Annotated in this window: 735 protein-coding genes, 25 pseudogenes and 2 riboswitches (1 of these 762 cut by a window edge); of the genes and pseudogenes, 393 read left to right on the top strand and 367 right to left on the bottom strand. The window is 66.2% G+C overall.

Features of this window, described 5'->3' with window-relative positions; all coding sequences use genetic code 11:
- A partial coding sequence (locus HWW87_RS18305) for a zinc ribbon domain-containing protein (protein WP_175821468.1) occupies positions 1 to 104 on the top strand: 104 nt, incomplete at its 5' end.
- Positions 105 to 159: 55 nt separating this feature from the next.
- Here the strand turns inward: HWW87_RS18305 and HWW87_RS18300 are convergent.
- Entirely contained in the window at positions 160 to 1,389 is a 1,230-nt protein-coding gene (locus HWW87_RS18300) for an FAD-dependent oxidoreductase (protein ID WP_175821467.1), read from the bottom strand.
- Between the two features lie 231 nt (positions 1,390 to 1,620).
- Between HWW87_RS18300 and HWW87_RS18295 the strand changes: the two genes are divergently transcribed.
- A complete protein-coding gene (locus tag HWW87_RS18295; protein WP_175821466.1) occupies positions 1,621 to 3,033 on the top strand; it encodes a PLP-dependent aminotransferase family protein in 1,413 nt (470 codons plus the stop codon).
- Positions 3,034 to 3,063: 30 nt separating this feature from the next.
- Here HWW87_RS18295 and HWW87_RS18290 read toward each other — a convergent pair whose 3' ends face one another.
- Positions 3,064 to 5,238 (bottom strand): DUF4132 domain-containing protein, encoded by a 2,175-nt coding sequence (locus HWW87_RS18290; protein ID WP_175821465.1) that lies wholly within the window; start codon positions 5,236 to 5,238, stop codon positions 3,064 to 3,066.
- Positions 5,239 to 5,809: 571 nt separating this feature from the next.
- On the opposite strand from HWW87_RS18290, the gene HWW87_RS18285 reads away from it, so the two are divergent.
- The gene (locus HWW87_RS18285) at positions 5,810 to 7,234 is read left to right on the top strand and encodes a PLP-dependent aminotransferase family protein (RefSeq protein WP_174434541.1); all 1,425 of its coding nucleotides are present in this window, start codon (positions 5,810 to 5,812) and stop codon (positions 7,232 to 7,234) included.
- A 175-nt stretch (positions 7,235 to 7,409) separates the two neighbouring features.
- On the opposite strand, the gene HWW87_RS37205 is transcribed toward HWW87_RS18285, so the two are convergent.
- Together HWW87_RS37205 and HWW87_RS18275 are read right to left on the bottom strand one after the other, a co-directional pair.
- Entirely contained in the window at positions 7,410 to 7,649 is a 240-nt protein-coding gene (locus HWW87_RS37205; RefSeq protein ID WP_244107298.1) for a DUF4147 domain-containing protein, read from the bottom strand.
- Positions 7,650 to 7,723: 74 nt separating this feature from the next.
- Positions 7,724 to 8,050: pseudogene (locus HWW87_RS18275) on the bottom strand (MFS transporter); the annotation flags it as partial.
- An 8-nt stretch (positions 8,051 to 8,058) separates the two neighbouring features.
- Here HWW87_RS18275 and HWW87_RS18270 point away from each other — a divergent pair.
- From HWW87_RS18270 to HWW87_RS37200, 4 genes are all read left to right on the top strand, one after another.
- A complete protein-coding gene (locus tag HWW87_RS18270; RefSeq protein ID WP_175821464.1) occupies positions 8,059 to 8,337 on the top strand; it encodes an ankyrin repeat domain-containing protein in 279 nt (92 codons plus the stop codon).
- A gap of 720 nt (positions 8,338 to 9,057) precedes the next feature.
- Positions 9,058 to 9,465 (top strand): hypothetical protein, encoded by a 408-nt coding sequence (locus HWW87_RS18265; protein WP_175821463.1) that lies wholly within the window; start codon positions 9,058 to 9,060, stop codon positions 9,463 to 9,465.
- A gap of 13 nt (positions 9,466 to 9,478) precedes the next feature.
- Positions 9,479 to 9,745 carry a type II toxin-antitoxin system Phd/YefM family antitoxin gene (locus tag HWW87_RS18260; RefSeq protein WP_175821462.1) on the top strand — a complete coding sequence of 89 codons (267 nt, stop codon included), beginning with the start codon at positions 9,479 to 9,481 and terminating at the stop codon, positions 9,743 to 9,745.
- Positions 9,742 to 10,152 (top strand): type II toxin-antitoxin system VapC family toxin, encoded by a 411-nt coding sequence (locus tag HWW87_RS37200; protein WP_244107297.1) that lies wholly within the window; start codon positions 9,742 to 9,744, stop codon positions 10,150 to 10,152. Before HWW87_RS18260 ends, HWW87_RS37200 begins: the two co-directional genes overlap by 4 nt.
- 192 nt (positions 10,153 to 10,344) lie before the next feature.
- Here the strand turns inward: HWW87_RS37200 and HWW87_RS37195 are convergent.
- Both HWW87_RS37195 and HWW87_RS18250 read right to left on the bottom strand, forming a co-directional pair.
- Positions 10,345 to 10,464: pseudogene (locus tag HWW87_RS37195) on the bottom strand (SDR family NAD(P)-dependent oxidoreductase); the annotation flags it as partial.
- A 17-nt stretch (positions 10,465 to 10,481) separates the two neighbouring features.
- Positions 10,482 to 11,738, bottom strand: a complete 1,257-nt coding sequence (locus HWW87_RS18250) for an MFS transporter (protein WP_244107296.1) — start codon at positions 11,736 to 11,738, stop codon at positions 10,482 to 10,484.
- A gap of 1,059 nt (positions 11,739 to 12,797) precedes the next feature.
- Here HWW87_RS18250 and HWW87_RS18240 point away from each other — a divergent pair.
- On the top strand, positions 12,798 to 13,349 hold the full coding sequence (locus HWW87_RS18240) for a TetR/AcrR family transcriptional regulator (protein WP_244107295.1): 552 nt from the start codon (positions 12,798 to 12,800) through the stop codon (positions 13,347 to 13,349).
- A gap of 10 nt (positions 13,350 to 13,359) precedes the next feature.
- Here the strand turns inward: HWW87_RS18240 and HWW87_RS18235 are convergent.
- The 6 genes and pseudogenes from HWW87_RS18235 to fdhD all read right to left on the bottom strand — a co-directional run.
- Positions 13,360 to 13,458 (bottom strand): annotated as a pseudogene (locus HWW87_RS18235) (IS5/IS1182 family transposase); the annotation flags it as partial.
- A gap of 586 nt (positions 13,459 to 14,044) precedes the next feature.
- Positions 14,045 to 14,302, bottom strand: a complete 258-nt coding sequence (moaD, locus tag HWW87_RS18230; protein ID WP_175821458.1) for a molybdopterin converting factor subunit 1 — start codon at positions 14,300 to 14,302, stop codon at positions 14,045 to 14,047.
- A gap of 52 nt (positions 14,303 to 14,354) precedes the next feature.
- Positions 14,355 to 14,927 (bottom strand): molybdenum cofactor biosynthesis protein MoaE, encoded by a 573-nt coding sequence (locus tag HWW87_RS18225; RefSeq protein ID WP_175821457.1) that lies wholly within the window; start codon positions 14,925 to 14,927, stop codon positions 14,355 to 14,357.
- Between the two features lie 47 nt (positions 14,928 to 14,974).
- Complete coding sequence (moaA, locus tag HWW87_RS18220) at positions 14,975 to 16,099, bottom strand: GTP 3',8-cyclase MoaA (RefSeq protein WP_175821456.1); 1,125 nt, start codon at positions 16,097 to 16,099, stop codon at positions 14,975 to 14,977.
- 217 nt (positions 16,100 to 16,316) lie between these two features.
- Positions 16,317 to 17,531 (bottom strand): gephyrin-like molybdotransferase Glp, encoded by a 1,215-nt coding sequence (glp, locus tag HWW87_RS18215; protein WP_175821455.1) that lies wholly within the window; start codon positions 17,529 to 17,531, stop codon positions 16,317 to 16,319.
- A complete protein-coding gene (gene fdhD / locus HWW87_RS18210) occupies positions 17,528 to 18,397 on the bottom strand; it encodes a formate dehydrogenase accessory sulfurtransferase FdhD (protein ID WP_175821454.1) in 870 nt (289 codons plus the stop codon). The genes glp and fdhD overlap by 4 nt, the downstream gene beginning before the upstream one ends.
- 422 nt (positions 18,398 to 18,819) lie before the next feature.
- Between fdhD and HWW87_RS18205 the strand changes: the two genes are divergently transcribed.
- The 4 genes from HWW87_RS18205 to HWW87_RS18190 all read left to right on the top strand — a co-directional run bounded on the left by HWW87_RS18205 (position 18,820) and on the right by HWW87_RS18190 (position 22,817).
- Positions 18,820 to 20,220: a cytochrome ubiquinol oxidase subunit I gene (locus HWW87_RS18205; protein WP_174432900.1), complete on the top strand. Its 1,401-nt coding sequence runs from the start codon at positions 18,820 to 18,822 to the stop codon at positions 20,218 to 20,220.
- A gap of 2 nt (positions 20,221 to 20,222) precedes the next feature.
- Complete coding sequence (cydB, locus tag HWW87_RS18200) at positions 20,223 to 21,230, top strand: cytochrome d ubiquinol oxidase subunit II (RefSeq protein ID WP_174432901.1); 1,008 nt, start codon at positions 20,223 to 20,225, stop codon at positions 21,228 to 21,230.
- 160 nt (positions 21,231 to 21,390) lie between these two features.
- Positions 21,391 to 22,311 carry a bestrophin family ion channel gene (locus tag HWW87_RS18195; RefSeq protein WP_175821453.1) on the top strand — a complete coding sequence of 307 codons (921 nt, stop codon included), beginning with the start codon at positions 21,391 to 21,393 and terminating at the stop codon, positions 22,309 to 22,311.
- A gap of 92 nt (positions 22,312 to 22,403) precedes the next feature.
- Complete coding sequence (locus tag HWW87_RS18190) at positions 22,404 to 22,817, top strand: VOC family protein (protein ID WP_175821452.1); 414 nt, start codon at positions 22,404 to 22,406, stop codon at positions 22,815 to 22,817.
- A 9-nt stretch (positions 22,818 to 22,826) separates the two neighbouring features.
- Here the strand turns inward: HWW87_RS18190 and trpS are convergent, their stop codons facing one another.
- Positions 22,827 to 23,840 (bottom strand): tryptophan--tRNA ligase, encoded by a 1,014-nt coding sequence (trpS, locus tag HWW87_RS18185; protein WP_175821451.1) that lies wholly within the window; start codon positions 23,838 to 23,840, stop codon positions 22,827 to 22,829.
- Between the two features lie 877 nt (positions 23,841 to 24,717).
- Between trpS and HWW87_RS18180 the strand changes: the two genes are divergently transcribed.
- The 9 genes from HWW87_RS18180 (at position 24,718) to HWW87_RS18140 (ending at position 35,058) form a co-directional block, all read left to right on the top strand.
- A complete protein-coding gene (locus HWW87_RS18180) occupies positions 24,718 to 27,588 on the top strand; it encodes a type VI secretion system Vgr family protein (RefSeq protein WP_175821520.1) in 2,871 nt (956 codons plus the stop codon).
- Positions 27,589 to 27,623: 35 nt separating this feature from the next.
- Positions 27,624 to 29,705 carry a phospholipase D-like domain-containing protein gene (locus tag HWW87_RS18175; protein WP_175821450.1) on the top strand — a complete coding sequence of 694 codons (2,082 nt, stop codon included), beginning with the start codon at positions 27,624 to 27,626 and terminating at the stop codon, positions 29,703 to 29,705.
- A gap of 109 nt (positions 29,706 to 29,814) precedes the next feature.
- Entirely contained in the window at positions 29,815 to 31,377 is a 1,563-nt protein-coding gene (locus HWW87_RS18170; protein ID WP_175821449.1) for a DUF6396 domain-containing protein, read from the top strand.
- Positions 31,378 to 31,387: 10 nt separating this feature from the next.
- On the top strand, positions 31,388 to 31,690 hold the full coding sequence (locus tag HWW87_RS18165) for a hypothetical protein (protein WP_175821448.1): 303 nt from the start codon (positions 31,388 to 31,390) through the stop codon (positions 31,688 to 31,690).
- Positions 31,687 to 32,190, top strand: a complete 504-nt coding sequence (locus tag HWW87_RS18160) for a pentapeptide repeat-containing protein (protein WP_175821447.1) — start codon at positions 31,687 to 31,689, stop codon at positions 32,188 to 32,190. The genes HWW87_RS18165 and HWW87_RS18160 overlap by 4 nt, the downstream gene beginning before the upstream one ends.
- Positions 32,191 to 32,949: 759 nt before the next feature.
- Entirely contained in the window at positions 32,950 to 33,579 is a 630-nt protein-coding gene (locus tag HWW87_RS18155) for a hypothetical protein (protein ID WP_175821446.1), read from the top strand.
- An 80-nt stretch (positions 33,580 to 33,659) separates the two neighbouring features.
- The gene (locus HWW87_RS18150; RefSeq protein WP_069619142.1) at positions 33,660 to 33,992 is read left to right on the top strand and encodes a RebB family R body protein; all 333 of its coding nucleotides are present in this window, start codon (positions 33,660 to 33,662) and stop codon (positions 33,990 to 33,992) included.
- A gap of 193 nt (positions 33,993 to 34,185) precedes the next feature.
- Positions 34,186 to 34,554, top strand: coding sequence for a RebB family R body protein (locus HWW87_RS18145; protein WP_174432907.1), 369 nt, complete (start codon positions 34,186 to 34,188; stop codon positions 34,552 to 34,554).
- 180 nt (positions 34,555 to 34,734) lie between these two features.
- The gene (locus HWW87_RS18140) at positions 34,735 to 35,058 is read left to right on the top strand and encodes a RebB family R body protein (RefSeq protein ID WP_175821445.1); all 324 of its coding nucleotides are present in this window, start codon (positions 34,735 to 34,737) and stop codon (positions 35,056 to 35,058) included.
- Positions 35,059 to 35,144: 86 nt separating this feature from the next.
- Here HWW87_RS18140 and HWW87_RS18135 read toward each other — a convergent pair whose 3' ends face one another.
- Positions 35,145 to 35,819 (bottom strand): Crp/Fnr family transcriptional regulator, encoded by a 675-nt coding sequence (locus HWW87_RS18135; protein ID WP_175821444.1) that lies wholly within the window; start codon positions 35,817 to 35,819, stop codon positions 35,145 to 35,147.
- A gap of 410 nt (positions 35,820 to 36,229) precedes the next feature.
- Between HWW87_RS18135 and HWW87_RS18130 the strand changes: the two genes are divergently transcribed.
- From HWW87_RS18130 to argE, 8 genes are all read left to right on the top strand, one after another.
- Positions 36,230 to 36,787, top strand: coding sequence for a sigma-70 family RNA polymerase sigma factor (locus HWW87_RS18130; RefSeq protein WP_175821443.1), 558 nt, complete (start codon positions 36,230 to 36,232; stop codon positions 36,785 to 36,787).
- 39 nt (positions 36,788 to 36,826) lie between these two features.
- Positions 36,827 to 37,195 carry a RebB family R body protein gene (locus HWW87_RS18125; protein ID WP_244107294.1) on the top strand — a complete coding sequence of 123 codons (369 nt, stop codon included), beginning with the start codon at positions 36,827 to 36,829 and terminating at the stop codon, positions 37,193 to 37,195.
- Positions 37,196 to 37,230: 35 nt separating this feature from the next.
- A complete protein-coding gene (locus tag HWW87_RS18120; protein WP_244107293.1) occupies positions 37,231 to 37,848 on the top strand; it encodes a hypothetical protein in 618 nt (205 codons plus the stop codon).
- A 212-nt stretch (positions 37,849 to 38,060) separates the two neighbouring features.
- Complete coding sequence (locus tag HWW87_RS18115) at positions 38,061 to 38,507, top strand: hypothetical protein (RefSeq protein WP_175821441.1); 447 nt, start codon at positions 38,061 to 38,063, stop codon at positions 38,505 to 38,507.
- Positions 38,508 to 38,695: 188 nt separating this feature from the next.
- Entirely contained in the window at positions 38,696 to 40,042 is a 1,347-nt protein-coding gene (locus tag HWW87_RS18110) for an NAD(P)/FAD-dependent oxidoreductase (protein ID WP_175821440.1), read from the top strand.
- A gap of 127 nt (positions 40,043 to 40,169) precedes the next feature.
- On the top strand, positions 40,170 to 40,607 hold the full coding sequence (locus tag HWW87_RS18105; RefSeq protein WP_175821439.1) for a RidA family protein: 438 nt from the start codon (positions 40,170 to 40,172) through the stop codon (positions 40,605 to 40,607).
- Positions 40,608 to 40,615: 8 nt separating this feature from the next.
- The gene (locus HWW87_RS18100) at positions 40,616 to 41,293 is read left to right on the top strand and encodes a DUF1028 domain-containing protein (protein ID WP_175821438.1); all 678 of its coding nucleotides are present in this window, start codon (positions 40,616 to 40,618) and stop codon (positions 41,291 to 41,293) included.
- A complete protein-coding gene (argE, locus tag HWW87_RS18095) occupies positions 41,286 to 42,449 on the top strand; it encodes an acetylornithine deacetylase (protein WP_175821437.1) in 1,164 nt (387 codons plus the stop codon). The genes HWW87_RS18100 and argE overlap by 8 nt, the downstream gene beginning before the upstream one ends.
- 66 nt (positions 42,450 to 42,515) lie before the next feature.
- On the opposite strand, the gene HWW87_RS18090 is transcribed toward argE, so the two are convergent.
- A complete protein-coding gene (locus HWW87_RS18090; protein WP_175821436.1) occupies positions 42,516 to 43,439 on the bottom strand; it encodes a LysR substrate-binding domain-containing protein in 924 nt (307 codons plus the stop codon).
- A gap of 385 nt (positions 43,440 to 43,824) precedes the next feature.
- On the opposite strand from HWW87_RS18090, the gene HWW87_RS18085 reads away from it, so the two are divergent.
- Positions 43,825 to 45,246: a cytosine permease gene (locus HWW87_RS18085; RefSeq protein WP_175821435.1), complete on the top strand. Its 1,422-nt coding sequence runs from the start codon at positions 43,825 to 43,827 to the stop codon at positions 45,244 to 45,246.
- A gap of 134 nt (positions 45,247 to 45,380) precedes the next feature.
- Here HWW87_RS18085 and HWW87_RS18080 read toward each other — a convergent pair whose 3' ends face one another.
- The 5 genes from HWW87_RS18080 to HWW87_RS18060 form a co-directional block, all read right to left on the bottom strand.
- On the bottom strand, positions 45,381 to 47,660 hold the full coding sequence (locus tag HWW87_RS18080; protein ID WP_175821434.1) for an FdhF/YdeP family oxidoreductase: 2,280 nt from the start codon (positions 47,658 to 47,660) through the stop codon (positions 45,381 to 45,383).
- Positions 47,661 to 47,783: 123 nt separating this feature from the next.
- On the bottom strand, positions 47,784 to 50,645 hold the full coding sequence (locus tag HWW87_RS18075; RefSeq protein ID WP_175821433.1) for an AAA family ATPase: 2,862 nt from the start codon (positions 50,643 to 50,645) through the stop codon (positions 47,784 to 47,786).
- A 634-nt stretch (positions 50,646 to 51,279) separates the two neighbouring features.
- Complete coding sequence (locus HWW87_RS18070) at positions 51,280 to 51,549, bottom strand: hypothetical protein (protein ID WP_175821432.1); 270 nt, start codon at positions 51,547 to 51,549, stop codon at positions 51,280 to 51,282.
- Positions 51,550 to 51,656: 107 nt separating this feature from the next.
- Positions 51,657 to 52,472: a family 1 encapsulin nanocompartment shell protein gene (locus HWW87_RS18065; protein ID WP_175821431.1), complete on the bottom strand. Its 816-nt coding sequence runs from the start codon at positions 52,470 to 52,472 to the stop codon at positions 51,657 to 51,659.
- Complete coding sequence (locus HWW87_RS18060) at positions 52,465 to 53,544, bottom strand: Dyp-type peroxidase (protein WP_175821518.1); 1,080 nt, start codon at positions 53,542 to 53,544, stop codon at positions 52,465 to 52,467. The genes HWW87_RS18065 and HWW87_RS18060 overlap by 8 nt, the downstream gene beginning before the upstream one ends.
- A 414-nt stretch (positions 53,545 to 53,958) precedes the next feature.
- Here HWW87_RS18060 and HWW87_RS18055 point away from each other — a divergent pair, with 414 nt between their 5' ends.
- The 5 genes from HWW87_RS18055 (at position 53,959) to HWW87_RS18035 (ending at position 57,407) form a co-directional block, all read left to right on the top strand.
- Complete coding sequence (locus HWW87_RS18055) at positions 53,959 to 54,336, top strand: LysR family transcriptional regulator (RefSeq protein ID WP_175821517.1); 378 nt, start codon at positions 53,959 to 53,961, stop codon at positions 54,334 to 54,336.
- Between the two features lie 10 nt (positions 54,337 to 54,346).
- Positions 54,347 to 54,799 carry a phosphate-starvation-inducible PsiE family protein gene (locus HWW87_RS18050; protein WP_175821430.1) on the top strand — a complete coding sequence of 151 codons (453 nt, stop codon included), beginning with the start codon at positions 54,347 to 54,349 and terminating at the stop codon, positions 54,797 to 54,799.
- 84 nt (positions 54,800 to 54,883) lie between these two features.
- The gene (locus HWW87_RS18045; RefSeq protein WP_175821429.1) at positions 54,884 to 55,339 is read left to right on the top strand and encodes a DUF1269 domain-containing protein; all 456 of its coding nucleotides are present in this window, start codon (positions 54,884 to 54,886) and stop codon (positions 55,337 to 55,339) included.
- Between the two features lie 33 nt (positions 55,340 to 55,372).
- Positions 55,373 to 55,621, top strand: a complete 249-nt coding sequence (locus tag HWW87_RS18040) for a hypothetical protein (RefSeq protein WP_175821428.1) — start codon at positions 55,373 to 55,375, stop codon at positions 55,619 to 55,621.
- Between the two features lie 361 nt (positions 55,622 to 55,982).
- Positions 55,983 to 57,407: a PLP-dependent aminotransferase family protein gene (locus HWW87_RS18035; protein ID WP_175821427.1), complete on the top strand. Its 1,425-nt coding sequence runs from the start codon at positions 55,983 to 55,985 to the stop codon at positions 57,405 to 57,407.
- 27 nt (positions 57,408 to 57,434) lie between these two features.
- Here HWW87_RS18035 and HWW87_RS18030 read toward each other — a convergent pair whose 3' ends face one another.
- Positions 57,435 to 58,595: an NAD-dependent formate dehydrogenase gene (locus tag HWW87_RS18030; protein ID WP_175821426.1), complete on the bottom strand. Its 1,161-nt coding sequence runs from the start codon at positions 58,593 to 58,595 to the stop codon at positions 57,435 to 57,437.
- A gap of 223 nt (positions 58,596 to 58,818) precedes the next feature.
- On the opposite strand from HWW87_RS18030, the gene HWW87_RS18025 reads away from it, so the two are divergent.
- The 5 genes from HWW87_RS18025 (at position 58,819) to HWW87_RS18005 (ending at position 63,917) form a co-directional block, all read left to right on the top strand.
- Positions 58,819 to 60,348, top strand: a complete 1,530-nt coding sequence (locus HWW87_RS18025) for an FAD-dependent oxidoreductase (RefSeq protein ID WP_175821425.1) — start codon at positions 58,819 to 58,821, stop codon at positions 60,346 to 60,348.
- 141 nt (positions 60,349 to 60,489) lie between these two features.
- Positions 60,490 to 61,692: an RNA-guided endonuclease TnpB family protein gene (locus tag HWW87_RS18020; protein WP_175821424.1), complete on the top strand. Its 1,203-nt coding sequence runs from the start codon at positions 60,490 to 60,492 to the stop codon at positions 61,690 to 61,692.
- A 64-nt stretch (positions 61,693 to 61,756) separates the two neighbouring features.
- Positions 61,757 to 62,212 (top strand): DUF1269 domain-containing protein, encoded by a 456-nt coding sequence (locus HWW87_RS18015; protein WP_244107291.1) that lies wholly within the window; start codon positions 61,757 to 61,759, stop codon positions 62,210 to 62,212.
- A gap of 146 nt (positions 62,213 to 62,358) precedes the next feature.
- Positions 62,359 to 63,564, top strand: a complete 1,206-nt coding sequence (locus HWW87_RS18010; protein WP_175821423.1) for an alcohol dehydrogenase catalytic domain-containing protein — start codon at positions 62,359 to 62,361, stop codon at positions 63,562 to 63,564.
- Between the two features lie 29 nt (positions 63,565 to 63,593).
- Complete coding sequence (locus tag HWW87_RS18005; protein WP_175821422.1) at positions 63,594 to 63,917, top strand: four-helix bundle copper-binding protein; 324 nt, start codon at positions 63,594 to 63,596, stop codon at positions 63,915 to 63,917.
- 10 nt (positions 63,918 to 63,927) lie between these two features.
- Here the strand turns inward: HWW87_RS18005 and HWW87_RS18000 are convergent, their stop codons facing one another.
- Positions 63,928 to 65,520 (bottom strand): ATP-binding protein, encoded by a 1,593-nt coding sequence (locus HWW87_RS18000; RefSeq protein WP_175821421.1) that lies wholly within the window; start codon positions 65,518 to 65,520, stop codon positions 63,928 to 63,930.
- 304 nt (positions 65,521 to 65,824) lie between these two features.
- Here HWW87_RS18000 and HWW87_RS17995 point away from each other — a divergent pair, with 304 nt between their 5' ends.
- The 11 genes from HWW87_RS17995 to HWW87_RS17945 all read left to right on the top strand — a co-directional run bounded on the left by HWW87_RS17995 (position 65,825) and on the right by HWW87_RS17945 (position 78,049).
- Positions 65,825 to 66,196 (top strand): chemotaxis protein, encoded by a 372-nt coding sequence (locus tag HWW87_RS17995; RefSeq protein ID WP_175821420.1) that lies wholly within the window; start codon positions 65,825 to 65,827, stop codon positions 66,194 to 66,196.
- A 186-nt stretch (positions 66,197 to 66,382) separates the two neighbouring features.
- Positions 66,383 to 67,234 (top strand): BON domain-containing protein, encoded by an 852-nt coding sequence (locus HWW87_RS17990; protein WP_175821515.1) that lies wholly within the window; start codon positions 66,383 to 66,385, stop codon positions 67,232 to 67,234.
- Between the two features lie 46 nt (positions 67,235 to 67,280).
- Positions 67,281 to 70,073 carry an ABC transporter transmembrane domain-containing protein gene (locus HWW87_RS17985; protein WP_175821419.1) on the top strand — a complete coding sequence of 931 codons (2,793 nt, stop codon included), beginning with the start codon at positions 67,281 to 67,283 and terminating at the stop codon, positions 70,071 to 70,073.
- Positions 70,015 to 70,542: a hypothetical protein gene (locus HWW87_RS17980; RefSeq protein ID WP_175821418.1), complete on the top strand. Its 528-nt coding sequence runs from the start codon at positions 70,015 to 70,017 to the stop codon at positions 70,540 to 70,542. The genes HWW87_RS17985 and HWW87_RS17980 overlap by 59 nt, the downstream gene beginning before the upstream one ends.
- Positions 70,543 to 70,726: 184 nt before the next feature.
- Positions 70,727 to 71,476, top strand: coding sequence for an SDR family oxidoreductase (locus HWW87_RS17975; RefSeq protein WP_175821417.1), 750 nt, complete (start codon positions 70,727 to 70,729; stop codon positions 71,474 to 71,476).
- Positions 71,467 to 72,078 (top strand): HAD-IIIA family hydrolase, encoded by a 612-nt coding sequence (locus HWW87_RS17970; RefSeq protein ID WP_175821416.1) that lies wholly within the window; start codon positions 71,467 to 71,469, stop codon positions 72,076 to 72,078. The genes HWW87_RS17975 and HWW87_RS17970 overlap by 10 nt, the downstream gene beginning before the upstream one ends.
- Positions 72,075 to 73,277 carry a glycosyltransferase family 9 protein gene (locus HWW87_RS17965; protein WP_175821415.1) on the top strand — a complete coding sequence of 401 codons (1,203 nt, stop codon included), beginning with the start codon at positions 72,075 to 72,077 and terminating at the stop codon, positions 73,275 to 73,277. The genes HWW87_RS17970 and HWW87_RS17965 overlap by 4 nt, the downstream gene beginning before the upstream one ends.
- A gap of 3 nt (positions 73,278 to 73,280) precedes the next feature.
- The gene (locus HWW87_RS17960; protein ID WP_175821414.1) at positions 73,281 to 75,026 is read left to right on the top strand and encodes a carbamoyltransferase C-terminal domain-containing protein; all 1,746 of its coding nucleotides are present in this window, start codon (positions 73,281 to 73,283) and stop codon (positions 75,024 to 75,026) included.
- Positions 75,023 to 76,024, top strand: a complete 1,002-nt coding sequence (locus HWW87_RS17955; protein ID WP_175821413.1) for a glycosyltransferase — start codon at positions 75,023 to 75,025, stop codon at positions 76,022 to 76,024. Before HWW87_RS17960 ends, HWW87_RS17955 begins: the two co-directional genes overlap by 4 nt.
- Positions 76,021 to 77,109 carry a glycosyltransferase family 9 protein gene (locus tag HWW87_RS17950; RefSeq protein ID WP_175821412.1) on the top strand — a complete coding sequence of 363 codons (1,089 nt, stop codon included), beginning with the start codon at positions 76,021 to 76,023 and terminating at the stop codon, positions 77,107 to 77,109. Before HWW87_RS17955 ends, HWW87_RS17950 begins: the two co-directional genes overlap by 4 nt.
- A complete protein-coding gene (locus tag HWW87_RS17945) occupies positions 77,099 to 78,049 on the top strand; it encodes a glycosyltransferase family 4 protein (protein WP_175821411.1) in 951 nt (316 codons plus the stop codon). Before HWW87_RS17950 ends, HWW87_RS17945 begins: the two co-directional genes overlap by 11 nt.
- Before the next feature lie 38 nt (positions 78,050 to 78,087).
- On the opposite strand, the gene HWW87_RS17940 is transcribed toward HWW87_RS17945, so the two are convergent.
- Complete coding sequence (locus HWW87_RS17940) at positions 78,088 to 79,137, bottom strand: sigma-54 dependent transcriptional regulator (RefSeq protein WP_175821410.1); 1,050 nt, start codon at positions 79,135 to 79,137, stop codon at positions 78,088 to 78,090.
- A 341-nt stretch (positions 79,138 to 79,478) separates the two neighbouring features.
- Between HWW87_RS17940 and HWW87_RS17935 the strand changes: the two genes are divergently transcribed.
- Complete coding sequence (locus tag HWW87_RS17935) at positions 79,479 to 80,846, top strand: sigma-54 dependent transcriptional regulator (protein ID WP_174389221.1); 1,368 nt, start codon at positions 79,479 to 79,481, stop codon at positions 80,844 to 80,846.
- A gap of 17 nt (positions 80,847 to 80,863) precedes the next feature.
- Here HWW87_RS17935 and HWW87_RS17930 read toward each other — a convergent pair whose 3' ends face one another.
- Both HWW87_RS17930 and HWW87_RS17925 read right to left on the bottom strand, forming a co-directional pair.
- On the bottom strand, positions 80,864 to 81,787 hold the full coding sequence (locus HWW87_RS17930; RefSeq protein WP_175821409.1) for a glycosyltransferase: 924 nt from the start codon (positions 81,785 to 81,787) through the stop codon (positions 80,864 to 80,866).
- Positions 81,766 to 82,473 (bottom strand): PIG-L family deacetylase, encoded by a 708-nt coding sequence (locus tag HWW87_RS17925; protein ID WP_175821408.1) that lies wholly within the window; start codon positions 82,471 to 82,473, stop codon positions 81,766 to 81,768. The genes HWW87_RS17930 and HWW87_RS17925 overlap by 22 nt, the downstream gene beginning before the upstream one ends.
- A 131-nt stretch (positions 82,474 to 82,604) precedes the next feature.
- On the opposite strand from HWW87_RS17925, the gene HWW87_RS17920 reads away from it, so the two are divergent.
- Positions 82,605 to 84,911, top strand: a complete 2,307-nt coding sequence (locus HWW87_RS17920; RefSeq protein WP_175821407.1) for an ATP-binding protein — start codon at positions 82,605 to 82,607, stop codon at positions 84,909 to 84,911.
- Between the two features lie 22 nt (positions 84,912 to 84,933).
- Here HWW87_RS17920 and HWW87_RS17915 read toward each other — a convergent pair whose 3' ends face one another.
- Together HWW87_RS17915 and HWW87_RS17910 are read right to left on the bottom strand one after the other, a co-directional pair.
- Complete coding sequence (locus HWW87_RS17915; protein ID WP_175821406.1) at positions 84,934 to 85,980, bottom strand: UDP-glucuronic acid decarboxylase family protein; 1,047 nt, start codon at positions 85,978 to 85,980, stop codon at positions 84,934 to 84,936.
- Positions 85,980 to 87,299, bottom strand: coding sequence for a glycosyltransferase family 1 protein (locus tag HWW87_RS17910; RefSeq protein ID WP_175821405.1), 1,320 nt, complete (start codon positions 87,297 to 87,299; stop codon positions 85,980 to 85,982). Before HWW87_RS17910 ends, HWW87_RS17915 begins: the two co-directional genes overlap by 1 nt.
- Before the next feature lie 244 nt (positions 87,300 to 87,543).
- Between HWW87_RS17910 and HWW87_RS17905 the strand changes: the two genes are divergently transcribed.
- From HWW87_RS17905 to HWW87_RS17875, 7 genes are all read left to right on the top strand, one after another.
- Positions 87,544 to 87,948 (top strand): BON domain-containing protein, encoded by a 405-nt coding sequence (locus HWW87_RS17905; protein WP_175821404.1) that lies wholly within the window; start codon positions 87,544 to 87,546, stop codon positions 87,946 to 87,948.
- Positions 87,949 to 87,975: 27 nt separating this feature from the next.
- Complete coding sequence (locus tag HWW87_RS17900) at positions 87,976 to 89,004, top strand: SDR family oxidoreductase (protein WP_175821403.1); 1,029 nt, start codon at positions 87,976 to 87,978, stop codon at positions 89,002 to 89,004.
- Between the two features lie 27 nt (positions 89,005 to 89,031).
- Positions 89,032 to 89,331 (top strand): DUF2795 domain-containing protein, encoded by a 300-nt coding sequence (locus HWW87_RS17895; RefSeq protein WP_174389227.1) that lies wholly within the window; start codon positions 89,032 to 89,034, stop codon positions 89,329 to 89,331.
- A gap of 61 nt (positions 89,332 to 89,392) precedes the next feature.
- Positions 89,393 to 89,959: a hypothetical protein gene (locus HWW87_RS17890; protein WP_175821402.1), complete on the top strand. Its 567-nt coding sequence runs from the start codon at positions 89,393 to 89,395 to the stop codon at positions 89,957 to 89,959.
- A gap of 127 nt (positions 89,960 to 90,086) precedes the next feature.
- Positions 90,087 to 90,944: an SDR family oxidoreductase gene (locus HWW87_RS17885; protein WP_175821401.1), complete on the top strand. Its 858-nt coding sequence runs from the start codon at positions 90,087 to 90,089 to the stop codon at positions 90,942 to 90,944.
- 40 nt (positions 90,945 to 90,984) lie between these two features.
- Positions 90,985 to 91,599: a DUF4142 domain-containing protein gene (locus tag HWW87_RS17880; RefSeq protein WP_175821400.1), complete on the top strand. Its 615-nt coding sequence runs from the start codon at positions 90,985 to 90,987 to the stop codon at positions 91,597 to 91,599.
- 58 nt (positions 91,600 to 91,657) lie between these two features.
- On the top strand, positions 91,658 to 92,269 hold the full coding sequence (locus HWW87_RS17875; protein WP_175821399.1) for a hypothetical protein: 612 nt from the start codon (positions 91,658 to 91,660) through the stop codon (positions 92,267 to 92,269).
- Positions 92,270 to 92,364: 95 nt separating this feature from the next.
- Here the strand turns inward: HWW87_RS17875 and HWW87_RS17870 are convergent, their stop codons facing one another.
- Complete coding sequence (locus HWW87_RS17870) at positions 92,365 to 93,657, bottom strand: divalent metal cation transporter (protein ID WP_175821514.1); 1,293 nt, start codon at positions 93,655 to 93,657, stop codon at positions 92,365 to 92,367.
- Between the two features lie 92 nt (positions 93,658 to 93,749).
- Here HWW87_RS17870 and HWW87_RS17865 point away from each other — a divergent pair, with 92 nt between their 5' ends.
- A complete protein-coding gene (locus HWW87_RS17865) occupies positions 93,750 to 94,802 on the top strand; it encodes an RNA-guided endonuclease TnpB family protein (RefSeq protein ID WP_175821398.1) in 1,053 nt (350 codons plus the stop codon).
- Between the two features lie 13 nt (positions 94,803 to 94,815).
- Here the strand turns inward: HWW87_RS17865 and HWW87_RS17860 are convergent, their stop codons facing one another.
- Positions 94,816 to 95,478 (bottom strand): UdgX family uracil-DNA binding protein, encoded by a 663-nt coding sequence (locus HWW87_RS17860; RefSeq protein ID WP_175821397.1) that lies wholly within the window; start codon positions 95,476 to 95,478, stop codon positions 94,816 to 94,818.
- 232 nt (positions 95,479 to 95,710) lie between these two features.
- On the opposite strand from HWW87_RS17860, the gene HWW87_RS17855 reads away from it, so the two are divergent.
- Positions 95,711 to 96,190: a response regulator gene (locus tag HWW87_RS17855; protein WP_175821396.1), complete on the top strand. Its 480-nt coding sequence runs from the start codon at positions 95,711 to 95,713 to the stop codon at positions 96,188 to 96,190.
- 131 nt (positions 96,191 to 96,321) lie between these two features.
- Here the strand turns inward: HWW87_RS17855 and HWW87_RS17850 are convergent, their stop codons facing one another.
- The 3 genes from HWW87_RS17850 to HWW87_RS17840 form a co-directional block, all read right to left on the bottom strand.
- The gene (locus HWW87_RS17850) at positions 96,322 to 96,804 is read right to left on the bottom strand and encodes a PRC-barrel domain-containing protein (protein ID WP_175821395.1); all 483 of its coding nucleotides are present in this window, start codon (positions 96,802 to 96,804) and stop codon (positions 96,322 to 96,324) included.
- Between the two features lie 91 nt (positions 96,805 to 96,895).
- Positions 96,896 to 97,327: a CBS domain-containing protein gene (locus HWW87_RS17845; protein ID WP_058903681.1), complete on the bottom strand. Its 432-nt coding sequence runs from the start codon at positions 97,325 to 97,327 to the stop codon at positions 96,896 to 96,898.
- A gap of 88 nt (positions 97,328 to 97,415) precedes the next feature.
- Positions 97,416 to 97,670 (bottom strand): hypothetical protein, encoded by a 255-nt coding sequence (locus HWW87_RS17840; RefSeq protein WP_175821394.1) that lies wholly within the window; start codon positions 97,668 to 97,670, stop codon positions 97,416 to 97,418.
- 170 nt (positions 97,671 to 97,840) lie between these two features.
- Here HWW87_RS17840 and HWW87_RS17835 point away from each other — a divergent pair, with 170 nt between their 5' ends.
- From HWW87_RS17835 to ligD, 12 genes are all read left to right on the top strand, one after another.
- Positions 97,841 to 98,143 (top strand): hypothetical protein, encoded by a 303-nt coding sequence (locus HWW87_RS17835; RefSeq protein ID WP_174432953.1) that lies wholly within the window; start codon positions 97,841 to 97,843, stop codon positions 98,141 to 98,143.
- 197 nt (positions 98,144 to 98,340) lie between these two features.
- Positions 98,341 to 98,583, top strand: a complete 243-nt coding sequence (locus HWW87_RS17830; RefSeq protein ID WP_175821393.1) for a hypothetical protein — start codon at positions 98,341 to 98,343, stop codon at positions 98,581 to 98,583.
- Positions 98,580 to 98,891, top strand: coding sequence for a hypothetical protein (locus HWW87_RS17825; protein WP_174432954.1), 312 nt, complete (start codon positions 98,580 to 98,582; stop codon positions 98,889 to 98,891). Before HWW87_RS17830 ends, HWW87_RS17825 begins: the two co-directional genes overlap by 4 nt.
- Positions 98,892 to 98,938: 47 nt before the next feature.
- Positions 98,939 to 99,253, top strand: coding sequence for a hypothetical protein (locus HWW87_RS17820; RefSeq protein ID WP_175821392.1), 315 nt, complete (start codon positions 98,939 to 98,941; stop codon positions 99,251 to 99,253).
- 74 nt (positions 99,254 to 99,327) lie between these two features.
- Entirely contained in the window at positions 99,328 to 99,837 is a 510-nt protein-coding gene (locus HWW87_RS17815; protein ID WP_175821391.1) for a DUF892 family protein, read from the top strand.
- Positions 99,838 to 100,070: 233 nt separating this feature from the next.
- Positions 100,071 to 101,504: an RNA polymerase factor sigma-54 gene (locus tag HWW87_RS17810; protein WP_175821390.1), complete on the top strand. Its 1,434-nt coding sequence runs from the start codon at positions 100,071 to 100,073 to the stop codon at positions 101,502 to 101,504.
- 72 nt (positions 101,505 to 101,576) lie between these two features.
- A complete protein-coding gene (locus HWW87_RS17805) occupies positions 101,577 to 101,765 on the top strand; it encodes a DUF3008 family protein (protein WP_174434824.1) in 189 nt (62 codons plus the stop codon).
- 46 nt (positions 101,766 to 101,811) lie between these two features.
- Positions 101,812 to 101,973, top strand: a complete 162-nt coding sequence (locus HWW87_RS17800; RefSeq protein WP_006767422.1) for a DUF1328 family protein — start codon at positions 101,812 to 101,814, stop codon at positions 101,971 to 101,973.
- On the top strand, positions 101,970 to 102,356 hold the full coding sequence (locus HWW87_RS17795) for a DUF3022 domain-containing protein (protein WP_175821389.1): 387 nt from the start codon (positions 101,970 to 101,972) through the stop codon (positions 102,354 to 102,356). The genes HWW87_RS17800 and HWW87_RS17795 overlap by 4 nt, the downstream gene beginning before the upstream one ends.
- Before the next feature lie 127 nt (positions 102,357 to 102,483).
- Positions 102,484 to 104,598, top strand: a complete 2,115-nt coding sequence (katE, locus tag HWW87_RS17790; protein WP_175821388.1) for a catalase HPII — start codon at positions 102,484 to 102,486, stop codon at positions 104,596 to 104,598.
- Positions 104,599 to 104,670: 72 nt separating this feature from the next.
- Positions 104,671 to 105,690, top strand: a complete 1,020-nt coding sequence (locus HWW87_RS17785; protein WP_175821387.1) for a Ku protein — start codon at positions 104,671 to 104,673, stop codon at positions 105,688 to 105,690.
- Positions 105,691 to 105,729: 39 nt separating this feature from the next.
- Positions 105,730 to 108,528 (top strand): DNA ligase D, encoded by a 2,799-nt coding sequence (ligD, locus tag HWW87_RS17780; RefSeq protein WP_175821386.1) that lies wholly within the window; start codon positions 105,730 to 105,732, stop codon positions 108,526 to 108,528.
- Positions 108,529 to 108,531: 3 nt separating this feature from the next.
- Here ligD and HWW87_RS17775 read toward each other — a convergent pair whose 3' ends face one another.
- A complete protein-coding gene (locus tag HWW87_RS17775; RefSeq protein WP_175821385.1) occupies positions 108,532 to 109,854 on the bottom strand; it encodes a cation:proton antiporter in 1,323 nt (440 codons plus the stop codon).
- 43 nt (positions 109,855 to 109,897) lie between these two features.
- On the bottom strand, positions 109,898 to 110,254 hold the full coding sequence (locus HWW87_RS17770) for a DUF3175 domain-containing protein (RefSeq protein WP_175821384.1): 357 nt from the start codon (positions 110,252 to 110,254) through the stop codon (positions 109,898 to 109,900).
- 158 nt (positions 110,255 to 110,412) lie between these two features.
- Here HWW87_RS17770 and HWW87_RS17765 point away from each other — a divergent pair, with 158 nt between their 5' ends.
- From HWW87_RS17765 to HWW87_RS17745, 5 genes are all read left to right on the top strand, one after another.
- Entirely contained in the window at positions 110,413 to 110,853 is a 441-nt protein-coding gene (locus tag HWW87_RS17765; protein ID WP_175821383.1) for a hypothetical protein, read from the top strand.
- Positions 110,854 to 110,938: 85 nt separating this feature from the next.
- On the top strand, positions 110,939 to 111,304 hold the full coding sequence (locus HWW87_RS17760; protein ID WP_175821382.1) for a DUF3022 domain-containing protein: 366 nt from the start codon (positions 110,939 to 110,941) through the stop codon (positions 111,302 to 111,304).
- Positions 111,305 to 111,546: 242 nt separating this feature from the next.
- Positions 111,547 to 112,095, top strand: coding sequence for a type 1 glutamine amidotransferase domain-containing protein (locus HWW87_RS17755; RefSeq protein WP_034209240.1), 549 nt, complete (start codon positions 111,547 to 111,549; stop codon positions 112,093 to 112,095).
- A gap of 4 nt (positions 112,096 to 112,099) precedes the next feature.
- Entirely contained in the window at positions 112,100 to 112,429 is a 330-nt protein-coding gene (locus tag HWW87_RS17750) for a DUF1488 domain-containing protein (protein WP_175821381.1), read from the top strand.
- A 240-nt stretch (positions 112,430 to 112,669) separates the two neighbouring features.
- The gene (locus HWW87_RS17745; RefSeq protein WP_175821380.1) at positions 112,670 to 112,915 is read left to right on the top strand and encodes a hypothetical protein; all 246 of its coding nucleotides are present in this window, start codon (positions 112,670 to 112,672) and stop codon (positions 112,913 to 112,915) included.
- Positions 112,916 to 112,937: 22 nt separating this feature from the next.
- Here HWW87_RS17745 and HWW87_RS17740 read toward each other — a convergent pair whose 3' ends face one another.
- The 4 genes and pseudogenes from HWW87_RS17740 to HWW87_RS17725 form a co-directional block, all read right to left on the bottom strand.
- The gene (locus HWW87_RS17740) at positions 112,938 to 114,188 is read right to left on the bottom strand and encodes a phosphatidylserine decarboxylase family protein (RefSeq protein ID WP_175821379.1); all 1,251 of its coding nucleotides are present in this window, start codon (positions 114,186 to 114,188) and stop codon (positions 112,938 to 112,940) included.
- Between the two features lie 392 nt (positions 114,189 to 114,580).
- Positions 114,581 to 116,194, bottom strand: coding sequence for a Fic family protein (locus HWW87_RS17735; RefSeq protein WP_175821378.1), 1,614 nt, complete (start codon positions 116,192 to 116,194; stop codon positions 114,581 to 114,583).
- Between the two features lie 242 nt (positions 116,195 to 116,436).
- Positions 116,437 to 116,971: pseudogene (locus HWW87_RS17730) on the bottom strand (malto-oligosyltrehalose synthase); the annotation flags it as partial.
- 49 nt (positions 116,972 to 117,020) lie between these two features.
- Positions 117,021 to 118,340: an MFS transporter gene (locus tag HWW87_RS17725; RefSeq protein ID WP_175821377.1), complete on the bottom strand. Its 1,320-nt coding sequence runs from the start codon at positions 118,338 to 118,340 to the stop codon at positions 117,021 to 117,023.
- Positions 118,341 to 118,577: 237 nt separating this feature from the next.
- Between HWW87_RS17725 and HWW87_RS17720 the strand changes: the two genes are divergently transcribed.
- The 3 genes from HWW87_RS17720 to HWW87_RS17710 all read left to right on the top strand — a co-directional run bounded on the left by HWW87_RS17720 (position 118,578) and on the right by HWW87_RS17710 (position 121,832).
- Positions 118,578 to 119,516: a LysR family transcriptional regulator gene (locus tag HWW87_RS17720; protein ID WP_175821376.1), complete on the top strand. Its 939-nt coding sequence runs from the start codon at positions 118,578 to 118,580 to the stop codon at positions 119,514 to 119,516.
- A gap of 402 nt (positions 119,517 to 119,918) precedes the next feature.
- Positions 119,919 to 120,824, top strand: coding sequence for an SDR family NAD(P)-dependent oxidoreductase (locus tag HWW87_RS17715; RefSeq protein ID WP_175821375.1), 906 nt, complete (start codon positions 119,919 to 119,921; stop codon positions 120,822 to 120,824).
- Positions 120,825 to 120,902: 78 nt separating this feature from the next.
- Positions 120,903 to 121,832 (top strand): LysR family transcriptional regulator, encoded by a 930-nt coding sequence (locus HWW87_RS17710; RefSeq protein WP_175821374.1) that lies wholly within the window; start codon positions 120,903 to 120,905, stop codon positions 121,830 to 121,832.
- Positions 121,833 to 121,849: 17 nt separating this feature from the next.
- On the opposite strand, the gene HWW87_RS17705 is transcribed toward HWW87_RS17710, so the two are convergent.
- Complete coding sequence (locus tag HWW87_RS17705; RefSeq protein ID WP_175821373.1) at positions 121,850 to 122,632, bottom strand: citryl-CoA lyase; 783 nt, start codon at positions 122,630 to 122,632, stop codon at positions 121,850 to 121,852.
- A gap of 173 nt (positions 122,633 to 122,805) precedes the next feature.
- Between HWW87_RS17705 and HWW87_RS17700 the strand changes: the two genes are divergently transcribed.
- From HWW87_RS17700 to HWW87_RS17680, 5 genes are all read left to right on the top strand, one after another.
- Positions 122,806 to 125,145: an acyl-CoA dehydrogenase family protein gene (locus HWW87_RS17700; RefSeq protein WP_175821372.1), complete on the top strand. Its 2,340-nt coding sequence runs from the start codon at positions 122,806 to 122,808 to the stop codon at positions 125,143 to 125,145.
- Entirely contained in the window at positions 125,142 to 125,612 is a 471-nt protein-coding gene (locus tag HWW87_RS17695) for a MaoC family dehydratase (protein ID WP_175821371.1), read from the top strand. The genes HWW87_RS17700 and HWW87_RS17695 overlap by 4 nt, the downstream gene beginning before the upstream one ends.
- Before the next feature lie 126 nt (positions 125,613 to 125,738).
- Complete coding sequence (locus HWW87_RS17690; protein ID WP_175821370.1) at positions 125,739 to 126,989, top strand: MFS transporter; 1,251 nt, start codon at positions 125,739 to 125,741, stop codon at positions 126,987 to 126,989.
- Positions 126,990 to 127,123: 134 nt separating this feature from the next.
- Entirely contained in the window at positions 127,124 to 129,265 is a 2,142-nt protein-coding gene (locus HWW87_RS17685) for an acetate--CoA ligase family protein (protein ID WP_175821369.1), read from the top strand.
- Between the two features lie 109 nt (positions 129,266 to 129,374).
- Positions 129,375 to 130,526 carry an MFS transporter gene (locus HWW87_RS17680; protein ID WP_347879292.1) on the top strand — a complete coding sequence of 384 codons (1,152 nt, stop codon included), beginning with the start codon at positions 129,375 to 129,377 and terminating at the stop codon, positions 130,524 to 130,526.
- Between the two features lie 159 nt (positions 130,527 to 130,685).
- Here HWW87_RS17680 and treY read toward each other — a convergent pair whose 3' ends face one another.
- From treY to HWW87_RS17620, 12 genes and pseudogenes are all read right to left on the bottom strand, one after another.
- Positions 130,686 to 133,460 (bottom strand): malto-oligosyltrehalose synthase, encoded by a 2,775-nt coding sequence (gene treY / locus HWW87_RS17675; RefSeq protein ID WP_175821367.1) that lies wholly within the window; start codon positions 133,458 to 133,460, stop codon positions 130,686 to 130,688.
- On the bottom strand, positions 133,457 to 135,697 hold the full coding sequence (gene malQ / locus HWW87_RS17670; RefSeq protein ID WP_175821366.1) for a 4-alpha-glucanotransferase: 2,241 nt from the start codon (positions 135,695 to 135,697) through the stop codon (positions 133,457 to 133,459). Before malQ ends, treY begins: the two co-directional genes overlap by 4 nt.
- Positions 135,694 to 137,565: a malto-oligosyltrehalose trehalohydrolase gene (gene treZ / locus HWW87_RS17665; RefSeq protein ID WP_175821365.1), complete on the bottom strand. Its 1,872-nt coding sequence runs from the start codon at positions 137,563 to 137,565 to the stop codon at positions 135,694 to 135,696. The genes malQ and treZ overlap by 4 nt, the downstream gene beginning before the upstream one ends.
- A gap of 8 nt (positions 137,566 to 137,573) precedes the next feature.
- The gene (gene glgX / locus HWW87_RS17660) at positions 137,574 to 139,691 is read right to left on the bottom strand and encodes a glycogen debranching protein GlgX (RefSeq protein WP_175821364.1); all 2,118 of its coding nucleotides are present in this window, start codon (positions 139,689 to 139,691) and stop codon (positions 137,574 to 137,576) included.
- A gap of 32 nt (positions 139,692 to 139,723) precedes the next feature.
- Positions 139,724 to 141,931, bottom strand: a complete 2,208-nt coding sequence (glgB, locus tag HWW87_RS17655) for a 1,4-alpha-glucan branching protein GlgB (protein WP_175821363.1) — start codon at positions 141,929 to 141,931, stop codon at positions 139,724 to 139,726.
- Positions 141,928 to 145,338, bottom strand: a complete 3,411-nt coding sequence (gene treS / locus HWW87_RS17650; protein ID WP_175821513.1) for a maltose alpha-D-glucosyltransferase — start codon at positions 145,336 to 145,338, stop codon at positions 141,928 to 141,930. The genes glgB and treS overlap by 4 nt, the downstream gene beginning before the upstream one ends.
- Complete coding sequence (locus HWW87_RS17645) at positions 145,338 to 148,730, bottom strand: maltotransferase domain-containing protein (protein WP_175821362.1); 3,393 nt, start codon at positions 148,728 to 148,730, stop codon at positions 145,338 to 145,340. The genes treS and HWW87_RS17645 overlap by 1 nt, the downstream gene beginning before the upstream one ends.
- A 151-nt stretch (positions 148,731 to 148,881) precedes the next feature.
- Positions 148,882 to 149,370, bottom strand: coding sequence for a phage protein NinX family protein (locus HWW87_RS17640; protein ID WP_175821361.1), 489 nt, complete (start codon positions 149,368 to 149,370; stop codon positions 148,882 to 148,884).
- A gap of 29 nt (positions 149,371 to 149,399) precedes the next feature.
- Positions 149,400 to 150,191 (bottom strand): endonuclease/exonuclease/phosphatase family protein, encoded by a 792-nt coding sequence (locus tag HWW87_RS17635; protein WP_175821360.1) that lies wholly within the window; start codon positions 150,189 to 150,191, stop codon positions 149,400 to 149,402.
- A complete protein-coding gene (locus HWW87_RS17630) occupies positions 150,182 to 152,380 on the bottom strand; it encodes a VTT domain-containing protein (RefSeq protein ID WP_175821359.1) in 2,199 nt (732 codons plus the stop codon). Before HWW87_RS17630 ends, HWW87_RS17635 begins: the two co-directional genes overlap by 10 nt.
- Positions 152,377 to 152,715 carry a hypothetical protein gene (locus HWW87_RS17625; protein WP_175821358.1) on the bottom strand — a complete coding sequence of 113 codons (339 nt, stop codon included), beginning with the start codon at positions 152,713 to 152,715 and terminating at the stop codon, positions 152,377 to 152,379. The genes HWW87_RS17630 and HWW87_RS17625 overlap by 4 nt, the downstream gene beginning before the upstream one ends.
- Positions 152,651 to 153,109, bottom strand: a pseudogene (locus HWW87_RS17620) (MgtC/SapB family protein); the annotation flags it as partial. The gene HWW87_RS17625 and the pseudogene HWW87_RS17620, both read right to left, overlap by 65 nt.
- A 177-nt stretch (positions 153,110 to 153,286) precedes the next feature.
- On the opposite strand from HWW87_RS17620, the gene HWW87_RS17615 reads away from it, so the two are divergent.
- Positions 153,287 to 153,529 carry a DUF6566 family protein gene (locus tag HWW87_RS17615; RefSeq protein ID WP_174429771.1) on the top strand — a complete coding sequence of 81 codons (243 nt, stop codon included), beginning with the start codon at positions 153,287 to 153,289 and terminating at the stop codon, positions 153,527 to 153,529.
- 85 nt (positions 153,530 to 153,614) lie between these two features.
- Positions 153,615 to 154,322 (top strand): succinate dehydrogenase/fumarate reductase iron-sulfur subunit, encoded by a 708-nt coding sequence (locus HWW87_RS17610; RefSeq protein WP_175821357.1) that lies wholly within the window; start codon positions 153,615 to 153,617, stop codon positions 154,320 to 154,322.
- Positions 154,323 to 154,352: 30 nt separating this feature from the next.
- Here the strand turns inward: HWW87_RS17610 and HWW87_RS17605 are convergent, their stop codons facing one another.
- Both HWW87_RS17605 and HWW87_RS17600 read right to left on the bottom strand, forming a co-directional pair.
- Complete coding sequence (locus HWW87_RS17605; protein ID WP_175821356.1) at positions 154,353 to 154,784, bottom strand: hypothetical protein; 432 nt, start codon at positions 154,782 to 154,784, stop codon at positions 154,353 to 154,355.
- Positions 154,785 to 155,010: 226 nt separating this feature from the next.
- Positions 155,011 to 155,685: an HAD family hydrolase gene (locus HWW87_RS17600; RefSeq protein ID WP_027785977.1), complete on the bottom strand. Its 675-nt coding sequence runs from the start codon at positions 155,683 to 155,685 to the stop codon at positions 155,011 to 155,013.
- Positions 155,686 to 155,896: 211 nt separating this feature from the next.
- Between HWW87_RS17600 and HWW87_RS17595 the strand changes: the two genes are divergently transcribed.
- Positions 155,897 to 157,099: a sugar transporter gene (locus HWW87_RS17595; RefSeq protein ID WP_175821355.1), complete on the top strand. Its 1,203-nt coding sequence runs from the start codon at positions 155,897 to 155,899 to the stop codon at positions 157,097 to 157,099.
- 28 nt (positions 157,100 to 157,127) lie between these two features.
- Here HWW87_RS17595 and HWW87_RS17590 read toward each other — a convergent pair whose 3' ends face one another.
- On the bottom strand, positions 157,128 to 157,904 hold the full coding sequence (locus HWW87_RS17590) for a glucose 1-dehydrogenase (protein WP_175821354.1): 777 nt from the start codon (positions 157,902 to 157,904) through the stop codon (positions 157,128 to 157,130).
- Positions 157,905 to 158,062: 158 nt separating this feature from the next.
- On the opposite strand from HWW87_RS17590, the gene HWW87_RS17585 reads away from it, so the two are divergent.
- Positions 158,063 to 158,968 (top strand): LysR family transcriptional regulator, encoded by a 906-nt coding sequence (locus tag HWW87_RS17585; RefSeq protein ID WP_175821353.1) that lies wholly within the window; start codon positions 158,063 to 158,065, stop codon positions 158,966 to 158,968.
- 223 nt (positions 158,969 to 159,191) lie between these two features.
- Here HWW87_RS17585 and HWW87_RS17580 read toward each other — a convergent pair whose 3' ends face one another.
- The 4 genes from HWW87_RS17580 to HWW87_RS17565 all read right to left on the bottom strand — a co-directional run bounded on the left by HWW87_RS17580 (position 159,192) and on the right by HWW87_RS17565 (position 164,363).
- Entirely contained in the window at positions 159,192 to 160,361 is a 1,170-nt protein-coding gene (locus tag HWW87_RS17580; protein ID WP_244107289.1) for a helix-turn-helix domain-containing protein, read from the bottom strand.
- Between the two features lie 163 nt (positions 160,362 to 160,524).
- Positions 160,525 to 161,652 (bottom strand): NAD(P)-dependent alcohol dehydrogenase, encoded by a 1,128-nt coding sequence (locus HWW87_RS17575; RefSeq protein WP_175821351.1) that lies wholly within the window; start codon positions 161,650 to 161,652, stop codon positions 160,525 to 160,527.
- Positions 161,653 to 161,666: 14 nt separating this feature from the next.
- Positions 161,667 to 163,136: a benzaldehyde dehydrogenase gene (locus HWW87_RS17570; protein ID WP_175821350.1), complete on the bottom strand. Its 1,470-nt coding sequence runs from the start codon at positions 163,134 to 163,136 to the stop codon at positions 161,667 to 161,669.
- A 372-nt stretch (positions 163,137 to 163,508) separates the two neighbouring features.
- Entirely contained in the window at positions 163,509 to 164,363 is an 855-nt protein-coding gene (locus HWW87_RS17565; protein ID WP_175821349.1) for an AraC family transcriptional regulator, read from the bottom strand.
- A gap of 208 nt (positions 164,364 to 164,571) precedes the next feature.
- On the opposite strand from HWW87_RS17565, the gene HWW87_RS17560 reads away from it, so the two are divergent.
- The 5 genes from HWW87_RS17560 (at position 164,572) to HWW87_RS17540 (ending at position 169,389) form a co-directional block, all read left to right on the top strand.
- Entirely contained in the window at positions 164,572 to 165,444 is an 873-nt protein-coding gene (locus HWW87_RS17560; RefSeq protein ID WP_175821348.1) for a PhzF family phenazine biosynthesis isomerase, read from the top strand.
- Positions 165,445 to 165,447: 3 nt separating this feature from the next.
- Positions 165,448 to 166,929, top strand: coding sequence for a winged helix-turn-helix domain-containing protein (locus tag HWW87_RS17555; RefSeq protein ID WP_175821347.1), 1,482 nt, complete (start codon positions 165,448 to 165,450; stop codon positions 166,927 to 166,929).
- 278 nt (positions 166,930 to 167,207) lie between these two features.
- Positions 167,208 to 167,774 (top strand): carboxymuconolactone decarboxylase family protein, encoded by a 567-nt coding sequence (locus HWW87_RS17550; protein WP_175821346.1) that lies wholly within the window; start codon positions 167,208 to 167,210, stop codon positions 167,772 to 167,774.
- 135 nt (positions 167,775 to 167,909) lie between these two features.
- Positions 167,910 to 168,581 (top strand): peroxiredoxin-like family protein, encoded by a 672-nt coding sequence (locus HWW87_RS17545; protein WP_175821345.1) that lies wholly within the window; start codon positions 167,910 to 167,912, stop codon positions 168,579 to 168,581.
- Positions 168,582 to 168,672: 91 nt separating this feature from the next.
- Entirely contained in the window at positions 168,673 to 169,389 is a 717-nt protein-coding gene (locus HWW87_RS17540; RefSeq protein WP_027808575.1) for an SDR family oxidoreductase, read from the top strand.
- On the opposite strand, the gene HWW87_RS17535 is transcribed toward HWW87_RS17540, so the two are convergent.
- The 3 genes from HWW87_RS17535 to HWW87_RS17525 all read right to left on the bottom strand — a co-directional run bounded on the left by HWW87_RS17535 (position 169,366) and on the right by HWW87_RS17525 (position 172,148).
- Positions 169,366 to 170,298 carry a LysR family transcriptional regulator gene (locus HWW87_RS17535; protein ID WP_175821344.1) on the bottom strand — a complete coding sequence of 311 codons (933 nt, stop codon included), beginning with the start codon at positions 170,296 to 170,298 and terminating at the stop codon, positions 169,366 to 169,368. The two genes, HWW87_RS17540 and HWW87_RS17535, sit on opposite strands and share 24 nt — an antisense overlap.
- 193 nt (positions 170,299 to 170,491) lie before the next feature.
- On the bottom strand, positions 170,492 to 171,607 hold the full coding sequence (locus tag HWW87_RS17530; RefSeq protein ID WP_175821343.1) for an alkene reductase: 1,116 nt from the start codon (positions 171,605 to 171,607) through the stop codon (positions 170,492 to 170,494).
- 133 nt (positions 171,608 to 171,740) lie between these two features.
- Positions 171,741 to 172,148 (bottom strand): hypothetical protein, encoded by a 408-nt coding sequence (locus tag HWW87_RS17525; RefSeq protein WP_175821342.1) that lies wholly within the window; start codon positions 172,146 to 172,148, stop codon positions 171,741 to 171,743.
- A gap of 53 nt (positions 172,149 to 172,201) precedes the next feature.
- Here HWW87_RS17525 and HWW87_RS17520 point away from each other — a divergent pair, with 53 nt between their 5' ends.
- The 7 genes from HWW87_RS17520 to HWW87_RS17490 all read left to right on the top strand — a co-directional run bounded on the left by HWW87_RS17520 (position 172,202) and on the right by HWW87_RS17490 (position 178,654).
- Positions 172,202 to 173,338 (top strand): muconate/chloromuconate family cycloisomerase, encoded by a 1,137-nt coding sequence (locus HWW87_RS17520; protein ID WP_175821341.1) that lies wholly within the window; start codon positions 172,202 to 172,204, stop codon positions 173,336 to 173,338.
- Positions 173,339 to 173,388: 50 nt separating this feature from the next.
- Positions 173,389 to 174,339 (top strand): catechol 1,2-dioxygenase, encoded by a 951-nt coding sequence (gene catA, locus HWW87_RS17515; RefSeq protein WP_175821340.1) that lies wholly within the window; start codon positions 173,389 to 173,391, stop codon positions 174,337 to 174,339.
- A gap of 121 nt (positions 174,340 to 174,460) precedes the next feature.
- The gene (locus HWW87_RS17510; RefSeq protein WP_175821339.1) at positions 174,461 to 175,819 is read left to right on the top strand and encodes a Rieske 2Fe-2S domain-containing protein; all 1,359 of its coding nucleotides are present in this window, start codon (positions 174,461 to 174,463) and stop codon (positions 175,817 to 175,819) included.
- Positions 175,816 to 176,304: a benzoate 1,2-dioxygenase small subunit gene (gene benB, locus HWW87_RS17505; RefSeq protein ID WP_175821338.1), complete on the top strand. Its 489-nt coding sequence runs from the start codon at positions 175,816 to 175,818 to the stop codon at positions 176,302 to 176,304. Before HWW87_RS17510 ends, benB begins: the two co-directional genes overlap by 4 nt.
- A gap of 39 nt (positions 176,305 to 176,343) precedes the next feature.
- Positions 176,344 to 177,366: a benzoate 1,2-dioxygenase electron transfer component BenC gene (gene benC / locus HWW87_RS17500; protein WP_175821337.1), complete on the top strand. Its 1,023-nt coding sequence runs from the start codon at positions 176,344 to 176,346 to the stop codon at positions 177,364 to 177,366.
- Entirely contained in the window at positions 177,363 to 178,139 is a 777-nt protein-coding gene (benD, locus tag HWW87_RS17495) for a benzoate diol dehydrogenase BenD (protein ID WP_175821336.1), read from the top strand. The genes benC and benD overlap by 4 nt, the downstream gene beginning before the upstream one ends.
- Positions 178,140 to 178,255: 116 nt before the next feature.
- Positions 178,256 to 178,654, top strand: coding sequence for a RidA family protein (locus HWW87_RS17490; protein WP_175821335.1), 399 nt, complete (start codon positions 178,256 to 178,258; stop codon positions 178,652 to 178,654).
- Between the two features lie 65 nt (positions 178,655 to 178,719).
- Here HWW87_RS17490 and HWW87_RS17485 read toward each other — a convergent pair whose 3' ends face one another.
- The 4 genes from HWW87_RS17485 to HWW87_RS17470 all read right to left on the bottom strand — a co-directional run bounded on the left by HWW87_RS17485 (position 178,720) and on the right by HWW87_RS17470 (position 184,525).
- On the bottom strand, positions 178,720 to 179,526 hold the full coding sequence (locus tag HWW87_RS17485; RefSeq protein ID WP_175821334.1) for an oxidoreductase: 807 nt from the start codon (positions 179,524 to 179,526) through the stop codon (positions 178,720 to 178,722).
- Positions 179,527 to 179,563: 37 nt separating this feature from the next.
- Positions 179,564 to 182,704, bottom strand: a complete 3,141-nt coding sequence (locus HWW87_RS17480) for an efflux RND transporter permease subunit (protein WP_175821333.1) — start codon at positions 182,702 to 182,704, stop codon at positions 179,564 to 179,566.
- The gene (locus tag HWW87_RS17475) at positions 182,701 to 183,825 is read right to left on the bottom strand and encodes an efflux RND transporter periplasmic adaptor subunit (protein ID WP_175821332.1); all 1,125 of its coding nucleotides are present in this window, start codon (positions 183,823 to 183,825) and stop codon (positions 182,701 to 182,703) included. Before HWW87_RS17475 ends, HWW87_RS17480 begins: the two co-directional genes overlap by 4 nt.
- Before the next feature lie 82 nt (positions 183,826 to 183,907).
- Positions 183,908 to 184,525 (bottom strand): TetR/AcrR family transcriptional regulator, encoded by a 618-nt coding sequence (locus tag HWW87_RS17470; RefSeq protein ID WP_175821331.1) that lies wholly within the window; start codon positions 184,523 to 184,525, stop codon positions 183,908 to 183,910.
- Between the two features lie 77 nt (positions 184,526 to 184,602).
- Between HWW87_RS17470 and HWW87_RS17465 the strand changes: the two genes are divergently transcribed.
- From HWW87_RS17465 to HWW87_RS17455, 3 genes are all read left to right on the top strand, one after another.
- A complete protein-coding gene (locus tag HWW87_RS17465; protein WP_175821330.1) occupies positions 184,603 to 186,063 on the top strand; it encodes a TolC family protein in 1,461 nt (486 codons plus the stop codon).
- A 152-nt stretch (positions 186,064 to 186,215) separates the two neighbouring features.
- Complete coding sequence (locus HWW87_RS17460; protein WP_175821329.1) at positions 186,216 to 186,512, top strand: type II toxin-antitoxin system RelE/ParE family toxin; 297 nt, start codon at positions 186,216 to 186,218, stop codon at positions 186,510 to 186,512.
- A 2-nt stretch (positions 186,513 to 186,514) separates the two neighbouring features.
- Positions 186,515 to 186,880 carry an addiction module antidote protein gene (locus tag HWW87_RS17455; RefSeq protein ID WP_175821328.1) on the top strand — a complete coding sequence of 122 codons (366 nt, stop codon included), beginning with the start codon at positions 186,515 to 186,517 and terminating at the stop codon, positions 186,878 to 186,880.
- Positions 186,881 to 186,971: 91 nt separating this feature from the next.
- Here the strand turns inward: HWW87_RS17455 and HWW87_RS17450 are convergent, their stop codons facing one another.
- The 5 genes from HWW87_RS17450 to HWW87_RS17430 all read right to left on the bottom strand — a co-directional run bounded on the left by HWW87_RS17450 (position 186,972) and on the right by HWW87_RS17430 (position 194,842).
- Positions 186,972 to 188,567 carry a cytochrome c gene (locus HWW87_RS17450; RefSeq protein ID WP_175821327.1) on the bottom strand — a complete coding sequence of 532 codons (1,596 nt, stop codon included), beginning with the start codon at positions 188,565 to 188,567 and terminating at the stop codon, positions 186,972 to 186,974.
- Positions 188,558 to 188,959, bottom strand: coding sequence for a cytochrome C oxidase subunit I (locus HWW87_RS17445; RefSeq protein WP_175821326.1), 402 nt, complete (start codon positions 188,957 to 188,959; stop codon positions 188,558 to 188,560). The genes HWW87_RS17450 and HWW87_RS17445 overlap by 10 nt, the downstream gene beginning before the upstream one ends.
- The gene (gene ctaD / locus HWW87_RS17440) at positions 188,956 to 191,595 is read right to left on the bottom strand and encodes a cytochrome c oxidase subunit I (RefSeq protein ID WP_175821325.1); all 2,640 of its coding nucleotides are present in this window, start codon (positions 191,593 to 191,595) and stop codon (positions 188,956 to 188,958) included. Before ctaD ends, HWW87_RS17445 begins: the two co-directional genes overlap by 4 nt.
- A gap of 13 nt (positions 191,596 to 191,608) precedes the next feature.
- Positions 191,609 to 192,664 carry a cytochrome c oxidase subunit II gene (gene coxB / locus HWW87_RS17435; RefSeq protein WP_175821324.1) on the bottom strand — a complete coding sequence of 352 codons (1,056 nt, stop codon included), beginning with the start codon at positions 192,662 to 192,664 and terminating at the stop codon, positions 191,609 to 191,611.
- 315 nt (positions 192,665 to 192,979) lie between these two features.
- On the bottom strand, positions 192,980 to 194,842 hold the full coding sequence (locus HWW87_RS17430) for a thiamine pyrophosphate-requiring protein (protein ID WP_175821323.1): 1,863 nt from the start codon (positions 194,840 to 194,842) through the stop codon (positions 192,980 to 192,982).
- 139 nt (positions 194,843 to 194,981) lie between these two features.
- Here HWW87_RS17430 and HWW87_RS17425 point away from each other — a divergent pair, with 139 nt between their 5' ends.
- From HWW87_RS17425 to HWW87_RS17390, 8 genes and pseudogenes are all read left to right on the top strand, one after another.
- A complete protein-coding gene (locus HWW87_RS17425) occupies positions 194,982 to 195,365 on the top strand; it encodes a DUF305 domain-containing protein (protein WP_175821322.1) in 384 nt (127 codons plus the stop codon).
- Between the two features lie 17 nt (positions 195,366 to 195,382).
- Positions 195,383 to 195,694, top strand: a pseudogene (locus HWW87_RS37565) (FRG domain-containing protein); the annotation flags it as partial.
- Between the two features lie 171 nt (positions 195,695 to 195,865).
- A complete protein-coding gene (locus tag HWW87_RS17415; protein ID WP_175821512.1) occupies positions 195,866 to 196,372 on the top strand; it encodes a low affinity iron permease family protein in 507 nt (168 codons plus the stop codon).
- Between the two features lie 181 nt (positions 196,373 to 196,553).
- Positions 196,554 to 197,033 carry a BON domain-containing protein gene (locus HWW87_RS17410; RefSeq protein WP_175821321.1) on the top strand — a complete coding sequence of 160 codons (480 nt, stop codon included), beginning with the start codon at positions 196,554 to 196,556 and terminating at the stop codon, positions 197,031 to 197,033.
- A gap of 114 nt (positions 197,034 to 197,147) precedes the next feature.
- Complete coding sequence (locus tag HWW87_RS17405; protein ID WP_175821320.1) at positions 197,148 to 197,630, top strand: DUF1641 domain-containing protein; 483 nt, start codon at positions 197,148 to 197,150, stop codon at positions 197,628 to 197,630.
- A 390-nt stretch (positions 197,631 to 198,020) separates the two neighbouring features.
- Positions 198,021 to 199,427: an HlyD family secretion protein gene (locus HWW87_RS17400; protein ID WP_175821319.1), complete on the top strand. Its 1,407-nt coding sequence runs from the start codon at positions 198,021 to 198,023 to the stop codon at positions 199,425 to 199,427.
- An 85-nt stretch (positions 199,428 to 199,512) separates the two neighbouring features.
- A complete protein-coding gene (locus tag HWW87_RS17395) occupies positions 199,513 to 201,105 on the top strand; it encodes a DHA2 family efflux MFS transporter permease subunit (protein WP_175821318.1) in 1,593 nt (530 codons plus the stop codon).
- Between the two features lies 1 nt (position 201,106).
- The gene (locus HWW87_RS17390) at positions 201,107 to 202,762 is read left to right on the top strand and encodes an efflux transporter outer membrane subunit (protein WP_175821317.1); all 1,656 of its coding nucleotides are present in this window, start codon (positions 201,107 to 201,109) and stop codon (positions 202,760 to 202,762) included.
- Positions 202,763 to 202,829: 67 nt separating this feature from the next.
- Here the strand turns inward: HWW87_RS17390 and HWW87_RS17385 are convergent, their stop codons facing one another.
- Complete coding sequence (locus tag HWW87_RS17385) at positions 202,830 to 203,540, bottom strand: response regulator (RefSeq protein WP_175821316.1); 711 nt, start codon at positions 203,538 to 203,540, stop codon at positions 202,830 to 202,832.
- 599 nt (positions 203,541 to 204,139) lie between these two features.
- Here HWW87_RS17385 and HWW87_RS17380 point away from each other — a divergent pair.
- Positions 204,140 to 204,472 (top strand): hypothetical protein, encoded by a 333-nt coding sequence (locus HWW87_RS17380; protein WP_175821315.1) that lies wholly within the window; start codon positions 204,140 to 204,142, stop codon positions 204,470 to 204,472.
- Between the two features lie 40 nt (positions 204,473 to 204,512).
- Here the strand turns inward: HWW87_RS17380 and HWW87_RS17375 are convergent, their stop codons facing one another.
- Positions 204,513 to 205,565 carry an RNA-guided endonuclease TnpB family protein gene (locus tag HWW87_RS17375; RefSeq protein ID WP_175821314.1) on the bottom strand — a complete coding sequence of 351 codons (1,053 nt, stop codon included), beginning with the start codon at positions 205,563 to 205,565 and terminating at the stop codon, positions 204,513 to 204,515.
- Between the two features lie 17 nt (positions 205,566 to 205,582).
- Here HWW87_RS17375 and HWW87_RS17370 point away from each other — a divergent pair, with 17 nt between their 5' ends.
- Positions 205,583 to 205,876: a hypothetical protein gene (locus tag HWW87_RS17370; protein ID WP_244107288.1), complete on the top strand. Its 294-nt coding sequence runs from the start codon at positions 205,583 to 205,585 to the stop codon at positions 205,874 to 205,876.
- Positions 205,877 to 205,898: 22 nt separating this feature from the next.
- Here HWW87_RS17370 and HWW87_RS17365 read toward each other — a convergent pair whose 3' ends face one another.
- Genes HWW87_RS17365 through HWW87_RS17340 form a run of 6 tightly spaced genes read right to left on the bottom strand, consistent with a single transcriptional unit; the run spans position 205,899 to position 211,687 of the window.
- Positions 205,899 to 206,438 carry a GNAT family N-acetyltransferase gene (locus HWW87_RS17365; RefSeq protein ID WP_175821313.1) on the bottom strand — a complete coding sequence of 180 codons (540 nt, stop codon included), beginning with the start codon at positions 206,436 to 206,438 and terminating at the stop codon, positions 205,899 to 205,901.
- A gap of 35 nt (positions 206,439 to 206,473) precedes the next feature.
- Positions 206,474 to 207,286 (bottom strand): DeoR/GlpR family DNA-binding transcription regulator, encoded by an 813-nt coding sequence (locus HWW87_RS17360; protein WP_012493748.1) that lies wholly within the window; start codon positions 207,284 to 207,286, stop codon positions 206,474 to 206,476.
- Between the two features lie 34 nt (positions 207,287 to 207,320).
- The gene (locus HWW87_RS17355; RefSeq protein ID WP_175821312.1) at positions 207,321 to 208,295 is read right to left on the bottom strand and encodes a BadF/BadG/BcrA/BcrD ATPase family protein; all 975 of its coding nucleotides are present in this window, start codon (positions 208,293 to 208,295) and stop codon (positions 207,321 to 207,323) included.
- Positions 208,292 to 209,473 carry an SIS domain-containing protein gene (locus HWW87_RS17350; protein WP_175821311.1) on the bottom strand — a complete coding sequence of 394 codons (1,182 nt, stop codon included), beginning with the start codon at positions 209,471 to 209,473 and terminating at the stop codon, positions 208,292 to 208,294. Before HWW87_RS17350 ends, HWW87_RS17355 begins: the two co-directional genes overlap by 4 nt.
- 22 nt (positions 209,474 to 209,495) lie before the next feature.
- Positions 209,496 to 210,788 carry a D-tagatose-bisphosphate aldolase, class II, non-catalytic subunit gene (locus HWW87_RS17345; protein WP_175821310.1) on the bottom strand — a complete coding sequence of 431 codons (1,293 nt, stop codon included), beginning with the start codon at positions 210,786 to 210,788 and terminating at the stop codon, positions 209,496 to 209,498.
- Positions 210,785 to 211,687: a DMT family transporter gene (locus HWW87_RS17340; RefSeq protein ID WP_175821309.1), complete on the bottom strand. Its 903-nt coding sequence runs from the start codon at positions 211,685 to 211,687 to the stop codon at positions 210,785 to 210,787. The genes HWW87_RS17345 and HWW87_RS17340 overlap by 4 nt, the downstream gene beginning before the upstream one ends.
- A gap of 362 nt (positions 211,688 to 212,049) precedes the next feature.
- Between HWW87_RS17340 and HWW87_RS17335 the strand changes: the two genes are divergently transcribed.
- From HWW87_RS17335 to HWW87_RS17325, 3 genes are all read left to right on the top strand, one after another.
- The gene (locus HWW87_RS17335; RefSeq protein ID WP_175821308.1) at positions 212,050 to 214,185 is read left to right on the top strand and encodes a glycoside hydrolase family 36 protein; all 2,136 of its coding nucleotides are present in this window, start codon (positions 212,050 to 212,052) and stop codon (positions 214,183 to 214,185) included.
- A gap of 125 nt (positions 214,186 to 214,310) precedes the next feature.
- Positions 214,311 to 215,195: an endo alpha-1,4 polygalactosaminidase gene (locus HWW87_RS17330; RefSeq protein WP_174429726.1), complete on the top strand. Its 885-nt coding sequence runs from the start codon at positions 214,311 to 214,313 to the stop codon at positions 215,193 to 215,195.
- A gap of 157 nt (positions 215,196 to 215,352) precedes the next feature.
- Entirely contained in the window at positions 215,353 to 216,468 is a 1,116-nt protein-coding gene (locus HWW87_RS17325; RefSeq protein WP_244107287.1) for a porin, read from the top strand.
- A 21-nt stretch (positions 216,469 to 216,489) separates the two neighbouring features.
- Here the strand turns inward: HWW87_RS17325 and HWW87_RS17320 are convergent, their stop codons facing one another.
- The gene (locus tag HWW87_RS17320; RefSeq protein ID WP_174387075.1) at positions 216,490 to 216,711 is read right to left on the bottom strand and encodes a hypothetical protein; all 222 of its coding nucleotides are present in this window, start codon (positions 216,709 to 216,711) and stop codon (positions 216,490 to 216,492) included.
- Between the two features lie 66 nt (positions 216,712 to 216,777).
- Positions 216,778 to 217,041, bottom strand: a complete 264-nt coding sequence (locus tag HWW87_RS17315; RefSeq protein ID WP_244107285.1) for an HPr family phosphocarrier protein — start codon at positions 217,039 to 217,041, stop codon at positions 216,778 to 216,780.
- A gap of 372 nt (positions 217,042 to 217,413) precedes the next feature.
- On the opposite strand from HWW87_RS17315, the gene HWW87_RS17310 reads away from it, so the two are divergent.
- Positions 217,414 to 217,755, top strand: a complete 342-nt coding sequence (locus tag HWW87_RS17310) for a zinc ribbon domain-containing protein YjdM (protein WP_006489167.1) — start codon at positions 217,414 to 217,416, stop codon at positions 217,753 to 217,755.
- 67 nt (positions 217,756 to 217,822) lie between these two features.
- A complete protein-coding gene (locus HWW87_RS17305; RefSeq protein ID WP_175821306.1) occupies positions 217,823 to 218,659 on the top strand; it encodes a spermidine synthase in 837 nt (278 codons plus the stop codon).
- A gap of 57 nt (positions 218,660 to 218,716) precedes the next feature.
- Here the strand turns inward: HWW87_RS17305 and HWW87_RS17300 are convergent, their stop codons facing one another.
- On the bottom strand, positions 218,717 to 218,902 hold the full coding sequence (locus tag HWW87_RS17300) for a ribbon-helix-helix protein, CopG family (RefSeq protein ID WP_006489181.1): 186 nt from the start codon (positions 218,900 to 218,902) through the stop codon (positions 218,717 to 218,719).
- Positions 218,903 to 218,991: 89 nt separating this feature from the next.
- Positions 218,992 to 219,750, bottom strand: a complete 759-nt coding sequence (locus HWW87_RS17295; protein ID WP_175821305.1) for a YoaK family protein — start codon at positions 219,748 to 219,750, stop codon at positions 218,992 to 218,994.
- Positions 219,751 to 219,991: 241 nt separating this feature from the next.
- Here HWW87_RS17295 and HWW87_RS17290 point away from each other — a divergent pair, with 241 nt between their 5' ends.
- Positions 219,992 to 220,342 carry a hypothetical protein gene (locus tag HWW87_RS17290; RefSeq protein WP_175821510.1) on the top strand — a complete coding sequence of 117 codons (351 nt, stop codon included), beginning with the start codon at positions 219,992 to 219,994 and terminating at the stop codon, positions 220,340 to 220,342.
- Entirely contained in the window at positions 220,339 to 220,551 is a 213-nt protein-coding gene (locus HWW87_RS17285; protein WP_006489184.1) for a twin transmembrane helix small protein, read from the top strand. Before HWW87_RS17290 ends, HWW87_RS17285 begins: the two co-directional genes overlap by 4 nt.
- A gap of 135 nt (positions 220,552 to 220,686) precedes the next feature.
- Here the strand turns inward: HWW87_RS17285 and HWW87_RS17280 are convergent, their stop codons facing one another.
- The 6 genes from HWW87_RS17280 to HWW87_RS17255 form a co-directional block, all read right to left on the bottom strand.
- A complete protein-coding gene (locus HWW87_RS17280; protein WP_175821304.1) occupies positions 220,687 to 222,363 on the bottom strand; it encodes an ABC transporter ATP-binding protein in 1,677 nt (558 codons plus the stop codon).
- Positions 222,360 to 223,229: an ABC transporter permease gene (locus HWW87_RS17275; RefSeq protein ID WP_175821303.1), complete on the bottom strand. Its 870-nt coding sequence runs from the start codon at positions 223,227 to 223,229 to the stop codon at positions 222,360 to 222,362. The genes HWW87_RS17280 and HWW87_RS17275 overlap by 4 nt, the downstream gene beginning before the upstream one ends.
- Before the next feature lie 13 nt (positions 223,230 to 223,242).
- Positions 223,243 to 224,253, bottom strand: coding sequence for an ABC transporter permease (locus tag HWW87_RS17270; RefSeq protein ID WP_175821302.1), 1,011 nt, complete (start codon positions 224,251 to 224,253; stop codon positions 223,243 to 223,245).
- A gap of 62 nt (positions 224,254 to 224,315) precedes the next feature.
- Positions 224,316 to 225,956, bottom strand: a complete 1,641-nt coding sequence (locus HWW87_RS17265) for an ABC transporter substrate-binding protein (RefSeq protein ID WP_175821301.1) — start codon at positions 225,954 to 225,956, stop codon at positions 224,316 to 224,318.
- A 70-nt stretch (positions 225,957 to 226,026) separates the two neighbouring features.
- Positions 226,027 to 226,602 (bottom strand): GNAT family N-acetyltransferase, encoded by a 576-nt coding sequence (locus HWW87_RS17260; RefSeq protein WP_175821300.1) that lies wholly within the window; start codon positions 226,600 to 226,602, stop codon positions 226,027 to 226,029.
- Positions 226,599 to 227,753 carry an MsnO8 family LLM class oxidoreductase gene (locus HWW87_RS17255; RefSeq protein ID WP_175821299.1) on the bottom strand — a complete coding sequence of 385 codons (1,155 nt, stop codon included), beginning with the start codon at positions 227,751 to 227,753 and terminating at the stop codon, positions 226,599 to 226,601. The genes HWW87_RS17260 and HWW87_RS17255 overlap by 4 nt, the downstream gene beginning before the upstream one ends.
- A gap of 347 nt (positions 227,754 to 228,100) precedes the next feature.
- Here HWW87_RS17255 and HWW87_RS17250 point away from each other — a divergent pair, with 347 nt between their 5' ends.
- From HWW87_RS17250 to HWW87_RS17210, 9 genes are all read left to right on the top strand, one after another.
- Positions 228,101 to 229,408 carry an NtaA/DmoA family FMN-dependent monooxygenase gene (locus HWW87_RS17250; RefSeq protein WP_175821298.1) on the top strand — a complete coding sequence of 436 codons (1,308 nt, stop codon included), beginning with the start codon at positions 228,101 to 228,103 and terminating at the stop codon, positions 229,406 to 229,408.
- Between the two features lie 177 nt (positions 229,409 to 229,585).
- On the top strand, positions 229,586 to 230,389 hold the full coding sequence (locus HWW87_RS17245) for a transporter substrate-binding domain-containing protein (protein WP_175821297.1): 804 nt from the start codon (positions 229,586 to 229,588) through the stop codon (positions 230,387 to 230,389).
- Between the two features lie 4 nt (positions 230,390 to 230,393).
- Complete coding sequence (locus tag HWW87_RS17240) at positions 230,394 to 231,128, top strand: ABC transporter permease subunit (RefSeq protein WP_175821296.1); 735 nt, start codon at positions 230,394 to 230,396, stop codon at positions 231,126 to 231,128.
- Positions 231,125 to 231,892 (top strand): ABC transporter permease subunit, encoded by a 768-nt coding sequence (locus HWW87_RS17235; protein WP_175821295.1) that lies wholly within the window; start codon positions 231,125 to 231,127, stop codon positions 231,890 to 231,892. The genes HWW87_RS17240 and HWW87_RS17235 overlap by 4 nt, the downstream gene beginning before the upstream one ends.
- 26 nt (positions 231,893 to 231,918) lie before the next feature.
- Positions 231,919 to 233,301, top strand: coding sequence for an LLM class flavin-dependent oxidoreductase (locus tag HWW87_RS17230; protein ID WP_175821294.1), 1,383 nt, complete (start codon positions 231,919 to 231,921; stop codon positions 233,299 to 233,301).
- 102 nt (positions 233,302 to 233,403) lie between these two features.
- Positions 233,404 to 234,969 carry a sugar ABC transporter ATP-binding protein gene (locus tag HWW87_RS17225; protein ID WP_175821293.1) on the top strand — a complete coding sequence of 522 codons (1,566 nt, stop codon included), beginning with the start codon at positions 233,404 to 233,406 and terminating at the stop codon, positions 234,967 to 234,969.
- The gene (locus HWW87_RS17220; protein WP_175821292.1) at positions 234,966 to 236,021 is read left to right on the top strand and encodes an ABC transporter permease; all 1,056 of its coding nucleotides are present in this window, start codon (positions 234,966 to 234,968) and stop codon (positions 236,019 to 236,021) included. The genes HWW87_RS17225 and HWW87_RS17220 overlap by 4 nt, the downstream gene beginning before the upstream one ends.
- 167 nt (positions 236,022 to 236,188) lie before the next feature.
- Positions 236,189 to 237,259 carry a substrate-binding domain-containing protein gene (locus tag HWW87_RS17215; protein ID WP_175821291.1) on the top strand — a complete coding sequence of 357 codons (1,071 nt, stop codon included), beginning with the start codon at positions 236,189 to 236,191 and terminating at the stop codon, positions 237,257 to 237,259.
- A 60-nt stretch (positions 237,260 to 237,319) separates the two neighbouring features.
- Positions 237,320 to 237,850, top strand: coding sequence for an OsmC family protein (locus HWW87_RS17210; protein ID WP_175821290.1), 531 nt, complete (start codon positions 237,320 to 237,322; stop codon positions 237,848 to 237,850).
- A 146-nt stretch (positions 237,851 to 237,996) separates the two neighbouring features.
- Here the strand turns inward: HWW87_RS17210 and HWW87_RS17205 are convergent, their stop codons facing one another.
- The gene (locus tag HWW87_RS17205; protein ID WP_175821289.1) at positions 237,997 to 238,917 is read right to left on the bottom strand and encodes an AraC family transcriptional regulator; all 921 of its coding nucleotides are present in this window, start codon (positions 238,915 to 238,917) and stop codon (positions 237,997 to 237,999) included.
- A gap of 139 nt (positions 238,918 to 239,056) precedes the next feature.
- Here HWW87_RS17205 and HWW87_RS17200 point away from each other — a divergent pair, with 139 nt between their 5' ends.
- Complete coding sequence (locus tag HWW87_RS17200) at positions 239,057 to 240,022, top strand: SDR family NAD(P)-dependent oxidoreductase (protein ID WP_175821288.1); 966 nt, start codon at positions 239,057 to 239,059, stop codon at positions 240,020 to 240,022.
- A gap of 64 nt (positions 240,023 to 240,086) precedes the next feature.
- Here the strand turns inward: HWW87_RS17200 and HWW87_RS17195 are convergent.
- Positions 240,087 to 240,230: pseudogene (locus HWW87_RS17195) on the bottom strand (type II toxin-antitoxin system HipA family toxin); the annotation flags it as partial.
- Between the two features lie 17 nt (positions 240,231 to 240,247).
- Positions 240,248 to 240,532 carry a helix-turn-helix transcriptional regulator gene (locus HWW87_RS17190; protein WP_175821287.1) on the bottom strand — a complete coding sequence of 95 codons (285 nt, stop codon included), beginning with the start codon at positions 240,530 to 240,532 and terminating at the stop codon, positions 240,248 to 240,250.
- Between the two features lie 427 nt (positions 240,533 to 240,959).
- Between HWW87_RS17190 and HWW87_RS17185 the strand changes: the two genes are divergently transcribed.
- Together HWW87_RS17185 and HWW87_RS17180 are read left to right on the top strand one after the other, a co-directional pair.
- Positions 240,960 to 241,670 carry an MgtC/SapB family protein gene (locus HWW87_RS17185; protein WP_175821286.1) on the top strand — a complete coding sequence of 237 codons (711 nt, stop codon included), beginning with the start codon at positions 240,960 to 240,962 and terminating at the stop codon, positions 241,668 to 241,670.
- Between the two features lie 24 nt (positions 241,671 to 241,694).
- Positions 241,695 to 241,895 (top strand): CBS domain-containing protein, encoded by a 201-nt coding sequence (locus tag HWW87_RS17180; protein WP_244107281.1) that lies wholly within the window; start codon positions 241,695 to 241,697, stop codon positions 241,893 to 241,895.
- A 335-nt stretch (positions 241,896 to 242,230) separates the two neighbouring features.
- On the opposite strand, the gene HWW87_RS17175 is transcribed toward HWW87_RS17180, so the two are convergent.
- From HWW87_RS17175 to HWW87_RS17160, 4 genes are all read right to left on the bottom strand, one after another.
- Positions 242,231 to 242,809 (bottom strand): YceI family protein, encoded by a 579-nt coding sequence (locus HWW87_RS17175; RefSeq protein ID WP_175821285.1) that lies wholly within the window; start codon positions 242,807 to 242,809, stop codon positions 242,231 to 242,233.
- A gap of 26 nt (positions 242,810 to 242,835) precedes the next feature.
- The gene (locus tag HWW87_RS17170; protein WP_175821284.1) at positions 242,836 to 243,333 is read right to left on the bottom strand and encodes an SgcJ/EcaC family oxidoreductase; all 498 of its coding nucleotides are present in this window, start codon (positions 243,331 to 243,333) and stop codon (positions 242,836 to 242,838) included.
- Between the two features lie 73 nt (positions 243,334 to 243,406).
- Positions 243,407 to 244,393, bottom strand: coding sequence for a zinc-binding dehydrogenase (locus HWW87_RS17165; protein ID WP_175821283.1), 987 nt, complete (start codon positions 244,391 to 244,393; stop codon positions 243,407 to 243,409).
- Between the two features lie 75 nt (positions 244,394 to 244,468).
- Positions 244,469 to 245,083, bottom strand: a complete 615-nt coding sequence (locus HWW87_RS17160) for a nitroreductase family protein (RefSeq protein ID WP_175821282.1) — start codon at positions 245,081 to 245,083, stop codon at positions 244,469 to 244,471.
- Between the two features lie 109 nt (positions 245,084 to 245,192).
- Here HWW87_RS17160 and HWW87_RS17155 point away from each other — a divergent pair, with 109 nt between their 5' ends.
- The 7 genes and pseudogenes from HWW87_RS17155 to HWW87_RS17125 all read left to right on the top strand — a co-directional run bounded on the left by HWW87_RS17155 (position 245,193) and on the right by HWW87_RS17125 (position 251,762).
- Entirely contained in the window at positions 245,193 to 246,083 is an 891-nt protein-coding gene (locus tag HWW87_RS17155; RefSeq protein WP_175821281.1) for a LysR family transcriptional regulator, read from the top strand.
- Between the two features lie 31 nt (positions 246,084 to 246,114).
- Positions 246,115 to 246,231 (top strand): annotated as a pseudogene (locus HWW87_RS17150) (aldehyde dehydrogenase family protein); the annotation flags it as partial.
- Positions 246,232 to 246,398: 167 nt separating this feature from the next.
- A complete protein-coding gene (locus tag HWW87_RS17145) occupies positions 246,399 to 247,325 on the top strand; it encodes a TauD/TfdA family dioxygenase (RefSeq protein ID WP_175821280.1) in 927 nt (308 codons plus the stop codon).
- A 48-nt stretch (positions 247,326 to 247,373) separates the two neighbouring features.
- On the top strand, positions 247,374 to 248,405 hold the full coding sequence (locus tag HWW87_RS17140; protein WP_175821279.1) for an ABC transporter substrate-binding protein: 1,032 nt from the start codon (positions 247,374 to 247,376) through the stop codon (positions 248,403 to 248,405).
- A 67-nt stretch (positions 248,406 to 248,472) separates the two neighbouring features.
- The gene (locus HWW87_RS17135; RefSeq protein ID WP_175821278.1) at positions 248,473 to 249,459 is read left to right on the top strand and encodes an ABC transporter ATP-binding protein; all 987 of its coding nucleotides are present in this window, start codon (positions 248,473 to 248,475) and stop codon (positions 249,457 to 249,459) included.
- A complete protein-coding gene (locus HWW87_RS17130) occupies positions 249,456 to 250,343 on the top strand; it encodes an ABC transporter permease (RefSeq protein ID WP_175821277.1) in 888 nt (295 codons plus the stop codon). Before HWW87_RS17135 ends, HWW87_RS17130 begins: the two co-directional genes overlap by 4 nt.
- 201 nt (positions 250,344 to 250,544) lie before the next feature.
- The gene (locus HWW87_RS17125; RefSeq protein WP_175821276.1) at positions 250,545 to 251,762 is read left to right on the top strand and encodes an acyl-CoA dehydrogenase family protein; all 1,218 of its coding nucleotides are present in this window, start codon (positions 250,545 to 250,547) and stop codon (positions 251,760 to 251,762) included.
- Positions 251,763 to 251,816: 54 nt separating this feature from the next.
- On the opposite strand, the gene HWW87_RS17120 is transcribed toward HWW87_RS17125, so the two are convergent.
- The 4 genes from HWW87_RS17120 to HWW87_RS17105 all read right to left on the bottom strand — a co-directional run bounded on the left by HWW87_RS17120 (position 251,817) and on the right by HWW87_RS17105 (position 256,174).
- Positions 251,817 to 253,004, bottom strand: a complete 1,188-nt coding sequence (locus tag HWW87_RS17120) for an LLM class flavin-dependent oxidoreductase (RefSeq protein WP_175821275.1) — start codon at positions 253,002 to 253,004, stop codon at positions 251,817 to 251,819.
- Between the two features lie 79 nt (positions 253,005 to 253,083).
- The gene (locus tag HWW87_RS17115) at positions 253,084 to 253,608 is read right to left on the bottom strand and encodes a cytochrome c (RefSeq protein ID WP_175821274.1); all 525 of its coding nucleotides are present in this window, start codon (positions 253,606 to 253,608) and stop codon (positions 253,084 to 253,086) included.
- Positions 253,601 to 254,857, bottom strand: coding sequence for a sulfite dehydrogenase (soxC, locus tag HWW87_RS17110; RefSeq protein WP_175821509.1), 1,257 nt, complete (start codon positions 254,855 to 254,857; stop codon positions 253,601 to 253,603). Before soxC ends, HWW87_RS17115 begins: the two co-directional genes overlap by 8 nt.
- Positions 254,858 to 254,989: 132 nt before the next feature.
- Positions 254,990 to 256,174 (bottom strand): porin, encoded by a 1,185-nt coding sequence (locus HWW87_RS17105; RefSeq protein WP_175821273.1) that lies wholly within the window; start codon positions 256,172 to 256,174, stop codon positions 254,990 to 254,992.
- A gap of 491 nt (positions 256,175 to 256,665) precedes the next feature.
- On the opposite strand from HWW87_RS17105, the gene HWW87_RS17100 reads away from it, so the two are divergent.
- A complete protein-coding gene (locus tag HWW87_RS17100) occupies positions 256,666 to 257,010 on the top strand; it encodes a DUF3088 domain-containing protein (RefSeq protein WP_175821272.1) in 345 nt (114 codons plus the stop codon).
- A gap of 41 nt (positions 257,011 to 257,051) precedes the next feature.
- Entirely contained in the window at positions 257,052 to 258,041 is a 990-nt protein-coding gene (locus HWW87_RS17095; protein WP_175821271.1) for an ABC transporter substrate-binding protein, read from the top strand.
- 71 nt (positions 258,042 to 258,112) lie between these two features.
- Here the strand turns inward: HWW87_RS17095 and HWW87_RS17090 are convergent, their stop codons facing one another.
- Positions 258,113 to 258,583: a hypothetical protein gene (locus HWW87_RS17090; RefSeq protein WP_244107279.1), complete on the bottom strand. Its 471-nt coding sequence runs from the start codon at positions 258,581 to 258,583 to the stop codon at positions 258,113 to 258,115.
- A gap of 322 nt (positions 258,584 to 258,905) precedes the next feature.
- Between HWW87_RS17090 and HWW87_RS17085 the strand changes: the two genes are divergently transcribed.
- Together HWW87_RS17085 and HWW87_RS17080 are read left to right on the top strand one after the other, a co-directional pair.
- Positions 258,906 to 259,406 (top strand): hypothetical protein, encoded by a 501-nt coding sequence (locus tag HWW87_RS17085; protein WP_175821270.1) that lies wholly within the window; start codon positions 258,906 to 258,908, stop codon positions 259,404 to 259,406.
- A gap of 1 nt (position 259,407) precedes the next feature.
- The gene (locus HWW87_RS17080; protein WP_175821269.1) at positions 259,408 to 260,169 is read left to right on the top strand and encodes a hypothetical protein; all 762 of its coding nucleotides are present in this window, start codon (positions 259,408 to 259,410) and stop codon (positions 260,167 to 260,169) included.
- 136 nt (positions 260,170 to 260,305) lie between these two features.
- Here HWW87_RS17080 and HWW87_RS17075 read toward each other — a convergent pair whose 3' ends face one another.
- Positions 260,306 to 261,148: an FkbM family methyltransferase gene (locus HWW87_RS17075; protein ID WP_175821268.1), complete on the bottom strand. Its 843-nt coding sequence runs from the start codon at positions 261,146 to 261,148 to the stop codon at positions 260,306 to 260,308.
- Between the two features lie 446 nt (positions 261,149 to 261,594).
- Positions 261,595 to 263,292, bottom strand: a complete 1,698-nt coding sequence (locus HWW87_RS17070; RefSeq protein WP_175821267.1) for a M4 family metallopeptidase — start codon at positions 263,290 to 263,292, stop codon at positions 261,595 to 261,597.
- Positions 263,293 to 264,063: 771 nt separating this feature from the next.
- On the opposite strand from HWW87_RS17070, the gene HWW87_RS17065 reads away from it, so the two are divergent.
- Entirely contained in the window at positions 264,064 to 265,077 is a 1,014-nt protein-coding gene (locus HWW87_RS17065) for a hypothetical protein (protein ID WP_175821266.1), read from the top strand.
- A 220-nt stretch (positions 265,078 to 265,297) separates the two neighbouring features.
- Here the strand turns inward: HWW87_RS17065 and HWW87_RS17060 are convergent, their stop codons facing one another.
- On the bottom strand, positions 265,298 to 265,810 hold the full coding sequence (locus HWW87_RS17060; RefSeq protein WP_175821265.1) for a MarR family winged helix-turn-helix transcriptional regulator: 513 nt from the start codon (positions 265,808 to 265,810) through the stop codon (positions 265,298 to 265,300).
- Positions 265,811 to 265,975: 165 nt separating this feature from the next.
- Here HWW87_RS17060 and HWW87_RS17055 point away from each other — a divergent pair, with 165 nt between their 5' ends.
- Positions 265,976 to 266,842, top strand: coding sequence for an alpha/beta hydrolase (locus HWW87_RS17055; protein WP_175821264.1), 867 nt, complete (start codon positions 265,976 to 265,978; stop codon positions 266,840 to 266,842).
- 20 nt (positions 266,843 to 266,862) lie between these two features.
- A complete protein-coding gene (locus HWW87_RS17050) occupies positions 266,863 to 267,462 on the top strand; it encodes a cupin domain-containing protein (protein ID WP_175821263.1) in 600 nt (199 codons plus the stop codon).
- A gap of 87 nt (positions 267,463 to 267,549) precedes the next feature.
- Here HWW87_RS17050 and HWW87_RS17045 read toward each other — a convergent pair whose 3' ends face one another.
- Complete coding sequence (locus HWW87_RS17045; RefSeq protein ID WP_208449946.1) at positions 267,550 to 268,044, bottom strand: hypothetical protein; 495 nt, start codon at positions 268,042 to 268,044, stop codon at positions 267,550 to 267,552.
- Between the two features lie 234 nt (positions 268,045 to 268,278).
- Between HWW87_RS17045 and HWW87_RS17040 the strand changes: the two genes are divergently transcribed.
- The 10 genes and pseudogenes from HWW87_RS17040 to HWW87_RS17000 all read left to right on the top strand — a co-directional run.
- The gene (locus HWW87_RS17040; RefSeq protein ID WP_175821261.1) at positions 268,279 to 269,211 is read left to right on the top strand and encodes a transporter; all 933 of its coding nucleotides are present in this window, start codon (positions 268,279 to 268,281) and stop codon (positions 269,209 to 269,211) included.
- Between the two features lie 66 nt (positions 269,212 to 269,277).
- Entirely contained in the window at positions 269,278 to 270,891 is a 1,614-nt protein-coding gene (locus HWW87_RS17035; protein WP_175821260.1) for a hydantoinase/oxoprolinase family protein, read from the top strand.
- Between the two features lies 1 nt (position 270,892).
- Positions 270,893 to 272,005, top strand: a complete 1,113-nt coding sequence (locus tag HWW87_RS17030) for a DUF917 domain-containing protein (protein WP_175821259.1) — start codon at positions 270,893 to 270,895, stop codon at positions 272,003 to 272,005.
- 129 nt (positions 272,006 to 272,134) lie between these two features.
- Positions 272,135 to 273,424: a cytosine permease gene (locus tag HWW87_RS17025; protein WP_175821258.1), complete on the top strand. Its 1,290-nt coding sequence runs from the start codon at positions 272,135 to 272,137 to the stop codon at positions 273,422 to 273,424.
- A 15-nt stretch (positions 273,425 to 273,439) separates the two neighbouring features.
- Positions 273,440 to 276,160 (top strand): LuxR C-terminal-related transcriptional regulator, encoded by a 2,721-nt coding sequence (locus HWW87_RS17020; RefSeq protein ID WP_175821257.1) that lies wholly within the window; start codon positions 273,440 to 273,442, stop codon positions 276,158 to 276,160.
- A 423-nt stretch (positions 276,161 to 276,583) separates the two neighbouring features.
- Complete coding sequence (locus tag HWW87_RS17015; RefSeq protein WP_175821256.1) at positions 276,584 to 277,570, top strand: GTP-binding protein; 987 nt, start codon at positions 276,584 to 276,586, stop codon at positions 277,568 to 277,570.
- 223 nt (positions 277,571 to 277,793) lie between these two features.
- The gene (locus tag HWW87_RS17010; protein ID WP_175821255.1) at positions 277,794 to 278,948 is read left to right on the top strand and encodes an MFS transporter; all 1,155 of its coding nucleotides are present in this window, start codon (positions 277,794 to 277,796) and stop codon (positions 278,946 to 278,948) included.
- Positions 278,949 to 278,959: 11 nt separating this feature from the next.
- On the top strand, positions 278,960 to 279,700 hold the full coding sequence (locus HWW87_RS17005; protein WP_244107277.1) for an alpha/beta fold hydrolase: 741 nt from the start codon (positions 278,960 to 278,962) through the stop codon (positions 279,698 to 279,700).
- A 25-nt stretch (positions 279,701 to 279,725) separates the two neighbouring features.
- Complete coding sequence (locus HWW87_RS37190) at positions 279,726 to 279,899, top strand: hypothetical protein (RefSeq protein WP_244107276.1); 174 nt, start codon at positions 279,726 to 279,728, stop codon at positions 279,897 to 279,899.
- A gap of 58 nt (positions 279,900 to 279,957) precedes the next feature.
- A pseudogene (locus HWW87_RS17000) lies at positions 279,958 to 280,119 on the top strand (transposase domain-containing protein); the annotation flags it as partial.
- Between the two features lie 168 nt (positions 280,120 to 280,287).
- On the opposite strand, the gene HWW87_RS16995 reads toward HWW87_RS17000, so the two are convergent.
- A complete protein-coding gene (locus HWW87_RS16995) occupies positions 280,288 to 280,761 on the bottom strand; it encodes a GNAT family N-acetyltransferase (RefSeq protein WP_175821254.1) in 474 nt (157 codons plus the stop codon).
- A 746-nt stretch (positions 280,762 to 281,507) separates the two neighbouring features.
- Here HWW87_RS16995 and HWW87_RS16990 point away from each other — a divergent pair.
- The 3 genes from HWW87_RS16990 (at position 281,508) to HWW87_RS16980 (ending at position 284,031) form a co-directional block, all read left to right on the top strand.
- Positions 281,508 to 282,125, top strand: a complete 618-nt coding sequence (locus HWW87_RS16990; RefSeq protein WP_175821253.1) for an XRE family transcriptional regulator — start codon at positions 281,508 to 281,510, stop codon at positions 282,123 to 282,125.
- Positions 282,126 to 282,291: 166 nt separating this feature from the next.
- Positions 282,292 to 283,221, top strand: a complete 930-nt coding sequence (locus HWW87_RS16985) for a fumarylacetoacetate hydrolase family protein (protein ID WP_175821252.1) — start codon at positions 282,292 to 282,294, stop codon at positions 283,219 to 283,221.
- 12 nt (positions 283,222 to 283,233) lie between these two features.
- Positions 283,234 to 284,031: an N-acyl homoserine lactonase family protein gene (locus HWW87_RS16980; protein ID WP_175821251.1), complete on the top strand. Its 798-nt coding sequence runs from the start codon at positions 283,234 to 283,236 to the stop codon at positions 284,029 to 284,031.
- A 286-nt stretch (positions 284,032 to 284,317) separates the two neighbouring features.
- On the opposite strand, the gene HWW87_RS16975 is transcribed toward HWW87_RS16980, so the two are convergent.
- From HWW87_RS16975 to HWW87_RS16960, 4 genes are all read right to left on the bottom strand, one after another.
- The gene (locus HWW87_RS16975; protein ID WP_175821250.1) at positions 284,318 to 284,905 is read right to left on the bottom strand and encodes a biotin/lipoyl-binding protein; all 588 of its coding nucleotides are present in this window, start codon (positions 284,903 to 284,905) and stop codon (positions 284,318 to 284,320) included.
- 93 nt (positions 284,906 to 284,998) lie between these two features.
- On the bottom strand, positions 284,999 to 285,712 hold the full coding sequence (locus HWW87_RS16970) for a siderophore-interacting protein (RefSeq protein ID WP_208449945.1): 714 nt from the start codon (positions 285,710 to 285,712) through the stop codon (positions 284,999 to 285,001).
- A gap of 23 nt (positions 285,713 to 285,735) precedes the next feature.
- The gene (locus HWW87_RS16965) at positions 285,736 to 286,920 is read right to left on the bottom strand and encodes an arabinose transporter (RefSeq protein WP_175821248.1); all 1,185 of its coding nucleotides are present in this window, start codon (positions 286,918 to 286,920) and stop codon (positions 285,736 to 285,738) included.
- A gap of 315 nt (positions 286,921 to 287,235) precedes the next feature.
- Positions 287,236 to 287,436, bottom strand: coding sequence for a hypothetical protein (locus HWW87_RS16960; RefSeq protein WP_175821247.1), 201 nt, complete (start codon positions 287,434 to 287,436; stop codon positions 287,236 to 287,238).
- Positions 287,437 to 287,725: 289 nt separating this feature from the next.
- On the opposite strand from HWW87_RS16960, the gene HWW87_RS16955 reads away from it, so the two are divergent.
- Positions 287,726 to 288,373, top strand: a complete 648-nt coding sequence (locus HWW87_RS16955; RefSeq protein WP_175821507.1) for a TetR family transcriptional regulator — start codon at positions 287,726 to 287,728, stop codon at positions 288,371 to 288,373.
- Between the two features lie 328 nt (positions 288,374 to 288,701).
- Here the strand turns inward: HWW87_RS16955 and HWW87_RS37185 are convergent.
- Positions 288,702 to 288,809, bottom strand: a pseudogene (locus HWW87_RS37185) (FAD-dependent monooxygenase); the annotation flags it as partial.
- Positions 288,810 to 289,592: 783 nt separating this feature from the next.
- Between HWW87_RS37185 and HWW87_RS16950 the strand changes: the two are divergent.
- The 7 genes and pseudogenes from HWW87_RS16950 (at position 289,593) to HWW87_RS16920 (ending at position 294,619) form a co-directional block, all read left to right on the top strand.
- Positions 289,593 to 290,048, top strand: coding sequence for a VOC family protein (locus HWW87_RS16950; RefSeq protein WP_175821506.1), 456 nt, complete (start codon positions 289,593 to 289,595; stop codon positions 290,046 to 290,048).
- 75 nt (positions 290,049 to 290,123) lie between these two features.
- Positions 290,124 to 291,035: a fumarylacetoacetate hydrolase family protein gene (locus HWW87_RS16945; protein ID WP_244107274.1), complete on the top strand. Its 912-nt coding sequence runs from the start codon at positions 290,124 to 290,126 to the stop codon at positions 291,033 to 291,035.
- A gap of 22 nt (positions 291,036 to 291,057) precedes the next feature.
- Positions 291,058 to 291,645, top strand: coding sequence for an aconitase family protein (locus HWW87_RS16940; RefSeq protein WP_208449944.1), 588 nt, complete (start codon positions 291,058 to 291,060; stop codon positions 291,643 to 291,645).
- Positions 291,646 to 291,877: 232 nt separating this feature from the next.
- The gene (locus HWW87_RS16935; protein ID WP_175821246.1) at positions 291,878 to 292,678 is read left to right on the top strand and encodes a TIM barrel protein; all 801 of its coding nucleotides are present in this window, start codon (positions 291,878 to 291,880) and stop codon (positions 292,676 to 292,678) included.
- Positions 292,675 to 293,157 carry an NAD-binding protein gene (locus HWW87_RS16930; protein ID WP_175821245.1) on the top strand — a complete coding sequence of 161 codons (483 nt, stop codon included), beginning with the start codon at positions 292,675 to 292,677 and terminating at the stop codon, positions 293,155 to 293,157. The genes HWW87_RS16935 and HWW87_RS16930 overlap by 4 nt, the downstream gene beginning before the upstream one ends.
- 63 nt (positions 293,158 to 293,220) lie before the next feature.
- Positions 293,221 to 293,370 (top strand): annotated as a pseudogene (locus HWW87_RS16925) (transposase domain-containing protein); the annotation flags it as partial.
- Between the two features lie 361 nt (positions 293,371 to 293,731).
- The gene (locus tag HWW87_RS16920) at positions 293,732 to 294,619 is read left to right on the top strand and encodes a hypothetical protein (RefSeq protein ID WP_175821244.1); all 888 of its coding nucleotides are present in this window, start codon (positions 293,732 to 293,734) and stop codon (positions 294,617 to 294,619) included.
- A gap of 33 nt (positions 294,620 to 294,652) precedes the next feature.
- Here the strand turns inward: HWW87_RS16920 and HWW87_RS16915 are convergent, their stop codons facing one another.
- Positions 294,653 to 295,498, bottom strand: a complete 846-nt coding sequence (locus tag HWW87_RS16915) for an AraC family transcriptional regulator (RefSeq protein ID WP_175821243.1) — start codon at positions 295,496 to 295,498, stop codon at positions 294,653 to 294,655.
- 704 nt (positions 295,499 to 296,202) lie between these two features.
- Between HWW87_RS16915 and HWW87_RS16905 the strand changes: the two are divergent.
- A pseudogene (locus HWW87_RS16905) lies at positions 296,203 to 296,409 on the top strand (IS3 family transposase); the annotation flags it as partial.
- A 274-nt stretch (positions 296,410 to 296,683) separates the two neighbouring features.
- Here HWW87_RS16905 and HWW87_RS16900 read toward each other — a convergent pair.
- The 3 genes and pseudogenes from HWW87_RS16900 to HWW87_RS16890 form a co-directional block, all read right to left on the bottom strand.
- Positions 296,684 to 297,097: pseudogene (locus tag HWW87_RS16900) on the bottom strand (transposase); the annotation flags it as partial.
- Positions 297,098 to 297,195: 98 nt separating this feature from the next.
- Complete coding sequence (locus tag HWW87_RS16895; RefSeq protein ID WP_175821241.1) at positions 297,196 to 298,683, bottom strand: glycoside hydrolase family 30 beta sandwich domain-containing protein; 1,488 nt, start codon at positions 298,681 to 298,683, stop codon at positions 297,196 to 297,198.
- Between the two features lie 222 nt (positions 298,684 to 298,905).
- Positions 298,906 to 300,282, bottom strand: a complete 1,377-nt coding sequence (locus HWW87_RS16890) for a PLP-dependent aminotransferase family protein (RefSeq protein WP_175821240.1) — start codon at positions 300,280 to 300,282, stop codon at positions 298,906 to 298,908.
- Positions 300,283 to 300,408: 126 nt separating this feature from the next.
- On the opposite strand from HWW87_RS16890, the gene HWW87_RS16885 reads away from it, so the two are divergent.
- Both HWW87_RS16885 and HWW87_RS16880 read left to right on the top strand, forming a co-directional pair.
- Positions 300,409 to 301,584 (top strand): aminotransferase class I/II-fold pyridoxal phosphate-dependent enzyme, encoded by a 1,176-nt coding sequence (locus tag HWW87_RS16885; protein ID WP_175821239.1) that lies wholly within the window; start codon positions 300,409 to 300,411, stop codon positions 301,582 to 301,584.
- 103 nt (positions 301,585 to 301,687) lie between these two features.
- Entirely contained in the window at positions 301,688 to 302,419 is a 732-nt protein-coding gene (locus HWW87_RS16880) for an SDR family oxidoreductase (protein ID WP_175821238.1), read from the top strand.
- A 110-nt stretch (positions 302,420 to 302,529) separates the two neighbouring features.
- On the opposite strand, the gene HWW87_RS16875 is transcribed toward HWW87_RS16880, so the two are convergent.
- The 7 genes from HWW87_RS16875 to HWW87_RS16845 all read right to left on the bottom strand — a co-directional run bounded on the left by HWW87_RS16875 (position 302,530) and on the right by HWW87_RS16845 (position 309,650).
- Complete coding sequence (locus HWW87_RS16875; RefSeq protein ID WP_244107272.1) at positions 302,530 to 303,837, bottom strand: sensor histidine kinase; 1,308 nt, start codon at positions 303,835 to 303,837, stop codon at positions 302,530 to 302,532.
- A gap of 37 nt (positions 303,838 to 303,874) precedes the next feature.
- Positions 303,875 to 304,552, bottom strand: a complete 678-nt coding sequence (locus tag HWW87_RS16870; protein ID WP_175821503.1) for a response regulator transcription factor — start codon at positions 304,550 to 304,552, stop codon at positions 303,875 to 303,877.
- On the bottom strand, positions 304,549 to 305,856 hold the full coding sequence (locus HWW87_RS16865) for an MFS transporter (protein WP_175821237.1): 1,308 nt from the start codon (positions 305,854 to 305,856) through the stop codon (positions 304,549 to 304,551). The genes HWW87_RS16870 and HWW87_RS16865 overlap by 4 nt, the downstream gene beginning before the upstream one ends.
- Before the next feature lie 93 nt (positions 305,857 to 305,949).
- On the bottom strand, positions 305,950 to 306,939 hold the full coding sequence (locus tag HWW87_RS16860) for a quinone oxidoreductase (RefSeq protein ID WP_175821236.1): 990 nt from the start codon (positions 306,937 to 306,939) through the stop codon (positions 305,950 to 305,952).
- Between the two features lie 50 nt (positions 306,940 to 306,989).
- Entirely contained in the window at positions 306,990 to 307,988 is a 999-nt protein-coding gene (locus tag HWW87_RS16855) for an ABC transporter substrate-binding protein (RefSeq protein ID WP_175821235.1), read from the bottom strand.
- Positions 307,989 to 308,162: 174 nt separating this feature from the next.
- Positions 308,163 to 308,906 (bottom strand): SDR family oxidoreductase, encoded by a 744-nt coding sequence (locus tag HWW87_RS16850; RefSeq protein WP_175821234.1) that lies wholly within the window; start codon positions 308,904 to 308,906, stop codon positions 308,163 to 308,165.
- A 66-nt stretch (positions 308,907 to 308,972) separates the two neighbouring features.
- Complete coding sequence (locus HWW87_RS16845; protein ID WP_175821233.1) at positions 308,973 to 309,650, bottom strand: DJ-1/PfpI family protein; 678 nt, start codon at positions 309,648 to 309,650, stop codon at positions 308,973 to 308,975.
- A gap of 74 nt (positions 309,651 to 309,724) precedes the next feature.
- Between HWW87_RS16845 and HWW87_RS16840 the strand changes: the two genes are divergently transcribed.
- Positions 309,725 to 309,886 (top strand): hypothetical protein, encoded by a 162-nt coding sequence (locus HWW87_RS16840; protein ID WP_175821232.1) that lies wholly within the window; start codon positions 309,725 to 309,727, stop codon positions 309,884 to 309,886.
- A 262-nt stretch (positions 309,887 to 310,148) separates the two neighbouring features.
- On the opposite strand, the gene HWW87_RS16835 is transcribed toward HWW87_RS16840, so the two are convergent.
- Positions 310,149 to 311,108, bottom strand: coding sequence for an aldo/keto reductase (locus HWW87_RS16835; protein ID WP_175821231.1), 960 nt, complete (start codon positions 311,106 to 311,108; stop codon positions 310,149 to 310,151).
- 169 nt (positions 311,109 to 311,277) lie between these two features.
- Between HWW87_RS16835 and HWW87_RS16830 the strand changes: the two genes are divergently transcribed.
- The 5 genes from HWW87_RS16830 to HWW87_RS16810 all read left to right on the top strand — a co-directional run bounded on the left by HWW87_RS16830 (position 311,278) and on the right by HWW87_RS16810 (position 316,730).
- Positions 311,278 to 312,180 carry an AraC family transcriptional regulator gene (locus tag HWW87_RS16830; protein WP_175821230.1) on the top strand — a complete coding sequence of 301 codons (903 nt, stop codon included), beginning with the start codon at positions 311,278 to 311,280 and terminating at the stop codon, positions 312,178 to 312,180.
- Positions 312,181 to 312,350: 170 nt separating this feature from the next.
- Positions 312,351 to 313,268 carry a LysR family transcriptional regulator gene (locus tag HWW87_RS16825; protein WP_175821229.1) on the top strand — a complete coding sequence of 306 codons (918 nt, stop codon included), beginning with the start codon at positions 312,351 to 312,353 and terminating at the stop codon, positions 313,266 to 313,268.
- Between the two features lie 215 nt (positions 313,269 to 313,483).
- Positions 313,484 to 314,533 carry an Ldh family oxidoreductase gene (locus HWW87_RS16820; RefSeq protein WP_175821228.1) on the top strand — a complete coding sequence of 350 codons (1,050 nt, stop codon included), beginning with the start codon at positions 313,484 to 313,486 and terminating at the stop codon, positions 314,531 to 314,533.
- A 140-nt stretch (positions 314,534 to 314,673) separates the two neighbouring features.
- Positions 314,674 to 315,954 (top strand): MFS transporter, encoded by a 1,281-nt coding sequence (locus HWW87_RS16815; RefSeq protein WP_175821502.1) that lies wholly within the window; start codon positions 314,674 to 314,676, stop codon positions 315,952 to 315,954.
- Positions 315,955 to 315,998: 44 nt separating this feature from the next.
- Positions 315,999 to 316,730, top strand: coding sequence for an ABC transporter substrate-binding protein (locus tag HWW87_RS16810; protein ID WP_175821227.1), 732 nt, complete (start codon positions 315,999 to 316,001; stop codon positions 316,728 to 316,730).
- A 33-nt stretch (positions 316,731 to 316,763) separates the two neighbouring features.
- Here the strand turns inward: HWW87_RS16810 and HWW87_RS16805 are convergent.
- The 3 genes and pseudogenes from HWW87_RS16805 to HWW87_RS16795 all read right to left on the bottom strand — a co-directional run.
- Positions 316,764 to 317,189, bottom strand: a pseudogene (locus HWW87_RS16805) (MFS transporter); the annotation flags it as partial.
- Between the two features lie 36 nt (positions 317,190 to 317,225).
- Positions 317,226 to 318,032: pseudogene (locus HWW87_RS16800) on the bottom strand (aromatic ring-hydroxylating dioxygenase subunit alpha); the annotation flags it as partial.
- A gap of 186 nt (positions 318,033 to 318,218) precedes the next feature.
- Complete coding sequence (locus HWW87_RS16795) at positions 318,219 to 319,898, bottom strand: phage integrase family protein (RefSeq protein ID WP_175821226.1); 1,680 nt, start codon at positions 319,896 to 319,898, stop codon at positions 318,219 to 318,221.
- A gap of 305 nt (positions 319,899 to 320,203) precedes the next feature.
- Between HWW87_RS16795 and HWW87_RS16790 the strand changes: the two genes are divergently transcribed.
- From HWW87_RS16790 to HWW87_RS16775, 4 genes are all read left to right on the top strand, one after another.
- Positions 320,204 to 320,440, top strand: coding sequence for a hypothetical protein (locus HWW87_RS16790; RefSeq protein WP_026045370.1), 237 nt, complete (start codon positions 320,204 to 320,206; stop codon positions 320,438 to 320,440).
- Between the two features lie 73 nt (positions 320,441 to 320,513).
- On the top strand, positions 320,514 to 320,735 hold the full coding sequence (locus HWW87_RS16785) for a hypothetical protein (RefSeq protein WP_017335007.1): 222 nt from the start codon (positions 320,514 to 320,516) through the stop codon (positions 320,733 to 320,735).
- Between the two features lie 64 nt (positions 320,736 to 320,799).
- On the top strand, positions 320,800 to 321,519 hold the full coding sequence (locus HWW87_RS16780; protein ID WP_026045371.1) for a Crp/Fnr family transcriptional regulator: 720 nt from the start codon (positions 320,800 to 320,802) through the stop codon (positions 321,517 to 321,519).
- Positions 321,520 to 321,768: 249 nt separating this feature from the next.
- On the top strand, positions 321,769 to 321,972 hold the full coding sequence (locus HWW87_RS16775; RefSeq protein WP_175821225.1) for a hypothetical protein: 204 nt from the start codon (positions 321,769 to 321,771) through the stop codon (positions 321,970 to 321,972).
- Positions 321,973 to 322,171: 199 nt separating this feature from the next.
- Here the strand turns inward: HWW87_RS16775 and HWW87_RS16770 are convergent, their stop codons facing one another.
- On the bottom strand, positions 322,172 to 322,594 hold the full coding sequence (locus HWW87_RS16770; protein ID WP_175821224.1) for a type II toxin-antitoxin system HicB family antitoxin: 423 nt from the start codon (positions 322,592 to 322,594) through the stop codon (positions 322,172 to 322,174).
- A gap of 255 nt (positions 322,595 to 322,849) precedes the next feature.
- Here HWW87_RS16770 and HWW87_RS16765 point away from each other — a divergent pair, with 255 nt between their 5' ends.
- Both HWW87_RS16765 and HWW87_RS37180 read left to right on the top strand, forming a co-directional pair.
- Positions 322,850 to 323,722 carry a slipin family protein gene (locus HWW87_RS16765; RefSeq protein ID WP_084910924.1) on the top strand — a complete coding sequence of 291 codons (873 nt, stop codon included), beginning with the start codon at positions 322,850 to 322,852 and terminating at the stop codon, positions 323,720 to 323,722.
- Positions 323,723 to 323,890: 168 nt separating this feature from the next.
- Positions 323,891 to 324,207: pseudogene (locus tag HWW87_RS37180) on the top strand (acyl-CoA desaturase); the annotation flags it as partial.
- A gap of 152 nt (positions 324,208 to 324,359) precedes the next feature.
- Here HWW87_RS37180 and HWW87_RS37175 read toward each other — a convergent pair.
- From HWW87_RS37175 to HWW87_RS16725, 7 genes are all read right to left on the bottom strand, one after another.
- Positions 324,360 to 324,899 (bottom strand): type II toxin-antitoxin system HicB family antitoxin, encoded by a 540-nt coding sequence (locus tag HWW87_RS37175; RefSeq protein ID WP_231716882.1) that lies wholly within the window; start codon positions 324,897 to 324,899, stop codon positions 324,360 to 324,362.
- 43 nt (positions 324,900 to 324,942) lie between these two features.
- A complete protein-coding gene (locus HWW87_RS16750; protein WP_017335013.1) occupies positions 324,943 to 325,215 on the bottom strand; it encodes a hypothetical protein in 273 nt (90 codons plus the stop codon).
- Between the two features lie 253 nt (positions 325,216 to 325,468).
- Complete coding sequence (locus HWW87_RS16745) at positions 325,469 to 325,972, bottom strand: phasin family protein (RefSeq protein WP_175821223.1); 504 nt, start codon at positions 325,970 to 325,972, stop codon at positions 325,469 to 325,471.
- A gap of 211 nt (positions 325,973 to 326,183) precedes the next feature.
- Complete coding sequence (locus HWW87_RS16740; RefSeq protein ID WP_017335015.1) at positions 326,184 to 326,768, bottom strand: DUF1003 domain-containing protein; 585 nt, start codon at positions 326,766 to 326,768, stop codon at positions 326,184 to 326,186.
- Positions 326,769 to 326,810: 42 nt separating this feature from the next.
- The gene (locus HWW87_RS16735) at positions 326,811 to 327,107 is read right to left on the bottom strand and encodes a hypothetical protein (RefSeq protein ID WP_157721152.1); all 297 of its coding nucleotides are present in this window, start codon (positions 327,105 to 327,107) and stop codon (positions 326,811 to 326,813) included.
- A gap of 231 nt (positions 327,108 to 327,338) precedes the next feature.
- A complete protein-coding gene (tnpC, locus tag HWW87_RS16730; protein WP_175821222.1) occupies positions 327,339 to 327,704 on the bottom strand; it encodes a Tn3 family transposase post-transcriptional regulator TnpC in 366 nt (121 codons plus the stop codon).
- Entirely contained in the window at positions 327,701 to 330,697 is a 2,997-nt protein-coding gene (locus tag HWW87_RS16725; protein WP_175821221.1) for a Tn3 family transposase, read from the bottom strand. The genes tnpC and HWW87_RS16725 overlap by 4 nt, the downstream gene beginning before the upstream one ends.
- Positions 330,698 to 330,930: 233 nt before the next feature.
- Here HWW87_RS16725 and HWW87_RS16720 point away from each other — a divergent pair.
- The 3 genes and pseudogenes from HWW87_RS16720 to HWW87_RS16710 all read left to right on the top strand — a co-directional run.
- Positions 330,931 to 331,554: pseudogene (locus tag HWW87_RS16720) on the top strand (IS110 family transposase); the annotation flags it as partial.
- A gap of 234 nt (positions 331,555 to 331,788) precedes the next feature.
- Positions 331,789 to 333,058 (top strand): annotated as a pseudogene (locus HWW87_RS16715) (IS256 family transposase).
- A 4-nt stretch (positions 333,059 to 333,062) separates the two neighbouring features.
- Positions 333,063 to 333,554 (top strand): hypothetical protein, encoded by a 492-nt coding sequence (locus tag HWW87_RS16710; RefSeq protein WP_244107270.1) that lies wholly within the window; start codon positions 333,063 to 333,065, stop codon positions 333,552 to 333,554.
- 228 nt (positions 333,555 to 333,782) lie between these two features.
- Here HWW87_RS16710 and HWW87_RS16705 read toward each other — a convergent pair whose 3' ends face one another.
- The 15 genes from HWW87_RS16705 to HWW87_RS16635 all read right to left on the bottom strand — a co-directional run bounded on the left by HWW87_RS16705 (position 333,783) and on the right by HWW87_RS16635 (position 349,312).
- Positions 333,783 to 334,955, bottom strand: a complete 1,173-nt coding sequence (locus HWW87_RS16705; RefSeq protein WP_175821220.1) for a M20 aminoacylase family protein — start codon at positions 334,953 to 334,955, stop codon at positions 333,783 to 333,785.
- 77 nt (positions 334,956 to 335,032) lie between these two features.
- On the bottom strand, positions 335,033 to 335,389 hold the full coding sequence (locus tag HWW87_RS16700; protein ID WP_244107269.1) for an NIPSNAP family protein: 357 nt from the start codon (positions 335,387 to 335,389) through the stop codon (positions 335,033 to 335,035).
- A gap of 24 nt (positions 335,390 to 335,413) precedes the next feature.
- Positions 335,414 to 336,553: a porin gene (locus HWW87_RS16695; protein ID WP_244107266.1), complete on the bottom strand. Its 1,140-nt coding sequence runs from the start codon at positions 336,551 to 336,553 to the stop codon at positions 335,414 to 335,416.
- A 96-nt stretch (positions 336,554 to 336,649) separates the two neighbouring features.
- Positions 336,650 to 337,366: a carbon monoxide dehydrogenase subunit G gene (locus tag HWW87_RS16690; RefSeq protein ID WP_244107264.1), complete on the bottom strand. Its 717-nt coding sequence runs from the start codon at positions 337,364 to 337,366 to the stop codon at positions 336,650 to 336,652.
- 3 nt (positions 337,367 to 337,369) lie between these two features.
- Positions 337,370 to 338,251 (bottom strand): NAD(P)-dependent oxidoreductase, encoded by an 882-nt coding sequence (locus HWW87_RS16685; protein ID WP_175821219.1) that lies wholly within the window; start codon positions 338,249 to 338,251, stop codon positions 337,370 to 337,372.
- A gap of 16 nt (positions 338,252 to 338,267) precedes the next feature.
- Positions 338,268 to 340,622: a xanthine dehydrogenase family protein molybdopterin-binding subunit gene (locus HWW87_RS16680; RefSeq protein ID WP_175821218.1), complete on the bottom strand. Its 2,355-nt coding sequence runs from the start codon at positions 340,620 to 340,622 to the stop codon at positions 338,268 to 338,270.
- A complete protein-coding gene (locus HWW87_RS16675; RefSeq protein WP_175821217.1) occupies positions 340,609 to 341,103 on the bottom strand; it encodes a (2Fe-2S)-binding protein in 495 nt (164 codons plus the stop codon). Before HWW87_RS16675 ends, HWW87_RS16680 begins: the two co-directional genes overlap by 14 nt.
- A gap of 3 nt (positions 341,104 to 341,106) precedes the next feature.
- Positions 341,107 to 341,991 (bottom strand): xanthine dehydrogenase family protein subunit M, encoded by an 885-nt coding sequence (locus HWW87_RS16670; protein WP_175821216.1) that lies wholly within the window; start codon positions 341,989 to 341,991, stop codon positions 341,107 to 341,109.
- Positions 341,988 to 343,091: an ABC transporter ATP-binding protein gene (locus HWW87_RS16665; protein WP_175821215.1), complete on the bottom strand. Its 1,104-nt coding sequence runs from the start codon at positions 343,089 to 343,091 to the stop codon at positions 341,988 to 341,990. The genes HWW87_RS16670 and HWW87_RS16665 overlap by 4 nt, the downstream gene beginning before the upstream one ends.
- Before the next feature lie 10 nt (positions 343,092 to 343,101).
- Complete coding sequence (locus tag HWW87_RS16660) at positions 343,102 to 343,938, bottom strand: carbohydrate ABC transporter permease (protein WP_244107262.1); 837 nt, start codon at positions 343,936 to 343,938, stop codon at positions 343,102 to 343,104.
- A gap of 54 nt (positions 343,939 to 343,992) precedes the next feature.
- Entirely contained in the window at positions 343,993 to 344,910 is a 918-nt protein-coding gene (locus HWW87_RS16655) for a sugar ABC transporter permease (protein WP_175821214.1), read from the bottom strand.
- Between the two features lie 7 nt (positions 344,911 to 344,917).
- Positions 344,918 to 346,249: an extracellular solute-binding protein gene (locus tag HWW87_RS16650; protein WP_175821213.1), complete on the bottom strand. Its 1,332-nt coding sequence runs from the start codon at positions 346,247 to 346,249 to the stop codon at positions 344,918 to 344,920.
- A 397-nt stretch (positions 346,250 to 346,646) separates the two neighbouring features.
- Positions 346,647 to 347,348 (bottom strand): TetR/AcrR family transcriptional regulator, encoded by a 702-nt coding sequence (locus HWW87_RS16645; protein WP_175821212.1) that lies wholly within the window; start codon positions 347,346 to 347,348, stop codon positions 346,647 to 346,649.
- Positions 347,349 to 348,116: 768 nt separating this feature from the next.
- On the bottom strand, positions 348,117 to 349,010 hold the full coding sequence (locus tag HWW87_RS16640; RefSeq protein WP_175821211.1) for a LysR family transcriptional regulator: 894 nt from the start codon (positions 349,008 to 349,010) through the stop codon (positions 348,117 to 348,119).
- Positions 349,010 to 349,312: a plasmid pRiA4b ORF-3 family protein gene (locus HWW87_RS16635; protein WP_244107261.1), complete on the bottom strand. Its 303-nt coding sequence runs from the start codon at positions 349,310 to 349,312 to the stop codon at positions 349,010 to 349,012. Before HWW87_RS16635 ends, HWW87_RS16640 begins: the two co-directional genes overlap by 1 nt.
- Between HWW87_RS16635 and HWW87_RS36980 the strand changes: the two genes are divergently transcribed.
- From HWW87_RS36980 to HWW87_RS16605, 6 genes and pseudogenes are all read left to right on the top strand, one after another.
- The gene (locus tag HWW87_RS36980; protein ID WP_208449942.1) at positions 349,311 to 349,955 is read left to right on the top strand and encodes a hypothetical protein; all 645 of its coding nucleotides are present in this window, start codon (positions 349,311 to 349,313) and stop codon (positions 349,953 to 349,955) included. The genes HWW87_RS16635 and HWW87_RS36980 overlap by 2 nt on opposite strands.
- 98 nt (positions 349,956 to 350,053) lie before the next feature.
- Positions 350,054 to 350,449, top strand: a complete 396-nt coding sequence (locus tag HWW87_RS16625; RefSeq protein ID WP_208449941.1) for a heme-binding protein — start codon at positions 350,054 to 350,056, stop codon at positions 350,447 to 350,449.
- Positions 350,446 to 351,624, top strand: a complete 1,179-nt coding sequence (locus HWW87_RS16620; RefSeq protein ID WP_175821210.1) for an MFS transporter — start codon at positions 350,446 to 350,448, stop codon at positions 351,622 to 351,624. The genes HWW87_RS16625 and HWW87_RS16620 overlap by 4 nt, the downstream gene beginning before the upstream one ends.
- Positions 351,625 to 351,744: 120 nt before the next feature.
- Positions 351,745 to 352,709: pseudogene (locus tag HWW87_RS16615) on the top strand (IS3 family transposase); the annotation flags it as partial.
- 68 nt (positions 352,710 to 352,777) lie between these two features.
- The gene (locus tag HWW87_RS16610; protein ID WP_175821209.1) at positions 352,778 to 353,092 is read left to right on the top strand and encodes a helicase; all 315 of its coding nucleotides are present in this window, start codon (positions 352,778 to 352,780) and stop codon (positions 353,090 to 353,092) included.
- A gap of 4 nt (positions 353,093 to 353,096) precedes the next feature.
- Positions 353,097 to 353,306 (top strand): hypothetical protein, encoded by a 210-nt coding sequence (locus HWW87_RS16605; protein WP_175821208.1) that lies wholly within the window; start codon positions 353,097 to 353,099, stop codon positions 353,304 to 353,306.
- A gap of 174 nt (positions 353,307 to 353,480) precedes the next feature.
- On the opposite strand, the gene HWW87_RS16600 is transcribed toward HWW87_RS16605, so the two are convergent.
- Positions 353,481 to 354,350, bottom strand: a complete 870-nt coding sequence (locus HWW87_RS16600; RefSeq protein ID WP_175821207.1) for a LysR family transcriptional regulator — start codon at positions 354,348 to 354,350, stop codon at positions 353,481 to 353,483.
- Between the two features lie 350 nt (positions 354,351 to 354,700).
- On the opposite strand from HWW87_RS16600, the gene HWW87_RS16595 reads away from it, so the two are divergent.
- The 8 genes from HWW87_RS16595 to HWW87_RS16560 all read left to right on the top strand — a co-directional run bounded on the left by HWW87_RS16595 (position 354,701) and on the right by HWW87_RS16560 (position 364,451).
- Complete coding sequence (locus tag HWW87_RS16595; RefSeq protein WP_175821206.1) at positions 354,701 to 355,294, top strand: isochorismatase family cysteine hydrolase; 594 nt, start codon at positions 354,701 to 354,703, stop codon at positions 355,292 to 355,294.
- Positions 355,291 to 356,370 (top strand): hydrogenase expression/formation protein HypE, encoded by a 1,080-nt coding sequence (gene hypE, locus HWW87_RS16590; protein WP_174430479.1) that lies wholly within the window; start codon positions 355,291 to 355,293, stop codon positions 356,368 to 356,370. Before HWW87_RS16595 ends, hypE begins: the two co-directional genes overlap by 4 nt.
- Positions 356,342 to 358,720, top strand: a complete 2,379-nt coding sequence (hypF, locus tag HWW87_RS16585; RefSeq protein WP_175821205.1) for a carbamoyltransferase HypF — start codon at positions 356,342 to 356,344, stop codon at positions 358,718 to 358,720. The genes hypE and hypF overlap by 29 nt, the downstream gene beginning before the upstream one ends.
- Positions 358,717 to 359,430 (top strand): HAD family phosphatase, encoded by a 714-nt coding sequence (locus HWW87_RS16580; protein WP_175821204.1) that lies wholly within the window; start codon positions 358,717 to 358,719, stop codon positions 359,428 to 359,430. The genes hypF and HWW87_RS16580 overlap by 4 nt, the downstream gene beginning before the upstream one ends.
- A 101-nt stretch (positions 359,431 to 359,531) precedes the next feature.
- Positions 359,532 to 360,641 (top strand): SIS domain-containing protein, encoded by a 1,110-nt coding sequence (locus tag HWW87_RS16575; protein WP_175821203.1) that lies wholly within the window; start codon positions 359,532 to 359,534, stop codon positions 360,639 to 360,641.
- A gap of 28 nt (positions 360,642 to 360,669) precedes the next feature.
- Positions 360,670 to 361,953 carry an amidohydrolase family protein gene (locus HWW87_RS16570; RefSeq protein WP_175821202.1) on the top strand — a complete coding sequence of 428 codons (1,284 nt, stop codon included), beginning with the start codon at positions 360,670 to 360,672 and terminating at the stop codon, positions 361,951 to 361,953.
- 128 nt (positions 361,954 to 362,081) lie between these two features.
- Positions 362,082 to 363,284 (top strand): MFS transporter, encoded by a 1,203-nt coding sequence (locus tag HWW87_RS16565; protein ID WP_175821201.1) that lies wholly within the window; start codon positions 362,082 to 362,084, stop codon positions 363,282 to 363,284.
- A 189-nt stretch (positions 363,285 to 363,473) separates the two neighbouring features.
- Complete coding sequence (locus tag HWW87_RS16560) at positions 363,474 to 364,451, top strand: nitrilase family protein (protein ID WP_175821200.1); 978 nt, start codon at positions 363,474 to 363,476, stop codon at positions 364,449 to 364,451.
- A 126-nt stretch (positions 364,452 to 364,577) separates the two neighbouring features.
- Here the strand turns inward: HWW87_RS16560 and HWW87_RS16555 are convergent, their stop codons facing one another.
- A complete protein-coding gene (locus HWW87_RS16555; RefSeq protein WP_244107260.1) occupies positions 364,578 to 364,949 on the bottom strand; it encodes a helix-turn-helix domain-containing protein in 372 nt (123 codons plus the stop codon).
- Between the two features lie 104 nt (positions 364,950 to 365,053).
- On the opposite strand from HWW87_RS16555, the gene HWW87_RS16550 reads away from it, so the two are divergent.
- Complete coding sequence (locus HWW87_RS16550) at positions 365,054 to 365,908, top strand: SDR family oxidoreductase (RefSeq protein ID WP_175821494.1); 855 nt, start codon at positions 365,054 to 365,056, stop codon at positions 365,906 to 365,908.
- Positions 365,909 to 366,317: 409 nt separating this feature from the next.
- Here the strand turns inward: HWW87_RS16550 and HWW87_RS16545 are convergent, their stop codons facing one another.
- The 3 genes from HWW87_RS16545 to HWW87_RS16535 all read right to left on the bottom strand — a co-directional run bounded on the left by HWW87_RS16545 (position 366,318) and on the right by HWW87_RS16535 (position 369,068).
- Positions 366,318 to 367,175 (bottom strand): SDR family NAD(P)-dependent oxidoreductase, encoded by an 858-nt coding sequence (locus HWW87_RS16545; RefSeq protein WP_175821199.1) that lies wholly within the window; start codon positions 367,173 to 367,175, stop codon positions 366,318 to 366,320.
- Positions 367,176 to 367,291: 116 nt separating this feature from the next.
- Positions 367,292 to 368,161, bottom strand: a complete 870-nt coding sequence (locus tag HWW87_RS16540; RefSeq protein WP_175821198.1) for an SDR family NAD(P)-dependent oxidoreductase — start codon at positions 368,159 to 368,161, stop codon at positions 367,292 to 367,294.
- Positions 368,148 to 369,068, bottom strand: a complete 921-nt coding sequence (locus tag HWW87_RS16535) for an alpha/beta fold hydrolase (protein ID WP_175821197.1) — start codon at positions 369,066 to 369,068, stop codon at positions 368,148 to 368,150. Before HWW87_RS16535 ends, HWW87_RS16540 begins: the two co-directional genes overlap by 14 nt.
- A 94-nt stretch (positions 369,069 to 369,162) precedes the next feature.
- Between HWW87_RS16535 and HWW87_RS16530 the strand changes: the two genes are divergently transcribed.
- Positions 369,163 to 369,774 (top strand): TetR/AcrR family transcriptional regulator, encoded by a 612-nt coding sequence (locus HWW87_RS16530; protein ID WP_059555563.1) that lies wholly within the window; start codon positions 369,163 to 369,165, stop codon positions 369,772 to 369,774.
- 522 nt (positions 369,775 to 370,296) lie between these two features.
- Here the strand turns inward: HWW87_RS16530 and HWW87_RS16525 are convergent.
- The 10 genes from HWW87_RS16525 to HWW87_RS16480 all read right to left on the bottom strand — a co-directional run bounded on the left by HWW87_RS16525 (position 370,297) and on the right by HWW87_RS16480 (position 379,055).
- Complete coding sequence (locus HWW87_RS16525; protein WP_175821196.1) at positions 370,297 to 371,193, bottom strand: amidohydrolase family protein; 897 nt, start codon at positions 371,191 to 371,193, stop codon at positions 370,297 to 370,299.
- Positions 371,194 to 371,281: 88 nt separating this feature from the next.
- Positions 371,282 to 371,596, bottom strand: coding sequence for an L-rhamnose mutarotase (rhaM, locus tag HWW87_RS16520; protein ID WP_174430490.1), 315 nt, complete (start codon positions 371,594 to 371,596; stop codon positions 371,282 to 371,284).
- Positions 371,597 to 371,613: 17 nt separating this feature from the next.
- A complete protein-coding gene (locus tag HWW87_RS16515; protein ID WP_175821195.1) occupies positions 371,614 to 372,402 on the bottom strand; it encodes an SDR family NAD(P)-dependent oxidoreductase in 789 nt (262 codons plus the stop codon).
- A gap of 79 nt (positions 372,403 to 372,481) precedes the next feature.
- Positions 372,482 to 373,660: an L-rhamnonate dehydratase gene (gene rhmD / locus HWW87_RS16510; RefSeq protein ID WP_175821194.1), complete on the bottom strand. Its 1,179-nt coding sequence runs from the start codon at positions 373,658 to 373,660 to the stop codon at positions 372,482 to 372,484.
- 94 nt (positions 373,661 to 373,754) lie between these two features.
- Positions 373,755 to 374,690, bottom strand: coding sequence for a dihydrodipicolinate synthase family protein (locus HWW87_RS16505; RefSeq protein WP_175821193.1), 936 nt, complete (start codon positions 374,688 to 374,690; stop codon positions 373,755 to 373,757).
- Between the two features lie 78 nt (positions 374,691 to 374,768).
- Positions 374,769 to 375,653, bottom strand: coding sequence for a glycosyltransferase family 2 protein (locus tag HWW87_RS16500; RefSeq protein ID WP_175821192.1), 885 nt, complete (start codon positions 375,651 to 375,653; stop codon positions 374,769 to 374,771).
- Between the two features lie 155 nt (positions 375,654 to 375,808).
- Positions 375,809 to 376,510, bottom strand: a complete 702-nt coding sequence (locus tag HWW87_RS16495; protein ID WP_174430495.1) for a GntR family transcriptional regulator — start codon at positions 376,508 to 376,510, stop codon at positions 375,809 to 375,811.
- Positions 376,511 to 376,631: 121 nt separating this feature from the next.
- On the bottom strand, positions 376,632 to 377,447 hold the full coding sequence (locus HWW87_RS16490) for an aspartate/glutamate racemase family protein (protein WP_175821191.1): 816 nt from the start codon (positions 377,445 to 377,447) through the stop codon (positions 376,632 to 376,634).
- On the bottom strand, positions 377,444 to 378,688 hold the full coding sequence (locus tag HWW87_RS16485; RefSeq protein ID WP_175821190.1) for a D-amino acid dehydrogenase: 1,245 nt from the start codon (positions 378,686 to 378,688) through the stop codon (positions 377,444 to 377,446). Before HWW87_RS16485 ends, HWW87_RS16490 begins: the two co-directional genes overlap by 4 nt.
- A 16-nt stretch (positions 378,689 to 378,704) precedes the next feature.
- The gene (locus tag HWW87_RS16480) at positions 378,705 to 379,055 is read right to left on the bottom strand and encodes a RidA family protein (RefSeq protein ID WP_175821493.1); all 351 of its coding nucleotides are present in this window, start codon (positions 379,053 to 379,055) and stop codon (positions 378,705 to 378,707) included.
- 318 nt (positions 379,056 to 379,373) lie between these two features.
- Between HWW87_RS16480 and HWW87_RS16475 the strand changes: the two genes are divergently transcribed.
- The 10 genes from HWW87_RS16475 to rfbB all read left to right on the top strand — a co-directional run bounded on the left by HWW87_RS16475 (position 379,374) and on the right by rfbB (position 388,711).
- Positions 379,374 to 380,474, top strand: a complete 1,101-nt coding sequence (locus HWW87_RS16475) for an ABC transporter substrate-binding protein (RefSeq protein WP_175821189.1) — start codon at positions 379,374 to 379,376, stop codon at positions 380,472 to 380,474.
- A gap of 36 nt (positions 380,475 to 380,510) precedes the next feature.
- Positions 380,511 to 381,404 carry a branched-chain amino acid ABC transporter permease gene (locus HWW87_RS16470; RefSeq protein WP_175821188.1) on the top strand — a complete coding sequence of 298 codons (894 nt, stop codon included), beginning with the start codon at positions 380,511 to 380,513 and terminating at the stop codon, positions 381,402 to 381,404.
- Complete coding sequence (locus tag HWW87_RS16465; RefSeq protein ID WP_175821187.1) at positions 381,397 to 382,284, top strand: branched-chain amino acid ABC transporter permease; 888 nt, start codon at positions 381,397 to 381,399, stop codon at positions 382,282 to 382,284. The genes HWW87_RS16470 and HWW87_RS16465 overlap by 8 nt, the downstream gene beginning before the upstream one ends.
- Positions 382,281 to 383,066 (top strand): ABC transporter ATP-binding protein, encoded by a 786-nt coding sequence (locus tag HWW87_RS16460; protein ID WP_175821186.1) that lies wholly within the window; start codon positions 382,281 to 382,283, stop codon positions 383,064 to 383,066. The genes HWW87_RS16465 and HWW87_RS16460 overlap by 4 nt, the downstream gene beginning before the upstream one ends.
- Complete coding sequence (locus HWW87_RS16455) at positions 383,063 to 383,782, top strand: ABC transporter ATP-binding protein (RefSeq protein WP_175821185.1); 720 nt, start codon at positions 383,063 to 383,065, stop codon at positions 383,780 to 383,782. Before HWW87_RS16460 ends, HWW87_RS16455 begins: the two co-directional genes overlap by 4 nt.
- On the top strand, positions 383,779 to 385,176 hold the full coding sequence (locus tag HWW87_RS16450) for an MFS transporter (protein ID WP_175821184.1): 1,398 nt from the start codon (positions 383,779 to 383,781) through the stop codon (positions 385,174 to 385,176). Before HWW87_RS16455 ends, HWW87_RS16450 begins: the two co-directional genes overlap by 4 nt.
- 109 nt (positions 385,177 to 385,285) lie before the next feature.
- Positions 385,286 to 386,182, top strand: a complete 897-nt coding sequence (rfbA, locus tag HWW87_RS16445; RefSeq protein ID WP_175821183.1) for a glucose-1-phosphate thymidylyltransferase RfbA — start codon at positions 385,286 to 385,288, stop codon at positions 386,180 to 386,182.
- Entirely contained in the window at positions 386,179 to 386,760 is a 582-nt protein-coding gene (gene rfbC / locus HWW87_RS16440) for a dTDP-4-dehydrorhamnose 3,5-epimerase (RefSeq protein ID WP_175821182.1), read from the top strand. The genes rfbA and rfbC overlap by 4 nt, the downstream gene beginning before the upstream one ends.
- The gene (rfbD, locus tag HWW87_RS16435) at positions 386,757 to 387,641 is read left to right on the top strand and encodes a dTDP-4-dehydrorhamnose reductase (protein ID WP_175821181.1); all 885 of its coding nucleotides are present in this window, start codon (positions 386,757 to 386,759) and stop codon (positions 387,639 to 387,641) included. Before rfbC ends, rfbD begins: the two co-directional genes overlap by 4 nt.
- A complete protein-coding gene (gene rfbB, locus HWW87_RS16430; RefSeq protein WP_175821180.1) occupies positions 387,638 to 388,711 on the top strand; it encodes a dTDP-glucose 4,6-dehydratase in 1,074 nt (357 codons plus the stop codon). Before rfbD ends, rfbB begins: the two co-directional genes overlap by 4 nt.
- Before the next feature lie 164 nt (positions 388,712 to 388,875).
- Here the strand turns inward: rfbB and HWW87_RS37165 are convergent.
- Positions 388,876 to 389,283, bottom strand: a pseudogene (locus HWW87_RS37165) (DUF4158 domain-containing protein); the annotation flags it as partial.
- 610 nt (positions 389,284 to 389,893) lie between these two features.
- Between HWW87_RS37165 and HWW87_RS16425 the strand changes: the two are divergent.
- From HWW87_RS16425 to HWW87_RS16390, 8 genes are all read left to right on the top strand, one after another.
- Complete coding sequence (locus HWW87_RS16425; protein ID WP_175821179.1) at positions 389,894 to 390,373, top strand: DUF2844 domain-containing protein; 480 nt, start codon at positions 389,894 to 389,896, stop codon at positions 390,371 to 390,373.
- A gap of 90 nt (positions 390,374 to 390,463) precedes the next feature.
- Positions 390,464 to 391,105: a hypothetical protein gene (locus HWW87_RS16420; protein ID WP_175821178.1), complete on the top strand. Its 642-nt coding sequence runs from the start codon at positions 390,464 to 390,466 to the stop codon at positions 391,103 to 391,105.
- A 9-nt stretch (positions 391,106 to 391,114) separates the two neighbouring features.
- On the top strand, positions 391,115 to 394,972 hold the full coding sequence (locus HWW87_RS16415; RefSeq protein WP_175821177.1) for a matrixin family metalloprotease: 3,858 nt from the start codon (positions 391,115 to 391,117) through the stop codon (positions 394,970 to 394,972).
- A gap of 278 nt (positions 394,973 to 395,250) precedes the next feature.
- The gene (locus tag HWW87_RS16410) at positions 395,251 to 395,502 is read left to right on the top strand and encodes a hypothetical protein (protein WP_175821176.1); all 252 of its coding nucleotides are present in this window, start codon (positions 395,251 to 395,253) and stop codon (positions 395,500 to 395,502) included.
- A 171-nt stretch (positions 395,503 to 395,673) separates the two neighbouring features.
- Complete coding sequence (locus tag HWW87_RS37160) at positions 395,674 to 398,232, top strand: ABC transporter transmembrane domain-containing protein (protein WP_244107257.1); 2,559 nt, start codon at positions 395,674 to 395,676, stop codon at positions 398,230 to 398,232.
- A gap of 339 nt (positions 398,233 to 398,571) precedes the next feature.
- Complete coding sequence (locus tag HWW87_RS16400; protein WP_175821175.1) at positions 398,572 to 399,015, top strand: Hsp20/alpha crystallin family protein; 444 nt, start codon at positions 398,572 to 398,574, stop codon at positions 399,013 to 399,015.
- A 36-nt stretch (positions 399,016 to 399,051) separates the two neighbouring features.
- A complete protein-coding gene (locus tag HWW87_RS16395; RefSeq protein ID WP_244107256.1) occupies positions 399,052 to 399,477 on the top strand; it encodes an Hsp20/alpha crystallin family protein in 426 nt (141 codons plus the stop codon).
- 99 nt (positions 399,478 to 399,576) lie between these two features.
- A complete protein-coding gene (locus HWW87_RS16390; protein WP_175821173.1) occupies positions 399,577 to 399,873 on the top strand; it encodes a hypothetical protein in 297 nt (98 codons plus the stop codon).
- A gap of 236 nt (positions 399,874 to 400,109) precedes the next feature.
- Here the strand turns inward: HWW87_RS16390 and HWW87_RS16385 are convergent, their stop codons facing one another.
- The 5 genes from HWW87_RS16385 to HWW87_RS16365 all read right to left on the bottom strand — a co-directional run bounded on the left by HWW87_RS16385 (position 400,110) and on the right by HWW87_RS16365 (position 405,212).
- Complete coding sequence (locus HWW87_RS16385) at positions 400,110 to 401,108, bottom strand: transketolase family protein (protein WP_175821172.1); 999 nt, start codon at positions 401,106 to 401,108, stop codon at positions 400,110 to 400,112.
- Positions 401,105 to 401,950 carry a transketolase gene (locus HWW87_RS16380; RefSeq protein ID WP_175821171.1) on the bottom strand — a complete coding sequence of 282 codons (846 nt, stop codon included), beginning with the start codon at positions 401,948 to 401,950 and terminating at the stop codon, positions 401,105 to 401,107. Before HWW87_RS16380 ends, HWW87_RS16385 begins: the two co-directional genes overlap by 4 nt.
- Before the next feature lie 49 nt (positions 401,951 to 401,999).
- The gene (locus HWW87_RS16375) at positions 402,000 to 403,325 is read right to left on the bottom strand and encodes an MFS transporter (protein WP_175821170.1); all 1,326 of its coding nucleotides are present in this window, start codon (positions 403,323 to 403,325) and stop codon (positions 402,000 to 402,002) included.
- Between the two features lie 74 nt (positions 403,326 to 403,399).
- A complete protein-coding gene (locus HWW87_RS16370; protein WP_175821169.1) occupies positions 403,400 to 404,149 on the bottom strand; it encodes a glucose 1-dehydrogenase in 750 nt (249 codons plus the stop codon).
- A gap of 163 nt (positions 404,150 to 404,312) precedes the next feature.
- Positions 404,313 to 405,212: a LysR substrate-binding domain-containing protein gene (locus tag HWW87_RS16365; RefSeq protein WP_175821168.1), complete on the bottom strand. Its 900-nt coding sequence runs from the start codon at positions 405,210 to 405,212 to the stop codon at positions 404,313 to 404,315.
- 256 nt (positions 405,213 to 405,468) lie between these two features.
- Between HWW87_RS16365 and HWW87_RS16360 the strand changes: the two genes are divergently transcribed.
- Positions 405,469 to 406,392, top strand: a complete 924-nt coding sequence (locus tag HWW87_RS16360; protein WP_175821491.1) for a LysR family transcriptional regulator — start codon at positions 405,469 to 405,471, stop codon at positions 406,390 to 406,392.
- Positions 406,393 to 406,426: 34 nt separating this feature from the next.
- Entirely contained in the window at positions 406,427 to 407,758 is a 1,332-nt protein-coding gene (gene dctA, locus HWW87_RS16355; RefSeq protein WP_175821167.1) for a C4-dicarboxylate transporter DctA, read from the top strand.
- A 24-nt stretch (positions 407,759 to 407,782) separates the two neighbouring features.
- On the opposite strand, the gene HWW87_RS16350 is transcribed toward dctA, so the two are convergent.
- Positions 407,783 to 408,565, bottom strand: a complete 783-nt coding sequence (locus tag HWW87_RS16350) for a substrate-binding domain-containing protein (protein ID WP_175821166.1) — start codon at positions 408,563 to 408,565, stop codon at positions 407,783 to 407,785.
- A 64-nt stretch (positions 408,566 to 408,629) separates the two neighbouring features.
- Positions 408,630 to 409,925: an MFS transporter gene (locus tag HWW87_RS16345; RefSeq protein ID WP_175821165.1), complete on the bottom strand. Its 1,296-nt coding sequence runs from the start codon at positions 409,923 to 409,925 to the stop codon at positions 408,630 to 408,632.
- A gap of 325 nt (positions 409,926 to 410,250) precedes the next feature.
- Between HWW87_RS16345 and HWW87_RS16340 the strand changes: the two genes are divergently transcribed.
- A complete protein-coding gene (locus HWW87_RS16340; protein ID WP_175821164.1) occupies positions 410,251 to 411,759 on the top strand; it encodes a GGDEF domain-containing protein in 1,509 nt (502 codons plus the stop codon).
- A 124-nt stretch (positions 411,760 to 411,883) separates the two neighbouring features.
- Here HWW87_RS16340 and HWW87_RS16335 read toward each other — a convergent pair whose 3' ends face one another.
- Positions 411,884 to 412,783: a LysR family transcriptional regulator gene (locus HWW87_RS16335; RefSeq protein WP_175821163.1), complete on the bottom strand. Its 900-nt coding sequence runs from the start codon at positions 412,781 to 412,783 to the stop codon at positions 411,884 to 411,886.
- A gap of 110 nt (positions 412,784 to 412,893) precedes the next feature.
- On the opposite strand from HWW87_RS16335, the gene HWW87_RS16330 reads away from it, so the two are divergent.
- Together HWW87_RS16330 and HWW87_RS16325 are read left to right on the top strand one after the other, a co-directional pair.
- Positions 412,894 to 413,757, top strand: coding sequence for an NmrA/HSCARG family protein (locus HWW87_RS16330; RefSeq protein ID WP_175821162.1), 864 nt, complete (start codon positions 412,894 to 412,896; stop codon positions 413,755 to 413,757).
- Between the two features lie 261 nt (positions 413,758 to 414,018).
- A complete protein-coding gene (locus tag HWW87_RS16325; protein WP_175821161.1) occupies positions 414,019 to 414,417 on the top strand; it encodes a cupin domain-containing protein in 399 nt (132 codons plus the stop codon).
- Positions 414,418 to 414,553: 136 nt separating this feature from the next.
- On the opposite strand, the gene HWW87_RS16320 is transcribed toward HWW87_RS16325, so the two are convergent.
- The 11 genes from HWW87_RS16320 to HWW87_RS16270 form a co-directional block, all read right to left on the bottom strand.
- Positions 414,554 to 415,456, bottom strand: coding sequence for a GNAT family N-acetyltransferase (locus tag HWW87_RS16320; protein ID WP_175821160.1), 903 nt, complete (start codon positions 415,454 to 415,456; stop codon positions 414,554 to 414,556).
- A 195-nt stretch (positions 415,457 to 415,651) separates the two neighbouring features.
- The gene (locus HWW87_RS16315; RefSeq protein ID WP_175821159.1) at positions 415,652 to 416,839 is read right to left on the bottom strand and encodes a M20 aminoacylase family protein; all 1,188 of its coding nucleotides are present in this window, start codon (positions 416,837 to 416,839) and stop codon (positions 415,652 to 415,654) included.
- Positions 416,840 to 416,907: 68 nt separating this feature from the next.
- Positions 416,908 to 418,377, bottom strand: a complete 1,470-nt coding sequence (locus HWW87_RS16310; RefSeq protein WP_175821158.1) for an aldehyde dehydrogenase family protein — start codon at positions 418,375 to 418,377, stop codon at positions 416,908 to 416,910.
- Between the two features lie 81 nt (positions 418,378 to 418,458).
- Complete coding sequence (locus HWW87_RS16305; RefSeq protein ID WP_175821157.1) at positions 418,459 to 419,784, bottom strand: FAD-binding oxidoreductase; 1,326 nt, start codon at positions 419,782 to 419,784, stop codon at positions 418,459 to 418,461.
- A gap of 2 nt (positions 419,785 to 419,786) precedes the next feature.
- Entirely contained in the window at positions 419,787 to 420,521 is a 735-nt protein-coding gene (locus HWW87_RS16300) for a cupin domain-containing protein (protein ID WP_175821156.1), read from the bottom strand.
- Positions 420,522 to 420,641: 120 nt separating this feature from the next.
- Positions 420,642 to 421,073 (bottom strand): AraC family transcriptional regulator, encoded by a 432-nt coding sequence (locus HWW87_RS16295; RefSeq protein WP_175821155.1) that lies wholly within the window; start codon positions 421,071 to 421,073, stop codon positions 420,642 to 420,644.
- A gap of 23 nt (positions 421,074 to 421,096) precedes the next feature.
- Positions 421,097 to 422,374: an FAD-binding oxidoreductase gene (locus HWW87_RS16290; RefSeq protein WP_175821154.1), complete on the bottom strand. Its 1,278-nt coding sequence runs from the start codon at positions 422,372 to 422,374 to the stop codon at positions 421,097 to 421,099.
- A 195-nt stretch (positions 422,375 to 422,569) separates the two neighbouring features.
- A complete protein-coding gene (locus tag HWW87_RS16285) occupies positions 422,570 to 424,438 on the bottom strand; it encodes an ABC transporter ATP-binding protein (protein WP_175821153.1) in 1,869 nt (622 codons plus the stop codon).
- The gene (locus HWW87_RS16280) at positions 424,438 to 425,394 is read right to left on the bottom strand and encodes an ABC transporter permease (protein ID WP_175821152.1); all 957 of its coding nucleotides are present in this window, start codon (positions 425,392 to 425,394) and stop codon (positions 424,438 to 424,440) included. The genes HWW87_RS16285 and HWW87_RS16280 overlap by 1 nt, the downstream gene beginning before the upstream one ends.
- 30 nt (positions 425,395 to 425,424) lie before the next feature.
- Positions 425,425 to 426,378 carry an ABC transporter permease gene (locus tag HWW87_RS16275; RefSeq protein WP_175821151.1) on the bottom strand — a complete coding sequence of 318 codons (954 nt, stop codon included), beginning with the start codon at positions 426,376 to 426,378 and terminating at the stop codon, positions 425,425 to 425,427.
- Positions 426,379 to 426,457: 79 nt separating this feature from the next.
- The gene (locus HWW87_RS16270) at positions 426,458 to 428,041 is read right to left on the bottom strand and encodes an ABC transporter substrate-binding protein (protein WP_175821150.1); all 1,584 of its coding nucleotides are present in this window, start codon (positions 428,039 to 428,041) and stop codon (positions 426,458 to 426,460) included.
- A gap of 607 nt (positions 428,042 to 428,648) precedes the next feature.
- On the opposite strand from HWW87_RS16270, the pseudogene HWW87_RS16265 reads away from it, so the two are divergent.
- A pseudogene (locus HWW87_RS16265) lies at positions 428,649 to 428,783 on the top strand (AraC family transcriptional regulator); the annotation flags it as partial.
- A 56-nt stretch (positions 428,784 to 428,839) separates the two neighbouring features.
- Here HWW87_RS16265 and HWW87_RS16260 read toward each other — a convergent pair.
- Complete coding sequence (locus HWW87_RS16260) at positions 428,840 to 430,378, bottom strand: methyl-accepting chemotaxis protein (RefSeq protein ID WP_175821149.1); 1,539 nt, start codon at positions 430,376 to 430,378, stop codon at positions 428,840 to 428,842.
- Positions 430,379 to 430,565: 187 nt separating this feature from the next.
- Positions 430,566 to 431,234, bottom strand: a complete 669-nt coding sequence (locus tag HWW87_RS16255; protein WP_124637576.1) for a haloacid dehalogenase type II — start codon at positions 431,232 to 431,234, stop codon at positions 430,566 to 430,568.
- 457 nt (positions 431,235 to 431,691) lie between these two features.
- Here HWW87_RS16255 and HWW87_RS16250 point away from each other — a divergent pair, with 457 nt between their 5' ends.
- The 5 genes from HWW87_RS16250 to HWW87_RS16230 all read left to right on the top strand — a co-directional run bounded on the left by HWW87_RS16250 (position 431,692) and on the right by HWW87_RS16230 (position 437,217).
- Positions 431,692 to 432,552 (top strand): GNAT family N-acetyltransferase, encoded by an 861-nt coding sequence (locus HWW87_RS16250; RefSeq protein WP_175821148.1) that lies wholly within the window; start codon positions 431,692 to 431,694, stop codon positions 432,550 to 432,552.
- A gap of 12 nt (positions 432,553 to 432,564) precedes the next feature.
- Entirely contained in the window at positions 432,565 to 433,491 is a 927-nt protein-coding gene (locus HWW87_RS16245; RefSeq protein WP_175821147.1) for a glyoxylate/hydroxypyruvate reductase A, read from the top strand.
- Positions 433,492 to 433,654: 163 nt separating this feature from the next.
- Positions 433,655 to 435,055, top strand: a complete 1,401-nt coding sequence (locus HWW87_RS16240) for an aspartate aminotransferase family protein (protein ID WP_175821146.1) — start codon at positions 433,655 to 433,657, stop codon at positions 435,053 to 435,055.
- Positions 435,056 to 435,140: 85 nt separating this feature from the next.
- A complete protein-coding gene (locus tag HWW87_RS16235) occupies positions 435,141 to 435,632 on the top strand; it encodes a winged helix-turn-helix transcriptional regulator (RefSeq protein WP_006749694.1) in 492 nt (163 codons plus the stop codon).
- 112 nt (positions 435,633 to 435,744) lie between these two features.
- Entirely contained in the window at positions 435,745 to 437,217 is a 1,473-nt protein-coding gene (locus tag HWW87_RS16230; protein WP_175821145.1) for an NAD-dependent succinate-semialdehyde dehydrogenase, read from the top strand.
- 362 nt (positions 437,218 to 437,579) lie between these two features.
- On the opposite strand, the gene HWW87_RS16225 is transcribed toward HWW87_RS16230, so the two are convergent.
- From HWW87_RS16225 to HWW87_RS16195, 7 genes and pseudogenes are all read right to left on the bottom strand, one after another.
- Positions 437,580 to 440,129, bottom strand: coding sequence for a hypothetical protein (locus tag HWW87_RS16225; RefSeq protein ID WP_175821144.1), 2,550 nt, complete (start codon positions 440,127 to 440,129; stop codon positions 437,580 to 437,582).
- Between the two features lie 17 nt (positions 440,130 to 440,146).
- Positions 440,147 to 440,935 carry a hypothetical protein gene (locus HWW87_RS16220; RefSeq protein ID WP_175821143.1) on the bottom strand — a complete coding sequence of 263 codons (789 nt, stop codon included), beginning with the start codon at positions 440,933 to 440,935 and terminating at the stop codon, positions 440,147 to 440,149.
- 151 nt (positions 440,936 to 441,086) lie between these two features.
- Positions 441,087 to 442,466, bottom strand: a complete 1,380-nt coding sequence (locus HWW87_RS16215) for an HlyD family type I secretion periplasmic adaptor subunit (protein WP_175821142.1) — start codon at positions 442,464 to 442,466, stop codon at positions 441,087 to 441,089.
- The gene (locus tag HWW87_RS16210) at positions 442,463 to 444,259 is read right to left on the bottom strand and encodes a type I secretion system permease/ATPase (protein WP_175821141.1); all 1,797 of its coding nucleotides are present in this window, start codon (positions 444,257 to 444,259) and stop codon (positions 442,463 to 442,465) included. The genes HWW87_RS16215 and HWW87_RS16210 overlap by 4 nt, the downstream gene beginning before the upstream one ends.
- A complete protein-coding gene (locus HWW87_RS16205) occupies positions 444,259 to 445,617 on the bottom strand; it encodes a TolC family outer membrane protein (protein WP_244107255.1) in 1,359 nt (452 codons plus the stop codon). Before HWW87_RS16205 ends, HWW87_RS16210 begins: the two co-directional genes overlap by 1 nt.
- A gap of 150 nt (positions 445,618 to 445,767) precedes the next feature.
- Positions 445,768 to 446,148 carry a hypothetical protein gene (locus HWW87_RS16200; protein WP_175820731.1) on the bottom strand — a complete coding sequence of 127 codons (381 nt, stop codon included), beginning with the start codon at positions 446,146 to 446,148 and terminating at the stop codon, positions 445,768 to 445,770.
- Positions 446,109 to 446,359: pseudogene (locus HWW87_RS16195) on the bottom strand (HD domain-containing phosphohydrolase); the annotation flags it as partial. The pseudogene HWW87_RS16195 and the gene HWW87_RS16200, both read right to left, overlap by 40 nt.
- Positions 446,360 to 446,451: 92 nt before the next feature.
- On the opposite strand from HWW87_RS16195, the gene HWW87_RS16190 reads away from it, so the two are divergent.
- From HWW87_RS16190 to HWW87_RS16180, 3 genes are all read left to right on the top strand, one after another.
- Positions 446,452 to 447,576 carry a helix-turn-helix domain-containing protein gene (locus HWW87_RS16190; protein WP_244107254.1) on the top strand — a complete coding sequence of 375 codons (1,125 nt, stop codon included), beginning with the start codon at positions 446,452 to 446,454 and terminating at the stop codon, positions 447,574 to 447,576.
- A 78-nt stretch (positions 447,577 to 447,654) separates the two neighbouring features.
- A complete protein-coding gene (locus HWW87_RS16185) occupies positions 447,655 to 448,593 on the top strand; it encodes a transporter (RefSeq protein WP_175821138.1) in 939 nt (312 codons plus the stop codon).
- Positions 448,594 to 448,615: 22 nt separating this feature from the next.
- Positions 448,616 to 449,848 (top strand): MFS transporter, encoded by a 1,233-nt coding sequence (locus tag HWW87_RS16180; RefSeq protein ID WP_175821137.1) that lies wholly within the window; start codon positions 448,616 to 448,618, stop codon positions 449,846 to 449,848.
- Between the two features lie 53 nt (positions 449,849 to 449,901).
- On the opposite strand, the gene HWW87_RS16175 is transcribed toward HWW87_RS16180, so the two are convergent.
- Positions 449,902 to 450,954, bottom strand: a complete 1,053-nt coding sequence (locus HWW87_RS16175; RefSeq protein WP_175821136.1) for an RNA-guided endonuclease TnpB family protein — start codon at positions 450,952 to 450,954, stop codon at positions 449,902 to 449,904.
- A gap of 92 nt (positions 450,955 to 451,046) precedes the next feature.
- Between HWW87_RS16175 and HWW87_RS16170 the strand changes: the two genes are divergently transcribed.
- The 4 genes from HWW87_RS16170 to HWW87_RS16155 all read left to right on the top strand — a co-directional run bounded on the left by HWW87_RS16170 (position 451,047) and on the right by HWW87_RS16155 (position 455,386).
- Positions 451,047 to 452,504 carry an amidase gene (locus HWW87_RS16170; protein WP_175821489.1) on the top strand — a complete coding sequence of 486 codons (1,458 nt, stop codon included), beginning with the start codon at positions 451,047 to 451,049 and terminating at the stop codon, positions 452,502 to 452,504.
- A gap of 395 nt (positions 452,505 to 452,899) precedes the next feature.
- On the top strand, positions 452,900 to 453,496 hold the full coding sequence (locus HWW87_RS16165; RefSeq protein ID WP_175821135.1) for a TetR family transcriptional regulator: 597 nt from the start codon (positions 452,900 to 452,902) through the stop codon (positions 453,494 to 453,496).
- Between the two features lie 49 nt (positions 453,497 to 453,545).
- Positions 453,546 to 455,027 (top strand): MFS transporter, encoded by a 1,482-nt coding sequence (locus HWW87_RS16160; protein WP_175821134.1) that lies wholly within the window; start codon positions 453,546 to 453,548, stop codon positions 455,025 to 455,027.
- A 50-nt stretch (positions 455,028 to 455,077) separates the two neighbouring features.
- Positions 455,078 to 455,386 (top strand): EthD family reductase, encoded by a 309-nt coding sequence (locus HWW87_RS16155; RefSeq protein ID WP_175821133.1) that lies wholly within the window; start codon positions 455,078 to 455,080, stop codon positions 455,384 to 455,386.
- 196 nt (positions 455,387 to 455,582) lie between these two features.
- Here the strand turns inward: HWW87_RS16155 and HWW87_RS16150 are convergent, their stop codons facing one another.
- Complete coding sequence (locus tag HWW87_RS16150) at positions 455,583 to 457,058, bottom strand: HD domain-containing phosphohydrolase (RefSeq protein WP_175821132.1); 1,476 nt, start codon at positions 457,056 to 457,058, stop codon at positions 455,583 to 455,585.
- Here HWW87_RS16150 and HWW87_RS36965 point away from each other — a divergent pair.
- Both HWW87_RS36965 and HWW87_RS16145 read left to right on the top strand, forming a co-directional pair.
- Positions 456,957 to 457,337 carry a hypothetical protein gene (locus HWW87_RS36965; protein ID WP_208449950.1) on the top strand — a complete coding sequence of 127 codons (381 nt, stop codon included), beginning with the start codon at positions 456,957 to 456,959 and terminating at the stop codon, positions 457,335 to 457,337. The genes HWW87_RS16150 and HWW87_RS36965 overlap by 102 nt on opposite strands.
- 12 nt (positions 457,338 to 457,349) lie before the next feature.
- Positions 457,350 to 457,925, top strand: a complete 576-nt coding sequence (locus tag HWW87_RS16145) for a DUF308 domain-containing protein (RefSeq protein WP_175821131.1) — start codon at positions 457,350 to 457,352, stop codon at positions 457,923 to 457,925.
- A 280-nt stretch (positions 457,926 to 458,205) separates the two neighbouring features.
- Here HWW87_RS16145 and HWW87_RS16140 read toward each other — a convergent pair whose 3' ends face one another.
- Complete coding sequence (locus HWW87_RS16140) at positions 458,206 to 459,261, bottom strand: hypothetical protein (RefSeq protein ID WP_175821130.1); 1,056 nt, start codon at positions 459,259 to 459,261, stop codon at positions 458,206 to 458,208.
- 274 nt (positions 459,262 to 459,535) lie between these two features.
- Positions 459,536 to 460,186 (bottom strand): GntR family transcriptional regulator, encoded by a 651-nt coding sequence (locus tag HWW87_RS16135; RefSeq protein ID WP_244107252.1) that lies wholly within the window; start codon positions 460,184 to 460,186, stop codon positions 459,536 to 459,538.
- A gap of 54 nt (positions 460,187 to 460,240) precedes the next feature.
- Here HWW87_RS16135 and HWW87_RS16130 point away from each other — a divergent pair, with 54 nt between their 5' ends.
- Positions 460,241 to 461,407: a pyridoxal phosphate-dependent aminotransferase gene (locus HWW87_RS16130; protein WP_175821128.1), complete on the top strand. Its 1,167-nt coding sequence runs from the start codon at positions 460,241 to 460,243 to the stop codon at positions 461,405 to 461,407.
- 177 nt (positions 461,408 to 461,584) lie between these two features.
- On the opposite strand, the gene HWW87_RS16125 is transcribed toward HWW87_RS16130, so the two are convergent.
- A complete protein-coding gene (locus HWW87_RS16125) occupies positions 461,585 to 462,931 on the bottom strand; it encodes an MFS transporter (RefSeq protein WP_175821127.1) in 1,347 nt (448 codons plus the stop codon).
- A 298-nt stretch (positions 462,932 to 463,229) separates the two neighbouring features.
- Here HWW87_RS16125 and HWW87_RS16120 point away from each other — a divergent pair, with 298 nt between their 5' ends.
- From HWW87_RS16120 to HWW87_RS16090, 7 genes are all read left to right on the top strand, one after another.
- Positions 463,230 to 464,267 carry a LacI family DNA-binding transcriptional regulator gene (locus tag HWW87_RS16120; RefSeq protein ID WP_175821126.1) on the top strand — a complete coding sequence of 346 codons (1,038 nt, stop codon included), beginning with the start codon at positions 463,230 to 463,232 and terminating at the stop codon, positions 464,265 to 464,267.
- A gap of 190 nt (positions 464,268 to 464,457) precedes the next feature.
- Positions 464,458 to 466,239, top strand: coding sequence for an IlvD/Edd family dehydratase (locus HWW87_RS16115; RefSeq protein WP_175821125.1), 1,782 nt, complete (start codon positions 464,458 to 464,460; stop codon positions 466,237 to 466,239).
- A 32-nt stretch (positions 466,240 to 466,271) separates the two neighbouring features.
- A complete protein-coding gene (locus HWW87_RS16110; protein WP_175821124.1) occupies positions 466,272 to 467,453 on the top strand; it encodes a fumarylacetoacetate hydrolase family protein in 1,182 nt (393 codons plus the stop codon).
- Positions 467,454 to 467,736: 283 nt separating this feature from the next.
- Positions 467,737 to 468,678 carry a LysR substrate-binding domain-containing protein gene (locus tag HWW87_RS16105; protein ID WP_175821123.1) on the top strand — a complete coding sequence of 314 codons (942 nt, stop codon included), beginning with the start codon at positions 467,737 to 467,739 and terminating at the stop codon, positions 468,676 to 468,678.
- Between the two features lie 74 nt (positions 468,679 to 468,752).
- Entirely contained in the window at positions 468,753 to 470,159 is a 1,407-nt protein-coding gene (gene tcuA / locus HWW87_RS16100; RefSeq protein ID WP_175821122.1) for an FAD-dependent tricarballylate dehydrogenase TcuA, read from the top strand.
- The gene (gene tcuB, locus HWW87_RS16095; RefSeq protein ID WP_279608022.1) at positions 470,146 to 471,348 is read left to right on the top strand and encodes a tricarballylate utilization 4Fe-4S protein TcuB; all 1,203 of its coding nucleotides are present in this window, start codon (positions 470,146 to 470,148) and stop codon (positions 471,346 to 471,348) included. Before tcuA ends, tcuB begins: the two co-directional genes overlap by 14 nt.
- Before the next feature lie 66 nt (positions 471,349 to 471,414).
- Positions 471,415 to 472,731 (top strand): MFS transporter, encoded by a 1,317-nt coding sequence (locus HWW87_RS16090; RefSeq protein ID WP_175821121.1) that lies wholly within the window; start codon positions 471,415 to 471,417, stop codon positions 472,729 to 472,731.
- A gap of 130 nt (positions 472,732 to 472,861) precedes the next feature.
- Here HWW87_RS16090 and HWW87_RS16085 read toward each other — a convergent pair whose 3' ends face one another.
- The 9 genes from HWW87_RS16085 to HWW87_RS16045 form a co-directional block, all read right to left on the bottom strand.
- Complete coding sequence (locus HWW87_RS16085; RefSeq protein WP_175821120.1) at positions 472,862 to 474,193, bottom strand: MFS transporter; 1,332 nt, start codon at positions 474,191 to 474,193, stop codon at positions 472,862 to 472,864.
- 4 nt (positions 474,194 to 474,197) lie between these two features.
- Positions 474,198 to 475,100 (bottom strand): amidohydrolase family protein, encoded by a 903-nt coding sequence (locus tag HWW87_RS16080; RefSeq protein WP_175821119.1) that lies wholly within the window; start codon positions 475,098 to 475,100, stop codon positions 474,198 to 474,200.
- Between the two features lie 86 nt (positions 475,101 to 475,186).
- Complete coding sequence (locus tag HWW87_RS16075; protein WP_175821118.1) at positions 475,187 to 476,077, bottom strand: alpha/beta hydrolase; 891 nt, start codon at positions 476,075 to 476,077, stop codon at positions 475,187 to 475,189.
- A 61-nt stretch (positions 476,078 to 476,138) separates the two neighbouring features.
- Complete coding sequence (locus tag HWW87_RS16070) at positions 476,139 to 477,029, bottom strand: alpha/beta fold hydrolase (RefSeq protein WP_175821117.1); 891 nt, start codon at positions 477,027 to 477,029, stop codon at positions 476,139 to 476,141.
- Between the two features lie 32 nt (positions 477,030 to 477,061).
- A complete protein-coding gene (locus HWW87_RS16065; RefSeq protein ID WP_175821116.1) occupies positions 477,062 to 477,847 on the bottom strand; it encodes a substrate-binding domain-containing protein in 786 nt (261 codons plus the stop codon).
- A 69-nt stretch (positions 477,848 to 477,916) separates the two neighbouring features.
- Complete coding sequence (locus tag HWW87_RS16060) at positions 477,917 to 478,753, bottom strand: amidohydrolase family protein (protein ID WP_175821115.1); 837 nt, start codon at positions 478,751 to 478,753, stop codon at positions 477,917 to 477,919.
- The gene (locus HWW87_RS16055; protein ID WP_175821114.1) at positions 478,753 to 479,580 is read right to left on the bottom strand and encodes an SDR family NAD(P)-dependent oxidoreductase; all 828 of its coding nucleotides are present in this window, start codon (positions 479,578 to 479,580) and stop codon (positions 478,753 to 478,755) included. The genes HWW87_RS16060 and HWW87_RS16055 overlap by 1 nt, the downstream gene beginning before the upstream one ends.
- Before the next feature lie 13 nt (positions 479,581 to 479,593).
- Positions 479,594 to 480,154, bottom strand: a complete 561-nt coding sequence (locus HWW87_RS16050) for a carboxymuconolactone decarboxylase family protein (protein WP_175821113.1) — start codon at positions 480,152 to 480,154, stop codon at positions 479,594 to 479,596.
- A 23-nt stretch (positions 480,155 to 480,177) separates the two neighbouring features.
- Positions 480,178 to 481,509, bottom strand: coding sequence for a cation:dicarboxylase symporter family transporter (locus HWW87_RS16045; RefSeq protein ID WP_175821112.1), 1,332 nt, complete (start codon positions 481,507 to 481,509; stop codon positions 480,178 to 480,180).
- A gap of 292 nt (positions 481,510 to 481,801) precedes the next feature.
- Between HWW87_RS16045 and HWW87_RS16040 the strand changes: the two genes are divergently transcribed.
- Positions 481,802 to 482,746, top strand: coding sequence for a LysR family transcriptional regulator (locus tag HWW87_RS16040; RefSeq protein WP_175821111.1), 945 nt, complete (start codon positions 481,802 to 481,804; stop codon positions 482,744 to 482,746).
- Between the two features lie 39 nt (positions 482,747 to 482,785).
- Here the strand turns inward: HWW87_RS16040 and HWW87_RS16035 are convergent, their stop codons facing one another.
- Positions 482,786 to 484,603: a methyl-accepting chemotaxis protein gene (locus HWW87_RS16035; RefSeq protein WP_175821110.1), complete on the bottom strand. Its 1,818-nt coding sequence runs from the start codon at positions 484,601 to 484,603 to the stop codon at positions 482,786 to 482,788.
- A 355-nt stretch (positions 484,604 to 484,958) separates the two neighbouring features.
- Here HWW87_RS16035 and HWW87_RS16030 point away from each other — a divergent pair, with 355 nt between their 5' ends.
- Together HWW87_RS16030 and HWW87_RS16025 are read left to right on the top strand one after the other, a co-directional pair.
- Positions 484,959 to 486,545, top strand: coding sequence for a methyl-accepting chemotaxis protein (locus HWW87_RS16030; protein WP_175821109.1), 1,587 nt, complete (start codon positions 484,959 to 484,961; stop codon positions 486,543 to 486,545).
- A gap of 188 nt (positions 486,546 to 486,733) precedes the next feature.
- Positions 486,734 to 488,695 carry a phosphatase PAP2 family protein gene (locus HWW87_RS16025; protein ID WP_175821108.1) on the top strand — a complete coding sequence of 654 codons (1,962 nt, stop codon included), beginning with the start codon at positions 486,734 to 486,736 and terminating at the stop codon, positions 488,693 to 488,695.
- Positions 488,696 to 488,791: 96 nt separating this feature from the next.
- On the opposite strand, the gene HWW87_RS16020 is transcribed toward HWW87_RS16025, so the two are convergent.
- Genes HWW87_RS16020 through HWW87_RS15985 form a run of 8 tightly spaced genes read right to left on the bottom strand, consistent with a single transcriptional unit; the run spans position 488,792 to position 498,038 of the window.
- Entirely contained in the window at positions 488,792 to 490,315 is a 1,524-nt protein-coding gene (locus HWW87_RS16020; RefSeq protein WP_175821107.1) for an altronate dehydratase family protein, read from the bottom strand.
- Complete coding sequence (locus HWW87_RS16015) at positions 490,312 to 491,490, bottom strand: mannitol dehydrogenase family protein (protein ID WP_175821106.1); 1,179 nt, start codon at positions 491,488 to 491,490, stop codon at positions 490,312 to 490,314. Before HWW87_RS16015 ends, HWW87_RS16020 begins: the two co-directional genes overlap by 4 nt.
- A 31-nt stretch (positions 491,491 to 491,521) precedes the next feature.
- Entirely contained in the window at positions 491,522 to 492,532 is a 1,011-nt protein-coding gene (locus HWW87_RS16010; RefSeq protein ID WP_175821105.1) for a zinc-binding alcohol dehydrogenase family protein, read from the bottom strand.
- A 22-nt stretch (positions 492,533 to 492,554) separates the two neighbouring features.
- The gene (locus HWW87_RS16005; protein WP_175821104.1) at positions 492,555 to 493,430 is read right to left on the bottom strand and encodes an amidohydrolase family protein; all 876 of its coding nucleotides are present in this window, start codon (positions 493,428 to 493,430) and stop codon (positions 492,555 to 492,557) included.
- On the bottom strand, positions 493,427 to 494,443 hold the full coding sequence (locus HWW87_RS16000; RefSeq protein ID WP_175821103.1) for an aldo/keto reductase: 1,017 nt from the start codon (positions 494,441 to 494,443) through the stop codon (positions 493,427 to 493,429). Before HWW87_RS16000 ends, HWW87_RS16005 begins: the two co-directional genes overlap by 4 nt.
- Positions 494,444 to 494,479: 36 nt before the next feature.
- Positions 494,480 to 495,427 (bottom strand): ABC transporter substrate-binding protein, encoded by a 948-nt coding sequence (locus tag HWW87_RS15995; RefSeq protein ID WP_011549866.1) that lies wholly within the window; start codon positions 495,425 to 495,427, stop codon positions 494,480 to 494,482.
- 42 nt (positions 495,428 to 495,469) lie between these two features.
- Positions 495,470 to 496,501 carry an ABC transporter permease gene (locus tag HWW87_RS15990; protein ID WP_059577820.1) on the bottom strand — a complete coding sequence of 344 codons (1,032 nt, stop codon included), beginning with the start codon at positions 496,499 to 496,501 and terminating at the stop codon, positions 495,470 to 495,472.
- Positions 496,494 to 498,038, bottom strand: coding sequence for a sugar ABC transporter ATP-binding protein (locus HWW87_RS15985; protein ID WP_175821102.1), 1,545 nt, complete (start codon positions 498,036 to 498,038; stop codon positions 496,494 to 496,496). The genes HWW87_RS15990 and HWW87_RS15985 overlap by 8 nt, the downstream gene beginning before the upstream one ends.
- A 234-nt stretch (positions 498,039 to 498,272) precedes the next feature.
- Here HWW87_RS15985 and HWW87_RS15980 point away from each other — a divergent pair, with 234 nt between their 5' ends.
- A complete protein-coding gene (locus tag HWW87_RS15980; RefSeq protein WP_175821487.1) occupies positions 498,273 to 498,974 on the top strand; it encodes a FadR/GntR family transcriptional regulator in 702 nt (233 codons plus the stop codon).
- Between the two features lie 108 nt (positions 498,975 to 499,082).
- Here the strand turns inward: HWW87_RS15980 and HWW87_RS37155 are convergent, their stop codons facing one another.
- Both HWW87_RS37155 and HWW87_RS15970 read right to left on the bottom strand, forming a co-directional pair.
- Positions 499,083 to 499,451: an ATP-binding protein gene (locus tag HWW87_RS37155; protein WP_244107250.1), complete on the bottom strand. Its 369-nt coding sequence runs from the start codon at positions 499,449 to 499,451 to the stop codon at positions 499,083 to 499,085.
- A gap of 502 nt (positions 499,452 to 499,953) precedes the next feature.
- Positions 499,954 to 501,363, bottom strand: a complete 1,410-nt coding sequence (locus HWW87_RS15970) for an alpha/beta hydrolase domain-containing protein (RefSeq protein ID WP_244107249.1) — start codon at positions 501,361 to 501,363, stop codon at positions 499,954 to 499,956.
- A gap of 693 nt (positions 501,364 to 502,056) precedes the next feature.
- On the opposite strand from HWW87_RS15970, the gene HWW87_RS15965 reads away from it, so the two are divergent.
- Positions 502,057 to 503,364: an alginate export family protein gene (locus HWW87_RS15965; RefSeq protein ID WP_175821099.1), complete on the top strand. Its 1,308-nt coding sequence runs from the start codon at positions 502,057 to 502,059 to the stop codon at positions 503,362 to 503,364.
- Positions 503,365 to 503,617: 253 nt separating this feature from the next.
- The gene (locus HWW87_RS15960) at positions 503,618 to 504,571 is read left to right on the top strand and encodes a helix-turn-helix domain-containing protein (protein WP_175821098.1); all 954 of its coding nucleotides are present in this window, start codon (positions 503,618 to 503,620) and stop codon (positions 504,569 to 504,571) included.
- A 209-nt stretch (positions 504,572 to 504,780) separates the two neighbouring features.
- Here HWW87_RS15960 and HWW87_RS15955 read toward each other — a convergent pair whose 3' ends face one another.
- The 4 genes from HWW87_RS15955 to HWW87_RS15940 all read right to left on the bottom strand — a co-directional run bounded on the left by HWW87_RS15955 (position 504,781) and on the right by HWW87_RS15940 (position 509,667).
- Positions 504,781 to 506,037, bottom strand: a complete 1,257-nt coding sequence (locus HWW87_RS15955) for an FAD-dependent oxidoreductase (protein WP_244107248.1) — start codon at positions 506,035 to 506,037, stop codon at positions 504,781 to 504,783.
- A 368-nt stretch (positions 506,038 to 506,405) separates the two neighbouring features.
- On the bottom strand, positions 506,406 to 506,762 hold the full coding sequence (locus tag HWW87_RS15950) for a 2Fe-2S iron-sulfur cluster-binding protein (protein WP_244107246.1): 357 nt from the start codon (positions 506,760 to 506,762) through the stop codon (positions 506,406 to 506,408).
- Positions 506,763 to 506,824: 62 nt separating this feature from the next.
- Positions 506,825 to 507,826, bottom strand: a complete 1,002-nt coding sequence (locus HWW87_RS15945) for a sterol desaturase family protein (RefSeq protein ID WP_175821097.1) — start codon at positions 507,824 to 507,826, stop codon at positions 506,825 to 506,827.
- A gap of 542 nt (positions 507,827 to 508,368) precedes the next feature.
- A complete protein-coding gene (locus HWW87_RS15940; protein WP_175821096.1) occupies positions 508,369 to 509,667 on the bottom strand; it encodes a hypothetical protein in 1,299 nt (432 codons plus the stop codon).
- Between the two features lie 325 nt (positions 509,668 to 509,992).
- On the opposite strand from HWW87_RS15940, the pseudogene HWW87_RS15935 reads away from it, so the two are divergent.
- Positions 509,993 to 510,109, top strand: a pseudogene (locus HWW87_RS15935) (IS5/IS1182 family transposase); the annotation flags it as partial.
- 115 nt (positions 510,110 to 510,224) lie between these two features.
- On the opposite strand, the gene HWW87_RS15930 reads toward HWW87_RS15935, so the two are convergent.
- Positions 510,225 to 511,553: an MFS transporter gene (locus HWW87_RS15930; protein WP_175821095.1), complete on the bottom strand. Its 1,329-nt coding sequence runs from the start codon at positions 511,551 to 511,553 to the stop codon at positions 510,225 to 510,227.
- 457 nt (positions 511,554 to 512,010) lie between these two features.
- Here HWW87_RS15930 and HWW87_RS15925 point away from each other — a divergent pair, with 457 nt between their 5' ends.
- From HWW87_RS15925 to HWW87_RS15900, 6 genes are all read left to right on the top strand, one after another.
- Positions 512,011 to 512,955 (top strand): helix-turn-helix domain-containing protein, encoded by a 945-nt coding sequence (locus HWW87_RS15925; protein WP_175821094.1) that lies wholly within the window; start codon positions 512,011 to 512,013, stop codon positions 512,953 to 512,955.
- 287 nt (positions 512,956 to 513,242) lie between these two features.
- A complete protein-coding gene (locus HWW87_RS15920; protein ID WP_175821093.1) occupies positions 513,243 to 514,682 on the top strand; it encodes an APC family permease in 1,440 nt (479 codons plus the stop codon).
- 260 nt (positions 514,683 to 514,942) lie between these two features.
- Entirely contained in the window at positions 514,943 to 516,388 is a 1,446-nt protein-coding gene (locus HWW87_RS15915) for an aldehyde dehydrogenase family protein (RefSeq protein WP_175821092.1), read from the top strand.
- Positions 516,389 to 516,450: 62 nt separating this feature from the next.
- Positions 516,451 to 517,815, top strand: a complete 1,365-nt coding sequence (locus HWW87_RS15910; protein WP_175821091.1) for an aspartate aminotransferase family protein — start codon at positions 516,451 to 516,453, stop codon at positions 517,813 to 517,815.
- A 151-nt stretch (positions 517,816 to 517,966) separates the two neighbouring features.
- Complete coding sequence (locus HWW87_RS15905; protein ID WP_175821090.1) at positions 517,967 to 518,530, top strand: cytochrome b; 564 nt, start codon at positions 517,967 to 517,969, stop codon at positions 518,528 to 518,530.
- 195 nt (positions 518,531 to 518,725) lie between these two features.
- Entirely contained in the window at positions 518,726 to 519,874 is a 1,149-nt protein-coding gene (locus HWW87_RS15900; protein WP_175821089.1) for a porin, read from the top strand.
- Between the two features lie 62 nt (positions 519,875 to 519,936).
- On the opposite strand, the gene HWW87_RS15895 is transcribed toward HWW87_RS15900, so the two are convergent.
- Positions 519,937 to 520,992 (bottom strand): porin, encoded by a 1,056-nt coding sequence (locus HWW87_RS15895; protein ID WP_175821088.1) that lies wholly within the window; start codon positions 520,990 to 520,992, stop codon positions 519,937 to 519,939.
- A gap of 322 nt (positions 520,993 to 521,314) precedes the next feature.
- On the opposite strand from HWW87_RS15895, the gene HWW87_RS15890 reads away from it, so the two are divergent.
- A complete protein-coding gene (locus tag HWW87_RS15890) occupies positions 521,315 to 522,043 on the top strand; it encodes an IclR family transcriptional regulator (protein ID WP_175821087.1) in 729 nt (242 codons plus the stop codon).
- 52 nt (positions 522,044 to 522,095) lie between these two features.
- Here HWW87_RS15890 and HWW87_RS15885 read toward each other — a convergent pair whose 3' ends face one another.
- The 9 genes from HWW87_RS15885 to HWW87_RS15845 all read right to left on the bottom strand — a co-directional run bounded on the left by HWW87_RS15885 (position 522,096) and on the right by HWW87_RS15845 (position 531,183).
- Positions 522,096 to 523,547, bottom strand: a complete 1,452-nt coding sequence (locus HWW87_RS15885) for an NAD-dependent succinate-semialdehyde dehydrogenase (protein WP_175821086.1) — start codon at positions 523,545 to 523,547, stop codon at positions 522,096 to 522,098.
- Between the two features lie 85 nt (positions 523,548 to 523,632).
- Entirely contained in the window at positions 523,633 to 523,965 is a 333-nt protein-coding gene (locus HWW87_RS15880) for an NIPSNAP family protein (protein ID WP_175821085.1), read from the bottom strand.
- Positions 523,955 to 525,583, bottom strand: coding sequence for a bifunctional 3-(3-hydroxy-phenyl)propionate/3-hydroxycinnamic acid hydroxylase (locus HWW87_RS15875; protein WP_175821084.1), 1,629 nt, complete (start codon positions 525,581 to 525,583; stop codon positions 523,955 to 523,957). The genes HWW87_RS15880 and HWW87_RS15875 overlap by 11 nt, the downstream gene beginning before the upstream one ends.
- Positions 525,580 to 526,479, bottom strand: a complete 900-nt coding sequence (locus HWW87_RS15870) for an alpha/beta hydrolase (protein WP_175821083.1) — start codon at positions 526,477 to 526,479, stop codon at positions 525,580 to 525,582. The genes HWW87_RS15875 and HWW87_RS15870 overlap by 4 nt, the downstream gene beginning before the upstream one ends.
- Positions 526,480 to 526,506: 27 nt before the next feature.
- On the bottom strand, positions 526,507 to 527,112 hold the full coding sequence (locus tag HWW87_RS15865; RefSeq protein WP_175821082.1) for an amino acid synthesis family protein: 606 nt from the start codon (positions 527,110 to 527,112) through the stop codon (positions 526,507 to 526,509).
- 48 nt (positions 527,113 to 527,160) lie between these two features.
- Positions 527,161 to 527,676: a VOC family protein gene (locus tag HWW87_RS15860; RefSeq protein WP_175821081.1), complete on the bottom strand. Its 516-nt coding sequence runs from the start codon at positions 527,674 to 527,676 to the stop codon at positions 527,161 to 527,163.
- Positions 527,677 to 527,687: 11 nt separating this feature from the next.
- The gene (locus HWW87_RS15855) at positions 527,688 to 528,725 is read right to left on the bottom strand and encodes a sialidase family protein (RefSeq protein WP_175821080.1); all 1,038 of its coding nucleotides are present in this window, start codon (positions 528,723 to 528,725) and stop codon (positions 527,688 to 527,690) included.
- A gap of 15 nt (positions 528,726 to 528,740) precedes the next feature.
- Complete coding sequence (locus HWW87_RS15850; protein WP_175821079.1) at positions 528,741 to 529,553, bottom strand: SDR family oxidoreductase; 813 nt, start codon at positions 529,551 to 529,553, stop codon at positions 528,741 to 528,743.
- Positions 529,554 to 529,602: 49 nt separating this feature from the next.
- On the bottom strand, positions 529,603 to 531,183 hold the full coding sequence (locus tag HWW87_RS15845) for an acetolactate synthase large subunit (RefSeq protein WP_175821078.1): 1,581 nt from the start codon (positions 531,181 to 531,183) through the stop codon (positions 529,603 to 529,605).
- A 392-nt stretch (positions 531,184 to 531,575) separates the two neighbouring features.
- Here HWW87_RS15845 and HWW87_RS15840 point away from each other — a divergent pair, with 392 nt between their 5' ends.
- From HWW87_RS15840 to HWW87_RS15835, 3 genes are all read left to right on the top strand, one after another.
- Complete coding sequence (locus HWW87_RS15840; RefSeq protein ID WP_175821077.1) at positions 531,576 to 533,681, top strand: TonB-dependent receptor; 2,106 nt, start codon at positions 531,576 to 531,578, stop codon at positions 533,679 to 533,681.
- Between the two features lie 207 nt (positions 533,682 to 533,888).
- Positions 533,889 to 534,050 carry a hypothetical protein gene (locus HWW87_RS37150; protein ID WP_244107244.1) on the top strand — a complete coding sequence of 54 codons (162 nt, stop codon included), beginning with the start codon at positions 533,889 to 533,891 and terminating at the stop codon, positions 534,048 to 534,050.
- A 5-nt stretch (positions 534,051 to 534,055) separates the two neighbouring features.
- Positions 534,056 to 534,844, top strand: coding sequence for an alginate lyase family protein (locus HWW87_RS15835; protein WP_244107241.1), 789 nt, complete (start codon positions 534,056 to 534,058; stop codon positions 534,842 to 534,844).
- A 208-nt stretch (positions 534,845 to 535,052) separates the two neighbouring features.
- On the opposite strand, the gene HWW87_RS15830 is transcribed toward HWW87_RS15835, so the two are convergent.
- From HWW87_RS15830 to xylA, 7 genes are all read right to left on the bottom strand, one after another.
- A complete protein-coding gene (locus HWW87_RS15830) occupies positions 535,053 to 537,191 on the bottom strand; it encodes a LamG-like jellyroll fold domain-containing protein (protein ID WP_244107300.1) in 2,139 nt (712 codons plus the stop codon).
- Between the two features lie 493 nt (positions 537,192 to 537,684).
- A complete protein-coding gene (locus HWW87_RS15825; protein ID WP_175821076.1) occupies positions 537,685 to 537,993 on the bottom strand; it encodes a hypothetical protein in 309 nt (102 codons plus the stop codon).
- A gap of 37 nt (positions 537,994 to 538,030) precedes the next feature.
- Positions 538,031 to 539,242 (bottom strand): sugar ABC transporter permease, encoded by a 1,212-nt coding sequence (locus HWW87_RS15820; protein ID WP_175821075.1) that lies wholly within the window; start codon positions 539,240 to 539,242, stop codon positions 538,031 to 538,033.
- Positions 539,239 to 540,798 carry a D-xylose ABC transporter ATP-binding protein gene (gene xylG / locus HWW87_RS15815; RefSeq protein ID WP_175821074.1) on the bottom strand — a complete coding sequence of 520 codons (1,560 nt, stop codon included), beginning with the start codon at positions 540,796 to 540,798 and terminating at the stop codon, positions 539,239 to 539,241. The genes HWW87_RS15820 and xylG overlap by 4 nt, the downstream gene beginning before the upstream one ends.
- Before the next feature lie 65 nt (positions 540,799 to 540,863).
- Complete coding sequence (xylF, locus tag HWW87_RS15810; protein WP_175821073.1) at positions 540,864 to 541,892, bottom strand: D-xylose ABC transporter substrate-binding protein; 1,029 nt, start codon at positions 541,890 to 541,892, stop codon at positions 540,864 to 540,866.
- Between the two features lie 88 nt (positions 541,893 to 541,980).
- Positions 541,981 to 543,459: a xylulokinase gene (gene xylB, locus HWW87_RS15805; RefSeq protein ID WP_175821072.1), complete on the bottom strand. Its 1,479-nt coding sequence runs from the start codon at positions 543,457 to 543,459 to the stop codon at positions 541,981 to 541,983.
- A 4-nt stretch (positions 543,460 to 543,463) separates the two neighbouring features.
- On the bottom strand, positions 543,464 to 544,786 hold the full coding sequence (gene xylA, locus HWW87_RS15800) for a xylose isomerase (protein ID WP_175821071.1): 1,323 nt from the start codon (positions 544,784 to 544,786) through the stop codon (positions 543,464 to 543,466).
- Positions 544,787 to 545,047: 261 nt separating this feature from the next.
- Here xylA and HWW87_RS15795 point away from each other — a divergent pair, with 261 nt between their 5' ends.
- Together HWW87_RS15795 and HWW87_RS15790 are read left to right on the top strand one after the other, a co-directional pair.
- The gene (locus HWW87_RS15795) at positions 545,048 to 546,241 is read left to right on the top strand and encodes a DNA-binding transcriptional regulator (protein ID WP_175821070.1); all 1,194 of its coding nucleotides are present in this window, start codon (positions 545,048 to 545,050) and stop codon (positions 546,239 to 546,241) included.
- Positions 546,242 to 546,268: 27 nt separating this feature from the next.
- Entirely contained in the window at positions 546,269 to 547,357 is a 1,089-nt protein-coding gene (locus tag HWW87_RS15790) for an aldose epimerase family protein (RefSeq protein ID WP_175821069.1), read from the top strand.
- Positions 547,358 to 547,575: 218 nt separating this feature from the next.
- Here the strand turns inward: HWW87_RS15790 and HWW87_RS15785 are convergent, their stop codons facing one another.
- A complete protein-coding gene (locus HWW87_RS15785) occupies positions 547,576 to 548,469 on the bottom strand; it encodes a LysR family transcriptional regulator (RefSeq protein WP_175821068.1) in 894 nt (297 codons plus the stop codon).
- Positions 548,470 to 548,631: 162 nt separating this feature from the next.
- Here HWW87_RS15785 and HWW87_RS15780 point away from each other — a divergent pair, with 162 nt between their 5' ends.
- The 7 genes from HWW87_RS15780 to HWW87_RS15750 all read left to right on the top strand — a co-directional run bounded on the left by HWW87_RS15780 (position 548,632) and on the right by HWW87_RS15750 (position 555,082).
- Positions 548,632 to 549,381: an SDR family oxidoreductase gene (locus HWW87_RS15780; RefSeq protein WP_175821067.1), complete on the top strand. Its 750-nt coding sequence runs from the start codon at positions 548,632 to 548,634 to the stop codon at positions 549,379 to 549,381.
- 142 nt (positions 549,382 to 549,523) lie between these two features.
- Positions 549,524 to 550,483 carry an AraC family transcriptional regulator gene (locus HWW87_RS15775; protein ID WP_175821066.1) on the top strand — a complete coding sequence of 320 codons (960 nt, stop codon included), beginning with the start codon at positions 549,524 to 549,526 and terminating at the stop codon, positions 550,481 to 550,483.
- A gap of 126 nt (positions 550,484 to 550,609) precedes the next feature.
- Positions 550,610 to 551,176 carry a carboxymuconolactone decarboxylase family protein gene (locus HWW87_RS15770; RefSeq protein ID WP_175821065.1) on the top strand — a complete coding sequence of 189 codons (567 nt, stop codon included), beginning with the start codon at positions 550,610 to 550,612 and terminating at the stop codon, positions 551,174 to 551,176.
- Positions 551,149 to 552,264 (top strand): acyl-CoA dehydrogenase family protein, encoded by a 1,116-nt coding sequence (locus tag HWW87_RS15765; protein WP_175821064.1) that lies wholly within the window; start codon positions 551,149 to 551,151, stop codon positions 552,262 to 552,264. Before HWW87_RS15770 ends, HWW87_RS15765 begins: the two co-directional genes overlap by 28 nt.
- Positions 552,261 to 553,055, top strand: a complete 795-nt coding sequence (locus HWW87_RS15760) for an ATP-binding cassette domain-containing protein (protein WP_175821063.1) — start codon at positions 552,261 to 552,263, stop codon at positions 553,053 to 553,055. Before HWW87_RS15765 ends, HWW87_RS15760 begins: the two co-directional genes overlap by 4 nt.
- Before the next feature lie 16 nt (positions 553,056 to 553,071).
- Positions 553,072 to 554,262 carry an ABC transporter substrate-binding protein gene (locus HWW87_RS15755; RefSeq protein WP_175821062.1) on the top strand — a complete coding sequence of 397 codons (1,191 nt, stop codon included), beginning with the start codon at positions 553,072 to 553,074 and terminating at the stop codon, positions 554,260 to 554,262.
- On the top strand, positions 554,255 to 555,082 hold the full coding sequence (locus tag HWW87_RS15750) for an ABC transporter permease (RefSeq protein WP_175821061.1): 828 nt from the start codon (positions 554,255 to 554,257) through the stop codon (positions 555,080 to 555,082). Before HWW87_RS15755 ends, HWW87_RS15750 begins: the two co-directional genes overlap by 8 nt.
- Positions 555,083 to 555,133: 51 nt before the next feature.
- Here HWW87_RS15750 and HWW87_RS15745 read toward each other — a convergent pair whose 3' ends face one another.
- Complete coding sequence (locus HWW87_RS15745) at positions 555,134 to 556,372, bottom strand: SfnB family sulfur acquisition oxidoreductase (protein WP_175821060.1); 1,239 nt, start codon at positions 556,370 to 556,372, stop codon at positions 555,134 to 555,136.
- 303 nt (positions 556,373 to 556,675) lie between these two features.
- Between HWW87_RS15745 and HWW87_RS15740 the strand changes: the two genes are divergently transcribed.
- Positions 556,676 to 557,935, top strand: a complete 1,260-nt coding sequence (locus tag HWW87_RS15740) for an acyl-CoA dehydrogenase family protein (protein ID WP_175821059.1) — start codon at positions 556,676 to 556,678, stop codon at positions 557,933 to 557,935.
- Positions 557,932 to 559,332, top strand: coding sequence for an LLM class flavin-dependent oxidoreductase (locus HWW87_RS15735; RefSeq protein ID WP_175821058.1), 1,401 nt, complete (start codon positions 557,932 to 557,934; stop codon positions 559,330 to 559,332). Before HWW87_RS15740 ends, HWW87_RS15735 begins: the two co-directional genes overlap by 4 nt.
- 126 nt (positions 559,333 to 559,458) lie before the next feature.
- Here the strand turns inward: HWW87_RS15735 and HWW87_RS15730 are convergent, their stop codons facing one another.
- On the bottom strand, positions 559,459 to 560,889 hold the full coding sequence (locus HWW87_RS15730) for an MFS transporter (RefSeq protein ID WP_175821057.1): 1,431 nt from the start codon (positions 560,887 to 560,889) through the stop codon (positions 559,459 to 559,461).
- 334 nt (positions 560,890 to 561,223) lie between these two features.
- On the opposite strand from HWW87_RS15730, the gene HWW87_RS15725 reads away from it, so the two are divergent.
- Genes HWW87_RS15725 through HWW87_RS15715 form a run of 3 tightly spaced genes read left to right on the top strand, consistent with a single transcriptional unit; the run spans position 561,224 to position 563,891 of the window.
- On the top strand, positions 561,224 to 562,216 hold the full coding sequence (locus tag HWW87_RS15725; RefSeq protein WP_175821056.1) for an aliphatic sulfonate ABC transporter substrate-binding protein: 993 nt from the start codon (positions 561,224 to 561,226) through the stop codon (positions 562,214 to 562,216).
- Between the two features lie 11 nt (positions 562,217 to 562,227).
- On the top strand, positions 562,228 to 563,085 hold the full coding sequence (locus tag HWW87_RS15720) for an ABC transporter permease (RefSeq protein ID WP_175821055.1): 858 nt from the start codon (positions 562,228 to 562,230) through the stop codon (positions 563,083 to 563,085).
- Positions 563,082 to 563,891 carry an ABC transporter ATP-binding protein gene (locus HWW87_RS15715; RefSeq protein WP_175821054.1) on the top strand — a complete coding sequence of 270 codons (810 nt, stop codon included), beginning with the start codon at positions 563,082 to 563,084 and terminating at the stop codon, positions 563,889 to 563,891. The genes HWW87_RS15720 and HWW87_RS15715 overlap by 4 nt, the downstream gene beginning before the upstream one ends.
- A gap of 27 nt (positions 563,892 to 563,918) precedes the next feature.
- On the opposite strand, the gene HWW87_RS15710 is transcribed toward HWW87_RS15715, so the two are convergent.
- Positions 563,919 to 564,827 carry an alpha/beta hydrolase gene (locus HWW87_RS15710; RefSeq protein ID WP_175821053.1) on the bottom strand — a complete coding sequence of 303 codons (909 nt, stop codon included), beginning with the start codon at positions 564,825 to 564,827 and terminating at the stop codon, positions 563,919 to 563,921.
- Between the two features lie 86 nt (positions 564,828 to 564,913).
- Here HWW87_RS15710 and HWW87_RS15705 point away from each other — a divergent pair, with 86 nt between their 5' ends.
- Entirely contained in the window at positions 564,914 to 565,300 is a 387-nt protein-coding gene (locus HWW87_RS15705; protein ID WP_175821052.1) for a MerR family transcriptional regulator, read from the top strand.
- A gap of 113 nt (positions 565,301 to 565,413) precedes the next feature.
- On the top strand, positions 565,414 to 565,953 hold the full coding sequence (locus HWW87_RS15700) for a toxin (RefSeq protein WP_175821051.1): 540 nt from the start codon (positions 565,414 to 565,416) through the stop codon (positions 565,951 to 565,953).
- Positions 565,954 to 565,984: 31 nt separating this feature from the next.
- Here HWW87_RS15700 and HWW87_RS15695 read toward each other — a convergent pair whose 3' ends face one another.
- Both HWW87_RS15695 and HWW87_RS15690 read right to left on the bottom strand, forming a co-directional pair.
- On the bottom strand, positions 565,985 to 566,392 hold the full coding sequence (locus tag HWW87_RS15695) for a VOC family protein (protein WP_175821483.1): 408 nt from the start codon (positions 566,390 to 566,392) through the stop codon (positions 565,985 to 565,987).
- A gap of 402 nt (positions 566,393 to 566,794) precedes the next feature.
- Positions 566,795 to 570,388 carry a YadA-like family protein gene (locus HWW87_RS15690; protein ID WP_175821050.1) on the bottom strand — a complete coding sequence of 1,198 codons (3,594 nt, stop codon included), beginning with the start codon at positions 570,386 to 570,388 and terminating at the stop codon, positions 566,795 to 566,797.
- Positions 570,389 to 571,519: 1,131 nt separating this feature from the next.
- Here HWW87_RS15690 and HWW87_RS15685 point away from each other — a divergent pair.
- Entirely contained in the window at positions 571,520 to 572,335 is an 816-nt protein-coding gene (locus HWW87_RS15685) for a response regulator (protein ID WP_175821482.1), read from the top strand.
- Positions 572,336 to 572,342: 7 nt separating this feature from the next.
- On the opposite strand, the gene HWW87_RS15680 is transcribed toward HWW87_RS15685, so the two are convergent.
- Positions 572,343 to 574,517 carry a TonB-dependent siderophore receptor gene (locus HWW87_RS15680; protein WP_175821049.1) on the bottom strand — a complete coding sequence of 725 codons (2,175 nt, stop codon included), beginning with the start codon at positions 574,515 to 574,517 and terminating at the stop codon, positions 572,343 to 572,345.
- A gap of 287 nt (positions 574,518 to 574,804) precedes the next feature.
- On the opposite strand from HWW87_RS15680, the gene HWW87_RS15675 reads away from it, so the two are divergent.
- The 3 genes from HWW87_RS15675 to HWW87_RS15665 all read left to right on the top strand — a co-directional run bounded on the left by HWW87_RS15675 (position 574,805) and on the right by HWW87_RS15665 (position 577,492).
- Entirely contained in the window at positions 574,805 to 575,716 is a 912-nt protein-coding gene (locus tag HWW87_RS15675; protein ID WP_175821048.1) for a DUF72 domain-containing protein, read from the top strand.
- Positions 575,697 to 576,056, top strand: coding sequence for a hypothetical protein (locus HWW87_RS15670; protein ID WP_208449949.1), 360 nt, complete (start codon positions 575,697 to 575,699; stop codon positions 576,054 to 576,056). The genes HWW87_RS15675 and HWW87_RS15670 overlap by 20 nt, the downstream gene beginning before the upstream one ends.
- 275 nt (positions 576,057 to 576,331) lie before the next feature.
- Complete coding sequence (locus tag HWW87_RS15665) at positions 576,332 to 577,492, top strand: arabinogalactan endo-1,4-beta-galactosidase (RefSeq protein WP_175821047.1); 1,161 nt, start codon at positions 576,332 to 576,334, stop codon at positions 577,490 to 577,492.
- Positions 577,493 to 577,561: 69 nt separating this feature from the next.
- On the opposite strand, the gene HWW87_RS15660 is transcribed toward HWW87_RS15665, so the two are convergent.
- From HWW87_RS15660 to ugpC, 6 genes are all read right to left on the bottom strand, one after another.
- Positions 577,562 to 578,857: a sugar efflux transporter gene (locus HWW87_RS15660; protein ID WP_175821046.1), complete on the bottom strand. Its 1,296-nt coding sequence runs from the start codon at positions 578,855 to 578,857 to the stop codon at positions 577,562 to 577,564.
- A 4-nt stretch (positions 578,858 to 578,861) separates the two neighbouring features.
- Positions 578,862 to 580,832, bottom strand: a complete 1,971-nt coding sequence (locus HWW87_RS15655) for a beta-galactosidase (RefSeq protein ID WP_175821045.1) — start codon at positions 580,830 to 580,832, stop codon at positions 578,862 to 578,864.
- Positions 580,833 to 580,868: 36 nt separating this feature from the next.
- The gene (locus HWW87_RS15650; RefSeq protein ID WP_175821044.1) at positions 580,869 to 581,720 is read right to left on the bottom strand and encodes a carbohydrate ABC transporter permease; all 852 of its coding nucleotides are present in this window, start codon (positions 581,718 to 581,720) and stop codon (positions 580,869 to 580,871) included.
- A gap of 11 nt (positions 581,721 to 581,731) precedes the next feature.
- The gene (locus HWW87_RS15645; RefSeq protein ID WP_175821043.1) at positions 581,732 to 582,649 is read right to left on the bottom strand and encodes a sugar ABC transporter permease; all 918 of its coding nucleotides are present in this window, start codon (positions 582,647 to 582,649) and stop codon (positions 581,732 to 581,734) included.
- Between the two features lie 79 nt (positions 582,650 to 582,728).
- The gene (locus tag HWW87_RS15640; RefSeq protein WP_175821042.1) at positions 582,729 to 583,967 is read right to left on the bottom strand and encodes an extracellular solute-binding protein; all 1,239 of its coding nucleotides are present in this window, start codon (positions 583,965 to 583,967) and stop codon (positions 582,729 to 582,731) included.
- Positions 583,968 to 584,030: 63 nt separating this feature from the next.
- A complete protein-coding gene (ugpC, locus tag HWW87_RS15635; protein WP_175821041.1) occupies positions 584,031 to 585,185 on the bottom strand; it encodes a sn-glycerol-3-phosphate ABC transporter ATP-binding protein UgpC in 1,155 nt (384 codons plus the stop codon).
- Between the two features lie 235 nt (positions 585,186 to 585,420).
- Here ugpC and HWW87_RS15630 point away from each other — a divergent pair, with 235 nt between their 5' ends.
- On the top strand, positions 585,421 to 586,434 hold the full coding sequence (locus HWW87_RS15630) for a LacI family DNA-binding transcriptional regulator (RefSeq protein ID WP_175821040.1): 1,014 nt from the start codon (positions 585,421 to 585,423) through the stop codon (positions 586,432 to 586,434).
- A gap of 345 nt (positions 586,435 to 586,779) precedes the next feature.
- On the opposite strand, the gene HWW87_RS15625 is transcribed toward HWW87_RS15630, so the two are convergent.
- Both HWW87_RS15625 and HWW87_RS15620 read right to left on the bottom strand, forming a co-directional pair.
- On the bottom strand, positions 586,780 to 591,165 hold the full coding sequence (locus tag HWW87_RS15625) for a hypothetical protein (RefSeq protein ID WP_175821039.1): 4,386 nt from the start codon (positions 591,163 to 591,165) through the stop codon (positions 586,780 to 586,782).
- 296 nt (positions 591,166 to 591,461) lie between these two features.
- The gene (locus HWW87_RS15620) at positions 591,462 to 604,178 is read right to left on the bottom strand and encodes an autotransporter-associated beta strand repeat-containing protein (RefSeq protein ID WP_175821038.1); all 12,717 of its coding nucleotides are present in this window, start codon (positions 604,176 to 604,178) and stop codon (positions 591,462 to 591,464) included.
- Positions 604,179 to 604,915: 737 nt separating this feature from the next.
- On the opposite strand from HWW87_RS15620, the gene HWW87_RS15615 reads away from it, so the two are divergent.
- Positions 604,916 to 605,374, top strand: a complete 459-nt coding sequence (locus HWW87_RS15615) for a (2Fe-2S)-binding protein (RefSeq protein WP_175821037.1) — start codon at positions 604,916 to 604,918, stop codon at positions 605,372 to 605,374.
- A gap of 21 nt (positions 605,375 to 605,395) precedes the next feature.
- Positions 605,396 to 607,891, top strand: coding sequence for a xanthine dehydrogenase family protein molybdopterin-binding subunit (locus tag HWW87_RS15610; RefSeq protein WP_175821036.1), 2,496 nt, complete (start codon positions 605,396 to 605,398; stop codon positions 607,889 to 607,891).
- A gap of 309 nt (positions 607,892 to 608,200) precedes the next feature.
- Here the strand turns inward: HWW87_RS15610 and HWW87_RS15605 are convergent, their stop codons facing one another.
- The 15 genes from HWW87_RS15605 to HWW87_RS15535 form a co-directional block, all read right to left on the bottom strand.
- Entirely contained in the window at positions 608,201 to 609,175 is a 975-nt protein-coding gene (locus HWW87_RS15605) for a type II secretion system F family protein (RefSeq protein ID WP_175821035.1), read from the bottom strand.
- A gap of 36 nt (positions 609,176 to 609,211) precedes the next feature.
- Positions 609,212 to 610,189, bottom strand: coding sequence for a type II secretion system F family protein (locus HWW87_RS15600; RefSeq protein ID WP_175821034.1), 978 nt, complete (start codon positions 610,187 to 610,189; stop codon positions 609,212 to 609,214).
- 33 nt (positions 610,190 to 610,222) lie between these two features.
- Complete coding sequence (locus HWW87_RS15595) at positions 610,223 to 611,590, bottom strand: CpaF family protein (RefSeq protein WP_175821033.1); 1,368 nt, start codon at positions 611,588 to 611,590, stop codon at positions 610,223 to 610,225.
- 18 nt (positions 611,591 to 611,608) lie between these two features.
- Positions 611,609 to 612,817 (bottom strand): AAA family ATPase, encoded by a 1,209-nt coding sequence (locus HWW87_RS15590; protein WP_175821032.1) that lies wholly within the window; start codon positions 612,815 to 612,817, stop codon positions 611,609 to 611,611.
- A gap of 22 nt (positions 612,818 to 612,839) precedes the next feature.
- On the bottom strand, positions 612,840 to 613,283 hold the full coding sequence (locus HWW87_RS15585) for a TadE family protein (protein WP_175821031.1): 444 nt from the start codon (positions 613,281 to 613,283) through the stop codon (positions 612,840 to 612,842).
- Positions 613,280 to 613,813: a TadE/TadG family type IV pilus assembly protein gene (locus tag HWW87_RS15580; protein WP_175821030.1), complete on the bottom strand. Its 534-nt coding sequence runs from the start codon at positions 613,811 to 613,813 to the stop codon at positions 613,280 to 613,282. The genes HWW87_RS15585 and HWW87_RS15580 overlap by 4 nt, the downstream gene beginning before the upstream one ends.
- Before the next feature lie 13 nt (positions 613,814 to 613,826).
- Positions 613,827 to 615,098, bottom strand: a complete 1,272-nt coding sequence (locus HWW87_RS15575) for a TadE/TadG family type IV pilus assembly protein (protein ID WP_175821029.1) — start codon at positions 615,096 to 615,098, stop codon at positions 613,827 to 613,829.
- 25 nt (positions 615,099 to 615,123) lie between these two features.
- Positions 615,124 to 615,420 (bottom strand): hypothetical protein, encoded by a 297-nt coding sequence (locus HWW87_RS15570; RefSeq protein ID WP_175821028.1) that lies wholly within the window; start codon positions 615,418 to 615,420, stop codon positions 615,124 to 615,126.
- Positions 615,421 to 615,440: 20 nt separating this feature from the next.
- The gene (locus tag HWW87_RS15565; RefSeq protein WP_175821027.1) at positions 615,441 to 617,366 is read right to left on the bottom strand and encodes a type II and III secretion system protein family protein; all 1,926 of its coding nucleotides are present in this window, start codon (positions 617,364 to 617,366) and stop codon (positions 615,441 to 615,443) included.
- Positions 617,367 to 617,470: 104 nt separating this feature from the next.
- Positions 617,471 to 618,310: a Flp pilus assembly protein CpaB gene (gene cpaB, locus HWW87_RS15560; RefSeq protein WP_175821026.1), complete on the bottom strand. Its 840-nt coding sequence runs from the start codon at positions 618,308 to 618,310 to the stop codon at positions 617,471 to 617,473.
- Between the two features lie 35 nt (positions 618,311 to 618,345).
- Positions 618,346 to 619,746 (bottom strand): ATP-binding protein, encoded by a 1,401-nt coding sequence (locus HWW87_RS15555; protein WP_175821025.1) that lies wholly within the window; start codon positions 619,744 to 619,746, stop codon positions 618,346 to 618,348.
- 43 nt (positions 619,747 to 619,789) lie between these two features.
- Positions 619,790 to 620,329 (bottom strand): prepilin peptidase, encoded by a 540-nt coding sequence (locus HWW87_RS15550; RefSeq protein ID WP_175821024.1) that lies wholly within the window; start codon positions 620,327 to 620,329, stop codon positions 619,790 to 619,792.
- A 28-nt stretch (positions 620,330 to 620,357) separates the two neighbouring features.
- The gene (locus tag HWW87_RS15545) at positions 620,358 to 620,576 is read right to left on the bottom strand and encodes a Flp family type IVb pilin (RefSeq protein WP_175821023.1); all 219 of its coding nucleotides are present in this window, start codon (positions 620,574 to 620,576) and stop codon (positions 620,358 to 620,360) included.
- 82 nt (positions 620,577 to 620,658) lie between these two features.
- Positions 620,659 to 620,850, bottom strand: coding sequence for a Flp family type IVb pilin (locus HWW87_RS15540; RefSeq protein ID WP_050015343.1), 192 nt, complete (start codon positions 620,848 to 620,850; stop codon positions 620,659 to 620,661).
- 149 nt (positions 620,851 to 620,999) lie between these two features.
- Positions 621,000 to 621,191, bottom strand: coding sequence for a Flp family type IVb pilin (locus HWW87_RS15535; protein ID WP_050015345.1), 192 nt, complete (start codon positions 621,189 to 621,191; stop codon positions 621,000 to 621,002).
- Between the two features lie 1,050 nt (positions 621,192 to 622,241).
- Between HWW87_RS15535 and HWW87_RS15530 the strand changes: the two genes are divergently transcribed.
- The 6 genes from HWW87_RS15530 (at position 622,242) to HWW87_RS15505 (ending at position 627,731) form a co-directional block, all read left to right on the top strand.
- Entirely contained in the window at positions 622,242 to 623,483 is a 1,242-nt protein-coding gene (locus tag HWW87_RS15530; protein ID WP_175821022.1) for a glycosyltransferase family 87 protein, read from the top strand.
- On the top strand, positions 623,480 to 624,859 hold the full coding sequence (locus HWW87_RS15525) for a glycosyltransferase family 87 protein (RefSeq protein WP_175821021.1): 1,380 nt from the start codon (positions 623,480 to 623,482) through the stop codon (positions 624,857 to 624,859). The genes HWW87_RS15530 and HWW87_RS15525 overlap by 4 nt, the downstream gene beginning before the upstream one ends.
- A gap of 24 nt (positions 624,860 to 624,883) precedes the next feature.
- On the top strand, positions 624,884 to 625,927 hold the full coding sequence (locus HWW87_RS15520) for a glycosyltransferase family 2 protein (protein ID WP_175821020.1): 1,044 nt from the start codon (positions 624,884 to 624,886) through the stop codon (positions 625,925 to 625,927).
- 12 nt (positions 625,928 to 625,939) lie between these two features.
- Positions 625,940 to 626,323, top strand: coding sequence for a GtrA family protein (locus HWW87_RS15515; protein WP_175821019.1), 384 nt, complete (start codon positions 625,940 to 625,942; stop codon positions 626,321 to 626,323).
- A gap of 295 nt (positions 626,324 to 626,618) precedes the next feature.
- Entirely contained in the window at positions 626,619 to 627,122 is a 504-nt protein-coding gene (locus tag HWW87_RS15510; RefSeq protein ID WP_175821018.1) for an inclusion body family protein, read from the top strand.
- Positions 627,123 to 627,191: 69 nt separating this feature from the next.
- The gene (locus tag HWW87_RS15505; protein WP_175821017.1) at positions 627,192 to 627,731 is read left to right on the top strand and encodes an AidA/PixA family protein; all 540 of its coding nucleotides are present in this window, start codon (positions 627,192 to 627,194) and stop codon (positions 627,729 to 627,731) included.
- A 130-nt stretch (positions 627,732 to 627,861) separates the two neighbouring features.
- On the opposite strand, the gene HWW87_RS15500 is transcribed toward HWW87_RS15505, so the two are convergent.
- Both HWW87_RS15500 and HWW87_RS15495 read right to left on the bottom strand, forming a co-directional pair.
- Positions 627,862 to 628,803: an ABC transporter substrate-binding protein gene (locus tag HWW87_RS15500; RefSeq protein WP_175821016.1), complete on the bottom strand. Its 942-nt coding sequence runs from the start codon at positions 628,801 to 628,803 to the stop codon at positions 627,862 to 627,864.
- Positions 628,804 to 628,899: 96 nt separating this feature from the next.
- Positions 628,900 to 630,021: a TauD/TfdA family dioxygenase gene (locus tag HWW87_RS15495; protein WP_175821015.1), complete on the bottom strand. Its 1,122-nt coding sequence runs from the start codon at positions 630,019 to 630,021 to the stop codon at positions 628,900 to 628,902.
- 405 nt (positions 630,022 to 630,426) lie between these two features.
- Between HWW87_RS15495 and HWW87_RS15490 the strand changes: the two genes are divergently transcribed.
- Together HWW87_RS15490 and HWW87_RS15485 are read left to right on the top strand one after the other, a co-directional pair.
- Positions 630,427 to 631,878, top strand: a complete 1,452-nt coding sequence (locus HWW87_RS15490) for an MFS transporter (RefSeq protein ID WP_175821014.1) — start codon at positions 630,427 to 630,429, stop codon at positions 631,876 to 631,878.
- Between the two features lie 53 nt (positions 631,879 to 631,931).
- Positions 631,932 to 633,200, top strand: coding sequence for an ATP-grasp domain-containing protein (locus tag HWW87_RS15485; RefSeq protein WP_175821013.1), 1,269 nt, complete (start codon positions 631,932 to 631,934; stop codon positions 633,198 to 633,200).
- Positions 633,201 to 633,218: 18 nt separating this feature from the next.
- Here the strand turns inward: HWW87_RS15485 and HWW87_RS15480 are convergent, their stop codons facing one another.
- Positions 633,219 to 634,094, bottom strand: a complete 876-nt coding sequence (locus tag HWW87_RS15480) for a LysR substrate-binding domain-containing protein (RefSeq protein WP_175821012.1) — start codon at positions 634,092 to 634,094, stop codon at positions 633,219 to 633,221.
- A 166-nt stretch (positions 634,095 to 634,260) separates the two neighbouring features.
- On the opposite strand from HWW87_RS15480, the gene HWW87_RS15475 reads away from it, so the two are divergent.
- Positions 634,261 to 635,214: a hypothetical protein gene (locus HWW87_RS15475; RefSeq protein WP_175821011.1), complete on the top strand. Its 954-nt coding sequence runs from the start codon at positions 634,261 to 634,263 to the stop codon at positions 635,212 to 635,214.
- A 37-nt stretch (positions 635,215 to 635,251) separates the two neighbouring features.
- Entirely contained in the window at positions 635,252 to 636,460 is a 1,209-nt protein-coding gene (locus HWW87_RS15470; protein WP_175821010.1) for an ATP-grasp domain-containing protein, read from the top strand.
- Here the strand turns inward: HWW87_RS15470 and HWW87_RS15465 are convergent.
- Positions 636,444 to 637,640: an MFS transporter gene (locus HWW87_RS15465; RefSeq protein ID WP_175821009.1), complete on the bottom strand. Its 1,197-nt coding sequence runs from the start codon at positions 637,638 to 637,640 to the stop codon at positions 636,444 to 636,446. The genes HWW87_RS15470 and HWW87_RS15465 overlap by 17 nt on opposite strands.
- Before the next feature lie 95 nt (positions 637,641 to 637,735).
- On the opposite strand from HWW87_RS15465, the gene HWW87_RS15460 reads away from it, so the two are divergent.
- Positions 637,736 to 638,632: a LysR substrate-binding domain-containing protein gene (locus tag HWW87_RS15460; protein ID WP_175821481.1), complete on the top strand. Its 897-nt coding sequence runs from the start codon at positions 637,736 to 637,738 to the stop codon at positions 638,630 to 638,632.
- 197 nt (positions 638,633 to 638,829) lie between these two features.
- On the opposite strand, the gene HWW87_RS15455 is transcribed toward HWW87_RS15460, so the two are convergent.
- A complete protein-coding gene (locus tag HWW87_RS15455; RefSeq protein WP_175821008.1) occupies positions 638,830 to 639,444 on the bottom strand; it encodes an NIPSNAP family protein in 615 nt (204 codons plus the stop codon).
- Between the two features lie 96 nt (positions 639,445 to 639,540).
- Between HWW87_RS15455 and HWW87_RS15450 the strand changes: the two genes are divergently transcribed.
- Complete coding sequence (locus tag HWW87_RS15450; RefSeq protein WP_175821007.1) at positions 639,541 to 640,461, top strand: LysR family transcriptional regulator; 921 nt, start codon at positions 639,541 to 639,543, stop codon at positions 640,459 to 640,461.
- A 196-nt stretch (positions 640,462 to 640,657) separates the two neighbouring features.
- On the opposite strand, the gene HWW87_RS15445 is transcribed toward HWW87_RS15450, so the two are convergent.
- Positions 640,658 to 641,578: a LysR family transcriptional regulator gene (locus HWW87_RS15445; RefSeq protein ID WP_175821480.1), complete on the bottom strand. Its 921-nt coding sequence runs from the start codon at positions 641,576 to 641,578 to the stop codon at positions 640,658 to 640,660.
- A gap of 81 nt (positions 641,579 to 641,659) precedes the next feature.
- Here HWW87_RS15445 and HWW87_RS15440 point away from each other — a divergent pair, with 81 nt between their 5' ends.
- The 6 genes from HWW87_RS15440 to HWW87_RS15415 all read left to right on the top strand — a co-directional run bounded on the left by HWW87_RS15440 (position 641,660) and on the right by HWW87_RS15415 (position 646,920).
- Positions 641,660 to 642,610 carry a 2-dehydropantoate 2-reductase gene (locus HWW87_RS15440; protein ID WP_175821006.1) on the top strand — a complete coding sequence of 317 codons (951 nt, stop codon included), beginning with the start codon at positions 641,660 to 641,662 and terminating at the stop codon, positions 642,608 to 642,610.
- Complete coding sequence (locus HWW87_RS15435) at positions 642,607 to 642,999, top strand: VOC family protein (RefSeq protein WP_175821005.1); 393 nt, start codon at positions 642,607 to 642,609, stop codon at positions 642,997 to 642,999. Before HWW87_RS15440 ends, HWW87_RS15435 begins: the two co-directional genes overlap by 4 nt.
- A gap of 2 nt (positions 643,000 to 643,001) precedes the next feature.
- Entirely contained in the window at positions 643,002 to 643,460 is a 459-nt protein-coding gene (locus HWW87_RS15430) for a MaoC family dehydratase (protein WP_175821004.1), read from the top strand.
- Entirely contained in the window at positions 643,460 to 644,683 is a 1,224-nt protein-coding gene (locus HWW87_RS15425; protein ID WP_175821003.1) for a CoA transferase, read from the top strand. The genes HWW87_RS15430 and HWW87_RS15425 overlap by 1 nt, the downstream gene beginning before the upstream one ends.
- A complete protein-coding gene (gene aroE / locus HWW87_RS15420) occupies positions 644,680 to 645,513 on the top strand; it encodes a shikimate dehydrogenase (protein ID WP_175821002.1) in 834 nt (277 codons plus the stop codon). Before HWW87_RS15425 ends, aroE begins: the two co-directional genes overlap by 4 nt.
- A 174-nt stretch (positions 645,514 to 645,687) precedes the next feature.
- The gene (locus tag HWW87_RS15415; protein ID WP_175821001.1) at positions 645,688 to 646,920 is read left to right on the top strand and encodes an MFS transporter; all 1,233 of its coding nucleotides are present in this window, start codon (positions 645,688 to 645,690) and stop codon (positions 646,918 to 646,920) included.
- Between the two features lie 324 nt (positions 646,921 to 647,244).
- Here the strand turns inward: HWW87_RS15415 and HWW87_RS15410 are convergent, their stop codons facing one another.
- Positions 647,245 to 647,766 (bottom strand): GNAT family N-acetyltransferase, encoded by a 522-nt coding sequence (locus HWW87_RS15410; RefSeq protein WP_244107239.1) that lies wholly within the window; start codon positions 647,764 to 647,766, stop codon positions 647,245 to 647,247.
- A 233-nt stretch (positions 647,767 to 647,999) separates the two neighbouring features.
- Positions 648,000 to 648,608 carry a short chain dehydrogenase gene (locus HWW87_RS15405; protein WP_175821000.1) on the bottom strand — a complete coding sequence of 203 codons (609 nt, stop codon included), beginning with the start codon at positions 648,606 to 648,608 and terminating at the stop codon, positions 648,000 to 648,002.
- A 107-nt stretch (positions 648,609 to 648,715) separates the two neighbouring features.
- Here HWW87_RS15405 and HWW87_RS15400 point away from each other — a divergent pair, with 107 nt between their 5' ends.
- Positions 648,716 to 649,609 (top strand): LysR family transcriptional regulator, encoded by an 894-nt coding sequence (locus HWW87_RS15400; protein ID WP_175820999.1) that lies wholly within the window; start codon positions 648,716 to 648,718, stop codon positions 649,607 to 649,609.
- A 4-nt stretch (positions 649,610 to 649,613) separates the two neighbouring features.
- Here HWW87_RS15400 and HWW87_RS15395 read toward each other — a convergent pair whose 3' ends face one another.
- The gene (locus tag HWW87_RS15395; protein WP_175820998.1) at positions 649,614 to 650,537 is read right to left on the bottom strand and encodes a LysR family transcriptional regulator; all 924 of its coding nucleotides are present in this window, start codon (positions 650,535 to 650,537) and stop codon (positions 649,614 to 649,616) included.
- Positions 650,538 to 650,643: 106 nt separating this feature from the next.
- On the opposite strand from HWW87_RS15395, the gene HWW87_RS15390 reads away from it, so the two are divergent.
- From HWW87_RS15390 to HWW87_RS15380, 3 genes are read left to right on the top strand one after another with little or no spacing between them, the layout of a single operon-like run.
- Positions 650,644 to 651,378, top strand: a complete 735-nt coding sequence (locus HWW87_RS15390; protein WP_175820997.1) for an SDR family oxidoreductase — start codon at positions 650,644 to 650,646, stop codon at positions 651,376 to 651,378.
- A 13-nt stretch (positions 651,379 to 651,391) separates the two neighbouring features.
- The gene (locus HWW87_RS15385) at positions 651,392 to 652,159 is read left to right on the top strand and encodes an SDR family oxidoreductase (RefSeq protein ID WP_175820996.1); all 768 of its coding nucleotides are present in this window, start codon (positions 651,392 to 651,394) and stop codon (positions 652,157 to 652,159) included.
- Positions 652,160 to 652,186: 27 nt separating this feature from the next.
- The gene (locus HWW87_RS15380; protein WP_175820995.1) at positions 652,187 to 652,783 is read left to right on the top strand and encodes an NAD(P)-binding domain-containing protein; all 597 of its coding nucleotides are present in this window, start codon (positions 652,187 to 652,189) and stop codon (positions 652,781 to 652,783) included.
- 115 nt (positions 652,784 to 652,898) lie between these two features.
- Here the strand turns inward: HWW87_RS15380 and HWW87_RS15375 are convergent, their stop codons facing one another.
- The 7 genes from HWW87_RS15375 to HWW87_RS15345 all read right to left on the bottom strand — a co-directional run bounded on the left by HWW87_RS15375 (position 652,899) and on the right by HWW87_RS15345 (position 662,941).
- Positions 652,899 to 653,636 carry a transporter substrate-binding domain-containing protein gene (locus HWW87_RS15375; RefSeq protein WP_175820994.1) on the bottom strand — a complete coding sequence of 246 codons (738 nt, stop codon included), beginning with the start codon at positions 653,634 to 653,636 and terminating at the stop codon, positions 652,899 to 652,901.
- A gap of 209 nt (positions 653,637 to 653,845) precedes the next feature.
- On the bottom strand, positions 653,846 to 654,757 hold the full coding sequence (locus HWW87_RS15370; RefSeq protein WP_175820993.1) for an ABC transporter ATP-binding protein: 912 nt from the start codon (positions 654,755 to 654,757) through the stop codon (positions 653,846 to 653,848).
- A 45-nt stretch (positions 654,758 to 654,802) separates the two neighbouring features.
- Positions 654,803 to 655,777 carry an ABC transporter permease gene (locus HWW87_RS15365; protein WP_050015417.1) on the bottom strand — a complete coding sequence of 325 codons (975 nt, stop codon included), beginning with the start codon at positions 655,775 to 655,777 and terminating at the stop codon, positions 654,803 to 654,805.
- A gap of 64 nt (positions 655,778 to 655,841) precedes the next feature.
- The gene (atzF, locus tag HWW87_RS15360; RefSeq protein WP_175820992.1) at positions 655,842 to 657,713 is read right to left on the bottom strand and encodes an allophanate hydrolase; all 1,872 of its coding nucleotides are present in this window, start codon (positions 657,711 to 657,713) and stop codon (positions 655,842 to 655,844) included.
- The gene (gene uca, locus HWW87_RS15355; protein ID WP_175820991.1) at positions 657,710 to 661,318 is read right to left on the bottom strand and encodes an urea carboxylase; all 3,609 of its coding nucleotides are present in this window, start codon (positions 661,316 to 661,318) and stop codon (positions 657,710 to 657,712) included. The genes atzF and uca overlap by 4 nt, the downstream gene beginning before the upstream one ends.
- 199 nt (positions 661,319 to 661,517) lie before the next feature.
- Positions 661,518 to 662,174, bottom strand: a complete 657-nt coding sequence (locus HWW87_RS15350; RefSeq protein ID WP_175820990.1) for an urea amidolyase associated protein UAAP2 — start codon at positions 662,172 to 662,174, stop codon at positions 661,518 to 661,520.
- 11 nt (positions 662,175 to 662,185) lie between these two features.
- Entirely contained in the window at positions 662,186 to 662,941 is a 756-nt protein-coding gene (locus HWW87_RS15345; RefSeq protein WP_175820989.1) for an urea amidolyase associated protein UAAP1, read from the bottom strand.
- A 57-nt stretch (positions 662,942 to 662,998) separates the two neighbouring features.
- Positions 662,999 to 663,130: riboswitch (guanidine-I (ykkC/yxkD leader) on the bottom strand.
- A 440-nt stretch (positions 663,131 to 663,570) separates the two neighbouring features.
- Positions 663,571 to 663,695: riboswitch (guanidine-I (ykkC/yxkD leader) on the top strand.
- A gap of 139 nt (positions 663,696 to 663,834) precedes the next feature.
- Here HWW87_RS15345 and HWW87_RS15340 point away from each other — a divergent pair.
- Entirely contained in the window at positions 663,835 to 664,857 is a 1,023-nt protein-coding gene (locus HWW87_RS15340) for an ABC transporter substrate-binding protein (protein ID WP_175820988.1), read from the top strand.
- Positions 664,858 to 665,013: 156 nt separating this feature from the next.
- On the opposite strand, the gene HWW87_RS15335 is transcribed toward HWW87_RS15340, so the two are convergent.
- Together HWW87_RS15335 and HWW87_RS15330 are read right to left on the bottom strand one after the other, a co-directional pair.
- Complete coding sequence (locus HWW87_RS15335) at positions 665,014 to 665,934, bottom strand: proline dehydrogenase family protein (protein ID WP_175820987.1); 921 nt, start codon at positions 665,932 to 665,934, stop codon at positions 665,014 to 665,016.
- Positions 665,935 to 666,426: 492 nt separating this feature from the next.
- Complete coding sequence (locus HWW87_RS15330; protein WP_174432578.1) at positions 666,427 to 666,720, bottom strand: DUF1330 domain-containing protein; 294 nt, start codon at positions 666,718 to 666,720, stop codon at positions 666,427 to 666,429.
- A gap of 63 nt (positions 666,721 to 666,783) precedes the next feature.
- Between HWW87_RS15330 and HWW87_RS15325 the strand changes: the two genes are divergently transcribed.
- Positions 666,784 to 667,242: a MarR family winged helix-turn-helix transcriptional regulator gene (locus tag HWW87_RS15325; protein WP_175820986.1), complete on the top strand. Its 459-nt coding sequence runs from the start codon at positions 666,784 to 666,786 to the stop codon at positions 667,240 to 667,242.
- A 307-nt stretch (positions 667,243 to 667,549) separates the two neighbouring features.
- Here the strand turns inward: HWW87_RS15325 and HWW87_RS15320 are convergent, their stop codons facing one another.
- From HWW87_RS15320 to HWW87_RS15300, 5 genes are all read right to left on the bottom strand, one after another.
- Positions 667,550 to 668,035 (bottom strand): hypothetical protein, encoded by a 486-nt coding sequence (locus HWW87_RS15320; RefSeq protein ID WP_175820985.1) that lies wholly within the window; start codon positions 668,033 to 668,035, stop codon positions 667,550 to 667,552.
- Positions 668,032 to 668,265 carry a hypothetical protein gene (locus tag HWW87_RS15315; RefSeq protein ID WP_175820984.1) on the bottom strand — a complete coding sequence of 78 codons (234 nt, stop codon included), beginning with the start codon at positions 668,263 to 668,265 and terminating at the stop codon, positions 668,032 to 668,034. The genes HWW87_RS15320 and HWW87_RS15315 overlap by 4 nt, the downstream gene beginning before the upstream one ends.
- Positions 668,266 to 668,728: 463 nt before the next feature.
- Positions 668,729 to 669,133, bottom strand: coding sequence for a hypothetical protein (locus tag HWW87_RS15310; RefSeq protein WP_175820983.1), 405 nt, complete (start codon positions 669,131 to 669,133; stop codon positions 668,729 to 668,731).
- Between the two features lie 8 nt (positions 669,134 to 669,141).
- Complete coding sequence (locus HWW87_RS15305) at positions 669,142 to 669,450, bottom strand: hypothetical protein (protein ID WP_175820729.1); 309 nt, start codon at positions 669,448 to 669,450, stop codon at positions 669,142 to 669,144.
- 342 nt (positions 669,451 to 669,792) lie between these two features.
- Complete coding sequence (locus HWW87_RS15300) at positions 669,793 to 670,914, bottom strand: sensor histidine kinase (protein ID WP_175821478.1); 1,122 nt, start codon at positions 670,912 to 670,914, stop codon at positions 669,793 to 669,795.
- A 421-nt stretch (positions 670,915 to 671,335) separates the two neighbouring features.
- Between HWW87_RS15300 and HWW87_RS15295 the strand changes: the two genes are divergently transcribed.
- Positions 671,336 to 672,451, top strand: coding sequence for an alpha/beta fold hydrolase (locus tag HWW87_RS15295; protein WP_175820982.1), 1,116 nt, complete (start codon positions 671,336 to 671,338; stop codon positions 672,449 to 672,451).
- Between the two features lie 33 nt (positions 672,452 to 672,484).
- Here HWW87_RS15295 and HWW87_RS15290 read toward each other — a convergent pair whose 3' ends face one another.
- The 6 genes from HWW87_RS15290 to HWW87_RS15265 all read right to left on the bottom strand — a co-directional run bounded on the left by HWW87_RS15290 (position 672,485) and on the right by HWW87_RS15265 (position 679,177).
- A complete protein-coding gene (locus HWW87_RS15290; RefSeq protein WP_175820981.1) occupies positions 672,485 to 674,254 on the bottom strand; it encodes a histidine kinase in 1,770 nt (589 codons plus the stop codon).
- A gap of 84 nt (positions 674,255 to 674,338) precedes the next feature.
- Positions 674,339 to 675,751, bottom strand: coding sequence for an HD domain-containing phosphohydrolase (locus HWW87_RS15285; RefSeq protein ID WP_175820980.1), 1,413 nt, complete (start codon positions 675,749 to 675,751; stop codon positions 674,339 to 674,341).
- Positions 675,752 to 675,872: 121 nt separating this feature from the next.
- Positions 675,873 to 676,325, bottom strand: coding sequence for a GNAT family N-acetyltransferase (locus HWW87_RS15280; protein WP_175820979.1), 453 nt, complete (start codon positions 676,323 to 676,325; stop codon positions 675,873 to 675,875).
- Positions 676,326 to 676,718: 393 nt separating this feature from the next.
- Complete coding sequence (locus HWW87_RS15275; RefSeq protein WP_175821477.1) at positions 676,719 to 677,123, bottom strand: hypothetical protein; 405 nt, start codon at positions 677,121 to 677,123, stop codon at positions 676,719 to 676,721.
- Positions 677,124 to 677,292: 169 nt separating this feature from the next.
- The gene (locus tag HWW87_RS15270) at positions 677,293 to 678,531 is read right to left on the bottom strand and encodes a dicarboxylate/amino acid:cation symporter (RefSeq protein WP_175820978.1); all 1,239 of its coding nucleotides are present in this window, start codon (positions 678,529 to 678,531) and stop codon (positions 677,293 to 677,295) included.
- Positions 678,515 to 679,177 carry a GntR family transcriptional regulator gene (locus tag HWW87_RS15265; protein ID WP_175820977.1) on the bottom strand — a complete coding sequence of 221 codons (663 nt, stop codon included), beginning with the start codon at positions 679,175 to 679,177 and terminating at the stop codon, positions 678,515 to 678,517. Before HWW87_RS15265 ends, HWW87_RS15270 begins: the two co-directional genes overlap by 17 nt.
- Positions 679,178 to 679,325: 148 nt before the next feature.
- Here HWW87_RS15265 and HWW87_RS15260 point away from each other — a divergent pair, with 148 nt between their 5' ends.
- Both HWW87_RS15260 and HWW87_RS15255 read left to right on the top strand, forming a co-directional pair.
- Entirely contained in the window at positions 679,326 to 679,790 is a 465-nt protein-coding gene (locus HWW87_RS15260) for a GNAT family N-acetyltransferase (protein WP_175821476.1), read from the top strand.
- A 940-nt stretch (positions 679,791 to 680,730) separates the two neighbouring features.
- Positions 680,731 to 681,897, top strand: a complete 1,167-nt coding sequence (locus tag HWW87_RS15255) for a porin (protein WP_175821475.1) — start codon at positions 680,731 to 680,733, stop codon at positions 681,895 to 681,897.
- A gap of 71 nt (positions 681,898 to 681,968) precedes the next feature.
- Here HWW87_RS15255 and gcvA read toward each other — a convergent pair whose 3' ends face one another.
- Positions 681,969 to 682,901, bottom strand: a complete 933-nt coding sequence (gene gcvA, locus HWW87_RS15250) for a transcriptional regulator GcvA (RefSeq protein ID WP_175820976.1) — start codon at positions 682,899 to 682,901, stop codon at positions 681,969 to 681,971.
- A gap of 138 nt (positions 682,902 to 683,039) precedes the next feature.
- Here gcvA and HWW87_RS15245 point away from each other — a divergent pair, with 138 nt between their 5' ends.
- Both HWW87_RS15245 and HWW87_RS15240 read left to right on the top strand, forming a co-directional pair.
- Positions 683,040 to 684,260, top strand: a complete 1,221-nt coding sequence (locus HWW87_RS15245; protein WP_175820975.1) for an MFS transporter — start codon at positions 683,040 to 683,042, stop codon at positions 684,258 to 684,260.
- Positions 684,257 to 685,153: an oxidoreductase gene (locus HWW87_RS15240; RefSeq protein ID WP_175820974.1), complete on the top strand. Its 897-nt coding sequence runs from the start codon at positions 684,257 to 684,259 to the stop codon at positions 685,151 to 685,153. Before HWW87_RS15245 ends, HWW87_RS15240 begins: the two co-directional genes overlap by 4 nt.
- Before the next feature lie 125 nt (positions 685,154 to 685,278).
- Here HWW87_RS15240 and HWW87_RS15235 read toward each other — a convergent pair whose 3' ends face one another.
- Positions 685,279 to 685,878 (bottom strand): DJ-1/PfpI family protein, encoded by a 600-nt coding sequence (locus HWW87_RS15235; protein ID WP_175820973.1) that lies wholly within the window; start codon positions 685,876 to 685,878, stop codon positions 685,279 to 685,281.
- 447 nt (positions 685,879 to 686,325) lie between these two features.
- Here HWW87_RS15235 and HWW87_RS15230 point away from each other — a divergent pair, with 447 nt between their 5' ends.
- On the top strand, positions 686,326 to 687,483 hold the full coding sequence (locus HWW87_RS15230; RefSeq protein ID WP_175820972.1) for a DUF4382 domain-containing protein: 1,158 nt from the start codon (positions 686,326 to 686,328) through the stop codon (positions 687,481 to 687,483).
- 314 nt (positions 687,484 to 687,797) lie between these two features.
- Here HWW87_RS15230 and HWW87_RS15225 read toward each other — a convergent pair whose 3' ends face one another.
- From HWW87_RS15225 to HWW87_RS15215, 3 genes are read right to left on the bottom strand one after another with little or no spacing between them, the layout of a single operon-like run.
- Positions 687,798 to 688,259, bottom strand: coding sequence for a chromate resistance protein ChrB domain-containing protein (locus HWW87_RS15225; protein ID WP_175820971.1), 462 nt, complete (start codon positions 688,257 to 688,259; stop codon positions 687,798 to 687,800).
- Positions 688,260 to 688,273: 14 nt separating this feature from the next.
- The gene (locus HWW87_RS15220; RefSeq protein WP_175820970.1) at positions 688,274 to 689,446 is read right to left on the bottom strand and encodes a chromate transporter; all 1,173 of its coding nucleotides are present in this window, start codon (positions 689,444 to 689,446) and stop codon (positions 688,274 to 688,276) included.
- Positions 689,447 to 689,466: 20 nt separating this feature from the next.
- Positions 689,467 to 690,429: a chromate resistance protein ChrB domain-containing protein gene (locus HWW87_RS15215; protein WP_175820969.1), complete on the bottom strand. Its 963-nt coding sequence runs from the start codon at positions 690,427 to 690,429 to the stop codon at positions 689,467 to 689,469.
- A 249-nt stretch (positions 690,430 to 690,678) separates the two neighbouring features.
- On the opposite strand from HWW87_RS15215, the gene HWW87_RS15210 reads away from it, so the two are divergent.
- The 9 genes from HWW87_RS15210 to HWW87_RS37425 all read left to right on the top strand — a co-directional run bounded on the left by HWW87_RS15210 (position 690,679) and on the right by HWW87_RS37425 (position 693,771).
- Complete coding sequence (locus tag HWW87_RS15210) at positions 690,679 to 690,981, top strand: hypothetical protein (protein ID WP_244107235.1); 303 nt, start codon at positions 690,679 to 690,681, stop codon at positions 690,979 to 690,981.
- A gap of 275 nt (positions 690,982 to 691,256) precedes the next feature.
- Positions 691,257 to 691,460, top strand: coding sequence for a cold-shock protein (locus HWW87_RS15205; RefSeq protein WP_174386760.1), 204 nt, complete (start codon positions 691,257 to 691,259; stop codon positions 691,458 to 691,460).
- A gap of 241 nt (positions 691,461 to 691,701) precedes the next feature.
- Positions 691,702 to 691,857: a hypothetical protein gene (locus tag HWW87_RS15200; RefSeq protein ID WP_174432596.1), complete on the top strand. Its 156-nt coding sequence runs from the start codon at positions 691,702 to 691,704 to the stop codon at positions 691,855 to 691,857.
- A gap of 408 nt (positions 691,858 to 692,265) precedes the next feature.
- Positions 692,266 to 692,550, top strand: coding sequence for a hypothetical protein (locus tag HWW87_RS15195; RefSeq protein WP_174386758.1), 285 nt, complete (start codon positions 692,266 to 692,268; stop codon positions 692,548 to 692,550).
- A gap of 47 nt (positions 692,551 to 692,597) precedes the next feature.
- A complete protein-coding gene (locus HWW87_RS15190) occupies positions 692,598 to 692,807 on the top strand; it encodes a hypothetical protein (RefSeq protein ID WP_175820968.1) in 210 nt (69 codons plus the stop codon).
- Positions 692,808 to 692,839: 32 nt separating this feature from the next.
- Positions 692,840 to 693,052 (top strand): 30S ribosomal protein S21, encoded by a 213-nt coding sequence (gene rpsU, locus HWW87_RS15185; protein ID WP_174432599.1) that lies wholly within the window; start codon positions 692,840 to 692,842, stop codon positions 693,050 to 693,052.
- 9 nt (positions 693,053 to 693,061) lie between these two features.
- Positions 693,062 to 693,268: a hypothetical protein gene (locus HWW87_RS15180; protein WP_174386755.1), complete on the top strand. Its 207-nt coding sequence runs from the start codon at positions 693,062 to 693,064 to the stop codon at positions 693,266 to 693,268.
- 73 nt (positions 693,269 to 693,341) lie between these two features.
- Positions 693,342 to 693,656, top strand: coding sequence for a hypothetical protein (locus tag HWW87_RS15175; protein WP_174432600.1), 315 nt, complete (start codon positions 693,342 to 693,344; stop codon positions 693,654 to 693,656).
- On the top strand, positions 693,649 to 693,771 hold the full coding sequence (locus HWW87_RS37425; protein ID WP_279608021.1) for a hypothetical protein: 123 nt from the start codon (positions 693,649 to 693,651) through the stop codon (positions 693,769 to 693,771). The genes HWW87_RS15175 and HWW87_RS37425 overlap by 8 nt, the downstream gene beginning before the upstream one ends.
- Before the next feature lie 25 nt (positions 693,772 to 693,796).
- Here the strand turns inward: HWW87_RS37425 and HWW87_RS15170 are convergent, their stop codons facing one another.
- Both HWW87_RS15170 and HWW87_RS15165 read right to left on the bottom strand, forming a co-directional pair.
- Positions 693,797 to 694,729: a LysR family transcriptional regulator gene (locus HWW87_RS15170; protein ID WP_175820967.1), complete on the bottom strand. Its 933-nt coding sequence runs from the start codon at positions 694,727 to 694,729 to the stop codon at positions 693,797 to 693,799.
- A gap of 78 nt (positions 694,730 to 694,807) precedes the next feature.
- A complete protein-coding gene (locus tag HWW87_RS15165; protein WP_175820966.1) occupies positions 694,808 to 695,782 on the bottom strand; it encodes a quinone oxidoreductase in 975 nt (324 codons plus the stop codon).
- 173 nt (positions 695,783 to 695,955) lie between these two features.
- Between HWW87_RS15165 and HWW87_RS15160 the strand changes: the two genes are divergently transcribed.
- The 3 genes from HWW87_RS15160 to HWW87_RS15150 all read left to right on the top strand — a co-directional run bounded on the left by HWW87_RS15160 (position 695,956) and on the right by HWW87_RS15150 (position 698,239).
- Entirely contained in the window at positions 695,956 to 696,258 is a 303-nt protein-coding gene (locus HWW87_RS15160; protein ID WP_175820965.1) for a metalloregulator ArsR/SmtB family transcription factor, read from the top strand.
- 61 nt (positions 696,259 to 696,319) lie between these two features.
- Positions 696,320 to 697,318, top strand: a complete 999-nt coding sequence (locus HWW87_RS15155) for a zinc-dependent alcohol dehydrogenase family protein (protein ID WP_175820964.1) — start codon at positions 696,320 to 696,322, stop codon at positions 697,316 to 697,318.
- A gap of 186 nt (positions 697,319 to 697,504) precedes the next feature.
- Positions 697,505 to 698,239 (top strand): ABC transporter substrate-binding protein, encoded by a 735-nt coding sequence (locus HWW87_RS15150; RefSeq protein WP_175820963.1) that lies wholly within the window; start codon positions 697,505 to 697,507, stop codon positions 698,237 to 698,239.
- 55 nt (positions 698,240 to 698,294) lie between these two features.
- Here HWW87_RS15150 and HWW87_RS15145 read toward each other — a convergent pair whose 3' ends face one another.
- Together HWW87_RS15145 and gltP are read right to left on the bottom strand one after the other, a co-directional pair.
- A complete protein-coding gene (locus HWW87_RS15145; protein ID WP_175820962.1) occupies positions 698,295 to 699,554 on the bottom strand; it encodes an aminotransferase class V-fold PLP-dependent enzyme in 1,260 nt (419 codons plus the stop codon).
- 53 nt (positions 699,555 to 699,607) lie between these two features.
- The gene (gltP, locus tag HWW87_RS15140) at positions 699,608 to 700,936 is read right to left on the bottom strand and encodes a glutamate/aspartate:proton symporter GltP (protein WP_175820961.1); all 1,329 of its coding nucleotides are present in this window, start codon (positions 700,934 to 700,936) and stop codon (positions 699,608 to 699,610) included.
- A gap of 176 nt (positions 700,937 to 701,112) precedes the next feature.
- Here gltP and HWW87_RS15135 point away from each other — a divergent pair, with 176 nt between their 5' ends.
- The 3 genes from HWW87_RS15135 to HWW87_RS15125 all read left to right on the top strand — a co-directional run bounded on the left by HWW87_RS15135 (position 701,113) and on the right by HWW87_RS15125 (position 704,589).
- Positions 701,113 to 702,030 (top strand): LysR family transcriptional regulator, encoded by a 918-nt coding sequence (locus HWW87_RS15135; protein ID WP_175820960.1) that lies wholly within the window; start codon positions 701,113 to 701,115, stop codon positions 702,028 to 702,030.
- Between the two features lie 296 nt (positions 702,031 to 702,326).
- Positions 702,327 to 703,634, top strand: coding sequence for a dicarboxylate/amino acid:cation symporter (locus HWW87_RS15130; RefSeq protein ID WP_175820959.1), 1,308 nt, complete (start codon positions 702,327 to 702,329; stop codon positions 703,632 to 703,634).
- A 13-nt stretch (positions 703,635 to 703,647) separates the two neighbouring features.
- Positions 703,648 to 704,589 carry an amino acid ABC transporter substrate-binding protein gene (locus HWW87_RS15125; RefSeq protein ID WP_175820958.1) on the top strand — a complete coding sequence of 314 codons (942 nt, stop codon included), beginning with the start codon at positions 703,648 to 703,650 and terminating at the stop codon, positions 704,587 to 704,589.
- Positions 704,590 to 704,677: 88 nt separating this feature from the next.
- Here the strand turns inward: HWW87_RS15125 and uvrA are convergent, their stop codons facing one another.
- Both uvrA and HWW87_RS15115 read right to left on the bottom strand, forming a co-directional pair.
- On the bottom strand, positions 704,678 to 710,572 hold the full coding sequence (gene uvrA, locus HWW87_RS15120; protein WP_175820957.1) for an excinuclease ABC subunit UvrA: 5,895 nt from the start codon (positions 710,570 to 710,572) through the stop codon (positions 704,678 to 704,680).
- 311 nt (positions 710,573 to 710,883) lie between these two features.
- Positions 710,884 to 711,099, bottom strand: a complete 216-nt coding sequence (locus HWW87_RS15115; RefSeq protein WP_174386746.1) for a DUF3820 family protein — start codon at positions 711,097 to 711,099, stop codon at positions 710,884 to 710,886.
- A 213-nt stretch (positions 711,100 to 711,312) separates the two neighbouring features.
- Here HWW87_RS15115 and HWW87_RS15110 point away from each other — a divergent pair, with 213 nt between their 5' ends.
- Positions 711,313 to 711,501, top strand: a complete 189-nt coding sequence (locus HWW87_RS15110) for a hypothetical protein (RefSeq protein WP_175820956.1) — start codon at positions 711,313 to 711,315, stop codon at positions 711,499 to 711,501.
- Positions 711,502 to 711,705: 204 nt separating this feature from the next.
- Here HWW87_RS15110 and HWW87_RS15105 read toward each other — a convergent pair whose 3' ends face one another.
- Positions 711,706 to 712,368, bottom strand: coding sequence for an OmpA family protein (locus tag HWW87_RS15105; RefSeq protein WP_175820955.1), 663 nt, complete (start codon positions 712,366 to 712,368; stop codon positions 711,706 to 711,708).
- Between the two features lie 115 nt (positions 712,369 to 712,483).
- Positions 712,484 to 717,169 (bottom strand): YadA-like family protein, encoded by a 4,686-nt coding sequence (locus HWW87_RS15100; RefSeq protein ID WP_175820954.1) that lies wholly within the window; start codon positions 717,167 to 717,169, stop codon positions 712,484 to 712,486.
- Between HWW87_RS15100 and HWW87_RS15095 the strand changes: the two genes are divergently transcribed.
- On the top strand, positions 717,153 to 717,686 hold the full coding sequence (locus tag HWW87_RS15095) for a hypothetical protein (RefSeq protein ID WP_244107234.1): 534 nt from the start codon (positions 717,153 to 717,155) through the stop codon (positions 717,684 to 717,686). The genes HWW87_RS15100 and HWW87_RS15095 overlap by 17 nt on opposite strands.
- A gap of 632 nt (positions 717,687 to 718,318) precedes the next feature.
- On the opposite strand, the gene HWW87_RS15090 is transcribed toward HWW87_RS15095, so the two are convergent.
- On the bottom strand, positions 718,319 to 718,651 hold the full coding sequence (locus HWW87_RS15090; RefSeq protein WP_175820953.1) for a hypothetical protein: 333 nt from the start codon (positions 718,649 to 718,651) through the stop codon (positions 718,319 to 718,321).
- On the opposite strand from HWW87_RS15090, the gene HWW87_RS15085 reads away from it, so the two are divergent.
- Both HWW87_RS15085 and HWW87_RS15080 read left to right on the top strand, forming a co-directional pair.
- Entirely contained in the window at positions 718,645 to 719,475 is an 831-nt protein-coding gene (locus HWW87_RS15085; protein WP_175820952.1) for a response regulator, read from the top strand. The two genes, HWW87_RS15090 and HWW87_RS15085, sit on opposite strands and share 7 nt — an antisense overlap.
- Positions 719,468 to 721,810, top strand: coding sequence for a sensor histidine kinase (locus HWW87_RS15080; RefSeq protein WP_175820951.1), 2,343 nt, complete (start codon positions 719,468 to 719,470; stop codon positions 721,808 to 721,810). The genes HWW87_RS15085 and HWW87_RS15080 overlap by 8 nt, the downstream gene beginning before the upstream one ends.
- Positions 721,811 to 721,850: 40 nt before the next feature.
- Here the strand turns inward: HWW87_RS15080 and HWW87_RS15075 are convergent, their stop codons facing one another.
- Genes HWW87_RS15075 through HWW87_RS15055 form a run of 5 tightly spaced genes read right to left on the bottom strand, consistent with a single transcriptional unit; the run spans position 721,851 to position 726,833 of the window.
- A complete protein-coding gene (locus HWW87_RS15075; RefSeq protein ID WP_174432621.1) occupies positions 721,851 to 722,138 on the bottom strand; it encodes a hypothetical protein in 288 nt (95 codons plus the stop codon).
- Positions 722,139 to 722,170: 32 nt separating this feature from the next.
- Positions 722,171 to 723,259 (bottom strand): galactofuranose ABC transporter, permease protein YjfF, encoded by a 1,089-nt coding sequence (gene yjfF, locus HWW87_RS15070; RefSeq protein WP_175820950.1) that lies wholly within the window; start codon positions 723,257 to 723,259, stop codon positions 722,171 to 722,173.
- Positions 723,256 to 724,299: an ABC transporter permease gene (locus HWW87_RS15065; RefSeq protein WP_174432623.1), complete on the bottom strand. Its 1,044-nt coding sequence runs from the start codon at positions 724,297 to 724,299 to the stop codon at positions 723,256 to 723,258. The genes yjfF and HWW87_RS15065 overlap by 4 nt, the downstream gene beginning before the upstream one ends.
- Positions 724,296 to 725,810 carry a sugar ABC transporter ATP-binding protein gene (locus tag HWW87_RS15060; protein WP_175820949.1) on the bottom strand — a complete coding sequence of 505 codons (1,515 nt, stop codon included), beginning with the start codon at positions 725,808 to 725,810 and terminating at the stop codon, positions 724,296 to 724,298. Before HWW87_RS15060 ends, HWW87_RS15065 begins: the two co-directional genes overlap by 4 nt.
- Positions 725,811 to 725,870: 60 nt before the next feature.
- On the bottom strand, positions 725,871 to 726,833 hold the full coding sequence (locus HWW87_RS15055) for an ABC transporter substrate-binding protein (RefSeq protein ID WP_174386737.1): 963 nt from the start codon (positions 726,831 to 726,833) through the stop codon (positions 725,871 to 725,873).
- A gap of 378 nt (positions 726,834 to 727,211) precedes the next feature.
- On the opposite strand from HWW87_RS15055, the gene HWW87_RS15050 reads away from it, so the two are divergent.
- Both HWW87_RS15050 and proP read left to right on the top strand, forming a co-directional pair.
- Positions 727,212 to 728,240, top strand: coding sequence for a DNA topoisomerase IB (locus tag HWW87_RS15050; protein WP_175820948.1), 1,029 nt, complete (start codon positions 727,212 to 727,214; stop codon positions 728,238 to 728,240).
- A 274-nt stretch (positions 728,241 to 728,514) separates the two neighbouring features.
- A complete protein-coding gene (gene proP / locus HWW87_RS15045) occupies positions 728,515 to 729,984 on the top strand; it encodes a glycine betaine/L-proline transporter ProP (protein WP_175820947.1) in 1,470 nt (489 codons plus the stop codon).
- 55 nt (positions 729,985 to 730,039) lie between these two features.
- Here proP and HWW87_RS15040 read toward each other — a convergent pair whose 3' ends face one another.
- The 4 genes from HWW87_RS15040 to HWW87_RS15025 form a co-directional block, all read right to left on the bottom strand.
- On the bottom strand, positions 730,040 to 730,864 hold the full coding sequence (locus HWW87_RS15040; protein WP_175820946.1) for an alpha/beta fold hydrolase: 825 nt from the start codon (positions 730,862 to 730,864) through the stop codon (positions 730,040 to 730,042).
- 148 nt (positions 730,865 to 731,012) lie between these two features.
- Positions 731,013 to 732,005 (bottom strand): LysR substrate-binding domain-containing protein, encoded by a 993-nt coding sequence (locus tag HWW87_RS15035; protein WP_175820945.1) that lies wholly within the window; start codon positions 732,003 to 732,005, stop codon positions 731,013 to 731,015.
- A gap of 621 nt (positions 732,006 to 732,626) precedes the next feature.
- Positions 732,627 to 733,487: a ferritin-like domain-containing protein gene (locus HWW87_RS15030; protein ID WP_175821474.1), complete on the bottom strand. Its 861-nt coding sequence runs from the start codon at positions 733,485 to 733,487 to the stop codon at positions 732,627 to 732,629.
- Between the two features lie 29 nt (positions 733,488 to 733,516).
- Positions 733,517 to 734,464: a fatty acid desaturase gene (locus HWW87_RS15025; protein ID WP_175821473.1), complete on the bottom strand. Its 948-nt coding sequence runs from the start codon at positions 734,462 to 734,464 to the stop codon at positions 733,517 to 733,519.
- 420 nt (positions 734,465 to 734,884) lie between these two features.
- On the opposite strand from HWW87_RS15025, the gene HWW87_RS15020 reads away from it, so the two are divergent.
- The 23 genes from HWW87_RS15020 to HWW87_RS14910 are packed head-to-tail and all read left to right on the top strand — an operon-like array spanning position 734,885 to position 758,637.
- Positions 734,885 to 736,648, top strand: coding sequence for a fatty acyl-AMP ligase (locus tag HWW87_RS15020; protein WP_244107227.1), 1,764 nt, complete (start codon positions 734,885 to 734,887; stop codon positions 736,646 to 736,648).
- Positions 736,645 to 737,355: an ABC transporter ATP-binding protein gene (locus tag HWW87_RS15015; protein WP_175820943.1), complete on the top strand. Its 711-nt coding sequence runs from the start codon at positions 736,645 to 736,647 to the stop codon at positions 737,353 to 737,355. Before HWW87_RS15020 ends, HWW87_RS15015 begins: the two co-directional genes overlap by 4 nt.
- On the top strand, positions 737,327 to 738,544 hold the full coding sequence (locus HWW87_RS15010) for an ABC transporter permease (protein WP_175820942.1): 1,218 nt from the start codon (positions 737,327 to 737,329) through the stop codon (positions 738,542 to 738,544). The genes HWW87_RS15015 and HWW87_RS15010 overlap by 29 nt, the downstream gene beginning before the upstream one ends.
- Positions 738,541 to 739,293 (top strand): outer membrane lipoprotein-sorting protein, encoded by a 753-nt coding sequence (locus HWW87_RS15005; protein ID WP_175820941.1) that lies wholly within the window; start codon positions 738,541 to 738,543, stop codon positions 739,291 to 739,293. The genes HWW87_RS15010 and HWW87_RS15005 overlap by 4 nt, the downstream gene beginning before the upstream one ends.
- Complete coding sequence (locus tag HWW87_RS15000; RefSeq protein WP_175820940.1) at positions 739,283 to 740,620, top strand: hypothetical protein; 1,338 nt, start codon at positions 739,283 to 739,285, stop codon at positions 740,618 to 740,620. Before HWW87_RS15005 ends, HWW87_RS15000 begins: the two co-directional genes overlap by 11 nt.
- A 13-nt stretch (positions 740,621 to 740,633) precedes the next feature.
- Positions 740,634 to 741,731 carry a hypothetical protein gene (locus HWW87_RS14995; protein WP_175820939.1) on the top strand — a complete coding sequence of 366 codons (1,098 nt, stop codon included), beginning with the start codon at positions 740,634 to 740,636 and terminating at the stop codon, positions 741,729 to 741,731.
- Positions 741,732 to 741,789: 58 nt separating this feature from the next.
- Complete coding sequence (locus tag HWW87_RS14990) at positions 741,790 to 742,044, top strand: acyl carrier protein (protein WP_011350104.1); 255 nt, start codon at positions 741,790 to 741,792, stop codon at positions 742,042 to 742,044.
- 7 nt (positions 742,045 to 742,051) lie between these two features.
- On the top strand, positions 742,052 to 742,927 hold the full coding sequence (locus HWW87_RS14985; protein WP_175820938.1) for a hypothetical protein: 876 nt from the start codon (positions 742,052 to 742,054) through the stop codon (positions 742,925 to 742,927).
- A 1-nt stretch (position 742,928) separates the two neighbouring features.
- Positions 742,929 to 743,567 carry a hypothetical protein gene (locus HWW87_RS14980; RefSeq protein ID WP_175820937.1) on the top strand — a complete coding sequence of 213 codons (639 nt, stop codon included), beginning with the start codon at positions 742,929 to 742,931 and terminating at the stop codon, positions 743,565 to 743,567.
- Entirely contained in the window at positions 743,560 to 744,543 is a 984-nt protein-coding gene (locus HWW87_RS14975) for a ferritin-like domain-containing protein (protein WP_175820936.1), read from the top strand. The genes HWW87_RS14980 and HWW87_RS14975 overlap by 8 nt, the downstream gene beginning before the upstream one ends.
- Position 744,544: 1 nt before the next feature.
- A complete protein-coding gene (locus tag HWW87_RS14970) occupies positions 744,545 to 745,534 on the top strand; it encodes a 3-oxoacyl-ACP synthase (protein ID WP_175820935.1) in 990 nt (329 codons plus the stop codon).
- Positions 745,524 to 746,699, top strand: a complete 1,176-nt coding sequence (locus HWW87_RS14965) for a PLP-dependent decarboxylase (protein ID WP_175820934.1) — start codon at positions 745,524 to 745,526, stop codon at positions 746,697 to 746,699. Before HWW87_RS14970 ends, HWW87_RS14965 begins: the two co-directional genes overlap by 11 nt.
- A gap of 16 nt (positions 746,700 to 746,715) precedes the next feature.
- Entirely contained in the window at positions 746,716 to 748,299 is a 1,584-nt protein-coding gene (locus HWW87_RS14960) for an acyl-CoA ligase (AMP-forming), exosortase A system-associated (RefSeq protein ID WP_175820933.1), read from the top strand.
- Positions 748,296 to 749,387, top strand: coding sequence for a hypothetical protein (locus HWW87_RS14955; RefSeq protein ID WP_175820932.1), 1,092 nt, complete (start codon positions 748,296 to 748,298; stop codon positions 749,385 to 749,387). The genes HWW87_RS14960 and HWW87_RS14955 overlap by 4 nt, the downstream gene beginning before the upstream one ends.
- A complete protein-coding gene (locus HWW87_RS14950; protein ID WP_175820931.1) occupies positions 749,387 to 751,234 on the top strand; it encodes an acyl-CoA dehydrogenase in 1,848 nt (615 codons plus the stop codon). The genes HWW87_RS14955 and HWW87_RS14950 overlap by 1 nt, the downstream gene beginning before the upstream one ends.
- A 1-nt stretch (position 751,235) precedes the next feature.
- The gene (locus HWW87_RS14945) at positions 751,236 to 752,480 is read left to right on the top strand and encodes a citrate/2-methylcitrate synthase (protein WP_175820930.1); all 1,245 of its coding nucleotides are present in this window, start codon (positions 751,236 to 751,238) and stop codon (positions 752,478 to 752,480) included.
- 28 nt (positions 752,481 to 752,508) lie between these two features.
- On the top strand, positions 752,509 to 753,171 hold the full coding sequence (locus HWW87_RS14940; RefSeq protein WP_175820929.1) for a class I SAM-dependent methyltransferase: 663 nt from the start codon (positions 752,509 to 752,511) through the stop codon (positions 753,169 to 753,171).
- A 3-nt stretch (positions 753,172 to 753,174) separates the two neighbouring features.
- Positions 753,175 to 754,248 carry a TauD/TfdA family dioxygenase gene (locus tag HWW87_RS14935; RefSeq protein ID WP_175820928.1) on the top strand — a complete coding sequence of 358 codons (1,074 nt, stop codon included), beginning with the start codon at positions 753,175 to 753,177 and terminating at the stop codon, positions 754,246 to 754,248.
- A gap of 11 nt (positions 754,249 to 754,259) precedes the next feature.
- Positions 754,260 to 755,273: an ABC transporter ATP-binding protein gene (locus tag HWW87_RS14930; protein WP_175820927.1), complete on the top strand. Its 1,014-nt coding sequence runs from the start codon at positions 754,260 to 754,262 to the stop codon at positions 755,271 to 755,273.
- Positions 755,266 to 756,345 carry an ABC transporter permease gene (locus HWW87_RS14925; protein ID WP_175820926.1) on the top strand — a complete coding sequence of 360 codons (1,080 nt, stop codon included), beginning with the start codon at positions 755,266 to 755,268 and terminating at the stop codon, positions 756,343 to 756,345. Before HWW87_RS14930 ends, HWW87_RS14925 begins: the two co-directional genes overlap by 8 nt.
- A 38-nt stretch (positions 756,346 to 756,383) precedes the next feature.
- Positions 756,384 to 756,926: a permease gene (locus HWW87_RS14920; protein ID WP_175820925.1), complete on the top strand. Its 543-nt coding sequence runs from the start codon at positions 756,384 to 756,386 to the stop codon at positions 756,924 to 756,926.
- Positions 756,927 to 756,928: 2 nt separating this feature from the next.
- Positions 756,929 to 758,347, top strand: a complete 1,419-nt coding sequence (locus HWW87_RS14915) for an FAD-binding oxidoreductase (RefSeq protein WP_175820924.1) — start codon at positions 756,929 to 756,931, stop codon at positions 758,345 to 758,347.
- A gap of 32 nt (positions 758,348 to 758,379) precedes the next feature.
- On the top strand, positions 758,380 to 758,637 hold the full coding sequence (locus tag HWW87_RS14910; RefSeq protein WP_175820923.1) for a hypothetical protein: 258 nt from the start codon (positions 758,380 to 758,382) through the stop codon (positions 758,635 to 758,637).
- 75 nt (positions 758,638 to 758,712) lie between these two features.
- Here the strand turns inward: HWW87_RS14910 and HWW87_RS14905 are convergent.
- From HWW87_RS14905 to HWW87_RS14890, 4 genes and pseudogenes are all read right to left on the bottom strand, one after another.
- Positions 758,713 to 758,835, bottom strand: a pseudogene (locus HWW87_RS14905) (lactonase family protein); the annotation flags it as partial.
- 66 nt (positions 758,836 to 758,901) lie between these two features.
- Positions 758,902 to 760,254, bottom strand: coding sequence for a TRAP transporter large permease (locus HWW87_RS14900; RefSeq protein WP_174429169.1), 1,353 nt, complete (start codon positions 760,252 to 760,254; stop codon positions 758,902 to 758,904).
- Positions 760,255 to 760,258: 4 nt separating this feature from the next.
- Positions 760,259 to 760,831 carry a TRAP transporter small permease gene (locus HWW87_RS14895; RefSeq protein ID WP_175820922.1) on the bottom strand — a complete coding sequence of 191 codons (573 nt, stop codon included), beginning with the start codon at positions 760,829 to 760,831 and terminating at the stop codon, positions 760,259 to 760,261.
- The gene (locus HWW87_RS14890) at positions 760,828 to 761,814 is read right to left on the bottom strand and encodes a TRAP transporter substrate-binding protein (protein ID WP_027805969.1); all 987 of its coding nucleotides are present in this window, start codon (positions 761,812 to 761,814) and stop codon (positions 760,828 to 760,830) included. Before HWW87_RS14890 ends, HWW87_RS14895 begins: the two co-directional genes overlap by 4 nt.
- Positions 761,815 to 762,380: 566 nt before the next feature.
- On the opposite strand from HWW87_RS14890, the gene HWW87_RS37135 reads away from it, so the two are divergent.
- Positions 762,381 to 762,575, top strand: coding sequence for a hypothetical protein (locus HWW87_RS37135; RefSeq protein ID WP_244107226.1), 195 nt, complete (start codon positions 762,381 to 762,383; stop codon positions 762,573 to 762,575).
- Between the two features lie 35 nt (positions 762,576 to 762,610).
- Here HWW87_RS37135 and HWW87_RS14885 read toward each other — a convergent pair whose 3' ends face one another.
- The 3 genes from HWW87_RS14885 to HWW87_RS14875 all read right to left on the bottom strand — a co-directional run bounded on the left by HWW87_RS14885 (position 762,611) and on the right by HWW87_RS14875 (position 764,788).
- The gene (locus tag HWW87_RS14885; protein ID WP_244107224.1) at positions 762,611 to 763,696 is read right to left on the bottom strand and encodes a helix-turn-helix transcriptional regulator; all 1,086 of its coding nucleotides are present in this window, start codon (positions 763,694 to 763,696) and stop codon (positions 762,611 to 762,613) included.
- A 284-nt stretch (positions 763,697 to 763,980) separates the two neighbouring features.
- A complete protein-coding gene (locus tag HWW87_RS14880; RefSeq protein ID WP_175820920.1) occupies positions 763,981 to 764,232 on the bottom strand; it encodes a hypothetical protein in 252 nt (83 codons plus the stop codon).
- Positions 764,233 to 764,593: 361 nt separating this feature from the next.
- Positions 764,594 to 764,788, bottom strand: a complete 195-nt coding sequence (locus HWW87_RS14875) for a hypothetical protein (RefSeq protein ID WP_175820919.1) — start codon at positions 764,786 to 764,788, stop codon at positions 764,594 to 764,596.
- A gap of 257 nt (positions 764,789 to 765,045) precedes the next feature.
- Here HWW87_RS14875 and HWW87_RS14870 point away from each other — a divergent pair, with 257 nt between their 5' ends.
- Positions 765,046 to 766,104 carry an NAD-dependent epimerase/dehydratase family protein gene (locus HWW87_RS14870; protein ID WP_175820918.1) on the top strand — a complete coding sequence of 353 codons (1,059 nt, stop codon included), beginning with the start codon at positions 765,046 to 765,048 and terminating at the stop codon, positions 766,102 to 766,104.
- Positions 766,105 to 766,141: 37 nt separating this feature from the next.
- A complete protein-coding gene (locus tag HWW87_RS14865) occupies positions 766,142 to 766,444 on the top strand; it encodes a helix-turn-helix domain-containing protein (RefSeq protein WP_244107223.1) in 303 nt (100 codons plus the stop codon).
- Positions 766,445 to 766,486: 42 nt separating this feature from the next.
- Here the strand turns inward: HWW87_RS14865 and HWW87_RS14860 are convergent, their stop codons facing one another.
- Positions 766,487 to 766,975 (bottom strand): RidA family protein, encoded by a 489-nt coding sequence (locus HWW87_RS14860; RefSeq protein WP_175820917.1) that lies wholly within the window; start codon positions 766,973 to 766,975, stop codon positions 766,487 to 766,489.
- A gap of 227 nt (positions 766,976 to 767,202) precedes the next feature.
- Between HWW87_RS14860 and HWW87_RS14855 the strand changes: the two genes are divergently transcribed.
- Complete coding sequence (locus HWW87_RS14855) at positions 767,203 to 767,502, top strand: H-NS histone family protein (protein ID WP_174429160.1); 300 nt, start codon at positions 767,203 to 767,205, stop codon at positions 767,500 to 767,502.
- Between the two features lie 171 nt (positions 767,503 to 767,673).
- Here HWW87_RS14855 and HWW87_RS14850 read toward each other — a convergent pair whose 3' ends face one another.
- Complete coding sequence (locus tag HWW87_RS14850) at positions 767,674 to 768,006, bottom strand: cupin domain-containing protein (protein ID WP_174429239.1); 333 nt, start codon at positions 768,004 to 768,006, stop codon at positions 767,674 to 767,676.
- 541 nt (positions 768,007 to 768,547) lie between these two features.
- A complete protein-coding gene (locus tag HWW87_RS14845) occupies positions 768,548 to 769,471 on the bottom strand; it encodes a LysR family transcriptional regulator (protein ID WP_175820916.1) in 924 nt (307 codons plus the stop codon).
- A gap of 67 nt (positions 769,472 to 769,538) precedes the next feature.
- Here HWW87_RS14845 and HWW87_RS14840 point away from each other — a divergent pair, with 67 nt between their 5' ends.
- Positions 769,539 to 770,156 (top strand): LysE family transporter, encoded by a 618-nt coding sequence (locus HWW87_RS14840; RefSeq protein ID WP_175820915.1) that lies wholly within the window; start codon positions 769,539 to 769,541, stop codon positions 770,154 to 770,156.
- A gap of 50 nt (positions 770,157 to 770,206) precedes the next feature.
- Here HWW87_RS14840 and HWW87_RS14835 read toward each other — a convergent pair whose 3' ends face one another.
- Entirely contained in the window at positions 770,207 to 770,839 is a 633-nt protein-coding gene (locus HWW87_RS14835; protein ID WP_175821472.1) for an NAD(P)H-dependent oxidoreductase, read from the bottom strand.
- Positions 770,840 to 770,971: 132 nt separating this feature from the next.
- On the opposite strand from HWW87_RS14835, the gene HWW87_RS14830 reads away from it, so the two are divergent.
- Entirely contained in the window at positions 770,972 to 771,850 is an 879-nt protein-coding gene (locus tag HWW87_RS14830) for a LysR substrate-binding domain-containing protein (RefSeq protein WP_175820914.1), read from the top strand.
- A 52-nt stretch (positions 771,851 to 771,902) separates the two neighbouring features.
- Here the strand turns inward: HWW87_RS14830 and HWW87_RS14825 are convergent, their stop codons facing one another.
- Positions 771,903 to 773,378 (bottom strand): coniferyl aldehyde dehydrogenase, encoded by a 1,476-nt coding sequence (locus tag HWW87_RS14825; protein WP_175820913.1) that lies wholly within the window; start codon positions 773,376 to 773,378, stop codon positions 771,903 to 771,905.
- Between the two features lie 99 nt (positions 773,379 to 773,477).
- Here HWW87_RS14825 and HWW87_RS14820 point away from each other — a divergent pair, with 99 nt between their 5' ends.
- Both HWW87_RS14820 and HWW87_RS14815 read left to right on the top strand, forming a co-directional pair.
- The gene (locus HWW87_RS14820) at positions 773,478 to 774,131 is read left to right on the top strand and encodes a TetR/AcrR family transcriptional regulator (protein ID WP_175820912.1); all 654 of its coding nucleotides are present in this window, start codon (positions 773,478 to 773,480) and stop codon (positions 774,129 to 774,131) included.
- A gap of 132 nt (positions 774,132 to 774,263) precedes the next feature.
- Positions 774,264 to 774,971: a type 1 glutamine amidotransferase domain-containing protein gene (locus HWW87_RS14815; RefSeq protein WP_175820911.1), complete on the top strand. Its 708-nt coding sequence runs from the start codon at positions 774,264 to 774,266 to the stop codon at positions 774,969 to 774,971.
- Here HWW87_RS14815 and HWW87_RS14810 read toward each other — a convergent pair.
- From HWW87_RS14810 to HWW87_RS14795, 4 genes are all read right to left on the bottom strand, one after another.
- Positions 774,968 to 775,447: a MerR family transcriptional regulator gene (locus HWW87_RS14810; protein ID WP_175820910.1), complete on the bottom strand. Its 480-nt coding sequence runs from the start codon at positions 775,445 to 775,447 to the stop codon at positions 774,968 to 774,970. The two genes, HWW87_RS14815 and HWW87_RS14810, sit on opposite strands and share 4 nt — an antisense overlap.
- Positions 775,448 to 775,570: 123 nt before the next feature.
- Positions 775,571 to 776,821: a saccharopine dehydrogenase NADP-binding domain-containing protein gene (locus tag HWW87_RS14805; protein WP_175820909.1), complete on the bottom strand. Its 1,251-nt coding sequence runs from the start codon at positions 776,819 to 776,821 to the stop codon at positions 775,571 to 775,573.
- 43 nt (positions 776,822 to 776,864) lie between these two features.
- The gene (locus tag HWW87_RS14800; protein ID WP_175820908.1) at positions 776,865 to 777,782 is read right to left on the bottom strand and encodes an acetoacetate decarboxylase family protein; all 918 of its coding nucleotides are present in this window, start codon (positions 777,780 to 777,782) and stop codon (positions 776,865 to 776,867) included.
- A 158-nt stretch (positions 777,783 to 777,940) separates the two neighbouring features.
- On the bottom strand, positions 777,941 to 778,390 hold the full coding sequence (locus tag HWW87_RS14795; protein WP_175820907.1) for a MerR family transcriptional regulator: 450 nt from the start codon (positions 778,388 to 778,390) through the stop codon (positions 777,941 to 777,943).
- A 167-nt stretch (positions 778,391 to 778,557) separates the two neighbouring features.
- Between HWW87_RS14795 and HWW87_RS14790 the strand changes: the two genes are divergently transcribed.
- The 3 genes from HWW87_RS14790 to HWW87_RS14780 all read left to right on the top strand — a co-directional run bounded on the left by HWW87_RS14790 (position 778,558) and on the right by HWW87_RS14780 (position 780,099).
- Positions 778,558 to 779,388, top strand: a complete 831-nt coding sequence (locus tag HWW87_RS14790; RefSeq protein WP_011549231.1) for an alpha/beta hydrolase — start codon at positions 778,558 to 778,560, stop codon at positions 779,386 to 779,388.
- Positions 779,389 to 779,397: 9 nt separating this feature from the next.
- Positions 779,398 to 779,619, top strand: coding sequence for a WYL domain-containing protein (locus HWW87_RS14785; RefSeq protein WP_279608019.1), 222 nt, complete (start codon positions 779,398 to 779,400; stop codon positions 779,617 to 779,619).
- Positions 779,620 to 779,691: 72 nt separating this feature from the next.
- Entirely contained in the window at positions 779,692 to 780,099 is a 408-nt protein-coding gene (locus tag HWW87_RS14780; protein ID WP_175820906.1) for a DUF3224 domain-containing protein, read from the top strand.
- Positions 780,100 to 780,108: 9 nt separating this feature from the next.
- Here the strand turns inward: HWW87_RS14780 and HWW87_RS14775 are convergent, their stop codons facing one another.
- From HWW87_RS14775 to HWW87_RS14755, 5 genes are all read right to left on the bottom strand, one after another.
- Positions 780,109 to 781,674: a methyl-accepting chemotaxis protein gene (locus tag HWW87_RS14775; RefSeq protein WP_175820905.1), complete on the bottom strand. Its 1,566-nt coding sequence runs from the start codon at positions 781,672 to 781,674 to the stop codon at positions 780,109 to 780,111.
- Positions 781,675 to 781,864: 190 nt separating this feature from the next.
- Positions 781,865 to 782,065, bottom strand: a complete 201-nt coding sequence (locus HWW87_RS14770; protein WP_175820904.1) for a glyoxalase — start codon at positions 782,063 to 782,065, stop codon at positions 781,865 to 781,867.
- 22 nt (positions 782,066 to 782,087) lie between these two features.
- Positions 782,088 to 782,930 (bottom strand): MBL fold metallo-hydrolase, encoded by an 843-nt coding sequence (locus HWW87_RS14765; protein ID WP_175820903.1) that lies wholly within the window; start codon positions 782,928 to 782,930, stop codon positions 782,088 to 782,090.
- Positions 782,931 to 782,948: 18 nt separating this feature from the next.
- Positions 782,949 to 783,275 carry a hypothetical protein gene (locus tag HWW87_RS14760; protein WP_175820902.1) on the bottom strand — a complete coding sequence of 109 codons (327 nt, stop codon included), beginning with the start codon at positions 783,273 to 783,275 and terminating at the stop codon, positions 782,949 to 782,951.
- On the bottom strand, positions 783,268 to 783,798 hold the full coding sequence (locus tag HWW87_RS14755; protein WP_175820901.1) for a sugar ABC transporter: 531 nt from the start codon (positions 783,796 to 783,798) through the stop codon (positions 783,268 to 783,270). Before HWW87_RS14755 ends, HWW87_RS14760 begins: the two co-directional genes overlap by 8 nt.
- Before the next feature lie 169 nt (positions 783,799 to 783,967).
- Here HWW87_RS14755 and HWW87_RS14750 point away from each other — a divergent pair, with 169 nt between their 5' ends.
- Genes HWW87_RS14750 through HWW87_RS14740 form a run of 3 tightly spaced genes read left to right on the top strand, consistent with a single transcriptional unit; the run spans position 783,968 to position 786,220 of the window.
- Positions 783,968 to 784,861, top strand: a complete 894-nt coding sequence (locus HWW87_RS14750; RefSeq protein WP_175820900.1) for a LysR substrate-binding domain-containing protein — start codon at positions 783,968 to 783,970, stop codon at positions 784,859 to 784,861.
- Between the two features lie 49 nt (positions 784,862 to 784,910).
- Entirely contained in the window at positions 784,911 to 785,858 is a 948-nt protein-coding gene (locus tag HWW87_RS14745) for an alpha/beta fold hydrolase (RefSeq protein WP_175820899.1), read from the top strand.
- Positions 785,855 to 786,220 (top strand): hypothetical protein, encoded by a 366-nt coding sequence (locus HWW87_RS14740; protein WP_175820898.1) that lies wholly within the window; start codon positions 785,855 to 785,857, stop codon positions 786,218 to 786,220. Before HWW87_RS14745 ends, HWW87_RS14740 begins: the two co-directional genes overlap by 4 nt.
- A 56-nt stretch (positions 786,221 to 786,276) precedes the next feature.
- Here HWW87_RS14740 and HWW87_RS14735 read toward each other — a convergent pair whose 3' ends face one another.
- Positions 786,277 to 787,182, bottom strand: a complete 906-nt coding sequence (locus HWW87_RS14735; RefSeq protein ID WP_175820897.1) for a LysR family transcriptional regulator — start codon at positions 787,180 to 787,182, stop codon at positions 786,277 to 786,279.
- Between the two features lie 116 nt (positions 787,183 to 787,298).
- Between HWW87_RS14735 and HWW87_RS14730 the strand changes: the two genes are divergently transcribed.
- A complete protein-coding gene (locus HWW87_RS14730) occupies positions 787,299 to 787,889 on the top strand; it encodes a flavodoxin family protein (RefSeq protein ID WP_175820896.1) in 591 nt (196 codons plus the stop codon).
- 70 nt (positions 787,890 to 787,959) lie between these two features.
- Positions 787,960 to 789,015, top strand: a complete 1,056-nt coding sequence (locus HWW87_RS14725; RefSeq protein ID WP_175820895.1) for an aldo/keto reductase — start codon at positions 787,960 to 787,962, stop codon at positions 789,013 to 789,015.
- Positions 789,016 to 789,097: 82 nt separating this feature from the next.
- On the opposite strand, the gene HWW87_RS14720 is transcribed toward HWW87_RS14725, so the two are convergent.
- The 3 genes from HWW87_RS14720 to HWW87_RS14710 are packed head-to-tail and all read right to left on the bottom strand — an operon-like array spanning position 789,098 to position 790,560.
- The gene (locus tag HWW87_RS14720; protein WP_175820894.1) at positions 789,098 to 789,325 is read right to left on the bottom strand and encodes a tautomerase family protein; all 228 of its coding nucleotides are present in this window, start codon (positions 789,323 to 789,325) and stop codon (positions 789,098 to 789,100) included.
- 43 nt (positions 789,326 to 789,368) lie between these two features.
- Complete coding sequence (locus tag HWW87_RS14715; protein WP_175820893.1) at positions 789,369 to 790,184, bottom strand: carboxymuconolactone decarboxylase family protein; 816 nt, start codon at positions 790,182 to 790,184, stop codon at positions 789,369 to 789,371.
- Positions 790,162 to 790,560 (bottom strand): cupin domain-containing protein, encoded by a 399-nt coding sequence (locus HWW87_RS14710; RefSeq protein WP_175820892.1) that lies wholly within the window; start codon positions 790,558 to 790,560, stop codon positions 790,162 to 790,164. Before HWW87_RS14710 ends, HWW87_RS14715 begins: the two co-directional genes overlap by 23 nt.
- Before the next feature lie 130 nt (positions 790,561 to 790,690).
- On the opposite strand from HWW87_RS14710, the gene HWW87_RS14705 reads away from it, so the two are divergent.
- Positions 790,691 to 791,599, top strand: a complete 909-nt coding sequence (locus tag HWW87_RS14705) for a LysR family transcriptional regulator (protein WP_175820891.1) — start codon at positions 790,691 to 790,693, stop codon at positions 791,597 to 791,599.
- A gap of 61 nt (positions 791,600 to 791,660) precedes the next feature.
- On the opposite strand, the gene HWW87_RS14700 is transcribed toward HWW87_RS14705, so the two are convergent.
- A complete protein-coding gene (locus HWW87_RS14700) occupies positions 791,661 to 792,344 on the bottom strand; it encodes a TetR/AcrR family transcriptional regulator (RefSeq protein WP_175820890.1) in 684 nt (227 codons plus the stop codon).
- Positions 792,345 to 792,397: 53 nt separating this feature from the next.
- Between HWW87_RS14700 and shc the strand changes: the two genes are divergently transcribed.
- The 3 genes and pseudogenes from shc (at position 792,398) to HWW87_RS14685 (ending at position 795,832) form a co-directional block, all read left to right on the top strand.
- Positions 792,398 to 794,458, top strand: coding sequence for a squalene--hopene cyclase (gene shc, locus HWW87_RS14695; RefSeq protein WP_175820889.1), 2,061 nt, complete (start codon positions 792,398 to 792,400; stop codon positions 794,456 to 794,458).
- A 29-nt stretch (positions 794,459 to 794,487) separates the two neighbouring features.
- A pseudogene (locus tag HWW87_RS14690) lies at positions 794,488 to 794,826 on the top strand (transporter substrate-binding domain-containing protein); the annotation flags it as partial.
- 94 nt (positions 794,827 to 794,920) lie between these two features.
- Positions 794,921 to 795,832, top strand: coding sequence for a LysR substrate-binding domain-containing protein (locus HWW87_RS14685; RefSeq protein WP_174386279.1), 912 nt, complete (start codon positions 794,921 to 794,923; stop codon positions 795,830 to 795,832).
- 236 nt (positions 795,833 to 796,068) lie between these two features.
- Here the strand turns inward: HWW87_RS14685 and HWW87_RS14680 are convergent, their stop codons facing one another.
- A complete protein-coding gene (locus HWW87_RS14680) occupies positions 796,069 to 796,485 on the bottom strand; it encodes an SRPBCC family protein (RefSeq protein WP_175820888.1) in 417 nt (138 codons plus the stop codon).
- Positions 796,486 to 796,496: 11 nt separating this feature from the next.
- On the bottom strand, positions 796,497 to 797,522 hold the full coding sequence (locus tag HWW87_RS14675) for an aldo/keto reductase (protein WP_175820887.1): 1,026 nt from the start codon (positions 797,520 to 797,522) through the stop codon (positions 796,497 to 796,499).
- 331 nt (positions 797,523 to 797,853) lie between these two features.
- On the opposite strand from HWW87_RS14675, the gene HWW87_RS14670 reads away from it, so the two are divergent.
- The 4 genes from HWW87_RS14670 (at position 797,854) to HWW87_RS14655 (ending at position 804,270) form a co-directional block, all read left to right on the top strand.
- Positions 797,854 to 798,198 carry a DUF4148 domain-containing protein gene (locus HWW87_RS14670; RefSeq protein WP_175820886.1) on the top strand — a complete coding sequence of 115 codons (345 nt, stop codon included), beginning with the start codon at positions 797,854 to 797,856 and terminating at the stop codon, positions 798,196 to 798,198.
- Positions 798,199 to 798,491: 293 nt separating this feature from the next.
- Entirely contained in the window at positions 798,492 to 799,691 is a 1,200-nt protein-coding gene (locus HWW87_RS14665; RefSeq protein ID WP_175820885.1) for an efflux RND transporter periplasmic adaptor subunit, read from the top strand.
- Positions 799,688 to 802,879: a multidrug efflux RND transporter permease subunit gene (locus tag HWW87_RS14660; protein ID WP_175820884.1), complete on the top strand. Its 3,192-nt coding sequence runs from the start codon at positions 799,688 to 799,690 to the stop codon at positions 802,877 to 802,879. The genes HWW87_RS14665 and HWW87_RS14660 overlap by 4 nt, the downstream gene beginning before the upstream one ends.
- Positions 802,876 to 804,270, top strand: coding sequence for an efflux transporter outer membrane subunit (locus tag HWW87_RS14655; RefSeq protein WP_175820883.1), 1,395 nt, complete (start codon positions 802,876 to 802,878; stop codon positions 804,268 to 804,270). The genes HWW87_RS14660 and HWW87_RS14655 overlap by 4 nt, the downstream gene beginning before the upstream one ends.
- Positions 804,271 to 804,372: 102 nt before the next feature.
- Here the strand turns inward: HWW87_RS14655 and HWW87_RS14650 are convergent, their stop codons facing one another.
- From HWW87_RS14650 to HWW87_RS14630, 5 genes are all read right to left on the bottom strand, one after another.
- Positions 804,373 to 805,275, bottom strand: coding sequence for a LysR substrate-binding domain-containing protein (locus tag HWW87_RS14650; RefSeq protein WP_175820882.1), 903 nt, complete (start codon positions 805,273 to 805,275; stop codon positions 804,373 to 804,375).
- Positions 805,276 to 805,485: 210 nt separating this feature from the next.
- Positions 805,486 to 806,397 carry an NAD-dependent epimerase/dehydratase family protein gene (locus HWW87_RS14645; protein ID WP_175820881.1) on the bottom strand — a complete coding sequence of 304 codons (912 nt, stop codon included), beginning with the start codon at positions 806,395 to 806,397 and terminating at the stop codon, positions 805,486 to 805,488.
- A gap of 139 nt (positions 806,398 to 806,536) precedes the next feature.
- A complete protein-coding gene (locus HWW87_RS14640) occupies positions 806,537 to 807,199 on the bottom strand; it encodes an ankyrin repeat domain-containing protein (protein WP_175820880.1) in 663 nt (220 codons plus the stop codon).
- Positions 807,200 to 807,290: 91 nt separating this feature from the next.
- Positions 807,291 to 808,460 carry a class C beta-lactamase gene (gene ampC / locus HWW87_RS14635; protein ID WP_175820879.1) on the bottom strand — a complete coding sequence of 390 codons (1,170 nt, stop codon included), beginning with the start codon at positions 808,458 to 808,460 and terminating at the stop codon, positions 807,291 to 807,293.
- 154 nt (positions 808,461 to 808,614) lie between these two features.
- A complete protein-coding gene (locus tag HWW87_RS14630; protein WP_175820878.1) occupies positions 808,615 to 808,800 on the bottom strand; it encodes a hypothetical protein in 186 nt (61 codons plus the stop codon).
- A 267-nt stretch (positions 808,801 to 809,067) separates the two neighbouring features.
- On the opposite strand from HWW87_RS14630, the gene HWW87_RS14625 reads away from it, so the two are divergent.
- From HWW87_RS14625 to HWW87_RS14615, 3 genes are read left to right on the top strand one after another with little or no spacing between them, the layout of a single operon-like run.
- Positions 809,068 to 810,420, top strand: coding sequence for a hypothetical protein (locus HWW87_RS14625; RefSeq protein ID WP_175820877.1), 1,353 nt, complete (start codon positions 809,068 to 809,070; stop codon positions 810,418 to 810,420).
- A complete protein-coding gene (locus HWW87_RS14620; protein WP_175820876.1) occupies positions 810,414 to 811,196 on the top strand; it encodes a DUF1266 domain-containing protein in 783 nt (260 codons plus the stop codon). Before HWW87_RS14625 ends, HWW87_RS14620 begins: the two co-directional genes overlap by 7 nt.
- A 14-nt stretch (positions 811,197 to 811,210) precedes the next feature.
- Complete coding sequence (locus tag HWW87_RS14615) at positions 811,211 to 813,199, top strand: DUF4034 domain-containing protein (RefSeq protein WP_244107221.1); 1,989 nt, start codon at positions 811,211 to 811,213, stop codon at positions 813,197 to 813,199.
- Between the two features lie 46 nt (positions 813,200 to 813,245).
- Here HWW87_RS14615 and HWW87_RS14610 read toward each other — a convergent pair whose 3' ends face one another.
- On the bottom strand, positions 813,246 to 814,058 hold the full coding sequence (locus HWW87_RS14610; RefSeq protein ID WP_175820874.1) for an alpha/beta hydrolase: 813 nt from the start codon (positions 814,056 to 814,058) through the stop codon (positions 813,246 to 813,248).
- 70 nt (positions 814,059 to 814,128) lie between these two features.
- Positions 814,129 to 814,623 carry a hypothetical protein gene (locus HWW87_RS14605; protein ID WP_175820873.1) on the bottom strand — a complete coding sequence of 165 codons (495 nt, stop codon included), beginning with the start codon at positions 814,621 to 814,623 and terminating at the stop codon, positions 814,129 to 814,131.
- Positions 814,624 to 814,773: 150 nt separating this feature from the next.
- On the opposite strand from HWW87_RS14605, the gene HWW87_RS14600 reads away from it, so the two are divergent.
- Positions 814,774 to 815,166 carry a hypothetical protein gene (locus tag HWW87_RS14600; protein ID WP_175820728.1) on the top strand — a complete coding sequence of 131 codons (393 nt, stop codon included), beginning with the start codon at positions 814,774 to 814,776 and terminating at the stop codon, positions 815,164 to 815,166.
- Positions 815,167 to 815,412: 246 nt separating this feature from the next.
- On the opposite strand, the gene HWW87_RS14595 is transcribed toward HWW87_RS14600, so the two are convergent.
- From HWW87_RS14595 to HWW87_RS14560, 8 genes are all read right to left on the bottom strand, one after another.
- Positions 815,413 to 816,600 carry a beta-propeller fold lactonase family protein gene (locus HWW87_RS14595; protein WP_175820872.1) on the bottom strand — a complete coding sequence of 396 codons (1,188 nt, stop codon included), beginning with the start codon at positions 816,598 to 816,600 and terminating at the stop codon, positions 815,413 to 815,415.
- A gap of 127 nt (positions 816,601 to 816,727) precedes the next feature.
- Positions 816,728 to 818,230: a M81 family metallopeptidase gene (locus HWW87_RS14590; RefSeq protein ID WP_175820871.1), complete on the bottom strand. Its 1,503-nt coding sequence runs from the start codon at positions 818,228 to 818,230 to the stop codon at positions 816,728 to 816,730.
- The gene (locus tag HWW87_RS14585) at positions 818,227 to 819,516 is read right to left on the bottom strand and encodes a Zn-dependent hydrolase (RefSeq protein ID WP_175820870.1); all 1,290 of its coding nucleotides are present in this window, start codon (positions 819,514 to 819,516) and stop codon (positions 818,227 to 818,229) included. Before HWW87_RS14585 ends, HWW87_RS14590 begins: the two co-directional genes overlap by 4 nt.
- Positions 819,517 to 819,548: 32 nt before the next feature.
- On the bottom strand, positions 819,549 to 820,250 hold the full coding sequence (locus tag HWW87_RS14580) for an ABC transporter ATP-binding protein (RefSeq protein ID WP_175820869.1): 702 nt from the start codon (positions 820,248 to 820,250) through the stop codon (positions 819,549 to 819,551).
- Complete coding sequence (locus HWW87_RS14575) at positions 820,247 to 821,014, bottom strand: ABC transporter ATP-binding protein (RefSeq protein WP_175820868.1); 768 nt, start codon at positions 821,012 to 821,014, stop codon at positions 820,247 to 820,249. The genes HWW87_RS14580 and HWW87_RS14575 overlap by 4 nt, the downstream gene beginning before the upstream one ends.
- Complete coding sequence (locus HWW87_RS14570; RefSeq protein WP_175820867.1) at positions 821,011 to 822,054, bottom strand: branched-chain amino acid ABC transporter permease; 1,044 nt, start codon at positions 822,052 to 822,054, stop codon at positions 821,011 to 821,013. The genes HWW87_RS14575 and HWW87_RS14570 overlap by 4 nt, the downstream gene beginning before the upstream one ends.
- Positions 822,051 to 822,911 carry a branched-chain amino acid ABC transporter permease gene (locus HWW87_RS14565; protein WP_175820866.1) on the bottom strand — a complete coding sequence of 287 codons (861 nt, stop codon included), beginning with the start codon at positions 822,909 to 822,911 and terminating at the stop codon, positions 822,051 to 822,053. Before HWW87_RS14565 ends, HWW87_RS14570 begins: the two co-directional genes overlap by 4 nt.
- Positions 822,912 to 822,981: 70 nt before the next feature.
- Positions 822,982 to 824,190: an ABC transporter substrate-binding protein gene (locus HWW87_RS14560; RefSeq protein ID WP_175820865.1), complete on the bottom strand. Its 1,209-nt coding sequence runs from the start codon at positions 824,188 to 824,190 to the stop codon at positions 822,982 to 822,984.
- A gap of 231 nt (positions 824,191 to 824,421) precedes the next feature.
- On the opposite strand from HWW87_RS14560, the gene HWW87_RS14555 reads away from it, so the two are divergent.
- Complete coding sequence (locus tag HWW87_RS14555) at positions 824,422 to 825,279, top strand: FCD domain-containing protein (protein ID WP_175820864.1); 858 nt, start codon at positions 824,422 to 824,424, stop codon at positions 825,277 to 825,279.
- A gap of 170 nt (positions 825,280 to 825,449) precedes the next feature.
- Here HWW87_RS14555 and HWW87_RS14550 read toward each other — a convergent pair whose 3' ends face one another.
- The 3 genes in view from HWW87_RS14550 to HWW87_RS14540 are tightly spaced (at most 50 nt apart) and all read right to left on the bottom strand, a layout consistent with a single transcriptional unit that may run on beyond the window.
- Entirely contained in the window at positions 825,450 to 826,889 is a 1,440-nt protein-coding gene (locus tag HWW87_RS14550) for an aldehyde dehydrogenase family protein (RefSeq protein WP_175820863.1), read from the bottom strand.
- Between the two features lie 30 nt (positions 826,890 to 826,919).
- Positions 826,920 to 828,317: an aspartate aminotransferase family protein gene (locus HWW87_RS14545; protein WP_175820862.1), complete on the bottom strand. Its 1,398-nt coding sequence runs from the start codon at positions 828,315 to 828,317 to the stop codon at positions 826,920 to 826,922.
- 50 nt (positions 828,318 to 828,367) lie between these two features.
- Positions 828,368 to 829,110, bottom strand: the 3' portion of a protein-coding gene (locus HWW87_RS14540; RefSeq protein WP_175820861.1) for an APC family permease. It continues 646 nt past the right edge of the window; the window shows 743 of its 1,389 coding nt (coding positions 647-1,389); its start codon lies off the right edge, out of view; the stop codon is at positions 828,368 to 828,370.

Here is an 829,110-nt window from a genome sequence, read left to right as displayed (position 1 = left end):
CCTGCAGTGACTGTGGTGTCGAGCATGATCGAGATACCAACGCTGCGTTGAACATTCTCCGATGCGGACGTGCATCGCCAGGTGTGGGAATCCTCTCCCTTTAGGGAGCGGAGGACGTCAAGATGCTTCTCCTTGCAGGGGTGGAAAGCGTGGCGCGCGTCAGAATCGCGCGGCCCGGTACGGCGTGAGGTCCAGCGGCGGGGCGCGCTGGGCGACGAGGTCGGCGACGATCTGCCCGGTGATGCCGGCGAGCGTCACGCCGAGATGCTGATGACCGAATGCGTGGATCACGCGCGCGCTGTCACGTGCGCGGCCGATGACGGGCACGCCGTCGGGCAGCGTCGGCCGGAAGCCGAGCCAGCTGCGCGTCGGTGCGCCGAGCGACGGTACGGCTTCGCGCGCGGATCGCGTGAGCAGCGCGACGAGCGACGGGTTCATCGGTGCGTCGAAGCCGCCGAGTTCGACGGTGCCGGCCGCGCGCAGTCCTTCGGCGAGCGGCGTCATGTAGAAGCCGCGTTCGGCCCAGCCGACCGGCCGCGTGACGATCGGCTCGTGTGCGCCGAACTGCACGTGATAGCCGCGCTCGGTGTCGAGCGGCACCGCATCGCCGCACGCGGCAGCGAATTCGCGTGAGCGGGCGCCCGCGGCGATGACGACGTGATCGAACGCGCGCACCGTGCCGCCCGCCTGCACGTTCACGCTGTCGCCGGCGGGTGCGATCCGCTCGACGCGCGCGCGTTCGAGCGTCGCGCCGCCTGCGGCGAGTTGCGCGAACAGTGCGCCGAGAAAGCCGTGCGGATCGGAGAAATGCCAGCTGCCGACGAACAGCACGCCGCGCGTGAAGATCGGCGCAAGCGCGGGTTCGAGCGCACGGATCGCGCTCGCGTCGAGCGTCTCGAACGGCACGCCGAGCCGGCGCCGCAGCGCGAGCGACGGTTGCGCGGCATCGAACGACGCCTGCCGTGCGTACAGGTACAGGCATTCGCGCGGCCGCACGAACGCCGCGAGCCGCGCCGAAGCGAGCAGTGGCGCATAGCCGTCGGCGGCACGCGACAACAGGGCGGCCAGTGCGCTCGCGCTGCGTGCGTGGCGCGCGGGCGTCGATGCGAGCAGGAACCGCGCGAGCCACGGCGCGCCGTGCAGCAGGTAGGGCCAGCGGATGCGCAGCGGGCTGTCGGCGGCGAACAGGAAGTGCGGCAGGTCGCGGAACACCGACGGGCCGTTCACCGGCACGCAGCCGTACGGCGCGAACGTCGCGGCATTGCCGAACGATGCGCCTTCGCCGATGCCGGCCGGATCGAACAGCGTCACGCGATGCCCGTCGCGTTGCAGCCATGCCGCCGCGCCGAGCCCGATGAAGCCTGCACCCACGATGGCGACGTTCGCCATGACGCTTCCCCTCCGGTCCATATGATTCACACAAAGTTGCGATCAAGAATCACACAGTAATTTTTTGTGTGCAATCAAAAAGAGATTGTGTGGTGATGGTGTTTACCCGAGTTCAATCCTTTGATTCAGCAGACTTTTCGGTAAATGATCGACGGGGTGGGGATGTCAGATACAATCGCTGGGCAAGTCAAAACGGCAGACAAACGCTTTTTGTGTGGTCACAGGCGACAGATGGCATCAGACAAACTTTCCGGCGAGCGCGACAGCGGCCTGCCGACGCAGGCGAAGCGGCCGACTTATGTCGAGGTCTCGAGCTCGATCGAGGAGGAAATCCGCAACGGCACGTATCCGCCCGGCAGCCGCCTGCCGCCGCAGCGCCAGCTCGCGACCGAACTCGGCATCAACGTGTCGACGGTATCGCGCGCGTACAAGGAATTGCAGCTGCGCGGCCTCGTGATCGGCAGCAAGCGGCGCGGCTCGCTCGTCACCGGCGGCGCGATGCCGAGCATCGAGCCGGCCCGCGCGTCGCTCGCGGCCGGCAATGGCGTGATCGACCTGACCGTCAACCGGCCGGCCACCGGCGAATTTCTCGCAAGCCTCGCGCAGACGTTCGGCACGCTGCCGAACGACCCGCGGTTTGCCGCGCTACAGGAATACCAGCCGCCCCAAGGCCCCGACTGGGCGCGTGCAGCCGGCGCGCAGTGGCTGGCCGCGCCGGGCTTCACGCCGTCGCGTGACCAGGTGGTCGTCACGAGCGGCGCGCAGCACGGCCTGTATGCGGTGCTGAACAGCCTGATCGGCACCGACGGCGTGATCGTCGCCGATCGCCTCACGTATTACGGCCTCAAGGCGCTCGCGCCGGTATTCCAGTTCGAGATCGTCAGCGCGCCGGCCGACGACGACGGCCTGCTGCCCGACGAGATCGAACGGATCTGCCAGCGCATGCCGGTCAAGGCGATCTTCGTCGTGCCGAACCTGCAGAACCCGACCGTGACGACGATGAGCCTCGCGCGCCGGATGGCGCTCGTCGACATCGCGCGGCGCCATCACGTGACGATCATCGAGGACGACGTATACGGGCCGCTCGTGCGCGACCGGCTGCCGGCGATCGCGGGGCTGTGCCCGGAGCTGACGTTCCATATCGGCGCGACGTCGAAGATCCTCGCGCCGGGGCTGCGTCTCGGCTACCTCAGCTGTCCGCGCGACAGCGTCGCATTGTGCGCGGAGGCCGTGCGCACGACTGCATGGATGCCCGCGCCGACGTCGATGCTGATCGCGACGGTATGGATCGACGACGGCACGGCCGAGCGGATCATGGCCGCGCAACTCACGGAGATCCGCGCGCGAGTCGATCTCGCACGGGAGCTGTTGCCGGCCGGCCAGTTGAAGTCGGACCCGGCGTGCATGTTCGTGTGGCTGCGGCTGCCGCCGCCGTGGCGCGCAGACGATTTCGCCGCGAATGCGAAGGCGCGCGGCGTGATCGTGATGCCGTCGTCGACGTTCGCGGTCGACCGCGCGGAAATCGAGCACGGCGTGCGCATCAACCTCGCGTGCCCGGCCACGCGCGACGAACTCGTCAACGGGCTGCGGATCCTGTCCGGCACGCTGAAGGACCGACCGCGCGCGCTGTTCGGGTCGATCTGACGGCGGCCGCTCGACTGCGAAGACGGTGACTCAGTCGAGCAACCCCGCGACGACGTCGACGATCCGCTGCAGCAGCGCTTCGTCGTACGGCAGCCACGGTACCGCGCGCAGCGGCGACGGCGGCGGCGCGATCGCGGGTTCGACCGGCTCGCCGTCGCGCGTCACGCGGCCGGTCGCGCAATGCACCGACCACGCGCCGACGCGCACGTGGCGTTCGTCGATCGTGATCTTCCCTTGCGCAACCGGTTCGGCGAACACGAGCGACAGCACGTGTTTGCGATGCCGCGCCATCACGCCGAGCGGCAGATCCGACAACCGGTTCAGGCGCTGCCAGCGTTCGGATTCGAGGTCGCGCAGGCGGACCGGGTCCGCCGCAAGCGCAGCGGTCGCCGCGCGGGTCGCGTCGTCGTCGAGCGCGAACGCGGCCACGCTGACGAGCAGGTCGACCGCCCGTGCCACTTCGGAGAACACCACGCGATCGATTTCGCCGATCGGCAGCGGCGCCCAGCGCGCGCCGTGCCGGCGTTCGACGACCAGCCGGCGCGACGTACCATGGCTTTCCGAACCGGGATAAAGCCGCGCATCGACGAAGAAGGTCGCGCGCACGTCGCCGAATTCGCGGACGAGCGCGTCGTCGTACGCGCGGATCGACCAGCCTTCGCGGCGCGCGACGCCGAGCAGCGGCCGGCTCGACAGCACGTGACCTTCGAACATCGCGGAATCGCTGGCCGACGCGTCGTCGTCGCTCGGCACGTAGTACTCGCGGAACGCCTGCCGGACCGGTTGCCGCAGCGCACGCCCGACGATCGCGCGCTGCCACGCGAGCCGTTCGTTCGCATCGGCCAGCAGCGGGTGCCATAGCCGGATAGTGCAGTCGTCGGCGATCTCGCACGCGTGGCCGGCCGCATCGCGCAGCACGATCTTGCCTTTCGCGATGTCGGGCATGAACGATTGCGTCGCGCCGTCGCTGCCGTTTGCTTGCCAGATCATCCGCGCCGAGAACGCGGCGCCGGCCGGCGCATCGACGAGCCGCTCGCGCCATTCGGCGTGGCCGAGCGTCATCGGCTGCCAGAAGCCGGCCTCCATGCACGCGGCGAGCATCGCGAGCTGCTTCTTGTCGGGCTTCGCGTCGAGCGTCATCCGCAGCGCGGTGTGCGGCCGCTCGCCGAGCGCGCGTTCGGCCGGCTTCAGGTTGCGCGCGAGCTTCTTCTGCACGCCCGCGTGACGGACGACGGCCAGCGCGTCGCGCAGCGCACGCACGCTCTCGGGCGTCGGGATCGTCTCGACCGCATGGCCGAGCGCGATGGCGAGCGACTGCGACGGCGCGGTTTTCGCGGCTGTCGGCGCGACGCACACGCCCGTCAGCAGCGGCCCGATCAGCGGGCGCAGCCACGTTTCGTCGCGATAGGCGGCCACGCGCGCGGCGCGTGAGATGACTTGCGCGTCGTCGGTCGTGAACGCCCGATCGGCGGCATAGGGCGCGGCGCCGGCATGCAGCGCCGCGACCTGCTGCGCGGCCTCGGTCAACGCGTCGCGCGCGAAGGCGACATACGCGGCGTCTTCCGCGAGCGTGACGGCCGGATCGCTGAAGTCGATCCACAGCCGCTTCGGCGCGAAATAGCCGCTGTCCGTCGCGGCCAGCGCGAGCAGCGCGGCCGGGCCGAGTGCCGGCAGCACGTCGAGCTCGCGCACGCGAAACGGCGAGTCCGCCAGCGCCTGTGCATACGCATCGCGCCGGGCCGAGAAGTCGCGGCGGCCCGCGAACCAGTCGAGCGCATACGCGCCATATACGGAAACCGCGCGCAATCCGCCTTCCTCCGGCTCGCCGGCGATCCGCGCGAGTTCGGCCTGCAGCGCGGGTGACGGCAGCGTGTCGAGACAGGGCAGATCCTCCAGCGCGCGTTTCCATCCGCCGGCCGGAATGGCGCGGAACAGTTCGAGCGCCGCAGCGGTGTCGATGAGCGGCGCGAGGCCGAGCGCATCGATCTGCCGGCGCAGCCAGCCCGCGAATACGGCGCGCGGATCGTCGAACGCCTGGTCGCGCACCAGGATCTCGTGCTCGACGCGCCGGAAAGCCGGCCACACGGTGCCGAGCGCGGGTGCGTCGAGCGTCGACAGGTCGATTGGCGGCCCGGTGAAGCGCGGGTGGTCGGCCGGGTCGGTCAGCCGGGCGATGAGCAGCGCAACGAGGGCGCGATCAGTCATGTGCGCGCTCCTGGTTGGCTGTGTCGTTCTGGCTCGATTTCCTTCTGTTCTGTACTGACCGGGAGGCGTGGATCGCGCCGCCGGGGCCGGCTACGTGTTCGACCGTGTACTGCATCGTGTGGCTCTCACCCTGAAAAACCTGCGGGTGCACAGTATTGCACCCCAATTGAGCCCGGTCGCGCGGAGGTTCGTGCGGCGGGCGTTCCGGGCCGATCGGGCTGCCTCGTGCCGGCCAACCGACCGTCCGGCCATTTCATAAGACGTACAGTTTTCCCGCCATGCGCGATTCGCGCCGAACTGTACTCTTGTTCGCGCGTTCGATGTGTGTACTCGCCGCCAACTGTTCTTCTCTTAAGATTCGACCATCAAGTGCACAGTGCCGCAGATCCAGCTGGTCCGGAACCCTGCCGGCGCATCTTCAAGAGAGAGCCAGTGCGATGGAAAAGGCAAAACCGGAGGGAAAGATCAGGAATCACGACGGCCCGGTCGGCGGGCGAAACATGTGCAACACGTGCGTATTGGACGCACACAGCGGGGCGGGGCGGCTGCGCATGCCGGCGGGAGACGCACGATGAAACTCTATGAAAAACTCGCGGACGATATCGAGCGTCTGATCCGCCAGGGCGTGTACCGGCATGGCGACCGGATTCCGTCGGTGCGGCAGGCGAGCCAGCAGCACCGGATCAGCATCACGACCGTGCTGCATGCGTATCTGCTGCTGGAAAGCCGCGGGCTGCTCGAAAGCCGGCCGCAGTCGGGCTATTTCGTGAACCTGCGGCGCGACGACGGCCACGCACCGGTGCGCGAGCTGCGGCCGTCGAAGCCGATCGCGATCTCGTCGTCGGTCGACGTGAGCCGGCTCGTGCTGTCGACGCTGCGCTCGATCGGCACGGACGATGCGGTGCCGCTCGGCTCGCCGTATCCGGACCCGAGCCTGTTCCCGTTCGAGAAGCTGAACCGCTATGCGTACGCGGCAGGCCGCGACAAGTCGCTGTGGGGCGTGACCGACGGGCTGCCGCCCGGCCATCCGCGGCTGATCCGGCAGATCGCGCGCCGCTACCTGGAAAACGGGATGTCGGTGGACCCGAACGAGATCATCGTGACGGTCGGCGCGACGGAGGCGATCAACCTGTGCCTGCAGGCGGTGGCTAAACCGGGCGACACGATCGCGGTGGAATCGCCGACGTTCTACGCGATGTTGCACGCGATCGAGCGGATGGGGATGAAGGCGATCGAAGTGGCCACGCATCCGGAATACGGGATCGACATCGCGGCGCTGGCCGCGATCGCGAAGTCGCAGCCGATCGCCGCATGCATGGTGATGCCGAACTTCCAGAATCCGCTCGGCTTCCAGATGCCGGACGAGCGCAAACGCGAACTGGTTGAGTTCGCAACGAAGGCCGGGATGCCGATCATCGAGAACGGCGTGTACAACGAACTGTATTTCGGCGACACGCATCCGAGTTCGCTGAAATCCTACGACCGGACCGGGATCGTGCTGCATTGTTCGTCGTTCTCGAAGAGCCTGACGGCCGCGTACCGGATCGGCTGGGCGCTGCCGGGACGTTATCGCGACCAGGTCGAGAAGCTGAAGTTTCTGAACACGCTCGCGACACCGTCGTTGCCGCAACTGGCGATCGCGGAGTTTCTCGAACGCGACGGCTACGAGCATCACCTGCGGCGCTTGCGCAAGGCGTATGCGCAGCAGGCGAACCTGATGCGCGCGATGGTGTCGCGGTTCTTCCCGGAAGGCACGCGCATGTCGAGCCCGGCGGGTGGGTACGTGCTGTGGGTCGAACTGCCGGCGCAGGTCGATGCGATGCGGTTGTACCAGCTCGCGCTGGAGCAGGGGATCACGATCGGGCCCGGCTACATGTTCTCGATCACCGACAACTACCGGAACTTCATCCGGTTGAACTACAGCAGCCCGTGGTCGCCGGAAATCGAGCAGGCGGTGATCGCGGTCGGGAAGCTGGCCGCGGCGTGCATGCGGTGAAGGGGCGTGTGCGGTGTCTTGCGCTTCGACGACGAAGCCGGCATGGTGCCGGCTTTTTCTTGAGTCTTCGTGGATTCACGTGAATGTCTTGCGGACCCACTCCGGACTTAGCAGGCTGTTGAAATTCGGAACGGTGTAAACGGGCGCTGCGAGCGGTGCGTTAGAGACATCGTGTTCATGGCCTTAGGTAGATGAGAGCGATGCGCGGAATGGACGAGATGCAGGAACCTCCGGCAATAGTTTGTTGTGAACTGTCATGGCCTGGCTGGTATTTGAGGCATGACATGAGTGCCGAACTGCCGCTGCCGATTACTGCGATGAACAAATCATCCGGTCCTGCCTGATCGACACGCGCGATGATTTCTTTCGATGCACGATAGCCTTCTTCGCTCGGAAGGGGGCCTAACCTAACCATGGAGATAACGGCAACAAAGAAGCCGACACGAGTGTTGACTCGTGTCGGTTTTTGACATCATTAAAACGGGAATGCTATCGGCGACGATTGTTCACGAGAGCGGCCGGAACAAAGAAGACAAGCAGCCCGCCGATGACGAGGCTCACTGCAAGTGCGAGTACCCCAGCGCCTGCCGAGCCGGATGCCTGCTTGATGACCCCAATCAGAGACGGGCTGACCACGCCGGAAATACTGCCGACTGAGTTTGCGAGCGCCAAACCCGCTGCGGCAGCTGCGCCGCCGAGGAAGGCGGGAGGAATTACCCAGAACTGCGAGATGGTGGTCATCACGCCCATTGTGCCCACCGTCAACGCAATCATCGCCGCCAGGGTAGAGCCCGAGAACCATACGCTCATCGCGAGGCATCGCCTTGCTCCTCAAGCCCGGCGCATCCATCGATGCCGCCTACCCGCAAAAGAGATCCCAGCCGGTAATGACACCGCTTGGTGAAGCGGCCAGCTCTGATAACCCCGATTGCGTCAAGGCCTTGCTGGATGCGGGCGCAAAGAAGACGGCCCTGGCGTTTTCGGAAAGCTACGTTGCTGCAGACCCTTCGGTAAAGGGAAAAACGGTCCAGCAGTATGTGCTGTCCGCCGCAAAGAAGTACCCGTCGTTGTATTCGCCAGAGATCGTCAAGCTCTTTGAGTAACGAGGAAAGGCGGAGTCAAGCGGGATCGGAGCGGGTTGCAAGACAGCGTTCGCGAAGGTGATATGACCGGCCACGGCGGCGTAGCCATGCAAGGTTTCGCCAACACCGGCCTTGCGTGCGGTTGTGCCGGAAGCAAACTGATGGAAGAACGCCGTGGAATTTCTGAAACAAGTCGTCAGCAACCTCGTGTTCTGCGTGTTGGGCCTTCTGTTCCTTCGATGGCTATATGGAAGGATACGCGACCATCTTACCGAGAGCAGACGGGTCGCCGAACGCACCCTGACGCTGGCGCAGTATCTGCAGAAGTACCCGCGGTGCAGGACGCCACGCGGTATTCAATGCGCCGTCTGTCAGTCGATGAGTATCAGGAACTGGGGCCTTGAGGGAAGTGATGATCCGCGTCGCATCTTCATCTGCAACCACTGCAACACGAGGCTTTACCGTACCGATAATTGGTGAAGGAAGAGGGTGGTGCGGGCGTCAATGCACTTACTCGCACTCACTCGCGATTCAAGAATAGTTGTCCCGCAAACGGGGGCAGGCTCACTTCCGACGCGGGAGACGGTGGGCGGGGCGAACGCCGGCGAACCGTGTGCGTTGCATCGGGGCAGCGCCATGGGGGTAACGATTAAAAAGCCCGCTCTTCATCCCCGAATAGGGGCGTATCCGCGCATCTGTTCTTCTACATTCTCCGACGTCGTTTATTTAGACAGGGATCCCATGAAAATGCAGAAATCCTGGTTATGGTCGTTAGTGTTGTTGCCTAGTGTGGCCTGCGCCAGCGAAAGGATTGATTTTCACTACAACAATACGCAGGTGCTGGCTGCCACCGACCGGGCCCGAGTCAACGACGCTTGGTTCGCGCGTTGCGCGGCCGGAGGACAGTTCGCCGAGCTCGCCCGTGGTTACGCACCGGATCCACGATTGACACGCGAGCAGCGGGAAGCGGCGGAAAAATCATTCGATCGGCAGGCCTTCGAACGTATTGCCCAGGCGACCTACGACCGTGTGGTCGACGATCTGCCGCAGGCCCGCCTCGTTAAGGAGATGGATGTCGTCTTGATCTTCCCAGGTGTGCTTGATTTTCAGTACCGAAATCAGTACTATTTGGTTGTGTTCTTGTACTGAAATGAGGGGCGCTATGAACAACACCCTAACCGTCGCTGAGCTCAAGCGACGCGGCATGGCTGCTATCGAGGAAGGTTTGCAGCACGGGCCGATCCATATCATGAAGCGTAACCGGGCAACTGCCGTGGTGCTATCGGAAGAAGAGTACCAGCGCCTCACCGGCGGGCGTTCTGCTGCTGCGGGGATGACTGCCGTGCAATGGTTGTTGTCCCAAACGGGTACAGGTACGCGGGACAAGGTGGAGATTGACACTGCTTTGGCGGAGGAGCGCGACTGGTGATCGCATTCTTCGATGCCAATGCGCTGATCTACCTGCTCGAAGGCAAGGAACCCTTTGCCAGTCGGGTTCGGGCCGAATTGGCGGCGGTGTACCGCGCTCATCCTGAGGTTGGTTCAGCCGTGAGCCGGCTTTCCTGGCTGGAGTGTCGTGTAGGCCCAATGAAAGCAAACGATGCGGCGATCCTGAACCTGTACGACACTTTCTTTGCCCGGCCGGATCTTATCTGGCTGGAGCTGAATCGCGATGTGGTCGAATTGGCGGCCGCTATTCGTGTGCGGCACGGGCTACGCACACCTGATGCGTTGCAGGCGGCATGTTGTCTTCAACTGGGGCCTGAGCATGTTTTTTTGACCGGGGATGCCATGTTCCAACGTGTTCAAGGCCTGAAGGTGGTGTTGCTGACTTAACGGCGAGGGCGCAAGGAGATTGCTGCCATGACCAACGTGAAAAAAATGACGTTTGCTGCGCGCGCTGGCCACAAGGCTGGTCGGTGGGTGAAACCTCTTGTGTGCCTGGAGACAGCGATTGTCCAATGTCTGGTAGAGGCCCGCATCGAACTTCGTCGGATGTTCCAGCGCGTGAACTGCAATGGGACGCTGGCTGACGATGACATCTGCCCCGTCAGATGCAAGACGGCGGGCGATACTTGCACCTATACCCCGACTTCCGCCGGTTATCAACGCAATTTTCCCAGATAAATCTGCCATATTTTCCTCCATTAATTTAAAACTAAAAGTCAGTCATTGTTACGAGCTGCGGAGCGAAGTAATGTTCTGATTTCTGGAGCCAGAGTGGCAAGTCCCATCAAGGCTAGCGCCACGCCGACCCACAGCGGAGCCCGCAGTCCATATCCGGCGCTGATGCACAGGCCACCTACAAATGCACCAATGACAATACCCAGAGTAATAACCGAGGTATGAATGGTGTTGACGAGGGGTCGGCCATTTGCCGTTCGCATAACCCGCGAAACCATAGCTGGATTCATGGTGACGCCAACCAGGCCAATACCTACCAGCGAAATTGCGGAGACTGCTTTACTCTCGGTAAATAGTCCAAAGGCGATGAGGAAAAATGTCAATAAGAAAAGTCCGGTGACGAGTGTAGAAATAGTGTGGCGGTCAGCCAGTTTTCCAACAACCGTGTTACCAACAACTGTGGCAACGCCATAGATAAAAAGGAGAGTGGCTATGGCATTGTCGCCATATTTAGTGAGATCTTTGAGTATTGGGATAAAGTAGGTAAACGCAGCGAAAGTGGCGCCGATAATAAGCAAGCTTGTTGAGAACGCTGCCCATAATTTGGGATTTTTCAAGGCGGAAATTTCACTGCGTAAGCTGGTCGTTGCTGGTGATAAAATAGAGGGTATTGTAAATACGCTCACGATAGCCGCGAAGATTGCAAGGCCCGCAGTTACCCAGAAACTTTCCCTCCATCCCAGATGCGCCCCAATCAAATTCGCCATTGGCAAACCCAAGACCGTGCCGACCATAATGCCAGCAAGTACGATTGATGTTGCCCAGCCACGCTGTCGTTCTGCGACAAGTTGTACGCAGATGGCAAGAGCCGTGCCGAAGAAAGCGCCTGATACCGAGCCTGTGACCAGCCTTGCGATGATGAGCATGGTATAGGATTGAGCCAGTGCGCCGAGAGCCTCTCCAAATATAAAGATCAAATAGAGCATCAGTAGAGATGTTTTGGGGCGGGCTTTCAGTAGAACTATCGTCAGGAACGGCCCTCCAAAAGCCATAGCAAACGCGTAAATTGAAACTAGATAGCCGATCTGTGAAACGGTCACCTGAAGGTCAGTGGCCATAACGGTAATCATGCCACTAACCTGAAACTCACTGGTCACCATCGCAAAGATGCCGAAGCCAAGGACATAGATGGCGAAGGGCAAGGCGTCAGCACGCTTCTCTGCGCAAGGGTCGCTATATATGTCGCTATTAGAGCCGGTCATATTCGGTGATTCCTTTTGTTGACGAGTCGTTTTCACTATTTTCTTGTGGCTCCGCTCGTGTGATGTGATGACGAGATGCAATTTCTATTTCTCTGGCGGTTGTTTCCGCATCTGCTGGTGGTGGGGGGAGTCCCTCCGTTCTTGCACTTCTTCGACAGAACCAGGCCGAACTATTGCATGAACGTTTCGTGGTCTAAACAAGCTGACGTTTCTTCGGTGCTCGTCGTCTGCTGCGTTGTGGTTGAACCAAGTTATGTTTTCGCGACCGACTAGCCGTTCAACTTGCATCAGAGTTTGTTGCAAGATAGATGTTCCGAACCATTTGCTTGCTTCTGTTGTTGAAGTCATCAGTGCCTCCGGCTCAGCATGGGGGAGTCCAGTTGCTACCATTCGCAGCTTCGCTTAACCGAGCAGGATCTGGCCTGACAGGGGTTGTCCCTGGGAGGTAAATATGCCGAGGGGAGAGGTTTTTATTAAGCCAATGAACATGAGCCAAGACGCGTATGACTCTCGGAATCATCAACTGACTCGGCAACTCGGCCGCACACAGCATCGGAACATGAGCCCACCCAGTCTCTTGAGCAACCAAGGGGGGTAATTCACTAGAGAGGTCTGGCGTGACTGTAAAGAAGAAGCTGATTGGGTCGCCGCGGCGCAGCCTATTTTTCGCGACGAGCTGCCTGAGCATCGCAACGGTACCTATTGCGATTTCATCAGGCCTATCGACAGCGATTTGAACAGCCCCTCTGATAGCTTGAAATTCGTAGAGAGGTCGCATTCTCTGAGGCGTTCTGTTTTGCATCAAGGGTCCCCTTTTTTGTTCTGGCATGCCACATCCTGCACCACTGACCTGCCACACAGGACCAACCGAGATGGTCCCCTAAGGTCTGGAAATCAAAACGAGTCGTCACCTTCCAACAATTTCATAAATGTCACTACAGAAATCTAACTGTCAATTTTTGGATCGTCAACACATTTATGTTATTCTCGATACAGAATTCTGTTGTTCTCGATACGAAATAAAGAAGAGGAAATGGCATGTCACGTAGAGGGCGCCCGCCTAGCTTCGACCGGAGTGTTGCACTGGAACGTGCTATGGAGGTGTTTTGGCAAAAGGGGTACGAAGGGGCACAACTGGTCGATCTGACCGCCGCGATGGGGATCAATCCCCCGAGCTTTTATGCTGCATTCGGTAGTAAGAAGAACGCCTTCTGCGAAGTTGTTGATCTCTATATCAAGACTGTCGGTGCAAGGTCGTCGGAGGCTCTCAATGGTGCCCCAACGGCTCGTGACGGGTTGAGCGAGATGCTCAAGGTCACTATAGACATAGCCACGTCAAATAAAGCAGGGGGCTGTTTGTTGGTCTTGGGTGTTGTCAACAATTTGCCTGAGAACGATGAGGTCTGGGCATATCTCAAAAAAACCCGGCATCAGACGTTGACGCTCATACGAAAACGTCTTGAACGAGGCATGATAGAGGGTGATTTGCCGGGTGAGCTTGATGTTAAGACGCTCGCGGCCCACTTTCTTGGGGTGACTCAGGCTATTTCGTTTCAAGCGCGAGATGGAGCAACGCAGGCGGTGCTAAGGCGGTTGATCGTTCCGGCATTGGCGGCATTACCGTCCATCTCGTCGCCAGCCAGCTGAAAAACTGGACCAGCCAGATGGTCAGCGACCCTCTGGCTTTGAGCGCGGCGTTGTACGCTGCCCAGTTGATGGTCTTGTAGCTGGCCTTTGACCTCTTCGGTTCACTCATGTCCCGAGGCTACCTGCTCTCTGGACCGACTTTGTGCAACAAAGCCTAGCCGTATTAGGCAGATGAACCCGAGCGTCCTGAAGTAGGTTTTGAGTGGCAAAGGCCTTGTGGGGTCACCGAGTTTGCTTCCAGACTCTGGCCCAAGCCACCTGTTCGAAATGACTTTGACTCGGGCATCCCAGGGGGGCCTGTTGCCATCGTGCGACCAGAAAGAAAATCGCTGGACGCAGTCAGGCGCCGCGGCACCGGCTCCCGGCGCGCTCGAACCAGGCTGATTTTGGATGCCACGCCCTCCCATTCGGGAAGCACGCGCACCAGCTGGCCGCTACGCCGGTCGTCGTGTACGTCCCATGTCTCGCGCAGCGAAATCCCCAGACCGGCCACACACCGTAATACCTCACCGTTGTCACTACAGGACGTTCCGTTGATGTGACCTGCTCCCTCTTTCTTTTGCGCGAAGGGTGCCGCATCGAACCGCATCCATCACGCCGCAGATCTCGACGCGCATCGGCGCCACCGCAATGGTCGTGTTCGCCACGAAAGTGTTGAAGTGGCTGCATTGAAGATCGCGGCCGCGTGATCCGCGTCATCCGCCCGTCACCGGCGGAAAGAACGCGACCTCGCTATCCTCCCGCACGACGAATTCCCCGGTCACCATTTCGAGGTTCACGGCCGCCCGCACGGGGCGATCCATCCGCAGCGCGTCCGCGCTGCGCGCGTCGCGCGCGGCCAGCGTGCCGCGCAGCGCGTCGACGGTGAGTTCGCGGGCATCGATCTCGACGGTTTCCTCGTCGAGATCGAGTTGTTCGCGAATGCTCGCGAAGTATTTGATCGTCAGTTTCATTGTGATGTCTCGAGCAGGAGCGGCAGAATCGGAAAACGCGCAGCGAAAGCGGTCAGCCCCAGCGCCGCATCGCCTGGTCGTCATGCGCCTTCGCCTCGACCCAGCCGGATTCGCCGTCGTGCCGGATCTCCTTCTTCCAGAACGGCGCATGGGTCTTCAGGAAATCCATCAGGAATTCGCACGCATCGAACGCGGACGCGCGATGCGCGGCGGCCACCACGACCAGCACGACGGGCTGGCCGAGCGGGATGCGGCCGACGCGGTGCACGATCCTGACCGCTTCGAGCCGCCAGCGCGCAGTCGCCTCCTCGACGATGCTCCACAGCGCCTGTTCGGTCATCGTCGGGTAGTGCTCGACTTCCAGCGCGACGACGTCGTCGACGTCGCCTTCCTTGCGCACCACCCCGAGAAAATTCACGACCGCACCGACATTCGGATTGCGAACGATCGGCGCAAGCTCCGCGCCCGCGTCGATCGGCGCGTGCTGCACGCGCACTTCGAAGCCGGCCGCAATCGCGGGCGCCGGTTCGGGGTGCGGGTCGGTCGCATCGACGGGCGGCGCGGGGCTGCCGGCACGCAGCGGATCGTCCGGCAGCCCGGCGCGGGATTCGGTGAAGGTCGTCATGACAGGTTCTCCAGTGGGCGGCGCATCCGGTGTCGCGCGGCGGCCCGTCAGCCGCCGACGAGCGACATGCGCACGGTCGGATAGGTCTTGCCAGGCGCGCGGGCCGGCCGTGCGGCCCGGCGCTCGGAATAGCGGTCGTCGCGCTGCATCCAGCGTTCGCGCACGGCGGCGGCGAGGTCGGCGGTCGACGCCGCTTCGTCGAGCCACGGCCGCAGGTCGGTGCCTTGCGTCGCGAACAGGCACGTATAAAGCTGGCCGTCGGCCGACACGCGGGCGCGTGAGCAGGTGCCGCAAAACGGATGCGACACGCTCGCGATGAAGCCGACTTCGCCTGCGCCGTCGATGTGCGCGCAACGGATCGCGGTGGCGTCGTGCCCCGGTTCGCCGACGAGCACGAGCGGGTAGTGTTCGTCGATCAGCTCGCGCATCCGCGCGGCCGGCACGACCTTGTCGCCGGACCAGAAGCTGGCGCCGCCGACATCCATGTATTCGATGAACCGCACGGCCACGCCCGTGTGCCGGAAGTGCCGCACGAGCGGCAGGATCTGGTCGTCGTTCACGCCGCGCTCGATCACCGCGTTGACCTTCACCGGCGCGAGCCCGGCCGCATGCGCGGCCTCGATGCCGGCCAGCACGCGCGACACCGGCACGTCGGCGTCGCTCATCCGGCGGAACATCGCGTCGTCGAGCGCATCGAGGCTCACGGTCACGCGCGACAGGCCCGCATCGCGCAACGCGTGCGCCTTCGCGGCGAGCAGCGAGCCGTTGGTCGTCAACGCGATTTCGACGGGCTTGCCGTCGACGGTCGTCAACGCGGCGAGCCGTTCGATCAGCGCTTCGAGGTGGCGGCGCAGCAGCGGCTCGCCGCCCGTGATGCGGATCTTCTCGACGCCGAGTGACGTAAAGGCGCGCGCGATCTTTTCCAGTTGCGCGAACGACAATCGCTCGGACGACGGCATGAACGCGTAGTCGGCGCCGAAGCTTTCGCGCGGCATGCAGTAGCCGCAGCGGAAATTGCACTGGTCGATGACGGACAGGCGCAGGTCGCGCAGCGGACGGCCGAGCGTGTCGGACGGGCGGGGGAAAGCGCCGGGCGCTGCGCCGCCGGATGAAGCGGCGGCGGCCGGCGCGGCGGAAACGATGGCATTCACGATCGGGTCGTCGGCCTGCATGAAGTAAGCGGAGGGGCGTCGCCGCTCGGCCGTGCGGGTGCCGACGTGTCGGCGCACAGGTCGTGACGAGCCTCATCGTGAGCATAGTCCGCCGGGTTTTGCCGGCAGAGACACAATCGCGCCCGAATTGCAGGAATACAGTTCGCCGCGCGGGATGCGCGACAGGCGCGGCGAATGGGGCGAAGGCGGCGCATCGGGCGGATATTCGACGTCGTGCTCATGCGAGCCAGCGCGCGAATTCGTAGTACGGTACCGCGTCGCCGCGCGCGATGCGCCGCCCGGCCGGCAGTCGCGCGAGCCCGCTGGCCAGCACCAGCGACTGCAGCGTGCCGGCGCCTTGCTGACGCAGCGTATCGAGCACCGGCGCGCCGTCGGCACCCACCGTACAGCACACGCGCACGAAGCGCTCGCGCTGCGCATCCGGCTCGAAGCCGGTGTCGATCGGCAGCGACGGCACGACCGGCAGGCACGCGTCGCGCCCTTGCAGGCGGCGGATCAGCGGCGCGACGAACAGCGCGAACGCCGTCATCGCGGCGCCCGGATTGCCGGGCAGCAGCACCACCGGCCGCGCATCGAGCCGCGCGAGCGCGACCGGCTTGCCGGGCTTCATGCGCACGCCGGCGACGAGGAACGATGCGCCGAGCGCGGCCAGCGCGGGGCGCAGCAGGTCCTTGTCGCCGACCGACGCGCCGCCGACGCAGATCACGAGGTCGCACTGCGCGTGCAGGTCGCGCAGCGCCCGATCGACGGCGGCCGTCGTATCGGCCGCATGCATGTGCATCGCGACGTCGGCACCGGTTCCCGCGACCAGCGCGGCGAGCATCGGCGCGTTGCTGTTGTAGATCTGCTGCGGCGCACGCGGCTCGCCGCACGCGACCAGCTCGTCGCCGGTCGTCAGGATGCCGACGCGCAGCGCCGCGCGCACGTCGATCCGCGCGAACCCCTGCGCGGCGGCCACGCCGACGTGCATCGCGCCCATCCGCACGCCGGCCGGCAGGAGCCGATCGCCGGCGCGCACTTCCTCGCCGCGGCGGCGGATGTGCGACCCGCTGCGTTGGGGCGTGTCGAACGTGACGCCGCCGTCCTGTTCGTGCGCATGCTCCTGCATCACGACGGTGTCGGCGCCGGGCGGAATCAGGCTGCCGGTGAAGAGGCGTGCGGCCGTGCGCGGCGCCAGCGGCGCCGGTATGTCGCCGGCATAGCAGCGCTGCGCGACGCGCAGCGGCTCGCCGTGCGCGAGGTCCGCATGACGCACGGCGTAGCCGTCCATCGCGCTCTGGTCGGCGGGCGGCTGGTCGAGCACCGCGGTCAGCGGCGCGGCCAGCACGTGGCCGGCTGCTTGCGCGACCGGCACGGACGCGGCGGCTTCGAGCGGCGCGAACGCGCCGGCGAATTGCTGCTGAGCGGTATCGAAATCGAACAGGTGTTTCATGACGAGTGCGGATGCGCCTGTGCAGGCGTCGATGGGTCGAGGTGAACGGCAGCGGGCGACACGTATTCGACGAAGCCGTCGTTGCGGCAGAAGCCGAGCAGCCGCACGCCGGCTTCGCGGGCGACGTCGATCGCGAGCGACGTCGGCGCCGAGATCGTCGCGATCATCGGGATGCCGACCCGCGCGGCCTTGCGCACCAGTTCGTAGCTCGCGCGGCTCGACAGGAACACGAAACCCGCGCGCAGGTCGGCGCGGCGGCGCGCGAGCTGCCCGATCAGCTTGTCGAGCGCGTTGTGGCGGCCGACGTCCTCGAACACGTCGAGCACGGCGCCGTCGCGGTCGCACCACGCGGCCGCGTGGATGCCGCCCGTCTCACGCATCAGCGTCTGCCGGGCCGGCAATGCACGCGCGGCGTGCGCGATCGCGTCGGCGCCGATGCCCGCGGCGGTGCCGGCGGCCGCGATACGCGGCGGGTGCAGGTCGAGCTGCGCGATGCTTTCGATGCCGCACACGCCGCAGCCCGTGCGGCCGGCCAGCGCGCGGCGGTGCGCCTTCAGCGCCATGAACGCCTGCTGCGACACGGTGAGCCGCACTTCGGCGCTGCCGGGCCGGCATTCGCTTTCGATGTCGAAGACGTCCGACGCGCGCTCGACGATGCCTTCGCTCAGCGCGAAGCCGAGGCCGAACGCGTCGAGGTCGATCGGCGTCGCCATCATGACCGTGTGCGAGATGCCGTTGAACACGAGTGCAACCGGGGTTTCGTCGACGACGCGATCGACGGTGTCGCGCGCGTCGCCGGCACGATGGCGCGTCACCTGACACGCGGTGCTGCCGGTCGGGTCGTCGCGGCGGGTGCAGGACTCCATGCAGGTTTCTCCAGGCGGGGCGGCCGGCGGGCCGGCCGGGCTCGGCGCATGCGCCGAACGACGGGAATCGATGCCGCCGGGCGGGCGCCGAAGGGCGCACGGCCGCCGCGGGCAGGCGTTGCATAACATGTTAAGTGGAGTGAACAGTGCGCCGGAGGCACAGCGCCGCCACGCGGAAAGCAGTACAGCTGACGGTCCCGCCGGCCCGAAATATGTTTTCCGTGCACACATCTTTGGCGGCGCAAGCAGCACAGTTTCAGCGCACGTTCGAGTGATTGCGAGTATCGTTGCAAACGCGATATCGTCATTCACGCTTCGATGCCATGCGAGCGACCGATTGTGCTCGCATGTGTTGTCGCCAAGCCGTCGCGCGATTTCCTGCTTCGGGCGTACGTCCTCACAACCACGAGCAAATTACGGTCATGGAAATCTTCGATGCGTTCCATCTCGCCCGATTGCAATTCGCATTCACGGTGTCGTTCCACATCGTGTTCCCCGCGATCAGCATCGGCATGGCGAGCTTCCTGGCAGTGCTGGAATGGCGCTATCTCGTCACCGGCGACGCCGCCTACAAATCCATGTTTCAGTTCTGGTCGAAGATCTTCGCGATCGGCTTCGGGATGGGGGTGGTCTCCGGCGTCGTGATGGCGTACGAGTTCGGCACCAACTGGGCCGGCTTCTCGCGCGTCGCGGGCAACATCACGGGGCCGCTGCTCACGTACGAAGTCCTGACGGCGTTCTTCCTCGAAGCCGGCTTCCTCGGCGTGATGCTGTTCGGCTGGCAGCGCGTCAGCCCGCGCGCGCACTTCTTCGCGACGCTGATGGTCGCGGTCGGCACGCTGATCTCGACGTTCTGGATTCTCGCGTCGAACAGCTTCATGCAGACGCCGCAAGGCTACAAGATCGAGAACGGCCTCGTCGTGCCGGTCGACTGGTTCAAGATCGTCTTCAACCCGTCGTTTCCGTACCGTCTCGTGCACATGACGATCGCGGCGTTCATCGTCGCGGGCTTCATCGTTGCCGCCTGCGGCGCGTGGCACCTGCTGAAGGGGCGCCGCGACGAGCCGGTGAAGCGCAGCTTCTCGATGGCGCTGTGGATGCTGCTGGTGCTCGCACCGATCCAGATCGTCGTCGGCGACGCGCACGGGCTGAACACGCGCGAATACCAGCCGGCGAAGATCGCGGCGATCGAGGGGCTGTGGGAAACCGAGAAGGGCGGCACCGCGCTGAACCTCGTCGGGCTGCCCGACATGCAGGCCGAAACCACCCGCTATGCGATCCAGGTGCCGCACCTCGGCAGCCTGATCCTCACGCACAGCTGGGACGGCGAGATTCGCGGGCTGAAGGAATTCGCGCCGCAGGACCGCCCGTATTCGCCGATCATCTTCTGGACGTTCCGGATCATGGCCGGCCTCGGGATGCTGATGCTGCTGACCGCGCTGCTCGGGCTGCTGCTGAGAAAGGGCGGACGCCTGTATGAGACGCGCTGGTTCCAGTGGTTCGTGGTGGCGATGGGGCCGTCGGGCATCGTCGCGCTGCTGGCCGGCTGGATCACGACCGAGGTCGGGCGCCAGCCGTGGACCGTGTACGGCGTGCTGCGCACCATCGATTCGGTCGCGCCGCTCAGCGCGCAACAGGTCGGCGTGTCGCTGCTGATCTTCGTGGTCGTGTACTTCCTGGTGTTCGGAACGGGTATCTACTACATGATGAAACTGATGAAGCGCGGGCCGGCTGCCCAGGCCGGCTACATCGAGCTGCACCGGCATCCGGGGCTGCGCAAGAGCGCGCTGTCCACGCCGCTGAACGTCACCGAGGCGGAGTAACCATGCACATCGATCTTCCTGTCGTCTGGGCCGCGATCATCGGCCTCGGCGTATTCATCTACGTGATGCTGGACGGCTTCGATCTCGGCATCGGGCTGCTGTTTCCGTTCTTCGATGCGAAGGCCGAGCGCCAGGTGATGCTCGACACCGTCGCGCCGGTGTGGGACGGCAACGAGACGTTCCTCGTGCTCGGCGGCGCGGGCCTCTACGGCGCGTTCCCGGTCGTGTATTCGACGCTGCTGCCGGCCAACTACCTGCCGCTGGTGCTGATGCTGGTCGGGCTGATCTTCCGGGGCGCCGCGTTCGAGCTGCGCGCGAAAGCCACCCGCACGCAGCACATGTGGGACCTCGCGTTCATCGGCGGCTCGGCGCTCGCGGCGTTCTGCCAGGGGATCGTGCTCGGTTCGCTGCTGCAGGGCATCAAGATCGAGAACAACCAGTTCGCGGGCGGGCCGTTCGACTGGCTGTCGCCGTTCAGCCTGCTGTGCGGGATCGGCGTGCTCGTCACCTATGCGACGCTCGGCTGTGGCTGGCTGATCCTGAAGGTCGACGGCGAATTGCAGCGCAAGATGCGGTTGCTGATGAAGCCGCTCACGGGCGTGCTGCTCGCGGTGATGGGCGTGGTCAGCCTGTGGACCGTGATCGGGTTGCCGGCCGTCGCGCACCGCTGGTTCGGCAGCGGCAACCTCGGCTGGTTCCTGCCGGTGCCGATCCTCGTCGTCGCATGCGTGTGGGGCATCTTCCACTCGGTGAAGCGTGCGCACGAGGCCACGCCGTTCCTGCTGACGCTTGCGCTCGTGTTCCTCGGCTACACGGGGCTCGTGATCAGCATCTGGCCGAACATCGTGCCGCCGTCGCTGACGATCTGGGATGCGTCGTCGAGCCATTCGAGCCAGTTGTTCGCGCTCGTCGGCACCGTGATCGTGCTGCCGATCATCCTCGTGTACAACGCGATGCAGTACCGCGTGTTCCGCGGCAAGGTGCGCGAGGGCGACATCGGCTATCACTGAGCGCCAAGCGAGGTGACGGGGCGCGGCGCTTGCGTATCATCACGCGCAGCGCGGCGCCCGGCCCGGCACCCGACGAAAAGCGGCCCGCCACGCGCGGGCCGTTGCACATCGGGCGCGGGCGCAACGGGTGGCGTATTCCTTTGGCAGTCGAGAAAACATCATGATCGTCAGACCACGACAGAACTGGCTCCGGATGCTGTTCGTATGGAACGGCTCCGTGCTGCAATCGATCATTCCGCAGCTCGTGTTCATGGCGATCGTCAGCACGCTGGCGGTCTTCACGAACGGGCGCATCTTCGGCGAGAAGATTCCGCTCAACACCGCGCCGTTCACGCTGTTCGGGCTCGCGCTCGCGATCTTCCTCGGGTTTCGCAACAACGCGAGCTTCGAGCGCTTCAAGGAGGCGCGGCATCTGTGGGGCAACCTGCTGATCGCCGCACGCGCCGTGACGTCGCAACTGCATCGCTACCTGCCCGACGGCGTGAGCGACGCCGAGCGCAACCGGCTCGCCGATCTGCTGATCGCGCTCGCGTATGCGCTGAAGCACCAGTTGCGTCATACCGATCCGACCGAGGACCTGCGGCGCATTCTCGGGACGGAGCGCACGGCCGCGCTCGGCGGCAAATGCTACAAGCCGGTCGCGATCCTCGACGAACTGCGCGGCGGCATCGTCCGCGCGCTGGGGCGCGCGCCCGGCAGCGACGCGACCTGCTGGATGTTCGAGACGCAGCTCGACGAGCTCGGCAAGTCGGTCGGTGGTTGCGAGCGCATCCAGTCGACGCCGATCCCGTTCTCGTACAGCGTGCTGCTCCATCGCACCGTGTATGCGTATTGCGTGCTGCTGCCGTTCGGGCTCGTCGATTCGACGGAGTTCTTCACGCCGCTGATCTGCGTGTTCATCTCGTACACGCTGATCGCGCTCGAAGCGATCGCGAACGAAGTGGCCGAGCCGTTCGGCCTTGCGCCGAATGCGCTCGCGCTCGATGCGATCACGCGCACGATCGAGCGGTCGGTGCTGGAACTCGGCGATCGGCCGATGCCCGAGGAGTTCGTGCCGGCGTCGACGTATCAGATCACGTAGGCGTATGGTCGGTAGTGTAGTCGTCGGTAAGGTTGCTCGGCCGGATCGACGACGGGTGTGTAGACTCGTGCTCGTTCAATGGAGCCCACACCATGCAACTGCTTGATCACGTGTCGATCGGCGTGCCGGATATCGACCAGGCACGCCCCTTCTACGATGCCGTCATGGCTGCGCTGGGCGCGGCCAAGGTCTATGACCGGCCCACTGCGCTCGGCTATGGCGAGCGTTGCAACGCGAACGACCCTGCATCGACTTTTCTGGCGGTGTATCTGGATCCCGCCGAAGTCGGGACGAGCAAGCGGCACTGGTGTTTCAAGGCCGCTTCCCGCGAGCAGGTGCATGCGTTTTTCGAGGCCGGTCTCTCCACGGGCGGCCAGTCCGACGGCGAACCTGGGTTGCGGCCGCATTACCACGGCGACTACTACGCGGCTTTTCTGGTCGATCCGGCCGGCAACCGGATCGAGGCCGTGTGTCATGTGGCGGCGGTGGAGCGCGAGCGACCATGACGGCGCCGCTCAATCGAAATACGTGAGCCCCATCGCCCCCTTCACCTCCGCGAGCGTTGCTCCCGCTACCTCCCGCGCATGCAACGTGCCGCGCTTCAGGATCGCCATCACTTCGGCCTTGTCGCCCTCGAACTCGCGGCGGCGCGCGCGGATCGGCTCGATCAGCGCCTGTAGCCGCTCGTTCAGCACGCGCTTCACGACACTATCGCCGAGGCCGCCGCGACGATAGTGGGCCTTCAGCTCGTCGACCTTCGCCACGTCCGGCTCGAACGCATCGAGGAAGGTGAACACGACGTTGCCTTCAACCTGGCCCGGGTCGCTCACGCGCAGGTGGTTCGGGTCCGTATACATGTCCTTCACAGCCTGTGTGATCTCGTCCGGCGTCGAGCCGAGTGTGATCGCGTTGCCGAGCGACTTGCTCATCTTGGCCTTGCCGTCGATCCCCGGCAGCCGCGTGACCGCTGACAGCACGGCCTCGCATTCGACCAGCACCGGCTGCTCGACGGTCGCGTTGAAGCGGCGCACGAGTTCGTTGGTCTGCTCGATCATCGGCAACTGGTCGTCGCCGACTGGCACATGCGTCGCCTTGAACGCGGTGATGTCCGCCGCCTGGCTCACCGGGTAGGTCAGGAAGCCGGCCGGGATGTCGCGCTCGAACCCGCGCAGGCGGATTTCTTCCTTGATGGTCGGATTGCGTTCGAGGCGCGCGACCGTGACGAGGTTGAGCAGGTATTGCGACAGTTCGGCGAGTTCGGGCACCTGCGACTGCACGACGATCGTCGAGATCGCCGGATCGATGCCGACTGCAAGGTAGTCGAGCGCGACCTCGATCACGTTCTCGGTGACGCGCTGGCGGCGGCCCATGTTGTCGGTGAGCGCCTGCGTATCGGCGAGCAGCAGGAATTGCGTCGCCTCGTGCTGCATCTGCACGCGTGCGCGCAGCGAGCCGATGTAGTGGCCGAGATGCAGCGGGCCGGTCGTGCGGTCGCCGGTGAGGATGGTCGGGCGGGCGGGTTGCGTCATGGTCGTCGTTGGTTCCGGGTTATCGAAGCCGCCAGCCACGATGTCAGCGCAGAAACGCAAATGCCGCCATCGCTGGCGGCATCACGTTTGGGACATGCAAAAGGAAACGGGCCGCCTGGGTCAGGCGCGCCACCAGCAATGCACGATCGGCGAGGCGGGTTTCGTTTTCATCGCGGCAGTATAGCGTAGTGCGTGGGCGGACGTGTGCGTCAGCGGATCACCGACTCCATCGCGAGATAGGCGGTTTCGGCGGACGGCCATAGTAAATACAGCAGGCCGGCCATCAGCAGCCACGCGCCAGCGCGTACGAGCGGCATGCGGTCTTTGTGGTGCGAGGGACGGGGGGACTGCGTCGATTTCTTCATGCTTGCAGGCGCGGGGGGCGCCACTCCAACGGTTACTGCAACGGGTCGCGCGGGGCGAGCCGGGGTGTTGCGGGGAAATGGGTCATAAATACGTGGCGTGCCGTTTGACCGCAGTCGGTATGTGTGTCGGCCCGGCGCGCGACGATCCCGGGGGGATTGGTCATGTGCGACACGCATGCTATCAGTTTGGCCGCCCGCGAACCTTAAAGAATTGTCCGGGCTAAGGGCTAGGCGCCGCGTGTTGAGGCATGGCGACGTTTGGCGTCAATCGTCCGAGAGAATATGAAAATTCAATAAAATCAACGGATTACCATTCATTTGCTTTGAGGGGTCCGATCGACTATCGAGACATCGAGCATTCTTTGCACCTTCCGTCGCGCTAACTAGCATGTCGTGATTGTTTTTGTGTGAATGTTGCACTTAAAATCGGTGACCAAACAATTAAGCGCAGGTGGCCTGGCGGTCTGAGAGCGCCGTTGCCGAATGCCCATCGACAAGTGAACGTGACCGAAATGCTTCGCGCCTTCGTTGGCGCGCTCGATCAGAACAATCGTGCGATTCGATTTGATTGGGGCCGTCATCAGGATGCGCTGGCGCATGTCCTGGTGCCACAGAACATCGATTTGACGGAGGGTCTCTGTGTCGGCATCGAAGGGCACCTGACCTGCCTGTCGTCACGCCCGGATCTGCCGCTCTCCGCCTTTCTGGGGTTGCCGCTTTCGGTGCAACTGATGACGGATCGAGGCACGCCATATCCGATCAACGGGATCATCACGGATGTCCGCGCCGGTCAATCGGACGGCTCCCTCACGTGTGTACAACTGACATTGAGAGATGCGCTGGGTATTCTCGATCAGCGGATCAACAGCAGAACGTTCCGTTCGATGAGTGTCCCGGACATTCTGGAGACGCTGCTGCACGAATGGCAGCAACGCAGCTCCGCGTTGGCGCAGGCTTTCGATTTCGAGCTCGTGCTGGATCGCAACCAGTATCCAAAGCGCGAGCAGACGCGCCAGGCGGGTGAATCGGATGCGGCCTTCATTCGCCGGTTGTGTCGACGTGACGGCATTTTCTGGTACGCCCGGGCCGGCAAGCATGATGGTGCGGCCGCCGACACGCCGGTCCATACGCTCGTGTTCTGCGACGATCCGACGAAGCTGCCGCAAGCGGCGGCAGGTCAGGTGCCTTACCACCGAGGTACGCAGTCGCGGGAGCGTGACTCGGTCACGCTATGGTCCACGGCTCGTGCGCTGACGCCCGGAAGTGTGCGGCGTGCCAGCTGGGATTACAAGACCGGCAGGCTCGCGCAGGCCGAGCAGGAGACGATCGTTGATCAGGGCGAGGCGGGCAACGATCTCGCGAAGCTGCTGGCTGACTCGGTCATCGACGTTCCGCATGCGGCGGACTCGGATGCCGACCACGAGCGTCTGGCGAAGGCTCGGATTCTGGCACATGAACATCGCGCCGAATGCGTGCATGCATCGAGCGATGTCCGGGATGTCTCGCCGGGCTTCTGGTTCACGCTGCTTGGGCACCCGGAGGTCGATACCCGGCCCGAGGAGCAGCGGCAGTTCGTCGTTACCAGTTTGCACCACCGAGCGAGCAACAATTTTTCGAAGGCGCTCGACGAGCGGGCCCAAGCGCTGTTTGCCGCGAGTCGCTGGAGTTTCGACGCGTTGCCGGTCGACGAGGGTGCCGGGGTTCGCTACGAGAACACATTCATTTGCGTGCGCCGCGGTGTGCCGCTGACACCTGCCTACGATCCGCGCGTCGATTTGCCTCCCGTGCACCCGTTTACCGCGAAAGTGGTTGGCCAGGACGGCGAGGAAGTGCACTGCGACGAATTGGGGCGCATCAAGGTGCAGATTCTTGGTTTGCGCGCCGACGATCATGCCCATGCGCAAGGTGCCGGCACCAGCGGAACCGAGCGCGACAGCGCGTGGGTGAGATGGGTCAGCCCCTGGGCCGGCCCGAACTACGGCATGGACATGCTGCCGCGCGCGGGAATGGAAGTGCTGATCGACCATTTGCACGGCGACCCCGACAAGATGGTCGTGACCGGGGTGCTGCACGGTGGCCCCAACATGCCGACCACGTTCAGCCACACCGGCTCGCTTCCGGGCAATCGATATCTTTCCGGCATCAAGACCAAGGAGGTCAAGGCGGATCGCTACAACCAGCTGCGTTTCGACGATACGCCCGGCCAGATCAGCAGCCAGCTTGCCAGCGAACACACCTATACCCAGTTGAACCTTGGCTACCTGACGGAGCCTCGTAGCGATGGCAAGGGAGCGCCTCGCGGCGACGGTTTGGAGGCCAGAACCGATGCCCAGGCGGTCATTCGCGCCGCGAAGGGCGTCTACGTGACCGCGCAGCAGCAGGGGCGTGCCGAAGGCAAGATGCTCGAACGCACGGCGTTGCAGACGTTGATCGAACAATTGCAGGAGCTGGTGCGGAACCTTGGTGATGCGTCCGCCGCGAACGATGCCGACAATACCGACCTGGCACGCATCGAGAAGATCACATCGCAGATTAAGGGCTGGGATGCAGGCAGCAACGTTGATCAGGCTGGCGGCGGCGCTGGCGGTGCGCCAATGGTGGCAATCGAGGGGCCAGCCGGCGTGACCGTGGTCAGCCAGGACGCGATGGTGCTCGGGGCGCAGACCAACATCGATGCGGTGAGTGCCGGCAACACGCAGATCAGCGCAGGACGTCGCCTGTTGATGCGCGTCGGAGACTGGATGAGCGCCTTCGCGGCCAAGGGCATGACGCTGGTGACGGCAGACGGGAAGCTGCGAATCGAGGCGCACAAGGAAGATGTGGTCGTGAAGGCCGCCAAGCGCATCATCCTGGAGGCAGGCGAGGAAATCGTGTTCCGCTCGCCGAAGGTCAATACCCAGGCGAGCGACGAAGCGTTGATCAACGGAGGATCGAGCTACAGCCAGTGGAATGGCAGCGGCGTCGTGCATGGCACGAGCGGGGTATGGCGCGAACATGCAGCGTCGCACAGTCTCGTCGGGCCGGACAACAAGCCTGTGAAAGCGCCCGATCCCCTGACGTTCAAGGAGCTTGAGCAACAGGACAGCCTTGCGGTGGTGCTCCGTTCCCACCCGAACGCCGGCCGGCCGCTTGCCTACGAGCCGTACACCCTTTACAAGGGGGCGGCCAAGATCGCGGACGGCGTGACCGACGAGCACGGTCAACTGATCATTGCGAATCACCAGAAGGGCACGTCTTCCTATACGGTCAAGCTGCATAACGGGCACGAGATCGAGGTGCCCGTGATGGAGGGAGGGTTGAGCGACGATGATCAACTGGCCGCGCAGGGATGGCGGGCAGTCGACGGCGATCCGGAATCGCGCCAACGCCACGCACAGGGCTGACCGGCGATTCGCTACAGTTTTCGACGAGAAACGTGATGTCCGATACCAATACTCAAAACAAATCGAAGGCGCCGGTCGATGTCGACAAGCGTCAGGCGGTCGCCAGTGCGCAGTGGTTTCTGGAAAAGCAGGCGGACTACTACGCGCCGCCGTATGAAAAGAACAATCTCGACGTCTTCATTTGCGGCGAGGACGCGTTTACGCAGATTGCGGCCGACTTGAAGGCGGCCAAGCATAGTGTCGAAATCATTTGCTGGGGCTTCGACCCGGGGATGGAACTGATCCGCAAGGGCACGGTCTGGCCGCGAGGAGATACCTGGGGCGGCCTGCTGCGCGATGTGGCGGCCGGGAAATTCAACAACGGTAAGCCGGTGCAGGTTCGCTTGCTCTCGTGGTATGGCGTGATCGGAAGTACCATCTCGAATAACATGCCGGGCTACAGCGGAGGCCGCCTTACTTACGAGCAGAAGATGGCCAGGGAGGTCGGCAAGGCAGGCGGCATCTATGTGCAGTTGGGCGATGCGCCGCAGCCGCAGACTCCGCAGGAGCGGCGCGAGGACTTCAATGCGCGATGGTACGACGACGCGTTTGCCGGCCGCCTGCCCAACCTGTCGCTGCGTACGCGGGACGGCAGCAGCAAGGACGTTCACGAAAGCCTGGCGCACGAGCCGGGCAAGCGCGATAACCTGGAAGATTTCGGTCTGGAGAAATTGGCCACCGACCATCAGAAGACCATCCTGATCGACTACGACCACGAGGGTGGTATACACGCCGTCGGCTATGTGATGGGGCTGAACAGCGTGACCGACTATTGGGATACGCAGCAGCATCTCTTCAACGATCCCCGTCGCGGTGAGGGATGGGAGGGCGCCAACGACTCGCAACCGGGATTGAAGCCTTATCAGGACTACGCAAGCCGGATTAGGGGCGAAGCTCTGGTGGCGGTGAGCAAAAACTTCGCCGATGCATGGAACCGGGCCAAGGGCCGCGGAGCGAACCTGTCACGGACACACGATTTCAAAAAGGTGCCCCCGGGCTTGACGCAGAATCTCGGCACGCCGTGCCAGCGTGCGCAAATCGTCCGTACGCAGCCCGAAGAAAAGGACAAATCCGTCAAGGCGTTGTATATCCAGGCGACGTCGTTTGCGCGCAGCTATATCTATATCGAAAACCAGTATTTCCAATATACCGAGTGGCCGGCGAAGCTGAAGGAATTGCGAACCGCGTTTCTGTCGCGCAGTCAGGCGGCCGGAAAGAGTCCGACCGACATACCAAATCTGCACGTGATGGCCGTCATCCCCACGCCCGAGCGGGTACAGATGGTGCCGCGCACGCACGACACGGTCAAGGTGCTCGGCTATGGCACCTCGATGCCCAATCAGGACAAGGCGGTCGAAGACGAACTCGCGCGCAACCGGCAGCAACAGGCGACCTGGGACGCCTACGTCAAACGGCAGAAGGAGAGCGGCGCAAGGATCGACCCCGACTATTATCCTGCTCCGCTGTCGCCTGCGGCGCAAAGCGCCAAGGACCTCGGTGACAAGGCGTCGTTGACGAAATCGCTGGATCAGATGGGCATTCGTGCGCTGGTCGGTAGCCTATGGTCCTTTGACTACAATTGGCGCAGCTCCACGCTGAATACCGAGACGGAGAAGAAACGGGCGCGCTGGGATGACTACGTAAAAAAGCAGCAAGCCAAAGGCGAACTGCCGGACCCGGACTTGGCGCCGATGTTGCCGTTGCCGGCACAATCGTTCGCGGCTCGGTACAGGGAGATCTACATCCACAGTAAATTGCTGATGATCGACGACAGTTTCTTCACGTTGGGCAGTGCCAATCTGAATTTGCGAAGCATGGCAGTGGATGCCGAGATCAACGTGGGAACCGATGACCGCGCGAAAAGCGAAGATTTGCGCAAACGGGTGTGGAAGCTTCACACTGGAAATGCAGCGGATTGCAATCCGTCTTCGCTGACTCCGCAGGCCATGTCGAAGGCGTTCCGCAACTGGGTGCAATTGCTGCGGGCCAACGAGCTCGCCCGAAAGAAGGGGGACGCGCCAACTGGCTTCCTGCATCCGTTCCATGATGAGCGTGTGACAGGCATTCGCTTATCTTGAGTAGGCTTCCTAAATCGTGCTAAATCAATTGCGTTCGACTCTCGCCAACCGTATCGGCTTCGCCCGGTTAGTTTGTGCTTTCCTGTTCCTTGCATGTGCCGCCTGCTCAATGAACGATTCTCTTCCTCGCAACATGTCGTTGACTGCCTTCGACCCGCATCGCACAGCATTCGAGTGCAAGCACGAGGTTGACGTGGTTCCCCCGGTCGATCCGGAGGCCGATCGCTGGAATCAGCAGGCAATGGCGCTGACCAGTTCGCTGTTATGGCCGAACCAGCGCGATTACAAGGGTGCCGTCGATTTGTGGACGAAGGCGGCCGAGCGCAAGCACTGGAAAGCCATGCTGAATTTGGCGAATGCCTACGCGCAGGGGCAGGGTGTGGAACGTGATTCGGAACATGCCGTCCAGATCACCGAACAGGCGATGAAACTGGGTATTCCGGCAGCCTACGATCTGATGGGCACATACCACATGAACGGGATGGGCGTTAAGCAGGATGCCAGCCGCGCCTATGCATTCTGGCAACTGGCCGCCGATATGGGCAGCCCGAGTGCGATGGCGTATTTGGGTGGCAAGATGGACGCGCTCTATGACGACCCGAAGGCCGGCTTCTGGGGTAACCGCAAGATCGCACTCCAGATGCTTGAATGTGCGGTCGCGCAGGGCAATGGATCTGCTGCATATCAGTTGGGAACGACTATTGCGGGTGATCGAGCCGAGTTGAGCGAGAACAACGAACGCGCACTGAAGACGCTGCATGCGGGCGTGAAACTCGGCAGCGCCGAAAGCGCGGGGTGGTTGAGTGCGTCGTTTGGCAAGGGGGACGCCTTGGTCGGCCATATCAAGGATGAAGCCCGCGCCGAGCGCTACAGTGTCCTTGCCGACCGCCTCGAGCGCGACCCCGACCTGCGCCTGCCGAATCTGGACAAGGTCGTGCCGCTGCCGCCCGCCAAGCTGCCCAAGTGGGATGGCAACAAGGAGACGTTGATCGACGCGGCGAAAGCAGTGACGTCCGTGCCGGTGTCGCCGGTCAAACCCCCGGCGCACCCCGTGTCGCTGCGTACGGGCCGCGCGTACGTGCCCGATGGCTACATGCTGCCGGAGAAGCCACAGGTTGCCGTTCCTCCGCAGGCGGAAACGACGGCCGCTCCTGTCGGTGGTTACTGGCTCGCACAGCTGAAGTATCCGACCGCCGAACGTCACTTCGCATGGAATGCGGCTCAGGTGCCGATGCATTACCGGAATGAGGAACTGTTCGATCGGAGTCGCCCCGGCCTGATGCCCGAGGACGGTCGCATCTTCTTCCACTATGTCGGCGATGCGATTCCGATGCCCGTGCAATCGGTGGAATCGCATCCGCGTGTGACGCAGGGCATTGCGCGCGCCGCTGAATTTCCCGACCCGGCCATCCGGTGTCGCGGCATGCGCGCGTGCCCGGTGACCGGTATCTGGCAGGCCGCGGTGGCGGACGATCATCCTCGGGCGGCCACGTTCAATCAGTGGTATCGCCAGGCCTACGTATTGCAGGGTGACGCGTTCCCCGATCCACGGGCCATGCATCTGGACGTATCGCCGGCGGACGTGACGTGGACGTGGTGGAACGAAGCCAATCACCTGGGATTCGCGAAGCTGCCTCAGGTCAGCGTCGGTAACCCTTCCGAGAACGCTTGACGGAGCAGAGATGCGTAAATCGACGATTGCTGCGACGGTGTGTGTCGGAGGGATAATCCTGGCCGCCTGGGGGGCGGTTGCAACAATGGGGGCTGTGGCGCAGATCAGCGGAGGTAGCTACGGTTCGCACGATATAAGCGATTTCGCGATCGAGAATTTCCTGTTTCTCGGTCCGCTGCTTGCGTTGGGTGGCCTGGTCGCATGGTTCGCCAGCCGGGGTTCGGCAACATCCGACGACGATGGTGATGAACAGCCTTCGGGCGAGGATGAGCGCGATCCGGCCGCTCCCGCGCACCGGGACGCAGACCGATGAGCAGTGCTGACATCATCTACAAGCACGATCAGTGGCGCAAGGGCGCGGGCGGCATGCCCGCAGGACTGTCCGGTCAGGCAGACAGTTCGGCCTATGCCGGCCTCGATCTGGGTCTCGCGCAATTTGCCGGTAGCAGTTTCAGCGGTAGCAGCTTCGCCGGAACGTCATTCCGGCAGGCCGGCTGGACGGGTTGCCGGTTCTCGGCCTGCACGTTTACCGGTTGCGATTTTGCAGAGATTGCGATTTCCGGATGCACATTCGTGGATTGCAGCTTCAATGACGCCGCTTTTCAGGGCAGCACTTTCAACGGCGTGAAATTTCTCGGATGCAGGTGGAACGGCGTCAAGTTCGACGGCAACACATGGCATTCGGTGCAGGTGCTGGACTGTACCGGCACGACGGTTGAAGCTCACGGCCTCAAGGGACTCGATGTCGACTTCACCGGAAGCTATTTCGAGCATCTGGCGTTCGAGGATACGGAAATCAACGGCGGGCATTGAGTCGAGACCGCCACCGTTGCGGGGTTTCGTCGACGTAGTGGCGAGTTGATTCGCGACGGTTACCCATTGCGTGTTCGGTTCCGCACCGCAGCCCCGAGAAAATGGTGTTCCGCCGAATCTGCACGAGCGCAACACGGTGACATTCTCGGCGGCGGCAGTGGTGTGCGCGTCGGCTTGAGAAACAAGCCTCGAACTGGGGAACATCGAATACGGCAGCACTTGCGGCGAAAGTACCGCGTGACGGCGCGGAACTTCGCGAGGCAGCCCTCCCCGCTTCGCCCGAATCCGAATCACATCCGATGCGGGCGCAAATGTCCCGCCAAATCGTGCGGTGCGCGGCGGGCCGGCACTATCCCAAGCCGCCTCAGTTTTTTGCCCGCCGACGCCGACGAAAAATACCATTTCGCGTAAAGCGACCTATCAGCGAGCGGACGGGCGCGACCGTACGTGGCTGCCCGTCCGCTCGAACAACGTGTACTCCGGGATGCACGCGTTCACGCGCGGCCCGGACGCCGGCGACATCGGACACTGACACCCACCGCCCGCACGCGGTCCCGCCCAACTTCACAGACCCCTCGCACGGTTCGTCCTTGCAGCAGTCCTGCCGAATTTCCGGCAAGGCCGTCGCACATTCCTTTCCCGGAGAACCCCATGCGATATCCGTTGCAGCACGCCGACCAAGCCGCCGTGGCGCGGCGTCCATCCGACCCCGAACCGCGTGTACCCGTGCCGCGAGCGAACCTCGAGGAGGTGTAAGCCATGAGTAACGAAGCACTCGACCCCCTGCTGCGGCAGTTCGCGGAGAAGCGACTCGGGCGACCTCTCGAGCCTGGCGAAGAACAGGCGCTGCTTGAGCAACTGCCGAGCCGGCAAGGAAACCCGCCGGCGCCCGCCGACGGCCCGGCCACGCAGGCGAGCGCCGCGAAGCCGCCCTTGCCGCAGTTCAAAACCCGGCAAGAGGCGCGCGAACAGGTCAAGCATTTCCTCCAGCTCAACCAGCAAAAGGCGTACGAGAAGATGCGCGGCATCCTGCAGACGATCGACACGCAGAACGAGACGACCCTCGGCATGCTCGCGTCGGAACAGCGGAAAGTATCGGGCGTACTCGACGCGCACGAGCAGGCCGGCGACGCGCAGACATCCGGCGCAGCCGAGATTCAGGACAGCACCCGCGAGGCGCTGACGATGATCGGGGAACAGTTGACGGGCCTGATCCGGCAGGAAATCGAAGCATGCTTCCGGCAATACGGCGATGCGCTCGCCGAAGGGCTTGCCGCCAGGCTCGACGCGATGGAGGACCGGTTGCGGAGCATCGGCGCCGGTCCGGCCGAATCGTCCGAACCCACCGCTGCCGTTCACGATACGCCCGGCCCAGCGTCCATGGAGTAGCACGCGGGTCATGCGGCCGAACGCGAAACCGGCCGGCCCCGATGTGCGACCTCTCAACTACGTGAACCAAGGAGCAACAAATGGCTGATACGTGTCAAGTGTGCCAGGTCAATCCCGCGATTACCGATGCGGTCACACAGGTCAACGTCAAGGTGGTCGCGGAAGCGCCGGCAATGGCGATGGGCTCGCTGTACCAGGCCCAGAGCCATTCGCTCAGCATCCTGTTCGAGAACGCGGTGCAGCAGCAGTCGCAGGCCGCGATCCAGTCGCAAACGTCGACGAACGTGGGGACGATGCAGCTCTACACGATCGGGCCGGAAAGCGCGGGCGCGGCCGCCACGGAAATCGGCGCGAACGGGATCATTTCCATTCTGGCCGACGTGATCGCGATCGGGAAGGCCGTGACCAAGTAGTAAGGCGTCATCGCAGCACCGTGGTCGAGCGGCGGCGCAAGCGGCACGCGCCGCCGATACCGCCGCCGTGCCGCGGATCCACAGCATGACCGCCGGCGCCTGACCAGCGGTGCCGCGTGGTGTTCCGGAGTAACCGACAGAGCGGGCAGAGCCGATTCGATGCGGCGCCCGTTCGCGAACCAGGAGAAATACGATGCCGAACGACGAAAACGACTCGAATGACAAGAAGGACTCGAAGGACCCCTGCAAGACCTGCGCGGTCAACGCCGCGATCACCGACGCGGTCACGCAGACCAACGTCAAGGTGGTCGGCGAAGCGCCCGCGATGGCAACGGGCTCGCTGTACCAGGCCCAGAGCCATTCGCTCAGCGTGCTGTTCGAGAACGCCGTGCAGCAGCAGTCGCAGTCCGCGGTGCAGCTGCCGACGTCGACGAACGTGGGCACGATGCAGCTGTACACGCTCGGGCCGGCGAGCGCCGGCGCCGCCGCGACCGAAATCGGCTCGAACGGCGTGCTGTCCGTGCTGGCTGACGTGCTGGCGCTCGGCAAGGCGCTGGCCTGACGCGTAACCCGGCGTCGGCGCCGGGCGGCGGCCCCGATCGCGGTGGCTGTCGCCCGGCGCCCGACGTCGTGTCGACGCCCGTGACGCCGGACATCCTGGCGCGTATCGACGGCGCCGACGACCCCACTCATGCTTTCGCCACGACCGCGCCGCAGCGGCGAGCAAACCAGGAGCAACGACATGCCGGAACAGGTTTCCCCTGCGATGACCGATGCAGTCACGCAAGCCAACGTCAAGGTGGTGGGCGAAGCGCCCGCCGTGGCCTTGGGCACGCTCATGCAGTCGAACAGCCATGCGTCCGCGATCCTGCTTCACAACGCGGTGCAGATGCAGGCGAACCAGGCGGCGTCCAACCTTGCCGCCACGACCGTCGGCATCATGCAGCTCTATGCGGGCTCGCCGGTGGCGCAGGCCAGTGCGGCGCGGTCGGCGAACGACAGCTTCGTGTCGCAACTGGCCGCCATCGCGCAGTTGATGAACGCCATTGGCCACGGGCGCGGCTGACCTTCACTGCGCGCCGCGCAACGCGGCGCGCGCAACTCGTCCGCACGGCGGCGCTGCATGACGTGTGCGCTTGCCGGGGCGGGGCTTCAATTGGCGTCGACGATGGTCCGGAGCTGCTCCGGCTTCTGGATCGTCACACCGTGTTCGTGTAGCCGGATCAGTCCGTCGCGCTGCATCTTCTGCAGGCTGCTGTTCAGTCGCGGCCGGCTGACGTTGAGCATCGCGGCGAGGATGCTCTGGCTCTCCGGCAGCGGCACCTCGAGATCGTTCCCTTGCATGCGGTTCAGCAGATGGCGCGCGAGCCGTGCTTCGAGCCGGTACAGGCACGCCGACTCGACGAAGTCGCTCAACTGGTGAATGTGCCGGCACAGCTGCTCGTGGATGCGCACCATGAATTCCGCGTTGGCCTGCAGCGGCGCGAAGTGCTGGCGATGCAGCAGCGAAATGCGGCAGTCGGGACTCAACTGGGCGGTGAAGCTGCGCCGGTGTGCGCGAATCAGCGTGTTTTCGCCGATGAGGTCGCCCGGTATCGAGTGGCCGAGAATGATCTCGCGCCCGCCGGGTTCGTGCAGCGTCCTGTAGACACGGCCATGGTGCACGAACGCGACGAAATCCCCCGGATCGCCCTTGAAGAACAACAGGCGATTGCCGTGTTCGGGCCAGGGCGTGACATGCCGCTCGATGTGAGCGAGCAGGCTTTCCGGGAGATCGGCGAGTATCGATATATTGCGCAGCGTTCGAGCATTAGCAAGGGCAGGCATGTTTTCCGCGCGAGGTTGTTTGACGATGCGGCCACCTAGCGAAAAACGCTGCCTTCGGCATTACGTGAAAAATGAATAATGAAAGTATTGAAATAATCGGCAGGCAGTCCGGACAGAGCGGCACTTTGGCGGCAAGCGCGCTTGATCGACCGACATGGAAAGCAGCATGCCGGCGCACGGATGCATCGCGGCGGTAGTCGTTCTTTTTCATCGCAATGCCGTTATTCAGTCTGGCCCGGCGGCGCACCTGAAACGACGGATCGGGCTATGCCGGTGAATTAAAATTTCCGTTCATAATAATCAAGAAAATTTACCGAAACAGATTATCGTTATATCGGTGTTACACGGGTAACAGCGCCATTCCCGGCATCGAATCGATTCTGTGTTTTCCATAAAAAGGAAGACACGGGATGACAACCTCGAACCAGCACGCTGCCCCGACGCCCGAGTCTTCGGCGCAGCAGCTCGACCGCACGTGGCGGGAAATGCAGGGGAAATTGCGGCGCCGCGCGCGCCTGTTGTGCAAGGGGGATATTCACCGTGCCGACGAACTGCTTTCCGATACCGCCCTGAAGGTCCACATTTACCTGCAGCGCTCGCCCGAGCGCGTCAGGAACCTGTCGGGCTTTCTCTTTCTGGCGCTGAACCACGCGTTCCTCGATGGCGCGCGCCGCCGTCTGCGCGAAAGCGGCATGCTCGAATTCGACCCGGCCTGGGACGACGATCACGCCGTCGAGCTGGCCGGCCACGCGCCGTCGGTGGAACAGCAACTGCTGCTCCGGCAACAGCTGCTGCGCCTCGAGCAGGCGCTGTCCATGCTGTCCCCGCAGCAGCAGATGCTGTTCACGCTGAAGTTCGAGGAGGACCGGCCCTATCTGCACATCGCCGCGACGCTCGGGATCAACGAGCCGCTTGCCAGAAAGCGCGTGGAGCTGCTGCGCAAGAAGTTGCGCGAGGAACTCGCGTGAGCGCGTTCACGAATGCGGGCACGCAGCGTTCCTAACGGCATGCGCGAGGTCGATGGCCTGCCGGCCCGCCCGTTCCTTCAATCGCATGCCGGAGCCGAGATCCGAGGAGGCCTCGTGGCAGACAAAGTCAATGAGCAGATTACCGATGCGCTGACGCAGACCAACGTCAACGTCGTCGCGGGCTCGCCGGCCCAGGCGCTGGGCATGCTTTACCAGATGTTCAGCCAGGCCGTCGGCATCTCGGCGCAGAACATGACCCAGCAGCAGGCGGCGCTGAACCAGATATCGAACGCCGTGGTATCGAAGGCGGTGGCCATGATCCTGTCCGTCGAAGCATCGCCGAAGCCGCCATCGGGCGGCGCGTCGCTGCCCGCGGCGGGCGGCTCGCCGACGGGTTCCACGCATTAGCACGCGACGACTATCGGGATAACTGAATCATGAACATGAAAGGTCTTTTGGGCGGACGCGGAGACGGCGCGACGCAAGCGCCGGACGACGTCGCCGACGCCGACGCCGACGCCGCAGTCGAAGCAACGGCGCGGGCCGAGGTTGCGCCGCACGATGCGACGCCGACAGCAGGCAAGCGCGCGTGGCCGGTCAACCGGTTGCGCAGGTTCACCGATGCGCTGAAGGCGCCGGACCAGATCGCGGGTGCGACCGGGTCCGCCCCGTCGGCGCTGCGGACCGTGCAGGCGATCAACGCGGAGGCGGCGTCCTACGCGACGACGCAGATCGCCGTCGGCCCGAACATGATGATCACGCAGGCCGGCGGCATGGTCGCGCAGGCGGCGGCCAACTACTTCGAGGCGACGACGTCGCTGGCGATCGCGGGCAAGAGCGTGCTGATGAAGGACCTCGCGCAGAAGACCATTGACGAGAACGTGAAAGGCATGGCGATGGACGCGGTGGGCCTGCTGTTGACGGACCTGTTCGTTGCGACCGCGGCGGTCGTCGCGGGTGCCGCGGAGGCGATCGAAGGGGAGGCCGCGAGCGTCGCGCTCGACCGGATCGACGAGAGCCTGCAGAAGTATCAGGCGCTGCTCGACAAGAAGGGCACGTAGCGCGCGGCGTCGTCGACGAACGTCGCGGGCAATCATGCACCGTGAACCGCGGGCGATCGAGTGCCGCGCGTGCAGCGACACAGTATCAATCGACACGACCCGCCGGGCCGTCCGGCCCGATGCGGGATGTGAGCGGCGGGGGCGACGCACGTTCCTGGTTGAACACGTCGCGGCCTGCTATCTGCAGTCCTGTCTAATCATGTGAGGAACCCATGTCCTACATCATTCAGAACGTACACGGTCCTGCGCCGCTGGGGGTTGGCGAGCGCGAATGGGGCGATGCGACGGAAATCGATTTCGCCGCGATGACGAGCTGCATCGCGCTCGTCGAGCAGACACCGGGCCAGCCGACGCTGGTGCGCGGGATCCATTTGTCGATCGTCAGCCCCGACGGCACGAAGGTCTACGATTCGGCGGCGGACGTTGCCGGACAGGTCGAGACGATCATGCAGCAGAGCGGCGACATGCGTGCGTGTCTCGGGCGCATCGACCTCTGGCAGGCCAACGAGTCGCAAGAGGTGCAGGATTTCTTCGCCGGATTGATGATGAGCCTCGCCATGACCCAATGGGTGAAGGTGCCGGACGGCAACCTGCGGGTGCGGATCCACGGTGGCGTGATGCAGTATCAGAAGGGCACCGACGCCTGGACCAACGTGTAGCCGGCACGATCCGTCGAAACCGGTGCCCGCGATGCGCGCGGGCGCCGGCCCCCGCCCCCAGCTTTTTACTCGTCAACACCAACAAAAAACCTCATTTCGCGCCAGACAGCCTGTCAGCAGAATGTCTCCATTCCCACTCACGCGACAACACGAGCGTCGCATGAGCCGCACTTCAGAAGGAGACAGCCGTGGCAGTCGAAACAACTTCAATCGATACGCTCGTCGTCGGCGCCGGACAGGCCGGCGTGGCCATGAGCGAGCATCTGGGCAAGCTGGGCGTGCCCCATCTCGTGCTGGAGCGCAGCCGCATCGCCGAACGCTGGCGCACCGGGCGCTGGGATTCGCTGGTCGCGAACGGCCCCGCGTGGCACGACCGCTTCCCCGGCCTCGAATTCGACGGTCTCGATCCCGACGCGTTTGCATCGAAAGACCAGGTCGCGGACTACTTCGAAGCGTATGCGCGCAAATTCGACGCGCCGATCCGCACCGGCGTTGAAGTGAAGCACGTGGTGCGCAACACGGGCAAGCCGGGCTTCGTCGTCGAGACGTCCGACGGCACGATCGAGGCGAACCGCGTGGTCGTCGCGACGGGGCCGTTCCAGCGACCGGTCATCCCGCCGATCGCGCCGGACGATGCGCGCGTCGTGCAGATCCATTCTGCCGACTATCGCAACCCCGCGCAATTGCCGGACGGCGCGGTGCTGGTGGTCGGCGCGGGTTCGTCGGGCGTGCAGATCGCCGACGAGTTGCAGCGCGCGGGCCGGCAGGTCTACCTGTCGGTCGGCCCGCACGATCGTCCGCCGCGCGCGTATCGCGGCCGCGACTTCTGCTGGTGGCTCGGCGTGCTCGGCGAATGGGACAAGGAAGTCGCGACGCCCGGCCGCGAACACGTGACGATCGCGGTGAGCGGCGCGCGCGGCGGCCATACGGTCGATTTCCGCGCACTCGCGAACCAGGGCGTGACGCTGGTCGGGCTGACGAAGTCGTTCGACGGCGGCGCGGCCGTGTTCGAACCCGATCTCGCGGTCAATCTCGCGCGCGGCGACGAGAACTACCTGTCGCTGCTCGACGCGGCCGACGCATATGCGGCGCGCAACGGCCTCGACCTGCCGGAAGAACCGGACGCACGGCGCATCCTGCCGGACCCCGACTGCGTCGCGCATCCGATCCTCTCGCTTGATCTCGCCGGCGCGGGCGTCACGTCGATCGTCTGGGCCACCGGCTATGCGGTCGACTACGGCTGGCTGAACGTCGACGCGTTCGCGCCGAACGGCAAGCCGCAGCACCAGCGCGGCGTGTCGAAGGAGCCGGGCATCTATTTCCTCGGGCTGCCGTGGCTGTCGCGGCGCGGCTCCAGCTTCATCTGGGGCGTGTGGCATGACGCGAAGCACATCGCCGATCACATCGTCACGCAGCGCAAGTACCTCGCGTACCACGACGCATCGCAACGCCGCGCGCAACCGCGGGCCGAGCACGGCAACACGCCGCACACGGTTCAGGCCCATGCCGGCCGGCTGGTCGACGCGATCGGCTGATCCGCATCCACGCGGTGACCCGCGCTCGAAACGACGCACGGACGCTGCCACGCGCCAATCCGAACTCCGCCGCGCAGCGCCCGCTTCCGGCGCGGCGGGCGACCACCCCGACACTCGAAGGACCTCGATGAGCCAGCCTACCCATACGCGTATCCGGATGTTCAACACGAAGGATACCTACCCGAACCAGACGCTCGACAACGACCTGTGCCAGGCCGTGCGGGCCGGCAATACCGTCTACGTGCGCGGCCAGGTCGGTACCGATTTCGACGGCAACCTGATCGGTCTCGGCGACGCGCGCGCGCAGGCAGAGCAGGCGATGAAGAACGTGAAGCAGTTGCTCGAAGAAGCGGGCAGCGACATCACGCACGTCGTGAAGACGACGACCTACCTGATCGATCCGCGTTATCGCGAACCGGTGTACCAGGAAGTCGGCAAGTGGCTGAAGGGCGTGTATCCGATCTCGACGGGGCTCGTCGTCTCCGCGCTTGGCCAGCCGCAGTGGCTGATGGAGATCGACGTGATCGCGGTGATCCCCGACAACTGGCAGCCGAACCGCGCATAGGAGGCGACATGACTTTCTCCATCGTCGGGCGCTGCCCGGAAACGGGCCAGCTCGGGATCGCGATCAGCTCGTCGAGCATCGCGGTGGGCGCGCGCTGCCCGTGGGTGCGCGCGGGCGTCGGCGCGGTCGCGACGCAGAACATCACGCTGCCGGCGCTTGGGCCCCAGATCCTCCACCTGATCGAACACGACCTGCTCGCGCCTGCCGCGGCGCTCGACCGTGCGTTGAGCGCGAACGGCTGGAGCCAGTACCGGCAGGTCACGGTGATCGACGGGCAGGGGCAGACGGCATGCTTCACCGGCAAGGAGGCGCTCGGCACGCATCGCGCGGTGCAGGGCGAGCAATGCGTGGCGGCCGGCAACCTGCTGGCCGCGCCGGCCGTGATCGACACGATGGTGCGGGCCTTCGAGCAGGCGCCGGGGTTGCTCGCCGATCGGCTGCTGACCGCGATGCACGCGGCGATGGCGGCCGGCGGCGAGGCCGGGCCGGTGCATTCGGCCGCGTTGAAGGTGGCCGGCGACGTGACCTGGCCGATCGTCGATCTGCGCGTCGACTGGGCCGATGCCGATCCGATCGGGCAGCTCGATGCGCTGTGGCGCGCGTATCGGCCGCAGATGCAGGACTATCAGACCCGCGCGCTGAACCCGACCGCCGCGCCGAGCTATGGAGTGCCGGGCGATGAGTGATCCGTCGAGCCGCGCGCTGCTCGAACGGCTGATCGGCTTCGCGACGGTCAGCCGCGATTCGAACCTCGAGATGATCGCCTTCATCCGCGACCATCTCGCGGGTTTCGGTGTGGAGAGCGAACTGTTCTACAACGCGGAACGCACGAAGGCGAGCCTGTACGCGACGATCGGCCCGCGCGATCGCGGCGGCGTCGCGCTGTCGGGCCATACCGACGTGGTGCCGGTCGACGGGCAGGCGTGGACGGTCGAGCCGTTCCGGCTGACGGAGCGCGACGGCCGCCTGTATGGCCGTGGCACGGCCGACATGAAGGGTTTCATCGCGTCGGTGCTTGCGGCCGTTCCGGCGTTCGTCGCGCGACCGCTGAGTCTGCCCGTGCATCTGGCGTTCTCGTACGACGAGGAAGTCGGTTGTCTCGGCGTGCGGCCGATGCTCGAACAACTGGCCGCGCGCGAACATCGCCCGCGACTGTGCCTGATCGGCGAGCCGACCGAACTGAAGCCGGTGCTCGGTCACAAGGGCAAGCTCGCGATGCGCTGCCACGTGAAGGGCGCCGCGTGCCACTCGGCTTACGCGCCGTCCGGCGTCAACGCGATCGACTATGCGGCGAAGCTGATCGGCCGGCTCGGCGAGATCGGCGCGGCGCTCGCGCGGCCCCAGCATCACGACAGCCGCTTCGATCCGCCGTTCTCGACCGTGCAGGCGGGGCTGATCAAGGGCGGCCGCGCGCTGAACATCGTGCCGGCCGAATGCGAGTTCGATTTCGAGGTGCGTGCGCTGCCGGATTTCGATGCGCACGACGTGCCGCGAAAGCTGCAGGACTATGCGGAATCCGAACTGTTGCCGAGGATGCGCGCGGTGCAGCCCGATACCGACATCCAGTTGCAGCCGCTCGGCGCGTATCCGGGACTGGCGACCGCGCCGGACAGCGAGGCCGCGCGCCTGCTCGCGCTGCTGAGCGGCTCCGACGCATTCGGCACGGTGGCGTTCGGCACCGAGGGCGGGCTGTTCGGGCAGGCCGGCATCCCGACCGTGGTGTGCGGGCCCGGCAGCATGGATCAGGGGCACAAGCCCGACGAGTTCGTCACGCTCGAACAACTGCACGGATGCGACGCGATGCTGGGCCGTCTGGTCGCGTATCTCTCTTCCGCGGGCTGAACCGGCGGCCGACACGCACGCACCGCATCCGGCGGCGCGTGCGTCGTCCGGTTCTCTATCGCAACCTCATCGCGCCGCTTCAGCGACGATCTGCGCAAGCCGCTCGCGGCAGAAATCGACGAACGACTGCGCCTGTTTCGTGAGCTGACCGCGCTTCAGCCGTGCGCTCACGAGCCCGGACGGGCTGACCGTTTCGCTGAGGGCGATCGTCACGACGCGCTGGCCGTCGTACGTATAGTCGGAATGCGGGCGCGTGACGAGCAGCGAGAAACCGAAGCCCTGGCCGACCATCCCGCGCACCATCTCGATCGACGGCGAGCCGAACACGATGTTCGGCGTAAGCCCGAGCTCGTGAAACAGGCTGACGAAATACGTGCGGCTCGGCTGCACGTCGAGCAGGATCATCGGCTCGACGCACAGGTCGCGCAGCGACACGTGCGTCTGGCCCGCGAAGCGATGATTCTCCGGCAGCAGCACGTACGGCTGCTGCGGCGGCATCAGCGGCTCGGTTTCGATCGTGCCGTCGAGATCGTGGTCGTACATCAGCGCGAGATCGAAGGTGCCGGACGTCAGCCCCTGCACGAGTTCCTGCTGGTCGCCGTCGCGCAGCCGGATGTTCACGCCCGGGTAGCGCTCGCGAAAACCCGCGATCAGTTGCGGCAGATAGAGCGGCGCGACCGTCTCGAAGCAGCCGATGTCGATCTGCCCGGTGATCACGTCGTTGTCGGCGAGCGCGTTCTGTTCGAACTCGTGCGCGATGCGCAGCAGCTCCTGCGCTTTCCGGTAGAAGCGCGTGCCGCTCGGCGTCAGCGACACGCCCTGCGCGTGGTGGCGAATGAACAGCTTCACGCCGAAGCTTTCTTCGAGCCCCTTGATCGCGCTGGAAATCGACGGCTGCGCGATGAACAGTTGACGCGATGCCTCGGCGACGCTGCCGGATTCGACCGTCGTGATGAAGTATTTCAGTTGCCGCAAAGTGTAGTGAGCCACAAGCACCTCTGATGCCCGGCCCCGGCTTGGCGCCGCGGGCGCATGCTGTTGGTTTCGCGTAGCACCTTACCTGAAGTCGATCGGCGCCGAAATTTCCGCTGCAGAGCTTTTTCGTATGTCGCGGAAATATTTTTAGTATTTTCCGGTCCCGATGCGCGTGGCGCACCATCGTCTCCAACCTGGATCGCGACGAGGCTGCGTGCGCGCCGGCGGGGCATGTCATCCGTCCCCGCTCGCAGCGCACGTGCCGCTTCGTTCGGCGCCGCCGCGCGTGCACGCAGCGCGGTGTCGCTCGCGTATCCGGACCGATTGCCGGCGCGCACCCCGACGCGCGCCGGCGCGAAACGGCACGCGCGCATCGCCGCGCAGGACTGGAGACATCACCATGACGAACGCGGAACGCAATGCGTCCCCGATGATAGAGAAGCACACGATCGGCTATGTGCCGCCCGCGGAACGCCACGGCAAGGTGCGCGACCTGTTCACGCTCTGGTTCGGCGGCAACATCGCGCCGCTGCCGATCGTGACCGGCGCGCTCGGCGTGCAGATGTTCCACCTGAACCTGATGTGGGGCATCGTCGCGATCGTCGTCGGCCAGGCGGTCGGCGGCGTGCTGATGGCGCTGCACTCGGCGCAGGGGCCGCAGATGGGCATCCCGCAGATGATCCAGAGCCGTGCGCAGTTCGGCTCGTGGGGCGCGCTGCTCGTCACGGTGATCGCGGCCGTAATGTACGTCGGCTTCTTCGCATCGAACATCGTGCTCGCGGGCAAGTCGGTACACGGCATCGCGTCGTCGGTGCCGGTGCCCGTCGGCATCGTGATCGGCGCGGTGGGCTCCGGGCTGATCGGGATCGTCGGCTACCGGTTCATCCACATCCTGAACCGCATCGGCACGTGGGTGCTCGGCATCGGCATCGCCGTCGGCTTCTGGATGATCCTGTCGCACGTGAGCACCGCCGATTTCCTGACGCGCGGCGGCTTCGACTTCGCAGGCTGGCTCGCGACGGTGTCGCTGTCGGCGCTGTGGCAGATCGCGTTCGCGCCGTACGTGTCGGATTATTCGCGCTATCTGCCGGAAAACGTCGGCGTCGCGTCGACGTTCTGGGCAACCTATCTCGGCTGCACGCTCGGCTCGACGCTCGCGTTTATCTTCGGCGCGGTCGCGGTGCTCGCGGTGCCGGCCGGCGCGGACACGATGGACGCGGTCAAGCAGGCGGCCGGCCCGCTCGGCCCGCTGATGCTCGTGCTGTTCCTGCTGAGCGTGATCAGCCACAACGCGCTGAACCTGTACGGCGCGGTGCTCGCGGTGATCACGTCGGTGCAGACGTTCGCATACCGGTGGATTCCGACCGCGAAGGCGCGCGCGGTGGTGTCGGTGGTTATCTTCGTCGCATGCTGCTACGCGGCGATCGGCGCGTCGACGAACTTCGTCGGCAACCTGGTCGATCTGGTGCTCGCGCTGCTGGTCGTGCTGGTGCCGTGGACGGCGATCAACCTGATCGACTTCTACGTGATCCACAAGGGCAAGTACGACATTCAGTCGATCTTCATGGCGGACGGCGGGATCTACGGCCGCTTCAATCCGCAGGCGCTGCTCGCGTATGCGATCGGCATCGCCGTGCAGATTCCGTTCATGAACACGCCGATGTACGCAGGCCCGATTCCCGCGCATCTGGGCGGCGCGGACCTGTCTTGGCTCGTGGGCCTGCTGCTGACGTCGCCGCTGTACTACTGGCTCGCGACGCGCGACAGCGCGTATCGGCGCCGGCAGACGGGCGCGACGATGCCGCCGACGGCGGCGCGGTAAGTGCCGCGTCGTTCGGCGCGATCAAATGAAACGGCCGCCGCATCGGTTGCGATGCGGCGGCCGCGAGCGGGAAGCGCAGGGCAGCAGGCGGGCTGAAGGGTGCGGCCTGTGCCGCGACCCTGCCCGCCTGCGGATCAGACGACCGCCGAGCGCGCGACGCGCACCGGCACCGACTTGTACGACGGCGTGCCGCTTTCCTTGTCGATGTAGTCGAGCGGCACGAGCACGTTCGCTTCCGGGTAGTACGCGCCGACCGAGCCCGGCGCGATGTCGTACTCGATCGCGGTGATCTTCTCGAGGCGCAGCGTACGGCCCGACGCGGTGACCGTCTCGATGTCGACGAGGTCGCCGTGTTCGAGCCCGTACTTCTCGAGATCGGCCGTGTTCATGAACAGTACGTCACGCCGGCCGAACACGCCGCGATAGCGATCGTCGAGGCCGTAGATCGTCGTATTGTACTGGTCGTGGCTGCGCAGCGTGATCAGCCGCAGCACCTGTTCGGCGCCGAGCACGTCCGCGTCCTCCTTCACGCCCTTGTAGACCGAGAACATCGCCTTGCCGGTCGGCGTCGGCCACACGCGCTCGGTGGGCGGCAGCGGCAGGCGGAAGCCGCCCGGCGTGCGGATCCGCTCGTTGAACGCCTCGAAGCCGGATACCGTCTTGTCGATCAGGTCGCGGATGCGGTCGTAGTCGGCGATCAGGTCGAGCCACGCGACCTTGCTGTTCGGCAGCGTCGCGTGCGCGATGCCGGCGACGATCGCGGGCTCCGAGCGCAACTGGTCCGACGCGGGCTTGAGCTTGCCGGCCGACGCATGGACCATCGACATCGAATCCTCGACGGTGATCGACTGCCGGCCGGTGGCCTGCATGTCGAGCTCGGTGCGGCCGAGCACCGGCAGGATGAAGGTTTCCTTGCCGACCAGCAGGTGCGACCGGTTCAGCTTCGTGCCGAGATGCACGCTCAGGTCGAGCTTCGCCATCGCGGGGAACGACAGCTCGGGATCGGGCAGCGCGACCGCGAAGTTGCCGCCGAGGCACAGCAGCGCCTTCGCGGTGCCGTCGATCATCGCCTGCATGGCCTGCACCGCGTCGTGCCCGTGCTGCGCGGGCGGCGTGAAGCCGCACACGTCCTCGATCTTCTTCAGGAATTCGGCCGACGGCTTCTCGGTGATGCCGACCGTGCGGTTGCCCTGCACGTTCGAATGGCCGCGCAGCGGGCACACGCCGGCGCCGGGCTTGCCGATGTTGCCGCGCATCAGCAGCAGGTCGGCGATCAGGCGCACGGTGGCCGTGCCCTTGTTGTGCTGCGTGACGCCCATCCCGTACGTGATGATCGTCGCGTTCGACTTCGCGTACGCGAGCGCGACCTGTTCCAGCTGTTCCTGGCTGAGGCCGCTCGCGCGTTCGATGTCGTCCCACGACGTGGCTTCGAGGTCGGCCGAGAATGCATCGAAGCCGTTGGTGTGCTGCGTGATGAAGTCGCGGTCGAGCACGTTGCCTTGCTCGGCCTCGAGCTTCAGCAGCGCCTTCATGATGCCCTTCAGCGCGGCCGCGTCGCCGCCGGCGTCGACCTGGTAGTACGTCGACGCGATGCGCGTCGAGCCGAACGACGCCATCTCGATCATGTCCTGCGGATCGGCGAAGCGTTCGAGCGCGCGCTCGCGCAGCGGGTTGAACACGATGATCGGCACGTTGCGGCGCGCGCACTCGTGCAGCGTGCCCATCATCCGCGGATGGTTCGTGCCGGGGTTGTGGCCGATCGAGATGATCAGCTCGCAGTGGTCGAAATCCTCCAGCGACACGGTGCCCTTGCCGATGCCGATCGACTGCGGCAGGCCGACGCTGGTTGGCTCATGGCACATGTTCGAGCAGTCGGGGAAGTTGTTGGTGCCGAGCTCGCGCGCGAACAGCTGGTACAGGTACGCGGCTTCGTTCGACGCACGGCCCGACGTGTAGAACTCGACCTGCTCGGGCGGCAGCGCGCGCAGCACTTCGCCGATGCGCGCGAATGCGTCGTCCCATTCGATCGCGCGGAACGTGTCGGTCGCGCGGTCGTAGACGAGCGGATGGGTGAGCCGGCCCATGTCCTCCAGTTCGTAGTCCGACATGCGCAGCAGCGACGACACGGTGTTCGCCGCGAAGAACTCGGGCGTCACGCGCTTGGTCGTCGCTTCCCACGTGACGGCCTTCGCGCCGTTCTCGCAGAACTGGAACGTCGACTTGTGTTCCTTGTCGGGCCACGCGCAGCCGGGGCAGTCGAAGCCGTCGGGCTGGTTGGTCCGCATCAGCACGATCGGCGCCTCGATGGTTTCCATCTGCGTACGCACCGCATCGGCTGTCGCGCGAAGCGCGCCCCAACCGCCGGCGGGCCCATCGTATTTCCTGATGCCTGGCACTTCGCGTCGATTTGTCATGTGAATCTCCAATAGCCGGGCCCGGTGCGGGTGGCTCGGTTGCGCCGTGTCGCGGCGTGGGGCGGCTCCGTCCGGCGGACGGAGCCGGTCATGCGTGCCCCATGTTGCGGGGCATGCGTTTTTCTAGTGGGCGTCCTTCTTCGCGCCGGACGACTTCTTGCCCGACGGCTTCGCGGCAGGCGGCGGGGCGTCGGCGGGCGCGTCGTCCGGTTTCGTGTCGCCGGCTGCCTTGGCGGCCTTGCCGTTCGATTTAGGCTTACCGTCGGCGTCCTGCTTCGCGTCCTTCGCGTCCTTCGTGTCTTTCGCTTCCTTCGCTTCCGGCGCGGCGAGCGTGTTGAACGTCACTTCGTCGCTGTCCTTGTCGTAGTCGACCTCGCACTTGTCGCCCGACTTCAGCCGGTCGGCGAGGATCTCCTTCGCGAGCTTGGTCTCGATGCTTTGGCGGATCTGGCGCTTCAGCTCGCGCGCGCCGAATTCCGGCTGGTAGCCGGCTTCGGTCAGGTGCGCGACGAGCGAGTCGCCCATCACGAGCGTGATGTCCTGCGCGGCGGCCGTGCGCACCACGCGGTCGAGCTGGATCTGCACGATCGCGCGGATGTCGTCCTTCGACAGCGCGTGGAACACGATCACCTCGTCGATCCGGTTCAGGAACTCGGGCCGGAAATGCCCCTTCAGCACCTGCATCAGCTCCTCGCGGATCGCCTTGTCGGTCTTGCGCGCGGCTTCCGGCTGCGTGAGGTTGTCCATGATGATCGCCGCGCCGAGGTTGCTGGTCGCGATGATGATCGTGTTGCTGAAATCGACCACGCGGCCCTTGCCGTCGGTCAGGCGGCCGTCGTCGAACACCTGCAGCAGTACGTTGTAGACGTCCGGATGCGCCTTCTCGATCTCGTCGAGCAGGATCACGCTGTACGGGCGGCGCCGCACGCGCTCGGTGAGCTGGCCACCTTCGTCGTAGCCGACGTAGCCGGGCGGCGCGCCGATCAGCCGCGCGACCGCGTGGCGCTCCATGTATTCGGACATGTCGATGCGGATGATCGCCTGCTCGTCGCCGAACACGGTTTCGGCCAGCGCCTTCGCGAGCTCGGTCTTGCCGACGCCCGTCGGCCCGAGGAACAGGAACGTCGCGATCGGCCGGTGCGTCTGGCCGAGCCCCGCGCGCGACAGCCGCACGGCATCGCTGACGGCGACCACCGCATCGCTCTGGCCGACCACGCGCTCGCGCAACTGCTCTTCCATCTTCAGCAGCTTCTGGCGTTCTTCCTGCGTGAGTTCGGACACGGGGATGCCGGTCAGCCGCGACACCACCTCGGCCACCGATTCGACGGTCACTTCGAGCGTCTCCGAACCGGTCTTGCGCTGCCACGCCTCCATCATCTCGTCGACGGCCTTCTGCTTCGCGTTGATCTGCTCCTCGAACTGCTTCGCTTCGTCGAAGCGCTTGCGCGAGGTCGCATAGTCCTGCTCGCGCTTCAGTTGCGCGATCTGCGCTTCGCCTTCCTGAATGTCGATCGGGCGCGACGTCGCGCCGATCCGCACGCGTGCGGCGGCCTGGTCGATCAGATCGATCGCCTTGTCGGGCAGGAAGCGCGACGTGATGTAGCGGTCGGCGAACTCGGCGGCCGCGACGAATGCGTCGTCGGCGAACGTCACCTGGTGGTGCGCCTCGAGGCTGTCGCGCAGCCCGCGCAGGATCACGATCGTCTGCTCGACGCTCGGCTCCGGCACGAACACGGGCTGGAAGCGGCGTTCGAGCGCGGCGTCCTTCTCGATGTACTTCTGGTACTCGTTGAGCGTCGTCGCGCCGATCAGGCTCAGCTCGCCGCGCGCGAGCGCGGGCTTCAGCACGTTCGCGATGTCGAGGCCGCCTTCGCCGCCGCCCTGGCCCGCGCCGACGATCGTGTGCAGCTCGTCGATGAACAGGATCAGCTCGTCCTGCTTCGCGGTCACTTCGTCGATCAGCTGCTTCGCGCGTTCCTCGAATTCGCCGCGATATTTCGCGCCGGCCACCATCGAGTTGATGTTGACTTCGACGAGCCGCTTGTTGCGCAGCACTTCGGGCACGTCGCCGTTGACGATCCGCTGCGCGAGTCCTTCGACGATCGCCGTCTTGCCGACGCCCGGCTCGCCGATCAGCACCGGGTTGTTCTTCTTGCGGCGCGCGAGCACCTCGATCGTGCTTTCGATTTCCTGCGCGCGGCCGAGCACCGGATCGAGCTTGCCCTGGCGCGCGATCGCGGTGAGGTCGCGGCCGAACTTGTCGAGGTTCGGCGTGCCGGTCGGCGCATCGACGCGGCCGTCCTCGGCGCCCTTGCCGACCACCTTCACGACCTTCTGGCGCAGCGCCTCGGGCGTCACGCCGTATTTCTTCAGCAGCGTGCCGGCGACGCTGTCCGGCACCGATGCAAGCCCGATCAGCAGGTGCTCGGGGCCGATGTACGAGTGGCCGAGATCGCGCGACGCCTGGAACGCGTACTGCACGGCCTTCTTCACGCGCGGCGAGATCGACAGCTTGTCGAGCGGCGCATCGGGGTCGGCCGTGCCGGTGTGCGCGTGCGCGTCGATGTACGACTTGATGTCCTCCGGCGACAGCTTCAGTTCCTTCAGCAGCGCGGCGCAGACGTCGGTGTCCGCGAGCGCGTACAGCAGGTGCTCGGAATCGAGTTCGCTGCGGTGCAGCTCGTGCGCCTTCTCGGCTGCGCGCTGCAGCAGTTCGAGCGTCTGTTCGCTGAACGCGTCGGTCGGGTCGACCGATTCGCGCGGAATCTCGGCGGCGAGCGGCGATTCGTCGCCGAGCCCGCCGAACAGCGACGACGGTCCGCCACCGCCCAGCAGCGAATCGAACGGATTCAGCATGCTCTGATGCCGCATCAGTTGTCGGAAGTGGTAATCGCAGATCGAGATCGTCTTGCGCTCGCCGTCCTGCATCACGGTGGCGCGCGCGACGGCCGGCCGGGCGTGACAGATATCGCAAAGTGCGGGCATGGTGGTCTGGCTCCTGTCGGTGAAGGTGGGTCGAAGGGTGACGCCCGATGCGGTGCGGCGCGCGCGCGTCCCGATCGCGACCGCACGATGCGCACGGCACGCACCGCGGCGGCGCGCGTGCCGCACCCGTGCGGTCGCGCAGCGCACGCCGGCGTGACGCACGGTCGCGGTCGGGGCGGGAAGCGTGCGTGCTGAGAGGAGCCCACGGCATCGCTTCGACTGCGTTCAAAATAGCGAATCGGCGCGGGCCATCCAAGACACAGTTCCGTGCCGGACCGGCCGTGAATTGCACCCTCACATGGGCGCGCGATTCGGTGGCGAGGAGTACAGACGGGCGCGCGCACGGCGGCGCGGGCGTGCGCGGCGCGTGCGGCTTGCGGTGGAAGGGGGCGGAAAAGGGTGCGGTGAAGGGCGACGGGCGAACGGCGCGCGGTGCGACATCGGCGCGCAGGGCGCCGGCAGCGGGCAAACGGGGGGCGAAACGGGACGCCGCGCGCGGCGCGGGCACGGCGGGCACGAACCGGTGACGTCCGGCCACGCACGCACCGCAGCCGATGCGCGCCGAGGGGCCGGCGAAGGCGAGGGCGGGTTGCACGGGACGCGCCGGACATCGCGCAACCGTGGTGAACCGCGATCAGTCCGACAGTGTCATCGCGAGCCGTTGCCGTGCGATTTGCTTCACGTCGGCCGAGAGCGCCGCATTCGGCAGACCATTGGCCCAGACGGAGAACGAATCCTCGATCAGGTTGCGCGTGTCGGGCGGCAGCTCGGCCAGCATCAGCGACACGACGGTAAACAGCACGGCGGTGTCGCCGGCCTGGCTGCTCGCGTTTGCATCGACCGTCTGCTTCAGCGCAGCGACGGACGCCTGCAGCGCCTGCAATGCATCATTCGATTCGCTCATGACATCCTCCTCCATGCAAGATGGGCTGGATCGGCGACGAACCTGCGGCCGGCGGCGCGGCCGTCGCGAGCGACGCCCGGGCGGCCAGCACGCGCCGGCAACCGCGCTCAGACGGCCGCGGTGCTCTGCGGCGCCACGGCCACCGATGCCTCGCTCGTCAGCATCAGGAACGTGAACGTTTCGCGCAGGTACAGGCGGACGCCCTTGTCGGTGTGGCTCGTGTAGCCGATCGACACGTCTTCCCCGAGGTGCAGCTCGTAATCGCCGCCGCGCGTGGACAGCACGCAGCCGCCGCTGATCGCCGGCGCCCAGATGATCTCGCCGCTGACGATGCGTTTGATATGGCCGAGGACCGGATAGCCCTGGTCGCGCGCTTCGCTGAGCGCGGTATAGGCGTCCGACCCGAGCACGACCGAGTACGGGCCGTCGACGCCGGCGAGGCGCAGCGCTTCCAGCGCGTCGCTGATCGCGTCCGGGTACGCGCCGACGTCCGCCGGCAGCGTGAGCCGGCGGTTCGACGTGCCTTCGCGGATGCCGATGATGCCGGCCGCGTGGTAGCCGTCGAAAATCGCGTTGTCTTCGGCGAACGCGAGCCGCTGCGCGGCTTCCTTCGCCGGCTGCCAGTCGGCGTCGCGCGCGCCGCGCTCGACGCTGTCGATCGCGTCGCGGCTCAGCTCGAACGGCACCGTCAGCTCGACGATCGTGCGCACTTCGCGCAGCCGCGCGTTCACGAACTCGCGCGGCGCGTCGACGTCGAGCAGGTGCCCGGTGCCGACGGCCGACAGCTCGGGGCCCTCGGGGCCGTCGACGTCGACGACGCGGCGGCCGGCCACCGAGCGCTTGAAGGTGCGTGCCACTTCCTCCTCGAGTTGTTCCCAGGCGGCCGACGAGATCGGCGCGAGTTCGCGGTACAGATTATTCATAGGTCGGGATTCCTTTCAGCGAGCCGATGTTCAGCGAGCCGTCGCGCTGCGGTGCGGAAGGCGCGGACGGCGTGGATTCCGGTTGAGCGGCGCCGGCGGCCGGCGCCGGGCGGTCGGCGAGCGCTTCGAGCAGGTCGGCCGACGGCACGAAGAACAGCGAGCCGGTGACCGCGCGGCTGTAGTCGAGCAGGCGGTCGTAGTTGCCGGGCGGGCGGCCGACGAACATGTTCTCGAGCATCTGCTCGATCGGCGCCGGCGAGCGCGCATAGCCGATGAAATAGGTGCCGAATTCGCCGGCGCCCGGGCGCCCGAACGGCATGTTGTCGCGCAGGATCTTCACTTCCTGGCCGCCCTCGTCGAGCGTGGTCAGCGAGCTGTGCGAGCACGACGGCTTCACGTCCGGCGCGAGCTCGATGTCGGCCAGCTTGGTGCGGCCGATGATGCGCTCCTGCGTCTCGACTGCGAGCGCGTTCCAGCCGGCCATGTCGTGCAGGTACTTCTGCACGAGCACGTAGCTGCCGCCCGCGAATTCGGCGTCTTCATCGCCGATCACCGTGAAATCGACCGCATCGCGGCCTTCCGGGTTCTCGGTGCCGTCGACGAAGCCGATCATCGCGCGCTGGTCGAAATTGCGGAAGCCGTGCACCTCGTCGACGACCGTGACCGCGTCGCCGAGCGCGCCGAGCAGTTGCGTCGCGAGCTCGAAGCACAGGTCCATCGCTTCGGCGCGGATGTGCAGCAGGATGTCGCCGGGCGTCGCGACCGCGACGCGCTGGCCGGCGCCGAATTCGCGGAACGGATGCAGCGACGCGGGGCGCGGCTCGCCGAACAGCGCATCCCATGCATCGGAGCCGAAGCCGCACACGCACGTGAGGTTGCCGCCCGGCACGCGCTTGCCGACCGAGCGCACGAGCGCGGCGATGTCGCCGCACCACGAACGGATCGTGTCGGCGTGATCGGCGCCGGGATTGATCGTCGCCACGAGAAAGATCGCGCTGCGCGTGATCGTGCTGTGAACGGCCTGGGAGAGCGGGGGAGGGGTAGTCTGCATCGCGGGCTGCCGGTCAATCAGGTCGGGACGGACGGGCCGCGGCAGCCGCGGCGCGCGAAGGCGAACGGTTGAACTGTGTCATGCGACTGTTCTCTGTGTGACATGCGGATGAAGGACGTTGCGCGGGCATCGCGCAACGGGCCGCAGCGGCGGCGGCCGGCTCCCGGCGCGAAGGGGAGGCAGACCGTGGCGCCGCGCGTTCGCCCGGCGCGTGCGCTGCCCGCACCGCGTAACGTCGTCGAGCATGCAATCTAGCAGCTTCGGCAGGTCTTTGGAACACGTATCGACGATCTGTCATTCGAATGGGTCAAACAGGGCCGGGTTTTGTGCGGCGCCGGCGCAGCTGTACTCCTGGCGCGCGCGGCGCTGTGCTCTTGAGCGTGCGTGTCGCGTGCAGTAGATTAGGTTCCGCTCTGCCCGACGACGGCCATCATGATGAACCTTTTGGAAGCGATGCGTATTTTCGGTGCAATCGTCGAGCATGGCGGGCTGTCCGGCGCGGCGTCCGATCTGAAGCTCGACGTCGCTCAGGTCGGCGCGCGGCTCGATGGCCTCGAACGCTATCTCGGCTGCCGGTTGTTGCTGGACCTGTCGGGCGACGACGTCGTGTGCACCGATGCCGGCGTCGCGTTTTACGCGTGTTGCCGGCGGACGCTGTCCGCGGTCGCGCAGGCGACCGGCGCGAGCGGAGCCGGTGCGTGCGCAACGGTTTGCTGTCCGCCCGTCGCAGGCTTTCCGTCGCCCGGGACTACCCGCCGCAGCGACGCAGCATCGATCGCGGCACCTACGATACAGCACCGGTTAGCGCCTTGAATACAACGCCTTGAATACGTCCACTGCATCCGCCGATACGACCGCCGAGCGCATCCGTCGCCGCTTCGGCCATTTCCTTCACGCGGCCGAGCTGGCCGGCCTGGTCGTGATCGGGCTGGCGACCGCGTTCGCGATGACGCAGGAAGCGTGGAAGGTCGTGCTCGCGGGCGAAGTGTCGCTGACCGACCTGCTGCTGATGTTCCTGTATCTGGAAGTGCTCGCGATGAACCTGCGCTATCTGCGGCTCGGCCGGTTGCCGGTGCGGTTTCCGCTGTTCATCGCGATGACGTCGCTCGCGCGCGACCTGATCCTGCGCGGCGCGACCGACAGCCCCGAGCGGATGCTGATGACGACCTTCGGGATCGTGCTGCTCGCGGTCGGCGTGCTGATCCTGAGCTTCGGCCAGCATCGCTTTCCGGCGGATGTCGACGATGTCGAGGACGACGTGCATGCCCGCAAGTAACGCGCGGGCGGCATGCGAAGCGAACCCCGGCGCGCCGTGCGAGGTGCGGCGGCCCCACCCTCAACCCAACCCACGAGGTGTCGCATGACCAGGCAATTGATCGTCGCGGTGTTCGGCAGCGTCGACACGGTCCGCCAGGCCGCGAACGATTTCGACGCGCTGTCGGAGAAGAACGAAGGATTCCACATCGAGAATGGCGTCGTCGTCGAGAAGGACGCGAACGGCAAGCTCGCGGTGCTCGACGCCGAATCGCGGCCGTTCAAGGGCGGGGTGATCGGCGCGATCGCGGGCGGATTGCTCGGCCTGCTCGCCGGGCCGCTCGGCGTGGTGACCGGCATGGCGGCCGGCGCGGGCGCCGGCATCCTCGCGCAAGCGGCCGGCAACGCGCTGCTCGACGGCACGTTCGTCGAGACGGTCGCGGCGCGGCTCGTGCCCGGCAGCGTCGCGGTCATTCTCGAAGCGAAGGAGGACACGCCGTTCTCGGTCGACAACGTCGTGACGGGATTCGGCGGCAAGGTCTTTCGCCACGCGCTCGACTGAGCGCACCCTTTCGAACCGATTCGGGAGCATTGCATGCGCATCGATCAATCGTACCGCCGCTTCGACATCGCGGCGACGCTGTCGCCGTTGCCCGGCAACCGCGCGATCGCGGTCGTCGACGTGACGACCGACGATCCGGACCGCATCGCCGATCTCGGCACCGGCCAGTTCCTGCAGATCCGCAAGTGGATCGAGTCGAACGACGTCGCGCTGCTGACGGTGGTGTTCGACGAGTGCAAGGTCGCGATCGACCACTACGCGGACAACGTCGACGACGCTTGAGTGCGAGCGAGCCCGCGCATGGCCGGGCTTTGCTTCGCCGCCGACTTTCCTGCCCTCAGCGGTCCTTCATGACGTGCGCGCGGCGAACGGCTGCCGCGCGGCCGCGTTCGCATCTGTTCACCACGCCGGCCGGATTTGACGTTTCCCCGCCAAACTGTCACTTACATTCGCCGAAATGACGCAGTAGGATGCCGAACCTTGTCTTGATGAGATTCGCATTGCTATCCGCCTTCAATTTCGGTAACGGACGAGGTTCGCAGCGGGACACCCGCACCCGGCGACGGCTATCCGGCTTCGTGCGTCGGCGCGGCCGTGCCGCCCATGCGGCGCAGGCCGGTTCATCGCTGGCGGGGCGAGGCGGATGAAGCTCTACGAGAAATTTGCAAACGACGTAGAGCGACTCATTCGGCAAGGGGTATATCGACACGGCGATCGTGTGCCGTCGGTGCGGCAGGCGAGCCAGCAGCACCGGATCAGCATCACGACCGTGCTGCACGCGTATCTGCTGCTGGAAAGCCGCGGGCTGCTCGAAAGCCGGCCGCAGTCGGGCTATTTCGTGAACCTGCGGCGCGACGACGGCCACGCACCGGTGCGCGAGCTGCGGCCGTCGAAGCCGATCGCGATCTCGTCGTCGGTCGACGTGAGCCGGCTCGTGCTGTCGACATTGCGCTCGATCGGCACGGACGACGCAGTGCCGCTCGGCTCGCCGTATCCGGATCCGAGCCTGTTCCCGTTCGAGAAGCTGAACCGCTATGCGTATGCGGCAGGCCGCGACAAGTCGCTGTGGGGCGTGACCGACGGGCTGCCGCCCGGCCATCCGCGGCTGATCCGGCAGATCGCGCGCCGCTACCTGGAAAACGGGATGTCGGTGGACCCGAACGAGATCATCGTGACGGTCGGCGCGACGGAGGCGATCAACCTGTGCCTGCAGGCGGTGGCTAAACCGGGCGACACGATCGCGGTGGAATCGCCGACGTTCTACGCGATGTTGCACGCGATCGAGCGGATGGGGATGAAGGCGATTGAGGTCGCGACGCATCCGGAATACGGGATCGACATCGCCGCGCTGGCCGCGATCGCGAAATCGCAGCCGATCGCCGCGTGCATGGTGATGCCGAACTTCCAGAATCCGCTGGGCTTCCAGATGCCGGACGAGCGCAAGCGCGAACTGGTGGCGTTCGCAACGAAAGCCGACCTGCCGATCATCGAGAACGGCGTGTACAACGAACTGTATTTCGGCAACGCGCATCCGAGCATGCTGAAGTCGTTCGACCGCCATGGCATCGTGCTGCATTGCTCGTCGTTCTCGAAGAGCCTGACGGCCGCGTACCGGATCGGCTGGGCGCTGCCGGGCCGCTATCGCGAACAGGTCGAGAAGCTGAAGTTCCTGAATACGCTCGCGACGCCGTCGTTGCCGCAACTGGCGATCGCGGAGTTTCTCGAGCGCGACGGCTACGAGCATCACCTGCGCCGGATTCGCAAGGCGTATGCGCAGCAGGCGAACCTGATGCGCGCGATGGTGTCGCGGTTCTTTCCGGAAGGCACGCGTATTTCGAGCCCGGCGGGCGGCTACGTGCTGTGGATCGAACTGCCGGTGCAGGTCGATGCGATGCGGCTGTACCAGCTCGCGCTGGAGCAGGGGATCACGATCGGCCCCGGCTACATGTTCTCGATCGCGGACAGCTACCGGAATTTCATCCGCCTGAACTACAGCAGCCCGTGGTCGCCGGAAATCGAGCGCGCGGTCGTCGCCGTCGGCAAGCTCGCCGCAGCCTGCGCCGCCTGAGCGCGCGGCCGCGCGTGGCGCGCGCCGTCATGTCAGCCGGTACGACTGCGCGCCGGTACCCGCGAGCGTGCCGCCGTCGACGATCAGGTATTCGTTGCGGATCGGCTTGCCGTCGAACCAGCATTGCAGGATCTCCAGCGTGCCGGCCGCATAGCGCGCCTGCGCGGACAGCGACGTGCCGGAGATGTGCGGCGTCATCCCGTTGAACGGCATCGTGCGCCACGGGTGATCGGCCGGCGCCGGCTGCGGAAACCACACGTCGCCGCCATAGCCGGCGAGATGGCCGGACGTGACGGCGTCCACGACCGCGTCGCGATCGACCAGCTTCGCGCGTGCGGTGTTGATCAGGTACGCGCCACGCTTCATCCGCGCGATCATTGCCGCGTCGAACAGGTGCTCGGTCGACGGGTACAGCGGAATCTGCAGGTTGACGATATCGACGGCGCTCGCGAGCGACGCGGCATCGGCGTGATACGTGAGCGCGAGCGCCTGCTCGATCGACGCATCGAGCCGGTGGCGCTGCGTGTAGTGCAGATGCAGGCCGAACGGTTGCAGCCGGCGCAGCACGGCGAGACCGATGCGCCCCGCGCCGACCGTGCCGAAGTGCATCCCTTCGACGTCGTAGCTGCGCGACACGCAGTCGGCGATGTTCCAGCCGCCCTGCTGCGCGATCGCATGCGACGGCAGGTAGTTGCGCACCAGCGCGAGCGTCGTCATCACCACGTGCTCGGCGACGCTGATGCTGTTCGAGCCGGTGACTTCGGCGACGGTGATGTGCGCACGCGCGGCGGCGTCCAGGTCGACGTGATCGGAGCCGATGCCGGCCGTCAGCGCGAGCTTCAGCTTCGGTGCGCGGGCGATCCGTTCGGCCGTCAGGTACGCGGGCCAGAACGGCTGTGAAATCACCACGTCCGCTTCGGGCAGCCGGCGCTCGAACTCGGAGTCGGGGCCGTCCTTGTCGCTCGTGACGATCAGCGTGTGGCCGTGCGCTTCCATATAGTCGCGCAAGCCGAGCGCGCCGGACACCGAGCCGACGAGCTCGCCGGGCCGGAAGCCGGGCGGGCCGGCCGGCGTCGGCGCGGTTTGACCGTCCGCGTAGTGCGTGATGACGGGAATCGCGTCGCGCACGTAGCGCGGCGGATAGCCGTCGACGGGATCGGGGTAGAGCACGCACAGCACGGTGGCCATCGGGTAGCGCTCCTTTGACAGGGGAAGGCGGCACGCGGCTTGCGCGGCCCCCTCGCAGAGCGGCCGGCGTGTTGCGCCGCAACGTTGCTCACGTTCTACGCCGGTCACGGATCGCGTACAAGCTACAGTCGCTGTTTGCGTGCGCTGCGGGGCGTCTGTACCTGTTCTTTTCAGGACGGATGTCGATAATGGGATCGTTACCTGACTTTCCGGGAGCCACGTCATGACTGGAAGCGATGCTGCGTCCTCACCCGATCTCACGCAAGGGATCGCGCTCGACGATCTCGCCGACGGCGCGATGATCGAGGGCCATGTCGGCGACGCGTCGGTGCTGCTCGTGCGCCGCGCCGACGAACTATTCGCGGTGGGCGCGCAATGCCCGCACTACGGCGGCCCGCTGGCCGAGGGCCTGCTGGTCGGCGACACGATTCGCTGCCCGTGGCATCACGCGGCGTTCTGCCTGCGCACCGGCGAGAGGGAGCGCGCGCCGGCGCTCGACGGGCTGCCATGCTGGCGCGTCGAGCGGCGCGACGGCCGCGCGGTCGTACTCGATGCACGGCCGGCCGCCGTGCCGCCGGCGCTGAAGGCGGCCGGGCTGCCCGCGTCGGTCGTGATCGTCGGCGGCGGCGCCGCTGCGATCGCGGCGGCGGTGACGCTGCGGCAGGAAGGCTATCCGCATGCGATCACGCTGCTGAGCGCCGATGCCGATCCGCCGTACGACCGGCCGAATCTGTCGAAGGATTACCTCGCGGGCACGGCGGAGGCCGACTGGCTGCCGCTGCGCGCGCCGTCGTTCTATGCCGAGCAGCGGATCGACGTGCGCTGCAACACGCGGGTCGCGCGCATCGATCCGGCGCAGCGGGCGGTCGAGCTGGCCGACGGCAGCCGTATCGAATACGGCGCGCTGCTGCTCGCCACCGGCGCCGAGCCGAACCGGCTGAACGTGCCCGGCGCCGATCTGCCGCACGTCTGTTTGCTGCGTTCGCGCGCCGATTGCGATGCGCTGATCGGCAAGCTGAAAACGGCGCGCCGCTGCGTGGTGGTCGGCGCGAGCTTCATCGGGCTCGAAGCGGCCGCCGCATTGCGCACGCGCGGGCTCGACGTGCACGTCGTCGCGCCCGACACGCATCCGATGGGCCGCGTGCTCGGCGATGCGCTCGGCGACACGATCAAGGCGCTGCACGAAGCGCACGGCGTCGTGTTCCATCTCGGCGCGACGCCTGCGCAGATCGGACCGGACAGCGTGACGCTGTCGAGCGGCGACGTGCTGCCGGCCGACGTCGTGGTGGTCGGCATCGGCGTGCATCCGAACGTCGGGCTCGCGCAGGACGCGGGGCTCGCCGTCGAGCGCGGCGTGACGGTCGACCGCTTCCTGCAGACGAGTGCGCCCGGCATCTATGCGGCGGGCGATATCGCACGCTGGCCCGATCCGCTGACGGGCGAGCGGATTCGCGTCGAGCACTGGGTCGTCGCCGAGCGGCAGGGCAGCGTCGCGGCGCGCAACATGCTCGGCCAGCAGCGGCCGTTCGACGCGGTGCCGTTTTTCTGGAGTCAGCATTACGACCTGACGATCCGCTATGTCGGCCATGCGGAACAATGGGATCGCGTCGAGATCGACGGCGACCTCGGCGCGCACGATGGCTCGATCGCGTACTGGCGCGGCAACACGCGGCTCGCGGTCGTGACGATCGGCCGCGATCTCGACAGCCTGAAGGCCGAAGCGGCGCTCGAGCGGCAGATCGCGGCCGCGTGACGGCGGATTGACGACACCTGGAGTCGCTGATGAACCAGTTGATCGAGAAGCGAGTCAAACCTCGTCCTTCAGGGCGAGGAAGGAAAGCGCGGACGCCAAAGGCATCCTTGACAACGCGTCAATGCTGATACGATTACTTCCATGCAAAGACTCCAGGCCTTCAAGTTCGAACTGATGCCAACCGGCGAGCAGCAGCGCGATATGCGCCGCTTCGCCGGATCGTGTCGGTTCGTCTACAACAAGGCGCTGGCGTTGCAGAGGGACAATTACGCCGCGGGCGGCAAGTTCATCAGCTACGTGGCGATGGCAAAGCACCTCACTGCGTGGCGAAATGGGTCGGAGACTGCGTGGCTCAAAGATTCGCCCGTTCACCCGTTGCAGCACGCGCTCAAGGACCTGGAGCGGGCCTACAAGCATTTTTTCGGCAAGCGCGCGGCATTCCCGCGCTTCAAGAAGAAGGGCAAGAGCGACCGCTTCCGCTACCCCGACCCGAAGCAGATCAAGCTGGATCAGGGTAACAGCCGAATCTTTCTGCCCAAACTCGGCTGGCTGCGCTATCGCAATAGCCGGCGCGTCTTGGGTGAGTTGCGCAATGCCACGGTATCCCGGAGTGCCGGAAAGTGGTTCGTCTCGATCCAGACACAACGCGAGGTAGATCGGCCGGTGCCGCAAGCCACCAGCGCGGTTGGCATCGATGTCGGCATAGCTCGCTTCGCAACGATGAGCGACGGCACGTTCCTCGCGCCGCTCAACAGTTTCAAGCGGCACGAAGCTCGGTTGCGCCGTGCGCAACGGGCGATGAGCCGCAAGGTGAAATTCAGCAGCAACTGGAAGAAGGCGAAAGCCCGCATCCAGCGCATCCATTCCCGCATCGGTAACGCCCGCCGCGATTACCTGCATAAAGCCACGACCACGATCAGCAACAACCACGCGATGGTGTGTATCGAGGATTTGCAGGTGCGGAACATGTCCAAATCGGCAGCGGGCAACACCGAGAATCCTGGCAAGAATGTACGGGCCAAGTCAGGCCTGAACAAGTCCATCCTCGATCAGGGCTGGTTCGAGTTCCGTCGCCAACTGGACTACAAGCTGGCATGGAACGGCGGCTGGCTTATTGCGGTGCCGCCTGCGAACACGAGCCGGACGTGTCCGGCGTGCGCTTGCGTGAGCGCGGAGAACCGGCTTACGCAGGCGCGGTTCGCCTGTATCGAATGCGGTTTCGAGGAAAACGCCGACGTGGTCGGCGCGATCAATGTTTTGGCGCGGGGACACCGCGTTGCAGCCTGTGGAGAGCCGGCGCAGTCGGGTCGCTCCGTGAAGCAGGAACCCGCCGAGGCGATCTGAAGCAAGCATCATCGTTTTAGGAGCGGTAGGAATCCCCTGCATTCACGCAGGGGAGGATGTCAACGTGTTGTCCTATCCCGATCTCGACTCGGCGCGTCGCGCGCTGGCCGAACTCGGCACGTTGCGCGACCGGCACGTCGTCGCGCTCGCGGGTGTCGTGATCGTCGAGTGCTCGACCGACGGACAGTTGCGCACGCATGCAGTCGATCCGGGCCGCGTATCGTCCGGATCGCTGCTCGACAGCGTGGTCGCGCACATCGAATCGTCGCTCGACGCCTGGCGCGAGCGGCCGGTGGACGATGCGCTGATCGACCGCGTTGCCCGCAAGGCGCGCCCCGGCACGGTGTCGCTCGGGCTGGCCGCGACGCAGGTCGACATCTACGCGCTGAGCGCGGCGCTCGGGCCGCTGGGCGGCGACGTGACCGATACGACGCTGTCGATCGACGACGAACTGAAGCTCGTCGAAGCGATCTCGAACGCGCGTGACGGTAGCGGCGACAGCGGCCCGCCGACGGACTGACGCGCCGGCACGAACCCTCTCCGGGAACCGAGGCTCTCTTGTCCGTGCATCGCGGCGCGCCGCAGCGCGCTGCGCAGGCGCATGCCTTGCTCGATCGGCTCGACGGTGACATTCACCGTTGCCGCTTTCGACAAGGAGGGCCAGACATGAAAGCAGTCGTATTTCACGACATCGGCGACATTCGCATCGACACGGTGCCCGATCCGGACATCTCCGCGACGACCGACGCGGTCGTGCGCCTGACCGCCAGCGCGATCTGCGGCACCGATCTGCACATGGTGCGCGGCACGCTCGGCGGCATGAAGCCGGGCACGATCCTCGGCCACGAACGCGTCGGCATCGTCGAGGCGGTCGGGCGCGACGTGCGCAACCTGCGGCGCGGCGATCGCGTGCTGATTCCGTCGACGATCGCGTGCGGCAGCTGCGCCTACTGCCGCGCCGGCTACACCGCGCAATGCGACGTCGCGAATCCGGGCGGGCCGCGCGCAGGCACCGCATTCTTCGGCGGGCCGGCCGAGACCGGCCCGTTCGACGGGCTGCAGGCCGAATATGCGCGCACGCCGCTTGCGCATGCGAGCCTGATCCGGCTACCGGATGCGATCGACGACGATCGCGCGATCCTGATGTCCGACATTTTTCCGACCGGCTATTTCGGCGCGCAGCTCGCGGAAGTGAAGCCGGGCGATACGGTCGCCGTGTTCGGCGCCGGGCCGGTCGGGCAGTTCGCGATCGCGAGCGCGAAGCTGATGGGCGCCGGACGCGTGATCGCGATCGACCGCATCGCGTCGCGGCTCGAAATGGCGTGCGCGCAGGGCGCCGAGATCGTCGATTTTTCCGAGGACGATCCGGTCGGGACGGTGCTGCGGCTCACGGGCGGGATCGGCGTCGATCGCGTGATCGACGCGGTGGGCGTCGACGCGATGCGCGCGACGCACGGGCCGGCCGCGGCCGATCGCGAGGCCGCGCGCGCGTTCGATGCGGAAGTCGACGCCATTGCCCCGCACCGCAAGCCGAACGGCCGCAACTGGGTGCCGGGCGACGGGCCGTCGCAGGTGCTGCAATGGGCGGTGCGCGCGGTCGCGAAGGCCGGCACGGTCGCGGTGGTCGGCGTGTATCCGCAAGCGGCGCGCGTGTTTCCGGTCGGCGAGGCGATGAACCGCAACCTGACGATCAAGATGGGCAACTGCAATCACCGGACGGTGACGCCGCCGCTCGTCGAACTGGTGCGCAGCGGCGCGTTCGATCCGCTGTCGGTGCTCACGCGCAGCGAGCCGCTGACGAACGCGATCGATGCATATCGCGCGTTCGACGTGCGCGAGCCGGGCTGGATGAAGGTGAAGCTGGCGCCGTGACGACACGAACAGAAACCGGGAGCACTGCAATGACCGATCGATACGACAACTGCATGGCCGCGTGCGACGCCTGCGCGCACGCGTGCGACACCTGCGCGGCGGCCTGCCTCGCGGAACGCGACGTGCACGCGCTGGCCGGCTGCATCGCGCTCGACATCGAATGCGCGCAGCTGTGCCGCTTCGCGTCGGGCGCGATGGCGCGCCGCAGCGCGTTTGCCCCGCGCATTTGCGGGCTGTGCGCGCACGCGTGCGACCTGTGTGCGGCCGAGTGTTCGCGGCACGCGCACGAACACTGCCGCCGCTGCGCGCTCGCGTGCGAGGCCTGCGCGGCGATATGCCGCGCGATGGCCTGAGCGCGGGCGCTTACGGCGCGTCCTGAACGTCGCGCGCGACGCGTTGCAGCAGCGCGTCGAGCACGGCCATCTCGACGGGCTTCACGAGATGGTCGTCGAAGCCCGCGCGTTCGCTGCGCGCGAGATCCGACGCGCGTGCGTGGCCGGACAGCGCGACGCAGGTCGTGTCGCGCAGCGCATCGATCGCGCGCAGTTCCTGCAGCAGCGTGAAGCCGTCGACATCCGGCATCGTCAGGTCGAGCAGCATCAGTTGCGGCGCATAGTCGCGCGCGAGGGCCAGTGCGTCGGCCGCGCTGTACGCGACCCGCGGCGCATGGCCTTTCAGTTGCAGCAGCACCGCGAGCGTGTCGGCCGAGTCGCGGTTGTCGTCGACGACGACGATGCGCAGCGGCACGGCGGCCGGCTGCGCGGGCGCGGCCGGCGCGTGCGGGGCGGCGCGCTCATCGCGCGTCGTTTGCACGATCGGCAGCCAGATCGTGAACGTCGCGCCGTGGCCGGGCCCGTCGCTTTGCGCGACGATCCGCCCGCCGTGCAGTTCGACGAAGGACCGGCAGATCGCGAGACCGAGCCCGAACCCGCCGGACGGTGAGCGGCCCGACGCCCCTTCCTGCTGGAACAGGTCGAAGATCGTTTCGAGGGAGCCGGGCGCGATGCCCACGCCATGATCGACGACGTGGATCGCCACCAACGATCCGTCGATACGCGCGCCGACGTCGATCCGGCCGCCGTGCGGCGAGAATTTCGACGCGTTGTCGAGCAGGTTGTGCAGCACCTGGACGAGCCGTGCGTCGTCGCCGTGCAGCACCACGGAATCGGCCGGCAGGTCGACGCGGATCCATTGTCCGCGCGCGGCCAGTTTCGGCTGGATGCTCCCGACGCCGCGGCACACGATGTCGCGCACGGTGATGGGGCGATCGTCGAGTTCGACCTTGCCGGCAGTGATGCGCCCGACGTCGAGCAGATCGTCGACGAGCCGTGTCAATTGCCCGACCTGGCGGTGCACGGCGTCGCGGCATTGCGCGAGCGCGGGCGCCGGATCGGGCAGGCTCTGCAGCACGCCGACCGAATTGCGCAGCGGCGCGAGATGATTGCGCAGCTCGTGCGCGAGCATCGCGATGAACACGCTGAGCCGGTGCGTCGACGCTTCGAGCTCCTCGAGCCGCTTGCGCTCGGTCATGTCGCGCGTGATCTTGATGAAGCCGCACAGCTGGTGCGTCGCGTCGTGCACCGGCGTGATCGTCACGCTCGCCCAGAACTGCGTGCCGTCCTTGCGCACGCGCCAGCCTTCGTCCTGGAAGTGGCCATGCGCGGCGGCCAGCGCGAGCCCGTGCGCCGGCCGGCCGGCCGCGATCGCGTCGGACGGATAGAACAGCGAGAAATGGCGCCCGACGATCTCGGGGGCGCGGTAGCCCTTGATGCGCTGCGCGCCGGCGTTCCAGGTCGCGACGTTGCCGGGCGGGTCGAGCATGAACACCGCGTAGTCGGTGATCGACTCCACCACGGTCTGGAACCGGAATTCGGCGAAGCGGTGCAGCAGGTCCCGCGCGTCGGGCGAGCCGGGCGGCGGAGGCGGCGGGTGAAAATCGGCGTCGTCGTTCGTCATCGGAGCGGCAGGTCGAAAAGGCGGGCGGCCGAATACCGCCCGGCCGCCGCCGGACACGCCGGGGGGCGGCTACACGAACCGGATTGGCACGTCCGAAAGAATAAAGGAACTCGATTCGGCTGATCAATGGGTACGCATCGGGTACGCATCGGCCGTGCCGTCCGCCGCGCCGGCGAACCGGATTCGTGCCGGCGCGCCCGACGGCGGCCGGCGCGGCATGCCGATTGCACGACCTTGCAGCCCGCCTGCCGTGCCACGGCCGTCCGGCCGATCGCGCGGCGGCGAGGCAGGCAAGGAGATCCCCATGAACAGCACGCTGAACCCCGACAACGAACCGGCCGGCCCGGACGACGACAACGCCAGCCGCGGCCGCGACGGCCGTGCGCTCGGCCCGAGCGACTCGTCCGACAGCGGCAGCGACACGGCGGGCGCGCGGCGCTATCCGTTCGACATCGATTCGCCGCTGGACGAACACGCGCTCGAACGCGGCGACGCATCGCTCGACAGCGATACCGACCGCGCGGGCACCGGCGAGCGCGCGTCGGCGGACGGCGACTCGACGCTCGAGGAAGGCGCCGACATCCAGCCGGACCGCACCGAGCGGCTGAGCGAACCCGGTCGCACGGATGGACCGGACGACGGGGACGACCCGGACGACCCCGGCGGCGCGCCGTGACGCCCGGCACGCAAAAACTGCAATCGCGTTGCAGATTGGGGCGCCTGGCGGCTTCCCGGCGCTGCGGCGCACAACGGTCGCGGCACGGCAACGGCGCCGGCACGCGATTTGCATTCACCCGACCGACGCGCGCCGCGATACGGCATGGGGCCGTGCGCGGCGCAGGCGCGATCAAGGAGAGACATGATGCAACGACGATATCCCGGACGGCATGGCGAGCGTGGCGGCCCGCCCGACTGGCAGGCGCGCAACGAACGCGCGTACCGGGGCGCCGGCGAGCGCGGCATCCCGGACGACCCGGCGCGGTGGCCGGAAGAAGACGATGAATCGGCTTACCGCCGTTTCGCGAGCGAGGACGTAGGCCCCGAAGACTGGGGCAGCGAATGGACCGAGCGCGCCGCGCGCCCGGTCGACCAGCGGCGCGGCGGCGCCGACCCGGACTGGCCGGGCGGCGTGCGCCAGCCGGCACGGGACCCCGAGCGCGGCTACGGCGGGCCGGGCCGCCGCGCGGAGGGCCGCGAAGGCCGGTACGGCGGCGAGCGGCCGGAATTCCGCGGCCAGCACCGGATGGGCGGGTACGGCGGCGAGCGCGGCATCGACGACCCGCGCTACGGTGGCCGCGCCCCCGACCTGTCGCGCTTCGGCAGCGAAGCCGAACGCGACGCGCTGCGCCAGCGCCGCGGGCCGAAAGGCTATACGCGCTCGGACGAGCGGATTCGCGAGGACGTGTGCGAGCGGCTCGCGCATGCGCTCGAGATCGACGTGAGCGACGTCAGCGTGCAGGTGAACGAGGGTCGCGTCGAGCTGGAGGGCACGGTGCCGGCGCGCTGGATGAGGCACGACATCGAGGATCTGGCCGACGGCTGCATGGGCGTGCGCGACGTCGAGAATCGCGTGCGCGTGCGCCGCGATGGCGAACACGATACGGGCATGGTGCTGCATCCGGACCAGCGGACCATCACGCCGACCCAGCCTGCCGCGCGCGACCCCGAGCCCGGCACCGTCGTGCCCGGCCGCGAGCGTGAACCGCGCCACTGACGGCCGTGCGTGACACGGCGCGACCCCGACCGCGAACAACGCGTGCATGACGACCGGAATCGACGACCCGCCCATCAGGCACCGTGATGCCCCCGCAGGCCGCGACCGCCGCGACGCGCGCGGCCTGCGGCTGCGGATCGCGGGCGAACTCTGGCGCGCGATCTGGCATTACCGCGCGCGCGTGCTCGCGGCGGTCGTGCTGCTGGTGCTCGCGAAAGCGGCGGCCGTCTCGGTGCCGCTGCTGCTCAAGGACATCGTCGACGGCTTCGGCCGCGCGGCCGGCCAGCCGATCGCGTGGCCGGTGCTGCTGCTGTTCGCGTATGCGGTGGTGCGCTTCGCGTCGAACGCGCTGAACGAAGTACGCGACATGACCTTCGTGCAGGTTACGCAGCACACGGTCGCGTCGTTTACCGTGCGCACCTTCGGCCACCTGCATCGGCTCGGCGCGCGCTTTCATGCGCAGCGCGAGACGGGCGCCGTCGTGCGCGACCTCGAGAAAGGCACGGCCGGCATCGGCTACCTGCTCGGCGTCGCGGTGTTCACGATCGTGCCGACGGCCCTCGAGATCGGCTCGGTGCTCGTGATCGTGATCAGCAAGTACGGCGGCGGCTTCACCGCGATCATTCTCGTCACGTTCGCCGTCTACGCGGCGTATACGGTCGTGTTCACGCGCCGCCGCATGCGTTGCCAGCGGCGCGTGAATGCGCTCGAGGCCGAGTCGAATTCGCGGGTGGTCGACAGCCTGCTGAACGTCGATACGGTCAAGTACTTCGCCCGCGCGGACGTCGAGCGCGACCGGCTCGATCGCGTGCTCGACGCGTGGCGCGAAGCCGGCGTCGACAACCAGTACGCGCTGTCGACGCTGCATATCGGGCAGAGCGCGTGCATCGGCGCGGGGATCGCGGCGGTGATGCTGCTCGCCGGACAGCAGGTCGCGCGCGGCGCGATGACGATCGGCGATCTCGTGCTGATCAACGCGTACATCATCCAGATCAGCCTGCCGCTGAACGCGCTCGGCTTCGTGTTCCGCGAGGCGAACGACGCGATGACGAACATCGAGCGGCTGTTCGGGCTGCTCGATGCGCGCGGCAAGCCGGGCGAGGACGGCGATGCGCCCGGTGCGCAGCCGCTCGTCGTGCGCGGCGGCGCGATCGAGTTCGAGCATGTCGACTTCGGCTACGAGCCGAGCCGGCAGATTTTGTCCGACGTGTCGCTCCGCATCGAGGCCGGGCAGACGATCGCCGTGGTCGGCGGCAGCGGCTCGGGCAAGTCGACGCTCGCGCGGCTGCTGTTCCGGCTGTACCAGCCCGATGCGGGCACGATCCGGATCGACGGCCAGGACTTGCGGCTCGTCACCGAGCGCAGCCTGCGCGACGCGCTCGGCATCGTCCCGCAGGACACCATCCTGTTCAACGACACGCTCGCGCACAACATCGCGTACGGCAAGCGCGACGCGACCCGCGGCGACGTGATCGCGGCCGCGCGCGGCGCGCAGCTCGACGCGTTCATCGAGCGGCTGCCCGATGCGTACGACACGCGCGTCGGCGAGCGCGGCGTGCGGCTGTCGGGCGGCGAGCGGCAACGGGTCGCGATCGCGCGCGCATTGCTGAAGGCGCCGCCGATCGTCGTGTTCGACGAGGCGACGTCGGCGCTCGACACGCGCTCGGAGCGCGCGATCCAGCAGGAGCTGATGCGCGTCGCGCGGCATCGCACGAGCCTCATCATCGCGCACCGGCTGTCGACGATCGTCGATGCCGACCGCATCCTCGTGATGGAGCACGGCCGGCTCGTCGAGCAGGGCACCCACGACGCGCTGCTCGAAAGCGGCGGCGTATATGCGCAGATGTGGTCGCTGCAGGCGAAGCAGCGCGAACTGGAACGCACGGAGGCGAAGTTCGCGCGGCAGCCGGTGCGGATCAACCCGCTCGTGTCGCAGGTGCTCGATGCGCTGGCGGAGGCGGCCGTGCAGCGCGGCGTGCCGGTGTTCCGCCACCTGTCGGACGAGGATCTCGTCGTCAAGGCCGATCCGGCCGCGCTGCGGCGCTTCGTGTGGGAACTGTGCCGCGGCGCGATCGACGCAAGCAGCGGCGGGCAGCTCGAGGTGCGCACCGCGCGCCACGATCCGGAAGCGCGCATCACGATCGCGTGCGCGGGCGTCGACGCCACCGAACTGTCGCTGATCGATCTCGAACGATTGCAGGACACGATCGAGGAGGCCGGCGGCTACGTCGTGCGCGAACGCGACGATCTCGGCGTGACGCTGCACCTGTCGCTGCCGATGTGCGCGGTGGCGCCAGCGTCGATGCAGCCGGACGGCGCCGTGCCGAACGCGGACGCCCGCGCGGCGGCGACGGCGCAGCCGCTCGACGGCCTGCGCATCGCGTGCGTGGACGACCACGGCGAGGCGCGCGACGCGCTCACCGCGCTGCTGAGGGTGGCCGGCGCCGACGTGCGCGCGTATGCGTCGGGCCAGGCGTTGCTGGACGACCTGTGGCGCGCGCGTCGGGCCGACTGGCCGGCGCTGCTCGTCTGCGACATCGACCTCGGCGACGACGAGGAGGACGGCTACACGGTGATGTCGCGCGTGCGCCAGCTCGACGCCGCGCGCGATCGCGAGGGCCGCGCGCCGCTCGAGGCGCTGGCCTTGTCCGGCCATGCGCGCGATCGCGATCGCACGCGCGCGGTCGAAGCCGGTTTCCATGCGTACCTGACCAAGCCCGCGGTAGCGGCCGACCTGATCGCGGCGTTGCGTGCGCTCGCGTTTTCCTCCGGAGAAATCCATGCCGAACCTTCTGAATCCGACGACACCCGAAGCCCTGAACGCACGTCGCGGCGGTAGCGCGTTCGCCGACCGACAGACCGCGGTGGCGGCCGTCGAGCTGCTGTTGCCGACCCTGTCCGCCGCGCTGCAGAGCGATTTCGTCGGCGACAGCGGTTGCCTGCACATCGTGATCATGGACCCGGCGCTCGGGCCGCACGACGCGGCGTTCGAGGACGCGATCCTGTATGAGTTTTCGCTGCCCGACCCGAAGGACTGGGACGCCGACTACCGCGCGTATGCGCGGGCCAAGGCGCGGCTGTCGTGGGAAACGGGCCGCGACGGCCATGTCGTGCAGGCGCTCGAGCCGTACCGGCTGCGCGCGGGCGACACGAACCTGTGGGGCGGCGTCGCGCTCGGCGGCATCGTGGTCGGCGTGTCGGGCGCGCAGCCGTGGTTCGACGAGGCGTTCGCGGGCTGCATCGCGCACTGCCTGCGCGCGCTCGCGAAGCACCGCGCGCAGGCGACGCCCGACGCGCTCGCGATCTGAGCGGGCCGACCGGGCCCGCTTTTTACAGCCGGTTATAAAAAAGCCAGCGGCCTGACGCCGGCGCTCGATGCGGCGCGGGCACGCGCAGGCCGGCACGGTTTTCGCTGTACCTCATGCACGGATGGTTGTGGCGACAAGCGTCGCCGTCAGCCGGATGGCTTTCCGACATCGACAGGGGGTGCAGGTGAACGCGACTCACGATCCAGCCAGACCGCCGCTCGCCGGCCGGACCGCACTCGTGACCGGGGGCGGCCGCGGTCTCGGCGAAGCCATTTGCGAAGAGCTTGCGCGACACGGCGCGCACGTCGTCGTCGCCGATCTCGACGGCGATCGCGCGGCGGCCGTCGCGCAGCGGCTCGAACGGCACGGCGGGCAGGCGATGGGCCGGCCGCTCGACGTGCGCGACGAAGCGTCGGTGCTGCAGGTCGTGCACGATGCGCGCGAGTCGCTCGGCGACCTCGACGTGATCGTCAACAACGCGGCGATCGACGTGACCGCGCCGATCGACGACGTGAGCGTCGACGCGTGGCAGCAGGTACTGATGACGAACCTGTTCGGCCCGTACCTGATGTGTCACGCGGCCGTGCCGATGATGAAGGCGCGCGGCGACGGGCATATCGTCAACATCGCGTCGACTGCGTCGAAGCGGGCGTGGCCGAACGCGTCCGCGTATCACGCGACGAAGTGGGGGCTGCTCGGGCTGTCGCACGCGCTGCATGCCGAACTGCGGCCGAGCGGCGTGCGCGTATCGGCGATCGTCGCGGGCGGGATGCGCACGCCGTTCCTGCTCGACCGTTTTCCGGACATCGACGAGGACACGCTGCAGCCGCCGGAGCACGTCGCGGCCGCCGTGCGTTTCGTGCTGACGCAGCCGCCGGGCACCGTGGTGCCGGAACTGATGGTGCTGCCGATGAAGGAGACGTCATGGCCCTGAAGCGCGAACGGCGGCTGCCCGGCGCGGTGCTGCTCGACAAGGACGGCACGCTGCTCGACGACGTGCCGTACAACGTCGATCCCGCACGGATGCGCCTCGCGCCGGGCGCGGCGCGCGCGCTGCGCACGCTCGGCGCGACCGGCATGCCGCTGGCCGTCGTGTCGAACCAGTCGGGCGTCGCGCTCGGCCGCTTTACCGAAAACGAGCTTGGCGCGGTCCGCCAGCGTCTCGCCGAACTGTTCGAAGCAAACGGCGCGACGCTGGCGGATTTTTTTTACTGCCCGCATCACCCGCGGGGCAGCGTGCCGCGCTACACCTGCGACTGCATCTGCCGCAAGCCGCGCCCCGGCATGCTGCGCCGCGCGCTGGCCGCGCTCGGCGCCGCTCCCGAATGGAGCTGGATGATCGGCGACATCCTCGACGACGTCGAGGCCGGCCGCACCGCACGCTGCGGGACGATCCTGGTCGACTGTGGTCACGAGACCGAGTGGCGCGTCAATGCCGCGCGCACGCCGCACCACGTCGTCGACCGCGTCGACCTGGCCGCCGACATCGTCGTGCGCGAAGCCGTGCGCCGGCACGGCTCGTGGATGCGGCGATGAGCACGGCCTGGAGCCGCGCCCGCCGCATCCTGTGCGTGCGGCTCGACAGCATCGGCGACGTGCTGATGACGACGCCCGCGCTGCGCGCGCTGAAGGAAAGCGGCACCAACCGCCGGCTGACGCTGCTGACGTCGCGCACGGGCGCGGCGCTCGCCAGGCATCTGCCGATGGTCGACGACGTGTGGCGCTACGACGCGCCGTGGGTCAAGCACCTCGACGTGCGCGGCGATCCGGTAGTCGATCTCGACATGATCGACCGGCTGCTGGCGGGCCGCTTCGACGCGGCCGTGATCTTCACCGTCTACAGCCAGAATCCGTTGCCCGCCGCGATGATGTGCTGGCTCGCCGGCATTCCGCTGCGGCTCGCGCATTGCCGCGAGAATTCGTATGAACTGCTGACCGACCGCGTGCCGGAAACCGAGCCGGAATCGCACGTGCGCCACGAGGTCGCGCGCCAGCTCGCGCTGGTACGCACCGTCGGTGCGACGACGTCGGACTGGCGGATGGCGTTCGACCCGGGCGACGCGGCGCGGCGTGCGGTGCACGCGCGCTTGCAGGCCGCGTTGCAATGCGTCGGCGGCGCGCGCGGGCCGGATGCGCCGCGCGCGCGCTGGCTCGTGGTGCATCCGGGTGCGAGCGCGGCGTCGCGGCGCTGGCCGGCCGAGCGTTTCGGCGCAGCGGCCGCCGCGGTCGCGCCGCTGTTCGACGGCATCGCGGTGACGGGCAGCGCGGGCGAACGCGCGCTGGTCGACGCGGTGTGCGAACGCGCGGGGCCGCGCGCCGTACCGCTCGCCGGCGTGTTGCCGCTCGGCGAACTCGGCGCGCTGATCGAGACGGCCGACCTGCTGCTGTCGAACAACAGCGGCCCCGTGCATCTCGCGGCCGCCCTCGGCACGCCGGTGGTCGACCTGTATGCGCTGACCAATCCTCAGCACACGCCGTGGCGTGTGCCGCACCGCGTGCTGAACGTCGACGTGCCGTGCCGCAACTGCTACCGCAGCGTGTGCGAGCAGCCCGGCCATCCGTGCCTGAGCGGCGTGAGCGTCGACGACGTGGTCGCCGCCGTGCACGCGTTGCTGCGCGGCAGCGCGCGCCATGCGCAACGCGCGGCCGCGCGGGCCGCCGCGCACGGCGGCGAGCCGGCCGCGGTGCACGCATCGAACGTGATTCCGTTCGCGCAGGTCATCACGAGGAACTGACGCATGCCTGACCCGATCCATACGCTCGGCATCAATGCCGCCTTCCACGACAGCGCCGCGTGCCTCGTGCGCGACGGCGTCGTGATCGCGGCGGCCGAGGACGAACGCTTCACGCACGTGAAGCACGCGAAGCGCCCGGTGCCGTTCTCGACCTGGGAGCTGCCGTTCCACGCGATCGACTATTGCCTCGCGGAAGCCGGCATCACGCTCGCGGACGTGGACCACGTCGCGTATTCGTACGATCCGTGGTTCGAACTCGACCGCGAAGGCACGGCGCCGGCGCTGACCTTGCCGCTGTCGCCGTCCGCGCATGCGCCGCGCGACGATGGCGCGTCGCCGTGGCATCCGCTGTTCCTGTCGTCGATCGTCAACGCGCCGCGCCAGCTCGCGGGCGGCGTGCCGCATCATCTGCAGCGGCGCTTTCGCGGCGTCACGCACGACGGGCCGTTCCGCTGGCATTTCGTCGAGCACCATCTCGCGCACGAGGCGAGCGCGTTTCTCGCGGCGCCGTTCGAGCGCTGCGCGGTGATGACGATGGACGGGCGCGGCGAGCGCGCGACGACGAGCTACGGCATGTTCGACGGCCGCGCGTATCGGCGGCTCGGGCAGGTCAACCTGCCGCATTCGCTCGGGCTGCTGTACGAGCGCGTGACCCGCTATCTCGGCTTCCTGCACTCGTCCGACGAATACAAGGTGATGGCGCTCGCGTCGTACGGCAAGCCGGGGTTCGCCGACGAGATGCGCAAGCTGGTGCAGTATCGCGGCGAAGGGCGCTACGACGTGGTCGACGCGGATCTGGCCGCGCGCTTCGGCGCGCCGCGCGAACGCGGCGGCCCGATCGAGCCGCATCACTACGACATCGCGCATGCGTTGCAGCTGGTGCTCGAGGAGACGACGCTGCAGGCGGTCGACTGGCTGGCCGCCGAGACCGGCGAGCGGCAGCTCGCGATGGCGGGCGGCGTCGCGCTGAACTGCGTGATGAACGCGAAGATCCGCGATCGCGGCCCGTTCGACGACGTGTGGGTGCAGCCGGCCGCCGGCGATGCGGGCACGGCGCTCGGCGCCGCGCTGTGGACCGACTTCCGGATGCGCGGCGCGCGCGGCGGCTGGCGGATGGATCATGCGTATCTCGGGCCGGCCTACGACGACGATGCGATCGAGGCGTTCCTGAAGGACGCGCAACTGCCGTACCGGCGGCTCGCCGACGTTGCCGCGCAGACGGCCGCGCTGCTCGCGGCGAACCGCGTGATCGGCTGGTTCCAGGGGCGCATGGAGTTCGGCCCGCGCGCGCTCGGCGCGCGGTCGATCCTCGCGTCGCCGATCGACCCGGACATGCAGCGCAAGCTGAACCGGATCAAGGATCGCGAGGATTTCCGGCCGGTCGCGCCGGTCGTGCTCGAAGACCGTGCGCATCACTGGTTCAGCGGCGGCCGGCGCACGCCGCTGCGCGCGCCGTTCATGCTGTTCGTCTACGACGTCGTGCCCGAGCGAGCAGCGAAGATTCCGGCGGTGCGCCACATCGACGGCACCGCGCGCGTGCAGACCGTCGACGAAACGCAGCATCCGCTACTGCACGCGTTGCTGACCGAGTTCGACGCGCTCACCGGCGTGCCGGTGCTCGTCAACACGTCGTTCAACACGCGCGGCGAACCGATCGTGTGCTCGCCGCGCGACGCGATCGAATGCTTCTGGACGTCGCCGCTCGACGCGCTCGTGATCGGCCCGTTCCTGCTGGAGAAACCGAAATGAACATGCGCGACACGCACCTGCCGCCGGTGGTGTCGGTCGTCGTGCCGACCTACCGGCGGCCCGATCTGCTCGCACGCTGCCTCGACGCGCTGTGCGTTCAGGTGTTCGATCCGACCACTTACGAGATCGTCGTCGTGGACGACGATCCGGCCGGCAGTGCGCGCGCCGTCGTCGATGCGTGCCGTGCGCGCGTGACCGACGTGCCGGTGATCCGCTACATGACTGCGCCCGACACGCAAGGCCCGGCCGGCGCGCGCAACGTCGGCTGGCGCAGCGCGGGCGGCGCGCTGATCGCGTTCACCGACGACGACACGATCCCCGATCCGACCTGGCTGCGCTACGGTGCGGCCGCGTTGCTGGCCGAGCCGTCGGCCGCGGCCGCGGCCGGCCGGATCGACGTGCCGTTGCGGCCGTGCCCGACCGACTACGAACGCGACGCGGCGGGGCTCGCGCATGCGGAATTCGCGACCGCGAACTGTTTCGTGCGGCGCGCGGCGCTCGAACGCATTGGCGGCTTCGACGAACGTTTCACGCGCGCGTGGCGCGAGGACGCCGACCTGATGTTCGCGCTGCGCGAGCACGCGGGGCCGATCGTCGACGCCGAGGCCGCGCGCATCGTGCATCCGGTGCGCCCCGCGCGCTGGGGGTCGAGCATCGGCGCGCAGTCGAAGGTGTATTTCGATGCGCTGCTGTACAAGAAGCATCGCGCGACCTACCGGCGTCATATCCGGCCGACGCCGCCGTGGCATTACTACGCGGCCGTGCTGGCCGCGCTCGGCGCGATCGGCTGTTTCGCCGCCGGGTGGCCGGCACCGGCCATCATGTGCGCGACGGTGTGGGCCGCGATTACCGCCGGGTTCTGTGCCAAACGGCTGCGCGGCACGCAGCTCACGCCGTCGCACGTGGCCGAGATGATCGTCACGTCCATCGCGATTCCGCCCGTGTCGCTGTACTGGCGCATGCGCGGCGCGCTTCACTTCCGGGTGCTTTTCCTATGAAGCTCGATCCCAGCGTCGATTCAGACGGCCTGCGCGGCCCGAGGCGGATCGCGGTGTTCCGCGCGCTGCAGCTCGGCGACATGCTGTGCGCGGTGCCCGCGCTGCGTGCACTGCGGCGCGGCGAACCCGACGCGCGCATCACGCTGATCGGCCTGCCGTGGGCGCGCGAGTTCGCATCGCGCTTCTCGGACTACATCGACAGCTTCATCGCATTCCCCGGCGCGCCGGGGCTCGACGAACAGCCCGAACCCGATGCGGCCACGCGCGAAGCGTTCATCGCCGAATGCCGCTCGCGCGACTTCGACCTCGCGATCCAGCTGCACGGCAGCGGCGCGCACACGAACGCGATCGTCGCGTCGCTCGGCGCGACGCGCACGGCCGGCTTCGTGCCGGCCGACGGCGGCGCGGCCGCGCTCGACTGCGCGCTCGTGTGGCACGACGACGAGCCGGAAGTGACGCGCTATCTGGCCCTCACGCGCAAGCTCGGCTACGCGGACTGGGGCGACTACCTCGAATTCCCGCTCGGCGGCCTCGACTACGCGCTATGGCACGTGCTCTGCGACGAACACGCGCTCGATCCCGGCCGCTACGTGATCGTCCATCCGGGCGCGCGGATGGCGTCGCGGCGCTGGCCGGTCGAACGCTTCGCGCTCGCCGCGCGGCAGCTCGCCGACGACGGCTGGCAGATCGTGCTGACCGGCACGCGCGCGGAACTGGCGCTGGCGAGTGCGTTCGCCGAGCACCTCGGGCGGCCGTGCGTGAACCTGTGCGGCCGCACGCCGCTCGGCGCGCTCGCCGCGCTGATCGCCCGCGCGCGGCTGCTGTTGTGCAACGACACGGGCGTCTCGCATGTCGCGGCGGCGCTCGGCACGCCGAGCGTCGTCGTCGCGTGCGGCAGCGATACGGCCCGCTGGGCGCCGCTCGACGCCGAACGCCATCGCGTGCTCGCGAACTACCCGGCGTGCCGGCCGTGCATGTTCGATACGTGCCCGTACGGGCACGAGTGCGCGACGGCGATCGGCGTCGGCGACGTGATCGACCGGGCGGGCGAGCTGCTCGCGGAGGAGAGACGTCATGTCACATAAGCGGTTGCGCGTGCTCACCTGGCACGTGCATGGCAATTATCTGTATTACCTGTCGCAGGCGCCGCACGATTTCTACATCGTGACGAAACCGCAGCATCCGCCCGGCTATGCGGGCCGCGTCGGGCACCTGCCGTGGGGCGACAACGTGCACGAGGTGCCGGCCGAGTGCGTGCGCGACACCGCATTCGACTGCGTGCTGTACCAGCACGTGAAGCATTATCAGCACGACCGCCTGCGGCTGCTGAGCGAAGCGCAGCGCGCGCTGCCGACGCTGTTCGTCGAGCACGATCCGCCGCGCGAGCATCCGACCGACACATTGCATCCGGTGCAGGATCCGAACGTGTTGCTGGTGCACGTGACGCCGTTCAACGCGCTGATGTGGGACAACGGCGTGACGCCGACGCGCGTGATCGAGCACGGCGTGCTGATGCCGGAAGGCGTCGAGTATCACGGCACGCTGCCGAAGGGCGTGGCCGTGGTGAACAATCTCGCGCGCCGCGGCCGGCGCCTCGGCGCGGATGTGTTCGAGGTCGTGCGGCACTGCGTGCCGATCGACCTGGTCGGGATGGGCTCGGCCGAACTCGGCGGGATCGGCGAAGTGCCGAACCCGGCGCTGCCGCAGTTCCTGTCGCACTACCGCTTCTTCTTCAATCCGATTCGCTACACGAGCCTCGGGCTCGCGGTGATCGAGGCGATGATGATCGGGCTGCCGATCGTCGCGCTCGCGACGACCGAGATGGCGCAACTCGTGAAGACCGGCAGCAACGGCGTGGCCGATACGCGGCCGGCCGTGCTGATCGACGCGATGCGGATGCTGATCCGCGATCAGGAACTCGCGCGCGAGTGGGGCGCGGCGGCCAGGCGCGACGCGTGCGAGCGATTCGGCATCGAGCGCTTCGTACGTGACTGGGACGCGGCCCTGTGCGACATGACGGCGTAGCGACGGCGTGACGGTGACGGTGGCGTCACGCGCCGGGCTCAGGGCGGTGGCGCGGCTTGCGAACCGGGCTGCGAACCGGACGTGCTGCTGGCGGTCGCGGCATTCGCGCTCGCCGGCGCGCTGCCGCTGCCCGCATTGCGCTCGCTCTCGGACAGCAGCGCGAGGCGGTTGTACAGCGTTTTCAGGCTGATGCCGAGCGCCTTCGCGGTGCGCGGCTTGTCGCCGTTGAAATGCCGCAGCGACGCGACGATGAAGCGCTGCTGCGTATGCGCGAGCGTCGTGCCGATATGCAGCGTCATCGCGTTGTGGCGCACTTCCTCGCGCGGCGGCTGGCGGCGCGGCAACTGCAGTTCGATCTGCTCGTCGGCGAGGATGAACGCGCGTTCCAGCGCGTTGCGCAGTTCGCGCACGTTGCCGGGCCACGTGTATGCGCGCAGCGCCTTCATCGCCTGGGCCGACAGGCGCTTCCTCGTGCGGTGCCGCGCATTCAGCCGTTCGACGATCTGCAGCGCGATGTCGCCGACGTCGTCCTCGCGCTGCCGGAGCGCGGGCACGTGCAGCGCGACCGGTGCGATCCGGTAGAACAGGTCCTCGCGCAGCGTGCCGCTGCGCAATGCCTCGACCGGATCGTGATGGGTGGCCGCGAGGATCCGCACGTCGAGCGGAATCGGCTCGTGGCCGCCCACGCGCACGATCGTGTTGGTTTCGAGCGTGCGCAGCAGCTTGACCTGCAGTTCGGCAGGCATTTCGGCGATTTCATCGAGAAACAGCGTGCCGCCGCGCGCGGCTTCGAACATGCCGACATGCTGCGCGACGGCGCCCGTGAAGCTGCCTTTTTCGTGACCGAACAACTGCGACTCCGCGAGGTCCTTCGGAATCGCACCGCAGTTGACCGGCACGAACGGCCCGCGCCGGCGCGGGCTCATGTCGTGGATGAGCCGGGCGACGATATCCTTGCCTGCGCCGCTCTCGCCGACCACCAGCACGCTCACGCGGGTGGCGGCGACGCGCGACACTTTCAGCAGCAAATCCTGAATTGTTCGCGAACGACCGAACAGTCGCGTGCCGTCATCGTCGGATTTCGACATGAAGTATGACCAGTTGGAAGTTTTGACCGAACGCGTCGGGATCAGGTAAAAAATGACGTGGCATGCGTCGCTTTTCACGTACTCAGGATACCTTTTATACCGATTCGACGACATTGAATCTGGCAATGCGGCCCGCGCCGGCAGATAGATTTATTCGATGAGCGGCGAATGCACGACACCGTTCTTCTATACTGCTAAGCACCTGTTTTCAGTGCAGGACAGCTTGTCTGCTCATTCGTGTGCAGCGTTGAAGATGCCGTCGTGGGCTCGGTGACGTGCATGACGCTGCATGTCGCGGTGCCGGCCTACGCATGCGGCGGGCCGCATTACCAGGAGCCTCGATGCCTTACGTCCTGATCGTCGAAGACGACGCCGATACGCGAACGATGCTGGCCACGCTCGCGCGCACGCAGCAGCTTGCGTGCGATACGGCCGCGACGCTTGAAGAAGCGCGCACGCTCGTCTCGACGCATACCCCCGATCTCGTGCTGTGCGACCTCGTGCTGCCCGACGGCAACGGGATGGATCTGTTCGACGCATTGCCCAAGCGCGGGCATTGCGAAATGGTGTTGACCACCGGCCATGCGAGCCTCGAAACCGCGATCGACGCATTGCGGCGCGGCGCGACCGACTATCTGGTGAAGCCGCTCAACATGCAGCGGCTGAACAGCATCTTCGCGCGCGTGCCGCGCACGACCGCGCTGCACGAGGAAATCGCGGAGCTGCGCTCGGAGCTGCAGCGCCTTGGCCGGTTCGGCCGCATGCTCGGCAGCTCGCCGGCGATGCAGGCCGTCTACGACGCGATCGGCCGCGTCGCGCGCACCGAAGCGTCGGTGCTGCTCACCGGCGAATCGGGCACCGGCAAGGAACTTGCCGCGCAGACCGTGCACGACCTCAGCCTGCGCCGCCGCGGCCCGTTCCTCGCGGTGAATTGCGGCGCGATCGCCGCGAACCTCGTCGAGAGCGAAATGTTCGGCCACGACCGCGGCAGCTTCACCGGCGCGGAACGCCAGCACAAGGGCTTCTTCGAACGCGCGGACGGCGGCACGCTGTTTCTCGACGAAATCACCGAGATGCCGGTCGAATCGCAGGTCAAGCTGCTGCGCGTGCTGGAGACCGGGCGCGTCACGCGGCTCGGCTCGACGCGCGAGATCGACGTCGACGTGCGCATCGTCGCCGCGACGAACCGCGACCCGGAAGCCGCGATGGCGGACGGCAAGCTGCGGCCCGACCTGTTCCACCGGATCAACGTGTTCCCGATTCCGCTGCCGTCGCTGCGCGAACGCGGCGACGACATCCCGATGCTCGCCGACGCGTTCCTGCAGCGCTACAACGAGGAGAGCGGCCGCAACCTGCGCTTCGCGCCCGCCGCACGCGAAGCGCTGAAGACCTACGCATGGCCCGGCAACGTGCGCGAGCTGCGCAACTTCGTGCAGCGCGCGAGCATCTTCACCGATGCCGACGTGATCGACACGCTGCCGCCGCCGATCATGGACGAGCTGTCGAGCATGGTCGATTCGCATGAAGATCGCGTGACGGTGCCGTTCGGCACGCCGCTCGAGGAAGTCGACCGCAAGCTGATCCTCGGCACGATCGCGCAATGCGGCGGCGTGAAGGCGCAGGCGGCCGAGGTGCTCGACGTCAGCCTGAAGACGATCTACAACCGGCTCGCGCAACTGGAAGATGAAACGGAAAAGCCGGATTCCTGATGCCGCCCCGATCGCGCTCATGTTCCCGTCCCCGGCTCGCGGTGCGTGTCGCGTTCGAGCCGGCGGCGCATGCGTTCGACGTGCGGCGGGATCGCGCGTCGTTCGCGCAGGATCCACGGCAGGCCGGCGAACGTGCGCACGAGTGCGCGCTCGCGGCGCAGCAGCGGCAGCATTCGCACCGTATGCAGCCACGCGGCGGCGGCCGGCCATCTGAGCCAGGCCGTCCACACCGCGTTGCGGGCGGCGGTGCGCGCGCGCGTGGGCCGGTCGCGCTGCGTCGACGGGTGGTGGTGGACCGTCAGCTGGCGCGCATACACGAGCCAGTGGCCGGCGCGACACAGATCGAGCGCGAGCAGCGCTTCCTCGCCGCCGAGAAAGTAGCGCGGATGGTAGCCGCCCGCGCGCACGAACGCGTCGCGCCGGAACGCGGTCGCGCCGGCCAGCAGCCCGAGGATAGGGCGGCCCGGCAGCGCGACGGGCGCGTCGAGCGGGCTGTCGGCCATCAGCCGGCAGGTCGGGTCCTCGCGCCGGTCGGGGCCGACGAGCACGCGCGCGGTGACGGCCGCGACGTGCGGATACGCGTCGAGCAGGTTCGCGGCTTCGGCAACCGAACCGGGCGCCCACCACGTGTCGTCGTCGCAGAACGCAATGTGGCGCGTGCGGGCGACGGCGACGCCGAGATTGCGGCCGGCCGCGCCGAGGTTGCCCGGCGCATGCACGAGCGCGACATGTGCAAAGCGCTCGCGAATCAGCGTGGCCGTCTCGGCGTCCGCCGCGTTGTCGACGACGACGATCGCCGGCCGGTCGGGCAGCACGGAAAGGTGGTCGAGCGTGCGCGCGAGTTCGGCTGCGCGCCGGCAGGTCAGCACGATGGCGGTCACGCGCGGCTCACCCGGCGGCAGCGCGACGCGTGCGGGCGTTACGCGGACGTGACGTCGCATTCGAGCCGCCAGATCGTTTCGGGTTCGCGGAGAGCAGCGCGCATATGAGGTTCCAACAGCGTTACCTGGCTTGCATACGCAGCGACGGCGGCGGCTTTCGCGGTGGCGCCTTTCGTATCGCCGCCGGCCGGCGCGGCGACCGGATGCGCGATCCAGCCGCGCTCGCGCCAGCCGGTCACGCGCGTGGCCATCAACCCGTCGATGCGGCGATAGGGCACGTCCTCGTAGAAGCGCCAGAGGCGCGACGTTTCGTCCGACGTTTCGTTTTCACGCAGCAGCGACAGCATGGCCTCCTGCACCTGCAGATGATCGCGGTGGAACAGGCCGGCCGGCGCGAGCACGCCGAAGCCCGGGTGCGCATCGATCGTCGCAGCCACGCGTGTCGCGATCGCGGTCGACGTGGCCGGCATGCCGTACTGGTCGTCGAGGAAATCGAGCCAGACGGGGCGGGCGTCGAGCAGCGCGAGCGCGCGGCGGTCTTCGTCGCGGCGCGCGCGCACCGCTTCGTCGGCGTGGCGAAACCCTGCGCGGCGATCCCACGGCGGCGCGGGCGTGCCGCGCGGCGGGATCCCCGCGAACACGGTGACGACGATCGAGCCGGGCGTTTGCGCGAGCCGTTGTCCGCAACTGAAGACGGCATCGTCCAGATGCGGCGAGACGACGAGCCAGCGTGTCGGGTCGGGCATGGCGTGAAGATCTCCATCGTGAGCGGCCGGGCCGCCGGTGCGCATCGGCCAGCATGCGGGCCCGCATGCATCGTGCCCGCCGGGGGCGCCCCAGCTGGCCGCTGTCGACTGTCCCCGCAGGAGCGTCTCCAATGACCGAAATTGCACGGCCGCAGGCCGGAAATTACGCAACGGCCGTGATGCTGGTCGCGATCGCGACCGTGCTGCAGACGCTCGCGATCCGGTTCGGCGGCGTGAATTTGCCGTTCGTGCTGTATTACCCGCTGCTCGCCGGCGCCGCGTGGGCGACGTCGTTCCTGTTCGGCATCGTATCGACCGTCGTCAGCGGGCTGCTCGTCTGGACGCTGTTCCTGTCCGATCCGGCCGCCTATCCGGCGCCGCTGCCCGAGCGGCTCGTGCAGCTCGGCACGTTCATGCTGATCGGTGCACTGGTGTGCGCGATCGCGTCGATGCTGCATCACACGCGGGTCACGAACGAGCGCGCACGCCAGCGCGAGGCGGCCGCGCGCCGGCAGCTCGAAGCCGTGCTGGGCGCGCTGCCGCACGGCGTGATCGCGACCGATACGAAAGGCCGACTCACCTATCTGAACGCGGCCGCGGCCGCACTCGTCGGCTGCCAGCCGGACGATGCGATCGGGCGGCCGGTGCGCGACGTGCTGCGGATCGTCGACCACGAAGGCCGCCGCGTGCCGACCACGCCGCTCGATCACGCGCTCGGCGGCGCCGAGGCGACGTCCGACCGGCACTGGCTGCAGGCCGGCAACGGCGATCCGGTGCCGATCGTCGCGGTCGCGTCGCCGCTTGACGATGCGGACGGCAATCTCGACGGCGCGGTGCTGTTGCTGCGCGATGCCGGCGCGGACCGTGCGCGCGTCGACGCGTCGCGGCTGCAGCAAGCGGTCGTCGATGCGTCGCCGGACGCGATCGTCGGGATCGACGCCAGCGGCCGTATCGTGAGCTGGAACCCGGCTGCGCAGCGGATCTTCGGATACGGCGAGGCCGACGCGCGCGGCCGCAGGTTCGACACGCTGATCGCGCCGCGCTGGCTGAGGCTCAATCCGCTCGCCCGATCGTTCGACGCGATGCACGAGCCGGTCGGGCCGCTTGAACTGCTGTGCGTGCGGCGCGACGGCCGGCGTTTTCGGGCGACGGTATCGGCGTGCCCGGTGCAGGGCGATGCGCGCGCCTGCGTCGCACTGTCGCTGACGCTGCGCGAAACCGGTGCGCAGCGCCGTCGCGACCTGCGCGCGCAGCGCTCGCTGCAGGGCGCACGCCATGCGCGCGACCAGGCCGACACGTCGAACCGGCTGAAGGACGAGCTGCTGGCCACGGTGTCGCACGAATTGCGCACGCCGCTGAACGTGATCTACGGGTGGATCGAGGTGCTGCGCAACACCGGCGACCACGCGTTGCAGCATCAGGCGATCGACGCGATCGACCGCAGCGCGCGTTCGCTCACGCGGATGGTCGGCGACATCCTCGATGCGTCGTCGCTCGCGACCGGCAAGCTGCGGCTCGACGCGACGCCGGTCGACGTCGTGCGGCTGTTCTCCGACCAGGTCGGCACGTTCCAGACCGCCGCGTCGTCGGCCGGCATCCTGCTCGAATTCGACTGCGACGCGTCCGCGTGCATCGTGTCCGGCGATGCCGAGCGGTTGCGGCAGATGCTGTCGAACCTGATCTCGAATGCGCTGAAATTCACGCCGGCCGGCGGCAGCGTGACGGTCGGGCTCGCGCGCAACGACGCGCATGCGGTGCTGACCGTCGTCGATACGGGGCAGGGTATCGCGACGGAGTTCGTCCCGTACGTGTTCGACATGTTCCGCCGGGCGGACGATTCGCCCGCGTCGCCGCGGCGGGGGCTCGGTCTCGGCCTGTCGATCGTGCGGCACATCGCGCAACTGCACGGCGGCCGCGTGACCGTCGCAAGCGCGGGCCGCGATCGCGGCACGACGTTCACGGTGACGCTGCCGGCCGGCTGGCAGCCGGCCGGCGCGATGGCGTGGGGGATCGTGCAGGCGGGCAGCCGTCGCGAGACGCTCATGCTCGATACGCAGCGCATCCTGATCGTCGACGACGATGCGACCACGCGCGCGAGCCTCACGGCCGCGCTGACCACGTTCGGCGCGGCCGTCGCGATCGCGTCGTCGGGCCGCGAGGCGCTCGCGATGGTGGCCGACATGCAGCCGACGGTCGTGCTGTCCGATCTCGCGATGCCCGACGGCGACGGCTTCTGGCTGCTGGATGCGTTGCGACGCGGCGCGACGAACGGCGACAGCGGCCCGCCCGACGTGCGCGTGCTGGCCGTCACCGCGCACGCGGGCCTCGCCGACGAACGCCGCGCGCTGGAGGCCGGCTTCGACGGCTACCTGTGCAAGCCGGTCGACGTGCGCGAACTGGCGCACAAGATCGCGCGCGTGACGAAGCGAGACGGCTGACGCGCGTCGCGCATCGGCCGCGTCAGGTGGCCGGCGCCGGCCGGTTCCGCGTATGGACCTGGGCGAGCAGATGCGACGCGATTCGCGTGCTGCGCACGAGGTCGCCGGGCGTGTGGTGCGTGACCTGGCGTTGAATGAAGTACCGCGCGGTGTGCGCGAGCCCGTTCGCGAACGTCGTCGTCGCGCGCCAGCCGAGGCGCTTTTGCGCGGCGGCGAGATTCGGCCGCCGCTGGCGCGGATCGTCGGACGGCAGCGGCTGGAACTCGATCGGTACGGTCGCGCCGACGATCCGCACGATTTCCCGCGCGACGTCGATCATCGCGATCTCGACGTCGCTGCCGAGATTGACCGGCTCGCTTGCGTCGCCCGCTTCGTCCATCAGCCGGATCAACGCATCCACCATGTCGTCCACATAGCAGAACGAGCGCGTCTGCTTGCCGTCGCCGTAGACGGTCAACGGCTGTTCCGCGAGCGCCTGCGTGACGAAGTTCGACACCACGCGCCCGTCGGCCGGGTGCATGCGCGGGCCGTACGTATTGAAGATCCGCGCGATCCGCACGTCGACGCCGTACTGGCGGTGATAGTCCGCGAACAGCGTTTCCGCGCAGCGCTTGCCTTCGTCGTAGCACGCGCGGATGCCGGTCGGATTGACGCGGCCGCAGTAGTGCTCGTCCTGCGGATGGACGTCGGGGTCGCCGTACACCTCGCTCGTCGACGCCTGCAGGATGCGCGCCTTCACGCGTTTCGCGAGGCCGAGCAGGTTGATCGCGCCGTGCACGCTGGTCTTCGTCGTCTGCACGGGGTCGCGCTGGTAGTGAACGGGCGACGCCGGGCACGCGAGGTTGTAGATCTCGTCGACTTCGACGTAGAGCGGAAACGTCACGTCGTGGCGCATCAGCTCGAAGTTCGACGCATCGAGCAGGTGCGCGATGTTGTCCTTCGTGCCCGTGTAGAAATTGTCGACGCACAGCACGTCGTGGCCGGCCGTCACGAGCCGTTCGCACAGATGCGAACCGAGGAAGCCGGCGCCGCCGGTGACGAGGACGCGTTTTCGATCGTAGCCCTTCATTACGTATTCTCCTTGCGGTGGGCGAGCATGCCCGTCGTGGGGCCGACGGGCGTGCGCCGGCCGGTGCCGGCCGACGTGCCGGCGCGCTGCGCGTGGGCGACGTCGCGGTAGATGTCGACGAGCCGGTCGGCTACGCCTTGCCAGGTGTAGAAGCGATGCGCGCGCAGGTAGCCGGCGCGGCCGAGCGCTGCGCACAGATCGGGCTTCGCCCGCAGTTGCACGAGGCGTGCGGCCAGCGCGGCCGGGTCGCGCGGCGGCACGAGATAGCCGGTGGTGCCGTCGTCGACGGTCGTGCGGATGCCGCCGACGTCGCTGCCGATCACCGCCGCCGCGCACGCCATCGCCTCCACCGGCGTGATGCCGAACGGCTCGTACCACGGCGTCGTCACGAACACGTCGGCCGCGCTGTAGTACAGGTGCAGCGCGTCGCGATCGCGCCGGCCGACGAAGGTCACGCGGTTCGCGATGCCGAGTTCGTGCGCGAACGCGGCGAGCCGCGCGAGTTCCGGGTCGCGCGCGGGGTCGGGCGTCGGCTGGCTGCCGCCGACCACATACAGGTGCGTCGGCCGCTGCGGGTCGCGCGGCATGCGCGCGAGCGCATCGATCACGGTATCGATGCCCTTGCGCGGCACGAGGCGGCCCAGTTGCAGCACGGTGAACGCGTCCTGCGGCCAGCCCAGCCGCGCGCGCGCGTCGACGCGCGGCACCGGCCGGAATTCCCGTGCGTCGAAGCCGCACGGCACGATCTCGATGCGCGCGGTGTCGGCGCGATAGTGGGTCGTCAGGTCGAGCGCGTCCTGCGGGCATTCGGCGATCAGGCGGTCCGAGCGGCGCGCGAGCGTGTCCTCGATCGCGAAGCGCGCGTCGGGAAAGCCGTCGGCCGTGCCCTGATGCAGCCGCCGCACGCGGCCGAGCGCATGGAACGTCGTGACGAACGGGATGCCGAGCGCTTTTTTGACGCGCAGCGCGGCGTCGCCGGACATGAAGAAGTTCGCGTGCATCACGTCGACCGGATCGGGCTCGCGCCGCATGCGGGCGATCATGTACTGCGCGAAGGCGCCCATGTATGGCAGTAGCCGTTCCTTGGGCACGTCGGTCGGCGGTCCGGCCGGCACGTGGATCACGCGCATGCGCGCGCCGATCGGCACGACTTCCGGCAGATGCGGATTGTCGCAGCGCGTGTAGACGTCGACGTCGAGGCCGCGCTCCGCGAGTTGCTTCGCGACGTTCGCGACATAGATGTTTTGACCACCGGCATCGACGCCGCCGATCACACCGAGCGGCGATGCGTGTTCACTGATCAACGCGATTCTTTGCATGGTATTGCTCCCGATATCGGGGCCGCGCACACGGGCCGCCGTCACCGGTCGCTCGGCAATCGGCATGCCCGCCGCATCGCGGGCAAAACCGCTTCCCGGCGTGCCGAAAAAATTACAACGCATTGGATGAAAGGGCGTCTGATCGCGGTTTCCCGCAGGCATGCGGCGCACGCGGCGCGGCACGCGACTTGCGCGACCTCTGTTCACCCGCCGGCTTGGCCGGCCCGATGAAAAGGAGGTCACGATGAAGGTATCCCAGCTGCAAGCCCGCTCCCCGCGCATCCGTCGTCAACGCGCGCTACGCACCGGCATGGCGGTCGCGATCGCGGCGGCCACCGCGTGCATGGTCGTCACGCCGAACGCGGTCGCCGCCGGCGACGACGCCACCGCATCGTCGTCGACGTCGTCGTCGCATTCGAGCACCGGCACGAAGATCCGCGACGCGACGATCACCACCAAGGCAAAGGCCGAGCTGGTCGGCACGAGCGGCCTGTCTGCCGGCGACATCCACGTGAAGACGCGGCACGGCACCGTGACGCTCACCGGCAGCGTGCCCGACGAGCAGCAGCGCACGCAGGCCGTCAGCGTCGTGAAGCAGGTGGACGGCGTGCACTCCGTGCGCGACCAGTTGACCATCCGGCCCAAATAACGGCGCGGCCGTAACAGGAGTCCAGCGATGAACTGCATGCTCAAACCGGTCGGCGAACAGACGATCGTGATCACCGGCGCGACCAGCGGCATCGGCCTCGTCACCGCGCGCAAGGCGGCACGGCGCGGCGCGAAGCTGGTGCTGTTCGCGCGCAACGAGGAAGCGTTGAACACGCTGTGCGAGGAAATCCGCCAGCACGGCGGCCTCGCGGTGCCGGTCGCCGGCGACGTCGGCAACATCGAGGATCTGCAGCGCGCGGCCGCGAAGGCGGCCGACACGTACGGCGGCTTCGACACCTGGGTCAACAATGCGGGCGTGTCGATCTTCGGCACGGCGGCGGCCGTGCCGCTCGAGGATCAGCGCCGGCTGTTCGACACCAACTACTGGGGCGTCGTGCACGGCTCGCTCGTCGCGGCCGATCATTTCCGGCGCAAGGGCGATTTCCACGGCGGCGCGATCATCAACATGGGCAGCGAGGCGTCCGACGCGCCGGTGCCGCTGCAAAGCGCGTACGTCGCATCGAAGCACGCGGTGAAGGGCTTCACCGATTCGCTGCGGCTCGAGATGGAGGCGGATCACCTGCCGGTGTCCGTCACGCTGATCAAGCCGGCTGCGATCGACACGATGTTCGTGATGCACGCGAAGAACTACATGAACGTCGAGGCGAAGCTGCCGCCGCCGATCTACGACCCCGATCTGGTGGCCGACGCGATCCTGTTCGCGGCCGCGCATGCGCGCCGCCAGCTGTTCGTCGGCGGCGCCGCCAAGTTCACGTCGGCGAGCGCGTATCACGCGCCGCGCCTGTTCGATCGCGTCGCGGCCACGCTGTTCTCGCGCGGCCAGCGCACGGTGCGCCCCGCGCGGCCGCGCGACGACAACGCGCTGTACGACTCGCGCCACGCGCTGCACGAGCGCGAAGGCATGGAAGGGCCGGTGCTGCGCACCTGTGCGTACAACACGGTGGTGCAGCGGCCGAAGGTTGCCGGCGCGGTCGCGCTCGGCGCGGCGGCGCTGGTGTTTGCCGCGTTCGCGCGGGCGCGCCGGTCGTCCGCGTGATTTCGTTCGTTTTCCAAGGAGGCTTTCATGACATCCCGACAACATACGGGCCACGAATACAGCCACTCGCGCGCGCACGAAGGCGAGCGCACGCAGCAGGACCACGACAAGGGCGGCCATCAGACGGGCCACGGCAAGCCGCCGAGCCCGGTCGACGTGCAGAAGGCGCTGAAGGGGATGGACTACCCGGCCAGCAAGTCGGACGTCGTGCAGTGCGCGGAGCGCTCGCATGCGGCCCGCGAGGTGCTCGACATGCTGCGCAAGATTCCCGAGCGCGAGTACGACACGCCGGCGTCGATATCGAAGGAACTCGGGCGGCTGATGTAAGCGTCGCCCCGTCGCGCCGCGTGCGGGAGCGCGCGGCGCACCCATCACGAGGAGCACGACCATGACGATGATCGTCGCAGGCCGTTTCACGACGTTCGATGAAGCGGAAGGTGGGGCGCGTCACCTCTACGAGCGCGCGTTCGGGCCCGACGACGTGTCGATCTTCTTCCTGAACCCCGGCGGCCAGCACGCGCGCTTTCCGATCGGCGGCGACGTGTATGCCGACACGGCGGCGAAGCCGGGCGGGCGCGGCGCGATGATCGGCGCGATCCGCGGGCTGCTGATCGGCGTCGTCATAGGGTTGATCGTGTATGCGCTCGGCTTGCACTACTGGTTCGTGCCGGCCGCGGGCGCGCTGGCCGGCGCGTATCTCGGCGCGTTCGGCGGCGCGCTCGGCCGGATGCGCGGCGAGCAGGCCGAAGGCAAGGGCACGCTCGCGCAGAGCGAAACGGGCGTGATCCTCGCCGCACGCGTGACGCCCGACACCGCGCCGGCCGCGGAAGACGTGCTGCGCGCGACCGGCGCGAAGTCGATCGAGCGTGTCGAAGGCGACTGGCAGGACGGCGAGTGGCGCGATTTCGATCCGGTGCGCCGGCCCGACGAGGCCGCGTCCGGCGGCCCGCGCTGAATAAGCCCTTTTTCCAAACGCTTGCAACGCCACCGGTCGAGACACGGCCGCCGCGTGCGGGCCGGCGTGCGCCGCGCGCGGCACGCCGCTTGCGCAGCATCGGCGGCATCCGTTCAAGGAGGAACCCATGACCACCGCACAGACCCCGCCGCCGCAGAAGCAGGCGCATCAGCCGGGCACCGAGCGCGACATGCACCCGAAGCCGCGCGATGAAGCGGCCGACTACGTCGGTAGCAGCAAGCTCGCCGGCAAGGTCGCGCTGGTGACGGGCGGCGACAGCGGGATCGGCCGCGCCGTGGCGATCGGTTTCGCGAAGGAAGGCGCGGACGTCGCGATCGTCTACCTGACGGAATCCGACGACGCGGCGCATACGAAGCAGCTGATCGAGCAGGCCGGCCGGCGCTGCGAGGCGATCGCGTGCGACGTCGGCGACCGGCGGCAGGCGCGCGACGCGGTCGCCCGCACGGTCGAACGGCTCGGCCGCCTCGACGTGCTCGTGAACAATGCGGGCGAGCAGCATCCGCAGCCGGGCATCGAGGACGTGTCCGAGGAACAGCTCGAGCGCACGTTCCGCACGAACGTGTACGGGATGTTCTTCTGCACGCAGGCGGCGCTGCCGCACTTGAAGCCGGGCGGGCGCATCGTCAACACGGCGTCGGTCACCGCGTATCACGGCAGCCCGAAACTGCCCGACTACTCGGCGACCAAGGGCGCGATCGTCGCGTTCACGCGCTCGCTGGCGATCGAGCTGGCCGAACGCGACATCCGCGTGAACGCGGTCGCGCCGGGGCCGATCTGGACGCCGCTGATTCCGTCGACCTTCACGCCCGAACAGGTCGCGAAATTCGGCTCGAACGTGCCGCTCAAGCGGCCGGGGCAGCCGGACGAACTGATCGACTGCTACGTGCTGCTCGCGTCGGACGGCGCGAGCTATATGACCGGGCAGACGCTGCATCCGAACGGCGGCTCGATCGTCGGCGGCTGATGCCGCGCTCACGCAAGTACCAGGAACAAGGAGAAGGCAGATGAGACAACCCCACTGGACGATCGCGGCGCTCGCCGCCGGCGTGCTCGCCGTGGCGGGGCTCGCCCGCGCGCAGATGCCGAGCGAGCCGCCCGCGTCGAATGCGCAGGTGCCGGGCGGCGTGATCAATCCGTCGTCGGGCGCGGCCGGCGCAGGCGACCCCGGCATCGCGAAAGCGCCGAAGGGCGTCGACGCGGAGTTCGTCGACAAGGCCGCGATGGCCGGCAAGGCGGAAGTGCAAGCTAGCCAGCTCGCGCTGAAGCAGGCGCAGTCGCCGGACGTGCGTGCTTTCGCGAAACGGATGGTCGCGGATCACGGCAAGGCGAACGCGAAGCTGAACGAAATCGCCACGCGCCAGGGCATGAAGCCGCAGATTGAACAAATCACCGATCCTGACGTGGAGGCGCTGCGCGGCAAGAGCGGGCGCGACTTCGACACCGCGTATCTCGCGGCGGCCGGCCCCGATGCGCACAAGAAGGCGGTCGCGTTGTTCGAAGACGAAGCGCGCGACGGCAAGGACGCGCAACTGCGCGCGTTCGCGCAGGCCACGCTGCCGACGCTCAAGCATCACCTGAGCATGGCGGAGACGGTCGCACGCAAGGTGGGTGCGCAATAACGCGCGCCCGGTTCACCCCTGGGCCGCACGTGCGGCCCGCTTTTTCGGAGAAGCAGTCATGGCCCAACGGCAATCGAAGCACGAAGGTATCCTCGAACTGCTCTGCCAGGCATACGAGACCGAGCTTGGCGGCGCGCAGATCTACGAGGCCGCGCTCCAGTGCGCGACCGACGAGGACCTGCACAAGGAATGGGAGAAGTATCACCGCGAGACGCTGCATCACCAGGAGGTGCTGCGCAAGGTATTCGACACGCTCGGCCTCGATCCCGATACGCAATCGCCGGGGCGCGCCGCGGTGGCCGCCACCGGCAAGTCGCTGGTGCAGGTGATCGAGCAGGCGAAGAAGCAGGCCGACCCGGCAGTCGCGCAGGTGGTTGCGGCCGAGTGCGTGGTGCTGGCCGAAACCAAGGACCACCTGAACTGGGAGCTGATCGGCTATGCGGCCGGCCAGTTGCCCGACGGTGACGCCGCGAAGGCGCTGAAGGCCGCGCACGACGAGGTGGAGGCCGACGAGGATCATCACCTGTATCACACGCGTGGCTGGGCGCGCGAGATGTGGATCGAGTCGATGGGCTTCAAGGCGGTGCTGCCGCCGCCGGAGGAAGTGAAGAAGGTGGAGTCCGCCGCCGATGCGGCACGTGCCGAGCGCTCGCGCGGCAAGATGATGTAACGCCCGGGCGGGCGGCGTCGCGCGTGGCGCGGCGCCCGCCTGCTTGTCATGAAAGTTGCGTACGCAACCGATTTAACCCGCCCCGTTTCAATCCCTCACGTCAGCACATCGACGAGCATCGTCACCACCGACGCGGCCATCAGCGCGACCGCCAGCCAGCCGAACAGTTTCGATACCGGGCCGCTGCCGGGCTGGCCGGCCGCGTCGCGCTTTTGCGACAGCAGCATCACGAGCACGAGCATCGGCACCGCCGCGATGCCGTTGAGCACGGCGCTCCAGTACAACGCCCGGATCGGGTCGATCGGGCTGAAGCAGATCGCGATGCCGACGATCACGCACAGCGCCAGCACCGTGTAGAACGCGGGCGCGCGCCGCACCGGCTCGTTCAGCCCTTCGCGAAACCGCCAGGCTTCCGCGCAACCGTAGGCGGCGCTGCCCGCGAACGCGGGAATCGCGAGCAGCCCGCAGCCGACGATGCCGAACGCGAACACCAGGAGCGCGGCTTCGCCGGCGATCGGCCGCAATGCCTCGGCGGCCTGCGCGGTGCTGCCGATGTCGTGCCGGCCGTGCGCGAAGAACACGGCCGCGCCGATCACCATGATGCAGAACGACACCGCGTTGGTCACGATCATGCCGGTCCATGTATCGACCGTGATGCGCTGTTCGGTCTCGCGGCGCGTGTCGCGCTCGCCGTTCTGTTGCTCGGCCGTGGTTTCCTCGACTTCGAGCGCGGCCTGCCACACGAACAGGTACGGGCTCAGCGTCGTGCCGAGCACGGCGACCGCGGTGGTCGCATACGCATGCGTGAATGCGATCTGCGGCAGCACGATCGCATGCAGCACGCCGGCCCAGTCGACGTGCACGAAGCCAAGTTCGAGCACGTACGCGATCAGGCCGAGCGTCATCCATTTCAGCCAGCGCGCGTAGCGTTCGTACGACAGCATCACCTGCAACGCGAGCGACGCGATTCCATAGAGCGGCGCATACCAGTAGCTGCGGCCGCCGACGACGAGCGCCGTCGCATCGCCCATCGCCGCGAGATCGGCGCCGACGTTCACGACGTTGACGATCACGACCATCGCGATCAGCGTCCTCGCGACGCGATCGGAAAAGTGCTCGCGGATGCCGGCCACGAGCCCTTCGCGATTGCGGCGCCCGATGAACGCCGCCGCGAGCTGCACGGCGACCATCATCGGCAGCGTGACGACGATCATCCACAGCATGTTGAAGCCGAACTGGCTGCCGGCCTGCGCGTAGACGGCGACGTTGCTCGGATCGGCATCCGACGCGCCCGCGAGCAGGCCGGGGCCGAGCCGCCGATACCACGGTTTCGCGGCGGGCGGCGGCGCCTCGGCTGCCGGCCGCGCGTCTTCGTCGATTCCGCTCATCAGAATTCGCTCCGAGAAACCCCGCCATTGATGGCGGGAAGGAAAGGCGTGCTGTTGACAGGCTGCTTCTTCCACGGGTTAGGATCACCTGCATGATCCTTGTCTACCGCTACCGGGTGAAGTCGCTCAACGGACTGCTCAACAAGCAGAGCCGTGCGGTGAACTACGTCTGGAACTTCTGCAATGACACGCAGAAGCACGCGCTCAAGTGGGGCAAGAAGTGGCCTACAGGATTCGACCTGAACGTGCTGACGACGGGCAGCAGCAAGGCGCTCGGGATCCATTCCGGCACAGTCAACGCAACGTGCGAGCAATATGCGAAGTCGCGCAGTCAGCACCGTCGGCCCTACCTGCGCTATCGCGGCAGGAAATCGCTGGGCTGGGTGCCGCTGAAGGGCCGTGACCTGAAGCGCGAGGGTGACGCGTTTCGCTTTGCCGGCAACACCTTCCGCGTGTTCAACAGCCGCCCACTTCCCGAAGGCAAGATCAAGGACGGGACCAACTTTGCGCAGGATGCACGCGGCAAATGGTTTCTCAACATCGTGATCGAGATGCCCGATGTGCAGGCCCGACCTATCCGATCCGGTGTGGGCATCGATCTCGGCCTGAAAGACTTCGCCACACTTTCGACCGGCGAAAAGCTGCCCAATGACCAATTCGGTCGACGAGCGGCGGAAAAGCTGGCGAAAGCGCAACGGGCGCGAAAGCACAAGCGGCATATCGCGAAGCTGCACGCCAAGGTCGCTAATGCGCGTGCCGATTTCCAGCATAAGCTCGCGCTCGATCTGGTGCGGCGCTTCGATTACATCGCGGTCGGCAACGTGTCGGCCGCAAAACTCGCCAGAACCAGGATGGCGAAGAGCGTCTACGACGCATCCTGGTCGTCCTTCCGGGACAAACTCCGTTACAAAGCGATCGCGCACGGAGCCACGTTCGAGGAAGTGGACGAAAGCGGTTCGACCCAGTCCTGTTCGTCGTGCGGATCGAAAGACAGCACGACGCGGCCGAAAGGTATCGCGGGACTGAGAATGAGAGAGTGGGCCTGCGATGGCTGTGGTGTCGTGCATGATCGTGATATCAACGCTGCGCTGAACATTCTCCGATGCGGACGTGCATCGCCAGGTGTGGGAATCCTCCGCCTTTAGGCGGACGAGGACGTCAACCGGCGTCCCCGTGCGACGGGCGCCCGCCGCCGTGGCGTCGCTCGCGCGCGAGGCGCGACGCGGTGCGCAACGCGTCGACCAGCGTGCGGTACGCGTGTTCGCGGGAATCGGCGCCGCGCGTGCGCAGCACGTACGACGGGTGATAGGTCGCGACGACGAGCCGGCCGTCGGCGGTGCGCACCGGCGCGCGCGTGCGCTCGAGCGTCGCGTCGTTGTCCTGCAGCACCGCGCGCAGCGCCGTCGCGCCGAGCGCAACCACCACGCGCGGCTGGACGGTTTCCAGCTCGCGTTCGAGCCAGTAGCGGCACGCGGCCACTTCGCGCTGCGCGGGCGTCTTGTGCAGCCGCCGCTTGCCGCGCGGTTCCCATTTGAAGTGCTTGACCGCGTTCGTCAGGTACACGTGCGTGCGGTCGATCCCGGCTTCGTCGAGCGCGCGGTCGAGCATGCGGCCGGCCGCGCCGACGAACGGCAGGCCCGCGCGGTCCTCCTGGTCGCCCGGCTGCTCGCCGACCAGCATGATCGTCGCATCGACGGGCCCGGCGCCCGGCACCGGCTGCGTCGCGTGTTCCCACAGCGCGCAGCGGCGGCACGCGTCGAGCGTGCGGGGAGCATCGTCGTCGGGCGGTGGCGCCGGAGGGTCGGGCGCTTTGCGGGTCATGCGGCGCCTCCGGCGCAGGCCGAACCCGCGGCGCGCCGCGATCGTGCGGAACATGCGGGCGCGCGTGCTGTCGCACGCGCAGAGGGAAGCAAACCGGACGATCGACGCCGCATCGTGCGCATGAAAGACTCCTGTGTCGACGATGCGACGGAGGCAGCAACCGGCATGCCGCATGCAGTCGGTATGGGCGCGCGCCTTGCGTGGCAAGCCCGTCCCACGACAGGAGAAGCAGATGCAACCCGACCCCGGCGACGATCCGGCCGCCGACGACGTGCTGCTGTGGCGCGCGCCCGACAGCGTGCCGCGCCGCCCGCGCCGCGTGCTGGTCGTCGACGACTATCGCGATGCGGCGGATGCGCTGGGCCTGCTGCTCGAGGCGCGCGGCTTCGAGTGCCGGGTCGCCGACGATCCGTTCGCCGTGTGCGACGTCGCGCGCGACTGGCAGCCGTTCGCGGTGGTGCTCGACATCGCGATGCCGGGCCTCGACGGACTGGAACTGGCGACGCGGCTGCGCGGCGATCCGCAAACGTCGGACATGCTGCTGATCGCGTGCAGCGGGCTCGCGTCGCAGCGGGATCGCGAACAGGCGAAGGAAGCCGGCTTCGATGCGCATTGCGCGAAGCCGCTGACGCCGCACCGGCTGCTGGGCTACCTCGAATCGGCGAGCGGCGGCGCGGTGACGCCGGACGAGGACGTTACACGACCCTTGTAAAAAGGCCGGCGGCCTGTGGAGCGCGGCATCCGCCGCTACGGCGCAGGCAAAAAAGCGCCCCGCGCGAGCGGGGCGTATCGAACGAATGCGGAACGGATGCGCCGGCGAACCGGCGCCGCGTCAGGGTGCGGTCAGTGGCGGCCGCGCGTGCGCGGATCGTCGAGCTCTTCGGTCGGGTCGGTCAGCCCGAGCTCGTCGCCGGCACTCCAGTACGGGGTGCTGCCGTAGAACTCGTGCAGCGGCTGGGCCCATTGCGGATCGGCCATCGCCGGCCAGTGGTCCTTGTCGAACCCTGGCGCATTGCGAATTCGCTCGGACGATACCGACAGCAGGAAGCACTTGCGTTCGGTGTCGAGCGTCAGCGCGCTCCACGGAATCGCGTGGAGCTTGTCGCCGATGCCGAGGATGCCGCCGCTCGACAGCACCGCGTACGCGATGCGGCCGGAGCGCACGTCGAGCATGATGTCCTTGATCTTGCCGACATCGTCGCCGTCCGTCGTATAGACCTTGTCGCCTTCCAGCGTATCGGCCGCCATCACGTCGGGGCCGGGGCCGGCCGCCGTCGCGGCGCCCTTGCCGATGATGCGGGTCTGACCTTGATCGGAAGTCTGCATGGTTTCCTCCAGGCTGCGTGGGGCGCGACCGTGCCCGGGGCGGGCCCTGCGGGTCGCGCGGGGTTGTCGAGGCGGGGCGGAAATCGCTCCGTCACGTCTGCTTCGGTTGCGACACGCCTTCCAGCGTGTTCGCCACGTCGTCGCGTTCGGGGCTGGCCGTGCGCGTCGCGATGTCGGCGAGCGACAGCATGCCGACCAGCCGCTTGTCGTGATCGACGACGGGCAACCGGCGCAGTTGCGCGTCGGCCATGTAGTGCTGGATCTCGTCCAGCGAATCGTCGTCGAAGCACCATTCGATCGGGCCGGACGCGACCTCGTGGATCCGCGTCTCCGGCGGCTTGCCGGCCGAGATCGCGCGCACCGCGAGATCGCGGTCCGTCACCATCCCGATCAGCCGGTTGTTGTCGCACACGGGCAGCGCGCCGATGTCGTAGCGCTCCATCAGTTGGGCGGCGTGACGGATCGAGTCGGTCGGGGCGATCCGCACGACATCCTGCGACATGATTTCGTTGACGCGATGCATGAAATTCTCCTTGCGGGTGGGTGAAGCAATGTGCCGATGCGACCGCTGCGATCCAGCAAACCGCATGCCGTGCGCGCGGGCCGTCGTGTCATTCGTCGTCGCGGTCGCGCTTGTCCTGCCACGGTCCGTCGTCGTGCGTGCCGGGCGGCGTGTCGGGCTCGATGCGCGTGACGCCGCCGGTCGCGGGCGGGTCGCTCGCCGGAAACGTGTCCTCGAGCTGCTTGTCGATATGACGCTCCGAGTGGCGCGTGTGCGCGCGGTCCCGATCCTTCAGCGGCGGTTGCGGGTCGGGCTGCCGCTCGTGCGCCGGTGCGTCGTGGCCGTGCCGGGTCGAATCCTTCATGGCGGTGCTCCGTATCGGGGACGATGAGCCGGCTGTGCCGCAACCGGCGTTCCCGGTTCGCATACATGGCACGCGACTTGCAACTGCTACGGTGACGACCACGACGACGACCATCACGACACAGCGCAACAGCGTGCCTGCTGCGCGCATATCGAGCAGGAGGCACGACGATGATTCCGAAACGACGACCAGGGGTGCGCTATGAGATCAATGTATGCGGCGGCGGATTCGATTCGGTGAAGAGCCATTTCGATACGTGGAAGCACGAACCGCTGATCTACCGGCCCGAGCGCCGGATGTTCGAAGGCAAGGCCGACGTGCGGCGGCTCGGCGACGAGACGTTCGGCGCGACCGAGCCCGCGCGCTTTGCGCTCCAGCGCGCGTGCGAGCCGGCGGATCCGTATGCGCTCGCCGCGCGCGTGCGGGACGACGGCCGCGAGCTGTGGCTGGTGATGGCCGCGTACGACGCGTAGCGGCGCGCTTGCAAGTTTTGCAGCGAGCGGTGTAGCGAAGACATGGCGCTTGGCGCTGGACCGCGGCTGGACCGCGCGCCTGCGTATCGATTCCCGCATGCGGGCGGCGTGAGCGGACGGCACGCGGTTTGCGAACCCCTTCAGTACGCGGCCGTCGCGCCGATCCCGACCCGAGCCTCGCAACGATGGAATGCCCGATGACATCCGAACTCGCGCAGTCGCTGCAACGGCCCGAGCCGCCGCTCCCCGACATCGAGCCGGACCCCGAGCCGCCCGATCCCGACGACGTGCCGCCGGACCTGCCCGAGCCGTACCGGGAACCGGAGGGCGACCCGCCCGGGCATGCGCCGCCCGAACACGACCCACCGTCGCGCGAGCCGCCGGTGCGTGCAGGGTCGGTGGGCGCAAGGCCGCGAATGAGAGGGGAGGGACTGCCATGAGCATTCGCGTGAATCCCGGCATGCTGCGCGACATCGCCGAGACGTTCGGCCGTCATTTCGAGGCGCGCGCGATCGCGTTCCATGTGGAGGAACAGCCGGCCGGTGCGTTGCATATCGGCTTTCGCGTCGACGGCCGTCCGGCGTCGCTGACCGTCACATTCGACGCCGACGCATTCGCCGCGCTCGAACGGGCCGACGTCGAACGGCAACGCGGCACGCTGACGCGCGTCGCGGCCGAATTCGACACGATGATGGCGCGCCGCGCACCGACCGCGTACGCGGGCGATTTCCATTTCAACCGGCTGTGAGCGGTGCCGTCATGGCGTTGCCCCGAGCCGTCGAAAGGAGGATGTCGATGAACACGATCCAGACGATACGCGCAGGCGCCTGTGCGTTCGCTGCCGCGTGCGCGCTGGGCGCATGCACGCAACCGACCAGCGGGCCCTACGGCGCGCATCCGGCGCCGCCCGCGCCGCCCGACGGCCGCGGCGCGCAGTCGACCACGACGATGCCGGATGCGAATACGCGCTACGACACGCGTCCGTCGCCGGGAAACACGATGCCGCAGAGCACGACCGTCGACGTACCGGCCGACGTGCCGCCGCCGGGCCCGAACGGCGCGCAGGGCGACCCGCCGCTGCCGGGCACGCCGCCGCCGATGCAGTACTGACAGGACGCGTTGCGGGGACGCCTCGCGGCGACGCGTCGCGGCACGCCGCACCGCGATGCGGCCGGAGGAACGCGATGGCGAACCAGCACGAGCACCTGGAGGACTGGCTGCGCGATGCGTATGCGATGGAGCGCCAGGCCGAGACGATGATCGACGCGCAGATGAAGCGGGTCGGCCACTATCCGTCATTGCAGGACCGGCTCCGGCTGCATCTCGATGAGACGCTCGGCCAGCAGGCGCTCGTCGAAGCGTGTCTGATGCGGCTCGGCACGTCGCCGTCGGCGACCAGGGAGTTCGCCGCGCGGGTCGCTGCATACGGGCAGATCGCGAGCGGCATGCTGGCGGACGACGAAGTCGTGAAGACGGCGCTGGCCGCTTATGCGTTCGAGCAGTTGGAGATCGCCGCGTACACGGCGCTCGTCGCGGCGGCGCACGCGGCCGGCGAAGAAGAGATCCGCGCATGTTGCGAGCGGATTCTGCAGCAGGAGCGCGACATGGCCGCATGGCTGCTGCGTCATCTGCCCGCGTTGACGACCGCCTTTCTCGATCGTTCGGCGGTCGACCGCATCGATGCGAAACGGTGACGAAGCAGTGAGGGTGTGGCCATCGCCCCGCTTTCGGGGCGGGCCGTTTGCCGTGAGCGAAATACGTGCCCCCTAACTTGCCCCCGGCTTGTAAAAAAGCGACTTTGGCGTAGGGCGAGACGGGGTACGAACCCGCGAGACCCGCGACGTATCGCGCTTCGCGCGACTGGCACGGAAGCTGCATGACGTCCGGTAGAAGACATACCGCGAACCGAACCGTCAGGAGGCTTTCGATGCCCGTCTCGCTTGCGCTGCAGATGCGACAGCATCTCGCACTTACGCCGAGGCTTCAGCAGTCGCTGCGGCTGCTGCAGCTGTCCTCGCTCGAATTTCAACAGGAATTGCGTCAGGCGCTCGACATGAACCCGTTTCTCGAAGACGGCCAGGGCGACGAGGAAACCGCTGCGGAGACACCCGAGCAATCGACCGAAGCGGCCGCGCCCGAAGCGGCGCCCGAGCACGACGAAATCCGCCCGCCGGACGGCGAGGTGCCGTTTACCGCCGCGCCCGCGCCGCGCGGCACGAGCCGCCAGGGCGAGGACGGCGACGGCCTGTCGCCCGGCGAATGGATGGCCGCCGAGCCGTCGCTGCATCAGCAACTGCACGATGCGCTGCGGCTCTATCCGCTCAACAAGCGCGACCGCGAAGCCGCGCGCCTCGTGATCGATGCGCTGGACGACGACGGCTACCTGCGTCAGGAGCTTCCCGAACTCCTGGTCGCCGCCGATCCGGCGTGGCTGCTGTCGGAGCAGGATCTCGCGGTCGCGCTGCGGCTCGTGCAGATGCTCGACCGGCCGGGCATCGCCGCTCGTTCGTTATCCGAATGCCTGGTGTTGCAGCTCGATGCGATTCCGGCCGGCACGCCGGCGCTCGCGGAAGCGAAAGCGATCGCGCGCGAGCATCTGGAGCGGCTCGCGCGGCGCGAGACGGCCGAGATCCAGCGGCGCCTCGGCTGCAATCAGCCGACGCTGCACGCCGCCTGCGCGCTGGTGCGCGGGCTCGACCCGCGCCCGGGCAGTCACTACGGCAGCACGCGCGGCGATTACGTGGTGCCCGACGTGATCGTGCGCCAGGTGCGCGACGAGTGGATCGTCACGATCAACCCGGCCGTGCTGCCGCGCGCGCGCCTGCACGAGCGCTATGCGACGCTGTTCGCGCAGTCGAGCGGCGAGCGCGATTCGCCGCTCGGCCAGCAGTTGCAGGAAGCGCGCTGGCTGATCCGCAACGTGCAGAAGCGCTTCGACACGATTCAGCGCGTGGGCGAATGCATCGTCGCGCGGCAGCGCGATTTCTTCCGCTATGGCGAAATCGCGATGAAGCCGCTCGTGCTGCGCGACATCGCGGAAGAACTCGACCTGCACGAATCGACGGTGTCGCGTGCGACCGGCAACAAGTACATGGCCACGCCGCACGGCACGTTCGAGTTCAAGCATTTCTTCCCGCGCAAGCTGGAGGCGGCCGGCAAGGGTGTGTGTTCGGCCTCCGCCGCGAAGGTGCTGATCCGCGACATGATCGCGGCCGAGCGGCATACCGACCCGCTGTCCGACGTCGCGCTCGCGGAGAACCTCGCGGGCCGCGGCATCCTTCTTGCGCGTCGCACGGTGACGAAGTATCGCCAGGCGATGAAGATTCCGCCGGCCGACCTGCGGCGTCGCGACGCCGCGTGACGGCCCGATTGTTCCAACCCCGCGCGTGCCGCGCGTTGCGTCGGCTCGCGCGCCAACGAGAGGAGCGCAACCATGCCAGCCAAATCCCAGGCCCAGCAGCGCGCCGCAGGGGCCGCGCTGTCGGCCAAGCGCGGTGACACGAAAATGAAGGATCTCAAGCCGCCGGCGAAATCGATGGCCAAGTCGATGAGCGAGAAAGAGCTCGAGAAAATGGCGTCCACGCCCACGCACGGCAAACCGAAACACAAGCACGATGCGTGACCGGCGCCGACGTTTAGTGACGACTGCTGTCATCCAGGAGGGTTCCATGCTTCGATACGCCATCATTTTCTTCATCATCGCGATCATCGCGGCCGTGTTCGGGTTCGGCGGCATCGCGGCCGGCGCGGCCGAGATCGCGAAGATCCTGTTCTACATCTTCGTCGTGATCTTCCTGGTCACGCTGCTGCTGGGCGTCGTCCGACGATGAGCATGACCCCCCACCGGTCGCAGCGCGTGAAGGAACTCGAGCACGCGTTCGCGATCGGGTTCCCGTCGCAGTCGACCATCGTCGTGCAGCCGGACGACGCATCGGGGCGGCTGACGATCCACGTGTCGTGGGTGCGCGTGCCGTCCGACGAGGACGCGCGCGAATGGCGCTGCACGGTCGACATGCGGTTCGATGCGGACGTGATCGAACGCTACGCGTTGCTCGACGAGCCCGATCGGCTGCGCGTGCGCACGCAGCTGTGCGACCGCGCGCGGCGCGGGGTGGACGAGCACAAGCCGCGCATCGAGGATACCGTGATCGAATGCAACGTGGCGCTCGACGTGACGCGCGCCGAATTCGACGCGGCGCTGCGCGCGCCCTGACACCGCAGCCGGCCCGCGGGCGCGTTCGCGACGCGCCGGGCCGGCTTTCCCTGCCGTCCGCACGCGCGTGCCGCGGCGCGTGCGCCGTGCGGCGGTTCCCTACCGAATGCAATGAGGATACCTGACGATGACGAATCCCCCGTCCGCCGGCAAGACCCCACCGACGCAACCGACGCCACCGCACGACAGCGCGAAATCGCGCCAGCTCGAGGAGAATCGTGCGCGGCCCGACGGCGAGGCGCTGCGTACCAACCAGGGCGTGCGGATCGCCGATAACCAGAACACGCTGCGAGGCGGCGCGCGCGGCCCGTCGCTGCTCGAAGACTTCATCATGCGCGAGAAGATCACGCATTTCGATCACGAGCGCATTCCGGAGCGGGTGGTGCACGCGCGCGGCTCGGCCGCGCACGGCGTGTTCCGCGTGTACGAGCCGATGGCCGACTACACGAAGGCCGCGTTCCTGCAGGATCCGGCCGCCGAAACGCCGGTGTACGTGCGTTTCTCGACCGTGCAAGGGCCGCGCGGGTCGTCCGACACCGTGCGCGACGTGCGCGGCTTCGCGGTGAAGTTCTATACCGAGGAAGGCAACTACGACCTCGTCGGCAACAACATGCCGGTGTTCTTCATCCAGGACGCGATCAAGTTTCCCGACTTCGTGCACGCGGTGAAGCCCGAGGCGCCGAACGAGATGCCGACCGGCGCGTCCGCGCACGACACGTTCTGGGATTTCGTGTCGCTGGTGCCGGAAACCACGCACACGGTGCTGTGGCTGATGTCGGACCGCGCGCTGCCGGCGAGCTATCGCGCGATGGACGGCTTCGGCGTGCACACGTTCCGCTTCGTGAACGCGGCCGGCGTCGAGCGGTTCGTGAAATTCCACTGGCGCCCCGTGAGCGGCGCGTATTCGCTGCTGTGGGACGAGGCGCAGCGCATCGCCGGCCACGACCCGGATTTCAACCGGCGCGACCTGTGGACGGCGATCGAGCGCGGCGATTATCCGGAGTTCGAGCTCGGCGTGCAGATGATCGATCCGGCCGATGCCGACACGTTCGACTTCGACCTGCTGGATCCGACCAAGCTCGTGCCGGAAGAGCGCGTGCCGGTGCGGCCGATCGGCCGGATGACGCTGAACCGCAACCCCGACAACTTCTTCGCGGAGACCGAGCAGGTCGCGTTTCACCCGGGCCACGTGGTGCCGGGCATCGACTTCACGAACGACCCGCTGCTGCAGGGGCGGCTGTTCTCGTACACCGATACGCAACTGAGCCGGCTCGGCGGCCCGAATTTCCACGAGATCCCGATCAACCGGCCGGTGTGCCCGTTCGCGAACAACCAGCGCGACGCGATGCACCGGCAGACGATCAACGTCGGGCAGGCGTCGTACGAGCCGAACTCGACGAGCGGCGGCTGGCCGCGCGAGACGCCGCCCGCGCCGTCCGGCGGCGGTTTCGAGACCGTGCCCGAGCCGCTCGAAGGCCACAAGGTGCGCGTGCGCAGCGAATCGTTCGCCGACCATTTCTCGCAGCCCGCGCTGTTCTACCAGAGCATGACCGAGATCGAGCAGCGGCATATCCGCGACGCGTACTGCTTCGAGCTCGGCAAGGTGACGCAGCCGCAGATTCGCGAGCGGGTGGTCAACGAGATCATCGCGCGCTTCGACGCGGGGCTCGCCGCGCAGGTCGCCGAACGGCTCGGGCTGCCCGCGCCGCAGGCGGCCGCGACGCCGGCCGTCGCGCAGCGCTCGCCCGCGCTGAGCCTGATCGGCCGCGCGAAGCCCGGCATCCGCTCGCGCAAGATCGCGCTGATCGCGACACCCGGCGTGAATCACGTGCTCGTCGAGCAGGTGCGCGACGCGCTGCTGGCCGCGCACGCGGTGCCGACGATCGTCGCGCCGACGCTCGCGCCGATCGGCGGCATCGTGCCGGAGGCGACGCTCGCGGGCATGCCGTCGGTGATGTTCGACGCGGTATTCGTGTGCGGCGGCGACGGCGATGGCCGCGACCTCGCGCACAGCGCCGAAGCCCGCCATTTCGTGCGCGAGGCGTTCAAGCACCTAAAGCCGATCGCGGCCGTCGGCTCGGGGCGGCAACTGCTCAGCGCCGCGCACCTGCCGGATCCGGCCGAAGGCGTGTGCGTCGGGCAGGCGGTCGATCTCGACCACGTGCTGAACACGCTGTCGGATCACCTCGGCCGGCATCGCGTGTGGGCGCGCGAACAGCAGGCGGAGGAGCTGCCGGCATAGGGCCGGCAGCGGCTTGCGCCGGACGACGCGCCTGCCCTCGGGCGGGCGCGCATTCGGCAAGGAGGAACACGCATGGCACCGCGGATGATATGGAAAGGCGCGATCAGCTTCGGGCTCGTGCACGTGCCCGTGCAACTGTTCCCGGCGACGCGCACCGTGAAGCCGTCGTTCCGGATGCTCGACAAGCGCTCGATGGACCCGATCGGCTATCGGCAGATCAACAAGCGCACCGGCAAGGAAGTCACGCGCGAGGACATCGTGCGCGGCTACGAGTACGAGAAGGAACGCTACGTCGTGCTGAGCGACGACGAAATCCGCGCGGCGAACCCGGAATCGACGCAGACCGTCGACATCCTGACCTTCGTCGACGAGGACGCCGTGTCGTTTCTCTATCTCGACACGCCGTACTACCTGGTGCCGGACCGCAAGGGCGAGAAGGTCTACGCGCTGCTGCGCGACGCGCTGAAGGACAGCGGCAAGATCGGCATCGCGCTCGTGGTGATGCGCGACCGCCAGCATTTGGGCGCGCTGATCCCGGTCGGGCCGATACTCGCGCTTGATACGCTGCGCTGGCAGGACGAACTGCGGCCGCTCGACGAGCTGTCGGTGCCGGCCGACGACGCGAAGCGCGCGGGCGTCACCGCGCGCGAACTCGGCATGGCGAGGAAGCTGATCGACGACATGTCCGGCAAATGGACGCCCGACGAATATCACGACACGTTCCGCAACGACATCCTCGAACTGGTCGAGCGCAAGGTGCGTGCGGGCAAGGTCGAGGAGATCGAGGACCGGCCCGCGCAGACCGGCCGCGCGGCGAGCAACGTGGTCGATCTCACCGAGTTGCTGAAGCGCAGCCTGAAGGGCGGCGCCGGCGCGCGCGCGGCGGATCTGCGTGAAGAGCGCGACGAAGCGGAGGACGGCGCGTCGTCGTCATCGTCGTCGCGGGGCGGCGCGCGCCGCAAGCCGGCGGCGAAATCCGCATCGAAAGGCGCGGCGACGAAAACCGCCGCGAAGAAGACCGCCGCGAAACGCAGCGCGACGAGCGACCCTGCGGCGAAGAAGACCGCCGCGCGTCGCAAGCACGCGGCGTGATACCGATGACACCGACTCCGATTCCGACGAGGTGACGCGATGGCCGGCAAGCTCGATCCGTATCGCCGCAAGCGCCATTTCGGCGCGACGCCCGAGCCCGAAGGGGCGCACGGGAAACGTTGCGCGAAGGCGGGGACGAAATCGGACACGAAGCCGAAGGCAAAGCCTGCCGCCCGCGCGGGCCATCCGCTGCGCTTCGTGATCCAGGAGCACCATGCGCGACGGCTGCACTACGACTTCCGGCTCGAACTCGACGGCACGCTGAAGTCGTGGGCCGTGCCGAAGGGGCCGAGCTTCGATCCGCAGGTGAAGCGGCTCGCCGTGCATGTCGAGGACCATCCGCTCGAATACGCGTCGTTCGAAGGCGAGATTCCGGCTGGGCATTACGGTGCGGGGTCGGTCGTCGTCTGGGACGAAGGTACGTGGACGCCCGATGGCGGCGTCGCGCACGCGCGCGAAGGCTATCGGGCGGGCAAGCTGACGTTCCGGCTCGACGGCCAGAAGCTGCACGGCGGCTGGGCGCTCGTGCGCAGCGGGCGGCAGGAAGGGCGTCAGGAGCAATGGCTGCTGATCAAGGAGCGCGACGACGACGCACGCAGCGCCGATGAATTCGACGTCGTCGGCGAGCGGCCGGGCAGCGTGCATGACGGCGCGTCCAACGGCGCGACGCGCAAGCGCGCGACGCGGCGCCACGGGTCGAACGGCGCGAACCGCGCGGACGACGCGGACGGCGATGCCCGTGCCGCGCGACACGAAAGCCACGGAAAACACGGAAGCCACGCAAGCCACGAAAGCCCCCGCCCCGCCGAACCGTTGCAAGTCGAGGGCGCGGTGCGCGCGCCGCTGCCCGAGCGCGTCGCGCCGCAACTCGCGACGCTGGTCGACGCACCGCCGACCCACGGCGGCTGGTGTTACGAACTGAAGTTCGACGGCTACCGGATCCTCGCGCGTATTGCCGGCAAGGGCGCGCGCCGGCGCGTCACGCTGATGACGCGCGAAGGCCGGGACTGGACCGCGAAGCTGCGCGCGCAGCGCGACGCGCTCGCGGCGCTCGACGTCGACGACGCATGGCTCGACGGCGAGGCCGTCGTGCTCGGCGAAAACGGCCTGCCCGATTTCCAGGCGCTGCAGAACGCGTTCGGCGCGGACCGCTCGGACACGGTCACCTTCTTCATATTCGATCTGCCTTATCTCGACGGATACGACCTGCGCGACGCGCCGCTCACTGCGCGTCGCGCGCTGCTCGAACCGCTGCTCGCGGACAGCGACCCGGCGCGCGTGCGCTTTTCGCCGGATCTCGGCGAGGACGTCGCGTCGCTGATCGCGAGCGCCTGCGACGCGGGCCTCGAAGGGCTGATCGGCAAGCGTGCGGATTCGCGCTATCGCGCCGGCCGCTCGCCCGCGTGGATCAAGCTCAAATGCCGGCGTCGGCAGGAGTTCGTGATCGGCGGTTTTACGGAGCCGTCGGGCAGCCGGCACGGCTTCGGCGCGCTGCTGCTCGGCGTGCACGAACCGGCGCCGGCCGGCAAACGGCGGCGCGGGCCGGGGCCGCTGCGCTACGTCGGCCGCGTGGGCACCGGCTTCGACGCGCGGATGCTCGACCGTCTCGCCGCGATCCTGCGCAAGCATGAACGCGACACGATGCCGTTCGATGCGCCGCCGCGCGAACGCACGCGCACCCGCGTGCACTGGGTCGAGCCGACGCTCGTCGCCGAATGCGAATTCGCGGAATGGACCGGCGACGGCATCGTGCGGCAGGCCGCGTTCATCGCGCTGCGCGACGACAAGCCGGCGGAGCAGATCGTCCGCGAGATGCCGAAACACACGGAAACGGAGGAGGCGATGGAGCAGCGTTCGACCACGCAGGACAAGCCGCGGCGTGCGTCGCGCGCCGATCATCACGCGAGCACGGGCAAAGCGCGCGGCGCGCACGCCGATGCTGGCGCCGACACGCTCGGTCGCGTGCGCATCACGCATCCCGAGCGCGTGCTCGACCCGCAAAGCGGCACGCGCAAGATCGATCTCGCGCATTACTGGCAGTGGGTCGCGCCGTGGCTGCTGCCCGACCTGAAAGGCCGGCCCGTGTCGCTCGTGCGCGCGCCGGGCGACATCGCCGGCGAACTGTTCTTCCAGAAGCACGCGGAGCGCCGCGAGATCCCGTTCGTCACGCAGCACGAAGGGCTCGACCCGGGCCACGGGCCGCTGCTGTCGATCGACAGCGTCGATGCGCTGCTCGGCGCCGCGCAGATGGGCACGGTCGAGCTGCACACGTGGAACGCGCATGCGTCGAACATCGAGCGGCCCGACCGCATCGTGTTCGACCTCGATCCCGATCCGGCGCTGCCGTGGCGCACGATGATCGACGCCGCGCAACTCGTGCGCGGGCTGCTCGACGAACTCGGGCTCGTGTCGTTCTGCAAGACCAGCGGCGGCAAGGGGCTGCACGTCGTCGTGCCGCTCACGCGGCATGCGGGCTGGGACGACGTGAAGGACTTCTCGCGCGCGGTCGCGCAGCACGTCGCCGGCACGCTGCCCGACCGTTTCACCGCGACGATGGGGCCGCGCCACCGGCGCGGCAAGATCTTCGTCGACTACCTGCGCAACGGGCGCGGCGCGAGCACGATCGCCGCGTATTCGGTGCGGGCGCGCCCCGGCATGGGCGTGTCGGTGCCGCTCGACTGGGACGAGGTTCCGGAGACGACGGGCGGCGCGCAATGGACGATCGACACGCTTCACGAACGTCTGGACATGTTGAAGCGTGACCCTTGGGACGGCTATGCGAAGGCGCGCCAGCGCATCACCGCGGCGATGCGGGCGCGGCTCGGCGCCGAAGCATGACCGTCAGTGCCGATGCTGTTGCAGCCGGTAATACCAGTTCATCAGCGGCGTCGCGGAAATCCCGTGCGCGACCACCGATGCGGACACGACGGCCAGCACCGGCGCCGCGAGCGGGCGCATGACCTCGGACGGGCCATGCTCGAGTGCGAACAGCAGGTAGTAGAACGAACCGATCCCGCGGATGCCGAACCACGCCATCAGCCGCCGCTGCGCATGAGTCGCACGCGAACCGGTCAGCGTGAGCAACACCGCGAGCGGGCGCACCGCGACGAACAGCACGACGGCCAGCGCGGCGGCGCCCCACGTGATCAGCGGGCCGGGCAGTGTCGAGAGCACGCTGCCGATCATCGTCATCACGACCGCTTCGGCGATCCGTTCGAGCTCGATCGTGAAGCCGAGCACCGATTCGGCCATGAACGCATGCGCTTTGTCCGGATGCTTCTCGGTGGCGACGACGTCTTCCGAATCGATCTGGCCGATCACTTCGCGCGGCGGGCGGTCGCCGCTCGCGCGATGCTCGACGCGCCGCATCGCGACGCCGGCCGCGAACGTCGCGATGAAGCCGAACGTATGCGCGAGCTGCGCGACGCCGAACGACAGCACGATCAGCGCCAGCGCGAAGAAGCCTTCGAGGCCGAGCGCCTGCGCGTGGCGCGTGCGCAGCCAGCCGATCGTCTTCGTCATGACCCAGCCGAGGCCGCCGCCGATCGCGGCCGCGCCCGCGATGCCCCACAGCGCGACGAGCACGAACGTGCCGGACAGCGGCGGAATGCCGTGCGTCGCGCCGGGTGCGCCGCACAGCGCGAGCCCCGCGAGCGCGAACGGCAGCGCGATGCCGTCGTTCATCCCGCCTTCGCCGGACAACGCGAAGCGCACCAGGTCGCGATCGCCCGGATCGTGCACCTGCACGTCATGCGCGAGCACCGGGTCGGTCGGCGCGAGGATCGCCGCGAGCAGCAGCGCGGGGCCCCAGCTGAGCCCGAGCGCGAGCACCGCACACACGGCGAGCAGCGGCACGGTGACGATCATCGCGAGCAGCCCGAGCCGGCACGGCACGAGCCACAGCTTGTCGGACAGCGGCACGCGCAATCGCAGCCCGATCGCGAACAGCGACACGAGCAGCGCGACTTCGACGATCTCGCGCAGCAGGCGGCCGTCGCGTTCGAGGTCGAGGTGCAGCAGGCCGGCGCCGGCCGGGCCGAGCGCGACACCGAGCACCAGGTAAATCATGGCCGAGCTGCATGGAACGTGGCGCAGCGCGGACGTTACGACGCCCATGCCCAGCAGCACCGCGCCGATGATCAGGTACCAGAGGGTTTCGTGCATGCGTGGGAATCGCAGCGGAGGGAGACGGGCGGCGCGCCAGCCGTCAGGGCTTGCGGCCGAACGCTTCGCGCAGTTTCCGCTTCGCGCGTTCGAGCGTCGTGCGGCGCGTTTTGGGCAGGTTGCGGCCCGCGCGGTTCACGTAGAAGTTCAGCATCGACATCGCCGACTGGAACGGCGACGCCTTGCGGCGGCGGCTGTGTTCGGCCGAGTGCTTCAGCGATGCGGCGATTGCGGCCGGATCGTCGGATTTGAAGATGTCGGGCTCGATGTCGAGCGCATCGCTTGTTTGCGTGACTTCGCCGGACCAGCGCTTGCGGTGGGTTGGGTCGGCGCTGCGCGCGCGGCCCGGGCGGCGCGTGTGGCGCTTGCCGTGCGGGTGGGAAGCAGAAGCGGAAGGCATAAGGCAGGGGCTCCGTATGGGGTCACAGGACAGTCGTGTGGATAAAGCCGGCGCAAACCGCGTGCCGCGTCGCGACCGTTGCTCGCCACGGCATGGGCCTTGCTGAAAGACCGGAGCAGGAATTTCCATCACGCCATCCTCCACCGGGAGAAAACGCCATGAAGTCAGCATTCGAATCGAAGTTTGTCGCGCGGCGCGTGCTGGCCTGCGCGGCTGTCGCGATCGTCGCGGCGGCGCCGGCCGCGTGGGCGCAGAACTCGCAGCGCTCGGACGAGGGCACCGGCGCGCCGAATCCGTCGATGGACATGTCGACGCCGGGCACCAACGGCAATACGGCCGCGCCGCCTCCGCCGGCGCGCACGCAGCCGCGTGGCGCGAAGCACGGCATGCGGTCGCACAGCGGGGCGGCCGGCCACGTGAAGCCGGGCGGCGGCCCGAACGGCGCGGGCGAGGGCGGTAGCGGCGCCACCGGCGGCGGGGTCGGCGGCGGATCGGGTGGGGCCGGTGGCTCGGGCGGGGCGGGCGGTACGGGCGCCGGCAACGGCGGCTCGGCGGGCTCGGGCGGCGGGGCCGGCGGCGGCGGTTCCAGCGGTTATTGACGGTGTCGTGCCGGCGCGGCCGGCACGGCGCGATGGCGGCGCGGTTTCCCGGGACGGGCGCGCCGCCACCACGCAGGAGGACATCATGCAATCGAATTCCCGGATTTTTCTGGAGCACGACGAGATCGACGACGATGCAAGCGACGCGGACGATCTCGACACGACGGTTCATGTCGACGTCGAAACGGGCAGGGTCATGTTTCATGCGGCGTGGGCGAACGCCGTCGAGGCGCCGCCCGAGGCGGCCCGGCATTCGGTCGTGCTCGCGCTCGAATGCTCGACGATGGAACGCTACGCGGATCTCGACGACGGCGCGCGGATGCGCGTACACGCGATGCTGCACGATGCCGTGCAGCAGACGCTCGATCAATTGCCCGATACCGACGAGAACCTGACGCTGACGGTCGAGCTGACCGACGCGATGCTCGATGCGGCACGTCATCTGCAGTAATTGCACCGGGCCGGCGCACAGCGTCGCGTTACATTCCGTTGAAATCTTTGCAGCAGGGATGGCCCCCAACGGGCATAGACGTGTGTGGGCCGCGCCGGACTACGGGTCGGTCCCCGGCGGACGCCCGAATGCGCACGCGCATGACCGCACAGGCTTATCGCGTCCGCCCGGCCGGAACGGCGATTGCTGCATGACGGCACGGCACGACGTATGCCGTCCTATCCCTATCCATGGAGGCATTCATGAGCGGCAGGCTCGATCATTGCAAGGTAGCGATTCTCGCGGTCGACGGCTTCGAGGAAGCCGAGCTCGTCGAACCGCAGCGCGCGCTCGCGGCCGAAGGCGCGCAGGTGGACGTGATTTCGCAGAAGCGCGGCGAGATCCAGGGTTTTCGGCACGTCGACAAGGGCGAGCGCGTGAAGGTCGACCGCACGTTCGACGATGCGCGCGAAGGCGATTACGACGCGGTCGTGCTGCCGGGCGGCGTCGTGAACGGCGACGCGATCCGGATGCTGCCGGCCGCGCGCGAATTCGTGACGGCGGCCGTCGGCGCCGGCAAGCCGGTCGCGGCGATCTGCCACGGCGGCTGGCTGCTCGTGTCGGCCGGGCTCGTGGAGGGCAAGACGATGACGAGCTGGCCGAGCCTGCAGGACGATATCCGTCATGCGGGCGGCAAGTGGGTGGACGAGGAAGTCGTGCGCGACGGCAACCTGATCACGAGCCGCAAGCCGGCCGACCTGCCCGCGTTCAACGGCGCGCTGGTCGAGCGTCTCGCGTCGCGGGGGGCATGAGCCGATGCCGGCCGATTCCACCCGCCCCGTGACGCTCACCGACGCACCGCCCACGTTCGACGGCGCGGTGCTGCAACTGCGCTTCATCGTCGAGGTCGATGGCGCGCCGCAAATCTGCGCGATTACCGTCGAGGCGCTGGAAGATCATTTCGGCGCGCAGTCCGCGCTGGAAGCCGACCTGCGCGACGCGTTCGAGCGCGGCCGCGCGCGTATCGAAGCCGCGTGCGCGGACGTGCTGGCCAGCGGTAACCACGACGTGGTGCTGCATAGCGGGTATTTCCGTGCGCCGGGCGGGCGCGCGCGGGCCGGTTTGTTTCGCTCGCGGCGGCCGTGAGCGAGCGGTGCGCAATTCCCGGCGCGTTTCGCACGCATTTTCTTCGGCCGCATCCGGCCACCCATTACATGCCGTTGAAAACTTTGCAGCGGCTCGAACGCGCCGACGGGTGCCACATCGCGCGCCGCGTGCACCGTACGGACACCGTTCGGATGGGGCCGCTTGGCACGGTCCCTGCATGCTCGTCACGTCGCCGGCGCACGAATTGCGTCGCGCATAGCCGCCAACGGGGAAACGAGCATGCTGACCGCACACGAATTTGCCGCACTGTTCCTGGTGCATCACGCACCGGAGCAGATTCAGACCGATCGCGACGACGTCGTCGCGCTCGTCGAACAACAATTGATCGTGATGCAGCGCGACGACGCATCGGGCGCGCACCGGCCGGCATTGACGGCCGACGGACTGTCGGTCCTGCAGAGCGTGCAGCGTCATGATGCTGCCGAATCCGACGCGATCGGCCTGAATGACGCCACCGACGCGTGACGTACCGGGCCGCGCGCGGCACTTACCGCGCGATCGCGACGGGCGCGTTGACCTGCACGACCGGCGGTTCACCTTCGATCGGGGGTGAGCACAGGAAGCGGTCGATCACGCCGGCCTCGAACAGTAGACAGTAGGTCGAGCCGCCGAACTGGAAGTAGCCGAGCTCGTCGCCCTTGTCGACGCGCTGGCCCGGCATGACGTCGATCACGCACGACGACACGTCGCCCATTCCGACGAACACGGCCGCCACGGTGCCGATGCCGGGATCGTCGCTCGAGATCGCAACCACCGCGCGCGCGGCGACCGCCGTCATGTAGCCCTGCGAGTCGTTGAGCCCGGCCGGGTCCGGGCCTTCCGCTTCGGCGACCGAGTAATAGGTGCCGTCGACCCGATACGCGTGCGTGACGACGCCGCGCACCGGCGCATGCCAGCGGTGGTAGTTGTACGCGCTGAGGTAGGCCTGGTAGACGTCGCCGCCGACGAAGCGCTCGGCGAGCGACAGCCAGGTGGGCGTGAAGAGGTCGCGCAGCGAATACGGCTGCGCCTTGATCCAGAACGTGTCGCGCAGCTTCACGTTCGTTTCGGTGTGATAGGGCGCGGCTTCGCACGCGCTGACGATCACGTGCGGATCGTCGGGCGCCGCAACGGGCCGCGCGCCGTCGCGAAAGCGCCGCGTGAAGAAGTCGTTCCACGAATCGAAGCCCCAGTGCGGCTGGTCTTCGCGATACTGGAACTGCGACAGCCCCAGGCGCTTGCGCGCTGCGTCGCAGAACCAGCCGTCGGGCGCCGACGTGTCGAGATGCGCGCGCGAATGCGGGCCGCCGAGGAAGTCGCACCATGCGTTCAGCACGCGCTTCAACTGCGCGTTGACGGCCGCGTCGCGAAACACCGCGTGGCCCGACGGCATGCACATCGGCCAGTCGAAGAACGCGTTCAGCGGGCACACGATCAGGCTTTCCTCGCTGAACGGCGACGTGTAGGTCATCAGATGGTCGAGCACGGTCATCAGCTCGCCGATCGATGTGTAGCCGAGCCGGCATCCCGATTCGCGCGCTTCGTCGATCGCGCGGGTCAGGCTCATGCGCAGCACGGCGTTGTCGTCGAACAGCCGCGCGAGTTCCTGCACGGCCGGTGTGCGCAGCCGCTCTCCGGCATGCGCGCGCGCTTCGTTCGCCATTTTTTCGCGGAACGCGTCCATGTGCGATTCCTCGGTGGCCATCCATTCTCCGAGGCGGCGGCGTGTGCCGGGCGGCGGGTTGCGATTCGTCGACATCGTCACCTCCGGAACGGTTGCGGTCGAAACGATGGAGCAAGGCGCTTGCCCGGTGGGCGGCACTGAAATTGCTGCGTTCGGGCGACCGGTTTCTTTCGATGACTCAATGACTCAGGAGAGAAAAATGGCTACAGCTTCGAACGCACGACAGACGAACGATGCAGGGTCGACGGACGAACGCCGCCGCAACGGACAGCGGACCGTGACGCCGACGCGCACGCGAGCACGCACGCATGCGGCGGGTTCTCGCGACCACGCACGGCGCGCCGAGCGCGGGAACGACAGCGGGAACGGGCCGGTGACACCGAGCCGCGGAGAAGAGGCAAGGAAACCGTTGTGGGAGGACGACAGCGGCGAGATGCCGCCGGAGGAGTGGTCGTGAGGCCGGGCGTTTACTGGCCCGCAGGCCGTTCGGGCCGGTAACGATCGGCAATCGCGATATCGACCGCTTCACCTTCGCGAAATGCCGCAGATACTGCAGCGACGATAGCGGGCCAAATACCGGGTCGTTGCAGAATGGGTATTTCCTTCGCGAGGACGTTGCTGAGTTGTCCGTGGTTTTGTTCTATCGATCGTAGGACCCGGTCGGCTTGATGATCCGGCATTTCGACGATTTCCTTGAGCGCCTGCCGGGCCAGCGTGTGGCTTCGCAAATAGCGCGACTCCTCGCGCATGTGTTCGGTGAGTGTGCGCCTGATGATGTTGGCCAGATATTGCACATGCGGACTCAGATCCGGATACCGCCATAGGGGTCTTGCCCGTCCGGCGCCGTCAAACGCGAAGTTGGATACGACACCGTCCGGATAAGAGGTCTGAGTCGCTGCGAACGATATGTTGTCGCGCACCTGTTCCATCAGGGGTACGGATACCTGATCCAGTACGCTGTCGTATCCGCGACGTTCGCCGGCGTCGTCCATGATCACTGCAGAAACGGGAAGGATCACCGGCGCGGGAATGGCGCCGTCCCTGCGCAGGACATCGTTGATCAGGAAGCGATGGACGCGACCGTTTCCGTCTGCCAATGGATGAACATAGACGAAACCGAAGGCTGCGACCGTGCTGCGCATCACCGGGGATTGCCCCGCAGTGCGCTCCAGGAATGCGCGAAGTCCGTCGAGCATTGCCGGCACATCGTCTTGTCCAGGCGCCACGTAGTGGACGACTTCGCTAAAGCGTATGGTCTCTCCGACGAATACGGGCGATTGCCGGAAGCCGAAATGCGTGAGCGTGGTTCGTTCGCCGAGGATTTCCCGCTGTAGTTCGGCAGCGGCGGCGTCTGTCAGCGGCTGTTCGCCTTGAGCGGTTCGTCGGGCCATGACGTCGGCGAAGCGCTGGATACGAGTGGTGTGGTCAGCCTCTCCCTCGATGGCAAAACTGGCCTTGCTTTCCCTCAATGTCATCCAGGTTGCCGCACGCATCAGCAAATCCTCGCCGAACTCCTTTGCCAGATCGGCGAAGAGGCGCGGCACGTCAAGTGCGGCGGCCTCCATGAAAGCAGCAGTCTTTACGAGGGTCGGGCAGAAGTGGCGCGTACCTGGAAGGTTGTCGTTCACTCGCCACCGCGCATTTTTCAGAACGTGGTTGCGGGACGAGGTGACGATCTTGGTGTCGTCGAGGACGTCGACGTAGTTGCCGCCCAGTCGCTCGGGAACACTGAGTTGATCATCGATGAGCCATTCATAAAGAAAAGCGGCGCGACGGGCATACTGCCCGGTCGGCTCGGCGTCGATCCACGCCTGGACGGCACTGGGCCCCGATTGCTGGAACAAGCGCGTGAGAAGCTCCAGTTGCGGGACCTCGTGGCGCAGGTGAAACTGGAGATGGGCGGCGAAGTCATCCGCAGGACGCATCAACTCCGGGTAGGTTTCGAGTCGGTAGCCGTCGACGATTTCAGTGGCTCGCCGGCTCCCGATGCGACTGAGTACGGGAGGCCGCCCCATCGGCGCAACGTCGCAGTTCGCGATCAACCACGCGGCGCCAATTGGATCGTCGGGCAATTCGGGCATGTGGAAGCTCCTGTCAGTCGGCTCGGCCTCTGCTCAAAATCGATTAGAAACGTCGGTTTTGTGCGCAAATCGATTATGGATGTATAAAAACGATTATACGCGGCCTGTTTTGCATAAATTTGATTATCACCGAACCACGGACGGGCAGCGTGGAGACGAGAGTCATCGGAATTTATTTCCGACCCTTTGATCGAGGCTATGGGTCTCCATTCGATAGGTGACGACAACCCGGGCGGGTTGAACTACCGGGCGCGGGCGTGTCCGGGACGATCCTGATCCGTCGTCCGCGCCGCAACGAGCACCGCAGCGGGTAACTCAGTCAGACAGCGATCGAGCGCCAGCACACCTTCCCGCGCATCGATTGCGTCCCGCGCATTCAACCAGTCGGTCCACGGCCCCTCGACGCAGCGTGGCAGCACGACCGCCGTATCGCCCCATTCCCGAGACTCGACGCGCGGCAACCCGGGTGCTTCACCCAGCAACCGGGACGCGAGCCGCGTCGCCGCACCGCGCGAACGCCACCGCATGCCGCGCGAGCGTGCCGCGCACACGCAGTGGAACGTACGCGCCGTCCGCAAACGTCGCCGGCCACCGCGCACGCAGCGCCAGCATCCGCTCGATCAGCGCGCGCTTCACGCGCGCATCGGGCCACGCCGGCAGATACGATGCAACGGGCCCGTCGACCGGTTCCGCCGCCAGCGTCGCGAACGGCACGTCGCGCCGGTTGTCCGGATCGACGAGCGAGTGATCCCATCACTCGGTACCTTGATACAGATTCGTCGCTAAAACAAACGTCCCTGCAACACCACGACGCGTGTAGGTCCGCCTACGTGGCGACCGACTGCGCGTGCGAATGCACGGGCGCCGCGCGCCGCATCAGCGTGAGCATCACGGCGCCGAGGAATGCGATACAAGCGAGGCTCAGCATGCCGGCGTGCGGGTTCGCGAATGCCTGCTCGGCCCAGGTCTTGAGATTCGGCGCGACGAAGCCGCCGACGTTGCCGAGCGAATTGATCACCGCGATGCCGCCGGCCGCCGCCACGCCGCCGAGGTAGTTGGTCGGCAGCGTCCAGTACAGCGGCTGCACGGAGACGAAGCCGCTCGCCGCAAAACAGAACGCGACGATCACCGGCACCAGGCTCGAAAAGAATGTCGACGCCGCGATCCCGCAGCCGGCGCAAACGAGCATCAGCGCAGCCAGCCTGCGATGCTCGCCGGTACGGTCGGCGATGCGTGTCGTCCACCGCGTCACGGCCAGCGAGCACAGCCACGGTATCGCGGTAATCAGCCCCACGCCCAGATCGACCTTGCCGCCGTGGAGTTCGGCGATGCGGGTCGGCAGATAGAAGACCACGCCGTATACGCTCATCTGTACCGTGAAATACACGAGACAGAATGCCGCGAGCCGCGGGCTGCGGAACAGGTCGCGCAAGGTCGCCGGACCGTGGCCCAGCTTGGCGGCATCTTCCTGCGAGAGCGCATCGAGCAGCGCACGGCGTTCGTCGTCGGCGAGCCAGCCGGCTTGCGCGGGGCCGTCGCTCAGATAGAAGAATGCGATCACGCCGACAACCGATGCGAGCAGCCCTTCGATCACGAACATCCACTGCCAGGGTGTGAGCCCGAATGGGGCTTGAAGGCCGAGCAGCAAGCCCGACAGCGGGCCGCCCAGCACCAGTGCGAGCGGCAGGCCGAAGTAGAACACGCCCATGGCCTGCGCACGCACGTGTCTCGGAAACCAGTAGGTGAGATAGAGGATGACCCCGGGAAAGAAGCCCGCCTCGGCGGCCCCGAGCAGCACGCGCAGCGCATAGAACGTGGTGGCGTCGTGCGCGAAAGCCATCGACGCCGACACCAGCCCCCACGTCACCATGATGCGGGACATCCACAGTCGCGCGCCGAAGCGATGCAGCGCGAGATTGCTCGGCACTTCGAATATCGCGTAGCTGATAAAGAAGATCCCCGCGCCGAACGCAAATGCGCCGTTCGACAAACCCGTGTCCGCCTGCAGGGCCGCCTTGGCGAAGCCGACGTTGGCGCGATCGATGAACGCGATCACGTACATCAGCACCAGAAATGGCAGCAGGCGCGCGAGGCACTTGCGGATGGCAGTGTTGCACGCGGGCGTCGTGGCCGGGCTGGAAGGCATGTAACGGGTCTCCGGATGCGTGTCGCGGCGGCGGAGATCATGCCCGGCGGCGACAGCGATGTCTTTGTACGAAGCCGGCGTGGTGGTGCCGACTTCGGACGACTATAGGAGCCGGCACCGATAATATCCATTGACGTTTTTCTATGCGTCGATAACCATTTTTGATACCCCGGCGAACGCCGCTCTTCGTTCCTTCCTTCGTCGTTCGCAGTGGGTCCCTTTCCTTCCGAGCGTTCCATGATCCCGCCCGCACTCACTCTCCAAAGCCGCCTGAAGATGCAGCATCTGCGCTTGCTGCTGTCGATCGAGGCGCGCGGTTCGTTGCGTCAGGCAGCGGACGCGCTCTCGCTCTCGCAGCCGGCCGTGACGAAAATGCTTCAGGACATGGAGGCGCTGCTGGGCGTCACGTTGTTCGAGCGGCATCTGCGCGGACTTCGGCCCACGCGCTTCGGCACGGCGGTCACGCGCTACGCGACCCTCGTCTTCTCGGACCTGGCGAACCTGCATGACGAACTGGTGTCGCTGGAAACGGGCAGGATCGGCAAGGTGCGGATCGGTGCGGTCATGGCCCCGACGCCGGTGCTGATGGCGGAAGTGATCCGCCGGCTCAAGCGCGATCATCCCGGACTCAACATGACCGTTCACGTCGATACCAGCGACATGCTCGTGCCGATGCTCGAGCGCGATCAGCTCGATCTGGTGCTCGGGCGCGTGCCGGAAGGCTGGGATGCCAGCCATCTGACGTTCGAGCAACTGGGCGACGAGCGGCTGGCTGTCGTGGTGGGATGCAATCACCCGCTGGCGAAGCGACCCGATCTGACGTTCGGTGAGCTGGCGACTTACCCGTGGATCCTTCAACCGCGGCCGAGCCCGATGCGGGCGTTGATCGATCGTTCGTTCGAGGAGGCGGGCGTCATGGCGCCGCAGAGCACCATCGAAACCGCGGCGATCCTGATGACGACGTCGTTGTTGCCCGGCAGCGACCTGGTCGCCGTCGTCCCGATGGCGGTCGCGAAATTTCACGCGAGCATGGGCCTGCTGCACATCCTGCCCGTACCGTTGCCGCGCAAGCTCGACCCGTACGGCATCGTCACGCGCCTCGGCCGTCCGCCGAGCGCGTCGATGACGTTGTTCGTCGACGTGGTGCGGGCCGTGGTGGCGGAGGGTGTGCAGTAGTGGAGGGTGACCACGCGATATCCGCGTCGACGATTCGATGAGCGACGACCGAGGCTACCGCCGGTCCCGGTTTCCCGGAGCAGGGTTTTTCCCCGGCGCGACGCTTCCGGTTCGCTTGATCGTGCCGAATACGGCGGCATGACAGGCGTTCGCAGTCGCCGCGGGCGGTCGTCCGGGTGGTCGCGGATGCTGCGCCGCCAAGCGGTTTTGCGCCGAGCGCGATGGACGCTGTCGTGTTCAACGGCACACGCGCGGAAGCGCCTACGTCCGGTGCTGCCGAAGCCCCTCTCTCGGAAATACGAAGTTGCGCGAGCCTCTGCATGTCACGCTCGATGGGAGTCCGGCGGCATCCGCAACCCAGCCTTGCGCCGGCCTGGTCATCGAACGGAATCGAGGTGAAGCATGGTGGAGGGCAAGGTGGTGGTGGTCACGGGGGCGGGCGGCGGCATCGGGCGCGATATCGCGCTGGCGATGGCGCAGCATGGCGCCCGGGTGGTGGTCAACGACATCGGCGCGTCGCTCGACGGCGCGGGCGGGAGCGCGGCGCCCGCGCAGCAGGTGACGGACGAGATTCGCGCACGAGGCGGCAGCGCGGTCGCCAACACCGATAGCGTGGCGGACGCCGCCAGCGCCGCGCGGATCGTCGCGTGCGCGATGGACTGCTTCGGTCGCGTCGACGCGGTGGTCAACAACGCGGGCATCCTGCGCGACCGCTTCTTCCACAAGATGTCGGCCGACGAGTGGGATGCCGTGTTGAAAGTGCACCTGTACGGGAGCTTCCACGTCAGCCGGGCAGCGGCGCCGTACTTCAAGGATCAGGAAGCGGGCGCGCTGGTGCACATGACGTCCACGTCGGGCCTGATCGGAAACCTCGGCCAGGCCAACTACGCGGCGGCCAAGCTGGGTATCGCCGCGTTGTCGAAGTCCATTGCGCTGGACATGCGCAGATTCAACGTGCGCTCGAACTGCATCGCGCCGTTTGCGTGGAGCCGCATGATCGGCGCCATCCCGACCGACACGGACGAGCAGCGGGCGCGCGTCGCCAAGATCCAGCAGATGACGCCCGCCAAGGTGGCGCCGCTGGCCGTGTATCTGATCAGCGATGCGGCCGGCGAGGTCAACGGGCAGATTTTCTCGGTGCGCAATAACGAGATATCGCTGATCAGCCAGCCGCGCCCGGTGCGATCGATCCATCGCTCGGAGGGCTGGACGCCGCAAGCCATCGCCGACCATGCGATGCCGGCCATGCGTTCCGGGTTCTACCCGCTGGAACGGTCCCCGGATGTGTTCAGCTGGGATCCGGTGTAAGGTCGCTCTTGTCCACCCGGCCGGGTTCATGCGACGGAACGCGGCCGGCGCCTCATCGTCTACTCGGCTGGCCTTCATGTGAATCTCCATTTCGATCTGTTCGACCTCCGGCTCTTTTGTCACGTGGCAGAGGCGCGCAGCCTCACGCGCGGTGCCGAGAAATCCTGTATTTCCCTGCCGGCCGCCAGTACGCGCATCAAGCAGATGGAAGAGGCGGTGGGCAGCAAGCTCCTGCATCGCAGTGCACAAGGCGCGAGCCTGACCGCCGCCGGCGACGCGCTGCTGTATCACGCCAAGCTGGTGCTGCAGCGCATGGAGCACTTGCGTTGCGACATGCAGGACTTCGGCAAGGGCATCAAAGGCCATGTCCGCATCTTCGCCAACACCACCTCGATCACGGAATTCCTGCCCGAGCGCCTGGCGGTCTTCCTCGCCGAGCATCCGATCGTGCGGATCGATCTGCGCGAATTCCTGAGCGAGGAGATCGTGCGCGCCGTCGCAGCCGGAGAGACCGATATCGGCATCCTCTCCGACGACGTTCACACGGGCGATTTCGAATCGCGTCCGTTCGGCCGCAACCAACTGGTGCTGGTCGTGCCGACCGGGCATCGTCTGGCCGCCGCGGCCGGGGTCGCCTTCGTCGATACGCTGGAGGAGCAGCACGTGGGACTGCACCACGGCAGCGCCATTCATCGCTTTCTGCAACGACGTGCGGAACTCGCGGGCCGAAGCTTCCTCCCGCGCATCCAGGTCGGCAGCTTCGAGGCGATCTGCCTGCTGATCCAGGCCGGCGTCGGGATCGGCGTGTTGCCGGCGACCTCGGCGGGCCGCCACGCGCGCGTCATGGACATCGCTATCGTCCCGCTGTTCGATCCGTGGGCCATGCGCGAACTGAAGATGGTCACGCGCAATCGCGAACAGTTGCCGGCGTCCGCGCGCGCGTTGTTCGATCATCTGTCGTTGCCTGACGACGCGCCGGCACCGGTTCCGACTCTGCCTGGAGATTAGCGCTAGGGCACGGCCTTTCAGCCGAGGCTGGCGTCGCCGACCTCGTGTTCCACGCGCTGCCAGATCTCCACCGCCATCGGATCGTCGATCTCCTCCAGGATGTGCCCGACCAGGCCGATCGCGCGCGCCATCACGCCGATGCCGCGAATGATGCGCCACGGAAAACCGAACTCGGCGGCAATCGCGCCGATGGCCCCGGTGGCGTTGACCGGCAACGACTTGCCCGACACCCGTTCGGCCTCTTCCTGCACGGCCTGCATGAGCGCCACGTAGTGGCCCGACAACCCGTTCTCGGCGGCGATCTGGAACAGCCGGGGCGTGCGTGGATCGACCGGCTTGTGCAGCGGGTGGCCCAGGCCGGGCACGATCTGCTTGCGGGCGCGGAAATCGGCCACGATGTCGCGCGCCAGGTCCGCGAGCGGACGAGACGGTTGCGTGCCCGGCGGGATGGCGTCGTAGAGCATCCTGGCGGCGCCCTCGGTGCTGCCGACGAACACCGTGCCCAGTCCGCACAGCCCCGCCGCCACCGCGGCCTGCAGCGCTTCGGGCGCGCCGGCATAGGTCAGGCGCGCCGCCAGCGCGCTGGGGGTGATGCCGTGTTCGACCAGCGTCACCACGATCGCGTTGAAGGTGGTCGACTCCTGCGGCGTCGGCATACGGCCGGTCAGTTCCAGGAAGGCCATGTCGCCCAGGTTCAAGTGCCCCAGGATTTCAGAGGGCAGATCGCGGCCGCAGACCGTGATCTTGTCCGGGGTGCTGTGGCCGAGGCGGCAGTGCAGCGTTTTTCTGACCTTGTTCATGTGCGTGTTCCTGGCAGGGGGGGTGTGTCGGCGTTCCGTCAATGATGGAAATCTAACGCGGCCGGCTTCGGGGCCGTTCCATGAATGCGAAAGACTCCCTTTGGCAAAGACAAATCGGATTCGCCGGTCTTTCTGGCACGCTGGCTTCCATTCGGAAACATCGTGGGAGTGTCATGGACGCGCAATCGCTGACAGCCATTCACGAAGCGGCACGGGATTACTTCGAGCGGAGCAGGAGCCTGCTGCGTTGTCGTGCGCGTGCGGAAGCCGACCCGAGTGCGGATGAGCCCGGCTGGCCGGACCTGGTCGCGCTCGGCTGGTCCGGCATGCTGGCCCCGGAGGCGGCTGGCGGGCTCGCGCTGGGCCTGGCAGGCGCGGCGGAAATCCTGCGAGCCGCCGGCGCCCATGTGGCGCCGGAACCGTTGCTTGCGGTGGCGGGCTTGAGTGCGTTGCTGCTGTCCCGGCTGGAAAGCGCGGCGGCGCACGCGCTGCTGGGCGAACTGGTGAAGGGAGAGACGCTGCCCGCGCTGGCATGGCAGGAAAACGCCGGCGATCTCGGCGCCGTGCCGCTTGCGTGCGGTTGCGACGTACGAGCCGATGGCAGCGTTTTGCTGCAGGGCGAAAAACTGATGGTGATCCCCGGCGCATCGGCCAGCGGATGGCTGGTGTCGGCGCGCGGCGACGACGAGACCGTGCTGCTGTGGGTGCCGCGCGGCACGGCCGGCGTGACCGAGCACCCCGTCGCGCTGACCGACGGTTGCCAGGCCGCGACGGTGCGCTTCGATCAGGTGCGGTTGCCGGGGGCGTCGGTGGTGGCGAGGGGCGAAGCCGCGCAAGACGCGCTGCGCCATGCGCTCGCCGCCGCCCAGATCCTCGAAGCGGCCGAGCTGCTCGGCGCCGGGCAGGCGCTGCTCACGCAGACGCGCAACTACCTCAACACACGCACCCAGTTCGGCCAGCCCATCGCGGCTTTCCAGGTGTTGCAGCACCGCTGCGTGGACATGTTCATCCATCTCGAAGTGGCGCAGGCCACGCTGAACGAAGTGCTGACGCTGGTGGACCATACCGCCGATCTGACGCTCGACCGGCTCGAATACGAGGCCAGTCGCGTGAACGCACGCTGCAGCGCGGCTGCACTGCAGGCATCCCGCTCGGCGGTGCAGCTGCACGGCGCGATCGGTTACACGGACGAATGCGACGTCAGCCTGTTCTACAAGCGGGTGCTGCGGCTATCGGCGTGGTTCGGCAATGTGACGACGCATCAGCGGCGCTGTGCGGCGCTGGCGGAGACGGCGGCCGGTTCCGCGGCCGGCACGGACCGCGAAACCGGTTGGGACGGCGCGTTCCCGCGCACCGCCGATTGGTCGGCCATGCCCGAACCCGAGTTCCGCCGCATGGTGCGGGCTTACTTGCGACGACACTATCCCGCGCACCTGCGTCATCTTTCGCACCGCGCGCGCTGGAGCGAGATCCGCGAGTGGTATCTGACGCTGTCGGCGCAGGGCTGGATCGCGCCGGCATGGCCGCAGGCGCACGGCGGGATGGGCTTGCCGCCCGACAAGCTGATCGCGTGGATCGAGGAGCTGGAGCAATACGGCGTGGCGCGTGCGCCGGACCAGGGCATCGTGATGATCGGGCCGCTGCTGATCCGGTACGGCACGGTCGAGCAGCAGCGTCACTTCCTGCCGCGCATCCTGAGCGGCGAGCATGTGTGGTGCCAAGGCTATTCCGAGCCCAATGCCGGTTCCGATCTGGCCAGCCTGCGCACGGAGGCCATCGCGGGGCACGATGCGCAAGGCGAGCACTTCATGGTCAACGGCCAGAAGATCTGGACCACGCTGGCGCAGGACGCCAACCACATCTTCATGCTGGTGCGCACCGACCGGCATGCGAGGAAGCAGGCGGGCATCAGTTTCCTGCTGTGCGACCTGCGCACGCCCGGCATCACCGTCCGGCCGATCCGCACGCTGGCAGGGGAAGCCGAATTCTGCGAGGTGTTCTTCGACGATGTGCGCGTGCCGGCGGGGAACCTGGTCGGCGAGCTGAACGGCGGCTGGACCATCGCCAAGGCCCTGCTGGGATTCGAGCGAATTTTCCTTGGTAGCCCGAAGCAATCGCGCTACGCGTTGGGGCAGCTCGCGCGGCTCGCGCAGGAGCGCCATCTGCTGGACGATCCGGTGTTCTCGCAGCGCTATACGGCGCTGAGCCTCGACGTGGCGGATCTGTCGGCCGCCTACGGCGGCTTCGCCAGCATCGTCAAGGCCGGGCAGCCGCTGCCGGCCTCGGTGTCGCTGCTGAAGATCTGGGCCAGCGAGACCTATCACCGCATCGGCGCGCTGCTGGTCGAGTCGTGCGACGAACTCGGCGCGCTGGGCGACGACCAGGACCTGGGCGGCCAGTCGTTCAACGCGCTGTCGCCGCTGATCGGGGCGACCTCCGCGATGATCTACGGGGGCACCAACGAAATCCAGCGCAACATCCTCGCGCGTCAGGTACTGGGGTTGCCGGCATGACCGAAACGAAAGTGTTTGCGATCGATACGCTCGACGCGTTGCCGGCCTACGTCGGCCGGGAAGTCGCCGTGAGCCCCTGGTTTCCGATCCTGCAGGACCGCGTGACCCGGTTTGCCGAGGTTACCGAGGACAACCAGTGGATTCACGTCGATCCGGAACGAGCACGCAGGGAGTCGCCGTACGGCACCACGGTCGCCCACGGCTATCTCACCCTGTCGCTGCTGCCGTGTCTGGCGAGCGGCTGCATCCGGGTCGGCGGCGTCCGCATGGGGGTGAACTATGGTCTCAACCGCGTGCGCTTCGTGTCGCCCGTGCGGGTGGGCGACAGCATTCGCGCGCGGTTCACGTTGCGGGCCGCCGATCCGGTGCCGGGCGGCATGCAGGTGGTCTGGCACGCCGTCGTCGAAGTGGGCGGCAGCGACAAGCCGGCATGCGTGGCGGAGATGGTATCCCGACGCTACGTGTAAGGCCGGAGCAGACCGCACGCCGGGGAACGTCATGCGACCGCCGGCTGCATCGATATCACAATAAATCGCCTGATTCGCATTCAAGGCCGAACGGGCGAATGGACAACGATCCATCAGGAGACAGTCATGTCCGTCGTCGGCACCCCGCACTCCACGAGTGCATCCTCGCCCGGCACGACCGCCTGGGTTCTGCCGTTCGTGTTTTGCGTGCTGCTGCTGCTGGCCGATGGCGCCGACAACATGATCCTGTCGTACAGCCTGCCGCACCTGCGCGCGGAATTCCATCTCGGCGCGGCGCAGGCCGGCATGTTCGGCACCATTACGCTGATTGCGATGGCGCTCGGCGGTATCGTCGGCGGCTGGACCATGGATCGTTACGGCCGCGTACGCACCCTGGTCTGGTCGATCGTGCTGTTCTCGCTGGGGACGGCCTGCCTCGGCTTCACGCAGAACTTCGGCCAGTTCGCGGTGGTCCGCTTCATCGGCGGGCTGGGCCTGGGATCGACCTATGTCACCTGCAACATGCTGATATCGGAATACGTGCCGACCCGGCACCGGGCGCTTGCGCTGGGTACCTTGATGGCCGGCTGGTCGACCGGATACATCGTCGCCTCGTTGCTCGCCGGCTGGTTGCTGCCCACCCATGGCTGGCGCTGGCTGTTTTACGTGACCATCGTGCCGCTCGTCTTCGCGCTGCTCTCGCACTGGCTGATACCCGAGCCCGCGAGCTGGAGCGAGGCGCGCGCGCGGCGCGTCGCCGGCGGCCATGCGCCCGGCGGCTACCGGCTGATTTTCAGCCAGCCGAGCCACCGGCGGATGTTCGTCCTGTGGACACTGACCAACTTCTTTTTCCTGTTCGGCTATTACGGCGTGGCCAATTGGTTGCCGACCTATCTGGAAAAGGAACTGCATATCAAGTTCAGCGCGATGATCGGCTACATGGTCGGTACCTACACGCTGATGATCATCGGGAAAATCCTGTTCGGCTTCCTATCCGACCGGGTGGGACGTCGCGCCGTCTATCTGTTCGGCAGCTTCGCGACGGCCGTCTGCCTGCCGTTCATCGTGGCCTGTCAGACCCCGGACAACATCGTCTACCTGATGTGGCTGTTCGGCTTTCTGTACGGCATTCCCATCAGCACGAATGCGGCCTTCATGGCCGAAAGTTTCCCCACCGTCATTCGCGGCACGGCCGCCGGCGGGGCCTACAACCTCGGGCGATTCGGCGGCGCGATCGCGCCGGTCACCATCGGCTTGTTCGCCGACCATGTCTCGATCGGCGCCGGCTTCGTGCTGGTCGCGGCGATGTATTTCTGCACGGGGCTGTGCGCCACGTTCATCCCCGAGAAGGTTCACGATCCGCAGCAGGCCGATTGATTCGGCCACGACAACGAGGCCAACGATGCGCGGCGGCGCGCTGCCGCACGGCGACGTTCTTGTCGCGCTTCGTTGTGCTTAGTGGCGCGGTCACGAACGTAAGCTAGCCAGGAAAAATCAGGAGAGAAGTCGCGATGGACCCATTGGATTTCGATTTGCCAGCAGACCGTCCGGCCAGGCCGGACACCGCCGAGCATGCCTTGCGTTGCCTGCTGAACCCACGCAGTGTCGCCATCGTCGGGGCATCCGACGACATCCAGCGCATCGGCGGTCGCCCCATCGCGTACATGCGGAAGCAGCATTACGACGGGCGGTTGATGCCGGTCAATCCGAATCGCGGCGAGATTCAGGGGCTACCGGCGTTCGCCAGCGTGCAGGCGCTTCCCGAGACGCCCGAGGTCGCCATCGTTGCCGTGCCCGCAAAACTTGCGCCGCAGGTCGTTGCCGATCTCGGCGCGCTCGGCACACCCGCGGCCATCGTGTTTTCCGCCGGTTTCGCCGAAACCGGCGAGGACGGCGCGCAACTCGAGCGCGCGTTGCTGGCATCGGCACGCTCGAGCGGTATCCGGTTGCTCGGCCCCAACTCCCTCGGGACGCTCACCCCGCGCCGGGGGTTTTACGGCAGCTTCACCACGGTGGTCGAGACGGGATTCCCGTTGGCGGGGCGCGTCGGCATCGCCAGCCAGTCGGGCGCATATGGCGGCCACATCCTCGGTCTTGCACGGGCCGTCGGCATCGGCATTTCATCGGCGACCATGACCGGCAACGAGGCCGACGTGAGTCTGGGCGACCTGGTGCTGGCGTTGGTCGACGACGACGAAACCGATGTGATCGCCGTTTATTCCGAGGGCATTCGCGATGGCGCGGGATTCCTGTCGGCGCTCGAGGCGGCGCGCCTGGCGCGCAAGCCCGTGGTGCTCATGAAAGTCGGCATCAGCACCGTGGGGCGCATCGCGGCCCAGTCGCATACGGCCTCCATCGCGGGAGACGATGCGGTGACCGATGCGTTGCTGGCCGATTACGGCGTGGTGCGCGCGCGCTCCACCGAGCACATGCTCGATGTCGTGCGCCTGGCGACGCGGCGCATCTACCCCGTCAACAATTCGCTGGGCGTCATTACCGTCAGCGGCGGCGCGGGCGTCATCGTGTCCGATGCGGCCGAAGCGGCCGGTTTGGCCATGCCCGAAATGCCGGCGGCAGCCCAGCGACACCTGAAGGAACTGATCCCGTTTTCCGCGCCGCGCAATCCGGTCGACTGCACGGCCCAGTTCCTCAACGACCTGAGCATCGCCGCGCGCTTTACCGAAGCCGTCGTGCAGGAAGGCGGCTATCGATCGATCCTCGGCTTCTTCACCTATACGGTGGAGGTCGCATCGATCGCCGACGGACTGCGGGCGCATCTCAAGGCCGTGAGGGACAAGTACCCGGATCGTCTGTTCGTGTTGTCGATCCTGGCGTCGCAGGAACGGATGCGTCAGTACGAGGAGGACGGTTTCACGGTGTTCGAGGATCCGGCGCGCGCGACGGCGGCCATCGACGCGATGGGCCGGTTCGGCGACGCATTTGCGCGTGCGCCGCGGTTACCGGCGCCCGACGTGCCGGCGATCGCGCTGCCCGAGACGGCACCCAGCGAAGCACGAGCGAAGCAATGGTTGTCGCAAGCCGGCATCCCGGTCGTGCCGGAGCGTGGTTGCACGTCGGCGGCCGAAGCCGTCGCCGCCGCCGAAGCGCTGGGCTTCCCGGTGGTCATGAAGATTCTTTCCGCCGACATCGTGCACAAGTCGGAAATCGGCGGCGTGATCGTCGGCGTGGCCGACGCCGAGGCGGTCGATACCGCTTTCGAGACGTTGATGGCACGTGCGCGGCGAGCGGCGCCCGGCGCAAGACTGGAAGGCGTGCTGGTGGCAAAGCAGCTGAGCGGCGGCGTGGAGTGCATCCTGGGCATCCAGTGCGATCCGGTGTTCGGTCCGGTCGCCATGTTCGGGCTGGGCGGCATCTTCGTTGAAGTCATCCAGGATGTGGTGTTGCGTCGCTGCCCGTTCGGCGAGGACCTGGCGGAACAGATGATTCTCTCGATCAAGGGCGCGCCGCTCTTGCTCGGTGCGCGTGGGAGACCACCGGTTGACGTCAAGGCGCTGGCGGCGATGCTCGCGCGGCTGTCGGTTGTCGCGCATCAGGCCGGCCCGCGCTTGCAGGCGATCGACCTGAACCCGGTATTCGCGCTGCCGGCCGGCCAGGGGGCATTTGCAGCCGACGCGGTGATCGAGCTTCGGTAGCATATTTTGTTCGTGCTTGTTGTGCTTCGGGATGCGTGGGCTGAAGAGAAGGGCGGATACATGCGGCAATGAATTCTCTTTGAATTGAAAACCAATCGGTTGAGCGTTATTGGCTGAAAGACGGCGGGTATTGACCCAATCTTCTCGGAGCGTTGCCGATCGTCATTCGTTTTGCGCAGCCTTGACGCTCGCGCTTTGCGCGCCTGGCGACACGTTGCTCTATCTCCTGTTGCCGATGCATACGCGCGACTTCGGCGTCGGTTTCGCGCAAGCAGGGATTTTGCTGGGAGCCAACCGGCTGGTCCGGATCGCCGGTTATGCCTACGTGCTGCGCTTTTATGGCAAACACGGCGATCGCACAACGTCCTTGTGGGCCGCGCTGGCGACAGCATGCTGCGCATTCGGATACGCGACGCTTTCCGGATTCTGGGCAATCCTGGTGTTGCGGCTGATGTGGGGAATGTCGTTCGCCGCGCTGAATCTGTCGGCTCAGGTCCTGGCGACTGCGAACCCGGCCGATCTCGCCCATCGCGTCGGCAGATCGCGGGCGGTCTTCGCGAGCGGCCCGATGCTGGCGCTGCCTGTCGGTGCCGCGCTGACCTTGGCATATGGTCCACGCGTCATTTTTTTTCTGCTCGGCGGGGTGGCCCTGCTCGGCGTGATCCAGGCGCTCCGTCTGCCGGATGCCCCGCACCCAGCCGTTACCCTGTCCGATCGGCGTATCCGCCTGCCCGATAGCGTTGCGATTTGGTCGTTCATGGAAGGCGTCATCCTGGATGGTCTGTTTATCGTAGGGTTGTCGACCATCGCAGAGCAGCATATGCCGGCGACCGGTGTGGTTGCGGCAGGTGTGCTGCTCGCGCTGCGATACGCGGCGGAAATGCTGCTCAGTCCGCTCGGCGGACGCGCCGCGCACCGCTGGGGCGCAGTCCGCATGCTTGTCGTGTTGTCCCTGCTGTCGGACGGGGCGTTGATCGGCTACGGGAGCCAATGGTTCGTCGTCTGCGGCGGCGGCATCCTGGTGCTGCGCGCGCTTCAGCTGCCACTCGTCACCACGGTTGTCGCGCAGCAACATCCGACCATGCGCGTGCAAGCGCTGGCGTCGAACGCGGTATGGCGCGACATCGGCTCGGGCATCGGTCCTCTGATCGCGGGGTTCCTGCTGCCGGTCGCTTCGCCAATGTTGATCTATAGCGGCGCCGCGATTTTTCTGTCGATCAGCGCGCTGTTGTGCGGTCTGCAGTACGGGCGCAAAGCATGACGGGCAACGTGCCGAAATTTGCCGTCAGGATATTGCATCGAATCGGGCTCGACCTTGCCATACGAGGATGAGGATATGTCGTCAGCATTGCGGCGACTTTTGCCGGACGGCCATGCGAAAGCGCGTCTCGGGCGCGCCCGCGCCCGTGCACAACATCGATCATGACGCCGGGCGCTTCGCATCGGCAGTCACCAGCACCGCGACCGGCAACGCGGCGAGGCAGCGATCGAGTCGTATCGCGCCGTCCCGCGCATCGATTTCGCTGCCGTCATCGAGCCAGTCGATCCACGGCCCTTCGACGCCGCGCGGCAGTACGACCGCCGTATCGCCCCATTGCGCCGGCTCCACCCGCGGCAACCCGGGCGCTTCACCCATCAACCGGCACGCGAGCCGCGTCGCGACCACCACCACGGTAGCCGCGTCGTCGCACCGCGCGAACGCCACCGCATGCCGCGCGAGCGTGCCGCGCACACGCAGCGGAACGTACGCGCCGTCCGCAAACGTCGCCGGCCATCGCGCACGCAGCGCCAGCATCCGCTCGATCAGCGCGCGTTTCACGCGTGCATCGGGCCACGTCGGCAGATACGACGCGACCGGTCCGTCGACCGGTTCCGCCGCCAGCGTCGCGAACGGCACGTCGCGCCGGTTGTCCGGATCGACGAGCGAGTGATCCCATGACTCGGTACCTTGATACAGGTCGGGCACGCCGGGCGACGCGATCCGCAGCGCGGTTTGCGTCAGGCTGTTGACGACGCCGGCCGGCGCGATCCGTGCGACGAACGTATGCAGCCGATGCGGAAAATCGCCGGCGCCGCGCGGCGTCAGGATCGCGCGAACGAACGCTTCGCAGCCGTGCTCGTAATCCGGCTCGGGCGCGAGCCAGTCGGTGTATTGCTTCGCTTCGCGCAGCGCCTTCGTCTGCCATTGCACGACGCGTGTCGCGAGCGCGTCGGGGCCGGCCGCATCGTCGGGCGCGAGCGCGGGCGGCCAGCAGCCGACGAGCGTCTGGTACAGCATCGCCTCGGCGGCCGGCCCGGGCGTCCACGCGAGGTCGCGGTGCGCGCCGCCGCGATGCGGCAGGTTCAGCGCCGACCAGTCGAGCGACACCGCGCGCCACGCATCGGGCACCTCGCTCAGCACCGCAAGCCGCGCACGCGCGTCCTCGCCGCGCTTGTGGTCGTGCGTGGCCGTCGCGACGAGCCCGTGCGGCACGGTGCGCGCGCGGTGCCGGTTGCGCGCATGGAATGCGCCGCGCGACAGGCTGAAGTCGCCGGCGTCCGCGCCGACCTCGTTGCGCGACAGCAGCCGGCCATAGCGATAGTTGGCCGTATCCTCGACGCCCTTCGCGGCCAGCGGCGCGGTGAGCTGCGCGAACGCGACGCGCGCGGCGAGCAGTGTATCGGCATCGGCGCGCGGCACGCGCACGACCGGCAAGCCGAGCCACGCGGCGACGCGCTCGAGCGCGAACCGGTCGGCCGGATCGACCGCCGCATACGCACCGTCGTACGCGTGTGCGAGCACGCGACGGTCGGCGTCGGCAGGTTCGTCGCCGGGCGCCGGATACATCCGGTACACGGGCAGCCGCACCGCGAGTTCGCCGAGCACGCGCTGGATCGCGATTCGGCTGACGTCACGCGTCGCGGGCGACGCCCGCGCGATTTCGTGCAGCAACCGCGCGACCCGTGCATGCTCGGCGGCGAGCTGGCGCATCAGCACGCGCCGCTTGCCGTCGAGCGCTTCCTGCGCGAACGTGCGCGCCGAACCCGACACGGCCGCCCAGTGCGCGGCGAGCGGTTCGGCGCCGGCCGGGTCGTGCAGCAGCGCACCGACGTCGTTCATGAAATCGTAGCCGGTGGTGCCGTCGACGGCCCAGTCGGTGCGTAGCGCCTCGCCGGGCGCGAGGATCTTCTCGACGACGACGTAGGGTCTCGCGTCGCGCGGCGCGGCGAGCCGCGCATGTAGCCGCCGGCAATACGCACCCGGATCGGCGAGGCCGTCGACGTGATCGACGCGCACGCCGTCGACGAGCCCGGCCGCATGGAGGCGCAGCGGCAGCGCGTGAACGGCGTCGAACACCGCGTCGTCTTCCACGCGCACGGCCGCAAGCGTCGCGATGTCGAAGAAGCGCCGCCAGTTCAGCTCGTCGGCGGCCGTGCGCCACCAGGCGAGCCGGTAGTGCTGGCGTTCGAGCAGCCGGTGCAGGCACGCGCGCGAGCGCGCGCGGCGCGGATCGGCGCCGCGCAGTACCGCGTCGAGCGCGTGCGGGCCGTGCGCGGCCGCATGGTCGCGCAGCGCCGCATGGGCGGCGGCGAGCCGCGCGCTGTCGCGTGCCGGCGCGGCGTCGAAGCGCTCGGCGAGCGCGTTCAGGTCCGCGCGGTTCGCGATGCGCAGGATCTCCGCGTAGGTGGCGGCGGCGACCGGCAGCCGCCGCCCCGGGCACGCGATATAGAAGCGGCCCGCGGCCGGATCGGCGCGCAGCGTGATGTCGCCGGCCGCGAGCGCATCGCCGTACGGCGCGCCGAGGCACGGCAGCAGCACCTTGCCGTCGAGCGCGGGGTCGGGCGGATGCCAGTCGATGTCGAAGGTGCGCGCGTACGGGCTCGCCGGCCCCCATTCGAGCACGTCGTTCCACCAGCCGTTCGACGACCCGCCGACGCCCATGTGGTTCGGCACGATGTCGACGATGATGCCGAGGCCGCGCGCGCGCAGCGCGTCGACGAGCCGCATGAAGCCGGCTTCGCCGCCGAGTTCCGCACTGAGCGCGCCGTAGTCGACGGTGTCGTAGCCGTGCAGCGAGCCGGGTTCGGCCGTCGACACCGGCGACAGGTACAGGTGGCTGACGCCGAGCCGCGCGAAGTAGTCGGCATGCGCGGCCGCGTCGTCGAACGTGAAGCCCGCATGCAGCTGCAGTCGCAGCGTCGCGCGTGGGGTCATGGGCCGTGCCTCCGCGCGCGGCGCGCGTGCACGACGGCGGCGATGCGCGTGCGCACGTCGGTGTCGAACAGCGTGTCGATCGTGCGCGGCAGTCGCTGCCGCCAGTTCGGATGGCCGCATGGCGGTCCCGGCAGGTTCGGCTGCGCGTCGAGCGCGAGCAGATCCTCGAGCGGCAGCAGCGCGAGCGGCGACGGGCTGCTCGCGACGTATCCGAGGATCGCGGTCACCGGCGGCATGTCGGCCGGCGGCATCGCGGCGTCGGCCGGCACGCATCCGGCCTCCTGCAGCGCGTGCCACAGCGCCGCGCGCTCGGTGGCGCGTTCCGCGTGAGCGGCGAGCAGCTCGGGAGGCGACGCCGGCGGAGGCGTCGCGTTACCCGATTCGGGACGCTGCGTGGTGTCGTGTCCGAGCGCCATGCTTTGCACGATCTCGTCCGAATCGTGCGCGCTCGCATCGTCCGGCGCCGGTGCGGCGACGTCGTGCGGCGGCTGCGTTGCGTCGCGCCGTTTCGCGGCGGCGGCCTCGGCTGCCACGCGCCGCCATCCGAGATCGACGCCGCGCCACCAGCCGGCCACGGTCGGCAGATCGTGCGTCGAGGTCGTCGCGATCGCATCGCGATCCCACGCGGACGGCGGCCGGAACGCGCCGTTCGCCTCGCGCTCGAACCACAGCACGCGCATGCCCGCGACACCTTGCGCGCCGAGCCGTTCGCGCAACCCGGCCGGCACGGTGCCGAGATCCTCGCCGATCGCGATCGCGCGATGGCGGGCCGCTTCGAGCGCGACGAGCCGCACCAGATCGTCGAGCGGATAGCGCAGGTACGCGCCGCTGCGCGGCGCGCCGCCGTCCGGCACGATCCACATCCGCGCGAAGCCGAGCACATGATCGATGCGGATGCCGCCCGCGTGCGCGAATGCGGCGCGCAGCAGCTCGATGAACGGCATGAAGCCGTCCGCGCGCAGCGCATCGGGCGTCCACGTCGTCACGCCCCATGCCTGGCCGGCCGCGTTGAACAGGTCGGGCGGCGCGCCGAGCGACACGCCGCGTAGCAGCGTCGTGCCGTGCGCCCACGCGTCGCTCCCGGCGCGATCCGAACCGACCGCGAGATCGGCGATCAGCCCGGTCGCCATGCCCGCGCCGCGCGCCGCGTGCTGCGCGTCGCCGAGCGCGCGCGACGCGCACCATTGCAGGAAGGTGTGGAACGCGACCGTGTCGGCATGCGCGTGCGCGAACGCGTCGACTTCCGCCGATCCCGGCATGCGCCATGGCGCGGGCCACTGCCGCCAGTCCGCGCCGATCCCGTGCTCGATGCAGAACGCCTGCAGCGCATCGAAGCGCGCATGCGCGTCGAGCGCCGCGCCGCCCGCCGCGCGAAAACGCTGGTACGTGTCGCGCGACGGGTCGTCGCTGGCGCGCCATGCGTCGAAGCACGCACGCAGGCGGTGCAGCTTCATCGGCAGCACGCGGGGCCAGTCGATCAGCGCGGCGTCGGCCGGGGCCGTCGCCGCGGATGGGGATGAGTGAGGCGCGGCATCGGCGCCCGGCACCGCGTCGCAGTCGAGATACGCGACGTTGTGCCAGCGTCGCGACGACGGCGAATACGGGCTGTCGTGCGCGGGGAGCGCCGGATAGCCGGCATGTGTCGGGCTGATCGCCACCGCCTGCGCGCCGTGGCGCGCCGCCTGCGCGGCCAGCCGCGCGAGCGCCGTATAGTCGCCCGCGCCGTCGTCGCCGGTGCGGCGCAGGCTGTAGAGCTGCGCCGCGATACCCCAGCGGCCCGCGTCGTGGGTGCGGGCGAACGCATCGAACGGCTGCGCACGCGGCGGCGCGATCGCGAGCCCGACGCGCTGCTCGCCGACGTCGAGCGCGTGATAGCCGGGCATCGCGAGCGGCGGCAGCGTGCCGTGTTCGCCCGCGCCGCCCACGCGCCCATCCACGTGCCCGCCGGTTTCGAGCGAGATCCGGAAGCGTGCGCCCGGCTGCGCGACGGTCGTGGGCAGCGTCAGCGGCAGGCCGGCATCGCCGGTCACGACGCGCGGCGGCGACGCGTTCGCGTCGGCGAGCGCCGCCGCGCTGTCGACCCGCTGGATCGCGGTGCCGCACGGCCAGCCGAGCGCATCGACGAGCGCGACGAGCGCGTCGTCGTCCACGCGCCGCGCGACGCCGCCCGCGTCGGTCCAGTCGGGTTCCAGGCCGGCCGCACGGGCGAGCGCCGCGATCGGGACGTCGGTCGTCATGATCGGCTCCGTCCGTTCGCGCGGTGCTGCCGCGCATCCTGGTTGACCGCGCCGTCGCGCCACGCGATGCACGCACGCGGCGGCAACTGCCCGCCGGGCAGCCGGTCGCGCGCGCGCGGCGGCGTCTCGAACACGATCTTGCCGACCGGCAGCGCGGGCAGCGCCGCGTCGTGCGAGCCGAGATTCAGCGCGATCGTCAGCGTGCTGCCGTCGCCGAGGCGCCAGCGTGCGACGAGCGCGGGCGGGTCGCCTTCGCCCGCGAGCAGGTCGACGCCGAGCGACTGCACGCCGGCCAGGTGCGGCGTCACGAGCGCCGCGCGCACGGCCAGCGCGCTGCGGTAGAAGCGCCGCCAGGCGGCCGCGTCGGGCCACGACTCGTCGGGCGGATGGTGCGACGACGAGCGCACGAACGTCGCGATGTCGTTCGGATCGGGAATCGCGTCGCGATGCGCGGCGTCGGCGAACGCGGGAAACGCGGCGAATTCGCGGCGCCGGCCATCTCGCACCGCGTCGGCGAGGGCGCCGCGATAGTCGGTGAAGAACTGGAACGGCTGCGTGCTGCCGTCTTCCTCGCCCATGAACAGCAGCGGGATCCACGGCGCGAGCAGCATCAGCGCGGTGGCCGCGCGCACCGCGTCGTCGTTCGCGAGCGCGCGCAGCCGTTCGCCGAACGCGCGGTTGCCGATCTGGTCGTGGTTCTGCAGGAACGCGACGAACGCGGTCGGCGGCAAATGCGCGCTCGGCTCGCCGCGCGCGGCGCCGTCGTGCAGCGGCGACGGCTCGCCCTGGTACGCGAAACCTTCGCCGAGCGTGCGCGCGAAATGGCGCAGCGGCGCGTCGGCGTAGGCGCGGTAGTAGCCGTCGCGCTCGCCGGTCAGCAGCACGTGCGCGCTGTTGTGGAAGTCGTCGTTCCATTGCGCGTCGAAGCCGCCGGGGCCGAGCAGGCTCGCGGTATTGCGCTCGTTCTCCAGCACGAGATGCACGTGGCGCGCATCGCCCGCGTATGCGCGCACGCGGCGCGCGAGTTCGCGCAGCCATGCGTCGTCGTCGATCGCGTGCGCGGCGTCGATGCGCAGTCCGTCGAAACGGTACTCGTCGAGCCAGTACAGCGCGTTGTCGATGAAGAACGCGCTCGTCTGCGGGCGCGAGAAGTCGATCGCCGGTCCCCACGCGGTCTGCCGATCCGCGCGGAAGAAGTCGGGCGCGTAGCGCGGCAGCAGGTTGCCTTCGGGGCCGAAGTGGTTGTACACGACGTCGAGGAACACCTGCAGCCCGAGCCCGTGCGCGGTATCGACCAGCGATTTCAGTTCCTCTGGCCGCCCGTACGACGCGTCGGGCGCGAACGGCAGCACGCCGTCGTAGCCCCAGTTGCGCGCGCCGGGGAACGCGTTGACGGGCATCAGCTCGACCGCGGTCACGCCGAGTTCGGCGATCGACGGCAGCCGCCGCTCGACGGCCGCGTAGCCGCCGCATGCGCCGACATGCAGCTCGTACAGCACCGTCTCGTGCCACGGGCGGCCGCGCCACCCGTCGTGGCGCCAGCGGTACGCGGCCGGATCGACGACCTGGCTAGGGCCCAGCACGTCGTACGGCTGGAAGCGCGACGCGGGATCGGCCACCGCGAGCGCGTCGTCGAGCAGGTAGCGGTACAGCGTGCCGGGGCCGCACGGCGCGACCGTCTCGAACCAGCCGTCGCCGGCCGGCGTCATCGGGATCGCGCGACCGCCTTCGTCCTGCAGTTCGACGGCGGCCGTGCGGCTCGCGGGCGCCCACAGCCGGAAGCGCGTGCGGTCGGCATCGACGCAGGTCGCGCCGAACGACGATTCGAAGGCATGCGTGCCGATGGGGCGGGCGGAACGGGTGGTCATGGCGGTCCTCAAGAAGGCTGATCGGGCGGCGGCACGGCCGCGACCGCGATCACGGCCGCGTGCGCGGCGACGTCGAACCCGGCTTCCGGCCACGAGCGCGGGCCCGAGTCGGGTGTCGCGGTGTCGAGCAGGATGCGGTAGTCGAGCACGGGCGCGGGCGGCATGAACGTGATGGTGTCGGCCGACGCGTTCAGCATCACGAGCAACGCCTCGGTGCGGCCGGTGCGTCCGGTGCCGACGCGCCGCATCGTCAGCGCGCGACCTTCGCCGTCTTCCCATGCGGGCACGGTGAGCGCGTCGCCGCGTTCGTCGAACCATGCGATCTCGCGCATGCCCGGCGCGCCGTCGCGGTCGCCCGACGGATAACGCGGCGCCGACATCACCGGGTACATGCGCCGCAGTGCGGCGAGCCGCGATACGAAGCGCGTCATCTGCACGCCGCCGTCGCTGTGCGCCAGCTCCCAGTCGAGCCACGACAGTTCGTTATCCTGGCAATATGCGTTGTTGTTGCCCTGCTGCGTGCGGCAGAATTCGTCGCCGGCTACCAGCATCGGCGTGCCGAGCGCGGTAAACAGCGTCGCGAGCATCGAGCGCGCGACGCGCGCGCGCACGTCGCGGATCGCCTCGTCGTCGGTCGGCCCTTCGGCGCCCCAGTTCGCGCTGCAGTTGTCGTCGCGGCCGTCGCGGTTGTCCTCGCCGTTCGCGTCGTTGTGCTTGCCCGCATACGACACGAGGTCGGCCAGCGTGAAGCCGTCGTGCGCGGTGATGAAATTGACCGACGCCCACGTGCGGCGCCGCCCGTGGTTGAACAGGTCGGCCGAGCCCGACAACCGCGCGGCCAGTTCCGGGCGCTGTCCGGCGTCGCCGCGCCAGAAGCGCCGCACGGTGTCGCGAAAGCGGTCGTTCCATTCGGCGAAACCGGGCGGATGGCGGCCGAGCTGATAGCCGCCGGGGCCGAGATCCCACGGTTCGGTGATCAGCTTGCGCTGTGCGAGCACCGGGTCCTGCCGCAATGCGTCGAAGAACCCCGCGCCCGGCTCGAAGCCGTGATCCTCGCGGCCGAGCGTCACGCCGAGATCGAAGCGGAAGCCGTCGATGTTGAATGCGGTCGCCCAGTAGCGCAGCGAGTCCATCACCATCTGCACGACGCGCGGATGCGACATGTTCAGCGTGTTGCCGCAGCCGGTTTCGTCGACGTGGTAACGCGGATCGTCGGGCCGCAGCCGGTAATAGCTCGCGTTGTCGAGGCCGCGCCACGACAGCGTCGGCCCGAGCTGGTTGCCTTCCGCCGTATGGTTGTAGACGACGTCGAGCACCACTTCGATGCCGGCCGCATGCAACTGGCGGATCGCGATGCGCATTTCGTCGAGCCGCCGCGTCGTGAGGTACGCGGGTTCCGGCGCGAAGAACGCGGCCGTGTCGTAGCCCCAGTAGTTGCGCAGCCCGCGATGCACCAGCGCGCGCTGCTGCAGGAATGCATGAACCGGCAGCAGCTCGACCGTCGTCACGCCGATCGACAGCAGATGATCGACGAACGCCGGATGCGCGAGCGACGCGAACGTGCCGCGCTCCGGCGGGCGCAGCCCGGCGCGGCGCATCGACGCGCCGCGCACGTGGGTCTCGTAGATCACGGTGCTGCGCCACGGCACGTTCGGGCGGCGGTCGGTGCTCCAGTCGAATGCCTCGTCGACGACCACGGCCTTCGGCATCGCGGGCGCCGAATCGCGGCGGTCGATCGACAGGTCCGCCCGGTTTGAATGCACGCGATAGCCGAACAGCGCGTCCGACCAGCGGAACTGGCCGACCAGCTTGCGCGCGTACGGGTCGAGCAGCAGCTTGGTCGGATTGAAGCGGTGGCCGTGCTGCGGCTGGTACGGGCCATCCGCGCGAAAGCCGTACACGGTGCCCGGATGCGCGTTGGGCAGGTAGCCGTGCCATACCTCGTCGGTGCATTCGGGCAGGTCGAGGCGCGCGAGTTCCTTGCGGCCGGTCGGATCGAACACGCACAGCTGGATGCGCTGCGCATGCGCGGAAAATACCGCGAAGTTGGTCCCGAGTCCGTCCCAGGTGGCGCCCAGCGGGTAGCTGCGGCCGGGTTCGAGACGGGCGGGCAGGGCGGTCGGCATGGGGCGAATCTCCGTGTCGAGGGCGCGAGAAGTCAAGCGGGAGTGAGCCACAGTGTCGCGAGCGGCGGCAGGCGCAAGGTCGCCGACCACGCCTCGCCGTGGGCGGGCACCGGTTCAGCCCACACGGCGCCGTCGTTGCCGGCGTTGGTGCCGCCGTACGGCGCGGCATCGGTGTTCATCAGTTCGCGCCAATGACCGGGCGCGGGCAGCCCGAGCCGGTAACCGGCGCGCGGCACGGGCGTGAAGTTGCAGACGGCGACGACCAGGTGCCCCGCATCGTCGCGGCGCGCGAACGCGAACACGCTGTTGTCGCGGTCGTCGCCGATCAGCCAGGAGAACCCGGCCGCATGGCAGTCGAGCGCATGCAGCGCCGGTTCGGCCGCATACGTACGGTTCAGGTCGCGCACGAGCCGCTGCACGCCGCGATGCGCGGGCGCGTCGAGCAAGTCCCAGTGCGGCGTCGCATCGTGCGCGAACTCGGCCCATTGCGCGAATTCGCTGCCCATGAACAGCAGCTTCTTGCCGGGATGCGCCCACATGAAACCGAAATACGCACGCAGCGTCGCGAGCCGCTGCCACGCGTCGCCGGGCATCTTCGCGACGAGCGAGCCCTTGCCGTGCACGACCTCGTCGTGCGACAGCGGCAGCACGAAGCGCTCGGAGAACGCGTACACGAGCCCGAACGTCATCCGGTCGTGGTGATAGCGGCGGTGGATCGGGTCTTCGTGCAGGTACGCGAGCGTGTCGTGCATCCAGCCCATGTTCCACTTGAAGTCGAAGCCGAGCCCGCCGTCGGCGGTCGGCGCGGTGACGCCCGGCCACGCGGTCGATTCCTCCGCGACGGTGACGACGCCGGCCGGCGCGACCGCACCGTGCAGCGTGTCGTTCAACCGGCGCAGGAACGCGACCGATTCGAGGTTCTCGCGGCCGCCGTACACGTTCGGCACCCATTCGCCTTCCTTGCGCGAATAGTCGCGGTACAGCATCGACGCGACCGCATCGACGCGGATGCCGTCGACGTGATAGCGGCGCGCCCACGCGAGCGCCGACGCGACGAGGAACGCGCTGACCTCGGTGCGCCCGAGGTTGAATATGCAGGTGTTCCAGTCGGGATGCATGCCCTCGCGCGGATCGGCATGCTCGTACAGCGCGCTGCCGTCGAATTGCGCGAGCCCGTGCGCATCGTTCGGAAAATGCGCGGGCACCCAGTCGACGATCACGCCGATGCCGGCCGCATGCGCGCGATCGACGAACCGCGCGAAACCGTCGACCGGCCCGAAACGCGCGGACGGCGCGAACTGCGCGAGCGGCTGGTAGCCCCACGAGCCGCCGAACGGGTATTCGGCGATCGGCATGAACTCGACGTGCGTGAAGCCCATGCCCTTGACGTACGGAATCAGCCGTTCCGCCAGCTCGTCCCACGTCGCGCTGCGCTCCATTTCCTCGGGGATGCGCTGCCACGATTCCGGATGGACCTCGTAGATCGACCACGGCACGCGATAGCGATCGATGCGCGGCCGCGCATGCATCCAGCCGTCGTCGTGCCACGCGAACGCGTCGAGCGCCGCGACGTCGGCGACCACGGATGCCGTGCGCGGCGGCGCTTCGGTCGCGCGTGCGCACGGATCGGCCTTGTGCGGCAGCACGCGGCCGTCGGCCGCGCGCAGCTCGTACTTGTAGCGCTCGCCCGCGCCGATGCCCGGCACGAACAGCTCCCACACGCCCGACGGCCGCCGCAGCCGCATCGGATGGCGGCGCCCGTCCCACCCGTTGAAATCGCCGACCACCGACACGCGCTGCGCGTTAGGCGCCCACACCGCGAAGCGCACGCCGTCGGTATCGTCGATGCGCACGGGCGTCGCGCCGAGGCAGTCGAGCACGGCGCTCGGATCGCCGGCCGAGAAGCGCGCGAGCGCCGCGTCGTCGAGCAGCGTGCCGAATGCGTACGCGTCGTCGGTCACCTGGTGCGCATCCGGCCAGTCGATCGCGAGCAGGTAATGGCGCCAGTCGCCGTCGTGCGCGATCGTCCCAGCGAAGCAGCCGGCGCGATCGATGCACGCGAGCGCGCCGAGTTCGGCGCCGTCCGGCGACAGTGCGCGCACCCGTTCGGCGCCGGGCAGCAGCGCCCGCACGACGACTTGGTCGGCCTGTTCGTGCGGCCCGAGGCACGCGAACGGATCGGGATGGCGGCCGGCGAGCAGCGCGTCGATATCGGCGCGTTCGAACAGCGTGTCGGTCATGGGTGTCCTCCGTCGTCGGGCAGCACGCCGTCGCCGAGCAGGCGCTCGACCAGCGCCGCGAGCCCGCCGACCGGCACGCTCAGCCAGTCGGGCCGGTTCGAGGCCTCATAGCACAGCTCGTACGACGCCTTGTCGATCAGAAACAGCGCGAGCAGGCGGTCCGCGTAGCGCGGGTCGACGAAGCGCGCGGGCGCGAGGTCCGCGGCCGCGCGATAGCATTCGACGAAGCGGTCGGCGGCGGCCTGCCCGAAGCGGTCGAACAGCGCGCGCTTGCGGCCGGCGGCCTGCGGCGGCGCCTTCTCGATCGCGAACTGCGCGGTCGCGCTCACGTACGACAGCGAGCGCAGCAGGCCGGCCACGTCGCGCAGCGGATGCGATTTCGCGCGACGCCGCTCGAGCGCGCGCGCCGGTTCGCCTTCGAAGTCGATCAGCAGCGCGTCGCCCTGCACGTCGAGCACCTGGCCCAGATGAAAATCGCCGTGAATCCGCGTGCATTGCGCATCGAGCGTGCGCGGTACGAGTTCGCCGAGCGCCGCCACGGCCGCGTCGCGCGACGCGAGCAGCGCGTCGGCCGATGCGCGGGTGGGCGCATCGAGCGCATCGAGCCGCGTGCGCAGCACGTCGAGCGCGCGCTCGAACGATGCGATCGCGTCCATGCACCAACTGTCGACGTGCTCGGGCGTCGCGTGCTCCGGCGCGAACGCGGCATCGTCGGACGGCTGCGCGAGCGCGACGTGCAACTGGCCGAGCCGCGTGCCGATGATGCCCGCGAACGCTGCGTAGCCGAGCAGCGCATCGGGCTCTTCGTCCGTTTCGGCGGCGTCGCCTTCGTCCGCGGCGGGCAGCGCAAGCTCGTCGATCGCGCGCCGCAGGAAGTCGAACGAGCGCGTCCATGCGTCGCCCTGGTTGTCGACGTAGCGCTGCAGGATCGCGACCGTATGCGGCGTGCCGTCCGGATCGACGTGCACCACTTCGCCGGCCAGCGTCGCGGTGTTCGCATACCCGATGCGCGTCAGGTGCCGGCTCATTTCCGCTTCCGGATGAATGCCGTGCGCGACCTTGCGCACGAGTTTCAGCACGATCGCGTCGCCGATCACGAGCGAGCTGTTGCTCTGCTCGGCCGCGAGCCAGCGCACCTCCGCGTCGTCGCCCGGGTCGAGCCCGGCGAGCGCGTCTTCCGGCAGGAAGGTGAGCCGGCCGCCGTCGGCCGTCGGCACCGTCGCGCCGTCGCGCAGCTTGCGCAGCATCCCGCGCGCGAACGCCGGCAGCGCGAACGCGTCGGTCAGGTAGCCGACCGTATGGCCGCGCCGCACGCGCGCGAGCGCCAGTTGCGCGAACAGCGGATGGGAGGTCTCGCCGCCCCAGGCGGTCGCGAGCGGCACCACGTAGCGTTCGGCGCCGCCGTCGCTCGCCGACACCCACGCCTCCGCATACTGGAACGGCTCGTCCGGGATCGGCGTGACGACGTTCAGCCACGCGTCGCCGATCTTGCGATCCTTCGACGCGAACCAGCGCCGCCGCGCGAGCCACGACGCGAGCGCGTCGTGCGCGAGCGCGTGCAGCTGCGAGACGTCCGGCCGCGTATCGCCGCGCCGCATCACGAGTGTCACGTATTCGGGCAGCGGCTCCGCATGCGGCTGCCGCCATGACGGCTCGCGGCCATGCTCGGCGAGCACGAACCACAGGAACCCGTACGGCGGGAAGGTGAGGAGATACGGGAGCTGGCCGATCGGCGGAAACGGCGAGTCGGACGTCATCTCGATCGGCACGCGGCCCGCGAATTCGGACAGGTCGAGTTCGACCGCCTGCGATGCGCGCGACAGGTTCGCGACGCACAGCACCGGCTCGTGGCCGTCCAGCTCGCGCAGGTACGCGAGCACCTTGCGGTTGTCCGGACGCAGGAAGCGGATCGTGCCGCGCCCGAACGCCTGCGATGCGCGGCGCGTCGCGAGGATGCGGCGCGTCCAGTTCAGCAGCGAATGCGGATCGCGCGTCTGCGCCTCGACGTTGATCGCGTCATAGCCGTACAGCGAGCCCATCACCGGCGGCAGCACCAGCAGTTCGGGATCGGCGCGCGAGAAGCCGCCGTTGCGATCCGACGACCACTGCATCGGCGTACGCACGCCGTCGCGATCCCCGAGGTGGATGTTGTCGCCCATCCCGAGCTCGTCGCCGTAGTAGATCACCGGCGTGCCCGGCATCGACAGCAGCAGCGAATTGATCAGCTCGATGCGGCGCCGGTCGCGCTCCATCAGCGGCGCAAGGCGGCGCCGGATGCCGAGGTTGATCCGCGCGCGCCGGTCGGACGCATAGGTCTGCCACAGCAGGTCGCGTTCCGAATCGGTGACCATCTCGAGCGTCAGCTCGTCGTGGTTGCGCAGGAACACGGCCCACTGGTTGCTCGGCGCGAGCGCCGGCGTCTGCCGCATGATGTCGAGGATCGGGAAGCGGTCCTCGCTCGCGATCGACATGTAGATGCGCGGCATCAGCGGGAAGTGGAACGCCATGTGGCATTCGTCCTCGTTGCCGAAGTATTCCTGCACGTCTTCCGGCCACTGGTTCGCTTCCGCGAGCAGCATCCGGTTCGGGTACTCGGCGTCGATCGTCGCGCGGATCCGCTTCAGGATCGCATGCGTCTCGGGCAGGTTCTCGTTGTTGGTGCCTTCACGCTCGACCAGGTACGGCACCGCGTCGAGCCGCAGCCCGTCGATGCCGAGGTCGAGCCAGAAGCGCATCACCTGGATCACTTCGCGCACGACGGCCGGGTTGTCGAAGTTCAGGTCCGGCTGGTGCGAGTAGAAGCGGTGCCAGTAGTACTGGCCGGCCACCGGGTCGTGGGTCCAGTTCGACGTTTCGGTATCCAGAAAGATGATCCGCGTGCCCGCGTATTTCGTGTCGGTGTCGGACCACACGTAGTAGTCGCGATGCGTGGAGCCGGGCTTCGCGCGGCGCGCGCGCTGGAACCACGGATGCTGGTCCGACGTGTGGTTGATCACGAGCTCGGCGATCACGCGGATGCCGCGCGAATGCGCTTCGCGGATGAAGCGCCGCACGTCGGCCAGCGTGCCGTAGTCGGGATGCACGTCGCGGTAGTCGGCGATGTCGTAGCCGTCGTCGCGGCGCGGCGACGGATAGAACGGCAGCAGCCAGATCGTGTCGACGCCGAGTTCGGCGATGTAGTCGAGCTTCGCGATCAGGCCGGGGAAATCGCCGATGCCGTCGTTGTTCGAGTCGTAGAACGACTTCACGTGCACCTGGTAGATGATCGCGTCCTTGTACCACAGCGGATCGTCCGCACAGAGCGCGGGTTCGCGGCGGCGCGCGCGGCGCCGGCGCGGCGTGCCGGCCGGCGCGAGCGACGGGAATTGCGCGCGGCGCACGTCGTCGAGGGAATCTTCGCGTTTCATCATCCGTGGGCTCCCGAAGAGTGTCGGGCGTCGTCCGGCGCGGGCGTCGCCGCCCGCGCGGCGCCCGGAGACGGCGCGAGCCGCCAGATTGCGTACGGCCGCACGTGCGGATCGAGCGACACGTACTGGCGATGGCCGCGCCAGGTTTCCGCTTGCGCGGCGTCCTGTTCGAGCGCATCGAGCGGTTCGCCGTCGACCAGCCCGAGGCCGCGCCACAGCGCCGCGTCGAGCGTGAAGTTCGCGGCCTGCGGATGCCACGGGTCGACGCTGATCGCGACCACCACCACGCTGTCGAACGCGGGCGTCGCCTTCATGAACACGAGCACCGAGTCGTTGTCCGCATCGACGAACGTGAGCCCGAGATGCGTCTGCAGCGCCGGGTGATCGCGCCGCGCGCGGTTCAGCCGCGCGATTTCCGTGCCGATGTGCGCGGCCTTGCTCCAGTCGCGCGCGCGCAGCTCGTATTTCTCGGCATTCGCGTATTCCTCGCTGTCCGGCAGCGGCGCCGATTCGCCGAGCTCGAAGCCCGAGTACAGGCCCCACGAGCCGGCCAGCGTCGCCGCGAGCGCCGCGCGGATCACGAACTGCGAGCGCGGCGCGTTCTGCAGGTGGCGCGGGTTGATGTCGGGCGTGTTGACGAAGAAGTTCGGCCGGAAGAATTCGCGCGCGGGGCCGGCCGTCAGCTCGGTCAGGTAGTCGATGAAGTCGCGCTTCGACTCGCGCCACGTGAAGTACGTGTACGACTGCGAGAAGCCGACTTTCGCGAGGCGATACATCATTCCCGGGCGCGTAAACGCCTCGGACAGGAACACGACGTCCGGATGCCGGCCGCGCACGTCGGCGATCATCCACGCCCAGAACGGCAGCGGCTTCGTATGCGGGTTGTCGACGCGGAAGATCCGCACGCCCGCGTCGACCCAGAACAGCACCGCGTCGCGCAGCGCGAGCCACAGGTCGGGCAGCGCGTCCGGCGCGTAGAAATCGGGGTTCACGATGTCCTGGTAGCGCTTCGGCGGATTCTCCGCGAAGCGCAGCGAGCCGTCGGGCCGCCACGCGAACCAGCCCGGATGCGCGGCGAGCCACGGATGGTCGGGCGAGCACTGGATCGCGAAATCGAGCGCGATCTCGAGCCCGTGCACGCGCGCGGCGTCGATCAGCGCGCGGAACGAGTCGAGCGTGCCGAGTTCGGGATGCACGGCCGTGTGCCCGCCGTCGGGCGAGCCGATCGCGTACGGGCTGCCGACGTCGTCGGGGCCGGCGGTCAGGCTGTTGTTGGGGCCCTTGCGGGCGGACGTGCCGATCGGGTGGATCGGCGGGAAATACAGCACGTCGAAACCCATGTCGCGGATGCGCGGCAAATGCGCGATCACGTCGTCGAACGTGCCGTGCCGGTGCGGATCGTCGCTCGCCGAGCGCGGAAACATCTCGTACCAGCTCGAGAAGCGCGCCTTGCGGCGTTCGACGTCGACCGGGTAGGTCGTCGCGTCGTGCGTGACGAACGGGCGGTAGCGCAGCGCCGCGAACGCGTCGGCGAGCGCGGGCGCGCCGATCCGCGCGAGGCAGTCGTCGGGCGACGCGTCCTTGAGCTCGGCGGCGAGCCGTTTCATCTGCGTGACCGCGCGCGGATCGGCCGGCTCGGCGAGCTTCAGCGCGGTCGCGAGCAGCAGTTGCGCTTCGCGCACCTCCAGCGTCACGTCCTGGCCGGCGGCCCGCTTTTTCCCGATGTCGGTGACGAGCGACGCCCAGTCGTCGCGCCACGCGATCACGCGAAATTCATGGCGACCGAGCCGGTCGAGCATGATGCGTGCGTGCCAACGGTCGTTCGGCTCGGCTTCGAACGGGACTTCGCGCCAGGTGTCGTCGTCGGCGGCGCGCCACTGGAGTACGGCCGCCAGATGCGCGTGGCCGTCCGTGAAGATCGACGCACGGACGACGAGCGGCTCGCCGATCACGCGCTTGATCGCGAAGCGGCCGCCGTCGACCGACGGCTCGACGCGCTCGATCGCGATCCGGTCGGCGGCGAGCGCTGCCGACAGCGCGGTGCGCTCGCGCGCGGCGTCGGCGTGCGCCGTGACGGGCGGCGCCTGCCACGCGTGCAGCAGCGCATACGCGCCGGGCGCGAGCGTGAACGGCTCGAGCGCGGCCGGCGGATGCGTTTGCGCGCCGCCCTGCGTGGCGACGCGCGTGAAGCCGCCCGGCACGCCGGGCAGGATCGTCGCGGGGTCGACCGTCGCTGGCGCGTCGAGATCGGGATTCAGCGCGATCAGCAACGCCGCGTCGTCGTGTTCGAGCGACGGCCCGGTGCCGCGCAGCAGCACGGTCGCGCTCGCGCCCGGCGCGCTCAGTTGCACGATTTCGCCGCGGGCCGCCGCAACGGGCGTGGCGCGTCGCCACGCGTTCGCATCGGCGAGCGCACCGGACAGGTCGAAACGGGCGCGCTCGAACGCCGCGCGGTAGCGTTCGGCATCCGCGTCGCGCGCCATCAGCGGCACCGTCACGCCGCGCTCGAAGCCCATCGGCACGAGCCAGCCGGTGCCGACGGCCGCGGCCGTCCACAGCGCGCGGCGATATGCGCGGGCGACGGTGTCGTCCGGGGCGTCGGGCCAATCGTCGGCGAGACGCGGGCCGTCGGGCGCATCGGGAAACGCGATCGGCGCGCCGATGCGCCGCAGCAGCCGGTGTTCGTCCGCGAACCACGGTGCGTGCAGGTCCCACCAGCGCACCGATGAAAACACCGCGTCGAACCCGGCGGTTTCGAGCTGCGCGAGCGCGTCGCGCGCATGGCCGGGCACGCCGGCGAGCACCGCGACATCCGGGCGCGCACGGTGCAGCGCCGCGCGCCAGCCCGGCCACCAGTCGGCCGGCAGATGGTGCGGCGCGTCGATCAGGAAACCCGCGGCGCCCGCGTCGGCGAACGTCGCGAGATGCGCGCACCACCACGCGGACAGCGCGTCGCGCGTCGCTTCGTCGCCGGTGTTCGCATGGGCGATATCCAGCCCGTGCGCGGTGCCGCGCGGATCGATCAGCGCGTCGTCGTGCGGGCGCTCGACGTACCAGTCCGGATGCTCGGCGCGCAGCGGGTTCTCGCGCGCGATCCGATCCGGCACGACTTCGAGCAGCAGGCGCAGCCCGTGGCCCTTCGCCAGTTGCACGAGGCGCGAGAAGGTTTCGAGCGCGCTCGCACGTGTCTCGAAGGAATGGGCCGGCCGCCGGAAATCGGCCACGTGGCGCGGAAAGCCGGCAACGCTCGCGGCCCAGAACGCGCCGACGAGCACGTGATCGAAGCCCATTCCCGCGATATGCGCGAAGGTCTGCGGCCACGCGTCGAGCGGCCCGACGAGGCGGGCGTCGCAGAAGTAGAGGTGCGGAGCGAACGGTGGTGTGGAGTCCATGGCGTGGCGCGGGCGGGTGGCGGCGAGCGGTAAAGCCGGTGCGTCGCAACTGGCGTGCCTGCTGCGCAATCGCCAGCGGGGCGGGGCATCGACGGGAATGCGGATTGAAGGGGACTGTGGTTTTTACATGACCGCCGGGCCCGCGCGTGCACTACATGCGCGGTATCGACCGAATATCCGAACTGTCGCCCGTCGCCGGATCGTCGTCCGTATCCGGAATCGGCACACCGGGGTCATACCGCACCACCGCGCCATGTTCGATCCGGTGCGGGAATGGCGGCGGCTCGTCCACGTCGTCGCCGAAGCGCGCGCGCACGAACGCGCGCAGCAGCGCCTCGCGCGCCGTGTGGCCGCAGGCCCCGCAGGCCGACGGGCCGTCGACGAAGGTCGCGTCGCATTCGACGTCGTCGCCGTGGCGGGCGATCCGCAGGTCGTCCACGCGATCGAGCACCGCGCCCGCATCGGCCCACGACGCCGAAGGCGCGAACGGCGCATCGAGGTGCCGGAACGCGTCGCACGCGGCCGTCACGACGACGGTCGGCGCGACTGCCGTGAAGCGCAGCGTGTCTTCGTCATCGACGCACAACGCGCGTGCGCACCAGTAATCGAGATCCTTTCCGTCGAGTGCGTCGGTTCGCATGAGCGGGCTCCGTCGGATCGAAAAAAAGCTCACCGCGCAAGCGCCGTGCCCGTCGCGGGCGTCGCGCGCATCCGGGCCACCAGCGGGTAGTGGTCGGACGCGTGCCGCGCCCGCGCGCTGCGATGCACGACTACGTCGACCAGCAGCTCGCCCGGATGGATCCAGATCCGGTCCAGCGAGAATACCGGGCACACGGTCGGGAACGTGCGCGGCGCCGGCGCGCGCCGGAACCGCGTGACGAGCGCCTGCAGCGCGCGGCCGTGCACGAACCATTCGTTGATGTCGCCGAGCAGGATCACCGGCATCGCGCCCGTGTCGAATGCCGCGAGCAGCCGCTGCACCTGCGCGCTGCGTTCGCTGGCCGACAGCCCGAGATGGGTCGCGACCACGCGGATCGTGCCGGCGCCGCAGTCGATGTCGGCGTCGAGCGCGCCGCGCGGCTCGCGCGGGTGGAACGACAGGTCGAGCGTGCGCGCCGCGCGGATCGGACAGCGCGACAGCACCGCGTTGCCGTAGCGACGCTCCGGCGTGTCGATCGTCGGGCCCGCCACCGCGTGCATACCGGTCGCGTCGCGCAGGTGCGCGAGCACGTCCGGCGCACGCGTGCCGCCGAGCGGCACTTCCTGCAGCGCGATCACGTCCGCGTCGAGCTCGTCGATCACCGCCGCGATCCGGTCGGCCGCGCGCGCCGGCCACGCGCCGTAGCCGCCGTGGATGTTGTAGGTCGCGATCCGCAGGTCGCGCCCGCCCGGCGCGGCGGTGGGTGCCGCGTCGGCGGTGACGACGTGCGGCGGCGGGGCCGCGTGTGTGCTCAGCGCCATCGTCGCAGCACCCTCACGAGCAGGATCGACACGCCGACCAGCGCGAGGCCGATCGCCGCGAGCCACGCGAACGCGCCGGGCCGCGGATGGCTGAGCGCCGCGGTCAGCTGGTGCGCGAACGTGACGGTCAGCAAGATACCGGGCAGCATCCCGAGCGCGGTGCCGATCAGGAAGTCGCGTAGCCCGATGTGCGACGCGCCGGCGACGAGGTTCACGACGGTGAACGGCGCGATCGGCAGCAGCCGCAGCGCGGCCATCGCGACCACGCCGCGCCGGCCGATGTGCTCGCTCAGCCGGTTCGCGCGCGGGCCGGCGAGCCGGCGCACCGCGTCGCGCCCGAGCCAGCGGCCGAGCCCGTAGGTCGCGGCGGCGGCCGCCATCGAGCCGACGCCGGCATACGCGAAGCCCGGCCACGCGCCGAACACGAGCCCCGTCGCGGCGATCAGCAGCGTGATCGGCACCGCGAAGGTCGCCGCGACCACGTAGGCCGCGAGCAGCAGCGCCGGCGCGGCCGGCAGCCGCGCGATGCCGGCCACCGCACGCGACAGCGACGCGACGTTCAGGTGTGCGCCCAGCGGCGTGAAGCGCCACGCGAGCGCCAGCGCGGCGATCGCGAGCACGATCGCCCCGAGCACGAAAAAGCGCGCGGTGAGCGAGCGATGCTGCTCGTGCGGCACGAATTCGCGGACGAACTGGTCCGGTTCGATCGGCTGCTCCGGGTCGAGCCGCGCGCTGACCGGCACGAGCGCCTCGAATTGCGGCGACACGGCCGGGTCGAGCGTGCGCAGCGTGCGGCCCGGTTTCGCGCGCAGCCGGTCGAGTACGGCGTTCGGCCGCTCCCCGCCCGCGAACGCGTCGGCCACCGCCGCGGGCGTCGTGCCGAGATGCTCGGCCAGCAGCCGCTCGCGCATGCCGGCGATCGCGCCGCGAATGCGGGCATCGCCGGCCGCGACGAGCGCGATGCAGCATTCGGTATCGAGCAGCATCGAGCGGTTGTTCAGGTTCGCGCTGCCGATCACGATGCATTCGTCGTCGACGATCGCGACCTTGCTGTGCACGTTTACGCACGCGTCGCCGAGCCCGTCGACGTGCGGATACAGCAGCCGGTAGCGGTCGAAGCGGTCGGCCGACGCGAGCGTCGCGTGCAGCCGCGCGCGCAGCACGCCCATCGTCGCTTCCTGCAGCCAGCCGCTCTGCACGCGCGGCGCGACGACCGTCACGTCCGGCCCGTGCGCGTCGGCGAGGCGCGCGGACAACGCTTCGCGCACCACCGCCGCGGTGAAGTACTGGTTTTCGACATACAGGTGCCGCTGCGCAGCGCGGATCGCGTCCTCGACGAGCGCGCGCACCTGGAGTACCGGCTCGCGGCCGCCGTGGCGCGGCGCCGTATAGGCGATGCCGAGCCGCACGTCGCGCACGTCGACGCGCGCATCGGGCGGCCACCGATCGTCGTCGTCCGCCCGGTCGAGATGGCGCTGCGCGCGGATCGCGATCGGGCGCCCGCACGCCTGTAGCCAGCGGGCCCGCGCCTGCTCGCCGATCGCGGCGGCCGCGTCGCCGTCGAACATCGCGTGCACGTCGTGGAACGGCCCGTACGGCATGCCGTGCTCGTCGCGGCGGCGCGGGTCGTCGGCCGCATGCGCGGGCGTGTCCCAGCGCGCGCGCGTCAGGTCGAGGCCGCCGACGAACGCGAGCCGGTCGTCGATCACGACCAGCTTCTGGTGATGCGACGCGCCGCGCGGGTGCGCATCGTCGAGCCGGAACCGGATGCCGCGATGCGCGCGCCAGCCGGCCCGATACACGGGCGGCCAGTCGCGCTCCAGCGCGTAGATCATCGCGAAGTCCCACGCGAGCACGTAGATGCGCAGGTTGTGGCGGGCGGACGCGAGCGCGTGCAGGAAGGCCGCGAGCGTGTCGGGCAACGTGTCGCCGGCGCCGCCGGGCGCGAGCCGCATCCGGCTGTCCACGTCCCAGCCGACGATGAACACCGTATGGCGCGCGCGCAGCAGCGCGGCGCGCAGCGTCGAGAAGTACGCGTCGCCGTCGACCAGCATCGCGAAGCGGTCCGCGCCGCGGATCGCGTCGCAGTTGCGCCCGCGTTCGAGCAGGCCGTGCCGCGGCGGGCCGTCCGCCGGCGCGGCGTCGAGCCGGCGGTCGTCGGCGCGGATCGCGCGATCCGGCACGATCATCGGTCGCCGACGTCCCGGTCGCCGTCGATCCGTTGCAGCAGCGCGTCGCAGCGCGCGCGCAGCGCCCGCAGTTCCGGCGAATGCGCATCGAGCCGCACGCGTTCGCCGCTGTGCGGATCGCCGTACGCGACCGCGATCTCGTAGATCTCCTGCGCGATCGTCGCCGACGCGTGCGCGATCCTGATCCGGTCGAGCCAGTCGCATTCGGCGTGCCGGCTCGCGAGCCACGCGCGTTGCGCGCCGACCAGCTGGCTGGTCGTGAGCCAGGCTCCGCTGCGCATGCGCACGGTCAGCTGGCTCGTCACGAGATAGGAGAGCAGGTCGGTATGGGTCACACGAAACTCCTTGACGAGGTGTCGGGTTGACAGGTCGACGCAATCACCATGCCGCCGCCCGCGGCAAGGCCGATGCCGGCCACCGCCCGCAGGCTCGCCGTCGTCGTCAACCCGCGCACCCTTTCGCCGCGCAGCCGGATCGAACCCGCGCCCGGAAAGCCGATGCCGGACACCACCTGCGCGGCGACCCGCGACGGATCGAGCACGACGCCGTTCTGCCCGCGCACGTCCTCGAAGCCGAACGTCGACACCAGCATCACGAGCGCGGCACCCACGCACACGAGCATGCGCGAAGCCCGGCGGCCCAGTTCAGGCGCTCGCGTTCGAGCCCGATCACGCTGCCGAGCAGCGCGGCCAGCGGCAGGCGTCCGAGTAATTCGAGGTGGCCGAGCATGAGGGGCATCCGTTCCGGCCCTGCGCGATGCGGGCCCGGCAGCGGTTCGATGCGGAAAAGGGACGCAAGCAGCGTGCCGGCCGGGCACGGCACGTGCGCACATGGCCAACGGTGTGCGCGGCCCGCAGGCGGCGCGCATTTTTTGCATCGCCATCGCAGATAAGACAGGAGGCCACCGTGGCACATCAACAGGATGCACAGGTTCGGGACCCGTATCGCGGTCACGAGATTCTCGTCTGGGCGCACCCCAACGAGCGGGGCGCATGGCGCGACGAGGTACAGGTGTACGTCGCCGGTGCGCGCATCGAACTGCTTGTACCGGAGGCCGCCGGCCCCGAATGGCTGACCGAGGTCGAGGCGCTGCGCGCGGGGCTCGAGCGCGGCCGCTATCTGATCGACAAGCGCGTGGACGACGACTGACCGGCATGGCGCTTGCGGCGCCGTGTGCCGCGACGGCACGCGCAGCACCCCGTGAACCCATGACGGCCCGCGCCGGGAGGAACCGATGAGCGATCCGCGCACCCTGCATATCTACCGCTACGATCCCGATCGCGACACGTCGCCTTACATGCAGCGCTACGAGATCGACGTGAACCCGGCCGACCGCATGCTGCTCGACGTGCTCGGCCGCGTGAAGTGCGGCGACGAGACGCTGTCGTATCGACGCTCGTGCCGCGAAGGCATCTGTGGCTCGGACGCGATGAACATCAATGGCAAGAACGGCCTCGCGTGCCTGACCAACATGCAGACGCTGCCGCGCGAGATCGTGCTGCGGCCGTTGCCGGGGCTGCCGGTGGTGCGCGACCTGATCGTCGACATGACCGACTTCTTCAACCAGTACCACTCGATCCGGCCATACCTGATCAACGACACGACGCCGCCCGCGCGCGAGCGGCTGCAATCGCCGGAAGAGCGCGACCAGCTCGACGGGTTGTATGAATGCATCCTGTGTGCGTGCTGCTCGACCGCGTGCCCGAGCTTCTGGTGGAATCCGGACAAGTTCGTCGGCCCGGCCGGGCTGCTGCAGGCGTACCGCTTCATCGCCGATTCGCGCGATCTGGCGACGGCCGAGCGGCTCGACAATCTCGAGGATCCGTACCGGCTGTTCCGCTGCCGGACGATCATGAACTGCACGGACGTGTGCCCGAAGGGGCTGAATCCGACGAAGGCGATTTCGGAGATCCGGACGATGCTGGTCAGGCGGGCGGTGTGACGCGCGACGTCCGAATGCTTGCGCTCGAACTTATGAAAATAACGCGATCAGTCGTTGCAGCAAAGGTATTCGCGCCGTCCACCCGTCCATTTTGGAAGGCGGCATGGCGATGAAGCGCAATGGAGACGACTTCGATTGGTCGTAGTAGAAAATAGTGTCGTCGCCGTACTCCAGTTCCCGAGGGGCTGCATCGTTGATCGTGCGTACCGCAAAATACCGCTCCGCCAGCACATCCTCTGCCGGCCCTATCACGTGGAGCCGAATTTCGTCGCCGTCGCCAAAAGAGCGACGCGCCCCACACAGCTCGATTTTGTATTTCTCGCCACCGAACGCTTTCGTTCCCCCGTTGAGAGCCTGGGTATAGCTTGCGCAACCCTCATAGGATTTCCGCAACGCAAGAAACGGAATCGCCAGCGCCAAAACGAGCGCGATCGCGATTAAATTTTTTCTGGTGACCTGCATATTTCGCCGAGGCTCAATTTAATCCTGACAGCTGCACGGCGGCCGAGCTATCTGGAGGTGCGCGCAGTGTCAGATGCCGCCGAGCAGAGCGCCAAGGTGTATTTCGGTTGAGCGTGCACCTTTTCCGTCGAGCTTGTCGTCCACGCAAGCTGCCGAAAAGTGGCGTGCGATTGCTGCGCCGACCCTCGTGTAGACCCGTTGTCAACGTCAACAGGCCCACCAGCGCTCACGGCCGCGCGGCCACCTCGTCGAGATGCCACAGCAAATCTGCCGGATCGTCATACACGCGCAATGCACCCGCACGCTCCAGCTCGTCGCTGCCGTAGCCGCCCGACAGCAGCCCGACACCCAGCGCGCGGCAGCGGGCGGCGGCGAGCATGTCCCAGATGCTGTCGCCGACCACCACCGTATGCTCGATCGGCACGTTCAGCTTCGCGGCGGCGGTCAGGAACAGGTCCGGGTCCGGCTTCGCGTACTTCACCTGATCGCGCGTGACGACCACGTTCTTCGCCGGATCGACGCCGAGCGCTTCGAGATTGATGGCCGCGGTTTCCATCCGCCCGCTGGTCGCGATCGCCCAGCGAATGCCGGCGTTCGACAACGCGGCCAGCAGCTCGCGCGCGCCCGGCAGCGGCCGCACCTGCGCGCGCAGTCGCTGGTACGCGGCCGCATGCAGCCGGGCGAGCCGCTCGACGCGCTCCGCGTCGATGTCGCCGGCCGTTTCGCGCAGCAGCTGATTCAGGAACAGGCCGCCGCTCATGCCGATCTTGCGATGGATGCGCCACACCGACAGTTCGATGCCTTCGGCATCGAGTGCTTCCTTCCACGCGAGCACGTGCTGATAGACGCTGTCGACGAGCGTGCCGTCGAGATCGAACAGAAATGACGTTTCAATGCGCATGTGAATCTCCTGGCCCGATGGCGTTCGGGCAAATCGTCGGCAAAACCCAATTCGTCACATTATCGGCGCGCGGCCGTGTCACCGCCATGTCCCGCGCCGCCCGCGTCGCACGCGCCGCGTCCGGCGGCAGCGTGTCGACCACCGCTGGTACAATCGCGCCGATGCGCCGGGCGGGCCGCCCGCGCGCGACCAACCTTCGTCGAATCCCCGTATGGCAACCCCCGACGCCGTCAGTTCCGAACAATCGTGGTGGGGCGTTCTGGCCCTGGCACTCGCCGCCTTCATCTTCAATACCACCGAATTCGTGCCCGTCGCGCTGTTGAGCGCGATCGGCGACAGCCTGCAGATGCAGCCGACCGCGGTCGGCCTGATGCTGACGATCTACGCGTGGGCCGTCGCGGTCGTATCGCTGCCGTTGACGTTCGTCACGCGGCACGTCGAGCGCCGCAAGCTATTGAGCGTCGCGCTGCTGGTGTTCGTCGGCAGCCATGTCGTGACCGGCTTCGCGTGGAATTTCACGGTGCTGATGATCGGCCGGCTCGGCATCGCATGCGCGCATGCGGTGTTCTGGTCGATTTCGATTCCGCTCGCGGTGCGGCTCGCGCCGAGCGACCGCAAAAGCCGTGCGCTCAGCCTGATCGCGATGGGCTCGGCGATCGCGATGGTGGCCGGGATTCCGCTCGGCCGCGTGATCGGCGAGGCGTTCGGCTGGCGCGTCACGTTCCTGATCATCGCGGGCGCGGCGGGCGTCGTGTTGCTGTTGCTGCGCGCCACGCTGCCGTTGCTGCCGAGCCAGGGCGCAGGGTCGCTGAGCAGCATCGGGGTGTTCCTGCGCAAGCCGGCGCTGGTCGCGCTGTACGCGATCACCGTGCTCGTCGTGTCCGCGCACTTCACGTCGTACACGTACATCGAACCGTTCGTGCAGAGCATCAACCATGCGAGCAACAGCCGGATCACGTACGTGCTGATCCTGTTCGGCGTCGCCGGCCTGCCGGCCGCGCTCTGCTTCAATCGCGTCTATCCGCACCGGCCCGACGATTTCCTGCTGGCGTCGATCGTCGCGCTGTCGGGCTGCCTGCTGATCCTGTTCCCGTGCGCGCTGAACATCGTCACGCTGTCCGTGCACACGCTGGTGTGGGGCGGCGCGATCGTCTGTTTCGGGCTGGCGATGCAGGCGTGGGTGCTGAAGCTGGCGCCGGAGGCGACCGACCTGGCCGTGTCGATCTACTCCGGGCTGTACAACGTCGGCATCGGCGCGGGCGCGCTGCTCGGCAACCATATCGCGGGCGACTTCGGGCTGCCGTGGATCGGCACCTTCGGCGGCGTGGTCGCGATCTTCGCGGCCGGGATCGCGTGGGCCGCGTTGCGGCTCCACGCGAAACGGGAAGCGGCGGTCGCGGCCCCCGCGCCTTGAAGCCGCTGCGCGGCGCGCGCCCGGTGGATCACGCGACCGAATAGCCGCCGTCGGCCACGAGCGCGTGCCCCGACACATAGCTGGAATCGTCCGACGCGAGGAACGCGACGATCGTCGCCATCTCGTCGGCCGACGCCCAGCGGCCGGCCGGCGTCGATTCGGCAAAGGCGAGCCGTGCCTCTTCCGACGGCCAGATGCCGCGATGATGGAACGGCGTATCGATCAGCCCCGGGCACAGCGCGTTGACGCGCACGCCGCGTTTGAACCATTCGATCGAAGCCGTCTTCGTCATCCCGATCACCGCGTGCTTGCTCGCGATATACACCGATGCATTCTCGAAGCCGATGACGCCGCCCATCGACGCATTGTTGATGATGCTGCCCGCGCCCTGGCGCAGCATGATGTCGGCCGCGAACTTCATCGAATTGAATACGCCGCGCACGTTCGGCTCGAACACCCGGTCGTAGCTTTCCGCGTCCTGCTCGAGCAGCGGCGCGAACACGCCTTCCGTGCCCGCATTGTTGAACGCGATGTCGAGGCGTCCGTGGGCCGACACCGTGAAATCGAACAGCTTGCGGAGATCGGCTTCGTTCGCGACATCCGCGGCGAATGCCCTGGCGTCGCCGCCGGCGGTCGCGATTTCGTCGACCAGCCGATCGAGTTCGGCCTTGCGCCGGGCGGAAACGACGACCTTCGCGCCGCGCCGCGCGAGTTCGATCGCCGATGCGCGGCCGATGCCGGAACTGGCGCCCGTCACCAGCGCGATGCGGCCTTCGAGTGGGGCAGAGTGCGTGCTTGCGTTCATGAGGCGTTTCTCCATGGTGGTTGACCCGTTGCGTCGAAGCGACGTCTGATGCGCATTGTGGTCGCGCGGCGGCGACAAGAAAATGGAACAATGGCGCATTTAGAATTCCTTTTTGAGGAATTAAAATCGCTTTGTCGCGAGCATCATAAAGGCTTCCCATGCTCAACCGCCTCGACCTCCTGAAGATCTTTTCCGCGGCGGCCGCGGCGCCGACGTTTCGCGAGGCGGCCGCACGGCTCGGCGTGTCGCCGCAGGTCGTCACGCGCGCGGTGCGCGAGCTGGAGGAGATGCTCGGCGAAACGCTGTTTCACCGGACGACCCGCAGCATCCGGATCACAGCGTTCGGCCAGTCGTTCGCGCGCGACGCGCAGGGCGCGCTGGCCGCCGTCGACGGGCTGTTCGGGCCCGCCATCACCGGCCAACGCGACGAGCCGGTCGGCGTCGTCAGGATCACCGCGCCGTCGGGCATGGGGCGGCATTACGTGCAGCCGGTCCTCACCGGCCTCATGCAGCGGTATCCGGGGCTCGTGCCCGATCTGCGGCTGTCCGACGTGCCGTCGCCGGTGGTCGACGAGCAGATCGACATCGGCGTGCGCGTCGGCGCGATCGGCGACAACCGCTTCGTCGCGCGTATGGTCGGGCCGTTGCCGATGTGGGTGGTGGCCGCGCCGTCGCTGATCGGGCGGCTGGGCGAGCCGAAAAACCGCAAGGCACTCGAAGCGATGCCGGTGACGTGCCTGATCGATCGTGCAAGCGGGCGCCCGTGGCCGTGGATGTTTCGCGGCGAGCATCAGTTCGTGCCGTCGTCGCCGGCTTACCTGACGGATGACGCTGAGGCGGAGATCGAGGCCGTGTGCGCGGGGGTGGGGATCGGCCAGTGCTCGGAATATCTGGTCCGGCCGTACGTCAAAAAGGGGCGCCTCGTGCGGGTGTTGCGGAGCCTCGAGCCCGAGCCGTGGAAGCTGCACGTCTATCGGCCGCGGCGCGGCCCGATGCCCAGGCGTATCCGGGTGGTGTACGACGAACTGGTGGCGAAGCTCGCGGATGCGACGTGGCGCGAGTAGGGTTCGCCGCCGCTGTGCCGTCGGCCGACACATTGCGACATCGTCATGGTGTCGGCGCACCCGCATTCGGTGATTGCGGGCGACTTCGGGCTGCCGTGGATCGGCACCTTCGGCGGTGTGGTCGGTGCGTGCGCGGCCGGGATCGCGTGGCTCGCGTTGCGGCTGCATGAGCGGCGGGCAGTGGCTTGGCGCCATCGCCATACGGCCCGCTTCATCCCGATCGTCAATGCGGCCCGTCGTGCCGGATCCCCGCCGCATCGAGCTGCCGAAGTTTCGCGTACAGCGTCGTGCGTGAAATGCCGAGTTGCCGCGCGGCCGCCGACACGTTGCCGTCGTGCTCGGCAAGCGTTCGCCGGATCGCATCGAGCGACTGCTCGTGCAGGCTCGCCTGCGGACTGGCGGCAGGCGCCACGTTGCACATATCGGCGGCTTCTTCGAGCAAATCGGCCTGACGCGCCATCGTCGCCCGGCCGAGCGGCGCACGCACGGTGCGCACCCATACGTGGCTACCATCGTCGCGCGCGATCCGCTGCGGCGTGCGTGCCGGTGTCAGCAGACGGCGCTGCTGCGCGGGCGTCGCGCCGGGAAACAGCTGCCGGAGATCGTACGGCGCCACCGGCCCGGCGGGCGCGAGGTCGAGCATCTGGCGTGCCAGGCGGCTCACCGCGCGCACGCGGCCCGCTTCGTCGAGCGCGACGACGCCGGCGAGCGGCGTGCCGAGCCAGCGCGCGTCATGCTGCACCTGCAGCAGATGGCAGTCGCGCAGCATCGCATAGAGCCGCTGCTCGGCGGACAGCGACGCGTGCCGGAACGACTCGCGCAACTGCGCGACATTGCGCCGGCCGATGCCGGTGATATCGAGCGCACCGATCACTTCGCCGTCGAAGCCGACCAGCGGCACCGCGAGACAGAACACCCGCGACAACTCGTCGAGATAGTGCTGCGCGCCTGCGACGACGGTTTCGGCGCCATCGTGAATCACGCAGCTCGGCGCGGTCGTGCCGATGTTCGGCTCGACGATCCGGCGGCCGGCGACGATCGGCGTGAGCAGCGCGTCGTCGCACTGCGGGCTGCGCCGTGCGTGGACGATCGTGCCGTGCGGATTGACGCACATGATCGTCCATTCGCAGCCGCCGAACGCGGCCCACAGCGGCTCGATCTCCTGCGCGATGCAGCGGGTCAGCCGCCGGTCCGCGCGCGACTCGTCGGGTTCGCGCTGCATTTCATAGCGGGCGGTTTGCCACGGCCGGAGCCCGGCGTCGCGCGAACGCAGCCACGAGCGCGCGACGCTGGCCGGCAACGCCGTTTCCGGCAGCGGCTCGCCCGCGGCGAAGCGGGCGCGGAGCCGGTCGAGGTCGACCGGCCGTGAAAGGGAGTCGGGGGCTGGGTTCACGCTGCGCTCCATGTGGGTCGAATGTCCGGGCCGGGTGTGCCGGCCGGCGTGTCGCGCGAATGCGTAATATAGCCCGGCGCCTGAAGCAGGGTATTTTCGGTTCCGGCAAGGGTGCCGCCGCGTGCCGCCGGTTTGCGTCGGCGGCCGGCGACGTTACCGGCGTTCAATGCGGCAAACGCAGGATCGGCTTGAGCGTGCTCCCGTTGCTGCTGTCTTCCGCCGCCTGGTTGATCTGCTCGAGCGGATAGAACTTCACCAGCCGGTCGAACGGAAACCGCCCTTGCAGGTGCAGTTGCACGAGCTGCGGGATGAACGTCTGCGGCACGCTGTCGCCTTCGACGATGCCGCGGATCGTGTGGCCGCCGAGCAGCAGGCTGTTCACGTCGAATTCGGCCTTGGTGCCGAGCTTCGGCGCGCCGACCACGCCCATCGTGCCGCGCGAGCCTAGCGCGTCGATTCCTTGCGACAGCACGGCCGGCAGCCCGGTCGATTCGAGCGCGAAGTCGACGCCGCCGCCGGTGATCTCGCGGATCGCGTCGACCACGTCGACTTCCCGGCTGTTGATCGCGTGCGTCGCGCCGAGCTCCAGCGCCAGCGCGAGCCGCGACGGCACGATATCGACCGCGATGATCGTCGTCGCACCGGCGATACGCGCGGCCATCACGGCGCTCATGCCGACCGCGCCCGCGCCGAAGCTCGCGAAGCTGCTGCCCGTGCGCACCGCGAGCGAGTTGATCACCGCGCCCGCGCCGGTCTGGATCCCGCAGCCGAGCGGGCCGAGCAGTTCGAGCGGCGCTTCCTTCGGCACCTTGATCGCGTTGTTCTCGCGCGCGAGCGCGTAGCTCGCGAACGACGACTGCGCGAAGAAATGATTGTGCAGCGGCTGTCCGGCTTCGTCGCGGATGGCCGTCTGCCCGTCGGCGTCGGCGCCACCGAAATTCAGCGCGAAGAACTGCCGGCAATACGCGCCGTGACCACCGACGCACGACGCGCAGTGGCCGCACGCGCCGTAGGTCAGCACGACGTGATCGCCTGCGGCGAGCGTCTTCACGTTCGGGCCGACCGCCTCGACCACGCCGGCGCCTTCGTGACCGAGCACGGCCGGCAGCGGCACCGGATAGTACTGGTCGCGCACGATCAGGTCGGTATGGCACAAGCCGGTCGCGACGACGCGCACCAGCACCTCGTCGCCGCGCGGCGCCCGGATGCGGGCCGCTTCGATCGAGAAGGGCGCGCCGGCAGCACGCGCGACGGCCGCGGTGACGGCGCGTGTATCGCGTTCGGTGTACATCGTCGGTCTCCTCGTCAAATCGGATACAGCGGCGCTTCGCCCTTGATCGTCAGCCACTGCCACTGCGTGAATTCTTCCCAGTTTGCCGCACCGCCGATGCTCGTGCCATTGCCCGATGCGCCGACGCCGCCGAACGGGTTGATCACTTCGTCGTTGACCGTCTGGTCGTTGATGTGCAGCAGCCCCGTGTTCAAGCGCTCGCCGATCCGCAGCGCGCGGCCGACGTCGGCGGACAGGATCGCCATCGACAGCCCGTATTCGGTCTGGTTCGCGAGCGCGATCGCGTCCTCGTCGGTATCGAACGGCACGACGATCGCGACCGGCCCGAAGATTTCCTCGTCGAATGCCGGATTGCCCGGCGCGACGCCGCTCAGCACGGTCGGCTCGAAGAACAGGCCGCGATGGCCGCCGCCCGTCTCGACGCGTGCGCCCGCGCGGCGGGCCGCGTCGACCAGGTTCGCCGCATGGTCGCGTTGCGCGGCGTTGATCAGCGGGCCGAGGCCAACGTCGCCGGCGGCCGGGTCGCCGACGCGCAGGCTTTGCGCCTTCTCGACGAGCTTCGCGACGAAGCGGTCGTGAATCGCGCGCTGCACGAGCACGCGGCCGGTCGCCATGCAGATCTGGCCTTGATGCAGATACGCGCCCCATGCGGTGTTGGCGACCGCGCGGTCGAGGTCGGCATCGTCGAGCACGATCAGCGAATTCTTGCCGCCGAGTTCGAGCGATACCTTCTTCAGGTGGCGGCCCGCCGCTTCGCCGACCTTGCGCCCGGCCGTGGTGGAGCCGGTGAACTGGATCATCGCGACGTGCGGATCGGCGACCAGCGCCGCGCCGGCTGCGCCGTCGCCGGGCAGCACGTGCAGCACGCCTTCGGGCAAGCCGGCGAGTTCGAACACGCGCGCGATCGCGACGCCGCCGCACACGGCGGTGCGCGGATCGGGCTTCAGCACGACCGCGTTGCCGAGCGCGAGTGCGGGCGCGACCGCGCGTATCGCGAGGTACAGCGGGAAATTGAACGGCGAGATCACGCCGACCACGCCGCGCGGGCGGCGGCGCGCGAGCGACAGCCGGCCGGCTGCGGACGGCAGCACTTCGCCGGCTGCGCGTGATGGCAGGCTGGCTGCTTCGTGCAGTGCCTTGATCGTGACGGAGGTTTCGAACGACGCCTTCGCGCGGGTTGAGCCGCTTTCGCGGATGAGCCAGTCGACGATCGCGTCGAAGTGTGTTTCGGCGATGGTTGCGGCGCGGCGTAGCACCGCTGCGCGGTCGTCGTAGGGGAGGGCGAACCATGTGGGCTGCGCGCGATGGGCGACGGCCGAGGCTTCGGCGATGGCTGCGCTGTCGGCAAGACCGATGCGGCCTAGCGTGTTTCCGGTCGCCGGTTCGATTACGTCGGCCGTGTGCGGGCTTGCGTGCCAGCGTCCGGTGAAGATCTTGCTGCGCCAGACGTCGGTGTCGAACAGTGCGGGGTTGGTGCTATCCATATGCGCTCCTGGGAAATTCGGATCGGCCGGATCGTTGCTTGGGCGTCGACCGGCATGCGCGCGAGGGTAGGCGAGGTTGGTGAAACGGGGGTATCCGGGTTTTTTCCCATCCGTAGCGCCCGCATGGATTGGCGGGTGGATGCGATTCGGTGTGCGGAAACTGAACAGTTGCAGTGTGGACTTTTGCCGCACGCCGTGCGATGACGCGGCAGATATTGTCGGTGCGGCATCGGCCGTTCACCGTCCCGGTCCGGGGCTGCCGAGTCCAAACTGCCGGCAACAAGCTTATCGCGAACGGTCAGGTACGCCAGAATTTACCGGATGAGTGGTTCGAGTCTGATGGAGCTGACAGAACTCGGAAGTGAAGAAGCGTCAGTTGCATCGAGCACGGGATGCCTTCAGATCGCGGGGCGCAGGCATACCGAACTTGTTGAATAGCCTTGCCAGGTAGGACGGCGATTCGATCCCTACGCTCAGGGCTGCCGACAGCACGGTCGTGCCGGGAACATTCAAGAGCGAACGCGCGCGCATGACACGTTGCCGGAGCTGATAATCGGTGAGGCTTTCACCGGTCTCCTCGCGGAAGATCCGGGTGAGATGACGTCGCGATATCGCGAATTCCGAAGCGATTGTCTCGATATCGATCCGCTCCGCCAGCATGACGTCAAGATACGCCTTGATTTCACTGACCAGTTGCTCGCGCGAGACCTTCGGATTGGCACCGCTCGGTGCGGCGCTCAGCACCGCCGCCACGCACGCTGACGCAATCAGCCGATCGACCAGATCGTTTTGATACCGCGACATATCGTGTGCTTCCTCCGTTTCGTCGCCCGCGTCGAACTGTGTTTGCAAACGCAGTGCCCCAAGCAGAGCAGGCGGCGGCACGCAGTAGCGCGGTGCATCGCCCCCGGCGATCCGGACATTGGATTTGCGCGAACAAAACGAAACGAAGTCGCGCTCCGCATAGACCGCCGTATGGCAGTGCTCTCCGGGATTGCTCGCCGTGTCGTGAAAAATCCCGGCAGGAACCATCGCAAGCACGCCGGCGCTGATGCGTTGCGAATGCTTTGAACACTCCGAAGTCAGCGTCAGCGTGCCTTGACTCGGCAGCAGGAACATGAACTCTTCGTGCTCGTGCCACGACGTCACGTAATCGGCCATCGTAATGCGACGGGTCGCAGCCACGCGGTCGGCGGGAATGTGCGATTTAGACGTCTGATAAAACATGGCGAGAACCTGCGACTTGGGACTTTATAGGGGATGGACAACGCGCTGACGCAAACCACCATGGCCCGATAGTGAGCATGTTCTGGCCCAAATGGAAGCGAATAAAAAACGCAGACCGTGCATGCTGCGAGGGACGACGGACTGGCCTTCCCGCCAGCCTCACAAAAGGCGGCACACCGATAGGCAGAGTTAATTAGGGAGCAAGCGCATGAGCATCGTACAACGTGTGCGGCTTGTACGGGTATTTTTCACCACCGACCAAGGCGGCAATCCGGCCCCGGTCGTGCTCGACGCGAACGGCTGGTCCGACGCGCAGATGAAAGAGGTGGCCCGCGCGTATGGTCTGGAAAGCGGGTTTGTGATGCGCGCCGTCGACCCGCACCATGATTTCCGTTTCCGCTTTTTTGTGCCCAACCACGAGATGGAGATGTGCGGACACGCGGCGCTGGGCGCATTGTGGCTGCTGCGTCACACAGGCGCATGGCGCACGAACACGGCGCTGATTGAAACGCTGAGCGGCAGCGTCGAAGCGCGGTACGACGCGTCCGACGCGCGGATCGAAGTCAGCCAGCCTGCGGGACGCGTCGAGCCGGTTATCGACGCGGCGCTCATTGCCAGAACACTCGATGTGTTGAACCTTGATGCCGGCGAGCTGCTGTCTCTTGGCATCGTCAACGCAACGACGAGCCGCACCAAAACGCTGGTGCCGGTCCGCACGACCTCACGGCTGAATGCGATCACGCCGAAACTCGACCAAATCCAGGCCTTATGCGACGCGCTGTCGTCGACCGGTCTGTATCCGTTTTCGCTAGATGCCAATGCACCGCACGTGTTCGACGCACGGCAATTCCCGCGCGCGTCCGGCTATCCGGAAGACGCGGCGACCGGCATCGCAGCGGCAGCGCTCCTGTACGGCGCGCATCGCTATGGGCTCGTCACCGGAGCGGGACGCGGCATCGTCGTGCGTCAGGGTGTGGCGATGGGACGTCCGTCCGCGATCACGGTGAACTTTCGCGATCCGGCCGATGAAAGCAGCGGTTGCTGGCTCAGTGGCCCGGTTTGTCTAATGGACGAGGCCTGAGTCATGTTGCTAGGCACACTCGAAGTCGATTTGTCGACGCGCTCATTACGACGTGATGGGAAGGCTATCCATGTCGGTTCGCGTGCATTTGACGTGCTCGCGGTACTTTTGTCAGCGGCGGGACGTCTCGTAACGAAAGACGAGTTGATGGCCACGGTCTGGCCCGGAACAGTAGTTGAAGAGAACAATCTGCAGGTGCACATTTCCGCGTTGCGAAAATTGCTCGGACCGCAACGCGACCTGATTGTGACCGTACCTGGTCGCGGTTACCAACTGACGCAGAGGTCAGCCCCGACCGCGAATTTGACGAGGGCTACACCGCTCAGGCAGGGCGACAGCGATATTCCGCGACGGCACGGGGCGCTCACGGGACGCGACAGCCTGGTCTCCAATATTGCGGCAATACTGGACACGACGCATATATTGACACTGGTGGGCGCCGGGGGAGTCGGGAAAACGAGCGCGGCAATTGAAGTTGCTCATGCGGCAGTAAGCGGCCGTTTTGATATCACGCGTTTCGTCGCGCTTTCCGATGCTGCCTCTCCAGAAGCGGTTTTGCAAAAAATCGCGACGGCATTCGGCCTGTCGATACGGGACGACAGGTCGGCGGTCGACGCGCTAGTCGCAGCTTTGCCGCGAGACCGCACGCTGCTGGTGCTGGACAACGCCGAGCACGTCATCGATGCAGTCGCTCGACTGGTCGATTCAGTTTGCATGCGGCTTGGCAACTTGCGGGTACTCGTCACGAGCCGTGAGCCGTTGAGGGTATCAGGTGAGACTGTCTTCCACGTGCGCCCGCTCCAAGTGCCACGTCCGGAGTCATCCATCGTAGAGCTGCTGGATTGTGAGGCAGTGCAAATGTTCTTGCAGCGCGCGCGACAGTCGGGTTGCGACCTTGATACTTTAAGAAAAAGCGCTCGTCTCGTTGGCGATATCTGCCGTCGGCTCGACGGTAATCCACTGGCGATCGAAATGGCAGTTGGGCGTATCGGTGCATTGGGCGTTCGAGGTGTTCACGGATTTCTCGACGATCGCTTCAAGTTGCTGACGCGGGGATACAGAACGGCGCTTGCGCACCACCAGACGTTACAGGCCAGCTTCGATTGGAGCTTTGCGTCGCTGAGCCCGTCGAGTCAGAAACTATTGGGTCACGTCGCGGCATTCCAGAGTGCTTTTACTTTCGAGGCATTGCGCGCGCTGGTATGTGATGCGAGGTATACGCTGTCTGACGTTGCCAGCGACATTGCTGAACTGACCGAGAAGTCGCTGGTGAGCGTTGAGCCGGGTAACGGCGAACATCGATTCTTTCTTTCCGAATCCGCTCGAGCATACGCGTTGCAAAAGCGTCGCATCGGAGGGAAGGACATTCGAGTGTTCGCGCACTATGCCGGGTACCACTTCAGTGCTTGTGAGGAAGCGCCGACCATTGGAACGGATTCGTTCAACGAGAAAGTGGAAGAGCGGGAGCTTGCCTACGCCATCTGAGCATGTAAGGAAATGGTAGGCCTGGACCCGCTAACGCGGCCTGAACGAATTGCAGCGAGCGGTCGGTTCCGCCCCAAAGCCAATCGATCGAAACGCGTCGGGTAGCTTCGAAACACTCCCTCCCGCCGCGACCATTTTTCTCCTCAGGCGTGTGCATGCCAACCGCACCGCCGTCGCTTTATGCCTGCGAGGAATGACTGTTATCGACGGCGCGTGCCTTCTTCGAGCGGGCGCCGACCTTCATCATTTGCTCACCGCCAACCAACAGGAGCAAAACGGTGAGCCACTTCCCGACCTACACGATCGATAACGCGCCGGCCGCGTCGAAGGCCAGCCTCGAAGACACGAAGCGCGCCTTCGGCTTCGTCCCCAACCTTCAGGCGCATATGGCGGAATCGCCCGCGCTGCTGGCCGGATACTCGGCGCTGTGGGATCTGTTCTCGACAAGCACGCTGACGCCGCACGAGCAGCAGGTCGTCTACCTGACCTCGAACTTCGAGAACGACTGCCACTACTGCATGGCCGGTCACAGCACGCTGGCAAAGATGATCAAGATGGACGCCGGCGTGATCGCCGCGCTGCGCGCGGGCACGCCGTTGCCCGATGCAAAGCTCGAAGCGCTGCATCGCTTCACGACGCTCGTGGTGCGTGAGCGTGGCTTCGTCCCGGACGCCGATGTCGACGCGTTCCTCGCCGCGGGCTACACCCGTCAGAACGTCCTTGAAGTGATTCTGGGCGTGGCAACCAAGGTGATGAGCAACTACACGAACCACATCGTCCACACCGAACTCGACGGCTTCATGGCCGGTAACGAGTGGACCAAACCGGTCGCCGTCACTGCTTGAACCGCGCCTGCGTCACGTGATCGACGAGGTATCGCTGCGGCCGAAGCGGCACGCATTGCATCAGCGCAAAACGCAGCCTGAACCCACTGATTCGTTCGTTCCTCATTCCTCTATTCCTCTCGACGGAGAATACGCATGTCACTGCAAGACAAACTCGACGCATTCCGGGCCGACTTCAAGGCAGGCAAGCCGCCGTTCAACGCACCGCCGGAGATTCATCCAGTGATGGAACGCGCCACGGCAGAACTGATTGCGAGCGGGCAGGCGGGTCGCGCGATCAAGGCCGGCGACCGCGCGCCGCATTTCAAACTGAAAGATCAGGACGGCAACGACGTGTCTTCCGCTGCGTTGCTGGTGAAGGGGCCGCTGGTGGTGACGTTCTATCGCGGCGTCTGGTGTCCATACTGCAATATCGAATTGCAGGCGATCAACGACGTGCTGCCGGAGATCCGGGCCTATGGTGCGAACGTCGTGGCGATCTCGCCGCAGACGCCGGTCAATAGCCGCAAGTCCGTGCGTACCAACGAACTGGGTTTTCCGGTGCTGAGCGACGTGAACGGTCAGACGGGTGCCGACTTCGGACTGCGTTTCGCGTTGCCCGACTATCTGGTCGAACTGTACAAAAACCTGAAAAACGATCTGCCGGCGTTCAATAACGACCCGAGCTGGACGTTGCCGATGCCTGCTCGCTATGTGATCGGTCAGGATGGCATCGTGCTTTATTCGGAGGTCAACCCCGATTACACGCGCCGTCCGGACCCGTCGGACATGTTCCCGGTTCTGGAAAAAGCGACGGCCAACGCCTGAGCGTTGCCGTTCGACGCTCACGGATCGCCACGCCGCACCGGGGAACCGGTCGCGGCATTTCCATTCCTTCCGGTTTCGTAAAGGACATTCGATGACACATCGTACATTTCTCGTCACTGGCGCGACCAAGGGCATTGGTCTCGCGTTGACGGAACGGCTGATTGCCGACGGTCACCATGTGGTGGGTCTCGCGCGCGACGCGAGCGATTTTCCCGGCGAACTGGTCCGCGTCGATCTGGCCGACCGTGCCGCGACGGGCGCAGTGCTCGATGATCTCGTGCGCCGTCATACGTTCGACGGCGTCGTGAACAATGTCGCGCTGGTCAGGCCGCAGCGTCTGGGTGAGGTCGCGCTGAACGATCTCGACGACGTTCTCGCGCTGAATCTTCATCCTGCCGTGCAGACGGTGCAGGCGCTGCTTCCCGGCATGCGGGCCCGCGGCTGGGGGCGCGTCGTGAACATATCGAGCCTGACGATTCTCGGGATGACGCAGCGCACCGCGTATGCAGCGGCCAAGGCAGCGCTGGTGAGTTTTGCGCGTTCGTGGGCGCTGGAACTGGCCGGCACCGGCATCACGGTGAATGCCGTCGCGCCGGGGCCCACCGAGACCGCGCTGTTTCGCGCGAACAATCCGCCGGGCAGCGAGGGCGAGAAGCGCTATCTCGCCGCCGTGCCCATGGGCCGTTTCGGCCAGCCTCATGAAATCGCCGCGACGATCGCGTTTCTGCTGTCCGATGCGGCGGCTTTCATGACCGGTCAGACGCTTTACGTCGACGGCGGAGCATCAATCGGCAAGCTTGCTTTCTGAGGACGGGCCGGCGCGACTGCTGCCGGCGGCACCGAGCACTTCTTCGACGAAGGCGATGAACGCTCTCGCCTTCGCGCTGACCAGGCGTCCGGCCGGAAAGACCGCCCACAGGTCGATCGGGGGCAGTTCCCAGTCGGTCAGTACCGCCTGAACCGTGCCGTCGGCGAGTTCCGGCGAGAACATCCATTCCGACGCGATCGCAAGGCCCAGTCCGCCGAGCACCGTCGTACGCATGCCTTCGGCGGCGCTGACGCTGACACGTCCGGATACGACCACCGCCACTTCCTTGCCGTGCTGGCTGAACGACCAGGACTCGCCGCCGCCTCGCAACGAATACACGATCACCTGATGCTGACTGAGGTCCGCCGGCATTGTCGGCACGCCCGCCTCGGCGAGGTAGGCAGGCGTGCCGACAACCAGCCGGCGGCTTTGCGCGATGCGGCGCGCGGTCATCGTCGAATCGTCGAGCGATCCCATGCGCAGGGCAACGTCCACCCCTTTTTCGAGCAGATCGATACTGCGGTCGTCCAGCACGATATCGATCTGCAAATCAGGGTGCCGATCGAGAAACGTCTTGAGCGAAGGGAGGATATGCAGCCGCGCGAACGTCACGGCGGCGCTGATGCGCAGCACGCCGGCCAATCCGGTAGACGCGTCGCGCGCGACATGCTCGGCAAGATCGACTTCTTCGATGGCGCGCCGCGCGTGCTCGTAGAAGCGCTGACCGGCATCGGTGGGCGTCAGTCCGCGAGTCGAGCGCAACAGGAGTCGCACGCCGAGTCGCGCTTCGAGTTGCGCGATCGACTTCGAGACGGCCGGCTGCCCGAGTTTGAGTCGCTTGGCGGCGGCCGAGAACGAGCCCGCCTCCACGACGCTGACGTACGTTTCCATTGCTGCCATCCGGTCCATGCCGCTGCTTCTCCTTGAAGGACCGTGAAGTCCGTGTCGTGGCCGAGATGTGCCAAGGGGCCAAGGCAGAAGTCTAGCGCGTCGGAACATGTGGCGGACGAAACTGCGGGCGATCGGTCTTTGCCGGCTGAAACCGTACGCACGATCACGGAAACGATTCGTAAAAGCAAACCGGGCTCGCGTGCAGGCTGGTTCAGATGACCGGCGCCGCGCCATGGAAGGAATAATCGGTGTAGCCGCGTGCATCGCCGCCATAGAACGTCGAGCGGTCGTAGCGGTTGAGCGGTGCCCCGACGCGCAGTCGCTCGGGCAGATCCGGATTGGAGATGAACAGGCGCCCGAATGCGACGAGATCGGCGTCGCCTGCTTCGATCATGCGATGCGCGCTATCCGCGGTGAAGCCGCCCGCCGCGATGAGCGTGCCTTTGAACACGCGCCGCAAGTCTTTCGCCGAGACCGCCGACGCTGCGGCGGCGACGTCATCGTTACCGCGCACACGCGGCTCGACCACATGCAGATACGCGAGCCCATAGCCATCCAGACGACGCGCGACATAGCCGAACGTGGCATGCGGATCGCTGTCGCACATCGTGCCGTACGAGCTTCCGGGCGAAAGACGGACCGCGATGCGGCCGGCCTCCCACACCGAACCGATTGCATCGAGCACCTCGAACAGAAAGCGTGCGCGGTTCTCGAGCGAGCCGCCGTATGCGTCCGTACGGTGATTCGAGCCGTCCCGCAGAAACTGGTCGGGCAGATAACCATTGGCGGCATGCAGTTCGACACCATCGAAGCCCGCCTGTTTCGCCAGCGCCGCCGCGTGACGGAATTCTTCGATCACGCCGGGAATCTCGTCGAGTGCGAGTGCTCGCGGGAGCACCTGTTCGACTTCGATAACCTGGCCATTTTCGTCGTGGATTGCCGAGTGTTCACGGGCGCGCACGGCAGAAGGGGCGACCGGCAATGCTGCGCCGATGTTGGCGGGATGCGCCTGTCGTCCCGCATGCCAGAGCTGCACGAAGATGCGTCCCCCTTTCGCGTGGACAGCGTCGACAACACGTCGCCACCCGTGTGCATGTGCTTTGGTGTAGATCCCCGGCGCACCCACATAAGCGAAGCCGAGCGGAGACACGGAGGTCGCGTCGGAAATCAGCAAACCACCCGACGAGGCGCGCTGCGCGTAGTAATCGACCATCAGATCGCCGGGAACGTTGTGCGCGTCGGTGCGCATCCGTGTGAGCGGCGCCATGACGACGCGGTGGGCGAGCGGATAGGGGCCGACCTGAGTCGGGGTGAAGAGCGTGTTCATTGCGCGTTACCTGAAAAGTAAAGGAGGGAGAGGGCCTCTGGATCTTCAGGGCAAGCGCGAATCTGCAGAAGACAGCACCGGGTGATAGCTGTCATTCCTGCTCGGAATAGCTTGAAGCGCGACGCGTCGAGCGTCATGGGGCATCGTCGGTTTCCGGCCGATAGTAGCCGCCAGCTTCTGATGGACGACGAATATCGGCGACGAACGTCGATATCCGCCTATCCAATTCCTTGCGGTCGTTCGTAGAAACCGACGCCGAAGCCGAAGGCCGGACGGCCAGCCCGCCGTTTTTCCCCTCAGGAAAACCCTGATCGACTCGGCACGCCGCCGGTCTCAGCCGGTTTTCTCCCTGCTGAAACCCGCCGCGCCGCGCCGCCGCCCAACCGATATGCCGAACCCGCGCGACCGCGCTCCAGCAAGCCTTTCGGCCCGCATATCTAGCCAAAACAGGTATGGTGCGACGCAATATTTTGCGTTTTAAGCTGAATTTCCATACCTGTCGGGTATCAAAAATCCCGCCCAAAAGTATTGGACGCCCCATTTCCCCGCCGCGTATAAATCCGTCCCATGAACTCCCCCCACGCAGCGCGCCCCATGTCCTCCGCCACCATCGAACGCATCGAAACCCGCCTCGTCGACTTGCCGACGATCCGCCCGCACAAGCTGTCGGTGGCCACGATGCACGGCCAGACGCTGATGCTCGTGAAGGTGTTCTGCAGCGACGGCGTGACGGGTATCGGCGAAGGCACGACGATCGCCGGGATGGCCTACGGCCCGGAAAGCCCGGAAGCGATGAAGCTCGCGATCGACGCGTACCTCGCACCGGCGATCGTCGGCAAGGATGCGACGCGCGTCCAGACGCTGATGGCGTTCGTCGGCAAGCTCGCGAAGGTCAACCACTTCGCGAAGAGCGCGCTCGAAACCGCGTTGCTCGACGCGCACGGCAAGCGGCTCGGCGTGCCGGTCAGCGAACTGCTCGGCGGCCGCCGCCGCGATCGCCTGCCGGTCGCGTGGACGCTCGCGTCGGGCGACACGGCCACCGATATCGCCGAAGCCGAACGCATGCTCGACCTGCGCCGCCACAACGTATTCAAGCTGAAGATCGGCGCGAAAGCGCCGGAAACGGATATCCGCCACGTGGCCGCGATCAAGAAGGCGCTCGGCGAGCGCGCATCGGTGCGCGTCGACGTGAACATGGCGTGGAGCGAAACCCAGGCCGCGCGTGCGATTCCGGCGCTGGCCGATGCCGGCTGCGAACTGGTCGAGCAGCCGGTGGCTTCCGCCGCGGCGCTGGCACGCCTGATGCGCCGCTTCCCGGTCGCGCTGATGGCCGATGAAATCCTGCAGGGCCCCGACAGCGCATTCGAGATCGCGAAGCAGCACGGCGCGGACGTGTTCGCGATCAAGATCGAACAGAGCGGCGGCCTCTTCGCCGCGCAGCGCGTGGCCGCGATCGCGGATGCGGCCGGCATCGAGCTGTACGGCGGCACGATGCTCGAAGGCGCGTTCAGCACGGTGGCGTCCGCGCACCTGTTCGCGAGTGTCGCGAACCTGCAGTGGGGCACCGAACTGTTCGGACCGCTACTGATCACCGAAGAAATCCTGACGCAGCCGCTGGATTACAGCGACTTCGAACTGACCGTGCCGGACGGCCCCGGTCTCGGCATCGCGCTCGACGAGGACAAGGTCAGGCGCTTCACCCGCGACGGGCAGACGAAAGTCGTGCGGTAATCGGGTCAGGCAAAGACCGTCATCCCCCAAATACATATGGAGACACCATCATGAGCGTCAAAGTTTTCGATACCCGGGAAGTGCAGGACCTGCTGAAGGCCGCATCGAACGCAGGTGCGAACGGCACGAATGGCACGAAGGGCGACGTACGTACGCAGCAGATCGTGCTGCGCCTGCTCGGCGACCTGTTCAAGGCGATCGACGATCTCGACATCACGCCCGACGAAGTGTGGGCCGGCGTGAACTACCTGAACAAGCTTGGTCAGGATGGCGAAGCGGCGCTGCTCGCGGCCGGCCTCGGTCTCGAGAAGTATCTCGACATCCGGATGGACGCCGAGGATGAAGCGATCGGCCTGAATGGCGGCACGCCGCGCACGATCGAAGGGCCGCTGTACGTGGCCGGCGCACCGGTGCGCGACGGCGTCGCGAAGATCGACCTCGACGCGGACGAAGGCGCGGGCCCGCTCGTGATCCACGGCACGGTCACGGGGCTCGACGGCAAGCCGGTGGCCGGCGCGCTGGTCGAGTGCTGGCACGCGAACTCGCACGGCTTCTACTCGCACTTCGACCCGACCGGCAAGCAGAGTGATTTCAACCTGCGCGGCGCGGTGAAGACGGGCGCCGACGGCAAATACGAATTCCACACGCTGATGCCGGTCGGCTACGGCTGCCCGCCGCAGGGCGCGACGCAGCAGTTGTTGAACCGCCTCGGCCGCCACGGCAATCGCCCCGCGCACGTGCACTTCTTCGTGACGAGCGGCGGCCACCGCAAGCTGACGACGCAATTCAACATCGACGGCGATCCGCTGATCTGGGATGACTTCGCGTATGCGACGCGCGAGGAACTGATTCCGCCCGTGGTCGCCAAGACCGGCGGTCTCGCGCTCGGCATGAAGGCCGACGCGTACCAGGACATCGAGTTCAACTTCGTGCTGACGCCGCTGGTGCAAGGCCAGGACAACCAGATCGTCGAACGCCCGCGCGCTTCGGCCACGGCATAACCCGGCCGGCGGCACGGCGGCCGCGCACGTGCGCCGCCGCTGTCGACCGGTCCCCCGAGATTCAACCGATACCGATGCGAGCGTGCTTGCAGGACGCGGCACGCGCATCGGAGGAGCCATCATGTCCGCCACGATCGACCCCACCAACACACTGGATCATCTGCTCGAAACCGCTGTGCAGGATGACAAGGAGGCCGGCATCTTCCGCTGCCGCCGCGACATCTTCACGAACGCGGAGCTGTACGAGCTCGAGATGAAGCACATCTTCGAGGGCAACTGGGTGTACCTGGCGCACGAAAGCCAGATTCCCGACAACAACGATTACTACACGACGTGGATCGGCCGTCAGCCGGTCGTCATCACGCGCGACAAGACCGGCGAGCTGCATGCGGTCATCAATGCCTGTGCGCACAAGGGCGCGATGCTGTGCCGCCGCAAGCACGGCAACAAGGGCAGCTTCACGTGCCCGTTCCACGGCTGGACCTTCTCGAACACCGGCAAGCTGCTGAAGGTGAAGGACGAGAAGACGACCGAGTACCCGGTGCAGTTCAACACGCACGGCTCGCACGACCTGAAAAAGGTCGCGCGCTTCGCGAACTATCGCGGCTTCCTGTTCGGCAGCCTCAACGCCGACGTGCTGCCGCTCGAGGACTACCTCGGCGAAGCGCGCGTGATCATCGACCAGATCGTCGACCAGGCGCCGAACGGGCTCGAAGTGCTGCGCGGCAACTCGTCCTACATCTACGAAGGCAACTGGAAGATGCAGATGGAGAACGGCTGCGACGGCTATCACGTGAGCACCGTGCACTGGAACTATGCGGCGACGATGGGCCGCCGCAAGGAGGACGGCACCAAGGCGGTCGACGCGAACGGCTGGAGCAAGTCGGTCGCGGGCGTGTACGGGTTCGAACACGGTCACATCCTGCTGTGGACCAAGACGATGAACCCGGAAGTGCGGCCCGTGTACCAGCATCGTGACGAGATCAAGGCACGCGTGGGCGACGTGCAGGCCGATTTCATCGTGAACCAGACGCGCAACCTGTGCGTGTACCCGAACGTGTTCCTGATGGACCAGTTCAGCACGCAGATTCGCGTGGTGCGGCCGCTCGGCGTCGACAGGACCGAAGTCACGATCTTCTGCTTCGCGCCGAAGGGCGAGAGCGAAGCGGATCGCACGACGCGGATTCGCCAGTACGAGGATTTCTTCAACGTGACCGGCATGGGCACGGCCGACGATCTCGAGGAGTTCCGCGCGTGCCAGGCCGGCTATGCGGGCATCGCGGCGATGTGGAACGACCTGTCGCGCGGCGCGCCGCTGTGGGTCCAAGGGCCGGACGAAAACGCACGAAAGATGGGGCTGAACCCGCGCATTTCCGGCGAGCGCAGCGAGGACGAAGGGCTGTTCGTGTGTCAGCACGAACACTGGGTGAACGTGATGCGCGATGCACTGAAGAAGGAACGCGGGGAGGTGGCGGCATGAGCTTCGATTACCGGACGATTTGCGCGGCGCTGTATCGCGAAGCGCGCCTGCTCGACGATCGCGAGTGGGACGAGTGGCTGACCTGCTACACCGACGACGTCACGTACTGGATGCCCGCGTGGGACGACGATGACCATCCGACCGACGATCCGCAGAGCCAGATCTCGCTGATGTACTACGCGGATCGCGGCGGCCTCGAGGATCGCGTGTTCCGGATCAAGACCGAGCGCAGCGGCGCGTCGACGCCCGAGCCGCGCACCAGCCACAACGTGACGAACGTCGAGGTGCTGGCCGAACGCGATGGCGAGGTGGACGTGCGCTACAACTTCCACACGCTGAACCACCGCTACCGCGTGACCGATCACTTCTTCGGCACGATGTTCGTCACGTTGCGGCGCTCGGGCGACGCGCTGCTGATCTCGAACAAGAAGATCGTGCTGAAGAACGACTACATCCGGCAGGTGCTCGACGTGTACCACGTCTGACGCCGATTGTTTCGACAGGAAGGAAAGGGAGGCGACGTCATGTCCACCTACAAGATTGCACTGAACTTCGAGGACGGGGTCACCCGCTTCATCGACTGCAAGGCCGGCGAGAAGGTGCTCGACGCGGCCTTTCGCGCGAAGATCAACCTGCCGATGGATTGCTCCGACGGCGTGTGCGGCACCTGCAAGTGCCGCGCCGAAAGCGGCCGCTACGATCTCGGCGACGATTACACCGACGACGCGCTCACCGAGGACGAAAAGGACGGCGGCCTCGTGCTGACGTGCCAGATGGTGCCGCAAAGCGATTGCGTGATCGCGGTGCCGACGTCGTCGGTCGCCTGCAAGACCGGGCAGAGCAGCTTTGCCGCGACGGTCACGAAGGTCGAGCAGCACAACGATGCGGCCGTCGTGCTCGAACTCGACGTCGGCGCGAGTGCGCCGGTGTTCCTGCCGGGTCAGTACGTGAACATCGGCGTGCCGGGCAGCGGCCAGCACCGCTCGTATTCGTTCTCGTCGGCACCGGGCGACACGAAGGTCGGTTTCCTGATCAAGAAGATTCCCGGCGGTGTGATGAGCACGTGGCTCGCATCCGCGAAACCCGGCGACACGCTCGAACTGCACGGGCCGCTCGGCAGCTTCTACCTGCGCGACGTCGCGCGGCCGCTGCTGTTCCTCGCCGGCGGCACGGGCCTCGCGCCGTTCCTGTCGATGCTCGAGGTGCTCGCGCGCAGCGGGTCGCAGCAGAAGGTGCACCTGATCTACGGCGTCACGCGCGATCTCGATCTCGTGCTGGTCGACGCGATCGAAGCCTATGCGGCGAAATTGCCGAACTTCAGCTTCGCGACGGTCGTCGCCGATGCGGCATCGAGCCACGAACGCAGGGGCTGGGTCACGCAGCACATCCCGGCCGACGCGCTGAACGACGGTGACGTCGACGTCTATCTGTGCGGGCCGCCGCCGATGGTCGATGCAGTGCGCCAGTACTTCGACGACGCAGGCGTGAAGCCGCACAGCTTCCACTACGAGAAGTTCACCCCCAACGTCACGGCAAAGGCGGCATGACCATGCAACGATTCTCCGGCAAGGTCGTCGTCGTCACCGGCGCGGCGCAGGGCATCGGCCGCGGTGTCGCACTGCGCGCGGCGGCCGAGGGTGGCAAGGTGCTGTTCGTCGATCGCGCGGATTTCGTCGCCGACGTCGCGGCCGAAGCGCAGGGCGGCGGCACGGCCGGCTTCGTCGCCGATCTCGAAACATACGAAGGCGCGCATGCGGCGATTGCGCAAGCGGTGCAGACGTTCGGCGGCATCGACATCCTGATCAACGGCGTCGGCGGCGCGATTCGCATGCGACCGTTCGCGGCGTTCGAGCCGGCACAGATCGACGCGGAAATCCGCCGCTCGCTGATGCCGACGCTCTATGCGTGTCACGCCGTGCTGCCGCACCTGATCGCGCGCGGCGGCGGCACGATCGTCAACGTCTCCTCGAACGCAACGCGCGGCATTCGCCGCGTGCCGTATTCGGCGGCGAAGGGCGGTGTGAACGCGTTGACGTCGGCGCTCGCGATGGAATATGCGGAACACAACATCCGCGTCGTCGCGACCGCACCGGGCGGTACGAGCGCGCCGCCGCGCCGCGTGCCGCGCAATGCGGCCGGCGACACCGAGCAGGAACAGGCATGGATGGGCGAGGCCGTGCGGCAGGTGACCGAATCGACGTACTTCAAGCGCTACGGCAGCCTCGACGAGCAGATCGCGCCGATCCTGTTCCTCGCGTCGGACGAAGCGAGCTATATCACCGGTACGGTGCTGCCGGTCGCGGGCGGGGATACGGGTTGAGCGGCACGCGTGGCGACTCGCTTGCATCACACGGGCACGTGCGGCAGCCGCGCGTGCACGCGATGACGATCATCACATAACCGACCGGTGCAACAAGCCCGGCGACGGAGACACTCATGAGCAAACGCGAAGCGATCATTCCGGCCGGCATGGAAGCCGTGTACGAAAAAATCGGCTATGCGCCGGCGATCAAGGTCGGCGATACCGTTTACGTATCCGGCCAGATCGGCCGCGACGCGGCGATGCAGCTGGTCGACGGCCACGAAGCGCAGATCGTGCAGGCGTTCGAGAACCTGAGGCTCGTGCTGGACGCGGCCGGCGCATCGCTCGACGACGTGGTCGACCTCACGACCTTCCATACCGACATGCGCGACCTGCCGTTGTTCATGCAGGTGCGCGACCGCTATTTCCATGCGCATCCGCGGCCGGCGTGGACCGCGACCGGCGCGCACATGCTCGGCGGCTCGCCCGGCTATATCGTCGAGATCAAGGCGGTGGCGGTGCTGCAGCGGTGACCGACGGGTATCGTTGCGCCGGATCCGCGCTTCCCACCGATAGGGCGATTGCGTCGATCATTCCGTCATCCGAGCCGGAATTTCTTCCGCAGGCTCGAATCGACGGGGCCGGCCGGCATGAAGCGCCGTAGCGTGCGCAAAAGCGATGCCTCGCCGCTCGGCGTGCGCCGCATGCGCCACGCGCCGAGCGCGGCGTCGACGATGGTGGCGGCCACGCCGTCGGGCGCCGGTGCGGCTTTCACACTGTCGACGACGGCGCGTGCGGCGAGCGCGCGTTCGCGGCCGTAATCGTCGATTCGTGCGCCGGTCTGCGGCGCATTGACGTCGAGGTTGGTCCGCGTAAACGACGGTTCGACCAGCGTCGCGCGAATGCCGAACTGGCGCACCTCGTGATCCAGCGTTTCGGTCAATCCCTCGACCGCATGCTTGGACGCCGCATAGAGGCCCATGTACGGCGCCGGCAGGAACCCGAGCACCGAGCTGACGTTGATGATGCGTCCGCCGCGTCGTGCGCGCATGTGCGGCAGCACCGCCTGCACCGTGCGCAGGATGCTGAACACGTTGGTGTCGAACAAGGCCGTCGCTTCGGCCACCGACGTTTCCTCCACCGCGCCGATCAGGCTCGTGCCCGCATTGTTGACGAGCACGTCGATCCGCGCGGCGCGATCGATGATCGTCTGGACTCCGGATCGAACGGACGCGTCGTCGCGCACGTCCATTTCGATCAACTCGACGCCGGCGACGGGCGCGGCGCCGGCGATGCTGCGCACGGTGCCGAACACGCGGCACCCGCGTTTGGCAAACTGCTCGGCGGCCGCGCGCCCGATACCCGACGACACGCCGGTCACGACGACAACGGTGGAATTCGACATGGCTGCTTCCTTCGATACGGTGAATGGATGGGGTGTGTCAATCGCGGGCGTCGAGCGCGGGCTGAAGCGCAGGCTCGCCCGGCGACGCCGGTTCATGCCGGCCGTGATGCGAGCCGGCGGCATGGCCGGGCCGGATCCTGAACCAGATCGCATACATCGCCGGCAGGAACACCAGCGTCAGCACCGTGCCGGCGAACGTGCCGCCGATCAGCGTGTACGCGAGCGTGCCCCAGAACACCGAATGCGTGAGCGGAATGAACGCGAGCACGGCCGCCATCGCGGTCAGGATCACCGGACGTGCACGCTGCACGGTCGCTTCGACGACCGCATGGAACGGATCCAGTCCCGCCTGTTCGTTCTGGTGAATCTGCCCGATCAGGATCAGCGTGTTGCGCATCAGGATGCCCGACAGTGCAACGAGCCCGACCAACGCGTTGATGCCGAACGGTTGCCGGAACAGGATCAGCGTCGGCACCACGCCGATCAATCCCAATGGGCTCGTCAGGAACACCATCACCATCGCGGAAATCGAGCGCACCTGGAAGATGATGATGATCAGCGTCACCGCCAGCATGATCGGGAACAGCGGCGCCATGGCCGTCGTCGCCTTGGCCGATTCCTCGATCGAGCCCGCCTGTTCGATGCGGTAGGCGCCCGGCAGTTTGTCCATGATGGGCTGAAGCTGCTGGGTGATTGCCGTCGAGACGTCCGGCGGCTGCAAGCCGTCGGCGATGTCGCCCTGTACCGTGATCGTCGACACGCGGTCGCGCCAGCGCATGATCGGCTCCTCCATCCGCACGTCGACCTTGCCGACCTGCGATAGCGGAACGCGTTGGCCGTTCGCGCCGGCCAGCGTGAAGTCGCCGAGCCGCGCCGGATCGAGCCGCGCATCGCCGCCCGAACGCGCGATCACCTGCACGGTGCGGATATCTTCGCGCACCTCGGTGACGGGTACGCCGGTGAGCAGGAACTGCAGTTGTTGTGCGACCGCGCTCGAGGTCAGCCCCACCGCCTGCAAGCGGTCCTGCTGCAACGTGAAGTGCAGCGTCGGCGCGCGCGTGCCCCAGTCGGCGTTGACCGTGCGCATCATCGGGCTGCGGTGCATCACGCGTTCGACGTCGGCCGCGATGCCGCGCAGCTTGTCCGGATCGGGGCCCGTGATCCGATAGGCCACCGGGAACGGCGAATACGGGCCGAACACGAGCTGCGTCACGCGTACGCGCGCTTCGGGTGCAAGGCCGTCCGCGATCGCGCGCCGCAGTCGCGCCTTCAGCGCATCGCGGGCGTCCTGGCTGTCCGTCCGAATCACGATCTTCGCGAACGACGGATCGGGCAGCTCGGGCCCCATCGCCAGATAGAAACGCGGCGCGCCTTGCCCGACGTACGCGGTGACGATCTCGGCCTCCTTCTGTTTGGCGAGCCACGCTTCCACCTTTGCCGTCGCGGCGCTCGTTTGCGAGATGGATGTGCCATACGGCATCTGCACCTCGACGAGCACTTCGGGGCGATCGGAGATCGGGAAGAACTGTTTCTTGACGACCGCCATGCCGAGAATCGCGAGCACGAACAGGCCGACGACCGACCCGGCGACCAGCCATTTGCGCGCGATCACGCGCGTGAGCAACTGACGGAAGCGGTTGTAGCGCGGCGTGTCGTAGATCGCGTCGTGGCCGCCTTCGATCCTTCTGAAGTCGGGCAGCATCTTCACGCCGAGATAGGGCGTGAATACCACCGCGACGACCCACGATGCGATCAGCGCGATCCCGACGATCCAGAACATGTTGCTGGTGTATTCGCCCGCACTGGATCGCGCGAAACCGTTCGGCATGAAGCCGACCGCGGTCACCAGCGTGCCGGCCAGCATCGGCGCGGCCGTATGGCTCCACGCATAGGCCGACGCGGCGATGCGGCCGTAGCCTTCCTCCATCTTCACGACCATCATTTCGATCGCGATGATCGCGTCGTCGACGAGCAGCCCGAGCGCGAGGATCAGCGAGCCGAGCGTGATGCGGTCGAAGTTCTTGCCGGTTGCGGCCATGACCACGAACACGATGGCCAGCGTCAACGGCACGGCCGCAGCGACGACGAGGCCCACGCGCCAGCCCATGCTGACGAAGCTCACCAGCATCACCACCAGCAGCGCGGCGAAGAACTTGATCATGAACTCGTCGACCGCGGAGCTGATGTTGACCGCCTGGTCGGTGACCTTGGTCAGGCTCATGCCGAGCGGCAGCGCGCGGTTGATCGCGCCGACTTCGCCGTCCAGCGCCCGGCCGAGGTCGAGCCCGTTCCAGCCGTCGCGCATCACGACGCCGAGCAGCAGCGCCGGTTCGCCGTTGTTGCGGATCATGAAGGTCGCCGGATCTTCATAGCCGCGCTCGACGGTGGCGATGTCGGGCAGCTTCAGCGTGCGGCCCTGCACGACGATCGGCGTGTCGCGAATCTTCTGCAGCTTGTCGAACGCGCCGTCCAGGCGAATGAAGATCTCCGGCCCGCGGGTCTCGACGGAGCCGGCCGGCGTCAGCGCGTTCTGGCCGTTGAGTGCGGCGAACACGTCCTGCGGGCTCACGCCGAGCGTCGCGAGCCGGTCGTGCGACAGCTGCACGTAGATGCGCTCGGCCTGCTCGCCGATGATGTTGATCTTCTTCACGCCCGGCACATGCAGCAGCCGCTGGCGCAGCGTTTCGGCATCGCGCACCAGCCGCCGCTGCGGTTCGCCCTTGGCCTTCAGCGCGAACAGCGCGAAGGTGACGTCCGCGTATTCGTCGTTGACCATCGGCCCGATCACGCCCGACGGAAGATTGTTCGCCTCGTCGCCGATCTTTTTCCGTGCCTGATAGAACTGCTCCTGCACTTCCGACGGCGGCGTGCCGTCGAGCAGCGTCAGCGTCGTGAACGCGAGCCCGGGCCGCGTATAGGTTTCGCTCCGGTCGTACCAGCGCAGCTCCTGCAGGCGCTTTTCGATCTTTTCGGTAACCTGATCGTGCATTTCCTGCGCGGTGGCGCCCGGCCACGCGGTGACGATGGTCATCACCTTGACCGTGAATGCCGGGTCTTCCGCGCGGCCCAGCTTGAAGAACGACACGAGCCCGGCCAGCGAGATCAGGCAGATCAGGAACAGCGTGATCGCGCGCTCGCGCACGGCGAGCGCCGACAGGTTGAATCGGCCTTCGCTCACGGTCGTGCTCCTTCGCTCGCGACCGCGACGGCCTGCGCGGACACGCGGACCGCTTCGCCTTCGCGTAACAGCTGGGCGCCGAGCGCGACGACGCGGTCGCCTTGCTTGAGTGCGCCGTCGCCGGACACGCGCGCGTTGTCGTCGTCGAGATGCTCGACCTTGACCGGCCGCCACGCCACCTTGGCCGGTTCGCCGGCGACGACCCATACGCCGGGCCCGTTGCCCGCGTCCAGCAGCGCGCCGATCGGCACCTGCATGCCGCGTTGCGACGCCGCGTGCGCGTCGTCCGGGATGCGGATCGTGACGGTCGCGCCCAGCGGCGCATCGGCCAGCGCGCCTTGCAGCACGTAGCGCGCTTCGAAAGTACGCGTTCTCGCATCCGCGGTATCGGAAAGCTGGCGCAGCGTCGCGGGGACGCCGACGTCCGGCTTGCCGAACAGCCCGGCCTGCGCGACCGATCCGACGGCCGGGCGCAGCGTTTCCGGCAGCTGGATCACGGCCTCGCGGCTGCCGGCGTGCGCGAGCCGCACCACCGGCTGGCCCGCGCTGACGACCTGGCCGGGCTCCGCGAGCGTTTCCATCACCACGCCGTTGCCGTCCGCGACGAGTTGCGCATAGCCGGTCGCATTGCGCGCGACGTCGGCGTCGGCCTCGGCGGCGCTCAGTTGTGCTTTCGCGGCATCGGCCGCCGCCTTGATCTGGTCATAGGCCGACGCCGATATCGCGCCGGTGCCGCGCAGGTCGCGGTAGCGGGCTTCGTCCTCGGCGGTCTGCCGCGCGCGGGCCCGTGCGGCGGCGACGGCCTCGTCGCGGGCGCGCGCCGCGAGCTTCAGATCGACCGGGTCGAGCCGCATCAGCGGCTGGCCGCGCCGCACGGTTTGCCCGGTATCGACGAGCCGCTCCAGCACCTTGCCTGATACCCGGAACCCGAGATCGCTCTGCACGCGTGCGGCGACGGTTCCGGTGAACGAGCGGGACGCGGGAATGGCCGCCTGCACGACGGCGGTACGCACGAGCGGCGCCTCCGTGCGCGGATCCGAAGGCGCTTTTCCGTTGCAGGCGGCTAGCGCGAGGGGCAGTGCGGAAGCGACTGCGAAGAAAGCGAGACGACGCCGAACCATGAAAGACCCAGTGACGAAGTGATCGGGGCTTTCATTGTGTATCTAGTGACCAATATAGTCAATGGTCACAAACGGTGACGCATCACGGCGCGAGGCTGCGGAGGACGAGGCTGGACAGTTGGGCGGGCGCGGCGTCGGTCGTGTCGAGGTTGTACTGCAGCAGCAGCGGGTTCAGGTAGGGCCGCATCACGAGGTAGATGGCCGTCGCGGTTTCGTCCAGCGGCGTCTTGCGCTCGAACTCGCCGTTTTGCCGGCCTTCCTGGAGGACGTCCTGCAACAGCGTCTGCACGCGCGCCTCGTAGGCCTGCACCGACTGCCAGTTTTCGGTGGCGGCCGATGCGGCGATGTCGTACAGCTTGCGGTCGCGGAAGAACAGCCGCAGGCTCGCCTCGGTAAAGACCTTGAACATCCGCCGCAGCTTTTCGGTAGGCAGGTCGGCCGCGGCGACGGCCGTGCGCACGTCCGTCTCGATCTCGTGCAGGCAGTTCGCGCAGATCATCTCGCCGATCGCCTGTTTCGACTCGAAGAACTTGTAGATATAGGCCTTCGAGAAGCCGATCGCCTTCGCGAGGTCCGACACGGTCGTCTTTTCATAGCCGTACCGGCTGAAGTGCTCGGTGGCGGCGGCCACGATCTGATCGCGGACGTCGTGGTCGGCCGGGCCGCGCGCGGGCGCCGCGGAAGGGAGAGGTTTTTTCATGGGCTGCAGCTGACGGGAATGGACAACGAGTGACTATTTGGTATTATAGTCACTACCGGATTCTTGCTAAAGCCCTCATGCTACCCAAACCCATCGTTGCCGCGGCGCTGGCCGCCACCTTGTCGGCGGGGTGTGCCGTCGGTCCCGACTATGTGCGGCCGGACGTGGCGATGCCGCAGCAGTTCCAGGGCCAGCGCGCCGTGGACCAGCGCCACGCGGCGGCCGACGCCGACCTCGCGACGTGGTGGACGGGCTTCGGCGATCCGCAACTGACGCGATACATCACGCTGGCGCTCGCACAGAACCTCGATCTTGCGCAGGCCGCGGCGCGCGTCGCGCAAGCGCGCGCGGGCGTCGGTGCGGCGAATGCGGCGCTGCTGCCGTCCGGCAACGTGACCGGCCAGGCGGCGCGCGCGTACCAGTCGGTCGAAACGCCGCTGGGGCGCGTGTTGAATGCGACGCCCGGTTTCGATCGTCATGGCAACGACTACGAGGCCGATTTCAACGCGAGCTGGGAACTGGACGTATTCGGCGGATTGCGCCGCGGCCGCGAAGCGGCGCTCGCCGACTATCAGGCATCCGAAGCGGCGGCGGTCGCGACGCGGCTCGCCGTCGCCGCGCAAACCGCGGATACCTACATCACGATTCGCGGGTTGCAGGGCCGGCTCGACGTCGCGAGGCGCCAGGTGCGGACCGAGCAGGATCTGCTGTCGACCCTCAACCTGCTCTATGGAAAGGGCCTCGCGGCGGAGCTTCAGGTGAGGCAGGCCGAAGGCGCGCTCGCGCAGGTGCGCGCCACGGTGCCGGTGCTCGAAGCGGCGCTGGACGCGGCGATGAATGCGCTCGACGTGATGCTCGGCGCGCAGCCCGGCACGCATCGCGCGGAATTGCTCGCCGGCGGCGAGGTTCCGGTCGCGCCGCGGATCGCGGCGACGGGCACGCCCGGCGAGCTGCTCCGGCGCCGGCCCGACCTGATCGTCGCCGAGCGGCGCGTGGCGGCGTCGAACGCGCGCATCGGCGTGGCCATCGCCGAGTATTACCCCAAGTTCTCGCTGAGCGGGCTGATCGGCAGCGCGACGACGATGGGCGCGGGCAACCTGTTTGCCGGCGGCGCGAACCAGGCCGCGGGCGTGCTCGGCCTGCGCTGGCGCCTGTTCGACTTCGGCCGGATCAATGCGCAGATCGCGCAGGCCAAAGGGCAGGATGCCGAAATGCTGGCCGCGTATCGGCTCGCGGCGCTGCACGCCACCGAGGACGTCGAGAATGCGTTCTCGGCGCTCGTCAAGCGCGACGAGCAGGCGGCCATTCTTGGCGACGGCGTGAATTCGCTCGGCCGCGCGCGGACCGCGTCGTTTGCGGCCTACCAGAAAGGGGTGGTCAGCCTGATCGAGGTGTTGCAGGCCGACGAAAGCCTGCTGCGCGCATCGGACGAACGCGTGCAGGCGCAAACCGAATCGGCGCGCGCGGCGGTTGCGGCATTCAAGGCGCTCGGCGGGGGATGGCAAACGTCGGAGGCGCAGGCGGTTGCGAGCCGGTAGCGGTATCTTCGAAACCTGATCGGGTCGGGCGGGTAAGCGCCGAATGATCGTGGTTCGTGGGGCCGTGAGCTGGGCGCGTTCACGGTGCCTACGGATCTGACGAGCAACGCGAAGCAGTAGTCGCGGTGTCCCCCATGGGTTACAATCGTTTCATGTTCAAAGTCCTCACCACCCCCCACTTCGACAAATGGCTCGACGGCCTTCGCGACCCTGTGGGCAGTGCCGCGATCAGCCTGCGCCTCGAGCGGGCGAAGCTTGGCAATCTGGGCCAGTGGCGTGCGATCGGCGACGGCGTCAACGAAATGAAGATCGATGTAGGGCCAGGGTATCGGGCCTACTTCGTGCGGCGCGGAAAGATAATCGTCGTGGTGTTGTGTGGCGGGGACAAGTCGACGCAGAAGAAGGACATCAAGACGGCGAAGCAAATCGCCGCCGAACTGGAGGATTGAATATGAAAATCAGCGAACTGGCCGAATTCGATGGCTCGAAGTACCTGAAGGACGAGGAAGCGATTCGTCACTACCTGGCGCAGGCGTTCGAAGAGGGGGATCCTCGACTGATCCAGGCCGCGCTCGGGAACGTCGCGAAGGCGCGTGGCATGACGGCGCTGGCGCGCGAGTCCGGTGTGAAGCGTGAAGCGCTCTACCGTGCGCTGTCGGAAGGCGGCAACGCGGAGTTTGCAACGATCATGAAGGTTGTCGCCGCGTTGGGATTGCATCTGACCGTTGCGCCGACCACGCAGACCGCCGAAGCGGCACCCGCGCCTGAATCGACCTCGCGCACGCGCTCGCACGCACGTGCGGCGGCCCACGGATGACGTCGTCAGGGGCGGGGCTGCAAACTTCGCGCCGGCCCGCCCGTACTGATCCGGTCGGCATTGCGCGGGAAGCCCGGCGCGCAGCACGCCGCTACCGATGTATCGCCCTCCGCAACCGCCTCACCTCCTGCTCCGACACCGGCGCGGCCCGATTCCCCCACGCACCGCGCACGTAGCTGACCACTGCCGCGATCTCGCCGCTCGTCAGCGCACCGCGCATCGCGGGCATCCGTTGCACCGGCCCAGGCTTGCCGGGCGCGGGCCGTGCGCCTTCCACGACGATCCGGATCGCGCTCGTCGGATCGGCCGCCACGACGATCGAACTGCCCGCGAGCGCCGGCCCGTGATCGCGCACGCCCGTGCCGTCCGCACCGTGGCAACGCGCACAGAACCCCGCATACACACCGGCCCCGGGCGCCTGCTGGCCGCTTTCCGGACGCGGGCCGGCGGGCGTCAGCCGCGGGACGCCGACACCCAGCGGATTCGTCGCGGCAGTCGGTTGCGCCGGCAACGACTTCAGGTACACGGCGATCGCGTGGCGGTCGGCATCCGTCAGCAACGCGGTGCTTTCGCCGACGACCGGCGCCATCGCGCCGAATACCGCGCCGCGCGCCGCATGGCCGCTGCGCAGGAACGCGGCGATGTCGTCGGCCGACCAGCGGCCGAGGCCGTCCGGGTCCGCGCCGGTCAGGTTCGGCGCGAACCAGTGATCGTTGATGCCGCCGGTCAGGAACGCGGGGCTGCGCTCGTCGTAGCCGCGTTCGTTGTAGGCCGGCCCGCGCGGCGTATGGCACGCGCCGCAATGGCCGAGCCCCTGCACGAGATATGCGCCGCGATTCCATTCCGCCGATTGCGACGGCTGCGGCGCGAACGGGTCGCGGTTCGCGAACGCGAGGCTCCACAGCCCGAGCGCCCAGCGCTGGTTGAACGGAAACGGCAGCTGCGTGAGCTTCGCCGCGTTCGGGGACGGTGCGACGCCGCGCATGAAATACGCATACAGCGCACGCACGTCGTCGTCGGTCAGGTGCGCAAGCGACGGGTACGGCATCGCCGGATACAGCCGGCTGCCGTCCGCGCGCACGCCGCGCCGCAACGCATCGTCGAACTGGCGCAGCGTGTAGTGGCCGATCCCGTGCGTCGGGTCCGGCGTGATGTTCGGCGCATAGATCGGCCCGAACGGCGAATTCACCGGCTGGCCGCCCGCGTACGGCGTATGGTCGGCCGCGTCGTGGCACGCGGCGCAATCGCCGGCGAGCGCGAGGTAGCGGCCGCGCGCGAGCGTTGCGGCGTCGGCGCTCGCGGCAGCCGCGGCGATCACGGGGCGGCGGGCGGTCGAAGCGGAGGCCGCATGAGGCGGCCGGGCGGCCGCGCCAGATGCGTCAGATGCGCTGGAATCCGCCGACCCCGCCTCCCGCGACCGAGAAAGCCGCGGATCGTCTCGCGCGCGAGCGGACATCGACGCGCCGGCATCGACTGCCGACGCCGCCGACGCGAGAATCCGCACGAACCGCCAGCCCGACGCAGGCTCGGGCGCTTCCGTCGCCGACGCGGCGCCGGCCGTATCGCCGGCCGTGGCCGCGCGGTCGTCGGGCTGCATGTCGCATGCGCCGAGCGCGACGCACACCGCGAGCGCGACGCCCGCGCGGCGGCCCGGCACGAAGCGCGAAGCGAACGAGATCAGCGCCATGGGCTGCAAGGCCCCACGAAAGCCGTGACGATCCCCGTGAACACGAGACCGATCACGAAGCCGAGCGCGGCGAGCATCCCGCAGCGCGCGAGAAAGCGCGTACTGTCGTCGCGCGTGACGGCAGGCGCGTCGGCTTCGTGCCGGTGCCGCCACGCACGCGCGAGCCACGTCGTGCAGGCCGCGGCCAGCGCGAACGCGCCCGCGGCGATCAGCGCGAGCCACACGCCGATGTGCGCCCAGCGCGGCGCGGCCTGCGCGACACCGAGCGGATAGCACGCGGTGGACGCGAGCGTCTCCGACACGAGCATCTGCGCGAACCACAGCGCGGGCGCGCCGACGAGGCCGGCCGCGATCGCGAGCAGCGGGGTCCACGCGCGGCGGGCGTCGTTCATCCGGTGCTCCTCAGCCAGAATGGCGAAACGTACAGCGCGGTGAAGATGAACAGCCACACGATGTCGACGAAGTGCCAGTAGAGCCCGCCGACCGTCAGCGCGACGCGTCGCTCGCGGCCGAAGAAGCCGGCGGCCGTCCACCCGGCGAGCAATGCGAGGATCGCGAGGCCGGCCACGACGTGCGCGAGGTGGAACCCGGTGATCGTGAAGTAGAGGCTGCCGTACAGGTGCGCGGTCGGGCCGTACGGATGGTCGCGCCATTCGTGCAGTTGGACCAGCGCGAACGCGGTGCCGAGCACCAGCGCGACGACGAGCATCGCGACCGCGCGCGCCTGCCGGTCGGCCCGCACCGCGCGCTCGGCGAGCCACACGAACACGCTGCTCGACAGCAGCACGACCGTGTTGACGGCCGCGAGCCCGATCTTCGGCATTCCCTCGGGCGGCCACGGCGCGGACCACTGCGACTGCAGGTAGAAGTAGCAGAACAGCAGGTAGCCGAACAGCCCGGCCTCGGTCACGATCAGCGTGAGCACGCCCCACCAGCCGCCCGCGCGCTCGCCGCAACTGCCGACCGGCAGCGGCTCGATGCATGCGGCCGGCGCGCCGGCCGGCGCCGTCGCCGACGGCGGCTCGTCCGGATGCGGCCGGGCGGCCGCGGCGGGCGCTTGCGTGTCGGCGCGGGCCGGCAGGCGCGCGCGTTGTCCGAGTTCGCGGCGCGGCCACAGCCAGACGGCGGTGGCGATCGCGCAACCGGCGACGGCCGCGCAGACGAGCGTCGGCGAGCGCGCGAGCATCGCCGCGAACACGGCGGTCGCCAGCAGCGCGAGCACGAACGGCACGCAACTGTCCTCGGGCATCTTCAGGATCGCGCTCGGCGTCGCGCCGAGCGGCGTGACCGCGAGCGCCTCGCGCCCCGCCGCGAGCCGGTAGCCGACTCGCAGGCTGGTGCGGGTCGGATCGTCGCGCGTTTCCCACAGCGGATGCCGCGACGCGACGAGCGGCAGCACCGCGAAGTTGTACACGGGCGTCGGCGATGCGACCGACCATTCGAGGCCGGCCGCGCCCCACGGGTTGTCGCCGGCGCGCACGCCGCGCCGCGCGCTCACCAGCGCATTGACGACGAACATCACGATGCCGATCCCGAACACGAACGAGCCGATCGTCGTCAGCAGGTTCGACGTGTCCCAGCCCATCCCGGCCGGATAGGTATAGATGCGGCGCGGCATCCCGAGCAGCCCGGCGACGTGCATCGGGAAGAAGCCGAGATTGAAGCCGATCAGAACGACCCAGAAGGTCAGGAGTCCGAACCGATCGTTCATCATCCGCCCGGTGAACTTCGGGAACCAGTACGCGACGCCACCGAGCACCGGGAACACGTTGATGCCGAGCAGCACGTAATGCAGGTGCGCGACGACGAAGTACGTGTCGGTGAGCTGCCAGTCGAGCGGCACGGCCGCGGTCATCACGCCCGACACGCCGCCGATCACGAACATCAGCACGAAGCCCGCGAAATACAGGAACGGCGTGCGGAACACGGGGCGGCCGGTCCAGATCGTCGCGATCCATGCGAACACCGCGACCGCGCTCGGAATCGAAATCAGCATGCTCGCGGCGCCGAAGAACGCGAGCGCGAGCGGCGCGATGCCCGTCGCGAACATGTGGTGGACCCACACCTCGAAGCCGATCAGCATCGTCGCCACCGTCGATACCGCGACGGCCTCGTACGCGACGAGCGGCCGCCGGCAGAAGGTCGGCAGCGCGTCGGACACGATCCCCATCGCCGGCAGCACGACCACGTAGACCCACGGATGCGCGAACATCCAGAACAGGTGCTGCCACAACAGCGGCCGGCCGCCGTGCGCGACGTCGAAGAAATGCGTGCCGGCATTGCGGTCGAGCCACAGCAGCAGGAACGCGAGGCTCACCGACGGCACCGCGACCAGGTTCGCGACCGACGCGGTCAGCGTGCCCCATACGATGATCGGCAGCCGGTCGATCGACATGCCGTGCGCGCGCATCCGCAGCAGCGTGACGACGAAGTTCGCGGCGCCGCCCGTCGTCGAGATGCCGAGCAGGATCATCCCGAGCGCATAGATGTCGATGTTCGCGCCGGCGCTGTAGTCGAGCGACGTGAGCGGCACGTAGTTGAACCAGCCGCCGTCCGGCACCGCGCCGAGCGGGAAGCTCGCGTACAGGAACAGCCCGGCGAACAGGAACGCCCAGTACGAGAAAGCGTTCAGCCGCGGGAACGCCATGTCGCGCGAGCCGAGCATCAGCGGCCACAGGTAGTTCGCGAAGCCCGATAGAACCGGAAGCGCGTACAGGAAGATCATCGTGACGCCGTGCATCGTGAACAGCGAATCGTATTGCGCGGGCGTGAGCACGGTCGCGTTCGGTCGCGCGAGCTGGATGCGCATCACGAGCGCCTCGATGCCGCCGAGCAGCAGGAACGCGAATGCCGTGACGATGTAGCGCAGCCCGATGCGCTTGTGATCGACGGTGCCGAGCCAGCCGCGCCAGCCGGGCTCCGATTCCCACAGCTCGGCCAGCGCGCGCTCGTGCGCGGAGCCGGGCGGCGCTTCGCCGAGATCGGGTACGCGGCTGAGCGGGGCGGGCGTGTCGCGGGCAATGGCCATCGGCATCCTCGGTTCAGTGCAGCGTCGCGAGATACGCGGCGAGATCGTCGGCGTCGCGCGGCGCGAGCGCGATCGACGGCATCAGCGACTGCGGCTTGACCTGCTGCGCATGCGCGATCCAGCGGCGCAGGTTGTCGGGCGTGTTGTCGAGCGTGCCGGCCGCGAGCAGCCGGCGCGTGCCGACGTGCGTGAGATCGGGGCCGGCGCCGCCCGCCGCATCGGTGCCGCGCACCGCGTGGCAGCCCGCGCAGCGCGCGGCGAACACGCGCTGGCCGCGTCGTTCGGCGCCGGCCGCGGGCGCCTGGGCCGGCTGGCGCTGCGCGGCGAGCCACGCACGAAACGCGGCCGGCGGCTCGGCCACGACTTCGAACGCCATGTGCGCGTGCTGCGCGCCGCAGTATTGCGAGCACTGCCCGCGATAGATGCCCGGCCGGTCGGCCTGCAACCATTGACGGTTGGTCTGGCCGGGAATCGTCTGAGTCTTGCCGGCGAGTTGCGGCACCCAGAACGCGTGGATCACGTCGGCGCTCTTCAGTTCGATCGCGATCGGCTCGCCCACCGGAATGTGGATCTCGTTCGCGGTGACGAACGCCAGGCCGCCCGCATCGTCCGGATAACGAACGGCCCACCACCAGTCTTGCGCGGTCACGACGATCGTCAACGCGGGCGGGCGTGGCGGCGCCGCGACCGTGCCCAGCACGCGCAGCATGTATACCAGTGCGCCGAACAGCAGCAGGATCGAGATCGCGGAGCCCACGGTCACGATCGTCAGCCCGCTGCCGTGGCCGCCGCCCGCCTGCGTGCGCCGACGAAACAGCGCGATCAGCAGCAGCACGGCGATCGCGACGCAGACGAACATGCACAGCGCGAGCAGCGCCCAGCCGAGCACGAAAACCGGCTGCGCGGCGGGGCCGGCCGCGTGCACGACGTACGCGAGCGGCAGCGGCGCGGCGGGATTGCCGGGCTCCGCAAGTTCGGCGGCTGCGCGCGCGACCATCGGCGCGGCCGCCCACGCGAATGGCGCGATGCGTGCGATATGACGCGTTTTCCTGGGCAGCGGAACAAGCAACGCGACTCCTTGCCGAACTCGGCGGCATGACGAAAGCCGTTCGCGGCGGAGCAAGTTTCGTGCTCACGCGGTGCGCACGTATGCGGCCGTGGGGGTGCGGGATGGCGCGCGCTACGGCCGGTGCGTTACAGCCGGTACGTTACAGCCGGCTTGTAAATTGAGCGACCGTTCACGGCACGCGCCGGGGAATTTTTCGTTCACGCTCGAGCAGGTCGGGCTCGTGAATGCGGCGCTCGCGCTGCCGGGCGACGGGCGGGACGACGGACATCGACTAGTGCGCCAGTGCCGCCGCGCCGTCCCGCGCGCTTGCCTTGCTTACGATTCGCCTTTCCTTCCCTTGCTGCCCTTGCCGCTCTTGTCGCTCTTGTCGCTCTTGTCGCCGTGTTCGGCGTTGCCGGGCAGCACGGACGACAGCACCTGCCGCGCGGTCTCCACGATCATGTTGGCTTCGCGCGCGTCGCCTTTCACCAGCGTTTCGGCGAAATGCTTCGCCTGCTGCAGCGTCACGTGCGGCGGCAGCGGCGGCACCTCGGGGTCGCTCTTCACTTCGAGCACGACCGGCCGGTCGGACGCGAGCGCTTCGTCCCACGCGGCGCCGAGCTGTTCCGGATCGTCGACGTAGATGCCGTTGAGGCCGAGCAGCGTCGCGAAGCGGTAGTACGGCACGTTCGGAATCTGCTGCGACGCGTCGAACTTCGGGTCGCCTTCCATCACGCGCTGCTCCCACGTGACCTGGTTCAGGTCCTCGTTGTTCAGCACCATGCAGATCCAGCGCGGGTCGGGCCACTGGCGCCAATATTTCGCGACGGTGATCAGCTCGGCCATGTTGTTCATCTGCATCGCGCCGTCGCCGACCATCGCGATCACCGGGCGCACCGGATACGCGAATTTCGCGGCGATCGCATAGGGCACCGCGGCGCCCATCGACGCGAGCCCGCCGGACAGCGAGCCCATCATCCCGCGCCGCATCATCAGGTCGCGCGCATACCAGTTTGCGCAGGAGCCCGAATCGCTCGTCAGGATCACGTCGTCGGGCAGGCGCGGCGATAGCTCGGTAAACGCGCGCTGCGGATTCACGCCGCGCCCCGGGCTGGCCTTCGCGGCCGCCCGGGCCGCAAGCGTGTCGCGCCAGTCGCGGTTCCATTTCGCGATCCGGTCGCGCCAAGCGGTGTCGCGACGCTCGTTCAGCAGCGGCAGCAGCGCGCGCAGCGTCTCGGCGCTGTCGCCGACGAGGTTGACTTCCATCGGGTAACGCAGGCTCAGCATGTCGGCCTTCAGGTCGATCTGCACGCCGCGCGCCTGGCCTTCCTTCGGCAGGAATTCCGAATACGGAAAACCAGAGCCGACGACCAGCAGCGTGTCGCATTCGGTCATCAGCTCGTAGCTCGGCTTGGTGCCGAGCAGCCCGATCGAGCCGGTGACCCACGGCAGGTCGTCGGGCAGCGCGGCCTTGCCGAGCAGGGCCTTCGCGGCGCCCGCGCCGAGCCGGTCGGCCACCGCGATGACCTCGTCGGTCGCGCGCAGCGCGCCGGCGCCGACCAGCAGCGCGACTTTCGACCCCGCGTTGAGCACGTCGGCCGCGCGCCGCAGGTCGTCCTCATACGGCACGACTTTCGGCGCCGTATAGCCGACCCCCGAATGCACGGTGCCGTGCGCGCGTTTCGGCGGTGCATAGTCGAGTTCCTGCAGGTCGTTCGGCAGCACGAGCGCGGTGACCGTGCGCGCGCCGAGCGCGGTGCGCACCGCGCGGTCGACCAGGTGGCGCACCTGGCCGGGCACCGTCGCCAGTTGAACGAATGCGCCCGCAACGTCCTTGTAGAGCGCCGGAAGATCCACTTCCTGCTGATAGTGGCCGCCGAGCGCCGCGCGCGCCTGCTGGCCGACGATCGCGAGCACCGGCATGTGGTCGAGCCGCGCGTCGTAGAGGCCCGTCACGAGGTGCGCGGCGCCGGGGCCCGAGGTCGCGACGCACACGCCCAGCTCGCCTGTAAATTTTGCATGCGCGGACGCCATGAAGGCCGCCATCTCCTCGTGGCGCGCCTGGACGAATTCGATCTTGCCGCCCGCGCGGTTCAGCGCGCCGAAAAAGCCGTTGATGCCGTCGCCCGGGTAGCCGTAGATGCGGCGCACGCCCCACTCGTACAGCCGCTCGACGATGAAATCCGCCACTGTCGCCATGCCGTTTCTCCTTGGTTCGGGATGAGCCGATGCGAGGCTGCCACGCAAGGCACGTGCCGCGCCGCGTGCGTCGGGCACGGCGGTTGCACGCGGCATCCGCAAGGAGAAGCAAGCCACTTTGTTATCGAGGAACCGTCTCATGCCTGCGTTCAACCGTTCATCCCTGCGCCATTGCGCCACCTGCGCATTGCTGGCGGCGTGCGCGTCGGCGCTGCCCGCGGCCGGACAGTTGCGCCCTTCCAATCCGGTCAGCGTGCCCGACTCGTCCACGCAGGCGTTCAAGCGCGCCGACCGAAAAATGATGGAAGCGATGGACAGCGCGCCGTACACGGGCGACGCCGACCGCGATTTCGTCGCGCACATGGCGCCGCATCACCAGGGCGCGATCGACATGGCGCAGGTCGAGCTCAAATACGGAAAAGACCCGACGCTGCGGCAGCTCGCGAGCCGGATCGTCGCCGCGCAGCGCGACGAGATCGCGTTGATGGAGCGCTGGCAGAAGGAGCACGGCAAGACGCCGTGAACCGCGATGCGAGATGGCGCGCGCCGCTGGCGGGCGCGCGCACCAAGGTGTTCCGGCCGCGCCACGTGATGCCGAGGATCGCCGCGCAGGACGGCTGGTTCAAGATTCACTGTTATGACGCTGGCGCCGAGCGCTTCGTGCCGCTCGACGAGCACGCGGACTTCGTGGCCCGCCTCATGCGCATCGTCGTGCCGGGCACCCGGTTCGCGACGATCCGGCAGGAGCTTGCCGGCGTCGGCGTGAGCATCGCGACGATCTTTCCCGATCTCGACGGCATCGCACAGCTGACCGACACGCGCTATTTCCCGGACGACGAGGACCCGCACGCCGCGGTAAAGCCGCGACCACATGGGCGTGCGGGCCGGGCACGCACGATGCTTGTCTCGACGGCGCGCACGCGAGACCAAACCCCGAGCGGCCTCGCTTGCGTCCGGTTTGCGGCGGCCGGCGAGGCGGATCATGCGCGCATTCAAACAGACCATCGAATCCGGGAGGCTTTCATGCGCGAACCCCACGAACCACCGAGCGGCCGTCGCGACATGACGTGCGAGCCCGGCGCCGGTTCCCGGCCGGCTGGGCACCCCGTCACCCGCGCGTTCGAACGTTTCGCGTCGAGCGTGACCACCTGGGCCGGCTCGCCGGTGGCGTTCGGCAGCGCGGTCGCCATCACCGTGCTGTGGCTCGTGAGCGGGCCGCTGTTTCATTACTCCGACGCGTGGCAGCTCGTCATCAATACCGGCACCACGATCATCACGTTCCTGATGGTGTTCCTGCTGCAGCGCAACCAGAACCGCGACAGCGTGGCGTTGCACCTGAAGCTCGACGAGCTGCTCGCGGTCACGCGCGCGGCGAGCGACCGGCTGATCGGGATCGAGGATGCGTCGGAGGAGGAATTGCGTGCGTTGGCGCAGACCTACCTCGAGATGGCGCAGCGCGCGGCCGAGCGCGGCGAGGACGAGCCGGGCGGGAAGCGCGCGGAAACGGCCGGCACGCCGCCCGAATCCTGATCTTCCGATCTTCTGGTCTTCCGATCGAACGATGCGCGGCCCGAGGATTTTTCAAACGCTTGTCGTTTCTGGCGCCGCATCGCGGCGCGACGGATCGCACGCGACGCTCGCGCCGGGGAACGGCACGTGCTGCACCCCGAAACGAAGCCCGGCTGTTCCGGGTATTGCCTACGGTGCTTCCATGAACGCCAGAACCCCTTCGAATCCGTTGTTGAGTCTTGCGGTGGCCGTCGCCTGCGGGGCGGCCGCGATGTACTTCCTCGATCCGTCGTCCGGCCGGCGGCGCCGCGCTTATTTGCGCGACAAGGCGGTTGCGGGCCGGCACGGCGTGGCCGATTATGCGAATACGCAGGCGAAGCGGGCGGCCGACCATGCGCGCGGCGCGATCGCCAGCCTGCGGGCGGACTGGCTCGCGGGCGATGCGAGCGACGTGCAGGTGGCCGAGCGCGTGCGTGCGGCGCTCGGCCGGCTCGTCGCTCGCCCGCGCGACATCGACGTGAGCGTCGAGCACGGCAACGTGTGCCTGACCGGACAGGTCGAGGAGGCTGAACGGCAGGCATTGATCGACGGCGTCGCCGCACTGCATGGTGTGCATCACGTCGAGGACGCGCTGGGCGCGCGCAGCGAATACAAGGCGCCGCCCGGCGGTCATTCGCACTGACGCGGCCGCGGCTGCCCGCACCGGCGGGGGGCCGGTGAACGAGTACGACACGCATTCGGCGCACGCACGGCTGCCGGCACGACGGCAGTTTGGCGCCCCAACCGGAGCAAGCCCATGACCGAACGCCAGCCCCCCGACACGACGCCTCCGCATCCGGAGCCCGGCGCGCACGACGCACTCGAACACCTGCTCGGCAGCCTACATCGGCACGGCTTCCTGCGCTTCGCGAACGAGGTGGTCAGCGCGAACGCGCGACTGGCCGACACGTTCGTCGACGCGCTCGACAAGCCCGGCATGCAGAGCGGCATGGAGAATCTCGCGATGCTCGTGACCGCGCTATCGCGCATTCCGCCCGAACAGTTCGGCCGCGCCGCGTTCGCGGCGGCCGACGCGCTGCATCACGTAGGCGCCTGGCAGCCGGCGCAGCACGAGCATGTCGCGCCCGGCGTGCGCGGCATCTACCGGCTGCTGCACGACGAGGCGCTGTGGGATGCGCTGACGCCGCTGCTGGAAGGACTGAAGGTGTTCGCGCAAGGGCTCGCACGCGAGCCGCGGTCGCCGGTCGCCGGGCTCGACGAGACGACGAAAGACGCGTGACCGGCGCCGGTTGCAGGCCGCACGCGGCGCCCAGGCCCGCGAACTGGCGGATGATGCGCTGCGTCGGCGCGCTCGCCGGCCACTGCGTCCGCGATTTTTCAACGGCTTGTCATTTCTGCCGCCACCTGTCGGGGCCGTTCGGGCGGTGATTTCGTGCGATGAGCGGCTATTGCGAGCCCGCCGTGTTCGCCGGATGGCGCGCGATGTGGCGGCGTCCCGCTTTCCGCCTCGGCTGGCTTGCCTTCGGCGGGGGCGTGTGCGCTGCGAGGTGGCGGCGTGGGCGTGCCGCGGCCCGACGAACCCTGGCGGCGGGCCCGCTGTTTGCTGGATCGCGCGCTTGAGGTCGGCGCGGGCAATGACGCCCGCGGCCGCCGCCTGGAGCCCCGTTTCATGCCCGATGCGATCTTGTGCCCGTTATCCGTTCGTGAGCGATTTGGCGTCGCGCTCCGGCGCGCGTTGACGCCCGGCCGGCGCGGCGCCGGCGCGCCGGACCCGTTCGCGCCGGCGATGGCCGGTGTCGCCGTGTCGACGCCGCTACACGCACCCTGGCCGGTGTTCGCGCCGGCGCCCGAGCGTCGGCCGACCGCGGTCGCCCGTGCGGGCGACAGCCAGTCCGGCGGCGCTGGCGCCGCCCCAAGCCGCAACGGCGAGCGCTCGACCGACGCGCCGGGCGGCGGTGGCGGCGACCACCATCCGCACGACGATCGCGGCGGCCGCACCGGCGGCGACGGAGACGGCAGCAACGGCGACGGCGAACGCAAGCGACCCGGCAAAAAGCCGCTGATCATCCTCGGCGCGGTGGTGTTCGTGCTGCTCGTCGGCGGGCTCGTCTGGTGGTTCGCGACGCGCAACCAGGAAAGCACCGACGATGCGTACACCGACGGCAACGCGGTCACGGTCGCGCCGCACGTGTCCGGCTACGTGACGCGGCTGGCGGTCGACGACAACACCTTCGTGCGGCGCGGCGACGTGCTCGTCGAGATCGATCCGCGCGACTACCGCGCGCAGGTCGACGCGGCGCAGGCGCAGCTCGGTCTCGCGCAGGCGCAGCTCGACGCGGCGCGCGTGCAGCTCGACATCGCGCGCGTGCAGTATCCGGCCCAGTACCGGCAGGCGCGCGCGCAGATCGAATCGGCGGAAGCCGCGTATCGGCAGGCGCTCGCCGCGCAGGGGCGGCAGCGTGCGGTCGATGCGCGCGCAACCTCGCAGCAGGCGATCGACGCGGCCGACGCGCAGCGCGCGACCGCCGACGCGAACGTCGCGATGGCCCAGGCGCAGGCGCGCACCGCGAGCCTCGTGCCGCAGCAGATCCGGCAGGCCGAGACGGCCGTCGAGGAACGCCGCCAGCAGGTGCTGCAGGCGCGCGCGCAGCTCGAGACGGCCAACCTGAACCTGTCGTACTGCGAGATGCGTGCGCCGTCCGACGGCTGGGTCACGCGGCGCAACGTGCAACTGGGCACGTTCCTGCAACCGGGCACGTCGATCTTCTCGATCGTCACGCCGCGCGTGTGGATCACCGCGAATTTCAAGGAGTCGCAGCTCGAGCGCATGCGCATCGGCGATCGCGTCGACGTGTCGGTCGACGCGTATCCCGATCTCGACCTGCACGGCCACGTCGACAGCATCCAGCTCGGCAGCGGCTCGCGCTTCTCCGCGTTCCCGACCGAGAACGCGACCGGCAACTTCGTGAAGATCGTGCAGCGCGTGCCGGTGAAGATCGTGCTCGACGGCCCGCTGCCGACCCGTCCGCCGCTCGGTCTCGGCCTGTCGGTCGAGCCGACCGTTCACCTGAAATGACCGGCCGCCGTGCCGCGGCCGGTTTCGACCGGAGCGATCCGATGCCCGATACCCGCATGCCGTTCCCGCTTCGCGAGGCCCGCCGATGAACCGGCCGCCCGACCGCAGCGGCGCGTCCAACGGCGCATGGCGTCCCGCCGCGAACCCGTGGCTCGTCGCGATCGTCGTCACGCTCGCCGCGTTCATGGAAGTGCTCGACACGACGATCGTCAACGTCGCGCTGCCGCATATCGCCGGCACGATGTCGGCGAGCTACGACGAGGCGACCTGGACGCTCACGTCGTACCTCGTCGCGAACGGCATCGTGCTGCCGATCTCGGGGTTCCTCGGGCGCCTGCTCGGCCGCAAGCGCTACTTCCTGCTGTGCATCGCCGCGTTTACCGTGTGCTCGTTCCTGTGCGGCGTCGCGACCAACCTCGGCGAACTGATCGTGTTCCGCGTGCTGCAGGGGCTGTTCGGCGGCGGCCTGCAGCCGAACCAGCAGTCGATCATCCTCGATACGTTCCCGCCCGAGCAGCGCAACCGCGCGTTCTCGATCTCGGCGATCGCGATCGTCGTGGCGCCGGTGCTCGGGCCGACGCTCGGCGGCTGGATCACCGACCATTTCTCGTGGCGCTGGGTGTTCCTGCTCAACGTGCCGATCGGCGCGCTGACCGTGCTCGCGGTGATGCAGCTCGTCGAGGATCCGCCGTGGCGGCGCGGCGCCGAACGCGGGATATCCATCGACTACATCGGCATCGGGCTGATCGCGATCGGGCTCGGCTGCCTGCAGGTGATGCTCGATCGCGGCGAGGACGAGGACTGGTTCGGCTCGAACTTCATCCGCATCTTTGCCGTGCTGTCCGCGCTCGGGCTGGCCGGCGCGACGCTGTGGCTGCTGCGCACGAAGAAACCGGTGGTCGACCTGTCGTGCCTGCGCGACCGCAACTTCGCGCTCGGCTGCGTGACGATCGCGACGTTCGCGGCCGTGCTGTACGGCAGCGCGGTGATCGTGCCGCAGCTCGCGCAGCAGCGTCTCGGCTACACGGCGACGCTCGCGGGGCTCGTGCTGTCGCCCGGCGCGCTGCTGATCACGCTCGAGATTCCGCTCGTGAGCCGGCTGATGCCGCACGTGCAGACGCGCTATCTCGTCGGGTTCGGCTTCGTGCTGTTGTGCGGCTCGCTGATCTATTCGCGCACGCTGGTGCCCGACATCGACTACCAGCACCTCATGCTGATCCGCTGCGCACAGTCGCTCGCGATCGGCTTCATGTTCGTGCCGATCACGACGCTCGCGTACCTGACCGTGCCGCAGCGGCTCAACGACGACGCGTCCGCGCTGTTCACGATGTTCCGCAACGTCGCGGGCTCGATCGGCATCTCGGTGTCGACGGCCCTGATCCGCGAGCGCACGCAGGCGCGCATGGCCCATCTGTCCACCCACATGTCGACGCTGTCGCAGAACTTCCAGGACGCGCTGCAGGAGAATGCGCGCACGATCGGCGCGCTGACGGGCGCGCAGCCGTCGGCCGCGCTGCAGACGGCGAGCGGGCGGCTCTACGAGACCTTCATCGCGCAGGCGACGATCCTCGCGTATATCGATGTGTTCGCGATTCTCGCGGTGTTCTGCGCGTTCAGCATTCCGCTGACGTTCCTGTTCTCGCCGGCGAAGTCCGCGGGCGGCGCGGGAGGACATTGACATGCGCATGCATCGGGACAACCGCAACCGCCCCCTGATTCTCACGATCGCGTGCCGCGCGGTGACGATATTCACGGGATGCGCCATCGTCGCAAGCTGCACCGTCGGACCCGACTACCAGCCGCAGCACGCGGACGTTCCTGAAACCTGGCATGCGATGCGGGCGAACGGGCAGGCGGCGACTCCCGCATCCGGCGTGGCCGCACGATCGTCGCCGACCATCGACGCCGATCCCGATCCGCGCTGGTGGCGCGCGTTCGGCGATCCGCTGCTCGACCGGCTCGTCGAGCGCGCCGCGCACGACAACCTCGACGTGCAGGCCGCCGTGCTGCGCATCGCCCAGGCACGCGCGCAGGTTCGCGCCGCCGCCGCGCAGGGTTTGCCGGACGTGCGTGCGACCGCGAGCTACCAGCGCGAACAGCTCGGCCTGAAAGGCATTGTCGAGGAGCAGGGCATCGACCAGCGGGTCGATCGTCTCGGCGCGCCGGGCTCGCCGCTCGACCGGTTCGGGCCGGGCACCGGCGCACGCGTGCAGCAAGGCGCGCGCGGCGCGCTCGATGCGCTCGAAGCGCCGGTCAACCTGTGGCAGGCCGGGTTCGACGCATCGTGGGAGCTGGACCTGTTCGGACGCGTGCGCCGCTCGGTCGAAGCGGCCGGCGCCCAGACGAGCGCGGCGGTCGCGAGCCGCGACGACGCGCTGCTGTCGCTCGAGGCCGAAGTCGCGCAGACCTATCTGCAACTGCGCGGCGCGCAAGCGCAGCGCGCGCTGGCCGACGACCTGCAACGCGCGCAGCGCGAACTGCTCGACCTGACGCGCGAGCAGGCCGCGCACGGTCTCGCGAGCGATCTCGACGTGCGCAGCGCCGACGCGCGGCTCGCGCAGATTCGCGCGCAACTGCCGCAGTTCGACCAGCAGATCGTGCTGCTGCGCAACGGTCTCGCGTATCTGGTCGGCGGTGCGCCGGGCGCGCTCGACGACTGGCTCGACGCGCCGCGCGCACTGCCGGACGTGCCGCCGACCGTACCCGTCGGCCTGCCGTCGACGCTCGCGCGCCGGCGCCCCGACATCCGCCGCGCGGAGGCCGAGCTGCATGCGGCCACCGCCGACGTCGGCGTCGCGGTCGCGCAGTTCTATCCGGACATTTCGCTGACGGGGCAGGTCGGCCTGCGTGCGTCGCACGTGCGCGAGCTCGCGCACTGGTCGCATCTGTTCTATGCGTTCGGGCCGGCCGTGTCGCTGCCGATCTTCTCCGGCGGCGCGCTCGTGTCGAACCTGCGGCTGTCGCAGGCGCGCCAGGCCGAAGCAGCGCTCGCCTACCGGCAAGCCGTGCTCGTCGCGCTGCGCGACGTCGACAATGCGCTGGCCGTGTACCGCACCGACCAGGCGCGCGCGGCCGCGCTCGACGATGCGGTGAAGGCCGAGCAGGGCGCGCTGGACCTCGCGCGCGATCGCTACCGGAAAGGGTTGTCGCCGTTCCTCGACGTGCTGGACGCCGAGCGGCAATGGTCGGAGGGCCGGCAGCAGGCCGAGCAGGGCGCGTTGCAGACGACCACCGATCTCGTCGCGCTGTACAAGGCGCTCGGCGGCGGATGGCAGGCCGGCGCGGGCACGAATGCGAATGCGAATACGGATACCGGTATGGCTCGCGCGCAATAGCCGCGAGCGCGCGCCGGACATCGCGCGCCGCGCTTGCGCAATGCCGTCCGTCAGCCCACGCGCGGCCTCAATCCCATGCGTGCTTGCTGAACTGATAGCCCCTGGAGCGGATCGTCTTGATCCGTTTCGGTTCGTTCGCATCGTCGCGCAGCTTGCGGCGCAGCTTCGAGATGCGGCCGTCGATCGAACGATCGAGGCCGTCGAACGCGATGCCGCGCAGCAGCAGCGTCAGGTCTTCCCGGCTGACCACCTCGCCCGCGCGGCACACGAGCGCCCACAACAAGTCGAATTCGGTCGACGTCAAACGCGGCATGCTGCCGTCGGGAAGATGCACGCGGCGATCGGCCCGGTCGATCGAGAACTTGCCGAACACGTATCGCTGCGGCGCATCCGGCACGGGGTCGCCCGCCGGCACGCGCATGCGCCGCAACTGCGCCTTGATCCGCGCGAGCAGCAGGCGCGGCTCGACCGGCTTGCGGAGAAAGTCGTCCGCACCGAGTTCGAGGCCGAGCAATTCGTCGAACGGTTCGTCACGGCCCGTCATCATGATCACGATGCCGTCGTAGTGCATGCGCGCCTCGCGGCAGATCTCGAAGCCGTCCTTGCCCGGCAGGTTGACGTCGAGCAGCACCAGGTCGGGGCGGCTCGCGACGATCGACGGCACCGCGCCGGCGCCGTCGAACAGCGTGTCCACCTGGTAATGATGCTTGCGCAGATAGTCGGCGATCAACGCGGACAGCGGGACGTCGTCTTCGACGAGCAGGATTCGGATGGGCATCGGTAAACGAAGGGGCAAAACGGGAAGGTGGCGAGCGGTCAGGCCCAGTCCGAACGCGTCGTAGCCGAAGCGACGTGGATGATACTGCGCAACATTCCGATGGAATGTGACGAAATCTGGATCGTTCGGTGAACTGAGCTATGGGTAAATCGCTGCCGCCGGGCGGAAAGCGCAGGGAGGGCGGTGCCAGGCCGCGTGTGAGGTTGAAACGGGTCGATGCGAGATCCGGCGCGGCGCTCGCGACGATGCGCGACCGGCCATCCTTCAGACGAAAACGTTTGCGCCAATCCGGCGTCGCGAACCTCGCTCGCCCCCGGCCGAACCCAGGCCAGGCAAGGTTACTCGACATATCATTACAAAATATTACCGACGTTGGCGCGTCCCGCTCCCTACAATTCCCGAACCTGACTTACGCGCATCGCATACTGCGGCGGCGTCTGCTTCCCGGTCGCATCGACTGCCTGCTTCGACGACACGTCGAGTCGTGCTGCTCGTGTGCGGAACCGGATGCGCGCGGGTCGGATCGACGCCGCGCCGGCTCCCGACGGGCCGGCAAGCGGACAGTACGAATGACACGCGGGGATTCACGGGGAAGCGAAATGACGCCGTTGCAAGTCGTCCTGAGTCTCGAGTCACTCACGCATGCGATCGAAGCCGCGGTGGCGCGTGCCGACTGGAGCGAGGCCGTCCGGGCCGCCGAGAGGCGTTCGGCGTTCATCGTTGCGCTTGCACCCGATCAGCCGGACGAGGTCGTGTCGGCGCTGATGAAAGTGCAGGAGATCGATGTCCGGATCTCCACCGTCGCGCGCGACACGCTGGAGGCGCTCATCGCGGAGGGCTGGACGGCGTTGCACGCGACCCGCGCGGCAGCGAACGCGCTGAGGGCGCAGCAGCGGTCGCTCGACGCCGGCGCCGCGGCCACGCGACACTAAGATTTGTTTCCTTCGGTGCTGGCTTGACGTCCTCCTCTCCCTAAAGGGAGAGGATTCCCACATCTGGCGATGCACGTCCGCATCGGAGAATGTTCAGCGCAGCGTTGGTATCTCGATCATGCTCGGCACCACAGTCACTGCAGGCCCACTCTCTTATTCTCAGTCCCGCGATACCTTTCGGCCGCGCCGTGCTGTCTTGCGACCCGCACGCCGAACAGGACTGGGTGGAACCGCTTTCGTCGACTTCCTCGAACGTGGCCCCGTGCGCGATCGCTTTGTAGCGGAGCGTGTTTCGGAAGGACGACCAGGATGCGTCGTAGACGCTCTTCGCCATCCTGGTTCTGGCGAGTTTTGCGGCCGACACGTTGCCAACCGCGATGTAATCGAAGCGCCGCACCAGATCGAGCGCGAGCTTGTACTGGAAGTCGGCACGGGCATTCGCGACCTTGGCGTGCAGCTTCGCGATATGCCGCAGGTGCTTGCGTGCTCGCTGCGCTTTCGCCAACTTTCCCGCCGCTCGCCGACCGAACCGGTCATTGGGCAGCTTCTCGCCGGTCGAAAGTGTGGCGAAGTCTTTCAGGCCGAGATCGATGCCGACACAGGAACGGATCGGTCGGGCCTGAACATCGGGTATCTCGATCACGATGTTGAGAAACCAGTTGCCGCGCGCATCCTGCGCAAAGTTGGTCCCGTCCTTGATCTTGCCTTCGGGAAGCGGTCGGCTGTTGAACACGCGAGACGTGTTGCCGGCGAAACGAAACGCGTCGCCCTCGCGCTTCAGGTCGCGGCCCTTCAACGGCACCCAGCCCAGCGATTTCCTGCCGCGATAGCGCAGGTAGGGCCGACGGTACTGACTGCGCGACTTCGCATATTGCTCGCACGTCGCGTTGACCGTGCCGGAGTGAATACCGAGTTCCTTGCTGCTGCCGGTCGTCAGCACGTTCAGGTCGAATCCTGTAGGCCACTTCTTGCCCCACTTGAGCGCGTGCTTCTGCGTGTCGTTGCAGAAGTTCCAGACGTAGTTCACCGCACGGCTCTGCTTGTTGAGCAGTCCGTTGAGCGACTTCACCCGGTAGCGGTAGACAAGGATCATGCAGGTGATCCTAACCCGTGGAAGAAGCTGCCTGTCAACAGCACGCCTTTCCTCCCCGTCCTGAAGGACGGGGTTTCTCGGAGCAACTGATGCAATTCAAGAAACGCACCGGTCGCGTCGATGCAACACGGTGGTTCGCCGACGGCGACCATCAACGGGTAGAGCGCCGTCACGGCAGGTGGATGGTGGCGACGCCGGAAGGCTGGCGGCCGGTGAAGCCGGGCGACTGGATCCTGCGCGATGAATGCGGCAACTGCTGGCCGATGGACGACGGCCTCTTCATGCATTGCTACGAACCGGTGGCCGACTGACTCGGCCGCCGGCTCGCCGCGCCTATCGGCTCTTGCGCGAAAACATCAGCGAATCGGCGTCGTTGAAGCGGATGCGCTGCGGCTCGCCGTAACCGGCTTTCTCCGCGACCCGGATCGATGCGACATTGGTTGGCGCGATCAGGCACACGCTGCGCTCGAACCGCTGCTGCGCGTCGAGCCATGCAAGCGCGGCCGCGAGCGCCTCGGTCGCATAGCCGTTGCCTTGCGCCCACGTCGCCAGCGCCCAGCCGGCTTCCGGCACGCCGCGAACCGGTGGCTCGATGTTCCGGTGGAAATCCGCGAAGCCGAGATCGCCGACATAGCGGCCCGACGCTTTTTCGCGAATCGCCCAGTAGCCATAGCCGAGCAGCGGCCACAGCCCGCGATACGCGAGCATGCGCATCCACGAGTCGCGCGGCGTGGAAGGCTCGCCGTTAAAGATGTGTGCGACGACGCCGGGTTCCGCCCACATCGCGGCGAGTGCGTCGAAGTCGCCGAGCGGATGGCCTTCGAGGATCAGGCGCGGTGTATCGAGAACGGGCGGGGACGAGACGGGTGGCATCGAGGGTGTCCGGAAAGAAGGGGAATGTCGGGCGGCTAGACCGTCAGCACGTCGATGCCGCGCTGGCGCAGGTCGTCGACCACGGCCGCGTCGGCGCCCGTATCGGTGATCAGCATGTCGAGCTGCTCGACGCTCGCGATCACGGACAGGTTGCGCTTCATCAGCTTCGACGAATCGGCGACCGCGATCACCTGGCGCGAGATCTTCAGCATCTGCGCGTTGAGCTGCGCTTCGAGCAGGTGCGGCGTCATCAGGCCGATCTCCGGATCGAGGCTGTCGACGCCGAGGAACAGCCGGTCCGCATACAGCCCTTGCAGTGCGACGACGGCCTGCGGCCCCGACAGCGAATAGGAATTCGGCCGAAGCTGCCCGCCCGGCATGATCAGGTTGATGTGCGGCGCGGCCGCGAGCAGCACGGCCACGTTCAGCGCATTCGTGATCACATTCAGCGACTGCAGCTTCATCGCGAGGATCTGCTTCGCGATTTCCTCGGTCGTGCTGCCGGAGTCGAGCAGGATCGTTTCGCCGTCGCCGATCAGCGCGGCGGCCGCCGCCGCGATCCGCACCTTCTCCGCGTGACGGAGCTTCTGCTTGACCGCGATCGGCACCTCGTCGCTTTCGCGCAGCACGAGCGCGCCGCCGTGCGTGCGCAGCACCGCGCCGGCCGCCGCGAGCGCATTCAGGTCGCTGCGCACCGTGACGAGCGAAATGCCGAACCGCTCGGCCAGCTCCTCGACGGTGACCTTCTCCCGTTCGCGCACCAGCTCGCAGATCAGGCGGCGACGTTCCTCGACAAGCAGCGGCGCGTGATCGACGGCGGGCGACGGAGGCACTCGGTGAGCGGGCATGTCCATTTCGGCAAGACAGGGAGCCGAAATGATATCAAAACCCCTGCCCGGGCTGGAGCGCATGCAAGGCCGGCGCGTCGAGCGGCATGCCCGCGAGCCGGGCCGCGTGGACGGCCGCGCCGACGTGGGGCCCGAGCCGCGGCGCGGTGAGCACCGCGTGCGGCACGCAGCGCGCGAGCGCGTCGCGCAGCGGATCGAGCACGAGCGCACCCGCGTTGAATACGCCGCCCGAATACGACACCGGCAGCGGCTCGCCGGGTGGCCAGCCGAGCGCGCGCGCAACGCCTGCCGCGAGCTGCGCGAGTTCGTCCGTCGCGCGATCGATCAGCGCGTGCGCGTCGGTGTCGCCCGCGCGCGCCGCATCGATCACGAGCCGCGACCACTGCGCGAAGCGGCTGCGCACCGCGCCCGAGTTCACGGCCGCGCACAGGTCGAGATCGTGTTCCAGCGCGAAGTGCGCGCGCACGATGTCGAATAGCGGCCCGCGCGCGGCGCGGCCGTCCGCCATCCGCGAAAACGCCGCGAGCCCTTCGCGCGCGAGCCAGTAGGCCGAGCCCTCGTCGCCGAAGATCTCGCCCCAGCCGCCGCAGCGTGCGGCGCGGCCTTCGCGCTGCCCGTACGCGATCGACCCGGTGCCGGCGACGATGCTGATGCCGTCGCCGCCGGCCAGCGTGCCGGCCCAGCTGCACACCATGTCGTTGCCGATCCGGTAGCGCTCGCGCGCGAACAGCGGCGCGAGCAGGCCGTCGAGTTCGGGCAGCAGGCGGCTGTCCTCGCCGTACGCAGGCAGGCCGGCGAACGTATATGCGACGTCGTCGCGCGCGACGTTCGCCGTGGCCAGCACCGCGTGCACGCCGTCGGCGAGCAGCGTGCGCAACGCGTCCATGCCGATCTCGAGGTAGTAGCTGGTGGTCGTTTCATGGCGCGCCTGCACACGGCCTTGCCGGTCGATCACCATGAACGCGGTTTTCGTGCCGCCGCCGTCGATGCCGAGAAAAAGTGGAGTCATGTGGGCTGCCCCGCGTACGGATGAATGGTGACGCCGGCCACGACGCGGTTGACGGTGCCGGACGCGCTCGGGTTGTCGGGCGTGAGCCCGAGCCGCAGCGACGCGAGCAGCGCGAAACACTGCGCGAGGATCAGCGCGACGGGCGCGAGCGCGAGATCGGGCAGGCCGGGCGGGAGCGGCACCGTCAGGTCGTCGCCGGCCGGCGACGGCGTGCCGGTGTCGCCCGCACTGTCGGCCGGCGCGACGCCGATCGACAGTATGCCGGCCGCGCGGTTTTCGCGCCGCAGTTCGCGCAGCAGGTCGAGATCGTAGCGGCGCGTATGCGGATCGCCGGACAGCAGCACGACGACGAGCGTGCGTTCGTCGAGGAACGTTTTCGGGCCATGCCGGAAACCGAGCGGCGAGTCGGCCATCGCGACGATCCGCCCGTCGGTCAGTTCCAGCAGCTTCAGCGCGGCTTCGCGGGCGAGCCCGAGCAGCGTGCCGCTGCCGAGATACACGACGCGTTCGGGCAACTGCCGCACGTGCGCGGCGATCCGCGCCGCCTGGTCGCGCAGCAGCGTGCGCGCGGCGTCGGCCAGCGGCCCGACCGGCATGCCGGCCACGCCGAACGCCCAGGCCGCGCCGAGCAGCATGCCGCTGAAACTGGACGTCATCGCGAACGCCCGGTCGTGCGTGGCCTCGGGCAGCAGCACGACGTGCGCGCGCGGATGCGTGCCGAGGCGGCGGTTCAGCATGCCGTCGGCCGCGCACGTGAACGCGAGGTGGCGGCAGCCGTCGACGAGGCGATCCGCCAGCTCGACGGCGGCGACGCTTTCGGGGCTGTTGCCGGAGCGCGCGAACGACACCAGCAGCGTCGGCACGCCCGGCTGCAGCGTGTCGCCGGGGTTCGCGACGATGTCGGTGGTGGCCACCGCTTCGACGCGGCCGCCGAAGCGGTGCCGCAGCGCGGGCACGAGGCACTGTCCGATGAAGGCCGAGCTGCCGGCGCCCGTCAGGACGATGCGCAGGCGGGGATCGGCGAGCAGCGGCGCGAGAAACGCGTCGAGCGCCGCGCGTTGCGCATCGACGACGGCATGCACGTCGGGCCAGACGTCGGGTTGCTGGGCGATTTCGCGTGCCGTGTGGGCGGCGTGGCGGCGGGTGAGGTCGGCGGGATCGAGGTCGAGAAATTCCATGAGCGGATCTGAGGAGAGTCGGTCACGCGGCACACGCGTGGAGATACGGACGGACGGCCGCGGCCGTGCCGTCTTGCAACAGGGCGCCGGCGCGCAGCTCGAGCCGTCCTTCGCGGACGGCTTCGTACTGGCGCGGCAGATGCTGGCTGACCAGCGTGAGCGGCGGCGGCGACGCATCGAGGCGCGCGAGCAGGTCGGCGCATGCGCGCTGCACGGCCGGATGGGCCCAGTAGTAGCGGATGCGGTCGCTCAGGCTGTATGCGAGATCGAGTTCGAGCCGCGCGCCGGCCGGGTAGTAGTCGCGCCAGTGCGCCGGTTCGCTGCGCATCACGCCGAGCACGGTCGCGATGAAGCCGTCGTCGCCGCCGAGCCATTCGCGCTCGATCGCGGCGAGCGCCCACAGCGTTTCGCGCATCGCGAAGGTCACGCCGGGGCCGACCTTCAGGATCGCGAAGTGATCACGGACGAGTTGCGCGAGATTGCCGGGCGTCTGGTAGTCGGTCGAATGCGCTTCGAACACGAGCGCGGGTTCCGTTTCGATGAATGCGCTCAGTTCGCGCGCGTTGCCGGCGTCGTAGTCGATCACCTTGTGATGATCGAACTCGACGCCGGGCTGCACGACCATCGCGATCACGCGCGACCATGCATCGTCGAGGCCGGCGCGCGCGAACGCGTTGCGGTGCAGCGCGAGCGTCGAGCCGGCTGCTTCGGGCGCGGTGACCGCGAGCGCGTCGAGCGTCTCGTGCGCGCCGCCGGGCACCGGCACCTCGGTGCCGATCACGTAGACGGGCGCGTCGCCGCGCGGCGAGGCGCCCGCCCACGCGGCCTCGGCGGCGCGGCACAGGCGCACGGCGCGCGCGGCGATCTCGGCTTCGGGCAACGGCTGCGGATCGTCCGCGCACGACATCGAGCAATCGAGGTGCAGCTTGCGGAAGCCGGCCGCCACGTACTGCGCGACCATCGTCTCGGCCTTGTCCATCGCGTGCGCGGCCGGCAGCCGGCGCCATGCGTTCGGGCCGAGGTGGTCGCCGCCGAGCAGGATCGCATCGGGGCTCACGCGTTCGCGCGCGGCGATGTCGAAGACGTAGCGGCGGAAGTCGTGCGGCGTCATGCCCGTATAGCCGCCGTCCTGGTTGACCTGGTTGCAGGTCGCCTCGATCAGCGCGGGGCGTTCGCGCGCCGCGCACTCGCGCAGCGCGGCGGCGATCGCGACCGGATGCGCGGAGCACACGGACGGGATGCCGATCGCGGGTGTGCCGGGCGGCGCGTGACGCGACGCCTTGTGACGGCGGACGAGATCGAGCAGCGTATTCATGCCGATTCCCCCGCCGCATCGGTCGCCCCGGCGCCTTCCGGCTGCAGCGCGAGCAGCAGCGCGGCCAGCAGCGCCAGCGCGATGCCCGTCAGCTTGCTGCCGGTCGGCGTCGTACCGGTGACGATCATCGAGATCACCGACGTCAGCAGCGGTGCGCCCGCGTTGACGAGCGGCGACACGACGATCGCCTTGCCGAAGCGGAATGCATACACGAGCATCAGCGCGCCGATCGCGTTCAGCACCTGGATCACGGCGGCGAGGCCCGGGCCGCCGAGCCCGTAGTTGATCGTGCGGCCGAAGTCGGTCATCCACAGCGCGAACGGCACGCAGAGCAGGCTGGTGAGCGCCATGTAGACGAAGATCGATTCCGCGTCCATCGTCGCGTTCGCGATCTTGATGAAATACGCCTGCAGCCCCCATGCGACGAGCACCAGCAGCGCGAGCGCGAACCACAGCCCGAACCGCGCGGGCCCCTGGCCCGACTGGAAATCGAACAGCGGCAGCGAACACAGCGCGAGCACGATGCCGGCCACGCCGAGCTTGCCGGTGCGTTCGCGCAGCAGCAGGAACGACAGCGCGATCGTCAGCGCCGGCGACAGCGACACGATCGGGAACACGAGATACGGCGGCCCCGATTCGACCGCGCGGAACAGCAGCATCTGCCCGCCCGCGCCGAGCAGCCCGATGGCGAGCCCGAGCGCCAGCGAACGGCCGTCGTGCCGCACGCGCCAGCCGGCGCGTCCGAGCGCGACCAGCGCCGGCGGAATCATCGTGAACGCCCAGACCACGTAGATCAGCGTATCGGGGAAGCCCCGCTCGGCGGGCAAGCCGGTGAATGCGCCCCACACGCCCCAGAGCAGGGTCGTGACGAGCGCGTGAACGAGCCAGTTGTTTTGCATCGGTCGCGTCTTTCGAAGTAGGTTTCAATCCGTCGAATGCTTTCGTTTGATGCCATGCAAGGCGAAATCGTAGGCGTTCGGCGGGCCGTTCCGGCGACGTGTCATCCAAAACAGCAGAATCGTTCGTCGGGAGCCGCCAATCTATGGTCTTTCGATTTCTTTCGTTATTAGTGTAAACCACAAACGAAAGAAAACGAAAGATCGACTAGATTGCCGATCTGCGCGAGGCGGATGCGTCGGCGCACGACCCTTCTTCACGAGGAATTCCGTATGAACGCTTGCTTTTCCTTTCGATTTCCACTGCCTGGCCGGCTTGCGGGCAAGCTGGCGCATCGCGTGCCGCATCGTCGCGAGGTGCGCCCATGACCACCCGGCGGGCGTTCGTGCAGTGGCTGGCCGCCGGCGCGGCGAGCCCGATCCTGATCGGCGTCGGCGTGCGCGATGCCCGCGGCGGCGAGCCGCAGCGCGTCGCACTGCGTGACGACCGGCTCGTGATCGAGTTCGATCCGGCGATGCGCAGCCGGCTGGCCGTGCGTCGCGGCGGCGGCACGCGTGCGCTGACCCGCTTCGACGCGAGCGAGACGCTCGAGCAACTGATCGGCCCGGCGCCGGCGCCGACCTCGGACGGCCCCGCGCCCGACACGCGGCCGGTATGCGCGATCGACCGCTTCGCGCTCGTCGACGCCGCGCATGCCGACGTCTCCACCGCATTCGGCGCGGGGCGGCAACTGCGGCTGGTGGGCCGGTCGGCGAACGGCTTCGAGAAGACGGTGCGCGTCACGTTGCTCGACGCGCGGCCGGGCGTCGCGCTGATCGACGCGCAGTTCCGCAACGTCGGCGCGCAGGCGGCCGACGTCCGCGCGTGGAACGTCGCCGCGCACCGGCTGCTGCCGGCCGCGGCCGGCGCGGGCGGCTACTGGACCTATTCGGGCGCGAGCCACGCGGACCGGCGCGACTGGGTGCAGCCGGTGAAGGCCGGCTTCGACCAGCGCAATTTCATGGGCATGAACGCGTCGGACTATGGCGGCGGCACGCCGGTCGTCGACGTGTGGCGGCGCGACCAGGGCATCGCGCTCGGCCATCTCGACACCGTGCCGCGCCTCGTATCGCTGCCGGTGAAGGCCGTGCGCGACGAAGTTGCGCTCGGCCTGCGCGGCGAGAAGACGGTCACGCTCGCGCCGGGCGCGACGCTCGATACGCCGACCGCGTTCGTGATGCTGCACGACGGCGATTATTTCGTCGCGCTCGACACGTACCGGCAGATGATGGCCGCGCAGGGTTTCCATTCGCCGCAGCCGCCGGCGAGCGCGTACGAGCCGATCTGGTGCGCGTGGGGCTACGAGCGCCAGTTCAGTCTCGACTACGTGCGCGCGACGCTGCCGAAGGTGCAGGAACTCGGCTTCAAGTGGGCGGTGCTCGACGACGGCTGGCAACGGCGCACCGGCGACTGGGTGCCCGACCGCGCGAAATTCCCGGCCGGCGACGCGGACATGAAGGCGCTCGTCGACGACATCCATGCGCGCGGGCAGAAGGCGCGGCTGTGGATCGCGCCGCTCGCGGTCGCGCCGGGCAGCGATGAATTGCACGACCACACCGACATGCTGCTGCTCGATGCGGACGGCGCGCCGCAGGCGATCACGTGGTGGAACAGCTTCTATCTGTGCCCGGCCTACGAGAAGACGCAGGCGCACATCGCCGCGCTCATGAAGCAGGTGATCGGCGAGTGGGGCTTCGACGGCGTGAAGATCGACGGCCAGCACCTGAACGGCGTCGCGCCGTGCTACAACCCCGCGCACCGGCATGCGCGGCCGGAGGATTCGGTCGAGCATCTCGCCGATTTCTACCGCGTATTCCACGCCGCCGCGCATGCGGTCAAGCCGGACGCGGTGGTCGAAGTGTGCCCGTGCGGCACCGCGTACGCGTTCCACAACATGCGCTACATCGACCAGGCGCCCGCGTCCGATCCGCTGTCGAGCTGGCAGGTGCGCCACAAGGGCAAGACGCTGAAGGCGTTGATGGGCGCGTCGTCCGCGTATGCGGGCGACCACGTCGAACTGAGCGACGGCGGCCGCGATTTCGCGTCGGCGGTGGGCGTCGGCGCGGTGATCTCGACGAAGTTCACGTGGCCCGTCGATCCGAAGCCGAAGGATTCGTTCCTGCTGACGCCCGAGCACGAGCAGGCGTGGCGGCACTGGGTGGAGGTCTACAACGCGCACCGGCTCGCCGAGGGCCGCTATCGCGGCGAGCTGTACGACATCGCGTTCGACAAGCCCGAGGCACACGTCGTGGAAAAGGACGGCGTGCTGCATTACGCGTTCTACGCCGACCGCTGGAGCGGGCCGGTCGCGCTGCGCGGCCTGCAGCCCGGCCGGTCGTACCGGATCGTCGACTACGCGAACGGCCATCGCGAGGTCGGCCGCATCGCGCCGGGGCACGACGCGATCGCATTGCGCTTCGAGCATGCGGCGCTGCTGCGCGCCGAGCCGCTCGACGCGTGAGTGTCGCCCCGCAGCACCGCGCATCACCGCCCGGACCGCGTCTCGTCGCGCCTCACCGGGCAACCGGCAGTTCCGCAACGCGCAGTTCCATTCGTCATTCCGATCCCTCCACAGGAGATGCTTCGATGAACAAGAAGACCGTACGCAACCTTTCCGGTGTCGCGGCGCTCGCGCTGTGCGCGTCGATCCTGCAGGCCTGCGGCGACGGGTCGTCCGACCCGCTGTCGGCCAAGGCCTTCGCCGCGCCGCCTCCGACGGCCGCGGCGCCCGCGCGCGCCGCGTCGCACTGGACGCCCGTGGTTGCCGATACGTGGCAATGGCAGCTCAAGGGCAAGCTCAATACGTCGTACAACGTGGCGATCTACGACATCGATCTGTTCGATACCGACCCGGCGACGATCGCCGCGCTCAAGCAGGCCGGGCGCAAGGTCGTCTGTTATTTCTCGGCGGGCAGCTCGGAGAACTGGCGGCCCGATTTCTCGAAGTTCAAGGCATCCGACCAGGGCAACAAGCTCGACGACTGGGAAGGCGAGCGCTGGCTCGACATCCGGTCGAGCAACGTGCGCGACATCATGACGGCACGTCTCGATCGCGCGGTGGCGAAGGGGTGCGACGGCGTCGAGCCCGACAACGTCGACGGTTATGCGAACGACACCGGTTTCCCGTTGCAGGACACCGATCAGTACGCGTTCAACGTATTCATCGCGAACGAGGCGCACAAGCGCAATCTGGCGGTCGGACTGAAGAACGATGTCGATCAGCTCGTGGCGCTCGAGCCGTCGTTCGACTTCGCGGTGAACGAGGAATGCAACGAGCAGAAGGAATGCGGCGGCTACACGGTGTTCACGTCGAAGAACAAGCCGGTGCTGAACGCCGAGTATGCGGGCAAATACCGGACGCCGAGCGGGCAGCGCACGCTGTGCAATGCGGCGCGCGCGCTCAACATGCGCACGCTCGTGCTGGCGAAGCAGCTCGACGACAGCTACCGGTTCAGCTGCGACGCCTCCTGATCGAGCCGCGCCCGTCGTAACGGGCGAACCAGTGTGACCGATGTTCGTGCGCGCACGCCACGTGTCCAGGCGTGCGCGCCGCGCGCATCGCGATGTCGCGCCGACGTCCGTTCAAATCGATTCGCAGTACTTATCCAAAAACACGATGAAAAATTGCATGCTGATTGCAGGCGCTGCCGTGGCGGCCGCGCTTTCCGTCGCCGCGCGCGCGGAGGGTTCGGTCACGCTGTACGGCACGATCGATACGGGCGTCGCGTATCTGAGCCACGCGGAAGGCGGGAAGTCGCGCGTATCGATGTCGTCGGGCGCGTTGTCGGCGAACGAATGGGGGTTGACCGGCAGCGAGGAGCTCGGCGGCGGCATGAACGCGATCTTCACGCTCGAGAACAATTTCGACGTCGCGAGCGGCCAGCTCGACGGCGGGCGGCTGTTCGGCTCGAAAGCGTTCGTCGGCATCGCGTCCGGCACGTGGGGCACGCTGACGCTCGGCCGGCAGAACGATCCGGTGACGGATCTCGTGCAGCCGATCACGGCCGACGCGTTCAGCGGGCTCTTTGCGCCGCCCGGCGACGTCGACAACTACGACAGCAGCGTGACGTTCAGCAACACGGTCAAATGGACGAGCGCGGCGTGGCACGGCGTGACGGTGGCCGCGATGGTGTCGCCCGGCGGCGTGGCCGGCGCATCGGGGTCGGGGCTCGCGTATGCCGGCGCGCTCGGCTATGCGGACGGTCCGCTGAGCGTGGCGGCCGGCTACGTGCACGTCGACAACGGCAATGCGATCCGTTCGACGCGCGGCGTATCGTCCGCCGATTCGTTCTTCAACAGCGCGGTGAACCGCGCGTATGCGTCGGCGCGGTCGATCGAAGTCGCGCGCGCCGCTGCGCAGTATGCGATCGGCAACGTGACGGTCGGTGCGGCGTTCAGCTTCACCGCATACCGGCCCGACGCGTCGTCGACGTTCGTGCATGCGGAGCGCTACCGGAACGGTGCCGCGTTCGCGCAATGGCAGGCGCTGCCGTCGCTGCTGGCCATCGTCGGCTACCACTTCACGTGGTCGGGCGGCGATTCGTCCGCGCGCTATCACCAGGTCAACGTCGGCGTCGACTATCTGCTGAGCAAGCGCACCGACCTCTATACGACCGTCGGCTACCAGCACGCGAACGGCTTCAACGGCAACGGGCCGGCCCAGGCCGTGATCGGGTCGTACAACGTCGATGCCGGCACGAATTCGCAGTTGCTCGCGATCGTCGGCATCCGGCACCGGTTCTGAGCCCGGCGGCCCGCCCGCGCGTTACTTGCGGCTTTTCAGGAAGGAGCGCCCTTCGGCCGTGATCGCCGCGCCGGAGCGGCCGTGCGCGGGATGACTGACGAACCCGGCGTTGACGAGCTCCCGCGCGATCGACCAGCCGAGCGCCGGCGCATCGCGGCCGTAGCGAACATCGGCGAGGCGTTCGAGCGCCCAGATCGCGGAGGCCGACAGGTTGGGGGTGTTGGACGTGAGAGTGTCGTTCATCGCTTCCTCGGGAAATGGCGTTTCGGGGTGGACGGCGCGCGGCCGCGAGATTGGCGGTGCCGAGCGTCAGCTTGCCTGGAGCAACGGCAGCAGCGCGTGCAGCGCCGCTTCCTCGTCGGAGCCGGTGGCGAGCACCTGGGCCGACGTGCCGCCGTGAACCTGCAGCGACGCGATCGCGCCGCTGTCTTTTGCGTTGCTGCTCTGCCCGTTCGCGATCAGCTGGATGTCGCTGTCGAAGCGGCGTGCCGCGTCGACGGCCGCGTCGCGCGCGGCGCGACCCCGATTGCGGTTCCATGCGGGGCCGATTTCAACGTACACAACGGTTGCCACGATGCTGGAAAGCCTCCGGACAGGTGGGCGGGGTGGCGCGCGACAGGCACGGTTGCGCACGTGTTGCGGACATCGGGCGGCCGGCATGTCACGATTTCCCGCAGGGTCGCGGGGCGCCGGCCGGGCGGATTGCGCGCGCCATTCGGCGCGAACATGCCGACATCCGCTGCGAAGGCGTATTCAAATTCGCGGATTGTCGAAAGTGGATGATTATAATGCATCGGCCTGAACATGTGAATTGCATTATAATGCCGTGTGCGCCGATGCCGGCCCGCGGCACTGCCGGCGGGCGCGTAGCGGCGCATCCGGGCGCGCAACCTGCTCGCCCGGCATCGTCGATCGACCCGAACTCCTCCCCGAATGGAAACCGCAATGAACGCCCCCGCCTGCCCGCAATGCGCGATGGAAAACACTTACCCGGACGGCGCGCTGACCGTGTGCGCGGACTGCGGCCATGAATGGTCGGCCGACGCCGGCGCCGAGGCCGGTGACGAGCCGGCAGGCGACGTCGTCAAGGACGCGAACGGCAACGTGCTGTCGGACGGCGATTCGGTCGTGCTGATCAAGGACCTGCGCGTGAAGGGCTCGTCGATCACGCTGAAGATGGGCACCAAGGTCAAGAGCATCCGGCTCGTCGGCGGCGATCACGAAGTCGACTGCAAGACCGACATGGGCGGCTTCATGCTGAAGGCGTGCTACCTGAAGAAGGTCTGAGCGCACGGTTCAGGCGACCGTTGTATCCTCATTTTCATCCGCCGCGTTTTCAGCCGAGTACCCGCACATGGCCGAGGATCGAATTTCCTACGACGCGTTCGTCAGGTTCCTGGCGACGCCGCTGACCGACGGCCGGCCGTTCGTGCTGGAGACGCAGCACGCGGTCTCGCTGCACTTCGATCATTTCGGCACCCAGAGCTTCATGTCGCTGCGCGATCCGGTGCGGCTCACGCTCGGCTATACGCGCGTGATGATGGGTTTCCTGCTGTTGCAGGCCGAGCCGGCGCATATCTGCATGCTCGGGCTCGGCGGCGGTTCGCTCGCGAAGTACTGCTACCGCCACCTGCCCGGCACGACGATCGACGCGGTCGAGATCAATCCGGACGTGATCGCGCTGCGCGACGTGTTCAGGATTCCTGCCGATGACGCGCGATTTCGCGTGGTATGCGCGGACGGCGCGGATCATCTGGAACGGGCGGACGTCCGCACGGACGTGATCCTGCACGATGCGTTCGTCGCCGACGGTATGCGCGGCCGCTGTACGGGCGGCACGTTCCTCGATGCGTGCCGCGCGCGCCTGAGCGAATCCGGCGTGCTCGCGATCAACTTCATGGACGACGATCCGGCATTGCCGCAGCACCTCGAGCAGTTGCGAGCGGTATTCGGTTCGTCGTATGCGCTGGTGCCGTGCGGCGACGACAACAACTTCGTTGCATTCGCATGGAAGGACGGCAGCCGGCTGCCGTCGTTGCGTATCCTGCTGGAGCGGGCGCTCGCCTGCCCGCAGGCCGGCGAACTGAAGCTCGCCGCCACCGCGAGGCGCATGAAGCACGGCGAGGGCATCGATCCGCGGCGGCTGGTCTGGCGCGCACAGTCGCACGAACGCTGGGAGATCGGCGCGTAACGGTACGGGGGTACCGGAGGTACCGCGGCGGCGCCGCGCGCGCCTTTGCGGCCGCGCTTACTTCACGCGCTTGCCGATCGCGCTCCGGGTCTTGTACGTGACGCCGTGCCGGTCGAGATATTCGCGGATCAACTGCCGTACGACTTGCGACGGCGTAAGATCCTGCTCCGCGCAGAGCATCTCGAAGGCTTCCTTCTTCGCGGGATCGATCAGGACGGTCAGGCGGGCGGTTTTCGTTTCCATGACGGGGCGAGGGTGGTCGGTATGTTAATCAAATTATAATCGATCCGCTTTCGGCATTGCCGCGCGCAAGCGCCGCCCGTGGCGCACGATCAGCGTTTGCCGCGCTGCAGCGCGAGCAGGTCGTCGATCACCGGCACGATGGCGAGCGTGACGAGCACCGCGGCGAGCGGCACGGTCGATACGTAGCCCACGTGCTTGAAACCGATGGCGCCGGCCAGGCCGCCGACGAAGAACGACGCAAGCATCGTCGCGTGAATCCGTAGTTTCGAACGATTGGCGATCACCGCGTGCGCGTCGACGTCGATGGCCGAACGGTTCCAGTAGAACAGCTTGCCGAGCTCGATGCCGAGGTCGGTCACGATGCCCGTTATGTGCGTCGTGCGGATTTCCGCGCCCGACAGCTTCGTGATCGTCGCGTTCTGCAGCCCCATGATGAAGCACAGCAGCGTCACGGTCACCGGCACGAAGAACGTTTCCCACAGCGCGAGGTGGCTGCCGAGCAACCCGAACAGCAACAGCAGCGCGGCTTCGACCAGCAGCGGCAGCATGAACTGGCTGTGCAGCCCGCGGCGGCGCCCCCAGTTGACGAGGATCGCGGAGCAACTGGCGCCGATCAGGAACGACCCCAGCGAGCTGATGCCGGCGAGCGCGAGCCGCACGTCGCCGAGCGCCGTCTGGTCGGCGATCGCCGACACGATGCCGCTCATGTGCGACGTGTACTGCTTGACCGCGAGAAAGCCGCCGGCATTGGCCGCGCCGGCGACGAACGCGAGCGAAAACCCGAGCTGGCGGTTCGCGGTCGCGCTGCGGTGTTTTCCCGTCAGGTTTCGGAAGTACTGCGCTGGCATAAGGGTTTCGCTTGATCGTCGCGGAGTCGCGGGTACAGACGGAAAACCGGTGCGGGCGGCGTGACGGGCACGCCGCCCGCACCGGATGCCGGGCTGTCGGATCATGTGATGAACATGATAATGTCATTATCATACTCTGTTGGCCGGATGGTGCTTTCAGTACAATGATGCGAGGCGCCGCCGGCTGGCTGTTTCGCCGCCGCGCGGCGCACGCTTGCGATTCCCTTCTGCTCACCGCTTCATGACCCCGATCAAGTTCATCCTTCGCTACACGGCGATCCCGTTCACGGCCATCGTCGCCGTGGTGATCTGGACTGTCATACCATCGTCGAAAGAGATCGATGCGAGACAATATGCGGCGCTGTCGCGCGCGTACGCGAGTTTCCCGCTGCCGTTCCGGCGCGAGATCTCGGACACGATGGCGGACGGCACGATCAATGACCGGCGCTACCAGTCACTCGTGCGCGATTCGCTGGGCAATGGCGTCGCGCTGGACTGGCCGGCGTCGGGCGTCGGCGGCGTCGCCGACGAGCGGCAAAAACTGGCCGAACTGATTCAGGCCGATTCGGATCTTCAAAGGCAACGGCAATGAAAACCCTGCTGGTTTCTGTGGCATTCGCGATGATCATCGCGAGCCTGATCTTCGCGCTGTACTTCATGAATCACGATCGCGGCAAGTCCAAGCGGATGGCGTGGTCGCTCGCCGCGCGCGTCGGGTTGTCGGTCACGCTGTTTCTGTCGCTGCTGATCGCGTACAAGCTCGGCTGGATCGAACCGACCGGGTTGCCGATCGGGCGATGAGATGCGGTTGTCGCGTGGGCGTCGAGCGGTTTGACCAGGCAATGCCACCCCGAATGATCGCGCCGACCTGGCGTCGGCGCGGGGAACCGGTGGCCGATCAGCCCGCGACGGCGGTTCGACGCGGGCGGGAAACCGTCATGCGAGCGCGGCGAGCGTCGGCGCGGCGGTCGCGCCGGGGAGCGTGGGCAGTGCGTCGAGGAGCGACGCGGTATACGGATGCGACGGCGCGTCGAATACCTGCGTGACCGGCCCGCTTTCGACCACGCGGCCGCGCCGCATCACGAGAATCCGGTCGGCCACGTGATGCACCACGCCCAGGTCGTGCGAGATGAACAGCATCGCGGTGCCGTGTTCGGCCTGAAGATCGGCGAGCAGGTCGAGCACTTGCGCCTGGATCGACACGTCGAGCGCGCTGACCGGTTCGTCCGCGACGAGCAGCACCGGATTGGACGCGAACGCGCGCGCGATCGCGACGCGCTGCCGCTGGCCGCCGGACAATTCACGCGGGTAACGGTCGAAGCACGCCGCGCCGAGCTGCACTTCGTCGAGCAGTTGCAGCACGCGGCGGCGGCGCGCGTCGCCGTGGAGTCCGGCAGCGTCGAGCCCTTCTCCGATGATCCGCCCGACCGGGTAGCGCGGGTCGAACGAACTGTACGGGTCCTGGGCGATCAGTTGCAGCCGTGCACGGCGGGCGCGCCGCGCGGCTTCCGGGACGCCGTTCCACGGCTGGCCGTCGAGCGTGACGGTGCCGGCGTCGGGTTCGACGAGCCCGAGCACGATCCGCGCGACCGTCGATTTACCGGAGCCGGATTCACCGACGATGCCGAGCGTCTCGCCGCGCGCGAGGGAGAACGATACGCCGTCGACCGCGGCCGGCGCATCGCGCCCGCCATAGCGCTTCGTCAGCGTGTCGACGGCCAGCACCGGTGCGTGCGTGTCGATGCGCTTCGGCGGCAGCGGCACGCGCGCGGCGCTCGCCAGCCGGAACCCGCGCGACGCGGCGGTGGGAATCGCCGCGAGCAACGCACGCGTGTACGGATGCGCCGGTGCGCTCAGCACGTCGCGTGCCGGCCCCTGTTCGACGACCTGGCCGGCGCGCATCACGAGCACGCGGTCGGCCAGGTCCGCGACGACCGCGAGGTCGTGGCTGATCAGCAGGATCGCGTCGCCGGCATCCCGACGCGCCCGCAGCAGCGACAGGATCTGGCGTTGCACGGTCGTGTCCAGCGCCGTGGTCGGCTCGTCGGCGATCAGCAGCGACGCGCCGCCCGCGATCGCGGTGCCGATCAGCACGCGCTGCCGCAAGCCGCCCGACAATTGATGCGGATACTGCGGCAGCCGCCGCTCGGGATCGTCGATGCCGACCGAGCGCAGCAGGTCGGCGCTGCGCGCGGCGATATCGCGCCGACGCGTATCGTGCAACGCCTCCGCGACGAGATCGCGCACGCGCCATAGCGGGTCGAGCGACACCAGCGCGTCCTGCAGCACGTAGCCGATCCGGCGGCCGCGTATCGCGCGCCAGTCGCGTTCCCGATGGCCGCGCGCATCGACGCCGGCGATCTCGAACCGGGCGGCGTCGATCACGGCGTGCGGGCCGTTCAGTCCGACCAGACTGCGCGCGGTGACCGATTTGCCGGAGCCCGACTCGCCGACGAGCGCCACGCATTCGCCGGCATGCACGGCAAGGTCGAGCGGGCCGACGACGGCCTGTGTCCCTTGCGGGCCGCGAAACCCGATCGTCAGGCGCTCGATGCGAGCCAGCGGCACGGCGGCGGTATTCGTTGCGCGCGCAACGGTTGCGGACGTGCTCATGCTGCTTCCCGGCGCTCGAAGCGCGCCTGCCAGTAGCCGCCGAGCGCATTTACGGCGACCACGGCCGCGGTGATCGCGAGGCCGGGCCACACCGCGATCCACCACGCGTTGTACAGATAGTTGCGGCCCTCGGCGAGCATCAATCCCCATTCCGCCGCGGGCGGCTGCGGCCCCATCCCGAGAAAGCTCAGTCCCGACGTGCCGATGATCGCGGTGCCCAGCCCGATCGTCGCGAGTACCGGCACCTGCGCGATCGCATGCGGCAACACGTGCCGCCACACCAGTACCGCCGGCGCGAGGCCGAGCGTGCGCGCGTGCTCGACATAGCCGGACGCCGCGACGACGAAGGTCTGCGCCCGCACTACGCGTGCGAAGCGCGGCACCGACGCGACGCCGAGCGCGAACACGAGGTTGACCGCGCCGGGGCCGGTGAACGAGATCAGCATCAGCGCGAGCAGCAGGTCGGGGAAGGCGGACACGACGTCGAGCAGGCGCGTGATCAGCTCGTCGAGCCAGCCGCGCGCGAGGCCGGCGAACAGCCCGAGCGCGGTGCCGAACAGCGTCGCGACGCCGATCGCGGCCGCGCTGATCGACAGCGAGTAGCGGGCGCCATGCACGACCCGCGAGAAGATGTCGCGGCCGAGCTGATCGGTGCCGAGCCAGTGCCCGGCGCTGCTGCCGAGCTGCGCGGACAGCGGATCGGCCGCCAGCGGGTCGTCGTGCGCGAGCCAGCCCGGTGCGACGACGGCGACCCCGTTCAGCAGCAGATAGACGGCGGCGAGCGCGAGGCCCGGATGGCGGCGCAGCCAGCCGGCCGTGCGGGAGGCCGCGGATGCGTGCAAGGCGAGATCGGCGGGAACGGACATCGGCGTCTCCGGTTCAAGGCGCTGCGCGGCGGTCGCGCAGACGGGGATCGATCAGCAGGTACAGCAGGTCGACGGCGGTGCTGAGCGCGACGTAGATGGCCGCCGACAGGATCGCGATCGCGAGGATCACCGGCATGTCCTTCGACAGCACCGCGTCGACCGTCACCTTGCCGAGGCCGGGCCGGCCGAACACCTGCTCGGTGATCACCGCGCCGCTCAGCAGGCCGCCGACGAGCCAGCCGGCGAGCGTGACGGCCGGCAGCGCCGCGTGGCGCAGCGCATGGCGCACGCGCAGCGCGAGCTCGCCGATGCCCCACGAACGCACCGTCAGCGCATACGGTTCGTCGAGCGCGCGCTCGATGCCTTGCCGCAGCACGCGGCCGATCACCGCGCCCTGGGCGAGCCCGAGCGACAGCGCGGGCAGCACGAGCGACGCGAAGCCGCGATCGCCGGCCACCGGGAACAGCTTCAGCGTGAAGCTGAACACGAACAGCAGCATGATGCCGAGCCAGAACGACGGCGTCGACGCGAGCAGCAGCTCGATGCCCGATGCCGCACGCCCGGCCCAGCGGCAGCCGGCCGTCAGCACCGCGAGGCCGACCGCGAACACGATCGTCACGACGAGCGCCGCGCCCGTCAGTTTCAGCGTCGGCCATAGCTGGCCGAGCACGAGCGGCGCGACGTCGGTGTTCAGGATGTACGAGCGGCCGAACTCGCCGTGCAGCACCCGCCACAGGTAATGCAGGTATTGCAGCGCAAGCGGCTCGTCGAGTCCCCATTCCTGGCGGATCGCGGCTTCGATCTCCGGCGTGCTCAACTGCTCGCCGATCAGGATGCTGACGATGTCGCCCGGTGCGAGATGCACGGCGGCGAACGACAGCGTGACCGCGGCCCACAGCACGAGCGCGCCGGTGGCGAGCCGCGTCGCGATCGGCGAACGCAGCCAGCGGCGCCACGCTGCCGGCGGTGCAGCGGCAGGCCGCGTGTCCGGGACGGAGACGAAAGCGGACGACGGACGGTTCATGGTCGATTCTCCTGTCGGGGGGGGCGCGATGGGCGATGCGAGGCAGGCCGATACGCGTCGGCTTACTGCTTCACCCACACGTCGTACGGGCTCTCGGGCATCTGCGCGAACGAGCGGAAGCGCAAGCCCTGGACCGCCTTCGCGGCGGCGATCTGGTCTTCCGGCTCGTACAGCGGCAGCGCGTACGCCTGTTCGTTGATCGCGAAGCGCTGCAACTCGCCGTACAGCTTCTTGCGCTCGGCGACGTTCTGCGTGCGCGCGGCCCCCTGCAGCCAGCGCGTCAGTTCGGGCGCCGCCGCCCGGCTGTAGTTCAGCGCGCCGCCGCGATCGACGGGCAGGTAGTGGCCTTCGATGTCGATGCCGTCCGGCGGCGTGTTCGAGTTCGCGATCGAGCCGAACTTGCCGCTCTTGCGCGCCTCGACGTACGTGCCGTCGTCGACGTACTGGATCTTCAGGTCCACGCCGAGCCGTTGCCGCGCCTGCGCCGGCAGCGCCTGCAGCAGCACGTCGCGCTGGTCGCGCACCGTCGCCTGCGCCTGGACGACCGCGATCGTCAGCCGCTCGCCGTTCTTCGTGCGGTAGCCGCCGCTGTCGCGCGCGCTCCAGCCGGCTTCATCCAGCAGCTGGTTCGCGAGCTTCGGGTTGTTGCCGTAGGTCTTGTCGATCGACGCGTCGTAGAACGGATCGATCGGCGACGTGATGCCCCATGCGCGCGTGCGTTCGCCGCGGTAGATCGACTGCACGATGCCGGTCGTGTCGAGCCCTTCGAGCAGCGCGCGGCGCACCTTCACATCCTGCGTCGGGCCGTAGCCGACGTTCAGGAACAGCGAGTACGGCGTGCCGGTGTTGAGCGCGCGGCGGTAGGTGAAATCGGCGTTCTTGCGGATCAGCGCGGCGTCGTTGCCCGACACGCCCTCGATCACGTCGACCTGGCCGGACAGCAGTGCGCCGGTGCGTACCGACGATTCGGGCAGGAACCGGTAGACGATCCGGTCGAGATACGCGGGGCCCTGATGGCCCGCCGTCGGCGGTGCCCAGCGATAGTCGGGATTCTTCGCGAACTCGATTTCCTGTCCCTTCACGTAGCGGCGCAGGATGAACGGGCCGGTGCCCGCGATGTCGGGGCCGCCGGACTTCAGGCCGGGCCGCTCGAATGCGTTCGGCGACAGCAGTGGCAGCCGGCCCGCGAACGTCAGGAACGGCGCATACGGCGCGTCGAGCGTGATGACGACCGTGTGCGCGTCCGGCGTCCTGACGTCGGCGACGTGCGAGATCAGCCGCGCGAGCTGGCTGCCGGCCGCATACGACAGTTCGCGTGCGTTCAGGAAATTGCGGGCGACGGCCTTCGCGTCGAACGGCGCGCCGTCGGTGAATTTCACGCCGTCGCGCAGCGTGAACGTATAGGTCTTGCCGTCGGCGGATACCTTGTAGCTGGTCGCGAGCCACGGCACGTAGTTGCCGTCGGGCTTCTGCGCGAGCAGGCTTTCGTACGCGTTGCGCAGCAGCAGCTCGACCTTGTCCTGGCCGTTCAGTTGCGGGTTCAGCGTGCGGGGCTCCGTTTCGACGCCCCAGGTCAGCGTGCCGCCGGCAACGGGCGCGCCCTGGGCGAACGTCGCATGCGGCAGCGCGAGGGCGAGCAGCAGCGCAGCCGACAAGGTGCGGCGCGACGCGCGCAGCGCGGAATCCGGAAATGCGAATGTCATGCGAGGAACCTTTTACGAGGTGGGGAGCGGTGGATGCGGTTCGCGTCGCCGCGTGGGCCGGCGTTTCACGTCACGCGTTCGCGTGGATGCGCTCGCGGTCCCGGGCGGTATCGTCCGCTGTCGGGTCCGGGTAGAGATCCGGGATCAGGACTTTTCTCAACCAGACGAGCGGCGTGCCGAGCGCATTCGTCGAGCGGTCGAACGGGCGGTAGCCGTTGCGTTCGTAATACGACTGCAACCATGGATGGTTGGTCGCGGTCGCGAGATACGTCGCGGGCGCCTTGATTTGCGACGCCAGGAACTGCGTCTCGACGTGCGCGATCAGCGCGTTTCCGAATCCTTGGCGCTTGAACGCGGGGGCGACCGCGAACCAGTGCAGGAACGGATGCGGCGTGCGATGGCGTTCGCCGGATACCCATGGGAACCGCACGGTCAACGTGGCCGCGAGGGCCGTGCGGCCTTCCGGTGTCGCGTGTTCGAGCACGAACGTCGTTTCGCGTGCGACGGTCTGCGCGACGCGTTCGATCGGCGCGCGCGTGATCGTGAAGTGCACGCCCTGCGCCGCGAGCGGTGCGTATGCGTCCTGCAGCAACGCGTAGACGGCCGGCACGTCGTCCGCGCCGGCGATGCGGATCGTATCGGTCATGGCACGGTGCCCTCGAAGTCGGGTCGGCGTTCGTTCGTGCGTGCGCTCGGGTCTCGCGCGTTCGATCCGTCGCGCGCCGCGGTCGTGTCGTGATCGTCGGCAGGCGCCCCGGCCAGCAACCGAAGCGACGCAATTCGCGGCGCAGCATCGGCGAGCGGCGTGTCGACGACGAATTCGGCAATCCCGTGACGACGATGCAATGCGTCGAACTCGCGCAGCACGTCGTCGCGCGTGCCGTGCACGATCCGCGTTTCGCGCGGGTCGATCCGGTGCGGACCGCCGCCGGCCTGGCGGATGTATGCGTGCGCCTGTTCGAGGCTGCCGACGTTGACGGCGGGCGTGTCGCCCACCTGCACGCGGAAGCCCTGATGTCCGCTCGCGAGTCGCGCAGCCGCGTCGCGGCTGTCGGCCACGATCGCGGAGACGGCCAGCAGCGGCGTGCGGCCGCCCGACGCCTGGCGATAGGTGTCGAACGTTCGTTCCAGATCCGTCGCGGATGCATTCAGATGCGACGCGTAGACGAACGCCCAGCCGAGCCGTGCGGCGAGCGTCGCGCTTTCCGCGCTGGCGCCGAGCAGAAACGGTTGCGCGGGCACCGGTGGCTGCGGCGTCGCATGCAGCGTGGCGGCATCCTCACCGCTCGCATCGGCCGTCACATCGGTGCCCAGCAGATGGCGATTCAACTCGTCGGCCAGATCGGCGAAGGACGCGCGCCGCGCCGGATCGTAGCCGGCCTGCAGCGCGCGCGTCGACAGCGGCATGCCGCCCGGCGCCTTGCCGATGCCGAGATCGACGCGGCCGGGCGCGAGCGACGCGAGCAGGTTGAAATTTTCCGCGATCTTGTACGGACTGTAGTGCTGCAGCATCACGCCGCCCGATCCGACCCGAATGCGCCGCGTATGCGCGAGCACGTGTGCGATCAGGATTTCCGGCGTCGGGCACGCGAGCGCGGCGGTGTTGTGATGTTCGGCGAGCCAGTAGCGGTGATAGCCGGCGGCATCGGCGAAGCGCGCGAGCGATACGCTGCGCGCCAGCGCATCGGCGGCGGGTTCTCCCGGCGCAACGGGGCTCTTGTCGAGCACGCTCAAGCGGAACGGCAACGCGGACAGAGCGGACGAATCGGAGTTGGAACGGATGGCGTCGAACGTCATGATGAAGCGATCGGCGCGGGTCAAAACGGCCTGATCAACGGATTTTGCATGCCGAATTATTTTGCGCCGACGTTCGCACGGTCAAACAATCAAGAAGAATATCGAAAGCCGAAAATATTCGTTCCGGCCGACCGGGGGGCTTGCGTTATGGTCGTTGGCTGCACGCCTTGCGGCGCGTGCCGGAAGCCTGCCGGACGATCCGACGCGAGTGCGCTCGCCGTCGCGATGCCCGCATGCATGCTCCGACTCTCCGACCGAACGGAATCACGAGGAATGCGAATGAACGAGCAACGCGAACGACGTATGGCTTTCACGGTGTGCTATCGCGCGACGACCGGAGCCGCGTCATGAGCGGCGCACGCAGACGGCTGAAGACGCTCGTCGGCGCGGCGAGCGTGCTGTACGCGCCCGGCGATGCGGATGTCGCGCAGGGCGTGCAGCGCGCGGCATCGCTCGCGCGCAAGGCGGAAGCCGAGAAGATCACCGGCCTCTTTACCGCCGACCTGCTGCAGGCCGATGCGGCCGGCCTCGCCGGGACCACCGGCAGCCAGGAACCGATCGTCGCGCTGGCGGCGCTGAGCCAGGCGACATCGGCGATCGGGCTCGTCGCGACCGTGTCGACGACGTATCACCATCCGTACAACCTCGCGCGGCTGATCGGTACGCTCGATCACGTGAGCGGCGGCCGCGCGGCGTGGAACGCGGTGACGTCGTCGGTCGGGGAGGAGAATTTCGGCGACGCGGCACTGCCCGACCCGGAGCAGCGTTATGCGCGCGCGGCCGAATTCGTCGAAGTCGTCAACGCGCTGTTCGACGCGAACGATCCGCGCGCGACGCGGCGCGGGCAGGGCGGCGGCATCTCGGTCGATCCGCTCAAGCTCGGCGCGATCGACTATCGCGGCGCACATTTCCAGGTGCAGGGGCCGCTGAACGTGCCGCCTTCGCCGCAACGGCGGCCTGTGCTGTTCCAGGCGGGGCAGTCGGCAAGCGGCGTGGCGCTCGGCGCACGGTATGCGGAAGTCGTCTACACGTCGCAGCCGACACTCGACGACGCGCGCGCGTTCGTCGCCGAGCTGCACCGGCAGGCGGCCGTGTTCGGTCGCGGCGAGCGGCCGCCGCTTGTGATGAACTCGTTTCATTCGGTGATCGGCGAATCCGATGCCGACGTCGCGCGGCGGTTGCGCGACAAGCATGAACGGATCGACTACGAACAAGGCAGGCTGAAGCTCGCCGACATGCTGGGCGGCAGCGTGGACCTGCGCGGCCTGCCGTTCGACCAGCCGTTGCCGGGATCGCTGCTGCCGGCGATCGACAGCGTGCACCGCCGGCGCGGACGCGTGGCGATCTTCGTCGGCTACGCGCGCCAGCGGCTGACGCTGCGCGAGCTGATCATCCGTGCGCAGGAGACCGGCCACTGGTCCGTCGCCGGCACGCCCGAGCAGCTCGCCGATGCGATCGAGACGCGCTATCGCGCGGGGCTCGTCGACGTGCTGTCGCTGCACGGGCTCGGCCAGCCGGACCAGGAAGACTTGCTGCTCAACGGCTTGCTGCCCGAGTTGCGTCGGCGCGATCTGCTCGATACCGACTATGTGGGCGGCGATTTCCGCGCGAATCTGGAACTGCCGGCGTTGCGGCGGGAGGCCGCGGCGGCGTGAGCGGATGACACGCGCACCGTGCGTGGACGTTGGCCGGTGCGCGGTTCCGAGCATATCGCGCGATCAGATATCCATCGAAAAAATAACCATTTGGTACACGCTTCGGCGCGCATTACAGTCTCGCCTCCTGCCGGCTGCGAAGCCGGTCGTTCCGACGTTATTCCAGAAATGCGCCATATGAATCGTTTGATGCGTTCCAGGGTCCGCCGTGCCGCGGCCGCGCTGTTCGTGCTCGGCCTCGCGCCGGTTTCCCAGGCGGCCCAGCCGACGTTGCGCGTCGGCATCGACGCCGAGTCGTATCCGCCGTTCTTTTCGAAGGACGCCGGCGGCAAGTGGAAGGGCTGGGAAATCGACGTGCTCGATGCCGCGTGCGGCAAGCTGAACGTGCGGTGCGAGCTCACCGACATTGCGTGGGACGGCCTGATTCCGGCGTTGCAGAACCGCAGGATCGACGTGATCTGGTCGTCGATGACGATCACCGGCGAACGGCAGAAAGCGATCGATTTCAGCCGTGCGTATTACGAATCGCCGACGGTGTTCGTCGGCGCGAAAAGCGACCGGCGCCGCGTCGACTGCGCGGTTCCCGGGACCTTCAAGGGCCGCGTGCTCGGCGTCGAGGCCGGCACCAACTTCTCGGCGTTCCTCGATGCCCGCTTCAAGCAGGACGCGCAGATCAAGGCGTTCGACAAGTTCGACAATGCGCTCGCGGATCTGGTGTCCGGCCGTGTCGACTACGTACAGGAAGGCAAGGGGCTGTTCACGGCGTTCCTCGCGTCGCGCGACGGCAAGGACTTCGAGGTCAAGGCCACGTGCGCGGACGATCCGGTGCTGGGCCTCGGCGTCGGCGCGGGCGTGCGGCACGGCGATGCGCTGCGCGGCAAGCTGTCGACCGCGATCGCGCAACTGCAGCAGGACGGCACGTGGGATGCGATCACCGCCCGCTATCCGAACCTGAAAGGCACGATCGAGAAGGGTCGCTGAGCGCATGGCCGCGGACGATTCGCTGCTCGCGTTGCTCGCATTCGGCGACGGCGGTTATGGCCGCGTGTTCGCGAGCGCGTTCGCGCTGACGTTCGGCGTCGCGGCAGCGTCGTTCTGCACCGGCGTGCTGCTCGGCATCGCCGGCGCGCTCGGCAAGCTGTCGCGATACGCAGCGCTTGCGTGGCTCGTGCGGCTCTACACGACGCTTGTGCGCGCGCTGCCCGAGCTGTTATGCCTGCTGCTGGCGTTCTACGCAGTCGCGCCGGCTGTCGAGAACGCGCTGCGCGGCAGCGGCATCGTATCTAGCGACTTCGCGTTCGACCCGTTCGTCGTCGCCGCACTGTCGCTCGGTTTCATCCAGGGTGCGTATCTCACCGACATCTTCCGCGCGGCGCTCGTCAACGTCCCGGTCGGCCAGATCGAGGCCGCGCACGCGTACGGAATGACGCCATGGCAGACGTTCGCGCGCATCCGGCTCCCGGCCGCGGCGCGGCTCGCGCTGCCGGGCGTCGGCAACGTGTGGCTGAACGCGACCAAGGATGCGTCGTTCATCAGCGTGCTCGGCTCGTTCACGGATCTGCTGAAGGCGAGCCAGCTCGCGGCCGGTGCGACGCGGCACTACGTATTCTTCTATCTGGTCACGGCCTCGCTGTTCCTGCTGCTGAGCATCACGTCGACCGGCCTCTTCGCGGCGCTGGAACGGCATGCGAATCGCGGCACGAGGCGCGCGACGACATGATCTTCTCGCTGCCTTTCCTGCTCGACACGGTGATGCCGAAGCTGCTCGCCGCGGTGCCGACGACGCTGGCGCTGACGCTTGTGTCCGGCGCGGCCAGCGTGCTGCTGGGGGTGCCGCTCGCGCTCGCCGCCGGTGCACGCCATACGCCGCTGCGCTGGTCCGCGCGCAGCTGGCTCATGCTGATCCGCGGCACGCCGCTACTCGTTCAGCTCTATCTGCTGTACTACGGATTCGGGCAGATCGTTCCGCGCGAATGGATGCGCGACAGCTGGGCGTCGCCGCTGCTGCGCGACGCGTTCTGGTACGCGATCGTCGCGTTGAGCGTGAACGAGAGCGCGTATGTCGCGACGATCCTGCGCGGCGCGATCGCCGGCGTGCCGGCCGGCGAGATCGAGGCCGGACATGCATACGGGATGACGCGCATGCAGGTGCTGCGCCGCATCGTCGGCCCGCGTGCGTGGCGGCTTGCGCTGCCCGCGCTCACCGGCGAGGCGATCCTGCTGCTGAAATCGACAGTCCTCGCGTCGACCGTGACCGTGTTCGACGTGATGGGCACGGCCAATACGCTGCGCTTCGAGACGTTGCGCGTGTACGAACCGCTGGCCGGTGCGGCGATCGTCTATGTCGTGCTGGTCGCGCTGCTGACCATTCCTGCCGCCCGTCTCGAGCAGCGCGTCAATCGCTACCTGACGCGCGTACCCGACGACCGCATGCCCGCCCGGCGCCGCCGCGCGTCTTCGGGCGCATGGGCGGCACCCAACTGATTCCTGCCCTGGTACCGATTTCGACGATGTCCGATCCTCGCCCCTTGCTGTTTTCCCTGTATGAACAAGCCAGCGTCGGCTGCGGCGGCGCGCCGAGCCTGTGGACCCATCCCGCCGACGAACGGCTCCGCGCGAATACGCTGCCGTTCTGGTCGAACCTCGCGCGCACGGCCGAGCAGGCCGATCTCGACATGCTGTTCTTCGCGGACGTGCTCGGCCTGTACGACGTCTATGGCGGGTCGGCCGACGCGGCGCTGCAGTGGGCGGTCGAATCGCCCGCGAACGATCCGATGATGCTGATTCCGGCGCTCGTCGCACAGACCGAGCGGCTTGCGTTCGGGGTGACGGCGAGCACGACCTACGAGCATCCGTTCGCGCTTGCGCGCCGCTTCAGCACGCTCGATCATCTGAGCAACGGCCGGATCGGCTGGAACATCGTGACGTCCTACCTGACGAGCGCGGCGCGCAACTTCGGGCTCGACCGGATGATCGGCCACGACGAACGCTACGCGCGCGCGGAAGAATTTCTCGACGTCGTGTACAAGCTGTGGGAAGGAAGCTGGGCGGACGACGCGGTCGTCGCCGACAAGCACGCGCCGCGCTATGCGCGTGGCGACCGCGTGCGGCCGATCGCGCACGAAGGCACGCACTATCGCGTGCAGGGGCCACACGTCTGCGCGCCGTCGCCGCAGCGCTCGCCCGTGCTGATCCAGGCCGGCTGGTCGGGGCGCGGGCGCGAATTCGCGGCGAAGCACGCGGAGGTGGTGTTCGTCGCGAAGTCGAATCCGCACGAGATTCGCGCCGGCCTCGACGAGATTCGGCGGCTCGCGGCCGAACGCGGCCGGGCGGCGGACGACGTGAAGTCGTTGACGGTGCTGCGGATCGTGACCGCGCGCTCGTCGAGCGACGCGAAGGAGAAATACCACACGCTGCAGCAGCACTATCACCAGCACGCGCAACTCGTCAGCTATGCGGGCGACACCGGCATCGACATCGACCGCTATGCGGACGACGAACCGCTGACGACGCAGACGGAAGGGCTGACGTCCTACGTGGTGCGGCCCGACGGCAGCGGCAAGCCGCTCACCGCAGGCGACGTGCGGCGCAAGTTCGCGAGCGTCACGCGCGGCACCGACCTGATCCTCGTCGGCTCGCCGGACGAAGTCGCGGACCAGCTCGCCGAGCATGCGCAGCAGTCGACGACGAGCGGCTACATGCTCAATCCGCTGATCAGCCCGGGCACGCTCGACGATTTCGCCGAACTGATCGTGCCGGAACTGAAGAAGCGCGGCCTGTACCGGACGACGCCGCCGAGCGGCACCTTCCGTTCACGGCTGGGCGGCCGCGACCGCCTGCCGGACTCGGCCTATGGCGCTTCGTTCCGGTTTCCCGTGCCTGAAGCGGGCTGACGAGCCGATCGATACCGGGCGACTATCCGCGGAGTTGCGTGACATGACCCACGACGTACTGTTCCTGCTGCAACCGCATCGTGCCGACCGGAATCTTCCGGCATGAATCGCGCGACGAACGAGATCATGGACCCGACGCGCGAAGATCGATCCCATCGATCGGCGTTACCGCCCGTCCTGAGCGCCACGGGCATCGCGAAACGTTTCGACGCGACCGTCGCGCTGGCGGCGCTCGACCTGTCGATCGGCGCCGGAGAAGTCGTCGCGCTGATGGGCGCGAACGGCGCGGGCAAGTCGACCTTCGTCAAGATCCTGAGCGGCGCGCTGCAGGCGGACGGCGGCACGCTGATGCTGCGCGGCGAACCCTATCGGCCGGCGTCGCCGCACGCGGCCAAGCAGCTCGGCGTCGCGACCGTGCACCAGTCGGTGGCCGATGCGGTCGTGCCGACGCTGTCGATCGCCGACAACCTGCTGCTGGACCGGCTATGTGATCCGGCCTCGCCGTGGCGCGTGCCGCCGGCTGCCCGGCGTGCCTCGGCACGGTCGCTCGCCGAGCGGGTCGGGCTCGACGTCGATCTGGCGGCGCCGCTCGCATCGCTGTCGCTGGCCGACCAGCAGCGCGTGACCCTGGCGCGCGCGCTGGCCGGGCAGCCGTCGTTGCTGATTCTCGACGAGCCGACCGCCAGCCTGTCCGCGGCGGAGGCCGAGCGGCTGTTCGTGCTGGTGGATGCATTGCGCCGCGACGGCGTCGCCATCCTGCTGGTGTCGCATCGGCTCGGCGATTTGCGGCGTATCGCCGATCGCGCGGCGATCGTCCGCGACGGCCGGATCGTCGCCGATCTGGCCGCGCCGATCGATTTCGACGCCGCGGTGGAAACGATGATCGGCCGGCCGTTGCCGCGTGCGCGTGCAGCGGCGCCGGCGCGTGCCGGACTGGCCGGATCAGGATCCGGGCTCGGCTCAGGCTTCAGCGTGCGGCAGATCCGGCTGACGCCGACCAGTACGCCGTTCGACCTCGAGGTGCGGCGCGGCGAGATCGTCGCGATCGCGGGCCCGGTCGGCGGCGGCAAGTCGCGCTTCGCGCGGACGATCTTCGGCGCGGTGCAGGCGGCGGCCGGCGAGATGACGCTCGACGGCCGGCCGTGGCGGCCGCGTTCGCCGGCCGACGCGATTCGAGCCGGCGTATTCCTGGCCGGCGAGGATCGCTGGCGCACGTCGTTGTTTCCCGACAGCGTCCCGTTTGCATCGATCGCCGGCACGATCGGCTTTCCGTTCCTGTCGCGCTGGTTCGCGAGCGGCGCGGTGCGCCGAACGCGCGAACGCACGGCCGCCTCGGCGGCGATCGCACGGTTCGGCATTCGCTGCGAGGGGCCCGACGATCGCGTCGCGCACCTGTCCGGCGGCAACCAGCAGAAGGTCGTGCTCGCGCGCTGGCACGCCGAACCGGCGCGGCTGTTGCTGCTCGACGAGCCGTTCCAGGGCATCGATGCGGGTGCGCGCGCCGATATCGTCGATACGCTGCGGCGTCATGCGCATGAGCGCGCGACGATCGTGTTCGTCAGCAATCTCGAAGAAGCGGCCGAGATCGCCGATCGTATCGTGCGGTTCGATCGCGCGACGCTCGATTGCCCGCCTCCGACTTCTTCCATCGTGCGTGCCTGCTCATGAAACCCGTGACTTCTTCCGCTGTACATCATGCCGCATCCGTCGAACGGTCGCGCCCCGGGCCGCCACGCATCCGAGATGCGCTCGAACGGACGGGCATCCTGCTCGTGCTGGCCGTCCTCGTGGTCGTGTTCGCACTCAGGGAACCGGCATTCCTGAACCTCGACAATCTGTTCAGCATCCTGCAGGCGGTGTCGATCGTCGCGTTGCTCGGCGTCGGCGTGACGGTCACGCTTGCGGCCGGCGGTTTCGACCTGTCGGTCGGCAGCGTGGCCGCGACCGCGCAGATGGCCGCGAGCTACGTGCTGGTCGTCTGGCACGGTAGCGCGTGGGCGGCCGTGATCGCCTGCGTCGCGCTTGGCGTGGCCGCCGGGCTGTTCAACGGCTTGCTGATCACGCGGCTGCGCGTGCCGGACCAGCTCGCGACGCTCGGCACGCTGTTCCTGTTGGCCGGCCTGCAGTTGATCCCGACCGGCGGCCGTTCGCTCGCGACCGGCTCCGTGCTGCCCGACGGCACGGACGCGACGGGTGTGTTCCCCGACGCGTTCCTCGCGCTCGGCCGGCTGCGCGTGTTCGACGTCGTACCGTTGCCGGTACTGGTGCTCGCGGCCGTGACGGTGCTGGCCTGCATCACGATGGAAGCGACGCGCTGGGGCCGCGTGATCTACGCGATCGGCGGCAACGAAACGGCCGCGCGGCTGGCCGGCGCGCCGGCCGCGCGCTACCGCGTCGCCGCGTATGTCGTGTCGGGCGCGATCGCGTCGCTGGGCGGCGTGCTGATCGCCGCGCGGGTCGGCCGCGGCGACGTGAGCGCGGGACACTCGCTGCTGCTCGACGCGGTGGCCGCCGCGCTGATCGGTTACGCGGTGTGGGGCGCGAAGCGGCCCAACGTGTTCGGCACGGTCGTCGGCGCGGTGTTCGTCGGCGTGCTGCTCAACGGGCTGACGATGCTGAACGCACCCTACTATATGCAGGATTTCATCAAGGGCGTGCTGCTCGTGCTGGCCCTTGCGTTTACGTTCGGCATCGGTCGCCGCGCGGATGCCCGGGCGTGATGCGTGAGGTCGCCAAGCGTTGGCGCAGGCACGGACGGGTTCGAAGAATCTTCAGGCCGGACTGTTTGTTATCCAAAGTAATATCGATTGCCGAATCGGTCGGTTTGAGTTCGCGTGCCGTGCTGATAGATTGAGCCGATATCGTCCTATACGGAGACAGAGACGCCATGCGCTCGTTGCTTCACCGAAAGTCGCGCCTCGAACCGAAACTCGGTGCACTCGTGCTGGGCGCCGCGCTCGTGCTGGGTATGCCCACGGCACACGCCGGCCCGCTCAAGGGCGCGCCGGCGCCGTTCGACAAGGGCGGCGTGAAGATCGCGCTCGTCAACTACCTGTCGACCGGCGATTTCTTCCAGGCCTACGAAGCCGGTGCGCAGAAGCAGGCACGCGCGCTCGGCGTCGAACTGCGCATCTACGAAGGCCGGCAGGATGCGGCCGAGCAGCGCGAGCAGATTCAGCAGGCGATCAGCATCGGCGTGTCCGCGATCATCGTCAATCACGGCTTGCCGGAATCGCTGAAGGACGTCGTTCAGCGTGCGCTGGACAAAGGCATCAAGGTCGTCGCGTTCGACGTCGATCTCGCCAATCCGAAGGTGCCGCAGATCGAGCAGAACGATCGCGACCTCGCGAACCTGCTGCTCGATCAGGCCGTGAAGGACAACGGCGACGCGTTCTCGGCAGGGTACGTGTACGTGGCCGGATTCGCGCCGCTCGACCGGCGCGATGCCGCGTGGCGCGATTTCAAGCGCGCGCACCCGAAGGTTCGGGAAAAGGCGCGCTGGGGCACCGTCGACAATCCGATCGCGCAATCGGTCGCGAACCAGGCGGCCGCCGCGTATCGCGCCAATCCCGACATTCGCGTCGTGTTCGCGCCGTACGACGAGTTCGCACGCGGCGCGAAGCTCGCGGCCGACGAGGCCCGGCTGTCGTCGAAGCTGCGCATCTACAGCGCGGACGTGTCGACGGCCGACATCGAGGCCATCCGCGCGCCGAACAGCGCCTGGGTCGCGACGGCTGCGACCAATCCGGCGGTCGTCGGCGCCGTGTCGGTGCGGGCCGCGGCATTGCTGGTCGCCGGGCAAAACCCGGGCGCGCGCATTGCGGTCAAGCCGACGCTGATCACGCGCGACGATCTCGTGAAGAACGACATTCATACCGTGGCCGAGCTCGGCGCGAAGTTTCCGGCGTTCCGCGCGAGCGACGCGGCGACGGCCGCGTGGATTCCGGCGATCGACTGATCGCCCCGGCACGCAACGCACTGATCCGTCGCTTGCGTGCCGCCTACCCATGACTTGACCATGACGACCCTGAACGACTATCTCGCACAAAAGCGCGACGCGTGGCACGCGAAGCAGCAGGCCGCCCGCAACGATCCCGATTTCAAGGCGACGCCGCTGAAGGCGACCGTGCGTGCGCTCGGTCGCAGCGGCGTGCGCGAGATCCGGATTCGCGACTTCCAGGTGATCAGCGACAGCCCGCCCGATTTCGCGGGCTACAACCTCGGGCCTGCGTCGCCGGAACTGCAGCTTGGCGTGCTCGGCAGCTGCCTCACGCACATCACGTTGATCCAGGCCGCGGAGCGGGGCCTGAAGATCGACGCGATCGAAGTCGAAGTCACCGGCGACCAGCATCCGCTCGCGCAACAGCCGGGGTTCGAGCATGTTCCGGTCTTCCCGCACAACATCCGCTATACGCTGGACATCGTGTCGCCGGAGCCGCCGGAAGCCATCCGCGCATTGCATCAGGCGGTCGAGGCGGTGTGCCCGATCTTCAACCTGCTGAGATTACCGCAGAACATCGACGGGGAATTGCGGCATACCAGCGGGTAGGGCGCTGGCGCGGTGATGTGCGGCCGAGTTTTAAAACAAAATAGATGCATTGTGATAAGAATACTTATTATCCAGATGGCGGTGATGCGAATGCATGGCATCGACGGAATCGCACCATCGCGTGTCCGAGAGACGCGGTCACGACGCTAGCTGGTCGACTCGTTCGTCACGTCATGACGATAGGCGCGCGGCGAGCAGCCCACGATGCGTTTGAACGCATGGCCGAACGCGCTATCCGAGTCGTAGCCGAGCCGCTGCGCGATCGCCGATATCGACGCGTTCGAGCGGCGCAGTTCGCGCATCGCCAGCTGTATCCGCCACCGCAGCACGTATTCGAGCGGCCCGAACCCGAGCCGCCGCTTGAAATGCAGCGCGAACGTCGAACGCGACACGTGGCAGCAGGCCGCCAGTGCGTCGACGGTCCAGCGTCGTTCGGGCGCGGCGTGAATCGCGGCCAGCGCCGCGCTGACTCGCGAATCCGCGAACCCGGCCAGCCACCCGACATCGCCGTTCGCGCCGGCGTCCACATAGCGCCGCAGGATCTGCACGAGCATCATGTGCCCGAGATGTCGAACCATCAGCGACCCGCCTGGCGACGACGCGCCGAATTCCCGTGCGAGCTGCTGCAGCGACCAGCGCAACACCGCCGCCGGTTCGGAATCACCGCTCACGATCACCACGGGCGGCAGGTTGCCGAGCAGCAGCGGCATGCCTTCCTCGTAGGCGAAGCGGCCGCCGATCAGAAAACAGTCGGCCGGTTCGCCATAGTGCGCGATACCGTGTTCGACATGCCGGTACACGTCGGCGACAGGCACCGGCGCGACCGACGGATCGCTCGCCAGCGAAAATGCCCGCGGCGCGGCGAGCAGGAAGCAGTCTCCCGCGTGTAACCGGACGGGCGGTCCCGCACCGTCGACGGTCAGCCAGCAACTGCCTTCGACCACCGCGTTGAACTTGATCCCGTCGGGCGGGGGAAGGTCGACCGCCCACGGGCCGCCGGCCCGCAGGCCGGTGAAAATCGAGTCGCGCGTTTCCAGCAGCGACAGCACTTCCGATAGCGGGTCCACGCACAATCCCCGGACGATCTCGACGAAAAACCGGATTCTATTGCATTCACAGTCCGGGTGTGCCGCCGGAGAATGATCTCGTGCAGTGACGCGGCCGATGGGCGGCCGCGTGCTTTGCGCACCGTTCGTGGAGCCTTCAATGACGAGCAGGCAGCACCCCCTTCATTCCGGATTCGGCGTGGCCTCGACGGCGAGCGACGTCCTGGCCGGCTTCGACCTGCGCGGCAAGACCGCCATCGTCACGGGCGGCCATTCGGGTCTCGGGCTTGAAACCACGCGTGCACTGGCGCAGGCCGGCGCACGCGTCGTCGTCGGCGCACGGAGCGCCGCGGCCGCGCGCGAAGCGACGCACGGCATCGCCGGCGTGGAGGTCGCGACGCTCGATCTCGCGGATCCCGTTAGCGTGGCCGCATTCGCCGCGCGGTTCGTCGACGCGCGGCGCAACGTGCATATCGTCATCAACAGCGCGGGCATCATGGCGTGCCCGGAGACCCGCGTCGGCGACGGGCGGGAAGCGCAGATGGCCGTCAATCACCTCGGTCACTACGCGCTCGTCAACCGGCTGTGGCCTGCGCTCGCGCACGGCGACGGCGCGCGCGTGGTCGCGGTGTCGTCGCTCGGGCACCGGCTGTCGCCGATCCGCTGGGACGATATCGAGTTCGCGCGCGGTTACGACAAATGGCTGGCGTACGCGCAGTCGAAGACCGCCAATGCATTGTTCGCGGTGCAGCTCGACGTGCTCGGCGCGCCGTTCGGCGTCCGAGCGTATTCGCTGCATCCCGGCAAGATCGCGACGCCGCTGCAGCGTCATCTGACGCGAGAGGAAATGATGGCGCAGGGCTGGGTCGACGAGCACGGCGTGCCGGTCGATCCGACGTTCAAGACGCCTGCGCAGGGGGCGGCAACCCAGGTATGGGCGGCGACGTCGCCGCGCATCGCCGAGCTCGGCGGCGTCTATTGCGAGGATTGCGACGTTGCGGTGGTGACGCGCGGCAACGAGGAATCGGGCGTGCGGCCGCATGCGATCGATCCGGAGGAGGCAGCGCGGCTGTGGGCGTGGTCCGCGGCAGCGACGGGCGTCGATGCCTTTGCGGCGCGGGGCTGACGCCCGAGCATTCGACGCACGCCGCGCGGGTATCGGCCGCGGCACGACACCTGCGCGTGGCAGCCTATCCGCGCGTCTGCCGCAGCGCGCGCCCCATTTCCGCGATCGGCATCGCGACGATCGAATTCAGCAACCGCATTTCCCCGGCGTCCGGATGCGCGATGTGCCGCATTTCATCGAGCGTCTGTTCGACGTGACGATCGAGGGGGGCGCGCAATCAGCGTGCTAGCCGCCATGGCTGCTCCTGCGGCGTTGCGCGGCCTTCAGCGCGGTAGCTTCCGAAATCTCGACCGACGACTCGGCGTACAGGCGCACGCCGAGCTCGCCCATCAGCAGCATGACCTTGCCGATTTGCGCGGTCGGCTTGCCGGCTTCCACCTGACTGATGAATTTCGGTGACAGCCCGGTCGCGTTCGCGAGTTCGTCCCGCGTGAACCCCTGCTGGATCCGCGCCGCACGAACGAGGTGGGCGAGCGCACCGATCGTGTCGACGGACTGAGGCTCCGACATGACGTTCTCCGTGCTTCGTATCTGATCGGGAACAGTATTGCAGAATTGCCGAGCCGGGCGTCGTTTCGTACCCGAGCGGGAACCGAGTGTCGGGAATTTGCCGCAGAGAGCGTGTCCGTATCTGATCGGATACGAAGAAGGAGGGGCGGCCGTCGGGGCCCTTGCCGCTGCATGGCCGTGAAAGCGGTGCACGATTCAAGTCCGTGCAGCACGCTCGCTCGAACGCACATCGTCCGGTCAGCGCAAACCGCGGGCCATATAACGGCGGCCCTTCGCCACCGTGCTCGCAGAACGCCCCTTTCTACAATTCCCGCCGACCCACTACACGCGCCGCCATACCCCGAAAGCAGGCCCGATCCTTGCGACCGGCAAGCGTCGGCGGCGGCGTTCGCGCCCCGACACATGACGATTTGCACGGGAGGCGCGTATGGAGCCGATGCCGGTCGTACTGCAATGGCAAGACGTTCTCGTCAGGATCGCGCTGGCGCTCGTCGCGGGCGGACTGATCGGCGTCGATCGCAGCGAATCCGGCAAGACGGCCGGCCTGCGCACGACGATCCTCGTCTGTCTCGCCGCGTGCCTGTCGATGCTGCAGGTCAATGCGCTGCTGCTGCAGGCGGGCAAGCCGGAGGGCGCGTTTTCGGTGCTCGACCCGATGCGGCTGCCGCTCGGCATCCTGACCGGGATGGGCTTCATCGGCGGCGGCGCGATTCTTCATCGCGACGGCCTCGTGTCCGGCGTCACCACGGCCGCGACGCTGTGGTTCGTGACGGTCATCGGGCTGTGCATCGGCGGCGGCCAGTTGTCGCTCGGCGCGCTCGGGCTGGTGCTCGCGCTGCTGGTCGTCTGGCCGCTGCGGTTCGTCGAGCGGCGCTTGCGGGGTGTCAGGACCGCGCTGGTCACGATCGAATATCCGCCGGGCTCGGCGGTGCGCGAACAACTGGCCGCGAAGCTGCGCGACGCGGGCTTCACGTGCCGGACGAAAAGCTTTTGCGAAGCGGCCGCACGCGCGGTGCGCGAGGAAGAACTGTTCGTGCAGTGGCGCGAAGCGAGCGGCGCCGACGCGATGCTGAAGCAGCTGATGCGGATCGTCGAATCGGCCGGCCTGACGTCGGTCCGCTGCTCGACGGAGAACTGACCAGCGCGGCGGCCGGAACGCGCGATGCTCGGGCTGCTGGCCGCCGTGGGCGGCTTTGCCAAGGAGCGAAACATGACAGGTGTATCGGAAGGGATGACACGCGACGCCGCGACCATCGGCCCGACGCCGAGCCTGCGCGATGCGGTCAGGCTGATGAGCGACCTGAACGTCGGCGCGCTGCCCGTATGCGACGGCACGCATGGCGGGGATGATCGGAGAACGTAGCAGACGCACAAGCAGTATGCCGGCACCGATTGCAGTCAACGACGCGACGAAACGGTCGGGTGCCACGCGCGCGATCGCAATCCCGGCGACAGCAGTGACGGTCGTCGTAATGACGAATCATGCCGCGCGCACGATGCCGTAGCATTTCTGCATGCCTTTCATCGTCGCCGGCTTGTATGCTGCTGCCATCGCGGGAATGCCGGAACCGATCGATCCCGGTATGTGAGAGAGGTGCCGGCGGGCGAAAAGTATTCGCGCGTCGATAAAAAATCATGAACGGCGGCCACGCAGGCGCGCACGGGTTGCTCGATACTGCGTGCGCCGCCTGACGACGGTTACTGCCTGATTCCTTCCGCCTGGATGTGCAGTGTCGTCTTGAGGCTGAACCCGTAGTCCTTGCCGTAGCTCATCCCGAAATCGCCTCGGTCGAACGTTGCGGTGGCTTCCGTGCCACATACTTCCTTTTTCAACATCGGGTTCTGGAAGCACTTGAACGACTGGAGCTTGAGGTTCAACGGCCGCGTCACGCCATGCATCGTCAGCGTTCCGACAACTTCGCTCGGTTGCGAGCCGCGAAACACGATTCGGGTTCCCTTGTAGACGGCCGTCGGGAATTTTTCGACATCGAAGAACTTGTCCGATTTCAGATCGCCGTCGAGCTGCGTACTCCCCGTATCGACCGACGAAGTCTGGATTGTTACGTCTACCGTGCCGGTTTTGGCTGCACGGTCCAGTACGACGGTTCCGCTGCTTTTCGTGAATTTGCCGCGCCAGATCGATACGCCGCCAAAGTGATCCGCCTCGAAACTGGGGTAGGTATGGTTGGGATCGAGCTGATAGGTTTCGGATGCGTGAACGCTCGCGGCCATGGTAAGGCTCAACGCGGACAGAACGGGAATAACGAATTTTTTCATGATGTTTTCCTGATGATCTCTTCCAGTTATTCGGCAGACTTCGGCGGATTGGTCGTCGAGAAGATATAGCGGGCAAATTGCCATGTGCCGTCCTTCGAGCGATGGAAGATGAAGATCTCCTGGTTGCCCTCAGCGCTTTGCTTGCTGGTGCTCAGCACAGTTTGCGTGCCGCTGGAATGGGTTCTGGCAAACGCCCAGTCGTTCGAAAGCCGCTTGACTTCGTCGATCTTGAACGTCACGTTCAGCTTGATCGTCTTGAAGATGGTGTCATAGGCCTTCCGGACGTTGTCCTTGCCGATCACCGTCGGAAAGCTCTGCGGCATGAAAACCGCATCGTCGGCATACAGCTTCATCACCTCGTCGGTATTCGACGTATTCAGCGCCTTCTCGTATCGATGAAGCTGGCTGGTAATCGCTTCGGTTGTCGCGCGATTGCTTTCGGGTTGCGCCGCCGATGCGGCGACCGGCAGGAAGGCAAGCGCCAGGACCGCAGAAACGACCGATGTGTTCAGTTTCTTGTACATGGCAACCTCTGGATGAAATGATGCGTAAAGGAGCCTGACGGGACGGATCGCAACATGCGTCCCGTCCAGGTCATCACACGCGAACGACAAGCTTGCCGAGCGCGCGGTTGCTTTCGATCAGCTCATGGGCCTTCCGGACCTCGTCGAACGCGAAGGTTCGCTCGAGTGACGAAGGCAGGCGCTTGTCAGCGATGTCGTCTGCAATCATCCGCAGTGGCGTGTTGTCGAGCGGCAGCGCCGGTGTGCCGAACAGCTGGCTCGGGAAAAAACTCAACCGCACCGCGGGCGGCAGGTCGGCCATCAGGTTGAACTGCTCGAGCACGGGTGGCCCCCCGAGCAGCCCGATGACCGTGACGGCGCCGAACGGGCGCAACGTCTTCGCCGTGTCGCGCAGGGTCGATGCGCCGACGATTTCGAGCGCCGCGTCGATGCCCTCTGGAAAGAGGCGCTGCACGTCGTCGGCAATCGCGCCGGAGTCGATGACGACCTTGTCCGCGCCGGCCCGGAACAGCCGCTCTTCATTCCTGGCGGAGCGCGTCGTCGCCACCACGTGAAGGCCAGACACCTTCGCATAAGTTACGGCGGCGAGGCCGACCGTCGACGTCGCGCCGCGTACCAGCAGCGTCTGGCCCGCCTCGATGCCGAGGCTTCGGTGCAGCGCGCCCCAGATCGTCAGGTAAGCCTGCGGCAGCGCTGCGAGCTCTTCCCACGACGACGTGGTGCCGTCCAGATCGATCACGTTGCTACGCAATACGGTCACTTCTTCGGCATAGCTGCCGTGCCGCGTAAACTGCAAACCGCCCATTGCAGTTGCCACGCGCTGACCGATCCGGAACTTGCCGAACGCATCTTCGACGATTTCGCCGACTGCCTCGATGCCAGGCACCCGCGGCCCATCGATCGGGCCCATCTTGCCGGCGCGCAGGTACGTTTCGGCGCGGTTGAGACCAAAGGCGCGCACACGGATACGAACTTCATCGGCATTCGGCGCGACCGACGGAATGTCGCGAATTTGCAGGACGTCGGGGCCGCCGGCCCGTTCAATTACGTAAGCTTTCACGATGTCTTCTCGTTTCAGGATGGAGTAGCCGGCCAGTCGACGCGTGGGGAAACAGCGCCGACCGGCGTCATAGCATTACGCGAACGTCAGCACGTCGGATGTGGACTTGCGGGGTTTCTGCGGCCAGTTGCCCGGGGCTGCGTAGCCCACGGTCACGAGCATCACCGGCACGTCGGTCGATTTCAGGTCGAACGCAGCAGCAACAGCCACCGGATCGAAACCGATCATCGGCCCCGATGCGAGCCCGCGATCCTGCGCGGCGAGCATCAGCGTCATCGCGGCAAGCGATGCCGAGCGCACGGCCTCGTCGCGCTGGAACGCGGGGTTGTCGCCATACATGCTGTTGGCAGCGCCGACCCAGCCCTCGTAGATGCCCTGGTCGAGAATGCCGCGTTCGACGGACGGCTTCAGCGCGGCGGGCAGCGTGATGTGCGGCTCGAGCGTGCCGCACACGATGAAGGTCACTGCCGCATCGACCACCTTCTGCTGGCCGTAAGCGAGCGGCAGCAGCTTTGCCTTGCCAGCCGCGCTGCGTACGGCGACAAACTTCCAGTTCTGGAGATTGAAGGCGGACGGCGCAGTCGTTGCGAGTTGAATCAGTTCGTCGATCTGCTGGTCGGTCAACAAGCGGGCGGAGTCGTACTTGTTGGTGGAAATCCTTGATTTCAAAAGTGTTTCAATGCTGGGCATCGCGTTCTCCTTTGATCGGGTGAGGGAGCAGGAGGCCACTATGCGGGTTCGACTGTCTGTCTGGAACCACCAAAACCGATACACTTCCTGTCAAATTTGAGAGGATGATATGGACCTGAATGCCGTCGAGATGTTTGTGACCGTGGTGCAAGCCGGCAGTCTGTCGGCCGCCGCGTCACGCACCGGCGTGCCGTTGCCGACCTTGAGCCGACGGATGCGGGAGCTCGAGAAGCAACTGAATGTCCAGTTGCTCGAACGTTCGGTGAGGGGCACCAAATTGACGGATGCAGGTGTCCGGCTCTACGAGCATGCGAGCCGCGGTATCGAAGCACTGGCGGAAGCGAAGGAGGCGGTGGTCAGCGCGCAGCACCAGCTCAAGGGCTTCCTGCGCATCTCGTTGCCGCCGACGTTCGATATCTGGTGGGATTTGCTGGCAGCGTTCCAGATGCGCTTTCCGGGCATCAGGCTGTTTGTCTACACGACGGAGCGGCGTGTCGACCTGATCGTCGACGGCATCGACGTGGCATTGCGGGTCGGTACGATCGAGCACGAGTCGATGGTGGCGCGGAAAATCCTGCGCTACCGACATCGACTGGTTGCCAGTCCCGCGCTGCTCGAGCAGTACGGTTATCCGTCAACGCCGGAGGATCTGCATTTGCTGCCGTGTGCGACGTGGGGCCTGGCTGCCTATATGCAGCCGGTCTGGCACCTGGGTGACACGCCATTCCATCCGCGTCCGCTGTTCTCCACGAACGATTACGCGCACCTTCGCCGCCGCGCGCTCGCCGGGCACGTCGCGACCGAGTTGCCGCCGTTTCTCGTCGATGAGGATCTCCGTGCGCAACGGCTCGTCGCATTGCTCGACGCGTATCCGTTGCAGGAGCAGGAGATCAATCTGCTATATCCGTCTCACCGCCATCCCTCATCGGTCGTGCGAGCCTACCTCGAATTTTGTCAGGAATACTGGAAGGATCCCGTACGCGCCGATTTGTATCGCTAGCCGGGTATCGATTGCCGATGCTGCGCCGCGTCTCGCTGCAGTGCGCGTTGGGCCTGCGTCCGACCCGGACAGCGACATGGGGCCACTGATCGACAAGGACAACGTTGCGCGGGTGAACAGGGCAGTCGACAGGGCGATTGCGGCAGGAACCTCCCGTCATCGGCACCGGTTGAACGATTCCGCCCCCCGATCTGCGCCGTATGCGCGAGCAGCGATCTTTATCACCGCAGCAGATAAACGTATCCGAATCGCTTCGTTGACGCACGCCGGCACGCCCTCGTAGATTCGCGTTTTGACCGAATCAGGGGCCGTGCCGTGACGACTACCGCCATCCGCGACGCCGCAACGCTTTCCGCCGGGCATCCCGCCTTGCGGCCGGACGGCGCGGCGCAGCACTTCGACATCGTGGCGTTCGACGCGCCGCTCGGCGCCGAAGTGATCGGCCTCGAGCTGTCGAAACCGCTCGACGCCGACGATTTCGCGCGCATCCATCGCGCGCATCTCGATCACCACGTGCTGGTGTTTCGCGACCAGCGCATCACGCCGGACGAGCACATCGCGTTCAGCCGCCGCTTCGGCCCGCTGCAGATTCACGTGTTGCACCAGTTCGCGCTGGCTGGTCACCCGGAAGTGCTGATCGTGTCGAACATCGTCGAGAACGGCAAACCGGTCGGGCTCGGCGACGCCGGCCATTTCTGGCATTCCGACCTGTCGTACAAGGAAAAACCGAGCCTCGGCTCGCTGCTGCACGCGCAGGAACTGCCGGCGGAGGGCGGTGACACGCTGTTCGCGAACATGCATCTCGCGTGGGACACGCTGCCGGCCCATCTGCGCCGCGCGATCGAAGGGCGGCGCGCCGAGCATACGTATCTCGCGCGCTATGCGGAACTGCAGGCGCGCAGCCCGTGGCGGCCCAACCTGTCGCCCGAGCAGATCGCGCAGGTCGCGGCGGTCGTTCATCCGGTCGTGCGCACGCATCCGGAAACCGGCCGCAAGGCGCTGTTCGTCAGCGAGCATTTCACGACGCGCATCGTCGGGCTGCCCGACGACGAAAGCCGCGCGCTGCTCGACGAATTGTTCGCGCACAGCGTGCGCGCCGAGCATCTGTATCGACACGCGTGGCGCGACCACGACCTGGTGTTCTGGGACAACCGTTCGCTGATGCATCTCGCCGCCGGCACGCCCGACCATCTGCGCCGCAAGCTGTACCGCACGACGATCGAAGGCGACGCGCCTTTCTGAGCCGCGCGCCGCGTCATTCATTTCCGCCCCTTCCTGACCGGAGTTCCGATGTCGTTTTCGTTCTTGCCGGCGCGTCGCGCGCTGGCGGCCACGCTCACCGCCGCGCTCGCTTTCGCGGGTGCGGTGATCCCGCAAACCGCGCACGCGGAGGGCCGCATCCGCATCGCCGAGCAGTTCGGCGTCGTCTACCTGATGCTGAACGTCGCGCGCGACCAGCAACTGATCGAGAAGGAAGGGCGCAAGGCCGGCCTCGACATCAAGGTCGACTGGGTGCGGCTGTCGGGCGGCGCGGCCGTGAACGACGCGCTGCTGTCCGGCGCGGTGGACGTCGCGGGCGCGGGCGTCGGGCCGCTGTTGACCGTGTGGGACCGCACGCGCGGCCGGCAGAACGTGAAGGGCGTCGCGTCGCTCGGCAATTTTCCGTACTACCTCGTGAGCAGCAACCCGAACGTGAAGACGATCGCCGACCTGAGCGCGAAGGACCGCATCGCGGTGCCGGCGGTCGGCGTGTCGGTGCAGTCGCGCGTGCTGCAGTACGCCGCGGCGAAGCAGTGGGGCGACAAGCAGTTCGACAAGCTCGACGCGCTCACGCAGGCGATTCCGCATCCGGACGCGACGGCCGCGATTCTCGCGAACAGCAACGTGATCACCGGTCACTTCGGCAATCCGCCGTTCCAGGAGCAGGAGCTCGCCGGCAACCCGAACGCGCACATCGTGCTGAATTCCTATGACGTGCTCGGCGGCCCGAGTTCGGCAACGGTGCTGTACGCGACCGAGAAATTCCGCGACGACAACCCGAAGACCTACCGCGCGTTCGTCGCCGCGCTGGCCGACGCCGCGCGCCAGATCGCGGCCGATCCGGAGCGCGCGGCCGATACCTATATTCGCGTGAACGCATCGAAGATCGATCGCGCGCTGCTGCTGAAGATCCTGCGCAATCCGCAGGTGCAGTTCAAGACCGCGCCGCAGAACACGCTGCCGCTCGCGCAGTTCATGCATCGCACCGGCGCGATCCGCAACGAACCGAAGTCGTGGCGCGACTACTTCTTCGACGATCCGGCGACGGCCGGCGGCAGTTGAGCGGCGCCGATGCTGCGACGCCGCGATCGACGCTTATGCGTCGGCACGGTTTCGATATGCGCAATCGATGGTTGGTCCGCACGACGGCCGGCCGTATGTTGATGCTTTTCCCGCAAGAGATTCGATCGTGAACGCCACTTCTCCCCGAACCTGGTTGCCGCCGTATGCGGCACGTGGCGGCGCGGCGCCGGCTGCGTCAGCCGCGCCCGATACGCGTGTCGCCGCCCAGCCCGCGGCGCACGCCGCACCGGTCGGCACGCCCAGCGAACGCCTGCTGGCGATCGACCAGGTCAGCCTCGAATACCGCAGCGGCGAGCGGATCGTTCGCGCGACGCATCAGGTGAGCTTCGACGTGTACGGCAGCGACCGCTTCGTGCTGCTCGGCCCGTCGGGGTGCGGGAAGTCGACGCTGCTGAAGGCGATCGCCGGCTTCATCGAGCCCGTGTCGGGTTCGATCGCGCTCGACGGCCGGCCCGTACGCGGGCCGGGGCCCGACCGCATCGTCGTGTTCCAGGAATTCGACCAGTTGCCGCCGTGGAAGACGGTGGTCGAGAACGTCGCGTTTCCGTTGCGCGCCGCCGCGAAGCTGTCGCGCGCCGAAGCACGCGAGCGCGCGCTGCACTATCTCGACAAGGTTGGCCTCGGCACGTTTGCCGATGCCTATCCGCATACGCTGTCGGGCGGCATGAAACAGCGCGTCGCGATTGCGCGGGCGCTCGCGATGCAGCCGCGCGTGCTGCTGATGGACGAACCGTTCGCCGCGCTCGATGCGCTCACGCGTCGCAAGATGCAGGAGGAACTGCTGCGGCTGTGGGACGAGTTCCGCTTCACGCTGCTGTTCGTCACGCATTCGATCGAGGAGGCGCTCGTGGTCGGCAACCGGATTCTGCTGCTGTCGCCGCATCCGGGTCGCGTGCGCGCGGAGCTCAACAGTCACGAGCATTCGCTCGACAACGTCGACACCGGCGACTTCCGCGACAACGTCGCGCGGATCCATCGCCTGCTGTTCGACACCGACGCGCACGTACCGACGACGGAGGACGCCGCATCATGAGTACGATCGATCCGGTCCTGCCGCCGCTGCCGCCCGTGCGCGCCGAATACACGCGCACGCTCGACACGCTGCCCGACGCCGAGCGCGCGGCGCCGGCGCCGCTGCTGCGCCGCATCGCTGGTGCCGCGTGGTTTCGCCGCAGCGTCATTGCGCTCGTGCTGATCGCCGTGTGGGAGATCGTCGCGCGCATCGTCGCGAACGATCTGCTCGTCCCGACCTTCGGCGCGACGCTGGCCGCGTTCGTGCAAGGCATCGAGTCGGGCGAACTGCTGGTCAAGACCGGCATCTCGATGTCGGTGCTGCTGCGCGGCTATGCGCTGGGCGTGCTGCTGGCGTTCGCGCTGACGTCGCTTGCGGTATCCACGCGCATCGGCCGCGATCTGCTGACGATGCTCACGTCGATGTTCAATCCGCTGCCGTCGATTGCATTGCTGCCGATCGCGCTGCTGTGGTTCGGGCTCGGCACCGGCAGCCTGCTGTTCGTGCTCGTGCACGCGGTGCTGTGGCCGCTCGCGCTCAGCATCTATACCGGCTTCGTCGGCGTGCCCGCCACGCTGAAAATGGCCGGGCGCAACTACGGGCTCACGGGGCTGCGCCAGATCGCGCTGATCCTCGTGCCGGCCGCGCTGCCGTCGATCCTGTCGGGCCTGCGCGTGGGCTGGGCCTTCGCGTGGCGCACGCTGATCGCGGCCGAGCTCGTGTTCGGCGCGAGCGCGGGGCAGGGCGGGCTCGGCTGGTACATCTTCCAGAACCGCAACGAGCTGTATACGGACCGCGTGTTCGCGGGCCTCGCGGCCGTCATCGTGATCGGGCTGCTGGTCGAGAACCTCGTGTTCGATACGCTCGAACGCGTGACCGTGCGGCGCTGGGGTATTCAGCACTGACGCGTTCGGGTGCGATCAATCTGCGATCAATCCCGGCGCATGCATAACGTAAGCTGAAATCGGTTTTTCACGCGCGGCGGGTGCGTCCCTATACTCAGCGGACGCCGTGTAACGGACGGCGTGTAACGTACGCCGTGTAACGGATGCCGCGTCGCGCCCTGCCGCGACGCTCCCCGATCTGCCCGAACAAGGACCTGCCGAATGACTGCCCGTGATGCCGTCGATCCGCGCGACGCATTGCGCGACGCGCTCGCCGCGCTGCCCGATCTCGCGACTGCGATCGGGCACGATGCCGCACAACGCGAGGCGCGTCGCGAACTGCCGTTCGAAGGCTTCGCGATCTTCCGGCGCTCGGCGCTGGGCGCGCTGCGGATTCCGGTCGCGCGCGGCGGCCTCGGCGGCACGCTGGTCGACCTGTTCGATACGATCGCGACGCTGGCGGCCGCCGATTCGAATCTCGCGCACGCGCTGCGCATCCACTACGACCAGACCGAGACGCTGCGGCTGTCACCGCGCACGGCGTTCAACGACGTGCAGCTCGAGCGCGTGCTGGCCGGCGCGATCTTCGGCGGCGCGTCGACCGAGCGCGGCACGTCGCGCCCCGGCGAGAACACGACCGTGCTGCGCCGCGACGGCGCGCACCATCGCGTGACGGGCCGAAAATACTATTCGACGGGCACCGCGTTTGCCGATTTCGCGCGCATCAACGCGGAGAACGAGCAGGGCGACGCGCTCGCCGTGATCATTCCCGTGGCGCGCGACGGCCTGCAGGTGCTCGACGACTGGGACGGCATGGGCCAGCGCATGACCGCGAGCGGCAGCCTGCTGCTGAACGACGTGCAGGTGTTCGCGGACGAAGTGGCCCCACGCGACGGATCGACGCTCGTCGGCCGTCATTGCGGTGCGCTGCGGCAGCTTCATCTCGTCGCGACGGGCGCGGGTATCGTGCGCAACGTGGTGGACGACGCGCGCCGCTACGTACTCGCGCACGGCCGTCCCGCGCTGCACAGCCCGGCGCCCACCGCGCGCGACGATCATTTCATCCAGCAGATCGTCGGCGAGCTGTCCGCGCATAGCCATACGATCGACGCACTCGTGCGAGAAAACGCGCGCGCGCTCGACCGTTCCGCCGACGCGATCGAAGCGGGCGCCGCCGATGCGGATGCACTCGTGCTCGACAGCGCGCTCGCGACCGCGCGCACGCAACTGATCGTCAGCAAGCTCGCGCTGCATGCGGCCGAGCGGCTGTTCGAAGTGGGCGGTGCGTCGGCGACGGCGCGCGAGCACAACTTCGATCGCCACTGGCGCAACCTGCGCACGATCTTCAGCCACAACCCGCTGCTGCACAAGGCGCGGGTGGTCGGCGATTACGAATTGAACGGCGTGACGACGCACCTGACCGAAGGGCGCGTGTTCTGACGACGGCCGCCGACGGCTGCTGCTGCGCCGTCGCGCCGGGTTTAAGAGCCGACGTCAACGCCGCAAGCCGGCTTCGCGCAGCAGCGGCAGCACGCGCGCGCCGAAGAAGTCGAGATCGGGCTTGAAGTCGTAGAAACTCAACTGGATGCCGTCGATGCCCGCGCGGTGCAGCCGCACGATGGTATCGGCGACTTCGTCGGGCGAGCCGGTGATCGAGATGTTGCCGCCGATCGCGCGCGCGGCGGCCTGCGCACGCTGCTCGAACCCGCCGCGCCACGCATGGGCGTCGCTGTCGAAGCGGTGGAAGCTGCCTTCGTCGGCATGCGCGACGATCGCGTCGCGGTACGCGCGCGCTTCGGCCGCCGTCTCGCGGCAGATCACCAGCGGATTGAGCAGCGTGCGGATCGTGCGGCCGCGCGCGGCGGCGGCCGCCTTCACGCGTGCGGTATGCGCGGGCAGCGCGTCGATCGCGCGTTCGGCGTCGGGGCCGGCGGGGCTCGTGACGAACACGATGTCCGAATAGCGCGCGGCGAACGCGATGCCCGCGTCGGAACCCGTCGCGTTGATCAGCAGCGGGCGGCCGTAGCGCGGCTTCGGCGTCACGAATGCGCCGCCCAGCCGCCAGTTCGACAGCTCGGGCGTGTAGCTGAAATTGTCCGGTTGCGCCCACAACTGCTGGACCGCATCGAGGAATTCGGCGGCCATCTCGTAGCGCCGGTCGTGTTCGATCCGGTTCCAGCCGAACATCTCGTGCTCGATCGCGCGGTGGCCGGTCACCACGTTGATGCCCCAGCGCCCGCGCGAGATGTGGTCGAGCGTCGCGGTGAACTTCGCGAAATGCAGCGGATGCCACGGCCCGTAGAGCACGTGGCTCGTCGCGACGAGGATGATCCGTTCGGTGCGCGCGGTCAGCGCGGCCAGCGTCATGAACGAGTCGAGCGCCTGGCCGTCGAACACGCCGCCGTAGCCGCCTTTCGGCAGCCACTGCGACAGCGCGAACACGAGATCGAAGCCGAGCGCTTCGGCGCGCGCCACCAGATCGGCGTTGTAGTCGAACGTCCAGTCGGTCGAGCGCGGCAGCGTCGACGCGCTCCATCCGCCGGCCTGGATCGGCAGGAACAGCCCGAGCATCAGCGGCTGTGCGAGGGTGCGCGAGACGGGGCTGTCGGGAAAGTCCGCCGGCGAACGAACGTCGACGAACGGCGACGGCGCGAGCGGGGCGGCGACGGAGGGATCGCTCATTACGGGGTCCTTGCTGACAGGTGCGACGCGACGCGCGCGGGTGCGCGGCCCGATGCGGCGGCAAGCGGATCGGAATGCGTCATAGCTTGCCCGGCCTCGGGTCGGGCACGAAGCCGTCGCGGTTCGGCATCTGCACGCGCGGCAGCGTGCGCGCGTCGAGCCGGGCGTCGGCGGGCACGATGCCGTTCAGGTGGAGAACGTACGCGGTGGCCGCATAGACGTCGTCCGCGCTCAGCGATTGCGGCGCGTTGTACGGCATCGCACGGCGAATGTAGTCGAACAGCGTCGTCGCGTAGGGCCAGTAGCTGCCGACCGTTTTCTTGGGCTTCGCGCTCGCGAGCGAGCCGATGCCGCCGACGAGCGGATCGCCGACGCCGCCTTCGCCGCCGGCGCCGTGACACATCGCGCATTTGTCGGCGAACACGTGGCCGCCGCGCGCGACCGTACCAGCGCCGGGCGGCAGGCCGCTGCCGTCCGGCGCGACGTCGATGTCCCACGCGGCGAGCGCTGCGCGGTCGACCGGCTGTCCGAGGCCGAAGCCTGCGCCGAACGCGCCCGACGTCATCGCGCAGGACGCAAGCAGGCAAGCGAGCGGCTTATGCATTGCGCACCTCGCCGTCCGTGCCGACGCGCCAGTTCTGGATGCCGTTGTAGTGGTACTGCGAGTTCAGGCCGCGCGCGGCGACGAGCGCGTCGCGGGTCGGCTGCACGTAGCCGGTCTCGTCGGTCGCGCGGCTTTGCAGGTCGGCCGGCTCGCCGCGCCACACCCAGTCGGCCTCGAAGCGCGTCAACGCGCGGTCGCGTACGTCGCCGGCGAGTCGCGCCGGCCGCCACGTGCGGCCGCCGTCGGTCGAGACGTCGACGGCGCGAATCCGGCCGCGACCCGACCACGCGTAGCCGCTGATCGGGTAATAGCCGTGCGCGGCGAGCCGATGTCCGGCCGACGGCCGCGTGATGACCGACTTCGCGTCCATCTCGAACACGAACTGGCGCGCACAGCCGTCGGGCAGCAGATTCGTGTATTTCGACGTTTCCTCGCGCGTCATCTCCGGCGCACGCACCAGCTTCAGCCGTCGCAGCCACTTGATGTTCGTGTTGCCTTCGAAACCCGGCACGATCAGCCGCACCGGGTAGCCGTTCTCGGGGCGCAGCCGTTCGCCGTTCTGCGCATAGACGACCAGCGCGCGCTCGAGGATCCGGTCGAGCGGCAGGCTGCGCGTCATCGCCGCGCCGTCCGCGCCTTCGGCGAGCAGCCAGCGTGCGGCGGGATCGATGCCCGTTTCATCGAGCAGCGTCGACAGCCGGACGCCGGTCCATTCGCAGCACGACAGCAACCCGTGCGTGAACTGAACCGGCAGCCCGCTCGGGCCGTTCCATTCGCTGCCCGTGTTGCCCGAGCATTCGAGGAAGTGGATCCGCGATTCGGACGGGAAGCGCAGCAGATCGTCGAGCGTGAAGACGCGCGGCTCGCGCACGAGGCCGTGTACGACGACGCGATGGCGTTGCGCATCGATGTCCGGCACGCCCGCGTGATGACGCTCGTAGACGAGCCCGTTCGGCGTGATGTCGCCGAACAGGTCGGCGAGCGGCGTCATCGACGAGCCCGAACCGGGCAGCGTCGGCGTGCGGGCGCTGCGGCGAATCACGTCGCGCTCGTGCTGCCCCGGCATGCCGTACGGGGGCGACAGCAGCGGCGCACCGGGCGCGCGCGTCCACGGCGGCACATCGAGCGGCTGGCTCGCGAGCGCACCGCCGGCAGGCAGCAGCGCCGCCGCCCAGCCGCCGGCGAGCTGGCGCAGCGCCGCGCGCCGGCCGGGGCGCGAAGCACGGGGAGGAAAACGGGAATCGGTCATGGTCGAACGCGTGTCGCGCGCGAGCGCCGCGCGCAGGGAAACGATCATTCTCGGCAACCGGGCGCGGCGCGGCAAACAACGATTCCCGCTTTGCTTATCGTGCCTATTGCGCCGCGCCCGATGCGCGTGCCGTCAGAACTTCACGCGCAGCCCGCTGACGAACGCGAGCTGGCGGTTCGTCGACGACGCGCTGCCGATGTTCGAGATCGCCGCGACCTTGCGATAGCCGCCCGACGTGGCGGTGCTCGCGTCGCCGGCCGCGAGCTGGTAGATGCCCGACACATAGATATCGGTGCGCTTCGACAGCGCATAGTCGAACCCGAGCGTGAACTGGTGCCAGCGCGGCTTCAGCGTCTGGCCGCTCGTGCCCGGCAGGCCGCTCGCGCGCCCGTCGGTAAACGTATAGACACCGATCAGCGTGGCCGCCGGTGTGATCTGGTAGCGCGCGTTCACGTCGTAGTTGTTGAACTTGCGCGACGAGCCGTCGAGATAGTCGAGCTGCGTGTGGCTCCATGCGAAGCCGAGCGTCGCGCGGCCGAGCGCATAGTTCGCACCCACCGCGCCGATCTGCTGCTTCAGTACGCCGCCGTTCAGCCCGTAGAAGAACGCGCCGCTGTAGTCGTTGCCGGTGGTCGAGGTCGCGCCGCCCACCGCGCCGCTCGTATTCGACGTCGCGTTCGGATGGTTGAACCGCACATAGCCGCCGCCGAACGACAGCGGGCCGTTCACGTAGTTCGCCGATGCGCCCCACGCGTTGTTGTTCGAGAAGCCGGTGCCCGCGCCGCCATTGGCCTGGTTGCTGAATGCATAGAGCAGGTCGGCCGTGAAGCCGGCGATCGTGTCGCTGCGGAACTTCACCGCGTTGTTCAGCCGGAAGCTCTGGTTCATGTTGTCGTTGTCGCCCACGTGCGTGGCCGGCGACCAGAAACCCGACCCCGAGTACTGCGCGACGAGGTCGGTGATCGGCTCGTACTGACGGCCGAACGTCAGCGTGCCGAGGCCTTTCTTGCCGAGGCCCACGTACGCGGACCGGCCGAACAGGCGGCCGCCCTGGCCGAGCCCGCCGTCGCTCGGCCGGAACCCGCTTTCCAGCGTGAAGACCGCCTGCAGGCCGCCGCCGAGATCCTCCGCGCCTTTCAGGCCCCAGCGGCTGCCGCTCAGCTTGCCGCTCGTCTGCTGGATGTTGCTCGCGCCGCCCTGGTTGTTCGTATACGCGAGGCCGGCGTCGACCACGCCGTACAACGTCACCGAACTCTGCGCTTGCGCGCCGACCGAACCGATCGAAACCAAACCCAGTACCACCGTTTTTTTGATCATGACCATCCTCTGTTTTTATCAGTACGTTTGTGAGGATCACGATGCTATTGACGACGAACGCGTCGATGAACGGCCGATCCGTGGTTTGTAAATCGCTGCGCGGCCGATTTGTAATGTGCGTTGCGGCCGGCCCGGCATGTGCGCCGCGATCGCGTCCGGTACGCCTGCTGCGGCGAACGCATCGCACGGACCGCGAACGTCGCTCGCCGGAAATGCCCCTGCGCGGTCATATCGATCGATGAAATCGTTCGATGTGCGCAATACGCGTCGTTCGCATGACGATGCGTTTACGCAACGACCCGCTAGGCGGCGACCGGCCGATGCGCTATGCGCGCTCGCATATCGATTCCGCAAAACGTTGGTAGGGCCGGGCGAGGCGCGACGGTAGAGTCTGGCATCCGGCCGCTGGCCGGCAGCCGTCGGGAACGGCGGCGCGCACAGGTGCGCGCGCTTCCCGACTGGGTCGATCTACGAGAAAGGAGCCGTTTGACATGAGTCGCGATGTGCTGTTTCTGCTGGAACCGGGCTTTGCCGATCCGAAGCATCCGGGCCAGCGCTTCGTCTGTCCGCATGGGCTGCCGATCGAAGGGCTGCTGGCGAGCGCGCCCGATCTCGCCGCGCGTCTCGACGTGAAGCGCGTCGGCTTCGAGCGGCCGCGGCCTGCGGTGATCGACGCGCTCGACGACGCACACCAGGGCCTGCCGGTGCTCGTGCTGGGCCGCGACCGGCCCGCGCCGGACGACGCGCAGACGCTCGGCGACGTGCGCTTCGTCACCGACGCGCGCCGCATCCTCGAACTGCTGGCCGAGCGCCACGGCTTTCCGTCGCTGCATTGACGCGACGGTTCCACTTCTTATCCGATCGACAGGAGCACCCGATGTCGTCAATGTCGGCGGCACGTCGCCGCCTGCTGCTTGCCGGCGCCGCAGTCGCGGCGCACCCACTGGCCGCGTTCGCCGCGCCGGCCGCCGACGCCGATCTGGCCGGCACGACGTTGCGCGTCGCGACCTACAAGGGCGGCTGGCGCGCGCTGCTGCAGGCGGCCGGGCTCGGCGATACGCCGTACCGGATCGACTGGCGCGAGCTGAACAACGGCGTGCTGCATATCGAGGCGCTCAACGCGGACGCGCTCGATATCGGTTCGGGTAGCGAAATTCCGGCCGTGTTCGCCGCGCGCCAGAAAGCCAATGTGAGATTCATCTCGCGCGTGCGCGAAGACCTGAACAACCAGGTCACGCTCGCGCGCAAGGACACGCCGATCCGCAGCATCGCCGACCTGAAGGGCAAGCGTGTCGGCTATGTGCGCGCGACGACCTCGCACTATTTCCTGTATCGACAGCTGGCGGAAGCCGGCTTGACCTTCGACGACATCCAGCCGATCAACCTGTCGCCGACCGACGGGTTGTCCGCGTACGATCGCGGCGACATCGACGCGTGGGCGATCTATGGCTACAACGGCCAACTCGCGCGCAATCGCTACGGCGCCCGCGTGCTGAGGACGGGGAAGGGCTATCTGTCGGGCAATTTTCCGGTGTACGCGAATCCGCGCACGCTCGACGATGCGCGTCGCCGTGCGGCGACGGGCGATCTGCTGCTGCGGTTCCGACGGGCGTATGCGTGGGCGAACGGGCATTTCCGCGACTATGCGCTCGCGCAGAATCGCGAGACGCGCGTGCCGGTTGCCGATCTCGTCACGATGTTCGACCAGCGCAGCGAAGACTACGCGCTGCTGCCGGTGACGCCCGACGTGGTCGCGCAGCACCAGCAGGTCGCGGACGTGTTTGCCCGCATCGGCGTGCTGGACGGGCCGGCGCATGTCGCTCCATTGTGGGACACGTCGTTCAATCCGCTGGTTGCGGCGGGGTGACGCGAGGAAACGGGAAGCGCGTGCGGGTCAGCGGCGATGCGGGTTGCGCCGGAAGAATCGGGGCGACCGGATCAGGAGAACGTCGTCGCGACCATGATGCCGAATACCACGCCGAGCGCGATGCCGCAGAGCCGGCCGTAGATCGATGCGCGAAGGTTGTCGTCGAGCTCGAAAGGCGAGCGCTTGTGCTTCCATACCGTGCTGAATGCGACCGGACGCGTCAGCAGCGCAACGCACGCGATCAGCACGGGCGTAGCGATGAGCATCGCGACGCGCGGGCCGTTCCAGTCGACGCCGTGCATGGGCAGCGAAACCAGCGCGGCAAGCGGCACCTCGACGCACAGGCCCAGCAACGAACCGTTGACGAAGGAATCTCCCGGAGTCTGGAACATGATCGGTCCTGGGGGGCGGGTGAAATCGGTGCCGGGGGCTTCCGGCGGAAAAATCAACGGCTCGATGCGCGCCGGTCGGTCGACCGTGTTCGACATGAGTTGATCTGACGGCAGGATGTTAAGGCAAATTGTCGGCCGGTTGACGGTCATTCAAGTTATTTGACAAATGTTCCCGGGCGGAGGGCTTTTATGTCGCCCGGTCAACGTGTAACGTTCGGCAAGTGACCACAACGTTGCATCGGCGTGCCTCGAGGGCGGTTGTATTCCTGTTGCGTTCGTGGATTGGGGTGGTGACGAGCCAGCGGCATATTTCCCGCAGCCTGGGCTGGAAGCGAAAGAACGGGTGAATCGCCTGGTTGGTGGCCGATACCGGAAACGGGTGATCGCGATACGTTGTCGTGTGCGACCGCGCCCAAAATAAAACGCGATCAGAGATAGAAACCGAATCACCAGAATTCCATGCGGGGATACATTGACCAGCGATCAATTCGGGCTCGATAGTGCATACGACGCCTACCTTCGTGAGAAATCCGCGAGCGCCGGACTCGCGCTGGGCCGCGCGCTCAGGTTGTCGGGCCACGCGGAGGAAGCGATTCGAGTGGTGAAGGAGCTCGCGGATCGCGTCAAAGAGCCATTCTTTCGCGCGCAGATCGGCATTGATATGAATTATCTCGGCCTGTTTTCGCAGGCTGAAACGCTATTGACTCAAGCCATCACCGAACTTGATCATGAGCCTGATCTCAGAATCCTGAAGGTTGAACTCGCGATCTCGCAATACGCTCAAGGTCGTTTTCGCGAGGCCCACGCCCCTGAGTCGACGACTGCGCGACGCATGGAGTCGAGCCGCTATAGTTTCCAATATCTATCAGAGCAGTACCCTCGAGTACGAGAAAATCGTCGGCAAGCTTCTGCGATTCGACGAATCGGCCGCGGGGAAGCGTGTCCTCATCATTCAGGAGGGCGGGCTGGGTGACGTGATCATGTTCTCCCGGTATTTGCATCTCTTGCGGGACGAAGGTGCACAGGCCGTCGTATTGCAGGCGCCGAACACGCTGGCGCCGGTATTTTCCGCATTGGATTGGATCACCGTGGTAGAAGATGCCCGCAGCGCAATCGACCAAAGTGATTGCGTCCTCTGTACCTTTGATCTCTTTGTGCGCTATCAGGCGACGCCATACTTTCCCAGCTACACCGATTCATACTTGCAGGCGCCGGCTGGACGAGAAATGACGACGCGGGTTGCCGACATTTTCAAAAATCGACGCCACGGAGTGCGAGAGATAGGCCTGATTTGGCGTAGCGGTACCGCGGTACGCCACGAGCCCTATCGATCCATCTCGCTGGAGCAACTTGCGCCATTGTTCGGCGCGCCCGGGAGTCGCTTCCATGCGCTGCAGTTCGGCAAGATCACCGAGGATGAATATGCTGTGCTCGATAAACACGGCATTGGCGTCATCAGCGACGAACTGAGCGATCTCGGTGACACGGCCGTCGTCCTCGATGCACTCGATTTATTGATTACAGTGGATACCAGGCCCGCCCATCTCGCCGGCGCGCTCGGACGGCCAGTATGGGTGTTGCTGTCGGCAGCAGGCGATGAGCGCTGGTCCAACAGTCATCGCGATACACCGTGGTACAGGTCAATGCAGTTGTATCGGCAGGCAACATTAGGTGACTGGAGCAGGCCGATATCGGAGATGGTGGAGATGTTGTCCGGCGATGATGCAATAGGGTAGCCGCTGTCGTCCACATGCATCGTCAGCGAGCACTTCGTTCGAGTGAACGGTGATTCGTTCGGCTTGGCCGCGAGCCACGCGAATACGCTAGCCGTGACGTTGCGGCCGCCGTGCCGATTCGCGCCGCGCGCGTTCGTCAAGCAGCGAAAATCCGGCGCTGGTAGTCGAGGATCAGGCGGTCGATGTCCTGATCGGCGCGCCGCGGCCGGCTTTTCGGCTCGAGCCAGAGCCACCGCATCATCCGGTAGCGCGCCTCGACGCACATCAGCCATGCGTCCCAGTCCGACCAGTGTCGCAACAACGGGATGTTGCGAATGTCGCGCAGCCCGTCGCGGATCTCGTACACGTTGAAGTACTTGCTCGCGCGCTGACTCAATTCATCGAAGGCGCGGGCGGCTTGCTCCGGATCGGAAAGCAGGAAGTCGTGGATTTCGATGATCACGTGGCTGCCGGAGAGCTGCTCCAGCAGCGCGTCGTCGAACAGGTCGAATTCCGCCCCCTCGATATCGCACAGGATGACCCGTGCGGCCGGCTCCCCGCCGTGCTCGGCCAGGATCGCGGGCAGGTTGCGATCGGCCTTGCCGTAAACCGCGACGCGGTCCGCCAGCCCCATTTCCGCGGCGCGATGCTGGATCGCGTGGCGGCGCTGCTCGTCCATCTCGAAACACAGGCTGCGCGCAAAGACGTTGTTCCTGACCAGGCCGATGCCGAAAATCCCGTCGGCGGCCCCGAGGTCGACCAGCACCTTGTCGGGCGATCCGAGCGCTTCGAGAATCGCGCAAACGGCGATCTCGTAGGTGCCGAGCAGGTAGCCGCCGACCGCGACTTCCGCCCAATGACTGAAGCCGATCGGAAACCCGCGCAGGATGCCGTACTGGACGATCGAGCCCGTCTGCTCGCGCAGCAACTGCGACAAATAGTGCAGGCGAAGATTCGCGGCCTGGATCGAGCTTTGGCTGAAATACTGCGCGTGGTCCATTTTTATCGTTCTCTCGGGGTGAAGAAGCGCGTCGGGAAGGGCGGCGATGGCGGGAGCATGCCGCGGATGCGGCGCGCGTCGTCCTGCCTGGGACCAGAATATAACGCGTTGTCGGTCCGTTCAGGAAGCCGGCTTCCCGAGCGGCGGCATCAATACGATGTAGCGGTGTTCACGCGGAGCGTCCGGCTGACCGGTTCGCGAATACGCTGCTCATGCGAGGTCGGCACGCCTGGCAGCATATGGAATGCGTGCCCGTCGAGTGCCCATTCATCTGTCGGACCGCAAGAACGCACGGTCCACCGACCAACCGCCTGCACTCGCAGGTGGTTGGTCGGCACTTTCCCGTCATTCACCCGGGCGCCGCGTGACCACGATCAAATCGCTTTCCTCCGAAGCGAAGTCTCGCCACGCGACTCCCGGCGTTCGACGCATTCACGCAAGCGCCGTCAATTCACCCCGACCGCACTCCACGCGCGCGCGACCGTCGCGCTTTCGGCCGAGTTCGCGCCATACAGGTCGTTTGCCGCCTGGATCGACGCACGCCGCGCGTTCGGATAGCTCGAGTTGGCGTTCAGGTACACGGTCAGCGTCCGGTACCAGATCTTGCCGGCCTTGTCGCGGCCCAGCCCGCTGAAGGTCGTGTCGCCGTTGCAGACCAGTTGCGCTCTCGACAGGCCGGTGTCGGTCGACGGCACCGACGGCCCTTCCGACAGCAGGTAGAAGAAGCGGTTGCCGACCCCCGACGTGAAATGCGGATCGTGGCGCGGATTCGACCACGAGAAGCCACCGGACGGGTAGCAGCTGAACGACCGGCCGTCGAGATCCTGCTTGTACATCTTGCGCAGGCCGCCGCTCACCACGCGCGCACCGATCACATAGTTGCCGGGATCGTTCGGGTTGTTCGCGTAGAACTTCACGAGCGTGCCGAAAATGTCGGACGTCGATTCGTTCAGGCCGCCCGCATCGCCCGAATAGTTCAGGTTGGCGGTGGCCTCGGTCACGCCGTGACTCATCTCGTGCCCGGCGACGTCGACCGACACCACGGGTTTCGGCAGGCGAGTGCCCAGCTCGCCGTCGCCATACGCCATCACGCGCGACGACAGCCATGCCGCGTTCGCGCCGGTCGTGCCGCTGCCGGTATTGAACACCACGTGAGCGTAGCTCTTCACGCCGCGGCCGTCGTTGAAGATGCCGTTGCGGTTGTGCGTGGTCTTGTAGTAGTCCCAAGTCAATGCGAGTCCGTAGTCGATGTCTGCCGCGACGGTCTGCCGGTCGGTGGTCGTGTTGTTGCCCCACACGTTCGTGCTGCTCGTGAAGATCGGCAGGTCGGTCGCTTGCTCGACTTCGTCCGAGCTGAGGCCGCGACCATCGTAGACCGAGCCGCCGCCGCGGCCCGGATCGAGCATCCGGTACGCGTTCGTGCCGGTCTGGTCCGTCGTGAGCGTCAGGTTGCCGTAGTACAGCGAGCGGCCGGTGCCGGTCGCGGCGGCGGTCTTGATCAGGTCCTGGGCGTCGAGCACGGTGCCGGTGCGTGCATCGACGTAGTACAGCACGGCGTCGCCGTGCGTGTCGGTCGCCTTGCCGTAAACGCGCACCGCATAGGCCAGCGTCGGCGCGACGTCGCGTGCGAATACGACGAGTTCCGCGTCGTCGACGCGGCGCACGTCCGAGTCGAAGCGCGCGGCCGCGATCTGTCTGGCCCGCGTCGCGCCCACGTCGGGTGCGTTGCGTACCACGGCGCGGTTCCCGACCTTACCGATCGTGCCGGCGAGGTTGATCGGCGCGAGCTGGGTCACGCTGGCTTGCTTCAACTGCCCCTTGCTCGAATGGACGACCACGTCGCCGCCTATCACGGGCAGGCCCGCATGGAAGCGATCGAAGCGCACGTGTTCGGTGCCGTCGGGATCGACGATCACGTCGCGTACCTGGAACTGGTCGCCGTCGGTCGGGGCGGCTGCTTGTGGTCCGGCGAACTTCAACGTGCGTGCCGTGCCGCTGACGGCCACGCTGAAGGCGGCCGGGTTCTGCTGGATCAGTTGCAGCGCTTTGTCGACCGCGGCCGGCTGGTCGCCGGCCTGGGCAAAAGCACTGAGACTCGCGACGGTAATCGCGGCGATGGGCAGCAGTCGAGACAGTTTCTTCATGTAATTCCCCAGGTTATGGATGGGTTTGTTCGAGGAATGCATCAAGTGATGACTTTTAAACAAGACATGTCGCGAACAGCAGAGGCATGCTAGAAGGTCGTTTTTATAATTACAAGATATTTTCTTTTTTATTAATTTTTTCATGTCGTCGAGGTTAATCAAGTATGGATTTGGTTATGGATTTGAAATGATCGTGTCGGCTGCAGTGGCGGCATCGGTGATCTTGCGGTGAAGGCGTGTAGCCCCGGGGGATTTCTGGTGTAGAGGCGGGGTGGAAAGTGTTGCGAAGGCGAGTAAAGGGGTAGGTTGGGCGATGTGAAGCAAAAGTCGAGGTGATGGTTTCAATCTGCCTTATTAAATATTGATTTCCACTGTTTTAATCCGTTCATCCTGATGGGATTTGGAAGTGCTGTTTAAATTTACATTTTTGATAAAGATTCATTTGAATTTGTATGGAATGTATGGCGAGCGATGGCCGCGTGGCGAAATTCGGATAGTGAGGTGATGACGTATCTGGCAATCCAATACCGGTTACCTCTGATGAAAGAATTCCGACATTTTGCGCCGCAGCTTGTCATGCAGCACCTTACTATTTCGATTCCGCCCGCACGATCGACAGGGCGTGTGCGCTCATTGCCGAAGCGGCCGCCGTGGTGCGGAACTCGCGGACGCTACGGCCGGATGAGTGACTGGGCTCCCCGTTACTCGCCGCCTATAATTGCTGTGAGCTTGTCCAGGAATTCGCGGTTGCCAGGGTGGGGGGTGTCCAAAATGGGACAGTGCCGTCGCATCTATTCGCGCGTCATCCTTACAAGCTCGATCGCCGGTCTGACAATTCTGGCCGGGCCAGGCCACGCGCACGCCGAGGACAGTCCGTCAAGCTTACCGGTCGAGTTCAAGCCATCGGAAAGAACGATCGACGTCTATGCCGTGTCTGGCGACGGACGCGCGACCGAGGGGGGCGATATGCATTGGCGCGCCTACGAAGTCGGCTTCGGCGATGTCTTGAATGACTATCTCTCGGTCTACCTCGCGTATGTGAACGAGGGGCATCCCCTGGATCACCACCGTGACGGCTTCGCCGCCCTGGGTTCGTTTCGCTGGCCGGTCGGCAATCGCTTGGCGCTCGAATTGTCGGCGGGGCCGTATTTCAGCATGGACACGACGCATGTCGACAACCAGGTGCGGAATGAAAAGCGATGGGGCGTGCGTGCATCAGCAGCGGTGCGGTATTACCTCGTTCCCAACCGCTTCTTCCTCAAGGTGCAGTACAACCACGTCCAGATGATTGGCGGGTTCAATTCCGATGCGGTGCTCTTCGGCATCGGCTCGGATTTTGGCGGCGCTCCTGCCCCGGCGTTTTCGGACGGCAAGACGCAGGTCGGTATTTGGGCCGGGACGTCGCAGACGAATCGTCCTCAAGTGCCGATCGAAAAGGGTTATATGGTCGAAGTCAAGCGGCCGCTCGGCAATGCGTGGGCCTATTCGGCGAGCTTTCTTTACGAAGGCAATAATGGCGTCGCCGGGCGACGAGGTGTGGCCGCGCAATTGTGGTACGTCGCGCCGATCAAGAGCAAATGGACGCTTTCGGCAGGTGTAGGTCCGTATCTCTCGCATGATAGGGACGAGGTATCGAGCAAGACGAGATTCAATGCCTTGCTCAGCGCACAGGTGACCTATCAGGTCACGCCGACTTGGGCGGCGAGCTTGCGCTTCAATCGTGTCGCAACCGGAAACGACAAGGATCAGGACATGTTCATGGTCGGCCTGGCACGCAATTTCTAGCGGTGTTGCGCATTGGACCGACAAGCTGATACGCATGGGGATGTGCGCGGCGGCCGCAACCGACGAGCGTTGCGGTTTTACTTGACATAATGCTGTTTATCGACAATTTGTGTGTGGGAGCAAAGTTGTAATGTCGCATCTGGAGGTGCGGACAAAATCTTGGACTGGTTTATGCCGCCCCCAACGTAGACTGCTCGGCGAGCCGAAAGCTCCCTGCCCGTTACACGTCATCGGTGCAAACCTCGCTCATCACCGTAGCCAACCGGGAGAGCAACCTAGCCAGGCTCTCGGAGTCTCCTTTCTCCAGTGCCCGGAACAAGTTCTCCAATCGTTCCGCATTGGCCTGCACAAGACGCATCGTCATGCGCCGCCCTGTTGGCGTCAGTTCGACCAGGACCTGACGCTTGTCCGTTTCCGTCGATGTAACGTGCACATGTCCCTCCGTAAGCAAACCATCGACCAGATGCGACACCGTGGCGCGCGTCACACCGAGCGCATTGACGATCTCCCGCTGCGGCACGGGATGTTGTGCAGCCCAAAGAACTGTCAGCACCTGAAAACGTCCGGGTGTCAGCGCGTCGTCGCCAAGACCCTTCGATAACTCCTTCTCCACTGTCTGCACGCAGGCTCGCAAGCCAAATAGCAGGTCAAGCGCCGTGACCTGGCCGGGCGCAAGCACCTGGCTGTAGTGGCGCCGGACTTCGCTTGGCGGGAGCAGATATTTCGCTTTCATAGACATTCACCAGTTCAAGGCACTTTCCGGATTGGAAGACTGACCTTGACATTGTAAGTCATCGAACATATTCTAATTGTTAGATGACTTACAATATGTCGCGAAAGCTCACGAGGACCATGCAATCGACTCAGAGCCCCGGCGACGCACGAAGGTATGCATAGCATGAGCGAAAACCACCGATCTCTTCCCGTCCGAGCAGCCGGTGTAACCGCACTGGAGAATCTGAAAGTTTTTCAGCAACGTTATCCATTGCAGGAGATCAGTGCAGGCACACATGTGTGGCGCCTTCGGCGAACGCCTGGGCGCAATTCCAGGCAGGTGCCCGTTCTGCTAATCCCGGGAATCCAGGGTGGTGGCGATGTGTTTTTCGAAGCAGGCTTGATGCTTGGTGATGAGTTTCCGCTGCTGACGGTCGATGCCCCCGACATTAGCAATACCGCTTCGATGATCGAGGCAACGACGGACCTGCTCGAAGCGTTGCGGTTGAACTACGTTCATGTCGTCGGCTCATCGCTCGGTGGCTATCTCGCACAAGCATTAGCACTCGCTCGGCCGCAGTGGATCGGTCAGCTCGTGATTGCGAACGGGTTTTGCGACCCGGCACCGTTCGTCGCGAGCCTCCCCCATATTGACCATATTGAACGCATGTCGGCAGACAGTCTGGTGAAGCAGAACATGAAGCCCTTCGAGGCGACGACTGATATGGATGACGGCCAAGCGCGCGTCTCAGCCGTCATGAAAGCGTTAGTCGGCCCGGTGCAAAGTGTCGAAAACTATAAATCGCGCGTGCTGCTGATGATGCGCGCCGCACCGCTGGCACCGCTGCCGCTCGAACCGGCACAAATAGTGATTGTCGACGACGATGCCGATCCGATGGTGCCACCATTGATGCGCAATGCGTTGCGTGAACGCTATGCGAGCGCGCAACACGAAATCATCGCGGGCGGAGGGCATCTACCTGCGATTCAACGCCCTGAACCGTTCGCGGTGCTGCTGCGCCGCCGCTTCGCGTCAGGATCCCCTGTTTAATCGATACGAGGAACGTCACCATGTTGCCTGTTCGCTGGGTTTCCAAAGAAGAAATGACCGAAAAATTCGTCGCCCGTTTTCGGGATCTGACGCATGTCTCCACCGGTTTGCCGGACAGCGAGATTGACGGTCATCGCAAAGCCATCATGAATGTGTTTGGCTTCGAGCCGCCGACTGGCCCCGACGCGGTCAACCCGGTGGGCGACGATGCTCATGCGTGCATCGCGCCGAAGGCTGGCTTCAGCGTCGGCTTTCTTAAGGCGAAGCCGGGTAATGGACCAGTGCTACACAATCACAACTCCAACGAAACGTTCATTCCGCTCGGCGGCACGTGGCGTTTTACGTGGGAAACGGGTCCGGCGAAGATGGAGTTCGTCGATCTCAACGTGTACGACACGATTTCGTTTCCGCCTGGCGTGCCGCGTTGCTTCGAAAACGTCGTGCCGACTCCCGGCGATGACGAAGGACTGTTGCTCGCGATCGTGCAGGACGACGCCCCGTTATCCGAAGCGATGCCGGGCGTGATGGAGTTGATACGACAGTTTTCCGACGGCACCCTGCCTACGCTCTCCGATGGGGCAGTGCCGCTGACGACTCGGCAGGGCGGATTCGGTGGTTGAGTCACTCGCAGCGCACACGGAGCCCGTTTGACAGTTTGGTGCTCACCCCCGCCCGCTAAGGTCGGATGGAGGGCAATCCGGATGCCATCAGATCCCAGTGTTCCATATCCCGGCCATCAAGACATTCTGCGAGCGTGCGCCAGCCGGGCCGACGGCAGCGATTGCGGCTACGTGGCCGTTCGAAGCCCGTTGGAATATCTCGTTTGCGTAGATGGCCGTGCTCTTGGAAAGCAGGTAGTTCACGGTCAGCTCGCCCATATTCATCACCCCACTGTCGAAGTGGGTCTGCGTAAAGCCGGCGGCTAACAACATAAACGGTGTAACTTGCCAGCTTGCCGCGAGGTTGTAACCTGGTAGGCGACCCGTATCTGCGTGTATAGCGCAGTAAAGACATAAGGCATCAGCGCATAGCGCAGGTCCACTGCAACATTCTTCACGTTGTTCGCAACAAACGACGCCGTGGTGATCTGCGCGCCGAGGAACGACGTAACGCCGGTGCCCGACTGGTGGCAGCATCGAGCGATGATTCTCGCTGCCATAGAACGCCGACGCTTCGGCATCCCCCACTTTTCCAATCCACATCCCCCGATTCATTACCCCTCCGTCATTTTTTGGCCCGCAACAATCCACCCATCCTACGTGCCGCGCCCGCGCATCCCAACAACAAAACGTGGCAAGCCGGTCGGTGCCGAGTGCCAAGCGGCGCTCGCCGTGGGAAGCCCTCGTGCCGGACTTTCCTCCGATCAAACGAGAGACTCGACAGCGTGGACAAACAAAGCCGCCAATCAGGAGGTAGTAGTCATGAGAGCAATGCACATGGCCAGGATGCTGCTTGTCGCAGCAGCTGCGTCTGGAGTGAATCCGGTCAGCGCGTCGGAAGGCGCGAACTACGGCGGACCGGTCGGCGGGGATGACATTCAGGCCGCGATGCTGCCGCCTATAAGCGGTTTTTACGGCGCTGTCGTCGCCGGATATGCCGTCGGCAACCGATACTACGGAAACGATGGTCATCAGGACCCTGCACTGCACGCCAAGATCGCATCCGGCGTAGGCGCCGCAGGACTCCTGTACGTCTATCCGTTCAAGTTGCTCGGCGGTACGCTCGGCACCACCCTGCAGGGAAGCGTGAACGGCGGAAGAATCGAAATCAACGGGGTGAGTCAGACCTATTCGGGTGTGAGCGATCTCTACTCCGACGTCCTGATGTGGAGCAAGTACTTCGGCAACGCGCAGCCGGGCCAGCCACCCGTCGGACTCACGCTGAAGCTCGCATACTCGATGGTATTTCCAGTCGGCGAATATAACACCACCGATCTCTATACGTCCGGGCGCAACGTCTGGTTCTTTATTCCAAACGTCGCATTCACCTACCTGACCGGCCCCAATGCGCTGGGAGACGGCCTCGAAGTCAGCGCCCACGTGTTCCTGAACTTCGCTGCGAAGAATCGAGCGACGCAATACACGAGCGGCACGGTAGCCGACGTCAACTTCGCGGTCAGTGAGCGTTGGGGGCGCTGGCAGGGTGGTATCGCCGGCTATTACGCGTCGCAGCTCAACGACGACTACCAGCAGGGCCAGCTCGTCCCGCCCGACGGCCGCCGTTACGCGTCCCTTGCAATAGGCCCAGTCGTCTCGTACGACATTCCGGCGTGGAAAAGCAGCGTCAAGTTCAAGGCGCTGTTCCCCGTGCATACGAAAAACTCGCTCGCAGCGACGACTGGGTACGTCGTGTATTCGAAGGCATTCTAACTACCGTCCGACGGTGACGTACCAGCGTTCGAGTACGACCGTGACGAAAGCATGAAAGGAAAGACAATGACAGCACAACGTCATGAAGATCTCCGTGTCGGCATCGACGTCGGCGGCACCAACACCGACGCGGTGCTGATGCGCGGCCGTTCGGTCGTGGCCGCACTCAAGCAACCGACGACCGCCAGCGTGGGCGACGGGCTGGCAATGGCTGTACGCACGTTGATCGCGAAATCCGATGTGGATCCCGCCACCATCCGCGCCGTGATGGTCGGCACCACGCAATTCATCAACGCATTCCTGGAGCGGCGCAATCTCGCCAAAGTCGCCACAATCCGGCTGTCGCTGCCGAAGACCGATGGCGTTCCGCCGATGCTGGCATGGTCGGATGATTTGCGCGCGGCGATCGGCGAGCACGTCTATCTCGCACACGGCGGTGCATTCTTTACCGGCGAGACGTACCGCGAGATCGACCGCATCGAGCTGTCGGAAATTGCCGCCGAGATTCGCGACAAGCAGATCGGATCAGTGGCGATCTCAGCGAACTTCGCCCCCATCCGTCCCGACATCGAGCAGCGTGCGCGGGAAATGATCCGCGAGATGCTCGACGAGGACGTGCTGATCACCCTATCGTCCGACGTCGGCGGCATCGGGCTCGTGGAACGCGAAAACGCCGCGATCATCAATGCCTGCCTGCGGCCGTTCGCACGCACGGTCATCAACGACATGGAGCGTGCGTTTCGCGAATTGGGATTGAACGCGCCGGTCTATATCAGCCAGAACGACGGCACGCTGATCTCGACATCGATGGCAGCTGATTTTCCGATTTTCACGTGCTCCGCCGGACCGACGAACAGCATTCGCGGCGCGGCATTTCTTACGAACATCCGTGACGGGCTCGTCGTAGACGTCGGCGGCACCACCACCGACATCGGCGCACTCGTGCGCGGTTTTCCGCGTGAGACGTCGGGGCAAAATGAAATCGGCGGGATCCGGACCAATTTTCGCATGCCCGATTCGCTTTCGATTGCAGTCGGAGGCGGTTCACTGGTCCGACGCGTCGGCGGCGTCACGAAAATCGGCCCCGAGTCCGTCGGGTATCGCATCTCCGAAGAGGCACTCGTGTTTGGCGGATCGACGCTCACGGCCACTGATATCGCAGTCAGTGCCCGGCTGTTGACCGGCATCGGCGATCCGCTACGCGTGGCGCACCTTGACGACGACGTCAAGCACGACACGCTCAAAGCGATTACCGCCGCGATCGAACAGGCGATCGATCAGATGCGTACCAGCGCGCAGCCCGTTCCTGTGGTGCTGGTGGGCGGTGGCAGTGTCTTGCTGCCCGACAGCCTCGATGGCGCGTCGGAAGTGCTCCGCCCCGAACATTTCGACGTCGCCAATGCAATCGGTGCGGCCATCGCGCAGGTAAGCGGACGTGTCGATCGCCTGTTCGACATGGCCGCGCGCGGACGCGATGTAGTGCTCGAGGAAGCACACCAGTTGGCCATCGACGATGCAGTCTCCGCCGGCGCCGATCCCGCAACCGTGGAAGTCGTGGAAGTGACGGAGCTGCCGATGACGCACATGCGGGCGGGCGCGACGCGTGTGCGCGTGCGCGCCGTAGGCCAGCTTTCCGTGTGCCATGGCACCTCTGACAATCAAGCCGATTTCCGGAACTGAAATGACTACACTCTTTGATGCTGTTACCAGTCAGGACGTGGCGCGCGGCGCCGTTTTTCTCGGCACCGGGGGCGGCGGCGATCCTTATGTCGGCGAACTGTTCCTACGCAAGCAATTAGCGGCCGGGCTGCAACCGCGACTCATTCCTGTCGATGCACTGCCAGATGATGCCTTCGTCGTGGCCGTGGCCGGCATCGGGGCGCCCACGGTGCTCGTCGAGCATCTCGTCAGCGAAGCGGCGCTCAGAAAACTGCTGAAAGACGCCGAAGCAATGTACGGCCACCCGCTGGACGCGATCATCTCTGCAGAAATCGGTGGCGCCAACGCAATGTTTCCGCTCGCCGTCAGCGCAATGACGGGGCTTCCCGTCGTCGACGGCGACGGGGTCGGCCGGGCCGTTCCACACATCGAAATGACAACGTTCAGTATCCACGGTTGTCCGGCTTGCCCCGCCGTGTTCGCCGACGACCTGGGCAACCACGCCGTCGTTCATGCGGTGGACGATCGCACCGCCGAGGCGATAACTCGAGCGCTGACCACCGCATTGAACGGTTGCGTATATGGCGTTCTGTATCCCATGTCCGGCGCGGACGTCAAGCGCTGTGCAGTGCAGGGTACCGTCACCCAAGCGCTGGAGATCGGGCGTCACATTCGGTTGTCGCGGCACACCAGCAGCGAGCCGGTGGCTGAAATCGTACGGTACCTCGACACCAGGGACGACGGCCGGCGCGCACGGTTGCTGTTCGTCGGCAAGGTTTCAGACGTCCTTCACGAAACGCGCGACGGATTCCACTGGGGTCGGCTCACTATCGAAGCAATCGGCGATCGCGACAACAGGATGATCATCGAGATCCAGAACGAATTCCTGGTGGCACGGCACAACGGCCGAACTGTCGCGGTCGTTCCTGATCTGCTGTCCGTCCTCGATACCGAAACGGCGGAACCGCTTACCGCGGAAATGCTCCGCTACGGCGCGCGTGTATCGGTGGTGGCTTACGAAGCACCGGCCGCCCTACTGACGGCGCAAAGCCTCGAGGTACTCGGCCCGCGGCAGTTTGGATTGCAGGATACCTGGAAACCATTCATGGACGAGACCGATGCGCCACGCACGTGATGGATGCCTCGTCAACACCCCGCGGATAAACAAGCCCGCTGCGTCGGCCAGTCCGAAACAGGTTACCGAAACCGGTTCTATTCGTATGAGTACTCGCCGCCCATGCGCGTCGAGACAAGGAAGATATAAATGAAAACCAGCAATACCGCATCGATCGGAAACGCAGCGACCGGGGCTGATTCTGATCAGGACTATTCCACGAGCGAAGTGGCTCAGTCTGCGACGGTCAGCGGATGGCGCATCGGCCTCATCCTGGTCGGCGTCATGATTGCGTTGCCGGCGTTCATGATGGGCGCCGAGCTTTCCCACTCGCTCGGCGCGGCAGGCGCGATCGCGGCATCGTTTGGCGGCGGCGTGATCCTCATGCTCATTGCGCTGCCCGCCGCATTCGCCGGTGCACGATCGCGGCTCAGTACCTACATGTTGATCATTGACGCGTTCGGTTCCGTCGGCGGCCGGGTGATCAATGTGCTGCTTTCATTGTCGCTTCTCGGCTGGTTCGGCGTTATCGCGATGATGTTCGGCGATGCGATGCGCTCCGTAGCACCTGCCGCACTGGCCGACGTGACGGCCACCGCATGGGCCACAATCGGCTGCGTGTTGATGATCGCAACGAATTTCATTGGCTTCAAGGCGCTCGACCGGCTATCAGCACTCACCACACCGCTCAAAATTGCGTTGCTCGGATGGTCGTCCTGGACTGCGATTCAGCACTACGGTAGCGCAGCGCTGACGGCTACGGCATCGACCGGCTCCTACTCCGTCGCAACCGGCATTTCGATCGTGGTCGGCGGCATCGCGGTCGGCTCCGTACTGATGCCCGACATCTGCCGCTACGCGCGTACGCCGCGCCACGCACTTTTCGCGTGCTTTCTCGCGTTCGCCCTCGGATTTCCCCTCATCCTGGTGCTGGCTGGCATTCCCAGCCTCGCCACCGGCGAACACGACCTCGTTCCGATCATGCTCAAGCTCGGGCTCGGCCTGCCCGCAATAGCGGTAATCCTGCTCGCGGCATGGTCGACAAATACCTATAATCTCTACGCGTCAACGCTGGTCTGGTCGACCGTCACCACGACGCTGCCCCGTTGGCAACTCGCGCTGGCCGCCGGACTGATCGGCTCCGCCGCCGGCTTGTTCGGACTCAGCGGCCAACTGACGCAATACCTGATCGTATTGTCGATCGGCATTCCGCCGATCGGAGGCGTTTATCTTTGCAACTACTATCTGTCCCTGCGAAATGGCCGTGGCAACACGGATCGATGGCACGTAAAAGCGTTCGCTGCGTGGGGTATCGGTATTGCCGGCGCCGCCGCGCAGATGACCTGGCACTTCACGCTGACCTCCGTGCCCGCGCTGGACTCGCTGGGTGTCGCCGCAGTGACTTACCTGATACTGCGACGGATTGGAACGGCACGCTAAAGGTACGGCAGCCCGATGGCCTCGCTCGCGCTGCATCCGCGCCCTGCCGCCATGTCGTGGCGGGCGCGTCGACTCGCGAATAAGATCGTGGGCCAGAATCAAGCAGCAAAATTTCGTCCTATTGTCGATATCGACCATGCCGTCGAGCGCCGGTGTCTTGTCGATATCGTGCTTGACGCGCCGCCCTCGAGCGCTCGGGTCGTCATCATTGCCGCGCCCGCAGGATTCGGCAAGACCACGTTGCTTGCGCAGACGGAGCGCGTCGCGCACAAGCGCGGCGAGCGTACTTTCTGGATGAACTGCAACACAACGGACCGGCACCCCGCCGACTTTCTCGCGAGCCTCACCCTCGCACTGGCCGCCGGCGGACTCGATGTGCCCGGTCGGGAAGGTGCCGGGGATGTGATCTCGAGCCTTGCAGAGGCGGCAGGTTTTTGCACGCTCTTTATCGACCAATACGAAGCCGCTTGGTGCAGCGAAATCGATCAGTTAATCGAATATTTCGCAGCAACGCTTGGCCCGCGCAGCCGCCTTGTGATAGCGGGCCGCCAGATACCGGTCATTTCCTTGTCGCAGTTGCAGCTTCGGGGCGCAGTGCGTGTCGTCGACGCCGATGCGTTGCGATTCTCGCAGGACGACACCGTCGCATTGCTGGGTGAACTGGTCGAGCCGTCGGGTGCGCAGGCGTGGGCGCGATATACGGACGGATGGCCATTCGCGCTTCAGATGGTGCGGCTGCGAAGCGCTGCCGGTTCAGTGCCCAATGTCGCCCAAGCGGGCGGTCAAATGACGCTTGCCCACATCTTCGATTATCTTGCGCACGAAGTGTTTTCGTCAGTGTCGAGCGAGTTGGGTGACTTTCTGATCGACTGTTGCATCCTCGAAGATGTCGACGCCGCGGCCGCGGACGCGATCCGGCAGCGCGACGACAGCGCGGTCTGGCTCGGCGAAGCGCGATCGCTCAGACCCATCGTGCTTGTCAGCGAGGCTCCATTGAGCGCGCGACTCCACCCATTGCTACGCGACTTCCTGCGCAGCCGATTGGAAAGGTTGTCACGTGCCCGGTTCACGAGATTGCATGCCAATGCCGCACAACTCTATGCCCAACGCGGAAACGTCTTTCTTGCCGTTGCTCATGCGGTTCAGGCGGGAATGCTCGACTTCGCCACGAACGTGATTCTCGAAGCGGGCGCAGTACGGCTGCTCATCAGCGAGGGATCCAGCCGCGCGAAGGCATTGCTCGATCTTCTCCCGGTCTCCCACGTGAGAAGCGAGCCTCGGTTGCGTCTGATGCTGATTTGCATTGGTCTCGTCGACGAGCGGAGCGTCGACAACGCATTCGACCTATCGAGACTGGAAGCCACACTCTCCGCCGAAGGCCCGAACGACATACTGGATGAGGCAGTCCGAGTCGATCTCGCCTACGTCCGTTCGATCGTAGCAATCGAGGAATCCGAGCGAACGATTGAGTTTCACCCGTGGCAGACCATCGGCGAGGTTTTGCAGGACGCGCGGGCCCGCTTCTTTGAAGATCCGCGCTATCTGTGCCTGTGTCTACCGGTCGAGATTCTCTTTTTACAGCGTTATGGTCGTATTGGAGCGGCGCGCGTCCGGATCGACGAGTTCGTCGAGATCAATGCGTCGGAGTGTTTCCGCCAGAACGCACCATGGTCGATCATTTTCTCTGCGTTGAGCGACTGTGCGCAGGGCCGCCTTTCTGAGGTTAACGAAGCACTGCAGCGCGCCGTATCCAGCAACGTCATGGCAGCGGAAGGGCAAGTCCGCTCATTCATTCAAATGCTGTATGCCACACTCGGTCGGGCCCGCTACGGAATGGGCACACTGCAGGACGCCCTGTCCTGCTTCGGTCATTGCGAAGACAGCGCGAGCACCGCACTCGTCGAGGTGTGGGAGGGGGGCATGCTTTGCGCTGCCCGAGCGGAGTTTTTTCTGGGGAAATCCGATGAGGCGCTGCGGCGCCTGTCAGAGGCGCGAATGCGCGCGGATGTGCGCAACCGCTACCATTTGGGTCTTGCGGCTACGGCCACGCTCATTGAACTTTACGTTCGATTGGAAGAGATACCCGAGGCGCAGCGACTCGCAAACGAAATCCGTCTTGCCGATCAGTGGCAGCGCATCGTCAACGGCGCGGAAGCGCCATGGGCCGAAGTCGAGGCCATCGGACAGGCCCACTATTGGGTGCTCCTTGCATCGCAAGCATTTGGTGACGCATACGAAATCGCACAGGCGTTCGAGGCATCTGCGATATCCCGTGAAAGACCAGCAGCAGAGGCCCGCGCCCGGCTGATGAAGGCGCATGCATCGATGGCGGGAAACCTTGATCGACATCCGGAAACGGATATCGCCAGGGCACTCGATTTGACATGTGGCGGCGGCCTTCAATGCTTCGTCGAAGCTGGCGAGCTCGTGAACATTGTAGTTCGCGAGATCGCGGAAAGCGGCACATCTGAACACCGTGAATGGGCCAAACGGATCGTCGCAACATGGGAATGGCATTTCCGCGAGCGCGTCAGCAGTTCACTGCTCTTTACCGCGCGCGAACGTGACGTGCTGGCCGGCCTCGCAAGCGGCTATACGACGAAGGTGATTGCCCGAAATCTCTCGATCTCACCCGAGACAGTCAAACAGCACCTGAAGTCCATTTTCAGCAAGCTCGACGTCACCGGACGCAAGAACGCCGTCTCCGAAGCGCGTCGCCGTGCAATCGTCCCTTGATATCCGGGCGCGCGCGCAACAGGATACTTCTGGAAAGGCACCGCTCCGCAGTCGGTCACGTGCCGTCATTCGGATCTTCGCCGTTCGCGTTCAGGTCCGTACGCGACTCACCCTTCACGCTCCGACTTGTAGGTAGCGTGTTATGGAGTGCCTGCATGGTCACCGCCTATATCGGGCACGAGACCTTCTTCCTGTTCGCCCAGCAACATGCAAAGCCCGGGCAGCCGCCGTGACCGGGAGCGTCGCTGCCACCCCATACTTCCATCACGGCCCTCTCCCGCCCATCCCGGCGTAGATTCGATTGCTTTTCGCCTTGCTTTCGGTCATCTGGCTCTCCACTCACTGTTGTCGGTTACTTGATACGAAATGATATAACATTACATAAACTGGGAGCACTACCGCTATCCACGACAGGAGTCCGCCATGCAAGTCGCCGACGTAACACCGCGTATCCCCGTGACCATCCTGACCGGCTTCCTCGGTGCCGGCAAGACCACCCTCCTCAACCGGATCCTGACGGAACATCATGGAGGCAGGGTCGCGGTCATCGAAAACGAATTCGGCGAGGCCGGAATCGATAACGATCTGCTCGTGCAGGACGGCAACGAGCAGATCGTCGAAATGAACAACGGGTGCATCTGCTGCACGGTCCGCGGCGACCTCGTGCGCATTCTCTCGACACTCGCCACCCGACGCGACGCGGGCGAGCTTACGTTCGACCGGGTCATTGTGGAGACGACGGGCCTCGCCGACCCGGCACCCGTCGCCCAGACCTTCTTCGTGGACGACGACGTGCATGAGCGCTACCTACTTGACGCCATCGTCACCGTGGTCGATGCCCGCCACGGTGCCGGCCAGCTCGACGAACATCATGAAGCGCAGGAACAGGTGGGATTTGCCGACCGCATTCTCGTGTCGAAGGCAGATCTCGCGGGTGAAGCGCAAACCCAGGCGCTGATGCAGCGACTACGCCAGATGAATCCGCGCGCGCCCATCCGCGAGTCCCACTTCGGCAAAACCGATCTCAGCCAGCTCCTCGACACCCGAAGCTTCAACCTCGACGCGATCGTCGAAATCGAGCCGGACTTCCTTGAGGATGTCTCGCATACGCACGACGACGATGTGACATCGTTCGTCTACCGCAACACGACCCCGCTCGACCAAGAGAAACTCGATGCCTTCTTCGGCACGATCGTTACGATCTACGGCACGTCCATGCTGCGCTACAAGGGGGTACTGAATGTGGCGGGGCTGGACCGACGCGCCGTCTTCCAAGGGGTCCACATGATCTTCGGTGCCGACCTCGGCGCACCATGGCGCGAGGGTGAGCTTCGTGAAACGAAGATCGTTTTCATCGGCAAACAGTTGCCTGCGGACGTTTTCAAGGCCGGGCTCGACGGTTGCCTGTAAGTCGGCCGGTTTGCCGTGCCGCCGACATTTGGGTATTCGGATTCCGCGGTTGACGTTCGCCACGTACGCCGCATTGCGATCGGCTGCCCTGTCGTAAGGTTCGTTCACGTAGACATCGTCAATTCGACACCGCCCGGCGTCTTCGACGGATCCGTCCGGCACGCAATATCGCATTACGAGTGCAAGGCGAAGGGCAACGTACTACGCGCAGTCGCTCGTCGGCGTGATCGGCGCATCGCTTGCGCTGTCGGCAGCAACAGCAGGTTTCGTCGTCACGTTGACCCAGCTCGGATATGGGTTGGGCCTGTTGTTGATCGTTCCGCTCGGCGATCTCGTCGAGAATCGCCGCCTGATCCTGCTGCTCCTCGGTTGCTGCGTGGTCTCGCTGCTCGCTGCCGGCGCGTCGCGGCATGCGGCGCCGTTTCTCGTGGTTTCGCTGGCGATCGGATTGTCGTCGGTCGCGATACAAATCCTCTTCCCGTACGCCTCGCATCTCACCGATGACACGACACGGGGCCGCGTCATCGGCCTGATGACCAGTGGCCAGATGCTCGGCATCATGCTAGCGCGCCCGCTCGCGAGCGTCGTGGCGCAGGCAGCCTCCTGGCACGCGATATTCGTGCTGTCTGCGGTCTGCATCTTCGCCACCGGGAGCGTGTTCTGGCGCGTGTTGCCGCAACGGGCGCCGCGGGCATCCGTCAGCTATCGCCACATGCTTGCGTCGATGACCCATCTCGCGATCACGGCACGCGTGCTGCAACGTCGCGCGTTCTATCACGCCACGCTCTTCGCGTCGTTCTCCCTGTTCTGGACCGTCGTTCCGCTGCTCCTCGTCGGGTCCGACTATCGACGCTGGCCGATCGGCGTCGCGTGGTTTTCGCTGATCGGCGCGGCGGGCGTGGTAGCGGCTCCCGTCGCAGGCCGCGTCGCGGATCGCGGCTGGACGCGTCCGGCGACGGGTATCGCGATTGCACTCGCCGTCATCGGATTTCCGATGACATGGGCGGGGGCGAGCGGAACGACCCGAGGGCTCGCGTATCTCGCCGTGGCAGGTGCACTGCTCGGTGTGGCGGTGACCCTCAACGTCGTGCTCGGTCAGCGTGCGATCTTCGGGCTGGGTGACGCGGATCGCAGCAAGCTGAACGGTCTTTTCATGGCGGCCTTTTATTTGAGCGGCGCAGCAGGGTCCGCCATCGGTACGTGGGCCTATGCGCGAGGCGGCTGGCCGCTGGCTTCGGCGATCGGGCTGGCCATGCCGCTGATCGCGGCGCCAGGCTATGCAAGCGAATTTCGTACGGCGCGGGCCGATGACGGCAGCGTCGGGCCGGCATCCCGGCCATCGCACGCGAAACCATCGATTCACTCACGTCAACGTTGAAAGGAGTTGTCATGGATCACGATATCGTTCAGACGTCCACCGCCGAAACGGTGGCGCCTTTCGAGGCTTCCTCGTTCTGGGCCGGTTTTCATCCCAGCACCGCCGTCGCAAACGGGGTTCGCCTGCACTTCGTGGAAGGTGGCGACGGCGCCCCCGTTTTGCTGCTGCCCGGCTGGCCGCAGAGCTGGTATGCGTGGCGATACGTGATGCCGATGCTCGCCCGGGCCGGGAGTCGTGTGATCGCACTCGATCCCCGCGGCATGGGCGATTCGGACCGGCCTGTGTCGGGCTACGACATGCGGACCGTGGCCGCGGACGTCCACGGACTCATCGGCGCGTTGCGCCTGTCCGCGAACGGTCCCATCGACGTCGTGGGACACGACATCGGCACCTGGATCGGGTATGCACATGCGGCCGAATGGCCTGACGACGTGAAGCGGCTCACGGTGTTCGATGCGGCGCTTCCCGGTATTTCTCTGCCGCCGCCGGCGGGGTTCCCTTCGGAGGAAGCGAACGTGAAGACCTGGCACTTCGCGTTCAACCGTCTGTCGGATCTGCCTGAAAGCCTGCTGCAGGGACGCGAACGCGAATTCCTGTCGTGGCTGTTCCGCGTCAAGGCAATGCGTCCATGGACCATCACGCCCGCGGATCTCGATGAGTATGTTCGGGTGAACGCCACGCCCGGCGCGACGCGGGCCGCGCTGTCGTACTATCGCCACGCGCTCGGTTCGCAAAGTCTGGAGCCACAGTAGGCAGCGCGCCGAAAGGAAGCTTGGGATGCCGGTACTGGCCTTCGGCGCGGAGGCGGGTGTGGGAACGATGCTGCTCGACACGATGCGTCTCGTGGCGCAAGACGTGCGTGGCGGCGTGTTCAATGCGTGTGGGCACTATATGCCCGAGGAGGCGCCACGTGCCGTCGCGGATCAGATCCTGGCGTTCATCGGCAGCTGATTTGTGCGATTCAAGGACACCTCCGCGTTGATACTCGCCGACCAATTGCGGCTCGAACGGGACGCGCAAGCTCAACGGCATCAACCCGCGCGCCCATATGGAATACGTCCTGACCTACATTGCTGATCATGTCGCCACTCGCGTTGACGAACTGTTGCCCTGGAACGTGGCTGACAAACTGAAGCCAGCCACCCCCCCAAGGCAACCATCTGATGCGTAAGTCAAAACCTGATCTCTCAGTCAGCGTCAGATCACGTCCGAGATTGCTTCGCCGTCACTTCATCAAGGGCCGTGATTGACCCGAAGCGGCCTCACAGCGATCCCGATTGCGGCCATTCAGACCGACGCTTTCCCGACTGCTCTGGCACCGGTTGGTGTGGAAACAAAGCTACGGCAGCGCAACACACTTGGTCATTGGCACGCAGGCTAGTTCGAGTCCGCGCGACGTTCGGTAGGTCGAGATCGAATCCCCTGACCAACCGCAACACCGATAAAAGGGCGCCGCATTCAGCGTGGCATCGAGCTGCATCGACGGAATTCCGCGATCGCGAGCTAACGCTTCGAGTAGTTGCAGCATCTTCCGTCCAATACCGCGCCCCATGTGAGACGGCCGGACGAAGATAGCATCCACTTGCCCGTTTTTGACGGTAAGCATCCCGGTACCAACGACGACTCCCTCATCAACAGCCACATAAAAGTCGCGTTCGACAATGCGGGCCCATTTATCGGTCGGTGAACCATCAACCCACGCCGACAGGGATGCTTCCGGATAGTATTCAGCGCACGCAGCGAGCACTGATGTCCTGCGAATATCCCACGCGTCGAGTATGTCATCGCTAGTAGCTTTGCGTATTGTTAGCATGCTGGGCTCCTCGGCACGATCATCCAAGACCACGCGTCGATAAGACCCAGCAGATCGGAAACAGATATTTTGCCGTGCATACAATCACTCCTATTTGCACCAATACAAACGGAGTGATTGAAAAGACACGGCCCCGTCATGACTGGCGGGGCCGGTGAGGAAATCTATGTGCGATGTATGAACGTCACGATTCCCACGACTCGCCAGTGGCGGTCATGGTGCACATCACAATATTGCGCGCATCGTAGTTCATGATTGGAGATTGCCGTTCTGGAGCGTAGCTGTCAATAGCGATCAAAAGATCGTCGTCGATTCAGGCAGCCACCACGAGCGGCGTAAATTGGCCGAACTGAGTCAGACGATCTGACGCTGTCCGTTTGGTCGAGTCCAGCCTTATACATCTGATTGTCAGGTAAATCTGGATAGATCGTGCCCATGATCGGCGATCGTGGGCACGATCTAACGTGATCCACACGGAATTCCCCAACATCTCACATCATGGTCCACGCGCGCGTGAATCGGGGGACGACCGGCCGCGCCGAGCCGCTTACTTTGCAGTCGTCACAAAGACTTCCGAGAAAACATCTCCCATCTGATGGCTATATTCTCACTTAGTAGATTTAATCTTCTACGAGAGAGTAAACTGGCAGAACGACATCGCCACAAGCAAGCAATTTCGAATGATGCGCGGAAGGTGGTCACCACGTCCGCTAGACTGTTAACTTCCTGTAATCACCACCTTGGACATGAGCAGCCCGAAGAGCCCAACCGTCGATCAACTCGACGAACACGACGACCTCAACCAGGAATTTGGCCGACGCGTTCGCATGCTGCGCGATCGCGGCAAACTCACGCTGGAAGAGCTAGCCACCCGCTCGGGCGTGTCGCGCGCGATGCTCTCGAAGATCGAGCGCGGGGAGAAAAGCCCGACCATCGGTCTGGCCAAACGGATTGCCCACGCACTCGACACCAGCCTCTCGTTCCTGATGGGCGATGAAGAGGATCAGCAGGCGCTCGTGGTCGTGCGACGGGACGAACGGCACGTCTTCCGCGATCCAGAAACGGGTTTCGAGCGACATTTACTCTCACCCACCATGGTCGGCAATCATGTGGAACTACTGCTTCACTGGTTGCCCGCAGGCGCATCGACCGGAATGATGCCGGCCTATCGCGGCGGCACGGAAAAACACATAGCCGTAGCGGAAGGCGAACTGATCGTCTCTACTCCGAAGCAGGAAATCCATCTCGCCGAAGGCGACGCACTATTCTTCGAAGCATCGATCGAGCACGCCTTCAGCAACCGCTCGCGCAAGCACTGCTCCTACTACGTCGTCATCTCGCGTCGCGACGAAAAGCTCACCTGAGTTGACCGACGGGCGCGCACGCCGCGGACACCCCGCAGATGCGCTTGACATATCTACTATAGAAGATTTATTCTCAAATTCACGACGCGATTTCCACGTCAGCCGATCGGCGCGAGCGACTTTTCTCGCGATCGTCTCTTCCCACTTCAACTATCGGAGTCGGATTATGACCCTTGTCAGCACGCCGCTGAAAGTCGGCGACCTCAACCTCAAACTGGCTAACCTATCCGTCGATGGCGCGTATGCGCTCGGCACGGAACACGACGGCCGCGTGATCAACCTCACCCAGGCCGGCGCGGCAATCGGTTTGCCCGTTCCCGCCGACATGGACGATCTGCTGCAGAACAGCCGCGCAGCCGATGTCCACGCACTGTTCGAACATATCGCGCGGCATCCCGCCGATTGTCCGACGCTCGATCCGGCAGGCGTGACCTTTGCGCCGCTGGTCACGCGTCCGCGCAAGATCATTTGCGTCGGCTTCAACTATCGCGATCACGCTGCCGAAACCGGTACGCCAATACCCAAAGCGCCGCCGCTCTTCGCCAAATATGCGAACGCGCTCAATCGCCACGACGGCGTGGTTGACCTGCCAACTCACGTGGACCACGAGTTCGACTACGAAACGGAACTTGTCGTCGTGTTTGGCGAAAGGTGCCGCAATCTCACGGAGGCCGACGCGCTATCCGCTGTGGCGGGCTATTCGGTTGGCAACGACATCAGCGCGCGAGGGCTGCAAAACATCACGTCGCAATTCATGGCCGGCAAGATGTCCGATGGATTCGCGCCGCTCGGCCCCTGGCTCGTGACTCGGGATCGCATCGACAATCCGAATGCATTGCGCCTGCAAACTCTGCTGAACGGCGAAGTGCGTCAGGACAGCACGACTGCCGACATGATCTTCGACTGCCGGCACATCGTTCGCTACGTCAGCAGCGTCATGACGATCGAGCCCGGCGATGTTCTGTTCACAGGCACCCCGCCGGGCGTTATCTGGGGACAAAAAGGACCACGCGAATCGCGTCAATGGCTCAGGGCGGGCGATCGGGTGGTGTCGTCGATCGAGGGTATCGGCGAACTGGCGATCAATTTTGCGTGAAGGAGGTTCGAAATGAGCGGCCCCCCTGGCAAGGCCAGCGCAACCATTGAGCGCCTGTACATTCTCGACGGCGGCACGGCGCGCGTGGACGACGCTTCGATCTACTCGCCCGGCGTAGACGTCGGAAAACCGATGACGCTGAGTTGCAATGTGTATTTGATCCGCCATCGCGGAGGCTGGATGCTGTGGGATACGGGTACGCAGGACGACCTGATCGACACGCCCGAAGGCCGCGTAATTGCCCACGGCATCCATGGCAGCGTCAACCGGACCATTGCCTCGCAGCTTGCAGAAATCGGCGTACAACCGGACGACATCGGCACTCTCGCCATTTCGCACGCCCATTACGATCATGTCGGCAATTGCCGCCTGCTTCGTCATGCGAGGTGGATTGCGCAGAAAGCCGAATACGATGCCATGTTCGGCGACGACCCTGGCGCATATGGCTTCGACCCGGCGCTCTATGCTTCGCTGCAAGGCAATCCGATCGAGATGATCGATGGGGATCATGACGTGTTTGGTGACGGTGCGGTGCGCATCGTCGCGACGCCTGGCCATACGCCCGGACATAGTTCGTTGCTCGTCAACCTGCCGCGTAGCGGGCCGATTCTGCTGAGTGGTGACGTCGCGCACAATCGCCGCAATTTTCGCTGCCGCTGCGTACCAGCCTTCAATGCGGACGCGTTGAAATCCATTGCTTCGATGGAAAAGGTCGACGCGTTGCTTGAAGCAGAAGGCGCGACGCTCTGGGTAAATCACGACGTCGTGCAGAATGCGTCGCTTCCGCACGCGCCGCAGTCGATAAGCTGAAGCGTGAATGGGCGGCGCATAGGCAAACCGCCTGACGCCGTCCAGAACATTGACATCAACGGTGTTGCCGTCCTGCTTCAGTCGACGTACGGCATACGTTGCGCCTTCAATCGCGGTGGCTACGGTACCGAGGTCTCGCCCGACTTCATCAGTTCCGTGACCGACTAGGTGATGGCCGAGGCGCTGAGCTGGCAGAGCCGCCTGCTTGAGACGATGTATCCGGTCGTCTTGACCTGACTTGCGGTTTCAGTCTTGCTGATTCGTCGACGCTCGGCGCACCGACCGGTTATCCGGACGTGATGATCGGCAAGTCGATCCTGGTCGGCAAGCACCTGACGTTCGTCGTGACGAACCGAACCGCGGCACCTATTGCTTGCCGCCTCATCCCCCTGCTCTGCAACGCCTCCAAACTGACCGAACCACCATTGCGCAGCGCGAGATCGCGTTCGTACTTCTGACGCGCAAGCTTCCGGCTCGCAAGCTCGCTCCGCAGCTCGCCGGCGTAACGGTCACGCGCGGCGGCGAACGTCGCAGGATCGAGCGCGAACAGGAGCGTGCCCGCCTGAACCCAACTGCCATCCTTGAATCGAATCGATTGCAGATAGCCTGAGACACGCGAGCGCAACTCAACGGTCTGAACCGCTTCGAGACGCCCCGTATAGATCGTGGTGTCCAACATCGGCGCCGACACCGGTTCCGCGACCTGCACGACAGGCACTGTTCGCGCGGTGCTTTCGTCGCCGTGAGAACAGCCGACGAGCGCAGACGCACCCAGTGCGGCGACGACGAGCAGCGCGATGCTGCTTGCCCTGCCTGTGTGCGATGTGGCGTCGCAAGCGTCTCTGAATCCTGCCCCACCCCCTTCGCATTTCATTATTCATATCGGAATCCCCTCGCACCGCGGGCATCAATCGAACTTCTCGTGCGCATTGGCGCGCCCCGCGACCCCGCAGCCCGCCGCCTTGAATCATCCGTTCGGATGAGCGCAGTGCTTCACGAAATGCGTGCGCATAGCGCGCACCATCGACGCCTCCCCTGCAATCCATAGATAGGTGTCCGGTTCGACACGCAGAGGCCATGCGGCCAAGAGCAACGCATCCACACTGGTCGCCTTGCACAGAGGCCGATGCACCCAGTGCATATCGAGCGTTGCCCAGGTGTCGAAGCGTTGTTCTTCAGCACGATTCGCGACGGCGACAATGCCGGTGATGTGTATGCCCGCCCTAGCTTCCTCGATACGACGCCCGATCGACGGTAAAGCGCTTTCGTCGCCGATCAGCAGCCAGCGCTCCACGATGGGTGCAATTACCGTCGAACTCTTCGGTCCGCCGATCTGGATCGTCTGACCAGGTTGTGCGCCGAGCGCCCAGCGCGCAGCCGGGCTCGCTTCGTGAATCGCGAAGTCGATGACGAGCGTGCCGGCCAGCGAATCATGGCGGCGCGGCGTGTAATCACGCTTCGCGATCTCGCCGGACGGTGTGGCCACGAAGATCTTCAAATGATCGTCGGGCGCGAGGCTGCGAAAATCGTGCAATTCGTCGCCGGCAAAGGTCACGCGTACCATGGCTGGCGTCACGTGCTCGACGTCGATTACCTTTACGGAGCGCAAGCGGACGTCGTGCCAGACACGCTCAACGCGCGGGCCGACGGTTTGGCCCCGGAAAAACGAAAATGTGTTCACGTTGCACATCCAGTAATGGAGGGTTAGCCGACGGTCGCCACGCGCGTGCGCCGCAGATAGAGTGCGACCATCAATCCGGCGCCCGCCGCGATGCCGCCGACGAGGAACACGCCGCCATAGCCCGCGTGATCCGCGAGGAGGCCCGCAGCCGGTCCCGTGAGCCCGTAGGCAAGATCCTGAAACGCCGCGTACCCGCCCATTGCCGAGCCGCGCAGGTGCGGCTCGACGAGATGCACGACTTCGCGCCCCATGGACGGAAAAACCAGCGAGCAGCCCAGCCCCGTGAGAAACGCGCCGGCAAACGCGAGCGCCGGATCGTGCGCGCCCCAGACGAGGAATTGGCCGATGGCTTCGATCAAGAGCGAAACGGTCGCCACCCGCAAGCCCCCCATGCGGTCAGGAAGATTGCCGAACAGCACGCGTACCAGAACGAAGCCACCGCCGAACGCCGTCAGGCCAAAGCCCGCGTAGTGCCAGCCGTTATGCAGGAAGTCGAGTGCGAAGAACGCGCCGATAGCGGCAAAGCCGATGCCCTGAAGGCACACGACGAGACCGTGCAACCAAATCCGTCCGACCACGCTGAAGAAGGATGGACGCTTGCCGTGCGGATGCGGTGCGACGCCCGCGATCGATGAGATCGCCAGCAGACCAACGCCCGGCAACACCGCACTGGCGGCCATGGTGCCGCTGAAGCCGAAGTGGTTGAGCAAGATGAGACCCAACGGCCCGCCGACGGCGAGCGCGCCATACATCGCGGCGCCAACGAGCGCGAGCACCTTGCCGGAGCGCGCAGGGCCGACGATACCGACGCCCCACGAAATGATGCCGACACCGACGAGGCTTTCGCCAAGGCCGAGCATCAGTCGCCCCGCCACCAACGCGAGAAAGGCGGACCGGGGCATGCTCAACAAGCCGGCCGCGAGCGAGATGACGGCGCCGCACGCGTAGAAGATCAGGCCACGCGCCACGGCTAGCTTCGCGCCGCGTCGGTCGGCGAGATTGCCGGCATATCCGCGCGTGAAAATTGTCGTCAGAAACGCGATACCCACGCCCAGTCCCCCCCAGACGTTATTCATGCCGAGCGAGCGCGTCACGAAGACCGGAATGACTGGCATGGGAATGGCCACGCAGATATAGGAAACGAACAGGACCGCGCTCAGAAGTAGCAGGCGCGCCTGTGATGAATCATGTTGTGTCGATGTGGGCATAAGAATGTGTCGAATGAGATGAAGCGCGCCCCTCGCACAACGCGGCGCCGCCAAATATGATTAATCCGTCGCGTTTAAGAATACGGCGAGATCGTCGTATTTCCTATTCGCATTCATTGAGGAGCCGGCGCCAAGGCGGCAACCCAGCCGGCGTACGGCGCGACGCCTTGTCCGGCGTGAGAAGCGCACGCTGCATCGCGTCGTCAAAATCATGTTGACGACGACATTGAAAGAAGGGCATTCGCATTCTGTGTGCTCAATGCACGTGAAAAAAGACCGCGCGGACCACGCGCACGCAATACGTGCGTGGCAGGCTCAACATATACGGGCGACCGATTCGATATAGCCGAACTCCGCCCGTTCGATGCGAAGCGCAAGCGCAGCGCCACTCACCTCACCCATCTGGCCAACGGCGCCCACCCTGTCATGGATGATCGCGAGGATGTCTTGCGGCAGACGCAGTTCATGCACAATCAGCCCGTCGCCGAGAAAGGCATTGAGGATGGTCGATAACACCTGCTTGAGCTGCCCGGTCTCGTCGCCGGGAGAATGTCACGCCGCCTCCAGATCAAGCAGGCGGGCAAGTACGGGCCGGCGCACCGGATGCCTCGCAGCCATTCGAATCAGTTAGTGAATCGATGTGCTACCGGGTGCACGAATGCAGTATCGTTGGGCCATCACGGGATTCAAGTGATGCTCGTTGAGCAGCGCGATAATTACCACTACAATACGAATAATTCGTCGCATTCCGCGCGACGACGTCCATCGTGCCGGTATTCGCTTCACTCACTGCTACTCCGCCGCCATGCCAACTCGTCGAAGCCCACAGATTGCCTCACGCAAACAACCGCAGCAGGCTCGCTCGACCGAGCTCGTCGCCGCGATCCTGCAAGCCGCCATCCAGGTTTTGATGAAGGAAGGCGCGCAACGATTCACGACAGCGCGTGTGGCCGAAAAAGCGGGAGTGAGCGTCGGGTCCGTCTATCAATACTTTCCGAACAAGGCCGCGATTCTGTTTCATTTGCAAAGCGACGAGTGGCGGCAGACGAGCGAAATGCTTGGTGGCATACTTGCGGATACGAGCAGACCGCTCCTGGAGCGTCTGCGCATTTTTGTTCATGCCTTTATCAAGTCGGAATGCGATGAGGCCAAGATGCGCGTCGCGCTCAACGACGCCGCCCCGCTCTATCGCGACGCGCCCGAAGCGCGAAAGGCGCGTGCGGCGATCCATCAAACCGTCGACACGTTCATGCGCGAAATTATTCCCGGCACTTCAGTTAGCGAGCGCGCCCTCATAGGCGACCTGATTACCGCAACATTCAGCAGCGTCGGCAAGCACTTTTCGGGCAAGTCGCGCTCTGCCGGGGAAATCGAAGCTTATGCCAATGCGATGTCGGACATGTTCTGCGCGTATTTGAAAAGTATCAGTGGACGTCCAGATTCTGCCGTTTGACACGATGGATTTCATATACGGTCGAAACGCAATTCGCTCCAGATGCGCATGACAGCGATCGACAAACAGAAGTCCGACACGCCGCGTGTGATCGGTTATGTTCACCGCCTACCTGAACGATCTCGGGAAAAGGTAGCCAGCCTGCACCGCTGCCGTAGCTTGGCAGGCATCGAGGCCGGGCTGGATGGCGCGACTTGCACGACTTTAGGCCGGCACGGATAAGCATTGTCGAAAACCCGTCAATGGCATCCGCCATCAACGCCCTGGCACGATCGCCCATCTGTAATTCGGCATGGTGCATTGCGTTTCGCCAATCGGCCCCGACACACAATGCTGTGACAACATTTGCAGCATCAAGCATGGCGAGATTGACGCCTAAGCCAACTAGCGGAATGAGATGCGCAGCGTCGCCGATGAGCGCGACGCCCGACCGCGGAGTCCATGCTAAATCCACCGGTAATGTGTAGATTGGACGCTCAGCGCCCCCCCCCACACACGCGCCCAAGAGCTGGCGAAGATTGAGAGCCCATTTCTCATAGCCAGCCTGAATCAAGTCTTTTGCCGCAGCCTTTGCAGTTTCGTCCTTGAACCAACCCAGGGGGCGCTTCAACGCCGCGTAAACGCAGATTCGCCCCTGCCCATTGCGTTGCGCGAAGAGTGCCTCTGCCCCCCCCGAACGAGAACAGCGTGCCTCGGCCAACCAGTTCAGCTTCTTGCGGTGACAGGGCTTCAATCCCACCTCAAAGAACGTGACCCCGGTATAGATTGGACTGGATGTCAGTCAAGAACGCCCTGACGCTCGACCAGGCACCGTCCGCGCCGACGTCGCGCCTATAAGCACAGCAACCAAGCCATCGCGCACGCCCCCAGAACAACGACTTTTCTACAGCACGCGCAAGCGTGCCTCGCGCAACTGCAAGCCTTTGCCCGTTATCGAGACCGGCTCGAACAGGTTGCGACAAGGAACGCGGCGCAGTATGCGCACTGCTTTCTTTCAGCCACTTCTCATCTTCCAAAATGCGACTCCACGCCCCGAAGGATTGCGAAGAACACCTCTGTCGATCTCGCCAGGACCAGACTTTTCCGGGCTGCAGGCAGAGTGCTGCCATCCTGACCCTGTCCCATCAAATGCGAATTGTTAAAGCGAGCACTCGCTCGTATCTTAAGTAGCGTTGCACGACAAATTTCGGAGAAGGAAATGCCTGAACATAAGATCGCAATGAAGCTTAACCATATGAGCTTCCCTACCACCGACATGGAAGCTACGTCGACATTCTTCGAGAAGTACCTTGGCTTCAGCATCGCCGGCAAGACGCCACGCTTCTACATCCTCAAGCGACCCGGCCTCGATGTCGTGATCGAGAAAGTAGCGGATGACTCGCCCACACCGAGCATTCTCGCAGCAAGCAACATCCACTCCAAGGAGGCCAAGCAGTTCATTGGCGAGGATCATCAGTGGCCCAAAGCATTCCATGTCGGCCTGGAGCTTCCGACACTCGATGACGTCCGGGCGATGCGGGACAAACTCAGCGCCGACGGTTTCGACGCTGAGACCGACGTCTTCTACAACGAGCGCGGCTCTCGCTTCTTCTGCCGCGCTCCGGGAGGCGTCATGTTCGAATTCACCACTCGCTCCGACGCCGAGGAGCAGTACCGCGGCACCTTCGATAACTGACCTACGAACGCCGCGTGGAAACGACGCCCCGCGCGATCGGCGAGCGCGAATCGCCCGTCAAGCAGCTCTCACGAGATGGCTGGCCATCCTGGCCGCATCGCCACGATGTTCATGTTGCAGGAGAGTGAGATGAAGCTGTGCCGCTTCAATGAGGATCGCGTGGGCATCGTCCGCGATGATCAGGTTTTCGATGTGACGAACGTGCTCGAAGGTCGACCATCACCCGCTCCGTGGGCCCGCTCGCGCGGCGACTGGCTCATAACGAACCTCAGCGACCTGCGCGCTGCGCTCGAGCACACAGCGGCGGTGGCCGAAACGGGATTACCATTATCTTCTGTGTCGCTGCTCAGTCCCGTCGCCAACCCGAGCAAAATCATGGGTGCTCCAGGCAATTACCTGGCTCATGTCGACGAGGTGAATACGCATGCCGCTATCAATTTTGGCATCGAGGGCAAGACCATCGATCATTACGGTCTCTTCCTGAAAGCCAACTCTTCACTCATCGGCCCCTCCGAGGGAATACGCATCCGGTTCACCCACCGCCGCAGCGACTACGAGGGCGAGCTCGCCGTCATCGTCGGGAAGGAATGCTCGCAGGTCGCTGAAGTCCACGCGCTGAGGTATGTCGCAGGCTACGCAGCCAGCCTCGACATGACGGTACGGGGCGCCGAGGAACGATCGCTGCGCAAGTCAATCGACAGCTATTCGGTGTTGGGGCCCTGGCTCATCACGCCCGACGAGATAGGCGATCCTGACGACCTGATGCTCCGGCAGGATCTCAATGGGGAGGAGCGGCAGCATTGCTCGACGTCGCAGCTGATCTTCGGCGTCGCGAGGCTCATTGCCTACACCTCGTCGTTCTATACCCTTTACCCTGGCGACATCATTATGACCGGTACCCCGCCCGGAGTCGGTGCGGTGGCGTCTGGTGACGTCATTCGTATCGCCATCGACAAGGTCGGCGCGATGAACGTCGCAGTCTACTGAGACCGGACGCGCGCAAGCTGCTATGGCGCAGAACCTCGCGACCAAACTGATTGCGGCCCGCCGGTCGGAGGGCGACTCTGTTCCAGGGTCGGAGATCGCGCTCAAGATCGATCAGGTCGTGTTGTGGGACGTGCTTGGCGTGCTTGTGATGCTCGAACTTGAGGCGCTCGGCGTCGATCGCGTCAAGGTCGACCTCGCGGTCCAATATGTCGACCACAACCTGGTCGAGGCGGATAATCCGAACGCGGAGGAACACCTGTTCCTACTCAGCGCGTGCCGGCGATTCGGCCTCTGGTACGGCCGCCCCGGCAATGGGATCAGCCATCCGGTCCACATGCGGCGCTTTGGTGCGCCTGGCCTGTCGCTGGTCGGGTCGGACAGCCACACACCGGCCGCTGGCGCACCCGGCATGCTCGCCTTCGGCGCGGGCGGAATGGAAGTGGCGCTCGCACTCGGCGGTGAGCCACTCTGCCTACGGATGCCCCGAATTTGGCGCGTGCGCCTGACCGGCCACCTACCCGACTGGGTAAGCGCGAAGAACGCCATCCTCGAGATGCTACGCCGACACGGCGTCGAGCGCGGCTCGGGCCGCATCATCGAATATCACTGACCGGGGCTCAAGCAACTGAGCGCCATGGATCGACACGTCATTGCCAATATGGGCGCAGAACTTGGGGCGACGACGACAGTGTTTCCGTCGAACGACCAAATCCCCGGCGGCGCGCCCGGCGGACGCGTTCGGGCCGCCTTGGCCTCCGGGCAGCCCTGCCTCGCCGCAGGCTCCGCATGACGCCGTCCTCCAGTTCCAGTGCCACGCCATCTGTTGAAACCGGGAGGCCACCGTGCCGAACTTTTCTGCCAATCTGACGTTGCTCTTCAATGAGCTGCCATTTCTAGACCGCTTTGAGGCCGCTGCTGCTGCAGGCTTCAAGGCCGTCGAGTTCTACTTTCCCTACGACTATCGACACACCGACCTCAGGCGGCTCTTGCGTGACAACGGCCTCAAACTTGTCGTGCACAGTCTGCCGAGCGGCGACTGGGCGAAGGGTGAACGCGGCATTGCCTGCCAGATCGGATCGATGAGTTCCGTGAGGGCGTCGCGCGCGGCATCGACTATGCCCGTGCACTGGAGTGTCCACGCTGCCGGCATTCGGTCGCCCGCGTTCCCGGTGGACGAGCCGTTTCGCGTGCTGACGGACAATCTCTGCTTCGCGGCAGAACAACTGGCGGAGGCCGGCCTGGAGTTAGTGGTCGAGCAGGTGAATAGCCGCGACGTGCCCGGCTTTCTGCTCGACCGCCCCGAGACGGCCCTCGCAATTGTTCGAGAGGTCGGCGCGCCAAACGTGAAGCTCCAGTATGACGTCTACCAGGCCCAGGTTCTGGCGGGCGATCTGACCCGCTTCGTTGAGGCTCACATCGACCATATTGGCCATATCCAGATCGCCGACAATCCCGGGCGGCACGAGCCCGGAACAGGTGAGATCAACTACGACTTCTTTCTCCGGCGGATCGCAGAGATCGGCTATTCCGGCTGGGTGGGCTGCGAATACGTCCCGCTCTCGACGACAACGGCGGGGCTGGATTGGTTGCGGCGCACCACTGCGCACCTGAACACACCGGCGCTTTTTGGAGGAAGCAAATGAGCAAGATCGGTTTTATCGGCTTGGGTATCATGGGCCGCCCCATGGCGGGCCATCTCGTGGACGCGGGCTATGCGCTTTGCGTCCTGGACCGGGGAACCGTTCCCCCGGAACTGATCGAAAAGGGGACGATCGAGGCGGTCAGCGAGGCGATGGTCTTTGCGTCCAAGGCAGGTGCCGACCCCGAACGGGTGCGGCAAGCGCTACTGGGAGGGTTCGCCAACTCCCGTATTTTGGAGATCCAGGGCGAGCGAATGGTGAAGCGGCCTTTCGAGCCAGGCTTCCGTATCTCGCTCCATCAGAAGGATCTCAATCTCGCGCTAGAAGGAGCACGCAGCTTGCGCGTGTCCCTGCCGTGCACCGCCCTCTGCCAGCAACTGCTAACGGTTGCGGCAGCGCGAGGGGACGGCGACGCCGACCATTCAGCCGTGGTCAAGGTGCTGGAGTTGCTCGCCGACCATGAACTCGGAGCCTCGGCATAATCGCCACGGTCGCCCGATGGTTCGGCGAAGGGGCGAAGCGGCCTTATGAATGACTGGATGTGCAAACTCAACGGAATCAACCCGCGAGCCTACCTGGAATACGTCCTGACCCGCATCGCTGATCACAAGATCTCCCGCCTCGACGAATTACTGCCCTGGAATGTGGCCGACAAGCTGCAGCCGGCTACCCCGCCCACACCATCAACCGAGTAGATCTGGATAGATTTGGATGGATCGTGCCCACGATCGCCGATCGCGGACACGATCCCCGCGATCTACACGGACTCCACCACGCCATCACCATCATGCCCCACGCGCGCGCGAACGGGGAAACGGCCAGGCTGAGTCGCTTACGTTACGCACCCAAGATGGGGCACACCATCACCGTTGCGCATGGAGACCCCAGCCGAATGAACGAACTTGCGCTTCCATTTACGCACGTCGTGCGTTCCGGATCGCAAAACCCGACGGTGCGTGCATCCACAGCATCCAAGAAAAAACAGCAAGAACGTGCTCACGCTAGATCATTGCAGCGCGCTATTTTGGATGCCAGTCCCAAACAAGGAGCGAAACGATGAAAGACACAGCGAAAGGAACCATACAGTACGTCATTCCGAAACCAGACGTTTCGCGTGCCGATCCTTCAGCGGTGGCCCTTTTTAAAAAATGCTTCGATGGCAAGAACAGTCATCAGGTCGCCAATTTCCTGTCGTCCTTTTCTAAGAACATGGTCGCTTACAGCGACGCGACGCTTGGCTGGAAGGTTCCTGGCTGGCAGGCGCTACATGACCTGCTTGAGCAATACATGCCGAACTGGGGCAATGGAGTGTCCTACCCGACACGGATACTGGCGGGGGCGACGAGCGCGTTGGTGGCCGTGACCGACACACCTGAGCTCTTCGGCGGGGAAATCCACGCTTTAGCGTGCGTGGATTTTCACGACGGGGAAATCGTGCGTTGGATCGACTATTGGGACAGCGCAACCTTCGCACCGGAGGTGCTCGCGTCGATGACCGCGAGCGCTCAGATTTTTCCAGGCGATCTTGGTGAGAGCGCAGTTTCAGGCTCGGCAGAGGCGGCGATCGAAAGCGCATGTACACGTTTGCACGACGAACTCGATCAGGGTGCTCGCGACGTCGCGAATCTTCTCACCTATGATGTCGTCTACGAAGATATGACGGCGCGTGTCCAACTTATTGGCCGCTCCGAGGTCTCTGGCTACCTCCGTCGCACCATTGGATTGTTGCCCTTTGGGCCGGGTGCCGAGATCCTCCACGTCGTCGGCGGTATTGCCGGAGGCGGATACGAATGGACGGGCACGTCCGAAAGCAACGTGCCGCGGGGTATCTCCGCGATCGAACTCGACGATTCAGCTGCAATCTCCCGCATTACCACCGTCTACGACTCTGCCCGATTCGGTCAGGCAAGTTGCCAAAATCTACGCGACGCCGTTGTCGACTGAAGTCTCCGGCGCGCGGCCATGAGTCACCGCCCCTCAAGCGAACACACGGGTTCGAAGCACATCCGGAGTCAGGCCGATGAAGCGACGCATTGTACGCGCGAGGTGGCTATGATGAGCAAACCCGAGACGCTCGGCGATATCGCCGACGGACAATGTCTCGTCTCCAAGCAACTCGACAGCCCGATGGATGCGCCGTCTCATTATGAAGCGATGCGGTGGCCACCCTGTCGTCGTCGCGAAAGCTCTGGCGAAGTGATAAGCGCTCATACCGGCCTCACTTGCCAGGGCTGCGAGCGTCCACGGCGCATCGAGATTTTCCTCGAGCGTCCGCACAATGCGACGGAGCCTCGCAGGCGCCATACCGCCTCGCACAGGCTCGTCGGAGGCGCCCAGGAGCGGTCGACGTACGTTAGTCGCAAGGTATCTTGCGATGGCAACCAGCCCATCCTCCTGCTCGGAATGAGTCACCGCGGCCGCCGTCAACAAGATCAGACGGGCAAGTGCGGGATCATCGGCATTGACGCACGGGTCAACCATCAAACCCACACCGTTATCATCGGGCGCGGTGAGAACTCGCTGCAGTTTGTCCATCGGGAATCGAAGTGCGATGACGCGGCATTGACCAGACACCTGAAATCTGAATCGATGCTTCGGCGGCATGATCGTGGTCAACCCGACAGCCGGACTCGGGGCGTTTGGCATCTCGTCCATCTCGCCTGTCAAGCTGTGTGTGCTGCTCAGGTTAAGAATCACGCCAATCTGGTTGGTCGACCGGAAATCCAGTTCAAGGTCGCCATGGCGCACGCTTCGCACATCCGTTGTAGGGCCAACCCGAACGGCCACGTCCGAACCACGAAGAGCCTCAAAGAAGTCGTTCATATGCTCCGCCTTACCCGATCGTTTCATCGGGTGCGATATCACGCTGTCACGTCAGTGGCATGTCTGCGCTGATGCTCCTGTCGTATAGAACTGAGATAACCGTTGCTACTCCTCTTCGCAGAACTCATATGAAATTCTCGAGCGCATCCAAAATCTTGATCGAGAAACACGTTCCGCTCGTTCTTGGAATCTTTTTTCTCGTAGGCGGTTCGGTTAATCTCGTCGGACCTTCACCAATCTTAGCCGAATATCAACTTTGGGGTTATCCGCCCTGGTTCCACTGGGTTACCGGCGCCGTTGAAATAAGCACCGCAAGCTTGATGGTTCTTCCCAAGACACGACCCTACGCCGTGTTGTTAGGATCCTGCGTCATGTTCGGGGCGGCGATTACGCTAACGACGCACCATGCCTGGATACATACCGTGTTACCAGTCTGCATTATGTTGCTGTTACTATATGCGTACCGTAAAAGCGTCGGGAAACGAGAAAAAAGATCGGAACCGCTTTCTTAAGCGATGCGTTGTACTACGCGCTGCTGTACCGGAACGGGTCATGTCGGTGCGCGCCGCGCAAACCCGCCAACCTTCTTGCCTACGGTGCCGCGAAGGCGTTTCAATGCGTTTCCGGATTGCCGATCTGCTGAGGAATGACGGTGCCGCGCGGCACGCCAGTATTCCGTCGTCTCTCACGATTATACGTATCAGGATTTCTCCCCAATGGAGAGGCTGTTCCGCAGCTTCAAGACCGAATGGCTACCGTCAGTGGGCTACATGTCGGCGCAGGAGGCACACCGGGACATCAGCCACTACCTGATGCACCGGTACAACTTGATACGGCCGCGTCAGTTCAATGACGGACTGGCGCCGGCGGTTGCGGAAGAAAAACTTAACGCAGTGTCCGGGATTTGTTGACCACTACAACCAACTGATGGCTGAACAGATCGGACAGTTGCTCAAGCACTCACCGACGTGGTTCACGTAGACGCTTTCAGCGCTCGGTGGCAGAGCGCTGGGGCGGATTGGCCGTGCGAGTGCTTGTGCGACGAAACCGGATGCCTTCGCCTCCTCGGAATATACGTGCAATACATAGGCGCCGAAGGTCACCACGGGGATGCCTAGCCCAGCGTGCTTGGGAGGTATCCGGAATTTCGTGTGCGAGGCGGGTTGATATTCCGACTCCAATGTTGAATCGTTCCGGGTAAAGCAGCGCGAACTGAGTCATGGCGCTTTTCCAATCGTGCCGGGAACCGGTCCACTTGGCCACGACGTTGCGCAGCGCTAGCCAGATCAGTTTGAGCGCGGCCTCCGTCCGACGGGAAGTGGCCGCGCACCTTGATGATCTTACGAATCTGCATGTGCAGCGACTCGATCGCGTTCGTCGTATATACGATTTTCCGGATATCAGGCACGACGGCGTAGAACGGAACCATCTGATCCCAGGTCGGGCGCCAGAGTGCGCCAATCGGGGGTATTTCTTCCCCCACGGGCTCGTATCGAATGCATCGAGCGCCACGGCGGCGGCTTCGGTGGTCGGTACTTCCTTGAGCTCCGCTGCGACCGATTTCCGGTCTTTCCTGCTGGCGAAGTCCAGCGAGTTCCGGAAATCGCACGCAATGCAGATCTCGCCGACAACGCGTTTCGCTTTGCGAGCGCGTTCGTCGTGCCGACGCAAACATAAAGTTGGCAATGACGCGGCGATCACCACTTGAAGGTTACGGCTGCACTTGCGGGAAGCGTGTAGTCGAATGTCTGACCGTTCCACGCCACCGTAAATGTCGTTGATGAGCTGCCACCGTTGAAAGCGACCAGCACGAAGGTTCCGTCGGGATTGGCGAATCCCACGTCCTGAATACCGGTTGCCCCCTGGGTCGTCGTGGAGATCACATTGGCCCCGGGCGCTACGAACCCACCGATGTGGGCCAACGTGTAGTAGGTGGTGTTGTAGTAGATCGATGCCGGGCTGGTGCTGGAATCCACGGTCACGACGCCCACGCAGTTATAGCAACCACCGTTGGTTGGCCCGTCATGCTCGTTCAGCGCAAGGTTCCAGCCCAGAATGCCGCGTCCCCCGTTCCGAGGAACGCCCATGACGAGTTGCTGCATCTGTGTCTTGAACCCGGAAGCAGAGAAAGTCGACCCTGTCAGCGTTGGGCAATTTCCCGCGCCTTGCGGACAACTGATCGTACCGGTCGATTCGGTCAACCAGACTCCCTTCGCCGCATCCAGATTCTGCACCGTCTGCATCGACGACACGCTGCCGCTGTACCAGTGAAAGGACGTGCCCGCCAGGTAGCTGGCCGCATTCGAGCCGAGCAACGTTTGCGCATAAGCCGTATCGGCATAGTTGTCTTCGAGGCCGAATATCTTGACGGAGCCGAGGCTTGCATTCGCCAACGCAGGCCTGAGATCGTTCGCGATAAAACCGGCTTCGTCGCTTGCAGTCAGTATCGCTGACGGGTATCCGCTCTGCGTGTTGAGCGGTTCGTTTTGCGGCGACACTGCATGGATCGACAAGCCGTTCTTCGCGTATGCCTGAATGAACTTCACGAAATAGTTCGCGAGGTAGGGAAAATCCGCAGCGATGATCTGCGAGGTATTGCTCGAGGCGCCACTGACACCTTTCATCGAGCCGTTCGTTTTCATCCATGCCGGTGGGCTCCACGGCTCTGCCAGCAGCTTGAGGCCGGTGTTCAGCGAGGTGATGTTCTGTAGCAGCGGAATGATGGCGGTTTGATCGTGCGCAATGGAAAAATGCGCGAGCGCCGGGTCGGTTTGACCGGCCGGCATATCGTCATAGCTATAGTTTCCCGATGCGCTCATGTCGCTCGCACCCATCGGGAGACGAACCATATTGAATCCCGCCCCGCTCGGCGTGAAAAGCTGCCGGAGAAGCGGCTGCAGTTGAGAGGCCGGCAGTGCCTCGAGCACCGTGGCTGCCGAATCGGTCATCGCGGCGCCGACGCCGTCCCACGGCTGCAGCACGGAAGACGAGGAAACCTGAATCGTGTAGGTGCCCGATCCGGTTTGGTTGCCGAAATGGACGAGGGGTTGAGCTGCGAGAAGCTGCGATTGATCGGCCGTTGTCATGGTGGCCGAAACCGCGATGGGTGAGGCAACGGCGGGCAAGGTATATGCCAGAAGAACGAATGCCGCCGTTATCGAGCTGAAAATATTCAGATGCTTCATCGGTTCGCCTTGCCGGATTGGCCACAAGATATGGACGCGAATATCGTGTCTTTGCGTCTGTCCGCGCTCGAATCATGTCCGATATCGATTTTTGTCGCAATCGCGATTGCGTAACTTTAGAAACGGTTTCATAAAGACTGCCGGGGCGCCGAAGACCACGCAATTCACGAATCGGCGGAACCACATCGCAGCGATCGTCAGCAAGGCAAGACCGCCGACGAGTCACCCTTCCCGGGTCAAGCATGAGACAGCGGGGCGTACCGACTGAAGGATGTCGCTCACTTTGTTCAAAGCCTCTTCGAGTGCGGGCAGCGGCGCCGCGCCGATGCACAAGCGTAGTCCGCTCGAAGCCGCGTCAGGATCCACCATGACTCGGGACGGCGTCGTGACGGTGACGCCTGCGCACATCGCGTGAGCGCGTTGCGCGTCGTCTCGTGTCAACGGAAGCCAGAGGTGAATCGCATCGGGATCGATGAGGCCCGCCGTCGTTTCGAGGATCGTGCTCGCCAGTGCGGTACGACGCCGAATCTCCGCGCGCATCGAACCGGCCATCAGATCGGCGGTGCCGTCCGTGAGCCATTGGGCCATGATCGCGCAGGAAAGCGGCGCGGCCATCATGCCCAACGCACGCAGCACGTTGACCGATTCCGCGACCAGGCCGTCCGGTGCGACCAGCGCGCCGATCCTCAGCCCCGGACTCAGCGTCTTGGACATGCCCGTCACGCAAAATGTCCGCTCCGGCGCGAAAGACGCAATGGACGGCAACGCGGAAGCCGGCGCCATCGCGTAGGTCTGGTCTTCGATGATCATGGCGTCGTAGGTACGACAGAGTTTCGCGACTTCGCGCCTGCGTCGGGCAGACATCGTGCGTGTGGTCGGATTGTGCAGCGTGGGGGTCAGGTAGACGACGGCGCGCTGATTCAAGGCCGAAAGCGTGCGCAAGGCAGCTTCGAGCGACTCGGTGCGCGCGCCGCCGTCATCAAGGTCGAGGCCGTGCAACCGGTAGCCCTGCTGGTGAGCAATCGTCACTGCGCCAGGATAAGTCAACGTCTCGGTGACCACGACCGTGCCGGGTTTGCACAGCACGGCCAGCGCAATGCAAAGTGCCTGCTGCGCGCCGTTGCAGAGCAAAATGTTCTGCGGCTGGGCGTGAATGCCGCCATCCGGCAGCCATTGCGCCATCTGCCGCCGATGCTCGTCGTGCCCGGCGGCCGGCCCGTAGCGCGACAGCAAGGTCGGGTCGACCTGACGCGAAATCGTGGCCAGCGTCTGCGCGAGCACCGGTTCGCTCAACATCGCAGGTGGCGTATTGACACTGAGATCGACCGTGTCGACGCGCCTGGCGTGCCTGAGCGCGACGAAGCATCCGCGGCCTGTTTCGATGCGGATCAGGCCGCGCCGTTCCAGAATCGCATATGCCCGCGTGACCGAGCCCAGCCCGATATGCAAGATGTCCGCGACGTCCCGTTGCGGCGGCAGGCGCGAACCCGTCGGGAGCTTGCCGCTCAGGATGTCGTCGGCGAGTGCGAGCATCAGTCGTTCCGACGGCGATTCGGACAGCTCGCTCAGACGAGACGTCCAGGGGGATTGAAGTCGCATGGCAAGGCTTCCGCTTGATCGGCGTGTGACGGATAAAACAAATAGTGTACCGTGACACTATTTCTCTTTACGCAAAGTGTCACCATACCTAGACTTTCCACTGACCGCTCTCTGTCAAGGAAAGAAATGAACCCCTCGCTCGATCGTCTGTCGCCGTCCACTGCGGCCATCCTTGCCGACCGCGACTATTCCGAAGCGCTCGGCATCTCCGCCGACCTGCATCAGTCGGTCGGCTATGTCTTTCTGAACGACGAACACAAGGCCGAGTTGACCCGTCCGTTGACCGGCATGAGCTATACGCGCCGCAACAACCCGACCAGCGCGCGCTTCGCCAAGGTCATGGCGCAACTGGAACGGGCGGAGACCGGTATGACCTTCGCATCCGGCGTCGGCGCAATTGCAACCACATTGACGGCGTTGACGAGCGCGGGCGATCACATCGTTGCGCAAACCAGCCAATTTGCGGAGACGACGCGTTTCATGGAAGGCGTGCTGGGCAAGTACGGCGTTCAAACGACGCGGGTCGACCAAACGTCCGCCGACGCGTTCGAGCGTGCCATCACCGCGCGTACCAAACTGATCTACATCGAAACGCCTTCCAATCCGTTGCTGCATCTGACGGACCTGAAGGCGATCGCGGACCTGGCGAAAGCGAAAGGGATCGTCACGGTGGCGGACAACACGCTGGCCACGCCGATCAACCAGCGGCCTCACGAATCCGGTATCGATATCGTGGTGCATAGCGTGACGAAATACATCGGCGGTCACAACGACCTGATGGCCGGCTGCATCACCGGATCGCGAGAACTCGTCGAACGTATCTGGGACACCAGCTATACCACCGGCGCCGTGGGTGCGCCGTTCAATACCTGGCTTTCGCTGCGCGGCATCCGGACACTCGCACTGCGGATGAAGCAGCACAATGCAAACGGTCAGGCGATTGCGACCTATCTCGAACAGCATCCGGCGGTGAAGGCGGTCTACTATCCAGGCCTGGCGTCGCATCCGCAGCACGAACTGGCAAAACACCAGATGAGCGGCTTCGGCGGCGTCGTGACGTTCGAGCTTCGGAACGGCTATGACGCGGCGCACCGCTTCATCGAGCGGCTGAAAATACCGACGCATTCGGGCGGGCTGGGCGGCGTCAACTCCACGGTCCTGCAACCTGCGTCGTTCTTCGGCAACCGGCTCTCCGAGGAACGGCTCGCGCAGATGGGGCTGAGTTTCGGCATGGTGCGGATCTGTTCAGGGATCGAAGAGACGACGGACCTGATTGCCGACATCGAACAGGCGCTGGGGTGAGAGCCGGATGGGCGCCAAGGCCCGGTTCGCAGACGAACGGTTAATGAAGCGTACGAGACGTCACAAGACGACGACTATCAAACAACCCAGGAAGGACTCGCTGATGACCCACTCCTCCCGAATCGCGCTTGTCACGGGCGCCAACAAGGGCATTGGACTGGAGATCGCGCGGCAACTTGGCGTGGCCGGAGTCTCCGTTATTCTCGGTGTGCGTGATGCGCAACGCGCACGCGTCGCCCTTGACGATCTGTCCTCACAAGGGCTCACCGCGCAAGCAGTGCTCCTCGACATCAATGACGAAGCGAGTATCGCCGCGGCAGCCGAAAGCATCCTGACGCAACACGGCAAGCTGGATATCCTCGTCAATAACGCGGGCATCGTCGACGCGGCTGACGGACCACCCAGCACGGCTTTACCGGACGCTGCGAGGCGCATACTGGAAACGAACTTCATTGGCACGCTGGCGGTCACGCAGGCGATGCTGCCCCTACTGCGCAAGTCGCCGGCCGCGCGAATCGTCAACTTGTCCAGTGCGCTCGGCTCACTCACGCTGAACGGCGATCCGGCCTCTCCCTACTATGCAGCGCGTCTGATCGGTTACAACGCGTCCAAAGCGGCGCTCAACATGCTCACCGTACAACTTGCGGAAGAACTGAAAGGGACCGCGATCGTGGTGAATTCGGTGAGTCCGGGATATGTAAAGACGGACCTCACCGGCCACAAAGGATTCCTGACCGCTGAAGAGGCAGCAAAGCTTCCAGTCAAGTATGCGCTGCTCGGCGAAGATGCCATTTCGGGCACCTTTGTCGGACCGAACGGGGCGACTCCGTGGTGATCGATCGCGCGAACGGAGCAGGCCTGCCATTCGACTGCAAGCGTTGATCCAATGCCCTTGGGGAAGGGTTTCCGACGTCGCGAGATGTCCCTTCCCACGAGCCGTGTCGCTCAAGTCCATAGCGTTACACGAATCCTCGTTCCCCGTCCCGGCGATGCCTCCGAGATCGAGATCGTTCCGCCATGCGCCCGGACGATCTCCCTTGCGATCGCAAGGCCGAGTCCGCTGCCCTCTTCTTCCGACAAGCGGAAAAACGGCTCGAACACACGCTCACGCAATGCGTCCGGAATACCCGGGCCTTCGTCGACGACATCGACATGAACCGCGTCATCCGCGCGATGCGTTTCGACGGTGACACGTGTACGCTCGGGCGAATATCGAATCGCGTTGTCGATCAGGTTCGACATCACGGCCGACAGGAGCGGCTCGCTGCCCGTCACGACAAGTGCATCGGCGAGCGAGACGGCCAGCTCGATATCGCGACGCCTCGCCGCAAGCGCGAGCTTTTCCACCGCTGCCGTGACGACTTCCTTCAGGTCGACGGCCTCACCCCCGAACGCGGTGTAATCGGCAGCTTCGGCCTGGGCGAGCATCAGCAACTGATTGATCAGCGCGACCATCGCGCGGCTGCTGTGATGCATCGCCGACAGTGTCTCGCGCACTTCGTCGAGCGTGTTCTGTCGGCGCGCGTATTGCAGTTGCGATCCCAGCAGCGTCAGCGGCGTACGGATCTGGTGTGCGGCATCGGCGATGAAGCGTCGCTGCGTCGCCGTCTGACGCTCGATCACGTCCAGCGATGCGTTGAAAGCCGCCACCATCGGCTCCAGTTCGGCGTGTAGATCCGTCGAGTCGACGCGCGCCCGGCTTCGCAGCGGATCGACCAGCTGGCCGCGAGCCAGCTTTTCGAGCGGCCGCAATTCAAACGCGAGACCCGCGCATATCAGCATCATCGCGACCGCGATGCTGCCGACGATATACATGAGCTGCGGCTTCCACAGCGAAGTGATCAACGCATCGCGTGCGACGAGCGTACGCCCCACCGACACGACTACTTCAATCGTGCGACCCTCGTCGAACATCGGGCGCGTGAGCGAGACGGCGCGAATCGGAAGCCCGGAGACGCGCGCGTCATACCACTGCGGCGAACCGCTCGGACGTGTGCGCGGAAACTCGGATGTGCCCGCGACCATCGCGCCCCCGCCGCTTTCCACGCGATAGAACACCTGATCGCCCTCCGGCGTGCCGACAATCTGGATCGTGCTGGGGGATACCGAGACGAGCAGCGCGTGGCCATTCCAGCGCACGTCGGCCGCCATGACGCGTGCGGCCGCGAGCAACGCCTCATCCTGAAGCAGATCCGCCGTGCGGCGCGCATTCGCATACGTGATCCATGCGGTCATCAGGCCGAACGCGGTCATCGGCACGATCAGCCAGAGCAGCAGTCGCGCGCGCAGGCTACGTCTGCTGCTCTTCATGTTCGAGCAGATAACCGAGCCCGCGCAGTGTGATGATTGCGGCCGTGCTCTTTTCGAGCTTCTTCCGGAGTCTCGAGATATAGATCTCGATTGCGTCGCCGCTCGGCGGCGCATCGCGGTCGTCGACGGCTTTCGCAAGCAGCGACTTCGACACCGTGCGGCCGGTTTGCAGGATCAGCGTCTCGAGCACGGCGTGTTCGCGCGGCGTGAGCGTCATCATGTCGGCACCCACGGAAAACTGCCGCCGGTCGATGTCGTACAGCAACGTGCCGCAGCGAATCCGGTTGGAGCGCACTGGCGCATGGCGTCGCGCCAGTACCTTAATGCGCGCGACCAGTTCGCGATCGTCGAAGGGTTTGACGACGTAGTCGTCCGCGCCGTCGCTCAGGCAAATGACCTTTTCGCCGATATCGCCCGTGGCGGTCAGGACCAGCACGGGCGTATCGTCGGTGTCGCCGCGCATCCGTCGCAGCACGGCCTTGCCCGACATGCCGGGCAGATTGAGGTCGAGCAGCACAACGTCGTAGCGCATGTCGGAGAGAGACGCCAAGGCCGCTTCGCCGTCAGGCACGTGATCGACGAGGAAGCCCTCGTCGATCAGCGTTTTCGCGAGCCAGTGCGCCAGTTTGCGGTTATCTTCGACAAGCAGGAGCTTCATCGTTCCGGGACGCATTGCAGCCGGTGGCTGTTGCGGGTCATAGGTGACCGGTAGAGTACCAGCGTTGCCACCGCGCCGCACAGCGCGGCGGCGCCCATCCATGCACCTGGCGCGGCCTTGTCTCCGGTGAAATGGATCAGGGATGTCGAGATGGCCGGCGTAAAGCCGCCCACCAGGGTCGCAAGACTGTAGGCCATGGAGAACCCCGTCGTGCGCACATGCGCCGGCATCAACTCGGTCAGCGCGACGACCATCGCACCGTTGTACCACGCATAGAGTACGGAGAGCCACAGATCCACCAGCAGCAGGCGCTCGAACGACGGCGCGGCGACGAGCCAGCGCATGGCCGGATACGAAGTCAGGATCGTCACTACGGTGAAAGCCAGCAGGACGGGCCGACGCCCGACACGATCCGACACGGCGCCCGAAATCGGCAGCCAGACGAGGTTCGACACGCCCACACATACGGTCACGACCAGCGATTCGATCGACGACAGATGCAGCACGGTTTTGCCGAACGTGGGCGTATACGTGGTGATCAGATAGAACGACGCCGTGGTCATCACGACGAGGCCCATTCCCGCGAAAATCAGCCCGGCGTTCTGCGCCATCGACAGCATGATCTCGCCCATGCGCGGATGATGCTTGCGGGTGGCGAACGCGTCCGTCTCGCGCAGCGTGCGGCGTATCAGGAACAGGAACGGCACGATCAGGCAGCCGATCAGGAACGGAATGCGCCATCCCCAGATGCCGATACTGGCGGGCGGCAGCGTCTGGTTCAGCAATACGCCGAGCGATGCAGCGAAGATCACCGCCACCTGCTGGCTGCCCGACTGCCATGAGCAGAAGAAACCGCGCTTGCCGGGCGGGGCGATCTCGGCGAGATAGACCGACACGCCGCCAAGTTCGACGCCGGCGGAAAAACCCTGCAGCAAGCGTCCGAACAGCACCATCATCGGCGCGGCCAGTCCGATCGACGCATAGCCCGGCACGAAGGCCACGCAGGCCGTGCCGATGGCCATGAGCGCCAGCGACAGGACGAGCCCTTTGCGGCGCCCGTGACGATCCACGTAGGCACCCAGCACGAGTGCCCCGACAGGACGCATGACGAAGCCCGCGCCGAATACCGAAAGCGCAAGGAGCAACGAGACGAATTCGCTCTCCGCCGGGAAGAACGTGCGCGCGATGGCACCTGCGTAGTAGGCGTAGACGGTGAAGTCGTACATCTCCAGAAAATTGCCGCTGACCACGCGGAATACCGCGCGAAACAGCGATTCGGGACGGCTTGAGGCATCGTGCTTCATGAGTTCCTCTGAGGCTGAGGGACGAGTTGCGTCACCGGTGACGCATGCGCATCGCCGGACCGGAGTCTGCGTCGTGTGAATGCTCGGCGGGGACTACCCGATGTCCATCACCGCCTTGCCCGACTGGCGGCGTTCCTCGAGGGCGGCATGCGCTTCCTCGACGTTGTCGAGCGTGTAGCGTCCGTTGATTTCGATGCGTAACGCGCCCTGCGCGATGGCGGCGAACACGTCGTCGGCGCGGCGCTGCACGGTGATCGCGTCAGCGAGATGATCGGCGAGACGCGGACGCGTCAGGAACAGCGAGCCGGCTTCGCCCAGTTCGTACGGATCGAGGTCGCGCATCGGGCCTGTCACCGAGCCGTAGTTGACGACTAGCCCGCGTACCCGGGTCGCGCGGAAGCTGTCGCGCAACGTGGTCTTGCCGACGGCATCGAACACCACGTCCACGCCCCGGCCATCGGTCAGTTCGCGGATGCGATCCGCGAAGCCGCCGTTCTCGTAGAGCAGCACGTGATCCGCCCCGCGCGTGCGCGCGATCGCGGCCTTGTCCGCCGTGCTTGTCGTCGCAAACACTTCGACGCCGCGCCGCTTCGCCAACTGCACCAGCAATTGGCCGATACCGCCCGAGGCCGCATGGACGAGGCAGGTCATGCCGGCTTCGAGCTTCGCGACGTCGTCGAGCAGATAATGCGCGGTCGAGCCTTGAAAGATCGCTGCTGCGGCGAGATCGTACGGAATGTCGTCCGGGATGCGTGCAAGCCGCGCGGCAGGGACGACTGCATACTGAGCGTACGCGCCCCAGGCGATGCACCACGCGACGCGATCGCCGGTGCGCACGGAGGTGACGCCCGCCCCCACCTCCACGACCTCTCCCGCTCCCTCCATGCCCAGGGTGCACGGAATCCGCACGGGATAGGTGCGCGAATCGCGGTACTTCCCCTGTCGCGTATGAACGTCCATGAAGTTGATGCCGGCCGCAACCACACGCACCAGCACTTCGCCCACGCCGGGCTTTGGCACGTCGATATCCACCCGACGCAGCACTTCGGGGCCGCCGTATTCATGAATCTGAATGGCTCGCATGAGCATGTCTCCTTCGTTTGATCATGTCTGAACGAAATGCGCGTCTTGTCTTATCGGAGCGCATCGACGAAACGGTTGGTCCACGTGCGCGTCAGGTCAACGTGGTGCGGCATGACATCGGCATCGACGTCGGCGACGATCGCGAGCACGGTCTGCGGCGCATCGGGCGGCATGCGCCCGGTGGACGAAAATGCCGACTTCATGATGGTCAGCGCCTTGTGGTACGTGCCGCGGTCGCCGCCCTTGAGCGATTCGGGCACCGCCGCTTCGATATCGGCCTCGTCGTGCGTCCTGATAAAATCCAGTGCGGCCTGCACTGCACGCACGAGACGCGCGGTCTCGTCGGGATGGGCGTCGATCCATTCCCTGCGCATGTAGATGCATGCGCCAACGTACGAGCCACCCAGTCGCGCACGCGTGTCCGCCACACTGCGCAGGTCGACGAGTGGTCGCACCACGGCGCGGGCCAACAGACGCGTCGCCGTCGGCTCCTCCGTCATACCCACATCGATATCGCCCGAAGTCATCGCCCGCTCGAATGCAGGCTCGGCCGCGAGCGGTATCACCGTGTAGGCGTCGGACGCAAGACCCGCGCGCTTCGCGAGATAGCGGGTCAGCACATAGGTTGACGAACCAAAACCGGTCACGCCCAGCCTGCGCCCTCTCGTGTCGGTCATCGTCCGGATGCCGTTGGCGGCGCTCGCCAATTCGATGACGCCCGCCGATTGTCCGAGCACGATCACCGATTGCACATCCATCCCTCGACTCTGAAGCGCGACGACGTGATCGTAGTAGCCGACCGCGCCCTCGATCGCGCCCGCGACGAGTTCAGTCGACACATCGATACCCGACGGCAACGACATGATCCGCACATCGAGCCCTTCCCGACGAAAATAGCCGAGCCGGTCTGCAAGGATCACCGGTAGATAGATCAGCTTGGCGGCACCGCCGGTCATCAGGCGGAGGGGTTGCGCGGGCGCTGCCTGGGCCGCGCATAGCACGAGCAGGCACACGAGCGCACGGGACAACAGTCTTGCACCAAGCGACATCGAAAGGCTCCTGAGCATAGGCAAACGCCTCGGACGGCCGGCGTCACACTGTCAGGCAGTATAGAAAAACGCGCCCTTCTGAATGCTTTCTGTTCCGGGCGTGATTTCTACGTAGTTTCCCGGCATGAGGCTTCAACCGCGTGCGCACACCTTGCGCATGGAGGCATTCCTCCGTCAGATCTGCGAGATGCCGCCGTCGACGACCAGTTCGGCGCCCAGCATGTATCGCGATGCATCGCTCGCCAGAAAAAGTACCGCTTCGGCGATTTCGTTCGCCTGGCCAATCCGGCCCAGCGGCACCTGCGATGCCATCTGCTCCTTGAAGGCTGCCAACTGTTCCGGCGTGCGGTGACTACTGATCAGCGGTGTGTCGATGCTACCGGGACTGATCGCGTTGACGCGAATCGCGCGATCAAGGAGTTCACGCGACCAGCTGCGTGCCAGCGAACGAACGGCTGCCTTCGATGCGGCGAGCAGCGAGATACCCGGCCGGCCGACATGAATGATGAAGGAGGTCGTCAGGATCACCGACGCGCCTTCATTCAGGACCGGAGAGACGGCCTGCATCGAGAAGAAAACGCCCTTCACGTTGGTATTCATCATCTCGTCATAGCGACGTTCGTCCGTCGTGGCGAGCGGTGTTCCATAAGCGATGCCGGCATTGGCGAAGAAGATGTCAAGTCCTCCAAAGCGCTCGCCGATACGATGGCTCGCGGCCTGCATGTCCGCGATCGAATTCGCATCGGCGGCGAGAACCATGGCGTCGTTGCCGAGCATCCTTTGAACTTGATCGAATTTGCTCGTGTCGCGTCCGGTGACGGCGACACGTGCGCCTTCGCTGACGAACAATTTTGCCGTTGCAAGGCCAATGCCGCTGGTGCCGCCGGTGATCAGTGCGGTCTTTCCTGCAAGTCTCATACATTCATCCTCGATGTATTGACGCCGGATAGCGTCGGGAAAGCACGGTGAGCGGCAGATCGCGCGCTAGGCGCGGGAATGTTCGGCGACCGCCCCGATACGCCCTTCGGCGTCCGCGAGCGTGCGCGCCATTCGGCTGACAACCGCCTCGCGGATGTGTGACGGCGCGGCTTCGGGCAGCCCCGCATTGAAGGGCGGCTCGGGCGCATATTCCAGCAGGAGTTGAATCGACTGGGCGGTATCCGCACCGCGTAATTCTGCGACCAGTGCCAGCGCAAAGTCGATTCCCGCCGTGACGCCGCCACCCGTGATGACGTTGTCGTCTCGAACGACGCGCCCGTCATCGGGCGTCGCACCGAAGAGCGTCAGCATATGGCGCCACGCCCAGTGACAGGCTGCCCGACGACCCGTCAGAAGTCCTGCCGCGGCAAGGATGAGCGACCCCGTGCAGACAGACGTCACATGCTCCGAGAGAGCGCCGAGCCTCCGGACGGTCGCCAGGAAGCGCTTGTTTTCGATTGCGGGGACGCAACCCGCGCCCCCGGGAACGCACAGGATGTCGCATCGCTCGATTGCTTCGAAATCGGCGAGCGCGGCGAAGGTCAGCCCGTGCGACTGGATTGGCACGCCGTCGAGCGACGCGACGATGATATCGGTATCCGGAAGCATGCTCAGAACCTGATGCGGCCCGGTGAAATCGAGGTGCGTTACACCCTCGTAGAGCGGGATGACTACCGTGGTCATGTGCGCTTTCCTTTGGCTTTGAAGTAGCATTCATGGTGGCGCTAGCGACACATCGCGTAAAGGACGTAGATCCCTTGAAATTCGCCATCGTGCACACCATCGGCTTCTTCGTTCATCCCGGCCACCCGATCCTCGATCTGGCCGGTCCCTCCGGCGCTTTTGAGTCGATCGAGAAAATCACGGGCCGCCCGTTCTACGCTCTCGAAGTTTTGTCTCGCGCCAGCGGACTGGTGTAAGGAAGCGAGGGCCGCCGGTGGCAACGTGCCCGGCCAATACGGCGGAGGTGGAGACGCTCCTCGTCGTCGACGGCAATACGGCACTGATGCTTCAGCAGGCCGGGGTTGAAGCCGTCATCGGCCTGGCTCAACGGACCGACCGCGTGGCGAGTGTCTGCACCGGCGCTTTTCCTGGCAGAGGCAGGTCTGCTCGACGGCAGGCGCGCGATCACGCGCCGGGACCTGGCCGGAACCGCGGTCCGAGGACCGGGGCAACGAAGCTTCAAACTCGCATCTCTTGTTCCCACCAGCCGCGGGTGTTCACGTCAGCAGCGTCGGCGAGCGCCTCGAGCTCGGCGATTTCATCAGCGGCAAGCGTGATGCTGCTGGCTCGAACCAGACCATGGACATGATCGGGCCGGGTCACACCGACGATCGGCGTCGTTCCCTTGGCGATGGCCCAGGCCGTCGCGACATCGGGCGCTGCTGCCCCGCGCTTCCGACCGATCGCGGCGAGCGTGTCCGTCAGCGCTTTCAGCCGAGGCAGCATGCGATTGTAGGTCTGCGCTCGGTTGCTGCCTTCCGGCAAAGGATGCGCCGGACCGTACTTGCCGCTCAGCGCGCCCTGCTCGAGCACCATATAGGCGAAGAACGGGATGCCGCGATCGCGGCAATAGTCGAGGATGCCGGCGCGTTCGGAATCGCGGTAAAGGAGACTGTAGTGGTTCTGGATCGCTTCGACCCGAAACCCGGCTTCGCCGAGAATCCGGTCCGCCTGTTCGATTTCGCTCAGGTTGTGATTGGAGACGCCGACGTGCTTGATCTTCCCGCTCTCGAGCAACGGAATCAGGTGCGGCGTCCATCGCGCCACATCGGCCGGATTGTGGATCCAGTAGAGGTCGATGTAATCCGTACCGAGGCGGGCCAGACTCTGCTCCAGCATGTCCGCCACCGGATCGGCGCCGGCTCCCGCGGCCTGCGGGGTGAATTTCGTGGAAAGCTGGTAGTCGCTGCGCGCGAAGCGCTTCAGCACTTCGCCGAGTACGGTCTCTGAACGGCCCATGCCGTACACCATGGCGGTGTCCCAGAGGTTGAATCCGGCCGCATGGGCCTTGTCGGCGACCGCTTCCAGGCCAGCCTGGGTCAGGCTACTGCCGAAGTAGCCGGCGCCAGCCTCGCCGCTGTCGCCCCACGCCCACGTGCCCAGTGCGATCGTGGGAGTCTTCGGATTGTCGGTTGTCATGTTCGCTCCATATTCGTTTGGCGACCGGGTTTGCCATGCCCCGGCTGCCGCTCATACTGTGATGCGCGGCGGCGCCGAACCGTTAGCCTGATATCCCGAAATAGCTGCACGATCCTCCAGAAACAGGCTCGCGTTGCAGCCCTTCCGCGCGCATGCGATAGTCGGACATATGGAAACATTGACCGAAATCGCTTCCGTGATGGCCCGGCACGTCTCGACGGATGGCTTCCTGGCCACTCCGATCGAGCGGATGACGCTCGTTCGATCCTCCACGGTGACGATGCCGATGCCGAATGTTTACCGGCCGCAACTCTGTCTCGTCGCGCAGGGGCGCAAAGAGGTCACGCTGGGCGACCGCGTCCTCAAATACGCACCGGGGCGCTATGGGGTCGTGACCTACGATCTGCCGGCAACAGGCCGCGTGGTCGACGCGACGCCTGACAAGCCCTACCTGTGCATGTACCTCGATTTCGATCCGGTCATGCTGGGGGACTTGGCGCTGCGCGTGCCACCGCCGCCGCCGGAAGCGCCATCCCCGCCCATCGGCAAGACAGTGTCCGACGCCGGCACCGATCTGCTCGACGCGGCGCTACGCCTGCTGCGACTGCTCGACAATCCGACAGCGCTGCCCGTGCTCGCGCCGCTTGCCGAGCAGGAAATCCTCTATCACCTGCTCGCCGGTCACGACGGCGCCAGGATGCGCCACATTACGGCCAGCCAGGGCCGGCTGGCTCAGGTCGGTCGCGCCATCGCATGGCTCGGCAAGCATTTCAGGGAACGGTTCAGCGTCGAGCGGCTTGCCGCGGAAGCAGGCATGAGCCCGTCGAGCCTGCACGAGCATTTTCGCGCCGTGACGGCGATGACGCCGCTGCAGTTTCAGAAGCAACTCAGGCTGCAGAACGCGCGCAGCCTGATGCTGGTCCACGACATCGACGTCACGACCGCTGCCTTCCGCGTGGGTTACGAGAGCCCGTCGCAGTTCAGTCGCGAATATCGCCGCCACTTTGGAGAATCGCCGGCACGCGACATCACTCGCTTGCGCGCATCAGCGAATTTGGCAAGGGTCACTTGAGCTGGCCGCCTGGCCGACGTCGCTGCGTGCCGCGCACCGAGCAGAATGGGAATGGCGCGCCGCAAAGCAGGACGATCGCGCCGGCGCATTCGTGTGTCACACGCACGAATTGACAGCTCCCATCGGCACGCCGAAACTGAGCATCCCTTTCCATCGCTGTGGTCATCGGAATGAATTTCGAGATCTCGGACTTGCGAGCCTTCGTGGCGACGGCCGACCTCGGCAGCTTTCGCGCGGCGGCCGACACACTGCATCTGTCGGCGTCAGCGCTGTCGCGCCGGATAGAAAAACTCGAAGAGGTGCTGGGCGTCAGACTGTTCGAGCGAACCACACGGAAGATGGACCTGACGATCGTCGGTCGCGGGTTTCTCGAGCGCGCTCACCGCATCCTCAACGAGGTCGACAACTCGATGCTCGAGTTCGACGATCTTGCACGCAAGATGACCGGCGAACTCACGGTCGCGTGCGTGCCGTCGGCGGTGCGCTACTTCCTGCCGGAAACCATCGCGACCTATCATCAGCGCTACCCGGGCATTCGCCTGCGTCTCATCGACGAGCCGTCGTCGATGGTTTTTCTCGCCGTTGCGCGTGGGGAAGCCGATTTTGGCCTGACTTACGTCGGTACGGAAGAGCCGGACATCGAATTCACGCCGCTGCTCGATGACCCTTTCGTTCTCGCTTGCCCGCGCAGTCATCCGCTCGCAAAACGCAAATCCGTCGCGTGGGCGGAGCTCGCCAGCCTCGAGTATTTGGCCATTGCACAAGGCAGCGGCAATCGCGCGGTCATAGACGAGGCGCTGGCAGGCGTCGCCGAGCGGCCCAAATGGTTCTGCGAGGTACGCCATGTGCCCGCTCTCGTGAGTCTGATCGAAGCAGGCCTGGGTGTCGGTGTCGTGCCTCGGCTCGCGATGCCCCGCGGCCCGCACAAGGTACTTGCCAGCGTCGCGCTCGTCGATCCGCCGATCCGGCGAACGCTGGGTGTCATCCAGCGGCGCGGCCGCGGGTTGTCCTCCGCGGGCCGCTTCTTCCTTCAGCTGTTGACGGAGATGCGTGCACCCGGTGTGCCGCCCGCAAGCGCGGCCGCTTAGGCGAAGCGCCGGCCCTCGGCTGCGGGCGGCACGGCAAAACCTTCACAGGCATCCGGTGGTTGGGTTTGATTCGTGCGCATGGCGCACCAATCGAACGAAAATATGCGTTTGTTGCGTGAACCGCTCCTGCACGATCATGTGCGAAACGCAAGCAGCGTGCGATGCGCAGCCGCTTGAACCGCACGGTTTTCAAATCGAAGGAGACAACGCGTTCCATGACCCAGCCCACTCTCACCCACGGCATCGTCAGCAAGGCACATCTGACCGAGCTGACCATCGAAGCACTCTGCGCACTCGGCCTGACGCGCGCCGATGCGACCGACACCGCCACGATCCTCGTGCTTGCCGATCTGTTCGGTCTGCGTACGCACGGTACGAGCCGTATCGAATCGTACGGCTCGCGCCTGCGCATCGGCGGCATCAATCCCGCACCCTCGATCACTACCGAACAGGTGGCGCCGGCGCTTCACCGCCTCGACGGCGACAACGGCATCGGCCCGCTCGTCGGCCATCGCGCACTCGATCTGGCGATGACGGCCGCACGCGAACAGGGCATTGCCTGTGTGTTCGTGCGCGGCAGCAATCACTTCGGCCCCGTCTCCCCCTATTCGTACCTCGCCGCGATGCAGGGCTTCGCCAGCATCATCGGCAGTAACGCGACGACGACGATTGCGCCGTGGGGCGGCACCGACGCTCGCCTGGGCAACAGTCCCGTCGGCTTTGGCGTCCCGAACCCGAATGGTCGTCCGTTCATGCTCGACATGGCGATCAGCGTCGCGGCACGGGCGAAGATTCGCAACGCGCTCAAGCGCGGCGAACCGATTCCCGGCGACTGGGCAACCGACGCGCAAGGCAAACCGACCACCGATCCGAAAGCCGCGCTGGATGGCTTCCTGCTGCCGATCGGCGGCCACAAGGGCTACGGCCTCGCACTGGTGGTCGACTTGTTCGCGGGACTGCTTTCCGGCGCGGCGTATCTCACGCACGTCAAGTCGTGGGAAGACGATCCTGAACAACCGCAGAATCTCGGCCACTTCTTCATTCTGATCGATACGACCCGACTCGGCAGCACCGAGTGGCTCGCCAAACATATGACCGACTATGCGGCGATCCTGCACGGCTCTACACCCGCGGATCCGGATGCGCCCGTGATCGTGCCCGGCGAGATCGAACTCGGTCGCCTGGAACGCCAGATGGCGGAAGGCATCGATATCGGCGCGGCACAGCTCGCGATGCTGGAAGCGACCGCCCGTCCGCGGCGCTGAACGCCTCGTTCGCGAGCGTGGCCCGCCACGCTCGCACCGCTCCGAACGCACGGCGCGGCAGTGAACCGACAAGCGACGGACCGGATAGCACGTTCGAGCGCCCGGCCGTCAAGCACATAACAAGCTCCAAGGAGCGACAGGTGACAAACATTCGATGGCGCATCGTCCTGCTGCTGTTCATCGCAGGCTTCATCAATTATCTCGACCGTGCGGCGCTGTCCGTCGCCGCACCCGCCGTCATGCGGGAACTGCATATGTCGCCGAGCAGCCTCGGGCTGCTGTTCTCGACGTTCTTCATCGGCTACGCGGCATTCAATTTCATCGGTGGATGGGCGGCGGATCGCTGGGGTGGCAAGCGCGTCTTCTCCGCGGCCGTCCTGACCTGGTCGTTGCTATGCGGCGCGACCGGCCTTGCCAGCGGCTTCGGATCGCTGCTGGCCGTCCGCACCCTGTTCGGCATGGCCGAAGGCCCGCTCGCGACGACGATCAACAAGATCGTGAACAACTGGTTTCCGCACAAGGAGTCGGCGACCGCATTCGGCTTCGCGAATTGCGGCCTGCCGCTGGGCGGTGCGGTTGCAGGGCCGGTAGTCGGCCTGCTGACGGCCGCTTACGGCTGGCACGTCGCGTTCGCCGGAATCGCGTGTTTCGGCTTGCTCTGGCTGGTGTTCTGGGTGTTCATGGCGACCGACAAGCCGCACCAGCATGCACGCGTATCCGATGACGAACGCCGGCTGATCGAATCTGACCGAAGCGTCCCGGAAAGCCCTGCGGACCTGCGGCCCCTCGGCTTCTACCTCAAGCAGCCCGCGATTCTGGCGGCGATGATTTCGTACTTCGGTTACAGCTACATCCTGTTTTTCTTTCTCACCTGGTTCCCGACCTTTCTGACGATGGACCGTCATCTGAGCCTGAAAAGCATGAGTCTCGCGACGGTGCTGCCCTGGCTGCTGGGGTTCATCGGCTACGGACTGAGCGGCGTGTTGTCCGATCTGATCTTTCGCCGCACGGGCAACGCACTGCTGGCGCGCAAGCGAGTATTGATCGCCTGTCTCGGCACGGCAGGCGTGTGCGTCACGCTGGCCGGCGCCGTGACCACGACGCTCGGTGCGCTGCTGTTGATGGCCATTGCCGTGTTTGCCCTTTATCTGAGCGGCAGCGCCTATTGGGCGCTGATTCAGGACACGATCCCCGGCCCGAAACTCGGCAGTGTCGGCGGATGCGTACACGCGATCGCCAACTGCGCGGGCATCGTCGGCCCGGCTGCAACCGGCTTTCTCGTGCAGGAAAGCCATACATTCTTCAGCGCGTTCTTTCTCGCGGGCGGTATTGCGCTGGCCAGCGTGCTGGCCGTCGCGATACTGCTGAGGCCCCGAGCGCTCACGCAACGCGAGTCGAGCGATGCGCGGGTCTGTGGCTGAAGACCCGTGCCCACCCATGAATTTCTGTTCTTCACGCTATCAACATGAAACCCGACCCATCCGTCATTCGCGCATTCACACCTGCCGGCAAGCTGCGGGCATCGATCAATCTCGGGAATCCCGTTCTCGCAGGCAAGGACCTGTCCGGCGCCCCGACCGGTGTTTCGGTGGATCTGGCGCGCGCCTTTGCCGCAACGCTCGGCGTGGCGCTTGAACTGGTGGTGTTCGATACGGCGGGCAAGTCCGTGCAGGCGGTCAGCGACGAGCGGGCGGACATTGGCTTCTTCGCCATCGATCCACGACGAGGCGAGACCATCGCGTTTACCGATCCGTACGTTTTGATCGAAGGCTATTACATGGTACGAGACGGATCATCGATTCGCGATAACGACGATGTCGACCAGCCGTCGATCCGCGTCGCAGTTGGCGAGGGAAGCGCTTACGATTTGTTCCTGACGCGCGAGTTGAAGCATGCGCGGATCGTGCGGGCACCGTCATCTCCGACCGTCGTCCGAACGTTCCTCGATGAGGGCCTGGAAGTCGCCGCGGGCGTCAAGCAACAGATCGAGGCGGACGCACGTCAGGCGCCTGGCCTGCGTTTGCTCGACGAGCGATTCATGGTGATCCGTCAGGCGATGGGTTTGCCGAAGCGTCGCGGTACGGCGGCGGCCGAGACGTTGCGGGCCTTTGTCGAGGAAGCGAAGGCATCCGGGTTCGTCGCCGAGGCACTCGCGCGGCACAAGATTACCGGCACCTCGGTTGCGCCCGCTGCGTAGGCCGATGCTGCCCATGCGTCGTCGGCTTGGGCGTCAGTCCGAAACGCGCGCGGCCGATCGCGTCCGCGCCGCGCCGAGGGCGACGATCGTGCCACCCAGTATCGCCATGCCGATCGACGTCAGCGTCACGACGAGTGCCACGCGCCCGTGGCCGGAGAAGAGCCCGACGAGCAGCCCGGCAAGCGGCTGCGTCGCGTTGTTCAGCAGGACGATGACGCCCGTCGTCTTGCCGTAGTCCCGAGGGGGGATGATCGCCTGCCGCGCGCTGCGGATGTACACGTTGAACATCTTGTCGAAACCGACGACCATCAGGAAACCGGCGACGTACATCGCGATCGAACCCGACAGGACCATCACGAGGCCGCCAGCCGCGATCGCAACGAATGCGACGATGCCGAGCCGCACGCGCGATACCTCGATACGCGCGACGAACAACAGGATCACGACCGTCGCGACGGCACGTCTTCATGTCTTCCGTCATTTTTTGCTCCCGCCTCAATAGCCCATCAGCTTCTGGTAGCCGACCCAGAACTTGCGGATCAGGCTCTCGGTGATCACCGTGTCCTGCTGGTCCGGATTGCCGCGCGACATCTCGATCACCGACGTCGCGTCGGCATCGCGCACCGTGCCGCGCTGCACGAGCTCGGTCGCTTCCGTGTCTTCCATCGAGATGTAGCCGGCCGGCCCGACGAGGTTCGCCTGCTTGATGCGCAGCGCGCGCAGCTCGGGCGTGTCGTCCGCATAACCGAAGAAGTGGAAGATCAGCTCGAAGTTGTCAGGGCCCTTCGGCAAGATCTGCCGCGCGACCAGCGTGTTGTGGATCTGCTGGATCACGAGCTGCGGGAAGATCGGCTGGATATGGTTCGTGCAGTCCTCGTCGTATTCCGACACGAGATCGAGGATCGATTCGTCTTCCAGATGGAAGCCCTCGTCGAATGAACGGATGTTCTGCTGCTTGTACGCGGCCGACGTATCGTCGTTCGTCTTCGTCACCGTGATGATGCTGTGCAGCCCGTGATTCGCGTCCGGAATCGAGCGCGCCTTCATCCCGACGCGGAAGATGTTGAAGGTCGTATGGAACAGGTGCAGCATGCTCGCGTGATACGGGTCCTTCACGTTCTCCATGTACAGCTTCCAGTTCGACTTCGAATACTGGCGCGTGCAGCCGAGATACTCGATCGGCTTGTGGAAGATCCGGTCGATCCACGGCCGCATCTGCTCGCCGAGATACTCGGGCAGCGGCGCGACCTCGTCGCTGAAGGTCGCGAACACGAGCCTGCGATAGCTGTCGACGCGCAGCTTGGACCTATCCGCCATTTTGTGGGCGGGGCAATGGAATGGACGCCTCCCACCCCGTGAGTTGCGGAGGTGGCAACAATGAGGAAAGGGAAAGGTAGCAGGGGGATGAACAAGGTAAGCGCAATTTCCTATCATAAGCCCCGAAGTTATGAAAATTCTTGCGCTTATTCGTGAATCGACATAAAGGAGCTATCGCTTGAGGTCGCGTGCGGCGAACGCCTGATCGAACTGGCGGGCTCGCTGCACTTCGTCGCTGTGCAGATAGGTTGACGTCGTCGAGATCGACGAATGGCGCAGATTGTCACGCACCATGATTAGCTCGGCGCCTCGGGCCAGCGCATGTGACGCGTGCGTGTGCCGCATCCAGTGCGGGCTTGCGCGGCGCAACTTCTCGGCTGTCGCGGGCCGCTCGTCCTGGATCGCATCTGCGACCAGTACGAAGAACCGCCTAAGCACGCGCCAAAGCCTTGTGCTTTCGATGTGCGCGCCGTCCCCCTCGAGACTCGCGACGAGCGGCGTCGCCGGATTCCAGCGCGCGGGCGTGACCGGCAGGCCCCGCTGCACGAGAAACTGGTCGAGTGCCGTCCGCGCAAGCGGTGGCAATGCCACCTTGCCGTGCTTGCCACCCTTGCCGAGCACGTGCAGCCAGTGATCACCTTGCTCGTCCCGGCGAATGTCGGCAAGCGTCGCGCCGACCAGTTCGCTCGCGCGCAGGCCGGTCGCATAGCCGAAGTCGAGCAGAAACCGCAAGCGCTGGGCGGCCAGCACGCTCCAGCCATAAGACCATTCGAGGCCATCGGCTAGCGTGCGGATCAGCAACCACTCGCCCTCCGAGAAGCCCCGCGACACGTCCAATCCCGCGCGTGGTGCATGGCTCTTGACCTTGACGCCGGCGAATGGATTCGCTAGCACGTAGCGCTGCTCGACCAGCCAGCGAAACAGCGCTGACAGGACGTTCAGTGCGTATGCTGCTGATCGGGCAGAGAGCGCGCCGGTGAACGGCCGCCATTCGATACTGTGCCGAGGGCGCGACGGCCCGACCCAACGCTCGCGCGGTGTGGCCCGGCGCAGAAATGTCCGGTACGCGATCGCATCGTCAGTGGTGAGCGACGACAGCGCGCGGCCGCGCTCGACGATCGCCCACAGGATCAGGCGCTCAGCTTCTTTACGGTAGGAGCGTTGCGTGGCGGCCGATTCGTGCAGTGACAGCCAAGATTGGATCGCCTCGTAATCGTTGGACGCATTCAGCAGGCAGGCGGCCTGCGGTGCGCGGAACTGCCCGCGCGAGCCATCGACTTCGTGCGGCACGCGCAACTTCTCCCACGGCACGATGTCGCCGGCCGTCGCTGCGACGATCAACGCCCGCGCCCGTTCGGTCAGCGCCGGATGGGCAGCAAAAAACGCCTCCACGCGGCGTGCGCCAGTGACGCCGAGTCCGGCGATCGCTGTCCACCAGCGGCGCCGGCGCGGAATCCGCACGGTCAGATCGGCGAGCGTCCGGATGCCATGCGCCCGCAGGGCGGCCACAGCGCGCGGCGGCAACCACCGGTCGATCTCGTCGGCAATGCGCGGCGCCGGTGCTGGCAGATAGCGCAAAGTTTCGATCGCGCGCACAGCGGTGTCGGCCGACGTGGGGCTCCTTTCGCGGAATACCTCCGCCAGATCGTTTCGATGGCGGCTTGCCGCGTATGCGACCAATGCACGCCGGATGCGACCGAGCACGCTGCGCGCGGATGCCCCTAGCGCCTTGCGGTTGCCCAGATAGCGTGCGACGGCCGCTCGCGCGTCGAGCCCGGCGTACCAGGCGCGCAGCGCGGCCAGTTCGGCGTCGTCGGGAAACGTGACGGGTTCGGTCTCGCGCGTTTTCATGGTCGCCAGTTTAGATCAAAAATAGTGACAGGCAGATAATAGTATTTATCAGTCTAGCCCGTATTCCGTGCACCCCAAACCGTGCCCAGAGCAGCCCGGTCTCGCTCTCCGGTCAGCTCGTGAGGCATGACCTACGGGGCGGCAGCAGACGTTAAGGGTTATTCGATGCCTGCCCTCATTCGCGTGACTATGAGCGCGCGACGACGCGTGCGGGCAGGCATCGAATAACCCTTAACGCAGGCAGAAGAAAATAGGTTTACCATTGGCTTTTGTGGCTTCTCGCGCTGCTGCAACCCGAGGTCTTCATGCAACGAACAGTCGCATATCGCGGATTCGAGATTCACATTGATCTGCTTTCCACATCGGCGGATATGTTCGATGTCTGGTTTCGCATCAAAGGACCCATCAAGCCTCCTGGTGTGGCAGCGCTCGGCGAGCGCATCAAAATCCGGGGTGGTCCGTTTTCCGAACGCTGGGCCTACCTTGTTGCGGAGATCGCCGGCCAGGCCGCTGTCGATGTAATCCTCGGGCCCGCTGAGTAGACACGCACTACGGGACGCATCCGTTCGATTTCACGCTGAGTGCTACGATGATTCAATACACGCGGAAATCATCATGGACGATTTCACATTCAGTACCAAAACACACTTTGCACGCATTCGTGTGATGGAATCGTCGCGTGGTTTGTACCGAGGCTATGTGTATGTGCGTCGCAGCAGCGAGGGACCGAACGATGATCCCCCCTATCAGACCGATACCGATCGGGAGCTGTACCGTCTCGCGCTCGAAGACGCCAAGATCCTCGCTCAACGCCTGCTTCGCGAGTTCGAGGTTTGAGCCGATGACGCTTCGCGTGGGCGGGTCGTCTTAGGTGAGGCCGCAGCTACTGCCGGAGTGACGTATGTCGGGTCAGCCATCTCGGAGCAAAAATCATCTGCTCGCAGCATTGCCTGCAGAAGATCTGGCGCGTATTTCTCCGCGGCTTGTGTTGGTCGACATGCCGTTGGGAAAGGTGCTGTACGAGTCGGGTGGTGCGCTCAGCCACGTCTATTTTCCGACGACATCCATCGTGTCGCTGTTGTACGTGATGGAAGACGGTTCGTCAGCCGAAATTGCCATCGTCGGCAACGACGGGTTGATCGGCATCGCGCTTTTCATGGGGGGCGAAACAACGCCGAGCCGCGCGATCGTCCAAAGCGCAGGACACGCTTACCGACTCGATGCGCGCATCCTGAAAGACGAGTTCCGTCGAGGCGGTTCGATGCAGCGGCTGTTGCTACGATACACTCAGGCGCTCATCACTCAGATGGCGCAGACGGCCGTATGCAATCGGCATCACTCGATCGACCAGCAGCTCTGTCGATGGCTCCTACTCAGCCTTGATCGCCTGCCGTCGAGCGAACTGAAAATGACGCAGGAGCTGATCGCCAACATGCTCGGTGTCCGACGTTCAGGCGTGACGGAAGCTGCGCTGAAACTTCAGGATGCCGGGTTGATCCGGTACAACTATGGGCACATCGAGGTATTGGATCGCTCCGGGCTTGAGAAGCGCGTGTGCGAATGCTACGGCGTGGTTAGGCGAGAATTCGACCGCCTGCTCCCTGATTTGAAACGCCTTTAGAACCGGCACCGAGGCCAGACTCGCATCCATGCCATCCGGTCCGTACGGCAGCGTACCGACTGCCGAAGCCCGCAGGCGCATGGTGGGACATGACGCAAAGACTGCAGATCGACCGCAGACTTTCATCGAGATTGAAACGCCGTGATCGAAGTGGGCCATCGCGATCCGTATCGCTTGCGCAGCTTTATCTCGACTCGAGCGGCGCGAGCTAATCAATGACGAAACGCGGGTTTTGGAGGGAGCATATTGATGAACGATTACCCGAAACGGGAAAAAAATGCGAAGGACGGCCAACAGGAACAGGCGGAAGCACGCGCGACCGACGATGGAATGCCCGTTGTTCACCCGGAGTGGCAGAGACGCCATGCCCGTTCGTGGAAAGCCGTCACACCCAAGCAACGTATTGCCGATGCCAGGAAACGTCTGGGCATGGGTTATCTGCCGAAGCTATAACGTAGGCGTAGCAAAACTCCTCGATCTCAAACAGAACGTGGAGCCGCCCCAGCAAGGCGGAACTCGAAGCCGGCCAAGCGCCGGCTTTTTGTTTGGCACGTCGCTCGTTACGACAATCGGCGCATGCAAGACTCTCCAGCATCAGTGAAGGGACGCAACCCGGGCAGATGAGATGAATCCGCTGAGTCGCGTTCGGTAGCTACGCCAAGACAAGTTCGCGGCACGAGGACTCCAACGCTGGTACGCCAATTCCTTCCGTACACTCGGCCACCAACGCTTCGCGGCTCATATGGCGCGATTTCGCCACTGAGTCGATTTTTTCCACGAGCTGCTTAGGGAGGCATAGCAAGACCAGCACCGAACACGACGTCGGCCGGGCAATATCGATGAACCTCCAGATTCCCTCGCCGTCGTCGATGCACGACGCCTGCAATGCCGCCATGTCCGTTGTAGGGGAAGGGATGAGGCGCGCGCATTGGTCATACAGTGCATTGACCCGGTCGTTTGCGGCCTTTGCCAACTCGCTGTACGAGTTGCCATCCACGTGCGCGCCGGGAAAATCCGGCAACCACCCGTGATAGCGTGAGCCTTCCTGTCGGGTGATAAAAATGGGGTATTCCATGGTCAGCTCCGGGATTCCTGCGTGACGTGGATCATTATTCGTCCCGGGGCTGGGCGAGTCGGTACGCTAGAGAACTATCTCCAGTGATTCGCCCCCGTGCAGGTACGTCACCGTACAGAATTGCATCGCAATCCGGCGCACGTTCAGGACAAGCGCCCAATCCGCTGATGCCAGGGCGCCAGAGGCAACCGGGCGAACATATGTCGTGCTTCGTAACCCTTGCCGGAAGTCGGCATCACTGAATGGAGCGCCACCATGAACCCCCTCACACTATTTCTTTCCACTGCCTTTTTGTTGGCGGGGCTGGCCGTCGGCACCTTGGTCAATCCGTATCTCGCGTTACCCTTCTTCATCGTCGCCGTCCTTATCGCACTCTCCGTGAAAGTGGCCAATGTCTGGGAGAAGTTCGTAATCCTGCGCGTCGGGAAACTGCAGAGCGTCAAGGGAGCTGGTTTTTTTATGATTATCCCGATACTGGACAACGTTGTCGCGGTGATCGACGAGCGTATTCAAACGACTGCGTTCAACGCACAGGAGGCGCTTACCAGGGATACAGTGCCGGTCAACGTCGACGCCATCATTTTCTGGCACGTACACGACGCTCAGAAAGCGGCACTCGCCATCACTGATTACCGGCAGGCCATCGATCGCGTCGCGCAAACCTCGCTGCGGGAGATGATTGGTTCATCGATGCTGGCCACGCTGCTCTCTGATCGAAAAGCCGCCGATGCACACCTCGCAGACGAGATCGGCAGGAAAACCGCAGATTGGGGTATCACGGTACGGTCCGTGGAAACCCGGGACGTGGCGATCCCCGTCGCGCTGCAGGATTCGATGTCACGGCAGGCGCAAGCCGAACGCGAGAAGCAGGCGCGCGTGATACTCGGTTCCGCGGAGGCCGAGGTGGCGGCGAAATTCGTCGAAGCCTCGCGGGTCTACGAAAATCATCCGGCCGCACTTCAATTGCGGGCAATGAACATCATCTATGAAACGACAAAGGAGCGCGGGGCCACGATCCTGATTCCGAGTTCGATGGTGGACAGCTTGAACCCGGTTCTGGCGTTGGCAATTGCCGGGCATGACGTGACGGAGTCGACATCGCCGCTGACGCTCAAGACAGCGGCATAGCCACGCGGATAGTGCGCGTCGCTCGCGGCATTCGATGCGAATCGGAAGGCGAACTCGCCGCCACGGCGAAGCCCGCGCGATACGAAGGTGACTCGGAGTGCGACCGGTATGTCGGCATTTCTCCTGAACGGTGAGCTGAGACTGTCCTGGTGGCAGCTTGCCTAGGTCGTGCTCGCGCTCACGCATGTCACCATCATCAGCGTGACGGTGTACCTGCACCGCTGTCAGGCGCACCGGGCGCTGGATTTGCACCCGGGCGTCAGCCACTTCTTCCGGTTCTGGCTGTGGTTGACGCCCGGTATGCTGACCACGCAGTGGGTCGCGGTGCATCGCAAGCACACGCCAGGGACGAGACCGCGGAAGATCCGCACAGCCCGCGGATCCGGGGCTTCGCGACCGTACAGCTCCGCGGCGCGGAGCTGTACCGAGCCGAAGCGCGGAACGAGGAAACGCTACGCAGATATGGGTTGGGCACGTCGGACGACAGAGTGGTGTCGAGGCGATCGCCGATTTTTTGATACGCCTGCGCCGGTATACCTGATCCCGGAACGTCCGCGACGCGCCACGCGGGATCGGCGTGCAACAACCCGAGGGGCGAGCGCCACCCTCTGGCGGCATCGCGAGCAACGCTGTACCACTACTTCACCCGACGGTCGGAATCGGAATAGCGCCACTTGCTCACATTGGAATTGATGCCGGCATAGTCGCGAGAACGCTTTTCGGCCCGTTCGATATCGGCTCGGGCCAGATCGTCGCGCTCCTTTTCTCGGGTCGCCTGATCGCGTCGATCAGGTAATGTGCTTGGATAGTATTTCATAGATCCTCCGAAGTGAGGTGTGCTCGTGTAGCGAGGGGCCGCATCGACTCGCTGCAGCACACTCTCAAGCAGGCTCAATTGAACGCCCACGGCCTTCGAGGTAACCCGCGTCAGGTTGATGTCGATAAACATCCAGATCCCTTCCCCGTCGTCCACGTCGAGCGCATGCAATTCCGATGTACTGCAGGTGGGGGCGGGTATGAGTTGCTCGCTGCGGTCGTACATCAACTCGACCATCTCTTGCGCGTTGCGCTTCAGTTCGTCCAACGAATTGCCGCGCGCATCGGCGCGGGGAAAATCGGGAAAACTGGCGCGAAAACCGGTGTCGCCATCGCGGTGGACGTAAAGTGGATATTCTATGACCTACTCCCCTCGAGCGGTCGACTGACTGGCATTCGGCGTGTCAGAGTTCGGTCGCCTGAACCTTGCCGTCTATGATGTCTTTGCCGTATTGCATCGCGAGGTCGACGGCGTCGTCCTCGTTGGTGGGACTTGCTGTACCGAATAACGTTGAATAGCGCCCGGCCTTGACCCCGGCGGCCGGAATGGGGTCAATTCTCACGATGCACGAGAACTGCCTTGGACCTTTGGCATACGGATCGCGATGCAGCGGGAATTCCTGGCGCGGGTATGCGCTGAGTGCGTACCCTCTGTATTCGATGGTCGGGATGGACATGATGACGTGCTCCTTAAGCGGTGCTGACCGTCATCGAACAGTGTTTATCCGGATGCGAAAAAGGGCGGTCAGGTACATCTGGATCATTTCACAATGCGCTCAATGCCATTGCAAAGCAAACTATATTTTGACGGCACAAAATGGGGAAAGCCGGCGTCTTGCCGGCTTTCCACTAGGCGGCGAGACCGCCCAACGACCCGCTCGTGCAGGGCGTCGTTTTCGTGCTTGCGCGCAAGCCGCGCATCGCTATCGGCTATGCGATGTCCGGTACTGGGTTGCCGGGCGTGCGCGCACCGGCCGCATGCTTGATGGCTTCCTGCATCATTCCCTGGGACCGCATCATCCCGCCGATTGCAGACTGCATCGCGGTGTAGGCGGCGTCAGAACCAAAGGGCGCGGTCTGCCCAAGATTCGCTGCCAACTGCTTGCAGATGACGTTGTACTGGTTATGCAGGTCCTCGCCCGCCTGTGTCACGGCTGCCAAGAACTGCGAATCGATCTGTTGGACCTGCTCCGCATACGCCAGGGCGCGCTCGAAAAATTGCTGCGGCAGGCCGACCGCACCAGTGGGTGACGGTAATCCAGATGGCAACGATGACAAGGCGGATTGTCCCCCGTCCAGCATCCCCTTTATGGCCGCGAGATTGAGTTCCGTCAGCTTCCGCAGACGCTCGAACCCTTCATTCTGCAAACGAAAAATTGCCGGTAAAGTACGCAGGCCGAAGTCGGCGGATTGTTCAACGGCGGTGGTGTTCATTGTATGCGCCCGAATCGACCCGGCACGTGCGTCCAAGGGATTTCGGAGGCGAGTGTTTCGCTAAAGATCAGCAGGTCGGAGCGACTAGCACTGCCAATGCTGCGTCGCAACAAAACCCACTGTATACCTTTCCTGGCGGATGTACAGCGATTCCGGAAAGCGGACCCCGCCGGGCCGAACCCACAGACCGTCGCGGTTCGGTCATATCGTTTTACGCAGCGGGCGACCCCGACACTTTGTCGCTCGACGTCCTGCTGGACACGAGCAGGTTCTTCAGCGCTTCCATCTGCTCCTTCTGGATGTTCAGCAATTCGGTCCATTGCTTGTCACGCAGGATATCCACCTTTTCATGCAGCAACATAATCTCAAGTTCGGCCTTCAGATTGATTTCGTAGTCGTGCTCGGCGGACATCCGGTCCTTATACGACTGCCGGTTCTGCGCCATCAGGATGATGGGCGCTTGGATGGCCGCAAGCATCGAGAGAAACAGGTTGAGCAGAATGTAGGGGTATGGATCAAAAGTCTCGCTGTACTTGGCTAGAATCACCGAATTCAAGCCAACCCAGACAATCATGATCACGATAAAACACGTGATGAATATCCACGATCCGCCGAAGGCCGCCACGGCATCGGCTGCGCGCTGGCCTCGCGTCATCGAGGCATCCAGTTCTTTCGCCGCATCTCTTGCTACGTGTCTGCGCTCCGCGACCAGTCGCGCAACATTCTTGGCGCGCTCGTCCAACGTTTCATAGGGTACGCCGAGAAATTTCTCGGCAAGCTCGGCGGGGTTTTGCATTTTGCACTCGCGGTAGTCGTGTCTGTCGAAGAAAATCCTCTGCTACGGCCAGATCGCTGAAAACGCTTCGCGACAGCGAGGTGAAATCAGCGAACACTGCTTGGACGCTCGCGCTTTTTGGAGAGCATCGATACCATCGGAGTAGTGTGATGGCAAAAGGTCAGTTGCGCAGCAATCGCGAAGCAAAGAAACTGAAGCAGCCGAAAAAGCCGCCGTCAGTTTGGTCGCCGTCCAGATCCGTCCCACCCAGCGTGCGGTCGAATTGTGCGGAAGCGCAAAAAAAGCGCTGACGATGAACTCGTCCAGGCAACTCGTCGGCGTCGCATCGATGCCGGACAATATTGTCTCAAGACCATCCGGTCACGGCTTCGACGATCCTTCCTTGCCACAACGCGGGTGTCGCTCTTCATGCGCATCGCGTCGGAGGCGAAGGGCCGCTATCTGAGAGGAGCCGGCGTTTGAGTACCCGTCTAAGCGCGCGGGCGAGCGGCTGGAGATGGGCCGTCTGCAGTCGCATAACACCGGCCGGGACTGGCTACCCCATGGTCTCGATCAGTGGGCGGGCGCCGTTCAACCCTCGCCAAAACCGTCGTCCGGATGTAGCGTTTCGAGAGGCTCGAGGATCGCTCTCACCTGGGTGAGTTCCATGACAAATTGGTCAATCAGATCGAGCGCGTCCAGCACCCGCTCGGGCAAGGGGCCTTCGCGTCGCGACGGCACTGATGGTGCTCCATTCAGCACCGAATGCGCCATGCTGTGGATCTCCAGGAGATCGTCGCGTAGCCCCTCGGGATCATGAAGTTGAACGCGAATGCGATCGACGATATCGACGGCGGCCAGCAGGCGCGTTGTGTCGTAACTCGATTCGAGCCGCTCGAGTGCGGCGGTGTCGACATCGCCGAAACAGGTCGTAGTGGTGGCTGGGCGTGCAGTCATGAACGGGATGCGTAGGTGCGGGCAGCCAGACCAAACAGCGGGTCCCTGATCCAGGCTTCCGGCCGGCGATCGAGATGCAGTTTGTAGTGGCCGAAGCGGCGGATGTTGTGGGTCGGATAGGGGCTCAGAAACTCGATGTCTTCGGCGCGCACTTTCTCGCCGTTTGCCACCATCTCGCGAAGCGCCTGCATCATGTCCACCGTGTTCTGCAAGATCACGGCCGATGCGACCAGGTCGTTGTAGCGTAGGCGCTTTTGCTGCTCCTCGGGCTCGTTCTCGGCGATCACGTCCCCGCCGAACGACAGCCACTTCGAGAAGCCATTGTATGACTCGATCTTGTTCGTGTTCGCGGTGACCTCCTGCCGCAATTCGAGGCTGCCGATCCACTCGAGCAGGAACACGGTGCGAACGACGTTGCCGAGCTCGCGGGCGGCCAGGTACAGGCGATTCTTGCGGCTTTCGGAACCCAGCCGGCGCAGCAGCAGCGGTGACGAAATCGTGCCTGCCTGAATCGACAGCGCGACCTGCATCAGCTCCTGCCAGTGCTGCTCGATCAGCGTCCAGTCGATGGTCGCCGTGAACAGCTTGTCGATGTGCTTGTATTTGGTCTTGCCGTCCGGCCGGTACAGCACGAGATCTTTCCAGTTGCGAATCCGCGGCATCAGGTTGATGCCAAGCAGGTACGTGAACGCGAACACGGCGGCCGACTGGCCCTGCGTGTCCGCATGGACGGTGTCCGCCTTGACTGACAGGCCCGTTTTCAGCAGGCCCTCGATCACATAGATCGCTTCCCAGACGCCCGGCGGAATGAAGTGCTGGAATACCGCGATGTAATTGTCGGCAACGTGCCGGTACGCGACCGCGCCCATTTTCTGGTAGCGGAAGTGATAGCCGGCGAGCAGGTTGTTGTCGTAGAAGTCGTACTGCGTGCCGTCGGCCGCGACCGTCTTGCCATCGCCCCAGTGTTTTGGCAGGTCCAGCCGCAGGTACAGTTCGATCAGCTCGCGTTGTGCGGTTTCAAGCCTGTCCAGGCTCATATGCCGACGGTTGACGAACGACAGCATGTGCGCGGTGACATCGGAATCAAGATGGCGAGCCGCCTGGGTCGGGCCGAGATTGCAGCCCATCGCGAAAATCGTGAGCAGGTAGCGCTCGGCGGCCTTGCGAATCTGCGGATCGCTCCCGGACAACGGCCCGAAGTGCCGCGTAAAATGAGTCCAGTGCTCGATGTTCGCGAGGATGTCCAGCATATTCCGCGTTGGCAGGCGGGCGTTCAGCCGCTCCTGCAAGGCGATTGCGCTCGCGGGGATCTCTTTGGCGACAGTCTTGCGCAGGATCGGCTCGCCATGACGGTCGATCACGACGTGCTCGCGCTTGCGCGGCAATTCAGCGTCAAGCTTGTGGGAAGCGTCCGTGAGCCATTGACGCAGGTGGCGCACGAAGTCACTGCTGGTCGTGGGCATGCCGAGCTTGTCGCAGTAGTCCGGCAACTGCTGCTCGCAATGCCGCCACGGCAACAGGTGATCGCGATAGTCCGCGTACGCGTCGGAGCCCGACACGCATAGATCACCGACCCGTAGTTCCTCGGCCATGTACGAGAACACACAAAGCTCGAGATACCGGCGATTGGTCGGAGACCCCTCGCCGTGCGAGCGCCGCACGAGCCTGCGCCACCGCGGCGCGGCAAAGCTCATGTCGACATCCGCATCGATCCACTCCCGATGCAACGATTCGTTCTCCAGCACCACATCAAGTGCATTGAGCAGCGAGCGAACCGGGCTGGTCGAATCCCATTCGAGCGTACGGACGACACGCATCATGACCGAGCGGTGCGCCTTGAAGTGCTTCCAGAGCAGCGGCAGATAGTTGCGGCCGCTGAAGGCGCGGATCGCCGCACAGCTCTCGCGCAACGGCTCGAGATCGCCTTTCGGTGCAAGCAGCTTCCTGACCGCTCGGGCGATGGCCGTCTCGTCGGATTCATCGGCGAGAATGTCGGCCACGCCGTCCAGCAAGCCGACGAGATCCTCGACCTGATCACGCTGTTTTCGCTGAATGGCGTCCAGTTCGTCGCTCGCGCGCTTGTGGATGGCGCCCATGCGCCGTACGAACATGTCGGCGAGATCGTCGCGGGCGCGCACGCGCATGCGGTTGAGCAGCGCAACGATCAACGTATAGCGCTTCTCGGGCAGAGAGTCGTTCCTGAGCGCCGACGCGTCAAGCGCCATCGCCTGATTGGCGAGCGAGCGCAGCTTTGATGCTGGAATCCCGGCGATGGCCAGTGAGAAATCGCCGAGCTCGTCGAGCCAGGCGACCTGGTTGATCAGCAGGTCCAGATGCTGGCGCGATGGGCGTTTCGCATGACGCTTGATCCGGTTGTAGGCAGTTTGCCGGCTCGACAGATCACGCGCGAGCAACCGGTCGAGCGCGCGTTTCTGTTCATCGGTCAGGCGTCGCGTGACGCGTTTGAAGAGTCTCGACTGCGCCCGGGCATGGATCTGCTCGGTGAGCCGATCGAGCGTCGAGAACGCCGGCAGTTCGATATCGCGCGCGATCAGCTCGTCGATCGTCGCGTTGATGATGTCGACCGGCTGGTCCATTGTCAGCGACGCCGTGTGCGCTGCCCGAGTCGCAATCGCGTTCGCGTCCGTGCCGTAATACGGCTTCACGTCTAGGTAGGCGCGAACAGCCGCGTAATGCCGGAACAGCGTTGGGGAGGTCTCTGTGTCGTAGACGAATTGTACGGTGTCGCCGATATCCGCGGCTGCCCGAATGTGCTCGACGACGGTGGCCGGAATGGTGTCGACCGGCGGGAAATAGTGTAGTTGCTGAAAAACCTTCAACAGCGCCAGCAGGCCCAGTCGAGGTCGCTCGCCGCGTGTCGACCGGCGCGCCCATTCGAGCTCGTCGGGCAGTGGGGTGTAGCAGGCTTGTAATTCCCGGGGCGACAGAACCTCGGGAAAGCGCGGGTACGCCGTGCGTTTGAGGGTAGCCATTGCGGATCGTCCGGATCGCAGAGGGCCGCTCAGATTAGCGCAAGAAAAATCCGGCGTTACTGCGTCACGTCGTAATAACCGGGGCCGCTTTCATAACTACAAGGCTTATGATAGGAATTCGCGCTTACCTTGTTCATGCCCCTAGCAAAGGCGGACCCGTACGGGCCGACGGCATCAAGGCGCCCAAGAAGGAAGATGATGTAGATCTACCCAGGCAAACCGGAGAGTCCGCCATGAAGCTCACGCCAGTTGGGATCGACATTGCAAAGAACGTCTTTCAAGTCCACCACGTCGATGAGGAGACCGGAGAAGTCCTAAACAAGCCGATCAAACGAGCGAAGCTCCTCGAATACTTCGCGAACCGCGCGCCGTGTCTAATCGGTATGGAAGCGTGCGGCGGTGCACACCACTGGGCGAGGCAATTTGTACGGATGGGCCATCAGGTGAAGTCGATGCCTGGCGAATACGTAAAGGCGTTCAATATCCGCAACAAGAAGGATGCGGCGGATGCTCTGGCGATCTGGCGGGCAGTGCAACAGCCGAGCAAGGCCGTTGCGGTGAAGACCGAGATGCAACAGGCGATGTTGGCGCTGCACAGAGTGCGCGAGCAATTGGTGAAGTCCCGGACCATGCAGATCAACTGCCTGGGCGGATTACTGACCGAATACGGCGAAGTAATGGGCACCGGCCGAGCAGCGTTCGACAAAGGAATGCCCGAGGTGCTGGCGCGAATTTCTGAGCGCTTGCCAACTGCCCTGATCGACACCCTGCGCGAACAATGGAACGGCCTGCGGCTACTGGATGAGCAGATCGGGGCGATTGAGCGGCGGATGACCGCGCGACGATCCCAGGATCGGAACCGAGTTGCGAGATTCGCCCCGAGCGCTGGCTGGTGAAGTCGCGTACTGGATGCGAGATTGAGCGACATGATCATGCGATCGACCATTCGGTCGAGTACGGGGATCGCGAGCAGCTTGGTCAGCAATGTACAGTTCGCTCGATTGGAGAAGGTCGGGCGCTCCGCCGTAGGGACCTATCCGTCATTTTGTGGGCGGGGCATATCATGAGAGGTAAAAATCATGGATATGCCGATGAAGAAGAAACGGAGAACGGTCGCATCCCAGGCAGCGGCCTGCGGGCCGCTGCCTGAACTGCCTATGGAACTGCTGGACCAACTGGTTAAAGGGCCGATGACGCCGGCCGAGGTGCAGGACCTGATGCTGGCGTTCAACAAGGCGGTCATCGAACGCGCGATGGGCGCCGAGATGAATCTGCATCTGGGCTACCCGCCGGGCCAGCCCAAGCCGCCCGGTCAGGCCAACGAGCGCAACGGCGCCAGCGGCAAGACGGTCATCACGGATCGCGGCCCGGTTCGTGTCGAAGTCCCCCGTGACCGTGACGGCAGCTTCGAGCCGATCCTGATTCCCAAGCACGAGCGTCGTTTCACCGGCTTCGACGAACGCATCATCGCGATGTACGCGCGCGGCATGAGCGTGCGCGAGATTCAAGGGTTTCTGGCCGAGAGCTACGGCACCGAAGTGTCGCCCGACTTCATCAGTTCGGTCACCGACGAGGTAATGGCCGAGGCGCTGAGCTGGCAGAACCGCCCACTCGATGCGATGTATCCGATCGTGTTCTTCGATGCGCTGCGGGTCAAGATCCGCGACGACGGCGTGGTCAGCAACAAGGCCGTCTATCTGGCCTTGGGAATCCAGGCCGACGGCCAGCGCGACGTGCTGGGCCTCTGGATCGAGCAGACCGAGGGGGGCCAAGTTCTGGCTGAAGGTGTTCAACGAACTCAAGACGCGCGGCTGCCAGGACATCCTGATCGCCGTGGTCGACGGCCTGAAGGGCCTGACCGAGGCGATCGGCGCGGCCTATCCCAAGACGACTGTCCAGACCTGCATCGTGCATCTGATCCGCAACAGCCTCGAATACGCCAGCTACAAGGACCGTAAGGTGCTCGCCGCAGCGCTGCGCCCGATCTACGCGGCTGCCAGCGAAGAGGCGGCAAGGCAAGCGCTGCAAGACTTCGCCGACGGACCGTGGGGCGCGAAGTACCCGACGATCGTGCAGTCGTGGCAACGCGCGTGGGAGCACGTCGTGCCGTTCTACGTGTTGCCGCCGGAGATTAGACGGGTCGTGTACACCACGAACGCTATAGAAAGTTTGAACATGCAGTTGCGCAAGATCATCAAGACCCGTGGTCACTTCCCGAATGACGAGGCGGCCATCAAGCTGCTCTGGCTGGCGCTGCGCAACGTACTGGCTAAGACCGTGCGGACTGCCTTCGACTGGAAATCGGCGATGAACCAGTTTGCTATCCTGTTCGGCGAGCGATTTATGCAGGCGCGTGGATAACGCGTTGTTCAACCGCCTCGCCCACAAAAATGCGGACAGGTTCGCGGGCAGCAAGCTCGTCGTTGAGCTTGGCGAATCAGTACCGTGCAGCACTGTTAATTTGGGACAACTCATACGAAACGATATGGCAGCGACTACGAAATTACACGTGCGCCACATGCTGGTCATCCTCCTGCGGCTCTTGCCCATCTTTCCTTATGCGCTGATCGCGAGGGTCGGTAGCGGCCTGGGTGCATCGGCGTATGAGATATCGGGCCGCCGTAAGCAGATCGCTTTGGCCAATCTGAGATTCTGCTTTCCGGACTTATCTGAAGTCGACCGTGACAGCCTCGCTCGCACACACTTTCAACACCTCGTACAAAGCTATCTTGAGCGGGGATTTCAGTGGCTCGGAAGCTCCCGTTGGGTCAACAGGTTGGCGCAACTGGACAGTCAGATCGACCTCGACGAACCCGACACGCCGCCTACGATCTCTATGGATTTTCATTTCGTCTGAATTGAGGTGGGCTGCGAGCGGTTCGAGCAGAAGCGACCGAAAATTCAGGCGATCCAGTGGGCCACGCGGATCGTGATGGACTCGCAGACTCGCGCGGCACGTCAGAGAAAGATACGTATCAATCGCTGCGCTCGCAAGGCTGTGCTCAAGCACCAACAGATCGAGACGGTGGCAACCGACATCGTCAAGACGCATGAAACGCAGAGTTTTTAGCAGCGGAGTGCTGCGTTAGCATGCTAGTCCGTCACTGACGTTATGACGCATGCCGAACGCCTTCACGACATTCACCCAGTATGTTGCTCCAATGGGCAACGCCGCATCATTGAAGTCGTAACGTGGATTGTGTAGCGGGACGGCCGGAGCTTCACCATCGACACCCATCCAGATGTATGCCCCCGGCTTCGATTGCAGCATGAAGGCGAAATCCTCCGACGCCATTGAGGGCGCAACCTCGCGCCGTACGCACGCCCCGACGGTGGCTTCCGCAGCGGCAATCGCGCAATCCGTTTGAACGGGATGGTTGATCGTGGCCGGATACGCGTAGCGATAGTCCAGCGCGGCCTTCACACCCAACGCGCCTGCGATGCCTTCCGATATCTCGTCTATTGAATCTCGAATCCTCTGCTGCACAGCACCCGAAAAACAGCGCACAGTGCCGCGAATCACGGCACGCTCGGGCAGGACATTCCACGCTTCCCCGCCGTGAATCTGCGTCACGCTGACGACGCCGGCCTCATGCGGCGCAATCCGACGGCTCACGATACTCTGCAACGCTACGACGATCTGGCTGGCGCACAACAGCACGTCGCTCCCCTCCTCCGGCATGGCAGCATGGCAACCCTTGCCGCTGACAACGATCTCGAACGTATCGAGCGACGCCATCATCGAGCCGCGGTTGATCGCAAATTCACCAAGAGGCAAGCCGGGCCAGTTGTGCAGACCGAACACGGCATCGCACGCAAAGCGCTCGAAAATCCCGTCCTCGATCATGACGCGCCCCCCGCCCGCCATCTCCTCGGCTGGTTGAAAGATGACGTGGACCGTACCACGCCAACCGGCATCTCGGCTCAATGCGGCTGCGGCGCCAAGCAGCATGGCGGTATGGCCATCGTGGCCGCACGCGTGCATCTTGCCTTCATGCATGGATCGATGCGCGAAGTCGTTCGTCTCGGAGACCGGCAATGCGTCCATGTCGGCACGCAAACCAAGCGCCGGCCCAGCGCCGCGCGTAAGGGTACCAACCACACCGGTCCGCCCCACACCTTCGTGCACCTCGAAGCCGTGGCCGCGCAGTATGCCTGCCACGAGACAGGCGGTTGCCGTCTCTTCGAAAGCGGTTTCCGGGTGCGCATGCAACTCGCGGCGCCATTTCGTCATCAGGTCGATCAGATCGCTATCCATTGCAGTTCGATTGGGTTGAGCAGCAGTAAGAAGAAAATAATGCCGGGCGTGAGGGCCGGTATCCCAGCATCCACGCGCTACTTCATTGGAGAGAACGCGACTGGATTCAGGAAAACGGATTCCTGATGCACGAGATACGGGAGGATTTCTGGCACGAACGCCTGCCATTGTGGATCGGCGCCGAGTTCGGCGCGTTGCACCGACCGATGTGCGAAGTCGTTGTACGCCCAGCAGAAAACGACCGAATTGAGTACGCCCGACTCTTTGGTCCAGCACGCAAGGAGGCGCGCATAACGAGTAATGGTGCTCAGTCCGCGTTCCTCGTATATCTTGAGAAATTCAGCTGCCGTGCCGGCCTTCACTTGATAAGTACGCATTTCGACAATCATGCTCGTCCCGCTAAAGAAGAAAGCGTTGATGGAGGGACAGCTCACTCGCAGCTTCGCTGCCCCATGGGTTCAGAAGCTGTGCCGGATGCCCACGCGCACCGCCGCCTGATTCGATGTCGACGATGCCGTCAGATAAGTCAGGTCTGCGACTGCGGCATGGCCGGTCGAATCGATCCCGCTCGCGCGCTGCCATGCAGCGATCAGATACACGAACGTCCGCTTCGAAAAGAAGTATTGCGAGCCGAGTGCGAGTTCGTTGTAGTGCGCGCTCGGCGTCTTCGTATACTCGTAGACGAGCCCACCCATCACAAACGGCGTGAAGCGGTAGCTGACATAACCCTCGGCCGTATTGAGGCTGGCCGATCCCTGGAATGGCGAGCCAGGCGTCGCGACTGCGTCCGTGAAATGGGTGTACGTGTACACGGCGCCGAACGTCGTGGCCCCCAGCACATAGTCACCGCCGAGACCGAATATCTGCACGTTGCGCGCTGATGCGTAGCCGCTGTAGATCGGGTTCGTCACCGGGTTGGTGAATGGCTTGCCGGCCACGGGGCCGGTACTGGCGTCGTACAGTGCGGTAGCCGGATTGTTGACGTTCAGGTACGCCAGTCCAAGCTTCAGCCCCCCCATCGCATAATTCGCGCCGAAGCCGTACGCGCGAGCCTTTGCGGTCGAACCGGGAACCCCGCCGAAGCTGTACAGGCCACCAACATTCAAACCTCGAAAGGTCGGGCTCAAATATTTGACCGCGTTACTGATCGGATAACTGCCCCAGATGCCATCGACATCGCCCGCATGTGAGGATAACGAGCCGCCGAACGAGAAGTCCGACGATAGCGGCTGCAGGTTCGTCACCATGAAGTCATATTGACGCCCAAGCCGGAGCGAACCATATGAGCTCGACAACCCGACATAAGACTGACGCCCCCAGAGCCGCTGGTTATAGCCAAGCTTGCCACTGTTCACGTCATAGCCGCTTTCGAGTTGGAAAATCGCGGACATCCCGCCCCCCAGATCCTCCTTGCCCAGCAGACCGAATTTGCTGCCGCCAAGCCCGCCGCTGAACATCTGCACGTTGGACGCGCCTTTTTGATTGTTCGTATAGGTGATGCCGTCATCGGCCACGCCATAGAGCGTGACGCTGCTCTGTGCCCTCGCCGCTACCGACATGCTCAGCATTGATATTAGCAATACTAAATGTTTGTTCATCGATATCCTCGATTGGTAACAGACAGACTGAAAGAACTAACGGTATTGCAGGAAAAACATCGTCGGTATCAACGAAGGCCCATTGTCTCGCGCCGTTTATACCCAATGTCCAATTAGAAAGCCGATGACGAGGCCAGCGAGCCCGGAGAACACGACCGTCAACCATTGACGGTTCGTCGGTTCTCCCGAAGCTTGGACAGCTTGCGTGGTTCCGGCCGACGCGCCGTCTCGAACCACAGATCGTGTTTCCAAACGCCCCTCGATCCGCTGGCACGACGAAGCGTGGTCGTCCCCCTGCGGCGAGCCGTCACCGTCGTTGGTCTCTGCCGTGTTGGGCACATGACTCGTGTCACCATTCGCGAACCGTAATGCGGTGAAATGATTCGTCAGCGACGTGAAAAACTGGTCGAGATTCTTGCGCGCAGCGGACTGGATCAGCCGAGCGCCCACGCTCATCAATTTGCCCCCGATCTCGACGTCCGCATCATAGGCGAGTTGCGTCCCCTGTTCATGTGACGCAAGCGACACGCGAGCGGTAATGCGCGCAAAGCCGGCAGTTCCCGCACTGCCCTCCCCCGCAATCGTATAGCCGTGCGGTGGGTCGAGATCCGACAACACGACGCCGCTTCTGAACGTAGCGGAAACCGGTCCGACTTTGACCTGAATCGTTGACTCGAAATGTTGTGGGTCGCTCATTTCGAGCGACTTACAGCCGGGCAAACAGGCTTGCAGTACGGCGGGGTCGTTCAATGCAACCCATACCTCGTCCGGCGATGCAGGCAGTACACACGTCTGTGCAAAATTCATCGCCATTCTTCAGTCCTCATAGTGTCGCGCGAGCGCTTGAGTGCCCTCGCGCGCATGCCCGGCGCTGGCGAGATCGCTATACAAGCGGTAGGCGAGCTCGAGCCCCGGAAGCGTGCGGCCAAGCCGTTCAGCCTCGCCGCGCGCGATGCTCATGTCCTTAACGAAGTGCTCGATGAAAAAGCCCGGCGCAAAGTCGCTTTTAACGATCTTCGGGCCGAGGTTGTTCAACAGGAAGCCGCCTGCCGCGCCGCCGCCGATGGACGCAAGCACGGTCTGTGGATCGAGCCCGGCACTAGCCGCATAGGCAAGCCCTTCGCACACACCAATCATGGTCGATGCAATCACGATCTGGTTGCATAGCTTCGCGTGCTGCCCCGCTCCTGGTCCGCCTTGCCGGACCACCTGCGTGCCCATGCAGCGCAACAGCGGTTCGACTTGCGCGACCGTGTCGCCGTCGCCGCCGACCATGATCGACAGACGCCCCTCGCGCGCGCCGAGATCGCCGCCCGACACCGGTGCATCGAGCGCACGGAGTCCGCGCATTGCGGCTTCCCGGGCAATCTCTTCGGCAAGCTCTGGGCTCGACGTCGTCATGTCGATCAATATCGACCCATTGCGCGCATGGGTGATCAGGCCACCGGCGTCGAAGTAAATGGTGCGTACGTCGGCCGGGGTGCCGACCATCGTAATCACGATATCGCACGCCTGCGCCAGTGCCGCGGGAGTGGCATGCCATTTCGCGCCGGCCTCGACGAGCGGCCGCGCCTTGTCGAACGAGCGATTGTAGACGTGCAGCGCATAACCGGCGGCCGCGATACGGCGCGCCATTGCCGCACCCATGATGCCGAGCCCGATGAAACCGATGGCCGGCTGGACTGTGGAAGCGTTCATGACGAAAATTCCATTGTTATGACATACCGCGTATCAAGTCGCACAGCAGCATCGGGCTAAGGGGATGGCTCTCTGCTACCGCATTGAACGGCCTGAGTGCGTCGTTGACCGCATTAGTCAGGGCGCCGAGCGCGCCCATCACGCCACCTTCTGCCATCCCCTTGATGCCCGCAGCGGTCGACCGGCTCGGCGTGTGCATCGGGATGATTTCAATGTTCGGCAGTTCCGCCGAAGTTGCGATCAGGTACTCAGCGAGTGAACCGGTCAGGTTTTGCCCCGCATCGTCATAACGGACGCCCTCGAAGAGCGCGCCCGACAGCCCCATCGCGATCGCACCGTGCTGCTGCCCTTCGACGACCGTGGGATTGAGCAACGTGCCGCAGTCTTCCGCGATCACATAGCGCAGAATCTTCACTGCGCCAGTGGCCGCGTCGAGCTCCACCTCACACGCATGCGCCGCGTTCGAATACGTCATGGCCGGTGGATCGTAGGTCCGGTGAAACTCCAGACCGGGTGCATGTCCTGCCGGCAGCGCGGTCGGATCGAGATACGCTCGCCGCGCGATCTGCGCGAGCGTCAGACCCGTATCGACCCACGCGCCGCCATTGCGCCGCTCGACACGGGCGTCGACGAGCTGCAACTCTGTGGCATCCTCGATATCGAGCCAGTGGGCGGCAATCTCCAGCACTTTGCGGCGTGCATCCTGCGCGCAAAGGTACATCGCGCCGCCGCCCGCCGTGCCGCTGCGCGCGCCGCGGCTGCCCATGCCATACGGCGCAATATCGGTGTGACCCAGATGGATGCGCACCTGCGTGGGTGCCACGCCAAGCCCTTCGGCTACCGCGTTCGCCATTGCGGATTCATAGCCCTGGCCGGTCGGCCCGAGTCCGACCGATGCGTTCACGACACCGCTCGGCTCGACGCGCACCCAGGCCGCCTCGTGGCCAGAACCCGTAATGCCTGCTGCCTTGTAAAAACGCGAACCGTAGGTGGTCGGCTCCACGACGTTGCATAGACCCATACCCAGATAACGGCCCGTCTCACGCGCCGCACGCTGGCGCTCGCGAAATGCGTCGTAGTCGATGGCTTCGAGAACGCCTTCGAACGTCGCGGTCGGTGTGATGTCGTCAAGCACCTCGCGCGTGGCCGTTGTATAAGGCAGCTCATCGGGACGCAGCAAATTGCGGCGGCGCACTTCGACGGGATCGAGTTGCAGTTCGCGTGCGATCGCATCCATCGTCCCTTCCATGACCCAGCTTGTGATCGACATCGGCGCGCGCATCGGCGCATTGCCGCATTTGTGGGTGAGCACGATTTTCACGTCGAACGCGTAGTCCTGCAGGCGGTACGGTCCCGGTAGCACCATCGCAACCACACGCGCCAGATAGTTGGCCGGAAAGAAGCAATAGGCGCCGAAGTCTTCGCGCAGTTCGAGTTCGAGCGCGAGCAGTCCGCCTTGCGCGTCCACCGCGGCACGCGTGCGGCAAAAGTCCTCGCGCGAATTCGCTGCCGCCGTCAGGTTTTCCAACCGGTCCTCCCGCCAGCGCACCGGACGGTTCAGATGACGCGCCAGCGCGGCGACAGCCAGTTCCTCGCGGTACAGCGCGATCTTCTGTCCGAATGAGCCGCCAACGTCCGGTGAAATGACGGTAACTTGCGATTCGCTGAGGTTGAGCCGGCCAGCCAAATGCGTGCGTAACGGGTGAGGCACCTGGGTGCCCGCATGAAACGTGAGATGGCTGCGGCCCACGTCCCACACCGCCGCACAGCCGCGCGTCTCGATCGGCACATGAGTCTGGCGCTGCTGCGAAAAGCTTGCCTCGACCACGCGGAACGCCTCGCTCACGCGCTGCGCCGGCATGCCCGCGACATACGTCTGATGCGACACGAGGTTGCCAGGCACTTGCGGGTCGACTTGCGGCGCGCCCGGCTCAAGCGCCTGCCACATGTCGGTGACCGGCGCGAGCGGCTCGTAGTCCACGATCACGAACTCGGCGGCATCTTCCGCGAGATAGCGGTCGGCCGCCACGACGCAGGCGACGGGATCTCCCTGGAAGCGCACGACGTCCGTCGGCATCGACGCGACCTCGACCGGCAACAATCCTTCGATCGGCGGCGCGATCACAAGCGGCGCGCTCAATTGACTCAATTCGCTGCCTGTGACGACGCACACCACGCCTGGCATATCGAGCGCGCCGCTCGTGTCGATCGAGCGGATCTTCGCATGCGCATGCGGCGAGCGCACAAAGCACACATGCAGCGCCCCTGGAATCTCGATGTCGTCGAGGTAACGGCCATGCCCGGTGAGCAGGCGGTAGTCTTCGGTGCGCGGCTGCGGCTTGTTCAGATAGCGGAAATCAGTTTTTGGCATGCCGCGCCTCCCCGCGCATTTCGGCGGCAGCTTGCAGGATCGCCCGGACGATCTGCTGGTAGCCGGTGCAGCGGCACAGGTTGCCGGACAGCGCGGCTCGCACTTCGGCTTCAGTCGGCGCGGGATGCTCGCGTAACCACGCTTCGAAGGTCGTCACGATGCCGGGCGTACAGAATCCGCATTGCAAGCCGTGGCATTCGTGCAATGCGCGCTGCAGCGGCGACAGACGTCCGTCCAGTGCAATCGCTTCGACGGTCGTGATGCGCGCCTCGTCGGCCTGCACCGCGAAGGTCAGACACGAGCGCGCGGGCGTGCCATCGATCAGCACGGTGCATGCGCCGCATACGCCGTGTTCGCAACCTACGTGCGTTCCCGTCAGGCGGCAGTCCTCGCGCAACACATCTGAGAGCAGCTTGCGCGGCTCGCTACACACCTCGTAACGGACATTATTGACAATCAGAGTAAAGGTCTCTTTTTCCATGTTTCAGGCGAACGTTCCGGCGCGTTCAAGCGCCTGTGTGAGAGAGCGTTGGGCGAGCGTCGCCACCAGTTCACGACGAAAACGCGCACTGATCTCTGGCGTATCGTCGGGTTCGACTGCGGCGGCCGCGGCGCGCGCGAACTCGCTGGACAACGCGACATCCGCGCGCCGCCCGACGAACGACGCGCTCAAATCGGCCAGCGCGAGCGGGGTATCGCCAACGCCTCCAGCGCCCACCGTGAGGTGCTGAACCACATCGCCCTTAAGCGTAAGGGCTGCCGCGCAAGCGACGATGGCGAAATCTCCATGGCGCCGCGTGAAGAGGTTGAAACCATGGCCATAGCCGCCCCCTTCCTGATGCATTTGCACGGGAAAACGCAAGGCCGTCACGATTTCATCGGGAGCAAGATCGGTCGTCATCACGGCGACGATGAACTCTCGCGCCGGAATTTCACGTACGCCAAGAGGGCCGGCGATCTCGACCACAGCATCGAGCGTCACGGCGATCAGCGGCAGTTGTGCGGCCGGGTCGGCGTTGACAAGGCTGCCGCCCAGTGTGCCGCGCTGGCGAATCGCGTAGTGGCCGATCGTCGCCGCGGCTTCGGCGAGCAGCGGACAGTTGGCGCGCACCGTTTCACTCGCTGCAACGTCGTGGTGGCGCGCCAGTGCGCCGATGCGCAGCGTCCCGCCCGATACCTGTATGCCGCGCAGTTCACCGAGTGCGTTGACGTCGATCAGATGCGCGGGCTGTGCGAAACGCATGTTCATCATCGGAACGAGACTCTGTCCGCCCGCGATGATCTTGGCGTCGTCGCCATGCTCGGCGAGCAGTGCCAGCGCCTCGTCAAGTGAACGCGGCCGGTGGTAAGCAAAGGCAGCGGGTTTCAAGCAAACTCCTTCAGCAGGTTCATGCCCGACACGCGGTCGAACAAATGCAGCCGCTGCCGGTTCACTGGCAGCAGCACAGTCTCGCCGATGCGATATGAGCGCTCCTTGCCCACCCGGAAGAACATCGGACGCCCCTCGCATTCGATGCCAAGGAACTGATCGGAGCCGACCGGCAGTACCGACGTGATAGCGCCTTGCACCGAGCACCCGGCGACGGGCGCATCCTCGTCGATATCCTCCGCGCGTATCCCCAGTATCACCTCGCGGCCAGCGCAGGACGTAAGCCGTTGCGCGGTGGTCGGCGCGAGCGCCAACGAAACGCCGCCACGCGAAAAGCGCAGCCCTCCGTCATCGGCTTCAAGCAGGCCGTCGAGAAAATTGATGGGTGGACTGCCGAGAAAATTAGCAACGAACGTATTGGCGGGCCGCTCATAAATATCGTCCGGTGTGCCGACCTGCTGCACGATGCCGTTGCTCATCACAACAATGCGGTCGGCGAGCGTCAGCGCTTCGGCCTGGTCATGGGTCACGTAGACGAAGGTGGTTTGCATTGACTGATGCAGCGACTTGATGCTCGCCCGCATCGAAATGCGCAGAGCGGCATCGAGGTTCGACAATGGCTCGTCCATCAGGAACACGGCGGGTTGCCGCACCATCGCGCGCCCGAGTGCGACACGCTGGCGCTGGCCGCCGGACAACTGGCCGGGGCGCCGGTCAAGCAGATGATCGATCTCGAGCATGCGAGCCGCGCCACGCACGCGCTCGTCGATATCGCCGGTGGGATGGCGACGCATGCGCAACCCGAAGGCGATGTTCTCGTACACCGTCTTGTGCGGATAGAGCGCATAGCTCTGGAACACCATCGCGACATCGCGCTTGTGTGCCGGCAGCGCGTTGACTGCGGTGCCGTCAAACGACAGCGTGCCCTCGGTGACGTCCTCGAGCCCTGCGATCATGTTCAGCGTGGTCGATTTGCCGCAGCCGGATGGGCCGAGCAGTACGAGAAACTCCTTGTCCTCGATCTGCAGGTTGAGGTTGTGCAGCGCCACGTGTCCGTTCGAATAACGTTTCGCGACGTCTGCAAAGCGGATTTGAGCCATGAGTGGTTCCCTAGCCTTTGACCGCGCCGGCCGTGAGGCCCGACACGATGTAGCGCTCGAACACCACCGCGATGATCACTGGCGGAATGATCGCGACGACGCCGGCGGCATTGATGAATGAAAAGCTGGTAGTGAAGTCGGACGTAAACGACGCGACGATGATCGGGACCGTCTGCGACGCGGGCGTCTGGGTGAACATCAGCGCGAACAGGAATTCGTTCCAGCTGGTCAGGAAGGTAAACAGGATGACCGCGACGAGCGACGGCACGGCGAGCGGCAGATACACGCGCACGAGCGACTGGAACCGCGAACAGCCGTCCACACGCGCCGCCCGGTCGAGTTCGTCGGGCAAGCCTTCGAAATAGCTGAGCAGCATGAACACGCTGAACGGAACCGTGATCGCAAGGTACGTGATGATCAGCGCGCCGACGCTGTCAAGCAGACCGAGCTTGCGAATGAACAGAAAGAACGGTACGACGAGCGCGATGTCGGGAATCACCCGCGTTGCCAGCATGAAATAGACCGACATATCGCGGCCGATATAGCGGATCTTCGCCATGGCATACGCGGCCGGAACGCTCACGAGCAGATTGAGCAGCACCACCGACAACGCCACGACGAAACTGTTACGCATCGCGGGCAGCAGATACTGTGCGGTCGAAGGCACGAAATCCGTGCCAGCGCCGGGGGAAGCCGCGCCGTCTGCGGCCGTGAAGATCGCCTTGAAACTCGACAGCGTCGGTGGCTGCGGAATCCAGTGTGGCGGGATCGACGTGATATCGGACTCGTGCTGTAGCGAAGAAGACAGCAGCCACACAATGGGCGCCAGCACATAGATGAGAAACACTACGGAGCCGGCAAACAACATCGCACGTTTCACGAAGGGAGCATACGACATGAGCTAGAGCCTCCTGCCAAGCAGGCGAATGATCGCGTACGACATCGCGAAGGTCGCGAGCGCAAGCAGGTAAGCCATTGCCGCGCCCGTGCCGAACGACAGGTTGCGGAATGTTTCAACGTAGATCTGCCACGCCAGCACGTTCGATGCGTTCGCCGGGCCGCCTTCGGTGAGAATGAAGAACAGATCGAAGTGGCGCACGGCCATCATCGCCTCGTAAATCATCACGAGCATGAAGCCCGGACGCATAGCTGGCAGCGTCACGTGCAACAAGCGCTTCCACAGATTCGCGCCGTCGACGCGGGCCGCCGCATGCAGATCTGCCGGAACCGACTTGAGCGTGACAAGCAGCAGGATCGTCGCGAGCGGCACCTCCTTCCACACGAACGCATTGGCGATGAGCGGCAGCGTCTTGTGCGTATCGCCGAGCCAAACCATGTAGCGGTCGATGAAATGAAGCTGGACCAGCATGCCGTTGAGCGCGCCGTAACCCGAGTCATAGATCCATTTCCACATCAGACCGTCGACGACGTAGGGAATCGCCCACGGAATCAGCAGCGCCGTGGACAAGATGCGCCGCCCGCGGAAATCCTGATTCAGCAGCAGCGCCATCAGCGTCGCAATCACCATGATCGCGACAACTGACATCACCGTGAAGCTTGTGGTGCGGACAACCGAACTCCAGAACATCGGGTCGGCGAACGTGTGAAGATAGTTGCCGAGCCCAACGAACGGCACGTGGTTTGGACGCGTTAGCCTGACGTCATAGAGGCTGATCCACAGCGAATACAGCACCGGAAAAACCGCCACCGCCATCAGCACCGTCATCATCGGCGCGAGCAACAGCATCGCGCTGCGCTGATCGGAGCCGCTTACCGTGCGCCGCGCCATCCAGCGATCGGCATAACTTTGTGCGTTCATCGGATCGTCACGCCTGCTTCGCGAGCGTGTTCCAGGTTTGCGCAGATTGCCTGAGCGCGTCGGCGACTGATGACCGGCCGAGAATCGCGGCTTGCCACGCGGCGCTGTTGGTCTCGTCCCACTGGCCGAACCAGCGAGAAATCACGTCTTTCTTGCGCGCTAGCTCCTGCTGCCGCTGGAACATCGCGAAGTCGCCATACTTCTCATAAGCGGTCCGGATCTGCGGATCGGCAAACAGCGATTTCACGCCGAAGGCCGTTCCGGTATCAAGGAACATCGCCTTCTGAAAGGCGTACTGGCCGTCGAGCTTGCCGCCGAAAGCCTCGATCAGGCGCACGGCGTTGGCCGCGCGCGTCTTGTCCTTCGCCGCCGCCGCGCCCATCGCATGCATGCGCATCCACGCCACCGTCGCATGCGAGCCCTTCGGACCCGCGGGCATCAACGCCTGTCTGATCTGCCCGGCCACTTTCGACTGCCGTGGATCGTTGAGCGCTTCGATCCGATAGCGCGGCAGCAACGCGAATGCGTGATTACCCGCCGCCACCGCCTTCAACCCGTTCAGCTCGCCAAGCTCGACGCAAGCGGGTGAGACGATCTTGTGCTTGTTGACTGCGTCAGTAAGCCATTGCAGCGTCGATACCGCGCCACGTGCGGGATCGTCGAGTACCGCATGGCCATGGTCATCGACGAAACGGCCGCCGTTGGAAAACACCAGCGCCGACATGAATTCGATTAGCCAGCTCTCGCGCGCCATCGACACCATCAGCGGATAGTCGGACAGACCAGCCCGCTTGATCTTCAGCGACTGCTGCACGAGTTCGTCCCAGCTCGCGGGCGGCGCCGCAATGCCCGCCTTCGCAAGTTTCTGTGCGTCGTAGAAGAACCCCATGTAGTCCGTGTAATACGTCATGCCGTATTGCCGGCCCTTGTAGCGTGTCGACTCAGTGCAGAAGTCTGCGACATCGGCGTTGTACTTCGTCAACTGCGGGAAACCGTCTATCGGCGCAAGCCAACCGGCATCCGCCCACTCCGGCAACCAGCCGTCGGATACCCAGAGCACGTCGACAGGCGCCTGCCCGACAAATTTCGTGACCATCGCCTCACGGTATTGCGCGAACGGCAGATTGTTGTAATTGACGCTCAAGCCGGACTCTTTCTGGAATGCACCCAGCAACCGCTTGACCGTGTCCACGCCCGCCGACCATGTGTACAGATTGACGGCGTCGGCTGCCAGCGCTTGCGGCAAAGAGCCGAATATCCCCGACGCCGCGAGACCAGCGGACGCCGACCACTGCATGAACCTGCGGCGACCGGGACGAAATTGGTGGGCAAGACTCATTTACTCGCTCCTGGTTGCGCCCGAACGGGCGGGAAATCTGGAAACGAACTCGGGATACCGCTGCGACAGGAGGAAAAATATGTAGCCATTTCTTTGTCGTCAAGTGACGACAAAAAAGCCGCACGCATGCTTCCTTGCTCGACACGAGCGCCTTTCTCACCAAAAATTTATATTTTTATGTTGCAAATCAATGGTTTATATTGAAATACGCCCTGCGACAGACAAGGGCGTTGCGACGAATATGTCTTCAGATGAAGACTTTCAAGATGGCAAACCCGGCTTGGCAGCACTGCAACGCGTGACGTTGGGGGTTACCGCGCCGCGCTGGTATGACAGGCGCAGTATGAGCAGCAGCCGGAGGGCGGGGACCCCATTGCATCGCCTCAGGTCAATAGGGTCATGCAAGCACGGCGGCTTGCAGCAGTAGTGGAACGCTATTGAGAAAAGCTTGTACATGCATGGCGATCACTTCATGAGGGGGCGTCGGATTTTCGTTGAAATAGATGTGACGCCGGATCGCGAGGTGAGACACGGCACCGTGCAACTGCCAGCCGATCTCGGCAGTCCGGTGAGCATCGGCTGGCAATGGCAAGCCGGTTGTGTGCGCCACCTCTTCCATGATGATTTCCAGTGAATGTGCAACAACCGAATCGGTATAGTTGGGCGCCATGCGGTACTCTGCCAGCGACGCATACAGGAAGAGGCGCAGCCAGCGACGCGTCAGCACGGAGTCGTAGTAGTCGCAGTAGAACGCGTTGAGCCGCTCCTGGAGCGACCGCGAGCGGTCTTTGAGTTGCACGAACCAGACCGCCTTGAAGCCACCTGCGATTTCGCGCTGGTACACCTCCTCCAGAAGCGCGGCCTTGCTGGGAAAGAGCCGGTAAAGGAGCCGCTGCGAGATACCGCACGCATCGGCGATCGCGCGCGTTTGCACCGTCAAGCCATATTCGGAAAAATACTCGGCAGCCTTGGCGAGCACGCGCGCCTGGCGCTCAGCGCGCGGCAGACGTTGCACGCTGGCCTTTGGTGCGGGCTTAGCACGTTTTCGCGTCACGACCTTTTTCCTACTCTCGGCGAGATTGGCGGATTTTGCCTTCATCGTCCCTCCTTTGCGGGATTTCGAAATAGCCTTTATCGTCGGCTGACGACTTGCATTTTACTTGCGGCGCACTGAGCTGGTGCCAGATGGCATGCTTTTTTCAGTGCGCTCAGGGTGACCGCACGGATTGCGGTGGAGTGCACGCAGGCTGCTGGTCCGGCAGGCGGGACGAAACAGTCACGCAGCATGCGTGCGATCGCGACCGTGCGGCGATACCGGCCGTACCGCCCGGCCCCGAAAACAAAGCCTTTCCGATGTCCGGCATCCGCGGCGATGCAGTGCTGCGCCGGATTCGCGAAATCTGCCCGCCACCGGTACTCGTACTGTTCATGACGAACCGCCCGGCAGAATCCGACGTTATTTGCCGCCCTCACCGCCGGCGCCGACGACTACGTCGTAAAGTCGCTCCCGCGGCGGTCTTCCGTGCACGCGCGACGAACCTGTTGCCGCGGGTTAGGCCCGCAGCACCCGTCGAGCGTTGAGGCACACTTCACGCTGCAGAAGATCTCAATGAGGTGTAAGTGAATTCACCACGCAGGCGAAACCGTCGAAACCGAACAACGCTGGCTCATCCTGGAGATCGAAGAACCGGTACCTTGGAATGTGGCAGACAAACTGAAGCCGTCCACTCCACCATCTGATTGTCAGATTGATCTGGACAGATCACGTGATTCACATAGAACTCGGCAAGCTCTCACATCATGCCCCCACGCGCGCGAGAATATCGAACTGACCGTGACCGCGCGGAGCCGCTTGGATTTCAAGCTTCTAATTCTGCGCGTTGAACGCATGCGTGCTCAAAAAATCGATAAAAGCGCGCAGCTTGGGCACCACATACTTGTTCGAAGGCCAAATAACTGTCAATGCACGTGGCTGCGTTTCCTCTGCATCAAGCACCCTTTGCAACTGGCCGCGCTCAAGAGCATCGCGAACACAGAAATCTGGCAAACAAGCGATGCCCCGACCTTGAATCGCGAGGAAAGCAAGCGTTTCGATAGCGTTACAACTTATCGCAGAGTGCACATTTTGCAGAATCAGACTATTCCAGCCGTCGACGGGCCACGGCTCAATCTTGCCAGTATTATGGAATTTATAGAGCAGGCATCTATGTCGCAAAAGATCCGCTGGTATCTCTGGACTGCCTTCGCGGACAAGATAATCTGGCGAAGCCACCATAAATCTTTGAAAGGTCAGGATTTGCCGGCTGACCAATCTGCTGTCGTCAACATCTCCAATTCGGACAACTGCATCAAAAACCTCGTCAATCAGGTCTACCTTTCTATCCGAAAAATCAACCTCCAACTCAATGTCAGGAAACTCAATCATGAATTTATCTAGAACTGAGTGAAGTAGCGTTCCGACATAGGGAAGACTAACTCTCAATAGACCATTTGGGACACCTTTAATGTCAGACAGCTCCTCTTCAGCCGCAGCCATTTCCGAGATAATTCGCTGACATCGCTGCAAGAAGAGAACGCCCTCAGCGGTGAGTTTCATATTCCGGGTGTTCCGCTGAAACAGCCGAGTCCCCAAGCGCGCTTCAAGGCGAGAAACACTTTTCCCCACAGCTGAGGCAGAAATACCGAGTATCCGCCCGGCGTCAACAAAACTGCACGTCTCCGCCGATTTGACGAACGCAACGAGTCCCGCAAAATTGTCCATCAAGTCTCCAGTACTGTGTAAGCGTCAATCCAAGGCCGCCTTGACGATCGGACCTTGACCTCTGAAAGCCGCTGATTCGCAAGCACGAGATCGAAGGCGGCAGGATCGAAGCTGCCACCGCGCCACTCGAAGAAGTAGTCGTGCTCCTCGTGCGTCGGATCAGTGATCGCTTCGAGGAAATCGGCATATCCGGGCACTCCACCCACGTCTTCCGGCCGACGACCGGCATTCCGTCCATCAAGGGTGCAGCGGCCGGCGCATGTCCGAATCGGCACGAATGCCTTCTCGAGCAGTCCATTCATGCCATGGCGCATATTGGTGACGCCCGCCGCCAGCCATACACGGGTACCGCTGGGCGGAGAAATCGTGCTGGCGTCAGGCGGCGCGGCACAAGGCACAACTGAACTGGATCGATCATACCGGGACGCGCACACGGGCACGGTCAGTTCAATCTCGATGCCCGACGCTGCCGCTCCGCTTTCACTATGTGGCTTGACCGTGCATTCAGGACATCAATGTCCGATATGCAAGGAAGGAAAGCCCATTTATCTCATCTTACCCGATAGATTACAGTTTCGATGGACGGCAATCAGCCATTCCATGAAAGCACTTTGTAACATACCGGAGCAAAAGATGACTCAATTGTTTCCCTATGCTGGTCAAGAGTTCACCGTCAATTATGGCGGCAATTTAATCTTCAAAAACATTTACTCGGAAGACGGTAAGCACGTCACCGCAGAGTTTCTGGCCGGCGAAATGGCGGGGGCGAAAATGACCATGCCTTTTAGCTGGCAAGCATTGCCGGGGGGTGACTTCCTGCTTTGGTGGCAGGAAGACGACAAATCCACCATCGTGCACTGCGATAATTTCGAAGCAAAGAAAACCAAGACTTTCTACACGAAACTCGACGGCAGCTTTTACGTTCTCGATGGCGTCATTTCATGACCCTTGACGAGCCCTACTCGCTTACCGATTGATCTCATGCCACGCCCGTTTGTCGAAGACAGACGGGCGCGAAACAACATTTAGCCGAGAGTCATCAATTGTTGCTGGAACATATAACGGAAGTAATAATTTCCCGCGCCTTCAAAGCCGCAGATAGTTTGGATGCAACCATTTGCGTCAGTGTTGTGGATAAAAATGGCCTTCTGTGTGGTTTCCGACGTATGGCGGACGTAATTCCTGGCGCCATCGATGTCGCCTTCAAGAAAGCACGCACGGCGTCCCTTTTTCGGATAGATACAGATGAAATCGGGAAGGTAATGCGTCCCGACAGCATCGCATACACTCTCGAATTCACAAACGGCGGTCTGATTGGCTTCGGCGGCGGCGTTGTCATATATGACAACGCCGCACGTGTTCTCGGAGCAGTCGGTGTATCCGGCGCGACTCCAGAAATCGACAATCAGATTGCATTGAAGGCCGCGGGGCGCGAATGACCAGAAATCCAGATGAAGCTTTATGGCCTCTCGCATCGTTGGCTGTCACGGCATTCGCGATCGGCGCCGCAGAGTTTATCGTTGTCGGCGTTCTACCCGCCATCTCATCCGATCTCCACGTTTCGTTGGCACGAGCAGGCAGCCTTATCGGAGTCTATGCGTTTGCGTTGGCAATCGGAACACCGATTACAGTCCTGGCGACCTCGCATTTTGGTCGCAAGCCACTGCTCATTGGGCTAGTGCTGGTATTCTTCGCCGGGAACGTCGCCGCCGCTTTGTCCAGGGACTTCGGCACACTACTTATCGCCCGAGTTCTCACCGCAGTTGCACACGGAAGCTTTTTCGCGATCGGAGCTTCGGTCGCGGCGCGTCTGGCGAAACCTGGACAGGCCAGCCGGGCAATTGCTCTCATGTTTGCTGGCCACACTTTAGCAATGGTGGTGGGTGTTCCTTCAGGCACCTATTTCGGCAACTTGTTCGGATGGAGGCTGCCGTTTTTGCTGATCGCTGCCGTTGCGTTCGCCTCGGCACTCGCGATTGCCAAATGGCTTCCTTCCGTCTCAATGCCCAAGTCGCAAAGCCGAGCAGATCAGTTAATGACAATCAGGAATCCAGCCATCCTAACGATGATGGCAGTTACGATTCTTGGTTTTGGAGCAAGTTTTGCTCCGTTTTCCTTCATCACGCCGATACTGGTAAATGTGGCTGGGTTCACGACAGATGGCGCAAACCTGATGCTCGTTGTTTTCGGCTTGGCGACGCTATTCGGTAACTCGATCGGCGGCGCGGCAGCCGCGCGAATCGGCTGGCTCGGCACGCTCAAGGCGATCTTCGTCCTGTTGGCTGGAACGCTCGCTGCCATCGGATTTCTTGCTCATTTCCCTGTTGCACTGGTGTGCTTATTGTTCATATGGGGAGGCCTTGCATTCGGCATGTCGCCAGCTTGTCAGGCGGCGATGCTCTCGACGGCAGAATCATTTACCCCTGGGGCAATTGACTTTGCGTCAAGTCTTAATATTTCAGCCTTCAATCTCGGAATCGCATTGGGCGAGACGACTGGCGGATTTATGGTGGCAAAGGAGCATTTGTCGCAGACGCCACTTCTAGGCATGATCTTGGTGACCAGTGCGATAATTCCACTCAAAAGACTAGGTACCTTGCACGCACGAGCGTGAGGGTCGGCATTGCACTGCCGCGCCGAAAGAGATATAAGCAATTGAGATACACTGACCTGAGACAGATCGTGTAGCCAAACGGCAAATGAGTTCTCTTATCCTAGAGGCAAGGAGAACTCGATGAAGAAGCGACACGCCGACGAACAGATCATCCGCATTCTGCGGGAAGCCGAGAGCCGTGAAGAGCCGGTGAAAGACCTGTGCAAGCGGCACAACATCACGGAGCAGACGTTCTACCGCTGGCGAAACAAATTCGGCGATATGGATGTGGCCGAAGCCCGTCGGCTCAAAGAGCTTGAATCGGAAAACGAACGGCTGAAACGCCTGATCGCCGAGCAACTGCTGGTGATCGATGGCCTGAAGGAGTTCAGCCGAAAAAAATGAGCACCCCGACGGGCCGGCGCGAAGCGCTGGAAGTCCTGATCCGGCGGGGGCTGTCACAACGCAAGGCATGTCGTTACCTGGAGTTAAGTCGCCGGGTGCCGGCTTACAAACCCAAGCAGCCAGAGAAGGATCGGCTTCTGGGCGAGCAGTTGATCGCAGCGTCTCAGGAGGTACCGCGCTTTGGCTATCGCCGTATCTCGGCCTGGCTGTCGTTGGGCGAATCGCGGGTGCGCCGCCTGTGGCGAGCCCTGAAGCTGAGCATCCCGAGACGGCGACCGCGCCGGCGACGCTGCGGCAGCGACATTCGCCTGCCCGGCGCGACGCGGCCCAATTCGGTTTGGAGCTACGACTTCGTCCATGATCAGTTGGTGGACGGCCGGGTCTTGAAGATGCTGTGCGTAATCGATGAATACACGCGGGAATGTCTGGCGATCGAGGTCGGCGCCAGCCTGCGCTCGCAGGACGTGATTCTGGTGCTGTCGAGATTGATGCGGTTGTACGGCAAGCCGGCGTTCATTCGGTCGGACAACGGTGCGGAATTTACCGCCGCCCGCGTCATGCGCTGGTTGCGCGATGCGTCTATCGGCCCGGCCTTCATCACGCCCGGTAGCCCATGGCAAAACGGCTTCGTCGAAAGCTTCAATGGCAAGCTGCGCGATGAGTTGCTGAATCGCGAATGGTTCCGCAGCCGCGCCGAAGCCAACCTGGCCGATTTTCGGTGGATCCTCGCGTAGCGTTAGAATAGCGCCCCTTCTCATGGGAGACGACAATGTCCTGGTTCGTTTATGAAGTACCCGAATACCACGAAGACGCTGCGCGCATCGAGCCCTTCAGTGACCTGCGTAGCCGTGTGCTGAAAGTCGGTGGCCCGGCCATGGCAGACGATCTGGAAAGTGTTCGCGAAAACGCCGCGGCGACAGCGGACACGCCGGAGCGCCCGCTGCGTACCCCGGAAAATCCGCAGGTCTTTCCGATTCCTTACGCCGACTCCATGATCCTGGTCGGGTTTATCTTCGATCTGAAAAGCGAATTCCGGCAACTGGTCGTGTCACCCGTGGAAATGCCCTGGCTGAAAGACGCGTAAAGCATTGCTCCGGCGTGATGTCACACTCGGCGACCTGTTCAAGGATCGTCGCGACGATGCTGTCCGGTTCGGCAAGGCGCGCAGGCCCGTTGATCTCGTCGTTGTCGATCCGCAGGCTGTGGCCTCCGCGATAAACGAGCCGCGTGGCGGTGACGACCAGGTTCACCGCTGCCGCGCCGCGCGGATCGCGCGGCATGGTCAGAAGGCGGGATGAAGGGGGCGCGGAATGGCAGCTGCGATGCATGCGCGGCGATGCCGGCCGAGGTTCATATGAAGCTCACGCAAGACAACTTCGATACACCGGCTGAACGATGCCATCAAGCGGTTGCATCGACCGGTTGGATCCGCGGTCCGGTGCGGATGTCCGCGGGCTCGACTTGAGTTTCTTTCACGAATGCTTCAATACGTAATCGATTAACCGCAGCACGAGCGGATTGGTATCGTCGCTGCGCCAGCAGATACCCACCGGCCACTTCGACGCCGGCCCGGTCAGGACGCGTTGATGGGTGCGCTCGCCTAGGGCCTCGACACCATGCCAGGGCAAAAAGGCGGCACCCAGACCGGCGGCCACAATCGAATGGACGGTCAGAATGTCGTCAGCGCGCTGGACGATGCGCGGTTCGAAGTGGGCGGACGCACACCACTGAGCGATTTGCGCATCGAGCCCCGGGCCGCGCGCGGGAGCCAGTGCGACAAAGCCCTGGCGGTTCAATGCCGACATCCGGCTACGTGAAGGCATCCTCACATCGCGAGGCAGCACGAGCGCCAGCCGCTCATCGAGGATCCGCGCGAACGACAGGCCAGCGATTCCTTCGGGCGCTCGGCAAAACCCGATATCGAGCCTGCCGCCGAGCAAGCGCTCGTGCTGCTCCTTCGACGGCAGGTCGTTAAGCGTGATCAGGCAATCGGGAGTCGTCTCGCGAAAGCCGGCAATCAGTCTCGGTGCGGCGATCAGCGTCGAGATCCCGAAGCCGATGTCGAGATTGCCGCTCGTGCCGGTAATGGCGCGATGCATTTTGGCATCGATCTCGTCGCTCAGGCGCAGTAGGACGCTCGCCTCCTGCCGCAGCAGCTTTCCCAACGGAGTCAACTTTGCGCCATGCCGGCCGCGCTCGAACAGCGCCCCGCCAACCTGGGTTTCGAGCGCGTGAATCTGCTTGGAGAGCGTGGACTGAGTGACGAACAGCTTCGACGCCGCCTTGCCGTAGTGGCCGGCATCGGCCAGCTGAACGAAGGCATGTAGCAACTTGATATCCATTCGATATTCGACTTGTTTGGGTCGAAAATGTCATTTTACGAAACGACTTTTGCGTGGTCAAATGGCGCCCGATTCCCCAGTCGCCGCTTCTGGCTGCGACCTGACAAGCGAGCGTGGCGACACGATCATTGTTTCGTAACTTAAAAAAATCGACATAAGAATAAATCGGCCGATACCGCCAAATGAGACGCCTTGTTCGGCAAGCACCCGGCCGCTCGGTTGCATATGCAACCGCACCACCATGACGTAGATGGCTGCCCTATCTGTTCCACTGGTTTTTGAAGTCAGTCGCCCCGCATCGCCGGAGCACCCGGCGCCAACCAGAAACACGAAAGAAAGGTGATCGAATCATGCCGAACGTCGCTGTGCTCACCAACGATTTGCAATACGAGTTCACCCACAAGATCTCCACCGATCCGGAGCAGTTGAGCCGCTTGCTCAAGCAGTTCAATACCTTCCTCGACGGCATCCGCGCCGCCGGGCAACTCGTCGTGCATCTGCAACTGATCCACGACCCCGACGACCCGCAGGTTCAGAGCCGTTATCGGGGACGCGCGATCCCGGCCATCGCGGGAACGCCGGGCAACCGTCTGATCGAAGACGTGGTACATCCGTCCGACCTGGTGGTGGTCAAGGGCCGCGACAGCGGCTTCTACGAAACCAAACTCGACGAGACGCTGCGAGCGCGCGGCGTGAAGACTGTGATCGTCACCGGGCTGCAGACTCATGTCTGTGTCCAGACCACGGCCGCCGACGCCTTCTTCCGCGGCTACAAGATCTGGGTGCCGCGGGACGGCGTGTTCTCACCGAAGCCCGAAGACACGGATCGCGCGCTCGAATGGCTGGCCAGTTACTGCGCCATCATCGCCCCCTCGTCCGAGATCCTCGAGCGGCTGAAGGAGCACGACGATCTCCCGGGCCGCGGCGAAGAGGCACTCGCATGAATACGGCCCATACGCTGACCGAGCGCGTGACGGTCACTGGCGGCTCGGCCGTCGCAACGGCCCCGGACCCCAGCCAGATAGTGGTGCTGGATCACGGTACCGGCGCGAAGCTCAGCCGGGAGCTGGTGGAGCGCATTTCCGAAACCCTCGCCGATGTCTACCTGGGCGCCATGGAGGACAGCGCGCTGCTGGAGCTGCCGAGCAACCGGATCGCGTTCACCACCGATTCCTTCGTCGTGACGCCGATCATTTTCGGCAACGGCGATATCGGCAAGATCGCCGTGTGCGGCACTGTCAACGATCTCGCGGTGAGCGGCGCGCGTCCGCTGTATCTCACGCTCAGTCTCATCATCGAAACCGGCATGCCGATGGACGAGCTGCTGACGATCATCGCGTCGGTACGCGATACGGCGCGTGCCGCAGGCGTGAAGATCGTCGCCGGCGACACCAAGGTGGTCCGCAAGGGCGATGCCGACCGGTTGTTCATCAATACGGCCGGAGTAGGCGTGCTGGAACGGCCACCGGTTTCCATCCAGAACGTGCGTCCCGGACAGAAAATTCTGCTGAGCGGCTATATCGGCAATCATTCGATTCACCTGCTCTCGATTCGCGAGGGCCTTGGCTTCGAGCGCAACGTGTTGAGCGACTGCGCGCCGCTCAACCACATGGTCGATTCGGTCTTGAAAGGCGTGCCCGCCGGCAAGGTCGCCTCGCTGCGCGACGTCACGCGGGGCGGATTGTGCGCCGTGCTCCACGAGCATGCGCGCGCAACAGGATGCAGCATACGCTTCGAGCGCAAGGCGCTCCCGGTCTTGCCGGAAGCCGCCATGGCCGCCGATATGCTCGGCATCGACGTGATTCATCTCGCCAACGAAGGCTGCCTTTGCCTGTTCGTCGAGCCCGACGTGGCGGAAGACGTGCTGGCCATCCTGCGCGAGGATCCAGCGGGAAGGCAGGCCGCCATCATCGGCGAGGTCGGGGCCGCATCCGGTGCCGAAGTTCGCCTGGTCGAGACGGACGGAACCCAGGTCACCCTAGAGGAACTCCATGGCGCGGAACTTCCCCGACTCTGCTGAGTTCCAGGGCGCGACGCAGACTCGCCGCTACCGGGTCTGCGGCATCGTCCAGGGCGTCGGATTCCGGCCCTTCGTGCATAAGCTGGCCCGCAGCCACGGAGCCAACGGCTGGGTGCTCAACGATTCGGAAGGCGTCCTGCTCGAGCTGCAGGCTTCCGAGCAGGCCCTCGACGGCTTTATCGACGAGCTGGTCTCGCACCCGCCTCCGCTTGCGCGGATCACCGACGTCCGGCGGGTGGCGCATGACGTGCCTGCTCCACGCCACGAAGGCTTCGAGATCCGCAAGAGCGTCGACCTGGCGTACATGGACACCATCATTCCGCCCGACTCGAACGTCTGCGACGATTGTCTGCGAGAGTTGCGCGACCCCGGGGATCGCCGCCACCGTTACGCCTTCATCAATTGCACACACTGCGGGCCGCGCTATTCGATTATCCACGGCATGCCGTACGACCGCGCCCAGAGCACGATGCGGGCGTTCACACTGTGCCCGGATTGTCGTCGCGAGTACGAGGACATCGAGGACCGCCGCTACCACGCACAGCCGAATGCCTGTCCCGTCTGCGGGCCGCGCCTGCAGCTGACCGACCGGGACGGCGCACCCGTCGAGACCGACGACGTGGTGCGCGAGTCGATCGCCAGGCTGCGGGCTGGTGCAATCCTGGCGATCAAAAGTCTCGGCGGCTTCCATCTCGTGGTGGATGCCCGTAACGAAATGGCGGTGCGCGAACTGCGCCGCCGCAAGCGGCGCGATGCGAAGCCGTTCGCCGTGATGGTCGCCGATCGAGAGGCAGCAGCGCGCTGGGCCTTCGTGAACCCGCACGAGCAGGCGCTGCTGGAAAGCCCGCAGCGCCCCATCGTCCTGCTGCGCAAGCGTCCCGAGACGCTCCCGGAGGCGATCGCGCCGCGCAACCCCCATCTTGGCGTCACATTGCCTTCCACGCCCTTGCAGCACCTCCTGCTTGAAGATCCGTCGCTGCCGGTACTGGTCATGACGAGCGGCAATCTCTCGGGACATCCGATCGCCTACGAGAACCATGCCGCGCTCGAACAGCTGCGGGAGATCGTCGATGCCTTCGTGCTGAACGACCGCGATATTCGAACCCGCGTGGATGATTCGGTGGTTCGCGTCATCGTGCGCGAGGGCAAGGATGCGCCCCTGATGTCCTTCATGCGCCGCTCGCGCAGCTACGCGCCCTATCCAATTCACCTGCCCTATCCGGTAGGGTCGGTCGTTGCGCTCGGCGCCGAACTGAAAACCACGGTCGGCATTGGCAAGGGCAACCAGGTCTTCATCAGCCAGCATATCGGTGACCTGAAGAACGACACCACCTTCAAGTCCCATACAGATTGCGCCGCCCACCTTCAGGCGCTGCTCTCGGTCCAGGCCGACACGCTCGCCTGCGACATGCATCCCGCGTTTCGCTCGACCCGAGCGGCGGTCGAGCAAACCGAGATGCGGGTGGTCCAGGTCCAGCACCACCACGCGCACATGGTCTCGTGCATGGCGGAGAACGGCCTGTCCGGCAGCACCATCGGGGTGATCTTCGACGGTGCCGGCTACGGGCCCGACGGCACGATCTGGGGCGGTGAATTCCTGCTCGGCGATGCGACCGGCTTCGAGCGCGTGGGACATCTGCGCCCCCTGCTGCTGCTCGGCGGAGACCAGGCCGTCAAGGAGCCGATCCGCATCGCCATCGCGCTGCTGGTGGAGACCTTCGGGGAACAGGCGGCCGAGCTGGCGGTGCCCGCCTTGCGCGCCCTGGACGAGCAACGGCGCGACGTGTTCGTGAAGATGGCCGCGCGCGCGATCAACACGGCCACCACCACAAGCATGGGCCGATTGTTCGACGGCATGTCCGCGCTGCTGGGAATCTGCTCGAGAATCGAGTACGAGGCGCAGGCGGCGATCGAAATGGAAGCCTTGCTGCAGCGGGATTTTCGCACCGCCGAGCCGTTCGGCTATGCCATCGGAACACGCGACGGATGCCTCGAGGTCGACTATCGCCCCATCGTTCGCGAGGCGGTCGAACTGCTGCTGGCGCCCGGCGCCGATCTGGCGGAACTGAGCCGGCGCTTCCATTCGACCGTGGTGGACATCATCGGCGAGATAGGCGCGCGCCTCGCCGAGCGCTTCGGCGTCGATCAGATCGTGATGAGCGGCGGCGTCTTCAGCAATGAGTTCGTGCTGGTGAACGCGCTGGCCGCGCTCGAGTCGCGCGGCTTCAAACCCTACTGCCACCAGCTGGTTCCGACCAACGACGGCGGCATCTCGCTCGGCCAGGTGGTGGTTGCCGCGGCCCGCACCACGGCGTCGAGCGAACTTCAATTGATCGAGGAGGCGAGATGAGCGACTACGCAGCCAACGTATCGGCCGTTCTGTTCGACATGGACGGCGTACTGGTCGATTCCAGGGCGGTGATCGAGCGAGCCTGGCGCGAGGCCGCGCAGCGCTACGGACGCGTGATCAGCGAGGACGACATCCACCGGCATATTCACGGACAACCCGGCCCGCATACCATCCGCGCGCTGTTTCACGATCTGCCGCGCGCCGACCAGGAGAAGGTGCAGGCACATGTCATCCACGTCGAGAACACCGCCGACTACGAGACTATCCCTGGCGTGGCGCGGCTGGTCTCGCGGCTCGGCGCGGCCGGCCTCACGATCGGCGTGGTGACGAGCGGCTGGCGCTACAAGATAGACCGAGTGATCGAGATGCTGAAGGCTAAGGCCTACTTCTCGGTGATCGTCGAGCGCGACGACGTGGCGCGGGGTAAACCTCATCCGGATCCCTACCTGCTGGCGGCCCAACGTCTCGGCGTGCCGCCGTCCCGGACCGTGGTCTTCGAGGATGCCGGCAGCGGCGTCACCTCGGCGGTTACCGCCGGAGCCTACTGCGTCGGCATCGGCGGCGAGGACCTGGTGGACAAGGGTGCGAAGCTCGCCATTCCCGATTTTGAGGGGGTGGAATTGCATGCGGGCGGCCCGGAGGGTTCGATACTGTCATGCCGCCCGGGACACCACCTGTTCGTGGAGCGCCTGGCCGCCGTGCAGGCCTGAGGATTCAGGCCGCCTGCCGCCCAGCCCTCCCCTCGTCCGTGTCGTCGTCCCCTGCCGGCCTATCCAGATGCCGAGCAAGGGGCTCGCCCGAGGAAAACCTCATGCCCGGAACGATTCGCACCGCTGCCGGAAACGGCTCATCGCCCGAGGCGCTGGGCCAGCCGCCTTGCGCGCTTGCCAGCGCGCTCGACAGTCTGGGAGATGAACTCGCGCTCGAACGCTTCGGCGAGCATGCCCACCATGTCCTGGCGGCGGCCGACTCCGTGCTGATCCTCGCGTGCGGCGGCAGCCATCATTTGGCATTGGTGGCCAAAGTCTGGATCGAAAGCCTGGTCGCGCTGCCCGTCAGCGTCGAATTCGCGAGTGAATTCCGCTATCGGGACAGCGTGGCCAATCCACGTTCCCTGGTGGTTGCCATGTCACGCAGTGGCGATCTGGCGGACCTCCTCGGGGCCATCGAACACGCCGCGCGAATGGGGATGCCCAATTCCCTGGCCATCTGCAATGGCTCGAACAACGCGCTCGCCGACGCGTGTACCCTGGCCTTCGAAGCCGGTGCGGCGCTCGAGAGCGGCATGCGCTTCCCCGGCATCTTCCCGACCGAACTGATCGCCCTGTACCTGCTCACGCTGGCGCTGGGGCGGTCGCACCGCACCCTCGGCGCGCAGGACCAGCGACACCATCTGCAACGCCTGCGCGAGTTGCCCGAAGCCATTGACGAGGTGCTGGCACTCGAACCGCGTATCCGGACCTGGGCCGAACGCCTCGCGGGCAGCGACAACATGCTGTTCCTCGGACGCGGGATGCATTACCCGGTCGCGGTGGACGGCGCGTTGAACATGAAGGAGATCGCCTTCGTCCATGCCGAGGCCTTTCCAGCCGGCGAACTCAAACATGGCCCGCTTGCGATGGTCAGCGCCGACATGCCGGTGATGGTCACGGCGCCTCATGACCGGCTTCTGGAAAAGCTGAATGCCAACCTCCAGGAGGTGAGCGCGCGCAACGGCAGGCTGTTCGTGTTCGCGGACGCGAATTGCAGCGTGACCACCAGCGCCGGACTCGAAGTGATGCGGCTCGGGCGACATCGTGGATTGCTGACCCCGCTCCTGCACACCGTCCCGATGCGACTGCTCGCCCGGCATACGGCGCTCGCGCGCGCGTCCGGAATCGGGAAGGCGGGAGATTCCGCCCGCGCCATGGCAGCCGGGTAGCGACCGTCATCGACACGAGGGAGACGAATTGTCCGCTACCGACAAAGCACAGTTGTGCGCCGTAGCCGCTGTCACTTCGGTGATCTCGAACGTGCGTTACTACGATACGGCGGATCGCACGCTCAGGCGTGGGGACATCGAGATCCGCGATGGCGAGATCGTTCGCATCGCACGACCCGGAAGCCTGGGGGCAGATGATCGTGTCGATGGTAGCGCGTTCGTCTGTCTGCCGGGTCTCGTCAACGCCGGCCTGCCGGCAGACGTCGTTCGCGACGAGGGGGCGACGTCCGCGACAACGGCGGACTACAACGAGCGCGTTGCCACCGTCCTCTACGACCTGCTGCTTCAGGCCGTCTCGAACGGCGTAACCACCATCGGCATGTTCGGAACGCGGATCAAGGAAAGCCTTGCCGCAGCGATCCGGACTGGTGTGCGCGTGAGCCTTTATCGGGCGTACACCGATCTGTGGCTCGGGCCGGAGCCTGGGCCCGCCGTGTGGGACACCGCCGCATGCCTGCGCGACTACGAACAGAGTGCACGGCGTTTCGACGGTACACGATTCGCACTCCATCCGGCGGTCGGCTCCCAACTGGCGGCATCGACCCACTTGCTGACCGGGCTACACGATTTCGCCAGAAGACATCGCCGACGATTCGTGGTTCGCGTGGACGGCGGCATCCCCTGGGCCGATTCATTCAGGGACGCCTATGGCTGCACGGGTCTCGGTCTGCTGCACAGCCTCGACGTACTGGACGAGAACGTGCTCGTCGTACCGGTCACTCCGATGTCGTTTGGCGATCGGGAGCGATTGCGGCACAGTGCCTCGCATGTGGTCTGGCCGGCCAGAGAACTGGCAGGGAGCCCGGCGCAGCGTGGCGACGTCGCGCGCGCCGGCATCACACGCCAGATGCAGGCAGCGCTCGCCTGGGATCAGGACGCACTTCCCTGCCTGGTCGCCAGCGACGATCACGCGCGTGACGAACGGGCGGGCGAGATCATCGACCTGCTCACGTGGAAGGGCGCGCAGGCCCTGACGTTTTCCGAAACGGGAAGAATTGCTGTCGGCCAACGCGCGGATCTCCTGCTCTACGATGGACATGTGCTCGCCGACGACGGTAGGTCGGCCACCGCCTGTATGGCGGTTCTCGACGCAATTTGCCGCTACCGACCTCGCGGAGTACTCGTCGACGGCCGCTGGGCGATCGCAGGTGTCTTCCAGGACCGCGGGCGGCTCTCACCGGCAGGCCGCCTCGCGCTCACGCCACGGCATCCTCGCGACACCATGCACGCATCGCCGCGGCCAGCACCATGAAGTCTCGCCGGGCTTCCCGTCCATTCGTTGCATCGATATCAACCACCATGAGCCTGATCGCATGCCCCTGAAATTCACGTTGTCTCATTCGACGTCGGCCCTCTACCCGTACCTCGCAGGAGCACTTCATGCATGAATCCATCGCCGAAACGCGCCAGCACTGGCGCGCATGGCATCCGACAGCCGCCATGTTCTTCGTCAACGGCGCGCTGATCGGCATGTGGGCCACGCAGATTCCGATACTCAAGGAACGGCTGGACCTCGCTCCCTTCTTGCTCAGCCTGATCCTGCTGATGCTCGGCGGCGGCACCGTGGTGGCGATGGCTTTCAGCGCATGGCTGATTCAGCGCATCGGCGTGGCGAGATCGATACGCATCAGCGCCGTCGTGTATTGCTTCCTTGCCAGTCTCATTCCGTTCGCGCCGGGCATCGTGACGCTCGGCGCCATCGTGCTATTGTTCGGCGCCTCGGGGGGCACCATGAACGTGGCCATGAACGCGCACGCCAGCGACGTCGAAAAGCGTTTCGGCCGCCCGTACATGTCTTCGTTTCATGGGATGTGGAGCCTGGGCGGCCTCTCGGCCGCGGGTGCCGGCGCCTTGCTGCTGCGCGCGTTCAGCCCGGCTATCGAGGCGCTGGCGATCACCGTCGCGATGTTCGCGCTGTTCATCTGGGCCCAGCGCGGCCTGCTCTCCGGCAGACCGACGGAGAGCAGCGAACAGGTTGCCGGGAAAACGCGGCTGTCCCTGTTCGGTCCTGCCCTGCTGCTGGGCGTGGTTGCCACCTTTGCCTTCGCCTGCGAGGGTGTGGTGCTCGATTGGGCGGCGGTTTATATGCGGCACACGCTGGGCGCCGGCACGGAAAGCGCCCTGATGGGCTACGCATTCTTCGCCGGTTTCATGGCGCTCATGCGCTTCGCCGGAGACCTCATTCGCCGCAGATGCAGCTCGCGAGCGCTGGTCTGCGCGGGCGGCTTGATTGCTGCGATCGGGCTGCTGGCCGGACCGTTGAGCCGCGACCCGCTCGTCATGATCGTGGGCTGTGCGGTCGCCGGCGCGGGTCTCGCCAACGTCGTGCCAGTCCTCTTCAGCATGGCGGGCGCTCTTCCGCGCCCTGCGGTGCAGATCGCCACCGTCTCGGCCATGGGATTCGCGGGGCTGCTCGCCGCGCCACCCTTGCTCGGCCTGATCGGCCAGCATTATGGCCTGGGCTCGATCTTCTACACGGGGGCCGCCGCCGCCGCCGCGATTGCCGTCGTCACGTTCCTGGCCATCCATGCATCGCTCGCTCCGCGCGCCACCATCGATGCGCAAGTGCGCTCGCCCGAGTGAGCCTCACCCTGTTCCGCATGACTGCGCGGCAATGCCTCGTGACGCTCGTGAAAATCGGGATGCCGATGGACGACCTCGTCCATCGAGCCGAGGGTGTGTCATGGCAATCACACAACAAGTAACCGCGGTAAACAGTTTCTATCGACGGAGTTCAGCCATTTCGAGACCTGTCACCAGCAGGGAAAAATGATGCCGGAATCGATTCTTCGCGTTGCTTCAATTCAGTTCCAACACCGTGCCAATGACAAGACATACAACCTCGGCCGGATCATGGACTTCGCCGGCGCGGCGGCCCTCAAAGGCGCGCTCCTGGCCGTCTGCCCTGAAATGTGCATCACCGGCTACTGGCACATACCGAAGCTGGATCGCGCCGAGCTGGACGCACTCGCGGAACCGTTGGACGGGCCTTCGATCCGACGCGTCCAGGAAGCGGCGGCCGGGTTCGGGATCGCAATCGGGGTGGGACTGCTCGAGGTAGCGCCCGACGGACGACTATTCAACACCTACGTTGTCTGCATGCCCGATGGTCGCCTGCACAAGCACCGAAAACTGCATGCGTTCGAACACGAGCAGATCAGCAGCGGAGACCGGTTCACCGTATTCGATACGCCGTGGGGAATGAAGATCGGCATACTCATCTGCTGGGACAACAACCTCATCGAAAACGTCCGCGCCACCGCGCTGCTCGGCGCGACGATACTCATCGCTCCGCATCAGACCGGCGGCACGCACTCCAGAAGCCCACACGCGATGAAGCCGATCCCCTTGATCAAATGGCATGAGAGGCATCGCGATCCGGAGGCCATTGCCGCGGAATTCCGGGGGCCGAACGGTCGCGAGTGGCTGATGCGATGGCTGCCCGCGCGCGCTCACGATAACGGGATCTTCGTCGTCTTCAGCAATGGAGTGGGCCAGGACGAGGACGAGGTTCGCACCGGGAACGCGATGATTCTCGATCCGTACGGGCGCATCGTCGTTGAAACGGCCGCCTGCGAAGACGCCATGGTGGTGGCCGACCTCGATCTGCGACTCATCGAGATGAGCACCGGGCAGCGATGGATGAGAGGGCGTCGCCCGGAACTATACGGCTGCCTGACCGAAGTCCGTGGAGACGAACTCAATCCGCGTGATGCTCACTTCTCAAAAGTGCCGACGAAGAAGAGGTAGAGCGCGCCGAACCCGTTCGTCTTCGAGCGATTGCTTCGACAGGCGGGCAATGTGTCGCGCGAAATCGTTTCCTGAGCGCTCGTCATCCTCCAAACCAGCGTTGGCTATCGGCCTCGTTGGGCATGGCTAGCGCGGCCGGTCACGAAGCAGCAGGCGCGACCCGACCTCCACGATGGACGTAATCGCCGGGAGCAGCTCCTGGCCCAGCGACGTCAACTCGTATTCCACGGACGGCGGTGACGTCGGCAACACGCTTCGCCGGATCACGCCCCGCTCCTCGAGGTCGCGCAGCCTGCCGGTCAGCACCTTCGCGGTGATGGTCGGGTTATCGCGCCGCAACTCCGAAAACCGACGCGGGCCATTGCTCAGGCACCAGATGATCTCGGGCGTCCACAGGCCGCCGATCAACGCCATGCATTTCGACATCGGGCAGCCGGGAAGCGGCTCCACCTTCTTTCGCATTCTCAAGCCCATCGTTGTCCCGGGAATGGTTTCCATTTGGTTACTTGAAAATGATGGTAACTGATAGATAGATGGTTTCCAACGGAAACCATGCCCCCTACACTTGGAGCCTCACCTATCGATTCACGGAGAGAATGAACATGTACGCAATAACGGGAGCATCCGGGCAACTCGGGCGCCTTGTGATCGATGCATTGCTTGAAACCGTTCCGGCCGACCGGATTGTCGCGGCAGTCAGGAGTCCCGCGAAGGCGCGCGACCTGGCCGAGCGTGGCGTGGTGGTGCGCGAGGCCGACTACAAGCGGCCCGAAACGCTCGCTACCGCGTTCGTCGGGGTCGACAAACTCCTGCTGATCTCGTCGACCGAAGTCGCCGGCCGCCTGCCACTGCATCACGCAGTGATCGATGCAGCCCGACGGGCTGAAGTCTCATTGCTCGCCTATACGAGCATGCTGCACGCCGACACATCGCCCGCCCGACTTGCGATCGAGCACCGGCAGACGGAAGAAGTCATCGCGGCCTCGGGCCTCCCCGCCGTCATCCTTCGCAATGGCTGGTACACCGAGAACCATCTGATGGCCCTCCCCGCGGCGCTCGAGCACGGCGCGTTCATCGGGGCCGCGAAGGAGGGGCGCTTCTCGTCCGCCGCGCGGAAGGACTATGCCGCGGCCGCAGCCGTGGTACTGACGACGGACGGCCACACAGGGAAAACCTATGAACTGGCGGCAGACGATGCGTTCACGCTGGCGCAACTGGCCGCAGAGGTTTCGCGGCAGTCCGGCAAGACCGTCGTCTACAACGATCTTGCGCAGGACGCTTATGCAGACGTGCTGACGAGCGTCGGATTGCCGCCCGAGTTTGCCAGCGTCCTGGCCGATGCCGATGTGGCCGCCTCGCGCGGTGCGCTGTTCGACGATGGCGGCGCTCTCGCGCGACTGATCGGTCGGCCCACGACGCCGTTGGCGAGCGTCGTCGCAACTGCGTTGCGCGATTAAGGCGAGCAGGTCCCGATGAGGCGTAAGCGGCTCGGCGCGGCCGGCCCCCGATTCACGCGCGCGTGGACCATGATGTGAGATGTTGAAGAATTCCGTGTGGATCACGTTAGATCGTGCCCATGATCGCTATCATGGGCACGATCTATCCAGATTTACCTGACAATCAGATGGATAAGGCTGGACAGGACCAAACAGACAGCGTCAGATCGTCTGACTCAGTTCGGCCAGGAGGCGTCATTCTCCAGCGCAGTCACACGGACGCGTGCACGTCCGTTCCGCACTAGCAAACGGCCATTTGCAGGCAATCCGGTCCTCGCAGTTGCCGGAGTCTTACGCTAGCGCGCAACAGCCATCCTTTCAGACGGATAGCCGCTCGCCGGCGCACCCAACATACCGCTCAGAACTTGCGCTAGCTTTGTTGGTTTCGATAGCGCTCGAGCTCACGCATCAGCTTATGCATTTCATGTTGTCGCCCGAGATGCCAGTCGGTCACGATGTTGAAGAGCCCTCGCGTCCACGAAAACGGGGCCCACCGGAACGGCACGACGATGCGCGGTTGGCGGGCTCGCAGCCCTTTTATGACGGCCTTCGCGACTTCATCGGGTTGTATCGGTCGCCGCAATGGTGCAGGAAACCCTTTTTCAATTAATTTCGTCGCGAGCGCATTGCCGCCAAAGCCGACCTTGGCAATTGCTGTAGCCACCCATCCCGGATAGAGCACGCTCGCAGTGGACCCGGTGCCGCCTAGTTCGGCGCGCAGTGAACGCGCGAGCATCTCGACTCCGGCTTTGGACGCTGCGTAAGGCGCGTTGACCATGCCGTTCACGAACGCATAGACCGAAGCGGTGACCAGGACCTGACCTCGATTGCGCACGATCTCCGGCAATGCAGCCTTGATCGTGCGCCAGACGCCGAGCAGGTCGACCTCGACGATTCGCTCGAACTCCTGTTCATCGCAGCTATACACGGTGGCGGGTACATCGTGCCAGGAGATGCCTGCATTGGCGAATGCAATGTCGAGGCGACCGAATCTATCGACGGCGTGTTGCACGACCGCCCTGGTTGCGGCAGCATCGGTGACATCGAGCGCCAGGGCAAGCGTGCGCTCCGGCTCAAACTCCGCGGCGAGGCGATCCACTGAAGCCTGCGTCACATCGGTTAGAACGAGTCGTGCTCCACATGCATGCAACTCACGCGCGGTCGCAGCGCCAATGCCGCCTGCGGCACCCGTGATAAGCACGACTTTTCCCTGAAGATCGTAAGCCACTTTGTACTGCTCCTCTGCTATTGGGTTTCCATTGCTGCGCAAACGAGGGGTGATGGATGCCGGCCGCTCCGCTGATCACGCGAAGCCGATCGGTTTCTGCGGCCACCGGATGCCACTTATTTCGCCGGAGCGTGCGCAGCCGAGTCGTTCCAGCCAGTTGTCGACGCCAGACTGATGGCGCGTTCAATGTCCTCGCCGCGAAAGCCAGCGCGTTCGACGAAGCGCCTGAAGAAGCCAGGTGCCTTGGCCACGATCGTGTTGATCTTTGGTACGACGATCATGTCCGCGCGGCGCTCGATGCCTGCGACGATGTCCCGCACGACCTGCTCGCGCGGGATCATCTTCCAGAAGCCTCGATCGTTGCCTCCCCACAATGCCTGGCCGGCCGGATCGGCAACGACATCGTCCATCAGGGGTGTCGGAAAGAACGTCGGATGCGCGCTGCCGACCCCGATACCCAGATGACGAAGTTCCAGACGGATGCTGTCGCACATCGCCCAGACGCCCGCCTTGCTGGCCGTATAGGACGCCTGTAGCGGCGAATGCACAAACGCGGCCATTGACGAAATCGCCAGCATGTACCCGCGCTGTTGCTGGACGAATGGCAAGCCGGCACGGAACGTACGCCACACGCCGTTGAGGTTGATGTCGATGACACGATCAAACGCGGCCGGGTCGAGGGTGGCCATCGGGGCCATGGTGTCAATGCCCGCGTTTGCGATGACCACATCGATTTGACCGAAGTGATCCGCCGCATTGGCCATTGCGGCTTCGAGGCTTTCGAAATCGCGGACGTCGGCGGTCCAGCCAAGAACGTCCGAAGGGTGGCCGAAGCTGCGAGTTTGCGCCGTGAGCCTGTCTGCCTCCAGGTCGAAAAGTGCGAGGCGTGCGCCCCGTGCGTGCAGCGCTTCGGCCAAGGCCGATCCCAGGCCGCCGGTGGAACCGGTAATGGCCACCACCTTGTTCGCCAGCTTATAAGTCGACATGCGCGCCTCCTTGCTTCGTTGGAACGTGACGGTGGAGAAATGCCAGCTGGTCGGCGACCACCCGTTCGAAGTTCTTGCCCACATAGATGTCGAAGTGGCCAGCCCGATACACGCGCACTTCCCCTTTGGGCGCGCGCCTCGCATACCGTTTCGTCGGCCCCGCCGGAGCGACGGAGTCGGCTTCGCAAACGCAAAACAGAATCGGACAGGAAATGTCGCCTGCTTTGCGACCCGGGCGGTGCCGAACGATGTTCAGGCCGAAGCGTGCTGCGACCTGATTGCGAAATGCAGTACCGTCAGGTACCAGCGCGAGATAACCATCCAGGGCATCCGGTGCGGTCATCAACGCGGCAGAACCGGGCGGACCCGCCGTCGGCACCATCACCGGCGCCCTGCCGACGAGGGATAGCAGTACATCGCATAGAGCGAGCGCGGTAACCTTGAGCGCGCTGCGCCAGTTCAACGCGAACAACGACGCGACCCCGTCCGTGAACGGGCATTGCGCGATGGCACCGGCAATAGTCCGGTCGCGTGCTGCGGAGAGAATCACATGACCGCCGCCGAAGGATGTTCCCCACAGGACCACCTGATCCGGCCGGAGATTGCTGTTCCCGCGTGCAAAAGCGATCGCAGCCGACCAGTCCTCCAGTTGACGATCGATATCGAGCAATTGGCGAGGGGAGCCGTCGCTCGCACCGAAATGTCGATAGTCGAACACGAGGCACGCGTAGCCGTTCGCGCAAAAGCGTTGCGCATAGGCGTCCAGCCGCATTTCCTTGATTCCGCCCAGCCCGTGCGCCATCACAATGACTGGAAACGGGCCCGTCCCGCGAGGCTCGTACAGCCAGCCACGGCAATGTTCTCCGCGGCCGCCAGCCACGAACTCGACACTTCTCCGCCCGGCCATGTGTCCCTCCAAGGTGTGAGAGAATAGATTGAGATCCAATGTTGTAATACATTCTATATTTGGAATGAACTCCAATTAATGAGGTAAACCCCGTATGGAATCCAGAACTCAGCGCCGGGCAGCCTCGACCCGACTGGCGATCCTGCAAGCCGCCGAGACTTTGCTGACGGAGGGCGGACTAGACGCGGTCACGCCTGAAGCGGTTGCGACCCGGGCGGATGTCGCAGTGCAGACGCTCTATAACCGTGTAGGTGGCCGTTCCGCGTTGCTCATTGCCGTGGCGGAGCGCGCGTTGGAAGAAAACCGCGAGTACATGGACGCGGCCTATGCATCCGATGGCGATGTGGAGACGAAACTACGTTGTGTGGCAGCTGCTTACGCGCGGTTCGCCAAGGAGCGCCCGCACCAGTTCCGTATCCTTGTCGAACCACCGAATGAGCCGGAGGCGCTTGCGCGCATTGCTGCCCTGATCAGACAGCAAAACGCCAAATTGGCCGCATTGATCAGCCGAGGTATCGACGAAGGGTGGGTGGATGCAGACGTCGAGCCGGAACACGCGTCGACTGCGCTGTGGGCAATGATGAACGGCGTTATCAGCCTGATGTGGCGCCCCGATAGCCTTCGACTGGATGTTGATCACATCGATGATCTACTGGGTACCGCGATCTCATTGTTGACCGGCGGTATCAAGAGGCGTGGCGATTGATACGTTGAGCCCAGACAACTCGGCGCCTGCTAAAACTTCAAGCAGTTCTCATCGGGTCTGTTATCGGGCGGCCTTCCTGGGCTTCCTTTCGATCAGTTTCACGTCATGTCAATTCCGGGATTCGGCACGGAAGCTGGGTGATTATCACGAAGGCGTGGACCGCAGGTAAGCACCTAACTTCCGCCGGTGTGGACGATAGCGGGAATGGCCGTTGTACCTCGCAAGCTGGCGCTGATTCAGGCGGCGTCGAAGGGCTGCAGTGGGTCGATCACGGCCCTTGATGAAGTGACGGCGAAGCAATCTCGGACTTGATCTGACGCTGACTGAGAGATCAGGTTTTGACTTACGCATCAGATGGTCGCCTTGGGCGGAGTGGCTGGCTTCAGTTTGTCAGCCACGTTCCAGGGCAACAGTTCGTCAACGCGAGTGGCGCCTGTATCTTCGCGGCAAGCCCCTGGAAGCCGCAGCGCATGTCCGTCACGCCCGCCGCAAGCCAGATGCGGGTGCCGGCCGGCAACGTGCTCACAATCGGTAAGTTCGCATCGCATTGCCGACGAAAAGCGCATCGCGCTCCTCGTCGCCGGCGCCCGCGACAATCGCCGCATAAGCGTGCCAGAGCGCCGGATAGCCAGCATGGAGCCGATCGACCGGGAAATTCGACGCGAACATGCAGCGTGCCGCGCCGAACACGTCGATGGCCTCCAGCACGTACGGGCGGAAACTTTCGACCGTCCAGCGATGGTCGAACATCGCGAGCCCGGACAGCTTCATCGTCACGTTCGCCCGCCGCGCGAGCCCGCGCAGTCCGTCACGCCATTCGCGCCAGCCGTGCACGCTGGTCCGGTCGACGAACATGCCCGTGTGATTGACGATCACGGGCGTGTCGGGGTGCGCATCGATGACGACGAGCGCGGCGCCGACCTGGGCGGGGTATAGCTGGAGGTCGAACGACAAACCGAACTCGCTCAGCATCCCGAAGTTCTCTCGCCAGCGCGGTTCGGCCAGATAGTCCACGTCGACATAGTTGTACCAGGGGTCCGGATGTCGGTTCAACACCTGCCGGATGCCGCGCACGTTGGGATGCGCTGCCGCGTCGGCGAGCCGGATGCGTGCGTCCGGCGCGAACAGGTCGACGCCCGCGACGATCCCGTCCGGCATCCCGCCGCTCGCCGGCGCATCGGCAAGCGCCTGCAGCCAGTCGACTTCGCTCGGTGTCGTCCACGCATCGTGGATCGCCTCGACATGCACGACCTTCAGCACGTCGATATCCGCGCCGGCGTCAGCGCGCAGGTCTGCGGGCCGGTAGCGGCGAGGCAAATCCGCCACCGCGCCCGAGAACGCCGGCTGAGCGCGATCGAGCCAGCCGTAACTCAGCGCGTCGGCGTCCCAGAAATGGACATGTGGATCGACAACCTGCATGGGGGCTCCGTGAGTTGATACGACGCGATGATCCGCTGCAACGGTTCGGCACACGTCGACCGCTGCCGATCCGTTGAACGGGCCGGCCTCATTCCAGATGAAACATCGGCTCCAGCGATTGCTCGACCGGACGTCCATCCGGCCCGGTCGCCATCAGGTCGGCCATGTACGCCCACCAGCGGCGCATCACGTCCGTTTCGGCGAGTTGCGCGATCCGGTGATCGGCCGGCCGCTTGAGCACGGCGAACAGGTGATGGGTGTCGTCGTCGAGAAAAATCCAGTAGTCCGATATGCCCGCTGCACGCAGCGCGTCGGCCAGTTCCGGCCAGATCGCATCGTGCCGGCGCCGGTATTCGTCCCGCTTGCCGGGGTGCAGGCGCATCCTGAAGGCGATCGTTTCCATGGCCATGCCTCGTTGTTTCACTGAAGGTTCACGTACATGCCGCCGTCGACGAGCAGCGCGGCGCCATTCACGTAGCGCGCCATGTCGGACGCGAGAAACACGACGCAGTCGGCGACGTCGTCCGGCTCGCCGAGGCGGCCGAGCGGAATCCGGCGCTCGAAGTACTCGGTCTTGCCGGGCGCGGCGAGATCGTCGTCGTTGATTTCGGTCCGGATGGTACCCGGCAGCACCGAATTGCAGCGAATCCGATGCGGCGCGAGCGCGACCGCGCACGACTGCATCAGCGCATGGACGCCGGCCTTGGTCGGCGTGTAGTGCGTCTGCATGCCGCCGCCGACCAGCGCGCTGATCGAACTGGTCGCGACGATCGCGCCGCCGTGCCCTTGCGCGGCCATTTGTCGGGCGGCAGCCTGGGTCACGTAGAACGCACCGTGCAGGTTCACTTCCATCGTTCTTTGCAGCAGATCGGGCGGCAAGTCGAGGAACCCGTGGAACGGGCAGATGCCGGCGTTGCTCGCCAGCACGTCGATCCGGCCGAATCGCTCGACCGCCGCTGCGACCAGCGCGCGCGCCGTGTCGGGCTCCGCGATGTCGCCCGGCACGGCAAGCGCGTCGCGCCCCGTCACGCGGATGGCGTCGACGAGCGCGTCGATCTCGTGATCGGCCTGCGCAGGCAGCAGCGGGTTCACCCAGTAGTTGACGACGATGTCGGCGCCATGCCGCGCACACGCCAGCGCGATCGCGCGGCCGATCCCGCGCGATCCGCCCGTCACGACGACGATCCTGTTTTCGAGCAACTTCGTCATTGCGCCCTCCTCTACTTCGATCCTCACGCGTTCAGCAGCGGCTGCCGCCGTGCCAGCGGGCCGGCATCACGCCGCGCGCTCAATGTTCATACGGACGCTGCATGCGCACGTCCGGATTCAGGCGCACGCCGAAACCGGGGGTGTCGGGCACTTTCATCCGCCCGCCGGCCGGCACCGGCTCGTCGAGCAGCAGCGGATCGAACATCGGCACGACACGATCCGCCTGCGGCGCCATCATCAGGAATTCGGCGAACGGGCTGTTGTGCCGCGTCGCGACGAAGTGATAGCTGTAGACCGACGACCCGTGCGGAATCACCAGCACGCCGCGCGCGTCGGCGAGCGCCGAGATCCGCATCAGCTCGGTGAGCCCGCCGCACCAGCCGACGTCCGGCTGAATGATGTCGCAGCACTCCATCTCCAGCAGCATCCGGAAGCCCCAGCGGGTCGCCTCGTGCTCGCCGGTCGTGACGAGCATGCCGCGCGGTACATCGCGGCGCAGCTTCGCATAGCCCCAATAGTCGTCGGGCGGCAGGCATTCCTCGATCCATTTCAGGCCGAGCGCGTGCGCTTCGTGCGCGAGCCGCGTCGCATACGGCACGTCGAGGCTCATCCAGCAGTCGAGCATCAGCCAGAAATCGTCACCGACACGCGAACGCATCTCGGCGAGCGTATCGAGATTGCGACGCAGGCCGGCGTCGCCCTCGGCAGGGCCGTGATGCAACGGCAGCTTGCCGCCGATGAAGCCCATCTCCTTCGCGAGATCGGGTCGAGCACCGGTCGCGTAAAACTCCAACTCGTCGCGCACCTTGCCGCCGAGCAACTGGTGCACGGGCTCCTGCCGGACCTTGGCGAGCAGATCCCACAGCGCGAGATCGACGCCGGAAATCGCATTGAGCACGACACCCTTGCGCCCGTAGTACAGCGTCGCATGGAACATCTGATCCCACATCTTTTCGATGTCGGTCACGCGCTGCCCTTCGATGAAGCGCGCGAGATGCCGCTCGACGATGAACGCGCCGATCTCGCCGCCGGTCGTCACCGCAAAACCGACCGTTCCATCACTGGCCTCGATTTCGATCACGAGCGTGCCGAGCACGTTGATGCCGAACGACTGGCGGCTCTGCCGGTATTCGGGGTAGCGCGACATCGGCGTCGCAATGTGGTCGTCGATCCAGTGACCGGCATCCTGATCGTGGTAGTCGGCACCGCCACCACGCACCGTCAGCGCGCGGACCGCGCGTATCGTCGGCATGCTCATTCTTCGGGTTCCTTGGTTGGGTCTTCGAGTGCGGTACGCATCGTGCGCACGGCCTACGGCGGAAATCGCAACGTCGTCCTGCGAGGTCGTCGCGTCAGCGCGCCCAGCGCAGCACCAGCGCGTCGAGCCGTCGCGCAATCTCGATCAGGCCCGCGCGCGTCGCCGGATGCAGCGGCGCGAGCGGACGGCGCGGCGCGTCCGATGCGATCACGCCGCCCTCCTTCATCAGCGCCTTCGCCGCCAGCAGGCCGGCCTGACGGTTCTCGTAATTGATCAACGGCAGCCATTGCTCGTAGCGTGCGACCGCGTCGTCACGCTGCCCGGCGAGATACGCGGCGAGAATCGGCCGAAGGCCGTCCGGATAACCGCCGCCGAGAATGCTGCCGGTTGCGCCCGCATCGAGATCGGCGAGCAGCGTGATCGCTTCCTCGCCGTCGAACGGCCCCTCGATCGCGTCGCCGCCGAGCGCGATCAGTTCGCGCAGCTTCGACGCCGACTGCGGCACCTCGATCTTGAAATAGCGCAGATTCGGAATCGTGTGCGCGAGGCGCGCCAGAAACGCGGCCGATACCTGCGTGCCGCTCATCGGCGCATCCTGGTACATGATCGGAATCGCGATCGCGTCGGAGAGCTCCGCATAGAACTGCTCGATCGCGGCCTCGCCGCAACGAATCGTCGCGCCGTGGTACGGCGGCATCACCATCACCATCGACGCACCGGCCGCCTGCGCGGCGCGGCTGCGCGCCGCACAGATCGTCGGATTGAAATGCGTGGTCGTCACGATCACCGGTACGCGGCCCGCCACGTGTTCGAGGATCGCCGCGATGAGCCGCTCGCGCTCGTCGTCGGTCAACGAAAACTGCTCCGAGTAATTCGCCAGGATGCAAAGGCCATCCGCGCCCGCGTCGATGATGAAGTCGACACAGCGCTTCTGGCCCGGCATATCGATCTCGCCCGACTCGGTGAAGATCGTCGGCGCGACGGAGAACGCGCCCGTATAGCGGCGGTGAATCGGCGTAGGCAGGCTCATCTATCATCCTCTTTTATAATAAGTCATCCGAATTGTATGGCGCAGCGTTCGTGCGCCAATACCCCGACAAAGCACGCGTCACACGCGACCGTACCGGCCTCGCAGGCCGTCCGTCACGCCGCAATAAATCGCCTTCAGCTTCAGACGCTTGTTTCTCGCATGCAGCAGCACGAACGCGACGTGCTTGAGCGTGATGAGGTTGATCAGCAGCATCGCCGGATAGCGCCGCCAGTAGTCACGCGCGACCAGGATGCAGTTGCGCGCTGCATAGTAGTGGCGCAGCGCGCTCTGATCGAATATCTCGACGCGCGGCCAGTGCTGCTGCGCGGACGGGCTGCCGAGCTCGTGGGGCAGCGACACGTCGGCGTTGACGCACACCGGCACGCCGTGCGCCTGCGCACGCATGCAGTATTCCGCGTCGACGTGGTCGATGAAGAAATCCTCGCGGAAGCGGCCAAGTGCGCGATACGCGTCGAGCGAAATCGCGGTGCCCGACGAGATGATGACCGAGCACGACAGCAGGCCCTGCGCGCCGCCGTGGATCGGCGTGATCTGCGCGGACCAGCGGCGCACGGTGAACAACGGCAGGTCGCGCTGAAAATTGCGGTTGAAGATTCGCGGGCCGACCAGGAAGCGGCTGTCGCCCACCCGCGCGCAGCCGGCCAGCATTCGATCGAAATAGTCGTCCGGAACGTGCGAATCCTGATCGAAGATGAAGAAGACGTCGCAGCCGCGGCCGATCAGGAATTCGACGCCGGCGTTGAACGCGCCGGCGATTCCGCCGCGATTGTGATTCGCGATCACGTCGACGCCGCCTTCGGCGAGCCGTGCATACAGCGCACGATCGGCGACGGGCGAATTGTCGACCGCGACGACGGCGGGGCTTTTGTCAGGCAAGGTCAGCAAATGCTCGATCTGCGCTGCGGATGGCTTGTATAGCGTGACCAACGTACCGTGTGTCATGACGGCACCTCGTGACGATCAAGTAGCGATGCGCCGCGCCGGTCGACCCGGGCGGCCCGTCCTCCTTTGCACGACTGCTTGTCTCGTCGACCGGCCGGTCCTGCCCGTTCGCGTGCTGCACGCGATCGTCACAGGCCGCTGCGGCCGGTCTTTCTCTATTTTGCGTACAGCTTGACGACGCTCGCCTGAACGACGCGCGTGATCTCCTCCATCCGCCAGCGGATATGCGTGTCGGTCAGCGTCGCGCACCGCGCCGCATCGCGTTCGGCAAGCGCGTCGAGAATCTCGAGATGCTCGGTAAACGCCTCGTTGCGCCGCTGATCGACGTCGACCCAGCGCACGTAGTGAATCCGTGCGTTGATCCCTTGCAGCACCCGGCCGATCTCGGCATTGCCCGACAACGCGGCGAGCTCCAGGTGAAACTGCTCGTCCTTGACGACCAGCTCGGCCGACGACATCCGCGCGGCATTCTTCATCACCTGCTTCCAGAAGCGACGCAGCGCCTTGATGTCGTTGTCCGACGCGCGCTCGCACGCGAGCATCACTGCGGTCGTCTCGATCGAGCGACGCACTTCGAACAGATCGAACACATCCTTCCCCTCCAGTTCCCGAATGAAGAAACCGCGATTCGGCACGAACACCAGCAGGTTTTCGGCAACGAGCCGGTTCAGTGCCTCGCGAATCGGCGTGCGACTCACGTTGAAGCGCTCCGCGAGCTCCAGCTCGTTGAACCGTTCGCCCGGTCGGATCTCGTACAGCACGGCCATCTGTTTCAACTGCTCGTAAATCTCGTTGACCGTGAGGCCCGTGCGCGTCGGCGCCGCGGTCTCCCGGCCAGCCATAACGGAAGTCGACATCTCGTCTCCTGGTTCCACCTGTTGTTACCGCGCGTCATTATCCATCGGCAATTCGCCAGCGCGCGTCATTATCCATCGGCAATTCGCCAGCGCGCGTCTTTTTACATGTGCAAGCCATGCATCACCGCATCAGCAGGCTGCCGAAGCCCGGCACGGGATCGTCGATGCCCGCGAGCCGCAGCGCGTGCCATGCGAGCGCGTGATTGCTCGACAGCACGGGCTTGCCCGCACGCGCTTCGATGTCGGCCAGCGCATCGACGATGCGAAGGCTCGTGCACGACACGAATACGGCATCGACGGCCGGATCGGCGGCGAGCGTCAGCACCGCGTGCTCGATCGACGCGCGCTCGATCCGGGCGACCTCGTTGTCGTCGCGGTGCTCGAACGATCCCACCCGCACGATATCGACGCCGCGCGCGCGCAGGTACGCGGCCATCGCGTCGTTGATCGTGCGCTCGTACGGCGTCAGCAGCGCGACCCCGCGCGCGCCGAGCGCCGACAGCGCGACGCGCGCCGCGGTAATCGGCGTAGTGCACGCGACGCCGGGCCGCGCCTCGCGGATGCGCTCGAAGACGCGCTCCTCGCCGAGCACCATCGACGCCGACGTGCAGCCGAACGCCACGACGTCGAGGCGCTCGCCCGGCCGGATCAATTCGACCGCGGCGCAGATCCCGCCGTCCATCTGCGCGAGCGTCTCGGCCGTGATCTCCGCCGAATTCGCGATCCGGCTTTCGTAGAACGCGACACCATCGATGGCGAGCAGACGCCGCCACTCGTATTCGATCGTATGATCGGTCGCCAGCACGACGAGGCCGATCGCCGCCCGCCGCGCGATGCCAGCGTCGAGCGAGAAATCGAAGCGGGCGTAGGCGTCGTGCACCGGGTCGATGCCGACGCCCGAATCGGACGCCTGCGGGGTAGAGAGAAGTTCGCTCATTGGAGGGTCATCCCGGTGATGTCGATATCGGGCCGCTTGCCGTGGATCAGATCCGCGACGATCTTCGCGGTGCCGCACGACATGGTCCAGCCCATATGGCCGTGGCCGGTGTTGAAAAACAGGTTGCGGTGCCGGGATGCGCCGATGATCGGCGTGCCCTCCGGCGTCATCGGCCGCAGTCCTGCCCAGTACGACGGCTTCGAGTAGTCGGCACCGTTCGGGAACAGTGCCTGCGCGGTCGCCAGCATGTGCGCGAAATCGCCCGGCGAATGCGTGGTGTCGTAGCCGCTGAACTCGGCGGTCGCGGTCAGCCGCAGCCGGTCGCCGAAGCGCGCCCATGCGACGAGCTGGTTCTCTTCGACGCCGCCGAGCGCGGGCGGCTCGTGCGTATCGCCGATCGGCAGCGTGACCGAGTACCCCTTGACCGGATAGATCGGCAACCGGTAGCCGAGCGCGCGTGCGACGGCCGGCGAATACGCGCCGAGCGCGAGCACGTATCGATCGCCGGTCACGCGGCCCTGCGACGTCTCGACGTAGTCGATCGCATCCGCGCTCGCGCGCACGCCGTCGATCGATGTGCCGAAGCGGAATTCGACGCCGAGCGCACGGCAGCGCTCGGCGAGCGCGCGCGTGAAGAGATGCGCGTCGCCGCTCTCGTCGCTCGGGCAATGGATCGCGCCCGCGATCCCTGCCGCCGCGTGGCGCAGCGCCGGCTCGCGCTCGACGGTGGCCCGCGCATCCAGGATGTCGAGCGGCAGACCGTTGTCGGTCAGAATCCGCATGTTCGCGACGCCGCGCTCGAACGAAGCCGGATCCCGATACAGGTACAACAGCCCGCCGCTCGTCCGGTCGTACTCGAGCCGTTCATCGTGCGTCGCCTGCTGAAGCCGCTGCTGTGCATAACGACACAGCCGCACCTTGATCGACGTGTTGCGCCGCGAGCGCTCGGCCGTGCAGTTCTGCAGGAACAGCGCGCACCATGCCCACATCCGCCAGTCGGGCGTCCATTTGAGCCGCAGCGCCTGGCCGTCGGCAAACAGCGACTTGAAGAGAATCTTCGGCGCGCGCGGCGACGCCCAGGTGTACGAATGGCCGGGGGCGATCAAGCCTGCATTCGCGAAGCTCGTTTCGAGCGCGACGCCGTCGCGACGTTCGATCACCGTCACCTCGTCGCCCGCCTTCGCGAGAAAATACGCAGTGGTCACGCCGACGATGCCGCCGCCGAGCACGATCGTCTTCATTGTCCGTTCTCCTGCGCTAGCTCGCGGCGATCGCCGCGATCTCGACCGTGTACTGCGGAAACGCGAGCTTCGATTCGACGCACGCGCGTGCCGGCGCTTCGCCCTGCGGCACCCACGCGTCCCATACGCCGTTCATCTCGGCGAAGCTGCGATAGTCGGCCAGCCAGATGCTCGCGGACACGATCCGGCGCTTGTCGAGCCCCGCGCCTTCGAGCAGCCGGTCGATCTTGTCGAGAATCTGACGGGTCTGTCCGGCAACGTCGAGCGACGTGTCGTCCGCTACCTGGCCCGCGATGAATGCCAGCCCGCCCGCGACCACCAGCTGGCTCATCCGTTCACCCACGCCGTATCGCTTGATCTCCACCATCTGATTGCCCTCCGAGGTCGTGTCGAGTTGGGCAAATTTAAGCACTGCAATTCACCTCTGTATACACTTTTTTCAGAAATATCCTGCATTGCGCCACATTGGCGCGCCCGTGCACCATGGCCATCCACGATCTTTATCGTCGTGCATAAATGCATGAAAACAGGGCGATTTTTCTATCATCAACGGGGCTTTCGTTATTCCTCACAGCGGCTCGAAAATTTATTTGCAAACGATTTTTGATCTGTGATTCTGTCGACACTTCTGTATATCAAACCACGCCGCCATCCGTGCGGTCGACCATGCGACGGGAGAACGAAGATGAAGGCAAGTCAGTGGAGTGTCGGTGTCTGGATCGCGCTCGGTGCGGTGGCGTCGGGCGCCGCGCAGGCCGACGTCAGCGTGGGTGCGGTGCTGCCGCTGACCGGCGCGAGTGCGTCCATCGGCGAAGACCAGCGCCGCGGCATCGAGCTCGCCGTCGCGCAGATCAATGCGAAAGGCGGCGTGCTGGGCCAGAAGCTCGCCGTGCGAATCGAGGATTCGGGCGGCTCGGCCAATACCGCACTCGACGCCGCGCGCAAGCTCGCGACCGTCGAGCATGTACCGGTCGTGCTCGGCGAATTCTCGTCGTCGGTGACGATTCCGGTCGGACAGTTCCTGGTGCGTCAGGGCGAGGTGCACATCAACATCGGCTCGTCGAGTCAGCAAGTGCGCAAGATCGGCGCAGGCTCGTTCAGCGTGATCGGGCTGGACGATCTGTCCGCGCGCTTCGCCGCTCAGGACGTGTACGCCCGCAAGCTGCGCCGCATCGCGCTGATCGCGCCGAACAACGGCTATGGCCAGGGTATCGCCGGCGAGTTCAAGAAGCGTTTCGAGGCGCTCGGCGGCACGGTGGTGTCGACGGTGCTCTACACGGAAGGGCAATCGACCTATCGCCGCGAACTGGAGCAGGCGTCGCGCGCGCAGCCCGACGCGTATGTCTACAGCGCCTATGGCCAGGAAGCCGCGACGCTGAACCGGCAGGCATTCGAGATGCGGCTCAACCAGCATCCGTGGTACGGCATCTATCTGACGATGTGCACGAGCGACACGCCTGCGCAGATCGCGCAAGGCCAGATCGGCCTCGAGGTCGCCGCGCTCGGCGCAGGCGCGAAAGCGTATGCGAGCGCCTATCAAGCCGCGTATAACGAGGCCCCGCGATCGGCGTTCGGCAGCTATGCGTACGACGCGACGCTGTTGTCCGCCGCGGCGATCGGCCGCGCGCAATCCGTCGACCCGGCGAAGATTCGCACGGCGCTCGCGGTATTGGGCAAGTCGTATACCGGCGTGACCGGCGCGATCGCGTTCGATACCGACGGCCAGCGGGAAGTCCAGCCCTACGAGAAGGTGGTCTACCGCCAGTCGGTCGTCGCGCAGCAGTGAGCGACCTCCCGCCTGGATGAACGAGAGGACATCGCCATGCTGTCATTCATTGTCGACGTATTGATCCGCACCGCCGATCTGCTGCTCGTGTCGGTCGGTCTGTCGACGCTCTATTCGCTGATCCGCTTTCCCAACATCGCGCATGTCCAGTACGCGATGCTCGGCGCATTCGCGACGCTCTGGCTGGAACGCGCGGGACTGCCGTTCGCGCTCGCGACGGCCGTGTCCTGCGCGCTGGTCGGCGCCGCCGCGACGCTGCTGAACCTGTTCGTTTTCGCGAGATTGCTGCGCTCCGGCAGCGCGGTGGCGATGATCGGCTCGCTCGCGATCTCGATGCTCGCGGTCGCGCTGGTGCTCGGCGTCGCCGGCTCGCGCCCGCAGCAGTATGCGCAGGACGTGCATCCGCCGATGGTGATCGCCGGCGTCGCGCTGTCCGTGCCGCAACTGAGTTCGATCGCATGCGGCGCCGGCGCGCTCGCGATATTCGCGGCGCTGCTGTACCGCACCGGGCTCGGGCGGGCAATGCGTGCGCTCGCCTCGAATCGCGCGCTGGCGCTCGCGACCGGCATCGACGCGACGCGCGTGACCAACGTGATCACGTTCGCGAGCGGCGTGCTGGCGGCGCTCGGCGGCACGATGCTCGGCGCCACCGAGAGCGTGCACGTCAATCTCGGCTATGGACTGCTGATTCCGGTGTTTTCCGCGGCGATCCTGGGGGGTCTCGGCAATCCGCTCGGCGCCGCGGCCGGCGCGCTGTTGATCGCCGTGGCCGAAACCGTCGCGTTGAACGTCGATTTCGGCGGGCTCGTCGATCGGCCGATGCAATTCTTTCCGGTCGAGTACGTCGGCGCGGTGTCGTTCGCGATCCTGCTCGTCGCACTGATCTTCCGGCCCTATGGCATCTTCGATCGGGAGGTACGGCGTGTCTAGCTTCGTCATCCATCTGCTGACCGTCGGCTGCCTGTACGCGACGATGGCGCTCGGGCTGAACCTGCAGGCCGGCTATGCGGGCCTCGTCAATTTCGGCTTCATTGCGTTCGGCGGGCTCGGCGCGTACGCGGCCGGCATCGCGTCGCAGCTCGGCTGGCCGTTGCCTTCGGCGCTGGCGCTCGCGCTGGCCGCCGCGGGTGCACTGGCGATCGTCGTCGCGCGGCTCGGGCGGCAACTCTCCGCCGACTACTGGGGGATCGCGACGCTCGCGATCGCCGAGATCCTGCGCACGATCGCGCTCAACGAAAGCTGGCTCACCGGCGGCGCGCAAGGCATCGGCGGCATTGCGCCGCTGTTCCCCGGGCTGCGGGCGCCGTGGGCCGATCTCGCCTTTCTCGCGGTCACGGCCGGCTGCCTCACGCTCACCTATGCGACGTACCGGCGCCTGACCGCAAGCCGCTTCGGCCGGGCGCTGAAGGTGATGCGCGAAGAACCCGCGCTCGCGGTCTGCTTCGGCTACGATCCGCTCGCGCTGAAGACGCGTGCGTGCATCGCGGGGGCACTGCCCGCCGCGCTCGCCGGGGCGCTCGCCGCGTGGTACATCGGCTATGTCGGGCCGGACGCGATGATCGCGTCCGAAACCTTCGCGCTCTGGACCGTCGTGATGGTCGGCGGCCTCGGCAGCCACATGGGCGTGCTGGTCGGCACGCTGATCGTGCAGGCCGTCTACGCATTGGCGCCGTTTCTCAAGGACTGGCTCGATGTCGGCAGCGACCTGACCGGCGCGGTGCGGCTGGGCCTGGTCGGCCTGATGCTGCTCGCGTGCGTGATCTGGCGCCCGCACGGGCTCGTGCCGGAACGCCTGGAGGTGCGGCCATGAGCGCGCTGCTCGATCTCGACGGCGTGACGATCCGCTACGGCGAGAACGTCGTCTTGTCCGGCGTGACGCTATCGGTCGACGGCGGCGAGATCGTCGGACTGCTCGGCCCGAACGGCTCCGGCAAGAGCACCGCGCTCAACGCGATCACCGGCTTCGCGCCGCTCGCGGCGGGCGCCATCCGCTTCGATGGTCAGCGGATCGACGCGCTGTCGCCGCACCGGATCGCCCGGCTGGGGGTGCGCCGCACGTTCCAGTTGCCGTCGATGCCCGCGCGCATGTCCGTGCTCGAACTCGCGATGGCGGCCTCGTCCGCCCGCCACGGGATCGCCGCCGCCCTCTGGCGCGGCCGCGCGACGCGCTCGCTCGATGCCGATACCCGTGCGCGCGCCGCCACGCTGCTGGACGAGCTGAAGCTGTCCGGCGTCGCGCACCTTTCCGCCGCGTCGATTTCCGGCGGCCAGAAGAAGCTGCTGGGCATCGCCTGCGCGATGATGACCGAGCCCAAACTGCTGCTGCTCGACGAGCCGACGGCCGGCGTGCACCCGAACCTGCGCGGCGAACTGATCGACGAGCTGCAACGGATTCGCAAGCAAGGCGTCACGCTGGTCGTCATCGAGCACGACATGCATTTCATCCGCGAGCTCTGCGACCGCTGCGTCGTACTGGACCGCGGCGTGACGATCGCGAACTGCCGTCCGGCCGAACTGGAACGCAACCGTCGCGTACTCGACGCGTATCTCGGGCGCGCCCATGCCGCCCCCCGTCCGCTGGAGGCGTCATGATCGACGTGCGCGAACTCGTCGCCGGCTATACGCCCGAAGTCGACATCCTGCATGGCGTGTCGCTCACGGTCGGCGCCATCGACATCGTGACGATCCTCGGCCCGAACGGTTGCGGAAAATCGACGCTGCTGAAGGCGATCGCGGGCTTCGTGCTGCCTCGTGCGGGCAGCGTGACGATCCAGGGCGCCGACGTGGCGCGCGTGCCGGTCCATCGAAAGATCCGCGAATACGGCATCGGCTTCGTGCCGCAGACCGACAACGTGTTCGCGTCGCTGACCGTGCGCGACAACCTGATGCTCGGCGGCCAGTCGATGTCGGCGTTTCCGCGCGAGGCGCGGATCGACGAGCTGTGCGAGCAGTACCCGGTCCTGCGGCGGCGCTACCGGTCGCTTGCCGGCGCATTGTCGGGCGGCGAACGGCAAATCGTGTCGCTCGCGCGCGCGCTGATGCCGCGCCCGGTGCTGCTGCTGCTCGACGAGCCGTCGGCGGGCCTGTCGCCGAAGATGGTCGACGAGGTGTTCGACGCGATCGTCCGGATGCGCGACACCGAGCATATCGGTGTGTTGATGGTCGAGCAGAATGCGATCGAGGCGCTGCGCATCGCGGATCGCGGCATCGTGCTGACGATGGGGCGCGTCGCGCTCGAGGGTCCCGCGGCCGAGTTGCTCGACAGCGACGAGATGCGGCGCCTGTACCTAGGCGGGAGGGCCGCATGAGCGGCGGCGGCGCCGCGCCGGCCGCCGGCGCGTACGCATCCGCGACGGCGCGCCCCGTGCTCGTGATGGTCGCGCTCGCGTGCGGCTTCGTGATGGCCATGCTCGACGTGACGATCGTCAACGTTGCGCTGAAGGCCATGGCAACCAGTCTGTCGATGTCGCTGACCGCGCTGGTGTGGGTCGTCGATGCGTACACGCTCAGCTTCGCCGCGCTGCTGCTGCTCGGCGGCGCGCTCGCGAACCGCTATGGGTCGAAGGCCGTCTACGTCGCCGGGCTCGCGCTGTTCGTCGGCGCGTCGGTGCTGTGCGCGGCCGCGCAGTCCAGCGGCGCACTGGTCGCGGCGCGCCTCGCACAGGGCGTCGGCGCGGCGCTCTTCATGCCGAGTTCGCTGAGCCTGCTCACGCTCGCGTTCCCGCCGGGACCGCTGCGCACGCGGATGATCGGCATCTGGGGCGCGCTGGTGTCGGCCGCGATGGCGCTCGGCCCCTGCGTCGGCGGCGTGCTGGTCGACGCGATCGGCTGGCGCGGCATCTTCTGGGTGAACCTGCCGGTCGGTATCGCCGGCCTGTGGCTCACGTACCGGCATATCGCGCGGGCGCCGCGTCATCCCGGCCCGTTGAATGCGCTCGGCCATCTGTTCGGCGCGCTCGCGCTCGCCGCGCTGAGCTTCACGCTGATCGAAGGGCCCAGCGCCGGCTGGAGTTCGCCGTCGATCATCGCCGGCGTGGCCGCGACGTTGGCCGCCACCGCCGCATTCGCATTACGCGAGCGCTACGCGGGCTCGCGCATCCTGTCGCCGGCGCTGCTCGCGAACCGGCGTTTCGTCGCGGGCAGCACGCTGGGCCTCGCGATCAACTTCGGTATTCTCGCCGAGATCTTTTTATTGAGCCTCTATTTGCAGAACGTCCGCGGCGCGAGCGCACTCGTCGCCGGGTTCGAGCTGTTTCCGTTGATGGCGATGTTCGGCATCGGCAACCTCGCGTCCGCGAAGGTCAGCGCCCGGCTCGGCGCGCGCCGCACGCTGCTCACCGGGCTCGCGCTCGCCGCGCTCGGCAGCGTGGCGCTCGTCGGCGTCGCGGCGATGCCGTATCCGGTGCTGGCCATCGCGGTCGGCCTCGCGAACTTCGGCGCCGGCCAGGCCATTCCGGCGATGAATCTCGTCGTGATGCAGTCGGCCGATGCGGCGGACGCGAACCTCGCCGCCGCGTCGCTGAACGCGAGCCGGCAGATCGGCTCGCTCGTCGGCATCGCGATCGCATCGGTGATCCTGCACGTGGTCGACGATCCGGACCGCGCGACGGCCGCCGGCTTCGCGGTGATCGCCGCGCTGTACGCGCTCGGCTTCGCGATCGTATTTCGTGCGATTCACGCTGGCGGCGCCGAGCAGCCGTAGCCGGGCGCGCACGGGTATCGACGGTAATCAGTGCAATCAGTGCAAGCGACGCATTCGGTGCATTCCACGTATCACGCACGCATTTTTTCCTCTTGCAGCGAGGGACCTCATGCAAACAGCGATTGGCCGTAAAGGACTGATTCTGGCGGGCGGCTCGGGCACCCGGCTCCATCCGCTCACGCATTCGGTATCGAAGCAATTGATGCCGGTGTACGACAAACCGATGATCTATTACCCGCTCAGCACGATCATGCTGTCCGGCATCCGCGACGTGCTGATCATCTCGACGCCGCGCGATCTCGACGCGTTCCAGCAATTGCTCGGCGACGGCAGCCAGTGGGGCATGAACTTTTCGTATGCGGCGCAGCCGAGCCCCGACGGTCTTGCCCAGGCGTTCGTGATCGGTGCGCCGTTCATCGGCCGCGACGCGGCGACGCTCGTGCTCGGCGACAACATCTATCACGGGCCCGCGCTGTCGTCGCTGCTTCAACAAGCCGCCGCACGGACGACCGGCGCGACCGTGTTCGGCTACTACGTGCGCGATCCGGAGCGCTACGGCGTCGTGTCGTTCGACGAGCACGGCCGCGCGATCGACCTCGAGGAGAAACCGCGCGAGCCGAAGTCGCACTATGCGGTCACCGGCCTCTATTTCTACGACAACGACGTCGTCGAACTGGCCAAGGCCGTGCGGCCGTCCGCGCGCGGCGAACTGGAAATTACCGACCTGAACCTCGCGTATCTCGCGCGCGGCGCGCTGAACGTCGAGATACTCGGGCGCGGCTACGCATGGCTCGACACCGGCACGCACGAATCGCTGCTCGACGCGGCCAATTTCATCCAGGTGATGCAGGCGCGGCAGGGCCTGCAAATCGCGTGTCCCGAGGAAATCGCGTACCGGCTCGGCTGGATCGATGCGGAACAACTCGAAACGCTCGCGCACAAGCTCGCGAAAAGCGGTTACGGCCGCTATCTGCTCGATCTGCTGAGCAAGGAGGTCGCGGCATGACACGGGTGATCGAAACGCCGCTGCCCGGCGTGCTGCTGATCGAGCCCGGCGTGTTCGGCGACGCACGCGGCTTTTTCGTCGAAAGCTTCCGGGCAAGCTGGCTGCGCGACGCGGGCGTCGACGCGACCTTCGTTCAGGACAACCAGTCGCGCTCGCGGCGCGGCGTGCTGCGCGGGCTGCACTACCAGCGGGTGAATCCGCAAGGCAAGCTGGTCCACGCGGCGCGCGGCGCGGTCTACGACGTCGCCGTCGACATCCGGCGCGGCTCGCCGTCCTTCGGCTGCTGGTTCGGGGCGCAGCTCGACGACGTGTCCCATCGCATGCTATGGATTCCGCCCGGTTTCGCGCACGGCTTTTGCGTGTTGTCCGACGAGGCCGACTTCGCGTACAAGTGCACGCAGTACTACGATCCCGAGTCGGACGCGGGCGTGCGCTGGGACGATCCGGAGATCGGCATCGACTGGCCGGCATCCGGCGCGCCGTATCAGTTGTCGGACAAGGATCGGCGGCAGCCTCCGCTCGCCGAACTGGCCGCCGGCGCGCCGGCGCTGCTGCCGGCATACGGGAGCGCGCGATGACGATCGTCGTGACCGGCGCACTCGGCCAGGTGGGCCGCGAACTGGTGCTGCGCGCGGGCGAGCAGCCGCTCGTCGGGCTGTCGCGCGCCGCGCTCGACATCGCAGACGCAGACGCGGTGCGCCGCGCGCTTGACGAACACCGGGCCGCGCTCGTGATCAATGCCGCCGGATGGACTGCCGTCGACCGGGCGGAGACCGAGCCCGATGCCGCATGGCAGGCGAACCGCGACGGCCCCGCCGTGCTGGCCGACGCGTGCGCCGCGCGCGGCATTCCGTTGATCCATCTGTCGACCGACTATGTGTTCGACGGCCGCATGCCCGGCCCGTATGCGGAAACTGCCGCCGTCGCGCCGCTCGGCGTGTACGGCCGGAGCAAGCTCGCGGGCGAGGAAGCGGTGCGCGAGCGGCTGCCCGACCGTCATCTGATTCTGCGCGTCGCCTGGGTATTCGGCGCGCACGGCGGCAATTTCGTCCGAACCATGCTGCGCGTCGGGCGCGAACGCGAGGTCGTCGGCGTCGTCGCCGATCAGTACGGCGGCCCGACCCATGCCGGGGCGATCGCCGACGCGCTGCTGACGATCGCGGCGCGATACCGGGCCGGTGAAGCGCTGCGCTGGGGCACCTATCACCTGTGCGGCATGCCCGTGACGACGTGGCACGGCTTCGCCGAAGCGATCTTCACCGAGGCGCGGCGCGCCGGCCTCATCGACCGCGTGCCGCTCGTCCGGCCGATCCGGACCGACGCCTATCCGTTGCCTGCGCCGAGACCGGCAAATTCCGCGCTCGACTGCAGCCTCCTGCGAGAACACTTCGGGGTCGAATCGCCTTCGTGGATCGCGGGTCTCACCGAAGTGTTGGCCACCTGGAAGAGAACATCATGAGCTATCGACCCAAACATGTTCTGGTGACCGGCGGCGCCGGCTTCATCGGCGCCAATTTTGTTCGTCATCTGCTCGAAAGCGATCCGCAGGTCAGCGTCGTCACGCTGGATCTGCTGACCTATGCCGGCAGCCTCGACAATCTCGGCGACGACCTGCCGGGCGCCGATCGTCATCGCTTCGTCCTCGGCGACATCTGCGACCGACCGCTCGTCGAGTCGCTGCTGCGCGACCATGCGATCGACACCGTCGTCCACTTCGCGGCCGAAAGCCACGTCGACCGCTCGATCGACGGCCCCGGCGAATTCGTCCGCACCAACGTGCTCGGCACCTGGACGCTGCTCGATGCGTGCCGCCAGATTTGGTTGAACGATCAAAAACTCGGCCGGGCCGACGCCCACGCGCGCCGCCGCTTTCACCATATCGGCACCGACGAGGTGTACGGCTCGCTGGGCCCCGACGACCCGCCGTTTTCCGAAACGACGCCTTATGCGCCGAACTCTCCGTACTCGGCCACCAAGGCAAGCTCGGACCATCTGGTACGCGCCTATTTCCATACGTATGGATTGCCCGTCACCACGACGAACTGCTCGAACAATTACGGGCCGCGCCAGCACGCCGAGAAGTTCATTCCGACCGTGATCCGTCATTGCATCGAAGGCACCGACATCCCCGTGTACGGCGACGGCGCGAACGTGCGCGACTGGCTGTACGTCGACGACCATTGCCGCGCGATCGACGCGGTGATCCGGCGCGGGACGGTCGGCGAGACCTACACCGTCGGCGGCTGCAACGAATGGCGCAATGTCGACATCGTCGCGCTGATCTGTACGCTGCTCGACGCGCGACGGCCCGAGCGCGCCCCGCATGCGCGCCTCGTCCGGTTCGTCACCGATCGCCCCGGTCACGACCGGCGGTATGCGATCGATGCGGGGAAGCTCGACCGCGAACTGCAATGGCGGCCGGCGGAGAGCTTCGAAACGGGGATCGTGAAGACGCTGGATTGGTATGTACAGGAGGCCGCCGCGCTCGGTGCGTCGACGTCGAGCCGTGCTTCTGAACAAGGCCGATAGGCAAGCCGTGGTTGCTTTCGATTTGAAAGCTTTGTGTGCGTCCCGCGATCCGATGACTCGGCGCCGCTCGTTCGACCGCTGAATGCGATCGACGCGGAGGTCGTTCGGGCTCGCCTGGCCGATGTCGCGATTCCCGACCTGCCACCCGACATTGCCGCCGTGCTGCGATCCTGCCGGCCCGACAGCCGTTCCTTACGCCAGCGCACGACGTAGCGCCGCTGCTGCTCGGCCATGGGCTTGAATCCGAGCGCGTCGTAGGCAAGGCGCTGATGATCGGCAAGCGTGTCGGTGCGGTCATCGTACAGTGCGCGCAATGTCCCCAGATCCGGCGGGTCGATGCCGAGCTGCTCGCCGAGATGCTGCCGCAAAAGCTTTACCCGTTTGTAAGCATCGAGCGTGCGGCCCGGTCATTCGCACGAAGCCGAGGTGGAGGGCGACCGCCAGGCGGAGCGGCGACCGTCGATGAGGGCGCACTCGCGGGCGGAGAATGAGAAGAAAGTGTCGAGTTCGAACTCGGTCAGTTCATGCGAGAAATGCCGCATCCCGAGATACGCCAGTCGCCAGTAGTCTATCGCCCGCACTCCCGCGAGAAAAACGGACTGTGCAGCGTGGCGGGAAACGACGCGTCGAGCAATCGTTATCGATTCACGTAGGACAGGCTCACGATTTCCCTGTTCGACGGGAGCCGCGAAAATCAAACAACGGAAATTAACTGTAACGACTCCAAGAATTTGCAGCGCGCAGTTGACTCAATTATCTCAATATTTGGCCCTGTTAAATATGACAGCACAACCCGGTAAGTTTTACGCTGCTCTAGGCTTAAGGCATAATGTCAGAGTGAAATCATGTCCGAAATGCTCGAATGCCATTCGCTCCTCGGGTCAGGAATGATGTGACGCTTATCTATTTTCAATACTCCGGAAGCATTCCCCATTCTCATCAACAAGAGTCCCCTCGGTGACGCAGGTTTCAGAGTCGCTGAAACTGTTTTCCACCATAAGCAACAATGGCAGCTCTTTGATGTTGTAAAGTTCATCACTAGATCACTCCTTGAATGTGTGCAGCTGCCTTTAATAGTGAGGTTTGCCTGAAATTGGCATTGAATACTGCCTTATCAACACAAGACCAATGTCCGATCGGAGGCGGTTTATTTTCGAGAAACTTACCATTGGAAATCAAAGCATGAAAAAGGCAATCTCTATCCTGACAGGACTCGTTGCCCTCCCCGCATTTTTGCTCGCGCTGTCGAGTCTGGTGTATGCGGAACTCGGAGCGGCTCCCCGAATTCCGGCATCAGGAGAAATGTATTCAACAACAAATAATACTAGTTATTCGGTTCGCCAGACAAATTTGCTTGGTGGGACGATCTTGCGCGAATATATTGATCAGTACAACACCGTGTTTGCGGTCGCTTGGGAAGGGCCGAATGTTCCGGACTTATCTTCATTGTTTGGAATATATTTTAACGAATACCAAAAAGCACTTCAGGACTATCAGACGACGTGTGAACAATCCAACTATCGGACATGCCCGCGCGGCGTGGTTAACCTTCAATTGAGTGATTTTATGAGTCACCAGGGCGGGCACATGCTGTCGTTCTACGGGCAAGCATGGTTACCGGATTACCTTCCAACAGGGGTGCAGCCAAGCGCGATCTGGTGAGCAAGTATCGGGACTTTCTGTAAGAGGCGAGCAGGCTTGTTTTCGACCACGTTTTAACCTGACTTCGATTCGAAGAGAAGGGAGATGCTAATGAAGGTGAAGAAAGGGAGACGGAGCGGCCTCTTGCAAAAAATATTGGTATTTTTTTGTTTTTGCCTGTCAATCTCTTGCTCTAACGCAGAGGTTGTATTTGGGGGCGGCGATGTTGCACCTCCGACGATGGCTGACGAAATTATGAAAAATATTCGCGCCATTGTTGATCATGATGATCTTGGGGACGTCAACTTTTATTCAGAGAAATTAGGCATCACTATGAAAGGCAATGGAATCGGTGAGATTCGAATTCCCGATGCTCCTTGCGGATTGTCATCGGATAAAAACTACAGAATTGGAGTTGGTCAATATCTTCATTTCTCAAAAATCCCTTGGTATTTCGTCGAGTACGATGGGGTGCAGCCTCATTGCGACAGACCGTATCGAAAGGAGTTTAAGAAGAACGGAGAGGTCGAGATTTTCTTTCATGTGCAATTGAACCAAGAAAAAATTTGCATCTCCGAGGGGGATGTAAAAAGGTTTTTCAGAGATGGAGGTTACTCTCTTGACAGAGGTGTTTTTGAGATGCGCTATACACCACCCAATGATGATGGAATAAATTTGGAAATGGCTTCAACATCGCAAAAACCGCAGTGTCTAATTTACGTTGGGTTTCATCAAGTCAAACATGTAAAATAGGGGAATTTCGTGGCTGACGAATCGTTGAAAATTACCGGGAAAGAGTCGCTCTGGAAATTCGTAAAATCGCCTACACCAGATGAACTGGCGCTTATAAACTCCAGCCCGCTCTTGGTTCAGCAATTGCTCAATTACCAAAAATCGATTGACAATGGTTCTGCATTGCCGATCGGTGTGCTTCGCAGCTCCGCGGGATATAATCCAGACAGCTCAAAAACGGTGTCTTCAGTCAGCCAAAATGGCGGAACTGTTCTTCAAATTCAACTCGGATCAAATATTGTTGGCGGAAGCGCAAGCTTTTTCATAGAGAAGCTGAGCTATGAAATGGGTCACATCGTAAATTATTATAACGACCAAAAAACTTATGATGCAATGACATCCTTTCCGGGCGGGAAGGATGATGGCATCATTTCAGGAGTAGTCGGAATTACCACTGAATCCGAATCGCTCGCCAATAATTACGCGGTTCAGCAGCAAATTCAGGTGAATACAAAATCCAGTAGCAATCCAAATGGAATTAGAATTTCATTGTCTGGCGATGAGGTATCCGGGGGGAAGCTTCAATCGGCACTTGACGCAGCGTACGCCACCGAGAAGGCCGCGGGAGCAACGGACGCTTCTCAGGTCCTGGCCAAGCTAGCGCATGCCATCGCGCCCATGATGGATTCGTTTCCTGCAGTAAAAATAAAGAATCCAAATGGAGAGGAAAAATTTGTTAATTTCTTCCATTTGTATTCGGAAGATCCAAATTCGATGCGTGACTATTTCGATCCGGCGTCGGCATCAAACTCAACAGGTACCCAAGGAGTCCAGCTACCGGAGACATCGGGCGTAAATTTTATCTACAGCCCGTCTGATGGCACGCCACAATCCGCTACGATTCAGTATGTGTCGGGAGAAAGCAAGAAGGTACTATTCGATTCGTCACAAGCGGTTACCGCCATTGAACAGTACAGCGCCAGTCAGCAACTGGTTTTCAAGCAAACGTTCAGTCGTGATGTAAATAGTTCACTGACAGCGATCACGACGACGGATGGAAATGGCAATCCAGCAGATATTAAGGTATTGGGCACAGCCGCTGCGCTACGGGACCGCGGTTTGACGGCGTTGGCCAGTGCCCTGGAAAATGTCTCATCGGCATCGCTCGCCTTGAGCGGTAGTTCGGCCAATTTGTCGGCTTTGTCGGCACCCTATAGCAACTTTGATGCATACACGGCCAAGGTCAACGCATTCGGTGCGGCGCTGCGTGCCGCATTAAATTCAGTTGACACCAACAGGCTGACAGCGGATCAGCAGCAATTGCTGGCCACATACAAAACTGACATGGGGTCACTTGGACGTTTGTTGGTGTGGGGCCGTCTAACCAACAATTTTGACGCTACCACGCAGAGTTTTGGACAAAAGTTGGGTGAGATGGTCAATGCGGTTCAATTTTTGGCTTTTCAGGCCAATGGCGCGGCTCGTCCAGCTGACTGGCTGCCCTCGGTACCTACCGCTGCTGATATTGGCATGTCGGTACTTCTTGGAGGGTTGCGAGCCAGTCTGTCGGCGGTTGCGCCTGGGACAGTCAATACCTACTCGGTTCTGGATACGCTCGTAGCTGGGCGTCCCGCTTGGGAGGCATATGCAAAACAATCGGGACAAAACCCCAGTTCTTACTGGATGACAGTAGCGGCCCAACTGGAGCTGAAGACGACTGTCGCGGCCGTGTCTCGGATCCCAGCATCTTGGTTGGCTGCCCATGGCGACTTGGCATCGGCTAGTGTTGCGACACTGCAAGATGGTAGTTTGCTCGCCTGGTCAAGTGAGGGGCTCTATGGAATTAACGCGAACAATTCAGGCTTCGAGCTAACGGCTTCGCGTACCATCGACGGTGCGCCTAGCATTCGAACCGTAATCAGCGACACCTCAGGGCGTCCGACTGATGACACAACGCTTTTGCCTTCAGGTGTTGTCGGTGCGCACCTTTCAACAATCTACGACTCCAGTGGACGGAAAGTTAGTACGACCTCTTGGATGCTTGGCTCTTCTACCAATGGTGTGATTTCTTATAACGCAGACGGAAGTCGGATCGAGCAACAGTTTACAAAGGATACTGGAAAACTCTTCTCAGCTGATTATTTTGACGCGAACGGCGTGGAAACTCAGCACATCGAGAACAGTGCAAACGGCGGGGTTAAAACAACGATTTTCAACACAAGCAACAACACCGAGGTAACCACCGAAACTAACGCTTCCGGACAAGTTGTTCAGATTACGGATTGGACAAGCGGACAACCCAAGGTATCGAATTTCGAGTATTTCAGCGACGGTGGCCGCAGGGTGACGGTGCAATATCCAGGTGGGCATGTTATTCAGAATATTAAATCCGATGGATCTTCGACGGCAGAGGCATATACTTACGATGGTGTATTGGTTGCACGCACCCAGTATCGCACCAATGGCACCGTGCAAACAACGGACATCTTTAATCGTGCCAACAAGATTATTGAGACCGACCATTTCGATGCCAATGGCGTAATTAGCGAGAAAGACAATTTTGATAATAATGGAAGTTTGACGAGGCAATCATATTATGACGGCAGCGGAAAACTTACCAGAACTCAGGGAAACAATGAGAACGGGATTTTTGTAATAACAACGTACAATCCCGATGGGAGTTCCTACACAATCAATCCGACTGCACCACCCGCAGGAGGCATCAATTGGGCGCCCCGGGCACCTCGACCGGTAACCGTACTTCCGCCACCCAAACCGCCGAGTAATAGTACTTTTGCGAATCATGGGGTGTATGTCCCGGTTGGCGCTCAGGTTTCCCCGAACGGAACGGTTGGACCGGGGCCAGATGCTTTTCTTCCATTGTTGCCGCCTAATCCAATACGTGATCTTTACCCGCCGAAGCCGTCAACAATGCCGCCCGGCAGTGGCGGTAGTCCTAGTGGTGTCGTATCGATTCCGGATGGGTTCGGGAATTGGGTGCCGCTTATTGATCCAGTTACACCCGTTAATGTCCGCCCGACAGAAGTTGGCGTTCCGCCTTCTACGGGGGCAGCCCCTGGATTTTCCGGTGTGCGTTCGATCATTCAAGCGAAGCTTGAGAGTGGCGCTCCTGAAGTTGTGCAACTCGAGCAAGCGTTAGGCGTCGATCCCGGTGCCGTTGCACAGGGTATCGCGCAGGCAGCGGATGCTGCGCGAGCCGGTGAGTCGGGTGGGACATTATCGAATGATCTAGAAGGTGCGCGCTGGAGTACGCGCACCGTAACGTGGAGTCTGGATTCGGCCAACGGGGCATTTAGTGCGATGGAGGCACAGGCGGTCAAGCGCGCATTCTCGACATGGGCAGCGGCCTCGGGTCTGAAATTCGAGGAGGTTGCGACGTCGTCGACGGCGGATATTCGCTTGGGCTGGGCCAACCTTGATACTGCGCAAACGGGAGCGGTTGGTTTTACGCTCTATCAGGCGGATCACGGAGTGTTTGCGCCGAACGTTAGGATTCAGCTCGAATCGCCAAGTCAGAATGCGCTGGCCTCTGGCGCGGATGGACAGCTTGCTTATGCGGGCACAGACGCCACGTTCGAGCAAGTCGTGCTACATGAGATCGGGCATGCGTTGGGCTTGGCGGACAGCGCGAATTTCCACTCGATCATGAATTACGACTTGACGGCGGGCAATCGGACGCTGGATGCGGCTGATGTCGACACGATTCGGGCGTTGTATGGCCCGCCGAATCAGACCGACAAACAGGTCGCTTCGTTGATTCAGGCGATGGCGAGTTTTGGTGCGCCTCAGGGCGCGGGCCAAGTGACGCTAACTCCGGACGCCGCCGGGCAGCCGAGTCCAGTATTAGCAAGCAATCCGCTGCGTTGACGAACGGGGCGACCTGCGACAGCGCCGCGTACATCGATGGGTTTGAGGGCCAAACCGCTCGATCGAGGACTCTGTCGCAGTCACATATCAGCATTGCTGGAAATCATAGACAGCGGCAAGCAGCGAGCACCGCGCGCCTAGGGTGCGTCAAGTGGTCTTCCTTTTAGGCGACATTTTGGCGTGAATCACAGTGCGCAACAGATGGGCGCTGTGACGATTTTTACGCATCAGTGCCAGCGGCACGCCCGACACAAAGCTGCTTCATCAGGACATGCAAGATGCGACTTAACAAAATTCTGATTGCCGCACTAACTGTAATAAATTTGCTGTGGAGCTTCTGCGTGTCCGCTGAACTGGGCGGTGCGCCAATGCTACCGCCTGCCGACGATCCGGTAGCCACTGCGCGCGTGATCCGTTCGATTAATGGCGTATCGAGCGGTATCGGCGGGTATACCTTCTACGATCGTACGATTTATCTCGGGATGGACCGGACTGCAACTGGCGGATCGGCACCATACGTCGCATTTTGATTCGAACCGGCATTTCCTATGGCAGTGACGGGTATGACAGATATTCTGCTTTAACCGACAAGTGTTGAAACCCGTGCTTGCTTCTAATTTACATTAGCGCGTTGCGTTTCGACGAGCCACCCGCAATAGTTTTTTGCGGACGGTTTTTTTGCGTGAATCGACGGTGTTGAGATGAATGAAACCGTGCCCGAATGTGGGCAGATGGACGATCAAGGGTTGATCGCACTGGTCGTGATTGCCCAGTATCACGGAATTGCGGCGAACGCCGAGCAGCTGCGACACGCTGCTGCCGTGCAAGCCGATCAACTGTCGGTCAACGACTTGGAACTGGCCGCACGCTCGCTCGGCTTGAAGGTGCGACGGGTACGGGTGACAGCGGAGCGGCTGACCGAGACGCCCAAGCCGGCGCTCATGCTAGACGAAGCCGGCCAGCATTTTGTACTGGCTGCGTGTGATGCGCAGAAAGCGCTGATTGTCGAGGCGGGCGCCACGCAAACGGAGATCGTTTCGCCGACCGACGTGATTGCGCGAACCGGCGGCCAGTTACTGCTGCTGACCTCGCGCGCATCGCTGGCTGGCGCGCTCGCGCATTTCGATTTCTCGTGGTTCGTGCCGGCGGTCGTCAAGTACCGACGCATCCTGCTCGAAGTGCTGATCGTGTCGGCCGCGCTACAGGTCTTCGCGCTCGTTTCACCGCTGATGTTTCAGGTGGTGATGGACAAGGTGCTGGTGAACCGCGCATTCGATACGCTGAACGTCGTGTGTGTCGCACTGCTAGTTAGCGGCCTATTCGAGATTCTGCTGTCAGGGGTCCGGAACTATGTGTTCGCCCATACCGCGAGTCGAATCGACGTCGAGCTTGGTGCGAAGCTATTTCGGCATCTGCTTACACTCCCATTGGCGTATTTCGGTGTGCGGCGCGTCGGTGACACGGTCGCGCGCGTGCGCGAACTCGAGAACATCCGCAGCTTCCTAACCGGACAGGCTCTCACGGCCGTGATCGACCTGTTCTTTTCGATCATCTTTCTGGCCGTCATGTGCGTATACAGCGTCTGGTTGACGCTGGTTGTGGTCGTCTCGCTGCCGGTGTACGCGGCGATCTCGATACTGATCACGCCGATCCTGCGCAAGCGGCTCGACGAGAAGTTTGCACGCACGGCCGATAACCAGTCGTTCCTGGTCGAAACGGTCTCGGGCGTCGAAACCGTCAAGGCGATGGCGATCGAGCCGCAATTCACGCGTCGCTGGGACAACCAGCTCGCCGGTTATGTCGCGGCGGGTTTCCGGGTGACCGCACTTGGAAACGTCGGCCAGCAACTGATTCAACTGGTTGGCAAACTAGTGTCGTTAGTGACGCTCTATCTGGGCGCCCGCTTCGTGATCGAGGGCAAGCTCTCGGTCGGCCAGTTGGTCGCGTTCAACATGATGTCCCAGCACGTAGCTGCCCCTGTGCTGCGGCTCGCACAGCTTTGGCAGGATTTCCAGCAGGTCGGCATTTCGATGAGCCGGCTTGGCGACATTCTGAACACCCGCACTGAACTGGCGCAGAGCCGCCAGACACTGCCGGCCGTGCGCGGCAACATCAGTTTCCAGTCGATCCGCTTCCGCTACCGGCCGGACGGGCCGACGATTCTCGATGACGTATCGCTCGACATCGCGGCCGGGGAGGTCGTCGGTATCGTTGGCCGCTCGGCCGCGCTGCGCAACGCGAACGAACTGCTAGCTGCCGCGCAGGCCAATCAGCTCGCAACGCTGCAGACGGTGTTCGGCACGGTCGCCAGGGACTTTTATGCGGCGCAGGCGGCGCAAGGGACGCTTGCGGCGGCTCGCGAGGTTGAGCAAACCGCCAAGACCAGCGCCGACGCGGCGACTGCACGCACTGATCGGGGCGTGGCAGCAATCAGCGATCAGTTGCAGGCGCAGACCGCGTATGCCGATGCGGTCGTGAGCCGCACGAAGGCCGAGAGCGATTGGGCCAGCGCCATCGGCAAGCTCGCGTCGGACATGAATCTCGCGCCCGCGACGCCGATCGTGCTGCCGGACGTCGGTGATGGTGTGAAGCCCGACCATGAATTCGGCGACTCGGTGGCCTCGCTCATTGAGGACGCGCAACGCAACTATCCGGGCGTCGCGGCGGCCGTGGCGCAAGTGGAAGCCGCGCGGGCCAAGGCGGCGCAGACCCGAGCCGAAGGATTGCCGCGCCTGAACTTGGTCGCCCAGTACAACTTCAACAATCAGCCGACGAGCCTGCAATTAGGATTCCCTGTGTTTCCGGCGACGCATCGGGAGTGGTATCTCGGGTTCCAGGTGACGATTCCGTTCTTCGAGGGCTTTGTGCGAACCTATCAGGTGCGGCAGGCCGAGGCTCAGACCGAGCTACAGGTCGACCTGCTGGCCGAAGCGCGGCAGCAGGTCGGGCTCGATGTGTGGAACGCGTATCAATCGCTGCAAGGTGCGACAAAGAACCTGGATAACAGCGCGAACCTGCTGACGCTTGCGCAGCACTCGTATGACGCGGCTCGGCGTCGGTATCAGATCGGTGTGGGCAGCATTCTGGAACTGCTCAATGCGCAATCGGCGCTGGCCAACGCGAAGAAGCAACGGATTCAGGCGCTGACCGACTGGCGCTCGGCGCGGCTGCAGCTTGCGTCGAAGCTCGGCAAGCTTGGCATGTGGAATCTATCAAGCGACAGCCTGATGCAAATAGGTGGCCAAACAGTCAATTTTTAATCATCGTGTGGAACCCTAACTGATAGCGCGCAGCAAACCCAATCAGCAAGCTATTGAATTTGTTGTTTTTTATAATGGAGACGGATCGCTAAGCCTTGCTGGGCTTAGGCCAACCTACCGGCAAAATGCACCACAATCAAGGGGACCCCGGGGATCGGCCGGGACGACGCCCTCCCCCTTGAAATTTACGCGGCGTGTCCTATTTTAGGTATCGCTCAAGGCAGTCGCGGTTGACGCGCTGCGTGTTTCGATTTGTTAGTCAGCGACCTTCTCGCGGATGGACGAACTGGAGCGCGTGGTCCGGTTCGTTCCCCGCTGGGGACGCAACAGGAGCCAATCATGAGCGATATCTTCTACCCCTCCGATCTGCTGGCGGAATTCGACCGCCTGCAACGGCAAATGGCCGGCGTGTTCACAGGCTTTCCAGCCAGTCTGCGCGCGCCGCGGCCCGGTGCATTTCCACCGGTCAATATCGGCAGCACTGACGACACGGTCGAGATCGTCGCGTTCGCGCCGGGTCTCGACCCCGCCAAGATCGACATCTCCGTCGATCGCCGGCTGCTGTCGATCAGCGGCGAGCGCACACCCCCGGACGAAGGCACGACCGACGACGAGCGGCGCATCTATGCGAACGAGCGGTTCATGGGCGTGTTCCGCCGCGTGGTCGAACTGCCGCAGGATGCGGACCCCGACAAGATCGAGGCCCGCTATACGGACGGCTGCCTGACGATCAGCGTCGGCAAGTCGGAAGCGTCGAAGCCGCGGGCGATTACCGTCCAGTAAGCAGTACGACGTCACGAACGCATGACGGAGGACATCATGAGTGACACGAACACGACTGAACTGACCGCCCGTCCGGCCGATACGCGAACGGCCGTGACGAACCGTGAAGCGGCCCAGCGCGACACGCCGCGCACGCGCATTGCGCCGGCCGTCGACATCGTCGAGGATGCGCACGGCATTACGTTGTACGCGGACCTGCCGGGCGTGCCGCGCGACAAGCTCGACGTCCGCGTGCACGACGGCAACCTTGCCATCGAAGCGGAGGCCGTCATTCCGACGCCAGCGGGATTGCGTCTGCAGCACGGCGAAGTGCAGCATCCGCACTTCTCGCGCGCCTTCACGCTCAGCCCGGATTTCGACGTATCGCGCATCGACGCGCAACTGCGCGACGGCGTGCTGAAACTGAGCATCCCGCGGCGCGAGGAAGCGAAGCCGCGGCGGATCCAGGTGACGGCGGGATGAGTGGAGGCTCACGCTCGCGGCGTGAAGTGCTGGCGCCCCGCTTGCGCGGCGGCGCCAGCGAGTCGTCGCACATATCGTATTTCCTGCAGGAGGCATCTGATGCATACCACCAGGACGATCGAACATGGCGGATATGCGGTCCGGGCCGTGGTGACCGACACGGAGACGGGCCGCTACTCGGCGACGGCGATCCTCACGGATCGCGACGGTGAAATCCGGGCGCTCGGCGTCGACGGCGACTTCGCCGATACCCGCGAAGCAAGCGATCAGGCGCTCGAACTCGCGCTCGCATGGATCCAGCGACGGTCGTTCGTGTCGGATCGGTATGTAAGACGAAATCGAGCCGGGTCGAACCGCGATTCGGGCGACGTACCGCGCGCACGACGGCGAGCGTGACGTAGATCGCGCTTGCGACCGGCGCCGGCCCGGCTGCCACGCCGGCGAACGGGTTTGCGGTGCGCAGGCAGCCGGGTCACTCGCCGACGCTCAAACCGCCCCGCACCGGTATTTGACGGTCCGGTGACCGTCGATACCGGCGTGGGCCCCTTCGCGGCCGAATCCCGACCGCTTCACATCGCCGAACGGCGAGATTTCGTTGCGCGTCGACAAGCGGGTGTCGAACGTTCGACCGGTCATCCGAGCCACGACCTGATATTCGCGCGCATCGCGCCGGCCGAGATCCCGTACCGTTCGTGCAACGTCGGCAACGCGCCCGCGGCGAGGTACGCATCCGGCAGTGCGATCTGACGGAACGGTACCGCGACGCCGGCCCCGAGCAACGCGGTCGCGACCGCTTCGCCGAGCCCGCCGATCGTCGTATGGTTCTCCGCGACGATCACCATGCGCCCGTTGCGCTCGGCCTCGCGGACGATGGTCGCCGTATCGAGCGGCTTGATCGTCGGTACGTGCAGCACGGCGACATCGACGCGATCGGCTTCCAGCGCCTTCGCGACCTCGAGCGCACGCATCGTCATGATCCCGGACGAGATCAGCAGCACGTCGTTGCCGTCGCGCAGCAACTTGGCCTTGCCGAGTTCGAAACGGTAATCGTATTCGTCGAGCACGGCCGGCACGTTGCCGCGCAGCAGACGGGCATACACCGGTCCCTTGTGCGCGGCGATGGCCGGCACCATTTGCTCGATGTCCAGCGCGTCGCACGGATCGATCACGGTCATGTTCGGCATCGCGCGCATCAGCGCCAGATCCTCGGCGGCCTGGTGGCTCGGCCCGTAGCCGGTCGTGAGCCCCGGCAACGCGCACACCAGCTTCACGTCGAGATTGTCCTCGGCGATCGCCTGATGAATGAAGTCGTACGCCCGGCGCGTCGCAAACACCGCGTAGGTCGTGACGAACGGCTGCGCGCCCTCGTGCGCGAACCCGGCGGCGGCCCCCATCAGCAGTTGCTCGGCCATACCCATCTGGTAGTAACGCTCGGGGAATGCCTTCGCGAAGATGTGCAGGTCGGTGTACTTGCCGAGATCGGCTGTCATCCCGATCACGTTGTCGTTCGTGCGTGCGAGTTCCGTCAGCGCATGGCCGAACGGTGCGGAGCGGGTCGCCTGCCCTTCCGCCGCGATGGACGCGATCATCGCCGAAGTCTTCAGGCGCGGCTTGTTGTCGGCGGTGCTCATGCGTGTCTCCCTGCTTCGAGTGCGTCGAGCGCGAGTTGCCACTCGTGCGCATCGACCCGGATGAAATGGCTTTTCTCGCGTGCTTCGAGGAACGGCACGCCGCACCCCATCTTCGTGTCGCAGACGATGATGCGCGGCTGCGGCTTGTCACGCCGGCGCGCATCGTCGAACGCGCGTTTCACCGCGTCGATGTCGTTGCCGTCCACGCGTTGCACGTACCAGCCGAACGCCGCGAGCTTGTCGACCAGCGGCTCGAACGCCATGACCTGGGTCGACGGGCCGTCGGCCTGCTGGTTGTTCACGTCGACGATCGCGATCAGGTTGTCGAGCTGCCAGTGCGCGGCCGACATCAGCCCTTCCCAGATCGCGCCTTCGTCGAGCTCGCCGTCCGAAAACAGCGTATAGACGAACGCATCCGAGCCCTTGCGCTTCAGGCCGAGACACCGGCCGACCGCGATCGTCAGGCCCTGCCCGAGCGAGCCGCCGGACATTTCCATGCCGGGCGTGTAGCTCGCCATGCCGGACATCGGCAAGCGGCTGTCGTCGCTGCCGTAGGTTTCGAGTTCCTCGGCCGGCAGGATGCCGGCTTCGAACAGCGCCGCGTACAGCGCGATCGCGTAGTGCCCGTTCGACAGCAGGAAGCGGTCGCGCCCTTCCCAGTCGGGATCGTCGGCGCGATAGCGCATCGCGCCGAAATACGCGACGGCCAGCACGTCGGCGATGTCGAGCGCCTGGCCGACATAGCCCTGCCCCTGCACTTCGCCCATCAGCACGGCGTTTCTTCGGATGCGGTACGCGCGCTCGGCGAGCGTGACCGCTTCATGGATGGTTTCGGTAGCCATCGATCACTCCAGTATCGGGTCGGAAGGAATGCAAATGAATCAGCGGTTATCAGCGGTTGACGGATCGCGGCACCAGGAACACCAGCAGCGCGCCGAACGTGACCGCGATGGAGATGAAGATCAGGCCAGCGGTGGACTTGCCGGTCAGGTCGTTCAGCCAGCCGACGATCGCCGGCGAAAAGAAGCCCGCCAGGTTCGCGAAGCAGTTGACCGCGGCGATGCCCGCTGCCGCCGACATCCCGCCCAGCAACGCGGTCGGCAGCGACCAGAACTGCGACGACGACGCGAGGATGCCGGCTGACGCGATGCTCAGGCACACGATCGACGCGCCGACGCTGCCGAGCATCGGCAACGTGGCGAAGCCCGCCGCCGCGACCAGCATCGGCACCGCGAGATGGAAGCGGCGTTCGCGGCGGCGATCCGCGCTGATGCCGATCAGCGGCAGCGCGACGATCGCACAGGCATACGGAATCGCGGTGAACAGGCCGACCCACAGCGGATCGGCCACGCCGGCCTTGCGAATGATCGTCGGCAGCCAGAACGTGAGGCCGTACTGCCCGAGCACCACGCAGAAGTAGATCGCTGCCATCAGCCACAGGCGGCGGTCCGCGACGAACGTCCGGATCGACAGGTGGGCGGTGGTGTGCGCGGCATCGGCCGACACGTTGCGCGCGAGCAAGGCTTTCTCGGCGTCGGTCAGCCATTTCGCGCCGGCGATGCCGTCGTCGAGATACAGCAGGATCGCGAAGCCCAGCACGAGCGACGGCAGCGCCTCGAGCAGAAACAGCCACTTCCAGCCCGCCATCGACATCGCGCCGTGCAGCGAATGCATGATCGCGCCCGACAGCGGCCCGCCGATGATCCCGGCGAGCGGAATCGCCATGAAGAACAGCGACAGCGCCTTCGCGCGCCGCGCCGACGGGAACCAGTACGTGAGGTACAGGATCACGCCCGGCGCGAAGCCTGCTTCGGCGACGCCGAGCAGAAACCGCAGCACGTAGAACGCGGTGGGCGACTTGACGAACACGAAGCTCGCCGAGATCACCGCCCACGTCAGCATGATGCGGGCGAGCCAGCGGCGCGCGCCGACGCGATGCAGGATCAGGTTGCTCGGCACCTCGAACAGGAAATAGCCGAGGAAGAAGATGCCTGCGCCCATGCCGTAGACCGTTTCGCTGAAGCGCAGATCGTTGAGCATCTGCAGTTTCGCGAAGCCGACGTTGACGCGATCGAGATACGCGCCGAGGTAGCACAACATCAGGAACGGGATCAACCGGCGCGCGACCTTCGCGTAGGTGGCCGCTTCGAACGTCTGCGCATCGTCCCGTTGCAGCGTCTCGCCCTGGACGGGCGGTGCGGGGTACTTTGCTCTCATCTTTGTCTCCTGCCATGGCCCCGGGTTGTCCCGGGTGCATGATGGTCGGCGCCGCGCATCGGGCGGCGCCGTTCTCAGTGAATCAGCATCCCGCCATTGACGTCGAGCGTGACGCCCGTCAGGTAGCTCGACAGGTCGCTCAGCAGGAACAGGCACGCATTGGCGACATCGGCGGCCTCGCCGAGCCGGCCGAGCGGAATGCCCTTGATGATGTCCTCGCGCATGTCGGGCGTCAGCTTGTCGCCGGTGATGTCGGTCTGGATCAGGCCCGGCGTGATCGAATTGACGCGGATACGGTCGGCGCCGAATTCGCGCGCCATCGCCTTCGCGAGGCCGAGCACGCCGGCCTTGGCGGCGCTGTAGTGCGGGCCGCCGAAGATGCCGCCGCCGCGTTGCGCGGAGACCGACGACATGCAGACGATGCTGCCGCTGCGCTGCGCCTTCATCGCGGGCAGCACCGCTTGCGACATGTAGAGCGTGCCGCGCAGGTTCACGTCGACGATCGCATCGAAGTCGCGCGCCGAGATATCCAGCGTGCGCACGGGCTGCGTGATGCCGGCGTTGTTCACGAGGCCGTCGATGCGGCCGAAGCGCTCCAGCGCCGTGCGGGCTGCCGCCCCGCACGCGTCGCGGTCGGTCACGTCGCAGGCGAGGCCGAGATGATCCGGGCCGAGTTCGGCGGCGGCCGCTTCCGCATCTTCGCGGCGAAGGTCGAGGATCGCCACGCGTGCGCCGTGCGCGGCCAGCGCGCGGGCCGTGGCCTTGCCGATACCGCGCGGCGAAGCGGCGCCGGTCACGATGATGGTCCTGTTGTCGAGCAACATCGCTTGTCTCCTGTGTTGATGTGTTGTCCGGAGTGTCGGCTCACCGGACACCCGCATCAACGCGGAAACGCTCAGCCATGGTTGAGAAAATTTCAGATGACGGCGCGCGGCCCGCCGCCGATGCTGCGACGCAAAAACACGTAGGCGCTCGCAGACGCGCGGCTCAACTCGCGCCGCCGTGCGCCGCGACCTCCCGCTCGATCCATGCCAGGAAGCGCTTCACGCGCGGCAGTTCAGCGTTCTGCCGCGGGTAAACGAGATGATGCGCGCCGACTTCGACCGCATGGGTCGCGTCGAACACCGGCACCAGCAGCCCTTCGCGGATCTTCACCGACGCGAGCATCAGGCTTTCGAGCGCGATGCCGAGGCCGAGCGCGGCGGTTTCGAGCGACATGTACGAACGGTCGAACGAAAAATCGAAGGTCTTCTGGGCCGCGAGCGGCACGCCCGTCCGGCCGAACCACTGCTTCCACTGGACCAGCGGCGTTTCGGAATAGATCAGACGATGCGCGAGCAGGTCTTCCGGCGCGTTCACCGGATGCTGTTCGAGATAGCGCGGCGACGCGAGCGGCGCGATGAATTCGCCGCGCACCGTCTTCACTTCGAGATTGTCCCAGTTGCCGTAGCCGTGCCGGACATCGATATCGTAGAAACCGTTCGAGAACGACACGTTTTCGTACGAGCACGCGAGGTTCAGCTGGATATCGCCGTTCGCCTCCTGAAACGACGACAGCCGCGGCAGCAGCCACATCAGCCCGAAACTCGGGCTCGAATGCACGCGCAGGATATCGACTTCGGTGCGGCTCGACGCGCGCTCGGTCGCGCGGCTCAGGTCGGCCAGCGAGCCGGTGACGTCGGCCAGGTAGCGTTCGCCGGTCGGCGTGAGGACGAGGCCGCGCCCCGAACGCTGAAACAGCGGCTGACCGATCTGCGATTCGAGGTTGCTGAGCTGATGACTGACGGCGGACGCGGTCAGGCCGAGCTCTTCCGCCGCGCGGTTGACGCTTTTGGTCCGGGCGACGCTTTCGAACGCGATGATGGCCTTGAGCGGCGGAATGCGCATGCTGGAATCCGTTGGAGAGAGCGGCTCGCCCGACTGGCCGGCGGCAGGCGCCAGCGCTGGAGCATTGCCCGGGCAAAGCGATACGGTACATCAGGAAGCGGCGTCGGGACGATCGATTCGCCGCGCGGCCCGCGGGATCGTGGCCGGCCTGGCCGCACACCGCGCCGCGCCCACGCCGCCGCATGAACGACGCGACACGCATGGCGCGGCCGGAATCATGCAAAATGCTGCGCATCTGAGTGGCGGAGAGTGGCCGGTGGGCATCAATTTCGATTTGACGGACTTGCAGGCGTTTCGCGCGGTCGTGGAAACAGGCAGTTTCCGCAAGGCCGCCGAAGCGGTCAGCCTCTCCCAGCCTGCGTTGAGCCGCCGGATCGACAAGCTCGAGGACGCGCTCGGCGTGCGGCTCTTCGAACGCACCACGCGCCGCGTCGCGCTCACCACCGTCGGCCGCGTGTTCGCGCAGAGCGCCGAGCAACTGCTCGACGATCTCGACGCCGCGCTGCTCGGCATCCGCGACGTGTCATCGAGCCGCCTGGGCCATGTGACGATCGCCTGCGTGCCGTCGGTCGCCTACTACTTCCTGCCCCCCATCATCGCCCGCTATCATCAGCGCTTTCCGCGCATCAGGGTGAAACTGCTCGACGCCAGCGCCAACGAAGTGCTGGGCGCCGTCATCAGCGGCGAGGCGGATTTCGGCGTGAGCTTCATCGGCAGCCAGGAGGCGGAGATCGAGTTCAAGGTGCTGCTCCAGGAACGGTTCGTCGCCGCCTGTCGCCGCGACCACCCGCTCGCGCGCAAGAAGCGCGTGACCTGGACCGAACTTTACGAGCACGATTACGTCTCGGTGGACAAGACTTCCGGCAACCGCCTGCTGCTCGACCAGGCATTGGCGGCCGTCGCGCCGCGCACGCCGAGCGTCTGCGAGGCGCGCCACGTCACGACCCTGCTCGGGCTGATCGAGGCCGGGCTCGGCGTCGCCGCGGTGCCGTCGATGGCGATGCCGGGCCATGACCACCCTGTCCTCACGAGCGTGCCGCTCGTCGAGCCGGCCGTGAAACGGCGCGTGGGCATCGTCAAGCGGCGCGGGCGCTCGCTGACGCCGGCCGCCGAGGCGTTTCACCAGATGATCGTCGACGCGAAGCGCGGCGATGCCGCCGGCGGCGGCACATCGGCATGACGGCCACTGAACGGAAACGAAGGAAGACTGCATCGTGAGGTGGACCCGGCTGCTCAAATCGCTTTACGTGCAGGTCCTGCTCGCGATGATCCTCGGCATCGGCATCGGTCACGTGTGGCCGGCGGCGGGCGCGATGCTCAAGCCGCTCAGCGACGCGTTCGTCGGGCTCGTGAAGATGACCATCGCGCCGATCGTCTTCTGCACGATCGTGTCGGGCATCACGTCGCTGTCGAACGGGCGGGCCATCGGCCGCACGATCGTGCGGGCGCTCGCGCTCTTCTATCTGTTGACGGCCGCCGCGCTCGCGTTCGGGCTCGTCACCGCGTACGCGCTGCAACCGGGCGCCGGCATGCACATCGACGTCCGTCATCTGGATGCGAGCATCCTGGCGCCGTATGCGAAGCATGCGGAGCCGCGCAGCCTGGTGGCGTTCGCGCTCGGCGTGATTCCGGATACGATGCTCGGCGCATTCGCCACCGGCGAAGTGTTGCCGGTGCTGCTGCTGTCGCTGTTGTTCGGCTTCTCGCTGAATGCGCATCCGCGCGCCGCCCCGCCCGTGCTTGCGCTGATCGACGGCATCGCCCAGGTCGTTTTTCGCGTGCTCGCGATGATCATGCGGCTCGCGCCGCTCGGCGCATTCGGCGCGATGGCCTTCACGGTGGGCCGCTTCGGTATCGGCTCGGTCGGCTCGCTGGCGCAGTTGATGGTGTCCTTCTACGTGGCCTGCGCGCTGTTCGTCGCGCTGGTGCTCGCACCGCTCGCGCGACTGCACGGCTTCGCGCTGTGGCGGCTCTTGCGCTACCTGCGCGAAGAGTTGCTGATCGTGCTTGCGACCTCGTCCACGGAGCCGGTCCTGCCGCGCCTGATCGTCAAGCTGGAAGCGCTCGGCTGCGACAAGGGCGTCGTGGGGCTCGTGCTGCCGGCCGGCTATTCGTTCAATCTGGACGGTACCGCGATCTATCTGACGCTCGCGGCGTTGTTCATCGCGCAGGCATGCGACATCCCGCTATCCGCGCCGCAGATCGCGACGATGCTCGCGATCATGCTGCTCACGTCCAAGGGAGCGGCCGGCGTGTCCGGCAGCGGCCTCGTTGCGCTGGTCGCGACGCTCGCCGTGATGCCCGACCTGCCGGTCGCCGGGGTCGCGCTGCTGGTCGGCATCGATCGCTTCATGTCGGAGGCGCGCGCGCTGACCAGCGTGATCAGCAATGCGTGCGCGGTGATCTTCGTGTCGTCGTGGGAAGGTGCGTGCGATCGCACGCGTCTTGCGCAGCGGCTCGCGGCGGCCGGGCCGGCCCCTCTGGACGGGGCCGATGAAGACAGTGCCGCGGCAGACGGCGGCGGTAGTGACGGGAAGACGGTCTGATACGCGCCTTCCCGTCGATCGGGCTCAATGAGCGGAAACGGAATCCAGGCCGGTCGATTTCACGTCGGCCTGCACGTCGGGCGACGCAAGATAGTCGAGCAGCGCCTTCGCCTCCTGCGGATGCTGCGCGCCGACCGGGATGCCGGCGGCGAAGCGCGTGACGGACTGCAGCGATTCGGGAATCTTGCCGACGAAGGTCGCGCCCTTGACGGGCAGCAGCTCGCTGACCTGCTGGAAGCCGATTTCGTAGTCGCCGTTCGCGACGACCGACGCCACCGGAATCCGCGGGATCATCTTCGCCTTCGACTTCACCTGCTCCTCGATGCCGAGCTTCTTGAACAGCTCGCGCTCGATATACACGCCGCTCGCGCTGTCCGAATAGGCGATCGATTTCGCGTGCAGCAGCACCTGCTTGAGGCCTTCGGCCGTGCTGATATCGGGCTTTGCCGCGCCGTCGCGCACGACCATGCCGATGCGCGAGTCGGCCAGCTCGACGCGGGATTCGGGGATGACCTTGCCTTGCTTGATCAGATCGTCCAGCGCGTAGCCGACCATGATCACGGCGTCGGCGGGTTCGCCGCGCGCGAGCCGGTTCGGAATCGCTTCGGGCGACTTGCCCATCGACGGGCCGAGCGCGGTCGCGAGCGTATTGCCCGTCGTGGATGCGAACCGGGGGCCGAGCACCTTGTAGGCGGCGGTGAAGCCGCCCGAGCTCATCACGTGCAGTTCGGCGGCCTGCACGTTGGCCGCCACCGCCGCGGTGGCGACGAGCGCGGTCGCGCAAAATTTCAGGAGCAGATTTCTCATGGTCGTGGTCGTGCGGATTCGTGGGTATGGGTGAACATTCCGGAGCGTTCCGGATGGGCCGGCATCAATGCGCCGGCGTCAACGTCGCGGCGCGGCGGCGATAGAGCGCGAACGTCGCCAGCAGCGCGCACACCGCGGCGAAGCTCATCCAGTAGCCCGGTGCGGCCTTGTCGCCCGTCATGTGAATGAGCCCGGTCGAGATGGCCGGCGTGAAGCCGCCGAACACGGCCGTCGCGAGGCTGTAGGCGAGCGAGAAGCCCGCGACGCGCACCTGCACCGGCATCACTTCCGTGAGCGCGACGACCATCGCGCCGTTATAGATGCCGTACATGAACGAGAGCCAGAGCAGGACCAGCAGCATGTTGACGAACGACGGCGCGTGAGCGAGGAACGACAGCGCCGGGTAGGCGGTCGCGACGGCGAGCACCGTCATGCCGACCAGCAGCGGCCGGCGGCCGATCCGGTCGGACAGCGCGCCGCCGATCGGCAGCCACACGAAGTTCGACACGCCGACGCAGAGCGTCACGAGCAGGCTGTCGGCGGTGCTCAGATGCAGCACGGTCTTGCCGAAGGTCGGCGCGTAGACGGTAATCAGATAGAAGCTCGTGGTGGTCATCGCGACCAGCATCATGCCGGCGATCACGACGCCCCAGTTCTGGACCAGCGTACCGAACACTTCCTTCATGCCCGGACGATGCTTGCGCGCCTTGAATTCCTGGGTTTCTTCCAGGTTGCGGCGCAGCATGAAGATGAACGGCACGATCATGCAGCCGACGAAGAACGGCACGCGCCATCCCCAGGCGGCGATCTGCGATGCGCTCAGCCACTGATTGAGCACGAAGCCGAGGCCCGCCGCGATGACGATCGCCACCTGTTGGCTCGCCGATTGCCAGCTCGTGAAGAAGCCTTTGCGCCCGGGCGTCGCCAGCTCGGCGAGATAGACCGATACGCCGCCCAGTTCCGCGCCCGCGGAGAAGCCCTGCAGCAGCCGGCCGATCAGCACGAGCACGGGCGCCAGCAGCCCGATCGTCGCGTAGCCGGGCACGAACGCGATCAGGATGGTGCCGCTCGCCATGATGGACAGCGTGACGATCAGGCCCTTGCGGCGACCGACCTCGTCGATGTACGCGCCGAGCACGATCGCGCCCAGCGGCCGCATCAGGAAGCCGGCGCCGAACACGGCGAAGGTCATCATCAACGATGCGAATTCGCTTTGCGCGGGGAAGAAGACGTTGGCGATCTGCGTGGCGTAGAAGCCGAACAGGAAGAAGTCGAACTGCTCGAGAAAATTGCCGGCCGTGACGCGAAAGATCGCGGCGGCCTTCGAGCGTTCGGCCGGAAGGCTGGACGAGGGATGCATCGGGGGTGTCTCCTGAAAAACCAGAAATACGGGAGGGGCTGATCGATTGTCGTTTTCCGGCATGTTGGCGCGGTATCGATCAAACGATAAGTGCAATTTTTGGAATGATTGATGCAGCATGGTTATCAATCGACGCGATCCGCGGCTCGGGGCCGGACGGCGAGCGGGCGTATCGCCGCGTGGCGCACACGTTTGCGTCGCCGCGCGATGCCGATGTCGTCGACGGGCGGCCATGCCGGCCTCGATTTTTGGTTAACCGTGCCGTTAACCGGGATTGGACCCGCGCCGGCGCAGTTGCAGCCGGCATCTCAAAACGAGCGCGAGCATGCCCGCATTCACTTCGATCGAGAAAATCGCCGACTGGGCCGGACGCCACCCGTTCGTCGTCGGCGCGTTGGGCACGCTGATGTCGCTCGCGGCGCTCGGGATCAGCGCGGTGACGTTGTGGGTCGCGCGCAGCGAAGTCGTCGAGCACGCGCACGAGACGTCGCGCAACGTCGCGGCCGTGCTCGCGAGCCAGATCGCGAGGACGGTCGAAACGTCGAACAATGCGCTGATCGCGCTGGCTGCCGACCTCGGCAAGCCGGCCGTGCAGCGCATGGACGCAGGGTTGCGGCACGACCTGCTGTTCGAGCGCACCGCGGCGCAATACGTGACCGGCATGGGCGTGACCGACCGGCGCGGCCAGCTGATCGACGGGTGCTGCGGCTCGACCCACCGGTGGGACTTCGCCGATCGCGACTACTTCAAGGTCCATCGCGATGCGGACAACGTCGGGCTCTACGTATCGCAGCCCTATCGCGCACGCTCGCGCAGCGGCAAGGAATCCATCGCGCTGTCGCGGCGCATCGAGCGGCCCGATCATGCGTTCGACGGGATCGCGGTCGTCGCCGTCGATCTCGCTTACTTCGAGCATCTGCTGTCCCGCCTCGATGTCGGGCCGAACGGGGTCAGCGCGATCGTGCGCGCGGACGGCACGATCCTCGCGAGAAACCCGTCGTTGAACGACGGCCAGATGAACCTCCTGCGTCGCTCGAAATCCTTCAAGCGGATGGTGAACAGCGAATCGGGCTTCTATCCCGCGCGCTCGAGCATCGACGGCATCGTGCGGTTGTATACCTTCCAGCGGATACTGGGCACCCCGCTGATCGCGGTCGTCGCGCCGGCCGAAAGCGACGTGCTGGCCGGCATCCGGCGCCTGTCGTGGGCGGTCGGCGTGTCGGCATCCGTGATCTGCGCATTGTTCTGCGCGGTGGTCTGGTTGCTTGCCTTCGCATTGCGGGACAACTTACGCAAGCAGACGCTCTTGACCGATCTCACGCGTACCGATCCGTTGACCGGACTGCGCAATCGCCGCGCGCTCGATACCGCGCTGGCCGACGAATGGGAGCGGCTGCAGCGCGGCAGCGGCGGCAGCCTGTCGGTGCTGTTCATCGACGCCGATCACTTCAAGCAGTACAACGACCGGCATGGGCACGCGCTGGGCGACACCGCGCTGCGCTTTCTCGCCGAATGCATCCGTGCACATACGCGGCGGCGCGGCGACCTCGCCGCGCGCTACGGCGGCGAGGAATTCGTCGCGGTGTTGCCCGATACGGATGAAAACGGCGCCGCGCGGGTCGCCGACGCGATTCGCCGCGAGGTCGAACGCAACCAGCTCGACGGGTTTGCGGAAACCGTGCCGGCTTTCACCGTCAGCATCGGCTGTGCGACCGGCCGGCGCGCGCGGCACGCTTCCGTGCACGCGCTGACGCATCAGGCGGACATGGCGCTTTACCGCGCCAAGCGCGAAGGCAGGAACCGCGTGTGTCGCGCGCCGACGGAGCCGCTGTGAAAGCCGCGGTTCGAATCGAAATGGGCGGCGGCACGCGCGCCTTGCCAATCGCGACGGCATCCCGCTCAGGACATCGCGGTGATCGCGGGCACGACGCGCATGCGCTGCCGCGACCGCGGCCGTTTCACTGCCCGGGTTCGATATACGCAGCCAGTTCTTCCGGCTGTCCTGACGGAAACGCGTCCTTCAGGTGATCGAGAAACGCGGAAACGCGCGCGCTCAATAGTCGCCTGGACGGATACAGCGCCCATAGTGCGATCTCGGGCCCCGGCACGTCGCCCCAACTGACGAGCGTGCCGGCGGCAAGGTCGCGGCTCACGAGCGATATCGGCAGGCACGCGGCGCCCAGGCCGAGGCGGACCGTATCGCGCACCATGACCAGCGACGACAGCCGTGCCACCGGTTCGACCGGTACGCGCGCCGTCCCGGCCGGGCCCGTGACCTCCCATGCGGAGCGGGTGTCATTCGCGCCGCGCACCACGGCCGGTGCGGGTGCGTCGCCGCCCGGCCGCGCCAGCTCGGGCGTCGCGACGACGACCAGCCGGTCGCGCAGGATCACGCGCCCGATCAGGCTCTCGTCAGGGTCCGGGTTCACGCGGATCACGAGGTCGTACCCTTCCTCGATCATGTCGACGGGCCGGTCTTCGGTCGTCACCTCCAGCCGGACGTCCGGGTATCTCAGCGCGAACGTCGCCACCAGCTTCCCCATCGCGAACTGGGAAAACAGCATCGGCGCGCTGATGCGCAGCCGGCCGCGCGGCCGCTCGCTCCCCGCTGCAATCGCCGACGCGCTGTCGGCCAGCTCCGCGAGCAGCGCGCCCGTCCGCTCGTAGAGCGCGCGCCCTTCCTGCGTGAGCTTCACGCCGCGCGAGCCGCGCTCGAACAGACGCAGCGACAGGCTGTTCTCCAGTTCCGCCACGCGGCGCGACAGCGTCGCCTTCGGGCGATCCGCGACGCGCGCGGCTTCCCCGAAGCTGCCATGGCGGGCGACGAGGTTGAAATCGGCAAGCGCGAGCAGGTCCATGCGTTCCACCAGTGAGACGACACGTCTATTTATCACATCTTCCGGATCGTGTGTGGATCACTTAACTTACGTGGGCAGTCAATCCCATCGTTACTTCAGGAGTGAACATCATGACCATTCTCGTTACCGGCGCCACCGGCCGCGTAGGCCGCCAGCTCGTCCGTCAACTCGTCGATCGTGGCGCCGACGTGCGCGTGCTGGTGCGCGATCCGGCCAAGGCGGATTTTCCGGCGGCCGTGACCGTCGCGCAGGGCGACATGCTCGACGTCGACGCGCTGCGGGCGGCGTTCTCCGGCGTCAGCACGCTGTTCCTGCTCAACGGCGTGGCGGGCGACGAATTCACGCAGGCGCTGATCGCGCTGAACCTCGCCCGCGAAGCGGGCATCGAGCGCGTCGTCTATCTGTCGGTCCTGCACGCCGACCGCTTCGTGAACGTGCCGCACTTCGCGGTGAAATCGGGCGCGGAGCGGATGATCGAGCAGATGGGCTTCAGCGCGACGATCCTGCGGGCCGCGTATTTCATGGACAACGAGTCGATGGTCAAGGACGTGATCGTCGGGCACGGCGTCTACCCGATACCGATCGGCGGCAAGGGCGTCGCGATGATCGACGTGCGCGACATCGCGGAAGTCGCGGCGATCGAATTGATCCGCCGCAACGATGCGCCCGGCAAGCTGCCGATCGAGACCCTCAACCTGGTCGGGCCCGACACGCTGACCGGCACGCAGCTCGCATCCATCTGGTCGGACACGCTCGGCCGTCCGGTTGCCTATGGCGGCGACGATCCGACGCCGTTCGAAGACAATTTCGCGAAATTCATGCCGAAATGGATGGCGTACGAAATGCGGCTGATGGCCGAACGCTTCGTCAGCGACGGCATGGTGCCGGAGGCCGGCGACGTCGAGCGGCTGACCACGATCCTCGGTCGCCCGCTGCGGACGTATCGCGACTTCGTGGCGGCGCTTGCGGGTTGAGCGCGGTGCCGCGCTTTCATGTGCCGCGCGGCAATGCAGGCAGTCGCCAAGCGGTTGAACCGGCGGCGTGCGCGGCCGGTTCGCCGCGACCGCCATGCTGTCGCCGGTGACGGTGGCCCGGCGTGCGTGGCGGATTTCGCGGCATCCGGACGTCGAGCAGCGAAGTGGCGGCGTCAATATAATCGGCTGTTCCTGGATGCCAACGATCGGCAGCCAGCCGGTTTCGATCCCGACTGCATACGACTGCCCACTGGAGACGAGATGACCTTGCCCGCCCTTCCGTTTGCCGAATCGTTCGACCTCGAGGCTGCCTTCGCCGACGTATCCGAATACTGGTCGCCCAAGGTCGTCGCGCAGGTCAACGATCAGTACGTGAAGGTCGCGAAAGTACGCGGCCAGCTCGTGTGGCACGACCATGCGCACGAAGACGAGCTGTTCTTCGTCGTGCGCGGCCACCTCAGGATCGAGTATGAAGGCGGCCGCGTGGTCGGCGTGCCCGCCGGCTCGATGCACGTCGTGCCGCGCGGCACGCAGCATAATCCGATTGCCGACGACGAATGCTGGATCGTGCTGATCGAGCCCGTGCAGACCCGGCATACCGGCGACGTCGAGTCGCCGCTGACGCGTACGATCGACGAGCAGTTGGGTCGGGCGCGCTGAATTCGTCGGCCGCGGCGCGGCGATGTCCGGCAACCTCGTCCCGCCACGGCGGCACGCCGGACACCTGCATGCCGTCCGGTCGCGCGCGGGTATCGCCGCCCGATCACGCCATGCAGTCCTGGCGGCGGGCCGAGGTTTACAACATGGCCTGGCTGACCAGCGCGTACAGTCCGACTATCGGGTCGGCCGCGCCCTCGTGTGCGGCAGCCGGCGCGTTGCGAACCATTTTCGAACAGGTATCCACCTGTTTCAGTCCCTGCTCGCCCAGCCACTCCGGTAGACAGGTCCCGTCAGGCACATCGATACGCACGAAGTCGCCATCTCGTTTCGTCAGCCAATAGCCGATCAGCGCCTTCGCATGCGCATCGTCGCTCGAGCACGGCGCGACTACCGGACCGATCACGTAACCACGACCGAAGCGCCGCAGCACCGAAAACCCGACGACCTCGCCGTCGCGTTCGAGCACGACGCTTTCGCCCCGCTTCTGTAACGCGGACAACAGCGCTTCGCGCTCGAGGCCGGAAGCATGCGTGTCCAGTTCAACCAGGCGCGGCCAGTCGGCCAGTGATCCGGCACGCAGCCGCTCGCCGTCGGGCACGGCCACCGCGGCGGGCCGCTCCACGTTTCCCTGATATTGGCTCAGCGATCCGCACACGTTGAATCCCAGTTTCTCGTAGAGCGGCCGACCGGCCGGCGTCGCGTGCAGAAACGTGATGCGCGGCCCCAATTCGTCGAGGAGCATTTCCATCAGTTTGCGGCCGATTCCCCGGCCCTGATGCGCGTCGGAGACGATCACATGCCCGATCGCCGCGCGATCCGCACCGTACTTCCAGCACATCGCCGTGCCGATGACCACCCCGTTTTCCTCGGCCGCGAACGCGACCGACGTGTCCGCGGAAAACTGCCAGTCTTCCGCCCTGAACGGCCAGCGAAGCGCCATGGAAAGGGCATGGGCGGCGGGGACGTCCGCCGCGGTGAATCTCCGGTAGCGAAGCGCCGACGTCGCGTCGCGCTCCTTCACTTGTTGCTCCTGGTTCATTAAGCAGTCCTTCTAAATGGTGTTGTCGTGCGACACGACACATCAGAAAAATGCGCGGCGATCACATCGAGGCGGTGGCAAATTGCACGGCTCTCCCCGGCTGGCATGGGTGCCCGACGCTCGGGAAACACGCCGTTCCCGGCCCTGACGCCCGATCAACCCCACGTCGACCGGTTTCGACGCCGCCCCGACGCATCACGCCGATCGCGTGAAGTAATGCTGCGCCAGCGCGACCCAATACCGGACGCCGGCTGGAATGATGTCGTCGTTGAAGTCGTATTTCGGGTGATGCAGCGCAGGTGCGGTTCCGCCGTCCTGCGCATTGCCGATCAGCACGTAAGCGCCCGGCCGTTCCTCCAGCATGAAGCCGAAGTCTTCGGACGTCATGTTCGGCGGCACGTCGCGGTCGACGCGCGCGTCGCCGAACGTGTCGCGAATCACCGCGTCGCACAGCGCCGTCTCGGCCGGCGTGTTGACCGTCGCCGGGTAGTACTGGAAAAACTCCACGTCGACCTGCGCGCCATAGGCCCCCGCGAGCCCTTCGCACGCGAGCCGGACGTCGCGCTGCAGCTTCTGCTGCAATGCCGACGACAGCGTGCGGATCGTGCCGCGCAGCTCGGCGGTGTCCGGAATCACGTTGTCCGTCGTGCCCGCATGGAACATGCAGACGGAAATGACCGCCGGGTCGACGGGGTCCTTGTGCCGCGCGGCGATGGTCTGACACTGCAGCACCATCGAGCACGCGAGCGGCACCGGATCGATGCCCAGATGCGGCTGCGCCGCGTGTGCGCCCTTGCCCGTCACCGTGATCCTGAAGCGGGAGCCCGCAGCCATGATCGGGCCCGTGCGCAACCCGAAATGCCCGGCTGGCAGACCGGGCCAGTTGTGCATGCCGAATACCGCTTCCGTCGGGTATTGCTCGAACAGCCCGTCGTCGATCATCCTGCGCGCGCCCGCGCCACCCTCTTCGCCCGGCTGAAACACGAAATGGACGGTGCCCGGCAACTGCGGCAGTTCCTTCAACACGCGTGCGGCGCCGAGCAACATCACGGTATGGCCGTCATGGCCGCACGCATGCATGATCCCGTGCGTGCACGATGCATGTGCGAAGTCGTTCGCTTCGTGAATCGGCAATGCGTCCAGATCGGCGCGCAGCACGATGCCGCGGTGCGGATCCGCGCCGGGCAGGCTCGCGACCACGCCCGTGCCGCCCAGCCCGCGCGACACCACATAGCCGAGCGCTTCGAGCTCGCGGGCCACGACGTCGGCCGTCCGGTGTTCTTCGAATCGCAACTCGGGATGCGCGTGCAGGTCGCGGCGCAGTTTCGCCCAGTGCGCGCGATGCGCGTCCAGCGACGTGTCGGGGATGATGGCGTTTTCCAATTTCGGCACCTTCGGAAAGTAGCGGGCTTCAGCTGTACTGCCGGCGCGTGTCGCGCGCAGCGGCCGCATCAATCATAAAAGCCCAGGACAGACTTGACCTCCATGTACTCCGCCATCCCTTCGACCCCGTATTCGCGGCCGTTGCCCGACTGCTTGTACCCGCCGAACGGCGCCTGAGGGTCCCATGCCGGGTAGTTCAGATGCACCTGCCCTGCCCGGATGCGGGCGGCCACCGCACGTACGCGCTCCATGTCGGTGCCCTGCACATGCGCGCCGAGCCCGTAGACCGTATCGTTCGCGATGGCGACCGCTTCGTCGACGGTATCGTAAGGCAGGATCGCGAGCACCGGACCGAAGATCTCCTGCTGCGCGATCGCCATGTCGGTACGCACATCGGAGAAAATCGTCGGCCGCGCATAAAAGCCGCGGTCGAGACCCGCGGGCCGGCCGGGGCCGCCTGCGATCAGCTTCGCGCGTTCGTCGATGCCCACGTCGATCATCTGCGCAACCCGCCCGAACTGCGCGCGATTGGCCAGCGGCCCGTGCGTCGTTGCCTCGGCGAACGGATCGCCGACCACGAGCGTTTGCGCGGTCGCGACGGCCAGTGCCTCGACCGCGCCGAGCGCGTCGCGCGGCACGATCATGCGGGTCGGCGCGCTGCACGATTGCCCCATGTTGCGGAACGCGGCGGCCACGCCCGGCGGGATCGCACGCTGCAGGTCCGCGTCGGGCAACACGAGGTTCGGCGACTTGCCGCCCAGCTCCTGTGCGACGCGCTTGACGGTCGTCGCCGCGGCCTGTGCGACGAGCACGCCGGCCCGCGTCGAGCCGGTGATCGACACCATGTCGACCTCCGGATGCGACGAAAGCGCGGCGCCCACCGTTTCGCCGCTGCCGCTCACGAGGTTGAATACGCCGCCGGGCACGCCCGCATCGGCAATCACTTCCGCGAACAGCAGCGCGCTGAGCGGCGACAGCTCGCTCGGCTTCAGCACGACCGTACAGCCTGCCGCGAGCGCCGGCCCGACCTTCGCGGTGATCTGATAGATCGGCCAGTTCCACGGCGTGATCAGCGCGCACACGCCGATCGGCTCGCGCACGACCGCGGTCGTCCCGCGCCGCTCGATGAACGGGTAGCTCGCGAGGTTGTCGCGCGCGACGCGGATATGTTCGGCCGCGAGCGGCACGTGCGCGCCGCGGGCATAGCCGATCGGCGCGCCCATCTCCAGCGCGAGCGCCGTGGCGAACAGCTCGGCGCGCTCCAGCATCAGCGCATGCACGCGGTCGAGCAGCGCCGCGCGTTCATGCGGTGACGTCGCGGACCAGCGTTCGAACGCGCGGCGCGCGGCCTGCACCGCGTGGTCGGCGTCGCGTGCGCTGCCGAGCGGGATCTCGCACAGCGTGTCTTCGGTGGACGGGCTGACGACCGCGAACCGGTCGCCGCCGTCGGGCAGCACCCAGTCGCCGTCGATGAAGAAGCGATCCAGCCGGCCGGCTTGCATCAGGTGACGAACCGGTGAATTAACGGGGGAATGCATGGCAGGAATATCCTTGAGTCGATACCGTGCGCCGACGCACGGCGAAAGCCACGATGGGCCGGAGCGCGTCGCAGCCACCCACTAAAAATCCGCGACCTTGCCCCATGCGGACTCGCTGAACCGGCCGGGCCGGTACGGCGCCGGGTCCACGAACGGTTGCGCACCGGTCGCGAGATCGGCGATCAGGTGCCCGGCGCCCGGGCCGATCCCGAAGCCGTGCCCCGAAAACCCCGCCGCGAGGATCAGCCCCGGCACGCCCGGCACTTCGCCGATGCCCGGCACGCCGTCCGGCGTGCTGTCGACGAAGCCTGCCCATGCGTGCGTGATCTTCGCTTCGCGAAGCTCCGGCAACAGTTCGGCCGCGCGGCGGTACGTTTCGGCGATCGTCGGCATGTCGGGCTTCGGATCGAGAATGCGCACCGCTTCCATCGGCGTCGGCGCATCGAGGCGCCAGCGCTTCAGCGTTTCATGACCGCCGCGCACCCCTTCGAGGCCGCCCGGCAGCAGATTGCGCCAGCGCTTCGCGAACATCGGCACGAATTGCGGCGCGAAGCGCAGGAACTGCGGCGTCAGGTCCACGCGCGCGCGGCCGCTGATCGCCAACGCGTAGCGTCCGTCGCTGCGACGCGTCATCGACACGCCGGACGTATACATCGCATCCGGCAGCGGCGTGTCGACAGGCGACACGCTCAGGATCGACTGACGGATCGACGCCTGCGGAAACCGGATGCCGAGCTGGCGGCAGAACGACGACGCCCAGGCGCCGCCGGCCATCACGACCGTCCGTGTCTTGATGACGCCCGCCTCCGTGACGACGCCGGCGACGCGGCCGCCCTCGAGCTCGATGCCGCGCGCCGCGCAGTGCTGGTGGACACTGCCGCCCAGCTTCATCAGCGCGGCGGCCACGGCCGGCGCGGCCTTCCCTGGGTCGGCCGTGCCATCGGTCGGCGAGAAGACGCCGCCCTTCCACTGCCGCCCGGTCGCGCGCCCGCGCTCGGCGGCCTGCTTGCTGTCGAGCATGTACGTGGCCACACCCGCGGTCTTCGCGAATTCGCCCCAACTGGCCCAGCGGGACAGCTCGGCCTCGTCATTGCTGAGATACAGCAGCCCGCAGCGATGAAAGCCCGTGTCTTCTCCGGATTCGGCGGCGAATCGTTCCCACAGGTCGATGCTCTTGCTTGCCATCGGCAACTCGCGCGCGTCGCGGTTCTGCTGCCGGCACCAGCCCCAGTTGCGGCTCGACTGTTCGGCGCCGATGCGCCCCTTCTCGACGAGCGCGACCGATACGCCGCGGCGGGCCAGATAGTAGGCGGTGAAGACGCCGATGATGCCGCCGCCGATCACGACGACGTCGGCCGCGGCCGGCGGCGTGGACAAGGTTTCGATATGGCGCAGCGGAGGGGACATGCTCAGTCTCGTTCGGTGGAGGGTTTGACGGTCTGCATCACGTAGAACTTCGCCACGCGTTCGCTGCTTTCCCACCCGATCGACGCGCCGCGCGGCACGAACAGCGCATCGCCGGCGCCGAGCGACAGCTCGCTGCCGTCGGGCGCCGCGAACCGTACGCCGCCGTCCAGCAGGAACATGAACTCGTTCGCGCGATGCGGCCGGACGATCCGGTGATACGGCGTCGAATCCCACGTGCCCGCGCAGTATCCGGCGCCGTCGTCGGTGAACACGTTGTCGCTGCGGCATTGCGGCGCGGGGCCGAGCAGCACCTCGGCCGGCAGCGTGGCGGACGGTTTGAAGTCCGCGTCGGCGTGCAGCGCGAAGAGGCCTTGTTTCGTCGGTGTCTCGCACGCTGCCGAGCAGAACGTCAGCAGCACGGGCGATTGCGCGGCGATGCGCAGCGCGGTGCCGCAGCCGATCACAGCGCCTTGCCCCGGGCCGAGCACCAGCGGTGCGGCCCCGGCTGCTTCGAGCGTCAGCTCGCCTTCGACGACGACGAGGGTTTCGATGTGCGGAAAGCTCGGCACGTTCAGCGCGCCGACGAAGCTGATACGCCCCGCGGCCATCGCGTCGGGACCTTCCCATGCAATTTCGCGATGCGCTGCGAACGGATCGCTCGCGCCGAACGCCTGCTTGCTGAATGCGGTTGAAGAAGGTGCGCCGTCGGCCCGGTGCAACACGAAAACTGCGGTCATTTCTGCTCCTGTGCAGTGCGTGACGGACTGGTTCAACGCCGTCACGCGATATCGGAAATCGTCGTTCGCCGGCTCTCCTGCCGGAAAATCCTCAGCGGGGCATGTCGTCCATGCGTGCGATCACGCCGCGTGACACGACGCTTCGCGGCGCTCGGCGCGCAGGCGCGTCGATGGCGCTCGCGCCGGCGCGCCGCCCGTTCGGGCGACCACGTAATCGCGCGGCGTGATGCCGAGCACGCGCCGGAAATGCCGGCACAGATGGCTCTGATCGAAGAAGCCGACGTCGGTCGCGACGACCGACGGCGCGAGACCGGCGCGCAACAGGTCCTGCGCCCGCCGTATCCGCACGAGACACAGATACCGATGCGGCGACAGCCCGGTTTCGCTGCGAAAACGCGCGGTGAAACGCGACACGCTCAACCCGGCCACCGCCGCGAGCGTGTCCAGGTTCAGCGGCTGCGCGAACGACGCGTCGATCGTGCGCAGCACGTCGCCGATTGCCGGCGAGACGGGCCGCGCGACACGCGGCGAGCCAACGAATTGCACTGTCATGTCGAATTCTCCCGGCGCTCGCATCAATGCAGGAAATCCTGCATCCGGTAATACGCGCCGACGAGCGGCAGGAACCACGCGTGCCCGAAATGGCCGGGTATCGCCGGCCATTCGAGCTCGCGCCACGGGTTCGACGCGGCCGCGCCATACAGCACGTCAGCCATCACGCGGCCCATGTGCACCGACATCTGCACGCCGTGGCCGCTGTAGCCCATCGAGTAATAGAGGCCGTCGTGCTGGCCCGCGCGCGGCAGGCGGTCGGCGGTGATGTCGACGAGGCCGCCCCAGCAGTAGTCGAGCCGCACGCCGGCCAGTTCCGGGAAGTAGTCGGCCAAGCCGGCGCGCAGAATGTCGCCGCTCTTCGCATCGGAGCGCGGGCTCGACATCGCGAAACGCGCGCGGCCGCCGAACAGCAGCCGGTTGTCGGGCGTCACGCGGAAGTAGTTGCCGATCTGGCGCGACGTCACGTACGCGCGGCGATGCGGCAACAGCCGGTTCAACTGCGCGTCGGGCAGCGGCTCGGTGACGACGATGAAGCTGCCGACCGGCGCGATGCGTCGCCGGAACCACGCGAACGGCCCCTGCTGCGATGCGCCGGTCGCGACCAGCACGCGGTCGGCGACGATCGTGCCGCGCGTACACGTGATCCGGTGGCGCTCGCCGTCGAGCCGCTCGAGCTGTGTGACGGCCGCGTGCTCGTACACGCGTGCGCCCGCGCGCACGGCCGCTTGCGCGAGCCCGACGCCGAACTTGCCCATGTGCATCTGCGCGCCGTTGTGCTGCAGGAGCCCGCCGTAGAAACCGTCGGAGCCGACTTCGTCGCGGATTCGCGACGGCTCGATCAGTTCGATATCCGGATCGACGTCGCGCCGCAACGCATCGAACGTCTTCGCGAGCCCCGCGAAGTGCTGCGGCTTCGCGGCGAGCTTCAGCTTGCCCGCCCGCCGGAAGTCGCAGTCGATCGCGTGTTCGGTCACGATCGTCTCGACGCTCTTCACGGCGCTTTCGTATGCGCGATAGAACTGCTTCGCGGGCTCGGCGCCGATGCGCGCGGCCAGCGACGCGTAGTCCTGCGCGACGCCCGTATTGCACTGGCCGCCGTTGCGGCCGGACGCTTCGCCGGCCACCTGCGCGGCTTCGAGCACGACCACCGAAACGCCGCGCTGCGCGAGCGTGAGCGCCGCCGACAAGCCGGTGAAACCGCCGCCGATCACGACCACGTCGGCCCGCCCTTCGACGGGCCCAACGCTACCGGCGCGAAACGCGGGGCGGGTATCCAGCCAGTACGATTCCAGTTTCATCGGATCCTTCTCGAGCATTCCGGCAACGACGATCGGCGATCGTCAATGAGAATCATTTAATCACTGTCAAAAACCGCAGTTGCCGCGTATTCGCGTGCGGCACGCGTACAAATTGCCGTTTTGCACGACCGCAGCAGCAGACTATGCGGCGGGCCGTCCACCGCACCGCGCGATGAACGGCTCGCGCGCCACACACTACAGCTGCACGGGCGTGACACCGGCCTGCACCGGCTCCGCCTGGAAGCGCGCGAGATCTTCCTCGCTGCGATGGCACAGCACCTGCGCGCCGTTCCCGAGCGTGCGCAGCGACGGGGCCGTCCGGTTGCACACGCCGTCCACGCGCATCGCGCAGCGCGACAGGAACGGACACAGCTCGGCCTCGTTCTCACGCTCGCCGATCGGCACCAGCGGACGGTGACAGCGCTCGGCCGCGTCGTCGAGCCAGCCCGCGCGCAGTTCCGGCGCGGACGACACCAGCAAGTGCGAATACGGGTGATAAGGCGGCGCGCACAGCGCGTCGCGGCTGCCCGTCTCCACGCGGCGGCCCGCATACAGCACGACGATGTCGTCGCTGATCGCGCGCACCTTCGCGATGTCGTGCGTGATGAACACGTACGACACGCCGAGCTTCGCCTGCAGGTCGCGCAGCAGCTCGATGATCGCGGCGCCGACGACGGTGTCGAGCGCCGACGTGACCTCGTCGCACAGGATCAGGTCGGGCTCGGCCGCGAGCGCACGCGCGAGGTTCACGCGCTGCTTCTGCCCGCCCGACAGCTCGCCGGTACGCCGCGCGGCCACCGCCGGCGGCAGCCGCACGAGCTCGAGCAGTTCCGCGACGCGCTGGCGTGCGCGCGCGCCCTTGATCCCGTGATAGAACGCGAGCGGCCGAGCCAGCGTGCGCTCGACGGTATGCACCGGGTTGAGCGCGGTATCGGCGTTCTGGAACACGATCTGCACGCGGCGATGCTGCTCCTTCGTCCGTTTGCCGATATCGCGCGCGAGCGGCTCGCCGTCGAGCAGGATCGCGCCGCCGGTCGCCGGCACGAGGCCCGCGATCACCTTCGCGAGCGTCGTCTTGCCGGAGCCCGATTCGCCGATCACGCCGACCGTTTGCCCGCGCCCGATGCGCAGGTCGACTTCGTGCAGGATCACCTTCGCGGGCCAGCCGTTCGCGGCGCGGCCGCCGTAGCCCGCGATCGCGCCGCGCACGTCGAGCAGCGGCGCCGGCGCGGCCGGTTGTTCCGCTTGCGCATCGCGTTCGGCATCGTTCGGCGTGACCGCCGCGATCAGGCTCTGCGTGTACGGGTGCGTCGGCGCATGCAGGATCTGTTCGGTCGCGCCCGCCTCGCGGATCACGCCGTCGCTCAGCACGACGATCCGGTCGGCCATCTGCGCGACCACGGCCAGGTCGTGCGACACGTACACCGCACTCATCCCGTAGCGCCGGATCACGCTCTTGAACGCCTGCAGCACGTCGATCTGCGTGGTCACGTCGAGCGCGGTGGTCGGCTCGTCGAGAATCACCAGCTCCGGATCGGTGATCAGCGCCATCGCGGCCATCAGCCGCTGCAACTGCCCGCCCGATACCTGATGCGGATAGCGCTTGCCGATCGTCTCCGGCTCCGGCAGCGCGAGCGCGCGAAACAGCTCGATCGCCTTCGCCTGCGCGTCGCGCTTCGTCATCGTCTTGTGGATCAGCGCGCTCTCGATCACCTGGTCGAGAATCGTGCGCGACGGGTTGAACGCGGCGGCGGCGCTCTGTGCGATATACGCGACCTTGCGGCCGCGCAGCGCGGTCAGCGCCGCTGCGGACAGCGTGCACACGTCGGTGCCGTCGAGCTTCACCGAGCCGCCGGCGATCCGGCATCCGGTGCGCGCATGGCCCATCAGCGACAACGCGATCGTCGTCTTGCCGGAGCCCGATTCGCCGATCAGCGCGAGCACCTCGCCACGCCCGATGTCGAAGTCGACGCCGTGGACGATCGTGGTTTCCTCGCCGCCCGGCCGGCCGCCGACCACGCGCAGCCCGCGCACCTCGACGAGCGGGTTCGATTCGTGTCGCATCAGTGTCCTCCGGCGGCGCCGGCCGCGCCCTTGCGGCGGCCGCGATGCGGCAGACCGTCGATCATCAGGTTGACGCCCACCGTCAGGATCGCGATCGCGACCGCGGGCATGATCGCGACGGCCGAGCCGTCGCCGAGGCTCGCGATGTTCTCGCGCACGAGCGAGCCGAGGTCCGCATACGGCGGCTGCACGCCGAGCCCGAGAAAGCTCAGGCCGCTCAGCAGCAGCACGACGAACGTGAAGCGCAGCCCGGTGTCCGCCAGCATCGGATGGATCATGTTCGGCAGCATCTCGACGCACGCGATGTACAGCGCACTCTCGCCGCGCGCCTTTGCCACCTGCACGAATTCGAGCGTGCTGATGTTGACCGCCAGCGCGCGCGCGATCCGGTAGGAGCCGGGCATGTAGCTGACCGCGGCGGTGAGGACCAGCAGCGGCAGCGACGAGCCGAACGCGGCGACGAACATCAGCGCGAACATCTTCGACGGAATCGACGTGAGCGCGTCGAGCAGCCGGCTCATCGTCTCGTCGACCGCGCGGCCCGACACGGTCGCGAGCAGCCCGAGCGTCGTGCCGGTCACCGCGGCGAGCAGCACCGCGGCCAGCGCGAGCAGCACGGTCAGCCGCGTGCCGTACAGGATCCGGCTCAGCATGTCGCGGCCGAGGAAGTCGGAGCCGAACGGCAGCTTCGCGCTGAACGGCGAGAACACGTCCGGCGTGATGATCGCGCCGACGTCATGCGGCGCGAGCAGCGGCGCGAACACCGCGACGAACAGCATCAGGCCGACCATCGACAGGCCGACGCGGCCGCCGGCGGTCAATGCGATGCGCACGCCCCGGCGCTTGCGCGGCTGGTCGGGAGCAGGTGCGGCAGGCGGCACGCTGCCCCGCCCGAGGGGCGGGTCGCCGGATGGCGGCAGCGCGCTGCTGCGTTGTACGGGATCGATCGGTTGCATGGGCGGCATCTCGGAAGGAAGACGAAACACTCAGGTGCGCAGTCGCGGGTTCGACACGATCGAGCACAGGTCGGCGAACAGCACGAGCGTCAGGTACGCGACGCAGAAGATCAGCGTGCACGCCTGGACCAACGGGAAATCGCGGTTGCTGACGGCGTCGACCATCAGGCTCGCGAGGCCCGGATAGTTGAAGATCGTCTCGACGACGATCACGCCGCCGAGCAGATACGACAGGCTCAGCGCGATCGCATTGGCGATCGGGCCGATCGCGTTCGGCAGCGCATGGCGCAGCACGACGCGCGCGGGGCTCGCGCCCTTCAGCACGGCCATCTCGACATACGACGCGCTCAACTGCTCGATCACCGCGGCGCGCGTCATCCGCGCCATCTGCGCGATCACGACCGCGCACAGCGTCAGCACCGGCATCGCATACGCACGCAGGAAATCGTGCAGGCTGCCGATCGGGCCGCTGTATGACAGCGCGGACAGCCAGCGCAGCTTCACCGCGAACACGAGCACGGCGACCGTCGCGATCAGGAATTCCGGCGTCGCGACGAGCGACAGCGTGCCGAGGCTGATCGCGCGGTCGATCACCGACTCGCGCTTGACCGCCGCGAGGATCCCGAGCAGCAGCGCGATCGGCACCGACACGGCGGTCGTGATCGCCGCGAGCGCGAGCGACTTCGGCAGGCGTCCGCCGATCAGCTCCGACACCGGCATGTCGCCGGAAAACGACCGGCCGAAATCGCCGTGCAGCAGCCCGCCGAGCCAGTGCACGTAACGCACGTGCGCCGGCATGTCGAGACCGAACTGCTGGCGCAGCGCGGCGACCGTCTCCGGCGTCGCCGACTGGCCGAGCGCGGCCTGCGCGGCGTCGCCGGGCAGCAGGTTCGTGATCGTGAAGATGATCGCGGACACGATCAGCAGCGTCAGCGCGGTGACCGCAATGCGCCGGCCGATCAGGCCGATGAGAATTCGGTTCATGGAGCGGCACTCCCGAAAAAGCCGCGCGTGGCCGGCGCGGTCGCCCGCACCGGCCGCGCGACGGCGGCCAGCCACAACGTCATGCGTTCCACCACACGTTCTCGGCGAACATGAAGCCCATCATCCCGCCGGTCGGGATCGACCCGAGGCCCGCGAGCCGCTTGTCGTATCCGTCGAGGAAGCTGATGAACGCCGGAATGCCGACCCGGCCCTGCTGCGCGACGATCACCTGCATGTCGCCGTACATCTGCTTGCGCTTCGCGTCGTCGGTTTCCGAACGCGCGGCGAGCAGCAGCTGGTCGAACTTCGCGTTCTTCCAGCCCGACTCGTTCCACGGCGCATCCGACTTGAAGAACTGCGTGAACAGCACGTCGGCGCTCGAACGCGGGTTGATGTTGCCGAACGTGAGCGGGTGCTTCATCCAGTGGTTCGACCAGTAGCCGTCGGGCGACGCGCGGTTGACCTGCAGGTTCAGCCCGATCTTCTGGCCGGCCTGCTGCAGCAGCACGGCCATTTCGATCGACCCGTTCGCGTCGGACGTCGCATAGATCGGCGGCAACGTGGCGCCCAGCGCGCCCGCCTTCTGGAACAGGAACTTCGCCTTGTCCGGATCGTGCGCCCGCTGCGGCAGCGACGCGTTGAAGTAGCGATGCCCCGGCGGAATCGGCTGGTCGTTGCCGATCACCGAGTAGCCGCGGAACACCGCCGTGCGGAGCTGCTCGCGATCGAACAGGTACTTCATCCCTTCGACGAAATCGGGACTCGAGACGATCGGGTTGTCGCTGCGCATGATCAGGTCGGTATAGAGGCCCGACTTGGTTTCCTTCAGCGCGTAGCCCGGCGTCGACGAGACCCGCTGCGTCGAGCGCGGATCGATCGCGTTGATCAGGTGCACGTCGCCCGACAGCAGCGCGTTCAGGCGCGCGGCGCTGTCGCTGATGCCGATCAGCTCGATCTCGTCGAGATACGGCTTGCCCGGCTTGAAGTAGCTGTCGTTGCGCACGCCGACGGTCGACACGCCCGGCTTGAACGACTTCAGCTTGTACGGGCCGCAGCCGATACCGGTCGAGAAATCGGTCGTGCCGTCCTTGACGATCACGAGCTGCGGCGTCGCGAGGATCACCGGCAGGTCCGCGTTCGCGCTGGCGAGCGTCAGCGTGACTTCGTCGGGGCCGGTCGCCTTCGCATCCGCGAACTGTTCGGCGAGCGGCTTCACCTTCGACGCGGTGGCCGGGTTCTTGTGGCGCATCAGCGAATACACCACGTCGGCCGGGCCGACGGGCTTGCCGTCGTGGAACGTGACGCCCTTGCGCAGCTTGATGATCCACGTCTTCGCATCGGTCGTCTGCAGCGACTCGGCGAGGTTCATCTGCGGCGTGAGGCTCGCATCGAGCTGCGTGAGGCCGCTGTAGAACATGAAGAAGCGCGTGTAGTCCGCGCCCGTCGAGCCCTTGGCCGGGTCGAGCGTATCGGCCGTCGAGCCGGCTTCGTTCGCGACCCGGATCTTGCCGCCGCGCTTCGGCGCGGGCGCGGCGAATGCAGAGCCGGGGGTCATCAGCAGTCCGCCGGCGCCGGCGGCCATCATGCCGCTCGCCGCCATGACCTTCATCATGTCGCGGCGCGTGAAGCCGCCCTTGCCGCCGTTGTCGATATCGTCGCTCATCCGAACTGCTCCTGACTGTGGGAAGTGGGTCCAAGGGTCCAGCGTGGTTGTTCAATCGCGCCGCGCCCGCTTGCTGGTGGCGGGCGCGACGTCGTGCACATGGAATTCATTTAAGCATCGCCAAAATGCGGGTTGTCGCGATTCGGGCCGCCCGCACGATACGAATCGACCGTTTTGAGCCGCCCGCGCAGCATGAATTGCTGCGTGCGCGCCCGTGTCGCCGTGTGCCCGGCGGCGTGTCGCGGCGGCTGCCGAACCCGTGTCGATGCAGGAAATCGTAAGGCCGCAGCCGCCGCAGATTGCGCCGACAAAATTGCCCGTTCGGCATCCGGCGCGCGTTTGGCTCACGCAAACCGCACGTTTGTGTCGAATACGGGCGCGCCTGCCGACGACGGCTGAAGCGAGCGGTACGATGCGGCAGATCGCCGCATGCACGGGCGTCAGCGGTGGCGGTCGCGACGGCACGCCGCGTCTGAAAGTTCAGAGGAATGCCGCTCCATCGGAGCGGCTTGGCGAGAAGGCGGGAAGATGACGGGATTGCCCGGAAACCGGGCCCGTGCAGCCGTCAGGAACCGCGACGCCATGCGGCGACGCGTCCGTCACCGGCATGCCGGCGATGTACGACGTCGACGGCCGCGCGGGCAAGCTGATGGATCTGCTGGTCGCCGAAATCGCGACGATGCCGCGCCTGTCGCTGCATGCGCCGCTGCCGGCCAACGCGCGGCTGGCGAAAGTGTGCCGGCGCGGCGCGAAGAAGGCGGGGTGATGCGCTGGCTGGCAGTGAGCGGCGCGAAGCCGTCACGCGGCGAGCCGGAATACCGATACGGCGGCCCGCAGGCGCGCCGCCTGCTCGTCCAGCGAGGAGGCGGCGGCAGCAGCCTGCTCGACGAGCGCGGCGTTCTGCTGGGTGACTTCGTCCATTTGCGCGACCGCCAGCCCGATCTGTTCGATGCCGGTGCTTTGCTCGGCCGAGGCCGCCGAAATCTCGCCCATGATGTCGGCCACCCGGTCGATCGACCGGACGATCTCCGTCATGCGCGCGCCGGCCGTCTCGACCAGCCGGCTGCCGCTGCCGGCCCGCTCGACCGACGCGTCGATCAAGCCCTTGATGTCCTTCGCGGCCGCGGCGCTGCGTTGCGCGAGCGAGCGGACTTCCGACGCGACGACGGCGAACCCGCGCCCCTCCTCGCCGGCCCGCGCGGCTTCCACCGCGGCGTTGAGCGCGAGAATGTTGGTCTGGAATGCGATGCTTTCGATCACGACGGTGATGTCCGCGATCCGCACCGATCCGTCCGAAATCTGCCGCATCGTTTCGACGACCGCCTGCACGGCGGCGCCGCCGAGTTCGGTCGCATCCTTCGCCTGGGTCACGAGCGCATTCGCCTGGCGTGCGTTGTCGGCGTTCTGTTTGACCGTCGACGTGATCTGCTCCATGCTCGCGGCCGTTTCCTGCAGCGACGCGGCCTGCTGCTCCGTGCGCTGCGACAGATCCAGGTTGCCTTGCGCGATCTCGCCGGTGCCGGTGGCGATCGAGTGGGTCGTGGTCTGGATTTCGGCGATGGTGTCGGTCAGCCGCGCCTTCATGTCGCCGAGCGCGACGAGCAGGCTGCCGGGCGCGGCGTGCGCCGTATCGAACTGCACGTCGAGTTCGCCTGCGGCGATGCGGGCCGCAATCCGCGCCGCATGCGCGGGCTCGCCGCCCAGCGTACGCCTGACGCTGCGCAGCACGCCCCATGCGATGGCCGCGAGCGCCGCGGCGATGACGAGCGTGATGGCGCCCAGCACCGTCGCGAGCCGGGCAAACGCCGCATTGATGTCGTCGTAGAAAAATCCCGTGCCGATCCACCAGTTCCAGTCGGGAATCGCGACCACGCCCTGCAGCTTCGGCTCCAGGTCCGCGTCGGGGCTGCGCTTGATCAGCACGTCGACGAGCGCGAAATGCGACTGCGCCATGCCCGCGCGGTACGCCTCGCTGTCGGTCATGCCGCTGGTCGTGCGGTTGCCTTTCGCGCGCGTGCCGATGAATTTCGCGTTCGGATGCACGAGGTTGACGCCGTCGGACGTCGTGACCCAGAAGTAGCTCTTCGAATTCGCGTTGAGCGCCGACAGCGCGGCCTTGGCCTGCTGCTGCGCCTGCTCCTGCGTGAGCGTGCCGCTCGTCTGCATCGCGCGATACGAATCGACCAGATGCTCGGCCTTGGTCAGCAGAATGACGATCTCTTCGCGGCGGCTGTCGATCAGCGCGTCGCGCAGCGTGTGCAGCGACAACGCGGCGAGCAGGACGACACCGAGCAGCGCCGCGGCGACGAGCATCAGCAGTTTGGTGGACAACTTCATGCGAGGGCCTCGAAATATTAACCGTTCGGTACATATATCGGCCTGGGCGGCCCCCGCCTTGAACGACTCGATCGGTAATTACCCTCGTTTCGTGCGCTGATCGAACGCGCAATGCGACGCGACGGGCCTCGACGGCATCGCGGCCGCGGCCCGTCGCGCGTTCGACGAATCGGCCGGCGCAGGCGGCTTACAGCCCGAGCTGCGTCGCGAGCTGGCCGATGTCCGACACTTCGTAATAGTTGTAGAACGGCGTGCCCGGCTCGTGGCCGCGGTTCACGAACGCCTTGTGCTTGATCCCGAGATCCTCGGCCGTCATCAGGTCGTAGCGCAGGCTCGACGACACGTGCAGCACGTCCTCCGGCTTGCAGCCGAGCTTGTCGAACATGTATTCGAAGCCCTGCATCCGCGGCTTGTACGATTGCGCCTGCTGCGCGGTGAACACCGCATGGAACGGCGCGCCGAGCTTGTCGACGTTGCTCATGATCTGCTCGTCCATCGCGTTCGACAGGATCACCAGCTTGTACTTCGACGCCAGCCGCGACAGCCCGGCCGGCACGTCCGGGTGCGGGCCCCACGTCGGCACCGCATGATAGAAAAGCTCGGCCTCGGCTTCGTCGAACTTCACGCCGAGCCGCGCGCAGGTGCGGCGGACCGAGTTGACGACCACGTCACGGTACGGCTTCCACGCACCGAGCACCTCGTCGAGCCGATAGGCGGCGAACGCGCGCACGAAGGCCTCCATCGTGGCCGGCGACAGCCGGTCCGCATAGATTTCGCGCGCCGTCTCGGCCATCCGGAAATGGGTCAGCGTGCCGTAGCAGTCGAAGGTGATGTACTTCGGTTCAAACTGGATCATGGTCGGGTCCTGTCGGTGTGAAGCCCCGGCAGGGCCGGGGATGGGCTGGGTTTAACGAAATTGAATCAGGGCAAAAAGTCGTTCGCGCATCGTTCGGCGCCACTCAAAACGCAGAATCGCCGCGTGTTGCCCGGCACATGCAGCACGATCTGCGGCGCGGCGCAGCAGGGCCGGCCGGTGGGCGCCACGCTACCGCAGCGGGCTCGCCTGCCGGCGCGGCCCTTCGGCAAGCGGCAGCGCCACCGTGCATTTATCGTAGAGGCATTCCCACAGCAGGAGTGGTCGGATTGACCGGCCGCGTCGGCACGGCACGCGCGTTCGTGCGCGCCGATCGCGCGGGTTTGCATCGATCGTGCGCCAGCGGCCGTCACCACCCGAAAACAGGCGAATCGTCCTATCCGCGCCGCCGGGGCGCTGGCAGAGTCGACATGTCATTCCCACCCATCCGGAGTCCGGCGTGTCCGACCTCAATTCTTCCCGCACGCTTACCTATCGCCCATTCGCCGAAACCGACCTGCCGGCCGCGCATCGTCTGTCGGAAGCCGTCAAGTGGCCGCACCGGCTCGACGACTGGCGCTTCGCGTTCCAGCTCGGCGGCGGCTTCGTCGCCGAGGATGAATCCGGCGTCGTCGGCACCGCGCTCGGCTGGCGCTTCGACGACGCGCATGCCTCCCTCGGCATGGTCATCGTGTCGCCCGAGCGCCAGGGCTGCGGCATCGGTCGCGAACTGATGACCCGCGTGGTCGACAGCCTCGGCACGCGGACCGTGTTCCTGCATGCGACGCCGTCCGGCGAACCGCTGTACGCGAAGTTCGGATTCGAAGCAATCGGCACGATCGACCAGCACCAGGGCGCGGCGTTCCAGCCGCCGCTGATCTCGCTGCCGCCGGGCGAGCGCCTGCGCCCGCTCGGCACCAACGACGGGCCGCGCCTCGCCGCGCTCGCGTCGCGCGCGACCGGCTACGAACGCGGCGCGGTGATCGAGGCGCTGCTCGACGTCGCGAACGGGATCGCGCTCGACCGTGACGGCGAGCTGCTCGGCTTCGCGCTGTTCCGCCGGTTCGGCCGCGGCCACGTAATCGGCCCGGTGGTCGCACCCGATGCGCTGCGCGCGCAAGCGCTGATCAGCCACTGGCTCGCGCTGAACGAGGGCATGTTCGTGCGGCTCGACGTGCCGGGCGACAGCGGGCTGTCCGACTGGCTGCAAGGGCTCGGGCTGCCGCGCGTCGACACCGTCGTCGCGATGGCGCGCGGTGCGGCGCCGGCGCGCGACCCGGAACTGCGCGCGTTCGCGATCGTGAACCAGGCGCTCGGTTGAGCGGGGCGCACGATGAGCTTTCTCTATAAGGCCGACCCGGTGCGCGGCGCGCAGTGGGCGGCGCGCTTCGCGCAACAGGCGCCCGATCTGCCGTTCCGGATCTGGCCGGACCTCGGCGACGCCGAAGCCGTCCGCTATCTCGCCGCATGGCAGCCGCCGGACGATCCGGTCGCGCTGCTGCCGAATCTCGAAGTCGTGTTCTCGGTCGGCGCCGGCATCGACCAGTTCGACCTGTCGCGCGTGCCGTCGCACATCCCCGTCGTGCGGATGATCGAGCCGGGCATCGTCGAAGGGATGATCGAATACGTGACGCAGGCCGTGCTGACGATCCATCGCGACCTGTTCGACTATGCGGTGCAACAGCGCGACCAGGTGTGGCGCGAGCATCCCGTGCGCGCGGCCGCGTCGCGGCGCGTCGGCGTGCTCGGGCTCGGCACGCTCGGCCAGGCGGTGCTCGACACGCTGCGGCGCTTCGGTTTCCCGTGCGCCGGCTGGAGCCGCACGCCGCGCACGCTCGACGGCGTCGACTGTTATGCAGGCGACGCGGCGCTCGACGCGTTCCTCGCCCGCACCGACATCCTGATTTGCCTGCTGCCGCTGACCGACAGCACGCGCGGCCTGCTCGGCGCGCGCGTGTTCGACGCGCTGCCGGCCGGCGCGTCGCTCGTGCAGGTCGGGCGCGGCCCGCAGCTCGATGCGGCGGCGCTGCTCGCGGCGCTCGCGAGCGGCCGCGTCGACAGCGCGATCCTCGACGTGACGGATCCCGAACCGCTGCCGGCCGGCCATCCGTTCTGGACGCATCCGCGCATTCGCATCACGCCGCACATCGCCAGCGCGACGCGGCCCGACACCGCGGTCGACGCGGTGCTCGCGAACCTCGCGCGCCATCGCGCGGGCCAGCCGATGATCGGCGTCGTCGATCGCACGCGCGGCTACTGATGTACGCCCGGCCACGCCTGCCGGGCGCGCAGCAGAAAATGCCGAAGCGCCCCGTACAAACACCGCGCGCATACGTTTCGGGCCGCAAATTGAAGGCGCATGCGGAATTCTCGCCCGGTAGCATGAACTCACCGCTGACACCTGACGAGAGTCCCGCCTTCCCATGAACCAAGCCGCGCTGATCGAAGCCGATCGTCAACACCTGATCCACCCCGTCGTCAACTACCGTGCGCACGAGGCGCGCGGCGTCACCGTGCTGGAATCCGCGGACGGCGTGTTCCTGCGCGACGCCGCGGGCCACACGCTGCTCGATGCGTTCTCGGGCCTGTGGTGCGTGAATGTCGGCTACGGCCGCGACAGCATCGTGAAAGCCGCCGCCGACCAGATGGCCAAGCTGCCCTACGCGACCGGTTATTTCCATTTCGGCTCGCAGCCGGCGATCGAACTCGCCGAACGGCTCGCCGCGCTCGCGCCGCCGTCGCTGAACCGCGTGTACTTCACGCTCGGCGGCTCGGACGCGGTCGATTCCGCGATCCGTTTCATCACCCACTATTTCAACGCGACCGGCCGCCCGACCAAGAAGCAGATGATCGCGCTCGAACGCGGCTATCACGGCTCGTCGTCGATCGGCGCCGGCCTCACCGCGCTGCCCGCGTTCCACCGTCATTTCGACCTGCCGCGCGCGGACCAGCACCATATTCCGTCGCCCTACCCGTACCGCCATCCGCTCGGCGACGATCCGCAGGCGCTGATCGCCGCATCGGTCGCAGCACTCGAAGCGAAGGTCGCCGAACTCGGCGCGGACAACGTCGCCGCATTCTTCTGCGAGCCGGTGCAAGGTTCCGGCGGCGTGATCGTGCCGCCGGCCGGCTGGCTGAAGGCGATGCGCGACGCGTGCCGGCGCCTCGGCATCCTGTTCGTCGCCGACGAGGTGATCACCGGCTTCGGCCGCACGGGCCCGCTGTTCGCATGCGAGGCCGAGCAGGTCGATCCGGACCTGATGACCGTCGCGAAGGGCCTGACCGCCGGCTATGCGCCGATGGGCGCGGTGCTGATGTCCGACGAAATCTATGAAGGAATCGCGGGCGACCGCGCCGACTCGCCCGTGGTCGGCCACGGCCATACGTATTCCGCGCACCCGGTGAGCGCGGCGATCGGCCTCGAGGTGCTGAAGCTCTATCACGAAGGCGGGCTGCTCGCGAACGGCCAGGCGCTGGCGCCGCGCTTCGCCGCGGGGCTCGACGCGCTGCGCGCGCATCCGCTCGTCGGCGACGCACGCTCGGTCGGCCTGCTCGGCGCGCTCGAACTGGTCGCCGACAAGGCGCACAAGACGCGCTTCGACACGGCGCTGAACGTGCCGGACAAGATCGCGGCCGCCGCGTACGCGAACGGCGTGGTGTTCCGCGCGTTCGGCGACGGCGTGCTCGGCTTCGCGCCGGCGCTGAGTTTCACCGCGGGCGAGTTCGACCTGCTGTTCGAACGCGTGCGCAAGACGCTCGACGACGTGCTGGCCGACGCGGGCGTGCAGCGCGCGCTCGACGCCGCGCACGCGCAGCCGGCCTGACAGGCCAAGGGAAAGCCGGGCTTGTGGCCGCCATCGTTCGACTCTAAAGTAACCGGACATTCCATTTTTGCCCTCTCACGTGAACATGACGGACAGCAAGCTGGATCGCATCGACCTGCGCATCCTCTCCCAATTGCAGAAGCGCGGCCGCATGACCAACGTCGAGCTGGCCGATGCGGTCGGGCTGTCGCCCAGTCCATGCCTGATCCGCGTGAAGCGGCTCGAGAAGGCCGGCTACATCGGCGGCTACGGCGCGCACATCCAGCTCGAGAAACTCGGCGACGTGCAGGTCGTGTTTACCGAGGTCACGCTGGCCGACCACCGGCGCGAGGATTTCGACCGCTTCGTCGCGGCGATCCGCAACGTCGACGAGATCGTCGAATGCCACCTCGCGAGCGGCGGCTACGACTATCTGCTGAAGTTCATCACGCGCAGCGTGAGCCATTACCAGACGATCGTCGAAGGGCTGCTCGAGCAGAACATCGGCATCGAGAAATATTTCAGTTACGTGATCATCAAGTCGCCGTTCGTCAAACGGCACTACCCGCTCGAATCGCTGTTCGGCGAACGTCACTGACACCCGGCGCGACATCCTGTAACGCGGCAGCCCGCTGTCCGCGTGGGGTCGTCGCACGCCCGCTCCGCCGTCGTTGTCGTTGTCGTCGAACCGCTTCATTCAAGGACCTGTCATGCCGCTTACGCTGTCCCGAACCGAACTCGTTCGCACCGCCAACCTGATCGACGGCGTCTGGCGCGATGCGCTCGACGGCCGCCGCTTCACCGTCACCGATCCGGCCACGCTCGAGACCGTTGCCCACGCACCCGACAGCGGCGCCGCCGACGCACGCGCGGCGACCGACGCAGCAGCCCGCGCGCTGCCCGCATGGCGTGCGACGCCCGCGCGCGAACGCGCCGCGATCCTGCGTGCATGGCATGCGGCGATCGTCGCGCACACCGACGATCTCGCGAAGCTGATGTCGCGCGAACAGGGCAAGCCGCTTGCCGAAGCGCGCGGCGAAGTCGCCTACGGCGCGTCGTACGTGCTGTGGTTCGCCGAGGAAGCGACCCGCACGTACGGCGACCTGATCCCGCAGCAGCAGCGCGGCAAGCGGCTCAGTGCGGTGAAGGAGCCGATCGGCATCGTCGCCGCGATCACGCCGTGGAATTTCCCGCTCGCGATGATCGCGCGCAAGATCGCGCCTGCCCTCGCGGCCGGCTGTACGGTCGTTGCGAAACCGGCGGAGGACACGCCGCTGACCGCGCTCGCGCTCGCGTTTCTCGCGCTGGAAGCCGGCGTGCCGGCCGGCGTGCTGAACCTGATCACCGCGTCGCGCGAACGCGGCATCGACGCCGCGGCCGACTGGCTCGCCGACGGCCGCGTGCGCAAGATCACGTTCACCGGCTCGACGCCCGTCGGCAAGCTGCTCGCACGCGAATCGGCGGCGACGTTGAAGAAGCTGTCGCTGGAGCTCGGCGGCAATGCGCCGTTCATCGTGTTCGACGACGCCGAGCTCGATGCCGCGGTCGACGGGCTGATGGCCGCCAAGTTCCGCAACGGCGGGCAGACCTGCGTGTCGCCGAATCGCGTGTACGTGCAGGCCGGCGTCTACGATGCGTTCGCCGCGAAGCTCGCGGCGCGCGTCGCCGCGCTGAAGGTCGCGCCGGCGACCGACCCGGCCGCGCAGATCGGCCCGATGATCAACGCGCGTGCGGTCGACAAGATCGCGCGCCACGTCGGCGATGCCGTTGAACGCGGCGCGCGCGTGCTGACGGGCGGCAAGCGACTGACCGAGCTCGGTGCGAACTATTACGCGCCGACGGTGCTTGCCGACGCCAGCGCCGACATGCAGCTCACCTGCGAGGAAACCTTCGGCCCGGTCGCCGCGCTGTTTCGCTTCGAGTCCGAGGACGACGCCGTCGACGCCGCGAACGACACGCCGTTCGGGCTCGCCGCGTATTTCTACACGCAGGACGTGCGGCGCATCGCGCGCGTGTCGGCACGGCTCGAAACGGGCATCGTCGGGATCAACGAAGGCGCGCTCGCGAGCGAGGCCGCGCCGTTCGGCGGCGTGAAGGAATCGGGCTATGGTCGCGAAGGCTCGCGCTATGGGCTCGATGATTATCTGTCGATCAAGTACCTGTGCCAGGGCGGGCTCGAGTGATCGGGGGACGCCGGGTCGTCCGCGCACACAGAGGCCCCCTTGATTTCGACGCAGTTTGCCGGTGTAGGCCGATCTAGCTGGGACAAGGGCTAGCGCTCCCCCAAAAAACAATGATCAATAAAATCAGCTACTTCCTGACCGAGCAGTCATGGAAAAATCTATGGGGAGCGACAAGATCGAGCCGCATCTGACGTGCGCTCTTCAAAAACGGGCCCCCGACAAACGAGAGTACACAGGCTCCTTTGCCACTAGCCGTCAAATCATGCCTACCGATCCGGATACATCAAACTGGACTGTCCCGAGTCGGCGGACGCAGCAGGCTTCCCCGTACAGAGAAGTCTGCTGCTCGGGCGTTGAACCAATCAGACCTGGAAACCCCAGATCAATTGGGCAGAGGGAAATCCGCTACCGCCGGGAATATAGATGGCATTGTTTTGAATCAAGTGTCCATCACCCGTATATTTGGAACTCGCCGTCAAATGCCCCGAAGAATCATAGTTGTTGGCGTTGTATGTCCCATCACTGTTGTATGAAAATTTTGAGAATCCGGTGAGGAATCCTGTTGATGTGTTAAAGCAATCGGCCTCGATCTGACGCCCAAGACCGTCAAATAAATCACGCTCAAAGAGCTTTCCTGACGAGTACTGGTAGTAATCGTAGATGATGTGGTTGACACCAAAAAGTGCGACCATCTCTTGGTTCCCAGTGAACGTATGCGCGATAAAGCTATTATCGACCGCGAAGTCGTAAAGGTGCGTCGCCTGTCCGTTCGAGTAAAAGATGTCCTTTGTCTTGAACCCGCTGCCATTGAAGGTCGCGTATTCGGTCATCTGGCCATTGGCACCGAACAGCGCAGCGAACTGGGAGCCGTCGCTGTTAAAGACGTGGGAGGCATAGCTGCCGTCGAGCTTGAAGTCAAGCTGCTTGGTGGCCTTGCCGTCCGCACCAAAAAAGATATCCTGCGTCTTGACGCCATTGGCGTTGAACTTTGCATACTCCGTTACTTGACCATTAACGCCGAAAAGCGTTGCGGTCTGCGAGCCGTCGGCGCTGTAGTCGTACTTCGTGTAGCTCTTGTCGAGGTTGAAGTTGTACTGTTGCGTCGCGTTGCCATTGGCGCCGTAGAAGATGTCGAGCGTCTTGAAGCCGCTTGCGTCGAACTTCGCGTACTCGGTGATCTGGCCAGTCGTGCCGTACAGCGTCGCGGTCTGCGAGCCATCGGCGGCGAAGTCATACTTCGTGTAGCTCTTGTCGAGCCTGAAGTCAAACTCCTGAATAGCCTTGCCATTCGCACCGTAGAAGATGTCCAGCGTCTTGAAACCGTTGGCATTGAACTTCGCGTACTCGGTCATCTGGCCGCTCGTGCCATACAGCGTCGCGGTCTGCGAGCCGTCGGCAGCATAGTCATACTTCGTGTAGCTCTTGTCGAGGTTGAAGTTGTACTGCTGTGTCGCCTTGCCGTCGACACCATAGAAGATGTCCAGCGTCTTGAGGCCATTGACATTGAACTTCGCGTACTCGGTGATCTGACCGGTCGTTCCGTACAGCGTCGCAGTTTGCGAGCCATCGGCGGCGAAGTCATACTTCGTGTAGCTCTTGTCGAGCCTGAAGTCGAACTCCTGAATAGCCTTGCCATTCGCACCGTAGAAGATGTCCAGTGTCTTGAAGCCGTTGGCATTGAACTTCGCGTACTCGGTCATCTGGCCGGTCGTGCCATACAGCGTCGCGGTCTGGGAACCATCGGCAGCAAAGTCGTACTTCGTATAGCTCTTGTCGATGTTGAAGTTGTATTGCTGCGTGGCCTTGCCATCAGCACCGTAGAAGATGTCGAGCGTCTTGAAGCCAGCGGTGTTGAACTTCGCGTATTCGGTGATCTTTCCGTTCACACCGTACAACGTCGCGGTCTGCGAACCGTCGGCGCTGAAGTCATACTTCGTGTAGCTGTTATCGAACTTAAAATCGTATTTCTGCGTTACCTTACCGTCCTTACCAAAAAACACGTCCTGCAGTTTGAACCCCGAGTAGTCGAACTTCGCTTGTTCCTGGATCTGGCCGTTGGGACCGAACAGGGAAGTCGTGACGGCACCCTTCAACGAAACGTCGCCCTTCACCATCGCCCATCCGCCGTTCAGCAGTGGAATGCCCTTCGTATCAATCGTGAATACCGACTGGCCATCAACGGTGAAGTTGGTGTACTTGATCATGTCGCCCTGGACTTTCTGCCAGTCGACGAGATTCGGATCCATGCCGGAATGCTGGAGAATCCACCAGTCCGCGTAATATTGGGTGTAGGTCAGATATTTGGCAATGGACGGCGGGAGCGTGCCGTAGTATTTACCTGCGGCGTCGACAAACGCCGTGCCGGGATTTGCGAGCGTCTGAGCGGCAGCGGATCCCCACGTTACATTTTTGACGTCGATACCGGCCGACCCCGCCAGTTTATTCAGTTGCAGCGTCAGACGACTGTCGGATAAGTCCGAATGCATGTGACCGGTCGCGCCACCAGTTAGGCCCAACTGGATTGCAACGATGTATTCGGAAAGCAGCGCCACCCCTTCGTTCGTCAAGCCATTGGCAACGGCCTGATCGGGATTCAGCGCAAGCGAACCGCCCATCCCGCCTGGCAGCAGCGCGTGCCCAAGTTCGTGAGCCAGTGTGGTAGCAAAAATATTTGCCGGTTCGCTCCATGTAGGATCGAAGGCAATGACTTTATCTTTCGGATTGGTGTAAACCCCTTTACCTTTTTCTCCGAGCGCGAATTTCCATCCCTCCAATTTACCAAAAGCATTCAATTCGCCGGCGAGGAACGAGGATTTTTCTGCCGCAGCGATGACTGAATTATATGAGGACGAGTTCAATCCAAAAAAGTCGGCCAGCTTCTTAAGAGCATCTTGCTCAAGAGTAATTTTCATTTTTATTGCCCAGCCCCTTAATTCTTCTTTGTTTCAATAAGAATATTGGAAAGCTTGCCAGTCGAATTGAACCCGGCAGTAATAGTCTTCTCATATTGACCGTCTATCTGCTGATACCTCCATGTTTCGCTACCATGAGGTGCGGTGGGCGCGCCTGGACCACCATGAGGGAAAGGCTCGGGCGGGAGACGTACAAATTTATTCGCGAAAATTTTCACCGTAGCATCAAAATCTGGGCCGCCTTCGTACATTCCAAAGTTCAAGGCTGCAGTGACTACGCCTGACTCGTGAATCGTCTTTCCGCCCACGAATCCAGCACCGGCCACTGATCCCCCAAAAAATTCAGATGTCTTAATTCTAGGAAATATCGAATTTGACACGCTCCCAGATATCGAAAGTTGTTGTTCGGAATCACTACTGCTTTCGATTATGCTGACGTTTTCGAGGCTGAAAATATCTTTCAGATTGGCCTCGGTGTAGAACACATCTTGCAGCAGAAGGTCGCCGTCAAAAATGGCCTTGAGATTCTGAACAAACTCAACAGGAGTTTTCGGTTTGGAGATCATCTGCGCCACCTCTTTTCCACCTTGCGGAGAAACGGACTGATTGGTCGGTGAACCTGCTCGTTGCGCGGAATTCAGACGGCTGGTCAACGCAGGAGCCATTTGCGGTACGTCATCAGGTTGTGCATAACGCAGACTTCCCGGCAACGCGTCCGGCAAGTCGGACGCTGGCACCGGCTGCGCATAACTTATGTTGCTTGCCACGGTGGCGGTTGCCACCGCAGCGGCTGTAACGGCTTTCATCAGTTTTACCCTCCCAGAAACTGCGTTTAACAACCACGTTATGGAGTTGATTTAATGCCCCCAAGCTCGTAAAAAACTTTTTCCAAACCGATGAAATTTAGATTGTGGTGCGGAAAATACAAAGTGTACTTTCTTGCATAGCGCTGCAAAACTAATCCCGCATGGATTTACGAATCCCGTCCCTGACCGGCTCGAGCAGATAATCGAAGGCCGAGCGCGAATGCGTGCGGATGTACACCTCGGTCCGGAGCCCAGGCCCGAGCGCGACCGGCTCCTTGGCGAGACGGTTGGCCTTCTCCAGTGCCTGCGCCGGCACCTCAACCCGTACCACGTAGAAACGCGTGCGCTTATCGCTGTCGGTCAGCGCGTCAGCCGAAATGTAAGTGACCTTGCCGTCGAGCATCGGCGTGGTGCGCGAGTTGTAGGCCGTCAATCGAACGTCAGCATGGCTTCCCGGCGCTATCTCGCGCACGTCGTCCGGCCGGATGTTCGCTTCCACGATCAGCGGAGCATTTGCCGGGACGACGTCGACGATCGGCTCACGAGGCGCGATCACCGCGCCGATCGTATGCACCTTCAAGCCAACGATCACGCCTGCAACGGGTGCGGTCACGCGGGTCCGGGCAGACTGATCGCGGACCGGACGAAGCCGCTCACCGATCTGGATTGCGCGTGTGGCGGCTTCCTTCAGCTCGTCGTCGGCCGCCTTCACGTAGTCGTGACGCAGCGCGGCGATGCGAAGTTCGAGATCGGTCTGCCGCTGTTTCGCGCGGCTCAGATCGGCGGCGCTGGACTGGACGCGCGAGAGTGCGTCGGCCTCCGTGCGCTGCAAATCGAGCACCTTCGTTTCGGCAACGAAGCCCTCCTGCTGCAATGTTTCGTTCGTCCGACGCTGCTGGCGTGCCATGTCATAGCTGCGGTTCATCGTCTGAATCAACTGCGAACTGATAGCGATTTCCTGACGGGTCTGCGCCAGTTCGGTGCGCAGCATCGCGCTCTGGTCGATGAACGCACGCCTGCGTGCGATGAACAGCGAGGACTCGCGCGCCAGCAATTCAGCAATGCGCGGATCGTCGCGCTGTTGTTCGAGCGCAGCCGGGAACGCCAGCGTTTCCTTCAGCTCACGCTCGGCCAACAGTCGCGCAATCTTCGCTTGTTCCGCGTCGGATTGCGCCTGCAACGCAGACAATTCGGCCGCCGGGCTCACGTTGTCGAGCACCACCAGTACTTGGTCGGCCTTCACGCGATCGCCATCCCGGACCAGAATTTCTTTCACGATCCCACCTTCCAGATGCTGCACCGTTTTGCGTTCGCCTTCAGTGCGCACCGAACCTTCCGCGACGACGGCACCGGAAATCGGCGCGAGCGCGCCCCATACCCACATCAAACTCAGACCGACAACAACACCGGCAACGCTGACGCCGATCAACCGGCGCGGCAGCGACAGCCCGCTGTCCTCGGATGCCGCGGAATCCGGCCACCATCGCTTCACGGCTTCGCTCACTCGACGCAACGACAGGATCCTTCTCATCGGTTGCCATCCGTCGCTAGTTCAAGCGTCGGCACTTTGGCCGCCTGCAGCGCGGACCGGCTCACCTGCAGCGCAGCGAGATCGATATCCGGTGGCAAGCCGCTTGTTTCCTCGGGCGGCCCATTGCCTGAGTGCGAACCGCGGTCGGCCCTCTCGGGTCTGGGCGGCGTTTCAAGCTGTTCCATTCGCCCATCCTTCAGCCGCAAGATTTGGTCTGCCAGCGCGAGCAGTGACGGCCGGTGGGTGACGGCGATGATGGTCATTCCATCAGCCCTCAGTTGGCGCAGAACGCGGTCGAGCACCACTTCGCCCAAGGTGTCGAGACTCGCGTTGGGTTCGTCCAGCAGCAACACGGCAGGCTCTCCGTACAAAGCACGCGCGAGGGCGATGCGTTGGCGCTGGCCGCCGGACAACAGCTCTCCCGCGTCACCGATCAGCGTCTCGTATCCATCGGGGAGATTCAAGATCATCTCGTGAACCTCCGCGCGCTGCGCCGCGCGCACGATCGTGGCCGAATCGAGCGGGAGCGGCTTCGCGGTCCGGCCAATGTTTTCCGCGACGGTGCCTGCGAACAGCTCGACGTCCTGCGGTACGTACCCGAGATACCGGCCCAGGGACGATCGTGGCCACTGCGTTATGTCGGCGCCGTCCAACCTCACCGCACCTGCCTGTGGACGCCAGAGCCCCGCGATGACCCGCAGCAACGTCGATTTGCCGGATGCGCTGGGCCCCGTGATCACGAGCGTCTGGCCCGCGGCCAGCGTAAAATTGATGCCGCGCAGCAGCAGCCGTCCCAGACCGGGCGTTCGCGACGGCACGCTGAACGCGATCTGCTCGGCCCGGATTTCACCGGTTGGCGGTGGCAACGCGATCGGTTCAGCCTCGGTCTGAGCGACCAGCAGTGCCTCCAGACGAGGCCACGCCTCGCGCAGTTCGCCGGCCTGCCTCCAGTTGCCAAGCAACTGTTCGATCGGCGCCAACGCCTTGCCGAGCAGGATGGTCGTGGCCAGCATCACGCCCGGCGTCGCGTGGCCCGCTATCACGAGCCACGCGCCGGCGGCCATCATGATCACCTGGATCGCCTGCCGCAGTCCCTTGGTCAAGTCGCGATAGAACGCGCTGCGATCCGACACGTCGCGTTGCGCGGCGATGTAGTCGCGCTTGCGCACATCCCAGGCGCCCACTAGGTTTTCCGTCATGCCGAGTACAGTCATGACTTCGGCATTACGGATGAGGTGCTGGTAGAACACATCACCCTCCCTCTGCTGCGTGAGGTAAGACTCGATCCCCTTGCGCGTGAGCCGATCATTGACCAGCGCGACACTCACCAACAGCAGTGCGCTGAGCACCGCAATCAGTGCCAAAGACCAATGAAAGAGGCCGATGACGACTACGTAGACTACCAGCCAAGGCGCATCGAAAAACGCAATCACGCCGGACCCTGCGAGAAACGCCCGCAGCGTATTGATGTCACCCTGACTCGCGAGCGCGCGTGACGGCAGCCGATAAGCGTGAGCGGAAATTTGCGCCTGCAACGCGAGTCGCTCGAGCCGGTTGCCGATTCGCACACCCAGGTCCGACAAGATCCGGCTGCGGGCAATATCGACGCCGATGTTCATCCCAAGTGCGATCGCCATGAAGGCCATCAACATCAGCAGCGTTTGAATGCTCTGGCTCGGCAGCACGCGGTCGTAGACCTGAAGCAGGTAGATGGTCGGCGTCAGTAGCAGCAGATTCGACGCGATACCGAATGCGGCCGCGATCACCAGATGGCGCCTGATGAGTTGATACATCAGTGTCCTCCCGATGCGCCGGAGCCCGGAGTGAGGGCAGGCGTGTGCTCGACCAGCATCGTATCGAGTGCCGCAAGGTCGGCCTCGCCGAGGTCGGCGGTGCTCGCTTTCAGCTTCAGCGCTTGGGCGAGCGTTTCCGTACGGGCACGCGCGAAATCGCGCTGGGCCCGGTAGAGCTTGTCGCCTGCGTCGAGCACGTCAGCATTCACACGAACGCCGACCCGGTAGCCGGTCTGATTCGACCGCAACGCGACCGTGGCTGACCGCACTGCGCTCGCCAGCGCATCGGTCTGCGCCAGTCCCCGCGTAACGCCTAAATACGCGTCGTGGGCCGTGAGCCGGGCGCTGCGCTGGGCGTCGTCCAGATCTTCTCGGGCCTTATCCTCCAGTGCGAGCGCTTCGCGAATCTTGCTGCGGGTCATCAGGCCGTCGGTCAGCGGCAACGAGATCTGAATGCCGACATAGCCGGAGCTGCCCCGGCTCGCGCCCGTGTAGAAGTTCGTCTGCCCGTTGATAAACGCCGCGTTGCCGTTGCTGGCGTTGCCGACCAGCGAGACGGTGGGAAAGTCACCGGCGCGCGCCTTGCTTCGCTCGCGGTTGGCGAGCTGGATCGCGATCATTTTTCGACGCACTCCGTAATCCGCGGTGGCGGCCGTGTCCATCCACTGTTGCAGGTCTGCGGGCGACACGGGCGGAAGACGCGCATCGTCGCGCCATCCGTCTACTCCGTCGACAGGATGGCCGACAATCTTCTGGAGCGCCGCGTAGCTGGTATCGCGTTGCGTTTGCGCGGCGACTTCATCGGCTCGCGCGGCATCAAAGCCGGCCACTGCCTCGTTCGTATCCACGATGGTCGCATCGCCCAGCGCGAAGCGGCGTCTTGCAAGCGCCAGTTGTTCCGCGACGGCCTTGCGGTGGCCGATCGCGAGCGCGAGGTCGTCCTGTGCATTCAGCGCGGCCAGATAGGCCTGGGCAACGCGAAGGAGCAAGTCCTGCTTCGCTTGCGCCAACGCAAGATCGGCATCCATCGCAAAGAGTTGGCCTTGCTGCCAGTTTTCCCAAGCAGCCCAATTGAAGAGAGGCTGGTTCAGCGTCAGGGTGAAACCGTTGGTCGAATAGCCGGGTATGGTTTGCCCTGGAATCCGCACACCATTGCGATAGATCACCTGCTGGATGCCAACTTGCGGCAGGAGTCCCGCCCGCCCTTGAGGCGCTTTTTCGATGCCCGCACGCCAACTGGCCTCTGCGCTCCTGTACGCGGCATCTTGAGCGAGCGCTTCGCTGGCTAGATTCTCCAGACCCGACGCGTCTGCGGTCGCCGCCACCGTGATTGCGAGTAGACACGAAAGTGCGTTCAAGGCATTGCGCGCAGCGCGCCGACGGCGCCCGACCTCGCGGTTGGATTCCCGTGATATGCCCCCTGCTCTTTGGCCGTGCCGACTGCAGCTGCTCATTGTTTTCCTTTATTCGCACATCCACTGCAGTTGAGTCGAGCGCAAACGTTTGCCTTACTGAGCACAGTTGCACGTCACATTGCAGATCGTTTTGAGTGTATAAAAGACAGGACTTGATGGAAATCGGACGGGTCTGAATTTCTTCCCAGCGCCGACTTTCGACTGCGGATTCGATTTCCCATAGACTGAGCTCACCGCATTGCCGATTGCTTCGCGGATTTTTTCCGCTAGGCTGCACAGTCCGTTTTTCGCGCGAAAGCGCGGGCGATGGACCACTGGCGGCTGGCGTATCTCGGCATGCGGCATTTCCCGCATGAACTGACCGAATTCGAGCTCAACACCTGCTTTACGTTCTCCGCCCGTCATGAGTGCGGCCACCACTTCGCCGCATAGCCAGCCGCGCGCCACGGACGCGCCGAGCGCAACGCGACCCACGCCAGCGACGCCGCCAGCACGCGCGCTTCCAGCGTCAGCGCCGCATCGCGCGCGCCGCGAAAATAGCCCGAACCGTCCTGCCGTTCGTAGGCGTAACAGCGGCTTCGCCGAGCACGCCGGTCTGCCTGCCTGCGCGCTCGGTCCAGTACGGCACGAGTCGCACCTTTTCCCAGGCGCTCGCGGGCAGCCGCGTCGGCAGATTCCACACGTCGATTCCCCGTTGGGCGTTCCGCTCCCGCTTACGTGTCCTTGCGGCTTCGGGCGCCACAAAGCGGTCGGTGCGGACGCCATGCCGGATCATGCGTGCCCGACGCGTCGTCCGCGGCGGAGCCTCACCCACGGCCCCGGGTAAAAACGCATTGCCAACCGGAATTTGTGTGCGCATTGTCGGCGGACTCGTCCACCGCCCCACTCGCCATGCATCCCGCTCCGCAGCCGTCCGCCGCATGCCTTGTCGACACCGTGCCTAACGCGCTGCCGTTGATCCGGCGCTTCGCCAGCCAGGATGTCGATACCCACGCGGAATACACGCACGGCTGGTCGATCCGGCTCGATCAACTGTCGCCCGGGCCGTTCCATGGCACGCTGCACGAAATCCGCTTCGACGGCATGCAGTTGCTGCGCGAACGCGTGAACCGTGCGCTGCTCAAGCGCGGCGACCAGTGCGCCGGCAGGACGTCGTTCAGCATCCCGCTGGAAACCGCCGGCGCCGGCTTCTGCGGCGGCGCGCCGCTGCGCGACAAGGCCTTGCTCGTCTCCGGCGGCACCTCGCTGCCAGAGCTGCGCACACCCGACCATCAGGACGTCGTGCTGTTGACGGTGCCCAACGACACACTGGATCAGCTAGCGTGGCTCGGCAATCGGGACGAAGACGGCGACGGTGTACCGTCGAGCGAAACCCGCATCCTGCGGGTGCCCGCTGCGCGCCATGACGCGCTGACATCGTTGCTGGTGGCCGGCTTCGGGGCGGCCGACACGCCGGAGCGCCCGCTCGCGCGGCCGCAAACGCGCAAGACGCTGCGCGACGCCATCCTGGTCGAACTCGTGCACGCGATGGAGGCGTCCGGCCACCCCATCCGGCTCGATCCGTCCGCGCGCCGCCGCGTGGTCGATCGCGTGCGCGAACTCGTCGCGTCGCGGCCCGGTGTGCCGCTGACGGTGCTCGACGTGTGTCGCGAAGTCGGCGCGAGCCGGCGCAAACTGCAGTATTGCTTCGAGGAAATCCTCGGTACGCACCCCGCGTGGTACCTGCGCGTGCTGCGGCTGAACGCGGTGCGTCGCGAACTGCGCGAGCATTCCCCCTCGAGCGCATCGGTCAGCGACGTCGCGTGCCGCTGGGGCTTCTGGCACCTGAGCCGGTTCGCGTCGCACTACCGGGAACTGTTCGGCGAACTACCGTCCGACACGCTCAAACGCCCGCCACGATAATTACCAAAAGCGGATAACGCCCCGGATTTTGACGTTCCTAGACTCCGTACACATTTCAACTGTACGGGGAACGGCACGATGGAAATCCTCAGACGTCCGCACGGCGTGCGGCGCTGCCGCACACGCACCACCGCCGTCGCGATCGGCGCATTGGCGGCCATGCTCGCGTGCAATACCGCCCGGGCGCTCGAAAACGACGGCCCGATCACGCCGTTCGGCGTATTCGATTTCGGCGCGGGCATCACACCGCCGCCCACGCCGAACGGCACGCTCGCCACACGCTTCGCGTACTACTCGACCCGCACGATCCGCAACGGCGGCAACGCCGACTTCTCGCTGACGGTCGCGTCGTGGAGCGCCGCATATATCCGGATGACGAACGCGAAACTGTTCGGCGCGAACGTCGGCTTCGGCGCGATCGTCCCGTTCCTGAACCTGAACGGACACGTGAACGTGCCGACGCCCGCGGGCACCCTCGCGATGTCCGCCAATCCGACCAACATCGGCGATGCGGACTTCCAGCCGCTGATCCTCGCATGGACATCGCCGAACCTGTTCGTCAACGTCGCACTGCAGGTGCAGGCGCCGACGGGCGCGTATCGCGCCACCCGTCTCTTCAATCCCGGCGTCAACCACTGGACCTTCTCGCCGATCATCGGCGCGACCTACATCACCGACGGCGGATTCGAAATCTCGACCAGCATCGAGATCGATCAGAACACGACCAACCACGCAACGAACTATCGCAGCGGCACCGGGTTCCGCCAGGAATTCGCGATCGGCCAGCACATCGGCCCGTTCACCGCCGGCCTCGGCGGTTACATCGAGCGGCAGTTGAGCAACGACCACGGCCCGAACATCGACGGAAACCGCGCGCGCGTGAATGCGCTGGGCCCGGCGATCAGCTACGTCGAGCCGGGCAGGCCCGCGGTATGGCTGCATGCCTACAAGGAATTCGGCGCGCAAAACCGCGCGCAGGGGTACCAGATCGCGCTACGTGCCGCGCTGTCGTTCTGATGTTCCGCTTCGGGAGCTGTCGATGAATCCGCTTTCTTCAACGCAATCCGCGCCTGCCTATACGCGTGCCGCCCGACAGGCCGGCGCAAGCCAGGGCGCCGTGCTGCTGCTCGGCAGCAGCCTCACCGTGATGGGCGCGGTCATGATCGCGCCGATCCTGCCGAAACTCGCGGCCGAATTCGTGCCGGCCGACCCGCGGCTGGCCGCGCTCGTCCCGCTCGTCGCGACGGGCCCCGCCCTCGCGATCGCGCTGTGCGCGCCGCTCGCCGGCTGGCTGGCCGATCGCGTCGGACGCAAGATGCTGCTGGTGCTCGCGACGCTCGTGTACGGGCTCGTCGGCGCCGCGCCGGCGTGGCTCGACAGCCTCACCGCGATCCTCGTCTGCCGGTTCGCGCTCGGCGCCGCGGAAGCGTGCGTGATGACCTGCTGCACGACGCTGATCGGCGATTACTGGCATGGCGAACAACGGGTGCGCTACGTCAATCGGCAAGTCATTACGATCGGTATCGTCGGCACGGTGTTTTTCGTGCTCGGCGGCGCGGCCGGCGAGCACGCGTGGCGCTATCCGTTCTATCTCTACCTGTTGCCGATCCTGCTCGTGCCGGCGATGGCGACCGTGCTGTGGGAACCGCTGCGCGACGGTCAGCCCGCCGAGCCGGGCGACAACGGCACGCCGCTGGCCGACGGCACGCTTGGGCCGACGCTCGCGGTCGGCTACGGGCTGATCTGCATCGGCATGGTCAGCTCGTTCGTGGTGCCGGTGCAGATGCCGCAGCTGATGGTCGACATCGGGCAGCGCTCGTCGACGCTGATCGGCGCGGTCGCGGGCGTCGGCCTGCTGTCGACGCTGGCCGGCTCGATCGCGTGGCCGTGGTTGCGCGACGCGCTCGGCCGCCGCTTCGTCAACGTCGTGCTCCTGGCGCTGCTCGCGGCGGGCCTGACGCTGCTGGCCCGCGCGCATACGGTGCCGGCCATCGTCGTGGCGGTCGTGATTCACGGCTTCGGCGGCGGCATGCTGGTGCCCAATGCCATCCTGCCGCTGATGCGCAGGCTGTCGCTCGCGATGCGCGGCCGCGGCCTGGGCGGTTTCACGGCCGCGCTCTATCTGGGCCAGTTCGTCAGCCCGCTCGTCGTGCTGGGCTGCGCGCAGGCATTCGGCGGGCTGCGCGCGGCGGTGTTCGCGATTGCGTCGGGCACGGCCGTCACGGCGTTGTCGTGGTTGTTGCCGGCGCTTCGCCGCCGCGGCGACGCATGACCCATTCACGTTTTCCTGTTCCTGAACGATAGACCCTTGACGTCCTCCTCCGCCTAAAGGCGGAGGATTCCCACACCTGGCGATGCACGTCCGCATCGGAGAATGTTCAACGCAGCGTTGGTATCTCGATCATGCTCGGCACCACAGTCACTGCAGGTCCACTCTCTTATTCTCAGTCCCGCGATACCTTTCGGCCGCGTCGTGCTGTCTTGCGACCCGCACGCCGAACAGGACTGGGTCGAACCGCTTTCGTCGACTTCCTCGAACGTGGCCCCGTGCGTCATCGCTTTGTAGCGGAGCTTGTTTCGGAAGGACGACCAGGATGCGTCGTAGACGCTTTTCGCCATCCTGGTTCTGGCAAGTTTGACGGCAGATACGTTGCCAACCGCGATGTAATCGAAGCGCCGCACCAGATCGAGCGCGAGCTTGTACTGGAAGTCGGCACGGGCATTCGCGACCTTGGCGTGCAGCTTCGCGATATGCCGCAGGTGCTTGCGTGCTCGCTGCGCTTTCGCCAACTTTTCCGCCGCTCGCCGACCGAACCGGTCATTGGGCAGCTTCTCGCCGGTCGAAAGTGTGGCGAAGTCTTTCAGGCCGAGATCGATGCCGACGCCGGAACGGATAGGTCGGGCCAGAACATCCGGCATCTCGATCACGATGTTGAGAAACCAGTTGCCGCGCGCATCCTGCGCAAAGTTGGTCCCGTCCTTGATCTTGCCTTCGGGAAGCGGTCGGCTGTTGAACACGCGAGACGTGTTGCCGGCGAAACGAAACGCGTCACCCTCGCGCTTCAGGTCACGGCCCTTCAGCGGCACCCAGCCCAGAGATTTCCTGCCGCGATAGCGCAGGTAGGGCCGACGGTGCTGACTGCGCGACTTCGCATATTGCTCGCACGTCGCGTTGATCGTGCCGGAGTGGATGCCGAGTTCCTTGCTGCTGCCGGTGGTCAGCACGTTCAGGTCGAATCCTGTAGGCCACTTCTTGCCCCACTTGAACGCGTGCTTCTGCGTGTCGTTGCAGAAGTTCCAGACGTAGTTCACCGCGCGGCTCTGCTTGTTGAGCAGTCCGTTGAGCGATTTCACCCGGTAGCGGTAGACAAGAATCATGCAGGTGATCCTAACCCGTGGAAGAAGCTGCCTGTCAACAGCATTCCTTTCCTTCCCGCCATCAATGGCGGGGTTTCTCGGAGCAAATTCTGATGAAAGACTTCCAGACGCTCATCGCCACGCACGACGGCATCGCGCTCGCGGCGCTCGTCCGTGCGAAAGAAGTGAAACCCACCGAATTGCTGGACGCCGTGCTCGCCAGTCTCGACGCGCTCGACCCCACGCTGAATGCCGTGGCGGAACGACTCGACGACACGGCAAGACAGGCTGCGTCGTCCGTCACCGGGCACGAAAGCGTGCTCGCCGGCGTCCCGACGCTGATCAAGGACCTGTTCATGCCCGTGCGCGGCGCGCGGATGTCGAATGGATCGTTTTTGTTCGGCGACTACCGGCCCGACTTCGACGGCGAACTGGTGGCCCGCCTGCGGCGCGCGGGCATACCGATCGCGGGAACGTCGTTGTCGCCGGAGCTGGGCACGTCGTATTGCACGTCGTCGACGCGTTTCGGCGTCACGCGCAACCCATGGCATCCGCACGTGAGCGCCGGCGGTTCGAGCGGCGCCGCGGCGGCGCTCGTCGCCGCCCGCGTGCTGCCGTTCGCGCACGGCAACGACGGCGGCGGCTCGCTGCGGGTGCCCGCGTCCTGTTGCGGCGTATTCGGCCTGAAGCCGACGCGCGGTCGAACGCCGAATGGCCCGATGATCGGCGAAGGATGGGCCGGCATGGGCATCAACCACGCGATCACGCGCTCGGTGCGCGACAGCGCCGCGCTGCTCGACCTGACCGCGGGCGCCGATACCGGTGCGCCCTATGCAGCGCCGCATCAGGCCGACACGTTTCTCGCGGCCACACAGCGCGATCCCCGGCCGCTGAGAATCGCCGTGATCGAGCAAGCGCCGCCCTGGCCGCTTCATCCGGCATGCCGGCCCGCACTGGACCATACCGTCGCGTTGCTGCGCGCGCTCGGACATGACGTCGAGCCGCTCGACAGTCCCGTCGATTCGGCGGCGTTCTACGACCGCGTGTTCACGATCATCGGCGCACAAACGCGCGCGCTGCTCGACACGATCGGCGATCAGCGCGGCACGCCCGTGCGTGACGACGAAATCGAGGCCCGCACCCGCATCATCCTGCGCGAAAAGGGCAACGTGAGCGGCGCCGAATACGCGGGCGCAGTCGACTGGATCCATGCATTGGGCAGGACGTTCGGCCGGTTGATGGAACGCTACGACGTGTTGCTGACGCCGACGCTCGCGATGCCGCCGCAGCCGCCGGCGTCGCTCGCGACAGTGGACGACGCGCAATCGTTGAGCGACGTCATCGATCGGTCGCACCGGTTTTCGCCGTTCACCGCGTGGTTCAATGCGACTGGCCAGCCCGCGATGTCGGTGCCGCTTTACTGGGACGAGCAGGGTTTGCCGATCGGCAGCCAGTTCGCGGGGGCATTCGGCGCGGAGTCGCTGCTGTTCTCGCTCGCCGCCCAGCTCGAACGCGCCGCACCGTGGGCCGATCGTACCCCGCCGGTGTGCGTCGGGCGGCCGGGCGCGTGACCGGTCCGGTGGCTGGCGACCGGACGCGCGGCACCGGGTTGATCGTCGCGTGCCGCGCGTGCCACGATCATCGGCGCCCGGCGCAGCCGGTGTGCCAGCCGCGCGACGCGACGAACGGCGCCCCCTACCGCCCCACCAGCGGCCGCAGAATATCGCACGGAATCGACGCGATCAGCACGCAGCTGACCAGCAGGCACGCGCCAAGTGCGTAGGTACCGTTGTTGATGTTGCCGGTCATTTCCTTGGCGACGCGGGCTCGACTGATCGGATGAATCCGGGCCGTCCGCGAGGGCGGCCCTCGCCGTGCCCGGCCGACCTGCGCACATTGACATCGGAACCGATCGGTCCATATAATGAATCCAACTCTAGCACCGCATCGTTTGCGAAACCGATCAATGGCAAATCCGGCTGGCGTGGGCCGCCCCCGCGAATTCGAACTTGGTGATGCCGCGCGCGACGCGATGGACGTTTTCTGGGACCGCGGATATGAAGGTGCGTCCCTGCCCGACCTGATGGCCGGCACCGGCTTGTCGCGGGGCAGTCTGTACAAGGCGTTCGGCGACAAGAAGGCGCTGCTGCTGGCGGCGCTCGATCTGTATATGGCCGACGGGCTCAAGGCGACCGCGGACATCCTGTCGCAACCCGGCGCCGTGAAGGACGCCATTCGCGACTCGCTGCTGCGCTATGCCCGCCTGTCGGTCGGCGAGGCGGGCCGACGGGGATGTCTCGCGGTCGCGATGACCACGGAACTGGCCGCGCGCGACGCGGATGTCGCGGAACGCACCGGGCGCATGTTCCGGCGGCTGCAACAGCTTTATGCCGGTGCGATCGTTCGTGGCCAGGCGAGCGGCGAGATCGCCGAGCAGGACGAACAGGTGCTGGCGCGTTTGCTCGTCTGCCAGATCGAAGGCATGCGCGTGCTGGGGAAAACCGGGGTGCCCGAGGACGACATGCTCGCGTTGGTCGACCGTACGATGCGCATCCTCGACTGAATTTTTTTACTCAATTTGGAACCGATTGGTTCCGTATGGAGAGCCGTCCATGTCACGGAATGACCCCCTATCACCCGACCCGCGTCGCTGGGCCATGTTTTCGGTCCTGCTCGTCGGCGCGTTCCTGCCGCCGCTGGACTTCTTCATCGTCAATGTCGCGCTGCCGTCGATCCGCGCGGAATTGGGCGCCTCGTCGTCGGCCGAGCAACTCGTCATTTCATCGTATGCGGGCCTGTACGCGGTGACGCTGATCACCGGCGGACGATTGGGCGACCTGTTCGGCCGCGGGCGCGTGTTTTTCCTCGGGTTGATCGGCTTTGCGATCGCCTCGACGCTGTGCGGTCTCGCGAGCTCGCCGTGGGCGCTCATCGTCGGCCGCGCGTTGCAGGGCGTGACGGCCGCGATCATGGCGCCGCAGGCGCTCGCTTCGATCCAGGCGATCTTCCCCGAATCGGAAAAGCCGCTCGCGCTCAGCTTGTACGGCGCGGTGTTCGGTCTCGCCGCCGTGGTCGGGCAGGCACTGGGCGGAATCCTGATCTCGCTGAATCTGTTGAATCTGGGTTGGCGCACGATCTTCCTCGTCAACCTGCCGCTGGCGATTCTGGTCGTCCTGCTCGGGATTCCGCTGTTGAAGGAAACGCGTGCGCAGCATGCGCGCAAGCTCGACCTCGGCGGCACCGCACTGTCGATGCTCACGCTGGGCGCGCTGATCGTGCCGCTGATCGAGGGGCGCGAGGCAGGCTGGCCCGTATGGGCATGGGTGTCGCTGATCGCGGTGCCGGCCCTTGCCTGGTTCTTCTGGCGCTACGAGCGCCGGCTGGGCCGCCGCGGCGGCGCACCGCTGCTCGATCCGGCCGCACTGCGTGCACCAGGGCTGGGCCGAGCGTTGATGATCGCGCTGCTGCTGTACTCGATCGGCGCGTTCTTCCTGCTGTTCTCGGTGTATCTGCAGAATGCGTTGCACGTCGACGCGCTGAGCGCGGGCCTCGTGTTCTTGCCGTTCGGCGTGGGGTTCCTGCTCGGCCCGTTGTCGACGCCCTTCTGCGCACGTCTCATCGGCGCTTACGTCAATCCATTCGGCATGAGCCTGGAAATCGTCGGGCTCGTCGGCCTCGCGTGGTTGATCGATGCCACGCCGATCGGGATGCCGCTCGCTGCCGTGCCGCTCGCCGTCGTTCTCTTCGTCATCGGTTTCGGACAAGGTCTCGCGCTGCCGACGCTGATGCGCATGGTGACGGGGCGCGTCGCACCGGCGCTTTCCGGCATGATCGCCGGCATCGCCAGCTCGACGCTGCAGGTCAGCACGTCGCTCAGCGTGGCGATCATCGGCGGCATTTTCTATACGACGCTCGGCACGCGCCAGGATCCGGCGGCCATCGCACACGCGTTCATCGTCGCACTCCTGTCGATCTCGGTGTTCCTCGCTGTCGGCGCCGCGCTGGGCATCTCGTTCGCCCGCGCGCCCGCCACGCACACCTCGATGCGGGCTGCTGCCCGTCCGGGCTTCGGCCCCGAAGGCAAACGGCAGTAATCGCCCGTATCGACATTCATCGCCGTATCAGTCCGACCCGGAGGTTCTGCATGTATTTCGTCGTTTCCTATCGCCGAGCCGCGGGCACGCGATTCGATTCCCGTTACTACGTCGAGCAACACATTCCGCTGGTGGAAAAATCCTGGAAACCGTACGGACTCGACTATGTCGACGCTTTCTTCCCGGCACGTGAGGACAGCGAACTGATCGTCGTGGCGATGTGCCGCTTCAAGGACAGCGCTGCGCTGGACGCCGCATTCGCTGCCGCGGAGACGGCAGACGTCATGGCCGATATCGATGCGTTCACCGATATCGAACCCGATCGGCATATCACGGACGTGTTCTCGCGCGTGCCGTAACGGCGATCGCGCGCCGTCATGTATCGGTTCCGGCTGGTGCCATTGATAACTTGTCCGATCGCACCGCGAACGATCGGGTATCGGGATAGGCACCCGTACGCGAGACACACCACCGGAGGGGCGGGGCTTCAAAGCTCGCGCCGGCCGGGCCGTCCGTCCGCGCACACACGAAAACGAATCCGCGTCGCGGATCGCGTCAGAGCAACCCCAGCGCCGACGCCTTGAGGGTCGCCGCGGCGCGTGTCGAACATTCGAGCTTGCGGAACGCCTTCTCGACATGGGTGCGCACCGTGCTCGGACTCATCGCGAGCGCCTGCGCGACCTGCTTGTTGCTCGCGCCTCGGGAGATCGCCCGCAGGACGTCGATTTCCCGCGCGGACAGGCGCGGGCCAGCGGCCGACGCACCCGTGGCGATGCGCCGGAGCGCGGGCGGTCCGCCCGTCACGAGCGCGGCCACCACTTCGCCGCATAGCCGGCCACACGCCGCGTCTTCCTGCAACTGGCCGGCGGCGGCCGCATCGCTCAGCGCCGCGCGCCACGGACGCGCGGAGCGCAACGCGACCCACGCCAGCGACGCTGCCAGCACGCGCGCTTCCAGCGTCAGCGCCGCGTCGCGCGCGCCGCGAAAATAGCCCGAGCCGTCCTGCCGCTCGTAGGCGTACGACGCAAGCACCGCGGCTTCGCCGAGCGCGCCGGTCTGCCTGCCGGCGCGCTCGGTCCAGTACGGCACGAGTCGCACCTTTTCCCACGCGCTCGCAGGCAACCGCGTCGGCAGATTCCACACGTCGTTCGGCACCGCTGCCCTGCCGATGCCATGAATCAGTCCGGCGCGGTACACGCGTTCGCGCGCGGCCTCATCCGGCGAGAGCCGGCCGTAACACGCGGCCGCAGTCGCGGCGACCGAACGCGAAAAGCCCGTCATCCACGGCAGCTTCAGATCGATGACGTCCGCAATCAATTCGGCGGACGTCGCGCCCTGCATGTCCGGCGTGGCCAATGCGGCGTCCAGGTCGGCGGGCGCCATGTGCTCGAGCGCCGCCAGCCAGCGCGGTGCGTCGCGCGCAGCCGTCTCGACGAGCACGGCCGGATAGCGTGACCCCGCGCGTTGGCCGATCAATTCGAGGGCCCGTTCGATGCCGTACGTGCGGCTGAGCACGTCGAGGTCGCCCGCCAGCGCGACGATCGACACGGCGGGCGGCACCTGTTCGCGCACGAGCCGAGCAGGCAGCCCGTTGCCGTCCCAGGTTTCGAAAATGTGCCGCAGCGCGGTTTCCGTCGCGCTGGACAGACCGAGTATTCGCGCCACCTCGCCCGAGACTTCGCAATGAATCTGCGCGAGCGGGATCAGCGCGACACCCGCGCCGCCGATCGCTTCAGCCATGCCGGGCCGGCTCTCGAGCATCGCGGCGCGGATCGCGACGTCGTCGCCGAATACCTGCGCGAAGCCCGCCGCGTTCGCCGTGCAGCCCGACCAGCGCAACAGCGCCACCTCGCGGGCCGTGTCGCACACCGATGCATCGAATCGCGCCGCGTGCGCGAGCTCTGCCGCCAGCCAGCCGGTGCGCGGCGAATGGTCGGTCGGCTGGCCCATGCTGAGATCGCCGATGAAGGCCAGCGCGCGTACGGCGTCGCCTATGCGCAGCGGGGCGTGACGGGCTTCGGCGTCGGGCATCGGGTGGGCGGAGACATTCGCGAGGGCGGGAAAACGATCATACGCGACGGCGTCGCGGCGTGCATGAGCATGCGCGTCGGCGGCTCGCCGCGACCGCGCCGGCGCAATGTCCGCCCGCATCGGTGCGGGCAGCCGGCGGACTTCGCCATCGGACATCTGACCGATAGCGGCAGGCGCGGACGATTGCGATACTCGGCGCACAGGAGATCCGGTCGGCGCCGCATCCGAATCCGCATGGCGGACATTCTGCATGCCGGCCGGAACAACGATTCGATGTAAAAAGGAGTACAAGTGACTGATCGCTACCCCGAATTCCACGCGCCTGCCGACGAACACTGGCTGAAACGGTACTACTTTTCCCGGGCGATATTCTCGCTGATCTGGGTTGCGCTGGCGTTTTCCGTCGGCCGGCAGAGCGCGGCCGGCGCGGCGGTCCTGCTGGTCGTTTATCCGGCCTGGGATGCGCTCGCCAATTTCGTCGACCTGTCCCGCAGCGGCGGGATGGCGGCAAACCGCACGCAGGCGGTGAATGTCGCGATCAGCGCCGTCACGACACTGGCGGTATTTCCGGCGTTGAGTGCGGGCATGCCCGCAGTACTCACGGTGTTCGGCGTCTGGGCGATTCTCTCCGGCGCACTGCAGCTCGGCACCGCCGTGCGGCGCTGGAAACATGCCGGCGCACAGTGGGTGATGATCCTGAGCGGTGCGCAATCGGCGCTGGCCGGGTTGTTCTTCATTGTCCAAAGCCACGCGCCGATGCCGCCGGCGATCGTCAAGATCGCGGGATACGCGGGAGTAGGAGCGCTTTATTTCCTGATATCCGCCATTTGGCTGCAGGTGCGCAGGATGCGGCGCAGCATGTCGTGAGCCGTCGGTTAAAATGACGATGTCGCGCTACAAGTCGCCGTCACCGTGCTTGCGGTCAAGGTCGCGCGTTGTGCAACGCATGAGCTCGTGCAGATGATCGTAGTAGGGAAAAACAGGGTTTATTTCGCGGTCCCGTGCAGATCCCGACGTCAGGACCAGTACGCGGCCGCGAATGGCAGTTGTGGCGCGACGCGAACGGGTCTGAACGACCCTGAGCCGCCGTTCAGTTCTCTCACTTAGCGGTCATTCGTCGAGCGTAAGTACGCCCAGAACTATTGCGCTACCCGAGTTTCTCGGGTCTTCGCGGCATGAAGACTGGAACAACAGTCGCGTTCAGTTGTGGTTCTTTCAAAATAAATTTGAGAGTGCTGCTAACGACCCCTTGCCGCTCTTTTCGGATGATGACTGTATGGCGTTTCAGCCCGATTCCTTGGACGGCGAGCCATGTCAAGACCCTATTGCAATGCTCGGTGATCGGGAATTGTTCGCCGAAAATCTTTTTACGTGACATGTAGTGCTCGACAGAACCTGCCACAATGTCCGGTGCACTCAGCAAATCCAACCACATCGGCAGTCGCTCCACAAATGGCAGTGCTCCACCAACCATGGAAAATCCATGTTTGCTGTAGCGGGCGAGATTACTATTGAATACAGATAACGTCTGCATGTGTCGTTCGCTATTCGGTGCGATGCTGTCATGGTCGGTCATCCAGAAGATTTTCTGACCATCCCTTGAGAGCAACGCCACGAGATAAGCGGAGAAATGCACAATCCTCATCATCTTCTCTGCAACTGCTGGCTTCAACTCACCAAAGCCATGATCGGATAATGTCTTTGCGATGAACTGTTGGGAATTCTTTTTATCATCGCCGTATACCGACCCAACGTCTTTGTCGACCACGACAGTTAGAAGAATTCCATTTACCAAATTACTCAGATGATTTAGATAACCATGTAATGCTCGCTGAACTGGCCCGTAATGGAGGTCCTTGTAAGCGATCTCCTTCAACGGATTGTCTAGGCCAGTTTGTTTTCTCAGCTGGCCCATTGCCTCAAAGAATGGATCCAACTGATTCCACGCACATATTAGGAAACTATACGTATGATATTTCGCGTCTTTATTTTCCCCGCCGTAATCCGAAAATATGGCGATTGATTCGTTGTCGTTTTGCAAATTCGGAAGAAGAAGCTCACTTCTCGAATCGAGCGCTTTTAATTGCTTCTGCAACTCAACGATGAACCACGGATAGTCCTCACTGTCAGGTATAAGCTCCAAATTGGGATTTTTCAGAACCCACCTGTTCGCGAGGTGAGCCAACTCGCTGGACATTTTCATGTATTTTTCAGTGTATTTTAAAAAACTGTGTTGTCGTTCTACCAATCGATTTTTCGGTCAGCGTTTTCGCATATTCTTATTTTAACCGACTACGATGTCTCCGACGCTAGTCCGCAGGCGCTCATTGTCAACGATTTAGGCCGCGCGGCAGAATGTGCATTTGTGGCCCGAATGCTCCCGACGCATTTGACTATAGCCGCCCCGGAGAAAGCGCCAGTCATTCCAAAAAACCGGCCTTTCGGACCGGTCGATGATTCCAGCTTGACCTGCGTTCCTACCGGCGACGCAACGCCTGAGCCAGCGCCTCGCCCGCAGCCAGAATATGCGCAGACAGAGCCGCACACGCTGCGTCCACATCACCGCCCCGTATCGCCCGAACGATGTTCCGATGCTCATCGTTCGAGCGATCGTGCCAGTCGAGTTGCTGCCACGTCGCATACAAATGCCGCGAACTGGCCCGATGCATGTCGCCAATCGCGGCGACGAGCCGCGGCATCCCGCATCGCGCGGTCAATGCGCGATGAAACCTCAGGTTCAGCGTGCCAAGCACGGCTATGCCATGCGCCGCCGACTCCTGATCGAGGATTGCATCGAGTTCCTCCAGCGCACGTGCGTCGAGAGCGGGGATCGCCTCACGCAGCGCCAGCGCCTCGAAAGCCGCACGCATCTTTGCCATTTCAATGACGTCCGCCGGCTCGAGCGGCGCCGCCCGCACGCCTCGTCGCGGTTCCACCACGGCCAACCCCTGCGCTTCCAGCCGTCTGAACGCCTCGCGTACCGGCACATGACTCGCACCGAACTCTGCCGCGATGTGGTCCTGACGCAGCCACTCCCCCGGCGCGATGACGCCGGAGATGATGCGGTCCGCCAATGCGACGGCGATCCGATCGGCCAGCGAGCGATCCTCCTTGACTTCAAAAGTCATTCCGACCACCATCCATATATTATCTATTAAATTGTAACAAAAAACGGAGGCTCGATGCGCCACCACCGTCCTGTGCGTCTGCAGCACATCGCCGGCATCGGCGTCGATCGTATGGGTTCGATCGCCGATCATGCCGACGTCGACCTTTTGCGACTCGAAAATCTCGATACCGACATCCCGCCCACGTTAGAGGCGCTCGCCTTCACCAGAGAGGCAATCCAGCGAGACTCGGCCAACTCCTATTTGCCATTCGTCGGTCAGGATCGGCTGCGCGCGAGCGCTGCCGCCCACGTGTCGGCGCTTTCGGGGCAGCGCTTCACGGCTGACCAGGTGGTGGTGTCGGCGGGCGGACTCTCAGGCATTCTGAACACGCTGCTCGCCACCGTCGAGACCGGCGACGAAGTCATCGTCACCGATCCGACGTACGCGGGTCTGCTGAACCGCGTCCGCCTTGCGGGCGGCGTGCCACGGCAAGTCCCGTTCGCTTTCACGTCGGGCGGCGAATGGAAGCTGGACCAGGCCGCGCTGCGGGCAGCAATCGGTCCGCAAACGCGGGTGATGCTGCTGATGTCTCCGTCGATGCCTTCGGGCGGTTTCTTCGATGCGTCCGACTGGCAACTGATCGCGAGCCTGTGTGTGCAGCACGATCTGCTGCTGATCCTCGACAGCGCGATGGAACGGTTGCTGTTCGATGGACGCACGGTCATCCATCCAGCCGGCCTGCCCGGCATGGCCGAGCGTACGGTCACGGTCGGCGCAGCGTCGAAAGAGCTGCGCATGATTGGCTGGCGGGTAGGCTGGATCGTCGCGCCGGAATGGCTGATTCCCGATCTTGTGGCCGTGTCGCTCGCCAATGTCGTGGTGCCGGTCGGCATTGCCCAGGAGGCCGCGGCGGTTGCGCTCGAACATTCCGCATCCGATCTACCCGGCTACGTGAGCGAACTCGAGAGGCGGCGGGATACGATCGCCGCCGAACTGTCGGGGCTCCCGTTCGGCATGCCGGCGGGCGGCTGGTCGATGCTGCTGCGCGTGTCCGACTTCGGCCTGACCGGATCGCAGATGTCGGAGCGGTTGCTGCGCCATGGCGTATGCGCGACGGCCATGACCGGATGGGGCGTCGCACACGGCGACGCGTATATCCGTTTCGTGTTCGCGAACGAACCGGTCGAGCGGTTGCGCACGCTCGGGGACAAGGTGCGCTTCGCCCTGGAAGACGCATGACGGCCGCTCACGAGAAAGCGGAGTCGCGCGCAGCGCATCACCGGTGGGAGGTATCCGGAATTCCGTCGGTGACGATCGAGCGAACTCACACGAGATCAATCCACATGCCGTGATGCATCCGCCGCCGGGGCGGCGCGATGTCCCAGCCCCGGCCGGACGTAACGCCGGGCGAACGCCCTACCGCCCCACCGGCGGCCGCAGGATATCGCGCGGAATCGACGCGATCAGCACGCAGCTGATCAGCAGGCAAGCGCCCAGCGCATAGGTCCCGTTGTTGATATCGCCGGTCATTTGCTTGGCGACGCCGGTGATCATCGAGCCCGTGAAGCCGGACAGGTTGCCCACCGAGTTGATCAGCGCAATGCCGGCGGCCGCGGCCGTGCCGGACAGGATCTGCCCCGGGAAGGTCCAGTAGATCGGCATCAACGCGAGGATGCCGCACGTGGCAATCGTCAGGAATACGATCGACAGCGCCACGTTGTGCGCAAACGCCGCGCTCAGGATCAGGCACACGCCGCCGATCAGCGCAGGAATCGCCGCGTGCAGGCGGCGTTCGCCGGTCCTGCGCGAGTGCGACGCGTTCCACACCATCGCGAAGATCGCCGTCAGGTACGGAATGGCCGTCAGCAAACCGATATGCAGCGGGCTGTGCACGCCCGACGCGCGGATGATCGACGGCAGCCAGAAGGCCAGCCCGTAGAAGCCGGTATTGAAGGTCAGCAGGATGAAGGTGAGCAGCCAGACGCGCGGGCTGCGCAGCGCGGCGCCGATGCTATGCGACTTGTGCGCGGCCTCGGATTCGAGGTTGCGCGACAGCACCGCCTTTTCGTCGGCGGACAGCCACTTCGCCGACTGCGGGCCGTCGCCGAGGCAGGCCAGCACGATGAACGCCACCACGATCGACGGCAGCCCTTCGAGCAGCAGCATCCATTGCCAGCCGCTCATGCCCGACAGGCCGTGCGTCTGCTCCATCAGCCAGCCGGACAGCACGCTGCCGAGCGTCAGGCTCAGCGGGATCGCGACCAGGAAGCCCGACATCGCCACGCTCTGGCGGCGCGCCGGGAACCAGTAGTTCATGTACAGGATGACGCCCGGGAAGAAACCCGCTTCGCACAGCCCCAGCAGGAAGCGCAGCGTGTAGAACATCGTGGTCGTCTGCACGTGGAAGAACTGCGCGAGCGGCACGATGAACGCCATCGACGACGACACGATGCCCCACGTGATCATGATCCGTGCGATCCAGAAGCGCGCGCCGTAGCGGTGCAGCAGCAGGTTGCTGGGCATCTCGAACAGGAAATAGCCCCAGAAGAAGACGCTGGCGCCGAGCGCATAGACGCTGTCACTCAGGCTCAGGTCGTCGAGCATCTGCAGCTTCGCGAAGCCCACGTTGACGCGGTCCAGGTAGGCCACGACGTAACAGAGCAACAGCAACGGCAGGATGCGCCGCATGACCTTGCGGTAGAGGGCGTCTTCGGACGAATCGGCCGCGGCCGGTGCGGCAGCGGCCTGCGTAAGGGATGGCATCGGTCTGTCTCCTGTTTTGTGTAGGTCTTCTTCGTACCGGCGAGTGCGCTTCACGCATCGATGTTACCGATAACATCCGGTGACAAAAAAAAGCCGACGAGGCGACGGGAGCGAATAGCGAATTGATACCGGTAACACATTCGAAGGTAGCATGCGGCGACAGCCGTGTACAAGTCCCGCCGAACGCGTGGTTTCCCTAGTGCAGCCATCGCTGCGACGGGCGCGCGTCAGCCAGCCTGCACGGTGAGCCGCACCGGTATGATGTAGCCTTTCCAGCCTTCTCCCACTCGCGATTCCGATGCCCAGTCCCACCGCCGTCCGGCCCGCCGGGCCGCCCCGCATGTCCGACGTAGCGCGCCTCGCCGGCGTATCGAAGATGACGGTGTCGCGCGTGCTCGCCGGTCATAGCGTCGCCGCCGAGACGCGCGCACGGGTCTGCGAGGCCATCGACCAGCTCGGCTACGTGGCCGACGCGGCCGCTGGCGCGCTGTCGTCGGGGCGCTCGGAATTCGTCGCGGTGCTGGTGCCGTCGCTGTCGAGTTCCAACTTCTCGGACACCGTGCGCGGCCTGACCGATGCGCTCGAACCGCATGGCCTCCAGCTGCTGCTCGGCGACACCGACTACGACCTCGAACGCGAAGAACGGCTGGTGCGCTCGATGCTGCGACACCAGCCGCGCTGCATCGCGCTGACGGGCGCGCAGCACACCGATGCGACGCGCAAGGTGCTGGAGCGCTCGGCGATTCCGGTGGTCGAGATGTGGGACCTGCCCACGCGCCCGATCGACACCGCCGTGGGCTTCTCGAACGTGCGCGCCGCCCGTGCGATGGTGCGTCACCTGGCCGAGCGCGGTTATCGGCGCATCGGCTTTCTGGTCGGCGCGAGCGAACTGGATCGCCGCGGCCTCGACCGGCTCAAGGGCTACCAGGCGGAGATCAAGGCATTGGGGCTGGGCGAACCGCGCGTCGTGCGGCTGGGCGAATCGCCGATCACGATGAGCCACGGCGGACCCGCGATGGCAGCGCTGCTGGAGCAATGGCCGGATACCGACGCGGTGATGTGCGTGAGCGACATGTCGGCGTTCGGCGCGATCATGGAGTGTCACCGGCGCGGGCTCGCCGTGCCCGCCGACATCGCCGTTGCCGGCTTCGGGAACTTCGAGGTGGCGACGTGCTGCCACCCGACCATCACGACCGTGTCGGTCGACGCATACGGCATCGGGCTACGCACGGGCGAAGCGTTGCTGGCGGCGCTGCAAGCGCGTGACGGCGGCGAGCGAACCGAGTCGAAAAGCATCCGTATCGACTACACGATCATCACGCGGGAAAGCGCCTGACACGCCGGCGGCAGGGCACGTCTCAAGGCGCAACGTGCGCGGCTTCGTACCGGCCCCCTGCCCCACACCTCCGCTCGCGCGCACAAAATTCCCCTTCCGCAACGCAAAAACCCCGTGCTAACATCCAACCGATGTTACCGGTAACTATCCGGCACGCAAAATCAAGAAGGCCCTTCGGAGACAGTCTGCCATGTCACACATCCCTCGCCGACTACGCAGCCAGGAATGGTTCGACGACCCCGCACACGCAGACATGACCGCGCTCTATGTCGAGCGCTTCATGAACTACGGGTTGACGCGCGGGGAGCTGCAGTCGGGCCGCCCTGTTATCGGTATCGCGCAGACGGGCAGCGACCTGGCGCCGTGCAACCGCCACCACATCGAGCTGGCCGAACGCACCAAGGCCGGTATCCGCGACGCGGGCGGCATTCCGATGGAGTTCCCCGTGCATCCGCTGGCCGAGCAGAGCCGCCGGCCCACCGCCGCGCTCGACCGCAACCTCGCCTACCTCGGGCTGGTGGAAGTGCTGCACGGCTTTCCGCTGGACGGCGTGGTGCTGACGACCGGCTGCGACAAGACCACGCCCGCGTGCCTGATGGCCGCGGCCACCGTCGACATGCCCGCGATCGTGCTGTCGGGCGGTCCGATGCTCGACGGCTGGCATGAGGGCAAGCGGGTCGGCTCCGGCACGGTGATCTGGCATGCGCGCAACCTGCTCGCCGCCGGCGAGATCGACTACGAAGGCTTCATGCAGCTGACCACGGCTTCGTCGCCGTCGATCGGCCACTGCAACACCATGGGCACCGCGCTGTCGATGAACAGCCTCGCCGAGGCGCTGGGCATGTCGCTGCCCGGGTGCGCGAGCATTCCCGCCGCCTATCGCGAGCGCGGCCAGATGGCTTACGCGACAGGCAAGCGCGCGGTCGAGCTCGTTCGAGAAGACCTGCGCCCGTCGACGATCATGACGCGCGCGGCGTTCGAGAATGCGATCGTCGTGGCCTCCGCGCTCGGCGCCTCGACCAACTGCCCGCCGCACCTGATTGCGATTGCACGCCACATGGGCGTCGAGCTGAGCCTGGACGACTGGCAGCGCTTCGGTGAAGCCGTGCCGCTGCTCGTCAACTGCATGCCCGCCGGCGAATACCTCGGCGAGAGCTTCCATCGCGCCGGCGGCGTGCCCGCCGTGCTGCGCCAGCTCGATGCGGCCGGCCTGCTGCGGCGCGACTGCCTGACCGTATCCGGCCGTGCGATCGGCGAGATCGCCGACACCGCGCAGGACGCCGACCGCGACGTGATCCGTACGCCGGACGCACCGCTCAAGCACGGGGCCGGCTTCATGGTGCTGTCGGGCAACTTCTTCGACAGCGCGATCATGAAGATGTCGGTGGTCGGCGACGCGTTCCGCCGGACCTACCTCGCCGAGCCGGGCGCGGAGAATACGTTCGAGGCGCGCGCGATCGTGTTCGATGGCCCCGAGGACTACCACGCACGCATCAACGATCCCGCGCTGAACATCGACGAGCGCTGCATCCTGGTGATCCGCGGCTGCGGCACGGTCGGCTACCCGGGCAGCTCCGAAGTCGTGAACATGGCGCCGCCCGCCGAGCTGGTGAAGCGCGGCGTGGCGTCGCTGCCGTGCATGGGCGACGGACGCCAGAGCGGCACGTCGGCCAGCCCGTCGATCCTGAACATGTCGCCGGAAGCCGCGGTGGGAGGCGGCCTCGCGCTGCTGCGCACGAACGACCGGGTGCGCGTGGACCTGAATCGCCGCAGCGTCGACGTGCTCGTCGACGAGGACGAACTCGCGCGCCGCCGCGAGACCGCAAGCTTCACCGTGCCGCAGGCGCAAACGCCGTGGCAGGAACTCTATCGCCGGTTCGTCGGCCAGTTGTCCACCGGCGGCTGCCTCGAACCGGCCACGCTGTACCTGAAGGTGATCGAGCAGCGCGGCAACCCGCGCCATTCGCACTGACCCCACCGCCCCCGACTCTTGCCGAGCTGATCATGCGTACTCCTTCCGTTTCCGACTGCCTGCCGCACGACCTCGCCCACGCGCTGCTGATCGGCCGCGTGTGGCGACACGACGGCGCCCACGCGGGCCCGAGCGTCGTCGCCGTGCGCGGCGGCGAAGTGTTCGACATCACGCGCACCGTGCCGACCACCGCGGACCTGTTCGACCATCCCGATGCGGTCGCCGTCGCGCGCACCGCTTCCGGCGAATCGCTCGGCCGCGTCGAGCCGCTGCTGCAGGCGGCGCTGGACGGCACGCCCGGCGCCACGCACCTGCTCGCGCCGTGCGATGTGCAGGCCATCAAGGCGTGCGGCGTGACCTTTGCGGTCAGCCTGATCGAGCGCGTGATCGAGGAACAGGCCGGCGGCGATCCGGCCAAGGCGAGAGAGGTACGCGACACCATCGCCGCAACCATCGGCACCGACCTGTCGAAGATCGTGCCCGGCTCGGACGCCGCGCTGCGCCTGAAGGCGGAACTCGAGCGCCGCGGCGCGTGGTCGCAATACATGGAAGTGGGCATCGGCCCGGATGCCGAGGTGTTCTCCAAGGCGCAGCCGATGTCCGCGGTCGGCTTCGGCGCGGACGTCGGGCTGCTGCCCGTGTCGGTGTGGAACAACCCGGAGCCGGAGATCGTGCTGGCGGTGGCCAGCGACGGCAGGCCGGTGGGCGCGACGCTCGGCAACGACGTGAACCTGCGCGACATCGAAGGCCGTTCGGCGCTGCTGCTCGGCAAATGCAAGGACAACAACGGTTCGTGCTCGATCGGCCCGTTCGTCCGGCTGTTCGACGACGGCTTCACGCTGGACGGCGTGCGGGAATGCAGCGTGTCGCTGCGCGTCGAAGGCGCGGACGACGGCTTCGTCCTCGACGGCATCAGCCACATGCGCGAGATCAGCCGCGACCCGGCCGAGCTCGTCGCGCAGACCTGCGGCGCGCATCACCAGTATCCGGACGGCTTCATGCTGTTCCTCGGCACGATGTTCTCGCCGATCCAGGATCGCGACGCGCCCGGCGGCGGATTCACGCATCACCTGGGCGACCGCGTCACGATTTCCACGCCCGCGCTCGGCGCACTGGTCAACACCGTGCGGCTTTGCACGGAGATCGCGCCGTGGACCTTCGGCGTGCGCGCGCTGTATGCGAATCTGGCTGCGCGCGGGCTGCTTGCTGCGTGAAGGCGGGAGACGCGACGACATGAAGCCCTTCGCTAACGACATCGACGGACAGTAGGCGGAGCGGTATGAAACGGGCGTTCGCGCCGGCACGCACGTCGCCGGCCGCCGCCTCCCGATCGAAGCGCTCGCCGAGCCGGAACGGCCGTGTCGCGCGGCGCCGCCGGCTGCTCCCGCAGGCTCGACCGTCTTTCCGGCGACGCTCCACGGGCTCGGCGGACGCGATTCTCCCACCGGCGCCTCGTCGGCTGCGACAATACCGCGGCTGAGTCAATTCGAGGTGTCGATGGAACTGAGGCAACTGCGCTATTTCGTCTGCGTCGTGGAACACGGCAGCATGGGCAAGGCCGCGCTGGAACTGGGCGTGGTGACGTCCGCCCTGAGCCAGCAGATCAGCCGGCTCGAGAGCGAGTTGTCCACGCGCCTGCTGCAACGCACCTCCACGGGCGTCGTGCCGACGGACGCCGGTCTTGCATTCTGGCGACAGGCGCAACTCGCGTTGCGCCACGTCGACGATGCAGCGCTGGCCGCGCGTCAGGCGCGCCTGTCGGGGCACGTCAGCGTCGGGCTTGCGCCCAGTACGACCGGCGTACTCGGCCTCGCGTTCATGCGGGCGATGCGACAGCGCTATCCGGATGTCCGGCTGCGCATGGTCGAGAGCCTGTCGGGCTATCTCGGCGCGATGCTAAGTGCGCGGCAAATCGACCTGGCGATCCTGTTTCGTGAAGAACCCGCGCAGCGCTGGAGCGTGATGCCGTTGCTCGACGAGCATCTGTTCGTGATCGGCGCCCCCGGCCTGCCGGGCATGCCCGACGGGCCGCATGTGCACCTGGCGAACCTCGGCGCCGTGCCGCTGATCCTGCCGAGCGGTCCGCATGGCCTGCGCGCATTGCTGGATGTCGCATTCGCCCGCACCGGCTTTACCCCGCACATTGCCGCCGAAGTCGACGGCCTCGCGATGTTGATGGATGCGGTGCGCGGCGGGCTCGGCGCAACCATTCAACCGGGCGCGGCGCTCGCGCGGCTCGAGAATGCCGCGCTCACGAGCGTCCCGGTCGCGGACGCCCACGCGACGAGGCCCAACCTGATCGCGAGCGTCTCCGACGACGAGTTGTCTCCCGCCGGGCTCGCCGCGCGGGTCGTCCTCGCCGACGTGGCGCGCGAGATCATCGCGGCAGGCGGATGGCCCGGCGCCACGCTGCGCGAGCCGCCTCTTCACAAAAACTGAAGACGTGTTGCCGCTCCGCTGATAGCGGCAGGCGAGGCCGATCCGTAGAGTGCGTCTCAAAGGAGACAACTCAGATGGTCGATGTTCTCGTAATCGGCGGCGGCAACGCGGCGCTGTGCGCCGCATTGATGGCGCGCGAAGCCGGCGCGTCGGTGCTACTGCTCGAAGCGGCGCCGCGCGAATGGCGCGGCGGAAACTCCCAGCACACCCGCAACCTGCGTTGCATGCACGACGGCCCGCAGGACGTGCTGGTCGGCGCCTATCCGGAAGAAGAGTACTGGCAAGACCTGCTGAAGGTCACGGGCGGCATCACGAACGAGGTGTTGGCCCGACTCGCGATCCGCGCGTCGGCGAACTGTCGCCCGTGGATGCACGCACATGGCGTGCGGTTTCAGCCGCCGTTGTCCGGCGCACTGCACGTGGCGCGGACCAATGCATTCTTCATGGGCGGCGGCAAGGCGCTCGTGAACGCGTATTACCGCAGCGCCGAAGCGCTTGGCGTACAGATTCGCTACGACACGCCCGTCGACGCCATCGAGCTCGACGGCGAACGCTTCGTCGCCGCGCTTAGCGGGAGCCGGCGCTTCGAGGCGCGCAGTTGCGTGCTCGCGGCGGGCGGCTTCGAATCCAACCGCGAATGGCTGCGTGAAGCGTGGGGACAAAACGAGCGTGGCGAGTGGCCCGCCGACAATTTCCTCATTCGCGGCACGCGGTTCAACCAGGGCGTCCTGCTCAAGGCCCTGCTCGACGCCGGCGCGGATGCGATCGGCGACCCGTCGCAGTCGCATTGCGTCGCGATCGACGCACGCGCGCCGCTCTACGACGGCGGCATCTGCACGCGGATCGATTGCGTATCGCTCGGTATCGTCGTCAACCGCGATGCGCAGCGCTTCTACGACGAAGGCGAGGACTTCTGGCCGAAGCGTTATGCGATCTGGGGCCGCCTCGTCGCGCAACAGCCGGGGCAGACAGCCTACTCGATCATCGATGTCAAGGCCGTTGGACGCTTCATGCCGCCGGTATTTCCGGGTGTCCGCGCCGATTCGTTGCCGGAACTCGCGCGCCGGCTGAACCTGCCCGAACGTGCGTTCGTCGAGACGCTGCGCGCATACAACGCCGCATGCCGGGCAGGCACGTTCGATCACACCGTGCTCGACGACTGTCGCACCGAAGGCGTCATTCCCGCGAAAACCCACTGGGCACGCCCGATCGATACGCCGCCCTTCTTCGGCTACGCGCTGCGTCCCGGCATCACGTTTACGTATCTCGGGCTCAAGGTCAACGAGCGCGCGCAGGTTCACTTCGGCGGACAGCCGAGCGGCAACCTGTTCGTTGCCGGCGAGATGATGGCCGGCAACGTGCTGGGCAAGGGTTACACGGCGGGCGTCGGGATGTCGATCGGCACCGCGTTCGGCCGTATCGCGGGCACCGAGGCGGCAAAGGCCGCGCAAACGACCGGAGTTCAACGTGCACGATATTGAAGAACAAGTTCGCGACGCCCACGCGCTCGCCCCCGCCGGCCGGCCGTCGAAACGCGCGAGCGGCGCCGCCGTGATTCGCATCGTGCCCGTCACCGACAACGAAGCGGAAGTCGCGCGCCAGATGCAGATCTGCAATGCGTGCCGCTACTGCGAAGGATTTTGCGCGGTCTTTCCGGCGATGACGCGCCGGCTCGAGTTCGCGAAGGCGGACGTCAACTATCTGGCCAACCTGTGCCACAACTGCGGCGCGTGCTATCACGCATGCCAATATGCGCCGCCGCACGAATTCGCCGTGAACGTGCCGAAGGCGATGGCGCAGGTCCGGCTCGATACGTATGTCGAATATGCGTGGCCCGCCGCGATGGGCAAGCTCTACAGGCGCAACGGCCTGACCGTCGCCCTCGCGCTGGCGATCGGACTGGCGCTTTTCCTGATGCTCGGCGTCGCGATGCACGGCTCGCTGCTGCATGGCCCGTCGGGCGGCCGTTTCTATGCGATCTTTCCGCACAACCTGCTCGCCGCGATGTTCGGCTCGGTGTTCGGCCTCGCCGTTCTGGCGCTCGGGGTCGGCGTGACGCGCTTCTGGCGCGACGTGTCGTCGGGTACGGCAAGCATGCCCGCGGTTGCCGAGGCGGCGAAACACGCGCTCGCGCTCACCTATCTCGACGGCGGCCACGGTGACGGCTGCAACGAATCGGACGATGCGTTCACGCTCGCGCGGCGCCGGTTTCACCACTTCACGTTCTACGGCTTCATGCTGTGCTTTGCGGCCACGCTCGTGGCGACCTTCTATCACTACGCGCTGGACCTGCACGCGCCGTACGCGTTCCTGAGCCTGCCCGTGCTGCTCGGCACCGCCGGCGGAATCGGCCTGATGATCGGGCCTGCCGGCCTCTTGTGGCTCAACCTGCGGCGCGACCCCGCGCGGACCGATCCGGCACAACGTCCGATGGACCGCGGCTTCATTGCGCTGCTGATGCTCGTGAGCGCGTCGGGACTGGCGCTGCTCGCGTGGCGCGACAGCAGCGCAATGGCGACGCTGCTCGCCGTTCATCTCGGCATCGTGATGGCGCTTTTCGCAACGTTGCCGTACGGAAAATTCGCGCACGGCATCTTTCGCTGCGCGGCGCTGCTCAAGTCATCGATCGAAAAGCGCCAGGCCGACCGCCTGCAACTCGGCTCGGACTGAACCGGGCCAATCGAAGCGGCGCGGCTTTCGGGCCGCTTCGCACAATACATTCAACGGAGACACCCCATGCAACCCTCACCGTCAACCGCGCCGGACGGCACGGCCGCAGGCACGTCGAAGCTCGGCGCGGTCCTGCGCGTGACCAGCGGCAATTTTCTCGAGCAGTTCGATTTTTTCCTGTTCGGCTTCTATGCGACCAGCATCTCGCGCGTCTTCTTTCCGGCGGCAAGCGAGTTCGCGTCGCTGCTGCTGACGTTTGCCGTCTTCGGCGCCGGTTTCCTGATGCGCCCGCTCGGCGCGATCGTGCTCGGCGCCTACATCGACGAAGTGGGAAGACGCAAAGGGCTGATCGTGACGCTCTCGATCATGGCGAGCGGCACGATCCTGATCGCGTGCGTGCCGGGGTACGCGACGATCGGGCTCGCCGCACCGGCGCTGGTGTTGCTGGGACGCCTGCTGCAGGGCTTCTCCGCCGGGGCCGAGCTGGGCGGCGTGTCGGTCTATCTCGCGGAAATGGCCACGCCCGGGCACCGGGGTTTCTATACGAGCTGGCAGTCGGCCAGCCAGCAGGTCGCGATCGTCATCGCGGCGGCCCTGGGCTATCTGCTGAATCATCTGCTGACGAGCCAGGAAATCGGTGCATGGGGCTGGCGCATTCCGTTCTTCATCGGTTGCGCGATCGTGCCGGTCATTTTCCTGCTTCGCCGAACGCTGCAGGAAACGGACGAATTCAGGGCGCGCACCCATCATCCGCGTGCGCGCGAGGTGTTCGCGACGATGCTGCGGAATTGGCACACCGTGTTTTCCGGCATGCTGCTCGTCGCGATGACCACGACGACGTTCTACCTCATCACGGTCTACACGCCGACGTTCGGCAGGGCCGTCCTGAAACTGTCCACGGCGGACAGCCTGATCGTCACGCTGTGCGTGGGCGTGTCGAATTTCTTCTGGTTGCCCGTCGGCGGTGCGCTGTCGGACCGCGTCGGACGCAAGCCCATCCTCGTAGCCATCGCTGTCGCGGCCATCGTGACGTCGTATCCGGCGCTCGCGTGGCTTTCATCCGCGCCCAGCTTCGGCCGCATGCTGGCCGTGCTGTTGTGGCTCTCCTTCTTCTTCGGCATGTACAACGGCGCCATGGTCGCGGCGCTGACCGAAATCATGCCCGCCAGCGTTCGCGTGGCCGGTTTCTCGCTTGCCTTCAGCCTCGCGACCGCGGTCTTTGGCGGCTTCACGCCCGCGGTATCGACCTATCTGATCGAGGTGACGGGCGACAAGGCCGCGCCCGGCTACTGGCTCAGCTTCGCCGCATGCTGCGGGCTGGTCGCGACCCTGTCGCTGTATCGCAAAGGCGGCGCCGCGCGGCGTTCGGCGTCACCTGCGTGAGAAGTGCCCGGCGAATGAGCGCGCCCGGCGACACGGTTGGGCCGCGGTGGTCGCAGCGGCAACGCACCGCGCGGCGAAGGCTCCGGCCCGAGCGAACCATTGCACGGCGCGGTGCACCGGCGAAACCGCTTCAGTCGACGCCCGTCGCACCCGACGATTCATGTCGCGTATAAACGGCCAAACCCCACGTCAACAGCGCGGCCAGCGCGAGCGACACCGACATCGCGAGCATGCCCGGCGCATACGAATGCGTCGCGTCCTTCAGCGCGCCGACCATCCACGGGCCGACGTAGCCGCCGAGGCTGCCCATCGAATTGATGAACGCCATCCCGCCCGCCGCCGCGACGCCGGTCAGATACCGTGACGGCAGGCTGTAGAACGCCGGTCGGGCCGCGCTCAGCCCGATCACCGCGAACACCATGCCGACGAGCGCGGGCAGCAGCGATGAGAAAGCGACGGCGAACATCAGGCCCGCCGCCGACACGACGCATGCGAGCGCGAGATGCAGCAGATGCCGCCCGTGACGCTCCATCAACCGCGCCCACGCGATCATGACGACGGCCGCGACGAGGTACGGCACGCCTGACAGCAGCCCGACGGCGAACGTCGACAGTCCGTGCCCCTTGAGCATCAGCGGCAGCCAGATCGCGATCCCGTTGATACCGATCCAGTAGCAGAAGAGAATGCCGACCATGATCCAGACGCGCACGTCGCGAAGCACGGCGCCGAAGTTCCGTTTCGGTAACTCGGCCGATTCGTGGGCCAAGACGTCGGACAACGCGGCGCATTCCTCCCGTGTCAGCCATTCCGCCTGCTCAGGCCGGTCGCGCAAGAGCCACAGGGTTAGCAGGCCGAGCAGACATGCCGGCAACCCTTCGATGACGAACAGCCATTGCCAGCCATTGAGCCCGCCGGTTCCGTCCAGCTGCATGATGAACGCCGCCAGCACGCCGCCGACCACCGACGACAGCGGGATCGCCACCAGAAACCACGCGAGCACCCGCACGCGCCACGCTTTCGGGAACCAGCACGACAGATAGAACAGCACGCCGGGAAAGAAACCGGCTTCGGCCGCCCCGGTCAGCACGCGCAGCACATAGAAGCTGGTCGGCCCCTGGATGAACGCGCACGCGGCGGACAGCAGCCCCCAGCTGATCATGATGCGAGCCAGCCAGCGCCGCGCGCCGAACCGGTAGAGCGCGAGATTGCTCGGCACCTCGAGCACGCAGTACCCGACGAAGAACAGCCCGGCCGCCATGCCGAACTGGCTGCCGGTCAGGCCGAGATCGCGGTTCATCGTCAGCGCCGCGAAGCCAATGTTGGTGCGGTCGATGTAGTTGAAGAAGTAGCCGATCGCCAGCAGCGGGACGAGGCGAACGAGGTTCTTGCGCAATGCGCGCTGGAGTGCGGCGTCGTTCGTCACATCCAGCTGGTCGTGCGCAACGGAAAGTGTCGAGGCCATGGGTTCACCTGAATCCGAAGAAGTGGGCGGGGTTGTCGACCAGCATCCGGATGCGGCGAGCCTCGTCCGGCACGATTCGCGCGATCAGATCGACGAGGTCGCCGTCGTCCGGCATCGCGTGGCGGAGGTTCACGTGCGGCCAGTCGCTGCCCCACAGCACGCGTTCGGGCGCATGTTCGGCGAAGCGGCGTGCGACGGCCAGCGTGTCGTCGAACGGCGCGCCGGTTTTCGACATCCGGTCCGCACCCGACAGCTTGACCCATACGTGTCCCGTATCGAGCAACGCACACAACGCACGCACCGACGGGTTGTCCGCCCCTCCGTCGATGTCGACCCGCGCCATGTGGTCGATGACCACCGGCAGGTCTAGCGAACGGATGAACGGCGAAAATTCGACGATGTCCTGTCCGGCCACGTGAATCGCCAGATGCCAGCCGAGCGGCCGGATGCGGGCGGCGACGGTCCTGACCGCATCCGGATCCGGACGACCGCCGAGATGCGCGAGGAAGTTGAACCGCGCGCCGCACACCCCGTTCGCGTCGTACTCCGCAAGGAGCGCGTCCGGATCGCCCGGCCGAACGAGTGCGACGCCCTTGTAACGCCCGGCGCCGGCGCGCAACGCGTCGAGCATCGCGCGGTGATCGAACCCGTGCCCCTGGCTCTGTACGATCACGGCGCGCGAGAAGCCGAGGCGCTCGTGCAGGTGCCGCAACGCCGTTTCCGGCGCGGCGGACGGATCGAAGCTGCGATCGTCGGGCAACGGATACCGGTCGAACGGTCCGAACACATGGCAATGCGCGTCGCAGCTGTCGGCCGGCAAGCGCAGGACCGGCCGACGCGGTTCGGCCAACGGCGGCGGAGAAAATTTGCGTGAATGCCCGGCGGCATTCGGCGAAGTCAGGGTCATGTCGATAGTTTCCTTGAGCCTATGCGATGCACGTCCGGCGCACGACATCGAACCGGCGGCTCGGTCGAACCGCCGTCGACGAACGCTCACTGCGGGCTCGCGATCTTCCGTGCAAACGCGGCGATGGCGTCGGCCATGGCGACCGGCTGTTCGGGTGCGAGCGCGTGGCCGGCATCCGGAATCCTCACGATCGTCACGCGGTCGCCGAGCATCGACTTCAACACGTTCGAGAACCGGCGCGGGGCCACGGCGTCGTGTTCGGCCTGCAGGTCGAGAATCGGCGCGGTGCCGGCCGCGAAATACGCATCGACCGGCGTCGTCTCGCGCGCATGCGATTCGGCGTCGTGCGTGGCGGCATGCCAGCCGTCCAGCCAGACCCGCGGATCGTTGCCCGGCGCGAAGAACGCCTTCTTCAGGTATTCGATCCGCTTGGCTTCCGGCAGCGAAAGATCGCCGGCGCCGTCGATCGCCTGCCGGATCTCGGCGCTGATCGGCTTCTCCGTCGAGCCGGGCGGCACCTTGCCGGCGGACGCAGCCGCGAGCACGACACCGCGCACGAGATCGGGCCGGTCGACGGCCAGCATGCGCGCGGGGAAATTGCCCCACGCATGGCCGACGACGATCGCCGGGCCGCGATGTTCGTTCTCGATCACCGTCGCGACGTCCGCCGCGAAATCGTGGACCGACAGGTTGTCCATCGGCCCCTTGCTCTGCCCGATGCCGCGCGGCTCCGGGCGCAGCACGCGAAAACCGTCGGCCACGAGCCGCGCGGCGACCGCGTCGTAATCGCGGCCCGAGCGCCCAAGCGACGGCAGAATCACGATCAGCGGGCCCTGCCCCTCGCGCATCACGTCGATCTGCACGTCGCCGTGCCGGACGATTTCCCGGTCGACCGCGGCCGCGCCGGACGATGCAAAGGCGGACGCCGCCCACCACAACACGCATGCGGCGACGATGCCGCGCTTCGATGCCTTCATGTTTTGATCTCCTGATTGATTGACGAATCCATTCGCTTCTTTCGACGCGTGCCGCTGACGATCAATTCGTGCGGTAGACCTTGCGCGCAAAGGCCGCGATCGCATCGCTCATCGCGCGCGGCTGCTCGGGCGCCATCGCGTGGCCCGCATCGGCGACGACCTGCACGGTCACGCGCTCGCCGAGCCAAGGCTTGAACACGTTCGGCACGACGACCGCGTCGTACTGCGCCTGCAGATCGAGCATCGGCACCGTGCCGCCGCCGAAATACGCATCGATCGGCGTGACGTTGCGCGCATGCGCCTGCGCCGCGTGCACGGCCGGATACCAGCCGTTCAACCAGGCGCTCGGGTCGTGCCCGGGCGCGAAGAACGCCTGCCGGAGGTAGGTCAGCCGCTGCGCGTCCGGCACCCGCGGGTCGCCCGCGCCGTCGATCGCTTCACGCAGGCGGCCGTACGGCTTCTCGGTCGATCCCGGCGGCAGCTTGCCGGCCGAAGCCGCGGCCATCACGAGGCCGCGTACGAGATCGGGGCGGTCGACCGCCAGCATGCGCGCGGGCTGGCTGCCCCATGCATGCCCGACGATCACGACAGGCCCCGTGTGTGCGTGATCGAGCACGAGCGCGACATCCGCTGCAAACGCATGCAGGTCGAGACCGGTCATCGGCCCCGTGCTGCGGCCGATGCCTCTCGGTTGCGGCCGCAAGACCCGGAATCCGTCGTGCGCAAGCATGCCCGCGACTTCGTCGTAATCTTCCGCGCCGCGCGCCAGCGACGGCAGGATCACGATCACCGGCCCGCGCCCTTGCACGAGCGTTTCGATCTGGACGTCGCCGTTCGACACGAGCGTGCGTTGAACCGCATTCGCGTCGACAGAATGTGTGGTACAGGCCGCGACCGATGCCGCCAAGGCGGCGGCCAGTGCGAGCCGCGTCAGAATCTTGTTCGCTTTCATCGTCTCCTCATGGGTCGATACGGACCGTTGCGTCAAAGCGGATCGAGGCCCGTCTTGTTCAGCACCGCGACAGCGGGCGCCGTCTTCAGGAACGCCGCGAATGCGCGCGACGCATCGGGCGCCTGCGCATGCACGGCGATCGCCGCCGAGATCACGCTGGTCTTCTGCACGTCGGCAGGCAGGGGCCCCGCGAAGTCGATGCCCGGCGTGACCTTCAGTTCGCTGATCTGCTGCAGCCCCAGCTCGGCGTCGCCGCGCGCGAGTGCGGCGCCGACGAGTTCCTTGCCGCGAACCAGCACGCTCTTCGATTTCATCTGTTCGGCGATGCCGAGCCGCTCGAACAGCGTGCCGACGATGTAGGCGCCGCTCGCCCCTTCGGAGAACGCGACCGATCGGGCCGAGAGCAACGCGCGACGCAGCGCGTCGTCCGTCCCGACGTCGGGCACCGCGAGGCCCTTGCGCACCGCGACGCCGATTCCGCTGGCGGCGATGTCCGACAGCGAGGCCCGGTCGAATCGGCCGGCGTCGACTTCCTGCTGAAGGGCCGGCTTGATCATGAAGCAGATGTCGACCGGCTCGCCGTTGCGCAAGCGCATCGGCAATGCCTCGGGCGACGTGCCGTACGACGGCCCCCACGCGATCTCGAGACGATGCCCCGACGATTTTTCGAACAGGGGCACCAGTTGCTCGAAGGCGCCATGCAGCGCGCCGGTCGCCAGTACGTGAATGTCGTCGGCATGCGCGCCGGGCGACGCCGCGCACAGCGTGATCCATGCCGCGGCGGCCAGGCCAGCCCGCCAGCGCGATTTTTCCGTCATGTCTCCTCCTCGAGGTTCACTGCAAGTTTTCGTTCGTCCGCCGGGCAGCGATTCGCCGATTGCTTCGACTCAGCCGTAGAGCCGCAGCGGATTGCCGGCCAGCACGGCATCGGCCAGCGCGTCGTCGCCGCACAGGCCGCGCACGAACGTCAGCAGTGCGAAGTCGTCCGGCGGCGCGCCTTCGATGTTCGGATGCGGCCAGTCCGATCCCCAGATCGACCGGTCCGGCGCGGCATCGAGCAGCCGGCGCGCAAGCGGCCGCGCATCGGGCCATGCGTGCGCATCACCGCCCGCGAATCGATCCACGCCGGACAGCTTGATCCAGCGGTGCGGATCGCCGAGATGCGCGAGCAGCGCGTCGCGTGCGTCGTCGGTCCACGGCGCCTGCAACGACGGGCGCGCCAGGTGGTCGATCACCATCGGAATGTCGACCCCGGCCCACGTGTCGAGCACCGGCAGCAGGTCGGCGAGCCGGCCGTGCAGCAGCACGTGCCAGCCGAGCGCCGCCACGCGCTCCGCGGTGCGCAGCAGCGTGTCCGTGTCGCGCTCGCCGGGCAGGTGCCCCATGAAGTTGAAGCGGATGCCGCGTACGCCGCCTTCGTGCAGCGTGCGCAATGTGCCGTCGTCCATCGTGTCGTCGACGAGCGCCACGCCGCGATAGGCGCCGCCGGTCGCGGCGATCGCGGCCAGCAACGCGGTGTGATCGTGCCGATAGCACGCGGCCTGGACGATCACGCCGTGTGTGACGCCGAGCCGTTCGTGCAGCGCGAGCAAGCGCGACATCGACGCCGCCTCGGGCTGGTACGCGGCGTCGGCCGGCACCGGGAACCGTTCCCACGGCCCGTAGACGTGCGTGTGGCAATCCCATACGCTGCGTGCCGCGCGGCCCCGTCGAACGTCCGCCATCAGTCGCACCGCGCCGTCATGCCGCCGTCCACGACGATTTCCGTCCCGGTGATGAAGCGGGCTTCGTCGGAGGCCAGGAACAGTGCAGCGTTCGCCGTGTCGCGGCCGTCGCCCATGAAGCCGAGCGGGATGCGGGCGAGCCGGCTTTCGAGCAGCTTGTCGATATCGCCGCCGGCGCGTTGCCCGGCGAGACGCGCCTCGACCATCGGCGTATGCAACTGGCCCGGCACGACCGTATTCACGCGAACGCCCTTCTTCGCGTATTCGACGGCCACCACCTTCGACAACTGGATCACGCCGGCCTTGCAGGCGGCGTACGCGACCTGCGCGGAGCCGGTCCAGCGGATGCCGGAGGTCGACGCCGTGTTGACGATCGCGCCGGCGCCCTGCTGCTCCATGACCGGCAGCACGTGCTTGCAGGTCAGATAGACGCTCTTCAGGTTGAACGCAACCTGCTTGTCCCATGCCTCTTCCGACAGCGCGACCGGGCCGCCCGCGGCCGACCCACCGACGTTGTTGACGAGAATGTCCACTCGACCATAGGTTTCGCGGCATGCGTCGACCATCGCCGCGACGGCGGCGCTGTTCGTGACGTCGCACGTATGCGCGGTGATGTCCCCGCCGAGCTCGGTGACGCGGCGTACCGTTTCGGCCATCGCGTCCATGTTGATGTCGACCGCGAAGATCTTGGCACCGGCTGCGGCAAACAGTGCGGCCACCGCGCGGCCGTTACCCCAGCCGGGACCGACGCAGCCCGCGCCAGTGACGATCGCGACCTTGCCTTGCAGGCGGCCTGCGCCTGCTTCGTGGATGGATGTGTCGTTCATGATGTGTGTGTATTCAACCGTGTGTTGCGGGAAGTTCAGGCGCCACGCCGGCCGGCGGCGGCACGTTGAAGACCTTGATCGTCATCGAGATCAGCGTGTAGTAGCCGGCAATGCCGACGAGATCCACGACCGCGCCTTCGCCGAGCGAGTCGACGAGCGCCGCATACAGCGCGTCGTCGATCGCGTGCCGTTCATGCAGTTGCGTCACGAACGCGTGGACGAGCTTCTCGTCGTCGCGGACGAACGGCGGCTCGACGCCGTCGCGAATCGCATCGATCACGTCGATCGAGAGCCCGGCCGCCAGCGCGAACGGCTTGTGCGCGGCCCATTCGTACTCGGCCAGCCAGTGGCGCCCCATCGACAGGATGACCAGCTCGGAGAGTCGGGGCGGCACGCTGCTGTCATACCGGCAGTACTGGCCGAGGGCCTGCGCGCAACTGGCGAGCCTGGGCCGATGCAGCCAGACGGCCAGCGGACCGCGCACGCCTTTGCGGGGCCCGCTGGCGATGGCGTCGTACACGTGGCGCTGTTCGTCGGACAGTCGCTCGGGGGCGAGCGGAGCAATACGTTCCATGAATGACATCACCTCGACAGAATTCAGTTCGCTTCGGCGGCCGCGCCGGACCGTTCGGTCCGCGCATCGGCAGGAGCGGCCGCGGTGCGCGAGCGCAGCATCGAACGTCGCGCGGTGCGCCCGGTTTCGCGGTCGAACGCCGCCGCGTCGAACAGCCCTTCCCAGCGGGCGATCGCGAATACCGCCATCGTGTTGCCGACCACGTTCACGAGCGCGGTCGCGGTCGCCATGATCCGGTCGATGCCGAACAGCAGGCCGAGCCCGGCGAGCGGCAGCGAGCGCACCGACTGCAGCGTGGCGGCCAGCTTGACGAATGCGCCGCCGGCAACCGTCGTGCCGCCCTTGGACGTCAGGCTCAGAATCGCGAGCAGGCCAAGCTGCTGCCAGAGCGAGAACGGCGTATCGGTCGCCTGCGCGATGAAACCGATCGCGATCGCCATGTAGATCGCGGTGCCGTCGAGATTGAAGCTGTAGCCGGCCGGCAGCACGAACCCGACCACGACCTCGTCGCAACCGGCCCGCTTCATCTTCTCGACGAGGCGCGGAAACACCACTTCGCTCGACGCCGTCCCGAGCGTCAGCAGAAGCTCGTCGCGAATCAGCCGCAAGATCCCGGCGAACGGCAGGCCGATCGACCAGCTGATCGCGCCGAGCACGCCGAACACGAAGATCGCGGACGTCGCGTAGTACAGAACGATGACCTTGAGCAGGTACAGCAGCGTCACGCCGCCGTAACTGCCGACCGCGGCCGCCATCGCGCCGAACGCGCCGAGCGGCGCGAGGCGCATGATGAATGCGAGCATCCGGAACAGCACCTTCTGCACCTCGTCGAGGCCGCGCAGCACCACCGAATCGGCGCCGACCGATACGTTCAGCGCGAGCCCGGCCAGGATCGAGATGATCAGGACCTGCACGATGTCGCCTTTCGCGAACGCATCGACGAGCGTGTGCGGAATGAGGCTCAGCAAATACATGACGGCGGAGATCTCGCCGGCGTTCGACGTCGTCTTCAGCGCTTCGGCGCTCTCGGCGATGTTGGCGGCATGCAGGCCCGCTCCCGGCGGGAACACGTTGACCATCACGAAGCCCAGCACCATCGCGACCGTGCTGACCACTTCGAAGTAGACGAGCGATTTCACGCCCATTCGACCCAGCATCCGGAGATCCTTCACGTGGGCCATGCCCTGCACCAGCGTGCAGAAAATGATCGGCGCGAGCATCATCTTCAACAGCGCGATGAACCCCTGCCCGAACGGCTTCATCGCGATCGCGGTGTTCGGTGCGAGCAGCCCCAGCACGATTGCGCAGGCCAGGCCGATCAATACCTGGACGTGCAGTTTCTTCAAGCTCTTCATCAGTAATCCTTTTTATACCGTGGACGTGACGTTCCGGTCGGACGAGAACCGGCGGTGACGGCTCAGACAGTCGGCGCGACGCGGCAGCGGCCGGACACGGCGATGCCGACGCGAACGGACGGCGGACTGACGGAACTGAAGGGACTGGCGGGATGGGCTGGGTTCATGACGTCTCCGAATGTGTTATTGGATTGATTTGCTATGTGATGCCAGCATAGATTCGGGCGGAAACTTTGACAAAGACCTTATGAACATGTATTTCTATGCCACGATGGCATAGCTCAAAATCGACATGGACATTCGGGAACTGCGCAGTTTCATTCACGTGGCCCGCGCGGGCAGCTTCAGCCGCGCGGCGGCGGAGCTGTATATCGCGCAACCGGCGCTGAGCCGGCAGATCGCCAAGCTGGAAAAAGAAATCGGCGTGGCGCTCTTCACGCGCTACGGCCGCGGCGTTCGGTTGACGGCCGCGGGCTCGCGCCTGCTCGAGCATGCCGAAATGATCACACGGATGGTCAGCGAAACGGCGGACCAGGTGCGCGCCAGCGCCGACGGCGAGCGCGGCTACCTCGCGGTCGGGCTGCCGCCGACGATCGGCCGGCTGATCGGCACCGATCTCGTTCGCGATTTTCACGCGCACTGGCCCGGCGTGTCGCTCCATGTTCGCGAGGGGCTCAGCAATTCGCTGCAGGAATGGGTGCTCGACCGGCGCGTCGATCTTGCGGTGGTCTACAACCAGCCGCCGTTGGATGCGTTCGACATCGTGCCGCTCTTCAGCGAGCCGCTGATCCTCGTCGCGCCGCCCGATTCGGTGCTGACGACCCGGACCATGCAGATTCGCGATCTCGCCAACGTGCCGCTGATCCTGCCCGGGCTGCCGCACAGCAACCGGCGGCTGATCGACCAGGCCGCCGTTCAGCACGGCGTGCGTCTGCGCATCGAGTTTGAAATCGACAGCGTCGCGCTGACCAAGCAGCTCGTCCGCGCGGGCGTCGGCTATTCGCTGCTCACGTATGTCGCGATCCAGGAAGAACTGGCGCGGGGGGAGCTGAAGGCGATCGCGATCGAGCGCCCGGCGATCCGCTCGACCGTATCGATCAGCACGCTGCGTGAAAATCGTCCGTCGCGCCTGGTCGACGCGTGGATTCGTCTGCTCAAGGACAAACTGTTCAGCTTTACGCGCGACCAGACCTGGAGCGACCAGGTCGTGTGGCTCGCGGCCGGCGCGGGCGAATAGCCCGCCCGACACGATTGGCCGGCGCGATCAGCGGGAACGTCACACCGGAACGGCACGCTCCGCCAGCTTGAACTCGCCGACCGTCTGCGCGAGCCGGGCCGCCTGCTCGCGCAGCGACGTCGCGGCTGCCGCCGATTGCTCGACGAGCGCCGCGTTCTGCTGCGTCGTATCGTCGAGCTGCGACACCGCCTGGTTCACCTGCTCGAGCCCCGTGCTCTGCTCCTTGGCGGCGACGTTGATTTCGGCAATCACGCTCGTGATGTTGCGCACGCCGTCGACGATTTCGTCCATCGTCGCACCGGCTGTCTTCACGAGCCCGGAGCCGCCCTCGATCTTCTCGACCGACGAGTGGATCAGCTGCTTGATTTCCCGCGCGGCCTGCGCGCTGCGCTGCGCGAGCGCACGCACCTCCCCGGCGACGACCGCGAAGCCGCGGCCGTGCTCGTTCGCGCGGGCCGCCTCGACGGCGGCGTTCAACGCGAGAATGTTGGTCTGGAACGCGATGCCGTCGATCACGCCGACGATGTTGGCGATCTCTGTCGACGCCTGCGTGATGTCGTGCATCGTCGAGACGACGTCGCGCACGACCGTGCCGCCCCGCAGCGCGACATCCGACGCCGATTCCGCCAGGCGGTTCACCTGGCTCGCCGCGTCGGCCGAGTTGCGGGCCGTGCCGGCGATCTCCTCGAGCGCGGCGGCCGTTTCCTGCAGGCTCGACGCCGCGTGTTCGGTGCGAGCCGACAGATCCTGGTTGCCCTGGGCGATCTCGGCGCTCGCGAGGTTGACGGACGCGCTGAACTCGCGGATCTGCCGCAGGATCGTGCTGATCTTCTCGGCGAACGCGTTGAACGCGTGCGCGATCTGCGCGGCTTCGTCCGCGCCGTCGGCGGGCAGGCGCTTCGTCAGGTCGCCGCTGCCGCTCGATACGTCCACGAGCGCGTCGCGCACCATCAGGATGCGCTTGAAGGCCGCGTTCGTCATCGCGCCGACGAGCGCCGCCGCGATGACGGCGACGATCACGATCGCCAACAGCGTCGTCGTCGCGACCGCTCGCATGCCGGCCGTCACGTCGCCCTTGTCGAGCGCGAGCACCAGCGACCAGTCGGTGCCGACGATCGGTTGTGCGCGCATCAATTTGGCGGCGCCGTCGATGTCGACCGCGACCGGCGTGGACGCCGTCTGCAGCGCGCCGAGGTGATCGGCATCGAGTTCCGGCGACAAGCCGGTGGCCGGCTTCATGATCAGGTCGGTCTTGGCCGACGCGATCACGCGCGCGCCCTTGTCCACCAGGAACGCGAAGCTCGCCGGCGTCGGGTGAACGGAGGTCACGATCGAGCTCACGTTCTCCATGAACAGGCTGGCGGCCAGCACGCCCTTCACCGCGCCGTCGCGCACCACGGGCACCGCGAACGCGACGGCCGGCTTGCCGCTCGTCGCATCGCGGTACAGCGCCGTCACGACCGGGTGGCCCGCGCCGACCGCTTGCTTGTACCAGGGCCGCGCGGTCGGATCGTAGCCGGGCGCGAGCGGCACGTTCGAGAACGCCGTCTTGTCCGGCAGGCCGAGCGTCAGAACCTCGAAGCCGCCCGACTTGCCGAGCAGCTTCAACGCCGGCACCGGATCGCCCTCGCCAATCGCGATCGTGTCGGCGAGCGCCTGGGTTTCGCGCGCCCGGCTGGCCACCCATTCGTCGATCGCCAGCGCATGGCCGGCGAGGATCGACTTGTGATTCTGGTCGATGGCCTCGTCGTTGTGGGTCTTGACGACGTAATAGACGAGCCCCCCGGTGACGGCCAGCGCCGTCACGACGATGGCGACACACGTCGCCAGTATCCGTGCGCGAATTGATGACAGCATGATGACTTCAGTCTCCGTTACCGCGTGATTGAAATGGATCGCTGAACAGGGCGATCCTGATCCGTTTAACGGCACCGGGGGCGGGAAGTTGAGCGATACCGGCGTACGGCGACCGGCACGGGCATGCAGACGGCAACACGGCGCGCTATCGCGCGAAGCGCGAAGGCAGAAGCGAGTGTGTCGTGCGAAAACGGAGCCGTTCGCCCGCTCCGCGTGACGAGCGCGGAGCGCGGTCTGAAGTTTTTTTGATGGCAGGTCACACGCAAACGATTGCCCCGATCGAGGGTCCTAAATTGTTCATTCACCGCTCCGATAATAAGGAAAGCTATTTGATACTCAAGACTGGACTTTTCCCATGAATGATCGACGGTTAACGGTTCGCACGAAGCTGCTCATGGCTTTCGGACTTCTTACGTGCATGGTCGTGCTCGTCTCCCTCCTCGGCATCGTATCGCTCGGCAACGCGAACGCGGCATTCGAGAACTACGTCAACGGCACCAACGCCCGCGCGACCCTGGTGGACAGGGTCCGCGTCGCGGTCGACCGGCGCGCGATCGCCGCCCGCAACCAGGTCCTCGCGACCGGGCCGCGCGACGCGGACATCGAGAAGGAAGCGGCACTCCAGGCCGACCGCGAAGTCGGCGCGCTGCTGGGCGAACTGACGAATGCGGTCCGCGAGGGCAGCGGCGCGACCGACAAAGCTCGCGAACTGGTTCGCGAAATCGGGGCGGTCGAGGCGCAGTACGGCCCCGTGGCGCGCGCCATCGTCGATGCGGCGGCGAACAACCGGCGCGATCAGGCGATCACGATGATCAACGAACAGTGCCGACCGCTGCTGGCCCGGCTCGTCACTGCCACCGACGCGTATGCGACGTACTCGCGCACGATGGCCGCCCAACTGGTGAAGGAATCGGACGACCGTTATACCTCGCGACGCCTGACGCTGATCGCGATCTGCATCGCCGCCGCCGCGGCAGCCGCGATCTCCGGCCTCTTCATCACCCGCGGCCTGCTGCGCTCGCTCGGCACGGAGCCTGCCGCGCTCAGCGATATCGCGCGCCATATCGCCGCCGGCGATCTCGGCGCCGAATCTACGACCGGCGCCGCGCCGGCCGGCAGCGTACTGGCTTCGATGCGCGACATGCAGGCGAACCTGATCCGCCTGATCTCGGAAGTCCGTACCGCATCGGGCAACGTCGCGACGGGCGCCGGCGAAATCGCATCCGGCAACCAGGACCTGTCCTCCCGCACGGAACAGCAGGCTGCCTCGCTGCAGGAGACCGCCTCGAGCATGGAGCAACTGACGTCCACCGTACGCCTGAACGCCGACAATGCGCAGCAGGCGAGCGGCCTGGCCGACAACGCATCGGAGGTCGCCCAGCGCGGCAGTTCGGCGGTCGGCCTGATGGTCGACACGATGACGGACATCAGCGCGAGCTCCGCCAAGATCGCCGAGATCACCGGGATCATCGAAGGGATCGCGTTCCAGACCAACATTCTCGCGCTCAACGCGGCCGTGGAGGCCGCCCGCGCGGGCGAACAGGGCCGCGGCTTCGCGGTGGTGGCCAGCGAAGTCAGAAGCCTTGCGCAGCGCTCGTCGAGCGCCGCGAAGGAAATTCGCGAGCTGATCTCGCAATCGGTCCGGAAAATCCAGGACGGCTCCCATATAGCGAACAATGCGGGCGAGACGATGAGCCAGGTCACGCACGCGATCTCGCGCGTGACCGACATCATGGGCGAGATCGCCGCCGCGTCGAACGAGCAGAGCCGCGGCATCGAGCAGGTCAATCTGGCCATCACGCAAATGGACGAAGTCACCCAGCAGAATGCCGCGCTTGTCGAGCAGGCTGCCGCCGCATCGAAGTCGCTCGAGGAACAGGGAAACCGGCTTGCCGAGGCCGTCTCGCTGTTCCGGCTGGACACGCGCACGGCGAGCGCGTAGGCCGACGGCCGCCGCCCTGTATCGGTGACGGACGCACGGATTCCGGCGTTCGTCATGTTAAGCATCGGAAATTAACCAAATAGTGGGAATTTTCGCTCGCCGCGTACGACGCGAAACAATTCCGTAACGACCGCGTAACGATCGCTCACGACAATCCTCCATCTTCTACCATCAGGATGGAGTCTTGCATGTTTGCGTCACGAAGCCGTTTCCCGCTGCACGTCGCGGCATTGTCGAGTGCGATCGTACTGGCTGCCTGCGGCGGCGGCGACGACGTCACGTCGACCGGCACGATCGCCGCGGCCGTTCCGGCGCCGCCCGCCGACCCCGGCTTCGTCGACAGCGCGCCGATCCCGAGCGCGCCCGCCTTCGTCGACACCGTCGCGACCAACCAGCGCGGCGATGCGCGCTATGCGACGCTGTCGACCAACGCCGCGGTGCGCGTGTTGAGCCGTTTCCTCGATCTCTGGCAACCGTCGACGATGCTGGTCGACGCGGGCGTCACCGCGCCGGCCAACGGCGCGTTCCCGGCCATCTCGCCGTCGACCTGCTCCGGACTGCCGAACAGCGGCGTCTCGTGCGGCACGATCCTGAACGATGCGGTGCTGTCGGCCAACGTGCAGTACGTGATCAACGCGACGACCGCCCGGACGCCGCAGCAGGCCGATGCCGCGTACTACGACGACCGGCGCGGCAAGGGATACAGCGTGACCGACGGCATGGGCCCGCTCACCGCCGCGTGGCGCACCGCGGCCCAGCAGACGACCAGCATCACCAGCGTGCCCGCCGATGCCACGACCGTGCTGTACAACGATTCCGGCAACAACGTCGGCGTCGGCAGCAGCAGCGGCAACGCCAGCTTCGGGAAGGTCGTCGACCTGCTCAACGAAATGGGCAACAACGCGTCGACCGAACCGTCGAAGCGCTTCTTCAAATACGCGCGGCCGTACCGCTGGAGCACCGGCGTGATCGTCGCGCCGACGCTCGTGCCGGCCGAAAGCGCGACGCCCGCGACCGACGGCGGCTTCATCAGCGGCCACACGGCCGAAGCGGTGCGCGATGCGACGACGATGGCGTGGCTCGTGCCGGAACGCTTCCAGGAGATGGTCAGCCGCGGCCTCGAGCTCGGCGAGAACCGGATCCTCGCCGGCATGCATTCGCCGCTCGACGTGATCGGCGGCCGCATGCTCGCGCTGGCCGTCAGCGCGGCGAACCTGACCGCGTACGCCGGCGACGCGCAGGCCGCGTACACGCAAGCCCATCAGACGCTGCAACAACTGACGGGAACCAGCGCCGCGACCTTCCCCGCATTCGCCCACGCCGGCACGACGGCCACCGACCGGTTCGCCGACTACACGACGAACAAGACCGCGTTCCTGCGCCGCATGACATTCGGCTTCGGCGCGATCGAATCGACGAACGCACCGCCGGTCGTGCCGAAGGGCGCGGAGATCCTGCTGCAGACGCGCTTTCCGTACCTGAGCGCCGACCAGCGGCGCGTCGTGCTGAAGACGACCGAGCTGCCGTCCGGCTATCCGGTGATGGACGACGCGGAAGGCTGGGGGCGCCTGAACCTGTTCACGGCGGCCGACGGCTACGGCGCGTTCAACGGCAACGTGATCGTGTCGATGGATGCGTCGCAGGGCGGGCTCAATGCCGCCGACCTGTGGCGCAACGACGTCGCGGGCGCCGGCAAGCTGACGCTGCAAGGCAGTGGCACGCTGACGCTGGCGGGCAACAACGGCTACACGGGCGGCACGCAGGTGAGCGGCGGCACGCTGGCGGCCGCGTCGACGACGGCGTTCGGCAAAGGAGACGTGTACGTCGGCGCGGGCGGCAGCGTGCGGATCGCGGCCGCCGCGCCGGTGACGATCGCCACCCGCTACACGCAGCTCGACAACACGACGCTCGAACTCGACATCGACGGCAACGGCGGCGGACGGCTACGCGTGGGCGGGCCGCTCACCGTCGCGGGCGGCACGCTGCACGTGAAATTCGTGAACGGCTACGCGCCGAAGGCCGGCAACACCATCGCGCTGATCGACGGCGCGGCGGCGGCCGCGAAGTTCTCGACGGTGACGGTCGACGGGTTCAAGGCCACGCCGGTCTACACCGCGACGGGCGTGTCGATCACGCTGTCGGGGGCATAGCCTGAATCGGCGATCGGCGGCCGGCTCATGCCGGTTTCCATCGCGGGTGCTCCTTCGCGGCCCGATTGCGCGGAGGGTCGTACGCCGCGCGGCGCGTCACATGATCGCGCCGCGCAGCCACGGCACGAACTCGCGTTCGCCGATACCGTTGTCCTCGCTGCGGGATCGTCGTCCGGAGGCGACGTCGAGCATCAGCCGAAACAGCCGCTCGCCTGCCTCGCCGACCGTGAGCGAACCGGCGACGATCCCGCCGCTGTCGAAATCCATGTCCGATTGCATCCGCTCGAACAGGCCGCTCGTCGTCGCAATCTTGATCGTCGGCACCGGCTTCGAGCCGAACACCGAACCCCGGCCCGTCGTGAAGCACACCAGGTTCGCGCCGCCGGCGATCTGCCCGGTGGCCGACACCGGGTCGTAACCGGGCGTATCCATGAACACGAGCCCGGCTTGCCGCACCGGCTCCGCATAGTCGTAGACCGCGCGCAGCGGCGAGCGGCCGCCCTTCGACACCGCGCCGAGCGACTTCTCGAGAATCGTCGTGATGCCGCCGGCGAGGTTGCCGGGCGACGGGTTGTTGTTCATTTCGCCGCCGTTGTCGGCGACGTAGCGCTCCCACCACTGCAACCTGCCGAGCAGACGCCCGGCGACGTCGCGCGACGCCGCCCGCGCGATCAGCAGATGCTCCGCGCCGTAGATCTCGGGCGTCTCGGACAGAATCGCGGTGCCGCCGTTGCGGACCAGCAGATCGACGGCCGCGCCGAGCGCCGGATTCGCGGTGATGCCCGAGTAGCCGTCGGACCCGCCGCATTGCAGGCCGACCGTCAGCCGCGATGCCGGCACCGCGCTGCGACGCGCGCCGTCGGCCACGGCCAGCAACTCGCGCACGATCGACACGCCTTTGGCAACGGTGTCGCGCACCCCGCCCTCGTCCTGGATAACCAGCGTGCGCACGGTGCCCGGCGCGGCCGCGTCGAGCCGTTCCGCGAGCGCCCCGACCTGATTGACCTCGCACCCGAGGCCGACGAGCAGCACACCGGCGAAATTCGGGTTGCGCGCGTAGCCGACGAGCGTGCGCCGCAGCAGTTCGATGCCGTCCCCGGTTGCCGACATGCCGCAGCCGCTCTGATGGGTGATCGCGACGACGCCGTCGACATGACCGAACGCATCGAGCGCGCCGTGCCGGTAGGCATCGGCGATCGCATGGCAGACGCTCGCCGAACAGTTGACGCTCGCGATCACGCCGACATAGTTGCGGGTCCCCACGCTGCCGTCGGGCCGCACGAATCCGTCGAAGGTATCGCCGCGATCCGCCGGAACCTCGTGCGCGTCGCCGGCAGGCCCGTCGTCGTGCGCATGCCGATCGGGCATCCCGACGTTGTGCACGTGCACGTGCTCGCCCGCGGCGATGTCGCACAGCGCGATGCCGATCGGCTGCCCGCATTTGACGATCGCGTCGCCGCGCGCGATCGGCGCGGTGGCGACCTTGTGGCCGGCCGGCACCGCGGCCGCCAGTCGCAGCGGCGCACCGTGCACGTCGATCGGCACGTCCGGCGCCAGCGCGTCGAGTGCGACGGCGACGTTGTCGTTGCCGTGAAGGATCACGATTGCCGGTTGCTTCACGATGCACCTCTCCCTGTCATTGCGACGCCCGCCGGGTCTCCGGCCGCCGGATCATGGCGGGCGACGAGTTGCCGCAACCGCGGTTGTCCGTCCGGCAGCGCCAGCGAATCCGCGAGCGCGAGCAGCGGCTCGATCCGCCGCACCACCTTGTCGCGATGGTTGACCGCGATATCGGCGATGCGATGCGCGAGAAACGGATTGAGAAAGCGCTCGCGCACGCTGTCGACGTAGCGTTCCGCCGTTTCGCGCAAGCCCAGCGCCACGAATACCGGCGCGACTTCATCGCGCCACACCGCCTCGAGACCGTCGCGCAGCCGCGCATCGTTCATCGCGTCCAGCACCGTTTCCGATGCGTCGCGCCCCGCCCCGAGCCACTGCTCCGCGAGCCAGCTGTGCCCGAGATTGAGGAAGAACAGCTTCAGGCGCTCGTGGCTGCGCAAATCGTCGGTGACGACGATCTGCGCGTGCCGGCACGGCAGCGCCATGCCGGCACGCCGTTCGATCGCCCATAGCGCGTAGGGCTCCGCGATCGCGCCGACCGGATGAAGCGGCTCGGACACGATGCGGTCGACGAGCGAGTTGACCCACACGCAGTGGTTGGCCAGATAGTCGGTGAACGCGTCGGGCAGCCGCCACTGGCGCGCGAGGCCCAGCACGATGTCGCGCAGCGTGTCGCCGTTGTTCGTCACCAGTTCGCAAGGCAGGATGGCGATGCCCTCGTCGGGCCGCACCTGCCAGCGCGCATGAAGCAGCGCGAGCAGCTTCGCCGGAAAGCCGCGCGGGGTCTGCTCCGGCTGGTCCAGCAGGTCCGCGGCGTCGCGCGGATCGGCGCGATAGCCTGCGTCGCCGGTGTTCGACACGATCACGCGCACCGTCTCGATCGCGGCACGGCGTATCGCCGCCCAGTCACGCTCGGCGTCCCACGCGCGATGCACGGCGCGGCACTCGACGACTTCGTCGACGACGCCGCCGCGGTCGCGCCCGCGAATTCGCACCGGATAGCGACCGGTAGCACGCAGCGCGTCGATGCGGGCGCGGCTGGCCGGATTGCCGGTCGTCTGCACGATGCCGATGCCGCCGATCGCGTTGCCGTCGTCCAGCGCCTGGGAGACGAACAGGTCGACGTGCGCCAGCAGGAAGCGGCTCGTGCCGAACTGCAGGATCGGCGGCGTCATCGCATGCGCTCCGCGTGACGGATGCGAGGGGTCAGCATTCGACGAGCGCCTTCACGACGGTCTGCCCGGCTTCCAGCAGACGCGGAAGCGCGTCCGGCACCTCGTCGAGCCGCATCCGGTGCGTGTTCAGCGCGCGGTCCGGAATGCGCCCCGCGCGCATCGCGTCGAGCACCGTCGCGAAATCCTCGGCCGTGGCATTGCGGCTCGCGAGCAGCGTGGTTTCCCGCTTGTGGAATTCGGGATCCGAAAACGCGACGTGCCCGCGCACGATCGAGATCAACGTGTATTTGCCACCGTGCGCGACGAATTCGAAACCGCGATTCATTGCATCGAGGTTGCCCGTCGCGTCGAACACCGCATCGAAATACTCGCCGTTCGTCAACGCCGCGAGACGCGCCGCGTCGTCCGCCCCCACCTCCACCGTCGCATCGACCGCCAGATGCTGCCGGCAAAACGCCAGTCGATCCGCCCGCGTGTCGAGGCACGTGACGTCGGCGCCGCGCAGCTTCGCGAAAATCATCGCGGCCATGCCGATCGGCCCCGCGCCGACGACCAGCGTCCGCTGCCCGGCGCGGACGTCCGCGCGCCGCACCGCATGTGCGCCGATCGCGAGGAATTCCAGCATCGCCGCCTGGTCGAGCGAAATGCCGTCGGCCCTGTGCACGAACTGCGCGGGCACGCTCAGGTATTCGGCCAGCGCGCCGTCGCGATGTACGCCGAGCACCTTGATGTTCACGCAGCAGTTCGTGTTGCCGTGACGGCACGCGACGCAGTGTCCGCACGACAGATACGGCATCACGTACACCGCGTCGCCGGCGCCGAGCCCCGACTCGGGTTCCGCCTCGACGACGACCGCGGAAAGCTCGTGGCCCATCACCCGCGGATACTCGAGGTACGGCTGGTTGCCGGTGAAGATGTGCAGGTCGGTGCCGCAAATGCCGACACGTTGCACGCGCAACAGCACTTCGCCGCTGCCGCGCACGGGCTGCTCGCGATGCTGCACGCGCAGCACGCCGGGGGATTCGCAAATCACGCTGAGCATGTCGGGTTCCTTTCGTTCTGGTTCATTCGTCGTGGCGTGCGGTATCGATCCGGTAGAAGCGGCGCGCATTGCCGCCGAAAAGGTCGGCCAGCGCCGCGGAGCCGAGCCACTGCGCGCAATCGTCCTCGCACGCGGCCAGCCATTCGCCGTAGCCGCCGCACGCCGACGCCAGCCGCAGCACCGGCCAGTCGCTGCCCCACATCAGGCGCGTCGGCCCGAACAGCTCGGCCAGCGCGTGGACATACGGCCGCGTGCGCGCACGCACGGCATCCGGGCCAACCGACGGCCCGGCCTCCGTCCAGAGCCCGGACAGCTTGCAATGAAGGTTCGGCAGACTCGCGAGCCGGGCCATCGCCGACCGCCACGGCTGCAGCTCGCCCCACTCGATGAACGGCTTCGCGCCGTGGTCGATCACGATCGGCAGATCCGGATGGCGTCGCGCGAACGCGTGCAGCGCATCGAGATGGCGCGGCATCACCAGCGCATCGAAACCCAGCGCATGCTCGCGCATCGCGGCGACCGCGCGATCCAGCCGCGGATCGTCGATCCACGCGTCGTCGGGCAGATCCTGCAACATCGGTCGCAAGCCGCGCGCCTTCGGCGCGGATGCAAACGCCGCGATCCGCGCCGGTGCGTCGTCGGCCTTCAGGTCGACCCAGCCGACCACGGCGCCGACGGTCGGCGTTGCGGCCGCGAGATCGAGCAGAAAGCGCGTATCGGCCTCGCTCGGCAGCGATTGCACGACGACGGTGGCATCAATGCGCGCGGCGTCGAGCAGCGGCGCCAGATCGGCCGGGCCGAAATCCCGGTGAATCGCGTCGAGTTCGGCCGGCGGCCAGCAGCCGGCCCGCGCGCCGATTCGCCAGTAGTGCTGATGGGCGTCGATCCGCACGGTCATGCGCGTGCTCCCGGAATCGGCGCGTGCGCGTCGATCAGGCCTTCGTCGCGCAGCGCATCCCATAGTTCGGCCGGCGCGGGGCGTTCGAACCATGCGATGTTCTGCTTCAGCTGGGCCACGCTGCGCGCGCCGATCACGCACGACACGACGGCCGGATGGCCGAACGGAAACTGCAAGGCAGCGGCGGGCAGCGGCACGTCGAAGCGATTGCACAGCGCGCCGAGCCGCGTCGCCTTGTCGATCACGTCGGCGCTCGCGTCCGAATAGTTGAACTTGCCGTTGCCGGCGAGCACGCCCGAATTGAACACGCCGCCGATCACGATGCCCGTCCCTTCACGGGCGCACACGTCGAGCAGCGGTTCGAGCGCCGTCTGTTCGAGCAGCGTGTAGCGGCCGGCGAGCAGCACGGCGTCGAGCGCCGCTTCGTTCAGCGCGTCGGCCGCGACTTCCCATTCGTTCACGCCGAGACCGAACCCGCCGATCTCGCCGCCCGCGCGCAGCGCATCCAGCGCGCGAAACCCGCCGCCGCGGGTCAACTGTTCCCAGTAGTGCGCGTGACGATCGCCGTGCGTCATCGCGCCGATGTCGTGCACGTACAGCATGTCGATCCGCGCGAGGCCGAGCCGTTGCCGGCTGTCGTCGTGCGAACGCATGATGCCGTCGTAGCTGTAGTCGTAGACCGGCCGGAACGGCAGCGGCTCGGCCCAGCCGTCGTCGCCCGGCCGCACGCTCGCGTCGGCGCGCATCAGCCGCCCGACCTTCGTGCTGAGCGTGAAAGCGCCGCGCTCGCGCTGTCCGAGCCCCTCGCCCACGCGCCGCTCTGACAGCGTGTACCCGTAATAAGGCGCGGTGTCGAAGTAGCGCAGGCCGGCGGCCCACGCAGCGTCGACGAGCGCGGCGGCGTCGGCGGCCGACATCGGACGATAAAGGCCGCCCAGCTGCGAGCAGCCGAGACCGAGCGCGGACACCGTCAGCCCGCTGCGCGGCAAGGTGCGCGTATCGTGTGCGTTCATGACGCGTGACTCGATGCGGGAAAGCGGCACGGGCGATCAGTACAGGACATTCTTCGCCGCCTGCGAATCGAGGTTCTGCTTGTCGACCATCACGACGCCGGTATCGATCAGCTTCGGCGCAGGCTTGCGCTCGATGACGTCGAGCGCCGTGCGCACACCCTGGTTCCCCATCTGCCACGAGCCCTGCACGGCGATCGCCTGCACGGTGCCGTCGCGCACGAAGCCCTGCAGGTCCTCGTTGCCGTCGAACCCGATCGCCACCACCTTGCCCGCCTTGCCCGACTGCTTCAGCGCACGGCCCATGCCGACCGCGGTCGGCTCGTTCGCGCCGAAGATGCCCTTCAGGTCGGGGTTCGCCGACAGCACGTCGGTCGTCTGGTTCAGGGCGGTCGCCATTTGTGATTGCGAGTAGTACGGGCCGACGACCTGCAGCTTCGAATGGCTCTCGATGTACTTGCGGAACCCGCCGACGCGGCTGACCTCGGACCCCGCGCCCGGCACGTACGACATGATCGCGATCTTGCCGGACTGCCCGACGCGGTCGATCAGCGCCTTCGCGCACAGCGCGCCGGCCTTCTCGTTGTCGGTCGACAGGAACGCCTGGTAGTACGGCTTGCCGGCGTCCGCGATGGCCGAGTCGATCAGCACGACGGGAATGTGCGCTTCCCACGCCTTCTTGATCGCGGGCACGAGCGCATCGGGATCGGACGGCGCGAGCACGATGCCCGCCACATGACGCGTGACCGCGTTGTCGACCATGTTGACCTGCCCGCTGATGTCGGACTCGGCCGCCGGCCCCTGGAACGTCATCGTGTAGCCCTTGGCCCCGTCGAGCGCCGCCTTCGCGCCTTTCTGCACGTTTTGCCAGTAGTTCGAATTGACCGTCTTGACGATCACGGCGATCTCGCCGCCCGCCGCATACGCGCCGCTGCTGCATACCGCGAACACGCACGCCGATGCCGCCAGCAGGATGGATTTGTTCATGTCTCGCTCCGCTTCTCGTTGGTAGGGACTGCTTGCTGCCGGTCAGGGCCGGCGATTGCGCAACTGGTCGATCCAGACCGTGCCCAGGATCACGACGCCGATGATGATCTGCTGGATGAAGCTCGACACGCCGTTCATGTTCAGGCCGTTGCGCAGCACGCCGATCACGAACGCACCGATCGCCGTGCCGGAAATCGTGCCGACGCCGCCCATCAGCGACGTGCCGCCGATGACCGAGCTGGCGATCGCGTCGAGCTCGTACATCACGCCTTCGTTCGGCTGGCCGGTGACGAGCCGCGACATCAGCACGCAACCGGTCACGCCCGCGAGCGCGCCGGACAGCACGTAGGTGAACAGCTTCACGCCCTGCACGTTCACGCCCGACAGCCGGGCGGCTTCCGCGTTCGACCCGACCGCGTAGATATGACGGCCGAGCGACGTTCTCGACAGCAGGACGGACACCACGACGAACAGCACGACCATGATCACGACCGGATACGGAATGCCGGGAAAGGTCGTGTCGGGGAAGCCGTCCGCGCCGATGCGCGAGATCCGCAGCAGCGCGCCGTTGCCGAGCGCGCCGAACGCGTCGCCGAGATCCGATACCGGCCGGGCGCCCGTGATCTGGAGCGCGATGCCGCGCGCGACGAGCATCATGCCGAGCGTCGCGATGAACGGCGGCAGGCCCATGCGCGTCACGCAGATGCCGTTGACGAGCCCGCACAGCGCGCCGACCAGGATGCCGGCCGCCATCGCGGCGGGCACCGGCACGCCGGCCTTGACCAGCAGCGCCGCGCAGACGCCGGCCAGCGCGAGCACCGAGCCGACCGACAGGTCGATGCCGCCGGTGATGATCACGCAGGTCGCGGCCACGCCCAGATAGGCGATGGACGTGACCTGCAGGCCGACGGTCATCAGGTTGTCGACCGAGAAGAACGCCGCGCTCGATATCGAGAACGCGAACACGAGCACGACCAGGCTGCCCAGCGCCGCGAACTTCTGGATCAGGTCGCGCCGCCGCTGTCGCGCCGCCCGCTCGTCGGCCTGGCTCCGATCGGATGTCATTTCAAGCATGGGAACGCCCCGACGCGTAGTGCATGATCTCCTCCTGACTGGTGTGTTTCGTGTCGAGCAATGCGGTCAATCGACCTTCGTGAAAAACGGCGATCCGGTCGGTCATGCCGAGCAGCTCCGGCAGTTCCGAACTGATCAGCACCACGCCAACGCCGTCGGCGGCGAGCCGGTCCATCAGCCCGTAGATCGCGAATTTCGCGCCGACGTCGATGCCGCGCGTCGGCTCGTCGAAGAACAGGATCTTCGAGCCGCGGTACAGCCATTTGCCGATGACGACCTTCTGCTGGTTGCCGCCGGACAGGTTGCGCACGCGCTGGTGCACGGACGGCGTGCGGATCGCGAGGTCCTGCACGTAGCGGCGCGCCACGTCCAGCTCGGCGTCGAAGCGCAGGAACCCTAAGCGTGATGCGATGCCGCGCACGTTCGCGAGCGTGAGGTTCGCCGCGACGGGCATCGGCAGCGCGAGCCCCTCCTTCTTGCGGTCCTCCGACAAATACGCGATGCCGTGCCGGATCGCCTCGCGCGGCGAGCGGATCGTCACCGGCCGGCCGTGCAGCGCGATCGTGCCGCCGTCGGGGCGGTCCGCACCGAAGATCGCACGGGCGATCTCGGTGCGCCCGGCGCCCATCAATCCCGCGAAACCGAGGATCTCGCCGCGGCGCAGCGCGAACGACACCGGCCCGAACACGCCGTCGCGGCGCAGTTCCCGCACGTCGAGCAGCACCTCGTCGGTCGGCACCGATTGCCGTGACGGATAGGCGTCGTCGAGCGTGCGTCCGACCATGCGCGCGACGATGTCGTCGATGCTCACGTCGGCGAAATCGTCCGTCGAGATGTGGCGTCCGTCGCGCAACACCGTCACGCGATCGACGATCTGCGCCATTTCGTCGAGCCGGTGCGAGATATACAGAATCGCCACGCCGTCGGCGCGCAGTTCCTCGATGATCCGAAAGAGCTGCGCCGTTTCCGCTTCCGTCAGCGACGACGTGGGCTCGTCCATGATCAGCACGCGCGCATCGAGCGACAACGCCTTCGCGATCTCGACCATTTGCTGCTGCGCGATGGACAGCACGCCGACCTTCGTCGTCGGCGCGACATTCAGGCCGATTCGCACGATGCAGCGCGCCGCCTCCGCATTCATGCGTTTCGTATCGACGAACGGCCCGCGCCGCGGCTCGCGTGCGAGGAACAGGTTCTCCGCCACGCTCAGGTGCGGGACGAGATTGAGTTCCTGGTGAATGATCGCGATGCCGGCCGCCTGCGCTTCGGAGGCCGAACGAAACCGCACCGGCGCGCCGCGATAGTGAACGACGCCCTCGTCGGGCAGGTACTGGCCGCTGATGATCTTCATCAGCGTGGACTTGCCCGCGCCGTTTTCGCCGCACACCGCATGCACCTCGCCGCGGCGCAGGTCGAGGCGAATCCCGTCGAGCGCGAGGACGCCCGGGAAGCGCTTGCGAATCCCGTCCAGGCGCAGGATCTCCCGGTCCGCTTCGTCCTGAGCGGCCTGACCGGGCAGATTGCGAGGCATTGCCATGGCGTCTCCTTTCGGGTGGATCGACCTCGGCTTCGCTTGGTCAGTCCAATTTTGATGAATTACAGCAACCAAACCCATTTTGGTCAAGCCAATTTAATTATTTCAATCTGATCTTACCAATGGTGAAAACCCGGACATCCTAATGAACCCGCCACCACAAGGGGCGATGCGGCAGGCGTGATAGACTCCGCGACACGCGCTTGCGCCGAAAGCGCATTGATCCCTATCAATCGGATGAAATCGACAGAACCCAAGCGGCTTTACCAATCGGTCGCGGCCCAGATCGTCGCGTTGATTCGTCAGGGCGAATTCGCGATCGGCGAGCGGCTGCCGCCGGAGCGCGAGCTGGCGCTGACGCTCGGCGTATCGCGCCCGTCGCTGCGCGAGGCGCTGATCGCGCTGGAAATCGGCGGACAGATCGAGATCCGGATGGGCTCCGGCGTCTATGTCCGCGACACGGCGGCCGACGATGTCGGCCCGATGGCCACGCTAGGCGACAGTCCGTCGGAATTGATGCAGGCCCGCGCGGCCGTCGAAGGCAGCGTCGCCGCACTGGCCGCCGCGCGGATGACGGCCGCGATGCTCGAGCGCCTGCGCCGCACCGTTCAGCGCATGAAGCGGCTCGCGGAGGCCGGCAAATCCCCGGTCGAAGCCGACCGGCAGTTCCACATGCTGATCGCGGAAGCCGCCGGCAATTCGGTGCTCACCCGCTTCGTCGGCGAGCTGTTCGACAGCCGCCACGACCCGATCGCGGCGGCCATGCGCGGCCACGCGGAGAATCCGCAGACCTGGACCGCCGCCGTGCGCGAGCACGAGGACGTGCTGCTCGCGCTGCAGGCCGGTGACCCGATTGCGGCGCAGACGGCCATCCGCGCCCATCTTCGCGCGTCCGAAGCGCGGTGGATCGACGGCGGGCTGAAAGCCGATCCGGAGTGACCGCGCGCGGGCGGCGGATTTTGCCGGGCCGAACGCGCTCTAGGCGAACGGCTCGGCCAGCCGCCTTGTGCGCTTCGTCGGCCTTGCCGCCTATGAGGCAGCAGGCGGCTACGTGCGCCGGGACCTGTTCAGCGACGACGAGCATGCGGGCTTCATTGCCGACGCCGACCTACTGCAGCGCCTCGCCACACGGAAGCTCGACGCTGCCGCCGAGACGGTCCGCGCGGAAGGCTCTCGTCCTCTCGTAAAGCCTCGAGAACAGATGGAAGAGCCCCGATGAGCTGGGAATCGCGCAGCCGTCATCTGATAGTTGATCGAACGGACCGCTCGCTCAGCGATCTCTGCTTTCAACAAGGCTTGCATGAACGCCTCCGGAGCAAAGTCTTTATGCCTCGCCTGAGCCAGCAGTTCCGGCCACGTTTGGGCCATACTGTGCAGCTTTAACGCCCTCAGTTGGGCGGCAGTTTCATTCGACATGACCATCCTCCTCGTTGGGGCGTGGACGGAGCTGTTCGTAGCGGTGACCGGAATACGGGTTCTTTACGACAGCCGCGATTCCGATTTTATGAAGAGGCTTGCCGTTGAACGATTCGATGTACGCATTCTGCGTTTCAGAGCGACGGCAGCGATCATCGGTGGTTCGAGGCAACGCAGGCGTATCTAGATTCGGTCGCGCGATGTATGAGCTGCGCATCGATTCGGCCAAGGGGCGTGCGGAGCGTGCCCATCTGACGCTGCAGGACAGGCTCGTTAAGGAGTTGAAGTTGCGCGGCTTCCGCACGGTGCCCGACGCTAACGCTTACGCGCCTCCTTCATGGCTGCCCACATGCGCGGTTCGCAAAGCCCCCAGAGAGAGATTTCAATGCGTATCGGCCGCTGCGGCCGGACGAGAGCCTGGACCTGAATTTCCTGCAAAATGACCCTTGCAATTGCAAAAGAATAAGAGGGGATTCCCCCTCCTTGTTCAACATCGTCTTAATTAGAAATCCCCAGGTTTCGCAATCGGCTGAAGCACAGCCGCGTCGTCCGGCAAGAGGTAGCCCTCCTTGACCGCCTTTTCTTTCGCTTTCTCGAATGCGCTCTGGTAGTTTTGATAATTTCCGTACATCTTGACCAACTTGCTCTTCGAATACGGAATCTTCGTGTCGTAGATCAAGCCGCAACCCGTTTCCTGATCAGTCATGTAGGTGGCGGATGGCACCTGGATCCACGGCGGGCGGACTCCGCCCTCCATATTGCCGGTCACCGGATCGCGCACGACGGCCTTTCCGTTGCGGATGACTCTTGGAGCCTTCGGCATGATCTTGCCGTCTCGTACCCACTTGTCCATATCGTCCAGGACGGCGGAGACAACGTCCTCGACCGGCTCGTCGTAGAGTGTTCGGCAGCGCGGGGCGTTACCCTTGCCGACGTCGGCGGCCAACAGCTCCTTCTCATCCGTGCCGAGATCGGCCTTCCGCAGATGCGGCATCCCGGTTACTTCGTAATAGCGAAGTTGAGGGCTGTCGGTGTCCGGCGGCACCGGAATGCCAGCGAGTACATCGTGCATCAGTTCGGATTCGCTGAAGATCGTCACGAACGGCGCACCGTCCGGCATCTTTCGTGGAACGCGAATCGACTCGCCCCCAACCTCGCCATAGGCCATGCGCCCTGCCATGTACGCATCGATCAAAGGACGACCGTCCGGCATCCGCCATTGCTGGTGGCGTCCCTGGTCGAGGTAGTCCATCCACACCTGCGCCGTCACCGCCCAACTATCGACATAGACGCGCTGAACCTTCAGCTGCGCAAGCGGACTTTCCGGCGTATTGGATTTCAACAACAGCGCCAACTGCGCGCCGATACCTTGCGATTGCGGAATGAAAGGATCAGGTACGTTGCCGAGCTTGAAGTGTTCCGGATCGTAATACACACCCAGCGGCGCATAACGCGCGTAGTCGAATCGACGCATGAAATCAAAGTTGACGATCTTTCCATACAATGCGATCTGGTCCGCCTGCTCTTTGGGTGTGTCCGAGATGAACTTGGGGTCGACCGCAGGCTTGTTGCTGTTGAGCGTATATCCGGCGTAAGCGTATCCGTGACTCAGCAGATATTTCCGGGTAAGGATCCAGCCGGCGCCGCGCTCTCCGAACCAGCTGAACGGCTCGATTATCACGGTCCCGTTGAAGCGGGCCGGGTCCGTCGGCGCGCGAACGAGAATCCGTGTTAGGTACGGCGCCTGGAACATCGTCTTTCCGGTCGCGGTAATGACCGGTGCGACACCGGATAGGTAGTATTCCTTCTCGGCGTACCCGTATCTGGCCAAATCGATATATTCGGTTCCAGGGCGGGAAGCCGATGACAGGGGCAGCTTACCGGAGGGCGGGACTTCGACGACGGTGGGCATTCGCGGGACCTCCGCGTGAACCGGTGCGGACACGCCTGACGCGAGCATGATTCCCATCAGGACAACGTATCGAGTTTTCTCTATCAGACGGTGCATGTGAATGTTCCACTATTGACGAGTCTTGTCACTGTGCGAAGCGCGCAATGCACGACATCGCTTCACGAACGTCATTCGAGCGTCCCACGCCACGTCGCGACGAAAGCGCCGGCCCTTCCATTTCCAACGTCTCGTATTCACTGACGAACAGTATTCCGGCACGGGTTCTTCCTTCGGACTGCGGGTGCCACCCTCGATTTCAGCAAGGCCGGTCGCCTTCTCGCCGCAATGCCGATCAATGGAGCGCACGCTGCGCTGCTCGACGAAGAATTAAACAGCGTCTCCAAGCAGCCGAATATCCAGAAACGGCAACTCCATATGGAACCGGGGGAATACCCTTGCGGAAGGAAACCGCTGACGGCAACGACTCGACCGCGTCGCCACGTTGCGCATCACCCCCTGCACCCATTCCGCGTACTTTGTGCTGATTTGGGCTACCACTTCGTGGCATCGCAACTGAACACTCGAACCCGCAATTCGCGGTTCTCGTTACGACTTGACTTCAATGACGCGCCATCTCCTGTCGACAGCGCGCTTTGCGCACGGCACCACGAGTAGAGAAAAATTCCAGCCCCTCGCACATTTCAGGACAATTCCATGTATTCCGTTATCCGAATTTTCTTTCCAGCATTGCTCGCCATCGGTACATTTTCGTCGCCCGCAAGCGCATACGAGTTCTACAACGATGGGGTCACGAACCTTGACGCGAATTTGAGCGTGGGCTATGGGTTGTTCATCGTCCAGCGCAGTTATATCGACCGTCCGGGCGCTACCCGGTGGCAGGAGGGCTATCTGAAGTATGGCTTGAGCGGTAGCACGGCGATCCCCGGTGCAGGGTCGATCTATGGTGCCGTGAGTCTTCTCGGCTCGGCCACGTGGGGCGACGGGGATCCCGGCGGCTTTACGACCGGTCGCGAACGCCGCAACGCGCTTGAGGACGCCTACCTCGGCTGGAAGTCCGGCGACTCGGTTCCGGTATTGGGAAAGGACGGCATCGACATCTCTGCGGGCAGCCAGTACGTCAACGTGGGTTCCGGTTTCCTGATCAAAGGGGACAAGGTCAGTGCCGGCAGGGCTGTGGACGACGGCCGCTACGATCGCGGTGGCGCTTACTATCTGGCACCGCGCGTGGCCTTCTCGCGAACCGCGGTGGTACGACTGGGCGGCGACACCGGATGGTACGGAAGCGCAATGTGGCTCGAATCGAACAATCATTTGCAAGCCGATACCGAGTTGGCCGTCGGCACCCTGGACTATACGGCTCAGCCGGGAACGCTAGGGCTAACGTTTATCCATGGCATCAGCATCGACAAGCGATATGTCAGCACACCGAGCCGCCTCGATCGCCCGGGGATGAACACGTACAGCATTCGAGGCGACGGTGACGCGGGCATTCCCAATACGCACTTCGCGTTCGAATATGCGTACCAAACCAAGCGATCCGGCAACGACAACGGTTGGTATGCGGAGGCCGGATATACGTTCCAGAATGTCCGGTGGCAACCGTCGTTGAGCTATCGCTACACACGTTATTCGAAGGATTTCGACTCGCTGTTCCAGGGCGGATTTGGCGATCGCTACCAAGGTGAAATCGCATCCAACTACTCGTTTTCATATAACTTCAATACACGCATCCATGACGTCGGGCTCGCGATCCACCCGTCCGAAAAATTGACCGTGACCCTGATGTATTTCAACTTCCTGACGTTATCCAATCGATCGGCCCTCGATCTCGACGCGTCCGAGCTGACGCTCTATCTGGATTGGGCCATCACCAAGCATCTCCAGTTTTCCCCGAACTTCGGCGTCTACAAGCCACGCAAATACGCGGCAAACGGCGGAAACCAGACCGGTAGCGCAGCCGCGAACTTCTATGCCAACCTGATGGTCGTCGCGAATTTCTAGCCCGATCGTCGATCGCCCCGCCGCACATTGCGGCGCCGGCATCGGACTCCGTAGCGGTCGAATCCGCATAGGCCCCTCGATACATCGAACTTGACGGGGCTGCCGGATCGGCGAAGGCGCCCCGCTTCGTGGCATGGCATCCGCGGGTTTCCCCCGCTGGGATAATGCGCGATTTGTTTGCAGAATTTCTCCTGCCCAAAAACGATCAATCGCCCTACGCATGTCCGCCGCCGCCCCGCCGAGGTTTCTTGTCATGAAGAGCATCGACCGATTTGAGGACGTGAATGCCCACGCAGCGTCGATCAAGCACTGGAATCAAACCTACAGTCAAATATCGGCGGGTTCACTCGAAAGCTCGCTGATGCAACTTGCGAGCACGCGCTGCCACCTTTTTCGGGAACGGATAAACCAGCGCGTCGTTCAACACGGCGAAGCTCCGTCGGGAAAGATTTGCTTCGCCGTACCGATTTCCGCGTCCGGATCGGTCATCATGCAAGGCCGCAAGGCAGACTGCAACAGCGTTCTCTTTCTGCATGGCGGCGAAGAGTTCATGTTTCATATGCCAACGGGCATGGACATGCTCTCGATCAACTTCGATCGCGACATATTCGAGTCGTCACTATCGACCCTCACGAACGCCCACGAGATCAAGACTCTCCTCAAGCAACCCGTCATCAGGTTGCCGAAACAGCGCCTGAACGCGTGCCGCCGTCGCCTGCTTGCGATATTCTCGGAAGCGTTCCTCGACGGCGAAGACAACACCATCCAGCACCACGACGACGCGTTCGAGCAATTCGTTCTTCACGAAATCATTCGACTGATCAGCAGTCCGGATTGCAATCTACGTCAACGCAACGGCAGCTCGACCCAAAGCTTCATCGTCGAGAAATGTCATCACCTGGCCATGTCGGAAAGAATCAAGGTTCCCAGCGTGATGGAGTTGTGCCAGCAACTGCAGGTCAGCCGGCGCACGGTGCAAAATAGCTTTCGATCCGTGGCCGGAACGACACCGTTGAATTACCTTCGGTCCGTGCGGCTCAACGGCGTGCGTCGAAGCCTGATGTCGACGCATCCGTCCAAACTCCTGATCGGCGATGCCGCCGCCCGATGGGGATTCTTTCACTTGAGCCATTTCGCCGAGGACTACCTGGCACTCTTCGGCGAGTTGCCTTCGCATACCAAGAGACCGGTTCGTAACGACGGATAGAAGATGGACGAGCCGGCATGGTTCGATCGCCGAGCCCGGCGGTGACACCAGGGTGTCTTGCATCCACTCTGACGACTGCGACCACCACCCTGCTCTTCATCTTCTGCGTCCGAAGCCGCTGACGGAGCGTACGCAGATTCACGTGATGGCCGAGATACGAGCGGTGACCTGCGTGCGCGAGGCGCCCGGCGTACACCGAAGATGACGGGTCAATTCAGCTGTCCGGCGTCGATCATGGATTTGAGATCCGCTGTCGGATCGGCCAGCGCCGCAGCAGGAATACGCGATCGCTGCGCGATCAGCTTGCGCGCCAGCACGTGGTCCGACGGCCGATTGACGGAATGCGCGGCCGTGACCACATCATCCCGCAGGTAGAACGCCGTAAAGCGATCGCTGGCGGGTACTCCGCGCAACACCACCTGGTCTCCGGGTGCGGGCAGCCCGGCCATCTGGAATCTCAGGTCGTGCTGCTCGCTCCAGAACCACGGCACGGCCGAAAGCGCTTGAGGCCGGCCGACCACCACCGACGCCGCCGCACGCGCCCCGTCGTTGGCGGCCTGGATGGATTCAAACCGCATTCTGGCCGGACTACCCGGAAAAGACGGCTGCGCCATGTTCGCCACGTCACCGACGGCCAGTACGTTCTGCACCGAGGTGCGACACAGCGCATCGACAAGGATGCCGTCATTGCAGGCGATGCCGGCGGTATCGGCAAGCTCCGTGTTCGGTAACACGCCGATGCCTACTACGACCAGGTCGCAATCCATCGTACGGCCATCGTCGAATTGGACGGCCTCGACTCTATCCTGGCGGCCCAGCAGCGCCCGTACGCTGCGGCCCAGTTCCAGCGAAACCCCGCGCTGACGGTGCGCCTCCGCCACATAGTCCGACATGAACGCCGGGAAAGCGCGTGCGAGGAGGCGCGTCTGGCTTTCGACCACGGTAACCCTGGTTCCGGCGGAGATCAGCGCGGCCGCGACCTCCAGACCGATAAACCCGCCGCCAACGATGCACGCGCTCGAGCAACGACTGAGCCTGCGCTGCACCGCCAGCGCGTCGTCCAGCGTGCGCAATTGATGCACGCCCTGAAGCTCTGCGCCGGGAACCGGAAGCGGGCGGCAGCGCGCTCCCGTAGCGAGTGCAAGCCAGCCGTATTCGAGACTATCGCCGTCCGCCAGCCGCACGCGGCGCGCGGCTAGATCCAGCGCGGTAGCACGTTGCCCCACGCGCAGATCGATGCATTGTTCGGTGTAGAAATCCGGAGCGCGCAGCGCGAGCTGGCCCATGCCGGTCTTGCCGGTGAGCAAGCCTTTGGAAAGAGGCGGGCGCTGGTAGGGTGCGTGCGGCTCGTCTCCAATCAGGACGATAGCTCCATCGAATCCCTGTTCGCGCGCAGCCGCGGCAAGATGGGTTCCGGCATACGAGGCCCCGACGATAACGAGCGGCGCCTTTTGTGAGGATATCAATGTTGTCTCCCGAGGAAGCAGCCTGGCGATCCACAGGTTCGAACCGGATCGGCGTGCGACTTGCGCGCTGCAAGCGGCCTTCGCGGACGACGTTCGCCGGGCAAGCCGTCGCTTCGGCAACCGCTCAGCCGGACCGGTGTTCGACGAAGTGGATCATTTGCCGGGCGGTGCGGACTGCAAATGCGTTGAAGAGGATGACGAGCCTATTTCGCCGGCAGGCGACCCGGCCGCCGCACCCGTCGATGTACCATCGCGTACGACCGGGAACGAAACACGAAGATCCGTATTTGAGCCCGAATTCGTCGCCGTCGTACTTCGTCGAAGTACATGCGCCGAGCCGTCAGGAATCGGCTAGGGATAGCCGCCCCCTAGCCTTGCTTCTCCGGCATTCTCAGCACCAGGCCGTGCAGTTCTCGTGTCAACTTGATCTGACAAGCCAGCCTGCTGTTCTCCTGCACTGCACCCAACGGCTCGAGCAAGGCAAACTCGATCGCCGGATCGGCTTTGCCGGTCACGCCGAGCCAGGGTTCGTCGACATAGACATGGCAAGTCGCACATGAGGCCTGGCCGCCGCAAAAACCGTCGATACCGGGCACACCATTTTCCAGTGCGGTCTCCATTGCATTGGCGCCGTCCAGCGCAAGCACGACGTGCTCGTCGCCATTCGATTCGATATAGGTAACTTTTGGCATATTCTCAAAAAAAGATGGTTTTTCAATGAACACGCGTGACTCGGTTCGATATCGAGTCGCGCGTGCGGCCTGGGTATCCGCCCGCCGGCGAAAGCTCACTCGTGGGTTGGCGCCACGGTATCCTGGCGAGCGCCGATTTGACGCAAACCCTGCCAGAACGAAACGAATGGCTCGAGATAGAAACCTCTCAGGGTTTTGTGAGGATTCTTTTCCCCAAACTCCACTTCATTCAGTCCCCAGCGCCATGTTTCGTTCGTTTTCGGCAAATAAAGGGTTCCGAACATCCAGTCCCATACCGTCAAAATAACTCCGTAATTTTTATCTCGATGCAGCACCTCGATGCTGTGATGAAGGTTATGCATTACGGGTGCGAGGACGATACGATTCACCCAATTGCCGTACGAAACATGCACGTGTACGTGAGACATCGTGTCGACGACAAAAAAGGAAACGTACACCTGGATTCCGATTACCGTCACGGTTCCCGGATTGACAGCGGTTCCCGTGGCGTAAAGCAGCAAGCCCAGCGCCACGCCGGCAAAGAACGAGGGAATCGTGTTCAGAAAAAAGAATTCAACCGGGTGTTGACGAAAGAGCGTCCATGGCGTCAGCGTTTCGGCTGTATGGTGCGGCTTGTGCAGCGGCCACAGGACGGGAACCTCGTGGCACCAGCGGTGCACCCAGTAGCCGGAAAAATCCAAAGCCAGAAAATATACGATGAACTGAACCGCGACCATCTTCCAATCCGTGTGCATCAAGGGATTTTGCGCGCCAAAATGCGCTACCAGAAAACCCACCAGATTGTCCGCTACCGAGATCGCATTAATCGCGACGAACACGGAAAGTGGAAAACCGATCGCCAGAACAATAATGCCGTTCCATCGATCCACCCGAGCCGAAGCATGATCGTACTGATCCTTCGGAAATACGGACCTCACCACCGCCCGTAGCGTCACCGGGCCGCGTTCTTTTCTTGCCAGGAAACCGACCCACGCAACCACCACGAAATAAAGCGGAAGACCCCATGCCCACTGCTGCAGCATTTCGATGGTAGGGTCATAAAAGTCGGTAATCGAGCTCCATGTCTCATTTATCATCTTCGTCTCCGGGATTGCATATTGTTACGAGCCAGGACAGGGCCGCGAGTCGCATACGACGCTCTTGTCAGGTACCGTCTATGCCAGGTGGCCCGCTCGATGAAGAAAACGTTGCCGCCGGGATAGTGCGTTCATAGTGGTCTGCCGGCCCCCTGCAGGCCAGTAACGAACGGTGGATGAACGGTTAACGAACGTTTTTTTGGCGCTTTCGCGTAGCCATGCATCGTCGATTCCCGGGGGTAAACCCGGCTTCGTCGCATCACGGGTGCATGCGTATCACGGAACATCGATTCCGACATGCGTTGCTTCCGCTCTTCTGCGCCGCGTACTACCGGCACACTCCAATTCGGTCCAGTCGAAATAACGGCGTCTCAAAACGGGAAAAAGGGGAAGAGAAATAGAAGACGCGCGGCATCAAGCGTTCAATCTCGATGTGGCATCGAGATGCATATCCGGATCGCTGTCGAAATAGACGCGCCGCGCAAGCTCACCGCGGTCTCGCGCCAAGGCCGGCCGTGGATTTTCGTACGCAGCGCAGTTTTTTATTTTGCTTTAGGAGGTTCAACGGCCCCGGCTTTTTTGGGAGCAAGCTCACTTTCTCTTACAGGCCACATCTGGCCGACCTTGAGATGGCGAACAACGACCAGCTTGTTACCAACATTCGACGGTCCGAATGTACGGACTTCGTACAGTGCCTCGAATGCGCCATCCGCGCCAAGGCTCGCTTTCAGCTTATCCAGTTCGGATTTACTCGACGCAACATGTATCGCCTCCATAAGCGCAGGATCCCGGGTTCCTGCAATAACGACAATATGATTTCCCGATGAGCCCGGAAAGCTGGCTATATATGCATAGTCGCGACGCATAATCCCCTCAGTCGAAGGGTTGTCCCAATCGGATTGAAACTGATTCCCGCTCGCGCGATCGACAAGCGTATCGCCGTCATCCGTCAGAGAGAAACCCGAAATATCGCAAAGCGGTTCTTTCAGGTCTGCCAGGCTCCTCAACAAGCCAACATAGACAAGATCGTGAGTCCGCAACATATTGTTGGTAAAGCGCGACATTGCGATGGATTGCAGCGACGGTAGCTCTCCGGCTCGCGCGGTCGCAATGATGGGAGTAATGGCAGCCATTGCCGGCGCCACGCCTTCAGGAAGGGTGTAGGTGTTCAGGTCGATATATTTCTGATTCGCGCCCGGAGTCCGCAATTTGTACTGACCCAGCTCATCAGCAGAGTGAATTCGGGGGTCGAATATCAGGCGGGAAACCTCGTTGTTGGAATCCAGTTCGCCGAAAACATAATCACTACCGTAAACGATAAGAGTCGGAATATGGCTTCCCGCCAGCGCACGCCAGAGATTGGTATCGAGGCGAGTGTCTCCGGCGGGATTGCTTGCGAACCAGCTCCAGCAAATCAGATTGAGCCCGACAAGAAGCATGGCGCCCCCTGCGAGCCACATCCTGGCGCCGCGCGGCAGGCGGCGGGGCGACGCGGCACAATCGTCTGCCTCGGCCGCAGCCGGCGGAATGACGACGAGCCGATATTCCCCGCGCGGAAGGGCCAGGCGCTCGCCCTGCTCGTCCGGTGGCAGTTCCTCGAGTTTCTTTCGTAGCCGGTGGACGTGCACTCTAACGGTCGCATCAGCCGCAAGATCCACGTCGATGGATTTGCCGAAGACCGTTTGCGCAATCTCGATTTCCTTCGGTGCGGCGTCGGCCAACGAGCGTTCGAGCAGCAATTCGAAAAGGCGATTGATCTGCGACGATTTTCCGAGCACGCCACTTTTTTGAATGCGTTCCCCGTGAGCAACGAGCCGCCTTGTGTCTTTGTCCTCTAGCACGCTGGGCCTCCCTGGCTTGTGCGGGGACGCGCCCGGAGACTTGCTTTCGCCGGCCGGGCGCCATACCCGCCAGGGCGGCACGCAAGCGGCATGCTTACAACCGGCGCCGATGATTGCGTCATTGCTTCGTTCCGACCGACTGCATCCCGATCCCGACGAGCTGCGATGATAGGAACTCGCGCCCGAAGGCCATAGCCCAAAACGGCAACCGTAGCGGACGCTAGGGAACTCCCTAGCAGGCTGTTGAACTTCTCAACGGTGCAAACGGGCGTTGCGAGCGGTGCGTTAGCGATATCGTTCATGACCTTGGGCAAATAAGCGCGGATTGGACGAGATGCAGGAACCGCTGTTCACGGCGGTGAAGCTGGAAGACTTCGTGCTGGCCGATCACCCGTTGAGGCTGCTTCGGCTGCTGGTCAACCAAGCGGTGAGGCTGCTCAATGTTAGGCCGTGCTACGCCCAGGCGTCGCGCGCCTTACTCCAGCCGGTTCGCCCGAGCCGATGGCGGCGACGCGGCGGGGAGGCCGTCGGCGTCGTGACGCAACCTAGGCAACGCGCTATTCGAGGCCCTGCAACGCGGCCCGTTCGCTGGTCGTGCGGCGCGCCGGCAGCGTGCGCGGCACCAGGCTCGTCACCAGCACCGAGCCGACCACCAGCAGCCCCGCGACCGCCCCGAGCCCGGCATACGGCGCGCCGGTACGCGCAAACAGGACGCCGACCAGCCACGCACTGAAAGCGCCGCCGAGCGAACCCAGCATGCTGATCACCGCGATGCCCGCCACCGCCGCCCGGCCGGTCAGTTGGGCAGCCGGAATCGTCCAGAACACGATCGGCACGGTGAACGCGCACAGCTGCGCGATTGCCAGCAACGCGACGGTGATTCCTACATGGCCGACCGAGAAGCGCAGCAGCAGCAGACTGCACGCGGTGACGAGCATGCAAGCAACCGTATGCCAGCGGCGCTCGCTGTATCGGTCGGAACTCCATGCGATCGCCACATTGCCGATCATCGTGAACACGGAAATCAGTCCGGACAACCAACCGATTCCGGTGACGCTCGCGACCCCGGCCGCCTTCAGCACCGTGGGCGACCAGAACGTCACCGTCCCCATCCCGACGTAGACGCAGAAATAGATCGCCGCCAGCCCCAGCACGCGCGCGTTGCGAACGATGTCGAACACGCCCGCCCGGTCATGGCCGACCACGGCCGACGCGCGCTCCGCGTCCAGATCGAGCAAGAGCGCCTGCCGGTCCGCAGGTGCCAGCCATGCCGCCCGTTCCGGCCGGTCGCTCAGCATCAGCGGCGCAACCAGCCCGAGCGCGATGGCCGGCAAGCCCTCGATCAGGAACAGCCACTGCCATCCGCGCAACCCCATCGTGTCCTGCAGGTGCGCCATGATCCAGCCCGACAGCGGTCCGCCGATCATCCCCGCGACCGGAACGGCGAGCAGCAGCACGCTGTTGACACGGGCGCGCACCGTATCCGGAAACCAGTACGACAGGTACAGGATCAGGCCCGGAAAGAAGCCGGCCTCGGCGGCGCCGAGCAGAAACCGCACCACGTACAGCGACACGCTGCCGGTCACGAACATCTGCGCGACCGTGCACAGGCCCCACAGCACCATGATTCGCATGAGCGTGCGGCTCGCGCCGATGCGCGCCAGCAGCAGATTGCTCGGCACCTCGAACGCGGCGTAGCTGATGAAGAAGATGGCCGTCGCGGAGCCGAATACGGCTTCGCTCAAGCCCAGGTCCTGCAGGAACTGCAGCTTGGCGAACCCGATGTTGACGCGATCGACGAAGTTGACGACGTAGCAGACGAACAGAAACGGAATCACGCGCAGCGCGATCCGGCGATACAAGCAGGCAGGGGGTGACTCGGACATGGACCGCTCCCGGTATGTGGAGATGCGTCGGCAATCGCCTGCGTGGCGCGGGGCCGCCATCGATGGCGCCGAAACAGGTTGCGCGTGCACGAGCAGGCGAAGCGTTGCCGGGTAATTATACAAATCTCGTATTACGGGATTTATTGGTAGTTAACACGAGAGAAGCCGGTGGGCGCCTCGTGGGCCACATCGCCAATCCGCGTTCGTCAGATTTGTAAGAAAAACGGCGATATAGTTCGATCCTCTTGACCACTGTCCCTCATTGCGAGGTACAGCGCGACACCATGTGTAAACCCCACCTTAAAAATAAATTCAATCCCTTATAATGAGATTTACAAAAAACGAGTACGCCGGTGTTTGATCGCGTCACCCGGTGTTTTTTTCTGGATATGATCGTGGGCAGCATGAGCCGGCTTCGGCCGGCATCGAATTTGAGACGGGATGCATTAGCCACGCCATGAACCTGCGCGCCGAAACACTGTGCTTCTCGGATGTATTCCTCCATTCCCAGGCGATCGTGAACTGGTCGCAGCACTACGATCAGATCAGTCCGGGCACCGCGACGACCACGCTGCGCCAGGTCGCCGGCCAGCGTTTTCACGTCTTTCGCGAACGCATCAACCAACGCGTGATGCAGCACGGCCTCGCGCCGCGCGACCGGCTCTGCTTCGCGCTGCCGATCGCCAGTGCGGTCGCGCCCGTGGTCCAGGGGCGCACCGTCGAGCGCCCGAGCCTGCTGACCCTGCGCGGCGGCGAGGAGTTCGTCGCCCACCTGCCGTGCGACACCGAGGTGCTCGCGTTCACGATCGACCGCACGCTCACCGCCGATCGCGAACTGGACGAACTCGCGAACCTGCCCGCCCGCATCCTGAAGCAGCCGGTGCTGCCGATCTCGTCCGCCCACTACCGCCAAGCGCTGGACGGCCTCGAGCGCGTGCTCGGCCAGGCGCTCGACAGCGGTTCGCTCACCGCGCGCGATGCGTTCGACGAACGCGTGCTCGCGCACAGTGTCGTCGGCATCCTGCTCGATCTCGTGCAGTCCGACGATCCGGATGCCGGCGCGCTGCCGTCGGCATCGACGCAAAGCTACGTCGTTCGCCGCAGCCAGGAAATCGCGCTGGAATGCGACGACGTCCCGACGGTCATCGATCTCTGTCACCACCTCCGCATCAGCCGCCGCACGCTGCAATACAGCTTCCAGAACGTGGTCGGCACCACGCCCACCGCCTACCTCCGCTCGATCCGGCTGAACGCCGTGCGCCGCTTCCTGATGACGACGCCCGACACGATGCGCATCGGCGACGCGGCCGCGCAATTCGGCTTTTGCCACTTCGGGCGCTTCTCCGCGTACTACCACCAGCATTTCCACGAGCTGCCGTCGCACACGCCGCGCCTGAGCTGAGCGCGCGACCGGCGCAGGGCGGCATCGCATCCGGGTAATCCCCTGCCGCCCCCGCGCATGCGGATTGCCGATAACGGACAACACCCGTTTTTTCGGCACCGTAAATTTTGTCGTCGGCCGGCTCGCATGTGCGCTGCGCATCGAGCGGCCGTCCAAGCGCACACCCGTGCCGTCGACGAACGTCGGCATCGATCGCCGGTTCGTCAGGATCGGCGCGCGGCACGGGGATATCGATCAGGCATGCCGGTGTCGCTTCCTGACGGACGAGCCGGCCAGCGGGACTACTCATGAACGAATCGTCACCCCGGTCCGAAGCGGGGCTCAGCAAGAACGCCGTCGGACTCTCCCACATCGTTTTCTTCGTCGTCGCCGCGGCCGCGCCGCTCACCGCGATGGTCGGCGCGACGCCCGCGGCATTCTCGCTCGGCAACGGCCCCGGCGTGCCCGGCGTATTCGTGCTGGCGGGCGTCATGTACCTGATCTTCAGCATCGGCTATGCCGCGATGAGCCGGCATATCTCCAATGCGGGCGCGTTCTACGCGTACATCGCGAACGGGCTCGGCCGCCCTGCCGGCGTGGGCGGCGCGTTCGTCGCGATCGTCGCGTACAACGCGGTGCAGATCGCGATCTACTGCATGTTCGGCTTCTTCCTGAACGACAGCATCCAGCGGCACTACGGCGTCGACGTGCCGTGGTGGGCGTTCGCGCTCGCATGCGTCGTCGCCGTGCACGTCTGCGGCGCGCGACGCATCGAGTTCAGCGGCCGGCTGCTCGGCATGCTGATGATCGGCGAAATCGCGATCGTGATGCTGCTCGATCTCGCGATCGTCCTGCACGGCGCGAGCGCCGGCGGCTTCAGCGCAAAACCGTTCAGCCCCGCGATGGTGTTCGCGCCCGGTCTCGGCACCGCGCTCGTGTTCGTGCTCGGCTCGTACATGGGCTTCGAGGCGACGGCGATCTTCTCCGAGGAGGCGCGCGACCCGAAGCGCACGATTCCGCGCGCCACCTACCTGGCCGTGATCCTGATCATGGCGTTCTACGCGCTGTCGTCGTGGGCGATCGTCGAGGCCTGGGGCGAGAGCGGGATCGCCGCGCAGGCCGCGCGCGATCCGGCCAATCTGTGGTTCGCCGTCAGCGGCCGGCTGCTCGGCGGCATCGCGACGGACGCGATGAACGTGCTGCTCGTCACGAGCCTCTTCGCGGCCATCCTGTCGTTCCACAACACGATCACGCGCTATTTCTACGCGATGGGCCGCGAGCGCGTGCTGTGGCGCAAGCTCGGCCATACGTGCCCCGTGCATCGTTGCCCGGACGTCGCCGGCAAGGTGCAGACGCTGATCGCGCTCGCGGCCATCGCCGGATCGGCCGCCTTTCGCCTCGATCCGTTCGCGGTCGTGTTCTCGTGGATGAGTGCGCTGGCCACGATCGGCATCATCGCGGTGCAGATCCTGGTGGCGGCCTCGGTGATCGCATTCTTCGCGCGCGACCATCGGGACGCCGGCATCGTGCACCGCCTGATCGCGCCGCTCGTCAGCGTGATCGCGCTCGGCGCCTGCCTCGTGCTGGTCGTGCGCAACCTGTCCGTGCTGAGCGGATCGGATTCGACCTTCGTCGCGATGTTTCCGTATTTCCTCGTCGCCGTCGGCGCGCTCGGCATCCGCGCCGCGCTGCGGTTGAAGCGCAGCGACCCCGACCTGTACCGCGCACTCGGACGCGCCGCCCAGTAGCCGCCGCCCGGACGGTGCCGCGCCGCACCGTCGTCTCGTTTTTCCGTCCCCGACGATGCCCCGCCGTCGACGCGACCCGCGACGCGTCGCGCCGGCGCGGGTATTCCCTATCCCGGGCGCGCGGCAGCGATTGCCGATAGCGGACAAGACGCGCGTTTTCATCGACATACAGTGAATGCGACGTCGAAGCCGGACCGGGGCAGTTGCCCTCGCCCCCGCCCGTTCGGCCCGACGATTCGCCCCTGGGAAACACGGACACCATGATGAAAATTCAGAATCTGATCGACGGCAGGCATTGCGACGCAGCGGCCGGCCGCACCTTCGAAAAGCTGGCGCCGGCAACCGGCGACTACGTCGCCGCCGTGCCCGCGTCGACCGCCGAAGACGTCGATCGCGCGGTGCGTGCCGCGCACGCCGCCCTGCACGACGACGCGTGGGCACGCGCGGGCGGCCCGGCCCGCGCCCGCTGGCTGCTTCGGCTGGCCGACCTGGTCGAGCGCGACGGCGATGCGCTGACGGAACTGCTCGCCGTCGAACAGGGACGCCCGCTTGCCGAGATGCGCATGATGGACCTTCCGATGTGCATCGACACGTTGCGCTACTTCGCCGGCTGGGCCGACAAGCTCGAGGGCCGCACGATCCCGACCGACGGCTTCATGGGCCGCCCGACGCTCAGCTACACGCGGCGGGCGCCGGTGGGCGTCGCCGGCCAGATCATCCCGTGGAACGCGCCGTTGATGATCGCCGTGTGGAAGCTCGCGCCGGCGCTCGCGGCCGGCTGCCCGGTGGTGATCAAGCCGTCGGAGGACGCGCCGCTGGCCGTCGCGCGGCTCGGCGAGCTCGTCTGCGAAGCCGGCCTTCCGGCCGGGGTCGTGAACATCGTCCACGGCGTGGGCGCGGAAGTCGGCGCCGCGCTGGTCGCGCACCCGCTCGTCAACAAGATCAGTTTCACCGGCAGCACCGAAGTCGGCCGCGCGATCGCCGGCGTGGCAGCGAAGACCTTCAAGCGCGTCACGCTCGAACTCGGCGGCAAGGCCGCGCAGATCGTCTTCGCGGATGCCGATCTCGACCGTGCGATTCCGTCGCTGATGGCCGGCATGTTCGCGAACCAGGGGCAGACGTGCGCGGCCGGCTCGCGCGTGCTCGCGCACCGCTCGATCGCGCACGCACTCGAAGAACGGCTCGCCGACGCGGCCCGCGCCATCCGTGTCGGTCCGCCATCGGAGCCCGGCGTGCAGATGGGCGCGCTCATCAACCCGCGTCACCTCGCGCGCGTCCGTGCGCTCGTCGACGGCGCGCTCGCCGAAGGGGCGGTCATGCTCGCCGGCGACGAACAGGTGCCGCCGCGCGGCTGCTTCATGCGCCCGACGATTCTCGGCGGCGTTCATCCCGGCATGCGAATCGCCCGCGACGAGGTATTCGGCCCGGTCGGCATGGTCATGCCGTTCGAGACCGAGGACGACGCCGTTCGCATCGCCAACGACACGCCGTTCGGCCTGTCCGCTTCGGTGTGGACGCAGGACGTCGGCACCGCGCACCGCGTCGCCGGGCGGCTCGACGTCGGCGCCGTCGCGATCAATGCGTGGAGCCCGATCGACGCCCGCCTGCCGTGGGGCGGCACCAAGCAAAGCGGGATCGGGCGCGACCTGTCGAAGGCCGCGCTCGATTCCTACCTCGAGGAAAAGATCGTCACCGCAGCCCTGTGACCCGGCGGCGCACCCCGCGCCGCCACCTGTTCAAGCACTTCGCAAGAGAGACGAGAGACACCATGGACTATCAAAAGCGTCAAAAACGATTCTGGCACCCGATGAGCTCGGCGGCCGCCGGCCATACGACCCCCACCGTCGTCATCGCGCGCGGCGACGGCAACTACGTGTACGACGTCGAGGGCCATCGCATGCTCGATGGCGTGGGCGGACTGTGGAACGTCAACGTCGGCCACAACCGGCCGGAAGTGAAAAGCGCGATCGCCCGGCAGATGGACGAGCTGTCGTACTACCAGACCTTCGACGGCGTCGCCCATCCGCGCGTCTACGATCTGGCCGACCGCCTGTGCGCGATGTTCGCGCAGGAAGACATGCAGCGCGTGATGTTCGGCAGCGGCGGCTCCGACGCGATCGAGACCGCGCTCAAGATGGCGCGCCAGTACTGGGTCGCCGCGGGCGAGCCGTCGCGCACGAAATTCCTGTCGCTGCGCAACGGCTATCACGGCGTGCACATGGGCGGCACGTCGATCGGCGGCAACGGCGTCTACCATTACAATCACGGCCCGCTGCTGCCCGGCTGCGTGCTGCTCGACACGCCGTGGCTCTATCGCAATCCGTGGAACTGCGAGGATCCGCACCAGCTCGTCGAGCACTGCATCCAGCAGCTCGAGGAAACGATCGCATTCCACGGCCCGCAGACCATTGCCGCGTTCGTCGCCGAGCCGGTGCAGGGCGCCGGCGGCCTGATCGTCCCGCCGGCCGATTACTGGGCGCGCGTGCGGGCCGTCTGCGACCGCAACGGCATCCTGCTGATCGCGGACGAAGTCGTCACCGGCTTCGGCCGCACCGGCAGCCTGCTCGGCAGCCGCGGCTGGGGCGTCGCCGCCGACATCCTGTGCGTCGCCAAGGGCATTTCCGCCGGCTACGTGCCGCTCGGCGCGACGCTGTACAACGGGCGGATCGCCGACGCGATCGAACATGGCGCGGGCTTCTCGCACGTGGTCATGCACGGCTATACGTACAGCGGGCATCCGCTCGCCTGCGCCGCGTCGCTCGCCGTGCTCGACATCGTCGAGGCCGAGGATCTGCCGGGCAATGCGGCACGGGTCGGCCAGCGCCTGCTCGAGCAATTGCTGCCGCTGAAGGCCGACTTCGAGACCGTCGGCGACGTCCGCGGCAAGGGGCTGATGCTGGCGCTCGACCTGGTGACCGACAAGGCCAGCCGCACGCCGCTCGATCCGGGCAAAGGGTTCGCCGCACGCGTGGCCGATGCCGCGCGCCGCCGCGGCGTGCTGGTCCGCGCGATCGCCAACAAGGTGGTGATGTCGCCGCCGCTCACGCTGCGGCAGAGCGAAGCCGACTTCATCGCGGTGACGCTGCGCGAGGCATTGCAGGAGTGCTGCGCGGATTCGCCGGCGATCGCCTGAGCGCGCGAAACAGCCCGGCGCGCGAACGTTTCGTCGAAGGTCCGCGCGCATCGCCATCCGGCCTCGGTTCGACGAATCCCCTCACGGGACGTCGAAGTCGATGGCCGGTATCCCGCCTGTCGCCGTTTCGTTTTAAAGGAAGAAAAATCAAATGGAAACCCGGGCCGTTGCTTTCACGGTGGAGAAATACCCGCTCACGCTTCGGCTGCTGCACTGGGCCAGGGCGATCCTGATCGGCGCGCAGCTCTGGACCGGCTGGACGATGGTCCGGCTCGACGACAACCTGCCAGGCAAGTTCGACTGGTACTACCCGACGCACAAGGAATTCGGCGTGCTCACGCTGCTGGTGGTCGTCACGCAACTGGCGATTCGCTCGATGAAGCCGTTGCCGCCGCTGCCTTCCACGCTGCCGAGGCTGGACCGGAAGCTCGCCAAGATCGCGCACTACCTGCTGTACGCGCTGGCGATCATCGTGCCGCTGATGGGTTATTCGATGTCCAGCACGTATACGCAGAGCGACGGCGTGCCGTTCTTCTTTTTCCGCGTACCCGAGCTGCTGCCGAAGAACGACCACTGGTTCGAGGCGTTTCAGTGGCTGCACCGGACGCTCGCCTACACGTTGCTCGCACTCATCGTACTGCACGTGCTTGCCGCGCTGAAGCATCGGTTCTTCGATCGCAACCCGGAAAACGACGTGCTGCGGCGGATGCTGTAACGCCGCCGCCACGCGGAACCTCGCGCCCGGCGAGGCTCCGCATTCGATTCGCCCGATCGCGGCGGGCCGATTTTCTTCGCATTTCATATTTCGTTTAACTAACGACAAGCGGAGCCGCTGCACGCGTCCGGTGCCGCCGCACGCCGTCGGAAACCGCGTCGCGTCGCGTTGGCCGTCCACACCCGGAGATCGACGATGAAAAAGATGATGGCGGCCGTATCGGCCGCGAGCACCATGGGATTCGGCCTGACCGCCTATGCACAAAGCACCGTGACGCTGTACGGCCTGATCGACGAAGGCGTCAATTTCACGAGCAACGCGGGCGGCAGCAAGGCTTACCAGATGGTCAGCGGCGACACCGTCGGCAGCAACTGGGGGCTGAAAGGCACCGAGGATCTCGGCGGCGGGCTGAGAGCGCTGTTCCAGCTCGAGAACGGCTTCAACGCGAGCACCGGAGCGCTCGGCGTGACGTCGCGGATGTTCGGCAGGCAGGCCTACGTCGGGCTCGATTCCGACAGGTTCGGCACGCTCACGTTCGGCCGCCAGTACGACCCCACGCTCGACATGTGGAGCCCGTTCACGGCTACCGGCAACTGGCTCGGCGACTTCGGCGCGCACCCGTACGACAACGACAACGCCGACTGGGACTACCGCATCCAGAACAGCGTCAAGTACGTGTCGCCTTCCTACGCCGGCTTCAAGGGCGAAGTGCTCTACGGGCTCGCGAACCAGGCGGGCGGCTTCGCGCGAAACCGCGCTTACAGCGCCGCCGTGCTGTACCAGGCGGGCGCTTTTTCCGCTGCCGTCGCGTACCTGAAGGCCAACAACGGCGGCGCGACCGCGGGCGGCGCGTTGTCGAGCGACGATACGGTCTTCAGCGGCCGCTCGCAGCAGAACATCGATGCCGGCATGTCGTACAAGTTCAGCGACAAACTGACGGTGTCCGCCGCGTATTCGCACGTCGACGTGACCAACCCCGAGTCGAATCTCTACTTCGCGAACCAGCCGGCGGCAGGCTCGCAGAACGCGTGGAAATTCGACAACTTCGAGGTCAACGGCCAGTATTTCTTCAGGCCGGACGTCTGGCTCGGCGCCGCCTATACCTACACGCACGCACACGTCGCGACGGCGGCGGGCGATGCGTCGCCGAGCTGGCACCAGGTGTCGATGATGCTCGACTACGATCTCAGCAAGCGGACCTCGACGTACATCCAAGGCGCGTACCAGCATGCAACCGGCAATACCGGCACCGATTTCGACTACGCGCACGTGCTCGGCACGGCCGGGCAGTCGTCGGGCCGCAACCAGTTGGCGTTGCGCGTCGGGACGATGCATCGCTTCTGAACCCGGCGGAAAAACACGGGCTCGCGCGCGGCGTACGCGGCAGCCCGTGCTTTCCCGTACCGTCAGAACTGATGCCGCAGCCCGAGCCGAACCGCAGTCTGCGTCGAGCCGGTCGCCGCCCCGCCGAGCGCCGCCTCGACTTGCGCACCATACGCACTGTCGTGCCCGCGTGCAAATACCGCGTAAAGGCCCGTACGCTTCGACAGCGAACAGTCGGCGCTCAACGTGATCTGGTTGGCCGAGCCGATGTCGCCGCCACGCTGCTGGTACTGGAAGCCGCCGCCGAGCTGCAACGACGGCGTGACCGAATAGGTCAACCCGGCGTCATAGGTGGTGGCCCGCTGCGGCGCGGCGGCGCTGATCCGCACGTCCGACACCATGCCGAAGACGCGAAACGGCCCGACGTTGTAGCCGGCCCCGCCCGAGAAATTTCGCAGATTGCCGCCGGCAGTCACGTCGTGCTGGCCGAAATAGGCGAGTGCGGCGCTGAACGCGCCTTGCGTGTAGGACAGCATCGCGCTTTGCACGCTGCTGCGCGCGACCGTGCCAGGCACGTTGCCGAACCCCCACAGGCCGCCGAACGCGACACCGCCGAACGTCGGGCTCACGTACTTCACCGCATTGTTTACCTGGACGCCCCACACGCGGTTGTCGAGCGCGCCGCCCGCCGACGCATTCGCCGGCAAGCCCCACGCGAGCAGGCCGGCCGGCGTGTTCGCGCCGATCGCGAAGGCCGGCAGGAGATCGCCGACGAAATCGAACTGGCGCCCGAGCGTCACGGTCCCCCAGTCGCCGCCGAGCCCGACGTACGCTTGCGAACTGAACGCGGAGCCCGGCACGGTCAGCGCGCCGTCGGAGGTCTGGAACTGGCTTTCGAGCCGAAACACCGCATAATTGGCGCCGCCGAGCTCCTCCCTGCCCGTCAGGCCCCACACGTCGTTGCGCGACACGCCGGCCTGCAACGCAAGCTGACGCCCGCCACGCGGGGCGGACGCCACGTCGCTCGTATAGGTCACGCCCGTGTCCAGCGACCCGTAGAGCGTCACGCTCGATTGTGCAAACGCTGGTGCGACGGCACCGCAGCCGCACCATGCCACCATTCGGAACCACCTTTTCATCTGCTTCTCCTCATCGAATCGTCCCGGCCGATGCGTCCGCGAGCTGACCGGCACGGCAGCCACATCGATCCGGTGCGATTTCATCTATAAAATAGGAATCCATATCAATCGACGGAAAAACGATTCACTTCGATGTGGATGGCCCGCTTTCCGCCGCTTCCCGCGCTTTCGCCGATGCGGTTCCGGTTGCCGCCTGCACGACTTACGTTAGACTACGGCCTGTCGCCCGCGGCGCCGCATTCCGTGCCGCGACCGGGCAGCCCGAACCGTATTCGTCCTTCCCGTTCCATTGCCGCAAGCCGTCTGAATCCCGGATCACGTCATGTCGAGCCTCACCAAAATGCTGTCCATCCTCGACGTCTTCTCTTCGTCCGCGACGTCGATGACCGCAGAGGAAATCGCCGAGCACATGGGCTTTTCGCGCACCACGTGCTATCGCTACGTGAAGGAACTGGCTTCCGTCGGCCTGCTCGTCGGCAGCAACGGCCGCTATACGCTGGGCCCGCGCATCATCCATCTCGACTACAACATGCGGCAGTCGGACCCGACGCTCACCGCCGCGAAGCCCGTCATCCAGAAACTGGTTCAGGTCACCGGCGGCGATGCGCTCGTCTCGACGCTGTTCGACGAGCAGATCATCAACGTGATGCACGAAACCGGCGCCGAGAATCTGCAACTGGGCTTCGGCCGCGGCCGCATCATGCCGCTGTTCCAGGGCGCTTCGTCGAAAGTGATCGTGGCCGCGATGTCGCGCGCGCGGCTGAAGCGCCTGCACGAACGGCACAACGCCGAGCTCGGTGAGTTCGCGGCCGACTGGACGCAGTTCTGGCGCGCCTGCCAGCAGATTGCCGACGCGGGATACTGGATCTCGCGCGGCGAGCTCGACGCCGGGTTCGTCGGCATCGCCGCACCGATTCGCACCGCCAGCAGCGGCGAGGTCAACAGCAGCCTGTCGCTGGTCTTCCGCGCCGAACACTTCGCGCTGTTCGACGAACACGTACTCGGCAAGCTCCTGATCGACGCCACCGCACAGATCGGCGACGCCACCTGAGCATTCCGCGGCATCGCGAACGATGCCGCGCCGATCACCGACGCGCACACGGTCAGTTCATCTGCGTGATGAACTTGGTGACCAGGTAACCGTCGAACGTCTCCGTTCCGCCCTCGCTGCCGAAGCCGCTGTCCTTCACGCCGCCGAACGGGATCTCCGCCGGCCCCATGCCGAAGTGATTGATGTTGACCATGCCGGCTTCGAGCGCACGGCCGATCCGGTGCGCATTGCGCGCCGACGTCGTGAACGCGTACGACGCGAGGCCGAACGGCAAGCGGTTGGCTTCGTCGAGCCCATCGTCGAGCGCATCGAACGGCACGATTCCGACGATCGGGCCGAACGGCTCTTCATTCATCAGCCGCGTGTCGCGCGACGGGCCCAGCACGACCGTCGGCGCGAAATAATGCCCCGGTCCGGCCAAGCGCGTCCCGCCCGCGGCAATCTCCGCGCCTTTTGCCTTCGCGTCGGCGACGAACGCGTCGATCTCGGATACGCGTCGCGCATGCGCAAGCGGACCCATCGTGGTCGCCTCGTCCAACCCATAGCCGACGCGAATCTTGCCGACCGCGTCGAGATACGCGGCGACGAACCGTTCGAACACCGGGCGTTGCACGAAGAAACGCGTCGGCGAGACGCACACCTGCCCGGCATTGCGAAACTTGTACGCGGCCAGCATCGTCGCGGCGCGCTCGATTTCGGCGTCCGCACAGACCAGCACCGGCGCATGCCCGCCCAGCTCCATGGTCATGCGCTTCATGTGCGACGCGGCGAGCGCCGCCAGTTGCTTGCCGACCGGCACCGAACCCGTGAACGAGATCTTGCGCACGAGCGGCGACTCGATCAGTTGCGTGGACACGTCGCCCGGCACGCCCCAGACGATGTTCAGGCAGCCCGCGGGCAAGCCGGCATCGTGAAAGATGCGCGCGAGCGCGACGATCGCGCTCGGCGATTCCTCCGGCCCTTTCAGCACCAGCGTGCAGCCCGACGCAAGCGCGGCCGCGATCTTGTGCATCGCCTGGCTGAACGGAAAATTCCACGGCGAGAACGCCGCGCACACGCCGATCGGTTCCCGCAGCACCGTCTGCGCGACGTCCGGCGAGCGCGACGGCACGACGCGGCCGTACGTGCGACGCCCCTCCTCCGCATGCCATTCGAGCTGTTCGGCGGACGACACGACCTCGGCGATCGCCTCGCGCAGCGGCTTGCCCTGGTCCATCGTGATGTGGCGGCCGATCGCGTCGGCCCGCCCGCGCACCAGCGCAGCCGCGCGGCGCAGGATATCCGAGCGAGCGAGCGGCGACTCGTGGCGCCAGGTCGCGAACGCGCGATGCGCGGCGCGCACCGCGGCGTCGATATCGTCAGGTGCCGCATGCGGCAAGTCGCCGAGCACATCGCCGGTTCCCGGATCGAGAACGGGCTGCGTGCGCCGGCCGTCGGCCTGAAGGAACCGGCCGTCGATATACAACCCGAGCGACGCGTAGTCGCGTTGCAGATCAGGCGTCATGCGGGAAGTCAGGGGCGTAAACGGAATCAAGACGGATACCTCGGTAGAGACCGCACGATGCACGATGGACAGGGCGACGATCGCATCACGCAACCGATGGCGGCGCGCGCAGCAGGCCGCCGATTTCCTGTCGGAGGATCTGGTTTTCCTGCCGGACGAGCAGATGCCGGACCTTGCCGCGAAACGCCTTGAACTCGGAATCGGCCATCAGCACGGCGCGACGCCGGGCGCGATCGTCCAGCGACTCGAACGCCCACAGATAGACGAGCTGGTTCAGCGGTCCGATCTCCGTCGCGAAACAGCCGACCATCGTGCCGAGCGCGTGCTCCTGAGGCACGCGACCGCACTCCGCATAGAGCCGCAGATACTCGGCGACGCCGCCCGGCACCAGCGTGTAGGTGCGTTGCTCAACCAACATGCTCGGCCTCCCGTTCGCGCGACGCAAACGCCTGGAACACCGCGGTCACGCCTGCCATGCCGACCGCGTCCGTCTGCGCCGCCACGTACCGGTCCGGACGGACGACGACGAGCGGCCCCGCGTGCCTGTCGAACCATTCGGCCATCGCGTTGTCGACGTCCTCGACACACTCGCTGTCGTGCGCGCTCGCGATGCGCTGCTCGCGGCACGTTCCGCTGCGCGAACGGACGATCTGCACGAATTTCGCGCCCAGCGCGGTCCAGAACGCGCGATCGTCGTCGCTCAGGCACGCCTGTGGATCGCATCGCCAGCCAATGATCGAAAACCAGGGGCCGAGCACGTCGTCGAGCTTGCGCCGTGCGCCGTCGGCCGTTTCGACGTCGGGCTGGACGATCATCCGCCCGACCGCGTCCGACGTACCCGTGACCACGATCCCGCGCGTATAGCTGGGCATCGGCTTGAAGCGCATCTGCAGCACGTAATCCTTCAGGCCCGGCGCATACCGCGCAAGCCCGAGGAAACGGTCGCGCAGGAACGCGACCAGACGGCTGGTCGGCATCAGCATCGCGCCGAACGTGTCCGCGAGATCGATCATCGCCTTCGCGTGATCGCGGCGCTCCGATTCGTACGTCGCGATCGCGCTCGGGTGCAACGTGCCGTTCACGATCCCCGCCAGCTTCCAGGCCAGATTGCCGACATCACGCAGCCCCGCGTTCAGCCCCTGGCCGATCCACGGCGGGCTCAGGTGCGCGGCATCGCCGATGAGCGCCACCCGTCCGGCGACGAAACGTTCGGCCACCCGGGAGTGATGCATATAGGTGCGCGCACGCACGATCTCGAGCCGCTCGACGTCGTCGACATACGGTTCGATCAGCGCGCGGATCGACGCCGGTTGCGCGATCGCCGCTTCGTCCTCGTGCGGAAACACGAGAAATTCCCAACGCCGGTAGTTGAACGGCAGATAAATGCAGACGTTCGGGCGTTGCGGGTCGCAGTTCAGCGCGGTACACGGCTGGTCGAGCTGCGCGTTCTTCACGTCGACCACCACCCACTTCATCGGATGCGTCGTACCGGCCAGCTTGATGCCGAGCATCTCGCGGACAGCGCTGCGCCCGCCGTCGGCCGCTACCACGTAGTCGGCGTCGAGTTCGTATTGCTGCCCGTCGGCGGCGCGCACCTGAAGCGTCACGCATGCTTCGTCCTGCTCCAGACCGACGACCTCTTCGCCCGTCCGCAGCGACACCTGGGGATAGCGTGCCAGTGCATCGCGCAGCGTGCGTTCGGCCAGGTGCTGCATGAAGATGTTGCGGCGCCACCAGCCGAACTCGCGTATCGACGGACGGATGTCGGCGAAGCATTCGCCGTTCGCATTGAACATGCGCAGCGGCACGTTCTGAATGATGTCGCGGCTCAGCTCGTCGGCCAGACCGGCCGTCTGAAACAGCCGCAGCGCCTCGTCGTCGATGCCGACCGCACGTGGGAATTCGACGATCTGCGGTGCCCGCTCGACGACGATCGTATCGACCCCGTACAGGCCGAGCAGGTTCGCCATCGCCACACCGTTCGGTCCCGCGCCGACGATTGCGACCGAGGTTCGGTTCCGATTGTTCGCTTTCATGCGCCCTCGCCTCCCACGCGCCATGCCGGATCGTCGAGACGATCGAGCCACGGCCGCAATGCGCGATTGAACGCATCGGGCTGATCGTCGTGCACGTAATGCGTCGCGCCGGGAATGTCGATCCGCTCGATTTCCGCATTGGCGGCCGCCATTTCGGCGGCCACGTCAGCGGACAGGAAGTCCGAATCGCCGCCGCGCAACAACAACGTGGGCACGTGCAGGTTGAGGATCAGCGGCCACAGATGGACGAGTTGCTCCGGCGTCGCGGCCAGCCGCGCCGCCGCAATCCCTTCCGCGTCGTGCCGCCATACGATCCGGCCGTGCTCGCCCTCTTTGAGCGAATGCGCGATGCGCGAATCGAGCGCGGATTCCGCGATGTTCGGCCGCTGGCGTCGCCAGAATGCGCGCGCGTCGTCCCACGACGCGAACGTGTCCGGCGTTTCCTTCAGCTCGCGCTTGATGCGCTCCGAACCCGGCGAGCCGGCCGACGCGCCGGGGCCCATGTCCTCGATCACGAGGCCGGCGAGCCGTTCGGCGGGCCGTTCCGGTTGCGCCGCCGCGTAGACGAACGCGTTGGCTCCGCCCATCGAATGCCCGACCAGCACGAACCGTCGCAGGTCGAGCGCGCGCACCAGCGCGTCGAGATCGCGCACGTAGGCCGCCGCGTAGTAGTCCCGCCGCAGATCCCAGTCGCTCAACCCGCGCCCCCGCTGATCGAGCGCGACGACCCGGTAACGGTCGACCAGCGCAGCGGCGACGGGCGCCCAGGTATGCGCGTAACTGCGCAAGCCGTGCAGCATCACCACGGCCGGCGCATCGTCGCGCCCCCAGCTCACGTAGTGCAGCCGCAGTCCATCGTTATCGACCCATCCATCCCTGGCGGATGCCGTGTTCATCATGTGCTCCCCGGCCTGCATGCGCGCTCAGACCAGACCGTCGCGACCGACGATCTCGCTCGCCTTCAGGCCGCCGAGCCGCGCATGCAGCCGGCCGCGCGTCGCGAACGCGAAGATCACCAGCACTTCGTCGTCGTTGGGCGCATCGGGAAACAGGCACGTCACCGTGTCGTAGTGCGAGCGCACGTAGAGCGCATCCTTGTGCGCGAGCGGCACGTCGATCACCGTATTGATCGGGCCGCGCTTGCCGCTCGACGGCACCCACGATTTGCCGCCGCCCAGCGCCGCGCGGATCGGCTCCGCGAAGATCGACGTCAGGAACGCGTTGCCGTGTTCGTATTCGCCGGCCGAACCGACCAGACAGGCCTTGCCGTAGCTCTCGATCGCGCGGCCAGCGGCGAGCGCTTCGATGCGTCCCGCAAACTCCTTGCCGAGCGCGGGCGACGGGCGCACGAGATCGTCGAGGTTTTCGCTGAATCGCCCCGCATACGGGTTGTGAACGGCCGCGGCGATCACGATCTTGCGCAGCGGCTCGCCATCCGCGAGCTGGCCGGATTCGTTCGCGAGCGAATCCTCGATCTGCGTGTACCACTTGCGAATATGAAATCCTTCGAAATTGGCGGTCTTACTCATTTGCATTCCTATATAAAACGTCGAATATGCGGATTGAAAGGCAGCGCGTCAGTCGAACAACGGCTCAAGCTGGACGGGATCGCTCGGCGCGTTGTATCGATGCAGCACGCGCTTGCCCTCCTCGTCGTCCGTGACGGTTTCGCAGAAGAATTCGAGCCGGTTGCCGTCCGGGTCCGTGAAATACACACCGATCCCGACCTTGTGGTCGGTGATCTTGACGACCGGCACGTGGCGGCGAATCAGCATGCCGTACAGGCGGCGCAATTCGGTCAGTCCGCCGGCGATTTCGAGGCCGTAGTGCTGCAGGCCGATCGTGCCGAGTTCCGCATCGGATGCCGCGCGAATCAGCGCGATATCGTGGTGCTTCTGGCCGAAGGACATGAACACCCACTGCTCGCCGCGCGCGGTTTCCGTCATGCCGAGCACTTCGGCGTACCAGGTGCTCGAGCCGACAGGGTCGCGCACGAACAGCGACAGGTGGGTGCGCTGCACGCGCGGCGTCGGCAGCGGCAGGCCGCTCGCGTTCGCACGCTCGGCGCGTTGCCGGATATCGGACGGTGTCATCTTCGCTCCGCTCAGTGGGTCGATTGCGCGTGGGCGGCAAGCGGCGCCTCGAATGGCGTCCACGCAACCGCCGTGATCTCGCTGAAATCGCGCCATTCCTTGGTCCAGTTCCGGCCGCCGTCGCGCGAACGGAACAGGTGTCCGTACTTGGTGCCCGCATAGACGAGCGCCGGCCGGGCCGCATGCACGCCGAACGCCCAGAACGTGGAATTCGGCGGCGTGTGCAGATCCGTCTCGTGCCACGCGTAGCCGCGATCGGTCGAGCGGTAGATGCGGCTGCGGGTGCCCGGCGTGCCGTCGCCGATCGCCATCAGCAGGTCGCCTGCCGGCTCCGGCAGTTGCACGACGGTGCGCGTGTAGTACAACCCGTCGAAGCGGTCGCGCGACAGCTTGCCGTCCCAGGTCAGGCCATCGTCCTCGCTCACGTACACCGCGTTGACCGTCAGCAGCACCGTGGTCTTCGGCCGGCCTTGCATGGCGGGCAGGATCGCGATCGCGTGAATGTCGCTGTTGCGGATCGCCGTGCCGTTGCCGTCCACGCGCGTCCAGTTCGCACCGGCATCCCGGCTGCGCCACGCGCCGCCTTCCTCCACGCCGTACCAGACGTTGCGGCTGTCGTCCGGGTCCACGCAGATCGTCAGCAGCCGCGGACGATTGACGCCCGAGCAAAACTCCGGAAACTCGGGCGCCGTTCGCTCCCAGGTCACGCCCGCGTCGCTCGACTTGTAGAGCGCGGCGCGCGACGGCGCGCCGGTGCCCGCATAGAGCACCGCCGGGTTCGCGGGGTCGATCGCGATGGACCAGACCGTCTGCCCGTTCAGCAGGTTCTCGGGCCGAAACCAGTGCGCGCCGCCATCCTCGCTGATGCACAGCCCCGAATCGGCGCCGGCATAGACGCGCGACGGCGTCGCCGGATCCACCGCGAGCGCGCGCACGATGCCGTCGAACTCGATCGGTTCGGCGAGCCCGAGGCGATGCCAGGTCTTGCCGTCGTCGTTCGAGCGCAGGATACCTTGCCCCGCGGTGGCGACCAGTACGGTTGCGGTCATGAAATGCTCCTTGTGTCAGAGAAAAATGCCGCGCGTGAGCCCGCCGTCGCAGCCGATCGACTCGCCGGTGATCGAACCGGATTTCGGCGATGCGAGAAACGCGACGATCCACCCCATTTCTTCCGGCTGCAGCACGCGGCGGATCGGCGTGACCTTCACGTAGTTGGCCTCGACCTCCGCGGCCGTGAGCCCCTGCTTCTGCGCTTCCTTCTCGTAGAGCTCGTGGATGTGCGGCGTCTCGACGACGCCCGGGTGAATCGTGTTGACCGTGATGCCGAACGGGCCGAGCTGGTCGGACAGCGTCTTGGTCAGGTGCACGATCGCCACGTTGCGCATGCCGGACAGCTGCTTGCTGCCGCGGCCCGTCAGGCCGCCGATGTTGACGATCCGGCCGAAGCCGTTGCGCCGCATGTACGGCGCGGCCGCCTTCGCGCAACGCAGGTAGCCGACCACCTTGATATCGATGTCCTGCAGCAGCCCCTGCGGATCGGCGTGCTCCAGCTCCGCGCGCACGAGCCCGCCCGGATGCGCGGCGCCGTTCAGCAGGATGTCGAGCCGGCCGAAGCGCTCGACGCTCGCGGCCATCGCCGCTTCGATCGACGCCATGTCGGTCGTGTCCACCGTGACGGAGAGGATTGCGCCGGCCGCATCGCCCAGCGGCGCGAGCGCCGCACGAATCTCGGTGGCCGCCGCTTCGAGGTGCTCGATGCGGCGCGCGGCGATCGTGACGTTGACGCCTTCGCGCGCCAGTTCGAGCGCGACCGCCTTGCCGATGCCCATGCTGCCGCCGGTGATGAACGCGGCTTTTCCGTGGAGTTGCAGATCCATAGCGATGAAAGGTGAGAGTCGGGAGGGGAGAAAGGAGCGGATTGCGCGATCAGGACAACTGCATTTCGATGAGCGTCGGCCCGTCGGCATGCGCGAGCGAGTCGTCGAGCGCCTGCACCAGCGCTTGCGTCGTGCCCGCGCGCTCGGCCGGCACGCCATAGCCGCGCGACAGCGCGAGCCAGTCGATCGGCGGATCGTCCAGTTGCGTCAGGCGGCTGGCGTGCGGCGTATCGGCCGGCAAGCCGCTGCGCGCGAGCTCGGTCTGCAGGATGCCGTAGCGCCGGTTCGATGCGATCAGCATCACGATCGGCAAACGCTCGCGCGCCATCGTCCACAGCGACTGGATCGTGTACTGCGCACTGCCGTCGGATTGCAGCGCGAACACGCGGCGGTCCGGACACGCGACGGCGGCGCCGAGCGCCACCGGCAGGCCCTGGCCGATCGCGCCGCCCGTGTTCGTGAGAATGGTGTGGCGACGCGCACGCGCCGACGCGGTCACGAACGGGTAGCCGCAGGTGCCGCCTTCGATCGACACGATCGCATCGTCGGGCAGCGCATTCGCGAGCACGCGGCCGACGGCCTGCGGCGTGAGCGGCCCGTCCTCCACGCGCCAGCGCTCGACGCGGACACCCTCGTCATTCGTTGCCGCGCCGATACGATCGGCCAGCGCCTCCAGCGCGTCGTCCGCCGCATCGCCCGGTGTCGCCAGCGTCGCGATGTCCTCCGGCCGCGCGAGTTCGCCCGGAATACCTTCGTAGCCGAAGTAGGTGACGGGCGCGAGCGCGCCCGCCAGCACCACGCGCCGGCCGGCCAGCGCCGCCAGCGCCGGCTCGGGGAAATAAGGCAGGCGGTCGATGTCCGGCAGGCCGCCGCCGCGCTCCGCCCGCGCAGGAAACGTTTCGCTGAAGCAGGTCGCGCCGGTCGCCGCCGCGATACGCGCCGCCGCCCGCTGCCCGCGCGCCGACAGCGCGCGCCCGCCCATCAGCAGGACGGCGCGATGCCCACTGAGCAGAAGATCGGCCACCCGTTCGACCCGAGCGGCATCGAACGACACCGCGGCCGCGCGAACGACGGCCGGCGACGCCGCGCCGCGCACCACGGCCGACTGGAGATCGACGGGCAGCACGAGGGTCGCGACACCACGCTGCGCGCCCATCGACGCCGAAATCGCATCGGCCGTATCCGTCGCGAGATCCGTGTCGCGCGCCACGCTGCGATACCACACCGACACCGGACGGGCGAGCGATTCGATGTCGGACGTCAGCGGCGCGTCGTACTTCAGATGCTCGCGCGTGTGATCGCCGACGATGTTCAGGATCGGCGTGCGGGCGCGGCGCGCGTTGTGCAGGTTGGCAATGCCGTTCGCGTGGCCGGGCCCGAGGTGCAGCAGCGTCATCGCGGGCTTGCCGGCCATGCGGCCGTAGCCGTCCGCGGCGCCCGTGCATACGCCCTCGAACAGCCCGAGGATCGAGCGCATGCCGGCCACGGTATCGAGTGCACCGACGAACGGCATCTCGGTCGTGCCGGGATTGGCGAAACAGACGTCGACGCCGGCGTCTCGCGCCGTGGTGAGCACGACGCTCGCTCCGCTTCTTGCTTCGGTATCGCTGTCCAGTTGTGGGATGTTCATGCGGCTGCTCGACGGATTTGGCTCAAGTGTTTTTACTGTAATCCCGAATTACGGGATTTGTCAAACTACTCCTTTCGCTTTTGCGACCCGTCGAGATCCACGTTTACCCGAAATTTTTCGGATATTTTTCGTGTGTCCGAGGCTGAAGTTCTATCCGGCCGCCGTCGCATCACGATCAATTTCCCGCCATTCGGAATTTTAAAAAATCCACCCTTCCCCCCGATCGGGTCCGTGCGACTTGCCGTTTCGCTTTCCCCGCCGAATCTTGAAATTACGATTGCAAATGCCTCTCATTTGCATTAAATTGCCGCGCAAATGTACTGTTTGGAACACAGATGTCGGCGCGAGGCCGCCCGCCGTGCCCGAACGCAAAACACACTAAAAGGAGATGTATGAGCAGGAGGAACTGGGCGGCCGCACCGATGGCCATCGTCGTCGGCACAACCGGCATGAGCGCCGCCGACGCGCAGGAAACGTCGCTGCCCACCATCGAGGTGTCCGCGCAACGCGCGACAGCGCCGTTTCGCACGCGCGAATCGACGAGCGCGACGCGCAGCGAGGCGGACGTGATGGAGATTCCGTTCGCGGTCAGCAGCGTCGATACGAAGCTGATCCAGACCGTGGCCGCCACGCGCGGCGACGATCTTTACGACTGGGTCGCGGGCGTCTCGCGCCAGAACAACTTCGGCGGCCTGTGGGACAACTACGCGGTGCGCGGCTTCGCCGGCGACGGCAACACGTCCGGCACCGACTACCTGGTCAACGGCTTTTCGTGGAATCGCGGCATGAGCGTGCCGCGCGACACCGTCAACCTCGAGCGCATGGAAGTGCTCAAGGGGCCGGCGTCCGCACTGTATGGCCGCGGCGATCCGGGCGGGATCATCAGCTATACGACGAAGCAGCCGCAGTTTGCCCGCGCGAACACCATCGGCGTGTCGGCCGGCAGCTACGGCGCATTGCGCCAGACGCTCGATTCGACCGGCCCCGTCACGAAATCGCTGGCGTACCGCTTCGTCGCGATGAACGAGAACAACGGCAGCTTTCGCGACACGGTATCGAGCAAACGCTACCTGTTCTCGCCATCGTTCACCTGGGACATCGGCGCGGACACGACGCTCCACTACGAGTTCGAGAGTGCGCGTCAGCAAGCGCCGCTCGATCGCGGCGTGCTGGCGGTCAATGGCCAGCTTGGCGTGATCCCCGCGTCGCGCTTCCTCGGCGAGCCGCGCGACGGCGACTACGACGTGCGCAACACGGGCCACCAGTTCACGCTCGAGCATCGCATCGATTCAGCCTGGTCGATCAACGCCGGCGTCGCGCAACGCAACACCGACCTGTCGGGGCGCTCGTCCGAGGCATTCGCGTTGCAGCCGGACGGCCGCACGTTGTGGCGCCGCTACCGGCAAGTCGCGTTTCACTCGAACGACCTGCAAGGCCGCCTCGAGACGGCCGGCACGTTTCGCACCGGCGGCATCGGCCATACGCTCGTGATGGGCGTCGATGCGTATCGCTTCAACTACGACCAGTTCGTCACGCGCTCCACGCCGACCGCCGCGGCGCCGTATGCGATCGACATCTTCGACCCGGTCTACGGCCAGCCCGCGCCGACGCCGCGCACCGCGACCAACCTGCTCGAACGCGATGACGGCCAAGGCGTTTACGCGCAGGACACGCTCGCGTTCGGGCCGCACTGGAAAATCCTGGCCGGGCTGCGCTGGGATCGCTTCCACCAGTCGATCGACAACCGCCTGAAGGGCGTGACGACGAGCCAGTTGCAGACCGCGCTGAGCCCGCGTATCGGCGTCGTGTATGAAATGAGCCCCGCGTTGTCGCTGTATGCGAACACCGCGTATTCGTTCCGGCCGAACAACGGCGCCGACGTCGGCGGCCACGCGTTCGATCCCGAAAAGGGCCACGGCTACGAAGCCGGCGCGAAATGGGCGGGCGCGCGCTGGCTCACGACCGTCTCGGCGTTCTACGTCACCAAACGCAACGTGCTCACCGCCGATCCGGCGAATGCCGGCTTCTCGCGCGCGGCCGGCGAAGTACGCAGCCGCGGCGTCGAATTCGAATGGAGCGGCGACCTCGGTCACGGCTTGCGCGGCATCGCCAACTTCGCGTACGTCGACGCCGAGGTCACGCGCGATTCCGTGCTGGCGCCCGGTTCACGCCTCGTCGACGTGCCGCGGCTGAGCGGCAGCGCGCTACTCATGTACGAGACCACCCTGCCGTTCGCGGACAAGGCCGGCGCCGGTGCCGGCGTGATCTATGTCGGGCGCCGGGCCGGCAACACGGCCAACACGCAGGACGGCTTCGAGCTGCCGGCCTACGCGACCGTGCAGCTCAACGGCTACCTTCAGGTCAACAAGCACCTGCGTGCGTCGGTCGTGCTGAACAACCTGTTCAATCGCACCACCTACGTCAGCTCGTACAACAGCCTGTGGGTCACGCCGGGCGCGCCGCGCAGCCTGTTCGCGTCGCTCGCGTACACGTTCTAGGGCGTCGCGCACCGGCCGCCGAACACGAACCGCGCGGCCTGTTTGCCCGGCATGTACGGAGTGCGGGCCGGAATGATGTCGAGGATCGCATGCATCGGCGCCGGATCGGCTCCGCAACGGCTCGACCGGGAAAGGTGGGTGAAAGACCGGGGCGCTAGACTGCCTTCGGTCCAACGCCCACCCCGATACGCCATCGCCGGGAACCCCATGCGCGCCCTTTCCGTTCGAACCTTGTTCGCCGTTTCGTTCGCCATCCGCACGCTCGTCGGCGCTGCCCCGGCCAGCCACGCATGCGACGTGCCGGCCCCCGTGCGGACGATCGATCCGCCCGGCTATTACGACGACCCACCGGTTATGCGCGCGATGTGAAGCCGATGCGCGACTTCGTTGCGAAGTTGAACACCGCGGCGGATCGCGGCGACTGGTCGTGCGCATCGACCCTGCTCGACAGTTGGGCGCAATCGGATGCGTTGATGGGCCCGATCTCCGGTTATCAGGGCTACTACGAGTGCTCGTGGGCCGGCACCGATTTCGCGATGGTGATCCTGCGCATGCCGCGCGGCTTGCGCGAAGCGAACCGTGCGCCATTCAACGCGATCGACCCATGGCTCGAACGCATCGCGATCGCGACCCGCAATGCGGAAACGATCAACCACCTGCACAACAATCTCGTGTACTGGGCCGGGCTCGACCTGATCGCGATCGGCACCGTCACCGACGATGCCAGCCTGATCGATTCCGGTTTGCTGCGGGTACGCGAAGGCATTCGCGACATCGGCCCGGACGGATCGCTCGCACGCGAGGTAAAGCGCGGCAACCGCGCACTCCACTATCACACCTTTGCACTGCTGCCGCTCGTGTTCGCGGCCGAACTCGTTCAGCGGCGCAACATCGATCTCTATCGAGAAAACGACGGGACGATCAGCCGCCTTGCGAACCTCGTGATCGACGCAGTGGAGGATCCGGCGAGTTCCAGGAAGATCAAGCCGGTCAAGCAGGACCTGTTTCCGTGGACGTTTCGCGACGAACTGAGCTGGGTCGAGCCGTACTACGCGCACTTTCACGATCGCCGCCTGCCGGCGATCATCGCGCCGCGCCGCCCGTTCAGCGAATGGCGGCTCGGCGGCGACGTGACGGCGGCGTGGGGGGCGCCGCTGCCGTGACGCGCGCCGCTCGCGTGTCAGAATCGGTGGCGAATCCCGACGATCGAAAGCGCCTGGGTCGCCTTGCCGCCATCGACATACGCGTCCGCAATCACGGCCTGCGCCGCACCCGCGCCGTTGCTGCCCGACGCGTACCCGTAGCTAGCAAAACGCCCGGCGCCGGGCATCCGGCGTCGGGCGTTTCGGCCAATCGCGGCGCGCGGCGCGCCTACCGCGCAAGCGCGGCGACTTGCGTCGCCGTCAGCGCCCCCTGATACACGCGGAAATCGCTCACGAGGCCGTCGAACGCCGGGTCGGCCACAAACTGCGAGCGCCCGATCCAGTTGTTCGCGGTCGGACCGAGCCGCCACGGCGCGAGAAACGCGTCGGTCGTGCTGCCGACAGCTGCACCGTCGACGTAGAGCGTGGCCGTCGTACCCGCCAGCGTGACGGCAACATGCGTCCACTGTGCGGCCTGCAACGGCGCCTTCGCGTCGATGCGCCGTTCGCCGTGCGACCCGTTGACCGTGATCGCGAAGCGCAGCGCACCGGTGTCGGCCAGCGGCGTGAGCATCATGTAGCGCCCGGTGCCGGCGCCGAAGTCGAACACCCGCGACCACTTCCGCACGGTACGCGCGCACACCCATGCCGCAACCGTGAAATCCGAAACGTCGGTGAGCACGCCCGCCGGAAGCGCGACATAGCTGCCCGCGCCATCGAGCGACAGCGCATTGCCGTTGCGCCCCGGCGCGAATGTTGCCGCACCGACCAGCGTACCGGGGTGCCCGTTACCGCTGCGATCGGCTGCGGTAACGCCGCGCGATTCGTCGAACGGCAGCCAGATCTGCAACTGCTGGCCGGTTACCACGCGCGCTTCCGCGGAATTCGGCGTTTCGCCCGTCGGCGTCGTCGCGCTCACGACGTAATACCAGGTGCCCGCGGCCGGGCTGTCCGTCCACGTCAGCGGATCGACGATGCCCGTCGCCACGGTGGCGTACGGGCCGCCCGACGCCGCGCCGCGCTTCACCGTGTAGTGCGTGCCGTTCGCGACACCCCACCACGACAGCACCGCGTGCCCGGCGCTCGCATGAGCGGTCAGGCCGCTCGGCGCCGGCGCGGGGCCGGCCGGATCGCGCGTGTGCATCAGCGTGCCGTAGCCCAACTGATCGTAGCCGCCGCTGTTGGGCCCGTAGTTGCCGCCGCCGCCCTCGGGCTGCGCGGCGAGCGCGAAGCGTTTCGACCACGGCGCCGCCAGCCCCTTGCGGTTCACGTAGTGGTTGTACACGAGCGCCCAGCACGGCCGGACCCCGCCCTGGCCGCCGGTCGCGAACTGCGTTTGCGTGACGTTCACGTTGGAGTAGGTGACGTAGGGCACGTCGAAGAACGGGCCGTCGGGCGATTGGCGCAGGTTGGCTTTCGCGACGTATTCGGCGCCGGCGAGAAAGCGGTTGTTGTCGTACCCGTACAGGTCGACGCCCTGGTTCCACGCCATCTCGCAGATCGCGCCCGCCAGCGCGATGCCGAGCGTGTTGTGCCCCTGGTCGCGGCCGCTCTCCTGCCATTGGCCGAGATGGCCCGGATGGAGGTAATACACCGCCTGCGGTATCGCGCCGTTGCCCGGCCCCGAGCGGAAATAGTCGATCGCCTCGTCGAACAGCGTGCGGTCGTCGCACAGCACGCCGATCGCGAGAATCGACGCGATATTGCACAGATCCCAGTTCGCCCAGTAGTGCGTGATGTCGGTGTTGTTGTGGCGATGCAGGAAATCGGTGTTGATCGGGTAGAACACGGTGCGCATCATCTTCTGGAACGCGGCGAAATCCGCCGCCGCCCAGTTCGGGTAACCGCGCATGATTTCCCCGGCATTCGCGAACTCGTAGCCGTACAGGCCGGCCGCGAGGTCGACGTTCGAATCGCCGCCCAGGCGCTGCAGCGTCGTCGCCCATTCGTTCATGATCCGCACCGCCGTGTCCGCATACAGCCTGTCGCCGGTCACTTTCCAGCGCAGCGCGCACGCATAGGCGGCGGCGACGTCGTTGTACAGGATTCCGTAGTTTTGCGGCCCGTTGCCGCCGCGATCGATCTCGACCTGCGGGCGCGGTTTCCATGAGGAGTTCGCATGACCGTTGGCGATCAGCACCGACCAGCCGTCGAACCACGGCTGCGCGTGCGTCATCACTTTCTGTGCGACGCGGTCGAAATCGGCCTGCGTATGCAGCAGCCCCGGATGGACGAAGGCCGCCGTCGAGCCCTTCGATACGGCGGCGAATGCGGCGCGCGCGCCGCCGAACGTCTCGCCGCAGGCGAGCACCGCCAGCGCGCCCAGACTGTGGAGAAACGTGCGCCGCGACAGCGCGTCGTCCGACATCCCTCCTGCTTGCGAAACGTCGCCTGTGCGATGCTTCACCGCTTCGCGCATCGCCTTGTCCTTCGTCCATTCCGTGCCGCTCATGCGTCTCCCTTCGTCGTTGCGGCCACGCTCGCGCGCGGCCCTGGGTTCGAACTTCATCGAAAGCGTGCCGCGTGCCGGCAATCCCGGCACGGCGATCCGGAGGGCTGTCGATCAGGCACGTGCCCAATCGTCGCCGCTTCGCCTGCGCCGCGTCCGGCCACCCCGGAAACACGTCATGCGATCCTGAACGTAAACGATGACAGTGGCGCGAAACAGCGGCAACCGCGCATGGTGCGCGTCGGGATCGGGCAGGTCAATTACGCGTTGTAAGCAACGGTCCCGTCAGTGCGCGACGCGGGGAAGCGTCGTCTCCCGATCGGCGTGCGATCCGATCCGCCGCGTTGAACGTCGACCGCACGGCATGCGCGGCGCTTTCGGCCTGCGGCCCGCACGCCGGCCGCATCGCCTTTCAGCGTGCGTCCGCGGGTACGGCAGCGCGCTTCGCCGCGCCGTCCCGCTCCATGCGCTCGACGATGCGCGCCAGGCGAATGATGTCGGTCAGCGCGAAATCGGCCGCATCGGGCCGGGGCCGGCCGCACTGGTCGGCCATGCGCATCGCGAACACGAGCGCGTCGGATCGCTCGTGCAGCAGCGCATCCGCGATCACCTGCCGGTCGCGCGGGTCACCCAGGCCAAGCACGGAACCGGCATCCGGCATCGCGCGCGGCCCGGCCGCCGGCACGGAAACATCCGGCACGCGCATCGTGTCTCGTTCCATGGTCTTCCTCTTTGTCGAGTCGCGACCGGCCGGCTCGTCACCGCCGGTTCGACCGCGACACCACGTCGATCCACACCGCCAGCACCAGCACCGCGCCCTTGACGATCATCTGCCAGTACGCGTCGACGTCCAGCATCGACATCCCGTTGTCGAGGCTCGCCATCACGAGCGCGCCGATCAGCGCGCCGTAGACCGTGCCCGACCCGCCGCGCATCGACGTGCCGCCGATGAAGCACGCGGCGATCGCGTCGAGCTCGCCCATCGAGCCGGCGGACGGCGACCCGGCCGCGAGCCGCGCCGTGTTGACGAGGCCCGCAAACGCGCACATCAGCCCCATCAGCGCGAAGATCACGAGCTTCACGCGATCGGTGTCGACGCCCGACAGCCGCGTCGCCTCCAGGTTCGACCCCACCGCATAGATGCGCCGGCCGAACACGGTCTGCGTCGCGATCCACGAGAACACGCCGAGCAGCACGAGCAGCAGCAGCACGGGCACCGGAATGCCGCCGTAACGATCGAGCGTCGCGACGAACGCGAACAGCACCGCGCCGGCGCCGACGATCTTCGCGACGTCCTGCCACAGCGGGGCGACCGGGAGCCGGTAGCGCCGCCGCGTGCCGCGCTGCCGCACCACCAGCAGCGTCGCGACCACGAACAGCAGCACCGCGAGGCCATCCCCGGCCAGGCGCGGCAGATAGCCCTGCCCGATGAACACGAAGCCGTCCGACACGGGCGCGATCGTCGAGCCGCCCGTCACGCCGAGCAGGATGCCGCGAAACGCGAGCATCCCGCCGAGCCCGACGATGAACGACGGCACGCGCCGATAGGTCGACCACCAGCCGTTGAAGAGCCCGATCAGCACGCCGAGCGCGAGCACGGCCGGGACCGTCGCCGCGACCGGCCAGTGGCGGTTGACGTCGAGGATCGCGGCGACGCCGCCGAGCAGCCCGAGCAGCGAGCCGACCGACAGGTCGATCTCGCCCGCGATGATGACGAATACCATGCCGCACGCGAGCATGCCGGTGATCGACATCTGCCGCAGCAGGTTCGATACGTTGCGCGGCGTGACGAACGCACCGTCCGTCAGCACCGAGAAGAACGCCCAGATCGCGACGACCGCGAACAGCAGCGCGAGCACCTTGTAGCGCGTGAAGGCGTAGCGCAACGCCAGCCGCGGCGCGCGGCCGTCCGGACGACGTGCGTCTGCATCCGGCGTCGCCGGGGTCGAGGAAGAAAGTTCGGAATTCATTTCGCACTCGCTGCGGTGGGTTCGGTGGGCAGCCGCGCGGGCTTCAGCGCGGCGCCGAGAATCTGTTCCTGCGTGAGGTCCTGGTTGACGAAATCGCCGCGCAGCTCGCCTTCGCCGATCACCAGCACGCGATCGGCGAGACCGAGCACTTCCGGCAGTTCTGACGACACGACGATCAGCGCGACGCCGCGCTTGGCCAGCGCGAAGATCAGCCGATAGATCTCGGCCTTCGCGCCCACGTCGACGCCGCGTGTCGGTTCGTCGAGGATCAGCACCTGCGGCTCGGTCAGCAGCATCTTCGCTAGCACCGCCTTCTGCTGATTGCCGCCCGACAGGCTCGCGATCGACAGGAACGGGTGGGCTGCGCGCACCGACAGCCGCTGCATCTCGGTGCGGATCGTATCGAGCTCGGCGGCCGCGTCGATCCGCCCGCGCGCCGCGAAGCGCTTCAGCACCGCCAGCGTGATGTTGTGGCCCACGCCGAGCTGCGGCACGATGCCGTGGCGCTTGCGGTCCTCCGGCACCATCGCGATGCCGGCGCGGATCGCGTCGGCCGGCGAGCGGATCGACAGCGGCCGGCCGTTCATCGTCACGGTCGCCGTGCACGCGCCCGGATACGCGCCGAAGATCGCCTGCATCAACTCGGTGCGCCCCGCGCCGACGAGCCCTGCGACACCGACAATCTCGCCGCGCCGCACGCTGAACGACACGTCGTCGACGCGCTTGCGGCGCGCGTTCGTCACGTCGCGGCACGTCACGTGGCGCACGTCGAGCACGACGTCGCCGATCTCGTGCGGTTCGCGCGGATACAGGTCGCGGATCTCGCGACCGACCATCATCGCGATGATCCGGTCGGTGGTCAGTGCCGCCATCGGCTCGGTCGCGACATGGCGTCCATCGCGGATCACGGTGACCGTGTCGCACACGGCCGCCACCTCGTCGAGCTTGTGCGAGATGTACACGCACGCCACGCCGCGCCGCTTCAGGTCGCGCACGATGTCGAGCAGGATGCGCGTCTCCGACGCGCTCAGCGACGACGACGGTTCGTCGAGGATCAGCAGCTTCGCCTGCTTGTTCAGCGCCTTCGCGATCTCGATCAACTGCTGGTGGCCGCCACCGTAGTTCATCACCGGCTGCGCGACGTTGATCGTGTCGATCCGCAATTCGCGCAGCAGTTCCTCGGCGCGTCGGACCATCGCCGCGAAGTGCATGCGCCCGCCCGGCAGCGTGATCTCGTTGCCGAGGAAGATGTTCTCGGCCACCGACAGTTCGGGCACGAGCATCAGCTCCTGATGGATGATCGCGATGCCCGCGCGCTCGGTGTCGCGCACGCCGGATGCCACGAGCGGCGCGCCTTCCCAGCGGATCTCGCCGTCCCACGTGCCGTGCGGGTACACGCCCGACAGCACCTTCATCAGCGTCGACTTGCCGGCGCCGTTCTCGCCGCACAGGCCGACGCATTCGCCGGGGCGCACGGTCAGATCGATGCCGTCGAGCGCCTTCACACCGTCGAATGCCTTGACGATGCCGCGCATCGTCAACAAGGGTTCCGTCATTCGTTCATGCCTCGCAGTAGGCGCGGCCGCCGTCGCGGCGGCCGCGCGTCGCGTCCGTCGTACGCTTACTGGCTCGCCAGTTGGGCCTGGGTATAGAAGCCGTCCTTCACGACGACGTCGACGTTGCGCTTGGTCAGCAGCGTCGGCTGCAGCAGCACCGTGTCGACCTTCTTCTTGCCGTTGTCGTATTGCGCGTTGAACGCGGGCTTCGTGCCCTTCGCGAGATCGACCGCGAGCGTCGCGGCCTCGCTCGCGATCAGCTTCAGCGGCTTGTAGACGGTCATCGTCTGCGTGCCGTCGATCACGCGCTTGACCGCGGCCAGATCCGCATCCTGCCCGGACACCGGCACCTTGCCGGCCAGATGCTGCGCGGCGAGCGCCTGGATCGCGCCGCCGGCCGTGCCGTCGTTCGACGCGACGATCGCGTCGATCTTGTTGTTGTTCGCGGTCAGCGCATCCTCGACGATCCGCAGCGCGGTCGACGCGCTCCATTCGGGCACCCACTGCTGGCCGACGACCTTGATGTCGCCACGGTCGATCGCGGGCTTGAGCACCTTCAGTTGTCCTTCGCGCAGCATCTTCGCGTTGTTGTCGGTCGGCGCGCCGCCGAGCAGGAAATAGTTGCCCTTCGGCTTCGCATCGAACACGCCCTGCGCCTGCAGCTCGCCGACCTTCTCGTTGTCGAACGAGATATATGCGTCGACGTCCGCGTCGAGAATCAGGCGGTCGTACGACACGACCTTGATGCCGGCCTTGCGCGCTTCGGCGACGACGTTGCCAAGCGTCTTCGAGTTGAACGGCACGATCACGATCACGTCGACGCCGCGCGAGATCAGGTTCTCGATCTGGGAAATCTGCCGCGCCTCGCTCGCATCGGCCGACTGCACCGACACCTTCGCGCCGAGCTTCGTCGCGGCCGCGACGAAATAGTCGCGATCGCGCGACCAGCGCTCGACGCGCAGGTCGTCGATGCAGAAGCCGATCTCGGGCTTGTCCTTGCTCGCATGGGCGAGCGGCGTGCCCAGCGCGAGGATCGCCAGCGCGGCGGCGCCGGCAAGCGAACTCAATACGGTACGACGCGTCACGGTTTTCATGTCTCCAAACTCCTTGTTATGGAACCACCTCACGAACCGCGGGCGGCCGCCGGAATGCACCGCCCGCATCGAGTCACTGCAACGTGCGTCACGCGCCCGTCGCAAACACCGGTTCGAGCGCACGGTACAGCGCGCGAAACGTCGGCCGCCGCATGTCGCGATACCATGCGTGCCGCTCGGGATCGGGCTCGCGCACCGCGACGACGGGCGGCTGCGGACACACGTCGGCGAGCGCCGCATCCGGTTCGAGCGCGAGATGCGCGAGGCGCGCGGCGCCGAGCGCCGGCCCCACCTCGCCGCCCGCGCGCAGCGTCAGCGCGCGGCCGCTCAGGTCGGCGAGCATCTGCGTCCAGTACGCGCTGCGCGAGCCGCCGCCGATCACCGTGATGCTGTCGGGTGCGAGCCCGGCCGCATGCAGCGCGTCGATGCCGTCGAGCAGCGCGAAGCCGACGCCTTCGAGCGTCGCGTTCGCGAGATCCGCGCGCCGCGTGTCGGGCGTGAGCCCATAGAACACGCCCTTCGCGTTCACGTCGTTGTGCGGCGTGCGCTCGCCGCTCAGGTACGGCAGGAACCACGGGCGGCTCGCGCGTGCGTTCGTCTCGGCATCGTCGAGCAGCGCCGCGACGCCGTCGTAGCCGGCCAGTTGCGCGGTGAAGTCGAGGCAGCCGGCCGCATTCAGCATCACCGACATCAGGTGCCACGTATCCGGCAGCGCATGACAGAAGCTGTGCACGGCCGATTCGGGATTCGCGCGAAACCCGTCCGACACCGCGAAATACACGCCCGACGTGCCGAGCGACAGCAGCGCGTCGCCGGGCCGCACGATCCCGACGCCCACCGCGCCGGCCGCGTTGTCGCCGCCGCCGGCCACCACCGGGATCTCGCGCAGCCCGAGCGCCCGCGCGACGGCCGGCAGCAGCGTGCCGGTGATGCGGTTGCCCTCGAACACGGTCGGCATCTGCGTGCGCGATAGCCCGCAGGCGGCGAGCAGCGTGTCGTCGTAATCGCGCTTCGCGACGTCGAGCCACAGCGTGCCGGCGGCATCCGACGGATCGGTCGCGAACGCGCCGGTCAGCCGGTAGCGCAGATAATCCTTCGGCAGCAGCACGTAGGCGATGCGCGCGAACACGTCTGGCTCGTGACGCCGCACCCACAGCAGCTTGGGCGCCGTGAAGCCCGGCATCGCGACGTTGCCGGCCACCGTGCGCAGCGTGGGTGCGAGCCGTTCGAGTTCCTCGCACTCGGCGTCCGCGCGGCCGTCGTTCCACAGAATCGCGGGGCGCAGCACGTCGCCATGCGCATCGAGCAGCGTCGCGCCGTGCATCTGCCCGGTCAGGCCGAGCGCGTCGATGTCGCGCGGATCGATGCCGGCCGTGCGCGCATCCGCCACGAGTGCGGCGAGCGCGCCGCATGCGGCATCCCACCAGTCGCGCGGCGCCTGCTCGGACCAGCGCGGCCGCGGCCGGCTCACCGTCAGCGCCTGGCTCGCGCTCGCGCGCACCACGCCGTCGCGGTCGAGCAGCACCGCCTTCACGCCCGACGTGCCGAGATCGAGTCCGATGTACATGGCGTCAGCGCAGCCCGTAGATCGCTTGGTTCACGATGTTCTCGAGCCGCTCCTGCGCCCCGCTCGCATGCCGCGGGTTCACGCCGCGCGCGAGCGCGTCGGCCGCGAGCGACTCCAGCGTATAGCCGCCCGACAGGATCTTGCGGCCGAACGCGTCGTCCCACTGCGCATAACGCTGCCGGCGCAGCGCGTCGAGCCGGTCGTTCTCGACCAGCACCGCCGCGCGTTCGAGCGCGAGCGCGAGCACGTCGATCGCGCCGACGTGGCCGTAGAACAGGTCTTCCGGATCGATGCTCTGGCGCCGCACCTTCGCGTCGAAGTTCATCCCGCCGGTCGTGAAGCCGCCGTGGCGCAGGATTTCGTAGAACGCGAGCGTCAGCTCCTCGACGCTGTTCGGGAACTGGTCGGTGTCCCAGCCGTTCTGCGGATCGCCGCGGTTCGCATCGACGCTGCCGAACACGCCGAGCGCGAAGGCGTTCGCGATCTCGTGATGGAACGAGTGACCGGCGAGCGTCGCGTGGTTCGCCTCGATGTTCACGCGGATCTCGTCCTGCAGCCCGTACTGCACGAGGAAGCCGTGCACCGTTGCCACGTCGTAGTCGTACTGATGCTTGGTCGGCTCCTGCGGCTTCGGCTCGATCAGCAGCGCGCCGTTGAAGCCGATCCGGTGCTTGTGCTCGACAACCATCGACAGGAAGCGGGCGAACTGGTCGCGCTCGCGCTTCAGGTCGGTATTGAGCAGCGTCTCGTAGCCTTCGCGGCCGCCCCACAGCACGTAGTTCTCGCCGCCGAGGCGGTGGGTCGCGTCGAGCGCATGGCACACCTGGGTCGCGGCCCATGCGAACACGTCGGGGTTCGGGTTCGTCGCTGCGCCGGCCGCGAAGCGCGGGTGCGAGAACAGGTTCGCGGTGCCCCACAACAGCCGCACGCCGCTCGCCTGTTGACGCTCGCCGAGATAGTCGACCATCCGCGCGAAATTGGCCGCGTATTCGCGCAGGCTGTCGCCTTCCGGCGCGACGTCGGTGTCGTGGAACGTATAGAACGGCGTGCCGAGCTTCGTGAAGAACTCGAATGCGGCATCGGCCTTCATCCGCGCGCGTTCGAGCGCGTCGCCCGGCTGCTGCCACGGCCGCTGAAACGCGGCCTGCCCGAAGATGTCGTGACCGGGCCACACGAACGTGTGCCAGTAGCAGACCGCGATCCGCAGATGCTCGGCGAGCGTCTTGCCGAGCACGCGCTTCTCGGGGTCGTAATGGTGATAGGCGAGCGGGTTGTCCGACTGCGGGCCTTCGTAGCGAATTGCGGGAATGTGTTTGAAATACGACATGGCGTCTCCGTGCAGGTTCTTGTTGCAGCGCAACGCGCGTCACGACGACGCACGCGGCCGAATTCGTTGGCTGGATCGTGCCCGCCTGCCTGCCGGCCGGCAATTGCGAAATTGCGCAGCGCGCTTGATGTTTCTTGCCAGCCGCTACGTGCGGCGCGCGTTCCGTCCTACAATCGCCGTACACCAGACAACCGCGCCGCCTTCGTAAGCGCACCCCGGAGACAACGGCACGGCGCCCCGACGCGCTCACCCGACATCGAGATGACACGCGCCCCATCCGCCCAGACACCGCACCGCATCGCGCTGCTGTTCAACGCGAACAAGGTCTACGACCGCGAGATCATCAGCGGCATCGGCCAGTACCTGCACACGACACGCGTCGTGTGGGACCTGTTCCTCGAAGACGACTTCCGCTGCCGGCTCACCGGGATCGAGCGTTTCGACGGCGACGGCATCATCGCGGACTTCGACGACCCGGCCGTCGCCGACGCGCTCGCCGGTTCGCCGCTGCCGATCGTCGCGATCGGATCGTCGTACGAGGATCCGGCGCAATACCCTGACGGCGTCCCATATATTGCGACGGACAACCCGAAGCTCGTGTCGCTCGCGTATACGCACCTGATCGGGGCGGGACTCGCACATTTCGCGATGTACAGCCTGCCGGTCGCGCAGGAGAACCGCTGGGCGCAGCAGCGCGAGCTGGCGTTCGACCGGCTCGCGCGCGCGGACGGGCTCGACGCGCCGATCTACCGCGGGCTGTCGACGAGCGCGTCGGGCTGGAATCACGCGATCGAGCAACTGATCGGCTGGCTGCATGCGCTGCCGAAGCCGGTCGGCGTGATCGCGGTGACCGATGCGCGCGCGCGGCACCTGCTGCAGGCGTGCCTGATCGCCGGCATCGCGGTGCCGGAACAGGTCGCGATCATCGGCATCGACAACGATCCGCTCACGCGCACGCTGACGCGCATTCCGTTGTCGTCGGTGATCCAGGGCACCGAGGAAATGGGCCGCACCGCCGCGCACCTGCTGCACCGGATGCTGCGCGGCGCGCGCTTTCCCGGGCAGCGAATTCTCGTGCCGCCGGTCGGCATCAACGTGCTCGAATCGACGCGCCACCAGCCGCTGGCGAGCCCGCACGTAATGCGTGCCCGGCATTTCATCCGCCAGTACGCGTGCCAGGGGATCAAGACCGAACAGGTCGCCGACTATGTCGGCGTGTCGCGCTCGCTGCTCGAGGAGCACTTTCGTCGCGAACTGCAACGCACCGTGCACCAGGAGATCCTGCGCCACAAGCTCGAAGCCGCGCAGGCGTTGCTCGCCGGCCGGCAGGCGAGCAGCGCCGAAGTCGCGATCCGTTGCGGGTTCACGTCGCTTCAGTACATGTACGCGGTGTTCAGACGCGAACTCGGCTGCACGCCGCGCGAATATCAGGAACGTGCGGCCGCCACGCACTGACGCCCCCTGCCCATCCGACATCCACTCATGCATATCGATACCGATTCCTCATATCTGACGCCCGGCGTGGCGCGCGTGCAGGCCGAGCCGTGGGCCACGTTGCCCGACGGCGAGCCCGTGCGGCGCTATACGCTGCGCAACGCGCACGGGATGCGTGTGGTCGTCAGCGACCTCGGCGCGACCGTCGTGTCGTGGCTCGCACCTGACCGCACGGGACGCTTCGCCGATATCGTGCTCGCGCACGACACGCCGGCCGAGTACCTCGAATCCGGCGCCTATCTCGGCGCGACGGTCGGCCGATGGGCGAACCGGATCGCCGGCGCGCGCTTCACGCTCGACGGCGTCGACTACCTGCTCGACCGCAACGAGAACGGCAACCTGCTGCACGGCGGCGCGAACGGTTTTCATCGCGCGCGGTGGGACGTGCTCGACGATAGCGGCGGCCTGACGCTGCGGCTCGATTCGCCGGAAGGCGACGCGGGATTCCCCGGCAACGTGAGCGTGCAGGTGCGCTACACGCTCGACGACGACGGCACGCTGACGATCGACTATACGGCGCGAACCGATGCGCCGACGCCGCTGAACCTGACGAATCACAGCTACTTCAACCTGAACGGGCGCGCGGGCAGCGACGTGCGCGGCCATCTGCTGCACATCGACGCCGATGCGTTCCTCGAAGTGGACGACGCGCTGATCCCGACCGGCACGGCCGACGTGACGGGCACGGCGTTCGATTTCCGGCAAAGCGCGCCGCTCGGCGCGCGCCTCGACTGGCCGCATGCGCAACTGGCGCGGGCGCGCGGCTTCGATCACTGCTACGTCGTCGGCAACGGCGCGCGCGAGGTCCGGCCCGTCGCACGGATCTACGATCCGGAAAGCGGCCGCGAGTTGATCGTGTCGACCGATCAGCGCGGCCTGCAGCTCTATACGGGCAATTATCTCGACGGCCTGAGCGTGAGCGGCGGCACGCGCTGCGTGCAACACGCGGCGCTGTGCGTCGAGGCGGGCGGCTTTCCGGATCAGGTCAACATGGACGGCCTGCGCGACGACGTGATCGTTCGTCCGGGCGACGTCTATCGGCAGACCACGCGGTATCGGGTGGGGGTTCAGGCATAGGGCCCGCGAGTTGTATCGTCGTCCTTAAGGAAACATCAGCGCCAGCCCCAAGCGACTGCCGCTCCGCCCCGGCATCCGGGCCGCCGTGGCGGCCGGTCGTCGTTACGTACAGCGGACGACCGGTTGCCGCAGCGGACTAGCGTCAGCGATGCGCAGTGCCGGTTGTCGTCCTTCCGATTCGCCTCTCGATGCCGACACGGTGACGGCCCCGTGGTTGCCTAAACGCGCTGAGCCAGGGCGGCGGACAAGAAGTCGGTCACCATGCGCACGCGTGCCGGCACATACCGGCGTTTCGGCCAGACGAGGCTGACGTCTCTGACTTCTTTCAAAAATTCGTCGAGAACAGTGATGATGCCGGGATGCCCGAGTTCGTCGGTCAGTGAAGCCTGAGTGAAGAGGCCAATTCCGACACCCGCCAGCACGCCCGCCCGAATCGTTTCGACGCTGTTCGACGACAAGTTGCCGCGAACGGTCACGCTGAAGCCGCCGGCGGGGCCGACGAACGGCCAATTCGCGGCCGATTCCGAAAGGCCGCCATACAGAAGGCAATTGTGATCGACGAGTTCGTCAGGCGTCTTCGGGATGCCATGGCGCTCGAAATAGTCCCGCGAGCCGACGCAAACCAGGCGAGTGCTCGCCACGCGTTTGACGACGGCGTCGGCCTCGTCGACTCGACCGACTCGAACGGCGAGATCGATGCGGTCTTCCACCATGTCCCGCACGAAGTCCGACAGAACGAGATCGACCTGAAGGCCGGGGTGCGATGACAGCAAGTCGGGGATCAGCGGAAGAACGTGCAGGCGGCCGAAGGTGGAAGCCGTCGCGATCCTGACCAGGCCCGTGACGTCGAGCGTGCTGCTCGTCATCTCGGCGTCGGCTTCGTCGAATTCGTCAACGAGCGGCTTCATGCGATCGTAATAGCGCTGCCCCTGATCCGTCAGCGTGACACTGCGTGTACTGCGGTTCAGCAGCATCACGCCGAGACGTTTCTCGAGCGAGCCGACCGCCTTGCTGATGGCTGACTGCGAGTTGCCGGTCCTGCGCGCGGCAGCCGAGAAGCCGCCTGCGTCGACAACGGCGATGAACGCGCCGAGTTCGTCCAACCGATCCATTGCAGTTCCTGCGAAACCGCTCGTTTTCGCGATCGGATCGCTCACATTGAAGTGCGAGCGATTCTAGCAGGGAATCGCACTTATGAAGATTCGCCTGATTATCATTCGCGGCGCAGACCGTTACGCTTTCTTCCGTCAACCACGAATACACGGAAGATTCCAATGACTTCTCTCGCAGGCAAGGTCGCCGTCATCAGCGGCGGCACAACCGGTATCGGTCTCGCGATCGCGCAGCGCTATGTCGCCGAAGGGGCGCACGTATTCATCTTCGGGCGCCGGCAGGCTCAACTCGACGCGGCCGCCGAGCGGATCGGACGCAATGTCACGGCCATCCAGGCCGATGCGACGAATCTCGACGATCTCGAACGCGTCGCGTCGGTGGTCAGGGCCGACAAGGGCACGGTCGACATCGTCGTGTCGAATGCGGCGCTGGTCGAGCAGGCGTCGATCGATACCCTGACCCCGGAACATTTCGACAAGACGTTCAACCTCAACGCCCGCGGCCCCGTCTTTCTGGTGCAGAAGCTGCTGCCGCTCATGACGAACGGCGGATCGATCATTCTGGTTTCGTCGGCCATGCACGTGATGGGTATTCCGGGCCACACGGCCTACGCGGCGACGAAAGCGGCCTTGCGTTCGTATGCGCGCACCTGGGCCGCCGAGTTCAAGAATCGCGGCATTCGGGTCAACACGCTGAGCCCCGGCGTCACCGACACGCCGATGCTCGACTCGCAGGTGACGAATGCGCAGGAGCGTCAGGCCCTGGTCGACATGTACCTGAACATGATCCCCATCGGCCGGGTCGCGCAGCCCGAGGAGATGGCGAACGCGGCCGTGTTCCTTGCATCCGGTCAAAGCGCGTACATGACGGGTGCGGACCTGATGGTCGACGGCGGCGTCGGTCAGGTTTGACGCTCGACCGGCCGCATGCGGATTCGAGGCGGCGCGCGCGCATGCAATCGCTGGAACAGGAAAATGCTTTCTACGATTCGTTGGTTTGAGCGGCGCGGCGCAGCCCGTAGCATGGGCGCGTCACCCATCCTCCAGCATCGGAATGTCCGCGCAAACAGACAAGGTCGTCCATTGGCTGCTGTCCAGCCTGGAGCCGAAAAGCCAGCTTTTTCATGTCGGCCAGTATTGCGGCGACTGGCAGGCGTCCACCGCCGGCCGGGCGAAAGCGAGCTTCCACATCATCCTGCATGGATCGGCGTGGCTTCACTTCGCGGACGGACGCGACAGCATCCCGGTCGCCGAGGGTGAAGCCGTCTTTCTGCTGCGCGACGTGCCGCACGGGTTGTCGCCGAGCCCGGTCCACCCGCAGGCCTGCGCCGTCGCGGGCGGCCGCCCGCTCGAGCGACGCGGGTCGATGCAACCGCTCGACCCGTCGGTCGACGGCAGCGTCGGCCTCGCCTGCGGCTTCATCGAATTCCACTCCGCCGTGTCGCGCGCGATCGTGTCGCTCTTTCCCGAGTACCTGATCGTGCGGCGCGGCGACGACGCCTATCGCGGCATCCACGGGCTGTTCGACCTGATTCGCGCCGAAGGCCGTCATGGCGTCGACGCGCCGTCCCCGCTGATCGACAAGCTGGTCGAACTGCTGCTGTTCTATGCGGTGCGGGACGCGGCGGGGCACGATACCGTCGCCAGCGGGCTCGCATCGCTGATGCAGCGGACCGGCTTCGGCACGCTCGTCGCCGCGATCATCGATGCGCCCGCCGACGCGTGGACCACGGATTCGATGGCCGCGTTCGCGAACATGTCGCGCACCGCGTTCTGCAAGCACTTCAGCGAAGCGTCCGGCCATCCGCCGATGCAGTTCGTCACGATGGTGCGGATGCGGCTCGCGGCGGACCTGCTGCAACAAGGCCTGCCGATTTCGCGGGCAGGCGAACTGGTTGGCTATCAGTCGGAGTCGGCCTTCGCGCATGCGTTCAAGCGCACGATGGGCATGCAGCCCGGCGCATGGCGTCGCGACCGCGACCACGCGTCGCAATCGGCGGCCCGCCTGCACTAACGAGTCGGCCGGCACAACGTCTCGACCCGCGGCGCGGGACGAACGCACAGGAATCGCGGATGTTCGCGCATTGTCCGGCGGTGGCGCCGCCTCGACAATGATCGCACTGCCCCTCCGGAGAATCCTGTGAGCCGCCTGCCCTTGCCCACCGTCGAAACCGCCCCCGCGCCCAGCCAGCCCTTCCTGGAAAAATCGCAGCGTGCGAACGGTTTCCTGCCGAACCTCGTACGCTCGCTCGCGAACGCGCCGGTCGCCCTCGAAACCTATCTGACCGTCGCGGAGATCAACAGCCGCGCGGGCCTCACGTTCGCCGAGCGCGAAGCCGTCCAGATCACCGCGGCCGCCGTCCACGGCTGTGCGTTCTGCGTGGCCGGGCACACCGCCGCCGCGCTGAAAAAAGCCCATGTCGATCGCGCCGACGTCGATGCACTGCGCGATGGCGAACCGGTTGCCGATCCGCGGCTCGATGCCGTCGCCGCATTCACCCGCGCCGTGATCGCAACGCGCGGCGGCGTGACCAACGACGCGCTCGACGCGTTCCTGGCCACCGGCTTCACCGAAGCGAACGCACTCGAAGTGGTGCTGGGCGTGAGCCTCGCGACGCTGTGCAACTTCGCGAACAATCTGTCGCGCAACGAACTCAACCTCGAACTGGCCGCATACCGATGGGAACCCCGGACACAGGCCGCCTGACGGCGCCCGCACTCGACGCGTCGCTTGCCGACTGGCTCGACGCGAACGCCACGCAGCTCGACACGAGCGCCGCGCTGAAAGCGGAAGTCGTGCCGCGCCTCGCGGCCGCCGGACTGTTCCGGACCGGCGTGCCGGCGAGCCTCGGCGGCGCGGGCGGCACGACTGCGGACGCCATCGCCGGCATCGCCGCGGTGGCCGAGCATTCGCTGACCGCGGCCTTCGTGCTGTGGGGCCAGCGCAGCTTCATCGAATACCTGCTGCAAAGCCCGAATACCGCGCTGCGCGAACGCTGGCTGCCGGCGCTGCTCGACGGCCGTTGCGCCGGCGCCAGCGGCCTGTCGAACGCGATGAAGTATCTGTCCGGCATCGAGTCGCTTCAGATCGACGCGACACCGCAAGCGGAAAGCGCGGACGACTGGCGGCTGACCGGCAGGATGGCGTGGGTCACGAACCTGCGCGCGGAACGGTTCGTGGTGGCGGCAGCCGTCGCGTATGGCGATGGCCGGCCGTCCGCGATCGTCGCGATCCCGCATGACGCGCCCGGCCTGACACGCAGCACGGATCTCGACCTGATCGCGCTGCGCGGCAGCAACACCGCCGCGCTGCATCTCGACGACGTACCGACCGACGCGGCGTGGCTGATCCATCCGGACGCGCAAACCTTCCTGCCCGCAGTACGGCCGGCATTCCTCGGCTTGCAGTGCGGGCTGTCGATCGGGCTCGCGCGGCGGGCGCTGGCCGAAGCGCGGCGCGCGGCGGAAACGACGCGCGGCATTCTCGGCCCCGAAGTCGAATCCTGCGCGGTCGCACTCGCCGCCGCATGCGCGCAACTGTCGTCCGGTATCACCGACGGCAGCCTGCGCCTGCATCCCGACCGCCTGTTCGAGCTGCGCATCGCGCTCGCGACGCACGTGGCCACCGCAATGAACCTCGAGCTCGAAGCAAGCGGCGGCCGAGGCTATCTGCGCGATGCGGGGCTCGGCTTCGAGCGACGCTGGCGTGAAGCCGCGTTCATTCCGATCGTCACGCCGAGCGTGGTGCAGTTGAAGGCGCAACTCGCCGCGCAGACGCGGAGCATCGCCGCATGACGCCCCCGCTGCTGGACGCCCGCCACCTGACGCTCGGCTACGACGGCGAGCGCCGCAATACCGTGCTTGCCGATGTCTCGCTGTCGGTCGAGCGCGGCGAAATCGTCGCGTTGATCGGCCCGAGCGGGACCGGCAAGTCGAGCCTGCTGCGCGCACTGGCCGGCCTGGAGCGGCCGCAATCCGGCACCGTGTCGGTCGGCGGTGCAACGCTGCTAGGCCCGCACCCGAGGATCGCGATCGCGTTTCAGGACCCGTGCCTGTTGCCGTGGCTGTCGACCGAAAGAAACGTCGCGTTCGGGCTCGCCTTCGCGCATCAGGAGCGCCTCACGCGCGATCAGCAACGCGAGCGCGTCCGCTCTGCGCTGCGCGCGGTCGGACTCGAAGCCGCCGCGTCGCTACGCCCGGCCCAGCTCTCCGGCGGGATGGCGCAGCGCGCGGCGCTGGCGCGCGCACTGGCGCGTCAGCCGCACGCGCTGCTGCTCGACGAGCCGTTCTCGGCGCTCGACGAAGTGACGCGCGCCGCGATGCAGCAGTTGCTGGTGAACATCGTGTCGACGACGCGATGCGCGACGGTGCTCGTGACCCACGATATCGACGAGGCGCTGCTCGTGGCCGATCGCATCGTGCTGCTCGGCACGCAAGGCCGCTTCATCGACGCGTGGCAGGTCGATTTCCCGCATCCGCGCGACGCGTTCGTCAGCGAACTCGGCACGATGCGCATCAACATCCTGAAGGCGTTGCAGGCCGGCATGAAGCGCCCGCATACCGCCGAACTCCAATCCCTGAACTGACCTGACCTGCCTATCCATGTGCCAGATTCCGATGTCGCGCCGCGAATGGCTGAAGCTTGCGGCCCTGTTCACCGCGACGGGCGCCGCCCCGTTGCTATCGATGGCGAACGCGCACGCCGCGGCCGAACCGGATGCGCCGGTTCGCATCGGCTATCTGCCGATCACCGACGCGGCGCCGTTGCTGGTGGCCCACAACAACGGCTATTTCGCGTCCGAAGGGCTGACGGTCGAGCAGCCGAAGCTGCTGCGCAGCTGGGCGCAGCTCGTCGAAGCGTTCCTGTCCGGCCAGGTCAATGTCGTACACCTGCTGTCGCCGATGACGCTTTGGGCGCGCTACGGCAGCCGCGCGCCGGCGAAGGTGGTCGCGTGGAACCACGTGAACGGCTCCGGGCTGACCGTCGCGCCCGACATCGATGCGCTGCACGATCTCGGCGGCAAGACCGTCGCGATTCCGTTCTGGTATTCGATTCACAACGTCGTGCTGCAGGACATGCTGCGCCAGCAGGGGCTCGTGCCCGTGCTCAAGCGGAGCGGCACGCCCGCGGCGAACGAGGTCAACCTGGTCGTCATGGCGCCGTCGGACATGCTGCCCGCGCTCGCCGCGCGCCAGATCGCCGGGTATATCGTCGCGGAGCCGTTCAACGCGACCGCGGAATTGATGAAGATCGGCAAGATCCTGCGTTTCACCGGCGATGTCTGGAAGAACCATGCGTGCTGCGTCGTGTTCATGCACGAGAACGATCTGACGCAGCGCCCCGCGTGGTCGCAAAAGGTCGTCAACGCGATCGTGAAGGCGCAGCTGTGGGCGCGCACGCATCCGCAGGACACCGCGCAACTGCTGTCGAAGGACGGCACGCACCGCTATTCGCCGCATACGCTCGCGTCGCTCGACCGCGTGCTGGTTCCGTCGGCGTCGCTGGCCGACACCTATCGGGCGAGCGGCGCGATCCGTCATGCGGACTGGCACGCCAAGCGGATCGACTTCCAGCCGTATCCGTTCCCGAGCTATACCGAGGCGCTGGTTCAGCGGCTGAAGCGGACGGTGGTCGACGGCGACAGCGCATTCCTCGCGTCGCTCGATCCGGCGTTCGCGGCCCGCGATCTCGTCGACGACCGGTTCGTGCGCAAGAGCATCGACGCGGTCGGCGGGCTGACCGCGTTCGGTCAGCCGGGCGCGTTCCAGCGCGAGGAGATCATCGTTGTCTGATGCGCTCGCCACCCGCCGTTCGTCCGCACCCGACACGCGCCGGGCCGACGGCGCCCGCTTCCCGGCGCACGTTGTCGCGGGATGGCTCGGCGTCGCCGGGCTCGTGGCGACGGTCGCCGTCTGGTGGGCCGCGATCCACGTGTTGACCGAGCCCGGCTCGCTCGGCCGGCAGTTTGCGCCGGACAGCGCGTTCGCCAGCCTGCGGTCGCTGTGCGCGGACGATCATCTCGTCGAACACGCGCTCGTCAGCCTGCGACGCATCGGCGTCGGGCTCGGTGCGGCGCTGCTGGCCGGCGTCCCGCTCGGATTGTTGATCGGCCGCGTGCAATGGGTCGAGCGGATGCTGTCGCCGACGTTCCAGTTCCTGCGGATGGTGTCGCCGCTGTCGTGGATGCCGCTCGCGGTCATGTCGTTCGGCATCGGCGATCGCGCGATCTACTTTCTGCTTGGATTCGCCGCGTTGTGGCCGGTGCTGATGAGCACGGCTGCCGGCGTCACGCAGATCGACCGACGCTGGCTGCAGCTCGGCGCAAGCCTCGCGGCCACCCGCCGCGAGCTGCTGGTGCATATCGTGCTGCCCGCCATTGCGGGGCCGCTGCTCAACGGCATCCGGCTCGCGATCGGCATCCTGTGGATCGTGCTGGTGCCGGCCGAGATGCTCGGCGTCAACGCGGGCCTCGGCTACCTGATCCTCGATACGCGCGACCGGCTCGCGTACTCCGAGCTGACCGCGGTGATCGTCGTGATCGGCGCACTGGGGTTCACGCTCGACGGCATCGCTCGGCTGTTGACTCGCGCGCTGCTGGCGTCCGATCGCTAGCGCCGCTAAGGCGATAGGCAGCGATCGGACGAACCGTTTGCCGCTGGCGGCTCAATTCCACGCATGCCGCGCCGGGCGCGCGCCGTTCAGATAGTAGTTGCCGACGAGGTGATATTTCCAGCGCACCGGATCGTGCAGCGTATGCGTGCGCGCATTGCGCCAATGCCGGTCGAGGTTGTGCTCGGCGAGCGTCGACTGCGTGCCGGCCAGCTCGAACAGCTTCTCGCCCGCGAGTAGCGCGACCTCGGTCGTCAGCACCTTCGCTTCGCCGACCGCGACGGATGCCCACGCGACATCGTCTTCGGTCACGTCGCCCTTCGCCGCGATTTCGTCGAGCGTGCGCGCCGCACGTTCGAGCAACGCGTCGGCCGCATGCAGCTGGATATGCAGGCGGCCGATTTCGCGAATCGTCAGCGGATCGTCCGCTGCCCGTTCGACGCCGCTGTCGACCCACGGCCGCGTGCGGGTCCGCACGAACGCGAGCGTATCGTCGATGGCCGCCTTCGCGATGCCTGCGTCGATCGCCGCCTGGATGATCTGCGACAGCGGGCCGTTGAGCGTCGGCACGTCCGACACGCGCTGCGCGGGCAGCACGTGCGACGCCGGGATGCGCACCGCGTCGAGCACGACCGTGCCGCTCGCGGTCGTGCGCTGCCCGAATCCCGACCAGTCGTCGATCACGGTCAGGCCGGGCGTCGGTTGCGGCACGTACGCGAGCCAGGCCTGCTGCGCGTCGTCGAGCCCGAGCACCGGCACGTAATGCGCGAACAGCGCACCGGTCGAGTAGAACTTCGTGCCGTCGACGACATAGTCGTCGCCGTCGCGGCGCACGCGCGTCTTCAGGTCGAGCACGTGCTTCGTGCCCTTCTCCGAGAATCCGTTGCCGAACCGCTTGCCGCTCAGCACTTCGGCGAAGAAATGACGCTTCTGCGCGTCGCTGCCGACGAGCGCGATCACGTCGACCAGCCCGAAATGATTCTGCGGAAGCTGCCCGAGCGACGCATCGGCCGCGGCGACGATTTTGATCACCTCGGTGAGCGTCACATGTGATACGCCTGCGCCGCCGTACGCCTTCGGCACCGTGATCGCCCACAGCCCCGACTGCGAAAACCATTCGATTTCTTCGCGCGGCAGGCGGCGCTCGCGATCGCGTTCGGCCGCCCCTTCCGCCAGGCGTCGCGCCAGCGCATGCGCGACCGCAATCGCTTCCGCATCATCGGCGATTACGTGCGCCGCCTGCGGTGGTACGTCGGCCGGCCGCTCCTGAATCGTCGCGCTCGTGTCTGACATCGGGTTCTCCTGTCGAATGGCGAAAGCATTCAATCTAGCAGCGCCGCGCGGGCCGGAAAACCGAGCGATTCTCGAAACGATATTCCTTTGGAGAACAAACGACGTCGGGGCTGACGCAGGTGAACCGGTGCTTTGACGCCGTAACGGATGCAAAAACGTCGATGCATCCCCGCACGATCTCGGCCGCAGTCTCGGTAATACGCAGCGACGATAACGATCCGAGAATCCGTTATTGGAATGCCCGCGTCGCGCTTCCTATACTGGGCTCCCGGCGCACACGGCCCGTCTTTCGAGGAATACCGCATGACTTCGTCGCACGCAGCCTCCGACCTTTCCACCGGTACCGACTACGATGCGCTCGCAAGCCGGTTCCGACCGATCTTCGAGCGCATCGCCGCCGGTGCCGCCGAGCGCGAACGCCGCCGCGAACTGCCGCATGAGGCGATCGGCTGGCTGAAGTCGGCAGGCTTCGGCGCGATCCGACTGCCGGCCAGCGCCGGCGGCGCCGGTGCATCGCTGCCGCAATTGTTCCGGCTGCTGACCGAGCTGGCCGCCGCCGATTCCAATTTGCCGCAGGCGTTGCGCGGGCATTTCGCGTTCGTCGAGGACTGGCTGAACGCGCCGGACGGGCCGCAGCGCACGACCTGGTTCGACCGCTTCGCGAGCGGCCAGCTCGTCGGCAATGCGTGGTCGGAAGCCGGCGACGTGCCGCTCGGCCAGACCATTACCAAGGTATCGGAGCAGAACGGCCGGCTCGTGCTGAACGGCCGCAAGTTCTACAGCACCGGCAGCCTGTTCGCCGACTGGATCGACGTGTTCGCGCAGCGCGCGCACGACGGCAGCGACGTGATCGTCGCCGTCGCGACCGCGCAGCCGGGCGTGATCCGCGAGGACGACTGGGACGGCTTCGGCCAGACCACCACCGGCAGCGGCACGACGCGCTTCGAGGATGCCACGGTCGACGCGGACAACGTGATCGATTTCGCGCGCCGCTTCAAGTACCAGACCGCGTTCTACCAGTTGTTCCACGTCGCGACGCTGGCCGGCATCGGCCACGCGATCGTGCGCGACGCGGGCGAGCTCGTGCGCAACCGCACGCGCGTGTACAGCCACGGCAATGCGCAGCGTGCGGGCGACGATGCGCAGCTTCAACAGGTGATCGGCGAGATCGCATCCTGGGCGTACGCGGCCGACGCGCTCGCGCTGCGCGCCGCGCAACCGCTTCAGCAGGCGTACGAAGCGCGCTTCGGCGGCGACGAAGCGGCCGAGCAGGCCGCGAACGTCACGGCCGAAATCGAATCCGCGCAGAGCCAGCTCGTCGTGTCCGAACTCGTGCTGCGCGCGGCGACGCGCCTGTTCGATGCGCTCGGCGCGTCCGCGATCCGCAACACGACCGCGCTCGATCGCCACTGGCGCAACGCGCGCACGGTGTCGTCGCACAATCCGCTCGTCTACAAGGCGCGCATCGTCGGCGACTGGGTCATCAACGGCCGCACGCCGCCGTTCGTCTGGCGCGTGGGCAACGGTGCGGGCGCCGGCGCGGAAACGGGGGCCGCGCAATGAGCAAGACCATCCGCTTCAACGCGTTCGAGATGAACTGCGTGGGCCACCAGTCGCCCGGTCTGTGGGCGCATCCGCGCGACCGCTCGTGGCAGTACAAGGATCTCGACTACTGGACCGACCTCGCCCGCGTGCTCGAGCGCGGAATCTTCGATGCGATCTTCATCGCGGACGTGATCGGCTACTACGACGTGTACAAGGGCAGCAACTACCACGCGCTGCACCAGGCCGCGCAGATCCCGGTCAACGATCCGCTGCAACTGGCCGCGCCGATCGCGATGGCGACCGAGCATCTCGGCATCGGCATCACCGCGTCGACGACGTTCGAGCACCCGTACACGTTCGCACGCCGGCTGTCGACCGCCGACCATCACACGAAAGGCCGGCTCGCGTGGAACATCGTCACGTCGTACCTGGAGAGCGGCGCGAAGAACATCGGCGATCACGGGCTGCGCACGCACGACGACCGCTATGCGGTCGCGGCCGAGTACGTCGAGGTGCTGTACAAGCTGTTCGAGGGCAGTTGGGAGGATGGCGCGGTGGTGCGCGATCGCGACGGCCGCGTGTTCACGCATCCGGAGAAAGTACACGAGATCGGCCACAAGGGCCGCTACTTCGACGTGCCCGGCTATCACCTGTGCGAACCGTCGCCGCAGCGCACGCCGGTGCTGTTCCAGGCCGGCGCGTCCGGCCCCGGCAAGGCGTTCGCCGCGCAGCACGCCGAATGCGTGTTCGTCGCCGCGCCGACCCGCGACCAGCTCGCGCGCTACGTGGCCGACGTGCGTGCGCAGGCCGCGGCCGCCGGGCGCGATCCGGCGAAGGTGCTGATCTACAACCTCGTCACGGTGATCGTCGACGAGACCGACGAGCAGGCGCAGGCCAAGTTCGACGAGTATCGGCGCTACGTGTCGTACGACGGCTCGCTGGTGTTCATGTCGGGCTGGACCGGCATCGACTTCGGCCAGTACGCGCCGACCGATCCCGTCAGGCGCGTCGAAACGAATGCGATCGTGTCGGCGGTCGAGCACCTGTCGGGCGGCGACACCGCGTGGACGATCGAGGCGCTGGCAGCCTGGGGCGGTATCGGCGGGATGGGCCCGGTGTTCGTCGGGTCGGCGGCCACCGTCGCGGACCTCCTGCAGGAATGGGTGGCCGCGACCGACGTGGACGGCTTCAATCTCGCGTATGCGGTCGCGCATGAAACCTTCGAGGACATCGTGCGCTATCTGGTGCCCGAGTTGCAGCGGCGCGGCGTGTATCCGACCGCGTATGCGCCGGGCACGCTGCGCGAAAAGCTGTTCGGCGGCTCGGCGCGATTGCCCGACGAGCATCCGGCCGCGCAGTTTCGCGATATCGAACAGGTCAAGCGCGCGGCCGAGCGGGAAGCGGTCAGCGCGTAACGCGCAATATGTCGAGGCCGGTCCGTCCGCATTCACGCGCCAACCGGCTTCAGCACAAACGGCTTCGTGCGGTTCGACGAAGCCGTTTGTGTTCTCCGGGGAACGACGAACGCCCCCGGTCAGCGTTCACGCCGCCACGCTTTCGTCGTCGACGTCGTACGCCGTCGGTTCGTACCGCACGATCAGCAGAAACACGATCGGCGTGACCGCACTGATCGCGACGACCCAGAACATGTCGGTGCCGAGTCGGGCTTGGAGAATCGGCAACACGAACAGCGCAAGCGCCTGGCCGATGCCGCACAGCGACCGCCCGAAGCCGACGCCGGTGCCGCGGATCGCAGCCGGATACGACAGCGTCGGATAGATCATCATCTGCGCACCCGGCCCGAAACCTTCGGCGAACAGCCACGTGCCGAGCATCAGCAGCACGACACCCACCGCCAGTGCACCGTGCGGATGGCCTGCGAGCGCCAGCGCGACGAGCGCGACCGTTTGCAGCGCGAACCCCGCGATCGCGACATGACGCGACGGATAGCGATACGCGAGGCGCATGCCCAGCAAGCCGCCGGTGAACGCGAACAGCACGTTCAACGCCAGCGATGCGGCGATCGTCTCGAACACACCCGCACCCAGAAATTGCGACAGGATCGACGGCAGGAAGAACGCAATCGCCGTGTATTCGAACGGGATGCACAGGTTCATCACACTGGCGACGATCGTGCGTCCCAGATACGGACGCTGGAACAGCACGCGAATCCGCACGGGCGGCGGGCTCGGCTCGCGTCGCGCGTCCGCCGCTTCATGCGCGTGAATGCCGTACGACTCGCGCAGGATGCGCGCGGCGTTGGCCAGATCGCCCTGATTCGCGGCCCACAGCGGCGATTCGTTCATGAAGCGGTTCCGGAACAGGATGATGACGAGCGCCGGCACCGCGCCGAAGATCAGCGATGCGCGCCACAGCCATCCCGCATGCTCGGCCGGCAGCAGGAAATACAGGCCGAAGATCAGCAGGAAGCATACCGACGACGCGACGTACCACATCGGGCACCACGCGGCGAGCCGCGACGCCTTGTTGCCGCGGCCGTTGAACTTCGAGAATTCGGCGAGGAACGCCATCGCGACGGGCAGGTCGATGCCGACGCCGAGCCCCATCACGAAGCGTGCGGCGATCAGCACCCAGACGTTCGGCGCGAGCCCGGCCGCGATCGCCGCGACCACGAAGAACAGCATGTCGGCCATGAACACCTGGTAGCGGCCGATCCGGTCGGTCAGCCAGCCGCCGATCAGGCTGCCGAAGATCGTACCGATCATGATCGCCGACCCCACCAGCCCGGTCAGCGCGGGCGTGAGCCCGAATTCGCGCGCCACGTCGTCGATGCCGTACGACAGCGTCGTCAGGTCGTACGCGTCGAGAAACACGCCGCCGAGCGCCAGCAGCACGATCATCCGTGCATGGCTGACCGAACTGTCCACCGTGTTGATCAGGCGCGCGACGTCGCTGGCCGAGCGGATGGGGGAAGATACCGGCGTGACGGGGCTCAGATCGATCGAACTCATCGGATTCCTTAGTGTGATGCCGAATGCACGGCAAGGTCGTCGTGAAGCCGGGAACCGGGCAGGTGCCTGCGCGACCATCGCGGCGTCGAGCGAACGCGGCGCCGCTGTCGCCGAGTTCCGGCAGCGGAAATTCTGTTCCCTCGATCCGGCAATCCCAAGCGATATAAAGCGATAAATTAATCGGCGTGCGTCATAAAGTTGTGCGGGCCGCGCTTAGCAGCAACACGCATGTTCAAACGCGAATTTCTTCGTTAACGGATTGCCTGCGCCTCGTTACATTAGCCCACTACCCTGCCTGTTCGCGGCGCGCTGCCGCTCTTCCGGAGAATCCCCAATGAAGCCGTTCTGGTCCCGCGTGTGGCAATCCGCGGCCCTCGTCGTTGCCGCGCTTGCCGGCCTCGCGTCGATGCAAGCGCACGCGGCGACACCCGCTGAAATCCGCGTCGACTATGCGTACTACTCGCCCGAGAGTCTCGTGATCCGCCACTTCGGCTGGCTCGACGACGAATTCAAGGCCGACCATGCGGCGATTCGCTGGGTGCTGAGCCTCGGCAGCAATCGCGCGCTCGAATACCTGAACAGCGGCGCGGTCGATTTCGGCTCGGCTGCGGGGCTCGCGTCGGTGCTCGCGCGTGCGAACGGCAATCCGATCCACACCGTCTACGTGTTCTCGCGCCCCGAATGGACGGCGCTCGTGGTGCGCAAGGATTCGCCGATCCGTTCGCTCGCCGACCTGAAGGGCAAGAAGATCGCCGCGACGCGCGGCACCGATCCGTTCCTGTTCACGCTGCGCGCGCTGCACACGGTCGGCCTGACGCGCGACGACGTCGAGATCGTCAACCTGCAGCATCCGGACGGCCGCACCGCGCTCGCGAACGGTCAGGTCGATGCATGGGCCGGGCTCGATCCGCACATGGCCGCCGCCCAGCTCGACGACGGCGCGCGCCTGCTGTACCGCAATGTCACGTTCAATACGTACGGGTTCCTGAATGTTCGCGACGCGTTCGCGAGCCAGTATCCGCAGGCGGTGACGCGCGTGCTGAAGGTCTACGATCGTGCGCGCCAGTGGATCGTCGCGCATCCGGCCGAGACCGCGCAGATCGTCGCGGACGAATCGAAGGTGTCGCTGCCGGTCGCGAAGCTGCAGCTTCAGCGCAACGACTTCAGCGCCCCGGTTCCGGGCGACACGCAGCGCACGGCGCTGAAGGCCGCGGCGCCGGTGCTGACGGCCGAGCAGTTGACCAGGCCGGGTGTCGATCCCGCGAAGATCGTCGATACGCTGATCGATCCGTCGTTCGCGCGCCCGATCGTCGCCGCATCGCACTGAGCGTGCCGCCGATGACGGACACCACCGCGCGCGGCGACGCGCTCGCGTCGCACCAACCCGCTTCGCCGCCCCGTGCGGCCCGACGCGACCCGCTGCGCGCGTGGCGTATCGCGGGCCTCGCGCTGCCGTTCGCCGCGCTCGTGCTGCTGGAGGTCGTGGTGCGGCGCGGCTGGCTGCCGGATCATCTCGTGCCGGCGCCGAGCGAGATTCTCGATACGCTGGCGCGGATGGGCGTCACGCGGGTCGCACGCCATGTCGGCGCGAGCACGCTGCGCGTCGCGGCCGGGTTTGCGGCCGGCGCCGGGCTCGCGCTCGTCGTCGGCGCGGCAATGGGCCTGAGCCGCCGGATCGACGCGCTGTTCGAACCGACGTTCCAGGCGCTGCGCGCGATTCCGTCGCTTGCATGGGTGCCGGTGCTGCTACTGTGGCTCGGCATCGACGAAGCGCCGAAGATCACGCTGATCGCGATCGGCGCGTTCTTTCCGGTTCACCTCGCGGTGGTCGCCGGCATTCGCGACGTCGACCGCAAGCTCGTCGAGCTCGGCGCGGTGTACCGGCTCGGCCCGCTCGCGCTGTTCCGCCGGATCCTGCTGCCGGCCGCGCTGCCGCAGATCGTCACCGGCCTGCGGACCGGCCTCAGTCTCGCGTGGATGTTCATGGTCGCCGCGGAGCTGATCGCGGCCACGCGCGGCCTCGGCTTCCTGTTGAGCGACGGCCGCGAAACCGGGCGCCCCGATCTCGTGTTCGGCGCGATCCTGCTGCTCGCGTTGCTCGGCAAGCTGACCGACGGCGCGATGCGCCGCATCGAGTCGCGCTGGCTCGGCTGGCGCGATGCGTTCGACGGCGCGTCGCGCGAGGGCAGGCAATGAGCGCCGCGCCTTCCGTCCGCCCGGCCGGCATCGCCACGCCGCTGCTCGACCTGCGGATCGCCCGCAAGCTGTATGGCGATCGCACGATCCTGGCCGACATCACGTTGCAGGTCGCGCGCGGCGAGATCGTCTGCGTGGTCGGCCCGAGCGGATGCGGCAAGAGCACGCTGCTGCGGATCGTCGCCGGCCTCGACCCGGACTTCCGCGGCAGCGTGACGCTCGACGGCAGCGCGCTGGCCGGGCCGTCCGCGCGCGTCGGCGTGATCTTCCAGGAGCCGCGGCTGCTGCCGTGGCTGTCGATCGCGGACAACGTCGGCTTCGCGTCCGGCGCGCGGGGCGGACGCGACCCGAGCGTCGCGCGCTTGCTCGACGAGGTCGGTCTGGCCGGCGTCGCGCGGCAACTGCCGGCCACGTTGTCGGGCGGGATGGCGCAGCGCGCCGCGATCGCGCGCGGGCTGTTCGGCGAGCCGGATCTGCTGCTGCTCGACGAACCGTTCAGCGCGGTCGACGCGATCACCAGGATGCGCTTGCAGACGCTGCTGCTCGATGTCGTCCACCGGCACCGGATGGCCGCGATCGTCGTCACGCACGATCTCGACGAGGCGCTGTATCTCGGCGATCGCGTGCTGATGCTCGCGCCGAACCCGGGCCGCGTCGACGACGAAATCCAGGTCGACGTCGCACGGCCGCGCGATCGGCGCGATCCGTCGCTGGCCGCGCAGCGGGCGCGGCTGCTCGATGCGTTCCAGCGCTTTCACGATCGCGCGGCGGGCGACGCGGCCGGCATCCCGATCACGCCGGCCTGACCTCGCCGGCCTGCACGGCACACGGCTTCATTGCGAGGACGCCGACCGGGCGAACGCGGCCAGATCGCGATTGAACCGCTCGGCTTCCTCGATGAACGGCGCGTGCCCCGACTCCGCATACACCTTGCTGGCAATGCGTGGATTCAGTTCGGCCGCGCGGGCCAGCGTCGCGTGCGTATCGACCAATGCATCGCGGCCGCCGTAAATGAAGAGCAGCGGCACGCGCGCGTGGCCGAGCCCCGCGGCGGCGAACACCGACATCGTCGGGATGGCCTTTTGCATGTCCCACGACGCCATCGCGGCGTTCGCGAGCAACCGCTCGAACGTGACAGCATCCGGCCGATGGTTGAAGCACAGGCCGACGAACGTGCGCTCGCCGTCGAGATGCGTTTTCAGATCCGCCGCATTCATGTCCCGGTACACGTCCGGATGATCGACGATCTGGCCCGGGGCAAGCTCGACCACGCCGTCGACGTACACCGCGCCCGCGATCGCGCGATCGCCGTATTTGGCGAGGTAGTTCGAGATCACCACGCCGCCGAGCGACCAGCCGACCACGACGGGTTGGCGCGCATGCGCGCCGTCGATGACGGCGGCGAGATCGTCGCCCCAGCGGGTTCCGTCGCGATACGACTGCGCGCCGAGCGGCTTGTCCGACAGCCCGTGGCCGCGCAGGTCGTACGTGATGATCCGGAAGCCGCGCAGTTCGGGGCTCCGGACCTGCGCGTCCCAGTTCAGGCGGCTGCCGAGCAGGCCGTGAATCAGGATGACCGGAGCGCCGTCGGGGTCGCCGCTTTCCTGAACGGCCAGCTTCACGCCGTCCGTCGACGTCACGGTATAGCTCAGCGGCGCGGCCGCCGCGTGGTGCACCAATGCGAACGGCGTCGCCCACCAGATCACGGCAATCAGCCAGCGGATCAGTACTCGGGTAATCATGATTTTTCCTGTAAAAATGACCGGACGCACAGTCTCAACCCTCACACTGATGCGAGGGTCAAGCGGATCGTGCTAACCTGCCTTTCGTGAAAAACCCGCCTCCACAGCCACTGCTGACCATCGGCAAACTCGCGCAGCTCACCGGCGCGAGCGTGCGCTCGATCCGGCACTACGACGAGCACGGCCTGCTCGCGTCGGTGCGCGCGGCCAACGGCTATCGCCTGTTCCCCGACAACGCGGTGACGCAGGTCAAACAGATTCAGCGCATGATCGCGACCGGTTTCACTCTCGACGACATTCGCGGCTTTCCGGACTGCATGCTGCTGATCGAGGGCGCGCGTTCGTGCGATCAGATCACCGACGTCCAGCGCGAACGCCTCGAAGCAATCGACCGCCAGATCGCCGATCTCGAAAAGCGGCGCGCGCGGCTCGTCAAGATGTTGCGGGATGGCGCGGTGCCGCCGCTCGATTGATTGACGCGCGGGCGTTCGCCAGCGGGCCGCCCCGCCTTTTCCCGCTCGGATGCCGGCCCGCTCACGCGCATCGGGCACAATACGCGCCTTCACCTTTACCCGTGCACACACACATGCGCGTCATCGTCGTCGGAACCAGCGGATCGGGGAAATCCACCTTCTCCAGCGCACTGGCCGCCGCCGCGGCCTGCCCGTATATCGAACTCGATCGGCTCTACTGGGGCCCGGGCTGGACCGCCGTGCCGCCCGCGCAGTTCGAGCGTGCGGTGCTGGCCGCGACGGCCGGCGACCGATGGGTCGCCGACGGAAACTACAGCGCGGTGCGCGACGTGCTGTGGTCGAGAGCCACGCACGTCGTCTGGCTCAACTTCGGGCGATGGACGGTGTTTTCCCGCGTGCTCCGGCGCACGATCGGCCGCGGGCTCATGCGCACCGAGCTCTTTCACGGCAACCGGGAGTCGCTGCGGATGGCGTTCTGCTCGCGAGACTCGGTGCTGCTGTGGTCGTACACGACGTTCACGAGAAACCGCGTCAAGTTCGCCGGCCTGCGCGACGACCCGAAATACGCGCATCTGCAATGGATGGAGATCACCGAGCCGTCGCGTACCCGCGCGGTCATCGAGACGCTTGCCCGCGCCGGCCGTTGCGACTGAGCGCGATACGGGTCAGCCCGCGTCAATCGCGTCAATCGTCGAAGGTGCCCTGATATTCCGGCGCGGCGTCCGCGCGCGTGTTCAGTTCGAACATCACGCCGCCCGGCGCGCGGCAAAAAAAGCGCGAGCCGCGCCCGTTGTTGAAGACGTCCGTCTCCATCGCAACGCCCTCTTCGTTGAAGCGCGCGAACAGCGCGTGCACGGCATCGAGGCTCGGCAGTTCGAAGCCGACGTGGAAATTGGCCGGCCACGCGGGCACGCCGTCGCCGACGTGCTCGATCACGACGTCGAAGCCCGGGCGTTTGAGGATCCAGGATTTGTCCCAGCTTCCCGCGATCGTGAAGCCGAGGTATCGCTCGAAGAATCGGGCGGTCGCCAGTGTGTCGGCGGAGGGAAAGCTCAGGTGGTTGAGCTTCATCGTGGGTGTCGTTTCGGTCATTGTCGCGCTCTCACATGCGGTGATGGGCGGAGGCCCCATGCCGTGCCGCCCGAGGACTTCAGAATACGAGCGGGGGCTCGCATTCCACAATTCGCATTGGACGCACTGGCCGGCGACTCGCCAGGCCCGCGTGAGGCGGTCGTTCGAGCGACGCACGACGATCGTCGCGGATCGCGCTGTTCGCATTTGGAGCCGTGCGGCCGATGCGGCGCGACCGAAGCGGCGAGCCGAAGCGGCAAGCCGAAGCGGCGAGCCGAAGCGGCGAGCCGATCCGATCGGTGTGCGTCAAACGACGACGGCCCGGGATTCGCAAACGAACCCCGGGCCACCGGTCTACAGCGAATGCCGGACTTTGTCTCCCTTGCCCGGCACCCCGCATCGCTCGACGCTACGCGACCTGCATCAGAACTGATAACCCGCGCCGACCACCGCGCCGAAGTCCGACCGCGTGTTGCCCGTCACCGATGCCTTGACGACCCAGCGGTTGCTCTCCGTCACGTACGAGTAGCCTGCCGCAAAGCCCTGCTGGCCGTGATAGTTCGACGTCGCCGCCGACACCATCGAGCGCCCCGCGCCGGTCGGCTGAGGCAAGCCGGCCACCGCCATCGCCGACGCGACGCCGCCGTACATGTCCTTCTTCAGGTCGTTGAACGAGTTGTACACCTGCCCGATGCGTTGGTCGGTATAACCCTTCGCCTGCGTCGACGCCGTCGCGAGGTTGTCGTTCAGCTGCTGCACGTTCACCGCGTCGGTCGGCGCCGTGCCGGCCGCGACGTTCGTGATCTGCCGCTCGCTGCCCTTCGCGCCGACCGAGAACGAGTTGTCGCGATCGGCGACGGAGCCCTGGCCGACCGCCACCGCGTTCTTGCCGGTTGCCGTCGCCGTCGAGCCGATCGCACCCGCATCGGCACGCGCGATCCACGTGGTGTTCGCATCGGTCGCGACTGCACGGATCTTGTCGTTGGCCGCCACGTTCTTCAGCGCGGTGTTGAACTGGCCCACGTTGACCGCATCGTTGTCGCTCACGCCCGCCGCGACGCCGGTCAGCACGCGGTCGCCCGCCGTGCCGGAGAAGTTCACGCTCGCGCCGCCCGAGTCCTTGCCGACCGTGATCGCGCCGTTCGGGTCCTGCTGCTGCACGAGGCCGGCCTTGCCGTTCGCGATGTTCGTCACGCTCCCTTGCAGGTTCGAGATGTCGGTGGTGTTCTTCGACACCTGCTGGTTGGTCGCGTACAGCTGCGAGCCGTTCACCGCGTCGGTGCTGGTCGCGCTGAGCGTGCCGGCCTGCACGTTGGTGATGCGCGTGCCGCCCGCGCCGCCGAGCGTGATCGTGCTCTTGGAACTATCGTCGTACTGCACCGCGAGCGCGCCGAGCTGGTTCAGGTTCGACTGCACGGCCTTCAGCTGCTTCACGTTCACCGCGTCGGTATCGCTGGTGCCCGCCGCGACGTTCTTCAGCACGACCGCCGACGTGGCATCGCCGCCGACGAGCGACACCGAATTCAGCCGGTTGCCGCTCGGGTCGACGTCGTACTTGACGACGTTCTTCACCGCTTCGCCGGCCTGGTTCGACACGTTCGTGATCTGCTGTTCGAGCGCGGTCTTCACGCCCGACAACTGGCCGCCGTTCACCGCGTCCGTGCTGCCCGCGGCGAGGGTGCCGTCGGCCACGTTCGTCAGCTTCGTCGGCGCACCGCCGCGCGCGGCGTTGAACGCGCCGAGCGTCGGGTCGAATTGCAGCGCATCCTGTTGCAGCCCGGCAATCGCGGCCGTGTTGCCCGCGATATTGGTTTCGGCATTGCCGATGCGCGTTTCGTGATTCTCGAGCGTCGTCGTGTTGCTGCCGACGCGGCCGTCGAGGTTCGTCAATGCGTCGCCGACGTTGTTGAACGCGCTACCGCCGATCTTGTAGTTCGGAGCGCCGATCGAGCCGTCCGGGTTCGCCGTCGCGCCGCCGCCGAGCGCGGCCGCGGCGCCGTCGGTCGCGCGGCGCAGTTGCGCGCCGTTCACCGCGTCGGTGCTGCCGGCCGCCACGTTGCCTTCCGCGACGTTGGTCACGCGCACCGGGCTGCCGCCGTTGCCCGCGCCGAGCGACACTTGCCGCTTGCTCGCATCGTCGTATTTGACGGCGAGCGCATCGAGCTGGCTCGTCCCGTCGTGAATCGCCGCGTTCAGTTGATCGACGTTGACCGCGTCCGTGCCGCTCTTGCCGGCCGCGACGTTGCTGATCAGCTGCGGGCCGTGGCCGCCGTGGCTCGCATCGTAGGCGCCGAGGCCCGGGTTCCACTGCAGCGCGTCCTGCTGGAGCGCCGCGATGTTGCCGGTATTCGCCGTCACCTGATTGCCGACGGTCGTGATCGACTGGTTGAGCGAGTCGGTCGCCTTGCCGAGCTGGCCGACGTTCACGGCGTCGCCTGCCGCCACGCCGTCCGCGACGTTGTGCAGGCCGACCGGCGTCGTTGCCCCCGTGCCGCCGAGCGTGACGCCGCCGTGCGCATCGTCGTCGTACTGCACCGCGTTCTTCGTCGCGTTGCCGATCTGGCTGGTGATCGACGTGCTCAGGTTGCCGAGCGTCGTGCTGAGGTTGTTCGTCACGCTCGTGCTGAGCGACGCGAGGCCGCCGTTCAACTGGCCGACGTTGACGGCGTCATGCTGGTCCTTGCCGTCCGCGACGTTGTGCAGCGTCGTGCCGCTGGGGCCGGCGAACGTCACCGAGTCGAAGCCGCTCGCGCCGTCGTACTTCACGTTGCGCGTATCGGCCGCCTGCAGGTTGACGATGTTCGATGCCGCGGTGCTCAGCGAGCCGCTGATGCCGGTCACGCTGTTCTGCAGGTTCGTGATGTTCGAAGCCGCCGTCGAAATGGACGTCTGCAGCGGCGCGATGCTGCCCTTCAACTGGCCGACGTTGACCGCATCGGTATCGGCGACGCCGGCAGCCACGCCGCCGATCGTCGTGCCGGTGGCGCCGTCGAGCGCGATCGCCGCATGCGAGTCGTCGGTGTATTTGACGACGTTCTGCGTTGCCGTGACGATGCTCGTGCTGAGGCTGTTGCCGACGCTGGTCACGCGCTGGTCGACGTTCGAGATCGAGGTCGACAGCGCATTGCCGACCGACGTCACGCGTGCGTCGACATTGCCGATGCCCGTGCTCAGCGTATTGTTCACGTTCTTCAACTGCTGGACGTTGACGGCGTCGGTATCGGCCGCGCCCGCCGCGACGTTCTTGAGCTGGCGTTCGCTGCCGAGCGCGCCGAACGACACCGCGCCGCCGACCGGCGCGGCCGTACCGCCGAACACCGGCGTGCCGCCGTTGTTCGCGCCGACGCTGCCCGAGCCGATCGCCACCTGGTTGTTGTCGCTCGTCTGCGCGCCCGCGCCGATCGCCACCGACTGCGTGCCGTCCGCACGCGTCTGCGTGGCCGCGTCGTACGATGCGCCGGCCGATACGCCGTCGCTCGACGTCGGGTTCGCGCCGCCGATCGCGACCGAGCGGTCGCCGCTGGCGAGCGCCGAGTGGCCGAGTGCGATCGAGCTCGTGCCGTGCGCATCCGCGACGTTACCTAGCGCCATCGAGAAATCGCCGACCGCCGCCGACTGGCGGCCGATCGCCAGCGCCGTGTTGCCCTGCGCGACCGCCACCGTGCCGATCGCGGTGGACGAGTTCGCCAGCGCCTGCGAACCGACGCCGATCGCGATCGCGCCGCCGCTGCTGCTGCCGCCCTTGCTGCTCGCATTCGACTGGTCGCCGATCGCGATGCCGCTCGCGCCGGCCTTCGCATTGGTGCCCTGCGTCACGTTCGTGGTGCTGACGGCCACGAAGCTGCCGCTCTTCGTGGCCACGCACAGCGGGTTGGTGCCGTCGATGCACTGGCCGTTCAACGCGTTGTCCGGGTTGCCGCGGTCGACGAAATTGTCCGCATGGGCGGCGCCGGCGATCAGCACACCCGCACCCGTGAACATCGCGGCGGCGAGCGCCGAAATCTGCTTCCTCTTCATGGTCTTCTGCTCCGTTGTGTAGCGTATGGTTTGAATACGGACTACTTACTTTTATTGACAGCTTCGACTTCGATTGCAACTTCGTTTTGGAAACGGATTCCGCTGCCGGGCCGGTCATGTCGAGACGACACGCATCGCGCACCCGTTTCGACCGGGCGATCGAAAGCCCGGGGCATGCCGTCGGCCTGACGTCCCGTTCCGTTAATTCGACAACTGCATTAGGAATACGTATTGATTCTTATGGACGCGCTTTTCCCCGACTGAATCCGAAGATTCAACCCGTCGTCATGACCATCCCCGATTTGTCGCCGCGCCGACCGCGACCCATCCCGCTTCTTTTATTTCATCCCCGGCAAGCGGGGTTTCACTCCGTGCAGCGAGCACGTTCCTGGACCGTCATCAATTGATGCGCCGGCCCCGGGTCAGACAACGTCCGTCACCGTTGGCGGTACTTCTGCTGCCCTGCTCCACCCGTTATTCAAAGTTCGGACGAATTATGAGACACGAGCCTGAATTATTAAAGCCGGCATTCTTTATAGATTGTAAAATTCCAAATATTCAATGACTTACACAAAATACATTCACTCCGCAAACGATTTCGCGCCAGCGCCATTATTCAAGATCTTTTACTGAGCGGATAAATACTTTGCCAAAGCGGATTCAAATAATATTTTTTCTTAAAAAGACAATCCGGAAGCGAGCCGGCTGCGCGGGTTCTCACCGGATATACGCGTAAACCATGATTATCGACGTACATCAACGTCTCACATTCCTGTCGCAAACCGCCATTTCCGATAATCACGAAGATGGAATGGCGCAAATGGAGCCGTCATGGCTGGCCGGATTCCCAATATGCTCCTACAATTCCGCTCGCATCGATTCCGGCAGTCGCGATCATTCCCCGCGCGAGCACGGCAATCCCTCGCGTCTTTACCGGCTCGGCGATCAAAACGACGCACGCCGTGCGATACGCGGAGCGGTTGCCTGCCGCGCGGTTCTGCCCTGCCCGGAATCGATGCGGGCGTGCGATGCGATGGAGGCATCGCCACAGAGCGGCTTCCGACGTTTCCAATGCACCGGGCAGGCCACCCGCGGAAACGCAGCCAACCGCCTTTTCACAACAGGTGCACGATGTCTTCATCGATCTCCGCATTGAGCGACGCGCATATCCTGATCGTCGACGATCAACCCGACCAGCTCCGATTGCTGATCGACATCCTGCGCAGCACGGGATGCCGGATCAGCATCGCATGCGACGGCGCGCAAGCGTGCCAGCGCGCGCAGGCGCTGATGCCCGACCTGATCCTGATGGACGTGCGCATGCCGCGCATGGACGGCTTCACCGCGTGCCGCCTGCTGGCCGCCGATCCGCTGACGTGCGCGATCCCGATCATCTTCCTGACCGTGGCCAGCGCATTGCACGAACGGCTCGAGGGGCTCGAGATCGGCGGCGTCGACTATGTGGTGAAGCCGTTCGAGCCGGCAGAGGTGATTGCACGGATTCGCGTGCAGCTCTCGCGAGCGAAACGCGAACGGGCGGCCGGGACGGAACCGGCGGAAAACCCGTTCGCGGGCGGCAACGACGACGACATCATCGTGCGCGCGGCCATCCGCCACCTGTCGCGCACGCTGAACGATCCGCCGACGGTGGAGGAACTGGCGCGTGCGGTCGGCACGCACGAAAAGCGCCTGTCGCGCGCGTTTCGCGACAATCTCGGCCAGACGGTGTTCGAATATCTGCGCTACGAGCGGCTGCGGATCGCGCAGGATCTGCTGGATTCCACGTCGCTCAGCATCGCCAGCATCGCGAAGGAAATCGGCTTTTCCACGCCGGCCAATTTCGCGACCGCCTTCCGCGAGCGTTTCGGCATCACGCCGACCGAATGGCGACGCCAGGGCCATGCGGGCGCGCGTGCCGCCACCCGGGAGCCGCAACGCCGCGCGTAGGTCGCGCCTACCAGTTGTATTTCGCGCTGGCCAGCACGGTCCGCTCGTTGCCGAACACGCACACGGCGTACGACTGGCAGCCGCTCACGTAGCGCCGGTCGAACAGGTTCGCGACGTTCACCGCGAAACGCCAGCGCGGCAGGTCGTAATGGAGCGCGAGGTCGTAAAGCGTCGCGCTCGGCACCGTCAGCGAATTGTCCGGCGCGCCGGCCGATGCGCTCTGGTAGCGCACGCCGCCGCCGACGCCGAGGCCCGCCAGCGTGCCCGTATGCCAGGTCCAGTCGGCCCACAGCGACGCCATCTGTCGCGGCAGCGGCACGGACACCGGCCAGTGGTTCAGCGAAGCATCGTTCGCCTGCACGTTCTTGACGTCCTGATACGCATACGACGCGACGATCGACAGCTCGCGCGTCACCTTGCCGACCGCGCTCAGCTCGATGCCGCGCGAGCGCACCTTGCCGGTCTGCACCGACGTCGTGCCGGTCGGGTCGAGATTCACCGGCGTCGGCGTCACGACGTTGGTCTGGTCGATCTGATACACGGCCGCGTTCAGCATCAGGTTCCGGCCGGCCGGCTGCCAGCGCAGCCCGGCCTCCGTCTGCGTGCCGCGGGTCGGTTTCGGCAAGCCGCCGCCGAACATCCGCACGCCGATGACCGGATCGAACGACGTCGAATAGCTGACGTACGGCGACAACCCGGCGTCGCCGCGATAGGTGAGCCCGACCCGCCCGGAGAACGCGCTGACGTCCTGCTGCGCGTGCGTGCCGGCCGCCCGGTCGTCGAACCGCGCATGCACGACATCCTCGCGGCCGCCGAGCGTCAGTGTCCAGCGCTGCCAGCGAATCTGGTCCTGCGCATACACGCCGCCCCCGTTCATCGCGGTGTACTGGTCGACGTGGCCGAGCGACGTCGGGCCGGAGAAGATCGCGGCCGTCACGGGCCGATAGACGGGGTGGTACAGGTCGAGCGACGGCGCGAGCGCGAGCTGCACGCTGTGGGTCGTCGTCTGCCGGTCGAACTGCAGGCCGACCAGCAGCGTGTGTTCGAGCGGCCCCGTGCCGAAGCGCGCCTGCGCATGATTGTCGATGTCGAGCCGGCTGTAGTTGAGCTGGAACAGCCCCGCGAAACGCATCATGTTCGTCGTGCTGCGGGGCACGAGGCCGTTGCCGAACACCGTCGCATCGTCGAGCGACAGGTGCGACCAGCGCACGTCCTGATGCAGTGTCCAGATCGCGTTCACGCGATGCTCCAGCGCGTAGCCGAGCGACCATTGCTTCTTGCGGTAGTCGTTGAACGACGGGTCGCCCATGTAGAGGTCCTGCGACAGGCGGCCGTTCGGGTTCGGCAGCACCGTGCCCGACGCGGGCAGGAAGTTCGACGAGATGTCGCCGCTGTCCTGCAGGAACGTCGCGGAAAACGTCAGCGACGTGTCGGCGTTCGGCCGCCACCGGAACGACGGCGCGAGCGCGACGCGTCGGTTGCCGTTCGGGCCGGTCACCGCATTGCCGTCGCGCGCGACGCCGACGAAGCGGTACGCAGTCTTGCCATCCGGATCGAGCCTGTCGCCGACATCGAGCATGGCTTGCTTGCGCGCATCGTTGCCGATCTGCACGCCGGCTTCGCGTACGCGCTCGCCGTCGGCCAGCTTCGTGTGCGCATCGACGATCGCGCCGGGTTCGCCCGCGCCGTACAGCACCGACGTCGGCCCACGCAGCACCGCGATCGAGTCGAGCGTGTACGGATCGACGCGCCAGTTCGCGATCACGGCCGTGTCCGGCGCCGGCAGGCCGTCGACATACAGCGTCGGCGTGAAGCCGCGCAGCGCCGCATACCAGTCGGTGCGGCTGTCGGCACCGAACGTCGCGAAACCCGGCACGTAGCGCAACGCCTGGTTCAGGTCGGCCGCGCCGGTCATCTCGATCTGTTGCGCGGTCACGAGGTTGATCGTTTGCGGAATCTCGTCGATCGGCGTGTCGGTCTTGGTGCCGGTGGCGGTGCGCCGCCCGACGAGCCCGGCGGCCGAAGCATCGGCCGGCCCTCGCACGTCGATGGCCGGCAGCACGGCCGCCGCCGCACCGGGCGCCGATGCCTGCGCGTGCGCACCGCCCGCGGCGGCCACGCACAACGCTCCGCCGGCCGCGATCGCCGTCGCGCGCCGCCCCGTTCCTGTCTCCGTCCACATCGTCTCGATACTCCGTCGTGCTGGGTTGGCCCGTTCGGCCGGATCGACGGACCGCGTGTCGCCGGGGTCCGTCCGGTGGTGTCGTGATTGCCATGCCGGCGAAGGCGGTGACGCGGGAATCGTCGGTACGCACCGACCGGTTGCGCCATTCGCGAGCGCAGCGATCATACCGGCCGAACGTGGCGCGGCCTTTAAAAAATCAATTCGGCGACGGCGCCAACGGCGGCGGCACGCATATTGCGCGTCGCCCGAACCGCATCAGGAACCCGGCGCAGCCGGGCATCGACGTGACACGCACATCCGGCAGGATTCACATCGGCATTTCAGGCTGGCGCTACCCGGGCTGGCGGGGGACCTTCTACCCGGCCGACCTGAAGCAGGCCAGCGAGCTGCGGTATGCATCGGGCCACATGCAGACGATCGAAATCAACGGCACGCACTACAGCCTGCAAGCGCCGGACAGCTGGCGGCGCTGGTATGCCGAAACACCGCCGGGGTTCGTGTTCAGCGTGAAAGGTTCGCGCTACCTGACGCACATACTGCGTTTTCGCGGCGATACGGCCACGATCGCGTGCGCGAATTTTTTCGCCCAGGGGCTGTTCGCGCTGAAGGACAAGCTCGGGCCGCTGCTGTGGCAATTCCCGCCGTCGCTGCGTTTCGACCCGGCACACATGGAACACTTCCTGAGCCTGCTGCCGCACGATACGGAAGCGGCGCTCGCACTTGCCCACCGGCACGATGCGCGGGTCCCGACGCCGTATCTGGAGATCGACCGCAAGCGGCCCTTGCGTCATGCGGTGGAAGTGCGGCACGACAGCTTCGTGGATCCGGCGTTCGTGAAGCTGCTGCGCCGCCACAAGGTCGCGCTCGTCGTGTCGGATTCGACCGAGGCGTGGCCGCAGTTCGAGGATCTGAGCGCGCGGTTCGTCTACATGCGGCTGCACGGCACCGAAACGAAGTATTCGGGCGAATACGCCGATGCGGCGCTCGATCGATGGGCGCACCGGATCGAAGCGTGGAGCCGGGGTGCGCAGCCCGACGATGCGCATCTCGCCGCACCGGCGCTGCAACCGCCGCGCGCGGCGACGCGCGACGTGTACTGCTATTTCGACAACGACACCAAAACGCAAGCGCCGTTCGACGCCGGGCGGCTCATGGCGCGGCTCGGGCTGCATGCGCATGACACGGCATCCGAATGAAGCGGCGAGCAAGCTGCATGCCGAAAATGCCGCCGGGAACCGCGCGGCCAGGCGCACAATATGCTCGGGTGCTGCCGGATCGTGCCGCCTCATCGCGCGCACCGCGTGCCCGGTAAATTTTTCACGACCGGCAACGGCGCCATGGGCCAACACTGCAAGGAGAAAAGCGATGACCCTGCTTATCTACCTGGTCGGATGGATCATTTTCATCGGCGGCGTCGCCTGGGGTTTGATGACGCTGCACGTCTCGCAGCACATCATCGAGATCGTGGCCGTCATCCTGTTCGGCATCGCGGTCATCACCGGCGCGACGCGCGCCCGGAATCGCGACCGGTCGTAGCGCGACGCCCGCGCGGGCGCCTGCCCTGCACGGTCGGGCGGCATCGTCCGGATTCCTGACGTACGTCAAACGGCCGTTTCGCGCGCACGGCGTGGCGCCTGGAATGCGGGCGCCACGCCTTACCAGATAGTAGGCAACGCATGCGTCCTTTGCGTAGGCGGCAACGGTTGCGCTACGCTCGATCCGGCCTCATATCGGGGCCTGAAATTTAAGCGCTTAAACTTTTGAAGCCGGCGATCCCGCGCCCGACGGGATCCCTCACCTGGAGGATGACGATGAACAGACGTTCGATGTTGCGCTGGAGCGTTTCAACCGCGGCGCTTGCATGCGTCGACCTGGCCGGCCCGCTGCCGGCCTTCGCGCAAGCCGTCACGCGCGCCGCGGGCAGCGCCCCGCTCGCGATGGGCGCCGACGTGTCGACGCTACCGGAGCTCGAGGCGCACGGCGCGCAGTACTTCGACCGCGGGCACCCGCGCGACTGCCTGAAGATCCTGCACGCCCACGGCGTCGACTCGATCCGCATCAAGGTATGGAACGATCCGGGCAATCCGGATTTCTTCCCCGCGAACCAGAGCGCCGCGGCCGGCTACAACGACGCGGCCCATGTCGTCGCGCTCGCCAGGCGCGCCGCGGCCCTCGGGATGCGCATCCTGATCGATTTCCACTACAGCGACTGGTGGGCCGACCCCGGCAAGCAATACCCGCCGCACGCATGGGCCGGCAAGAATCTCGCCGAAACGTGCGCGCTGCTGTCGGCCTATACGACCGACGTGCTGCGCCAGTTGCAGCGCGCCGGCGTGCGGCCCGAGTGGGTGCAGATCGGCAACGAGATCACGGGCGGCATGCTGTGGCCGCTCGGCCGCTACGACCAGTGGGACAACCTCGCGCAGTTGCTGAAGACGGGCCACGATGCGGTGAAGGCCGTCGACCCGCGCATCAAGGTGATGCTGCACATCGACAGCGGCGGCGACAACGCGAAAAGCCGCTGGTGGTTCGACAGCGCGACGCAGCGCGGTGTCGCGTTCGACGTGATCGGCCTGTCGTATTACCCGCAGTGGCAAGGCGCGCTCGACGACCTGCGCAACAACGCAAACGACCTCGCGGCACGCTACGACAAGGAACTGATCGTCGTCGAGACCGCGTATCCGTGGACCACCAGCGACGGCGACTCGGAGCCGAACGCGATGACGAACACGGGCTCGACCGCGTTCCCGCCGTCGCCGGCCGGGCAGGCGCAATTCCTCACGGCGGTCGTCGATATCGTGAAGGGTGTGCCGGGTAATCGCGGCAAGGGCGTGTTCTGGTGGGAGCCGGAGTGGATTCCGACGCCGGGCGTCGGCTGGAAGGTCGGCGCGGGCGATCAGTGGGACAACAACACGCTGTTCGACTTCCACGGCCACGCGCTGTCGTCGCTCGACGCATACCGCCAGCGCTGACGCGGCACGGCACGGCACGGCGTGACGACGTCAACGTGTCAACGCATCACCGCACCGGCGCATCGCGCGTCAGTGCGGTGCGTCGAAGCGGCGGCGTGCAGGCGCCGCCGTGCCGCTCGTACCACCGGCTTCGCCCCGCTCGCCGCGCGCATCCCGGGCGAGCAGCGCGAACGCGACGAGCGCGAGCCCGCAGCAGCCCGCGAACGTCGCGCGATAGCCGAACAGGTCGACGCACGCGCCCGACAGCACGCCCGACGCGATCGAGCCGACGCGCGCAGTGCTGAAGAACATCGCGGTGGCGGTGCCGGGGCGCGAGGGCATCAAGTCGCACACGCGCGTCATCCCGAGGCACGACGTGATCGCGACCACGCATGCGCTCAACAACTGCAGCGGCAGGATCGCATCGACCCGCGACACCAACGCGAGCCCGATGAAATACGCGGCATGCACGGCCGCGCACGCGGTCAGCCAGCGCGCCTTGTCCAGCCGCGTCGACCGGATGCCGAGCCACAGCATCATCGGGATCTCGAGCAGTGCGGCCAGGCCCAGCGCCGCCGATACGCTCGTCGGCGTGCCGCCGAGCGCGCGCACGATGTAGAGCGGCAGCACGATCATCGTCGCATTCGCCGCGAGCCCCATCAGCGTGAGCGCGACGAGGGTCCGCAGCACGCTCGCGCGCGGCGCGACGACGGTAGCCGTCGTGTCGTCTGGCGGCACCGCGGCGCGCTCGACTGCGCGCACATGCGCCGCCGCGGGCTGCCGCACCGGCTCCGGAATCCGCGCGACGATCGCCGCACACGCGACGAAGCCCACCGACGCCGCGAGAAAGAGCCCGGCAAACCCCGTCTGCGCGAGGATCAGCGCACCGAGCGCGGGACCGAACACCCACGCGATCGACAGCATCGTACGCAGTGCGGCCGACGCGAGTTCGCGCTGCGCATCGTCGGCGACGGGCAGCACCGCGCGCGCGAACGAGAAGATCTGCGACAGCGACACGGCACCTGCGCCGAGCAGGATCGTGCCGGCGGCGATCACCGGCCCGTGCGACCGCAACACGCATAGCAGCGCGAAGCCCAGTGCGGCCGCCGCGAGCGACACGACGAGCAGCGGCCGGTGCCGGTCGCGTCGATCGGACCAGCGTCCGGCCCACGTGCTCGCGACGACCCCGCTCCCCGCGATCAGCGTCATGAACACGCCGGCGAGCAGCGGCGACATCCCCGCCGCTTCCACGCCGAACAGCGACAGGTACGGCGCGGTAAACGACATCGCGACGCCGAGCAGCAGCGCCGCCGCGGACAGCGGCACGAAGTACGCGATCCCCGCAAGGCGCGCGAAATGCAACTGCAGCGACCGCAACGACTGCATCGCGTCAGTCCGGCTCGACCCACGCGGCAACGTCGACCGCGCCGAGGTCGCGGCTGCCGAGCACGAAGCGCGCACCACCCGGCGCGGGCAGCATGCACGGCGTGTCACTGTAGTTGAGCGCGAACGTGACGCGTCCGCGTCGACGCAACCGCACACCGTCCGGCAGTTCGCGCACCGGAAGGCCGGCATCGCGTGCGCAACGGGCAATGATCGCGCGCAACAGCGTCCGATCGAAACAGGCCGTCGCCATCGTCACGTGACCGCGCCGCACGAGTGCGGGCACGCCGTCGTCGCACGCGGCGAGCACGTCGACGCCGGCCGTCGATTCCATGTCGACGTGATCGCGCCATTTCAGCGCATGGCCATCGACACCGTCGAACGCGACGCACGGCGCGAGCGACGGCCGCAGCGATTCGACCTGGCCGATCCGCACCGGCAGCACGTCGCGCAGCTTGCCCGGTGCGAGACCCGGCGCGATCGCGAATTCCGCGGTGCGCGAACCCGTGCGCGGCCCGAACAGCCAGTGTGCGTTGCCGCTCGCGGCCTGCTCGACGACGCGATCCGGCACGACCGGCAGCGTCGGCGCGACGACGAACACATAACGCGACACGTCGGCATCGGCCGCGACGATATCGACGTCGAGGCCCAGTTCGCGCAGCGCGCGATACCAGTCGAACGCGTGCTGCTGATAGTCGAAATCGGCGCCGTGCGGCTGGATCCGGATCATCCAGTCCGCCGCGTAGTCGAACAGCAGCGCGACGCGGGCCGTCTCACGCTCGCCGACGGCGAGCGCCGGATCCAGCGCGGCGATCTCGCGTGCGACGCGCGCCACTTCATGACCGCCGGGAGACAGCCGGTCGTCCGGTGCGTTGAGCCCCGAATGTAGTTGCTCCTGCGCGTGCGGATACTGCCGCCAGCGGAAATACGATACGAGTTCCGCGCCATGCGCGAACGCTTCCCACGTCCACAGCCGCACCGCGCCCGCGTGCGGCACCGGGTTGTACGGCCCCCAGTTGACGGGCCCCGCCTGTTGCTCCATCACCCACATCCGGCCGTTGCCGACGCCGCGATACAGGTCGTGCGAGAACGCCGACACGTCCGGATGCCCGGTGCGGGCCCAGCGCCGCTTGTCCGCTTCATCGAGCGGCAGCACTTCGGTACGCGGCACCGGATAGCTGTCCCACGCGGCGACATCGAGGCCGCCGCGCGCGAACGCATAGTGATCGAACTCGGTGAAAAAGCCCATGAAGTTGTGCAGCACGTCGCGGCCCGGCGCGTGCGGACGGATCGCGTCGACCTGCGCGGCATGGAACCGCGCGACTTCGTCCGACTGATAGCGCCGGAAATCGAGCAGATGCGCGGGATTCGCGTCGGTCGGCGTATGGCGCGGCAGTTCGATCTCGTCGAAGCCGCGATACTCCATGCTCCAGAACACGTTGCCCCACGCGCGGTTCAGCGCGCCGACGTCGCCATAACGCGCGGCGAGCCACGTGCGGAAGCCTGCGAGCGCCGCTGGCGTATAGCTCGGCAGCGTGTTGTGGCAGCCGAGTTCGTTGTCGGTCTGCCACGCGATCACCGCCGGATGCGCGCCGTAGCGCCGCGCCATCGCGTCGGCGATGCGCACGCAGTGCTCGCGATACACGGGGCTCGCGATGTCGTAATGGCGACGCGAGCCGAACTGCCACACCGCGCCGTCCGCGCCTACCGGCAGGATCTCCGGATGACGATCGACGAGCCACTTTGGCGGCGCGGCGGTCGGCGTGCCGAGCACGATCTTCAACTGCCGGCGCGCGAGCGTGTCGATCGCTTCGTCGAGCCACGCCCAGTCGTAGCGGCCGGGCGCCGGCTCCATCCGGCTCCACGCGAATTCGGCGATCCGCACGCGCGTCAGACCCAGTTCGGCCATGCGTTGCGCGTCGCGATCCCATTGTTCGCGCGGCCAGTGTTCGGGGTAATAGCAAACGCCAAGGTGCATCGTGGATTCCTTGCAGAAGAAAGAGGATGAGACGAATCAGCCCTTGGTCGCGCCGAACGTGAGCCCCGCGACGAAGTGCTTCTGCATCGCGAAGAACATCGCGACCGACGGCAGCGCGGCGAGCACCGAGCCGGCCGACACGATGTTCCAGGCGGTCGTCCACTGCCCTTTCAGCGCGGCGACGCCGACGGTGATCGGCGCCGCGTCGTCGCCTTGCGTGAGGCACAGCGCCCAGAAGTAGTCGTTCCACACGAACGTGAACACGAGGATCGCGAGCGCCGCGAGCGCGGGCCGCACGAGCGGCAGCACGACGCGCCAGTAGATCGCCCACTCGGACGCGCCCTCGACGCGCGCGGCCTCGATCAGCTCGAACGGCAGCTCGCGGATGAAGTTGCGCAGGAACAGCGTGCAGAAGCCGGTCTGGAACGCGGTGTGGAACAGCACGAGCGCCCACACGGTGTTGTACAGGCCGACGCCGAGCATGATCTGCCGCACCGGGATCATCAGGATCTGGATCGGCACGAAGTTGCCGGCGACGAACAGCCCGAGCAGCACGAGGTTGCCGCGAAACCGGTAGTTCGCGAGCGCGTGGCCCGCGAGCGACGCGAGCAGGATCGACGCCGCAACCGACGGCACCGTGATCAGGAGGCTGTTCGCGAAGTAATGGAGCATCGGCGTCTGCGTGAGCGCGGCGCCGTAGTTGTCGAGCAGCGCGAACTGCTTCGGCCAGTCCCAGTAATGACCGGCCATGATCTCGTCGGTCGAGCGGATCGACGTGACGAGCACCGCGAGCAGCGGCACGAGCCACAGCGCGAGCGCGCACGGCAGCGACAGCCGGTACAGCAGACGGGCGGGACGTCCCCAGCGGGACACGGGCATCGGATACATGTTTGCGATCCTTACGATTCGACGCGCACCAGCTTGCGCAGTTGCCACACGATATAGACGAGCATGATCGCGAACAGCACGACCGCGATCGCGGCCGAATAGCCTTCGCGGTAATACTTGATCGCCTGGTCGACCATGAAATACGCGAGCACGGTCGAGCTGTCGAATGGACCGCCGCCCGTCATCACCGAGATCAGGTCGAAGCTGCGCAGCGCGCCGATCACGGTCAGCACGACTGCCATGAAGGTCGCGGGCCGCAGTTGCGGCAGAATCACGTGCCACAGCAGCGTGAAGCCGCGCGCGCCTTCCATCCGCGCCGCTTCGACGATTTCGCCGTTGATGCCGGTGAGCCCGGTCAGGTACAGGATCATGCAGAACGGAATCTGCGACCACAGCGCGGCGGCGATCACGCCGTAGGTCGCATAGCGCGGATCGCCGAGCACCGGGATCCCGTGCCCGACGATCAGCTTCAGCAGCCCGAACGTCGGGTCGTAGAACCACGAGAACACCAGACCGACCACGACGCCCGGCAGCACGAACGGCGCGAAGAACAGCGACTTCACGAGCCGGATCCCGAACACGTTCTGGTTCAGGTACAGCGCGAGCGCGAGGCCGAGCGGCGGCGCGGCGAGGAACAGCACGAGCCACAGCACGTTGTTCTTCAGCGCGACGTAGAACGTGTCGGACTGCAGCAGCTCGCGATAGTTGTCGAGCCCGGCGAACGTCATCGGCGTCATGCCGTCCCAGTGATGGAAGCTCAGCCAGATGCTGCTGACGATCGGGTACAGCACGAACACGGTGAAGAGCGCGAAACCCGGCAGCACGAACCACAGGGCCGCGCGGTTGCGCCGCCGCGCGAGCGACGCGCGCGCATGCCGCTGCGGGCCGGCATCGCGGCGCGCGGCGCTTTCTGACAGGCTGGTTGACATGAGATGGCCTTCGATGAAACGAACGTGACGGTGACGACGAAGCACCGGACCGACAGCGCCGGCCCGGCCGCGCGGCGCGCTACTTCCGGTAGATGCGCTTGCGGGTCTGCTCGAGGCGCTGCAGGATCGCATCGAGCTGCGTCGGATCGGACAGGAACTGCTGCATCGCCTTCATCCCCTCGTCGGCCATTTCCTTCGTCATGTCGCGGTCGTAGAACTGCGCGATCCCGCCCGGCGTCGTCGCGAGCGTACGGAAGCCGATCTTCGAGATCGGGTCCTGCGGCTCCGGCGCCTTGTTGTTCGATGGCAGTTGCCCCATCCCCTTCGCGAACTCGCCGCTGACCGCCGGTTGCCCCATGAACGCGAGGAAGCGTCGCGCATCGGCCTTGTTGTGCGCCTTCGCGGGGACGATCAGCACGTTGACCGGGCCGTCCTCGGCCAGCGGCACCGACGCGTCGATCACCGGGAAGCGGAAGAAGCTGATCGGGTTGCGCGTCGCGCTCAGCAGTCCTGCCGAATACCAGGTGCCCATCAGCGTCATCGCGGCCTGGCCGTTGACGATCAGCGGGCTCAGCGAATCGACGTCGTAGGACAGCGCGTTGTCGATGAAATACTTGTCGTCGATCAGTTTCTTCCATGCCGCATACACGGCCCGCACGCGCGGATCGGTATAGGCGACGTCGCCGGCCATCAGCTTCTGGTGAAACGCATAGCCGTTGATCCGCAGGTCGAGGTAGTCGAACCACGCAGCGAGCGTCCACGCATCGCGCGCGGCCACCGCGATCGGCGCGATGCCGGCCGCCTTCAGCTTGCGGCACGCGTCGAGAAACTGCGGCCAGTCGGCCGGCTCGCCGTGAATGCCGGCCTTCTCGAACAGGTCCTTGCGATAGAACAATCCATACGCGTCATAACCGAGCGGCAAACTGTAGAGCTTGCCGCCGTAGGTCGACGACTGCTTGACGGACGCATACGTGTCGTTCCAGCCGTTCTTCTGCCAGTCCGCGCTCAGGTCCTCGATCAGCCCGCGCTTCGCGAAATACGCGAGCCGTTCGCCGTTGTTCCAGCTCAGCACGTCGGGCGGATCGGTCGCGAGCCAGCCGGACATCTGCACCTTGTACGCCTCCTCGCCGACGTAGCTGACCTTCAGGTCGATATCCGGATTCGCCTTGTGGAACTGGTCGAACGCTGCCTGCCACGTCGCGCGCTGGTTGCCGCGCGCGGCGACGTTCACTTTCAGCGTGCCCGCGTCGGCCGCACCCGCGGCGCACGCCGCGGCAGTCGTCAGGGCAAGCAGCAGTCGGCTCGCACGAAGTCTCATCGTTGTCTCCTGGTATTGGTGTGTTGAATGCCGCGTCGCATGCGGCGGGTCGGCATTGCGCCGTTACGCGAACGCCGCTTCGGCGTGGATGGCCGGCAACGCAATGCCGGCTTCGTCGAACAGATGGCAGCTCAACGGCGGCACGCGGAACGCGTGGCGCTCGCCGCGCCGCAACGCGGCCTGCCCCGGCAGTTTTGCAAGCAGCGGCACACCGCCGGGCTGGTCGAGATGCACGTACGCGGCTTCGCCGAGCTGCTCGACGAGCGCGACGTCGCGCACGATCACGGGCAACCCGGCATCGCCGGACGCCGCGACCGTCAGGTGCTCCGGACGAATCCCGAGCGTCACGCGCGCGCCGCGGCCGACGTGGCGCGGCAACGGGCGATCGCGCAGCGTCATCGTTTCGCCGGTGCCTTCCAGCCGCAGCCGGCAGCCGTGCGCGTCGCCCGCTTCGACGACGGCCGGCAGGAAGTTCATCCGCGGCGAGCCGATGAAGCCCGCGACGAAGCGGTTGGCCGGCCGGTGATACAGCTCGAGCGGCGCACCGGTCTGCGCGATGCTGCCGAAGCGCGCGACGTCGTCGCCCGCGTGCAGCAGCACGATCCGGTCGGCCAGCGTCATCGCCTCGATCTGGTCATGCGTGACGTAGACCGAACTCGATTGAGTGAAACGCGCGTGCAGCCGCGCGATTTCGACGCGCGTCTGGCCGCGCAGCGTCGCGTCGAGATTCGACAGCGGCTCGTCGAACAGGAACACGCGCGGCTCGCGCACGATCGCGCGGCCGATCGCGACGCGCTGCCGCTGCCCGCCCGACAACGCCTTCGGCTTGCGATCGAGCAGCGCTTCGAGCTGCAGCACGCGCGCGGCCTCGGTCACGCGGCGGCGGATCTCGTCCTTCGGCGTGCCGGCGATCCGCAGCCCGAAACCGATGTTGTCGAACACGGTCATGTGCGGAAACAGCGCATAGCTCTGGAACACCATCGCGACGCCGCGCTCCGCGGGCGGCGTGTCGTTCATCCGCGCGCCGTCGATCCGCAGCTCGCCTTCGGTCACGTCCTCGAGCCCCGCGATCATCCGCAACAGCGTGGATTTGCCGCAGCCCGACGGACCGAGAAACACACAGAATTCGTGCGACGCGATCTCGAGATTCACGTCGCGCAGCACCGGCGCATGGTCGCCGTAGCGCTTCGAGACATCCTTCAATGAAATGGCGGTCATCGCGCTCTCCTCTCGCCGGTCACACGCATCGGATCGGAAAATTTAAACGCTTAAATTTCGGTGGCGCAGTTCGCCAGGTTCGCCGTACCATGTCGTCTCCTTCCTCTGATGTGTCGAGAAATTAGCGTATCGGCTGTCCCTGTGCAACTTGCGGGACGCCCTCCCAGAATATGAGCAGACACTCCCCCGCTTCACTTTCCCTGTACCACGCTGCCCGGCCGGCCGGAGCCCGCGGATGGTGACGCTCGCGCAAGTCGCGCAGCGCGCGAACGTCACGGCGGCGACCGTCTCGAACGTGCTGCGCAATCCGCAGAAGGTGAAGCCGGCGACCGTCGAGCGCGTGATGGCCGCGATCCGCGAACTCGGCTATCGACCGAACCTGACCGCACGCGCGCTCGCAGAAGGCCGCACGTCGACGCTCGCGCTGATGCTGTCGAACATCACGAACCCGTTCTATCCGGAGTTCGTGCTCGCCGCCGAGCGCGAGGCGCGCAAGCGCGGCCATTACCTGCTCGTGTCCAATACCGACGACGATCCGGCGATCACGCGCAACTACCTCGAGCGGATCGCGGGCACGCTCGCGGCCGGTGCGATCGTGATGAATACCGATCTCGCCGAGGCGGAACTCGCCGACATCGCGCGTCACGGCGCATCGATCGTGCTGTGCATGTGGGAGCACGTGCATGCGTCGCGCACGCTGCCGTGCGTGACCGTCGATTTCGCGGCGGCGGGCGCGCTGGCGGCCGCGCATCTGTCCGGGCTGCGGCATCGCGCGTTCGGCGCGCTGGTCGGCAAGGGTTCGGGCGGCCCGCAGTCGGTGCGGCTGCGTGGTTTCGCCGACGAACTCGCGGCGCGCGGCCATCCGGCGGATGCGCTGACGACCGTGTCGGCGCACGATTCGATCGAAGGCGGCTACGAAGCGGCCGCCGCGCTGCTGCGGGAGCAGCCGGGCCTCACCGCGCTGTTCGCGACCAACGACCTGATGGCGATCGGCGCGATGCAGGCCGCCGCCGATCTCGGCCTGCGCGTGCCGGCCGATCTGTCGGTGGTCGGCATGACCGATATCCAGCTCGCCCACCAGTTCCGCCCCGCGCTGACGACCGTGCGGTTCCCGACCGCGCAGATCGCCGCGCGGGCGATCGCGCTGACGCTCGACATGATCGACGGGATCGAGCCGGCCTCGGCCGTGCATACGATCGGAGCGCCGGAACTCGTCGTGCGTGAGTCGACCGGGACGGCGCCGGGCTGACGGTTCGATACGCACGCGTTTGAGCGTGCGGCGTGCTGCGTATGCGTCGGGAATGGACGGCGTGGCGTTGGTCGCGCGGTTTCCGTTTTCTCGTTCAACGAGGACGCAAAACGTATATCGCCCACTTCGACGCGCGGCGAACCGATGCACGCAGGAAGAGATCGGGAAGTCCGTGATTGCGGCATCCGACGCCACGGCTCCCCGGAATGCAAAATGGCCCGTCACCGAGGCAACGCCGCGCGAGTCGACACGATTCGTCGTCTCGCCGGCGTTGTGGGTAACGCGCGGGTAGCTTGAAGATTCGCGGCCGCCCGGCGCATGCGGCGGCCGCGGTATCGACGTCGACTACTTCTTGATCACCGGGACGGTGAGCGAACTGACGAGCGACGTCACGGGCGCCAGCAGACCGCCTGACGCGCTACCGCCCCCTTGCGCGGAATTGCCGTTCAGCGACACCGCCAGCGCGGGAACGACGCCGGCCACCGCACCGACGGCCGAGCCGACCGATTGCACCGCCGCGTTGGCGATCGTCGCGCCGCCGGAGATGAGCGCCCCGGCGGCGTTCGTCACACCGCCGACCGCACCGGCTGCCGTGCCGCCGTTGAGCGCGACACTCAGTGCCGGAAGGGTCCCGGCGACCGCGCCGGTGGTACCGGTCACGGTGTGCGCGAGCGAGCCCGCCAGGCCTGTGGTGACCGTCGCGAGCGATCCCGCCGCACCGGTTGCGCCGGAGAGGACGCCGGTTCCCGAGCCGACGACGTTGCCGGCGCCGCCCGTGGCGGATCCGATCAGCGACGTGACGGTCGATGCGATCGGTGTGATCGCGGCCGTGCCGCTGCCGGCGATGCCGGTTATCGCGCCCGACGTTGCACCGATCGCACCGGTGGCTGCGCCGACCGGCAGCGAGCCGCCGAGATTGCCGACGATGCTCGTGATCGGCGTGATCAGCGCGCCGCCGTTGCCCGCGACCCCGGTGACGGCGTTGACGACGCCCGTGCCGGCGTTGGCTACCGTGCCAACGATGCCACCAAGACCGCCGGTCGCGCCGCCGACACCGCCCGCTGCGCCGGCCAACGTTCCGACTGCGCCCGTGGCCGAGTTGGCTACCGTGCCAACGACACCACCAAGACCGCCGGTCGCGCCGCCGACACCACCCGCTGCACCGGCCAAGGTTCCGACTGCACCGGTTGCCGAGTTGGCCACTGTGCCAACGATGCCACCGAGACCACCGGTCGCGCCGCCGACACCACCCGCTGCGCCGACCAGCGTTCCGACTGCGCCGGTTGCCGAGTTGGCTACCGTGCCAACGATGCCACCGAGACCGCCGGTCGCGCCGCCAACACCGCCCACGGCACCGACCAGCGTCCCGACTGCACCGGTTGCCGAGTTGCCGACCGCGCCGACGACGCCGCCGAGACCACCCGCCGCACCGGCCAACGTTCCGGCTGCGCCGGTTGCCGTATTGGCGACCGTGCCCACGATGCCACCGAGGCCGCCAGTCGCACCGCCGGCACCGCCCAGGGCACCAGTCACCGTTCCAACTGCACCCGTTGCCGTGTTACCCACCGTGCCAACGATGCCACCGAGGCCGCCGGTCGCGCCGCCAGCACCGCCCAGAGCGCCAGTCACCGTTCCGACTGCACCGGTTGCCGTGTTCGCCACCGTGCCGATAACACCGCCGAGGCCGCCGGTCCCGCCACCAACACCACCCAATGCTCCAGTCAGCGTTCCGACCGCACCTGTTGCCGTGTTCGCCACCGTTCCGACGACACCACCGAGGCCGCCAGTCCCGCCACCGATGCCACCCAGCGCGCCGGTTACCGTACCGACCACACCACCAAGACCACCGGTCGGATTGCCAACACCACCCAACGCACCCGTTACCGTACCGACTGCACCGCTTGCTGCGTTGCCCACTGTCCCGACAACACCGCCGAGACCGCCGGTCCCGCCACCGCCAACACCGCCCAGTGCGCCGGTCAGCGTTCCGACTGCCCCCGTTGCCGTGTTCGCTACCGTGCCGACAACGCCACCAAGGCCGCCGGTCGGATTGCCACCACCGATGCCACCCAGTGCACCGGTTACCGTGCCAACCACGCCACCAAGCCCACCGGTCGGACCGCCGACACCACCCAAGGCACCCGTCACCGTTCCGACTGCGCCGGTTGCCGTGTTCGCGACCGTGCCGACGACGCCACCGAGACCACCAGTCGGGTTGCCACCACCGATGCCACCCAGTGCGCCGGTTACCGTACCGACCACACCGCCCAGCCCGCCGGTCGGATCGCCGACACCACCCAAGGCACCCGTCACCGTTCCGACTGCGCCGGTTGCCGTGTTCGCGACCGTGCCGACGACGCCACCGAGACCACCAGTCGGGTTGCCACCACCGATGCCACCCAGTGCGCCGGTTACCGTACCGACCACACCGCCCAGCCCGCCGGTCGGATCACCAACCCCACCCAACGCACCCGTCACCGTTCCGACTGCGCCGCTTGCCGCGTTACCGACTGTCCCGACGACGCCACCGAGGCCACCAGTCGGGTTACCACCACCGATGCCACCCAGTGCACCGGTTACCGTGCCAACCACACCACCAAGACCACCGGTCGGATCACCGACACCACCCAGAGCGCCCGTCACCGTTCCGACTGCACCCGTTGCCGTGTTCGCTACCGTGCCAACGACGCCGCCGAGGCCGCCAGTCGGATTGCCGCCACCGATGCCACCCAGTGCGCCGGTTACCGTGCCAACCACTCCACCAAGACCACCGGTCGGATTGCCAACACCACCCAAGGCACCCGTTACCGTACCGGCTGCACCGCTTGCCGCATTGCCCACCGTCCCAACAACACCGCCGAGACCACCGGTCCCACCACCGCCAACACCGCCCAGGGCACCAGTCAACGTTCCCACTGCACCCGTTGCCGTGTTCGCGACCGTGCCGACAACGCCGCCGAGGCCGCCGAGGCCGCCAGTCGGATTGCCACCACCGATGCCACCCAGTGCACCGGTTACCGTGCCAACTACACCACCAAGCCCACCGGCCGGATCGCCAACCCCACCCAACGCACCCGTCACCGTTCCGACTGCGCCGCTTGCCGTGTTCGCTACCGTGCCAACGACGCCACCGAGGCCGCCAGTCGGATTGCCACCGCCGATACCACCCAGTGCACCGGTTACCGTGCCAACCACACCACCAAGACCACCGGTCGGATTGCCAACACCGCCCAAGGCACCCGTTACCGTACTGACTGCACCGCTTGCCGCATTGCCCACCGTCCCGACAACACCACCAAGACCACCGGTCCCGCCACCACCAACACCGCCCAGTGCGCCAGTCAACGTTCCAACTGCACCCGTTGCCGTATTCGCTACCGTGCCAACGACGCCGCCGAGGCCGCCAGTCGGATTGCCGCCACCGATGCCACCCAGTGCGCCGGTTACCGTGCCAACCACTCCACCAAGACCACCGGTCGGATTGCCAACACCACCCAAGGCACCCGTTACCGTACCGACTGCACCCGTTGCCGCGTTCGCGACCGTGCCGACGACGCCACCGAGACCACCAATCCCGCCACCGCCGACACCGCCCAGTGCCCCAGTCAGTGTTCCGACTGCCCCCGTCGTCGTGTTCCCTACCGTGCCGATAACACCGCCGAGGCCGCCAGTCGGGTTGCCACCACCGATGCCACCCAGTGCACCGGTTACCGTGCCAACCACACCACCAAGACCACCGGTCGGATCACCAACACCACCCAGAGCGCCCGTCACCGTTCCGACTGCACCGCCCAGCCCGCCGGTCGGATCGCCGACACCACCCAACGCACCCGTCACCGTACCGACTGCACCCGTTGCCGTGTTCCCTACCGTGCCAACGACGCCACCGAGACCGCCATTCGGATTGCCACCACCGATGCCACCCAGTGCACCGGTTACCGTACCGACCACACCACCAAGCCCACCAGTCGGATCACCGACACCGCCCAGGGCACCCGTCACCGTGCCGAGTGCACCGGTTGCCGCGTTGCCTACTGTCCCGACGACGCCACCAAGGCCACCAGTCGGATTGCCACCACCGATACCACCCAGTGCACCGGTTACCGTGCCGACCACACCACCGAGACCGCCGGTCGGATTGCCGCCTCCGATGCCACCCAGCGCACCGGTTACCGTACCAACCACACCACCAAGACCCCCGGCCGGATCACCAACACCACCCAAAGCGCCCGTCACCGTACCCACTGCACCGCTTGCCGCATTGCCCACCGTTCCGACGACGCCACCAAGGCCACCAGTCGGATTGCCGCCACCGATGCCACCCAGCGCGCCGGTTACCGTGCCAACCACTCCACCGAGACCACCGGTCCCACCGCCGCCAACCCCACCCAACGCCCCCGTCACCGTACCGGCCACGCCTGCGACCGGCTCGAGCAATCCGCTACCGATATCGATGGTCGCGCTTCCCGTGCCCGTCCCGGCCAGCCCGATCGAGATACCGCCTGCATTCGGGCTGCCGACCGTCACCACCCCGTTCCCCCATCCCGTCACGGTGCCGATGAGCCCCCCGGGCGCCGGCGATGCGCCTTCGATGATGACGCCGTCGGTGTTGCTGAGACTTCCCGGCATGGCGGTCACGACCACCGCCTGAGACGCAGTGGCGGCCAAGCTGAACAAAGCCGCGACCGACAAGGCGATGCCTGTCAATTTCACGTTCATTTTCGTTTTCATGAATAACCTCATTTCGATTGGACAACCGCGGAACAGCTCGAGCGATGACGCTAGGACCCCGTCGCCCGAAGGCGGCGCGAATCATTCGCGGATTGCCCGATACGGCAAAGCGTTGAAACAGGTTTGAACAGGCTGATACAACGGGATACCAGACACCACGTGACGCACTTCATGAAAATTGATTCGCATCACGAAATTTCTGTAATGCGAACCAGAAACCAAGCCTCATCAAATCATCGATCGACGATTGACCGCTCACGACGATGCCCTCCATCGCGAGCGGCCCCCGCCTCCCTTTAGAACTTCCACAACAGATTGCCGTACAGCGCGTGATCGCTGATGTGGCCGCCGAGCTGGCCGCTATACGACAACCCGAGCGACAGGTTCTTCGTCACGGCCGCGTCGACCCCGACCTCGAGCACCGCGGCGTCACGCGCGACCGGCACACCGACCACGCTGAACGGCGAACCGCCGCTCGCGAACGACAGCCTCGACGCCGGCTGCGTATTGCCGAACGCATGCCGCCAGCCGACCGTGCCGAACGCCGTGACCTTGCCCTTCGTCGTGACCGCGACGTCGGTCGAGGCCCGCACGCCGAGCGTCGAGAAGCCGAGGCCTGTCGTATCGGAATCGCCCTGCAGCGCCGCCGCCCCACCGTTCTCCTTGAAGCCGTCGGTATGCAGGCTCGCGTACGCGAGCCCGACGAACGGTTCGAGCGCGATGTTGCGGACGGCCATCGAATAGCCGATTTCAGTGAACACCTGCGTCGCGTTCGCGTCGTAGCTCGCGGTATCGTGATCGGCGAAGCCGCCGAACGACGGATTGCGCTCGCTATGCACGCGGTACCACGACTGCGACACGCCGCCGCGCACGTTCCACGCGTCGTATCGGCCGCTGGCGTACAGCGCGATCGTCTCGCCGTTGACCCTCGCCGACTCGTTCTGGTCGGTATTGAGCTGGCTGCGCGACGCACCGCCCGCGATACCGACGCGCCAGTGGCTGCTGACTTCCGCATCCGTACCGACGATGAAGCCATACAGGTTGCGATCGATCGAAGCGACGCCGTCGCCGTCGAACCGGCTATGCGAACCGTACAGCCGGCCCCACACCGCGGGCTTGAACGACTTGGCCGGCGTGCAGCCGTTCTCCGCGGCCATGCGCCGGTCGAGCGCCGCCGCGTGGTCGTCCGCCGACACCGGCGCCTCGCAGCCGCACAGCGCTCCGCCCGGCTGCGACCCGAGCCGCGCACGATCGAGCACCGCGTCGCGCACGTAGCGGCTATCCGACAGCAGCACGCTGCGCGTACTCGGATACAGGTCGCCGGCCAGTTGCGTGAACGCACGGTTCGCGGTCGGCGCATCCGACGTCAGCACCGTATCGAACAGCGGATTGCCGGCGCCGAGCGTGCCGACCGCGCCCGCCACCGCTTGCCCGTCGGGCGTCGTCGCGACCGACGAGAACGGCGTGCCGTTCGGCGCCAGCGACATCAGCACCCGTGCCGGGTCGTACGTGAGCGTCGGCGTGAGGAACGCATACGTCGAGTTCACCGCGCTGAACTGCCCTTGCACGCCCGCGCCGGCATTCACGATGGTGTAGAGCTTGCCCGGCTGGTATTGCCCGGTCGCCGCGACGACCTGTACCGACCCACCGTTGAGCGTGGCGGAGCCGGTCACGTCGAGGCCGCCGCTCTGTTGCGGCGTCGCGCCGACCTGCAGCGTCGAGCCCGGCTGGAAGGTCGCGTTGCCCGCGACCTTCAGCGGCTGCCCGAGCTGGAGGACCGATGCGGTGCCGCCGCCCGACACGACCAGGCCGCCGATCGTGCCCGTCCCGGTGACGGTCGCGCCGCTGCCGACGGTCACCGGCGAGCTGGCCAGCGAACCGGTCACGGCGAGCGTGCCGCCGGTCACGGTCGTCGGCCCGGACAGCGTGTTCGTGCCGCTCAGCACCTGCGCGCCCGTGCCGGCCAGCGTCAGCGGGCCGGTACCCGACAGCGTGCCCGCGAACGAGCTGGTGCCCGCGGTGTTGACCGTCAGCGGCGTCGCGCCGAGGTTCACGTTCGAACCCGTCGTACCCGACAGCGTGCCGATCGACTGCGGTGCGGCCGAACCCGTGAGGTCCAGTGTCGCGCCGCTGCCCGCGAGGGTCATCGGGCTGGTCGGCGCGAGGCTGCCTGTGCCGGCGAGCGCGAGCGTGCTGCCACTGCCGATCGTCGTGCCGCCGGTGTACGTGTTCGCGCCGGTCAGCGTCTGCGTGCCGCCGCCCTGCACCGCGAAGCCGCCGGTACCCGCGATCGTGCCGCCGAACGAACCGCCCGTCGGGCCGGCCACGGTCAGCGTGTTGCCGCCGAGATTCACGGTCGAACCCGCCGCGCCCGACAGCGCGCTGGCCGTCTGCGGCGTCGTCGTGTCGCTGACGTCGAGCGTCGCGCCGCTGCCGGCCAGCGTCAGTGCGCTGCCGGCCGACAGGCTGCCGTTGCCGCCGACCGCCAGCGTGCTGCCGTTGCCGATCGTCGTGCCGCCCGTGTACGCGTTCGCGCCGCTGAGGGTCGTCGTCGACGGGCCGCTCACCGCCAGGTTGCCGCCGCCCGAAATCGGGCCGCTCAGGCCGAGGTTGTTGGCGCCGCCCACCGTCAGCGTCGAACCCGTGCCGAGATTCACGGCGTTGCCGAGCGTCGTGCCGGCCACGCTGGTCCCGAGCGTGCCGCCGTTGCCGCCGACGCTCAGCGTGCCGCTGCCGAGTGCGGTCGGCGTGCCGGCGACCAGCGTGCCGCCGCCCGTGACGCTGGTGCCGCCGGTGTACGTGTTGGCGCCGGAAAGCGTCGTCGTCGCGGGGCCGCTGAGCGCGAGCGTACCGCTGCCCGAGATCGGGCCGCTCAGGCCGAGGCTGTTGGTGCCGCCCACCGTCAGCGTCGAACCGCTGCCGAGGTTCACCGCGTTGTTCAACGTCGTGCCCGGCGTGCCCGCGGCCAGCGTGCCGCCCGCGCCGCCGGTGTTCAGCGCACCGGTGCCGAGCGCCGTGTTGCCGCCCGCGACCAGCGTGCCGCCGCCCGTCAGGTTCGTGCCGCCCGTGTAGGTGTTCGCGCCGGTCAGCGTTTCGGTGCCCGTGCCCGCCAGCGTGAGGCTGCCGCCCGTACCGGCGATCGTACCGCCGAACGTGCCGCTGCCCGTGCCGCCGAGCGTCAGCGCATTGCCGCCGAGGTTCACCGTCGAACCCGCGACGCCCGACAGCGCGGTCGTCGTTTGCGGCGTCGTCGCACCGCTGACGTCGAACGTTGCGCCCGCACCCGTCAGGCTCAGCGGGCTGCTGCCGGACAGGCTGCCGCCCGCGCCGATCGCCAGCGTGCCGCTGTTGATCGTCGTCGCGCCGGTGTACGTGTTCGCGCCGGTCAGCGTTTCAGTACCGGTGCCCGACAGCGTCAACCCGCCCGTGCCGCCGACCGTACCGCCGAACGTGCCGCTGCCCGGTCCGCCGAGCGTCAGCGTGTTGCCGCCAAGGTTCACCGCCGACCCCGACACGCCGGACAGCGCGCCCGTCGTCTGCGGCGTCGTCGCGGCACTCAGGTCGAGCGTCGCACCGCTGCCCGCCAGATCGACCGCGCTGCCCGACGACAGGTTGCCGCCCGCGCCGACCGCCAGCGTGCTGCCGTTGCCGATCGTCGTGTTGCCGGTGTACGAGCTGGTGCCGCTGAGGGTCGTCGTCGACGGACCGTTCACCGCCAGATTGCCGCTGCCCGAGATCGGGCCGCCGAGGCCCAGGTTGTTCGCGCCGCCGACCGTCAGCGTCGAGCCCGAACCCAGGTTGATCGCGTTGGTCAGCGTCGTGCCGGCCGTGCTGGTGCCGAGCGAGCCGCCTGCGCCGCTGGTGTTCAACGCGCCCGTGCCGAGCGCCGAACCGTTGCCGGCGAGCAGCGTGCCGCCACCGCTCAACGTCGTGCCGCCCGTGTACGTGTTCGTGCCGGTCAGCGTTTCGGTGCCCGTGCCGGCCAGCGTCAGGCTGCCGCCCGTGCCGGCGATCGTGCCGCCGAACGTGCCGCTGCCCGAGCCGCCGAGCGTCAGCGCGTTGCCGCCGAGATTCACGGTCGAACCCGTTACGCCCGCCAATGCTCCCGTCGATTGCGGCGTCGTGGCCGCGCTCAGATCGAGCGTCGCCCCTGCACCGGCCAGATCGACCGCGCTGCCACCCGACAGGCTGCCGCCCGCGCCGACTGCCAGCGTGCTGCCGTTGCCGATCGTCGTGTTGCCGGTGTATGAGCTCGCGCCGGTGAGCGTCGTCGTCGACGGACCGTTCACCGCGAGGTTGCCGCTGCCGCTGATCGCGCCGCCGAGGCCGAGCGAGTTCGCGCCGCCGACCGTCAGCGTCGAACCCGCACCGAGGTTCACCGCGTTGCCGAGCGTCGTGCCGGCCACGCTGGTGCCAAGCGTGCCGCCCGCGCCGCTCGTGTTCAGCGTACCGGTGCCCAATGCCGTACCGTTGCCCGCGATCAACGTGCCGCCGCCGGTCAGGCTCGTGCCACCCGTGTACGTGTTGATCCCGGTCAGCGTTTCAGTGCCCGTCCCGCCTAGCGTCAGGCTGCCGCCTGCACCGGCGATCGTGCCGTCATACGTGCCGCTGCCCGCACCACCCAGCGTCAGGTTGTTGCCGCCGAGGTTCACCGTCGAACCGGCCACGCCCGACAGCGTGCCGGTCGTCTGCGGCGTGGTCGCGCCGCTCAGGTCGAAGGTTGCGCCCGCACCCGTCAGGCTCACCGGCGTCGTCCCCGACAGGCTGCCGCCCGCGCCGATCGCCAGCGTGCCGCTGTTGATCGTGGTGGCGCCGGTGTACGTGTTGCTGCCCGTCAGCGTTTCCGTGCCGGTGCCCGACATCGTCACGCCACCGGCGCCGGCGATATTACCCGCGTAAGTGCCGCTGGCCGCCCCGCCGAGCGTCAGGTTGTTATTGCCCAGGTTCACGGTCGAACCCGCTACGCCCGAGATCGCGCCCGTCGATTGCGGCGACGACGCGCCGCTCAGGTCGAGCGTCGCGCCGGACGCCGTCAGGCTGACCGGGCTGCTCGACGACAGGCTGCCGTTGCCGCCGATCGCGAGCGTGCCGCTGTTGATCGTCGTCGCGCCGGTGTACGTGTTGGTGCCCGTCAGCGTTTCGGTGCCGGTGCCCGACAGCGTCAACCCGCCCGTGCCGCCGATCACGCCGCCGTACGTTCCGCTGCCTGCGCCGCCGAGCGTGAGCGTATTGCCGCCCAGGTTGACGTTCGTGCCCGTGCCGCCGGACAGCGCGCCGGTCGTCTGCGCGGAAGTGGCCGCGCTCAGGTCGAGCGTGGCGCCGGTGCCGGACAGGTCGATCGCACTGCCCGACGACAGGCTGCCGCCCGCGCCGACCGCCAGCGTGCTGCCGCCGCCGATCGTCGTGCCGCCGGTATAGGTGTTCGCGCCCGACAGCGTCGTCGTCGACGGACCATTCACCGCGAGGTTGCCGCTGCCGCTGATCGCGCCGCCGAGGCCGAGATCGTTCGTACCCCCGACCGTCAGCGTCGAACCGCTGCCGAGGTTCACCGCGTTGGCGAGCGTCGTGCCGGGCGTGCTCGCGGCCAGCGTGCCGCCTGCGCCGCTCGTGTTCAGCGCACCCGTGCCGAGCGCCGAACCGCTGCCCGCGATCAGCGTGCCGCCGCCGCTCAGGGTCGTGCCGCCCGTGTACGTGTTGCTGCCGGTCAGCGTTTCGGTACCCGTGCCCGACAGCGTGAGGCTGCCGCCCGCGCCCGCGATCGTGCCGCCGTACGTGCCGTTGCCCGTGCCGCCGAGCGTCAGGTTATTGCCGCCGAGGTTCACCGTCGAACCGGCCACGCCCGACAGCGTGCCGGTCGTCTGCGGCGTCGTCGCGCCGCTGACGTCGAACGTTGCGCCGGCACCGGCGAGATTCACCGGGCTGCTCGCGGCGAGGCTCCCGCCCGCGCCGATCGCGAGCGTGCCGCTGTTGATCGTCGTCGCGCCGGTGTACGTGTTGGTCCCGGTCAACGTTTCCGTGCCGGTGCCCGACAACGTCAACCCGCCCGTGCCACCGACCGTACCACCGAACGTGCCGCTGCCCGACCCGCCGAGCGTCAGCGTATTGCCGCCGAGGTTCACCGCCGAACCCGCTGCGCCCGACAGCGTGCCGGTCGTCTGCGGCGACGTGGCCGCGCTCACGTCCAGCGTCGCGCCCGCGCCGGCCAGATCGACCGCGCTGCCCGACGACAGGCTGCCGCCCGCGCCGACCGCCAACGTGCTGCCGTTGCCGATCGTCGTGTTGCCGGTGTACGTGCCGGCACCGGTGAGCGTCGTCGTCGACGGGCCGTTCACCGCGAGGTTGCCGCTACCCGAGATCGCGCCGCCGAGGCCCAGGTTGTTCGCACCGCCAACCGTCAGCGTCGAGCCCGAACCCAGGTTGATCGCGTTGGTCAGCGTCGTGCCGGCCACGCTCGTGCCGAGCGTGCCGCCTGCGCCGCTCGTGTTCAGCGCGCCCGTGCCGAGCGCCGAGCCGCTGCCAGCGATCAACGTGCCACCGCCGGTGAGGCTCGTGCCGCCCGTGTAGGTGTTGCTGCCGGTCAGCGTTTCGGTACCGGTGCCCGACAGCGTGAGGCTGCCGCCCGCGCCGGCGATCGTGCCGTCATACGTGCCGCTGCCCGAGCCGCCGAGCGTCAGGTTGTTGCCGCCGAGGTTCACCGTCGAACCGGCCACGCCCGACAGCGTGCCCGTCGTCTGCGGCGTGGTCGCGCCGCTGACGTCGAAGGTCGCGCCCGCGCCGGCGAGATTCACCGGGCTGCTCGCGGCGAGGCTGCCGCCCGCGACGATCGCCAGCGTGCCGCTGTTGATCGTCGTCGCCCCCGTGTACGTGTTGGTGCCGGTCAGCGTTTCCGTCCCCGTGCCGGCCATCGTCAGCCCGCCGGTACCGCCGATCGTGCCCGCATAGCTGCCGTTGCCGGCGCCGGCCAGCGTCAGCGTGTTGCCGCCGAGGTTCACGTTCGTGCCGGCTACGCCGGACAGCATCCCGCTCGTCTGCGGCGTCGTCGCGCCGCCGATGTCGAGCGTCGCGCCCGCGCCGGCCAGATCGAGCGCGCTGCCCGCCGACAGGCTGCCGCCCGCACCGACCGCCAGCGTGCTGCCGCCGCCGATCGTCGTATTGCCGGTGTAGGTGTTCGTCCCGGTGAGCGTCGTCGTCGACGGGCCGCTGACCGACAGGCCGCCGCTGCCCGAGATCCCGCCGCCCAGCCCGAGATCGTTCGCACCCCCAACCGTCAGCGTTGCCCCTGCGCCGAGATTCACCGCATTGCCGAGCGTCGTGCCGCCGACGCTCGTGCCGAGCGCGCCGCCCGCGCCCGTGACGTTCAGCGCGCCGGAACCCAGTGCGCTGCCGTTGCCGGCGATCAGCCCGCCGCCGCTCAACGTGGTGCCGCCGCCATAGGTGTTCGTGCCGGTGAGCGTCGTGGTGCCCGCGCCGGTCTGCGCAAGCCCGCCGCTGCCGGAAATCGTGCCGCTCAGGCCCAGATCGTTCGCACCGTTCAGCCCGAGCGTCGCGCCCGCGCCGAGCGTGACCGCGTTGCCGAGCGTCGTGCCGCTCACGCTCGCGTTCAGCGTGCCGTTGCCGGTCACGTTCAATGCGCCGGAACCGAGCGCCGTATTGCTGCCCACGCTCAGTCCGCCGCTGTTCAGCGTCGTCCCGCCGCCGTAGGTGTTCGCGCCGCCGAGCGTGGTCGTGCCCGAGCCGGACTGCACCACGCCGCCCGCGCCGGAAATCATCCCGTTCAGGCCGAAGTCGAACGCGCCGCCGAGATTCAGCGCCGAACCGGTGCCCAGATCGACGGCGTTCGCCAGCAGCAGGTTCGCCGTGCTCGCACTGAGTGCGCCACCGCTGCCGGTGACACTGAGTGTGCCCGTGCCGAGCGCCGTGTTGCTGCCGACCGACAGGCCGCCGGCACTCAGCGTCGTGCCGCCCGTGTAGGTGTTCGCGCCGGTGAGCGCGGTCGTTCCGCTGCCGGTTTGCGCGAGACTGCCGCCGCCGGCGATGATGCCGCCGAGGCCGAGGTCGTTCGTACCGCCGAGCGTCAGGGCCGCGCCCGCGCCGAGCTGAATCGCGTTGCCGAGCACCGTGCCGCCGACGGTCGTGCCGAGCGAGCCGCCCGCGCCGGTGACGTTCAGCGCGCCCGTGCCGAGCGCCGCACCGTTGCCGGCGAGCAGCGTGCCGCCGCCGGTCAGGTTCGTGCCGCCCGTGTACGTGTTGGCGCCGTTCAGCGTTTCGGTGCCCGTACCCGACAGCGTCAGGCTGCCGCCTGCCCCCGCGATCGTGCCGCCGAACGTGCCGCTGCCTGCACCTCCCAGTATCAGGCCGTTGCCGCCGAGGCTCACCGTCGAACCGGCCACGCCCGACAGCGTGCCGATCGCCTGCGGCAGCCCTGCGCCGCTCAGGTCGAACGTCGCGCCGGCCCCGCCCAGATTCACGGCGCCGCCCGCTGCCAGGCTGCCGCCCGCGCCGATCGCCAGCGTGCCGCTGTTGATCGTCGTGCCGCCGCTATACGCGTTCGCGCCGGTCAGCGTCTCCGTGCCGGTGCCGGCCATCGTCAGCCCGCCCGCACCGCCGATCGTGCCGCCGAACGTACCGTTACCGGCGCCGCCGAGCGTCAGCGTATTGCCGCCGAGATTCACCGCCGAGCCGGCCGTGCCGACCAGCCCGCCCGTCGTCTGCGGCGACGTGGCCGCGCTCAGGTCGAGCGTCGCGCCCGCGCCGGCCAGATCGAACAAACTGCCGCCCGACAGCGTGCCGCCCGCGCCCACCGCCAGCGTGCTGCCGTTGCCGATCGTCGTGTTGCCGGTGTAGCTGCCCGCCCCCGTGAGCGTCGTGATCGACGGGCCGTTCACCGCGAGGTTGCCGCCGCCCGAAATCGCGCCGCCGAGGCCCAGGTTGTTCGTGCCGCCGACCGTCAGCGTCGCGCCCGCGCCGAGATTCACCGCGTTGCCGAGCACCGTGCCGCCGACGCTCGTGCCGAGCGAGCCGCCCGTGCCCGTCACGTTCAGCGCGCCCGTGCCGAGTGCGCTGCCGTTGCCCGCGATGAGACCGCCGGCGCTCAGCGTCGTGCCGCCGGTGAACGTGTTCGCGCCGAGCAACGTCGTCGTGCCGGTGCCGGTTTGCGCAAGACTGCCGTCGCCCGACAGCACGCCGCCGAGGCTCAGGTCGGCCGCACCGTTCAGCCCCAGCGTCGCGCCGGCGCCGAGGTTCACCGCATTGCCGAGCACCGTGCCGACGACGTTCGTGGCGAGCGTGCCGCCCGCGCCCGCAACGGTCAGCGCGCCCGTGCCGAGCGCCGCGCCGTTGCCGGCGATCAGCCCGCCGCCGCTCAGCGTGGTGCCGCCCGAGAACGTGTTCGCCCCGAGCAGCGTCGTCGTGCCGGTGCCCGTTTGCGCGAGGCCGCCGTTGCCGGCGATCGTGCCGCTCAGGCCGAGATCGTTCGCGCCGTTCAGCCCCAGCGTGACGCCGGCACCGAGATTGACCGCGTTGCCGAGCGTCACGCCCGGCACGCTCGCGCCGAGCGAAGCCGAGCCGTTGACGTCGAGTGCGCCGAGGCCGAGCGCCGCGCCGCTGCCGACGACCAGGCTGCCGCCCGTCAGCGCCGTGCCGCCCGTGAACGTGTTGTTGCCGGTGAGCGCCTGCGAACCCGTGCCGGAAAGCGTCAGCCCGCCCGCCCCGCCGATGTTGCCCGCGAAGACGCCGCTGCCGCTGCCCGCCAGCGTCAGGTGGTTCGAACCGAGATCGATCGTCGAACCCGCGACACCCGACAGCGTGCCGATCGACTGCGGCGTGGTCGCACCGGTGATGTTGAACTGCGCACCGGCGCCCGTCAGGTTGACGGGGCTCGACGCGGCGAGGCTACCGCCCGCACCGATCGCGAGCGTGCCGCTGCCGATCGTGGTGCCGCCGGTGAACGTCTCGGCCGCGGTGAGCGTCGTCGTGCCCGGGCCGCTCACGGACAGGCCGCCGGCGCCGGAAATGATCCCGCCCAGCCCGAGATCGTTCGCATCCCCAACCGTCAATGCCGCGCCCGCGCCGAGCTGGATCGCGTTGCCGAGCACCGTGCCGCCGACGGTCGTGCCGAGCGAGCCGCCCGCGCCCGTCACGTTCAGCGCGCCCGTGCCGAGTGCGCTGCCGTTACCGGCGAGGATCCCGCCGCCGCTCAGCGTCGTGCCGCCCGAGAACGTGTTCGCCCCGGCCAACGTCGTGATGCCCGAGCCGAGTTGCGCGAGACCGCCGGTGCCGGCGATCACGCCGTTCAGGCCGAGATCGTTCGAGCCGGTCAGCGCGAGCGTCGCGCCCGCACCGAGGTTCACCGCGTTGCCCAGCGCGGTGCCGTTCACGCTCGCGCCGAGCGCACCGCCCGTGCCGGCGACGTTCAGCGCGCCGGTGCCGAGCGCCGTATTGCTGCCGGCGAGCAGCGTGCCGGCGCTCAGCGTCGTGCCGCCGCCGAAGGTGTTCGCGCCGGACAGCGTCGTCGTGCCCGTGCCGCTCAGCACGAGACCGCCGGTGCCGCCGATCGCGCCGCCCAGGCCGAGGTCGTTCGCGCCGTTCAGCGTCAGCGATGCGCCGTTCAGGTTGATGCCGTTCGCGAGCGCCGCGCCGGCGGTCAGGTCCGCGCTCAGCGAACCGCCAAGGCCGCTCACGTTCAACGCGCCGCCGATGCCGAGCGCACTGCCGCCTTCGACGATCAGGCTGCCGCCGCCCGTCAGGCTCGCGCCGCCCGTGAACGTGTTCGCGCCGGACAGCGTCGTGGCGCCGGTGCCGCCGAGCGCCAGGCCGCCCGCGCCCGAGATCGCGCCGTTCAGGCCGAGATCGGCGGCGCCGTTCAGGCCGAGCGTCGCGCCCGCGCCCAGGTTGACTGCATTGCCGAGCACGGTGCCGCCGACGTTCGTCGCGAGCGTGCCGCCCGTGCCGATCACGTTCAGCGCCCCCGTGCCGAGCGCCGCGCCGTTGCCGGCGATCAGTCCGCCGCCGCTCAGCGCCGTACCGCCCGTAAACGTGTTCGCACCGAGTAGCGTCGTCGAGCCGGCGCCGGTTTGCGCCAGGCTGCCGTTCCCGCCGATCGCACCGCCGAGGCTCAGGTCGGCCGCGCCGTTCAGGCCGAGCGTCGCGCCCGCGCCGAGGTTGACCGCATTGCCGAGCAGCGTGCCGCCGACGCTCGTCGCGAGCGTGCCGCCCGCGCCGGCGACGTTCAACGCCCCCGTGCCGAGCGCCGCGCCATTGCCGGCGATCAACCCGCCGCCGCTCAGCGTGGCGCCGCCCGAGAACGTGTTCACGCCGAGCAGCGTCGTCGTCCCCGTGCCGCTTTGCGCGAGGCCGCCGTTACCGGCGATCGTGCCGCCGAGGCTCAGGCCGGCCGCACCGTTCAGGCCCAGCGTGGCCCCTGCATCGAGATTCACCGCATTGCCGAGCAGCGTGCCGGCCACGTTGGTCGCCAGCGAGCCGCCCGCACCGGTCACCTGCAGCGCGCCCGTGCCGAGCGCCGCACCGCCGCCGACGATCAGCCCGCCACCGCTCAGCGCCGCGCCGCCCGAGAACGTGTTCGCGCCGAGCAGCGTCGTCGTCCCCGTGCCGGTTTGCGCGAGACTGCCGTTGCCTGCAATCGTGCCGCCGAGGCCGAGGTCGGCCGAACCGTTCAGGCCCAGGGTTACGCCGGTATCGATATTCACCGCGTTGCCGAGCAGCGTGCCGCCGACGCTCGTGCCGAGCGTGCCGCCCGCGCCCGTCACGTTCAGCGCGCCGCCGCCGAGCGCCGTGCCGGTGCCGACGAGGAGCCCGCCGCCGCCCGTCAGATTCGTTCCGCCCGTGAACGAATTGGCGCCGTTCAGCGCCAGCGTGCCGGCGCCGCTCGCGTTCAGCGCGCCGCCGCCGGCGATCGTGCCCGACAACGCGAGCCCGGTCGCGCCGTCCACCGTCAAGCCGCCGGTCAGCGTCACGTTGTTGAGCAGGTTCACGCCGGCCGTGCCGGCCTCGAGCGTGCCGCCGCCGCCGACGATCGTGCCGGTGCCCAGCGCACCGGCGCCGTGGACGATCGCGGTGCCGCCGGTCAGCGACGCGTTCGTCGCGGTCGATGCGCCGGTGATGTCCCACGTGCCGCCCTGCACGGCGAGGTTGTTGAAATTGCCGAACGTATCGACCGCGATGGTGCCGTTCGTCGCGCCGCCGGCGGCCGCGTTCAGTTGCAGGTTGAGCGTGTTGTTGCCGCCCAGCCCGGCATCGACGCCGAGCCCGACCGACGACCCGGTCATTGCGTTGAAGGTATTCGACGTGCCGAGGGCCGCGCCCAGCGACACGTTGCCCGTGACGGTGCCGGCGTTGGTGAACGTGTTCCCGGTGCCCAGCGTCCCGCTGGGCGCGAGCACCACCGAACCGTTGATCGTGCCGCCGCTCGCGTTGGTGAAGTTGGCCTGCGCACCGCCCGACGTGGTCACCACCTGCGCGGTGGGCCCCGCGCTGAAGCCGAGCAGGCCGGTCGTACCGATCGTGCCGGCGTTCGTGATGTTCGTCGTGCCGCCGATGCCGTTGTATACCGTCAACGCCGGCCCGTTGATCAGCGAGCTCGTCGACCCCATCATCACGCCCGAGCTGGTATTCGTGACGTTGACCGTGCTCGCCGACGCGCTATTGCCGACCACCGTGCCGTTCGACACGAAGCTCAACCCGGACAGCGCGGGGTCGATCCTGCCGTTGTTGGTCAGCGTGACGCCGCTGCCCGTCAGCGACAGCGCGGTGCCGCCGATCAACGGCACCACGGACACGGTCGCGAGCGGCGCCACGGTCAGGTTGAGATTGTTCGTACCGTTCGAATAGGTGGTACTCGCTCCGGTACAGGTGACGGTCGTCGTTCCGGTGCAGGCGGCCAGTGCGTCGACGGGGACGATCCCGGCGCCGACCAGCGCGACCAGCATGCCGGTCGGAACGAGGAATTTCGGACGTGCTTCCGCGCGCTTTTTGTTCGAGCCCATGCGCATACGCATAATCACACCTTCCCATAAGAGAATCGACGACACCGGGCATTCACTCCGTGCATTCAAAATGCCGGAGCCAAATACCGGAATGCTTTATTCGATGTTTTTTTTGAAAAACACCGTCCCGTCACCAATCCGAAGCGGTTGGCTTGATTAAAAACAAACGAGAACGAATCGGCGAGAATTATTGAATCGGCATATTTTACTTTTAACCCCCTTCGTCACCCGGTAAATTTTCCGCTAATCAAAAACGGTTGTTTTCATAACACCGGAAGCGTAGCCCCGGCGGGCGCGACTCATTACACGTCCGCCCATACAGGCCAACAACGCATCCCCGCCGAAACCCCGCACACTCGGGGCCTCCCGCCCGACAATCAAACGCTGGAACAGCCTTGTCGGACGACCGTACGCCCGTTGCCCCGCATACCGATTTGTCCGTGCCTGCCGTCCGATCCGCCTGTCTCCTGGCGTGATCGCGAGTCAAATATAGGCCCGACTCGCAAACGTTTTCCATCGGCCGGATATTTTTTTGGCAAAACTCAATATTCTTTCATTCCCATTAACTCATTTGTACGCAAGATGAAAACGATTCTCTTTAAATAAACCACGCAAATCATTAAGAATGGCAAAAAACTCAAATTCCTCAATGCAGTTTTTTTAGCGGATCTGCTTTAATTGGTTCAGATCCGCCGCATTGCCTTTCTGTTTCGCGGGTGATAACGAGGTGTCCAAGGGAGAACTTCACGATGGTGACGTTGAACATCAACAACCGGCCGGCCGAGATCGACGCCGATCCGTCCACACCGGTGCTCTGGGTGCTGCGCGACAACCTCGGGCTGACCGGCACCAAGTTCGGATGCGGCACCGGCGACTGCGGCGCCTGCACCGTTCATGTCGACGGCCGGACGGCCCGAAGCTGCACGCTGGCGCTGTCGGCGGTCGGAAGTGCGCACATCACGACGTCCGAACATCTCGCCGACGATGCGGTCGGCAAGGCCGTCCTCGACGCGTGGATCCGGCACGACGTCGCGCAATGCGGCTACTGCCAGAGCGGGCAGATGATGAGCGCGGCCGGATTGCTGCGCAGCAACAAGGCGCCGACCGACGCCGACATCGACCGCGCGATGGCCGGCAACCTGTGCCGTTGCGCAACCTACCAGCGCATCCGCGCCGCGATTCACGATGCGGCTCACGCGCTTGCCTGAGCCTGCCGGGAGACTGAGACCATGCGTATCCGCACTTTCGGGCGCCCGGCCAGCGCCGACGCCCCCCACCGCGACGCGTCGCCCGCCACCGGAGCCGAGGCGCCGATGCTCGGCCGGCGCGGCTTCCTGAAGCTGACGATGGCGGCAAGCGGCTGCCTCGCGCTCGGCATCGCGCCGACACGCGCCGCGGCGCAAGCGGGCAAGACCTTGCAGGCTTCGCCACCGCAAGCATTCCTGATCATCGCGCCGGACAACACCGTGACCGTTGCCGTCAACCGGACGGAATCCGGCCAGGGCGTCAGCACCGCGCTGCCGATGGCGCTGGCCGACGAACTCGATGCCGACTGGCGCAACGTGCGCACCGTGCTCGCGCCGGCCGGCGAGCCGTACAAGGATCCGGTGACGGGCATCCAGATGACCGCCGGCTCGACGTCGGTCAATCACTCGTTCGCGCAATACCGCGAACTCGGCGCATCCGCCCGAGCGATGCTCGTCGCCGCGGCCGCGCAGCGCTGGAACGTCGATCCGGCCACGTGCCGGACCGCGAACGGCGTCGTGACGTCCGGCAGCTACCGCGCGACCTATGGCGAACTCGCACCGGACGCGATGGCGATGCCGGTACCGCAGCGGGTGCCGTTGAAGTCGCCGGACCAGTTCCGCCTCATCGGCAAGCCGACCCCGCGCCTCGACGCGCGCGCGATGCTCGACGGCACGCTCAAGTACGGGATGGACTGGCGCCTGCCGGACACGATGGTGGCCGTGGTCGCGCGCCCGCCGCGCTTCGGCGGCCACGTCGCGAGCTACGACGCGACGGCGGCCCGGGCCGTCAAGGGCGTAGTCGAGGTCGTCGAGATCCCGACCGATCGCGGCGGCACCGGCGTGGCCGTGATCGCGAACGGCTACTGGCCGGCCAAGCTCGGCCGCGATGCGCTGAAGATCACGTGGAAGGACGCCGGCTCGACCGTCACGTCCGCCGAACAGATGCAGGCGTACAAGCAGCTCGCCGGCACGCCGGGCACGGTGGTGCGTACGGCCGACGCCGGCAGCGCACCGCCGGCGGCAACGCGAATCCGGAAGGATTACGAATTTCCGTATCTCGCGCACGCGGCGATGGAGCCGCTCAGCTGCACGGTCGACGTCGGGCCGGCGAGCTGCGCGTGCGGGATCAAGATCTGGGGCGGCTCGTCGCTGCAGACGACCGACCGCGCGGCGGTCGCGAAGGCGCTCGGCGTCGCCCCGGAGAAAGTCCAGATCTTCACGATGACGACGGGCGGCGACTATGGCCGGCGCTCGACGCCGACTTCAGACTACGTGGTCGAAGCCGCCCGCGTGTCCGCCGCGTACCTCGCGGCCGGCCATCTCGGCCCGGTCAAGACGATCTGGACGCGCGAGGACGATCTGCGCGGCGGCTATTACCGTCCGATGGTGCTGCATCGCGTCGACGTCGGTGTGGATAGCAGCGGCGCCGTGCGCGACTGGCAGCACGTCGTCGTCGGCCAGTCGGTGCTGAAGGGCTCGCCGCTCGAGCGCACGGCGATGCTCAAGCGCGGCACCGATCCCAGCCTGACCGAAGGCGTGGTGAACAGCCCGTACGCTTTCCCGATGCAGGTGTCGGTCCATCAGACCGACGCCGACGTGCCGGTCCAGTCGTGGCGTTCGGGCGGCCATACGCATACGGCGTTCGTGATGGAAACGCTGGTCGACGAACTCGCGCACTCGGCGCGGCAGGATCCGGTCGCCTACCGGATGGCGCGGCTGGCCGGCCCCGAGCACACGCCGCATCGCCAGGCGCTCGCGCTGGCCGTCGACCAGTCCGGCTATGGCACGCGCACGCTGCCGGCCGGCCACGCGTGGGGCGTCGCGATGCACGAAACGGCCGGCTCGGTCGTCGCGTACGTGACGGAAGTGTCGATCGAAGCGCAGCAGCCGCGCGTGCATCGCGTGACGGCGGGCGTGTATGCGGGCCGCATCGTCAACCCGACCGGCGCCGAAGCGCAGATCCAGGGCGGCGCGCTGTTCGGCCTCTCGACGACCAAGCCAGGCTTCGCGATCGACGTCGACCATGGCGCGGTGCGCAACGCCGGTTTCGCCGACTATCCGCCCGTGCGCATGCAGGAAGCGCCGCCGGTGGATGTCTTCTTCGTTCCGTCGGACGCTCAGCCGACCGGGTTGAGCGACGCCGGCGTGCCGCCGATCGCGCCGGCGGTGGCCAACGGTGCGTTCGTGCTGACCGGCGAACGGCTGCATGCGTTGCCGTTCGCGCCGATGCTGGTCGCCTCGGCCTCGCCCGCGATGACGGCGGCCCCCGCGGCGGCCGTCGACGAGGAACCGTACGGCGACCTGCCGGCCGGCGGCTGCCGGATGCCGCGCAAGGTGAAGCCGGCCGCGTTGAAGCCCAAGGCCGATCAAAGCCATGCAGGCGTCGGTCAGCCGAGCGCGGTGCCGAAATTCCTGCGGCCGAAACGGCGCGCCGGGATCCCGTGTATTGACGAGCTGAAGAAAGGCACGGTGACGTAGACGATCCGGCAAGCGCGCGATCAATCCTGGCAACCACTTCCAGTGATGCGCCGCGCGCCGGCCGCCCCGACACGGGGCATGCCGCTTCAGGTTAGCAGTAGGGGGCAGCCGCGAAGGCGGTGGACTACGGCTTGTTCCATGGCCGACCATGGGTCCAGGATGCATTGACGCCGCTATGGTCGACCTGTCTCGCGGCGCCGCCTGGGGAGGAAGCCTCCATGAAGCCTGTTGCCGTGCCGGCCGCCGAATCGCCAGCGGCCGGCACGTCCAGCCTTTATCGATGCGCCAGAAGCCGCATCCGCGCGCCACTCACTGCGCGACGCCAACGAACGTCGGCAACAGCACGCGATAGACGTGAATCATCGCCGGCCCGAGCAGCACCATCATCAGCGCGGGAAAGATGCAGAAGATCAGCGGGAACAGCAGCTTCAGCGCGATCTTCGCCGCGCGTTCCTCCGCGCGCATCCGGCGCCGCGTGCGCAGCATGTCCGACAGCACGCGCAGCGATTCGCTGATGCTCGTGCCGAACCGGTCGGCCTGGATCAGCATCGCGCAGAACGATTCGATGTCCTCCACGCCGGTGCGCAGCGCGAGATTGCGCAGCGCCGTCTCCTTCGTGAAGCCGGAGCGCATCTCGAGCAGCAGCAGATCGAGTTCGCTCGCGACCACCTCGCTGCGAAACCGCAGCTCCTCGCTCACCTTCATCAGCGCCGCGTCGAGCCCGAGCCCCGCTTCGACGCATACCGTCAGCAGGTCGAGCGCGTCCGGGAAATCCTCGAAGATCTTCTGCTGGCGCACCTTGACCCGCTGCGACAGCACGATGTTCGGGATGTAGTAGCCGATGCCGGCGAGCGCCACGAGGATCACCGACAGCAGCGCACGCTCGTCGCCGAGCGGCGTCGTGATCAGCACCAGCAGCGCCGCGCACGGCAAGCCGAGCGCGAGCACCGTCTTCGCGGTGAAATACAGCGCGGCCGCGCTCTGGTTGCGCCAGCCGGCATTCATCAGCCGGATGCGCAGCGGCGAATTCTCCCAGCCCTCCTTCGGCACCGACAGCTTCGAGATCGGGGTGGACAGCTCGACCAGCTTCGCGACCCAGCGCGACGCCACGTCGTCGCCGTCGCCCGAGCCGGCGACGGCGCCCGCCCCGGCCCCGCCGGCCTGCTGGATCCGACGCTGGATGCCGCGCGGCGCGAACAGCAGCATCGCGACGAGCACGCCGCCGACCACGAAGATGAACAATCCGCCCAGCATCACGGCCTGGACCACGCTCAGGTTTTGCATGACAGCCTCGCAACGGTTCGTTATTCGGCTCGCGCGTCAGACGCGAATACGGACGATACGGCGGATCCAGAACAGGCCGAACAGCATCGACACCAGCATCGTGCCGACCATCCGGATCCCGGCCGGATCCTCCCAGAGCACCGACAGGAATTCGCGGTTCAGCAGCGCCATCACCGCCGCGGTGCCGAACGGCAAGAGCCCGAGAATCCACGCCGACAGCCGCCCTTCCGCCGACAGCACGCGCACCTTGTCGAACAGCTTGAAGCGCTCGCGGATCAGCCCGGCGATGCTGTCGAGCAGCTCGGCCAGATTGCCGCCCGTCTCGCGCTGGATCAGCACCGCGATCACGAAGTAGCGCAGGTCCTGCACCGGCACGCGCGTCGCGAGGTTCATCAGCGCGTCGTGCAGCGACACACCGTAGTTGACCTCGTCGAACGTGACGCGGAATTCGCCGCCCATCGGCTCGGAAAACTCGTCGCCGACCATCCCGAGCGTGCTCGTGAACGAATGGCCGGAACGCAGCGCGCGCGCGATCATGTCGCAGATTTCCGGCAACTGCCGCTCGAGCTTGCGCATCCGGCGTGCGCGGCGACGCAGCACGTACATCATCGGCACCCACCCGGCGAACAGCGCGATCGGCACCGCGGCCAGTTGCGGCAACCGCGCGAAGCTCACCGCGAACCACGTGAGCACCGCGAACGTCGCGCTGAGCGTGATCAGCTTCGGCAGCGTCCAGTCGAGGCCCGACTGCTGGATCACGAGATCGAGCGCGTGCACGCGCGGCATGCGCAGCAGCAGCCGGTCGAACGACTTCGATTCGTCGAGCATCCGCTTCTTCAGGATCGACAGCCGCTCCTGCTGGACGTTGCCGCCGGCCGACATCGCGCGAATGCGCGATTCGATCCGGCGCGCGGCCGCGCCGTGCCGCGTGTTCCACCATTGATAGATGCCTTCGATCGACAGCACGACCGCGACGAAGGTGAGAATCACAAAACCGTAAAAGATCGCATTCATGAGGCCTCCCCGGCAGCACACGGCGCCCTGGCGTCAGTCCGTCTCGTAACGCACGGACGGGTCGTACAGCGAATCCGGCAGGTTGATGCCGAACGCCTGCAGCCGCTCGACGAACTTCGGCCGCACGCCGGTCGCGCAGAAGTGGCCGCGTACCGAGCCGTCGCGGTCCACGCCGGTGCGCTTGAACGTGAAGATCTCCTGCATGTTGATGATGTCGCCTTCCATCCCGGTCAGCTCCTGGATGCTGACGATCTTGCGCTTGCCGTCGGTCAGCCGCGCCGCCTGCACGACCACCGAGATCGCCGACGCGATCTGCTGGCGCATCGTCTTCGGCGGCAGCGTCAGGCCGGACACGCTGACCATGTTCTCGAGCCGCGTCAGCGCGTCGCGCGGCGTGTTCGCGTGGATCGTCGCGAGCGAGCCTTCGTGGCCGGTGTTCATCGCGTTGAGCATGTCGAGCGCTTCGGCGCCGCGCACTTCGCCGAGAATGATCCGGTCCGGGCGCATCCGCAGCGCGTTGCGCACCAGCGTGCGCTGCGTGATCTCGCCCTTGCCCTCGATGTTCGGCGGGCGCGTTTCGAGCCGCAGCACGTGCGGCTGCTGCAGTTGCAGCTCGGCCGCGTCCTCGATCGTCACGATCCGCTCGTTGCGCGGAATGAAACCGGACAGGATGTTGAGCAGCGTCGTCTTGCCGCTACCGGTGCCGCCCGACACCAGCACGTTCACCTTCGCGCGCGACAGCGCGTCGAGCAGCTCGGCCATCGGCGGCGTCAGGCTGTGGTAGCGCACCAGGTCGTCCATCTTCAGCGGGTTGACCGCGAAGCGCCGGATCGACATCAGCGGCCCGTCGATCGCGGACGGCGGGATGATCGCGTTCACGCGCGAACCGTCCGGCAGCCGCGCGTCGACCATCGGGCTCGATTCGTCGATGCGGCGCCCGACGCGCGACACGATCTTCTCGATCACCTTCATCAGGTGCGCGTCGTCGTAGAACGTCACGTCGGTCAGTTCGAGCTGGCCGCTGCGCTCGACATAGACCTGCCGGTAGGTGTTCACGAGGATGTCGGAAATGCCGGGGTCGCGCAGCAGCGCTTCGAGCGGGCCGAAGCCGAACATCTCGTCGTACACGTCGATCGCGAGCTGGCGCCGCTCGATGTCGTTCGCAGGCACCCGCTCCTCGTCGAGGATGCGCGCGATCAGCGCGCCGATTTCCATGCGGACCTGATCCTGATGCAGCCGCGACAAGCGCTCGAGCTCGACGCGCTCGAGCACGGCCAGGTGAATGTCGCGGCGCAGCTTCTGGTATGCGTCGCGCACCGACGAATGCGCCGGGCCGGCCGGTTCACTGCCCGCCGCCAGCGGCTGGGCCCGGTGCAAGGACATCTGTTCGCGCAATGACATGATGGTTCCCCGAAAGAATTACATCGACTTGAGCTTCGGCGTGGCCTTGCGGCCGAACAGCCGGGACATCAACGGTTCGCTGTGCGTCGCGCCGCGTCCCTTGCGCACCTCGCCGTCGACGAGTTGCTTCGCACAGCCCTGCAACGCCCGCGCGACCGCCGAGCCGCGCGCGAGCCGCGACACCGGATGGCCCTGGTTGATCGCTTCGAGCACGGTGTCGGCGTCGTCGGGAATCGTGCAGGCCGCCTGCAGGCCGAGCACTTCCTCGAGCGCGGTGCGGGTCCGCTCGCTCGCACGCGTCGCGCGGTTCACGATCAGCCGCAACCGGTCGGTCGAGTAGCCGAGCGACACGAGGATCTCCAGCAGCCGGCGGCCGGCGCGCACGTGCGGCATCGCGGGCTGCAGCACGATCTGGATCTGGTCGCTGCGATCGAGCGCGACCATCGACAACGGGTTGATGCCGACGCCGACGTCGAAGATCACGAAGTCGTAGCGCGGCGCCGCGACGCCGAGGATCCATTCGAGCGCGTCCTCACGCATCTCGGCGGCCTTGACCGGGTCGCCGGCGCCTGCCAGCACGTGGAAGTTTTCCGTCACGTGCGCGACGCTCGCGTCGAGAAACGCGCTGTCGAGCCGCTCGATCTGCTCGCACAGCTGCGGCAGCGTCGACGGTGGGGTTTCGTCGCTGACGAGGAACGCCGCGTCACCGAACTGCTGGTTCACGTCGATCAGCAGCACGCGGCGCTTGAAGCCCTCGGCGATCTCGAACGCGATGTTGCTGGCCGCGAAGCTCGTGCCGGCGCCGCCCTTGCACGACATGAACGACACGATCCGCGTGTCGTCGGTATCGCGCCGCGTGCTTTGCGCGGCCGCCCGTTCGAGCGCGTGGCCGAGCGCCTGCAAATCGAGCGGCCACTGCAGCACATCGCGCGCGCCTGCGCGCATCGCGTCGAGCAGCACGTGCGGCGATGCATCGGCCGTCACGAGGATGCAGGTCAGGTTCGCGTGCGCGCGGCAGATGCGCTCGATCGCCGACAGCTCGGACGGCTCGAGCGACGAGCCGTCGACCAGCAGGATGTCGAACGCGTCGAGCCCGTCGGTGCGATGTTCGATCTGCGACGGGCGGCCGGTGGCCCGCGTCGTACGATAGCGTCCGCAGTCGGCCACGAGACGTGCGATCTGCGAAAGCCGCGCGGTATCGTCGGAAGCTACGAGGATATTGATCATGTCGTGTGCCTCGTGTGTTCGTTTAGTTGCAGGCGGAGCCGCCGGTCGCGGAAGTCAGGCTTTCGCGCGGCAGGGTAGTCGTGAACGGCGGCATCTTCAGCGTGACGTTCACGAACGGGATCATGGTCTTGACGGTGACGTTCGTGACGCTCACCGTCACGAACGAGCACGTGTTGATGTCGCAACTCGACGGCGTGTAGCTGACCGACACGTTCGCGTTCGACAGCAGCGGGAGCAGCGATCGCACGCGCTTCACGACGCCCGCGGCGTTCACGTCGCAGACCACCGCCGTGCGTGCGCCGAGGCGCACGGCCTCGCTCGCGGTGTTCCAGTAGAACAGCACGCGGCCGAACTCGAAGATGCCGATCAGCAGCATGATCAGCACCGACGCGATGAGGGCGAATTCGACGATCGCCGCGCCGCGCTGCGCGCCCCGGCGAGACCGCGGAAAATGGCGTGCGTTCATGAAACTTGCCTCATCACGGTGACGATGTTGCCGAAGGTGATCGACGGCAGCCCCGGGTACGCAGGAATCGGCTGGTACTGGTAGCCGCTGATCTTCACTTCGACGACGTTGATCGCGCCCGTGGCCGTGCCGCTTGCCGCGTTGTTGTTCGAATCGTAGGTCGGCAGGTTCGCGAACTGCGACGGATCGGACGCGTCGCCACAGCCGGTCGTGTGCTGGGCGTCGCAGATCGTGACCATCGACGTCGTGAGTCCGGGCACCAGCTCGGTGCCCGACGTGCCGCACGTCGTGCTGCCGTAGACGACCAGGCACTGCGCCTGCGACACCGGATACGCGCTGTCGGTCGGCAACCAGACCGACAGGTAGCGCGCCGCGTCGCGGGTCGCCTTGGTCAGCGTCTCGTACTGGTAGATCGCGCGGCCGAACTCGGCCACGCCGGTCGCCAGCATGATCATCGGCATCAGCACGAGCGCGAACTCGACGGCGACGGCGCCTCGGGTGCGCGAACGACGAATCGACAGCTTCTTCATGATCGTCTCTCCGCTATTGAACGAGCATCGGAACCTGGGTTCCGGACGCGCTGCCGCTGCCCGGCAAGCCGTGCGTCGCGCACGGGCTGTTGCCGGAGACCGACGAACCGAGGTATTCGAGGTGCGCAACGACGGCGCCGCTGCCGGCGCTGAACGGGAGCGGATCGAGCATCAGCACGCAATCCCATTGCGTGACGTGCACCTTGCCGCTGTTGCCGGACAGCGTCGAGCAGTCGCCCTCCGGCGCGAGCGCGACGCGGCGATCGCCGCCGAACGTCTGGTAGTTGCTCGCCGTCGCCGTGCCGTTGGTGGCGATTCCGCTGCCCGACGGCGGCGCACCGTCGCCCTGGTAAGACTTGAAGCCCGCGCGGTCGGCCACGAACTGCGTGTACGCGTCACCCTTGATGCCCGCCGTTCCGGGCGGCCCGTAGTCCGGCCCGACATACGCGTAGCCGGTGAAGTCGGGCTGGCCGCTCGAGCCGTTCGCACCGTTCGTATAGATGCCGAAGCGCGTGTTCCAGGCCCGCTGCGATGCCGACTTCATGCCCGCGGTGCTCAGGTCCGGCGGGCTCGTGATGTTGCAGGTATTGCCCGACAGCTCGCTCGCGAGCGTCGTCTCGTTCGTCGAGCCGTCGAGCGCCGCCCAGCCGAAATTGCCAGGCCCGTAGGTCGACGACGAACCGGACGGCGACGAGATCCAGTCGCCGACCTTGTAGGCCGGATCGGACGGGCCGCGGCACACGAACACGGGAATCGCGCAGGTCGTCTGCCCGCCGCCGACGGTCGCGATCGCGCTCGCCGACACTTCCGCCGCATTCGCGAGCTTCGTGCCCGGCAGCACGTTCAGCACCTCGATGAACCAGTGCGCGATGTTGCTCAGCGTCGCGGTGCACTGCACGTACTTGATGCTCGCCGGCTTCGTGACCGCGTTCTTCGCCAGGAACGGGTTGGTCAGCGAATCGCTGAACGTGACGTTCGCATTCGTCGACATCTGCACCGACTTCTTCTGGAAAAACACGAAATTCAGGTGGCCGGCAGCGATACCGTCGGCCTCGGCCACCGACAGGCTGATCGCCGACGTCAGGTCGCGCGCAGCCGACAGCGCGCAGGCATCGGCGCTGTTCTGCAGTTCGCTGCGCGTGACGTACAGCTTGCCGAGATCCAGCGCGAGCCCGACGAACCCGATCATCACCGCCAGCGAGAGGCCGACGATGATCGCAACGGCACCGCGCTGGCGGTGCAGGCTGCGACGCGTGACTTTCGGATAGCGGGCTGCGCGGTTCATGGCGTTCTCCCTGAGCGTGCTGTCGTTACTGCGTGGCCTTGCCGATGCCGATCACGAACGCATTGGCGGGCGGCTGGATCTGCTTGAACGACTTGTCATAGTTGTCGAGCGCGGCCGCGGCGGCGCTGCCGTCGATTCCCGACGCCGACGCCGGATGTTCGCCGGCATGCGGATCGATGATCTGGGCGTGCATCACGGTGCGGACCGAATCGCCGAAGCGGCTGTCCCACACCGGGGTCGACGACATGCAGCCGGCAAGCGCGAACGCGAGCGGGACGGCGAGCGCCGCGCGGCGCACGAATACGAGGTAGGCGGATTTCATGAGCTTCCCCTTGGAGGGCTTCAACGATCGGTGGACTGGGGTGCCGCGCCGGCGCGCGCAATCTGCGCGTTGGGCGCCGCCGCGATCCGGTGCTTCGAGCGCGCCGTCGGCTGGGCCGACATATCGGGGCCGGCGGCCGCGAGGCGTGCGGCGGCGGCTTCGATGCGCGCGACGCGGGCCGCGGTAGCCGGGTCGGGCTGCGGCGGGGCGGCCGCGACCGGCGCCTTCGGCGGCTCGGCCGGCACCGGCGGCTGCACGTCGGCGTCTTGCGGCACGCGCGGCGCCGGCAGCGCGGCCGGCGCGACCGGTGCTTCCGATTGCGGCGCCGGAGCGGGCGCCGGCGCCTGGGCCGGGGTCTGCGGGGCGGCCGCGCCGTTCGCGGGTTGCATCGGCTGGGCGCCTGCCTTGCGCACGCCGCCGCGGCCTTCCATGTTGCCGGTCGCATAGACGTCGACTTCGTTCGGCTTCGAGAAGCTGTCGGTCGGCAGCGCGACGTCCGCGGTCTGCAGCGGCTTCACCAGGTGCGGCGTGATCAGGAAGATCAGCTCGGTGCGATCCTGCTGGAACGACGTGCTGCGGAACAGCGCGCCAAGCACCGGCACTTCTCCGACCCCCGGGATCGCCTTCAGCGCACCGGACGCGTTGTCCTTGATCAGCCCGCCGATCGCGAACGATTCGCCGTCGCTCATCTGCACCGTCGTCGATGCGCGCCGCGTCGTGATCAGCGGCAGGATCGACGTGCCGCCGATGTTGGACGCACTCAGCGTGACGCCCGTCTGCGACAGCTCCGACACTTCCGGCGCAACCTTCAGGCTGATCCGGCCGTTCGCCAGCACCGTCGGCGTGAACTTCAGCGCGACGCCGAATTCCTCTTCCTGCAGCGTGATCGACGAGACGCCGTTGCTGCCGCTCTGCGGGATCGGGATGAAGATCTTGCCGCCCGCGAGGAACGTCGCTTCCTGGCCGCTGATCGTCACGAGATTCGGCTCCGCGAGGATCTTGACGAGGTTGTCGGTGTTCTGCGTATCGATCGCGACCCTGAACGGCTTGTTGTTCGCCTTGTTGAAGATGGCGCCGCTCGCGACACCGGCGAGCAGGTTGCTGACGAGCGCGCCGCTCCACGAACCAAAGCCGCCCTGGATGTTGAATGCGCTGCCCATCTGGTTGATCAGCGTCTTCGACACCTCGGCCACCTTCACCTCGAGCATCACCTGCTGCGGCGACGTGACGTTCAGCATGTTGAGCACGCCGCCGCCCTGCTTGCCGCCGCCCGCCGCATCGCCCGCGCTGTCGCCGTACGCATGGGCGATCTGCACGGCCTGCTGCGCGGCCTGCGAGCTCGACACGGTGCCGGCCAGCACGATCGTGCCGGCCGCGGTCGACACGTGGATGTCGCGCTCGTTCGGCATCAGTTGCAGCAGCGACGCCTGCAGGCCGCCGGCGTCCGCGCCGACCGCGACGTCGATCACCCGGCATGCGCCGCTCCGGCCCTGCACGATCATGTTGGTCGTGCCGACCGCAAGCCCGAGGATGTACAGCGTCTGCGGCGACACCATCGTTGCCTGCGCAACGGCCGGATTGCCGATCGTCCGGTTGCGCACCGGTTCCGGCATCGGCACCAGCAGCGACTTGCCGAGCGGCACGCTGACGCTGGTCGATTCGCGCACCGGGCCGACGCAGTTCGGCCCGCGCAGCGGCCCCGCCGACGCGGCGGGCGCGGCGGCCGGCACCGGCGCCATGCTGATCGTCATCTGCATCGGCCCCTTGCCGACCGCGGCCGGCGCGCTGGCGCCGCCCTTCGTCAGCACCGCCGACTCGATGCCTTCCTGCGCGAGTGCGCCATACACGGTCAGCCATCCCGAACAGAGGATCGCGGCCATCATCGTGCCCCGTGCGACGCGTGTGCGCAGTGGGCCGGTACCTGTGCGTTGCGGTTTGATCTTCATTTCGTCTGATCCCCCGAGAGACCGGCGCCGTGCCGGTTATCGACTTCCAAGGCCGCCGCGCGTTGCCGGCGGCCGGTTTGTTTGTCTGGCTGTATGGATCTGCTTCAGAAACATTCGACGCTGCCCTTCACGCCGGTCAGCACGCCGACGCAATCGCGCCGCACTTCGGGCGCCGCGTGCGACGCGACGTGCATGCGGACCGGCCGCGCATGGACGGGCGCCGGCGGCGCTTCCGGTGCGGGTTCCTTGCCGAGCAGCGTCATCTTCGTCGCGCCGTCGGTGTTCAGCGTCTTCTGGTCGACCTGGTTGCGCAGCACGAGCGACAGCGTGCCGACGCTGCGCGCGAGGTCGAGCCGTTCGGCCTGGTCGGGCGTGACTTCCAGCGTCACCGCGTTGACCACCTTCGGCGCCGTGTCGTCACGGCTGACCTGCTGCGCGACGGCGAGCACGAGGATGTGCTCGAGCACGATCTTGGAGATGCTCTGCCCGTCGGTCTTGCCCTGCTGCGCCTGCGTGTTGACGATCACGTCGACGTAGTTGCCCGGCAGCGCGAAGCCCGCGACGCCGACCACGTCGTTCACGCGCACCGTGATCGCGCGGCTGCCGTCGGCGATCACCGCGGACAGCCCGCCCTTCGTGCCGACCGGCGCGAGCTTCGACTCGATCACCGGTTCGCCGCGCGACAGGCTGGTGCGTACGACGCGCCCTTCGAGCGCCTTCGTATCGGCGAACGCGCCGGTCGGCACGCTGCCCGACGGCCAGCTCACCATGTGGATCTGGTTCGGCCCGAGCGGCTCGCCCAGGTTCAGGTCGGTGGTGGCCACCGCGACGGACGTGACCGAGCTCGTGGATGTCTGCATCAGCCAGTGGGAGGCGAATACGACCGCGGCAAGACCCGCGATCATCGCGACGACCAGCATCATGACCGCTCGACTGTTTTTCATGGCAATGCTCCTCGACGAATCGTGAAAGAAACCGCTCAACCGGTGATGAACGTACGGCCGCCGCGCTCGATGGGCGGCGGATGGCTGCCGTCCCGTTCAGGCGCCGCGCCGAAGTAACTCGCCCACGCGTCGTACAGCGCGTCGTGCGTCACCTCGGGCGGATCGCCGCGGTAACGCGCGCCGGCGGCCACGAGGCGCAGCAGGTCCGCCGGAAAGCACGCGAGAAACGCCTTGCCGGTCGGCAGATGCAGCCGATGCAGCAGGAAGTCGAACGCATCGCTCGCCGACACGAGCCCGAACGATGCGCAGGCCGCGTCGTACACCGCGCGGTAGTCGTCGATCGACATCGCGCCGACGTGCAGCTTCGAGCCGAGGCGGCGCATGAACGCGTCGTCGCAGAACTGCTCCGGCGCCAGGTTGCTCGAGAACACCGGCCACACGTCGAACGGCAGCACGAAGCGGTTGCCGGATTCGAGCGTCATGAAATCGACACCGCGATCGAGCGGACGCAGCCAGCGATTGAGCAGGTCGCGCGGCTCGACGCGCTGGCGGCCCAGATCGTCGACGACGTACATGCCCATGTTCGCCTTCATGTGCGGCGGCGCCTGGTAGAAGCCGGCCGCTTCGTCGCGACGCAGGTCGAGCTCGTCGAGCGTCAGCTCGCCGCCCGACATCACGACCGGCCGCCGGCACAGGCGCCAGCGGCGATCGACCGACTGGCCGCCGGCCTGGACTTCCGCGTCGACATGCACGAGCGGGTCGTAGACCTGGATCACTTCGCCGGCCGCGCAGATCGCGTGCGGCACCGGCACGCGGCCGTGCATCAGCGCGCCGAGCCGCTCGGCGAGAAAGGTCTTGCCGCTGCCGGCCGGGCCGTAGATCAGCAGCGGCCGGCCCGCGTTCAGCGCGGCGGCCGCCGCATCGAGCACCGCCGTGTCGATCACGACGCCTTCGAACGCCGCCCACACGTCGCTCTGGCCGATGTGCAGCTTGCGCACCGAATGCGCGGCCACGCTCGCGAGATATGCGTCGAGTGTCACCGGCGCGGGCCCGCTGTAGCCGCTGCGCTCCCGTTCCTCGAGCGCGAGCACGCGGCCCGCATCGGTCAGGCGGAACGTCACGTCGAGATCGGTCGCGCCGCGATGGGTCAGCTCGACGAGATGCTCGCGCACCAGGAACGCAAAGACGTCGTCGAGCACCGCGAGCGGCAGGCAGTGTCGCTCGACCAGGTCGCCGTACGACGGGCGGCCGAGCACCAGCGTCGACTTCAGCACGAGGCCGCCGACGAACGCCATGCTCAGCCCGGTTTCCGCGAGCGAGCGCGGCGCCGACGGCAGCTGCGCGCCCAGCTTCGTATGGACCTCCCGCGACGGCGGCGGATCGGGCAGGCGTGCCACCTGCGCGTCGCGTCTCGGTTCGGTGTGGTTCGTGTTCATGATCGTTGCTTCCTCGTTGCGTTCTCGTTGCAGATCCGCCGCGCTATGCGCACGACGCGAACAGCATGCCCAGCGTGCCGGCCGCGATCGCCACGCCGTACGGCAGCGTGCCGACCGAGGCGATCTCGACGGGGCCGTCGTCGGCCTCGGCGCGCGCCGCTGGCGAGCGCCGCACGATCAGCGTGCGCACGTTCGCCCACATCTGGCGCATCCGCCCGCGCAGCAGCGCGTAGGCGATGGCGCCGATCCCGCCGGCCAGGAACGTGGCCAGCACGATGTAAAACGTCATTTCCGCACCGACCCATGCGCCGATCGCGAGCATCAGCTTCACGTCGCCCGCCGCCATCCCGCGCAACAGGTAGAACGGCAGCAGCAGGCCGAAGCCGGTTGCAGCGCCGGCGAGCCATCCGAGCACGCCCGCCGGCACGCCGTGCAGCAGGCACTGGGCGACCAGCGCGCCGGCCAGGCCGAGCAACACGAGACGGTTCGGAATGCGACGGGTCGCGATGTCCGTGCTGGCAGCGGCGACCGCGAGCAGCGTCACGCACAACGGAACCGGATAAGGCAGCGCAACGGGAAGCATGGCGAACCTCGCGAATCGAATCGGTGGATCAGGAAACCATGGACAACGCGGTGGTCACGGCGGTGGTCACGGCAGCCGTCACGGCCGCGGCGATCACCTCGTACGCATCGCCGAGCGAGCCCTTCAGCGTGACGACACTGCCCAGTACCGCGATGGCGAACATCGATGCGAGCAATGCATATTCGATCGACGTCACACCCTGTTCGTCGGCGATCCAGCGACGTGCGACACGCGTGATGGCTTGCATGATGGTCTCCGGTTTCCGGTTGACGGAATCGCCGGGGACGGCTCGAACGCTGCACCAGCCGAGCCGTCCGCGGCATGGTGCATCAGATGCCTGCCACCGCCGAATCGAGGTCGGCCGCGATCGTGCTGAACACGGTCTTGAGGTCCTTCCCGATGGTCGACAGCGCGGCGATGATGCCGATCGCAATCAGGGCGGCAATCAGGCCGTATTCGATGGCCGTCACTCCGTCTTCGTCGCGAATGAAACGGCCGGCTTGTTGAATGAACTTGGACATGGTGATCTCCTTGCGTGGTAACTTTCAAAACCCTCGCGCACCGGCTGGTCGGATGACCGTGCATCGATACGTCGAGGTATGTCGTTGATGCCGTGTGGCGCCGACGAACGATTCGAACGATTCGGACGAACCGTTCGTCGTACCGTCCGTCAGAGGCCTGCTACCGCCGAGTCCAGATCCGCGGCGATCGTGCTGAACACGGTCTTCAGATCCGTACCGACCGTCGCCAGCGCGGCGACGATGCCGATCGCGATCAGCGCGGCGATCAGGCCATATTCGATGGCCGTCACGCCGTCCTGATCCTGGACGAACCACGCGATCTTTTCGATGATTCTTGACATGAGCACTCTCCTTTCGGACTGCTATGAAATACCCTTCGTCGGTCAGGACGTCGGGGGTGGGCACCACCGGCACTACTCGAAAATTCGGAAGCGCAACGCTCAGCTGCGGGGACGGGTTGGCATATCCCTGTCCGTGCGAACGGGTATCAGTGAAACGGAGCGCGAGAGACGCGTGTACGGTTCGACCGGCCGGATAAACCGGGCAGGTCGATCGACCGGAACGGCACGACGGCCGTTCGACGCAGGGAATCCAGTTGAACGGGAGATGAACTCCCGGCAAAGCTGCAAGGTGTCTTTAACGCGGCTTGCGATCCGCGATGTGCTGTGGTCTTTCATTTTTATTCCCCATGTACTGCCATGCCGCTTTTTATCGCCCGGAAGCTATCGGGTCTGGTTGGTCGTTCGACGACGGTTCCCGCGGTTGATCGAGCTGGAGCTGCGTGTTCCCCGACGCGCGCCGGACCGTCTTTTCCGCAGGTGATTCGCGAGCCGGTTCGTCTGCCTGTTGCCTGAACCGCCCGGTCGTCACGCCGTCGACTGCCGTGCCAACGCTTACGCAAAGAGCAGGCCATCCCGGGCGGAATCGAGGCGCACCAAGGGTTCCGGCGATCCGCACGCCCCCCCGCCAAACGCCCGGCTGCCGAAATGTTTCAACTTTGATATACGCGGTTCGGGTGCACACGGTCAGCATGGAACCCCGTCGCCGCGCTGCACAAAGGATCCAAAAAATTTTCTCGGGATTTTCCCGAACGCGGCGAGCCGCTCGTGCGTCGCGGGTTCGGCGGCATGCACAGCCGGCAAAAATCGCGGAATGTTTCAGGCCAGAAACACGAATCCCCGCCGCGGCGTTTTCTCATACCAGAAATGGCGGTTTTCACCCGAATCGCTGAATACATTCAATGCCGGCCGGCGGTGCGCGGTTTGCATCACGCATTTTTTTCTTCAACAATGAATTCACCGGACAACGCCATTTCAGAGCGATCGATCCGCAGGCACGACAACATCAAACGGCTGCGACAGACCACGCGGCCAAACGACAGACGGGGCATCATGCACACAGCCAATCGTGGTGAAACGCGGGTTCGCGCCATACGCTGTGCTCAATGGCTGACGGCCGACCGGATCATTCCATACAGCTGCATCATGCTGATGCTCTTCGCTTCGCTGCTGATCGTCTGGGGTGTCGTGACCGACGGCTTCACGTCGAACGCCACCGCCCGCCCCGGCACCGACTTCTCGGTCTTCTGGACCGCATCGCATCTCGTGTTGCAAGGCCATGCCGCGGCGGCCTACGACACCTCGTCATTCCTGCAGGCCGAGTTCGCGCACTTCGGTGCGTATCTGCAAAACCGGCCGCTTCCCTGGCTCTATCCGCCGACGATGCTGCTGTTCATCGCGCCGGTTGCCCTCGTGCCTTTCCTGCCCGCTTACTTCCTCTTTTTCGCGGGCAGTCTTTTATGCTACGCGTTCGCCGTCTCGCGGTTGTCGGGGCTGCGCGCGCATCTACCCGTGCCGCGTGCCGCGGCGCTCGTCGTCGTCGCGTATTCGGCGGTGTGCATGTCCGCGCTGTTCGGTCAGAACAGCATCCTGACCGCCGGCCTCGCCGCGCTCGCGCTGCATCTGCTCGGCAAGCGTCCGGTCGTGGCCGGCGTGCTGATCGGGCTGCTCGCGATCAAGCCGCAACTCGCCGTCGTGTTCCCGTTCGTGCTGATCGCGACGCGTGCGTGGCGCACCTTCGCGGCGGCGGCGCTCAGCGCGACGCTGTTCGCGGCGGCCGGCGCCGCACTGGCCGGCCCCGCCGCGCTGCACGGGTTGAGTCATGCGATGTCGACGGTACGCGCGCAGCATTTCATGCTCGCGTCGTACTGGCTCGCGTCGCCGACGCCGTTCGCCGCGTTGCGGCTCGCGGGCGCGCCGGTGGCGGCCGCGCTGGCCGCGCAGGCGGCGGTCGCGCTCGTCGCACTCGCCGCGGCCGTCGACGTATGGCGCCGCACGCGCGACATGCGGCTGCGCGGCGCGGTGCTGGCGGTCGCCACGCTGCTGACGACGCCGTACCTGTGGAACTACGAACTGACGTGGCTCGGCATCGCGGTCTTCTGCCTGATCGCGCACGGCCTCGACGAAGGCTGGCTGCCCGGCGACCAGGGCATCCTCGTGCTGGCGTGGCTGCTGCCGATCTTCGAAATGCTGAACCGGCTGATGAAGCTGCCGCAGATCGGGCCGGTCGTGCTGCTCGCGGTGCTGTTCGTCGTCGTGCGCCGCACGACGCTCGCGTCCCGGAGCGCACGATGAAAACGCCGTCGTTCGCCCGCCACGCACACCCGGCCGCCGACCTGCATCCGGAACTCCCGATCGCCGGCCCGCGCCGCTATCCGCACTGGCTCAATCGCGATCGCGTGCGCCTCTATGCGGCCGCCGTGCTGCTGACGGAGCTGCTGTTCATCGTCATTTACCTGATCCGCCTGCACCTGTCGCACGACGGCGCGCTGGAGCCGCTGTCGCAGGACTTCTCGCCGGTCTGGAGCGCCGCATGGCTCGCCGCGCACGGGCACGGCGCCGACGCGTGGCATTACTCCACGCTGTTCGCGGTGCAAAAGCTCGCGATCCCGACGATGACGCTCGCGGACGGCACGCTGCCGTGGCTCTATCCGCCGACGATGCTGCTGCTCGTGCTGCCGCTCGGCTGGCTGCCGTACACGCTGGCGATCGTGCTGTGGCTCGGCATCACGATTGCGTCGTTCGCGGCAGCGATCCGCGCGACCGTGCAGCGCGATGCCGCGTGGCTGTGCGCACTCGCGTTCCCCGGCGCGTTCCTCACGGTGATCGTCGGGCAGACGAGCCTCTTCACCGCGACGCTGGCCGCCGTCGGCCTGCTCGCGCTGAACCGCCGCCCCGTCTGCGCCGGAATCTGTTTCGGTTTGCTGACGATGAAGCCGCAGCTCGCGGTGCTGTTCCCGCTCGCGCTGCTGTGTGCCGGCCAATGGCGCGCGCTGGCCGCATGGGCCGCGACGATCGCCGTCAGCGCCCTGCTCGCGATGCTCGCGTTCGGCGTCGGCCCGTGGATCGCGTTCATGCACTTGATCGCCCACGTCTACACGATCGTCGGCACCGGTCACGCGAAGCTCGCGCGCATGCCGACCGTGTTCGCGCTCGCGACGATGGCCGGCTGGCCCGTGCTCGTCGCGCGCGGCCTTCAGCTGCTGTCGGCGGCGGGCGCCGCGATCGCCGTCGTCTACGCGTGGCGCGGCGCGTGTTCGTACGCGCTGCGCGCCGCGACCCTCGCGTGCGCCTGCCTGCTCGTCAGCCCCTATCTGTACGACTACGACCTGACGTGGTACGGCATCGTGATCGCGTGGTACGCACGCTATGCGTGGACGCACGGCTGGCGGCACTTCGATCGCGAATGGCTGATGCTGCTGTGGCCGATGCCGCTCGCGGGCCTCGCGATCGTGCCGCACCTATCGTTCCAGTTCATGCCGCTCGTGACGCTCGCGTCGCTCGCGCTGCTCGTCAGCCGGATCGCCCAGGAAAGACGCGACGTGCCGTCGATGCCCGACGCGCGCGACACCTCGACCGAGACCGGGTTCACCCACCCGCTCCGACAGCACCACCGCCCGGCGCACGGCATGCGCCGCACCGGCCGCCCGACGTTCGGCGCCCACCGGTAAAGCGACATCACAAGGGGAATCATCATGCGGGAATCCATCTACACGCCGCTCGTCTCGCTGGTCGTGCCGTTCTACAACGAAGGCGAAGCCGTCGAGCGCTTCTTCGACGTCGTGATTCCGTTGCTGACCGTGATCGACGCGATCCGCTTCGAGATCGTCTGCGTGAACGACGGCAGCCGCGACGACACGCTGGAACGCCTGGTCCGGATCGGCGCCGCCGAGCGGCGCGTGCGCGTGATCGACCTGACCCGCAACTTCGGCAAGGAGGCCGCGCTGACGGCCGGCCTCGACGAAGCGGCCGGCGACGCGGTGATCCCGCTCGACGCCGACCTGCAGGATCCGCCGAGCCTGATCCCGGTGCTGATCGAACACTGGCGCGACGGCGCGGAGGTCGTCGCAGCCAAGCGCAGCAACCGCGCGTGCGATTCGTTCGCGAAGCGCACCGCCGCCGCGATCTACTATCGCGTGCACAACCTGCTGTCGGACGTGAAGCTGCCGGAGAACGTCGGCGATTTCCGGCTGATGGACCGCAAGGTCGTGAACGCGCTGCGCAACCTGCCCGAGCGGCATCGCTTCATGAAAGGGCTGTTCGCGTGGGTCGGCTACAAGACCGTGATCGTCGAGTACCAGCGCGATCCGCGCAGCGCCGGGCACTCGAAATTCTCCGGCTGGAAGCTGTGGAATTTCGCGCTGGAAGGCATCACCAGCTTCAGCACCGTGCCGCTGCGCAGCTGGACCTACATCGGCCTCGGCATTGCGGCGCTCGCATTCCTGTACGGCAGTTTCATCATCTTCCGCACGCTGCTGTTCGGCAATCCGGTGCTCGGCTACGCGTCGCTGATCTCGGTCACGCTGTTCATCGGCGGCATCGAGCTGATCGGGATCGGCGTCGTCGGCGAATACGTCGGGCGGATCTACGACGAATCGAAGCAACGGCCGGTCTACCTGATCCGCCGCCGCTACCAGGCGCACGGCAAGGTGATCGAACTGCCGGTCGCGCGCGATGCACGCCGCCAGCCCGCACGCCGGCGCGTGCAGCCGGCCCGGCCGCGTATCGGCGCGCGCTGACGCGCGGGCGCCATGATCGGCCTGCTCCAGGCCGAGCGCACGCGGCTCGTGCGCTTCGGCGTGTCCGGGCTCTGCTCGACCGCGATCCACACGCTGGTCGCGACCGCGCTGTTCGCGCTGCTCGATGCGACGCCGGTAGCCGCGAATGCGGCTGCGTTCCTCTGCGCCACCGCGTTCTCGTATCTGGCGAATACGCTGTGGAGTTTCTCGTCGACGGTGCGCACCCGCAATGCGACGCGCTTTCTCGCGGTCACGCTCGCCGGCTTCGTCGAAACGATGCTCATTGCGCGCGCCGCCGAGGCGCTGGATGCGTCACGCGCGATGGGCGTCGTCGCGGTCGCGCTGCTGATCCCGCCCACGACGTTCGTGCTGCACCGGCTCTGGACGTACCGGTAAGCGGCCCGCTTCCCGTCCCCGCCAATAATCGGCCAATCAATTAACAGATTCAATGTCGTGATATTTATGTCACGCATCGATTCGGTTGATTCAGATTTTAAAATTAACCCGGTAAATCATTTTATCGACCTGTTTACATTTACAGCTTCCATATTTAACCAAACGGGATAATCTGCATTCGCCGTCGCTGCTGCATGTGTCGATACCGGCGAAAATCCTTGCAGCACAAGGCGATGGCGGTCGCACGAAGCAATTCGCGCAACGATGAGTCCCATTACTTCAAACGGGAGCTTCTATGTCACGCGTTACCGATGTGCTCGTCTCGTTCGATACCGAAACCATTCTCCAGAAATATCCGAATCCCAGCCGGGATCCGAAAAAACCGACGCTGATCGACTGGAAGCACGTGTACATGGTCACCAACCAGGACAACGTGGTTTCCGGGCAGGCGGGCGGCGAGCTCGACCTGAAGGCGCAGGTCGGCGACCTGATCCGCTGGCGCGAAACGAGCCTGTCGCTGGGCTTCGAGAAACAGGTCATTTTCTACGGCTTCATCGCGAACCAGGGCAAGGACCTGATCTCGCCGCCGACGCCGCGCAAGGCCACCGCGTCGGTCCCGATTCCGAATCCTAGCTCGCCGTCGACGCCGACCTGCCAGAAGGTCGACAACTATTACTGGTCGTCGGAAACGCTGTCGGAAGGTCGCGTGACCTACCACTTCTACTTCCAGATCATCGATCGCAACTGTCAGTCGCTGGGCTGCTATCAGTGGGATCCGTTCATTTCGATCCACAACTGATCGTCGATCGCGGCAAGCGGGTGGCCGCGCGGCCGCCCGCGTCATTCCCTTGTTGCGGAGGAAGCGCTCATGTCTGGTCTTCGCTGCGATGTTCTCGCGATCGTCGACGCCATCACGCTGCTGTCGGCCTACCCCGATGCGAGCCGGGACGCCGAGACGCCAACCGTGATCGACGGCCGGCACATCTACGTGATCAGCCCCGGCGACACCGGCCAGCTCGGTCACAACGACAGCAGGTTCTTCGCCGGCCTGCAACCGGGCGATCAGCTTCATCTGCGCGAAACCGCGCTGGCGCTGCGTGCGGAGGTGACCGTGCTGTTCGTGCGGTTCGCGCTGAAGGACGCCGGCATCGTCGCGCCGATCGAAGCGGAAATCCGCGACGCCGCCACGGCGGTGCCGGACGGCGACGACCTGCTGCATCCGTCGTGCCGGCCGATGAAGGACCATTTCTGGCGCAGCGAGGTACTGGCCCCGGGCGCCACCACGTGCGCGGCCGATTTCGCCGTGCTCGATCGCGACGGCGCCGTATCGGGCTACTTCCGCTGGGAAACGACGATCGAGATCGCCGCCAGCCGGCCGGACACGAAATCGCCCGGCGTCAAACCGTAGCCGGATCGCGACGGCCATTTCACGCTGCCGCCGCATACCGACTTCAACGCGATCGGGGCCGACGACGTCTACGACGACGCTCACGTGATCCTGCAGAGGCCGATCGCATGAGCAGCGCCGCGTGCCGGATTCAGGTGCGCGGCAGCCCCGGCGGATTGGTCTGCGACCGGTCGATCGCCTCGGCGTCGAGCCGCCAGTGATCGAGCGCCTTCCGGTAGCTGCCGTTCGCGATCAGCGCATTGATCGCGATGGTCAGCGGATCGGCGAGGCCGCTGCCCTTGCGGGTCGTGATCGCGATATCCGCGGTGCGCGGCCAGCCGCCGCTGACGGTGCCGATCAGCTTCGCATCGCCGCGCAGCGACGCCTGGTACGCGAGCATCGAATTCACGCTGAAGATCGTGTCGACCCGGCCCGACTGCAACGCGACCCAGCGCTCGGCCGCATCCGCGTAATACTGGATCTCGACCGGCGCGAGGCCGCGCGCGACGTTCTGCCGGTTCCATTCGAGCAGGATCCTTTCCTGGTTCGTGCCCGAATCGGTCACGACACGCAGCCCGGCGACATCCTTCGGCTCGCGGATCGCGGCAAGCTTGCTATTGGTCTTCACGTAGAAGCCGAGCTGGTCCTTCCGGTAGGTCGAGAAGTCGAACTTCTCCTTGCGCTGCTCGGTCACCGTCACGTTCGAGATCACCGCGTCGACCTTGCCGGACTGCAGCGCGAGCGGCCAGTCGGCCCATGCGAGCGGCACGATCTTCAGCTTGCGGCCGATGCTGTCCGCGATCAGTTGCGCGAGATCGGGATCGAAGCCGACCACCGTGCGCGCGTCGGTCGCGTAGGTGCTGAGCGGCGGCAGGTTCGGCGCGATGCCGATCGTCAGCGTGTTCGCTTCGGCAAACCGGAAGCCGGCCGGCAGCGCCTGCTCGACCGCCGGGTTCACGGTGCCGCGCTGCCGGGCCGGCTGCTCGGGGCTCAGGTCGAACGACGCGGCGTGCGCGGCGACGGCGCTCCCGGCGATCAGCGCGGCGGTCAGTACGCGAACAATGCTTGTAACGGGAAAATCGATTCTTCTCATGTCTTGCGGAGTCCTGTTTTTATTCGAGGATGCTTGAAGCGAGCGCGGGCAGCGGGCCGGCAACGTTAGGCGCCAGTCGCTGCCCCGCCGGGTCGGTCACGCAGGCGTCGCTTCGAGTTCGACCGCGGCCGCGCGCTGCGGCGCCGGTTGCACGACGGGCGACGGCTGCCTCGCCTGCGCCGACGCGCCCGCATACAGCGCCTTCGGGTCGAACACGCGCGCCTGCAGCGGCGTGAACGCGCGGAAATTCCACAGGCTGCGCGCGACGAACACGCGCTGCACCCAGCGGAACGCGCGGTCGTTCTCGTCGTACTGCGGATCGAAGCGGTCGCGCGAATGCAGCGTGAAGTGGTTGTTGATCAGCACCAGCTTGCCCGGCGACACCTGCACGCCGAACGACACCTCGCGCACCGCGCGATACAGGTTGGCCAGCGCTTCCTGCGCGCGCGTGTTGACCGCCAGCACCATGTCCGGATAGAACGCGACCGTCACGCGCGGCGCGTCGAGCGGCCCCGACAGCACCGCGCTCAGGTCGGTGTTGTCGCGCGGTGTGGGCGCCGCGCCGCGCCACCTGTACGGCACACGGATGATGTAGTGCTCGCCGTAGAGTTGCGCAATATCGTCCGGCGACAGCAGTTGCAGCGCGCGGCGCGCATCGGCGAGCCGCGTGTACGGGCCGCCACCGGCCTCGCTGCGCACGCCGAGCAGCAGCAGCGCGAACGGCGACGTGTCGCCTTCCGGCATGTGCGCCTGCGCGGCATTCTCGATATGGAAGTCGAGCTCGACCTCGGAGCCGAGGCCCGTGTAGTCGCGCGCGGTCGCCTTGTGCGGCGTCAGGTTGTTCACCAGCTCGCGGCCTTCGTGTGCGATCGAGTACGGCTCGCCGGCCAGCGTGCTCAACGCGACCAGCACGTTCTCGCTCAGCACGCCGGCCTTGAACGAGCGGCCGGTTTCCTCGAACCGCGGGCTGCCCTGCACGTCGTCGTCGATCGGCAGGTTGTCGATCTCGATCGAGCCGTGCGCGTCCGCGGTCGGCGCCTTCGCCCGATCGAACGCGTCGACGATCCGATCGGGAAACGCGTTGTAGGCCAGCTTGCGGACTGCGCTGATATAGCCTGCGCCGCCGGCCGGGTCGTAATCCAGCGTGCCGAGTGTGTTGCGGATGTGAGCGGATTCCGCTGCCGTCAAAGCGATGCGTGCATCTGCGAGATAGGTCATAGGTCTCTCGTATAAAGATCTGGTTCGAAGAGCGGCGTGGCATCACCGCCGCGCTCCGCCGTCCTCGGGGCGAAGCGCTCGACAAGACTAGGAGACCGTCATTGCATTGCGAAATGATATTAATTCGATTGCTAACAAAAATTATCGATATAAGTTCAGCAATGCGGGCGGAACCGGTTCACCTCGTTTGCGCCGTCCTTTAACACGAATACTTGTTAAAAAATCGCTGCTTATTATTTGTATTCGCTAACGGGTCGATGCTAGTTTTCTGTCGGATTCGACGATGCGGCCGGCGCCCGACGGGCAGCCGGCTTCCCTCATCCGCCCTACGGAAACCCGCCCGATGAATCGATACCGCCTGCCGCACCACACGCCCCGCACGTCCCATACGCGCCGGGAGCCGCGATGAGCGACCGTGCCCCGGCGCTCGACCGCGTCAACCACGTCGACCGCGCGCCGACCGCCGCCGCGGATTCGCCGCGCACGTCGCTGCGCGCCATCTTCCCGACCGTCGCGGCCGCGAGCCTCGGCTTCGCGATCGTCCAGCTCGACGTGACCGTCGTCAACGTCGCGATTCCGAGCCTCGGCCAGGCGTTCGGATCGAGCATCCACGGGCTGCAGTGGATCGTCGATGCGTACACGCTGTCGTTCGCCGCGCTGCTGCTGACGTCCGGCACGCTGGCCGACCGCTTCGGCAGCCGCCGGCTGTTCGCGTACGGCCTTGCGCTGTTCCTGCTCGCGTCGCTCGGCTGCGCGCTCGCGCCGTCGCTGGCGGCGCTGGTCGCCGCGCGGGTCGCGCAAGGCGTCGGCGCCGCGATGATCCTGCCCACGTCGCTCGCGCTCATCACGCATGCCTGCGCCAGCGATGCCGCCGCACGCGTGAAAGCCGTCGCGTGGTGGAGCGCGACGGGCGGCGCGATCAGCGCGGCCGGGCCGACGCTCGGCGGCCTGCTGATCGATTCGCTCGGCTGGCGCGCGATCTTCTTCATCAACCTGCCGATCTGCGCGCTCGGGCTATGGCTCACGCTGCGCCACGTGCAGGATTCGGCCGCCGCGCGCACGCGGCTGTTCGATCCGGCCGGCCAGATCGTCGCGGTGCTCGTGCTCGGGTTGCTGACGGGCGGCATCATCCGGGCCGGGGCGCACGGAATCGGCGACCCGTATGCGGCCGGCGCACTGATCGCATCAGTCGCGCTCGGCGCATTGTTCGTCGCGATCGAACGGCGCGTGGCCGCGCCGATGCTGCAGCTCGCGTTCTTCCGGATCCCGCGCGTGCCGGGCGTGCTCGCGATCGGCGCGGTCACGAATGCGGCGTTCTACGGGCTGATCTTCTCGCTCAGCCTCTATTTCCAGAACGCGCGCGGCTTCACGGCGACCGAATCGGGGCTCGCGCTCGCGCCGCTCACGATCATCATGCTCGCCAACCTCGCGAGCGCACGGCTCGCGGTCCGCTACGGGTTTCGTGCAACCGTCATCGTCGGCCTCGCCGTGTCGCTCGCCGGGTACGTGTGGCTGTGGCAGACGCTCGCCGCGCACACGCCGTACGCGCTGCTGGCGCCGGGGCTCGCGGCGATGGCGGTCGGCGGCGGCATCGCGATTCCCGCGCTGACGTCGACGATGCTCGGCAGCGTCGAGGCCGGCCGCTCGGCCACCGCGTCCGCGATCCTCAATACCGCGCGCCAGGTGGGCGCCGCGATCGGCGTCGCGGCGCTCGGCGCGCTGGTCGCCGGCCAGGGCGCTGCCATCGTGGCCGGCGCGTCGCGCGCGTTCGCCGTCGCGGCCGTGCTCGTCGCGATCTGTGTCGTGCTGGCCGTGCGCTGGCCCGGCGACGCACCCGATACCGGCACGCGAGCCTGAGCACGCTATCGCCCGACATCCTTCAACCGATCTCCCATCCGAGCGAGGAATCCATGCAGCATCGCTTCATCGATACCGTCCTGATCGTCGACGGCGCGTCGACCGCCGCTTACCTGGCCCCCGCGTTTCGCGCATACGGCATCCGTTGCGTGCATGTGATCAGCGACCCCGATCTGCCGGAAATCTACCGAAACCAGTTCGTGCCGTCCGACTACATCCGGCAGGTCCAGCATCGCGGCGACATCGACGCGACGCTCGCACAGCTGAGCGACCTGCGGATCGGTGCGGTGCTGCACGGCCTCGACGCGGCGCTCGAGCTCGCCGACACGCTGGCCGAGCGGCTCGACGTGCCGTCTCGCAACCCGCTCGCGACCTCCGCCGCGCGACGCGACAAGTTCGCGATGAACGAGCGCATTCGCCAGGCCGGGCTGCGCGCACCGGCGCACTTCCACAGCACGTCGGTCGAAGCAGCACTCGATTGGGCCCGCGCGCACGGCACGCTGCCGCTCGTGGTGAAGCCGGCGCGCAGCGCGGGCGTGGCCGGCGTGAAGATCTGCCGGACGCTCGCGCAGGTCGAGGCCGCCGCGCGCGACGTGCTGGCCACCCGTTCGCTGTACAACCAGCCGAACGACGACATCGTGATCCAGAGCTATTCCGAGGGGCAGGAATACATCGTCGATTCGGTGTCGTTCGAAGGCCGCCATCGCGTGGTCAGCCTGTGGGAAGTGCATCGCGATCGCACGCACGCGCCGCGGCTCGACAAGATGCTGGTGCTGAACCACGCCGACCCGCGCTACGCCCCGCTGCTCGACTACGCGGCCGACGTGCTCGACGCGCTGGACGTGCGCTTCGGGCCGACCCATCTGGAGCTGTTCGATACGGCCGACGGCCCGACGATCGTCGAGCTGAACGCCCGGCTGCACGGCAGCCTCGATCCGCGGCTGACGAGCGCGGTCAGCGGCGAGAATCACGTGTCGGCCGCCGTCGAAGCCGTGCTGCATCCGGAGCGGCTGTTCGGCGACGTCACCGCGCCGACGGATTTTCGTGGGTACTGCGGGCACGTGCTGCTGCTGTCGTCGCGCAACGGCGTGCTGCGGCAGGATTTCACGTGGCAGGCGATCCAGGTGCTGCCGTCGTTCGTCGGGCTCAAGCAGTGGATCAAGGTCGGCGACACGCTGCGCGTGACCACCGACCTGCAGACGGCGCTCGGCACGGTCGGCCTGTACAGCCCGACCTTCGAGCGACTGCTCGAGGATTGCCGGCGGATTCGCGAAATCGAGGCCGATTTCTTCGCGGACGAAGGTGCGGTCGCGCCGGCTTAACGTGCCGACGCGCCCGCGTCAGCGTGCAAGCAGCGCGCCCGCCTGCCGGCCGAGCACCGCGCGCAACGCGTCGAGCTCGGGCAGCGCAGGCGCTTCGTCGGGCGTGACGAGGTAAGTCGTCACGCTGTCGAGATCGTCGAACGCATGCGTGCGCAGTTCCTTGCGCGCCACGTGTTCGGTCGTGATCCGCTTCGGCAGGATCGCGACGCCCATCCCGGCCGCCACGCAGCCGAGGATCGCGCCGAACGTGCCGAACGACGACACCGATTCGATCGCGACGCCGCGCGCCTTCAGCCAGTGCTCCGCGACCGCGCGATACGGGCAGCCGTCGTGAAATGCGAGCAAGCGCACCGTGTTGTCGGCCAGCAGTTGCCGGCGCGTGACGGTCGCCGCGCTCACCAGCACCATGTCTTCCGCGAACGCGGGCTCGTAACGCAACCCGGGCCTCACGACCGCGCGTGCTGTGAGCGCCGCGTCGATCCGGCCGCGCAACAGCGCGTCGGCCAGATCCGGCTCGCTGCCGATCTGCACCGCGAGGCCGAGCGCCGGATCGCGCTCTTTCAGCGCGGCGGCCAGCGTCGGCAGCCGCGTCGCGGCCGTGCTTTCCATCGAACCGAGCCGGAAGCTGCGCGCCACCGGCGTTTCGCGCACCACCTGCGTCGCTTCGTCGACGAGGCGCAGGATACGGTCGCAATACGGAATCAGCCGGCGCCCGGCATCGTTCAGCACCAGCCGCTTGCCGTGCCGGTCGAACAGCGGCGCGTCGAGCGACTCTTCGAGCTGACGCAGCCGCGCCGTGACGTTCGATTGCGTGCAGCCGAGCCGTTCGGCCGCGCGCAACGCGCTGCCTTCCTGCACGACGGCCCGGAAAGTTTCGAGCAGAGGGATGTTCATATCATTTTCTCTTGTTATCGATTCAGTTTATATCATTTTACTTCGCCCATCATCGGGATTAGCCTAGCGGGTATTCCATGCCGGCCGACCCCTTACAAGGAATCCGCATGCCATCCGCTGCCAGCTTCGGCTTCACCCTCGTTCGCCGCCGGCCCGAGGTTCGCCCATGCGCGCACTGATCGCCGCGCTGGTGCGGCGCGGCCCGACCGTGCTCGCGTGCGGCGTCGGCCTCGGGCTGCTGGCGCCGCCGCTCGCGGATCTCGCGCGGCCGCTGATGCCCGTTACCGTGTTCCTGTTCGTGCTCGGCACGCTGCTGCGCGTCGAGCCGAGCGCCGTGCGCGCGGTGGCGCGGCAGCCTGCCGTGTCGCTGCTGCTGCCCGCCGTGACGATGATCGCGTGCCCGGTCGCGCTCGGCATCGCCGCACGGCTCGCCGGCCTGCCGTACGACTGGGTCGTCGCACTGGTGATCGCATACTGCGCGCCGCCGTCGAGCGGCACGTCGACGATCGCGCGGATGCTGTCGCTCGACGCCAGTGTCGCGCTCGTCGCGACCCTCGCGTCGATGGTGTTCGTGCCGCTGACCGCGCCGCTGCTGACGGCCTGGTTCAGCCACGACGGCCACGACGCGGCGGTGTCGATCTCGCCGTCGAGCCTCGCGCTGCGGCTCGCGTTGCTGATCGGCAGCGCCGAGGGTGTCGCGCTGCTCGTGCGGCGCTTTGCCGGCGCGCGGCTCGCGCGCCATGCGACGCCGATCGACGCGATCGTCGTCGTCGCGCTGCTGATCTTCGCGCTCGGCACGATGGCCGGCATGCAGCAGTCGATCATCGACGCACCGCACCGCGCGCTGACCGCGATCGCCCTCGCGTTCGCCGTCAACGCGGGTTTCCAGATCGTCGCGTACGGGCTCACGCCCGGCGACGTCCGCACGCGCCTGAACGTCGCGCTGATCGTCGCCAATCGCAACGTCGGGCTGATGTGGGCCGCGCTCGGGCTGTCCGCGACGCCGACCATGGCGCTCGTGTTCGCGTGCGCGCAGTTGCCGATCTATACGCTGCCGCGCGTCGTCCAGCATCTGCTGCCGCGGCTCGAAGCGCAGCGCCTGCGCAGGCGCGCACGCTAGCCGGCCTCCCTCTTCCGCCCTCGATCAAGGATTCATCATGAAGCGACTCATCGTGATCGGCGCACGCGCCACCGGCAGCAGCGTCGCGCTGGTGCGCGCCGCCCTCGCACGCCAGGCGGCGGTGACCGTCATTACCGCGCCCGGCCATCGTCTCGACGGCGTGTTTCCCGACGGCGTCGAGACGGTCAACCTCGCGCCCGACGCCGGCCGGCTCGCCGGCTGGCTGCGCGCGCGCTTTCCGGACGAACTCGACACGCTGCGCGTGACGACCGCGCACGACACCTATGCACGCACCGCCGCATGGGTCGCCGATGCGCTCGGGCTGCCGGGCCCCGATGCGCGGCACGTCGCGCACGCGGTGTCGAAGTCGAACCAGAAGGCGCTGCTCGCCGCGCACGGCATCCCGGCTGCCCAGTTCGTCGCCGGCACGCTGACCGCGCCGGCGGCGCTTGCGGCCGCGGCTGCCCCGTTGCGCTTTCCGGTCGTCGTCAAGCCGTCGGAAGGCTCCGCGAGCGACGGCGTGCGCCGCTGCGAGGACATCGCCGCCGTGCGCGCGCAGCTCGATGCGCTCGCTGCCGTGCAGGCCGAGACACCGTCGCTGGCGACCGAACGCGTCGTCATCGAGGAATTCCTGGACGGCAGCGAATACTGCGTCGAGTATTTCGACGGCCGCTACGTCGGCGCGCTGCGCAAGCTGAAGCGGCATGGCACCGGTTTTCTCGAACGCGGGTATACGTCGGAACTCGATCTCGACGCCGACACGCTGCGCGCGCTGATCGACGTCGGCACGCGTGCGACGGCCGCCGCCGGGCTGACGTGGGGGCCCGTGCATCTCGACTGCATCGTGCATGATGGCGTACCGCACGTGATCGAGCTGAATCCGCGCATCGCGGGCAGCTTCATCTGCGACATCGTGCGCGACGGCTACGGCTTCAACGTGGTCGAAGCGTTGCTCGACAAGCTCGATGGAAGGACGGTCGCAATCCCGGAACTGTTCGAGCCGCACGCATATGCGCGCGCCGAATTCCTGCTCGACAGCGATCCCGGCGCGTGGCGTTTCGCGCAGGCCGGCGAAATCGATGACGGAGCGGTCAGGATCAGCTACGGGCCGCAGGTGCTGCCCGATCGCGAACGGCGCGCGTTTCTTTATGTGCGGGTCAAGGTGCCGGCAGTGCACGGTTCGGCGGATAACGCGGGTTCGGCGGTTGAGCGCGGTAAGTTGAAATCAACTATCGAGTCAGCCTGACTTCAGGTAAGCGCGGTTTGCTTGCGTCGGCGGAAGGCGTCCCGCGCCAGAAGAAAAACACGAGCGCGCCTGCGATCGCCTGCGCAGCGACGACGAATGCGACGCAGCCCACCCACCCCCAGCGACTCCATGCGGGAACGGGCAGGACCGACCCGAGACTTCCGCCAAAGTAATAGAAGGACAGGTAGATGCCGATCGCCGTCGATCTTGCACCCGGTGCCGCCCGCGAGATGAACGCATTGGCCGACGCCTGTTCGACGAATACCGCGGTCGAACTGAGCGCGAGACCGATCAGGATCGCGACGACGCTGTTCGACAGCGTCAGCAATGCACCGACAATGGCGAGCCCGGCCGCCGCAAGCGCCAGATCGCGCGGGCCGCGTTTCGCCGCGACGCGGCCCGCGAGCGGCGTGACGACGACCGCGACGAGAAATACCGCATAGATCGCGCCGATCTCGACCGTATTGAAGCGAAATGGCGCACGGGCGAGTCGCAGTCCGACGAAGGTGAACGTCGCCACCTGCGATGCGAGCACGCACGCCCCGACCAGAAACGACGCGAGCAGCGGGCCGCGCGTCAAGAGCTTCCAGCGCGGCGTCGATGCGCCATCCGCGTCCGGACGCGCGGCGCCGGACGCCGGCAGGCACGCGTGGATCGCGAGGCCCGTTGCGAGACACAGGAACGCGATGCAATCGAGTGCGTGACGCCAGCCGAACCCGGACGTCAGGACGTTGGTCACGAAGCGTCCGGCGAAGCCGCCGAGTGTCGTGCCGGCGACGAAGAGCGCACTGACCTCCGTCGCCGCGTCGTGGCTGAAGATCTCGCCGATGCAGGCGATCGAGATCGCAAAGATGAACGGCATCAGCACGCCCGCGGCAAAACGGGCGGCGAGGAACGATGAAAAGCTTGCCGCGTGCGCAGACCAGAGGACCGGGAGCGCACACGCCACGGCAGCGCACGAAATGACCGTGCGACGATCGAAGTGGGCGACCAGCGCACCGACGAACGGCGCGATAATGGCGACCGCCAACGTGGTGGCGCTGATGCCTTGCCCCGCTTGCTCGGCGCTCACGTTGAAGGCCGCGGCGAGTTCGTGCAGGATGCCCTGCGTCGAATAAAGATTGAGAAAAGCCGCGAACCCGCACAGGAAAAATGCGAATCGGATGGTTCTGTTGCCCACGGGTGATGCCCTCTCTGGTTTGCGTGACAGTCTGACGAGGGGACGACACACGTGCCAATACTGTTTTCGTGGCTATTGATACCGAAAAGACAAAAATGCTCGACCTACGCCGCCTCCGCTATTTCGTGACCGTCGCCGATGAATTGCACTTCGGACGCGCGGCGTTGCGTTTGCGTATCGCCCAACCGCCGTTGACGCGCCATATCGCCGCGCTGGAAACCGACCTCGGGATCCGGCTGTTCGAACGATCGACACGCGCGGTCCAGCTCACGCCGGCAGGCGCGCTGTTTCTCGAACAGGCGAGGAGCGTCATTCAGGCAGTCGACGATGCGGAGGCAACGGCGCGCAAGATGGCGCAAGGGATGGTCGGTCGCGTCGTGATCGGCTATGCGAGTTCCATTCCGATGTCCGACGCGTTTTCGGACATCATCCGCAACGTGAGCCGGAGCATGCCGGAAGTCGAGTTGGCGTTTCGGGAAATATCGACCGCCAGTCAACGCCAGCAGATCGCCGACGGCACGATGGACGTTGGATTCGGTTGGGCAGCGACAAAGACGTCGGGGCCGAGGATCGGGTCCTCCCTCGTCGTCTCGCGGGTGCCGCTCGTCGCCGCGGTTCCCGCCCAGAGCCAATATGCGGGTAAGGCGACGATCGAGTTCCGCGAACTCGTCGAGGAGAGCTTCGTCACGTTCCCGGCGGGGTACGGTTCCGCGCTGAACGCGGCGCTCGAGGATCTGTGCGCGCATGAGGGCGTTACGCCGCGGATAGGGCCTACCGCATCGCAGATCACGACGCTGGTGTCGCTGGTGGCAGCGGAACGCGGCGTCGCCATCGTGCCCAGCTTCGCGTCGACGTTGCAACGCTCGGGCGTCGTTTACGTACCGCTGGCGGGGCCACATGTTCTCGAGTTGATCGTCACGTGGTCCGAACCGTTCTCGTCACCCTGCGTCGAGCAATTCATCGAGTTCGCCAGGTCGATCGCACCGGGCTAGGCTTCCAGGCCCTTCTGCACGCACCACGATAACGGCAGCGTCAGTAACAAGGCCGCTGCCAGCGCGAGCAGCGCGGTCGGGACGCCTGCAATGTCCTCGCCCTGTCCTTTGAAGGCAATCGGGGAACCCCGGCAACAAAACCGACGCCTGATCGATCAGCGCGCCGCCCACCCAAGCGTGCTGCGTCGGCGGCGCATTCAATGCAACGGCGACCACGCCTCCGGCAAGCCGATCGTCGACGTCGCCCTTTCGATCTGTTCCGGGCCGCCTGCCGGAGGCCAAAGACCCTCCGCGTAGTGCCGCTTTCTCAACGCCATGCGTTCTTCCAGACTCGAGAATCCCCAAATGTGCGTGATGCGCGGCGGTCCATCGAGCGCGTACATGTTGCAAACGAGATGCGACGTATAGGCTTTGGCCGGCCCCACCGCACGTTCCCACGCGGAAATGGTCGGCGCAATACCGCCGGCTTTCAACCAGTAGCGGCGAATCTCATAGAAGTCGCCAAATGCCACCGGTTCGATATCGGGTAGAAAAGGAAAAAGTGCATAGCTTTCCATGGTCAATCGAACGGACGCGCTTTCAATTCCGAAAGGTCGCTCGGCGCGCAATGCCCGATTGCGTTCACGCTGCAATTCATCCATCGTCGCGAAGCCACGCAGCACGACAATCCGCGATAGCTCACCAATTTCCGTGCGCCATGCGCCCAGCAGCCTCCCTTGCGCGTCGGCATCCGATACCCAGCGATGCGCGCGGCGGGACACCCTATCCTGGTCCAGAAGCGGACACGACAACGTCGTGAGTTCATACAGCATGTCTGCCCTCCTTTCGCTCGTCTATCGCAATCTATTTCCAAACGGGTGGCGGATAAACGCGCCGCACCTTGAAACAGAATCCAGTACCATTGCGCAATGGATCTCCTCAAGGCGATGGCCGTATTCGTCCGCATCGTGGAAACGGGCAGCCTGACGGCGGCGGCGCAAGCGTCCAATCTGTCGCCGACCATGGTCGGCAACTACCTGCAAGCTTTGGAAAATCGGCTGGGCACGGTCCTCATTCACCGCACGACCCGTAAGCAGAAAGTCAGCGCGTTCGGCCAGGCTTACTACGAGCGATGCGTCGAAGTCCTCGGCCTGGTCGACGACACGGAACAGCTTGCGCTCGATCACCGCAAGCAGCCACGCGGGCGTTTGCGCGTGACGGCGCCTGTCGTATTTACGAACGAGTGCCTGATTCCCGCGCTCGCGGACTATTACCAGCGCTACCCCGAGGTCAAGCTCGATATCGTCGCAACCGACTCGCTCGCCGATCTGTTCGACGAAGGTTTCGAGGCAGCCATTCGCATCGGCGCGCTCGCCAACCCGGATGTGGTGGCGCGTCCGCTGGCGCCATATCGGCTGGTGCTGTGTGCGTCGCCCGCTTACGTTCACGAACATGGCGCGCCGACTACGCCGCACGCGCTTGGCGAGCATCAATGCCTGACGTATGCGTATCCGCCCCGATCGGAATGGCACGCGGCGCAATCTCAATGGATGCTCGAAGGTCCGGATGGGCCGATCAGCATCTCCGTGGACGGCAGACTGAAAATCGACAGTGCGGACGCGTTGCGCCGGGCGGCATTGAGAGGACTGGGTATCGCGATGCTTCCTTCCATGTTGATACGCGAGGACATTCGCGACGCGCGCCTCATCGAGATCATGCCGGACTTTGCCGCCCCCGAACGGTCGATGAATCTGCTTTATCTGCAGGAGAGGCAGAAATCACCGAAGCTTCGTAGCTTTACTGAATTCGTGGTCGAGCGGTTCGGCGCCGAAACGACCTACCGGATGTGATGCGGTTGCCGTTCTGTTCAAAGCCGGGCGCTTTTGCGAAATCACGAAATTGAAGTTGCCGACCTCGATCAAGCATGACCTTGCCGCGCAGATCGTCTATCGATGATCACCTTGCAATCGCGGCCAGGCCCCGAAGTCGATGCATCCAACAAGCCACGAGACTTCCGGCCTCCATCGCGAACGCCGAAGCCGCAGGTCAATGCGAATTACCGAACAATCGAATCACGACGCCGCGCAGCCACCGGTTGCCGGCCTCGTGGTGATAGCGCGCATGCCAATGCTGCCGCACCGCAAACCCGTCGACCGGGATCGGGCATGCATGAACCGCCAGATCGCCGGCCTGGGCCAGTGTCTCGCCGATATGACGGGGTAGCGTCGTGATCAGGTCGGTCGTCTGGACGATCGCCCCCAAACCGAGAAAACCCGGCAATTCCAGCACCACGTCTCGCTCGATGCGCGCCTGCCGCAGCGCCTGTTCGAGGAGTTGCGCTCCGGTTCCCGCCGTGATGGCGACATGTCCTTCCGACCGATACTGCTTGGCCCCGAGCCGGCCGCGAATCCTCGGGTGATGCCGATTCACCAGACAAATCCAGTCCTGGTCATACAGCTTCTGCTGGTAAATCCCGCCGCCGAGCCACGGCACGTAGCCGATCGCGAGATCGGCTTCGCCGGATTCGAGCGCCCGCTCCGTATTGCCGTCGATCCGTGCGGCTTCCAGCCGGACGCCCGGCGCCTGCGCCCGGACATGAGCGAGTAGCCGCGGCAGCAGCGTGACGTGGCTCGCGTCGGTCATGCAGATGCGAAAGCGCCGCTGGGCGGTCGCGGGATCGAACGCGATCTCCCACGCCGTGAAGCGCCGCAGCGATTCGAGGATTTCCCGGCATGGCCCGATCAGCGCGTCGGCTTGCGGTGTCGGCGCCATGCCGCCGGGCGTGCGGATGAAGAGCGGATCGTGCAGGTGTTCCCGCAAGTGCCCGAGCCAGATGCTGACCGTCGGCTGGCTCTGGCCGAGTTGCTCGGCGACGCGCGTGACGCTGCGCACGTCGTACAGGAGATCGAATAGCTGAAGCAGCTTCAGGTCCGGCAGATCGGCGGGCATCGTCGCATTATTGTCCATGGCAATGACGCCATTGTATCCATTGCATTGTCGATATGAGCGGCGGCTCCTATCGTGAAGCCATACGTCAAGGAGACACCATTGAAAATTGCAATTCTGGGTGCGGGCGCACTGGGCTGTGCGATCGGCGCCACCCTCACCGAAGGCGGTCACGAGACCTGGTTGATCGACCGCTCGCCCGCGCACGTCGATGCGATGCGCCGCGACGGCCTGCGGGTCGATGACGCCCGCGGCTCCCGGCAGGTACGCGTCCACGCGACGACGCAGGCCGCCGAAGTCGGCGCGGCCGACCTGGTGGTGGTGCTGGTCAAGTCGTTCCACACCGACGCGGCCATCCGCGGCGCCCAATCGCTGGTGGGGCCCGATACCGTCGTGCTGTCGCTACAGAACGGCCTCGGGCACGAGGACATCCTGAGCGACGCCGTCGGCCGCGAGCGCGTACTCGCGGGCAAGACCTACGTCGGCGGCGTGCTGCGCGGGCCGGGCCATATCGAATCCGGCGTGATCGGCAAAACCACCTACATCGGCGAACTCGACGGCCGCATCACGCCGCGCGTGCAGGCGATCGCCGCCGCGTTCGATACCGCCGGCCTCGCGACGACGATCAGCGACAACATCGTCGGCACGATGTGGGACAAGCTGCTGGTGAACGTCGCGACCGGCGCGCTGACCGGCCTCACCGGCCTCACCTACGGGCAGCTCTACGACGAGCCGCTGCTGAAGGCAACGTCGCTCGCGGCGGTCGCCGAGGCGATCGCGGCAGCGCAGGCGGCCGGCGTCAAGCTGTCGATGACCGATCCCGAACAGGCGTGGACGCTCGCCGCCGAGGGGCTGCCGGCGGCCTTCAAGACCTCGATGCTGCAGAGCCTGGAGAAAGGCTCGATCACCGAGATCGACTTCATCAACGGTTCGGTCGTGCGTGCCGGGCAGCGCTACGGCGTGCCGACCCCGGTCAATGCCACGCTCGTCGCCTGCATCAAGGGGCTGGAGCGCGCGATGGCCGATCGCCAACGCGAGGAGGCTGCCGCATGAATGCCACGAAAGCCTATCTCGAACACGTCGCGATCTGGGTGAAGGACATCCACTGGCACATCCGTTTCTTCGAGGACGTGCTCGGCATGACGCTGCGCGAAGTGGATGGCACGCTCGACGCACCGCGGCAGTACTGGACGCTCGGCGGCCTGCAGTTCATCCACGCGCCGGAACACGATGGCCCGGAAGGCCGGCTCGCCCATCTCGGCGTGATGTGCGAAGACCTGGAGGCCGCGCTGGCCGCCGCGCAGCGATTCGACGTGACGGAGATGCCGCAGGGGCGCAACTGGATTCGCCTGCCCGACGGGCTCGCCGTCGAACTGATTCAGGCCCGGCCGGCTTCCTGCGTCGCGCAGGCACTGGCGATCAACCCGCGCGCGGAGGCATGACCATGACGATCGTCGAGAAATACTGGGACGACGCCCGCGAGGGCGACGCATGCACGAGCCCGACCTACCTCGTGACCAAGGAACGCATTCTCGCGTATGCCGACCTCACCGGCGACCATACGCCCGTTCACGTGGACGAGGAATACGCGAACGCCAGCCATTTCGGCTGCCTCGTCGCGCACGGGCTGTTCGGCCTGTCCGTCGCCGACGGCCTGAAGACCCAGAGCGACTATCGCTTCCTGCCGGGCATGTCGCTCGGCTGGACCTGGGATTTCCTGCTGCCGATCAAGGTCGGCGACGTGCTGCACGTGACGTTCCGCGTCGGTTCGATGCGGGCCAGCAAGAGCCGCCCGGACTGGGGCATCGTCGTGCTGCCGTCGGAACTGATCAATCAGGACGGCGAAGTCGTTCAACGCGGCGAACATCGCCTGATGGTGCCGCGCCGTCCGGAGGCACTGTGATGCAGGCTCGTCCCCTCGAAGGCATTCGCGTCGTCGACTACAGCCACTTCCTTGCCGGCCCGTATGTCGGGCGCTGTCTCGCGGCGCTCGGCGCCGAAGTCATCAAGGTCGAGCGTCCCGGCGCCGGCGACGCCGGGCGCCAGCACGCGACCGTGCTCGACGACCAGCAAAGCGGCTACTTCCTGCAGCTCAACATGGGCAAGCGCGGCGTAAGCGTCAACATGAAGGACGCGCGCGGCAAGGCGTTCATGCAGCGGCTGTGCGACTCCGCCGACGTCTTCATCGAGAACTATCGGCCCGGCGCGCTGGACAAGCTCGGGCTCGGCTATGCCGAACTGTCGGCGCGCAATCCGGGCCTCGTCTACTGCTCGATTTCGGCGTACGGGCACACCGGTCCCGACGCACATCGCGCGGGCTTCGGGCTGATCGCCGAAGCCAAGAGCGGGATCATGCAGATGGTCGGCACGCCCGGCGAGCGGCCGCCGCTGCTGCGCATTTCGCTCGGCGACATGTACACCGGCATTCATGCGGTCGCGGCGATCAACGCCGCGCTGCTGGGGCGCGTGAAGAGCGGTCGCGGGCAACACGTCGACATGGCGCTGTACGACACGCTGGTGTCGATGCACGAATACGCGGTGCAGTGCTACACGCTACAGGGCGTGCTGCCCGAGCAGACCGGGCACGACATGCCGACTTCGACGCTCTATGGCGTGTTCCGTGCCGCGGACGGCGATCTCGTGATCGCCGCGCAGGTCGACGACGCGTGGAAGCGCTTCGCCGAACTGATCGCGGCGCACGGCGGGCCGGCGGGTTTCGGCGCCGACCCGCGGTTTCACGACAGCACCGGGCGCAACGCGCACCGCGTGGAGATTCTTTCGGTGGTCGAGCCATGGGTGGCCGCGCGTTCCGTCGCGTCGGTACTGGCACTGCTGGACGGCATCGACGTTCCGTGCGCGAAGGTGCAGCGCATCGACGAGGTGTTGAACGATCCGCAGATCCAGGCCAGAGGCATGGTCGTCGAGCAGCAGCATCCGCGCTACGGGACGCTGCGCCTGCCCAACCTGCCGTTCCGGTTTTCCGATTGCGATACGACGATTCGCGACGTCGCGCCCGATCTCGGGCAGCACAACGCGGAAGTCGCGCGCTCCCTCGGGTTCGATTCGGCCGAAATCGACGCGATGCAGGCCGACGGCGTCCTCTATTCGAAAGCGAGCCAACGATGACTGATCAATACGCGGTGATCGGCAATCCGATCGGACACACGAAATCCCCGCTGATTCACGGCCTCTTCGCGCAAGCGACGCAGCAGGACCTCCGCTATACGGCGATCGAGGGACCGCTCGAGCCGGCAGGCGCCTTTGCTGCCGCGGTTCGTGCGTTTTTCGAGGGCGGCGGCAAGGGCATCAACGTCACCGCGCCGTTCAAGCTCGACGCGTTCGCGATGTCGGACGAACGCAGCGAGCGTGCGCAGCTCGCGGGCGCGGCCAACGCGCTCAAGTTCGACGGCGGCCGCATCCTGGCGGACAACTTCGACGGAATCGGGCTGGTTCGCGATATCGAAGCGAACCTCAATCTTCCGATGGCCGGCAAGCGTGTGCTGGTGCTCGGTGCGGGCGGCGCGGCACGCGGCGCGCTGTTGCCGTTCCTCGAAGCCGGCCCGGCGGAACTCGTGATCGCGAATCGCGACGTCGACAAGGCGCGCGCCCTGGCCGCGCAGGTCGCCGGGCGCGGCCCGCTCGTGGCCACCAGCTACGCGGACCTCGCGCGGATGGGACGTTTCGACCTGGTCGTCAATGCGACGTCGGCGAGCCTGACCGGCGACCTGCCGCCTGTCCCGCCGAGCGTGTTCAGTCCGACGGGAACCGCCTACGAACTCGCCTATGGCAAGCGTCTCACGCCGTTTCTCCGGCTCGCGAAAAACGCCGGCGTACACGGGATCGCGGACGGCGTCGGCATGCTGGTCGAGCAGGCGGCCGAGGCGTTCGCATGGTGGCGCGGCGTGCGCCCCGCGACCAGTGCGGTGATCGATCGGCTGGCCGTGCCGTTTGACTGAACACGAGATTGGGATCGGCACGCAGGCGATCCCGATGCGCCGCGGCATCGATCGCGACAGGGTCGGCAGGCGTGATCCGGTAGACTCGGCGCGTCCATACGAACGATCTGCGGCGAGCGGCCTTGGCATTGCCGCTGCCTTCACCCCACGCCCGATACCGTGCCGAAAACCGTCATGCCGGACACCACGCGACCCGCTCGCTTGAACTTCGCGCTCATGTTGCCGCTGCTGCTGGCGGCCCAGCCGGTGGCGACCGACAGTTACCTGCCGGCGCTGCCTGAAATCGCCGCGACGCTGGGCTCCGCCAGCGTCAGCCTCACGGTTTTCGCATTGATATTCGGTATCGGACAATTGCCGATGGGCAGTCTTTCCGACCGATTCGGCCGTCGTCCCGTCTTGCTGACCGGCCTTGCGCTCTATGCGCTGACCGCATTGGCGGCGGCGCTCGCGTCAACCGCCGCGATGCTGGTGGCCGCGCGTGCGATGCAGGGCTTTGCAATGGCCGCGATCCTAGTATGCGCCCGTGCGGCGGTGCGCGACCGGTATTCGGCGGGCGACGGCCCGTACGTGATGGCGCGCGGTTTCATGGGAATGGGGATGATGGCGTTCCTTGCCCCGATTCTCGGTGCGTATGTCACGCAGCACGCCGGCTGGCGATGGGTACTCGCGGGGATGAGCCTGTATGCGTTCGGCTTGCTCATCATGTGCTGGTACGGCTTCGAGGAAAGCGTCGCGGAAATCGCGCCGAGCCGAGGCTCGACCCGGGACGTGCGCGAGATACTCGGCAATGCCACGTTCAGGGTATGGACGCTGCTGGCCGCCTCGACGTACACCGGCATGTTCTGTTTTCTGCTGCTTTCCCCCACGATCTACATCCGGCAGCTCGGCATCTCGCCCCAGCGATACGGCTGGATACCGGCGAGCGGTACGCTCGTCTATGTCCTCAGTACCTACGGCTGCCGCCAGTTGCTGCGACGTCAAAGCATGCTGCGAACGGTGCGCCAGGGCGCGACGTTGAGCCTGTCAGGCGCGGTGATCCAGGCGTTGGGGTGTGCGCTGCTTCCGGGCAGCATCTGGCCGCTGCTCGTCGGGCATGGCGTGTATTGCCTCGGCCACGGAATCCATCAGCCATGCGGACAGGCAGGGGCGGTCAGCGGCCTGCCTCACCTTGCGGGCCGCGCAGTATCCTGGTCCGGCTTCATCATGATGTTCTGCGCTTTCGGCGTGGGACAGACGGCGGCGGTTTTCACCGATCCGCGCTATCAGTCGGGCGCGTGGCCGATGGTGGTGCCGATGCTCGTCGTCGGCGTCACGCTGGTCACGATCGCGTTTGCGTGGTTGCCGAAAATCAGCGATGCGGTTTTGGTCGCGGCAACGGTTCCGGCACGTGCGGTGGAGGTTCGGTGAGTTGCGGCGGGTAGTCGGCGGGCGAAGACGGCATGGGTGCCTGTGCATCGCTTGTGGCCGCGAAACGGACTGGCCGGACGTGACGCTCGACAAGAACGCTGCGATCATCGACGCACCCATCCGGTGATGCAGCAGTACCTGCGCCCTATCCGACAGGCGTAGCGCGCAAACCTGCGCACACACCTATGCTCGCGCTTTTCGGGATCGGCAGATATCGACTTCGGATTCAACCCGTCGATGCAACACACTTGAGGCTGCATAGCAGCGAGGAGTGTTGCAATGAAACAGAGGCAACGTATGCGACCTGATGGGGCAAGATCTGCCTTAGGTAGGTATTGCGGCCGGCAGAGCGCGCTCCATTACGATAGCCTGCCCGTCGAAATCCATCGCTGGTTTGCGAAGCAGTTCAATGAAGCCTTCGCGTTTCCAGAATTCGACCGCTCTCGGATTTGTGTCGATGACGGCAAGGCGCAATGCGCGACATTGCCAGCCCATCCCGATCGCTTCGGCGAGACGCAGAACCTGCGGACCCAAGCCCCGTCCCTGCGAACTTTCCCGGAACAACAATAAGCCGATGAAAGCGATGTCGACCTCAGGATAGCCCCGCACCATCTCGATACATCCAACCGCCTCGACATCGTGGGAGATTTCGAAGACGAATTTGTCAGAGTGCTTTTTGCCGGGCGGCAGCGCATCAAGTACCTCGATCGCGGCGTTCGGCGCGGGTAGCTTGCCTTCCACTGCAAGGCTATAGCCCGGAGCACCTTCGAGCACAGCTTGCAGACGTTCTATGTCATTCGATGATCGACGGTCGATTCGACGTAGCGTGGGTGTGTACAGGCTCATACCGGTTCAGGCGACAATGTGCAACGCCGATTGTGGACGATCTGGCCGTGGATGTCGAAGGACCGCTTCTGGCCGGTAGCCCGACGCGTTCGGCTGTAGCCGAGCCACTGCTGCCGGTCGCCATCGCGTGCCCCATGCGCGGCGCGTTCCGATGTAGAGCGGCCATTCACCGGACGAATAGGGGTGGCAGTGGCGACAAACTGGAGCAGCGGACGTGCCGCGAGCGCTTTATTTCAGTGGCCAACCCGATAGATGCGGCCGCTATGCACGCCCTCCACGCTGCGGCGATAGGCCATTGCCACACGTGTTGCCGGCACGCCTTCGTAACCGGGGAAGAACGGGCCAAACCGTTCCACGGATTCGATCAGCATGGTTGGACTGACGGCATTGATTCGGATACCCCGACGAAAATCGCACGCAGCTGCACGCACGAACCCTTCAATTCCGGCATTCGACGCTGCAGCGTGAGAACCCTGCGCAATCGGATCATCGACGGCGATGCCCGACGTCAGCGTGATCGAACCGCCATCGCTCAGGTAATGCTGACCCACCAGCGCGACGCGCACCTGACCGAGCAGCTTGTCCTGCAGGCCTTGATGGAAATCGGCAGCCGTCATCTTTTCGATTGGCGCCAATATGACATTGCCTGCGGCGACCACGATGGCATCGACGCGCCCGATCTGCTCGAACAGCGAACCGACACTGTCGTCACGCGTGATGTCGACCTGATGGTCTCCGCGGGTGCGGCCAACGCGAATGATTTCGTGCTTGCCGTCACGCGCAAGCTCATCTGCCGCGGCACGACCGACGTCCCCGCCGGCACCGATTACGACGATCTTCATCGAACACTCCTTTTCGCGTTCAGGTTGGAACGTCGCCATTCTTCACCGAACCAGCGATCCGATAAATGTGCTCTAATTTCCAACACTACTAACCTACGGTTCGTAATATGGACAGGCTGCGTGCCATGGAAACCTTTGTCGCCGTCGTCGAAGGCGGCAACTTCACCGAGGCGGCGCGGCGGCTGGAAATCTCCGCGGTCATGGTTGGCAAATATGTGCGCGAACTGGAGGAGCGTCTCGCTGCGCGCCTGCTCGAGCGCACGACCCGGCGCCAGAATCTGACTGATGCCGGTCGCGTGTTCTACGAAGACGCCAAGCGTGCGCTCGAACACATGCGCATCGCCGAAACGTCGGTCGAACGGCTACGCGCGTCACCCTCCGGTACGTTGCGAATCAGCGCGCCGATCACCTTTGGCGCCTGTGTCATTGCGCCGCTAGCCGCGACTTTCCGGCAGATGTATCCGCTCGTGCGTGTCGAGCTGGAATTGAGCAATCGCAACGTCGACCTGATCGACGAGGGTTTTGATCTGGCGATCCGCATTGGCGAATTGGGTGATGCCGACCTCGTTGCAAGGCCGTTGACCCGGTATCGCATGGTGATCTGCGCATCGCCGGGCTATCTCGCTCAGTACGGACGTCCGGAGACGCCACAGGACCTGAGCGCGCATCACTGCCTGTTTCACACGGTATGGAACAGCCGAAACGGCTGGAAGCTCGGGGACGATGACAGCGCGCACTTTTCGGCTGAATCGGTGTTCACTTGCAATGACGGCAACGGCCTGCGGATGGCCGCAATCGCAGGCGCGGGATTGCTGCTGCAACCGGAAGTCCTGGTGAGCCACGATCTGGCAAGCGGCGCGTTGGTACAAGTGCTGCAAGGCTACTCGCCGAAGCCACACCCCGTTCATATCGTGTATCGACACGACCGGCGCCCGCTGCCCAAGCTCACCCGCTTTGTGGCGCATTTGCTCGAGCATGTGACGGAGCGTGAACCGTCGTAGCGTGTCACGCCGACCGCCCTCTCCCCACCCGTTGCGAAGGACACTTGCCAAGGAGTTCGACCAGCCGTGTCTCGCATCCGGAAAACGCGTACCCGCGCCGCTGCGAGATCATGAACGTGAGGGGACGCATGTGCCACGCGCGCCGCTGGAGCTCGACCAGTGTTCCCTTCGCGAGGTCTGCCTCGACCATATGGCGCGGCATGTGCCCCCAGCACAAGCTCGCTCTGAGCAGGTCGTGCTTCGCGCCAAGGTCATTCACCCACCACTGGCGTTCACTGGCGACCCCTTGCTGGGTCTTTTCCGCATCGGGCTGATTGTCGGTGACGACGAGCTGGATGTGCCGGCCGAATTCCTCGCGCGGGATCGGCCCCGCCATGGCGGCCAGCGGATGCGATGGCCCACATACGGTCACCATTTGCGCATCACATAAGTGATGCCGTTCGATGGTGCCTGGGCTCAGCTCGGGCACGTCCGTGATCGTCATCGCCAATGCGCACGTGCCCTGGAGAACCAGACGCTCGCCGCCCTGCATGGTCGTCATGCGCAGATTGATTGCAACCGTCGGAAACTCCGCCTGCAGCGTGCGCAGGCATTCAATCAGGTGCGCACGCGAAAAATAGGTGTCCACGGCGATCGACACCTGCGGGACGCCGGTTTCGGCAATCGCGACCGCACGCATCTTCATTTCCTCGGTGCGCGAGATCACCCCGCGCGCATCGGGCAGCAGGCTGCGGCCGGCGGCCGTGAGCGTCGCCTTGCGCGTGTTGCGCTCGAACAGCACCACGTCGAAGGCGCTCTCGAGCGCGCCGATCGCATGACTGATCGCCGACTGCGCACGCCTCAGTTCCCTTGCCGCCCCGGAAAAGCTTCCCTGGTCACACACGGCGACGAACGCGCGAAGTTGATTGATGGTGACGTTGTCCAGCATAGGTATCTAAAAAGTAGATGGTATTTATAGATATTCAGTCAATTGGCTTCATGAATCAAGCGCGCCAGAATCGAGTTTGTCGCTTTCGTTTCGAAGGATGCATGACATGAACAGACTGAATGGAAAGACCGCCGTGATCACCGGCGGCGCAACCGGCATCGGCCGCGCCGCGGCAAAGCGCTTCATCGAGGAAGGCGCGTTCGTCTTCCTCTTCGGCCGCCGGCAGGCGGCGCTCGACGCGGCGGTGGCCGACCTTGGGTCGAATGCCCGCGCGGTGAAGGGCTCGGTCTCCGATCCGGCCGACCTCGACCGGCTCTACGCGGCGGTGAAGGCGGAGCGCGGAACACTCGACATCGTCTTCGCCAACGCCGGGACCGGTAGCCCGCTTCCGCTCGGCCAGATCACCGCCGAGCACATCGACGACACCTTCGACACCAATGTGAAGGGGACGATCTTCACGGTCCAGCAGGCGCTGCCGCTGATGGGCCCGGGCGGGTCGATCATCCTGACCGGCTCGAGCGCCGGCACCACGGGAGCGCCGGGATTCACGGCTTACAGCGCGAGCAAGGCCGCGGTACGCAACCTCGCCCGGACTTGGGCGGAGGACCTGAAGGGCACCGGCATCCGGGTCAACGTGCTGTCGCCGGGGGCGACGGCGACCGAACTGGCCAAGGAAGCGCTGGGCGAAGCGGGCCAGAAGGCCTACGGCGCGATGACGCCGCTCCAGCGCATGGCCGATCCGGCAGAAATCGGGGCGGTAGCCGCCTTTCTTGCATCGTCGGACAGCAGTTTCATGACCGCCAGCGAGGTCGCCGTCGACGGCGGCCTGGCACAACTCTGAGGAGAAGCACCACATGACTCAATCGCTAAAGGGCAAGACCGCGCTCGTTACCGGCGCATCACGCGGCATTGGCCGCGCCATCGCCGAACGTCTTGCCAGGGACGGGGCGACAGTCGCGCTGACCTACAACGCCAGCAAATCCGGCGCGGACGAGGCGATCGCGGCCATCGAAAAAGCGGGCGGCGCCGCGTTTGCGATCCATGCGGATCTCGTCGACCCGGCGAGCGTGCCGGCTTTGTTCGAAAAACTCGACGACGAATTCACCCGGCGCAACGGCAGCAAAACCCTCGACATCCTGGTCAACAACGCCGGCAATTCCGGCTGGCTTGGCTTCAAGGACGCGACGCCGGAGAGTTGGGACACCCTGATGGCCGTCTACGCCCGCGCGCCCTTCTTCATCATTCAGGCCGCGCTGGATCGCCTCGCCGATGGCGGGTGCATCGTCAATATTTCTTCCGCTGCCGCCACGAAGCCCGTCACGGCGGCGCCCGTCTACTCGATGGCGAAAGCGGCCATCAACACCCTGACCCATACGCTCGCCATCGAGCTGGGGCCGCGCGGCATCACCGCGAACGCCGTCGCGCCAGGCTTCACGCGCACGGATGCGAACGCCGCCTTTCGCGAGAATCCCGAACTCGTCAAGGCGGCCGAGGCGCAAATCGCGCTGGGCCGCTTCGGCGAGCCTTCGGAAATCGCCGCCGTCGTCGCGTTTCTGGCGTCTGATGACGGCCATTGGGTGACCGGCCAGACGATCGAGGCGAGCGGCGGTTACAAGCTCTGAGCGCACCGGGAAACGAAGGAGAAACATATGAGTTACGCCATCATCGGCTTCGGCAAGATCGGTCACGCGCTTGCCAAGGCGTTCGCCCGCAACCGCATCGAAGTGGCCGTTGCAACCACGCGCGACCCGGAAAGCTTCGCGGCCGACGCGGCCGCGATCGGACCAACGATCATTCCCACGACCCTGGCGGAAGCCGTCAAGGCGGACGTCATCTTTTTGGCGGTTCGTTTCGAGTCGCACCCGGCGGTCGCCAAAGCGCTGGGCGACTGGAAGGGAAAGACCCTCATCGACGCGATGAACACGCAGGCCCCGCTGGACGAACTGGGCGGTCTCCCGTCCTCGGCCTTCGTCGCAAAAACGTTCACCGGCGCCAGGCTGGTGAAAGGCTTCAACCATCTGGTCGCTGGCGTCCTTGGCCAGGACCCGGCCGTCCACGGTGGCAGGAGAGTCGTGTTTCTGGCGAGCGACGATGACGAGGCCGCGGCGGAGGTAGCTGCGCTTGCGGAAAAACTCGGTTTCGCGCCGATCCGGCTTGGCCGGCTGTCGGAAGGGGGATGGCTCGTGCATGCGCGCGGAAAAAGCTGGGGACACCTGATCTTCAAGGACCTGATCAGCTTTGACTGATGAACCTCGATTCCAGGCATTTCGCCGAGTCGAATGGGCGGTTGCCGGGCACAGCCGACGCTCGAACGGCCGAACGACAACGCACAGGAATGACCGCTCGCGGCCGAGTGCCGACCTATCCCGTCTGCAAGACGGCCGGATCGATCTCGCGAGCGGTCAGCCCGAATCTCGCCATGCGCGCGCGATGGTCCGGCGAGCCGAGATACGAACGAAGTTGCTGATTAACCGCCATCAGAAGATCCCGGTTTCCCCGATTGAATGAAAACGCACCCAGCGGAGGCGTCCGCTGGCTGCCGTTGACATCCGACTCGTGCGCGACGGCCTGGATCATCGAGCTGCCTATCCGGCTCGCAGCGATTCGATTCCCCAAAGCCGTGCTCGCATAGGCGTCGATCACGCCGGAGAGAACGGCCGCGATCGCGTCGGCCTGCTGTTCGAAGACGACGATTTGCCGCCGGCTCACGCCTGACGCCATCGCGGAATCATGCTGTACCTGTCCGGCAATGATGCCGAGACGCGCATCAGGACGTTCCGCGATCGAGGCATAGCTCCTGAGCGCCTTCGGGTTTCCGGGCCGAACCAGAAAACCGTCTCCGATCCCCCACACCGGCACGCTGAACGCGACGGTATTGGCACGCTGCGGTGTCACGAAGAGCGGCACGTTCATGTCCCAGCGACCTGCTTCAACGCCGGGCAGCAATTCGCTGAACGTCATCGGGCAATACTCGATCCGGGTGACGCCAATCTGCCGGAGGATCGTCTCCGCGAGCTCGAGATCGGCACCGGTCGCGGTGCCATCCGCTTCGGTCCAGCCGAACGGCGGTTCTTCGATGTACGCAATGGTTAACTTCATCGCTTTGTCTCGAAAGCCGAGGAATCGATCAGAAAGTCATGAGCTTATCGTGGGCAGTCTAGGCTTACTCCGCAAGCTGACAAAATTAATTCGGACGCACGCGAGTTGACGACATTATTTTGGTGCAACCGTCAATGAAGTCGTCAACCTGGACATCGGAGGCCTGGTACGACACGGGTTCCGGCGTGCCAAAATGATTTGGCTCTACGCTATTCGACGTTATCCGCAATGTCCGTCATCCGGATCATGTGCGGCTTGATGCCGTCGTCTTCGGCCGTCGCGGCCTCCTTCGGATGAATCAGCGCTTCGAGCCGCGCCTTCGTCGCGATGAACTCGGGCGTATTGACCTGCGAATAATCGCGCGGCCGCGGCACCGGCACCTCGATCAGCTCCTGCACCCCGCCCGGATTCGCCTTCAGCACCAGGATCCGGTCGGCCAGAAAGATCGCCTCGTCGAGGTCGTGCGTGATGAACAGGATCGTCACGTCGATGTTGCGCCAGATGTCGAGCAGGTGCGTCTGCATCCTTGCACGCGTCTGCGCGTCCAGTGCGCCGAACGGTTCGTCCATCAGCAGGATGCGCGGACGGTTCGCGAGCGCACGGGCAATCGCCACGCGCTGCTTCATGCCGCCCGACAACTGGTGCGGATACACGTCGGCAAAACGCGTCAGCCCGACGAGATCGAGCCACTGCAGCGCCTCGCGCTCGGCCTGGCCACTACTGCTGCCGTTCATGCGCAGGCCGAACATCACGTTCTTCTTCACCGTGAGCCACGGAAACAGCGTATAGCCCTGGAACACCATCCCGCGATCGGCGCCCGGCCCGTCCACCGGTTTGCCGTCCAGCAGCACTTCGCCGCTCGTCTGCGCGTCGAGGCCGGCCAGGATCCGGATCAACGTCGACTTGCCGCAGCCGGACGGGCCGATCACGCACACGAACTCGCGCCGGTGCGTGCGGAAACTGATGTCGTCGAGCGCGATGCATTCGCCCTGCGGCGTCGTGAAACGCTTGCCGACGTGTCGCACGTCGAGTATCACGTCGCGGGCCTTCAGTCGCGCGAAGCGCTCGCGCACCGCGTCGGATTGAATCAGGTAATCGGGAACGGCTTGCGGGTTCTGCATGATGCCCTCTGCGGAAATCTGTCGATGGGGTCGTACGGGCGGCGCTCACGCTTTCAGCGTGCGGTCCCACGGAAAGAGCCGGCGGCCGAGCAGCCCGAGCACGATGTCGGTGCCGAGGCCGATGATCCCGATCATCAGGATCGCCGCATACACGTTGTCGAAATGCTGGTAGCGCGCCTGCTGGCTGATGTACCACGTGATGCCCGAACTCGTGCCGACCAGCTCGGCGACGATCAGGTAAGTCCACGCCCAGCCGAGCAGGATCCGCTGATCGCGATACAGGTCCGGCAGCACGCCCGGAATCACGACGTGCGTGAGCAGCTTCAGCTTCTTCGTGCCGAGCGTCATCGCGGCCTCGAACAGCCCGTATTCGAGCTTGCGCGTGGTGTTCGCGACGATCAGCACCTGCTGGAACAGCGTCCCGATCACGATGATCGCGATCTTCGGCGCGTCATAGATGCCGAGAATCGCGACCATCAGCGCACCGAACGCCGGCGCAGGCAGGTAGCGGAAGAACTCGAGGAACGGCTCCTGCAGCCGCGCGAGCGCACTGAAAGTGCCGCAGACGATGCCGAGCGGCACGCCGATCGCGGACGAGATCACGAAACCCCAGAAGATGATGCGGATGCTGTGCCACAGGCTTTCGTGCAGCCATACGCCGTCGCGCGACGCGGGCGGTGTCGTGAACGCCGTGTAGAACGCGCGCAATACCTGGTGCGGTGCCGGCAGATAGACCGGATTCGCGCGCACGCCCTCGGGCACCGCCGCGTGCGTCGCACGCGCATGCGCGAGCTCGTCGTCGAACACGTCGCGGTCGATCTGCATGCCGGTCTGGAAATAGTCGACGCTGCCCGGATTCGTGATGCGCATTTGCGGATGCCAGACGAACGGGACATAGCTGATCAGGCACCAGACGGCGAACGGCAGCAGGAAGGACGCCAGCCCGAGCGTCCATTTGCCGCGTGTCGTCAGCTCGCGGCGCACCGCGAGCCATCCGGTCGTGTTGCGGGTCGTTGTCATCGGAATCTCCGTATCGTTTCGGGTGCCGGTCGCGCGGATGCCGCGGCATCGCGCGACCGTGCGTTCATTGCAGTGCGCCGCTGGCCGCCTGCGCGCGGTAAGCGCGCCAGCCGCCGAACTGCGTGATGTCCCGTGCATCGTCGAGCGCCACGCTCTCGCACAGGAAGCCCTGCACGCGCGAACTGTCTGCGAGTGTCAGCGTGCCGATGCCGAGCGGCGCCGCGATGCCGGCGACGAAGCTGCCGTAGGCCTCGACCGGCATCTCCCAGACCTCGACCGCGATCGGTGCGCCGCCGTCCGGCACGCGCACGAGCCCCGGTTTCGCGACGCCGCCGCTTGCGTCGGCGGACAGCGCATAGAGGCGATAGGCCGGCGCGGTCGTGGTCGCGGCGACGAAGCGCGCGCCACGCTGCGTGAGCTGCCCGTTCAGCGGTTCGCCGCGAAGATGCGCGCCGACGACGGCCACCCGCACGACACCCGCGGAGGCGGCACGCGCCGACATCGCGGCTGCGAGCGGCCGAACGTCGTCGACCGCGGCAGCGCCGTCGCCCCACGCGTGTGCGAGATCGAGCAGCCGCGCATCGTCGTGCGCGCGGCCGACGAACGTGATCCCGAACGGCAAGCCCGCATGCGGTCCGGTTGCGCACGTGCCCGCAGGCACCGCGATCGCGGACAGGTCGAGCAGGTTCACGAAGTTCGTGTAGTAGCCGAAGCGCGAATTGACCGCGATCGGGTCGGCTTCTAGCGCCTCGACGGTCGCGGTCGTCGCCGAGGTCGGCATCACGATCGCGTCGAGGCCGTCCCACGCGCGGGCCGCGTCAACGCGCAGCGCCGCAAGCCGGTCGAATGCGGCGAACGCATCGGCGGCGCTGAAGCGCGACGCACCGCCGACGATCTCGCGAATCACCGGATGCAGCGCATCGGGCTCCCGCGCGGCGAATGCGCCGATCGCGGCCAGCCGCTCGGCGACCCACGGGCCGTCGTACAGCAGCCGCGCGGCGGCCAGGAACGGGCTGAAGTCGATTTCGACGACCCGCGCGCCGGTCGCGCGCAACCGTTCCAACGCCACGCCCCAGGCCGCGCGATACGAATCGTCGCCGAAGAATTCGAGCTGATCCGCACGCGGCGTGCCGAAATGCAATTCCCCGAGCGGCCGCGCCGGGTGCGCGCGCAATCCGTCCGCGCCCAACAGTGGCTGCCAGGCGCGTCCGTACGGATCGCCCTCCGTCTCGCCGTGCGCGGCGGCGAACACGGTGCGCGCATCGTCCGCCGAACGCGCGAACACCGATACGCAATCGAGCGACCGGCAGGCCGGCACCACGCCGAGCGTGCTCAGCACGCCCCGTGTCGGCTTGAGCCCGACGAGCCCGTGAAACGCGGCCGGCACGCGCCCGGAGCCGGCCGTGTCGGTGCCGAGCGAGAAGGTTGCGACGCCGAGCGCGACGGCCACGGCCGACCCGGAACTCGAGCCGCCCGATGCATAGCGCGGATCGAGCGCATTGCGGCACGCGCCGTAAGGCGAGCGCTGCCCCGAGAGCCCGGTCGCGAACTGGTCGAGATTGGTCTTGCCGACGGGAATCGCGCCGGCTGCGATCAATCGCTCGACGACGGGCGCGCTGCGGGCCGGCGTGTACGCGTAGGCGGGGCAGCCTGCCGTCGTCGGGATGCCGGCGAGGTCGATGTTGTCCTTGATCGCGAACGGCACGCCGTAAAGCGGCAACGACGCGAGGTCGCGCCCGGCGAGCGCGTCGGCATACGGCATCATCTCGTCGCGCGTCAGCGGCCGGATCCACGCATGGTGCGGGTCGCCCGCGGCGACATGCGCGGCGATCGCGTCGACGAGCGCATGCGGCGTCAAGTAGCCCGCCGCGTAGCGCGCGCGCAGCGCGGCAATCGAGCGCAGCCCGGGCAGGATCGAACGTTCCGTCGTGCTCATGCGACCTCCTCGGCGGCGCCCGCCTTCATCACCATCAGCCGCTGGCCGGCCACCACCGCCGCGCCAGGCGCGCAATCGATCGTCTCGATCGTCCCGTCTTCCGTTGCCGTCACCGCCACCTCCATCTTCATCGACTCGACGATCGCGACGACCTGCCCTTCGGTCACGCGCTCGCCGGCTTCGACCAGCACTTTCCACACGCTGCCCGACACGTCCGCGGCAATCGCGCGCTGCGTGTCGTCGAGCGCGGCCGCGACCCGGTCCGCTTGCGCATCGCCCTGCTCCGCGTCGCCGACGTATTCGGCATGGCCGGCCGCGCGCCACCGCTCGCGCTCCGCGTCGAATGCGGCCTGCTGCGTCGCCTTGAACGCGGCGATCGATTCCGCCTCGTCGTGCAGGAAGCGGTTGTATGCGCGCAGATCGAACACGGATTCCTCGATCTTCAGCGTCGCGCGGCCCGCGATGAAATCCGCCCGCAGCGCACTCAGCTCGGCCTCGCTGACTTCGTAGAAGCGGATCTCGTCGAAGAAGCGCAGCAGCCACGGCTTGCCGGCCTCGAATTCGCGTGTGGTGCGGTGGCGATTCCACATCTGCACGGTGCGGCCGACGAACTGATAGCCGCCCGGCCCTTCCATCCCGTACACGCACAGATACGCGCCGCCGATGCCGACCGCGTTCTCCGGGGTCCAGGTGCGCGCGGGGTTGTACTTGGTCGTCACGAGCCGGTGCCGCGGATCGATCGGCGTCGCGACGGGTGCACCGAGGTAGACGTCGCCGAGGCCCATCACCAGATAGCGCGCGTCGAACACGATGCGCTTCACGTCGTCGATGCTCGCCAGGCCGTTGATGCGCCGGATGAACTCGATATTGCTCGGGCACCACGGCGCATCGGGCCGCACCGACTGCATGTAGCGCTCGATCGCGACGCGCGTCGACGGGTCGTCCCACGACAGCGGCAGATGGACGATGCGGTTCGGCACGCGCATGTCGGCCACGTCGGGCAGTTCGCGCTCGGCGGCCTGCAGATGCGCGAGCAGCGCGGCAAGCGGCAGCGTCCGCGCATCGAACTGCACCTGGAGCGAGCGGATGCCCGGCGTCAGGTCGAGCATGCCGGGCAGCCGGTGCGCGTCGAGCCAGCACATCAGCGCGTGCACGCGAAAACGCAGGTTCAGGTCGAGCACGAGCGGCCCGTATTCGACGAGCACGTTGCGATCGCCCGAGCGCCGGTAGACGACGCCGATGCCGCCGCCTGCGGACGGGTCGCGATGCAGCACGCAATCGTTGGATGCACCGGATGCAGCAGCGGCAACGTCACGCGCCGCATCCACGGTCGCAGCAGCCGGTTTCCCGGACGACACGCCCACGCGCACGAACTGCACGGTATCGCCCGGCCGCAACTGCCCGAGCTTCCACAGCTCGTCGCGCACGACCGTCACCGGACACACGAAGCCGCCGAGGCTCGGCCCGTCCGGGCCAAGAATCACCGGCATGTCGCCGGTGAAATCGACGGCACCGATCGCATACGCGTTGTCGTGGATGTTCGACGGATGCAGCCCCGCCTCGCCGCCGTCCGCGCGGGCCCATTGCGGCTTCGGGCCGATCAGCCGCACGCCGGTGCGGCTGGAGTTGTAATGGACGGTCCACTGCGTGCCGTAGAGCATCGCGATGTCGTCCGGCGTGAAGAAATCCGGCGCACCATGCGGGCCGTCGAGCACGCCGAGCGTCCATGCATGCGTCAGCGCGGGAATGTCGGCCGCGGCCAGCGTCGCACCGGCGTCGCCGCGCCCGGCGTCCGCGTGCAGATGCAGCACGTCGCCCTTGCGCAGCGCGCGGCCGGCATGGCCGCCGAACTGGCCGAGCGTGAAGGTCGCCTTGCTGCCGAGATAGTCGGGCACCTGCAGCCCGCCCTTGACGGCGAGACACGCGCGCACGCCCGCGCCCGTCACGCCGCCCAGCTTGAGCACCGCACCCGCTCGGGCGCGCACGACCTGCCAGAACGGCACCGGTTCACCGTCGAGCATGGCCGCGAGCGGCGCGCCGCCGAGCACGAACAGCGTCGCGGTATTGAAGCGCAGCGTCGCGCCGACCATCGTGAATTCCAGCCCGGCCGCGTCGCGCGCATTGCCGAGCAGCGTGTTCGCGAGGTCGAACGCGCGATCGTCCATCGGGCCCGACGGCGGCACGCCGACACTCCAGTAGCCGACGCGCCCGGACGCCTGCTGCACGGTGGTCTGCACGCCGCCGTCGAGCACGTCGATCGTGTGCGGTGCGAACGCGAAGCGCGACAGGAAGGCGGTCGTCGGCGCGCCGCGCGCGAACGTGTCGGAGCCGACAACGGCACGCAGGTAGTCGAGATTGGTCTCGATCCCGTACAGCTCGGTATGGTCGAGCGCGGCCCGCAGCGCGGCCAGCGCATCGCGCCGCGTGTCGCCGCGCACGATCAGCTTCGCGAGCAGCGGATCGTAATGCGCGCTGATCTCCGTGCCCGCGTCGATCCAGCCGTCGACCCGCACGTTGTCGGGAAACGCGACGTGCGTGAGCAGCCCGGCGCTCGGCTGGAACTGCTTGTGCGGATCCTCCGCATAGAGCCGCACCTGAATGCTCGCGCCGCGCGGCGCAACGGCGAGCGTGTCGAGCGGCGGCAGGTCGCCTTCGGCCTGCAGGATCATCCATTCCACGAGATCGATGTCCGTCACCGCCTCGGTCACGCAATGTTCGACCTGCAGCCGCGTGTTCACCTCGAGGAAATAGAACCGCCGCGCGGTGGCGTCGAACACGAATTCGACCGTGCCGGCCGATGCGTAGCCCACCGCGCGCGCGAGCCGCACCGCGCTCGCGTGCAGCGCGTCGCGCTCGGCGCCGGTCAGGTCGGGCGCGGGCGTTTCCTCGATCACCTTCTGGTTGCGCCGCTGCACGGAGCAATCGCGTTCGCCGAGCGCGATCGCGCCGCCGCGGCCGTCGCCGAAGATCTGCACTTCGATGTGCCGCGCGTGTTCGACGAACTTCTCGAGATAGACGCCCGCATGCGCGAAGTTCGCGGCGCCGAGCCGCACGACGGATTCGAACGCCGCGCCGAGTTGCGCGGCATCGCGGCACAGCGACATGCCGATGCCGCCACCGCCCGCGGTGCTTTTCAGCATCACCGGATAGCCTATCGCATCGGCTTCGGCGAGTGCCGTTGCGACGTCGTCGAGCAGCCCGGTGCCGGGCAGCAGCGCGACGCCGTGTGCGGCCGCGAGTTCGCGCGCGGTGTGCTTGAGGCCGAACGCGCGCATGTGATCGCCGCGCGGCCCGATGAAGCGCAGCCCCGCCGCTTCGCAGGCGTCGGCAAAGCCCGCGTGCTCGGACAGGAAGCCGTAGCCGGGATGCACGGCCTGCGCGCCGGTCTCGCGCGCGGCGGCGAGGATCGCCGCGACGTTCAGATAGCTGTCGGCCGCCGGTGCGGGTCCGACACGCACGGCTTCGTCGGCGAGCGCCACGTGGCGCGCGTCGCGATCGGCATCCGAATAGATCGCGACCGATGCGATGCCGAGGCGCTTCAGCGTGCGGATCACGCGGCAGGCAATTTCGCCGCGGTTCGCGACGAGGACTTTGGCGAATCTCATGTTGCCTCCCGCCGGGCCGCCCCAAGGGGCGTAGCGGGGAATTCGCGGAGCATCGCTCCGCGCCCGCGCAGCCGGCCGGCTTTGCAAAGCCGGCCGTGGACGGCAACGGCCCCCTCGGGGGGCAGCGAACGTGTCGGCCCGGAGTAGCGCTTCAGCGCGTACTCCGGCCCCATGCAAAGCAAGTGAGCGTGGGGGCAGTTCATTCCGCCTCCCACACCATCAGGCGCACGGGCGTCGGGTTGTAGCCGTTGCACGGATTGTTGAGTTGCGGGCAGTTCGAGATCAGCACCGTGACGTCCATCTCCGCACGCATCTCGACGTACTTGCCGGGCGCGGAGATGCCGTCCTCGAACGTGAGGCCGCCGAGCGGCGTGACGGGCACGTTCATGAAGAAGTTGACGTTGCCGACCAGGTCGCGCTTGGTGAGCCGCGCGCCGGCGCCGCACGTGCAGTGCGCGATCGCGTTGAGGAAGCTGTCGCGGCAGTTGTGCATGTAACGCTTGTCGAGCGCATAGCGCACCGTGTTGCTCTCGGCCGCGCACGCGCCGCCGAGGGTGTCGTGGCGGCCGCACGTGTCGGCGACGATCGTCGCCATCGGGTTGCCGCGGCTCGAAATGAGCACGCTGCCCGCGCTCAGGTACAGGTTGCGCTGCGCGCGGATCGTGTCCTGCGCGCTGTAGCGCTCCTCGGGATCGTCGGTGCGGTAGAACAGCGTGTCGACGGCCTGGTTGCCTTCCAGGTCGAGAATGCGGAAAGTCTGCCCGCACTTCAGGTCGTGCAGCCACGGGTCGCCCGCCTTCAGCGTGATGTCGTGGATCGCGTCGCGCGGGTCGAGTCGGCTTTCGGTGATCGGCATGGTCTCGCTCCTCATGCGAACAGACGGTCGGTGTTGGCGAAGCCGCGCGTGTTCTCCGCGCACGCGCGCCGGCACGGGTCATCCTCGGGCGCCGCGCCATCAACCGGATACGCGCGGTACGCGATCAGCTTCACTGCTTTCGGCGCGTAGTCCGGACGCGGATCGAGCGGATGCGGCGCGGTCGAGAACGCCGCGAGCGTATTCATCTCGAAGCGCAGGTCGAACGCACTGCCGGCCGGCGAATGTCCGGCGACGAATTCGAGCGCGCCGTCATCGCGCGTGTCCAGCTTGCTGAAGAAATTGACGTTCGCGGCGAGGTCGCGCGCCGACAGCCCGTATTTCGCGAGCTCGAGCACGAGGCTGTCGCGACCGTTGCGGATCATCGCGTTGCGGTCGGCCTGGTATGAGGACGCGCCGTACTTGTGCGCGAACAGCCGCGCATCGCCGACGCCGCCGAGCGGATCGTGCCAGCCGAGCGTGTCGGCCGTGATCGACGCGATCACGCGCCCCATGTCCGTGTACAGCGCATGGCCGCGCGTCAGATGCGCGGTGTGTTGCGCCTTCAGCGTATCGGCCATGTTGTAGCGTTCGAGCAGGTCTTCCTGGCGATGAAAGACGGCGGACAGGTTCGCGCCGCCGTCGACATCGACGACGCGCAGCGCGAGACCGCGGCGCAGAATGCCGGACCAGTGGGTTCCGGCGGGAATCAGCGTTTCCCACGCGACGTGTGGCGGCGGGGCAAGGACGGCTTGGGGGCTCGGCGACATGGCGGCTCCGGGGTCGGTTGGATAAAAGGCGTGAGAGGGCGACCGAACGACATCGCGACCTCCCGGGCTTTTATCCCTCCGTGGAGCCTCGCCGTTTCCTCTCATCGAGGCGAAGGCAAGACCGGATTGCTCTCGGACCAGGCATCGCGCGGCGCACGCCGCACGACCGGAACCCTAGCGATCCTGAAGATGATGCAAATTGCTTCGCACCTCTCGGGCAACGAATAAGCGAGTTGCATGCCAGCCGCCGCCCGATGACCGCAACACGCGGCCCGGCGGCCCGGCGGCGCGATGCCGCGCGGCAAGCGAATGGCGGACGCATGCGCTTGCCCTCGCGGCGGGCGCGCGGCGCACCATGCACACGCAACCGCGCACCGGCGCAGTGCGCGTCGCGGGCTTGCGCACCGCGCGATCCGCGATGGCATGGGCATTGCTGAACCCATGCACCGTCACCTCATACCTGCTCCTTCATGAACAAGCTCGACCTGCTCCGGCGCGCACTGCACGCGCTATTCGCCGCCCGCTTCATCGAACTTCAGCGCACCCTGCGCCGCCGTTGAGTCGCATTGCCGCGCGCCGTTGGCACACTTCTCGCTCGGCATGACGCCGAGAGGTGCGGCGGCGTCGCATCTTAGGGGTGCTAGGGTTCCGGTTCATCATCGAACGTCTGGTCCGAGAGCAGCCCGGCGCGGGTTCGTCCGATCGCAAGACCGGATGCGCACGTGCTACACGGCGGGACAAAAGCCCGGGAGATCGGCGATGGCAACGGCCGTCGCGCCTCTCCGTGGCCGCCTGTTCGTTCCGCATCCGCAGGAACCGGTCACGCAGTCGGACGGTGCGCTCGCGCACGGTCCGTATCGACGATCCCGATCCCGGTCTCCTGGAGAACAACGATGACCCGTCCCGCCCCGGCGTTCCGCCGCCTGCCGTCCTTCCGTTTCATCCGTCATGCATTGGGCGCGGCCGCCGCGGCTGCCGCGCTATGGGCGGCGCCTGCCGCGCAGGCTGCCGCACCGCTGAAGATCGGCTACAGCGACTGGCCCGGCTGGGTCGCCTTCCAGGTCGCGCTCGACAAGGGCTGGTTCAAGGAGGCCGGCGTCGACGTCGATTTCGAATGGTTCGATTATTCGGCGTCGCTCGACGCGTTTTCCGCAGGCAAGCTCGACGCGGTCGCGGCGACCAACGGCGATGCGCTGGTGACGGGCGCATCCGGCGCGAAGAACGTGATGATCCTGCTGACCGACTATTCGGCCGGCAACGACATGATCGTCGCGAAGCCGCCGCTGCGCACCGTTGAAGCGCTGAAGGGCAAGAAGGTCGGCGTCGAGCTCGGCCTGGTCGACCATCTTCTGCTCGAAACCGCGCTGCAGAAGCACGGGCTCAAGGACAGCGACGTCACGCTCGTGAATGCGAAAACCAACGAGTTGCCGCAAGTGCTCGGTTCGTCGACCGATATCGCGGCGGTGGCCGCATGGCAACCGAACGCCGGCGAGGCGTTGAAGCGCGCGCCGGGCGCACGCGCGATCTTCACGTCGGCGGATGCGCCGGGGCTGATCTACGATGCGATCACCGTCGCGCCGGCGAGCCTCGCCGCGCGCCGGGCCGACTGGGCGAAGGTGGTCAAGGTCTGGTATCGCTGCGTCGCGTACATCAACGATCCGAAGACGCAGGCCGACGCGGTCAAGATCATGTCGGCGCGCGTCGGGCTCGCGCCGGCGCAATACCTTCCGCTGCTGAAGGGCACGCACCTGCTCGACGAGGCGGCCGCGAAGCGGGTGTTCCGCAAGGGCGACGGGCTCGATTCGATCTACGGCTCGACGCGCAACGCGAATGCGTTCAACGTGCGTAACGCCGTGTACAAGCAGTCGCAGGACGTCGACGCGTATATCGATCCGCGGTTCACCGACGCGCATTGATGGCAGGACGCCCGCCGGCGCGGCGACGTACTGCGTCGCGTCGGTGGGCAGCTCTGGGCCGGTCGCATGATTCGTACTGTAGTGCTCTCGGAAGCTGCCGTTCGAACCGGGACCACCGATCCGGTCGGTCCCGATCCAAAGTGCGTGCTGTAACGGCTAGCGAGTCCGATCGCGACGTATCATCGCCGACAGGATATATCCGGCAATTCGTGGGTTCTCCCTGATTCGTCGTGTGCTGTAGCCATACCAGTCATGACCATATGGCACATAGATGCGCACGTTAAATCCTTCCGAAAGCAAAGCGTCACGCAGCGGTTCGCACACCCCCAGCAACATCTGGAACTCGAATCCTGACCTGTCGACCTGCTCGCGTTGCAGCCAGTTGGTTAGCGATTCGATCAATCGTGCGTCGTGGGTTGCAATGCCCACGAATGATCCCGCCTGAATTGCACTCGATACGTGCCGAACAAAGTGCGCGTTGATCGCTGTCCGATCCCTCGATGCACCGGCGACGAGATGTTCATTTGCCTCTGCATAAATTCCCTTGCAAATACGCATGCGGCTCTTGCGAGCCTTGAGCGGAACGATGTCATCGTCCGTACGCATCAAATACGCTTGCAGCGCGATTCCGATTGGATATGCGTCGGCTTCGAGCTTCAAGAACGCGTCGAGTGTTTTCTGGGTGCAACTGATGTCCTCCATGTCGATGCACGCGCTGATTCCCTGCGTCGTCGCCGCTCGTAGAATCAACACGACGCGCGCCATGCATGCGTCTTCGTCGAGATGCAACCCCAGCGCGGTCAGTTTGATCGACAGCTCGGCGGGCTCGTTTTGCGCGCCAAGCGCTTGAACGAGATCGAGATAATCGCGAGTCATCGACTCCGCCTGAGCTGCCGTCGACGCAGTCTCGCCCAACACATCAACGGTCGTTCGGAAGCCTGCTGCATGGAGCGCTTGGACGCGCGCGCAGGCATCGGAAAGCGTTTCGCCAGCGATGTAGCGGCGCGAAATCTTACGGATCAGCGAACGGGGGACGAGCGGGATGGCGTGAGCCGCCATCGCATTGAAAATACGCATGTTGTGGTCTCGTGAAAATGCAATCGCACGAATCTAGACGCGATAAGTCGATTCGAGCGACATCCCCGGACTGTTATTGACAACAGGTCCGGGACGAATGCCGAGGCGGATGCAATCACTGCATCGACACCGGCTTTCGGTGCATTTTCGAGGGAGGCCAGGCAGCTGCGTACATTGTTTGAGTGGGGTTTTTTGCAGTTCGCTACGGATTGGTCAATGCCTGTTTTCGTTTGTCAGGCTGGCACCGCAAATCGTAGCACGAGCGAACGAACGGTGATCATGGGCCGATGCGCGATGCGTCGAGGTTGCGATTATAGACAATTGACGCGCTCCTGCCGGACGTCTCATATCGGCCGGATGTCGCCCGACGCCTTCGGCTGTCGCCGACGACGGGTTGAATCCGCAGTCGAACCCGGTCGATTGGCATCGGGTGACAGCCGACTGGCGGATGCCGACCCGTTCCGGGCCGTCACGCCTGCCGAACGCGGTCACTCAAGCGGGTGTTTCGACGATGAACATCCGCGCTTGCTGGGCTTCCCGACGTTCGGCCTTGATTGGCGCATACCGCTCGGAATTGTAGAAGGCCAGCGCTTGAGCGAGCGTCGGAAACTCGAACACGCCGGCCATCGGCAGCGGCGCCTCATCCCCTTCCAGACTCTGCGCAACAGGACCGAAATGCAGGATCTTCCCGCCCGCCTCTGTGAGCGCCGCTTGAAAGCGTGGAGCGAGAGCAGCCTGCTTGGCGAAATCGATGACGCGGAGGTTGACGTGTACGTATGCTGGCATTGTGCCCTCAATAATAATGCATATACAGTATTATTCAAGAACAGGACTGTCAAGGAGGTACACGTGAACGGTTTCGATCCAGAATCTTTGAAGGACGTCGCTGCGGAGTGTCCGGGCTTCCAGGCTCGAGCAACGGCGCGTGCACTCACGCGTTACTACAATGCCCGCTTCAAACCGCTCGGGCTGACGGCCGAGCAATTCAGCCTCCTGGTTGGGATCGGTGCGGCCGAGGGAGCGACGCTCGTCGATCTTGCCGATAGTGCCGGGGTCGATCCGACTACCCTCAGCCGAAATGTTCAGAACCTGGAGAGCAGAGATCTGGTCAGCGCTACTGGCGGACGCGGCCGTGCTGGAAAGCGGCTTGCGCTGACGACATCCGGGCGTCGACTCATGGTCGATGCGCTTCCGGTGTGGAACCGGGCCAGGGCGGAACTCGCCAGTCGCATGGGCGATGAAATGCTTCATTCAGCAAATCAAGCGATGGCGGAGTTGGCCAAGGCTACGGAACTCTCGTCCACTTAACCGGCTTTACGACGATGACCGTTTCTGTCCAGTCGTGGCCTCTCGCCATCGCGACCGTAGGTCGGATGGCGAATTTCAAGCGATCGCATGCGGGCTGCGGTGAACTCATCAGCCAAAGCGACTTTTCCCGGTCACAGGAGCACGTAACCCACGGCAGCACCTGCAATCGTCACCCCGATGATGCAGCAGTACCTGCGCCTTATCGGATAAGGCGCAACGTACAAACCCACGCCAAGACCTACGCTCAGGCTGTCCGGGACCGACACCCTATCGATCATGCTTCACATGCATTTCGATGTTGATTGACTTACTTCTCGGCCGCTGCTTGAATCTCTTGGCAAAAGTCCTTCAGAGTTCCAGGGCATTGTTTGTCCGCATTTCGGGCGATCCGCCGCAACCGTTCTGCCGGGACTGTAGCGTCAACATGCCGAACAATGAACGTGCGGAAAGCTGGGTCCGACGCGATCATCGGTTCCAACTGCTGAATAGTGCCCCAGTGATCTGCGAGCAAAAGAGTGTTTGATTCGCTGAACCCTTCCGCGACTGCCCCATCGTCACAAATTGCGAACTTTCGAAATTGTCGATGCAACTGCTTCCACGACGTGGCGGCATCAGAAACAGCCTCGGCCCTCCGAGCTTGGTCTGAAGTGCAAACGTTGGGCCCGGCGAGCGCCGTTGACGAGTAGAAAATGGCGACAAGCCATAGTGCGAAGTAGCGACGTGTCGCTTGGAAGGTTGCGGCGTCGACCGACGGAAAGTGGGCGCTTTGCGTCTCATGACCAATCCCGTTCACTCGGACGCCTCCTCGATAGCCTTTAAAATTATTTGTGGGTCGTCAATTACACTCTCGTCGCCGGAAAAACGCGACATTTCCATATGTCCATCGTCGAAGACGTCGATCTCGATACGCTCACCTGGCACAGTTATCGAGATCAGAATGGTGTCCGGGCGATGCCGGCCCAATGTATAAAAGAGGCGGCGTTCGTCGAGGCTGCTGAGCAATTCGTACAAGGGATGCGCCATATGTCCTCCGTCACGGTCAGCAGATCATGACAAACCCGAAAATGACACGGTAGGTCGATTCGTTCACGTAGCGGTCTCCGATCGACATATCGAGGAAATGGGAAGAACGTCCAAAATTCGATCAACGAACCCATACAGTCACAATCTAGACTGTCGACCGCAACTGGCGTGTCGGGGTTAGCACTACGTGGCGGGTTGTGCCCGCAGCGCTACGCCCATGAGCTAAGACAGGCCCCTGGTCGCTGCCGATTCCCCCCTGCACCTGGCCAAACGGCGAACTTCGCGCAGACGCGTCCGACCCACTGGTAAACTCGGGCGGCCAAAGCAACTTTTCCCGGTCACATGAGCACCCAACCCACGGCAGCGCCTGCAACCGTCACCCCGATGATGCAGCAGTACCTGCGGCTTATCTGACAAGGGTCGGCGTACAAGGCTACGCCCGCCATTTCGAGGAGCCGTAAGCTCAGTCCCTCAAGAACCTCGACTCCGGGCAAACCCACGGCCGACCATTACCGATGAAGAAGATGTATCGAGCACCATGTTCTGAAATCGATTTTTTCGCATCCGGCCTTCGCAAGAAACAAATTTTAACCGCCTTAGCAACTACACCTGCCCGTGCTTTCAAGGTCGCACTTTCTAGACTTCCTTCGACTGCTTCAAGGCGGCCAAATCTGTATCCAATTGCCATGTAGAAGTGGGCGACTGCAACAACGAATAGACAAATGCCCGCGCCCCCAAACGCTACCCCTCCCACCGAATCACCGGTGATGCCAAAGTACGTAATAGCGCGCTCCAATGCGTAGCTACCCAGCAAGGTAGATGCCAGACCCATGATCGCGTAAGCATTTGCACGTAACTCTGGTTTCATTCGTTGCCTTACGTTTGCTGACGCCCATTTCCAGAGGCCTCGGCTTTCCAGTCGAGCAGTAATTCGGCGACGCGCTTGGAATGTCCCGGATTCGAGTCTAGGCCCATACTCTCAGTAGTAACGTTGTCGAGGTATGCCGCAATGAGCGACGCGTCCATTCCCTCCTGCAACATTGCGAAGACCTTTGGCAGATACCCATGATATTCGTTGCGTGCTGCTGGACAGGTTGCGACGCCGATCGGATCCCATACGTAGTACAGAACCTCATCCACTCGCCTGTACAGCTCTGACTCGGTATCGGTCAATTTCCGCCCCATCGTACCTTTCCTTGTGTCGGCGCGCGGCCGTTGACAGACCAGACAGGAATTGTCAGCGATCTAGGTGCCGCCGTCGACCGGCCGCTCGTGGCCGGTAGCAACCGGCCGTGACCGCCGGAAACTGGCCGGACGGCATACTTCGCGCTCCCGCATCATGGCCGCTGGTAAACTCGGGTAGCCAAAGCAACTTTTCCCGGTCACATGAGCACCCAACCCACCGCAGCACCTGCACCAGTCACTCCAATGATGCAGCAGTGCCTGTCCGACAAGCCCCCAAGTCGAACCGCCTGAAGTCAACCCGTCCCCGGGTCCGCGCTCCCCGCCTCACACTCCTCACACTCCTCACACGCTTCTCGGCAGCCGCACCGCGAATACCGTTTCCGTCTGATCGGACCGCACGTCAATTCGGCCGCGATGCGCGTTGGCGATTTCCCTGGCGATGAACAAGCCGAGCCCCAGGCCGGCATCGTCACCCGTCCTTCGCGTGCGATCGTCCCCGCGCTCGAGCGGATCGAAAATGCGGTCGAGCGTGCGCGGATCCATGGCCGGCCCGCTGTTGCCGACCTCGATGACCACTTCCGCGCCGATCGACGCGGCCACCACCCGCACCGGTGTATCGCGCGCCCCGTACTTGACGGCATTGCCCACCAGATTGCTCAGCAACTGCTGCATCCGGCGGTCGTCCCAATCACCCCGGAGATCACCGCGCATATCGACGGTAATTTCGCGATCGGGATGACTTGCCCGCAACTCGTCCACCACATTGACGAGCACGTGCGCGAGATCGATATCGCTGGGAACGACGTTGATGCCCAGCCCGAGCTGGGTTCGATTGAAATCGCAGAGATCATCGAGAAGGCCCTGCATGCGACCACCGCTTCTGATCAGCCGAGCGGCGGCATCCGATACTTCCTCACCCGCATGGAGGGCAGCAAGATACGACGCCGTGAGCTGGATGGTCTGCAGCGGCGTGCGCATGTCGTGACTCAGCATGCCGAGAAGCAAGTTGCGAGCCTGCTCGACCTGTTCGGTAAAAAAAGCGACGGATTCCGCCAGCGCTTGATCGATCGCCTCGTTGAAGCGAATCACGTCGTCCATATCAGCCGGGCCCGGCTGACTCGCGTCGATCCACAAACGCAGCACGCTGGCGCGCAGCGCACGATACTCGGCCGCCAACTGGTTGATGTTGAAGCCCCCCCGGGCGCGCAGGACGGCATGCGTCTGGGCGGCCGTCTCCCGGGTATTCACCGGCTCGGGCGCGCGCCCCAGCGATTTTTCGTATTGCGCTTGCCTCGTTTGCGGCGTCGCGATGTCCTTGGCGACGGCGGTCAGGATCTCGCGCGCGTGGTCGCGTAGCCCGAGCGAGTTCATGTTCCTCGCGGCCGGTAACAGCGTGGCGGCAAACGCTTCCCACTGCACCAGGATCGGTTCCATGTTCCGTACGATGAAATCAGCAAGCCGCATGTCGCCCCTCACAACGAAATGAACGGTGTACGCTTCAGTCGAATCGCACGATATCACGTGAATAACGGCGTCAGCCGGCGCTTCGATCGTCGCCGTCGTCGTTTCCGGCTGCGCGGGCGGTGAGCGCCGAGCGGCAGCTTCAATCGACCGAGTCAGCCGGTCAATGTCGACCGCCGGGCGCGGCATTCGGTGCCTTTGAACGATACGCTACCGGATCGGCGGTAAAGACAGGACCGAAGCGAACTTCGATTCGCACGCACGTCACGTCGGGCGGCTAGCATCGCCGATAATCGGTGCGACGCTGTCCGATTGCCGCGGCACCGGCAGCACGAACCTTGCGCCGCGCTCATTCGACTTTCATTCCGACGCCGGATTCGGCCGCATTTTCCTGCCACGGCCGGCCGCCGGCACGAAATTGCACATGCCCAGGAAAAAATCCAGCCTCTGGTTGCGGCCTCTCGACCTGTTCTCCCTCGCGACCGGCGCGCGCCCGAAGAAGCAGGCCGGCAGGTCGCGGCCGGCCGTCAAAAAGGCCACCAAAAAGGTCGCCCAACGGACCGTCAAGCCGGCCGTCATCGCCCCTGCCGCCAAACGGACAGGCACCGCGCACGCCACCCGCGCCCCGTCGGCCCGGCCACCCGGCACCTGGCTCCGCTCGTTTCATTCCGCCGGCCCGAGCGCCGGCCGGCTCGTGAACCATCTTGCCTATGCGCTGTACCTTCCCGCCGCCCCTGCCAAGACAGCAGGCATGCCGGCCGTCGTCATGCTGCACGGCTGCAAGCAGACCGCCGAATCGTTCGCCGCGGGCACGCGCATGTGCCGTCTCGCGGAGCGCTCCGGGTTCGCCGTGCTGTTTCCCGAGCAGGCCAAGACGGCCCATGCGCACCGCTGCTGGCACTGGCATGGCGACGCGACCGAGTCCGAAGCCGCGGCCGTTGCGTCGCTGGTCGACGCCATCGTGCAGCGCCACGGCTTCGATCGCGACCGGATCTACGTGGCCGGCATGTCCGCCGGCGCCGGGCTCGCCGCGGCGCTGGCGCTACGGTATCCCGACCGCTTCGCGGCGGTCGGCCTGCACTCGGGCCCGGCCATCGCGCCGCCGTCGTCGACGATGGCCGCGATGAGCCTGATGCGCCGTGGTATCCGCGACGATCCGATCGATGCGCTCGACGCGTGCGCCGACGTCGCGTCCTATCCCGGCATGCCGGCTCTCGTCGTGCACGGCGCACTCGATACGGTCGTGACCGACCGGAACGCGACGCAGCTCGGCATCGCGTTCGCGCGACTCAACCGGCTAGTCGACGAACACGGTGCGATCCGCGTCGGCGAACAACGCAGCTACGCGCAGGACGATGCGGACTACATCGATTATCTGAAGGGTGGGCGGCTGATCGTCAGGGTCTGCGTCGTGCGCGGGCTGCGGCATGCATGGAGCGGCGGCGATCCGGGCGAGCCGTTCCATTCCGCCACGGGGCCGGACGCGACCGCGATGTTCTGGCATTTCTTTCGTCGTCAGCGCCGCAAGCGATTGGCGTGACACACGACACCCGCGCCGGCCGCGGCCATGTCGTCATGCCCGTTGCTCCAGCGCTACCGCGTTCGCGCGGTCGCCGGCACGCCGAACCGGCAACCGTATCCGGAAAGTCGTGCCGCGTCCCGGCTCGCTGGTCACGTCGATGGTGCCGCGATGGCGCTCGACGATGCCGTGCGATACCGACAGCCCGAGCCCCGTGCCCTGCCCGACCGGTTTCGTGGTGAAGAACGGATCGAAGATCCGCCGGACGACGTCGGGCGTCATGCCGGCGCCGGTATCGCTGATCGCGATCGATACCTGATCGCCGTCGCTCGACGTGCGGATCGTGATCACGCCGCGCTCCGGAATCGCCTGCGCCGCGTTGACCAGCAGGTTCATGAAGACCTGGTTCAACTGCGACGGCAGGCATTCGACGTGCGGGACATCGCCGTAATCGCGCACGATGTCGGCCTTGTATTTGAGTTCGTTGTGGACGACGTTGAGGGTGCTCTCGAGGCCCGCATGCAGATCGACCACGCTCCATTCGTCGCTGGCCGGGCGCGAGAAATCGCGCAGGTCCTGCACGATGCGTCGCACGCGCAGCGCGCCGTCGATCGACTCGTCGATCAGCATCGCGATCTCGTCGCGGACGTAGTCGAGATCCGCCGTGCGGTGCACGGCCGTCAGCGCGTCGCGGGTAGCCGGATCGAGCTGCGGCAACGCGGCTTCATGCGCCGCGACCACGTCGAGCAGGCTGCGCACCCACGTCTTCAACGTATTGAGGTTCGCGCTGACGAAGCCGATCGGATTGTTGATCTCGTGCGCGACGCCGGCCGCGAGCTGACCGATCGACGCGAGCTTTTCCGACTGCAGCAATTGCTCGTGCGTTTCCTCGAGCGCATGCAGCAGCCGCCGCTGTTCGTCCTTCTCCTGTTCGAGCAGCGCGTGCGCGGCCTTGCGTTCGTCGATCTCGGTCGCCATGTTCTCGCGCGTGCGTTGCAGCATCTGCGTCGTCTGCTCGTAGCTATGCAGCGCGCGTTCGAGTTCGCTCGTTCTCAACCGCACGAGCCGTTCGAGCGTGTCGGTCATCCCGCGCAGGAAAGTTGTGCGCGCATCGAAACGGGACACCAGCAGCGTGACGACCAGCGTCGCCATCGTAAACAACGCGACCGTCGTCGCGAGCCACGGCGCGTCGACGCCGTTCGCGGCGCCGCACCGCGCATCCGGCGCGAAATGCGCGGCCGCCATCGCGGTGTAGTGCATGCCGGTAATCGCGATGCCCATGATGACGGCCGCGCCGATGCGTTGCGCGGTCGCGTGGTGCGCCTCCTGCACGCGCAACGCCTGCGCGATCCATAGCGCGGCCGTCGACGCGATCACCGCAATGCCGATCGACGCGGCGAACAGCGCGGCATCATAGCGAATGCCGGGCTGCATGTGCATCGCGGCCATCCCCATGTAGTGCATGCCGGCGATCCCGCCGCCCATCAGCACGCCGCCCGCCCACAGCCGCCACCAGGCCAGCCGTGCGCGCGTGACGACGGTCAGCGCGAAATACGATACGAGCACCGCGATCGCCAGCGAGGCGCCGGTTTCCTGCCATGCATAGCCGAGCGGCACCGGCAACGAAAACGCGAGCATGCCGACGAAATGCATCGACCAGATTCCGGTGCCCATCGCCGCCGCGCCGCCGCCCAACCATGCGCGCTTGAGCTTCGGATTGTCGAGCAGCGAAATGAACGCGGCGAGGTCGAGCGTCGTATAGGAGGCCAGCGTCGCGATCGCGAGCGACAGCAGGACGAGCGGAAGGTTGTAGATGCCATGCATGATCGGACGCCCGGAACGGGTTGAATGCATCGCCGCGGTGCGGGCGGTCGCGCGCACCGCGGCCATCAGGCCGACGTTTCGATGTCAGGCCGGCGGCGCACCTGCGTTGGGAGCGTGCGCCTGCCCGGCCGGACGGGCCAGCACGAGAATGTCGAACGGCGTGCCCTCCCGCGTCTCGAAGCGGCGTACGAGCTCGATCTGGTGCGCGGACATCACGCTGCCTTTCGTCATCAACAACACGCCGCGATGCGTGCGCAGATCGTCGGCGAGCTGCATCCCCTCACGCAGTTGAGGCGACCGGATTTCCGCGACGGACGCCGCGATGCCGAGACTCGCCGGATCCCGCATCAACTCGATGAAGCGCGCGACCAGTTGCGGGTCGTAACGCACGCTCGCCTGCGAGCGCAACACGTCGATCGCCTGCTCGATCGAATGCGGCGCACCGATTTCGCCGTTGCGCAGCCCTTCGAAATCGCGCGCGATCGCGACGATCCGCGACCCGACCGGGATCGCGTCGCCGACCAGGCCGTCCGGCGTGCCGCGGCCGTTGAAGCGCTCGTACTGGTGCAGCACGATCGACGCGACCTTGTGCAACTGGGCGACCGGCGTCAGCACCATCTGCGCGCGCAACGGATGCTCCTGGAACACGCGGCGCTCGTCCGTCGTCATCCGCGCGAGCGGCTTGTGCAGCACTTCGTCCGGCAGCGACAGCTTGCCGATGCCGTGCAACAGCCCCGCGAAATAGACGTCCTGCGCGTGCAGTTCGCTCATCTCGGCCGCCAGCGCGAGCCGGCGCGCGATCTCGCCGACCCGCATCGCATGCCCGCTCGCAGCCCCGCAGCGCAGCTCGATCATGCTCGCGCACACCTGAACCATCGCCGTGAAGCTGCTTTTCAGGTCGCGTTGCGCCGCTTCGAGAAACATCACCGTCTGGCCGAGCTCTTCGGTGCGCGCGCGAACCTGCGTTTCGAGGTCGGTATTGAAACGGCGCAGCGCTTCGTTCTGCGCTTCGGTCAGCGCCGCCAGCCGGGCCGCTTCGTGACGCAGACTGCGCTGCTCCAACGCCTGATCGATGGTCAGCAGCAGGTCGTGATCGTCCCACGGCTTGTTCAGGTAGCGATATACGCCGCCTTCATTGACGGCCTGCATGACCGACGCGATCTCCGCATAGCCGGTCAGCAGAATGCGCATCGTGTCCGGGTACAGCACCCGCGCGCGCGCCAGGAATTCCGCGCCGCTCATGTGCGGCATCCGCATGTCGGACACGATCAGGTCGATTTCGGTCGACGCCAGGATCTCGAGCGCGGCCTCGCCGCTGTCGGCGGTCACGATGTCGTAGCCGGTGGGCCGGAACACGCGCCTGAGCGCCGACAGCACGTTCGGTTCGTCGTCGACCAGCAGGATCGACGGTACGCGGGCCGCCTCGCCGGATGCTGCTGTCGCGTCCGCGGTTTCGGACGGCGCGGCATTCACGTCGTTTGTTGCAGATGTCGTCATAATCGGCCTCGGATCAATTATTCACACCCTCTCTGCAACATCGGCCGATTCCGCGTTTTCCACATCGGTGGAAACGCTAATGCGTGCGTGTCGATTTCAAGCGGATTGCATCACGCGAATGCTACGTCGTTGCCGTGCCCGGTTCGCGCCGGTAGTAGATGTCCCATTCCGCTTCGTCGGTTCGCACGAAGCCGTGCCGTTCGTAGAAGCGGTTCGAGTCGCTGCCGCGCAATGCGCCGACGCGAACGGGCATCCGGTGTTCGTCGGCTTCGGCAAGGATCTCGCGCAGCACGGCGCCGATGCCCTTCGCCTGATGCGCGGGCACGATGTACAGGTGGTCGAGCAGCCAGTGATCCGCCATCGGGCGAAGCGTGTAGAAGCCCACACGCGAATACTCGGCTTCGATGAAACGGCATAGCGCCGGGTCGAACGACGCGAGAAACCGGTCGCGCGCACGCTGCGGATCGAAACGGCCGATGCGTTCGAGGCTGTCGCGCATCGCGGCGATGCGGATCGCGACGAGGGTGTCGGCGTCGGCGTGCGTGACGGGGAAGAAGGTCACGGTTATTGTCATTGGCTGGCGGGATGCAGGGGAAGCAAGCGCGCGGCTTGGCGGTGCAGAACCACCCGGCATTGAGGACGAGTGATCTCCCCAGTGCACCTTGATGCCTTGCGCTCGCGTGAACTGACTCCGGACATCTTCGCTCGACGGGAACTTCAGCGCGGCACGCCTCTCCTTGATCGGAGGGCGTGCAGCAAACGAACCGATGCGATCGGCTCAATGAATAAAAAGCGCTGGCCGATGAACTGACCAGCAAATTGGTTCTGGCGATCCGAGGTTGATGTGTGCCAGAACCATGTGCGTTGAACGGCGTACGCGTATAGGACAGACGGGCATGTCAAACGATCGGCCCCGCCGATCGGGGCTTTTCCTGCTCGAACCCGCGTAACAATCTGTGATCGCAGTTTAGGCCAGGCTAACCGATGCGACCAGGTCTGCATCCACGCCCGTCAACCTGAACGCATCGACGAGCTTCGGTACTTCCCATGTTGCGATCATCGCTTCAGTCGGCAGATAGTCAGGATCGGCGGACGCAACCCCGACCCACACGCCTTGGGACACCTGCCTGCCATGGAGATAAAAGTGCAGCTCCCGGCCAGCGCGTTCGCACGTACACCTGATTCTCTCCACCGATTGGCCCAATCTTCTAATCCGTGCGACCTGGTTGCGATCCAGCTCGAACATGGCACTCATCACCCCGTCGCAATCGCCGATGCCAAGCATGTTGCTGTCATCGGTAAATGTCCACGACGGATGCGGCGTGCCCAAGCGCAGCATGAAAAAATCTGCGGACTCTGAACCAATCATCATGTTTCTCCTGCAACGATACGCCGTTCTACTAACTGTAAATTGATAAAGACGCTCGCTCATCCAGTCTCGTCTCCTCGCCGTGCCCGGATGCTCGAGTGGACGTACGCCAGCGTCTTGCAATGGGCACACGCAACCTTGAAACGCGCAGCGCCCGTCGCTTCCGGAGCATCTATACGCTTGCCTGGCGAGGCACGGTTTCCTCGGCCATACTGTCCGAACCGGACAGCCTCACCGCAACAGCAGCGGCCGCCGTGCTTCCGTAGACGTTGAGGGCGGTTCTCCCCATGTCGAAAAAGGCGTCAACGCCCAACAGCAGCAGCACCGCATCGGCCGGCAATCCGATCGACGTGAGCACGATGGTGATGGCGACGATCGCGCCGGAGGGCACATTGGCTGCGCCGTCGATGGTGATGATCGTCAAGATCAAGATCGTGATCACCAGCGGCCAGGACCAGACAAGGTGATAGGCGTCGGCCAGATAACCGACCGCAAGGGCCGTGTAGAGCACCGCGCCGTCGCGATTGAAAATATAGGCCAGCGGCAAAATCGTGGACGCCACGCCGTAGGGCACGCCCAATTCAACCAGCTTCTTCAGGTGCAACGGATAGGTAATTTCAGACGAACGCGTCGTGAAACCGAGGATCAGTGGTTCCTTCACCTTCCTGAGCACGGCGAGCGGCGACTGACCGGCGACGCGAATGACGATGGTGAGTACGACCGCCAGAACCGCCATGCCGAGATAGGCCACGCCCAGAAGCTCGACAAGCGAGTGCGCGCCCGCAAAGCCCTTGGCTGACAACAACTGCGCGATCGCGGCGAAGATCGCGAGCGGCGACCATGCGATCACCCACTGGATCATCTTGAACAGCCCCGACAGCAGCGCCTCGAAAACGGCAATCGCAGGCTCGGCACGCTCCGGCGCAGCCGACAATGCCGCGCCGAAAATGACGCCGAAAACGAGCACCGGGAGAGAATTCCCGGCAGACAGCGCAGCGACGATGTTGGCGGGGATCAGATCAACGAGGAATTTCGTCCAGTCGATGCTGGACGCGAGCGCTGCGGGCATCGATCCAGAGTGAGTCACGCTTGCCCCGAGACCCGGTCGAAATACGAAGTTGAGCAGCAGGCCGAACGATGCAGCCAAGCCAGTCATGAAAACGAAGAAGCCGATACTGGACAGGGCGACCTTTCCGAGCCGCTCGCGAAGCCTGCCCGCACGAAAGACCCCGACCGTGACCGACAGGAAGATCAACGGCATGACGACCATCTTGATCGCGTGGCCGAACATCGTGCTCAGAAAGCCCAGCTTCGCGGCAAAGCCCGGCGCAAACACGCCGCAAGCGACGCCCAGGACGAGTCCGCCAAACATTTGCATCGGGAGGGAAAGCCCTTTATTTTTCGTGTTCATGCCGTGCCTTTAGCAGTTTTATCCGTGCCGGCGTACCGTCAACGATGTGATTCCACATATGCTGACGTGCAAGCTCGCCGTCGTTCGCTTCGATTGCGTCAAAGATATTCAGGTGCTCGATCGTGCCGCGCCGAACGGTTTCCGCGTCGCCACGCGGGAGTTCGTTCAGGGCCAAGGTCTGGGCCCGCAATAGACCATACGCCGATGAGATTCGTACGTTCCGTGCGGCAGCAAACAACTCTTGATGAAACACCCAACCGATACGTTGCTCGAGCATGATGTCCGAGACGTCTCGGTCAACCAGTTCCTGCATTTTTGCTGCCGCCTCGCAAAGACCTGCCGTTACGCCCGATCTCGCTGCAAGAAACGCTGCGGTACTCTCCAGGGCCAGCCGCATTTCAAAAATTTCGCGGAGATCGCTGGTAGTCGGCGACGCGACATAGGTGCCACTCTTTTCGATCACGACGACCAGCCCTTCGGACTCGAGCAAATGCAATGCGCTGCGCACCGGCATTTGGCCGAAACCCAGTTCGTCCGCCAGGCCTCGGTGGGATACTTTCTGCCCAGGCGCAAGGCGGCCGTCAAAGATCCTCGATCGGATCTCGTCGTAGGCCAGTTCTGCATCTGTCGAGACTTTCGACGTCATCTGTGATCGCAGTTAGCGTATGATTCAAAAACGAAGCTGATAGGAAATTACCCTTACTGGCCATGCCCGGCAACTGCTAATTTTGCGAGTGGGCATGCCGAAAGAGAATTGGAAGAAAATCTGCGTCACGAAGAGAGCCGATAATTATATGACTTCACAAGATGTGCGCTTTACCATCTGCGCCGTCCGTGCGGAAGAAACCTATCCCCTCAGGGCCGCAGTCTTGATGGCTGGAGATGAAGAGGGAAGCGCTCTACACGGAGACCACGCCCCAACGACAATGCATTTTGCCGTTCGTGACAACGAGAATATCGTTGCTGTGGCATCGGTGTGTAAAGAAGAGCAATCCGGCGTTTCGAACGCTGAAGCGTGGCGCCTTCGCGGCATGGCCGTCCATCCGTCGGTACGTGGCCTGGGATTCGGACGCCTGCTGGTCAATCTGTCCCTTCGCCATGTCCGCGAACAGCGCGGCACCCTGCTCTGGTGCACGGCGCGCGAATCGGCATTCCAATTCTATGAAATGCTCGGCTTTGATCGCGATCCGATACCGATTTCAATGCATGGCCGCGACGACATGAAATTCTATCTAATGCAGCGCAAGATCGAGGGCTGATTTCGGCTGAGACCGACGCTCGATCGCAATCGGGGGCCGATACCGGGCGCTGGCTGCCGGCCCGGAAACACTCGTTCGCCCAGCATCCGCATTAGCCGGTTCGCCCGCGCGCAAATCGAGATCGCGGGCGACGGCGGCTGTCGCAACGCCTGCGTCATTCAGCGCACCGCCGAACAGTAGCGCCATTCGCTTGTCTCGCGAGTTTCCGGCCAATATGGACGGATATTCAACAATCGCCTTTTCCGTTTCGATTATTGCAATCCGGGAGCAAATGAAACGGTTACCAAGAACGAACCTTGGCGACCGATTTTCAGCGATGAATCTCGGCTTGCCGAACGACCGAAATCGGCCGGTGCTGCGCAATCAACGAGACCTGCCAATCGATACTTTCCTCTCTGATTATCGGTCGTCGTGGCGGCCCCTGCAGTTGGATATCGCCCTCACACCCACCTAGCCCGCATTCGCTTACCGTTGCCGACATCATCAGCGTGATGGCGCGGACTTCGGTAACACGTCGTCCTGCCAATTCTTATAAGGGAAATCCCGTAAGGCGCCCAGCAATCAGACGAGATTAACTTATATCAAACAAATTTTGACGGGAATTTATGTTCCTGATATGGTTTTTACACTTGCAAAGTGCGGCCAGGCTGTATTGGCGCACGTCGCCAGTAGCTGAACCGGACGCTTGGTCAGTCCGCAAGGATGGCCGGTATTTCCAGCCCGTTTTTTGTCGAAGGTGGAGCATGGTCCGGTTTCGCCAACGGAGCAAGGAAAATTGTAAGGATCACGAAATGAGCGAATTTGGCATGCCGATTTGTAGAACATGACGCCGGCCGTCGCGACCGAGACGACGCGCAGGCCGTGCGCCGTCACCTGCATTCGAATACGAAAAAAGCCGCTTCAATCCATCCCGAAACCCACTCCTGACAGTGAAATGCAGATGAAAAACAAAAAAATCAACATCAGCGTTATCGCTGTTGCCGCCTTCGCAGCATCTTCGGCAGCAATGGCACAGTCGTCCGTCACCCTGTATGGCATGCTCGATGCAGGTATCGGCTACACGTCGAACATCAATGGCCACAGCAGGTTCGGCCTCGATGGCGGCGCCGCGGGTTCGAACAAATGGGGCCTCAGGGGGCAGGAGGATCTCGGCGGCGGCCTCCAGGCGGTATTCAAGATCGAGAATGGTTTCAACATCGCGACAGGCGGCATAGGCGGCCAAGGGCCGATCGGCTCCACGCGTTCGCTGTTCAACCGCCAGGCTTACGTGGGCCTCGCGTCCAATCAGTACGGCGCCTTGCGCATGGGGCGCCAGCTCGACGCCGTGACGGAAATGGTTCAGGTCCTGACGGGTGACGCCATTTCGGCGTCGACGTTCTCGACTCCGGGCGACGTCGACAACAACGACAACACGACGAACCAGAACAACGCGGTGAAGTATATTTCGCCGATCATCCACGGCTTCCAGGCTGAAGCCGCGTACTCGTTCGGCGGCGTGGCCGGTGCAACGGGTTCGGGGCAATCATGGTCGGCGGCCGCGACCTACGCTCAAGGTGGCCTGACGGTCGCCGGCGGCTACTTTCGTGCGGCCAACCAGGGCGAGAACGGATGGTTGAACGCAACGGCACAACCGAGTTTCGGCGGCGCGCTGGGCTATCCGAGTTCGGGCTACAACGGCGGCAATGCGTTCAAGAGCGCGGGCATCGCGCAAGTCGCCGCGCAATACGAGGTGGGTCCGTACACGGCTGGCCTGCGCTACTCGAACGCCCAGTACAAGGGCAACGATGGCCAGCCGTCGATCCACTTCAACGTGCTGGGTGCGCTGCTGCAGTATCGCGTCACGCCGGCGCTGTCGCTGGCGACGGGTTACACGTATGTCTACGGTTCCGCAGCGACGCCCACGCAAGCTGCCGAAGGTCGCACGATGGCCTCGATCCACCAGATGTCGCTGGGCGCAACGTACTCGCTGTCGAAGAGTACCGCGCTGTACGCGATGGGCGCCTACGTCCATGCCAAGGGCGCGCAGGCTTCGGCTGCCGACTTTGGCAACACCTCATCGGGTGGCAACCAGGTTCAGGTCAACATCGGCATGTTCCACGGCTTCTGATCGCCGACGCGCAAATCCGGAGTAGTGGCCGCACTACTCCGGCGTTGTGCCGCGCCATCTGATCGGCGAACCTAGCCACCCTCCTGACTCGCCATGCCTTCCATCCACGCCTCGAACGCGGACACGGCCGCATCGTCGGCGCGATCGGCGTTCGTCACCAGCATGTAGTCGTCGGCACGCCACACAGGCGATGCGATGGGACACACGAGGCGCCCTTCGGCGAGATCGCGCCCGATCAGCGGCAGCGACGCCAGCGCCACGCCGAGCCCCTCGATGGCCGCGCCAAGCTGAAGATTCACGTGATCGAATTCGACATGGCGCGCGGCCCGCAGATCGGCAGCACCCGCTTCCTTCAACCAGTGCGACCACGCGGAGCGCGTCGTGGCCGAATGCAGCAGCGTGTGATGGCGCAGGTCGGTCACGCCCTGTATCGGATGCTGGCGCAGCAAGGCGGGATTGCAGGCCGGTACGCGCAGGTCGGGCATCAACGGGCGCGACACGACGCCCGCGCCTTGCTCGGGACCGGAGCGAACACCGATATCGAAAGCGTCGGCGACATAGCGCAGCTTGCGCGATGTCGTCGACACCCTGACGTCGATGTCGGGGTACCGCGAATGGAAATCGGCGAGCCGCGGCAACAGCCAGCAAAGCGCAAAGCTCATCGGCACGTTCACCCGCACGACGCCCGATATCCGGTGCGTGAACGGGTTGTGGCGCAGCCGCACCACCGCGGTACCGAGGCGCTCGAACGCGTGGCTGACGTCGTTCAGCAATGCGGCCCCTTCGTCGGTCAGCACGACGCCGCGCGGACGACGGTCGAACAACGGCAGGCCGAACCAGTCCTCCAGCAGCCTGATCTGTTTTCCTACGGCCCAGTGGGTGACGTGCAGTTCTGCCGCAGCACCGGCGAAGCTGCCGTGCCGCGCGACCGCATCGAAAGCGCGCAGCGCATTGAGCGGGGGCAACTCGTCCCGGTGCTTCGCGGCACCTCGGCTTTCGTTCATGACGTGACTTTTTCTCTCGGTTGACGGGATTTTAGCTCAATTGAAATGGCTGGCATCCCGGTCATAAAATTGACACGTCGAGCCTGAAAACCATACCGCGAGCGGCTTCCATTCACCGCTCGTACGGAGAGAATGACAATGCGCTTGCCGGTTTTTTCCCCTCCCGTCGTGCCGGAGACTGCGCCATCGCGGCCGCGCGTGCTGTGGCTGTCCTGCATTGCGCACGCCATGCACGATGGCTATACGGACATGATCTACGCGCTGCTACCCGTGTGGCAGTCGGAATTCGGGCTCGACTTTGCGGCCCTGGCTATCCTGCGCGGCATCTATGCCGGCACGATGGCGACGCTGCAGTTGTCCGCCGGGCGTCTCGCGCAACGTCTGGGCAGCCGCGCGACGCTCGCAATCGGTACGCTGCTCGCCGCGCTCGGCTATGCGCTCGCGGGCATGTCGGGTGGCCTGCTCGGGTTGGGCGTCGCGCTGGCGATTTCGGGCGGCGGATCCAGCACGCAGCATCCGATCGCATCAGGCGCCGTCTCCCGCATCTACGGGCGCGACGCGAGAGGCCCGCTGAGCATCTACAACTTTTCCGGCGATCTGGGGAAATCCGCGCTGCCGGCCGCCATTTCGCTGCTCGTGACCATGATGCCGTGGCGTCATGCACTATGGATCGTCGCCGGACTGGGCTGCGTCGTGGCCGCCGTCATCGCGCTCTGGTTTCCCGCCGTGCCACGCGGCGCCGGAAAGACGCCGGCAAAAGAGCAAGCGTCCGCTCAACGCGATGGCGCGGGGAGAAGCGGATTCCCCGCGCTGTTTTCCATCGGCGTGCTCGATACGGCCGTACGCATGGGACTGCTTACCTTTCTGCCTTTCCTGCTCAACGCAAAGGGCGTCTCGCCCCAACTGCTGGGAACGGCCCTTGCACTCGTTTTCATTGGGGGCGCGGCCGGCAAATTCATGTGTGGCTGGCTCGGCGCGCGCATGGGTACGGTGAGGACGGTGCTGCTCACGGAGGGCGGTACGGCTGCGTGCATCATCGCGGTGATATATCTCCCGTTGGCGCTTACCATGGTGCTGCTGCCGATCCTGGGCATGATGCTCAACGGCACTTCATCGGTACTGTACGGAACCGTCCCGGAGATGTCCGCGCCCGAACGCACCGAGCGCGCATTCGCGATTTTCTATACTGGGACGATCGCCTCGGGCGCGATATCGCCCGTTCTCTACGGTTTCCTGGGCGACAGGATCGGCGTGCACGGCGCCACGTATGCGACCGCGTTGACCGCCCTGGCGATTTTTCCGCTCGCCCTCGCCCTGCGCCCGCATCTGGCAGATGACTCAACAGGAAGAACACCATGACGAAGTCTGACTACCCGACCGTCGCCCTCGTCGGCCCGGGCGCAATCGGAACGACCGTCGCCGCGGCCCTTCACGAAGCCGGCCGCACGCCGGTGATCTGCGGCCGCTCGGCGCACGAGCAGCTGACGTTGCGCTTCGATGGCGGCGAGATCGTCGTGCCCGGGCCCGTGCTGACCGATCCGCAAGCGGTCAAGGAAAGGGTCGATCTCGTGTTCGTCGCGGTCAAGGCGACGCAGGTGGCGAGCGCGGCGCCCTGGGTCGCCGCGCTATGCGATGCGAATACCGTCGTCTGCGTGCTGCAAAACGGCGTCGAGCAAAAAGCCGCCTTCGCACCGTATGCGGCCGGCGCCGAGGTCGTGCCGTCGGTCGTCTGGTTTCCGGCGCAGCGCGAATCGGGCGCGTCGGTGTGGCTGCGGGGCAAGCCTCGGCTCACCCTGCCCGATACGCCGGCGAGCAACGTGGTGGTCTCGGCTTTGCGCGGCACGCGCTGCTCGCCCGAGGTGGCGGAAGATTTCATCTCGCTCGCGTGGCGAAAGCTGTTGCAGAACGCCGTGGCGGGACTCATGGTGCTGACCGGCCGCCGCGCCGGCATGTTCTCGCGAAGCGACATCACCGAACTGTCGCTCGCCTACTTGCGGGAATGTCTCGCGGTCGCGCGTGCGGAAGGCGCGAAGCTGGGCGATGAAGTGCCGCAGGAAATCGTCGATGGATTCCATGGCTTTCCGCCTGATCTGGGAACGTCGATTCTTGCCGACCGGCAAGGCAATCGCCCTCTCGAATGGGACTGCCGGAATGGCGTCGTGCAGCGATACGGACGAACGCATGGCATTCCGACGCCGATCAGCGATCTGGTCGTGCCGCTTCTCGCGGCCGCCAGCGACGGGCCGGGCTAGTAACGAGGAACGCGCTAGCCAGCCCGACCAGCGTGAATCCGCGCCGGAGATGACGCCGGTGAGGAATACCGCCGCGGCCTGACAGCTCGCTGATCCCGGCTCACCGCGATGGATTTCCCGTCGAGCTACGGCAAGTAGGGCTTGATGTTCGTCAGTGCGCGGGAAACATACTCGTCCTTCTCCCCGACTGGTGCGACGTAGTGCAGCGCGCTCCGCGCAGCGTCCTCGCCTTCGAGGCGCGCAATGAGCCACGCGGCCAGATACGGCGAAGCAAAGCAGCCACCCGCCGTGGCGACGTTCCCTTGAGCGAAGAACGGCTGATTCAGGACATCGACGCCAGCTTCGATCACCCAGGGTTTGGTCGTGAGATCCGTGCAGGCCGGGATTTTGCCGAGTAAGCCGAGCTTCGCCAGAATCAACGTGCCCGAACATTGCGCGCCGATGAGCTGTCGAGCGGGATCGAGCTCGAGTTGCTCCATCAGCGTCGCGTCTTTGACGACCTCCCGGGTTTGAATGCCGCTCCCGATGATGACGGCATCGGCCGTGCAAGCGTCCGCCAACGTCGACTGCGCCTGCACGATTACGCCGTTCATCGACGTGACGGAAGGCTCCGGGCAAGACAGGGTCACCCGCCAGCCGGGCTTCCTGATTCGATTGAGCACGCCGAGCGCAATGAGGGAGTCGAGCTCGTTGAAGCCCTGGAAGGTCACGATCGCGATGTGCATGGGACACCCTGTCTCCGGTCAGTCGAAGCATCTTGCCAGATTGCCGTCACCAACGGCTCTGCTTTGCCGACAACTCAGTGTTACAGCCAGCAAGCCGCCTGCCCTGATGGTCGACTTCATGCTGGTCCATCCGGGTCGCGGGCAAACTCGCGCTGGCAAAGCAATTTCTCGCCGTCAGATGAACACGCCACCCACCGCCGCAGCTACCGAGGTCACTCCAATCATGCAGCGGTACCTGCTGGCGTAAGACGCTGAGATGGACCTCTGCGCCAAAAGCGCCACTAACGTATGACAAAAGCGCTTGTCCCGCTTCGTACGAAGCAATTCCGGTAAAGATTTACCAATCGAACAAATTGTTACCGTCCGTTTCAAAGAAACCCAAATAGTGAGCTACGGGGCCGCTATTCTTCCGTCACCCACAATAACGATCCCACTTGGGGGTGACATATGAACAACATCATCAAGAGCGCCCTGTGCGCTGCCTTCGTCCCATTCGTCCTCGCGGCTTGCGGCGGCGGCGACGACGGTGGCGGCACGCAAACCGGTACGCTGCACGTCGCGATGACGGACGCGCCATCGTGCGGCTTCGATCACGTGTACGTCACCGTCTCGCAAGTCCGTGTCAACGCCAACGCGAACGCCGCCGACAACGACGCTGGCTGGTCGACCGTTGCCCTCGCGACGCCGCAGAAAATCGACCTGCTGTCGCTGACCAACGGCGTGCTCGCCGATCTCGGCCAGACCGCGCTGCCGGCCGGCCAGTATCAGCAAGTTCGGCTGGTGCTCGCGCAGAATCAGGGCAACACGCTCGCGAACTCGGTCGTCCCGACCGGCGGCGCGGAACAGGCACTCGCTACGCCGAGCGCCACGCAAAGCGGCTACAAGATCATCCAGCCGTTCACGGTCCAGCCCAACACACTCGTCGATCTCGTGCTCGACTTCAACGCATGCAAGTCGATCGTCCAGCGCGGCAACGGCTCGTATGCGCTGAAACCGGTCGTCACCGCGGTCCCGACCGTCGTGAGCGGCGCGATCTCCGGTTACGTCGCATCCGCCGAAGCCGGCGCGACCGTCTATGCCGAACAAGGCGGCAAGGTCGTCCGCGGCACGGTGGCCGACGGTTCCGGGAAGTTCGTGCTGTCGCCGCTGATCCAGAGCTCGACGCAGGGCAACTACGATGTCGTGATCGTGCAGAACAACTTCGCGTCGGGCATCGTCCGCTCGGTTCCGGTGGTCGTGAACACGACCACGGCGGTGTCGGCATCGACCGCACCGATCACGCTGCCGGCCTCGACGATGAGCACCGTCAGCGGTACGGTGACGGCGAGCGCGAACGCCTTCGTGCGCGCGCTGCAGACGATCGACGCGAACGCCTACGAGATCACGTCGATCAACGCGAACATGGACACCGGCGCCTATGCGCTGTCCGTGCCCGCCGCGGCGCCGATCGTCGGCACCTACTCGGGTTCGCTGCCCATCGCGCTGGCCGCAGCGCCGGCCGCCGCGGGACAATACACGATCGAGGCCGACGCGGCGTCGGGGGCGACCCAATCGGCAAACGTCAACGCAACGACCAATCAGTCCAACGTCAACTTCAGTTTCTGACGCGCTGACGGCATCATCGAGGGCCGCACGGCCCTTTCCTTCCAACGGGAGAACGAAGTGAAAAAAGGGGTTATCGCATGGCTCGCAGCGGTGAGCATGGTAGGTGCGCTCGGCGGCTGCGTCGCCTATGTTCCTGGCCCACCGGTCGTGGTCGCGCCGCAAGGCGGGCCGGGAAATGGATTCTGCCCGCCGGGGCAAGCCAAGAAAGGCAACTGTTGACGAAATGCCCGCGCATCGCGGGCATTTTTTCATTCATCGCGCGAACAACCCGGCGTCCACGCCGGACGGCTCGACGAATCCCGTTCTCCGCGTCGTCACTCCGCCATCTTCGGCGGCCACGCATGACCTTCGGCCTGACAATTCCTGCACCACGCATACAGCGCGTCGTACATGACGAGGCCATGCTCCAGCATCTCGTGATCGTCGGGAAACATGTCCGACAGTCCGAGCGAAATCGCATAAAGCCCGCTGGACTGCGGCGTCAGGTCGAGCCGCGAGGTATCCGCGCCGCGAATGATGCAGGCCATGTGCTGCAACGCCTGATCGTCGGCCAAACCATATTTATCGAGAAACGCGTCGAAGCTGCATTGCTCGCCGACGTGCGTCAATTCCACCCCCGGAATGTCGTACGGGATCGCACCCGTCTCGTCGGCGATCCGCAGCACGTCGCCCGGCGGGACGTACAGAAATTCGGGCGTCTCGTCGATAAAACGGGCAATGAGCCAGGGACAAGCGACCCTGTCGATTTTCGGACGTTGTCGCGTAATCCATTGCATGGCAGCCTCCACGGTCAGTGATGCAACAGCGGGTACACGATCAGGCCCATCACGGCGGCGGCGCCCACGACCACCGGCTCCGACAGCTTCTTGAACCTGACCAGCAACACGATCGTCGCGAGCGCCATCAAGGCGGTGGGCACGTCGACGATCGAACGTCGGGCCAGCACGATCACCGACCCCGTGATCGCGCCGACGGCCGCGGCCGTTACGCCGTCGACGAATGCCAGGATCGCCGGCAGCCTGCCGTATTTCTTGAAGTACGGGGCCGGCAACACGGTGAACAGATAGCACGGCAGGAACGTGCCGGCTGCCGCCACGCACGCGCCGGGCAGCCCCGCCACCAGATAGCCGATGAAGCCGACCGTGATGACGACCGGGCCCGGCGTGATCATCGCGACCGCCACGGCGTCGACGAACTGCTTCTCGTTGAGCCAATGGTGCTCGGTGACCACACCGCCATAGAGGAACGGCACGATCGCGAGCCCCGAGCCGAACACGAAGGCGCCGGCCTTCGCAAAGAAGACGGCGAGTTGCGCGAGCTGCGGCCAGTCGACGATGCCGAGCCACGCGCCGGTGGCGGAGACGGGCAACGCCACGACCGCATTGACGCGCCGCTGGCGTAACCACCTGGGCGGCGAGCGCGTGAACCAGACGAGCAGGCCCGCCGCGAGAAACAGCCACGCCGCTTCCGATTCGGTGATCACCGTCACGGCGACCAGCGCGAGATAGATCGCCCACAGCAGCTTGTCGCGACCGATGCTTTTCACGGTCAGCTTGCGCGCGCTGATCGCGATGATGCCGATCACCGCCGCGCCGACGCCGTAGAACACCGACTGCATCCACGTCAGCCCGCCGAATCGCGTGTATGCGTAGCCGAGCAGCACCACCATCAGAAACGACGGCAGCACGAACGCGATCCCGACCATCGTGGCGCCGACGATCCGGTAGTGCACGTAGCCGAGATAGATCGCCAGTTGCGCGGCAAGCGGGCCCGGGGCGAGCTGCGCGAGCGCCAGGCCTTCCTTGTAGTCCGCGTCCGCGATCCATCGGCGCGTGTCCACGAGATCCCGATGCATGTAGCCGGCGAGCGCAACCGGCCCGCCGAAACCCGTCGCGCCGAGCCACGCGAAGTACAGGATCAGTTGCCACAGCGTATAGGCCGGGCGGTCGCGATGTGTATTCATGTGGTGGTCGAGCAGCAAGGTCAGGGTTTTCGATTGCCACGGAAATGCACGTACAACGAATCGAGTACGGCGCCGATCTCGATCAGCAACGCATCGTCGTCGGCAAGACGCTTACGGGCACCCGCGAGAATGGCCTCGAATCCGCCGGCTTCCGGCACGGCGGCGCCGCCCACATCCAGCGCATGCACCATCGCCCCCAACCGGACGAGTCCGTCGTTGTCGCCGAGTCCAAAGCTCGCGACCAGTACCTCGAACGACACGCGATCGCCCACATGCGTGAACGGGGCGCCGTCGAAATCGAAGCCGAGCGCATCGACCGGACAATCGGCGAGGTTTTCCAGCCACACGAAGCGCGCATGCGGATCGATGAAACGCCGAATCAGCCACGCACTGGCGACGCGATCCACCCACAGGTGACGGCGCGTCGCCCACAGCCTGCCCTGATACTGCGCCGGGTCGCGACGCGGGATGCCGCGCTGAGCGGCATGCGGCTCGCCGGGCGAGCGCAACGCTTCGATCGCGGCGGTGAAATCCCGCCATTGCGCATGCGCGCGCAGCGAGGTTTCGCCGGGAAAGAAATCGACGCTTCGAATGGACTCGTACGTACGAGCGTGGCGGCGTTGCAGGCGATTGAGATCGGCACCCGCCAGATCGGGCAGCGTCTTGCGGGCCTCCGACAGCTCGGCAAGCCAGTCCGCGTAATCGCCCGCGCGATCGAACAGCGACTTGTACGCGCTTTCGTCCGCCGGATCGTCCGCGCGGACGTCCAGCAACCACGCCTGCCCTTCGCCGTTACGCGCGTCGTCGGCGAGATCGCGCAACTGCGCCGCCTGCTCGGCATGCGCCGGCAACAGGTATGCACCGTCCCGCAGCGCGCCGCAGCCGAGCGCCTTGACGGTACGCCAGATGCGCATGCGGGCTGTCGCGCCGGAGGTCGGCAGACTGACGATCAACAGGAGCCAGGAAGTCGGGACGGAATTCATGACGGCAGCATAATTGGCCGTCACGAACCCTGCAATTCAGTAGATATCGCTACAACGTTTCGGCAGCAGGCAGCTCCCGACCGAAACCGGATACGTGACCGACGCCGCAGGGCATCGTTACGATATCCTGCGAATCGAGCGGTTCAACGCATAAACTGTAAGCACGCCACGGCGAACTCCCGTCGATCCATCGCACGCCTTTCCCGACACCGCTCTGAATGCAGCTGGACGGCAAACGCAGGCCCGCACATGAAACCGCCCCAACCAATGACAATCGATCCCGGCTCCATTCCTTACTATCTCGTCCTTCGGGCCGGCTGGCCGCCCTATGTGTTGAATTCGGATCGTCAAGTGCTCCGCCGCCAGGCGAGTCCGCTATTGCTGGCATTCGCGCGCACGCGCGGAGCGATCGCACATGTCGACGACAGCGCGTGGAACGTCTTCTCCGACAGCGAGGGGCTCACGGTAGTCGAACGTCGCGAGACCGGGTTCTTTTCGTTGGTCGCGGGAAACGAGACCGAACGTCAGCTGCAGTTGCTGACGACCCTCTGACGTCGCCGCCGGAGCCGCGCATCGCACAGCGCGACGTGCATGCCGGCAAGCGATCGGCGCCGATCGAGGAAGCGTCACGCGTTCTGCCCCCAGGGCCGAAAGCGCTTGACACATTTCCTGGCGACGCGTACTGTCGGCCGCAGAAGTATTCAAGAAGCGCGATTGCTGCTCATCATCGACCGCAGCCTGCGGTATTCGTTGTCCTCTCCCTCCTTGATTCTTTTTTCCTCGTCCATTCGGGGCACATTCGCTCGTTCATTTTCAGGAGATCTAACATGGATACCGGTACCGTCAAGTGGTTCAACGACAGCAAAGGCTTCGGCTTCATCACCCCCGATAGCGGCGGCGACGATCTGTTCGCCCACTTCTCCGAGATTCGCAGCGACGGCTTCAAGACCCTCGCGGAAGGTCAGAAAGTCAGCTTCGAAACGAAGAACGGCCCCAAAGGCCTGCAGGCATCGAACATTACCCCGCTGTAATCGCTGAACCGTCAGTCCCGTTCCCGGAGCGGCACGTCGCTGCCGCTTCACGTGCCACGCCCTCGGTCGCAGGCAATGCGACTCGACGCAGGCGCGGCCGTCCGCTTCGCATCCGGCCATCGACCCTGTGCGTATGCCGATACCCGAACATCGGTCGCCGCGCGCACGTTCAATCGCACGAGCGCGATCGCCGCGCATCGTGCTCACCGAACCGCGCAAGTGGCGCAGCAGGAGAATCCGCATGACCCGAAGCCAGCCTCGCGGCAACAAGCCGCCCCCGCGTGCCAAGCAAGCCATTACCCTGCCGAAGCTGGGCACCGCATTGAACTGGGTGCCGCCCCAGCCGCCCGCCGACACGAAATCGCGCGCGAAGAAACGCCCGCTTGCTGCGCAGTAACGCGCGTGGAACCGGGCGACGTGCTCGATGAAGTCCTTCCCGACAGCAGATTCCGCGTGACACTGAAAACGGCATGACGGCGTGACGGTCGCCGCGCGCGGATCGGGATGCACGCGCCGGCACCGTGTCCGCGATCTGGCCGCACGCCTGTCGCACCATGTGCCGGTGCGTGCTTGCGCCAACCCGGAATAATTGGACGTTCAACAAACGATGCGCGTATGATGGGTTCATCCGAGCGATCAGCCGTCCTTTGACCGTTCGCCCCCTCCACCCGCCCGCTTGCTGCATCGCCCCTCCTTCGCGCTGCAACGTTGTCCCCTTCACCCACTGGCCCGCCCCCCAAACGGGAATACTGGCCGGATGTGTTCGCCCATGCGACTCGTCATGGCCGAACGCCAGGAGTTTCTCATGAGCATGCACGTCTACCGTGGATTCGAGATTTATCCACTGATTTACCCTCACGTGCCGGCGCTGAATGGCTGCCCGCATAACTACGACGCCGGGTTCGACGCGGCAGTCAAGATTTGCCTTCGCGGCAGCACCGATACGCTGACGCAGAGCCAGACTTTCAGATTGGGCGACGCATCCCCATTCGACAACGCCGGTGACGCCCGTCGTGCGTCGGTGCGCTACGCCGAAAACATCATCGACGACAATCGCGACAAGCAGGGGTTCTTTTCCAGCCCGAGCTGAAGCGGCTCGTCAGGGCAACACCCATTTTCGGCATTTTGGAGGGCGAAATGATCATCGACGAACTGCTCGGCTTGATCAGACGACATGAAGTGACCCGGCTCGATACTGTCGTCCCCGCCGGAATCGTCGATTCAGCGATGTGCCACCAACCAGAGCTGCACATGTTCATCGCGGTACGTGCGTTATCGATCGGAGCAGGATATTCGGAATTCGAATCCGACGAGATAGCAAGCGCCGTCATGACACGGCTCGGCTAGCTTTCCGTTCAAACCTTTCCGACAGGATCTACATGACGACAATTACGCTGAAGCTCAACGAACCGATCGATGTCGCGCTGCGGCGATTCCGACGCGACATCGAGAAAACCGGGCTGATTCGCGAGTTGCGCAGTCGCACCGGCTACGAGAAGCCCACGACGGAACGCAAGCGGAAAAAGGCCAGCGCCGTTTCCAGACAGCGCCTGAGGGCAAAGCGCATGTTGCCGCCCCGCAAAATGTACTAGGAGAACATCGTGCACAACATGCCGGCCGAGGCGCCTCCGTTCTTCCCCCTGACGAAATGCGAAGTCGATTTCGATCAGCAGAGCGACATGGTGACACTGCTGCCGAGCTTCTATGCATTCGGGTGCGAGTACACCAGCCGCGGGTTGCTGATCGGGCGGAGCGATGCGTTCAAACTGATTGCCGCGATCGAGAAGGCACTCAGCGTCAAGGGGTGAGCCGACACCGGCGCAATCGCAAGTATCGACCATCACAAGACGAACTATGCGCGGCCGGACCAAGTACGTAGATTTGCTCTACTTCCTCGTTGTCATGCAACTCGTCACCCGCAGGCAGACGCGCGAGTGGCTTTCACCATTCCAGCTCGTCGAATCGCTGCAAGCGTGGCTGGTTATCCATCGCGCGAAATGCGAGTGGCGCGATCGCGTCTGGATAGGCCACGCTTCGCTTCAAATCGCGAAATTGGCCCGCCCGGCCGACAGCGCCGCATTCGCGGAACCGCTCGCGAATGCCGAACCGGCCCCGACGCCCGCTTCGCCGGACGCCCTGGCGGATCGGTCGAGCCTGCGAATGAAATGCATCCGTTACCTTCGCGAGCATGTCTGACCTTGATCCCGCTTGGCGGGGCAACCTGCAATCCGGCAACGGCTACCGACATGCGCGCCTCGATGCGTCGCCGGCCCTGTCGCTGATCGTCGACGCACTGCGCCATCGGCGCTAGCGGAGCATCTCCGTCTCCTCCGTCTCTATTGCGCACCGCCTCGTCGCCACGGCGCGCCCTGCGAAAACGCCGCCTCGATCCACTGTTTGAATGCGGTTGTCGTCGCTGCGCTGTACTTCGCGGACGGACGAACCAGATAGACGCCCGCGGCGTCACCCAGTTGCCACGCCGGCAATACTCTCGTCAAATTGCCGGCGTCGATGTCCTTCATCATCAGCCAGTCGCCGCCCGCGAGAATCCCCAGCCCGAGACGCGCCGCCGACAAAAGCGCCTCGTTGTCGTTGCTGACCATGCCGCAACGTGCCTTGATCGCGTGTTGCTCGCCGTCCCGCGTCAGCTTCCACTCCGGGTACGTGTGCAGCCCCGTAAAGCCGAGGCAGTTGTGCGCGGCCAGATCGGCGGGCGCTGTCGGCGTTCCATGCCGCTCCAGATACGCAGGCGCGGCGGCCAGGATGCGGTGGTGATCGCACAGCTTCCTGGCAATCAGTCGACTGTCCGACAGCTCGCCGATCCGGATCGCCGCGTCGAAACCTTCGGCGACGATGTCGACGAACCGTTCCGAATATTCGACGTCCAGCACGACGCCCGGATAAGCCATCGCGAATTCCGACACGATCGCGCTCAGCCAGATGCGCCCCATCGCCGCCGGCAACGCGATCCGCAGACGCCCCCTGACCTGGGCCGCGCCTTGCGCCGCGTCCTGCTCGGCCTCGGCAATCAGGCCGAGCGCATGACGCAGGCGCGTGACCAGGCGCTCTCCTTCGGCGGTAAAGCGCAGTTGCCTCGTGGTGCGCTCGATCAGACGTATGCCCAGACGATGCTCCAACGCGCTGAGCCGCTTCGAGAGCACGGTCGGGTGACGCTGCAACGCGCGCCCGGCCGCGGCAAACGAGCCATGCTCCCAAAGCGCCAGCAGCGTTGCCCGCTCGTCCGCCTGTCGACTATCGAGAAAATCCATGCCGCTTTCGGGCCTCGCAAAATCAGTAGCACACAGTGTCCGGCGGCGACCCGGGCGAACACGCGCGTGGCGGCCCGCTCAGGGCGTGAGCACGATCGCGCCTTGCGATCGGCCGTGCTCGAGATCGGCATGCGCCTCGGCCACGTCGGCCAACGGGTAGCGACGCCAGACGCGCGGCTGGATGATACCGTCGGCGATCGCCCGCAGGACCTCCTGCGCCCGCTCCTGATATTCGTCGGGCGTCGCCGTGTGTGCGGCGAGCGACGGCCGCGTCAGGAACAGCGAGCCCTTCGCATTGAGCACACCGACTTCGACGGCAGGCGGCGCGCCGGACGTCATCCCGAACGACACCAGCAACCCGCGGGGGCGGAGGCTGTCCAGCGACGCGTCGAACGACACGCGACCGACGGGATCGTAGACGACATCGACCTTTTTGCCGTTCGTCACGTCGGCCACCCGGCCGGCCAGCGTGGCCGGATCGAACACGATCACTTCGTCGCAACCCGCCGCCTTCGCGCGCTCGACACTCTCCTGCCGCGAGACGACGCCGATCACGAAGGCACCGAGCCCCTTCGCCCACGGCACCATGATCTGCCCCAACGCACCCGCTGCGCCGTACAGCAGAACGTTCGAGTTCGACCCGACAGGATAGGTCGTCTTCAGCAGGTATTGAGCGGTGATGCCCTTGAAGAGCACGGCCGCCGCTTCGTCGAAGCTCATGGCATCCGGCAGCTTCACGAGCCGATTGGCAGGATAGAGGCGGCCCGTCGCGTACGCACCGAGCGGACCGGTCGCATACCCGACCCGGTCGCCGACCTTGACCTCGGTCACGCCCGGACCGATCGCGGCGACCTGGCCCGCCCCCTCGAGACCCAGCCCTGACGGCAACGCGATCCGGACGGCGCCGGTCCGTTGACTGACGTCCAGCGGATTCACGCCGATCGCCGCCTGCTCCAGCCAGACTTCTCCCGGCCCCGGCTGTTGCACGGCAGCCTGTTCAATACGCAATACCTGGGGCCCGCCCGCTTCATGGATGCTGACCGTACGTACCATCGTGATCTCCCGGTGTGGTGTCAGCGTAGTTTAATTACGCGAATGCGGAGCACCAGTAGCGTAAATTGCAGCTTATATCTGCATTGCATGCATCAATCGGTGCGTCTGACGTGCCACGCGGAGGCGGCCAGCGGTTGTATTGACATATCGTGAAATATCGATATGATCACGCCATGGAATTGCTCGACATCTTCAAAGCCCTCTCGAACCGGACACGCCTCGAAATCCTGCGGGGTTTGAAGGATCCCGAGAAGCACTTCCCGCCGCAGGACGAAGGGGACGTTCACACGGTGGGCGTCTGCGTCAGCAGCATTCAGGAAGGCGTCGGGCTGTCGCAGTCGACGGTGTCCGATTATCTTGCGACGCTGCAACGCGCCGGCCTGGTCGAAGTCCGGCGCATCGGCCAGTGGACGTACTACAAGCGCAACGAAGCGGCCATCCGTGCGCTGGCCGAGAGCATCGGCACGGAGCTGTAATTTTTTACCCCAATATATCTATAATTCCCGATATCCCTTTTTATCGAAACGAGGACGTGCAATGAAAGCAATGCGACTCAAGTCATTTGGCGGTCCGGATGCGTTCGAACTGTGCGATGTGCCCACGCCCGTGCCGCATGCGGGACAAGTCCTGGTCCGGGTACATGCCACCTCGATCAATCCGCTGGATTACCAGGTCCGGCGGGGCGACTATCCCGACCTGGTGCCGCTGCCCGCCATCACCGGGCATGACGTGTCCGGCGTGGTCGAAGCAGTCGGGCCAGGCGTGACGAGTTTCTCGCCGGGAGACGAAGTCTGGTACACCCCGCAAATCTTCGACGGGCCCGGCAGTTATGCCGAATACCACGTCGCGGCCGAACGCATCGTCGGGAAGAAGCCCTCGTCGCTGAGCCATCTCGAGGCGGCCAGCCTGACGCTGGTGGGCGGAACGGCGTGGGAAGCCCTGGTCGTGCGGGCGGCGCTCAGGGTGGGGGAAAGCATTCTGGTGCACGGCGGCGCGGGCGGCGTCGGCCACGTGGCGATCCAGCTCGCCAAAGCGATCGGCGCCAGGGTGTTCACGACCGTGCGCGAAGCCAACTTCGCGTTCGCACGAAGCCTGGGCGCCGATGGGGTCATCGACTACCAGCACGAGGACTACGTCGACGCGATCATGCGGGAAACGGGCGGCCGCGGCGTCGATGTCGTGTTCGACACCATCGGCGGCAACACGTTGTCGCGCAGCCCCGACGCGCTCGCCCAGCTTGGCCGCGTCGTCACGATCGTGGACATCGCGCAGCCGCAAAACCTCCTTCACGCGTGGGGCAAGAACGCGAGTTATCACTTCGTCTTCACGCGGCAAAACCGCGGCAAGCTCGACGAGTTGAGCGCGTTGGTCGAGCGCGGTCAGTTGCGGCCTCACGTCGGCGCCGTCTATTCCCTTGCCGACATTCCGCTCGCCCATGCCCGGCTGGAGCGCCCCGACAACGGCGTTCGCGGAAAAATCGCGATTGCGGTCGAACCGTCCGCGCATCTCGCCGCCGACCGGAGCCGGAACGCATAGCGGGGCCGTCATGCGGCTCCGGACAGGGTGCAGCGGCCGACCACGGGGCCGCGCGCCGGCTCGACGTTTCGGCGCCGGCACGCCCCGCGACACGCTCCACCCGACGTCCGGGTGATAAGCTCGGCATCGACGCGCTGTCGTGCATCCCGTCACCCTACCGACCCTACGCCGCCCACGAGTCCGCTCATGCCCATCGCTCCTGCTGTCGTCTCCGCCTTCACCCCCACCGGCAAGCTCCGCGCATCGATCAACCTCGGCAACCCGATCCTCGCGAACCGCGACCCGGCAACGGGCGAACCGTTCGGCGTATCGATCGACCTCGCCCGTGCATTCGCCGAGCGCCTGTCGGTCGACCTGGAACTCGTGGTGTTCGACGCCGCCGGCAAATCGGTGCAGGCGCTGACCGACGAGCGCGCAGATTTCGGCTTCTTCGCGGTCGATCCGCTGCGCGGCGAAACGGTCGCGTTCACCGCACCGTACGTGCTGATCGAAGGCTTCTATCTCGTGCCGGACGCCTCGCCGATCCGCACCAACGCGGACGTCGACCAGCCGCACAACCGCGTGACCGTCGGCAAGGGCAGCGCGTACGACCTGTTCCTCACCCGCGAACTGAAGGCCGCACAGATCGTGCGCGCACCGACGTCGCAAGCCGTGGTGGCGACGTTCGTCGAGCAGCAGCTGGAAGTGGCGGCCGGCGTGAAGCAGCAGCTCGAAGCCGACGCCGCGAAAACGCCCGGCCTGCGCCTGCTCGACGAGCGCTTCATGGTGATCCGGCAGGCGATGGGCGTGCCGAAGAGTCGCGGCGACGCGGCCGCCGCGGAACTGGCCGCATTCGTCGAGGACATGAAGGCGTCGGGCTTCGTCGCCGATTCGCTGCGCCGGCACGGCATCACGGGCGCATCGGTCGCGCCGGCAGCCTGATCGAAAAGTCGCGCCGGACGCGACACGGCCCGGATGATCCGGGCCGTGTCGTCGATCAGCGGTGCGCCGCGAGCGCTTCGGTGATCGCGAGGAATCGCGCGATATCGTCCGGCGCATGACAATGGAGCGGCGAGATCCGCACCGCGCCGGCAAGCCCGAACGATTTCAGCATCCGGCCCGAATACAGGCTCGATGCGACGCGCTCATAGACGATCACACCGTGCTTCTCGTATTCCCGCACCGCCTGCGTCGGTTCGAGATGCGCGAAGCCGATCCCGACGATCAGGTCGCGCTTCGTCAGGTCGTCGTGATCCCAGTAGACGTCGACGCCGTCGATCGCGCGCAAACCGTCGAGCAACGCGGCGAGCAGTGCGCGTTCATGCCGCTCGATCCGGTGCATGCCCTCGACGAACAGCGTGCGCCGGTCGTCCGAATCGACGAAATACCGGCCGATCCAGGCCACGTAATCGACGATCGCCGACACGACCGCAAACTGCGCGGGCGCCGGGCTGCCGAGTTCCCATACGCCGTTCTCCTTCGCGGCGAGCCGGTGATGCGGCAACGCGGCCGCACGCGGCGACAGCCACGACATGCCCGAGCCGCGGCATCCGAAGAACTTGTACGGTGCGAAATTGATCCCGTCGACCGGCGTGCGCTCCAGGTCGATGATCCCGTGCGGCGCATGCTGGACCGCGTCGACGACGATGAACAGATCGGGTTTCTTCTCTCTCGCGCGCGCGACGATCGTCTCGATGTCGAATTTCGCGCCGGAGATGTTCGATGCGAACATCACGCTGAGCAGCGCGGTATCCGCGTCCACCAGCGACACGATCGCATCGACGTCCACGCCTCCGGTCTCCGGGTTGCTCGGCGCGATGCGCAGCGTCTTGCCGGTCCGTTCCGCGTAGTACGTCATCGCGTCGTAGGATGACGGATGCTCGAGCACGGTCGTCACCGCGTTGGTGCCCGGCACGTTCTCCATGATCGCGCGCACCATGTCGAACATCGCGCCCGATGCGGTCAGCGACGCATACACGGTGCCGCCCTGCGCGTTCAGGATCGTGCGAACGTCGTCCTCGCCGCGCGACTGGATCGTCTGCAGATCGAGCGCGCGCGCGTGGATGCGCTCCGGGCAGTCGGGCAGCGCATCGACCCGTGCGTACGCGTCCACTGCCGCCTTCAACCGGAACGACCCGCCCGCGTTGTCGAAGAACAGCCGCTCCCGGCCGTCGACGTCGCGATCGACGTGATGAAAGCGCGACTTGATCTGCTGCATCAACGCGTCGGGAAAAAGTGCGCCACGGGGACTGCTCATCTTCGATGCTCCTGTTTGCTTCGGAATGTTGTGCGATGCGTGCATGGCGGCAGTCAGCCGCGCAGCGATTCGACGTACGCGCGGCCCTTTTCCGCGTCGTACCGGCCTTCCCATTTCGCGATGACGAGCGGCGCGAGTGCGTTGCCGACGACGTTCAGCGCGGTGCGGCCCATGTCCATGATCCGGTCGACGCCGGCAATGAACGCGAGCCCTTCGAGCGGCAGCCCCGCGCTCGCGAGCGTCGCGAGCATGATCACGAACATGAAGCCCGGCACACCCGCCGCACCCTTCGACGTGACGACCATGGTCAGCGTCAGCAGCACCTGCTGCTGCCAGCCGAGGTGCACGCCATAGAGCTGCGCGACGAACAGCGTGCCGATGCCGAGATAGATCGACGCGCCGTCGAGGTTGAACGTGTAACCGGTCGGCACCACGAACGTCGTGATGCTCTTCGGCACGCCGTAGTCCTCCATCTTCTTCATCAGCTGCGGCAGCACGGTCGCCGAGCTGCAGGTCGAGAACGCGATGATCAGCTCGTCCTTGATCACGCGCAGCAACGTCAGGAGGCGGAACCCGAACAGCCGCGCGGTCACGCCGAGCACGGCGATCGCGAACAGCAGGATCGCGAAGTAAGTGACGGCGACCAGCTTCAGCAGCGGCAGCAGCGAGCCGAAGCCGAAGCTCGCGACGGTGACCGCGATCAGCGCGCACACGCCGACCGGCGCATAGCGCATCACCATGTTCGTCACCTTGAACATCGCATCGGCGACGCCCTTGAGCATCGCGAGCACCGGCTTGCGATGTTCTTCCGGCACCGACTGCAGCCCGAGCCCGAACAGCAGCGAGAAAAAGATCACCGGCAGCAGGTCGCCCTTCGCCATCGACGCGACGATGTTGTCCGGGATGATGCCGAGCACCAGCGCCATCAGCCCGTGGTGCGCCTGCTGCACCTGTTGCGTGGCCTGCTGGTAGCGGGAAATGTCGGTGTGCCCGAGTTGCGACATGTCGGTGCCGACGCCGGGCTGCAGCACGTTGCCGATCACGAGCCCGAGCACGATCGCGATCGTCGTGATCACCTCGAAATAGAGCAGCGTCTTGATGCCGAGGCGGCCGAGCGACTTGCCGTCGCCCACGCCGGCGATGCCGATCACCATGCTCGTGAACACGATCGGCACGACGATCATCCGCACCAGCTTGATGAAGATGTCGCCGGCCGGCTGCAGCAACCCGGACACGGCCGTGTCGCGCAATTGCGGAAACCGGTTCAGCACGAGCCCGGTCGCGATGCCGATGACGAGGCCGATGACGATCTGCCACGCGAGCCCGACGCGCGGCTTGCGGGCCGCGCCGGCGACGGGCGGGGAGTCGATGACGGTGTCCATGCAATCTCCAAAAATGGGGGTTCGATTGAACGCTGGGTGCGATGCGGCGCGTTTTTCTGATGAACGCACTCGCCAGGCGACGCAACGGGAGCACCTTAAACAGCCGAAATATGTAAAAAAAGCGATTTTTTGACATGAGAACATATCGCTTTTATTCATCTATCGAGTGACACGCGATGCTGACGTTCAAGCAGATGGAAGCGCTGTACTGGATCGTGCAGCTCGGCTCGTTCGACGCGGCCGCGACGCGCCTCAATACGACGCAGTCGGCCGTATCGAAGCGGATCCAGGAGCTCGAACGCGCGTTCGACCTGACCGTGTTCGATCGCGCGCATCGCAGTGCGCGGCTCACCGACAAGGGCGCGGAGCTGTTCGACCATGCGAAGGCATTGCTCGAGCAGCGCGACCGCGTGGTCGAGCGGATGAGTTCGAAGGAAGCGCTGGTGCGGCATGTCCGGATCGGCGTGACCGAACTGACCGCGCTGACGTGGCTGCCGCGCCTGATCGCGGCGATCCAGGCCGCGTATCCGCGCGTGCACGTGGAGGCCGAGGTGGACCTGACCGCGACGCTGCGCGACCGGCTCGCGGCCGACACGATCGATCTGATCGTGGTCCCGCAGATTCATGCGACGGACGCGTTCACGGCGACGGCGGTCGGCGAGGTCGACAACGCGTGGATGTGCGCGGCCGGATTCGTGCCGACGTCCCGGGCCGCCCTTTCGTTGACGGACCTCGCGCGGTTTCCGCTGATCCTGCAGGGGAACCTGTCGGGCACCGGGCACCTGTACACGCGCTTTCTGCAGGAACACGGCGTCGCGGTTCAGCGCGCGCTGTCGAGCAACAGCCTGCTCGCGCAGATCGGCCTCACGCTGTCGGGCCTGGGAATCAGCTATCTGCCGAAGGCGTGCGTCGCGCATCTCGTCGCTTGCGACGCGCTGGAGATCGTGCGCACGCAGCCGGCACTGCCGCCGGTTCGCTACGTCGCACTGCATCGCGCCGAACGCGCCCATTCGTTGACCGCCGAGATCGTCGGGCTCGCGGCGCAGGCGTGCGATTTCAGCACGAGCCTGCTGGATCCGCGGGCGCATGACTAGGACCGCCCCCGGCAACGCAACATCGTCCTGCGATTGGCGCAGGACATGGGCCAATGACGCGGCGCCGGTCACCGCCACCCGGCGGCCGCCGAGCAGGCGATGTGCTGCGCCGCACCAACCCGTATCCGGTTGCGCCGGCCGCAGGCACGAAGCGCCACCGGCGCGATCGCCGTCGCCCGCTCGGCCGTGACCCGGCGCTAGCGCAAACCCGGACCCGGTTGCACTGTTCATCGCCATTCTGGTCCTGTATCGTCCTCCCATCCCCGATTGCGAAACCGCTGCATGGGAGGCTTACGATGCGAAAAAAGAATGCTGCAGCCGTCTGGATCCTGATCGCGATGGCGGCAGGCATCGCGATCGGCTACATGGTCTTCACGAGCTTTCCGGACAAGAAGGCCGCCGCCGAAGTCGCCGGGTACATCTCGCTCGTCTCCGACGTGTTCCTGCGCCTGATCAAGATGGTGATCGGGCCGCTCGTCTTCTCCACGCTGGTCGTCGGCATCGCGCACATGGGCGACGCGGCCTCGGTCGGACGCGTGTTCGCGAAATCGATCAGCTGGTTCATCACCGCGTCGCTGGTCTCGCTGCTGCTCGGCCTGCTGATGGCGAACCTGCTGCGGCCCGGCGACAATCTCGGCTTGCCGCTGCCGGACATCGGCGCATCCGCGAACCTCGCGACGTCCAAGTTCACGCTGAAGGATTTCGTCGGCCACATGGTGCCGAGGTCGTTCGCCGAGGCGATGGCGAACAACGAAATCCTGCAGATCGTCGTGTTCTCGATGTTCTTCGGCGTCGCGCTCGCCGCACTCGGCGAACGCGGCAAGATCCTCATCGCCGCGATCGACCAGCTGTCGCACGTGATGCTGAAGATCACCGGCTACGTGATGAAGCTCGCGCCGCTCGCGGTGATGGCCGCGATGGCCGCCACCGTCGCGGTCAACGGGCTGTCGGTACTGCTGAAGTTCGCGGTGTTCATGGGCGACTTCTACCTCAGCCTGTTCCTGCTCTGGGCATTGCTCGTGTGTGCCGGGCTGGTGTTCCTCGGCCCTCGCGTGTTCAAGCTGCTCGCGCTGATCAAGGAAGCGTTCATGCTGTCGTTCGCGACGGCCAGCTCCGAAGCCGCGTACCCGAAGATCCTCGACGCGCTCGACCGCTTCGGCGTGAAGCGCAAGATCTCGAGCTTCGTGATGCCGATGGGCTATTCGTTCAACCTCGACGGCTCGATGATGTACTGCACGTTCGCGTCGCTGTTCATCGCGCAGGCATACAACATGCACCTGTCGCTCGGCACGCAGATCACGATGCTGCTGGTCCTGATGCTGACGTCGAAGGGGATGGCCGGCGTGCCGCGTGCCTCGCTCGTCGTGATCGCGGCCACGCTGCACCAGTTCGGGCTGCCGGAGGCCGGTCTGCTGCTGATTCTCGGCGTCGACACGTTCCTCGACATGGGCCGCTCGGCCACCAATGCGGTGGGCAACTCGATCGCGAGCGCGGTGGTCGCGAAGTGGGAAGGCCAGCTCCTGTCGGAAGCGGAAGCCGAAGCCAACGCGGCGCGCATCGAAGCGGAACAGGACGCGACGATCGCACATCCGACGGAAGTCTGACGGAGGCCCGGCGATGAAGATGCAGCGATTCTGGCGTGCGCTCGCGCTCGCAGGCCTGCTCGCCACGGGCGCGGCCGCGCGCGCGGAAGATACGCCGTCGACGCAGCCGCGCGTCGAGCCCTTCGCGCCGGCCCAACTGACCGGCACGCTCGCGAAGGTGCGCGGCAGCGGCACGATCGCGCTCGGCTATCGAGACGCGTCGATCCCGTTCTCGTACCTGAACGCGCGCAACCAGCCGATCGGCTATTCGATCGAGCTGTGCAAGGCGCTCGTGTCGTCGATCGAGGATGCGATCAACCGGAGCCTGACGATCCGCTGGGTGCCGGTCACGTCCGACAATCGCATCGACGCGGTGGTCAGCGGGAAGGTCGATCTGGAATGCGGCTCCACGACCAGCAACCTCGAGCGCCAGCAGCGCGTGGCGTTCTCGCCGATCATCTTCGTGGCCGGCACGAAGGTGATGGTGAAACGAGGCGCGCCGATCCACTCGTTCCGCGATCTCGCGGGCAAGAAAGTCGCGGTGACGGCCGGTACGACCAACGAGAAGGCGCTGCGCGACCTGAACGAACGGTTCAGGCTCGGGATCCAGCTACAGGTGGTGCCGGACCATGCGCAGGGCTTCGCGCTCGTCGCGAACGGCGGCGCCGACGCGTTCGCGACGGACGACGTGCTGCTGTACGGCCTGATCGCCGAGAATGCGGCCAAGGGCGGCCAGTACGACGTGGTGGGCGACTTCCTGTCCTACGACCCGTACGGAATCATGTTCCGCAAGGACGATCCGCAGCTCGCGCAGGTCGTGAAAAGCACGTTCCAGGAATTGGCCGCCGACGGCGAGATCGCGCGTCAATACAAGCGCTGGTTCCTGCGCCCGCTTCCGTCGGGCTTGAGTCTCAACCTGCCGATGAGCCCGCAACTGGAGACCATCATCGAGACGATTGGCGTGAAGGGGGAGTGAGCGGCGTCGACATGAACGACGAATGACGAAACAGGAGCGGCCCCGATGCCTCACCAGGCACCGGGGCCGCTCGCCGGAAGCACCGCGTTCAGCCGACCCGCGCCGCGCCCTGCTGCTCCACTTCGGCGCCTTCGCTGGCCGTTCGGGCCAGCACCGGCTTCAGCGCCTGCCCGGTATGGCTTGCCTTCACCTGCACGAGCGCTTCCGGCGGCGCCGCCGCGACGATCGTGCCGCCGCCCACGCCGCCTTCCGGCCCGAGATCGATGATCCAGTCGGCTTCCGCGATCACGTCGAGGTCATGCTCGATCACGACGACGCTATGCCCCGCATCCACTAACCGGTGCAGCACGCGAATCAGCTTCGCGACGTCGGCCATGTGCAGGCCGACCGTCGGTTCGTCGAGCACGTACAGCGTGTGCGGCGCCTTCTGGCCGCGCCGCGTGATGTCGTCGCGCACCTTCGTCAGCTCGGTGACGAGCTTGATGCGCTGCGCTTCGCCGCCGGACAGCGTCGGCGACGGCTGGCCGAGCGTCAGATAGCCGAGCCCGACGTCCTTCATCAACTGCAGCGGATGCGCGATGTTCGAAATCGGCGCGAAGAATTCCACCGCCTCGTCGATCTCCATCGTCAGCACGTCGCCGATGTTCCGGCCGCGCCACGTGACGGCGAGCGTTTCCGGATTGAAGCGCTGCCCGTGGCACACGTCGCACGGCACTTTCACGTCGGGCAGGAAGCTCATGCCGATCGTGCGCACGCCTTGCCCTTCGCAGGCCGGGCAGCGCCCGTCGCCGGTATTGAACGAGAAACGCGACGCCGTATAACCGCGTGCGCGCGCTTCGAGCGTATCGGCGAACAGCTTGCGGATGGTGTCCCACACGCCGATATAGGTCGCCGGGCACGAACGCGGCGTCTTGCCGATCGGCGTCTGGTCGACCTCGAGCACGCGATCGATCTGCTCCCAGCCGCTCAGCGACTCGCAGCCCTGCCACGCATGCGTGACGTTCAGCGACGGCCGCGGCGCGCTGCGCGCGAGCACGCTCGAGCGGCGGTTGGCGGCCGGCGCGTCCTGCTGCGCAGCCTTGCGCGCACGCCGCGTGGCCGGCGACGACAGCACCGAGCGGCCGACCGCGTCGAGCAGGTTCGTCATCAGCACGTCGCGCGCGAGCGTCGATTTGCCCGAGCCGCTGACACCCGTCACCGCGACGAGCCGCGCGACCGGAATGCCGACCGTGACGTCGCGCAGGTTGTGCAGCCGGGCGCCATGCACGGTCAGCCAGGCTTCCGGCACGGCCGCCCCGCCCTTCTTGCCCGGCAGGCTCACGCTGCGGCGCGGCTGCAGCGGGTGCAGCATCGGCTGCGCGAGCAGGCGCCCCGTCACCGAATCGGCCTGTGCGGCGAGATCGGCGACCGCGCCCTGCGCGACCAGCGTGCCGCCGCGCTTGCCGGCGCCCGGGCCGACGTCGATGATGTGATCCGCACGGCGGATCGTGTCCTCGTCATGCTCAACGACGACCAGCGTATTGCCCTTGTCGCCGAGCTTGCGCAATGCGTCGAGCAGAATCTGGTTGTCGCGCGGATGCAGGCCGATCGTCGGCTCGTCGAGCACGTAGCAGACGCCCTGCAGGTTGCTGCCGAGCTGCGCGGCCAGCCGGATACGCTGCGCTTCGCCGCCCGACAGGCTCGGCGCCGCGCGGTCGAGGCTCAGGTAGCCGAGCCCGACTTCCTCGAGGAACGCGAGGCGGCTGCCGATCTCGCTGACGATGTCGCGCGCGATCTGCGCGTCGCGGCCGGTCAGTTCGAGCGTATCGATCCAGCGGCGCGTATCGGACACCGTCCATTGCGCGACCTCGACGATCGGATGCGCATCGAACGTGACCGCGCGCGCGGACGGGTTCAGCCGCGTGCCGTGGCAATCCGGGCACGGCTCGTTGCCGACGCCTTCCGGCTCCTGCTCGTCCGACGGCAAGGTTTGCTCGCGGCCGCGGCCGTCCTCGGCCAGCACCGTGTCGTCGTACGCGGCGCGCTGTTCGCGCGTGAGCGTGACGCCGGTGCCGACGCAGGTCGTGCACCAGCCGTGCTTGCTGTTGTACGAGAACATCCGCGGGTCCAGCTCCGGATAGCTCGTGCCGCACACCGGGCACGCGCGCTTGACCGACAGCACCTTGACCGCGCCGACCCGGGCGGTCGAATGCTCGTTCCGCATCGCATCGTGCAGCCCGTCGAGCGGCGCGAGCAGATGCATCACGCCCTTGCCGAGCTCGAGCGTCTCGTCGAGACTGCGCCGCAACTCGGCCTCGTTGTCCGGCGACACGACGAGATCGGCCACCGGCAATTCGATCGTGTGCTCGCGGAAACGGTCGAGCTTCGGCCACGGATCGACCGTGACGAACTCGCCATCGACGCGCAGATGCGTGCTGCCGCGCGCCTTCGCCCACTTCGCGAGATCCGTATACACGCCCTTGCGGTTGACGACGAGCGGCGCGAGCAGCCCGACGTGTTCGCCGCGATGATCGCGCAGCAGTTGCGCGGCGATCGATTCGACGGATTGCGACGTGACCGGCGTGCCGTCGTGGATACAGTGCTGCAGCCCGAGCTTCACGTACAGCAGCCGCAGGAAGTGCCACACCTCGGACGTGGTCGCGACCGTGCTCTTGCGGCCGCCGCGCGACAGCCGCTGCTCGATCGCGACGGTCGGCGGAATGCCGTACACCGCGTCGACCTCGGGGCGGCCGGCCGGCTGCACGATCGAGCGCGCATACGCGTTCAGCGATTCGAGGTAGCGGCGCTGGCCTTCGTGGAACAGGATGTCGAACGCGAGCGTCGACTTGCCGGACCCCGACACGCCGGTGATCACGTTGAACTTGCCGTGCGGGATATCGACGTCGAGCGACTTCAGGTTGTGCTCGCGCGCGTTGACGATCCGCACGACGTCCTCGCCCTCGATCGCCCGGCGCGCGCGCGCCGCGTTCAGCACGGCCTGCAGCGGCGCGCCTTCGTCGGCCACCGCCGCTTCGCCATCCATCGCGTGATCGTACTGCAGCAGCGCCACGCCGGTATGCGATTCGGCGCAGGCCTTCACGTCGTCGGGCGTGCCCGCGCACAGCACGAGGCCGCCGCCGTCGCCGCCTTCCGGGCCGAGATCGATCAGCCAGTCGGCCGCGCGGATCACGTCGAGGTTGTGCTCGATCACGATCAGCGAATGGCCGGCCGCGAGCAGCTTGCCGAACGCCTGCATCAGCTTCGCGATGTCGTCGAAGTGCAGCCCGGTGGTCGGCTCGTCGAACATGAACAGCTTCGCGCGCGCGATGCGCGCCTCTTCCGTCGCGACCCGGCGCCCGTTGGCAGCCGCCGCCGATTCGGCGAGGAAGCCGGCGAGCTTCAGGCGCTGCGCTTCGCCGCCCGACAGCGTCGGCACCGGCTGGCCGAGCTTCACGTATTCGAGGCCGACGTCGACGATCGGCTGCAGCACGCGCAACACCTCGGCATCGGTCGCGAAGAACGCGGCCGCTTCGCTGACGGTCAGGTCGAGCACGTCGGCGATGTTCAGCGCGCGGCCGTCGCGCTCGATGCGCACTTCGAGAATCTCGGCGCGGTAGCGGCTGCCGTCGCAATCCGGGCAACGCAGATAGACGTCGCTCAGGAACTGCATTTCGATGTGTTCGAAGCCCGAGCCGCCGCAGGTCGGGCAACGGCCGTCGCCCGAATTGAAGCTGAACGTGCCGGCGCCGTAGCCGCGTTGCAGCGCGAGCGGCGCCTTCGCGAACAGCTTGCGGATCTCGTCGAACGCGCCGACGTAGCTCGCCGGGTTCGAGCGCGTGGTCTTGCCGATCGGCGACTGGTCGACGAACACGACGTCGCCGACCTGGTCGGCGCCCGTGAGGCTGCGGAACGCGCCCGGCGATTCGGTCGCCTTGCCGTGATGCCGCGCCATCGCCGGGTACAGCACGTCCTGCAGCAGCGTGGATTTGCCGGAGCCGGACACGCCGGTCACGCACACGAGCCGCTGCAGCGGAATTTCGACCGTGACGTCACGCAGGTTGTGCTCGGTCGCGCCTTCGAGCACGATGCGCGGCGTGTTGGCGTCGACCACGCGGCGCTGCCAGTTCGACGCGTGCGCGACCTGCTTGCGGCCGCCGAGATATTCGCCCGTCAGCGTGTGCGCGGAACGGATGTCGCCCGGCGTGCCGTCATAGACGATCGTGCCGCCGCGTTCGCCCGGGCCGGGGCCCATGTCGATCAACCGATCGGCCGCGAGCATCACCGACGGGTCGTGCTCGACCACGACCAGCGTATTGCCCGCGTCGCGCAGCCGCTGCATCGCCTCGACGATCCGCGTGAGATCGCGCGGATGCAGCCCGATGCTCGGTTCGTCGAGCACGAACAGGGTTTTCGTGAGCGACGTGCCGAGCGCGGTCGTCAGGTTGATCCGCTGCACCTCGCCGCCCGACAGCGTGCGGCTCTGACGATCGAGCGTCAGGTAGCCGAGCCCGACGTCGCACAGGTATTTCAGGCGCGTGCGCACTTCGGCGAGCAGCAGCTTCAATGCATCGTCGAGCAACGCGCTCGGCAGCACGATTTCGTCGAAGAAGCGCCGGATGCGCTCGATCGGCAGCAGCATCAGGTCGTGCACGGTCAGGCCCGGCAGCGCCTCGAGCTGCGCGCGGCTCCAGTCGACGCCGCGCGGCATGAAGCGATCGCCCGGCGCGAGCACGCCGTCGGCATTCTCCTTCGAGCCGAGCCGCCATTGCAGCGATTCCGTCTTCAGGCGCGCGCCGCCGCACACGTCGCATGGCGTGTAGCTGCGGTATTTCGACAGCAGCACGCGGATATGCATCTTGTACGCTTTCGATTCGAGGTAGCCGAAGAAGCGCTTCACGCCGTACCACTGGCTCTGCCACTTGCCGTTCCAGTCCGGCGAACCGTTGACGACCCAGTCGCGCTCGGCGTCCGTCAGCTCGGACCACGCGACGTCGCGCCGGATGCCGGCCTTCGCCGCGTAGCGCATCAGGTCGTCCTGGCACTCTTTCCACGCGGGCGTCTGCATCGGCTTGATCGCGCCGCCGCGCAGCGTCTTGCGCGCGTCGGGAATCACGAGGCCGAGATCGACGCCGATCACGCGGCCGAAGCCGCGGCAGGTTTCGCACGCGCCGTACGCCGAGTTGAACGAGAACAGCGCGGCTTGCGGCTCCGCGTAGCGCAGGTCGCTGTCGGGATCGTGCAAGCCCGTGGAGAAGCGCCACACCTGCGGCTCGGCCGTTGTGTTTTCCGCGTCCGGCGCCAGCACGTACACGTTCACGCGGCCACCGCCGCGCTTCAGCGACGCCTCGATCGCCTCGACCACCCGCACCTTGTCGGCCTGCTGCACGCGGAAACGGTCGGCCACCACGTCGAGCACCTTGCGCGGCCCGGTGGGCGACGCGACTTCGCGCCGCGCCTGCACGCGCGTGTAGCCGCTCGCCGACAGCCACTGCGCGATTTCCTCGTCGGACACCGCTTCCGGCAATTCGACCGGGAACGTGACGACGACGCGCGGATCGTCGGCCTGCGTACGCGCGACGAGCTCCGCGTAGATCGTTTCAGGCGTGTCGTGCCGCACCTGCCGCGCGGTCTGGCGGTCGAACAGCTCGGCCGCGCGCGCGTACAGCAGTTTCAGGTGGTCGTTCAGCTCGGTCATCGTGCCGACGGTCGACCGCGAGCTGCGAACCGGGTTGGTCTGGTCGATCGCGATCGCGGGCGGCACGCCGTCGACGCGGTCGACCTGCGGGCGATCCATCCGGTCGAGGAACTGCCGCGCGTATGCGCTGAACGTTTCGACGTAGCGCCGCTGGCCTTCCGCGTACAGCGTGTCGAACACGAGACTCGACTTGCCGGAGCCCGACGGGCCGGTCACGACCGTCATTTCGCCGGTGCGCAGGTCGAGATCGAGATTCTTGAGATTGTGCTGACGTGCTCCGCGAATGCGGATCAGATTGCTGGATGACAATTTGCCTGCCCGTCTGAATGAGTTAGCCGGAATTCACGGTGCCGGAACGCTGCGGCGGATGCCCGCAGGCGCGGCGCGGGCCGCGACAAGTGATGCCCGCGCGGCCCGGGTTCGACGGATACTATACTGTATATTCATACAGTTTTCCATGAACGGACGAATGCGTTAAAGCGCTCCAGATCACGCCTGGCTTCCGGTCGGCAAGATTGGTTTTTCGTCCGCACCGCGGCATGTGACGCCGCGCTCGAGCGCGCACGACATCGCCGCGTTGCAGTCAACGCGCTGGGCGACCGGCCGGGCGCGATGCCGCGCTATGCGGGTTTGCGCAGCGGCTCCAGCAGGTGCCGCAAGCCGTTATGGTCGATCTCGTGCATGAGCGCGAGCTGGCGGCCGAGTTCGCCGCGCGGGAACCCTTCGCGAGCCATCCAGTTGAGGTAAGGTCCGGGCAGGTCGGCAATGAGTCGGCCCTGGTACTTTCCGAAGGGCATGGTGACGGCGACAAGGCATTCAAGATCGGGGGCGCGCATGCGCGTATTGTGCACGGCTTTCCGCTCTCCCCGCGCGTCGCGGCCCCGCCGCGCGCTCGCCGGCCGACGCCGGCCCGCGTCCGCGAATCCGGCCCTTCACGGCAGGCCGAATCGACAAACCGGCCCCGATTGACGGCCGGGATTCGCGGCCGCCGCCGACTTCGTTCCTGCCTGCTAGACTGGAACTTCCCCCTGCAAACCATGGAGGGAACCTTGACGTCCATCTATGTCGTGAAGACCGGCGAGCAGTTCCTGTGCACCGCCGAGGACGGCGATATCGGCATGGCGCCGGCCATCGAAGACGCCGCATCCTTTGGTTCGTATGACGAAGCAGAGAAAGTCGCGAGCGCGCATGCCGACCCGGGATACGAGATCGTGGCCGTCTGCGTGATCAGGCACTGAGCGCCGATCCACGGCCCGGTGCGGATGGCGATCCGCGTGCCGACGCAAGCCGCCGCGCGGCGGCCTCGTCGTCCACGCGACGGACACCGCATGCGCACGCCGCGACGGGCCTTTCGCGCCGCCGCGGTCTGCGTCGAGCATCGTTGCCGCAAGCGAGCCGCCCCGCTTCGGCGGCTACGCCTGCGGCAACCCGGTCGCAGCGTCCTACTTCTGCAGCGAGATTTCCACACGACGATTGCGCGCGCGCCCTTCGGCGGTATCGTTCGACGCCGCCGGATTGGCTTCTCCGTGACCGGTCGCGGCAAACGCATCCGCTTTCAGCCCGTGCTCGCGCAAATACCCGGCAACGGCATTCGCCCGGCGCTTCGACAGCGCCTGATTGTGCGTATCCGAACCGGTCGCGTCGGTATAGCCGTCCACTTCCACGCGGGAGAAATGCCGGTCGGCCTGCTGGTTCAGCAGCGTGTCGAGCGCGGCGGTGGCCACAGGCGTCAGCACGGCCGAGTCGGTCGCGAAATACGCATCGCCGGTCAGGCTCACCTTCTCGACCGGCGCGGGCGCCGGCGCAACGGCCGCGGCGGCCGGCGCGGACGCCGCCCCGCACTGGAACACGATCGAATGCGGATCGGCGCCGTCGCGGTACGGCGTGGTGGTGTCGACCAGGCGCACGGGCTCGTTGCCGCACATGCGCGTCGCGACCTTCATGCAGGTCTTCGCGGTCGACAGGATGCCGTGGCAATCGACCTGGAACGTCCGGATGCCGTTTCGCGACTGCAGTTCGTAGGCGTTGTACGTCGGCCCCGACGCACTCGAACAGGCCGCGAGGGAAACGACGGACGCCAGTAGGGCAAGATGGATGTTTTTCACTTGATGACTCCGAGAATGCGATGGGCGCAGCGTGCGGCGCGGCCGCACGCGCATGCGTTTGCGTTCGGCGCGGTCCGCTCCGGCCACGCGTGCCGGAACGAACCGCTGCGCGCGATCACTTCCACTGATACAGCATGCCCGCGCCGACGACGCGCTGGCTGCCTGCGAAGCCGCCGTTCAGCGTCGCCTTCAGGTTCTCCGTGATGCGCGCCTGCGCGCCGACCGCCATGGCCTTCTGGCCCTGGAACGTCGCCGTGCCGACCCCCATCGCGAAGTTCGAATCGCGGTCCATGTGCGGGATCGACGCCATCGCGGCGGTCGCGGCGATCCCCTCGCGGGCCATCGAATCCGTCTGCTGGATCTGCTGCTGCATCTGCGTGAGCTGGTTGTTGACCGTGTTCAGCGACTGCGTGAACTGGGTCGATACCGCATTCAGCTGGTTCACGTTCACCGCGTCGGTGCCCTGCGTACCGGCCGCGACGTTCACGACCTGCCGCGCCGAATCCGCCGAGCCGACCGCAACCACGTTCGAGCGGCCGCCGTCGTTGCTGCCCGTGCCGATCGCGGCCGAGTTGTTGCCCGATGCCGTCGAACCCACGCCGATCGCGGTGGAGCCGTTGCCCGACGCGAGCGAACTGTTGCCGACCGCCGTGCTGTTCGAGCCCGATGCGACCGCCCCCGAACCGCCCGCCGACGAATTCGGGCCGGTCGAGCCCGGCGGCACGTTCGCGCCGTTCGGGTTCGTCGTGTACTGCCCGCCGAGGTTGGTCGTGCGCTGGTCGATCAGCGTCGTCAGCTGGTTCGCGACCGAATCGAGCTGCGATACGTTCACCGCGTCCGTGCCGCTCTTGCCGGCGGCCAGCCCGGTGATCTGGCGATTGCCGATGTTCACCTCGCCGGCCGACGACTGCGGGCTGCTCAGCCCGTACGCGACGTAGTTCGTCAGCGCGCCGACCGTGGTCAGCGAACCGGCGCCGAGCGCCACGCTGTTCGCGAACGTCGCCGACGCACCGGCGCCGAGCGCGAGCGCATCGGTCGCCGTGCTGCGCGCACCCGAGCCGAGCGCGACGCTGCCCACGCTGACTGCCACCGCGTTGGCGCCCTGCGCGACCGACTGCGCGCCGGTCGCCGTCGCGCCGCTGCCGAGTGCGATTGCGTCGGCTTGCGCGGAACTCGCCGCCTGCCCGATCGCGACCCCGCCCGGCGCGGTCTGGTCGACGATCGCGCCGTTGCCGATGCCCACGCCGTTGTCGCCGTTGACGACCGTCGTCGGCCCGACTGCGACCGAATCCGCGCCGACCGCGAGCGAATCCGCCGCCGTCGAATTCGCGTGGAAGTACTTCTGGCCCGTGACCGCGAACGATTGCAGCGCGCCGGTCAGCTGGCGCACCGTCACCGCGTCCTGCTGGCCGGTGCCGTCGGCTACGTTGGTGATCTGGCGATACGTCTTGCTCGTCGCGTCGCCGACCGACACCGCGCCGAGCAGCGTCTGGTCGGTCGTGTTGAACGGGATCGACGCGGTGCCGTTGCGGATGATCCCGGACGCCGGCACCGTCGCGCGGTCGGCCACCGAACCCGAGCCGAGCGCGATGCTGCCGTCCACCTTCGAAATCGCGTTCGGGCCGATCGCCACGCTGTCGACGCCCACCGCCTGGCTGTCCGGCGCGGTCGAATTCGCGTGGAAGTACTTGATGCCCTTCGCGTTGATGTTGTCGATCGCCGAGCCGACGTTGTTGTTGATCGTCGTCGAGCCGTCGCTGTTGTACGTCACGTACGACGGCGCCGAGATCGCGCCGGTGGTCGGATCGTAGGTGGCGCCGCCGCCGATCGCGCCGGCCGTGCTGTTGCCCAGGTTCGTGTTGTTGTTCGCGATCGAGCTCAGGCCCGTCGACAGCGAACCGATCCCGGTCGACGTGGCAGTCGACAGCGAGGTCAGGTTGCTGTTCGTCGAGCTCAGGCCAGTGGACAGCGAACCGACGATCGTCGAGGTCGACGTGGACAGCGACGTGATCGAGCTGTTGGTCGAACTCAAGCCGGTGGACAGCGAGCCGACGACGGTCGACGTCGACGTGGACAACGAGGTCAGGTTGCTGTTCGTCGAACTCAGGCCGGTGGACAACGAGCCGACGACCGTCGACGTCGACGTGGACAGCGACGTCAGGTTGCTGTTCGTCGAACTCAGGCCGGTGGACAGTGAACTGATGCCCGTCGACGTTGAAGTCGACAGTGACGTCACCGTGCTGTTGGTCGAACTCAGGCCAGTTGACAGCGAGCTGATGCCCGTCGAGGTCGACGTGGACAATGACGTCACCGAGCTATTGGTCGAACTCAAGCCGGTCGACAACGAGCCGACGACCGTCGATGTCGACGTGGACAGCGACGTCACCGCGCTGTTCGTCGAACTCAGGCCGGTGGACAGCGAACCGATACCCGTAGACGTCGACGTGGACAGCGACGTGATCGAACTATTGGCCGACGACAGGCCCGTCGATGTGGACGTCGACAGCGACGTGACCGTGCTGTCGGTCGAGCTCAGCCCTGTGGACAATGAACTGATGCCCGTCGAGGTCGAGGTGGACAACGACGTGATCGAACTATTGGCCGACGACAGGCCCGTCGACGTGGACGTCGACAGCGACGTGACCGTGCTGTCCGTCGAGCTCAGCCCTGTGGACAATGAACTGATGCCCGTCGAGGTCGAGGTGGACAACGACGTGATCGAACTATTGGCCGACGACAGCCCCGTCGATGTGGAGGTCGACAGCGACGTCACCGCGCTGTTGGTCGAACTCAGGCCGGTGGACAGCGAACTGATGCCCGTCGATGTCGACGTGGACAACGACGTTACCGAACTATTGGTCGAACTCAAACCGGTCGACAGCGAACTGATACCGGTCGACGTCGACGTGGACAACGACGTCACCGCACTGTTGGTCGAACTCAAGCCGGTCGACAGCGAACTGATGCCCGTCGACGTCGACGTGGACAACGACGTCACCGCACTATTGGTCGAACTGAGCCCCGTCGACAACGACGAAACCCCGGTCGACAACGACGTGATGCTCGACGCCGTCGACGTCGACAGCGAATCGAGCGCCGTGTTCGTCGCGGCGAGTTGCGACCCGTTGATCGCATCCGTGCTCGACGAATCGATGCGCCCGGCCGCGACGTTGGTGATCTGGCGCTCGCTGCCTGCTTTACCGACACTGACGACGCTGGTCGGGTTGATGCCGTTGAAGTTGTACGTGACGCCGCCGATGACCGCGCTGGCCGTCGGATTCGGCGCGGCCGTCGTCGATCCCGAGCCGAGCGCGACATCGCTTGCGTTGTTGGCCACGGCCGATGCGCCGAACGCGACCGCCCCCGCCGCCGCTGCCGTCGACGTGTTGCCGAGCGCCAGCGAACCCGTGCCCTGCGCGTTGTTGGTATTGCCGATCGCGACCGCACCGTCGCCGTTCGCGGTGTTGTTCGACCCCATCGTGACCGCGCCGGTGCCGATCGCGGTACTCGGATCACCGATCGCCACCGCGCCGTTGCCGCTCACCGTCTGGCCGAAGCCGAGCGCGACGGCGCCGATACCGCCCAGCACCTTCGAGCCGTAACCGCCCGCGACAGAACCCGCCCCTGCCGCCGCGGCAACCGAGTTGGAATCGCCGATCGCCACGGTCGAACTCGCCGCCGCGACACTGTTGATGCCGACCGCCGTCGCATTCGTGGCCGACGCCGTCGCGCCGGGGCCCAGCGCGGTCGCGGATACGCCGCTGCCGAGCGCGAGATTGCCGAGCGCAATCGCGAACTGCTGCGTCGCGGTCGACTGCACGCCCATCGCGATCGAACTGAGACCCGACGCATTGGCGTTCAGGCCGAATGCCAGCGCATTGTCCGCGCCGGCACTCGTGTTCGAGCCCATCGCGATCGAGCTCGTGCCGAGCGACTGCGTGCCCGAACCGGGCACGCCCGCGGTGCCGCCCCAGCCGATCGCAATCGACGAGGTGCCCTTCGCGCCGCTGTTGACACCCATCGCGACGCCGGAATTACCGGTCGCCAGTGCACCGCTGCCGACGGCCACGCCTGCCGCGCCGGTACTCGTCGCCTGATTGCCGACAGCAACCGCGCCCGTATCGGTCGCATGCGTCGCATAGCCGAGCGCGACGCTCTGCGCGCCGGCCGCGCTCGCGCCGAGACCCAGCGCGGCTGCATACTGGCCGGATGCCAGCGCGTTATTGCCCAACCCCACTGCGGAAACACCGGTCGCCGCCGCGCCGCTGCCCATCGCCACCGAGCCGCTTTGGGTCGCGCTCGACAGGTTGCCGACGGCAACCGAATAGGCGCCCGAACCGATCGCCTGCACGCCGAGCGATGCGCTGTTGACGCCAGTCGCCTGCGCATTGATGCCGATCGCCGTCGAACCGTCGGCCATCGCATGCGCGCCTGGGCCCAGCGCCGTGGCCGACAGACCCTGCGCCGTCGACAGGTTGCCCAGCGCGGTGGAATTCTGCTGCGCGGCAGTCGAACCGAGGCCGATCGAGATCGCCGTCACGCCGCCCGACGCGGTACCGCCATCCGGCGCGTACTGCGCATGGGCGCCCACATGGAACAACGCGAGATACGCGGACGCCATCAGCATGGCGAGCCGTCGCAGCGAAGGCGTGCCCGCGTGCGTCGAACCGCCCGCGCTCGCGGCATGCGCCGCCGCGTGGCGCGACGACGCGACACGCTTGCCGCGTGCCCGGTCAAGCTCCGAAGCCGCAACCCAGGCTCCCAATGCTTCGTTCCAGATCGACTTGAACGACTTGTTCATCTTGTGTTCCCTCGGTTCTCATGTGCTGGATGACGCAACAGCGAACGCGGCGTCAGGCGAAGCACGGACCCTCTCCGCTTTCGCCTGCCTCGCGACGCTCCGCTTCTCACTTCGCATTACTAATAAAAACTACGAACAGCGTTGCGCGACACGCTCGACCCACATCGCGAGCGCACGACCGATCGCCGCGCATGCCCGTTCGGCACGATGCGCGATGGCGATCGCCGGTTATCGATTCACGGAAGTCGACATCGCCTGCCCGGCGGCGACATGGCGCACGACGCGTCGCGAATCCGCACGCGCGCACACCGTCGCACCCGCCGAAGGGCGACGTCGAATCTCATCGGAAAAGCGTCGCTCGGACGCTGGACGAACGGACGCCGGCCCGCATCGCGGGCGGCCCGTCATCTTTCATTCAGGCGGCGAAAGGCGCCATGCTGTCCCCGCGTCTGAAGCATGCGCCGCCGGATCGCTGACGCCGACAGCCGGCACCGGATCGATCGACCCGACGCCCTGACCTGCCATGCTTGTCGTATTCATATTTTTCGTATCCGCCTGATTCGATAGCGCACCGCGCGCGGCCTCCGGATCGATCAAATCGTCCGGCGGCCCACGCGAAGTCACTCACCCCTTTCCGTCCGGCCGGCAACCGGCTTTTCCGGATTTCCGGAAAAAAACCGGCCACTCGCCGAACGACCCCGGCACCGAATTAATCGATCGAATTTGCTTGACGATTTCTTTTCGCCCGATGCCTCACACCCAGACCCATCTCGTCATTTCGCGACTCATCTTGTATATCGAAAAATTTCGCGAATTATGACGTTTGCATTACCCTCGTGCCCGTTATTCTTTTGTCACCGCCATCTCATCATCCGTGAATGTCATCACTCAATGTGACATTGAATATTGACTACCCGGAAAGCGACGGCAACAGCAATTTTTACGGCAGCCGAAAGCATCCAAAGAACCGACTCCAGCCGCGCTGGGGCTAGTGTGCCGACATTCGTCCAAACAAACCTTTTCCGCAGCGGAAAAATCCTTTTCCAGAGCGGACGGCATTTACATTCATACACATTTTCAGGAAATCAGATTTTCCGGGAAGAGGAATACCCGCCCGGATTACATCAAACTCAATCGACCGACAAGGAATCATGGAATTCGATTTACGCCGTCACCATCGGATTTCGACAGCGAAAGCATAAATTCATCATCCGGGCCATTTACATGCTTGAAATCATTTAACCGGAAATAAAGACCGCAATTTTCGAAATCGATTCGGCACATTTTTCCGACCCATTTTCCCGAACGGCGGACCGCACCGCCGCGCACCCGCGATGCCCATGCGACAAGCCCCCACGCGCCGCACGGAATCATCACAATCGACGCTGTTGTCGGCATATAATTTTTTGCAACAATCGTGCAGATAGCGATGCCTCCGACCTGACAGGCCCCTCCCTTCCAACGCGTTCGCAACCATGTCATCCCGCTCCAGTTCGGCGTCGCCACGCACCACGCCGGATCTCGCTGGCGCACATATTCTTATCGTCGACGACCGCCCGAACGACCTGCGGCTCCTGACCGAAATCCTGCGCACCGCGCAGTGCCGGATCAGCGTCGCGTTCGACGGGCTGCAGGCCTATCACCGTGCGCAGGCCATCGCGCCCGACCTGATCCTGATGGACGTCCGCATGCCGCGCATGGATGGTTTCGCCGCGAGCCGGCTGCTGGCGTCGACACCGTCGACGCAATCCATTCCGGTGATCATCCTGACGGCCGCCGGCGATCTCGAGGATCGGATCGCGGGGCTCGAAACGGGCGCGATCGACTACATCATCAAGCCCTTTGAACCGGCGGAAGTCATCGCGCGCATCCGCAATCACCTGAAGCGCGTGCGACGCAGCCAGCCGTTCGCGCACCTGCCGGAACTGCCCGACAACCCCGACGCGGCGCTCGTGCGCGCGGCAAGCGACGTGCTGCTGCGCGACCTGCGCCATCCGCCGGCTCTCGAGGATCTCGCGAAGCAGGTCGGCACGCACGAAAAGCGGCTCTCGCGCGTGTTCCGCGACCATCTCGGCCAGACCGTCTTCGAGTACCTGCGCGACACGCGGCTGCGCGCCGCGATGCACTTCCTGTCGGAAACGTCGATGGGGATCGGCGACATCGCCGAGGAAATCGGCTTTTCCACACCCGGTAATTTCGCGACGGCGTTCCGCGAACGCTTCGGCATCACGCCGTCCGACTGGCGGCGCCAGCGCCACGCGGTCGACGCGCCGGCCGCACCGGGGGGGCGCCACGGCGATGCGTAGGCACTCCGCGGCATGGGCGGCAGGATGTCGCGCGATGCTCCTGCTTCTGGCGGCGCTAGCCGTCACGTGCGCGACGGCCCGTGCCGCCACGGCGCCGAATCCTGCGCAACTCGAAGCCGTATCGGTTTTCGAAGACGCCGGCACGACCCTGTCCGTCGACGATGTCGCCGCGCGGCTCGCCGAACCGTCGCGTCACGCAGCCGCCACGGCCCGCACTGCGTTCAACGTGACGTTTTCGCGCTCGGCCTGGTGGGTCCGCGCGACGCTGGTCAACCGCGACAGCGAGACGCACCCGCTGGTGCTGGCGATTCGCGATGCGCGCGTCGACCGGGCCGACTTCTATGTCGGCCGGCACGGCCAATGGACGCTCGAGCGCAACTTCCCGACCGACCGCGGCGACGCGCGCGACGCGCCGTCGCGCTACCCGACCCTCGACGTCGCGCTGCGCGCGGGCGAGCAGCTCCCCGTGCTGATCCGCATCACGTCGCGCAAGGAAATGCGGCTTGCGCCGGTCGCGTTCACCCGCGACGCGTGGATCGCGCAGGAGTTGCACGCGTCGATGTGGAACTTCGGGTTCTTCGGCGGGCTGCTCGCACTCGTCTGGTGCGCGCTGCTGATCGGCTTTTTCTCGCGCAGCGGCGTGTTCCACGTGCTGGCCGCACTGACCCTGAACACCGCGCTGTTCGAAGCCGCGTACCGCGGCTATCTCGCGATGCTCGTATCGCCCGGCGCGCGCGAATGGTCGACGCGCGGCGAAACGATCTTCGCGTACCTGTCCATCGCGTGCTTCATCGTGTTCATCCTGATGGTCGCGCATCGCGAGAAGGCGAAGATGCCGATGCGCGCGGTGTACGTGGTGTTTCTCGCGCTCGAATGCGCGGGAATAACCGGCGCGGCGTTCGGCGATCTGGCGACCTTCGCGTGGTTCTGCCTGTGGCTGAACACCGTGCTCGCGATCGTGAACATCAGCCTCGCGCTGATGCTGGTGATCCGGCGCACGCCGACGGCCCGCGTGATGCTGATCGCGGTCGCGTTCGCGACGTTCAACATGCTGATCCGCATGCTCGACGGCCGCGATGCGCTGCCGCCCGTGCTGTCGTGGATCCGGTCCGACGTCCATCCGAACCCCGTCATCGCGATCATCGGGCTCGCGACGCACCTGCTGGTGCTGGCCGCGTGGATTCACCACGTGGGCCGACAGCGCACCGAGGCGCGCAAGCGGCTCGAACACTGGCAGCTCACCGAGCAGGATCGGCTGCGCGACGAGGTCGCGCGGCGCACGGTGGCGCTCAACGATGCGTTGCAGCAGTCGAAAACGCACATGCAGCAGAAGATCGAAACGCTCGGCTATGTCAGCCACGACCTGCGCGCGCCGCTGTCGACGATCAACGGCTATGCGAAGCTGCTGCTGCAAGGCGCGACGCGCGGCCAGACGCGGCTGATCCGGTCGATCGATCGCAGCATCCGCTACCAGCTCGCGCTGATCGACGAATTGCTCGCGTTCACGAAGGCCGAACTGCAGCCGCTCGGCGTCGCGCCCGACCGCACCGACCTGCCCGGGCTGCTGGACGACATCGGCCACTACGCGCTCGCGCTGTGCGCGCAGCAGGACAACCGGTTCATCTACCGGCCGGTCACGCCGCTGCCGCGCACGGTGCTGATCGACGGCATCCGGCTGCAACAGGTGCTGCTGAACCTGCTGTCCAACGCATCGAAATTCACGCGCGACGGCACGGTCACGCTGTCGGTTCACGCATCGCGCGAAGGCGACGCATGGCGCCTGCTGTTCGAGGTGGCCGATACGGGCATCGGCATCGACATCACCGCGACCACCGACATCTTCCGCGCGTACCAGCAGGTGCAGGCGGTGAACGGCGGCACCGGGCTCGGCCTGTTCATCGCGCAGCGCATCGTCGCCGCGATGGGCGGCGAGCTGGCCGTCGCGAGCCAGCCGGGGGGCGGCACGACGTTCTCGTTCGCGGTCGTCGCGCCCGCCCTCGGTCATGCGCTCGCGCCGGTGTCGGGGCTCGTCAGGCGGTTTCATCCCGCCGACGAAGTGGAACCGGCCAGCGCCGCGCCCGCGATGCGCAGCCCGCCCGCCGATGCGCTCGCCGAGTTGATCGCGCTCGCCGGCGAAGGCCGGCTGACCGATATCGAGGAATGGCTCGGCCAGTATGCGGACGAGCCGGACCATGCGCCGTTCGTGCAGGAAATGCGCGAGCACCTCGATGCGCTGGACCTGCACGCGATCGAAAAACTGGCCGGCTCGCTGAAACGCTCGCGCGTCGCGGATACGCCGTTCGACACCGAGGCGGACGCGGCCGGCCCAGCCTGACGGCGCAGCGCGGCACGCGGCCGGCATGCGGCCGCGCGCGTCACTCCACCGCGGTTCGCCCGCGCTGCCGATCGGCCCGCTCGACCACGCGGGCCAGCCGAATGATGTCGGTCAAGCCGAATTCGCCGGCATCCGGGCGCGGGCGGCCATGCTCGTCGGCCACGCGCATCGCGAACGCCAGCGCTTCCGAGCGCTCGCGCAGCAGCACCCTCAGCGCATCGGCCACGATCCGGCAGTCACGCGCGTCGCCCAGGTCGAGCTGGGGCCGACGGCCGCGCTCGACGGCCAGCGCCTCGGCCACGCCCGTCGTCACGTCATCGCGCTTCATGCCGTTCTCCTCGCTCAAGGGAGGCGGTCGCACTACGACCGCCGCATCGTCGATACCAGCGCGATGTCCTCTTCGGGCGGCGCCGGCCGCGCGGGGGCGGCGGCATGCGTCGGCCGCTGCGCGCCGAGCCCGGTGCCGCCGGTGCGCCGCCGGGTCGCGTGCCGCTCGATGACCCGCTGCAGCACGCAGAACACGCACAGCAGCGCGCCGATCACGATCCGCGTCCACCACGAACTCAGCGTGCCGTCGAACGTGATCAGCACCTGGATCGTGCCGAGGATGCCGACGCCGAACACCGAGCCGATCACGTAGCCCACGCCGCCCGTCAGCAGCGTGCCGCCGATCACGGTCGCGGCGATCGCGTCGAGCTCCATCCCCTGCGCCTGCAGCCCGTAGCCCGACAGCACGTACAGCGTAAACACCACGCCGCCGAGCGCCGAACAGAAGCCGCTCAGCGCATAGACGCCGATCTTCGTGCGCGCGACCGGCAAGCCCATCAGCAACGCCGAACGCTCGTTGCCGCCGACCGCATACACGTTGCGGCCGAAGCGCGTGAAATGCGCGACGTAGATCGCGACGGCCAGCGTCGCGAGCGCGATCAGCGCACCGGCGCTCAGCATGCCGCCGCCGACCGGCACGCTGATGCCCGCAATCGCATGGAACGCCGGCGCGTTGATCGTGATCGACTGCGTCGTGATCAGGAAGCAGGCGCCGCGTGCGAGAAACATCCCGGCGAGCGTGACGATGAACGGCTGCAACCGGAAGTAGTGGATCAGCGCGCCCATCGCCGCGCCGTACAGCGCGCCGAACGCGAGCACGAGCGGCACGATCACCCACACGGGCCAATGCAGCCGTTCGGCGCCGACTGCGCATAAGATCGTCGTCAGCGCAACGACCGAGCCGACCGACAGGTCGATACCGCCCGACACGATCACGAACGTCATCCCGATCGCGACGATCAGCAGGAACGCGTTGTCGACGAGCAGCCCGGTCAGCACCTGCATCGAGAAAAAGCCCGTGTACATCACGGACCCAAAGCCGAACAGCGCGACGAACAGCACGATCGTCACGACGATCGGCAGCGTGCGCGGATCGGCGAGCCGACTAAGGAAACGGTTCATCGCGGCGTCGCTCCGGTGGGGGTGGCGCGCGATCGCGCGGAAGGCAGCAGCCGCGACGCGTGCCGCACGAGCAGCGCCCGCGCCGCGTCCGACTGGATCAGCGTCACGACGATCACGACGACCGCCTTGACGACGAGCGTCGCCTCCGGCGGCACGCCGATCGAATAGGTCGTGTAGGTGAGCGTCTGGATGATCAGCGCGCCGAGCACCGAGCCCGCGAGGCTGAAGCGGCCGCCGAGCAGCGACGTGCCGCCGAGCGTGACCGCGAGGATCGCGTCGAGTTCGAGCAGCAGCCCCGCGTTGTTGCCGTCGGCGCTGCGCACGTTCGAGCTCGCGAGAATGCCCGCGAGCGCCGACATCACGCCCGAGCACAGATACACGCCGAACACGACCGCGCCCGAGCGCAGCCCGACGAGCCGCGTCGCGACCGGGTTCACGCCGATCGCGCGAATGAACAGCCCGAGCGCCGTGCGGTTCACCAGCAGCGCGGTCGCGCCGATCGTCGCGAGCGCGATCCACACCGCGCACGGCACGGTCGCGAGATAGCCGCCGCCGAGCGCGAGATAGCCCGGCGCGCCGATCGGGATGATCTGCCCGCCCGTCAGCAGTTGCGCGACGCCGCGGCCGGCCACCATCAGGATCAGCGTCGCGATGATCGGCTGCATCCCGACGAATGCGACGAGCAGCCCGTTCCACGCACCGGCCAGCAGCCCGACGCCGAGCGCGGCGGCCAGCGCCGCGCCGACCTGCGACGGGTCCGCCTCGAGCACGGTCGCGGCCGCCGCGCCGGCGATCGCGACGATCGCGCCGACCGAGATGTCGATCCCGCGCGTCGCGATCACGAGCGTCATCCCGAGCGACACGATCACGAGCGGCGCCGCGCGGTTCAGGATGTCGATCGGCGCGCCGAACAGGTGGCCGTCGAGCAGCGCGATCGACAGGAAGCCGGGACGATGCGCGACGTCCAGCGCGAACAGCAGCACGAGCGTCAGCACCGGCCACGCGAGCGAATGACGAAACAGCGTACGCAATTGCGTCATGACTGGCCTCCCGCGATCAACCGGTAAACCTGCTCCTCGGACGCATCGGCGCCGGTCAGCTCCGCAACCTTGCGCCGGTCGCGCAGCACCGCGATCCGGTGGCTCACGCGCACGACCTCGCCGATCTCCGACGAGATGAACAGGATCGCGAGCCCCTGCGCGCACAGTGCCAGCACGCGCTCCATGATGTCGAACTTCGCGGCGACGTCGATGCCGCGCGTCGGCTCGTCGAGAATCAGCAGCTTCGGGTCCGTCGCGAGCCAGCGCGCAAGCAGCACCTTCTGCTGGTTGCCGCCCGACAGCAGCCCGATCGGCTGCTCCGCGTCGCGCGCCTTGATGCCGAGCCGCGCGATATACGTGTCGGCGATCTCGCGCTGGCGTGCGCGCCCGATCAGCCGCCACCAGCCGCGCCGCGCCTGCAGCGCGAGAATGATGTTCTCGCGGATCGACAGCGCGGCGACGATGCCCTCCTTCTTGCGGTCTTCCGGGCAGTACGCGATACCGTTGCGCACCGCGTCGTGCGGCGACGCGAGCCGCTTGCGCGCGCCGTCGATCTCGATTGCGCCGGTATCGGGGCGCGCCGCGGCGAACGCCAGTTGCGCGGTTTCGGTGCGGCCCGAACCGAGCAGCCCGGCCAGCCCGACGATCTCGCCGGGGCGCACGTCGAGATCGAGCGCGCTCATCATCCCGCGCCGGCCGACCCGCTGCATCGACAGGAACGGCGCGGCGGCCGCGGCGGTACGCTCGACCGCCGCGGCGCCGGCCTGCAGCGTCTCGGACATGCGCTCGCGGCCGGTCATCTTCGCGACTAGCACGTCGACCGGCAGGTCGCGCGCGAGATACTCGCCTTCGCGCTCGCCGTTGCGCATCACGGTGATCCGGTCGGACACCGCATAGGTCTGCTCGAGAAAATGCGTGACGAACAGGATCGCGATGCCCGACGCCTTCAGCCGGCGCAACACGTCGAACAGCCGCGCGACCTCGCCATCGTCGAGGCTCGAGGTCGGCTCGTCGAGAATCAGCACGCGTGCGTCGACCGACACCGCACGCGCGATCGCGACCATCTGCTGCACCGCGATCGGATACGCGTCGAGCGAGCGCGTGACGTCGAGCGACAGGTCGAGTTCGGCGAGCGCCGCCCGCGCGCGCGCATGGATCGTGTTCCAGTCGATCGCGCCGCGCCGCATCGGCTGCCGGCCCGCGAAGATGTTCTCCGCGACCGACAGGTTCGCGCACAGGTTCACTTCCTGATACAGCGTCTGAATGCCGGCCGCCTCGGCTTCGCGCGGCGCGGCGAAGTTCACCGGCGCGCCGCCGACGCGAATCTCGCCGGCATCGTGCGCATGCACGCCGGTGAGCACGTTGATCAGCGTCGACTTGCCGGCGCCGTTCTGGCCCATCAGCGCGTGGATCTCACCCGGAAACAGCCGGAAGTCCACGCGCTGCAGCGCGCTGACGCCCGGAAACGACTTGTCGATGCCGATCATCTCGACCACCGGCGCACTCTCCATGCATCCTCCGTCGAAGCGTCGCCGGACGGTGGCCGCCAGGCCGCCGCCCGTGCGGACAGGTCAGTACTTGCGGGTCGGCAGCACCTGCGCCGCGACGTTCATCGGGAACACGGTTTCGTTCGTCACGATGCGCTTGGGCAGCGACTTGCCGGCGACGACGTCCTTCACCGCGCTCATCAGTTGCGGGCCGAGCAGCGGGCTGCATTCGACGTCGACGTTGATCTTGCCGGCGACCATCGCCTGGAAGCCGCCCTTGGTCGCGTCGAACGACACGACGCTCACGTCCTTGCCGGGCTTGATCCCGGCTTCCTCCATCGCCTGGATCGCGCCGAGCGCCATGTCGTCGTTGTGCGCGTAGACGACGTTGATCTGCTTGCCGTAGGTCTTCGCGAACGCTTCCATCACCTGCTTGCCGCCGGCGAGCGTGAAGTCGCCGCTCTGCGACGCAATCACCTTGAATTTCGGATTGTTCTTGATCACTTCGAGCAGGCCCGCGCGGCGGTCGTTGGCCGGCGCGGAGCCGACCGTGCCCTGCAGCTCGACGATATTGATCGGGCCCGCGTCGTTCTTGTAGCGCTCTTCCAGCCAGTGGCCGGCGCGCCGCCCTTCCTCGAGGAAGTCCGAGCCGATCATCGTCACGTACAGCGATGGATCCTTCACGTCGACGCCGCGGTCGGTCAGGATCACCGGGATGTGCGCGGCCTTCGCTTCGGTCAGCACCGGCTCCCAGCCCGATTCGACGACCGGCGAGAACGCGATCACGTCGACCTTCTGCGCGATGAACGAGCGGATCGCGCGGATCTGGTTCTCCTGCTTCTGCTGCGCGTCCGAGAATTTCAGGTTGATGCCGGCGTCCTTCGCCGCGCCCTTCACCGATACGGTGTTCGCGGTGCGCCACGCGCTTTCCGCGCCGACCTGCGAGAACCCGAGCGTGATCGGCTTTTGCTGCGCGTGCGCGCCGGTGGCCAACACCGCCGTCGCCGCGACGATCGCGGTGGCCGCCAGCTTCCTGATGAATGTCATGGTCCGTCTCCGATGATGTCGTTGTCTGCCGCGGCGCTGTTGTGTTTCTGCGTGGCGCTGGCGCGGATCGGGGCTGCGCCGGCCGACGTGTTCGGCCGGCGCGGTATACATGCCCCGCATCAGTCTAGGAACAAGTCCGATAACCTTCCAATGAAATATTGGATTGAGGCGATATCGGAACCGGCATACGTATAAACACCTAAACGCGCAGGCAGGCCCGGGCGATGCGGCGCACGGTTCTTGCTCCGTCGCCATGGCGGTTCGCACCCCTTGTCAGGCGTCCGCCCTTCACGCGAACCCAAAGGAGACAAGCATGATCGCTGCCCGTGAGCGCGGGTCGCCGCGCACCGACGTCGCCGCCGGCCGGCGCCTCGCAGCATGAAGCAGCGCGCGTCAAGCGGCGTCGCGGCGCTGCGCCATGTCGACGACCGTCGCCCCGGCTATACGCGCCGACCGCTCCGCAACGGCTTCGCGTATTACGGGCCGGACGGTGTGCGGGTTCGCGATGCCGACGAAATCGCCCGCATCAACGCGCTGGCCATTCCACCCGCGTACACCGACGTGTGGATCTGCATGGACCCGCGCGGTCATCTTCAGGCGACGGGCCGCGATGCACGCGGGCGCAAGCAGTACCGCTATCACCCGCAGTGGCGTGCGACCCGCGATGCGAACAAGTACGCACGGATGGCGGCGTTCGCACGCGCGCTGCCGCGCATCCGCGCGCGCGTCACGCGCGATCTGGCGTTGCCGGGCATGCCGCGCGACAAGGTCGTCGCGACGATCGTCCGCTTGCTCGACACGACGCTCGCGCGGATCGGCAACGCGGAATATGCGCGCGACAACGGCTCGTTCGGGCTGACGACGCTGCGCAAGCGCCATTTGAAGATCCAGCCCGGCCAGGTACGGCTGCGCTTTGCCGGCAAGAGCGGGATCGAGCACGACGTGACGGTCGACGACGCGCGGGTCGCGCGAATCGTGCGGCGCTGCGCGGAGCTGCCCGGGCACGAGCTGTTCCAGTATGTGGACGACGACGGCGCCCGCCATCCGGTCGGGTCGTCCGACGTGAACGACTACCTGCGCGAGGCCGGCGGCGCCGATTTCACCGCGAAGGATTACCGGACCTGGGCCGGCAGCGTGCACGCGCTCGGGTTGTTGCGGCGCACCGAGCATCGCGGCGTCACGCATGCCCGCAAGCAGATCGTCGAGACCGTGCGTGCGGTGGCGGAACTGCTGCGCAACACGCCGGCCGTGTGCCGGCGCTGCTACATCCATCCGGCCGTGCTCGATGCGTTCGAGGCGGGCACGCTCGCCGCGCTGGCGGTCCGGCGTACGCCGCGCGGCCTGCGCGCGGACGAAGCGGCGTTCGTGGCGTTGCTGGTATCCGCGAGCCGGCGAATGGCGAGATGAGCGTGCGCATCGGGCCTTCCCAAGGCTACGCACGACCGGCGCCGTTCCCCCATGTGTCGTTTACCACCGGGTTCCAGGCGCATGACCGATAGCCGCTCGTGCCCGTTTCTCTAAACTGGTTCGCACAACACCCCTGCCCGGTGTCGTCCGCTGCGCGCGTCACGCCACCGGCATCGAGGCACCCCCGAGACATCCGCCTTCGCTGTCCGTCGGCCCGCACACCCTCGCTGCATTCCCGCCGGCCACGCCGCCAAGGCAATTCCAGGAGAGTCCATTGAGCCCGTCGCAAGCGCACCCCGCGAAAGCCCGGTCTTCGCGCCAGTCCGTCAAGCTGGATGACATCACGATCGTCGACCCTGCCGTCCTCAAGCGCGCGGTCGGCGCGATGGCGTTCGGCAATGCGATGGAATGGTTCGACTTCGGCGTCTACAGCTATATCGCCGTCACGCTCGGCAAGGTGTTCTTCCCGTCCAGCAGCCCGTCCGCGCAGTTGCTCGCGACCTTCGGCACGTTCGCGGCCGCATTCCTCGTGCGCCCGCTCGGCGGCATGGTGTTCGGCCCGCTCGGCGATCGCATCGGCCGCCAGCGCGTGCTCGCCGCCACGATGATCATGATGGCCGTCGGCACCTTCGCGATCGGCCTGATCCCAAGCTATGCGTCGATCGGCATCATGGCGCCGATCCTGCTGCTCGTCGCCCGCCTCGTGCAGGGCTTCTCGACCGGTGGTGAATACGGCGGCGCCGCCACCTTCATCGCCGAATTCGCGACCGACAAGCGCCGCGGCTTCATGGGCAGCTTCCTCGAATTCGGCACGCTGATCGGCTATACGCTCGGCGCGGCCACGGTCGCGCTGTTGACCGCCACGCTGTCGCAGGACGCGCTGCTGTCGTGGGGCTGGCGCGTACCGTTCTTCATCGCCGGCCCGCTCGGCCTCGTCGGCCTCTACGTGCGGCTCAAGCTCGAGGAAACGCCGGAATTCATGAAGGAGGCCGAAGCACGCGAAGCGGACGAACGCGCGCGGCCGAAGCAGCGCTTCGCGACGCTGCTCGTCGAACAGTGGAGGCCGCTGCTGCAATGCGTAGGCCTCGTGCTGATCTTCAACGTGACCGACTACATGGCGCTGTCGTACCTGCCGAGCTACCTGTCGGCGACGCTGCACGTTCGCGAATCGCACGGGCTCTTCATGGTGCTGCTCGTGATGGTGCTGATGATGCCGATGACGCTGTACGCCGGGCACCTGTCGGACAAGGTCGGCCGCAAGCCGGTGATGATGGCCGGCTGCGTGGGCCTGCTCGCGCTGTCGGTGCCGGCGCTGATGCTGATCCGCACCGGCGGCATGCTGCCGATCTTCGGCGGGATGCTGATCTACGGCATCCTGCTGTCGACGTTCACGGGCGTGATGCCGTCGGCGCTGCCGGCGCTGTTCCCGACGCGGATCCGCTACGGCGCGCTCGCGATCGGCTTCAACGTATCGGTGTCGCTGTTCGGCGGCACGACGCCCCTCGTCACCGCATGGCTGGTCGATCGTACCGGCGACCTGATGATGCCGGCGTACTACCTGATGGGCGCGTCGTTCATCGGCATCGTGTCGGTGCTCGCGCTGCGCGAGACCGCGCGCCAGCCGCTGCCCGGCTCCGGGCCGTGCGTGGCGAGCCGCGCGGAAGCGCTGAGCCTCGTGCGCGGCGGTGCCGACGAAGCGCGTGTGCGCGACCGCAAGTTCACGCCGGTCAGCGAGCGCGCGTGACGCGGGTCGATGCGATGCCGCGCGGCCGGCGCGAGCGTCGCCGTTCGCGTGACCATCAGGTCGACGGTAGTTGCTGCGCGTCGAACCAGTCGAGCAGCGCGCGCGTGACGAACGCGGGATTCTCCAGGTTCGAGATATGGCCGGCGTCGGGCACCAGCGCATGCGCGCAGCCGATCACGCTCGCCATCTTCACGGTTTCCGACGGCGGGCGCGCCATGTCGCCCGCGCCGCACATCAGCAGCGTGCGTGCGGCATCGAGTTCGGCGAGTGTCGCGAGCGTGTCGGGCCGGCCGAAGATCAACCGGCCGAGCGGCGCGATCGATTGCCGCAGCCGGTCGGCGGGCAGGTTCGCGAGTGCATCGCGAAACGCCGTCGGCACCGGGTCGTCGAGATTGACGTCCGGCCGGAAAAACAGCGGCACGATCGCGTCGAGCAGCGGCGGCGCGATGCGGCCCGCGGCCTCGATCGCGTCGAGCATCCCGAAGTAGCGGGCACGCGTCGCATCGGGCTCGGCCTCGAGCGACGCGTCCATGATCACGAGCGAGCGCACGCGCTGCGGCTCGCGCAACGCGAGCCGTGCGCCCCACATGCCGCCGACGCTGAGCCCGACGATCGCGCACTGTTCGATTTCCAGAGCGTCGAGCAGCGCGCTCGCGTGCGCGGCGAGATCGTCGAGCGTGTGCGTGCCGTCCGGCGGCGCACCCGATTCGCCATGCCCCCACAGGTCCGGCACGATCACGCGATACCGGCGCGACAGTGCGTCGATCTGCGGCGCCCACATCGTCGCGTCCCACAGATAGCTATGCCCGAGCAGCACCGGAAAACCGGCGCCACGATCGTGGTAATGCAGGGTGCTGCCTTGGATGCCGTGTGCGGGCATGCTGTCTCCGGAATGTCAGGACTCGGCGGTGGCCCGGAAACGGGTGCCGCGGTCGGCGGCGTTCTGCGACGAACGCGAAGCGGCGCATCATCGCACAGGTTGCAGGTGCCGCGCATGACACCGCGCACGCCGCATTCGCCGCGCTGTGCTATCCGACGCGGTACATCGGCAGCACGTTGCTGCCGGCGGTGTCCGGCTCCGTCGCGAGCGGGTGACACGCTTGTTCGAGCAGCCAGTTGGTCAGCACCGCAATGTCGAATTCGTTGCACGCATCGGGGTTCTGTACCAGCACGTAGCTGCCCGATGCAACGGTGCAGTGCGGGAACAGCTCGACGAGCCGCCCCTGCTTCAACAGCCCGTCGACCAGTGGCCGTCTTCCGATCGCGATGCCGTGCCCGTCGACCGCGGCCTGGACCAGCTGATCGTACTGGCTGAAGTGCAGCGCGCCGGCCGGCCGCAGACGCGGCACGCCGAGCTCCTTCAGCAAATGGCTCCACCCGTGCCACGGCCATTCGCCGCGCGGGTCGTCGAGATGCAGCAGTACGTGCTTGTCGAGGTCGGCCGGCTGCATCGACGCGGCGTCGCCCACCGCCGTCATCAGGCTCGGGCTGCATACCGCCACGACACGCTCGCGAAACAACACATCCGTATCGTCGGTCGACGTATACGGGCCTGCATAGCGCACGGCCAGGTGCAAACGTTTGCGTTTAAGATCTTCAATTTCGCTCGTTGCCGACACGCGCACGTCGATGTCCGGATAGCTGGCGCGGAACGAACCGAGGCGCGGAATCAGCCACAGCGCGGCGAACGAGACGGTGGTCGACAACGAGATGGCGCGCTGGCCGACACTCGACGACAGCTTGCCGACCACCGATTCCAGGTCGGACAACGCGAACGAGATCGCGTCGTACAGCTCGCGCCCCTTGTCGGTCAGTGTCAGCGAACGAATGTGCCGATGGAACAACTCGATCCGGAGTTGCTCCTCGAGCGCCTTGACCTGGCGACTCACGGCAGATTGCGTGACGTTCAGTTCCTGCCCCGCACGCGTGAAGCTCAAATGGCGCGCCGCGCATTCGAAGCCTCTCAGGAAATCCAGCGAAGGCAGACTTCTCAATCGCTTTACCAATCTCACATTAGCCATACCGCCGCCTCAAAGTTGCACCCATCGACAGACCAGTTGCTGTTCTTCTCCCTGAATCGTTTCTCCTTTTTGGATTCGGAAACGATTTTATCTTGAAGCATGGATGCACATCATTCTTATTTTCAATCGTGACACTTGTATTTATCTATCAATTTTCGTCGAGTCAATACGCTTACATAAACATTATCGAGTAGTGATTTTGTAAATTAATATGCGAACGAATCGAGCGCCCCGAAATGGTCGATAAAGTCTCGTAAAAACAGGCGATTTCCGGCAGAATCCGCCGCTATCGCAGCGATTGTGTCGCACTGGCAGATCCGGCACCCAATCCCTACAATTCAATTTCAATCGACTGACTTTTTCATTTTATTTCCCGGAATGCGAAAAACAAACGGTCTGCAACAGACATGCAAAATGCCATTTAAATCCGGAATCCGATGTTTATTAAAAAATACTAAACGTATGAAATTCAAGCTTGTCATACGGTTTTAGGAAACTGATGAACCGATTATGTCCGGAAATGAATAATCCGCCGGCCGGCAGCGCCGGTCAGCGTGTATGGCGTTCGCCTGTCGGCCGGAATCCGGCCCGCGCCGCGCGACAGTCACACGTGTCGATCCGCTACGGGCCGTCCGCCGGGCCATTCGCCCGCGCCGTCACTTCGCGGCGATAGCGGTTCAGCTCCTGCGCGGTCGCGAACGTGCGCTCGAACAGGATCGACAGGTTGTGCAGGATCCGCTCGACGACCTTCTTCTCCCACTCGCCGTCGAAACGGATCTGCTCGTCGAGCCAGCGCTCGAGCCATTCCGGATCCGGCAGGCGCGACTGCACGGTGTCGCGCGGGAACAGCGCCTGGTTCACGTGCAGGTTGGTCGGGTGCAGCGGCTTCTCGGTACGGCGCGCCGACGCCATCAGCACGCCGATCTTCGCGAATGCGGCGCGTGCGACGTCGCCGCAGTTGTTCAGCGCTTTCTTCATGTAGCGCAGGTACGCGCCGCCATGACGCGCTTCGTCGCGCGAAATCGTTTCGTAGATCTGCTTGATGACGGGCTCGGTATGCCAGTCGGCCGCGCAGCGGTACCAGTGGTTCAGGCGGATCTCGCCGCAGAAGTGCAGCATCAGCGTCTCGAGCGGCGGCGCCGGATCGAACTGGAAGCGCACCGCGTGCAGCTCCTCTTCGGTCGGCACCATTTCCGGCTTGAAGCGGCGCAGGTATTCCATCAGCACGAGCGAATGCTTCTGCTCCTCGAAGAACCACACGCTCATGAACGCGGAAAAGTCGCTGTCGTGCTGGTTGTCGCGCAGGAACATTTCCGTCGCGGGCAGCGCCGACCATTCGGTGATCGCGTTCATCCTGATCGTCTTCGCCTGCTCGTCGGTGAGCAGCGAAGCGTCGAACTTGTCCCACGGAATGTCCTTCTCCATGTCCCAGCGGACAGCTTCGAGCGACCTGAAAAGTTCCGGATAGAGCATCGTCGTCACTGTCGTCGCAAGGTATTCGGCACCGGCGCTCACGCCGATTGCGTGGACGCCGGCGCAACCGCTTCGGCATCGGGCTCGCGATCGTCCCGATCGTCGTCCACCGAGCGCGGCGACAGCCGGCCGCGCAGCAACGCGTAGTAGAACTGCCGATAGGTGCGGTGGTAATAGCGGATGCGCGGCGCGATCGCGCCATGCAGGTCGTGCAACCGCTCGATCGGCAGGCTCGGCATCATGTGATGCTCGACGTGATAGTTGTTGCCGTTCGTGAACCATGTCATGAACGCGTTGCTCTCGATCGTCCGCGTGTTGCGGAACGGGTCGGTGCTCGTCAGGTCGCAGCGGTAGTGCTCGGGCATCTCGACCAGCGCATGCACGGGCGCGGCGACGAACACGAGCGGCACGACCCACACCCAGACGACGAACCACGTGTGCAGCGCGAACGACAACGCGGCCAGCAGCGCGATCGCAGCGGCCATCAGCAGGTAGTCGCGGCGAATCGCGCGCGACACGAGCGCGTTGTCGCCGAAGCGCGCGCCCGGCACGACCAGCTTCGCGACGTTCTTCGCGAACTGGATATAGTGCGCGGCCATCGACAGCCGCCACGCCCACAGCCCGACATTGACGACAGGGCTCGCGCCGTACTGGTCGCCGTAGTCGAAGAACTCCTTGTTCTCCGGTGTGCCGAGCAGCCGGTGATGGCGCAGGTGGCTGTCCTGGTAGGCGTGGAACGACACGAGCATCGGCATGCCGAGCAGCACGCCGAACACCATGTTCAGGCGCTTGCTGCGAAACCCCTGGTAATGCAGCGCCTGGTGCTGCAGCTCGACGCCGTGCGCATACATCGCACCGATCAGCAGGATGCCGACGATCTTCAGGATCACGAGCGCCGACAGCGCGAACATCATCCCGTGCGCGATGAGCGCGACGTAGACGGCCAGCTTCAGCGAGAAGACCACGCTGCTCGGGCGGCTCTTCATGTCTGCAACCGGTTTCGAGCGGGCGACAAGCGATGAGGTGACGGACAAGACGCTCTCCTTGAGCCGGACCCTGCCCGGCACGATGACGCGGCGACGCTGGCGCGCTGCCGGGATGCAATTCTTCTGTGAGTCGATGTTTCGGACAAACGAATTTTCCGAACGCATTGCATGACGCACGCGCATGAGCGAACCACATCGTGAACTAGACGACCGGTCGAATGAGACCGACCAGTCACCTAGCGTCCGTTCACGCGAATCACGAATTTGCGCGGGCCCGCGTGGATGCGCTCCGCTCATGCATAGCCTGCATAGATTCCGTTTGTCGCAGCCGATCGATCCGGCAAGAATCCACCTCACTCGACGAACGGCGCCGCCGGCACCGTGGCGCGAGCGGCCGTGTTCCTCAAGGGGAGAATCCTCGTGACGAAGTGCGCATCGACCATTCATCGCCTGATCGAATCGCTCGAAGACGTGGCGGGCGCCATGCATCGCATGACGTTCGTCGACGACGCGGGCAACGAGGCGGGCATCACGTACCGGCGCTTCGCGGAAGAGGTGTTTCGCCAGGCCGGCGCGCTGCGCGAGCTCGGCGTGCGCGAGAACGATCTGGTGATGCTCGCGCTGCCCGCATCGGTCGAGCATGCGGCCGCGATGATGGCCTGCGTGATGAGCGGCGCGCTGCCCTGCACCGTGCCCGTTCCCGCCCGGCGTGCAGCGGCCGGACGGCAGGTGATCGACGTCGCGTGCGAGCTGTACCGGCCGCGTATCGTCATCGCCGCGGATGCGCAGGCCGCGGCCTGGCGCGACGATGCGTTTCCCGCGGCCTCCACGCGCGTGGTCGATCTCGCGACGCTGTCGAGCGCCGCCGATGCCGGCGCGCGCGCACCGATCAGTTCGAAGAGCGGCCGCGATCCGCATCATGTGCAGCTCACGTCGGGTTCGACGTCGCATCCGAAGGCCGCGGTGCTCAGCCACGAGAACGTGATCGCGAACGTGCTCGGCATCGGCGGATCGGTGCGCTTCGATCTCGCGGCCGGCGACGGCACCGCGTCGTGGCTGCCGCTCTATCACGACATGGGGCTGCTCACGCTGCTGTCGAATCTGTATTACCGCGCGCCGCTGCTGATGATGCAGCCGAACAGCTTCATCCGGAATCCGCTCGGCTGGCTGAAGCGCATCGCGTCGGCGCGTGCGACGACGACGTCGGTGCCGACCTTCGCGCTGCGCTACTGCGTGCGCCGCTTCAATGCCGCCGCGATGGACGGCGTCGATCTGTCCGCGTGCCGCAACATCTTCATCGGCGGCGAACGCGTCGACGGCGCGACGCTGCGCGATTTCGCCGCGACGTTTGCGCCGTACGGACTGGCGGCGTCGGCACTGCAACCGTGCTACGGGATGGCCGAGTCGACGCTCGCGGTATCGATGCACCGTGCATGGCACGAAGGCGCGGTCGACGGCGCGCCGTACGTGATCGCCGATACGCTCGACCGGCGCGCGCTGATCGAGCGCCGCGACGCGCAGCCGGCCGCCGCGAACGACGGACATGATACGGAGACCGAAACGGTGCTCGCGATGGGCACGCCGATCGACGGGATGGCGTTCCGCATCCTCGACGACGGCGACCACGCGCTGACGAACCGCGCGGTCGGCGAAGTCGCGATCCGCGGCTCGTCGGTGATGCTAGGCTACCTGAACCCCGACGACGGCACGATCGCCGCGCCGCTGACGGCCGAGGGCTGGTTCCGCACCGGCGATATCGGCTACGTCGCGGACGGCCAGCTGCATATCCTCGGCCGCAAGAAGGAAGTGATCATCATTCGCGGCAGCAACTATTTCCCGCACGAGATCGAGGAAGCGCTGGCGTCGCACAGCGCGCTGCGCAAGAGCACCTGCATCGCGTTCGGCCTGCCCGATCCCGAAACCGGCACCGAGCGGCTGGTCGTCGCAATCGAGGCGCGGCCCGTCGACGCGACGCCGCAAACGCGCACCGAGTGCCAGCAACTGCTCGCATCGCGCATCGGCTTCGCCGCGCAGGATCTGTGTTTCGTCGAGCCCGGCTCGCTGCCGCGCACGACGAGCGGCAAGCTGCAGCGCCTGAAGTGTCGCGATCTCTATGCAAACGGTGCGTTGCCCGTGATTCCCGCGTCGGCCGCCGTCGAAACGGGCCAGGGAGCGTTCGCATGACGGCCGCGTCGATTGCGCCGGTGCTCGAACTGCGCGACGTCTCGCGCGTGTACGAGGGTGCGGGCCGCGTCGTCGCGGTGCGCGGCGCGACGATCTCGATCGGCCCGCGCGACGTCGTCGCGCTCGTCGGCCCGTCGGGCAGCGGCAAAAGCACGCTGCTCAACCTCGCCGGTTTTCTCGACGTGCCGAGCAGCGGCGAACGCTGGCTCGAAGGCCGCCGCATCGACGACGCGCCGGACACGCTCGAACGGATTCGCCGCGAACGCATCGGCTTCGTATTCCAGCAATTCAACCTGATTCCGGTGATGTCGGCGCTCGAGAACGTCGAGCTCGGCTGCTTCGCGTGGGGCACGCCGCGCACGCGGCGCGAACGCGCCCGCGCGATGCTCGACGCGGTGGGGCTCGCCGCGCGCGAACGGCATCGCCCCGGCGAGCTGTCCGGCGGCGAACAGCAGCGCGTCGCGCTGGCCCGCGCGCTCGCCAAGGAGCCGGCCATCGTGATCGCGGACGAGCCGACCGCGAGCCTCGACAGTACCAACGCGCGGGCGGTCGCCGAGCTGATCCTCGACACCAACCGCACGCTGGGCACCGCCTTTCTGATTGCGTCGCACGACGATCGTCTGTGCGCGCACCTGCCGCGACGCATCGAGATGCGCGACGGCGTACCGGGAGTGAATCGTGAACTGGTCGACGTTTGCGTGGCGTAACCTCTGGCGCAACCGGCGCCGCACCGTGCTGACGATGGCGATGATCGGCGTCGCCGCGTTCGCGTCGAGCCTCGCGCTCGGTTACGTGATCGCGACCTTCGACGCAGTGCGCGAAGGGTCGATCGACAGCGGCGTCGGCCATGTGCAGGTGCTGCATCACGGCTATCTCGACCTGATCGGCGAACGGCCGCTGCAATACGGGCTCACCGCCGACGAGCAGGCTGTCGCGACGCGCGCGATCGCCGCGCTGCCCGGCGTCGCGACGACCGCGCGCGGCATCGACTTCGACGGGCTCGTGTCGAACGGCGATCTGAGCTACGGCTTCGTCGGCGAAGGGATCGAGCCGAACCGCGAGCCGCCCGGCTTCTTCGACTATCACACGGTGCTGTCGGGCCGCTATCTGTCGCCGACGCATGCGGGCACCGAAGTCGTCGTCGGCGCCGAACTCGCGCGCAAGCTCGGCGTGCACGTCGGCTCGGTCGTGCAGTTGATGGCGTCGACCGCGCACGGCGGCATCAACGCGACCGACGCGCAGATCGTCGGCGTGATGAGCACCGGCAACAAGGACGTCGACGAGCGGATCGTCAACGTGACGTTCACGGCCGCGCAGGCGCTGCTGCGCACCGACCGCGCGTCGCGCATCGCGGTGTTCCTGTCGGATACCGCGCGCACGCCGGCCGCCGCCGCGACGCTGCGCGCCGCGCTGCCGACGCTCGACGTGCGCACCTGGGACCAGCTCGTGTCGCTCTATCACCAGGTCGTCGCGCTGTACAAGAACCAGTTCTCGGTATTCGGCGCGATCCTCTGCGTGACGATCCTGCTGTCGATGAGCAACTGGATCCTGATGAGCATCGTCGAGCGGCGCCGCGAGATCTCGACGCTGCGCGCGCTCGGCGTGCCGGCCGCCACGGTGCGCGGCGTGCTGATCCAGGAAACCGCGCTGCTCGGCCTGCTCGGCGCGGCCGCCGGCATCGCGCTCGCGCTGCTGACGATGGTCGCGCTCAATCACGCGCAGATCCACCTACCCGCGCCGCCCGGCCGCGTGAAACCGATCCTGCTCGAATTCACCGTGTCGCCCGTCGCCGTGGCCGCCGTCGAAGCCGCGTTCGTCGTGCTCGGCGTGGCCGCGGCGCTGCTCGCGACGCTCGGGCTCGCGAAACGCAACATCCTCGAAGGACTCGCCCCATGAATCGCATTCGCCTCACGTTCGCCGCGTTCGCCACGCTCGTCGCGTGCGCGCCGCTCGCCGCACAGGCAGCCGACACGCCGACGGCGCAGACCATGCTCGCCCGTGCCGACGCTTACCGCAGCACGGCCGCCGATACGCAGACCAACATCCAGATCACCAACGAGGTCGGCGGACAGTCCGGCGACGCGACCCGCTATCTCGTCTACACGCGCGGCAACGGCGACACGCTCGCGCTCACGCGCAGCGGCGAGAACGACGGCCAGAAGTACCTCGCGACCACGCGCGGGCACTGGTTCTACGTGCCGAACACGCGCAGCGCGGTGCGCATCAACGGGATGCAGCGGCTGCAAGGGGAAGTCGTGATCAGCGACATCACGCGCACGCACTGGGCGGACAGCTATCGCGCGACGGCCGCGCCCGGCACGACGCCGATCGCCGGCAAGCCGGCCACCGAGCTCGACCTGACCGCAACCGACCCCGACAACGTCTACCCGACGATCAAGCTGTGGGTCACGCCCGATACCGACGTGCCGGTGCGCGCGCAGTTCTTCCTCGCGAGCGGCCTGCTGTTTCGCAGCGCCGATTTCTCGGCACCGGTCGACGCGAACGGCCGCAAGGTGATCCGCAAGATCACGTATCGCAACGAGGTCGAGAAGCAGCGCGCGAGCGTCGTCGACATCCTCGACGGCCAGCCGCGCAAGATTCCGTCGGGCTGGTTCAATCCCGACACGCTCGCCGATGGTCAGTGAGTACGACGCCGATGCCGATGCTCATCGTGACCGCCCCCGTTCATCGTCCGGCCGCGCAAGCAGCGCCCGCCGCGCGTGGCCCGGTGTCGCGCTCGCGATCCCGCTCGCGCTCGGCTGCCCGCTCGCGCATGGAGAATCGCTGATGGACCAGCTCGGCACGCTCAACGGTATCGGCTACGCGCGCTCCGTCGACAGCATGGACGGCCGCGCGCTGCTCGGCCGCCTGATCGGCGACTCGCCGCGCAATCAGCAGGAAGCCGGCCTGCTCGCGCGCATCGACGGCGAGAACCTGTTCGTGAACGCGCGCGTCGTCGCCAGCAACCATTCGCTCGGCGCGCAGGCGAGCCGCTTCAACGAAGCCGGCGTGCGCTACGCGTTCGACAACGGGATCACGCTGACGGCCGGCAAGCGGATCGATACGCTCGACACGTCGCAGGCGTTCTTCCCGCTCGGCTTCTTCCAGAAACGGGCCGCGACGGCCGACATCTACGATCGCTACGGCGACGTCGAAGGCACGCCGCTCGTCGAAGCGAAATGGGCCGGCGAGCAGACCACGCTGCAGTTCATCGCCGGCGAGAACCGCACGCTGCGCAACGACGTCGACAACCGCGACGTGCAGGGCGCGACGCAGCTCGTGCGCGGCGCATACAACTGGTCGGGCGGCTCGGCCGCGCTGCTCGCCGGCCGTCACGCGGGCCGCGGCGGCGCCGGCGCGACGCTGTCGTTCGACGTCGCGCGCTCGAACACCGTCTATGCGAGCGCGTGGCTCGAGCGCGGCACGACGCGGCCGCTGCCGGCCTTCATCGCGAACGGCACGCCGCTCGATTCGGCGGCCGCCTACGACGCCGTGGATCGCCGCAACGATCGCCAATACATGTGGCGCAGCGCGGTCGGCACGCAGAGCGCGCTGCCCGGCAACCTGTCGCTGATCGTCGAGTGGTCGCACGACGAAGCGCGTTACGACGCGAGCCAGTGGCGCCGGATGGTCGGCGCGGTGCAGGCGAACAACGCGCTGCTGCCCGTCGCGCCCGGCGCCGCGCTGGCCGGGCTCGGCGGCACGGCCAATTTCGTGAGCGTCGACGGCAGCCTGCGCGACTACCTGTTCGCGCGGCTCGGCAAGAAAATCGGCCGCGTCGAGTATTCGCTGCGCGGCGTCTATTCGCCGCAGGACAAGGGCCTGCTCGCGATCGCGCAGGTCGTCGCCGACGTGAACAAGCGCGTGAGCGTCGATGTCGCGCTCACCCACGCATTCTCCGACAGCAATTCCGAGTACCGGATGGTCGGTCTCGGCACCCGTATCGACGCCGCCGTGCGCGTGCGTTTCTGACAGGAATCCTGCCATGTCCACGCTTTCCGTTCCCGCTTCGACCGCCACGCCGCCCGCGCCGCCGCTGCTGCTGCGCGTGGCCGACCAGGCCGCGTATCCGGTGCTGCGCCATCTCGACGCGATCGGCACGCCGCCGCGCGCGGCGGCCCGGCTCGTCGAAGCCGCCACCGTGCGGCTGCTCGACAGCGAGATGGTGATCGCGCTGCGCGCGTCCACGCCGGACGTGCTGCCCGACGCGTCCGCGTCGACCCCGCTGCGGCACGACGAGGCGCCGCTCACCGAAGCGCTGCTCGAGCAGATCGGCGGCGAAGGGTTTCATCACCTGTTCAAGCCGTTCATGCGCGCGTTCATCCGCATCATGTTCGGGCTGTTCTTCTCGGACGACCAGAACCGCCGCGCCTGCGAGTGCATCGACGCCGGCCACAACTTCGCGTTCCTGATGAGCGATGGCGGCGGCCCGACGCTGGCCGCATGGCGCACGGTCGTCCGCAGCGACGACAGCGGGCTCGCGCTCACCGTCGACAAGGTGTGGGGCATCGAGGCGCACCGCGACTGCATGGCCGTCGTCGCGGCGCGCTTGCCCGGCGTGATGTTCCCGGCCGCGTATCTCGTGTGGCCGGACGAATACCGGAAGCTCAAGCGCGCGACCTGCGGCGCGCCGTTCCTCGCGGGCAACCTGCAGCTCGCGAACGTCGGCGGCCAGGTGCGCGTCGCCGCCGAGGATCGCCTGCGGATCGGCGGCCCCACCGTGTTCAACAAATACCTGACCGTCGTGCGGCCGTACTTCGTCCGCGCGCTGATGGCGCACGTCGGCTGGCTCGAACGGACCGGCCGCGTCGAGCTCGATGCCGATGCGCGCGCCGTGCACCGCTTCATCGCGGACGCCGCGCGCAGCCAGACCGACGACGCGCACTACAGCTTCGGCAAGGTGCAGCGCGTGCTCGCGATCAAGCTGCTGTCGAACGAGTTCCTGACCGCGCTCGTCCGCGACGGCAAGGTGCCGCTGTTCGACGACCAGCGCGACCTGCTCGCGTTTTCGAAGATGGAAGGCAGTTCGTACCGTTGTTATCACGAGCTTCGCAAGAGCCTGCGCTGCGAAGCCGGCAGTTGACCCACGCGACAGGCCGATCGATCCCGATCAAACCCACTCAACTCCAGGAGCTCCTCTCATGACGACCCAGAACGTTCCGGCCGACGCGCTCGACATCCTGTCCCGCGAAGTCGCGAAGATCCTCAACGTCGAAACCGTCGACACGGACGCCGGCATCGGCGAACTCGGCATCGATTCGCTGAACATCGTCGAGCTGATCGTGTTCTGCGAACAGCTTTACGGTTCGATCGATCCGGAAGCGCTGAACATCACGCAATACACGACGCTGCAGCAGCTCGACGCGCAACTGCGCCGCCAGCAGCACGCGGCCTGATACGGCGATGCTCGCGCCCCTTGCCCCCGTGGCGGCCGCCGCCGTCCAGCCGGCCCCGGCGACCGCGCTGACCGTGCAGGCGCTCGCGTACCGGCGCGTCGCGCCGTCGCGCGACGGCGCGGCCGTGCCGCTCGACGACACGGCCCGCGCGATCGGCACGCTCGCGTGCGCCGAACGCGAGCGGCTGTGCGGTGCGATCGGCGCGGACGACTACGTGGTCAGCTCGACGATCCTGTCGATGCTGCTGATGAACGACTCGCCGCAGCATCGCGTGTTCGCGCAGGCGCTCGCCGGTGCGAACGACTACACGCCCGACTGGATGACCTGCTCGTACGAATGCGCGGGCTGGGGCTACGTGCTGCGCCGCGCGCTCGCGACCGCGGCCGAGACCGGGCCGCGCACGCTGCTGCTGCAGATCGTCGACATCGACGTGCACGGCTATACGTACTGGCACGGCAATCCCGCCTGGGGGCGCTCGGGCTTCGGCGTGTGCACGCTGCTCGTCGACGTCGGCCGCGAACCGGCGCAATCGGTGATCGCCGATGCCGCGCCGCCGGCCAGCGCGGTCGTGCGGCTCGGCCGCGACATCCGCACGTTCTGCGCGGCCCGCCCCGGGCTGCACGCGGCGCTGCCGTTCTTTCCGGCCACGTCGCGCCGCGCGCTGCTCGCGTCGGTCGGCAAGACACCGCTGCTGCCGGACGGCCACGGCGTGTTCGGACATGCGTTCGGCAGCGACCCGTGGCTGTCGGTGCTGCTCGCACACCGCGACGGCGACACGCCGCGCCGCGCGGCCGTCTGCTCGCTCGCGCTGAACGGCTATTACGCGATCGCCGACGTCGCGTTCGCGCCGGACGCGACGTTCTCTCTCGACGGCGAGGCGTGACATGGTGCGACCCGTTCACTTCACCTACCGGATCACGCGCGATGCGCGGCAGCCGGTCGCGGTCGCGGCGAGTGCGTACCGGACGCCGCTCGACACGCCGGCCGACTATGCGCGCGCCGCGCTCGCGGAAGCGGCCGGCGATGCGTACGACGCAGGCGACGCGGGCGACATGGCCGGCGGCGAACGCCGCGTGCTGCTCGACCACGTTCAGTATTTCGCATTCCTCGCGGAAGTCACCGCGCGGATTCGCGACGCCGTACATCCGGACGCCCGCCTGTTCATCGAAGTGTGCGCACCGTATTTCGGCGCGCTGCCCGCCGAACTGCTCGCGCCGCACGTGCTGCTCGGCGTGCACCTGTACGACGAAGCATTGCGCGACGCCGCGCGCGGCGCACCGGTCGTCTGGATCGGCGACCGCATCCTGCGCGATGCGGAATTCGCCGGCGACAACCGCGTGTGCTGCGCGATCTGGCCCGCGCGGCTCGCCGATGCATTCGACGTGCAACTGCGCGGCGCGTGGCCAGCCTATGCGATCCGCCTCGAACCGCACCCGGGCGCGTCGCGCGCGGCCGCCCCGTTCACCGATTCCGCCCATCATTCCGGCGCCGCCGCGCGGCCGGGGAGACCCTCACATGAATGACACGCTTACCGTGATGCAGGACACGGCCGATATTCGCTGGTCGATGCCCGTCGACGCGCTGATGTCGAACGACTACGCGCTGCGCGAAGAGGCGCTGAACCGGCTGTACGAGAAGGCGAAGGCCGCGCAGTGGGATGTCGCGACCGACGTCGACTGGAGCCACGATCTCGACCCGGCGAATCCGCTCGGCATGCCCGACCCGACGCTCTTGATCTACGGCACCGAGCTGTGGGGCAAGCTCGCCGACGCCGACAAGCGCGAGGTGCGCCATCACGCGCAGGGCTGGCTGCTGTCGCAGATCCTGCACGGCGAGCAGGCCGCGCTGATCTGCGCGTCGAAGCTCGCGTCGGCCGAAAACGGCCTGAGCGCGCGGCTGTGCGCGGCCGCGCAGATGATGGACGAAGCGCGCCACGTCGAGGCGTACGCGAAGCTCGTCAACGAGAAGCTCGACGTCAGCTACCCGATGAGCCGCTCGCTGAAGGGGCTGCTGCACGACACGATCACGAGCAGCGCACTCGACATGACGAACCTCGGGATGCAGGTGCTGGTCGAGGGCATCGCGCTGTCGATCTTCCAGAGCGTCGTCGCATACAGTACCGATCCGTTCATCAAGGACCTGTTCGTGCGGATCCAGCGCGACGAAGCGCGTCACTTCGCGGTCGGCCGGATCACGCTGTGCCGCGTGTACGCGGAGATGAGTGCGCACGAGCTGCGCGAGCGCGAGGAATTCGTCTGCGAAGGCGCGGCCGTGCTGTACGAGCACCTGTGCGCGGACGACATCTGGGAACCGATGGGGCTGTCGAAGCGCGAATGCAGCGCGATGGTGCGCGAATCGCCGGTGTCGAGCTCGATCCGCCGCTCGATCTTCCGGCGCCTCGTGCCGACAATCCGCGAGATGGGCCTGCTCACCCCGACTGTGCAGGCGACCTTCGAAAAGCTCGACGTCCTCGACTATGCGGCGATGCCGCTCAACTGACATGACGATGCCCTCCTCCCACGCATCCCGCGACGCCGGCTTCTGGATCGGCATCGACGCGGTGGCCTACGAGCTGCCGGGCCTGCCCGTCGATATCGAGGCCTGGGCCGCCGAACGCGACTATCCGGCGCAGCGGGCGGCCGCGATCGCGCAATCGGGCAGCCGCTATTTCCATATGGCGCTCGACACGAGCGAGACCGATCTCGCGATCGCGGCGGTCGGCCGGCTGCTCGACACCGCACGCGTGCATCCGTCCGACGTCGGCGCGATCGTGCACGTGCACACGCAGCAGTTCAGCGTGCCGCCGGCGCCGCGCAGCCTGCCGCATGAAGTGGCCGCGCAGTTCGGCATCGAGCCGTTGTGGCTCGGCTCCGTCGCGCAACTGAACTGCGTGTCGGTCGCGGCCGGCATCGAAACCGTGCGCGCGCTGATGCGCCGCCATCCGCAGCTCGACGCGGCGCTCGTCGTGTCGTCCGACCGCGTGTACGGCGAGGATTACCGGATGCGGCAGATGACGGGCGTGCAGTGCGACGGCGCGGCCGCGATGCTGATCGCGCGCAACAGCACGAAGAACCGGCTCGGCGGCATCGCGATCGAGACGCACGCGAAATGGCATCGCGGCTCGGACACCGTCGCCGCGAACGAGGCCGACCTGATCATGATGGAGTGGCCGTACACGCGCCGTGCGATCGACGCGGCCGTCGCGCTCGAGCCGCATGCGCTCGACGCGTACGACCTCGTGCTGCCGCACAACGCCGACCTGCCCGGCTGGAACGCGCTGTGCCGCGCGATGCGCGTGCCGGCCGAGCGGCTCTATGCGGAAAACATCCATGCGCGCGGCCACGCGTGCTGTTCGGATTTCCCGATCAACCTGGCCGACGTCGGGCTCGATGCGGTCGCGCACGGCCGGCGCGTGCTCGGCGTGATGCAGTCGAACTGCGGCGCGTATGCGGCCGCCACGCTCCATCCGGTGGGCCGCCATGACGCCTGAGCACCCGCTTCCGCCCGCCGGCGATTACGCATGGATCGCCGACCTGCGCACGCCGTGCTACGTGTACGAGCCGGATGTCGCGATCGCCCGCTACCGGTCGCTGAAGGCGCGGCTCGGCACGCGGCTGATCGTGTCGCTGAAGGCGAACCCGAACCAGGACCTACTCGCGCGCTGCGCGCATGCGTACGAGGACGGCGTCGAACTCGCGAGCCGCGGCGAACTCGACGCGGTGATCGGCCGGATCAAGACGGCGCGCTACCTGAACAATCCGTCGATGGACGAGATGTTCATGCGCGCGGGGCTCGCGTCGCGCTGCCATTTCGTGCTCGACAACCCGGACGCGGTCGCGCGGTTCGTGCCGCTCGCGCGCGAAGCGGCGGCCGGCGGCGGCACGCCCGGCGCCGTGCTGCTGCGCGTGAACGCCGGCGCGCTGGCCGGTGAACAGGCGCGGGCGCTGTGGCACGACCACTTCGGGATGACGCCGAACGAGGCGCACGACGCGGTGCGCACGCTCGCGGCCGCCGGCCTGCCCGTGGCCGGGCTGCACGTGTTCTCCGGCCCGCATTCGTTCATCCGCCAGGACCCGACGCAGCCCGACACGCTCGTGTTGCCCGAATTGCTCGCGGCGCTGGCGCGCGATCTCGCGCCGGCCAACGGCGCGCCGCTCGGCTCGCTGAGCCTCGGCGGCGGTTTTGCCGACGATCATCCGGGCGACGCCGCGTTCGAACGCTACGCGGCCGCGCTCGCGCCGCTGGCCGGCCAGTATTCGCTCGCCCACGAATCCGGCCGCGCGATCTTCGCCGATGCGGGCGTGTTCGCGACGCGCGTCGTCGCGGTAAAGACGTGGCAGGACCGCACGATCGCCGTCTGCGACGGCGGCCTGTCGCATGCGTTCCTGCTCGCGCAGACCGAATCGGTGATGCGCCGCCTGGCCGCGCCGTCGCTCGTGCGACGCGCGCCCGCGCCACCGCCGCGCGGCGTGCCGACGCTCTACGTCGGCAGTACCTGCAGCCGCGCGGACGTGATCGGCCGCGACGACACGGGCGCGCCGCCGCAGGTCGGCGACATCGCGGTGTTCGCGCGCTGCGGCGCATATCACCGCACGTACTCGATGGCGCATTTCCTGTCCCACGAAGCCGCGCACGTGTACGTGCGGCCTGCCTGAACCAGAGGAGCCGATCATGAATGCATTGATCAGCGTCGCCGACCTGCTCGAATACGGCGCCGAGCGCTGGCCACATCATCCGGCGTATGCCGACGGCGGCGGCACACTGACTTACGACCAGCTCGCCCGCGCGGTCCGGCGCGCCGCCGCCGCACTCGCGTCGCGCGGCGTGCAGCCCGGCGAACGCGTCGCGATCTACGCGCCGAAGCGCATCGAAACCGTGGTCGCGATGCTCGCGGCCAACGCACTCGGCGCGATCTTCGTGCCGGTCAATCCGCAGTTGAAGGAAGCGCAGATCGAACACATCGTCGCCGACAGCGGCGCCGCACTGTTCGTGACCGGCGCGCAGCGGCTCAAGCGCCTGCCGGCGCTCGCCGCGCTCGTCGGCGAACGCGTGATGCTGATCGAGGCACTGGCCGATGCGATCGAAGCAACCGGCACCGACTCGCCGGCATCGGCAGCGGCCCCCGCCGGCCGCCCGGTCGACGACGATCCGGCCGCGCTGCTCTACACGTCGGGCTCGACCGGCAAGCCGAAAGGCGTCGTCGTGTCGCAGCGCAACCTGGTGTCGGGTGCGTTCAGCGTCGCCGCGTATCAGGGGCTCGCTGCCGACGACGTCGTGCTCGGCGTGCTGCCGCTCAGCTTCGATGCGGGCCTGAGCCAGCTCACGACCGCGCTCGCGTCCGGCGCGTGCTACACGCCGCTCGACTTCCTCCAGCCGGCCGAAGTGCCGCGTCATTGCGACGCGTTCGGCGTCACGTCGATCACCGGCGTGCCGCCGCTGTGGATGCAGCTCGCGTCGGCCGGCTGGAGCGACGCCGCGCGCACGCGGATCCGCCGCTTCGCGAATACCGGCGGGCATCTCGCGACGCCGCTGCTGCACCGTCTGCAGGCGCTGTTCATGCACGCTTCGCCGTACCTGATGTACGGGCTGACCGAGGCATTCCGCTCGACCTACCTGGCGCCGGCCGACGCGGCGCTGCGCCCGACGTCGATCGGCAAGGCCGTGCCGAACGCGGAGATCCTCGTGCTGCGCGCGGACGGCAGCGAATGCGCGGCCGACGAGCCCGGCGAACTCGTGCATCGCGGCGCGTTCGTCACGCTCGGCTACTGGAACCGGCCCGAGCTGACCGCGCAGCGCTTTCGTCCGCTGCCGCGCCGGCACGGCGAGATCCCGCGCCCGGACGTCGCCGTGTGGTCCGGCGACATCGTGCGGCGCGATGCGGACGGCTACCTGTATTTCGTCGCGCGCGGCGACGACATGATCAAGACGTCCGGCTATCGCGTGAGCCCGACCGAGGTCGAGGACGTGCTGTTCGCGTTGCCGCACATCCGCGAGGCCGCGGTGTTCAGTGTCCCGCACCCGGCGCTCGGCGAGGCGATCGCCGCGTGCGTCGTGTCGACGCTCGACGCCGACGCGTGCCGCGCCGACATCGCCCGCGCCTGTCGCGACGCATTGCCCACCTACATGAACCCGCTCGTCGTCGAGCCGCTGCCGGCGTTGCCGCGCAACCCGAACGGCAAGATCGACCGACCGGCGCTGAAAGCGCAGTATCGCGACGCGTTCGCGCGCCCGAACCTCGAGGAGACCGCAGCATGACCCTGCCGATGCTCGATGAAACCTGTGTCGGCGCGCCCCGCGTCGCCGCGCCCGGCACGCTCGCGTTGTTGGGCGGCGTCGTGGTGCTGCCGCCGGCCGTCGTGTTCAGCGCGATCCAGGCGCAGGAGCGCCATCCCGGCTACCGGCACCTGCTGCTGCCGCAGGCGCGCTTTGCGCGGCCGCGCGGCATGGGTGCGCTGACGCCCGACGAAGGCACGCGCCTCGCGCCGGGCGGCCGGCCCGCGCTGCGCGTCGCGCCGCCCGGGCGCAGCCTCGCCGATCTGGCCGCCGATGCGGCGCTCGATCTGCGCGACCAGCTGGGCTCCGGCGCGCTGGCCCGCACGACGCATGTGATCGTCGCAAGTTGCGCACTCAACGAAGGCATCGGCGACTCGGTCGTCGGCCGCATGCAGTACGAACTCGGGCTGCAACGCGTGACGCCGTTCGCGCTCGGCCAGAACGGCACGCTCGGCTGGTATTCGGCGCTGATGCTGCTCGACGGGCTGCTCGACGAGGGCGACCAGGCGCTCGTGATCCTCAGCGACAAGTGGCTGTACCCATTCTTCCGCCAGTTCGGCGACCTGGTCGGCTACGGCGACGCGGCCGCCGCGCTGCTCGTGTCGCGCGCAGGCCCCGCGCCGGAACCAGCCGCGTGGGGCGGCGTACGGTCCGTCGCGCTCGAATTCGGGCCGTCGATCACGGATCCGTGGGCCGATGCGCCGGCCACGCTGCGCGACACGCTCGCGCCGGTCGCCGCCCGCGCGATCCGCCGCGCGCTCGAGCAGGCCAACCTGCGCCCGAACCAGATCGACTGGTGCGTGCCGCCCGGCTTCGATCCCGGCTTCGCGGCGCGCGTGGCCGACGCCGCATCGATTCCGGTCGCCGCGCGCATCCAGCACGACGGGTCGGGCCATCTGTCGTCGGCCGAATCGGCCGCCGCGCTGATCCGGCTCGCGGGCGCACTGGACGAAGGCGAACGCCGCACGGTGCTCGTGTGGGATGCGGCGCTGCACGGCGCGGCCGCGGCCGCCGTCGTCGACCTGGCCGGCGGCCTCGACGCCGCGCTCGATATCGAAGGAGACGCATGATGAGCGCGTACAAGGTAAGCCTGCGCGAGCTGCGCTTCTTTTTGTGGGAACTGTTCGAGGCCGACCGGCACTTTCTCGAACACGGGCCGTACAGCACGCACGATCGCGCGTCGGTCGATGCGCTGCTCGAACGCGCACGCGATTTTGCGCTCGACCTCGGCCGCAGCTATCAACAAGCGGACATCGAGGGCTGCACGCTGCTCGACGACGGCCAGGTACGGATTCCTTCGCATTTCCACGCGCTGTGGGCGCGCTTTCGCGACGAATGGTCGAACACGCTGTTCGGCACCGCGCACGGGCTGCCGCCGATCGTCACGCAGATGATCTACGAGATGTTCATGGGCGCGAATCCGTCGTTCATGACCTATGGCGGCTTCACGCGCCCCGCGATCAAGCTGCTGCAGATGCACGGCACGCCGCACCAGAAAGCGCTGATCGCACCGCTCGAAGCGTACCGCTGGGACGCGTGCTTCTGCGCGACCGAGCCGCAGGCCGGCACCGACCTCACCGCGGTCGCGCTGCGCGCGACGCCGCTCGAACGCGACGTCTACGCGATCGACGGCGAGAAGGTCTATATCTCGGCCGGCATGCACGAACTGACGGAAAACACGCTCTATTTCGTGCTCGGCCGCATCGATACCGCGTCGCCGGATTCGTTCTCGCTGTCGTGCCTCGTCGTGCCGCGCTTCTGGCCCGACGAGGCAACCGGCGAGCTGCAGCCGAACCATGTCGACTGCATCGGCCTGCCGCGCAAGATGGGGCTGAAGGGCTGCGCGAACACGCATCTCGTGTTCGGCGCGAACGGCACGACCAGAGGCTGGCTGCTCGGCGGCCGGCGCAACGTCGGCCTGCTGCAACTGATGCCGCTGATGAACCAGGCGCGGATGAGCACCGGGATGTTCGGCGTCGGCGTCGCGTCGAGCGCGTACCTGCATGCGGTCGAGTATGCGGGCCGCCGGTTGCAGGGCCGGCCGATCGAGCGCGCGTCGAACACCAACGCCGCGCGCGTCGCGATCGTCGAGCACGCGGACGTGCAGCGCATGCTGGTCGACATGAAAAGCCGCGTCGACGGCTGCCGCGGCCTGCTCGGCAAGCTCGCGGCGACCGCGACGCGCGCGGCGATGCTCGAAGCGACGCCCGACGCCGACCCGGCCGAGATCGAGCGCCATCGCAAGCTGCAACTGCTGCTGACCCCGATCTGCAAGGCGTTCATCTCCGACCAGGCGTGGCGCATCTGCGAGACGGCGATCCAGGTACACGGCGGGCTCGGCTATACCGACGCGAGCCCCGTCGAGCAAAACGCGCGCGACGTGAAGATCCTGTCGATCTGGGAAGGCACGAACTACATCCAGGCGCAGGATCTCGTGCGCGACAAGCTCGGCTTCGGCCGCCATTCGCGGCTAATCCAGTATTACCGTGACGAACTCGACGCGTTCCTCGCCCATCAGCATCACGCCGGCACGCACGCGGAGCTGCGGCCGCTGTTCGATGCGCTGCGCGCGGGCGCCGACCGCATCGCCGCCGCGCTCGACGACATCGCGCGCGACGTGCAGGACGGCCACACGCATCGCAGCAGCCAGTTCTACACGCGCTTCCTGGAGATGTTCGGCGTGGTCACGTCGGCGTGGGTGCTGCTCGAATCGGCGACGATCGCCGCGCGCCGGCTCGACGCGCCGGAAACGGCCGACGCGCCGGCCGAGCTGGCGTTCTATCGCGGCAAGCTGAAAAGCGCGCGCTACTACTTCGCGAACGTGCTGCCCGTCGTCGACCAGCACGCGGCCGTGATCGCCGCGATGGCGCACGCGGCGATCAGCGTCAGCAGCGACGAACTCGCCGCGGCGGAATGACATGGACACGACACTCGATTCCGGCATCCCCGCCACCACGACCGCCGATGCGCCGCGCAACCTGCTCGGCCGCCCGGCGACGCGCCATCGCGGCACCGACATCGACGGCGCGACGCTCGACCCCGAAGCGCTACGCGTGCGCGATCTCGACCTGAACGCGCTGATCGGCGCGACGACGTTCGAAGGCGCGCTCGCGCACCTGTGGTTCGACGTCGCGCCCGGCAGCGCCGACCATCGCGCGCACGAGGCGACGCTCGGTGCGCGGCTCGCGGCGTTCGCCGACGCGCTGGCGCCGGGCTCGGTCGCGCAGTCGGTCGCAGCCGATCTCGGCGCGGCGGGCGTCGCGCCGGTGTTCGCGGCCGCATCCGGCCTGCTGCGCGGCCTCGACGACGTGACCGCACGCGTGCGCGGCCCGGCGCCGGACGACGCCGATCTCGACACGATGCTGCTGTGCGCGGCGGCCGCGCCGTTCCTGCTGCACGCGGCGAACGAGGGCCGGCCGTTCGCGGCCGGCACGAGCGCCAACGGCAGCACGGCGCTCGATGCAGCGCAAACGCAAGCACAACGCATGCTCGTGCTGACCGGCGCGACGCGCCACGACGCGCCAGCGCAAGCCGCAATGGACATGCTGCTCGTCGCCTGGCACGCCGGCTTCGGCTACATCACGCCGACCGTGCTCGCGCCGCGCGTCGCGATCGGCACCGGCGTCACGCTGACGCAGGCAATCGCATCCGGCTTCCTCGCGAGCGGCCCGTCGCACGTCGGCGCGGCGCTCGAAGCAATGCAGTGGCTCGCGGCGCTCGCACGCTCGGTGCCGGGCGGCGCCGGCGCATCGCCGGCCGCGCTCGACGCGGCCGGGCGCGCGGCGATCGATGCGGCGCTCGACGCGAAGCGCACGCTGTACGGCTTCGGCCATCCGCTGTTCGTCGCCGATCCGCGTCCGCCGCACCTGCGCGGCCGGTTCGCGGCATGCGGCTTCGACGGCGGATACGTGACGCTGTTCGACGCGTGCTGCGCCCAAGCCGACGCGCGCCGCGCGCTGCGGCCGAACATCGATTTCCTGACCGCCGCGACGCTGCTCGAACTCGGTGTCGCCGCGCCGTCGTGGGGCGTCGGCGTTGGGCTCGGCGCGCGCATCGCGGCGATGGCCGCGCATGCAGTGGAACGACGCCGCCGCCCCGCGTTCGGCGTCAACAGCGCGACCGCGCGACGGCTGCTGGCCGCCGTGCCGGTCGGCTGGCTGTGAACCCTCACCCTTTCGCACAAGGAACGTCATGCTGCTCAAGAACCTGCGCCCGGCGAACGACTACGATCGCTTCGCCACCGAAACGCTCGAACCGTGGGACCTGCTGTTCATCAGTCGCATTCGCCAGCTGGCGCGCGGGATGACGCCCGGCACGATCGCCGACATCGGCACGGCCACCGGCGTCGTGCCGGTGCGGCTCGCGACCGATCCGGCGATGCGCGGCTGGCGCTACGTCGGCATCGACCTCGATCCGGCGATGCTCGACGAAGGCCGCCCGCGCATCCACGAGCTCGGGCTCGACGACACCATCGAGATGCGCGTCGGCGACGCGCTCGCGCTGCCGTTCGACGACGGCACGCTGACGATGGCGGTCGGCCGCGCGACGCTGCACCACCTGCCCGACAAGGCGCTCAGCCTGACCGAGATGTATCGCGTGCTGGAGCCGGGCGGCATCGCGCTCGTGCACGACATGCGCCGCGACGCGCCGCAGCACCTGCTCGACCGCTTCACCGAGTTGCGCGCGGCCGCCGACTATCCGCCGACCCACGTCGAGGAAAAGATCACGCTCGACGAAGCGCATGCGCTGGTGGCCGCAGCCGGTCTGACCCAGGTTGCATCGATCTACAGCCCCAGCGCCGGGCTCGGCGCGCTCGGCTTCGAAATCCTGCTGAAGAAACCGGCGCTGGCCTGAGCGATGACCGATCTCGCCTTCCTCGCCGCCCATGCCGCCGCGCGGCTCGGCGCCGACGACGTGCACTGCACGGCGGTCGCGCCCGGCGCGACGCTGCCGCTGTGCGTGACGCCGCGCAGCGCCGAACTCGCGAGCTCGCCGGAGATGTTCGTCGCGTGGTACCGCTCGCGGCTCGACACGATCGACACGCTGCTCGACGCATGCGGCGCGCTGCTGTGGCGCGGCTTCGCGGTGCCCGACACCGCCGCGTTCGGCCGCCTCGGCGCGCTGTATCCGGCGCACGCGAACGGCTATACGGCCGGCGCCGCACCGCGCCGGCAGATCGACGGCCAGGTCTACGAGTCGACCCGCATGCCGCCGCCGTTCAGGATCGGGCTGCATCAGGAGATGGCCTACATGCCCGCGTTCCCGCGCCTCGTCGCGTTCTACTGCCGGCAGCCGGCCGACGCGGGCGGCGAGACGCCGATCTGCGACATGCGGCGCGTGACCGCGCGCGTGCCGGCCGCGCTGCGCGAGCGGTTCGCCGCACGCGGCGTGATGTACCTGCGCAATTTCGCGGCGCCGGGCGACCGCGCGGGCGGCCTCGCCGCGAACCCGAACCTGCCGTTCGCCGCATACCACCGGCCTTGGGACGACGCATTCGGCACGACGGCGCGCGACGAGGTCGAGCGGCTGTGTGCGGAACGCGGCGTCGGCTGCCGCTGGCTCGACGACGGCAGCGTGACCGTGTCGCACGTCGGCAGCGCGCTGCGCACGCATCCGCGCACCGGCGAGACGGTGTGGTTCAACCAGGCGAGCGCGCAGCACCCGAACCCGCGCTCGATGGGCGAGCTCAGCTATCGGTACCTGCAGCGCATGTACGGCGCGCGCGCCGCGTTCCCGTACGAGATCCGCTACGGCGATGGTTCGCCGATGCCGTTCGACGATCTGGTGGCGATCTACGACGCGCTCGACGACGAGGAATTCGCATTCCCGTGGCAGGCCGGCGACGTGCTCGTCGTCGACAACATGCTGGTCGCGCACGGCCGCAACCCGTACCGGGGCGCGCGCGACACGCAAGTCATGCTGTTCGACTGAGGATGCCGACGATGAGCGTTTCGTTTCTTGCGTCCGTGCGCGCGATGTTCGGCCCGCCCGCCGCGTTCGACCGGCCGCAGCGCGCGGGCACGCCGCCGCTGCCCGATGCGCATGCGCCGGGCGCGGCGCTCGGTGCGCGCGCGATCGACGTCACGGCCGGCGATTTCCGCTTCTCCGCGCGCCACGTGCGGTTCCGGCTCGGCGCGATCACCGCGATCGTCGGGCCGAACGGCTCCGGCAAGACCACGCTGCTCGAAACGCTGCTCGGCTTCCGGCGCGGCGGCAGCGACGTGCGCGTGCTCGACGTGCCGGCCGAACGCTTCATGCGCGATTCGCGGTCGCTGCAGCGGATCGGCGCGCAATTGCAGAAGGTCGAGTATCCCGATCACCTGCGCGTCTCGGAGATCGTCGCGCTGCACCGCGCGATGTACGCGCACACCGATGCGGCGATCACCGATGCGCTCGGCATCGCCGAACTGCTCGACAAGCCGTGCCGCGCGCTGTCGAAGGGGCAGCGCCAGCGCGTGGACCTCTACGTCGCGCTCGCGCACCGGCCCGAGCTGGCCGTGCTCGACGAGCCGTTCACGGGGCTCGACCGCCGCTATGCGGGCGTCGTGATCGACCTGCTGCGCCATCGCGCAAGCGGCACGAGCGTCGCGATGATCTGCCATTCCGAGGAAGAACTGAGCGTGGTCGACGATCTCGTGTGGGTACGCGACGGCGGCGTGCGCTACCAGGGCGACCAGGACACGCTGCGCGCCGAACTCGTCGGCGAGGCGCGCGCGGTCCTGCATTGCCGCGACGAAGCCGATGCGCGCGCGCTGCGCAAGCGGCTCGCGGCGCTGCCCGGCGTGACCGGCGTGCGCGTGTCGGCCGCGCACGTGGTCGAGGCGTTCGGCGATGCGACGCTGCATCCGAACGTGCACCGGATCGTCGGCGAACGCGGCATCCAGCATCTCGCGCTCGCGCCGAGCACGCCGGGCGACCTGCTGCGCCTGTGCACCGAGGGCCCGACCCATGACTAAGGTATTCCTGATCCTCGTGCGCAACGAGCTGCTCGGCTATCTGCGCAGCCGCTCGTCGCTGTTCTGGACGCTCGTGTTCCCGGTGTTCCTGCTGAGCGTGATGCTGTTCGCGTTCGGCGGCTCGGGCTCGCTCGGCACGGCCGACATCGCGTTCGACGCGCCAGGCGGCGCGACGCCGTACAGCCGCGCATGCGAAGCGCAGATCGTCGCCAGCCTGTCGCACAGCGACACGGTGAAGGCGACCTTCGGCGGGCGCGCCGCGCCGGCCGAGCGCGTGACCGTCGTGCTCGGCGCCGACGAGCGCACGCCAGCGACGATCCGCTACGACTTCAACGGCTCGCTCGCGGTCAAGGCCGCGTCGCGCGTCGTCGAGATCGCGCTCGCGCGCTGCGCCGCGCAGCGGCTCGGGCTGCCGGCCGCGCAGGCGCGCTTCGAGAATGCCGCGCCGACGCGCCGGCCGTTCGACTATGGCGCGTTCTTCGCGACCGGCATCCTGGTGATGGCGTTCATGGCGATCGGGCTGAACTCGACGACCACCGCGATCGCCGCGCTGCGCGAACGCAATACGTTCAAGCTGTACGTGTGCTTCCCGGTCTCGCGCGGCGTGTTCCTCGCCGCGCTGATCGTCGCGCGGATGGCGATGATGGCGCTGTCCGCGCTCGTGCTGCTGACGGTCGCGCGCGTCGCGTTCGGCATCGCGCTGCCGATCGCGACGCCGGACGGGCTGCGCGCGTTGCCGATCGTGCTGCTCGGCGCGGCGATGGTGCTGAGCATCGGCGTGCTGCTGGCCAGCCGCACCCGGTCGCTCGCGGCCGCCGAACTCGCATGCAACGTCACCTACTACCCGCTGCTGTTCTTCAGCGACCTGACGATCCCGATGCACGACGCGCCCGCGTGGCTGAAGGCCGGGCTCGCGTTCCTGCCGACCAACCAGTTCGCCGTCGCGCTGCGCGGCGCGCTGGTCGACGGCGCGCCGTACGCGCAGCTCGCGCCGCAACTGCTCGGCATGACCGTGTGCACCGCGCTGTTCCTGTTCGCCGCCGCGCGGCTGTTCCGCTGGCACGACGCATGACGCGTCGCGCCCGCTGTTTCGACGATGGAGAAAAACCGATGAAAGCGAGCAATCCCATAACCGACTACCTGCTGCACGCGAGCAACTTCCTGCCGGCGATCGTATTCCTGTTCTACGGCCGGCTCGGCCCCGAGCAGCCGGACCTGCGCTGGACCCACGCGTTCCTGATCGGCGGCGTGCTCGCGCTCGTGCACGGCGCGTGGCTGATGCGCCGCGCGGAGCGCAACAGCATCGCGATCGGCGTCGACCTGTTCCTCGTGATCGGCGCGGTGCTCGCGCTCGTCTCGCCGACAGGTAGCCGTCTGTGGGGCGAGGAACTCGGGCCGGCCGCGATGCTCGTCTGCGTGCTGGTGGTCGGCATCGTGCATACCGCGTGGTCGGACGGCGGCTTCGTCGACGGCCCGTTCGTCGATCACGCTCGGGCGCGTTCGCTGTCGCTCGTGCTGCTCGCCGTCACCGTCATCGCGCTCGCGGTGTCGATCGCGATGCGCCACAGCCCGCTGTGGGGCGGCGTCGTGCCGCTGATCGCGCTGGTCGTCGTGCGCGGCCGGCTGCGCAAGCAGCTCGCGCGGGCCAGTTGACGATGAACGCGCTGCCCGCACACGCAGCACACGCCGCGCAACGGCACGCGCTCGCCGCGGCACTGGGCGACGGCTGGCTCGACGGCGCGGCATGCGAGCCGTATGCGACCGACGTCGCGCGGTACGGCGGCGTGCCGCTCGGCGTCGCGCGGCCGGCATCGACCGCCGACGTGCTCACGCTCGTGCGCGTCGCCGTCGCGCACCGGATCGCGCTCGTCGCCCAGGGCGCGCGCACCGGGCTCGTCGGCGCGGCCGTGCCCGATCGCAGCGGCACGCAATGCGTGGTGTCGTTCGAGCGGATGCGCGCCGTTCGCGCGTTCGATCCGGCCAATCGCAGCATCACGGTCGACGCCGGCGTGCGGCTGTCCGACCTCAATCGCGTGGCGGGCGAAGCCGGGCTCTGCGTGCCGATCGATCTCGGCAGCGATCCGGCGGCCGGCGGCCTCGTCGGCGCGAACGCGGGCGGCAGCCGCCTGATCAAGTATGGCGACGTGCGCCGTCACGTGCTCGGCGTCGAAGTCGTGCTGGCAGACCAAGCCGGCACCGTGATCGACGCGCTCGCGCCGCTGCGCAAGCGCAACGCGGGCTTCGACGTCACGCAATGCTTCATCGGCGCGAATGGCGCGAACGGGCTCGTGACGGCCGTGTCGTTCGCGCTCGCGCCGCTCGAACGGTCGTCGTGTGCAGCGTTCGTCGCGTTCGCGTCGTACGACGCGGCGCTCGCCGGCCTGCTCGCGTTCGAGCGCGCATTCGGCGAGATGCTGTCGGCGTTCGAATTCATGTCGGCGGCGGCGGTCGGTTGCGTCGCCGCGGCGTTTCCGGCGTTGCGCGTGCCGTTCGAGGCCGACGCTGCCGCATGCTACGCACTCGTCGAGATCGCGACCGGCATGCCGGGGCTCGATGCGCTGCTCGAGGAACGCGCCGTCGCGACGCTCGACGCGCTCGCGCAAGAACACGGGGTGCTCGACGCGGCGTGCGCGCCGGCCGAACGGTTCTGGCGGATTCGCGATGCGCTGCCGGCCGCGGTCGCGCAGGACGGCCTGCCGCTGTCGTTCGACGTGTCGTTCCCGCGCGGCGCGCTGGCCGGCTTCGTCGCCGACGCCGAGCAATGGCTCGCGGCCGCGCATCCGGCCCTGCGCTGTCATGCGTTCGGCCATTTCGGCGACGGCGGCTGCCATCTCGTCGTGTCGATTCCGCCTACCGAGGCGCAACGCTACGGGCCGCTGCAGCAGATGGCACTGCGCGGCGCGCTGTACGACCGCGTCGTGCAAGCAGGCGGCTGCTTCAGCGCGGAGCATGGCGTCGGGCCAGTCAATATCGCGTACTACCGCAAGCACGTGCCGGCCGCGCAACGGCAGGTCGCCGCGGCCGTGCAGCACGCGATCGATCCGCTCGGCCTTATCGGGCGGGTTCGCTACTGACGCGCCGATTCGCGGCGCCACGGAGATTTCGCATGATGTTTCGACACCCGCCCGGCCCGGACGCCATGGCCGAACCGGACCCCGACGATCGTTCGTTTTCCGGCATCCCGGGCACGTTGCCCGACTCGGGCGTCGTGGTGAACGTGCGCGGCGTCGCATACGTGATCCAGCTGCCGCCGCGCGATCATGCGCGCCCGGCGCTGTGGCGCGAGCTTGCGCACTGGCGCGACGATCGATCGGGCGATGATGCATCGCACGACGACGCCGAGCCGGACGCGCCGCAGGGTTAGGTGAGCGTTCGCGTCGCTCGTGCGGCTGCGACGAGCGGCCCGCGATCGATGCCGGCCTTCGCGCCACACACCGAATCAGTTCGTCCCGTCGTACGTGACGATCTCGACCCGGTTCGCACCCTTGCCGACCGGATACTTGCCGATCGCGTCGAGATGCCCGGTATTGCGATCGATCCGGTACACGGCCAGCGTCGGCGACACGCGGATGCGAGCGCGGCGCCGGACCACCTTGGTCGTCCGGCGCCGCGACGGGGAAGCGTGCGATCAGAACACCGCGTGCCCGCTGATCAGGCTCGGCAGCCAGGTCGAGAAGAACGGCAGGTACGTGACGATGTTGATCGCGCTGAAGATCGCGAGGTAGTACGGCCACGCCATCTTCGTGGTCTCGCCGATCGACACGTTGCCGATCGCGCAGCCGACGAACTGCACCGACCCGATCGGCGGGTGCACCAGGCCGAGCGAGCAGTTCAGCAGCAGCATGATCCCGAACTGCACCGGCCCGACGCCGCACGCCATCGCGATCGGCAGGAACAGCGGCGTCGTGATCAGGATGTGCGCGGCCATGTCGACGAACGTGCCGAGGAATACCTGGATGATGTTGATGTACAGCAGCATCAGCCACGGCGCAGCGGTCGACTGCTTCAGCAGCCCTTCGATCGCATCCGGAATCTCCAGGTACGACATCTGGAAGCGCAGCATGTTGGACACCGCGATCAGCAGCAGCACGACGCCCGTCGTGCGCGCCGCATGCGACAGTGCGCGGCGCAGCTTCTCGGCCGTCAGCGTCCGGTAGACCACCGCGGTCAGCACGAGCGAGTAGACGACGGCGATCGCTGCCGCTTCGGTCGCGGTGGCAATGCCCTTCGCGACGCACACGAGGATGATCGCGATCACCATCAGCCCGGGCACCGCGCCGACGAAGCTGCGCAGCACCGCATACCAGCCGGGGAACCGCGGCAGCGCGGACGAGCCGTCCTCGCGGCGCGGATAGCCGTGACGCACGGCCTGCCAGTACGCGGCGGCAAGCACGAAGCCCATCACCCACAACACCGGCAAGAGGCCCGAGAACAGCAGGTCGCCGATCGACACGCCGCTCACCGGCTGGCCGTGCAGCATCCCGGTGATGCCCTGCGCGGCGAACGCGTAGATGATCATGTTGGTCGACGTCGGCATCAGCGCGCCGGCGAGCGACGCATGCGTGGTTACGTTGACTGCGTAAGCCGCACTGTAGCCTTCGCGCTTCATCAGCGGAATCACCACGCCGCCCATCGCCGACGTATCGGCGGTCGGCGAGCCCGACACGCCGCCGAACAGCGTGCACGCGACGACGTTCGCCATCCCGAGGCCGCCGCGGAAGTGGCCGACGCTCGCCTGCGCGAAGCGCAGGATCCGGTCCGCGATGCCGCCATGCAGCATCAGCTCGCCGGAGAAGATGAAGAACGGCACCGCGAGGAACGAGAACGCGTTCATCCCCGAGATCATCGCCTGCATCGCGGTCGCGATCGGCAGGCCTTCCACCAGGTAGGTCAGCACGCACGAAATGCCGAGCGCGAACGACACGGGCACGCCGAGGACGAGAAAGATCAGAAAACTGACGGACAGGATCGCGAGTTCCATGGCGTTATTGTCCCGACGAAGAACGACGAAGCGCGAGCAGGTGCTCGAGCGAGAAGAAGATGATCGCAACCGCCGCGGGCATCGTGATCAGGTAGCGCACGCCTTCGGGCAGCCCGATGATCGGGATGCGGTCGCCCATCGTCTCGGCGGCCATGCTGCCGCAGCCGATCATGATCATGATCGCGAACGCGATCAGGCTCAGGTGCTGGATCGCGATGACCACCGTGCGCGCCTTCGGCGACAGCCGGCGCACCAGCGAATCGAGGCCGATATGGCCGCCGTCGCGCACCTTCATCGCCGCGCCGAACATCGCGATCACGATCACGAGCAACAGCGCGATCGGCTCGACGAAATCCGGCGCGTTCTCGAACACGTAGCGCATCACGACCGCGTAGAACACCAGCACCGTGAGCACCGCGAGGCACGTCGACGCGATCACGGCCAGCACGCGGAACAGCACGTCGTTCACGCAGCGCAACAGCGGCGCGGCGTGCGACCGCGCCGGCGCCGCGCCGTCCGGGGCGGCGGCCGGCGAGCCCGCGGCCGCCGCGCTGTTCAGGGAAGTGCGACGCGTCACTTGGTGGCCTCGATCTCGTCGACGATCTGCTTCATCTGCGGCGTCTTTTCATACTTGGTCCACAGCGGCTGCATCGCCTTCACGAACGCCGCGCGGTCGATCTGCGCGGCCGGCAGGATCTTCGCGCCGCCCTTCGTCACCAGCTGCTGCGCGGACGCCTCGCGCGCGGTCCACAGCTTCTGGTAGTACGGCACCGAATCGGCCGCCGCCTTCCTGATCGCCGCCTGCTCCTGCGGCGACAGCGTGTCCCAGATCTTCTTCGAGAACACCAGCACTTCCGGCGTCATCGCGTGCTGCGTCTCCGAGTAATCGGGCGCGACTTCGTAATGCTTGGTTTCCTCGTACGACGGCAGGTTGTTTTCCGCCGCATCGACGAGGCCCGTCTTCAGGCCCGTGTACACCTCGGCGAACGGCATCGGCGTCGGCGTGCCGCCCATCGCCCGGATCTCGTCGACCATCAGGTCGGACGGTTGCACGCGCACCTTCAGCCCCTTCATGTCCGCCGGCGAGCGCACCGGGCGCTTCGCGTAGATCGAGCGCGCGCCGCTCTCGTAGAACGTCAGCGCGATCATCCCCTTCGCGGTGAACGCATCGAGGATCTTCTGGCCGGCCGGGCCATACATCGCCTTGCGGAAATGGTCGACGTCGCGGAACAGGAACGGGAACGACGGGATCAGCGATTCCGGCACGATCTCGTTGAACGACGCACCGTTCACGCGCGCCATGTCGATCGCGCCGATCCGTACCTGGTCGACCGTGTCCTTCTCGGAGCCGAGCGCGCTGTTGCCGAACACCTTGATCGAATCCTTGCCGCCCGTCTGCTTCGACAGCGCGTCGCCCATGAACTTCACGGCCATGTTGGTCGGGAAGTTGTCGCCGTGCACGTCCGCCGAGCGGAACACGCGCGCCTGCGCGGACATCGCGAAACCGGCCATCAGTGCGACGGCCAGGGCGGTACGGGAGCCGGTGAATCGGTGCTTCATGGTGAGTCTCCTTGATGGTCGATCGTTGTTGTGCGGCGATCCGTCGGCCCGCGCGTGCTTCGCCGATGTGCTTCCTCGAACCGCAGAGTCATACGTCGTATGACGTGTTGAGCGAATGTACGTCGGTTAACCGTTTAACTCACTTGGTGCATACCCCTATAACCACTGCCATCAAGGGCTTTTGGTGAGATTCAGGGAACCGCATTCTCTGTTTACGCGCTTTTCCGCGAAACGTTTTCCGGAAACGGGTCAGCAGGCGAATCGGACGCTGATGGGGCGGTTTCCCGACATCCGACGGTCTCCTTTCGCTTCGTTTCCCGTCGTTATAGGATGACTGATCACGAAATTGGCGCGTAGCCGCGATGCCACATGCGATCGATCCGGCCGGCGTGCTCGACTGCAGCAAGGCATCCGTCGACTTCCCGGGCATCGACCGGTCGAACCCGTTCGGGTCGACGTGGGCGCCGGCGCTGTAACGCGCGGCCGAACCGTCGCCGTCGCGCGGGCCGCCCGGCAGGCACGCGCGATGCTCGCCGCGACAGTGTGCAATGCGAAAGGAGCCTGTGATGTCGACCACGAAGCCATCAGCGCCCCCCGACCCGGCTACCCCGCCGAATGCCGGCGACGAAGGCCCGGCAGATGCGCCGGGCATTGGCGAGGACACGTGCCGCGTCTGCCGCGGCACCGGCAGGGTCGAGGGCCAGCCCTGCATCGTCTGCGGCGGGACCGGCAAGATACTGCAGGGAATCGGCGGCGGATAGGTAAAAACGCCGACGCACCGGCGCGCGTCGATCGCTCAGGTCTGCATGACCAGCGACGTCAGTTGGGCTGCGCACGCCACGTCCGTTTTCGTGTAGATCGACTTGATCTGCGCGCGGACCGTGCCGATCGACACGCCGCGCAGTGCCGCGCATTCCTGCGGCGAGTGCCCGTCGCAGCACAGCAGCACGGCGAGATCGGCTTCGGCCGACGACAGCCCGTAGAACACCCGCAGGCGCTGCGCGCGCGCCGACGGCGAACGCAGGTCGGCGGCCGTCATCAGTGCCGCGACGCCGGGCCGTTCGCGCGCGAGGCGCGACGGTTCGGGAACGGGAATCAGCGCAAGCGGCAGCGGCTCGCCGGTCGCCCGACGCAGCAACAGCCCGCCGCGTGCGAATGCATGCCGCCATTGCGCGTCGTCGACGCAGCCTTCCGGCGCGAAACGGCCGTTCACGATCCGCAGCGCCGGTTCAGCGGCGATCAGTTGATCGGCCGCACGGTTCGTATAGCGCAGTTCGCGCCGCGCGCCGAGCAGGAACACCGGCACCGGCACCGCATCGAGCGCCGATTCCGCGGCGGCCACGCGCGCTTCGAGCTCGCCGATGCGCGCGTGGATGCGCAGCGCGCGGCTGATGTGCGCGCCCATGATTTCGATGGTGCGGCGCTGCTCGTCGGACAGCCCTTGCGATTCGGGGCCGCTCTGTACGCTGAGGAAAGCGCCGGCGCCCTCGCCGCGATGGATGTACAGGCCCGAGATGCCGCCGAGCCCGAACGGCTGCATGAATTCCTGATAGAACACGCCATGTGTGCGCTGCCGCACCGACAGGTGCTTGACGTCCTCGAACCAGCGCCCTGCCGGCCAGTCGGCGGCAACCGGCACGACCGGGTCGTACAGGTAGAACTCGGTGTTGTAGGTGTGGTGGCACGCGGCGACCCATGACGGATCGTCGCCGGCCGCCTGCTCGATCGCCGGCAGCCTTGCCGCATCGTCGAACGACAGCAGCGTGGCCATGCGTGTGCCGACCGACAGACGCAGCCCGTCCAGCACCGCTTCCCATCGTTGGTCGCCCAGCGCCGCGGCGTAGACGTCATCGATCCATGCCGACGGAATCAACCCGTTCATTTGCATCTGGCCACCCCGCGCCGTGCGTTTTTGTCGAACGCCGTTCGGGCATCTTACTCAATCGGCCTCATTGTTCAAATTGTCGATGCAGGTTTGATCGAAATACCACGTTCGTTACCGTTTCTCGTCAGACGTAATGGTCGTTTTCGACATGGCGGCCGCGCAAATCGGCGTTGATGCAGACGGCGGCCTGCGTGGCCTTGGTCGACGTGATGGCATCCGGATAAAACGACGCTGCCGACGACGCGATGAGACGCGTTGCGCTGCCCGACCCGACGATGCACTTACTTCATCGTCGCGAACCGCACTTCCATCTCGTCGATCTTCGCGAGCACCGCTTCGCTCAGCTTTCTGACGTGACGCGGCACGTCGGGCGTCGACAGCAATTCCTCGATACGCCCGCGCCAGTATCTCGGATGCCTGACACGCCCCGCGCCCGACATCGACACATCGTCGACGTTCGTTTCGCTGTCCAGCAGCGCCACCATTCTCTGGATGTGAGAGAGCTCACGTTCCACATAGTCTCGTGCGAGCATATTGATTGAAATTCCCCGAAATACGACATCAGGCCTTCCGTCATCAACGCGCCGTCGTCCGCGGCGCCGACGACGCACCGCACACGTTGCGCGTCAGCGTACGCGACGACCGTGTCAATCGACTGTGCGGACGGGCACCGCGATCGACACGGAACGGCAAGCCTGTTCGATTGTTCTGGCTACATCTGGTCCCCGGTGCCGCGTTGACCATCGTAGGCGTACCGCCCGGCGACGGCATCCCCAAAAGTGGGGATGCCGTCCGAGATGGGTCGGCTCATGGCTTCCGGAAATGAAGGGGCGCTGAAACGGCCGACCGGCAGCGGTGTCCGGTCGGCGCTGCAAAAGGCGACGCTGCCGCGCGCTACCGACGATACGACGGCGGCGCGAGTTCGAGCGGATCGGGGTTCAGGCGCACCCACGCCACCGCGAGCCGGCACAGTTGCGCCGGGTCGCCGGATTGCCGCTTGACGTCCTGCACGACGGCCTCCATGTCTGACAAATCGGCCGCCGGCAGCGACGTGCCGGTGCGCACGATCGCCGCGAACGCATCGGCCATCTTCCTGAAATCGGCGTCCCAGTTGCAGCCGCCGTTGTGTTCGAGTTCATGCGCGATGCGTCAATGGCCGCCGGCAACCGATGCGCGGCCCGTTCGCCGTAGCCGTATCCCAATCCGTCAGCGATCCCGAGCATCGCCACGCGTGGCCGGTATCGCGCCGCCTGTCGCCCCCCGCATGTCGATTGGCCCGCTTTGCGAGTGAAGTGGCGCGCAAAAGGCGGCATCATGGCGCATCCCCTCTGCAACGGAATCCCCCCATGAATATCGATACCGACCTCCCCGTCATGGTGACCGGCGCGACCGGCTACGTCGCGGGCTGGCTCGTGCAGCGGCTGCTCGAGGCCGGCCTGACGGTTCACGCGGCCGTCCGCGACCCGGACAGCCCCGACAAGCTGAAGCATCTCGAGCGCATCGCGGCCGGCAAGCCCGGCACGATCCGGTATTTCCGCGCCGACCTGCTCGAGCCCGGGTCGTACGCCGACGCGATGGCGGGTTGCGGGACCGTGTTCCACACCGCGTCGCCATTCACCGTCACCGTTCGCGATCCGCAGAAGGAGCTGGTCGATCCGGCGCTGCTCGGCACGCGCAACGTACTCGAGACGGCCAACCGCACGCCGTCGGTGCGGCGCGTCGTACTGACCAGCAGTTGCGCCGCGATCTACGGCGACAACGCCGATCTCGCCGCGACGCCCGATGGTGTGTTCACCGAAGCAATCTGGAACACCAGTTCGTCGCTGACCCATCAACCCTATTCGTATTCGAAGACGGTCGCCGAGCGCGAAGCATGGCGGATCGCCCGCCAGCAGCAACGCTGGGATCTCGTCACCATCAATCCGTCGCTCGTGATCGGGCCTGGCATCAATCCGTACGCGACGTCGGAAAGCTTCGAGATCGTGCGGCAGATGGGCAACGGCACGATGAAGATCGGTGTGCCGGATCTCGGCATGGGCGCGGTGGATGTTCGCGACGTCGCCGACGCGCATCTGCGTGCGGCGTTTCTGCCGAGCGCCAATGGCCGCTACATCGTGTCGGCGCACGACACGAACCTGCCGGCGATGGCCGCCACGCTGCTGGAACGGTATGGCGCCGACTATCCGATTCCGCGGCGCATCCTGCCGAAGTGGCTGGTTTGGCTGGTCGGCCCGCTCGCGAACAAGAGCGTGACGCGCCGCGTGATCGCGCGCAACGTCGGGCTGCCCTGGCGCGCCGACAACAGCCGCAGCCGCAACGAACTCAGCATCCGCTATCGCCCGCTTGCCGAGTCGATGAACGACTTCTTTCAGCAGCTCGTCGAAACCGGGCAATTGCGGCGTTGAACCGCTTCGCGATTTCGAGGCCGGCATCGTCGAGCGCGTGCGCGCGGCGCTGCTCGAATTGATTCCGGGCGGGCTCGCCACCGCGGACGGCGTCGCGCAAACGCTTGCGATCAGCAAGCGGACGCTACAGCGGCGGCTCGGCGACGAAGGCGCGAACTTCAAAACCCTGCTGGCGGAAGTTCGCGAGAAGCTCGCGTGGCATTACCTCGATCGCTCGGACCTGCCCTACAGTCAGATCGCCTTCCTGCTCGGCTACCAGGATCCGAATTCATTCTTCCGCGCATTCAATGAGTGGACCTGGATGACACCCGAAGCCGCCCGCTCGCGCACGGCGCGCTGATCGACGCAAGGTGGCCCGTCCTCTCGGCGCGGCCATTCCGGGTCAACCGGCGGCGCCGCTGCGATTCAGCCCGAAAATGAAATCGGCTTCGACCGACGCGCCCTTCGGCAATTGCAGCACGCCGACCGACGAACGCGTATGGACGCCGGCATCGCCGAGCACTGCATACAACACGTCCGACGCGCCGTCGGCCACCTCGCTTTGCATCGTGAAGCCGGGCGCGCTCCGCACGTACACGGTCATGCGCGGCACCGTCGCGATCGCATCGAGCGTGCCGCACTGCTTGCGGATCAGCGACAGCGCGCGCAGCGCGGAAATGCCGGCCGCGCGGCGGCCGTCGTCCAGCGAAACGGATTCGCCCACGATGCCGACGAAATGCACGATTTCCCCGATTCGCGGAACCTGGCCGGCAATGTAGGCTGTGCTTCCGTCGATCAGGACGGGCGTGTACTTTCCGCCGATCCTGATCGTTTCGTCCGGATCGAATCCGAATTCGGCTGCGACCTGTTTCAGCTTGTCATCCCTGTTCATCAGTGAATTCCCCGATCCTTCCGAAAAAAGATAAAGAATAATTGAATCTCCGAAGCTTGTCCCGCATGAGAAGATCGGACGCAAACGATCCAGAAAAGCCACTTCTCAGGTGTTCGAAGCAGTCGTGCATTGCCATATCGGCAATAGAATTCGTAGTCGGAGCAATTTTCTTCGTCATTTCCGGTTGAAACCGCTATCATGTATGGACACAACCTGAAGAGTGATATATGGCAACTTACAAGGAACTGAAAGCCCAAATGGATGCTTTGGCCGAGAAAGCCGAAGCAGCGCGCACCGCTGAATTCCAGGCGATCGTCGACGACATCCGCACCAAAGTCGCGGAATACGGCATTACCGAAAAAGACATTTTCGGTACACGCCGCGGTCGGCCGGCCAAACAGGCGGGCGCCCCCGTGCAGGCAAAGTATCGCGATCCGAAGACCGGGGCGACCTGGTCGGGCCGCGGTCGCGCGCCCGCATGGATCAAGGATGCGAAGAATCGCAATCGATTCCTGATCCAGGAATAAGATTCCCGCATGGGCCGGCGCGTGATTCAACACGCTGTCCGGCAATTTGGGCATTGATTGGGGCATCGATACCGGCGGTATTCCAAAGCCGCTCCGGTTGACGAGGTTTTGCCCGATCGGCGTGTCGCGCACAGGTCAATCCACCGATCGTGCCGCACGCCCATCCTTGCTTCAGCGTTCGTAATAGATCGCAAGCCAGACCGTTTGCACTTCGTCATGCGTCCATGCGACACGATGACGGCAATGCGGCTCGATCAGCACGTAATCTCCCGCGCGCATATCGAGCCGCGTCGCATTCTCTTCGAATTCGAGCACGGCCGCGCCGGACAGCAGCACGACCCATTCTGCCCGCGGGTCGTCATACCAGAACCCGTCCGGGCTCGCATGTCCCATCGATACGATTCGCTCGACGTTCACGCGCGGGCCCGTGGCGAGCATGTCGATTCGCTCGTCGCCACCGCGCCGCCCTTCGACGCTGAATAAATTACCGGTTTGAAGTTGCATGGCTTCGCCTCGTCGTGGATCTTCGGGTAAAGGATGCGGATTTAAAGGCGACGGCAAATGTTCGCTGCAGCCTGACGTCGCCCTGGGTTGCCCGTGCATCGTTAAAAACCGTGTCAAAAAGATGAAGAATGACAGCGACTTCATCGGTGCTCATTCGTTGCGGCGATAAAGCATGCACCGGCATTCTCTTAGTGACGCGCGCACCATCACGCGCCATTTCGGTAAAAGCCGGTCGACATCCTGCCGGCCTCCGCAGCGTCGGGCCAGGGCCCGTTCACGCTAATTACGGACTTGCGAACGCGCGTCGATCGACGCATTTTCCGTTCGCAGGCTGGCATGAGCAAGCATCAGCAAGTCCATTCATTCTTTATTTCGATTCGAGGTTGCGTTTGGCCCATGAGCGACAATATTGTCCGGGTCGTCGAATCGATGCGAGTGCCGACGAAGTACCGGCCCTCGCGGCGCAAGGGATCGCATTGCGCGTCGCACATCCGGGCACGCGTCTTCGCCGGTCATTTGAAATCCCGCCCGACGTCCCCCGTCAAACCATCCCCCTCAACCACTCCAGCAGCACCGCCTGCGCACTCCCATCCATCACCGGCGCCTGCGTCAACAGGTAGTAATCCGATCCATCCTCGACGAACCCCATCGGCGCGACCAGCACACCGCTTTCGATGTCGTCGCGTACCAGGTGCCACGGCCCGATCGCGACCCCCAGCCCCGCGACGGCCGCCTGCAGACTGAAGTAGAAGTGATCGAACTGCTGCCCGCGCCCGTTCGTGGCCGGCTGATTCGCCGCCGCCGCCCACGCGCTCCATGCGTCCGGCCGGGTCCGCGTATGCAGTCGCGCAGCGTCGGGCTTCAACGTGCGGCCGCCGCGACGCGACGCAAACCACGCACCAACCTTGTCCGGCCGGCAAACCGGCCCCACCCGTTCGGCGAACAGATGCTCGGCGTAATACCCCGCCGGCCATGCGAAATCGTTGCGACGAATCGCCATGTCGATACCGCTGTCGAACGAGAACGGGCCGCCCGCGGCGGCCAGATGGATATCGACGCCCGCATGCCGCGCCTGGAAATCCGGCCAGCGCGGAATCAGCCAGCGCATCAGCAGCGTCGGCTCGCACGACAGGACCGAACGCCGCGCACGGGCAGCCTCGGTGCGCAATGCGTGTGCGGCGTGACGCATCAGGCCCAGGCCATCATGGACGGCCTGAGCGAGGGTGCGGCCCGCATCGGTCAGGAACACGCGACGGCTGCGCCGCTCGAACAGCGCCACGCCCAGATCGTCCTCGAGCAGACGCACCGCGCGGCTGACCGCGCCATGGGTCAGGCACAGCTCGTCGGCCGCGCGACTGAAATGCTCGTGACGCGCCGCCGCCTCGAAACAACGCAGCGCCATCAACGACGGCAGGCTGGCATGAATCGATTGTGATTCAGACTCACCATTCTGGTCAGAAATCATCGTTTTTCCTGATGAAGCACGATCGATACGATTGTGCCATCAACACATCCACCGCAGGAGAAACGTAGTGACCGAACTGATAGTCGTAATCACCATTACGCTGCTGGCCGTCATCAGCCCGGGGCCGGACTTCGCGATGGTCACGCGCAACAGCCTGATGCTGTCGCGCCGTTCCGGCGTACTCACCGCCTGCGGGATCGGGCTCGGCGTCACGGTCCACGTGAGCTACACGCTGCTGGGCGTCGGGCTGCTGATCCGTCAGTCGCTGTGGCTCTTCAACGCCGTCAAGCTGATCGGCGCGATCTACCTGATCTACCTCGGCGCAAAGATGCTCATGACGAAAGCCGGCGGCGTGCAAGCCGACACCCGCGTGGCGCCGCTGTCCGATCTCGCCGCGCTGCGCACGGGATTCCTGACCAATGCGCTGAATCCCAAAACCACGGTGTTCATCGTCAGCCTGTTCATGCAGGCCGTCCGGCCCGACACGCCGTTGATCGTGCAGATCGGCTACGGCGCCTTCATCGCCGCCGCACATGCCGGCTGGTTCAGCCTCGTGGCGCTCTGTTTCTCGGCCACGGCGGTCCGCGATCGCCTGCTGTCGCTGCGGCACTGGATCGATCGCACGTTCGGATGCCTGCTGGTGGGCTTCGGTGTCGCGCTCGCCATCGCACGCGGCGGGCGATGACACTCGACCTGCGCCGGATGCTCCACGCCGGGTGCCCCGCGCCGGCAACGTCAGAACGTCCGCGCGATCGCCCGTGCTTCGTCGATCGCCCGGCTCCGGTCGACCTTCCCGTCCGGGCCGAACAACGTGCGCTCGACGACGATTCCCGTGATGTCCGTCACGCCCACGAACTTGAGCCACGTTTCCATGTAAGGGCGCTGCAGATCGAACTCGGCGGCCGGCGTAAACGACCCCGGCGACTGGTAGGCAAGCCCGCGTGCGTAGACAACCGCCGCCTTTTTTCCGGCCAGCTTGCCGGTAAATCCCGCTGCGTCGAACGTGAACAACACATCCTTCTGCGAGATCACGTCGATCAGGTGCTTGAGCTTGTACGGAATGCTGAAATTCCACAGCGGCACGCCGAACAGGAATTTGTCCGCTTCGTGGAACGGCGCCGCGAGTCGCTCGATCTGCTGCCACGCAGCCGCCTGCTCCGGCGTCAGCGCCGTGCCGCTCAGTCCGGCATATTTCGCGGCCAGCGCGGCGCCGTCGAATTCGGGCATCGGCAGATCCCAGATATCGAGCTTCCGAATTTCGTGATCGGGATGGGCATGCCGGTACGCGTCGAGAAACGCATCGCACACCTCGATGGATGCCGAATGGGCCTTGTTGGGTGAGCCTTCGATATAGAGCACGCGTGTCATGGCGCCAGTCCTTGCCAAGGGTGACGACAGCGCGCCCAATGCGTGCTTGCCCACCGCGCTTCACAGCCTATCGGGGCGACCTATAATCCGGAAACGATATTAATTGATCAAATTAACCCGGATTGGTGATTAATGAATCCTCCCCTCGACACGGCGCTGCTTCATACGTTCGTTGCGGTCGCCGACGTGCGCAGCTTCACCGGCGCCGGGCGTCGGCTGAATCTCAGCCAGTCCGCGGTCAGCGCGCAGATCGTTCGCCTCGAAGAACAGGTCGGCCAGCCGCTGCTCGTGCGCAACACGCGCAGCGTCACGCTCACCGGGCACGGCGAGACACTGCTCGGCTACGCGCGCGCGATGCTCAATCTGAGCGAGGAAGCACGGGCCAGGCTGGGAACGGGTGACGCCGTCGACGTCAAGCTGCGGATCGGCGTGTCGGAGGACTTTGCAGGCGGCTGGCTCGCGGACCTGATGCGCCGTCATGGCGCCGCGCGGCGCGGCCTGCGGCTGGATCTCGTCGTCGATATCGGCGACAGCCTGTTTCGACGGCACGCCGACGGCGAATTCGATCTCGTGATCGGCAGCCGCTGCTCGCACTCGGGCCACGGCGCGACGTTGTGGCAAGAGCCGCTCGTCTGGGCGTTCGCGCGCCACGAGCCGCTTCCGGAAGGCGACGTGCCGCTCGCATGTTTCCCCGATCCATGCCCGTACCGCGGCGCCGCGATCAAGGCGCTCGCGCTGGCCGGCATGCGCTACCGGATCGCGTGCGAAAGCCCGAGCGTGACCGGCATCCGGACCTTCGCACGCGCCGGCATCGCGATCGCGCCGGTGCCGCGCAGCGCGATCGACGACACGCTTCGCGAATTGGGCTTGCCCGAAGGTTTGCCGGAACTGCCGGAGATGGAATTCGTGATGATGCACGACGCGCGGATGCCGGCGGCCGCCGAATTCGCCGCGACGATTCTGGACGAGACGGCTGCCCGCACGGGCGCGGGCAAGCGCGGCCGGGTGTAGCGGGCAGCGCCCTCGAAGGTACGCGCGGGGCACGCACGGCGCCCCGCCTCGCTCAACGCTTCGCACTCCAATCGACACGCCGGCCGGCCGGTTCCCGACTCCGCCCGAGCAGCGCCGCCAGCGACATGTCCGCGAGCTTGCCGAACGGCGCACGCAGCAGGCTCGGCAGGCTCCAGCGCCCCTGCACGAACACGCCCTTCGCATGGCTCATCGCGCGGAATCCCTCGATGCCGTGATACGCGCCCATCCCGCTCGGCCCGACGCCGCCGAACGGCAAGTCTTCCTGCGCGACGTGCAGGACCGTGTTGTTGATGCCGACATTGCCCGACGTGGTGCGCTTCAGCAACGTCTCGCAGTCGCCGTCCCGCGCGCCGAAGTAATACAGCGCCAGCGGACGCGGACGCGCGTTCACGTAATCGACGACCTCGTCGATCGTGCGATACGTGCGCACCGGCAGGATCGGCCCGAAGATCTCTTCCTGCATGACGGCCGTGTCGTCGGCCGCGCCGACGATCAACGTCGGCGCGAGCGTTCGCGTGCGGGTCGCCGCGCCTTGCGGATTCACGCCCGCCTCGAACACCCGCGCGCCGCGGCTGCGCGCTTCGTCGACGAGGCCTTTCAGGCGGTCGTAATGCCGGTCGCTGACGATCGACGTGTAGTCCGGGCTGGTCGGCCCGTCCGGATAGAAACGCGCGACGGCCGCGTCGTATTGCGCGACGAACGCGTCCAGATCGTCTTCGTGCACCAGCGCATAGTCGGGCGCCACGCACGTCTGTCCACCGTTCGACAGCTTGCCGAACACGATGCTCGACATCGTTCGGCCGTCGACATGCCCCCTTGCGACGATCGCGGGGCTCTTGCCGCCCAGCTCGAGCGTGACCGGCACGAGATTGTCGCTCGCCGCCTTCATGACCTTGCGGCCCACCTGCGTGCTGCCGGTAAACAGCAAATGATCGAACGGCAACCCGCTGAATGCGGCGCCGACTTCCGGGCCGCCGAGCACGACCGCGACTTCCTCGCTCGGGAAGGTATCCGCAAGCATGCGGCGCATCACCTCGCTGGTGCGCGGCGTCAGCTCGGACGGCTTGAGCATCGCCCGGTTGCCGGCGGCCAGCGCGGTCGCCAGCGGAATGAACGTCAGCGCGAACGGGTAATTCCACGGCGCCATCACGCCGATCACACCCAACGGCTGGTATTCGACGTGAGCCTGCCCCGCGCGATAGAAGAGGCCGACGTGCCGGCGCTGCGGCTTCATGAAGCGGCGCAGGTTGCGCATCAGGTAATCAATCGCCTGGATCACGCCGACCAGTTCCATGATCGCGGTCTCGTGGCGTGAGCGATGCCCGAAATCGACGCTGACCGCCTCTTCCACGTCGCGGCGGTGGGCCAGCACCACGGCCCGCAACCGCGCGAGCCGCGCCTTGCGCTGTTGCAGGCTCGGCGGCCCCTCGGCGACGAACGCGCTGCGCTGGCGGGCCAGCAACGCCGCCGGATCGATGCTCGAACTGGATGCTGCGGGGACGGCCATGGTGTACCTCACGAGGTTGCGTCAATGTAGACACTGTCAACTTGCTCGCGACGGATCATAGGACCACAATGTGTTCCTTGTCAACATAGGGGCAATACGATGTCGTCGGATGGGGCTGCGGATGCCGAACAAAAGACTTATCACCACGGGGATCTGCGTCGCGCGATCATCGAGACGGCACTCGATACGCTGCAGGAGCAGCAGGGCTGGCAGTTCACGTTGCGCGAAATCGCGCGGCGCGCGAACGTCAGCCATTCCGCGCCGTACCGGCATTTCCCGGACAAGGCCGCGCTGCTGCACGAACTCGCGCTGATCGGTTTCGATCGACTGCACGACGATCTCGTCGCGTCTGTCGATCCCGCAGCCGATGCACCGGACGTCCTGCTGGCGCTCGCCCATGCCCATCTCGCGTTCGGGCAACGCAACCCCGACCTGTATCGACTGATGTTTGCCGCGGACGCCGGCGAGCCTTCGGATATCCATCTCGACCCGCACGTGCAGGCACCCTTCCTGCTGGTCGTCGAGATCCTCGAACACGGGCAGCGTGCCGGCAGGATTCGCCCGCGCCCGGCGCTGGGTCAGGCAACCGCGTGCTGGGCACACCTCCATGGCCTGACGATGCTCGCGATCGACGGGCGGCTGGTGCGCGAGAAAGTCGGCGATCACGCGATCGAGGATGCGCTGACGACGTTGCTGGACGGACTCGTGCTGCCCGAGAAGCGCGCGCGGGCGAGCAAGGCGAAAAAGTCTTGACCTTTAACTTCACTTAAAGGTTATGGTTTGCCTCGGCAGCGTATCGAGGCCATGGGTATGGGTACTGCCATCCGACAATCCGGCGGCGCGTCGAAGACGTCCGCCCGTGGCCGGTCACAAGGAAACCGCATCATGAGCAAGCGCATCCTGCACGTCGTCAGCAATGTCGCGCACTACGCCGATCCGTCGCAACCGACCGGCCTGTGGCTGTCGGAACTCACCCATGCCCATCACATCTTCGCGGCAAAAGGCTATGAGCAGCAGCTCGTGAGCCCGAAAGGCGGCGTGTCGCCACTGGAACCGCGCTCGCTCAAATGGCCGCACGCCGACGCCGCGTCCAAGGCATGGCGCGCCGACAAGGCGAACGAGGCGCTGCTCGCACACACCGCGCGCCCGGACGAGATCGATCCGGCCGAGTTCGACGCGATCTACTTCACCGGCGGCCATGCGGTGATGTGGGACTACCCGGACGATGCGGGGCTGCAGCGGCTCACGCGCGAGATCTACGAGCATGGCGGCGTCGTGTCGTCGGTCTGCCACGGCTACTGCGGGCTGCTGAATACGACGCTGTCGGACGGTTCGCTGCTGGTCGCCGGGCGTCGGATCACCGGCTACTCGTGGGTGGAGGAAATCCTGGCCGGCGTCGCGAAGAAGGTGCCGTACAACGTCGAGCAGCAGATGCGGCAGCGTGGCGCGCGCTACGAGAAGGCGCTGCTGCCGTTCACGTCGAACGTCGTCGTCGACGGCCGCATCGTGACGGGCCAGAATCCGCAATCGGCGAAGGCAACGGCCGAACAGGTCGTCGCGCTGCTGTCACTCGGCACGCCAGCGCACGCCTAACGGACGGTCGTCCGGCGCGGCGCCGGTTCGCCGCCGATGTCGGCGGCGGCGGCATCGCCCGTGTGCACCGCATGCTCCGACGGAATGCGCGACAGCAGGCCTTTCGCGCGGGTCGCACAATCGACCGTACCGGGTTTCGCGCCGATCCCGGCGATCAGTGCAACGACGTGCGCCTTGCTGCGCGCGAGCCGGGCCTCCAGTGCCTCGATGTCCTGCACCTTGCGGCACAGTGCATCCAGCAACGATCCGCATTGCCACTGCGCCGGGTCGGACGGAACCAGCGTGCGAATCTCGTCCAGACTGAAGTCCGCCCGCTGCGCAGCCGTGATCAGATCGAGCACCGTCACCGCTTCCTGCGGATACGTGCGATAGCCGTTCGCTTCGCGTTCGACCAGCGTCAACAAGCCGATGCGTTCGTAGAAACGGATGCGAGAAGGCGTAATGCCGGTGCGTTGCGCCAGTTCCCCGATCTTCATGTTCCGATACTCCCCGGCCGGAACGGATCCGGCCATTCATATCACCGCGACAGCCAGCAGTCTCCTCACGTTGATTCGCCATCCGATCTTCATCGTTACCTGTCCGATGACAGGGATGCGCGCTCAAATCACCTCGAAACGCAATCCGGCATGGCGAACGAGACGGTCGATAAAACGCTGGTCGAACATCGTCGCGGGCGTCCAGAAACCGCCACCGCGCCCGGTCTTCACGCCGTCGCGGCTGCAATCGAGCGCGAGGCCGATCGCGGCCTGGCCGAGCATCTTGCCGGTGGAGCCATAGCCGGGATCGCGATCGCCGGTGGCTTTCACGCGCAAGGTTCGCCCGTCGTCGGCACGGCCGAAGAAGCGCAAATCGTAGCGGCCGGCCTGCTGGGCGTCGACGCTCGGCCCCTCGCCAGGCTTCGGCAGCAGGAAGCGCTCCATCAGGCCGCGCACCGGCGCGATGAGGACGCCCACCATGAATGCACCGAGGCCCGCCACCATCGTCAGCGCGGTCACGCGCCCCTTCAGGCCCGTGCCCGTCATCACGGCTTCGTCATAGGTAAAGCGGCTGCCGTACGCATTGCCCGCCAGCGCATTGGAGCGGTGCACGACGCGCTCGTTGATCGCCGCCATCACGAACGGCGCGATCCACGCATCGCAGTCGCGATCGAATTCGGCGGACCGAACCGCATGCTGCCGCACCGTGAAACCATGCCGTTGCGGGCACAACGAATAAGGATCGAGCAGTTCCCTGCGCAATGCCGGATCGGCCGCCGCTTCGCGTACGACGTTGATCACGCTGGCCACAGTGCCGCCCGACGCACCGCCCTTCAGCGTCTTGACGCGCATCTTCACGTGAGCGGCCGGCACGCCCCACTGCTGCCGCGCCTGCTGCTGCAGGAAGAACACGCCCATGTCGGACGGCACCGAATCGAAGCCGCAGCAATGCACGATGCGCGCACCCGATTGCCGGGCCACGGGCTCGTACTTGTCGATCATCCGTTTGATCCACTGTGTCTCGCCGGTGAGATCGCAATAGTCGGTGCCGGTTTGCGCGCAGACCCTGACCAGCGGCTCGCCGTACAGCGCGTAGGGGCCGACGGTGGACACGACCACCCGCGTTTGCGCGCACAGCGCCCGAAGCTGCGCTTCGTCGGCCGCGTCGGCGACGATGATCGGCACGGATTGCCCAGCCGCGCCGAGCGTATCCCTGACCTGCCTGAGCTTCGCGTCGGACCGGCCCGCGATCGCCCAGCGCAGCGTCTCGCCGGCGCCGGCGTCCGACAGATAGTCGGACAGATAGCGAGTCAGGATCTGCCCGACAAAACTGGTGGCGCCGAATACGACGAGATCGTAGGTCGGTTGCGGCATGGACGACTCCTTCGGTGCGTGCACGTCGCACGCATTCGTATCGTTAGCGTGGCTTCCCGGGTTCATCGAAGGCCGTCAACGGCGTCGGCAGATTCAGGACCAGTTGCGCATCCTCGACCACGTCGAGACGCATGATTGTGGATGCGCCGAGCCCGTCGAGCAACTGGCTGAGCGGCCCGCCGTGCCGCACGAGCTCCACGTTGCGCGGCAACAGGCGCTGCGCGAACGACAGCATGTTGGTCTGCACCGACGACTGATGCCATTCGCCGTCGATGCGATTGACCATCGTCGTCGTGCCCATGTGCGATTGCGACGGGACGCGGGTCAGCGCGGGCAGCGGCACGCTCAGGCTCAGATCCGGTTGGCCGCCCGGGCCGGCGATACGCGCGCTCGCCGTGGGGCCGATGTTCACGTCGATATCCGCAAGCCACTTGGGCAGCTGATAGCCGTGCACGCCGCGCACCCGCGCGATTTCCGTCGTGACCGGCAGCGCCAGCACGTGCGCGAAGAAACTCCGGCGCCGCATCGAGTCGATCAGCTCGAGCGCGTGCGAACCTTTCGCGCCGGGCCGGCGGATCACCACCGCGACCGATACTTCGTCATACGGATCGTTGTCGCAGACCGAATACGAAAAGAACGTCAGCGCGACGAGCCCGTATCCGGGCAGCGCCCGTAGCGGTTCGAGCGGTATAGGGAGTGTGGTTCGCAGGCGTTCGAGCGGCGCAAGGAACAGCAGCTGAATGCTGCTGGAACGATAGTAGAAGTTCGGCGCCCACGTCGGGCCGACCCGCGACGCCACCTGACGCTTCGGAATCCGGCGGAAAAAATCGATGTTCCCCGCGGCAGGGTCGCGCGCCACCGCGTCCAGGTCCGGATTCATCCGGAACCGGTCGTAGTAACCGCCCTCGGGCACGTCGACCGTATGCGGCCCGAATTCGACCTGTGTAAAACGCCTGTCCATGCTCGTTGCCTCCCGTCGATGGTCGATCGTGGCAGGCAACACCCGAAGCCTGCCGATTCACTGTCGTCAGCAAGCACTCTAAGCTTTAAGTCAACTTTAAGGTCAAGGCACTGAATAGAGGAATCGGTCTGACTGCGGTTGCGCGGTTTTCCGGCAGGTCACTTGGCCTTCGTACGGCTCCCCTTGCCGCGGATCGGCACCACGCCCTGATCGCGCAGCCGCTCCATCACCCATCGCGTGCGCTCGGTACAGTTCAGTTCGGTGGGCCGGTTCCTGATACTGTCGATCGCGACGAGTAGCTGCGCCTTGTTTTCCTTGAGGCGCTTCTGCATCGCCTCGATCTCGGCGACCTTCCGTTCGAGTGCCGCCACCAGCCCGTCGTGCTGCCAGTTGCCGGCTTTCACCGGCAGCAGATGACGGATCTGTTCGAGCGAGAACCCCGCGCTCTGCGCGCTCGAAATGATCTCGAGCATCCACACCGCGTCCTCGGCGTAATCGCGATAGCCGTTCGTGCTGCGCTCGACGGCCGTGATGAGCCCTTCAGCCTCGTAAAAGCGAATCCGTGATGCCGAAAGACCGCTGAGCGTCGCGAGCTCCCCGATTCTCATACCTGCCTCGCCTGCGTATTGACATTAAACCTAACTTTAAACCTAGAGTTGTCGTGTCGCCAAGCCGGGCGGACGGCCGATGCCGCCCAACATGCCGCACCGGCCTGGCGATCGCGGCAACCGCAAGCGCGCCACGAATCGATATCGCCCAACGAACAGGAGCCGACATGGGATACGTCACCACGAAAGATGGCGTCGACATCTTCTACAAGGACTGGGGTCCGCGCGACGCCCAGGTGATCTTTTTTCATCATGGCTGGCCGCTCAGCGCCGACGACTGGGACGCGCAGATGCTGTTCTTCCTCGCCCAGGGCTACCGCGTGATCGCGCATGACCGTCGCGGCCACGGACGCTCCAGCCAGGTCTGGGACGGCCACGACATGGATCACTATGCGGACGACGTCGCCGCGGTCGTGAATCATCTTGGCGTGCAGGGTGCCGTTCACGTCGGCCATTCCACCGGCGGCGGCGAAGTCATCCACTACGTCGCACGTCACGGCGAAGACCGCGTCGCCAAGGCCGTGCTGATCAGCGCCGTGCCGCCGCTGATGGTCAAGACCGACAGCAACCCCGGCGGCCTGCCGAAGGACGTGTTCGACAACCTCCAGGCGCAGCTCGCGGCGAACCGCGCGCAGTTCTACTACGACGTGCCGGCCGGCCCGTTCTACGGCTACAACCGCACCGGCTCGACACCGTCGCAGGGCGTGATCTGGAACTGGTGGCGACAAGGCATGATGGGCAGCGCGAAAGCCCACTACGACGGCATCGTCGCGTTCTCGCAGACCGACTTCACCGAAGACCTGAAAAGCACCACGATTCCCGTTCTCGTGATGCACGGCGACGATGACCAGATCGTTCCGTATGCGGATTCCGGTCTCCTGTCGGCGAAGCTGGCGCGCAACAGCACGCTGAAGGTCTACGCGGGCTTCCCGCACGGCATGCCGACGTCCAACGCCGACACGATCAACGCCGATCTGCTCGCGTTCATCCGCAGCTGAACACGGCGGATGCCGGCGCGGCCTTCGGACGGGACGCAGGCTGAAGGCCGCCCGGAGGTCCCGCCGGGATGGAAAGCGCTGCTGATGCCGATCGAATCGATCGAGCACGGTGCACGCAAGCTATTGGGGTACGGCGCGCACGTGAAGATCCTCGGGCCGCAGGCGCTCAAGGATCGATTCATCGACGAGTTGTCGCAGTTGCAAGCGCTTTATCGATCGGGCGACGATTGACGCACCGCGATCGGCCCATCGTCGCCGCGTTGGCTTATAGTGCCGATTTCCCATTCAACGAGGAGCACAGTCATGAAACTGCAGGCCCGCGGTCCGTTCGAAGTGAAGCTGAATCCGGAACCCCTGAGTCACGTCGCAGAAAACAGCGGGCTCGGCCGCATGTCGCTGGACAAGCATTTTCACGGTGACCTGGAAGCCGTCAGCCACGGAGAAATGCTCGCGTTTCGCAGCAGCGTTCAGGGTTCGGCCGGCTACGTGGCGATGGAAACCGTCGAAGGCGTGCTCGGCGGACGCAAGGGCAGCTTCGTCCTGCAGCACAGCTCCACCATGACGCGCGGGCAGCCGACGCAGTCGATCACGGTCGTGCCCGATTCCGGAACGGACGAATTGCTCGGGCTGTCCGGCGCGATGCTCATCGACATCGACAACGGCCAGCATGCGTACCGCTTCGAGTACGCGTTGCCGGACGCGCCGCAATAAGCCCGCCCGTCACGCGAGCGCCGCTTCGCGCAGACGGAACTGCGCGACCGCCGCGCTCAGCCGCGCGCCCTGTTCGTCGAGCGACAGCGCCGCGGCCGCCGCCTCCTCGACCAGCGCGGCATTGCGCTGCATCGTCTGCTCCATCTGGATCACCGCGGCGTTCACCTGCTCGATGCCCGACGACTGCTCGTCGAATGCCTGGCTGGTTTCGCCCATGATCGCGTTCACACGCTCGACCGCCGCGACGAGTTCGGCCATCGCCGAGCCGGCCCGCGCGACGAGGCCGCTGCCGTCTTCGACGCGTCGCGCGGAATGACCGATCAGGTCGCGAATTTCCTTCGCCGCCGCCGCACAGCGCTGGGCGAGCCCGCGCACCTCGGTCGCGACGACCGCGAAACCGCGCCCCTGCTCGCCCGCACGCGCGGCTTCGACGGCGGCGTTCAACGCCAGAATGTTCGTCTGAAACGCAATGCTCTCGATCACGCCGACGATGCCGGAGATGCGCGTGGAGCTGTGCGAAATGTCCGACATCGTCTCGACGACGCGCTGCATCGCTTCGCCGCCGCGCGACGCGATGCCGGCCGCGCCCTCGACGTACGTGCGCGCATCGCGCGCGTTGTCCGCGTTCTGGCGTACGGCCGCCGTCAGTTGCTCGACGCTCGCGGCCGCCTGCTGCAGCGACACGGCCTGCTGCTCGGTGCGTGCAGACAAATCGACGTTGCCGCTCGCGATCGTGCGCACGTCGCCGACGATCGTCTCGGTGCTCGCGCGCACCTGGCTCACGGTATCGACGAGGCCGTCCTGCATCCGCTTCAGCGCATTCAGCAGATACGCCATCTCATTCTCGCCCGGCACGACGACGGCGCCGGTCAGGTCGCCTTTCGCGATTTTCTCGAACTGCGCGACCGCGAGCTTGATCGGCTCGATGATCGCCTTCGCGAGCACGCGCTGCGCCAGGAACCCGACGACGAGCGCCAGCACCGCGACCGCGCCCATCCCCCACACGATCCGGTGGAAATGCGCGCCGGCCGCCTCGTAACGGGCCTTCTGGCGCGTGACCTGGAACGATTCGAGCGCGTCGATCGCCGCCTGGTAGGCGGCGAACAACGCAGGCGGCGCGGTGCGCTGCGTGTCGAGGAAGTTGAACGCGTCGTCGCCGTCGAGCTGCGACAGCGCCTTCAGGAACACGCGGTCGAGCAGCGCGCGCCGGCGGTTCTGCAGCGTATCGAACAGCGCCTGCTCGCTGGCGTCGCGCGCGTGCAGACGCGTGTACGCATCCAGTTCGTCGTTGCTCTGCTTGAGCAGCGTGTGAAGTTGCGCGACTTCCTCCTTCGCGGGCTGGCCGGCGCTGATGATCTGCGCGACGTCGCTCATGCGTTCGCGCAGCACGAGCATCCGCTCGGAGCTGGTCTTCAGGTGCAGCAGCGACGCGGTGTCGTCGCGGTACATCGCCTCGAGCGAGCCGTTGCCGATGTAGAGAGCCGCGATGCAGGCGCCGACCACCAGCACGAGCAGCACGGTATAGCCGGCGATGGTCGCGACGAGTCCACCACGGATAGTGAGTTGTTTTCGCATGACGTTCCCTTGAGCCGGCCGGGCACGGCCAGCGGCGGAGGTGAATTCCGGAACATGAACGACGCGCGCCGTGACGCAATACGCGGCGCGAGGGGCTGCGAACGGGTTAACGGCGCGGGGAACGGGCGGCTTTTATCCGCACGCGACGTGAATCTTGACGATTGCGACAGAGGGGACGGAAGCAGCGCGGCTACTCGCCGTCGCCGAGCCTCGAACGAATCGCGCCGGCCGACAGGTCCCGCCGGTGCGTGGCGATCCGCCAAACGTTTCCGCACGCGTCCTTCACCATCGCCCGCCCGTCGCCGTCCGGCCTGTCGGCGGGCGCTTCCAGCGGGATCGCGTGCGCCGCGAGCGCCCGTCGACAAGTTGAATTGGTGTCCTCGACATACACGGATGGAAACGCCGGCACCGCGTCACGCGTCGGTCTCGTAAAACAGGCCGTACTCTCCGTTCGTTCGCCTGATTCGCGCGAACCCTGCTTCCCCCAGATGCATGCCGGCGATCAGCAGCCCTTCCGAGCTGACCCGGTCGAGCAGCCGCGCACGCGTCGTCGCCGCCTGCGACGCGTCTTGGTCGAACGCAATCGAGACGTCCGGCCGCTTGATCTGGATGTGCGGAAAATGCACGATATCGCCCCACACGAGCAGGCCCTGATCGCCGGATTCGAGCACATATCCGGTATGTCCGTCGGTATGCCCCGGTAGCGGTATGGCTGCGATCCCGGGCAGCACCTCGCCTTCATCGAAGGTCCGAAGCGCGTCGCTGTAAGCGTCGAATACCTGACGCGCGATCCGGAAATTGCCGCGCGCGCGCTCGCTGGCGCGGCTCAGATTGCCGTCGTCCTGCCAGAATTCGACCTCGCGTCGATGCGCGACCAGCTCCGCATTCGGAAACGCCACGTGTCCGGCGGCATTCACCAGCCCGCCGACATGGTCGGGATGGGCGTGGGTGAGCAGCACGGTGTCGATCGCGGCCGGATCGATGCCGGTGAGCCGCAAATTGTCCTGCAGGCGGCCGCCCCATTGCCTGATGCCGCCGGCCCCGGCGTCGATGAGAATCGTGCGGCCCGCTGCGCGCACCACGTAGCAGTTGATATGCACGGCGGACGGCGCCTGCCCAGCCGCAAGCTGCATCCCGGCCGCGTCGGACACGTCGATATTCGACAGGAAATCGAGGCTGGCCGTGAGGTAGCCGTCGCTGATCGCGGTGATCGTGAAATCCCCGACACGCTGGCCGGGAAACGTAATGTTGGACATCATGCTTCTCCGGCGCGGCTAGTTTCGGGCGTGAAGGTTCGGCACGGCATGACCGAAGCAACGGATGCGCGCCGTCAGCCCCGTGCGACGGACGATGGCGTGATCCAGCGCTTCCATGAACGCGTTCATGACCGCGGGCGGGCGAGACGATTCCGCGCGATACCGGATGTCCGCGAAAACGGGATGCCCGCATCCGTGCCGAACCGCCACGTAAATGACGTGGACGTTCCGGACTTCGGCGTGAAGGACATGCGTACAGAGTTCGATGCAGTCGCCGGAAAGTTCGGTGAGGCGCGCATCAGGCGGCATGCGGTCCGCATCGATATGGAAAGTCACGTTAGGCATCGCGGGCCTTCTTCGTCAGTTGCGCCGTCATCGGTGCGTACAGGTCGAGGCCGGCCGGCATGTTGCCGGCAAGTGGCGCGTCGCGCCGTGGCAAGACCGCGAGCCAGCGGCGTGCTGGAAACTGCTCCAGCGCCACGGCCTGCATGGCCAGCGGCTTCAGGCCCAGTTCGATCAACGCGTCGGGCCCGCTGGCACTCAGCACGAGCAGTTCGTCGGCATCGACCGCCGGCGCACGACCGATATCGCTGTAGAGGTTGCGATGCCAGTCGGTGATGTGCTGCTGCCACCGCGCGAAATTGCCGCCGCCCTTCTGCCGATATTCATCGCCGGTCAGCACGTCGAGACCGTCGATCGTGTGAACGGCCAGATACACCGGGCAACCGTCGCTTATCGCCCTGAAGCGCTGCGACGTGTGAAAGCCAGCGACCGAGATGAGGGCCGGCAGCTTTTCAACGCTGTAGAAGTCGTTCCATTCGGCTTCGCTGGCAGCGTCGGCGAAGCTGCATTCCACGGTATAGATCATGGGATTGTCCTGTGTGACGGATCAGCATCCAGCGCTTCGAATGCGGGATATTCAGTGCAGTGACGTAATGCTAATCTGCTGTTTCCCGCGTAGATATCGACTTAAAGTCAGCCTTCAGTGATATTTATTCAAGCTGACAGTCGAGCGCACCCCGACCGGCGAGCCCCCGATGCGACGCAAGATCCCGAGCAATTCCGCGCTGCTGGCCTTCGAGGCCGCGGCCCGACACGGCAGCTTCGCCCGCGCCGCCGACGAGCTGGCGCGCACCGAGGGCGCCGTCAGTCGCCAGATCGGCCGGCTGGAGGCGTTCCTCGGCGTGACGCTGTTCGAGCGCGTCGGCAACCGGGTGCGGCTTGCCCCGAACGGCACGCGCTACGCGATACAGGTGCGCGAGATTCTGGATCGGCTCGAACGGGACAGCCTGTATCTGATGGGACAGCCCGTCGAAGGCGCGAGCATCGACATCGCCGCGAGCCCGACCTTCGCGACCCGCTGGCTGATCCCGCGGCTGAAGCGCTTTCAGGATCGCCACCCGACCATCACCGTGCATATCGCCGAACGGATGGAACCCTTCCTCCTGGCCGGCAGCGGGTTCGACGCGGCCATTCATTTCGAGCATCCGGCCTGGGTCGGCATGCATCTGCATCCGCTGCTGGAAGAGGTGCTGGTGCCCGTCTGCAGTCCGGCGCTCGTCGAACGCGCTGGCGCGACTCCGTCGCTGGATGCGCTGCCGCGCCTTCACCGGCGACAGAATCCGGACGCGTGGCAACTCTATGCGCAGGAAACCGGCATCGAGCTGACCAATTCGGCGGTCGGCCCGCGATACGATCTCCATTCGATGCTGATCGAGGCCGCGCTGGCCGGCCTGGGTGTCGCACTGGTGCCGCGCCTTTACATCGGGGCCGAGCTTGAACAAGGGCGGCTGGTCGCGCCCTGGCCCGATGGCAAAGCGATTACGAAAAACTTTTGCCTCGTGCTTCCCGAGCCGATCGAATTGAGCGCGGCGCCGGTGCGAGCGTTTGCGGAGTGGTTGCTTGACGAGGCGCGGGACTCGGCGCGTTGATGCCGTGCCTGATGTTCATCGCCACACGGATTCGGAAGGCCCTTCACAGATGATGCAGACAGATATCGAAGCACCCGGGCCGGCCGGCCCGCTGAAAGGCACGCTGTTGTCTCCAGCTGCGGACGATGTTCCGGTGGTGCTGATCGTGCCGGGATCGGGTCCGACCGACCGCAACGGCAACAATCCCTACGGCATCCAGGCATCGACCTATCGTTTGCTTGCCGAAGGATTGCTCGATCACGGTATCGCGTCGGTTCGCATCGACAAGCGCGGCCTGTACGGTAGCGCATCGGCGATCGCGGATGCGGACGACGTCACGATCGACGACTACGCGGCAGACGTCCGCGCGTGGGTGACGGCCATCCGGACGCGAACCGGTGCGCGCCGCATATGGGTGCTGGGGCATAGCGAGGGAGGATCGGTCGCGTTGTCGGCGGCGCGGCAAACCGCCGACATCTGCGGTTTGATCCTCGTGTCCACGCCGGGACGTCCGCTCGGACAGGTATTGGCGCAGCAACTGCAGTCGAACCCCGCGAATGCCGCCGTTCTCGGCAACGCGATGTCGATACTCGAATCGCTCGAAGCCGGGAAGACGGTCGATGCGGCCGGCATCGATCCCGCGCTGATGCCGTTGTTCAGGCCGCAGGTTCAGCGGTTCCTGATGAGCGAACTGGCCATCGATCCGGCGGCCCTCCTGGCCGGCTATACGAAGCCGGTGCTGATCGTGCAGGGCGCGCGGGATATTCAGATTGGCGTGCAGGACGCGCAACGATTGAAGGACGCCAGTCCACGCGCCCGGCTGACGGTTGTCGCGAACGCCAATCACGTGCTCAAGACCGTTCACACTGGCGCGCTCGACGAAAACCTGGCCGCGTATTCGAACCCGGATCTTCCTTTGGCGAACGGTGTGGTGGAAGCCATTTCGGCGTTCGTTCGGGAATCGACCGCCGACGGGCTGGATCACCCCGCGCTTTCGCAACGGAAAGACGAGCGATGACGAGCCTGATTCGATTCCGGGTTCGGCCGGTGTATCACGGTAGCGATCTGCTGGTCGAGGTACTCGACGACCATCGCGCAGCCGACTTTCCGGATCTCGCCGCGATCCTGCGGGATGCGCTGCATGCCGTCCGGCTCACGCATCCGGACGGCCTCGACGACCCGCAGGTCGCCATGTCGCAGGACCGCTATTTCAGCTATTGGACGTATGCTCGCGGTCACTATGAAATCGACGACGACATCTGGGGATGGTGTGTCACCGCGCCAGTCAACAACCGGGCCATCGTCGCGGACATCGAGCGGGCACTGCTGGCGACCGGAAGATTCATCCAGGAAACCGTGGATTTCGGCAAGTTTGCGTGACGCAAAGAGATCGCATCCGCCGGCACGTCGAACCGCTCCACCGCCCCGCTAACCCGCTAATCCAGGTAAGGCTTCAACACGCCCCCGATCCAGTCCATGAAAGCCCGCACGCGCGGCGAAAGATTGCGCCGATGCGCGACGACGAGCGACGCGGCGAGCGGCTCGGGCCGCAAGTCCGGCAACACCTCCACGAGCGCGCCGCTTTCGATGTGATGCGCGAGCGCCGAATAGCCGGCCTGGATCAGCCCGATGCCCGCCAGCCCGGCCGCATGATAAGTCTGGACGCTGTTGACCTGCATCGCGCTGGGTAACGGCAGCCACGCATAGCCGTCGCCGTCCGGGTATTCCCATCCTGGATGCCGCGCGCCGAGCGTCAGCGTGTAGTGGATCATCTTGTGCCCCTGGCTGTGCAGATCGCCGAGCGTATGCGGCACGCCATGCCGCTCCAGATAGTCGGGGCTCGCCGCATTCGTCATGCGCAGCTTGCCAAGCGGCCGGGCAATCAGCGTCTCGTCGGTGATCGGACCCAGCCGGATCACGCAATCGAACCCTTCCCGAACGAGATCGACACGCCGGTCGGTACTGGAAAGTTCCAGCTCCAGGTCCGGATGCGCGGCCATCAGTTGCGGCAGCGCCGGCACCACGACACTGCGCGCCAGTTCCGTGGGCATGTCCACGCGCAACCTGCCGCGCAGCGATGTGCCGCGCCCCGAGAACATCGACTGCAATTCCTGCACTTCGGCGAGCAGGTCGGTTGCACGCGCATAGAACGCGCGCCCGTCCTCGGTGAGCTGCACGCGCCGCGTGGTCCGATGCAGGAGGGCGACACCCATGTCCCGCTCGAGTGCGCGGATGACCATGGACACCCGTCCTTTCTGAATACCCAGGCTTTCGGCGGCACGCGTGAAGCTCGCCATTTCGGCGACACGGGCAAAAATCAAAAGCGCGTCAAGGTTCTGCATTGTTCATCCGGAAAGTAACAGAACGTTCAATCTGTCGTCGTTTATAACCCGATTGCGGCTCGGTAGAGTGAGTTCCCACGTCGTCTGAACGACAACCCGAACGAAAGGAAACCACCATGATTCAACACAACCCGCCGGTAAAAACGGTCGTGGTCTACCACTCCGGCTACGGCCATACGCAACGCATGGCCGCCGCTGTCGCGGACGGCGCCGGCGCCGTACTCGTCGCGATCGATGCCGACGGCAACCTCGCCGACGACGCGTGGCACACGCTGGCCGATGCCGACGCGATCCTGTTCGGCTCGCCGACCTACATGGGCGGCCCGAGCTGGCAGTTCAAGAAGTTCGCGGATGCGTCGTCGAAGGTCTGGTTCGAAAGCGGATGGCAGAACAAGATCTTCGGCGGCTTCACCAACAGCGCGAGCATCAACGGCGACAAGCTCAATACGCTCGAATACTTCTTCCTGCTGGCCGGCCAGCACGGCGGCATCTGGGTCAGCATGGACATCAAGCCGGCCAACCTGAAAGCGTCGACACGCGACGACCTGAACCGCATGGGCGCCTACATCGCGCCGATGGCGCAGACGCCGGCCGATGCGTCGCCCGAAGAGATGTCGCCGGGCGATCTCGAAACGGCCCGCCGCTACGGCGCACGCGTCGCGACGATTGCCGGGCAGTTGCGGGCCGGCAAGTCACGCGGCGAATGACATTCCGACGTGCGGGGCGCCACCGGCCAGCGCCCCGCATTGTGTCCGGCCGATTCTGAAGGGCGCGTCAATGAAATACAAGCAATTGGGCCGCACCGGCCTGTATGTATCCGAGTTGTGCCTCGGCACGATGACGATGGGCGGCAATGCGGATGCCGGCATGTGGGCGGCGATCGGCGCGGTCGGCCAGGACGACGCGAACCGTTTGATTGCCCGCGCACTCGACGCAGGCATCAACTTCATCGACACCGCCGATATTTATTCGTTCGGCCAGGCCGAACGCGTGGTCGGGCAGGCGCTGCGGGACATCGGCGTCCCGCGCCACGAGATCGTGCTGGCGACGAAGACGGCCGGCGTGATGGGCGCGGGCCCCAACGACCAGGGCGCGTCGCGCGGTCACATCATGGATTCGGTGCAGCGAAGCCTGGAACGGCTCCAGGTCGACCATATCGACCTGTACCAGATTCACGCGAGCGACCCCGTCACGCCGATCGAGGAGACGTTGCGTGCGCTCGACGATCTCACGCGGCAGGGGCTGATCCGTTATGTCGGCGTGTCGAACTGGCGCGCGGGCAAGATCGGCAAAGCGCTCGGCCTGAGTGCCGCGCTTCACGCCACGCGCTTCGAGACGCTCCAGGCCTACTATTCGATCGCCGGGCGCGACGTGGAGCGCGAGCTGGTTCCGCTCGCCGTCGACGAGCAGATGGGGCTGCTCGTGTGGTCGCCGCTCGCCGGCGGATTGCTGTCGGGCAAGTTCGGCCCCGGTGCGTCGACCGAAGCGGGTGCGCGGCGCGGTCATTTCGATTTTCCGCCGGTCGACCTGGATCGGGCCTGGCCGTGTGTGGTGGAGATGCGCGCGATCGCCGACGCGCATGACGTCTCGGTCGCGCGGATCGCGCTCGCGTGGTTGCTCGCCAGGCCGGCAGTCACGAGCGTCATCATCGGCGCCAAGCGGATCGACCAGCTCGACGACAATCTCGGCGCCGTCGATGTCGTCCTGACCGACGAAGAACTGGCGCGTCTCGACGCCGTGAGCGCGTTGCCGCCCTGCTATCCCGGCTGGATGATCGCGCGTCAGGAAGCGGGCAGGCTGCCCCGGCCGTTCACGCGCGCCGCGTCGCAATAGGCACGGCGACGCTTCGTCGTCGCTTCGGCACGGGTGGTTGCGAAGCCGCCCGTGTCAAAGCGCGCGCGCCTGCGATGCACGCTTACATCCGGTAGCCCGGTTTCTTGTACAGCGTTCCGGCACACGCGTCGATATCCGGACGATAGACTTCTTCCTTCCATCTATCCGATGGAATTTCCTCGAAGCCGACTGAAACGGACTCCTCACCATAACCGAGTATCTCCATCACGTCGCGCGTGATCGCGTCCGCCAGACGTTGCTTCTGTTCCTCGGTTTTCCCGGGCCAGGCTTTGACGATGATGTGGGGCATGGCATCCTCCTCCGACATTCGACGACGACCGCGTGCGCGCGCATCACGTCGCGCGCCGTGAAAATACGTCCTTGAACACGGGCATCGCCGAAAAGACGTTCGGCCATCCCGCGTAAAACGCCAGTTGCGTCAACGTCTCGGACGCTTCGTCCTGCGTGAGCCCGTTGTCCATCGCACGGTTCAGGTGATACGGGATCTGCGCCACCTGGCCGTTGGCGACGAGCGCACTCACCGTCACCAGGCTGCGGTCGCGCGGCGCAAGCCCCGGGCGCAGCCACAAGTCGCGAAACAGCGCATCGGTCGTGTACTCGACCACGCCCGGCGCGACGGCGCCGAAGTTCTCCGCGACCGTCCGTGCGCGCTGCGCCTCGGCCGCCTCGTTCAGCGGCAGCGGCGTGACGTCCGCAGGCGCGAGCTGATCGGGCCCGATGCCGCGTTCGTCATAGACGCGCTTGACGACGATCGATGCGGCGCTCGCGTTGCCCCATCCCGAGTAAAAGGCCAGGTGCGCGATCATTTCCGATATTTCCGCGGGCTTCACGCCGTGATCCAGCGCGAGGCGGACATGAAGCGGCATCTCGACGGTCTGGCCGCGGGCGATCAATACCGACAGCGTCACGATGCTGCGATCGCGCGGCGACAGATGCGGCCGCTTCCACAGGCCGTCGAACACGGTGTGCGTCGTGTATCGCTCGAAGGCCGGCGCAACCGCTTTCAAATCGTGGGTGGATAAGGATTCCTGCATGGTGTCGGTCCTTTGCATGGTGGTGCACGCGGCGGCAAGCAGTGCCAGGCCCGTCGCGGCAGCGAGCCGCCACGGGCGATGCGTGCGATCGTCAGCGCGAGCCGTACTGCGCATCGGTGACGTGTTCGAGCCAGTTGACGTTGCGCCCATCGAGCGCTTCCTGAATCGCGATATGCGTCATCGCGGTGGTCGACGTCGCACCGTGCCAGTGCTTGTGGCCCGGCGGGCACCAGATCACGTCGCCCGCGCGGATCTCGACGCGCGGCTCGCCGTCGCATTGCGTCCAGCCGCAGCCGGCGGTCACGAGCAGGGTCTGGCCGAGCGGGTGCGTGTGCCATGCGGTGCGGGCGCCCGGCTCGAACGTGACGCTGGCGCACGATACGCGTGCCGGCGGCGGCGGCGCGTTCAGCGGGTCGATCCGGACCGTGCCGGTGAACCATTCGTCGGGGCCCTTGATCGAGGGCTGGGAGCCCACGCGCTTCAGTTCCATGATGTCGTCCTCTACCGAAAAGGGTGCCGCATGGATCGTTCCAGCGGCCAGCCATCCCACTTTAATGACTCGCGATTCATGCGACTAGATGGCAAAATCGGCATGGGCCTATGCTGTGGTGCATGAATCAATGGAAGACTTCAACGATCTGGTGGCGTTCATGGCCGTCGCGCGCGAGCGCAATTTCACGCGGGCGGCCGCGCAGCTTGGCGTGTCTCAATCGGCGTTGAGCCGGACGGTGCGCGCGCTGGAAGCGCGCATGGGCATTCCGCTGCTGACGCGCACGACGCGCAGCGTATCGCCGACCGAGGCCGGCGAGCGGCTGCTGGAATCGATCGCCCCGCGCTTTCAGGAAATCGAGGCGGAGCTGGAATCGCTGCGCGCGATGACGGACCAGCCGGCCGGCAACGTCCGGATCACCGCGACCGACTATGCGGCAAACGAGTACGTGTGGCCGCGGCTGCAACCGCTGCTGCGTCGGTATCCGGCGCTCAAGGTCGAGCTGGTGAACGACTATGGTCTGACCGACCTCGTCGCCGGCCGCTACGACATCGGCGTGCGGCTCGGCGACCAGGTCGCCAAGGACATGATCGCGCAGCGTATCGCGCCGGACATGACGATGTCGATCATTGGTTCTCCCGATTATCTTGCGTCCCGCCCCGCGGCGAAGACGCCTCAGGACCTGACGCAACACAACTGCATCAACCTTCGGCTGCCGACCAGAAACGCGCTGCTATCGTGGGAGTTGAGCAAGGGGCGACGCGAGTTGCAGGTCCGCGTCGAAGGGCAGTTGACGTTCAACAACGTCTATCAGATGGTCGATGCCGCGCTTGCCGGCTTCGGGCTCGCCTATGTGCCGAATGACCTGGTCGCGCATCACGTTGACGCCGGCCGGCTCGGCTGGGTGCTGGAGGACTGGTTTCCGACGTTCGTCGGGCACCACGTCTATTACCCGAGCCGGCGCAAATCGTCGCGGGCCGTGGAACTCGTAGTCGACGCGCTCAGGAGCGGGTATCAACGCAACACGCGGCAAGCATGAGCGGTCACGCCGGCGTGTCGACAGGATCCCACCCCCGACGACATCGCCCCTGCGTCGCGCATCACTTCGGAAACACGCCCTTGCTCATCGCATCGAGCTGCCGAACGATCTCGGCGCGCAGTTCGGCCGATACCTCGACGCTGTCGAGCAGTTCCGAAATCCACAACCCGTCGGCCGCGAGCCGGCAGATCATCAGCGTCGCGGCCTGCTCGAGCGGCACCGGGTCGGGCCGCGTCCATTCGCGCATCGGCACCGACCATCGCGCGCGCGTGTCCGTCTCGGTGATCATCGACGCGACCAGCACGCGCAGCACATCGGTACTCGCGGCCGGATTGGCCGCATCGAGCACCGCATGCAGATACGCGCGCGCCGCCGCGCCGTCGCCGTCGGCATCCGCCGCCATCCGCGCAGCCATCTGCGCGCCGAACCGCTCGGTCGCCTGCCCGAACAGCGCATCCAGCAGCCCCTGCTTGTTCGCGAAGTGATATTGCAGCGCGCCTTTCGTCACGCCGGCGCGCTCGGCCACCGCATCGAGCGTCAACGCGGCCACGCCGTGATGCGTCGCGATCTCCGACGCGGCCGCCAGCAATTGCGCGCGCACCTGGTCCGGCGCTTTTTTTCGCCGCACGCCGGCTACGGCGGCGGCCGGCGCCGATGATCCTTCAGGCGCCCGTGCACCGGCCGTTCCAGCCGGTTCGACGGGCGCGGACACGTCGCGCGGCGCGGGTTCGAGGCGTTTTTTCATGGGGCGGATGGTAGCACTCGCGCGTCTCGAGATAAACATTCCGGCTGGATGGTATGATCCGCCGCATGAACAAATCGGCCCCCTCTCCCTGGTCCGCGCTCGACACTGCCATCGCCCGTGGACGCGACGCACTCGTGCGTCTTCAGCAGCCCGACGGCAGCTGGTGTTTCGAACTCGAATCCGACGCGACGATCACCGCGGAATACATCCTCATGATGCATTTCATGGACAGGATCGACGACGTGCGCCAGGAGAAGATGGCGCGCTACCTGCGCGCGAACCAGCGGCTCGACACGCACGGCGCATGGGCGCTGTACGTCGACGGCGCGCCGGACGTGTCGTGCAGCGTGAAGGCGTATTTCGCGCTGAAGGCGGCCGGCGACAGCGAACAGGCGCCGCACATGATCCGCGCGCGCGACGCGATCCTGAAGCTCGGCGGCGCGGCACGCTCGAACGTGTTCACGCGCATCCTGCTCGCGACGTTCGGCCAGGTGCCGTGGCGCGCGGCGCCGTTCATGCCGATCGAATTCGTGCTGTTCCCGAAGTGGGTGCCGATCTCGATGTACAAGGTCGCGTACTGGGCGCGCACGACGATGGTGCCGCTGCTGGTGCTGTGCTCGCTGAAGGCGCGTGCGCGCAATCCGCGCAACGTCTCGATCCACGAGCTGTTCGTCACGCCGCCGGAACAAGAACGCCAGTACTTCCCTCCCGCACGCGGCATGCGCCGGCTGTTCCTCGCGCTCGACCGCACGGTCCGCCATCTCGAGCCGCTGCTGCCGAAGCGCCTGCGGCAGCGCGCGATCCGGCATGCGGAGGCGTGGTGCGCGGAACGGATGAACGGCGAGGACGGGCTCGGCGGCATCTTCCCGCCGATCGTGTACAGCTACCAGATGATGCAGGTGCTCGGCTACCCGGACGACCATCCGCTGCGGCGCGATTGCGAAAACGCGCTGGAAAAGCTGCTGGTCACGCGGCCGGACGGCAGCGTGTATTGCCAGCCGTGCCTGTCGCCGGTATGGGACACCGCGTGGAGCACGATGGCGCTCGAGCAGGCGCGCGGTGTCGCGGCGCCGGAAACCGGCGAGCCGGCCGGCGCGCTGCGCGAGCTCGATGCCCGCATCGCCCGCGCGTACGACTGGCTGGCCGAGCGGCAGGTGAACGACCTGCGCGGCGACTGGATCGAGAACGTCCCGGCCGACGTCGAACCGGGCGGATGGGCGTTCCAGTACGCGAACCCGTACTACCCGGACATCGACGACAGCGCGCTCGTGACCGCGATGCTCGATCGCCGCGGCCGCACGCATCGCCATGCGGATGGCACGCACCCGTATGCGTCGCGCGTCGCCCGCGCGCTCGACTGGATGCGCGGACTGCAATCGCGCAACGGCGGCTTCGCGGCGTTCGATGCGGACTGCGACCGCATGTACCTGAACGCTATTCCGTTCGCCGATCACGGCGCGCTGCTCGATCCGCCGACCGAGGACGTGTCGGGCCGCGTGCTGCTGTGCTTCGGCGTGACGAAGCGCGCGGAAGACCGCGCGTCGCTCGCGCGCTGCATCGAGTACGTGAAGCGCACGCAGCAGCCCGACGGCAGCTGGTGGGGCCGCTGGGGCACGAACTACCTGTACGGCACGTGGAGCGTGCTGGCCGGCCTCGCGCTCGCCGGCGAGGACCAGTCGCAGCCCTATATCGCACGCGCGCTCGACTGGCTGCGCGCCCGGCAGCATGCGGACGGCGGCTGGGGCGAGACGAACGACAGCTACATCGACCCGAAGCTGGCCGGCACGAATGGCGGCGAGAGCACGTCGAACTGCACCGCGTGGGCGCTGCTCGCGCAGATGGCGTTCGGTGACTGCGAAGCCGATTCGGTGAAGCGCGGCATCGCGTATCTGCAGTCGGTGCAGCAGGAAGACGGCTTCTGGTGGCACCGCTCGCACAATGCGCCGGGCTTCCCGCGGATTTTCTACCTGAAGTATCACGGCTATACCGCGTACTTCCCGCTGTGGGCGCTCGCGCGTTATCGGCGGCTGGCGGGCGCGAAGGATGCGGGCGCAACCACATCGTCCGCGTCCGGCGCATCCGCCACACGCGCAACGGACAGCGCGCTCGCCTGAGCCGGAACCCCGGCCGAAACGGCAACGTGCGTGAAAAGTGGGCGGCCGCGAAGGTCGAGGTCGTGCCGTATCCGAGCTACGACCAGGCATATGCGGATCTCGTCACCGGGCGCGTCGACGGCGTGCTGATGGATGCCGTGCAAGGCCAGCTCGGGTTCCTGGCGATACCGCGCGGCAAGGGCTTCTCGTTCGCGGGCGGCGTGGTGTACGACGCGAAGATCATGGGCAACGGCGATGCGGCGGGCGTGCGCAAGGCAGACACCGACCTGCGCGACGCGCTGAACCGCGCCATCGCGCAGATTCGCGGCGACGGCACCTACAACACGATCCAGTCGAAATACTTCGACTTCGACATGTACGGGAATTGACGGCGCACGGGCAGGAAAGTCAAGCCGGCCCGGGTTGCATGGACAAGTCCTTTCAGGACATAATCCATCAATCTTGAGTCCGATAAGGTCTGACATGCTCGACATCCGCCAGCTTCAGTACTTCATCGCGGTCGCGGAAGAGGAACACGTCGGTCGTGCCGCCGAGCGCCTGCATATTTCGCAATCGCCGCTCAGCCGCCAGATCGCGCAGCTCGAGGAAAAGCTCGGCCTCACGCTGTTCGAACGCAGCCAGCAGCGCATTCGCCTGACGCGCGACGGGCGCACGTTCCTCAGCGAAACGCACGCGTTCCTGCGCCACGCGAACCGGCTCGAATCGCTCGCGCGCCGGCTCGGTCGCGGCGACGAAGGCGGCCTCTGCATCGGCTACCTCGAAACGGCCACGCACTCGGGCGTGCTGCCGCGCGCGCTGAAAACACTGCGCGCCGAGCGCCCGTCCGTTCATATCGCTTTGTATAACTATCAATCGGCCGCGCAGCTCGAAGGCTTGCGCGAGCGCAGCCTCGACATCGCGCTCGTCACCGAGCCGCCGGCGCCGGACGATCCCGAGCTCGATTCGACGAAGGTGCTGGACGATCCGATGCTGCTCGCGATGCCCGACGGGCATCCGCTCGCGAAGAAAAAGACCCTCGTCGCCGACGATCTCGCCGCGCAGGCGTGGATCGGCGTCACGCAGCAGGACAGCGCGCCGCGTCACGGCGCGTTCGTCGCGGCCTGCGCGAAGGCCGGCTTTTCGCCGGACATTTCGGTGGAAGCGACCGAGCCGCTCGCCGCGCTCGGCCTCGTCGCCGCCGGGCTCGGCGTGACGATGATCCAGCAGAGCCTGCGACAGCAGGTGCCGGAAGGCGTCGTGCTGCGCGAGCTGCCGTGGTTCAGCTACCGCACGCCGCTGTGGGCCGCGTGGCACAAGGTCAACCTGCGGCCGCTGGTCGGCATCTTCCGCGAGATCCTGACCGGCGAGGACATCGTCGCGACCGTCGGAAAATGAATTCATGAAAGCGCGGCGCGCCATCGCATCGCGATACCTCACGCATCGGTCACGCGCGCACCGGCCGCGCACCAGCACTTCGCAGCCCTGATCTTCTTCACACAGCACGCGATCTTGATCGACGGACCACACGGAAGCGTCAGCGCGCTTTTCGCTGCGGGCCGGAATCCGCGGCGAAAGCGCTGACGGCGCCCGATATCGCCAGGCGCCTGCTCACACGATGCAGCGTGCCGCCGTCAGGCCGCCGCGAAGCGCTTCGCCAGTTCCGCGAGGCCGTCTGCGTAGATGCCGCGGAACAGCCGGACGGCTTCCTCGGCGGTCACGCCGTGCGGCGTGAACGTGCCCGACCATTCGACCGTCGACGCGTTCGGGCCATGTTCGCGCACGCGCAGCGTGGAGCGATAGTTCACGACCGGGAACGGCGCCGCGAGGATCGCGTACGTATAGCTGCGTTCCGCTTCGTCGAACGCGACCAGCCGCTCGACGATCGCGTCGCCCGCCGGATTCGCGAGACGCCGCACGCGCCCGCCTTCGCTCAGCGCGCTGGCCGGAATGTACGACAGCCAGTCGGGCAGCGACCCGAAGCCGCCGATCAGTTGCCAGACCGTGTCGGCCGAAGCCGCGAGCTGGATACCTGCATGGGCCTGCGCCATGTCGTCACCCTTCAGGACCGACGATCGGTCGGCAGCGGCGCATTGGCCGCAATCAGACCTTGTTCGCGCATCTCGCGCCAGAAGTCGGCCGGAATCGCCACGTTCAGCGCCGCCTGATCTTCCGCGATCCGCTCCGGACGGCTCGCGCCCGGAATCACCGCGACGGTGGCCGGATGCGACATCGAGAACTGCAGCGCGGCGGCCTTGATCGGCACGTCGTAGCGCGCGGCGATCGCCTTGATGCGATCGACCTTCGCGAGGATTTCCGGCGAAGCCTTCTGGTATTCGAAGTGCGTCCCCCCCGCGAGCACGCCCGAGCTGTACGGGCCGCCAACGACGATCCCGACGTTCTGCGCGGCCGCCGCCGGCATCACGCGTTGCAGCGCGCGCTCATGGTCGAGCAGCGTGTAGCGGCCGGCCAGCAGCATGCCGTCCGGTTGCGGCTCGGCGAGGTCGAGCACCAGTTCGATCGGTTCGACGCGGTTCACGCCGAGGCCCCATGCGTTGATCACACCTTCTTCGCGCAGCTTGCCGAGCACGCGGAACGCGCCCTTGCGCGCCACTTCGAATTGCGCGAGCCATTCGTCGCCGTAGAAGTCCTGCGCGATGTCGTGCACCCACACGATATCGAGGCGGTCGGTACGCAGGCGCTTCAGGCTGTCCTCGATCGAGCGCAGCGTTGCGTCGGCCGAGTAGTCGTTGACGATGCGGTTCGGCCGGCCGTGTTCGAACAGGCCGCCCTTTTCGCCGAGATCACGCGCCGACACGTCTTCGATTTCGTCGAGGATCACGCGGCCGACCTTCGTGCTCAGCACGTATTCGTCGCGCGGATGGTTCGCCAGCGCGTCGCCGAGGCGGATTTCCGCCAGGCCGGCGCCGTAGAACGGGGCCGAGTCGAAATAGCGGATGCCGTGTTGCCAGGCGGCTTCGACGGTGGCCGCGGCTTCCGCGTCGGGGATGTTGCGGAACATGTTGCCGAGCGGGGCGGTACCGAAACCGAGGATCTTGTTGCCGGGCAGCTTGTCTTTGAGGCTCATGATTTTCTCCAGGGAGGGATGGAAAGCGAGTTCAGTCTAGGGAGGCAGGTTAAGTCTGTCCAAGACGGAATTCGACATACTTGAGTCCCGGGAGGTCTGATGGGCCGATTGGCGGCCTGTTTCGATCGCCGGCCCCGGCGCCCGCTCCGGGTGAAACGCCCGGCCGGCAACGCTGTCGACCGAATTCCCGTCCGATTCGTGACTCAGGATCAAAAATGATTTGGTCCCGCAGCCGTTTTTCCCGGGCGCCGCGATACCTATATTGGGTGCACTCGCAACGACATCGACGTGGTCGATGTCGGTTGCGGCTCACTCGACCAGACAGGTACCCATGATGAAAACGCTCGTTTCTTCCACCGTTGCCGCACTGCTCCTTTCCGCACCGGCGCTGTCGTTCGCGCAACCGGCCGACCACCCGCTGACCCGCGCCGAAGTGAAGGCCGAGATGGCCGGCCTCGCGGCGGTCGGCTACACCCCGGCGATGGACCACAACCAGTATCCGGCCGCGATCCTCGCCGCCGAACAGCGCGTGCGCGAAAACGCCGTTGCGCAGGCAGCACCGAACGCCGCACCGGTCACCGACAAAACCGGTTACGGCAGCGAAGCCCGCACCACCAGCGAATCCGGCCGCGCGACGACGGTCAACGGCCGCGACTCGATCTATCGCGGTCATTGAGTCGCGTCGACGCGCAAGCGCGCACGCCGCGCGACACGCGCGAGCGCTCGCCCTTCCCCTCCGCATTGCCGGCCCGGATCGCCTGAACAGGCATTCGGGCCGCGCGTCGTCGCTGCACTTCCGCTCCTTCGCCCTACTCCGCGAAACCGGCTTGCACGTCGCCGATGCAGGCAGCGATTCGTGACTGCGCAGTACAAGTTCTTATGCCGCTTCATCCGTTTATCCGGCGCGCGCCGCGCACGATACTGCGCACCGTCCGGCGCCACGCGCCCCACTCGACATTTCGCACGCATATGAACCGATATCCAGGATTGAAGCGCATCGCGCGACCGGCCGTGCTGGCCGCCGTTCCGCTGGCCGCGCTCTTCGCGCTGTCCGGCTGCCAGTCGGACGACAAGGCGCCGGCCGCGACGCCGAGCGTGATCGTCAGCGCGCCCGTCGCGCGCGACGTCAACGACGTCGACGTCTACACCGGCCGCTTCGAAGCGGTCGACACCGTCGACGTGCGCCCGCGCGTGAGCGGCTATCTCGACAAGGTCGCGTTCCAGGACGGCGCGATCGTCCGCAAGGGCGACCTGCTGTTCGTCATCGACCCGCGCCCGTACCAGGCGGCCGTCACGGCCGCGCAAGGTGCGCTCGAACGCGCGCAGTCGCAACTGAAGCTGAGCCGGCAGGATTTCGAGCGCGCGAGCATCCTGATCAAGACCGATACGATCGCGCAGAGCCTCTACGACCAGCGCAGGCAGGCCGTGCAAAGCGCGCAGGCCGAAGTGACGAGCGCGCAAGGCGCACTCGAGCGCGCGCGGCTCGACCTGTCGTTCACGCGCATCGTCGCACCGATGTCCGGCCGCATCAGCCGCAAGCTCGTCAGCGAGGGCAATCTCGTGAAAGGCGGCGACAGCGACGCGACCGTGCTGACGACGATCGTGTCGCAGGATCCGATCGACATCTACTTCGACGTCGACGAGGAAAGCTACCTGCGCTATACGCGCGAAGCGCAGAAAAGCGGCGGCAGCGCGTCGTCGCGGCAGGTCGCGATCGCGCTGCCGGGCGATCCGCAGCCGTCGCTGACGGGTACGATGGATTTCGTCGACAACCGCCTCGACGACTCGACCGGCACGCTGCGCCAGCGCGCGCGCGTCGCGAATCCGGACCGGCGCCTGAGCCCCGGCCAGTTCGGCCGCGTGTATCTGTCGAGCCGCGTCGCGCACCACGCGCTGCTCGTGCCGGATGCGGCCGTCGCGACCGATGCGACGCGCCGCGTGCTGTACTTCGTCGACGCGAACGGCGCCGTCGCGATCCGCCCGGTGACGCCCGGCCGCCTGTACGGCAACCTGCGCGAAATCGACGCGGGGCTGAATGCGGGCGATACCGTGATCGTCGACGGCTTCCAGCGCGTGCAGGCCGGTGACAAGGTCAAGTCGGTGCCGCGCGCGATCGACGCGGCCACGGTGGCCCACGCGGCGAGCGGCACGACCGGGAGCGCGCAATGAACCTCGGCCGCCTCTCCGTCCAGCAGCCGGTGCTCGCGATCGTCCTGTCGATCGTGCTGACGATCGTCGGCGCGCTGGCCTATTTCTCGCTCGCGGTGTCCGAGTATCCGGACATCGCGCCGCCGACCGTCGTGATCCAGGCGACCTATCCGGGCGCCTCCGCGGAAACGGTCTCGCAGACGGTGTCGACGCCGATCGAACTGGAAGTGAACGGCGTGGAAGACATGCTGTACATGTACAGCCAGGCGACCTCGGACGGCAGCCTGAACATCACCGTGACGTTCAAGCCCGGCACCGACGTCGACAAGGCGCAGGTGCTCGTGCAGAACCGCGTCGCGCTCGCGACGCCGCGCCTGCCCGAGCCGGTGCAGCGTAGCGGCGTGTCGGTACGCAAGTCGTCGCCGACGCAGCTCGGCACGATCTTCCTGTACTCGCCGGACCAGCGCTACGATCCGCTGTACGTGTCGAACTACGCAGTCCGCAACGTCGCGGACGTGCTGAAGCGGATCGAAGGCGTCGGCGACATCAACACGCTCGGCGCACGCGAATACTCGATGCGCATCTGGCTCGACCCCGAGCGCGTCGCGTCGTTCGGCCTGAGCCCGGCCGACCTGATCGCCGCGGTACGTTCGCAGAACACACAGCTCGCGGGCGGCGTGGTCGCGCAGGCGCCGATCACGAACCAGGCGTTCCAGCCGAACCTGATCTTCGAAGGGCGGCTCAAGCGCCCCGAGGATTTCAGCGACATCGTCGTCAAGCAGGGCAAGGACGGCAGGCTCGTGCGGCTGAAGGACGTGGCGCGCGTCGAAGTCGGCGCACTCGCGTATGCGACCGACAGCTACATGCTGCGCCATCCGACGATCGCGCTGCAGGTGCTGCAGCAGCCCGGCGCGAATGCGGTCGCGACGATGGATGCGGTCGAGAAGAAAATGGCCGAGCTGGCCAGGGACTTCCCGAAGGGCATCGTCTACAACATCGGCTACAACCCGACCGCGTTCATCGGCGACAGCATCCACGAACTCGTGAAGACGATCTACGAAGCCGTCGTGCTCGTCGTGTTCGTCGTGCTGCTGTTCCTGCAGGGCTGGCGGCCGTCGATCATCCCGATCCTGTCGATTCCGGTGTCGCTCGTCGGCACGTTCGCGGCGATGGCCGTGCTCGGCTATTCGATCAACAACCTGACGCTGTTCGGTCTCGTGCTCGCGGTGGGGATCGTCGTCGACAACGCGATCGTCGTGGTCGAGAACGTCGAGCGGCACCTGTCGGCCGGCGCCGGGCCGCGCGATGCGACGCTGCTGACGATGAAGGAAGTCGGCGGCGCGCTGTTCGCGATCACGCTCGTGCTGTGCGCGGTGTTCGTGCCGACCTCGTTCATTCCCGGCATCTCGGGCCAGTTCTTCCGCCAGTTCGGCGTGACGATCGCCGTGTCGACCGCGATCTCGTTCTTCACGTCGGTGACGCTCGCGCCCGCGCTGTCCGCGATGATGCTGAAAGCGCACGCCGGCGACCATGACGCACCCGCGCCGGCCTCACGCATGGCCGCGCCGTTCGCGCCGGCGATGCGCGTCGCGCGGCGCTTCTCGAACGCGTTCAACCGCCTGTTCCAGCGCCTGTCCGATGCATATGGCCGGCTGGTCCGGAAAATCGTCCGGATCATCCCCGCGATGGCCGCACTGTACGTGGTGCTGATCGCCGCGACCGGCTACCTGCTCGTGTCGAGCCCGAAGGGCTTCATTCCCGCGCAGGATCGCGGCTACCTCGTCGTGCTCGTGCGGATGCCCGACGGCGCGACGCTCGAACGCACGAGCGCGGTCGCGCGCAAGATCGAGGACATCGCGCTGTCGGTGCCCGGTGTCGCGCGCGTGCCGGTGTTCTCCGGCGTCAACGCGGCGACCGGCACGAACTCGGCGAACAGCGCCGGCCTGTTCCCGGTGTTCCAGCCCTGGCCGGAACGCAAGGCGCGCGGCCTGACGATCGACACGATTGCCGCCGAGATGCGCAAGCGGCTCGCGACCATCACAGAAGCGTCGATCGTCGTCGCGATGCCGCCGCCGGTGCAGGGCCTCGGCAGTACGGGGGGCTTCGCGATGCGGCTCGAAGACCGCAACGGCCTCGGCACCGCCGCGCTCGCGAAGGCGACGCAGGATCTCGTCGCGGCCGCCAACCGCACGCCCGGCATGGTCGGCGTCTACACGCCCTACTCCGCGACGAGCCCGCAGGTGCACGTCGAACTCGACCGCGAGAAGGCCGAGATGCTCGGCGTGCCGAGCCAGGCGATCAACGATGCGGTCGAGACGTATTTCGGTTCGACCTATATCAACGACTTCAACATCGTCGGGCGCACCTATCGCGTGACCGCGCAGGCGGACCTGCCGTTCCGCGTCGGCGCGTCGGACCTCGCGCGGCTGAAGGTACGCAACCGCGACGGCGAGATGGTGCCGATCGGCAGCGTGACGCGCATCGACGACACGCTCGGCGTCGATCGCGCACCGCGCTACAACCTGTATCCGGCCACCGAAATCAACGGCGATACCGCGCCGGGCCTCGGTTCGGGCTTCGCGATCAAGACAATGGAAACACTCGCGAAACAGGTGCTGCCGCCCGGCATTTCGTTCGAGTGGACCGATCTGTCGTATCAGCAGACCACGGCCGGCAACACGGGGCTGCTCGTGTTCCCGCTGTGCGTACTGCTCGTCTATCTGGTGCTCGCCGCACAGTACGGCAGCTGGAGCCTGCCCGTATCGATCCTGCTGATCGTGCCGATGTGCCTGCTCGCCGCGTCGCTCGGCGTGCGCGCGCTCGGCCAGGACGTGAACATCCTCACGCAGATCGGCTTCATCGTGCTGGTCGGGCTCGCCGCGAAGAACGCGATCCTGATCGTCGAGGTCGCAAGGCAGCTCGAGGCCGACGGCGCCGAGCTCGTCGAGGCCGTCGTCGAGGCATGCGTGCAGCGGCTGCGCCCGATCGTGATGACGTCGCTCGCGTTCATCCTCGGCGTGCTGCCGCTCGTGATCTCCGAAGGCGCGGGCGCGGAAATGCGCCAGGCGGTCGGTGCGGCGGTGTTCTTCGGGATGATCGGCGTGACGTTCTTCGGGCTGCTGTTTACGCCCGTGTTCTATGTGATGGTTCGCCGGCTCGCGATGCGCAAGACCGCTGTCGCGGCCGTCGCGACGGAGGGAGTGCAATGAAGTTCGTTCGACTCGTGGCCGCGCTGTCCGCAGCGGCCGTCCTGACCGCGTGCACGAGCGCGCCGGTCGCCACCGTCGCGCCGCCGCCGCTGGCCGCGACCTATGCGAACGCGGATCTCGCGGCCGGCGGCCCGGCCGCCGACACCGGTGCGTGGTGGCACGCCTTTCACGATCCGATCCTCGACCGGCTGGTCGACACGGCGCTCGCGAACAACCTCGACCTGCAGGCGGCAGTCGCGCGCATCGATGCGGCCCGCGCGGTGCGGATCGGCGCGGCGTCGCAGTGGTTCCCGTCTCTCGACCTGAATGCCGGCGCCAGCCGCCAGCGGCTATCCGCATCGCAGGCGTTCCCGACCGATACGCCGACGCTCGGCAACGCGTTCGACCTGAATGCGAGCCTCGCCTGGGAAGTCGACATCTTCGGCCGCATCCGCCAGGGTGTGTCGGCGGCCGACGCCGATATTGCATCGGCGCAAAACGATGCGGCCGCCGTGCGGATCGCGACGATCGACGAAACCGTGCGCACCTACGTGACGGTGCGCGGTCTCGAACAGCGGCTCGCGCTGGTCGAGGCCAACGCGTTGAGCCAGCGCAGCACCGAGGAATCGACACGGCGCCTGTTCGACGCGGGTGTCGTGCCGGTAGCCGACGTCGACCGCGCCGCCGCGCAGACGGAAACGACGCTGGCCGAACTGCCCGCGCTGCAACTGCAGCGGCAGGCAGCGATCCACCGGCTGTCGATCATCACCGCGTCGACGCCGCAGGATATCTATGCTCCGCTCGACCCGCCCGCGCCCGAGCCGGTGTGGACCGCCGCCGCACCGGGCATCGGCACGCCGGCTGACCTGCTGCGCCGTCGGCCCGACGTGCGCGCGGCCGAGGCACGCGTCGTCGCGGCCTATGCGCGCATCGGCGTGGCCGAGGCCGACCTGAAGCCGCACCTGCAACTGATCGGCGTGATCGGCGCGGCGATCGACGGTTTCTCGGGCGCGTCGCTCGCGCGTTCGCTCGCGTGGATGGCCGGCGCCGGCGCGAGCGCGCCGCTGTTCGACGGCGGACGGCGCCGCAGCGTCGTCGCGTTGCGTCGTGCGCAGGCCGACCAGGCGCTCGCCGCCTATCGCACGGCGGTGTTGACGGCCGTCGGCGACGTCGAGACATCGGTGGCCGCAACCGCACGAAATCACGGCCGGACCGAGCGCCTCGAGCGCGCGGTGTCGAATGCGCGTGGTGCCTATACGCAGATCAACCGGTCGTGGCGCAGCGGCGAATCGGCGTTCATCGATACGCTGGAAGTGCAGCGTGCGCTGCTCGCGGCCGAGGATTCGCTCGCGCAGGCACGCACCGAGGAAACGTTGAGCCGGGTCAGGCTGATGAGTGCGCTGGGGCAGTAAGCGCGCGGTTCGGGTTCGACCGATGCGCAAAGGGCGGCGGGTTCGATGTCATTCGAACCCGTCGCCCTTTTTACTGCCTGGCCCGTTAGGTGTCGTGCCGGCTCAGTCGATGTCGCCGCCTTCCTTCAACTGCGCGCTCACATAGTCGAGAAAGCTGACGATCCGCAACGACAGCGTCGCATTGCGATAGAACACCGCGTGAATCGGCTGGCGGAACTCGACCGTGTCGTCGACGAGCAGTTCGACGAGGCTGCCATCGCGGCGATGCGCGCCCGTCATGTAGTCGGCGAGGCACGCGATGCCCGCGCCATTGAGCGCGAGGGTCAGCAGCGTCTCGCCGCTCGACGCCTGCAGCGCCGGATGAATGCGGTACGCGCCACCGTCCGCGGTGCGCAGCGGCCAGTGGTTCAGCGTTTCCGGCTGCACGAAACCGAGCAGCGCATGGTTCGCGAGATCGGCGACGCGCGTCGGCACGCCGGCTTTCTCCAAATAGGCCGGGCTCGCAAGAATGCGCAGCCGGCTGCTGCCGAGCCGGCGCGCGTGCAGCGTCGAATCGCGCAGCTCGCCGATCCGGATGGCAACGTCGGTACGCTGTTCGAGCAGGTCGATGATCTCGTCGCTCGTATGAAGTTCGACCGCGATCGCCGGATACGCTTCGCGGAAACCCGGCATCATCGGCGCGATCACGTGCTGCATGAACGGCATCGCCGCATTGATCCGCAGCCGCCCGGCCGGCGTCTCGCGCTGGCTGCCGATCTGTTCCTCGGCGAATTCGACCGACGCAATGATCTCGCGCGCATGGTCGAGAAAGCGCTTGCCCTCGTCGGTCACTTCGAGGCGGCGCGTCGTGCGGCGGATCAGCGTGGTGTCGAGCTTTTCCTCGAGGCGCCGCAGGATCCGGCTCATCACCGAGGTCGGCTGATGCAGTTTGTCCGCCGCCCCCGTCAACGAACCGGTATCGGCGATGGTCACGAACGCGAGCATCTCGTCGAGGGTCGTCTTCATGGTCGGCAGTCGTCAGCGGTGTCGGAAACCGTCACGATAGTGCCGCCGCGCCGGTTTGATAAGCGGGCGGGCGCGCGAATCACAGTTGATTTCGATTCAATAATTCGCGGCGAATATTGTCCGAATCATCGGGCATGAAGCGAGCGACCGGGCCTGCAAACCCGCGCGGATCGACGCGCTTTTCATCAGGCAACCCGGTGTGCGCCAGCGTCAGGCCGCAACCGGCATCTCGTGACGAATCCAGTCCAGCATCGCGCCATGCTGCGGCGCCCATCCGAGTTCCTGCCGCGCACGCAGCGCCTTCACGCGGCTGTTCGATGCGAGCGAGAAATGTGCGCGCGCGTGACCGAGCGCCTGCGCGGCATCGGCGACGTCCCATTCGACGACCGACCGCAAACCGAGCCGCGCGGCGAGCGCACGGCCGATTTGCGCGAACGACGCTTCGCCGTTTTCCGCGAAGTAGAACGCACCCGGCGATGCGGCACGGACCGCGCGCAAATAGAGATCGGCGACATCGTCGACGTGCACGTTCGACCAGCGGTTCAGCCCCTTGCCGATCACGCGCACGGCGCCGGCGTCGCGCGCGACGGCCGCGAGCAGCGGCAGTTGCGCGCTGTCGCGGCGCAGGCCGAGGCCGTCGCCGTAGATCATGCTGTTGCAGATCACGGCCGAGCGGATGCCGAGGGTCGCGGCCGACATCACGAGCCGGTCGATCGCGTGGCGCTCGGCCTTCGCGGGGTTGACGATCGGCGTCGTTTCGTCGAACACGATCGCGTCGCCATGCGCGCCTTGCGCATCGTCCGCGATCACGCTGGTGCCGCTCGTATGGAGGAATGTCTTGCCCGACCCGCTCAGCGCCGCGATGATCGTTTCGACGGCCTCGCGGTGATCGCTGCTCGCCGCGTTGACGACGCAGTCCGCGTCGCGCGCAAACGCATGCAGCAGCACCGTGTCGTCGAGCGTGCCGACGACCGGCATGATGCCGGCTGCCGCGAGCTTCGCGGCGTGGCTGCCGTCGCGCGCCAGTCCGGTGACGACGTGCCCGGCCGCGACGAGCCGCGCGGCCACCGAGCCGCCGATATAGCCGGTCGCGCCCGTCACGAATATCCTGATGCCTTTCATCCGCTGCTCCGGAGGCGAGACGAGCCATGCGGCACACGTCTCGCGAAATGTCGTGCATCGCAGTATCGACGGCCGGTGCCGTCGGCGGAAGGCATGAATCACTAAAACAGTTTTGCGCCCGGCGGGACGATCGGCCGTGTCAGACGAAGCCTTCTTCGACCAGCGTGCAGCCGTTCGCCGTGATCTCGTGGCGCTGGCCCGAGCCGCCGACCACTCGGCTCCAGCTCGCGGATACGAGCATCGCGGCATCGCCGTCCGTGCGCAGCGCGTAATTGAATCCGCCGTACATGCCGGGCACCGCGAACCACATGCGGTCGGCCTGCGCGTCGAATTCGAGCAGCGGTTCGAGTTCGGGAAAACGCAGCGCGTCGACCCGCAGGTGCGCGATGCGGCCGACGATCATGGCGTGGAAATGGCGCTGTATGGCGTGCAGCGTGCCGTCGGGCACGAAGCGTCGCGGCTGCGGCGTCAACAGTTCGACCAGATGCCGATGCCCGCGCCGCGCGGCGATATCGACCGCGCGCTCGCGGCTCGCATCGCGCAGCATGCGCCATGCACCGAGCCGCAGCATTTCAGCGACGACCTCCTGCGGCGCGCCGCCATACGCGGCCTGATGCAGCGGCGCGTATAGCGACGTGCCGCCCGGCCGCGTCGCGTTGACGAGCGCAGGCTGTTGCACAAGACGCTCGAGCAGCGTCGCCCATGCGCCGTCGCGCGCCGCGTCGGCCAACGCGTGCCGGCTCGCCCGTTGCGCGTCGTCGAGCACGTCGGCGCCCGTGATTCCGTCCCATGCGATGCTCAATCGGCTCTCCTCCGTCGACCGGTGCCTCGCTCGCCGCGCACCGGATTGCCCGCCCATCATAAGCATTTCTCGACGGGCGGGCGCGGCGACGTTACCGCCCGTCGCCGAGCGACCCGAGGATCCGGTAGGCAACCTTCACGCGGTCCTCGATCGGCACGTTGCCGTTCGCGAGCATCACGATCCCGATCCGCTTCGCCGGAACGAACGCGACATAGGTGCTGAAGCCGCCGGTCGAACCCGTCTTGTTGATCCAGGTCGCGGGGTTCGGCGCGAGCGGCGGCCGGATCGCGCTGGCCGGCACCGCATCGAACAGCATCTTCGGCGCATTGCCCGCGAGCAGCGTGGGCAGCGCGACCGGGTACGGATACTGTTCCCAGATCAGATCCTGCGTCAGCGGCCCCGCGCGGAAATAGCCGGTGTGCGTGCGTTCGATCGCGCGCTGCAGGCGCGGCGCCGTCTGGATCATCCCCATGCTCGCCTGCACGAAGCGCAGCAGGTCGGCCGCCGTGGTCCGCACGCCGTACGCCGGCTGCCACAGCATGCCTTCCGTCATCCGCACCGGCTTGCCGTCCTTCGTGTAGCCCTGCGCATAGTCGGCCATGCGCACATCGGGCACGTTGATGTACGTGTGCGTCATCCCGAGCGCGGGAAAGAGCCGCTGCTCCATCAGCGTCGCGAAATCCTGGTGCATCGCCTTCGCGGTGAGCCAGCCGAGCATGCCGATCGCGACGTTCGAATACTTGCGGTGCGTGCCCGGCGCATACTCGGGCCGCCACGCGTCGAGATAGCGGATCAGGCCCGCGTCGTCGCGGATGCTGTCCGGCACCTGCAGCGGCGTCCCACCGGGCGTGTGGGTGCCGAGCTGGAGCAGCGTCACGGCGCCGAACGGCTTGCCCTGCAGTTCGGGCAGATATTTGGCCGCGGGGTCCGCGAGCGACAGTTCGCCGCCCTCCTGCGCATCCGACGCCAGCGTCGCGGTCAGCGTCTTGCTGACCGAACCGATCTCGAACAGCGTGTCGCCGGTCACCGGCTTGCCGGTTTGCTTCGACATCACGCCGTAGTCGAACACATAGGGCTTGCCGTCGGCGACGATGCCGATCGCCATGCCGGGCACCGCATACTGCTTCATCAGCGGCGCGATCTGGCGGGTGACGGTGTCGTGGAGGTCGTCCTGCGTGACGGCGGCCGCGCGGCCGGCCGTGGCGGTCGCGCAGGCGGCGACGAACAGGGTCGCGGCGAAGCGTGTCGCATTGAATCGCATGAGTGCGGTTCCTTTCGATTTCTGATGGTTGCATGGACAACAGATCCGGCCGCGCCGCGCGGAGCGGGCGGCGGCCGGCCTGTCGAAGCAGGACTATCCGCTACCGTCCGGCCGCCAACAATCGACGATATGTTGCGCGAGCCGAAAGAAAAACTTATGAGATACGCGGAATGCCGGACGGGCCGCCGCCATCGTCAGGCCCCTCGCCCGTTTTCCGGGAAAACCTGTCGGCTTTAACAGCATCGAATCCGGCGGCGAAGGGCACCGCATCGAAAATCGGCGAAAAAGAGATAAGTCTTGTCAGAACCACGGGCGCCGGCCAGCCGCGCGATTGATTCATCCGCACGGATCGAAGTAGACTCGCGGAAGCCAAAAATAAAACCCATCCTGAGAGAAACGATGAATCGCCCTTTCCCGATCGCCCGCTCCCGCGTCATCGGCTCCCACGCGGTCGCGTGATTTTCACGCGTCGACCGACCTGAACCGGAATACGCGACGCCGCCGCGTTGCTGCGCGCACGTTCGCCGTTTCGCCGTTGAGCCAAAAGAACCGCCAGGGTCCCGCGCGCACCGCCCGCGCACGCCCTGCCCGACCGGAGAGTGAGCCCGTGACCGAAACCGTGGCCGCGTCGGCCTATCGGCCGCGCGACGTCGTCAATGCGCCCGACATCAAGGCGGCCATCACCCGCCGCAGCGCCGAGCGCGGCGATCCGGCCGACATCCTCGCGTGGCTCGGCAACCATTTCTTCCGCTGGGTCGTCGGCGCGTTCGAGCAGGCGCAGCCGCTCGATTCGCTCGCCGATTACCGCGCGCTCGCCGGCGCCGACCGGCCGGCGCCCGAATGGCTCGTGCGCCGGTTCCGCGCGCAACCGGCATCCCCGGCATCCCCGGCATCCCCGGCATCCCCGGCACCCCCAGCACCCTCAGCATCCCCGGCATCCGGCCCAGCGGCCGATGCGGCGCGACCGCCCGCCGCGGAGCCGGCGCCGCTCTACTTCATCGATCCCGAGCACATGCTGCTGATCGACCGCGAACGCGTGCTGGTCGAATTCCTGCGCTCGCGCGCCGGCACGCGGCTCGCGCAGAAACTGCAACGCATCACCTGCGCGATGGCGCTCGACATGTGGGAACGCGAGCACCAGCGGATGCAGGCGCGCCGCGACAAGGGCTGGGTGCCGAGCAGCGGCCTCGCGCTGCGCGAGGTGCTGCGCACGCCGAACGGGATCGTGTTCGAATTCGTCGGCCAGCACGCGGCGCTGCGCGAGGAACTCGCGTACGAGTCGTACTACATGCAGCACTGTCTCGGCCAGTTCGCGGATCGCCGCCGGCTGCGCGGCGGCTACGGCGAGCAGTACGCGCAAGCCGCGCAGGACGGCCGGCTGCGCCTGTTCACGCTGCGCGGCGCAGGCAACCAGCCGCACGTGACGATCAGCCTGCAGGCGAGCGGCGACGGCCTGCGCATCGACCAGATCAAGGGCAAGCAGAATCGTCATCCGGTGCGCCGCTATGCCGACGACGTCCGCCAGTTCCTGCGCGCGCTCGCGCCGCGCGGCGAGCGTCATCCCGATTGCGAGGGCATGGGCCTCGTGTTCGAACCGGATGCGCCGGGCGCGGCCACCGGCGCGTGGACCTTCGTCACCGACGTGCGCTCGCCCGACCATCTGCTGAGCGTGATGAGCGAGAACTTCCACCTGATCGAGCATTTCGAGCAGCCGCCGGCCGTGCTGCAATGGCTGCTGCTGCGCAACGCGCCCTATGCGCTCGGCCAGTTGCGGCAGATCGATCCGGCCGTCGCGGCGGCCGCGCGCCATGCGTTGCCGGCCGATGCGCTGCCGGCCGCGCGCGCGCCCGACGCACCGCCGGCCACGGCCGCGTTCGAGATCGAAGGCATCGCGATCGATCCGGCGCTGTGCGCGACGTTCGCGCTGCCTGCGCCGTCAGACGGGAGCCCGTCATGCTGAAACTGCTGCTCGGCGCGGCCGTGCTGTGGCTCGTGTGGTACGTGTGGCGCTCGTTCCGGGTCGCCGCGCGGATGGTGCGCGAGGTCGACGCCGACCAGGCCGCGGGCGGCGACAGCGCGGTGCCGGTACGGCAAACCGCGGCCGTCAGGTTCGCGCATGCGCAGGCCGAGCAGGCGCCGCCGAACCGCCGCCGCTGGGCGCTCGCGCTGGCCGACATCCTGCTGATCCGCAACGGGCTGCGCTGCGATTGCGACGACCTCGTCCATGCGCTGCCCGATTCGCAGCGCGAACAGCTCGCGCGCCAGCTGCGGCGCGAACTCGACCTGCCGGCCGACCTGCCCGAGTGGCAGATCGTGCAGCGCGTGCCGCCGATCCTCGCGGGCTGGATCCGCGGCGTCGGCCGCTCGCACGACGGCTTCTACGAACAACTCGCGGCCGTCGGGCGCGTGCGCGACGCACTCGCGTTCGATTGCGCGCGCACCGCGTTTCTGGTGCGCTGCATCGCGCTGCTCGGCTGGACGTCCGAACAGCACGCGTGGGTCGTGCTGCTGCTCAACGCACAGCGCGCGCAGGACAGCTTCGACAGCTGGGAAGACTTCGGGCTCGCGTATGCGCGGGCGCGCCAGCAGTGGCTGCGCGGCAGCGGCCAGGATGGCCCCGCGTCGTCGCGCGCCACGCAGGAAGTGCGCGAGTACCTGCGCAATCCGTCCGGAAACTGGCTTTCGCTGCCGTGGAAGCGCTACCGCATCTTCGATCCCCAACCCGTTTCGTCATGACCGCCGATACCGACATGTCCTCCGCTTGCGCCGACCTGATTCCGCCCGCGAAACCCCGCTGGTTCATTTGCGACGTCGACGCGCTGCTGCGCGCAGGCGAGTTCGCCGCGCTCGACGCGCAACTCGATGCCGCGCTCGCCGCCAGCTTCGCCGATCGCACCGCCGAAGCGCAGTACGTCGACGCGCTGCCGGCCGACGTGCAGCCATGCATCGACGCCGGCGCCGAAGGCCTCGCGCGCCTGCGCGCGTGGCAGGCCGCGAACCCGCGCTCCGCGCACGCGTGGCTGTGCGAAGCGCATTACTGGCACCACTGGGCCTACGAGTACCGCGGCAGCGGCTGGGCCGAAACGGTGACCGAAGCCGGCTGGATCGGCGCACATGCGTGCGCGACCCTGACGCTCGTCGCCGCGCTGCGCGCGCTGGTGCTCGCGCCGACGATGTGGAGCGCGCCGATGGCGATCTTCACGAGCGTGTCGTCGTTCGGCGAACCCGAGTGGCTCACGCAGCTCGTGCGCGAGCGCCGCTGGCCCGTCACCGAACTGCACCTGAACGCCGGCGCCGAAGACGAAGCCACGCGCGCCGAACTGCGGCAGATGTTCGCGCGTTCCGGACTGAATCCCGACGTGGCGGTCGCCTGCCCGCCGGAATTCCCGGACGCGCTGCCCGGCCCGGTCCAGGGCAAGAAGCTGCGCAAGGAGAAGTGGTACTGGATGGAAGCGACGCTGCACATCCACCCGACACAGTTCTTCCCGATGCGCACGTTCATCTGGTACATGCAGCCGCGCTGGGGCGGCTCGCACGATCACATCCGCGCATTCGTCGCGTCCGACGCGTGTGCGCACCTCGATGCGGTCGAGAAGGACCGGCTGCTGCACGAGATCTGGCGCGACGACTACGCCGGCAACACGCTCGATGCGGATGACGACGACGACGATGCGCGCCACGCGATCACCGTGACGCTCGCGCGCGCGAAGGCTGCGCTGCATCCGTATCACCGCTGGGAGACGCTGCGCTGGCTCGCGCACAGCCATTACATGCGCAAGGACTACGAAAAAGCGTACGCCCGCCTGCAGGAAGCGGAACGCGACCAGCCGATCGACAACAACCAGGCGATGGCGATCGCCGTGCGACTGGCGCTCAGCCTCGATCCGCACGGCGACTGGCTGACCGGCGCGATCCAGCGCGCGTCGGATGCGCGCGCGTGCACGTCGGCGCTGATCCTGCGCGGCTACGGACACCGCACCGGCACGTTCGGCTTCGCGCAGGACGACGCACGCGGCGATGCGTGGCTCGAGGCGGCGCGCGTGAACGAGCCCGGCTCGCTCGCATGGAACCAGATCGCCACCGCGCTGGAGTACGAAAACCGGCGCCCCGCCGATGCCGTCGCCATCTGCAAGCTTGGCTACGAGGCGGGCGGCGATTCGTGCGATTACCTGCTCGGCTGCTTCTACAACGAAGGCATGCATGTCGAGCGCGACCCGTACCGCGCCGCCCACTACTTCCGCGAATCGATGGACGCCGGCGGCAACATGGCCGCGTACCGGCTCGGCTACGCGTACCACCACATCGGGCAGACCAGCACGGACCGGGCCGAACGCGCGCGCATGCAGGTCGAAGCCGTCGAGGTCGCGCGCAAGGCGCACGAGATGGGGCATACGGACGGCCTCGATTGCATGCTGATGTTCATCGGCGACATCGACGATCATGCGTCGCGCCATCGCTATGTCGACGAACTGCGCCGGCATGCCGAAGCCGGCCATCCCACCGCGATGGCGTCGCTGTCGTTCTTCCTTGCCGACCTCAACGACAAGTCGCTGTACGACTATCGCGAAAGCGTGCGCTGGATCATGGGGGCGCAGGCCATCGCGCCGGACGACGAGTACGTGCGCACCATCACGCGTGTCAGCCACGAGGACGGCATGCTCGGGAAGCTGCGCTACAAGCTGCAGCGCAAGCAGATCAAGGCGCACGAGATTCCCGGCGCCGACAACGCGATGGTCTGAACCCGGGCCGACGCACGCGCCCGCTCGCCGGCGGGCCGTGCGTGCCTCACCCCGGCAGCCGGTCGAGAAACGCCAGCATCGCCGCGTTGAACCGCGCGGGCCGCTGCAGCGGCGCGAAATGGCTCACGCCGGGCAGGATCGTCAGCGTCGCGCCCGGGATCGTGCGCGCCAAGTACGCCGCATGCTCGGCCCGGATGAATTCGTCGTGCTCGCCCTGCACGATCGTAACCGGCACGGCGATCGCCGCGAGATCCTGCGCGGTGTAATTCGGTTGCGTGCGCATCATTTCGCTGACGGCCGCGACGAACGCATCGAACTGGTCCGGTGTCGCGGACAGTTGCACATAGTCCTTGCGATGCCGAGCGAAGCAGCGGTCGATCAGCGGGCTCGGCACCATCTCCTTCGTGCCGCCCGGATCCATGTTGCACGCGAAGAAGAACACGCCGGCCGCACGTTCCGGTGCGCGGGCGGCCAGCACGAGCGCGATGCACGCGCCGTCGCTCCAGCCGACGAAGCGTGCGCGGTCGACCTGCAGCGCGTCGAGGACGGCCAGCACGTCCGATGCCATGCGTTCGTATGAATAGGGTCGGTCGTCGCGCGTGCTGCGGCCGTGGCCGCGGCTATCGATCACGATCGCGCGGTAGCCGGCCGCGAGCAGCGCCGGCACCTGGTTGCCCCAGTTGCCGCCATGGCCGAGGCCGCCGTGCAGCAGCACGACCGCCGGCCCCCGGCCGAACGACGCGTGCCAGATGCGCGCGCCGTCGTGGTCGAGCCATCCTTCGGCATCGGCTGCCGGCAGCGGCGTGCCGCCGTGCGCGTCGAAGCGAACGAGTTCGTCGTCGTCGAGTTCCGCATTCATCGTTCAGCCGTCCTTGAGAGGGAGACGAGCTTGCGATTGTAATGCGTGCGGCCGACGCCGCCATGGCCGCTCAGGCCTGCGTCGACACCAGCCCGCCCGACGGCGAGCCGCCGGATTTTTCGAGCGCCGCGGCGAGTTGCGAGATTGCCGTCGCGAGCGCCGCCGAGATCGCGCTGGCTTCCGCACTCAGCGACTGCTGTTCGACGGCCGCGGCCGGGTCGTCCTTTGCGCGCTGCGCCGCGCCGGCCATCTGCCGCTCCAAGGTCGCGAGCTGCTTCTGCAGCCGCTCGATCAGCGCCTTCAACTGGGCGACCGCCGGGTCTTCCGACGATGCGCCCGCTGCGCCGAGCGTTGCGCCGGAGGCGCCGGTCGAATCCTTCGTGGCGGTGGTGCCAGTGGTGCCGGTGGCGCTGGCAGTGCCGGTCGCACCCGTGGCGCCGGCCGTGCCCGTCGTGCTCGCGGCATCCGTCGCGCCGCCGGTGGACGACGTCGCGGCGGGCGGGTTCGCGGTCACGCCGCTGTCCGCGAGCGGGGATCGCGCGGTCGTGGAGAAATCGATCTGCATCGTGTCGGTCCGTGTGTCGGTAAACGAAGTAACAGGGCGAAAGCGCCTTTCAACCGTTTACGGCATTCGTCACACGAAACTTGAATATCGGGGTCGGGTGGATTGCCGCGCGATGACCGCAATTGATCGCGAAAGGGCCAGATTGGCGGCATGACGGCGCTGGTAAAATCGCCGCTTCGCCGGCTGGATGCGCATGTCGGATGCCTGTTCCAGGCCCGATCGCGTGATGCCGCCGGCTTCGACTCCCGGCCTTTCGAGGCACGCGCGGCATGCAACGTGTGCCGACGACGCCATCGCGGCTTCCCGGGTCGCCTGTTCGGTTCGCCTGCGTGCGTGCCCCGCTCACCGCTCGAGCGGCGAACGCCGCGCGGCACGCATTCACTTCGTTACGCATTCGAGGAACACACGATGGCCCGCATCGGCGCCTTCTGCATCACGACGTGGCTCGCCGCCGCGATTCTCTACTTCGGTCAGCACTCCGTCGCGATGATCGTGCTCAGCGGTGTCGTGGTATTCGGCGGGTTCGATCTGCTGCGTCCGTAACTGCGCGGCCATGCCGCCCGGTACGGCCGTACCGGGCGCTTCTTTCCGCACGCATCCTCACGTGCGCGTCGCCGGCTCGCTTGCCCCTTCAGCCCCCGAAGGGGCGCGTGCCGCTCACGGCCGAACGGTCCGCCTACGTTCCGTCGCGATCCACGCCGCCGGCTTGCGCAATCGATAACGCTTCGTCGAGCCGCGCGATGATGTTTTCCGCCCTCTCACGGCGGGTCCACACACCGCGATCGCCCGTCAGCGCGGCAACGTCCTCAACGACGACGGCCCGCCCGTCAGTGCGATCCGCTTGCCCGTATCGCGCAGCTTGCCGCCTTCGACCGCATACAGCGCAAGCTGCCGTTCGACGTTGAACTGCACGATCACGTGCCGGCTGTCGGCGGTAAACACGATGCCCTGCGCGGCTTCGCCGCCCGGTACCTCGCTCACCTTCACGGCCTGCCCGTCTCGGATCTCGAACAACAGCACCTTGCCGAGCTTGTGGCGACCCGGGTTGTCGGCCGTCAGGTTCGAGCCGTCCATCGCCTGCACGGCGATCCACTTCCCGTTCGGCGAAATCGCGACGCCTTCCGGCAGCGACGGCACCGTCAAATACTGGACCGTGCGGAACGGCACGCGCGACACGTCGATCAGCGCGACCGAATCGGCGTCGCCCGCGAGCGTGCCGGTATAGCCCGGCAGCCCGGCGAGCCCGACGTTGCTGACGACGGCCCAGCGGTTGTCGCTCGACACGTCGATCGTGTATGGCGCGACGCCCGTGCTCAGGCGCGTGCCGCTGTCGGTCACCTTGCCGTCGTCGACGTTCAGCACCGCGATGCCCTGCTCGTCGCGCAGCGACACGAGCGCATGCTTGCCGTCGTGCGTGAAGCTGATCCCGGCCAGCCGCTTCTTGCCGATTTTCAGGGTGCCGTCGAGCGTCACCTGCGTGCCGTCGATGCGCAGGATCGACACGCTGCCGTCGACGTTGGCGACGAGCGCGAGCCGGCCCGAGCGGTCGATCGCGATCCCTTGCGGATGCGTGCCGAGCTCGAGGCGCGTGATCGCGGGCGGCGCGGTGTCGAGATTCACGACCTGCAGGAACGTGTCGAGCACGAGCTGCTTCGCGGCCGTGTCATAGCGCGTCGGCGCACCGACCAGCGCGAGCTTCGCGTCGGGCGTGATCGCGACGGCCTGCGGTGGCCCCTGGATGCCGTTCTCGACGTCGACCTGAAGCGCGACCTTCGGCGGGAACGTGCTGGCGTCGAGCAGCGTCAGCGTGTCGGCGGGCGGGGAAGGCAGATAGGTATCGCGGCCCTCGACGCGCTGGTACTTGCCGTCGTTGCCGGACACGATCCAGTCGGCGGCGTGCACGGCAACGGCCGTCGTGGCGAGGGTCAGCGCGGCGAGCAGGCGCGCGCTGCGCAGGCGGAAAGGATTCGAATGCATGACGGTCGGTTCTCCGGATCGGTTGCGGACGCAATGGATTGCCCGACCCTGCTGCCCGACGGGCCGGCGCCATCGCATGATGCCCGAAAGCGCGCGCGCCCGGCGTCTCGTTCCCGGTTCGGTTCCGTCAATCCGTGCGTCGCGTGCCCGACGACCACTCGACGATGTCGTCGAGCGGATACACCGGCCGCGCGAGCCGCTCGTAGCGGAACAGCCCGAAGTCCGAGCCCGTCACGCCGCGGCTGTCGCATTCGACCAGCGCGGACGCAATCGGCACGAACACCGGCCGGCAATACATCCGCGATTTCAGCAGCAGGAAGCGCGCTCGGCGCGGATCGACGCCGACGCTCTCGAACACGCCGAGATCCCACGGCTCCTGCGTGCGCTCGGTGACGACAAGTGTGGCCGTGCCGATGTCGAGCACGGCCGCGCGGCCCATGTACGCACGTTGCCCGGTATACGTCGGCCCGGTAATCACGTATTCGCCGTCGGTGATTGCGCGCACGATGCCGGTCGCGCGAAACGGTTCGCGCCGCACACCGCCGTGCGACGGCAGGCGGTTGCCGACCGGCACCGTGACGGTGGCGCCGACGCCCGCGTCGATCAGCGCCGCGACGGCTTCGGGGTCGCACAACGGCCCGCTGACGATCCCGTCGAGCCCGTGCGCGAGCGCGGCTTCGAGCAGGTCCATCGTGTCGCACGGGCCGCCCGACATGCAGTTGTCGCCGTGATCGAGCATCAGCACCGGGCGGTCCGCGCCATGGGCGAGCGCCGCGGCTTGCGCGACCGATTCGGCGAGCGGCGCGCTGCGATAGACGAATTCGTCGCGCGCGTCCCAGATCTGCCGCGCGATGCGCTCGGCCACCGCGTCGGCGGCGGCGCGATCGCCGTCGGCCACCACGACCACGCTGATGCACGGCGCTGGAATATCGGCGAGCGAGAAGCCGGGCAGGATCGACACCGCGAGCATTCCGTCCGCCTCGGCCGCGCGCGCGGCTTCCACCGCGCGCCGCATCGCGCCTTCGGCGCTCGCACTGCGCAGCGTCGACGTCATCAGCGGCGGCTGCCGCCACGCGAGCACGGGCCGTGCGCGGCCGTGCAGTCGGTCGAGCAGCAGCCGCGCCGCATGTTCGCCTGTCTCAACCATGTCGACGTGCGGATAGGTCTTGAAACTGACGATCACGTCCGCGTGATCGATCATCTTCTGCGTGACGTTCGCGTGCAGGTCGAGCGCGACCGCGATCGGCGCATCGGGCAGCGCCGCGCGCACGCGCGCGAGCAGGTCGCCCTCGCCGTCCGCGCTCTGCTCGGCGACCATCGCGCCGTGCAGGTCGAGCATCACCGCGTCGCAGCCGGGCGCGGCGGCGACGATCGCATCGCAGATCGCAGCATACGCGGCGGCCGCGACCGGGCCGCTCGGGTTCGCGGCCGCCGATACGGGCGTCACGATGTCCGCGCCTTCGCGCTCGGCCGCATCGATGAACGCGGCCATCGCGGTGCGCATCCCGCGATTCGCGCGATACGCGTCGTCGCCCCAGTCGGGGCCGTTGCGGCCGAACGCGGCGAGCGGCGTCGGCACGGGCGAGAACGTGTTGGTCTCGTGGTTCATCCGGGCGATCAGGATCTTCATTGCGTACGGCCCTCCGCGATCCCGGCAGCGCCCAGCATCGCATGCAGCAGCACGTTGCAGCCGGCTTCCAGATGGTCCGGATCGGCGTCCTCGATCTCGTTGTGACTGATGCCGTCCTTGCACGGCACGAAGATCATCGCGGTCGGCGCGACGCGCGCGAGATACACCGCGTCGTGGCCGGCGCCGCTGATCACGTTCATCGACGACAGCCCGAGTGCGCGCGCGCCGGCGCGGACTTGCTCGACCAGCGCCGGATCGAACGGCTGCGGCGGAAAATACACGACCGGCTCGATGTCGATTCGCATGTCGGCCTGCGCCCCAAAGTCGGCGCACGCCGCGCGCAGTTCGGCATCCATCGCCGCAAGCGTCGCATCGTCGGCCGCGCGCAAATCGACGGTCAGCGTCACGCGGCCCGGAATCACGTTACGCGAGTTCGGGTGCACGTCGACCCAGCCGACCGTGCCGCGTCCGTGCGGCGGATGCGCACACGCGATCTCGTTCACCTTGCGCACGAGATCAGACGCGACGAGCAGCGCGTCGCGCCGCAGCGCCATCGGCGTCGGGCCGGCGTGCGCCTCCATGCCGTGCACGGTCACGTCATACCAGCGCTGCCCGAGCGCGCCCTCGACCACGCCGATCGTCGTATCGTGCGCCTCCAGCACCGGCCCCTGCTCGATATGCGCTTCGAAATACGCGCCGACCGGATGCGCGCCGTTCCCCTCGTCCGCACTGCCCGCATACCCGATCGCGGCCAGCGCGTCGCGCACCGACACGCCGTCGCGGTCGCGTTGCGCGAGCGCATGATCGAGCGTGAACGCGCCCGCGAACACGCCGGAACCCATCATCACCGGGACGAAGCGAGAGCCTTCTTCGTTGGTCCAGACGGCCACCTCGAGCGGCGCGCGCGTGCGCACCCCGGCGTCGTCGAGCGTGCGCAGCACCTCGAGGCCGGCCAGCACGCCGTAGTTGCCGTCGAACTTGCCGCCCGTCGGCTGCGTGTCGATATGGCTGCCCGTCGCCACGGGCGGCAGGTCGTCCCGTTCGCCCGCGCGACGCGCAAAGATATTGCCGATCGCATCGACACGCACCGTGCAGCCAATTTCCTTCGCCCATGCGACGAACAGGTCGCGCGCGTCGCGATCGAGTTCGGTGAGCGCGAGACGGCACACACCGCCCTTGTCGGTCGCGCCGATCCGCGCGAGACGCATCAGGCTGTCCCACAGCCGCGCGCCGTCGACGCGCAAGCCGGACGCCGCGACGCCCGGAGTCGAATCCTGTACTTGCATCGTTGCCATTCCTCGCATTGAAAGGGCACGGTTCATGCGACACCGACGCCCAGGTACCGGTCCTTCACGTCATGATCGGCCGCGAACGCCGCGTTGCTGCCTTCGTAGACGATCACGCCCTGTTCGATCACGAAGTGGCGGTCCGCGAGCTGCGTGCACACTTCGAGGTTCTGTTCGACGAGCAGGATCGCGACGCCGGCCGCCTTGATCCGCTTCAACTGCTCGACGATCTCCTCGACGATCACCGGCGCAAGCCCCTCGACCGGCTCGTCGAGCATCAGCAGCCGCGGATGATTCATCAGCGCGCGGCCGATCGCGAGCATCTGCTGCTCGCCGCCCGACAACTGCGCGCCGCCGTTGCGGCGACGTTCCTTCAGGCGCGGAAAGATCCGGTAGATGTCGTCGAGCTGCCACGGCGAATCGCGACGCGCGCCAAGCCGCAGGTTTTCCTCGACCGACAGCAGCCGGAAAACGCCGCGATGCTCGGGCACGAAGCACAGGCCGCCCGCGGCGATCCGGTGCGCCGGCTGCCCGGACACCGGCCGGCCCGCGAACGTCACCGTGCCGCCGGTCGGCGCGACGACGCCCGCGATCGTCTTGAGCGTCGTCGACTTGCCCGCGCCATTGCGGCCGAGCAGCGTCACCGTCTCGCCTTCGTTCACGTTCAGCGAAACGCCCTGCAGCACGTGGCTCTTGCCGTAGCAGGCGTGCACCTCCTTCACGTCGAGCATCATGCCCGGCCTCCCGTGATCATGTTGCCGAGATACGCGCTGCGCACGCGCGCGTCGCCGCGGATCGCGTCGGGCTTGCCTTCGACCAGCACGCGCCCCTGCTGCATCACCGTGATCGTGTCCGAGATGTCCATCACGATGCCCATGTTGTGTTCGATCAGCACGACCGTGTAGTCGTCGCGCAGGCCGCGGATCAGCGCCTTCATGTCGGCGAGATCGTCGATGCCCATGCCCGACGTCGGCTCGTCGAGGAAGATCGCGCGCGGCCGCGCCGCCAGCGCCATGCCGACCTCGAGCCGGCGCTGCTGGCCATGCGACAGCACACCGGACGCCGTGTCGGCGAAGCGCTGCAGGCCGAGCCGCTCGAGTACGTCGTCGACGATGCCGTCATGCGCGAGCGCACCGCGCGGCGGCGTCCATGGATTCAGCGCCCGCCGCGATTCGACGCCCTGTGCGGCGACGCGCAGGTTCTCGCGCACGCTCAGGTTCGGAAACAGGCTCGTCACCTGGAACGAGCGCGCGATACCGCGCCGCACGCGCTTGTGATCGGGTTCGTGCGACACGTCGTGACCGTCGAACAGGATCGAGCCCGACGTGATCGGCAGCGTGCCGGTCAGCGTATGGAACAGCGTCGTCTTGCCCGCGCCGTTCGGGCCGATCACCGAATGCACGGTGCGCGGCATGATGCGCAAATCGACGCCGCCCAGCGCCGTGAACTTGCCGTAGCGCTTGACGATGCCGCGCGCTTCGAGAATCGCTTCGCTCATTGCCGCTCCTTGACCGTGGCCGCCGTGCGATCGCTACGCCGCAGCGACGCCACGATGCGTTCGCCCAGCCCCCACAACCCGCGCTGCATGAACAGGCTGACCGCGATCAGCACGAGGCCGAGCAGCAGCAGCCAGCGCGGCCACAGCGTCGCCAGCCAGTCCGCGAACAGCACGTAGAACGCCGCGCCGAGCACCGACGCGAACAGGTTGCCCGTGCCGCCGATCACCGTCATCACGAGAATCATCTCGCTCATGTGATAGTCGATGTTCGACAGCGGCGCGATGCCCGTCATCAACGCGTGCAGCGCGCCCGCCAGGCCCGTGACCGCGCCGGAGATCACGAACGCCGCGAGCTTGAAGCGCTTCACGTCGTAGCCGGCCGCCGCGGCGCGCGCCTCGTTGTCGCGAATCGCGAGCAGCGTCCGGCCGAACACCGAGCGCGATACGCGCAGCAGCAGCCAGAACACCACGACGAACAGCACCGCGACGAAGCCGTAGTAGCGCCACGGCGAATCGAGCGAGACGAGCGGATGCCCGAACACGGATAGCGCGGGGCGCGGGATGTCGAGCAGCCCGTTGTCGCCGCCCGTCACGTCCGGCGTCGTATACGCGAGGAAGTAGAACAGCTGCCCGAACGCGAGCGTCAGCATCACGAAATAGGTGCCGCGCTGCCGGATCGAGAACCAGCCGACGAGTGCGGCCGCAACCGCGCCGAGCACCGCGGCCGCGACCAGCGCGGCTGTCACGGATGCGACGCCGCGCGTCAGCACCAGTCCCGCCGTGTAGCTGCCGAGCCCGAAGAAGATGCCCTGCCCGAACGACAACAGCCCCGTATAGCCCAGCAGCAGGTTGCAGCCGAGCGCGGCGAGCGCGAACACCAGCACCTCGGTCGCGAGCGAGCCCGAACTCAACACCAGCGGCAGCACGCACGCGGCCACCACCGCAAGCCAGCCTTCGGGCCGCTGCAGCACGCCGCGCCACGGCTGCCGGCGTTGCGACGCTGCCGCGCCCGGCGGCAGCGGTTTCGACGAATCGATCATGCGGCCCTCCCCAGCAAACCGTTCGGACGCAGCAGCAGCACGGCCGCCATCGCGACGTAGATCATCAGCCGCGCGCCTTCCGGCCACAGCGTGCTCATCAGGCTCTGCACGATGCCGACCAGCAGCCCGCCGACGAGCGCGCCGAGAAAATTCCCCATCCCGCCGACCACGACCACGACGAACGCGACGCCGAGCGCCTCGATCCCCATGAACGGATCGACGCCGCGGATCGGTGCGGCGAGCACGCCGGCCAGCGCGGCCGTCGCCGCGCCGAGCGCGAACACGAGGCTGAACACGCGGGTCACGTTGATGCCGAGCAGCGACACCATCTCCGTCGATTCGCTGCCCGCGCGCACCGTACTGCCGAGCCGCGTGCCTTCGAGCACCCACCACAGCAACGCGGCGAGGACGGCCGTGAACGCGATCACGAACAGCCGGTACTTCGGGTAGACGAAGCCGCCCCAGATCACGACGCCGTTCAGCGCGTCGGGCGGCGGCACGTTGTCGCCGAGCGGCCCCCACGCGAGGATCGCGCACTCCTGCAGCACGAGCGCGAGCCCGACCGTCGCGAGGATGTGGAACTCGTGCTGCTGCGCGTACACATGACGCAGCACCAGCTTCTCGACGATCCACGCGAACGCACCGACCACGAGCGGCACGATCGCGAGCGCGACCCAGAAATTCGCCGACCATTGCAGCACCTGGTAGCAGAGGTACGCGCCGAGCAGATAGAACGCGCCGTGAGCGAAATTCACGAAGCGCAGCAGGCCGAACACGATCGACAGGCCGACGGCGAGCAGGAAATACAGCATGCCCACGCCGATGCCGTTGACGATCTGCAGCAGATAGACGTTCATGGCTTCCGTGTCGGAAAGGAAGGTAACGGACGCCCGCGGCGCGCGATGCGCCGCGAACGCATGCACGGGCTCACGCGAGCTTGCAGCCCGTCTTGTCGACCGGCAGGAACGACTGGCCGGAGCTGACGATGTCGGCGTAGTCGTCCGCGTTCTTCATCCGGCTCTTCGGCTTGCCTTTCAGCAGGTAGTAGTTCTTCAGCACCTGGTGGTCACCCTTGCGGATTTCCTCCGAGCCCGTGAGGCCGTCGTACTTCATCCCTTCCATCGCCGCGACGACCTTCTTCGGATCGGCGCTGCCGGCCTTCACCATCGCGTCGATCAGGATCTTCGAGCAGATGTACGAACCCGCGAGGCTGTAGTTCGGGTTCGCGTTGAACGCGGCGTTCGCGCGCTTCACGAGATCGCGGTTCAGCGGCGAATCGATGCCGTGCCAGTACTGCGCGCCGAAATACACGCCGTCGCAGATGTCCGGCCCGAGCGCCTCGAACTGCTCAAGGCCCGAGGCCCACGCGAGCAGGATCGTGCAGTTGCGCTTCATGCCGAAGCTGACAGCCTGGCGCAGCGTGTCCGACGATTGCGAGCCGAAGTTCAGGATCAGCAGCACGTCCGGCTGCGCGGCCGCCGCATTGGTCAGGTAGCCGCTGAACTCCTTTTCGGCGAGCGAGTGATAGCTGTTGCCGACGTGCTCGATGCCCTTCTCCTTGAAGACCGCCTTCGCGGCCGACAGCAGGCCGTCGCCGAACACGTATTGCGGCGTGATCGTGTACCAGCGCTTCGCCTTCGGCAGCATCTGGATCAACGGACGCACCGTCTGCTCGATCGCGCCGAAGGTCGGCACCGACCAGCGGAAGGTCGCCGCATTGCAATCCTTGCCGGTGATCTCGTCCGCGCCGGCCGTCGTGATGAACACGCCGCCCGCCTTCTGGACTTCCTTGCCCATCGCCAGCGATTCGGACGACAGGATGCCGCCCGCGAAGAAACGCACGCCCTTCTGCTGCGCGATTTCCTGCACGCGCCGCACGGCGGTCGCAGGCTTGCCCTCGGTGTCGAGCGCCGTATAGGCGAGCGGCGCGCCGAGCACCTTGCCGTATTGCTTGACGACGAGCTGCATGCCGAGATCGGCGTACTTGCCGTTGGCCGCGAACGGGCCGGACATCGGCACCGGGCATGCAAGCTGGATGGGCGAGCCCTGCGCGAACGCGACCCGGGACGACATGCTGCCGAGCGCGCCCGGCACGGCCGACAGCGCGGCCAGTTTCAACAGTTCTCGGCGATTCAAGTTGACGCTCCTCTTGATGGGGGGGACACACGCGATACGACCGACTGCCAAACCGTGCCCACGCCATGCCAGGATGCGCGCCGCCGGTTGATCCTATTTATCATGATAAATAGAATGAACCTGATGCTAGAGTTGATCAAAATTGGTGTCAATCAGGCAAAATTCCGTACCCGCGCCGGGACCGGTCGTCGACGATGACGCGGCGCGCAGCCAGACAAAGGAGTCGTGAAGATGGTCATGGACCGAGCCAGGGCGGGCCTCGCGGTCGAAATCAAGCAGCCGAAGCGGGCCGATCTCGTCGCCGAGGAGATCAAGCGGCTGATCACCGAGAAGGACCTGAAGCCGGGTGACCGCCTGCCGCGCGAAGCCGAGCTGCAGCAGCTCTACGCGGTGAGCAAAAGCACGATCCGCGAGGCGCTGAAGTCGCTCGAGGTGCAGGGGCTGATCAAGGTCACGACCGGGCCGTCGGGCGGCGGGATGGTCGTCGAGGTGCCGCTCGACCGCACGCTTCAGCTCCTGCAGAACTACCTGTTCTTCAAGGACGTGTCGATCGACGACATCTATACGGTGCGCAAGCTGCTCGAACCCGAGCTGGCCGCCGGCGCCGTGCCGCACCTGACGGAGCGCGACTTCGCGGCGCTGGAATCGAACATCGCGTGCTGCGACGGCGCGTCGGGCGTGCACGATCGCGGCCACATGCTGCGCCAGCGCCAGGAGGACACGACGTTCCACGACATCCTCGCGGCCGCGAATCCCAATCCGTTCCTGCGCTTCAGCTGCGAGCTGATCAACGAGATGATCCGGCAGTTGATCGAGTTCCGGAACGATACGCCGCTCGTCGAGCACAAGCGCTTCGGCGAAGCGAACGTGTCGATCCACAAGGCGATCCTGCAGGCCGCGCGCGAGCGCGATGCCGAGCGCGTCCGTGCGCTGATGGTCGAGCACATGACCGAGGCGCCCAAGCATGTGAAGCGGATGAAAGGCAAGCTGCGCGGGCGGTTGATCCTCGATTCCGAGATCCGCAGGCGGGCCGCCGCCGCTTCTGTCGCGGGATCCGATGCGGCCGCAACGGATCCGGAAGAGCGCTGAGCGTCGGCACACGCGGCGTGGGCTCAAGGCCGACCGCTGCGCGGCGGCCCGGGGCTTCTGCCGCGCCAGGGTGACGGCGATGTGCCGGGCCATTGCCTCCGAACGCCGCGAGCGGCGCCGCCACCGACGGGCACGCATTCGCCGCGCGCTTCATCCAGGCGATCAGGTCGTCATCGCGCGCCGCCTTCCGTGTACCCGGTCGTACCCTTCGTTTCCAGATACTCGACGAGACCGAACTCCGCATACTCGCGTCCGTTGCCCGAGCGCTTGTAGCCGCCGAACGGCGCGGCCGGGTTCCACGCCGGGTAGTTGATGTGGACGTTGCCGACGCGCAACCGCGCCGCGATCCGGCGCGCGCGCTCGAGATCCTTCGACTGCACGTAGGCCGCGAGCCCGTAGACCGAATCGTTTGCGAGCGCGACGGCCTCGTCCTCGGTCCGGTAGGTCATGATCGACAACACCGGCCCGAAGATTTCCTCCGTTGCGATCGTCATGCGCGGCGTCACGTTCGAAAACACCGTCGGCCGCACGTAGAACCCGTCCGCGAGCCCCTCCGGCCGGCCGGGGCCGCCGGCGACGAGCGTCGCGCCTTCTTCGATCCCGAGCCGGATGAAGTGCTGGATGCGATCGAACTGCGTGCGGCTGACCACCGGCCCGATGCCGGTTTCCGTCGAACGCGGATCGCCGACGACGGTGCGTTCCGCTTCACGGCGCGCCGCCTGCTCGGCCCGCGCCAGATGATCGACGTGCACGAGCATGCGCGTCGGCGCGTTGCACGACTGGCCGCTGTTGCTGAAGCAACTGCGCGCGCCGCGCGTGACGGCATCCTCGATGTCGGCGTCAGGCAGGATCAGGTTCGGGCTCTTGCTGCCGAGCTCCTGGTGCACGCGCTTCACGGTATCGGCCGCCGCCTTCGCGACCTCGACGCCGGCCCGCGTCGAGCCCGTGAACGACACCATGTCGACCTCCGGATGCCGCGACAGCGCGTCGCCCACTTCATGTCCGTAGCCGTGCACGAGATTGAACACGCCGCGCGGCACGCCCGCTTCGTGCAGGATCTCCGCGAACAGGATCGCGCTGAACGGCGCGATCTCGCTCGGCTTGAGCACCATCGTGCAGCCGGCCGCCAGCGCCGGCGCGACCTTGCACACGATCTGGTTGATCGGCCAGTTCCACGGCGTGATCAGCGCGCACACGCCGATCGGCTCGTGTGACACAAGCAGCGAATCGGTCTGCGTGCTGAAGCGGAACGACTGCAGCGCGCGGATCGTCTGTTCGAGGTGCGCGGTGCCGACCGCGGCCTGCATCGCCCGCGCGAACGCGATCGGCGCGCCCATCTCCTGGCTGATCGTCTGCGCGACCTCCTCATAGCGGCGCTGATAGATCTCGAGGACGCGCTTCAGCAGCGCGACGCGCTCGTCCACCGACCAGTGCGAATAGGTATCGAAGGCCTGCTTCGCCGCGCCGACCGCGCGGTCGACATCGGCCGCGCCGCCGATCGCGAGCCGTGCATACGGCCGCGCGGTGGCCGGATCGATCACGTCGATCGATCGCGCATCGGCCGGATCGAGCCACTGGCCGTCGACGTAGGACTGTTGTGACGTTCGCATCGAATGCTCCTGAAATGAAGGATGTCGCGCTCAGCGCGTCGCCCGTGCGTAGGTATCGACGAGGATGTCGCGGATCTGCGCGACGAACCACACGATCTCGTCGCGCGACATCACGAGCGGCGGCGAGAACTGCACGATCGGCGTGCCTTCGTGGTCGACGCCCGCGCGGCACAGCAGCCCCGCGTCGAAGATCGCCGGCGCGAGCATCGTCGACACGAATGCCTGCGCACTGATGCCGGCCGCCCAGCGGCGCGCGGCCTTGTCGGTCACGAGTTCGAGCGAGTAGTGGTACCCGTCGCCGCGCACGTCGCCGACGCACGGCAGTTCGAGCAGGCCATCGAGCGTCTGTCGAAACACCGCTTCGTTGTCGCGGACGTTCGCGAGCACACCCTCGCGCGCCATGATCGCGAGGTTCGCGAGCGCGGCCGTGCACGCGACCGGATGGCCGCCGTACGTCGCGCCGTGCAGGAACATCTGCTGCGGCCCGTCGAGCACCGTGTCGACGACCGCATCGCTCGCGATCACGCCGCCGAGCGGCACGTAGCCCGACGCGATGCCTTTCGCGAACGTGATGATGTCCGGCTTCAGCCCGTAGCGCGCCGACCCGAAATACTCGCCGAGCCGACCGAATCCGCAGATCACCTCGTCGGCCACGAGCAGCACGCCGTGCCGGTCGCAGATGTCGCGCAGCCCGGCCGTGTAGCCGGCCGGCGGCGTGAGGCTGCCGCCCGCGTTCTGCAGCGGCTCGACGACGATCGCGGCGACCGTGTCCGGCCCTTCCTGCACGATCAGCGATTCGATCTCGTCGAGCAGATGGCGCGTGAACTGCGCTTCCGTTTCGCCCACCGGGCGGCCGTAGCGCTTCGTGTTGCCGACGTGCCGCACACCCGACATCAGCGGCTCGAAATGCTTGCGGAAGTTCGTCATCCCGTTCAGCGCGAGCGCGCCGAACGACGTGCCGTGATACGCGACGCGCCGCGCGATGAACTTGCGCCGCTGCGGCTCGCCGCGCGACTGGTGATACTGGCGCACCAGCTTGATCGCCGATTCGTTCGACTCCGAGCCGCTCGACGTGAAGAACACGCGGTTCAGTCCTTCCGGCGCGAGCGTCGCAAGCTGGTGCGCGAGCCGGATCGCCGGTTCGTGCCCATATCCCCAGTTGGTCGCGAACGGCAGCCGCACCATCTGCTCGCGAATCGCATCGCCGATCTCCGCGCCGTGGCTGTAGCCGACCTGCACGCAGTACAGCCCGGCCAGTCCGTCGAAATAGCGCTTGCCGTTGCGGTCGACGAGCCAGCAGCCTTCGCCGCGGTCGAACACGGTCAGCGCGTTCTCGCGGTATGCATCGGCATGCGTGAAGTGCATCAGCAGGTGGCGCTTGCCGAGCGCCTGCAGGTCCGCATCGAAATTGACGTCAACAGCGTTCATGGATCACTCCTCCTTCAGGGTTTCAGAACCGGCATCGCACAGCCGGTCATTCAGTTCATCGACAGCGTCGGCGCCGGGCGCGTGAAGCCGCGCGTCAGCCACACGAGCTGGCAGAGGCCGAGCACGAGCCAGCCGATGCCGACGTAGAACGTCTGGCGCGACAGCCCCGACCACAGCCACACGTTCATCGCGAAGCCGATCGCCGGCATCAGGCCGTATGCGATCCAGCCCGCGGCATGGCGATGCTCGGGCCGGCCCAGATAGCTGCGCATCACGCACAGGTTCACGATCGCGAACGCGACAAGCGCGCCGAAACTGATCATCGTCGACGCGAGATCGAGCGTGATGAACAGCGCGGACAGCGACACGACGCCGACCGCGAGCGTCGCGCGCATCGGCGTGCGCAGCCGCGCATGCAGATGGCCGAACACGCATTCGGGCAGCACGCGGTCGCGGCCCATCGCGAACAGCACGCGCGTCACGCTCGCCTGCCCGGCCATCGCACTCGCGAAGCAGCCGGCGACGTACACCGCGACGAAGAACGCCGCCAGCGTGCGGCCGCCGACCCGCCGCATCAGTTCGAGGCTGGCCGAATCGAGATCCTTGAACGCGTGCCAGTCCGGAAACACCACCTGCCCCGCATACGCGATCAGCATGAACAGCAGGCCGCTCGCGAGCGTGCAGAGCAGGATCGCGCGCGGCACCGTGCGCCGCGGCTCGCGCGTTTCCTCCGACAGCGTGGTGACCGCATCGAAGCCGAGGAACGACAGGCACAGAATCGCGGAGCCGGCGA

Source organism: Burkholderia sp. BCC0419, from assembly GCF_902830285.1.
Lineage (GTDB): Bacteria > Pseudomonadota > Gammaproteobacteria > Burkholderiales > Burkholderiaceae > Burkholderia.
The sequence above is the reverse complement of the archived record's forward strand: the minus strand, read 5'-3'. Positions and strand labels throughout refer to the sequence as shown.

Excerpts from the sequence above, each read along its gene's own strand:
- HWW87_RS16565 (WP_175821201.1), top strand. The coding sequence starts at position 362,082 with ATGCATGAATCCATCGCCGAAACGCGCCAGCACTGGCGCGCATGGCAT.
- HWW87_RS16120 (WP_175821126.1), top strand. The coding sequence starts at position 463,230 with ATGCCCAGTCCCACCGCCGTCCGGCCCGCCGGGCCGCCCCGCATGTCC.
- HWW87_RS15595 (WP_175821033.1), bottom strand. The coding sequence starts at position 611,590 with ATGTCATTGCGCGAACAGATGTCCTTGCACCGGGCCCAGCCGCTGGCG.
- HWW87_RS16940 (WP_208449944.1), top strand. The coding sequence starts at position 291,058 with ATGGCGCAGAACCTCGCGACCAAACTGATTGCGGCCCGCCGGTCGGAG.
- HWW87_RS15390 (WP_175820997.1), top strand. The coding sequence starts at position 650,644 with ATGAACAGACTGAATGGAAAGACCGCCGTGATCACCGGCGGCGCAACC.
- HWW87_RS17170 (WP_175821284.1), bottom strand. The coding sequence starts at position 243,333 with ATGTACAAGAAACTGAACACATCGGTCGTTTCTGCGGTCCTGGCGCTT.
- HWW87_RS14675 (WP_175820887.1), bottom strand. The coding sequence starts at position 797,522 with ATGAGCCTCAAAGACAAGCTGCCCGGCAACAAGATCCTCGGTTTCGGT.
- HWW87_RS17025 (WP_175821258.1), top strand. The coding sequence starts at position 272,135 with ATGAAAACCAGCAATACCGCATCGATCGGAAACGCAGCGACCGGGGCT.
- HWW87_RS16550 (WP_175821494.1), top strand. The coding sequence starts at position 365,054 with ATGTACGCAATAACGGGAGCATCCGGGCAACTCGGGCGCCTTGTGATC.
- HWW87_RS16920 (WP_175821244.1), top strand. The coding sequence starts at position 293,732 with ATGAAAGACACAGCGAAAGGAACCATACAGTACGTCATTCCGAAACCA.
- HWW87_RS14650 (WP_175820882.1), bottom strand. The coding sequence starts at position 805,275 with ATGAAGACGACCCTCGACGAGATGCTCGCGTTCGTGACCATCGCCGAT.
- HWW87_RS16555 (WP_244107260.1), bottom strand. The coding sequence starts at position 364,949 with ATGGAAACCATTCCCGGGACAACGATGGGCTTGAGAATGCGAAAGAAG.
- HWW87_RS37425 (WP_279608021.1), top strand. The coding sequence starts at position 693,649 with ATGTCTGACCTTGATCCCGCTTGGCGGGGCAACCTGCAATCCGGCAAC.
- HWW87_RS15505 (WP_175821017.1), top strand. The coding sequence starts at position 627,192 with ATGTCTGGTCTTCGCTGCGATGTTCTCGCGATCGTCGACGCCATCACG.
- HWW87_RS17465 (WP_175821330.1), top strand. The coding sequence starts at position 184,603 with ATGCTACCCAAACCCATCGTTGCCGCGGCGCTGGCCGCCACCTTGTCG.
- katE (WP_175821388.1), top strand. The coding sequence starts at position 102,484 with ATGACGAATCCCCCGTCCGCCGGCAAGACCCCACCGACGCAACCGACG.
- HWW87_RS16895 (WP_175821241.1), bottom strand. The coding sequence starts at position 298,683 with ATGAAGCATCTGAATATTTTCAGCTCGATAACGGCGGCATTCGTTCTT.
- HWW87_RS16825 (WP_175821229.1), top strand. The coding sequence starts at position 312,351 with ATGAATTTCGAGATCTCGGACTTGCGAGCCTTCGTGGCGACGGCCGAC.
- HWW87_RS14975 (WP_175820936.1), top strand. The coding sequence starts at position 743,560 with ATGAATGACACGCTTACCGTGATGCAGGACACGGCCGATATTCGCTGG.
- catA (WP_175821340.1), top strand. The coding sequence starts at position 173,389 with ATGAGCGTCAAAGTTTTCGATACCCGGGAAGTGCAGGACCTGCTGAAG.
- HWW87_RS17425 (WP_175821322.1), top strand. The coding sequence starts at position 194,982 with ATGCCTGCGTTCAACCGTTCATCCCTGCGCCATTGCGCCACCTGCGCA.
- HWW87_RS15410 (WP_244107239.1), bottom strand. The coding sequence starts at position 647,766 with ATGAGCCTGTACACACCCACGCTACGTCGAATCGACCGTCGATCATCG.
- HWW87_RS15220 (WP_175820970.1), bottom strand. The coding sequence starts at position 689,446 with ATGAATACACATCGCGACCGCCCGGCCTATACGCTGTGGCAACTGATC.
- HWW87_RS16845 (WP_175821233.1), bottom strand. The coding sequence starts at position 309,650 with ATGACCACGGTAGTCATCCCGCTCTACGAGGGTGTAACGCACCTCGAT.
- HWW87_RS16305 (WP_175821157.1), bottom strand. The coding sequence starts at position 419,784 with ATGTCCCCTCCGCTGCGCCATATCGAAACCTTGTCCACGCCGCCGGCC.
- HWW87_RS15165 (WP_175820966.1), bottom strand. The coding sequence starts at position 695,782 with ATGGTACGTACGGTCAGCATCCATGAAGCGGGCGGGCCCCAGGTATTG.
- HWW87_RS18080 (WP_175821434.1), bottom strand. The coding sequence starts at position 47,660 with ATGACAAATCGACGCGAAGTGCCAGGCATCAGGAAATACGATGGGCCC.
- HWW87_RS17335 (WP_175821308.1), top strand. The coding sequence starts at position 212,050 with ATGACCACCCGGCGGGCGTTCGTGCAGTGGCTGGCCGCCGGCGCGGCG.
- moaD (WP_175821458.1), bottom strand. The coding sequence starts at position 14,302 with ATGAAACTGACGATCAAATACTTCGCGAGCATTCGCGAACAACTCGAT.
- HWW87_RS15495 (WP_175821015.1), bottom strand. The coding sequence starts at position 630,021 with ATGACCTATCTCGCAGATGCACGCATCGCTTTGACGGCAGCGGAATCC.
- rhaM (WP_174430490.1), bottom strand. The coding sequence starts at position 371,596 with ATGGAAACGATCGCCTTCAGGATGCGCCTGCACCCCGGCAAGCGGGAC.
- HWW87_RS16380 (WP_175821171.1), bottom strand. The coding sequence starts at position 401,950 with ATGGCTACCGAAACCATCCATGAAGCGGTCACGCTCGCCGAGCGCGCG.
- HWW87_RS17805 (WP_174434824.1), top strand. The coding sequence starts at position 101,577 with ATGCCAGCCAAATCCCAGGCCCAGCAGCGCGCCGCAGGGGCCGCGCTG.
- HWW87_RS16395 (WP_244107256.1), top strand. The coding sequence starts at position 399,052 with ATGAGTGACACGAACACGACTGAACTGACCGCCCGTCCGGCCGATACG.
- HWW87_RS15380 (WP_175820995.1), top strand. The coding sequence starts at position 652,187 with ATGAGTTACGCCATCATCGGCTTCGGCAAGATCGGTCACGCGCTTGCC.
- HWW87_RS15610 (WP_175821036.1), top strand. The coding sequence starts at position 605,396 with ATGCGTATCCGCACTTTCGGGCGCCCGGCCAGCGCCGACGCCCCCCAC.
- HWW87_RS16980 (WP_175821251.1), top strand. The coding sequence starts at position 283,234 with ATGAGCGGCCCCCCTGGCAAGGCCAGCGCAACCATTGAGCGCCTGTAC.
- HWW87_RS17785 (WP_175821387.1), top strand. The coding sequence starts at position 104,671 with ATGGCACCGCGGATGATATGGAAAGGCGCGATCAGCTTCGGGCTCGTG.
- HWW87_RS16485 (WP_175821190.1), bottom strand. The coding sequence starts at position 378,688 with ATGAAGACGATCGTGCTCGGCGGCGGCATCGTCGGCGTGACCACTGCG.
- HWW87_RS17960 (WP_175821414.1), top strand. The coding sequence starts at position 73,281 with ATGCCTGACCCGATCCATACGCTCGGCATCAATGCCGCCTTCCACGAC.
- HWW87_RS14745 (WP_175820899.1), top strand. The coding sequence starts at position 784,911 with ATGATGCAGACAGATATCGAAGCACCCGGGCCGGCCGGCCCGCTGAAA.
- HWW87_RS16390 (WP_175821173.1), top strand. The coding sequence starts at position 399,577 with ATGCATACCACCAGGACGATCGAACATGGCGGATATGCGGTCCGGGCC.
- HWW87_RS15920 (WP_175821093.1), top strand. The coding sequence starts at position 513,243 with ATGAACGAATCGTCACCCCGGTCCGAAGCGGGGCTCAGCAAGAACGCC.
- HWW87_RS17040 (WP_175821261.1), top strand. The coding sequence starts at position 268,279 with ATGGCCAGGATGCTGCTTGTCGCAGCAGCTGCGTCTGGAGTGAATCCG.
- HWW87_RS15135 (WP_175820960.1), top strand. The coding sequence starts at position 701,113 with ATGCTGACGTTCAAGCAGATGGAAGCGCTGTACTGGATCGTGCAGCTC.
- HWW87_RS14665 (WP_175820885.1), top strand. The coding sequence starts at position 798,492 with ATGAACCGATATCCAGGATTGAAGCGCATCGCGCGACCGGCCGTGCTG.
- HWW87_RS15655 (WP_175821045.1), bottom strand. The coding sequence starts at position 580,832 with ATGCACCTTGGCGTTTGCTATTACCCCGAACACTGGCCGCGCGAACAA.
- HWW87_RS15545 (WP_175821023.1), bottom strand. The coding sequence starts at position 620,576 with ATGCAAGCCATCACGCGTGTCGCACGTCGCTGGATCGCCGACGAACAG.
- HWW87_RS15405 (WP_175821000.1), bottom strand. The coding sequence starts at position 648,608 with ATGAAGATCGTCGTAATCGGTGCCGGCGGGGACGTCGGTCGTGCCGCG.
- HWW87_RS16375 (WP_175821170.1), bottom strand. The coding sequence starts at position 403,325 with ATGAGAGCAAAGTACCCCGCACCGCCCGTCCAGGGCGAGACGCTGCAA.
- HWW87_RS17460 (WP_175821329.1), top strand. The coding sequence starts at position 186,216 with ATGTTCAAAGTCCTCACCACCCCCCACTTCGACAAATGGCTCGACGGC.
- HWW87_RS15400 (WP_175820999.1), top strand. The coding sequence starts at position 648,716 with ATGGACAGGCTGCGTGCCATGGAAACCTTTGTCGCCGTCGTCGAAGGC.
- HWW87_RS17900 (WP_175821403.1), top strand. The coding sequence starts at position 87,976 with ATGAACTGCATGCTCAAACCGGTCGGCGAACAGACGATCGTGATCACC.
- HWW87_RS16610 (WP_175821209.1), top strand. The coding sequence starts at position 352,778 with ATGTCCTGGTTCGTTTATGAAGTACCCGAATACCACGAAGACGCTGCG.
- HWW87_RS15650 (WP_175821044.1), bottom strand. The coding sequence starts at position 581,720 with ATGTATCCGATGCCCGTGTCCCGCTGGGGACGTCCCGCCCGTCTGCTG.
- HWW87_RS15825 (WP_175821076.1), bottom strand. The coding sequence starts at position 537,993 with ATGGAACGAGACACGATGCGCGTGCCGGATGTTTCCGTGCCGGCGGCC.
- HWW87_RS17925 (WP_175821408.1), bottom strand. The coding sequence starts at position 82,473 with ATGCCCGACCCGACACGCTGGCTCGTCGTCTCGCCGCATCTGGACGAT.
- HWW87_RS15040 (WP_175820946.1), bottom strand. The coding sequence starts at position 730,864 with ATGCCCGCACACGGCATCCAAGGCAGCACCCTGCATTACCACGATCGT.
- HWW87_RS16890 (WP_175821240.1), bottom strand. The coding sequence starts at position 300,282 with ATGCGACTTCAATCCCCCTGGACGTCTCGTCTGAGCGAGCTGTCCGAA.
- HWW87_RS16725 (WP_175821221.1), bottom strand. The coding sequence starts at position 330,697 with ATGGCTACCCTCAAACGCACGGCGTACCCGCGCTTTCCCGAGGTTCTG.
- HWW87_RS14955 (WP_175820932.1), top strand. The coding sequence starts at position 748,296 with ATGACCCTGCCGATGCTCGATGAAACCTGTGTCGGCGCGCCCCGCGTC.
- HWW87_RS16945 (WP_244107274.1), top strand. The coding sequence starts at position 290,124 with ATGGCTGGCCATCCTGGCCGCATCGCCACGATGTTCATGTTGCAGGAG.
- HWW87_RS15190 (WP_175820968.1), top strand. The coding sequence starts at position 692,598 with ATGATCATCGACGAACTGCTCGGCTTGATCAGACGACATGAAGTGACC.
- HWW87_RS18005 (WP_175821422.1), top strand. The coding sequence starts at position 63,594 with ATGACCGATCGATACGACAACTGCATGGCCGCGTGCGACGCCTGCGCG.
- aroE (WP_175821002.1), top strand. The coding sequence starts at position 644,680 with ATGACTGATCAATACGCGGTGATCGGCAATCCGATCGGACACACGAAA.
- HWW87_RS15965 (WP_175821099.1), top strand. The coding sequence starts at position 502,057 with ATGTATTCCGTTATCCGAATTTTCTTTCCAGCATTGCTCGCCATCGGT.
- HWW87_RS15530 (WP_175821022.1), top strand. The coding sequence starts at position 622,242 with ATGCACACAGCCAATCGTGGTGAAACGCGGGTTCGCGCCATACGCTGT.
- HWW87_RS15480 (WP_175821012.1), bottom strand. The coding sequence starts at position 634,094 with ATGAACATCCCTCTGCTCGAAACTTTCCGGGCCGTCGTGCAGGAAGGC.
- HWW87_RS16270 (WP_175821150.1), bottom strand. The coding sequence starts at position 428,041 with ATGAGCGACGATATCGACAACGGCGGCAAGGGCGGCTTCACGCGCCGC.
- HWW87_RS17380 (WP_175821315.1), top strand. The coding sequence starts at position 204,140 with ATGACGCCGTTGCAAGTCGTCCTGAGTCTCGAGTCACTCACGCATGCG.
- HWW87_RS16175 (WP_175821136.1), bottom strand. The coding sequence starts at position 450,954 with ATGATTCTTGTCTACCGCTACCGGGTGAAATCGCTCAACGGACTGCTC.
- HWW87_RS14565 (WP_175820866.1), bottom strand. The coding sequence starts at position 822,911 with ATGAACGTCTATCTGCTGCAGATCGTCAACGGCATCGGCGTGGGCATG.
- HWW87_RS14710 (WP_175820892.1), bottom strand. The coding sequence starts at position 790,560 with ATGGAACTGAAGCGCGTGGGCTCCCAGCCCTCGATCAAGGGCCCCGAC.
- HWW87_RS16975 (WP_175821250.1), bottom strand. The coding sequence starts at position 284,905 with ATGAAATGCGAAGGGGGTGGGGCAGGATTCAGAGACGCTTGCGACGCC.
- HWW87_RS16345 (WP_175821165.1), bottom strand. The coding sequence starts at position 409,925 with ATGCATCCCTCGTCCAGCCTTCCGGCCGAACGCTCGAAGGCCGCCGCG.
- HWW87_RS17330 (WP_174429726.1), top strand. The coding sequence starts at position 214,311 with ATGAACAAGAAGACCGTACGCAACCTTTCCGGTGTCGCGGCGCTCGCG.
- HWW87_RS15260 (WP_175821476.1), top strand. The coding sequence starts at position 679,326 with ATGACTTCACAAGATGTGCGCTTTACCATCTGCGCCGTCCGTGCGGAA.
- HWW87_RS16850 (WP_175821234.1), bottom strand. The coding sequence starts at position 308,906 with ATGAGACTTGCAGGAAAGACCGCACTGATCACCGGCGGCACCAGCGGC.
- HWW87_RS16780 (WP_026045371.1), top strand. The coding sequence starts at position 320,800 with ATGTCGGGTCAGCCATCTCGGAGCAAAAATCATCTGCTCGCAGCATTG.
- HWW87_RS14570 (WP_175820867.1), bottom strand. The coding sequence starts at position 822,054 with ATGATCGATTCGTCGAAACCGCTGCCGCCGGGCGCGGCAGCGTCGCAA.
- HWW87_RS16475 (WP_175821189.1), top strand. The coding sequence starts at position 379,374 with ATGAAGGCAAGTCAGTGGAGTGTCGGTGTCTGGATCGCGCTCGGTGCG.
- HWW87_RS14815 (WP_175820911.1), top strand. The coding sequence starts at position 774,264 with ATGAGCAAGCGCATCCTGCACGTCGTCAGCAATGTCGCGCACTACGCC.
- HWW87_RS16085 (WP_175821120.1), bottom strand. The coding sequence starts at position 474,193 with ATGGCCTCGACACTTTCCGTTGCGCACGACCAGCTGGATGTGACGAAC.
- HWW87_RS17265 (WP_175821301.1), bottom strand. The coding sequence starts at position 225,956 with ATGACATTCGCATTTCCGGATTCCGCGCTGCGCGCGTCGCGCCGCACC.
- HWW87_RS15215 (WP_175820969.1), bottom strand. The coding sequence starts at position 690,429 with ATGAATTCCGTCCCGACTTCCTGGCTCCTGTTGATCGTCAGTCTGCCG.
- HWW87_RS17690 (WP_175821370.1), top strand. The coding sequence starts at position 125,739 with ATGTCCGTCGTCGGCACCCCGCACTCCACGAGTGCATCCTCGCCCGGC.
- glgX (WP_175821364.1), bottom strand. The coding sequence starts at position 139,691 with ATGCCGACCGCCCTGCCCGCCCGTCTCGAACCCGGCCGCAGCTACCCG.
- HWW87_RS17275 (WP_175821303.1), bottom strand. The coding sequence starts at position 223,229 with ATGTCCGTTCCCGCCGATCTCGCCTTGCACGCATCCGCGGCCTCCCGC.
- HWW87_RS16865 (WP_175821237.1), bottom strand. The coding sequence starts at position 305,856 with ATGAAGCACGATGCCTCAAGCCGTCCCGAATCGCTGTTTCGCGCGGTA.
- HWW87_RS17750 (WP_175821381.1), top strand. The coding sequence starts at position 112,100 with ATGCCGGCCGATTCCACCCGCCCCGTGACGCTCACCGACGCACCGCCC.
- HWW87_RS16180 (WP_175821137.1), top strand. The coding sequence starts at position 448,616 with ATGAATCCGCTTTCTTCAACGCAATCCGCGCCTGCCTATACGCGTGCC.
- HWW87_RS16035 (WP_175821110.1), bottom strand. The coding sequence starts at position 484,603 with ATGCTGTCATCAATTCGCGCACGGATACTGGCGACGTGTGTCGCCATC.
- HWW87_RS14725 (WP_175820895.1), top strand. The coding sequence starts at position 787,960 with ATGAAATACAAGCAATTGGGCCGCACCGGCCTGTATGTATCCGAGTTG.
- HWW87_RS14580 (WP_175820869.1), bottom strand. The coding sequence starts at position 820,250 with ATGATGCTCGACGTGAAGGAGGTGCACGCCTGCTACGGCAAGAGCCAC.
- HWW87_RS16335 (WP_175821163.1), bottom strand. The coding sequence starts at position 412,783 with ATGGACCTGCTCGCGCTTGCCGATTTCAACCTCGTCGCCCGCCATGGC.
- HWW87_RS17050 (WP_175821263.1), top strand. The coding sequence starts at position 266,863 with ATGTTGCCTGTTCGCTGGGTTTCCAAAGAAGAAATGACCGAAAAATTC.
- HWW87_RS16955 (WP_175821507.1), top strand. The coding sequence starts at position 287,726 with ATGCCAACTCGTCGAAGCCCACAGATTGCCTCACGCAAACAACCGCAG.
- HWW87_RS14720 (WP_175820894.1), bottom strand. The coding sequence starts at position 789,325 with ATGCCCCACATCATCGTCAAAGCCTGGCCCGGGAAAACCGAGGAACAG.
- HWW87_RS16995 (WP_175821254.1), bottom strand. The coding sequence starts at position 280,761 with ATGCTAACAATACGCAAAGCTACTAGCGATGACATACTCGACGCGTGG.
- HWW87_RS16950 (WP_175821506.1), top strand. The coding sequence starts at position 289,593 with ATGAAGCTTAACCATATGAGCTTCCCTACCACCGACATGGAAGCTACG.
- HWW87_RS17965 (WP_175821415.1), top strand. The coding sequence starts at position 72,075 with ATGAGCACGGCCTGGAGCCGCGCCCGCCGCATCCTGTGCGTGCGGCTC.
- HWW87_RS15395 (WP_175820998.1), bottom strand. The coding sequence starts at position 650,537 with ATGCTGGACAACGTCACCATCAATCAACTTCGCGCGTTCGTCGCCGTG.
- HWW87_RS15620 (WP_175821038.1), bottom strand. The coding sequence starts at position 604,178 with ATGCGTATGCGCATGGGCTCGAACAAAAAGCGCGCGGAAGCACGTCCG.
- HWW87_RS17360 (WP_012493748.1), bottom strand. The coding sequence starts at position 207,286 with ATGCCCGCTCACCGAGTGCCTCCGTCGCCCGCCGTCGATCACGCGCCG.
- HWW87_RS15645 (WP_175821043.1), bottom strand. The coding sequence starts at position 582,649 with ATGTCAACCAGCCTGTCAGAAAGCGCCGCGCGCCGCGATGCCGGCCCG.
- HWW87_RS15900 (WP_175821089.1), top strand. The coding sequence starts at position 518,726 with ATGAAAAAGATGATGGCGGCCGTATCGGCCGCGAGCACCATGGGATTC.
- HWW87_RS17030 (WP_175821259.1), top strand. The coding sequence starts at position 270,893 with ATGACTACACTCTTTGATGCTGTTACCAGTCAGGACGTGGCGCGCGGC.
- HWW87_RS17950 (WP_175821412.1), top strand. The coding sequence starts at position 76,021 with ATGAAGCTCGATCCCAGCGTCGATTCAGACGGCCTGCGCGGCCCGAGG.
- HWW87_RS15470 (WP_175821010.1), top strand. The coding sequence starts at position 635,252 with ATGAAGCGACTCATCGTGATCGGCGCACGCGCCACCGGCAGCAGCGTC.
- HWW87_RS15745 (WP_175821060.1), bottom strand. The coding sequence starts at position 556,372 with ATGTCAGACACGAGCGCGACGATTCAGGAGCGGCCGGCCGACGTACCA.
- HWW87_RS18190 (WP_175821452.1), top strand. The coding sequence starts at position 22,404 with ATGCAACTGCTTGATCACGTGTCGATCGGCGTGCCGGATATCGACCAG.
- HWW87_RS15455 (WP_175821008.1), bottom strand. The coding sequence starts at position 639,444 with ATGCTGTATGAACTCACGACGTTGTCGTGTCCGCTTCTGGACCAGGAT.
- HWW87_RS14945 (WP_175820930.1), top strand. The coding sequence starts at position 751,236 with ATGGACACGACACTCGATTCCGGCATCCCCGCCACCACGACCGCCGAT.
- HWW87_RS16820 (WP_175821228.1), top strand. The coding sequence starts at position 313,484 with ATGACCCAGCCCACTCTCACCCACGGCATCGTCAGCAAGGCACATCTG.
- rfbA (WP_175821183.1), top strand. The coding sequence starts at position 385,286 with ATGCAAACAGCGATTGGCCGTAAAGGACTGATTCTGGCGGGCGGCTCG.
- HWW87_RS15240 (WP_175820974.1), top strand. The coding sequence starts at position 684,257 with ATGACGAAGTCTGACTACCCGACCGTCGCCCTCGTCGGCCCGGGCGCA.
- HWW87_RS18260 (WP_175821462.1), top strand. The coding sequence starts at position 9,479 with ATGAACAACACCCTAACCGTCGCTGAGCTCAAGCGACGCGGCATGGCT.
- shc (WP_175820889.1), top strand. The coding sequence starts at position 792,398 with ATGATCCGCCGCATGAACAAATCGGCCCCCTCTCCCTGGTCCGCGCTC.
- HWW87_RS14575 (WP_175820868.1), bottom strand. The coding sequence starts at position 821,014 with ATGAGCGAAGCGATTCTCGAAGCGCGCGGCATCGTCAAGCGCTACGGC.
- HWW87_RS17255 (WP_175821299.1), bottom strand. The coding sequence starts at position 227,753 with ATGACGTTCGACGCCATCCGTTCCAACTCCGATTCGTCCGCTCTGTCC.
- HWW87_RS15575 (WP_175821029.1), bottom strand. The coding sequence starts at position 615,098 with ATGAACCGCGCAGCCCGCTATCCGAAAGTCACGCGTCGCAGCCTGCAC.
- HWW87_RS16695 (WP_244107266.1), bottom strand. The coding sequence starts at position 336,553 with ATGAACAAACATTTAGTATTGCTAATATCAATGCTGAGCATGTCGGTA.
- HWW87_RS15160 (WP_175820965.1), top strand. The coding sequence starts at position 695,956 with ATGGAATTGCTCGACATCTTCAAAGCCCTCTCGAACCGGACACGCCTC.
- HWW87_RS15430 (WP_175821004.1), top strand. The coding sequence starts at position 643,002 with ATGACGATCGTCGAGAAATACTGGGACGACGCCCGCGAGGGCGACGCA.
- HWW87_RS14660 (WP_175820884.1), top strand. The coding sequence starts at position 799,688 with ATGAACCTCGGCCGCCTCTCCGTCCAGCAGCCGGTGCTCGCGATCGTC.
- tcuA (WP_175821122.1), top strand. The coding sequence starts at position 468,753 with ATGGTCGATGTTCTCGTAATCGGCGGCGGCAACGCGGCGCTGTGCGCC.
- HWW87_RS16240 (WP_175821146.1), top strand. The coding sequence starts at position 433,655 with ATGAACCAAGCCGCGCTGATCGAAGCCGATCGTCAACACCTGATCCAC.
- HWW87_RS18070 (WP_175821432.1), bottom strand. The coding sequence starts at position 51,549 with ATGAGCGAATCGAATGATGCATTGCAGGCGCTGCAGGCGTCCGTCGCT.
- HWW87_RS17540 (WP_027808575.1), top strand. The coding sequence starts at position 168,673 with ATGACACATCGTACATTTCTCGTCACTGGCGCGACCAAGGGCATTGGT.
- HWW87_RS17570 (WP_175821350.1), bottom strand. The coding sequence starts at position 163,136 with ATGGATAGCACCAACCCCGCACTGTTCGACACCGACGTCTGGCGCAGC.
- HWW87_RS14630 (WP_175820878.1), bottom strand. The coding sequence starts at position 808,800 with ATGAATCAATCGCGCGGCTGGCCGGCGCCCGTGGTTCTGACAAGACTT.
- HWW87_RS17920 (WP_175821407.1), top strand. The coding sequence starts at position 82,605 with ATGACCGAAATTGCACGGCCGCAGGCCGGAAATTACGCAACGGCCGTG.
- HWW87_RS18105 (WP_175821439.1), top strand. The coding sequence starts at position 40,170 with ATGAGCCAGCCTACCCATACGCGTATCCGGATGTTCAACACGAAGGAT.
- HWW87_RS37135 (WP_244107226.1), top strand. The coding sequence starts at position 762,381 with ATGTCGACCACGAAGCCATCAGCGCCCCCCGACCCGGCTACCCCGCCG.
- HWW87_RS17910 (WP_175821405.1), bottom strand. The coding sequence starts at position 87,299 with ATGCAAAGAATCGCGTTGATCAGTGAACACGCATCGCCGCTCGGTGTG.
- HWW87_RS16560 (WP_175821200.1), top strand. The coding sequence starts at position 363,474 with ATGCCGGAATCGATTCTTCGCGTTGCTTCAATTCAGTTCCAACACCGT.
- HWW87_RS14880 (WP_175820920.1), bottom strand. The coding sequence starts at position 764,232 with ATGCTCGCACGAGACTATGTGGAACGTGAGCTCTCTCACATCCAGAGA.
- HWW87_RS16885 (WP_175821239.1), top strand. The coding sequence starts at position 300,409 with ATGAACCCCTCGCTCGATCGTCTGTCGCCGTCCACTGCGGCCATCCTT.
- HWW87_RS17695 (WP_175821371.1), top strand. The coding sequence starts at position 125,142 with ATGACCGAAACGAAAGTGTTTGCGATCGATACGCTCGACGCGTTGCCG.
- HWW87_RS15305 (WP_175820729.1), bottom strand. The coding sequence starts at position 669,450 with ATGGGGCGGAAATTGACCGATACCGAGTCAGAGCTGTACAGGCGAGTG.
- HWW87_RS15170 (WP_175820967.1), bottom strand. The coding sequence starts at position 694,729 with ATGGATTTTCTCGATAGTCGACAGGCGGACGAGCGGGCAACGCTGCTG.
- HWW87_RS18065 (WP_175821431.1), bottom strand. The coding sequence starts at position 52,472 with ATGAATAATCTGTACCGCGAACTCGCGCCGATCTCGTCGGCCGCCTGG.
- HWW87_RS17445 (WP_175821326.1), bottom strand. The coding sequence starts at position 188,959 with ATGAACGACGCCCGCCGCGCGTGGACCCCGCTGCTCGCGATCGCGGCC.
- HWW87_RS16160 (WP_175821134.1), top strand. The coding sequence starts at position 453,546 with ATGTCACGGAATGACCCCCTATCACCCGACCCGCGTCGCTGGGCCATG.
- xylG (WP_175821074.1), bottom strand. The coding sequence starts at position 540,798 with ATGACGGAACCCTTGTTGACGATGCGCGGCATCGTCAAGGCATTCGAC.
- HWW87_RS15905 (WP_175821090.1), top strand. The coding sequence starts at position 517,967 with ATGGAAACCCGGGCCGTTGCTTTCACGGTGGAGAAATACCCGCTCACG.
- HWW87_RS16245 (WP_175821147.1), top strand. The coding sequence starts at position 432,565 with ATGAGCTTTCTCTATAAGGCCGACCCGGTGCGCGGCGCGCAGTGGGCG.
- HWW87_RS17295 (WP_175821305.1), bottom strand. The coding sequence starts at position 219,750 with ATGCCAGCGCAGTACTTCCGAAACCTGACGGGAAAACACCGCAGCGCG.
- HWW87_RS14985 (WP_175820938.1), top strand. The coding sequence starts at position 742,052 with ATGCTCGCGCCCCTTGCCCCCGTGGCGGCCGCCGCCGTCCAGCCGGCC.
- HWW87_RS15845 (WP_175821078.1), bottom strand. The coding sequence starts at position 531,183 with ATGAACATCCCACAACTGGACAGCGATACCGAAGCAAGAAGCGGAGCG.
- HWW87_RS17485 (WP_175821334.1), bottom strand. The coding sequence starts at position 179,526 with ATGTCGAATTCCACCGTTGTCGTCGTGACCGGCGTGTCGTCGGGTATC.
- HWW87_RS16930 (WP_175821245.1), top strand. The coding sequence starts at position 292,675 with ATGAGCAAGATCGGTTTTATCGGCTTGGGTATCATGGGCCGCCCCATG.
- HWW87_RS15870 (WP_175821083.1), bottom strand. The coding sequence starts at position 526,479 with ATGAACACGGCATCCGCCAGGGATGGATGGGTCGATAACGATGGACTG.
- HWW87_RS16655 (WP_175821214.1), bottom strand. The coding sequence starts at position 344,910 with ATGAACGCACAAAGTTATGCCGATCGCTGGATGGCGCGGCGCACGGTA.
- HWW87_RS15490 (WP_175821014.1), top strand. The coding sequence starts at position 630,427 with ATGAGCGACCGTGCCCCGGCGCTCGACCGCGTCAACCACGTCGACCGC.
- HWW87_RS16985 (WP_175821252.1), top strand. The coding sequence starts at position 282,292 with ATGACCCTTGTCAGCACGCCGCTGAAAGTCGGCGACCTCAACCTCAAA.
- HWW87_RS16650 (WP_175821213.1), bottom strand. The coding sequence starts at position 346,249 with ATGAGTCTTGCCCACCAATTTCGTCCCGGTCGCCGCAGGTTCATGCAG.
- HWW87_RS14990 (WP_011350104.1), top strand. The coding sequence starts at position 741,790 with ATGACGACCCAGAACGTTCCGGCCGACGCGCTCGACATCCTGTCCCGC.
- HWW87_RS17305 (WP_175821306.1), top strand. The coding sequence starts at position 217,823 with ATGGCCGAGGATCGAATTTCCTACGACGCGTTCGTCAGGTTCCTGGCG.
- HWW87_RS15930 (WP_175821095.1), bottom strand. The coding sequence starts at position 511,553 with ATGTCCGAGTCACCCCCTGCCTGCTTGTATCGCCGGATCGCGCTGCGC.
- HWW87_RS14830 (WP_175820914.1), top strand. The coding sequence starts at position 770,972 with ATGAATCCTCCCCTCGACACGGCGCTGCTTCATACGTTCGTTGCGGTC.
- HWW87_RS15210 (WP_244107235.1), top strand. The coding sequence starts at position 690,679 with ATGAAACCGCCCCAACCAATGACAATCGATCCCGGCTCCATTCCTTAC.
- HWW87_RS14940 (WP_175820929.1), top strand. The coding sequence starts at position 752,509 with ATGCTGCTCAAGAACCTGCGCCCGGCGAACGACTACGATCGCTTCGCC.
- HWW87_RS14740 (WP_175820898.1), top strand. The coding sequence starts at position 785,855 with ATGACGAGCCTGATTCGATTCCGGGTTCGGCCGGTGTATCACGGTAGC.
- treS (WP_175821513.1), bottom strand. The coding sequence starts at position 145,338 with ATGAAACGCGAAGATTCCCTCGACGACGTGCGCCGCGCGCAATTCCCG.
- soxC (WP_175821509.1), bottom strand. The coding sequence starts at position 254,857 with ATGACCGATTCCCGTTTTCCTCCCCGTGCTTCGCGCCCCGGCCGGCGC.
- HWW87_RS16515 (WP_175821195.1), bottom strand. The coding sequence starts at position 372,402 with ATGACGAAGTTGCTCGAAAACAGGATCGTCGTCGTGACGGGCGGATCG.
- HWW87_RS15315 (WP_175820984.1), bottom strand. The coding sequence starts at position 668,265 with ATGGCGCATCCCTTGTACGAATTGCTCAGCAGCCTCGACGAACGCCGC.
- HWW87_RS17545 (WP_175821345.1), top strand. The coding sequence starts at position 167,910 with ATGTCACTGCAAGACAAACTCGACGCATTCCGGGCCGACTTCAAGGCA.
- HWW87_RS17800 (WP_006767422.1), top strand. The coding sequence starts at position 101,812 with ATGCTTCGATACGCCATCATTTTCTTCATCATCGCGATCATCGCGGCC.
- HWW87_RS14920 (WP_175820925.1), top strand. The coding sequence starts at position 756,384 with ATGAAAGCGAGCAATCCCATAACCGACTACCTGCTGCACGCGAGCAAC.
- HWW87_RS16400 (WP_175821175.1), top strand. The coding sequence starts at position 398,572 with ATGAGCGATATCTTCTACCCCTCCGATCTGCTGGCGGAATTCGACCGC.
- glp (WP_175821455.1), bottom strand. The coding sequence starts at position 17,531 with ATGAAACACCTGTTCGATTTCGATACCGCTCAGCAGCAATTCGCCGGC.
- HWW87_RS16235 (WP_006749694.1), top strand. The coding sequence starts at position 435,141 with ATGACGGACAGCAAGCTGGATCGCATCGACCTGCGCATCCTCTCCCAA.
- HWW87_RS15985 (WP_175821102.1), bottom strand. The coding sequence starts at position 498,038 with ATGGCAATGCCTCGCAATCTGCCCGGTCAGGCCGCTCAGGACGAAGCG.
- HWW87_RS16220 (WP_175821143.1), bottom strand. The coding sequence starts at position 440,935 with ATGAAAGCCGTTACAGCCGCTGCGGTGGCAACCGCCACCGTGGCAAGC.
- HWW87_RS15640 (WP_175821042.1), bottom strand. The coding sequence starts at position 583,967 with ATGAGACTTCGTGCGAGCCGACTGCTGCTTGCCCTGACGACTGCCGCG.
- fdhD (WP_175821454.1), bottom strand. The coding sequence starts at position 18,397 with ATGGAGTCCTGCACCCGCCGCGACGACCCGACCGGCAGCACCGCGTGT.
- HWW87_RS17640 (WP_175821361.1), bottom strand. The coding sequence starts at position 149,370 with ATGCGAACCGACGCACTCGACGGAAAGGATCTCGATTACTGGTGCGCA.
- HWW87_RS15255 (WP_175821475.1), top strand. The coding sequence starts at position 680,731 with ATGAAAAACAAAAAAATCAACATCAGCGTTATCGCTGTTGCCGCCTTC.
- HWW87_RS15850 (WP_175821079.1), bottom strand. The coding sequence starts at position 529,553 with ATGGATCTGCAACTCCACGGAAAAGCCGCGTTCATCACCGGCGGCAGC.
- HWW87_RS16595 (WP_175821206.1), top strand. The coding sequence starts at position 354,701 with ATGCCGAACGTCGCTGTGCTCACCAACGATTTGCAATACGAGTTCACC.
- HWW87_RS18170 (WP_175821449.1), top strand. The coding sequence starts at position 29,815 with ATGAACGATTCTCTTCCTCGCAACATGTCGTTGACTGCCTTCGACCCG.
- HWW87_RS16070 (WP_175821117.1), bottom strand. The coding sequence starts at position 477,029 with ATGAAAGCGAACAAGATTCTGACGCGGCTCGCACTGGCCGCCGCCTTG.
- HWW87_RS14615 (WP_244107221.1), top strand. The coding sequence starts at position 811,211 with ATGTCCTCCGCTTGCGCCGACCTGATTCCGCCCGCGAAACCCCGCTGG.
- HWW87_RS17365 (WP_175821313.1), bottom strand. The coding sequence starts at position 206,438 with ATGCCACCCGTCTCGTCCCCGCCCGTTCTCGATACACCGCGCCTGATC.
- HWW87_RS15075 (WP_174432621.1), bottom strand. The coding sequence starts at position 722,138 with ATGAAGCGCGATGACGTGACGACGGGCGTGGCCGAGGCGCTGGCCGTC.
- HWW87_RS15830 (WP_244107300.1), bottom strand. The coding sequence starts at position 537,191 with ATGTCGGACGACGCGCTGTCGCGGCGCACGTTTCTCCACAGTCTGGGC.
- HWW87_RS17765 (WP_175821383.1), top strand. The coding sequence starts at position 110,413 with ATGAAGTCAGCATTCGAATCGAAGTTTGTCGCGCGGCGCGTGCTGGCC.
- HWW87_RS17240 (WP_175821296.1), top strand. The coding sequence starts at position 230,394 with ATGGCCGCGGACGATTCGCTGCTCGCGTTGCTCGCATTCGGCGACGGC.
- HWW87_RS15665 (WP_175821047.1), top strand. The coding sequence starts at position 576,332 with ATGAACAGACGTTCGATGTTGCGCTGGAGCGTTTCAACCGCGGCGCTT.
- HWW87_RS15205 (WP_174386760.1), top strand. The coding sequence starts at position 691,257 with ATGGATACCGGTACCGTCAAGTGGTTCAACGACAGCAAAGGCTTCGGC.
- treY (WP_175821367.1), bottom strand. The coding sequence starts at position 133,460 with ATGACCCCACGCGCGACGCTGCGACTGCAGCTGCATGCGGGCTTCACG.
- HWW87_RS15445 (WP_175821480.1), bottom strand. The coding sequence starts at position 641,578 with ATGGACAATAATGCGACGATGCCCGCCGATCTGCCGGACCTGAAGCTG.
- HWW87_RS16965 (WP_175821248.1), bottom strand. The coding sequence starts at position 286,920 with ATGCCCACATCGACACAACATGATTCATCACAGGCGCGCCTGCTACTT.
- HWW87_RS15425 (WP_175821003.1), top strand. The coding sequence starts at position 643,460 with ATGCAGGCTCGTCCCCTCGAAGGCATTCGCGTCGTCGACTACAGCCAC.
- HWW87_RS16530 (WP_059555563.1), top strand. The coding sequence starts at position 369,163 with ATGGAATCCAGAACTCAGCGCCGGGCAGCCTCGACCCGACTGGCGATC.
- HWW87_RS16300 (WP_175821156.1), bottom strand. The coding sequence starts at position 420,521 with ATGACCGCAGTTTTCGTGTTGCACCGGGCCGACGGCGCACCTTCTTCA.
- HWW87_RS37150 (WP_244107244.1), top strand. The coding sequence starts at position 533,889 with ATGCGCGCCCTTTCCGTTCGAACCTTGTTCGCCGTTTCGTTCGCCATC.
- HWW87_RS14855 (WP_174429160.1), top strand. The coding sequence starts at position 767,203 with ATGGCAACTTACAAGGAACTGAAAGCCCAAATGGATGCTTTGGCCGAG.
- HWW87_RS16635 (WP_244107261.1), bottom strand. The coding sequence starts at position 349,312 with ATGAATGGACTGCTCGAGAAGGCATTCGTGCCGATTCGGACATGCGCC.
- HWW87_RS17565 (WP_175821349.1), bottom strand. The coding sequence starts at position 164,363 with ATGTTTTATCAGACGTCTAAATCGCACATTCCCGCCGACCGCGTGGCT.
- HWW87_RS15995 (WP_011549866.1), bottom strand. The coding sequence starts at position 495,427 with ATGAACAAATCCATCCTGCTGGCGGCATCGGCGTGCGTGTTCGCGGTA.
- HWW87_RS18135 (WP_175821444.1), bottom strand. The coding sequence starts at position 35,819 with ATGCCTGCCCTTGCTAATGCTCGAACGCTGCGCAATATATCGATACTC.
- HWW87_RS36965 (WP_208449950.1), top strand. The coding sequence starts at position 456,957 with ATGGTCGGTCGGCTGGCCCATGCTGAGATCGCCGATGAAGGCCAGCGC.
- HWW87_RS16830 (WP_175821230.1), top strand. The coding sequence starts at position 311,278 with ATGGAAACATTGACCGAAATCGCTTCCGTGATGGCCCGGCACGTCTCG.
- HWW87_RS15245 (WP_175820975.1), top strand. The coding sequence starts at position 683,040 with ATGCGCTTGCCGGTTTTTTCCCCTCCCGTCGTGCCGGAGACTGCGCCA.
- HWW87_RS16525 (WP_175821196.1), bottom strand. The coding sequence starts at position 371,193 with ATGCAGGTTGTCGATCCACATGTCCATTTCTGGGACGCCGACGCGCTG.
- HWW87_RS16795 (WP_175821226.1), bottom strand. The coding sequence starts at position 319,898 with ATGAAAACGCGCGAGACCGAACCCGTCACGTTTCCCGACGACGCCGAA.
- HWW87_RS17220 (WP_175821292.1), top strand. The coding sequence starts at position 234,966 with ATGAAACCCGTGACTTCTTCCGCTGTACATCATGCCGCATCCGTCGAA.
- HWW87_RS17350 (WP_175821311.1), bottom strand. The coding sequence starts at position 209,473 with ATGGAATTTCTCGACCTCGATCCCGCCGACCTCACCCGCCGCCACGCC.
- HWW87_RS14620 (WP_175820876.1), top strand. The coding sequence starts at position 810,414 with ATGCTGAAACTGCTGCTCGGCGCGGCCGTGCTGTGGCTCGTGTGGTAC.
- HWW87_RS15775 (WP_175821066.1), top strand. The coding sequence starts at position 549,524 with ATGTCCGCGCAAACAGACAAGGTCGTCCATTGGCTGCTGTCCAGCCTG.
- HWW87_RS17095 (WP_175821271.1), top strand. The coding sequence starts at position 257,052 with ATGTCGTCAATGTCGGCGGCACGTCGCCGCCTGCTGCTTGCCGGCGCC.
- HWW87_RS17345 (WP_175821310.1), bottom strand. The coding sequence starts at position 210,788 with ATGAATACGCTGCTCGATCTCGTCCGCCGTCACAAGGCGTCGCGTCAC.
- HWW87_RS15615 (WP_175821037.1), top strand. The coding sequence starts at position 604,916 with ATGGTGACGTTGAACATCAACAACCGGCCGGCCGAGATCGACGCCGAT.
- HWW87_RS16675 (WP_175821217.1), bottom strand. The coding sequence starts at position 341,103 with ATGGAAAAAGAGACCTTTACTCTGATTGTCAATAATGTCCGTTACGAG.
- HWW87_RS14825 (WP_175820913.1), bottom strand. The coding sequence starts at position 773,378 with ATGGCCGTCCCCGCAGCATCCAGTTCGAGCATCGATCCGGCGGCGTTG.
- HWW87_RS16040 (WP_175821111.1), top strand. The coding sequence starts at position 481,802 with ATGGACATTCGGGAACTGCGCAGTTTCATTCACGTGGCCCGCGCGGGC.
- HWW87_RS14870 (WP_175820918.1), top strand. The coding sequence starts at position 765,046 with ATGAATATCGATACCGACCTCCCCGTCATGGTGACCGGCGCGACCGGC.
- HWW87_RS18030 (WP_175821426.1), bottom strand. The coding sequence starts at position 58,595 with ATGGCCACCGTGCTGTGCGTGCTCTACCCCGATCCCGTCGACGGCTAT.
- yjfF (WP_175820950.1), bottom strand. The coding sequence starts at position 723,259 with ATGAACCGTTTCCTTAGTCGGCTCGCCGATCCGCGCACGCTGCCGATC.
- HWW87_RS17535 (WP_175821344.1), bottom strand. The coding sequence starts at position 170,298 with ATGGACCGGATGGCAGCAATGGAAACGTACGTCAGCGTCGTGGAGGCG.
- HWW87_RS16310 (WP_175821158.1), bottom strand. The coding sequence starts at position 418,377 with ATGCATTCCCCCGTTAATTCACCGGTTCGTCACCTGATGCAAGCCGGC.
- HWW87_RS17595 (WP_175821355.1), top strand. The coding sequence starts at position 155,897 with ATGGCAACCCCCGACGCCGTCAGTTCCGAACAATCGTGGTGGGGCGTT.
- HWW87_RS15475 (WP_175821011.1), top strand. The coding sequence starts at position 634,261 with ATGCGCGCACTGATCGCCGCGCTGGTGCGGCGCGGCCCGACCGTGCTC.
- HWW87_RS16575 (WP_175821203.1), top strand. The coding sequence starts at position 359,532 with ATGCCCGGAACGATTCGCACCGCTGCCGGAAACGGCTCATCGCCCGAG.
- HWW87_RS16170 (WP_175821489.1), top strand. The coding sequence starts at position 451,047 with ATGAAAGACTTCCAGACGCTCATCGCCACGCACGACGGCATCGCGCTC.
- HWW87_RS16155 (WP_175821133.1), top strand. The coding sequence starts at position 455,078 with ATGTATTTCGTCGTTTCCTATCGCCGAGCCGCGGGCACGCGATTCGAT.
- HWW87_RS15785 (WP_175821068.1), bottom strand. The coding sequence starts at position 548,469 with ATGGATCGGTTGGACGAACTCGGCGCGTTCATCGCCGTTGTCGACGCA.
- HWW87_RS18285 (WP_174434541.1), top strand. The coding sequence starts at position 5,810 with ATGAAACTCTATGAAAAACTCGCGGACGATATCGAGCGTCTGATCCGC.
- HWW87_RS16645 (WP_175821212.1), bottom strand. The coding sequence starts at position 347,348 with ATGAAGGCAAAATCCGCCAATCTCGCCGAGAGTAGGAAAAAGGTCGTG.
- HWW87_RS16640 (WP_175821211.1), bottom strand. The coding sequence starts at position 349,010 with ATGGACAATTTTGCGGGACTCGTTGCGTTCGTCAAATCGGCGGAGACG.
- HWW87_RS14600 (WP_175820728.1), top strand. The coding sequence starts at position 814,774 with ATGACGGCGCTGGTAAAATCGCCGCTTCGCCGGCTGGATGCGCATGTC.
- HWW87_RS16065 (WP_175821116.1), bottom strand. The coding sequence starts at position 477,847 with ATGACGGAAAAATCGCGCTGGCGGGCTGGCCTGGCCGCCGCGGCATGG.
- cydB (WP_174432901.1), top strand. The coding sequence starts at position 20,223 with ATGCACATCGATCTTCCTGTCGTCTGGGCCGCGATCATCGGCCTCGGC.
- ctaD (WP_175821325.1), bottom strand. The coding sequence starts at position 191,595 with ATGGCCATTGCCCGCGACACGCCCGCCCCGCTCAGCCGCGTACCCGAT.
- HWW87_RS16745 (WP_175821223.1), bottom strand. The coding sequence starts at position 325,972 with ATGAACACCACCGCCGTTGAACAATCCGCCGACTTCGGCCTGCGTACT.
- HWW87_RS18020 (WP_175821424.1), top strand. The coding sequence starts at position 60,490 with ATGCAAAGACTCCAGGCCTTCAAGTTCGAACTGATGCCAACCGGCGAG.
- HWW87_RS15820 (WP_175821075.1), bottom strand. The coding sequence starts at position 539,242 with ATGAATTCCGAACTTTCTTCCTCGACCCCGGCGACGCCGGATGCAGAC.
- HWW87_RS16385 (WP_175821172.1), bottom strand. The coding sequence starts at position 401,108 with ATGAGCACCGCCGACAACAAGCCGCGCCTGAAGACTTCGGCGATGATC.
- HWW87_RS17795 (WP_175821389.1), top strand. The coding sequence starts at position 101,970 with ATGAGCATGACCCCCCACCGGTCGCAGCGCGTGAAGGAACTCGAGCAC.
- HWW87_RS18180 (WP_175821520.1), top strand. The coding sequence starts at position 24,718 with ATGCTTCGCGCCTTCGTTGGCGCGCTCGATCAGAACAATCGTGCGATT.
- HWW87_RS14785 (WP_279608019.1), top strand. The coding sequence starts at position 779,398 with ATGCCGGCGCGGCCTTCGGACGGGACGCAGGCTGAAGGCCGCCCGGAG.
- HWW87_RS17070 (WP_175821267.1), bottom strand. The coding sequence starts at position 263,292 with ATGAAGAAACTGTCTCGACTGCTGCCCATCGCCGCGATTACCGTCGCG.
- HWW87_RS14885 (WP_244107224.1), bottom strand. The coding sequence starts at position 763,696 with ATGAACGGGTTGATTCCGTCGGCATGGATCGATGACGTCTACGCCGCG.
- HWW87_RS15510 (WP_175821018.1), top strand. The coding sequence starts at position 626,619 with ATGTCACGCGTTACCGATGTGCTCGTCTCGTTCGATACCGAAACCATT.
- HWW87_RS14965 (WP_175820934.1), top strand. The coding sequence starts at position 745,524 with ATGACGCCTGAGCACCCGCTTCCGCCCGCCGGCGATTACGCATGGATC.
- HWW87_RS17555 (WP_175821347.1), top strand. The coding sequence starts at position 165,448 with ATGTTGCTAGGCACACTCGAAGTCGATTTGTCGACGCGCTCATTACGA.
- HWW87_RS17100 (WP_175821272.1), top strand. The coding sequence starts at position 256,666 with ATGAGTCGCGATGTGCTGTTTCTGCTGGAACCGGGCTTTGCCGATCCG.
- HWW87_RS17490 (WP_175821335.1), top strand. The coding sequence starts at position 178,256 with ATGAGCAAACGCGAAGCGATCATTCCGGCCGGCATGGAAGCCGTGTAC.
- HWW87_RS17610 (WP_175821357.1), top strand. The coding sequence starts at position 153,615 with ATGAGCGATCCGCGCACCCTGCATATCTACCGCTACGATCCCGATCGC.
- HWW87_RS18150 (WP_069619142.1), top strand. The coding sequence starts at position 33,660 with ATGGCTGATACGTGTCAAGTGTGCCAGGTCAATCCCGCGATTACCGAT.
- HWW87_RS17235 (WP_175821295.1), top strand. The coding sequence starts at position 231,125 with ATGATCTTCTCGCTGCCTTTCCTGCTCGACACGGTGATGCCGAAGCTG.
- HWW87_RS17405 (WP_175821320.1), top strand. The coding sequence starts at position 197,148 with ATGACCGAACGCCAGCCCCCCGACACGACGCCTCCGCATCCGGAGCCC.
- HWW87_RS16790 (WP_026045370.1), top strand. The coding sequence starts at position 320,204 with ATGCAACGAACAGTCGCATATCGCGGATTCGAGATTCACATTGATCTG.
- HWW87_RS15605 (WP_175821035.1), bottom strand. The coding sequence starts at position 609,175 with ATGCAAAACCTGAGCGTGGTCCAGGCCGTGATGCTGGGCGGATTGTTC.
- atzF (WP_175820992.1), bottom strand. The coding sequence starts at position 657,713 with ATGAGCACGACGGAACGTTCGATCCTGCCCGGGCTGCGCTCGATTGCC.
- HWW87_RS16210 (WP_175821141.1), bottom strand. The coding sequence starts at position 444,259 with ATGTATCAACTCATCAGGCGCCATCTGGTGATCGCGGCCGCATTCGGT.
- HWW87_RS17340 (WP_175821309.1), bottom strand. The coding sequence starts at position 211,687 with ATGCAAAACAACTGGCTCGTTCACGCGCTCGTCACGACCCTGCTCTGG.
- HWW87_RS17310 (WP_006489167.1), top strand. The coding sequence starts at position 217,414 with ATGAACGCCCCCGCCTGCCCGCAATGCGCGATGGAAAACACTTACCCG.
- HWW87_RS16130 (WP_175821128.1), top strand. The coding sequence starts at position 460,241 with ATGCGCCACCACCGTCCTGTGCGTCTGCAGCACATCGCCGGCATCGGC.
- HWW87_RS15310 (WP_175820983.1), bottom strand. The coding sequence starts at position 669,133 with ATGAAACCAGAGTTACGTGCAAATGCTTACGCGATCATGGGTCTGGCA.
- HWW87_RS17430 (WP_175821323.1), bottom strand. The coding sequence starts at position 194,842 with ATGGCGACAGTGGCGGATTTCATCGTCGAGCGGCTGTACGAGTGGGGC.
- HWW87_RS17850 (WP_175821395.1), bottom strand. The coding sequence starts at position 96,804 with ATGCAGACTTCCGATCAAGGTCAGACCCGCATCATCGGCAAGGGCGCC.
- HWW87_RS15275 (WP_175821477.1), bottom strand. The coding sequence starts at position 677,123 with ATGATGATTGGTTCAGAGTCCGCAGATTTTTTCATGCTGCGCTTGGGC.
- HWW87_RS15145 (WP_175820962.1), bottom strand. The coding sequence starts at position 699,554 with ATGAGCAGTCCCCGTGGCGCACTTTTTCCCGACGCGTTGATGCAGCAG.
- HWW87_RS16990 (WP_175821253.1), top strand. The coding sequence starts at position 281,508 with ATGAGCAGCCCGAAGAGCCCAACCGTCGATCAACTCGACGAACACGAC.
- HWW87_RS17455 (WP_175821328.1), top strand. The coding sequence starts at position 186,515 with ATGAAAATCAGCGAACTGGCCGAATTCGATGGCTCGAAGTACCTGAAG.
- HWW87_RS15225 (WP_175820971.1), bottom strand. The coding sequence starts at position 688,259 with ATGCAATGGATTACGCGACAACGTCCGAAAATCGACAGGGTCGCTTGT.
- HWW87_RS17230 (WP_175821294.1), top strand. The coding sequence starts at position 231,919 with ATGTCCGATCCTCGCCCCTTGCTGTTTTCCCTGTATGAACAAGCCAGC.
- HWW87_RS16295 (WP_175821155.1), bottom strand. The coding sequence starts at position 421,073 with ATGACAGTGCAATTCGTTGGCTCGCCGCGTGTCGCGCGGCCCGTCTCG.
- HWW87_RS18205 (WP_174432900.1), top strand. The coding sequence starts at position 18,820 with ATGGAAATCTTCGATGCGTTCCATCTCGCCCGATTGCAATTCGCATTC.
- HWW87_RS15680 (WP_175821049.1), bottom strand. The coding sequence starts at position 574,517 with ATGTGGACGGAGACAGGAACGGGGCGGCGCGCGACGGCGATCGCGGCC.
- HWW87_RS15520 (WP_175821020.1), top strand. The coding sequence starts at position 624,884 with ATGCGGGAATCCATCTACACGCCGCTCGTCTCGCTGGTCGTGCCGTTC.
- HWW87_RS17175 (WP_175821285.1), bottom strand. The coding sequence starts at position 242,809 with ATGAAAAAATTCGTTATTCCCGTTCTGTCCGCGTTGAGCCTTACCATG.
- HWW87_RS18165 (WP_175821448.1), top strand. The coding sequence starts at position 31,388 with ATGCGTAAATCGACGATTGCTGCGACGGTGTGTGTCGGAGGGATAATC.
- HWW87_RS16060 (WP_175821115.1), bottom strand. The coding sequence starts at position 478,753 with ATGGCGGACGTTCGACGGGGCCGCGCGGCACGCAGCGTATGGGATTGC.
- rfbC (WP_175821182.1), top strand. The coding sequence starts at position 386,179 with ATGACACGGGTGATCGAAACGCCGCTGCCCGGCGTGCTGCTGATCGAG.
- HWW87_RS14755 (WP_175820901.1), bottom strand. The coding sequence starts at position 783,798 with ATGATCTATACCGTGGAATGCAGCTTCGCCGACGCTGCCAGCGAAGCC.
- HWW87_RS17885 (WP_175821401.1), top strand. The coding sequence starts at position 90,087 with ATGACCACCGCACAGACCCCGCCGCCGCAGAAGCAGGCGCATCAGCCG.
- ugpC (WP_175821041.1), bottom strand. The coding sequence starts at position 585,185 with ATGACCGCCATTTCATTGAAGGATGTCTCGAAGCGCTACGGCGACCAT.
- HWW87_RS16685 (WP_175821219.1), bottom strand. The coding sequence starts at position 338,251 with ATGAACGCTTCCACAGTCCAGCCGGCCATCGGTTTCATCGGGCTCGGC.
- HWW87_RS16665 (WP_175821215.1), bottom strand. The coding sequence starts at position 343,091 with ATGGCTCAAATCCGCTTTGCAGACGTCGCGAAACGTTATTCGAACGGA.
- HWW87_RS15435 (WP_175821005.1), top strand. The coding sequence starts at position 642,607 with ATGAATGCCACGAAAGCCTATCTCGAACACGTCGCGATCTGGGTGAAG.
- HWW87_RS37205 (WP_244107298.1), bottom strand. The coding sequence starts at position 7,649 with ATGGTTAGGTTAGGCCCCCTTCCGAGCGAAGAAGGCTATCGTGCATCG.
- HWW87_RS17280 (WP_175821304.1), bottom strand. The coding sequence starts at position 222,363 with ATGAGCACGTCCGCAACCGTTGCGCGCGCAACGAATACCGCCGCCGTG.
- HWW87_RS17385 (WP_175821316.1), bottom strand. The coding sequence starts at position 203,540 with ATGCCCATCCGAATCCTGCTCGTCGAAGACGACGTCCCGCTGTCCGCG.
- HWW87_RS15055 (WP_174386737.1), bottom strand. The coding sequence starts at position 726,833 with ATGACATTCATCAGGAAGCTGGCGGCCACCGCGATCGTCGCGGCGACG.
- HWW87_RS15365 (WP_050015417.1), bottom strand. The coding sequence starts at position 655,777 with ATGACAACGACCCGCAACACGACCGGATGGCTCGCGGTGCGCCGCGAG.
- HWW87_RS14810 (WP_175820910.1), bottom strand. The coding sequence starts at position 775,447 with ATGAAGATCGGGGAACTGGCGCAACGCACCGGCATTACGCCTTCTCGC.
- HWW87_RS15125 (WP_175820958.1), top strand. The coding sequence starts at position 703,648 with ATGAAGATGCAGCGATTCTGGCGTGCGCTCGCGCTCGCAGGCCTGCTC.
- benC (WP_175821337.1), top strand. The coding sequence starts at position 176,344 with ATGTCCACCTACAAGATTGCACTGAACTTCGAGGACGGGGTCACCCGC.
- HWW87_RS16450 (WP_175821184.1), top strand. The coding sequence starts at position 383,779 with ATGAGCGGCGGCGGCGCCGCGCCGGCCGCCGGCGCGTACGCATCCGCG.
- trpS (WP_175821451.1), bottom strand. The coding sequence starts at position 23,840 with ATGACGCAACCCGCCCGCCCGACCATCCTCACCGGCGACCGCACGACC.
- HWW87_RS15335 (WP_175820987.1), bottom strand. The coding sequence starts at position 665,934 with ATGCGTATTTTCAATGCGATGGCGGCTCACGCCATCCCGCTCGTCCCC.
- HWW87_RS15735 (WP_175821058.1), top strand. The coding sequence starts at position 557,932 with ATGAGCAAGACCATCCGCTTCAACGCGTTCGAGATGAACTGCGTGGGC.
- HWW87_RS15780 (WP_175821067.1), top strand. The coding sequence starts at position 548,632 with ATGACTTCTCTCGCAGGCAAGGTCGCCGTCATCAGCGGCGGCACAACC.
- HWW87_RS15485 (WP_175821013.1), top strand. The coding sequence starts at position 631,932 with ATGCAGCATCGCTTCATCGATACCGTCCTGATCGTCGACGGCGCGTCG.
- HWW87_RS14925 (WP_175820926.1), top strand. The coding sequence starts at position 755,266 with ATGACTAAGGTATTCCTGATCCTCGTGCGCAACGAGCTGCTCGGCTAT.
- HWW87_RS15555 (WP_175821025.1), bottom strand. The coding sequence starts at position 619,746 with ATGAACACGAACCACACCGAACCGAGACGCGACGCGCAGGTGGCACGC.
- HWW87_RS15585 (WP_175821031.1), bottom strand. The coding sequence starts at position 613,283 with ATGAACGCACGCCATTTTCCGCGGTCTCGCCGGGGCGCGCAGCGCGGC.
- HWW87_RS14775 (WP_175820905.1), bottom strand. The coding sequence starts at position 781,674 with ATGCGAAAACAACTCACTATCCGTGGTGGACTCGTCGCGACCATCGCC.
- HWW87_RS17700 (WP_175821372.1), top strand. The coding sequence starts at position 122,806 with ATGGACGCGCAATCGCTGACAGCCATTCACGAAGCGGCACGGGATTAC.
- HWW87_RS14655 (WP_175820883.1), top strand. The coding sequence starts at position 802,876 with ATGAAGTTCGTTCGACTCGTGGCCGCGCTGTCCGCAGCGGCCGTCCTG.
- HWW87_RS17115 (WP_175821274.1), bottom strand. The coding sequence starts at position 253,608 with ATGCATAAGCCGCTCGCTTGCCTGCTTGCGTCCTGCGCGATGACGTCG.
- HWW87_RS15755 (WP_175821062.1), top strand. The coding sequence starts at position 553,072 with ATGTGCCAGATTCCGATGTCGCGCCGCGAATGGCTGAAGCTTGCGGCC.
- HWW87_RS16275 (WP_175821151.1), bottom strand. The coding sequence starts at position 426,378 with ATGAACCGAATTCTCATCGGCCTGATCGGCCGGCGCATTGCGGTCACC.
- HWW87_RS15150 (WP_175820963.1), top strand. The coding sequence starts at position 697,505 with ATGCCCATCGCTCCTGCTGTCGTCTCCGCCTTCACCCCCACCGGCAAG.
- HWW87_RS15715 (WP_175821054.1), top strand. The coding sequence starts at position 563,082 with ATGAGCGCCGCGCCTTCCGTCCGCCCGGCCGGCATCGCCACGCCGCTG.
- HWW87_RS17915 (WP_175821406.1), bottom strand. The coding sequence starts at position 85,980 with ATGAAGGGCTACGATCGAAAACGCGTCCTCGTCACCGGCGGCGCCGGC.
- HWW87_RS17355 (WP_175821312.1), bottom strand. The coding sequence starts at position 208,295 with ATGACTCCACTTTTTCTCGGCATCGACGGCGGCGGCACGAAAACCGCG.
- HWW87_RS18040 (WP_175821428.1), top strand. The coding sequence starts at position 55,373 with ATGCGCATCGATCAATCGTACCGCCGCTTCGACATCGCGGCGACGCTG.
- HWW87_RS16280 (WP_175821152.1), bottom strand. The coding sequence starts at position 425,394 with ATGCAACCGATCGATCCCGTACAACGCAGCAGCGCGCTGCCGCCATCC.
- HWW87_RS18120 (WP_244107293.1), top strand. The coding sequence starts at position 37,231 with ATGAAAGGTCTTTTGGGCGGACGCGGAGACGGCGCGACGCAAGCGCCG.
- HWW87_RS17880 (WP_175821400.1), top strand. The coding sequence starts at position 90,985 with ATGAGACAACCCCACTGGACGATCGCGGCGCTCGCCGCCGGCGTGCTC.
- HWW87_RS17090 (WP_244107279.1), bottom strand. The coding sequence starts at position 258,583 with ATGACCGTCAACCGGCCGACAATTTGCCTTAACATCCTGCCGTCAGAT.
- HWW87_RS14850 (WP_174429239.1), bottom strand. The coding sequence starts at position 768,006 with ATGCAACTTCAAACCGGTAATTTATTCAGCGTCGAAGGGCGGCGCGGT.
- HWW87_RS15535 (WP_050015345.1), bottom strand. The coding sequence starts at position 621,191 with ATGTCAAGAATCATCGAAAAGATCGCGTGGTTCGTCCAGGATCAGGAC.
- HWW87_RS17810 (WP_175821390.1), top strand. The coding sequence starts at position 100,071 with ATGCCCGTCTCGCTTGCGCTGCAGATGCGACAGCATCTCGCACTTACG.
- HWW87_RS17770 (WP_175821384.1), bottom strand. The coding sequence starts at position 110,254 with ATGCCTTCCGCTTCTGCTTCCCACCCGCACGGCAAGCGCCACACGCGC.
- HWW87_RS16290 (WP_175821154.1), bottom strand. The coding sequence starts at position 422,374 with ATGAAACTGGAATCGTACTGGCTGGATACCCGCCCCGCGTTTCGCGCC.
- HWW87_RS16540 (WP_175821198.1), bottom strand. The coding sequence starts at position 368,161 with ATGTCGACTTATAAGCTGGCGAACAAGGTGGTGGCCATTACCGGTTCC.
- HWW87_RS15065 (WP_174432623.1), bottom strand. The coding sequence starts at position 724,299 with ATGACGCAATTGCGTACGCTGTTTCGTCATTCGCTCGCGTGGCCGGTG.
- HWW87_RS15460 (WP_175821481.1), top strand. The coding sequence starts at position 637,736 with ATGCTCGACCTACGCCGCCTCCGCTATTTCGTGACCGTCGCCGATGAA.
- HWW87_RS15285 (WP_175820980.1), bottom strand. The coding sequence starts at position 675,751 with ATGACGACATCTGCAACAAACGACGTGAATGCCGCGCCGTCCGAAACC.
- HWW87_RS17865 (WP_175821398.1), top strand. The coding sequence starts at position 93,750 with ATGATCCTTGTCTACCGCTACCGGGTGAAGTCGCTCAACGGACTGCTC.
- HWW87_RS14790 (WP_011549231.1), top strand. The coding sequence starts at position 778,558 with ATGGGATACGTCACCACGAAAGATGGCGTCGACATCTTCTACAAGGAC.
- HWW87_RS16690 (WP_244107264.1), bottom strand. The coding sequence starts at position 337,366 with ATGGCGATGAATTTTGCACAGACGTGTGTACTGCCTGCATCGCCGGAC.
- HWW87_RS15330 (WP_174432578.1), bottom strand. The coding sequence starts at position 666,720 with ATGCCAGCATACGTACACGTCAACCTCCGCGTCATCGATTTCGCCAAG.
- HWW87_RS18130 (WP_175821443.1), top strand. The coding sequence starts at position 36,230 with ATGACAACCTCGAACCAGCACGCTGCCCCGACGCCCGAGTCTTCGGCG.
- HWW87_RS15195 (WP_174386758.1), top strand. The coding sequence starts at position 692,266 with ATGAGCATGCACGTCTACCGTGGATTCGAGATTTATCCACTGATTTAC.
- glgB (WP_175821363.1), bottom strand. The coding sequence starts at position 141,931 with ATGACCGACACGCTGTTCGAACGCGCCGATATCGACGCGCTGCTCGCC.
- HWW87_RS15265 (WP_175820977.1), bottom strand. The coding sequence starts at position 679,177 with ATGACGTCGAAAGTCTCGACAGATGCAGAACTGGCCTACGACGAGATC.
- HWW87_RS15725 (WP_175821056.1), top strand. The coding sequence starts at position 561,224 with ATGAAGCCGTTCTGGTCCCGCGTGTGGCAATCCGCGGCCCTCGTCGTT.
- HWW87_RS15155 (WP_175820964.1), top strand. The coding sequence starts at position 696,320 with ATGAAAGCAATGCGACTCAAGTCATTTGGCGGTCCGGATGCGTTCGAA.
- HWW87_RS15730 (WP_175821057.1), bottom strand. The coding sequence starts at position 560,889 with ATGAGTTCGATCGATCTGAGCCCCGTCACGCCGGTATCTTCCCCCATC.
- HWW87_RS18155 (WP_175821446.1), top strand. The coding sequence starts at position 32,950 with ATGAGTAACGAAGCACTCGACCCCCTGCTGCGGCAGTTCGCGGAGAAG.
- HWW87_RS17190 (WP_175821287.1), bottom strand. The coding sequence starts at position 240,532 with ATGTCGGAGCCTCAGTCCGTCGACACGATCGGTGCGCTCGCCCACCTC.
- argE (WP_175821437.1), top strand. The coding sequence starts at position 41,286 with ATGAGTGATCCGTCGAGCCGCGCGCTGCTCGAACGGCTGATCGGCTTC.
- HWW87_RS17825 (WP_174432954.1), top strand. The coding sequence starts at position 98,580 with ATGAGCATTCGCGTGAATCCCGGCATGCTGCGCGACATCGCCGAGACG.
- HWW87_RS14930 (WP_175820927.1), top strand. The coding sequence starts at position 754,260 with ATGAGCGTTTCGTTTCTTGCGTCCGTGCGCGCGATGTTCGGCCCGCCC.
- HWW87_RS15090 (WP_175820953.1), bottom strand. The coding sequence starts at position 718,651 with ATGACATGGTTGCGAACGCGTTGGAAGGGAGGGGCCTGTCAGGTCGGA.
- HWW87_RS16810 (WP_175821227.1), top strand. The coding sequence starts at position 315,999 with ATGAAACCCGACCCATCCGTCATTCGCGCATTCACACCTGCCGGCAAG.
- HWW87_RS16285 (WP_175821153.1), bottom strand. The coding sequence starts at position 424,438 with ATGCGACACGAATCGAACCCGCTCGTCGAGGTGCGCGGGCTGCGCGTG.
- HWW87_RS16185 (WP_175821138.1), top strand. The coding sequence starts at position 447,655 with ATGGAAATCCTCAGACGTCCGCACGGCGTGCGGCGCTGCCGCACACGC.
- HWW87_RS14860 (WP_175820917.1), bottom strand. The coding sequence starts at position 766,975 with ATGAACAGGGATGACAAGCTGAAACAGGTCGCAGCCGAATTCGGATTC.
- HWW87_RS17605 (WP_175821356.1), bottom strand. The coding sequence starts at position 154,784 with ATGCAGGTCACCAGAAAAAATTTAATCGCGATCGCGCTCGTTTTGGCG.
- HWW87_RS18140 (WP_175821445.1), top strand. The coding sequence starts at position 34,735 with ATGCCGGAACAGGTTTCCCCTGCGATGACCGATGCAGTCACGCAAGCC.
- HWW87_RS15790 (WP_175821069.1), top strand. The coding sequence starts at position 546,269 with ATGCATATCGATACCGATTCCTCATATCTGACGCCCGGCGTGGCGCGC.
- HWW87_RS16090 (WP_175821121.1), top strand. The coding sequence starts at position 471,415 with ATGCAACCCTCACCGTCAACCGCGCCGGACGGCACGGCCGCAGGCACG.
- HWW87_RS16750 (WP_017335013.1), bottom strand. The coding sequence starts at position 325,215 with ATGTCCATCCCGACCATCGAATACAGAGGGTACGCACTCAGCGCATAC.
- HWW87_RS17285 (WP_006489184.1), top strand. The coding sequence starts at position 220,339 with ATGAAAACCCTGCTGGTTTCTGTGGCATTCGCGATGATCATCGCGAGC.
- HWW87_RS16320 (WP_175821160.1), bottom strand. The coding sequence starts at position 415,456 with ATGAACCAGGAGCAACAAGTGAAGGAGCGCGACGCGACGTCGGCGCTT.
- HWW87_RS15660 (WP_175821046.1), bottom strand. The coding sequence starts at position 578,857 with ATGCAGTCGTTGCGGTCGCTGCAGTTGCATTTCGCGCGCCTTGCGGGG.
- HWW87_RS14685 (WP_174386279.1), top strand. The coding sequence starts at position 794,921 with ATGCTCGACATCCGCCAGCTTCAGTACTTCATCGCGGTCGCGGAAGAG.
- HWW87_RS17065 (WP_175821266.1), top strand. The coding sequence starts at position 264,064 with ATGGGACAGTGCCGTCGCATCTATTCGCGCGTCATCCTTACAAGCTCG.
- HWW87_RS17120 (WP_175821275.1), bottom strand. The coding sequence starts at position 253,004 with ATGAGCGATCCCTCCGTCGCCGCCCCGCTCGCGCCGTCGCCGTTCGTC.
- HWW87_RS15700 (WP_175821051.1), top strand. The coding sequence starts at position 565,414 with ATGCGCGTCATCGTCGTCGGAACCAGCGGATCGGGGAAATCCACCTTC.
- HWW87_RS16620 (WP_175821210.1), top strand. The coding sequence starts at position 350,446 with ATGACCAGAAATCCAGATGAAGCTTTATGGCCTCTCGCATCGTTGGCT.
- HWW87_RS16350 (WP_175821166.1), bottom strand. The coding sequence starts at position 408,565 with ATGAGAAATCTGCTCCTGAAATTTTGCGCGACCGCGCTCGTCGCCACC.
- HWW87_RS17970 (WP_175821416.1), top strand. The coding sequence starts at position 71,467 with ATGGCCCTGAAGCGCGAACGGCGGCTGCCCGGCGCGGTGCTGCTCGAC.
- HWW87_RS15910 (WP_175821091.1), top strand. The coding sequence starts at position 516,451 with ATGGACTATCAAAAGCGTCAAAAACGATTCTGGCACCCGATGAGCTCG.
- HWW87_RS17185 (WP_175821286.1), top strand. The coding sequence starts at position 240,960 with ATGGAGCCGATGCCGGTCGTACTGCAATGGCAAGACGTTCTCGTCAGG.
- HWW87_RS15525 (WP_175821021.1), top strand. The coding sequence starts at position 623,480 with ATGAAAACGCCGTCGTTCGCCCGCCACGCACACCCGGCCGCCGACCTG.
- HWW87_RS14795 (WP_175820907.1), bottom strand. The coding sequence starts at position 778,390 with ATGAGAATCGGGGAGCTCGCGACGCTCAGCGGTCTTTCGGCATCACGG.
- HWW87_RS17020 (WP_175821257.1), top strand. The coding sequence starts at position 273,440 with ATGGCCTCGCTCGCGCTGCATCCGCGCCCTGCCGCCATGTCGTGGCGG.
- HWW87_RS15625 (WP_175821039.1), bottom strand. The coding sequence starts at position 591,165 with ATGAAAACGAAAATGAACGTGAAATTGACAGGCATCGCCTTGTCGGTC.
- HWW87_RS17755 (WP_034209240.1), top strand. The coding sequence starts at position 111,547 with ATGAGCGGCAGGCTCGATCATTGCAAGGTAGCGATTCTCGCGGTCGAC.
- HWW87_RS16770 (WP_175821224.1), bottom strand. The coding sequence starts at position 322,594 with ATGGAATACCCCATTTTTATCACCCGACAGGAAGGCTCACGCTATCAC.
- cpaB (WP_175821026.1), bottom strand. The coding sequence starts at position 618,310 with ATGAAAAACAGTCGAGCGGTCATGATGCTGGTCGTCGCGATGATCGCG.
- HWW87_RS17600 (WP_027785977.1), bottom strand. The coding sequence starts at position 155,685 with ATGCGCATTGAAACGTCATTTCTGTTCGATCTCGACGGCACGCTCGTC.
- HWW87_RS14715 (WP_175820893.1), bottom strand. The coding sequence starts at position 790,184 with ATGCGCAGTACGGCTCGCGCTGACGATCGCACGCATCGCCCGTGGCGG.
- HWW87_RS16880 (WP_175821238.1), top strand. The coding sequence starts at position 301,688 with ATGACCCACTCCTCCCGAATCGCGCTTGTCACGGGCGCCAACAAGGGC.
- HWW87_RS14585 (WP_175820870.1), bottom strand. The coding sequence starts at position 819,516 with ATGCAAGTACAGGATTCGACTCCGGGCGTCGCGGCGTCCGGCTTGCGC.
- HWW87_RS14780 (WP_175820906.1), top strand. The coding sequence starts at position 779,692 with ATGAAACTGCAGGCCCGCGGTCCGTTCGAAGTGAAGCTGAATCCGGAA.
- HWW87_RS16010 (WP_175821105.1), bottom strand. The coding sequence starts at position 492,532 with ATGCTCAGCGTGATTTGCGAATCCCCCGGCGTGCTGCGCGTGCAGCAT.
- HWW87_RS17645 (WP_175821362.1), bottom strand. The coding sequence starts at position 148,730 with ATGGACTCCACACCACCGTTCGCTCCGCACCTCTACTTCTGCGACGCC.
- HWW87_RS17510 (WP_175821339.1), top strand. The coding sequence starts at position 174,461 with ATGTCCGCCACGATCGACCCCACCAACACACTGGATCATCTGCTCGAA.
- HWW87_RS16765 (WP_084910924.1), top strand. The coding sequence starts at position 322,850 with ATGAACCCCCTCACACTATTTCTTTCCACTGCCTTTTTGTTGGCGGGG.
- HWW87_RS17180 (WP_244107281.1), top strand. The coding sequence starts at position 241,695 with ATGCTCGGGCTGCTGGCCGCCGTGGGCGGCTTTGCCAAGGAGCGAAAC.
- HWW87_RS17875 (WP_175821399.1), top strand. The coding sequence starts at position 91,658 with ATGGCCCAACGGCAATCGAAGCACGAAGGTATCCTCGAACTGCTCTGC.
- HWW87_RS18225 (WP_175821457.1), bottom strand. The coding sequence starts at position 14,927 with ATGACGACCTTCACCGAATCCCGCGCCGGGCTGCCGGACGATCCGCTG.
- HWW87_RS18010 (WP_175821423.1), top strand. The coding sequence starts at position 62,359 with ATGAAAGCAGTCGTATTTCACGACATCGGCGACATTCGCATCGACACG.
- rfbD (WP_175821181.1), top strand. The coding sequence starts at position 386,757 with ATGACGATCGTCGTGACCGGCGCACTCGGCCAGGTGGGCCGCGAACTG.
- HWW87_RS16005 (WP_175821104.1), bottom strand. The coding sequence starts at position 493,430 with ATGACCGTGCGGATCGACGCCCATCAGCACTACTGGCGAATCGGCGCG.
- HWW87_RS14980 (WP_175820937.1), top strand. The coding sequence starts at position 742,929 with ATGGTGCGACCCGTTCACTTCACCTACCGGATCACGCGCGATGCGCGG.
- HWW87_RS37155 (WP_244107250.1), bottom strand. The coding sequence starts at position 499,451 with ATGTCGAATGAAACTGCCGCCCAACTGAGGGCGTTAAAGCTGCACAGT.
- HWW87_RS17210 (WP_175821290.1), top strand. The coding sequence starts at position 237,320 with ATGACGACCCTGAACGACTATCTCGCACAAAAGCGCGACGCGTGGCAC.
- HWW87_RS17870 (WP_175821514.1), bottom strand. The coding sequence starts at position 93,657 with ATGAGCGGAATCGACGAAGACGCGCGGCCGGCAGCCGAGGCGCCGCCG.
- HWW87_RS16740 (WP_017335015.1), bottom strand. The coding sequence starts at position 326,768 with ATGCAAAACCCCGCCGAGCTTGCCGAGAAATTTCTCGGCGTACCCTAT.
- benD (WP_175821336.1), top strand. The coding sequence starts at position 177,363 with ATGACCATGCAACGATTCTCCGGCAAGGTCGTCGTCGTCACCGGCGCG.
- HWW87_RS14900 (WP_174429169.1), bottom strand. The coding sequence starts at position 760,254 with ATGGAACTCGCGATCCTGTCCGTCAGTTTTCTGATCTTTCTCGTCCTC.
- HWW87_RS17575 (WP_175821351.1), bottom strand. The coding sequence starts at position 161,652 with ATGTACACCGAACGCGATACACGCGCCGTCACCGCGGCCGTCGCGCGT.
- HWW87_RS15670 (WP_208449949.1), top strand. The coding sequence starts at position 575,697 with ATGACACGGCATCCGAATGAAGCGGCGAGCAAGCTGCATGCCGAAAAT.
- HWW87_RS14805 (WP_175820909.1), bottom strand. The coding sequence starts at position 776,821 with ATGCCGCAACCGACCTACGATCTCGTCGTATTCGGCGCCACCAGTTTT.
- HWW87_RS14545 (WP_175820862.1), bottom strand. The coding sequence starts at position 828,317 with ATGAACGCTGTTGACGTCAATTTCGATGCGGACCTGCAGGCGCTCGGC.
- HWW87_RS18145 (WP_174432907.1), top strand. The coding sequence starts at position 34,186 with ATGCCGAACGACGAAAACGACTCGAATGACAAGAAGGACTCGAAGGAC.
- HWW87_RS14590 (WP_175820871.1), bottom strand. The coding sequence starts at position 818,230 with ATGAAGATCCTGATCGCCCGGATGAACCACGAGACCAACACGTTCTCG.
- HWW87_RS17160 (WP_175821282.1), bottom strand. The coding sequence starts at position 245,083 with ATGCCCAGCATTGAAACACTTTTGAAATCAAGGATTTCCACCAACAAG.
- HWW87_RS17905 (WP_175821404.1), top strand. The coding sequence starts at position 87,544 with ATGAAGGTATCCCAGCTGCAAGCCCGCTCCCCGCGCATCCGTCGTCAA.
- HWW87_RS15740 (WP_175821059.1), top strand. The coding sequence starts at position 556,676 with ATGACTTCGTCGCACGCAGCCTCCGACCTTTCCACCGGTACCGACTAC.
- HWW87_RS16050 (WP_175821113.1), bottom strand. The coding sequence starts at position 480,154 with ATGGAACGTATTGCTCCGCTCGCCCCCGAGCGACTGTCCGACGAACAG.
- HWW87_RS17410 (WP_175821321.1), top strand. The coding sequence starts at position 196,554 with ATGAACGCCAGAACCCCTTCGAATCCGTTGTTGAGTCTTGCGGTGGCC.
- HWW87_RS15300 (WP_175821478.1), bottom strand. The coding sequence starts at position 670,914 with ATGCGGCTTGCTGATTTCATCGTACGGAACATGGAACCGATCCTGGTG.
- HWW87_RS17225 (WP_175821293.1), top strand. The coding sequence starts at position 233,404 with ATGAATCGCGCGACGAACGAGATCATGGACCCGACGCGCGAAGATCGA.
- HWW87_RS15015 (WP_175820943.1), top strand. The coding sequence starts at position 736,645 with ATGACGGCCGCGTCGATTGCGCCGGTGCTCGAACTGCGCGACGTCTCG.
- HWW87_RS16370 (WP_175821169.1), bottom strand. The coding sequence starts at position 404,149 with ATGTTGCTCGACAACAGGACCATCATCGTGACCGGCGCCGCTTCGCCG.
- HWW87_RS15990 (WP_059577820.1), bottom strand. The coding sequence starts at position 496,501 with ATGCTTGAAATGACATCCGATCGGAGCCAGGCCGACGAGCGGGCGGCG.
- HWW87_RS16460 (WP_175821186.1), top strand. The coding sequence starts at position 382,281 with ATGAGCGCGCTGCTCGATCTCGACGGCGTGACGATCCGCTACGGCGAG.
- HWW87_RS14705 (WP_175820891.1), top strand. The coding sequence starts at position 790,691 with ATGGAAGACTTCAACGATCTGGTGGCGTTCATGGCCGTCGCGCGCGAG.
- HWW87_RS17715 (WP_175821375.1), top strand. The coding sequence starts at position 119,919 with ATGGTGGAGGGCAAGGTGGTGGTGGTCACGGGGGCGGGCGGCGGCATC.
- HWW87_RS16580 (WP_175821204.1), top strand. The coding sequence starts at position 358,717 with ATGAGCGACTACGCAGCCAACGTATCGGCCGTTCTGTTCGACATGGAC.
- HWW87_RS17035 (WP_175821260.1), top strand. The coding sequence starts at position 269,278 with ATGACAGCACAACGTCATGAAGATCTCCGTGTCGGCATCGACGTCGGC.
- HWW87_RS14935 (WP_175820928.1), top strand. The coding sequence starts at position 753,175 with ATGACCGATCTCGCCTTCCTCGCCGCCCATGCCGCCGCGCGGCTCGGC.
- HWW87_RS14680 (WP_175820888.1), bottom strand. The coding sequence starts at position 796,485 with ATGGCGCAGGCCCATGCAGGTATCCAGCTCGCGGCTTCGGCCGACACG.
- HWW87_RS15760 (WP_175821063.1), top strand. The coding sequence starts at position 552,261 with ATGACGCCCCCGCTGCTGGACGCCCGCCACCTGACGCTCGGCTACGAC.
- HWW87_RS16045 (WP_175821112.1), bottom strand. The coding sequence starts at position 481,509 with ATGAAGAGCTTGAAGAAACTGCACGTCCAGGTATTGATCGGCCTGGCC.
- HWW87_RS14875 (WP_175820919.1), bottom strand. The coding sequence starts at position 764,788 with ATGGCCGATGCGTTCGCGGCGATCGTGCGCACCGGCACGTCGCTGCCG.
- HWW87_RS17890 (WP_175821402.1), top strand. The coding sequence starts at position 89,393 with ATGACGATGATCGTCGCAGGCCGTTTCACGACGTTCGATGAAGCGGAA.
- HWW87_RS15600 (WP_175821034.1), bottom strand. The coding sequence starts at position 610,189 with ATGAATGCGATCTTTTACGGTTTTGTGATTCTCACCTTCGTCGCGGTC.
- HWW87_RS18265 (WP_175821463.1), top strand. The coding sequence starts at position 9,058 with ATGAAAATGCAGAAATCCTGGTTATGGTCGTTAGTGTTGTTGCCTAGT.
- HWW87_RS16255 (WP_124637576.1), bottom strand. The coding sequence starts at position 431,234 with ATGATCCAGTTTGAACCGAAGTACATCACCTTCGACTGCTACGGCACG.
- HWW87_RS16500 (WP_175821192.1), bottom strand. The coding sequence starts at position 375,653 with ATGACACACGGTACGTTGGTCACGCTATACAAGCCATCCGCAGCGCAG.
- treZ (WP_175821365.1), bottom strand. The coding sequence starts at position 137,565 with ATGACCACCCGTTCCGCCCGCCCCATCGGCACGCATGCCTTCGAATCG.
- malQ (WP_175821366.1), bottom strand. The coding sequence starts at position 135,697 with ATGACGACCGACGTCCCGATCGCGGCGCTCGCCCGTGCGGCCGGCCTG.
- HWW87_RS15915 (WP_175821092.1), top strand. The coding sequence starts at position 514,943 with ATGATGAAAATTCAGAATCTGATCGACGGCAGGCATTGCGACGCAGCG.
- xylF (WP_175821073.1), bottom strand. The coding sequence starts at position 541,892 with ATGAAAACCGTGACGCGTCGTACCGTATTGAGTTCGCTTGCCGGCGCC.
- HWW87_RS18300 (WP_175821467.1), bottom strand. The coding sequence starts at position 1,389 with ATGGCGAACGTCGCCATCGTGGGTGCAGGCTTCATCGGGCTCGGCGCG.
- HWW87_RS17135 (WP_175821278.1), top strand. The coding sequence starts at position 248,473 with ATGGTTGGTCCGCACGACGGCCGGCCGTATGTTGATGCTTTTCCCGCA.
- HWW87_RS15270 (WP_175820978.1), bottom strand. The coding sequence starts at position 678,531 with ATGAACACGAAAAATAAAGGGCTTTCCCTCCCGATGCAAATGTTTGGC.
- HWW87_RS15855 (WP_175821080.1), bottom strand. The coding sequence starts at position 528,725 with ATGACCGCAACCGTACTGGTCGCCACCGCGGGGCAAGGTATCCTGCGC.
- HWW87_RS17585 (WP_175821353.1), top strand. The coding sequence starts at position 158,063 with ATGCTCAACCGCCTCGACCTCCTGAAGATCTTTTCCGCGGCGGCCGCG.
- HWW87_RS16075 (WP_175821118.1), bottom strand. The coding sequence starts at position 476,077 with ATGAAGGCATCGAAGCGCGGCATCGTCGCCGCATGCGTGTTGTGGTGG.
- HWW87_RS16165 (WP_175821135.1), top strand. The coding sequence starts at position 452,900 with ATGGCAAATCCGGCTGGCGTGGGCCGCCCCCGCGAATTCGAACTTGGT.
- HWW87_RS15945 (WP_175821097.1), bottom strand. The coding sequence starts at position 507,826 with ATGATAAATGAGACATGGAGCTCGATTACCGACTTTTATGACCCTACC.
- HWW87_RS18175 (WP_175821450.1), top strand. The coding sequence starts at position 27,624 with ATGTCCGATACCAATACTCAAAACAAATCGAAGGCGCCGGTCGATGTC.
- HWW87_RS17395 (WP_175821318.1), top strand. The coding sequence starts at position 199,513 with ATGAACCGGCCGCCCGACCGCAGCGGCGCGTCCAACGGCGCATGGCGT.
- HWW87_RS16785 (WP_017335007.1), top strand. The coding sequence starts at position 320,514 with ATGGACGATTTCACATTCAGTACCAAAACACACTTTGCACGCATTCGT.
- HWW87_RS18125 (WP_244107294.1), top strand. The coding sequence starts at position 36,827 with ATGCGCGAGGTCGATGGCCTGCCGGCCCGCCCGTTCCTTCAATCGCAT.
- HWW87_RS16025 (WP_175821108.1), top strand. The coding sequence starts at position 486,734 with ATGTTTGCGTCACGAAGCCGTTTCCCGCTGCACGTCGCGGCATTGTCG.
- HWW87_RS17105 (WP_175821273.1), bottom strand. The coding sequence starts at position 256,174 with ATGATCAAAAAAACGGTGGTACTGGGTTTGGTTTCGATCGGTTCGGTC.
- HWW87_RS17735 (WP_175821378.1), bottom strand. The coding sequence starts at position 116,194 with ATGCCCGAATTGCCCGACGATCCAATTGGCGCCGCGTGGTTGATCGCG.
- HWW87_RS14760 (WP_175820902.1), bottom strand. The coding sequence starts at position 783,275 with ATGCCTAACGTGACTTTCCATATCGATGCGGACCGCATGCCGCCTGAT.
- HWW87_RS16455 (WP_175821185.1), top strand. The coding sequence starts at position 383,063 with ATGATCGACGTGCGCGAACTCGTCGCCGGCTATACGCCCGAAGTCGAC.
- HWW87_RS15000 (WP_175820940.1), top strand. The coding sequence starts at position 739,283 with ATGGTCAGTGAGTACGACGCCGATGCCGATGCTCATCGTGACCGCCCC.
- rhmD (WP_175821194.1), bottom strand. The coding sequence starts at position 373,660 with ATGAGCATGCCGACGATACGCGCGGTCCGCGCGCTGACGGTGCGTGGT.
- HWW87_RS15590 (WP_175821032.1), bottom strand. The coding sequence starts at position 612,817 with ATGATCAATATCCTCGTAGCTTCCGACGATACCGCGCGGCTTTCGCAG.
- HWW87_RS17300 (WP_006489181.1), bottom strand. The coding sequence starts at position 218,902 with ATGGAAACGAAAACCGCCCGCCTGACCGTCCTGATCGATCCCGCGAAG.
- HWW87_RS14730 (WP_175820896.1), top strand. The coding sequence starts at position 787,299 with ATGATTCAACACAACCCGCCGGTAAAAACGGTCGTGGTCTACCACTCC.
- HWW87_RS18045 (WP_175821429.1), top strand. The coding sequence starts at position 54,884 with ATGACCAGGCAATTGATCGTCGCGGTGTTCGGCAGCGTCGACACGGTC.
- HWW87_RS14605 (WP_175820873.1), bottom strand. The coding sequence starts at position 814,623 with ATGCAGATCGATTTCTCCACGACCGCGCGATCCCCGCTCGCGGACAGC.
- HWW87_RS15060 (WP_175820949.1), bottom strand. The coding sequence starts at position 725,810 with ATGGAGAGTGCGCCGGTGGTCGAGATGATCGGCATCGACAAGTCGTTT.
- HWW87_RS16325 (WP_175821161.1), top strand. The coding sequence starts at position 414,019 with ATGACCTTGCCCGCCCTTCCGTTTGCCGAATCGTTCGACCTCGAGGCT.
- HWW87_RS18160 (WP_175821447.1), top strand. The coding sequence starts at position 31,687 with ATGAGCAGTGCTGACATCATCTACAAGCACGATCAGTGGCGCAAGGGC.
- HWW87_RS16495 (WP_174430495.1), bottom strand. The coding sequence starts at position 376,510 with ATGTCGACTTCCGTTATGGCTGGCCGGGAGACCGCGGCGCCGACGCGC.
- HWW87_RS15710 (WP_175821053.1), bottom strand. The coding sequence starts at position 564,827 with ATGATTACCCGAGTACTGATCCGCTGGCTGATTGCCGTGATCTGGTGG.
- HWW87_RS17705 (WP_175821373.1), bottom strand. The coding sequence starts at position 122,632 with ATGAACAAGGTCAGAAAAACGCTGCACTGCCGCCTCGGCCACAGCACC.
- HWW87_RS15980 (WP_175821487.1), top strand. The coding sequence starts at position 498,273 with ATGAAATCGACAGAACCCAAGCGGCTTTACCAATCGGTCGCGGCCCAG.
- HWW87_RS17215 (WP_175821291.1), top strand. The coding sequence starts at position 236,189 with ATGCGCTCGTTGCTTCACCGAAAGTCGCGCCTCGAACCGAAACTCGGT.
- HWW87_RS15385 (WP_175820996.1), top strand. The coding sequence starts at position 651,392 with ATGACTCAATCGCTAAAGGGCAAGACCGCGCTCGTTACCGGCGCATCA.
- HWW87_RS17075 (WP_175821268.1), bottom strand. The coding sequence starts at position 261,148 with ATGGACCACGCGCAGTATTTCAGCCAAAGCTCGATCCAGGCCGCGAAT.
- HWW87_RS17835 (WP_174432953.1), top strand. The coding sequence starts at position 97,841 with ATGATTCCGAAACGACGACCAGGGGTGCGCTATGAGATCAATGTATGC.
- HWW87_RS15765 (WP_175821064.1), top strand. The coding sequence starts at position 551,149 with ATGGGAACCCCGGACACAGGCCGCCTGACGGCGCCCGCACTCGACGCG.
- HWW87_RS17945 (WP_175821411.1), top strand. The coding sequence starts at position 77,099 with ATGTCACATAAGCGGTTGCGCGTGCTCACCTGGCACGTGCATGGCAAT.
- HWW87_RS16135 (WP_244107252.1), bottom strand. The coding sequence starts at position 460,186 with ATGACTTTTGAAGTCAAGGAGGATCGCTCGCTGGCCGATCGGATCGCC.
- HWW87_RS17530 (WP_175821343.1), bottom strand. The coding sequence starts at position 171,607 with ATGAACACGCTCTTCACCCCGACTCAGGTCGGCCCCTATCCGCTCGCC.
- HWW87_RS14960 (WP_175820933.1), top strand. The coding sequence starts at position 746,716 with ATGAATGCATTGATCAGCGTCGCCGACCTGCTCGAATACGGCGCCGAG.
- HWW87_RS15860 (WP_175821081.1), bottom strand. The coding sequence starts at position 527,676 with ATGACACCGTCCGATATCCGGCAACGCGCCGAGCGTGCGAACGCGAGC.
- HWW87_RS15895 (WP_175821088.1), bottom strand. The coding sequence starts at position 520,992 with ATGAAAAGGTGGTTCCGAATGGTGGCATGGTGCGGCTGCGGTGCCGTC.
- HWW87_RS14995 (WP_175820939.1), top strand. The coding sequence starts at position 740,634 with ATGTCCACGCTTTCCGTTCCCGCTTCGACCGCCACGCCGCCCGCGCCG.
- ampC (WP_175820879.1), bottom strand. The coding sequence starts at position 808,460 with ATGCGATTCAATGCGACACGCTTCGCCGCGACCCTGTTCGTCGCCGCC.
- HWW87_RS14910 (WP_175820923.1), top strand. The coding sequence starts at position 758,380 with ATGATGTTTCGACACCCGCCCGGCCCGGACGCCATGGCCGAACCGGAC.
- HWW87_RS15890 (WP_175821087.1), top strand. The coding sequence starts at position 521,315 with ATGTCGAGCCTCACCAAAATGCTGTCCATCCTCGACGTCTTCTCTTCG.
- HWW87_RS14735 (WP_175820897.1), bottom strand. The coding sequence starts at position 787,182 with ATGCAGAACCTTGACGCGCTTTTGATTTTTGCCCGTGTCGCCGAAATG.
- HWW87_RS17045 (WP_208449946.1), bottom strand. The coding sequence starts at position 268,044 with ATGTGGATTGGAAAAGTGGGGGATGCCGAAGCGTCGGCGTTCTATGGC.
- HWW87_RS15100 (WP_175820954.1), bottom strand. The coding sequence starts at position 717,169 with ATGAACAAGTCGTTCAAGTCGATCTGGAACGAAGCATTGGGAGCCTGG.
- HWW87_RS15540 (WP_050015343.1), bottom strand. The coding sequence starts at position 620,850 with ATGTCCAAGTTCATTCAACAAGCCGGCCGTTTCATTCGCGACGAAGAC.
- HWW87_RS15295 (WP_175820982.1), top strand. The coding sequence starts at position 671,336 with ATGCCCAGGAAAAAATCCAGCCTCTGGTTGCGGCCTCTCGACCTGTTC.
- HWW87_RS17325 (WP_244107287.1), top strand. The coding sequence starts at position 215,353 with ATGCTGATTGCAGGCGCTGCCGTGGCGGCCGCGCTTTCCGTCGCCGCG.
- HWW87_RS14700 (WP_175820890.1), bottom strand. The coding sequence starts at position 792,344 with ATGAAAAAACGCCTCGAACCCGCGCCGCGCGACGTGTCCGCGCCCGTC.
- HWW87_RS17725 (WP_175821377.1), bottom strand. The coding sequence starts at position 118,340 with ATGCCTTCCAGCCCGGCCACGACGCCCGCGTGCAACACTGCCATCCGC.
- hypF (WP_175821205.1), top strand. The coding sequence starts at position 356,342 with ATGGCGCGGAACTTCCCCGACTCTGCTGAGTTCCAGGGCGCGACGCAG.
- HWW87_RS15875 (WP_175821084.1), bottom strand. The coding sequence starts at position 525,583 with ATGAAAGCGAACAATCGGAACCGAACCTCGGTCGCAATCGTCGGCGCG.
- HWW87_RS16600 (WP_175821207.1), bottom strand. The coding sequence starts at position 354,350 with ATGGATATCAAGTTGCTACATGCCTTCGTTCAGCTGGCCGATGCCGGC.
- ligD (WP_175821386.1), top strand. The coding sequence starts at position 105,730 with ATGGCCGGCAAGCTCGATCCGTATCGCCGCAAGCGCCATTTCGGCGCG.
- HWW87_RS15370 (WP_175820993.1), bottom strand. The coding sequence starts at position 654,757 with ATGCAGAACCCGCAAGCCGTTCCCGATTACCTGATTCAATCCGACGCG.
- rpsU (WP_174432599.1), top strand. The coding sequence starts at position 692,840 with ATGACGACAATTACGCTGAAGCTCAACGAACCGATCGATGTCGCGCTG.
- HWW87_RS16860 (WP_175821236.1), bottom strand. The coding sequence starts at position 306,939 with ATGCGAGCCATTCAGATTCATGAATACGGCGGCCCCGAAGTGCTGCGT.
- HWW87_RS15230 (WP_175820972.1), top strand. The coding sequence starts at position 686,326 with ATGAACAACATCATCAAGAGCGCCCTGTGCGCTGCCTTCGTCCCATTC.
- HWW87_RS16330 (WP_175821162.1), top strand. The coding sequence starts at position 412,894 with ATGACCATTCTCGTTACCGGCGCCACCGGCCGCGTAGGCCGCCAGCTC.
- benB (WP_175821338.1), top strand. The coding sequence starts at position 175,816 with ATGAGCTTCGATTACCGGACGATTTGCGCGGCGCTGTATCGCGAAGCG.
- HWW87_RS17245 (WP_175821297.1), top strand. The coding sequence starts at position 229,586 with ATGAATCGTTTGATGCGTTCCAGGGTCCGCCGTGCCGCGGCCGCGCTG.
- HWW87_RS15835 (WP_244107241.1), top strand. The coding sequence starts at position 534,056 with ATGCGCGACTTCGTTGCGAAGTTGAACACCGCGGCGGATCGCGGCGAC.
- uca (WP_175820991.1), bottom strand. The coding sequence starts at position 661,318 with ATGAGATTCGCCAAAGTCCTCGTCGCGAACCGCGGCGAAATTGCCTGC.
- HWW87_RS17980 (WP_175821418.1), top strand. The coding sequence starts at position 70,015 with ATGCCGAACCTTCTGAATCCGACGACACCCGAAGCCCTGAACGCACGT.
- HWW87_RS18100 (WP_175821438.1), top strand. The coding sequence starts at position 40,616 with ATGACTTTCTCCATCGTCGGGCGCTGCCCGGAAACGGGCCAGCTCGGG.
- HWW87_RS16000 (WP_175821103.1), bottom strand. The coding sequence starts at position 494,443 with ATGAACGCACACGATACGCGCACCTTGCCGCGCAGCGGGCTGACGGTG.
- HWW87_RS15500 (WP_175821016.1), bottom strand. The coding sequence starts at position 628,803 with ATGAGAAGAATCGATTTTCCCGTTACAAGCATTGTTCGCGTACTGACC.
- HWW87_RS17015 (WP_175821256.1), top strand. The coding sequence starts at position 276,584 with ATGCAAGTCGCCGACGTAACACCGCGTATCCCCGTGACCATCCTGACC.
- HWW87_RS37190 (WP_244107276.1), top strand. The coding sequence starts at position 279,726 with ATGCCGGTACTGGCCTTCGGCGCGGAGGCGGGTGTGGGAACGATGCTG.
- HWW87_RS15690 (WP_175821050.1), bottom strand. The coding sequence starts at position 570,388 with ATGAAGAGGAAGCAGATTTCGGCGCTCGCCGCCGCGATGTTCACGGGT.
- HWW87_RS17895 (WP_174389227.1), top strand. The coding sequence starts at position 89,032 with ATGACATCCCGACAACATACGGGCCACGAATACAGCCACTCGCGCGCG.
- HWW87_RS17935 (WP_174389221.1), top strand. The coding sequence starts at position 79,479 with ATGCCTTACGTCCTGATCGTCGAAGACGACGCCGATACGCGAACGATG.
- HWW87_RS17470 (WP_175821331.1), bottom strand. The coding sequence starts at position 184,525 with ATGAAAAAACCTCTCCCTTCCGCGGCGCCCGCGCGCGGCCCGGCCGAC.
- HWW87_RS17760 (WP_175821382.1), top strand. The coding sequence starts at position 110,939 with ATGCAATCGAATTCCCGGATTTTTCTGGAGCACGACGAGATCGACGAC.
- HWW87_RS14970 (WP_175820935.1), top strand. The coding sequence starts at position 744,545 with ATGACGATGCCCTCCTCCCACGCATCCCGCGACGCCGGCTTCTGGATC.
- HWW87_RS15960 (WP_175821098.1), top strand. The coding sequence starts at position 503,618 with ATGAAGAGCATCGACCGATTTGAGGACGTGAATGCCCACGCAGCGTCG.
- HWW87_RS16365 (WP_175821168.1), bottom strand. The coding sequence starts at position 405,212 with ATGCGCATTCCGCCGCTCAAGGCCATCATCGCGTTCGAAAGCGTCGCC.
- HWW87_RS18295 (WP_175821466.1), top strand. The coding sequence starts at position 1,621 with ATGGCATCAGACAAACTTTCCGGCGAGCGCGACAGCGGCCTGCCGACG.
- HWW87_RS16420 (WP_175821178.1), top strand. The coding sequence starts at position 390,464 with ATGAAGGTGAAGAAAGGGAGACGGAGCGGCCTCTTGCAAAAAATATTG.
- HWW87_RS16080 (WP_175821119.1), bottom strand. The coding sequence starts at position 475,100 with ATGACCCTGACTTCGCCGAATGCCGCCGGGCATTCACGCAAATTTTCT.
- HWW87_RS17270 (WP_175821302.1), bottom strand. The coding sequence starts at position 224,253 with ATGAACCGTCCGTCGTCCGCTTTCGTCTCCGTCCCGGACACGCGGCCT.
- HWW87_RS15345 (WP_175820989.1), bottom strand. The coding sequence starts at position 662,941 with ATGTCGCCGAGCCCCCAAGCCGTCCTTGCCCCGCCGCCACACGTCGCG.
- HWW87_RS14835 (WP_175821472.1), bottom strand. The coding sequence starts at position 770,839 with ATGACACGCGTGCTCTATATCGAAGGCTCACCCAACAAGGCCCATTCG.
- HWW87_RS18195 (WP_175821453.1), top strand. The coding sequence starts at position 21,391 with ATGATCGTCAGACCACGACAGAACTGGCTCCGGATGCTGTTCGTATGG.
- HWW87_RS15865 (WP_175821082.1), bottom strand. The coding sequence starts at position 527,112 with ATGAGTAAGACCGCCAATTTCGAAGGATTTCATATTCGCAAGTGGTAC.
- HWW87_RS15035 (WP_175820945.1), bottom strand. The coding sequence starts at position 732,005 with ATGGCTAATGTGAGATTGGTAAAGCGATTGAGAAGTCTGCCTTCGCTG.
- HWW87_RS17745 (WP_175821380.1), top strand. The coding sequence starts at position 112,670 with ATGCTGACCGCACACGAATTTGCCGCACTGTTCCTGGTGCATCACGCA.
- HWW87_RS18240 (WP_244107295.1), top strand. The coding sequence starts at position 12,798 with ATGGAGGTGTTTTGGCAAAAGGGGTACGAAGGGGCACAACTGGTCGAT.
- HWW87_RS18055 (WP_175821517.1), top strand. The coding sequence starts at position 53,959 with ATGAACCTTTTGGAAGCGATGCGTATTTTCGGTGCAATCGTCGAGCAT.
- rfbB (WP_175821180.1), top strand. The coding sequence starts at position 387,638 with ATGAGCTATCGACCCAAACATGTTCTGGTGACCGGCGGCGCCGGCTTC.
- HWW87_RS16870 (WP_175821503.1), bottom strand. The coding sequence starts at position 304,552 with ATGAAGCTCCTGCTTGTCGAAGATAACCGCAAACTGGCGCACTGGCTC.
- HWW87_RS15880 (WP_175821085.1), bottom strand. The coding sequence starts at position 523,965 with ATGTTGGTTGAGCAACGCACCTACACGCTGGTGCCGGGCGGCGTCGCC.
- HWW87_RS15925 (WP_175821094.1), top strand. The coding sequence starts at position 512,011 with ATGAACCTGCGCGCCGAAACACTGTGCTTCTCGGATGTATTCCTCCAT.
- HWW87_RS17820 (WP_175821392.1), top strand. The coding sequence starts at position 98,939 with ATGAACACGATCCAGACGATACGCGCAGGCGCCTGTGCGTTCGCTGCC.
- HWW87_RS16535 (WP_175821197.1), bottom strand. The coding sequence starts at position 369,068 with ATGGCCGGGCGGAGAAGTGTCGAGTTCGTGGCTGGCGGCCGCGGAGAA.
- HWW87_RS17055 (WP_175821264.1), top strand. The coding sequence starts at position 265,976 with ATGAGCGAAAACCACCGATCTCTTCCCGTCCGAGCAGCCGGTGTAACC.
- HWW87_RS17990 (WP_175821515.1), top strand. The coding sequence starts at position 66,383 with ATGCAACGACGATATCCCGGACGGCATGGCGAGCGTGGCGGCCCGCCC.
- HWW87_RS15720 (WP_175821055.1), top strand. The coding sequence starts at position 562,228 with ATGACGGACACCACCGCGCGCGGCGACGCGCTCGCGTCGCACCAACCC.
- HWW87_RS17840 (WP_175821394.1), bottom strand. The coding sequence starts at position 97,670 with ATGAAGGATTCGACCCGGCACGGCCACGACGCACCGGCGCACGAGCGG.
- HWW87_RS14610 (WP_175820874.1), bottom strand. The coding sequence starts at position 814,058 with ATGAATGCGGAACTCGACGACGACGAACTCGTTCGCTTCGACGCGCAC.
- HWW87_RS17320 (WP_174387075.1), bottom strand. The coding sequence starts at position 216,711 with ATGAACGACACTCTCACGTCCAACACCCCCAACCTGTCGGCCTCCGCG.
- HWW87_RS36980 (WP_208449942.1), top strand. The coding sequence starts at position 349,311 with ATGCCATGGCGCATATTGGTGACGCCCGCCGCCAGCCATACACGGGTA.
- HWW87_RS16115 (WP_175821125.1), top strand. The coding sequence starts at position 464,458 with ATGTCACACATCCCTCGCCGACTACGCAGCCAGGAATGGTTCGACGAC.
- xylB (WP_175821072.1), bottom strand. The coding sequence starts at position 543,459 with ATGTACATCGGACTCGATCTCGGCACGTCGGGCGTGAAGGCGGTGCTG.
- HWW87_RS17590 (WP_175821354.1), bottom strand. The coding sequence starts at position 157,904 with ATGAACGCAAGCACGCACTCTGCCCCACTCGAAGGCCGCATCGCGCTG.
- HWW87_RS15970 (WP_244107249.1), bottom strand. The coding sequence starts at position 501,363 with ATGCCCACCGTCGTCGAAGTCCCGCCCTCCGGTAAGCTGCCCCTGTCA.
- HWW87_RS18290 (WP_175821465.1), bottom strand. The coding sequence starts at position 5,238 with ATGACTGATCGCGCCCTCGTTGCGCTGCTCATCGCCCGGCTGACCGAC.
- HWW87_RS15565 (WP_175821027.1), bottom strand. The coding sequence starts at position 617,366 with ATGAAGATCAAACCGCAACGCACAGGTACCGGCCCACTGCGCACACGC.
- HWW87_RS17930 (WP_175821409.1), bottom strand. The coding sequence starts at position 81,787 with ATGCGACGTCACGTCCGCGTAACGCCCGCACGCGTCGCGCTGCCGCCG.
- HWW87_RS15280 (WP_175820979.1), bottom strand. The coding sequence starts at position 676,325 with ATGACAATAACCGTGACCTTCTTCCCCGTCACGCACGCCGACGCCGAC.
- HWW87_RS15695 (WP_175821483.1), bottom strand. The coding sequence starts at position 566,392 with ATGACCGAAACGACACCCACGATGAAGCTCAACCACCTGAGCTTTCCC.
- HWW87_RS14550 (WP_175820863.1), bottom strand. The coding sequence starts at position 826,889 with ATGCGAACGTCACAACAGTCCTACGTCGACGGCCAGTGGCTCGATCCG.
- HWW87_RS16105 (WP_175821123.1), top strand. The coding sequence starts at position 467,737 with ATGGAACTGAGGCAACTGCGCTATTTCGTCTGCGTCGTGGAACACGGC.
- moaA (WP_175821456.1), bottom strand. The coding sequence starts at position 16,099 with ATGCAGGCCGACGACCCGATCGTGAATGCCATCGTTTCCGCCGCGCCG.
- HWW87_RS16855 (WP_175821235.1), bottom strand. The coding sequence starts at position 307,988 with ATGTCGCTTGGTGCAAGACTGTTGTCCCGTGCGCTCGTGTGCCTGCTC.
- HWW87_RS17060 (WP_175821265.1), bottom strand. The coding sequence starts at position 265,810 with ATGAAAGCGAAATATCTGCTCCCGCCAAGCGAAGTCCGGCGCCACTAC.
- HWW87_RS15290 (WP_175820981.1), bottom strand. The coding sequence starts at position 674,254 with ATGCATGGCATCTACAACCTTCCGCTCGTCCTGCTGTCGCTCGCGATC.
- HWW87_RS17125 (WP_175821276.1), top strand. The coding sequence starts at position 250,545 with ATGACTGCCCGTGATGCCGTCGATCCGCGCGACGCATTGCGCGACGCG.
- HWW87_RS17985 (WP_175821419.1), top strand. The coding sequence starts at position 67,281 with ATGACGACCGGAATCGACGACCCGCCCATCAGGCACCGTGATGCCCCC.
- HWW87_RS37160 (WP_244107257.1), top strand. The coding sequence starts at position 395,674 with ATGAATGAAACCGTGCCCGAATGTGGGCAGATGGACGATCAAGGGTTG.
- HWW87_RS16125 (WP_175821127.1), bottom strand. The coding sequence starts at position 462,931 with ATGCCATCCCTTACGCAGGCCGCTGCCGCACCGGCCGCGGCCGATTCG.
- HWW87_RS16480 (WP_175821493.1), bottom strand. The coding sequence starts at position 379,055 with ATGGTGGAGATCAAGCGATACGGCGTGGGTGAACGGATGAGCCAGCTG.
- HWW87_RS16055 (WP_175821114.1), bottom strand. The coding sequence starts at position 479,580 with ATGAACGACACATCCATCCACGAAGCAGGCGCAGGCCGCCTGCAAGGC.
- HWW87_RS17200 (WP_175821288.1), top strand. The coding sequence starts at position 239,057 with ATGACGAGCAGGCAGCACCCCCTTCATTCCGGATTCGGCGTGGCCTCG.
- HWW87_RS17375 (WP_175821314.1), bottom strand. The coding sequence starts at position 205,565 with ATGATCCTTGTCTACCGCTACCGGGTGAAGTCGCTCAACGGACTGCTC.
- HWW87_RS15550 (WP_175821024.1), bottom strand. The coding sequence starts at position 620,329 with ATGCTTCCCGTTGCGCTGCCTTATCCGGTTCCGTTGTGCGTGACGCTG.
- HWW87_RS17630 (WP_175821359.1), bottom strand. The coding sequence starts at position 152,380 with ATGATCGTGCCGGATCGCGCGATCCGCGCCGACGACCGCCGGCTCGAC.
- HWW87_RS15515 (WP_175821019.1), top strand. The coding sequence starts at position 625,940 with ATGATCGGCCTGCTCCAGGCCGAGCGCACGCGGCTCGTGCGCTTCGGC.
- HWW87_RS17525 (WP_175821342.1), bottom strand. The coding sequence starts at position 172,148 with ATGGGGCGTCCAATACTTTTGGGCGGGATTTTTGATACCCGACAGGTA.
- HWW87_RS17830 (WP_175821393.1), top strand. The coding sequence starts at position 98,341 with ATGACATCCGAACTCGCGCAGTCGCTGCAACGGCCCGAGCCGCCGCTC.
- HWW87_RS17520 (WP_175821341.1), top strand. The coding sequence starts at position 172,202 with ATGTCCTCCGCCACCATCGAACGCATCGAAACCCGCCTCGTCGACTTG.
- HWW87_RS16225 (WP_175821144.1), bottom strand. The coding sequence starts at position 440,129 with ATGAAAATTACTCTTGAGCAAGATGCTCTTAAGAAGCTGGCCGACTTT.
- HWW87_RS17815 (WP_175821391.1), top strand. The coding sequence starts at position 99,328 with ATGGCGAACCAGCACGAGCACCTGGAGGACTGGCTGCGCGATGCGTAT.
- HWW87_RS16110 (WP_175821124.1), top strand. The coding sequence starts at position 466,272 with ATGCGTACTCCTTCCGTTTCCGACTGCCTGCCGCACGACCTCGCCCAC.
- HWW87_RS17740 (WP_175821379.1), bottom strand. The coding sequence starts at position 114,188 with ATGTCGACGAATCGCAACCCGCCGCCCGGCACACGCCGCCGCCTCGGA.
- HWW87_RS16705 (WP_175821220.1), bottom strand. The coding sequence starts at position 334,955 with ATGGATAGCGATCTGATCGACCTGATGACGAAATGGCGCCGCGAGTTG.
- HWW87_RS16915 (WP_175821243.1), bottom strand. The coding sequence starts at position 295,498 with ATGAACGACTTCTTTGAGGCTCTTCGTGGTTCGGACGTGGCCGTTCGG.
- HWW87_RS16015 (WP_175821106.1), bottom strand. The coding sequence starts at position 491,490 with ATGACGCCGCCGATCCTGCAGTTCGGCACGAGCCGCTTCCTGCTGGCG.
- HWW87_RS16680 (WP_175821218.1), bottom strand. The coding sequence starts at position 340,622 with ATGCCAAAAACTGATTTCCGCTATCTGAACAAGCCGCAGCCGCGCACC.
- HWW87_RS14595 (WP_175820872.1), bottom strand. The coding sequence starts at position 816,600 with ATGCATTCGAATCCTTTCCGCCTGCGCAGCGCGCGCCTGCTCGCCGCG.
- HWW87_RS15375 (WP_175820994.1), bottom strand. The coding sequence starts at position 653,636 with ATGAAGTTAACCATTGCGTACATCGAAGAACCGCCGTTCGGCTGGACC.
- HWW87_RS17415 (WP_175821512.1), top strand. The coding sequence starts at position 195,866 with ATGCGCGAACCCCACGAACCACCGAGCGGCCGTCGCGACATGACGTGC.
- HWW87_RS17005 (WP_244107277.1), top strand. The coding sequence starts at position 278,960 with ATGGATCACGATATCGTTCAGACGTCCACCGCCGAAACGGTGGCGCCT.
- HWW87_RS17475 (WP_175821332.1), bottom strand. The coding sequence starts at position 183,825 with ATGGTTCGGCGTCGTCTCGCTTTCTTCGCAGTCGCTTCCGCACTGCCC.
- HWW87_RS18075 (WP_175821433.1), bottom strand. The coding sequence starts at position 50,645 with ATGCCCGCACTTTGCGATATCTGTCACGCCCGGCCGGCCGTCGCGCGC.
- HWW87_RS16140 (WP_175821130.1), bottom strand. The coding sequence starts at position 459,261 with ATGAAAATGTCCAGCGAGTTGGCTCACCTCGCGAACAGGTGGGTTCTG.
- HWW87_RS17290 (WP_175821510.1), top strand. The coding sequence starts at position 219,992 with ATGACCCCGATCAAGTTCATCCTTCGCTACACGGCGATCCCGTTCACG.
- HWW87_RS14750 (WP_175820900.1), top strand. The coding sequence starts at position 783,968 with ATGCGACGCAAGATCCCGAGCAATTCCGCGCTGCTGGCCTTCGAGGCC.
- HWW87_RS17260 (WP_175821300.1), bottom strand. The coding sequence starts at position 226,602 with ATGACCGATACGATCCGCATCGCCGGCGCGGACGACGTGCCGGCCGTC.
- HWW87_RS16470 (WP_175821188.1), top strand. The coding sequence starts at position 380,511 with ATGCTGTCATTCATTGTCGACGTATTGATCCGCACCGCCGATCTGCTG.
- HWW87_RS17250 (WP_175821298.1), top strand. The coding sequence starts at position 228,101 with ATGAGCGGCGCACGCAGACGGCTGAAGACGCTCGTCGGCGCGGCGAGC.
- HWW87_RS15580 (WP_175821030.1), bottom strand. The coding sequence starts at position 613,813 with ATGAAGAAGCTGTCGATTCGTCGTTCGCGCACCCGAGGCGCCGTCGCC.
- HWW87_RS15130 (WP_175820959.1), top strand. The coding sequence starts at position 702,327 with ATGCGAAAAAAGAATGCTGCAGCCGTCTGGATCCTGATCGCGATGGCG.
- HWW87_RS15415 (WP_175821001.1), top strand. The coding sequence starts at position 645,688 with ATGCCGGACACCACGCGACCCGCTCGCTTGAACTTCGCGCTCATGTTG.
- HWW87_RS17450 (WP_175821327.1), bottom strand. The coding sequence starts at position 188,567 with ATGGCGCTGATCTCGTTCGCTTCGCGCTTCGTGCCGGGCCGCCGCGCG.
- HWW87_RS15795 (WP_175821070.1), top strand. The coding sequence starts at position 545,048 with ATGACACGCGCCCCATCCGCCCAGACACCGCACCGCATCGCGCTGCTG.
- HWW87_RS16835 (WP_175821231.1), bottom strand. The coding sequence starts at position 311,108 with ATGACAACCGACAATCCGAAGACTCCCACGATCGCACTGGGCACGTGG.
- HWW87_RS15085 (WP_175820952.1), top strand. The coding sequence starts at position 718,645 with ATGTCATCCCGCTCCAGTTCGGCGTCGCCACGCACCACGCCGGATCTC.
- HWW87_RS14950 (WP_175820931.1), top strand. The coding sequence starts at position 749,387 with ATGAGCGCGTACAAGGTAAGCCTGCGCGAGCTGCGCTTCTTTTTGTGG.
- HWW87_RS15080 (WP_175820951.1), top strand. The coding sequence starts at position 719,468 with ATGCGTAGGCACTCCGCGGCATGGGCGGCAGGATGTCGCGCGATGCTC.
- HWW87_RS17940 (WP_175821410.1), bottom strand. The coding sequence starts at position 79,137 with ATGTCGAAATCCGACGATGACGGCACGCGACTGTTCGGTCGTTCGCGA.
- HWW87_RS17140 (WP_175821279.1), top strand. The coding sequence starts at position 247,374 with ATGTCGTTTTCGTTCTTGCCGGCGCGTCGCGCGCTGGCGGCCACGCTC.
- HWW87_RS16030 (WP_175821109.1), top strand. The coding sequence starts at position 484,959 with ATGAATGATCGACGGTTAACGGTTCGCACGAAGCTGCTCATGGCTTTC.
- HWW87_RS17720 (WP_175821376.1), top strand. The coding sequence starts at position 118,578 with ATGATCCCGCCCGCACTCACTCTCCAAAGCCGCCTGAAGATGCAGCAT.
- HWW87_RS16505 (WP_175821193.1), bottom strand. The coding sequence starts at position 374,690 with ATGAGCCTGCCTACGCCGATTCACCGCCGCTATACGGGCGCGTTCTCC.
- HWW87_RS17400 (WP_175821319.1), top strand. The coding sequence starts at position 198,021 with ATGCCCGATGCGATCTTGTGCCCGTTATCCGTTCGTGAGCGATTTGGC.
- HWW87_RS15350 (WP_175820990.1), bottom strand. The coding sequence starts at position 662,174 with ATGCCGATCACCGAAAGCCGACTCGACCCGCGCGACGCGATCCACGAC.
- HWW87_RS17560 (WP_175821348.1), top strand. The coding sequence starts at position 164,572 with ATGAGCATCGTACAACGTGTGCGGCTTGTACGGGTATTTTTCACCACC.
- HWW87_RS16490 (WP_175821191.1), bottom strand. The coding sequence starts at position 377,447 with ATGAGCGAACTTCTCTCTACCCCGCAGGCGTCCGATTCGGGCGTCGGC.
- HWW87_RS15200 (WP_174432596.1), top strand. The coding sequence starts at position 691,702 with ATGACCCGAAGCCAGCCTCGCGGCAACAAGCCGCCCCCGCGTGCCAAG.
- HWW87_RS17860 (WP_175821397.1), bottom strand. The coding sequence starts at position 95,478 with ATGACCCGCAAAGCGCCCGACCCTCCGGCGCCACCGCCCGACGACGAT.
- HWW87_RS17845 (WP_058903681.1), bottom strand. The coding sequence starts at position 97,327 with ATGCATCGCGTCAACGAAATCATGTCGCAGGATGTCGTGCGGATCGCC.
- HWW87_RS18025 (WP_175821425.1), top strand. The coding sequence starts at position 58,819 with ATGACTGGAAGCGATGCTGCGTCCTCACCCGATCTCACGCAAGGGATC.
- HWW87_RS15235 (WP_175820973.1), bottom strand. The coding sequence starts at position 685,878 with ATGCACATCGCGATCGTGACCTTCCAGGGCTTCAACGAGCTCGACTCC.
- HWW87_RS14765 (WP_175820903.1), bottom strand. The coding sequence starts at position 782,930 with ATGTCCAACATTACGTTTCCCGGCCAGCGTGTCGGGGATTTCACGATC.
- gltP (WP_175820961.1), bottom strand. The coding sequence starts at position 700,936 with ATGGACACCGTCATCGACTCCCCGCCCGTCGCCGGCGCGGCCCGCAAG.
- HWW87_RS15685 (WP_175821482.1), top strand. The coding sequence starts at position 571,520 with ATGTCTTCATCGATCTCCGCATTGAGCGACGCGCATATCCTGATCGTC.
- HWW87_RS15840 (WP_175821077.1), top strand. The coding sequence starts at position 531,576 with ATGAGCAGGAGGAACTGGGCGGCCGCACCGATGGCCATCGTCGTCGGC.
- HWW87_RS17995 (WP_175821420.1), top strand. The coding sequence starts at position 65,825 with ATGAACAGCACGCTGAACCCCGACAACGAACCGGCCGGCCCGGACGAC.
- HWW87_RS17130 (WP_175821277.1), top strand. The coding sequence starts at position 249,456 with ATGAGTACGATCGATCCGGTCCTGCCGCCGCTGCCGCCCGTGCGCGCC.
- HWW87_RS15340 (WP_175820988.1), top strand. The coding sequence starts at position 663,835 with ATGACCCGTCCCGCCCCGGCGTTCCGCCGCCTGCCGTCCTTCCGTTTC.
- HWW87_RS15005 (WP_175820941.1), top strand. The coding sequence starts at position 738,541 with ATGAATCGCATTCGCCTCACGTTCGCCGCGTTCGCCACGCTCGTCGCG.
- HWW87_RS16150 (WP_175821132.1), bottom strand. The coding sequence starts at position 457,058 with ATGCCCGACGCCGAAGCCCGTCACGCCCCGCTGCGCATAGGCGACGCC.
- HWW87_RS16340 (WP_175821164.1), top strand. The coding sequence starts at position 410,251 with ATGCCCGCATTCACTTCGATCGAGAAAATCGCCGACTGGGCCGGACGC.
- HWW87_RS16875 (WP_244107272.1), bottom strand. The coding sequence starts at position 303,837 with ATGACCGCGTTCGGCCTGATGACCGCATGGATCACGTATGCGAATGCG.
- HWW87_RS16410 (WP_175821176.1), top strand. The coding sequence starts at position 395,251 with ATGCGACTTAACAAAATTCTGATTGCCGCACTAACTGTAATAAATTTG.
- hypE (WP_174430479.1), top strand. The coding sequence starts at position 355,291 with ATGAATACGGCCCATACGCTGACCGAGCGCGTGACGGTCACTGGCGGC.
- HWW87_RS17635 (WP_175821360.1), bottom strand. The coding sequence starts at position 150,191 with ATGGCGCTGAGCACACACGCGGCCCCGCCGCCGCACGTCGTCACCGCC.
- HWW87_RS17955 (WP_175821413.1), top strand. The coding sequence starts at position 75,023 with ATGAACATGCGCGACACGCACCTGCCGCCGGTGGTGTCGGTCGTCGTG.
- HWW87_RS15885 (WP_175821086.1), bottom strand. The coding sequence starts at position 523,547 with ATGACGCCTGATCTGCAACGCGACTACGCGTCGCTCGGGTTGTATATC.
- HWW87_RS14670 (WP_175820886.1), top strand. The coding sequence starts at position 797,854 with ATGATGAAAACGCTCGTTTCTTCCACCGTTGCCGCACTGCTCCTTTCC.
- HWW87_RS18115 (WP_175821441.1), top strand. The coding sequence starts at position 38,061 with ATGTCCTACATCATTCAGAACGTACACGGTCCTGCGCCGCTGGGGGTT.
- HWW87_RS14645 (WP_175820881.1), bottom strand. The coding sequence starts at position 806,397 with ATGAAAGGCATCAGGATATTCGTGACGGGCGCGACCGGCTATATCGGC.
- HWW87_RS17155 (WP_175821281.1), top strand. The coding sequence starts at position 245,193 with ATGGACCTGAATGCCGTCGAGATGTTTGTGACCGTGGTGCAAGCCGGC.
- HWW87_RS16425 (WP_175821179.1), top strand. The coding sequence starts at position 389,894 with ATGAAAAAGGCAATCTCTATCCTGACAGGACTCGTTGCCCTCCCCGCA.
- HWW87_RS16775 (WP_175821225.1), top strand. The coding sequence starts at position 321,769 with ATGAACGATTACCCGAAACGGGAAAAAAATGCGAAGGACGGCCAACAG.
- HWW87_RS15050 (WP_175820948.1), top strand. The coding sequence starts at position 727,212 with ATGAAGCAGCGCGCGTCAAGCGGCGTCGCGGCGCTGCGCCATGTCGAC.
- HWW87_RS17685 (WP_175821369.1), top strand. The coding sequence starts at position 127,124 with ATGGACCCATTGGATTTCGATTTGCCAGCAGACCGTCCGGCCAGGCCG.
- HWW87_RS14845 (WP_175820916.1), bottom strand. The coding sequence starts at position 769,471 with ATGATTTCTGACCAGAATGGTGAGTCTGAATCACAATCGATTCATGCC.
- gcvA (WP_175820976.1), bottom strand. The coding sequence starts at position 682,901 with ATGAACGAAAGCCGAGGTGCCGCGAAGCACCGGGACGAGTTGCCCCCG.
- HWW87_RS17775 (WP_175821385.1), bottom strand. The coding sequence starts at position 109,854 with ATGCACGAAACCCTCTGGTACCTGATCATCGGCGCGGTGCTGCTGGGC.
- HWW87_RS14800 (WP_175820908.1), bottom strand. The coding sequence starts at position 777,782 with ATGGACAGGCGTTTTACACAGGTCGAATTCGGGCCGCATACGGTCGAC.
- HWW87_RS14890 (WP_027805969.1), bottom strand. The coding sequence starts at position 761,814 with ATGAAGCACCGATTCACCGGCTCCCGTACCGCCCTGGCCGTCGCACTG.
- HWW87_RS18085 (WP_175821435.1), top strand. The coding sequence starts at position 43,825 with ATGACGAACGCGGAACGCAATGCGTCCCCGATGATAGAGAAGCACACG.
- HWW87_RS15630 (WP_175821040.1), top strand. The coding sequence starts at position 585,421 with ATGGTGACGCTCGCGCAAGTCGCGCAGCGCGCGAACGTCACGGCGGCG.
- HWW87_RS18000 (WP_175821421.1), bottom strand. The coding sequence starts at position 65,520 with ATGACGAACGACGACGCCGATTTTCACCCGCCGCCTCCGCCGCCCGGC.
- HWW87_RS15115 (WP_174386746.1), bottom strand. The coding sequence starts at position 711,099 with ATGCGCGCCCCCGATCTTGAATGCCTTGTCGCCGTCACCATGCCCTTC.
- HWW87_RS14915 (WP_175820924.1), top strand. The coding sequence starts at position 756,929 with ATGAACGCGCTGCCCGCACACGCAGCACACGCCGCGCAACGGCACGCG.
- HWW87_RS16230 (WP_175821145.1), top strand. The coding sequence starts at position 435,745 with ATGCCGCTTACGCTGTCCCGAACCGAACTCGTTCGCACCGCCAACCTG.
- xylA (WP_175821071.1), bottom strand. The coding sequence starts at position 544,786 with ATGTCGTATTTCAAACACATTCCCGCAATTCGCTACGAAGGCCCGCAG.
- HWW87_RS15450 (WP_175821007.1), top strand. The coding sequence starts at position 639,541 with ATGGATCTCCTCAAGGCGATGGCCGTATTCGTCCGCATCGTGGAAACG.
- HWW87_RS16260 (WP_175821149.1), bottom strand. The coding sequence starts at position 430,378 with ATGAAGTTGTCCACCAAACTGCTGATGCTCGTCGCCGCGGCGCTGCTC.
- HWW87_RS17390 (WP_175821317.1), top strand. The coding sequence starts at position 201,107 with ATGCGCATGCATCGGGACAACCGCAACCGCCCCCTGATTCTCACGATC.
- HWW87_RS15025 (WP_175821473.1), bottom strand. The coding sequence starts at position 734,464 with ATGAAGAGCCGCCCGAGCAGCGTGGTCTTCTCGCTGAAGCTGGCCGTC.
- HWW87_RS18035 (WP_175821427.1), top strand. The coding sequence starts at position 55,983 with ATGAAGCTCTACGAGAAATTTGCAAACGACGTAGAGCGACTCATTCGG.
- HWW87_RS16215 (WP_175821142.1), bottom strand. The coding sequence starts at position 442,466 with ATGAGAAGGATCCTGTCGTTGCGTCGAGTGAGCGAAGCCGTGAAGCGA.
- HWW87_RS15570 (WP_175821028.1), bottom strand. The coding sequence starts at position 615,420 with ATGAAATCCGCCTACCTCGTATTCGTGCGCCGCGCGGCGCTCGCCGTC.
- HWW87_RS14820 (WP_175820912.1), top strand. The coding sequence starts at position 773,478 with ATGTCGTCGGATGGGGCTGCGGATGCCGAACAAAAGACTTATCACCAC.
- HWW87_RS17855 (WP_175821396.1), top strand. The coding sequence starts at position 95,711 with ATGCAACCCGACCCCGGCGACGATCCGGCCGCCGACGACGTGCTGCTG.
- tnpC (WP_175821222.1), bottom strand. The coding sequence starts at position 327,704 with ATGACTGCACGCCCAGCCACCACTACGACCTGTTTCGGCGATGTCGAC.
- HWW87_RS14555 (WP_175820864.1), top strand. The coding sequence starts at position 824,422 with ATGGTCATGGACCGAGCCAGGGCGGGCCTCGCGGTCGAAATCAAGCAG.